Raw genomic sequence first — 889,056 nt, forward strand, 5'->3', positions numbered from 1 at the left:
CGTGTCGACCCACGTCGTGTTCACGTCGTGGGTCGCGACGTCGTCGGCCATCGCGTCGCAGTCGACTTCGCCGCGGGCGACGGCGCGAACCACGTCCGTGACGGTGACGATGCCTTCCAGTTCGCCGTCGACGACGGGGATGCGACGGAAGCCCTCCTCGACCATCAGACGCGCTATCTCCTCTACGGACGTGTCTCTCGTCGTCGTCGGAACGTCGTTCATCAAGACGGCGAGTTGGTCCTCGTCTGGGTGTTCGATGAGGTCTTCTCGCGAGACGAGTCCGCGGTACTCCTCTCCGTTCTCGCCGCGCTTGACGACCGGAACGGAGGAGAAGCCGCGCTCTTTGAGATATTCGAGAACGTCGTCGCGCGTCCCCGGGAGTTCGACCGTAACGACGTCCTCGCGGGGGGTCATCGCGTCGGCTACGTGCATACCGCGCCATACTGCCCGCCACCTCTTGTAGTCTGCGAAGGTGTACGACCGCCTCCCGCACCGATACGACCGGTCTCTGCCGTCGGTGCTCCCGGCTCGAACCTCCTCTCGCTCCCTGCCCGTACGTCGACCGCCTCACCTCATAACTCGATAAAGGACGGTGTATTATCCGGATCGACCCGCGTTAGTTCATTTTCTATCGAAGATATCCGAAAAGAGAATTCCCGTTCCGACGACTTTATATGTGACTGTTACACAGTATCAAACATGACGCCGAATGCGACGGCGAATATCGGTGCGACGCGCGCCGAGGTCATGGCCTCGGTGGACTCCAGTTCGTCCCACTCGGAGTTCATCATCGCAGACATCTCCTGCGACGAGGCGTGGATATCGATGCGGGTAGAGGACGCACCGTCGCTTCGAGACTGGGCCTGACGCGTCAGGCCCGCCGGGCCGGGGGCGCCGCCACGTCCCCGGTCCGGTCTCACCGCTTCGACGTTCGAGGCCCGGCCCGTCGGGCCGCAGTTTCTCTTCGACCGACTGACGGCGAGAACGGACATCCGTGAGCGACGGCGGACCGTCGCGGCCCCGTCCAGACTGAAGGATTTTTGGTGTCGTCTTCCGTTGCGTGTTCCATGAACTATCGGGAAGTCGAGTCCAGTCGCGAGTTTCTCGTCTCGTTGGACAACGGCGCGGACTGGCGCGAAGAGATAGAGGAGTTCGCCGAACTCGAAGATATCGAGTCGGCGTGGTTCAACGCGATGGGCGCGGTACAGGACGCGGACGTCTGGTTCTACGACCAAGACGACAAGGAGTACCGCTCCGTGACGTTCGACGAACCCCTCGAAGTCGCCGCCTGCGTCGGTAACGTCGCCCTCCTCGACGGCGAACCGTTCGCACACACCCACGCGGTTCTCTCCCGACGAAGCGGGCAGTCGCTGGCGGGTCACCTCAACGCCGCCACCGTCTTCGCTGGCGAGGTGTACATCCGCGCGTTCGACGACCCCCTCGAACGGGAGCACGACGACGTGACCGACCTCGACCTCTGGTTGTAAGCCGTGAGAGAAGAGGACGAACGGTACTTCGCGCGCATCGAAGATCGCCTCGACGAGGCGTTCGACACGGCGCGCGCGGCGAAATCGCGGGGATACGACCCCGAGACGGAGGTGGAGATACCGGTCGCCAAAGACATGGCCGACCGCGTCGAGAACATCCTCGGAATCCCGGACGTGGCCGAACGCGTCCGCGAACTCGAAGGGGAGATGTCCCGCGAGGAGGCCGCCCTCGAACTCGTCACCGACTTCGTCGAGGGGACCGTCGGCGACTACGACTCCCGCGCGGGGAAGGTCGAAGGCGCGGTTCGGACGGCCGTCGCCCTCCTCACCGAGGGCGTCGTCGCCGCCCCCATCGAGGGCATCGACCGCGTCGAGATTCTGGAGAACGACGACGGCACCGAGTTCGTCAACGTCTACTACGCGGGGCCGATTCGCTCCGCGGGCGGGACGGCGCAAGCGCTCTCGGTTCTCGTCGCCGACTACGCCCGGTCTCTCCTCGGTATCGACGAGTACAGAGCCAGAGACATCGAGGTAGAGCGATACGCCGAGGAGATAGCCCTCTACGACAAAGAGACCGGCCTCCAGTACTCGCCGAAGGACAAGGAGACGAAGTTCATCGCAGAGCACATGCCCATCATGCTCGACGGCGAGGCGACGGGCGACGAGGAGGTGTCGGGGTTCCGCGACTTGGACCGCGTCGACACCAACTCCGCGCGCGGCGGCATGTGTCTCGTCATGGCCGAGGGTATCGCCCTCAAGGCCCCGAAGATTCAGCGGTACACGCGCCAACTCGACGAAGTCGATTGGCCGTGGCTACAGGACCTCATCGACGGCACCATCGATAAAGACGGCGCGGACGACGCCGAGACCGACGACTCCGAGGCCGACGACGGCGACGGCGAGGACGCGGAGGCGGACGAGACGGAGGCCGAGGACTCCCCCGCCGAACCCGCCGGTCCCGCCCGCGTCGAACCGGCGACGAAGTACCTTCGCGACCTCATCGCCGGTCGCCCCGTCTTCGGACATCCGTGCGCCGAAGGCGGGTTCAGGCTCCGATACGGCCGGTCTCGAAACCACGGCTTCGCGACGGCGGGTGTCCATCCCGCGACGATGCATCTGGTGGACGACTTTCTCGCCACCGGGACGCAGATAAAGACCGAACGGCCCGGGAAGGCGGGCGGCGTCGTCCCCGTCGACTCCATCGAGGGGCCGACGGTCCGACTCGCGAACGGCGACGTGCGGCAAATCGACGACCCGAAGGAGGCCCTGGAGGTCAGAAACGGCGTCGAGAAGATTCTGGACCTCGGCGAGTACCTCGTCAACTTCGGCGAGTTCGTCGAGAACAACCACCCGCTCGCCCCCGCCTCGTACGTCTACGAGTGGTGGATTCAGGAGTTCGATGCCGCTGGCGCGCCCGTGCAGGCGTTCGAGGACGACCCGAGCGTCGACCTCGAACACCCCTCCCCCGAGGACGCCTTAGAGTGGGCCGAAACGTACGACTGCGCGCTTCACCCCGAGTACACCCACCTCTGGCACGACGTCACGGTCGAGGAGTTCGAGACGCTCGCGGACGCCGCCGCCGACGGCCGACTCGTGGACGTAGAATCCGACGGCGGGGTGGCGGTCCACCCCGAAGGCGCACAGGGCGGCGACGCCGTCCTCGAACTCGACCGGACGGAGGCGGTCCGCCGAACGCTCGAACACCTCCTCGTCGAACACACGCAGACCGACGAGACGATTCGCGTCCCCGAGTGGCGGACGCTCGTTCGCTCTCTCGGACTCACGGCCGACCTCGAACGCACGTGGGCGGACCTCTCGCCCGCGGCGCGCGAGTGGGAGGGCGGCGAGAACGCCGTGAAGGCCGTCAACGAAGTCGCGCCCTTCGAGATTCGCGAACGCGCGCCGACGCGCATCGGCAACCGGATGGGTCGCCCCGAGAAATCGGAGTCGCGGGACCTCTCGCCTGCGGTCCACACGCTCTTTCCCATCGGCGAGATGGGCGGCAACCAACGCGACGTGAGCGAGGCCGCCCGCGCCCGAAACGACGACGGCGTCCGCGGCGAGGTGAACGTCCGCGTCGGCGACAGGGCCTGTCCGGACTGCGGCACACACACGTTCAAGTCGAAGTGTCCCGCCTGCGACGCCCACACCGAACCGCACTACGAGTGCGAGGACTGCGGCACCGTCCACGAACCCGACGAGTCCGGACGGGTCTACTGCGACCGGTGCGAACGCGACGTAGAGAGCACGGACTGGTTCGGCATCGACCTCTCGACGGAACTGCGCGAGGCCCTCGAAAACGTGGGCGAACGCGAGTCCTCGTTTCCGATTCTGAAAGGCGTGAAGGGGCTGACCTCCTCGAACAAGACGCCCGAACCCATCGAGAAAGGCGTCCTCCGCGCGAAAAACGGCGTCTCGTCGTTCAAAGACGGCACCGTCCGCTACGACATGACCGACCTGCCGGTCACCTCCGTCCGCCCCGAGGAACTCGACGTGACCGCGGGCCACTTCCGCGAACTCGGCTACGAGACGGACATCGACGGCGAACCGCTCCAGTTCGACGACCAACTCGTCGAACTCAAAGTCCAAGACATCGTCCTCTCGGACGGCGCGGCCGAACACATGCTGAAGACGGCAAACTTCGTCGACGACCTGTTAGAGCAGTTCTACGACCTCGACCCGTTCTACGAAGTCGAGGAACGCGACGAACTCATCGGCGAACTCGTCTTCGGGATGGCACCGCACACCTCCGCCGCCGTCGTCGGCAGAGTCGTCGGATTTACCTCGGCGGCGGTCGGATACGCTCATCCGTACTTTCACGCCGCGAAACGCCGGAACTGCTTTCACCCCGAGACGAAAGTCTGGTACCGCGACGAGGACGACTCGTGGCACCACGAGCGGATTCGAGAGTTCGTCGAATCGCGTCTCGACGACCCGACGACGGACGACTTCGGAACGCTCGTGCAGGAACTCGACGGCGACGTGTTCGTACCGTCCCTCGACGACTCCGGTGGGGAGGTTCTGAAGCCGGTCGAAGCCGTCTCGAAACACCCCGCGCCGGACCACATGGTCCGTATCGAGACGCGGGGTGGGCGGGAGTTGACCGTGACGCCGGACCACGAGGTACACGTGTTCGACGGTGACGGTATCCGCTCGAAGCGGGCCTCCGCGTTGACGACCGAAGACCACGCCATCACGCCCGAACATCTAACTGCGGTCGACGCGAGCCACGAGACTCCCGAGTTCGACCTTCTCGACGAGTTCCTCTCGCTCGACGAATTCCCGGCCGACAGACTCACCATTCGCGGTCTGGACAAAGACGTGCTGTACGACCTATTCGAGAGCGCTCTCTCCGACGAGTGGGACGGTACGTTCTATCCGCTTCAGAGTACTGCTGACTATCTTGGACTGACGAAAAAGGGGCTCAGCAACTACCTCTATCGGGAGAGTATCCCCGTCTCGATTCTGGCTGAACTGTTCGAAACGCGAGAGGAACTCCTCTCGCAAATCCCGGACGACGTTCAACTCGGGATGAAACGCGACCGTACCGCTATCGACAGGCGTGTGGTCGTGGACGAAAACGCCGCCACTCTGCTCGGCTACTATGCCGCAGAAGGATTTGCACGGGAACAACAGACGCCGAAAGGGGCCGTCCACCAGACGACCATCTGCGGTACGGAAGCGGAAGCTCGCGGCTTCTTCGTGGAGACGCTCGAAGATACGTTCGGTGTCGAACCGTACCGCGAAAACGAGGCAAAAGTCACGGTCTCCGGGCGTCTGCTGAGGACGTTCTTCGATACCGTTCTCGATGCCGGTGTATTCGCGGACGAGAAGTGCGTCCCACAGTTCCTCTTCGATTCGTCGGATTCCCTCGTCGAAGCGTATCTCCGGGGCTACTTCAGCGGGGACGGCTCCGTCGTTTCTAACGCCTTAGAAGTCACTGCGACGACTGTCAGCCCCGAACTCAAAGAAGACATCCTCGCGCTACTCACTCGCATAGGAATCGCCGCGAAAGCTGACATCGTAGAACCAACACCTCTGTGCGAGAAATTCCCCGACTACTACGATATCGACGATCAGTCGATGTCGGCTCCTTCCTACGTCGTCCACGTCACCTCGTCCGACGCCGCGCGGTTTGCTCGACGAGTCGGGTTCCATCTAACGCGGAAAGAGCAGCAGCTTCGGTCCCAGTTGGACTCCGTCTCACCGGCCGCTCGACGGGTCTTCGACGGCGGCACCGGGGAGTACTTAGTCGAGTCTATCGACTCAGTGGAACACGTAGTCTCGGATACTGACCACACGTACTGTCTCACTGTCGCGGACACGCACTCGTTAATAGCGAATGACCTGTCGGCAAAGCAATGTGACGGCGACGAGGACTGCGTGATGCTGCTCATGGACGGTCTTCTCAACTTCTCGAAACAGTTCCTCCCCGACAAGCGCGGCGGACAGATGGACGCGCCCCTCGTGATGTCCTCGCGCATCGACCCCTCCGAGATAGACGACGAGGCGCACAACATGGACATCGTCCGGCGCTATCCTCGGGAGTTCTACGAGGCGACGCTCTCGATGGCGGACCCCGGCGAAGTCGAGGACCTGATCAAACTCGGCGAGGACACCCTCGGCACCGACGACGAGTATCGGGGGTTCGACCACACCCACGACACCACGGACATCGCTCTCGGCCCGGACCTCTCGGCGTACAAGACGCTCGGGTCGATGATGGAGAAGATGGACGCGCAGTTGGCCCTCTCGCGGAACCTCCGTTCGGTGGACGAAACCGACGTGGCCGAACGCGTCATCGAGTACCACTTCCTGCCTGACCTCATCGGCAACCTCCGCGCGTTCGCCAGACAGGAGACGCGGTGTCTCGACTGCGGCGAGAAATATCGGAGAATGCCGCTGACCGGCGACTGCCGCGAGTGCGGCGGCCGGGTCAACCTGACCGTCCACCGTGGGTCGGTGAACAAGTACATGGACACCGCGATTCGGGTGGCCGAGGAGTTCGGCTGCCGCGACTACACGAAACAGCGACTCGAAGTGCTCGAAAAGAGCCTTGAATCCATCTTCGAGAACGACAAGAACAAAGCCTCGAAGATATCGGACTTCATGTAACCCACTTTTTTCGGGGGCGCGCCGCGCCCCCGAAAAACCTGGAGGAAAAACCGCACTGCCGAGGGCGAATCGGCTTCTCGCTATCTGACCGTTCTTTCGACTCTCAGTGCCGTCAGTGGACGTTCGACAACCGCGGCGAGTCGCTTCGAGAGATGTCGGCGAGGAGAGTTATCAGACTGGGGGGCGAACGTCGGTCCATGTCCGAAGAGAAATCGTCCCCGACTATCGGAATGACAGTGTACACAGACGACGGCCGCCCCCTCGGCAGCATCCGCGGGTTCGACGACGACGGCTTCTACGTCACGACCGAGGACGGTATCGAGGCGATGTCCGTCGAACACGAACGGGCGGGCCACGAGTTCGGCGAGGCGGAACTCATGTGGCGGTGCACGAACTGCGGCGAGATGGGCGAGTTGGACGACGACGACGACCAACCCCTCCCGGACACCTGTCCGAACTGCGGGACGGAGAAAGAGAACCTGATGTACTGGACCGAAGACTGAGGCCGAATCGGTCGTGGACGGAAGAGAGACCCACCGAACAGCATCCAACCGCTTTTTCCGGTCGGCCGTGGTCGAGTCCGGTATGGAGATTCTCGTCTTCGGCGCGGGCAGTCTCGGCTCTCTCGTCGGCGGCCTGTTGGCGCGCGTCCACGACGTGACCCTCGTCGGCCGCGACCCGCACGTCTCGCGGGTTCGCGAGGACGGCCTCCGCGTCACCGGCGCGGAGACGGCCCACACCGCACCGAAGGCGGTCACCGACGGCGAGGGACGCGCCGCCGAACTCGCCGTCGTGACGGTGAAGTCGTTCGACACCGCCGAGGCCGCCGAAACGCTCGCGACGGGGTCGTTCGACGCCGTGCTCTCGCTACAGAACGGCCTGACCGAGGAGACGCTGGCGTCTCGACTCGATTCGACGGTTCTCGCCGGAACTGCGACGTACGGCGCGCGTCTCGCAGAACCCGGGCGCGTCGAGTGCACCGGCGTCGGCCGGGTCGTTCTGGGGCCGCGACCCGGCGGCACCCACCCCGCCGCGGAACGCGCCGGCAAGGCGTTCCGCGACGCCGGGATTCGAACGCTCGTCGCGACGGACGTCCCCCGCCGACGGTGGGAGAAGTTGGCCGTCAACGCCGGTATCAACGCCGTCACCGCTCTCGCCCGCGTCGAGAACGGCGCTCTCGCTGACGGTCCGGGCTCGGAGGCGGCCCACCGCGCGGTGCGCGAGACGGTTCGCATCGCCCGCGCCGAGGGCGTCCGCCTCACCTACCGCGGCGCGCGCGACGCACTGGAGGAGGTGATTTCGGCTACCGCGGCCAACCGGTCGTCGATGCTTCAAGACGTGGAGTCGGGCCGCCGGACCGAGGTGGACGCGATTCACGGCGAGATCGTCGAACGCGCCGACCGGCACGGCGTCGACGCGCCGACGAACCGGACGCTCGCGGACCTGGTGGGCGCGTGGGAGTCCGGCCGCGGCGTCCGGTGACGCCTCTCCGACCGGGGCGACCGATTCCGTGCCGGTCAAGAGGCCGTCTCTCGAACTGACGCGCATGAACCAACAGACCGCGTGGCTCGTTCTCCTCGGGGCCGCCTGTTTCGAGACGGTGTGGGCCGTCGGACTGGAGTACGCGGACGGCTTCTCGAACCTCCGCGCGACGGCGGTCGTCGTCGTCGCTCTCGTCGTGAGCATGGCCGGTCTCGCGAAAGCCGTCGAAATCCTGCCCGTCGGGACGGCCTACGCGGTGTGGACGGGAATCGGTGCGGTCGGAACCGTCATCCTCGGAATCGTCCTGTTCGGCGAGTCCACGTCGCCCGCCCGTCTGGTCTGTCTGACGGCTATCGTCGCGGGCGTCACCGGACTGCGTCTGGCGGGCTGAACGCCGAGGCGCGGTTCGCTCGCCGCGTTCGGTCGCGGTTCGCGCACACTCTCTGTGAACCCTCTCGCCCGAAATAGCGCGTCGAAGAGGATGGCTTCGGCGGATTCTTATCGCTTCTTCCAGCGACTCCGCGGTGATTCGGCCGCTACGGAGGTCGGCTTACCGACCGAGCCAAGAGTCGTTCGGAATCTCGTATCCGTTGTTTCGGCAGAACTTGGCGCCGTGTTGACGCACCGCCTTGGAACTGGGTCGCTTCCCGTTCGTCTCGATTTGGTCGACGATCCACTCTGTGACGACGGTGACTCCTTCGTTCTCGTCGTCCGCGTCGATGTCCTCCAGCGATTCCAACGTCTTCTGGTACATCTCGTACTGCTGTTCGATATCGTCTCTCTCGGTCACGGAATCGTCGACCTCTGCGATGCGACGGAGCGAGGATTTCACGGTCATACACTAACTACCCCTCCGACGCCGATAAACATCTGCATCGTACCGCTCGGCCCGTCCGCAGTGAGTCGGAACCGCTCCCGCGCCGAACGAACCGCTCTCGCGGTGAATGGGCGCTAGACCGACCCGGTCTCGTCACGGTATCGCTCCTCGAACCCCCCCGACGACGCCCTCGGCTCTCATTCGAGGTAGCCGAGGTCTCTGAGGCGGTCTTGCGCCTCGTCGTCCATCTCTTCGACCGTGTCGTCCGAGACGTCGTCGTCCAAGGCGTCGGTCCACGCACCGCCGACGGCCGCCTCGAACTCCGAAAGCGTCGCCTCCGTCGCTTCTATCTCCTCGTCGCCCTCGCCCGCGAGGTTCGTCGTCTCCCGAGGGTCCGAATCGAGGCGGTACGCCTCGTCTTCGATGCGGTCGATGCGGACGTACTTCGCGTCCGTCCGGCGCGCCGCGCGCATCCGCGAGTAAAAGCGCGAGTCCTTCGGGAGCGTGATGCCCGCGTCCGAGGCCTTCTCCTCTAACTGCTTGAGTTCGACCACCGGACGGGAGTACTCGACGAAGGCGTACTCGCCGCCGCCTCGTTGTCCGGGGTCGTCGTTCGTCGCCTCGGCGAACTCGCGGTACGACTGCGAGAGAAGCGACCGCGTGCGGTCGAGTGCGACGGCGTCGTCGCCGGGTTCGGCGGGGTCGCCGCCGTCGACGCCGAGAGCGTCGAGGACGGTGTGATAGAGGTCCACGAGTTCGACTTGGTCCTCGCGGCGGTCCTCCTCCAGTTTCGGGTGTTTGACCATCAGCGGGACGTTCACGAGGGGGTCGTACAGGCAGAACTCGTGACCGTACAGGTCGTGTTCGCCGTGGAGTTCGCCGTGGTCGGCGCAGACGACGACCATCGTCTCGTCCCACCGGCCGGTCTCTTTCAGCCAGTCGAACAGGCGGCCGAGTTGGTCGTCGATGTGCGCGATTTCGGCGTCGTACAGCCCTCGAATCGACTCCCACTCCTCGTCGTCGATGTCGCGCGCCCCGGAGTTGTACTCTTTCGAGTTCTGGCAGATGTCGGTGGAGTCGACGCACGGCGCGAACTCCGCCGCGAACTCGTCGGGCGGGTGGTACGGCAGGTGGGCGTCCATCAGGTTGATGAACGCGAAAAACTCCTCGGAGTCGTCGATGAACGACTTCGTCTGGTCGATTACGGCGGGCGTCTTCGAGTCCGCGCCCTCGCCGCCGGCGAGATACTCGTGGGCGGTGTTGCCGAGGCTGACGAGTTTGTCCGCTATCTTCCGGAGCGACTCGTTGTCGTTCATCGTCTTCCACGCCTTCGCGAGGGGGCCCGACAGGAACTCTCCGGGCATCACCTCGAAGAAGTTGTTCTGGTCGTCGAAGCCGTCGGTGAGGTGGGTGTACGGCGTAATCCACGCGTTCGAGGAGTAACAGGCGGTGTCGTATCCCGCCGCAGAGAGCGTCTGTGCGAGCGTCGTCGCGCCCTCCAAGTAGGGGTTCTCCTGGTCCGCGCCGTGGTGACTCGGATACATCCCGGTGAAAAGCGACGCGTGCACCGGCAGGGTCCAGGGCGCGGGGGCGACGGCCTGTTCGAACACCGTCGCCTCCTCGGCGAACGATTCCAGCGTCGGCGTCGTGGGCTTCTCGTAGCCGTACGGCGTGAGGTGGTCCTTTCGAACCGTGTCCATCACGACGAAGAGAACGTTCTCGGGCGACTCGGTCATACCCCCGACTGCGGGCGTACGCGGGATAAACTTCCTGTTCTCGGGCGTTCGGTGTCGCTACCTGCGATGGAGTCGCACCGCTGTGGAGCGCGAAAAACGGAGAACTCTGCGACCGCGACCCTCAGAAGGGGGCCTGCGGGCCTTCGTCGCTGCTGCCGTCGCCGTCTTCGGTGTCGCCGGGGAAGGACGGAGACATGCCGCTGTCGCCGTGACCGTCGCCGCCCATGCCCGTCTCGGCGTTGACCTTGTTTATCTCGGGAATCTCCTTGACCATGCGGCTCTTTATGGCCTGGATGGTCATCGGCGAGATGCCGCACCCGGAGCAAGCGCCGCCGAGCATGATGGTGACCTCGCCCTCTTCGCGGTCGAGGTGTTGGATGGCCGCGGAGCCACCGTGCATCTGAATCTGCGGGAAGTTCCGGCGGAGGAAGTTCGTGACCCGGTCTTTGAGGTCGTCGTCTCCGTCGGTCGCGTCCGTACTCATGTATCGGGGTTCGGTACGAACCGGCTTAGGCCTTTGGTTCGGACCGTCGGCTGCCGGCACGTGCGCCGGAGTTCACCGCTCTGAGCGGCGAACGCCGCCGCGGAGACGGTGCCGTCGGCGTCAGGAATCGAGGCCGAAGACGCGCCGGAGTTCGCTCCGAATCTCCTCTCTGTACCGGTCGAGCGTGGCGTCCAGTTTGTCGGCTTCGACGACGACGTCCGTCAGGCGTTCGTGGGGGTCGTCGGGCAACTCGACTCGGAACTCGCCGTCCTCGTAGACTGGCTCTGACTCGTTCAGAATCTGCTGGTCGATGCCGTGGATGAGCGTCGAGTCGAACTCGTCGTTCATCGTGCTGAAGGCGTTCTTGTACGCGCGCTGTAACTCGGGGAAGTAGTGGACGTATTTGTCCTCGAACTTCTCGGGGTCGAAGTCGGCCATACCCGGCCGTTGGCCGTCGTGGATAAAAGTCGGCGTGGTTCCGGTGCGCCGACTCGCCCCCGCTCTTCGGCTGCAGTTTCTGCAGACGGTTCACACTCTCCGTGAAAGTTGCAACTGGTTATCATGTACTGCGTCAGTGAGTCACACATGGAGTTCGAGAGACAGGAGTCGCTTGCGCGACTCCGGGAGACGGTCGAGTCGGGAGAACCGATAATCGGCGCGGGGGCGGGAACCGGCATCTCGGCGAAGTTCGCCGAACGCGGCGGCGTGGACCTGCTCATCATCTACAACTCCGGTCGGTACCGGATGAACGGCCGGGGGTCGTTGGCGGGACTGCTCCCGTACGGCGACGCGAACGAAATCGTCGTCGAGATGGGTCACGAGGTGATTCCCGTCGTCGAAGACACGCCCGTTCTGGCGGGGGTCAACGGCACCGACCCGTTCCGACAGATGGACGTGTTCGTCGAAGACCTGAAACGCCGGGGCTTCTCGGGCGTCCAGAACTTCCCGACGGTCGGTCTCATAGACGAGGACAGCCAGTTCCGGCAGAACCTCGAAGAGACCGGGATGGGTTACGACGAGGAGGTGGCGATGATTCGGGAGGCGTCCCAACAGGGGATGCTCACCTGCCCGTACGTCTTCGACGAGGACCAAGCGCGGCGGATGGCCGAGGCCGGCGCCGACGTCGTCGTCGCGCACATGGGTCTCACCACCTCCGGCGACATCGGCGCGGAGACGTCGTTGGACCTCGATACGGCCGCAGAGCGGGTTCAGGACATCCGCGACGCCGCAGTCGAGGTAAAGGAGGATGCCCTCGTCATCTGCCACGGCGGACCGATAGCGTGGCCCGACGACGCGCGGCACGTCCTCGAGAACACCGAGGGCGTCGTGGGGTTCTTCGGCGCGTCCAGCATCGAACGCCTCCCCACGGAGGAGGCCATCGAGAACCAAGCCCGCGACTTCAAGGATATCTCGCTATGAGCGACGACGAAACGCGGTTCGTCTCGCCCGACGACGTCGAGAGCCTGGTGTTCGACTGGGGCGTCCTCAAATGGCTCAACACGCCCGAGGTGACCGGTTCGGAGCGGTTCAGCGCGGGCGTGGTACGACTCGAACCGGGAAAGGGCCACGAACGGCACGACCACCCCGAGAGCGACGAGATTCTCTACGTCCTCGACGGCGAGGGCGAACAGACGGTCGGCGAGGAGACGCGCGACATCGACGCCGGGGAGGTGGTGTTCGTCCCCCGCGGCGTTCCCCACAGCACGGTCAACACCGGATGGGAGACGCTCCGTCTCCTCGCGGTGTACGCGCCGCCCGGACCCGAGGAGACGCTACGCGAGATGCCCGAGTGCACCGTCGTTCCGCCGGGCGAACTGCCGACGCGAGACGCCGGAGGTGACGGCGAGTGACCGTCGCACTCGTCGGCACACTCGACACCAAAGGCGAGGAACTCGCGTTCGCCCGCGACGTGCTGACGGACCGCGGCGTCTCCGTCCACGTCGTGGACGTGGGGGTGATGGGCGACCCCGCCTTCGAACCGGACACGACGAACGCGGACGTCGCGAGAGAGGCGGGGACGACGATACAGTCGCTCCGCGACGCCGGTGACCGCGGCGAGGCGATGGACGCGATGGGCCGCGGGGCCGCCGGAGTGGTCGAACGCCTCCACGAGGAGGGCGTCTTAGACGGCGTTCTCGGCCTCGGCGGGTCCGGAAACACCTCCGTCGTCACGACGGCCATGCGGGCGCTTCCCTACGGCGTCCCGAAACTGGTGGTTTCGACGATGGCCTCCGGCGACACCCGACCCTACGTCGGGTCGAGCGACATCGCGATGATGTACTCGGTCGCCGATATCGAGGGACTGAACCAACTCTCTCGGCGCGTCATCTCGAACGCCGCACTCGCGATGGCGGGCATGGCGTCGCACGAGGTAGCGGTCGACGTCTCCGACGGTCCGACCGTCGCCGTCACCATGTTCGGCGTGACGACGCCCTGCGTGAAGGCGGCCCGCGCGTGGTTGGAAGACCGAGGCTACGAGTGCATCGTCTTTCACGCCACCGGCACCGGCGGCCAGGCCATGGAGAACCTCGTCGAACAGGGCGTCGTCGACGCCGTCCTCGACGTGACGACGACGGAACTGGCGGACGAACTCGTCGGCGGCGTTCTCAGCGCCGGACCCGACCGTCTGGAGGCGGCGGGCGAACGCGGCGTCCCGCAAGTCGTCTCCGTCGGCGCACTCGACATGGTGAACTTCGGGCCGAAAGCGGACGTCCCCGAGGAGTTCCGCGACAGACACCTCCACGTCCACAACCCGACGGTGACGCTCATGCGGACGACGCCCGAGGAAAACGCGGAACTCGGGCGCATCCTCGCGGAGAAACTGAACGGCGCTACCGGACCGACGGCCCTGTTTCTCCCCCTCCGAGGCGTCTCCATGCTCGACGCCGACGGCGAGGAGTTCCACGACCCGGCGGCGGACGACGCCCTGTTCGACGCCGTCCGCGAGAACCTCGACGACGGCGTCGAACTCGTCGAAGTCGACGCGGACATCAACGACGAGGCGTTCGCCGAGGCGATGACCGAGAAACTCCACGAGTTCCTCGAGGGTGCCTGAGAGAGACAGGGACCCGTGACAGTCTCGGACTCAGACCACACCTCCACATTTCGTATCGCGCTATTCGATTTATCGACGGTTCGTCGGCGTTTCTCGCGGAGTCGACCCAACCCGGGTAAGAGAGCGTCCTAGCGCGTCTTCCCGGAAAAAACCGACAGATACCACCGCTGTATCCGACTCGTGACGACTGTTATCCCACTGGAGACCCACGTACGGGTATGTCTCGACACGAGGCCTCCTTCGATATCGACTCGAAGACAGATTCGTACGCCGCCCGGCGTATCTTAGAGCAGGCGTACGATACGATTCGAGAGGAGTCACGAAGCGTCAGAGAGGGTACCGAAGACGCCGACGCTCTGCTTCGGGAGTTCGAAGCGCTCCGGGACGCGGCGAAGCGACCGGCGGACGGAAAACTGACGATAACCTACGAGCGATACGACGACTGACCGCCGTCTCCCGTAATCCGCCGGTCGCCGGGCGAGGACTCGGATACGAGTCCTTTTCCCTCGTTACCGTCTCGGTTCAGTATGGCTTTCTCTCTGCCCGCTCTGACGCTTCAGAGCGTGGCTTCGACTCCCGTGACGGGCGATATGCTCGTCGTCTTCGCACTCATCCTTCTCGCACTCGTTCTCTTCGCGACGGAGTGGTTCCCGATAGACGTCACCGCCATCTCGATCATGGTTCTGTTGATGGTTCTCGAACCGTGGACGCAGATCACCCCGCGAGAGGGTATCGCCGGCTTCGCCAGCCCCGCGACCATCACTGTGCTGGCGATGCTCATCCTGAGTACCGGCATCAACCGGACCGGCATCGTCCAGTTGATCGGTCGGAAGATGGCCGCGTTCGCGGGGTCCGACCAACGCAAACAACTCGCCGCCACCATCGGCGTCACCGGCCCCGTCTCGGGGTTCGTCAACAACACCCCGGTCGTCGCGATACTGGTCCCCGTCATCGCCGACCTCGCGCACGAGGGGAAGACGTCGCCGTCGAAGTTGCTCATGCCGTTGTCGTTCGCCTCGATGCTCGGGGGGACGCTGACGCTCATCGGAACCTCGACGAACATCCTCGCCAGCGACATCGCGGCCCAAATCGGGGCGGAGTCGCCCGAACTCGGACTGCGCGCGTTCTCGATGTTCGAGTTCACCAAACTCGGCGTCGTCGTGTTCGCGGTGGGAGCAGTCTACCTCATGACCGTCGGCGTCCGACTGCTTCCCGAACGGGTACCGGCCGAAGAGGACCTCGTAGAGGAGTACGCCCTCCAAGAGTACCTCGCGGACGTCGTCGTCCCGGCGAACTCGCCGCTGATCGGGCAGACCGTCGGCGAAGCCCTCGGCGACGACGACCTCGACATCGACGTACTCCAGCTAATCCGGTACGGAGAGCGCTTTTCGGACCCACTGAGCCGAAAGGAGATTCACGAGAGCGACACGCTCCGCCTCCGGACGAACCGACAGACGCTCGAACGGATCATGGACGCGGAGGGGCTCGTGTTCGCGGGCGGGCCGCAGACCGAAGACGACCTGGACCCGGACGGGGAAGAACCCGTCCTCGTCGAAGTCGTCATCCCCTCGGGGTCGTTCCTCGTCGGGGAGACGCTGGCGAGTTCGTCGTTTCGACAGCGCTACGACGCGAACGTCCTCGCGTTTCGGACCCGCGGCGACGTGATACGCGACCGATTCGAGGACATCCGCATCCGCGTCGGCGACACCGTCCTCGTGCAGGCGCCGCCCGACAGCCTCGCGCGACTCGTCCAGAACGAGGACTTCATCGTCGCCCACGAGTTCGACGACGCGGACTACCGGAGCGACAAGATTCCGTTCGCGGTCGCCATCATCGGCGGAGTCGTCGCGTTACCCGCGTTGGACGTCCTCCCCATCGTCGTCTCGGCGTTGGCGGGGGTGGTCGCCATGGTCTTTACGGGCGTCCTCAAACCGACCGAACTGTACTCGTCCGTCGAGTGGAACGTCATCTTCCTCTTGGCGGGGGTCATCCCCCTCGGAACCGCCCTCCAGCAGACCGGTGCCGCCGCGCTTCTCGGAGACGCCGTCGCGGCGACGGCGACGTTCCTACCGGCGATAGGCGTCCTCTGGGTGTTCTATCTCGCGACCGGACTGCTGACGAGCGTCATCAGCAACAACGCCAGCGTCGTACTCATGATTCCCGTCGCCGCCAGCGCGGCGCAGTCTATCGGGGCGAACGCCTTCGCGTTCGTCTTGGCCGTGACGTTCGCCGCCTCCACGGCGTTCATGACGCCCGTCGGCTACCAGACGAACCTCTTCGTCTACGGGCCCGGCGGCTACCGGTTCTCGGACTTTCTCCGCGTCGGAGCGCCGTTGCAGTTGCTCCTCTCGGTCGTCACCGTCCTCGGTATCGCGTTCTTCTGGGGCCTCGGCGCGTGAGTTCGGTGCAATTTGGGTGAGAATCAGAACCGAACCGGTGCGCGGTTTGGTCGGAATTCGGAATTTCTTCTTGTGTCGTCTCGCCCTCGAACCGAGCGACGATGAACTCAGACGAACCCACTCGCGACGCGACGACCGGCCGCGACAACTACACTCGTCGACGCGTACTCGGCGCGGGCGCCGCACTCGCGGCGGTCGGACTCGCCGGTTGCTCGGGCGACGGCGGTTCCGGCGCGACCGAAACCGAGGCGACGACCGAGAGCACCGAGACGATGACTCCGACGGAGGAACCGACGGAAGAACCGACCGAAGAGCCGACGAACCCCGACGTCCCCGTCCTGAACTACGCGCTCACGCTCGAACACCTGGAGAACGCGTTCTACCGCGAGGGACTGGAGACGTTCGCGGACGACGAACTGATGGCGGCGGACGTACTCTCGAACTTCGGCGAAACCGTCCGCACGGACGTTCCGGCGTACTTGAAGACGGTCGGCGAACACGAGGCGGCGCACGTCGACGCTCTGACGCAGACGGTGTCTGACCTCGGCGGCACTCCCGTCGAGGAGGCGTCGTACGACTTCGGATACGAGACGCCGTCCGAGTTCCTCGGCGTCGCGAAAGCACTCGAAAACACGGGCGTGGCCGCCTACGCCGGTGCCGCGCCGAAGGTGACGAACAACGACGTCCTCGCCGCGGCCGCCGGAATCCACAGCGTCGAGGCGCGACACGCCGCGTTCCTCAATCTCCTCGACGGAGACGCGCCGTTCCCGAACGCCGTCGACGAGGCTCGCTCCGTCGAGGAAGTTCTGGAGATAGCCGGCCAGTTCGTCACGAGCGACGTCGACCCCGCGGCGTTCACGCGCGACGACGGCGGCGAGATGCCCGCCTACGACCGCAAACAGGAGAACGACGTCGCCGACGTCGACGTGTTGAACTACGCGCTCACGCTCGAACACCTGGAGAACGCGTTCTACCGCGAGGGACTGGAGACGTTCGCGGACGACGAACTGATGGCGGCGGACGTGCTCTCGGAGTACGGCGACGAACTCCGGATGACGGTCCCCGGTCACTTGGAGACGGTCGGCGAACACGAGGCGGCGCACGTCGACGCCCTGACGCAGACGGTGTCCGACCTCGGGGGTACCCCCGTCGAGGAGGCGTCGTACGACTTCGGTTACGAGACGCCGTCCGAGTTCCTCGGGGTCGCGAAAGCGCTCGAAAACACGGGCGTGGCCGCCTACGCCGGCGCTGCGCCGACCGTCTCGAACGACGAGATATTCTCCGCGGCCATCGGAATCCACAGCGTGGAGGCGCGACACGCAGCGTTCCTCAACGAACTCAACGTCGAGTCGCCGTTCCCCGACGGCGTCGATCAGCCGATGACGATGCAGGAAGTCGAGGAGGTCGCCGGCCAGTTCATCCAGGGATAGCCTGGCCGCCATCGGCTAATTCCGTCCCTCCCGCTGCCGTCTCACCGGTATCCGACCGCTCGATTCCCCGCCGACGCTCACTGCGGTTTCGACGCCCCCACCACGAGATGCTACCTGACACCTCGAACCAGACGACCGGACGCCGCAGGTCCGACAGATGAGTCCGTGGGCCGCCCTCGCGCAGGGGGCGTCGGGGCTGAACGTGCTCATGCTCGCCGGACTCTGTGCGGTTTGGGGGCGGAACTACCTGCGATTCCGGACGAAACACCCTCTCGGGTTGTTCGTCTTCGGTCTGTTGTTACTCGCCGAGAACGCTCTCTCGTTGTACTACTACCTCGCCGACCCGACGCTGTCTGCGTGGTTCGCAACCGCGGTTCCGCCGGTGGTCTGGCGGGCGACGATGGCCGTTCACGTCGCCGAAACGGCGGCCGTCGCCTTTCTCGTCTGGATAACGGCGGACTGATTCTCACCTCCTCTCGGTTCTGTATCGCGACGTTCGATTCACTCACGACTCAGTGTACTCCGCACCCGCCTCTTCTCCGGAGCAGAAACGCTCTCGAACGCCGCCCGCGCGTCCGGACCGGTCGTCGCCCGAGTCTCCCACTCGTCGGCCCGATACCTCACTCGTCAGTGGCCGTCCGACGCGTTCCGAATCGATGCGCGGACTTCGATTCCGAGAACCCTGTCGCGGACGTGACGGCCTCACCTCCCGGTTTCGTCCACCGAAACGCGGTTTGCGGGCGTCTTTCGCCGTCTCAGCGGGCAGGGTCGTACTCTCGACCACCACGGAATATATCCCATGACGCTATACGAAACTGGACGTACTCCGCTCGACGACGGAAACGCCGTCGCTCACGGAGAACCTCGAACCGGCGACACGGCGGCGGGTCGTCGAAGTAGCGTGAACGCCGACTCAGCCGAGTTGGTCGCCGACGATTCGGTTCGCTTCGGCGACGAACTCGTCTTCTCTCCCCTTCGGGATGGTCGCGCCCGCGGCGACGTTGTGGCCGCCGCCGTCGCCGCCGACGGCCCGCGACGCCTCGCGCATCACGGCCGAGAGGTCGAGTCCCTCTCGGACGAGGACGTGCGACCCTCGCGCGGACACCTTCACTTCCGAGTCGGATTTCTCCGCGAACGCGAGGATGGGCTTGTCGCGACTGATACCGCCGGACCCGACGGCCATACCCGCGACGATGCCGACGATGGTCTCGCGGATTCGCGTTCCGGCGTCGAACCACTGGACGTGGTCTTCGACGGTCGTCCCTTCGTTTTTCACCCACTGGAGGCCCTCCGAGAGGTTCCGGCGGTGGTTTCTGAGCAACGTCCGGGCGCTCTCTAGCGCGCCGTCGCGGTTCCCCAGACAGACCGCGAGTCCGACGTCGGCGCGTTCGTACCGCGCCGTCGCGTTCAGGAGCGTGGAGAACTCGCTCACGTCGCGGAGTTCGGTCCCTTCCTCTTCGGCCGTCAGGGTGTACGTCGTCCCGACGAGGCTCTCGATTCTGTCTGCGGGGACGCCCGAGGCGATGGCCCGGCGCATCAGGGCACTCACGAGCGTCTTCCGTTCGTCCATCGTCAGGTCGACCCATCGCCGCCAGTCGCCCTCCTCTTTCAGATCCAAATCGAGGTCCGAAAGGAACCGTACCGCGCCGTTCGCGTCGTTCGAGATGCCGGGGATGCGAACGTCGCTCGCGTACTCCAGAAACTTCGGAAGCGGGCGGGTCTGTCTGCCGTAGAGGACGAGGTCGGTCGCCTCCTCTAAGACGCCCGCGGCGACGCCCTCCTCTACGATACCGGCGTTCGCGCCGTGCAGACCGCCCTCGGAGTTCTGCATGTCGCCGACCGCACCGACGACGGCCAGAGCCGCCAAATCGCGGTTGTCGACCCCCTCCGTTTCGAGTGCGCGAGCGAGAACGTAACTCGCGCCCGCACCGGAGAGTTCCGACGCGCCGTCGATGCCGAAGAGGAGCGGATTGAGGTGGTACTCCGTCTCCGCGTCCGCCGGTCGGTGGTGGTCCGCGATGACCGGCGTGAACTCGTCCGCCTCCTCGTGCGGCGCGACGACGTCTAACTGACCGCTCCCGAAGTCGGTGAAAAGCACGGTATCGTACTCCGTGGCGGCTATCTTTCGTACTTCAGTCTCGTCTAACTGCTTTGCGAACGCCGTCTCGAACGGAATCTCCGCCCGTTCCAACGCCGTCGCGGCGACGGCGGCACTCGTCAACCCGTCGGCGTCGATGTGCGAGGCGAGGAGAACCCGGTCTGCCTCCCGCAGTCGTTCCGCACACGCCTCCGCGCGCGCCTCCATCTCGGGGACGGGACCTGCCATTACTCGGGGTTGGGTCGGTATCGGGTTTAAACTCTCGCCTGTGAGTCGTCGCCCGCTATCCGCGGCGAACGGGCGTCTCGCCGCGGGGTTCCGAGTTCACTCGCGGTACGTCGGCGCGGCCGTCTCCACCACGTCGCAGACGAGTTCCTCGAAGTCGGCGGCGTCCGGAACCACGTCCACGTCGATGCCGTGGGACTCGGCCGTCTCCCGCGTCGGCGGACCGATGACTCCGACGACGGCGTCGTTCAGGCCCGCGATGGCCTCCTCGCGGAGGCCGCGTTCGGCCGCGGCGTCGAGGAAGTGGTCGACGGTGAGAGACGAGGAGAAACAGACGCCGTCGAGTTCGCCGCCGGCGGCCATCACCGCCGACTGGCCCGACCCCTCCGGGCGGACGAGGCGGTAGAGGACCGTCTCGTGTACGCGTGCACCCGCCTCGCGCAGGCCGTCCAACAGCACGTCGCTGCCGTGGTCCGACCGGGCGACTTCCACCGTCGCGTCGGACACCTCCTCGCGGAGGTGTTCGACGAGTCCGGCGGAGGTGTACTTCTCGGGGACGCGGCCGACCGTCCACCCGGCGTCGCGGGCGGCGGCGGCCGTCGACGCGCCGATACAACAGAGCGTCGCGCCGTCGGGACTCCACCCGGCCGCGGCGAGGAGTTCGACGCCGGTCTTGCTCGTGAGGACGACGTACTCGGCGTCTTCGGGCGTCGCGTCGGTCGGTTCGACGGCGAGCATCGGGTCGGGCACGGGCGTCGCGCCGAGCGAATCGAGCAGTTCCACGGCGTCCGATAGCCTGTCGTCGTCCGGGCGGAAGACGGCGACGCGAACGTCGCGGTTCACTCCTCCGTCACCTCCGAGTCCGCGGTTTCGGTCGGGAGTTCGCCGGTCCGGTTCCGGAGGAGATCGACCACTCGGTCTCTCGTCGCCGCCACCTCGCCGATGACCGTTATCGCGGGCGGTTCTATCTCCGCTGCGTCGCGCACGTCGACGATGGTATCGAGCGTTCCGGTGGCGACGCGCATCTCCGGCCACGTCGCGCGTTCGACGAGTGCGACGGGCGTCTCGCCGTCCATCCCGGCGTCTCGGAGCGCTTTCGCGTACTTCGGCAGTTTACCGACGCCCATCAGGACGACGAGGGTGCCGCCCGTCGCGGCCAACGCCTCCCAGTCGACGGCGGACTCGGCTTTCGTGGGGTCTTCGTGGCCCGTGACGAACGAGACGGAAGACGTGTGGTCGCGGTGGGTGACGGGGATGCCCGCGACGCCCGCACCGGCGATGGCGGAGGTGACGCCCGGCACCACCTCGAACGGGATTTCCTCGTCCGCGAGATGCTCCATCTCCTCGCCGCCGCGGCCGAAGACGAACGGGTCGCCGCCCTTCAGGCGGACGACCGACTTCCCCTCGCGGGCGAGTTCGACCATCCGATGGTTCGTGTACTCCTGCGGCGTCCACTCGCCGCCCGCGCGTTTGCCGACGTCCTCGCGCTTTTCGTCGGGTATTTGGCCGAGAATCTCCGGGCCGGGGAGTTTGTCGTGCAGGACGACGTCCGCCTCCGAGAGCAGTCGCTTGGCCTTCACGGTCATGAGTTCGGGGTCGCCCGGTCCGCTTCCGACGAGATAGACCGTCCCCGGCGCGGACGCTGCGCCTTCGACTGTCGCGTCGTGGGTGTCTCGGTCGCTCATCGGTTCACTCCTCGTCCGCGAGTTCGCGGGCCGCCGCGACGAGTTCGTCGGCCCCCTTCTCCGCGAGCGTTTCTGCGAACTCCGCGGCGGCGTCTGCGTGGTCTTCGACCGGCAGGTCCCGCGACCCGCGGACCTCCTGTTCCCCGTCGACGGAGAGGATTCGCGCGGTGACGTGGACGTGTCGCCCTTGGAGGGTCGCGTGGACGCCCATCGGCGCGACGCATCCGCCGCCGAGAACTTCGAGGACGGTCCGTTCGACGGTCGTCTCCACCCGGGTCCGCGAGTGGTCTATCGCGTCGCGGACGTCTTCGGCCGTCTCGTCGTACTGGGTCGTCACGGCGATGGCTCCCTGTCCGGGCGCGGGGACGAACTCGCTGGTCGGCAGGCGGACGGACTCGACGGTGTGGAGCAGACCGCTCCGTTCGAGGCCCGCCTCCGCGAGAACGATAGCGTCGTACTCCGTCTCGATGTCGCGTTCGAGCGCCCGACGCTCGATTTCGTGCAGTCCGTCGAACCACTCTTCGATGGACTCGTCGAACTCCGTCTCGGCGGTGTCGCCTTTCGCCGTCGCCTCGGCTTTCTCGTCGCTGTCTGCGTCCACGCGCTTCTCGTGTTCGGCCTGCATCGACGGCGCGAGGAGTTTCTCGACGCGCGTGTCGACGTTGCCGCGGAGGGGTTCGACGTCGAGGTCGGGACGCGCGGAGAGAATCTCCGCCTTGCGTCGGAGCGAGGAGGTACCGACCGTCGCGCCGGCGGGCAGGTCGTTCAGGTCGGACCCGTCGGGCGTGACGAGAACGTCGCCCGCCGCCGCGCGCATCGGGACGCCCGCGACGACGAGGTTCTGCGGACTCTCCGTCGGCATGTCCTTCATCGAGTGGACGGCGGCGTCGACGCTCCCGTCGAGCACCTTCTCGTCGAGTGCCCGGACGAACGCGCCGGTCTTGCCGAGTCGGTGGATGAGTTCGTCGCGCACCTGGTCGCCGTGCGTCTCCACCTCCACCAGTTCTACGTCGAATCGGTGGCCGGAGAGCGCCTCTTGGACGCTCGCCGCCTGCCGAAGCGCGAGGTCTGACCCCCGCGTCGCCAATCGGAGTGTCCCGCGTGTCATCGTTGTTAGAACGTGCGCGCCGGTGAGTGAAAAGGCCACCACTTCCGCCCGCGCACCCGCGAGTCCGCGGCGTTCGGCCGTCTCGTCGCCGTGTCCGTTCACCCAAACCTATTCAGAATCTCGCGCGAACCGTCGTCCGTGTCCCTCCCCGGCCGCGCCGCCCCCGAACTCGCCGACCTCTTCCGCACCGCCCTCCTGTGGGTCGGACTCCTGCCCGCCGTCTCTCCGATACAGACGGTCGTCACCGCCGTTCCCGCCGTCGCGGGCGCGCCGGGGTGGCTCTCTCTCGTCGCCACCGCCGTTTCCGTCGGGTGGCTGAACTACGAGTATCCCGAGGTTTCGGTCCTCCGCGTCTGGGCGTTCGGCCTCCTCGCGTCGCTCTCTCTCGCCGTTTTCTCCGTCGTCGCCGTCGAGTTCACGACGCTCGGGGCCGCGGACGAATCGTGGGCCTTCGCCGCCGCCTACGCCGTCTGTTGGGCCCTCGCAATCGGGTTCGCGCTCGTCGTCACGTCGCCTCGCGCGCGAGAGATAGCGAGCGCTCGCCTCGACCCCGCGGCGCGGGGCCGGTCGGACTAGCTCACGGCGTTCCGACCGCGCCGTGTCGCTTGTAGAGATAGTACAGGGCGGCCACGACGCTCAAAGAGAACGCGCTGAGGACGACGCTCGCGAGGGCGACGAGTCCCCACACGAGGGGGTCGGGCGTCCACTCCGCGGACGACTCCGCCACCGCCCGGGCGTCCACGTACGTCGCGACCGGATACATCACCGTCAGCACCAACCCCGCGAGTCCGACGACGGGGACGAAGAGGAACGTCACCCCGAACGTCAACAGACCTCCCGTCAAGAAGAGATCGAAGAAGAAGCCGAAGAGCAAGAAGACGCCCCCGACGAGAGCGACGAGAGCGGACACCGGAACGGCCGCTATCCAGTACCACCACCGCGAGTCAACGTCGGCGCGCGGCAGGAGGTCACCCAACGGGTCGTCGTACTCCCGCGTCGCGCCCGGTTCTGTCGTCACGTCCGTGTCCATAGTTGGCACGACGCGCTCCGGAGAGAAAAAACAGACGCCGCCTCGTTTCGCTACAGCGGTTTTACGTTTCGGCTCCCTACAGCGGTGTATGTCGTACATCGACGGGCGACTCGGCGTAGTTTTGGCCGTCGCTCGGGCGGCGCAGGAACACGACGTGGAGTATCCGGCGGCGTCGCTCGCGTACTACGGATTCGTCTCTCTGTTTCCGCTCCTCGTGTTGGTGTTGGCTCTGGTCAGTCGGCCGGTCGCCGCGAGTGTTCGGGATGTGACGCCGCCGTTTCTCACGCCCGAGGCGCGGCAGTTGGTCTCCGACGCGATGACGGCGACGGAGGGACAGATCGGCGCGACGGTGCTCGCCGTTCTCGTCCTCGGGTGGAGCGGAGCGAACGTCGCCGTCGGCTTTCTGACCGTCGTCGAACGCGTCGAGGGCGACAGCGGATGGTCGATACGCCACCAACTGTGCGGCGGTGTCGCCGTCCTCGCGTCCCTACTGTTGGCTCTGTTCTCGATAGTCACGACGAGCGCCGCCTTCTCGTTTCTGCCGGACACGCTTCTCGTCGCGCCCGTCGCCCTCGCGGCCCTGTTCGTCGTCCTCACCGTCGCGTTCGTCCCGTTGTACTACGTCCCCTCGCGGACGGTGACCGACCTGCGGGCGGCGGTTCCCGGCGCACTCACCGCCGCTATCGGATGGACGGCTCTGCTCGTCGTCATCCACCTCTACGCCATCAACGCCGGGCGGTACGCCGTCTACGGCGTGATAAGCGGCATCATCATCATCCTCACGAGCCTCTATCTCGCGGCGTTCGTACTCCTCTTGGGCGTCGTCGTCAACGCGACGCTGGTCGGCGGTATCGACCCCGACCGGTCGATTTGAATACTGTAGCCCCCGAATCGACGACGCCTACAGCGCCGCTTTGTACGCTTCCAGCGTCTCCTCGATATCCTCCTCGGTGTGAGCGTAGGAGACGAACTGCGACTCGAACTGGTTCGCCGTGAGGAAGACGCCCCGGTCTTTCATCTCCTGCCAGAAGATGCGCTCCCAGCGCTCGGTTTCGGCGTTCGACACGTCCGCGCCGTTCTTCGGGCAGTAGTCGTAGCGGGGACAGGCGTCGCGTTGCGCGCATCCGGCCTCGCAGGCGTCCGTCAGGTCGTCCGGCCCCTCGCGCGTGAAGACTGTCTTGAACATCGAGTCCGTGCCGACGACGGTGTAGGAGGGCGCTTTCTCCGCTACGATGTCGGTCAGGCCGCGTCGGAGCGTCTCCGCGAGGTCGTTCACGTAGTCGTACACGTCGTTCTCGGCGGCGTAGGTCAGAGAGGCGTGTCCCGCCGCCATCGTCACCGGGTGCCCCGAGAAGGTGCCCGACTGGAACACGTCGCCCGAGGGGGTGAACCGCTCCATAATCTCCGCTTGCCCGCCTATCGCGCCGACGGGGAACCCGCCGCCGATTATCTTCCCGAACGTCGTCACGTCGGGCGTGACGCCGAACTTCCCCTGTGCGCACTGGAGGCCGCCGACGCGGAACCCCGTGATGACCTCGTCGAATATCAGGAGCGACCCGTGCTCTTCGGTCACGTCGCGGAGGTGTTGGAGGTAGCCGTCGACGGGGTGGACGATACCCGTGTTCCCGAGGATGGGTTCCGTGAGGACGGCGGCGACGTCGTCGCCGTACTCCTCGAACACCTCGTCTATCGCCGCCTCGTCGTTGAACGGCACCGGAATCGTGTGTTCGGCGAACGACTCGGGGATGCCCTTCGTACTCGGCGCGGTGTCTCCGGGTTCGCCCTCGACGAGGGTGGACTCCTGTGCGCCGTGGTAGCCGCCCTTCATGACGACTATCTTGTCTCGACCGGTGTACCCGCGGGCGAGGCGGACGGCCGACACCGTCGCCTCGGTGCCGGAGTTGACGAACCGAATCTTCTCGACGGAGGGGACGTGTCGCGCGACGAACTCGGCGTGGTCTACCTCTATCTCCGTGGGCGCGCCGTACATCGGCCCGTCGGAGGCGTACGACTGGACCGCAGAGCGAACCGGGTCCGGCATGTCGTGTCCGTACAGGAGGGGTCCGTAGCCCATCACGTAGTCGGTGTAGCGGTTCCCGTCGGCGTCGATGACGTGCGCGCCGTCGCCGCGTTCGACGAAGAACGGGTACGGCCGAACTGCACGAACCGAGGAGTTGACCCCGCCGGGCATGACCGAGAGCGACCGGTCGTACAGGTCGCGGGACTCGTCGTGATTCATGGGCGGCGGTTCGACCGGCGGCAAAAAGAAGTACGGGGTTCGGCGGTCGAACCATCCCCCCTACCGAGGCGTATCCGTCCGGTCCGGACCCGACCGCCCCGTACCGCTACGGAACTGTCAATACGGGTATTATAAACGACTACTACGCGGCCGAAGCCACGCCCAACTGCCTCGTGGCGGACGACACGCGCGAACCGAATGTGGCGAGCAAGTGAGAATTCGCGCGTTCGGCGGGCGCGGCGACGGTCGGTGACGTCTCGGCGTCACCGCTCTCAGTCCAACCAGCGGACGACGGACGTCGGTTCCCCCGCTTCGTCTCCGTCCGCCCCCTCTCTGTCTCCGGGCGCGTACCGCCCCACCGCGAGCAACCCCACGGCGTCGTTGACGGCGTGGACGGCGACGAGGACGGGCAGGGACCGAAACCAAAGATAGAGAAGCGTCGTCAAAAGCGCCGGTTGGGCGATGCGGACGACGGCGTGTCGGTCCCACGTCTCGCCGTGGTGCCCGAGCGTGAACGCCAGAAACGAGACGAACCCCGCGAGCGGATAGCTTCCGGTCAGAGCGAGCAGTCGCTCGACGGCGTAGCCGTGGAACGCGAACTCCTCCGTCGCGCCCGCGGTGAACGCGACGAACAGTCGTTCCGGAACCGAGAGGGAGGCGAACGTCCGGATGCCTTCGAGGAGGCTCTCGCCGCCGTCGCCCACCCGCGCCCAGACGGGAGCCATGAGGAGGTTCGCGCCCAACATCACGGCGAGGCCGACGGCCACGTCTCCGAGGAACCCCCCGACGGTTCCGACGCGCCACCCGACGGACGCGAGTGTCTCTCCCTCCGCGGCGACGACGAGGAGGAGGGCGGCGGGGACGGCCCACTTCCAGACGTGGTCTCTGAGTTCGCCGCCGCCTGTCCACCCGAGGCACTCTCTCCCGCGATCGAGCAACTCGAACCCCGCGAGAGCGACGAGGAGTCCCCCGAGAGTGATCGGCGAGAGAGCCATACCGCTTCTCCGACGGACCCCGTCTTTGCTCTTTTCGTCTCCGACCCGGCGAGTCTCCCCCGCGTCGGCCCTCCGAACGACGACTCCTCGCGCCAGAGAGGACCGAGTCTCGGCGGCGACGAACGCGCGCAAAAACAGCGGAACCGCGTCGAAGACCGACTCAGACGGCGTCGCGGCCGGTCTTGCCCGTGCGGACCTGCACGGCGTCGTCGACGGGCATGATGAACACCTTGCCGTCGCCGGGTTCGCCCGTCCGCGCGGCGTCGGCGATCGCGTCCGCCACGTCCTCTGCGGGGATGTCGGCGACGAAGCACTCTATCTTGACCTTCTGGTGCAGGTCGACGGTGTACTCCTCGCCGCGCCACTGGCCTTTCTTGGCCGGTTGGGACCCGCGGCCGGAGACGTTCGTCACCGTCAGCGACGGCGCGCCGACTTCCGCGAGTGCTTGCTTTACGTCGCCGAGTTTGTCCGGTCGGACGACGGCCGTTACCAGTCGAATCTCTCCGTCGTTTGGAAGTTCGTCACTCATGATTACTCCTCACGCTCCGCGTCCGTGAACGCTCCGCCGTCCGCGCGGAGGCCGGTTTCCGACTCGGGGCGACCGAACTCGGGGTAGGTATCGACGCCGTGTTCGGAGGTATCGAGTCCCTCGCGTTCGTGTTCGCGGGTGACGCGGGCCTGTCCGGTCGAACGGAAGAGGCCGAAGACGGCGGCCGTCGCGACGAACGTCCAGACGCCGATGACCGCGACGCCGACGAGTTGCGGGACGGCCAGTTCGACGACCGATGCGCTGCCGTTCCAGACGCCCGTGGCGAAGACGGGGAACAGAACCGCGCCCAACACGCCCGCGGAGCCGTGAACCGGGAACACGGCACAGACGTCGTCTATCTTCAGGCGCTTCTCGACGAACGAGAAGACGAGGGGAAGTTGGACGCCGCAGAGGAGGCCGACGACGAGTGCGCCGGGCCAGACGATGGCGTCCGCGATGGCCGTGACGCCGACGAGGCCGGCGAGCAGGCCGTTTGCGACGTACAGCGTGTCCACCTTGCCGGTCTGGTACATGGCCATCCCGGCCGCGCCGATGGCTCCGGCGGCCATTCCGAGCGTCGTCACGAGGGCGACGCGGCCGACGTAGGCGAACGCGCCGAGCGTCACCTCACCGCTCTCGGTGAGAGCGAGGGGGGAGGCGGCGGTGCCGACGTTGAAGCCGTACCAGCCGAACGCGAGGATGAGCGTTCCGAGGACGGCGAACGTCATCGAGTGGCCGGGGATGACGTTCGCGCTTCCGTCGTCGTTGTAGCGGTCCATGCGCGGGCCGATGACCCACGCCGCGGTCAGACCGGCGATGCCGCCCATCCCGTGGACTATCATGCCGCCCGCGAAGTCGTGGAAGCCGAGCGTAGAGAGGAAGCCGCCCGCCCACGTGACCCCGACCACGACGGGGTAGATGACGCCCGCGAGGAGGACGGTGTAGCTGACGTACGCGCGGAGTCTCGCGCGTCCGGCCACCGCGCCGGAGACGATGGTGGCGGCGGTCATCGCGAACACCGCGCCGAACAGCCAATCGACCCACGCCGTCGTGGCCGCGGCCTCCGGTGCGTACACGTCCGCGAACGCCCCCGACACGGAGACGGGACCGCCGCCGGTCAGGCCGCCGACGATAGTCGAAACGGCCGCGCCGAGCAGGAAGTAGACGACCACTCCGACGCTCCACGTCAGGAGGTTCTTGGTCAGTTGGTTCGCGACGTTCTTCGAGCGAACCTGCCCCGCTTCGAGCATCGCGAACCCGGCGTGCATGAAGAAGATGAGGAACGTGACGGTCAGCACCCACACGAGGTTCACGCCCTCGACGACGGCCGCGAGGTCGGTCTGTAGGGGGGTTAGCATGCGATACCTCCGTCGAACGCTTTCGAGCCGAGATTGAATGGACGGTCGTTCATTATTTGGGTATATTCTCCAAGGTTTGTCTCGGAGTTCTCGTCAGTATCTGTGCTCGCGATTGCTTATAACGGTTAGCGTTAACAAACGTAAGTTTCCAAGCCGTATAATCGACGCTCGTCCGATATATATGCGTATACAAGCAATATAAGGTCGTAATGTGGTCGGTTGTCGAACAAATGTTGCCGAATTTTTCGACGTGCGTGTAACCGGGAGCTGAGGTGAACGTCGGGGCGAAGAGGGAACGGAGAGTTCGGCGCGCGAGAGACGCGGGCGGCGCAACGGGGCGAGAAAAGCAGTCGCTCGGCAGGAAGACGCGCGGGCCGCGAGCGGAGAGCCGACGGAAAAGAGCCGTTCGGAGGTGTCAGAGCGAGTCGGGTTCGAGGGACGGAGACTCAGACGGCGTCGACTCCCTCCTTGCCCGTGCGGACTTGGACCGCCGAGTCGACGGGGAGGACGAACACCTTGCCGTCGCCGGGTTCGCCCGTCTGTGCGGCGTCGATAATCGCGTCTACGACGTCCTCCGCGGGGATGTCCGCGACGAAGCACTCTATCTTGACCTTCTGGTGCAGGTCGATGGTGTACTCCTCGCCGCGCCACTGGCCCTTAGTCGCCGGTTGGGACCCGCGGCCGGAGACGTTCGTCACCGTCAGCGACGGCGCGCCGACTTCCGCCAGCGCCTGCTTTACGTCGCCGAGTCTGTCCGGTCGGATGACCGCCATCACGAGTTCGATACCGCCGTCCGTGGGTTCGGGTATGGATTCGTCACTCATCGTCGTTCTCCGTCGCAGATTCGGTCTGACCCGCCGCGCCGCCGTCGGTTCTGAGTTCGCCGCCGTCGGTCGTCATCGACCCGTCGCGAGCCCCGTCGGGCACGAACTCGGGGTAGACCGAGACGCCGTGTTCGCCGAGGTCGAGTCCCTCACGTTCTTCTTCTTCGGTCACGCGGAGGCCGACGACGGCGTCGATGACGCCGAGGACGACGGCCGACGCGATGACGGTCCACGCCGCGATGACGAGGACGCCGACGACCTGCAACAGTAGTTGGTTCACGCCGAGAAAGCCGTCCGCTCCGAAGACGGGAATGAGAGCCGTCCCCATCGCGCCGGCGACGCCGTGAACCGCGAAGACGCCGCAGACGTCGTCTACCTTCAGCGTGTCTACGGTGAACCGGTAGGCTGGCAGGACTATCAGTCCGCCGAGTCCCCCGAGGACGAGACCGCCCCACCACGTCACGTGCGGTACCGCGCCGGTGACCGCGACCAGACCCGCGAGCAGGCCGTTCGCGGTCCAAAGCGGGTCGGGCTTGCCCTGCAGGGACGCCGAGACGGCCATCGCGCCCGCGCCGCCGGCACCCATGCCGAGCGTCGTCACGAGGGCGACGCGGCCGAGTTCGGCTCCCATGAACGCGAGACTGCCGTCGTCGGCCACCACGAGAACGGTCGCCTGCGTGCCGACGTTGAAGCCGTACCAGCCGAACGCGAGCATGAACGTCCCGAGGACGGCGAGCAACATCGAGTGTCCCGGGATGGGGTTGCTGCTCCCGTCGGCGTCGAAGCGTCCCTTGCGCGGGCCGACCATCTTCGCGGCGACGAGACCGGCGATGCCGCCGCACATGTGAACCACGGTCGCACCGGCGAAGTCGAGGTAGCCGACACCGAGTGCGGCACCGACGAAGCCGTCGCCCGAGAGGAGGCCGCCACCCCACGTGAACCCGACGACGACGGGGTAGATGAACGCCGTCATCAGGACGGTAAAGAGCACGTACGCGTTGAACTCCATGCGTTCGGCCACCGCGCCGGAGACGATGGTGGCGGCGGTCATCGCGAACACCGCGCCGAACAGCCATCCGATCCACGCCGTCGGGTCGTTCACGTAGGCGAACGCCCCTCCGAACTCGCCGCCGGAGGTCAACGCCCCGGCGATAGTCACGACGCCCGCACCCACCACGAAGTAGACGAGGACGCCGAGAATCCAGTCGGTCATGTTCTTCATCAGGACGTTCCCCACGTTCTTCGCGCGAACCTGCCCCGCTTCGAGGAGGGCAAAGCCCGGTTGCATGAAGAAGATGAGGAACGTGACGACCAACACCCAGACGTTGTTGACGCCGCTTGCGACCGCGCTCGGATCCACCTGTATGGGAATCATCCCGTCACCACCTCAATATGTGACTGACTGTCCACCGTTTCTCCATATCCGTTCCGCTTCGTGTTCGAGTTCACGCGAGATGCTCACGGATAGGTAACATATAAAATTTGGAGTTAAAAATGTCAAGTTTTGGCTCGTGATTATAGACGACCGGACAATCTTGAGAACAATACTATGTGTATAAGGCCGTTTTCCGTCCACTTTTCTCGCCGATTCCGTCGCGTCTCTGGACGAACGTACAGGAGAATATTGCCGGACCGACGGCGTATCCTCGCGCGCGACACGGAAAGAGGTGGTACGTCTCGAAACGCTGGAAAACGGATTCCGGGCGCTCGCCGACGGCCGCGGACGGTCTCGACGCCGCTACAGGCCCGGCGCGACGTCCTCGGCGAAGTACGTCACGATGAGGTCGGCGCCCGCGCGTTTCATCGACAGAAGGGACTCGTGCGCCGTCGTTTCGAGGTCCATCCATCCCCTGTCCGCGGCGGCGTGCAGCATCGCGTACTCCCCGGAGACGTTGTACGCCGCCACCGGATGCTCGAACTCCTCGCGAACCGCCCGGACGATGTCGAGGTACGCGAGCGCCGGTTTCACCATCAGCACGTCCGCCCCCTGTTCGACGTCGAGTCGGACTTCGCGGAGGGCTTCCCGCGCGTTCGCCGGGTCCATCTGGTAGTGCCTCCGGTCGCCGAACGCCGGGGCACCGTCGGCGGCGTCGCGGAACGGGCCGTAGAACGCGCTCTCGTACTTTGCGGCGTAGGACATGATGGGGACGCCCTCGAACCCCGCGGCGTCTAACCCCCCGCGTATCGCGCCGACCATCCCGTCGGTCATCGAACTCGGTGCGACCATGTCCGCACCCGCCTCGGCGTGGGAGACGGCTATCTTCGAGAGGAGGTCGAGCGTCTCGTCGTTCTTCACGGTGAGCGTCGGGCTTTCGCGGGCGTCGTGTTCCAGGACGCCGCAGTGGCCGTGGCTCGTGTACTCACAGAGACAGACGTCCGTGATGACGTACGCGTCCGTCTCGGCGGTGATTCGGCGCGTCGCCTCCTGTACGACCCCGTCTTCGGCCCACGCGCGCGTCCCGCGTTCGTCCTTGGACCCGGGGATGCCGAACAGCATGACCGCCTCGACTCCCGTCTCCAGTACCTCTCTCGCGCGGGCGACGGCGTCCGAGAGAGGGACGCGTTCGTGACCCGGCATCGTCTCGATGGGGACGCGTTCGTCCGTCGTCGCGTCCACGAATATCGGCGCGACGAGGTCCGTCGCCTCCAGACGCGTCTCGCTGACGAGTGGGCGCACGCCGTCCGTACGGAGCCGTCGGGGTCGGTCGCTGAGAGTCATCGCCGGTGCTTGGGTCCGACCGGGAAAAATCGCATCGCTCTCGACGCGCGCGTCTCGGACGGTTCCCACCGCGTGCGGCGAGCGAAAAGCGTTTGCCCGCGACGGGGGTAGTCGAAGGCGATGGACGCCCTGCCGGTACAAGTCGCGCAGATGCCCGCCGAACTGCAGGCGCTTTTGAACTCGCGGTGGGCCTACGTGGCGCTGTTCTGCGTCTTCGTCTTAGAAGGCGCGATGCTGATGTACTTCATGCCGAGCGAACTCGTCGTCCCCGCGGCACTCGTTCTTCTCGGCCCCGACCAACTCGTCGGCGTCCTCGCCGTCGCCGTCGTCGGCGCGACGATCGGCCAGTACGCGCTCTTCAAAGTCGCCCAACGCGGCGGCCGGGAGTATCTACTCTCGAAGCGGTGGTTCAAGATAAGCGAGGGGAAACTCGACCGGTTCGACGGCTGGTTCGACAGGTGGGGTCCGATAGTCGTCCCCGTGAGCAACACCCTCCTGTTCACGCGCGGGATGATAACCGTCCCCGCGGGATTCGCCGAGATGAACGACAGGAAGTTCGTGGCGCTCTCGGCGATAGGGACACTCTCGTTCGAGTCGATTCTGGCCGCACTCTACGTCTACTTCGATACGATGCTGTGAGTCGGCGCGGGGACTCGCGAGGCGTGGGTCGTTCGACGGTCACTCGGTACCGGTCGTCTCCCGCGAGAGATAGCTCGCTCCGTGCGATCGATATCTACTCGATATTGACCGCGGGTTGTGACATGAAGGTCACTCGGTGCGATCGATATCTACTCGATATTGACCGCGGGTTGCGACATGAAGGTCACTCGGTGCGGTCGATATCGATCTGCTCTCTCAGGGCGGCGAGTTCTTCGGAGTCGGCGAGTTCTTCCACTCGTTCTCGGAAGTGCCGCTCGCAGAGACCCACCTTGATTCCGTCTTTTTCGGCGGCGTATGCGGCCTCGCGGTCGCAGTAGTGGCACTTCATACACGACCTTGGCTCTTCATCCGGTTTAACTCTACGCTCCCGGTTATCGGCGACGAGAGCTCGCGTCAGACGCCCGGCACGCACGCGGCGAACGCCTCGAACTCCGCTCGGGGCGGCCCTGCGACGCCGAGCGTCTTCTCGTGGGCGTCCGTTCCGCCGGTCGCGAGCAACTCGTTTCGTTCGACGTACTCGTCGAGGAGTTCCCCGTCCTCCCTCTCGGCACTCGCGCCGCCGTAGGGGTAGAACCGCTCGACTGCGTCGAGTTCGGACGTGAGTTCCAGCGCGGATTCGGGGTCGGGATACCGGAAGGGGTGTGCCAGTCCGACGACGGCACAGGAGTCGCGCAGGGCGGCGACGCCCGCCTCGAAGTCGGGGACCCACCGCGCGACGTAACAGGGGCCGTCGCTGCCGATGAGGTGGTCGAACGCGCCCTGATAGTCGAACGGTGCGTCGCTCTCCGCGACGGCCCGCGCGACGTTCGGTCGGCCGATTCCCTCGCCGAGTTCCACGTCCAAGGAGACGTCGAGACGCGACTCCACCCGGTCGACGATTCGCCGCCCGCGCTCTTTCCGGTCGCGTTGGATGCGTTCGGTCAGGTCACGGATGGCGGGCACGTCTTCGACGCCGTATCCGAGAAGGTCCACCCGTTGGTCGCCCGCGTCGACGCGGAGTTCGATGCCGCGGACGACGGTCACGCCGTCTAGCGTCGTCACGGGCGCGTCCAGGTCCGGGTGGACTCTGTCGTGGTCGGTGACGGCTATCGCGGCGACGCCGCCGTCGCGGGCCGCCGCCGGCAGTTCGGGCACGGTGAGCGTTCCGTCGGATGCGGTCGTGTGAAGATGCAGGTCTGCGACGGGCGTCTCCCCGTCGAACTCGCCGTTGCGGTCCCGTATCACGGGTCTTGCTCCGCGCGGACGCCGCAAATCGCTTGCGTCTGCGCTCCTCACCACGTCCATTAATGTTCATTAAGGAATCCAAGGAGACTTATGACCATCATGGAAAAACATTATAGTTCTCCTCCGATTCGCTTTGGGTGTAATGCGCCTGAACGGAACCGGCGACCTGATCGACGCCCACGAGTACCCCGCGACGACCGAAGAACTCGTCGAACAGTACGGCGAGCAGACTATCGAACTCCCGAACGGGTCCGAGACGCTCGCAGACGTACTCGAACGCATGGGCTCGGAAACCTACACCTGCGCGGCCGACGCGCGGAACGCGGTGTTCTGCGGCGTCGGCCACGAGGCCATCGGTCGGCGGTACTACAGCGACCGCGACGTCTACACGCTCGGCGAAAAAGGCTCTCAGGAAGTCTCCTTCTAGAACGGTAGTTCGAGGGGGACGCTCCCCTTCGTGTATCCGTCGGTGCGGCCGTCGGGCCGCGTCCGAAACACGACCGCCGGACGGTGGTGAACCTCCGGTTTCTCGCTTCTGACGGCCATCCAGTCGTCGTCCGGGAAGGAGGAGCAGTCGACGAACAGGACGACGCCGCCGCCGTGTTCCTGTAACTGCCCGACGGATTTCGTCTCTGCGGTGTCGCGGACGGCGGCGACGCCCGTGCCCGCGTTCCGTCGGTTCGGCGGCAACGGCCGCGTCACTTCGACGAGGGTTCCGGTGCCGTTCTTCTCGGCGCGGAAGTCGATTGCGTGTCCGGTTGAGACGGATATCTCCGGTTCGAGGGCGTATCCGGCGTCGTGGAGGACCCGCGCCGCGTTGAACTCGCCCATCGCCGCCGTCATCCGAGTGAGGTCCAGATACTCGGAGGTGCCGAGTTTCCCGGCCATGACCTCGCGTTCGTCGTCTAAGACCCCCGTTCGGAGGAACGAATCGAAGTACTCCAAGGCCTCCTCGGCCGTCGCGTCGGGGAACCCGGCGGCGTGTTCTCGGAAGAACGTCCGCGTCGTCTCTCGGCCGTCCTTCGAGAGAAACACCGGAAGAAAGTACCACGAGAGATGCGGGTACGGTTCGAGCCACGGCGACTCGTCGTGGAGTTGCGCCGTCAGTTCGCGCGTCGCCCACCGCGAGACGCCGTGCGGTACTTCGGTGAAGCCGTACTTTTCGGTGTTCCAGAGACACTTCGGCGTCTCGGTGTTTCCGAGCCAGTACGCCTCCTCGTCGTTCCACAGAAACAGCGCCACGTCGCCGTTGTCCATCTCGAATCGGTGCCCTTCGTAGCCGGGGGGCGTTTTGAACCACGGCGTAGTCATCGTCGCGCCGAGGTTCCGGTCGAGGTCGTCGTAGATGTCCCGGCGGACCTGATCTCGGGTCCATCGGCCGGGTGCGTGCCGAAAGCGAAGTGGGCGTGCCACACCACATCTATGCGGGCGTCGGGTTTATCCGTTCCGCGTCGGTCGCGAACCGCTCGGCGATAGTTATATATGACTCGGATTGCCAAAGGTATGTTGTACCATGTCAATGGGGGCATACGACGAAGACGAACACGAGCGCCGTGAGCGAAAGAACGGAACCGTCGACGCGGGGTTCGACGACGAGCGTACCGTCTATCAGGGTAAGGTAGAGTACGACTCCGGCAACTCCGCGGAGGCCCTCTTAGACCAGTTCCGGAAGATGAAAGACGAGTGAGCGCTCTTTTCTCGTCACCGAACTCGTAGCGACGCCGCCGCCACCGCCGACACGACGGAGACGGCGACGACGTGTCCGCCCACCGCCGCGAGCAACACCGGTCGGTCCGTGAGAAAGGGGAGTAAAGCCAGTTGGGAGAGGCCGAAGAGGACGTTCCACGCGTCCACGCGGCGCAACGCCGTCGCCGTCGATTCGTCGAACGCGTACCGCCGGGACCGCCACGCGGCGACGACGGCGGCCCACCACGAGGTGCCGATGCGGTAACAGAGGTCCCAAAGCACCAGAAGCATCAGGTAGACGACGACGATGGGCGGTTCCGTCCCGAAAAGCGACTCCACGAGAGGCGTCGCCTCCTGTCGCGGTTCGAAGACGAAAAGATGCGTCACGAGTGCGACGAACGCGAGGACGCCGAGGACGACTTCGATGCTCGACCCGAACAGCATCCGGCCGTACGCCTCCGGCAGGTCCAGACGGCGCGTCGTCCGACCCATCCGCAGCATCACGACGCTCCCGACGGCGGCGACGGCCACCGCGATGGTTCCGGGGAGGACGGCGCCCCACAGGTCGTACACCCACGCGAAGACGAACACTCCGAGTTGGAACAGGCCCAACTGGAGGGCTATCGCTTGGCCGTCGGTCAGTTCGATTCCCGGAAGCGCGCCGACGATGCTCTCGTACACCCACGCCTCGCCGTACTCCGTCTGTGCGGCCGGTCTCTCCTCTGGGGGGCCTCGTTGCATTCAGTCGTCCACCGCACTCGACCCCGCGCCCGCGTCCGAGTCGGCGGCCCGCGCCTCCCCGTCCTCGTTCTCGTCGGCGTCCTCGCCGAACGGCGGGACCACGCCCGACTCCTCGTCTGCCGTCTCGGCGGACGCGAGTGCGTTCTTCACCGCCTCGTCGAACGTCGTGAGGTCCACAGAGACGTGGTCTTTGATGCTGTCGTCGTGGACGACGACTTTGTTCTTCAGCCCCTCGATTAGCGGCCGCGCCACGGAGGCGGGGATATCCGTCACGAGTCCGACCCAGTACGACGAGAGGCCGGGCGACAGCACCGGTATCTCGATGAGTCGGGGCTTCCGACCCATCTGTTCGCCGACGCGAGCGAGCATCTCGCCGTAGGTCAGCACGTCTGGGCCGCCGATTTCGTACGTCTCGCCCGCCGTCTCCGGCGCGTCGAGGACGCCGACGAGGTACTGGACCACGTCTCCGATTGCGATGGGCTGACAGGGCGTATCGACCCACCGCGGCGTCAACATCACCGGCAGGCGGGCGGCCAACTGCCGCACCGTCTCGAACCCCGCGCTCCCGTCGCCGACGACGATTGCGGCCCGAAGCGTCGTCACCTCGTAGTCGCCGTCTTCGAGGATGAACTCGACCTCCCGCCGAGAGCGTAGGTGCGGCGACAGTTTGTCGCGTTCCTCGCCGAGGCCGCCGAGGTAGATGACTCGCTTTACTCCCGCCTCAGACGCCGCCCGAGCGAAGTTCCGGGCGCCGAGTCGGTCCTCTCGTTCGAAGTCGTCGCCCGAGGCCATCGAGTGAACGAGGTAGTACGCCGCGTCGACGTCGAGTGCCGACTCGAACGTCCCCGATTCGAGGACGTTCCCCTCGACGATGCGGACGCTCTCCGGGCCGTCGTAGTGGTCTGCATCCCGCGTGAGGACGGTCACGTCGTGGCCGGCATCGAGGAGGGCGGGGACGAGGTGGCTGCCGACGAACCCCGTCGCGCCCGTAACGAGTACGCGCATGTCCGTTCATGGGGCGTCGACGCTGTTAACGCTTCCCGCCGTCGTCTCCGTCGTCTCCGTCGTCTCCGGCGTCCCAACCGGGCGTCCCGGGCGCGCCGTACGACTCCTCTACGCCGTCGGGGGCGTCCGTCGCCGCCGCCCCGAGTTCGCCCGCCGCCGCCGTCCACGCCGCGACGGCGTCGCTCACCCACGAGGACGTCTCCTCGACTCTCTCGCGGGTCTCTTCGACTCGCGTCTCGGATATTTCGAGCGACCCCGGGCGCGACCCGGCGGCGACGGCGACGAACTCCGCGCGGTCCGCGGGCGTCAGGTCGCCCCGCCGCATCCGTTCGACCACGCCGTCGAGGCGACTCGGGTCGGGGTGGGCAAACACCTTCGAACCGACGGCGTGCGGGCCGAGAAGCAGTCCGCGCTGACCCGCCGGCACCTCGTCGTCGAGCAGTCTCTCGCCGCCGAAGGCGGATTCGACCCGTTCGCACTCGGTCCGCTGGCCGAGAGAGAGGTTGTGGCCGGGGTAGTCGGCGCACTCTTCGGGGTACTCGTCGTCGCCGTGGATTCGACACTGGAGCGTCTCGGGGTCCAAGAAGGCGCACGACCGGAGCCACGTCCGCGGGTGGCCGAACGGCGCGACCGGTTTCGGCGGCTTCCGGAGGCCGACGAAGAACGCCGGACGGCCGTCGATGGCGGCGACGTTCGCGCCGTCTATCTCGACTCCCTCCTCCGGTCTGGCCTCGGACGCGGCCCACATCCGCGGGGTCATCGCGTCGCCGACGCCGCGTTCGACGAACGCGACCACTTCGTCGCGGGTCACGGGGACGAGGTTGTAGACGTCGTCTAACGGCTCTCTCGGTCCTCGTCGTTCGTCGCCGCCGTCCGCGGGCGCTATCGGTCGCCAGTCGGGGCAGCATCCGGCGCAGCCTTCGCAGTCGACGCGCACGCCGACCCTCTATGCGACGTACTCTCATGAATCCTCGGTGCGTTCGCGCGTCGCGACGGTGGACGTTTACGTCTCGGGTGCCTCGCGTCGGCCATGACGACAGAACCGTGCGACGGGTGCGGGAAGGCGGTTCGCATCGCCGGCGGCATCGGGGACTTCTGGAGTTTCGAGACGAGTTCGACCGGCGGCATCACGCTCGAACTCGACGACGGCGGCGAGTTCTTCCTCTGTTACGACTGTATCGACCGACTCCCGGACGACAGAGTCGTGACGAGTTCCGACGTGTCTGCGCTGTAGGCCGTCTCGCTCGACGGCCCGTCTCCTCGGGCGGCAAGAGCACCTCGCTCGACCAACGGTTGGACTTCTATACCGTCCCGAATCCGGACTGGTGTGGTGTTTATCACTCTCTGCGGCCTCCGTACGACTGATGAGTGACCACGAGGAGGCCGCCGGCTCCGGTCCGCGGACGGAGCGAACGGAGGCGGAGGCGCTCCAGCACTACCGGACACTCGCGAACGCCGTCGACGACGGCATCTACCGGCTCGACGCCGAGAGCCGGTTCGTCGCCGTCAACGACGTCGTCGTCGAGAGACTGGGCTACGCCCGCGAGGAACTCCTCGGCGAGCCCGTCTCGACGATTCTGGCCGACGGCGACGCCGAACGCGTCGAAACGCTGATTCGCGACCTCCTGGCGTCCGACGAGGACGCTCGGACGGTCGAACTTCCGGTCCGGACCGCAGACGGCGGGCGCGTCGTCTGCGAGGTTCGCGTGAGCCTCCTCCGCGCGGACGGCGAGTTCAGCGGCACCGTCGGCGTCGCCCGCGACATCTCGGAGCGCACGGCGACCGAACGGCGATTCGAACGGAGAGCGAACGAGATAGAGCTCGAACGGTACAAACAGTACACGGACGACGTGTTGGACGCCGTCGACGACATCTTCTACATCCTCGACGAAGACGGCCACCTCAGACGGTGGAACGAGAGCCTCTGCGAGGTGTCGGGCTACGCAGACGACGAGGTTCGGTCGATGCACGCACTGGAGTTTTTCGACTCGGGCGCGGTCGATTCGGACGACGTCTCGGAGGCGATTCGGACGGGATTCGAGACGGGTCACACGCGTATCCAAGCGAACGTCCTGACCAAAGACGGCGATTCCGTCCCCTACGAGTTCTACGGCGCGTCGCTCGAAGACCCCGACGGGAACCCGGTCATCGCGGGCATCGGACGGGACGTCACGGAGCGAAAAGAGACGAAACGCCGGTTAGAGGAGTCCAACGAGCGGTTAGAGCAGTTCGCCTACGCCGCCTCCCACGACCTGCAGGAACCGCTCCGGATGGTATCCAGCTATCTCTCTCTCGTAGACCGGCGGTACGGAGAGGAGTTAGACGACGACGCCGCGGAGTTCATCGAGTACGCCGTCGACGGCGCAGAGCGGATGCGCGACATGATCGACGCGCTTCTGACGTACTCTCGGGTCGAGATGCGCGGCGACGACTTCGACCGCATCGACCTCGAAACTCTCCTCGAAGACGTGCAAAAGAACCTTGAACTAAAGATAGAGGAGACCGAAGCCGAGGTGACGGTGGAATCACTACCCCGCGTCCACGGCGACAGAGGACAACTGCAACAGGTGTTTCAGAACCTCCTGAGCAACGCGCTCGAATACAGCGGCGACGCCCGGCCGCGGGTCCACGTCTCGGCGACCCGACGCGGGTCCGAGTGGGCACTCACCGTTCGCGACGAAGGTATCGGCATCGACCCGAAACACGCAGACCGCATCTTCGAGGTGTTCCAACGCCTCCACACGCGCGACGAACATCCCGGAACGGGTATCGGTCTCGCACTCTGTCGCCGCATCGTCGAACGCCACGGCGGGCGCATCTGGGCCGATTCGGAATCGGGGGAGGGGTCGGCGTTCCGGTTCACCCTCCCCGCCGCGGAGGGACGCGATGACTGAGGGGTCCGGCGAGGGCCCGATAGACATCCTTCTCGTCGAGGACAACCCCGGCGACGTTCGCCTCGTACAGGAGGCGTTCAAGCGGGGGACGCTACGCACCGACCTGCGGGTCGTCCGCGACGGCGAGGCGGCCTTGGAGTACCTCCACCAACGCGGCGAGTACGCCGACGCGCCGCGTCCGGACTTCGTCCTCTTGGATCTGAATCTGCCGAAGGTAAACGGGATGGCGGTCCTCGACGAGGTCAAAAGCGACCCCTCCCTGCGGCGCATCCCCGTCGTCATCCTGACGGGCTCTGAGGCCGAAGAGGATATTGCCCGCGGTTACGAACTCCACTCTAACGCGTACCTTACAAAACCGGTCGACCCAGACGAGTTCATCGAACTCGTCCGGTCGTTCGAGGAGTTCTGGTTCAGACTCGCTCACCTTCCTCCGTCCGGAGAGACACAATGACAGACGACACGACGCTCACGGTCCTCCTCATAGAGGACAATCCCGGCGACGCACGCTACATCCGCGAGATTCTTCGCGATGCGACCGAACTCTCCGAACGGACGGCGGAGGCCGAATCCGGCGTCGCCGTCGAGCAGGTGCCGCGCCCGGAGACGGGCGAACCGTCCGTGATTCACGAGTCCCGCCTCGAACCCGGACTAGAGCGACTCCGAAGCGACCGACCGGACGTCGCCCTCCTCGATTTGGACCTCCCGGACAGCACCGGTCTCGACACGCTCCGGTCGGTCCTGCGAGAGGCGGGGACGACGCCCGTGGTCGTCCTCACCGGACTCCGCGACAGACAGACCGGGATGGAGGCGCTCAGACAGGGCGCAGACGAGTATCTCGTCAAGGACGAAATCAACGCCGACATCCTCACTCGCTCCATCTACCACACGATAGAGCGGAGCCAACAGGAACGGCAACTCGAACAACAGCGCGAACAACTCGCCGCGCTGAACCAGTTGAACAGCGTCGTCCAAGAGATTACGGGCGCTATCCTCCAGCAGTCTACCCGCGACGAGATAGAACAGTTGGTCTGTGAACGCTTGGCCGCCTCCGAGTCGTACCTGTTCTGTTGGATCGGCGACGCCGAACGCGGGAACTCCGACGTGACCATTCGCGTCGAGGCGGGCGTCGACGGCTACCTCGACGACATCGACGTCACGTACGACGACAGCGAAACGAGCAAAGGCCCCACCGGGAAAGCCATCCGGTCACAGGAGATGCAGGTGGCACAGAACATCCCCGAGAACCCCGACTTCGAACCGTGGCAGAATCACGTAGAGAAGTACGGTATCCAGTCGTCGGCGGCGATACCCATCGCGTACGAGGGTATCCTCTACGGCGTGTTGAACGTCTACTCGGCGCGGCCGGACGCCTTCGGCGGCCAGGAGGGCGACGTGCTCAGCAGACTCGGCGAAATCGTCGGCCACGCCATCGCCTCCATCGAACGGAAGGAAGCGCTGATGAGCGACGACGTCGTCGAGATAGAGTTCGAGATTCAGGACATCTTCGAATCTCTGGGTGGAGGGTCCGGGATGGGGACGATAACGCTCGACCGGACGATTCACCTCGACGACGAGCAGTATCTCACGTACGGGTCCGCGGACGAACAGGGACGAGAGACGCTCGACAAGGTCGTCGAGGCGCTTCCGTCGTGGGACGCCGTCTCCGAGGTGGGCCAACGGGACGGGATGACGCGCTTTGCGGTCCAACTCACCGACCCGCCGGTCGTGACGCAGGTCGCCTCGCAGGGCGGCCGCGTCCGGGCGGCGAAGATAGAGGACGGCGACTACCGGGTCGTCGTCCACCTGCCCCAGAGCGCCGACGTGCGCCGCATCGTCGACGGCGTCCAAGAGGCGTACCCCACGGCGAGAGTCATCGCCCAGCGACACGCCTCCCGGACCGACAACGACGCCGCGGCGCAGTCGACGAACGTCCTCGACCGCCTGACCGACCGTCAGCGGTCGGTGCTCGAAGCCGCCTTCTACGGGGGCTTTTTCGAGTGGCCGCGGGAGAGTTCCGGCAAGGAAGTGGCCGAATCGCTCGACATCTCCGCGCCGACGTTCACCCAGCACATGCGCGCCGCAGAGCAGAAGATAATCTCGGCGCTGTTGGGCGAGTAACGCGACCGACCGGAGGCGACCGACGAGTCATTCGAGACTGCCGAAAACGTGTCTCTAAAATCATAAGAGATATTCGAAGAAACTTCGACCTCCGACTATGTCCGACAGTCCCGCCGCTGATTCGTTTCGGTACGCGCTGAATCCCGAGCTGCTCAAACTCTACGGAGTGACCGTCCTCGGGTACTTCGTCACCGTCTCCTCGCAGAACGCGTTCCTCATCGTCGCCGACACCGAACCGTGGGAGAGTCTCGTTGAACTCCCCTTCGTCCTCTGCGGGTTGGCACTCTTCTTCGGCGGCCTCGTCGGCGTCGTCCACCGCGTCCTGACCGACGCGGCGTAGACGAAACGACGCCCTCCCGCGCACCGGTCGGTTCGCCGCCCTCGCTCTGCTCGCGGGTCGTTCCTCCCCGCTCGCATTTCGTTGCCTCACTCCGGAAGAACGGAGTTCTTCCGTGCTTCCGTTCGCCTTCGGCTCACGGAAACTCCGTTCGGCAACGCATAGAAGCTTTTTACCTCGGCGGGAAGCAGGGACGCACGTGGACCCCTCGCGTATCCTCCCCTCTTTCCCGGCCCCGAGTTACCGCGGAACCCAAGAGCAAGCGCTCCGCGACATCCGCGACGCGTTCGCCGCCGGAAACGACGTGGTGTTGGTGCGCGCGCCGACGGGAAGCGGGAAGTCGCTCCTCGCGCGTTCCATCGCGGGCGCGGCCCGGACCGTAGAGGAGGCGGCCCCCGCGGAGGCGACGGACGCGTACTACACGACGCCGCAGGTGTCGCAACTCGACGACGTGGCCGAAGACGAGTTACTCTCTGACCTGCAAGTCATCCGGGGCAAGCGAAACTACGACTGCATCATAAACGGCGAGGAGGACACGCCGGTGGACCGCGCACCCTGCGCCAGACAGAAGGGGTTCGACTGCACGGTCCGTCACCGCTGTCCGTACTTCTCGGACCGCGCCATCGCCTCGAACAGGCAGATAGCGGCGATGACGCTCGCGTACTTCATGCAGACCGCCGGGTCGGACGTGTTCCGAAAGCGCGACGTCGTGGTGATAGACGAAGCGCACGGACTCGCAGAGTGGGCGGAGATGTACGCGACCATCGACGTGAACCCGCGAACCGTCCCCGTCTGGGACGACGTGGGCGTCCCCGACGTGACGGCGGCGGACGACCCCGTCGAACGGGCGGTTCGGTTCGCGGACGCCCTGACGGGCATCTGTAAGCGCGCGAAAGACGAGTTGCTCACGAAACCCGAACTGACGCCCGAGGAGGCCGCGCGCCGCGACCGGTTGCAGGAACTCCGCTCGGAGTTGCAGTGGTTCGTAGAGGACTACCGCAACCCCGAGAGCGCGACGACGTGGGTGGTAGACCAACCCGACGGCGAGGGGATGAGCATCAAACCGCTCGACCCCGAGCGGTATCTCCACCACACCGTCTGGGACCGCGGAAACAAGTTCGCCCTGCTGTCTGCGACGATTCTCAACAAGGAGGCGTTCTGCCGCGGCGTGGGTCTCGACCCCGACGACGTGGCTCTCGTGGACGTCGAACACACGTTCCCCGTGGAGAACCGCCCCCTGTACGACGTGACGCAGGGGAAGATGACGTACGAACACCGCGACGAGACGCTTCCGAAGGTGGCGCGCGTCCTCGTCCGACTGCTGGCGCACCACCGCGAGGAGAAGGGTCTCGTCCACTGTCACTCCTACGCCATCCAGTCGGAACTGAAGCGCCGACTCGCCCAGTTGGGTCTCGGAAATCGAATCCGCGCTCACGACAGGGAGAACCGCGACGCCGAACTGGAGTCGTGGAAGGCGACGGACGACCCCGACGTGTTTCTCTCGGTGAAGATGGAGGAGGCGTTAGACCTGCGCGGCGACCTCTGTCGCTGGCAGGTCGTCTGTAAGGCCCCGTACCTCAACACGAACGACTCCCGCGTCGCGCGCCGCCTCGAAGACGGCCAGTGGCCGTGGTACCGCCGCGCCGCCCTCAGAACGGTCATCCAAGCGTGCGGGCGAGTCGTCCGCGCGCCCGACGACTACGGCGCGACGTATCTCGCGGATTCGAGCCTGCTCGACCTGTTCGAACGAACGCGTTCGGACATGCCCGCGTGGTTCCGCGAACAGGTAGACCGGACGACGGACCCCGACCTCCCGGAGTTCGACCCCGCGGCGGCGGGCGGACGGGCGGGGACTCGGTCGGGCGGAATATCGACGTCGAAGAGCGCACCAGCCTCGAAATCGACGCGGAACGGTCGCCCCGGCGGGAGTCGAGGAAACTCCTCGGGCGGTTCGGGCGGCGGTTCTCGGACCGACGCCGGGTCGAACTCGTCGTCGGAGTCGGGCGGCGCTACCGGACGGTCGAACCATCCGCTCTCGGACGTCTGGGGCGACGGTTAGGTAAAGAGGAAGCTGGCTCCGTAGGCGAACATCGACCCGACCATCAGGAAGACCAAGACGAGCGCCAGTATCTGCTGTCTGTCCATACGCCCTTTGACCTACCGAGGGGTTTCAATTCTTTCGCCCCGATTCTCGCGTCCGAGATTGGCAACTCTTACACGAACCCGAACGATGGCTCGCCAAATCATTAATGATTGTACATGCTGGTGTCCGAATGTGGCTTTTTTGACCGGATTAGATTCAAAAAGAATACGCTATAACTCGAATAGAAGCGTGGTCTGGCAAGCGTTCTCACGAAATAGTTAACACCCTCCGATTTGTTTGTAGGGTCGTAACCGGCCATGCACACACACGCCCTCACCACGGCGATGACACTGTACCAAAGCGGGACGCTCTCGCTCTCCGAGGCGGCCGCCCGCGCTGGCAGGTCCGAACGCGAACTGGTCGCCGCGCTGAAACAACACGGTATCCCCCTCCGAGACGACTCCGGTGCGGCGGTGTCCACCGGGACGGACTCGCCCGTCGGTGCCGACTGATTCGGGAGAAACTGTATTACTCTTCGTCCGACTCCACCGCGTCAGCGGGTAGTATGTGCAGTCCCGCCCGACTCTTCAGCACCGGCACCGTCGACTCGTCGGGGTCGAAGTACGAGGGCCGGGAGATGGTTTTCGACTCGTACGTCTCGGGGTCGAGCAGTTGGACCGCGTGTTCGTCCTCGACGGTAACGACGGTGGTCTCTTCTGCCTCCTCGACGGTTCCGAGCGTCCGGGCGTCCGGCGTCTCTCCCTCCTCGAACTGCGCTTCGTACTCCGCTCCGCTGTCGAGGCGGACGCCCTTCAGGTTGCCTTGGACGCTCCGGACGAGGACGGGTCCGTCGTCGTCGGGTTCGATGACCTCGCCGGGCGTGAACTTCGGCAGGCGAACGGCGTAGGTGACGCGGTACACCTCGTTGCCGTCGCCGTCCTCGGTGACGAGCGTCGGATACTCCTCGAAACTCCCGCCGAGTTCGCGGACGATACGCTTCGAGACGCCTCGGCCCATCTGGTTCGTCGATATCTTGATGTCGGGGCCCTCGGGCGTTTGGTTCACCTCGGTGATGAACGCGTCGCGGTCGCCCTTCTCCTCGCGCTTTGCGATGTACGTCTCCGCGATTTCTGTGGCCCGCGCCTGTTCCTCCGCGGTCGGCGTGCGTTCGTTCGCGCGTATCTGGACGGTACTGGAGTAGTACCCCCCAGCGATGCGCCCGCAGCGTTGACACGTCTCCCGGGAGATGCGCACCGGCACCGTCACCGTCTCTTCGAGGTACGTGCCGCGGACGAGACCCGAGAACGTACTGTGGATGCGGATGCTGTTTTCGTCCACCTGTTCGGCTTCGAGTCCCCACTGGACGTCCTCGGCTTTGAGGTGGACGCCGAGTGCGTCGCTCACCTCCTCTATGGCGATGTCGGTGTAGTCGCGAGCACCCACGTCCACCCAGCGGTTTCCACGGTGGACCGCCCCGCACTGCGCGCAGACGCGGACCTGAATCCGGTCGGGTGCGTCGACCAACTCGAAGTCCTCGAAGTAGCACTCGTCGCAGAGCACCGCGTCTCGTTCGCGGGGCATCCCGGGAAGCGGTTCCGCTCGCTTCGGAACCGGATCCCCACAGCGCGGACAGAAGTCGCCAGAACTCATCGTACGGCGTAGGCCGCGAGGACTTTTAAGATGCACGACAGGCGCGTCGGTCCCCTCTCACCCGCGTTCGGACGTCGGGAGTTCGACGCCGCCTCACCGCGTCACCGCGTCAGCGACGGTTCCGAGACGGACTCGGACTCGGCTTCGCGCCACGAGTGGCGGGGTTCCCAGTCGAGTTCTTCAGCGGCCTTCACCGTCGAGAGCGCCGATTCCTCACCGTCGACCGTCCAGTCGTCGGGGAGTCCGCCGAAGAACTCCGACACCGCTTCGGCGGTCGGTCGTCCGAGGTAGTTCTCCTCTGCGGCGGCGTGGAACGCCTCGTGGCCCTCGACGTCGCTATCGAGTGCCGCGGCGACGATACCCGCTACGTCGCGCACGTCGACGTAACTCCAGAAGTTGCCCGCGCCGCCCGACAGGTCGCCCGACTCGGCCACGTCTCGGCAGTTGTACTCGCCGGGGTACTGTATCCACGATGGCCGAATCGAGGCGACGGGGACGCCGTACTTGCGCGTGACCATCTTCGCCACCTCCTCGCCCGCGACTTTCGACGTTCCGTACGGGTCCTCCGGTCGCAACGGGTGCGACTCGGTGAGAGGCAACTCCTCGGGGAGCGTCTTCTCCTCGGCGAAGGCGAACCCGTAGGCGGATTCGCTCGACGCCCAGACGACCCGCGCCCCGGCGCGGCCCGCGCCGACGAGGACGTTGTACGTCGCGAGGGTGTTCGTCTCGAAGACGCGCCCGCCCGCGTGCCGCGTCGGCGACGGGAGGGCCGCCCAGTGAACGACCGCGTCGGGGTCTATCTCGCCGAGGAGGTCGAACGCCTCTCCCCTGTCCGTGAGGTCCGCCGCGCGGAAGTCCACGTTCTCGCGGGCGTCCGCCTCGAACCCCGGATGGTCGATATCGACGCAGACGACCTCGTACTCGTCCGCGAGAGCGTCCGCGATCCAGCGACCCGACCGCCCGCCCGCGCCGGTGACGACGACTGTGTCCATGCTCTCGACGACGGGCCTGCCCGCCATAATTCCCCGTTCTCCAACAGCGTTTATAACCGTGAGCACGAAGAGACAGTATGGAATGGAAACGGGACTGGGGACTACGAGGGCGCATGGCCCTCACGATGTTCCTGCTTTTCGCCCTCTACATCGTCTTCGTGGCGGTGTTAGTGCGAACCGGATACGTGGTCGCCCTCCCCTTCGTCGTGTTGTTCCTCGGCGCGCAGTTCTTCTTCAGCGACAAACTCGCGCTCTACAGCATGGGCGCAAAGACGGTCTCCGAAGAGGAGTACCCCGAACTGCACGCGACCGTATCGCGCCTCTCTCAGCAGGCCGACCTGCCGAAACCGAAGATCGCCGTCGCGGACTCGCGCGTCCCGAACGCCTTCGCGACCGGACGCTCGAAGAAGTCCTCGGCCGTCGCCGTCACCACCGGCCTCCTGCGGACGTTGGACCGCGACGAACTCGAAGGCGTCCTCGCGCACGAACTCGCGCACGTGAAGAACCGCGACGTGATGGTGATGACAATCGCGTCGTTCCTCTCGACTGTGGCGTTCATGGTCGTCCGCTGGGGGTTCTTCTTCGGCGGCGGGAACCGCGACAGACAGGGCGGCGGCGTCCTCGTGGCGGTGCTGGCCTCTCTCGTCGTCTGGATAATCTCGTTTTTCCTCATCCGCGCGCTCTCGCGCTACCGCGAGTACGCCGCGGACAGAGGGGCGGCGCTCATCACCGGCCGACCGGCCGCACTCGCCTCCGCCCTCCAGAAGATATCCGGCCGGATGGAGAGCGTCCCGAGCGACGACCTGCGGGAGCAATCGGAGATGAACGCCTTTTTCATCATCCCGATAAAGAGCGGCGTCGTCGGGAAACTGTTCTCGACGCACCCCTCCACCGAGAACCGCATCGAACGACTCCGCCAACTCGAACGCGAGATGGAGACGGCCTGACCGATGGGACTGTTCGACTCCCTGCGCTCCGTTCTCGGTATGAGCGCCGAGGCGGACGCGACGCGCGACGCGGACCCGGAGGACCTGTTCGGGATGAGCACCGCCTACATGACGATGGAGGCGGACTTGGGGTACGACCACGTCGGCGCGGCGGCGCTTTGCTTCTCCTCGGTCGATAGCACCGACTTCGCGGACACCGTAGACGAGGTGGAGGCCATCCTCCACGCCGGAAGCGAGGAGACGGGGACGACGTTCGAACTGTACGAAGACTCCCACGGGTGGGAGTGGGTCGTCCTCGAAGACGACGACCCCGAGGACCTCGTCACGAGCGTTCACTTCGCCGCGGACGAGTTCATCGAACAGGGCTACGGGTCGCGCCTCCTCGCGGCCGTCTTCGGGTTCGAGAAGGACGGCCAACGCGCCTACTGGATATACTCGTTCCGCCGCGGGGCGTACTACCCGTTCGCGCCGGAACGCGGCAAAGAACAGAACGAGCAGGTGCTCCACAAACTGGAGTCCGTCTTGGACGGCGAACTCGGACTCGAACCGGACAAAGAGTACTGGTACCCGATGTGGTCCGACCGGACCGGCGGCCACCCCTGGGAGTAGACCCCCCGTCGCCGCGGTGACGACGCCCTCTCTTTCGGCTTCCCACCTCTGAGTCGCTTCGCCCGACGTCGCCGCGGGAGGACTCGACGTCACTCCGACGTTCTCGCCACTTGAAAATTCACCGACCGGGTTCAGACGACCCGGCGCAGTCTTGCGATTACACTTTCACCACGCTGTTAACGAGCCTTTATGTGGGTATAGGCCCGAGGAGAGAGTACGATGGCAGAAGACGACTTAGAGAACCTCCCCGGCGTCGGCCCCGCGACAGCAGACAAACTCATCGATACGGGCTACGAGAGCTATCAGAGCATCGCGGTAGCCAGCCCCGGCGAACTCTCGAACAAAGCCGACATCGGAAGCAGCACGGCATCGGACATCATCAACGCGGCCCGCGACGCCGCGGACGTCGGCGGGTTCGAGACCGGTTCGGTGGTCCTCGAACGGCGCGAACAGATCGGCAAACTCAGTTGGCGCATCCCCGAGGCCGACGACTTACTCGGCGGCGGCTTGGAGACCCAGTCCATCACCGAGGTGTACGGCGAGTTCGGTGCCGGGAAGTCGCAGGTCACCCACCAGATGGCGGTCAACGTCCAACTGCCGAAGGAACACGGCGGCCTGCACGGCAGTTGTATCTTCATCGACTCCGAGGACACGTTCCGTCCCGAACGTATCGACGACATGGTCCGCGGACTCGACGACGAGGCCCTGCAGGCGACGATGGACGACCGAGAGATAGAGGGGACGCCGGACGACGAAGAGGCGATGCAGGAACTCCTCGAAGACATCCTCGACAAGATTCACGTCGCGAAGGCGTTCAACTCCAACCACCAGATTCTCCTCGCGGAGAAGGCGAAGGAAGTCGCCAGCGAACACGAAGACGACGACTTCCCGGTGCGTCTGGTCTGCGTGGACTCTCTGACCGCGCACTTCCGCGCGGAGTACGTCGGCCGCGGCGAACTCGCGGAACGACAGCAGAAACTCAACAAACATCTCCACGACCTGATGCGCCTCGGCGACCTGTACAACTCCATCGTCCTCGTGACGAATCAGGTGGCGTCGAACCCCGACTCGTACTTCGGCGACCCGACCCAGCCCATCGGTGGCAACATCCTCGGGCACACCTCGACGTTCCGCATCTACCTCCGCAAGTCGAAGGGCGACAAGCGTATCGTCCGCCTCGTGGACGCGCCGAACCTCGCCGACGGCGAGGCGGTCATGCGCGTGCAGGACGGCGGTCTGATGCCCGAGTAAGCGGCGTTCTGAACTCCGACGACGGTTCGACCCCTGCCGACGGGTGTTCGCCCTCGCGTCTCGCGATTCGGCGGTGACGCCCCGACCCGATACCCCGTCGCTGGTGATTTCTAGCCGATTAGTATTGCTCCATGTAGACAATAACAATGGGCGGGTGGTCCTCTTTCGACCTCTTGTATGCGGATAAAGGGTGGTTATTCGGAACGCGTTCTCACAATATTGGAATCAGGACGCACTATTATCATCGCTCCCTCCGAACGCTTACGTGCGACCACGAGGTGACCACGATGACCGAAGCTCTCTCCCCCGACGTGACGCTGGACGAACGCGGCGCTGGCTGTCCCGGCCCGCTGATGAGTCTGGTTGGCAAAGTAAAGGACGTCGACTCCGGAACCGTCGTCGAACTCCGCACGAGCGACAGGGGTTCGAAAGACGACGTACCGGAGTGGCTAGAGAAAGCCGGACACGAACTCCTCGGCGTCGAAGACCACGAGGGCTACTGGAGTATACACATCCGGAAATCGTAACGAACGGACAGAGAGACGCCGAACGGACCACCGAACGACCCGGCTATCGAACCCACACATGACCCAACGAATCGTAATCATCGGCGGCGGAACCGGAGGGTCGGTCCTCGCAAACCGACTGGCAGACGGTCTCGCGCCGGAAATAGACGAAGACGACGTCGAAGTGACGCTCGTGAACGACTCGACAGACCACGTCTACAAACCGGTCTGGCTGTACGTCGCCTTCGGACAACGCGACGTGGCCGACGGCGTCAGACCGCTCGCGGACCTCGTCGACTCTCGTGTCGACTTGGTGTACGACCGCGTCGAGGGAATCGACAAGGACGCAAAGCGCCTGACGCTTCGTCAGGGCGCTGCGCTCTCGTACGACTACCTCGTCCTCGCGACGGGGGCGACTATCACGCCCGAGGAGGTTCCCGGTCTGAAAGAGGGGGCGCACGACTTCTACAGCGCCGACGGAGCGGAGCGACTCCGCGACGAACTCGCGGAGTTCACCGAAGGACACCTCGTCTTGTCGGTGGTCGGATCGCCGCACATGTGCCCGGCGGCGCCCGTCGAGTTCGTCATGATGGCCGACGAGTGGTTCCGCGAACGAGGGCTGCGCGACCAGGTGGACATCACCTACACCTACCCCATACAGCGACTCCACGGTAAGGTTCCCATCCACGAGTGGGCCGAACCTCGGTTCGAAGAGCGCGGTATCGACACCGTGACGTTCTTCAACGCCGAGGAGGTCGACCCGGAGTCGGGCGTCATCCGTTCGATGGAGGGAGAGGAACTCGACTACGACCTCCTCGTCGGCATCCCGCCGCACCGCGGCGACCGACTCGTGACGGACTCCGGTCTCGGCGACGACGGCTGGGTCGAGGTGGACCAACACACCTTGGAGGCGGCGCGCGCCGACGACGTGTACGCCCTCGGAGACGCCAGCGACGTCTCGGCGCCGAAAGCCGGGAGCGCCGCCCACTACCAGGCATCGGTGGTGGCCGACCGAATCGCCAGCCAGGTCCGCGAACAGGTACCGACCGCGACGTACGACGGAAAGACCGTCTGCTTCATCGAAGCGGGCACGAACGAGGCGACGTTCGTCTCGTTCGACTACGAGAACGAACCGGTCGTGCGTCCCGAGTCGAAGTTCGTCCACTGGGCGAAACTCGCCTACAACGAATCGTACTGGCTCACCGCGCGAGGACTCCTGTGAGGTCGACTCATGAGTGACTCTGACACCGAAGTAGAGTTCGAGGCGGAAACGTCCGAACTCGCACACGCAATCGAGAAGAACCCCGAAGCGGTCGCCCGCTTCGTCGAACGACTCGACTTGGTGAACGAACTACTCGACGTGGCCGAACTCGGCACCGGCGCTCTCGAAGACGACATGGTCGTCGAACTCTCCGGCACGGCGGCGACGCTGGCGGAGGCGGGCGACGCCGCGGCCACTACGGAGACGGTCCGACTCGCGGAGTCGGTCGGCGAGAACGGCGACGAACTCGCGGCGGCGCTGCAGACGCTGGCCGAACTCCAGCGGACGGGCACGCTCGACGACCTGGTCTCGTTGGCCGACGTGGTCTCGCTCGCCTCCGGCGCACTCGAAGACGACATGGTGACCGAACTCGCCTCGACGGGGGCCGCACTCGGCGAAGTCGCCGACGAAGCGTCCGACCCGAACGCTGTCCGCGGTCTGACGACGCTCATGCGTGCACTCGGTGAGGCCAGCGACCCGGACGACCCGCCGAAGCCGACGGGCGTGCTCGACGTGTTTCGCGCGATTCGAGACCCGGACGTTCGAACCGGAATCAGCTACGTCGTCTCGCTCGCGAAAGCGCTCGGGGCGTCGCTGCGGCGACCGAAGTAGAGACGGAGAGACGCGGCGGCGAACGACTACTCTTCGGTCGTCGTCCGGTCGATTTCTTCGCCCTCGTGCAGTTTCGCGCCGTCCTGTGCGACTTTCTCCGCGAGGACGGCGCATTTGATCCGCATCGGCGAGATATCGACGCCGAGCATCTCCACCACGTCGTCGGTGTCCATCGCTTCGAGTTCCGACAGCGTCGTCCCCGGGAGGGTCTGTGAGAGCATGCTCGCGGAGGCCTGACTGATGGCGCATCCGTCGCCGGTGAAACTGACGAACTCGATGGTCTCGTCGTCGTCCTCCAAGCGCACGTTCATCGTGATGGTGTCGCCGCAGGAGGGGTTCTCCCCGGTGTGGGTGAACGTCGGGTCTTCCATCTCGCCCTTGTTCCGGGGGTTCTTGTAGTGGTCCAGAATCTGCTGTCGATACATGTCGGAACCCATTCCCATAGTTATCTTCGCTACGGCGGTGCGGCCAAAAAGGGTTCCGGGGCGGTCAGGCGGCGGCGTCCGCGAGCGTCGTCCACTTCTTTTCTACGTCGCGGTTCGCGACCACGACGGTGTCTCCGTCTTCGTTCTCGAAGCGCGTCTTCCGCAGTTCGATGGTCTGGACCGTCCCCGTCACCGGGTCCGCCTCTACCCGGTCGCCGGGGTTGAAATCGGGGTCACGGAGGAGATAGACGCCGGCGACGGTGTCGGCTATCATGTTCGAGAGAGCGTAGGAGACGCCGAGAGCGATGAACCCCGCCGCCGTCCCCAGACTCGCCGCTATCTCGCCCATCCCGAGGATGTCCAACAGCGTCAACGCGACGCCGAACCAAAGAAAGACACTCGCGGCGGTCACGCCCAACTCGACGACGAGGTCCTGTTCTTCCGGGTAGACCGCGTCCAACGACCGACGGAGGACGGCGAGCACGATTTTCACGCCGACGTACGCGATAGCGAGAAAGACGACTGCGGTGAGAACTCTCGGCGCCGCCGCACGAATCCCCTCGCCGAACGCGTCGAGGGTCCGCCAGACCGTCTCTGCGAGATATCGCGTGGCCGCTCGTGTCATACGCTCGGCTCGTCACTCTCTCACAAAATTCTTCGGGAGACGGGCGCGCCCGGCGACTCACGGCGCGGAGACGATTCGCCGGATTCGAGGCGGGGAACGACCGAACTCAGGCGAACAACTGCCGCGCGTCGTCGATGGCTTCGACCAGCTTGTCGATTTCTTCTCGGGTGTTATATATATAGAACGACGCGCGCGTGGAAGCCGGGACGCCGAGTTTGTCGTGAAGCGGTTGCGTGCAGTGGTCGCCCGCGCGGACGGCGACGGCGTGGTCGTTGAGGATGCTCGAGAGGTCGTGGGCGTGGACGCCCTCTACGTTGAACCCGACGAGGCCGCCTCTGTCGTCGCCGGGCGGGCCGTATATTTCGATGTCGTCGAACGCCGTCAGTTCGTCGTACGCGTACTCCGCGAGGTGTTCCTCGTGGGCTTGGACGTTCTCCATCCCGATGTCGTCGAGGTAGTCGATTGCGGCGTGCAGGGCGATGCCCTGCTCTATGACCGGCGTTCCGGCCTCGAACTTCCACGGGAGGTCCTCCCACGTCGAGTCCTCGTAGGTGACGCTTCGAATCATCGACCCGCCGTAGAGGTACGGGTCCATCTCTTCGAGGATCTCCTCTTTCCCGTAGAGGACGCCGATACCCGTCGGGCCGAGCATCTTGTGTCCCGAGAAGGCGAAGAAGTCCGCGTCGATGGCTTCGACGTCGACGGGCCGCGTCGGCACCGACTGCGCGGCGTCGACGAAGATGTACGCGCCCGCCTCGTGGGCTAGGTCGGCGAGTTCGGAGACGGGAACGACGGTGCCGAGCGTGTTCGAGACGTGGACTGCGCTCACCATCTTCGTCGAGTCGTCTACGAGTTCCGCGGCGTGTTCCATGTCGAGGTAGCCCTCGTCGGTGACTCGGATGTAGCGCACCTCCGCGCCCGTCTTCTTGGCTATCTGCTGCCAGGTAACGAGCGACGCGTGGTGTTCCATCTCGGTGAGAACGACGCTGTCGCCGGGGCCGAGTTCGTTCAGCCCCCACGCGTAGGCGACGAGGTTCATCGCCTCCGTCGTGTTCTTCGTGAACACGATTTCCTCGCGACCCGACGCGCCGATGAACTCCGCGACCCGGTCGTGGGCGTTCTCGTACGCGACGGACGCTTCCTGACTCAGGTGGTGGATGCCGCGGTGGACGTTCGAGTTGTAGCCGTAGTAGTAGTCGACGATGGCTTCGACGACCTGTTTCGGCGTCTGACTCGTGGCCGCGTTGTCGAGATAGACTAACGGCAGGGTGTCGTCCGGACCCTCGCCGGGCGTCGTGGTGTCGCCGCCGACGTTCCGTTCGAGGATGGGGAAGTCCTCGCGGATGCTCGCGACGTCAACTGGGTACGATTCCTGCGCTTCCATTGGAGGAACGTAGCGGGCACAGCACTAACACGTCTTCGGTCCGGGCGTCGGAGCGAAACGAGATTCGGTTACGACAGCGCGGTCAAGCCGTCGCTCCGGAGGTGAAAAACGCGCGGCGCGTCTCCGCGCCGAACCGAAGACGGCGAACGCGGGGCTACCGCATCCAGAGCAGTTGCGCGTGGCGCGTCTCGCCGACGTCGAGAACCGTCTCTTCGTCTACGATTCCCGCCTCGACGGCGACGCCGACGGCGCGTTCCCCGACGATGTTCGCGACGGTGGCGCGCGTGAGACTGTCGACGACGGCGTCTTCGTCCGCCTCGTCGGCCTCGGTGCCGCCGTAGAACTCCTCTGTCACTTCGAGCGACACCTCTCCGTTCTCGTACGTCTCGCCGAGGCAGTCGTCGTCGCAAACGGAGACGAGCAGTCCCTCCGGCGTCTGTCGTTCGCGCAGTAACATCACCGGTCCTCGATGAGTTGTTGTTCCTGTTCTTGCCGGAGTTCGTTGGCCTGCTCTTGGACGCGTTCGGCCTCCTCGCTCTCGCCGAGTTCCTCCAGTGCGCGGGCCTTCTCTTCGAGTACGTCCGCGCTCCGCATGCCGAGTCGGATGGCGTTGTCGAACGCGTTGACGGCGTCCTCGTTGAGGCCGCGTTCCTGCAGGAAGAAGCCGCGGTTGTACCACGCCTGCGGGGACCGCGAGTCGGCCTCGACTGCGCGTTCGGCGTGTTCGAGAGCCTCGTCGGTCTCGCCGAACTCCCAGAGGGCGTACGCCAGATTCGTGTGGGCGTCCGAATCGTACTCGGTCGCGTCCACGTGAAGCGCCTCGCGGTACGCGCCGATGGCCTCGTCGTACTCTTCGAGTTGGGCGTGTGCGGCGCCTTTGTTCACCCACGCCTCTTGGGCGTCCGACGAGTCCTCTTCGGCGAACTGCGCGGCGCGTCCGAGCGTCTCCGTGGCCTCCTCGAACCGGTTTATCTGCATGTACGAGAGGCCGACGTCGATGAGTTCCTGTACGTCGACTTGGTCGGATGCGATGTTTCGCTCGTCCAGCGTGTCGGTGATGACGCGCGTGTCCACCGGGTCCTCCTTCGTGGGGTCCATCTTCAACTCGGGCGGGTCGAGCGAGAACTCTTCGTAGTCCTCGTCGAACCCTTGTCCCTCGGAGAACTCGTGGGGACGGTCTCGCTCGCCGTCTTCTGCCATACGCCGCGATTGGGTACCGGGACGGTTAAGCACTACGTCACGGAGCGCAGCGGCCGCCCTCGCGGCGTCACCGACCGGTTTTTACTCCCCGCGGACCCCCCACCGAGAGTGAGCGCTCCGACCGAACCCACTCGCATCACCTTCGTCTGCCGCGCGGCGTCCTCGGGGACTCCGGGTCCGACGCGCACGCCCGGCCTCTCTCGACGCGGGCGACGCGACGCGGCGCGTCTGACCGCGCACCTCCTCGAACTCGAACCGGTCGACGTGGTCGTCGCGAGTCCGCGCCCGAGCGCACGACAGACGGTCGCGGGCGTCGCCGACGGCGCGGACGTTCCGCTCCTCACGGACGAACGGTTCAGAAAGCGCCGCCTCTCGGGGACGGCCGTCGCCGACAGAGCGGAGGCGAGAGACCGTCTGTGGGCCGACCCGACGGCGTCGAACCCCGGCGGCGAATCCCACCGCGAGGCGCAGAAACGGGCGGTCGCGGCTCTCGAACGAATCCTCGACGCCTACCCCGGCCGCCACGTCGTCGTCGGGACGCACGCGACGACGCTCGCTCTCGTCTTGAACGCGTTCGACCCGCGGTACGGACGGGCGTTTCGCGACGGCGTGGCGGAACCCGACGCCTATCAGGCGACGTTCGTCGAGGGGGACCTGTTCGGCGTCGGGCGCGTCTGGGCCGACGAACTCGCCACGAACGACGCCGACTCGGAGGCGCGCGCGGACGCGGACGACGAGACTGACGCGGACGACTGACCGCCCGGCGGACATTTACCTTCTCGGCGGACCGACTCGCGGTATGCGACTCTTCGTGAGCATCGACCTCCCCGACGCGTTGACGGAGGCCGTCTCGGCGGCGCAGGCGCGGTTCGCGGACGCCGAGGGTCTCCGCTTTACCGACCCCGGACAGGCGCACCTGACGCTGAAGTTCCTCGGGGACTGCGATTCGGACCGCGTCTCCGACATCGAGGCGGCGATGGAGTCCGCCGTCGCCGAGGCGGGCGTCGCCCCGTTCGACGCCGCGGTGGGCGGGTTCGGCGTCTTCCCCTCTCCGGACTACATCAGCGTCGTCTGGACCGGTATCCGCGACGGCGCGGGCGCGGCGGAGACGACGCGCCTCCACGAGGCACTCGAAGAGCAGACGACCGAACTCGGATTCGACCCCGAGAGCCACGAGTTCACGCCGCACGTCACCATCGCGCGGATGGACGACGCCCGGGGCAAGGAGTTGGTCCGACGGGTCGTCCGAGAGACCGACCCCGACGTGGGGACGTTTCGCGTCGAGGAGATTCGGCTGAAAGAGAGCACCCTCACGAATGAGGGGCCGCGGTACGACACGGTGGCGCGCGTGAAACTGTAAGTGTCCGCCTCAGTCCGCGTCGTTCGTTCCCACCCACCTACCGGTTCGCATCCGGCGGAGTTCGGCCCGAATCGCTCCGCGTTTCACGAGGACGAACCCGACGAATATCGACGCGAACCCGACGACGGTGGTCACGGTCAGCGTCTCGCCGAGGGCGACCCACCCGGCTATCGCGGCGAACACGGGGATGACGTACTCCAGAAGGCTCACCTCCACCGGGCCGATTCGGTCCAAGAGCCAAAAGTAAAGCAGGAAGCCGCCCGCGCCCGCGACGACGGAGAGGTACGCGAGTGCCGCGACGGCGTCGAGCGTCCACACCGCGTCGGCGTACGACTCCCACGGGAGCACGAACGTGGTGACGTGGAGGAAGACTGCGCCGACGAGCATCATCCACGCCTGCGTGGAGACGAGGGGAAGCGCCGACTTCGCGTCGTGGGTCAACACCGCGCCGAGAGCGAACGCCACCGCGGAGGCGAGAACCAAAGCGACGCCGTGGACGTCGGACCCAAAGAGGTTCGAAGGGTCCGGGTTCGCGATGACGACGACGCCGACGAAGCCGAACGTGACGCCGACTGCCCCGACTGGGGTCAGTCGCTCCGCCGACGCCGTGAGGCGCGTCAAAGCCGGGGTGATGACGGGGACGAGTCCGAGCAACACCGCGGCGACGGCGCTCTCTACGTACTGCTGACCGGTGAACAGGAACGCGTGGTGGACGCCGATGGTGAACACGCCGCCGGTCAGAATCGGCACCCACTCCGCCCGAGAGTGCGGGCGGAGTCTGTCGCTTCGGGCCGAAGCGAGTGCGAAGAGGAGTGCGGCCGCGAGCGTAAAGCGGACGGCGGCGAACAGCGCGGGGGGAAGAGACCTGAGGCCGACTTTCGTCGCCATGAACGCCGTCCCCCAGGCGGCGGAGACCAGAAGGAAGACGACAGTCGTTCGGTGACGCATCTATCGACCGGAGGAGGCGTCCCGCCCTGAATGGCTCGGTTCTCCGGCGGCGTTCGACCGCCGAACGCTAGATTCCGACTGCGAGCGCGTGGCACGGTGCCGGAACCGAAGGAACAAGATTTTATGCGGCCCAGAGAAAACATCGTCTACTATGAGTAAGAAGACGAAAGCGAAGAAGAAGCGGCTGGCCAAACTGGAGCGTCAGAACAGTCGCGTCCCCGCGTGGGTCATGCTGAAGACGGACATGAAGGTCACGCGCAACCCCAAGCGCCGCAACTGGCGGCGGAGCAACACGGACGAGTAACCGATGAGCGCAAGCGACTTCGAAGAACGCGTCATCACGGTACCGCTCCGCGACGTCAAGAACGCCCCCTCTCACGAGGCGGCCGGACGCGCCATGAAGCTCATCCGCCAGCACCTCGCGAAGCACTTCAAGGTCGACGAGGACGCAGTCCGCCTCGACCCCGCTATCAACGAGGGCATCTGGGCGCACGGCCGACAGAAACCGCCGAGCAAGTTCCGCGTTCGCGCGGCCCGCTTCGACGAGGACGGCGACCCCGTCGTCGAAGCAGAACCGGCAGAGTAAACGGTGCTTCGCGCCTCCTTCGCCGGTTCGTCGTACGTCGGCGTCTTCGCTCGCGCCACCGACGACGTGCTTCTCGTCCGCCCGGACGCGGACGAGGGCCTCGTCGAGTCGATGAGCGACGAACTCGGCGTTCCGGCCGTGAAGACGACCGTCGGCGGGTCGAGTACCGTCGGCGCACTCGCGATGGGCAACGAGAACGGCGTTCTCGTCTCAGCCCGCGCGACCGACCGCGAGAAGGAGGCCATCGCCGAAGCGGCAGACCTCCCGGTGACGGAACTCCCCGGTCGAATCAACGCCGCCGGAAACGTCGTGCTCGCGAACAACTACGGCGCGTGCGTCCACCCGGACCTCTCCGACGAGGCGGTCGAAGCGGTCGAAGAGGCCCTCGGAGTCCCCGTCGAACACGGTGACCTCGCGGACGTACGCACCATCGGCACCGCCGCCGTCGCGAACGACAGAGGCGTCCTCTGTCACCCGAAGTCCCGCGAACCCGAACTCGAAGCGCTCGAGGACCTCCTCGACGTTCGAGCGGATATCGGGACGGTCAACTACGGCGCACCCCTCGTCGGCTCCGGCCTCGTCGCGAACGACGCCGACTACGTCGTCGGCGAGGAGACGACCGGTCCCGAAATCGGGCGCGTCGAGGACGCACTCGACTACATCGACTGACCGCTCCGAGACGGCCGCGGCCGTTCCGACTCGGTCGTCGTTCTCGCGTCTTCTGCCGCCGCTCCGCCGCTTTCGTCCCCTCGCTTTTTGCCCTCGGACCGACGGTTCTCGTCGCCGTCTCGCGTTCGCTCGACCTGCGATTGGCCGCCGGATAGTGTCCCGAGTAGGAAGATACTTCCCCGCGCATCCACTCCCTCGGAGTATGAGCCAATTTACGGTGAGCGGTCGGTACCAAAGCCGCGACAGCTACCGTCAGTTCGAGACTGAGGTCGACGCGCCCAACGAGAACGTCGCCCGCGAACGAGTGTACGCCAACGTCGGGAGCCGACACGGCCTGAAGCGTACCCAGATCGACCTCGAGGAGGTGTCCGCCCAATGATGGGTGGCGGTCAGCAGCAACTCCAGCAGCTCTCTCAGGAACTGCAGGCTATCGACGAGGAGATCGAGGAGCTCGAAGGCGACATCGAGGATCTCGAAGTCGAACAAGACGAGATAGACGAGGCCGTCGAAGCCATCGAGACGCTCGAAACCGGCTCGACGGTTCAGGTTCCGCTCGGCGGCGGCGCGTACCTCCGCGCGGAAGTCCAAGACATAGACGAGGTCATCGTCGGACTCGGCAGCAACTACGCGGCCGAACAAGAGCAAGACGACGCCATCGACGCCCTGCGCACGAAGCAGGACGCGCTCGACGACCGCATCTCCGACCTCGAAGACGAAGTCGACGAACTCGAAGACGAGAGCAGCGAGCTCGAACAGCAGGCCCAGCAGATGCAACAGCAGATGCAGCAACAGCAGATGCAGCAGATGCAGCAGCAGGACGAAGACCAGTAAATCCCCTACCGTGACGCGGTAGCGTCGCGCCCCCCACCCTATCACGATGTTTGACGGACTGAAAAAGAAACTCCAGAGTTTCCGCGACGACGTCGAGGACACCGCCGAGGAGAAAGCAGAAGAGAGAGCCGAGGCGGCCGACGACGTCGAGGAGCCCTCGCCGACCGACGCCGAGACGGAGTCGGAAGCGCCCGGGACGACCGACCCCGAACCGGCGACGGCCGCGGACGCGTCGGCCGACGCAGCGTCGGACGTCGGTCCCGCGGGCGCGGAGGACGCGGCCCCCGCCGAGGAGGCCGCCGCGGACTCCGAGGCCGAAGACGCCGACTCGGAGGTCGAAGTCGAACCGAACGCGACGGCGGACGCGTCGCTTCACGCCGACCCCGAACCGACCGAGGAGGCTGAAAAACGGGTCCCCGACGCCGCGGACGCGTCGGCCGACGCGGAGACCGACGACTCCGTTCCCGACCTCGAAGACGTCGCCGAACGAGGGTCGGCGGGCCGCGAGACGGAGTCCCGCGACGCTACGGACGCGGATGCGGACGCAGACACGGACACCGACGACGCCGAATCCGAAGAGTACGAGTCTATCGCCTCGGACGCGGCGTCGGAGGCACTCGCGAAAGACGAGACGAAAAAGTCCGGCGCGGGCCGCCTGAAGCGCGCGGCGGCGTTCGCCACCGGGAAGATAATCATCGAGGAAGAGGACCTCGAAGACCCCCTGTGGGAACTGGAGATGGCGCTCTTAGAGAGCGACGTCGAGATGACCGTGGCAGAAGAGATTCTCGACACCATCCGCGAGAAGATGCTCGGCGAGACGCGCGCGCAGGTCGAAACCACGGGCGAACTCGTCTCGGAGGCGCTTCACGACGCCCTCTACGACGTGATAAGCGTCGGTCAGTTCGACTTCGACGAGCGAGTCCGCGAGGCGGACAAGCCGGTCACCATCATCTTCACCGGCGTCAACGGCGTCGGCAAGACCACGTCCATCGCGAAGATGGCGCGGTACTTCGAGGAACGCGGCCTCTCGACGGTGCTCGCGAACGGGGACACCTATCGTGCGGGTGCGAACGAGCAGATTCGCAAGCACGCCGACAACCTCGGCAAGGAACTCATCACCCACGAACAGGGCGGTGACCCGGCGGCCGTCCTCTACGACGGCGTTGAGTACGCGGAAGCCCACGACATAGACGTCGTCTTGGGAGACACCGCGGGCCGACTGCACACGTCGAACGACCTCATGTCGCAGTTAGAGAAGATAGACCGCGTCGTGGACCCGGATATGACGCTTTTCGTCGACGAAGCCGTCGCCGGACAGGACGCGGTCCAACGCTCGAAGAAGTTCGACGACGCCGCCGAGATAGACGGCACCATCCTCACCAAGGCCGACGCCGACTCCAACGGCGGTGCGGCCATCTCCATCGCCTACGTCACGGGCAAGCCCATCCTGTTTCTCGGCGTCGGACAGGGCTACGGTGACATCGAACGGTTCGACCCCGAACGGATGGTCAACCGACTGCTGGGCCGAGAAGACGCGGAGTAACCCCGCCGCTCTCTCGCGCCTGCGCCCCGATTCTCTCGTTTTGCCGGTAGTACCCGTAAGCGACGTGACCGGCGCCGAATCGGTGGGCGTGGCTCTCTGTCAGCGAGTGAAAAGTTATTACGCGCGTCGCACCGAACTACGGAGGTGAGAGAATGAAACTCGAACGACGCGACCGAGACGAAAGACGCTGGTTACATCGGCTCCTCGTCGTCCTCGCGCTCGTTCTGACCGGGATTCACCTCTATCTCGGTTTCGCGGCCCCGTTCGTGGCCGACTCCGATGCCGCGCGATTCATCGTCATCGCCGTACTGTTCGTCTCGGGCATCGTCGTCTACTTCACCTCCCTGTGGCGTCCCATCTACTACCTGGTGGGGACGGCTCTCGCTCTGTATCTCGGCCAACTCTGGTTGCTCGGAGGGATGCAGTACTTCCTCATCGGCGCGATTACGGGCGTCGTGTCGACGGCGTTCATGGTTCTGACGTTCTATCTGTTCTACCGAGAAGAGGAGTTCTTCGCCGACTGACTCGCAGGGTGCGTCCGCGAACGTCGCCCTCCGACGCCGACTCTGCGCGTTCACTCCAGAGCGACGCCGACGCCGAGTGCGACCATCACGCCGCCGCCGACCCAGTTGAGTCCGGACGAGAGGCGCGTCGATTCGAGTGCGTCTCCGGCGCGTCCGGACGCGAGAGCGACGACCGAGAGATACGCCGCCGTCAGGAGGGCGTACGTCGCGCCAAGAAGCGCCATCCTGACCCCGGTTCCGTCGCCCGAACCCGCAAATCCCGGGAGAAACGCGAGGAAGAAAAGCGCCACCTTCGGGTTCAGGGCGTTCACGAGGACGCCCCGACGGAAACTCCCTTCGGGGTCCGTCTCCACCTGCGGGTCGAACTCGTCGTCGCGGAGTGCGGTCACGCCGAGGTAGACGAGATACGCCGCGCCGACGTACTTCAGTAGTCGGTACGCCGTCGGGGCGGCGCGGAGGAGTGCGGCGAGACCCAACGTCGCCGCCGCGGTGTGGAGTAACACGCCCGCGGAGATGCCGAACGCCGACCGGACGCCCGCGCCGCGGCCCTGCATCCCGCGGGCGAGGACGTACATCGTGTCCGGACCGGGCGTGAGGACCAAAGCGAGGGCCGCGCCGCAGAACGCGAGATAGGTGGCGGTCGAGAGTCCGGCGACGGATGCCATACGCGTCGATTCGGGGTCGCGGTCAAAGAATCCCCGGACGGCGGGTCACGGGAGCACTTGGTTCTCTAACTCCTCGTAGGACCCGCTCTCTTCGATTCGTTCGACGTTCGACGCGAGGATGTCCGCCAGTCGCGTCCAGTAGTGGGGCGTGTATCCGGAGACGTGCGGCGTCAAGAGGACGTTCTCGAACTCCCAAAGCGGGTGGTCCGTCGGAAGCGGCTCCGGGTCCGTCACGTCGAGACCCGCCCCGCGTATCTTGTTCCGCCTGAGTTTCGCGACCAAGTCGTCGGTATCGACGACGGGGCCGCGGGCGACGTTGACGACGACGGCGTGGTCCGGAAGGGCGTTCAGGGCGTCGGCGTCGATGAGGCCCCGCGTCGCATCGGTGAGAGGACACGCGAGGACGACGTAATCTGCGTCGGTCAGCGCCGACTCTATCTCGTCGAAGCCGAACACCTCGTCGGTCGGTCCGCCCTTCTCGGGCGTGTAGCGCACCCCGACAGTATCGACGCCGAACGCGTCCAGTCGTTCGACGACGGCCTGTCCGATTGCCCCGAGTCCGACGACGGCGACGGTGGCGTCGCCCAACTCGCCGAACCCTTGGAAATGCCGCCACTCGCGGCGTCGTTGGCGGCGGATGCCCTCGTCGAGGCGGCGGGCGAAGACGAGAAGCCACCCGAGGACGTGTTCTGCGATGTTCGGGCCGTGAACGCCCGAGGCGTTCGTGACGGTGACGCCGCGTTCGTCCAGTTCGTCGAGGGGAAGGTGGCCGTACCCCGCCGACCCGCAGGCGAAAAGCCGGAGTTCCTCGGCGGCGTCGAGGACGTCGTCGGGGAGGCTGGTACCGGTGATAATCGGCACGTCCGCGGCCAGTTCGACCGCTCGGTCCGTCGTCTCCGCTAGGTGAACCGTCGCGTCGGGGAGTCGCTCTCTGAGGGTCTCTGCGTACTCGCTCGCGGGGACGCCGTGGGCCGACTGGTCGAGGACGAGAATCTCGGTCATCGAATCGAGAGTCGAGCGGATTCGTGTTATGCTTTGGCCTAGCGGACCGAAACGAGGCTATCGCCGCCGAACCGGAACGCCGTCGCCGGGAGACGGCGTCCGCCGGACGACCGGGGTCTCGCCTCGCCGCCGCCGGACCGACGGATAAAGCCTTTACACGTCCCCTCGCGTAGACTGTCTCAATGGTACTCGACAATCTCGGGAGTTCCCTTCGCGGCAGTCTCGACAAACTGCAGGGGAAGTCCCGTCTCAGCGAGGAGGACGTCGAGGAGATAGTCAAGGAGATTCAACGCTCCTTGCTCTCCGCCGACGTCGACGTGAGCCTCGTGATGGACCTCTCTTCGTCCATCAAAGAGCGCGCGACGGAGGAAGAACCGCCGGGCGGCACCTCCGCGCGCGATCACGTCCTCAAGATAGTGTACGAGGAACTCGTCGATCTCATCGGCGAGTCAACCGACATCCCCCTCGAACCGCAGACCATCATGCTCGCCGGTCTGCAGGGGTCCGGCAAGACCACCACCGCCGCGAAGATGGCGTGGTGGTTCTCGAAGAAGGGACTCCGTCCCGCGGTCATCCAGACGGACACGTTCCGCCCCGGCGCGTACGACCAAGCCAAACAGATGTGCGAACGCGCCGAGGTGGACTTCTACGGCGACCCAGAGGGCGAGGACCCGGTCCAAATCGCCCGCGACGGACTCGAAGCGACGGACGACGCCGACGTCCACATCGTGGACACGGCGGGTCGGCACGCCCTCGAAGACTCCCTCATCGACGAGATAGAGGAGATAGAGGGCGTCGTCCAACCGGACCTCTCGCTTCTCGTCCTCGACGCGGCCATCGGACAGGGCGCGAAAGAACAGGCCCGCGAGTTCGACGACTCCGTCGGCATCGGCGGCGTCGTCATCACGAAACTCGACGGGACGGCGAAAGGCGGCGGCGCGTTGACCGCGGTAAACGAGACGGACTCCTCTATCTCCTTCCTCGGTACCGGCGAGACGGTCCAAGACATCGAGCGATTCGAGCCGAACGGCTTCATCTCTCGGCTCCTCGGCATGGGCGACCTGAAGCAGTTGTCCGAACGGGTCGAACGCGCCATGGCGGAGACCCAAGAAGGGGACGACGACTGGGACCCCGAGGACATCATGAAGGGGTCGTTCACGCTGAAGGACATGCAAAAACAGATGGAGGCGATGAACAACATGGGTCCGTTGGACCAGGTCCTCGACATGATTCCGGGCCTCGGCGGCGGGTTGAAAGACCAGTTGCCGGACGACGCGATGGACGTCACCCAAGACCGGATGCGGTCGTTCGACGTCATCATGGACTCCATGACCGACGAGGAGTTGGAGAACCCGCGCATCATCGGCGCGGCGCGCGTCGAGCGCATCTCGAAGGGGTCCGGACAAGACGAGGAACTCGTCCGCGAACTGCTCCAACAGCACAAGATGATGGAGCGCACGCTGAAGCAGTTCCAAGGGATGGGCGACGGCGACATGCAGCGCATGATGAAGAAGATGCAGAACCAAGACGGCGGTGGCGGCGGCATGGGCGGCATGGGCGGACTCGGTCCGTTCGGCGACTGAAGCCACTCCGGGCGGGTCCACTCTCGTCGCCCCGGCGGTCACGGCATCGCCACCTCCGACCCGTCTCGCCCGCGAATCGGCGATAAGGGCGACGTTAAACGCCGGAATAGCCGACTGCCGGACCTGTGCTGACGGTCCGGCGACTCGGGCGCTCACCCCCCGTTTATCTAGGGTCTACTAATGCTCCGCACGGGGCTTTCTCAACCATGGACGTTGCAGACTGTTCGAGACAGTGCGAGATGATTCTCGACGAACTGTCGAACGCGGTCATCGCGGACCGCTCCGTCTTGGAATCGATACTCGTCGGGTATCTCTCGCGGGGTCACGTGCTCTTAGAGGACGTGCCCGGAACCGGAAAGACGCTCACCGCGCGGTCGTTCGCGACGGCGTTGGGGCTTTCGGCCTCGCGGATACAGTTCACGCCCGACTTGCTCCCCGCCGACGTGATGGGGACGCACGTCTACGACGAGCGAACCAGCACGTTCGACTTCCAAGCCGGGCCGGTGTTTGCGAACGTCGTCCTCGCAGACGAGATAAACCGCGCGTCGCCGAAGACGCAGTCCGCGCTGCTGGAAGCGATGGAGGAAGGACAGGTGACGGTGGACGGCGACACGTACGAACTGCCGAGTCCCTTCTTCGTCATCGCCACGCAGAACCCCGCCGAACAGGAGGGGACCTTCGAACTCCCCGAAGCCCAGAAAGACCGCTTTGCGGTCAAGACGAGTCTCGGCTTCCCCGACGAGGAGGGAGAACTCGAAATCCTCGACCGGCGGGCTGACCGGACGGCGCAGACGCCCTCGGCGAGTACGGTCTGTGCGCAGGGCGTCGCGGAGGCGATTCGGGACGCGCCCGAACGCGTCCACGTCGGCCGCGAGGTTCGGCGGTACGTCACGCAGGTGACGCGCGCGACGCGCGAGGACAGACGCGTTCGCTCCGGCGCGTCGCCGCGGGCGACCCAGCGACTGTTCGAGGCGAGTCGAGCAGTCGCCGCCGTCGGCGGGCGAGAGTACGCGACGCCGGACGACGTGAAGCGGATGGCCGGACCCGTGTTGGCGCACAGGCTCGTTCTCACGCCGGACGCGCGCGTCGAGAACGTCGACAGGCGCGACGTAATCGACGACATCCTCGATAGGCTCGACGTTCCGTCCGTCGAGAGACAGGTTCGACGGTAAGACGTCACGGCGTTCCGAGTGGGGCCGCGGCGAGAAAACGGGCGACCGCGGCGGGATGTGACGGTTGGGGGTTCGCTCTTCTCAGTTCGACAACGCGACGAGGAGCGCCACCGCGCCGCCGAGAAGCAAGAGTAGCGCCGTGAGGGGAACGTCCGTCACGTTCAACTCGGTGACGCCGAACGTCGCCGCGACGACGACGGTGCCGTACGACGCCGACGCGCCCGTGTGCCCGAGTTCGACGGGCCACGTCCGCGCGCGCCGCCCCACGTGTTCGCCCAGCGAGACGGCGTTCTCGCCCGCGTCCCACGCGACGACGACGGCGGCCATCGCGGACAGAAGCGAGAGCGAGCCCACCTCGGTCATCAGTCCGGCGAGGACGACGGCGACGACGAGGACGCCCGTGCCGACGCCGACGAGGTGGCGCGGTCGGACCGCGGGCGCCGGAGCGAGTCCCGCGCCGAGGAGACTCACGCCGAGGAGTCCGGCCGCGAGGACGATTCGCAGCGGTAACGTTTCCGCTTCGAGCGTTCCGAAACCCACGCCCGCGAGTGACAACCCGACGCCGACGACGAGGAGAACCGCCTCCAGCGACCGGTATCCGTCGTCGCCGCCGACGCCCGCGGCCGACGCCATCGCGAGCGTTCCGAGACAGACGAGGCCGACGGCGAGGCCCAGAGAGACGCCCGGTCCGCCGTCACCGCCGGACGCGACGAGGGCCACCGCGACGACGGCGAGGCCCAGAGAGAGGACGCTCCCGAACCGCGTCGGGTGCGAGACGAACGTCACAGGCCGCGCTCCTTCGCCCGGAGCAGTTCCGGACCGAGCGGTTCGCTCGGCGACCACGGGACGACGGTGACGCCGCCGCCTCGAAGTCGCCGGACTCTCTCCTCCCGTTCGACCGCCGCGAACCGACTGCCGGGCGTCTCGGCCGTCGTCACGTCCGGACAGACGACGGTGACCGCGGTTCGACTGTTCTCAAGTTCCAGCGCGAACGACGCCACCTCCTCGTCGGTCAACGGCGAGAAGAGGAACACCTGCGTCTGGTCCCCGAGACGGCGGCGTAGTTCGTCGAACTGCCCGCTCGGAGACCAGTCGGCGTCGACTGCGGGCGGCACCGTAGAGAACGTCCGGTGACTCGCGAGTAACTGCCGGGCGTCCGCGAGGTGGTCGGTGCCGCGTCCCGGTCGGTGCCAACAGAGTTCCCGGCCGACGGCGGCCAGACCGACCGCGTCCCGGCCGTTTCCGACCGCGGTCAGAAGTTGCGAGATGGCCTCCCGACTGCACGCGACGGCGTTGGGTTCGTCTTCGCTCGCGGCGCGGTAGGCGCACGCTCTCGCGTCGAGACAGAGAAGCACGGACGCCGGTCGCTCCTCTCTGAACTCGATGGTGGTGAGTTCGCCCGTCTTCGCCCGGCGCTTCCAGTCGATTCGGGACATCGGGTCGCCCGTGTTGTACTCGCGGGTCTTGTGGAACTCGATACCGCTTCCGCCGTCGGGCGTCAACACCCGACCGCTTCCGAGCGTCGTCTGCTCTCGAAGCGGAACCTCCGGAACGGCCGCCGCGCACTCGATTGCGGCGTCCGCCGAGACGGACGTCTCGACTTCGGTCGAGCCGGTTATATCGCGTGCGACGACCGTCGCGGGGTCGAACTGGTGGCGGCCGTGCGCGGCCTCCACGTCGTACTCGAACTCGGTCGTCGACCCCGGCCGCAGGAACGCCGCGTGCCGCGGCGTCCCGTTACTCACCGTCAGCATCGGCGGGACGCCGTCGACGATACGGAGGTCCGAGAGCGTCGAGTCGCCGACGTTGCGAACGCGGACGGTCACCGTCACGTCGTCGCCCGCCGCCGGGTCGGTCGGCGTCAGAGAGCGCGTCACGTCGAGTTCGACCGACGGCGGGGACCGAAGCCACGGGTACGCCGCGAATCCCGCGCCGACCGCACCGGCGAGCAACACCAGCGGTCTCGTCGCGAACACGCCGACTGCGCTCGCGAGCAAGGCGATGGCGACGACGCCCCGCCACCGGTGCGTCCGGCGAACGGCGGTCATCGCTCGCCTCCCGCGGTGCCCGCCGCACTCGCCGTACTCACGGCGGACTCGCTGTTCTCTCCACCGGTTCCTGTTCCGGGTTCGACGCCGCCGAGGCGGCAGACTTCGTCGGCCGCGCGCCGCGCGCCCGTCTGGAACCACGACCGCCGAGAGACGAGAGCGCGGAGGCGCGCCCCTATCCACGGCCGTCTGGCGTTGCTCAGAAACGTCGCCGCCGCGTCGTCGTCGGTCCACTCGCCGCTTTCGATCATCTCGCTGGCTCTCTCCTGAGAGACGTTTTCGCGGCGCATCACCTCCCGTTCGGCCGCCCGGCGAATCCGCGCTCGGAGCCGCTTTTCCTCCTCGGTCGGACGGTGCGGAAGCAGGTGGAGACGCTCCGTGACGGTCCGGTCGAACCGGACGCCGGGGTAGGCGGCGTGTTGGACCGTCTCCGGGTTCGGCATCGTCGCTTGGTCGACGCCGTCCAGTCCGCGACGAGCGACGACAGCAACGACGAACAGGATGGCGACGACGCCCACCGCGGCGGCCAGAACGTAGTCGCTCCCGACCGCTTCGACGAGCGCATCGGACGGGAACGCCTCGGAAACGGCCGGGACGGCGACGACGAGGAGAGCGAGAGACAGGACGCAAGCGCCCGCGATGCCGAGTGCGATTCGGAGGCGTCGTCTCATCGTCTCTCCTCGTTGTTTGCACGCCGATCCGACGACGTTCGCTCTGTCGCGTTTCGCTCGCCGCCGTCGGCCCGGACGTCGGTTCGCACGTCGAGACGCGCGAGGTTGCGGTGCACTTCGGCGCGGCGCGCCTCGGTCACCTCGCGTTCGCCGTACGTGACCTCCTCGAAGACGCGCCGGATGCGCTGGACCGCGTCGGGGTCGAGACCGCTCTCGACGGCCTCGTCCGCGCATTCGGCGGGCGTCTTCTTCCAGGGGTTCTCGACGCGCGTCGCGCCGAGGATATCGACCCACGCCCGTTCGACGTCGTTCTCGGGCGCGGGGACGCCGACCGGTTCTTCGGACGCGCGGTTCTCGGGCGGTTCGAGGAACGCGGCGACCCGGTCGCGGTACCGGACGAGAAGCGCCAACACGAGAACCGCTATCAGGAGCGGTATCCAACTCTGTCCGGGGTCGGGAACGTTCCCGAACCCGCCGAGAGACTGCTGGCTCTCCTCTTGTCCGGACCCGGACTGTCGGTTCTTCTCGGCGTCTTTTTGCTGTTGCCCGGAGCTTCCGTCGTCGCCGCTCCGTCGATTCCGCTCTTCGTCACCGCCGTCGTCGTCCCGCGTCGTCAACGACCCGTCCGACGACTTCTCCGCCGAGGTGTCTCCGGACCCGTCTCCGGCGGCGGTAATCGCCTCCTTCAACGTCCCGGTGTCGGACTGACTGATGGGGATGAGTTCGTGACCGACGTTTATGACCTCGTCCGGCGTCGACGAGAGCGACGATTCGAGCGTCGTGGAGGCGACGCCCACCGAGGTGACACAGGCGAACGCGACGACGAGTGTCGCGAGTGCGCGCGCGTTCATCTGACTCGCAGTCGTCGTGGTCTATCTCCGACTCGATCCGTTGTGACGACGGGACGTTCCGATACCGACATCTCCGTCGCCGCGACTGGCGAACAACTCACGTCGGTACGATTCGTCGGCTGTTCGGCGTAAGGCATTTTTTGGAGGTATCTGGTAATATCACAAAATACGACGCGTGGTTAGCGACCCCATTACGGGCGGACGGCGTCCGCAGACGCCCGACTTTTTACCTCCGGGTCCGTTCGTCTCCCCATGACACTGGGCGACGCCGCCGCGGAAGCGTACAGAGAGGCGCTTCCGGCACTCGTCGCCAGCCTCGTTGGTGGGCTCTTGGCCGGCGTCGTTCTCAGCGGGATGGACTCCGAACTCGAAGCGGTACCCGGACTGCTCGTCATCGTCCCGGCGCTTCTCGCGACGCGGGGGAACGTCTACGGCTCTCTCGGCGCGCGCATCGCCACCGCTCTCCACCAAGGCCTCATCGAACCTCGCGTCTCCGCGGCCGACGAACGACTCCGGGCCGCCGCCGCCGCGGCGTTGGCGAACGGCGTCCTCGCGTCGGTGTTCGCCTCCGTCGTCGCCTTCGCGCTTCTCAGTTTGCTCGGCCGCGACGTGGCGTCAGTGGGAGTGCTCGCGGCCGTCGCCTTCGTCGCGGGAGTCCTCTCGGGCCTCGCGCTCACCGTCGTCGTCGTAGTCGTCGTGTTCGCGGGCTACCGGCGGGGACACAACCCGGACACACTCGTGGGCCCTCTCGTCACCACCACCGGCGACGTGTTCGGCGTCCTCTTTTTGCTCGTCGCGGTCCGGGTCGTCCTGTTCGTCGGAGGTGTCGTCTGAATGCGGACCGAGTGGACGGTTCGAGCCATCACGCGGGCGATGCTCCCCGTTCTCCTCGTGTTGACGCTCGTGGAACTGGGGAGCGGACTCGTCCTCGGAAGCTTCGAGGCGCAACTCCTCCGGTTTCCCTCCCTCCTCGCTCTCGTTCCCGTCACCATCGGCACCGCGGGGAACCTCGGGAGCATCCTCGCCGCGCGCCTCTCGACGGCGCTTCACCTCGGGACGCTCTCGTTCGACCCGACGGACGAGGAACTGGCGGGCAACGCCCTCGCCACCATCGCGCTTTCGGTGACCGTCTTTCCGGTCATCGGCGTCGGCGCGTGGGGACTGACGGGGCTTCTCGGCGGCGTCCGACTCCCGGTTTCGACCGTCGTCGCCGTCGCCCTCCTCTCCGGCATCGCACTGGCGTTTCTCGCCGTCGCCGTCACCCTCGTCACCACGTACGCCGCGTACCGGTTCGAACTGGACCCCGACGACGTGGTCATCCCCGTGGTGACGAACACCTGCGACGTCCTCGGCGTGTTGGTGCTTTTCGCCTCCGTGCAGTTGCTCGTCTGAACTCGCACGCCGACGAACCGACGCCGATTAGGCCCGCCGCACCCGACCACCGAACGTGCAGTCCGTGCAGACGTTCGAGACGTTGTGGCCCGTTCTTCGGGAGGTCGTCCCGCGAGTCGCCAACATCGCCGTCCTCATCGCCGTCGGCGTGTTCCTCGCGAACGTCGCCGTCGGGTTCGGAGTGGTGGACTACGTGGCGGCCGTCTCGCGCTATCTGACGCGCCCCGCGAACCTCCCCGACGAGGTGGGCACGGCCATCTTCACCACCGCCGCCTCGACGACTGCGGGGTACGGGATGCTCGCGGAGTTCCGCGAGTCGGGGATGCTCGACGACAGGGCGACGCTCGTTGCCGTCACGATGAACACGTTCTTCGGGTTCGTCCAGCACATCTTCACGTTCTACGTGCCCGTCCTCGTTCCCATCCTCGGTGTGGAAGTCGGGGTGTTGTACGTCGGGACGCGGGCGGCGATTTCGTTGGCCATCACCGCCGTCGGCGTCCTCGCGGGGGCGGCGCTCCTTTCGGAGCGAAACGTCGATAGAACCGTCACGACTCAGGCGGACGGTGGCGTGGGCGACGAGGGCAGTGACTCGCGCCGAACCGTCGTCGCCGAGGCGGCGCGGAAGACGTGGCCGAAACTGAAGCGTATCGTCCCCCGATTGGTCGTCGTCTATCTCGTCGTGACGCTCGTCGTGCGGACGACGGACCTCGAATCGTTCACCGCGGCGGCCGACCCTCTCGCGACGTTCGTCGGCCTCCCCGGCGCGTCCATCCCCGTCATCGCCGTCTTCGCGTTCGATACGACGGCGGGCGCGGCGACTATCGCCCCCATGGTCGGAGAGGCGTTCACGCCGCGGACGGCGGTGGCGACGATGCTTCTGGGCGGTATCGTCTCGTTCGCCGTCTCGACGTTCAAACGCTCTATCCCCTTCCAGTACGGCATCTGGGGACCCCGGTTCGGGTCGAAAGTCGTCGCCGTCAACACCGCCTTGAAAGTCGCGTTCATCGGCGTCGCGTTGGTGTTCTTGCTGGCCGTTTGACTCTCTGCCTCCGGGCTCTCGTCCCCGCATCTCGGAGAGTATGATATATGTTCTGGCACAAGTATATTATAGCAACAGTCTCACAAACTGACATGGTCACGAGCGACGAGACTCCTCCCGAAGACGCCAACTGCGTGGCAGTCCACGCTCTGGGCGAGGAATCGGAGTCTGTGATAGGGGAGACGCTCCGAATTTTGGCCGACATGGAGGACGTTCCGGTCGATGACCTCGAACCGCTGTACCACCGAGTCGAGACGGACGCGGTAGTCAGCCTCCTCGCTCACGCCAGAGAGTCGAACTCCGCGGTCAGCGTCGAGTTCACCGTCGACGAGTACACCGTCGCCGTCTCCCACGATTACCGCGAGTCGCCGCGCGACGAGAGCCAAGTCGTCGTCGAAGTCGTCGACGGAACCTGATATCGAACTCCGCCGCGGGAGGTGGTTCTCGCGAGCGACGTCTCGTCTTCGCGTCTCCCCGACCCGACTCCGGTTCGGTCACACCGCCCCGTTCTGCGCGTTACCAACTACCATGGTACTGTGGTCCGTACACCCCCTATGGACAGCAGAACGTACGAGTTCGAGGGGAAGAAACCCGAGATTCACGAGGACGCGCGGGTGAGTCGGGACGCGACGCTGGTCGGAGACGTGACCGTCGGTGCGGATGCCAGCGTCTGGCCGGGCGTCGTCCTCCGCGGCGACGTGTCGTCGGTGCGAGTGCGACGTGAGTCCCACGTCGGCGACAACGCCGTGTTGCACGCCGCCACTCTCGGAGAACGGGTCATGGTCGGCCACGGTGCCGTGTTGAACGAGACGCACGTCGAAGACGGGGCGTTGGTCGGGTTCAACGCGACGGTCAACACCGACGTCGTGGTGGGCGCAGACAGCATCGTCGCGTCCGGAACCGTCGTCCCCGACGGGTACGAGATACCGCCCGAGTCGTTCGTCCGCGGCGTCCCCGCGCGCGTCACGCCGCTTTCGGAGACGGACGTGGACCCCGCGGAGACGTTCGAGGCGTACCACTCGGGGGCGTACACGGACTTGGCCTCTCGTCACGCGGACCTGTTCGACGGAGAGTAACGGGGCGGACGGTCCGGGGGCTAGCGGTCGAAATCCAGCGGTTTCCCGTCCTCGGTGGGCGGGGCGATGTGGTCGACGAACTCCTCTACGGACGGTTCGCGGACGGCGACGTGGACTTCGATGTCCCCGAGTTCGTCCGGGTTGCCGACGGCGAAGTTTATCACTCCCTTGAACGCCGCCTGTTTCTTCAGCGCGAACGAAAAGCCCTCGTCGTCGGCGCGTTTCTCGAACTCCCGGCGCGCGGTGTCGAGTATCTCCTGTTCGTGAAGTCGCTCCGAAAACCGGTCGAGCGAGTGCGTCTCACCGACCAACTGTCCGGCCTCGTATTCGAACTCGACGTTCGGAAAGAGGGTCCGGACGGCGTCTTCGACTCTGTCCGTCACTTCCGTCTCTCGGACGGGCGCGACGATTCGCGCCTCGATGCTGTGTATCATTCTCTCACCTCGCGTGTCGTCTGCAGTCCGTCGGGCCCCTCGCGCAGGAGCACAGACACCTGCTCGCGGAACCGTTCGAGCGTGTCGGTGTTCTCGATTCGGACGTCCGCGCGGTCCATCGCTTCGCCCATCCCGAACCCGAGCTCCCGCTTTTCGCGGTCTTTCAGCGCCTCTCTGTCGCTGTCGCTGTCGTCGCGCGCTCGGTCGAGAAGCCGTTCGGCGCGAACCTCGAAGGGCGCTTCGATGCTCGCGAGGACGAACTCGTCGCCGAACGCCATCTCGAAGCACTCGAGTTCGACGCCCGAGCGCAGACCGTCCACGAGGACGACGTCGGCGACTTCGAGTTTCTCCTCTACGAGCGGTATCGAGCGCTCGGCGATGGCCTCCGGGCCGTCCTCCTCGCGGAGCGCGGTGGCTATCTCGCCGTGGTGTTCCGCGGGGTCGAGTCCCCGCTTGCGACACTCCTCGCGGATGACGTCGCCCATCGTCACGACGGGGACGCCCTCCTCGCGGGCGACGGCGGCGGCCTCGCCTTTGCCGCTTCCCGGGAGGCCCACGGTTCCGATGACCTTCATCGTCGCCCGTTTCTCGTCTGTCGGACTTAGGGTTGCCGCTACACCTCCAGCTTTTTTCGCCCTCGGGTTCGCTTCGCTCACCGCTCGGGCAAAAAAGCTGGACCAAAAAAGGCCGCTCGCTTCCTCCGGTCGCTCGCGGCTCTATTCTTCAGACTGCTCTCCGAAGCTCTATTCGACGGCGCTTTCCCCCTCGGGCGACTTTCTTCGAGTATGAAAGACCGTTCCCTCCTCGTGCGCGCCCTCTGGTTCGTCCTCGTCGGGTGGTGGGCGACGCCCGTCGTCGTCAACCTCGCGTGGGCGCTGACTGTGACCGTCGTTCTCGCCCCGGTCGGAATCAAACTCGTCAACCTCGTCCCCGCGGTGTTGACCCTGAAAGAACCGCGCTCTCGGACCGTCCCCGACGCCGCCCGCGGCCAGCGTTCGCTCCTCGTGCGCGCCCTCTACTTCGTCCTCGTCGGGTGGTGGCTCGGATTCGTCTGGGCGAACGTGGCGTCGTTCCTCGCCGTCACCGTCGTCGGGCTTCCCGTCGCAATCTGGATGCTCAACCGACTCCCCGCGGTCACCTCGCTGTACCGATTCGACGGGTAGCGGACCGAACCCGCATCGCTTTTCATCTATCGGGGTTTGAGTGTAACCGAGGGCACGTAGCTCAGTCCGGAAAGAGCGTCGGACTTCTAATCCGACGGTCGTGGGTTCAAATCCCATCGTGCCCGTTCGGCCTCGTTTCACTCGGCCTCACGGCCACGACGTAGTCACGTTCGCTTCGCTCACGTGACTCCCATCGTGCCCGTTACTTCTCGGCGAACGAAGTGAGCCGCGAGTAACGGGTCCACGTGGGATTTGAATCAGGGAGCAGCTCCGCTGCGACCGAGGTTCAAATCCCATCGTGCCCGTTCGGCCTCGTTTCACTCGGCCTCACGGCCACGATGTAGTCACGTTCGCTTCGCTCACGTGACTCCCCTCGTGCCCGTTCGTACCGTCCCAAAGCCGTCACTTCACCGCTAACGACCGCCCGCACTCGGGGCACTCCTCCTCTACGATGGTCACCTGCGCGTCGCAGTCGGGACAGATCTCTCGGTAACACGCGGGGTCGCCCATGCTACGAGATACCGCGACACGAGGAAAGAGCGTTTCGCCCGGCTCGGAGGTTCGAACGAGGCCGTCGCTCTCGGAGTCAGCGGTCGAAAGAAAGCCGGATTCGGCGTGCGGGCCGACGTTCGAGAGGCGATTCGAGGCGAGAGGTCGGGGGTGGGTGGGGTTGTGTGAGCCTAGACGGAGTTCACATTGCGCCGCCCATACCGCCCATGCCGCCCATGCCGCCCATGCCGCCGCCCATGCCGCCGCCGGGCATGTCGTCGCCGTCGTCGTCGCCGCCCGTCTGGCCACCGGAGAGGTCGCCAGCGGCGATGACGTCGTCGATGCGGAGGATCATGACGGCCGCTTCCGTCGCGCTCTCGATGGCCTGCGTCTTGACTCGGAGGGGTTCGACGACGCCCTCGGCCTCCATGTCGATGACTTCGCCGGTGTAGGCGTCGAGGCCCGCGGCGAACTCGCCGCCGTCGTGGCGGGCGCGGAGGTCGACGAGCGAGTCGATGGGGTCGAGACCGGCGTTCTCAGCGAGGGTGCGCGGGATGACGTCGAGCGCCTCGGCGAACGCCTCGACTGCGAGCTGCTCGCGGCCGCCGACGGAGTCGGCGAACTCGCGGAGCTTCAGGGAGAGTTCGGTCTCCGGTGCGCCGCCGCCGGGGAGGACCTTCCCGTCTTCGAGCGTCGTGCGGACGACGCCGAGCGAGTCGTCGATAGCGCGCTCGACTTCGTCGACGACGTGGTCGGTGCCGCCGCGAAGGATGAGCGTGACGGACTTCGCGTCTTCGACGTCCTCGACGAAGATGCGCTCGTCGCCGCCGACGTCCTTCTGGGCGACGGAGCCGGCGAAGCCGAGGTCGGACTCCTCGATGTCGTCGAGGGAGCCGACGACGCTCGCGCCGGTCGCGCGGGCGAGTCGCTTGAGGTCGGAGGATTTCGCGCGGCGGACCGCGAGGATGCCCTCCTTCGCGAGGTAGTGCTGGGCCATGTCGTCGATGCCGTCGCCGACGAAGACGACGTCGGTGCCGACGTCGACGAGCTTGTCGACCATCTCCTTCAGCTGTTTTTCCTCTTGGTCGAGGAACTGCTGAAGCTGGTCGGGGTCGGTAACGTTGACTTCGGCGTCGATTTCGGTCTCGCGGACTTCGAGTGCGCCGTCGAACAGCGCGACGTCTGCGTCCTCGACCGCGTACGGCATGTTCTCGTCGACGCGCGTCTTGTCGATGATAGCGCCCTCGACGAGTTCGGAGTTGTCGATGGAACCGCCGACGACCTTCTCGACGGAGACGTTCTCCGTGTCGATGCCGTCGTCGTCCGCGACGGCCAGTACGGCGTCTACGACGAGGTCGGCGAGGAGGTCCTTCGCGGACTCCGCGCCCTTACCGGTCATCGCCGTGGCGGCGATTTTGACGAGCGTCTCGCGGTCCTCTTCGGACACTTCGATGGCGTTGTCGTCGAGAATCTCCTTTGCCTTCTCTGCGGCCTGACGGAAGCCCTGCGCGATGGTGGTCGCGTGGACGTCCTGTTCTATGAGTTCCTCGGCCTGGTCGAGAAGTTCGCCCGCGATGACGACGGCCGTCGTCGTCCCGTCGCCGACCTCGTCCTCTTGGGTCTCGGAGACTTCGACGATCATGTTCGCCGCGGGGTGGTCGATGTCCATCTCCTTGAGGATGGTCACACCGTCGTTCGTGACCACGACCTCGCCGGAGTTGTCGACCAGCATCTTGTCCATGCCCTTCGGACCCAGCGTGGTCCGGACGGACTCGGCCACGGCCTTGCCGGCCGTGATGTTCATCGATTGCGCGTCCTTCCCTTGTGTGCGCTGGGAGTCGTCGCCCAGAATGATCATGGGCTGTCCCTGCTGCATTCGCTGAGACATATTCAGTCGTGAGGTTGTTTGCGATTCTATAAAAACCTGTCGCACGAGTCTCTGTCAAACCGGCGCACGGTGGTGGGGTAAGATGTGGTACCACGACCCACGAAATCGGGGTGTTTATACGTATCGGTGCCGCTGGGAGGGACGGTGGTCGGGCAAGCGGGCGGTTCTCCGGTGTCGCGACTCACCGGTCGCAGTCGAGAGAAGACGCGTCGCGAAGGTGGGCGATGCGCGGCGTCGGTCGCGGCTATCCGGACTGTCGAACGTCGAACCCGTCGGTGAGTTCGTTGTGCTTCCGTTCGAGGAAGGAGTACACCGCGCCGTGGGGCGCGCCGTCGAGTATCATCCCCACCGCGCGACGGACCGCCTGCACCTCTTCGGGTTGGCCGATGACGCCGAGCGTCGATCCTTTGATGACGACTTCCGCGCCGGTGAGTTCCTCCATCAGTTGACGAGTGCGGCCGTTCTCGCCGATGAGTCGGCCTTTCTGTCGCTGGAGGTCGTTTTTGTTTCGAGTGTGATCGGAGAGGTCCACGAGTTCGAACGTTCGCATCTCGTGGTCCAGAAGCGACAGCGCGGATTCGGGAGTGAATCCGCGCCCGACCGCGCGGACGATGTCCGGCGCGACCAGTCCGCTGACCGGGTCGCCGACCGACTCTATCGCGACGGACCCCGACTCGGAGTCGATGTCGAGGCGAACCTCGGCTCTGCTTTCTATCTCGCGCATCGTCTCGCCGCCTTCGCCGATGAGGACGCCGATTCGGTCCTGCGGGACCTTCACGTGTTGCATGCCTCTCGCTACCCGGTGGAGCGGTTTAAGCGTTTGTTCGGCCGTCGCGGTCCGTGTCCGCGTCTCACGGCCCGGCGGCCGCCGAGGGGCAGACTCGGCCGCCTCCGAACCCGAGTCAGTCGTCTCGGGTTTCGGTCTCGGATTCGGCGTCGGCGTCGTCCTCGATTTTGGCGTCGGTCACCGCGGGGTCGTCGGGGTCGCCGGACGGGTCGGGCGTCGCCGCGGTCACGAACTCGTAGAGGTCGGCGGGGTCCGTCTCTAACCCCTGTCGCGAGAAGAACTTCGCCACGTTGGTGCAGTCTCGGCGGAGGAACTCGTCGGCGTTCGGGTGGTGGACGGTCACCGCCTGTCCGAGGTCTATGACGACGAGTTCCCCCTCGTGGATTATCATATTGTACTCCGAGAGGTCGCCGTGAACCAAGCCCGCGGCGTAGAGTCGCCGCATGTACTCGCGGACGACTTCGTAGGCGGTCTGGGGGTTCTCGACGTTCACCTCCGCGAGTCGCCGCGCCCGGTCTTCGACCAGTCCGACGAGTTCCATCACGAGGACGTTCCGTTCGACGGCGATTGGCTCTGGGACGCGGACGCCCGCCTGCCGCGCCCGCCGGAGGTTGGCGAACTCCTTTTGGGTCCACGCGAGGACGACCTGCTTTTTGTCGTGACCGATGCCCTCGAACCTCGGGTCGCCTTCGAGATACTCGCGCATCTGGCGGAAGTTCGAGGCGTTGATGCGGTATATCTTCGCCGCGACGTCCGTGTCCTCGTCGCCGAGGGCCTCGTAGACGTTGGCTTCCTTGCCCGTCGAGATGGGCCCGCCGAACGCCTCTATGTGGCCGTCTTGGACCAGTTTGTAGATGGCCGCGAACGTGGCGTCGTCGAACACCGACTGTTCGACCTTGAACTGGTCTGCGTCTTTCAGACGCTTTCGGAAGTCGCTGAACTCGCGGTCCCGACTGCGGGCGATGCGGTCCGCCTCCGTGTCGGAGACGTCTATCTCTTCCCACTCGTCGCCGGGCACGTCGACGGCGTCTGAGGCGATTAGGCCGAACTCCTCGCTCATCTACGACTCACTACGTGGCGGCGCGGTAAAAGCGTCACAGGTGTCGGACGTGCGCGTCCTCTCGAAAACGGTTACCGGATGTGTCCTTCGTCGCGGAGTTGGTCCGCCTCGGACTTCTCGTATCGCCAGGTGATGTCGCCTTTCTCGTCCTGCCAGTCCCACGGTTCGACGAGGACCACGTCGTCCTCGCGAATCCAGATTCGCTTCTGCATTCGACCCGGGATGCGCGCGGTCCGTTCGACGCCGTCGGCACATCGCACTTCGACTCGGTTCGCGCCGAGCATGTTCGTCACGACGGCGAAAACCTCGTCCTCCTCGGGCATCCGCAGGTCGCGACGCCCCTGATTTTCGTTGTCGTTCTTCGCCATACGTGGGCGATTGGTTGTCTTGTTGTTTAAACCCGCGGTTCCGTTCGGTCGGATTCTCACCGCTCACGACCGTTACCGGCGGTGTGACGCGGTTGCGTCAGCCGGTCTCGGCGTCGTCGGATAAACGGCACCCTTAGGTGACCGACGCCGCCACCGGGTGACATGCTCGACAAACTCGGTGCGAAGGGTATCGCTGGTCTCGTTTTCGTGGTCGCCGGATTCGCACTCGTCGCGTGGACTGCACCCGTCGTCGCCGCGGGCCTGGCCCTCGTCGTCGTCGGACTCGTCCTCGTCGCGGGCGGCCTCGCGCAGTCTGTGATGGGGATGCTCGGGATGGCCTGACTCGACTCAGAGCGACCGCCGGAGAAAGTCGAACACGTCCTCTCTGACTTCGGAGTACCAGTACGACGAGTGCAGGAACACGTGGTCCGCGCCGGGATACGTCCGCAGTTCGACCGTATCTCCCGCCGCCTCCATCGCTTCGGCGAGTGCCCGAGCGGACGCCGTCGGAACCACCTCGTCGTCCTCGCCGTGCAGGAGAGCAGTCGGCGGCGCGTCGCCGGAGACGTGCGTTATCGGTTGGGCCGCCTCGTAGCGGTCCGGCACCTCGGAGGGCGTCCCGCCGAGGAACCGTTCGACCACGTCGTCTCCGCTCTCGCTCTCGGTGTCGTAGACGTACGGACCGCTGATTCCGACGGCGGCGTCGACGGACGGACTCGCGGTTCCGAACTTCCCCTCCGGTGCGAGAGACGCGAGGAGGCCGAGATGCGCGCCCGCGGAGTGGCCGACGACGGCGATTCGGTCCGGGTCGCCGCCGAACGACTCGGCCTCCTCTCTCACCCACGCCAGTCCGGCGCGCACGTCGCGTATCTGCGCCGGAAACGTCGCCTCGTCGCTGAGGCGGTAGGAGAGTTCGACGGCCGTGAATCCCTCCGCCGCCGCGTCGTCGGATTCCGTCCGACTGCTCGCCGGAGTTCCTCCGGCGGCGTCCATCGCCCATCGGGCGAACTGTCCGCGCGCGCCGGACTCCCACGCGCCGCCGTAGAGAAAGACGACGACAGGTCGGTTCTCCGCGCCCTCGCGGCGGTAGGTGTCCGCGTACAGCGTTCGCTCCGGGCGGTCGGTCACGACGTGGTCGCGTTCGACGGTCAGAGAGGTGTCGGCGGTCACATCGGAGGGCGTCCCGCCGGTCACCTCAGCGTTTCGACCGGAGCGATATTCGAGAGCCGAAAACGCCGGTCAGGAGCGCTGCTCGGCTATCTTCTCGCGGCCCGGCGCGACGAGTTCGTCGAGGTAGTCCGCGAGTGCGCCCTTCGCGTCGGCGGGGTGGAGTTCGCCGGAGTCTACGTCGTCGGCGAGAGAGTCGTAGTCGTCGTACTCCAGGTCGCCCCCGTACTCCTCGGGGCGTTCGACGACGACGCTCTCGAACCGCGGGAACACGTGGTACTTGAATATCTGCAGCACGGGGTTCTCGCGTTCGTTGCCCTCCGCGTCGGGTTCGGGGTCCGCCGTCGGCGGGCAGAACGCCTTGTTCACCTTCTCGCGCAGGTCCGCTTCGGTGTCCTCCATCGAGATGGTGACGCCGTCGGAGGAGGACATCTTGCCGACGCCCGAGGTGAGGTCCGCGAGAATCGGCGTGTGGACCGCCGGCCGAACCTCGTAATCGAGGGTCGGAAGCACCTCGCGGGCCAGCATGTGGACCTTTCGCTGGTCGAGTCCGCCGACCGCGAGGTCCAAATCGAGGTACTCGATGTCGAGCGCCTGCATCAGGGGGTAGACCGCCTGCGACACCTTCGGGTTCGACCCGCGCTGAATCTCGGACATCGCGCGCTCGGCCCGCGAGAGCGTCGTTTCGAGTTCGAGGGCGTGGGTGTCGAGGACGTACTCCTCGTCGAGTTGGTAGTCCGAGCCGAGGACGAACTCCGTGTCGTCTTCGTCGAGGCCGTAGGCGACGAACTGTTCGCGCATGCGGTCCGCCGTCTCGCGAATCTCCTCGAACGTCCCTTTGTCGTTGAGGTAGGCGTGGACGTCCGCCAAGAGGATGACTATCTCGAAGCCAGCCTCCTGCAGGTCGATGAGTTTGTTGGCCGTCAGCATGTGGCCGATGTGGAGGACCCCCGAGGGTTCGTACCCGACGTACGCTCGCTTGCCGTCCGGGTCCTCGGCTAGCGCGCGTACCTCGTCCTCCGTGACCACCTCGGCCGCGTTCCGGGTGATCAGGTCGTAGTCGTCCATACCTGTGGGTGTCCGCGGTTCGGGATATGACTTCTGGAACCGCCCGCACCGACAAAGACTGATACCGTGCCGGTCGTAACTCCCTCCGATGGCAACCACTCGCTCGCCGATACTCATCCTCGTCGGCTTGGTCGCCGCCGCGTTCGTCCCCCTCGCGGCGATGTGGGCCGTCGTCGGCGACGTCGAACTCCTCGCGTACTTCCTCGGCTTTGCGGTGTACTTTCTGGTCTTCCACGTCGCGGTTCCCGGTCACGTCTACTTCGACTCCCGCGCCCGCGGCAGCAACTCGGTTCTGGCGTGGACCGCGCTCTCGTTTCTCCTCCCCGTCGTCGGCGCGGCCGTCTACTTCCTCGTCGGTCAGCGACGACTCGGCGAACCGGCCGGGTGAGACTCCGCGTCTCAGTAGAGGACGAAAAGAACCGTCACCGCCGCGAACCACGCGGCCCCGAGAGCGCACAGGACCGACCCCACGACACCGACTTCGCCGCGGACCTCTCTCGCCCGCGCAAAGAGGAACATGGCCCCGAACAGCGCAACCGACCCGCCGACGACGGCGGCGCTCAGTTCGTGGACGCTCGTGACCCCCGTCTTCCCCGGTTCGAGGCTGAACTGGACGTCGACGAGCGCTTCGTACGCGAGCGTTTCGAGCGTTCCCGCGGCGGCGACGACGAGGACGTAGTTCGGAACCCACTCGGGCGTCGGCCCCGCCTCGAACGCCGCGCGAACGCGGGCGGACGCGAGAAACGGGAGCGTCAGGACGCCGCCGAACAGGCCGATAGCCGCGCCGAACGCGGCGAGGAGGACGGACGAGAGGAGAGCTCCGACGAGAGCGGAGAGTGCCATCGCCCTCTCTCGTCACCGAACCGTCGATAAAGTTACCGTCCGCGTTCGACCGTCGTCCGAACGACCCGTCCGACCCTCACCGACTCTCGCTCCTCGTATCCGCGCGGTGTTCGCTGATTATCTGGTCCATCATCCGCTCTTTCTTCTCTTTGCGGCGTTCCTCCGCGCGGTCTTCCCAGTCGTCTACGACCGCCGCGACGTCCGCCTCCCGCGCGACGGCGAGTTCGTCCACCTCCTGCATCCGCACGTCCTCGGCGGGGCCGACGGCTATCTCGTGGTCGAACAACACCTCGTCGGCCTCCGCCGAGAGGCCGCCGCTACCGCGGAGGACGACGCGCGGGTCCGTCTCGGCCAGTCGCTCGGCCGTCGCCCGGCCCGCCCCGGAGGCGTCGCGGAGGAACACCACGTCGCCGGAAGCGAGTCCGTACCGGTCGTCCGCGCGTTCGACGGCGTCCGTGGTGAACTGCTCGACGACTTTCACCGGCACGAGGTCTTTCTCGGTGTTCACGTCCGCGAAGTTCGAGTGGTCGAGTTTCCACAGCGTCTTCAACCGCTCCAGTTTCCGGTCGAGCGTCTCGTTTTCCGATTCGAGCGACTCCACCTTCCGTTCGAGACGCCCGTTCTCGCGTTCGAGCCGTTGGACCTCACGACGCTCTCTGGCCTCGCGGCGCTCTTTTCGCTTCGCGTCCGACAGTTCGTCTTTGTACTCCTCGATGGTGTCGTCTTTCTCCTCTATGGTCTCTTTGAGGTCGTCGACGTGCGATTCGAGGCGTTCGACGCGCCGTTCCAACCGGCGTATCTCCTTTTCGTCGTCGGTGAGTTCTCGCTGTTCCTGCGTCGACTCGTCGTCTTCGTCCGGCGCGTCGTCGTCCAAGTCGCGGAGGACCGCCTCGACGGACTCCTCACCGGCGACGACGCGGGCGATGACCGTTCCCCGTTCGACGTCCGGCGGCACCTTCCGAGTGATGCGTTCGAACTGGTCTTCGTGGTCGTCGAAGGCGAACAGCGCGGCCGCCAACGCGTCTCTCTGGTGGTCGTTCTCGTACTCCTCGTCGCGGGCGCGGTGGAGTTTCTCGTCCACCGGGAGGTCGGAGTTCGGCACCCACGCGGCGGCGTCGAAACTCCGCCGGAACTTCTCTACGGTCTCCGGCATCGGCGTCACGTCGGCGGCGACGATGACGGGCCGCCCGCGTTCGATGAGCCACTCGATTATCTCCGCGGTGTCGGCCGTCCGCGTCGAACGCACGTCGAGGACGTGACCGTCTAAGTCGACGACCGCCGCCGCGGTGGTCGTCCCGGGGTCGATTCCGACGATGACGTGGTCGCGGCGCTTGACGAGGGGTTCGAACTCGATGCCGTCGAGGCGTTCGCGCTCTATCTCCACGCGCGTGTCGCCGGCGCGCCCGGCGGAGACGGGGATGTCCGCGGGTCGCGCCTCGACCAGAAACGTCGCGTTCGAGTACCCTCCGTACTTCTCGGTCACGTCCATCTCGTACTCTAACCCGGCCTTCTTCAGCCGACTCTCGACCTCGCGAGCGCGCCGCTTTACCGACCCGTGGATGCGGCGGGTGTAGCGGTCCTGACTCCACCCGCCCTTCCCGGTCGAACGGCCGCGAGAGACTTTCACCGTCGTCGTGTTCGTGAAGGCCGACACCTCCACGCCGACGTTCGCGGCGGCGAGGCGGGCGGCCGCCTCCGCCTCTTTCATCGGCTTCTTGCCGTAGGGGACGCCGTGACGGGACGCGACTCGCGAGAGCGGTTCCGGTCGCTCCGCGCCGGTCACCTGCACCAGTCGCGTCTCGGAGGGAAGCGACCGGAGAAACCGCACCAGGTCGTCTTTGTCCGCCGCCAACTCGTACATGTTGTCTGTGGCGACGAGAGCCGGTCGCTCGCGTTCGATGAGGCGTCTCAGTTTCCGGTGGGAGACTACGTCGCGGTCGATGTTCTCTCCGTCGAAGGCGACGACGGCGTACGACGGCGAATCGCCGCGTACGTCGCCGCTCTGGATGTCCACGCCGAAGACGAGGGAATCGAGCGCGCTCGTCCGGTCGTTCACACGCTAGGTTGGTCCGAGACGAATATATACCCCACGCCGGTGACCGGCGCCCCGTCCGCCACGCGGTGCATCCGGGGATTCTCGCTCCCGGACGTGATTCGCAACATACATATCGAGCGGAAATAACTTCAAGATGTTTCGTATGGACATCCCTCCACCCTCTACGTCCGCCGCGTCGTTGACGCGGATGGTCCTCGTCGCTGGTCTCGCCCTCCTCCTCGTCGCCGCCCCCATCACGGGCCTCCTCGCGTGGGAGCCGGTCCAAGAGGGGAACGTCAAGGTAGTGAAAAAGTGGGGTGCGACGACCGGTGAGGTGTTCGAACCCGGCGCGCACTTCATCAACCCCGTCGCACAGTCCACGGTCCCGATTTCGGTCCGGCCCCAGTCGTACACGATGTCCTCGACACAGGGCGAAGGAAGCGTCAAGTCGAGAGACGACGCCATCACGGTGCTGACAGAAGACGGTCTGCGTGCGGACATCGACGTGACCGTTCGGTACCGCGTCGACGCCGCGAACGCCGTCACGTTCCACCGCGAGTACCGGACGCTCGGAACCGCAGAAGAGCGTCTCATCCGCCCGTCGATTCGCTCCGCGCTCCGGACCGAAGCCGGTCGGCTCCCGGTCACGGTCATCTACACCGGCGAGGGACAGACCCAACTGAAGACGGCCGCAGAGGACGCGCTTGCCGACGAGTTCGGCAACGCGGGACTCATCCTCGAAGCGGTGCAGGTCCGCAACGTCGAACTTCCCGACGAGTACGCCCAAGCCGTCGAACAAAAGGAGATAACCGAGCAACGACGTCAGCAGAAACAAGACGAGTTGGCCGTCGAAAAACTCGAAGCGGACCGAAAGCGAATCGAGGCGCGGGGCGAAGCCGACTCGAACCGCATCATCTCGCAATCGCTCGACCAACGGGTTCTCGCCCAGAAGTACATCGACAAACTCGACGAGACGGACACCGTCTACATCCCCGTCGGCGACGGCGGCTATCCGCAGTTCGTCCAATCGCTCGACGCCGCGGGCGCGCCGAGCAGTCAGTCGAGCCCGAACGTGACGGTCACCGCCGACACGTCTCCGGACGCCGACGAACGCTCGAACGCGACGGCGACGCCCTCCGCGAACGCCTGACCGTGCGACTCGCGCGCGAACTCGCCGTCGTCGTGAGCCTCCTCGTCGTGGTCGGCGCACTCGTCCGGACGCCGGTCGGTCGGGTGGTTCTCCCGGCCGTCTCCGTCGCCGTCCTCGCGGCACTCGCGTGGGTGCTCTCGAAACCGGCGGCGTACCCGCGAACCGCCGTCGGCGTCCGCACTCGCGTCGTCGAATCCGCGGCGGACGGGGCAGAGAGCGGTGCCTCGCCGTCGTGCGTCGAGTGCGGAGACGCGGCGACGACTCGCCGCCGGTACGTGCGGGAGGGCGTCGTCCTCGGCGTCCCCCTTGTCCTCTTCGACGACGGCGAGAACGCCTACTGCGAGGACTGTCTCCGCTCGCTTTCGCGGGGTTGACGGTCGCTCTCGGATGCTACAGGAGAGTCACCGTCGGGACGGTGACGACGCGCCGCCCTCGACGGCCGCTAGTCGGTTCCCGGCGAACCGACGGTCCGCGAACGCGTCCGCGAGGTGGACCTAATTGCCGTCGCTCGTGTGAGCGGATGCGACGGCGTCGTTCAAAATATCACGCGGCGTACGGTACTGTTCGCCACGGAGTACCCGCCGCCCCCACGGCGGGCAGAGGTAGGTGGCGAACACGGGCCGCAAAGGTCGGTCGGAAATCCCCCGGTCGGCAGGTCACCGGGTCATCGGGCGCCTCACGGCGTGACGGTGACGGTGCCCGTACTTTTCACCTCGACTCGGTAGCCGCAGTACGAGAACGCGACCCAGTACTCGTCTCCCACCTCCGAACGAGCGACTGCTTCGAGAACGTCGGGGTCTATCGTACCGTACAGCGGCGGCAGGTCGAGAGGGTCCCGACCCTCTTCCTGCGCGACGGCCGTGACCACGGCCACGGTCGCTTCTTCGTCTCCCACCTCGTATCTGTTGTGCGGTGATTCGTTGGACTCCATCCTCTACGACACGAGATGTACGCTGCCCCCATACTATCGACTTCTATCATGAGAGTGTCCCGGCGCACCGAGACTATCCATCTAGTATGTGCGCTCGCGGTCGGAATCCGACTCTTATACCCCTCGCGGCCGACTAGCAGTCGGGCGATGTCGGACGAGTTCGCCCTCTGTTACTCTCCGCGGCCGTCTCTCTCGTCGGGGAACGGCAGTTCGATCTTCTGTCCGTCGTCCGGGACGAACACCTCCCCGCCGCCGAACGCCTCGCGGGCCTCGTTCAGAATCGGTCCGGGGTCCCCCGCGTACCGCGAGGAGATGTGGGTGAGAGCGAGTCGCCGCGCGCCCGCCCGTGCCGCTATCTCGGCGGCCTCCCGCCCGGTCGAGTGACCGGTCGAACGCGCCCGGTCTGCCCACTCGTCGCCGAACGTGGCGTCGTGGACGAGGAGGTCGGGTCGGTCCACCGCCGCGACGGTTTCGTCGACGGGTCGGGTGTCGCCGGTGTAGACGACCGCGCGCCCGGGGCGCGGGTCGCCGACGACCTGTTCGGGGTCGACGACGGTTCCGTCGTCCAGTTCGACCGACTCCCCGGAGTGGAGGCGGCCGAACGCGGGGCCGACGGGGACGCCGAGTTCCTCGGCCCGTTCGCGATCGAACCGACCGGGTCTGTCGTCTTCGACGAGGGCGTACCCCATAGAGCGGACGTTGCGGTGTTCGGTCTCGAACGTCCGAACCTCGTACCCGTCGCCCGAGAGTGCGACGCTCCCCGGTCGGACCTCGTGGATGTTCACCGGGTAGCCCGGTTGGTACCCGCCCGCGTTCACGAGACTCCGGAGGTGTCGCTTCGCGCCCGGCGGCGCGTGGATGGCGATCGGGTCCTCGCGGTCGTTGAAGTCCCACGTCTGTATCAGCCCGGGAATCCCGAGAATGTGGTCGCCGTGGAGATGCGTGACGAAGAGGTGAGAGACGGTGAACCCGGTTCCGTAGCGCATCATCTGCCGTTGGGTCCCCTCGCCGCAGTCGAACAGCAGTCGCTCCCCCTCGCGGTTGACGAGGAGGGCACTCGGTCCCCGTTCCGTCGTCGGCACGGCGCCACCGGTCCCGAGAAACGTCACGCGCATCGACATGCTCGGTGTTCAGATACGGTGGCGGTAAACCGTGTCGAATCGGCGATGCGGCCGTTCCGGCCTCGACCGGGGAGGGGGCATTTATTCCGTCAGCCGTCCTACCTCTCCGACATGAACGACCGGCACGAGAGGTCCCGCGACGGCGCCGAGGGAGCCTCGGCGGGCCGTCGGACGCAATCCGACGACGACGGCGAAGCGTGGTGGGACGGCGACGACTGGTGGGACGACTGGGACGAGGACGACGGCGAGTGGGCCGGTATCGCCTCCCTCCTCGTTCTCGGCCTCGGTCTCGCGTCGCTTTTCGGTCTCGTTCCCGTCGGTCCGTTCTGGGCCATCTTCGCCATCGGCTTCGCCGTCGTCGTCCCGTTGGTGGCCATCCTCGAACAGCGATACCGCGAGTCTCGCGCGTCCGCGGTGCCGCCCGAGTCAGAATCCCGACGCGAAGAGACCGACCGCTCCGACGGCGGCGAGTTCGACGACGCCCTCGCCAGAATCCGCGACCGGTACGCCCGCGGCGAACTCTCAGAGGAGCAGTTCGAGCGGAAACTCGAACTGCTGTTGGAGACGGAGACGCCGGAGGACGCCCGCGAACGCGTTCGACGCGTCCGAGAGGAACGCGCTCGGCGAGAGGCCGAGGCGGAGACGGAGTCTGAGTCGTAGGGTTTCTTACCGTCCGACCGCTACCACCGACCGATGGACGCGCCCCTGTGGACGGAGACGCACGCCCCGTCGCTGTCCGACCTCCCGCAGGCGGAGGTTCGCGAGCGATTGGGCCGAACGGTCGACGAACCGATGAACCTCGTACTGCAGGGGCCCCCGGGCGTCGGAAAGACCGCCGCGGTGCGGGCGGTGGCCCGCGAGGCCCACGACGACCCGGACAACGACTTAGTGGAGATAAACGTGGCCGACTTCTTCGGCCGCACGAAGAAACAGATTCGCGAAGACCCCCGGTTCGAGCAGTTTCTCACCGGTCGGAGCCGGATGGCGAAACGCGACATGATAAACCGCGTGCTGAAAGAGTCCGCTGGCTACGCACCCGTCTCCGGCGACTACAAGACGATTCTCTTAGACAACGCCGAGGCCATCCGCGAGGACTTCCAGCAGGCGCTTCGCCGCGTGATGGAAAAGCACCACCGGACGACGCAGTTCGTCATCACGACGCGGCAACCGACGAAACTCATCCCGCCGATTCGCTCGCGGTGTTTCCCCGTCCCCGTCCGCGCGCCGACGAACGAGGAGACGAAAGCCGTCGTCCGCGATATCGCCGACGCCGAGGGCGTCTCCTACGAGGAGATGGCTCTCGACATCGTCGCCTCGAAGGCCAACGGCAACCTCCGGTACGCGATTCTCGCCGCACAGGACGCCGCAATCGAGGGCGACGGCGAGATAACGACGGCGTCAGCACAGGAGGCGCTCTCGTCCGCCGGCCACGACGACGACCTGAAGGACGTCTTAGAGACGGCCCGAGAGGGCGAGATTCGAGACGCCAGAAAGACGCTCACGACGCTCATAGACGACGAGGGGTACGGCGGACAGGAACTCCTTTCTGATCTCCTCCGCGTCGCCGACACGTATCCCGAGGAGTTCGGAGACGGGAACCTGATCCGACTGCACCGCCTCGCCGGGAGCGTCGATTTGGACCTGGCGGAGGGACTCGACGCCCGCCTCCACCTCTCGCATCTCCTCTCTGCGTGGGCCGCCGGACAGACCGAACTCGACGAGGGGTCGCCGGCGTAGATGCGCTTTGCACCCGGCGTCCGGCGGTTCGGCCTCCCGGCGTTCGTCGCCGCCGCCCTCCTCTCGTTCGTCGCACCGCCCGCCGCCGTCGTCGCCCTCGCCGCCGGCGCGTTCACCCTCTGGTTCTTCCGCGACCCTGAGCGCCAGCCATCGACGTGGGGCGTCGTCTCCCCCGCCGACGGCCGCGTCTCCGTCGTCCGCGAGGAGGGCGAGCAGATTCGGCTCGGCGTGTTCATGAACGTCACCGACGTGCACGTCAACCGCGCGCCGTTCGACGGCACCGTCGAACGCGTGACGCACAGACCGGGTGCCCACCGCCCGGCGTTCTCGAAGGAGTCGGAGCGAAACGAACGCGTAGACGTGGACGTGACCACCGAGGACGGCCCGGCGGAACTGTCGCTCATCGCCGGCGCGTTCGCCCGCAGAATCCACCCGTACGTCGAGGAGGGAGACGACCTGACGCGCGCCCAGCGAATCGGGCACATCGACTTCGGGAGTCGCGCCGACGTCCTCTTGCCGCCCGTCTACGACCGCGAGGACGTGTTGGTCGAGGTTGGCGACACCGTCCGGGCCGGCGAGTCCGTCGTCGCGCGGCGCGAGGAGTAACCTCCTCGGGGCGGTGCTTGCGCCCGCTCTCGTCGTTTCGGTGCCTTCGCTCTCGTACTACCTCTCTCGGCGGCACGAACGCATCGGGTCGCCGTAGCCGCGTCTCACTCCCGAGAGAGCACGTGAACGTGGCGGACCAGAGAGCCGTGAACCCGCCGTTCGAACCGCTCTTCGACGCGCAAGCCGGCGTCTTCTGCGGCCTCCTCCCACGACCGGTCCGCCACGAGGACCGCCGAGGGTGCGACCCGAGCGACTTCCGAGAGCGCGCCCCCCACGAGGTCAGAGAGTTCGTGGCGCGCAATCTTCGACTGCCGACCGTACGGCGCGTCGAAGACGACGGCGTCCGCCGCGTCGTCGCGGAACGGCAGGTCCGTGGCGTCGCCGCGGACGACGTCCCAGTCGTCGGTCGGAAGGAGCGCAGAGAGGTTCTCCCGCGCCCCGCGGGCCATCTTCCACTGCGCGTCGCTTCCGAGGGCGCGCGCACCGACGAGGCCCGCCTCGACGAGGATGCCGCCGGTGCCGCACATCGGGTCCAGAACCGTCGCGTCCGGAAGCGCCCGGCCCGCGGCGACGTTGACGTACGCGCGGGCGTCGAGGGGGGCCATGCTCCCCGGTTGGAAGAACGGCCGGTCGGTGGGTCGCCTCTGGCCGAAGTCGCGGACGCTCGCGGCCACCTCCCACCCGAGAAAGCAGTCCTCGCCGGAGAAGACGGCCCGGAGTTCGTGGTCCGGGTCGTCTAAGTCCACCGAGAACCCCCGGTCTACGAGAACGCCACCGAGGGCGCGTTCGGCCTCGCTGGTGCTCGCGTCGGCCGTCGAACGGACGTTTCGGCCTCGGACGGCCACCGACCCCTCGCGGTCTATCGACGCCGCCTCCAACAGGGCGACGGCGCTCTCGACGCTCGCGTCCGTCCGACCGACGAGTTCGGCGACGCGGTGGGTGTACGCGAGGTGGCGAACGCGTTCGGTCCGAACGCCGCGGGCGGTGGCGACGCCCGGCGCGACGACGGAGACGGCGTCCGCGGCGGCGCGGCGCGCTTCGAGTGCGGCGAACGCCTCGTCGTCGGCGTCGCCTGCGAGTTCGAGGCAGTACACGGTCTGACCTGTCCGGCGGCGGCCATGAGAGTGTCGATGCGGTACGACTCGGGAGGCGCGACGCCCGACTCGCCCGCACGTCGAGGCGAGGGAGAACACCGAAGGCGTCCGACGGAGTGTACCCGGACGATGCCGTCTTCCGCCCTCCACGCCGCGCTCTCTTCTCTTCCCGCGCCGTCTCCGCTCGAACTGGCTCTCTGGGCTCTCGCCGTCGTGTTCTACGGCGTCGGCGACTACGCGACGACCGTCGCGGCGGCGTCGCGTCCCGGGGCCAGAGAGCGGAATCCGATTCTCAGACGACTGTTCGCGGGCCGACTCTCACCGCTTGTCTCCTTCGCCCTCGTGAAAGCCGCCGCGTTCTGTCTCTTCTTCGCGGGCTACCTGTTCGTCGGCGTGCGGCCGATTCGCACCGCCATCCCCGGCGCCGTCGCAGTCGTCGGTATCGTCGTCACGGTACAGAATATCCGCGTGCTTCGGCGGTGACCTGATCTGTCAGGCTCCGCACCAACCTTTTTAAAGGTTAAATACGTCGTTTAAGTTGTCACATGACCGACCCCAAGGACACGATCAATATCGAGAACGTCGTAGCCTCGACCGGAATCGGTCAGGAACTCGACCTGCAGAGCGTCGCGATGGACCTCGAAGGTGCGGATTACGACCCGGAACAGTTCCCGGGCTTGGTGTACCGCACGCAGAACCCGAAATCCGCCGCGCTCATCTTTCGCTCCGGCAAAATCGTCTGTACGGGCGCGAAATCGACGGACGACGTGCACGAGAGTCTCCACCTCGTCTTCGACAAACTCCGTGACCTCCAGATACCGGTCGACGAGGAACCGGACATCACGGTCCAAAACATCGTCACCTCCGCGGACTTGGGCCGGAATCTGAACCTCAACGCCATCGCCATCGGTCTCGGGTTGGAGAACATCGAGTACGAACCCGAGCAGTTCCCCGGTCTGGTGTACAGACTCGACGAACCGAGCGTCGTCGCACTGCTTTTCGGGTCGGGCAAACTCGTCATCACGGGCGGCAAGCACCCCTCGGACGCCGAAGAGGCGGTCGACGAAATCGTCTCGCGACTGGGCGAACTCGGTCTGTTAGACGGCTGAATCGCGAACCTGTCGTTCGACCGGCGTCGCATCGAAGTGTACGTGCCTAAGTTCCCGGCGTCCGTCGTCGCACACATGTCTCACCGCGCCGTGGTCCTGCAGTCCGGGTCCGCAGCAAGCGCAGTCGCCGTCGCCGGAACGCTCGCATCGTTGGCGCTGTTTCTCTCTCTCACCGCGTTCATCGCCGCCAGAAACGTCCTCGGCGACGACGCATCGGTTCGCAAATCGCTCGTCGTCGGCCCGATTCCCGCGGCCATCGCCGTCGTCTTCACCACCTACGAACTGAACTCGTTCGCCGGCGTGGCCCTCGCTCTCGCCGTCGTCGCGGCGACGGTGAAACTGCTCTACGGACGGTCGAACGGCCTCACCGCCTACGTGACGCTGCTTCACTTCGTCGTCACGGTCATCCTCGGGGCGGTGCTTTTCGCCGGTCTCACCCTCCTCTCTTCGGCCCCCGCGTAGACGCCCCCGCAGACCGGCGGTCACAGGCTTCAACCTCCCAGCGACACATCTCCCCGCATGCGCATCCGCTCTGTCGTCTGGAACGCCCGCGAACGGCGGCCTCGGGCCCCGGTTCGATTACTGCTCGCGGTCGTTCTCGTCCTCGCGTCTCTCGTTCTGTTCAGCGTCGCCTTCAACGCCGTTGCGCCGGTGAACCCCTCGCTTCCCGCCCTCGTCGTCCTCGCGGCGGGCGGGTCGGCGATGCCCGGTCTGGCGGTCCTCGCGGCGGCGCGACTGCTCGACCGGCGGACGGTCGCGGATTTGGGGCTCGGTTTCGACGGTGACTGGTGGATAGACCTCGCGTTCGGCCTCCTCCTCGGGGCCGGACTGATGACCGCAATCTTCCTGGTCGCGCTTCTCGCCGGGTGGGTTCGCGTCGACGGCACGTTCGCGACGGGGCCGACGGTCGGCAGTTTCGCCGTCGGCATGGCCGTCCTCACCCTCCAGTTCGTCGTCGTCGGATTCGCCGAGGAACTGGTCGCTCGGGGCTATCTGCTCACGAACGTCGCCGAGGGACTCGAAGCGTACCTCTCGGACCGGGCCGCCGTCGCCGTCGCCGTCGTCGTCTCCTCTCTCGTGTTCGGCGTCGCCCACCTCAGCAACCCGAACGCGACGCTTCTCAGTACGCTCGGCATCTCGCTCGCGGGCGTGTTCCTCGCGTCGGGCTACGTCCTCACCGGCGAACTCGCCATCCCCGTCGGCCTCCACATCACGTGGAACCTGTTTCAGGGAGGCGTCTACGGCTTCTCGGTCAGCGGTCTCGGCATCGACACAAGCGTCGTCGCCACGACCGAGACCGGTCCGGACGCCGTCACCGGCGGCGCGTTCGGCCCGGAAGCGGGCGCTCTCGGCGTCGGAGCGGTTCTCCTCGGGACGGCCCTCGTCGTCTCCTACGTCCGCGTTCGGTACGGCTCTGCGGGCGTCTCGTCGGCGCTTCTCAGACCGGACCTCAGGTGGCGCGAGGAGGCAACGAGCGCGGAGACGGCGGAGAGTGCAGAGCAGGATGAGAGCGCGGAGGACGCGACCGGTGAGAGACGGCCCGCGGACGCACCGGTCACGGACGCGCCGGACGAGGACCGCCGGTGAGCCGGTTCGCTACTCGACCAACCGCTCTATCTCGGTGACGAGGATGTCGGACGCGCCGATGGCCTTCAGGTCGTTGACCACCTCGAACACGTCGCGTTCGTCGACGACGACGTGAACCGCCACGTCGTCGCTTCCCGCGATGTCCATCACCGTCGGCCCGCCGAGGCCCGGGATGACCTCGCGCACGTCGTCGAGTCTGTCCTCCGGCGCGTTCATCATCAGATACCGCTTGTCCTCCGCGGCGCGGACGGACTCGAACGCCGTCGCCAACTGCGTCACTTTCGGGTCGTCGGCCGCGTCCGGGCGGGCGAACAGTCGAACCGACGAGTCGAGAACGTCGTCCACGATGGCGAGGCGGTTCACTCGGAGCGTCGTCCCCGTCGAGGTGATGTCGATGATGGCGTCGGCCATCTCGACGTGCGGCGTCAGTTCAGTCGCGCCCGACACTTCGACCACGTCGGCGTCGACGCCCTTCTCGGCGAAGTACTCCCGCGCGATGTGTGGGAACTCCGTCGCCACCGTCTTGCCCGCCACGTCCGTCACCGTCTCGATGTCGCCGTCTTCGGGGGCCGCGAGGACGAGGCGACAGGAGCCGAACTCCAAGTCGACCAGTTCGGTCAGGTCGTGGCCCGACTCTCGAACCTGGTCGAGTCCGGTAATTCCGACTTCCGCCGCCCCGTCGCGGACGTACTCGGGGATATCCGCGGCGCGGGCGAAAAGCACCGTCACCTCGGGGTCGACCGTATCAGCGTACAGTTTCCGGTCGGTCCCGTCCTCGATGTGGAGTCCGGCGCGTTCGAGGAGTTCGACGGTCGGGTCGTGGAGACGGCCCTTGTTGGGCACGGCGATGCGCATACCTCGGAGTTATCGCCCGCCGACGTGTGCCTTTCGCTCGCTCGGGACGGACGAGCCGCCGCTAGGGTTTTGTCCGTGGCACTCTTTCGCACGCCCATGGTCGCAGATGGGGTTCACGTCCTCGTCGCGCTGGCTCTCGTGTTATCGATTTTCCGCTCGGAACGCCCGGAAGCGTATCTCGTCGCGGCCCTCGCCGCCGCGTTCCCCGACATCGACTCTTACATCTTCCCCACTCTCGTCGATTTGGGGGTCGTCCACGGGGCCGTCTGGACTCACCGGGGGATGACGCACTCGCTTTTCGTCGGCGTCGTCGTCGTCCTCGCTCTCTCGTACTTCGGCCCGTGGCGGGCCGCGGCGGTCGGATTCCTCTCGCACGTCACCTTGGACTTCGTCACCGGCGGCGTCCTCCTCGTCGCGCCCGTGACCGCCGTCCGGTACGGCGTCTCGGCGGGGTGGCTGCTTTTGAACATGGTCGCGTCCGTCGTCTCGGTGGCCGTGCTCCTGGTCGGGTCGCGGTATCTGTGGGTAGAAACGAGCCTCGACCGGTCGTCGTCGGACGCCGCGACCGGCGTCTTCGAGCGGTTCGGCTGACCGGCGACGGCGACGCCGATGCGGCGGGTCACCCCTCTAACAGCGAATCGACGAGGCGGGCGAAGCGGTCCACGAACCGTTCCGGGAGCGACGGCGACACGCGCGCGAGGAGTTCGGCCGTCTCGTCGGGATGTTCGAGGACGAGAGTCACGCGGTTTCGGATATCTCTCTCCTTGCGGACGATATCCTGTTCGACGAGGTGGTCGAGATGCCACTCCAAGGTGCTCCGGGCGATTTCGAGTTCCTCGGCCACCGCGTCCGGTCGGGCGGTTTCCTCCCGGAGGAGGACCCCGAGGACGTCGCGGGCCGTCTCGCGGCGAAACAGCGCCAGCGTCGCGCGTTCCCACTCGTCGAACTCCGGCGGGTAGTAGTGGGTTCTGCCGTAGTACTCCGACCTGTGTACCGTGCCGTCGCCGACGAGGCGGCGGATGTGGTGCTGTGCCTGTCCCGGGGCGAGGTCCAGCGAGCGGACGAGCTCGTTGAAGTGGATGCCCGGGTGAGAGCCGATGTGCTCCGTGATTCGTGTGCGTGTCTCGTTCATCTCTTTTCTCCTTTTGCGGCGCGCTCGGTCCGTCGCGCGTAGTAGACGGCCGCGATGACGAGTCCGGCCATGACGACGTCGAGGCCGTGTTCCAACAGGTGGTGCGCCGACGTATCCACCATCCCGGCCATCGTCGCTCCGGCGACTGCCGTCCGCGCCGCCAGCGTCACCAGCGCGAGCGCCACGAGGAGGAACGAGCGCGACCGTCTGCGGACGAGTGCGCCCACCGCGAGGCCCGCCACGACGAGCGACCCGACTCCGGCGAGTAACAACACCGCCGCGAGCGGTCCGTCGAACCCGCCGTGGGCACCCGCGTGTGCTGGTGACAACATGAGTAGATTGTTGGCACCCGGCCCTAAGAAGCCCGACGATTCTCGCGGTTCGGGAAACGCACTAGTCGGCGGCTCGAACCCCGTACTCTTCGGTCTCGCCTCGCTGGGCCGCGTCCGATGGAGTGATACGCCAGAGCGCGGAAACGGTCGCACATGACGAACACGCTGTTGGTCGCGGGCGGGCGGGTACTCGGCCCCGACATGACCGTCGAACGGGCGGACGTCGTCGCGGACCGAGAGACGGGAAGAATCGAAGCCGTCGGCCCCGACGCGGCCGACGAGTACGACGCAGACGAGACGCTCGACGCCGAGGGCTGTCTGGTGATGCCCGGACTCGTCAACGCCCACACGCACGCCGCGATGACGCTCCTCCGCGGATACGCCGACGACAAACCGCTCGGCCCGTGGCTTCGCGAGGATATCTGGCCCGCCGAGGCCGCCCTCGAACCCGAGGACGTGCGCGCCGGGACGGAACTCGGCGTCGTGGAGATGATTCGCTCGGGGACGACGGCCTTCGCGGACATGTACTTCGACGTGGACGAAGTCGTCGCCGCAGTCGAGGCGGCGGGCGTCCGCGCCCGCGTCGGTCACGGCGTCGTCACCGTCGCCAAAGACGACGAAGACGCCGCCGCGGACGTCGAAGAGAGTCTCCGCGTCGCCCGCGAGTTCGACGGCGCGGCCGACGGGCGCGTCTCGACGGCGTTCATGCCGCACTCGCTCACCACCGTCGGCGAGGAGTTCCTCCGCGAGGGCGTCGAAACGGCGCGACAGGAGGGGATTCCGGTCCACATCCACGCCAACGAGACGACCGAGGAGGTGGAGCCGATAGTCGAGGAACGCGGCGAACGCCCCCTCTCGTACGCCGACGACGTGGGACTGCTCGACGAGGCGAACTTCCTCGCGCACGGCGTCCACACCGACGACGAGGAGATTTCGCTCTTGGCCGAACGCGGCGCGGCGGTCGTCCACTGCCCGGCGTCGAACACGAAACTCGCCTCGGGCATCGCGCCGGTCCAGAAGATGCTCGACGCGGGCGTCACCGTCGGCATCGGAACCGACGGCGCGGCGTCGAACAACGACCTCGACATGTTCGACGAACTCCGCGACGCCGCGATGATAGGGAAACTCGGCGCGGACGACGCCGCGGCGGTTCCCGCGGCGGCGGCGGTGGAGGCGGCCACCGCCGGAAGCGCAACAGCCATCGGCATCGACGCCGGTCGAATCGAAACCGGGGCGTTGGCCGACCTCGCGGTCGTGGAGTTCGACGCGCCGCACCTCGCGCCGACGCACGACTACGTGAGTCACCTCGCGTACGCCGTCCGCGGGTCGGACGTTCGCCACACGGTCTGTGACGGGCGGGTCCTCATGCGGGACCGAGAGATTCTGACGCTCGACGAGGAACGCGTCGTCGCCGAGGCGCGCGAACGCGCCGAGCATCTGGTCGAACGCGCCGAGAGCTAAGAGAGCAACTGCACGACGACGCCGTCGTCGGTCATCTTGATTTCGATGGTGTCGAACGTGCGGACGTACTGCGCGACGTGTTTTCCCCGATTGGGGTCGAGCCGAACCCGTTCGTCGAGGAGGTTCGCGTCCGCGAGGCGGTTCACCTCGCGGTACGCGGTCGAGAGCGGAATCTCGGCGAACTGGTGTATCTCCTTGACCGTCATCGGCTCCGTGACCGTCCGAAGTATCGCGTTCGCGGCGTCCGAACCCATGAGGGTGAGCAGTTCGGCGTCGGACGCGTCGATATCAGCCTCGGTGCGGGTGACCAGCATCGCTTCCCTGTATCTCCGCGGAGTCGGGATTTGAATCTATCTCCCGCGGACGACCGGCGGCCGTCCGCACTCGCGGACCCCGTCTCGTCTCCGTCTTCGGTAGGATTTTCCCCGCCCTCTCCGAAGCCAGTCGCATGAGCGAATCTACCTACGCTCCGATAAGCGACCACCTCGACGACGTCGAGGCGGCGCGCGCGGACGGCCGACGGAAGATGGACTGGGCGCTTCAGCACATGCCCATCCTGCAGGAACTCCGCGAGCAGTTCGAGGAGTCGAAACCGTTCGACGGGCGGGTCATCGGGATGGCGATGCACGTCGAAGCGAAGACGGCGAACCTCGTCGAACTGCTCGCCCTCGGCGGCGCGGACGTCGCCATCACCGGCTGTAACCCCCTCTCGACGCACAACGACGTGAGCGCCGCACTCGACGCGCACGACAGCATCACCTCGTACGCAAAGCGCGGCGTCGACGAAGACGAGTACTACGACGCGATGCACGCCGTCGTCTCGCACGACCCGGACGTCACCGTCGACGACGGGATGGACCTCGTCTTCCTCGTCCACGAGGAGTACCCCGAACTCGTAGACACCATCCTCGGCGGCGCAGAAGAGACGACGACGGGCGTCCACCGCCTCCGCGCGATGGACGAGGACGGCGAACTGAACTACCCCGTCTTCGCCGTCAACGACACGCCGATGAAGCGCCTGTTCGACAACGTCCACGGCACCGGCGAGTCCTCTCTCGCCAACATCGCCATGACGACGAACCTCTCGTGGGCGTCGAAGAACGTCGTCGTCGCCGGATACGGCTACTGCGGGAAGGGCGTCGCGAAGAAGGCCGCAGGGCAGAACGCGAACGTCATCGTCACGGAAGTCGAACCGCGCCGCGCCCTCGAAGCCCACATGGAGGGGTACGACGTGATGCCGATGAACGAGGCGGCGGAAGTCGGCGATGTGTTCCTCACGACGACGGGCAACCGCGACGTCGTCACCCGCGAGGATTTCGAGGTGATGCAGGACGGGGCCGTCCTCGCGAACGCCGGTCACTTCGACATCGAAATCGACCTCGACGCTCTCTCCGACCTCGCGGTCGACGAGTACGAGGCCCGAGACGGAATCGACGCCTACGAGATGGACGACGGCCGCCGCATCAACGTCCTCGCGGAGGGCCGACTCGTCAATCTCGCGTCGCCCATCGCCCTCGGCCACCCGGTGGAGGTCATGGACCAGTCGTTCGGCGTGCAGGCCGTCTGCGTCCGCGAACTCGTCGAGAACGCCGACGACTACGGCCCCGGCGTCCACGACGTGCCGGACGAACTCGACGTGGAAGTCGCCGAGATAAAACTCGCCGCCGAGGGCGTCGACATCGACGCTCTCACCGACACGCAAGAAGAGTACATGGGCAGTTGGAGCCACGGGACGTAAGACGCCCGGAGAACGGCCACTCCTATTTCGCCCGCTGAACGTTCTTTTCACCGACTGCGACCCCCGCCGCAATCGGACAGATTCATACGTCTCTCGCCCTCAGACCCGCGCATGACCTACTCGGCGACCGACGGCCCGTACGACGCGTACGTCTTCGACGTCGACGGCGTCCTCGTGGAACTGCCGAGTCGGGACGCCCTCGGAGAGGCGGCCGCGCGCACGTTCTCGCGGTTCGGCCTCGAATCGCCCTCCCGGGACGGCGTCCGCGCTCTCGTCACCGGCGACGTCGAACGCATCACCGACCTCTGTCGCTCCGCGGGCGTGGACCGAAGCGCGTTCTGCACGCGGGCGGCCCGAGAGACCTACCGCGCGCAGAAGCGCGAACTCGAACAGGGACTCCGCACGCTGTACGACGACGTGAGCGCTCTCTCCGACCTCTCCGCGCCGAGTGCGCTCGTGAGCAACAACCTCCGTCGCGTCGTCGAGGAAGTCGTAGACCGGTTCGACCTGCGGACCCGTCTCGGCGTCGAGTCCGTCCGCGCGCCCGCGTTCACGCCCGAGGACCTCGCGCGGACGAAACCCGACCCGCACTACCTCCGCGCGGCGTGCGAAGACGTCGGCGTCGAACCCGAGCGAACGCTGTACGTCGGCGACGAACCCGTGGACGTTGCGGCGGCGACTCGCGCGGGCGCGGACTCGGCGCTCCTCCGGCGCGAGAGCCGAGACGAGGACGCCGCACGCTCGACGCCCGACGACTTCGACGCGGGCGAACCGACGTACGTCGTCGAGAGTCTCCGCGAGTTGGTGGCGTAATCGAACCCGTCGCTCGTTCGGTTCTTCCGCGCCCTCTTCGTCCCGTTTAAGGGCACGAACGACCGAGAACGGACAATGTCTTCGAACCGAAAAGGGGACCACCGGAGCACTCGCTTCGCTCGCGCTCCGGGCCCTCGTTCACTCCGTTCACGAGGACGCCGCGAACGGGAACTCGTCTCTCAGGTTCGGCCGACTTAAGGGCACGAACGACCGAGAACGGACAATGTCTTCGAACCGAAAAGGGGACCGCCGCGAACGGGAACTCGTCAACAAACTCGACGAGGCCGGATTCGCGGTGATGCGGGCGCCCGCGTCCGGAAGCGCGACCGAACGCGAACTGCCGGACGTTCTCGCGGGTAACGGCGAGGTGTTCTACGCCATCGAGGCAAAGTCCAGTTCCGGGAACCCCATCTACCTCACCGGCGAGGAAGTCGAGGCTCTCATCTACTTCGCACAGAACTTCGGCGCGAAATCCCGCATCGCCGTCCGATTCGACCGGGAGGACTGGTACTTCTTTCACCCCGGCGACCTGTACGTGACCGACGGCGGCAACTACCGCGTGAAAAAAGAGACGGCCCTCGCGGAGGGCGAGGCGTTCGACTCGTTCGTCGGCGGCCCCTCACAGAGTCGGTTGACGGACGTCGCAGACGACGAGACGGGGGCGTAACCGCGGCGTTCGTTCGATTACGGTTCGATCAGCCGAGTGTCGCCTGCGTCGTCCGGGACTCGCCGCCGGGGAGAGACCCGGCCAGCGTCCGGCGCACTTGCTCTCTCGCGAACCCGGATTCGACGGGGACGAGACGCGACGCGGGGAACAGATACCGCTTTTTGGCTCTCAGTTCCGCCACGTCCTCGACCAACGGGACCGAATCCACGTAGACGGCCTCGAAGACGGGTTCGTGAGAGCCGTAGTCGGCGTTCGTCTCGTACTCCGCGACGGGGCGGTCCGACTCGGTCCGCGACCGGTCTGCTCTGTCACCCGTCGCCCGAAGGACGACGAGCAGACTCTTCGTCTCTCTGTCGCGCACCAAGTCGCCCGGCGCGTGGTCGTGGCGGTCACAGAGGACGGGGCCGGACTCGAACCGCGGCACGTACGTCCGACCGCCGCAGACGGCACAGACCGACGCGCGTTCGTCGGGGGCCGGAATCAGGCCGTCGGCTATCTCGATTCTGACCCGTCGGAGGTGTTTGCACTCGGCGTCGCGAATCGCGCTGTCGGGACAGGTGCAGGTGTCGGCTTCGGTGTCTACCACGTAGGTCCCACCGTCCGTCTCGACGACGTACCGGCCGTCGCGGAGGGGACGGACGGCCATCGGGTTCTCGCGGGCGCGGCGGGCGCGCCCGACGAACCCGGACGCCGGGAGCGTCGTCTTCTGTCTGACCGCGCGGCGGCGGGGGCGAGACTTCGTGTTAGACGCGGGTGTATTTCGTGTGTGCGTCATTGTTTTGGAGGCTTCTGAGGGCCGTTCCCTCGTCACTTCTCTCTACGTTCCGAACGAACCTAAGCCTTGGTTTCGGGTGGACGAACGCCCCGAAACGCCCATCGAAGGCCTTTTAGAACGGCCGCGGGTAGGCGGGTGCATGACAATCGAAGCGGAGATGCGTCGTAAGATAGTCGCCTCCGTCGTCGCGGTCGGGTTCTTCGTCGCACTCATCATCGGCGTCGGCGTGACGTTCGACAACTTGACCTCGGGTACGGGTGGCCTCGCTCTCATCGGTGCAATCTCTCTTTTCATCGTCTCGATGGGCGTCCTCGGCCTCTGGCTGGACCGGTAGAGTTCACTCGCCTTCCGCGACCGTCTCGCGCCAGTCGCGGACGTCGCCAGCGTCTCTGACCGCGCTCTCGTAGTACGAGAGCGGATGCGAAATCGTCTCGCAGCGCTCGTCGGGGTCCGTGCAGTCGTCGTACGCCTTCAGCGTCGCACAGGTCGGCGGCGCGAACTGCGACCCGTCCGCGTCCGCGAGGTACGCCACGCGCGTCTCCAGTCTGTCTGCCGTCTCCGCGTCGTCGGCGTCTAAGAGCGTCGTCACCTCCGTCTCGTCCATCCCGACGCCGACGAGAAACGAGACGAGAGAGAACTCCGAGTGCGGCGCGAGCGTCTCGCCCTCGCGAACCCGTCGTACGAGCGTCTTCATGCAGGGCGGAAAGAGGTCCGGAACCACCGCCTCTACCGCCGCGCTCCCGGCGGCGTCGTGGTCGTTCAGCAGGTCGCGGAGTTCCGCCACCTCCTCGTCGAGTGCGTCGGCTATCTCCTCGCCCGCCGGACTGCCGCGCACCTCGAACGGGAGGCCCTCGGCGACCCGTCGGCGCACCGCCTCTTCGAGCGTCCGGTGGAGTTCGTCTCTCGTCACCCGGACCGACCCGTCGGCCACCTCGCGGTTGACGAGACGCCAGCGCTCGCCCCAGTCGGCGTCCGCGAGCGTCAGATACGACCCGAGGGCGACCCAGTAGTGCGTCGGGTCGCGCCCGCGGCGTTCGCCGTCTCGTTCGGGTCGGACGTCGCCCGAGAGACCGAACTCTTCGAGGACGCTTTCGAGCGACGCCCGGCGCGTCCGCATGCTCTGTAACTCGTCGTCGTCGGCCTCGAAGTCGGTGAGAAACCGGGTCTGGGCGGTGGCGGCTTCCGCCGCGGCGTACTTCTCGACGGCCGCCGGGGTGTCGACCAAGGAGACGAGGATGCGGGCGATGGGGTACGAGAGGAGTTCCTCGCGTTCGTCCCACCGGTGCGGCTCATCGGCTTCGACGGTGCCCTCCATGAGGGCGCGTTCGACCCGCTCTAACCCGCGCTCTACTGCGGGTGCGTCTTCGGCGATGAGGGCCGCCGGAGAGATGTCTGTCTCCCGAACGGCGTCGCGCGCGCCGCCGAAGAACGGGTAGCGCGCGTGGAGCGGGTCCATCGGCATCGGCTCTGGTTTGCGAGTGGCTCCGAATAAACACGGCGATTGACGCGGGCCGCGCCGAACCGTTCGGGGGAGACCACATCACCTAAGACGACTTACGCCCTCCGTCGTGCCGTGCCGCAGTTCGACTACCCGTGCCCCGACTGCCGGGCCACGAACAGCCTCCACGACGCCGACTGCCGGTTCGAGGGGACGCCGTGGCCCGACGTCGAGAAGGCGTACACAGACGTGGTCGCGCATCTCTCGGCGGAACCGACCGACGAGGACGACCTTCAGAGCCTCGTCCACGGCGGTTGGGGCCCGCTTCACCGCGCGGCAGTGGAACGACTGAAGCGCGACGGCCGCGTCGACGAAGCCAACGGCGTCCTCCGCCTTCTGACCGCAGCGGAGTTCCGCGAGGAGGTGTCCGTCCCGGGCCGAGAACCGATGAAGACGCTCTACCGCCACGGCAGTTACCCCGGCTGTCACGACAACGCCGTCTTCGCGATGATAGCGTGGTACGAGATGGTCGGCCTCTCGTGGTCGGAGACGCGCGAGAACGTCGCAGACTGGCTCCGCGAGAGCGGTTCGTGGGACCGCGGCGGGTTCGAGGAGGCGACGCCCGAACAGTTGGTAGACAAGAAACGGCACGTCTACGAGGCGGGTTACGGCTGGAAGGAGAAAGCCGAGTCCGCAAAGCGCGTCATCGACCGCCACCGGTAGGTTCTGGCTGTCCCGAAAACGGTCGGAACGGTTACGTTTCTTCCGACGGTCTCAGTAGGGGTGAGTACACCGGAGAGTGCGTCCGCCGGGACGGACCCGGCCGACGTTCCGCCGGAGGCGTCGGTGGACGCGCCGAAACGCGCCCTCGCGATAGTTATCGGCATCGTCTTCGTCGACTTGCTCGGATTCGGCGTCGTCATCCCCGTCCTCCCCTTTTACGTCCGGAGCTTCGCCGTCAGCGACGTGTTCATCGGTCTGCTCGCCGCCTCCTACTCGGCGATGCAGTTCCTCTCTGCGCCGCTTCTCGGCCGCCTCTCGGACTCCCGCGGCCGCCGCCGCGTGTTGATGCTGTCGCTCGCCGGCAACACCGTCGCGTGGACGGTGTTCGGGTTGGGAACCGAGGTGGGCGTCCTGTTCGGCACTCTGCCCGCGCTGGCGACGATATTCGCCTCGCGGATGCTCGCGGGGGCGATGGGCGGCAACATCGCCACCGCGCAGGCGTACATCGCGGACGTGACGCCCGCGGACCGGCGCGCCGCGGCGCTCGGACTCGTCGGCGCGGCGTTCGGCCTCGGGTTCGTCTTCGGCCCGGCCATCGGCGGCGTGTTCGCGAGCGAGGAGGTAGTCGCGACGGCGCGTGCGGTTCTCCCCGGGTTCGTCCCGGCGACGCGTTTCTCGCTGCCGAGTTTCGTCGCCGCGTCGCTCAGTCTGGTCGCACTCGTCGCCGCCGCGGCGTTCCTCCCGGAACCCGACCGAATTCGACCCGCCGCGAACCGGACGACGCTCGTCGGGCAGTTCACCGACGCCCTCGCGGACCCGTCGATTCGCGGCTTCGTCGCCTCCTTCTTTCTCGTCTCCGTCGCGTTCTCGGGGGTGCAGGTCATGTTCATCCCCTACGCCGCGGACCTGTACGGGTACGACGAGACGCAGACGGCGCTCCTGTTGGCGTACATCGGCGTTCTCAGTATCCTGAATCAGGGCGTCCTCGTGGGCCACCTCTCCCGCCGGTACGGCGAACGCCGAACCGCCGTCGCGGGCGCGTCGATTCTCGCCGTCGCACTCGCGGTGCTCCCGTTCTCGCCCGCTCTCGGGTCGGCCGTTCCGGGCGTCGGCGGCCCCGCGTGGTTCACCGGGCCGGTTCTCGCCTTGCTCCTCTCCTTGGCGGCTCTCTCGCTCGGAAACAGCCTGTTGAACGTCGCCCTCTCCGCACTCGTCTCGCGGGCCGCGTCCGCGGACACGCAGGGCACCGCCTTCGGCGTCACGCAGGGCGCGGGGAGTCTCGGGCGGACGGTCGGTCCGCCCTCGATGGCGTTGCTCTACGTCGTCGCGTACTGGTCGCCGTTCGTCGCGGGCGCGGTACTCGTCGTTCCGGTCGTCGCGATACTCGCCGCACGAGTCACTCGCGGGCGGTAGCGTCGACTCGGTGCGGGACGGAGAGAAGAGAAACGTCGCGAGTCAGTCGCTCTGAATGCGCGGCGCGAGCATGTAGGTGACGTTCCCCTGCCCTTCGGCGACGCGGTAGTGGAGTTTGACGGGGAACTCCTGACCGAGTTCGACGGTGACCTCGGCGTCCTTCGGGATGGCCTTGTTCATGTCCTTGAGGTAGTCCAGGGAGAAAAGCGAGTCCGCCTCTCCGGCGGTGAGGTCGATGAGGTCACCGGCGTCGAGTTGGAAGTCCACGTCGTCCGTGTCGCCCTGCGCTTGGATGTGGAACGCCTCTTCTGCGTCGTCGACGCGGAGGCGGACGTGGTCCGAGACCATGTCCGCGGCCTTGATACCGCGGTCGAGTTGCGCGCCTTCGAGGACGATTTCGGCGGCCAAATCGAGGTCAGGGATGTCGGGTTCCTGACGGATGGAGTCCGGGTCGATGAGCGCCAGCGTCGAGGAGAGCCCCTCGATGCGGATGTTGAGCTTTCGCGTCTCCTCGTCGAGTTCGAGTTCGACGAGTTGGCTCGAATCCGCCATGCCGACGAAATCTTCGAGTTTCGACAGGTTGACGCCGATGACGCCGCCGTCGGCTTCGTAGGACTCGAACGCCGCCGCGTCGAGAGACAGGTCGACCATGCCGACGTTCGCGGGGTCCACGGCGCGAATCGCGAGTCCGTCCTCGTTGAGTCGTATCTTACACTCGTCGACGAGTACGCTCACCGAATCCAGCGCGTCCCGGAGCGTGGAGGCACTGACGATGGCCTTGAACATATGGACGGTGGTACGATAGCGGGCTTAAAAATCCCGCCGATTTACCGATACGATAGTACGATAGAGTGTTCCCGTACGTCGGGCGCGACTGCGCGCGCGACTGCTCTCGAACGCGGCGGACTACCCCTCGCATCCGTGCGGGACGCCCGCCAACACGACTCCGCCACAGTCGTCGCACTGACGTATCTCCCGTCCGACTTTGGCCCCCGCTACTGTCCACTTCTGCGACCCCGAAGAGAGATGCGCGCCGGACCGTCCGCACGACGGGCAGTTCGACTGCTCGAACGTGTACGTATACCACAAACAGTGGTCGTTCACGCAGTAATATGGCGACATAAGCTCGTGATGTGGCTCGATTACTGTAATTGCATCGACACGTGGCCACTTTCTAACCCGTCTCAGAGTCGAGAGTCGATTCCGGGTTCCGAGGACCCGAGGCGGGAGCGACAGTCGGATAACGGTGCGCCGACAACCTGTCCGTAATCAGATGGCGCGCAAGGACCAGTACTACAACAAAGCGAAACAGGAGGGGTACAGAGCCCGTTCGGCGTACAAACTGAAACAGTTAGACGAGGACGCGGGTCTGTTCGGCCCGGGAAACACCGTGGTGGACTTGGGTGCGGCCCCCGGCGGATGGTTACAGGTCGCCGCCGAGGAAGTCGGCCCGCAGGGACAGGTCGTCGGCGTCGACCTCCAGCGAATCCGCGACTTGGAGTCGGACGTCGTCGAGACCATCCGCGGCGACATGACCGACGAGGAGACGAAAGACGAACTCCGCGAGCGAATCGGCGAGGAGGGCGCGGACGTGGTCATCTCCGACATGGCCCCGAACATGACGGGCGAGTACTCGCTGGACCACGCTCGCTCCGTCCACCTCGCCCGGCAGGCCTTCGAGGTCGCCCTCGAACTGCTCCCGGCGGGCGGTGACCTCGCGGTCAAGGTGTTCGACGGCCCGGACGTCTCCGACCTCCGCGCCGACATGGACGAGGAGTTCCAGTACGTCCGCTCCATCCGTCCGGAGGCCTCCCGAGACTCCTCCTCGGAGCAGTATCTCGTCGGCAAACACCGCATCACCGCGCCCGTCGCCCTCGACGACGTGGTGGAGGTGACAATCGACGACGTGGGGAGCGAAGGCGACGGCGTCGCGAAGGTGGACGGCTACACGCTTTTCGTCTCGGATACGGAGGCGGGCGACGACGTCCGCGTCCGCGTCACCGACCTGAAGCCGAACTTCGGGTTCGCAGAAGTCGTCGAGGAGTGAGGACCGGTCACTCGGCGGTCCACGCGTCGTCCGACGCGCCCGTGCGACCGCCGCCGAACAGGCCGACGACGCCGTAGACGAACGGCGTATCGACGAGTGCGATGAGGAGTTTGAGGAGGTACTGCCCGACGACCAAAGCGAAAATCGCCTGCATCGGAAGCGCGTCGCCGATGCCGAGTACCGCGGGCGCGACGAGGAAGGCGACGGCGACGAAGATGATCGTATCTATCGCCTGACTCGTGGCCGTCGACGCGATGTTGCGAAGCCAAAGCATCGACCCGTCGGTCGCCTCTCGGATGCGGTGGAAGACGACGACGTCCCAGTTTTGGCTCACCAGGTACGCCAGCAGACTCCCCACGACGATGTTCGTCCCCGGCGCGATGACGCTTCGGAACTGCGCGCCGAACTCGGGGTCCGCGGCGGGCGCGAAGATAGTCCCCCACACCAACCCGAGGAGGACGAAGTTCATCGCGAATCCGACGTTGACCATCACCTGCGCCGCCCGCCGCCCGTACAGTTCCGAGTAGCAGTCCGAGGCGAAGAAGGTGACCGCGTAGGCCAACGCCGCCCCCGGAAGGATGATGCTCTCGCCCGTCACCGGAAGCGAGAGGGGCAGACCGAACGCGAGCAGTTTCGACGCCGTCAACTGCGCCGTGACCAACGCCGTGACGAACAACGCGAGTAGGACGACCTGTCCGGTCGCCGGTCCTCTCTCACTCATCCTCGAGTCGTCCGTGACGCTGATCTATCTCGTCTAGCACGTCCAACGTCTTGCGAACCGACGCCCGGATGGCGTCGCTTCGGTTGACGAACTTCCCGCCGTCTCCGACGTGTTCGTCTAAGTCAGCGAGCAGTTCGTCGGGCATCTCGACGCTTATCTTGGCCATATCAGGGAGTATGGGCATCACCTCCGTATTAAGGACTCGGTCTTCTCACCGGGAGATGGCCGTGAGAATATCGCTTCGTCGCGGATGCGTTCGGTCCGCACCTCCGAACTACTACGGTGCAGTCGCGGTGCGGTTTTTCCTCCAGGTTTTGTCGGGTGGGCGAAGCCCGCCCGAGAAAAAGTGGGTTTTAGACATCCGCGCCGCGGGCGGGAGCGAGGTTGCGTCGCCCGCCGAGTGTCACCACGAAGAGGACGCCGAGTCCGACGCCGTACGCGGCCATGAGGGGAACGGTGACGAGGAACATCGTCATGATTCCGGCGGGCGTGAAGACGGCGGCGAACGCGAGGATACCGACCGTCACCTCGCGCCACCGGCCCCGCATCGACTGGTAGGAGATGCCCGTGCTGTTCAAAAGCACCATCAGGACCGGAACGTCCGCGAGGAGACCGATTCCGGCCGTGGTGAAGAAGATGAGCCAAAAGAAGTTGGTGATGCGGTAGGCGATTATCATCTTCGCCTGCACCGCGTCGTTCACCAACCACGAGATGACCGCCGGCGCGATGTAGGTGTAGCCGAGGACGAACCCGCCGAGCAGTCCCACCGTGAGTGCGCCCGTCCAAAGGAAGACGGAGCGGCGACGCTGGTTGACGATGTTGCGCTCTCTGAGCGCCGGCCACGCGTAGTAGGCGACGATGGGGAGGGTGACGAGAGCGGCGATGAGCGTCGAGAACTTCACCTCGAAGATGAGCGCCTCCACGGGGTGGAGGGCGACGACGTTTATGACCTCGCTCGGGGTCACCGCGGCGGGCAACTGAGCCAAGAACCCCTCGTAGACGTCCTTGATGCCGCCCGTGTAGAGCCACCCGAACGTCCCCGCGAGGACGAGCATGAAGACGACGACGATGCGGAACGTCTTCGACGTTATCGAGTCGAGGATGAACGCCAGGTCGGTGTAGTACCCCCCGATGTCGTCTTCGCCCGTCTCGCCGTCGGTCAACTCTTCGAGGAACGTCCCGCCGGCGCGCGTCGCCCGGTCCTCTATGGTGTCGTCGTCCTCGGTCTCGCCTTCCTCGCGTTGCTCTTCTGTCTCGTCGAACCTGTCGAGGATGGCTTGGGCTTTCTCGTGGTTCCCTTCGTCGACGGCGTCGCCCGCGACGGCCATCGCCTCCTCCTCGCTCAGACCGCCGAACGCCTCCGGCGGTGCCGCGCGGACGCCCGCGGCGTCGAGTCGGGAGATGTCGAGTTGGGTCGGGTCGCCGCGGCCGGGTTCGGTTGGGTCGGCCGCCTCGACTATCGCGCCGTAGACGACGTACGCGAGGGTTCCGAGGACGAAGACGGCCGCGCCGAGTGCCGCCCACACGGCGAGAGAAACCTCGGGCGAGAGCCCGAGCGTCGAGCCCGGTTCGAGGATGCGGTAGTCGCTCCCCGTGCGGGCGAGGAGGCCGTTGAACCCGGCCTGACCGCCGCGTTCGTAGAACAGGTAGACGGCGAGTCCGCCGAGAACCGCGCTCCCGGCGAGGACGTTCCACCGTCGGCGCGCGACGGCGGGGACGCTTACGCGTTCGCTCCCGCGCCTCGCGGTGACGACTACCTTCGCGAGATAGAGACTCCCCCCGTAGAGGAAAAGCAACGGGAGCGCCCACATAATCTGCGTGAAGGGGTCCGGCGGCGAGAACAACGCGCCGAACACGAAGATGGCCACGACGGCGTATCGCCACTTGTCGCGGAACGTCTCGTACGGGACGATTTCGGCGTACGAGAGGCCGGTGATGGCAAGCGGCATCTGCGCCGCGAGACCGAACGAGACGGTGAGAAGGAAGATGAACTGCGCCCACATGACGATGGAGTAGGTGGGCGCGAACCCGGCGCTGATGGCGTTCCCGGCGAGGAACGCGAACATGAACGGGAAGAACACGAAGTAGCCGTAGGCGATTCCGGCGACGAACAGAAGCGCGGTGGTGACCGCGATGAACGCGAGTTTCCACGGCGCGACCGGCGACTGGGGCCACGCGCCGCGTTCTCGGAGGGCGTCACGCGAAAAGTAGACGAAGATGGGCGCGGCGAGGATTATCCCGCTCACGAGTCCGATTTTCGCCTGCAACAGGATGACGTCGAACGGAGTCTGGGCGATGATGTCGTAGTTGCCCTGAATGTGAGCCGACATCTGCGCTTCCGTGACGCTTTTCAGAAAGTCCCACACCACCAACCGAAGCGCGTAGAACGTGCCGAGAAAACCGACGAGGAAGACGATGAACACCTTTTGGAGGTCTTTCTGCGCCGCCCGAAGCATCGCTCCGGCGGTGTCGCGTCCCGCCGCGAGCGTCTGTTGGGTGTCCTCGTCGAGCGCGCTGGACATACGTACTGAAAACCCTCTCGCGGTTATCAATCTTTTTCACCGCGGTCGGCGGTTATCCGTCGCAAAACCTCGGCCCGATGCGGAAAGGCCTATAAGAACCGGGTGGTGAATTTCAGGTGAATGGCCGACGATTCGGAGACCGACGAGGGACGACCCCCCGACGAACCCGAGTCCGAGTCGGGGGCCGACCCTACGCCTACCGACGAGGAGGTCCCCGAAACGGGCGACGCAGACAGCGACGGTGCCGGCGATAGCGACGCCGACGCAGGTGCGGATGCCGACGCAGACGCGGATGCCGACGCAGACATCGATGCGGATTCGGACGCCGACGCCGACGTATCCGATTCGTCCGATGCGGACGCCGACGCGGACATCGACGCCGACGCCGACGCGGAAGACGAGACTCCCGGCGACGGCGATACGGATCTGTGGCCCGAGGCCGACTACACGCCCGACGACAGCGACGACCCGGCGGCGGACGCCGACTCTCCCGAACCCGACGCCGACGACGCGAGCGAGGGGTCGGTCGAGGCCGGAACGGACGGCGGCGAAGTCGCCTCCGCGGACGCCTCGGTGCCGTCTCGACACTCCGAAGCGGGATACCCTGACGACGACGGAATCGTCGGCGAGGGTCCCGAGAGCGACCAGGAAATGCCGCTCGCGGACCACATCGAAGAGATGGTCCGCCGACTCGCGGTGGTGTTCGCCGTCGGCGGCATCATCACGCTGATCATGTTCCCCGGCGGGGAACTCGTAAACTCCGCGTTCGGATTCAACCTGACGAGTGCGACGGAAGTGATCAACTTCCTTTGGAACCGTCACATCCCCGGCGCGCCGGAACTCGCGGACCGTCGCCCCCGGGTGTACGGACCGCTCGAACTCATCCTGACCGAACTGAAGGTCGCCGGTCTCGCCGGCCTCTTGATCGGTCTCCCGGTGTTCGTCTACGAGACGTACCTGTTCATGCGACCCGGTCTGTACCAGCGAGAGCGACGTTACTACCTCGCGGCCGTCCCGACGAGCCTCGTCCTCGCGGTCGTCGGGATGGCGTTCGCGCATTTCGTCGTCCTCCCCGCCATCTTCGCGTATTTCACGTCGTACACCACCGGAACGGCCACCGTCGCGTTCGGCCTCAAAGAGACGTTCAACCTGATACTGCTGTTGATGGGGTACATGGCCATCGTCTTCCAGATTCCGCTTTTCGTCATGCTCGCGATCATGATGAACCTCGTCACGCGGCGGTGGCTCGCCTCGCGACGCCTGATCTTCTGGGGCGCGTTCCTCGGTCTCTCGTTCCTCGTCAGCCCCGACCCGACCGGGATGGCCCCCATCATCATCGCCGCGACGATGATCACGCTGTTCGAGGGGACGCTGTTTCTCCTCCGGTGGACGCGAATGGAGTGACGACGCCGTCGGCCTCTGCCAGCACCTTCCACACCGTCTCGGGCGGTCGATAGAGACCGACGCACCGAGTTCCCGCACCCGCCGCTACCCGTCGCGTAACGCTGTGAACGAGTCGGAACCGTCGGCGTCTCACCGCCGCAGAATCGAGCCTGTCGATTACTCGCCGGTCGGGTACTCAGTCGAGAACACGTCTTCGACGAGCGGTTCGTCTCCGCTTTCGGTCCTCTCGCCTTCGTCGTCTTCGGGGCTGACGCTCCCGGTTTTGTAACCGTGCATGTCGAGCGTCACGTGGTCGAACCCGAGGTCGGTCAGGTGGTCGCGGGCGGCCTCCACGAAGTCGATGTCGAGGGCCGCCTCCAGTTCGTCGCGAGAGACTTCGATGCGGGCGAGGCCGTCGTGGTCGCGGACGCGGAACTGCGAGAATCCCCACGTCCGCAGGACGCGTTCGGCCTTCTCGACGCGAGTGAGGCGCTCTTCCGTGACTTCGAGACCGGTCGGGATTCGCGAGGAGAGACACGCCATCGACGGTTTGTCGGCGACCGAGAGGTCGTAGTCGTCGGCGATGGCTCTGACGTCGTCTTTGGTGACGTCGTGGGCCAAAAGCGGCGAGAACACCTCTAACTCCTCGACGGCGCGGAGTCCCGGTCGGTGCCCCTCGCCGGGGTCCGAGGCGTTCGTACCGTCGCAGACGGTGTCGATGTCGAGTTCGCGCGCCGTCTCGTACATCCGTCCGAGACGCATCGTCCGGCAGTGATAACACCGGTCGCCGTCGTTCGCGACGAAGTCAGGGTTGTCCAGTTCGGAGAACTCGACGACTTCGTGTCTGATCCCTATCTCTTCTGCGACGCGGCGCGCTTCGTCGAGTTCCGACTCGGGGAGCGTCTCCGACCGGGCCGTACAGGCCACCGCCCGGTCGCCGAGAGCGTCGCGCGCGAGGGCCGCGACGACGGAGGAGTCCACGCCGCCGGAGAAGGCGACGACGACGCCGTCTCGTTCCCCGAGGGAGGTCCGGACCGCCTCGGCTTTCTGTGCGGCCGAGCGAGTTCCCTCGTCCGTCGACGAATCCACGTCGGGTTGCATGGCACGAACTTCACCGCGGAGCGTCAAAAGCGCGTTGTCCTCGGCGGCGACTACCCGTAACGTTTTGTCGGGTGGGGCGATACTCCACGGCGAAATGGACTTCGAGACCATCCCGGGCGTCGGCGAGAAGACGGCCGCCGCGCTGTCGGAACTCGACGACCCCGCGCGGGCCCTCGAAGCGGGCGACGTGGCGGAACTCGCCCGTGCACCCGGCATCACGGAGGGGCGCGCCGCGGCCATCGCGCGGGCCGCTATCCGCCGCCGCCACGACGACGACGGCGACTTTCTCGCCACCGACCGCGCCCGGGAGGTGTACCGCGACGTGCTCTCGTTGCTCCGCGAGCGAACCGTCACCGCCTACGCCGGAAAGCGCGTCGAGACGCTGTTTCCCACCTCGTCGGCCTCGCGCATCGACGAGGTCAGAGAGTTCGCCCGAGAGGCGGTCGAGCGGACGCCCGAATCCGACGTTCTCGCCGCCTTAGAGGGCGTCGAACCCCTCGAACCGGCGTCCGGGCTCCGCGTCCGAGAGCGCTGTCTCGCCACCCTCGACGCCGAACGCTACGCCGCGGCGAAAGACGCGTTCCCGGAACTGTCCGTCGAGATAGTCGAGGACGCGCGCGACTTGGCGGAACTCGCGCGGTCGTACTCCACCGTCGTCGCACTCGACGAGACGTTCGCGGGCGTGGACGTCGAGGGCGACGTTCGAGTTCGCCCCGACGCCGCCGAGAACCCCGACGAAATCGTCCCCGAGAGAGTGCTCGCCTTCTTCGCGGGCAACCGCGGACGCGTGCAGGCGGCGGCGGACGTCCACGAGGCGGCGGGCCTCGACGCGCCCTGTGACCTCGACGCCCTGCGAGACGCCCTGAGTCGGGTAGACGAGGACGGAACCGTCGTCGGCGACGAGGAACTCGACCGCCTCGCCGCGGCCGTAGACGACCTCGACACCGCCGTCTCGGCGGCCGAGTCGGTCGCGAACGACCGCCTCCGCGACGCCATCCGCGAACGCGACGTGACCATCGAGGGGACGGACTTTCTCTCCTTGGTCGAACAGGGCGCGCGCGTCGATTCGCTGCTGTCTCGGGAACTCGAAGACGAGTACGACGCGGCGGTCGAAGCGGCGAGAGACCACCTCGTCGAGACGCTGAACCTCGAACCCGAGGAGGCGGACGTCGCCGTCCGCGCGTTCACCGACGACGCCGCCTTTCCGGTCGAACGCGACGAGGAGATGGTCTCGCGCCTCCGGACGGAGTTGAAGGCCGGACGCGACAGGCGCGCCGCGCGACTCAAACGCGACCTCGCCGCCGACTTGGCGACTCTGCGCGCCCCCGCCGAGGAGATGGTCGATTCCGCCCTCGAACTCGACGTGGAACTGGCCGTCTCGCGCTTCGCCCGCGACTTCGACTGCGTCGTCCCCGAGTTCGACGGCGAGGGGTTCGTCGTCGAGGGCGGCCGGTCGCCCCTCCTCGACGTGGCGTTCGAGGCGGTCGAACCGGTCGATTACGGCGTCTCGGGGGTCACCCTGCTCTCGGGCGTCAACTCCGGCGGGAAGACGTCCACGCTCGATTTGGTCGCCCTCGTCGTCGTGTTGGCACACATGGGACTTCCCGTCCCGGCCGAACGCGTCGAACTCGAACGCGTCTCCGAACTGCACTACTACGCCAAGACGCAGGGAACCCTCGACGCGGGCGCGTTCGAGAGCACGCTTCGGGACTTCCGCGAACTCGCCGACGGCGAGGCGAACCGACTCGTCCTCGTCGACGAACTGGAGAGCATCACCGAACCGGGGGCGTCGGCGAAGATCATCGCGGGCATCCTCGAAGCGTTGGACGAACAGTCGGCGACGGCGGTGTTCGTCTCTCACCTCGCCGGGGAGATACGCGAGGCGTCGTCGTTCGAGGTGGCCGTAGACGGTATCGAAGCCGTCGGACTGCGGGACGGTGAACTGCAGGTAAACCGCTCTCCGGTCAAAGACCACCTCGCGCGTTCGACGCCGGAACTCATCGTCGAGAAACTCGCGGGCGAGGACGGGTCGGGGTTCTACGACCGACTTTTAGAGAAGTTCTGACCGGATTTATGTCGGTCAGTTTCGACGTATCGGACATGGTCCCCGACCCCACCGATTCCGACTCGTCCGGCGCAGACTCCCCGGACGACCCTTCCGACGCGACGTACGACGTGGTGTACCGCGCGACGAGAGACGCTATTTGGGACGTCGTCGGCACGGCGACGCTGATTCTATTCTACCTCGCTCTCGCCGGAATCGCTCTGTCTATCGCCGTCGCCGGAATCAGTCAGTTCCTCTCGGGTTCGGGGTCGATGACCCTCGGCGTCGTCGGCGTCGGAGCCCTCTCCGTCGGCCTGTTCGCGGCCTATCGCATCTACGCGCTTGCGACGGAGTGAGGCGGGCCGACGCGCCCGTCCGCCCGGCGTCGTCGGCGCAAATCCGACCGAACGTCCCCGTCAGTACCGACCTGCGATTCCGGACGGTTCAGCCTCCCTCCGTTTCGGCTTCACTTTCACTCCGCCACTGGGGAACCGTTAAGTAGACTGCTATTCGTAATCGAACCGATGAGGGACGACCCCGAAGAGGGGATGCTATCGTGGGACGAGACGGTGTTCCGCGACGAACACGTCTTCGAGATAGATTACGTTCCGGAGACGTTCGACCACCGGGAGACGCAGCTTCAGAGCCTGAAGTACGCGCTCCGCCCCGCGGTTCGCGGCTCTCGTCCCCTCAACACGACGGTCCGCGGTCCGCCCGGCACCGGGAAGACGACCGCCGTTCAGAAACTGTTCGGCGAACTCGGCGCCCAAAGCGGCGTCCGGACGGTCAGAGTGAACTGTCAGGTCGATTCGACGCGGTACGCCGTCTTCTCTCGCATCTTCGAGCACATCTTCGAGTACGAACCCCCGTCGTCCGGCATCTCGTTCAAGAAACTGTTCGGCCAGATAACCGACCGACTCGTCGAGGAAGACGAGGTGTTGGCCGTCGCCTTAGACGACGTGAACTACCTGTTCTACGAGAACGAGGCGTCGGACACGCTCTACTCGTTGCTCCGGGCCCACGAGACGCACTCGGGCGCGAAAATCGGCGTCATCATCGTCTCGTCGGACCTCTCTTTGGACGTCATCGACGAACTCGACGGCCGCGTCCAGAGCGTCTTCCGCCCCGAGGAGGTGTACTTTCCCGTCTACGACGTCGAGGAGATTGTCGGCATCCTCCGCGAACGCGCCCGACGGGGGTTCCGCGAGGACGTCGTCGGGGCCCCGGAACTCGACAGAGTCGCGGAACTCACCGCAGACAGCGGTGACCTGCGCGTCGGCATCGACTTGCTGCGCCGCGCGGGACTCCACGCGGAGATGCGCGCCAGTCAGTCCGTCGAACTCGAAGATATCGAGGCGGCCTACGACAAATCGAAGTACGTCCACCTCTCGCGGGTCCTCCGCGGCCTCTCGGACTCCGAACGCGCCCTCGTGCGGGTCGTCGCCGAGTACGACGGCGAACAGGCGGGAACCGTCTACGACGCCTTCCGCGAGGAGACCGACCTCGGATACACGCGGTACTCGGAGATAACGAACAAACTCGACCAACTCGGCGTCATCGAGGCCGAATACACGGAGATTGAGGGCCGAGGGCGCTCCCGGTCGCTCTCGCTGTCGTACGACTCGGAGGCCGTCTTGGACCGCCTCTGAGTCGCGTCGTCCCGTCTCGGTTCTTTCTCGCCGCGCGGTCGTCTGTCGCCGACGGCGACTCCCCGCCGGCCCGGTCCCGTTCGAAGGCTTTTCGCCGTGCCTCTCGGAGTAACGCGTATGAAGACGACGGGCGGCACGGACGACCAGAAGCGTCGCGCCGGCGAACGCGCGGCGGAACTCGTGACGGACGGAACGACGGTCGGACTCGGAACCGGCAGTACCGCGGCGTTCGCCGTGCGCGCTATCGCCCGCGCCGTCGACGATGGACTCGACGTTCGCGGCGTCCCCACCTCCTTTGCGACGCGCGAACTCGCCCGAGAGGAGGGCGTCCCCCTCGTCGCCTTGGACGAGGTGGAGACGCTCGACCTCGCGATAGACGGCGCGGACCAGGTGGACGACGACCTGAACGCCATCAAGGGCGGCGGCGCGGCGCACACGAGAGAGAAGGTGGTAGACGCCGCGGCCGACCGGTTCGTCGTCGTCGCGGACCCCTCGAAGACGGCGACGACGCTGGACCGGGCGGTGGCGGTGGAAGTGCTGCCGGACGCGCGGACGACCGTCGCCGCCCGACTCCGAGAACTCGGCGGCGACCCGACGCTCAGACGCGCAGAACGGAAGGACGGCCCCGTAGTGACCGACAACGGGAACCTCGTCTTCGACTGCGAGTTCGGACCCATCGACGACCCCGCGACGCTCTCGTCCGACCTCTCCGCGATTCCGGGCTGTGTCGAACACGGCCTGTTCGTCGGGATGGTAGACGAGGTGTACGTCGGGACGGACGACGGCGTCGAGGTCAGAACGCGAGGCTGACGCTCGGAGGACGGCCGTCGCTGTCGGACTCGCAGCGTCGAAAAAATCGGGGTCGAATCGGGAACCGAATTACAGGTCGCGGGGCTGGACCGTCTTCCGGTCGTTCTGTTCTGCGCGGCGGGCGGCGTCTTCGAGCAGTTCGTTGACTTCCTCGTCGAGCGCGTCGTAGAAGTCCGAAGCGACGTTCTTGTCGTTGAGCGCTTCCTTGACGGCTGCCTTGACAATAAGGTCTGCCATACAACCCTCCTTTCAGAGTCCTACTTAATAAGATTTCGCAAATCTGCCGCCTCTACGCCCCTACCGGAAGGTTATGGGCTTTCAGAGGGAACGGATTTATATAGTGGGAGGTGTGATAAGGAAAGTTCGCCCGGCGAGGTCTCTCTCGGAGCTAAAACGACACGTACGTGGGGGAGCAACCTGAACGAGCGCACATGCGAGATATATTGGAGGCGGTGGCGGCGGGCGACCTCTCACCGGCGGCCGCCGAGACGCGGCTATCGGGGTACGCGACGACGGACGCCGGGCGGTTCGACGCCGCCCGCGAGACGCGCCGCGGCGTCCCCGAAGCCATCCTCGCGGACGTGAAGACGCCCGGGGAGACGGCGACGCTGGCGGCCGCCGCCGTCGATTCCACCGGTCACGCGATACTCACGCGCGCGTCGCAGGCGCACGTTGATGCCGTCGCCGCGGAACTGGACGCGGAGGTCGAACTCGAACGGGACGAACGGGCGCGGACGCTCGTCGCCCACGCGCCGGACTTCGAACCGCCGGTTCTCGACGCGACGGTGGGCATCGTCACCGGCGGCACCTCGGACGCCGAGGCGGCGGGCGAGGCGGCCGTCATCGTCCGCGAGATGGGCGCGTCCCTCACGCGCGTCGAAGACGTGGGCGTCGCCCACCTCGGACGCGTTCTCGACCACCTCGACGACCTGCGGGCCGCCGACGTTCTCGTCGTCGCCGCCGGACGCGAGGGGGCGCTTCCCACCGTCGTCGCCGGGTTGGTCGACACGCCCGTCGTCGGTCTCCCCGTCTCGACAGGATACGGCCACGGCGGCGAGGGCGACGCGGCGCTCTCGGGGATGTTACAGTCCTGTACCGTCATCTCGACTGTCAACATCGACGCCGGGTTCGTCGCCGGGGCGCAGGCCGGACTCGTCGCCCGCGCCGTATCGGACGCGAGAGAGGCCGGTTCGGGGGACGGTCCCGAATCCGACTCGAACTGACCCTCCGACGACGCGCCGACGTTCGTGTGGTACTCTCGCACGTGTGCGAAGCGGTATTATGGCTGGGGCGCGTACGGACTGTACCGGCACTGTGGTGGCTGCCGGACTCAACCATGCCAACCTGCGACCATTGCGGGTCGCACGTCTCAGAACACTTCGCGCGCGTGTTCGCCGACGAACGAGGGCGAGTTCTCGCCTGTCCAAACTGTTCGGCGAACGCGGGTATCGCGGAGGTTGCGCGGCGACGCACCCGCACTGCATGACCACTGAAGCGGCGAAAGACCACCACGCGAAGCCGATTTCTGCGCTGCGGCGGACGATACTCGACGAGCGACGGCCTCTCTGTGGCGGAAGTCGGACACGACGCCGGAGAGACCGAAGAAAAACGGATGCTGAGTGCCGTTCCGGCTCCGGGCTACGAAGCGAGCCGAAGAGTCACGGCCGAACGGCACCGGTCACGAACGCGACGAGGGGGACGGCGACTGCGACGTGGTAGACGACCAAGACGACCTGTCCGGCGGTGGTGACGCCGAACGTCGGGGCGACGGTGACCACCGGAACGAGCATCGCCGCGAAGACGACGGCCGACGCCGCGACGAAACTGCGAACCGGTCGGTCGGTCAGCCTCACCGACGCGGCGTAGGCGACGGCCGCCCCGACGCCGGCGAAGACGGCACTTCCGAACAGGGGTCCGAGAGCGAACGGGCTCGTCGCCCCCGTCGCGCCGAGTTCGACGCCGAGGAGGGTGACGACGCCCCGAGCGAACAGCAGTGCGACGACGGCGACGAGGACGCCGAGCGTCGTTCGTCGGGCGAGTTCTCCCGCGTCGGCGGGGACTGCGTATCGAGTAGTGGTGGTTGCCATACGCCGTAGTACGCTCGTTGCGGAGATAAGCTAGTATCTCGGCCGCCCGTTCGGGTCACGTCGCACCGATACGCGCGCCCCGTCTCGGCTGTGGTGCAAAGAATCATTGTCCCCGCTGCTACTACCTCACTCATGGCTGCCGAGGGACTCGACGAAACCGACTTAGGTATACTTCATCTCCTCCAGAAAGACGCGCGGAACAACACCCCGGTCGATATCGCCAGAGAGCTTCCGGTGTCGGACCAGACCGTTCGCAACCGCATCCAGAAGATGGAGCGGATGGGCGTCCTCGAAGGGTACGTTCCCGTGATAAATTACCGGAACGCCGGATTCTCTATCCGGCTCGAATTCTGCTGTACCGCACCCATCCAACGGCGCGAGGAACTCGCTCAGGCGGCGTTAGAACTCCCGCACGTCGTCCGCGTCGAAGAGATGCTGAGCGCCCACGAGAACGTCCGCGTCTTGGCCGTCTCGAACGACTCGGACGAGATACACCAAATCGCCACGGAGATAGACGAGTTGGGGCTCACTATCGTCAGCGAACGACTCAGACGCTGCGCGTACGTGCAGCCGTTCAACCATTTCGGGAAGGGAGTCGTCTCCGACGAGTAATGAATTCTCCAGTTGATCTTTGAAATATAAAGGTAGAGGCGATACGATTAATCCGTAATCAATGACGGCCGAAATTATTTTTACATGGCCAAACCCAGCTCTATCCGATGGGAGTGTGTGACAATCGGGTACTCGGTCGTGGGGACGGGGTGTTGGTGACGAGCATGGTCTCGGTCGTTTCGTCGGCGAGCGATTACCGAGAACCGCGAGTCAGAGTCGAGAGCGACGGGCGCGCCGCCGTCGGAGGGAAGGGACGTGGCGAGTAGCGTCTATCGGTGTGCGTGTCGAAACTGCAGAGAAGAGCAACTCTTCGACGACTACGACACCGCACAGGAGTTCTTCGGAGAACACGTGTCGAGGGGACACGAGGTGGAGTTGCTCAACCTCGCGGCAAAGACCGGGGAGGGGCCGGTTCGACTCCCCGAAGATGAGTGAACGGGCGCGCCCGAGTCCGTCGGTCGGACGCGCCGCGGACGGACTCGCCCGTTCACTCGGTTGATGCCCGTGAACGTCGTCTGCGACGCCTGTAGCGTCGTCCTTCTCGGACTCCGATCGATCGGTCCGAAGCCCGTCGGCCGAGAGGACTGCCCGAAGTGCGGCGGGACGGAGTTTTCGTACACCGACTGAGTTCACCGGGCGCGTTCGAGCGGGTTTTTTGCCGTCCGACGCCGACCTCCCGGCGTGCCCGAACACTACGTCTACGTCGTCCAGTGCGCCGACGAATCGCTGTACACCGGGTACACCACGGACGTCGAACGGCGCGTCGCCGAACACGACGCGGGCGAGGGCGCGAAGTACACTCGCGGCCGGACGCCGGTCGAACTCGTCCACGTCGAGTCGTTCGACTCGAAGTCCGCGGCGATGTCTCGCGAGTACGAGGTAAAGCAGTTCTCGCGGCGGCGCAAAGAGCGATTGGTCGGATTGACCGAGTAGACGCGGAACGGCCCGTCTCGGGACGGGTTCTCTGCGGTGGCGCGGACCGAGCCGACTCGACAGGACCCTCAGTCGCAGTCGGCGGCGGCGACCGGTTCGCAGTCGAGTCGGACGGCGTGGTCGAACACCGCCTCGCCGAGAGAGACGAGTCGGTCTTCGATATCCTCGTCGACGAGTTCGTCGCCCTCGAACTTGTCGTACCCCTTTCTGATTCCGACCTGCTGCGGGACGACGTAGCCGTGGACGCCGCGGACGGTGCTTCGCATGTGTTCGAGCGTCGCGCCGTATGAGCCTCCACCGGCGACGGCGACGAGTCCGACGGCGGTGTCCTCGTAGTCGTCGAACGAGCAGTAGTCGTGGAAGTTGCGGAACGTAGAGGAGTACGACCCGTGATAGACGGGCGACCCGAGGACGACGCCGTCCGCCTCTCGGACCAGTCGGGTCAGGTGGGCGGACTCGCCTTGTTCGTCCTCGTCGGGGTGATAGAGCGGTAACTCCGCGCGACCGAGGTCCAGCATCTCCGTCTCGGCACCCGCCTCGCGCGCGGCGTCGAGGACGGTGCGAAGGGCTTTCAGGGTGTGGCTTCCGTCGCGCCTGCTTCCGCAGACGGCGATAACCTTCGTCATCGTTAGCGAACTGGACCCATCCGCTGAAAAGCCCGTCGGCAGCCAGTACGGAACGTCTACCGTCTCCGCGCCGTACCTTTTTGACGGACGCAACAGAGATTCACGTATGGACCAAATCTCCTTCGGAACCGACGGCTGGCGTGCGACGCTCGACACGTTCACCGACGACAGACTCAGAGTGGTCGGACAGGCGGTGGCGGACTACCTCTCGGACGAGGGGTACGACGCGCCGGTGTTCGTCGGGTACGACGCCCGCGAGACGTCGCCCGGGTTCGCCGAGTCGCTCGCGGAGGTGCTCGCGGGCAACGGCTTCGACGTTCTCCTCCCCGACCGGGACCGACCGACACCGCTCGTCGCCTACGCCATCGTCGAACGGGGACTCTCCGGTGCGCTCATGGTCACGGCGTCGCACAACCCCGCCGAGTACAACGGCGTGAAGTTCATCCCCTCGGACGGCGCGCCCGCCCTCCCCGACGTGACCGAAGCCATCGTCGAACGCCTCGCGGAACCGGACCTACTTCCCGAGGACGAACGCGGGACGATAGAGGAAGTGGACATCGTCTCCCCGCACGCGAAGCACGCGCGGGAACTCGTGGACGCCGACCTCTCGGGTCTCACCGTCGTCTACGACGCCATGCACGGGTCGGGCCGCGGCGTCACGGACGCCCTCCTCGAATCGGCGGGCGCGGAGGTCATCAGCATCCGCGACGAACAGGACCCGGACTTCGGCGGCAGTCCGCCGGAACCGAGCGCTGAAAATCTCGAACGGTTGGTCGAAACCGTCCGCGAGGAGGATGCCGACTTGGGCGTCGCGAACGACGGCGACTCGGACCGGGTGGCGTTCGTCACTCCCGAACGCGGCCACTTGGACGAGAACCTCTTTTTCGCCGCCGCCTACGACTACCTGCTCGAATCCGATAGCGGTCCCGCCGTCCGCACCGTCTCCACGACGTTCCTCATCGACCGCATCGCAGAAGCCCACGGCCAAGAGGTGTTCGAGACGCCGGTCGGCTTCAAGTGGGTCGCGGACGCCATGAAGGACCACGACGCCCTGATGGGCGGCGAAGAATCGGGCGGGTTCTCCGTCCGCGGACACGTCCGCGAGAAAGACGGCGTCCTGATGGGTCTTCTCGGCGCGGCGGCCACCGCCGCGGAACCGATGGACGAACGCGTCGACCGCCTCCTCTCGGAACACGGCGACATCGTCGCGGACAAGATAGGGCTCGAATGTCCCGACTCCGAGAAGGACCGCGTCATAGACGACTTAGACGGCGACCTCCCCGATCAGGTGGCCGGACGCGACATCGCGAAAGTCGTCACGCTCGACGGTTTCAAACTCCTCTTAGAAGACGGGTCGTGGCTGCTCGTGCGCCCCTCGGGGACGGAGCCGATGATGCGCGTCTACGCCGAGGCGTCGAGTCGGGAGGACGTCGATACCCTGCTGGAAGCGGGCCGCGAACTGGTCGCACCGCTCATCTGAGGACGCCCCGAAAGCGCCCCTCGGTTTCCGCCTCGCGCACCTCGAACCCGAGCGAGTCGTAGAACGGCCTCACGCTCTCGCGGAACTCCGCGGTCAGTTCGCCGTCGACCCGCGAATCGACCGCTTCGACCAACGCGGTTCCGACGCCCCGGCCGCGACGCTCTCGGCGGACCGCTATCTGTTCGATTTCGCGCCCGTCGAGGACGCAGACGCCGACCACGCGGCCGTCGGGGTCGCCCCCCGCGACGGCCACGAACACCGACCCCGCGTCGATTCGGCGGCGGACCGCCTCGGCGTCGGCGTCGAGCATCGCGCCGTCGAGGAGGAACATCGCGCTCCCGTGGTCGTCGAGGGTCGCCGCCCTGACCGCGAGCCCCATCTATCCGCCCTTGATTAGCCTGAGAACCTTCAGCTCTGACGATTCGACGGGCTGGTCCTCGGGGACGGGAGCGCCGTCGACGAGGACGGACACCTCGTGCGGGCTGAGGTCCACCGCGCGGACCACGTCGGCGTACGTCCCGCCGTCGCCCACCTCCACCTCGCGCGTCTCCTCCCCGACGACTTCGACGGTCACCTGCATGGCCGTGGCTCCGCCCGCCGCGGGTTTCAGGGTTTCTCTCCGTCCCTCGGGCGGTCTCTTCCGGCGTCGCTCGCACGCAACGCGGGTTCTTTATCAGTCGGGGGGACCGTGTGGGGCGTATGAGCGAGGCCGCAGACTCGGAGTCCACGCCGGCGGGCCGAGAGATATGGATAGAGAAGTACCGCCCGCAGACGTTGGACGACGTGTACGGGCAAGAGGACATCGTGGACCGTCTGAAGTCGTACATCGAGCAAGACGACCTCCCCCACCTCCTCTTTGCCGGACCGGCGGGCATCGGGAAGACGACCTGTGCGACGGCCATCGCGCGCGCCATCTACGGCGACGACTGGCGCGGCAACTTCCTCGAACTGAACGCGTCGGACCAACGCGGCATCGACGTGGTCCGCGACCGAATCAAGAACTTCGCGCGTTCGTCGTTCGGCGGGTACGACTACCGCGTCATCTTCTTGGACGAGGCCGACTCCCTCACGTCGGACGCGCAGTCCGCGCTCCGCCGAACGATGGAGCAGTTCTCCGACAACACTCGCTTCATCCTCTCGTGTAACTACTCTTCGAAGATCATCGACCCCATCCAGTCGCGGTGCGCCGTCTTCCGCTTTTCTCCGCTCTCCGACGACGCCGTCGGAGCGCAGGTCGAAGATATCGCGGAGACCGAGGGAATCGAACTCACCGAGGACGGACTCGACGCCCTCGTCTACGCGGCGGGCGGGGACATGCGCCGCGCCATCAACTCCCTGCAGGCCGCGGCGACGACGGGCGACGTGGTGGACGAGGAGGCGGTGTACATGATAACCTCCACCGCCCGCCCCGAGGACATAGAGGAGATGGTCGTCGCGGCCATCGACGGCGACTTCCTCGGCGCGCGGTCGAAGTTGGAGACGCTCCTCGTCGATACGGGGATGGCGGGCGGCGACATCATCGACCAACTCCACCGGTCGGTGTGGGACTTCGACCTGGACGAACGAGCGACCGTCCGCCTGATGGAACGCATCGGCGAGGCGGACTACAGAATCACCGAGGGCGCGAACGAACAGGTGCAACTCGAAGCGTTGCTGGCGTCTCTCGCGGGCGCGTCGGACGAGTAGCCTCGACTCCCCGTCTCTTCTCGTTTACTCGGTCCCGGTGAACTCGAAGCGCGCCCCGCCGGTCGCCGACTCGCACAGCGTCACCGACCAGTCGTGCGCCTCGGCGATTCGGCGGACGATGGGGAGGCCGTAGCCGATTCCGTCGCCGCCCGTCGTCTCGCCCGGTTCGAACACCGCGTCGCGGCGGTCGGGGGCGATGCCGGGGCCGTCGTCTTCGACGTAGAACCCGTCTGCCGACGCCAACGGACCGACGGTGACCGTCACCGCAGACTCTCGTTCCCGGGTAGCGCCGTGCTCTACGGCGTTCCGAAAGAGGTTCCCGAGGAGTTCGTCGAGTCGGTCACCGTCTGCGACCACCGTCGCGGTCGCCGGAACCGAGAGCGTCGCGTCGGGGGCGTCGACGGTCTGCCACGCCCGACACGCGACCTCTCCGAGGTCGACCGGTTCGGGGTCGCCGACGACCGCGCCCTGCCGCGCCAACGAGAGCAGGTCGTCGATGAGCGTCTCCATCCGAACGAGCGCCTCTCGCACCGCCTCGAACGACTCCTCTGACTCCGTCTCGCGGGCCAGTTCGAGGTGCCCGCGCGCGACCGAAAGCGGGTTCCGCAGGTCGTGGCTGACGATGTTCGTGAACTCCGCTAACCGCTCGTTTTGCCGTTCGAGTTCCGCCTCCCTGCGCTTTCGTTCCGTGATGTCGGTGTACAGCGCGAACCCCTCGTCTGCCCTCCCGCCGGAGGCGAACGGCACGACGTTCAGGATGAAGTCGCGTTCGCCGTCGGGCCCGCACCGGCGGACTTCGCTGCGATGACTCTCGCCGTCCACGACGCGCAGTTCGGCGGCGTCCGTCACGCCGTCGGGGACGACCAACTCCGTCAGGTCCCGTCCGACGGCCTCCGACGCCTCGACGCCGAACGTCTCCTCGAACGTCCGGTTGACCTCTCGCACCCGCACCGTGCCCGACGCGCCGTCGATTTCGTACGCGACGGCGGCGTCGGACACCTGCTCGAAGAGGGCGGTCGAGCGGTCGCGTTCCTCGCGGAGGCCGTCCTCGGCGCGGATTCTGTCGGCGGTCACGGCGACGTGCGCCATCAGGAGTTCGGCGAGTTCGGCGTCCGTCTCGTCGAACGCGTCCGGCAGCGAGGACGCCGCTTGAAACACCGCCACGTCGCCGATGGGGACGCTCAGCCCCGACCGGTACGTCGATTTCGCCGGTTCGGCGTCCTCGTCTTCGGCCATGTCGGTGACCACGTGCGTCTCGCCGGTCAGATGCGTCTTCGCGGCGATGCTGCCGTCGTCGAGCGAGAGTTTCTGGACGCCGTCCTCCGCTACCCCCGAGGACGCGGCGACAGGGGTGATGTCGTCTCCGTCCACGACGCCGATGTTGCAGATGTCGAACGCGAGTACGTCCTCCGCCACGGCTACGGCCCGTTCGAACAACTCTTCGAGGTCCGTCACCGCCGCGAGTTCGACCGCGCCGCCGTGAAGCGCCTCGACCCGTTCTCGGCCCCTGCGGACGGTCTCTTCGGATTCGATTCGGGCCGCCGTCTCCGCCGCGTAGGAGACGAGCAGTTCCGCGAGATGAAAGTCAGTCAAGTCGAACGAGCCGACCGTCGTCGAGAACGCCTGGAAGACGCCGAACTCCCCGATGGGGATGCTCACGACCGACCGGTGGTCCGGGTCGTTCGGGGCCGCCGCCGGATGTTCGCGGACGTCGTCGACGAGGACGGACTCGCCGGACCAGTACGTCTCTCCGAGGATACCCGTGTCGTCGGGAACGGTGTGGTCGAGTTCGAGGGTGCCGACGTTCGCGCAGACGCGGAAGCGGTCGCCCTCGTGGACGCATATCGTCGAGTTGTCGAAGTCGAGTATCTCGTCTGCGATGTCGAGGGTGCGGGCGAACAGTTCCGACGTCGTCTCCGCGGCGACGAGTGCGGTGGTGCCCTCGTAGAGACGTTGGAGGCGTGACCGTTCGTCGATCGTACTGACCGAACTCTCCGTCCCGGCGGCCGACGGTTCGCGGCGCGGACCGCGGGCCAAGAGCCACCGAACCTGCGTCTCGAGCATCGCCGTCTCGCCGCGCGGGACGAACGCGTCGAACCGGCCGGGGTCGGGCACGTCCTCCGGGTCGAAGTCGGTGTAACAGACGGTCGGGGCCGTCGTCTCGACGACTCGTGCGGGGTCCGTGACGACGACGACGCCGCAGTCGCGGCGTCGGTCCGGATAGCCGTCGCTCGCGGACAGTTCGATACCCGCACCGAAATCGACGTCCGGTACCGCTTCCCCTGTCACGAACCACACAGTCTCGCGTTCGGACACGTCAGTTCCGCTAATAACGACTGAGACCGGGCATAACGCTTCCGGCTCCGAGGTACGCCGCTCGGGGAGGGGCGACCGTCAGTTCAGCACCCAAAACTGGTAGTTGAGGAGGGTGGCGAACGCCGTCCACAGGAGGTACGGGGTTACGAGCGCCGCCGCCCGTCGGTCGATGCGGGCGAAGAGCGCCGTCGTCGCTCCGACGCCGAGGAGCAACGGGACGATGACGACGAGTCCGTACGCGGGCGACCGGAGACCGAAGAACGCCCCCGACCACGCGGCGTTCAACACCAGTTGGCCGAGGAAGACGACGAGGGCGAGGCGAGTCCGTCCGTCCGCGGACCGAGACACGAGAAACGCCGCCGTCCCCATCAGGACGTACAACGTTATCCAGACGGGCCCGAACACCCAGTTCGGCGGCGCGAACCACGGTTCCACGAGCGTCGGATACCACGTCCGAACCGCCGTCCCCGACAGCCCGTTTCCGACGACGCCCGCCAGTAGCGACACCCCCACCCACACTATCCACTCGCCTATCGACCGCCCCGAGACCGTCTCGCGTATCTCCATAGGGGAACAAGGCGCGACGACGGGTTAGCAGTATCGCCGACTCGGCGACGGAGTGGGGGCGAGAGCCGCCGGGAGCGCGGGGCTCGTTTCTCCGATTTCGGGGGAGAAACGAAGTCGAAACCGGCGGCTCGGGCCCAGCGTACCCGGAACTGTTTTACCCGGTCGTAGGTCAATCACGGGTAATGAGCGAACTCGAAGAGGAGTATCGCCTCGACTACTTCGAGGAAGAGGGGTTCCACCGGAAGCAGTGTCCCGTGACGGACGCGTACTTCTGGACGCGCGACCCCGACCGAGAGACCTGCGGCGAACCGCCCGCCGACGACTACACCTTCATCGACAACCCCGGATTCGACGAGGAGTACACGCTCGAGGAGATGCGAGAGAAGTTCCTCTCGTTTTTCGAGGAACACGGCCACGAGCGCATCGAACCGTACCCGGTCGCGGCGAACCGCTGGCGCGACGACGTTCTCCTGACGCAGGCGTCCATCTACGACTTCCAACCGCTCGTCACGAGCGGTCAGACGCCGCCGCCGGCGAACCCGCTGACCATCTCTCAACCCTGCATCCGGATGCAGGACATCGACAACGTCGGCAAGACGGGACGCCACACGATGGCGTTCGAGATGATGGCGCACCACGCGTTCAACGCCCGCGAGGAGGTGGGCGACGAGTACGCCTACTCCGGCGAGGTGTACTGGAAAGACGAGACGGTCGAACTCTGCGACGAGTTCTTCGAGCACATGGGCGCCGACTTAGAGGAGATAACGTACATCGAGGACCCGTGGGTCGGCGGCGGAAACGCCGGTCCCGCCTTCGAGGTGCTGTACCGCGGCGCGGAACTGGCGACGCTCGTCTTCATGTCGATGGAACAGGACCCCGAGGGCGACTACGAGATGAAAGACGGCAACCGGTACTCGCCGATGGACACCTACATCGTCGACACCGGCTACGGACTCGAACGCTGGGCGTGGGTGTCGCAGGGCACCGCTACCGTCTACGAAGCCGTCTACCCCGACATGATTCAGTTCCTCAAGGAGAACGCGGGCATTTCGCTCTCCGAGGAGGAGGAGGCCCTCGTCCACCGCGCCGCCAAACTGTCGGGCTACCTCGACATAGACGAGGTAGACGACGTGTACGAGGCGCGCGTCGATATCGCGGAGCAACTCGACGTGGACGCCGAGGAACTGACGGAACTGCTCCGCCCTCTCGAAGACATCTACGCCATCGCCGACCACTGCCGAACCCTCGCGTACATGTTCGGCGACGGTATCGTGCCGTCGAACGTCGGCACCGGCTACCTCGCGCGGATGGTGCTCCGGCGGACGAAACGCCTCGTGGACAACGTCGGCATCGACGCCCCGTTGGACGAACTGGTGGACATGCAGGCCGAACGACTCGACTACCGGAACCGCGACACCATCCGCGACATCGTCCGAACGGAAGAGCGGAAGTACCGCGAGACGCTCGAACGCGGCACGCGGAAGGTCCGCGCTCTCGCCGACGAGTACGCCGACTCCGGCGACCCGATTCCGGTCGAGGAACTCATCGAACTGTACGACTCCCACGGCATCCAACCGGACATGGTCGAGGAGATAGCCGACGAACGGGGCGCGACGGTCGATATGCCGGACGACTTCTACTCGCTGGTCGCCGACAGACACGAGGGTGAGGGCGGCACCCGCGAGGCGACCGCCCGCGACGAACGCATCGCCGACCTGCCCGAAACGGAGCGTCTCTACTACGACGACCAGGAGCGAACGGAGTTCGAGGCGGTCGTCCTCGACGTCTTCGAACGCGACGACGGCTACGACGTGGTTCTCGACCAGACGATGTTCTACCCCGAGGGCGGCGGCCAACCCGCGGACCACGGAACGCTCTCTTCCGACGAGACGACGGTGGAGGTAACGGACGTCCAGCGAATCGACGGCGTCGTCCTCCACCGCGCGGACGACGACCCCGGGAAAGGCGAGTTCGTCCGCGGGAAAGTCGACGCGACGCGCCGGAATCGCCTGATGCGACACCACACCGCGACGCACGTGGTCGGCCACGCCGCGCGGGAGGTCCTCGGCGACCACGTCCGACAGGCGGGCGCACAGAAGGGAACCGACCGCGCGCGCTTCGACGTGACGCATTACGAACGCATCACCCGCGAGGAGGTAGAGGAGATAGAACGCCTCGCGAACGACATCGTGATGCGGAACCTCCCGGTCAAACAGCAGTGGCCCGACCGCCACGAGGCAGAAGAGCGGTACGGCTTCGATCTGTATCAGGGCGGTATCCCGCCGGGACAGAACATCCGCGTCATAACCGTCGGCGACGACGTGCAGGCCTGCGGCGGGACACACGTAAAGTACACCGGCGACATCGGGACGATAAAGATTCTGAACACGGAACCGGTCCAAGACGGCATCGAGCGAATCGTCTTCGCCGCTGGCGACGCGGCCATCGACGCGACGCACCGGACGGAGAACGCCCTGTACGAGGCCGCCGAAATTCTCGACGTGAACCCCGAGAACGTGCCCGAGACCGCAGAGCGCTTTTTCACCGAGTGGAAACAGCGGGGCAAGACCATAGACCGCCTGAAGACGGAACTCGCGGAGGCGCGCGCCGCCGCGGGGGCCGACGAGGTGGACATCGAGGGAACGCCCGCCGTCGTCCAACGCGTCGAGGGCGACGCCGAGGAACTCCGCGCGACGGCGAACGCCATCGTCGACGAGGGGAACGTCGCCGTTCTCGGCTCCGCCGCGGGCGGAAGCGCGCAGTTCGTCGTCGGCGTCCCCGACGGCGTCGGCATCAACGCCGGAGAGGTCGTCGGCGAACTCGCCGGACGCGTCGGCGGCGGCGGGGGCGGCCCGCCGGACTTCGCACAGGGCGGCGGCCCGAACGTGGACGAACTCGACGAGACGCTCGAAGCGGCACCCGACGTCCTCCGGACGGTCCTGAACGCGTAGGTACCGCACCGGGGGCACAGTCACCGTTTCCGACGTATTCCGGCGCGTGGACCGGCACAAAGCAAGATTTATCCTGTCGTATCTGTGTACGTGTACGAAGCGGATGAAACTATCCGAACGGGCCCCGGACGTTCCGCCCACCGCGACGAGTGTTCTCGTCTTGCAGTCTTCGGAGCCGTCGTCTTCGAACCGGGCCGCAAAGCGCCTCCTCGTTCCTCGGGAAGGCGGCGTCCGCGTCGCGGGCGTGTCGTTCGCTCGGTCGCCGGACGACTGGGGCGCAGACTGGCGGGACGCTCTCGGCCGGTCGCCGGAGGCGGCGGCCGTCGTCACCGACGCGGAGTCGGACAGGCGCGACGCCGGTCCGTCCGTCTACACGGTCTCGTCGCCCGGTGACCTCACCGGCATCGGGATGAAACTCTCCGCGTGTCTCTCCGAGTGGGAGGGGACGGACGCGGACGTGGTGGTCGTCGTCGAATCGCTCACCCATCTGTTGCAGTACGCGCAGTTAGAGACGCTGTATCGGTTCTTACACGTTCTCGTCGGCCGCATCGACGCCGTCGGTGCCCGCGGTCTGTTCTTCTTCGACCCGACGACGCGCGACGAGATGACCGTGAACACGCTGAAGACCCTGTTCGACGCCGTCGTCGAACGCCGCGGCGACGACGGGTGGGCCGTCGCCAGTCGGTAGGCCCGTCGGTTCGGTGCCGTAAAGACGCCGCCGCAGAGAGAGGCGACTATGCCTACCGCATCGAACGGAAGCGTCGACCTGTACTACGAGGCCGACGGCGAGGGAGAGACGGTGGCGTTCGTCGGCGACGCTGGCTACGGGGCGTGGCAGTGGGGGTGGCAACACGCCGCCGTCGCCGGTCCCTACGAGAGTCTCGTCTCGGACCTGCGCGGGACCGGCCGGTCCGACGCGCCGCCCGGCCCCTACACCGTCGGAACGCTCGTCGACGACCTCGTGGCGGTCCTCGCGGACTACGGCGTCAGGAAGGCGCACGTCGTCGGCGCGGGACTCGGCGGGATGGTCGCCCTCGAGGCGGCGCGAACCACGTCGCGCGTCCGGAGTCTCGCGGTGTTCGGAACCGCCGCGTACGGCGGCGGAATCGACCTCTCGCCGTTGTTCGGTGCGCCGACTGACGCGGAGGAACTCGGGGAGTCGCTCTCTGCGGCGTTCTCCGACCGGTTCGTCGAGGCGCACCCCGACGTCGTCGAACAGATAGTCGAGTGGCGCAGCGAAGAGGACGCAGACCGGGAGGCGTGGGAGGCGCAAGCCGCCGCAGTCGAGCGATTCGCGGCCGACGACCTCTACGAGATATCCGACCCCGCGGTGGTCGTCCACGGCACCGACGACGCCGTCTGGCCGGTCGAACGCGCAGAGGAACTCGCGGAGGGACTCCCTCGCGGGGAGTTCGTCCCCGTCGAGGGGGCGGGCCACCTCGCGCACGTCGAGGCGTCGAGGGTCGTCAACGACGAACTCCTGCGGTTTCTCGACGAACCGTAGACGGGGGTTTCGAGGCCCCCACGACACGTCCGAGAGCGCGGCACGACGCGCCACAGACGCAAAGCACTTCTCCGAAGAAGACGTTTCGAGCGACAATGGGGCAGGGAGGTTCTCGTCTTCGATTCGCCGTTCTGGACGCATCGCACAGAGACCCGAACACGCGGCGTAACTTCCGCCGCGAACTCGACGCCGACCTCGCGGAGTTCGACGCGGCGGGCGGCGAACTGCCGACGCACTATTCGTTCGACGGCGTCGTCGTCACCGGGTCTCGGTCCTCGGTCTACTGGGACGAACCGTGGATCGAATCGCTCGTCTCGTACGTTTCGGACGCGCACGCCGCGGGTCTCCCGATTCTCGGCGTCTGTTACGGCCACCAGGTTCTGGCGACGGCCCTCGGCGGCCGCGTCGAGGGGATGGGCGAGTACGAACTCGGCTACAGAGAGGTGCGTCACTCCGGCGACGACCTGTTCGAGGGCGTCGACGAGTCGTTCACCGTCTTCACGACGCACTCGGACACCGTCGTCGAACTCCCGCCGGGCGCGGAACTCGTCGCGGAGAACGACTACGGCGTCCACGCGTTCCGGAACGGTCACGCGTGGGGCGTCCAGTTCCACCCCGAGTACGACCGGACGACCGCAGAGTCGGTCACCCGGGGGAAGGACCTCCCCGAGGAACGCATCGAGTCCGTCGTCGCGGGCATCGACGCCGAGAACTACGAGGCGGCCTGCGAGGCAAAGCGCCTCTTCGACAACTTCGTCTCGTACGCCGCACGCGTCCGCGACGAGGCCGACGGTGCGGACGAATCCGAGGCGACGGTCTGAATCCGAGGCGACGGTCTGACGCGTCCGATTCGCCGGTCGCCGGGGACGCCTTCGACGCACCGAAGCGGTCACCGGCCCGGAAAAACTCATCTCCTGCCGTTGGTGTGCGCTGTGTGCTACTCTCAAACACACCTTTATACCGCACGGAGTGTAGTTCCTCCCGGAGTAAGACAATGACCGCTCCGGCACACGACTGCCCGACGACGCTGGATTTGAGCCGCCAAGAGGCGTGGGTTCTCCACACCGCCCTCCTCGATACCGTGGAACGGGAACTCGACGAGGGGAACGACGCCGAACGGGCGCTTACCCTCTTGGTCCGCCTCGAAGAGGGGAAACGTTTCGACCGCGAGCAACTGAAGTATCTGACCTCGGTGCTTCGGTCGTACATCGACGGAGGCGTCCCGCCGCGCGACCGCAGTCCGGCGAGAGACATCCTCCAGAACGTCCAGACCGCCCTCGCGTGAGCGTTCGCCGTCGGGCGAGGCGGTCAGGCCGCCCCGTCTGTTTTCACTCGTCGTCCGCGTTTCGTTGTTCTGTCTCGCCGTCCCAGTAGTCGACCGCGTCCTCTCGACGGAAGTAGCCGGAGACGGTGCGTTCCTCCCGCCCGCCGGGCGGTGACCCGGCGAACACGCCCACCTTCTCCGAGTCGGGATAGACGGTCACGTCCGGGTCGCGCATCGTCGAGACGGCGAGATAGCGGAGGGGTTCGTCGCCGTCGTTCCGCAGGCGGTGCGCGCCCGACTCGTCGGCGTGGAACACGGCGAAGTCGCCGGGTTCGACGCTCGATTCGCCCGCCGGCGTCCGAAGGACGCCCGTCCCCGAGACGACGTACACCACCTCCTCGTTGCCCGTGTGGTAGTGGTAGGGCCACGACGACGCGCCCGGCGGGAGTTCGTACAGACTCGCGCCGAGGCGGTCGGCGTTCGCGGCCACGCCGAGTTGCTTCCGCCGAAACCGCATCGCTCCGTGTTCTCTCTCGGACCACTCGATGTCTGATTCGTTGACGCGTGGCATGGCCTCCGAGACGCGCGCCCGTCACTTATCTGTCATCCACGCCGACGGCCGCCTCTCGTCTTCGAGGCGGACGCTTTAGTACGCCCGAGTGACTACGTCCGTCAAATGGGAATCGACCCCAACTTCGACAAGAATCGGGAGACGGCGGGCGAGGAAAACGGAGTAACCGTCTGGGGACCGGTCGAACCGCCCGAAACGCTCGGCATCCACGGGACGCACGTCGCCGTCGATTACGACATCTGCGTCGCCGACGGCGCGTGTCTGGAGAACTGCCCGGTGGACGTGTTCACGTGGGTGGACACGCCCGACCACCCGGAAAGCGAGACGAAGGTCGAACCGACGCGCGAGGACCAGTGTATCGACTGTATGCTCTGCGTCGATATCTGCCCCGTGGACGCAATCGACGTGGACCCCGGACGCGCCGGGCGAACCTGACCGACCGATATTTGACGGACGGGGCCGTCTCGCCGCCATGCGACTCATCCACACCGCACTCGACGTGTCGGACGTAGACGCGACGCTCGATTTCTACGAGACGCTCGGACTCGAATTCGCCCACGAGTTCACCTTAGACGGCGTCCGCAACGTCTACGTCGGCGGCGAGGACGGACTGGAACTGCAGTTCAAGTACGACCCAGAGAGCGACGAGTCGGTGGACCCCTCGGGCGTGGACCACGTCGCCGTCGAAGTCGACGACGTGGACGCGGAGTTCGACCGCATCGTCGAGGAGACGGGCTGTCCGGTCGTCCACGAACCGATGACGATAGAGGAGGCCAACGCCCGCGCCGCGTTCGTCGAGGACCCCGACGGCTACGCCGTCGAACTGGTCGGATTTCTGGACTGAGAGCGGAGACGCGCGCCTCGGCGGGTAGTTATTAGTTCTCGGCGGACCAACATCTTCCCGAGATGGCAGACGAAGTCACGGACTTACTGAAGAAGGCGTATCAGGACGAACTCGAGACCGTAATGAACTACCTGTCGAACTCTATCGTCCTCGACGGCGTCCACGCCGAAGAGGTCAAAGAGTCGCTTCAGGAAGACATCCAAGAGGAACTCGGCCACGCCGAGATGATCGGAAATCGCCTGAAGCAACTCGACGCCCACCCGCCGGGGTCCGCCGAGTTCGAGGCGAACCAGATGGACCTGCAACCGCCCGAAGACAGCACGGACGTCGTCTCCGTCATCGAGGGCGTTCTCAGCGCCGAAGAGGACGCAATCGAGACGTACCGCAATCTGGTGCATCTGGCGGAGGAAGCCGACGACCCCGTGACAGAGGACCTCGCGGTCACCATCCTCGCCGACGAGGAGGCCCACCGCACGGAGTTCCGCGGGTTCAACAAAGAGTACCCGCGAGACTGAGGCCGACGTCTCGTCGCTTTCTTTTTCGAGGAGAGCCCCCGTCCCGAGGTGATGGCGAGGGCAACCGGACGACTACGGACCCGCACGGCGGTCTCTCGTTCGACGAGCAGACGTCGGACCCCGCGGGCGTCGTGGCGGTTCAGTCCGTCTCGAGGCCGCCACGGCCGAACTCGCCGGGAAAATCACTAACTGCGCGGCGGTGTTCGTCCCCGACGATGACGAACGACGAAACACCGCTCGACACCGGCGAAATCGAGGACAGAATCGACCAACTGGGACGGTACTCTCGGTTCGTCAGAGCCGGGTTCGGCGTCATCCTCGTCGCGTTCCTACTCGCTCTCGTCGGCAGACTCCCGTACAACCTCGACAGCGTTCCCGGCGCAGTGGACGCCATCCTCATGCCTCTCATCTTCGTCGGCATGGGACTGCTGTTGTTCGGTATCGGGATGCATCTCCACGTCATGCATCTCAACGTCGTGGCGCAACTGCGGAGAAGACGCTCCGACGACGAGACGGGGACGGACTCCTGACTGCCCCCTCTTCGCCCGGCGTCAGTCCGCCGCCGCGGGCGTCGTGCCGTCGTCGCTCTCCGTCCCCGCGACGGCCCCCCGTTTCGACTCCAACGCCTCCACGAGGAGTTCCGCCACGTCGATAATTTCGATGTCGTCTTCGAAGTCGCCCGTCTTGCGGCCGTCCTCGTACATCGTCCCGCACATCGGGCAGGCGACGACGAACTTCTCGACTGCGCTCCCCGCGTCGGTGTCTTCGAGGGCCTCTCGGAGGCGTTCCTCGCTCGGTTTCTCCGTCTCGTCGTGGTCCATCCAGAGGCCGCCGCCGCCCCCGCCGCAACAGAACGAATCCTCGCGGTTACGGGGCATCTCCGCTAACTGCACGCCCGTCGCGCGGACGAGTTCCCGCGGGGCTTCGTACTCGTCGTTGTACCGGCCGAGGTGACAGGGGTCGTGGTACGTGACGGCGTAGTCGAGTTCCGTCCCGTCGAGTTCGATGCGGTCGTCTCTCACCAGCGATTCGACCACCTGCGTGTAGTGGTAGATGGGGTAGTCGAAGTCGGGGTCCATCTCGGGGTACTCGTTTTCGAACGTGTTGTACGAATGGGGGTCCGTACAGACCACTTTCTCGAACTCGCAGGCGTCGAACGCGGCGGCGTTGTCCTCGACGAGCATCTCGTAGAGTCCCTCCTCGCCGACGCGGCGCACGTCGTTGCCGTCGTTCTGTTCGTCCTCGTAGAGGATGCCGTAGGAGACGCCCGCGAGTTCGAACAGACGGGCCAGAGAGCGCGCGACGCGGCGGTTCCGCTCGTCGTAGGAGGGGTAGTCGCCGACGTACCAGAGGAACTCCACCGACTCCTCGCGGGCGTCGGGCACCTCGAAGTCGAGTTCTTCCGTCCACTCGGGTCGCTTGCGGGCCGGGTCGCCGAACGCGTTGCCGTTCTGGAAGACGTTCATCATCGCCTCTTGGACGGGTTCCTGCATCTGACCCGTCTCGGTGAGGCGGCGGTTCATCTCAGTGAAGTGGGTGAGGTGTTCGATATCGACCGGACAGGAGTCCATGCAGGCCATGCAGGCGACGCACGACTCCATCGTCTCGGCGTCGATGACCGACCGGCCGCCGTCGGCGACGATGTCCATCGGTTCCGTCTCCCCGGCGTCGAGACTCTCGCGGTAGGACTTCAAGTCGAGAATCACGTCGCGGGGATCGAGGGGGCGTCCCGCCGCCTTCGCGGGACAGACGGACGAACACCGGCCGCACTTGGTGCAGGCGTCGGTGTCGAGCAGTTGCTTCCACGAGAGGTCCTCGATTCCCGTGTAGCCTATCTCGTCCGGGGCGGCGTCTTCGGGGACGCCCGGCAGTCGCTTGCCCGCCTTCTCGTCTGCGGCGACGACGTTCGCGAACGAGGATATCATGTGGAACGGCTTCGCGTACGGGAGAAAGGCGACGAACCCGAGAGCGACGATGGCGTGCGACCACCAGCCGACCCAGTAGAGTGTCTCCGCGAGTCCGGTCGTCATCCCCGCGGCGTCGAAGACGAGAGCGACGAAGTAGCCGACGAAAGACACCGTCTCGAAGTCGGGAAACTCCGTGCCGACGATGCGGAGGCCCTCTATGACGTAGCCGCCGACGCCGAGGACGAAGAGCGTCCAGACGAAGATGTCGTCTTCGAAACCGGTGTGTTTGCCCCACAGGCGGTCCTGTCGGACGACGTAGCGGCGGTAGATGGCCATCCCGACGCCGACGACGAACAGGAAGCCGAGCGCGTCCATCACGAACGAGTACGAGAGGTAGAAGTCGCCGACGAAGAACGACTCCTGTCCGAGCAGTTTCGTCCAGATGTCCATGTCGACCATCAGGATGGTCGTCCCGATGAGAAGCGTCAGAAAGCCCCAGAGGATGAACGCGTGCATCAATCCGGCGAACGCGTCCCGGTCGAACTGCTTCTCGTTCGAGAGGACCACCCGCGACGCCCGGAGGACTCGCCCCGGAAGGTCGGAGACCCTGTCGAAGGGGTCGCTCCCGCCGCGGGCGTACCGCGCGAACCGGTCGTAGACGCCGTAACAGAAGACCAAGATGGCCATCGCGGCGAGACCGTAGAAGAGCGCCTCGCCCACCGGCCCGATAGTCCAAAACGTCTCGCGGGTCGGCTCCGCCTGCAAGAGTGTCATGGTCGATAAGCCGGGAAGCGCGGGATTAAATCTTGCCACCATCGGCCCGCTTATCCGACAGACGGGAAGGGGTAGGGGGCCGACGCGCCGGGCGTCGAAACGACTCGCCGGGTCTCAGAGTACCGCGCCGACGACCAACGCCGCGGACAGAGCCACTCCGACGGCGTCCGCGCGAGAAAACGAGAGTTCCGGAAGCGTCGGATTCCACGCGAAACACCGCGCTTGGAGCGCGAGAGCGAACCGGTCAGATCGGAGAAAGAGGCGGCGGATGCCCGTCTCCACGACGAGTCGAATCCGCTCGCGGAGTCCGCGCCTGTCGCCGAGTCGCGCGTCCATCGCCGAGCGAATCGTCGCCATGTCCCGCCTGAGAAGGGGGAGAAACCGCAGGACGAACCCCACGCCCGCGCCGACGAGGACGCCGACGCGCCCGGGGACGACGCGTTGGATGGCCGCCCGCGAATCCCGCACCGGCGTCGTCCGAATGTACGCGGTGCTCACGAGGAGGACGAGGACGACGCGGTAACTCGAAAGCGCGGGGTAGACGGCGGCGTCGGGGACGACGTACGGGGGTCGGACCGTTATCGCCGCCACGACGGGACCGGCGACGAGGAAGGGAAGGAAGCTCCGGTACGCCCGAATCGCCCCGAACAGGGGCGTCCGCGCCGCCGCGAGGACGCCGAGGGCGACGAGAGTCAGCACCGCGAGTCCGCGGGGCGTCGTGTGTGCGAACGCCGCGACGGCGAACGCCGCCTGAAAGCCGAGTTTCGTCCGCGGGTCGAGTCGGTGGGCGACGGAGTCACCCGGGGCGTAGGAGAACACGTCAGCACCCTCGACCGGAGTCTGGCGGTCGGACGCCGAGTTCCCGAAGGCGGGCGGGCGAGGGGGCGGGCGAGTCGAGTTCGACGCACCCCTCCGACATCACCACCGTCCGGTCCGCGAGGGCGGAGACGTCCCGCAGGTCGTGCGTGACGACGACGATGCCGGTGCCCGAATCGCGCAGGTGTTCGAGTCTGTCGAGGACGGCCGTCCGCGCGGGCCAATCGAGGCCGGTGAACGGTTCGTCCAACACGAGGTGGTCCGGTTCCATCGCCAACGCGCCCGCGATCGCGACGCGTTCTCGTTCGCCGCCGGACAACGCCTCGATGCGGTCGTCGGCCCTGTCGGCCATGCGGACGGCCGCCAGCGCCGACTCGACGCGCCGAGTTATCTCCGCTCTGTCGAGGCCGAGGTTCTCCGGGCCGAACGCCACGTCCGCGCCGACGGTGGAGGCGACGAAGCCGTCGCGGGGGTCTTGAAACACCATGCCGACGGCGGTTCGGGCGGCCACCACGTCCTCTTCGACGGGACGACCGTTCACCTCGACGGTCCCCGAATCGGGCGAGAGCAGGCCGTTGAACTGGCGGACCAGCGTGGTCTTTCCGGACCCGTTCGGCCCCGCGAGGAGGACGAACGACCCGTCGTCTACGGTCAGACTCACCTCGTCTACGGCCACCGCGTCGCCGTACCGGTGAGTGAGGTTGCGGACCGAAATCATCGGGCGTGGTGCCTCACGGCGTCACCGCGCGACGATGGCGTCGCTTCGCGTGACCGCCGCCGCGATGGCCACCTTCACCGCGCCCACGGGAAGGAACGGGAGAACGACCGTCGAGACGGCGGCGGCGAGGCCGATACCCTGAACGAGAGAGAATCCGACCGCGCCGAACGCGTAGATGGCCGCCGACCCGACGACCATCGCGGCGACGAGTCGCGGGAGGGGGATGTCGCCGGGCGCGGTGAGGCTACCGGGGCCGTGTGCCACCAGTCCCACTGCCGCCGCGGCGACGGGAAATCCGACGACGAACCCGCCCGTCGGGCCGAGGACGACGCCCAGACCGCTTGCGCCGCCGGCGAACACTGGGAGGCCGACGACGCCCCCGACGGCGTAGAGGACGAACGAGACGCCCGCCCAGAGGGGGCCGAGGACGACGCCCGCGAGGAACACCCAGAGCGTCTGGAGCGTTATCGGGACGTTCGGTACGAGCGGGTGAACCAAATCGACTGGTGCCGTCGCACTCGTCACCGCGGCGAAGAGCACCGCGCGGGCGAGGTTCCGCGTGGACTCGTCGCCGACGAGTTCGACGGACTCCGTATCGGTCGCCATGCCTCGTCCTGCCTCGTAAACGACAATGAATGGTTCGGTTGACGACGGCGGTTCTCCGTCCAGGTCGCCCGACAGTCCGGAATTTGGGAGCGCGTTCCCAGTAAGTTTTTCCTGTATCGAGCCCTGAAACATCCACGCATGGACGAGAAGACGGCCAAACTCCGAGACATCTTCATCGATGCCACGGGGGGAGACACCGCGACGGAGAGCCAAGAGGAGAGTCCGGGGTCGTTGGTCGGCGGCGACGACGGGCGGGTGACCGAACGCGTGGACGAACTCGTCGCGCGGATGCGAGACCGCTACGAGTTCGAGAGTCGCCTCGACGCCGCGGACCTCAGACGGGTCGTCTTCGGCTTCTACGAGAACGAGGACGACGCCGCCGTCGCCGCCGCACTCGACGCCGAGGCGGACGCGGAGGCGGTGTTCGTCGCGCGGATGGACCTCCACCTCGTCGCGGACTCCGACAGACCGAGTCTGTCGGGCAACCGAGGTTCCCTCGGTGACTCGGACCGAGACGCGCCGTTCGACTTCTCGGACCTCAAAGCACTCGTCGTCGAGGGCGCGGACGACGGGACGTGCGCCGCGGAACTGGACGCCGACGAGGAAACGGTCGCACGCTACCGCCGCGTCGTCGAGGCGACGAGGGAGGCGACGCAAGCGAACGACCGGTACCGAGACGAGTTCGAGGAGTTGCTCACGGACGTGGACCTCTCGTCGCGCCTCGACGTGGACGCCCGCCACGACGGCCTCAGAGACGCCACCGAGGACATCGAATCGAACGTCTCGTTTTGACCGTTCAGTCCTTTCCTTCGACCGGCCACTGCGGGAATATCGGCTCTTCCAACCGGGCTATCTCGTCGTCCGTGAGCGAAACGTCGACCGCGCCAAGGTTGTCTTCGAGATGCGACTTCCGCCGCGGCCCGATGATGGGCGCGTCCACGACGTCTTTGTGGAGTAACCACGCCAAACTGACCTGCGCCGGAGAGGCGTCTTTCTCGGCGGCGAGTTCGCGCACCACGTCGAGTACTTCCCAGTTCTCGTCGGTGAGACGCTGTTCGGTGTAGTCGTCGTCCGCGGCGCGCGTCCCCTCCGGAATCTCTCGGCCGCGTTCGTACTTTCCGGCGAGGAAGCCGCCCGCGAGGGGAGACCACGGGACGACGCCGACGTCTTGGTCGGCACAGATGGGAAGGAGGTTCGCCTCCTCGTGGCGGTCTACGAGGTTGTACTCCGGTTGCATGCAGCGGAACCGCTCGTACCCCTCGACGTCGGCGGCGTGAAGCGCCTTCGAGAACTGCCACCCGGCCATGGTGCTCGCTCCGATATATCGGACGGTCCCCTCCTCGACGAGGGTATCGAGGGCGCTGAGCGTCTCTTCGATGGGCGTGTTCTCGTCCCAGCGGTGGATCTGATAGACGTCCACGTAGTCCGTCCCCAACCGGTCGAGGCTCCCCTCTATCTGGTCGAGGATGTGTTTCCGCGAGAGGCCGCCCTTGTTGGGTCCGTCCCCCATATCGAAGTACACCTTCGTCGCGACCACCAGTTCCTCGCGGTCGTACTCCTCTATGGCCTCGCCGACGATAGACTCGCTCTCGCCGCCCGAGTACGCGTTCGCCGTGTCGAGGAAGTTGACTCCGGCGTCGAGTGCCTCCCGGACGAGTTCGACGCTCGCCTCCCGGTCGTTCATCATCCACGGCTGTCCGGACCCGAAGTTGAGAGTGCCCAGACAGAGCCGCGATACCTCCAACCCCGTCGCGCCGAGTCGAGTGTACTCCATCGCTCTCGGGGACGGTACGCACCCACAAAGTCTCTCCGCGTCCGTCGCCGTTCCGCACCGCCGACCGACCACTTCCGCCGCGCGTGGCGAAGACTCTTATTCGATGCGGGACGTACCTTTCCTCGATGGCGCAGGCCCCGCAGGACCCGAACTCAGACCTCACCGACCGGTTCATACAGTTCTACCGGAAGTACTACCGGGACGAAATCGGGAAACTCGCCCAGAAGTACCCCACAGAACAGCGTTCGCTGTACGTCGACTACGACGACCTGTACGCGTTCGACCCGGACCTCGCGGAGGACTACCGGAAGAAGCCCGACCAGATACGCGAGTACGCAGAAGAGGGACTCAGGCTGTACGACCTCCCGGCGGACGTCAAACTCGGGCAGGCGCACGTCCGCCTGCGGAACCTCCCCGACGCGGTGGACATCCGGAACATCCGCGTCCACGACGACCACATCGGTCGGATGGTCGCCGTGCAGGGCATCGTCCGGAAGGCGACGGACGTCCGGCCGAAGATTACCGAGGCGGCGTTCGAGTGCCAACGCTGCGGGACGATGACGTACATCCCGCAGACCGACAGCGGATTTCAGGAACCCCACGAGTGTCAGGGCTGCGAACGACAGGGGCCGTTCCACGTCAACTTCGACCAATCGGAGTTCGTCGACTCCCAGAAACTCCGCGTCCAAGAGAGCCCCGAGGGTCTGCGGGGCGGCGAGACGCCCCAGAGTATCGACATCGACATCGAAGACGACGTGACGGGGAAGGTCACCGCGGGCGACCACGTCACCGTCACGGGCGTCCTCCACATCGAACAACAGACCTCGAACCAAGAGAAGACGCCCATCTTCGACCTCTACATGGACGGCGTCGCAGTCGAGATAGAGGACGAAGAGTTCGAGGACATGGACATCTCCGAGGAGGACGTCGCCGAAATCGTCGAACTGTCGAACGCCGACGACATCTACGAGAAGATGATAGCCTCCGTCGCGCCCTCCATCTACGGCTACGACGAGGAGAAACTCGCGATGATCCTCCAACTGTTCTCGGGCGTGACCAAACATCTCCCGGACGGGTCTCGCATCCGCGGCGACCTTCACATGCTGCTCATCGGTGACCCCGGTACCGGGAAGTCCCAAATGCTTCAGTACATCCGGAACATCGCCCCGCGGTCCGTCTACACCTCCGGGAAGGGGTCGTCCTCGGCGGGGCTGACCGCCGCCGCCGTCCGCGACGACTTCGGTGACGGCCAGCAGTGGACGCTCGAAGCGGGTGCGCTCGTCCTCGCGGACAAAGGTATCGCCGCGGTGGACGAACTCGACAAGATGCGCCCCGAAGACCGTTCGGCCATGCACGAGGCCCTCGAACAGCAGCAGATTTCGGTGTCGAAAGCCGGCATCAACGCGACGCTGAAGTCGCGGTGTTCGCTCCTCGGCGCGGCGAACCCCAAATATGGACGATTCGACCAGTACGAACCCATCGGCGAGCAGATAGACCTCGAACCCGCCCTCATCTCGCGGTTCGACCTCATCTTCACCGTCACCGACGACCCGGACCCAGAGTCCGACGCCGAACTCGCAGAGCACATCATAAACACGAACTACGCGGGCGAACTCCACACCCAGCGGACGAACATCACGAACTCCGAGTTCACCCAAGAGGAGGTAGACGACGTGACGCAGGAAGTCGCGCCCGAAATCGACGCCGAACTCCTCCGGAAGTACATCGCGTACGCGAAACGAACCTGCTTCCCGACGATGACCGAGGAGGCAAAGCAGGTCATCCGCGACTTCTACGTGGACTTCCGCGCGAAGGGCGCAGACGAGGACGCCCCGGTGCCCGTGACGGCCCGGAAACTCGAAGCGCTCGTCCGCCTCGCGGAGGCGTCCGCGCGCCTCCGTCTCTCCGATACGGTGTCGGAGGAAGACGCCGTCCGCGTCACCTCCATCGTCGAAGCCTGCCTGCGCGACATCGGGATGGACCCCGAGACGGGCGAGTTCGACGCCGACATCGTCGAGACGGGCACCTCGAAGAACCAACGCGACCGCATCAAGAACCTCAAAGCCCTCATCAGCGACATCGAACAGGACTACGAACAGGGCGCACCGGTCGAGGAGGTGCTTCAGCGCGCAGAAGAGGAACTCGACCTGAAGGAGGGCAAGGCCGAAGACGAGATAGAGAGCCTCAGGCGGAAAGGCGAGGTGTACGAACCGCGGACGAACCACCTTCGGACGACGTAAGATGGACCGCATCTCCGCACTCCGAAACGTCGAAGAGGCCCTCCGCGACTTCGAGTCGGGCGATTCCGACTTAGCGGCGACAGAACAGCGAGTCGTGACCGTCCTCCGGACGTACGCGACGGACTTCGAGGGCGAAGACGGCGTCGCCCCGTACCAAGCCACCGGCGAGGGGCGCGCGCACGGACTCGTCGTCGTCGCGGAGAGCGAGGCGGCCGCCCGCGAACGCGTCCACGACCTGTTGGACGAAGAGCAAGGAACGCTGTCGTTCGACGTGGACCGACTGTAACCGCCGTCGAAAGCTCCCTCGAATCGCCGGACGGCGTCCGGTGACTCTCGGCCCCGTCGCCTCTCATTCGGGACGTTTTTGTCACCCGAAGCGAGTCTCACGATAGCCGTGTTGTTGGTCGTGACCTACTCTCGGGCCGCTCGCGAGACGCTTCGAAACGCCTGTCGAACGCACGAAGACGCGGTCGTCCGCCGGTTCGGGCGCGCCGCCCTCTTCGAGGAGACGGAGTTCGGCGCGTTTCTCACCTGTCGCCTCCGCGAGAAACACGGACACGACGTTCAGATAGAGCGGACGGAACCGTTCAACGAGTTCGCCGCCGTCCCCGACGGGGTTCGGGAGGCGGCCGAGGCGTACGAGGCCCGCGAGAAGACGAGCACGCCGTACGACAAGTTCGCCGCCGGAACCGACCACCCCGACCCGGCGGCGATGCGAACGCGCGACCTGTGACGGGGGACTCCTCGGACGCGCCGCGCGTTCGACTCCCCTCCGGGGAGACGTTCTCCGGGCGAGTGATCGACCTCCGAGAGAGCGACGACGCAGTCCCCGCGGACGCCGTTTGCCGCGCGGTTCGGTTCGGACGCCCCGCCGCCGCGGACGCCCCCGAAGTCGTCTGTCCGTCGCCCGGACCGGTCCACGGGTACGTCGCACGTCTCGACCGGGGGACGGCGTTCGACCGCAGAGGGGCGCTTGCGGCCCTCGCTCGGAGTCGCGGTCACGCGGCACCGGCCGACGGCGAACTCGCCGAAGTCCGCGCGGAACTGGACTCGATTCGCCCGCCGTCGCCCGCCGACGTGGAGGCGGCCCGACGCCGCGCCGCGGAGGCGGGAGCCGAAACCGAACGCCTCAGAGAGCGAGTGGCGACGCTCCGGGGGCGTCTCTCCGCCCACCGCGAACGCGGCGGGGAGACCGACGACGCAGTCGCCGAAGCGGAGGCGGAACTCTCGGAGGCGACGACTCGGCTCTCGGAAGTCGCGACCGACCGCATCGCCGCCCGACAGCGACTCGAACTCCTCGAATCCGAGGCGCGCGAGGGGCGCGACGAGAGGGAACGGCGACTGAGACTCGAAGACGAGGCGGGAAACCTCGAACGCGCGGTTCGCCGGTCGCTCGCGGCGTCCGTCTACGACGACTTCTCGTCCGCGGTCGCCGCCCTGCCGGACCCGTTCGACGCCGCGGCGGGCGACGAACCGGGCGAGTACGACGGCCCCGCGGCCGCGGCGGCAGTCGCCGTCGCGCGCCTCGCCGACATTCGCGCGCCGGTCGTCGTCTCGCCGCCTCTCGCCGACGCGTTCGGCGGCCCGCGTCCGGCGGGCGAGTTCCTCCGCGCGCCCGTCGTCGTCCGGTGATTTATACCGGATGACGCGGCCAGCCACCCCATGCACCACGACGCGTCAGTCGACACCGTCTCGGGGACGACGCTCGTCACCGTCCGCGTTCGCAACGATGCGCCCGTCGCGCGCCGCGTCCGGGTCCGAAACCGACTGGACGGACCGGTCTTCCCCCCGCGCCGCGAGGGCGTCCCGAAAGCGGGGTGGGACGACAACGGCTACGAGGGCATCGTCCCCGCGGGGGGAACCGTCGCTCTCGGCTACGCCTGCCCCGTCGACGCCGACGAGTCGGGCGATACGGACCCCGTCGCCGTCGAATCGCTCGGACGCGCCGACGACGCCGAACGCGCCGACGAGAGCGACGCGGTCGCGGAGGCGGTTCGATCGCTCGGCCGTTCCCGACCACCCGCCGACGCCGTGCCGGACCCGACCGAGACGGCGCGAGACGACTCCGACCGCCGCGGCGCAGAGAGACGCGACGCCGATGGTGGGCCGGACTCCGATTCGCCGTCTACCGACGTTCGAGACGCCGCAGACGACGGTTCCGGACTGATTTCGGACGATGACGGAGCGATTCCGGACGATGACGGGGCGGTTTCAGACGATGCCGCGACCGACCTCCCCGACTCGGTCGCGTCGTGGTTGGCCGAGGTGCGGGCGCGCGTCGCGCGCGCCGAACGGTTGACCGACGCCTCCGCCGCCGACGCCACCGAAGTCCTCGAAGAGGCGGGCGGGTTCGACGGCGTCTCGTCGCTTCCCGCGGCCGTCGCGGCCGACGAGGAGACGCTTCGGGCGTTCGCGGCGCGCGCCGAACGACTCGCTGACCGCGCGGCCGCCGCCGACGCCGAACCGGTCGTAGAGAGCGTCGGGAGGGTGGCGTGATTCTCGCCGTCACCGGCGGGAAAGGGGGCGTCGGCAAGTCCACGCTGGCGTTCGAACTCGGCGCGGCACTCGACGCCGTGGTGGTGGACGCCGACCTCGGGATGGCCGACCTGCCGACCGGCCCCGGCCCGGACCTCCACGACGTTCTCGCGGGGCGCGCGGACCCGGTCGAGGCCGTCAGAGACGGCACCGGCCCCGTCTCGATTCTCCCGTGCGGACGCTCTCTCTCGGGGGCGCGCGCGGCGGACGTGACCCGACTCGACGAGACGCTCCGCGCCGTCGAACGCGCGTACGGGGACGTCGTCGTCGACTGCCCGGCCGGGATGAAAGCCGACGCGGGCGTCCCTCTCGCCGTCGCGGACGCGTGTCTCGTCGTCGCGTCCCCGCGACCGTACGCTCTCGCCGACGCCGTCCGCACGCGCGAACTCGCGCGGGAACTCGACGCCGGACTCGTCGCCGTCGCGGTGAACCGCGCGGTGGAGGACCCGCCGACGGAGGCGTTCGAGGACGTCCTCGGCGCACCGGCCGTCGTCGTGCCCGCGGACCCGCGCGTCGGACGCAATCTCGCGGAGTGTCGCCCCGTGATGCGGTGTGCGCCGTCGAGTCGCGCGGGCCGCGCCGTCTCGGAACTGGCCTCGGCCGTCGCTCGGTGTCGGCGGGTCTGAATCGGCCGCGCCGCTCTCTTCGTCCTCTGGTACGTCCGGGAAGAACAGTCGGCGGTCGCCCGTCGGCGGTCGGTCCGCGCGTCGAATCTCCGCGGCGGGTTACTCGTCGTCGCGAAGGTCGGTGTAGGTGCTTCGGAGCGTGACCGGCGTGACGCCCGCCACGTTCGACGCTTCCTTCTGCGTCACTCCGGCGTCCGCGTCTCGAGCGGCCGTGTAGAGACACGCCGCCGCGACACCGCTCGGGTTCCGCCCCACCGACAGACCGCGCTCTGTCGCTTTCTCGACGTACTCGCGGGCGCGGCGTTCCACGTCGCCCGAGAGTTCGAGTTCGCTGGCGAATCGGGGGATGTACTCCGCGGGGTCGATGGGTCCGACCGGGAGGCCGAGTTCGCGGTTCAAGGCGTCGTACGCCGCAGACTGCTCGTCGGCCGTCGCCTTCGCGGCGTCCGTTACCTCGTCCGTGGTTCGAGAGACGCCGGCGACGCGACAGGCGGCGTAGACGCAGGCGGCGGCGAACCCTTCGAGCGACCGCCCGCGCAGGAGGTCCTCGTTTTGCGCCGAATCGAACAGCGAACACGCGTGGTCGCGGATGCGGTCCGGCAGTGAGAGTTCACCGGTCAGGCGGCGAATCTCCGTGAACGCGTACACCTGATTCCGCTCTCGTTTCGTGGAGATGCGGGCGCGGTTGTGCTGGCGACGCATCCGGGCGAGTCTGCGACGCTTCCGGCCCTTCAGGCGAGTCGAGCGACCGATTTCCGTCGAGAGGCCTTTGTCGTGGCGCGAACGCGTCAACGGCGCGCCCGTCCGCTTCGGGTTCCGGTCGTCGTCCGCGAACGACCGCCACTCGGGGCCGTGGTCGATGCGGTACTCCGAGACGACGAGGCCGCAGTCGTCGCACACCGTCTCTCCGTCCTCGGCGTGGAGTCCCCCGTCGCACTCGGGACACGTCCGGTCGGCCGCGCCGCCCGCCCGTCCGCTCTCGTCTTCCGTCCGGGCGACGTCGGTGGTCTGGGTCTGCTCGGTCCGCGTCGAGTGTGCCTTGCTCATCACATCTGAAACTTGGTCCCGAAGTAGTATTTAAAGACGGGACGAACCGCTGGTCTCGACCCCGAAAGCCGGAGAGGAACGTACCGGTGACCGGTACGCTTTGAGTATCGAATTCGATACTCGAACGCAACAGTTTAATCTAGCGCGGCGGAAGGTGGCCGCAATGGGACTGTCGGATATCGCCGCGGGCCTCGAAGTGACCGCGGAACAGGTCGAACGCGGCGTCGCGACCGTAGACGACACGGAGGTGGACGTGGGGGCGCGCCTCCGCGCGCACGCCGAGAAACTCCCCTGCACGCCGGAGGCGTCGCTGACCGTCGTAGAGCGGTACGCGGCGGGAGACAGCGTCGGCGAGGCCGGACGCGCGGCGTCCGTCGCCGCCGTCACCGCGGCGAAGGTGCTCCACCGGTGCGGCGTGGAGGGCGTGACACCGCTCGCACCGATGGCGCGAGACGTGCTCCGCGATTGGTTGACCGGCGACATCTCTCGGGCGGACGCGCTCGAACTGACCGGCGCGGACGAGGCGGAGTTCGCACTCGCGGCCTACGTCGAGACTCACGATTCGGTGCCGGAACTCGCCGAGGCGACGAGGCGCGACGCGACGGCGCCGCTTTCGGGCGACGCACTCGTCGAGAAACGCGAGGCACTCGCGGACACGATGAGCGCCTCGAACGAGATGTTCTGACGGCCGGTCTCCGTTCCGTCTGTCCGCTCTCCGTCCTGTCTGTCTGTTCTCCGTTCTCTCGTTTCGGCCGTTCTACCGACGCACGTACCGACCGACGCTCGCGAGGAGTCCGTCACCCGCGAAGGCGTCGTCTAGCTCCGTCTCGAACGCGGCGGCGGCGAGGCGGCCGACGCCCGCGGCGAAGGCGTCCTCGCCGGTTCCGAGACAGGACGGACAGGCGTCGGGCTCCGTCGCGTCGCTCTCGGGGACGGAGACGTCGGCCGTTCGGAGTTCGCCGCGCGTCGCGACGACGAGGTCCGTTTCCGAACCGAGGTCGGTGAGTCGCCCCCGCATTCGCTGGACCGCGTCGGCCCCTCGCGTCGTCCCCGGCGCGACGAGACAGACCCGGTCGCAGGCGTCGACGGCGGCGATAGACTGGTTCGACGCGACGGGCGGCACGTCCACGACGACGTGGTCGAAGGCGTCTGCGGCCTCGGCGATTCGCGCCTCGAACTGCCGGGCGGCGTCCGCGGACTTCGCCCGCGCGAGGCGTTCGAAGGGCGCGGCCGCGGGACAACAGGCGACGGTACCCGGCGTGTCGAGTCCCAGTTCGACGAGGCCGTCCGAAAGCGGCGCGTCCGCGCGGTCGGTCACGAGAGCCGTCACGTCGGGGTCGAGCGCTCCGTGAACGTGGTCTGCGAGTCCCTGCGTGGCGAAGGCGGCGTCCAGAACCGCTACGTCGCGGCCGTCCGCCGCGAGGGCCGCCGCCGTCTCTACCGCGCACCGCGTCGTCCCCGCGCCGCCGGTGGTCCCGACGAGGGCGACTGTCGAGGGGTCGTCGTTCGACATACTCCGTCGTGGTCGAGGCTTCGGATTTAAACCACCGGTCGGCGCGGAGACGAGTCAACCGGACGAAACGTCTCGGCCGAACGCCGAGTCCGCGGACGAGGAGAGACGAGCGGAGTCGGTGTTTGGCCCGTCTTCGGACGCTCAGGCCTCCGCGTCGGAGATACCGTCCGCGATTGCGTCGAGTTCCTCCTCCGTGAGGTCGGGCCTGTCACCGGCGACGGCGTGTATCGGTCCGCCGCCGTCGCCCTCGAACCGCGGGACGAGGTGGACGTGGACGTGCGGCACCTCCTGTCCCGCGGCCTTCCCGTCGTTGACGCCGACCGTCACCGCGTCGGCGTCCACGGCGTCTTCCACCTTCGGCGTCAACCGGTGAACCGCGGCGAACACGTCCGACGCCACGTCCGCGGGCATCTCTCCGACGCGTTCGTACGCCTCTTTCGGCACGACGAGGGTGTGGCCCGGAGCCAACGGGTTCGCGTCGAGGAACGCGAAGACGGCGTCCGTCTCGTAGACGGAGCGTGCGGGTATCTCTCCGGCGACTATCTTCTCGAAGATGGTCTCGTCGTCGCTCATACGCCAGTCGTCCGTCGGACGCTCAAAGAACGTTCGGGTGGCGTCGGGCACGCCGATTCGAGGGACGGTCGCTCGGCTCTCAGGGCAACCGCTCGCGAATCGCCGCCTCGTACTCCGCGGGCGAGTAGCCCAGTCGCGACACCCACACGTCCTGATACGAGGGGTGGAGTATCGGCAGGAGAGTCGCGTCGAACGCCGCCAGTTCGACCGGTTCGAGAACGGAGTCGACGAACCCGTCGAGGGATTTCCCGTCGAACGCGAGCATCGTCTTCGTCGCGTGCTTGCCGGTGGCCACGACGACGGCCGGTTCGACCCGTTCGAGTTCGGTTTCGAGGTGGGCGCGGCAGTTCGCGCGTTCCTCCGCGGTCGGTTCGCGGTTCGTCTCACCGCTCTCGTCGCAGGGGAAGCATTTCACCGCGTTCGTGTAGTAGGCGTCGGGGTGGCCGACGGCGGCCAACAGTCGGCGGACGCGCCGACCGGAGTGGCGCGTCGTGTAGGCTATCCCGGTGTGGTTGCCGCCCCGCCACCGGTCTGCCGACGGGTCGCCCGCGCCGGGCGCCTCGCCGACGACGAACACGTCCGCGTCGCGGGACCCGCTCCCCCACGAGATGTGCTCTCGGCACGCTACGAGTGCGGGGCAACGCTCACAGCCCGGTTCTACGACGAACCGGGAGCTCTCGTCCGGAAACAGCGAGTCACCGTCTCCCACCGACTCACTCCGTCAACGGCAGGAAGATGCCGAAGACGAACGGCGACAGGAGAGTGAGGGCGACGCCGATGGCTTCCGCGTCGAAAAACAGCGTCCGCTCCCATCCGGGAAGCGGACCGAACACGGCGGGGGCGACCATGTTGCCCGCCGCGCCGACGGCGAACAGAGCGAGTCCGAGGGCGACACCGAGTTTGGTCATGCGGGGGTAGTCGAGTGAACCGTACTGTCCCATATCGACCCACTCTCCGTCGGGAACATATGAGCGTTTCCAATCTCCGAGCGAGGGCGAGAGCATCCGCGGCGTCGGGCCGACCCTCACTCCCCGACTTCGACTGCCGAGACGGCGGCGGCGACGTACGGCGCGACGCTGACGGCGCTCACGTCGCGTTCGACGGTGTCGGTTCCGAACACGCGTTCGACGCCCGCGCGTTCGAGTTTCGTCCGGGCGTTTCTGACCAAGAGAGCGTGGACGCAGGCGGCGAAGACGTTCTCTGCGCCCTTCTCGGCCAGATGGTCGACGGCTTGGCTCATCGTCGACCCGGTGGCGACGATGTCGTCTACGATGACGACGTCTCGGCCCGCGGCGTCGGCGTCGCTCGGCGTGATTTCGACGTCCGTCCCCGAGTGGCGCACCTTCTCGAAGTAGTCCGTCTCGCCGCGGCCGTAGGCGTCGCGGACCGCGCCCGCGAGTTCGACGGCACCGGCGTCCGGCGAGAGAAAGAGGGGGTCGTCCAACGTCTCGGGCAGGGGGTCAGAAAGGCAGGCGGCGGCGTCGACGACGGTGACGTGCGCGTCGAAGAAGTCGGCGATTCGCTCCTCGTGGGGGTTCACGAGGACGACGCGGTCCGACGTCGTCGAGACGGCCCGCGCCATCGCGCGGGCGGAGACGGGGTGGCCCGCCTCGAACGCCTCGTCCTGTCGCGCGTAGCCCATGTACGGCAGGACGGTGACGACTTCGGAGGCGCCCGCCTCGCGGACGGCGTCCTGTAGTTGGAGCAACTCGACCCACGCGTCGTTCGAGTCCGTGGTCGCGACGACAACCGCGCGGTCGCCCGACTCGAAGTCGGGGACGGCCGCGAGCGTCTCGCCGTCGGGGAAGCGGTCGTACGTCGCGGCCGCCAGCGGTTCGTCCAGTTCCGTCGCGAGTGCCGCCGCCAGCCCCTGCGAAGATGCGCCGGGTACGATCATGTGCGAGAACACTCTGTGAGGCGTTAAACCCGTTTTCGTCTGGTCGCGCCCCCGTCGCGGCGACGGCCGGTTCCTCAGGCCACCGCGACGCCGCCGACGTCCCGCAGACCGATGACCTGGTGTCGCCACCCTCTCGCTTCTCTCTCGCCCTCGGCGCTCCTGTCGGCCCCGACGAGGAACGTCCCGGCGTCGGTGACGGCGTACGTCGCGGTGACGCCGTGAGCGACGGCGGCGACGCTCTCTTCGACCGGAAGCGACGCCGCCGCCCACTCGCCGTCGGCACCGCGGGCGAACAGGTCCCCCTCGCTCACGGCGTGTTCGCGGCCGTCGGCGGACGCGGCCACCGCGTCGAACGCGCCGGAGAGCGCTTTCATCCAGCCGTTTCCGAGTTCGAACAGCCCGGTTCCCGTCGCCGCGAGGGGCGCGACGGACGAGGCTCCGGCGGCCACGTCGCGCGCGTCGTCGAGTCCGACGGCGGAGAGTCCGTCGTCGGTCACGCGATAGACGCCGTCTTCCGCGGCCACCAGGTCGCTGTCGACTGCGCGGACGGCACCGACCGTTCCGACCGTCTCCCACTCTCCGTCGCCGAGGGTTCCGTCCGCCGCGCCCTCACCGGCCGCCTCGAACCGCGCGACGCGCCCTTCGTCGTCCGCGGCGTACAGCGTCGCCCCGTCGAACCCGACTGCGGAGGCGGAGCCGAACCCAGTCTCCGCGAACGTCGCCGCCTCCGGGGCGTCGGGGTCCGATTCGGCCGCCGCGGCCACGAACACGTCGTCGTCCGCCGCCGCGGCCAGACGGGGGTCCGCCGTCCCGCGTTCGACGGCCACGTCGCGGGCCGAACAGCGGTGTGCGACGCCGAATCCGCCCACCAAGTCGTCCGACACGGAAACCGAGACGACGCCGACGCTCGTCGCGACGAACACCGTCTCGGTGGCGGTGTTTTCGGTGTAGACGCGTTTCTCGTCGATGGTTGGCATCTCACCGAGAGTTCGGAGAGCGGTGGGGAAAATATACCGGAGCGACCGGCGGATTCGGGGCGCAGTCGAGAGGGTGCGTCGAAAACGGCGGCTACAGCTACAGGAACTCGCGCACGTCGGAGTACCACATGTCGTGGTGGTCCACTTCGCCGATTCGCTCGGCCACGGCGGCGGCGAGGACGTGCCAACACCGCTGGTTCGGGTCCTCGGCGTCGAGATTGTACGAACTGTCCTTGCAGGTACAGCCGCCGTCCTCGACGACGTACTCGTCCTCGTGGCCGACGACGACGGTGAAATCGCAGTAGCGCTTTACTCGCTTCTCGGAGACCGCGTCTATCGCGCGACTCCCCCGCGCGCCGTGGAGCGTGACGAGGGTATCGACCGCCGAGGCGGTCAGTCGCCCGGCGTCGGCTAACTCCGCTCGCCAGTCCGTCTCTCGGTCAAGTTCGGCGTCTGTGGGAACGACGTACCCGCCAGACCCCTCGCTCTCTTCGGACTCTGTCGCGGGGGCGGACGCGTCGGCATCTCCGTCGCCGTCGGTCGGTTCGGTCCCCCCGTTTGCTCTCTCGTCCCCGTCGGAGTCGTGGTCGTCGCCCACCTTCCTCACTACTGTCAGTTGGCCGGTGCGGGACAAAACGCCACCGATGCCGTCGGACGGAGTCCGGCGGGTATCAGTCCCTTTTTCGCCGCGCGGCGCGGCCGTCCGTACATGGACGTTCGCGAGGGAGAGATAGCGGTCGAAGTCCCGGGCGCCCGCGACGGGGCGTCGGAAGGGGCCGGCGACGACGTCTTCTACAACCCGACGCAGGAACTCAACCGCGACGTGACCGTCGCGGTGCTCCGGGCGTATCGAAAGCGAGAACCGCGCGCGGAGACGTACCTCGACGCGATGGCCGCGAGCGGAATCCGCGGCGTTCGCGCGGCGGCCGCGGGGTTCGACGCGACGTGCGCCGACGTGGACGAGGAGGCGGTCGAACTCGCCCGGCGCAACTTCGAGCGGAACGACCTGCCCGGCGAGGCGGTCGAACGCGACGCCAACGCACTGATGCACGACTCCGTCTTCGACGTGGTGGATCTGGACCCGTTCGGAACGCCCGTCCCCTTCGCGGACGCCGCGTTCGCCAACACGAGAGATTTAGTCTGCGTCACGGCGACGGACACCGCACCGCTCTGCGGCGCCCACCAGAAGAGCGGTATCCGAAAGTACGGATGCGTCCCGCAGAACACCGACTACCACTCCGAGATGGGGCTTCGCGTCCTCCTGTCTGCGATGGTCCGCACCGCGGCGCGGTACGACAAGGCCGCGATACCCATCGTCTCGCACGTGACGCGACATTACGCTCGGATCTACCTCGAACTCGACGCCCGGGCGACGAAAGCCGACGAGGCCCTCGAGAACCTCGGGCACGTCTACCACTGCGAGGACTGCCTCGCGCGGGACCACGAGTTCGGACTCGTCGCGAACCCGCCGGAGACGTGCCCCGCCTGCGGCGGCAGTCGCCTCCTCGTCGCCGGGCCGATTTGGCTCGGCCCCGTCTGTGACCCCGAGTTCACCCGCGAGGTACGCGACGAGGTGACAGAAGAGATGGGGAGCAAGCGGCGGGCGACGGAGATGCTCGACACCGTCGCCGACGAACTCGACCGGCCGACGCACTACGACCAACACCGCCTCTGCAAGCAGTGGGGGCGCTCTGCGAGCGCTATGGACGAGTTCGTCGACTGCCTGCGCGAGGCGGGGTTCGAGGCGACGCGCGCGCACTACTCCGGGACGGCGTTCAAGACCGACGCGTCGATAGCGGAGATGCGCGACGCGACGGCCGACTGACGGCCCGTCTCGAACTGCGAGGGGGTCCCGGCTCCTGTCTGCATAACGCGGTTTCTTGTGTCTCTCCCGTCAATTACGCCCGTGAGCGTTCGGATTCGAAGTCAGATCTCGGTGGTACGGTCGGTGTTCGAAACCGTCCAAGACCGCGAGGTGACGTTCCTCGCGGCGAGCATCTCCTACTACACGCTCGTTTCGCTCGTCCCGCTTTTGACCCTCGGCATCGTCGTCGCGACGTACGTCGGGGGAGACGAACTCCAAGCGCTGGTTCAGGGACTGGCCGGCGAGTATCTCCTCCCCGCCGGGTCGCAGGTGGTCACCCAGGCGTTGGGCGACCCGTCCGGGCAGGGCGCGCTGTCTATCGTCAGTCTCGGCGTCACGACGTGGGGCGCTTTGAAGCTGTTTCGCGGGCTCGATATCGCTTTTTCGCGCATCTACGGCTCCGACGCGGGCAACATACTCGACCAGATACGCGACGGCGGCGTCGCCCTCGTCGCCATCGGACTCGGAACGCTCGGCGTCGCCGCCGCCACGGCGATTATCGCCGCACTCGACGTTCCCGTCCTCGACCTGTTGAGTCCCCTCGTCCTCTTGGGACTGCTCTGCGTCTCGTTCTTCCCGCTTTACTACGTCTTTCCCGACGTCGGACTCACGCCGCGACAGGCGGTTCCGGGGACCGTCTTCGCCGCCGTCGGCTGGTCCGTCCTCGGCATCGGGTTCGGTCTGTACGCGTCCGTCGCGGGAGCGTCCGTCGCCGGGGCGCTCGGCGCCATCTTGCTTCTCATGACGTGGTTCTACTTCTCCGGCATCCTCGTCCTCTTCGGCGCGGTGATAAACGCCGTCCTCGCGGGCAAAGTCACGGGCGACGAGAAACCGAGCGACAGAAACGATATCGACCGGCAAGTACAACACGCCCGCGTTCGACGTGACGACAGAACGATGAGTGTGGACGACGACGAACGCGCAGAAACCACCGAGGGCGACCGTCGAGACGACGTCGACCCGCGCGGGGCGCCCGACATCGAACAGCTCGAACGCCAGATAGAGGAGCTCCGTTCGGACCTCGACGGATTCGAAGACGACGTCGACGCTCGGACGGTGAAGAAGCCCGAACTGGAGTCCGAGTTGAAACGCTACGTCAGAAGCCGTCTCCGACGGGGGAAAGCCCGCGGGTGGGGACCGTATCTCGTCCTCCTCTACGGGACGGTGACGACCATCGCGGCCTTCGCGTTCCTGCAGGACGACCTGCTTTCGGTGGCCGCCATGCTCATCATCTACCTCTCGACGCTCGGGCTGTACGTCCTGTTCGTCGTCTTCGGCGTCGGCCTCAACGCCGTCGGATTCCCCGGCCGCCTCGTCGATTGGGTCCGCGACAAGCGCGCCTGACCGTCGAGGGCCGTTCGCGTGACGGACGCCACCCGACCGTCTCGGACTGACGACGTTCTCCGGGACGCATATGTTCCTCGACCGACCACTGTAGAGCGATGATTCGGACCCCTCCCTCGCAGGCTCCCTTCGGCGCGTCGCTTCCGGTCGCCGCGCGCGGCGTCGGCGAACTGGAGTTCGCGCGTTCGCTCCCGGAGGGACTCGTCTCGGCGTTCGGCCTCGTGACCGCCCTCGGAAACGCGTGGCTCTGTCTCGCGGCCGTCACCCTCGCGTACGTCGTCGGCGCGCGCTCGGGCCTCTCCCGGCGGGGAGCGGCGTTCGCGCTCGCACTCGGACTCGGTGCGCTCGGTCTCACGCTCGGGCTGAAACACGCCTTTGCGCTGCCCCGTCCGCCGCTCTCCGCCGAAGAGGGGTTCGGATTCCCGAGCGGTCACGCGCTCGGAACGACCGTATTCTGGGGCGGCGTCGTGCTCTTGACGCGGTACGGGACGCGACGGCGCAGACTCTCGGTCGCCGCCGCGGTGGTTCTTCTCGTCTCCGCTTCGCGCGTCGTCCTCGGCGTTCACTACCTCGTAGACGTCGTTGCGGGCGTCGGTGTCGGCGTCGCCTTCCTCGCGGCGATGACCCGCCTGTCGGAGCGACACGGCGAGGGTCAGACGGAGCCGTTTTTCGACCCGACGCGGTCGGCGGTGACGGTCGCCTTCGTCGTTGCGTTCGCTCTCGTCGCCGCCGCCCTCTCCGTCGCCCCGGCCGAGAGCGAACTCCTCCTCGGGGCGGGGACGGCCGCCGGCGCGGCGGCGGCGTGGCACTCTCTCGGTCACCGCGCGGACGCGACGGATTTGCGGCGTTCGTCCTCGCCCGTGGTCGTCTGCGGCGTCGGCGTTCCGCTGGCTCTCGGGTCGATGGTCGCCGTCGCGGAACTGTCGTCCGCCGCGGGCTTCGTCGTCGCCGTCGGCGCAGTCGGCGGTGCCGGACTCCTCGCACTGCCGTTTACGGTCGCTCGGCTCTCGATGCGGCGGTAAAGAGAAGACAGAGAGGAGATCGACTCCGACCGCTCAGAACGTCTCGAGGTAGCGGTCGAGTTCCCAGTCGCTGACGTCGACGCGGAACTCGTCGTACTCTTGGGTCTTCGCTTCGACGAACTTCTCGTAGACGTGTTCGCCGAGTGCGTCTTGGACGACTTCGTCCTCTTGTAGCGCGTCGAGTGCCTCGCCGAGGTTCGACGGTAGCGTCTCGATGCCGTACTCTTCGCGCTTCTGTTCGTCGAACTCGTAGATGTTCTCGCGCACCGGGTCGTCCGCTTCGAGGCCGCGTTCGATGCCGTCGAGGCCGGCGTGAATCAACGCGGCGAACGCGAGGTACGGGTTACAGGAGGGGTCGGGGAAGCGAGCCTCGATTCGGCTGGCGGCCGGGACGCGCGCGGCCGGCTTGCGGATGAGCGCAGAGCGGTTGCGGTCGGACCACGCGACGTAGACGGGAGCCTCGTAGCCGGGGACGAGACGTTTGTAGGAGTTCACCGTCGGGTTCGAGACGGCGGTGATGGCGGGCGCGTGGTCGAGGATGCCCGCGAGGAACTGCTTTGCCGTCTCCGAGAGGTCGAACTCGTCGTCGCCGTCGTGGAACGCGTTCTCGCCGTCCTCGGTGAAAAGAGAGAGATGCGTGTGCATGCCGGAGCCGTTGATCTTCGAGATGGGTTTCGGCATGAACGTCGCGTGCAGGTCGTGTTGCGCGGCGATGGCGCGCACGACGGTGCGGAACGTTCCGACGTTGTCGGCCGTCGTGAGGGCGTCGTCGTACTCGAAGTTGATTTCGTGTTGGCCCTCGGCGACTTCGTGGTGGCTGGCCTCTATCTCGAAGTCCATGTTCTCGAGGCCGTAGATGATGTCGCGGCGGACGTCCGAGGCGAGGTCCTTCGGCGCGAGGTCGAAGTAGCCGCCGACGTCGTTCGTCTTCGTCGTCGCGCGACCCTCTTCGTCCTCCTCGAACAGGAAGAACTCGGGTTCGGGCGCGGCGTTTATCTCGTAGCCCATCTCCTCGGCGCGCGCGATGGCCTGCTTGAGGATGTACCGCGGGTCACCCTCGAACGGTTCGCCCGTGGACGTGTTGATGACGTCGCAGATGAGGCGCGCGGACCGCCCGTCGCGCCACGGGAGGACGGCGAACGTCTCGGGGTCGGGCTTGAGACGCATGTCGGACTCTTGGATGCGCACGAAGCCCTCGATGCTCGACCCGTCGAAGTAGATGCCCTCGGTGAACGCCTTCTCGGCCTGCGTGGCCGGGACGGCGACGTTTTTCACCGTTCCGAGGATGTCGGTGAACTGAAGGCGGAGGAAGTCGACGTCGTTCTCTTCTATCTCGTCGATTACGTCCTGGGCCGCAGAACTCAACCCGCCGTCGGGCGCTACCTCGTCGTTTGTGGTGTTTTCGTCCGTCATGTTCCTGGACACTCTGAGTCGTGTACTTCCCGTATAAAGACGTTATCGCTTACCGCAATTCCCCCGTCCCGGTGATAGAATTGGATATTCGTAAAATTCTAATGCCCCGGACGAGTGGGTCGGTGTAATGACGTACGAAAACCTCGATGCGAAACTCATCAATGCACTGCTCGGCGACGGCCGCGCGAGTCTCCGAAGCCTCGCCGAGGAACTGGACGTCTCGGTTACCACCGTCTCGAATCACCTCCGCGACCTCGAAGACGAGGGCGTCATAGAGGGGTACACCCCCCGGGTGAACTACGACGCACTCGGTTACGACGTCACCGCGGTCATCCAACTCAAAGTCGAGGGAAGCGCGCTTCCCGACATCACCGACCGTCTCCGAGAGCAAAAACAGATGGTCTCGGTGTACGAGGTCACGGGCGATTACGACGTCATCGCCATCGGGAAGTTCCGCGACACCGACGGCATGAACCGGCAGATAAAGGAACTGCTGACCGACGTGGATATCCGCGAATCCAACACCAGCGTCGTCCTCAACGCCGTCGTGGAGAACCAGCAGTTCGACCTCGACTTGGACGTCGACCAAGCGTAATTTTCCCGTCCCCCACTTTTTCTGAGCCGAGACCGAACGACCCGCCTAGACCAGTCGCTCGGTGACGTTCTCCATGTCGGTCCGACAGTACGGACACCGATAGCGCGTGTCGAACCCGGTCGATTGGGTCACCGTCTTGGCTTCTAGTTCGTGCATCCCCACGTCCCGTCCGCACCCCGTACAGTTCACCTTCGGCATATGAGTCTGTTTTTCTGATACATCCAAATAAATGGTTTGGACCGCTCGGATAGCCGAAGAAGGGCGTCTCAATTCGGTACGCCGTCTCGTCTCCGCTCTACCGAGGCGTTAGTGTGTTCAGTTTGAAACGTCGGCGTCTCGGCGTTCGGCACCGCACCAGACTCTCAGAAGTCGTCTTCGAACACGAACGTCCCGTCGCGTTGGACGACTTCGCCGTCCACCTCGATGACCGAGTCTTCGGACATGTCCACTATCATGTCGACGTGGTCCGCGCTCTCGTTGACTTCGTTCTCCTCGCCGACACACTCCTCGTACGCCGCGCCGACGGCCATGTGGACGGTGTCGCCCATCTTCTCGTCGAACAGCATGTTGTACGTGAACCGGTCGATGGCGCGGTTCATGCCGATGCCGAGTTCGCCGAGGTAGCGCGCGCCCTCGTCCGTCTCGAAGACGCCGTCGAGAACCTCCTCGTTGCGTGCGGCGCTGTACGATTCGACGCGTCCGTCCTCGAACCGGACGCGGACGTCCTCTATCTCCCGCCCCTGCCGGTAGAGCGGCATATCGAAGTGCACTTCGCCCTCGACTGACTCTCTGACGGGCGCGGTGAACACCTCGCCGCCGGGCAGGTTCTTCTCGCCGTAGTCGTTGAGCGTCGAGTTGCCCGCGATGCTCATCGTCACGTCCGTCTCCTCGCCGGACTTGATTCGCACCTCGTCGGCGTCGTCGAGGATATCGACCATCTGCGATTGGTGTTCGCGCTGGGCGTCCCAGTCGAGACTGACGGCGTCCCAGACGAAGTTCTCGTAGCCGTCGGTGCTCATCCCCGCCAACTGCGCGCTTCCGGAGGCGGGGAACTGCGTGAGACACCACCGCTTCGACAGCCGTTCCCTGAGGGCGGGTTGTAGCGCCCGCCGGTACGCGGCGTTCGTCTCGGGGTCTACGTCCGACTGCTCCGTCGCGTTCACGTCTCCGCGGACGGCGATGTACGCGTCCATCTCCTCGTAGAGGGCGAGTAGGTGACCCGGCGTCTCGAACTCCTCCTCGCGGTTCTTCAGGACGGCGCGAGTGGCGCGGGAACTGCTGTTGAGATAGACGGGGTTCGCGCCGCGTTCCGCGCACGCCTCGTGGAGAGCGACGGCCAACTCCTCGGCGACGGCGGGGGCGCTTATCACTACGTCGTCGCCGGACTGGACGTCGGCGGAGTGGTCCGCGATGATCTGTGCGTGTTCGCGTATGCGCGGGTCCATGTCATCTCTCACTCTCGTCGCGTTCAAACCCCTTTCGCACCGCCGACGCTCCGCACCGTCGCCCGCGTAACGCTCTCGAACGACGGTTCCGAGAATCCGAGAATCGCTACCCGTTTATAACTTCATCCCGGCCAGACCTGTAGATGTGAGGTGAGGAACGATGGCCACTACACAACACACCGACGCGGGAATCGACCTCTCGAACGCCCTCGACTTCGAACTCGGTGGAACGCTCGCGGGCTACTGGACCGCCGTACTTCGCATCGTCGTCGGGTACTGGTTCCTCCACTCCGGCGTGGGCAAACTCATGGCGCCCGAGGCGTTCGACGCCTCGGGGTGGATGCTCAACGCCACCGCGAGTCCCATCCACGGCTTTCTGGTGTGGGCCGCCCAGACGCCGTGGCTCCTCGAATTCACGAACGTCATGGTCCCCATCGGTGAGGCGCTCATCGGTCTGGGATTGGTCGTGGGCGCACTCGTCCGGTTAGCCTCGTTCTTCGGGGCGTTCCTGATGGTATTCTTCTACCTCGGGAACGCGGACTGGGCGCACGGACTGGTCAACGGCGACCTGATGGGGCTACTGCTGTTCGTGACTCTCGGCGTCCTCGGCGCGGGCCGCGTCCTCGGCCTCGACGCCCTCCTCGAACAGACCCGCTTCGGGAAGACCCGACTCGCGAAGTACCTCCTCGGCTGAGGACGTGCTTCGACTGACCACCCGAAGCGCCCGAACCGCCGCGACCACCGGCTATTTCCTCGCCCGTTCGAATTGGTGAGCTATGCCCATCGACCTTCGAAGCGACACGGTGACGCTGCCGAGCGACGAGATGCGGGCGGCGGCCCGCGACGCACCCGTCGGCGACGACGTCTACGGCGGCGACCCGACGGTGAACGAACTGGAATCGCGGGCCGCGGACGCCGTCGCCACGGAAGACGCTCTCTACGTCCCCTCCGGGACGATGGGGAACCAGATTGCCGCGCGCGTCCACACCGACCGCGGACAGGAGATTCTCGTAGAGCGGGAGTCTCACGTCTATCGGTGGGAACTCGGCGGTCTGGCGCAACTGTCGAGTCTGCAGGTCCGAACGTTCGAGGCGGGCGAGAGAGCGGTTCCGACGCCCGAACAGGTACGAGACGGCTACGTCGAAGAGAGTCTCCACCGGCCGGGGACGGGGCTCGTCTCCCTCGAAAACACGCACAACGCCCGCGGCGGCGTCGCCGTCCCGCCAGAAGATATCGACGCCGCGGCCGAGGCGGCCCACGAACTCGGCGTCCCCGTCCACCTCGACGGCGCGCGCGTGTTCAACGCCTGCGTCGCCCTCGACGTCGAACCCGCACGGATGGTTCGTGAGGTGGACTCCGTGATGTTCTGTCTCTCGAAGGGTCTCGGCGCGCCCGTCGGGTCGGTGCTCGCGGGCAGCGAGGAGTTCGTCGCGGAGGCCCGCCGCGTCAGGAAACTGCTCGGCGGCGGGATGCGACAGGCCGGTATCGTCGCCGCGCCCGGCCTCCTCGCTCTCGACAACGTCGAACGACTCGCCGAGGACCACGAGAACGCCCGGCGTCTCGCCGCCGGAGTGAACGATATCGAGGGACTCTCCGCGCCGACGCCGGACACCAACATCGTCCAAGTCTCCACGGACGAGACCGGACCGACCGCAGACGAGTTCGTCGCCGCCTGCGAGGAACGCGGCGTTCTCGGCGGCGCGCACGGCGAGTATCTGACGCGCTTCTGTACGAATCTCGACGTGAGTCGCGCGGACGTAGAGGAGGCGGTAGACGGGATCCGAGAGGCGGCGAACGCGACGAACGCCTGAACTACAGTTCCGGTTCGATGAAGACGTAGTTGACTCGGTCGTCTTCGGCCTTCAACTTCTCTTCTATCTCCGTTATGTCGGTCTCTAAGTCGCCGGTGACGAGTTCGGGGTCGAAGCTCACGTCCATGGTGACGAGGACGTCCTGCGGGCCGACGAAGACGGTGCTGAACGCGTCGATTTCGACGACGCCGGGGTGGTCGCGCACGATCCGTCGGAGGTCAGCTTCGTCCTCTTTGTGCAGGCTCTCGCCGAGGATGAGCCGTTTGTTCTCCCACGCCAGCGCGACGGCGAAGCCCATGAGGAGGATGCCGATTATCACCGCGCCCATCGCGTCGAAGATGTGGTTCCCGGTCAGTTGCGTGAGGGTGATGCCGACGAGTGCGATTATCGCCCCGCCGAGTGCGATTGCGTCTTCGGTGTACGCCGTCAGCGTCGTCACGTCGCTGGTCTTCCTGAACGCGTCGCGGAGGCCGTTCCACTCGTACTCGCGTATCTGCCGGTTGAGTTCGTCGGACGCCTTCTTGAACGCGTACGTCTCGAACCCGATGGCCCCGAGGAGGACGACGACGTTCACGTACCACGCGGGGAACTCCATTCCGGCGAACGCGACGGGGGGGACGGTTCCGTGTCCGCCGTGGACGACGGCGTCGTAGCCGTGTTTCAGCGACTCCCACCCGGCGATGCCGAACAGAAGCACCGAGACGAGAAACGAGTAGAAGAACTGGGCTTTCCCGTAGCCGAACGGATGCGTCCGGTCGGCTTTCTGGTCGCTGTACTTGATGCCGACGAGGAGAAACACCTGATTCCCCGTGTCGGAGATGGAGTGGTACGTCTCGGACAGCATCGACGGACTCCCCGTGAGAACGAAGCCGCCGAACTTCAACACCGCGATGGCGCCGTTGGCGATGAGCGCAGCGATTACGACGCCCGTACTTCCTGCCATAGTTTCTTCCTCTCCCGTCCGTAATAAGAGGGTTTTCCCCGCCGCGGGTCGCAAGGTTCCTCACGCTCGTCCACGTAGCCCGATTCGATGCTCGTCGTGGTCTCCGACACGCACAGTACGGACTCGCACCGCCTCTCCGGACGCACCGCAGACGCCGTCCGAGAGGCCGACGTCGTCGCCCACTCGGGCGATTTCATGCGCGAACCGGTTCTCGACGACTTCGTCGCCGAGACGGACCGGTTCTTCGGCGTCTTCGGCAACAACGACGACACGGCCATCCGAGAACGCCTGCCCGAGGCCCGGACGTTCGCGTACGGCGGTCTCACGTTCGCGATGACTCACACCCGCCGCGGCGGTCAGACGGCGCTTTCGCTGTTCGGGCGGGAACGCGGCGCGGACGTGGTTCTGTTCGGACACAGTCACCGGCCGACGTTCGACGCCACCGGCGAGGTGACGCTTCTGAACCCGGGAAGCCACGCCCAACCGCGCGGCCACCGGGCGGCGCACGCGGAACTCGAGGCTCTCTCCGACGGCGGCGTCCGCGGCCGACTCGTCGAGGTGGGCGGCGGCGCGTTCGAGACATTCACGATACCGCCGACTGACGGCTAGTCGCGCGGAGAAAACGTGCCGTAGGGCAGGGCACGTGCGGCCAGGGGGGTGCCGCAGAGATGCGCAGGTCGCACGAACCGTCCTCGGGCGACGCGGTTCGGGGAATGGCAGAACGGCGTCGCGTCGCGGGCGACGGGGATGCGGGCGAAGACAGGGGGTCTGCGCCCGCGCCGCCGGTGGGGGGGAACCGGCACCCGTCGACACCGAGGACGACTGTTCGGGTACGGTGGAGGGCCGAAGCGCCGTGTGACCTGGCAGTACCATCTACCGTCCGGTGTCGGATATACACTCCGTAGAGTGAAACAACCGTTTTAGCTACGAAGCCACCAGTACGCGCCCACGGCGAGAACGGCCGCGAGACCGCCGAGAAAGAAGAGTTCCCCCGGTGACAGCGACGCGACGGCGGTTCCGAGCGTCGTCAACGGGTCGCTCGCCGTCCCGCCCGACTCGGCGACGGCGCGCGTCGTCTGTTCCAGTTCCGGCGCGGGCGTCGGCGTCGAATGCGGCGTCTGCGTCGGCGCGGCGGTGGCGACTTCGGTCGGTTTCGGGGTTGCTTCGGCCGTCTCCCGCACCGTTCGGGCCGCCTCCGTCCGCGTCTCTTCGGGCGTCTCCGTCGCCTCCGCGATGTGGAACCCGCCGTCTCCCTCCGTCGCGGTTCCCGCCGACGCGTCGGTGGCCGTCTCAGTCCGCGTCGCCGCCCCCGAATCTCCGGCCGATGTTTCGGTGTCTCCCGCTGTTTCCAGACCGTCGCTTCCGCCCTCTCCCAGACCGACCGACTGCGAGACGCCGCCGTACCGCGCGAGTCGGTCCACGACGACGCTCCCGACTGCAACGACGCCGAGACCGCCGAGCAGTTGCGAGAGCGCCGTCTGCAGTCCCGAGGTGTCGTCTTCCTGTCCGGCGACGACGACGAGGGCGCGGTCCGCGGGCGCGTAGACGGTCATCTCTCGCCCCTTCTCGGAGTAGGCCGTCCCCGCCTCCTCGACGAGGCCGGTGTCGCCCAACTTTCCGAGGTGGTACTGGGCGTTCTGAATCGACGTGTCGGCTCGGTCCGCCACCTCAGACGGCGTCGCCGGTTCCTCGTGGAGTTCGGCGAGAATCGACCGCGCGGTGTCCGACGATATCGCAGACAGCAGGTCTTCGGCGTCTTCGCTGTCGATACCCACCACGCGAGGCTCTTTGTCCTCGTCGGACAGGTCCGGTCTGGAGGGGAGAATATCAGCCATCTGGACCGTTCGTCTCTATCATCTATTATGAATTTTCTCTCTTTCGGTGGCGGCGGCGAGACGACGGCGAAACGGCTATACCTCTCCCCCGGAAAGCCCCGGCCATGTTCGCCCGTCCGCTACAGGGTCTGGTCGATGGGTTCCTCGATTTCGTCGCGGGGAACCCCGTCTTCGTCGGACTGGTCGTGGTCCTTCTCGCTTTCATCTTCTTCATGTACCTCTTCGTCCGCCGCACGCTGACCGGGCTTCGTGATGGCTTCGACGAGGGATACCGGGGGAAGTAACCCGCCGCATGGTCGCTACAGGAATCCTCGTAACGCTCGTCGTCGCGGCGGTGGCCAGTCTGTTCATGGCGTGGGCCATCGGTGCCGGTTCTTCGGGGTCTACGCCCTTCGCGCCCGCCGTCGGCGCGAACGCCATCTCCATCATGCGCGCCGGGTTCCTCGTCGGCATCCTCGGGTTCGCCGGCGCGGTGTTGCAGGGCGCAAACGTCACGGAAGCGGTCGGAAACGAACTCGTCGTCGGGTCCGTTCTCACCGCCACCGCGTCTATCGTCGCTCTCCTCACCGCCGCCGCACTCGTGGCTGTCGGCGTCTTCACGGGGTACCCCATCGCGACGGCGTTCACCGTCACCGGCGCAGTCGTCGGCGTCGGATTGGCGAACGGCGGCGCGCCCGCGTGGTCGAAGTACCAGGTCATCCTGTCGCTTTGGGTTCTGACCCCGTTCGTCGGCGGCGGTATCGCGTACGGTACCGCGCGCCTCCTCCGAAGCGAGTCGGTGTCGGAACGGATAGCCGTCCCCGTGTTGGCGGGTATCGTCGGCTTTCTCGTGGCCAACATCCAGTTTGCGCTTCTCGGCCCCGCGGAGGCGGGCGGGATGTCGCTCGCGGGGTACGCCGCGAGTTTCCTCCCGACGGTCACCGTCGGCGGCGTCGACGCGGGAACTATCGCCATCGCACTCGCGTTCGCCGCTCTCACCGCATCGGCCGTCTCGTTCGACATGCGGGACCCCGCGGCGGGTCAGCGCCACTTCCTGCTCGTCCTCGGCGGACTCGTCGCCTTCTCTGCGGGCGGGAGTCAAGTCGGACTCGCCATCGGACCGCTCGTTCCCCTCTTGGACGCTGTAACCGTTCCGCTCGTCGTCGTCCTCGCAGGCGGGGGGGTCGGACTCCTCGCCGGGTCGTGGACCGGCGCGCCGCGGATGATAAAGGCGCTCTCGCAGGACTACTCCTCGCTCGGTCCGCGGCGCTCTATCGCGGCGATGATACCCTCGTTCGCTATCGCCCAAGCGGCCGTCGCTCTCGGCGTTCCCGTCTCGTTCAACGAGATAATCGTCAGCGCCATCATCGGAAGCGGGTACGCCGCGGGCGGAAGCGGAGTCAGTCGCGAGAAGATGTTCAAGACGGCGCTGGCGTGGGTCGGATCGCTCGTCCTCGCGTTCGGTCTCAGTTACGGCGTGTTCCTCGGTGTCGACTCGCTACTGTGAGGTGACCGCGAGAGCGGTCCGGACCGAACTACGGTTCGCTCTCTAGCTCCTGTTCTTCTTCTGGCTCCGAAACCTCCTCTTTGGTGATTCGGGCCTTCATGATGCGGGTGTTGTCCACCTGCTCTATGCGGATGGTGATGTTGTCGTACGTTATCTCCTCGCCCTCCTCGACCAGGCGACCCGCCCGGTTGAAGATGAACCCCGCGAGCGTCTCGAACTCCTCGCCCTCCGGTAAGTCGAGTTCGAGCACTTCGTTCACCTCGTCGATGTTGACCTCGCCGCGGACGAACGTCGTCTGGTCGTCGAGGAACTCGAACGGCTCCTCCTCGTCGCCTTCGAGGATGTCGCCGACGATCTCTTCGACCATGTCTTCGAGGGTGATGAGCCCCTCCGTGGTCCCGAACTCGTCGATGACGATGACCATCTGCAGCCGGTTGTCCTGAATCTCCGTCAGCAGCTCGTCGACGTTCTTCGACTCGGGGACGTGAAGCGTCGGTTGGACGATGTCCACGAGTTCGCCGTCGCCCTCGCCGTAGAACTGCTCGCGGACCATGTCTCGGATGTTGACGATGCCGATGATGTTGTCGAGGTTGCCGTCGTAGACGGGGACTCGTTCGTGGTCGGCCTGCACACACGTCTCGATTGCCTCGTCGATTGTCGCGTCTTTCGAGACGGCGTTCATGTCGAGACGCGGCGTCATCACCTCCTTTGCGATAGTCGAGTTAAAGCGGAAGATGCGGTCGAGCATCTCGCGTTCCTCCTCCTCTATGACGCCCTCGCGTTCGCCTGTCTCGATGAGACCCTGAATCTCGTCGCGGGTGATGTAGGAGGTTTCGATGGCCGACCGACCGCCCGTCACCTTGTTTATCGCGCGGGTGAGGTAGTCGAAGAAGACGACGAGCGGAAGGAGGACGTACTCGGAGTACTTCAGGGGGCGCGCGATGCGGAGCGCCCACGATTCGGTGTTCTCGACGGCGTAGGATTTGGGCGCGCTCTCGCCGAACAGCAACACGAGCGTCGTGATGCCGAACGTCGAAATCAACACCGCCGTGCCGGCGTCGAAGTAGATGCCGACGAGGGCAGTCGCGATGGACGACATCGCGATGTTGACGATGTTGTTTCCGACGAGGATGGTGACCAAAAGCCGGTGCGGGTTCGATTTGAGGTGTTGAACCGTCTCCGCGCCCGGCAACTCCTCTTCGACGAGGGAGTCGATTCGGTGTTTCGCGAGCGAGAACATCGCTATCTCCGAAGAGGAGAAAAACGCCGACAGACCGATGAGAACGGCGATGACGACCGTACCGGCGATGGTAACGGTCGTGTCGTTAACGGGGACGGACTGCAGCACCGATGCTGTAGTCGACTCGAACCCGACGAGAGACTCGGCGTCGGGCGTACTCGCACCACCGGGGATGCTACCCCTGACGGCGGTGTATGTGAATAGCGGCGACAAACCCATGCAACTACGTTCCTTTGTCCGGCCCCGGAATTAAGAGTTACTGTCACTGTGACTCACGGGCGTTCGATTCTTCGGAGTCTCGCGGTTCACGGCGTAGATTCCCGCGAGCGAAGGTATTAGGGACGCGTCGTCCCTACGGACGCCCATGACCGGCGACGACCCGGAGATTACGCTGTATCGCCTGCAGGCGTGTCCCTACTGCGAGCGGGTAGTCCGCGTCCTGCAGGAACTCGACCTTCCGTACGAGTCGCGGTTCGTCGAACCGATGCACTCCGACCGAAACGCCGTAAAGCGCATCTCGGGAAAGCGGACCGTCCCCGCGATAATCGACGAGGACACCGGCGTGACGATGTCCGAGTCGGCGAACATCGTCGAGTACCTCGAAAAGACCTACGGCGACGGAGGGGCGGCCTGATGCCGGACTTCGAAGTCGTCGAACTCCCCGACTCGGACGCGCCCGCCGTCGGCGACGACGCCCCGGATTTCACGCGCCCGTTGGTGAACGACGAGTACTGGCAGGACGCGTCGCTCTCGGAACTCACGGAGGAGGGGCCCGTCCTTCTCGTGTTCCACCCCGCGGACGGCGCGTTCCCCTCGACGTACGTCTGGAACGAACTCCGCGACAGGGGAGTGCCCGAACGCCTGACCACCGTCGGCGTCTCCATCTCGTCGCCGTACGAGCACAAGACGTTCTTGGAGCGACGCGACGTGGACGCGCGTCTCTTTTCGGACCCCGGCGCCGGCGTCGCCGAACGGTGGGGCATCGAAAACGAGTTAGACGGCATGGCCGGCGTCACCGAACACCGTCCCTCCGTGTTCCTCGTCGACGAGGACCGAACCGTGCGGTACTCGTGGGTGGCCGCGGAGTGGCCGGACTTCCCCGACTACGACGACATCGAAGACGCCGTGGCGGAACACGCCTGACCGCTTCGGCACGCTTTTTCTCGCTCGCCGCCTCCTCTCCGACGACCAATGTCGCCTACGGACGACACCGACCTCGACGAGTCTCTCTCCGACGCCGCGGACGCCCTCAGAAACGGGGAAATCGTCGTCTACCCGACGGAGACAGTGTACGGTCTCGGCGCGGACGCGACCGACGCGGCGGCCGTCGAACGCGTCTACGAGGCCAAGCGCCGCCCCCGCGAGAAACCGCTCTCGATGGCCGTCCCCGACGTGGACGCCGCGCTCAGATACGTCTCGGTGACGCCGTTCGAGGAGCGATTCATGCGGGCGTTTCTCCCCGGCCCGGTCACCGTCGTCGTCGAACGCGGCGACGACCTACCGGACGAACTGACGGCGGGCGGTGACCGCGTCGGCGTCCGCGTCCCGGACCACGCCGTGGCCCTCGAACTCCTCGCCCGCGCCGCGCCGACGCCGGTGACGGCGACGAGTGCGAACGTAAGCGGCGAACCGAGCGTCACCCGTCCCGAGGAGTTGGACGACGAACTCCGGGCGGCCGTCGGCGCAGTCGTGGATATCGGCGACATCGGCCCGGGCGAGGGGTCCGAGACGGACGGCGCCGCACTCTCGAGTACGGTCGTAGACCCCGGGCGCGGCGTACTCCACCGGCGCGGCGCGATGGCCGACGAGGTGGCGGCGTGGCTCGACGACCACGCGGACGAACGGCCGTAACGGAGGGTTACAGGCCGAGGAGCGTCTTCAACGACCGCGTCTTCGTCCCGCACCGGGTTCGGTAGGCGCACTCGCGACATTTCTTCTCGTTCTCGACACGCGACGGGACGCCCTCGGTCGAACGGACGGTCCACAGCGTCCGGCGGTACGCGCCCTTGTTTCGGGTCGTCAGTCGGACCGTCCGCACGACGCCGTGGGCGGGGTACTCCACGAGAGCGCGCGGAATCTCGCGCTCTCGCTCCCACGCCAACGCCTTCGCCGCCGCCACCGCGCGGACGCGTTGCGGCTTCCAAACGCCGTTCTCCGGCGGCGTCCCCGGCGAAACGACCGTCGGAGTCGGCGGGCCGCCATCGAATTCGAGCACCTTGTGCGCGACGCCGTGGCAGTCTCGCCCCGAGAGGAAGGCGTCCGTCGCCGTCGGGTCGGCCAGTTCCGACCAGTCGTCGCGGTCGGTCAGCGTCCGCAGATTCCGGTGGTAGGTGCCGGGCGGCACGTCGATGGGGAGGGAGGCGAGTTCGTCCGTCCGCGCCTCCCGGAGTTCGCGGTACCGAAACGCGAGTTCGCGAACCGCCTCGACTTCCTCGGGCGGTTCGTGGTCGTCGTACTTCTCGGCGTAGTACAACTGCCGCGGACAGTACGCCGCGCGGGCGAGATGCGAGAACGGAATCGACTCGGGTGGCACGCCGGGTGTGGGCGCGGTATGGGATATGAAGGTACGGGCGGTCGCTCGTGGGACTCGACGGGTGAACACGGCATCGGGACCGGTGTCGCTGACGACGCCGAAGAGCGAGAGATTCGCCGCGGTATCGACAGACTGCCGTTCGTCCCGATGGACGCCGACATATCGAAGCGGACCGGACGACTGCTCGGTGAGTCCGGAGGCGCACGACGGAAGAGAGACGCCGCAATCGCCGCGACCGCCGAATTCGAGGACGAACCCGTTCTGACGCGTAACGTCGACGACTTCGAGCAGTTCGGCGTTTCGGTCGAAACGTACTGAGAGACGCCTCACTCGCCGAGTCTCGGAAAATCATGGGACCGCCCGGATTGTGAACCGTGCCGAGACCTCACTTCGTTCGGTCTCGTCGGGTTCAAATCCGCGATGCCCCCACACACCGCGAACTCGCGGGCCTCGCACGCGCTACGCGGTGCTCGGCGGGGAAGTGCGCGTAGAAGTGGGACCGCCCGGATTGTGAACCTCACTCGCTCACTAACGTTCGCTCGCTGGTTCAAACCGGCCGCTGTTCATTTCTGGCTCCTCACGTGCGTTCGTCGCACAGAAATGGGACCGCCCGGATTGTGAACCGTGCCGAGACCTCACTCCGTTCGGTCTCGTCGGGTTCAAATCACGGGGTAGACCCACGCAGTACCGAGACGCGTCGCTCGGACACGAAGGTCCTCGCTGGGTCTCGGAAAATCATGGGACCGCCCGGATTTGAACCGGGGTCACGGGCACCCAAGGCCCGAAGTATACCAGGCTAACCCACGGTCCCGCGTACTGTTCTCTGTCTGTCCGCGTGTAAAGCGTTTCGTTCGTCCGAACCGGACGAGAGGAAGTGTCACAGCCCCCAGATGGCGGCGATACCCACCGTCGTCACGACGGCGAAGATGAGTTGTAAGGGGCCGCCGACGCGGAGGTAGTCGGTGAACTTGTAGCCGCCGGGACCGTAGACGAACAGGTTGGTCTGGTAGCCGACGGGCGTCATGAACGCCGTCGAGGCGGCGAACGTCACCGCGAGGATGAACGCAAACGCGTTCGACCCGAGCGTCTGTGCCGTCTCCACGGCGACGGGAATCATGAGGACGACGCTCGCGTTGTTCGAGACGAGGTTCGTCAACAGGGCGGTGACGACGTAGAACACCGCGAGGACGCCCACCATCGGAAGCACGTCGCCGGTCCGAACGACGAACTCGGCGAGAAGTCCCGCCGCGCCCGACGTCTCCATCGCGATGCCGAGGGGGATGACGCCCGCGAGTAAGAAGACGATGTCCCACTGCACCGCGTCGTACAGTTCCGTGGGGCGGAGACACCGCGTCGCGACCATCGCCAACGCGCCCGCGAGCGCCGAGACGACGATGGGGAGGATATCGAGTGCGGCGACGGCGACGACGGCGGCGACGATTCCCACCGCGACGGGAATCTTCTCCTCGCGGTAGTCGCTGCGCTCTATCTCTTGGGCGACGATGAAGTTCCGGTTGACGTCGAGGCGTTCGATGCTGCTCGTCGTCGCCTGCACGAGGAGGGTGTCGCCGACGCGAAGCGGGATGTTGTCCATCCGCCGTCGGATGATGTCGCCGCCCCGGCGGATGGCGAGGACGGTGGCGTCGTACCGTTGCCGGAACCCCGCGGAGACGAGCGATTCGCCGACCAGAAACGACCCCGGCGCGACGACGACTTCGACGAGGTTCTGCCCCGCCTCGCCCGCTTCGAGTTCCTCTTCGTCTACGGTCACGTTGGGGACGAGGTCCATCCCTTCTACGTCGAGCAGTTCCACGAGCGTATCGCGGTCGGTCCGAAGCGCGAACACGTCGCCCGGATGTATCTCCTTGGGACCGAGCGGTTCGAGGAACACCTCGCCCTCGCGGACGAGTTGGATGAGGTCGACGTCGAACTCCGTCTCGACGAGCGCCCTCTGGACCTGTTGGCCGACCAGCGGCGAGTCCTCGCGGACGACGACTTCGGTGAGGTAGTCGGCCATCTCGAACTCCTCCGTCAGGTCGACGCGGGGTTTGATTCGCTCGGGGGTGAGCCACTGACCCACCGTTAGCAGGTACGCCGCGCCGACGACGGAGACGAGTGCGCCGAGGGCGGTGAACTCGAACATCGAGAACGTCCGCCCGATGAGGCGACCCGACAGTTCCGACGCGAGGATGTTCGTCGAGGTGCCGATGAGCGTGAGCATCCCGCCGAACATCGAGGCGTAAGAGAGCGGAAGCAGCAGTTTCGACGGCGACGTGCCGCCGCGTTCCGCCAGGTCGGTCACCATCGGCATGAGGATGGCGACGGCGGCGGTGTTGTTGATGAAGCCGGATATCGGCCCGACGATGCCGATGGTCGCGCCCAACTGCCGCAGGAGGCTGTCTTCGGTGAACGGGGATATCTTCGCGCTGATCAACTGGATGACGCCCGTTCGTTGCACCCCATCGCTCAGGACGAACATCGCGAGGACGGTGAGCGTCGCGGTGCTGGAAAAGCCCGAGAGCGCGTCCGCCGGATAGTTCTCGAAGAGGACGATGGGCTCTGCGAGGACGCCGACGCCGACGAAAATCGCCGACAGCGGTTGCGTCAGCATGAGCGCCATCATCACGCCGATGGCGGTGATATCGACGGGGACGGGTTCCCGCACGAAAAAGACGAGAGCGACGAGGACGATCGCGAAGACGACGAGTACGCCCGGAGCTATCGCTGCCACGTGAGTCTCGTCCCCCCCGCGGCTGAAAAACCATCTGGAGTCCGACGCCTCCGCCGGATATCAGCGGCAGTCACAGGTCCTCGTCGGACAGTTCCATGTCCGCGACGATGTCGTAGGGGTCGACGCCGTTGCGGATGTTGTCGAGGATGCGGAACGCGTCTTTCGGCGAGAGGAAGTGCCGGCATATCGCCCGGCCCAACGGCGTCGGTTCGAAGCCGTCGATGAACTCCCATTCGAGCAGTTTGCCGATAGCGTGTTTCGTCGGCACGTCGCCGAGCATCCCGTCGTTGAGGCGCTTTGCCCGTTTCCCCGCGACGATGACGTTCGCCAGCGTCTCCTCGACTGCGGCGGACTCGTCGTAGACGGTCATCACGTCCTCCATCTCGCCTTTCAGCAGTTTGAACGCCACCTCGTCTTCTGTCATCTCCATCGAGTTGTGGTAGACGCAGTCGGGTTCGACGAGGACGTACACCTTCCCCTTGTCGTGGTAGTCGGGCCGCCCCGCCCGCCCGAGCATCTGCTCGAACTCCTGCACGGAGAGCCACTCGATACCCATCGCGAGCGAATCGAAGACGACCTGCGAGGCGGGAAAGTCCACGCCCGCCGCGAGTGCCGCCGTCGTGACGACCGCCGCGAGGTCCTGATTGCCGAACTGGCGTTCGACGCGCTTCCGTTGGCCGTAGTCGAGGCCCGCGTGGTACGGCGCAGAGGAGTACTGCAGTTTCCGGGAGATTTCGTGACACCGCCGCCGGGAGTTGGTGAAGATGATCGTCTGTCCCCGATAGCCCTTCGACGACTTCGAGTCGAACTCGCGCGTGACGAGTTTGTCGGCGATGTCGGGTTTCTCCCTGCCGTCCGCGAACGTCACGTGTCGCTCTATCGGTACCGGCCGTTCCTCGAACTCGATGAGCGTCGCCCGAAGACTCCGAGCCAACACGTCGGGGTTTCCGACCGTCGCGGAGAGATACACCCACTGCGCGCCGCCGTACGCCTCGCGCCGTTTCGCCCGCGTCTCGCAGTAGTACTTGAGCCGGGATATCATCCCGTCGAGGCGGTGGCCGCGTTCGCCCTCCTTCAGCGTGTGCACCTCGTCGATGACGACGGTACCGATGTCGCCGAGGTCCTTGCCCGTCCGGAGGGCGTGGTCGATACCCTCGTAGGTGCCGACGATGACGTCCGCACCGGGGTCGAAGCGGTTGCCGTCGTCGTTGATGCGGGAGGCGCCGACGCGGATGGTCACGTCGACGAGGTCGCCGTACCGCTCTTCGAAGTCTTCGTGCTTCTGGTTCGCGAGGGCGACGAGGGGGACGAGAAACAGCAGTTTCCCCTCGCCTTTCAGCGCTCGGTTTATCCCCGCGAGTTCGCCGACGAGCGTCTTCCCCGTCGCCGTCGCACTCACGACGAGTTGGTCGCGGCCCTCGAACAGTCCGTTATCGACGGCGAGCGACTGCACCGGAAGCAGGCTGTCGAACCGGTCTTCGGTGAGTCCCTGCAGTTTCGGATGCAGGTCGAGACTCGACGTGGGGACCAGGTCGATGTCGTCCGTCGTCGCGCTGACGGTGTCGAATCGCGTCAGGTCGGGGTCCAGACCGCCTTTCAGAAGGTTCTCGATGCGGTCTAAGTCCTTCGTCTCCAAGAGGAGGTCTTCGAGTCGGTCCTGTGCGGCACCGGTGAGCGAACCGGCCCCAGAGAGGTCGAGTTCGCGTTCGAGTTCGCGCTTGGCGCAGTCGGGGCAGATGTGGTCGCGGTCGGCTTTGATGGCCGTCTCCTCGGTGATCGGCGAGTACCGACCGCTCGACGCGCAGTACCGGCACGTCCGCACCGCCACCGCCTCCAACTGGTAGCCGTCGAGCATCTCCTTTATCTCCTCGCGGGCGTTCGGCGCGGTCTGTTGGGAGATGCGGATGCGCGACGCTCGACGGGCGAGTTCGACGAACTGGCTCGGGTCCCGCGGTTCGTCGCTGGAACCGCGCTTGACGCGGAACTTCGCGGGCCGCGGACCGGCGTCCGTCTCCTTCAGTTCGAGCACGGCGCGGAACACGCGCTCTCCGTCGCGTTCGACCACGACGAGGTAGTTCCCCCCGGTCTGGTGGAGAAACAGCGTGTCGATGCGTCCGACCTGTTGAGACACGTTCCGTGGTACGTGGACGGGGTATTTCAGCGATTCGTCTGTCCGTTGCGACGTGCTACCGATACCCGCCCGAACGCGGGGGTCGGCGGTCCGTCCGAACTTACTCCTCTTCGAGGAGTTCGATGCTGTCGTCGCCGTTCGGGACCGCACAGAGGAACGCGCCCTCCTCGTCGGAGTCGTTGCGGTACCAGTGCACCGCGCCCGCCGGGACGAGGAGCGAATCGCCCGCGGCCACCTCGTACTCGTCGCCCTCGATACCGACCGTGTACGACCCCGAGAGGACGTACTGCTCGTGTTCCACCTCGTTCGTGTGCTTCGGGACGGACGCGCCCGGTTCGAGGACGAACCGACGCACCGCGAAGTTGGGCGCGCCGTCGGACGCGTCGATGAGGACGCCCTTCGACATCCCGTCTGCCGCCCCGACCGTCTCGTAGGTCACGTCCGAGGCGCGCTTTACGACCGGTTCGGTGTCCGACGCGCGGTTCGCCTCGGGGTTCGAGTCTGCGTCGCTCATACTTCGCAGTTCTCGCACCGACGGCCTAAGCGTTGCCACCGAGACGAACGGCGCGTCCGCGAGCGGTCTTCCGTCAGTCCGAGAACGGACTTAAGGCGCGTCCCCGACTATACCGGTGTATGCGTGGAATTCGGATCGGGAGCGTCTTCGGTATTCCCATCAAACTCGACCTCACCTTTCTCCTCGTCCTGCCGCTTTTCGCGTGGCTCATCGGGTCGGACGTGGCGGGACTCGTCGAAGGGATAAACGGACTGTTCGGCTCTAGTATCGACGCCGTCGGACTCACAGCCGGGTCGATGCCGTGGATACTCGGAACCGCGGCGGCGGTGGGACTTTTCGTCTGCGTCCTCCTCCACGAGTTCGGCCACTCGCTCGTGGCCATGCGCTACGGGTACGAGATAGACTCCATCACGCTCTGGCTGTTCGGCGGCGTCGCCAGTTTCGCCGAGATGCCCGAGGACTGGCGACAGGAGCTCACTATCGCCGTCGCAGGTCCTCTGGTGAGCGTCCTCGTCGGCGCCGTCTCCTACGTCGGGTTCCTCGCGACGCCCGCGATTCCCCCGGTGCGGTTCGTCCTCGGCTATCTCGCGTTGACGAACGTCCTCTTGGCGGCGTTCAACATGCTTCCGGGGTTCCCGATGGACGGCGGCCGCGTCCTCCGGGCGCTTCTCGCTCGGAAGCGCCCGCACGCGAGAGCGACGCAGATAGCCGCGGAAGTCGGCAAGGCGTTCGCGTTCGTCCTCGCCATCGTCGGACTGTTCGTGAACCTCTTTTTGGTCGCGCTCGCGTTCTTCATCTACATCGGCGCCTCCTCCGAGGCCCAACAGACCGTGATGAAGGCCGCGTTTCAGGACGTGTCCGTCCGCGACGTGATGACGCCGCGAGAGAAACTCGACACCGTGGACGAACGCGCGAGCGTCGCGGAACTCATGGACCGGATGTTCACGGAACGACACACGGGCTACCCGGTGATGCGCAACGGCCGCCTCGTCGGGATGGTCACGCTCAACGACGCGCGCACGGTGACCGAAGTCGAACGCGACGCCTACCGCGTCGAAGACGTGATGTCGAAGGAACTCCGGACTATCACTCCCAACGCGGACGCGATGGACGCCATCGGAGCCATGCAAGAACAGAGCGTGGGTCGCCTCCCCGTCGTCGACGAGGCGGGCGAACTCGTCGGTCTCATCTCTCGGTCCGACCTCGTCACCGCGTTCAACATCATCCAGTCTCGGGGGTCGCTCCCGAGGATTCGTTCCCGCGACCCGACGGACGTAATCGACGCCCGGTAACCCGGGAACCGGTCTCTCTATTCGGACTCCTCTCGGAGTTCGATTCCCGCGTTGGCCACCAGCCACGACACCGCTTCCGAGAGCGTCGAGCGGTCGTTCGCGGTGATTTTGATGCGCGTCTCGCCGTCGCCCCGACTCGGGTAACAGCCGACGCGCACGCCGAATCGCTCTCCGACCGACGCGAGGGGGCTCGCGGCCGCCCCCTCCGGTTCCGGGGTGTAGAGCGTCCGCGTCGCCACGTCGCCGCCGAAGTCGTCGGCGACGTTCGCGAAGACGGCCGTCATCTCCTCGGGGATTCCCGGGAGGACGTAGACGTTCTCCGCGACGCATCCCGGCGCGAGGCCCTCCGGGTTCGTTATCGGCGTCGCGCCCTCGGGCATCGACGCGTACCACTCGGGCTTCAACTCGAAGTCGATGTCGGGGTTCTCTTCGAGGATGCGGTCTATCGTCTGTTCGACGTCCGCCTCCGCGATGGGTTCGACCGCGAGTTCCCGGCCCAACCCCGCGGCGACGCCCTCCATCGTCACGTCGTCTACCGTGCCGCCGAGTCCGCCGGTAACGACGACGGCGTCGAACGCCGCCGCCCACTCTCGAACCGTCTCGGCGATGACCGACTCCTCGTCGGGGACGACGAGGAGTCGGCTCACTTCCACGCCCCGACTCGTCAGTTCGCGGGCCAACCACGTCGCGTTCGTGTTCTCTATGTCTCCCGCGAGGAGTTCGTTACCGACGGTGAGCACCGCAACGTCCATGTCCCAGACTGGAACCGGCGACGGTTAACTCCGTCTCCGCCCGTCTCCGGTCTCCGCGCCCCGGTGCCTCGCGACGACTCGCTCCGCGACGGACATCCGAGCGAATCCTGTTTGAAGGGCTGAAAGTGCTGTTTTCGACGTAGTATCGCCCGCCGCGCTTATCTACGCACGGACACAAGGTCGGGGCATGGTGGATACCCCGACGCGCGACTTCAGTTCCGAGTTCGACATCGAGTTCGACGGCGAACTTCCGGAGACGGTGGATAGGGCGGCTATCCATCGGATGCGAACCGTCGCTCGACTGTTCGACGACGCCATCCGCGTTCCGGGCACCGACTTCCGCATCGGTATCGACCCCATCCTCGGTGCACTCCCCGTCGCCGGTGACGTGGTCAGCGCGGGCTTTTCGCTGTACATCGTCCTCGAGTCCGCTCGATTGGGCGTCTCCTTCAGGACGCTTCTGAAGATGATAGCGAACATCGCTATCGACACCACCGTCGGGTCGGTTCCGGTTCTCGGGACTATCTTCGACTCCTTTTGGAAAGCCAACGAGTGGAACATGAAGATGGCTCTCGAGGACCTCGCGGAGGAAGCGGGCGACACCGAAGACGCGGAAGCGATAGAGATCGATATCGACTGAAACGGCCGTCGAGTCGGAGACGTTTCTCGTCGGTACGGGATACACCGAACGGCCGAGGGCGGGTTTCGTCTCTCGGCGACGGTATCACCTCACCTCTTTTCATCGACCGAGTGCGGACGTCTCTCGTTCTCGGAGGACGCGGATGTCGGCGACGAGAACCGGGCGGACGTGAGTCTCGACTCCCGTCGCCTCCATCCTCGACGACTACGGGCACATCGCGCGAGACGGAGCACTCTCTGAACTGCGGTTTTCGTCGCCGTGTAACCCCATCGAGAGTAAACTGGGCGACGGACAGTCACTCCGAGACCAAACTCTTTAGGTACACCACTTTCACGGATGGGGAACGTCACTCTAGTTAGAATGGCAGTCAGCCAAGACGGCACTCCCTCCGGGCGTTCGACCGACGACTATCTCGCCGTCCTCGGAGACCCGAACCGGCGAGTCGTGGTCGGAGTCCTCGCAGAGACCGACCGTCCGATTTCCATCTCGTCTCTCGCACGAGAGGTCGCCGCGGAGACGCAGAACGCCTCACCCGACGCGAAGATAGCACAGACGAAGCTGTCGCTTCACCACAACCACCTCCCGAAACTGGACGCCGCGGGCGTCGTCACCTACGACTCCGAAGAGCGTCTCGTCGCCCCGGCCGACGGCTTCGAGACGGCTCTCAGCGCCGTCGAACTCGCGAACTGACTCTCTCTGCGACCGGTCTCTCCGGCTCTTTTCCTCTCCGGCCGCGAGGTTTCCGCTGTGAAAATCGAATCTCGCCCGCAACTTCGCACTGCTCGGATGCTCGCCGACGCGAGCAATCGCTCACCGAGTGGTCGTCGGAAGAAGGTCCGGGTGCGAGAATCGAACCCGGTGCGAGACTCGCTACGCTCGTCTCGCGTGATTCGATTTCGACGTCCGGACGTTTCACTCCTCACTTCGTTCGTCGGAAGACGGTCCGGGTGCGAGAATCGAACCCGGTGCGAGACTCGCTACGCTCGTCTCGCGTGATTCGATTTCGACGTCCGGACGTTTCACTCCTCACTTCGTTCGTCGGAAGAAGGTCCGGGTGCGAGAATCGAACCCGCGTCTCAGCCTCCACAAGGCTGAAGGATAGTCCACTACCCTAACCCGGACACGCATCTACAGGTATCCCCGTGCGATTCAAATACGTTACGACTCCGCGTCGGCGTGTTCGACCGTCGCACACACCCATCGGGACGCTTTTGCCCGCGAGTGCCGTACGTCTCCGTAACCGTGGCTATCACGGACAAGATATACCTCAAGAACCACCGCCAGATTTCGTCGCAACTCGACGTGAACATCCCGAAAGGGGCGTTCAAGGGGGCGACGATGGACGTCCTCTACTCCGGCGACGGCCTCTCGAAACTCGACGGGGCAACGCGCGACAGACTGCTCGACTTCGCGGAGGACTTCCTCGACCCGAAGAACCCGGACGACCTGTACACGGGTTATCCCGAACGCCAGTTCGTCAGATACCTGCTCGAACTCCGCGCGGAGGGCCTGCCCCCGGACGCCATCGTCGACGTGATGAGCGACGACTACATGCTGTACGCGTATCCGGGCGACGTGCTGTCTTTTCTCGACAACGCGGTCCGAACGCTCGAAGCGGTCGAAACGCTCGCGGGCGTCGAAGGCAACGAGAAGATGGAGCGGAAAGCCCACAGAGCGAAACAGGCGCTCTCCGGGTAGGTCAGCCCAGTCGGAACGAGGGTTCGTCCGTCTCGCCGGCGTCTAAGTCCTCCAGTTGGATGACCTCCTCGTCGTCGTCTTCGAGTTGCTCGCGGAGGTAGTTGACGTACCGTTTGTGCTCTTCGAGCTGTTCGCGGAGGTGGTCGGCTTCGAGTTCCAGACGCTCGTGTTCGCGGACGAAGCTCTTCGGCACCTCCACCGTCGGCGGGAACGACTCCGCTTTCTCGTCGCCGCCCATCTCTTCGAGTTCGTGTTCGGGGACCACCTGCACCTGACCGTCGTGGGCAACGAGCGTATCCACGTAGTCTCGGAAGACCGCGGAAAGCGAGATATCTCGTTCTTCGGCGATCTCTCTGAGCGTCTCGAAGGCGTCCTCGTTGACGCGAAACGAGATCGTCTTGTTCTTGTTGCCCATGGTTGTTGTGCGGTGATTGCCGCTTCTACGTACTTAATGCTTTGTCAGACGGTCGCAGGTCGCGGCGCTACTCCGGTGTCCCGTCGAAAAAATCGGCCGAACGGCGCGCGCCGCGCGGGAACGCGAGCGTTACTGTTCGACTTCCGATTCGAGTTCCTCGTCGCCGGTTCCTGCGTCGACCGACGAGTCGGGTTCTCCCTCGGCGTCCGAGTCCGCGCCGCCGCCGAGTTCGTCGCCGTCGGTCTCTTCGAGGCTTTCGAGCGCCGAGACGGCCGCCCCCTTGTAGCGGTCGGTCGGCAGGTCGTACTCCTCGCGGGCCATCCGGGCGTACTCGTTGCCCTCTTCGTCGAACGTTTCGATGCGTTCGAGCGTCCGTTCGGACGTCTCGACCACCCACCGGTCACGCGTCGAGGCGTCCACGACGGAGATGGATTCGGGGCGGACGGAGACGTTCACGTTGCCGTCGTCGGTCTCGTACGTCCGCGGCTTGCCGACGACGGAGACGTACGCGGGCGGTTCGAGTTCGCGAAGCGCGTTGGCTGCTTCGGGCTGGTACTGTCCGGCGTAGACGAAGAACGTCCCGGTGGGGTCTACGATGCGCCCCCGCCAGTACTCGTTGTCCTCGCCCACGTCCTCTTTTTCGGTCAGCGTCCCGACGAGGAACACGCGATTCGCCTTCTCTCCGGTGGGGAGAAGGAGGTAGACCGGCGCGCGTTCGTCGTCGGACTCTTTGAACGTGTAGCTGGCGTCGTTGAACTCCTCTGCGAACACTCGTCGGGCGACTTCTCGGGTGGGGACGTCGTTTGAACTCATTTAGATCGACCTCGCTTTGATGAGGACTGCTTCGGCGTCCGCCGGTCCGGTCAGGCGTTCGGTCTCGTCTGCGAGCACGTACCGTCCGAACGTCGGTCCGGTCACGCGGTAGTAGACGCCGACCAGGTCGTCGCGCATCTCGTCTACGACGATGGTCGTGTCCAACGCGTCCATCGCCATCTGTTTCGCCTCTTCGAGGCTGATGCCGGTGAGCTCTTCTGTCATCTCTTTGTTGAAGATGACGTCGTGGACCTCGTTGCCGTCGTCTACGACGCCCTTGATTCTGAGGTCGAACTCGCCTTCGACGTTCCCGTGTTCGTTGCACCGACCGTTCTGGAGGACGCGCGTACATCCCTCCTCGGGGCAGCGTTTGATGAGGCCGCTTCCGGACTGGATGTCCACGAGTGCGCCCTCTATGGTCACGTCGTCGTCGCCGACTTCGATGTCCTCGTCGAGTTCCTCTATCGTCGTCGTCCGGTTGAGTTTCACGGAGAAGTTCCCCTGATACTCGTCGGTGACGACGTTACCGAGTTCGTACACCGCTCCCTCGTCGAGTTCGGGGAGTTCGGAGGTCTTGAACGAGACGAACTTGAGGGTCCCCGACTCGTCGCCGAGAAGCCCCACCTGAGAGATGGAGTCGCTTCGGGGGTCCCACAGGTCGACGACCTTCGCGGTCACGTCGACCCACTGTTCGTCCTCGTCGATGTCCGCCAACAGGGTCTCTTCGGCCCCGCCGCGGCCGAGTTCGTCGCGTTCGAGTCCCGCCTCGTCGAGGTAACTGTTGACGACCGACCGACGCGCCTCGTCGACGGGCACCCGGTACTCGTCGACGAGGTTCTGCAGTCGCTCCTCTACGTCGTCCTCGTCGACGTCTAAGTGGTCTGAAAACTGCTCTGCAATCTCCGCTGCGTGGGTTCGCAGGTCTGACATGGTTTCACTCGCCTCCACCTTGGTTTCCATCGGGAGGCGTACGTCAGTTGGCTCCCGATGGTTAATAAAGTGTCGTACGGAGCGAAAGTAGAAACGGTGCATGAGGCCCTTCTAACTCCGGTTTAGCGCCATCTGGGGACATCCGAATCTTCGCTTTACGAACCCCACCAACGGACATATAGGCTCGGGGTTCCCATCGGCCGATACCGATGGACGACCGCCTCGAACGGTTCATCCGCGACAAGTTCCGCGCCGCCGGGCGGAAGTACGCCCGCACGAAGCGAGCATACGACGAGGGGCGGACCGACGCCGACGGCGGATTCGACCTGCCGCGAGACGACGAGGGCCGCACGAAACTCGTCTGTCGTCGCTACGCGGAGCGCCGAAGCGTCGCTGTCGACGACGACGGGCGACCGGAGTGTTTCGAGGCGGGACACCCCGACTGCGTCGGATGTGCGGAAGATATCCGAACCGGCGTCGTAGAGACGTGGTGATGCAGGCAGACCGTTCTGACTCCGACGCGGACTCGCACTCGGACACGAACCCCGACCTCCCCGTCGTCGCCCTCGTCCTCGCCGGCGGCACCGGGTCGCGTCTCTATCCCGCGAGTCGGTCCGACCGACCCAAGCAGTTTCTCTCGCTTCTGGGCGAGGAGTCGCTTCTCGAACGGACGATAGCCCGCGCGCGAGAGGTGGCGGACGAAGTGGTCGTCTCCACCTCCGAAGCGTTCGCGGCCGAGGTGCGCGAACGCGCGCCCGACGCCGACGTGATAGTCGAACCGGCGGGCAAAGACACCGGTCCGGCCCTGACCTACGCGACGTACCGCATCCGCCAACGGGTCGGCGACTGCGTCGTCGCCGTCCTCCCCAGCGACCACCGGGTCGGAGAGGGGTTCGCCGACGCGATACGTCGCGGCGCGGCCGTCGCCGCACGCACGGGCAGACTCGTCACGTTCGGCGTCGAACCGACGCGCCCGGACACCGGGTACGGCTACCTCGAACCCGGCGAGTTCCGCGACGGCTTCGCGCCCGTCGTCGCCTTCCACGAGAAACCCGACGCCGAAACCGCCCGCGAGTACGTCGATGCCGGTCACTACTGGAACGCGGGCATCTTCGCGTGGACGCCCGAGGCGTTGCTCGCCGCCGCGCGCGACTCGCCGCTTGCGCCCATGGTGGCGGCACTCGATTCGGGGGCGACCCCCGAGGAGGCGTTCGACCGAGTCTCCGCGGTGAGCATCGACTACGCGGTGATGGAACGGACGGCCGACGCGGTGGTCGTTCCCGTCGAGTTCCGTTGGGACGATTTGGGCGCGTGGGACGCTCTCGAACGCGTCCTCCCCGACGACGCCGACGGAACCGTCGCCGCGGGCGACGTGGAGGTGCGGTCGGTCGACGCGGGGGACAACGTCGTCGCCGCCGACGGGAAACACGTCTCTTTGGTCGGCGTCTCCGACCTCGCCGTCGTCTCGTGGGGCGACCGGATACTCGTCGTCTCGAAAGACCGTGCGCAGGCGGTTCGTGACCTCGTCGACGAGTTGAAAGAGCGCGACGAGTTCTGAAACCCTAACGCTCGCCGCCGTCGAGTTCTCGACCGATTACGGTTCGTTCGGCATCCCGCCCCGCCGCACCCGGACGCTCCCGTCGCTCGTCACGCCGACGAGCAACTGCTCTCTGACCTCGCGTCCTTTGACGGCGTCGCCCGCCTCGTCCGCGACTATCTTCATCAGGTCCGGCGCGGTGTGGTTGACCTTCACGCCGGCCTCGTCGCAGGCGTCGTACACCGACTTCGGTACGTTGTAGAGGTCCTCGCCCCGTTCGACGACGACCTGTACGGGCGCGGTCAGCGCTTCGGCGAACGCGATGGTCTCGCGAGCCTTCTCGACGTTCCGCCGAGCGCTCGACTCGATGCTGGAGACGTTCGCGCGCGAGGTTCCGAGGCGGTCTGCGATAGTCGACTGACGGACGCCGCGTTCGCGAAGCGCCAACACCTCCGCCTGCCGACGGGTCAACACGCTCTCGTCGGGGACGAACCCGACCTCTTCGAGAATCGCGTCGGTGTCGAGGTTCGGGTCGGTCGCGTCGCCCTCCGAGTCGTCCATATCCCGCCTACGAGGCGGGGCGCAAAAAAGATGCAGAAGCTGACTGTCCGGTCGCTGGATGCGGTCCGAGTTCGTCGGCGCGGCGGGGCCGAGTTAGCTTCCCCAGAAGTTGTCTCGGCTTCCGAGTGCCGTCGGCCGCGTCGGCCCGTCGCCCGAGTTCGAGTCGTTCTCCTCGCCGTCCGCGTCCTCGCTTTCGGGCGACGCGTCCTCTAAGTCACCGTCGAGCGGGAGTTTCTCTATGACCTTCTTCGAGCGAGCGTGGTTCGACTTCACCTGGTCGATGCGGACGACCGCGCGCGACTCGGGCAGGAGGCCGTCCACGAGGACGATAAAGCCGTCCTCCGTGCGCCCGACGCCCGCACCGCTCTCGTGGATGTCGTCTACGTCCACGACTATCTCCTCGCCGGGTTTGACCGGTTGTGCCTTCAGGTCGCGGATGGGCTGTTCGTAGTTGTTACACCACTCGGCGCCGCCGCGGTCGCCGTAGTACTGACACCCCATGCCGTTGATTCGCTCGGAGTACCTCGGACAGTCGTCCGCCAGCGGACACTCAGACATGTCCGAAGTTACTTCACCGCTCGTCTAAACGCTTGCGGGTACGTTTCTCCGGGCGAACCCGCCCGTCTCACCGGTCGTAAGGCTTTCCCGCGGAAGAACCGACCCACGGGTATGAGCCGACGCGTCCCCGAGTTCGCACTCGTCACCGGGCTCCTCCTCGGCCTCTCGACGCTCCTCTCCGGCGTGGTTCTCGCCGACGAGGTTCTCACGACGTCGCTTCTCTCTGCGCTCGTCTCGTACCCGTTCGTCGCCTACGCCGTCGTCTCCGACGACGACCCGACGACGGTGATGCCGCCGCGAGCGATTCTCGCTCTCGGCGCGTTGTTCGGCGCCGCGCTTTTCGTCGTCTCGCTGCTGGCCGACCCCTCGCCCGCGAACGCCCTCTCGGGCCTGTTCGCGGGCCTCCTCGTCTCGTTGCCGCCCGTCGCGTACGCCGTTTACTTCGAGGCGGACGTAAATCCGCTCTCTCCGCGCGAGACGGTGGTCGCGGGCGTCGGCGTCGGCGTCGCTCTCCTCGTCTTCGGACTCGCCGTCGGGTCGGCGTCCTACGGCGCGGCGGACGCTCTTCTCGTGGGGCTCTCTGCGGCCGTCTACGGGGCGGCCCGCGGCGTCCGGTTCGACGCGCGGACGAAACGCGCCGCCGTCGCCGTCGGCGTCGTCCTCGGCGTCGCCGTCGTCGCCGTCGGAGTCAGCCGGGGTGAACCGCTCGGCGACTGGCTGGCCGTGGCGATGACGCTGACGCTCGCACCGAGCGTCTACTACGCGCTCACGTCCGCGCGGTTCGGGTCCGAGCGACGACGGACGCGGCGGTGACTGCGCCGTCGCCGCGACTGCGAGCACCATCCGGACGCGAACACAGTCGTCTCCCGGCGTCGTTCCGCTCTCGAAACCTGTGGTAAACCGGAAAACAGCGGCCGTTTATGCCGGTAGAGGTTCGAATCTAGTACGCCACCCACGAGGGAGGGTGGTACGACTGGGGAGACAGTCACAGTACCACCGGGAGTTCGCTACTCTCCGTCGGTGGTCTTTCGCCGTCCGCGTACGCTCGGCGGTCGATTCGAGACGGACCCTTCTGCGAGAACGAACGCCGTCGGGACGGAACTCGGACCGATACTTCACGCCAACGGCGTCCGTTCGACCACGGTGCCGTCGACGGTGGGATACTGCTCGACGATTTCGCCCTTCGAGACGTCACCGTCCTCTATCATCTCTTCGAGAAGCCACCACGCGACTTCGATGTGGTCGGATTTGACGGTGTAGAACTCCTCTGGGACGCCGAGTGCCTCGAACTCCGCTTCCGTGGCCCACGTCTTCCCGTAGACGAGGGTGCCGTCGTCCGTCACGTCGTCGAACTCCCGGCAGATGTTTTCTGCCATCCGCTTGAGGCGGTTCCGGTGTTGGGCGGCGTCTTTGAACACGGAGGTACAGAAGTAGACGCGTTCGTGGTCGCCCATCTGAGCGAGAATCGCCTCTTTCGACCCGTCGACGGCGGACATGTGGCCCTCCTGCAGTTCGTACCCTTCCTCTTGCATCCGGCGGTAGTTCCCGTCGGACATCTCGAACTCGTTTACGTTACAGAAGTCGGCCGCACCCTCGTCTAAAAAGTCCAAGAACTCCGGTTCCGCGCGGATGCCCGGAATCTCGAACGCGGGGGTAAGTCCCTCTTCGCGCGCGATGTAGAGAATCTCCTCCCACTCGGTGCCGTGGAGGTCACCCCACATCTCGTACGGCGGGTGGAAGCGAATCTCGTCTAACCCCGCCTCGGAGAGACGGCGCATGTTCTCGCGCCCGCCGGTGATACCGGTGTAGAGGTGGGTGTGGTGGTCCTCGCCGAACTCCTCTTTCAGAAGCGAGAGATACCGACACGTTTTGTCCAGCGCTTCCTGCGGTTCTCCGCCCGTGATGGAGGTGCCGAGTGCCTCCATCCGCTTTGCCTCCGCGATGACGTCCTCGTCGGACTCGACTTTTCGCTCGTTGGCGTAGACGTCCGTGACGTTCTTCCGGTTCTCGCCGAGTGGGCAGTAGAAGCAATCACGCTGGTCGCAGTACCCGTAGACGAAGAGCACCATCTTGCCTCCCATGGCGCACTGCTCACAGCCCTTGGAAATCATCTGATTGTCCTCCGATAGCGTGCGGAGACTCAAAAGTCGTGCTACTTCGATTACGGGGCTCTCCTCGCTCTCGACGCGAGATACCGTGTGACGCAGTACCGGTCGGTTCGGGGGCGTCCGGCGGCCGCCGCTTCCCCCGGTTCGGTCGCGCTTCCGTCCGCCGTCGCCGGGATTCGCTCCCGAAAACAAATATACTGCGACGGCATACCCTCGAACGATGCTACTGGTCCTCTGCGTGGACCTCGACGACGACTTGGGCCGGAAGACGGGTCTCGACACCCCCGTCGTCGGCCGAGACGTCGTCGAGGAGGCCGCGGTGGCGCTTGCGACCGCCGACCCCGAGGATTCCGACGTGAACGTCCTCTTTCAGGGGATTCACGAGTACGAGGCCCTCCGCGCGGACGCCGAGGTGCGAGAGGAGGTCGAAGTCGCGGCGGTCACGGGGACCCAAGGGAGCGACGTGAAGGCGAACCGCGCCATCGGCGAGGAGATAGACCGCGTCCTCGCGGGTCTCTCGACCGGCGAGAACGTCCGCGCCGTCGTCATCACCGACGGCGCACAAGACGAGTCGGTCCTGCCCGTCATCCGGTCGCGCGTTCCCATCGACAGCGTCCGCCGCGTCGTCGTCCGGCAGGCACAGGACCTCGAATCCATCTACTACACGATGAAGCAGGTGCTTGCGGACCCCGAGACGCGCGGGACCATCCTCGTTCCCCTCGGTATCCTGCTTCTCATCTACCCGTTCGTCACCATCGCCAGTCTGTTCGACGTGCCGGGCGCGGCCGTCCTCGGTCTCATCTCGGCGCTTCTCGGCCTCTATACCCTCTTTCGCGGACTCGGTCTGGAGACGGTCGTCGACGACACCGTCGACCAGGTGCGCGACGTTCTCTACGAGGGGCGCGTCACGCTCATCACCTACGTCGCCGCCGCCGCCCTCATGGTCGTCGGCGGGTTCCGCGGCACTGCTCTCTTGGAGACGGTGCGGGCGGGCGTGAGCGCCGAACTCTCCGCGCCCGTCGTCCTCGCGGCCCTCGTCCACGGCGCGATTCAGTGGTTCGCCGCCGCGGGCGTCACCTCCAGTCTCGGACAGGTGACAGACGAGTATCTCGCGGACCGATTCAAGTGGCGCTACCTGAACGCGCCGTTCTACGTCGTCGCCATCGCCATCGTCCTCTACGCCGTCTCGGGGTTCATCCTCCCGTCGGGCGCCCCCGGCGTCGAGTCGTTCACGCTGACGGAACTCGCGGTGGGACTGACCGCCGGGACGCTCCTTGGTGTGTTCAGTACGCTCGTGTTCGCCATCGCCGAATCGCGGTTTCCCACCGCGGTCGAACCGACGCGCGGGTGACCAGCGTCGCCTCCCTCCGGTCGGCGACGGAACGCGAACGGGGAGCGCAAGCGACCCGCGAGCAGCGTGGTCGGACGAAGTGAGACCACGGAAACCGACCGGAGAGCGCGCACACTCCGCGGCGCGTATCGCCCGCCGGGCCGTCGACTAGCGAAGACGGAGTTTGCAGCCCCTCGGATTATGCCCGTAGCATGCTAACACGCAGATGGACATGGACCGACCCTTCAGCGACGACGACAGAGAAAAGACCGTTGTCACCTCTGACGGCCACACCGTCGGGCGAGTTCGCGACGTCAACGACGACCGAGCGACTATCGACCGCTCCGACGACGACGACGAGAGTCTGACAGACGAGATAAAAGACATGCTCGGATGGGGCGACGACGACGACTCCCACGAACTCCACCGCGACCACGTCGACCGAGAAGAGAACGACCGACTCTACCTCCGACGGCGGTAACCGACGGCCGACGCCTTCGGGCGCGGCCGAGCGAAGACGCAGTCTTTTCACGTTTCGGTGGTCGTTCGTATCGACCGCCGAGGCTCCGTCCGGGCCGAAACGATTCGGTCAGCGCTCGCGGACGACGACGAACTCGGCGAGGTCCTTCAGATATCCGAGCGCTTCCGTCTCGCCGAGGTCGGTCGTCTCCAGTGCGTCGAGAGCCATCTCCGATTGGTCCTGTGCGCGCCGGTTCGCCTCCTCCGGCGAGAGGTTCGTCACCTGTACGAGCGAGGGACGGCCCATCTCGGCGTCCTGTCCGGTCGGTTTGCCGAGTTCCTCCGCGTCGGCCGTCGCGTCGAGGACGTCGTCGCGTATCTGGAACGCGACGCCGACGCGTTCGGCGTAGTCGCCGAACGCCTCGACGGTGAACGGGTCGGCGTCGGCGGCCACGGCCCCGAGTTCCGCCGCCGCGCGGAACAGCGCACCCGTCTTCCGCCGCGCGAGTTCCATCGACTCGCGTTCCGTCGTCGGGAGAGCGACGAGTTCCGTCGCTTCCCCCTCGCCGAGTTCGACCATCGACTCGGCGACTATCTGCGTCGCGCGTTCGTTCACGGAGAGGAGGGCGAAGGCTTCGCCGAGCAGTCCGTCGGAGGCGATGATGGCCGGACCGTAGCCGTACTCCGCCCACGCGCTCGTCGTCCCGCGTCGGATGTCGGAGCGGTCGATGATGTCGTCTATCACCAGCGACGCGTTGTGGACGAGTTCGACGCTCACCGCGAAGTCCACCGCCGCCTCCGGGTCGCCGCCGCACGCCTCGCACGCGAGAATCGTCACCGCGGGTCGGACGCGCTTTCCCCCCGCCAGCGCGACGTGGCCCAGTTCGTCGGACAGTTCCGGCGGGTCCACCCCCTCGATGACCGATTCGAGGCGTTCTTCGACCATGGAGACCCGACGCTCCAGATATTCCATTGTCGGACCGTAGGATTCAAAAAACAAGTACGTGACGGGTTACTCTCCACTTTCTCTCGGGGGCGCTACGCGCTCCCGACAAAACCTGGAGGAAAAAGACCGAACCGCGGCGGGGTAACGAAATCGAGTGTAGGCCGGACGCCTCGTCGCCACCGACCGGACGGGCGCTGCGATTGGACTTTTGTCGTTTCGGTAGAAATCGGACCGCACGGATACTTTCGACCACATGCGCGAACTATCACACCTCGAGGGACTCCACCCGCGGGACCTCACGCGACGCCAGCGACTGTTACTGATATACGCCGCCGGTCTCGTCTCCGTCGTCCTCCTCTACACGGTCCTCTACAACACCGGAATGCGGACGCTCGAAGACCGCCCGCAGTCCATCTTCCGTTCGTTTCAAACGGTCACCGAGACGATGACCACGACGGGGTACGGCGCGGACTCGCCGTGGGCGACGCCCGTGATGAACGTGTTCATGGTGACGATGCAGGTGACCGGCGTCGTCATCGGATTCGTCACCCTGCGCGTCCTCGTCATCCCGTTGTTCGAGCGGACGCCGCTGAACCTCGACGACCGCCTGTCGATAAAGGACGGCCACGTCGTCGTCGCGGAGTACCGACGGGACACCGGCGTTCTCCTCGACGAACTCGAACAACTCGACGTGGGGTACGTCCTCGTCGAATCCGACGAAGAGGAGGCGAAACGGCTCTCCGACGACGGCTATCAGGCCATCAACGGCGACCCCGAAGACCCCGACGACCTCGCCCGCGCCAGCATCGGGAAGGCGTCGCTCCTCATCACCGACGCGGGCGACCGAACCGCGAGCGTCGTCCTGACCGCTCTGGAAGCCAACGAGGACCTCCGGGTGGTCAGTTTCACCGCCTCGACGCGCCGGAAACCCGCGCTCGCGGAGATAGGCGTCGACCGGAGCGTCGCGCCGCACGCACTCATCGGACGGCGACTGGCCGAGAAAGCGACGACGCCAGTCGACGTCGGCACCGCTGGCGGCGAGGAGGTGACGGTCCGCGAGATTCTCGTCCGACGGGGGAGTCCGCTCCACGGCGTCTCGATACGCGACTCTCCGCTCGCCGCGCACCCCGACCTGACGCTCGTCGCCGGGTGGTTCGACGGCGAGCTCCGCATCCCGCCGTCGCCCGACGACAGACTCACGCCCAACACCGTGTTGGTCGTCGCCGGCCCGGAGAGCGACATCGACGAGGCGACGGACGAGATGGGGAACGTCCGGAGACCGACGGACTCCTCGCACTCCCGCGTCGTCGTCGCCGGGTTCGGAGAGGGCGGACACGCGGCCCTCGAAGCGCTTCCCGAAGAGACCACGGTCACGACGATAGACGACTCGGCGGACGCGAACGCCGACGTCACCGGCGACGTGACCGAACCCGAGACGCTCCGCGCGGCCGGTATCGAGGACGCTTCGGCGTTGGTCGTCACCGTCGACGACGACGCGACGGCGCTTCTGACCGTGGCGATGGCCCGGTCGCTCTCTCCCGGCGTGGAGATTCTCGCGCGCGTGACCGACGCGGACAAGGCGTCCCCGGCGTTTCGGGCCGGGGCCGACTACGTCCTCTCGGTTCAGCAGGTGTGCGCTCGGTTGGTCGCCGCGGAGGTACACGGCGAACGCGTCATGGCTCCCGCCGCACAGATTCGACTCGTCCGCGCGGACGCGGACCCGTTCGTCGGCGAGTCGTTGCGCGACGCGCGCCGCGATACCGAACGCGGGTGGACGGTGGTCGGTATCGTACGTGACGGCGCGGTTCGAACCGACGAGCGAACCGTCGTCGAAGCCGACGACGAGATGGTCGTCGCCGGGAGCGACGAGGCGATACAGGAGTTCGAGCGGACGGTGGACACCTCCTAACCCACTTTTTCTCGGGGGCGCGGAGCGCCCCCGACAAAACCTGGAGGAAAAAGACCGCACAGCCCGACGGGCGGTTCCGCTGACTGTTCTCGGTTACTCGAACTGCTCGATGAGTGCCGGAACCACGTCGAACAGGTCGCCGACGACGCCGTAGTCGGCGATATCGAAGATTGGGGCGTTCGAGTCGGTGTTGATGGCGACGATGGTGTCCGAGCCTTTCATCCCCGCGACGTGTTGGACCGCGCCCGAGATGCCGACGGCGATGTACACGTCCGGCGTGACGACTTTACCGGACTGTCCGACCTGCCGACTCGACGGCAACCACCCGTTGTCGACGATGGGACGCGACGCAGAGAGCGTCGCGCCGAGTGCGTCCGCCAGTCGTTCGACGAGTTCGAGGTTCTCCTCTTCTTCTATCCCCCGTCCGACGGAGACCAACACGTCCGCGTCCGAGATGTCCACGTCGCCGTTTCCGACCTCTTGGAACCCGGTGACGTGAGACCGTATCGCGCTCTCGTCGGGAGCGAAATCGAGCGGCCGTATCTCCGCGCTACCGGGTTCTTCGGCGGGAATCCACTCGCCGCCGCGGACGGTAATCGCCGCGCGTTCGGTCGCTACGTCGACAGTCGTCTCAACTTTCGACCCGTACATCTCGCGGGTCACGGTGAGGGTTTCGTCGAACGTCACGTCGACGGCGTCCGTGACGAGAGGGACGTCGAGACGACTCGCCACCGCGGGCGCGTAGTCGAGGCCGTTCACCGAGTGCGGCATGACGACGAACTGCGGAGCGCACTGCTCTGAGAGTGCCGCGACGGCCTGTAGATACACGTCGTGGTTGAACTCCTCGCCGTGATCCACCGTGTGAATCACGTCCACGCCCTCGATGTCCAGGTCGTCGGCGAACTCGTCTATCATCCCGCTTATCACGGCGACGTGGAGTTCGCCGCCCGTCTCGTCGGCGAGTTCGCGTCCGAGGGTCACGAGTTCGAAACTCACGTCGCGAAGCGACCCGCGGCGGTGGTCGGCGACGACGAGTACGTCCGTCATTCTGCCCCCACCCCCTTCTCGCGGAGGGCGTCCGCCAGTTGCGCGGCTTGCTCTCCCGCGTCGCCCTCGTAGAACGTCGCGTCCGACTCGCTTTCCGGTTCGTACATGTCGGTCAGCGTCAGTTTGCTCTCGACGGCCGCCGCGTCGAGTCCGAGGTCAGACAGAGACGTCTCGGCTATCTCCTTTGACTGGGCCTGTCGGATGCCGCGGAGACTGGCGTACCGCGGTTCGTTGATACCCGTCTGGATGGTGAGCACGGCCGGAAGTTCGATCTCCGTCAGTTCCTCTACGCCGCCTTCGAGTTCGCGGTGGACGCCCGCGACGCCCTCGTCGAGGACCCGTTCTTTGTCGAGTGCGTTCACGACCGCACCCCACTCGAACCCGACGCTCTCGGCGAGAGAGACGCCCGTGGCCCCGAACCCGGTGTCGTTGGCCTGCACGCCAGACAGCACGAAGTCGGGCTCTTCCGCTTCGACGACGGCGCGGAGGAGTCGCGCCTTCGCGGCCACGTCGAGCAGACCCACCTCTTCGAGTGCGTCGTCCCAGACGCGAACCGCGCGGTCGACGCCTTTCGCGAGTGCCATCCGAATCGTCTCTTCGCTTCGCGCGGGACCGATAGTCACGGAGACGATTTCGACGTCCTCGTCGGACGCCTCGCGCAGTTGCACGGCCTCTTCGACCGCGTACTCGTCCCACTCGTTGAGGTCGTAGTCGAGATATCGCGAGTCGACCGCGAGATCCGCTATCTCGAAGTCGTCTTGCACTTCGGCGACCTCCTTTACGGTCACGAGAACCTTCATCATCGACTCATCTCTTTACGGGACGTAAACGTTTTCGGGAGAGCGCGCGGCGACGTTCGATCGGAATCGCCCCACCGCACCCGCATTCCGACGTATCGGCCGCGAGGACGGGGTCGCCCGTCGCGTCAGTTCGCCGCGCCGTCCACGTCGTCTTCGTCCGGCAGAGAGATGAGGTTCTCCCGACCGAGTCTGAGTTTCGTGACGCGCCCGTCGTCGGCCATCGCAGAGAGCAGTTGCGATACTTTGGCGTCGGACCAGCCGGTCTCTTTGACGATGTTGGCCTGCTTCATCCGACCGCCGTTCCGTTCGAGGAGGCGTTCGACCCGTTCCTCGTCCGAGAGCAGAGACGGGTCGACGCCGTCATCGTCGCCCTCGTCGTCTCCGTCGGTCTCTCCCGTTCCGTCGTCGGGTTCGTTCGGACCCGCGGTCCCGGTTCGTCCCTCGTTCGAGGGGTCGTCGGCCGGCACCGTCTCTCCGGTCGGCGCCCCGCCGTTCACCGTCGCAGTGGTGTTCTCGGGCGCGCTCGCGTCGTCGCGCCGTCCGCGAAGCACCACTGCGGCCCCGAGTGCGAGTGCGACGAGGACGAGAGCCCCGCCACCGACGTAGAGGGGCCACTGGAAGGCCTGTTGGATGTCGTTGCGGCGGTACGTGACGACGAGTCGGTCGTCGTCGTCGAACTCTGAGGGGCCGTCCAGAATGATGGCGTTGTTCTGCTGTTTCACCGGGACGCTCGTCGTGTTCGTGGTGTACCCCTCCGGCGGCTGGATTATCATCCGCTGGTTTTTCCCCATCAGCGAGAGCCACGTCGGCGACGACTCGGACTGGTCGCTCGGGACGAGAAAGACGTCGCCCAAGCGGAGGCCGTCGCCGTCGCCCTGCTTGAGAAAGTTCGTCCAGACGAACGACATCGAGAGCGTTCCGCTGTCGTCGCCGGTCGAGTAGTCGTACGTCGCGTTCCGGATCTCCATCTCGCGTCCGGTCGTCTCGCTGGCACGCGAGGCGATCTGTCTGAACAGGTCGGCGTCGACGCCCACGTCGGACTCGCCGCTCTCGTACGCGCGCCCGATCTGTTCGAAGGCGGCCGTCTCGTTTTCGCCGTCGAGGTCGTAGGTGACCCGGACGTGCCACTCGGCGCTTCGGTCCGCTCTGAGATCGACCCGCATCACCGTCTCGGGCGACCGATCGAACGAGGAGTCTGTCTGCGCCCAGACGCCGCCGTCCGCCGACGTCCGGAGGGCGGCGGCTCTGTCCGACCCCGACCCGGAGGCGGCGGCCGCCGGGGTCGGCGCGGCGACGGCGGGTCCGACGCCGGAGAGCACGAGGAGGAGGGCTGTGAAAATCGCGACACTCCGCATTTGTTGGTGGTTCCTCGTGGCACTCTCAAAACGCTTTCCATCGGTTGAACGCGAGATGACGGTCGAAAACGCCGCCGCATCTCCCGCTGAGGAGCCGTTACGTTGTCTAACGGCAGAATGACTGCATTTTTAGTACTCTGATACTGTAGCGTCCGAATATGAGAGCCCTCCCCGTGACGTTCGCCGTCCTCTTGGTCCTCTCCTCGGTCGCCGCCGCGGCGGGGACGGCGGCTATCTCGCCCCCTGGTCCGTCTACGCCGGCGACGACGGACGCTCCGGCCGTCGGCGAGGGGACCGACCAACTCGCGCCGTCGAGAGAGTTGGTCACGAACCATACAGCGCAGAACGCGACCCTCGGCGTCCTCGGGATTCCGCCCGGCACCGTCGAGCGGAGTTCGCTCGAAACGCGAACCGTCGACCTCGGTCCGTCGCTGGCCTTCGAGTCGAACGCGACGGCCGCGCGCATGGAGACGCTCCGGCGAGTCGAGCGAATCGAGTCGACGTCGGACGCCGACCGTCGTCAACAGTTACTGCTCGAAGAGATGAGCGACATCGAACAGCGCACCGTCGACCTCCGGGCGCGGCAGCGAACGGCCATCGCCGCCTACGGCGCGGGCGACATCTCCGCTCGAACGTTCCTCGTCGAACTCGCGATGATCGACATCCGAGCGTCCGCGTTGGAGGAACGACGCGACCGAATCGAGGATATCGCGCTCGCGATGTCGGACTTCTCCATCTCTCAGCGGTCGGCCGACCTCGAACGGGAACTCGACACGTTCACCGGCCCCGTCCGCGGTCAGGCCGTGGACGTCCTCAGTGGCGAGGAAGACTCCGCTCGGTTCTTCGTCCAGTCCGCCCCCGACAGCGTCGTCCTCGGCGTCATCGACGACGGGACGTACGTCCGAGAGGCGTACCGCGGCACACTCCGCCAGCGCGGTTCCGAGACCATCACCACGCCCGCCGCGCTGAACATCACCGCGGAGTCGTACCCCAACCTCTACGCGCTCCGGAACCGGCAGAACGGCACCGACGTGGTCGGCTCCGGCGACAGCTACCTCGTTCGCATCCAACACGAACGCGGGGAGCTCTCGGCGTTCGTCGACAGCGGTTCCGAATCCGTGTTCAAGGAGTTCCAACGCCGACCGCTCGACACGATGGAGACCGAGAAGGCCGGTACGTCCGTCAAAGACGGCCTCCGGCTGACGGCGTATCGGAGCTACTCCGGGGGACCGGTGCTCGTCCAGTTGAACGACTCCGAAACCGGAGAACCGGTGGACGCCCGAATCACCGTCGGCCCCTCCGGCGGACGGAGTACGAGCGTCGGGCGGACCGGCGCGGACGGACGCCTGTGGACTCTCGCTCCGGGTCAGTCCTACCAGATCACGGCCATCGACGACATCTCGGTCGTCCTCCTCTCCGTCGAGTCGTCCCCGCCGCCGCTCGTCCACGACCGGCAACCGAACCAGACGAACGTCACGCCCGTCGAGCAGTAGCCGCCCGCTCGGACTCGCGGACGAACGTTCTTGTACCGTGAGCGGACCACACTCGCCGTGTCCGCCCGCGCGCTCTCTCCCGTCGTCGGCGTCGTCGTCCTCGTCGGTCTCACCGTCGCCGTGGCCGCTGTCGTCGGCGCGGGAGCCGTCGCGTTCGCGCCCGAAGACGCCGCGACCGACCGGTCTCGCGGCCAGCCGTCGGCGGGAGTCGCGCTCTCTTTGACGGCCGACGGCGACACCGCGACGCTGACGCACGAGGCGGGCCGTCCGCTCTCGGTTCGACGTCTCCGAGTTCGCGTCGAGGTGGACGGGACGCCGTTGCGCCACCAACCGCCGGTCCCGTTCTTCTCCGCGCGCGGGTTCCGCTCCGGTCCGACGGGGCCGTTCAACGCCGCGAGCGACGGGACGTGGTCGGTCGGTGAACGCGCGTCGTTCGCCGTCGCGGGGACGAACGACCCGGCGCTCGAAGCGGGGCGGACGGTGACCGTGACGGTGTACGACGGGAACCGTCGCGTCGCGCGCCTCTCGGCAGTCGCGGATGGCTGAGACCGCCGCAAAACTCGACTCGGATGGGGAGGCCGGGTTACGCGTCGGTTTCGGTGCCGACTTCGGCCGCGTCGGCGTCCGGGGCCTCTTCGGGCGCGCGAGCGATGGTCGTGATGGCGCGCGGACTGCCGGGGCGGGCCTGTTGGATGTGGTGTTCTATCTCGACGAACCCGGCCTCCTCGAACATCCGCTGGGCCTCGTGTTCGTCGTAGAACAGCATGATGGTGTCTGCGAGCTTCTGGAACAGCGTCGTCTTCGGGTAGTCCGGCCCGACGACGAGGACGCGGTGGCCGGGCTTGACGACGCGGCGGAACTCCCGAAGCGCCGCGACGGGGTTCGGCCAGTACTCGATAGAGCCCGACGACCAGACGGCGTCGAAGGAGTCGTCCGAAAAGGGGAGACGCTCGGCGTCGCCGCGGTAGAAGCGCACGTCGTCGTTCTTCCCGAACTTGGCGAACGCCTTCTCTAGCTGGTGTGCGCTCTGGTCGAGTCCGTGGACGTCGCCGGTGTGCTGGAGGAGCCCTTCGGTCGCGAATCCGGTTCCACACCCCACGTCCAACACCCGGTCGTCGGACCGGAGGGCCAAGAGTTCGAGCGCTTCGTCGCGCATCTCCTCGTTCCAGATGAACGGGTTGATGCGGTCGTACACCTTCGAGAGGTATTTGTAGAACAGACGGGCCCGTGACTTGTCTTCGAGGACTCCCATCGCCACAGAGTTCGAAGCCGTCTCCCATAACGGTGCGGATTCCGCGTCGGTCACGGCCGTAAGAGAGTTCAGTCGGCGCACCGTCACCGGTCCCCCGCCGAAACCGCCCGCGTCGGCGGGCGTTTTCCGCAAACACCTTATACGCCGGTACTGCAACTTTTCAGTGATACGAGTATGCCGAGACCAGAGGTTCTCGAACGGATCAAGACTGCCGAGAACGAGGCCGACGACATCGTCGCAGAGGCCGAGGCCGACCGCGAGGAGCGAATCGCGGAGGCGCGACGCGAGGCAGAAGAGATCCGTCAACAGGCCGAGGAAGAGGCGCGTGAGTACGAGGAGGAACGTCTCGACGACGCTCGCTCAGACATCGAGGAAGAGCGCGCGGAGATCCTAGAGCGCGGCGAGAGAGCGCGCAAGGAACTCGTCGAAGACGCACAGGACAACGCTGACGAGGCGGTCGAATACGCCATCGAACAGTTCGAGGAGGCGGTGCATGCTCAGACCTGAGCAGATGAGCAAAGTCTCCGTGACCGGGTCCAAACGCGTGATGGACCCCGTCATCGAGACGGTCCACGACCTGAACCTGCTACACGTCACCGAGTACGACGACACGTGGGACGGGTTCGACCCCGGCGACCCCGCAGAGGGTGCCGAGGACGCCTCCGAGAAACTCGTCACCGTCCGATCGCTCGAGAGCATGCTCGACGTCTCAGGCGACGACGCGGGGCCGACTCGCATCGTCACGGACGAGGCGCTCGAAGCCGACCTCGACGAGATTCGCGAGCAGGTCAACGAACTCGACGACGAACGACAGGACCTCCGTCAGGAACTCCGCGATGTCGAAGACCGCATCGACGCGATGTCGCCGTTCGTCGACCTTGGAATCGACCTCGACCTGCTGTCCGGGTACGACAGCCTGCAGGTCGCGGTCGGAGAGGGTCGAAGAGAGACCGTCGAACGCGCTCTCGTCGACGCCGACGACATCCGGGCGTACGAGGTCTTTTCGGGTGACAAGACGCTCGCCGTCTTCGCCCGTCCCTCGAAGCACGCCGACGGCGCGGCGCTCTCGGACGTTCTCGTCGGCGCCGACTTCGTCGCCATGGACGTGCCGGACGCAGACAGGAGTCCCGAAGACTACGTCCGCGACCTCGAACACGAGGCCGAGCAGATTCGCTCGGAACTGGAATCCGTCGAAGAGGAACTCGAACGGCTGAAACTCGACGCCGCGGGCTTTCTGCTCGCCGCAGAAGAGAAGCTCTCGATAGACGTCCAAAAGACCGAAGCGCCGCTCTCTTTCGCGACGACGGAGAACGCGTTCATCGCCGAGGGGTGGATTCCCTCCGAGCGATACACCGAGTTCGCCGCGTCGCTGAAAGACGCCGTCGGCGACCACGTGCAGGTCGAAGAACTCGAACGCGCGTCGTTCAGTTCCGACGGCAACGACCACGTCCGCGAGGACATCCCCGCGGACCCCGGCGGCGGCGGTCCGGGAACCCCCTCGGTCACGGACGGTGGAGACGGCGCAGACGCCGACGCGCGCGCCGACGGCGGCAGCGCGGTCGTGATGGAGAACGACGAACCGCCGACGGTGCAGAACAACCCCGGTGCGGTCCGCCCGTTCGAGATTCTCGTCAACGCCGTCAGCAAGCCGAGCTACTTCGAACTCGACCCGACGGTCATCCTGTTTCTGACGTTCCCGCTTCTGTTCGGGTTCATGATCGGTGACCTCGGGTACGGTCTCGTCTACATGGGAATCGGCTACTTCCTGTGGAGTCGGTACGACGACCGCCCGGCGTTCAAGAGCATGGGCGGGGTCACCCTCGCCGCGGGGCTGTTCACGCTCATCTTCGGTATCCTGTACGGCGAGATATTCGGGCTCCACCTCATCTCGACGTACTTCTGGGAGGGTCTCCTCGGTATGGGGCACCCGCCGATAGAGAAGGGTCTCTCGCCCGCAACCTCCGAGTGGGCCCTCGGGTGGCTCGTCGTGAGCCTGCTCGTCGGTATCGTTCACCTCAACATCGGGTACATCTTCGGCTTCGTCGAGATGTACGAACTTCACGACCTGAAGCACGCAGTCTACGAGAAGGGGTCGTGGCTCCTGATGCTGAACGGACTGTGGGTGTGGATCTTCTCGGACGTGACCCGCGGGACCGCCCCGGACTTCATGTTCACCACGTTCACGTCCGACGGCGTTCTCCCGCTCGGCTTCGCCGGGTTCCCGGAACTCGTCGGGTGGGCCGGACTCGCCGTCTTCTTCGTCGGACTCGCCCTCCTCGCGGTGGGCGAACCCATCGAAGCCGTCGAGTTCCTCAACGTGCTCGTGAACGTCCTCTCGTACACGCGTGTCGCGGCGGTGCTGTTGGCGAAGGCGGGGATGGCCTTCACGGTCAATCTCCTGTTCTTCGGCGTGTACACCGTCCCGGGCGAACACGGCGAGGAGTGGCACTTCATGCTCAACTACGGGCCGGAGTACGTCCTCAGCCACTACGACGAGGCGTCCATCATGTTCGGCGGCCTCGTCCACGGCGACGCGGCGACCATCCTCATCGGTCTGCTCGTCCTCGTCCTCGGGCACCTCCTCGTGCTCGCACTCGGCGTGACGAGCGCCGGTCTGCAGGCCGTGCGTCTCGAGTACGTGGAGTTCTTCAACAAGTTCTTCCAAGGCGGCGGCCGCGAGTACGAACCGTTCGGCTACGAGCGCCGCTACACCACCGAAGACTGAGACGCGCCCCTCCCTCTCGGCCTTCGCTATCTCTCCGTCCGCGAGCCGCGCCACTCGATAACTAGTTTCGCTCTATTCGGCCGAATTCGGGCCGATACGCCGGGCTACGGCGAAGCGGTTTGGGAACCTTTATGAGGTGTGTCTGTCCACATACGCACGTTCGGAGACGACAAACCGTCACAGAGCATACTCAACTATGTCAGCACTAACACTCCTACAGGAAGCTCAGGCAGCTGCCCCGGCTCTCGAAGCACCCGCCGCCGCCGCTCTCGCGGTCGGTTTGGCCGCGTTCGGCGCGGGATACGCGGAGCGCGGCATCGGTGCCGCCGCGATGGGTGCCATCGCAGAAGACGACGACCTCTTCGTCAACGGTCTCATTCTGACCGTTCTTCCGGAGACGCTCGTCATTCTGGCACTCGTCGTCGTGTTCCTGGTCTCGTAAGCACCATCCCACCCTTTCCATCAATGAGTTTGGATAACGTCGTCGAAGATATACGAGGCGAAGCACGCGCGCGTGCGGAGGAAATTCGCGAGGAGGGCGAGCGCCGCGCCGCTGAGATCATCGAGGAGGCCGAGGCGGACGCCGCGGAACTCCTCGAAACACGAGAGGCGGACGTCGAACGCCAGATCGAACAGGAGCGCGAGCAGTCGCTCTCCGGCGCGAAGTTGGAGGCGAAACAAGAACGCCTCGCCGCCCGGCGCGACGTCCTCGAAGACGTCCGGAGCCGAGTCGAGGACGAACTCGCCTCGCTCTCGGGCGACCGCCGCGAAGAACTGACTCGCACGCTCCTCGACGCCGCGGCCGACGAGTTCGACGACAGCGACGACGTCGTCGTCTACGGCCGCGCGGACGACGCCGCCTTGCTCGAAGACGTCCTTACGGATTACGACGGCTTCAGCTACGGAGGCGAGCACGACTGCCTCGGCGGCGTCGTCGTCGAGAGCGAGTCCTCGCGCGTCAGAGTGAACAACACGTTCGACTCCATCCTCGAGGGCGTCTGGGAGGACAACCTCAAGGAAGTGAGCACCCGACTGTTCGACCAATGAGTGTATCCGGCGGTTCCAATCCGGAGTACGTGACCGCTCGCGTCAGGGCGCGACAGAGCGCGCTGTACAGCGAGGAGGACTACCGCAAGCTGGTTCGGATGGGACCGGCCGAAATCGCCCGGTTCATGGAGGAGTCGGAGTACGAAACCGAGATCAACGCGCTCGGTTCCCGCTACTCGGGGGTCGACCTCATCGAGTACGCGCTGAACCGAAATCTCGCAAAGCAGTTCGACGACATCCTCGACTGGGCGGAAGGCCGCCTGTACGACCTCATCGCGCGCTACCTCCGGAAGTACGACGCGTGGAACGTCAAGACGGTCATCCGGGGGCTCTACTCGGACGCCGACCGCGACGATATCGCGGACGACCTCATCCGCGCGGGTGAGTTCTCCGAGGCGTTCCTCGACAGACTGCTCGACTCGAACAGCATCGAAGACGTCGTCGAGCGACTTCGAGGGACGATATTCGACGCCGGTCTCGACGAGGCGTACGCGGACTACGAGGAGACGGACGTCCTCGTTCCGCTCGAAAACGCCATCGACCGCGCGTACTACGAGACGCTGCTCGGGAACCTCTCGTCGAACGAGAAGACCCGACAGTACCTCGACTACCTCGAAGCCGAGATAGACTTCCGCAACGCGCGGAACGCGCTCCGACTCGCTCGAAGCGGGGCGGACATCGACCCCTCCGAGTACTATATCAGTGGCGGGGGTCTATTCTCGGCGTCGGAGCTGACGACGCTCGCGCAGAACCCCGACGAGTTGGTTTCGAGGATTCGCGACTCGGAGTACGGCGACGACCTCTCGGCTGCGCTCGACGAACTCGACGAGGCCGGTACCCTCCTCGGGTTCGAACGCGCCCTCGACGTCGCGCTCCTCGAGAAGGCCCGCGGGATGGGGAGCGTGTTCCCCCTCTCGGTCGGTCCGATCATCGCCTACATCCTGCGCAAAGAGCAGGAGGTGGACAACATCCGCGCCATCGCCCGAGGACGCGAGGCCGGTCTCTCCGAGGACGAGATCGAATCGGAGCTGGTCATCCTATGAGTCAGGAGATAGCCGTCATCGGGAGTCCGGACTTCACGACCGGCTTCCGGCTCGCGGGAGTCAGGAAGTTCCAGAACGTCCCGGAAGACGAGAAGACAGAACAGCTCGACGAGGCCGTAGAGGAGACGCTCGCGGACGACGACGTCGGCATCATCGTGATGCACGACGACGACGTAGAGCATCTCTCCCGCCAGGTCCGCCAGTCGGTCGAAACCAGCATCGAACCGACGCTGGTTACGCTCGGCGGCGGGGCGGGCGCAGGCGGCCTCCGCGACCAGATCAAACGAGCCATCGGTATCGACCTGATGGAGGAGGACGAAGACTAACATGAGTGCAACACAAGAGACTGTCCGAGAGGACGGCATCATCGAGAGTGTGAGTGGTCCCGTCGTGACCGCACGTGACCTCGACGCCCGGATGAACGACGTCGTCTACGTGGGCGACGAAGGTCTGATGGGCGAGGTCATCGAAATCGAGGGCGACATCACGACGATTCAGGTGTACGAGGAGACGTCCGGCGTCGGTCCCGGCGAACCCGTCGAGAACACGGGCGAACCGCTGACCGTCGACTTGGGTCCCGGTCTGTTGGACTCCATCTACGACGGCGTCCAGCGACCCCTCGACGTGCTCGAGACGAAGATGGGTAGCCCCTACCTCGACCGAGGCGTCGACGCACCCGGAATCGAACTGGACAAACAGTGGAGCTTCGCGCCCGAAGTCGCCGCCGGAGACGTCGTCGAACCCGGCGACGTCGTCGGCACCGTCGAGGAGACGGTCACCATCGACCACAAGGTCATGGTCCCGCCGACGTTCGAGGGCGGCGAAGTCGTCTCCGTCGAATCGGGCGAGTTCACCGTCGAGGAGGCGGTGGTCGAACTCGACAACGGAGAAGAGGTCACGATGCGTCAGGAGTGGCCGGTCCGAGAGGCCCGCCCCTCCGAGACGAAGAAGACGCCGCGGACGCCGCTCATCTCCGGGCAGCGCATCCTCGACGGGATGTTCCCCATCGCGAAGGGCGGGACGGCCGCCATCCCCGGGCCGTTCGGCTCCGGTAAGACCGTCACGCAGCACCAGCTCGCGAAGTACGCCGACGCGGACATCATCGTCTACGTCGGCTGCGGCGAGCGCGGTAACGAGATGACCGAGGTCATCGACGACTTCCCGGAACTCGAGGACCCCTCGACCGGAAACCCGCTGATGGCCCGAACCTCGCTCATCGCGAACACGTCGAACATGCCCGTGGCCGCGCGGGAGTCCTGCGTGTACACCGGTATCACCATCGCGGAGTACTACCGCGACATGGGGTACGACGTGGCGCTGATGGCCGACTCCACCTCCCGGTGGGCCGAGGCCATGCGCGAGATTTCCTCGCGTCTCGAAGAGATGCCCGGCGAAGAGGGGTACCCCGCGTACCTCGCCGCGCGCCTCTCCGAGTTCTACGAGCGAGCCGGTTACTTCGAGAACGTCAACGGCACGGAGGGGTCGGTCTCCGCCATCGGGGCCGTCTCCCCGCCGGGCGGGGACTTCTCCGAGCCGGTCACGCAGAACACCCTGCGCATCGTCAAGACGTTCTGGGCGCTGGACGCCGACCTCGCGGAGCGTCGGCACTTCCCGTCGATCAACTGGAACGAGTCGTACTCGCTGTACAAGGACCAACTGGACCCGTGGTTCCAGGAGAACGTCGAAGAGGACTGGCCCGACGAGCGCCAGTGGGCCGTCGACGTCCTCGACGAGGAAGCCGAACTCCGAGAGATCGTTCAACTCGTCGGTAAGGACGCGCTGCCGGAGGACCAGCAGTTGACGCTCGAAGTCGCGCGCTACCTCCGCGAGGCGTACCTACAGCAGAACGCGTTCCACCCGACGGACACGTTCTGTCCGCCGGAGAAGACGTACCTCATGCTCACCTCCATCCACCACTTCAACGACGAGGCGTTCAAGGCGCTCGAAGCGGGCGTCCCGGTCGAGGAGATCATCTCCATCGATGCCGCTCCGCGCCTGAACCGCATCGGCGTGCAGGAGGACTACGAGGAGTACGTCGCGGAACTGAAAGACGAGATCGCAGAGCAACTACGGGAGCAGTACTGAACGATGAAGGAATACCAGACCATCACCGAAATCAGCGGTCCGCTGGTGTTCGCCGAGGTCGACGAGCCGATCGGATACGACGAGATCGTCGAAATCGAGACGGAGAACGGCGAGACACTGCGCGGTCAGGTCCTCGAATCCTCGGACGGCCTCGTGGCCATCCAGGTGTTCGAGGGCACGAGCGGTATCGACCGGAACGCGTCCGTCCGCTTCATGGGCGAGACGCTGAAGATGCCCGTCACCGAGGACCTCCTCGGACGCGTCCTCGACGGGTCGGGCCAGCCGATAGACGGCGGCCCCGACATCGTCCCCGACGAGCGCCACGACATCGTCGGCGCGGCCATCAACCCCTACTCCCGAGAGTACCCCGAGGAGTTCATCCAGACCGGCGTTTCCGCCATCGACGGCATGAACACGCTGGTCCGCGGTCAGAAGCTCCCCATCTTCTCGGGGTCGGGGCTGCCGCACAACGAACTCGCGCTTCAGGTCGCCCGTCAGGCGACCGTTCCCGAAGAGGAGGAAGCGGGCGACGACGACGACGGCTCCGAGTTCGCGGTCATCTTCGGCGCGATGGGTATCACGGCCGAAGAGGCAAACGAGTTCATGGAGGACTTCGAGCGGACGGGCGCACTCGAACGCTCCGTCGTCTTCATGAACCTCGCGGACGACCCCGCAGTCGAGCGGACGGTCACGCCGCGTCTCGCGCTCACCACCGCCGAGTATCTCGCGTTCGAGAAGGACTACCACGTGCTGGTCATTCTCACGGACATGACCAACTACTGTGAGGCCCTGCGCGAAATCGGCGCGGCCCGCGAAGAGGTTCCGGGCCGTCGTGGCTACCCCGGATACATGTACACCGACCTGGCGCAACTGTACGAACGCGCCGGTCGAATCCAGGGCCGCGAGGGTTCCGTGACGCAGATTCCCATCCTCACGATGCCGGGTGACGACGACACGCACCCGATTCCGGACCTGACCGGATACATCACCGAGGGTCAGATCTACGTCGACCGTGACCTGAACAGCCAGGGCGTCGAACCGCCGATAAACGTCCTTCCCAGCCTCTCGCGGCTGATGGACGACGGTATCGGCGAGGGCCTGACGCGCGAGGACCACGCGGACGTCTCCGACCAGATGTACGCCGCGTACGCCGAGGGTGAGGACCTTCGGGACCTGGTGAACATCGTCGGCCGCGAGGCGCTGTCCGAGCGTGACAACACCTACCTCGACTTCGCCGACCGCTTCGAAGAGGAGTTCGTGGACCAGGGGTACGATACGAACCGCTCTATCGACGAGACGCTCGAAATCGGCTGGGACCTCCTGTCGATGTTCCCGAAGAAGGAGCTCAACCGCGTCGACGAGGAACTCATCGAAGAGCACTACCGAGAGTCCTCGACCGACGAAGGCGCCGAAGAAGTCACAGCAGACTGAGCCGTCGCCCACGTTCGTTTTTTCCGCGTTCGCACCGTCCGAGCGCCGCGTTCGTTCGGCCACCCCGAAACGTATCACCGCACAGATCCTACTGAAGACATGGCGAACCGGCTGTTCCAAGAGCGCGTGTTGGTCGCCGTCGCAGACGACCGGACGTACGAACGGGCCGAGAGACTGCTCCGGTCGGTTCTCGACGACTGTTCCATCCGGCGTGTCACCCGCTCGGCCGACGCGCGGTCCGGCGACGGAGCCTTCGACTGCGTGGTGGTCGCCGACGATCTTCCCGACGGTCGAGCGACGAGCGTCGCCGACGCGTTCGCGGACGCGCCCGTCGTGATACTGCGTCACCCCGACAGCGACCTCACGGTGCCGGAGGCGTTCGACGCGGGTGCGGCGGACGTCGTCACCGTCGGAGAGACGAACCGCTTCGAGCGACTCGGCGAACGAGTCGCGAGTGCGATGACCTGGTGGCGACGTCGAGCGGAGTTGACAGAACGCATCGGAGAGGACCTGAAAGAGCAGGCCATGGACGAGGCTCCGGTCGGTATCACTATCGCGGACATGTCGCTTCCGGACGGTCCGTTGGTGTACGTCAACGAGGCGTTCGAGACGACGACGGGCTACCCGAAATCGCAAGCGTTGGGCCGCAACTGTCGGTTTCTCCAGGGGCCGGGTACGGAGGAGGAACCGGTCGCCGAACTCCGGCGTGCAGTCGATTCCGAGTCGTCTGCGACGGTCGAACTGCTGAACTATCGACGCGACGGTGAGCCGTTTTGGAACCGAGTGGACATCGCACCGCTGTGCGACCCCGACGGACGAGTGACACACTACGTCGGATTCCAGACGGACATCACCGCGCGCGTTCGCGCCGAAGAGGCTGTCGAACGCGAACGTGCCCGGCTTCAGCGACTCGTCGACCACATCGAGGGGCTACTCGTGGAGACGTCCGAAGTTCTCGTGCGCGCGCAGGCGAGAGACGAACTCGAGCGGAAGGTGTGCGAGCGAATCGCGGCCACGGAGCAGTACTCGTGTGCGTGGATAGCCGACTGCGACCTCTCGCCGGAGGCCGTCGTTCCGGACGCGTGGGCGGGGGAGATGCCCTCGTCCGTCGTCGGGCTACGGATAGCCCTCGACGACACAGCCGACCCGGTCGCTCGGACCGTCGCGACGCGGACCCCGCAAATAGCCCGCGACCCCGAAGGACAGTTTCACCACAACGTCGTCCTCCCGTTCGGGGGCCTCGTCGCGGTCCCCTTACTCCACCGGGAGACGCTGTACGGCGTCCTCACCGTCTACGCGGAGACGGTCGACGAGCACGAGCGGATAGTCCTCGGCGCGTTGGGCCGGGCGGTCGGTGCCGCCATCGACGCGTTCGAGAGTCGTCGAACGCTCATCACCGACAGCCGTCTGTCGCTTCGGTTCGAGGTGGTCGCGCCCGACTCGCCACTCGTCTCCGTCGCTCGCCGAGGTGACTGCCGCCTCGACTACGAAGGCGTCGTCGCCCGCGACGACGGGTCCGTCGTCCTGTTCGTCTCCTCGCCGTCGTCAGACGTCGAACTCGACAGCTCGGACATCCCGGGACTCGACCACGTTCACCGACTGCAACGAACCGGCGGCACGGCCGTCTACGAACTGCTTCTCTCTCCCGGTTCGCTGCTCTCTCAGATTGCAGAGGGAGGGGCGCGACTCACAGACCTCACCGTCGATGCGACGCGGGGCACGGTCGTAATCGACACGACTGTCGCCGACCGAACGCTCGGGCGCAGACTCCTCGAAGACGTCGAACGAACGTCTCGTTCGGTTCGACTACTCGCGGTCGGCGAGAACGAAGACCCCACCGATACCCGACGGGCGTTCGCCGGTTCCGTCGAAGAGAAACTCACGGACAAACAGCGAACCGCGCTCCAACTCGCGCATCTCGGGGGGTTCTTCGAGTGGCCGCACGGTATCTCGGGAGACGAGTTGGCGGACGCGATGGATATCTCGCGTTCGACGTATCACCAACACCTCCGCGCGGCCGAGAAGAAACTCGTCTCGCAGTTCTACCGGCACCACCCCAACTAGTTTGGTAGGGCCGATATGCAAACTCATGCCATACTTGTGAGTGTACTATGGCAACCCCTGGAAGCGAATCGATATGGCTGTGGCTCGGTACGGCCGGAATGACGCTCGGAACGCTCTTCTTCATCGCCCGCGGGTGGGGCGTGAAGGACGAGAAAGAACAGCGGTTCTACATCATCACGATATTCATAACCACCATCGCGTCGGCGGCGTACTTCTCGATGGCGACCGGATTCGGCCTCACACAGGTGGAAGTCGGTACTCAGGTGCTCGACATCTACTGGGCCCGCTACGCGGACTGGTTGTTCACCACGCCGCTGTTGCTTCTCGACCTCGCGCTCCTCGCGGGGGCGAACAGGAACACCATCTACACGCTCGTCGGTCTCGACGTGTTCATGATCGGAACCGGACTCGCCGGTGCGTTCGCCTCCTCGGCACCCGCACGAATCGCCTGGTGGGCTATCAGCACCGTCGCGCTGTTGTTCCTCCTGTACTTCCTGGTCGAGGCGCTCTCGGAGGCCGCAAAGACGCAGACCGAGTCGGTTCGGAAACTGACGAACACGCTCCGAAACATGATAATCGTCCTCTGGTTGGCGTACCCCGTCGTCTGGATTCTCGGCACCGAAGGGACCGTCGGCTTCCTCCCGTTGTACGTCGAGACGGCGGCGTTCATGGTTCTCGACCTCACCGCGAAGGTGGGATTCGGGGTCGTCCTGCTGCGCAGTCACAGCATCCTCGAAGAGGCCGGACAGACGACTCCGGCGGCCGCGACTGCCGACTGAGAGCCGCCTCGGCTCTCCGTTTCTGTAACGTTTAAAAACACTCACGCAAACCATTCAGTCATCGTGTCTCACACCATTCCCGACCATCAGAGAGAACCGTGAGCGTGCGGCTCACGTACTTCGGCTTTCACGCCGTGTTTCTCCTGCCAGCGCTGGCGGTACTGGCAGTCGGCCTCTCTCACAGTCGTCGGCGGCTGGACGCCACTCACTGGGTCGGGACGGCGCTCATCACCGTGGTCGCCCTCCTGTACACGACGCCGTGGGACAACCACCTCATCTCCCGCGGCGTCTGGGGGTACGGCGACGGTGTCGTCGCCCTGCGGGTGTGGCTCGTCCCCGTCGAGGAACTCCTGTTCATGCTCTTGCAACCGCTCGTCGTCGCGCTCTGGTTGTACGCTCTCGCGCTGGCGGTGAGGTCCGCCTCGGTGACGACGCGAGACCGACTTCTCGGCGTCGCGGCGGGGGCTCTCGTCGGGGCTGTCGGCCTCGTTCTCTACGTGTTCGGCGGTCAGACGTACTACCTCGGAGCCATCCTCACGTGGGCCGCTCCGGTCCTCGCACTCCAGTGGGGGTTCGGGTGGCCCTACCTGTGGGCGGTCCGTCGGACGTTCGCCTTCGGCGTCGCCGTCCCGACGGTGTACTTCTGTCTGGCCGACCGCGTCGCGCTTCAGTTCGGCATCTGGCACATCTCGGCCGACCACACCACGGGCATCGCCCTGTTCGGACTCCCCATCGAGGAGGCGACGTTCTTCTTCGTCACGAACCTGTTCGTGGTGCAGGGTCTCCTCTTGTTTCACTGGGTGGTCGAACGATGGCGCTGAGCGAACGCCCCGCCGTCGATAGAAGAGTGAAGCGACGGCTCGCTCGAACGGTGTTTCCCGTCGCGTGGGTCGCCCTCGCGGCCGTCGGTGTCGCCTCGCTCGTCGGCGTCACCCTCGGCGGCCCCTCTCGGTACGTCCCCCTGTTAGCGAGCGTCGTCTTCCTCGGACTGCCGCACGGTGCGCTCGACCACGTGACCGTGCCGCGCGCCCGCGGGTCGGAGCCCTCGGTTCGGTCGCTCGCCGCCGTGGGGGCGCTGTATCTCGTCTTCGGCGGCCTCTACGCGGTCGTCTGGTTTCTCACCCCCGCCGCGGCGTTCGTCGGCTTTCTCCTTTTGACGTGGTTTCACTGGGGGCAGGGGGACGTCTACCCGCTCGTCTCTCTGACCGAGGAGACGCACCTTCGAACCCGGGGGCAACGCGCCCTCGCGGCGACCGTCCGCGGCGGGATTCCGATGGTCGTCCCGCTCGTCGCGTTCCCGGAGACGTACCGCCGCGTCGCGGCGACGACCGTCGAACTGTTCGCCCCGGAAGTGACGTTCGCGTGGCTCGTTTCCCCGCCGCTCCGAATCTCCGTCGGCGTCGGGCTGGCTCTTGTCACCCTCGCGTCGCTTCTCCTCGGGTGGCGTCGAGCGCCACACGGTCCCTCTCGCACCGCGTGGCTGGTCGACGTCGGCGAGTCGGTGCTGCTTTGGGCGTTCTTCCTCGTCGTCCCCCCGCTGGTCGCCATCGGGCTGTACTTCCCGTTGTGGCACTCGCTGCGGCATCTCGCACGCCTCGCTGCGCTCGATTCGCCGGTCGCCGACGCGCTGTCGAACGGCCACTCTCTTTCGGCCGCCGCCTCTCTCGGCCGCGACGCACTACCGATGACGGCCGGCGCGGTGGTCTTTCTCGGCGCTCTCGCGTTGACCGTTCCGACGGCCGTCGGTGGTATCGACGAAGTCGCGTCCGTCTATCTCGTCTCGCTCGCCGTCCTCACCCTCCCGCACGTGGTCGTCGTCTCGGTACTCGACCGGGTGCAAGGGATCTGGTGACCCTCTCGTGGCCCGTCGTGGACTCGGTTCGGAGCCGGTTCGCGGAGACTGAAAAGGATTAACCCCCTCCGTCCACAAGCGTCCCCCAAGGATGGCCAACGACGTCAAACCGACTCGGAAGAACCTGATGGCGATAGAGGACCGCATCGAACTCTCCGAGCGAGGCCACGACACGCTGGAGCAGAAACGCGACGGCCTCATCATGGAGTTCATGGACATCCTCGACCAGGCGCAGGACGTCCGTTCGGAACTCAACACCAACTACGAGACCGCACAGCGGAAGATAAACATGGCGCGCGCGATGGAGGGCGACGTCGCGGTGCGCGGTGCGGCCGCGGCGCTGAAAGAACACCCGGAGATCACGACGCAGTCGAAAAACATCATGGGCGTCGTCGTCCCGCAGATAGAGTCCTCGCGCGTCAGAAAGAGCCTCGACCAGCGCGGCTACGGGCTGCTCGGGTCGTCCGCGCGCATCGACGAGGCCGCAGACGCCTACGAGGAACTGCTCGAAAGCATCATCCTCGCCGCGGAAGTCGAGACGGCGATGAAGAAGATGCTCAGAGAGATAGAGACGACGAAGCGCCGCGTCAACGCCCTCGAATTCAAGCTCCTCCCCGACCTCTACGAGAACCAAGAGTACATCGAGCAGAAACTCGAAGAACAGGAGCGCGAAGAGACGTTCCGCCTGAAGAAGATAAAGGGCAAGAAAGAGGAAGAAGAGAAGGAAGAACGCGAGGCCGAGGCGGCCGAAGAGGCCGCCGAAGCCGAGAGACTCCCGGCGGACGACTGACGGGCGACCCCTCGGAGTCGGTCGGCGTCGCTTCGGCTCACCATCCGTTTCTCCGCCGCTCTCCGGACGACACCACTGGTTTTTCCTCGCCGCCGCCGTATCTCGACGTATGACTCGCACGTGTCCGGACTGCGGCGGTGACCTCGTCTCCTTTGCCGTCCCCGACGGCCTCGAACCGCACGCGCCGGACGCACCCGCAGCGGCGCTCTGTTCGAACTGTCTCCGAACGTACCCCGCAGACGCCGCCGAGTCGGCCGACTTCGGTTCGGTCGCGGACTACTTCCCCCGCGGCGACGGCGGCGCGGCGACGGCGCTTCTGCTCGGACTGCTCGACTCGCTGGCGTTGAACCGCGCCGCAATCGAGTCGCTCGCTGACCGCGCCGAACGCGACGGCGCGGACGTGCTGTTGACGCTCGACAGAATCGACGGCGACGCGACGCTCGCCCCTCACTTCGACGTCGGCCGTCGTCGCACGCAGGTCGGACAGATACTCGACTGAGGCGGCGAACCCGCTCCGTCGGAGAAGAACCGTTCTCGCTCGCTTAGACGCCGGTGGCGTAGCGGAGGATGCCCGCGACGCCGCCGAAGGCGTCGTGCAGTTGCTCGCCCTTCTCGAAGTCCGTCGAGATGAACTTCGTCTCCGTCCCACGCTGTTCGGCGATGGACATCAGATGTTCGATGACGTCATCGCGGTCTTTCTTTTCGGCCTCCTGACCGCACTCGGTGCACTCGTGTCCGGGGTCACCGTGGCGGCGGTCCACGACTTCGTACTCCTCGTGGCCCTCCGGACACTCGTAGACGACGACGTCCGAGTGGAGGTCCTCCGAGAGGAGGAGTCGGTCGACGGAGCCCATGACGAGGTTCTTCCGGGTGGGTCCGAACCCGTACGTCGCCTGCTCTCCGGTGTGGAGTTTCTCGAAGAACTCCTCCATCTGGGATTTGTCCTTCATCACCTCCTGATCCGCGAGCACGTCCTGTGCGGCGTCGACTAAGTCTTTGAGCCCGGACTCGTCGGTGTAGGAGACGTCGAACTTCCCGACGACGTGGTCTTGCAGTTCGTGGTGGAGGTAGTCGCCGTCCAGGAACTCGTCTTTCGTCGGCGACGGACCGCCCACGAGGATGCCGTCGAGTTCGTGTCGCCGCGAGACGAACAGGTCGTTTGCCATCCCCGCGACCTCCTGATAGAAGTTGTCGATGGCTTCCAGACGGAGGCGGGCGAAACGCTGGGCGGACTGGCCACCTTTCCGCTGTTTGCCGGGGACGAGAGAGGAGGCGGACTTGACGGGTTCGACGCGCTTGCCTTTCAGCCACCCGACGTTCGCCTCGCGGCGGTCGAGGACGATGAGGCCGAACAGTCCCTTGTCCGTCAGCATGTTTTCGAGCGGTTCCGTGAGGAAGTCCGAGTCGCAGTGGTAGCGGAACGACTGGATGGGCTCGGGCGGACTGTCCAACACCTTCGTCACCATCTCCGTCTGGCCGCCGCCGGAGTTGACCGCGCCGGAGAAGATGACGATGCCGTTCTCGGGGGGGAAGGTGTCGTAGTAGCGGAGGCGGTCCTTGATCGACTTCAGGGCGTCTTGGACGGCCGTGCGCGTCTGTTTCGACTTGATATTCGACGCCTCAGAGTGTTCCTGCGTGACGTGGGCGACGACGTCGGATATCTGTTTGTCCTCCGGGATGTAGATAGTGACGAGTTGCGTTCCGGAGCCTTCGAAATCCTCTAGCTCCTCTATGACCTTCCGGAACTCGTACTTCCGGCGGTCCTCGCTCGCCTCGGCGTCGGTACTCATTGTCGAATATAGGCCGGCGAGAGGCTAAGTAACCTACGACTGTCGGGGAACGTCCGGACGAACGGCAGATCGGCGGTGTGTCGGCGGTTCGCTCGGAATAGGTTTATGTGGTTGTCTCGGGAGAGTCCGAACGAGTAAGATATGGGACGGGTGTACGCAGTGGTCAGCGCGAAGGGAGGCGTCGGAAAGACCACGACGACGACGAATCTCGCGGCGGCCCTCGCCGCGGCGGGTGCCGACGTCGCGGTGGTCGACGGCGACCTCGGCATGGCGAACCTCGCGGGGGCGTTGGGCGTCGTACCGACGGAGCCGACGCTCCACGACGTTCTCGCGGGCGAATCGGACGTGTCCGAGGCGACGCAGGAGGGACCGCACGGGATGGCCGTGGTTCCGGGGGCGACGGACCTCGACGCGTTCGCTCGCGCGGACCCGGAGGGTCTCCGCGCGGTGCTCTCCGAACTGGCCGACCGATACGAGTACGTCCTGCTCGACACGGGCGCAGGACTGAGTAACGACACCGTCGTCCCCCTCACGTACGTCGACGAGGCGATTCTCGTCTCGACGACGGGGCGGGACGCGTTGGGGGACACCGAGAAGACGCGGCAGGTCGCGGTCCGACTGGACGTACCGGTCGCGGGCGCGGTGCTCACGCGCGTGGACCCCGAGAACCCGAACGCGGCCACGGTCGAAGAGCAACTCGACGCCGAGATACTGCAGGCGATTCCCGACGAGAACGTCGTCCGCCGGGCGGGCGACGCGGGCGAACCGCTCACGACGTTCGCGCCGGGGAGTTCGGCGGCCGCCGCCTACAGAGCGCTCGCAGCGGACCTGACCGGAGAACCCGTTCCGCAACCGGACGCCGTCGCCGCGCCGGACGACCCGAGCGAGGAGGCCCCGGAGGACGTTCCCGCCGCGGAGGACGTTCCCGCCGCGGACGACGACGAGACGCCGGACGCGTCCGCCGACGAGACCGGAGGCGAGGAGGAACGCCGAGAGGAAATCATCGTCGCGGGCGACCACGAAGCCGACGCCGACGCGGATGCGGACGAACCGCTCGTAGCGGACGCAGAACCCGAAGACGCGCCCTCGGAGCGGTCGGTGGACGCGGACGACGGCGAGTCGAAGGCAGACGAACCGCTCGTCGAATCCGCCGAACCAGACGCCGAGGAGGACCCGCAGATACCGTTCGCGAGCGACGACGGCGCGGACGGCGCGGACGACGCGGACGACGCGGACGATGCGAACGACGAAGACGACGCGGACGACGAGGAGGACGAAGACGACGGCGTCTTCACCACGGAGTTAGGCGAGAGCGCGGACGGTGCCGGAAAGCGCGGCGACGACGACGAGAAGAAGGGACTGTTCGGTCGATTCCTCGGTTGACCCGCCGACCCCGAGCGCCGACGAACGGGAAGTTCTTTTACGCGTCTGGTCGCAGGCGTTGGTATGGCAGAATCTAGCTCTAGCGTCCCGTTTTGGTGGATAGTCCTCTTCGTCGTGCTGGCGTTGGGTGCGGGAGCGCTCGCCGTCTCCTCGGTCGGCGGGTCGCTCCTCTCGTCGCCGGGCGTCGTAGTGCCCGCGTTCGGACTATAGCCTACATCGAGTCGGGCGCTTCGATACCCAACACCCAGAGCGCGTTCGCCACCGTGTGGCGCGCTGCCTCGACGAGTCCGAGACGGGCGGCGGCCACGTCGTCGTCGTCGGCGTTCAGCACCGAACACTCGCGGTAGAAGGTGTTGAACGTCTCCGCGAACTGGCGGACGTACGTCGCCACGACGTGCGGTTCCAAGCCGTCGGCCGCCTCCTCGACGACGAAGGGGAAACGCGCGATGGTCGCGACCAGTTCACGCTCCTCCGGGCCGTCGAGAAGCGAAGCGTCGGTGGACGCCTCGATGCCGGACGCCTCGGCTTCCTCGACGATGCCGCAGCACCGAGCGTGGACGTACTGGACGTACGGCGCGGACTGAGCCTCGAAGTCGAGCGCTCGCTCCCACTCGAACGTGATTCCCTTCGTCGGTTGCTTCGAGACGATGTCGTAGCGAACGGCACCGATGCCGACCTGTCGGGCGATGCGTTCGACGTCCTCGTCGTCGAGTTCGTCGTCGCGGATGCGACTGTCGAGGCGCGACTCGACTTCCTCGCGTGCGCGTTGGACCGACTCGTCCAACAGGTCGTCTAAGTCGACGCCCGTCCCCTTCCGGGTGGACATCCCGCCCTCGGGGAGGTTCACCCACGAGTAGAACGTCTGACGGAGGTTCTCGGTGTCGTTCCCGAGGATTTCGAGTGCGGTCTCCAACTGTTCGGCCTGCAGTTTGTGGTCCTCGCCGAGGACCGTCACCGCCTCGTCGTAGTTGTCGAACTTCCACTCGTGGTGCGCCAAGTCGCGCGTCGTGTACAGCGTCGTCCCGTCCGACCGGAGGAAGACGAGGTTCTTCTCGAAGTCGAACGACGAGAGGTCGAGTTGCCACGCGTCCTCCTCGTAGACCGAGTACTCGGAGTCTTTCAGTCGCCGGACTACCTCTTCTGCGTCGCCGTTGCGGATGAACTTCGTCTCCTTGACGAACCGGTCGAACTCCGCGGGCAGGCGTTCCAAAGAGGCGGTCATCCCCGAGAGCACCTGGTCAACCACGACGGCGACGCGTTCGAACGTCTCCTCGTCGCCCGCTTCGAGGCCCTGCATGATGCTCGCAATCTCCTCTTCTGCGGCCTCCGCGTCCTCCTCGTCGGCGTCTTCGAGGAAGGCGTTGCCCTTCCGGTAGTAGCGCACTAAGTCGTAATCGGAGCGGTCCCGTTCGGGGTCGGGGAGGTCGGACTCGTCGAACGTCTCGTAGGCCCACGTGAAGACGGCGACCTGTCGCCCGGCGTCGTTGACGTAGTAGTGACGCTCCACGTCGTTCCCGGCGAAATCGAGGATGCGCGCGATGGCGTCGCCGAGGATGGGGTTCCGGGCGCGTCCCACGTGGACGGGGCCCGTCGGGTTCGCACTCGTGTGTTCGACGACCACGTCCTTGCCCGTGTCGGAGAGGCGTCCGTACTCGTCGTCGCGGCCCGCCTCGACCGTCTCGGCGTAGTAGGCGTCGGAGACGTGGAAGTTCACGTACGGCCCCTGCGGCGTCGCGGAGTCGAGGTACGTGTAGCCGGTGGCGTCTATCTGCTCTGCGATGTCGACTGCGACTTTCGGCGGCGGCGCGCCGACTTCGCCCGCCAGTCGGAAGGCGGCGCTGGACGCCAGCGTCGCGGAGACGCCGTCCGGCGGCTCTTCGACGCCGAGGTCGTCGGTCGGCAGGTCGAGCGCGGAGAGTGCAGTAGAGACCGCATCTTCGACCTCCGAACGGAACTCTCGAAACATGCTCGGAGGTTCTCGCGGCGCGGCTAAAGGACTTTCCGAACCGCGACGACGCTCTCGGACCCGCGTTTCGGACCGCCCCGACGCGGCCGTCGCCGCCGCAACCGACGCACTTACCCTCGCTCTCCGACTACCCGACCACGAACCCGTCCGTAGGGGAGACCGACTCCGAACGCTACGGTTCTCACTTCTGTTACGCGTCTCATATCCGGTACGCTTATTCCGAGCCGATTCGAAGACGGGGACATGTCAGAATCGGCAGTCGCCGCCGTCGGCTACGACGAACTGGCCGCGTTGAAGTTCGTCGCCATCGAAGGCGGGTGCTCCGGCCCGGTGAAAGTCTCTTGCTCCGGTCTGGCGTCGCGTCTCGACGCGTCGAGCCAGACCGCCTCGCGCCGCCTCCAACGACTCGAAGAGGCCGGTTACGTCGAACGCGACGTGGTGTCGGACGGCCAGTGGGTTTCGGTTTCCGAGGACGGCGAGGCGGCCCTTCGGCGGGAGTACGCCGACTACCGTCGAATCTTCGAGACGGAGGACGCGGAGGCGGTCGAACTCGGCGGCACCGTCACCGGCGGTATGGGCGAGGGCAAACACTACATCTCGCTTTCGGGCTACATGCGGCAGTTCGAGAACCGCCTCGGCTACGAACCGTTCCCGGGGACGCTCAACGTCCGCTTGGACGACGGGAGCGTTCGGGCGCGCGCCGGGATGGCGTCGCTCTCTGCGGTCGCCATCGATGGGTGGGAGGACGACGAACGGACGTTCGGCCCGGCGGCCTGTTACGCCGCGACGGTCGAGTTCGAGGACCAATCGTACGCGCCGGCCCACATCATCGTCCCCGAACGCACCCACCACGACGAGAGCCAACTCGAGATTATCGCGCCCGAGAAACTCCGAGACGAACTCGAACTCGCGGACGGCGACCACGTCACCGTCCGCGTGGAGGAGGTGTGACCGTGACGACGACGAAACAGACCGACGACGCGTTCGGTCGCGCCCTCGCGGCGTTCCGCGCGGGTGACCCGATTCTCGTCCACGACTTCGACGACAGGGAAGGCGAGACGGACATCATCTACCCCGCCCACTCGGTGGCGGCGGCGGACGTGGCCCGCCTCCGAAACGACGCGGGCGGACTCGTCTGCGCCGCCGTCTCCGACGCCGCCGCCGAGGCGATGAACCTCCCCTTCTTGGGGTCCGAAATCGACCACCCGGCCGCCGCCGACCACGAATTGGCGTACGACGACCGGTCGTCGTTCTCGCTCCCGGTGAACTACCGCGAGACGTTCACGGGGATAACCGACGACGACCGAGCGCTCACCATCACGAAACTGAGCGAGGCGGCCGACGCCGCCGTCGACGGCGAGTACGACGCCGACGACTTCGCGGCGGACTTCCGAACGCCCGGCCACGTCACCCTCCTCCGGGGTGCGCCCGGACTCCTCGACGACAGGCGGGGCCACACCGAACTCGGACTCGCACTCGCGGACGAGGCGGGTATCGGCCCGGCGGTCGTCGTCTGCGAGATGCTCGACGACGAGTCGGGCGCGGCGCTTCCGACCGCCGCGGCGCGCGAGTACGCCGAACGCCGCGGCTTCCCGTTTCTCGACGGCGACAGCATCGTCGACTCCTTAGCGTAGGTCCCGCCAACTCCGCTCGGGTTCCCACCCGAGCATCCGACGCGCCTTCTCCGCGGAGACGAGCGATTCGTACCCCTCGAACGACCTCCGCGTCTCCACGTCGGGATACTCCTCTTCGAGGAGTTCCGCCGTCTCTACGTCCGCGTTCGTGTCCGCCGCGGCCACCCAGAACCGTTCGTGACCCTCGAAGTCGGCTTCGACTGCCCGGCGGACGGCGTCTGCGGCGTCCTCCTGTGCGAGGTACGAAAACAGGGTGTTCCGTATCGAGTGGAAGTTCTCCGACTGGCGGAGTGCGGGGAGTCTCCGGTCCGCGTTCAGGAACGTCTCGCGCATCTGGGCTTCCGTCGGCATCCACGGGAACCTGAAGGAGGTGATGGTATCGGGGCCGTCGGGCCGCCGAGCGAACCCGTCCGCGGTCACCTCGACGACCTGTTTGCCGAGGCCGTACGGGTTCGACGGCGTCAAGCGATGGTCTTCGTCCACGGGGAGATACGAGAGGCGGACCGGCCCGGGTTCGAAACTCGCGCCGAGAGCGCTCATGCTGGACGCGAGGACGACGGTGTCGATGCCGAGCGATTCGGACGCCTCCAGGACGTTGTACGTGCTCATCGCGTTGCTCTCGTAGACGACGTAGCCCGGGTCGTGACCCGGTTCCGAGAGCATCCCGAGGTGGACGACGGCGTCGGCGTCGGCGGTGGCGAACGCGCCGTACGTTTCCCCGGCGTCGGTCATGTCGGCCCGGAGGTTCGCGTCGCCGACGGACCCCCCGCTTCGACTGCAGTTCACCACGCGATAGCCCGCATCGCTGAGTGCCCGCACGACGGCGGGGCCGATACGTCCGGTCCCGCCCGTTACGGCGACTGTCTTGGGTGGCATTCGTAATCACTCCACGCACCGGCGGCGCAAAAACCCGGCGCGCGTCGCCGTGTCGCCTACCATTTTATCACCTGCCCCACAAACCACGCGGTATGGGATTCGACGAGATGGATGTCGACACTATCTGGATGGACGGTGAGTTCGTCGATTGGGAGGACGCGCAGATTCACGTCCTCTCGCACGGACTTCACTACGGAACCGGCGTCTTCGAGGGCGTCCGCTGTTACGACACCGAAGACGGTCCGGCCATCTTCCGGTGGGACGAGCATCTGGACCGCTTTTACGCCTCCGGGAAGCCCTACGACATGGAGATTCCGTTCGACAGAGAGGAACTCACCGAAGCGACGATGGAACTCGTTCGCCGACAGGACCTCGAATCCTGTTACATCCGACCCGTCGCCTTCTACGGCTACGATTCGCTCGGCGTCAGCCCCAAGGACAACCCCGTGCAGGTCGCTATCGCGGCGTGGCCGTGGGGGACGTACCTCGGCGACGAGGCCCTAGAGAAGGGCGTCGACGTGATGGTCTCCTCGTGGCGAAAGCACGCGTCGAGTCAGATTCCGACGAACGCGAAGACGACCGGTCTGTACGTCAACTCGATGCTCGCGGGCGAGGAAGCGCGCCGAAACGGCTACACCGAAGCCATCGTCCTCAACAAGGAGGGCAACGTCGCGGAGGGCCCCGGCGAGAACATCTTCATGGTCAACGACGGCGAGATATACACGCCCGGCCTCTCCGAGAGCATCTTGGACGGAATCACCCGAAACACCGTCATCGAACTCGCCCGAGAACACGGCTACACCGTCCACGACCAAGCGTCCATCTCGCGCGGCGAACTCAACACCGCAGACGAACTGTTCTTCTCCGGTACCGCCGCCGAAATCACGCCCATCCGGAAGGTGGACAACGTCGAAATCGACGACGGCACCCGCGGCCCGGTCACCGAGGAACTCCAACAGGCGTTCTTCGACCTCGTGGAAGGTCGCTCCGACGACCACGAGGAGTGGTTCTCTTACGTCTGAGGTCGTACCGACGCCGCAGCACCTCTTCTCTGCGTCTTCGCCGCCCGTTCAGTCGTCTTCGGTCTGTACGTCGATGTCGATAGCGGAGCGAGTCTCGTCTTCGGCGAACCCCGCAGAGAGGATGCGCGTCAACGCCTCCTCGACGTTCTCGTCGAGTTCCGTGATGTCTTCTGGTTCTACCTCCATCACGAACCCGGTGGTGATGTTCGGAGCCGTCGGCATGAAGAGAACCACTCGCCCGTCTTTCGTCGTCTGTCCGGTCTTGAACGCCGTCATCCGAACGCCCGGCCACGTCTCCAGTTGGACGGGCGTCTGCAGGTCTTCGGTCCCCGTCAACGCCGTCTCGACGGCGAGTTTCGACGCGTTGTAGAGGATGCGAACGAGGGGGACCCGATTCATCGTCGCGTCGAGATACGTCTCGAACAGTCGCCCCACCGTCGTGCGCATCAGATAGCCCACCGAAAGCACCAACATCACGAACACGACGATGGCGACGAAGAACCCGAACGGTTGGTCCAACGTCCTGATGACGGGCAGTCTGACGATGCTCGAGTAGAGATAGTTGAGAACCCACAGGATGACCAAAATGGGGACCAGTATCACCAGTCCGCTTGCGAAGTCGCGTCTCCACGAGGACATCTATTATCGAGTAGGTGAATCCGAGCCCTTAAGAGAACTTCTGTCCGGACCGTTCGTCGGCGCGGCGCGTCCCCCGCCACCGACGTCCCTCGGTCGGAGCGACAGACCCCGTCCGATTCCGACCGGAATCACGGTGTCTTAAGTCTCGGGCAGCGGTTTTCCACGTATGGTTATCGACCTCGTCGTCGTCGCGTTCTGGACCATGCTGCCCGCGTACGTCCCGAACAACGCGGCCGTCCTCGCCGGGGGCGGCGCGCCGATAGACGGGGGGCGGACGTGGGGCGACCGCCGCCTCCTCGGCGACGGCAAGACGTGGCGCGGAACCGCCGCGGGAACGCTTGCGGGGGTCGCCGTCGCTCTCGCCTGCAACGCCGCCGCCGGTCCCGTCTCTGCGATGCTCGGCGTCTCGCTCCCGACGTTTCCGCTGATTGCGGCGGTCGGACTCGCCTTCGGCGCGATGGTCGGCGACATCGGCGCCTCCTTCCTGAAACGACGGAGCGGACGCCAACGCGGCGCGGCGTTCCCCGGACTCGACCAACTCGACTTCGTCGTCGGCGCACTCGTCTTCGCCGCGGCGTTCGACCTACCGTGGTTCCTCGGGACGTTCACGCTCCCCGTCCTCGGGGCGGTACTCGTCCTCACACCGATTCTGCACGTGACGACGAACGTCGCCGCCTACCTCCTCGGCGTGAAGAACGAACCGTGGTAAACCACCTTTTTACAGGGGGTCCTCGCGCGCCTCCGGCGCGCTCGAACCCCCTCCAAAAATCTGGACCAAAAACTCCGCGAGACTCGGGCTTCGCCCTCACTCGCGGTACGGCGTCGGTGTCCTCTCCGCACCGCTTCGGCGGCCACCGTACCGTTCCCGCTACTGCCTCACTGCCGCCGCGAACCGCCCCGTTTAACCTGTTCGGGTGACCCGACGACAGTATGACGAACGACGAACTCATCGAGGCCCTGCGAGAGGCCGAGGCGGTCCAGTACGGAGAGTTCGAACTCTCCCACGGCGGCACCTCGGACTACTACGTGGACAAGTACCTGTTCGAGACGGACCCCACCTGTCTCCGACTCATCGCGGAGGCGTTCGCCGAGGAACACGGCGGCGAGAAACTCGCGGGCGTCGCACTCGGTGCCGTCCCCCTCGTCGCGGTGACGAGCGTCGAGACGGACACGCCCTACGTCATCGCGCGCAAGAAGGCGAAGGGGTACGGCACCGCAAAGCGCATCGAGGGGCGCTTGGAGGAGGGCGAGGAGATTCTCGTCCTCGAAGACATCGCGACGACCGGAAAGAGCGCCCTCGACGCCGTCGAAGCCCTCCGAGACGCCGGCGCGGAGGTCAACCGCGTTCTCGTCGTGGTGAACCGCGAGGAGGGCGCGGAGGAACGACTCGCCGAAGCGGACGTCGAACTCGACGCACTCATCACCGCGGACGAACTGCTGGCCGACCGGTAACGACTCGCTCTCTTCGGACCCACCCGCTATCCCCGTCCGGCACACAGTCCCGCGTGCCGACCGTTGTCACCCACGTCCGTGAGCAACTGCCCTCTCAGCGACATCGAAGTATTCATACTTACGCAAACTCGTCCATCGAGATATGAACAGAGCGGAGAAAGCGGCTCTCCAACTCCAAGCCGTCGCCGTCCTCCGGATGCTCAAAGAGACGAGGACGTACGACGAACTCGCCGCACTCACCGAACTGCCCGCGGGCGACCTGAACCGGTACGTCAACGGGCACGTCCTCCCCGGCATCGAACGCGCCCGCGACGTCGTCGAAGGCGTCGGGCGCGAGGCTCTCGCGACCGAACTCGAAGCGCGCGTCGCGTTCGACGACGAGGGGTACGTCGACAACTCCGGCGTCGTCTTCGACCAGTCGTTTCTGGACCTCGTCGCGCCCGTTGCGGCCAACACCCTCGGATTCGAACGGCCCGACGTCGTCCTCACGGCGGCGACTGACGGCATCACCCTCGGTGCGGCGATGGCGTCGTACTTCGACGCCCGCGTCGCCTACGCGAAGAAGTCCAAAGAGACGGCCGTAGAGGAGTTCATCGAGTCCCGCCAGCGACTCACCTCCGGCATCGAACTCACGTACTACCTCCCGGAACGCGCCCTCTCGTCGGGCGAGAACGTACTCATCGTCGACGACCTCATCCGGTCGGGCGAGACGCAGGAACTGCTCCTCGACATCGCGAAACAGGCCGGGGCGGAGGTCACCGGCGTCTTCGCTCTCATCTCCGTCGGCGAGAAAGGAACCGACCGCGCGAAGGAACTGACGACCGCACCCGTCGGCGCGCTTTCGGCGTTCGACACCGAGTGAGGCGGCCGTCGCCGGGCGCGCGTCCGATAGCCGTCCACCGCCCCCGACGTCGTCTCCGCCCGTCTCCGTTCTCGCGACCCTCACGTCGCCGCCCGAACGTCATCTATATGCACAGAGACGCGGACAATATCGGGACCGAATCGACTAGTTATGCACGCACGTGTATATTTTCGGCCCCTTCGATGGTAACGCTTATGTTCGGAATAGTGAGTATGCTCACTCGTGCATTATGGGGTTCACTGAGACGCTCGCGGACTACTTCGATGTGCAAGAACACGGGTCGTCCGTCCGGACCGAGATACTCGCCGGGGTGACGACGTTCCTGACGATGTCGTACATCGTCGTCGTCAACCCGTCGATACTGACGGACCAACCGTTCATCGAAGGGGCAGACGGTATCGCCATCGCCGGCTACGCGCCGAGCGAGGTGCAGTCGATGCTCGCAGTCGTGACTATCATCGCCGCCGCCGTCGCGACGTTGATTATGGCGTTCTACGCCAACCGGCCGTTCGGGCAAGCACCCGGACTCGGACTGAACGCCTTCTTCGCGTTCACCGTCGTCGGAGCTCTCGGCGTGCCGTGGCAGACGGCGCTTGCCGCCGTCGTCGTGGAGGGACTGCTCTTCATCGCCCTCACGGCCGTCGGCGCGCGGGAGTACGTCATCCGACTGTTCCCGGAACCGGTGAAGTTCGCCGTCGGGACCGGTATCGGGCTGTTCCTCGCGATAATCGGTCTGCAGGGGATGGGTATCGTCGTGGACGACGCCGCGACGCTCCTGACGTTGGGTGACGTCGCGTCGAACCCCGTCGCCATCGTCGCCGTCGTCGGCCTCTTTTTGACGCTCGCGCTCTACGCACGGGGCATTCCGGGCTCTATCGTCGTCGGTATCCTCTCTACCGCCGGATTGGGGTGGCTGTTGACGACGCTCGGCGTCGTCGCTCCCGACGCCGGCCTCGTCGCCGGTTCGACCGAGGCGACGTACAACATCGCACCGCTGGCGGGCGCGTTCGTCTCCGGATTCGGCAACGTCGAGGCGTTCAGTTTCGCGCTCATCGTGTTCACGTTCTTCTTCGTGGACTTCTTCGACACCGCCGGAACGCTGGTCGGCGTCAGTCAGGTCGCCGGTTTCCTCGACGAAGATGGCAACCTCCCCGACATCGACAAACCGCTGATGGCCGACGCCGTCGGCACCACCATCGGCGGGATGCTCGGCACCTCGACCGTGACGACGTACATCGAGTCCGCCTCGGGCGTCGAAGAGGGCGGCCGAACGGGGCTGACAGCGCTCGTCGTCGCGCTGCTTTTCATCGCCTCGTTGGCTCTCGTCCCTCTCGCGGCGGCGATTCCGCAGTACGCCTCTCACATCGCGCTCGTCGTCATCGGCATCGTGATGCTGCAGAACGCGGTCGACATCGACTGGAGCGACATCACGAACACCATCCCCGCCGGGATGACCATCCTCGTGATGCCCTTCACCTACTCCATCGCGTACGGCATCGCCGCGGGCATCGTCTCGTACCCGGTCGTCAAACTCGCTGCGGGTGACCGAGACGACCTCCGCGTCGGTCACTGGGTGCTCGCGGGCGCGTTCGTCCTCTACTTTTTCGTCCGAACGAGCGGGTTCCTCTCCGCGCAGTTCTGAGACGGCCCTCCCCTTCGTCCGACGGACCGCCGTTCGTCCCCACTGACGACGGCTCTCACCGACTGCAGCGGCCGCGAGAGACCAAAAGAGGTTCAGTCTCGCACCGACAGTCTCTCGGTAGTAATGGTCGCCCTCTCTAGACGAACCGCGATGCGGGCGCTCGCGTTGGTGCTCGTAATCGCGCTCTTGACGCCGTCTGTGGCGTCTGCCATCACCTACGACCCGGACGACGAGACGACGCTCACCCGCGGGACGGTGACGAGTCCGGCGAACGGTTCGACCGTCGTCAGCGTCCAAGGCTACACGTTCGACGGCAACACGAATCCGAAGAAGCCCGCCCGTCTCATCTCCGCGGACGAACGCGGACAGACGGAGTGGACCCACAACGAGTCCGGCGCGTGGTTCTTCGACGTGGACCCCCTCTCGAACGGGAACCTGCTCGTCTCTTCGCCCCGCGACGGCGAGACGCTGGTCTTCGAGTTCGACCCCGACAGCCAGACCCGCGTCTGGAACGAGACGTTCGAAATCGAGGACACCCACGACGTCGACCGACTCAGCGAGGACGAACTCGTCGTCTCGAACATGCGCGAGTGGGACGACGAGAACGGGTCGATGGACCGCATCTTCGTCTACAACCTCACGACGGAGGAGATAACGTGGGAGTGGTACTATCGCGACCACTTCCCCGCTGACACGGAGGGCGGACACAACGAAGACTGGACGCACTCGAACGACGTAGACCCCATCGGCGACGACAGACTCCTCTTGTCGCCGCGGAACTTCGACCAAGCCATCGTCGTCGACATGGAGACGAAGAACATCACCCACCGTCTCGGGAGCGACGACGACTACGACGTGCTGCGCGAACAGCACAACCCCGACTGGATGCTCAGCGAGAACGGGACGCCGACGATGCTCGTCGCCGACAGCGGAAACAACCGCGTCGTCGAGTACGCAAAAGAGGACGGCGAGTGGGTCCGCACGTGGTCCGTCGGGTCGAACGTCCTCAACTGGCCGCGCGACGCGGACAGACTCCCGAACGGCAACACGCTCATCACCGACACGCTCAACCACCGCGTCGTCGAGGTGACGCCGGAGGGCGAAATCGTCTGGGAGTACTACGCGACGTGGGGCCCGTACGACGCCGAACGCGTCGAACACGGCGACGGGTCCTCGGACGGACCGACCATCCGCGACATGAACGCAAGCGGCGAGTACGACATCACCGGAAGCGCCGGACTCCGCGCCGGGTCGGGCGAACGAGTCGGCTTCGCCGGGCAGATGCGCGCGACGTTCGCCGAGACGCCCCTCGAAGGGCCGATGAACGAGTTCGCCACCCAGTGGTCCCACGTCACGCCGTGGCTTCGCCCCGTCTGGATGGGCGGGTGGGAGTTCGTCTACGCCGTCTGTGCTCTCTTCGTCCTCGTCGGGTGGGCCGGCGCGGAAGTCGTCCTCCGTCGTCGCCGCATCGCCGACGGGGTTCGGAACGCGGTCGGACGCTGACCGCCGAGGAGCGCGTCCCGCCCCTGTGTACCGGCGGCGCACAGAACCCCCGGACTCTTTATTCGGAATCACCTACCCGATAGCGATGTCGAATCTCATCCTGTACGAGCTGGAGGGCTGTCCCTACTGCGCGAAAGTCAAGAACAAGCTCTCGGAACTCGACTTAGAGTACGAGTCGAAGACGGTCCCGCGTTCGCACTCCGAACGGACCGAGGTCCAAGAAGTGAGCGGACAGACCGGCGTCCCCGTCCTCGTGGACGAGGAACACGGCATCGACGCGATGCCGGAGAGCGACGACATCGTCGAGTATCTCGACGAGACGTACGGCACGGCCGCAAACTGAACGCGGGTTATCGGCGACTGCGGCTCTCTCCTTCGACGCGGCTCCGTCGGCTCCGACTCTCGGCGCGAGCGATCCGTAGCCCTCAAGACGCGCTCTCCCGTGGGGGTCGGTAGTGGTTCAGGACGTCGTCGGAGCGGTCTCTTTGGACCCGTTCGCCGTGATGAACACGGTCGGGCTGGTCGCGTTCGCACTCGTCGGGTCGACCAAGGCGATACGCGAGGAGTTCGACGTGTTCGGCATCGCGGTCGTCGGACTCGTCACCGCGTTCGCCGGCGGGGCGACGCGAGACGTACTCGTCGGCCGCGTCCCGTTGGCACTCCAGTCGTTCGGTGAGATACGTCTCGGACTGCTCGGCGTGGCACTCGCAGTCGGACTGAGCGTCGCCTTCGAGTCGGCGGACGAACATCCGATCACGCTTCTGTCCGACGCAGTCGGACTCGCCGCGTTCGCCACCGCCGGCGCTATCGTCGCGACGGAGGCGGGCGTCTCGGGGTTCGGCGTCGTCGCGATAGCGACGATAAACGCCGTCGGCGGCGGCGCGTTCGCGGATATCCTCTTGGACCGGTCGCCGTTCGTCCTGTTCGACGACTTCTACGCGAGTTGTGCGGTCCTCGGCGGGACGACCTACTGGCTGACGACGACCCTCGTCGGTGCCGAGGGCGTCGCCGCTGCCGTCTGTGCCGCCGTCACCGTCGGGTCGCGCATGGTGGCGGTCGCCTACGGGTGGCGGCTCCCGACGGCACAGACGCTCGGAGTGGCGCGCGACGAGCCACACGAAAACAGGTGACCGCTCCGAGCGGAGGCGTCGGGAGTCAGACCTCTTCGGGTTCGCGGGCGCGTTCTCGAATCAGGTCCCGAATTTTGTCGGGGTCGTCGATGGACGCGAGTTCCTCGCAACTGACGAGGGCCGTTCCGTCCACGGAATCGCGCTTCGATTGGTCCTCGGTGAAGTAGACCGACCGCGTCTGCGTCACCTCGCCGAGCGAGGACATGATGCGGGCGCGCTTCTCGGCGCTTCGATTGAACGCCGAGTGGCCGGTGAGCATCGGCATGCCGTCGCTTCCGCTCCGTCGGGTCGTTCGGTCCTCGTCTTCGCTGACTGCTTTGAACGGCGCGCGAGCGGTCGGATGGACGGTAAAGCCCGCCCGCGTCAGGATGTGGACGACGTGTTCGTCGTCGGGGTCCGCCGCCGGGTCCTCCGGCGTCGGGTCAGCCTCGCGAACCTCCTCTGCGCCCTCCATCACGTCGACGGGGTTCGAGAACGGCTGGTCGAACATCTGTTCGAGCTGAATCGCCACCTCGATGCTCGCGTTCATCCCGTCTTCGTACTTCGAGACGGTGCGCCGCGAGACGCCGAGTTCGTTCGCCAGACGACCGAGACTCCACCCTCGCTCCTCGCGTTCGTCGGACAACAGGTCGCCGTCGATGTTGACGTAGAGACCGCCCGGGGCCGCGTAGATAAGCGGCGGAACGCCCTCGACGAACAGGTCCATCGCGGTGTCCGGGTTCATCACGGGCACGCCGTGCCGGAAGTAGACGACTTCGGGTTTGAGGTCTTGGTCGCGAGTCCGCAGTCCGACGACTATCGGCGTCGCCGAGAGATACGTGCCGAGACGACGCATCTCCGCGCCCGTGGCGGCGTCGAACGCGTCGATGTTTCCCAGAATCTTCAGGAGGACCAGGTCCTCGCCGCGCCGGGCGGCGAGGTCGAAGCTCTTGGGACGGATGGCACAGCGGTCGCTGACGATGAAGCCCGCGTCGTCCAGCATCGCCGTGATATTTCCGACCAGAGCTGACCGAGACATACCCGTGTATAAGTGATTCGCGACATATAACTGTTTTCTAGGGCCTAATCGCCCGCGTCTCCCGATTCCGCTCGACTCGTCGGTACGTTTATATATTCTCTCTCGTCGCTCCGGACTCGAAAGGCGTTACATCGCGCGCCGACTATCGACGCCCATGACGGTCATCGGTCTGGACGACACAGACTCCAGAGAGCGAGGGATGTGTACGACGTACCTCGCGACGTTGGTCGCGGAGGCGGTGGAGGCGGCCGGTGGCCGCGTCCGGCGACGACTCCTCGTCCGACTCAACCCCGCGGTGAAACACAAGACCCGCGGCAACGCCGCACTCGCCCTCCACGTCGAGTTCCCCGTCGCCGACGCCCTCGACGTCGCCGTCTCGGAACTCGAACCCCTCGCGGAGACCGACGACCCGCGGACGAGTCCGGGCGTCGTCGTCGCCCCCGGTGACCCGGAGATGGTCCCCGAGGCGGTAGCGGACTTCGCCCGACGCGGCGTCAGAGACATCGTCGACACCCCGACGGCGACGACCATCGCCGAGGAGGCCGGATACGAACATCGCGGGTGGGACGGCGGGCGCGGCCGAATCGGCGCTCTCGCCGCCGTCGGCGCGTGGGCCGCCTTCGACGAGTGGACGTACGAACACATCTCCTACCGCGAGTTCGACCGGTGCGGGACGCCCCGCGACGTGGCGTGGGACTCCGTTTTCGACGCCGCGGAGGCGTTCTACCCCGAGGCGTGGGACACCATCGACAGAGAGGAAGGGCAGGCCGTCTGCGTTCCGAACGCGCCCGGTCCCATCCTGCACGGCGTCCGCGGCGACGACGCCGAATCCGTGCGCGAACTCGCGGCCCGAATCGGTTCCGAACCCGTCGAACGCGCGGCGACGTTCCTGACGAATCAGGGGACGGACGCGCATCTGCGAGACGGCGAACTCGGGTCTCTCCGCGACGACGCCGCCTACCGCGTCGACGGCACCGTCGCCTCGGACCCCGAGACGCGCCGCGGCGGACACGTCTTCTTCGAACTCGCCGACGGAGACGACGGCGCAGAGTCGGTCGAGTGCGTCGCCTTCGAACCGACGAAACGGTTCCGCGACAGGGTTCGCGCTCTCCGCGTCGGCGACGACCTGACCGTCTGCGGCGAGATGACCGAGGGAACCCTGAAACTGGAGAAGTTCGCCGTCCGGTCTCTCGTGCGCACCGAGGAGGTCACGCCGAGGTGTCCCGACTGCGAACGCACCATGGAGAGTGCGGGTCGAGAGCAGGGCTATCGCTGTCGCGACTGCGGCACCGCCGCGCCGGGGAAAGAGACGGTGGACGCGGACCGCGCCCTCGAACGCGGGTGGTACGAGGTGCCGCCGTGCGCGCGCCGACACATCGCCAAACCCCTCGCTCGCGGCGGGTTCGACGCGCCGACGCACCCCGAGCGGTAGCCTCCGCTCTCACCCTCGGACGACGAGTATCGCGGCGTTCTCCCGCCTGTCGACGAACTGGCTCCCCGCGGGCGGTTTCACGTCCACGACGAGCGTTCCGTCCTCCTGATTGGCACGGATGTCCGGCGAGACGGTCACCGTCGCCGTCCCGTCGGCCCCCGACGTGCCCGTTTTCACCCCGTCGATGTCGGCGGTTCCGTCCTTGACGATGACCGTCGCGCCTTCGACCGGGTCGCCGTCGGGGTCCACCACGAGGAGGTCGAGTTCCGTCTCGCCGGGCGTCACCACGTCGGGGTTCGGCTTCACGTCGAGTTCCGAGACGGCCAGTCCCTGCACGCCCGAGAGCATGTTCAGCATGACGCTCATCGTCGCCACGCCGACCACGAGGGCGATGACGAGGCGAATCGGGAGTCCTTCGATGGCCCTGTCGTCGTCGGCGAACTGCCGGAGTCCGAGTGCGTCGAGCATGGGGTGGCTGGTCCCGCCTTCCGGTATAAACCCTCGTCCGTGGGTTCAAGTGGGATGCGGCGGCCAGACGCCCCGATGCACACCGAGATACTCGGACGGCGCGAGGGCGGCGACGGCCCGTCCGTTCGCTTCGGCCGCCACCGCGCGCGCGACGGGAGCGACGGCGCGCCCGTCGCCGTGGACGTGGACCGCCCGCACGCCGCCCTCGTCGTCGGGAAACGAGGGTACGGAAAGTCTCACACGCTCGGCGTTCTCGCCGAGGGGGCCGCCCGGGCGACGGGCGTCGCGCCGGTCGTTCTCGACCCGATGGGCGTCTTCGACGGACTCGAAGACCCCGAGACGGACGGCCCGCCGGTCCCCGCCAGCGTCGTTCGGACGCCTCGCGCCCGCGCGGACGCCGTCCCACCCTCCGCGTGGCCGACACTCGTCGGGTGCGAGAGCGACTCTGCGGTCGGGTCACTCGTCTGGCGCGCGGCGGCGGCGTCGGAGACGTTGGCGGCGATGCGCGAGTTCGTCGCCGACGCGGACGTTCCGGCCGCAACGGGTCGCGCCGCGGGGAACCGCCTCCGCCGCGCCGCGACGTGGGACGTGTTCGACCCCGACGGCGTCGACGCCCCCGAACTCGCGGGGGGCGACGCAACCGTCCTCGACCTGTCGTCACTCGACCCCGCACCGGCGAACGCGGTGGTCTACGCCGTCGCGAGCGGTCTGTACGACGCCCGACTCTCGGAGTCGATAGCGCGCCTGCCGTGGCTCTTTCTCGACGAGGCTCACGCCTTCTTCGACGGTGTCGCGGCACCGGCGCTCAGAACGGTTCTCACCCGCGGGCGCTCTCCCGGTGTCTCGCTCGCTGCGGCGACCCAACGGCCGAGTGCGCTCCCGGACATCGCCGTCTCGCAGGCCGACCTGCGCGTCGTTCACCGCCTCACCGCCGGGCCGGATATCGACGCTCTCGCGGCGGCGAACCCGACGTACCTCGGCGCGAATCTCCGAGAACGGCTCCCCGACGAACCGGGCGAGGCACTCGTCGTCGACGACGCCGCGGAGGCGGTCAGAGACGTGACGGTCCGTCGCCGCGACACGCCGCACGGCGGCGCGAGTCCGCGCGCGAGTAACGTGAATCTGTAGCCCCGGTGGCGGGGAGGCCGATAGTCTGTCTCTCTCGGTCGCGGCCGTCTCTCGCGGGGAACGTTACCGTGGGCGTTTATGTCCCCCCTGATAGAACTACCTGCAACGTCGGTCGGACGCTCTTTCGACCCGGCGGTCACACACTCATGACGACGGCGCTGTACGTTTCGGGTGACGACGAGCGGAGACGGTCGATAGCGGCGCAACTCCGAGACGCCGCAGACGAGATTGTCGTGCGCGAGGCGACGCCGGACGGTCTGACGAACGGTCTCGCCGGTGCCGACTGCGTCGTCGTCGATATCGTCGCGACGGAACTGTCGCACGCCCGCGTTCGCGACTCGGGCTATCGGGGTCCGACTATCGCGTACGGCCCGGAGTCGTACGACGCACTCGAACGGCGGACCCGAGACGGCTTCACGGACGTCGTCCGCGAATCGGACGCCGGTCCCGCCGTTCTCGCGGACCGAATCGCCCGTCACGCCGCCGCCGGGGCCGACTCGGAGTCGTCCGGTCAGGACCGCGCGCGCGAAGAGACTCTCACCCGCCTCCACGAGACGAACCGCGAGTTGCTCCGGGCCGAAGACACCGCAGACGTCGCCGAGATAACCGTCCGAACGGCGAGCGAGGTACTCGAACTCGACGTCGCGGTGTTCGGGGCGTACGACCCCGACGCCCGCAGTATCGTCCCCGTCGAGGCGTCGGAGGCGGCGCGGGAGTTGGTACCCGAGTTGACGACCCGGTCGTACGGACCGGAGACGGGCGCTTACGACCTGTTCGACGCGGGCGACTCGCGACTGTTCGAGGACGCGGGCGAACGATTCGGCACGTCCGAACCCCTCGGACCGACCATCGTCGTCCCCCTCGGCCGTCACGGACTGCTCTTGGTCGGGGACGCGGACACGGAGCGACGGACCATCCCCCCGGAGGCACTCGACTTGACCCGTCTGCTCGCGGCGAACGCGGAGACGGCCCTCGACCGGGCAGAACGCGAGGCGGCGCTCAGAGCCGAACGCGACCGCATCGCCGTTCTCTTTCGGAACACGAGCGACGCCATCGTAGACGTCGAGTACGTCGGCGGCGACCCCGTGGTCAGAAGCACGAACCCCGCGTTCGAGTCGGTCTTCGGCTACGAGGAGTCGCACGTTCGCGGAGAGAACCTCGACGACGTTATCGTGTCGTCTGACGACCGAGAGACGGCGGAACACTACAACCGGGACGCCGTCGGGGGCGAACGCATCGAACGCGAGGTGCGTCGGGAGACGGCCGACGGGACGCGGGACTTTCTCCTCCGGGCGGTTCCGCTGGACCCCGACGGCGGGACGAACCGGGTCTACGGTATCTACACCGACATCACGGAGCGAAAACGCCACGAGCGAACGCTGAACAGTCTCCACGAGACGGCCCGGCAACTGATGCGCGCCGAGACGCCGAAAGGGGTGGCCGAGGTGGCGGTCGACGACATCGAAGACATACTGGGGTACCCGCTTTACAGCATCCGTCTGTACGACGAGGAGGCCGACGAACTCGCGTTGGTGGCGGCGTCGGACCGGACGTTCGAGGCGTTGGGCGAACGACCCTCTTTCCCCCGGGGTGACGGCGTCGTCTGGCGGACGTTCGAGTCCGGCGACCCCGCCGTCTTCGACTCCGTCGCGGAGATAGACGAGGCTTACGCCCGGTCCGGTATCGGCTCCGTGATGTACGTTCCACTCGGCGACCACGGCGTCCTCTCGTTCGGCGTCTTCGAACCCGAGACGTTCGACGAGTCGGACATGCATCTCACGAACCTGCTCGCGGCCACAGTCGAGGCGGCTCTCGACCGCGCGGAACGGACGCAACTGCTCCGCTCGCGCGAGGCAGAACTCGAACGACAGAACGACCGCTTAGAGGAGTTCGCGAGCGTCGTCAGCCACGACCTCAGAAACCCGCTCTCGGTCGCACGCGGCTATCTCGAACTCGCGAACGACGCTTGCGACTCCCCGGAGACCGACGAGTACTTCGAGTGCATCGAACGCGCACACGAGCGAATGGCGAGGCTCATCTCGGACCTGCTCTCTTTGGCCCGGCAGGGACACACCGTCGGCGAGACGGAACAGGCTCCCGTGGGCGAACTCGCAGAACGCTCGTGGGGCGTCATCACCTCCGGAGACGCCGAACTCCGCGTGGCGGACGCCCCGACGGTCGAAGCCGACCCCGAACGCCTCACGACGATTCTCGAAAACCTGTTTCGGAACTCGGTCGAACACGGCGGCGACGCCGTCACGGTTCGCGTGGGTGCTCTCGACGACGGCGACGGGTTCTTCGTGGCGGACGACGGCGTCGGAATCCCAGAGAGCGACCGCGAGGACGTCTTCGACCGGGGGTTCTCGACCGGTGACGACGGAACCGGGTTCGGTCTGGGTATCGTCCGCAGTATCGTAGACGCCCACGACTGGGACGTGGTGTTGACCGAGAGCGAAACCGGCGGCACGAGATTCGAGATACGGACCGAGTGAACGGGTACGGTCGCTCGGAGCGGTTGCGTCCACTCGGCGATGAAACGCCTCGCTGGGGGACTGAGATTCAGAGAAAGCGCCCGAGGCGGGAGTTCACCGAGCAAAGCGAGGTGAACGTCGGCGAGACAGCGTCTCGCCGGGATTTGAACCCCAGTCGCTCTGCTCGCTTCGCTCGCGTCGCTCCCTGCTTCGAATCCCGCGATAGTCGCACAGCGATTCTCGGTCGTATCGCTCGGCGACGAGACGCCTCGCTCGAAAGTACGAGAATCGAAGAAGCGCCCGAGGCGGGATTTGAACCCGCGTCACGACCGTGACAGGGTCGTATGATGGGCCACTACACCACCCGGGCACGCTGCACTCGTTCTTTTCCGTAGTGCTTCTTAAGGCTTTTCAGTTCGACTCGTCGCCTCGCGTTCGCCGTGTTTCTTCCCGTCGGTGCCGCTTCGGGCGGTTCGCTCACCCCTGCATCAGGTTCATCACCTCGTCGGCGACGTCCGGTTCCACGGCGACGACGTAACGCTTCCCCGGAGTGAGAGTCGTCTCTGACCCGGCGATACGTTCTCCCTCCTCGGTGGAGACGACGAGCGTCCCCTTCGGGAACCTGACGTCGGTGAGTTGCTTCTTCGCCGCCGGAGCGCCCTCGCCGACGCGAATCAGCATCACGTCTATCGCTCCGACCAAATCCGACAGCGTCTGCACGTCGCTCCCGATGATTTCGTTCGCCGCCAACCGGGCGCCCGCGCGTTCGGGAAACACGACGGCGTCGACGAACCGAGTGTACGTCTCTCCGGTCGTCCGTTCGATTCGAGCGACGGTTCGGACGTCCGGCGAGAGTTCCTTCGCGGCCATACAGACCGCCAGATTCACTCCCGTCTCGCCGGTCAGCGCCGCGATGGCGTCGGCGTTCCGGACGTCCGCTTGTTCGATGATGCCCGGGTTCGTCGCGTCGCCTTCGATGACCGTCGCCATCCACTCGTCGCCGATGTCGGACGCCACTCGCTCGTCCCGTTCGATTATCGTCACGTCGTGTCCGCGGTCGGCGAGCAGTTCGGCGGTCTGGAACCCGACGCGCCCGCCGCCCGCGACGATTACGCTCTTGTGTGATGTCATGTGTCAGTCGTCCTCGGCAGTTGCTTCTGCATCCGTTCTCGTCTCTTCGGGCGAACGAACCACTTCGAGCGCGAAGTAGAGGAGTCCCCCCAGTAGAATCCAGCCCACGCTCAGTCCCAACGCCAGCGGGTCGGTCCGGACGAGATACCGGACGAGTACGCCGGTCAGGACCAAGTTGAGCACCACACCGACGACCGGCGGAACGGGGTAAAACGGCATCTCGTACGGTCGGTTCATGTTCGGCCGTTCCCGTCGAAGCCTGATTGCGGCGACGTTGACGACGACGAACGACAGGAGAAAGAACAGACTCGACATGTTCCCGGCGCTCTTCGTCGGCAACGCCACCGACCCGAGCATCACCACCGCACTCACGAGGATGGCGACGAACGGCGTCCCGTAGCGGTGGTGGATGTGACCGAACGAGGGGAGTAACTGCCCCTCCCGTCCCATCGAGAAGGCGATCCGCGACGACGCGATGACGACGGCGTTCAGCGCCGTCAGCGTCGAGAAGACGGCGCCGAAGACGATGATCGCACCGCCGTTTTGGATCACGGGGAGGCCGGTGGGCATGAACTCCGTGGCCGCTTGGGCGATTCCGGCCTCCCCGGCCGCCGCCAGTCCCCCCGCCCCGAGAGTGCCGACGGCCACGGTGACGACTGCGAGGTAGACGATTACGGTCGCGGCCAGACTCACGAAGATCGCTCTCGGGATGTTCCGGCGGGGGTTCTTCACCTCTTCTGTCACCGTCGTGATAAGGTCGTACCCCTCGAACGCGATGAACGTCAGTCCCATCGCCGGCAGTACGGCGAACGCGCCCCGAGACTCCGGAAACAGCGGTTGGAACTCCGCGGTGGAGAACATCGGGGACGCGAGGCCGAACGCCACGAACACCAACAGAATCGTGACCTTCGTCGCCGTGAAGACAGTCTCGATGCTCCCGCTTGCGGCCGTCGAGACGGCGTTCAACGCGACCAACAGAAACACGGCCACGAACGACAAGAGCACCGATACGCCCAGGCCGACGTCGACGACCGGAAGCGCGACAGCACCGACCTGTCCCGGCGGCGGAACGATACCGTAGACGTGCAACAACTCGATGAAGTTCGGCGCGAATCCGAGCGCGTACAGCGCGCCGGCGATCATGTACGCGAACCAGAGCATCCACCCCATGAGGAACGACGAGACGTCGCCGAATATCTCCCGAACGAAGGCGTATCCGCCGCCGCTCTTCGGAATCGAGGCCGCCAGTTCGGCGTAGGAGAGTCCGGTGAACGCCGTGACGACGCCGTTCAGTCCGAAGACGACGATAGCGGCCGGACCGGCGACTTCGGCGGCTAACCCCGTCAGCACGAAGATACCCGCCCCTATCATCGCTCCCATGCCGATCATCGTCGCGTCGAGGAGGCCGAGTTCGGCCTCTGGGGCGCGCTCTCGACTGCTCATGGACCCTCCGAACCTCGGGCACGACCCAAGTCATTACGCGGAGGGATTAATATGTCGGGCAACTCCGGAGAACCGACGCGGTCGTCGGATCCCGGAATGCACCCGGCGAGAAGACGCCTCGCTGGGGGACTGAGATTCAGAGAAAGCGCTCGAGGCGGGAGTTCACCGAGCAAAGCGAGGTGAACGTCGGCGAGACAGCGTCTCGCCGGGATTTGAACCTCGGTCGCTCGCTTCACTCGCTCCCTGTTTCAAATCCCTTCGTAACCGTTCGTACGAACCGACTGGCGTTCGCTCAGCGACGAGACGCTTCGCTCGGCGGTCAGGTTCCAGAAGAACGCCCGAGGCGGGATTTGAACCCGCGTCACGACCGTGACAGGGTCGTATGATGGGCCACTACACCACCCGGGCTGGCTCCACTCATTCGTAGCCCGGTGTTATAAATAAGGCTTATCATATCGACGCCGCGTGTGACACGATACCGCGAGTCCGCCGGAAAGCATTTATTCGGGACAGACAATGAGTCCAAGTAACACGAGCGGTCGTACGAGCGCGATTTCGCGCCCGTGCCGATGAGCGGTGCTTTTCGAGTCCAGTTGGCAAGCGTTAAATGCCTGCTCACCCAACAAGGCTGTAGTATCCCGTGAGAACTTCTTCCCAAACCCACACCAACTATCCATGGTAGACGTAAGCCAACACGAGCTGGTGCCAGAGCACACGCTCCTCGAAGAGGACGAGATAGAGGAGGTGCTGGCGGAGTACGACGCCAGCCGCACGGACCTCCCGAAGATCAAACGGAAAGACAAAGCGTTGCCCGACGACGCGGACGTCGGCGACGTCGTGAAAATCGTTCGTGACTCACGAACGACAGACAAAGCGGTCACGTACCGACTGGTGATCGAATGAATCGAGAGGACCGACGCGTCGTATCCCGAGAGTACTTCTCCGAAGAACGGCTCGCAGAACACCACTTCCGCTCGTTCAACGCGTTCCTCGAACGCGGCATGCAGGAAGTCGTAGACGAGAAAGAGACCGTCGATACGGACATCGGCGACAAAGAAGGCGAGGAACCCGTCTACGTCGAACTGGGTGACGTGCGCGTGGAGACGCCCCGCGTCCGCGAGGCGGACGGCTCCGAGGAACTGCTGTTCCCGCAGGAAGCGCGCCTCCGGAACATCACCTACGCCGCGCCGGTGTTCATGGAGATGTCCATCGTCCGCGGCGGCGAAGAGGAAGAGGAAGTCGTCGTCGACACCACCGAGACGAAGGTGGGCCGCATGCCCATCATGGTCGGCTCGACGAAATGTAACATCGCGGGTCTCTCCGACGAGGAACTCGTCGAAATCGGCGAGGACCCCGTAGACCCCGGCGGCTACTTCATCGTCAACGGCTCAGAGCGCGTCCTCATGACCTCCGAGGACCTCGCGCCCAACAAGATTCTCGCCGAGTACGACACGAAGTACGGCGACGAGATACAGGTCGCAAAGACGTTCTCTCAGCGCCGCGGCTACCGAGCGCTCGTCCTCTGTGAGCGCAACCGCGAGGGTATCCTCGAAGTGTCGTTCCCCTCCGTCTCGGGCAGCGTCAACTTCGTCACCCTCGTTCGCGCTCTCGGACTCGAATCCGACGAGGAGATCGTCCACCGCGTCTCCGACGACCCCGAGGTCGTCAAGTTCATGCTCGAGAACTTAGAGGAGGCCGAAGTCCAGACCGAAGAGGAGGCCATAGAGAGCCTCGGGAAGCGCGTCGCCGGCGGTCAGGGTAAGAACTACCAGCTCAAGCGCGCGAACTACGTCATCGACCGCTACCTGCTTCCGCACCTCCACGAGGAGGGCGTCGAAGAGGAGGAAGTCCGCATCAACAAGGCGTTCTACCTCTGCCGCATGGCGGAAGCGTGCTTCGAACTTGCGCTTCAGCGCCGCGACTCCGACGACAAAGACCACTACGCGAACAAGCGTCTCAAGGTCTCCGGCGACCTGATGAAGGACCTGTTCCGGACGGCGCTCAACAAGCTCGCGCGCGACGTGAAGTACCAGCTCGAACGTGCGAACATGCGTAACCGTCAGCTGACCGTCAACACCGTCGTCCGTTCGGACGTACTCACGGAGCGTCTCGAACACCCCATCGCGACCGGAAACTGGGTCGGCGGTCGGTCGGGCGTCTCGCAGTTGGTGGACCGCACCGACTACATGGGCGTTCTCTCTCACCTGCGCCGACTCCGCAGTCCGCTGTCGCGGAGTCAGCCGCACTTCGAGGCCCGCGACCTGCACGCGACCCAGTGGGGTCGCATCGGACCCTCGGAGACCCCCGAGGGACCGAACTGTGGGCTGGTGAAGAACTTCGCGCAAGCGATGGAACTGTCGCAGAACGTCGAAGACGAACAGGAACTCAAACGAGAACTGGCGTCGATGGGCGTCGAGGGCATCCCCGGTATCGAACGCCCCGACACCACGACGCCCGCGGACGACTGACACATGGCTCAGGCAAACGCACGAGAAGCGAAGGTGTACGTAAACGGGAGTCTGATCGGGACGCACCCCGACCCCCAACAACTCGCAGGGCAGATTCGAGAGGCGCGCCGCCGCGGCGACATCAGCGAGATGGTCAACGTCTCCGTCAAAGACCGAACCCGCGAGGTCATAATCAACGCCGACGCCGGGCGGGCCCGGCGTCCCCTCATCGTCGTCGAGGACGGCGAACCCCTGCTGGGCGACGAGGAGATAGAGGCCGTCGACTCCGAGGAACTGTCGTTCGAGGACTTGGTCGAACGCGGCTACATCGAGTTCATCGACGCCGAGGAAGAAGAGGACATCTACGTCGCAGTCGACGAAGAGGACCTCACAGACGACCACACCCACCTGGAGATAGACCCCTCTCTCATCTTCAGTATCGGGTCGGGGATGATTCCGTACCCCGAACACAACGCCTCGCCGCGCATCACGATGGGCGCGGGGATGATGAAGCAGTCGCTCGGGATTCCGGCGGCGAACTACCGCATCCGTCCCGACACGCGTCAGCACCTCCTGCACTACCCGCAGTTGTCGATGGTGAAGACGCAGACGACAGAACAGATCGGGTTCGACGAGCGACCGGCGGCACAGAACTTCACCGTCGCCGTGATGTCCTACGAGGGGTTCAACATCGAGGACGCACTCGTCATGAACAAAGGCTCGGTCGACCGAGCGATGGCCCGGTCGCACTTCTTCCGGACCTACGAGGGCGAGGAACGCCGCTACCCCGGCGGACAGGAGGACCGATTCGAGGTTCCGAGTCAGGACGTCCGCGGCGCGCGCGGTGAAGACGCCTACACGCACCTCGACGAGGACGGCCTCGTCAACCCCGAGACGCGAGTGGACGAAAACTCCGTTCTCCTCGGGAAGACGTCGCCCCCGCGGTTCCTCGAAGAGCCCGACGACATGGGCGGTCTCTCGCCGCAGAAGCGCCGCGAAACGTCGGTGACGATGCGCTCGGGCGAATCCGGCGTCGTCGACACCGTCACGCTGATGGAGGGCGAAGACGGCTCGAAACTCGCCAAGGTGTCCGTCCGCGACCAGCGGATTCCGGAACTCGGCGACAAGTTCGCGTCTCGCCACGGCCAGAAGGGCGTCGTCGGCCACCTCGCGCCGCAGGAGGACATGCCGTTCACCTCCGACGGCGTCGTCCCCGACCTCGTTCTCAACCCGCACGCCCTGCCGTCGCGGATGACGGTCGGCCACGTGCTGGAGATGCTCGGCGGGAAGGTCGGCGCACTCGAAGGCCGCCGCGTCGACGGGACCGCCTTCCAGGGCGAAGACGAGTCGGAACTCCGCGGCGCCTTAGAGGACCACGGGTTCGAATCCTCCGGCAAGGAGGTCATGTACTCCGGCGTCACGGGCGAGAAGATCGAGGCCGAGATATTCGTCGGCATCATCTTCTACCACAAGCTGTACCACATGGTCAGCAACAAGCTGCACGCCCGTTCTCGCGGGCCCGTGCAGGTTCTCACTCGGCAACCGACCGAGGGCCGCGCCCGCGAGGGTGGCCTTCGCCTCGGAGAGATGGAGCGCGACACCGTCATCGGCCACGGTGCCGCGATGGTCCTGCAGGAACGCCTGCTCGACTCCTCCGACAAGGAGAACGTCTACGTCTCCGCGGACACCGGCATGGTCGCAGTCGAGGACCGCGACCAGCGCCGCATCTACGACCCCGTCACCGGCGACGAGGACAACATTCACGAGATAGAGATCAGCTACGCGTTCAAGCTCCTGCTCGACGAGATGATCGCGCTCGGCATCCGACCGCGCCTCGACTTAGAGGACGCGGTCTAACCACCACCCCCACACCCTCTCACCCACACAATGTCAATGCAGACACCCAAAGAGATCGGAGCCATCCAGTTCGGGCTGATGGACCCCGAGACGTACCGAGACATGTCCGCGACGAAAGTCATCACGGCGGACACCTACGACGACGACGGGTACCCAATCGACATGGGACTGATGGACCCCCGCCTCGGCGTCATAGACCCCGGCCTGCAGTGCCGCACCTGCGGCCAGCACTCGGGGTCGTGTAACGGGCACTTCGGCCACATCGAACTGGCCGCGCCCGTCATCCACGTCGGGTTCACGAAGCTCATCCGCCGCCTCCTCCGTTCGACGTGCCGCGAGTGCGGCCGCCTCTCTTTGACCCAAGAGGAGCAAGAGGAGTTCCGCGACGGACTCACCCGGACGCACGAACTCGGCGAAGACTGGACGAACGTGCTGAAGTCCGCGGTCCGACAGGCGCGGAAGGCCAACAACTGCCCGCACTGCGGCGCGCCCCAGCACGACATCAAACACGAGAAGCCGACCACCTACTACGAGGTCCAAGACGTCCTCGCGGGCGACTTCTCCGAACGCATCGCCGACGCGATGCAGCCTGACCCGGACGACGAGGACGACGAGGGCATCGCGCCCACCACCCTCGCCGACGAGGCGGGCTTCGACGTCGGACGCATCAACCAGATTCTCTCGGGCGAGTTCCGACCCGTCGGCGAGGACCGCAAGAAACTGGAGAAGGCGCTCGACATCGACCTCACCGAAGAGGACATGAACAAGCTGATGCCCTCGGACATCCGCGACTGGTTCGAGGACATCCCCGACGACGACATCGAGACGCTCGGCGTCGACCCGTCCCGTTCCCGCCCCGAGTGGATGATCCTGACCGTCCTTCCGGTTCCGCCGGTGACGGCGCGTCCGTCCATCACGCTCGACAACGGCCAGCGTTCCGAGGACGACCTGACGCACAAGCTCGTCGACATCATCCGCATCAACCAGCGGTTCATGGAGAACCGCGAGGCCGGTGCCCCGCAACTCATCATCGAGGACCTGTGGGAACTGCTCCAGTACCACGTCACGACGTTCGTCGACAACGAAATCTCGGGCACCCCGCCGGCGCGTCACCGTTCGGGCCGCCCGCTGAAGACGCTCAGCCAACGTCTCAAAGGCAAGGAGGGCCGCTTCCGCGGTTCGCTCTCGGGAAAGCGCGTGAACTTCTCGGCGCGGACCGTCATCTCGCCCGACCCGACGCTGTCTCTGAACGAAGTCGGCGTTCCGGAACGGGTCGCACGCGAGATGACTCAGACGATGAACGTCACCCAGCGAAACCTCGAACAGGCCCAGCAGTACGTCCGAAACGGCCCCGAGGGGCACCCGGGTGCGAACTACGTCAAGCGACCCGACGGCCGACGCCTGAAGGTGACAGAGAAGAACTGCGAGGAACTCGCAGAGAAGGTCAAGGCCGGATGGGAGGTCAACCGCCACCTCATAGACGGCGACATCGTCATCTTCAACCGACAGCCCTCGCTGCACCGGATGTCCATCATGGCGCACGAAGTCGTCGTGATGCCGTACAAGACATTTAGACTGAACACCGTCGTCTGTCCGCCGTACAACGCCGACTTCGACGGCGACGAGATGAACATGCACGCCCTGCAGACCGAGGAGTCCCGCGCGGAGGCGCGCGTCCTCATGCGCGTGCAAGAACAGATACTCAGCCCGCGCTTCGGGGAGAACATCATCGGGGCCATCCAGGACCACATCTCCGGGACGTACCTGCTGACGAATGGCAACCCCGAGTTCACCGAGACGCAGGCGCTCGACTTGCTCCGCGCGACGAGCATCGACACGCTCCCGGACCCGGCCGGCGAGTACGAGGACGGCACGCCGTACTGGACGGGCCGACAGATATTCTCGGAACTGCTGCCCAGCGACCTGAACCTCGAATTCACCTCCTCTACGGGCGACGCAGTCGTCATCGAGGACGGCCAACTCGTCGAGGGAACGATCGACGAGGACGCCGTCGGCGCGTTCGGCGGCGAAATCGTCGACACGCTGGCGAAGGTGTACTCGAAGACGCGCGCTCGGGTGTTCGTGAACGAAGTCGCGTCGCTGGCGATGCGCGCCATCATGCACTTCGGGTTCTCCATCGGTATCGACGACGAGTCGATTCCGCAGGAGGCGAACGAACAGGTGGACGAGGCCATCGGCAACGCGTACGACCGCGTCCAAGAACTCATCAGCATCTACGAGTCGAACGAGCTCGAATCGCTGCCGGGTCGGTCCGTCGACGAGACGCTCGAGATGAAGATAATGCAGCAGCTCGGTAAAGCCCGCGACTCCGCCGGTGAAATCGCGGAAGACCACTTCACCGACGACAACCCGGCCGTCGTCATGGCGCGTTCGGGTGCGCGTGGGTCGATGCTGAACCTGACCCAGATGGCGGGCTGTGTCGGACAGCAGGCAGTCCGCGGCGAGCGAATCAACCGCGGCTACGAGGGTCGGACCCTCAGCCACTACCAAAAGGATGACCTCTCGGCGGGAGCGCACGGCTTCGTCGAGAACAGTTACCGGAGCGGTCTGACCCCGCGGGAGTTCTTCTTCCACGCGATGGGCGGCCGCGAGGGACTCGTCGACACGGCAGTTCGGACGTCGAAGTCCGGATACCTCCAGCGCCGTCTCATCAACGCCCTCTCGGAACTGGAAGCGCAGTACGACGGGTCGGTGCGCGACACCTCCGGCACCATCGTCCAGTTCGAGTTCGGCGAGGACGGCACCTCGCCCGTGAAGGTGTCCTCGGACGCCGGCGACGGCATCGACGTGGACAACATCGCGGACCGCGTCTTAGACGCCGAGTTCACCTCCGAAGAGGAGAAAGAGCGGTTCCTCGGCAGTCGCGAACCGCCGACGAACCTCTCGGAGTACGCCGGTCCGGGCCTCGACAAGGCCACGGGGGTGAACTCCGATGACTGAGTACGAACACGTCACAGAGGACGTCGAAGCGGTCGTCGAGGACCGCGACCTCTCGCGGCGACTGAAAGACCGCATCTACACCACCATCGAGGAACGCGAGGGCGTCACGCCCGAGCAAGCCGACGAGATATCGCAGGCCGTCGAAACGCGCTACCGAGACACGCGCGTCGACCCCCTCGACCCCGTCGGGACGGTGTCCGCACAGTCAATCGGCGAACCCGGGACGCAGATGACGATGAACACGTTCCACTACGCGGGCGTCGCCGAAATCGACGTGACGCAGGGGCTTCCGCGCCTCATCGAACTCGTCGACGCGCGGAAGACGCCCGACACGCCGATGATGACCGTCCCCCTCGAAGGCGAGTACGCCACGGAACGAGAGAAGGCCCACGAAGTCGTCTGGTCGATGGAGGCCACGAAGATTCTCGCACTCGGCGACGTGTCGACGAACGTCGCGGACATGCTCGTGCAGGTCGACCTGAACGAGGACACCCTTATGGAACGGTGGCCCACCGTCGATAGCGTGGACACCGTCGCCCAAGAGATAGCAGAGACCATAGAGGACGCACTCGGCGTGCAGACGAACCGCTCGGGTACCGTCATAGAGTTCGGCCCGGAAGCGCCGAGTTACCGCCGTCTGCTCCAACTCGTGGAGGAACTCCGCGAAATCGTCTTCAAGGGTATCGAGGAGATATCGCGCGTCGTCATCCGAAAGGAGGAAAACGAGGAGGCCGGACGAGAGGAGTTCGTCCTCTACACCGAGGGGTCGGCGTTCGGAGACGTGCTCACGATAGAGGGCGTCGACGCCACCCGCACGACGAGCAACAACATCCACGAAGTCCACCGCGAACTCGGCATCGAGGCGGCCCGCGAGGCCATCATCAACGAGACGATGGACACCCTGCGCGAACAGGGTCTCGACGACGTGAACGTCCGTCACCTGATGTTGGTCGCAGACATCATGACGAACCGCGGCGAGATAGAGTCCATCGGCCGCCACGGCATCTCCGGGTCGAAAGACTCCGTCCTCGCGCGTGCGGCGTTCGAGGTCACGGTCAACCACCTGCTCGACGCGGCCATCCACGGCGAGGAGGACGACTTAGACGGCGTCATCGAGAACGTCATCGTCGGCAAGCCGATATCCATCGGTACCGGCGACGTGGACCTGCGCATGGGTTCGATAAACCCGGCGGACGACTGAGAGAGACGATATGAAGGTCACGCTGTCGGACGCCGAACGCCGATACATCGCCCTCTTCGAGGACGAGACGGGCGCGGCGGCGAGAGACTGTCTCACGTTCGACGACCGGGTCGTCATCCTGGTCGCCGCCGGAGAGATGGGCCAAGCCATCGGTCCCGGCGGGCAGAACGTCGAGGCGGTCGAAGAGAAGATCGGTCGGTCGGTCGAACTCGTCGAGGACGCGGACACGTCCGAGGCGTTCGTCGCGAGTGCCCTCGCGCCCGCGGCGGTTCGACACGTGACCATCTCGAACCAAGACGACCGCGTCGCGTACGTCGAAGTCGCGGACGAGGACCGCGGCGTCGCCATCGGAAAGGGCGGACAGAACATCGAGACGGCGCGCACGTTGGCGCGTCGGCACTACGACATCGACGACATCCAACTGACCTGAGGCGGTCCGCCGCGCCCTTTCTGCGACCGCACTTTTGTGACTCGCTCGCGAACCGAGCGGTATGCTCGAAGCGGCCGTCGGTCAGGTACCGGTTCCTCCCGTCGACGAGGCCACCGAAGCAGTCGACCACGTCGCGGAAGCGACCGACCAGTACGTGCTCAGCGCAATCGCGTTTGCCGTCGTTTACCTCGTCGGTCGGTACGTGGTCACGCCCGCGATAGTCCGCGTCGTCCGGGCGCGCAACCCCAACAACTCGACGATGACCGCGGCGACGCAACGCTATCTCGCGGGCTTTTTCGCGGTCGTCGCGTTCGTCGTCGCCGTCACCGTCGCGGGGTACGGCCCCTCTCTCAGTCGGTCGGCGATACTCGTCGCGGCGGCGTCCGTCACGCTGGGTATCGCCGGACAGGACGCCATCGGCAACCTCGTAAGCGGCGTCTTCCTCGTCGCCGACAAGGACTTCAACGTCGGCGACCACATCGAGTGGAACGAGTACACGGGCGTCGTCGTCTCCATCCGGTACCGGACGACGCAGGTGCGGACCGCGGAGGGCCACGAGGTGACCATCCCGAACACGGAACTGTCCGCGAACGCGTTCGTGCGGCCGTACAACCGACGCCGCGTCGCGTTCTCCGAACGACTGCCGTTCGGCTACGCGGTCGACGTCGACCGGGCGTCCGCGGTGCTCGAACGCGCCGTACTCGAAGCGGAGGGCGTCCGCGACCACCCGCGCCCCGCCGCCAACGTCGACGAATTCTGCGCGGACGTGGTGTGGGTCAACATCACCTACTGGGTCGGAAACCCCCGAGAGGCGGACGTCGCCGAGATTCGAGGGGAGGCGGCGGACCGACTCAAACGCGCCTGCGACGAGTGGGACCTGCCGGTGTCTCCGCCGACGGACCACCGAGTGGTGGATTCGGTCGAGGTCACAGAGCAGTGGTCCTAGGCCGCTTTCCGACCGGGACGCCCCCGGCGAGACGACTTCTCCGAACTCCTCTCGACCTACGCCGTCCGGAGAGCGCGTAACTCCGCTCGACGAGACGGCCTCAGATACCTTCTTAGGGGGCGCTAATCGGACCTGCGGGCGTCTCGCACGCTTTCGAAAAGGGAGGCTTAAGTATCTCCGTCGGGAACTCACGTCCACTATGGCGAACGGCAAATACGCCGCGCGCAAACTCAAGCAGGACCGGCAGAAGCGACGCTGGTCCGACTCCGAGTACGCGCGCCGCGAACGTGGTCTCCGCAAGAAGTCCGACCCCCTCGAAGGCGCACCGCAGGCTCGCGGTATCGTGCTGGAGAAGGTCGGTATCGAAGCAAAGCAGCCGAACTCGGCCATCCGAAAGTGCGTCCGCGTTCAGCTCATCAAGAACGGAAAGCAGGTCACCGCGTTCTGTCCCGGTGACGGCGCTATCTCGTTCATCGACGAGCACGACGAAGTCACCATCGCCGGTATCGGCGGCGCGAAGGGCCGCGCGATGGGTGACCTCTCGGGCGTGAACTACAAGGTCGACAAGGTAAACGGCGTGGCGATGCTCGAACTCGTCCGCGGTAACGCAGAGAAACCGGTGCGATAATGTCCGAGAGCGACACTCCCGACCCCGACGCCCCGGCGGACAGCGAGGAAGCGGCGGCGAACGCGCAACTGTTCGGCGTCTGGGACGTGACCGAGATAGAGTACACCGACCCCTCGACGGAGCGGTACATCAACGTCACCCCCATCGCTCACACGATGGGCCGTCACGCGTCGAAGCAGTTCAAGAAAAGCGAGATCAGCATCGTCGAACGACTCGTCAACCGCCTCATGCAGACCGAGGAGAACACGGGCCAAAAGCAGAAGGCGATGAAGATAACGAAGGACGCCTTCGAAATCGTCCACGACCGCACGGAGGAGAACCCCATCCAGATTCTCGTCCGCGCCGTCGAGAACGCCGCCCCGCGCGAGGAGACTGTCCGCCTGAAGTACGGTGGCATCTCCGTCCCGCAGGCCGTCGACGTCGCACCCCAGCGTCGCGTCGACCAAGCGCTCATGTTCCTCGCCGAGGGGACGAAGAAGGGCTCCTACAAGACGACGACGAGCGCAGCCGAGGCGCTCGCCCAGCAGCTCGTCTCCGCCGCGGACTACGACGTCCAGTCGTACGCTATCAACCAGAAAGAAGAGTCCGAACGCGTCGCGGAAGCGGCCCGATAACTCGCCGGACGCTCTCTTTTCTTCTCTCTTCGCCGACCGAGAGCCGACGGGTCGTCGCGCGGCGGTTCGGTCGCCGCCGTTCGCCGTCTCTCAGTCCGCCGCAGTCGCGTGGTTCGGCCCCTCTATCGCGTACCGCCGAGTCATCTCCACGAGCGACTTGCGGTAGTCGCTCTCTGTCGGGTCCGCGGCCAGCGTGCGGAACTCCCGCTTGAACGCGTCGAGTTCGACCGTCGGCGCGTCGTCGGCGGCGGCGTGCGCCAGGTCGTAGAGTCGGTGACTCGGCTCGACCACGTCGTGTCGCTCGACGAGAGCGAGCGCGAACGCCGCGTTGACCGCCGTAATCTCGGGGTCGGCGTCGGCGGTGACGAGTCGGGAGTCGGGCCACGGCGACGGCCCGGGCTTTGCCGCCAGCGCCCGCGCCAGTTCGGATTCGAGGAAGTGAACGAGTTTCTCGGCGGGCGCAACCGAGAGCGTGATGTCGTCGGCGTAGATGTCTTTCATGTGATTCGCGATCTGGTAGCAGTGAGCGACTTTCCTTCGCTCGACCGAACTCCCCGACAGTGCGAGGAAGATGGCCTCCTCCGTGGACTGGACGTGCGAGGCGTGTCGCTCCTCGTTTCGGGCCATGTGCGAGAGTTCGTGGAGGACGAGTTCGCGAGCCATCGCGCTCGTGGCGGCCTGCTGTGAGATGTTGAGGACGTGGCGGTCGTCGTAGTGGGCCGCCCACGTGCGCTCGTCGGGGTCCTCGCGGACGTCGACGTGTACCGGTCGGTCGAGGTCGTACTCCGTCTCGAAGAGGTCGACGGCGCTCAAGAAGGGGTCCGCCGGCGCAGACCCTCGTATCCGTAAATCCATGCGTGGCGTTACCACGGCGTCGTCGGGTATGACTCTTGCGCCGAGGGCGGCCCGACCGCGCGACGCCGAGAACGGGGCGTACCGGCGGGTTCACCGTCGTTCGGATTCGCGCGTCCGTCGCTGGCGGTGATTGTGTGAGAAAGAGACATACCGAGGCGAGAGCCCGCCGAATCCGGGCGTTTCACCACGGCAAAACACTACCCTTTTGACCCTCCTTCCGGTACTGGCCAGTATAATGGGCCGACGAAAGAAGATTGTACAAGAGTGTGAGAAACTGATGGACAAGCCGGAGCAGATCCGGAACATCGCCATCGCAGCTCACGTCGACCACGGAAAGACGACGCTGACAGACAACCTCCTTGCGGGCGCCGGGATGATCGCCGACGAGGGCGAGGCCACCCGCCTGATGATGGACACCGAGGAGGACGAACAGGAACGTGGCATCACCATCGACGCGGCGAACGTGTCGATGACCCACGAGTACCAAGAGAAGAACCACCTCATCAACCTCATCGACACGCCGGGCCACGTCGACTTCGGTGGCGACGTGACGCGTGCGATGCGCGCCGTCGACGGTGCGTTGGTCGTCGTCGACGCCGTCGAAGGCGCGATGCCGCAGACCGAGACGGTCGTTCGTCAGGCCCTCCGCGAGGGCGTCAAGCCCGCGCTCTTCATCAACAAGGTCGACCGCCTCATCTCGGAACTCCAAGAGGGTCCCGAGGAGATGCAGCAGCGTCTCACCGACGTCATCGGCGACGTCAACGAACTCATCCGCGGGATGACCCAAGACATGGACAACGTCGAAGACTGGACCGTCTCCGTCGAAGACGGTACCGTCGCCTTCGGCTCGGCCCTCTACAAGTGGGGCGTCTCGCTCCCGTCGATGCAGGAGACGGGCATGTCGTTCGGCGACATCATCGAACTCGAACGCGCCGACAAGCGGATGGAACTCCACGAGAAGACGCCGCTCTCGAACGTCGTCCTCGACATGGTCGCGGAGCACTTCCCGAACCCGCTCGAGGCCCAGCCTCACCGCATCCCGCGCGTCTGGCGCGGTGACGCCGACTCCGACCTCGCACACCAGATGCGCGACGTCGACGACGACGGCGACGTCGTCTTCATGGTGACCGACATCTCGATGGACCCCCACGCGGGCGAAATCGCCACCGGTCGCCTCTTCTCGGGGACCATCCAGAAGGGCCAAGAGCTCTACGTCTCCGGGACGGCGGGCAAGAACCGCGTCCAGTCCGTCGGTATCTTCATGGGCGGCGAACGGGAGGAACTCGACCGCGGCGTTCCGGCGGGGAACATCGCGGCCGTCACCGGTCTCCGCGACGCCATCGCGGGTTCGACCGTCTCCTCTCTGGAGATGACGCCGTTCGAGTCCATCGAGCACATCTCCGAGCCGGTCATCACGAAGTCCGTCGAGGCAAAGAACATGGACGACCTGCCGAAACTCATCCAGACGCTCCAGCAGGTCGCAAAGGAGGACCCGACCATCCGCGTCGAGATTAACGAGGACACCGGCGAGCACCTCATCAGCGGACAGGGCGAACTCCACCTGGAAGTCATCACCCAGCGCATCCAGAAGAACCAGGGTATCCCGGTCGTCACCGGCGAACCCATCGTCGTCTACCGCGAGAAGCCCCAGAGCCAGTCGCGCGAAGTCGAGGGCGTCTCGCCGAACCGCCACAACAAGTTCTACATCACGGTCGAGCCTCTCTCCGAGGACATCGTCGAACAGATAAAGCGCGGCGAAATCTCGATGGACATGCCCGAACTGGAGCGCCGCGAAGCGCTGCAGGAAGCCGGCATGGACAAAGACTCCTCGCAGGACGTCGAACACATCCACGGGACGAACATCCTCATCGACGACACGAAGGGTATCCAGCACCTCAACGAGACGATGGAACTCGTCATCGAGGGCCTCGAAGAGGCGCTCGACGACGGTCCGCTCGCGGCCGAACCCGTTCAGGGGTCGCTCCTCCGGCTTCACGACGCGAAGCTCCACGAGGACACCATCCACCGCGGTCCGGCGCAGGTCATCCCCGCGGTCCGTAACGCGGTCCACCACGCGCTCATCGACGCGGACATCAAGCTCCTCGAACCCATCCAGAACGTCCGCATCGACGTTCCCTCCGAGCACATGGGCTCTGCCTCCGGCGAGATTCAGGGTCGCCGCGGGCGCGTCGACGACATGTTCCAAGAGGGCGACCTGATGGTCATCGAGGGCATCGCGCCCGTCGAAGAGATGATCGGGTTCTCCTCGGACATCCGCTCGGCCACCGAGGGTCGCGCGTCGTGGAACACCGAGAACGCCGGCTTCCGCGTCCTCGCGGACAACCTCCAGCGCGAGAAGATAATGGAGATTCGAGAGCGGAAGGGAATGAAGCTCGAACTGTCGCAGGCCGTCGACTACATCTGAGCGTCGGCGCTCTCTGACGCCGGACGCGCGTCCGGCGTCTCAGTTCTCTCTCGCTGCCCCAAGTGGCCGTAGCCGCAGGTTCTTCGACTCGCGATGGCTTCGAGTATCGATTTTGAGACTGTACCCGGAGCCTACATGTCGCCGCGCTCCGTCCGGGAGGTATACAGATGCGCCCACGACTGCTCTCTCTCGCCGACCGACTCGGGTTCTCGTCCCCGCCGGACGCGGCGTTCGACGGAACGCAGAGGCGGGGACCGAAACGACTCGTCGCAAGCGGGCTTCTCGCTTCGACCGGACTCCTCCTTCTCGTCCCGAACATGTATCCGCTCCTCCGCGGAGCGCCGACGCCTATCGCGACCGCCCTCTCGGTTCTCGGCTCCGCCGTCTCGGTCGGACTCGTCGCCGCCGGATATCTCCTCCACCGGAGCCGATTCAGCGACCGCAACGCGGTCAGAATCGCGGCGTGGAACGCCCTCGGCGTCGTCGTCCTCGGTCTCGTGATGCTCGGACACGCCGCCTCGCAGGGGGCCGTCCCGACCGGATTAGACACCACCACGTTCGTCGTCGCCAACCTCGTCGCTATCGCCGCCGCGGCGCACGTCGTCATCGGCGTCTACGACGCCCGGCGAGTCAGAGCAGAGCAACTCGCCAGAGAACGCCGTCGAATCGCCGTTCTCAACCGCGTCCTCAGACACAACCTCAGACACGAGGCGCAGGTGCTCTCTGGGTACGCCGACATCGTCGCGGCCGAGGCGGGCGCGAACGACCGACTCGCGTCCTCGGCGGCGACGGTCAAGCGGAGTGCCGATACGGTGGGGAGTCTCGCCGACGACGCGAAAGTCATCATGCAGGCACGAGAGCGGGGTCCGGACGCCTACGAACCGACGGACGCCGAAGCGGTACTCGGCGGTGCCGTAGACGACGTTCGCGCGGACTCGCCGTCGGCGGACGTGACCGTGCGCGCCACAGACGAGAGCGTCTCGGTTCTCGCGACGAGCGACCTCCGACGCGCCCTGTCCGAACTCGTCGAGAACGCCGTAGAGCACGGTTCGACGGGCGACTCTCCGTCCGACGACGCCGCGGAACGCGACTCCCCGAACGTCGCCGCGTCGGTCCGACGGGACGGCGACGTCGTGGAGTTCCGCGTCGTAGACGAGGGACCGGGCATCCCGGACCACGAACGAGCGGTCGTCAACGGCGACGCGGAGATAACGCAACTCACGCACGGGAGCGGTCTCGGCCTCTGGGTGGCGAAGGCAGTCGCCGAATCCCACGGCGGGGAGTTGACGTTCGCCGAGGGGGACGCAGACGGCGCAGTCGTGACGCTCTCGGTTCCACGGGCCTGATTCCGGAAGCGGCCGGACCGCTCTCGGGGGCAACGAGACGCGAGATATCTGAGGGCTGCCCGCCCCGTCGTCGTCCCGCAATCGCATCGACTGCGAACCGGCCTCCCCGTGTGAACGCACGCGGAGCGCCGGACAGATTTGCAACCGACGAAGGCTTATAAGCCGAGCAACGAGTTGTCGATAGTATGCAGACGGGGACCACTCTCCCGCGCCGCACCGACACGGAGCAACAGTACGACCGCTCCCTGTCGACAACAGGTGAGCGGCGCCGTCGGGGGGTGGAACGATGACCGGCGACGAAGACGCCGCAGACACCGGCCCCGACGCGGACGTCACCGAAACCGACGGCGGGGAACGGCCCCAACCGCACACGGTCCGTCTCGAACTCGTGGACGAACCCGGAGAGTTGCTCGCCGCCCTCCGGCCGATATCCGACAACGGCGGTAACCTGCTGTCCATCTTCCACGAACGGGGGAATCTGACCCCCCGCGGGCGAATCCCCGTGGAGGTGGACTTGGAGTGTCCGCCCGACCGCTTCGAGACCATCGTCGAAGCTCTCCGAAACGAGGGCGTCAACGTCATCCAAGCGGGCGCGGAGCGCTACGGCGAGGAACTGTCGGTCGTCCTCATCGGACATCTCGTGGACACCGACCTCTCGGATACGCTCCGCCGCATCGAGGAGTGCAGTTCGGCCTCGGTCTCCGACATCTCGCTCAACGCGCCGGAGGGCAGAGAGGACGTCTCCAGCGCCCGCCTCCGCCTCGCGACGCGCGCGGGCGAGACGGAAGCCGCGATCGACGCCGTCCGGACGATTGCCGACGAAAAGGAGTTACACGTCGTCGAACCCCTCACGGAGGGAACCGCATGAGCGGACACCGCCTCGCCGTCGTCGGCGCGGGTGCGGTCGGCGGGTCGGTCGTCGAACTCGCCGCGGAGTACGGCCACACCGTCACCGCCTTCGCCGACTCCTCGTCGGCCGTCGTGGACGAGGAGGGCATCGACCCCGCGTCCGTCCTCGAACGCAAGCGGACGGAGGGCGTCGTCGGGAGCGGCGACCCGGAGGACGCTCTCGACGCCGAGTACGACGTGTTGGTGGAGGCGACGCCGACGACGCTCGGCGACGCCGAACCCGGCTTCTCTCACGCGCGGTCGGCGCTCGAACGCGACAGACATCTCGTGCTCGCGAACAAGGGTCCGGTCGCCGAACGCTACGGCGAGTTGACGTCGCTCGCGCGCGAGAGCGCGGGCGACGTCCGGTTCGAGGCGACGGTCGGCGGCGCGATTCCCGTCCTCTCGACTATCGAGGACCTCGGCCCCTCCCACGTCGAGGCGGCGCGCGGCGTCCTCAACGGGACGGCGAACTTCGTCCTCTCGCGGATGGCCGCCGAGGGACTCGACTACGAACACGTGCTCGCGGAAGCGCAGGACCTCGGCGTCGCGGAGGCGGACCCCTCCTTCGACGTCGAGGGGACCGACGCGGCGTTGAAATGCGTCATCCTCGCGAACGTCCTCTCCGACGGAAGAGAGTACACCCTCGCGGACGCCGAAGTCGAGGGTATCACGGACATCCCCGGCAGCGCACTCGATTTGGCCGCCGAGGACGGGCGGACGATTCGCCTCATCGGCGAGGCGACGCCGAACGGCGGCGTCCGCGTCGGCCCGCGCCTCGTCCCGACGAACGCGGCGCTCTCTGTCACCGGGACGCGGAACATCGTCCAACTGGAGACCGCTCACGCCGGCCAGTTGAACATCAGCGGCCGCGGAGCGGGCGGCCCAGAGACTGCAACGGCCGTTCTCGCCGACGTCGGGCGACTCGACTGAGCAGCGACGCTCGGCGAGTCTGTCACCGAATTTGCATATTCGGGCGAGAATCCGGGATGCGGTGTGACATCTCGTCTCACAAAATCGCGGTACGACGCCGCTCTGGCCTGTATAGCGTATCGAAATCGTTTTAGGTGTTTCAGGTTAAACACCCTTCCACAGAGCGCCTTAGCGCGTGACCCACCAATGAGTGACAAACCGCACCAGAACTTGGCCATCATCGGCCACGTCGACCACGGAAAGAGTACGCTGGTCGGGCGACTCCTGTTCGAGACAGGATCCGTCCCCGAGCACGTAATCGAGCAGCACCGAGAAGAGGCAGAGTCCAAAGGCAAGGGCGGATTCGAGTTCGCCTACGTCATGGACAACCTCGCAGAAGAGCGCGAACGCGGTGTCACCATCGACATCGCGCACCAGGAGTTCGACACCGACGAGTACTACTTCACCATCGTCGACTGTCCTGGTCACCGCGACTTCGTCAAGAACATGATCACGGGTGCCTCGCAGGCCGACAACGCGGTTCTCGTCGTCGCCGCCGACGACGGTGTCGCGCCCCAGACCCGCGAGCACGTCTTCCTGGCCCGCACCCTGGGCATCAACGAACTCATCATCGCGGTCAACAAGATGGACGTCGTTGATTACAGCGAAGACACCTACAAGGAAGTCAAAGAGGAAGTCCAGAACCTCCTGCAGCAGGTTCGCTTCCGCTCCGAAGACGCGACGTTCGTCCCCATCTCGGCGTTCGAGGGCGACAACATCGCAGAAGCGTCCGACAACACGTCCTGGTACGACGGTCCGACGCTGCTTCAATCGCTCAACGACCTGCCGGCCGCGGAGCCGCCGACGGACGCGCCGCTTCGCCTGCCGATTCAGGACGTCTACACCATCTCCGGCATCGGTACGGTCCCGGTCGGCCGCATCGAGACGGGGACGATGAGCCCCGGCGACAACGTCTCCTTCCAGCCCTCCGACGTGGGCGGCGAAGTGAAGACGGTCGAGATGCACCACGAAGAGGTTCCGCAGGCCGGCCCCGGCGACAACGTCGGGTTCAACGTCCGCGGCGTCGGTAAGGACGACATCCGACGCGGTGACGTCTGTGGTCCCGCCGACGACCCGCCGTCCGTCGCAGAGACGTTCAAGGCGCAGGTCGTCGTCATGCAGCACCCCTCGGTCATCACGGCCGGGTACACGCCGGTCTTCCACGCCCACACGGCGCAGGTCGCGTGTACCATCGAGTCCATCGACCAGAAACTCGACCCCTCCTCTGGCGAAGTCGCAGAGGAGAACCCCGACTTCATCAAGTCCGGCGACGCGGCTGTCGTGACGGTGCGACCGCAAAAGCCGCTCAGCATCGAGCCGTCGGGCGAAATCCCGGAACTCGGCAGCTTCGCTGTCCGCGACATGGGCCAGACCATCGCGGCCGGCAAGGTGCTCGAGGTCAACGAGCGATAGAATGCAGCAGGCACGCGTTCGTCTCGCCGGGACCAGCCCGGAGGACCTCGACAACATCTGCGACGACGTCCGCGAAATCGCCAACAAGACGGGCGTCAATCTCAGTGGGCCGATTCCGCTGCCGACGAAGACGCTCGAAGTTCCGACGCGGAAGTCCCCCGACGGAGAGGGGACGGCCACGTGGGAACACTGGGAGATGCGCGTCCACAAGCGTCTCATCGACATCGACGCTGACGAACGCGCCCTGCGCCAGCTGATGCGCATTCAGGTGCCGAACGACGTCAGCATCGAGATCGTCCTCGAAGACTGATCTCGTCGGTGGGGGCTGCCCCCGACGCCGAACTCGAACGAGGCGCAGAGCTAGGGGCTGTCTCGCGTTCCGTGCGGTTCACGGCGCTGAGGCGTCCGCGCCTTCTCTCTCACTTTCGATTATCGTCCCTGTGAGCGACGGCCGAGTCGGTCGATACGGTGTGCGAGGCGTTCGCTCCACCGGTTCGAAACAGAAGGTACAAATGACCGCACGCCCTCGAACGAAGTGCGGGCTCGTAGATCAGTGGTAGATCGCTTCCTTCGCAAGGAAGAGGCCCTGGGTTCAAATCCCAGCGAGTCCATGCGCGTTGCGCACGTTCGGTAATCGCAACATGGCGACGCTTCTTTATATAACCACTACACCGTTAGAATCGCGTATTCGCTCCGTCTCTCGGCGTAGGTTGCCGGTTGTGTATTCGTGATTTCTTTGAGTCATCCCCCTGCCGTCTGGCAGTTAGCCAAAATGATTGCTCTGTCGTGTGAGTACTATGACCGGCAGATGGCCCGCTTCAATGACTTAACGATACCCTCTTTAAGATGTTAGAGTTATTACAAATCGCTTCTTAGGTTGGGCTATACCTGTGCCTCGAACGCACCAAACCAATCTCGAACCGATTCAGCCAGAGGAGGCTAAGGAACTGTATCTCTCACAGCGAGCGGATGAGGTTTCAGAGAGTACCATCCAAGCACACCACTACCGGCTCAGTCATTTCGTGCAGTGGTGCGATGAGGTCGCAGAGATAGACAACATGAACATTCTGAGTGGCCGTGACCTCCAGCACTACAAAATGTGGCGGCGCGATGACGGCGACCTCAACAACGTCACAATGGTCACGCAGTTATCGACACTTCGTGTCTTCATCAATTGGTGCGAGAACATTGACGGGGTAGCAAGTGGAACACACGATAAGATTTTGATGCCGTCACTGGCGAAGAACGAGGACCGACGAACGGCGATGCTTAGTAACGACGCGGCGAGTCGGCTCATTGAGTTCCTTCGAGAGTACAAGCGTGCAAGCCGAGAACACGCTCTTGTTGAAGTTCTATGGCACACCGGAATGCGAATTGGAGCGGCCCATAGCCTTGATGTAGAGGACTATGACGCCGATGGACAGTACGTTGAACTTCACCACCGTCCTGACACAGAAACGCGTCTGAAGAACAGAGAGGAGGGAGAGCGACACGTCTCTTTGAGTGCTGAAATATGCGATATATTGGATTCATACATCAAGTACAAACGCGAGGACGCCGCCGACATGTTCGGTCGTAACCCGCTGTTCTCCACCCCTCACGGAAGGCCAGCAAAATCGACTCTCCGAGATAATATCTACCAGACTACTCGACCGTGCGAATACACAGGGGAGTGTCCTCACAACCGAGAAATAGCCACCTGTGAAGCCATGGACCGAAACAAGGCGAGCAAGTGTCCATCGAGTGTGAGTCCCCACGCCATTCGGCGTGGCTCAATCACACATCACCTATCAGAGGACGTTCCAGAGAAGGTCGTCAGCGACCGGATGAATGTGAGCCTTGACGTTCTTGAGAAGCACTATGACCGCCGTGGGAATCGAGAGAAGGCCGAACAGCGTCGGGACTATTTGGAGAATATCTAAGGGAATATTCTGATTGGTGCTGGCGTCATCGCGTCTTTCCTTGACGGACTACTCGCCGTCTCGAAGTGGTTACGAGGTTGTGAAGTCGATTCTTCTACTCTCTCATGTAGGGGTGAAGCAGTTGGAAGTGGTTTGAAGAAGGGAGGAGTATCCATCTGTACTACGATGAGCCGGGAACCATCATTATTACAGAGATTATTTTCTCATACATATATCGGTATCATTAAGTGTATACACGTTGTGTATAGAGTGAGGGCAATTCGGACGGAGTAATGTGGTTTCTCTCGGTACTACTCAGCAACAATACAGAGGTTAGTATCACCTCTCATAGTATGACTCCTCATCTACAACGCGATGAGCCGGAGACGTGATTCGATTCAGCGGTGAGTTAGAAGTTGTAGGAGTCGGCGTAGTGTACCCATCACAGTAGTGAAGTCCAACTCTGCATCCTACTCCTGATGAGATTTAGTCTACATCCTGCCCTCATCGCATTGAACCTTTGAGTCAGAACTGAGAAGTACATCTCTCGAACTACCCCTCAACCTGTAGTCCTTCTCCCCTTCTTCACCTATCCGACTCGCCATACATCGAATTAGGGAGGGAGTGACACCGACCGTAGTGAGGAGGTACCACAGCGTTACCAACTACTCCGGCTCATCGCGGCAAACCTTTGGAACAATGCCTCGAACTTCCGGCTCGACCGAGGTGACGACCGTGAGAGAAGTGCGCGCCGGTTGGCACACGAGGCGACGGGCGCGAGCGCAGACAACGTAAGTCGCTCTGAGAAATATGCGGATTTTGGTTCCAATTTCACGGAATTACGTTGCGCTCTACCTGCCGATTCTTCGGGGATACGAAGGTATCGAAGGTGAATGTATGGATGATATGCAAGTATTTGGTTACTCTCTTTCTTATAGGTTTAGTGTGACACGACTGTATGAGTGACTGGCTTGCTGACGGACGACGGGAAATCAAAGAACGGCTGGAAAATGGAGACGGGGAGTACCGAGAATATCTGAAAAAGGAACGACCATACGTGTATTGGGGTTTGGAGTTTACTCCCGAGCCACCCGAAGAAGTCGCGCGAGAGTTGGGACTCGATTAGTACCATATTCACAGACTACTAAAATGTCTGTTAATTATGCGTTCAATCGCGCTCGGTGCGCTCGTACCCACGAGAGGTAATGCGAGGAGGCGGCGGTTGGTTCACGTCGATACCGTTGACTCACCGACCGAGTTCTCTAATTAGCATCTCTCTCAGTACGTCCCTTCTACGAGAGGAATGATACAGTCAGAGGAGTAACGCCGAAGTCTGGCTACTGTGTTTAATCTCACCGCAAGGATTCAACTCTACGTGTTTCAACCCTACCGCTAAGTTCTATTACTATCCCGGCCTCATCGCATCGAACTTTGTGAATTGTGGATGAGTAGCCTCACTCAGTAGTGCCCATAGATGCGGCACTACAGCAGGGCGCACGCGTGGGGCGTGACGCGACGAGCCACACAGTAGTTTATGTGAACTCCCCACTCCGGTTATTCTCCTCGTCGATTCTAAGCACCCTGATAAGCGCATGGGTGAGTTCCGTGAGTAATTGCATACTTTTCCTCACCAAAAAATGAAACCTCTTAGGAAGCCACACAGGAAATTCTGTGGGAAATGAATTTAAGATAAGTTTGTATTAGACAGTGACACCCCCGACCATCACCTACTAACGGAGAGGCAGACATACCCATAGCAAGAACGTGACCCGTGAGGGCGTTTCAAGACTCTCTGAAAGAGATACATCATATAACAAAACAAATCGCTGTGCTGGCCTGCTATACGTTGTGGGAAAGGTTGAAGCCAACAGGACAAATCAGACACCAGTAATATTTTTATGTGAGTTACGAACTATCAACTCATAAATACTAATTCCATCCACATCTACGCAATGTCTCCTCACTCACCTTTTTCATGGGTGAACGAATGGGACTGATTAATGCCGAACTCCTCTGCTCTCTACGATTCCATTCGTTCGATTGCCGAGCAAACGGACGACGATATGAGCGAACGCGACGTGGAAAATCTGTTTCTCGAACGCGGATTCTACGACGCGCTGGACTACGAAGGCACGGGAACAGACCTCCGAAGCGAGTTCACCCTGCCCGACGACCGACGCCCGGACTACATCACTCTCGACTCGAACGAAGCCGTGACTGCGGTGTATGAGTTCAAGACTACAGGGCGTGACCTGCCGCCCCACGAATCGCAACTGTTCGGATATATGGATTTCCTGCGGGCCGAATATGGGGTACTGACTAACGGCGAGGAGTTGCGGCTCTATCGACGGGGGGAGAACCGCCCCCTCATCGTGGCGTCAATGGCGTCGATTACTGAGAGTGATGCCCGCGACCTCGTCAGCGCCCTCCAGAAACGTGAGTTCGACCTCACAAGTGCGGATGACGTGAATCAGTTCCTCGAAGACCTCGACCCGATTCCACTTGACGAACAGGCTGAACTCGGACAGGAACACTTCTTCGACACCTTCCGGCTGGAAGAAGGCAGTCCGTTTGCCGACCTCGTGACCGGGATGATGGACTTGCTTGAAGAACTCCGCGATGAACGGGACGCAAAGTTCGTCAAGGGTGCTTACGACTTTTGGGAAGCGACCTACGCGAGTGAACCCGATGAAGTACCGGCATCGTGGGAACCGTTCATCGACGGGAACCAGTCGCTACGGGACTTTATGTTCTGTCTCGAAAGCGGTCACGCCCTCCTCGCGCGGCTCCTCCTTGCGAAAGCCACGGAAGACCACGACTTCTTCGCGGGAACCGGATACGACGGAATGGACGACTACTTCCGAGGCTTGCAGGGTTTCGGTCAAAGCATCAACCTTGATGCCTTCCCTGTCGCCGCAGACAACCTCATCGACGATATGCAAGAGCAGTTGGTCGAAGGGTTGTTCCAAGACGACATTTTCGTATGGTGGACTGACGGCTACGAGGAGCAACTCTCACGGGGTCACGAAACAGGAGCAAATCAGTTTGAGGCTGTCGCAAAGGAATCAGACGGAGTAGAGCGAATTAGCGAAGCCACGCGGAATCGCTTCAGCCGAGCCGTTGCCGAGGTGTTCTTCAACGTCCTCCGATTCGACTTTGGTGAAGTAGAGGGCGACCTCCTTGGCGACCTCTACCAGCGGTATTTCGACCCGGAAACGCGCAAAGCACTTGGGGAGTTCTACACGCCTCAGCCTGTCATCGACTATATTATGGACGGCGTCGGCTACGAGCGTGGCGTTTCCGGTGAACGGCTCATCGACCCGGCCTGTGGTTCGGGGACATTTCTTGTGGAAGCCGTTGAGCGGTATCTCGCTGACGTGGAACGCTATGAAGATGACCCGGACTGGAAAGACCATCTCCAAGACCTCTGTACGCGCCCTCGTGTGGTAGGACTCGACATTCACCCCTTCGCCGTTCTGATGGCACAGATTCGGTTCGTCGTCGCAATCCTACCCGCGTACCGCGAGGCGAAGCAGTCCCATCCCAATTACACCATTCGGCGTCTCCCTATCTACCGAACAGACACCCTCCGGAACGAGCGCGAACTCACCGGGGCCGACCTTGGTGGTGACGGAACGCGACAGATGACGTTTGACGCGATGACCGAAGACGAACAGGACGTGCGGATTCCCGTTCCCCTTCCGGTCGAAGTCGATGAGGACGAAGCCGCCGAGACGGAAGACGGGTTCCTCGTGCGCCGCGTTCGGATGCCGCTGTTCGACACCATCCAGTTGGAGACGGGAGTTGGGAACTTCGGGGAATACTTCGCGGCTCTACAAGGCGTGCTGGACACCGTCAAAGACCACATGGCCCTTGCCGAGGAGTTCGGCGGCGACTTCGACTGGACGTACCAGAGCGGCCTTGAGGAGCGAATCAATCAGCATACCTCGCAGGAGTACTCCGGCGTCGAGGATTTCTTCGCGCCCTACGTGAACGATATGCTGGAGAACGTTCGGTATCTCAAGGAGGAACACAACGACGGGCGGCTGTTCAAGATGTTCGAGGACACGGTGCTGGCCCTCGTTGTGAAGAATTATATGGAGTACGACTACGTCGTGGGCAACCCTCCCTACGTCCGTATCCAGAATCTCCCGGATAGTCAGAAGCGGATGATGAACCAATTGTATGAGTCCACAACAGGGAACTACGATATTTACGGCCCGTTCTATGAGCGTGGTCTTGATTGGTTATCTGAGGATACGGGAAAACTCGGGTACATCACTCCGAATCAGTTTATGACCACGGACTACGGCGAGGGGCTTCGGCGTGTGTTGTTGCGTGAAAGCCGAATCAACGAGGTATACGACTTCCGCGATTCGGGCGTCTTCGAGGATGCGAAGAATTACCCGGCTATCGTCATCCTCGAAGACGAACCGGACGTGAACGAGCGAAACGAGAACGAAATCCGGTGTGTGCGTGTGAAGGGTGATACGAAAGAACCTACGAACCGAAGCCTCGATACCGCAATCCTCGAATCAGTCCGTCAGCACCGTGACGAACCCGGCTATGAGGACGAGTTCATCAACGTTTTCGACCATCCGCAGGGTGACTTGGATGACGGATATTGGGCGCTGATGCCGCCGGAGGAACTGAATATCATTCACAAGATGGACGCGGCAAGTGACGCGAGTGTGGGGGATGTGACGGACTCGGTTTTTGCTGGAACACAGACCAGCGCGAACGACGTTTTCCTCGTCACGCCGATTGATGCCGACCGAATTTCTGCCGACGATACAGGTAGCACGGTCACGGTTGTTCCAAAGGGAGAGAGCCGAGAGTATGAGGTTGAAACAGATACGCTACGACCGTGGCTACAGGGTCGAGACATTAACCGATGGCGTGGAGATTGGTCTGGAGAACACGCAATCGTACCGTACACGCTCGACCGTGACGACGACGGGAACCTCTCCTCGAATCTAATCAGTCAGGAGAGGTTGGAAGACGAGTTGCCCTTGACGTGGTCGTATTTGACGGAGCATCGAGACACATTAGAAAGCCGCGAAGGAGGGCGGTTTGAAAACCGGGGAGACTGGTACGGGTTTGGGTATCCCAAGAGTATGACGCGATTTGAAGACCCGAAACTTATCTGCCCTGAAATCGCGGCAGAAGCGACGTTTATGTTGGATGAGGTCGGAACGTGGTATTTCAAGGCCGCATACGGTGTGCAACTCGAAGATGAGTTCAAGAGTCGAACAGATACGTTCGCCGCGCTGTTGAACTCCAATGCATTGGACTTCTATCTCAAGCACTACACGGCACTGAAGGTCGATGGATACTACAAGTACACCACGAACTATCTCACTCCCCTTCCGATTGCATGGGGCGACGACGAAGACCGCGACGAGATTCGGGGGTCCGTGTCTGCAATCACTACGGCGTTAGACACAGATGCCAAAACCGCGCGATTCCCTGAGGCATACCTCGGGGACTATGACGGCGAACTTGAGTACATCACCTACGAGTGGCAGACGCGCCGGTATCCTGTCAACGCCGAAGTACAGGGAGATGTGGAGGGCGACTTTACGGTACAGGCCGGTCGGTCGGACGTAATCAACGACCCGGCGATGTACTCTGACGACCGTGAGGCCCGGAAGCGTCGCGCCGAGTACGTTCACGCCGCCGTAGATGGCCGTAGGGTCAAGAGCGGCGAGGAAACGACCATTCCCATCCCCCGGAGCGACGATGGCGTTGAGGAACTTCTGAACCGTCTCGATGACGACCGCGATGAGGTGGCGGCGACGAACACCGAAGAACTGGAAAGAATGGTAAACGAGATTGTCTATGATATGTTTGGAATTACGCCTGAGGAGCAGGATGTGATTGAGGAGTTCTTAGAGACGTTCCGAGTGTACTGATTTGCCGAAACACTATCGTGGAGGACTACCTCAAAGTGTTCTGACTCTCTCCTGCCTCATCGCACCATAGATTCAGATATAGGCTTATCAATGTCCACTCAGAGAGTGGTAATATGGCAGTCACCACCTCCGAGTTCCTGCAAGATGTTCCCGAGTTCGATGAGTTGGAACCCGGTGAGAAGGTTACCGTCAACGACGTGGAGTACACCATTATCGACAAAGAGACGCGGTGGCCGTCACCGGGAGAGTCTGTTCACTATCTCTATCTGGAGTGTGGTGAGACAATAAACGTGGTATCGTGGAATCCGGCCCACTCATCTGAGGCGGTGTGGCTGTTCCCCAAGGGTTCTGACCCGATGACGGAGGGCGTTGATGTGGAGAGTGTGACGTTTCATGGAGAGGAGAGTTAGAGGGTGTTAGTTATCTTGCCGCCTCATTGCGTTGAGCCTTCGTTTCGCCACTCTAATTAGCGAAACAGACTGGTCTTGGTTCGGCATACGTGGGTCCAACCGAGTAGTGTAGCGGGCCAAAGGAGCGGCGTCCTCGCGTATCGACTTGTTCGAGCGAAACAGAACGAACTTCCAAGGAATTGGTTCGATATATATTTCGTGTTAAGGAAATTAAATGAAAAACACTTTATGACCGTTTGAGAGAAAGACAGAGAGTCAAGAATTAGTACGGCTGCTCACCGTCCGGTGTATGGTACACCTGATTCTCCCAATCATCATTAGCGAGAATCCACTCTCCATCCTCAGTTAGCCCTTCAAAATCTTCACGAGAGTATTACGTAGGTTTGTATCTCTCCTAATCTCTCTGTTCGAATTCTTCCCACCGCGACCGTGACTTTGCAAGCACTCCTTTGTAAGTACGAAACGACTTCTCCTCTGCCCACTCTTTGAATGCTAAGCGTTGCCCTGCATCATCACTGGTGTCTGTTTCTACCTCGATTACTGTGCTCGGGAGCACGCCTACGCTAATGTCCGGGACATGGTCATTGACTTTCTGAGGGTCTTTGAACTCGTCTATGTCATCAGCCCGAACATAGTCCTGGTCCTCATCGAGTTCTTTTGCAATCTTTTCTACGACGGCATCGTGTTTGCTCTGGTCACCGGAGGCTCGGTCTGCCATACTCACAAAGTTACGTGCAGCTGTCAAAATATTTTGGACCGTAGTTGATAGATTGCACGTCCACGAGGTAGTCCTCCTGGCGTTCCATCCGCTCCTCTTTCGTCGCGTGGTCGTAGTGCTTGTCTAATACTTCGGTAGTCATATCCACGCGGTCGGCGGTCACATCGCGTGGCTGGCCCGCGTTCAGCGCTTGAATGACGTAGCCGCGCCGGAGTAGGTAGGAACTTCTTCAACGCATTCTAACTGCCTCGGCCTCATCGTATCTTCACACAGTAGAGCCAAACGGAACAGACTTCTACTGAATTGGTGAGGTGCAGATTCAGCATATTCTACTTCCACTTCGGTTTAATTACTCTTTTGTCACAATGTGACGTATGAGTGAATATGGGCTATGAGACAGGAGCAGTCAAATACTTCATCGGAATGCTAACCAGTGGTTGGGGCCTAATCACTGCGTATTTCTACGCAGATGGATTGCTCCATCCGCTGGACTACATCGAGGGCTTCATCCACATCGTCAGTAACCTGCACAACCCTCAGGAGGTAGTTCGTGGCCTCGTGGGTATCTTCATCACCACCCCCTCAGAGTTCATCAAACTCGTGCTAATGGGGCTTACCCTGATGACTGTCCTGTGGTACGTTGGGAGCAAGTTCGATTAACACTATGCAGACTCACAATCAACTTGCCAAGTGGTTCACTCGGCTCTACGCTCGAACTATCAATTTCAGTGGTGTCAGCAGAGAGGAACTCTACCAAGCCCACGGTGAGAAACGGACAGTCTTCTGGATAGATGCCGAGGACTGGTCTGCGGCAGGTCAGTGTACCCCTTTCGGAACTATTCTACTGAACGAAAACAGACTCAGTGAGGCTCCTGAAAACGTGAGAGATTACGTGTTCTTGCATGAGGTAGGCCATACGAAACCTCCAGCACTCCTGAGTCTGGCGAGTATCGTCTTACGAGTTCCTTTGGTACTCTTAGCCGGTTTTGGTGTTCCTGTGCTGATTGGGAGATGGCTTGGAGTTGCTCTCTCTTTTCCTACCTTAGGACAATTCACGACGTTCACTGCGGTTACTCTGACTACTACTCTACTCATTACACTCCCGGTAATTGCGATTTGGTGGCTGGATGAGGGATACGCAGAACTGTTTGCCGTCTCAAAAATCGGAGCGATGGACTACCAACGCCGCCACGAGGAGATGTTAGAACACGCGGATAGAAATTTGCTAAGTTGCGCCGTTCGGTGGTTGCTGTATCCGAATCCGAAATTCGTCGTGTGGCTCGCAGAGAAACTTGACAGGTGAAAGGCCGGTTTATACGTCCACGAGGTAGTCCTCTCGTCGCTCCATCTGCTCGTTCTTAGTCGCTTTGTCGTAGTGCTTGTCCATGACCTCGTGAGACATATCTACTCGGTCAGCAGTCACATCCTTCGGCTGGCCAGCGTTCAGTGACTCGGTCACGTATCCTCGTCGGAGAGCGTGAGGACTTACAGAAGCAGGACACTTGCTTGCCGTATTGTACGAGGTCGCCTCGCACTCATCGAGGTCACGCCCCATCGGACACTCTCCAGTATAGTGGCAGGGACGAGTTACGGTGTAGATGTTCCGCTGGATGGTAGAGGGTTCACATCGCTTCCCGTGAGAGGACATGAGTAGAGGTGTGCGCCCATGTTCGTCCTCCCCATCTCGATGGTTGAATCGAAGGTAGTCCCGTAGCACATCAGCGACTTCTCCGCTTATCCGAACGTCACGGTCGCCTCGACCCTTGTTCTTGAGCGGTGTTTCTGTTTCTGGACGATGGCGAACTTTGAGATACGGCTTTGAGCCGTCCTCGAAGTCGCGCTTGTCGAGTCCATATAGCGAACTCCGTCGCATCCCGGTCTTCCAGAGAACTAAGAACACGACGTGACGTAGGCTCGCGTACTCGTGTTTTTCGAGGTAGTCCAAAATCTCGGTTGCCTCGTCACTTGTGAGAATACTATCGGAAACCTCGTCCTCGCGGCTCGGCTTCGGGACGCGGACTAATTGGCTCATCCCGTCGGGAACCGCGCTGATGTGTTCACAGAACTGGATGAAGCCCTTGATGCAGGTCATGTCGGTCTTGAGCGTGATGGTCTTCACACGCTCTAATCGCCACTCCTTGAACTGCTGAATCTCGTCACTCGTCAGCGTATTGAGCGTCTTCACTCCCGCCTCATCGCACAGCCAATCACAGAAACCGTTCAGCGTGGTCCGGTAGTTCGATAGTGTGGAGTCGGTTACGTCGGTAGACTTGTCTTTCAGGTAGCGGTTCTTCGCTTCGTGCGGCGGGATTGCGTTCATTGTCGTACCTCGTGACACCAAACGCGCCCACGCGCATGGGTGCGGATACGCCGAGTAGTGTATCCGTTTGCTTCCTTGGAACCGCCGAGGGCGGCCCCCTCTTGCGGTTACGGGGCCATCTTGCCCGAGGCGGTGAGGCCCTGGGTTCAAATCCCAGCGAGTCCATTTCTTTCGGTCGTTTCACTCCCTCAGTCGATTGACTCGCTGACGTCCCGTTCACTACGTTCACGGGACTCCCAGCGAGTCCACTACTTCCTCTCGACACGACCGACGAACGGCGTCAATCGCACCTACGAGGGCGCATCCGAACCCCGACTTACTCGTCCGAACAGTCCGTGCTCGTCGCATTCACGACGTTGTCCGTCGAGTCGCTATCGCTCCGAGTGGCTTCGGAAGCGCCGCAGACCTCGTTCTGAAGGACCCGGTTTCGGTCCGAATCCACGAGTTCGATTCCGACGTCGTAGCCGCTCAGGCGGTTTCGGATGAGCGTATTCCGGTCTGCGTTCGCGAGTTCCGCCCCGACTCCGGAGCCGTTGCCCTCGAACCGATTCTCCCGGACGACGTTCCGGTCGGCGTCCGTGAGAGAGATGCCGACCGTATCGCCGAGCACGTCGTTCCCGTGGAGGACGTTCCGGTGAGAACGCGCGAGTGTGACGCCCGCATCGAACTGGCTCTCGATGCGGTTGTCGTTGATCCAGTTCTCGTGAGACTCCACGAGTCGAAGGCTGAAATCCTCCGTCTCGGTCTCGTTTTCGACCAGCACGTTCGCGTCGGACCCGCGGAGCGTAATCGTCGTCTCGCCGACGAACGTGTTTTGCGCGACGTAGTTTCGGTCCGAATCTTCGAGCGACAGGCCGTTTCCCTGCCGTAGCTTCGTGTTGTCGACCAGCACGTTGTGGTTCGAGTTCGCGAGCGTGAACCCCCCCTCGCCGACGGTGTTCCCGGCGATTCTGCAGTGATTCGCGGCGTCCAGCGTGAACGCGCCCTCCGCGAACTCGCTGGCACCGCCGACGTTCCGGACGGTCACTCCGTCGGCCCGGACGAGCACCTCGTTCACGAGATAGCCGCCTGCGTCCAGTCGCGCGTTGTCGGCCGTTATCTCGATGCAGTCGACGTCCTCGTCGAGCGTGTACCGGCGGGATTCGTCGAGAACGAGGCAGGAACCGGGCGAGGCTGGCGGACACGTCAGTTCGACCGACGCCTCCTCGATTCGCCCTGTCGGTCCCGGAACCATCTCGCCGTCCCCGTCCAGAATCCGCGTGATAACCGTGTACGTTCCCGTCGGAACGGACGGAAACTCCGCCGCGTCGCCTGCGCCCGCGGCGTCGAGTGTGGTGTCGTACCGTTCGCGCCTGCCGTCTCCGTCCGCATCCGGTCCGTACGCGATGACCCCGACGGGTTCGGAGTTCGGATTCCGCAGTCGGAGCGTCCCCATCCCGTCGGAACAGGACTGTTCGACCGCGACGCCCTCCAACTCGTCTCCGGCGGCACCCGCCGTCCCCGACGAGACGGCCAGTCCTCCGAGCGTCGTCATTCCCCCGGCAATCACACCCATGGCATCCCGTCTCGTTCTATCGATTGACATGACCGTACTATCGTTCTCTCGAACCTACCTAAGTCGTGTTCGCGATGTTCGGTACTGTCATGTAATCCGGCGCGAGTGTGCGGTACCGAGACCGAACCGACGGATCGAAAGCCGAATGCCCGGCCGAACGGGGGACGCAGACTCGGTTGGCGTCGCCGTGGACGGACCCGACCACGAAACGCGGCTACCGGCGCGGCGGGTCCGGCGAGGGCCGCGAGGGGGACCGACGACGACCCGACGAACCGCCCCGTCGGGGGAGTAAAGTTATCACACAGCACTCCGTCGTCTGAGACAGAACATGGACGACGCAGCGTACGACGACCTCATCTCGTCCGTGACGCCCCACGAGTCGAGTGGTGGCGTCACCACGTACCGCAACACGGTGAGTATCGCCTGTCCGGCCTGCGAGAAGCCGTTCGACGACCTCGTGGTCTGCGAAGAGGAGTACAACAGCCTCGAACTGAGCATGTTGCTCGACCTCTGCGTCTCAACGCACGACGACGACGTACTCCTTTTCACCCACAAGAAGTAGCGACGGCGTTCGTCCGTCGCCTCGCGATCAGTCCTCGCGGAGGTCCACCGTCTCCGGCGGGAGACCCTCCTCGTTTACGACGTCGCCGTCCTCGTCGACGGTTCTGAGGCCGCGGTTGTTGACGGCGTAGGGGTCCAAGTGGACCTCTTCGAGGAACTGCTTGTACAGTCGCTCCGCGGTTTCGGCGTCTTTCTGCCTGTCGGAGGCGCGGTCGCAGAGTTCGATGAGGTCCTCGGGGACGTCGTTCTCGTGGACGATCCAGTGGTTGATCAGGTCCGACAGTCGCCGGATGGGCGAGGTGAAGTGCCCGTAGATGTCGAAGTTCAGCGCGTGGTGCCCGCCGAACGGGTCGTTCATGTACTTCGCTCGGGGCATCACCTTCAGCACGGCGCGTTGGATCTTGTTGAGTGCGCGCGGCGGCGAATCTTCGAGGGCGGCGTTGACGGCCTTCCGCGGGTCGTCGAACGACGCACTCGGGATGGAGACGCCGTCGAGTTCCATTATCTCGCGAAGCGCCTTGTCCCACTGGTCGGGGGTGGGTTGGGGGTGGACGCGGTACATCGCCTCGACGCCCCGTCCCCACATCAGTTCGTGCGTGACGGCCTTGTTGGCCTTCAGCATGCACTCTTCGATGATGGTGTGCGCGCGGTCGCGCCGCGGGTTGAGGACGAGAGAGCCGTCCTCCTTTCGCTGTTCGTGCATCTGGTCTGCGAGTTCGAAGACGAGTGCGCACTCCTCGTGGAGGGGGAGGTCCTCGTCGTCGAGACGCGTCTCGCACTGCGTGTAGGTGAGTCGTTCGTCGGACTCGATGACGGATTTGTAGATATCTATCTCCTCGAACGAGAGGTTCTCCTTGTCTATCTCCATCTCGACTGTGTGCGCGAGTCGATCCTCGTTCGGAACCAGAGAACAGACCGTCTCCGCCAGCGTCGGCGGGAGCATGTGGATGGTGTAGGAGGGTAGATAGACGGTGTTGCCGCGCTTTACCGCCTCGTCCCACATCTCGGAGCCGGGGTGGACGTAATGGCTCACGTCGGCGATGTGAACCCACAGCGTGTACGTCTCCTCGTGTTCTTCGATGCTTATCGCGTCGTCGAAGTCCTGTGCGTCCACCGGGTCGGTCGTCCACGTCGTCAGGTCGCGCAAGTCGCGCCGGTCGTCGATTTCGTCTTGAATCTCCTCGTGGACGCCGTCGGTTCGTTCGCGCGCCTCCGCGAGGACGTCCGACGGGAACTTGTCCCGAATCTCGAACTCCTCGAAGAGTTCCTCTCGTTTCTCTTGCAGTTGCCGGGCGACGTCGGGGCTGATCTCCACGGGCCCTTGCCCCTCCGCCGTCCCGGCCTGCGCCTGCGCGTCGTTCGACATGCGCACGACTAAACGGGAGAGGTAGTTAGTCGTGTCGCACGCACGGTCGAAAATCCGCCCGCCGACGGGCGTCGAGTGGTCCGTCGCCGCGTTCGCTCCGCGGAACCGCACCGAAAAAGCGGTCGTCGGCGTCCCGTCAGGACTCGCGGTTGGTCTCCTCTTGGGAGCCGTACCGTTCCTCTACCGCCCCGAAGTACCGGCTGAGGAACTCCGCTCTGCTGTGTCCCTCCCCTTCCACCTCCACGAGGAGTCCTTCGAGTTCGTCCCGGGGTTGGTGACAGAGGCCGCGATAACACTCCTTACAGAGGTGCTCGAACTCCTTTCCGTGCCGGTCCCAGCGGTCACCCTCTTTGTCGTACTCTCGCGCCTCCGACCGGAGCACCGAGGTACCGCAGGCGATGCAGACGACCATCTTCCGGTCCCGGTTGGTCCGGGAACGCCACATACGACTCACCATGCGCCGCCTTCACTTAGCGTTTGTTCCCGGTCGACCGGCGTCTCGGGCGCTCGACACCCTCTGTTCGGAGAACGTGACCGACTCGGAACCCTTCGAATAACGGGCGATTTATTCAGGCTCGCGGCGCAGTACCCGGTATGAAGGTGAAGTCCCGTCACCACCTGCGGAGCGACGAGATAGACGACATCGAACGGACCATCGCGGACCGAACCGGCGTCGAACTCGACGGCGACGCCTACGAGATGGTCGAACTCTCCGAGTCCGAGTACGACATCGTCCTCGTCGACGGCGAACCGGTCGTGATGTTCCTCGACGACGAACCCGCGTTGACCGTCCGCGGCGCGAACCAGTACTCGCCGTCGCGCAACGTCGTCACCGTCGATTCCGGCGCTATCTCCTTCGTCAGCGACGGCGCTGACGTGATGCGCCCCGGCATCGTCGAGGCGGACGACTCCATCGCCTCGGGCGACTTCGTCCTCGTCGCAGAGGAGACGCACGGCAAAGTGCTCGCCGTCGGCCGCGCACTCGAATCCGGCGCCGAGATGGTCGGCGAGTCGGGGAAAGTCGTGGAGTCGATACACCACGTCGGCGACGAACTGTACGAGTTCTCCGTCTGACCCGGCCGTCTCTCACTCTCGGTCGTCTCTCACTCGCCGTGGTACTTCTCGATGGCCGCCTCGTACCCCGCCCTCGCGGCGGCGTACGTCTCTCTGAGGTCCGCGAGAGGCGTCCGCGAGGCGTCCACCCGCAGGTCGTGGTAGTACGGGTCCGGCGCTCTCTCCTCTGTCGTCTCGACGCGCAAGGCGGCGCTCTGTATCTCCAGGTCCTCGCGCTTGTCGCCGCCCTCCGCGTACCCCGCTTCGAGGGCGTCCACCAACCGCTTGCCCACCGGTTCGTCTTCGTCTCCCTCCTCGTACGCCGCGGCGGTGGCGTCCACGACGGACTCGCCCGTCAGCAGGTTTCCGGCGACGGTGTAGTTCTTCCCCTCGACGTGGCCGTACCACCCGTGGCAGTCGTCGCCCGAGAAGGCGAACGTCCCGTCCCCGTCCACGCCGTGGAGTTGCCGCTGTTCTCGTCCCTCGTCGGCGTTCAAAAGCGCCCGCAACGCGTCCTCGACGGCGAGTCCGTCGTCGAGGTAGTCGATACCCTTCCGGCCCAACTCCACGTTCGTGAAACTCTGCGTCGCGACGGCGCCGTTCTCGCTGGCGAACGGACAGAGCGTTCCGACGCCGGGCAGTCGAGTCGTCACCGCGACGCCGAACCGGTCGTGGGTGTCTCCGTCCTCCCCGGTGTACTCCTCGCGGACGCAGATGCTGAATGTCACGTCACCGGCGTCGCACTACCCGAGGAAAAACCCCCGTGTGGCGGCACGGCGCGCCCGTTTCGACCCGCCGTCAGACGAGCGTCTGACGTAAGAACTAACCCCGAGCTAGCGCTTTTAGGTCGCATGGGTATCATGAGCAAAATCCTCAGCGGGGGGGAACAGCACACGACTGAGGACTACGTCGAACTCGACTTAGACGAGTTCGACACCGCGCGCGGCGAAGCGGGCATGAGCGTCCGAATCGCCACGATAGGCGAACAGCAAGACGTCATCGCCATCAAGGACGCGGTGTACGACGGTGACATCGTCATCGCGGACATCACCCGTCACACCACCTCCGACACCACGATGGAGCGCATCGTGGACGACCTGCGGCAGGTCGCACAGGAGGTAGACGGCGACATCGTCCAGAAAGGCGACGACCAGATAATCATCACGCCGACCAGCGTGAGCGTCGCCCGAGAGAAACTCTGACCGGCCCCGCAGACGCGACATCTCCCGGCGCGGCCCCGAACCGAACGCGGCACGGCCGACGCTTTCTTCTCTTTTCTCGCGTCCGTCTCTCGCCGAATCCGTCCGTCCTCCGAACGGCGTCCACTCGGTAGCCGGGCGTCCGCTCTCTCCCGTCGCGAGTCGGTGGTCGAGTCGATTCCGTGGGGGAGCGACCGGCGACGGTCGGTAAAAAGAGCCGGAACGATATCGGACGCGCGGCGTCGTCTCGGTCCTCAGTCGGTCGTGGAGACTGCGCCGTCGGTGAGACTCGTTCCTTTGAGCTTCCCGATTCGCCAGCGGAGGACGCCGACGGTGACGAGTCCGACGACGACCATGGCGTTGATGATGTAGAGGGTGGTCTCGTAGTTGCCGGTCGATTCCAGCACGAACGAGGCCAGTTGCGGGCCGACGACACCGGCGGCGCTCCACGCCGTGAGCGCGTACCCGTGAATCGCGCTGACCTCGTCGGTGCCGAAGAGGTCGCTGAGATACGCCGGGAGGCAGGCGAACCCGCCGCCGTAGCAGGTGATGACGAGGAACATCAGTCCCGCGAGGACCCAGACGCCCGCGACCTGCGGCATCACGAAGAAGGCGCCGATTTGGATGACCATGAACGCCGCGTACGTGGTGGTCCGACCGATGTAGTCCGATAGGGTGGACCAGACGATTCGACCGCCGCCGTTGAAGATGCCGATGTAGCCGGTGATGAACGCGGCGGTCGTCGCCGTCGCGCCGCTTATCTGCTGGAGCATCGGCGACGCGAACGCGAGAAGCATGATGCCCGCGGTGACGTTGATGAAGATGACGAGCCAGAGCAACCAAAAGCGCGGCGTCGAACGCGCCTGCGCCGCGGTGAGTACGTCGAGACCGGGGAGCGCGCCCGTCGCCTTCTCGTGTGCGTTCTCTTCGCCCTGCATCCCCTCGGGGAGCCACCCCTCCGGGGGCTTTGCGAGGTAACTCGCGCCGAGCGACATCAGCGCGAAGTAGAGCGTCCCGAGCGCGAAAAAGGTCGTCGAGACCCCGTAGTTTTGGATGAGGAAGTTACCTAAAGGCCCCGTCAGCAGCGCACCGGCGCCGAACCCCATCACCGCGAGACCGGTCGCCATCCCCCGACGGTCGGGGAACCACTCGACGAGCGTTCCGATGGGCGAGATGTAGCCGAGACCCAGCCCCATCCCCCCGACGACGCCGAACGTGGCGAGAAACAGGGGGAGGCTTCCGACGACGACGCTGGCCCCCGACCCGATCATTCCGAGACCGTAGAGGACGGCCGCGGCGAGACCGGCCTTCCGCGGGCCGTACTTCTCGACGTACTTGCCGAGGAAAGCGGCGGTGACGCCGAGAACGAAGATGGCTATCGAGAACGCCAGCGTCACCTGGGAGGTGGCCCACCCCTGTGCGTCCCGCAGCGGAATCTGATAGATGCTGTACGCGTAGATGCTTCCTATCGAGAGGTGAATTGCGACGGCTGACAACGCGATCAACCACCGGTTCTTGCCTGACCCGTTCTGTGGCATGCACTCTCGTCCCTCATCGATTATGATAATGATGACGGCCCCCTGACCGCGTCAGCTGCGGGGGAGGTTGATTTTTAATGCAAGAGCGGGACTCGGAGCGTCGAACGACGCGCGGTACTCCCGCCGAATACCGACCGCGAAGCGTGTTGCCGTACCCCGTGAACCGACGGCTTTTCACGCCGTCATCCCCTCTCTGAACGTAGATGAGTAAGGACTTCATCGAGGTTCGAGGAGCCGAAGAACACAACCTGAAGGACCTCGACGTCCGGATTCCGCGGGAGGCGTTTACGGTCGTCACGGGGCTTTCGGGGTCGGGGAAATCGTCGCTGGCGTTCGACACGGTGTACGCGGAGGGACAACGCCGCTACATCGAATCGCTGTCCGCGTACGCCCGGAACTTCCTCGGGCAGATGGACAAACCGCAGGTCGAATCCGTCGAGGGACTGTCGCCCGCCATCTCCATCGACCAGAAGAACGGAGCCAACAACCCCCGTTCGACCGTCGGGACGGTCACCGAACTACACGACTACCTCCGCCTCCTCTACGCGCGGGTGGGGACGCAGTACGACCCCGTCACGGGCGAAGAGGTGGGCGAACAGTCGGCTCAGGATATGGTCCGACAGATTCTCTCTCTCCCCGAGGGGACGCGAGCGAAAATCGTCGCGCCCGTCGTCCGCGACCAGAAGGGAGCGTTCGAGGACCTGTTCGACGAACTCGTCGCCGACGGCTACGCCCGCGTCGAAGTGGACGGCGAGTCGTACGACCTCACCGTCCAACGGCCCGAACTCGACAAGAACTACGACCACACGATAGACGTCGTCGTCGACCGGGTGAAGATAGCGCCGGACGCTCGGTCGCGCATCACCGACAGCGTCGAGACGGCGTTAGACGAGGCGGACGGCGTGCTGAAGATAATCGTCCCCGACCCGCCGGAGGACGTCGCCGTCGCCTCGAACACGCGTTCGACCGGGTCGCTCGCGGGCGACGGCGACGACAGACTGGTCTTGGAGTTCTCCGAGGAACTCGGCAACCCCAACTCCGACTTCCGGTTTTCGGAAGTCGAGACGCGGTCGTTCTCGTTCAACAGTCCGCACGGCGCGTGTCCGGAGTGTGAGGGACTCGGCCAGACGAAGGAGGTGTCCGAACGCCTCATCGTCGAGGACCCCTCGAAACCCCTGAAGAACGTCTTCGAGCCGTGGTCGTACAACCGAACGTACTACCGCCGGCAGATAGACAACGTCGCGGAACATTTCGGCGTCTCCGTGCACACGCCGTTCGAGGACCTCTCCGAGGAGGTGCAGGACGCCTTCCTGTTCGGCACCGACGAGGACGTGGTGTTCGAGTGGTCGACGAAAAACGGCGTCCGCAGGAAGGAGCAACCGTTCGAGGGCGTCGTCGAGAACCTCGAACGCCGCCACGTCGAGACGGACTCCGACCGGACGCGCGAGCACATAGAGGAGTTCATGGCCGTCACCACCTGTCCCGAGTGCGACGGGACGCGCCTGAAAGAGCAGTCGAGACACGTCCTCGTGGACGGGACGTCCATCACCGAGGTCAACCGCCTGAGCATCGGCGACGCCGTAGAGCACTTCGAGGGACTGGAGGCGAACCTCGGCGAACGGGACCGAACCATCGCGGAGGAGATCGTAAAGGAGATTCGCGCCCGCCTCGGCTTCATGGAGGAAGTCGGCCTCGAATATCTCACCTTGGACCGCGAGGCGGCCACCCTCTCGGGCGGCGAGAGCCAGCGCATCCGCCTCGCCACGCAGGTGGGGTCCGGTCTCGTGGGCGTCCTCTACGTTCTGGACGAACCCTCCATCGGCCTCCACCAACGCGACAACGACCGCCTCCTGAACACGCTCTGCGGTCTCCGCGACTTGGGGAACACCCTCGTCGTCGTCGAACACGACGAGGAGACGATGCGGCGCGCGGACGAGATTATCGACATGGGTCCCGGTCCCGGCAGTCGCGGCGGCGAAGTGGTCGCACAGGGCGACTTCGACGACATCGTCGCCGCCGACGACTCCGTCACAGCGGAGTATCTCTCCGGCGAAAAGGAGATACCCGTCCCCGAGGACCGCCGCACCTCCGACGCCGAACTGACGGTCCGCGGGGCGCGACAGCACAACCTGAAGGACCTCGACGTCTCCATCCCCGTCGGCCAGTTCACGGCCATCACCGGCGTCTCCGGGTCGGGCAAGTCCACGCTGATGCACGACATCCTCTACAAGGGACTCGCCCGCGAGATGAACGACAACACGTCCGTAGACCCCGGCGACCACGACGCGATAGAGGGGATGGAGAACATCGAGACGGTGCGTCTCATCGACCAATCGCCCATCGGCCGCACGCCGCGGTCGAACCCCGCGACGTACACCGGCGTCTTCGACTACGTCCGCGAACTGTTCGCGGAGACGAAACTGGCCAAACAGCGCGGCTACGAGAAGGGTCGCTTCTCGTTCAACGTCAAAGGCGGGCGCTGTGAGGCCTGCGGCGGGCAGGGCGACGTGAAGATAGAGATGAACTTCCTCTCCGACGTGTACGTCCCCTGCGAGGAGTGCGGCGGCGCGCGCTACAACGACGAGACGTTGGACGTGACGTACAAGGGCAAGACCATCGCCGACGTGTTGCAGATGGAAGTCGAGGAGGCCCTCGATTTCTTCGAGGCGAACTCGCAACTTCGCCGCCGCCTCCAACTCCTGAAGGACGTGGGGTTAGACTACATGACGCTCGGACAGCCATCGACCACCCTCTCGGGCGGCGAAGCCCAGCGAGTCAAACTCGCAGAGGAGTTGGGCAAAAAGCAGACCGGCGACACGCTCTATCTCCTCGACGAACCGACGACGGGTCTCCACAAGGAGGACGAACGGAAACTCATCGACGTGCTCCAACGACTCACCGACAACGGCAACACCGTCGTGGTCGTCGAACACGAACTCGACTTGGTGAAGAACGCCGACACCGTCCTCGACTTGGGCCCGGAGGGCGGCGAGAACGGCGGCGACGTCGTCGCCGTCGGCACCCCCGAGGACGTCGCGCGCACCGACGCCTCTCACACGGGTCGGTATCTCCGCGACTTACTTCCCGCGGTGGATATCGACGGGCCGCGGTCCGACCGTCGCAAACCCGCGAAAGTGGCGAGCGACGACTGACCCGCGGACCGGTCACTCCCCCGTCGCGAGAAGGATGACGGCCGCGAACAGAGAGACGCCGAGGCCGAAGACGCCGACGGCCTTCGCGAGCAGTCCGCCCCGTCCGAAGTCCGCGTCGAGCGACAGCATCAATCCTGCGAGCCAGAATCCGCCTACGACGAGCGACCCCATTCCCGCGGCGTACCGTGCCGTCCAGTTCGGGGAGAAAGACATCGTCTGTTCGAATCGGACACCGACCGAATCAATCTAGGGGTTCTATTATCTACTCTGATACTCTGAGGCGCGAACGCCGCGGGGCGCGCCGACGAGTCGTTCGCGGGGTGACCGTTTTTCGTGCTCGACGTGCTACGTGCTCGCATGACGACCTGTTACGCCGCCCTCCGCGAAGCCCTCCTCGTCGTCCGCGACGCCGACGATACGGATTCGGACCTCGAAACGAGCGCCCACCTCGACGGACACGACGTGGAAGGAATCGACGTCGGCGACGGGACGGCCTGTTGTGCCACGTTCGACGACGGACTGTTTCGGACCGCAGACGGCGGAGAGACGTGGACGCGCGCCTCGGGCCTCCCGGACTCGGTGACGGCTATCGTCGCCGGCGGACGGCCGGGCGAGTGGTGGGCGGGGACCGAACCGAGCGCGGTGTATCGCTCCGGAGACGACGGGCGGACGTGGGAGCGACGACCCGGCCTCACCGACCTTCCCTCGGCGTCGTCGTGGTCGTTCCCGCCGCGGCCTCACACTCACCACGTCCGGTGGATAGAACCGGACCCGGCCGACCCAGACCACCTCTACGTCGGCGTCGAAGCCGGTGCCCTCGTTCGGACGCGCGACGGCGGCGAGACGTGGGAGGACCGCGTCCCCTCGGCCCGGCGCGACAACCACTCGCTCGCGACGCATCCCGACGCGCCCGGACGGGCGTGGGCCGCCGCGGGCGACGGATACGCGGAGACGGCGGACGGCGGCGAGACGTGGGACCACCCCCACGACGGACTCGACCACCGCTACTGTTGGAGCGTCGCCGTCGAGTCGGCGGACCCGACGCTCGTTCTCCTCTCGTCGGCCCAGAGCGCCCGCGTCGCGCACAACGCCGACAGAGCGGAGTCGTACCTCTACCGACGCCGGGGCGACGGCGCGTGGGAACGACTCGACGGCCGAGGGGTTCCGACGGGCGAGGGCGTCCTTCGCGCCGTTCTCGCCCGCGGCGACTCCGCGGGGGTGTTCTACGCGCTTCACAACCGGGGCCTCTACCGGACGGCGGACGGCGGCGATTCGTGGGCGCGCCTCGGCGTCTCGTGGAGCGAAGCGTTCGAACGACAGACGCCGCGCGGACTGGCAGTCGGGGAGTGACCCGACTCAGAGTCGCGGACTCGGGTCACCGGCCTCGTAGTGGCGGACGCGACTCTCGGCGGCGGCGGCGACGAGGGCGACTCCGAGGGGGAGAACCCAGCCGATAGCGTAGAGAGCGCCCAGCGGGAACCGACCGCTCGACGGGGTGACGACGACGAGAGCGAGTCCCGCCGCGAGGACGGCGGGCGGCGACAGTCGGTTCAGGCGGATGCCGACGTACACCGGCACCGTCCCGAGGACGAGGAGTCCGCCCGCGACCCAAAGCAAGAGACCTATCGCGGGGAGCGTCGGCGACTCGAAACGGAGTCCCGACGCGCCGAGCACGGACACGGCGTAGACGACGCCGACGGCGATGGAACCCGCTCCCGTCTGCCCGTCGAGCAGTTCTCGAACGCGCGGGTGTTCGGTCGCGGCGTATTCGAGAGCCGAGACGGCGAGGACGAGTACGGCCACGAGGAGGACGCTCGGAAGGAACCGCAGGAGAGTGAGCGAGTCGGGAGCGACGGTGCCGAAGCGCACCGCGAACCCCACCCACGGTACGAGAAGCGACAGCGCCGTCGCTACGGGCAGCGGAGTCAACAACCCCCGCTCGTGCGTCTCGGCGACGAGCACGCCGAGTCCGGAGAGCGTGGCGACGTAGAGCGACGTCGCGAGGAGGGACTCGCCGGTGACCGTCCCGACCGCGACGCCGAGACTGAGGAGGTAACTGGTGAACGCTACGGGGGCGAGGGCGGCGGCGAGGAGGGCGTCCCGGCGCATGATATGCTAGTCATTTCCATCCGTCAAAATAGTTATCGCGGACATACCGGAGGTCAACCGGAGGCTAACGCGCCGGGCGGACGGAGAAGGTATTTGTCCGGCCGTTCGATACGACACAACGATGTACGACTTCGCCGTCGTCGGTGTCGGCCCCGCCGGTGCGCGCTTCGCACGACGCGCCGCCGAAGCGGGGTACGACGTCGTCGCCTTCGAGAAGGGGACGGTCGGCACCCCACTGGCCTGTTCGGGCCACGTCAGCACGGATATCTGGGAGTACGTCCCCGAGGAGTCGAAAGACCGTCTGCTCCAAAACCGGGTGTACGGCGCGAACTTCCGCGTCGGCGGACCCGGGACCCGCGCGTACCCGTTCTACAAGAGCCAAGAGGTATCGAACGTCGTAGACCGGATCGAACTCGACCGGACGCTCGCCGACTGCGCCCGAGAGGCGGGCGCGGACGTCCGCGAACGCCACACGGTGACCGGAATCGACGAACGACACGACGGCGTCGAACTCACGGTCTCCGCGGCGGGCGAGACGCTGAGCGTCGAAGCCAAGATGGTCGCCGGATGCGACGGCCCCGTCTCCCGCGTCCGGCGCGCCGTCGGCCTGCCCGAACCGGGCGAGACGCTCCACGGCGTCCTCGCGTTCGACGACGACCCGGACGACGGCGACTTCGTCGACGTCCACCTCACGGTGCCGCGCTTCTTCGCGTGGCGAATCCCGCGCGGCGACGCGGGCGTCGAGTACGGTTTGGCCGCCCCGCCCGGCGCGGAGGTAAACGAGATGTTCGACGCCCTCACCGACGCGTACGACGTGGAGACCGACCACTTCTGCTCGGGCGCGATTCCCATCGGCCCGCCGGACCGCGTGACGACGCGCCGGGCGTTCCTCGTCGGCGACGCCGCCGCGCAGACGAAACCGTTCACCGGCGGCGGCATCCTCTACGGCATGACCGCCGCGGACCGCGCCGTCTCCACGATTTCGCCCGACGACCCCGCGACCCTCCGCGACTACGAGTCGGCGTGGCGCGAGGAACTCCAGAGCGAAATCGCACTCGGTCACTGGATTCGCCGGGCGTACTCGCTCCCCGAGTCGGTCCAGAAGCTCGGACTACGGTCGCTGTCGGGCGAAATCGCGGTCCACATGGACAAGCCAACGTCGTTTTTCTCGCGGGAACATCTCGGAAAACTCGTCGGTCGCTGACTGCCGGAACGGCCCGTCCCGTCACCGACGCCGTCAGCACCTCACTCCTCGTCGTCGGGATACGCCGGCACGCGCGCGGAACGGGCCGTCCCCTCGTAGAACGGAAGCGCCTCGCGCGTCGCCTCGACGGCCCCGCCCGCGCCGCCGTCACCCGAGCGGTCGACCGAGAGCGTCGCCGAGGAATCGAGGCCGTACTCGACTTCCGCGAGGGCGATAGGGCGGTCCAGAGACGGACTCTCCACCGCGCGGGTCACCTCACCCACCTCCTCGCCGTCGGCGAGAACCGCGTCGCCCCTCTCGGGGAGTTCGTCGGCCGCGAGGCCGACGAGGCGGGAACTCGGTCGGCCGCGGTTCTCTACCTTGGAGACGACCTCTTGCCCGACGAAACAGCCCTTCTCGAAATCGACGGCGTTGCGGACGCCGAGGACGTTCGGCAGGCGTCCGTCGAGTTCCGTCTCGAAGAGGGGGGTTCCGGCCTCCGCGGTGAGACTCTCCCACGTCGCGTAGCCGAACGGCGCGGCGCCCGACCCCTGCGTCAGTAGCGTGTCGAAGACGCGTTCGGCGGCGTCGGCGGCGCAGACCACCTCGTACCCCTCGTCGCCGGTGAGTCCGTCGTTCGCTATCACGGTCACGCCCTCGCCGCCGACGACGCCTCGGTCGAACGTCAGGGCGGGTTCCGGCGCGGCGGCGTTCTTGAGGACGCTCGCGACCTTCTCGGTCGATTTGGGTCCGTGGACGCCGAAGACGCCGAACTCCCCGGACGCCTCGCGGACGGTCACGTCCTGGATGAACACCTTTCCGGACCAGTCGTCGGCCAACGGTTCGGCGCGGTCCGGCGGCGTGAAACAGAGCAGTCGCTCGCCCGCGTTGTAGACGTACATGTCCGTCTCGACGCGTCCCTGCGGGTCCAAGAGCAGGGCGTAGACGCCCCGTCCGTCCTCGTCGGGGACGCGGTTCGAGACGGTGTCGTCGACGAACTCGACTCGGTCGTCGCCGGAGACGACGACGACGCCGTACCCCATCTCGATTATTCCCGCCCCGTTGCGGACGGCGCGGTGAGCGACCGACGGACGGCCGTAGTCGCACACCACGTCGCGGCCGCCTCGCTTCTCGAACGTCGCGCCGTGGGCCGCGTGCAAATCTTCGACTACCGTCATCGCTCGATACTCCGTCCCCGTCCCTGAAAACGTCCGCGTGTCGCGCCGGTCACAGACCCAACCTCTCGCGCACGGCGTCGAGGAAGCTCTGTTCTTCTTCTATCTCCTCTTCTTCGGGGTCGGGAATCACCCGGTCGTCCGGGAGGATGGCGACCCGTTCGCGGTGATTCTCGACGGAGATGAGACCGTCCTCTTTCAGTTTCGCGAGGGCGTCCTCGATGGTGTCGATGTCGGCGTCGACTGCGGCGCGCAACTCGAAGACCGTCATCCCCTCTTCGGCACGGTCGACTAACGCATCGAGTACGTCCACCTCGATGTCCCGTCGGTTTTGGAACTCCCGCCGCGCTCTCATAGCGCGTACAACGTTCGCGGGTGGTTTACTCTTACCGCCCGCGAGCGGGAGATATCGAGTCCGCGCGTCCGTCTGCCACGCGTCCGACGGAGGGGGTACATTTTAGTCGCTGAGTTTCCGAAAAGCGGGTAATGGGACTAAAGTGCCGTCTACTCGGGCACGAATACGGGGACCCCGAGATAGAGCGCGAACGCCAGGAGAACGGCGACGAAGTCGTCGTCACGATACGGGAACTGCAGGTCTGCAAGCGGTGCGAAAACGAACATCTCGTCAGCGAGAACAAGGAAGTGACCTCGATTCGGTCGCCCTCCGAAGTCGGACTCGACGACGGCGGTGCCTCGGGCGGGCCGTCCCCGGGGGCGGCGTCGGCGCCGGACCCCTCGCCCGCGCCGGACGCGACACCGGTGAGAGGGGAGACCGACGACTCGGACCCCGCCTCGCACATCTCGGAGGCCGAACCCGACGCTCCGTCCGTCGAGTCCGGTCCCTCGCCCGCGGACGTCGGCGTCGATGCGGGCGTCGCGGACGACGAGGACGACGACTTCGAACCGCCGCAGGACCCCGACGAAGACGACGCCGTCATCCTCGACGACGACGAGGAGGGCGAACGCGACTCGACGCAGTGGCCCGAGGAGACGACTGCGGACCCCGCCGCCGCCGCAGAAGAGTCCGCCGCGGCCGAGGACATCCCCGAAGACCTGCCCAGAGACGGCGACGGCGAACCGGTCACCGACGACGCGGAACTCATCGACGCCGACGAGACGCACAGCGTCTCGTCTGCCGACCAGAGCGCCTCGCGTTCCGGTGACGCCGAGACGCCCGCCGACCGCGGCCACGGCGAGTGGCCCGCCCGAGAATCGCCGCCCGCAGACGAGAGCGGTTCGAACGCTCCGTGGCCCGAACAGACGGGCGAAGACGAGGGGTTCGACGCCGAACCGTCGGACGGGACGCCCGCGGAAGTGGCGTTCGGCGGCGGTCTGACGCCGGAGGCGAACGGCCACGCGGAGTCGCGCGACGCCATCGACGGCGTCGCTTCCTCGGACGAGGGGTTCACTCGCGCCGACGAGGAAACCGAACTCGAAGCCGACGTTCCCGACGAACGCGTGGAGTTTTACTGTCCGAACTGCGGACACGCGCGAACCGCGGGCGCGTCGTCGATGCGCGCCGGCGACATCTGTCCCGAGTGCAAGAAGGGCTACATCGCAGAGCGGCAACTGTAAGCGGCGCTCCCGGTACTGTCGCCGGGCGACGACTCGCGCCGACCGCCTCCGATAGCCGGCGTATCCCGACCGACGGACGCCGGTGCTTGCGCTGAGCAGATTGACAGAGAGACCCAGACGAACCGAGTGACGAAACAGGTAAACCGTCCCCTGTCAAATCACCGGCTATGAAGCAGTACAAGATGCGTCGCGGGGAGACGCTGGAGGAACGCGTTCCTGATCTCGAAGGATTCATCGAAGACTACTTCGGCCCCATCACGGGTACCGAGGAGTACGACGGACACGAACTCTACGTCGTCGGCGAACCGAAGAACCCCGTGTTCACGCGCATCGTCGCCGGTGCAGCGGAGTACAGCGGCAAGAAGGACAAACTCGCCGTCCACTTCGACGAACGCGACGCCCAAGAGATCCTCGACAAGGGACTCGAAGACCACGCCCAAGACGCCGTCAGCGCGAAAAACGAGTTCCTCCTCGAAGCCACCGGTCGCGACGCCAAGTCCCGCCGCGACTCGATGAAGCGAGACGTCGAAGACGACGCGCCGGACTACTGAGTTTCGCGGACGAGGCTATCGGCGGTTCAGAGCCGTTCGGGTAGCCATCCGCCGTCGATTTCGACGTTTTCTCCGCTCACGTACCCGCTGTCCTCGTCGAGGAAGAACATGACCGCGTGAGCGACGTCCTCGACGGTGGCCCACCGCCCGCGAGGCGCGTCGTCGGGGAACTCGTCGGACGTCTCGACGACGTACGGCGACACCGCGTTGACCGTGATGCCGTCGTCCATCGTGTCGTTCGCGAGCATCCGCGTGAACATCAGAACGCCCGTCTTCGCGACGAAGTACGGGAAGTTCTTCGGGTGGACGAGGGCCTTCTCGCTTCCCGCGTAGCCGATGTTGACGATACGACCCCAGCCTTGCTCTCGCATCGCCGGAAGCGCCCGCCGCGAACAGAGCACCGTGCCGTCGAAGTTCGTCGCCATCACGTGCCGCCACGTCTCGAACGGCACCTCCTCCCAGTGGCTCGGTGCGAAACTCCCCACGTTGTTGACGAGGACGTCCACCGTCCCGAGTTCGGACTCGACGGCCGCGAACGTCTCCTCGACGGACTCGGGGTCCGTCACGTCCCCCTGCACCGCCGTCGCCGCGGGCGCGCCCACGTCCGTGGCCTCTCTGACGACGTCGTCTGCGGCGTCTTCGCTCGTGTGGTAGTTTACCGCGACTTCCGCGCCCGCCTCCGCCGCCGCCAGGGCGATTTCCCGCCCGATTCCGCGAGAACTCCCCGTCACGAGCACGGTTCGGTCCGCTATCTCCGGTGTGAGCATAGGGTTTCATCTCTCTGACCGCCGAAAGAACCCACGGGCGGCGCAAACTACATAATGTTAGCACACGTCACGACAACCGGTCTCCGCCGTCCAGTATCTGAATATTTATTCTAATACGAGTAAAAACATCCGGCACCGTTAAGCGTCGGCAGGTAGAACGTACAGTATGGCGCTCGAAACCATCCTCTTGGCGGTCGGGCGGGACGACCACGACAGACTCGGACGACTGGCCGAAGAGACGATAGACGTCGCGAAACCCGCCGGGTCGCGCGTCGTCATCGCGCACGTGTTCACAGAGTCCGAGTACGAGGACACCATCGACAACTTGGAGTTCGACCGAGACGCCGAGAACCTCTCTGCGGACGCCGTGGCGGCCAGACACTCCTCGATCCGAGAGCTTCAACGCCGCTTCGACGACGCGGGCGTCCAACACCGAGTCCGCGGCGCGGTGGGCGAACACGGCGAGTCCATCGTCGAACTCGCGAAAGACGTGGACGCCGACCGAGTCGTCGTCGGCGGACGAAAGCGGTCGCCCGCGGGGAAAGCGGTCTTCGGTAGCGTCGCCCAAGAAGTCATGCTGTCTTCGCCCTGTCCGGTGACGTTCGTTCGCTCGGATACGAAGTGACGACGGCGTCTCCGTCGTGCGATCTTCGGCGGAGTCGTGCGCTCCGAGGGAGGCTGCCAATCGCTGGTAAGAACCCGCTTAGTTAAGTATCGCGGACACACCAATCCGAACAATGGCCTACTACGTGGGCGTCGACCTGGGCGCCACCAACGTCCGCGCGGTCGTAGCCGACGACGAGGGCACGATCATCGGCAACGCAGAGAGCGGGACGCCTCGCGGTCCGACCGGTATCGCGGTGACGGAAGCCGTCCTCCGCGTCGTCCGCGAGGCGTGCGACGACGCCGGCGTGGAACCGGACGAGGCGGCGGCCGCGGGCATCGCCGCCATCGGCCCGTTGGACCTCGCCGAAGGCGCAGTCGAGAACCCGGCGAACCTCCCGGACACCATCGACCGCATCCCGCTCACCGGCCCCATCTCCGTGTTGCTCGACACGGACCGTCTCTATCTCCACAACGACACGAACGCGGGCGTCATCGGCGAACGGTTCTACAGCGACAGAAACCCCGACGACATGGTGTATCTCACCATCTCCTCGGGCGTCGGCGCGGGCGTCTGCGTCGACGGAGAGGTGCTCTCCGGGTGGGACGGTAACGCGGGCGAAGTCGGACACATGACCCTCGACCCTCAGGGGCTTTTGACCTGCGGGTGCGGCCACGACGGACACTGGGAGGGGTACTGTTCGGGGAACAACATCCCCCGGTACGCCGAGTATCTCTACGAGGACGACAGAAACGTCGAGACGTCGATGCCGATAGACGACCCCGACTTCTCGGCGGTGGACGTCTTCGAACACGCCGAGGACGACGACTTCGCCGCCTACGTCGTCGACCAAATCGGCCACTGGAACGCGATGGGCGTCGCGAACATCGTCCACGCGTACGCTCCCATCATCATCTACGTCGGCGGGGCCGTCGCCCTCAACAACCCGGAGAAGATTCTCGACCCGATTCGCGACCGGATGGACGACATGGTCATGACCAACGTCCCCGAGATAGAACTCACGACGCTCGGCGACGAAGTCGTGGTGCAGGGTGCACTCGCGAGTGCGTTGACCGGTGGCACCGGTGACCGGTCCCGTCTGTAGGACGAGACGATTCACCGGGGTCACCGCAGGCGGTACGGGCGACCGTTCGCGCCTGTAAGGGCGCGGGAACTCGTCGGGGGTACCGAAGGCGGTACGGGTGACCGGTCGCGCCTGTGATGGCGCAATGACTCGCGTACCCCTTCTCGGAAGCCGAGAGCCACCCTACGAAGCCATCTCGGTCGAAGGCGTCTCACTAGGCGGTGATCTATCATGACCACAACGAGACGTGGAGCGTACGACAGAGCGACGAGAACACTCCACGAGAGGGCGTCAGACCCCCGAACGCTCGCGGGGACGCTGTTCGTCGTCCTCGCCGTCCAGTTTCTCACGGTCATCATGCTCGCGGCGGCGATGGCACCGGGCTACGACTTCGGCGGCGGCGCGATTAGCGACCTCGGCGTACTCGCGCCGACCGCGTTGCTGTTCAACGCTTCGCTCGTCGCCGCCGGCTTACTCGATATCGCGGGGGGATACGCCTTCTACCGCGTACACGGCGAGCGTTGGATACTGGCCGTCTTCGTACTCGCCGGCGTCGGCGCAGTCGGAGCGGGCGTCTTTCCGCTCGACACCGGCGGCCTCCACGGCCTGTTCGCCCTCGTCGCGTTCCTGTTCTTCAACCTGCAGGCTCTCGCGAGTGCGACCCGACTCCGCGGCGTCGTGAAGGCGACCGGAATCGTCGCGGGCATGGTCGGACTCACCTTCGTACTCCTCATGGCCATCGGCGACGGCGGCAACGCGGCGGCGTTCGGACCCATCGGCCACGGCGGGACCGAGCGGATGATCGTCTACCCGGTGATGCTTTGGTTAGTCGCCTTCGGCGGGTCCCTCCTCGGCACGCCGTTGGCGGAGACCCGACCGGCCGTCGGCGAGAACGAGGCGACCGACTGACTCCGTCTGACCCGTCCGACCCCTCCGACCCGCCGACGCATCTCGCGTCTGCGCACCGGAGTAGTCCGAGACGCGAATCGAAGACACCGCTTATCCCCCTGCGCGCCTCAGTGCGATTCATGCGACGACGCGACGCCCTGAAAGCCGTCGGGTCGGTACTCGGCGTCGGCGTCTTCGGGTCGGCGGTGACAGCCCATCCCGGACCGTACGAACCGTACGGCTACGTCGAGTTAGAGGGTGCGAGAGAGGCCGTCGTCTCCTCCGACGACGACGTGGCGTACGTCGCCACGACGACGGGGTACGCCTCAGTCGACGTCTCGGTCCCCGACCGACCGCGGGTTCTGGCGGACGTCCGAGAGCCCCTCTCGAACCACGAGTCCGGCCCCCTCCGGCAGATTTACGACGTCGATCTCGACGCCGACTCGGATACGCTCGCGGTCGTCGGACCGGCGAACTCCCGCCCCGGTGCCGTCTCGGGCGTCCTCCTCTCGGACGTCTCCGACCCCGCCGCGCCCGAACGCGTCTCTTTCCACGAGACGACGTACTCTATTCACAACTGCTTTCTCCGCGACGGCGTCGTCTATCTCACCGGCAACGACGGCGCGGAGAACCCCCTCGTCCTCCTCGATGCGGCGTCCGGCGAGACGCTCGGACGGTGGTCGCTCTCCGACGCGGACCCGGCGTGGAGCGACGTACCCGCATCGCTTCGACCGCTTCACGACGTGTTCGTCCGAGGCGACGTGGCCCATCTGTCCCTCTGGGACGCCGGGACGTGGCTCGTGGACGTCTCCGACCCCGCCGCACCGACCGCGGTCGGAAGCGTCGAGGAACCGGACCCGACGGCGCTCTCGTCTCTCTCGCCGTCCGAACGCCGCGGGCGACCGACCGCTCCGCCGGGAAACCACCACTACTCGGCGACCGACGAGTCCGGTGACCTCCTCGCCGTGGGGAAAGAGTCGTGGGCCCGCCGCGTCGAGGACGCGGCGACCAGCGAGAACGCCACGGAGGAGGGCACCGCCGGTGAGGCGTACGTCGGCGGCCCCTCCGGAATCGACCTCTGGGACGTGTCGGACCCCGCCGCGCCCGAACGACTCTCGACCATCGCGCCGCCGCCGTCGCCGGACCCGACGTACGGCGGCGTCTGGACCACCGCGCACAACTTCCAGATTCGGGACGGCCGACTGTACTCGTCGTGGTACCAAGGCGGCGTGAAGCGACACGACGTCTCCGACCCGCGAGAGCCGAAACAGATCTCGTGGTGGCGAAACCCCGACGAGGCGCGGTTCTGGAGCGCGCAGTTGGCCGCGCCGGGCGCACGGGAGGGGTTCTTCGTCGCCTCCAGCATGGGCGTCGACGACGTCTCCGCTCGACTCTACACGTTCCCGGACCACGCGGGCCGACAGGCGAACCCGCCGACGGTCCTCTCGGGCGAGGAGACGACGGAGTCCATCGTCGTCACCGCGACGGGCGAGACGAGAGACCGGTCGGAAACCGCGACTCGGACCCCCGGGTTCGGCGCCGCCGTCGCCGCGGGGTCGCTCTCGGTGGCCGGGTGGCTCGTCCGACGCCGCGCCGAAGCTACGAGCGGAGCTGACGGCGGGAAAGACACACGTCGTTCGTGACACACATCGCTTCGTGTCGACTCGGCGCGAGTACAACCGCAACATACCCGTAGGTGCGGCACGAATAACCTGCTAATGACTGACGATGGTGACTCCGGGGAGACGCTGAAAGAACGCGTCGAGACGTGGATGGTCGGACAGATGCCCATCATCGAGATGCACGGCGGAAACAGCGTCGTCCAGAAAGCGGACCCCGAGAGCGGCGAAGTCGTCGTCGAACTCGGCGGCGCCTGCGCCGGATGCGGCATCAGCGATATCACCGCGGACAACATCAAAGCCGACCTCATCACGGACTTCGAGGAGGTAGACGACGTCCAAGTGAAGGTGCCGAGTTCCGGCGACCACGGCAGCAGCACGGTCGAAGGCGGACGCGGAGGCGAACTCCAGTACGGCAGCGAATCCCCGAATCACTTCTAACCCACCTTTTTACGCCTCGGGTCGCGCGAAGCGCGACCGCTCGGTGCAAAAAGCCGGACGAAAAAGTTCCGCGAGGGCTCGCTCCGGAAGAACTCCGTTCTTCCGTGCTCCCATTCGCCTTCGGCTCACGGGAACTTCGCTCGCCTCGCGGCACGGTCGAGACGACCACCGCACCACCGACTGCTTCCCGAATTTCACGCCGTCGATTCCCTTCCCCTCTCGACGCCGTTCAGCGCCCGCCGCGGTACGCGACGGATCTGTCCACGTCCATCGGGAGTATCTGCCCGGCGACGGCTTTCCTGACGAAGTAACCGAAGAACCCGAACGTCACCGCACAGCCGAACGCGACCATCGTGGCGAACAGTCGAACCTCGGTCACTCCCCGCCAGAGCGTCTCTCCGAGGAGCCACAGTCCCCAGAGCGTCGCTCCGAGGGCGACGGCGAGGCAGAGATAGCCGAACGCGCCACCGACCGCCGACTTCAGACCCATGATGCTCTCTTTTCCCCTTCGCGCCAACATCTTTGTGGTATCCGCGGCAGTCGGCGTCTCGGTCTGTCGGGTCTCGCACCCGTTCTTTTGAGTCTCCGGCCGCAACCTCGGACCGTGCCATCCTGCCCCGACTGCGACGTCGAGATGCGCGAAACAGACCACAAAACCTCCTACCGCGGCGACGGAATCCGAATCGACGTCGAGGGCGGTCTCTTGGGGAAACTCGACCTCAAGGGGACGTACCTGAACTGCCACGTCTGCCCGGAGTGCGGCCTCGCGAGATTCTACGCCGACGCCTGACCCTTTTCACCGAGACGTCAGTCCGACGCCGTCGGCGAGCAGTTCGTGAGAGCGGAGTGCGTCGTCGTGGTCCGAGAGGACGTGCTGGATCATCACCTCGTCGACGCCGACGCGGTCCGCGAGCTGCTCCAACAGGCCCGAGAGCGTCTCGGGACTCCCGGAGATGGCCCGCGGCCACTCGTCGGAATCGAGCGTCGCGGGCGTCGGGTCGGGCACGAAGCCGAGTTCGTCGATAGCCTCCTCGACGGAGGGCGTGGTGCCGACGACGCCTCGTTGCATCCGCTTGAACGACGCCTCGGCCACCGCCCGCAGTCGCGCCGCCTCCTCGTCGGTCTCCGCACAGACGGCGTTCACCGCGACCATCCCCCGCGGTTCGTCCCGCCCGCCTGCCAGCGGCGACGACCGGAACTGCTCGCGGTACTCCTCGAAGGCGCGCGCGGCGAACTGCGGGCGGATGAACGCCGCAAAGCAGTAGGGGAGCCCGAGTTCGCCCGCCATCGCCGCACTCGACGGACTCGACCCGAGCAGCCACGGGTCCGGTTCGTCTGCGCCCGACCGCGGAATCTGTAGGTCGCTGTACGCGTGACTCTCCGGGTAGTCGTCGTAGAGGTGGTTGACGACGGCTTCGACCTTCTCTCTGTGGTCTTCGTCGGGGTTCCGGACGTACCGTTCGGTCTCGAGGGCGCTATCGACGGCCTCCGACCCGTTCGCTCGCCCCAGTCCCGCGTCGATGCGACCCGGCGCGAGGGCGTCCAACGCCCCGAACACCTCCGCGACCTTGAACGGGCTGTAGTGGTTGAGAAGCACCGCCCCCGACCCGAGGCGAATCGACTCGGTTTCGGCGGCGAGGCGTCCGAGCAACACCTCGGGGGTGGTCCCGGCGAGGGTGTCGGCCATCCCGTGGTGCTCGGCCACCCAAAAGCGCGAGTAGCCGAGTCGCTCGGCCTGCGTCGCGGCTTCGACGGTGTTTTCGTACGCGTCCGTCGCGGTGCCGTCGTCGGGGACCGGAGAGAGGTCTACGGCGGAGAGTTCCATGTCCGCACTCGGGGCCTTGCGAGAGATAACGGTTGGGCTAGCAGAAGTTCGCCCGGAGACGTTCCGGGGTCCCACTCACTTCGAGAGCGCCGTCTCCAGACTCGACGCGACGGACCGCGCCTTCTCGGCCAACGCCTCCGAGATGACTCCGTTCTCTACGGCGTCGTCTAACTCGTCGTCGTCCACGCGTTCGACGGTGCCGTCGGCGTGCTTTATCACGTCCACGTGGAGGTCCACGTACCGAATCTCGTCCGGGAAACATTCGACCGGCGTACAGACGTTGACGTACGTTCCCTTCACCTCGCTCTCGGAACTCCGGTAGACGGTCGGATACCACCACCGACCCTCGCGGAACTTCGTGAGGGCCGTGTCGCCGGACTCGCGCGCGACGCCGAGGGCGTCGTACGTGCCGCCGCCGGTCAGTTGCCGTTTCACCGAGACGGTTCCGTCGGCGTCCCACTCGACCACCTCACCGCGGCCGAGAGTGATGTGCCGCCCGTCGGGTTTCCCGTGGCCGATGCCGACGGTGTCGCCTTCGACCGGTCCGAACTGCCGCGTCACCACGTCGAACGGAAACTCCCCCGTCGGGTCACAGAGCGCTTCCGCGAAGTCAACGCCCGCACTCGCGGACTCCGAGGCGGCCTTCGTGCGGTGGTGGCCGGGCATCGTCGTCTCCACCTCGCGGCGGTCCGAGTCGAGTTCGAATCGCGACTCGCGACCGAACCACACCCACCGCCCCGCACCGGTTCGGACGAGTTCGCGCGCGGGTTCCACCTCGTCGGCCCCGTCGAGGGCGGATTCGAGCGTTTCGGCTCTCTCCGTCGCCCGTTCGAGCGACGTACGGAGGGCGTCCATGTCCGCGTCCGTGGCCGCGTGGGACCACTCGATACCCCACCCCTCGGGCGCGGAGACGCCCAACAGGTCGGTCATCCCCGCGAGTTCCCGTCCGGCGGCGTCGTCGCGCGTGTCCACGCGAACGCCCTCGCCGCCGCGGACGAGGGTGGCGAGTCCGCCGTCCGCGCGCACCTCCGTGTCGAGTTGCGCCCGGCGGTCGTTCCACGGGGGTTCGGACGCGCGCACCTGGACGCGCACGGCGTCGCCCGCCTCCACGTGGCGGTCGGTCGTTCGGAACGGGAGAAACCCCTCCGCTCCGTCTCCGAGAGCGCATATCGCGCCGGACCCCCGCGTGTCGGTCACTCGCGCGTCGAACACCGCGCCGCGGACCGCGGGGTCGTCCCACTCGAACGCGTCGATTTCGACGCCGCGGAGGTGCGACCCGACGGTTTCGACCGCCTCGGCGTCGCCGTGGACGCCGACGCCCTGTCTGTCGCCCGTCGTCTCGACTGTCACCTCGTGGTGGCCGCTCTCGAACTCCGCGTCGAACCGGTCGCGGATGGGTTCTGAGGCCTGCACCACCTCGTACCCAGCGCGGAGAAACCGGCGCGTCAGGGCGGTGGTGTAGATGCCGCGGACGCGGACGCGAACGTCCGTCCCGCCGCGTTCGCTGTCTGCGTCGTCGCTCATCGCAGGGCGTCCGGGCCGCGGGCGAAGCGCACCCGGCCGTGGACCGTCGGGCCGAGAGTGAGTTCGACCTTCTCCTCGGAGAGGACCCGGCCGTCCTCGACGTACGCGCCCCACGAGTCGAATCGGAGGTATCCCCGCAGGTCGCCGCCGTGGGTGTACAGGTCGAGATACTCCACCTCGTGTTCGTGGACGTCGTCGCTGCTGTGTGCGCGGTCCATGTCGGAGTACACCGGTCCGTCCTCGAAGAACGACTCCAACGCCTCCGCGTCGCGGCGGACTGCGTCGGTCACGGCGTCCGACGCCGACCGAATCTCCTCCTCGGAGAGACCCGCCTCGCGGAGGGCCGCCTGCGTCCGTGGGTCGAAATGCATGCGTCGAGGTTCGCTCTCCGACCTTTTCAACTGCCCTGATTGCGGTCGCGGCGGTGCGGTCTTTCGCTCACGTGGCCGAAGAAATTACGCGGCGTCGGATTCATTTTGGGACGATGGCTAAGAGAGACCCGGTTCAAAAGGCGACGGACGACTCCGCGGACCTGTACGATATCTCCACGTGGGAGGAACGAACGTCGGTGGACGGGCTCGCGGTGTTCATCTACCGCGTTCTGGCCGGTTCCGCCCGCATCGCGGTGGTCGCAGTGGCGCTCCTCTTGCTCCTCGGTATCGGCGGCCTCGCGGCGTTGACGGACCCACAGACGGGGATTTTGACGCTGCTCTCGGCGATTCCGGCGCTCGGACTCGCCGCCTACGTCTACTACAGCGACGCGACGACGAACGAACCGCTGTCGCTTCTCGTCGGAACGTTCCTGCTTGGCGTTCTCACGGCGAACTTCGCCGCCGTTCTCAACGGGTATCTCAAGCCGTACTTCGGCGGCCTCGGCTTCGTCGGCACGGTACTGTTCTTCTATCTCGTCGTCGGTCCGGTCGAAGAGACGGTGAAGTTGCTCGCGGTTCGCCTCTTTGCGTACACGGACGAACGCTTCAGTTCCGTCGTCGACGGCGCGGTGTACGGCGCGATGGCGGGACTCGGCTTCGCCACCATCGAGAACGCCCTCTACATCACCCGCGAACTCCCGACGGAGGGACTCGACTTGGGCCTCGGCCTCATCGGTGCGGGCGGCGGCATCACGGCCGTCCGCGCCCTCGCGGGGCCGGGACACGTCATCTACTCCGCCATCGCCGGGTACTACCTCGGCCTCGCGAAGTTCAACCGCGGGTCCCGCGGCCCGATAATCATCAAGGGTCTCCTCATCGCCACGTTCGTCCACGCCACGTACAACTCGACGGTGGGCATCGGGTCGGCGATAATCGCGACGTTCACCGGCCTCGGCAGTCTCACGTCGTTCCTCGTCTACATCCTCATCTACGACGGCATCTTCGGTCTCTACCTCCTCAGAAAGATAAAACGGTACAACGACGCCTACCACGATGCGGACGCGACGGGCTACGGCGACCAAGCCCCGCAGGACGACTGACCCGACTCGAAGCGAGGCTACTCGGCGTCGGACGCTGACGCGCCCCGCGCCATCCGTTCTGCGTACCCCGACACCATGTTCTCGACGTACTTTGCGACCACGTCCACCTCGACGTGAACCGGGTCGCCGACGGACTTCGAAGAGAGCGTCGTCAGGTCGTACGTCGTCGGGATGACGGCGACGGCCAGCGTTTCGTCGGACCGGTCGGCCACGGTCAGGCTGATTCCGTCGAGTGTGACGGAGCCTTTCTCGACGACGTACCGCCCGAACCCCTCGGGGAGGGCGAACTCGAACCACCAGTCGTCGCCGACGCGTTCGACGGCCGCCATCGTCGTCGTCGTGTCGACGTGCCCCTGCACGAGGTGGCCGTCGAAGCGACCCTCCGCGGGGAGGGCGCGTTCGAGATTCACCGCGTCGCCCTCGCGAACGTCGCCGAGGTACGTCTTCTCGACCGTCTCGGCGGCGAGGAACACCTCGAACCACGACCCTTCGTCGTCGAACGTCTCCACGGTCAGACAGACTCCGCTGACGGCTATCGACTGGCCGTGGTGGAGGTCGTCTATCTCGAACTCCGGACGGATTCGAAGCCGCCGTCCCCCGCCGTCTTCGCTCGCCGCGACGATTTCGCCGACACCCTCGACGATGCCCGTGAACATGGTTCGACCTCCTGTCTCAGTATTGAAAAGCGTCACGAACCCGTTCACCCGCGCTCGCGGTTCGGCTGGCGTACACTTTTGCCGCATTATCACGCACTCCGACGTGATGAACGTCGCCGCGCGCCTCCGGAGCAGTTTCGTCACGGGTACGCTACTCGTCACGCCCCTCGCCGTCACGGTGTTCGTCCTCGACTTCGTGTTCGACAGGCTCACCCTGCTTTTGAACCCGATAGTCCGAACGGCGGGGCTGACCGCGTACACCGGAAACATCGAAATCGTCGCGCAACTCGTCGCCGCCGTCCTCTTGGCGTCCGCGCTGACGGTTCTCGGCTACGTCGCCTCGGTCGAACTCGGGCGGCGATTCTTCGGCGGTTTCGAACGCGGGCTTCGCCTCGTTCCGCTGGTTCGGACCGTCTACTTCGGCGTCCGGCAGGTGTCGGAGTCGCTGACGCGACAGAGCGAGGGATTCGAACGCGTCGTTCTCGTCGAGTACCCCCGCGAGGGACTGTACTCGCTCGGGTTCGTCACGAACGACGGCCCGAACGCGGCGGAGGACGCGACGGGGGAGACGCTCTGTACGGTGTTCGTCCCGCACAGTCCGAACCCGACGGCGGGGGCTCTCATCATGGCGTCCGACGCGGAGATGTACGACCTCGAGATGTCCGTCCGGCGGGGGCTGAGACTCGTCGTCACGACGGGCCTCGGCGTCGAAGACCCGGACGAACTCCCGTCGGGCGTCGTCCGGTGAGAGAGGGTGTCGCGACGGGAGACGCCGACCGGACCCCCGAACGCCGTCGCTGCGTCGTATCGCGGCGTTTTTGACCGCCGGAGGCGAACGGTCGACAGACGATGGGACTCGGAATCTGGGGGACGATACAACTGGCCGCGACGCTCGTATTCGCGATTCCGGTCGGTATCTTCGGTCTGAACACGCTTTTGGCCGGACAACAGGTGCTCGGCGGCGGCCTCCTCGCCGTCGCCGTACTGATGGTTGCGCTCCCGCACTACCTCACGACGCCCGGCGACATCCCGGCGACGATAGCCGAGAAGGTGGTCGGCAAGGCCGTGACGGTACCCGACGACGACGAGACGTGACTGTCCGTCTCGCGTCGCCGCCGCGTCTCACTCGCCGCGCGGCGCGAACGAACGCGGGTACTCGTGGAGTATCTCGACGCCCGCCTCGGTGACGACGACGAGTTCTTCTAGCCGGACGCCGCCGCGTTCGGGGTCGTAGACGCCCGGTTCGAGCGTGAACGCGTGCCCGGGCCGCAGTTCCGCCTCTCCTCGGAGCGACGGCCCCTCGTGAAGCGAGAGGCCGACGCCGTGGCCGGTTCCGTGGGTGAACCCCGCCTCTCCCTCCGCCGCCTCGGGGTCGAACCCGTACGCGGCGAGTTCGGCGGCCGCCTCGGCGTGCACCGTCCGGGCGGGGACGCCCGGTTCGACGGTGTCGAGAGCGACGTCTAACGCCGACTCGACTGCGATGTACGCCCGGCGCTCCCACCCGCCGTCGCTGTCGACGACGTAGGTCCGCGAGATATCGCCGTAGTAGCCGTGCGGGCCGCGCGGCGAGAGGTCCACGAGCACCGTTTGGCCCGGTCGAACCGCCGCGGTCCCTCGGTAGTGGAGGTCGGTACAGGTCGGTCCCGCACCGACGACGGTGTTCTCGGCGTCGGTCACGCCGCGGGCCGCGAGTTCGGCGTTCACCTCGCGTCGAAGGCGTTCCGTCGAGAGGGGTTCTCCCTCCCAGACGAGTTCGTCCCCGTCGGGCGACGCCTCCGCGAGGACCGTCTCGGCGCGCCGCATCCCGCCCGCGGCGGCGCGTTGCACCCGCCTCAGTGCGTCGAGTTCGGCGTCGGTCTTGACCGCGCGGGCGGCGGCGACGGCGCCCGTCGACGTCACGTCGTACCCGCCGCGTTCGAGGTACGCCGCCGCGTCGTGCGGAATCGACTGCGGCGCGAGAACCGCCTCCCCGTCCGTCAGGTCGTCGAGGACGGCCCGGGCGCGGACGCCCGCCGGGTCGCCGGCGTTCGCCGTCCGAACCTCGCCGCCGAACTCCCGGCGGGCCTGTCCTTCGAAGCGCGACGGCGCACAGAGGACGCCGCCCTCTGGACCGTCGGCGACGTAGACGAACGCGTAGTCGCGGTCCGGCCCCGAAAAGCGCGTCAGATACCGCACGTCGTCGTCGAACCGGTCGCCGACGTGGACGAACGCGGCCGCGTCTGACTCCGCGAGGGCGTCGTCGAGGAAGTCGAGAGTCGTCGTCGGGGCGGGCGTCGCATCGAGAGACGACTCCTCGCCCTCCGAGTGCCGGTCCGTCATCGCGCGGTTACGGGTCCGGTTCCGGTGCCGGCGTCTCCGCCTCCTCTTGGGCCTCTTCGAGGAGGTCCTCGATCGGGTCCTCGCGGAGTTCGTTGTGCAAAAGGACGCTCACCGGAAGCGTCGGCGCGCCGGAGACGAGGTTCTCCAAGAGGACGAGACGCTCTCTGGCGCGGGACATGCCGACGTAGAAGACGCGGCGTTCGTTGTCCGTCAGGATGGGGACGGGACTCGTCGTGGAGGTGAACTCCTCGACGCCGTCTACCTCCTCGTCCTCGACGGAGGCGGCCATCTGTTCGACCACCTTCTCGGTGAGGTCGGTGGCGACGAACACGTGGTCCGCCTCGCGACCCTTCGCGGAGTGGATGGTACCGACGCGGACGCGGTTGGGGTCCATGTCCTGGTACTCCCCGGAGAAGTACGCCTCGATGGACTTCCGCTGGAAGGACGTCACCTTCCGGACCATGTCGCCCGCGGACTCGCTCTGCGGGAGGAACGGCGCGTGGTCGGAGATGACGCCGTTGTCTATCTCGATTTCGGTCAGGTCTTCGACGCCCGCGGCCTCTTTTTGCTCGTCGATGTGGTCGAACAGGTCGTCGCGTTCGTTCGAACCGAACGCGGAGTCCTGCAGCATGTCGGCGAGGCGGCGCGCTTCGAGTCCGTTCACCGGGTCGCCGCGTTCGGTCTTCTCTATGGCGCGGACGTACTGCGTGAGGCGGTCGGTCCACATCCGCTGGTCCGTCAGCACGGAGAACGGCATCCCCAGCGGCAGGAACTCGTCGATGAACTGAAACATCTGGTAGCGAGCGCGGAACAGCACCATGATGCTCTCTTCGTCTTCGCTCTGTTCGATGGTGTATCGGACGTTCCGCGCCAGGTCGAGCATCGACGGCGACTGGATTCCCTCTACGGTTCCGCCCTCCTTGCGCGGTTTGAGGTCTTTCTCCTGTCGCTTGTCGATGTGGCGAATCTCCTGATTGACGACGTTCAGGATACGGGAGGGCAGGCGGTAGGAGTTCGGAAGCACAACGTCCTCGTCGCGTTCGGCGTCCAAGAGGAGGTTCGGGTCCGCGCCCTGCCACGCGTAGACGACCTGGTCGTCGTCGCCGGCGATGAGGACGCGCTTCATGTGCGGTTTCCACTCCTCGTAGACGTCGTACTGGAGCGTCGTGATGTCCTGGAACTCGTCGATGACGAGGTAGTCGACGTGGGGGACCAGAGAGCGCTGTCGCACCCGTTCGAGCATGTCGGCGAAGCCGACGAGTCCGTGTTCGCCCTTGTACGAACGCCACGCTCGGATGGCCTCCGGAACGTCCACTCTGTCGTCGTCGGAGGGCCACGTCGGCGTGTACTTGTTGCCCTCCTGTGCGTTGGGGTCTACGTCCGGGGGGAGACGAACCTCCTCTACGTTCCATTGGAACGGCACGTCGTACCAGTCCGTGACGTCGCGGCGGGTTCGCTGAAGCCACTGGCTGGTCGCGATTATCTTGTTTCCGAGCGTCGTCGAACGTGCAGTTCGACGGCCCGCCCCGCCGTACTGGTCTTCGAACTCGATGCCGTACTCTTCGCAGAACTCCGTCTTGTCCTTCTCGCCGACCACGTCGTTACGGGAGAGGTCGAGGAGTTCGTACGCCTTGGCGTGCATCGTCGCCACGTTGCCCTTCAGTGCGCGCGGCGAGATGTCGAGTCGTTCCGCGAGTCGTTCCCGAATCTCGGCGGCGGCAGCGCGGGTGTACGAGACGACGAGAATGTCGCGAATCGTCGTCTCTTCGTCTTCGAGGATGCCCTCGACTCGGTCGAGAAGCGCGGTCGTCTTCCCGCTCCCCGGTCCACCGAAGAGTCGAGTGACGGTCGCGTCGGAGTCGGTCATTGTACCCGTTCACGCCCTAATCGGTGATAAAGAGCCTGCTTTATCTTATACTGAAGTTCTGTCGAACGCGACCCTGACTCAGGCGAGCGGGTCCCACCCGCAGACCGCGCAGTCGTCGGCAGACTGGTCGTGTAACGCACCGCAGTCCGGGCACTGCTTTTTGTTATAGGACGTCTCCCAGTTGGACTCTGTCACCTCGTGGCCGCGGTCGTCCAAGAACTGGTCGAACAGTGCGTCGTCGGGGTTCGGTGCAGAAGCCATACGGGCTGTGGTATGGGTTGTCATTACTTAGTCTTGTTGCCGCACACTACCGTTCCGGAGATATATCGAGAGATAGAGGGCCGAGAGACGCAGAAATCCCGACTATCGAGGCCGAAGAAGGGAGGCTCCGCGGGTCGGAGCGGTCAGTCCAACTCGTAGAGGTCGCCGTACTTCTCCGTGACGTAGGCCACGAAGTCGTCGGCGGCGAACTCCTCGCCCGTCGCCTCGACGACGAGTTCGTTCGTCTCGTACTTCGAGCCGTGGCGGTGGACGTTCTCGATCAACCACTCGCGGAGGGTCTCGAACTCTCCCGCCTCGATCTGCTCGTCGAGGTCGTCGATGTCGTCTTCGGCGGCGTCGAACAGTTGCGCGGCCATCACGGACCCGAGCGAGTACGTCGGGAAGTAGCCGAAGTTACCGTGACTCCAGTGGATGTCCTGCAGACAGCCCTCCGCGTCCGTCTCCGGGCGGACGCCGAGATACTCCTCGTACTTGTCGTTCCACGCCTCGGGCACGTCCTCCACGTCGAGTTCGCCCGCGACGAGGGCGCGTTCTATCTCGAACCGGACGATGATGTGGAGGTGGTAGGTGAGTTCGTCGGCTTCGACCCGGATGAGGTTGTCCTCGTACACCTGATTCGCCGCCTCGTAGGCCTCTCGTGCTGTCACGTCCTCGGCCTGTTCGAACCGCTCTTTGAACTCGGGGAGAAACAGGGTCCAAAACGGCTCCGAGCGTCCGACGTGGTTCTCCCAGAGGCGCGACTGGGACTCGTGGACGGACAGGTCCCGAGACTCGCCGAGAGGCGTCGCGTACTCCTCGTCCGGCAGGCCGAGACTGTAGTTGGCGTGCCCGAACTCGTGAATCGTCGAGGTGACGGCGCCGAGGGGGTCCGCCTCGTCGAATCTCGTCGTCACGCGGGCGTCGAACGTGGTCCCCGAGGAGAAGGGGTGCGGGGCCACGTCGAGGCGTCCGCGCTCCCACGGATAGCCGAGCATCGAGAGCACGTCGCGACAGAGTTCCTCTTGGGTCCCCTCGTCGTACGTCCCTTTCGAGGAGAACGCGTCCGTCGCCAGTTCGGCGTCGGACTCGCGAATCTGCTCTATCATCGGCACCAGGGTGTCGCGGAGTTCTTCGAGGATGGACTCGGCCTGTTCGAGGGGGAGACACGGCTCGAAGTCCTCGAACAGCACCTCGTAGGCGTCTCTGTCGGGATCGATATGTTCGGCGTACTCCCGTTTGAGTTCGACGTGCTTCTCCAGGTACGGCGCGAACTTCGAGAAGTCGTCTTCGGCTTTCGCCTCCTTCCACGCCGGAAGCGCCTCGGAGGACGTGGTCGAAATCTCCTCGACGAGGTCGGTCGGGACGCTGGTCGCGCGGTCGTACTTCCGTCGAATCTCGCGGACGACGGCCGCCTGCTCTTCGGTCAGGTCCGTCGATTCGAGTTCGTCGAGCAGTTCGCCCACCTCGTCTTCGGTGAGCAGTTCGTGCGAGAGCGACGAGAGCGTCGAGAGTTGCTGGGAACGCGCCGGCGTGCCCTCCTCGGGCATCATCACCTGCTGGTCCCACGAGAGGAGTCCGGCGGCGTTCTGCACGTTCGCGACGCGCTTGTACTTCTGCAGGAGTTCGGCGTAGGCGTCGGGAGCGGAGTCCGCGTCGCCGGTTGCGTCTGTCGCCATGTGTCGTCAGATGTGCGCCGGACGTTATCAACCCGGCGTCTGCGGACGAGGCGACCGGTTTACCGGCGGCGAGTCGCCCCGGCGGTCACTCCGCGGGCCACCGTTCGGCCGCGCCGCGATAGATGCGGTAACACCGCTCTAGCACCGCTATCGAGACGCTCTCGGTGGCGGTGTGCGCCTCGCCCGGTTCGGCCGCGCCGCAGACGACGCAGGACGTCCCGGCGGCGGCCAACCACCCGGCGTCCGTCGCGTGCGGTTTCGTCACGAGTTCCGGCGTCGCCGCCTGCGCCCCATCGGCGGCGGCGAGGACGGCGTCGGCGAACGCCTCGTCGTCGCAGGCCATCGGCGGCAGGTCCTGGTCCACCGTCCACTCGACGCCCGGTACCTCCTCGACGCGTTCGAGGGGCGCGCGTTCGCCGGGCACCGTCCGTTCGTCCACGGTCACCTCGCACGCCTCCGGAATCACGTTCCACGCCGACCCGCCGTCTATCTCGGTGACGGCGACGCTCCCCCGGAGGCGTTCGCCGAACACGTCGGCCTCCGGGAACTCCGTCTCGCGAATCACGTCCACGGCGTCGCAGGCGCGGTAGACGGCGTTTTCTCCCGCGTCGGGTTCGCTCGCGTGCGCCGCCGACCCGCGCGCGGTGACAGTCGACCCCCGCCGCCCCTTGTGGGCGACGGCGACGTCCGTCACGTCGCCGCCGGAGTAGTTCGTAGAGCCTTCGCCGACGACGGCGGCGTCGGGCGCGAACCCGTCGTCTATCGCCGCCCGTGCGCCCTCGCCGCCGACTTCCTCGCCGACGAACGAGGCGAACACCAGTTCGCCCGCGGGCGAGGCGTCCCGGAAGGCGACCATCGCCGCCGCGACGGCACCTTTCATGTCGGCGGTGCCGCGGCCGTAGATACGGCCGTCTCGGGTCTCTACGACGTACTCGCCGCCTTCGACCTGCGACTCGTCCGGGGGCACCACGTCGTGGTGACCGACGAGAGCGAGTTCGGTCGCCTCTCCGCTCGCGTCCCCTCCTCGCCGGGCGAACACGTTGCCCGCGGCGTCGCGCGTCACCTCGGCGTCCGTCTCCGCGCGAAGCCACGACTCGATTTCGTCCCCCGCGGCCGTCTCGTCCTCGTGGCTGGGCGTCGAGACGAGGTTTCGCGTCAACTCGACCAGTTCCTCGCGGGTGTCGGTCATCGTCGAACCGTGTGCGGGGGGCGACCAAAAGTCTCCGGACGGCGACGACGCCGCCGTCGGTTACCCGATTATCCCGATTCGAAACGGATATTCGGCGCTTCAGTCCGCTCCACCCCGGCCTGACCGACGCTTTTCGATCCGTGAGAATCAGGCCCCCACGTTATACTCTCTTCCCGATACGTTCGACTGTGAACCTACTCGCCTCGTACGAACGACTTCTCTGGGGCACGATGGACGCCCTCGGCGTCTCTCGTTCGCTCGCGCGCAAGGTCATGACCGCGGTGGGTATCCAGTTCGGCGTCTCCGTCGCGCAGGCGGCGCTTCCCGCTCTCGTCGCCGGACGGACCCGGACGGCGCTCTCTGCGGTACTGTTCGTCGGCGCGTTCGTCGCCTTCGCGAACACCGTCCTCGTCGTGCGCCGAGACGTCGTCTCGCCCGTCGACCGACTCTCGGAGTCCGCCGCCGCCGTCGCCGCCGGGGACCTCTCTACGCCCCCGCCGGAGGCGAACGGCGAAGACGAAATCGCCCGCCTCGTCTCGGACTTCGGCGACATGCACGCTCACCTCCGAACCGTCTCGGAGCAGGCGACGGCGCTGGCGGACCGCGAGTTCGACGACCCGGTGCTCGACGAATCGCTTCCCGGCGAGTTCGGAGACGCCCTCGACCGGATGGCGGCCGACCTGGCGAGTCACACGCGGAACCTCCGCCGACTCGTCGACGCCTTCGGCGAGGCGACCGAACGCGCCGCCGAGGGCGACCTGACGGCGCGCCTCCCCGCCGAGGCGGTCGGAACCGACGACGAACGGTACGCCGAAGTGGCCCGGTCGTACAACGAGTTCGTCGGCGAACTCTCCGACACCGTCGCCGAGGTGCGGTCGTTCGCCGTCGAGGTGGCGGCGATGGCCGACGAGGCGCAGTCGCACGTCGAACGAGCGAACGAGGCGAGCGAGGAAGTCGCCGCGGCGGTCGGCGAGATATCCGACGGCGCGACGACGCAGACCGACCACCTCCAGACCGTCGCGGGCGAACTCTCGACGCTGTCGGCCACGGTCGAGGAGATAGCGGCCTCCGCCGACGAGGTGGCCGGTCGGGTGGAGACGGCCGCAGACCGGGGACGCTCCGGGCGCGACGTGGCCGCCGAGGCGATGGCCGAACTCGACGCCGTGGAGTCGCAGATAGACGAGACGGCGGCGGCCGTCGGCGGTCTCGCCGAACGAATCGAGGAGGTAGACGAGATTGCGGCGTTCATCGAGGACGTGGGATCGCAGACCGACCTCCTCGCGGTCAACGCCGCGATAGAGGCGGCGCGGGCGGGCGAGGCCGGCGACGGGTTCGGCGTCGTCGCCGAGGAGGTGAAGGCGCTGGCGGCGGAGACGCGCGACTCCGCAGAGGAGGTGTCCGCCCTCGTCGAGGACGTGACCGACCGCTCCGAGGAGACGCTGGCGACGGTCCGCGAGACGAACCGGAAGGTCGCAGACAGCGTCGAGACGGTGGAGTCGGCAATCGAGGAGTTCGAGGCCATCGTCGCCGCCGTCGAGGAGGTGGATTCGAGCGTCCACGAGGTGAGTCGCGCGACGGACCAACAGGCGTCCACCTCGCAGGACGTGGCCGCCCGCGTGGACGACGTGGCGAACATCTCCGAGGAGACGGCGGCGCGGTCCGCGTCCGCGGCCGACGCGGCGGACCGACAGGCCGAGTCGGTCGACGAACTCGCGGACAGAGCCACCGGCCTCTCGGGCCGCGCGGCGGCGTTGGAGTCGCTCGTAGAGCAGTTCGAACTCCCCGACGACGCCGAATCGAGAGAGCGCGCCCCGTCGCCGGCGGACGACTGACGGCGGCGCGGGCGACTCGCGGGGCGACGCTCGATTTCGGGTGACCGCGACGCCGCGGTGCGGTCATCTATATCCTTATCCGTCTACCGCTCGAAACGCCCCGCATGAAGATAGTGCCGGACACGAGCGCGGTCATCGACGGTCGCGTGTCCGAGCGAATCGAGTCGGCCGAGGAGTCCGAGCTGACCATCTGCGTCCCCGAAGCGGTCGTCGGCGAACTCGAATCGCAGGCCAACGACGGCCGCGATACGGGCTGGGAGGGGCTCTCCGAACTCCAGCGTCTGACGAACCTCTCCGACGACGGGTCGGTGACGGTCGAGTACGTCGGGCGGCGGACGAAGCCGAGCGAATCGACCGGTGCCCACGAGGGCGACATCGACGCGGTCATCCGCCAAGTCGCCGAGGAACGCGACGCGACGCTTCTCACGAGCGACGTGGTCCAGTCGGAAGTCGCCAAGGCCAAAGGTCTCACCGTCGAGTACGTCGACCCCCGCGTCCGCGGGTCCGGCGAACTCATAATCGAGGAGTTCTTCGACGACGAGACGATGTCCGTCCACCTCAAGACGGGCACGAAGCCGAAGGCAAAGCGGGGGTCGCTCGGCGACATGCACTACGAGACGATTCGCGACGAGGTCACCGACGAGGAGACGATGACGGAGTGGGCCGACGACATAGAGGAGACGGCCCGAACCAGTTCCGAGGGCTTTCTCGAACTGTCGGAACCGGGGATGAGCATCGTCCAGTTCCGCGACTACCGCATCGCCGTCGCCCGCCCGCCGTTCGCCGACGGCATCGAGATTACGGCCGTTCGCCCCATCGCGAAGACGTCGCTGGAGGACTACGAGTTCGCCTCGGAACTCAAAGACCGCCTGAGCGAACGCCAGCGCGGCGTCCTCATCTCCGGCGCGCCCGGGGCGGGCAAGTCCACGTTCGCGCAGGCCGTCGCGGAGTTCCTCAACGACAACGACTACGCGGTCAAGACGATGGAGAAACCCCGCGACCTGCAGGTCGGCCCCGAAATCACGCAGTACACGGCTCTCGACGGCCAGATGGAGAAGACGGCGGACTCCTTACTGCTGGTCCGTCCGGACTACACCATCTACGACGAAGTCCGGAAGTCGAACGACTTCGAGGTGTTCTCCGACATGCGTCTCGCGGGCGTCGGCATGGTCGGCGTCGTCCACGCGACGCGGGCGATAGACGCCCTCCAACGTCTCGTCGGCCGCGTCGAACTCGGCATGATTCCGCAGGTGGTCGACACCGTCGTCTACATCGAGGCGGGGGAGGTCCACACCGTCTACGACGTGACGACGCAGGTGAAAGTGCCCGAGGGCCTCACCGCAGAGGACCTCGCGCGACCGGTGATTCAGGTCGCGGACTTCGAGACGGGCAAGCCCGAGTACGAGATTTACACGTTCAACCGACAGGTCGTCACCGTCCCCCTCACCGGCGAGGACGGACAGGGCGACTCCGAGACGGGCGTCGGCCGCCTCGCGCGACAGGAGATAGAGCGAGAGATTCGCTCTATCGCGCGCGGCCACGTCGACGTGGAACTGCAGGGCCAGAACAAGGCGACGGTGTACGTCGACCAAGACGACATCTCGTACGTCATCGGCAAGGGCGGCGGCCGAATCTCCGACGTGGAAGACAGACTCGGCATCGACATCGACGTCCGCACGCACGACGAGAACCCCGACTCCGGCGATGCCGCCGGGGCGTCGGGCGGCGCGCCCGGCGGCGCGGAGACGGTCGTCACCCCGGAGGTCACCTCCCGACACATCGTCGTCCGGTTGGACGAACACGTCGGCGAGACGGTCGAAGTCCGCGCCGACGGCGAGTACCTGTTCACCGCGACGGTGGGCCGCGGCGGCGACATCCAAGTCTCCCGCGGGAGCGCCATCGCCGAGGAACTCGAACAGGCGATAGACCGAAAACAGCGCATCACCGTCCACCCGGCCTGACGCCTCCCCGCCCGTGACCGACGACCCCCTCCCGGCCGAACATCTCTCGCCGCTCGCCGCACTCGTCGACGAGGTACTCGCGGGCGTCGGGTACGAGATGTCGGCCGCCACCGACGCCATCGACGACGCCGTCCCCGGGTACGGCGGCCTCTTCGTCCCCGAGACCACGGACGCCGAGTTGCGTCGCGCGTTGGAGAGTCTGCTGGAGTCGGGGCTCACCCGGCCGTCCGTCCCCGAACCCGCGAGCGACGCGTTCGTCCTCTACGTCGACGGCAGTTCGCGGGGTAACCCCGGCCCTGCGGGTGCAGGGGCCGTCATCGCGGACGCCTCCGAGGACCACCTCGCCCGTCTCGGCCGACCCGTTGGCTCTCGGACGGGCAACAACACCGCCGAGTACGTCGCTCTCCACCTCGGACTCTCGGAACTGTTCGATCGCTACGAACCGCGCAGACTGGACGTGCGCATCGATTCGATGACCGTCATCCGCGACGTCTGGGGCGGCGACGACCCGACGGAACCGGGCGTCGAGGCGTACAGCGACGCCGTCGCGGCGGTACTCTCGAACGTCCCCGAGCACCACTACACGCACTTGGCCGACAGCGACCCGAACCCCGCCGACGCACTGGCGACGGTCGGAGCCGATATCGCGGCGTTCGGACCCGGGTAGCGAGGGCGTCCTCCGGATTCGTTGGCGACGAACCGGGCGGTGACGGGTCCGTAGAGAGTGAGAGAAGCCAGAGGTGTCCCGGGTCACCGACGTTACCGGGGTAGTCTGCCGTCGATGCGTTCCACCCGTGCCGTGGGAGTGTCCGACGTTACTCGGCGCAGCAGGCTTCTGCCTCGTCGCCGTCGCCGTCCGCCAGGTGCGCCTTCGGGGCGGCGTCGGTCAACTGATAGAGGTTCTGCCGCGCGTCGGCGAAGTAGACGTCCTCGTCTACGACGCCGATTCCCTCCAGACGCTCGAGTGCGTAGCGGACCGTTCGAGCCGACAGCATCGACTCCTGAACGATGCCCTTCTGGGTCAACGGGCCGTTGTATTCGAGTACCTTGAAAACCAACTTCGCACTCGGGGGGAGGTCGTCGAGACTCTCCTGTTCTGCCTCAGCCATCGTTACGAATCGAAACGTCCGAACGCAATAAACCTTCGTGAGTTGCGGCGGCCGAAACGGTTTGCTCACTCTCTTTCGGAGTTCTACCCCCGAGAGGCGGACGTCCGTCCGCCGTGTGCGGAACGAACGCCTTTTGATGCAGGGTACCGGACGGACTGGTATGGCCACGGAAACACAGACCGGTCTCTCGGGGCACGTCCGAGGGGTCACGGTCACCACACTCGCCTGTCTCGCGGGCGTCGCCGCCGCGTTGGCGTCGGGTGTGGTGGTCGGGACGACGGTCGACGCCGCGACGAACCAGTTATCGCTGGCTCTTCTCGGCGCGTCCGTCCTCGCCCAGTTCCCCCTCCTCCGCCTCGTCGGCGTGGACGTCGAGGACTTCGGCGCGAAGGACTACCTCTACGTCGCGTTCATGACGTTCACGCTGTGGTTCATCTCGTTCACTATCGTCCTCACCGCGGGCGTCCAGTTCTAACATGGCGGACGACAGTATCGCGGTCGTCGACCTCGACAGATGTCAGCCCGACCGCTGTAGTTACGAGTGCGCCAACTTCTGCCCGCCGAACCGGACGGGCAAAGAGTGCATCGTCACGCGCGGGGACTACTACGAGGAGGACGAACCGTACGACGGCGGCCCGGACCAGATACGCATCTCCGAGGAGGTGTGTCTCGGCGAGACGTGCGGTATCTGCGTCGAGAAATGTCCGTTCGACGCGATAGAGATAATCAACCTCCCGACGGAACTGCAGGACGACCCGGTCCACCGGTACGGCGAGAACTCCTTTGCGCTCTACGGGCTTCCGGTGCCCGAATCCGGTTCCGTGACGGGGATTCTCGGCCCGAACGGCATCGGGAAGACGACGGCAGTCAGGGCTCTCGCGGGCGAGATGGTACCCAATCTCGGCAACCACGACGAGGAAGCGTCGTGGGAGGCGGTCTTAGACCGGTTCCGCGGGACCGAGTTACAGAACTACGTCGAACGAGTCCGCGGCGACGACGTCACCATCGCCCGCAAGCCGCAGTACGTCGACCAGATTCCGAAGCAGTTCGACGGCGTCACGCGTGACCTCCTCGACTCGACGGACGAACGCGGCGCACTCGACGACTACGTCGAACGCCTCAACATCGCTCCGGTGATGGACCAACCCCTCGATACGCTCTCGGGCGGCGAACTCCAACGCGTCGCTCTCGCGGCGACGCTCGCGCGCGACCGGGATTTCTACTTCCTCGACGAGATTTCGCCGTACCTCGACATCGGTCAGCGAGTGACCGCCGCGCGACTCATCCAGGAGTTGGCCGAAGACGAGGACAGAGCGGTCCTCGTCGTCGAACACGACCTGGCGATTTTGGACCTCCTCGCGGATACGCTCCACGTCGCGTACGGCGAACCCGGCGCGTACGGTGTCATCACCGACCCGAAGTCGGTGCGAAACGGCATCAACGAGTACCTGAAAGGGTATCTCTCGAACGAGAACATGCGCATTCGGCCGAACGAGATAACGTTCCAAGAGCACGCGCCCCGCGAGACGACGAAGGGCGCTTCGCTCATCGACTACCCCGACCTCTCGAAATCCTACGGCGACGGCGAGTTCTCCCTCGACGTCGAGGGCGGGACCATCTTCCAGTCGGAAGTGCTGGGCATCGTCGGCCCGAACGGTATCGGGAAGTCCACGCTCGCGAAGATGTTCGCGGGCTCTCTTGCCCCCGACGAGGGCGAACTCGACTTCCACCTCGACATCGCCTACAAGCCGCAGTACATCGAAATCGACCAACCGATGCGCGTCGACGCGTTCCTCGCGTCTATCACCGACGACTTCGGCAGTTCCTACTGGAAGACCGAAGTCGCGAACCCGCTCCAACTCGAACAGATCATGGAGCGGAACTTAGACGACCTCTCGGGCGGCGAGAGACAGCGAGTCGCCATCGCGGCGTGTCTCTCCGAGGACGCCGACCTGTACGTGATGGACGAACCCTCGGCGCACCTCGACGTCGAACAACGCGTGCAGGCCACCTCGGCCATCCGCCGGTACGCCGAGAACCACGACGCGACGGTGATGGTCATCGACCACGACATCTACATGATAGACCTGCTCGCGGACCGCCTGATGGTGTTCGACGGCGAACCCGCAGACCACGGCCACGCCGCGAAACCGCAGGAGATGCGCGCCGGGATGAACGACTTCCTCGCGGACTTGGACATCACCTTCCGCCGGGACGAACGCACCCAACGTCCCCGCATCAACAAGCCCGGGTCGCAACTCGACAGTCAACAGAAGCGCGACGGCGAGTACTACTACGCGCCGTAGTCGGTTCTCGAATCCGGTATCCTTCCCGCGGACACGGCCTCAAGCGTTATTGCCGCGGACGGCTTGAAGTACTCCCATGAGCACTAACAGCAAGTCGTTCCTCTCTGGGAGCAAGTTCAAGAACGCGAACGTCGGTATGCTCGTCGCGCGGGCGGGCATCGCGCTCTTCCAAAAGAAACCGAAGCGCGCACTCATGTACGCCGGGGCCGCCCTCGTCTCGACGAAGTCCACCGTCGGCGGACTCGTCGCGCAGGTCCTCATCAAACTGGTCGGCCGGAAGTAACGCCGTCGAAATCGGCTTCACGGACGGTCGATACAGCGGTCGGCCACAATTCACTCTTATCCGGGTTCCAAAGCAGTTCCCATGCGTCTCATCAGTCCGTCGTTCTCGGACGGTGGCGAGATTCCGCGACGACACGGGCACGAAGAGGAAAACACCAACCCGCCGTTGATCGTCGACGAGGTGCCGGAGGAAGCGGTGACGCTCGCTCTCGTCGTCGACGACCCGGACGCGGAGGAACCCGCCGGGAAGGTGTGGGACCACTGGGTCGTCTGGAACATCGACGTCGACGCCTCGACGCAGTCGTTCCCCGACGACTGGAACCCCCACGAGGACGGCGCAGAGACGGGGCTGAACGACTACGGCCAACGGGGGTACGGCGGACCGAACCCGCCGGACCGAGAGCACACCTACCGGTTCCGCGCCTACGCTCTCGACGCGGAACTCGACTTACCCGGCGACGCGACGAAGGAGGCACTCCTCGACGCGATGGAGGGGCACGTCCTCGCGGAGGCGCGCCTCGAAGGCACGTACGAACCCTGAAGGCCGCGACCCTTTCTTCGACCGTCAGGTCGGGCGGTCCGTCTCCGGGCCGAACATCACGGCACCGTCGGCGTCGGTTTCGAGCGACACGTCGTAGCCGAACGCTCGAATCACCTCCACGTTCGTCCGCAGGTGGTCGGTTATCGACGGGACGCGAACCTCGCCGCCGGCGAGTGCCGCCCAGACGGCGAGTTGGTCGCCCATGCGCGCATCGACCGGCGCGCCGGTCGCCACCCACGACGCCAGCGAATCGACGGCGTCACCCGCGACTCTCTCGGCGGGCACTCCGCGTCGTCCGAGGCCGACGAACCCCGCCCGGCCCCGTTCGCACTCCGCGACGAGGGTGACTATCGCGCCCGGGGAGGACGCCGACACGTACTCGGCCGTCGCGTCCACGAGACTCTCGTCGAGACGGGGTCCCGAGGCGGCGGTCAACCCCTCGACTGCGGCGTCGCGGAGGCGTTCGCCCACGTCGGCGTCAGAGAGCGACTCCGTGGCGACGGCGTTCACGGCGACTCGCCGTACCGGGCCCCGGGATGCCAGTTCGAAGGGGGTGAACGTCGACGGCCCGATTTCGACGGCGAGTCGCCCGTCGCCGGCGGGGTAGAAGCCGCGCCGTCGCACCTCGGCGTCCGCGTCGAGTCCGACGCGGCGCAAAAGCGGGAGTTTCGCCCGGCGGAAGTAGTCCGCCGAGGGCGACCACTCCACGTCCGTCCCGCCGGTGACGGTGAGAGAGAGCGTCTCGTCGACTGCGGCGGCGAGCGGTAAGACCGCGTCGCAGACGAGTGTGACGCTGCCCGCCGTCTCCACGTCCGCGTACAGGTCGCCGCCGCGGAGTCTCTCGGGACTGACCGAGAGCGTCTCCGACCCGAGTTCCGCCCCCTCGACCGTGGCGTTCGTCGCGTCCGACACCGCGTCGACCGCCGCGAGATGCTGCGGTTTCAGGCCGGCGTCCGACCGCCGCGTGCGGACGTTCTCCATCCGAAACGGTCTGCCGGTGACCGCCGAAAGCGACAGCGCGGTCCGGAGGAGTTGGCCGCCGCCGTCGCTGCCGTCCAGTTCGAGCATCTATCGGACGACGGTCACCGGGACGGTGGCGTGTTCGACGAGTCCCTCCGCCACGCTCCCGACGAGTCCCTCGACGCGTTCCGACAGTCCCCGGTGACCGACGAAGATGCCCTCTACCCCCTCGGTCTCGGCGAACTCGGCGATCGCGTCCACCGGGTCGCCGTACAGGAGCGACGACTCCGACTCCACGCCAGCCTCTCGAATCCTACTTTCGGCCTCTTCGAGCACTCGTTCGCCCCGCTCTTCGGCCTTCGAGATGTCCTCGGTGTACAGCCTGTCGTTCGCTTCGGTGAACGACGGCGCCGTCTCGCCCTCCTCGACGAGGATGCGAGGCTCGACGGAGTAGACGGGCAGCAAGCGCGCGTCCAGACGCTTCGCGACTCCGATGGCGTGTTCGAGCGCTTCGGTACTAGGTTCGGAACCGTCGACTGCGACGAGATACTGCATCGGTGTTCACTTCCGCTCGAAGCTACGTCTCGTGAGCGTTTATGTGACGCGGCGGAACGGGAGGCCCGAAAATCAGTGAACCAACCGGCTGCACGTCCCGCAGAGGTTCTCCTCTTTGACGTCTACCTCGCGCACCGTCGGCGAGAACGACATGACGCATTTGTTGTTGTCGCAGTGTTCTAACCCCATCGTGTGCCCGATTTCGTGGACGACCTCCTTTCGGACGCGGTCCGCGAACACCTCGGTCGCGGGTTTCGTCGTGATTCCGCCGTCGGACGAGGTCTGGAGGCGATACGTCGAGATGACCGAACCGTTCCCGTTCAGGTAGGCGAGGCCGAAGACGTAGTTCCGCCGCCGGTAGTAGAGGTCCTGTGCGGTGATTCCGATGTTCTTGTCGCCGCTTCCCACGCGACTCGCGAGTTCGATGAACTGCTCTGCTCGGTACTGTTTTCGACTGCGGTCGAACGCGCCGTCGGGAACCGCCTGGTCGTTGTGTAGCGTCACGTCGCAGTCGTAGACGCCCCGCAACGCAGCAGACGCCTCCCGCTTTACTTGTGCGGGAAGTTCCCCGATAGGCACGATATCGACAAGCATAGAAGTCGTTAAGAAGAGCGGGGCCATAAACATCCCGCCGTGGAAACCGCACTCCGAGACGCCCTCTCCGCGCGCCTCGCCCGATACGACCGTCTCGTCGAAATCGGCGTCGGGCGCGCGCCCGACGTGGCCGCCGCACTCGCCGCCGCCGGAGCGGACGTGACCGCGACGGACGTTCACGAGTTCGACCTCCCCGCCGACGTGGCGTTCGTCGAAGACGACGTCGTCGCCGCGAGCGAACGGACCGACCCCGGACCCACCTACCGCGTCGACGCCGTCTACGCGCTGAACCTCCCGCCGGAACTCCACCGCCCGGCGCGCGACGTGGCGCGGGCCGCCGACGCCGACTTCCTCTTTACGACGCTCGGATTCGACGCCCCCTCGGTTCCCGTCGAGACGGAGTCCGTCGGCGACGAGACGCTGTACGTCGTTCCCGCGGACCGACGCGAACCCGGCGCCGAATCACAACGCTAACGCCGACGGGGGACCGCGTTTCTGTATGCACGCAGACGCAGTCGTCCTCGACATCGACGGCGTTCTCGTAGACGTGGCGGACTCGTACCGCCGGGCCATCGTCGAGAGCGTCGACCGCCTGCACGGGCGGACCGTAGACCGAGGCGACGTTCAGTCGTTCAAGGACGCGGGCGGGTTCAACAACGACTGGGAACTGACGTACGCCGCCGCGTTGTACGTCCTCGCCGACGAGCGGATGTCTCTGTCTCTCTCCGCGTTCACCGACCGCATCGCCGAACGCGGCGGCGGCCTCTCGGCGGCCGAGGACGTCGTCTCGGACCACCTCTCTCCTGCGGACCGCGAGGCCGTCAGAGAGGCGTGGGACACCGACGCCCTCCGCGAGACGTTTCAGGCTCTCTACCTCGGTTCCGACCTGTTTCGAGAACTCGAAGGGCACGAACCGCCGTTCGAGGCGACCGGCTACATCAACGACGAACCGGTCATCGTCGAACACGAGACGCTCGACCACCTCACCTCGCACTACCGCACGGGCGTCCTGACGGGCCGTCCCGTCGCGGAGGCGGACATCGCCCTCGCCCGGTCGCGGTTCTCCGTCCCGGCGAACCACCGCTTCACCATGGACGACTGGGCGGAGGGCAAACCCCACCCGCACGCTCTCACTACTCTCGCGGAACGGTTGGAGGCCGACAGCGTCGTCTTCGTCGGCGACACGTTGGACGACGTGCGCACCGCCGTCAACGCCGCCGCGGCGGACGACTCCCGGACGTACCGCGGCGTCGGCGTCCTCACCGGCGGCCTCACCGGCGAGGCGGGCAGAGACAAGTACGAGACGGCCGGTGCCGCGGCAGTCGTAGACTCCGTCAACGACCTGCCGGACCTGCTGACGCCCGCCGACGAGTAAGTTTACGACCGCTCCCCCGCACACGTCCGTCATGGACGCGCTTCGAATCGAACGGCTCTGTTGGTCGCTCCCCCTCGGCGGCTTTCTGGCGGTGCTCGTGGCCGGTCTGGTGGTCCCCGACCCGACCGGAACGCTCTGGGTCGCGGGCGCGCTTTCGGCCTGCCTCGTCACCGTCCCGTTCTCCTTTTGGTTCCTCGCGCGGTTCGAGTCGCCGGACGCGACGGCGGGCGACCTGACCGTTCAGTGGACGGCGCTTTTCACCGTGGTCGTCTCGCTCAACGCGCTGTTGAACGCCGTCGGCGTCGGCGGGTTCGCGAACAACCTGGTCTCTTTCGGCGGCGGGTACGCCGCGGCGAGTCGCGCCCGTCGGTGGAACCCCCTCCGACGCCGCGGGGGTGCGTCGGCGTGAGAGACACGCTCTCGCACCTCGTCCGGTTCTTGGCGGTGATGCTTCTCGTGGACGCAGTCGGCCTCGGCGCGTGGGCACTGTTCCCGGCGGGGACCGCCCCGCGGACGTACGTCCTCTTCGGGACGCTTCTCGTCGCCCCCATCGTCGCCTTTCTCGTGACGTACGGTCCGGAAGTCGTCTCCGAAACGGACTGACGACACCGGCAGACGCGCCCGGTCACGCAACGCTTTACCGGGTTCCGTCCGCACCCTGACCTATGCGAATCGCACTCCTCGGTGGGACGGGCGACATCGGCGAGGGACTCGCCCTCCGGTGGGCCTACCACACGGACCACGACGTCGTTATCGGCTCTCGCGACCCCGAGAGGGCGCGCGAGAAGGCCGACGAGTACGAGACGGAACTGTCGAGTCGCGGCCGCGACCGGAAGGTGAACGGCTTCGTCAACGAGATGGCGGCCGACCGGGCGAAGGTAGTCGTCCTCGCCGTGCCGCCGTACCACGTCGCGGATACCGTGGAAGCAGTCGCCGACAGTCTCGAAGACGGGGACGTACTCGTCACGCCCGCCGCGGGCGTCAAACGCGAGGACGACGGGTTCCACTACCACCCACCGGGTGCGGGCAGCGTCACGCAACTCGTCGCCGACGCCGCGCCAGACGGGGTGAGCGTCGTCGGCGCGTTCCACAACCTCGCGGCGGGACGCCTCGCGAATCTGGACGCCGAACTCGGCATCGACACGCTTCTCGTCGCGGACGACCCGGACGCAAAGGAGACCGTCAGACTGCTCGCAGAAGAGATAGAAGGTCTCCGCGCACTCGACGCCGGCGGCATCGGAAACGCCGCCGAAGTCGAGTCCGTGACGCCCCTCCTCATCAACGTCGCACAGAACAACGACGGGATGCACGACTTGGGCGTTCGCTTCGAGTAAGGCTCAAAACCGGCTCTGCAGTTCCTCGCGCAGGTCGTCCAGCGACGCGTCGTGCGTCGCCAACACGACCAACAGGTGATAGACCAAGTCGGCGCTCTCGTACAGCAGTTCCTCTCTGTCGTCGTCTTTCGCGGCGAGAATCGTCTCCGTCGCCTCCTCGCCGAGTTTCTCTAAGGCGTAGTTCTCGCCTTTCTCGTGGGTGAAAAGCGTCGTCGTGTACGAGTCCTCGGGCAACTCCTCTCTTCGGGACTCGATGGTCGAGAACAGTTCGTCGAGTACCTCCTCTCTGGGCGTGTCGTCGTCCATACCGGCGCGTCGGACGACGGGGGCAAAACACGCCCGGTTCTCCCGTCCGGGTCAGTCCGAGACTGCCCCGACTTCGACGTCGCCCTCGAAGAACACCATGTCGTGGAGTCGGCTGTCGGTCGTCAGTTCGGGGTGAAACGAGGTGCCGACGACGGGGCCTTGACGGACGGCCACCGGCTTTCCGTCCCACTCGGCGAGGACGTCGACGCCCTCGCCCACCTCGTCGATGACGGGCGCGCGGATGAAGACGGCGGGAAACGGTTCGTCCAGTCCGGTCACCGCCAACGGTGCCTCGAAACTGTCCGCCTGGCGGCCGAACGCGTTGCGGTCGACGCTCACGTCGAGAAGCGAGAGGGGGGTCACCCGGTCGTCTTTGGCGTCGCGGGAGGCGACGATGAGGCCCGCGCAGGTGGCCAACACCGGCTTGCCTCGCTCGACGTGTTCGACTATCTCCTCGTCGATTCCCTCGCGCGCCAACAGCCGAGAGATGGCGGTCGATTCTCCGCCCGGCATCAGCAACGCGTCGCAGTCGGGGACGCGTCCGGACTGGCGTATCTCGACGACTTCGACGTCCTCGCCGTGGGCGCTCGCGGCCCGGCGGATGGCGTCTGCGTGTTCGGATACGTCGCCTTGGACGGCGACGACGCCCGCTCGTAACATAGCCGGAAGTGAGACTCCGAGAGACAAAAAGCGTCCGTTCGCCGGTGCGTCGGCCGTCGCCTCAGATGGCGACGGCGTTCAGTACGAGGACGGCGACCCCGAAGAGGAGTCCGAACGCGACGATCGTCTTCGGGTCGACGCGAATCGCGTTGCGGTCCTCTGCGTCGAAATACCGAACGAGTCCCGCACTAGACATCAGTCCGCCGCTGTTCTGTCCGCTACTCATGTGCGGCCATCTGTGCCTCCCTCGCGTAAACGTTTCGACTCGGGTCCGTAACGGGGGGGTGAGAAACCCTTATGCGCGGGGACGGGCAACCACCGAAGGACACGATGACCGTTCAAGTGCTCGATTTCTACGCCGACTGGTGTGGCCCGTGTAAGACCCAGGACCCGATTCTCGAGGAGATACAGGACGACTGGGGCGACCGATTCGAACTGAAGAAAGTCGACGTCGACGAGAAGCAAGATACCGCAAACGAGTATCAGGTCCGCTCGCTCCCGACGCTCATCGTCGAGAACGACGACGGCATCGTCGACCGGTTCGTCGGCGTCACCCAACGCGAGGACATCGAAGCGGCCCTCGAAGAAGCCGGCGCCTGAACCCTCTTCGGACTCTCGACCGTCGAGTTCCCGTCTCGGTTCTCTCGTCGCGCGTCCCCCGCCGCCGGTGCGCGGTTCTCGCAAGCGTTATACGGAGTGGTCCAAAACACAGCCGTATGGCTAGTTTCGACGCCGCCGAAAAGCGAACGCTGGAGAAACTCATCTGCATGCGATGTAACGCGCGCAACCCGCCTCGCGCGACCAGTTGCCGAAAGTGCGGCTACAAGAACCTCCGCGCGAAGTCCAAGGAACGCCGCGCGGCGTAATCGGGTCGTCTCCCGGCTACGTCTCTCTTCTGTACAGGACGACGAGTACGACGACGAGCGCCGCCTGTACCACCTTGTCGAGGACGCCGACCGGAGAGACTAGGTCGGGCCAGTTGAACGCGGCGTAGAGGAGAATCTGTCCGAGGGTGAAGGGGATTCCGAGGAGGTAGACGAGTCGCCGCCTGTAGTCGCGGACGACGGCGACGATGCCGGCGACGAAGCCCGCCGCCGCGAGGAGAAACGAGACGCCGAACGGCGTCGGGAGTGCGCCGACGCCCAACACGAGGTGGACGAGTGCCGTCACCGCGGCGAGTGCGACGCCGACGGACTCCAGTCTCGTCAGACCGCCGACGCCGGTCGCGCGCCCGGTCGTTTCGGCGGACATCTCACGCCGACTCGGGATACTTCGGCTCTCTCTGTTCGGCGCGCGAGAGCGCTCTCTCGACCACCTCGCGGACGGAGTCCTCGTCGCCGTCGGGCGGTGCGCGGTAGACGTCTCCGTGCCCCGCGTACATCGCAGACACCGTCTCGGGCATCCGTTCGAGGAGCGTTTGGAGGCTCTTTACGAGTCGCTCTCGCGACTGCCCCGCCATGTCCGTCCGTCCGAAACTCCCGTCGTCGAACGCGCCGTCGTTGTAGACGACGACGTCTCCGCTGAACAGGGTGTGGTCGCTCACGAACGAGACGTGGTCCGCGGCGTGTCCCGGCGTGTACACCACCTCGAACGTCTCGTCGCCGAAGACCATCTCCTCGCCGTCTTCGAGCGTTCCGTCGCTTCGGGGATGGTCGCCGTAAGCGTACAACTCGGCGTCGAACTCGTCGAGGACGGCGTCGAGTTCGCCGACGTGGTCCGAGTGTTGGTGCGTGAGGACCACCGCGTCGAGTTCCTCCGCGTGCTCTGCGACCACGTCTTCGACGCCCGGCATCGTCCCGGCGTCGACGAGAACCGTCCGTTCACCGAGAACGAGGTACGCGTTACAGGTGAACTGCTCTGCTCTCTCGGTGACTGTGACGACTTCCATGCGGCGGCGTACGTCGCGGTCGGTGAAAAAGCCCGGCGGGACCGAGAGACCCCCGCCAACGCGTTAGTGGGGCCTGCAAATCATTTTTGGCGCTCAACCGTCTATCGTCGAACGTATGGGGTTCGGTAGTTACGACGAATCAGAGCGAGAGAACCAGGAGTACGACACCGACCTCGACGACGACAGCGTCGCCACCTCCGAGACGGACCACGAGGGCGAGGTCGAGTACGAAATCGGCGCGTCCAACGACGAACTGCTCGACCGGTTGAAAGAGATAAAAGAGGAGTGACGTCGTCGAACCGCGCGGCGCGTGACGGGTCGTGACGACGCCGCCGAAGCCCGGAGCGAGAGCCCTCGGTGTCGCCGAGTCGTACCGCGGGACCGGAGGCGAGTCGAACCGAAGCACCCTCTGTGGCGCACTCGTGCGGGCCGACCGCGTCGTAGACGGCGTCGTCTACGGGTCGTGCACCGTCGGCGGAACGGACGCGACGAGAGCCGTACAGACGCTTTTCTCGACGCTCGGTCGCGAGGACGTTCGGTATCTCGTGGTCTCCGGCGTCGCCCCGGCGTGGTTCAACGTGCTCGACTTGCGCCGCGTCGCGGAGGCGACGGGTCGCCCGACGATTTCGGTGTCCTTCGAGGAGAGCGAGGGCCTCGAACCGGCACTGCGCGAGCAGTTCTCCGGTGACGAACTCGACGAACGCCTCGCGGTCTATCGGTCGCTTCCGCCGCGGCGGTCCGTTGACGTCGGCGACGAGACGGTGTTCGTCCGCGCCGTCGGCCTCGACGCGCCGGAGGCGGCGGCCGTCGTCCGCGCGTTCACCCCTGAAGGCGGGCGGCCCGAACCCGTCCGCGTCGCTCGAACGGCCGCGCGGGCGGCGCGTTCGTGGCGCGAACGGGAACGAGACGGCCAACCGGGGGCGTCCGGCGACCACCACGAGTAAGTCGGCCGGACGCGCTACGGCACGTATGGACGACGCATCCGACGGCCAGATGGACGGACTCTGCGTCACAGACTGCACGCGGTGTCCCGAACTCGTCGAGGCGCGGAGCCGGATAGTCAACGGCGCGGGCCCCGACGACGCCGAGTTGGTCTTTCTCGGGGAAGCGCCGGGGGCGAACGAGGACGAGAAGGGAGAACCGTTCGTCGGGCGTTCGGGAAGCGTTCTCGACGACGCCCTCCGAGACGTCGGACTCGCGCGCTCGGACGTCCGCATCACGAACTGCGTGCGGTGTCGTCCGCCCGAGAACCGCGACCCGAAGGTGGCGGAACTGGAGAACTGCGCGGGCTGGTTGGAACGGGAACTCGAACTCGTGGACCCCGAACTGCTCGTGACGCTCGGAAAGGTCCCCTCCGAACACGTCCTCGACCGGTCCGTCGCCGTCACGTCGGAGGCGGGCGACGTGGTGGACGCGCGCATCGGGGGCCGCGCCCAACGCGTCCTCGTCTGCGTCCACCCCGCCGCGACGCTGTACGACCGGAGCCAAGAGGAGACGTTCACCGACACCATCGCGAGAGCCGCAGACCTCGCGAACCTGACGGACGGCGAGGGCGGGCAGGCGAACCTCGGCGACTTCTAGTCGGGCGTCGGTCGGCGGCGCGGAAGTCGCCCCGAGGGAAAGTCACTTTGCCGCCCTGCGCGGAGTGTTCGGTATGAGCGCGCCCAACGCCGCCGAGACCGAACAGTCGCTCGCATCGGTGGTCATGGTCGACTACGGACTCGGGAACCTGCGGAGCGCACGGCGCGGACTCGAACGCGCCGGTGCGGACGTGACGATAACCGACGACCCCGCGGAGTTCGCCGACGCAGACGGAATCGTCCTCCCGGGCGTCGGAGCCTTCAGCGAGGGGATGGAGAACGCCGGCCCGTTCCGCGAACCCCTCGCGGCGGCGGCCGAACGCGGCCAGCCCATCTTCGGCATCTGCCTCGGGATGCAGATGCTGCTCACGACGAGCGAGGAGGCCGACCACGAGGGCGAGGGCGAAGTCACCGGTCTGGACTTCATCCCCGGAACGAACGTCCGCTTCTCGCAGGGCCAGAAGGTGCCGCACATGGGGTGGAACGAACTGAACGTCGAACGCGACCACCCTCTCGTAGCGGGCGTCGACGGCGTCGCGTCTTCGACGCAACGAGCAGACGGACCCGCGGGCGGGTCCGTCGACGGAGAGTACGCCTACTTCGTTCACTCGTACTACGCGGTTCCGGACGACGAGGACGCCGTCGTCGCCACGACGGACTACGAGGTGGAGTTCCCGGCCATCGTCGCAAACGAGGAAGGCAACGTGTTCGGCACGCAGTTCCACCCCGAGAAAAGCGGCGAGACGGGGCTGACCATCCTCCGGAACTTCGTCGAACTCTGCGCAGAGCAGTAATCCGGTAGGGAGTCGCCCACCGACGACGGGCTTTTCAAACTCGGGGCTGAACGTCGCCGCATGCAGGCAGTCACGCTGGGTCCGGCGGGGACGTACTCTCACCGCGCCGCCCGGGCCGTCGCAGACGACGTCGAGTTCCGCGAGTCCGTCTCCGCCATCGTCGATGCGGTGAACGACGGCGAGTACGCGCGCGGCGTCGTCCCCATCGAGAACAGCATCGAAGGCAGCGTCACGGAGACGTTGGACGCCATCGCGGAGACGGACGTGGCGGTCACCCGCGAGATAGTGACGCCGATTCGTCACGCGCTACTGGCTCAAACCGAGGAGTTCGACGTCGTCGCCTCCCACTCGCAGGCCCTCGCGCAGTGTCGGTCGTACCTCGAAACCACCTATCCGGACGCGAAACTCGAAGCCGTCGCGAGCACCGCTCGCGGCGTCGAACGCGCCCGCGAGGACCCGACTGTCGCCGGTATCGGCCACCCCGACAACGCGGGCGGGACGCTCAACGTCCTCGCGGAGGATATCCAAGACCGCTCTTCGAACGCGACGCGCTTTTTCGTCATCGCTCCCGAAAGCGAACGCTCCGAAGCGGGCGGGAAATCCACCATCGTCGTCTACCCGAACGCCAACTACCCGGGGCTGTTGTTGGAACTGTTAGAGGCGTTCGCGGACCACGACATCAACCTCTCTCGCATCGAGTCTCGACCCAGCGGAAACCGCCTCGGGGACTACCTGTTCCACATCGACTTCGAGGCCGGTCTGTACGAGGACAGATCCAAAGACGCCCTCGACGCCGTCGAGGAGATCGCCTCCCGCGGGTGGGTCAAACGACTCGGCTCCTACGACATGCAGCACGTCCTCTACTGAGACCCGTCGGGGCGTCGCGGAAATCTCGAAGAACCGACGCGCCGAACGACCGAACCGCGGCGTCGGAGAGGAGTCCGAAACGCGCACATCCGGCCCTTCGACGTCTCTCCCGTGCGAACTGCGCGCTCGGCTCCATCTATATTTATCTCCTCGGACGCCGTCTGTAGTAGTCGGTGACTATCAAATGATGCCACGTTCTTCCCCCTTCGACGACTTCGAGACGATGTTCGAGCGCATGTCCAAGCAGTTCGGCGACATGAGCCACCAGTTCGACCGTTCGGACCTGACGGGCGTCGCCTCCGCCGTCGCCGTCGACGTCGCCGACGAGGACGACGAGTTCGTCGTCGTCGCGGACCTGCCGGGCGTCGAAAAGGAGGACATCGACCTCACGATAACCGAACGCGTCCTCACCATCGAGGCGACGCACGAGACGGACGAGCAACACGGGTCCGAGGAGTACATCCGGCGGGAACGCCGCCACGAGTCCGTCCGCCGCACCGTCCGTCTCCCCGAAGATATCGTCGCAGACGAGGCGTCCGCCTCGTACAACAACGGCGTCCTCACCGTCACCCTCCCCAAGGTGACGACCGACGGCGACGACTCGCACCGAATCGACGTCGAGTGACCGGCCCGGAGCGCCGACGACACTCGCCACGCTACCGAACGAGAACGTCGTAAGCTCGCGTTCGTCGTTTCCCCCCCGTTTTCTCGACTTTCACCGCCCGCAGAGCGGGTCGCTTCGCCGGTAGAGTTCTTCCGTCTCCGCGCCGAACCCGACCGTATGGAACCCTCGAACGTGTTGGTCCCGCTGGACGGGTCCCCACTCTCGGACGACGCTTTGACCCACGCGCTCGGAACGTTCGACTGTCCCGTGACGGTGTTGAACGTGGTGACGCCGCTCGACGCGTCGATGAGCGAGAGCGGTATCCTCGAACCCGACGAACAGCGACGGGACGAGGCGAGAGCGAGAGCGGAGGAGGTAGTCGAACGCGCGACGCGCCGGGCGGAGGAAGCGGGGCGGACCGTCGAGGTGGCCGTAGAGACGGGGAACCCCGCCGAGACTATCCTCGACTACGTCGGCGCGAACGACGTGGATCACGTCGTCATGGGCGGACACGGGGGCGAACGCGACGGACTCGCCGGCCGCCTCCTCGGAACCGTCGCGACGGCAGTCGTCCGTAAAGCGCCCGTGACGGTGACCGTCGTTCGATAGCGCGTCTCGACCGCACGGACGGAGCGCGGCTACCCGCCGAGTACCGCGGCGAGGGCCCTGTAGGCACCGAATCCGATGGCCACCGACGCGACGAGCGTGAGTATCCAGAACGCGAGCGTCACCCCGATTTTCTTTCGAGAGACGCCCGCGGAGCCTCCCGCGAGTCCGCCGCCGATGACGCCCGAGATGATGATGTTGTTGAACGAGATGGGGATGCCGAGAGCGATGGCCAGTTGCGCGATGACGAACCCGGGGACGAGGGCGGCGATGGACCGCCGAATACCGAGTTGCGCGTACTCCCGAGAGGTCGCTTGGAGCAGTCGCGGTGCGCCCATCCACGCCCCCGCGAGGATGCCGGACGCGCCGAGAGACAAGAGTACGATGCCCGGGAGGCCGAGTTCGACCCGATAGAGGTTCTCCAGCGGTCCGGTCGCCAGCCCGACCTGACTCCCGCCGCTGGAGAACGCGACGATGCTCCCGAGGACGACGAGAAACGTCCTGACGCCGCCTTCGACCGACGCCTGCGTTCGGCGGCGGATGAACTGAAAGCTCGCCGCGGCGGCGAGCACCGACACGGCGACGACGCCGAGTTCGACGCCGGCGACGACCGGCGTCCCGACGAGTCCAGACAGAAACCCCGCGAGAGAGCCCTGTTCCTCGCCGGCCGGAGCGGGGATGACTGCCAGTTCGACGTTGGCGACGATACCGCCGACGAGAGCCGCGAGCAGGGGGACGCCGACGGTTTCGGGGATGTCGTCGCGGCGGAGTATCGTGGCGGTGAGATACGCCAACCCGCCCGAGACGGGGGGGACCAGAACCCAGAACGTCACGATTCTCCGATACGTGTCGAACGCCGGAGAACCGCCCAGAGAGAGCCCCACACCCACCATCGCACCGGTCGTCGCGAACGCCGCAGGGACCGGGTAGCCGGTGTAGACGCCGAACGCCATGAACGCCGTGGCGGTCAAAAGCCCCGTCGTCGCGGCCAGCGAAGTGAACGCGACGCCGTCTATCAGTCCGGACCCGACCGTCTCGGAGATGCTCCCGCCCTGCGTGAGTGCGCCGAGGGCGGCGAGGAGGCCGATGAGGAACGCGGCTCGCATCGTCGAGATGGCGTTTGCGCCGATGGCGGGGGCGAACGGCGGCGAATTGCTGTTCGCGCCGAGTGCCCACGCCGTCAGCAGGGCGGTGACGGTGGCCAAGCCGACGAGGAGCCAGAAGACGACGGCCGTCACCGCCGCAACAGCCCTCCGAGACGGTGAAGCGGGCCGCCGACTACCTCGGCGTCCCTCGCGAGGATGACCGTCTCGTCGGTCCGTTTCACGATTCGTCTCGCCACCGACCCGACGAGTCGTCGTCGAAGCGCGCCGCGTCGAGTCGCCCCTAACACGACCACGTCGTGGTTCGCCGCCGCGTCGCCGATGGCGTCCGTCGGGTCAGCGGCCTCTCTGACGACGGTTTCGACCGGCAGGTCGGCGTCGGTGGCGAGGACCATCCGGTGGCCCTCCGCCGCGAACTCTCGTGCCGCCGCCGCGTCCGTTTCCGCGTCCGCCACCGCGAAGACGACCACCCGGGCGTCGTTCCGAACGGCGATAGCCACCGCCATCACCGCCGCAACCTCGACGTGCGGTCCGCCGGCGACGGGGAGGAGAACGGAGTCGACGCCGTCGGCCTCGCGTCCGATGCGTTCGACGTACAGGTCGCACTCGGCCCGTTCGACGAGTGCGTCGACGGTCGTTCCGAGGACGGCCTCGCTCCGCCGCGAACGCCCCCGCCACCCGACGAGGAGCGCCGAGGGGTCGCTCTCTTCGACCGCTTTCAACAGACCGCGAGTCGGCGACCGCGCGACGACGATGTCGCGTTCGACGGCGACGCCGTCGGGCGCGTCCGCCCGTTCGAGGAGTTCGCGGCTGTCTCCGGCGTACTCGCGGACGATGGTCTCGTCGTCGAACACGCCGAACGGCGAGTCGTAGGGTTTCACCACGACGGTCACGAGGCGCACCGTTCCGTCGCCGAGGCGCGCGAGGTCACCGGCGGTTCGAACCAACTGCCGGACGTTCTCGGGGTCTCTGAGTCCGACCAATACCGGTCCACCGGTTCCGTCGTCGGCCATGAAGACGGGTTCGGGCTCACCGAGCAAAAGTGTTGACACGAAACACGGTTCGAGGGCGGAGCGAGGAGCCACCGACGGAGGCGCGACCAGACAGCCACGCGAGTCAGGTATAGGAGATATTTTAGGCCCGCACCTCCGACGACACAGACATGGAATACGACCCGCAGGAACTCGAAGACCGGTGGCGAGAGCGGTGGTCCGAGACGGGTCGGTACGAAGCCGACCCCTCCGAGGCCGACGACGACCCCACCTTCATCACGGTTCCGTACCCCTACCCCAGCGGCGGGATGCACATCGGGCACGCCCGGACGTACACGGTGCCCGACGTCTACGCGCGGTACCGGCGCCAACAGGGGGACAACGTCCTCTTTCCCATCGCGTGGCACGTGACGGGAACGCCCATCATCGGCGCGGTAGAGCGCCTGAAGAAGGGCGAAGAGGAGCAACTGTCCGTCCTCAGAGACACCTACGACGTCCCCGAGGAGACGCTTCACGACCTCGAAACGCCGATGGGGTACGCGCGGTACTTCATCGAGGAACACTACAAGAAGGGGATGAAAGACCTCGGGTTGTCCGTCGACTGGCGGCGGGAGTTCACCACGAACGACGAGCGCTACTCGAAGTTCATCACGTGGCAGTACGAGACGCTGAGAGACCGCGGCCTGTTGGAGAAGGGCCTGCACCCCGTCAAATACTGCACGAACGAGAAACAGCCCGTGACGACCCACGACCTGTTGGAGGGCGAAGACGCCGAGTTCCAAGAGTACACGCTCGTGCGCTTCACCCGCGGCGACACCGTCGTTCCGATGGCGACGCTCCGACCCGAGACGGTTCGCGGCGTCACGAACGCCTACATCGACCCGGACGCCGACTACGCCTACGCCGACGTGGACGGCGAGGAGTGGTTCGTCTCCGCCGCCGCCGTCGAGAAACTCGACCTGCAGGGTCACGACGTGACGGTCGAACGCACCGCCTCCGGCGAGGAACTCGTCGGCGAACGCGTCACGAACCCCATCACGGGCGACGACGTGTTGATTCTGCCCGCCTCGTTCGTCGACGCCGAGAACGCGACGGGCGTCGTCATGTCCGTCCCGGCGCACTCGCCGGACGACTACGTCGCCCTCCGCGAGGCGAAAGCCGACGACGAACGGATGCGCGAATACGGCATCGACCCCGCCGACGTGGACGCAATCGAACCCGTCCCCATCCTCACTGTCGAGGGATACGGCGAGATACCCGCCGCGTCCGCCGTCGAAGACGCCGGAATCGAGTCGTCCGACGACCCCGCCTTGGAGACGGCGACGAACGACCTGTACAACAAGGAGTTCCACGCGGGCCGCCTGAACGACGACTACGGCGAGTTCGCGGGCGAACTCGTCGAGGACGTTCGGACGCGGTTCCGCGACGCCCACCGCGACGATGGGGCGTTCGGAACGATGCAGGAGTTCTCCGAGGACGTCGTCTGTCGGTGCGGCGGCGACGTCGTCGTCGCAGAACAGGACACGTGGTTCCTGCGCTACAACGACGAGGCCTGGAAGCGGAAGGCCCACGAACTCGTCTCGGAGATGGACGCCATCCCGGCGAACACCCGCGACGAGTACGACCACACCATCGACTGGTTGAACGAGTGGCCGTGCATCCGAAACTACGGCCTCGGCACGCGCCTGCCGTGGGACGAGGACTTCGTCATCGAACCCCTGTCGGACTCGACGGTGTACATGGCGTACTACACCATCGCTCACCGACTGCAGGACGTCCCCGTCGAGGAGATGGACCGCGACTTCTTCGACACGCTGTTTTACGGCGCGGACGCGGTCGAGGACGGAGAGGTGCCGGGCACCTCGGAACGTTCGGGCGGCGACGAGTCGCGAGAACCCGACGAGACGGCCCTCGAACTGCGCGAGGAGTGGGACTACTGGTACCCGGTGGACTACCGCTTCTCCGCGAACGACCTCATCTCGAACCACCTCACGTTCTACCTGTTCCACCACGCGGAACTGTTCGACCGCGCGCAGTGGCCGCAGGGTATCGTCATCATGGGCATGGGTCTACTCGAAGGCCAGAAGATGTCCTCTTCGAAAGGGCACGTCGTCCTCCCCGGCGAAGCCATCGAGAACTACGGCGCAGACACCGTCCGCTTTTTCCTCTTGAACTCCGCGGAACCGTGGCAGGACTACGACTGGCGGGCCGACCAAGTCGCCTCGGTCGGCGACCAGTTAGAGCGCTTCTGGAACCGCGCCGACGAGATTATCGAGGGCGAGATTCCCGAGGACCGCCCGGAACTCGCGAGCGAAGACCGCTGGTTGCTGTCGAAACTCCAACGGACCGTCCGCGCGGTCACGGAGGCGATGGAGCAGTCGGAGACGCGCGCGGCCAGTCAGGCCGCCTTCTACAACTTCGAGGAGGACCTGCGTTGGTACCGCCGACGGACCGACCTCGACCGACCGGCGGCGCGGTGGACTCTCGCGCACGTGTTGGAGACGCGCCTGCGCCTCCTCGCGCCGTTCGTCCCGTTCTTGACGAACGAACTCCACGAGCGACTGACCGGCACGCCCGCCGAGGACGCCCCGTGGCCCGAGGCGGACGAGGCGTTCGAGAGTCGCGCCGTCGAAGTGAGAGAAGCGCAGGTCGAACGCCTCGTCGAGGACATCCAAGGCATTCAGCAGTCGCTGAAAAACGCCGACGACCCGATTCCGGAGGCCGACCCCGACCGGATTCGCGTCACCGTCGCCGCCGACTGGAAGCGCGGCGTGTTCGATACCGTCGCCGACGTCGGGGCCGACCAAGGCGCAATCATGGGGGAGGTGATGCAGGACCCCGACCTGCGGGAACGCGGTAACGAGGTCAACGACTTGGTCCAAGAACTCGTCGAGTTCGCCCGGGGGCGCGACGAAGCGGAACTCGCCGCCCTCGCCGACATCGACGAAGCCGAGACGTACGAAGACGCCGCGGCGTTCCTCGGCGACGAGTTCGACGCCGACGTCGTCGTCGACGTCGAAGGCGAAGACGCCGAGAAGACGAAGCAGGCGATTCCCCTCCGACCCGCAATCGACTTGGAAGTCGAGTGAGACTCGTCTCGGGGAGTCGCTACCGTCGGGCGGTTTTTTGACGGAACCCCGCGTAGGTCACTCGTATGAGCGACGAAGACCAGCCCGGACTGCTGAAACGTACGTACAGAACGGTCTCTCCCGGCTACGATTCCCGCCCCGACGCTGGGATGGACTCGGTCGGATGGACGATTCTCCTCCTCATGGTGGTCATCTTCATCCCGCTTCTCCCGTTTCTCCTCGTCGTCTTGCTCGTGACGAAGGTTCTCGACGCGCTTTCGAGTCGGGGCGGCGACGACGAAGAAAGCGAGGAGTAAGCCGACTCAGCGTTCGGCTTCGGTCGCGAGACCCAACAGGTCGAACGGGTAGCCGTTGTCGTTCTCGTCCGCGTGTTCGTAGACGACGTGGGCGGCGGCGACGTCCTGAATCGCCAGTCCCGTCGAGTCGAAGACGGTGATGCCGTCGTCGTCGGTGCGGCCCGGTCTGTCGCCGACGACTATCTCGCCGATAGCGCCGTAGATGTCGTCGTCGGAGAGGACGCCCTCGTTGTAGGGGACGTTAATCTCGCCGGAGTGGGTCGTCTGTGCGTGGTCGTCGATGACGAGCTTGGCGTCCAAAAGCACCTCGTCCGCGAGTTCGTGTTTCCCTTCCGCGTCCGCGCCCATGGCGTTGATGTGGGTGTGGTCGCCGACGGCGTCACGCGGAACGACGGGCGACTCGACGGGCGTCACCGTCGAGAGAACGTCGCATCCGGCGGCCTCCGCTATCGACCCCGCACGCACGTCGAAGCGGTCCTCGAAGGCGTCGATGAAGTTCGCGACGCGTTCCTCGTCGAGGTCGGAGACGACGACTTCTTCGATGTCTCGAACCGTCGAGATTGCCTCCAACTGGGTGTACGACTGGACGCCCGCGCCGACGATACCCATCGAGGTGGCGTCCTCGACGGCGAGGTGGTCGGTGGCGACGGCCGCCGCCGCGCCCGTCCGCTTCATCGTCAGTTCGGTGCCGTCCATGATGGCGAGGGGGAACGCAGTCTCCGGCGAGGAGTACACCATCGTCCCCATGACGGTGGGTAGGTCGTGTTCGTCGTTGTCGGTGTGGACGTTGACCCACTTGATGCCCGCCGCGTCCCAGTCGCCGGCGTCCATGTACGCCGGCATCGACCGGAAGTCGCCGTTGTACTGCGGCAGGTCGATGTAGGACTTCGGCGGCATCTGCGCGTCACCGCGTTCGAAGGCGGCGAACGCCTCCTCTACGGCGGGGATGAGGTCCGCCATGTTCGCGTTCTCGTGGACGTCGTCGCTGTTTAACAGAAGCGTCTGCATGGTCGATTCGTTTCTGCGACCGCCACTTAGTTCATACCGAAATCGAACTCACGGTCCATCTGATCGATTATTCTCGGACTGGATACCCGTTTCTCACTGTATCTCGGATCAGACGCAAATATCGACGTCGGACCGAAATAGCGGCGTCAGCCGTCGCTGTCGGGCGACGGCGTCGGCGAAAAAAATTCGGGTCGTGCGGTCGGCGCGCGGTGCGAGAGACGACGGGGTCGGGGGTGTGAGGTGTGGCGTCGGCCTATCTCACATTCGCGTCACTGAACGACGCTCGGTTGCCTATGAAAATCGGGCGCTGCCCGATTTTACATAGCGCCGCCCATACCGCCCATGCCGCCCATGCCGCCGGCGGGTGCGCCGCCTTCGTCGTCGTCGCCGCCGGTGCTCAGGTCGCCCGCGGCGATGATGTCGTCGATTTTGAGGACGAGGTTCGCGGCCTCGGTGGCAGACGAGATGGCCTGCTCTTTCGCGTGGGCGGGTTCGACGATGCCCGCCTCGAAGGTGTCTTCGACGTCGCCGCTGAAGACGTTCAGACCGGCGCGCTTGTCGCCTTCCTCGTGCGCCGCGCGGAGGTCGACCAGCGTGTCGATGGAGTCGAGACCGGCGTTCTCCGCGAGGACGCGGGGGACGAGTTCGACCGCGTCCGCGAACGCCTCGACGGCCAACTGTTCGCGGCCGGAGACGGAGTCAGCGTAGTCGCGGAGACGCGAGGCGAGTTCGACCTCGATTGCGCCGCCGCCCGCGAGGACGCGGCCGTCGGACACGGTCGTCGCGACGACGTTGAGAGCGTCCTCGACGCCGCGTTCGAGTTCGTCGACGACGTGGTCGGTCGAACCGCGGAGGAGCATCGTGACGCCGTGGAAGTCGTCGCCGATGCCCTCGACGTAGAACAGTTCGTCCTCGCCGTCGCGGCGGACGCTACCGGTGCCGAGGTCCGCGGCTTCGAGGCTGTCGAGGTCGGAGACGACGTTGCCGCCGACGATGTTCTTCAGGAAGCCGATGTCGGACTTCTTCGTCCGGCGGATCGCGAGGATGCCCTGCTTTGCGAGGTAGTGCTGGGCGAGGTCGTCGATGCCTTTCTGACAGAAGACGACGTCCGCGCCGGACTCGGCTATCTTGTCGACCTTCTCCTTGAGCTGCTTTTCCTCTTGGTCGAGGAACTTCTGGAGTTGGTCGGGGTTCTCGATGCTGACCTGCGTGTCCACGTCGGTCTCCTCGACCTCGATGGGTTCGTTGAGGAGGAGGACGCTGGCCTCGTCGAACGCGACGGGCATGTCGTCGTGGACGGGGTCTTTGTCGATGACCGCGCCGTTGAGCAGTTCGGACTCGCTCGCGGAGCGACCGGTCTGCGTCTCGATGGAGACGTTCTCGAGGTCGACCACGTAGGACCCGTCGTCGGCTTCGACGGTGACCTGCTGGACGGCCTGGACGATGATGTCGGCGAGAAGCTCCTTGTTGAGTTCGGAGCTCTTGCCGGTCATGGAGGTCTCTGCGACCTTTCTGACGATCTCTTCGTCGTCGGGTTCGACGACGTCCGCGATGTCGTCTATCTCCTCGCGGGCCTGCTGGCTTGCGAGGTGGAAGCCCTTGATGATCGCCGTCGGGTGGATGTCCTGTTCGAGGAGGTCCTGGGCGTTCTTCAGGAGTTCGCCCGCGATGGCGACGGCCGTCGTCGTTCCGTCGCCCGCCTCGTCCTCTTGGGTCTCGGCAACCTCGACGATCATCTCGGCCGTCGGGTTGTCGATGTCCATCTCCTTGAGGATGGTCACGCCGTCGTTCGTGATGGTGACGTCACCCATCGAGTCGACGAGCATCTTGTCCATTCCCTTCGGACCGAGTGTCGAACGTACGGCCTCCGCCACAGCACGGGCGGCAGTGATGTTGTACTCCTGCGCGTCGCGGTCTTTCACGCGCTGCGCGTCCTCTCCCATGATGATCATGGGCTGACCCTGCTGCATTCGCTGACTCATAGTTCACCGAGAGATTGTTTGTGATTCTATATAAGATTTTGGATTCAGCGAGGAGCGTGACTTGTCATCAATTCACACGAGACGGTGCAGAACTCCTCTCTCGGCGTCGCTTCTCGTCCGATTCGTGCGATTCGTTCGCACACGATACCTGTCCGGTAGAGCCGAAGATACGACTATCTTTATATAGGGCTTCGTGGCGGGAACGTCCTCACTCGGACGTAAGCGGGCGGTGACGCGGAAAATATCGAAGGAGGCCGAAGGCGGTAGACGGCGAACGCCGTGCTCTCACTCGTCGTCGGGGATGTCGTCCGTCAACAACGGCGTCTCGGGGGTGGCCTCGAACGGCGGGAGTTCGTCGTCGGACTCCACTGCCTCTATCTCGTGCGAATAGAGGCGCTCTTGGAGCTGATTCTTCTTGTTGCGGCCCTTGCGCTCCCGGCCATTCTTCGTGTCTGGCATTGTCGTGCGTGTCAACGACACCCATGGTGATGAATGTTTGGGTCCGGCCGTGACGCGTCGGGGTTCGGACGACGGTACCGGCCGTGAGACGCCGGACGAGACGCCTCTGGTGGGGTGAGACACGGTAGAAGCGCCGGACGGGGACCGAACCTCGGTCGCTCCTTTCAGTCGCTTTCTGGTTCACATCCCGTCGTAACCGTTCACAGATTTCCAACCGCGTGGCTCGGCGATGAAACGCCTCGCTGGAGGGCTAGAAATCAGAGAAGCGCCGGGACAGGGATTTGAACCCTGGATCCCAAAGGGAACACGCTTTCCAGGCGTGCGCCTTACCACTCGGCCATCCCGGCTTACGTCTCAACGTATCCCGTTGATTCGTTTAAGTCCTTCCTTTCGCGGTGAGACGGCCCTCGGTGGCGTACGTCACGGCGGCGACGACGACGCCGACTGCGAGTGCGGTTCCGAGAGCGCCGCCGACGCCGAACGTCAACGGGGAGACGAGGAGACGGTACCCCTGCAGGGCGACGAGAAAGCTGAACCCGCCGATTGCGCCCCACAGGAGCGCGGACTTCGCTCGCGGCCGCACGCTCACTCGGATGCGTCGGCGATTGCCTCTATCTCGACGCCGACGCCTTTCGGGAGGTTCGCCACTTCGAGGGCGCTTCGGGCCGGGGGTTCCGACTCGAAGTAGCCCGCGTACGTCTCGTTCATCTCGTCGAAGTCCTCGATGTCGTCGAGGAAGACGCTCACCTTCAACACGTCCTCGGCAGTCGCGCCCTCGGCGTCGAGAATCGCCACGACGTTGTCGAGTGCTTGCTCGGTCTGCGTGGCGATGTCTTCGTCGTCCAGCAGTTCGCCGTCGGGCGTGAGCGGAATCTGTCCGGCCGTGAAGACCAACGACTCGTTCGTCGTCGCCTGACTGTACGCGCCTACCGCGGCGGGTGCCTCGTCCGTGCTGATGATTCGCTTCATGCGCGAGGCGTCGGCGGCCGACGACTTAAAACCGAGAGAGACGGCGCGGTTTCCTCGGTCCGTCCGCAACGCTCAGTCGCCGCCGTACGCCTCGCCCGCCTCTACCGGCCCCCGGAACACCGAGTAGAGAACGCCGAAGTAGACGAACACGAGGGGAAGAAGCGCCGCCGCCGCGATAGTCATGAGATTCAACGGAAGCGTCGAGACGATGGCCGACTCCACCGTCAGCCCGGCGGCGGGGTCCGCCATCGGGTACATGAGGAGAGCGACGAGAGCCGCCAGTCCGTACGTCATCCCGGCGGCGGCGGCCATCGCCGGGAGGAACGTCTCCCGACGGATGGCGGCGACGTAGGCGACGGCCAGCGCCACCGTGAGCGTCACCAGTCCGACCGAGGCGGGCGCGAGAAGCGAATCGCTCACCGCGGGGTCGAAGACGTAGAGATAGCCGAGAGCCGCGACGACGAGTCCGAGATACGCCGTCACCGCTTTCGGCCCGTAGGCGACCATCTCTCGCTGGAGCGACCCGCGGGTCTTCAGTCCGAGGTAGGCCGCCCCGTTGACGACGGTGAGGGCGACAACGGCCGCGCCCACGACGATAGCCGGGACGGATGCCAGACCAGCGCCGCCGAGGAGCCAGTTCGCGGCGAACGCGCCGAGAAAGAACGGCGCCGCGACGCTCCCGGCGACGAACGCGCGACCCCACCACCGTTGCCACCTCGCGTCGTGTCGCTGTTCGTACATCTCCGGCGCGAGTCCGCGACAGATGAGCGCGGCGAGGATGGCGAACATGAGCAGGTAGTTCCGACTGAACAGGTTCGCGTACACCGCGGGAAACGCCGCGAACATCGCCCCGCCGAAGACGACGAGCCACACCTCGTTGCCGTCCCAGACCGGTCCGATGGCCGAGAGCAGTTGCTCTCTCTCGTCGTCGTCGTCGAGAGTAGCGAACAACGCTCCGACGCCGAAGTCGAAGCCGTCGAGAAACAGGAACGTCCCCAACAGGAAGAACACGAGACCGAACCACAGTTCGGGTAGCGGAAGCCCGAACAGGGGTCCGTCCGCGAGCGTCCCCGACTGCAGAACCGTCGGGTCAGTCATCGTCGGTCCCCTCCGTGACCGTCCCGGGCGTCACGGGAACGTCGCGTTCGGCGCTCGGGATACCCTCTACGGTGGGCGGACCGCTTCGGACGATGCGAGCGACGATGTACCCGTACAGCGTCAACAGCGCGAGGTAGACGAGAGCGAACCCCGCGAGCGTCGCAGTCGCCTCTCCGCCGGTCAGCCCCGGAGAGACGCCGTCTTCGGTTCGCATCACGCCCTGTATCACCCACGGCTGTCGACCCACCTCGGTGACTATCCACCCGACTTCGACCGCCAAGATTCCCAGAAGCGACGAGGCCATGAGCGACTTGTGGAGCAAGTCGTCGTCCCGGAGTTCACCGCGCCACCAGCGGTAGCCCGCCCAGAAGGCGAGCAGCACGAACCAAAAGCCGAGGCCGACCATGAGGCGGAACGCCCAGAACACGATGGCGACTGGCGGCGCCTCCGTCTCGAACTCGTTTAACCCCTTGATAGTCGCCGACGGGTCGCCACCGCTCGCCAACCACGACGCCCCGCCGGGGATACCGATTCCGAACAGTTCTCTCGCTCTCGGGTCGGTCAGGTCCTGTAGGTTCGTCGGGACGGCGATGATGTACTCGGGGACGTACGATTCCGTCTCCCAGACGGCCTCCATCGCGGCGAACTTCTGCGGTTGCGTCTCCGCGACGTGACGGCCGTACGCGTCGCCGTGGAGCACCTGAAACGGCGCGGTGAGGAGGAGGACGACGATAGCTATCTTCAGCGTCTTCTCCCAGAAGGCGACGTTCTCGACGGGATACTTCCACTGGTAGTGCCGGAAGACGTAGTAGGACGCGACGCCCGCCATGAACAACGCCACCGAGAGGACGGCGGCGTTCTGCATGTGGACGAACATCCACGGGAAGCGGGGGTTCGCGTATGCGGCGATGGGGTCAGAGAGGTGAACGATGGTCTGTCCGCCCTCCGTGGCGAGTTCGTATCCGCGAGGCGTCTGCATCCACGAGTTGGCCACGAGAATCCAGACCGCAGAGAGCCACGTCCCGAGACCGACCGCGACGGCAGAGACCATATAGAGGGCGTCAGATACCTTCTCGCGGCCGAATACGAATACGCCGAGGAACGTGGCTTCGAGCATGAACGCCATCATGCCCTCCGTCGCCAACGGCCCGCCGAACAGTTCACCCGCAGTCGTCGAGAACGCGGCGAAGTTCGTCCCGAATTCGAACTCCAAGACGATGCCCGTCACCGTTCCGACGACGAACGAGACGGCGAATATCTTCGTCCAGAACCGCCGCAACTGCTCGTAGACGGGGTCGTCCGAGCGGATGTCCTTCCACGTGAAGTAGACGAGAAAGGGCGCGAGGCCCATGCTCATCACGGGGAAGATGATGTGGACGATGGTCGTGAGTGCGAACTGGAGCCTGCTTGCGAGTACTGGGTCTACCATAGGTGGCGGTTGAAGTCGGCCACCGTCGGCGGGCGGTGGCCCGAGTCGGTAATCGGTCGTACGGTTCCGGCGAGATTAGACTCCGAACCCGCTTCCCGAAGACTGGGAACGACCGAAACCGATTCTATTCCCGGCGGCGCACGCAGATTAATACTCCCGTCGCCCGTGTCAGTTCCACATGGCGGACCCCGCTACGGTAGATTTCGGCGCGGACGACGTACTGGTGATAGGCGACGACCACTTCGACGCAGAGAGCGTCTGCGTCGTGACGGGTGCGGCCTCCGGCATCGGGCGAGCGACGGCCGCCGCGATGGCGACGAACGGCCTCACCGTCGTCGGAACCGACGTGGACGCAGACGGACTCGCCTCGACGAAAGCGCTCGTCGAAGACGAGATGGACGCGCCGGGCGACGTGGTCACCGTAGAGGCCGACCTCACCGACGACGACGACCTGAGAGCGGTCGTCGAGGAGGCGGCGACGCACGGAGACGTGCGTTACCTCGCGAACGTCGCCGGGATGCAGCACATCTCACCGCTCGAAGAGTTCCCGATGGACGTCTACGACGCGATGCACGACGTGATGCTCCGTGCGCCCTTCCTGCTCTCGAAACTCGTGGTGCCCCACATCCGCGACACCGACGACGGCGTCGGGGCCATCGGGAACATGTGCTCGATTCACGGCCACGTCGCGACGCAGGACAAGGCGGGCTACGTCACCTCGAAGTTCGGTCTGCGCGGCCTCACGAAGTCAATCGCCGCCGAGGGAGGGGGAACGCTCCGCGCGTTTACCATCTCGACGAGTTACGTCTCGACGCCGCTCGTCGAAGAGCAGATTCCCGACACGGCCGACGAACGCGGCATCTCCGAGGCGGAAGTCGTCGAAGACGTGATGCTCGGCGGGTCGCGCGTCAAAGAGATGATGCGCCCGATTCAGGTGGCGAACCTCTTTGCCTTCGGGTTCTCGAAGCACGGCCAACATCTGAACGGCGACGACATGACGTGGGACGGCGGCCACCTCGGCACGTACGAGTAACCCGGTTCAAGCGAGAACCTCGACCTCGTACCCCCGTTCTCGGAGGGCCGCTAGCAGTTCGTCGACGTGTTCGAACCCCTTGGTCTCTAAGTCCAGTTCCACGTCCGCCTCGTTCATCGAGATATTACGCGACGTCCGGTCGTGCTGGATGGCGTAGATGTTCGCTTGGGCGTCCGCGAGGACGGCGATGAGGTCCTGTAACGCGCCCGGGCGGTCCTTCAGGACGGTCCGAATCTTCAGATACCGCCCCGTCTCGACGAGTCCGCGCATGACGACGGTCGTGAGTTGGTTGAGGTCGATGTTACCGCCGCAGAGCGCCGGAACGACGACTTCGCCCTCCTCGTAGTCGAACGCCTCGAAGAGCAGGGCCGCGAGGGCGACTGCCCCCGCGCCCTCGACGAGCGTCTTCGACCGTTCGAGGAGGTAGGTCAGCGTGACGGCTATCTCCTCGTCGGAGACGGTCACCACCTCGTCCACCCGTTCTCGGATGACGTCGAACGGTTCGTCGCCCACCCGCCGCGTGGCGATGCCGTCGGCGATGGTGTCGACGTGGTCGAGTTCGTGAATCGACCCCTTCCGAAGCGAGTCCGCCACGGAGGAGGCCCCTTCCGCCTGGACGCCGATGACGCGCGCGTCGGGGTTGTGAGCTTTGACCGCGGTTGCGATGCCGGAGATGAGGCCGCCGCCGCCGATGGGGACGACGACGGTGTCGAGTTCGGGGCAGTCTTGGACGATTTCGAGGCCGATAGTTCCCTGTCCGGCCATCACGGACGGGTCGTCGAAGGCGTGGACGTACGTCCGACCCTCCCGTTGTTCTATCTCGTGGGCCTTCGCTTGCGCCTCGTCGTAGTCCGCGCCGTGGAGGATGGTCTCGCCGCCGTACCGTTCTGTCGCTTTCACCTTCGAAATCGGCGCGTGCTTCGGCATCACTATCTTCGAGTTCGCGCCGGCGCGAGTCGCCGCGAGTGCGACGCCCTGCGCGTGGTTTCCGGCACTCGCGGTCACCACGCCCGCCGCCTTCTCTTCGTCCGAGAGCGTGGCGATGCAGTTCATCGCGCCGCGAATCTTGAACGACCCGGTCCGCTGGAAGTTCTCCAGTTTCAGATACACCTCCGCGCCGGTCATCTCCGAGAAGGTGTGCGAGTAATCCAGCGGTGTCCGCTTCACCACGTCTTCGATTCGGCCCCGCGCCGCGGTGACGTCCGACAGAGAGAGCATGCTCGCGGTTCTCCGTCGCCTCGGTTAATCGTTTTGGGGTCGCCGGGCGACCGCTCTCTCGGAGGCGACGACCGCTCTCGGGCCGGGGCGTGGCGGTCGCTCTCGAACTGTGAAAGGGAAAGGGGGAATGCACGCGTGTGACGTGCGTCTGTGTTTCGGACCGCGTAGTATATAAACGTCATGTACCCGGACCGGAAGTGAAATCGCAAGACAGCGACGAGATGATCGCGCCGTCTGACGAACGTCATTCACGCGTCGGATACATTCTCCCCCCGACTCACGACGACGCGTTCGTCGGCCACGTATCGCCGAACGCCGCCGCCGAAATCGTCGCTCTCGGGCCACCGAGCCTCGGTATCGACGGCCAGTCGGTCGGGGTCGCCGACGTACACCGCCGCGCCCTCGCGCCCGTCGTCGTCCGTCGCGTCGCCTGCGTCGTCGAACCCGTCCGCGTACGGGACGTTCACGCGGACGTAGATCCCCGACGAGACGCCTTCGTACCGGTCGAGCGTCGTCACGTCGTCGGTCTGCAGGATGCGCCCCTCGACGGACCCACCCGGGACGAGTGTCGGGTACCGCCCCTCGACGCGGCGCAGGCCGACGAGTCGGGCGTCGGGTCCGAACGACCACTCCTCTAAGAGCGAGTCGGCTCTGTCGGGGTCGGTCAGCGTCCCGTAGACGAAGATATCGGTCACGCGAGAGGCGTCGGCGCGAACCGGCAAAGGTTCTCGGTGTTCACCTTCCGGTAGGGTCAAGCGTTCGACGCGGTAGACGTCTCTACATGGACTTCGGGCGACTCCGCGGCGTCTGGCGTCGCGTGTTCTCGCTCGCGTGGCCGGTGATGGCCGAACAGACCACGCGGACGCTGATGCGGACGGTGGATATCCTCGTCACCGCCGCCCTCTCTCCCGCCGCCGTCGTCGCAATCGGCCTCGCGGACCTGTTCGCGCGCTTCCCGCTCAGAATCGGCCTCGGACTCGGCGGGGCCGCCATCGCGCTTTCGAGTCAGGACACCGGAAGCGGTGCCGACGCGAACCGGGACGAGGCGGTGACGCAGGGACTCCTCGTCGCGTTCGTCACCGGCCTCCCGTTCGTCGCCTTCGGTCTCTTCTTTTCGGAGTGGGCGGTCGGTCTGTTCCCCGCCAGCGACGACGCGGTGCGCCTCGGCGGGACGTACCTCGCCGTCGTCTTCGCGACGGCACCGGCGCGCCACGTCGCTCTCGTCGGTGCCCGCGCCCTGCAGGGCCTCGGCGACACCCGCACGCCGATGTACGTCAACGTCGTCGCCAACGTTCTCAACGTCGCCCTCTCGGTGGGCCTCGGCTTCGGCGTCTTGTTTCTCCCGCGGTTGGGCGTCTTCGGCGTCGGACTCGCCACGTCGGCGGCGAACGTCCTCTCGGCCGGACTGCTCGTCGCGGCGACGTACCGCCCCGCCTCGCCCGTGACGTTCGCGCGCCCGACGGACCGGACGGTGGCGGCCCAACTCGTCCGCGTCGCGACGCCCCGGGCCGCGGAGGGGTTCGCTACCGAACTCGCGGAGTTCCCGTTCAACGCGTTGCTCCTCTCCGTCGGCGGCACGGGCGGCCGACCGTCCGGCGACGTCGCAGAGCTCGGCTCTGCGGCCCACCAGACTGTGTCTGGTGACGTTATCAACGCCGGATTTCAGGTCGGCCGCCGGGTGTACCAACAGGTGACGAGTCCGCTCTCTCGCGGGTACAACGTCGCCGGGAGCATCCTCGTCGGACAGGCGCTCGGACGCGGCGAGGAGTCCGTCGCGCGGTACGAGGGGTGGGCCACCGCCGCGCTTTCGCTCCTCTCGGTCGGTGGCATCGGCGTCGTCCTCGCCGCCTTCGCGGACCCCGTCGTCGCCGTCCTCGGATTCGGCGGGTCGCCCGAAGCGCTCACGTACGCGGCGGAGTTCGCCGTCGTCTACGGTCTCTCCGCGCCGATGCTCGCGGTGTTCGTCGCTCTCTCTGGCGCGTTACAGGGTGCCGGTGCGACTCGGCTCCCGTTTCTCGCCCGCGTCACCGGCATGTTCGGCTTCTTCGTCGGCGTCTCCTACCTCGCCGTCGAGTGGTTGGAACTCGGCCTGTTCGGCGTCTACGTCGGCGTCTTCCTCGCGTATCTCTGGATGGGACTGTTCGCCGTCGCGGCCTTCGCGCGCGCCGATTGGGCGGGGCGGGCGGCGGGACTCCTGCACGAACGCGGGAGCGTCGACGCCGACGACTGACCGAAACCCGACGGCGGACGACCGACAGACGGCAGAAAGCGGAGACGGCCGGACTACCGTTCGTCGACGTCGGGGAACGTCTGGTCCGTCGGGCCGACGTACCGCGCGCGCGGTCGGATGAGGCGGTTGTCTTCGTACTGTTCGAGGACGTGTGCGGTCCATCCGGCGACGCGGGACATCGCGAAGATTGGGGTGTAGATATCGACGGGGATGCCCATCTGGTAGTACGTCGAAGCGGAGTAGAAATCGACGTTCGGAGCGAGACCCTTCTCGTCTGCGATGTACTCTTCGATTGCGACGGAGTAGTCGTACCACTTCATGTCGCCCGCCGCCTCGCCGAGCGTCTCGGACTTCTCGCCGAGAATCTTCGCGCGCGGATCTTTGACGTTGTAGACGCGGTGTCCGAACCCGGGGACGCGACGACCCGAATCGAGGGCGTCCGTGACCCACTTTGTGGGGTCTTTGTCGCTTTCGTCTATCTCTTCGAGCATCTTCATCACGTTCGCGTTCGCCCCGCCGTGGAGCGACCCCGCGAGCGTGCCGATGGCGCTCGTGATGGCGCTGTGCATGTCCGAGAGCGTCGAAGCGGTGACCATCGCGGAGAACGTCGAGGCGTTCAGACCGTGGTCGGCGTGGAGGACGAGAGCCATGTCGAACGTCTCGGCCAACACGTCGTCGGGTTCCTCGTCGTTGAGCATGTAGAGGAAGTTCGCGGCGTGGTCCAGGTCCTCGCGCGGTTCGACCGGTTCCTCGCCCTTACGGAGGCGGTCGAACGCCGCCAGCGCCGTCGGAATCTTCGACGTGATGCGTCGGGACTTGCGGACGTTCGCCTCGTGGTCCGTGACGTCCTCGAAGGTGGCGTCGTCGTCGTGCGCGGACAGCGACGAGACGATGCTCCGAAGCGCGGCCATCGGCACCTCGTCGGCCGCCGCGAGCGACCGGATGTGGGCGAGTACGTCCTCGTCGAGCGCTCGTTCGGCCGCCATCTGCTCTTTGAACGTCTGGAGTTCCGAGCGCGCGGGAAGCTCTCCGTGCCAGAGGAGGTAGACGACTTCCTCGTACGACGCGTCGCGGGCGAGGTCCTCGATGGTATAGCCCCGGTAGACGAGTTTACCGGCGTCGCCGTCGATGTAGCTGAGTTCCGACTCGGCGACAAGAACGCCTTCTAGCCCCCGCTTTAGGTCGTCTGACATACCAAAACGGTACCCGTCCCTCTCAAAAAAGCGTTATCGTTCACCCCAAACTATTTTTCGCCCCGAGAAGCCGTCGTACGATGGCTCTCTCTGCTGATTCCCGTCTCGTCCTCGCGTCCGGAGGACGCGGGGAGGGCGACGAACGCGGCGCTACCAAGCCTTTTCACGGTCCGACGCGCATCCCGACACATGGACCCAGTGGACGTGGAGTACGAACCGGTCAGCGTGAAGGAGGTTCTGTCGGAGATGAAAGACACCGCAGAACTCCTCATCGACCTCTCGTACTCCGCCGTCCTCAACGGGAGCGACGAGATAGCGCGGGAGGTTCTCGAACTCGAAGAGCGGATGGACATCCTCCAACTGCAGGGCCGGATGAGTCTCCTCATGGCCGCGCGCAACCCCGAAGACGCAGAGCAACTCGCGCCCGTCCTCGGCGTCATCGAATCGGCGGAGAAGATATCCAACGCGGCGGGAGACATCGCGAAAGTGGTGTTAGAGGACATCGGCCTCCCGGACGCCATCCGCACGGCCCTCCCGGAGGCGGCCGAGATGCTGGTCCGCGCGACAGTCGCCGTGAACTCGCCGTACGACGGCCGCACCCTCGGCGACATCAACATGGAGACGGAGACGGGCGTCCGCGTCATCGCCATCCGTCGCCGGTCCGTGACCGGCAAGCGCCGGTGGATACAGAACCCGGACCAAGAGACGGAGGTTCGCGAGAACGACGTGCTCCTCCTCCGCGGCGCGCAGACGGGCATCGCGGACGTGTACGAGACGGTCGCGGGCGTCCCGTACGAACCCCCCGCGGCGGCCGACCCGCCGATAGAGGACCTCGAACGCGCGGTCGACTCCATCATCTTGATGAAGGATATGAGCGAACTCGCCGTCGACCTCGCGTACGGGGCGATTCTGTTCGACAGCGAGGGGGTCGCAGAGGAGGTAAACGAGTTGGAGGCGGAGGTGGACGCGCTGAAATCCCGCTTCGAGGCGTGGGTGCTTCGGGCGGCGAGTCGCGTCGAAGACCCGGTTCAACTCCGCGGCCTCGTCCACCTGGCCTCCGCGACGGAGGTCATCTCCGACGCCGCACTCGAAATTAGCGAGGGCGTCCTCAGGGGACTCAACGCCCACCCGGTCGTCGCCGTCGCGGTAGAGGAGTCAGACGAGGTCATCGTCCGATTCACCGTCCGCGAGGGGAGCGCTCTCGCGCGCACGACGTTGGGAGGCAAGCGGGTGAAGACGGAGACGGGGATGCGCGTCATCGCCGTCCGCCGCGAGAGTCACCGTCCCGAGGGCGACGACGCGGGGGACGGCGGCGACGAGTGGGTGATCCAACCCGGCCCGGATACCGAACTGCGCCCCGGCGACGTGGTCATCGCGAAGGGGACTCGCGCGGGCGCGGAACGACTCGGCGAGGCCACCGGCGACCCCCGAGAGTTCGACGAGTAGTTCTCCCGTCGCCGACGTCACCGCTGCGAACGACGCCCTCTCGGAGTCACCGGCGGTCATATAACTGCTTGGACAGAGAAACGGCCACCTTCTTGTGATGCGTCTGCTTGGTCGGTAACTATGGGTCTGGTGGATTCTCTCACCGACTGGGATGGTACCGAACTGGGGCACGTCGACCGGACGGCGCGTTGGAGACGCCGACTGGGAGGGCGAGGCCCGTGAACGAATCAGATACGTCTCCGGGTCCGAACGGCGGAGACGACATCGGCATGCGAATCGTCAACGAAGTCGCCGCCGCACTCGAACGGGACCCGATGGACCTCGAACCCCTCGCGGGACTCGTCGACGTCGACGCTCTCTCTTCGCTCGCTTCGACGCAGTCTGTCGACGTCTCCTTCGAGTACGAGGGACTCCGCGTGTCGGTGCGCACGGACGGTTCCGTCGGCGTCGAACGTCTCGACGGGCGGAGACCGTAGCTCAGACGTCCTCTGCTCTCGCGAGGCGGTAGACGGAGGCGACGGTCAGAAGCGTCGCTACGAAAAGCGCCGTCGACGCCGCGAGGACGAACGCGAGGACGCCGAACCATCCCTCCGGTCCGAGAACCGGGTACGCTCGCGTCCCCGCGAACGGGCCGAACAGTTCCAACACTCGAAACAGGTACGCGGTAACCGCGACTGCGACGCCGACTGCGACGCCGACGGTGACGTTTCGCGACACGTCTAACGCCTCGACGAGTCCGCCGGACGGCGGACGCTCCGGAACCTCGTCACTCACGTCTCCGAATTGCGCTCGAGAGACCAAATCTCCATCGTTCGCTACGCGTACGCGGGGAACTCCCGACCGAAGGCGAGAAAGTACCCCGTTCCGAGGAGACCGACCACCGTCGCCGCGGCGAAGGCCAGTTCCGGCGAGGCGGCGTACAACCACCCGCCGACGGCGGCGGAGGGGACGACGACGACGTTGCGAACGAGGTAGTACGACCCGACGACGCGCCCGCCCGCGTTCTTCTCTGCGGGACCGACGATGAGCGCTTTGTGCGCCGGGAGTCCGGCGAACCGCAGGCCGGAGAACGCAAAGAGGAGAGCGACGACGGCGGCGTTTTCGGGCGCGTTGATGATGAGGACGGGAAACACCGCGTAGACGACGAAGCCGACGGCGACGACGGGTTTCAGCCCGACGCGGCGCGCGAGTTTCGCGACGGGCACCATCGTCAGGAGGGCGACGGCCATCTCGACGGCCAAGAGGACGCCGAAGAACGCGTCCGGCGAGAGCGACCCGACGACGGGCAGGGTGACGCCGACGGCGAGGAACTCGGTGACCACGATGACGAAAAACACGTACACCATCCCGTTTCCGAAGCGGACGAGGGTGTCGCCGACGAGCAGGGGTCTGAGTTCCGGCGGCATCGCTCGCAGGTCCGAGAGCACCGACGCGACGCCCTCGAACGACTTGCCGAACGAGTCCTTCGAGGCGTCGTAGAGGAGATACTGCGTCGCCGTCGCGACGAGTCCGAACAGGGCGGCGACGGCGAGGACGACGCGGAACCCCGACTCGAACGGGTAGAGAGTCAACACCCCCGCCGCGAGCAACGGACCCAAGAGGAAGGCCGTCCGGCGGAACGTCTCCGTGCTCGCAAACCCCGTCGCCAGGCGGTCCGGGGGGACGCTCTGTTTCACTATCGCGAACGTCGCGCCGAGTCCGAACGACTTCCACGCCTGCGAGAGGAGGAGTCCGAGGAAGATGCCCACCGGGAGGACGACGGAATCGACGGCGAACGGACCGACGGAGGCGGCCGGTATCGTGAGGACGCCGAACGCGTCGGCGAACAACCAGACGACGAACCCGAGCGTCGAGGCGAGGCCGAACCCGGTGAGTGCCGTCCGCGACCCGACGCGGTCCGAGAGAGCGCCGCCGGGGTACGGGTAGACGGCGCTTATGAGATTGCCGAAACTCCCGTAGAGACCGATTGCGAGGCTCCCCGCGCCGAGGACGCTCATATAGCGCGGCATGTATCGTCCGGTCATCTGGAAGCCGAGGCTGAACGCGAACATCGCCGCCGAGAGAACCAACACGTCCCCGTCGAGAGCGAAGAACTGCCGGAACGACGAGAACGCGTCCGGGTCGTCCGTCTCCTCGTGGGCCATACGTGACCGTTCGGGCACGCGGGTAAAACCGCTCCCGGTCGGTCGCCCGTCGCCCGCCGAGTCGCGCCAACGGGCACCTACGTCGTCGCTCGCGGTGTCACAGACCGAATCTCTAAAGGGTGGGGGTACCGACAGACGAGTAATGACCACGCTCGGAAGCGCGAGCGCGGCCCCCGGAGAGACGGATACGGGTCGCCTCGAGGTGGGAGAGGCCCGAGACGGAAGCCCAGTCGCTCTCCCGGTCGCCGTGATAAACGGCGCCCGCGACGGGAAGACGCTCTACGTGCAGGCGGCGTCGGACGGCGACGAACTCAACGGCGTCGGAGTGATCCAACGCGTCGTCCCGCAGTTGGACCCGGCGGACGTCGTCGGCGAGATTCTCGTCGTCGGCATCGTCAACTACCACGCGTTCCAGGTCGCCGAACACAGAAACCCCATCGACGACACGAAGATGAATCGGGCGTACCCGGGCGACGAGAACGGGACCTCCTCCGAGCGAATCGCCGCGGCGACGTACGGCGTCGCCTCTCGCGCGGACCTCATCGTCGATCTCCATCAGGGCTCTACGAGTCGGATGATAGACGAGGTTCGCGTCCGGTGCGGCCGCCACCACCGCCTCCACAACGAGTGTCTCCGCCTCGCGAAGACGTTCGGATGCGGCTACATCCTCGACCAGAAGGGGCCGGACGGGCAACTCGCCCGCGCCGGACCGGACGACGGCATCCCCACCGTAGACCCCGAACTCGGCGGAGCGGTCGGGTGGGACGAAGAGAGCATCCGGAAGGGCGTAGACGGCATCTACAACGTCCTCTACGGCTACGGCTTTCTCGACGGCACGTGCGAGACGTCGTCTCAGACCCGCGCGAAGGGGTTCGACCAGTACGGGTCGCCCGCGGGCGGTCTGGTCCGGTTCAAGAAGGACCTCGGCGACTCCGTCTCGGTCGGCGACGTGTTGTTCGAGGTGACGGACGTCTTCGGCGGCCTGAAGGCCCGCGTCACCGCCGACGGCCCCGGACTCTTCTGGCGTTCGCGCCGCCTCCCGCAGGTGGCGAGCGGCGAGTACGTCTGCTCTGTCGGAACCGACATCGACACCGTCTGACCATGGCGGAACTCACGCTTCGCTGTTCGTCCTGCGGCCGAACACCCGCGGAGTGGGCGTGGCGGTGCGACTGCGGCGCGCCGTTGGATTTCGCGACCGACTTCGGACCCGACGGCCCCGCCCCCGACCCGGCCGATTTCGACGCCCGAGACGGCCTCTTTTCGTTCGAGGACTGTCTCCCGGTCGGTCCGAACGTCACCCTCGGCGAAGGGATGACTCCGCTCGTGGACGCGCCCGAGTGGGACGCGTCGTTCAAACTGGAGTACGTCTTCCCGACGGGGTCGTTCAAGGACCGCGGCGCGGCGGTGACGCTTTCGGTCGCCGACGAACTCGGCGTCGAACGGGTGGTCGAAGACTCCTCCGGTAACGCGGGCGCGGCCATCGCCACCTACGCCGCCCGCGCCGGAATCGACGCGGACATCTACGTGCCCGCGGCGGTCAAACCGACCAAACTCCGCGCCATCGAACGCGCGGGCGCGACGCCGGTTCGCGTCGAGGGGTCCCGCGAGGACGTGACCGACGCCTGCCTCGACGCCGTGCGCGCGGGCGAGGGGTGGTACGCCTCCCACGCGTGGAACCCCGCGTTCTTCGCCGGGACGGCGACGTTCGCCTACGAGGTGGCGCTTCAACGAGACTGGACCGCCCCGGACGCCGTCGTCTCCCCTCTCGGCCACGGGACGCTGTTTCTCGGCGCGTACCGCGGCTTCCGCGCCCTCTACGAGGCGGGGTGGATAGACGAGATGCCGCGCCTCCTGGGCGCGCAGGCGGCCGGATACGCGCCGATAGCGGAGGCGATGCACGGACGAGAGGCCGCGGCGGGCGACAACGACGCGGCCGACGGCATCCAGATACGCGAACCGACGAGACGCGAGCAGATTCTCGCCGCGATAGCAGAGACCGACGGCGACGCGATAGCGCTCTCGGAGGAGGCGGTCGAACGCGAACTCGACGCCCTGCACGCCCGCGGGTTCTACACCGAACCGACGTGCGCCGTCGCGCCCGCGGCCCTGCGGGAGTACCGCAGTCGGGGCGTCCTCTCTGCGGACGACGACGTGGTCGTTCCGTTAACGGGTAGCGGGATGAAGACGTAATCTACGGTCCGCCTCGCGAGGAGGCGAAAAGACGGCCCGACGCGCATATCGCGGGTCGCGTCCGTCCAAGAACGTCTCCGTGACAGTACAAAAAGTCAGTTCGGACGGCCCGCCATCCGGTCGGCCGTCTCTTTCTGCTCGGTGTCCTCGTCGCGGTGCGTGTTCAGACCGAGCGCCCGGTTGAGGGGGCATTTCTGCGTCATCCCCGTGACGACGAACACTGCCCCGACGAGGAGGGCACCTCCCGCGAGGACCGTTCCGAGGATTCCGGTCGCGACTGTGACGAGTCCCGCCACCATCGCGGCACCGACGATTACGAGGACGGGGCCGACGACGAGCCGAGCGATTCGGTCGTATCCGCCGACGTTCTTTTGCATATGTACTTCACCGCTCAGTAGTACGCCTCCCTGAGAGATAAGCTGCGTAGACGTTTCTCGTCGCAAAAGAACCTGATACGTCGGACATCCGGATACGAGCCTCTCTATCTGGGACCCTCTGTCGGAGGCTCGGCTATCGACGCCGCCGTCCGCTGAGTCGTTCGTCCCAGTCTATCCACTCCTGTTCCCACCCGCTGGGCGCGAAGTACCCCGAGTCGGGTTCGGCGTGTTCGGCGTCCTCCCGTTCGGTGCGGTTTCGCACCGGACCGGTGTGCTGTTCGCCCTCCACGAGGAGGGGTCGGAAGGCGACGGGGCCGTGTTTCTCCACGACGTCGCCCTCTCGGTCCACGGAGACGAGCGTCTGTTCGGGCCCGCCCATCGGCATGACGAGGTGGCCGTCGTCGGACAACTGCCCGACGAGAGTCCGCGGGGGACTGATGGCGGCCGCTTCGACGAGGATGCGGTCGAACGGCGCGTACTCGGGGAGGCCGTCGGCCCCGTCGCGGCGGTCAACGAGGACGGCTCCGTACCCCGCGTCTTCGAGATTCGACCGCGCGGCGTAGACGAGTTGGCGGTCGATGTCTATCGCGTGGACTCGCTTTGCGTCCGCGAGTTCGGCCACGACGGCGGCGGTGTATCCGACGCCCGCGCCGACGACCAACACCTCGTCGTCTTCTCTCACGTCGAGCGCAGACAGCAGTCGCGCGGCCAAATCGGGGGCGAGTACCGTCGTCCCCTCGTAGTCGGAGGCTCGGTTGTTGTACGGCGTCTCCTCGACGAACGAGTGTCGGGGGACGGTTCGCATCGCGAGGCTGACGGACTCGTCGACGTCCATCGAGTGCTCGATGCTATCGACCATGTCCTCGCGTAATGCGGCGGTATCCATACTCGCTCTCGGAGATGCGTCCTAATCAACCGCACGCTCCGGCCGGTGGGCGACCACCGCCGTCCTGCGGTCTCCCGGCACGGATTTACAAGCAACATCCGCGAATCCGGCGTCGGTCAACCACTCGCGGTAGGTCGCCTCCGGGTAGGCGTCGCCCCGTCCGACGCCGAGGGCGCGCATCCGCGCGGCGACGGCCTCCGGCGACCCGTCGCGGAGAGCGTCCACGATGACGAAGACCCCGCCCGATTCGAGGGCATCGAACGCCGCGGCGCAGAGCGCGCGGTTCTCCGCGGGGTCGAGTGCGCTCGTCGCGTCCGCGGCGAACGCGAGTCCGAACGCCTCGTCGTCGAGGCCGAACTCTTCGGGCACCTCTGCGGCGACGGTTCGGACGCCGCGGTGACGCACCATCTGTTCGACGGCGTCCACGCAGGCGTCGTCGTCTACGAGCGTCGTCTCGAACCCCCGCGCGGCGAACTCCGTCGCGTACGCCCCCGACGCGCCGAGGAGGTCGACCACTCGCTCCGCGTCGGGGCGTTCGCGGACCGCGGCGGTGACGCGGGCGCGAACCACCGCGTCCTCCGTCGCGGCGTGCGCCCCGAGGCGGTTCCGGGTCCAGTCTGCGGGCAGGTCGGGGGCGTCGCCCGTCGCCATCGTCTCCGGTAGGGCGGTCCAACAGTCCAGCAGGTCCAACGCGTGCGGCAGGCGGCCGATGGACCGAACGTCTCGCTTCGCGAGAAATCCGAGCGCGCGGTTCGTAATCTCGTACTCGCCGCCGTCGCCAGACTGCGTCTGGCGGGCTGACGAGCGTTGCTCGTAAACAACGTCGCGGACGAACCCGAGGTCGGCGAGCGATTCGACGACGACGACCGCCGCCTCTTCGGTCACGCCCGCCTCCGCGGCCGCCTCGCGTGGCGTCCCGGCGGTGTCGAGAATCGCCTCGAGGAGGCCGCTCCGGCGGGCGGCCCACAGTAAGAGGAGTTCCTCCACGTCGTGCGACGAACTGTCTCGGGTCGGCATGGTGTCGAAGAGGCCCCCGACGGGCAAAGTCCGCCCGGTTTCCCTACCCGCCGCTCATCGTGACGAACCTGACGCCGCCGTGGTCCGTTCTGTCCACCGTTCCGTCGGACCGCTTTTCGATGGTGACGAGTCGCTGACGACCCGTCCCGACGGGCGCGACGACGACGCCGCCGGGTTCGACCTGTTCGATGACGGCGTCGGGCACCGAGGGCGGCGCGCACGTCAGGTACGCGCCGTCGTACGGCGCGTGCTCGGACCACCCGTCGTGTCCGTCGCCGGTTCGGACCGAGACGTCGTCGTACCCCAACTCCGCGAGCGTTTCGCGGGCGCGTTCGGCCAGTTCCGGTTCGTACTCGACGCTGTAGAGGTGGCCCTCAGAGAGGAGTTCGGCGGTCACCGCCGCGTGGTAGCCGCACCCGGTCCCGATTTCGAGGACGCGGTCCGTCGGGTCGGGGTCCAAGCGGTCGGCCATCACGCCGACCATGTGCGGGGCGCTGATGGTCTGTCCCCGCCCGATGGAGAGCGGTCGGTCCGCGTACGCGGAGCGTCGGGACCCCTCCGGGACGAACTCGTGGCGCGGCACCACCCGCAGGGCGTCGAGCGTCCTCGGATTCTCGACGTGGCCGCGCCGTTCGAGTCGTTCGACGAGTTCCAGTCGCTCGTCGGTTCTGTCGTCTGCCATGCGGTATCGTAGGGCTCAGACGCAGTCGAATGTTGCGCCCGTTCTGAAGGCGGCGCTCTCTCGCTCAGTTCACGGCGCGAATCCACCGCATCTACGGGCTGTTACAGGCCACGTAACTGCAAGAGACAGATCGTATCGCGGTCGAGAAAATCAGTCTCTCAACCATCTCGGTGCGCTCGTTATCTCTTGTGGAGAGTTGTAATGGAGCTGTTTCAGACACTCCGTGATGAACCCGACAATATTTCGACCCGCTTCCGGTTCGAGGGTGATCACCGTCCCGATTTCGTCCCCCTGCGTGAAGTGGAACAGAATCGCGTCGTCGTAAAAGCTCACCGTACAGTGTTTGTTTCCGAGGTCGAACGGCTCTTTGACGGTTTGATCGTGGTTCTCCTGTCGGTAATGCGCGACCAACTCGCTCATCTTCTCGGGCGGATACAGAGCGTCTACGTCGTCTCGCATGTAGAGCGAGACGTACTCGTCTCCGGAGTAGTGAATCGCACCGCGAAGATGTTCGCCCGCTTGTTCTTCGAGAAAATCCACCAGACGGTTCGCAGATTCTCGTGGCATAGCGTCCTAATCGCCGTCAGAGAATATCACTCTTCAGAAATCGAATCCCCGTAAGAGGGTGTTCGCACCCACCTACCGGCCGTTCCGTCGCGAGCGAACCGAACGAACGATTGCGCGTGTTACCAGACCGACCACGCGGTGGACGTCTGGTCGCGACCGTACAGTCGGTTCACGTCTTTCGCGTACACCATGTCGCCGGTGTGGTCGAGTTTCCCGTGGCGGTACTCGGGCGCGTCCTCGCGGACGTGGAGAGCCTTGACGGTGAACTCCTCGTCGCCGAACTTCTCGGTGTCGCCGACGACGAACTCGTAGTCGCCGGGGACGTGAATCTTGAAACTCCGCGTCTCGTCGTGTTTGCCGTCCTTCGGGTTGACGGTGACGTTGACGGAGACGTTGTCGACGGCGCGGGTCCAGATGGTCGTCACGTCCTCGACTGTCGCGGACTCTTTCCGCTGTTCGGGGCCGACTTCGAGGCCGGTGATGCGGACGAGCATGATGGCCTCTTCGGTGTCCACGATGAACTCCTCGCCGACGGCTATCGTCTCCTCTGCGGGGGCGTCCGCGGTGGTCTTGAACGACTCTTGGTCCTGCGAGACGATGACGTCCCGTTGGACCTCTCTTTCCTCTTCGATTCGGACTTTGTGGACGTGGCTGCACTCCGTACAGCGAACGGTGGCGTGGCCGCCCGGCTTCAACACCTCGTGGACGGTCGGTTCCTCGGGCGAACAGGATGGACACGCGACTGCGACGCGGTCCTGTGGCGTACTCATACACCCGTCTAACCGACCGCGCCGTAAAAAGTCGCCCTTCCGCCACCGGGCGCGTGACACCGCCCCGTGGGTCGCGGTGACGCGACGGCGGGGCGGGTTCTCGGACGAGGTGGCTACGCCTGCGGCAGGTCTGGGACCTCTCCCGACTCACGGGCTTCGCCCGTTCGTCTATCGGGGAAGCTCCACTTCCTCGCCGTCGGCGTACACGGTCGGGTCTCTGATGATACCGTCCAGATGCAGAGGCGCGTCCGTGTCGCCGCCGATGCCCGCGTCGTCGCCGATGGCGACGTGGACGGTACCCGCCGCCTTCTCGTCTAAGAGGACAGAGCCCACGAGGTCGGTCACGCCGACGTTCGTCCCGATGCCGAGTTCCGCGAGGTTGTACGCGTCCCGGCCGACGTCCTCCGCGCCCGCCTCGACCTGTTCGCGCACGCCGTCGTCCGAGATGTCGGTCACGTAGCCGTCCTCTACCTCGAAGCGGAGTTCCTCGCCGTCGTCGAGGAGTCCGTGCGGCATCATCGTCCCGTCCACCACGTACGTGCCGTTTGCGCTCTCCGGGCTGACGAACACCTCGCCCGCGGGGAGGTTCGAGAATCCGCCCGCGTCGTGGACGATGCCGGTGTCCGAGAGCCAGTCCCTGTCGCCGGGTTCGAAGACGATATCGGTGCCTCGGTTCGTGGTGACGCGAACCTCCGTCGCGTCGTTGACCTGCTCTAACACCGAAAGCGAGTGCGAGGCGATGGACTGGTAGTCGGCGTCGAGTCCGGTCAGAAACACCTCTTCCGTGATGCCCGGAAGCGTCGCGCCGCGCGCACCCGCATCGCAGGCGTCGCCGCGGGCGCGAGTGTGACTGAGGCTCTTCGTCGTCGGCGCGAGAAAGACGTCCGCTTCGGCCATCGCGGCGGCGACGGGCGCGGGCGGTTCCTCGCCGTGTTGGGTCCCCGGCGGGTACCGGAGCAACGTCGCGTCCTCCGTCACCGACCGCGCCGCCTCGTAGAGTGCGTCCCCGATGGGGAGTCGTTCGTCGTCGGTGACGACGACGCAGGACTCCTCGCCGTCGAGTGCCATACACTGACGCACCGCCGTCTCCGCGGCGGCCCGCATCTCGTTGTCGCTCATAGCTCTCGTTTGCACCGCCCGCGAGGTTAGGCGTTCCCATCGCCGCCCGGTCGGTCGGAACGGACGACTGTATGATAGTCCTGAATACTTACTCGTGGTCGCGAAAATCGGCCTCGTTACTCGCGCCGGAGTTAATTTCTCCTCCGTATGCGCCGAAATAACTATTGCTCTCCCCAATCGAGTCAGTCGTAATGATAGAAGTCGGAGTCAACGGCTACGGAACTATCGGCAAGCGCGTCGCTGACGCGGTCGATTCTCAGCCCGACATGGAACTCGTCGGCGTGGCGAAGACCAAGCCGAACTTCGAGGCCCACACCGCCGTCGAGCGCGGATACGACATGTACGCCGCCATCCCCGAACGCGCCCCGTTGTTCTCGGAGGACGGCATCGAAATCGCCGGTGTCGTGGACGAACTCGTCGCCGCCGCGGACGTAGTCGTCGACTGCACGCCCTCCGGTATCGGCGCGGAGAACAAATCGCTGTACGAATCGCACGACACGCCCGCCATCTTCCAAGGCGGCGAGTCGGCGGACATCGCAGACGTGAGCTTCAACGCTCGCGCGAACTTCGACGAAGCGGTCGGCGCGAGATACACCCGCGTCGTCTCCTGTAACACGACAGGCCTCTCGCGCATCGTCGCGCCCCTCCAAGAGGAGTACGGCGTCGAGAAGGTGCGCGCGACGCTGGTCCGCCGCGGAGGCGACCCGGCGCAGAACTCCCGCGGTCCGATAAACGACATCCTCCCGAACCCGATAGGGATTCCGAGCCACCACGGCCCCGACGTGCAGACTATCTTCCCGGACCTCTCTATCGACACGCTCGGACTCAAGGTACCGGCGACGCTGATGCACGTCCACAGCCTCAACGTCACCCTCGAATCCGACGTGACCGCCGCGCACGTCCGGCAACTCCTCGAAGACGAGAATCGCGTCTACGTCATCCCCGAGGGCCTCGGCATCGACGGCGCGGGGAAACTGAAGGACTTCGCACTCGACGCGGGCCGCCCGCGCGGCGACCTCTGGGAGAACTGCGTCTGGGGCGAGTCCATCGCCGTCGAAGGTCGCGACATGTACCTGTTTCAAGCCATCCACCAGGAGTCGGACGTCATCCCCGAAAACGTGGACGCCATCCGCGCGATGCTCGACGTGGCGGACAAAAGAGAGAGCATGCGCCGGACCGACAAACACGTCGGCATCGGCGTTCCGAGCGACCCCTCGGGGGCCGGCCGCGAGGACGACCAAGTGGAGGCGGAACCGGCCGACGACTGACCGACGAGCCGTTTTCGTTTCGCCGTCGGGATGGTTGTCGGCATCCTCTACGTCGCCGACATCCAAGACGTCCGCGTCAGTAACCCCATCTTCGGCGTCGCCGAACTCCGTTCGGCGGCCCGCCAGACGTAGTCTGGCGACGTCGTTCCCCGTCGACTCGTCGGCGTGTTGGGGGTCTCGTTCGTCACCGCGGCGGCGCTTATGACCGGGTTGGGGCGCGTCGAGTGGGCGACGCCGGGACTCGCGATAGCGGACGTCGTCGTCGCGTTCGTCCCGATGAGCATCGGTGCGGCACTCGGCGACATCCTCCCCGGGACCTGACTCTGTTCTACACCTCGTGGAACGTCAGGTCGTCCGCGTCGGTGTCCAGCGTGGCGACGTGGTACGCGTCGTCGGCCCCCGGAATCGGGAGGCCGCCGGGGTTGACGTGGACCGTCCCCTCTCGCTCTTTTTCGACCCGTTCGTGGGTGTGGCCGCGGAACACGTAGTCGTACGCGTCGCGTTCGAGTAACCCCTCGACTAACGCCTCGTTCGTCCCGTGGTAGACGGCGACGTCGGTCCCCCCGAACGAGAGTTCCGCCGCCTCCCCGTGGTAGGTGCCGAACGACGAGACGGCGTTCTGGAGGCTCCACTCGCCGTCGTTGTTGCCGCGGACGGCGTGGAAGTCGAAGTCGGCGTCGAAGACGCTCGCGGTGAACGGCGAGACGATGTCGCCGCAGTGAATCACGGCGTCAACGCCGTCTCCCTCGAACAGTTCGACCGCGCCGCGCGCGAGGTCCAAGTTGTCGTGCGTGTCGGAGCAGATGCCGAGTCTCATATCCGTGCTTCGGCGGCTTCACGTATCAAATTTAGCGGACACTTATGTGATGGGAACTCACTGTCGGCACTATGTCCCTCTCGGACGGCAACACGGAGGTACGTCCGTGACCGACGACGGTGGCACCGACACCCCGACGAACCCGTCGAAGTCCAGTATCCTCGTGGTCGCGAGCGGTGACCGCGGAAGCGTCTTCTTCGGTGCCGTCCTCGTCGGAATCTCGTCGTTCAGCGCGATTCAGACGCTCGCGGTCAGGGCCTCGGGGAACTTTCCGCCCGGCGACGCTCTGGGCGCACTCTTCACGCTCGCAGTTTTCGCGTTCGGCACGACGCTGTTGCTCGACGGGGCCGCCGGAGTATTCGCCGAAAAGAGCGCGTCCGCGTAGTCCCGTCTCTCAGTCCCGCGAGAGCACTTCGACGCCGACGAGGGGTTCGCCCGTCAGCGCGCGGATGTACGCCCCGCCCGCGATGGAGACGTGGCCGAAGTCGTCCTCGCTCATGCCGTACATCTCGATGGCGCGGGAGGTGTCGCCGCCGCCGACGACGGAGAAACAGTCAGTCTCGGCGATGGCTTCGAGGACGCCCACGGTGCCCTTCGAGAAGCGTTCGTCCTCGAACAGGCCGAGCGCACCCTTCACGAAGACGGCCTCGGAGTCGCGGATGACCGAGTCGTACTCCGAGACGGTGTCGGACCCGACGTCGAGGTAGCCGCGGTCTTTCTCGTCGATGTCGGAGACGGCTATCTCGGCGCGTTCGTCGTCCTCGCCCTCGTACGCGAGGTCGGAGGCGAGCGTTATCTGGTCGCCGCGGTCGTCTAAGAGCGACTCGATGGTCCCGTGGTTCGCCTCCCACTGGTCGTCGAAGAGGTCCATCCCCGCCACGTCGAAGCCCACGTCGTGGCCCGCGGCGCGGAGGAACAGTTCGCCCGCGATACCGCCCAGAAGGAACCTATCGACGGTGTCGCCGAGGTTGTTCATCACGTCGATGACGTCCGTCGCCTTCGTCCCGCCGACGACCATCGTCACCCGCCCGTCGAACTCGCGGGAGGCGATGGCGGTGTTGGCCTCGTACTCCGTCTCCATCACCCGACCGGCGTAGGCGGGGAGTTCGAGGGGGAAGCCGACCAGAGAGGCGTGCGACCGGTGGGCCGCGGAGTACGCGTCGTTGACGTACGCGTCGAAAAGCGGCGCGAGCGTCCCGACGAACTCCGTCTCCGCTTTCGCCTCCGGCGACTCCTCGGGCAGTTCGTCGTCGGTCATCCGCGTGTTCTCCAACAGAAGCGCCTCGCCCTCCTCGAGCGACTCTATGGCTTCGACCGCGGACTCGCCGTACGTGGAGTCGACGAAGCCGACGTCGCGGCCGACGTGTTCGGCGAGGATATCCGCGTGCTGTTCGAGGGAGACGAAGTCGTCGTCGCCGGGGCGGCCCTGGTGGGCCATCAGGACGACGCGGTGGCCCGCCTCCATCAGTTCTCGGACCGTCGTCGCGTGACGGTCGAAACGGCGATTGTCCTGCACTCGTCCGTCTTCGACCGGGGAGTTCAGGTCGAGGCGAACGAGGACTCGCTGTCCGGATTCGAGGTCGTCGAGCGTCTTGAACGTGGACATCTGTCTAGTGAGTTGGATATCGAAGAGCGGCTACTTCATACTCTCGTCTGCACGCTGAACGTCGGTCGGTCGCACGCCGTCGTGCGGTCCGATGAGTGAATCGGCGCAGACGAGGGTGCGGGAGTCGCCTCAGTCGTTCGTGACGTAGTCCGCGACGTCGAGCATCCGGTTCGCGAAGCCGAACTCGTTGTCGTACCACGTCAGGACCTTGTAGAGGCCGCCGTCGTTGACCGAATCCGTCGACTGGAGGTCGACCGTAGAGGAGAACGGCAGGCCGACGATGTCCGAGGAGACGACTTCGTCGTCCGTGTAGCCGAGAACGCCCGCGAGGGGGCCCGAGTCGGCGGCGTCGCGGAAGGCCTGGTTGACCTCTTCGACCGACGGCGACGCGTCGAGCGAGAAGGTAAAGTCCGTGATAGAGCCGTTCGGGACCGGAACGCGCACCGCCATCCCGTCGAGTTTGCCGTCGAGTTGGGGCAGAATCTCGGTGGTGGCCTGCGCCGCGCCCGTCGAGGTGGGGACGATGTTCTCCGCGGCCGCGCGGCCGCGGCGTTTCTTGGCCTTCGGGCCGTCGATGAGGTTCTGGCTGCCGGTGTAGGCGTGAATCGTCGTCAGGAGACCGTTCTCGATGCCGAACTCGTCGTCGAGAACCTTCGCGACCGGAGAGATGGAGTTCGTGGTACAGGAGGCGTTCGAGACGATGTCCTCGCCGTCGTACTCGTCGTGGTTGACGCCGTAGACGATCTGTTTGACGGGTTCGTCACCTTTCGGCGGCGCGGAGATCGCGACCTTGTCCGCTCCGGCGTCGAGGTGCGCGGAGGCGTCCTCCTTCGTCCGGAAGATGCCCGTACATTCGAGAGCGACGTCCACGTCGAGTTCGTCCCACGGGAGTTCGGCGGGACTCTGGACGTTGAACACCGGGACGGACGATTCGCCCGCGACGAGTTTCTCGCCGTCGAGAGACACCTCGTCGAGGCGGCCGTGAACGGTGTCGTACTTCGCGAGGTACTCCATATCCTCGAACGCCATCACGTCGTTGATACCGACGAGTTCCACGTTCGGGTGGTCCATCACCGCGCGGAACACGTTGCGACCGATGCGACCGAAGCCGTTCAGTCCGACTCGCACGACGTCCGACTCGTCCACGTCGGTCCCCGCGCCGAGATACGACTTTTCACTCATGTTCGAGTAGTGGTGGTGCGGATACTTGAAACCCTGTGTAACGATTTCACCCCCGAACGTCCGAATTATCGCTTCTCGTGGAGGTTCTACCGCAACTGCGTCAAACGATGATGGAGAATTCGACGCTCGCGGAGGCCGAACGACGCTCGAACTCGACCGTGACTGTTCGTGTCCGATCACATTCGGTCACGGCATCAGTCACAACTGAACAACGCACCGGCCCGCACGGGAGAGTCGCCGTTCGTCTCGCGACCGGTGTCGCGGCGGTTCTCGCCGGGAGGTTCGGTCGGTCTCTCGTAACGGGGGAGAAGGCTTTTGAGCTAAAACGCCCAATGGACCGATGCATGAGAGATGAACGCGACGATCCGTTCGACAATATCTTCGACGAGATCGAACGGATGATGAACGAGATGACCGGTGGTGACTCCACCGGGTTCGCCTCGGAGACCCACGTCGACGTCTTCGACGAGGGCGAGGCTATCCGACTCGTCGCGGACCTACCGGGCGTAGAGAAGGACGCTGTCGATCTGAAGTGCGACGGCGAGATGCTCACTATCAGCGCTGCGAGCGACCGCCGCGAGTTCGACGAACGGATTCGACTCCCGGTCCGAGTGGACGAACACTCCGCGAACGCGTCCTTCAACAACGGCGTCCTCCAAGTGACGTTCCAGAAGACCGAAGACTCCGCGCCCATCGACGTCGAGTAACCGACGCCGTTCGAGGCGTCTTCCCGTTCGATTCTTCTTCCCCTCACCCGTCAGTCTCGACAGTCTTCGACGCCCGCAGTCTCCCGTATCGTCGCCGCCAGCCGATCCCAGAACCCGTCTTCGTACTTTGCGGCGTCGTCGATGGTCGGGCGGGCGTTCGTCTCCGAGACGACTGTCCGCGCTCCCGTCTCCAACAGGTCGACGCCGAGATAGGAGATATCGAGCGTCTCCGCGACGGACGCCGCCAGTCTCCGGTGTTCGGGTCGCACGTCGATACCGACCGCACTCGCGCCGCGGTGGACGTTGTGCTTCCAGCGCCCCTCCTCTAGGGCCGCCGCCGACAGTCGGCGTTCGACGCCGCCGACGACGGTTCCGTCGACGACCATGACGCGGTAGTCGCGCGCGTCGGGGAGGAACTCCTGGACGAGATACGACTTGTCGCCCGTCGCGCGGTAGTCGTGGACGAGATTCAGGTAGTCGACGACGCCGAGAAGCGAGTCCACGTCGGACGCCTTCGCGACGCCGACGCCGCGCGTCGTCGAGTTCGGTTTCACGACGACGGGAAACTCCAGTCCGTCCACGGCGTCGTACACGTCGCTCTCGTCGGCCGGGTTCGACACCATGCGCGTCTCGGGCACCGGGATTCCGGCCCGCGAAAGCGCGGCGACGACGCCCGCTTTGTTCCGCGAGGTGAGCACCGCGCGACGGCCGTTCACCCACGGGATGTCGTAGAGAGCGTCGAGTGCGCCGCCCTCCATCAGTCGCGGCGGGTAGACGAAACCCGCGTCGAACTCCCGCGTCGGCGGTTCGGTGAGCCGAATCGACCGCTCTCTCGACGGGAGGTGGGCCACCTCGATACCGCGCTCTCCCAACGGGCCGCGCATGCGCTCGAACGTCTGCCGTTCCGTGGCCACCGCGAGTCGAAGCATCTGCCGAGGAGAGGGACCGCCGGACGAAAAGTCACCCGCCTCCGGAACCCGGCCGACGGCGTCGCTCCGGAACTGAGCCTGCGGAAAAGCGACGGGAGAAGAGTCGCGCGATTACGCGACGAGCAGTTCTTCGCCCTTCTCGACGTCGATGCGGCACGGCGGCGAGATCTTGTTGTAGGAGCGACGAAGCGCGTCCTTCGCGATGGCCGCGTCCTCGGGGTTGCAGTAGATGGTGAACACGCGGTCGTTGCGCGGGATGCGCGCGGCGGTGCCGACGGGCTTCCCGAACGCCTGACGCATTCCGTCGGAGACGCGGTCCGCACCCGCGCCGGTCGCCTGCTTGTTCTCCCGGATGACGTGGTGGGGGAACTTGCGGAGGACCATCTTGTAGTTCTCCTGTCCGACCTGCTTCAGCATCACGCGGTTCGCGGAGAGACGTGCGGATTCGAGCGCACCGTGGCGAATCTGGCACTCCTCTTCGACGCGGAGGCTGATCTGGACCTCGTAGTCCTGCGGGCCGGTCTGCAGGTTGCCCATATTGTGCTGTGCGATCTTCGAGCCAGGAATCCCCGTGATGTACTCCCGTCGGGTGTACGCCGCCTTGGAGATCTCCCGGTACATGGAGGCCGGTTTGTCTGCCATAGTTACTTGTGGAGATTAACGCCCATCCGGGGTAAAAGCGCTTCGAAGCCATCTCCGACCGCGCCTGAGACCCCCTCGCACGATCTTGCGCCCGATTCGATCGATTTTGATCTGTCCGAAGAGCGCGACTCGACTCTCCTCTCGTCGTGAACGTACGCGCTTGCCATCCGATCTTCCGTGACATCCAAAATTATGACACCCTACCAACACCTATGTGAGGTTCGTCCTAAAGAACGGTAGCCGAACCGGATTTCGGCCACCACAATGAACGAGAACTACGATACCGAGACGCGACGTAGCGATGCATCGACCGGCGGAGACGGTACGGAGACGTCCCGCCGAACGTTCCTGTCCGCGTCGGCGGTCGGACTGGCGGGGGTCGGCCTCGCCGCGTCGAGTACGGGCGTCGCCGCCGACGGCGGAGACGATAACGACGGGGACGCCGAACCGTTCGCCACCGTCGAGTTCGGCAATCAGATGGCAGGCGAACACACCGTCGTCGTCGACGCGACAGTACTCTCCGCGGGCGGGTTCGTCGCTGTTCACGACGGCAGACTGTTCGAAGGACAAGCCGCAGAGAGCGTCGTCGGCGTCTCGGAGTACCTCTCTCCGGGTGCCCACTACTCGGTCGAAGTCGACCTGTTCTCCGGCGTCCCGGGGACGGAGTTCGACGAGGAGACGAGTCTGAGCGAGGGACAACCCCTCGTCGCGATGCCGCACCTCGACACGAACGGAAACGAGACGTACGATTTCGTCACGTCGGGCGGTTCCGAGGACGGCCCGTACGTCGACGACGGTTCGCCCGTCGTCGACCTGGCCCTCGCCGGGACGGAAGACGACGAAGGGTCGTTCGCCCTCGTCGACTTCGAGAACCAGTACACGGAGGGCGAGGAGATAGTCGTCGACGAAGTCACACTCTCCGAGAGCGGGTACGTGGCCGTTCACGACGCCCGACTACTCGACGGCGAGGCCGCGGAGAGCGTCGTCGGCGTCTCGGAGTACCTCGAAGCGGGCGAACACTATCGGGTCGAAATCGAACTGTTCGACGTCGAGGGCGCGGACTTCGAGAAACACAGACTCCAGTCGGACCAACCGCTCATCCCGATGCCGCACCGCGAAACCGACGGCGACGAGACGTACGACTTCGTCGCCTCGGGCGGCGGGGACGACGGACCGTTCGTCGAAAACGGACAGGCCGTCGTCGACCTCGGATTCGTGGCCGTCGTCGACGACAAAGACGAGTACGAAGACGGCAACAAGGGCAAAGGCAACGGAAACGACGAAAACGACGATAACGGAGACGGCGACGATAACGGAAACGGCGACGACGACCGCTGACGACTCTGTCGTCCGTCTCTTCGACCGAGACGCTCGCGGCTAGCGGCTATCGTCCTCTGCTGTTCGGTCGCTTCCATCCTCTTTGCCGGCGGCCGCGTCCTCCGCGGTGGGTTCGAGGGAAACGAAGCCCAGTCCGTTCTCGGCGAGCAACTCGCTCGTTCGGTCGGTGACGGAGGGCGCGACCAGCACGCCGCGGACGTCCTCGTCGGCGAACTCCGTCCGGAGGGCGTCGACGTACCGCTTCAGTTGACTCGCGGCGGACGGCCCCACTCGCCTGCGTTTCAACTCCACCGCGACGGGTCGTCCCGCGGCGTCCTCGCCGAAGATGTCCACCGGTCCCGCCGTCGTCTCCCGTTCCGTCGCCGACGGTTCGAACCCCTCCTCGACGAGTGCCGGCTCTTCGAGGATGCGCTGTCTCAGGTCCTCTTCGCTCCCGTGGAGGGTCAGGTCGCTCCGGTCGTTCACCTCGTACGCCGTCAGTTGGTCGAGCCGTTCGAATCGCACGTCGAGCGTCTCGTCGGGCGTCGTGCGCGAACTCCGGATGCGGAGGCGTCCGTCGCGGACGCTCGCGCGGTGCGTGCAGCCCGGCGGTTGCCAGTTCACCGGCTTCCGCTTTTCGTCGGTGTGGACGAGAATCGTCCCGTCGGGTTTACAGACGACGAGTCTGTCACCGGCCCCGAGCGTCGACGACGCGCGCCCGTCGTACTCCACCGTGCATCGACCGAACACCGTGACGAGGCGCCCGTCGCCGAACGCCGATTCGAGGAGAGCTAACGCGTCGCGGTGCGTCGGGCGGTGGAGCGTGGTAGCCGTCATGGGACTCCGAATCGGACGACGATTGGGCGTCGTCGGATAAAAAGGACGCGTCGGCGGGGCTCTCCCGCGTCGGCGGAGACGCTCGAACGCTTATCCCGGTCACCGCCGTATCTACGGTAGGTGCTACCTATGACCACAAACGAGTTCGCCCACGTCCGAGGCACCGAGATGACCACCGAGGAGGTAGACGAGTTTCTCCGCGAACGCGGCATCGGAGTGCTCTCGTTGGCCGCCGGCGACGACGCCTACGGCGTCCCCCTCTCGTTCGGGTACGACGGTGACCGCCTCTACTTCATCTATCTCCGCACCGCAGAGACGAGCGAGAAGGAGCGATTCACAGAGCAGACCAAGCGTGCGAGTTTCACCGCGTTCGAGGTCAGCGGCAAACACCGTTGGCGGAGCGTCGTCGTGCAGGGAGAGATTCGACGGGTGACCGACGACGAGTGGGACGCCCTCGTCGCGGCCATGGACGACAACGCCTGGTTCCCGAGCGCGTTCTCGGAGGCCGAACCGATGCAGGACCTCGTCGGGTGGACGCTGGAGAAAGCGTCCGCGACGGGGCGACGGGGCGACGACTGAGACGCCTCCCGCTCGATTACTCGGACGTTCGTCGGCGTCGGTCCCGGGCGTCTGCGATTCGCCGTCCGAGCGCGTACGTCGCCGCCCCGAGGAGGGCCCCGACACCGTTGACGAATGCGTCCGCCGCGTCGAGCGACCGGGCGGGGAGCGTCCCCTGCACGAGTTCGAGACTGACGCCGAGGGCGACGCCGACAGTGACCGCGGCGGCGAACGCTCGCCGTCCTCGCGCCCGAAGGGCGACGGCGGCGAGGAGCGCGACGCCCCAGTACGCGCCGAGGTGAAGCCACTTATCGACGCCGACGCCGAACGGCCCCGCGGTCGAGAGACCGCCGGACGGCGGCGACACTACCGACGCGACGACGACGGCGACGCTCCAACAGAGTACCGGCGCGACGCGGCGGAGACGCGTTCGGTCGATTCCGTCGGTCATCGTGGTCGTCGCTCTCGCGCCTCGAAGGTGAGCGTTCGCCTTCGTCTCACGGGGCGTCCGCTGTTCGTTTCGATAGACCGAAAAACGAGCGACCGGCCCGACGAACGCCGTTCGTCGTCGTGGCCGCCGCTGTATAAGTTGTGAGTAGTTTGGAGAACTGCCGCATCCGGACCGAACTCAATCGTGCCGCGGCGCCGCAAGCCTCCGTTCGCTACCGTAGTTCGCGTCTCAGAAGTCCGATTTACAGACGGGTGACGTTCTTCGCGCGGGGGCCCTTGGGGGCGTCTTCGATCTCGAACTCGATCTCCGTGCCCTCTTCGAGGTCCGGTCCGCCAACGTCTTCCATGTGGAAGAACACGTCGTCGTCCGCATCCTCAGTCTCGATGAAGCCGTAGCCGCCCGTGTCGTTGAAGAAGTCAACCTTACCAGTTGCCATTGCCTTTGATTAGAGTAGCCCCCCACAGATAATGCTTGCGAGAGTCGTGGTACCATACTTCGGCGCGACTCGCTTCTCCGAGGCGTCGTCGCGGTGCAGTTCGCTCGAAGACCGTCGAAACCGGTTCCCAGAGGTCCGTCTCGACTCGGAGAGCAAATCGTGGTCGCTGCCGCGAGGTGCGCAGACAGCGGTCGAACGTGCGCCGACCGCCTGTGCCCTCGGTCTCCGTTCTCGGGACGGACCCATCGGTCGCGGCATCGAACTCGTCGAAAAATATGGTGTTCCGTCGGTACTCGGTTCGAGCGGTTACCTTACAGTCGGGTAACGTTCTTCGCGCGGGGGCCCTTGGGGGCGTCCTCGATCTCGAACTCGACCTCCGTACCCTCTTCGAGGTCCGGGCCGCCGATGTCTTCCATGTGGAAGAACACGTCGTCGTCCGCATCCTCAGTCTCGATGAAACCGTAACCGCCTGTGTCGTTGAAGAAGTCAACCTTGCCTTTCGCCATTACAGTCGTATCTGGGTCGCGCCACGGTTAACCCTTCCGAGAGAGAGACGGGCCTCGACCGGTTCTCGACACGTCGCTGTCGCTCGGCGCTCGGGTCTCAGAAAATCCAGAGATGTCCCGCCGCCGGTGTAATCCGGATGCGGCCGCGTCCGCTCTGTCGGAACGCGGTGAATCGGTTAGATGCCGTCGTCGAAGACGGCGGTTAGCCGGTAGTTAGAGTCGGGTGACGTTCGCCGCGCGGGGGCCCTTGGGGGAGGACTCGATACTGAATTCGAGTTCCTGCCCCTCTTCGAGGTCGTCGCCGCCGATGTCGTCCATGTGGAAGAACACGTCGTCGTCCGAGTCGTCCGTCGAGATGAAACCGTAGCCGCCTGTGTCGTTGAAGAAATCAACGTTTCCTTTCGCCATTGCAAATTAACGTATGACCACTCCACGGATAAGGATTGCGAGTGTCCTAGTACCATGGCCCGCTTCGAGTGGACGTGCGGTTGTCAAACGGAGGTACTAGTTGAATTTTCTGCCGAGTCCGTCGATTCCGGGTGGATACGCCGACGCATTCGGCGTCGATTTCGTTCCCCTCTGTCGAGACGAGCGTTTCTCCTGCTGGGAGGGGACGGAGCGCGCGTGTCGGACGCGGATTCGGTTCGGCGACTCGGGATTCGACCGGAAACTCCGCTCGCGAGGCGGGGCGACGCGGCCGTCGCGGACGAGAGTCGGCGTCGTCTCGAAGACGCCGTCCGGTGACGAGAAAACGCCGAAACGCGACAACCGGACTCCTATCGGACGGCGGAACGGAATTAGTTGAAGGACAGGCCGCTATCGAACTTCTGTGCGATATCCTTCTGCTGGACGTAGTTCGCGGCCGCGAGCAACGTCGGCGCCCACAGGCCCACGAAGATTCCGCTCTCTTTGTTCCCTTTGACGTAGAACTGATACCACGAGAGCAGCACCGACCCCGCGGCCAGCGTCGCGATGGGGTCGCCAGCCGACATCGGCGCTTCCTCTGCTATCTCTTCGCCCTTCTCTTCGAGATCCGAGCTGTCCTGTTGGAATAGTGCCATTGCGCTTAGACGTTAGTGCATATCCACTTCCGTATTCTGCTGTCGTGTGCAGGCACTGTCGTTCGTTCACGTGTCATTCATGTCGGCATTCGTATGATTGCTCTCGGAATCCCCTTCCCCTCGATAGAACGGAGACGGACGTCACCCCCGGTGGACATCCTCCGCCGCGCGTTCGGTCGGTGTCTCTTTGTCCCGGCGGGGCGGTTCGGCCGGTATCTCCGCGCGCGGGTCAGGCGACGCCTTCGACCCTTCTCGCGGGCGTCAGGTCGTGAACACTCGCACTTGGAAAGGAGACAGAGAGAGCGTCGCCCCCTCCTCGTCGGGCGAGAACTCCGGCGGCGTCCCGCGAACGGGGTCGCCGCGTTCTTCGACCCGGTCGGTGTCCGTCCACGGCCACGGGATGTCGAAAGCCTCGAACCCGTCGGGGCCGCAGTTGGCGACGACGACGACCTGTCCTTCGCTTCCCAGTTCCCGTCCGCCGGTTCGACAGTAAGCGAACGCGGGCACGCCGTCGTCTTCGTCTATCGTCGGGTGGGCGTAGAAGAACTCGACTTCGTTTCGCTGTAGCGCCTCCGCCTCCGTCCGCAGGTGGATCAGATCCCGAACGCCCGACTGGAGAGCGTCGTGACCCGGGTAGTCGCGGCGACTCCACTCTACCGGGTCTTCCATCTTCAGTTGCCAGTCCGTGTAATCGAGGTCGTGTACGTCGCCGAACTCCTCGCCCGTGAGAAACATCGGGATGCCGACGGCGGTCAAAAGCAGGGCGAAGGAGCCTCGAACCCGGTCGACCGCCTCCCCGTGGGCGTCTATCTGGACGCCCGGCGCGGCGGTGACGAGTTCGTCGAGCAGATACCGAACGTTGTCTATGGACCCGTCTCCTATCCCCCGTTCGCGGACGAGTTCGCCGAAGATGTAGTTCATCAACCGCTGTTCGCCTCGCTCTCCCATGTCGTGAGACGTCATGTAGTTGACCGCCTGCGAGAGGTCGGTAAAGCCCTCCTCGAACGCTCGGTCCCTGTCGTCCCACGTCCGCCGGCCCGAAATCAGCGCTCGAATGCGCTCGCTCCGGGACGGTTCTCCCGGTTCCGTCTCGATTTCGTCCCGGAGCAACCGCCGAGACTCGTCTCGGAAGTCGAAGTTCCACATGGCGTCTACCACCTTGCGACCGTCGGGGTTTCCGTCCTCCTCGCGGACGATTTCGGTGCGCCCCCACGAGTCTTCCGCGACGACCAGAAACGGCCGGTCGGAGAACTCGTCTCGGTGCGCCGCCCACGCTCTGTCCCGGAACTTTTGGACGAACTCCCAGTGATCCATTCCTTTGAACTCGTCGATGCGGAAGCCGTCGACGTGGTACTCTCGAATCCAAAAGTCGGCCATCGAGTAGAGAAACTCCCGGGCGGGGTGGTAGCCGTCGACGGCGTTCTCGAAGTCGAAGCGACGCCCGCCCCAGTCGGGCCGGTCGGGTTTCTCTTCGGGGTCGAGAAAGAACCGGTCGCCCGCGAGCGTCTCCAACGGGCACTCTCTCGCGTGGTTCATCACGATGTCCATCAGGACGCGAATCCCGCGCTTGTGGCACTCTTTCACGAGGAACTTCGCGTCAACCGGGCCGCCGAAATCGAGGTCCGGCGCGAAGAAAAAGCGCGTCCCGTAGCCCCAATCGAGCGTCACCGCGGCGTCTTGGATGGGCAGCAGTTCGATGGCGTTGACGCCGAGCGATTCGAGTTCGTCGAGGTGTTCGCTCAGCAGGCTTTCGAAGTCGCCGTCGGGGACGTTCCGGTCGTCGTTCGACGAGGCGGGCGACGCCCACCGGAGCGGTAGTTCGTAGACGACGAGTTCGTTGTTCTCCGGTAGCCCCGCATCCGGGAGTTCGTCCTCCCACGAGAACGCCGGCCGGAACCGCTCTCCGTCTCTGATGCGGAACGTGCCGCGGCGACCGCGGAACCGGGTAATCTCCTCTGCGAACGGGTCGGCGGCGACGACGGGTTCGTCGTCCCCGCGGTGGACCACGTACTCGTACTCGTATCTGCCGTCAGAGAGGTCGAGACCGTCTACGTCGAGTTGGTACCAGTCCGTGGCGTCCGGGACGGGGTCGAGCGCCTCGGTTCGCCAGCTTTTGGGGTCGAATCTGTCGCGCGAGAGCAACGGCGCGAACCGAACCTCGACGCGGTCGGCATCCGTCACCGGAACGCGGAGTACTCCGTCTTCTCGAACGTCGGGAAAGTCCATGGATGGAAGTACAGTCTCGTGTGCGGGTGGACGCGAAAAGGCTCACGGCCGATGGGACCGAGGAGTTTAGCCCCCGACGGCCGAACCGACGACAAGTCGTGGTCGCGCCCTCGCACCTAGCTTACCTCGTCGTCGCAGTCGCCACGCACGCGCTAGTCGGGTACACTCTCGGTTCGGTCGCGTTCGACGCGCCGCGCGCCGGGTTACTCGGCGGTGTGGTCGCCGATATCGACCTCATCCTGCCGTTAGCGTGGACTTTCCCGCTCACACATCGCGGCATCACGCACACCGCACTCGCCGCCTGTGTCGCAGTCGCCGTCGCGGCGACTCTGAGTCGGGCCGCGGCGAAGGGCGTCGCCGTCGGCTACGTCTCGCACGTACTGGTCGATAGTACGACCCCCATGGGCGTTCCCGTCGCATATCCGGTCTCTGCGACGTACGTCGGGTTCGATACTCCGTTCGGCGGGCACTCCGACCCGGTGACGGTGGTTCTGTGGGGGTGCTGTCTCGCGGTGCTTTGGCACCGACGGCGGGCGCGTCCGGCGTAGACCGGATGTCTCGTCCCGCGAGTCCGGGCGCTTCGACGAACCCGTAGAGCGCCCGCGCGTCGCTCTCGACCCCCGTCTCCGAGCACCGCTATCGCCCCCGAGAAAGTCATGTTGCGAACGCGGAACTGACAGTCACGACGGACTCAACGTCAGCAAACAGATAAGTTGATGTAATACCGGACCCTTCCGATCGAACGTCCGAATGTCTGGTTCTGACTCGTCCGACTACTCTCCCGCATCGGCGAAGGAAGCTGGCGAATCTCTCTACGAGAGTACAGCCGACGTGTTGCTGACGGGCGTCGGGATCATCATTCCGTTCATCGTCACGCTGTACATCTTGAACGTCGCGTTGGACTTCGTCAGGTCCGCGCTCCGCCCGGTGATCGACCTCTTGCAGTGGATCGGTCTCATCGAACTGATCGAGAGCGCGGGCTTCGTTCTGTTCCTCATCGAACTGAACGTCTACTCGATGGTGATCAGCTTCCTCGGCGAACTCATCGCAGTCGCCGTCTTGCTCGGCGTCGTCGTCGTCGTCGGCTCCGTCGGCCAGAACCGCCACGGCGAACGGGTCATCGACTTCGTCGATCTGGCGATCACGTCGATTCCCGGCATCGGCACCGTCTACAAGAGTTTCCGCCGGATGGGCGACGTCATGTTGGACCAAGAGGCCGAGAACTTCCAAGAGATAAAACTCGTCGAACTGCTGGGCGACGACGTCTACGTCATCGGGTTCGAGACGAGTCGCTCGCCGGACACGGTGACTGCGGCGACGGGTCACGACGAGATGGTGACGATGTTCATCCCTCTCGCCCCGAACCCGGTGACAGGCGGCTTTCTGACACACGTCCCGAGAGACAACGTGTACGACGTGGACATGACCATAGAGGAGGGCGTCCGCAGCATCCTCACGAGCGGCGTCGCCACCGGCGAGAGCGCGGGCGAGACGACCGAACTCACGATGGGCGACCTAGAGAAGATTACAGATATCGACCGGTTGCAGGACGCGATTTCCACGGACGAGACCGACGACGATGACGACTCCTCGCGGTAACCGCGTCCGTTCTGCCTCCCTCGGAGACGTCCTCCGTCCGAAGCGCATCTCTCCGTTCTATCGCTCCAACACGATAGGTTCGGAGTCGTTCGTCCGCACCCGACTTCGGCCCGTATCTGACTTTCCGGAACGGACGAGCCAGCCGTTTTCAGCGTCGAACACCGACGTCCGTGCGATGACCGAGTCACGCGCGCACGTCTTCATCTCGGGCGACGTTCAGGAGGTTCACTTCCGCGACAACACCCACGAAACCGCTCGTGCACACGATATCGAGGGATGGGTCCGGAATCTCGACGACGGCCGGGTCGAAGCACTCTTCGAGGGGGACCGAGAGGACGTCGAAACGATGACCGAGTGGTGCAAACGAGGGCCGGTCAAAGCCGACGTGACCGACGTCGAAATCGAGATGGGAAAGCCGCAGGGCGACCTCGAAGACTTCGAAAAGCACTGACCGCCACGCGGAGAACGGCCTCTCCCTCGTCGGCGGTGACTTACAAGGGCCCGTAGCCCGACTCACCCGTATGGACCTACGCAAAGCAGTCCGTGATCGGGAGCGACTCGCCCGCACACTCCTCGCGTTCGGCCTCTCGGTCGTCGCGATTCGCTCGCTTCGGAACGGGAAACGGCTGAGCGGACTTTTGGCCGGTGGGGGCGCACTCGCGGCCGGATACGCCGCGGTGACCCCGTCCGGAGAACTGGAGGACCTTGACGAACTGACGGAGACGCTCGACGTCGGGACGACCGACGAGGACGCTGACGACGAGGATTCGAGCGGTCGAGAGACGACCGAAGACGCGGGGAAACTCCGCTGTGCGGCCTGCGGCGAACCGATATCCACGGGCCAGACGCGCGGGCCGAACGAGAACGACGAAATCGTTCACCTGGACTGCAAGTAATCGTCCGCGGGTAGTCTGCGAATCCACTTTTCGGCCCCAGTTCGACCGGTAGTCGGGTGTCGCCCACAGAATCAGGAGCGTTCGCGTCGCTCGGCGGTCGGATTCGAAACCTCGGTCGCTTCGCTCCCTCGGTAGTTCGCAGGAAAATGCCGCCTCCCGGATTTGAACTTCCGAAAGACTCGCTCTGCTCGTCTTTCGACTTCCCGCTCGCTGCGCTCGCAGGAACGGGGACTGCTCGATATTCAGCCGAGTTCGGACTGTTTCGATGGGGAATCGAGTAGAATCGGGATGCCGCCTCCCGGATTTGAACCGGGGACAGCTCGATCTTCAGTCGAGTGCTCTCCCAGTCTGAGCTAAGGCGGCGCGCATTCTGTGGGATGCTGGTTACACAAAAAAGGATTTCGAAGTGGCCGCGCCTTACGTCACTTTTCTGCGCTCCGTGAACGATTCGGAGCCCGAGTCCCACGTCACGGTCGTCTCCGCGGTGAGGTAACCGCCGTTCTGTCTGACCTTCACCGCGTCGAAGAAACCGAGGCTCACGCGCTTTGTCGCCGTCTTCGTCTCGCCCGGTTCGATTTTCCGGAACGTCTCGTTGCCGGTCCAGACGACGTCGTCGCCGGCGGACATCTGCGTCACGAACTCGACGTTCCGCGCGGTGGTACGCTGCGTGTTCGTCGCGGCGACGGTGACGTCGCGACACGTCAGCCCGCAGTGTTCTATCGTCCGAATCTCGAAGTCGAACCGGAGGTTCTCGTTTTGATTTACGGTCCCGACTTGGGCGGGGTTCGTCCCGCTTCGTTCCGCGGCCGCGGCCTGTGCGGACCCGGTCGATTCGCCCGCGGACGGCGGGTTGGCGGCGTCGGCCGCGACGATTCCGCTCGCTCCCGAGACGAGGACGAGAAAGACTGCTCCGAGCGCGAGTACGCGTGTCATGTACTCGACATCGGGTCGAAACGACCCTGGGGTTGATGCCTTCGTGTGCGGGGTGGCTTCCGTTCCCGTTCGAGCGGTAGACGAGTCCCAGAGACTGTTCGACGACGAGACAGAGAGACCGTCTGCGGCCTACTGCCCGCGAGGCCGTTCGACCGGTCGAATCGCGACGACGCCGTAACTGTGGAGAGTAATCTCGTACCCCTGGTAACCGAACGTAATCTTCCCGTCGCCGACGTGTCGTCCGTTGATCATCGGAGCGAACAGTTGGTCGAGCGCGTCGGGGTCGATTACGGTGTAGAGCGGGTCGAGTTCGATGGGGGACCTCTCTTCGAGTGCGGCCACGGAGTGGACGACGACTTCCTGCGGTGCGTCCACCCGTTGGTCGTACTCCGTCCGATAGGTCTTCGTCTCGTCGTGGTACGTCAACGCCCCGGCCGAGTCGAGCGAGTCGAGAGAGACGGAGGTTCTCGGATGTCCGGCCGTACGGTCCTCCGAAACTTCTCCATAGTCTGCTGAATCGTGCGGCGAACTTCCCCCAGAGGTCATAGAGTGTGTACGTTACGACTACGGCTGGGCTTACAGTTATCCCTTACTAAGTAGGGCATTTAAGTCAGATGCGCTCGCGGGGCCGCACGCGTGTTCTCAAAAACAGTCTCTCCTTCAGTTCCCCCTGAACTAACGATAACTGATTGAGTTACCGATAATCGCTTAATATTATGGGTATAAACGAATATATAGTTTAGTGAATGACAATCTGAAATACCCAGAGCCCTCTGTCGATTATTTCCCGGCAGGAAGTGAGTGGGCTCGGGCGGATGTCGAACCTCGGTCGCTCACTCCGTTCGCTCCCTGCTTCGAATCCCCGTCGCCCACTCAGACGACACAGACTCCTCGCTACGCTCGTCGTTTTGTGTCGTCAGAAGTGGGCTCGGGCGGATTCGAACCACCGACCTCGTCCTTGTAAGGGACGCGTCATAACCCCTAGACTACGAGCCCGCATCTCGATTCTACTTCCACGGCGGCATAACGGTTTCCAATTCGCTCGCCGGAATCCTTACGCGCGTCCCGTTCTATCTCCGTGTATGGTCTCGCGGTCGACACTCGCCACGTTCGCACTCGCGGTGGTCGTCCTCGCCGCCGCGACCGGTGCCGTCTACGCGTTCAACCCCGCCGCGTTCCCGACCGGCGACTACGAACGCGCGACGGTGACCGTCGCAGACGAGGCGGACAACCGGACGCTCGCGACGGTCGACGCCCGAATCGCGGACACTCATCAGAAGCGCTACACCGGTCTCAGCGAAACCGAATCGCTCGGCGAAGACGAGGGAATGCTGTTCGTCCACGACGAAGAAGACGAGTACGCCTACGTGATGCGCGAGATGGCCTTCCCCATCGACATCGTCTTCGTCGGCGAGAACGGCACGATAACGCAGATTCACCACGCCGACCGTCCGCCCGAGGGCACCTCCGGAGAGGAGTTGACGAGGTACAACGGAACCGGGAAGTACGTCCTCGAACTCCCCTACGGCTACACGAACCGGACGTGTATCGACGAGGGAGACCGGATTCGAATCGGCGACTACTGACCGGAAGGCGAAACACCGACGTGAGCCGGTTCCGAACCTGCCGACATGGGCGAACACGTCGAGGCACTCGCCGAGTTAGAGGGGTGGCGCACAGAGGGGTTCGCGGCGAGAGTCCACTACCGCGGCGCCGATGACCGCTACAGCATCGAGTTCTACGAACCCTCGGAGTGCGTCCTCTACTGGAAGGTGAAAGACGACGGCGAAACGGCGGTTCCCGTCGGCAGAGATACGGTCCCCGACCCGTTGCGGACGCGCATCCGCGAGGACCTCTCGGAGGCGTCTATCGACCCCGACGTAGAGCGACGCGTGCTGTAGGGGTCCACCGGTGACGGGTCTCTCTCGGCCCCGACCGTTTCGGTTCGTATCAAACGGTTTAGTGTGCTGGGCCCCCGAAGACCAGTAATGGCTACCTCCCCGGACGACGACGACCCGTTCGAGGAACAACGGGAGAACGCCGAGAATCCGATGCGACGCCTGTTCGCGGCGTACGGGTTCCAAAACTCCATGCAGTTCTCTGTCGGTGTCCTCGCCAGCGTCGGCGCCCGACTGTTGGACCTCCTGCCTCCCTTACTCCTCGGTATCGCCGTCGACGCTATCTTCCTCGACGAACGCGCGTTCGACCTGCCACTCGTCCCGCAGGCGTGGCTTCCCGCGGCGCGAGACGCGCAACTGTGGTTCACTATCGGCGTCATCGCGTTCGCCTTCTTCGGCGGTGCCGCCTTCCACTGGACGCGAAACTGGGGGTGGAACTCCTTCGCGCAGAACATCCAACACTCCGTCCGGACGGACACGTACGACAAGATGCAACGGCTGAACATGGAGTTTTTCGCCGACAAGCAGACGGGCGAGATGATGTCCATCCTCTCGAACGACGTGAACCGCCTCGAACGGTTCCTCAACGACGGGATGAACTCGGCGTTCCGACTCGGCGTGATGGTCGTCGGCATCGCGGGCATCCTCTTTTGGCTGAACTGGCAACTCGCCATCGTCGCTCTCCTCCCGATGCCGCTCATCGCTCTGTTCACCTACTTCTTCATAAAGACGATTCAGCCGAAGTACGCCGAAGTCCGCTCTTCTGTCGGTCGGGTGAACTCCCGGTTGGAGAACAACCTCGGCGGAATCTCCGTCATCAAGACGTCGAACACCGAGAGCTACGAGTCCGAACGGGTGGAGGACGTCTCGATGGACTACTTCGACGCGAACTGGGACGCTATCGACACCCGCATCAAGTTCTTCCCGGGCCTGCGCATCCTCGCGGGCATCGGCTTCGTCCTCACCTTCACCGTCGGCGGTCTCTGGGTGTTGAACGACGCGGGGCCGTGGTTCTTCACGGGAACGCTCGACCCCGGAGAGTTCGTCACGTTCATCCTCTTCACCCAGCGGTTCATCTGGCCGATGGCGCAGTTCGGGCAGATAATCAACATGTATCAGCGGGCGCACGCCTCCAGTGCGCGGATGTTCGGCCTGATGGACGAACCGTCGCGCATCGAGGAGAACCCCGACGCGGAGGAGTTGGTCGTCCGCGACGGACGCGTCGAGTACGACGACGTGACGTTCGGCTACGACGACGAAGAGACCATCGTCGAAGACGTCTCTTTCGACGTGGCAGGCGGCGATACCCTCGCACTCGTTGGTCCGACCGGCGCGGGCAAATCGACGGTTCTGAAACTGCTCATGCGGATGTACGACGTAGACGAAGGCGCGATTCGCATCGACGGTACCGACGTGCGCGACGTGACGATTCCGAGTCTCAGACGGGCCATCGGCTACGTCGGACAGGACACGTTCATGTTCTACGGGACGGTCGAAGAGAACATCCGGTACGGGTCGTTCGACGCCTCTCACGACGACGTGGTGGCGGCCGCGAAAGCCGCAGAAGCCCACGAGTTCATCCGGAACCTCCCCGAGGGGTACGACACCGAAATCGGCGAACGCGGTGTGAAACTCTCCGGCGGTCAGCGCCAGCGTCTCTCCATCGCCCGCGCCGTCCTCAGAGACCCCGACATCCTCGTCTTAGACGAGGCCACATCCGACGTGGACACCGAGACGGAGATGCTCATCCAGCGCTCTTTGGACCGCCTCACGGAGAATCGCACGACGTTCAGCATCGCCCACCGCCTCTCGACTATCAAGGACGCAGACCAGATTGTCGTCCTCGAAGACGGGCGCATCGCCGAACGCGGGACGCACGACGAACTCATCGACGACGACGGCCTGTACGCTCACCTCTGGGGCGTCCAAGCGGGCGAGATAGACGAACTCCCCGACGAGTTCGTCGAACGCGCGAGTCGCCGCGCCTCCCGAACCGGCGTCGAGAACGACGACGACTGAGGCGCGAAACGCGACTCTCATCCGGCGATTATACAAGCGGTCGGACCCCACGTCGCCGTGTATGCGACTCTCGGAGGCGACGTGGACCGACGTGTCAGAACTCGTCGCGGAGACGGACGTCGCGTTGGTTCCCGTCGGTAGCACCGAACAGCACGGCCCGCACGCACCCCTCGGGACCGACGCGTTCACGGCCGAGGCGGTGGCCGAGGCGGGCGCGGAAGCGTACGACGGAGACGTGGTCGTCGCTCCGACGCTTCCCGTCGGCGTCGCCGCCGAACACCGCCAGTTCCCCGGCACGCTCTGGTTCTCGCCGGAGACGTTTCGGTCGTGCGTCCGCGAGACGGTGGCGAGTCTCGCCGAACACGGGTTCGACCGCGTCGTCGTCGTCAACGGACACGGCGGTAACGTGGGCGCCCTCGACGAGGTGACCGGGACGATAACCCGCGAAGACGACGCCTACGCGGTGGCGTTCACGTGGTTCGAAGCCGTCGGCGAACACGCCGCGAAGATGGGTCACGGCGGGCCTCTGGAGACGGCCTTGCTCCGCCACCTCCGACCCGAACTCGTCCGCGAGGAGCGAATAGCGGACGCCGCAGAAGGGGGAAGCGACCGGTGGGGCGAGTGGGTCTCCGGCGTGAACCTCGCGCACGACTCCGCGGAGTTCACCGAGAACGGCGTGGTCGGCGACCCGGCGGAGGGAGACGCGTCGCTGGGAGAGGTGTTACTCGACCTCTCGGCCGAGTCGTTGGCGGACCTACTCTCCGCCGTGGCCGAACGAGATGTGGACCGACCGCCTCGGCGCGACTGAGTTACTCCTCGTCCTCTTCGTCGGCCTCGGATTCGTCCGCGTCGTCGTCCGCGTCGGCCTCGGATTCGTCCGCCTCGTCGGTTTCGTCCGCGTCGGCGTCCTCGCTCGCCGCGTCTGCGGCCTCCTGTAACTCGCTTCGTAGTTGCGGCATGGTACTCGTCAACTCGCCAACGAGGTCACCGGCCTCCGTGACGGTCACGAACAGTTCCTGCAGGGACTCTATCTCCGCTTCCAGGTCGTCGGGGTCGTCGAACGCGTCCGCACGCTGACCGACGATGAACGTCTTTTTCGCCTGCCGGAGGTGTTCTTCGGCCTCCTCCGCGTTCAGCGCGGATTTGAGACCGTTGAGGACGCCGAGGACGTTCTCGGCCTCCGTGCTCCAGATGGCGTCGGCGTCGGGGAGAGACCCCCGCGCGGCGTCGAGATGTTCCTCGACCTCAGAACGCATCTCCTCTGCGGCCTCTCCGAACAGGTCGTCGTCACCGAGTGTGCGTTGACTACTCATACTCGTCTCTTCGGCTCGGGGTCGTTTAAATACATGCCCGAAAGTGAAAGTGAAATCACTCCTCGGACGGGTTCTCTCGCCCGTTCAGTCCTCGACCGAGACGAGGCGCATCGCGGGATAGTCGCCTTCCATCTCCATCCGCGTTCGGACGCGCGTCCCCTCGTACTCCACGGTCATCTCGACTTCCATGAACCGCCCCGTCAGTTCCGCGTAGTCCGCCGTCGAGTCGGCGAGTTCCGACGCGAGGTCGTCGACGAGAATATCGACGTCGACGCTCTCGCAGTGGGGTTGATTCTCTATGGCGTCTTCCATCGCGCGGGCGAGGGAGTCGGCGCTGACCGGACTGACGGGCGTTCCGGCGAACTGGTGGTACAGCGACCCGAACTTGATTCCGGCCTCGAAACAGGCTGTCTCTGCTGTACTCGGCATAGAGTTGCCTCCCGTCCGACCGAAGATAGGCGTATCGGCTCGAAACGTCGCAGGCGCGAATCGGGTCTTTCTTAGCCATCCTTCGCCCAGTAACGACCGAATGGACGACCCGGTTCTCTTGACAGGGGCGGGTGGGCGCGTCGGTCAGGCTATTCTCCGCCACATCGGGGCCGACTACGACTGGCGACTGCTCGACCGCGAACCGCTGTCTAACGACAAGATTCCCGAGGGAGTCGACGAAGCGTCGGTGCACGCCGTCGACATCACCGACGAGGAGGCGGTCGAAGAGGCGGTCTCCGGCGTCCGCGCCGTCATCCATCTGGCGGGTGACCCACGCCCGGAAGCGCCGTGGAGCAGCGTTCTACGGAACAACATCGACGGGACGCACACCGTCGTTCGGGCCGCCGCGGAGGCGGGCGTCGAGAAGTTCGCCTTCGCCTCCTCGAACCACGCCGTCGGCAACTACGAGACGCCCGACCGCACGCCCGACATGTACCGACCGGAAGACGAGTTCCGACTGGACGGGACGGAACTCCCTCGACCGAGCAACCTCTACGGCGCGAGCAAGGCCACGGGGGAGGTTCTCACTCGGTACTACCACGACGAGTACGGCATGTCGGTCGTCAACGTCCGAATCGGGAACCTGACCGAAGGCCACCCGCCCATCGACTACGAACGCGGACAGGCGATGTGGCTGTCGTACAAGGACTGCGCGCACCTCTTCGAGTGCTGTCTCACCGCGGACTACGACTTCGAGATAGTGTACGGCATAAGCGACAACGATCGAAAGTACTACTCTATCGACCGCGCCCGAGACGTGCTGGGTTTCTCGCCCGTCGACAACTCCGCGGAGTTCGAAGACGAAGACGACGAGTGACTCAGTCGAACAGTCCGGACACGTCCCGTTCGCGCGCACGTTCGCGTTCGACGTGCGCGAACAGTCTGTCGTAGAGGATATCTCGGTTCTCCCTGTCGCCGACGAAATCGAAGAGGAACGCGACGTACCGCGTCCCCGCCCGCCCGCCTCCGACGCCCGGTTCGTCTTCTCGCACCTCTTCCGTCGCGTACTCCACCGCGCGTTCGAGGACGCTCTCGTCGTAGGCGTCGTACTCCTCGGCGACGAGTCTCGCCGCGTCGGCGACGTCTTCGAACGACAGGTCGTCCGCTCGGACGACTCGCCCGTCGATGCGCAACGGACGCGGACGCGCGCGTTCGGCGAACTCCGGGTCCCCGGCGAGGCGTTCGAGGTACCTCCGAACCGCGTCGACGTTCACGCCCCGGTAGCCCGCGTCGAGAGCGTCGAGATACTCGCGTGCGCTCGTCGCCAGTCCGGTCGCACCGCTCCAGTTTCGGTTTCGCGCGTGGTGGACGGCGGCCGTGTACTGGATGAGTCCGTGAAGCAGTCGTTCGTCCGGCGTTCCGTCGTCCAATTCGAGCCACCGCGACTCCCACGCGTCGTGTGCGGCGTGGTGGTCGCCCGCGTTGAACACCGCCGCGCCGACCCGGAGCGCTCCGTCCATATCTTCGACACGTCGTCCGCCTCGTAAATAGCCGACGCTCGTCCCAACGCATCGGTGATACGCTTATACGTATCGGATTCATAAGGCCCGTGATAGCACATGACTATAGTCGGAACCCCAACCGTCTCGGAGGGTGACAGATGAACCGGACGCGAGAACCCGTCTGCGTCACGTGCGGTTCTCAGTATTCGTTCACGAGTACGTACAAGGGTAACTACTGCCCGGACTGTCACGAGAAGTGGGTCGACTCGCCGACGGACGAGTCCCCCCGCGACCCGTCGCCGCGGCCACTCCGAACGCGTCGCACTCCGTCTGTCCGCCCCATAGCGGAGAGCGACGACGAGACGGACGTCCCTTCGAGGTACGACGAGGAGTAGCCCCGGATACGGACCGGTTCGATGCCCTCAGGGACGAAAACTCGCTGTCGGTGGTTTCTGTGGCCTTCGCTTCGTTCGGCAACGCTGAAACGACTCGTCGCTTCGCTCCTCACGTAACGTCTCGCAGAAACGTCCTGACGGAGTCCCACGCGAGCGAACGCGAGCGTGGGGCAAGTCAGGTCGCGAACGAAGTGAGCGTCCTGACGGAGATTTGAACCCAGTCGCTCCCTGTTCAAATCTCCTTGGAGGAGTTTCGCGAGGCGCAGGCTCTTGGCTTCGCTCGTCGTGTAGCGCCTCGCAGAAACGTTCTGACGGAGTCCCACGCGAGCGAACGCGAGCGTGGGGCAAGTCAGGTCACGAACGAAGTGAGCGTCCTGACGGAGATTTGAACTCCGGTCCCTGGCTCCGCAAGCCAAGAGGATAGTCCACTACCCTACCAGGACTCACTTCCGGATACTCCTCGTTTACTTAAGACGGTTACGATGTATGCGCAGAGAGCGACCACCCGCCGTCGATGGTGTCTCTGCTACTCGAACGTATCTCTGATTCCACTCGTCGCATAACCCCTCGTAGAAATGTCCCGACCGATGTTTGAACTCACCGAGACTCGCGTTACTCGTCTCGTCTGCCCAACTCTTCTCGGATGAGTCAACCTCCTCGGCAGAGGCGAGAGACACAGAGGTCTCTCGCCGTCTTGCCTCGGTAAAATAACGTCCTGACGGAGTCCCACGCGAGCGAACGCGAGCGTGGGGCAAGTCAGGTCACGAACGAAGTGAGCGTCCTGACGGAGATTTGAACTCCGGTCCCTGGCTCCGCAAGCCAAGAGGATAGTCCACTACCCTACCAGGACTCACTCGTGGATTGGCTGTTCCCCTTGAAATGGCTTGCGATGCGGTCGGTCCCACGCGGTGTGACACCTCGGTGCGCGGAAGGCGTCAACGACCGTTTGTGCTTACGGTACCGCTATCTCCTGATGGCGCGTCCGTGGTGTATGAACCGCCGAACGATCCTCACCGGAACCGCCGCGCTCCTCCCACTCGCCCTCGCCGGGTGTGTCGGAGGCTCCGGAGGCTCCGGAGGGTCCGACGGAGAGACGGAGACGGAAACGGAAACCGGGGGACTGGGAACCGACGCGGCCGGCGGGACGGGAACGCACCCCCGCTTCACCGAGACGTCGCTCACCCGCCGCGACGAGTGTCCGTCGCCGGGCGAAGCGAGCGTCACGTTCGACGACGAGGGTGTGACGGCCACCGGCTGCATCGTCGGGAAGAACGGCTGTACGGTCCCGTCCTTAGAGGACGTCTCCTACGTCGGCGAAAAGGACTTGGTGACTCTCGTCGTCGCCGCGGTGGAGGAACGCGACGAGGACGAAGCGTGTACCGAGGCGCTGGTGAACCTCGGCTACGAGGCGCGCGTCGAACTCGACGGTACCGTCCCCGCCGCCGCCGCAGTCGTCCACGACGACGTGGACGGGCGGCGGGAGGTCACCCGCACCGAGCGCTGACCGTCGCGTCGGGGGCGCCCCCGAGACGAGCCTTTTTGTGCGAACGGGCGACCACGCCCTCTCGTGTTCCGACGCGACGCCCTAACCGACAGACTGCGGAGGGGTACTCCCGCGAAGACAACGCTTAAGCGCTGGCCTACCTTGGACGAGCATAGGATTATGGCCGCTATCGCCCGAACCACGGGTTTCTCTCTTCGCAGCGTCGGACGCGGACGACCGGACGGGGGTGTCGCGTAGATGGGGGTTATCGAAGACGTCTACGACGACCTCGAAACCGACGTCGCGTTCGAGAAGTTCGAAGCCGCGGTGGAGGACAAAGTCGAACAGATGGGCGGACTCGCCGACGAGGAGACCGCAGCGATGCTCATCGCCCACGAACTCCGCGACGAGGAAGTCGAGGGAGTCGCCGATATCGAACCCGGCATGGAGGACGTGAAGTTCCTCGCGAAGGTGATGAGCATCGGTGAACTCCGGACCTTCGAACGCGACGGCGAGGACGAGGACGGACGCGTCGCCAACGTCGAAGTCGCTGACGAGACGGGGCGCATCCGCATCTCGCTTTGGGACAACATGGCCGTCGGCGCCCTCGAAAGCCTCGAAGTGGGCGACGTGCTCCGCATCGCGGGCCGACCCAAAGAGGGGTACAACGGCGTCGAGGTCAGCGTCGACAAGGTCGAACCCGACCCGGACGCCGAGGTTGACGTACAGATGCAGGACACCTACCGCGTCGAGGACCTCTCGCTCGGTCTCTCGGACGTCAACCTGAAAGGCCGCGTCCTCAGCACGGACTCGGTGCGGACGTTCGACCGCGACGACGGCACCGAGGGTCGCGTCGCCAACCTGACGCTGGGAGACCCCACGGGACGCATCCGCGTGACCCTCTGGGACGAGAAGGCCGACCTGACCGACGCGTTCGAACCGGACGACACCGTCGAAGTCGTCGACGGCTACGTCCGCGAACGCGACGGCTCTCTCGAACTCCACGTCGGCAACCGCGGCGCGGTGGAGGAACTCGACGAAGACGTGGAGTACGTCCCCGAGACGACGGACGTAGAGCGCCTCGAACTCGGCCAGACGGTCGATATCGCGGGCGGCGTCATCGAGACGGACCCGAAGCGTACGTTCGACCGCGACGACGGGTCCGAGGGACAGGTCCGCAACATCCGCGTGAAAGACGGCACCGGCGACATCCGCGTCGCGATGTGGGGCGAGAAGGCCGACACCGACGTCGACCTCGCGGACTACGTCGTCATCACGGACGTCGAGATAAAAGACGGCTGGCAGGAGGACCTCGAAGCATCCGCGGGATGGCGGTCGACGATCAGCGTGATGGACGAGGCTCCCGACGGCGCGAACGCCGGGGAGAGCGCCGACGACGCGCAGGCGCAGACGCAGTCGCAGGGACTCGGCGCGTTCGACGGCTCTGAATCCGGTGCGGCCTCGAACGGCGAGTCCGCGTCGTCCGACGCCGACTCTGACTCCGACCCCGACGACGGTGACGTCGAGGAGTTCACGGGAACCGTCGTCCAAGCCGGTGACCCCGTCGTCCTCGACGACGGTACCGAGACGCGGAGCGTCGAGACGAACGAGTCGCTCCAACTCGGCGAGGAAGTCACGGTTCGCGGGGCCGTCCGCGAGGGCCGCATCGACGCCACCGAGGTAGCCTCGAAGAACCACTGACCCCGAGAACGCCCGCTCCGTTCGGCGACGCGGAACGGTGCGAAGCGTCGGCGACACGGGAGTTGCGCGTCCGAGACTCACGCAGAGACGCCGAGACGCGACGAGAGCCGTTACGGAAAGGATTATACGCCGCACGGACGGCATATGAGGGTATGAGCGTCGAGTTACCGTTCGCCCCGGTCGACACGATTATCCGGCGCAACGCCGGCGAGCTCCGGGTCAGCGCCGACGCGTCCGAGGAACTCGCCCGGCGCATCCAGCGCCGCGGGTCAGACCTCGCGACCGACGCGGCCGAACGCGCCGCGGAGGATGGTCGAAAGACCCTGATGGCCGAGGACTTCGGCGTCGAACAGGTGGTCGAACGGGAGGAGCTCGAACTCCCCATCGCGCCCGTCGACCGCATCGCCCGACTCGACATCGACGACCGGTATCGTGTGTCGATGAGCGCGCGCATCGCGCTCGCCGACATCCTCGAAGACTACGCCGACAACGTCGCGAGCGCGGCCGCGAAACTCGCTCGTCACGCCGACCGGCGGACGATACAGGCCGAAGATATCGAGACGTACTTCGCCCTCTTCGAGTAGACCGATGCAGTTTGGATACAGCGAGACCTGTCTCGCGCACGACACCGGTCAACGGCATCCGGAGACGGCCGACCGACTCCGCGCCATCAGGCGCGCCCTCGCGAAGCGACACGGCGCCCAGTACGTCGACCCGACCCCGGCGACCGACGACGACGTGGCGTCCGTCCACGAGACGGACTACGTCGCGGAGATTCGCGAGTTCTGCGAAGACGGCGGTGGAAACTGGGACCCCGACACCGTCGCCTCCGAGGAGACGTGGGACGCCGCCCTCGCGTCTGCGGGTATCGCACAATGGGCCGCACGAGAGGCGGTCGACGGCGCGGACGGCAGAGACACGGCGTTCTCTCTCGGGCGGCCGCCGGGACACCACGCCGTCGAAGACGACGCGATGGGATTTTGCTTCGTCAACAACGCCGCCGTCGCGGCGCAGACGGTACTCGACGACGACGAACTCGACGTCGAACGCGTGGCTATCTTCGATTGGGACGTCCACCACGGGAACGGCACGCAGGACATCTTCTACGACCGCGGCGACGTGTTCTACGCGTCGGCCCACGAGGGCGGCCTCTATCCCGGGACCGGAGAGATATCCGAGACGGGGTCCGGCGACGGAGAGAACGCAACGCTGAACGTCCCGCTCGCGGCGGGTGCGGGCGACGAGGACTACCTCCTCGTGTTGGACGACGTTCTGCGACCGGCGGTCGAACGGTTCGACCCGGACCTCCTCTTGGTCAGCGCGGGGTTCGACGCGCACCGGCACGACCCGATTTCTCGGATGCGCGTCTCGACGGAGGGGTACGCGCTGATGACGGACCGGGTCAGGAGCATCTGCGACGACGTTGGCGCGGGCCTCGCGTTCGTTCTAGAGGGCGGCTACGGGCTCGACACGCTCTCTGAGGGCGTCGCAATCGTCCACGAGACGTTCGACGGCCGGTCGCCGATGGAACCGGACGACGAGCCCAACGAGAAGACGGAGATGCTGGTCTCGGACGTGCGCGACGCTCACGGACTCGGTTCGAAGTAGCGGGCGAACTCGACGCCGAACGCGTCCGTCTCCGCCAGCGTCGCCACCTCCTCGCCGACGAGTACCTCGTAATCGTCTTCGAGCGCAGACTCCACGTGAGAGCCGAGTCCCACGTCGAAGAGGGCGTCGCTCCGGAGGTACGCCGCCGCTTCGGTGTACTCTCTGTCCCGTTCGACGACGTACCGGTCGCCGTCTAAGAACGGGCCGTAGTCGTCGCCGTCCGCGTAGGCGTCGTAGAACCCCTCAGCGTGGGCGCGGACGTGGACGGGCGGTCCCTCGTGACGAGTTATCGCCGGCAGCGTCGCGTGCGCTAGCTCGACCAAGAGGACCGCACGGTCGTCGGCGAACGCGGTCGCCCGAAGGGGGTCGAACCCGCGACGGTCGAGTTCCGACTGGACGCCCGAGAGCGACTTGCGAAGTTGCGGGTAGAGTTGGTCCTCGACGATGTCCGGCGCGTCGAACACGACGGCGACGGGCGTCGTCCCCCGTCGTTGGACGTGCGAACGCACGTCGGCGGGCGAGAGCGGGGTCGGATCCGGCGAGAAGAAGACGGACTCGTCTGGGTCGTCGAGGAAGGCCCGCGCGTGGTGTTGGAGTCTGGCGACGTTCTCCGCGGAGCAGACGGCCGCGACGTTCCGCGTCGGGTCGGTTGGGTCAACGACCACGAGCGGGTGGTCGAACGACCGCTGGCCGTGGTCTTCGGGGTCGAAGACGACCGGCGGATGCCAGTCCGCGGCGGCCCGAAGCAACGCCTCGAACCCGCCGTACTCTAAGACGAGAAGTTCCGTGAGGTAGCCCGAGAATCCGCGGGTCCTGAGGTCGCTTCCGTACGCGCCGATGCCCTTCAGGAAGCGTTTGAACACGCGCACGTCCGCGGCGAGTCCGCTGTCGATACGCTCGCGGAGGTAGGCGTTGTGGTGCGGCGTGCGGTCCACCGCAGACCGGAGCGACGACCCGTCTTCGACGTCGTAGCAGGGGACGAGGTCGATATCGAAGTCGCGGAACTCGCCGGTCACGTACGGATGTTCGGCGTACTCCTCGCGCCCGTCCGGAAGGACCGTCCGGCCGATTTCGAGACCGTACGACTCCAAGGACTCCCTATCGACGTCGGCCGGAAAGCGGACGAAGAGGTCGATATCTCGGTCCCCCGAGAGCCACGTCCCCCGGGCGGTCGACCCGACGCGTATCACGTCGGCTTCGACCGGGAGGTCTGCGAGCACGTCTTCGACGCGTTCGGAGAGCGCGGACGCCGTCTCGCGAAGTGCGGCCCGTTCGTCCTCTCCGGGGTCGATTCGCTCCCGGACGCGTTCGACGACGCGCGATATCTCCTCGGAGTCGGCCATGTTCGTCCGGGCTTGACCGCGGGCGGGCGAAAGGGTGTCGGTGCGCTCGACGTCGGCCGCACGGTGACACGTCACAGTATCGGTCCAAAACGAAAGCCCTACAAACAACCTCGGTGTACGAGAGAGTGCAGAGAACGCCCGAGCCGTCGTAGCTCAGTTGGTAGAGCACCTCGCTGTTAACGAGGTGGTCCCAGGTTCGAGTCCTGGCGACGGCGCTTCCACCTCCTCTCGTCTCCGACCGCGGAGTCGCGACTCCGTTCGTCGGTCCGGCCGACGGACAACGACAACGCTAAAGAGGCGCCCGGAGGAAGTGGTGAACGCACGAGGGCCCTTAGCTCAGCCTGGTTAGAGCGCTCGGCTCATAACCGAGTGGTCGATGGTTCGAATCCGTCAGGGCCCATACGAGTGTCCGAGCGTCAGCGAGGACCGATTTTGTACCGCTGACGGTTCGCACCGAGGAGCGAACGAAGTGAGCGACTGTGGTTCGAATCCGTCAGGGCCCATAGAAACGACGGAGGTTCGTCGAGAACCTCTATCGTCAATTCTGTGGCCTTCACTCGGAATTCGTGAGGAGACCCTCTGGAGCGTTCGGCACGTTCCTCTGTGCTCGTGGTCGCCGCAAGGTGACCAAAGAATGTACGAGCTCAAACGAGACGACGTATTGGACGATTACAGGCGGTTTCTGAAAGTCGAGCGCGGACTGAGCGAGAAAACCATCCACCAGCACGCCACCATGCTGCAGGTGTTCCTCGACCGGTACGAGCAGATTCGTCCGGCACAGGAACTCGCCAAGGAGTTCCAAGAGCACCTGATGGACGAGGGGTACTCGAACAGCCACATCAACAACACGATGAAGGCGATCGAGTACTACTTCGACTCCCTGGGCCGAACTGACGAACTCCCCGCGTCCGAACGTCGAAGCCTCCCCCGCAAGCGAACGGAACCGAACCCGCTGAGCGAGGACGAAGTACGTGAAATTCTCGGCGCTGCGAAGACGTACCGAGACACGGCTATCCTCCGGGTACTGGTTTCCTCCGGAATCCGGAAGTCGGAACTCGCGAATCTCGACATCTCGGACGTAGACCTCGAACGACGGCGGCTCACCATCCGGGAGGGCAAGGGGAACAAGGACCGAACGGCGATCGTTTCCTCGAAGTGCGCAGACGCGATCGAGACCTACCTCCTCCGGCGCGAAGACGTCGAATCAGACGCCCTATTCTTGTCCCGATACGGGAACCGGCTGACGCCGAACGGCGTGTATCAACTGGTCAAACGAACGGTGGCCAGTACCGACATCGAACGAAACGTAAAGGTCCACACCTTCCGGGCGACGTTCGCACAGCGACTCAAGGAGAACGGAGCCGACATCTACCGTATCAAGGAACTCCTCGGTCACGACGACATCCGCTCGACGATGATCTACCTGCGGATGGAGCCTGACGAGTTGGGACGCGAGCACGACAAGTACTACGTCGGCTACTAAGTACTGTCCTTCTAGTCATTTTCTCTCGCGATTTTAACCCCACAGTACGGTATCCATACAATCCATCCCTTTCGCTCATCCCAGGCCCAAAAGGTGTCAAATCCTACTATTGATGTGAACTATTGAAGCTAATCTCTCAGGGAGCGTGTTATCTCTGTTTCCCAGGCGAATAACAGTCATATTACTGACAGATAGAAGAGAATATGTTAATTCATCTCCATTTTCAACAATAGAACGCCATGGTAGACGACATGACATACACTGATATAATCAAGAGGTATACACATTACGTGAATAACTTCAGTAATGAAGTAGGTACGTTTGGGGAAGAGCCAACTGCCGAGCGCTTACAGGAGAAAGGTAACTACTCTTTGATCGGTATCTCTACTCCTCTATCAAGGAAATGTCTCCTAGAAAACAATTCTGATAGTCCTGGCATTCGTGATCTCTCTACAGAGACTCTTTCGCTTTTAGCAGTTGCACTAACGCGTCTACTGAGAATACAGATAGCAGATGATCACATAGAATATTGGGATTATACTACTGAGAGAATATCTGAATGGGATAATTCGTCACGAATTCCCTCATTAGTTTTGAATATAAAATTGATAAACGACCTGAGAAGGATTAAGCAGACGGAGAATACCGAAAGGGATTCTGAAAGTTTAGAACGAGTAGTTCAATATGGGCCTACCGTATCACTATATCTCGTGTATCCGACATTAGAGGGGTTAATCAAATACATCTGCCGAGAAGATATTGAGATGAATGGAGAAGTGAAGAAAGGAGGTAAGATCAGAAAATTAGGTCCAAAATCAGATCCAGAATATTATGAGGAAGAAAAGGTGAGTAGCATCGGGTCGTTACTATGGCATTTGGAAATGGAAGAAGGAGATGATATAGAAAGAACGGCATTAAAAGAGATGAGGAAGAAAATAGGTGAATTGTGGGATATAGATGAAGACTGTGTTTATGGATGGATTGGATCAAATCGAAATGAATCAGTACACGGTACAGAACGTCCCGGTACTGAATACAGTACAATGATGAACCTGATCTGTCTTGTTAGTTGGATTATTATCCAAAGGGAGACTTGATTTCCTTTTGCTGATCGAACTTTTCGTTACCTGTCCGTTCAATTGAGTGTGTCTGATCCACCCCTTTGAGGTTCGGTGCGGCGTTGACGACCTTCGACCAGTTATCGCCTATCGGACCGTCAGTGGCGACCGCTGCTCCTGGACGATCAACCCGTATTGGTGAACCATCACGGCGAACTCGTCTACTTGTTAAGGCAGTTGTGCGGCACGGTGCCGTAGTCGTCGATCGTTCTCCTTGATAGTCACTGGCTAAGTAACATCATGAACGCCATGCACGAGCCCCCTCAGAAGTGATGCCGTATTGATCAAAACTCCACTGTTTTGCGACCTGTCGATTTCCGCCGAGTACTCGTCGAAATCCGCCTTGAACACCACAAGGCATCGTACCGAATCCAGCAATTGACACAACTGAGATTCTCGAAATAACCGTCGTAGGCGATCGTAAAAACACGAAGGGTGCCGCCGACGTCCGAGACGGAGCTACGTATTGAAAAGAGTAGTAGACGGGTAGTCGATTAGGTGTCTACGACAGAACGCTGCTGTGCTGCGTAGAGGTGTCGAACTGCGCCGACGGTAAAGGCGAGTGCACCGAGGATCATCGGCGTGTCTCCGAGTGTTCGTGCCCACAGTAGTGTCTGGACGTGATCCTGTTCGTAGAACTCGAGGCTCCGAGCGACGGCATATCCATCCTGATAGGCGGTCTGTAGCTGCACGAATCCGATAGGGAGCAACGACGCGACGGACATGACGACGAGTCCAACGTTCGTCAGCCAGAACGTTCCGCGGAACCACGTCGGATCCCACGCGGCTTCGGGCGTGACGACGCGCAGAATATACGTGCCGAGACCGAGCGCGAGTAGACCGAACGCGCCGAAAAGCGAGGTGTGAGCGTGTGCAACGGTCAGGTAGGTCCCGTGTTCGTAGTAGTTGATAAGCGGGAGGTTGATGAAGAAGCCGAGTACTCCACCGCCCACGAAGTTCCAAATGCTACTGCCGACGATGAACAAGAGCGGTATCGTGTAGGGGAACGCCTCGTCTTGAGCTTTCAGCGACCGATATTCGCCGAAGCTTCGATAGAGGACGAACACGAGCGGGACGAATTCGAGGGTCGAGAAGGTCGTTCCGAGCGGGACCCAGAAGTCGGGGAGACCAACCCACCAGTAGTGGTGAGAGACGCCGACGATTCCCGCCGCCATGATCGTGAACACCTCGAAGAAAATCGCTTTTTCTGCGTCAGCTCTCTCGAGGAGATCCATCGACACCAGTGCGACGGAAATCACGGCGGTAACGAAGAACTCGAAGACGCCCTCGACCCACATGTGAACGACCCACCAGCGCCAAAACTCCGTGACCGCCATGTTCGTCTCGGGCGTGTAAAGCATGCTCGCGGCGAACATGAGCGCGATCGAGCCGCCAGCGTAGGTCATGAAGTGACCCAAGCCGGTCAGCGGTTCGTCCAGTTGGCGGACGCTACGGAGCACTAACCACGTCCAACCGGCGAAGGCGCCGAGCAGCCCGACCTTCCAGAGTCGGCCGACTTCGAGGTACTCGAGACCCTCAGAGCCGAGCAACCACCAGAGATCACCGTCCTCGGGCGAACCGAGTTTGCCGTGTGTTCCGAGCCAGACGCCCGTGAACGCGCCGACTGTCGCGAATACGAGCACGCCGAGTAGTGCAGTCGTACCTTCGGCCTGCCACGGCGGATCGCGATCGCTGAACAGTCCTGGCAGGAACAGCCCGCCCGCGAGCCACAGCGTCGTGATCCAGAGGATACCGAGGTTCACGTGCCAAGCACGACCGAGGGAGAACGGCACCAGCGAAACGATGTCGATTCCGAGTGCGTCCCCTATCCCGTAGAACCCGGTTCGTTCGACGTAGTAGTGGGCGAGCAGCGCACCGATCAGCGCTTGTGCGGCGAACAGCGCCCCTGCGACGGGGACGTACCACGCTGCAGCGTACTGGGTCGGTGTTATCGATACGTCATCGGGGGACGGGACGTCGATAATCTCGGTCGTCGGTTCGGCGAAATCGAGCGAGTGGTACGCCCAGACGCCGGCGCCGCCGCCAGCGATGAGGAGGATGACGCTGATCGTGCTCCAGACCAGTACCTGTCCGGTGGGTCGGTTCCCGGTTCCGGGCACGTACGGCCAGTCGTTCGTATAGGAGTGGTCCGAGCCGGGCCGGTTGGTGTGAGACATCCACGCCGTCCAACACGCGAAATCAGCGATTCGTCTGGCGTGATCGGCCGATCTGACGAACTTCGACGGAATCCCTCGTTCGGGTGAGCCGCCGTAGTACCGGTCGACGTACTGGTCCCGAATACGGTGATGTGCATAGGCTTCGGCCGCTGAGTACTGGATAACGGGCCCCTCCGGAGCATCCGCGTCGAGTTCCCGTTCGACGCGTTCTGCGATGACTGCCTGCTCGTCATCGTCGACTGCGTCGAACGAATCAGCACCTCGCTGACGAGCGTAATACTCACGCATGAACTCGGCTTTCAACGCCAGCGCATCGGCGGTGAGGTCGACCCCGAAGTACGAGCCGTTACCGAGGATCGAGCCCAGGTTCATGAGCCCGTTTGCCTGAAACGCCTTCTTGCCGAGTTGCACTTGCTCGTCCGTGACGATCAGATCCCCGTCCGGTCCGCGAATCTCGTCGGGAATCGGTGGTGCGCGCTCGTGGGATACCCACGCTCCGAGGCCCATCGCGACGAGATTAGCGACGAAGAGCGCGACGAGCGCCAGTGATCCGGTCGACTGTGGCCGGAGCGCCGCGAGATCGACACCTCCGTCGCCGTCTCCTGTTTCCAGTACCAGATTTGAGAGGAGTTCGAACAAGACGCGCTCTGGTGTTGCGGTTCCGGTACCTCCGTTAGTCAGACTCCCCGCCAGGGCCGAGAGCGTACGGGCGAGTGCACCATCACCGACCACGTCGTCTGAGAGGAGCGCCGTTGCCGCAAGCGCCGTCGCAGCCGACGGTCGACCAGCCTTCCGGTCGGACACTATCTCGGTCGCGTCGCTCGATCGGGTACCCGCGCTCTGTGAGCGCTCAGTTCCGGCCACGTCGCGCGACCGGTTATCGACTATCTGCGGTAGTTCCTGGGTCAGCGCTCGTTCGAGTTCGTGACCGACAGTCACGGCGTCCCGTTGGAGGGCATCTTCGAGAACGCGGTCGAGGGGTTGACCCGTCTCGATATTCAGTTCTGCACAGAGATGTGAGTACGCTTCCGTGAACCCGTGGTCGACTGTCTCCGACGCGTCTGACTCCGAGCACGCGTCCGACTCCGCCGATGGCCGTCTCGAATCGTCGGCAACGAACTGCTCGAGTAGTTCGTCCGTACTCGCGGTAGTCTCTGAGGCCAACTGGTTTCGGAGCGCTGTCAGTGTCTCGTCGTCGAGACGGGCTGCATTCAGGTCGTACCGCCGCAGGAACGACTCGAACGAATCGTCGGTGTTTAGATTTAGGTCGGACTGTTCACGGAGTTCGTCGACGGTTCGGTCCAGAACTCGTTCACACAGTTCGTTGACGGCTCGCTCGACGAGTCGTTCGCTGATGCCAGTCTCAGTTTCGGCCTCAGATTGCGCTCGTAGTTCGTCTATACCCCGATCGATCGCGTCGGCGACTTGCTCACCAGCCGTACGACGGACTCGCGTCGAAAAGCCGTTGACCGTCTCTTTTCTTGCTTTGAGACGATCTGTCACGTAATCGGTCGGATCGTGTGTCTCTGTTCCGCCGGACGAATCGCCTGTTGACAGAACACTCGTTATATCCATGATCTCTCCCTGTGTCCTGGTAACTAGTCTCAAAACTGTCGGATAACGGTGTGCCCGATATATGCAAGTAAAGGCGGTCGATCGGGCAGTTACCGTCGATAGATCTGGCTTGGATGCTCACTATCGAGGAGACACGAGTCATCGAAGTCGGCGACGAGATCTGCTTGGAGGCTATTTATCGATGCAACTTTTGTACTGAACGGTTGTCGGTCTGCTGTACTGAGCGGTCGGGCCCAAAGGTGAGATACTCCTCGGGACCTCCATCGTCATCCGCACACGCCCTCCCACTAATGGGGCGTGAGCCATCAGAGACGGTGATACTGTCGATAGAAGACACCGGGGTGATCGTACGGATGGAACCTGACAGTTGGAACGCGAGCACGGCAAGTACTACGTGGGCTACGGAGTCCCGCCGTTTCGGTCGGGTTTCTCGGGAATTTAGACTCCCCGCGCGCGGTTCTTGGAGGTCAATCTAACCGATGTCGCTCTCCTCGCCGCTCCCGTCGCACGATCCCGCCAGCGAACAGTCGGAGTTTGTCGACGGGGTCCGACTCCGTCTCGTACGTTTCGACTCGGAGGTCCCACCGCACCTTCGCCGATCGGATCATCGCGCTCGTGACGTCGTCTTCGTGAGCGAAGAGCAGCCGTTCGCCGTGCGTCTCCGAGAGCGCTTCGAGGATGCTTGCGGCCTCTTCTCCGACGCCGAAGTTGTGTCCGAGGAACGGTAGTACGAACGCAGTCGCGTTGCTACGTCTCGTGTACTCGGTGCTCTGCGTGGCCCATCACGTGCCGCAGACGGTGGACGTCCGAGACAGTCCACGGAACGGTCGCCACTCGGTCGTTCTCACCGTACGAAATCGACTATCGACTACTGCACAACAGACTAGAGTTATCAGCATTAGTGAAAAACGTGGTGACAGATGAACACCCAGATCACCTTCGTGCTCGACTCGTCGGGATCGATGAACTCGATCGCTGACGATACTAGAGGCGGTTTCAACGCGTTCCTCGACGATCAGCGCGGCGAGGCGGGCACGGCGACGGTCACGCTGTACGATTTCAATACGACCGTCGACCGGGTGTACGAGGGGTATCCCGTCACCGATGCCCCCGAACTCGACGACGAGAACTACAAGCCGGGCGGACAGACGGCGTTGTACGACGCTATCGCCCGGGCCGTCGACGAGACTGCCAAGAACATCTCCGGGATCGACCCGGTCGAACGACCCGACAAGGTCATCATCGTGGTGCTGACCGACGGGAAGGAGAACGCCTCCGAGACGCCTCAGGAGGCCGTTCGCGGCCGCGTCGAACACCGCCAGGAGGCCGACGATTGGGAGTTCTTGTTCATCGGCGCGAATCAGGACGCCGTGCTGACCGCCGAGAGAATGGGCATCGAACGGGAGAGGTCGCTGACCATGGCTCACGACGGTGAAGGGACCAGAGACGCCTACCGGTCCACGTCCGAAACCATCAGCGAGGCCCGATCGAACGGTACTATGAGCGGATTCGACGAAGCGGACCGCCAGCGTCAGGAGCGACCCGGGAACTAACGCCTACAGAGACCCCTTCAATCGCAGTTTTCCGTCTCGAAAGACAGATAAGAGAGTCGCAGGCTTCGATATCGGTAGTCTATCCTCGACTTCCTCTCTCTACGTTCCCCGTCGTCTCCAGGCCTGGACCACCTTCCAGAGGCTCCGGACACCGATTGCTGCGATGAACGAACCTATCGCCGTGAAGGCTAATAGCTCCATTAAACCACCCAACGAGGGCCTCCCTCTCAACGTGGACGCTGTGAGGAGATTCCAGAGCCACACTCCGAATAGATACGTCACGAAAACCCCGACCAACAGCAACACTACCCCCGAAACGACGTCCACGACCGGATCCGTACCGTCGGAATACCTCCCCACCGCGACGGTACCGACGATTGCAAACACCAATCCGAACCCCGTCGCTGAGAGCGTCACATTCCGCAACGACTCGTCCGTCTGGCAGCGCTCCCGTACCACCTCTCCATCGACTCTCGTTTCCGTGCACGTCGTCGTGGGAACCATCGTGCTTCCTACGACTCCTGCGACGCCGACGAGGATTAGCGAGGTTGCAACTGCAGTTTTCACGGCCGAGGACACCATGTCCTACGATAGCACACTCTACGATCAAATAACCTCTCTCGGTACCCGTCGAGAAACCGAGGATGTCGCCGAACGTCCGCGCCGAGGATCGGTCTCACAACCGAGTGGTCGATGTGCGAACGAAGTGAGCGGGGAGTAGTCGGGGCGTCAGGTCCGACGTACGTTCGAATCCGTCAGGGCTCAGACCGAGTGGGCGCCAGTTAGGCCGACCTACTTTGAGCCGTCGGGCGCTATATCCCCTATGGGATCTTTTGAATCTACGGAGAGCGGTGACCCGGACGGAGACGAACTGTCGGGACCGATCGGCCGCGCTATCGAGTGGGTCAAGGTGGGCGGCGACCGGTTACTCCTCACGGTCGGAATCTCCGCACTGATATTCGCGTTTCTCCTCGTCCTCCACGCTCTCGGCGTCGTCGAGTTCAAGAACGCAAACTCGGTCACGCGGTTGGCGAGCGGGATGATCGCGGGGTCGTTCTCTCTCGTCACGCTCGTCGTCTCGGTCAACCAACTGATCCTCTCGCAGGAGTTCACCCCGGCGGGCGAGCACCGCGACCAGTTCGAGGGCGTGATGCAGTTCCGACGGGACATAGAGGACCGAAGCCACGTACCGACCGCACCGGTAGAACCGGCGCGGATGATGACGGTGATCGCGGAGGCGATCGTCAGTCAGGCGGAGACGCTCGCCGACGCGGTCTCGGACCACCCGGACGAGGAGTTCGAGAGGCGAGTGACGGAGTACACAGAGCGTCTCGCCGAGAGGACCGAACGGTTCGACGAGCGGTTAGATCCCTCGAAGGTGGACGCGTTCGACGCACTCTCCGCGGCGGTGACGTACAACGACGGCTGGCAGATATCCGCCGTTCGCTCCCTTCGCAACGGCGCGCCGGAACTCACAGCGGAGACGGAGAGGGAGTTCGACGAACTGGTAGACAGGTTGCGGTTGTTCAGCACCGCCCAGGAGCATTTCAAAACGGTCTATCTGCAACGCGAGCTCACCCGGTTCTCGCAACTCACGATCTACTGCGGCGTTCCCGCGGTCGTGTCTGCGGCGCTTATCATCCTCGTCCACGGCGATATCGGCGGTGCGACGATCGAGATCGGATACGTGCCGTACGTGACGTCGTTTCTCGTGACGGTCGTACTCGTTCCGCTCGTCTTGCTCTCGGTGTACATCCTCCGAACGGCGACGATAACTCGTCAAACCTCGACCACGGGTCCGCTGTTGTTGGAGGAACCGACCAGAGAACGACCGGGAGACGTGACCGCGAACGACGCGGACCGGTAGCTCCGACGGAGGCTCTCACCCGCCGCCCTCGCCGCCCACTCGTCTGGCCGGTCGGCGGTTCCGGGTGCCGTCTACGGCTGAGGCCTCACTCCAACTCGAACGGAGGCATGTCGAGAAACGCCTTCTCGTACCCCTCGTGTCGGCCGACTTGCGGCGGCACGTCCACGGAGACGTTCACCTCGTCGTCCGGCGCTAATCCCGCCACCGACGCGCCGTAGTGAAATCCGAGTTCGGCGTCGAGACTCGGCGCCAACCGACCGCTGTACGTCTCGCCGTCCCCTACGTCCGCCGACAGCGCCATGCCCGGTATCGTGAGACCGCTGTGCGGCGTGCGCGCGGAGACGGCGAGGTACGGGTCGTCACCGAACCGGTCGGCTTCGACGAGGCTCCCGACGAACGCCGCGTCACCGCTCGCCCCGCGTCCGAGCGGCGTCCCCGGCAGGGGGTCCGGCGCGGTTCCGGTCGGTATCGCCTCCATCCGCATCGGTTCCAGCGCACCGCGCGTTCCCTGCTTTTCTTCGAGGAGCCTGTAGGGGATGTCGTTCAACTCGCGCTCTTCGAACTCGAACTCGATGCTTCCGGACGCGCCGTCGCCGAACTTCCCGTCGAGAGACCCGTACCGGGCGATATCGGTACCGCCGACGCTCACCCGAATCTCGTAGGTCCCGTCGCCGTCGAGGGGGAAGTTCGCGCCGTAGTGAAAGCCCATGCGCTGAGAGAGCATCGGATAGATGACCTCTTCGGACACCAAAGAGCCCTCGCGGACGATTTCGAGCGACAGACCGGCGTTCGGAACGACCGTTCCAGTCGCGGGGTCCCACGGCGTCGCCATCAGGTGGACGGCGTCGCTCGCCTCTACCGGCGTCTGCGTCGTCACGAACTCGCCGCCCTCGTTCTCGACGACCCAAAAGCGGTGAGGGTACGAGTACATCACTCCGACTCGCACGTCGTCTACGTCCGTCGTCCCGACCATCTCCATCCCCTCGACGTGCGTCGGGACGTACACCGCGTCGGGGCGGTTCTCGACGAGCGGCGGTTCGTCGCTCTGTGTCGTCTCGAAGAGGCTCGCCGCGCCGCCCAGACAGCCCGAGAGAGATCCGAGGGCGGCGGCACCGAACCCGCCGAGAACGCGGCGTCGCTGCATACTCCGACTCGGAGATGCGGGTGCATACGGGTTCTGGTGCGGCCGTCGAACGAGAGCCTCGGGCGGGAACGCGGCGACCGGTCGCCGCGGCCACCGCGGGGGTCCGACGCTCGAACGGCGGCGGCCGGAACGCCGCCTCACCCCGCGACCGGAAGCGAGACGACCCAAAGCGACAGGGCGGTGTAGCCGACCATCAGAGCGACGAGCGGAGCCTGCGCGAGGACCGTCCACCGCTTCGTGAGCGCTCGTGTCTCCTCGAAGCGGTCGCCGGACGCGGGTCGGCGGGCCGTCAGGAGTCGCCTGACTGCGGCGACGGCGGCGACGACGGCGACGACGTGACCCGCGACGACGAACGCCACCTGCGAGAGCCAAAACAGCGGCACGGAGAGCCACCAGAGGGGGTCGAACGACTCGAACCCCGAGAGAGTCGGGAGGCGGCCGAGGTACGTCGCGACGAATCCGTAGTTGTGCGCGACTTCGTACGCCGCCGCGACGGGGAGAATCGTCCCGCCGAACGCGACTGTGGCCGCGTCGAGCCGTCCGCCGTCCGGTTCCGCGCCGGTCGCCGACACAGTCGCGTCGCGTCCGGACTGGCCCCGTGCGGCGCGCACGAGTCGCGCCACGGCGACGGCGACGGCGAGATACGCCACGAGAAATCCGAACAGTCCCGCCTCGTAGAGGACGACGCTCACCTCCGGACCGGCGCCGAACGCCTCTCGAACCCCGGCGTAGATGTCCCAGTAGACGGACGACTCGGCGAACCCGTCGAACGTCACCGTGTACACCATCGCCACGGCGAAGGCGGTCAGCGTCCGCGTCGATAGCGGCGTCGAACAGTCGCGCCACGGCGCGCGGAGTTCGGCGGTCCATCCCCCGTCGTCGCGAGTCGTCACGGAGAAGGGGGCCGACCGACCGAGGAGGCCGTACAGCACCTCGAAGACGTCGCCGCGTTCGAACCACTCGCGACCGAAGAACAGAGCGCAGACGAGAGAGACAAGAGCGTAGACACCGACGACGACGGCAGTCGCCGTCGGACGTTGCGGGATACGCGTGAGATTCTCCGTGATGCCGACGAGGACGAGGAACCACGCGAGTGCGGGCCAGTGACCCAACGTCTCCGGGTACGATCTGAGCCGTATCTCTCCGCCCGCGAGGTGACAGAGGGCGTCGTACAGCGTCCGCCACGGCGACAGCACTCGCCACGGACTGCCGGCGAGGACGGACGCCAGAGCGACGCCTTTCAGCCATACCACCCACGTGAAAAGCGTCGCGAAGTTCCGGGCGGCCGCCCGCGGCCCCGTGAGACCGGCGACCAACACCCAGACGAACGCGAGGAGAAACGCCGCCCGGGCCGCCAGACTCACCGACCGACCGACCGCACCCGGAACCTCGACGACCCGTCGTCGGACCGTCGGCGTCTCCGCTCCCGTCGCGAGGATAGCCGCGGTGACTCCCACCGCGACGGCGGCCCCTCCGGCGACGAATTCGACGGGAACCGGCGCGTCGAACCGCGAGGCGAACTGGTGTGCGGCGACGGGGCGGGCGGCCAACGAGACGAGGAGTGTGACGAACGCCGCCCGTCCGACCGTTCGTCGTCGCCTTCGTCTGCCCGTAGTCATACGGGGCTCGTTGCCGTGCGAGTCACAAAACGGAGTCGGTCCGGCGTCGCCCTTCGCGGTGGACACCACCGCGTCCCGCGTTACGCCGTCGTGATGGCGGTGAAGTCGTCGACGGGCATCACGGAGTAATCGACGCTCAACGTGTCTTTCGTCGCGCGGATGCGCCCGACGAAGTTCGAGATATCTTCGAGTTCTCCTTCGAGGACGAAAAGCTCCATGCAGTAGTGGTTCCCCACGTGGTTGTGGAAGTTCGAGGCGACGAGGCCCTCGAACTCGTGGCGCAACTTCATCATCTTCTCCTCTACGGCCGTCGTCTCGAAGTCGAAGATGACCGTGACGACGGCCATCAGTTTCCTGTCTTCGAGTCGCTTGTCCTCGAACTCGCCGAGGAGGTTTCGGGCCGCCTCGCGGACGACTTCGCTTCGTCCGGTGTAGCCGTGTTCGCCCGCGAAAGAGTCGATGCGCTCCAACAACTCCTCCGGCATGGAGACACTGACAACGGTCATGTATTAATCCACGCCGCATCCGGTATTAAATACTGGTATCGCCGTCCACGGACTCCGCGGCGGACGACGCGCCCCGTTCCGCGACTGCCTCTCGGCCGCCCTCCTCCGCGACCGTAGTTTATTATAGTATTCTAACTAATCATATAGTAGAAATGTCCATGGCAGCTGAAACGGCCGAAGACGAACTCGCCGAATCGAGCATCCACGAGGTGTTGAGCAACGACCGCCGTCGGATGGTTATCGAACACCTCCAGCAGAGCGACGAACTCACCCTCCGCGAACTGTCGGAGCGAATCGCGGCGCAAGAGACGGGCGAGTCGCCGCCGCCGCGCAACATCCGCCAGAGCGCGTACGTCTCCTTACAGCAGACTCACATCCCCAAACTGGTCGGACTCGACATCGTAGAGTACGACGAACGCGAGAAACTGGTCGAACTGAAGCGGTCGGACAAAGTCGAGGTGTACATGGAAGTCGTCCCCGAGGGCGAGATAACGTGGAGCCAGTATTACGCCGGACTCGGCGCTCTCGGCGTGGTCGCGACGGCGGCACCCGCCGCGGGCGTCCCCGGGTTCGCGTCGGTCGGCGGGGTTCCCATCGCCACCACGGTGTTCCTTCTCGTCCTCTGTTCTGCGCTCTACCAGCGGTATCGACAGGTACGAGACTGAGTCCGGTTTCGACGACGCCCGCCCACGTAGTTTTTTGACCGACACGGCCGACGAGAGTGTTCGTTCGCAATCGTAACTGCACGTTCGTTTTCGACGCTCGGGAATCGGACGGGCGTTGAAGTGGGACCGACGCGAACCCCCGGACGACCATGACGTACCAAGTCGTCGTCAGCGACGTCCACATGATTCGTCCCGAGGCGATTCGGGACCACCTCGGTGACGCCGCGGAAGCGACGTTCGCGGAACTCGGCTCCGTCGAGGCCCTCGTAGCGGAGTGCGAGGCGGTCGATGCCGACGCGGCCATCACCGACGTCGCCACGCCGGTACCGGCGGCGGTGTTCGAGACACTCGACCTCTCGGTCGTCGCGCGTGCGGCCGTCGGGTTCGACAACATCGACGTTTCGGCGGCCGCCGACGCGGGTGTGACGGTCACTCACGTCCCCGGCTACTGCACCGACGAGGTGGCGACGCAGGCGCTTGCGCTCCTTCTCGCGTGCGTCCGGGCGGTTCGAGAGTACGACGAGTCTGTCAGACGCGGCGAGTGGGCCGCGTTCCCCTCGCGGAACCTCCACCGCCTCCGCGGACGAACGCTCGGGTTCGTCTCGTTCGGCGCCATCGGGCGGCGACTGGCCGAACTCACCTCGGGGTTCGGCGTGGACGCCGTCGCGTACGACCCGTACCTCGACGAGTCCGAGACGGAGGACGTCGGCGTCGATGTCGAACTCGTCGGGTTCGAGGAACTGTTAGAGCGGTCGGACTACGTCTCCGTCAACGCGCCCGCGACGCCGGAGACGCGCGGCATGTTCGACGCCGACGCGTTCTCGCGGATGCGAGCGGAGTCGATACTCGTCAACACCGGGCGGGGGGCCGTCGTAGACGAGGACGCTCTCGTTTCCGCACTCGACGCCGGCGAAATCGGTGCCGCGGGGTTAGACGTCTTCGAGTCGGAACCGCTCTCTCCGGAGTCGCCGCTGACCGACCGCGAGGACGTGGTGCTGTCGCCGCACGCCGGATGGTACTCCGAGGAGTCAATCGAGGAACTCAACCGCCGAGTCGCATCGGACGTGCGGCGGGTCCTCCGCGGGGAGACGCCGGAGTCGCCCGTCGACCCCGAGTGGGCCTGACGAGGGCGGTTCGACTCAGGCGTACGTGTCTCGGACCGTCCGCGCGAGCATCCCGTCGCGTCGGAACGCGATGTAGACGACGAGGAACGGTTCGTCGGCCGGTCGGAGCACGAACACCGCCCGCGGTTGTTCGCTCTCGGGGGCGCGACCCTCGTTTGCGCGCTCGACGAGGGGTTCCAACGGCGTGACGCCGCTTTTGAACTCCTCGAACAGGTCCCGCGCGCCCGTCTGTTTCGCGAAGACGTAGAGCGCGCCGTTCGGGTCGCCGTCCGTGTCTCTCGTCACGCGACTGTTCATCGCCTCGCCGTCGGCCTCCGCGGCCCACCACGTCTCCTTTGCCGCCTCGAACATCCCGGTGACGCCGTCGAGAAACTCGAACGTCGTCTCTGCGACCACCTCGACGGACTCGAACCGCGGGTCGCCGTCCGTCCACGCGAGGTGGGCGTCCACGAGGTTCCCGGATTCGAGCGATTCGACCGTCTCCCCGAGGGTGCTGTCGTACCCCGTCGCCGCGACGTACGTCGGCCCGAACACCTCCTCGTCCTCGCCGTCAGCGTCGGCAGACTGCGTCTCGTCAACGTCTATCAGGAGAAGTTCGTTCGGGTCGCGCGGCCGCCCGAGCACGCGGTATCGACCCGTCGTCGTCAGGTCCATACCCGACGGTTGCGGGCGGCGGTGAATAAGCCGGGCGATTCCGGCGGGAGAGAGAGCGGTGGACGGGCGAGTCCGCCACCGGAACGTGCGAGATGGGTGCCTCGACGATGGTTGCGCTGGCAGGCGTCCGAACCATCGGTTACCTGTCGGACGGCTACGGAGTTGAGCCCGCGGTCTTCATAGTTCGCGTGTTTATCTACCGTGCCGGTCCGCAGTCGCGCGAACCACCCGGTTTCGCGGCAGTAGCGGCGCGGACGCGTCCGAGCGAGTGCGTCGTTCGGCGGTGCGTTCGACCCGCGTCAGTCGTCGGCGAGCGACTCGACTGCGCCTTTGATGCCCGCGTTCGTCTCCTCGCTCTGTTTCGTTATGCGCCACCCGGTGACGCCCATGATGAGGAGGATGGCGGGCGAGAGAAAGCCGAGGAAGTAGTACGGCGCGTATTCGAGCGTCGGCACCCCGAGCACCGTCGCCATGTACACCCCGCCCGCGTTCCACGGGACGAGAGCGCTCGTCGTCGTCCCGGCGGCTTCGACGGCCCGCGAGAGGTTCCGGCTGTCCAGGTCGAAGTCGTCGTACAGGCCGCGGAGACTCATCCCCGGGACGACGATAGACATGTACTGCTCGGCCGCGAGGACGTTCATCCCGAACGCCGACAGCGCCGTCCCCGCCGTGAGGCTCCCGACGCTTTTCATCGACTGCCCGAGTCTGTGGGCGATGACCGCGAGGACGCCCGTCCGTTCGAGGATACCGCCGAGTGCGAGTGCGGCGACGACGACGGTTATCGTCCACGACGACCCCGTGAGACCGCCGCTCGCCAAGAGGTCGTTGACGAGTTCGACGTCAGTCTCGACGCTCGTGCCCGACTGCGCGACTTCCATCGCGGCGACCAGACCCTCCGTCGAAACCGGACCCTGCACGAGAATCTGCGTCGCGATACCCGCAAAGACGCCGGACGTGATGGCCGGAAGCGCCGGATAGCCCCGGAGCGCCAGCGCGAACGTCAGCACGAGTGGCGCGAACGTCACCGGCGAGACGACGTAGCTTCCGGAGATGGCAGACTGGATGGACTCCACCCGCCCCGGCGGGATAGCGCCCGTCGCCGTCAGTCCGAGGTAGGTGTACAGTCCGAGCGAGATAACGAGCGCCAGACCGGTTCCGACGCGCATCGTCCGAACGTGCGTCATCAGGTCGGTGTTGGTCACCGCCGCCGCGAGGTTCGTCGTGTCCGACAGCGGCGATATCTTGTCGCCGGTGTACGCGCCGGTGAGGACGGCACCCGCCGTCATCGGCTCGGGAACGCCGAGTCCCGCGCCGATGCCGATGAACGCGACGCCGAGCGTCCCAGCCGTCGTCCACGAGGACCCGATGGCGAACGCAACGACTGCCGCCAGAAGCGTCGCCACCGGCAGAAACACCGTCGGCGTGAGAAGTTCCAACCCGTAGTAGATGAGCGTCGGGATGGTTCCCGCGCCCGTCCACGTCGAGATGAGCATGTAGATGACGAAGATTATGAGAATAGCCTGCATCCCCATCAAGAGTCCGTCGGCGATGCCCTCGTACATCGACCGCCAGGACTGTCCGAGCCAGTACCGACCCACGAGTCCGGTCAGCCCGATACCGAACAGAAGCGGTATCTGCGGGTCTAAGTCGAGCAGAATCGCGCCGACGCTCAGGAAAAACAACATCCCGAAGATGGGGACGAGCGCCTGCCCGAGCGTCGGTCGCTCGTCCTCGGGGATGTCGTCGTACGTCAGCGGTTCGAACGATAGAGTCGCCATGTTCAGGACGGATATGCACCTGGAGCATTTGTAATCGTCGGACTAATGCTTCCTGGGTATGTCATCTCGTGGCTCGGAGCGACGCTCTGCCGACCGACGGTGCGACGAAACCCTAATGCGATGGCGACGTGGAGATGGGGTAGGATGGATACCAGTTCCCGACTGGCGGCGTACGGGCCGTCGATGCTCCGTTTGGTCGGGGCCGTACTCGTCTTCCTCCACGTCGTGCATCTCTTCGGGGACGTCCACGAGAGCGCGCACAGTCGCGCGTCGCTTCTGTTCACGACGCTCGGGCCACTCGCGACTGCGGTTCTCTTTTTGGCCGCGACGGGTTGGGTGCTCCGAACTGAGTTGGGACGTGACCGAGTCGAGACCCTCGTCCGCTGGACGTTCGTCGGTGTCACCGCCGTCGGTGGTCTCGGCGTCCTCACAGTCTTCTACCTGCGCGCGGAGGGACTCGACTTAGAGCAGTGGTGGTACCTCGTCGCCAACGCGGCCACCGGCGGCGCGTTCGTCGGCCTCCTCGTCGGCGTCTACGACGCCCGCGCCGCCCGAACCGCGGCCCGTCTCCGCTCGGAACGACGCCGCGCGGAGTGGCTGAGTCAACGCCTCCACGTCCTGAACCGAGTCCTCCGTCACGACCTGCGCAACGAACTGAACGTCGTCCACGGCTACGCCTCTCTCATCGCCGAGGGGGAGGGCGACGTTCGGAACCGCGCCGCCGTCATCGAACGAAAGTCCGAGGAGATTCTCCGATTGAGCGAGAAGGCCCGAGACTTAGAACGACTGCTCGCCGAGAGCGACGACGTCACGGCGGTGCAGTCTGACCTCGCGGCGGTCGTTCGCGAGAACCTCGACGCTCTCAGAACCGACCGCCCGGAGGTCGACGTCACCGTCGACGTACCGGACGAGGCGTCCGTCTCTTCGGTCCCCCTCCTCGACGCCGTGGTGGACGCCGTCGTCGAGAACGCCGTCGTCCACAACCCCTCGTCGGAACCGACCGTCTCGGTCGCCGTCCGCGTCAGTTCCGAGACGGTTCGCCTCCGCGTCGAAGACGACGGGCCGGGCATCCCCGAGGAGGAACTCGACGTGCTCGACGCGGGCGTCGAGACGCCGCTTCGACACTCCAGCGGCCTCGGCCTCTGGTTCGTCCAGTGGGCCGTTGCCGAGTCCGGCGGCCGACTCGAATTCGAGTCGCTGGCGGTCGGAACCGCCGTCCTCGTGACGCTTCCGAGAGCGGACGCGGCCGACGCCGCGGACTCGCCCGCGACGGCGACGCCGGACGACGAGGACCCGTTCTCCGCGTGGGGAACGAACCCGGGAATCTGACCGCCCTAGTCGCGTATCTCCGCCGTCGCCGCGCGGAACAGTCCGTCGAGAATCTCGGGCGTCGTCGGGTGGTACGCCCTGTCGGGGAGCGTCCGAACGTCCATCCCGCGTTCGACGACCACCTGCATCGTCTTCGCCATCACGTCCGCGTGGTAGTGCAGTCCCTGATACCCGAGGACGGTTCCGTCCGTTGCCACGACGAGCGTCGCCCGTCCGCGCGGTACCGCCTTCGTCTTGAACACGCCGTCGTCGGACGCTTCTCGGTGTACTGCGACGTGGTCGAGGCCCGCCGCCGTCGCCGACGCCTCCGAGTGCCCCACGCGGGCGTACGGGTACACCCCCGCGCCCGAGAAGACGACGTGGTGGTGGACGTTCTCGTACGGTTCGAGCGTCCCCCCGCGAACGTCCGCGAGGATGTTCTCGGCGGCGAGGTAGCCGTGTTCCTTCGCGACGTGGAGGATGGGTTCTTTCCCGTTCGCGTCGCCGGGGACGAACACGCGCGGGTCGTCCGCCGCGTGCATCGCGGCCGTCACCCACCCGGACTCCACCGACAGTCCCGCGCGTTCGAGTCCGAGTCCGCCGACGTTCGGTCGCCGTCCGGTGAAACAGAACAACCCCTCCGCGTCCACCGCCGACGGGTCGCCGTCCGGCCCCTCGACGTGTAATCGAACTCCCTCGTCGGTCGATTCGACCCGTTTTTCGTACGTCTCGGTCAGCACGTCGACGCCGAACTCCTCGCGGTACAGCGAGAGTATCTCCTCGCCGAAGGCGGGGTCGGCCTCGTCTAGCGGCCGTTCGTCGTGTTCGACGACGGTCACGTCGACCCCCGCCTCCACGAGGTACGGGACGAGTTCCAGTCCGACGAAGCCGAAGCCCACCACGACGCCCGAGTCCGGCAGGTCAGTGGCGTCTAACACGTCCGCGCTGGTGTAGAAATCCGCCTCGCCCATGCCGGGGATGTCCGGAACGACGGGTTCAGAGCCAGTCGCGACGACGACGTAGTCCGCCTCGATTCGGTCGTTGCCCACCCGGAGCGTCCGTTCACCGACGAACTCGGCGCGTTCGTGGCGGAACTCGACGCCGTCGCGTTCGGTCATCTCGTGAACCGCGCCGCGGCGGTGCGACGCGAAGTTCGAGACGTGTTCGTCTTTCGTCGCGACGATTCGTTCGAGGTCCATCTCCGGGGGGTCGCCGACGAGTCTGTCGTCGTGTCGAGCCTGATATCTGTGTTCGGCCGCCGAGAGCAGTTCTTTCGACGGCATACAGCCGCGGAGAATGCAGAGTCCGCCGCCCGGTTCGCCGTCGTCGACGAGCGTCAGGCGGTCGATTTCCTCGCCCACCGCGTCGAGCAGTCCCTCCGCGGCGGCGACGCCCGCGCTTCCGTACGCGCCTACGACGACTACGTGTGTCATACAGACAGGGGGAAGCGCGGACAGATAGTGGTTCGGGGGCGTCCGTCGCACCCGACGGTCGAACCCCGCTCCGTTCTCGTGGGCACACCGCGTCGGCTCGAACGCGGTCTATCTGGAGATTCCGCCCGCGTCCCGTTCGACGACGGCGTCCACTTCCTCGGGCGTGACGACCGCGAGGTCACCGTCGACGGTGCGTTTCAGCGAGGCGGTCGCAGAGCCGTATTCGAGCGCCTCGCCCACGTTGCCGCCGTGGAGTCGCTTCGCGAGGAACCCGCCGACGAAGGCGTCGCCCGTTCCGATCGCGTCCACGGTCTCCGCCCGATAGATATCCTGTTCGAACACCTCGCCCTCGTGGAGGGCCACGGAGCCGTTCTCGCCGCGCGTGATGACGACCGTCTCGAAGCCGAAGTCGGTGGCGAGTCCGTGCGCGAGTTCGGTCACGTCGCCCTCTCGGTCGAGAACCGACCGCACGTCGCGTTCGGCGGCGACGAGGAGGTCGATAGCGGGGAAAAGCGACTCGAACTCCTCGCGGGCGGCCTCGGGCGACCAGAGCTTCGACCGGTAGTTCAGGTCGAACACCGTCGTCGTCTCGCCGTCCTGCGCCGCGGCCAAGACGCGTTCGGTCGTGGCCGCCAGCGTCTCCGAGAGCGCCGGGGTGATTCCGCTGGTGTAGAACATCTCCGAGTTCCGAATCGCCCCGAGAGGGAGTTCCTCGGGCACCGTCGTCGTCACCGCGGCGTCTTTCCGGTCGTAGGTGACGTCGGTGCCGCGGGGTTCGGTCCCGTGTTCGAGATAGTAGGTACCGATGCGGGACTCCTCGGGGTCGTCCCAGACGATACCGGTTCGGACCCCGTGGCTCCGCAGTTCGGAGACGACGCGGCGGCCCAGAGGCGAGTCCGGCAGTTTCGAGAGCCACACCGAATCTATCCCTAAGCGCGCGGCGGCCACCGCGACGTTACTTTCGGCGCCACCGGCCTGTACGTCGAGTGTGCGGGTCCGTTCCAGTCGCTCGCCGTGCGGCGGCGACAACCGAAGCATCGTCTCCCCGAACGTGACGAGGTCGCTCATAAACCATCGTTCATCGGACCGGTACATAAGTTCGGGAGGTCCGTTCGACGGACCGAAGCGACTATTCCGCGCGCCGCCCGCCGTGGCCAGGGTAATCCCGCTCGAACCGGTCTTCTATCTCGCCGCGGTCGAGTTCGATGACGACCGGACGTCCGTGCGGGCAGGCGTAGGGGTTCTCGCAGTCGTCGAGCGCGGAGAGCAGGTCCACCACGGAGCCCTCGGTGAGCGAGGTGTTGCCCGTCACCGAGGGGTAACACGCCAGGTCCGCGAGCAGTTCGTCCGCGACGTTCGCCACCGTCTCGCGTCCGCCGTCGTCGCCCTCGGACACGAACGCGGTCAACGCGTCGCGGAGCAGTTCCGGGTCCAACGCCGACGCGAAGACGGCCGGGACGCTCCGAACCTCGACGGTTCGCTCGCCCGTCCGTTCGGCGCGAAAGCCGACGTCCGCGAGGGCGTCGCGGTACTCGGCGAACAGGGCCGCCTCCCGCGCGGTCAGTTCGAGTTCCACCGGGTTCGCGAGGGCCTGCGTCGCCACGTCGCCCGCCAGTTCCGCCCGCAGGCGTTCGTAGTTCACCCGTTCGTCCGCGGCGTGTTGGTCCACGAGGACGAGTCCGCTCGCCGTCTCGGCGACGATGTACGTCTCGTGGAGTTGCCCGAGGACGCGCATCGACGGGAGACTGTCGAACTCCGGTTCGAGGGCGGCGGCCTCGCCGTCTAAATCGCGTTGGACCGTCGGCCCCTCGACGCCGAGAGGCGGTCCGCCGGAACGCCGACGGTCGGACGCCGGAGACGGCGAGTCGGGCGACTTCTCGGCCCGCGGTGCGTCGGCGTTCGAGGGGTTCGTCCCCGTCGCGGACGACTCGGAGAGACCGGGCGACGCCGGTTCCGTCCGACTCGTCGCGTCGTCGCTCTCGGACCCCGACCCGGTCGAGACGGTCCACGCGTCGTCGGACCGCGTCTCGTCTGCGGTGTGGTCCGCCGACGCGGTCCGTCCGCCGTCTTCGGAGTCGGTGCCGGTGAGTCCGCTCTCGTCGGCGTCGGCGTCGTCACCCACGCCGGAATCGGACGCGACGCTCTCGAAAGCGGTCTGCGCCGAGTCGTCCGCCGCGTTCGCCCCGCGTTCTTCGGTCTCTCCTTCTGGCGCCGACCGACCGGACCCCTCCCCGAACGACCGCTTGCGGGACCGACTCGCTCGGCCGCCCGACGACTCCGGTTGTGGGCTGTGTCCCGCGCCGCCGGTCACCTCCTCCGTCGGCGACTCGGGGGCGACTGCCGTCTCGTCGGGAGCGGACCGTCCCCGCGGCGCGGACGCTCTGACGAGTCCGTCCTCCAACAGCGCGGACCTCACCGCCTCCTCGACGGCGTCTTCGACCGCGCTCTCCTCGTGGAACCTGACCTCCATCTTTCGGGGGTGGACGTTCACGTCCACCGTGTCCGCGGGGAGGTCCACGAAAAGCACTGCGAAGGGGTAACGGTCCGACGCCAACTGCCCGCCGTAGGCCGCGAGGACGGACTCTCGGAGGACGCGCGCGGTGACGTACCGCCCGTTGACGAACGTCGAGAGATACTCGCGGGTGCTTCGCGTCGTCTCGGGGTGACTGACAAGTCCGGAGACGGCGTCTATCGCCCCCGATTCGGGTTCGTGGTCGACCCGGACCATCGACTCCGCCACCTCGCGGCCGTAGACCGAGAGCACCGTCGATTCGAGACTGCCGCGGCCCTCGGTGGCGAACACCTCCCTGTCGTCGTGTTCCAAGGAGATGGCCACGTCGGGGTTCGCCAACGCGTAGTGGGTGACGACGGTGTTCACGTGGTCGAACTCCGTCGCCGTCGTTTTCAGGAATTTCCGCCGCGCGGGCGTGTTGTAGAACAAGTCCTCGACTTCGACGACGGTACCCTCCGGACATCCCGCCGGCCGAACCGCCGTCACCTCGCCGCCCTCGACGCGGAGTTCGGTCCCCGAGTCGCCGCCGCGCGGTTTCGTCCGGACGGTCGTCCGCGAGACGGCGCTTATCGTGTGGAGCGCCTCCCCCCGGAAACCGAGCGTTCCGACGCCGGACTCCAAGTCGTCGATACCGGCTATCTTGCTCGTGGTGTGTTCTTCGACGGCCAGTTCCACCTCGGATTCGGTCATCCCGCGCCCGTCGTCGCGGACGCGCACGCCCTCGGTTCCGCCGGTGTCCACCGCGACTGAGACGCGACTCGCGCCGGCGTCGAGGCTGTTCTCGACGAGTTCCTTCACGACCGAGGCCGGTCGCTCGACGACTTCTCCGGCCGCTATCTGTCGAACCGTCCGGTCGTCGAGGGCTCTGATGGCCGGGGTGTCTTCGTCGGTCACCGGTCGTGTTCCTCCAGGGCGCGTCTCACTGCCTTCCCCTGCACGTCGCTGAGTCGCTTCGCCGCGGTGCGCGGCGACAGCCAATCGAAGTCGGTGTGCTCGTGGCTGAGAGACACCTCGTCCGCCGAGGTGAGACAGCGGTAGTAGACGCCGAACCGGCCGTTGTCGTCGTCGTTACGCCACGAGACGGCGTGAACCGGACGCCGAACGTCGACGTCGAGTCCGGTCTCCTCTCGGATCTCGCGGTGGACGCCCTCGGGGGCGTCCTCCTGTGCGCCGAGTCGGCCGCCGGGAAGTTCCCACCCCCCGTCGGTGGCGCGCTTGACGACGAGAACGTCGTCCTGCGGTCTGAACAGCACGCCGCGGAGACTCACCGTGGCGCGAAGCGGTCGTTCGGTCATCGCGCGTCACCGCCGAGTCTCTCCTGCCACTCCTGTACCCGTTGCATCAGTTCGAGCGGCGAGCGCTGATTCACGTCTGTCGATTCGAGTTCGTCGAGTATCTGCTCCATCTCGGGGTCCATGGTTCGTTCTCCGTGTTCCGCCGCCGCGGCGTTCGACTCCTCCGCACCGGACGCCGGGCCGCCGCCGGAACCGCGCTCCGACGGGGCGTGCGTCTCTCTGTCGCCGTTCGTCGCGGCGAACTGCCCCGACGAGAGGTCGAAGACGGCCTGCACGGCGTCTCCCCGGCCGTCGCCGCCTTTCGCCTCTATCGCTTTCTCCTCGCGCAACTTCGCCAACACATCGTCTGCGCGCCCCACGACCGGTTCCGGGACGCCCGCGAGTTCGGCGACGTGAATCCCGTACGAGCGGTCGGTCGGACCGTCTTCGACCGTCCGCAGGAACGTCACGTCTCCGTCGCGTTCCTCGGCGGCCACGTGGACGTTCGCCACGCGTTCGAGATGGTCGGCCAGTGATGTAAGTTCATGGTAGTGTGTGGCGAACAAGGTTTTGGCTCGAACCTCGTTGTGGAGATACTCCGTTGCCGCCCACGCGATGGAGATGCCGTCGTACGTCGCCGTCCCGCGCCCGACTTCGTCCAAGATGACGAGCGAATCCTCAGTCGCCGAGTGGAGGATGTTCGACAACTCCTGCATCTCCACCATGAACGTCGAGCGACCCTGCGCGAGTTCGTCCAGCGCGCCGACTCGGGTGTAGATGCCGTCCACGATGCCGATTTCGGCGGCGCTGGCGGGGACGAAGCTTCCGACTTGCGCCAACAGGACGATGAGCGCCACCTGTCGCATGTACGTGGACTTCCCCGACATGTTCGGCCCGGTGACGATGAGAAAGTCGCGTTCCTCGTCCGCGCGCCCGCTGGCGCGCTCTGGACTGGCGGCGGTAGCCGCCCCGCCCATCCGCAGGTCGTTCGGGACGAACTCGGTGGTCCGTTCGACGACGGGGTGGCGTCCGGCGTCGATGCGAATCGGACCGGACGGTTCGAGGGTCGGTCGCGTCCAGTCGTTTCCGGCGGCGTGGACGGCCAAGGACACAAGCGCGTCCACCTCAGCCAGCGCCCGCCCCACGTCTTGGAGGAGTTCCGCGCGGGCGGCGACACGTTCGCGCAACTCGCAGAAGAGGTCGTACTCCAAGTCGCCGCGCGTCTCTTCGAGGCGGAGTATCGTCCGCTCTTTCTCCTCTAACTCCTCGGTGACGAACCGTTTCGAGTTTTTCAGCGTCTTTATCTCGCGGTAGTGTTCCGGCACCCGGTCGGCGACGGACTTGCCGACTTGGATGTAGTAGCCGTCGGTCTTGTTCCGGTCGACCGTCACGTGCGAGAGGCCGTGCCGACGCTTCTCGCGTTCCGCGAGGCCGTCTATCCACTCTTTTGCGGACTCGTGGCGGTCGATGAGTTCGTCGAGTTCGTCGTCGTACCCGCGCTCGAACAGACCGCCCTGCGTCACCGTCTTCGGCGGGTCCTCCGAGAGTGCGGCGTCGAGTTCGGAGCGCACGTCGACGGCCGCCTCCCGGTCCGGGCGAGCCACCACCTCCGCGAGAGGCGAGTCGGCGAGGCGACTCCCCTCTATCGCCTCCGCGAGTTCCGGCAGGACCGCGAGGGTGTCGCGGGCCGCCAACAGGTCAGACGCGCCGGCGCTCCCGGACGCCGCGCGGGCGGCGAGTCGTTCGAGGTCGTACGCCCCGTCGAGGGCGTCGCGGACGCGTTCCCGCGCCAACGCCTCGGTGGCGAGCGTCTCCACGCAGTCGAGGCGACGGCCGAGTTCCGCCCTGTCGCGGCGGGGGCGCGTCACCCACTCTCGAAGGAGGCGTCCGCCCGGACTCGTCACGGTGTGGTCGATCGCGTCCACGAGCGTTCCCGAATGCTCGCCGTGCATCGTCTCCGTCAGTTCGAGGTTTCGCTGGGTCGTCGCGTCGAGTTCGAGGTGGTCGCGCGTCTCGTACGTCTGCAGGCGCGTCATCGACTGAAGGACGCCCGCGCCCGTCTCCGCTACGTACCGGAGGACGCCGCCCGCGGCCCGAACCGCGAGTTCGGACTCCAAGCCGACGCTTTCGAGCGTCTCTCGGCCGAACTGCTCGCGGACGGCGTGTTTCGCCCGCCCCGGCGCGAACGACTCCGCCTCGAACAGCGACAGAGAGGCGTCCGTCTCCTCCCGCAGGCGTCGGAGGAACTCGTCGTCGCTCCGAACCGTCGGTCCCGGCAGTATCTCGACGGGCGCGAACCGGTACAACTCCGAGTGGGCGGCGTCGGCGTCCGCCGCCTCCGTCACGAAGAACTGCCCGGTGGTCACGTCGGCGAACGCGAGGCCGACACCCTCCTCCGGGCCGGCCTCTCCGGCCACCACGGAGGCGATGTACCGCGCGTCGGCGTCCGTCGTCTCCAGTAGCGTTCCGGGGGTGACGACGCGCGTCACCTCGCGGTAGTGGCCGCCGCTTCCGTCTTCGAACTGGTCTGCGACGGCGACGCGGTAGCCGCGTTCGACCAGCGCTTTCAGATACGGTGTGAGGTCGTCGAGAGGGACCCCCGCCATCGGGTACGACGACCCGTGGGAGGACTTCTGTGACACTTTCAGGTCGAGTTCCTCGCCCACCAACTCGGCGTCGTCGGCGAAGAACTCGTAGAAGTCGCCGCACTGCATCGTCAGGATGTCCGCGTCCGTCTCGGACTTCAAAGAGAGAAACTCCCCGACGATTCCCTGCGAAGTCATACTCGGAGGTGGGGGTTCGCGCGGATAAAACGCTGTGGTCCGCGAGGCGTCGCAGGCGGCCGGTCACGCCGGTCCGCGGTCGGCCGCCTCGTAGACGACTTCGGCGAGTCGGGGAAATCCGAGGGCGGTGCCGACGCCGACGCAGACGGCGAGAACCGGGGCGAGAACGGGAACTCCGACGGCGGACGCGACGGCGCCGCTTCCGTACGCCGCGAGGAGAAGCGCGCCGTTGAACGCGACTATCCGGAGGGCGACGAGGACCGGCGTCACCGCCACCCATCCCGGAACGTCCGTGAATGGCGGGTCTACCCACCCGCCGCGAACGAACGTCGCGGCGGCGGTCACCGACATCCACCAGAAGAACGCACCGCTCTTGACGCCGAAGAACCGCAGGTCGGCGCTCACCAACACGAACAAAAGCGACGGGAGAACCGGAATCGACACGTCGGCGAACATCCGAACGACGTCGTCGAGATACCGACCGAGGGGGTCTTTCTCGACGGTGATGAGGCGACCGTGCCCCGCCCAACTCCGCCGGAGAGACGTGCGGGCCGGACGACTGTCCCGTGCGGGATGGTCTCGCATTTCACGACGTAGGTGGGGCGGCGGCACAAAGATTCCACCGCCTCGTCGCGCGCCGAGAGTTCCGAAGAGACCGTCCGAAACCGCCGCCCCCGCTTCGCCGTCGCCACCGTCAGTTATCACGCCTGATATCGAAATCGTGACAGATGGGCAACACTACCGTTCGGTCGAATCGGAAAATCGACCGACGGAAGCGGGGTTCTCCCGACATACTTCTTGACCAACATATTCAGCGCGGTTTAATTCGGATATATCGAGGTCGTTTTTATGGCTAAACGTTATCAACGATAGTACGTTCTGAGCCGACGACGTGAAGCCAGATATCTCTACACAGTCTCGCGATACCGTGTCACGCCGACGCTTCCTCGCGGGGGGTGCCGGCGTTCTCGGGCTCGGTTCGCTCGGGGGCTGTCTCGGTTCGATTCAGGGGGACAGCCGGGAGCCGGTCGGGTTCGGGGTCGTCGCACCGCTTTCCGGGTCGCTCGAACGTATCGGGACTCACTGCAAGCGCGCAGTCGAACAGGCCGTAGACGACATCAACGACGCCGGGGGCGTCCTCGACCGGCCGGTCGAACTCGTCGCCGTGGACAGCGGTGCGAGCGTCGAGAGCGCCGTCTCGGCGTACGAGTCGATGCGCGACGAGGGCGTCGTCGGATTCGTCGGCGGCGTCATAAGCGACGTGTCGATAGCGCTCGCGCCGAAAGCCGCGGAGGACGGTCTCATGGAGGTCAGCCCCGCGAGCACCAGCCCCGCGTTGACCGGGGCCGGTGTGAACGGCGACCGGACCTTCTTCGGTCGGACCGTCCCGAGCGACCTGCTCCAATCTGTCGTCATGGCGAAAGTGTTCGACGACGCGCGGTACGCGGACGCCGACCGGGTTTCGTTCGTCTACATCGACAACTCCTACGGGTCGGGACTGACGGAGGCGCTTCGCGAGAACGTCTCCGCGTCCGTCGTCGCCGAAGTTCCCTACGACCCGGCCGCCGACGACTTCGCTCCCGTCGTCGAGGAGGCGTTCGCTGACGACCCCGACGCGGTCGGATACATCAGCGTACCCGGACAGGAGAAGGAGGTCCTCGACGCCTACGCGGCGTCCGACCACGAGGCCCCGTGGGTGTTCTCCTCGGGCCTCGTCCCGGACAGCATCCCCTCGTTCTACGACGGGTTCTACAGCGCGTCACTGTCGTCGGTTCGGACGAACGGCTACCTCAGCCTGACGAAGAAGCTCTCGGAACTCGACCCCATCGCGCCGTACGCCGTCAACGGTTACGACGCGCTCGTTTTGATGGCCGCCGCGGCGGAACGCGCGGGCGAGGCCAGCGGCGAGGCCATCTCGGAGTCGATTCGCGAGGTGTCGGGCGGAACCGGGCACACCTTCTCGGTCGGCGAGTTCGACCGCGCCCGGACGCTTCTCTCCTCGGACCGCGAGGTCAACTATCAGGGCGCCGCGAGCGACGTGGACCTCAACGACCACCTCGAACCGCTCAGCCCATACGTCGTCGAACGGGTCGTAGACGGAGGAGTGAGACAGCTCGAACTCCTACAGAAGGGGTATTTCGGGGGTGAGAGCCGATGAGTGACGACCGCTCTCGGGGCGTCGTCGCCCGCGCTCTCGGTTCGGTCGAACGCCTCCTCCCGAACGTGATTCGGAGACGGTACGCCGCGAAGTTCGGGCTCGTGCTCTTGATTATCGTGGTGCTCATCGCCGCGGCGGGGGCGTTCATCCACCTCGACACGAAGTCGCTCGTCGAACGGCAGACCGAATCGCAGATTCGCGGCGTCGCGGACACCGAAGCCCGCGCCGTCGGCGAGTGGGTCTCGAAGAAGCGCTCTACGGCCTCTCTTCTCGCGGGGTCGCTCTCCGAACGCGCCGCGAACGCCTCGACCGCGGAGAGAGAGCGCTGGCTCGAACAGAAACTCATCGAGATGCCGAGCGACGTGCGGGCGATTCACTACGTGGACGCCACCACCGGAACTGTCGCCGCCAGCACGACGGACAGTCTCGGCGGAACCGGACTCTCCGGACACGACGCCCCGTGGGCGTCCGACGCCGGGTCGTATCTCGGAGCCTCCGGCACCACGGTGTCGAGTCCGTACTCGCTCGACGACGAACCGGTCGTCGCCTTCGTCGCTCCCGTGGCGGGGCAAGACGGGTTCGTCGTCCTGACCACGTCGCTTCGGGAGCGTTCCCACGGGTTCAAATCGTCTATCGCTACGGGCGACACCAAAGTCGTCGACGGCGAGGGCACCATCCTGATGGACGGCCGCAACCGGAACCTGCTCGATACGTACGCACCCATCGACGACGGCGAAGTGACCGCAATCGAGGCGGGTCTGGCGGGCGACAGCGGCTACCGTCTCGTCGGCGCGCGCACCGGGATGGAGTCCGGAGAGTACGCTATGGCGTACTCTCCTGTCGTCGGCACCGACTGGGTGCTGACCTACCACGTCCCGAAACAGCGCGCGTTCGCGCTCCAGTCGCAGGTGACGAACAACCTCGCTCTCCTCGTCGTGTTAGCGCTCGCCGCGCTTCTCCTCGTGGGGGCGACGCTCGGACGGGGAACCGCGAAGTCGCTCTCGACTATCGCAACCAGCGCGGACGCGATTGCGGACGGTGACCTGGACGTGGACGTCCCCGAGTCACACCGCATCGACGAGATGGGGCGTCTCTACGCCTCGTTCGACTCGATGAGCGACTACCTGAACACCGTCGCCGGACAGACCGAAGCGCTCGCCGAGAAGAACTTCGACGACCCCGTCTTAGACGAGGAGGTTCCGGGCACGTTCGGCGACTCGCTGGCCCGCACTCAGAGCGAACTCGAAGGCCTCATCACGGAACTCGAACGGAAGGCTGCGGAGTTCGGCGACGTGATGGCGGCGGCGTCCGACGGCGACCTGACCCGTCGGATGTCCGTCGACGGGAACAACGAGTCGATGAACGGCGTCGCGCGCTCGTTCAACGAGATGATGATCGAACTCGAAGGCACCATCGCGGAGGTGTCCGAGTTCGCGGAGACGGTCGCCGCCGCGAGCCAACAGGTGACCGCAAGCGCCCAAGAGATAGAGCGCGCCAGCCAAGAGGTGAGCGAATCGACGCAGATGATGGCCGAGGGCGCTCACGAGCAACAACAGCATCTCGAACAGACCGCCACGGAGACGAGCAACCTCTCTGCGACTATCGAGGAAGTCGCGTCGTCGGCGTCGGAACTGTCCGACACGGCGGACAACACCGAGGAGGCCAGCGACGAGGGCCGCAAAGCGGCCGAGACGGCTCTCGACACGATGTCCGACATCGAGCGACAGACCGTCGAGACGGTCGAACACATAGAGGACCTCGAAGCGGACATGAGCCGCATCGGCGACATCGTCGAACTCATCACGAAGATCGCAGAGCAGACGAACATCCTCGCGTTGAACGCGAGCATCGAAGCCGCGCGGGCGGGCGAGGCGGGCGAGGGCTTCTCGGTCGTCGCGGACGAGGTCAAAGACCTCGCCGAGGAGACCAAAGAGTCCGCCCAAGAGATAGAAGAGACCATAGACACGGTCCAAGAGAAATCCTCCGAGGCCTTAGAGGAGGTCCACGGCGCGCGAGAGGCCGTAGACGAGGGCGTCGAGGCGGTCGAACACGCCCACTCGTCTCTGGGCCACATCGTGACGAACGTCGAAGAGACGACGGAGGGCGTCGCGGAGATAAGCCGCACGACCGACGAACAGGCGGCCTCCACCGAGGAAGTCGCCTCGATGATGGACCGCGTGACCGACCTCAGCGACGAGGCGGCCGACCGCGCCGAGAACGTCGCCGCCGCCGCCCAACAGCAGTCGGCGTCGCTCTCGGAGGTGTCCGACGGGACGGAGCAACTCGCCTCCCAATCGGAGGACCTCATGTCTCTCGTCTCGCAGTTCACCGTGAGTCGCGAGGCGGCGACGAGCACGGAGTTAGGCGAGGGGTCGGCCGACCTCACCTCCGACTCCGCGGACGCGACCCGGACGCCGACCGTAACCGACGGCGGGGAGTAACCCGACCGCCCGACTCCGACGGAGCGACCGTCGGTCGGTCTCTCTCGCCGTTCTCTCCTCTTCTCTCGTCTCCCGTCCCGTCAGTCGGCGTCCTCCACGCGCCCGGTGTGACGCTCGAACAGCCACTCTCTGGGGGCGAGGCGGCGGCGTTCCTCGGCGGTGGGGAACCGGTGTTCCGTCTGGCCGAAGTTGAGCAGGGTGACCAACACCACCCCGCCGAGCGTGTTCCCCACGAGCACCGGGAGGGGGAACTCGACGAGTGCCGCGAGCAGTCTCGCTTCCCCCGCGAAAAACAGGTAGACCGTATCGGTGAAACTGACCACGATGTGGTTCAGCCCCGTCGCGGGGATGGTGAAGATGACGATGTAGACGAGAACGACGCGCGAGATGGAGTCGCGGACCGCGTGTTCGAGCCACACCATCCCGGCGACCAACCATCCCGCGAACACCCCCTTGATTACGAGGTCCCACCACGCCGTCTCGATGCCTTTGACGCCGATTCCGACCGCCGCGGTGGCGGCGGCCGGCGAGAACACGCCCGTGTTGGCCAACACGAACGCGCCGACGGCCCCGCCGGTGAGGTTCCCCGCGAGGACCGCGCCCCAGACGCGGAGAACGGACGGGATGCTCGTGACGCGGGTCAGAGCCAGCGTGACGGGCGTGAGCGTGTTCTCCGTGTAGAGTTGATACCGCCCGATGACGATGTAGACGAACCCGACCGGGTAGAGAAGCGCCGCGAGAAATCCGGGGAGACCCTCCGTTGCTGCCGTCATCGACGCGTAGAAGAAGAACGTCAGCGTGATGGCGAACCCCGCGGCGAGACCGCTGAGGTAGAGTCTCGACGTCGACGCGCCGACTTCCTCGTCGGCGGTGGCGACCACGCGTTGGAATATCTCGTCGGTCGAGAACCGGTCTCTGACGGCCCCGCCCGCCGCGGGGGCACCGCTTCGTGCCCGGTCGAACGTATCTCTGTCGCCGTCGTCGCGTCGCGGGTCTCCCGAACTCATCGTATCTCCACCAGAGGTGCTCTGCGTGCATCAAAACTGGCCTGCCGACCCTCCGTGGCGGTTTCGGACGGACGAATCTCACAGCCGATACCGAGAGCGGAACCGAAGCTTCGTTCGGCTCCAGCGCGTCCCCTTCGGAAGACGGAGTTATCAATTTCGAAAAACAGCGCGATAGAGTTATCCGGGGGTCTGTGTGAACTATTCACGATGCCAGACTCGTTGCTCTCTCGACTCGCCGCGGCACTGCCGTTCGGCGGCGAGCGAACCCGGGCGGATGGTGGTGTGGCCACCGGTGACGCACGGACCGTGACGGGAGTTGCGCGTTCGCTCCCGCCGGCACGACTGCTCGACGGCGTGGGTTCGCCGGTGTTCGTCCTCGACGCGGACGGCCGAGTCGTCGCGTGGAACTGTCCCATCGAGGAACTGACGGGCGTCGCCGCCGAAGAGGCTCTCGGCTCCGAACACGCCAGCGAGGCGTTCTACCCCGACGGCCGCAGAGCGCAGACGCTCGCCGACAAGGTACTCGAAGCGCCGCGCGACGCCGAGGCCCAGTTCGGCGTCGACCCGGTCGAGGGGACGGTCGCCTTCGAGGACTCGAGTACGATGACCACCGCCGACGGCGTCGAACGCCACATCCGGTTCGTCGCCCATCCGATATTCGACGGCGACGAACTCGTCGCGGTGATGGAGACGGTTCACGACCGGACCGACACCGTCGCGCGCGACAACGCCTCTCTCGCTCTCGTCCACGAACTGCTCGAAACCATCGGCTCTCTCGCCGACGGTGACCTCTCGGCGCGCGTCGACTACGAGGACGAACGCGGCGTCCTCGACGACGACGTTCTCGCAATCGTCCCCGAGTTCAACTCGATGGCGTCGCGGTTCGAACGACTCGCAGACGAGGTAGACGAGAAGGCCGCACGCCTCGGCGAGGCGATAGAACGCGCCGCAAACGCCGCGACGCGCATCGAGTCGCAGGTGAACGAACAGAGTACGCTCCTCGACAAGGGAGCAGACGAGATGCAGGACCTCTCTGCGAGCATGGAAGAGATTGCGGCCACGTCCGACGAAGTCGCCACCGCGGCCGAACAGGCTCGGACCGCCGCAGAACACGGCCGCGAGGCGGGCGAGTCCGTCCGGACGGCGACGGACAACGTCATCTCCATCTCCGACGACCTACTGGAGAGCGTCACCGAACTCCAAGAGCGGATGGGCGCGATAGAGGAAGTCGTCGAGGTCATCGCGGAAGTCGCAGACCGGACGAACCTGCTCGCTCTCAACGCCAACATCGAGGCCGCGCGCGCGGGCGAGGCCGGCGAGGGGTTCTCCGTCGTCGCGGACGAGGTAAAACAACTCGCGAACCAGACGCACACGCACACAGAGGAGATAGCAGAGAGCATAGAAGAGATACAGGAACAGGCCGACGTGACCGTGGACGCCTCCGAGCAGTCTCACGAACAGGTGCAGGTCGCCTCCGGCGAGATAGAGGACGTACTCGGGTCGCTCGAAGAGATAGCCGACGCGGCCGACGCCGCCGCGAACGGCGTCGCCGAAGTCGCGCGCGCGACGGACAGCCAAGCCTCGAACATCGAGGGCGTCACGACGACCATCCAGTCGGCGCAGACGCACGCCAACGACACCGAAGAGGCGTCCGCCGAAATCACGGGCGCGACGGCCGACCAGACGATGGCCCTCGACGAACTGACCGAACGGGTCGCTCGCCTCTACGGCAACGGCGAGGCGGAGTCGGCGGAGTTCGACGTCGACGTCGACTTAGACGGTCCGGACGCCGCCGACGCCGACGGGTCGGCGGTCGAAACCCGCTCGGACGGGGGCCACGCGCCGGAAGACGGGGACGCGTCCCAGCCGAAATCCGACGGCGGGTTCGACTTCGACGCGTAGACGGTTTCGACCGCCGGTTCGCTTTTCTCACTCCGACGCGGCGGGACCCACCGTACAGCCGTCCGCGTACTCCACCTCTTCGACGGACTCTATCGGGTCGTCACCGCAGACGGGGCAGTCCGGGTTCTTTCGGTACGGAACCGTCTCGAACGTCGTGTCCATCGCGTCGTAAAAGAGGAGACGCCCGACGAGGGGTTCGCCCACGCCGAGGACGAGTTTGACGGCCTCCGTCGCTTGGAGACAGCCGACGGTTCCGGGGAGGACGCCGAGGACGCCCGTCGTCGCGCAGTCGGGAACTGTTCCCGGTTCGGGCGCTTCGGGGAACAGACACCGGTAACACGGGCCGTCGGAGGCGAGCGTCGTCACCTGCCCCTCGAACTTGTATATCGCCCCGTGGGCGATGGGAATCTCTCTGAGACGACAGAAGTCGTTGAGGAGATAGCGCGTCGGGAAGTTGTCGGAGGCGTCCACCACCACGTCGTAGCCCGAGACGACGTCTTCGACGTTCGATTTGTCGAGTCGCGTCTCGTACGTCTCGACGGTCACGTCGGGGTTGAGTCTCGCGACGAAGTCGGCGGCGCTCTCGACTTTCGGCCTGCCCACGTCGCCGTCGCCGTGGATGACCTGTCGCTGGAGGTTGCTCCGTTCGACCACGTCGTCGTCCACGACGCCGAGGGTGCCGACGCCCGCGCCTGCGAGATACTCGACGGCGGGCGACCCGAGTCCGCCCGCCCCGACGACGAGGACGCGCGCGTCGAGAAGTCGCTTTTGACCCTCCGGGCCGACTTCGTCCATGATGATGTGCCGGGAGTATCTGTCCAACTGAGTCGAGTCCAAAGAGAGGGGCATACCCCTACGTCGGAAGCGGACCCGGATAACTCCTGCCCGCCGCAGTCGGGGCGGCCGCCGTCGTCTGCGAAACCGTTTCTGCGACCGATGTAGGCCCGATACCCTCCGCTCGTCGTGTTTCGACGGCCGTCGCCGCGTTTATCCACCCGCCGGACATGGTGCCCCCATGACGATTCACGCCCCCACGGACGAGTCCGCCGGGCCCGGCGGCACGGACGCCGAACGGTGGTCGTATCTGCGACGCGCGGGCGCACTTTTCGGGTTGGGTCTCGTCGGCGTCGCGTCGCTCGGCGCGACTGTCGCGCTGACGGGTGCTCTCCCTGCCGTCCCCGGATTTTCGACGCTCGCGGTGCTTTTGCTCTCGCTCCTGACGCCGACTGCGCTCCTCCTCGTCGGCGTTCTCGTGGGCACGCGGGCGGCCCCTCGGGTCGGGATTCGCTCGCTCGTCGTCGAACGAGTCGCCGACGGAACGCCGGTGCTCCCGGAACTCGGCGACGTCGCCGCCCGTGCCATCGGCGCGGGCGCGGCCGTCGGCCTCCTCCTCGCGTCGTTGGACGTCGTCTTCGCTCCCCTCGGCGCGACGCCCGCGGTGGCGCAGGGGCGTCCGACCCTCCTCGAAGTTCTCGCGTCGATTCCGGTCCGGTTTCTCTACGGCGGTATCACGGAGGAACTCATCCTCCGGTGGGGCGTGTTGTCCGCCGTCGCGTGGGTGGGGTGGCGCGCCACCGGCGGCGTTCGCAGGCCCGGACCGACGGTGATGTGGCCCGCAATCGGCATCACCGCCCTGCTCTTCGGCCTCGGGCATCTGCCCGCGATTTCGGGCGTCGGGTCGCTGACGATGTCCGCCGTCGCCCGGACGGTACTCTTGAACGCGCTGGGCGGCGTCGTCTACGGCTGGTTCGCGTGGCGATATCACCTCGAAGCCGCCATGCTCGCGCACGTCGGCACCCACATCGTCTTCGTCACGCTGTCGATACTTGTCGTCGCTCTCTCGTGAGGACGGGACGCCGAGTCGGCGGACCGGTCGCTGTTCGTTCTGTCTCGAAAGAAAATCGGTTCGTGCGCGACGCGGGCGTTACTTGCCGCGGCGGCGGTTGCTGGCGACGCTCGGACGCGTGTGTTCCGAACCTTTCCCGCGCTTGCGGAGGCCGCGGTTCGACTTGCCCGAGTTGGTCAGACCGCGGAACGCGCGGCCCTTGTGGTCGTCGCTGCAGATCCAGTTGAGTTCGTCGTCGCTCTGGATGGCGGGGTGCTCGGGGTCCACGAGAATCACTTCGTGCCACTTCTGCGAGCCGTCTTCCCCGACCCAGTACGACGCGAGGACGCGCAGGTTCGGATACTTTCGGGAGGCGCGTTCCTCTGCGATGCGCTGGATGCTCTTGCGGCGACCGATGCGGTTGACGCCCTGACGCTTCGACCGGCGACCGGCCTTGTGGCGCTGTTTGCGGGCGTTACCCTTTCGGACGGAGACGCGAGCCACGACGATGCCCTGCTTTGCTTTGTACCCGAGTTCGCGGGCCTTGTCGAGGCGCGTCGGACGTTCGACGCGTTCTATCGCGCCCTGGTCTCGCCACTCTTGCTTTCGCTGCCACTGCAACTCGGCGAGTTTGCCGTCGCCGGGCTGCTTCCAGGCCTCCTTGATGTGAGAGTAGAAGCTTCGTGCCATATGTTTCACCACGGGCGCTTGCGATTCGGAGGACGCTCCCTCCACATGTCGTCCCGTTTCCACGGGTGCCCGCTGGCGTGCCCGTCTGACCAGCGAGTTACAGACTCTTCCCTCGGTTCGCCTTTAACCACTTCGAATCCCCGGGTCCGTGCGTGTCAACGTCTCGCGAAAGACCCGACGAGAGAGCAGTCGCTCCGAACCGTCCGGAATCGGTCGTCCCGGTCGGTCGCGTACGCGCGAAGAAAGTATTGCATCGCGGTTCAGCCTTCCATCCCGCTGAACGAGAGTCCGCCCTCAATGTAGCGCTGGGCGAACAGATAGACGAGCATGATGGGTGCGGCGAACGTGAGCGCGAACGCCGAGAACGTCACCTGTGGCGTGTCGAGTACGACGGCGATGTCCGTCACCGGAACGCTCGTTCGTCGAGGATTTCGAGGCCGACAGCGTCGAACTGTCGCTTCTCTGGGCCCCACCCGTCGGTCGCCCCCGTCTCGGCGGGCGTCGATTCGTTTCCGTAGTCACTTGTACGTCGCAGTCGTTTCGTCTCGCCGTGAGCGGAATCCACGTCCGACTCGGAGTCGACGGTGTGAAGGGCTGTCCCGTCGCTGCGATGAGCGGGGATTTCGAGGTAGAGTCCGTCGTCACCGACCGACAGGCCGCCTCAGGCGGGGGTGCCGTCGTCGGCGAGGTGACGGTGAAACGCCCGCCCGAGGAGTTGTCGATTCCCGACGCGGCGGACGTCGTCTTCTCCGACGGGTCGCGGTCCGTACTCCGGTTCGAGGCGGAGGGCGAACACTGCCCGTGCGGGCGCGTCCCGGACCACGGATGTCCGGTCCGCGATATCGACGTCGTCGGCGGACGTGCGGCGGACCGCGAGACTGCGTCCGGCGACGCGGGCGGCGGAACGGTCGTCGTCTCGTTTCTCGTCTCCGAGATGGAGACGGTACGGCGAATCATCTCGGACCTGCAAGCGCGGTGCGACTCGGTTCGCATCCACCGCCTGATGCGATCCGACCCCGACGACTCGGGGTCGCTGCTGCTCGTGGACCGGTCGGCGTTCACCGACCGGCAGTACGAAGTTCTCCGAACCGCCCACGAGATGGGCTACTTCGAGCGACCGAAAGCCGCAAACTCCGCCGACGTCGCGTCCGCACTCGGTATCACCGCCTCCACATTTACCGAACATCTCGCGGCCACGCAGTCGAAACTACTGGACCAGATTCTCTCCGTGTGACCGCCGGGTTAAATAACGCCCCGCATATCAGGACCGAGGTTATACCGACTCTCGGCTAAACACGGTTGAACTCGATGTCTGAATCCGTATATCATCAGATCGGAGGTAGAGAGGCAGTGGAAGCGGTCGTGAACGACTTTTACGACCGAGTACTGTCCGACGACCGACTCGAAGTCTACTTCGAGGGGATGGACATGCAGGAACTCCGGGCGCACCAAGTGCAGTTCATCAGTGCCGTCGCGGGCGGACCCGTCGACTACTCCGGTGCCAACATGCGCGAGGCGCACGACCACCTCGGCGTCACCGAGGAACACTTCGCCGTCGTCGCCGACTACCTCGAACGCGCACTTCGGGAGAACGGCGTCGGAGACGACAACGTGGATGCCATCATGTCCGAAGTCGCCGCGCTGAAAGACCCCATCATCGGGGCGTAGAGTCTACGCTATCTCCCGTTTCGAGCCGCTACCGCCGTCCCGCCGGTTACGGCTCCGCCGTCGCGTACGTCGCCGCGACGACGACGGACGCGGCGACGACCAACAGGGCACCGACGACGACGAACGCGGACGGGGCCGACCAGACGTCGATGACGATACCGAGAAGCGTCGGGCTGACGACGGCACCCACCGACAGTCCGGTAAAGAAGAACCCGAAGCTCTTACCGACCGCGTCGGGGTCGGCGACGCTGTTTGCGAACTTGTCTCGCGACGGGAGCGCGAGGCCGAACAGAAACCCGGTCAGCGAAAGCGCCGCGAGAGCGACGGCGAAACTGGCGCTGGAGACGCCGAGTACGAGTACCCCGACTCCGGCGGCCGACAGGACGAACATCCCCACCACGACCCGCCGAAACGACGCCAGATCGGCGAGCGGTCCCCCGGCGACGACGCCGACGGCCGTACAGGCGAGGTGAACCGTCAACAGCGTGTTCGCCGTCGATTCGGAGAACCCGTACGCGTCGGCCGCGAGCACCGTGGTGAACGACTGCAGTCCGACGAGCGCCATCATGCTGATCAGGTAGAACACGAACACCAAAAGCAGGTCCGACTGTTTGACGAAGCCGACCATCTGGCGGAGCGTCTCCGACGCGGAGTCGCCCGGACGCTCCGCCACCTGGCGCGCGTGAACCGAGTCGGTCGTCAGAGCGATTCCCACAGCGACGACTGCTCCGACGACACCCGCGCCGACCAGAGCGTGGTTCCAACTGACCGCGAGTCCGACGTTCCCGACGACGAGCGGTGCCGCCGCGAAGCCGGCGTAACCGCCGAAGGTGTGGGCGCTGAACCCAATCCCCTCGTTGTCCGGCGTGGTTACGGCTCCGAGTAGCGCGTAGTCCGCCGGATGAAACACCGACTGCCCGATGCCGGAGGCGAACGCGAAGCCGAGAAGCGTCCAGTACGACGTCGCAAACCCCGACCCGCCGATACTGAGAGACGTGAGCGCGAGTCCCGAAACGAGCACCCACTTGGCTCCGATTCGGTCTACGACCTCGCCGAACGGCAGTTGGAGGAGAAGTTGCGGAACGTAGATAGCCGTCACGAGCAAGCCGAGTTGAGCGGTGGAGGCGTCGAACTCCGCCGCGAGTAGCGGAAACAAAGGCGGATAGGCCAGCAAGAAGACGTGCGAGAGAAAGTGCGCGACCGAAACGACGCCGACGACGAACGTCGCGTCGTCCCGTCTGTAACGTCCCATGCGTAGCGTACACGAGAGGCACAGTTAACGGCTACTCTGCTCGCCACACGTCGAGTCGAACGCCACGGGGATTCGTCGTCGGTGAAATCCGTCCTCTCACGTCAGAACGCCCATTTCATATCGCGTCTATCGGTTTATCACCCCTCTTCCGAAACTATTCGCTTCTCGACACCGCTCGCACGCCCTGCGAACCGCTAGTATCGTTTTCGGCGTCGGCCCGTTAGAGACGCTATGGCCATCGCACGCCACGGGACCGGGGCGAGAGCGGCATTCGCGGCCCTCGCCTCGCAGGTTCATCCGGTGTTCATGCTTCCGCCGATCGCGGCGTCGTGGTTCGGTGCCATCCTCGCGGGTGAGTTCGGACTCCTCGCGGGGGGTATCCACGCGGCGGCGACGTTTTTCGCCGTCTACACGGCGCACGTCAAGGATGGCTTCGTTGACTTCTACCGGCGAAACGAGGACGACGACCACCCGATGAGTCGCCGCGGGTGCCACGTCGGGTTGGCGGGCGCGACGCTCGGATTCGCTCTCTGTACTGCCGCCCTCGTCTCTCTCGTCGACGTCGGCGTCCTCGCTCTCGTCGTCCCGACGTGGGTGCTCGGCTTCTTTCACGCCCCACAGCTAGACATGAACCCCGTGACGGCGACGATAGGCTACCCGCTCGGCATCGCACTCAGTATCCTCGGCGGATACTACGTGCAGACGGGCGGCGTCGCGGCGACGCCACTCGCGTTCGCGGGGGTCTTTCTTCTCGTCCTCTCGGGCGTCAAGACCATCGACGACGCTCAAGACTACGAGTACGACCGCTCTATCGGTAAGCGAACCGTCGCCGTCGTCCTCGGATACGGGAACGCCTTCCGCCTCGCGGACGTTCTCGTCGGACTCGGACTGTTCGCCGTCGTCGCGGGTACGGTCACCGGTCTCTTTCCCGCGTTCGCTCCCGTCGCGGCACTCGCGTTCGCAGCCGTCGTGGTGGTCGCTCGGGGGGCGACGCCGCGACTCGCGACGATGCTTCTCGTCCGCGGGGCGTACGTCTTTCTCGCTCTCTTGGTCGTCGCCGTCGCCTACCGCCCTCTCGCCGGCGTTCCGCTCCCCGATATCGGCGTCCTCGGCCCGTACACGTATCTCGCGACGGAGGTCCTGTTCGGGACGTTCGCAGCCGTTCTCCTCGCTCGGGCCGGGCGAGACGCTCTCCGCCGGACGGTCCGAACGGTCGCCGCCGTCTACCCCGTCGCGTACGTCTGGGACTGGTACACCCTCGAAGTCGGCGTCTTCGCCATTCCGTTGCGGACGGGCGTCGAACTGCTCGGAATCCCGCTCGAAGAGCACATCTTCATGGTCGTCGTCCCGGCGTTCGTCCTCGCGATTCACGAGACGCTGGCGGCCAGAGACCCCCCGTCGGCCCGTTCGCCGGACTCCCCGGAGTAGCGGCGGGGTCGAGAAACAGCACAGAGAGCGGCGGTTACTCGGGGTGGTTTCGGACCGTCTCGAACTCGTCGGCCGCGACGGCGTCCGCCACGCTCTCTACGTCCGTCGAATCCGGCATCGAAGCGGGGTACTTGCGCTCGAAGTAACCGAGGATGTTCTTCACGTCGCGCACGAGGAGTTCGCGGGCGTTGTCGTGGTCCGTCGAGACGGCCTGCGGCCAGTCGAAGACGGTGACGCCGTCTTCGGCGACGGCGACGTTGTACTCGCTCATGTCGGCGTGGACGTAGCCCGCGTCGTACGCGGAGGCCATCTCGTCGAGGATCAAGTCCAAGACGCCCACCGCCTGTTCCTCTGCGAGTTTGGACTTGCCGAGTTCGACGCCCGCGAGTTTCTCCATCACGATGGCGTGGCGGTTCTGGCCGACGGGTCGCGGCACCGCGACGTCCGGATAGAGGTCTTCGAGCACCTCGTACTCGCGTTCTGCGGCCTTCCGGGCGGTGTAGAGCCACGAGACGTGCTGTCGGTCGGAGGTGTAGTCGCGTTCGCGCATCACCTCCCGGAAGTTCGTGTACCCCTCGCGGTGGAACTTCAGGGCCAACGGCTTGTACGACTGTACCTCCAACACGTCGCTTTCCTTGCCGACGCCGAGAGGCGCGCCGACGCCCTGTATCGTCTCTCGCTTCGAGAACGTCCGGAGCGCGAGCGCGTCGTATCCGGCGACCGAGAGCTTGTACCCTTCGTACTGGATGGTCTTTCGCTCTATCAGTTCTCTCGTCGCGCACCGGTCCAACCTGTAGTCGACGTTTTCGGGAGTGAGACCGGTGAGTTCGGGGAGTTTGCCGCGATTGACCCACTCGCTGAAGCGCATTCCCTGCTCGACGCCCGAGAGGAGGTAGAAGTCCTCGGGTTCGAGTTCGGCCATCACGCCCGCGACGTTCCGCACCATGCCCGGACCGACGCCCGCGAGCCCTAAAAGGGACGCGAGTCGCCCCGCCCCGCTCGAATATATCACATATCGCGATACGAAACGGCACTCCGAGCAGAGAGTCAGCCTCCGAGTACTGTTTCGCGCGACTCCGGACGCGAAGCGTCCGCCCGAATATCAAAACGGGAGACTGTGCCGCGTAGTTTTATGTCCTCGCTCGAACACCGCCGACTATGGTCGAGGGACTCCTCATCGGCGACGACCTCCTGAAAGCGAAAGTGAAAGGAGAGCGCGCGGGCGCGGAAGTCGCGGGGATGCGCTACGTGGGCTACGAGGTGGGCGTGACAGAACGGAGCGTCCACGTCTTGGGGAAACACTGTCGCGCCGACATCGCCGACGAGGACTATCGCTACATCGTCGTCCCCATGGACGCCATCACCGGCCTGAAGATGGTAGACCACACCGACCACGGCCAGACCATCGAACTCCAAACGGCCGACGAGGACGTCACCCTCCAAAGCGAGAAGCAGTCGACGCTCTCGAAGAACCTCGAACGGTTGTTCGTACTCGTCTGCCGACTGTTGGCGTGAGAACCGCCGCGTAATCGACGGACCGCTCTCGGTCCCACCGAGAAGGCGACGAAACCGATTTCCGGCGGTCAGTCCTACTTCGGTGCATGACCGACGATGCCCGCGGCCCGTTGGCGGACCGCGAGTGGCGACTGATACGCGAGGAGGCCCGCGACGGCCCGATGCAGATGGCTCTCGACGAAATCGCCGCCGAGACGGCGGCGGCGGGCGGTCCGCGGACCGTGCGCGTCTACCGGTGGGAGCCGAGTACGCTCTCTTTGGGCTATCACCAAGACCCGGATACCGTCGATTGGGACCACTGTGCGGACGCGGGCGTCTCCGTCACTCGACGACAGACGGGCGGCGGCGGCATCTACCACGATTACGACGGCGACGTCTCGTACTCCATCGTCGCGCCGAAGTCGGAACTCCCGGGCGACCTGATGGAGTCGTACCGCATCCTCTGTGACCCCGTCCTCGACGCGTTCGGACGCGCGGGCGTCGACGCCGACTTCGCCGAATCGGAGTCGCCCGAGATATGGTCGCCCGCCTGTTACCTACGGGCGCTTCACCCCGCCCACGACATCATCTCCGAGGGGCGGAAGATAAGCGGCAACGCCCAGTACCGCCGAAAGGACGCCGTCATCCAGCACGGTTCGCTCACCTACTCGGCGGCCGCGGAGAGGCACCTCGACGTGTTCTCGGGCCACGACGTCTCGCCCGAGGCGTTCGGTGAACGCGTCGTCGGCGTCGACGAACTCTCGGACGCGACTCGCGTGGAGACGGTGGCGGCAGTCGAGTCCGCCCTCGCAGAGTGGGCGGACGCCGCGGAGGGGTCGTGGACCGACGACGAACTCGAACGCGCGCGCGAACGCGTAGACGAGAAATACGGCGACGACGAGTGGATCAGACGCCGTCCGAAGGGCCGGTAAAGCCCTCAGAACCCGAACGTATCCGGTTCGTCCGCGCCGAGTTCGGCGACGACGGCGTCGTGTATCTCGCCGACGGGGGGCGTGTCGCGCGAGGGGTCCAACCAGTGGTCGCCCACCCAGCGATACCGGACGACGCCGTCGGTATCGACGAGAAAACAGGACCGCCTCGAACGCTTCGATAGTTTCAGAAACCGGTAGACGACGTCGAACGCGTCGGCGACGGCGAGGTCACGGTCCGAGAACAGCGGAAAGCTGAGGTCGAGTCGGTCGATGAACTGCTTGTGCAGGCGGGTCCCCGATTTGCTCACGCCGACGACCTGTACGGTGTCGCCCGACGCGAACCAATCGAAGTCGCGGAAGGAACACCACTCTTCGATACAGTCGGGGCTGAAGTCCACCGTGTAGAAGCTGAGAAGCACCGGTCCGTCCGCCAGTAACTCCGAGAGCGACGTTTCGACTACGTTCCCGTCCGGCCGGACGAGTGGTGCGGTGAACTCCGGTGCCGACGCCCCGACGGCGAGTCCGTCCCCAGTCATACCTCGTCTATACCGTATTCGGTGATAAAGCATCCCGTATAGGTCCCCACCGCTTCGCTCGCCGCGCTACCTCGCTCCGAAGTCCCTATAGGTATCTACTTCCTGCGGTCTGGCATGCAAGTCGGCGCACACGTCTCGATGTCGAGTTCGAAAGTTTCGAGTGACGAGCAGACGCCACCCCACGGAAACCTCGCGAACGCCGTCTTCCGACAGGTCGCCTTCGGCGGCACCTGCGGGCAGATATTCACCACCTCCCCGCAGGTGTGGCGCGACCCCGAGATAGGCGACGACGAGGCGGAACTGTTCCGAACGGAGACGGCCGACAAACTCGACGGCCCGTGGGTCATCCACTCGTCGTACCTCGTGAACCTCTGTACGCCCAAAGACGGCCTCAGGGAGAAGTCGCTCGACTCGATGCAGACGGAGGTAGACACCGCCCACAGACTGGGAATCCCTTACGTCAACGTCCACCTCGGCGCGCACACCGGTGCGGGCGAACAGCAGGGACTCGACAACGCCGTGTCCGTCCTCGACGAACTCGACGTCCCCGACGACGTGACAGTCCTCATAGAGAGCGACGCGGGGAGCGGAACGAAGATGGGCGACGACTTCGAGCATCTGGCGTACGTCCTCGACGAGTCGAGCCAGGACCTCGAAATCTGTCTCGACACCGCCCACGCCTTCGCCGCGGGGTACGACCTCTCGACGGCCGACAGCGTCGAAGAGACGGTCGAAGAACTCGCCGCCACCGTGGGTCTCGAACATCTGAAGTGCGTCCACCTGAACGACTCGAAACACGAGTGCGGGACGAACAAGGACGAACACGCCCACATCGGCGAGGGCTACATCGGCGAGGAAGGGATGGACGCGTTCGTCAACCACCCCGACCTCGCTGACGTCCCTCTCGTCTTGGAGACGCCGACGGAGGACGGCAGAGGGTTCGCGTGGAACATCGACCGGGTGAAAGAGATACGGGAGAACTGACGGCGCGACCGACGAGGTGTGCGAATCTCCGACCTCTCTCCTCTCGGACCGAGAAGCTATTTCACCGATGACGGACAACCCCGTCTCGAATGCATTCCGGGCCCTCTTCGACCACCCTCTCTCGGCGAACCGCCCTTCGCGTCGGCGCACTCACCGTCGCCGGTCTCTCCGCGACCGGCCTCGGGTCCCGTCGAACGCGCGCCCGCGGCGACGACTCCGAGGTGACCGTCGCCACCCGTAACCTCGGACTCGGAGCGAACCTCGCTTCGCTCTTTTTCGTCCGGTCGCCGGACGAACTCGCCGAGACGGCCGGGCGGTTGTACCGCGACGTCCGAGACAGCGCGGTCGAACGCCGGATGGCGGCTATCGCGGCCGAACTCGCGGCGCACGAACCCGACGTCGTCGGGGTGCAGGAGGCGGCCCTCGTGCGGACGGACGCGTCCGCCGAGGCGACGACGCTGGGGAAGACGAACGCCGAGAACGTCGCCGTCGACTTCCTCGCGGAACTGACCGCGGCCCTCGCGGGCGAAGGAGTACCCTACGAGGTGGCGCAGGTGACGACGAACGCCGACGCCGAGTTCCCGGCGGCCACCGAGGATGGCCGACTCGACGTTCGCTTGACCGACCGCGACGCCGTCCTCGTTCGCGAGGGGGCCGACGCGACAGTCGAATCGACATCGGAGACGGCCTTCGACACCGCCCTCGACATCCCCGTCGACGGCGACGTCTACCGGGTCAAGCGGGGGTACGGGACGGTTCGGGCGACGGTCCGCGGACGCGGCGTCTCGGTGGTGAACACGCACCTCGAATCGGCGTCCGAACGCGTCCGGAACGCGCAGGCGACCCAACTGGCGGATGCGCTCGGGTCTCTCGACGGCCCCCTCGTCGTCCTCGGCGACGCGAACGACGGCCCCGCGTTCGACGGCGGCGCGTACGAGACGCTGGCGGCCGACTTCACCGACGCGTGGGAGGCCGCCACCCCCGACGACCCGGGCTACACCTGCTGTCAGCGATCGACACTCGAAAACGAGGACTCGCGTCTCGACGAACGGGTGGACCTCGTCTTGGTCCGAGGCGGTCTGACGCCCACGTCGGCCGTCCGCGTCGGCGCGGCGCCGTCGGACCGCATCGACGCCGGAGACGGGCGGACCCTGTGGTCCTCCGACCACGCGGGCGTCGTCGCGACTCTCGCCCGGACCACAGAGAGTGCGGAGTCGGAGACGGCCGAGAGGCGGACGACGGCGGCGGACGGGAACGCGACGACGGGTCCGACGAACCGGACGGCGACGACCGACTCGACCGGTGAGACGGCGGACGACCGAACGCGGGAGGCGACCTCGAACGAGTCGCGACCCGGAACCGCGTCGGACGCCGAGACGCCTGGGTTCGGACCGGTCGCGAGTCTCGCGGGACTTTTCTGTGGCGGCGCGGCACTCGCGCGACGGGCGCGACGCGACGACTGAACCGCCTCCCGCGGGGCGGACCGACTCTCTTTTGTCGCCGCCGCGGCTACCGACGCCCGTGCGGAAGTTCTCGAAAGCGTATCTGCGACGGACGCGAGAGGGGATGTGGGACGACTCCCGCGACGCCCTCTCTGATCTCTCTCTTTCCGACCGAACCCGCGTCTTAGACGCCGGGGCCGGGACGGGCGAACTCGCCCGCGTCCTCGACGAGGAGACGCCCGGGGAGGTGGTCTGTCTCGACGCGGACGCCGAACTCGCGCGCGTCGCACGCGAACGGACGGGGTTGCAGACGGTCACCGGCGACGCGACGCGACTCCCCTTCGCGGACGATTCGTTCGACCTCGCGGTCTGTCAGGCGCTTTTGGTCAATCTCCCCGACCCCGCGGCGGCGGTATCCGAGTTCGCCCGCGTCTCTTCTGGCCTCGTCGCCGCCGTCGAACCCGACAACGCCGACGTGGGCGTCGATTCGACGGTGGCCGCCGAAGTCCCACTCGAACGCTCCGTCCGCGAGGCGTACATCGAGGGCGTCGCCACGAACGTGGCCCTCGGCGACCGGGTGACGGAACTGTTCTCTGCGACGGGCCTGCGCGACGTGCGGACGCGGCGCTACTACCACCAGAAGACGGTCGAACCGCCGTACGACGAACACCAACTCGAGAGTGCGGCACGGAAAGCGAGCGGCGCGGGCATCGACGCCCACGAAGCCGAACTCCGCCGCGTCCTCTCTGCGTCGGAGTACGACGCGCTTCGCCGCGACTGGCGGGAGATGGGGCGGGCTGTCGTCGAACAGATGCGCGAGGAACGCTACCGTCGCGCCGAAGTCGTCCCGTTCGACGTCACGGTCGGGCGCGTGCCCGACGCGAAGTGACTACCCCAAAAACAGGTCCGCGAGGTTCCCGCTGGACCCGCGGCGGTAGAGTTCCGAGTAGCCGCAGTCCGCGCAGGAAACCACCGTGAAGCTCCGGTTCTGTACGTCGAACAGCTTCGAGAAACCGGTGCCGCTCGTCGCTATCGAGTCCATCTCGGTTTCGGTGCCGCCGCATTTCGGACAGCCTCTGTCGTCGTCGCGTTCTGGAGGGCTCATACACCGGAACGTTCCCACAGAGCGGTAAATATCTTCTCCGGCCCGCGGGAGAAGAACTACCTATCGGGGGTACAGAGGTTCACACATGGACGGTGGCCTGTTTCTCGTCTTCGTCCTCCTCTCTCTCGGCGGAACGGTCGCGCTCTACCACGCAATCGAGTCCGAGACGGCCGACCCGGAGGTGATGGACCGAAGAGAGGCGGAGTCTATCGCCCGCGAGGAGGCTCAACGCCGGGCGCGGCGACTCGGACGCCGACGTGACGAACCGCGCTCGTCGGCTCGCCGGACGCAGTCCGGTGACCGCGACGACGAGTGAGCGTCCGCGTCGCCGACCGCCTCGTCCGCGGATTAGACCACGTCGCCGCGAACCGTCGCGCCGGACTGGGAGACGCGGTAGTCTCGGACCGTCTCCGCCGCCTCGGCCGCCTCGTCCTCGTCGAGTCCGAGCATCTCCAACGACTCCGAAAGCGTCGGGAAGACGAGTTCGCCGCCGCGGAGTTTCTCCAAGGCGGCGTCGGAGCGCTGACCGTCGGCGTACAGGCAGACGCCGCGCGGGTCGAGTATCTGTTCGTACGCGTCGCGGGCGACTGCGCCCTTCAATCGCTGTGTGACGTTGTCGTCGAAGGAGGCGTTACAGACTTCCAGATGGACGGGTTCGTCGTCGTCCAACAGATGCGCGGCGAGGCATTTCTCCGGTGCGGCGTGTCCGTTCGCGTTCGCGCGGAGATGTTCGGGATACGCGTCCGCCCACTCGGCGGAGACGCTCTTGCCGACGCCTTTGACGCCGTGGGACTTCCGAAACTCCGCTTCGCGGTCCGAGTCGCCGCCGAAAAGCAGGTCCTTCGTCACGTAGACGTCGAGACGTTCGACGGGGTCGAGTCCGAGTGCCACGTCGCCGTACACCCACAGTTCGCGGACGGGAACCGGTGTCGGGCCGGACGTCACCGCGTCGAGTATCTCCGCCACCCGGTCGAGGGCGCGCGTTCGCTCCATGCACGTTGGTCGACCCTTCGGCGGTGAATACGTTTCGCCGCCTTCGATCGACCGATGGAGTTTTAAAACCCGTGCAGGGATATACCGATAGCATCCGAGAGGCGTTCGCTTCGGCCACTTCCCCTTTCCCCCCCTTCGTGGGCCGTCCGAGTCGCACTCGTCGGATGCTCACCCCCCCCCTTCCCACCCGTTTTCTCGCCGTCTCTTCTGTGATACCGGAGGCGAAACCGGTATCCTTCCCGACGGGTAAGCGACTGGTGATGGAGTGCGACAAGTGCGACCGTGACGCGGTGATGCACGCGGCCTACTCTGGCGGACACCTGTGTGAGACGCACTTTTGCGCCTCGGTCGATAAGCGCGTCCGCGGCCGTATCCGAAAGGACAGTCTCGTCCCGAGAGACGCCACCCCCGAGGACCCCGACACGTGGGTCATCGGCCTCTCGGGCGGGAAAGACAGCGTCGTGCTCACCCACATCTTAGACGAGACGTTCGGCCCCGACCCCCGCATCGAGATGGTGGCGCTGACCATCCACGAGGGCATCGAGGGCTACCGCGACGAGAGCGTCGACGCCTGCGTCGAACTCGCGGCGGACATCGAGATGCGACACGAACTCGTCACCTACGAGGAGGAGTTCGGCGTCCGCATGGACGACGTGGTCGAAGACGACCCCGAGAACATGGCTCCCTGTGCGTACTGTGGCGTCTTCCGGCGGGACTTGCTCGAACGCTACGCCGACGAGTACGGCGCGGACAAACTTCTCACCGGACACAACCTCGACGACGAAGCCGAAACCGCGCTGATGAACGTCCTCGAGGGCGACGTCGAACAGATGGCGCGACATTTCGACGCCAGTCTCGGCCGGTTCGAGGACCGAAACCGCTCTGCCGACTTCGTCCCGCGCGCGAAACCGCTTCGGGACATCCCCGAGAAGGAAGTCGCCCTCTACGCGCACCTGAAAGACCTGCCCGCGCACATCACCGAGTGCCCTCACTCCTCCGAGGCGTTCCGCGGCGAGATTCAGGAGTTGATGCTCGAACTCGAAGATAACCATCCGGGCACCCGCCACTCGATCATGTCCGGCTACGAGGAGATAGCGGAACTCGCCGCAGACAGATACCGCGGCGACGGCGAGGTGGACCTCGACGACTGCGACCGGTGCGGGTCGAAGACGGCCCGCGACGTCTGCCGGAAGTGTCGCCTCTTGGAGTCGCTTCGGGCGGTGTAAGAGAGCGACTGCTCGGGGTTCGATTCGACGCCGCAAAATCGACCCGCGCGACCGAATCCGTCGCGCGGGCCGACGGACCGAAAACGGTGGCGAGGTGGACGACCGATGGAGACGGTGGCCGTGTTCTGAAGCCGATTACCGGATGACGTCCAGTCCGTTGTTGGTGTCGGACTGGTCGCGTCCGCCGTCGGACTGCCACGACCCGCCGTTGCGAGACGTGCCGGACGACGGGTTCGGGGCTTCGACGTTGTTGCTCGCGTCGAACTCCGAAGCCGATTCGATGCTCTGTCGGGATTTGTCGGCCTGTTTCTGCGTCGTCGGACCCAGAACCTGGGCCGACTGAACGCCGGTCATGATGGCCATGACGCGGACTTTGCCCTTGTACTCGTCTTGGATGCGAGCGCCCCAGATGACGTTCGCGGACGCTTCGAGGCGTTCCGTGATGTTGTTCGCGATTCCTTCGGCCTCTTTCAGGGTGAGGTCCGGACCGCCCGTGATGTGGACGAGGCCGCCGGATGCGCCTCGGTAGTCCACGTCGAGAAGCGGGTGGTTCATCGCGTCGTTGACGACCTCTTGGGTCTTGTTTTTGTCCTGCGTCTCGCCGACGAGCATCACCGCGACGCCGCCCTGGTTCATGATGGTGGACATGTCCGCGTAGTCCAGGTTGATGAGCGAGGGTTGAGTGATGGTCTCGGAGATGCCTTTGACCGTCTCCGCGATGATCTGGTCCATCACGGAGAACGCCTTCCCGATGGGGAGGTTGGGCACGTAGTCCAGCAGGCGGTTGTTGTCGAGGACGATGATGGAGTCCGCTTCGTTGCGGAGTTTCTCCAGTCCTTCCTCGGCTTTCACCGTGCGCGCACGCTCGACGTTGAACGGCGTCGAGACCATGCCCACGACGATGGCTCCCTGCTCTTTTGCTATCTTCGAGACGACGGGTGCCGCACCGGTCCCGGTGCCACCGCCCATACCGGCGGTGACGAACACGAGGTCTGCGTTGCCGAGAACCTCTTTTATCGTCCCTTGGGCCATCTCGGTGGCGCGCTCGCCCATCGAGGGGTCGCCGCCAGCGCCGAGGCCCTGCGTGAGGGATTTGCCGACCAGAATCTTCGTGTCGGCCTCTATCATCTTGAGGTGCTGTTTGTCGGTGTTGATAGCCACCGTCTCGGCACCGTCTACGCCGATGTTGTAGAGTCGGTTTATCGTGTTGTTACCAGCGCCGCCGCAGCCGACGATGACGATTCGGGGGTCACCGAATCCGTCGTCATCGTCGGCCATGTCGGCGGCCTGTTTCTCTGCCTCGTCGCGTTCCATGGCCTCTCTGACGATATCCTGCATCGTCTTACACCTTGGCCCAGGTTCGCTTGCCCGAGCGCTCGCGGTTCTCGGACTGCTGTTCGTTGAGCATCTCGCGAACCGCTGAACGGATGGCCTCACTCCGGTTCGGGAACTCCCCGGTTTCGACCATGCGCTCAACTTCCTCGATCTGCTGCTTCGGAATTCGTAGTGTCACACGCTCCATATTCTTACATTCCCCCGGTAAGACGGCGCGCACTCCTGTGCGAACGTCTTACACACCCGAAAACGCGGGACCGAGAGCCGTTCTCCCCACGAGGGCGGTGTGTAAGACGACCGTCTTACGCGAGAGTTACCACAGAGCGGTAACTTATAAATGTAACGGCGGGTGTAAGACAAAGGGGTCGAAACGGCGTATACGGAGGGTTGACGGAGGCTACGAGCGTTCGAGCACGTCAGCAGCGGATGTCCGGCGGCCGCACCCGGGGCAGAACGCCCAATCGGAGCGGAGTTCGTCCCCGCATTCGCAGAACACGCGGTGGTTGGCCTTCTCGCCGCAGTTGGGACAGTAGACGTGTTCGTCGGACACGCTCTCGCCGCACTTCTCGCAGGTGTTTGCGCCGTCTTCGGCGGCCGTCTCGGCGTCGTCGGTCTCTGTCTTACGTTTTTCGACCGATTCTGTCGTCTCCGCGCCGTTCACGCCGTCTTCGGTCGTCGTCACGCCCTCTACCGTGAGGTTGACGTTGACGTCTCGCGGAGCGGCGGTCCGTCGGTCGAGGCGGTCTGCGAGGAGTTCGTCGACTCGTTCCGTGACTAGTTCGTCGACGCGGGCGGTGAGCGTCTCGTCTATCGGATCGGACGCGTCGGACGTGTCGCGTTCCGCGCGGTCGAGGTACGTGCGCAGTGCGTCGCGCATCACCTCGCTCTTCGAGGTCTCTCCCGCCTCGAGTCGCTCGACGAGGTCGTCGTCGGCGCGGAACGTTATCTTACTCATTCGTCACGTTTATTCTCCCGATAGTATTTCAATGTTCGGACGAATCGCCTCGAACGGGCGGAATTGATAATCCTTAAGAGCGACAGTCGGATAGACGAACGTGACCGCTCTTAGCTCAGCCTGGTAGAGCAGCCGACTGTAGATCGGCATGTCCCCCGTTCAATTCGGGGAGAGCGGACTCGTTTTCGCGAAGGCTACCGGCTGAGAGCCTACGGGTTTCGGTCCTCGGCTTCGATCAGTACGGCGTGTTCTACCTGTTCGATGCCGCCTTCGCGTCGAATCTGGACCGTCGTCCCCGGAAGCTCCTCGTCGTCGGAGCCGAACCCGTCCGGTATCGTCACCGCGGTGACGTCGTCGAGCGAGATTTCGCGTCGCTGTATCGGCGACCCCTCGAAGTCGACAGTCTCCCACGTGGCGGCGTCTACGTCGAGTTCTTCGCCGAAGTACTCTTTTGGCTCTCTATCGATGGAATCCGCCGTCTGGGACTCGCCGGTGGTCCGATTGTCGTCGAACTGGACCTCCTCGTGTTTGTACTGATAGAGACTTACTAACACGCTCGTCGATACGGAGTCGAGCTACTACAGTTATTCTCACGCGTGCGAGTGATTGTATTCGTCTCAGAAACGTGTTCGAAACGACAACGTGGAGGGTCGTTCGGTTCGAGGAGGGCGCTCTCTACGGACACCGTGTATCCGTGTTCGCTTACGGCTCTTGGTCGACGATGGTGGCCGTCAGGAGATTGCGGTAGCCGCGCTTGAGGCGCGCGGAAAACGAGGGACGGGAGATGCCGAGTTCCTCCGCGAGTTCTTCGAGGTTGGTCTCGCGGGGTTCGTCGTAGTAGCCCCTCTCGAACGCGAGTATCAACGCCTCGTACTGTCCTTCAGTCAGGTTGTACCCCCGACCGGTCGTCGTCTCGGTGAGTCGGTTGAGGCGAGCCAGAGTGACCGGTATCTCGTGGTCGTCGCAGTACGCTTGGAACTGCGAGAAAGACCGGACCGCCTCCGCGCGGAGTTCGAACGTCCACCCCGACTTCGACCCACTCGCCGAGATGACGGTCACGTCTGCCGCGGCGACTGCGCCCATGATGCCCATGTACTCGGGGTTCCACTCCGCGCGGAACAGGCCCTTGTCGCCCAAATCCTCCATCAGCGTGACGGACCGTAGTTCGGTGAGGCCGTCGAACACAGACAGAACCTCCCGCATCTCGCCGTCCGCGTCGTGGACCCAAAAGAACGGCATGACGGTGTCTGCGTTCGGTACGACGCGGTCCAGTTCTAACCGGGCCTCCGGACGCGTCTCGAAGATGCGACCCAACGGGAACGCCGTGTCGGGGAGGACAAACTCCGCGAGGGAGGTCATAGCCGGACGTACGTGCTGGCAGGTGCTTAAATCGGGCGTCGAGACTCAGCCCTCGAACGGGTCTTCGTAGCCGTTGCGGACGAAGTATCGAACCCAGTTCCCGTGGGTTCTGTCCGCGGGGTGGTCCGAGACGTGTTCGTACCGGACGGTGCCGTCCTCGTCTACGACGTACGTCGCGGCGACGCCGGTGAGTCCGTGACTCGTCTCTTCGGTACCGCTGTACCGGTCTGCGACGGACCCCTCGGGGTCCGCGAGCAGTTGAATGTCGAGGTCGAACCGGTCTCGCATCTCCGTCACGTCGTCTATCGGGTCGGTCACGACGGGGACGACGTCGACGCCGTCGTTGAACCAGAGGTCGTACGACACCTCGCTGAACGTCTGGAGTTGCTCCGCGCAGAAACTACACCAGTGGCCGCGGTTGACGAGGACCACCGTCGGCCCGGAGTCGAGCGTCTCCGAGAGCGTCGTCTCGCCACCGGCGGTGTTCTCTAGGGTGAAGTCGGGCGCTTGCGTCTGTTCGAGGCTCATCTGTCTTCGGCGACGGTCGCCGCCCGTATATCCCTCAGGCGGTCCGGCGCGTCGCGCGCACAACGCCGCAAGTCGGTCCCCGCGAGTTCGTCCGTCCGCCCTGCCGGGTGACCTACACTTACGGGACCGGGGTGACATCTCTCCGACGTGAACCATCGACCACTCGGAACGACGGGGTACGACGTGACCGAGATAGGCCTCGGGACGTGGCAACTCGGGGGCGACTGGGGCGACGTGACAGACGAGGAGGGACGAGACGCCGTCCGCGCGGCGTTGGACGAGGGTATCGACTTCCTCGACACGGCGGACGTCTACGGCGACGGACGGAGCGAACGACTCGTCGGCGACGTCGTAGACGAGTACGACGCGTGGGACGACGTGACCGTCGCCACGAAGGCGGGCCGCCGCCTCGACCCGCACGAGGCCGACCGCTACACCGAGGAGAACCTCGAACGGTTCGTCGACCGGAGTCGCGAGAACCTCGGCGTCGATTCGTTGGACCTGCTTCAACTGCACTGCCCGCCGACCGAGACGTACTACCGCCCCGAGACGTTCGACGCCCTCGCGAACCTGCGAGACGACGGGAAACTCTCTCACTTCGGCGTCAGCGTCGAGAGAGTCGAAGAGGGGTTGAAGGCCATCGAGTATCCGGGCGTCGAGACGGTGCAGATAATCTTCAACCCGTTCCGCCAGCGCCCAGCGAACGTGTTCTTCCGCGAGGCGAAGCGACGGAACGTCGGCGTCGTCGTCCGCGTCCCCCTCGCTTCGGGCCTCCTGACGGGCGCACTCTCGCGCGACACCGACTTCCCGGAGAGCGACCACCGCAACTACAACCGCGAGGGCGACGCCTTCGACGTGGGCGAGACGTTCGCGGGCGTCCCGTTCGAGGCGGGCCTGACGGCGGCCGACGAACTCGGCGCGGTGGTCCCCGAGGGGACGACGCTGGCGCAGTTCACGCTTCGGTGGATTCTGTCGTTCGACGCCGTCTCGACGGTCATCCCCGGGTCGCTGAACCCCGAACACATCGCCGACAACGTCGCCGCCGCGTCGCTCCCGCCCCTCTCGTCGGACCAATTCCAACGGGTCGCGTCCGTCTACGACGAACACGTCCGCGAACACGTCCACGACCGCTGGTGACGGCGGCGACCGCGCGGAACCCCCGCGATTCGGAGCGGATTCGCTGGGTTCGCTGGATTCGCTCGCTGTCGTGTCGATTTCACGGACGTTATCGACCGGACGAATGACAGCCACCAAACATCTATTTAGCCGGTCCGACTACCGACATCACAGATGGACGACGACCGTTCTTTCACGACGCCGTTACAGATGGGTATCATCGGATTGGGATTCATCGGCACCACCGTCGGAGGCGAGTTCGACGCGCACCCGGACGTGTCTGTCACCGCACTCTGCGACGTAAACGAGTCCGCACGAACGCAGGGCGGAGAGACGTTCCACGTCCCGGGGTCTTCGCAGTACGAGGACTACCGGACGATGTACGAGGAGGAGACGGACCTGGACGCGGTTCTCATCGGGACGCCGCACACCCTCCACTACGAGCAGGTGTCCGCCGCGTTCGACGCCGGACTCCACGTCTACTGCGACAAGCCGATGACGACGGACCTGGAGACGGCCCGGGAGTTGTACGAACGGTCCCGAGAGAGCGAGGAGATGCTGATGGTCGGCTACCAGCGCCACCTCAACCCCTCGTTCCGGACGGCCAGAGAGCGCTGGGAGGGGACCGACCGTTCGCCGAACTGGCTCACGGCGGAGGTGACGCAAAACTGGGTCGACCGCTTCGAGGACACGTGGCGACAGAATCCCGACCTGAGCGGCGGCGGCTACCTCTACGACACCGGGAGCCACCTGCTCGACGCCGTCCTGTGGACGACCGGACTGACGCCGACTGCCGTCTCCGCGGACATGCAGTTCATCGACGACGAACGCCGCGTCGACGGCGTCGGAAGTCTCCGCATCGAGTTCGAAGAGGGGGCAACGGCCACCGTCTCGGTCAACGGCGACGCCCCCGCGACGCGCGAACACATCCACGTCTGGGACGACGAGGGAGCGGTCTATCTCGAAGGCCGCGAGTGGGAGCCTCGAAACCTGAAGACCATAGACCCCGACAGCACCGAACATCTCCCCTACGTCGACTTCGAGAAACAGCACAACCGCGCCTCGGACTTCCTGCGCGCCCTCCGCGAGGGGACGGACCCGCCCGCGACGGCCCACGACGGCCTGCGCGTCACCGCGGTCACCGAGGCGGCGTACGAGTCCGCGCGCGCGGACGGCGAGTGGGTGGACGTCGACGTCGAATCCGTCGCCGAGGCGACGTCGGAGACGGCGTCGGCATCGACCGACGCGTCGGACGACTGAGCGTCGCGGCCGGCGTCTGCGCTTCGACCGCTTCTTTCGACCTGTTCTCGACCGGGCCACAGCGGTCTTTGGCGTCGCGTGCCTCTCTCAGAATATGGCACCCGACGACCCGGACGACTTGGCGGAACGAGACATCCGAGACGCGAACGAACGCAGACACGAACGCACCGAACACGTCGAGAACATCCTCAAAGAGACGGACACCTCCCTGAACGACCACAAATACCCCGCGACCAGCGAAGAACTGTCGCGGGCCTACTCGGACCAACGGAGCGACCTGCCCAACGAGACGGAGTCGCTCGGAAGCGTGTTCGACCGCCTCGACGACGAGTACGACACGGCCGAAGAGGCGCGCGAGGCCGTCTACAACGAACTGACGGGTGAGGCGATGTCCGACCGCACCCGCGAAGGCGGCGTCGATGCAGCAGAAGCCAACGACCAGCGAAACCTCGAAGAGATAGCGGACGTCGAAAGCGACCGCACGGACGCCGACGACGACGGAGCGGACGGTATCTGAGGCGACTCGGCGCGACCCGTCTCTCGCACCGTCCCCCGCTTGCGCCGCCCGAACGTTTCCGCGTTTCGTAGCTATTTATCGCCCCGCGCCCAGGTGCGACTATGGCGACTCGCCTTCCCGACTCCGAGTTCGAGACGCGTCTCGCGTTGGTCCGGGGCCGACTCGCGGACACGGACGCCGACGCGGGCGTGTGGTTCGACGCGACGAGCATCGAGTATCTGACCGGCTTTCACCACGTCCAGACGGAACGACCGGTCGTCCTCGCGGTGACCGAAGACCGCGTCGAGATCACCGTCCCCCGCCTCGAAGTCGACCGGGTGTCGGAGACGCCGACGATAGACGCGGTGCACCGCTACTTCGACTACCCCGGCGGGAACCCCACCGAGACGGCGGCGGAGATGCTCCGCGAACTCGGCGCGGGACGCGTCGCCGCCGACGCGGACGGCGCGCCGGGCGTCATGGGCTTTCAGGGGCCGTCGCTGTCCGACTTTCTCGACGTAGAGACGCAACACTGGGTCGGTCGGATGCGGTGGGAGAAATCGGACGCCGAGATAGACTGCATCCGCGAGTCCGCGAAGTGGGCCAACCTCGGGCACCGCCACCTCGCGGAGTGCACCGACGTCGGTGCGCACCCCGCCACCGTCTCGCAACGCGCCTCGATGGAGGCGTCGCGCGCGATGCTCGACGCTCTCGGCGACCGGTACGCCGTCCGCGTCCGCGGCGACGGCCCGGTCACCGCGGGGTACATAAGCGGCCGCGAGACGGCGCTTCCGCACGGTCACACGCCGAACGAACGCCTCTCGGAGGGCGACGTGATACTCACGGGCGCGACGGCGAACGTCGACGGCTACTACTCCGAACTCGAACGAACGATGTTCGTCGGCGACCCCTCGCCCGAGGACGTCCATTACTTCGAGGTGATGCTGGAGGCGCAAACCATCGCCATCGACGCTCTCGGACCCGGCGTCGAGATAGGATACGTCGACGACGCCGTCTCGGAGTACTTCGAAGAACAGGGCGTCGCCGACTTGGCGCAACACCACGTCGGGCACAACATCGGACTCGACGGTCACGAACCGCCGTACATCGACGGGGGCTGGACCGACCACGTCGCCGAAGCGTACACCGATACGGTCGAGTCGGACGCCCGGATGGCGCCGGGCCACGTCTACACCATCGAACCCGGCATCTACACCGAGGAGGCGGGCTACCGCCACTCCGACACCGTCGCAGTCACCGAAAGCGGGACCGAGACGCTGACGTACTACCCCCGTGACCTCGAATCGAACGTGATTCGGTAGTCCGACCGCCGACCCGCCCGACTCCCTTCTACTTCCGCCGAACCCGCCACTTTCACCGCGCTCTCGGCGGGGGTTCAAGAGGCGTCGAACGCTGGGTCCGCCATGGCAGTCGCGAAGCGGACGAGTCTCGCTCTCCCCGTCGCGGAACCGTTCGAGTTCGGGCGGTCCGCCGAGTTCGCAGAGCGGTTCGTCCCGTCTACCGACAGCATCGTGTGCCTCCGTGACGCCGTCGTCACCGGCGGGTTCGCGCCGGAACCGTTCGTCGCCCACCTCAGCGTCGACGGATACGGTTCGGCGGGCCGACGGACGCAGGCGGCCGACACCGACGACTCGGGACTCGTTCACGCCCGCGTCCAGTGGGTGGACGAACCGGGCGAGGGGTCCGCCGTCGCGACGCATCTCGACGCCGTGCTCTCGCTTTCTACCGACCTCTCTCCGTTGTACGACGCCGCGGGCTCTGACCCCGCGTTCGCGCGCGTCGTCGCCGACGTGTGCGGCTATCATCCGCTCCGGTTTACGACGCCGTTCGAGGCCGCCTGTTGGACCGCCCTCTCCCGGCGGACGCCGACGCCCGTCGCCGTCCGGCGGAAACGCTCTCTGGCCGACGCCGTCGGCCGAGTCGTCTCCGTGGACCACGCCGACCTCCGCCTGTTTCCGACGCCGGAACGCGTCGCGGCGGCCCCCGACGCGGTTCGCGCGACGCTCTCCGACCGGACGGCGCGAACCGTCCTCGACGCCGCGGAGGCGTTCGCCGAGGAGGACCTCGATTCCCTCCCGACGCCGACCCTCGTCGCCCGCCTCCGTGGGATTCGCGGGTTCGACCGGCGGTCGGCCGCCGCCGTCGGACTGCGCGGGTTCGGCCGGGCGTCGCTTCTCCCTCTCGGAGAGCGTCGCCTCCGGGCGGCCGTCGCGGACGCCTACGGTCTGGAGTCGGCGTCGGACGACGACGTCGAACGACTGAGCGAGCACTACGGCGACTATCGCGGGTACTGGGCGCGATATCTCCGCGCGTGGGCGTCGCTCCGAACCGACGACGAGAGCGACTGACCAGCCCCCGACCTCCGGCAAATTCAAGTTCGGTTTCGCCAATCCACCTGTAGTGGCAGTCTCGTTCGACCTCTTCGGCACTCTCGTCTCCGTGGACCGCACCGCCGACCCCGCGGCGGCAGTCGCGGCGGAACTCCGCGAACGCGGCGTCGCGGTACCCGACGACTGGGCGGACGCCTACGCCGAAGTCCACGTCGATGCGCCCTCGGGCGCGGAGGTACCCCTCCCGGCGCACGTCGCCGCCGCCCTCCGCTCTCGCGGCGTGGACGTCCCCGCCAACGCCGCCCGCCGGGCCGTCGTCGCCGCGTTCGACCCCGAGGTGGAGACGCGTCCCGGTGCGGCCGACGCCGTCGCCGCGGCGCGAGAACGCGGACCGGTCGGCCTCCTCTCGAACTGTTCTGTTCCCGAACTCGTCGCGCGGACGACCATCCGCGCCGCGTTCGACCGCGACGCGTTCGACGCGACGGTGACGAGCGTCGCCTGCGGGTGGCGAAAACCGCACCCCGAGTCGTTCCGGACGCTCGCGAACCGCCTCGGCGTCGCCCCCGAATCGGTGGTCCACGTGGGCGACGACTCCGAAACGGACGGCGGCGTTGAAGCCGTCGGCGGGCGGTTCGTCGATGTTTCGGACGTCTCGCTCGAATCGCTCGCGGCCCGCCTCCGCGAGGGGGGCGACCCGTGCCCCTGACCGCCGGGGCCGCAGTCGTCATCGCCGCCGCCCTCGACGCCGCCGTCGCCGAACCGCCCGACCGCGTCCACCCGGTCGCTCGGTTCGGCCGCCTCGTCGGCGCGGTGGACCGCGAGTGGGTGAACCCCCGACGCGTCGGCGTCGCCGCCGCCGTCTTCCTCCCTCTCGCCTTCGCGGCCGCGGCCGCGGCCGTCGTCGCCGCCGGTTCGGTGCTCGACCCGTGGGTCGGCGTCGCCCTCGCCGGACTCGTGCTCTTCTCGACGACGAGTCTCCGGATGCTCCTCGATTCGGCCCGCGAGGTGGTCGCCGAGGCGGACGCGGACGTCGAATCCGCCCGCCTGTCGCTTCGCTCTCTGGCCGGGCGCGACGCCTCCGAACTGGACGCCGCCCACCTCCGCTCTGCGGCCGTCGAGAGCGTCGCGGAGAACCTCGCGGACGGCCTCGTCGCGCCCCTCGCGGCCTTCGCGGTCTGTGCGCCGTCGTCGCTCGCGTTGGCCGCGGGGGCGGCCGCGTGGGTGAAGGGCGTCAACACGCTCGACTCGATGCTCGGCTACCGTTCGAAGCCCGTCGGGTGGGCACCCGCGCGCCTCGACGACGCCGTGATGTGGGTCCCGGCGCGCCTCTCGGCGCTGCTTTTGGCCGTCGCCGCCGGGACGCCGACTGTCGTCGCCTCCGACCGGGTTCGGTGGCTCGCGCGCCGACCCGCCTCGCCGAACTCCGGATGGCCGATGGCGACGATGGCGGTGACGCTTCCGGCGCGACTGGTCAAGCCCGGCGCGTACGAGTTAGACCCGGCGGCGTACGACCTCGACCCGACCACGGCGGGGATGGGGACGCCGTCGCTCCCCTCGGCCGCCGACGCCTCTCGCGCCGTCGCGTTGGCGCGCCGCGCCGGACTCCTCGCCGTCGCCCTCGCGGTGGTGGTCGCGTGCTCGTGACCGCCGTTCGCGGCGGTCTGGCGTTCCTCACTCGCCTGCCGGTTCGGACCGACGAGGAGTCGTGGGAGGCGTTCCGCCGGACGCCCGCCGCCTTCCCCCTCGTCGGCTACGTCGCGGGCGCTCTCGCGGCACTCGCGCTCTCGGTCCCGTTTCCGGCACCGACGGCGGTCGCGCTCTATCTCGCCGCTCTCTACCTCCTCACCGGCGTCACACACGCCGACGGCCTCGCTGACCTCGGCGACGCCGCGGCCGTCCACGGCGACGCGGCGCGACGGCGGGACGTGCTGAAAGATTCGTCTACCGGCGTCGGCGGCGCGCTTTCGCTCGGCGTCGTCCTCCTCGTTCTCGCCCTCGGCGCGTTCTCTCTCACGGTTTCGCGCGGGTGGCATCCGCCGGCCGTCTTCGCCGTCGCTCTCGCCGCCGAAGTCGGCGCGAAGGCCGGGATGGCGTACCTCGTCTGTACGGGCCGCCCGGCCCACGAGGGGATGGGTTCCGCACTCGCGGGCGACGCCGACGCTTCGGACTTCGGTTCGGTCGCGATTACGCTCGTCCCCCTCGTTCTCGTCGCCGCGGTGGTGGGCGGGGCGGGCGTCGTCGCCGCGGCACTCGCGCCCGTCGGCGTCGCACACCTCGTCGGCCGATGGGCCGAAGAGCATCTCGGCGGCGTCAGCGGCGACGCGTTCGGCGCGGCGAACGAACTCGGGCGCGCCGTCGGACTCCACGCGGGGGTGATAGCGTGGACGCTCTTTTGATGTGCGGCGGCCGCGGCACCCGCCTCGGCGGCGAGACGGAGAAACCCCTCGTCGAAGTCTGCGGGACGCCGATGCTCGACCGCGTCGCGTCGGCACTGCGCGAGAGCAGGGTCGAAACCGTCCGAGCCGTCGTCTCGCCCAACGCGCCCGAGACGGCGTCTCGCGCTCGAGATATCGGTCTCGCGACGGTCGAGACGCCCGGGAACGGCTACGTCGAAGACCTGCGATACGCGCTCGACTCGGTGGGCCGTCCGGTCGTCACCGTCGCCGCCGACGTCCCTCTCGTCACCGCGCGCCACGTCGACGACGCGATAGCGGCGTCGAAGCGGGTCGGCGGTAGAGGAGGCGACGAGGACGGCGAAGACGACGGGTTCGCCTCGGTGACGGTCTGCGTTCCGGCGGCCCTGAAGCGCCGACTCGGCGCGTCGGTGGATACGACGTTCGACCGCGACGGGCGGGAACTCGCGCCGACGGGGTTGAACGTCGTCTCGGAGTCGGCGGCAGACACCGTGCGGGTTACGTACGACGCCCGCCTCGCGGTCAACGTGAACCGACCGGACGACGCCGAACTCGCGGAGGACCTGTGCGACTGATACTCGTGGCGGGCGCCACCCGCACGGCGGAGCGAGACGGAATCAGCGCCGCCGGCGCGACGCGTGACCTCCTCCTCCACACGCCGAGCGCCGACGCGGAGATTCTGACCTACGGGCGGCCGATTCGCGCGCCGGTCACGCCGGTCAGTCCGTCCGGTTGTCCGACGCCCGCGGCGGTCACCCGCGCGGTGTACGAACTGCTCGACTTCGAGACGCTCGTCGTAGACGGCGGTCTGGCCCGCCCGACGGCGGCACCGACCGTCGGCGTCGGCGCGAAACCCGGCCGCGACATCGGCGAACCGGACCCCGTCCAGACCGCGCCGGGAGCGTTCGCCGCCGCGCGGGAACTCGGCCGCGCGCTTCCCGACGAGGAGGTGGTCGTCGGCGAGACGGTGCCCGGCGGGACGACGACGGCGATGGCCGTCCTCCGCGCTCTCGGCGAGGAGTGGAGCGTCTCGTCGTCGCTCCCGGAGAATCCCGTCGAACTGAAAGAGCGAGTCGTCGCCGAGGCGTTCGACTCCTCGGGCGTCGAACCGGGGCAGGCGGCTCACACCCCCGAACTCGCCGTCCGGTTCGTCGGCGACCCCGTCCTCGCGGTGGCCGCCGGACTCGTCGCGGGCGCACTCCAGTCGGGGACCGACGTGGTCCTCGGCGGCGGGACGCAGATGCTCGCCGTCGCCGCACTCGTCCGCCACGCGGGCGTCCCCGACCCGATGACGCTCGCGACGACGTCGTACCTGCGCGACGACGTGCCGCAACTCGACGCGGCGGCGGCGTCGTTCGACCTCGAACTCGCCGTCACCGACCCGGGGTTCGACGCCCCGGACGCCGGACCGCTTTCGGCGTACGCGGACGGCGTCGCAAAGGAGGGTGCCGCGATGGGGGGTGCGCTCCATCTCGCGTCGCGAGAACGCGTCCGCGAACGCGTAGCCGACGCAACGCTTGATATTCTGGCCCGTCTCGACGTAGACGATGGACCCTGATGCCGTCTCCTCGACGTCGCGCGTCCCGCACGGCGGTTGCGAAGACGACCGACTCGTGGACTTCAGCGCGAACACGAACCCGCGCCGTCCTCCCGGGTCGGCGATGGCGTACGAGGCGGCGTTCGGCGTCACCTCTCGGTACCCCGCCGACGACTACGCCGAATACCGCATCGCCGCCGCGGAGTACGTCGACTGTGACCCCAAACAGGTCGTCCCGACGGCGGGCGGACTCGCCGCCCTCCGCCTCGCGTTCGGCGTCACGGTCGATAGCGGTGAGACGGTCGTCCTCCCCGAACCGAGTTTCGGCGAGTACGACCGCGAAGTGAGGCTCCAAGGCGGCGTCCCCGTCCCCGTCGCCCACGACGAACTGCTCTCGGTGGACCCCACGGAACACGCCGCCGTCGTCGTCTGCAACCCGAACAACCCGACGGGCGAGGCGTATCCGCCGACCGACCTCCGCGCGTTCCTCCGGCGGTGTCGCGAGGCGGGAACCGTCCTCGTCGCAGACGAGGCGTTTCTCGACTTCACGGAGTTTCCCAGTCTCGCGGGCGAGGACGGCGTCGTCGTCGCCCGTTCGCTGACGAAGATGTTCGGCATGCCCGGCCTCCGGGCGGGCTTTGCAGTCGCGACGGGCGGCATCCTCGACAGACTCGAACGCGCGCGTCCGACGTGGGGGCTCTCCGCGCCCGCCGCCGACGTGGGCGAGTTCTGCATGCGGCAGTCGTCGTTCGTCGCGGAGACGCGCGACAGGGTCGCGAAAGAGCGCGCGCGGATGCGAGACGCACTCGACGACGACTACGGCGTCTCCCCGTCCGACGCTCCCTTCCTCCTCCTCGACGTGGGCGACAGAGACGTAGACGCCGTGTTGGCGCACGCCCGCGAGCGCGGACTGTCGCTCCGGGACGCGCGGACGTTCCCGGGACTCGACTCGCACGTCCGCGTCGCCGTCCGCCTCCCGGAGGAGAACGACAGACTCATCGACGCCCTCCTCGACGCCTGAGGCGTGTCAGACAGCGTCTTCGACTGCCTCGTCCGCGACGGCGTCTGCCGCCTCCACAGACCCGAGACGCGGTGGCTCTCGACGGGTCACGGCGGCGGCGAGTCCGTCGGCCCCGCCGCGTACAACGTCAGCGTCCCCGAGGGGTGGGCCGACAGAGACGTGGACGGCTACGTCGCGCGCCGACTGGCAGACGTCGGGTTCGAAGCCGACGGCCCGGCGTTGCTCACCGGCGTCTCGATGCGGCACGCCCGCGTCGCCCGACTCGGCCCCGTCGAAGCCCTCGCCACGGCGGGCGTCAACAACCCCGCCGCGTTGCCCGTCGATGCGGATGAGGGAGGACCCGAGTCGGACGGGAGGGAGGACGACGCCGACGCGACGCCCGCCGGTACCGTCAACCTCTTCGTCGGGACGACGCGCGCTCTCGACCCGGGCGCACTCGCGAACCTCGTCGCCGTCGCGGCGGAGGCGAAGGCGGCGACGCTCCTCTCGCGGACGGGATTTCCGGGGACGACGACGGACGCGGTCGTCGCCGCCTGCGACCCGACGGGCGACGCCGCCGCCTACTCCGGGAGTGCGACCGACGTGGGCGGTGCGGCCCGCGCCTGCGTTCGCGACGCTCTGCTCGCGGCCCTCGACTCTCGGTACGCCGACGGGGCGGTCCCCGACTCGGTCACCGAGGCGGCTTACGGCGTCGTCACCGACGACCGGGCGTCGGTGTCTCGGCCGCCGGGGACGGAGCGACCGAACCGTTCTTGACCGCGCCCGCGTCAGGGAGACGCATGCGCGGCGACACCGACGAGACGCGAACCCGGGCGGTCTCTGTTCTCGAATCGAACCGCCGAGACGGCTACACCATCCCGTCGGCGACGCTGTACCCGTTCCAGTGGAACTGGGACAGCGCGTTCGTCGCCGTCGGTCTGGTCCGCGCGGACCCCGCGGCGGCGAAACGAGAGATTCGGACGCTCCTCGACGCCCAGTGGCGAAACGGGATGGTGCCCCAGATAGCGTTCTGGTCGGACGCCGAGGGCTACTTTCCCGGCCCCGAAGAGTGGGGTATCGCCGCGGACCGAACCGGCGGAACCGTCCGGACGAGCGGAATCACGCAACCGCCGATGGTCGTCCCCGCCGCGCGGCACGTGTACGAACGGACCGGCGACGAGTCGTTCCGCGACGCCGTCCTCCCCGCTCTCAGAGACTACTGCGAGTGGTGGCGCACCGAACGCTCGGACGACGGCGAACTCGTCTGGGTGCGCCACCCGTGGGCGACGGGGATGGACGACTCGCCCGCGTGGCGCGGCCCCCTCGAACGATTCGACCCCGGCGACGTTGAGTACGTCCGCGAGGACCGCAAAGACGAGGACTTCGCCGCCCAACGCCCGACAGACTGGGATTACGACCGATACGTCGCCCTCGTCCGACAGGGCCGCGCGGTCGATTGGGACGAAAAGCGCCTCCGCGAAGAGTCGCCGTTCGTCGTCGAGGACGTGTTGACGAACGCGCTGTACGTCCGGGCCTGCGAGTCGCTCTCCGAGATGTTCGCCGACGCGGGCGACGAGGAGCAAGCCGAAGAGTGGGACGCGCAGGCGGACGCGACGCGACGCGCCCTCCGGGAACGACGGTGGGACGACGAACTCGGCCTGTACGTCTCCCACGACCTCGTGTCCGACGAACCGCTCTCCGTCCCCTCCGTCGCCGGACTCCTCCCGATGCTCGCGGGCGTCCCCGACGACTACCAGCGCGAACGACTCCGCGAGACGCTCTCTGCGTTCCTCGCGTACGACCGCGTCGTTCCGTCGTACGTCGGCCCCGACGTGGACTACGACCGCTACTGGCGCGGCCCGGTGTGGCAGAACACGAACTGGCTCCTCGAACGCGGCCTGCGCCGCGTCGGGTTCGACGAGGCGGCGGCGCGCGTCCGCGAGGACAGCGTCTCGCTCATCGAATCGGAGGGCTTCCGCGAGTACTTCAACCCCGAGACGGGCGCGGGCCGGGGGAGCGACCGCTTCTCGTGGAGCGCCGCCCTCTATCTCGACTGGACGGCCGACGACCCCCTCTCCGTCCCGGACCGGTGAGGTTCTTGTCCCCGGCGACGAGCGTACGCGTATGACCGACGGCGACATCTCGGACGCGCGGACCGGCGATGCGTCCCGTCACGGCCGAACACTCCTCGTCGCTGGCACCGCGAGCCACGTCGGCAAGAGCACCGTCGCCGCGGGCCTCTGCCGCCGCCTCGCCGACCGCGGCGTCTCCGTCGCGCCGTTCAAAGCCCAGAACATGAGCAACAACGCCCGCGCCGTCCCGCGGGCCGACGCCGTCCGAGGACCCGACTCCGAAGACGCGGCCGGAGACGCCTCGGTCTTCGGCGAAGTCGGCGTCTCGCAGTTCGCCCAAGCGCGGGCGGCGCGCGTCCACCCGACGACGGACCACAACCCCGTCCTGTTGAAACCCCGCGGCGACGGCGAGTCACAACTCGTCGTCGACGGCGACGCAGTCGCGCACCTCTCTGCGGGCGACTACTACGAGACGCACTGGGACCGCGCGCGGACGGCGGCGGCGGCGGCCCACGGACGCCTCGCGGACCGCCACGACGTCGTCGTCGCCGAGGGCGCGGGGTCGATAGCGGAGATAAACCTCCACGACAGGGACTTGGCGAACGTCGAGACGGCGCGCTTCGCCGACGCGGACGTGCTTCTCGTCGCCGACATCGAACGCGGCGGCGTGTTCGCGTCGCTTCTCGGAACGCTCGAACTGATGCCCGACGACGTGCGCGAACGCGTCGTCGGCGCGGCGGTGACGAAGTTCCGCGGCGACCGGTCGATTCTGGCCCCCGGACTCGACGCCTTCGAGGAGCGAACGGGCGTCCCGATTGTGGCCGTCCTGCCGTACGACGACCCCGGACTCCCCGAGGAGGACAGCGTCTCTCTCCCCGCCGAGGACGAACGCGCGACGCTCGGCGGAGAGCGGAGGCGGGAGGCGTCGTCGCCCGACGGCGCGGACGACGAGGGCGTCACCGTCGCCGTCCCGCGCCTGCCGCGCATCTCGAACGCGACTGACCTCGAACCTCTCGCGGCGGAACCGGGCGTCCGCGTCGCCTTTATTCCGCTCGATTCTGACCTCTCTGCGGCCGACGCCGTCGTCCTCCCGGGGACGAAAAACACCGCAGACGACCTCCTCGCGTGCCGAGAGAGCGGCTTTCACGACCGACTCCGGGCGTTCGACGGGCCGGTAGTCGGCCTCTGCGGCGGCTACCAACTGCTCGGCGAGAGACTCCTCGCGGCCGACGCCGAGGGGACCGGCGACCGAAGCGACATCCACGGAATCGGCCTGCTTCCCGTGGAGACGACGTTCTCTCGGGAGAAGCGCGTCGCGGCCGTCGAGTGGTCGCTGGAGGGGTCCGGACCGCTCTCTGGCGCGACCGGACCGGTCTCGGGGTACGAGATTCACGCGGGCGAGACGCGGGCGACGGAGGCGGTGGAGACGCCGTTTACGGACCCCGAAACGGGCGAGAGCGACGCGTCTCTCGGCGCGCGCCGCGGCGACGTGGTCGGAACGTACCTCCACGGCCTGTTCGAGAACGACGCGGCGCGGGCGGCGTTCGTCCGCCGCGTCTTCGACTCCGCGGGGCGCGAACGCCCGGCGCTCGGAACCGACAGCGAGTCCGGCGACTCGCGGCCCGCCGACCCGTACGACCGCGCGGCGACCCTCGTCTCGGAGATTCCGCTCGACGCGCTTTTCGGTGCCGACGCGGCGTTCGCTCCCGATTTCGAGGCGTGACCCGCCGAACGTCTCATACCGCTCGCGCGCCTCGAACCCGACGATGGAGGAGACGCCGCTTTCGGCCCTCTGTGCGAACCTCTCGACGGGCGAGACGCGCCGCGAACGACTCCCCGAAGACTGGGGCGACCGGTTCGTCGGCGGCAAGGGTCTCGCCGCGCGCTACCTCTACGAGACGCTCGAACCCGGAACCGACCCCCTCTCCGACGCGAACGTGGTCGTCTTCGCAATCGGACCGCTGTCGGGGCATCTCCCGGGCGAGACGCGCGTCGCCGCGGTCACGAAGTCGCCGCTCTCGGGCGCGTTTCTGGACTCCTACGTCGGCGGGTCGTTCGCCTCTCGCCTCGTCGGGTCGCTTCGACCGAACACGCTCCTCGTCGTCGAGGGCGTCGCTTCGGCCCCGTCTGCGCTCGTCGTCTCCGACGGCGACGCCCGAATCGAACGGACGGCGTCGTGGGGCGAGGACGCGGTATCGACGGACGCGGCGTTCGACGGCGGCGTCGCCTGTATCGGCCCCGCGGGCGAGAACCGGGTCCGGTTCGCGACCGTCGCGGTGGACGGCGGCGACCACCAGTTCGGGCGCGGCGGCGTCGGGGCCGTCTTCGGGTCGAAGCGACTGAAAGCCGTCGTCGCACGCGACGACCCGCCGACGCGTGGCGAGGGCGGCGCGGGACTCGCGGACGCTTTCGAATCGAGCGACGCCGGGCGGTGGTTGGACGCCCACGGGACGGTCGGAACCGTCGAGTTCGCGGACGCCGCCGACGTGCTTCCGACGCGCGGGTGGCGAGACGGCACCTTCGCGGGCGCGGAGGACATCGGCATCGAGGCGGTGCGCGCGGCGGCAACCGCGCGCGAACGGTCGGACGACGACGTCCCGGGCGACTTCCGGGTTCGCGGCGACGACGGGTCGGTGCCGCGCGGGGCGACGCCCATCTCTCTCGGCGCGGCCCTCGGAATCGACGACTTCGACGCCGTGGCGGAACTCGGCGGCCTCTGCGACAGACTCGGACTCGACGTGATTTCGGCGGGCAACGCCGTCGCGTGGGCCGCCCGCGCCGCCGAGGAGGGACTGCTCTCCGACGTCTCGGCCGGAGAGACGCACGCGCCGACGTTCGGCGGCGTCGAGGAGGCGCACCGCGTCTCGTTCGTGGACCCGGACACCGCGCGAGAACTCCTCGAACACGTCGTCCGCCGCGACACGGAACTCGGGGATACGCTCGCGGACGGCGTCGCCGCCGCCGTCTCCCGGTTCGGCGGCGCGGACCTGATTCCGATAATCAAGGGGCTCTCGCTTCCGACGTACGACCCCCGAGGCTCACCGGCGCAGGCTCTCGCTTACGCGACGAGCGATAGGGGCGCGTGTCACCGCCGCGCCCGACCGGTCGTCGAGGAGGTGTTCGCCACCGAAGAGTGGACCGAGGCCGAACGCGCCGCGAGCGTCGTCGCGGAGCAGAACGCCCGCGCCGCCTCGTGGTGTCTCGTCGCGGACGACTTCGTCGGCGAGGCTCTCGCAGACCGGACGGCGTCGATGCTCGAAGCGCGCGGCTACGACCAGAACGCGGAGACTCTCGGCGAACGCGTCTGGAACCTGACGCGCCTGTTCAACGTCCGAGAGGGGTTCGACCGAGAGGACGACTCGTTGCCGGCGGCGATTCGCCGGTCACAGGAACGCGGCCACCGCGAGGGACTCGACGCCGACGCGTTCGACTCGTTGCTGTCTGCGTACTACGACCGCCGCGGGTGGGACGAACGCGGGCGACCGACGCGTTCGACGCTCGAACGCCTCGACTTGCTCTCTGACGTGGACGCGGAGACGCCCGTCGGCGAGTAGGCTCAGTCGTCCGCGCCGGACTCGCCCGCGGGCGGGTCTCTCCGCTCTTCGCGGCCCGCGGTGGCGTCGCCGGGCATCTCGACGGTCATCGGCTCTTCGTCGGGGTCCGCGCCGAGCGGTTCGATTCTGACGCTCGACACCTTGTACTCGGGGATGAACGAGGTGGGGTCGGTTTCGTGCGACGTGAGTTCGTTCACCGCGCCGCGGGCGAAGTGCATCGGGATGAAGACGACGCCCTCGTCGGATGTCTCCTCTACGTCCGCGCGGACGACGATGCTCCCGCGCCGCGAGTGGACGCGGACGTACTCGCCGTCTTTGACGCCCAGCGTCTCGGCCATGTTCGGGTGGATGGTGACGAAACTCTCCGGGACGCTGTGCATCAGTGCCTCGACGCGCCGCGTCATCGTCCCCGTGTGCCAGTGATAGAGGACGCGCCCCGTCGTGAGCATCAGCGGATACTCCTCGTCGGGCATCTCTTTGGGCCCGGCGTAGTCTGCGGGGACGAACCGCGCGAGTCCGTCCTCGAAGTTGAACTCCTTCTCGTAGAGATACGGCGTCCCCGCGTGGTCGGCGTCCCAGACGGGCCACTGGAGACTGCCGTCCTCTTCGGCCAGTCGGTCGTAGTCGACGCCGCCGTAGATGGGAACGAGCGAGGAAATCTCCGCCATCACGTCGGAGGGGTCGTCGTAGTCCCACTCGTAGCCGAACCGGTCCGCGAGTCGGGTGAGGATATCCAGGTCGGATTTGGCCTGCCCCGGCGGGTCGATGGCGGGCCGGACCCGTTGGATGCGCCGTTCGGTGTTCGTGAACGTCCCCGACTTCTCGGCGGCGGAGGCGGCGGGCAGGACCACGTCCGCGTACTCGGCGGTTTCGGTGAGGAAGATGTCCTGCACGGCGAGGAAGTCCAACTGCTGGACCGCCTGTTGGGCCTCCGTCGAGTCCGGTTCCGACAGCGCGGGGTTCTCGCCCATGATGTACATCCCGCGAATCTCGCCCTCCGCCATCGCCTCGTACTGTTCGGGGAGGCGCAGACCGACTCTGTCCGGCGGGCGCACGCCCCACGCGTCCTCGAACTTGTCCAGTACCTCGTCGTCCTCTAAGTCCTGATAGCCCGGGAGCGTGTGGGGGGCCGGACCCATGTCGCCGCCGCCGCCCTGCACGTTGTTCTGGCCGCGGAACGGCGACAGGCCCGCGCCGGGTTTGCCCATGTTCCCCGTCACCAGAGCGAGGTTCGTCATCGCGAGCACGTTGCGCGTCCCGTGGGCGTGTTGGGTCATCCCCATCGCCCACCCGAAGATGCAGGTGTCCGCCTTCGCTATCGTCTCTGCGGCCTCTTTCAACTCCTCCGGCGGGACGCTCGTCAGTTCCTCGACGCGTTCGGGCGTGAACGGTTCGACCTTCTCTTTCAGTTCGTCGAAATGCTTCGTCCGGTTCTCGATGAACTCCTCGTCGTGGAGGCCCTCGGAGATGATGTGGTGTACCATCCCGTTTATCCACGCGATGTCGCTCCCGGGACGCGTCCGAGAGTACTGCGTCGCGTGTTCCGCGAGTCCGACCTTCCGCGGGTCGAAGACGAACAGGTCCGCGCCGTCGCGGGCGTTCTGCTTTATGCGCGTCGCGAGGACGGGGTGACTCTCCGTGGTGTTCGACCCCGTGATGAGGTAACAGTCCGTCTCCCCGACGTCCTCGTTGATTCGCGTCGCCATCGCGCCGTAGCCGACGGTCTGTTGCAGACCGGCGACCGTAGAGGAGTGACAGAGGCGCGCGCAGTTGTCCACGTGCGGCGTCTGTAGCACCTGCCGGGCGAACTTCTGGTTCAGGAAGTTCTCCTCGTTCGTCGCCTTCGAAGAGGAGGTGACGGCGATGGAGTCCGTGCCGTGTTCCTCTCGAATCGCGGTGAGGTTCTCGTGTATCTCGTCTATCGCCTCCTCCCACGTCGCCTCGCGGAACTCGCCGTCTTCCTTGATGAGGGGCGTATCGAGTCTGTCGTCGCTGTTCGCGAACTCGTAGCCGAACTTCCCTTTCACGCACGTCGAGAAGTCGTTCGCGGGCGCGGATTTCGCGTCCTCGGCGGGGCGAACGCCGAGTACCTCGCCGTCCTTGCCGTACAGGTCGAACCGGCATCCGACGGCGCAGTAGTTACAGGTCGTCTCGGCTTTGGTGACCTGTGAGAGGCGAGCCTTTCCGACGGTGGACGCGACGTCGAACAGCCACCCCGCCGGAATCGACTCGGAGGTGATGTCCTCTGCGACGTGTTCTGCCCGTTGCATCATCGTCTTCCCGACGCGCGTTCCCTTCTCGCGCGCCTGTTTCTTCGCTTTCGCCATGTAGCGTGCGACGCCGGAGCGTCCGTCCGCCTCGCCCGTCGCGCCCGCGCCGCCGACGTCGCGGTTCGGACTGTCGGACACCTCCGCCGTCTCGACCGGGACGTGTTCGTGCACCTTGCCGATGGAGTTCTTCTGTGAGAACCCGGGAATCGGAAGGGTAGTGGTGTCTACGAGTCCCTTCTCCACTAACGACCCCGTCGGGCAGACGGTGGCGCAGTGGCCGCAGGAGACGCAGGTGGAGTCGTCGAACGTGTCCGCGTCGTTCTGGAAAGCGATGTGCAGGTCGTTTCCGGTGTCGCCCTCCATCTTGAGGACGCCCTCCACCTGCACGTCGTTGCAGGCTTCGACGCAGCGGTTACAGAGGATACATTTGTTGCGGTCTATCTGGATGACGGAGGAGGTGTCGTCGAGCGGAACGTACTCGTCTCTGTCCTCGAAGACGCCGTACCGCGGTTCGTGAACGTCGTTCTCGATGGAAGCGTCCTGCAACTCGCAGCGCCCGTTCTGCCCGCAGGTCGTACAGCGGAGGTTGTGGTTCGAGAGTATCAGATCGAGGTTCACGTCGCGCATGTTCGCGGCGTCCTCGTCGTCGGTGCGGACGGTCATGCCGTCCTCGACGGGGAAACTGCAGGACGGGACGATTCCGTGTTCCTCCGTCTCGACCATACACGTCCGACACTCGCTCCGCGGCCCGATGTTTTCGGCCTGTTCGGAGTCTCTGTCGTAGTAACAGAGCGCGGGAACGGTGTCGTCGGTGTCGAGGGATTCGATCGCGTCCACGATGGTCGACCCCGGCGGGAGCGCGATGCTCTGTCCGTCCACGGTGACCTCCGCCATCCCCTCGGTCCGAGAGCCGACGTCCGGGTCGTTCGCGGTGCCGGTGACGAAGTCCTCGGTCAACGGCGTCGAAGGTCGGGGATCCTCCACGTCCGGGACGCCCGGAAGCGGGTCCGAGTGCGCTTCGTCGACGGGCGACAGTTCGTCTGAGCTCATGCGCTCACCTCCTCACACTCACCGGCGGGACATCTCCCGTCCGCGTGCGCGAGGAACTCGCGTTCGAACGCGTCGATCGCGGTGTCTATGGTTCGACCGGCGGTCCGGCCGAAGTCGCAGGTGCTCGTCGCTCGCATCGTGCGGGCGAGTTCCCGGAGCATGTCGTCGTCGTAGTCGCCGTCGTACACGTCCCGGAGCATCCCGACCAACTGTTTCGACCCCTCGCGGCAGGGCGCGCACCGCCCGCAGTTCTCGTCGCGCGCGAACCGGGCGCGCTTGCCCGCCGTCGCCACCGCGCATTTGTCGTCGTCGAACAGTTCGACGATACCCTCGGTGCCGAGGTTCGCGGCGTCTAAGGCCGACGACGACGCCGCGTGGTCGAGGTGCCGCGTGACGCCGCCGAACTGCCCGCCGACGACGACCATCTTCGGCGACCCCTCGAACCCGACGGCGTCGCGGACCGCAGAGAGCGACCCGCCCGTCGGGAGTTCGACCGTCGCGGGCGCGTCCACGTCGCCGGTCACGCTCAGCAGTCGCGTACCCGGGTCGGCGTCGTCCGCGCTGAATCGCTCCGGGTTCGCGAGGGCGGCGCGAACCTGCGCGAACGTCCGCGGCGTGTGGACGAGCGTCGGCCGCCCGTAGAGACCGTGAACGGCCGTCGAGGGGGGTCTGAGGCGCGCTTCGATTCGCTCCGACCCCTCCAGCGCTTCGAGCGCCATCGTCGGTTCGCCGGCGATGTACCGGTCGGGCCCGGCGACGACTTCCGGCCGGGACTCGATGCGTCCCGCTTCGAGGAGTGCGTCGGCCGCCTCTCGCACGCGACGGCGCGGAAGGTCGGCGTCGGTGGCGTACACCACCACGTCCGTCGCCCCGACGGCGTCGGCCGCCAGCGCCGCCCCCTCGACGACGCTCGCGGGGTCGGACTCCAAGAGCAGCGAGTCCGCCCGGTTCCGCTGGTCGCGGTCGTTCGCGTTGACCACCACCACCGGGTCGCCCTCCGTCTCTCGCGCCGTCTCCCACGCGTCGCCGACCGACTCGTCGCGGTGGGCGTCTCCCCGACCCCGGCCGAGGATTCCGACGTCCGAGACGCGTTCGCGGACGGTCTCCGGGTCGGTCACGGGCAGTGGGTCGGGAACCTCGCTCGCGGTGACCCATCCGCACCGTTCGAGGATGCGGCGACGGCCGACCGAGAGGGGCCCCTCGCTCGGCGTCGGGAGCGTCTCCGCGTCCTCGTCGTGTTCGACGACGGCCGTCGCGTCGTCGACCGGGAGGCGCCCGGATTCGAGCGTCTCGACGATTCGTCGCGCGCGCGCGCCGCCGCAGTTCGCGTGGTACGTGGTCCGTCCGTCGAGCGAACAGAGCACCAACGGTTCCAGTCGGTCGATTCCCGTCGGTCCGGTCTCTCGGACCACGGCGTCGTTCGCCGCGCCTCTGGCCCTGTCGAAGACGGCTTCCGACGAGGAGACGCGGCGTCCTTCGTCTGGCCCGCCTCGGTGACCGTACGACCCGACTGTGACCCGGACGGTCGGACCGCTATCGCCCGTTGTTGACATACACCTGTTTCCGGACAGTACTGATGAAAGGTTTATTGGCGGTTTACTTACCTTTGGGCTCAGAACGGCGCCGTGAGGTGAGAGTCCCCGCCGCTCCGACGACGCCAGAGCAGAACCAAAACGAGAGCGAAGACGGCCACTCCGAGGGCGAGTTTGGCGCGCCCGATGCCGCCGGACTCCTCCGACTCGTCCGCCTCAGTCTCGTCGTCCGTCCCCGCCGTCACGTCCCCCTCGGCCTGCGCGTCGGCGGTGGACCGGACCGTCGTCTCGTCCGGTTTCGTCGTCTCCTCTTCGGTCTCTTCTTCGGCCTGCGTCTGTTCGTCCGTCTGTTCTTCTTCCGTCTCTTTCGTCTCTGCGTCCGAAGACATACGCCCCAGTACGCTCGGGGGGAAGGTAGTCGTTCGCCACAGCGTCAGTCTCGGCAGTCGAGTTTCAACACTTTTGACGGAGGACCGCATCGCGCCGGTATGGTCGAGGCGTTCGCCGTCGCGAGTGGGAAAGGTGGAACCGGGAAGACGACGAGTACGCTCGCACTCGGGATGGCTCTCGCCGAACGGTACGACGTGACCGTCATCGACGCCGACACGGGCATGGCGAACATGCTGTTTCACACCGGGTTAGACGACGCCGACGTGACGCTTCACGACCTGTTGGTCGCTGACCGCGACGCGGCCGTCGGAGACGCCGTCTACGATCGGTTCGGACTCTCTGTCGTCCCCTGCGGGACGAGTCTCGACGCGTTCGAGGCTGCCGAACCCGCGCGCCTCCGCGAGGTGGTCGCGGAGTTAGCCGCCGACACGGACGTCCTCCTTTTGGACTCGCCGGCGGCCCTCGGGTCCAAGAGCGCCGTCTTGCCCGTCGTTCTCGCGGACCGCGTGGTGGTCGTCCTCCAACCGACGGTCCCCTCGCTCTCGGACGGGCTGAAGGTACAGGAGTACGCGCGCTCCTACGGGACGGAGACGGCGGGCGTCCTCTTCAACCGCGTCCGTCCGGACGCGGACGTCGAACAGGTGTCAGAGCAGGCGGCGCGCTACTTCGGCGGGACGACGCTTTCTGCCGTCCCCGAAAGCGACGCGGTACGGGCGGCCCGCCGCGAGGGAAAACCCCTGTTGGCGCACGCGCCGGAGGACCCGGCGGCCGACGCCTTCCGCGACGCCGCGGAGTCGTTGGACGTCCGCCCCGGCGGCGACGCGGCGGGCGTCGCGGACCGGTTCCGAAGCGCAGTCGTCCCCGATCGGGTGTGACCGTGTCCGCCGAGGTGCAGATACCCGAAGGCGACCTGATTCGCTCGCGCGTCGTCTCCGACGCCGGCGTCACGCTCTCTGCGGCCCTCGACGGCGAGTTGACGGGCTACGCCGTCGTCGAACCGCAGGACGCGCTTCTGTTGGGCGAGGGGGGCCGCGCCGTCCTCACGTTCGAAGGCGGGGTTCCGGTGTCGGCGTACGACCCCTCGACGGACCGCGGCGGAAGCGACGCCCTCGCCGACTTCGCCGTCGCGGGCCCGTACCGCGTCGAAGTGTACGAACTCCCGGCGTCGGCGCTCGAACCGGCCCACCGGGCCGAGGACCTGCGAGTCTCCCCGACCGAACCCGCAGACCGGTTGGCCGACGACGGGACTCTCGTCGACCGAACCCGCCAGGCGACGCCCGAAGAGAGACTCGAAGACGAGGCCGAAGAGAGCGCAGTCGCGGAGTTTCTCGCGGACGCAGAACGCATCGAGTCCATCCGGGAGGAGGCGCGCGAGGAGGCGGCCGCGCGCGCCGAAGAGTGGGGACTCACAGAGCAGTTAGAGGAGTGAGAGCGGGGCCGAACCGCACCGACCGCACCGACTGTGCCGACTGCACCCACCGCACCGACTAACTCCTCGGCCGCCGAACGGGAACGCGTGACCGTTCTCACGCTAGTTCCGCTTCGGACGGCGGCGGACTTCGCCGACTGGTTTCGCCCCGGCGCGGAGTACGTCCTCCGGGTGGCCGACGGGATGGGACTCGAAACCGAGGGGCTGTCGGCCGTCGTAGACGAGGCGGAGGCGGCGATGCGCGACGACCGGGCCGGGAGCGACGTCTCCGAACCCGTCGCCCGCGTCGTCTCCTCTGCCCTCCTCGCGGACGCCGCGTTCGGACCGCCGTTCTTGGAGTGGACGCCTGTCTGGTACGAACTCGCGTTGGCCGGGCCGACGCGCTACGCAGACTGGCGACTCCGCCGAGTCGCCGCGCGGTACGCGGAGACGCTCGACTCCGTCTCGGTGCCGCGGTACAGTCGCCCCCGCGACGTCCTCGTCGAGGGCCGTCCGGCGACTGCGTTCGTCTCGGGGTTCACGGACAGATTCGCGTTCGCGTCGGCTCTCCTCCACGTCGAGTGGTTCGCCCCCGTCGCCCGGGAGTGGGGTCTGTCGCTTCCCTCCGGTCTGGTCGAACGGACGCGCCGCGAGACGGTCGAACTGTACGCCGGTCGGCGTTCGGTTGCCGACCTCTCGCCCGACGTTCGCCGGTTTCAGCGCCTGCTCTTTACGGACGAGACGTGGGTTCGCGACGTGGACGACCGGTACGGACTCGATAGCGCCCTCTTCTCGGTGTGGGAGCGAGTGTTGCGGCGCGAACGGAGACGATTCGCGGCAGAATAGTTCCGCGACGGCCGACGCGGCGCGGCGACGGTTCAGACGCCGGGGATGCCCAACGCGTCGGGCGTGACGACGCCGAGCGTACCGAGTGCAAAGAGGATGACCACGGCGACCAACCACGCGACGATGCCGATGCCCGCCGCAGTCCCCCACCCGCCGGGGTATATCCAGTTTATGACGCCCACCCAGATGACGAGCATCAGTATCGGGCCGACGAGGGGGATGCCGCCGAGAAAGTAACTCACCAACGCCCACACCGTCGCGCCGACGAGAGCGGTGAGTATCGCCCGGCGAAATCCGGTGTCGCGGTCCACCAGCAGTTTCGCGCCGGCGGAGATGCCGGCGGCACCGACGAGCAGTCCCACGAACCAGATGAGCGCCGAAGAGACGATGCTCTCTACCATCGTTATTTGTTCCGTTTCCACCGGGCGTTGAGTTCTATCGACTCCTTGTTGCCGCGGAGCATCGACGACCGCTCTATGACCTCTATCTCCGTCTTCACGTTCGGCGTCGGACTCAGGTTCACGCTCTTGTTCCCGACGGGGATGTTCGCCTCCGACTCCCCGTCGAACTGGTCGGCCAGGTCTCGGAGGTATTCAGCGAACTCCTGTCTGTCCATCGTCTGACTGGATTCTGTCGAACTCGCCATACCCGTTGACTTGGTTCGATGCTCGAAAAGAGTGCGGGCCGAATCGACGAGCGAATTAGATTATCGCGCGTATTTCACGATATAGACACACTCTCCGTTCGATATTGCTACTCCGAGCCGAGTTACGGTGACCGCCGCAGTCGCGGCTTACGCGACGGGGCGGACGACGACGGTGACAGTACTCCGCTCTCCGGGGCCGACGACCGAGAGGTCGAACGCCGCGGCGACGACAGTCGTCTCGCCCGCGCGGTCCTGGACGACGACGCCGTCTTCGACGACGCAGGACCCGAAGTTCCGGCCGTCACCGCGCGGACACCGTCGCCCCGCCCACCGCGCGGCGGCCGACCCGTTCGCGGAGACGGTGAGCGACCGTTCGTCGCCCGCCCTGTCCCGGGCGAGGCGGCGCGCGTCGGCGTCGACGGCGTCCCGAACCGTCTCGGCCGCGGCGTCGCGCCTGCCCCACGTGTACGCTCCGTCCACGTCGGCGGACGCGACGACGAGCGACGTTCGGAGCGTCTCGCGCGCCTCGTCGAGTCTCGACGGGTCGGTCGGTCCGGGAGTCTCCGTCCGGTCGGCGTCGTAGCCGAGTTGCGCGTACGCCACCGTCATCGGAACGAGGGCGACGGCGACGACGACGGCGGCCAGGAGGACGACCTGTCCTCGGTCCGCAGTCATACGTACCACACCCAGAGCGTCACCGTGCATCCGGCGCTCTGCCGTTCGGCGTGCCCCGTCGGGAGTCCGTCGGGCCGCGGCGGCCCGGCGTCTCCGTGCGGGGTGACGAGGCGGAACGACACCGGTTCCGAGAGGACGGCGTCGAGGCGCGTCGCCAACGCCTCGCGTTCGTTCTCGAACGCCGACTCGGACCGGCAGGCGGCGGTCAGTCGCGAGATGCCGCTTCCCGTCGGCGGTTCGGCCGCCAGAACCGAGAGCGCGTCCGACGCCGTGCGGTCGAGGTGCCGTGCGGCGTCTGCGTCGCCGTCCGCGCCGACGGGCGCGAGGGCGAACCCCGACGCCACGGCGACGACGAGGAGGATGCCGACGACGGCTTCCGCGAGTGACGTGGCGAGTTGGGCGCGCCCGCCGCACGTCCCGTCTCCGTCAGGCACCGACGGTCACCACCAACTGTTCGGTCGTCGCGTTCGTCTCGGTCCACCGAACGACCGCCGTCGCGTTCCGGCCGCCTTCGAGCGCGAACGACAGTCTCGGCGACGCGACGGGCGGGACGGAAGCGACGTACTCGCCTTCGAGTCCCGACGCGTCGTGGAGAATCACCCGGTCGTTCGCCCGAACCGTCGTCACCGTCGCGTTCTCGCGGGCGGAGACTTCGAGTCCGACGCGTCTCACCCGGTCGGGGAGCGACACCGCCGTCCGTCCGGAGAGGTCCACCGTCTCCGTTCGAGGCGTCCCCTTTTCGACGCGGACGACTCTGCGGACGGTCGGACCGTCCGGGTCGCCCCGTTCGAGTAGCGTCTCGTTCCCGAGTCGGACGCGAACCGCGCGGCCGCGGACGGGCGGCGCGAGTCGGTCGAGTTCCGATGCGTTCAGCGCTCGCACCGCGGTTCGATTCAGGACGTTCGCGCGCCGCGTGTGGTTCGCGTCGGCGGCGACGAGGCGCGCGCCGGCCGCCTCGGCGGCGTGTCTCGTTCCCGGGTCCCGGTCCGCGCCGCCGAGTGCCCGGTCCGCGAGTGCGACGCTTCCGACCGTCGCGGCGGTCAGGAGGACGACTGCGGCGGCGAGAGCCAACAGGTTCGCCTGTCCGCGCGAGGACGCGGCGGTCACGGCGTCGCCTCCACCTCGGTGGCTCCGTCGGTCGGCGTCTCGTTCGCCGCTTCGGTCCAGTTGCCGTTCGCCAAGCGGACGCGCGGGCCGCGCGCCCCTCGACCGACGACGACCCACGACCGGTCCGAACTCGTCCACGTCCCCGTCACGTTCGACACCCGCGACGGCACCGCGAGTCGGACGCGCCCCCCGATACCCGCGTTCGGGTGGTCGAGGACGAGCGTCTCGTTCGCCGCGCGCACGCGGTACGGGTCGCCGCGGATGGTGTCCGGAAGCGGGACGGTGACGGCGCGTTCGACGCCGACGGACCCCGCTGGAACCGCGCCCTCGACGCGTTCTGCGGCCCCGACGAGGGCGCGTTCTCCCACTTCCGCCCCCGCGGCGGTCCGGTAGTCGGGGACGACGCCGCCGTAAAGCGTCGTCGTCAGCAACGCCACGAAGAGGACGGCGATGCCGACTTCGAGGCCCTTGCCGACGACGGGAGAGAGCGCTCGGTCCGCGGCGTCGGCCCGCCCCCGCATCCCGCCGCGCCGACGCCCCATCAGGCCACCTCCAGTCGCAGGTCGTGAACGACGAGGCGGACGCTCCGCCGCCCGGGGAAGGCGGCGACGACGCTCTCTGCGCCGTCGTCGTCGAAGTCGCGCCGCGTCGTCGTCGCGCCCCTGTCCTCGAAGTATCGCTCCCACGGGCCGGGCGCGGACGTCTCGACTGCGACCCGATAGCGGTTCTCCGGGAGCGCCGTTCTCTCGTGGGTGGTGTTCGTCCGGAACGTCACGTCTGCGGCCGTTCCGAGCGCGGAGACGGAGTCGGAGCCGGTCGCGTTGAGGACCGGAACGCCGACGTAGAGCGTTCCGTTCGCGGGTTCGATTGCGGGGGACGAACCCATCCGTCCGACGCCCGAGTGGGTCGTCGTCACCGCGCCCGCGTGGGAGGCGACGCGACGGCTCTCGCCTCCGGTTTCGTAGACGACACCGCCCGCGTGGGCCGTCCACACGACGGCCGAGTCGTTCAGGATGCGGACCGTCCGATTGACGACGCGGAGCGTCCCGCCGGAGATTCGAACCGTCGATTCGCCTCGGCCCGCGTTGGCCGCGGGGTCCAACGAGTCGTCGAGTGCGTCCGCGACGCGCGCGGATTCGCTCGCGGCGACGCCGTCTTGGACGGCGGTTCCGGCGGCGGCGGTGAGGACGCCGATACCGACGACGGTCATCGCCAAGAGGAGGGCGACGCCGACGACGGCCGACTGGGCTCTGTCGCTTCGGTCGTCTGCCTCTCCGCTCATATCACGCCCGCCCCCCGGAAGACGACGTGACAGAGGGAGACGAGTATCGCCGAGTGAAGCAGCGACTCGTAGCGCCCACGACTCGCCGCACCGGCGAACCACCCCGACGCGAGCATCGTCGTCTGCGTCGTCACGTAGATTCGGAACCGGTCGCGCTGTAAGTCCACGGCCGTCGGGTCCAGAGAGACGCCCGAGAGGTCCGACATAGAGGACAGTTGGGCGAACCCGTCGAACACCTGCGCACTCGTGGCGACGGTGATGCCGACGACGAGAATCGCCGTCGTCCACCCGACCGCGACGTAGACGAGCAGTCCAGAGCGGAGTTCGCGCTTCTCGTGGTAGAGCCGCCCGATTTCGCTCTGGAGCGTCTCGAACACCGTCCCGGTGTCGCTGCCAGCGTCTAACGCGCCCGTCACGAGTCCGATGGTCTGTTCGGCCATCGGCGTCCCGACGCGTTCGACGAACCGCTCTAACGCCGCCGTCCGCAGGTCCTCGTCGGTGCCGGTGTCCGGCGTGGTCAGTTGGAGGTTCGACGCCAGGTCCGCCACGTCGCCCGAGAGAGGCCCCAAATCCACGTCGCGGGCGACGTGTTCGACCGCCTCGCCGAACGGGCGGCCGAGGCTCACGTGTCCGGAGACGGCGTGGACGAAGTCCTTTATCTCGCGGTCTTTCGCGTCGTCGAGGCGGGCGCGGCGGACGGCGGTGACGCCGACCGGTAGCGCGTAGACGACGTACCCCGCGAGGGCGACGTCGATCCACTCCGCTCCGAGAACTGCGGCCGCGACGCCTCCGAGAACGCCGACGGGGAGAAAGACGACTGCGGCGCTTGCGGGGTTCGAGACGGCGGTGGCGAGCGTTCGGAGTTTCGAGGGCGGGCGTTCGTACTCGATTCGCTGGTCCGGGGGTCTGAGAGCGGCGACCAACGCCGAGGCGACGACGCCGACGGCGAGGATGAGGAGACCGCTGGCGTAGACGACGAACCCGCGGACGGTGGTGGTCCCGACGGGCGTCCACACCGACGCGGAGAGACCCGGCGCGATGAGACTCATCACCGTGAGGACGATAACCAAGAGCGCGGGCATCACGAGAAGGACGATGAACACCTCAGAGAGCAGTTCGAGAAAGCCCTCCGAGCGCTTTCGTTGGCGGTCCTGGCGGTGGCCGAGCATCCGACTCTCCATTCGGAGGTAGTTCCGGAGGGCGTCGGAGCCTTGGTCGGCGTGTTCGCGGTACTTCAGGAGGAACGGCGAGAGGGTATCCTGCGCGGGCGTGTCGCGGGCGACGCGCCGCAGTCCCTCGTTGACGTTGCCCGTCATCGCGGCGGTGTTCAGCGCCTTCCGAATGGAGACGGCCGTCTCGCCGTACGCGTCCGTGTCGGCGACGCGTCTGAGCATCGCCCGGCGGCCGTCGCTTCCCGACGCGAGGACGTGCAGGTAGCGCACCGCCCCCGGAAGCGTCCGTTCGATGTTCGACCGGCGGGCCGCGGCGACCCACCGGAGGTACCGCCCGCCGACGCCGACGGCGAGTCGCTTGGCTATCGACCCCGCGACGACGGCGAGAGCGAACGCGACCGGCAGTCGCGGAAGCGAAGGCACCGGCACCGTCTCGACGAGAGGAACGGCATCTTCGACGGCGGTCACGGACGCAGAGAGCGTCGCTTCCGGAACCGCGAGAGCGACGACGCCCGTCGGGAGAGCGACCAAGAGCGCGAACACCCACGAGACGGCGTACGTCCGCGCGAGATAGACGTCGAACCCGACGCGGAGGTCCGTGCCGCGGTAGGCGCGCCTGTCGCGTTCGTGGCGCGCGGCGTCGGCGTGCCGAGCGAACAGCGCGTAACACGCCCGGTTCAGGGCCGCAACGGAGACGCGTCCGCCGAGTGCGTCCTCGCGTTCTTCGCTCTCCTCGGCGAACGCGTCAGTCACGGGCACCACCGTCTTCCGCCGTTCTCTCGGTCATCTGCCGCCGGACGCGTTCGACCGTCGCCGCCTCGTCCGTCCGGAGGTCAGAGAGGAACGCGAACAGGCGGTCGAACTCCGCGACGCCCTCCTTTACGAGATACTGGACGTAGCCGTGCTTTCGGTGGAACTCGGCTTCGACGCTCTCTACGTCTCGGTCCGTCGCCGCCGCGAGGCGGTGAAAGACGCGGTGTCCGAGTCGCCGGTGGTCGTCGCCCATCCGCGGGTGGTCGTACTGCATCGAGAACGTCCCGTCCGTCTCGCGCCGCAGGACGGTGTTCCACCGGAGCGTTCGCCCGTTCTTCTCTATGGTTCCCGTTCGCGCCGTCGCGGGCAAGTCGTCGTACCCCTCCTCGTCGACGAGTTCGACCACCTCGCCGACGTACCGGTCGCCGTCGATGCGGCGCGGGAACACCACCACGTCGAGTTCTTCGAGGAGATAGGTCGGCAGTCCCTGTTCGACGACGCGGTTGACGAGCGTCTCGATATCCTCGGCGTGGGTGGTGCCGATGACGCCGTGTCCCGTGTTGAGAACCTCCGCGAACGTCTCGAACGACTCGGGCGTGTTCACCTCGGCGATGACCTCTACGTCGGGGTTGAGATAGTTCGCCTCCGTCATCAGGTCGGCCATCGAGACGCGCTTGAACTCGTTTTCGTGGTCGCGCGTCGTCAGGGAGATGCCCGTCTCGTGCGGGAGGTGAACCTCCCGGGACCCCTCGTCGATGCTCACCGGGCGGTGGTCGAACGGGACGAACGGCATGTGAGCGTTCATCAGCGTCGTCTTTCCGACGCCCGTCGGCCCGGAGAACAGGACGACGCCGTGGTGTTCGTACAGCATCCAAAGCAGGGCGACGAGTTCCGTCGGAAGCGAATCGAGTCCGACCAGGTCCACGGGCGTCATCGGTTCCGCGGACTGCTTTCGGATGGAGACGTGGGGACCGCCCTCGGAGATGACGGGCAAGGCGACGGCGCAGCGAATCGTCTCGCCGTCGTCCTCCACGCCCGCACCCGCGCCGTCGGGTCCGCCTCGTCCCTCCGGTCGGTAGTTCACCTTCGCGGACGGTTGACTCGCGTTCAACTCGACGCCGTCGGAGGCGGCCAACTGGGTGACGACGTTGACGAAACTCGTCTCGTCTTCGAAAGCGAGGTTCGTCGGAACGCGGTTTCCGTCGCCGATGCCCGCCCGGGGGATGACCTTCACGCGTTCGCCGACGCGGTTCGCCTCCACGTCTTCGAGGTGGCCGTCGCGGATGGGGACGGTGAGGACGCCCTCGCCGACGTAGTCGCGGAGGACGTAGTACACCAAATCGTCCAAGCGGTCCTCGGCGAACCGCCGGTCCACGGGCGGGACGGCCAGACCGTACTCCGCGAGTGCGGTGCGGACGCGGTACTCGGTCGCTTCCATCCACGCCCGCGTGTTCCGCGCGGTGAGTTGCCGAGAGAGGAACTGCCGGGCGCGTTCGGCGACGAACTCGCGTCTGTCCTCTACGACTTCGTCGACGTTCGCCTCCCAGATTCGCTCCTTGCACTCGTCTATGAGTTCCTCGTCGCCGGGCAGGAGGTCGGGTTCGAGGACGGCGTACTTCGTCGTGAACCGGTCGTCGCCCAGCAGGTGTTCGCGGTGGATAACCACGTCCACGTCGAACCCGCAGAACGGGACGGTGTAGTGGCGAACTCTCTCGCCCGCGACTCTGTCGGCGAACTCGGCGTCCGCGCGGTACTCCGTGACCGCGGGCGCGTAGTTCGTCGTGTGGACGACGAGCGACCCGCTTCCGTCCTCGTCACCCACGTCGACCACCTCGATACGGTCGTCGAGTGCGAGTGGCGTCACCTCGCCGAGCAAGCGCAGTTCTCTGAGCGCGTAGTACTCGACGCGCCGACGGGCGGCGGGCGAGGCGTCCAAGAGTCGGTCGAACACGCGGCGGTACTTCGGCGGCACCCCACCTGCGGCGCGTTCTGCGGTACCCTCGCGAGTCAGCGGTCGCCGCCGATTGACGACGGAGAAGTGCGACCGAATCGAAGACAGCGCCGCTTCCTCGCGGGGGCCCAGTCCGGGTTCTCGAACGTCGTAGACGAATCCGACGCCGTCCTCGTCGTCGCGCACCGTCGTCACCACGCCCGGCGCGACTTCGTACTGCGCCCGAACGTCGGGCGCGTACCACGCATCCCCGTCGGACGGCGGGACGGGTGCCGGTACTCGCCCCCCGGTGTCGTCCGCCCCCGACTCCCCGATGGAAAGTGTCGGCCCGCGACTCATCGGTCCCCCCGCGAGACAGCCATCACTTCGAGCATAATTCGGCTTGTCTCCTCTCGGTATTTAAGCCTGGACACGAGTTATCGAGTATGATAACCAAACCCCGCTATCGCCGAACGAGGTACGAAACGGTGACACAAATCGACGGACAGAGAGTGGTTGACGAGACAGAAACTCCCACGCCGACGTCGGTCCGAAATTTTCGAACGTGCGAACGGCCGCGCCGCGATTCGGACGTGCGGTCGGCCGAGGCACGGAGAGGAACCGACTAGCTCGATTGCACCGTCAGGTCGTACTCGAAGAACTCGCCCGGGTAGAGGCTAGTGACGACGATTTTGTACGTTCCGGTCCGTCTCACGTCCCAGTCTCGGATGAGCGAATCTCGACCTGCTCCACCGTCGTTGTCCGCGTATTCCGGGAGAGTCTGACTCGTCGTCCGTCGCCGCGACCGAACCTGAGCTCGCAAGTAGACCGCCGGACAACGCCGCTCCCGTTCGGAGTACCCTTCTTCTGGATGCTTCTATCTTCGAGGGCAATCTGTCGTCCATGTGGTGCTCCGGGAGAGAGAAATAAATGTTTATTAATTAATATTTTCTCAGACGGAGAGAACTATGACTCCGCCGAGTAACTGCGGAAACCGAGAAGGTACCGATCCGCTCGCAACATCGGCTCGGAGAGTCAGATCGAACGCGTCGGAACCGAGTGGTCCGCGATGGGCATCGCTCGCCGCCACGACCACTCGAAGAGGTCGAGTGCCCACTCCATGGACTCCTCGTCGTCGGCGACGATTTCGGTCTTGGCGTCGTACTCCCCGTCGAGGGTCGGCAAGGAGAGGAACGTCGTCTCGTCGGTGACTGCGAGAGCGAACTCGACGTCAAGAACGCGAATCGAGAGGTTCTCCGGAACCGGAACCACGCCGTCGTCGTGTCTCCTGATCGCCTCGATTACGGCGTCCGTCACGACGAGGCGACCGGGATGCTCTCGACAGACCGTTCGGAGCGTCCTCCCGAGATTCGGAAAGTGAACCGGTGCGACGACGGCGACGCGTTCCGAGCCGACGAGTTGTTCGTGGATGAGGCGGACGATGCCCGCCGGGTCGGCGTCCGACACCCGAATCACGTCCGCTTCGCGGAGCGACTGGAGTCGCCCCCGAAACGAGTTCGGGAGGGCCGTCGCGTCGTGCGTCCGCCAGTAGTCGGCGTCCGACGCGAGAAGTTCGTCGAGTCGCCGACGGTCACTCACGACTTCGGAGACGACGAGGCCGATTCCGGTCAGCGACCACTCGTCGTCGTCGTCTCGTCTGATGAGGCCTCTCTCGTGGAGTTCGCTCGTCGCCGCGTAGATTCCCGATTCGCTCCCTTCGAGTTCCGCACAGAGGTCCTGCGTCGTCGCGCGCGAATCCACCAACCGACAGAGGACGGACTCGCGAGTCGTAGAACTCGTCACGAATTCGACGAACGATGCAGGTCCTCTCGTCGTCACAAAATGCCTGTCTGGCGTGGGCGAACCTAAACCCAGCGGAGCGTATCGAATCGGTCGGAGGGCCGAAGAACGGGGACCGAAGTCCCCGCGTTGGAGAGTTCGTCCCGGCACACCGGTGGGGTCACTCGGGTCTCAGGGCCGTCGGTATCCCCGCGACATTCCTGCACGGAAGATGTCCCGGAGACGAATTCCCGTATTCTGCAGGAGTACTTCAACCTTTACTTAGTCTGACAATAAATTCCCGGCGAGGCTTCAAAATTCCAGTCCGACTGGAACGGCTCCGAGACGGGGGCGACGTCCACCGACTGGGAACGCGGTCGCCGAGCGGTCCTCCTCTTGCTTTCGTGTCATCGCATTTTAACTTTACTGCCACGTTCGCGCGGTGCGACTCGGACCGACGCCGCGGTAGCGGGCGGGAAACTCCGCTCTGTCTGCCGTTCTCCCTCGAAACTACTTTACGGTGTGTCGCGGTATCCCGTGTCGTGAAGCGAACGGCCGGTCGGACGCTGGCTCTCGCCGTCCTCGCCGTCCTCGCCCTCGGCGTCGCCGCCGCCACCATCGATACGGCCGTGACCGGGGGGGCGGGCGGCGGGTTCGGCTCTTCGGGCGCGACGGGCGGCGGTCCGACGACGGCCGACGACGTCGGCACCGACGGGACCGGATGGTCCGCGCCACCGCTGTTTGCGCCCGTCTGCATCCCGTTTCTCACCCGACCGCTCGTCGTCTTCGCCCTCGTCGCCCTGTTCGCACTGCTCGTCGGGGCGACGTACCGAGAGACTCGGTCTCTGCTCCCCGTCGCCGCAGTCGTCGTCTCGTTCGGCGTTCCGGGCTACGTGCTGTGGGCGTTTCTGACCGTCTGTTCCGTCGACCCCTCCTCGAACGAGGTTCTGCCCCCGCCGGACCCGCCGAACATCTCGGTGCCGCAGGGCGGCGGCGGAGTTCCCGGTTCGGGTGACGGCCAACTCACGGCCCCGAGCGTCGTCTTCGGTCTCGTTCTCGTCCTCGCGGTCGTCGGGGCCGTCGCCCTCTTTTTGTTCTCGACGGGCGACGACGAGGCGTCCGACCCCGACGCCGTCCCCGAGGCGGCCGACTCGGAGGTTGACGTCGGAGATATCGGACGGGCCGCGGGTGCCGCCGCCGACAGAATCGAGGGCGACGCGGACGTGGAAAACGAGGTGTACCGCGCGTGGGGAGAGATGACGACGCTTCTCGACATCTCGAATCCGAAGGCGAGTACGCCCGGGGAGTTCGCCGACGCGGCGGTCACCGCCGGGATGGCGCGCGACGACGTCGAGGAACTCACGCGCCTGTTCGAGGACGTCCGATACGGCGGGCGGACGCCGACCGAAGAACGGGAGTCGCGGGCCGTCGCGGCACTCCGACGCATCGAATCGACGTACGCGGGGGACGAGACGTGAACGCCTCCGACCTGATGGGCGCGATAGGCGGTCTCTGCGTCGTCTTCGGCCTCGCCAGTCTGGCCGGCTACGCCGTCCCGGGGCTGAGCGCGACGTACGTCTTCGTGACGTTCGTCGGCGTCGTCGCGGGGATTCAGGGGCTCCGGTACGCTCTCGCACGACGGAACGTGACCGTCCTCGAAACGGAGACGGGCGACTCCGAGCGTCGGTATCGGGTGCCGGTCCCCGGCGACGACGCGGACCGAGAACTGTCGCTCTCGGGCGGGTGGCGCGGACGTCGCGGGTCTTCGACCGTCCGAGAGCGAATCCGAGAGGCGGCGATCCGAACGCTCGTCCTCCGGGACAACTGCACCGAGGCCGAGGCCGAAGCCCGAATCGACGTGGGGTCGTGGACCGACGACCCGGTCGCGGCGCAGTATCTGGGCGCGGACGCGTCGGTTCCGTTGCGGACGCGCCTCCGTCTCGCCGTCCGCGGGAACGCCCCGGCAGTGCGCGCGAGACGGGCCGTCGCGGCGGTCGAGCGACTCCGCGCCGAGACCGACCGACGGCCCGAGAGCGCGCCCGGCGAACCGGCTGACGAATCGACCGACGGGACGCGGCGCACACCCGCGGGTGAGACCCGATGAGGTCGTTCGACACGAACCGGTGGACCGGAATCGAGGGCGCGGCGCTTCTCGCCGGGGCCGTCGGCGTCGTCGCACAGCGACCCTCGCTCCTCCTCGTGGCCGGTCTCGGCGTCGCTTACACCGCGTACGCGTGGTTCGGCGACGCGCCGACGCCGACGCTGGAACTGACGCGCGAACTGAGCGAGACGGCACCCGACACCGAGGAACCGGTCACCGTGACCGTCACGGCGACGAACGCCGGAGACGCGACGCTTCCCGACCTCCGTCTCGTGGACGAGGTTCCGCCCGCCTTGGAGGTAGTCGAGGGGTCTGCGCGCCTCGGAACCGCGCTCCGTCCCGGCGCGTCGGCGACGTTCTCCTACGAGGTGGAGGCGGTCCGCGGCGAACACGAGTGGGGGCCGCTGACGGCTATCGTCCGCAGTCCGAGCGGTGAGGAAGAACGTACGGCGGAGTTCGAAGCCGAGACGGTCCTCCGCTGTACCCCCTCGTTGGGTGCGACGGCCGACCTGCCGCTTCGCGGCCTCACGACGCAGTACACCGGACGAGTGGCGACGGACGTGTCGGGGGTCGGACTGGAGTTTTTCTCCACGCGCGAGTACCGTCACGGTGACCCGTTGTCCCGCATCGACTGGAAGCGCCGGGCCAAGACGGGCGAACTCGGCACCGTCGAGTTCCGAGAGGAACGCGCCGCGACCGTCGTCCTCCTCGTCGACGCTCGGAAGGAGGCGTACGTCGCCCCCGCGGGCGGCGACCGGAACGCCGTCGAACGGAGCGTGGACGCCGCGACGCAGGCGTTCACCTCACTTCTCGACAGCGGTGACCGCGTGGGCGTCGCCGCCCTCTCGCCGCACGAGTGTTGGTTCCCGCCGGGGACGGGTGCGGACCACCGCGCCCGCGCCCGCGAACTGTTCGGCTCTCATCCCGCACTCGCGCCGACGCCCCCCGAGGACGCGTACGTCGCCACCGTCGCCCTCCGCCGCCTCCGACGCCGCCTCCCGACGGACGCGCAGGTGCTTTTCTTCTCCCCGTTGGCCGACGACGTCGCGACGCTCACGGCCCGGCGAATCGACGCCTACGGCCACCTCGTGACGGTCGTAAGCCCGGACCCGACGGCCGGCGACAGCGCAGGACGCGGTTCGACGGGCGGTCGGACGGACTCCGAGGACACCACGGGGCACCGACTCGCCCGAATCGAACGGCAGAACCGCATCGACACGCTCCGTCGAGCGGGTATTCGCGTCCTCGACTGGGGCGAGGAACCGCTTGCGACGCAACTGGCCCGCGCCGCGCGGCGGTGGTCCGCGTGACCGAGATAACCCGGTCGCCGCCCGTCGTCGGGTCGTCGCTCTCTCTCGTCGCGGCCACCGTCGCCCTCGTTTTCGCGGCGCTCTCCGCACAGAGCGCGGTCGCTCCGGCGGCGGTGGGCGTCTTCCTCCTCGGCGTCGGCCTCTATCGCGCCTCGCGCCGACTCGTCACGCTGGGTTCCGCGGCGCTCTTTGTAGGCGTCCTCCTCGCGGGCGTCCGCGGCGGCGTCCCCGAAGCCGTCCTCCTGTCTGCGCTCGCGACCGTCCTCGCGTGGGACACCGCCGACCACGCACTCGGTATCGGCGAGCAACTCGGGCGCGAGGCGCACTCGTCGCGTCTCGTCTTCGTCCACGCGGCGACGACGCTCCTCGTCGGCGTGTTCGGATCCGCCCTCTGTTACGCCGTCTACCTCGCCGTCGGCGGCGGGCAACCCGTCTCCGCGGTGGTTCTGTTGCTCCTCGGCGCGGTGGCTCTCGTCTCCGCGCTCCGCGGGAGCGGAGAGTCGAATCGGGCGGTCAGGCGCGGGCGGTAGTCAGTCGAGCGTCGGCACTTCGACGCGTTCGAGGACGTCGGCGACGATACCGGCCTTCCGCACGTCGTTGACCTGCGCGTCGGGCGTGAGAACGAGTCGGTGCGCTAACACGGACGGGGCGACGCCCTTCACGTCGTCGGGCGTCGCGTACTCTCGCCCCGCGAGGACGGCGTGGGCGCGGGTGGTCTCCAACAGGCGTTGGGTCCCGCGCGGTGAGACGCCCACCTCGACGCGCCGGTCCGACCGGGTCGCTCTGGCTATCTCCGCGACGTACCGGAGGATGTCGTCGTCGACGCGAACCGCCTCGGGCGCGCGCCGGAGTTCCGCCACGTCGTCGCCGCGGAGGACGGCCCCCACCTCGGGGCTTCGATTCTCTCGCCCCACGCGACGGCGGAGCAGTTCGACTTCGCCCTCGACGTCGGGGTAGCCGACGTTCGTCTTGACGACGAAGCGGTCCACCTGCGCCTCGGGGAGGGGAAAGGTCCCCTCGCTTTCGACCGGGTTCTGGGTGGCGATGACGAAGAAGGGGTCGGGGAGAGCGTGCGTCTCGCCGTCTACGGTCACTTGTCCCTCCTCCATCGCTTCGAGCAGGGCGGCTTGGGTCTTCGGCGGCGCGCGGTTTATCTCGTCCGCGAGGACGACGTTCGCGAAGATGGGACCCTCCGAGAACTCGAACGTCCGCTCTGATTCGTCGTAGATGTTGGTCCCCGTCACGTCCGAGGGGAGGAGGTCAGGCGTGAACTGGACGCGCGAAAACGAGAGGCCGAGGGCGGTGGCGACGCTTTGGGCCGTGAGCGTCTTTCCCGTCCCCGGAACGTCCTCTATGAGGACGTGCCCGCGCGCGAGGACGCCGAGGAGGATTCGTTCGAGAAACGCGCGGTCGGCGACGACGGCCCGCGACACCTCGCGCAGAACCTCGTCGCACGACTGGCTCGCATCGGGGATGTCCATGCCTGCCACGTGTCCGCACGTGACTTAGTAGTCCGGGTCACGCCTCCGTCTGCGAAAAATCGAAACCGATTAATGAACCCCGCGACTACGGACGTGTGCAAGCCGAGGTAGCCTAGCCCGGCCAAGGCGGTAGATTCGAAATCTACTGTCCATTCGGACACGTGAGTTCAAATCTCACCCTCGGCGCTTTCTCACAGACCCACCCTCTGAGTGGCGCGTCTCGTCGCGCCGCGTTCTCGGCCGGAGCGACGTCCCGAGACGGCCGTCACGTCGCCCGACTACATATGAACTATTACACATAATAGTGGAATGAACGGAATTCGCCCAGTAGAACGCTCGAACCTCCGGTACGAATTTGTCAGTTAAGATTATGTATGTGGGGTGTCACTTGGTCACGTATGTCGAACAACGACTGGTCGATTTCGAGGCGAGGCTTCCTGGGTACCGTCGGCGGCGGCGCGCTGTTGGCGCTTTCGAGCGCACAGGCGGCGGGTCGGTCGCCAGCGCTCGACGACCCGCCGATAGATGAGGTCACGGTGAAAGACGACGTCGGCGTCGATATGCGCGACGGCACCGAACTGTCGACGGACGTCTACCTCCCCGAGTCGGGTGACGCGGCGGACGGCTATCCGACACTCGTCACGCGGACGCCGTACAAAAAGGAGTTCTACGGGGACCAAGCCGAGGGGTTCGCCCAGTACGGGTACGCCGTCGTCGTTCAGGACGTCCGCGGTAAGTTCGGTTCGCCCGGCGACTTCTACCCCTATCGGACCGCCGACGCCGCGTCGGAAGATAGCTACGACACCGTCGAGTGGGCGGCCGAACAGGACTGGTCGAACGGCAAGGTCGGCACCTACGGCATCTCCTACGCCGCGGGGACGCAGTGGTCGCTCGTTCACAACGAGGAACTTCCGCCGCATCTCGAAGCGATGGCCCCGGGATTCGCCGTCGCGAGTTACTACGGACAGGGTGCCTACGCCGGCGGCGCGGCGCTTCTCTCGCACAACATCGACTATCTGAACGGGTTCGCAATCGAGCAGTACAACCGAGACGACTCGAACCGAGACGAAACCGAGAGCCCGATTCCGGGCGAGGACGAACTCTCCCCCCTCGAAGAGGCCCAAGAAGCGATGATGCAACTCTACTGGGACCTCCCGGTGGTGCCCTTCGAACCGATGCAGGAGGCGGGCTACGACTATCTCAACGACTGGCACACGAACGAAGTCTACAACGAGTACTGGGAGCAACAAGACCACACCCGCCACTACGACAAGGTGGACGTCCCGGTGTTGAACTACGGCGGATGGTACGACATCTTCGATCAGGGCGTCATCTGGAACTTCGAGGGACTCAGAGACGAAAGCGACGCGCCGGAGCAAGCGGAACTCGTCATGGGGCCGTACACCCACGGCAATCAGGGTATCGAGGCGCAGGGCGCGGTGACGGGTCCGTTCCTCTTCGCCGACAACTCCGATTTCGACGAGATGACGCTTCTGCTGTCGTGGTTCGGCCGCACCCTGAAAGGCGAGTCTGAGGCGGGCGACAGTCCGCCCGTCCGCCTCTACGTCCCCGGACTCGACGAGTGGGTCGGTGCCGAGGAGTTCCCCCTCGCTGCGACCGAACACACCAAGTACTACCTCCACAGCGACGGAGACGCGGGCATCGGCGACATCACCGACACCGACTACCGCTACGAGGGGGTCCTCTCGACGGAGAAGACGCACTCCGAGTACGACGCCTCCCGCGACGAGTACACGTACGACCCGGCCGACCCCGTCGTGACCGGCGGCGGGTACAACACTCACTGGGAGGGCGGCGTCAACGACCGCGCGACGAGTTACCACCGGCGCGACGACATACTCGTCTACGAGACGGACGTCTTAGAGGAGGACGTCGCCGTCGTCGGCCCGATTACCGCGACCCTGTACGCCTCCTCGTCGGCGGTCGACACCGACTTCGTCGTGACGCTCTCCGACGTCAACCCGGTCGACCGTGCGGGCGGCCTCCGCGTCGCGGAGGGCGCGCGTCGGGGTCGTATCGGCGACGTGAGCGCCGACCCCCGCGATACGGAGACGTACTCCGAGGTGACCGAACTCGAACCCAGCGAGGTCTACGAGTGGAAGATAGCCGTCTGGCCGACGGCGCGCGTCTTCGAGGCGGGCCACCGCATCCGCATCGACGTCACGAGCAGCGACTTCCCGCGGTACTCCCGCAACCTCAACACCGGCGAGGGACTCACCGGCGAGGAGATGGAGGTGGCCGACCAGACTATCTACCACGACGCCGACCGACCCTCGAACGTGGAGTTACCCCTCGTTCCCGTCTCCGAACTGGAGGAGATGGTCATCGACGGACCGGTCCCCGGGGCGCCGAACGACGGGCACTCTCCCGACTGACCCCGCTGTCGGGTGCATTCCTCCGACGTCAGCCGATTTTCACTTTCACTCCCCTAGGATGAGATAGATATTCGTTCCGGTTCGAGAGAACGTATGAACGCGACGACGGCCGACGACCGACCGAACCGTCCCCCGAAGACGCGACGATTCGACGTGACCGACGTCACCACCGGAAACGTCGCGGAGTTCGCACGCTCCCGCCTCGGCGGGATGGACGTTCGGTTCGAGCGACGACCCGGGCGGACGCATCTCGTCGCCGAAGCGGACCGCTGACGGGGCCGAGAGGACGGCGTTCGCGGCGGCCGACGAAAACGAACGGCGGTCGCTCGCGGCGGTGCGTCGAGAGAACGAGTCGCCGAGAGAGACGCCCCGGGGAACCGCGAGATGCCGGGCCGTCAGTCGTCGGCGGGGGGGACGCCCTTCGACTCCTCGGCTTCCGCCTGTAGGAGTCGGTCCAGCGCGTTTACCATCGCGTCCACGCTGGCGCGGGTGATGTCCGCGTCCGACGCGGCGACGGTAACGGAGTGGTCGCCGCGACTCATCTCCACCTCGACGGTCACGACGGCGTTCGTCCCGCCGGTGATGGCGTCCACGTGGTACGAGTCCAGTTGGGCGTCGGCGTCGGAGCCGAGTGCGGAGCGAACCGCCTCGACGGCGGCGTCGACGGGACCGCTTCCCGTGCCCGAGGCGACGCGTTCCTCGTCATCCACGCGGAGGCGGACGCTCGCGGTGGGCGTTCCGCCGCCCGACGCGGCGGTGAGGTCCACCAGTTCGACGCGCCTGTCGCGTTCGCGCCCCTGCACGTCTTCCGCGATGGCGAGCAGGTCGGCGTCGGTGACGCGTTTGCCCCGGTCGCCGAGCGCTTTCACGCGGTCCACCACGGCGGCGAGTTCCTCGTCTGTCACGTCGACGCCGTGTTCGTCGAGTGCGGCGCGGACGCCCGCGCGTCCGGCGTGTTTGCCGAGGACGAGACGACGCTCTCGACCCACCGTCTCCGGCGCGTACGGTTCGTACATCGTGTCGTCTTTCAGCGTCCCGTCGGTGTGGATGCCGCTCTCGTGGGTGAACGCGTTCTCGCCCACGACGGCCTTGTTCGGCGGCAGGGGAACGCCCGTCGCCATCGCGACCTTCTGTGCGAGGCCGTACAGTTCGTCGAGTTTCACCGTCTCGACGCCGTAGCAGTGCGACAGTGCGATAGCGACCTCTTCGAGTGCGACGTTGCCCGCGCGTTCGCCGATGCCGTTTACGGTGGCGTGGACGAGGTCGGCGCCCGCCGCGAGACTGGCGTAGACGTTCGTCATCCCCAGCCCCAAGTCGTCGTGGGTGTGGGTGGACGTCGGTCCGATGTCCGCGAGGCGGGCGACGTACTCGTACGTCGTCTCCGGACTCGCGTCTCCGACGGTGTCGGCGTAACAGAGGCGGTCCGCGCCCGCGTCGAACGCCGCGCGCATGAGGCGTTCGAGGAAGTCGAGGTCCGCGCGAGAGCCGTCCTCGCCGATGACCTCGACCCAGAGGCCGTGGTCCTTCGCGTAGGCCACGAGGTCCTCCGTGTCTTCGACCACCCGGTCGTGCGTCGTCCCGACCTTTCGCTCGATGTGCATGTCGCTGCCGGGGACCACGATGGTCACCCCGTCGACGTCGCAGTCGAGCGCTAAATCGACGTCTCTCTGGACGCCGCGGGCGAAACTCGTCACCGTCGCGTCGAGTCCGAGCGACGTGACCTTGCGGATGGTCTCGCGTTCGCCCTCGCCGGTGCAGGCGCTTCCGGCCTCGATGTACTGGACGTCGGCCGCGTCGAGAGCGCTTGCTATCTCCGCTTTCTCCTCGGGCGTCAGCGAGATACCCGGCGCTTGTTCTCCGTCGCGCAGCGTCGTGTCTAAAAGCTGTACCCGGTCGTCTGAATCCAAAACGGATGTAGGGGTGTTGTTGGGGTTACCCCCGAATAAATCGACCACGAGTCATGTGCTCACACACTCCGTTACCGCGGACGCACTTAAAACGAACCCTCTCGACAGATTTTGTCTGCCGGATTCTCCCTTCGGTCGCCCCTCGTCTCACTCGACGAGTCGAATCGTGTCGCCGACGTCCACGTCGTCGGCGGCCCCCGCCGGGAGTTCGACGATGGTGTCCGCGAGTCCGAACCCGATTCCGGTCCACGCGGAGAGTCGCTTCTTCTTTTTCACCTCGCCGCCGCAGAGCCAGAGAGCGTCGATGTCGAAGGGGACGAACACCATGTGGAGGCTTCGCCTGTCGGTGTCGTCGAAGGGAAAGACGAGAGCGTAGTCGTCGGGGACGCCGCGACGAAACATCAGTCCGCGCGCTTTCGAGAGGAACGAGTCCGCCACCTCTGCGTCGGTGGCGAGCGTCTGTGCCCGTCCGTTGCGGTGGTGTTCGACCTGCACGCGTTGCTTTCTGGAGTCGTCCTACAAAACCGTTCAGGTCGAACGGAGGGGTCGAACCGCCGCCGCGACGGGAAGAACAAAGGTCTCTCGTGTCCGATTCGACGATTATGGAGGAGACGCCCACCGGAACGCCCGTGGGGGTGGACGACCCGTACGACCACTCGGGCGCGTGCGACCACCTCACCGGCGACGGGCGGTGCCGATTCGCTCTCGACAGGGCGGGCGACGACCCGGCGTTCGCCGCCGCGCGCCGCGCCGATGGCTACGAGTGTCTGGTCGCGGACGACGACTGCGAGTGGCGCGACTGCCCGCACTACCGTTCGACCACCGACGGCCGCGAGTGCGTCCGGTGCGGACTCGAAGAGGTCCGAATCGCACACGAGACCGAAAGCAGACCGCTTCTGGAGGAACACCACCTCTCGTACGGCGTCGCCGAACGGCGTTCGGCTGCACGTCGGACTCCGTCCGACGGCGGGGCCGAAGGCGACGACCCGAGCCACGAGATAACGGTCGCGCTCTGTCGGTGGTGTCACACGAAGGTCCACAGGTCGTTCGCCCGAATCGACGACGACGCCTCGCCGGACCCGGAGGCGTTCGCCGCCCGCGAGGCGCGTCGGACGAAAGAGCAAGCCGAGTTCGGCTTCCAGTCGGCGGCCGACCGGTTCGGAGACGAGTGACCGTCGTCGGTTCACCGAGACGTCTCCATTCGAGAGTGAACGTCTTGTCCGCCGACCCCGTACGGTCGCGTATGACCGACGCAGACGACGCTCCCTCGAAACTCGGACACGTCCACCTCAAAGTCCGCGACGTAGACGACTCGGTCGCGTTCTACCGCGACGTGCTCGGACTCTCCGTCACCGAACGCTACGCGAACTACGCCTTTCTCACGTTCGGTGACCACCACCACGACGTCGCCCTCCAAGCGGTGGGGCCGGAGGCGTCGGGGCCGAGGATGGGCGTCGGTCTCTACCACACCGCCTTCGAAGTCGAGTCACCGGACGCGCTCCGACGGACCGCAGAACGCCTCTCGGACCGCGGCGTCTCCGTCACGCCCGTGGACCATCGAATCAGCAAAGCGCTGTACTTCGACGACCCGGACGGAAACGGCGTCGAGGTGTATCTCGACACCCGCGAGGAGACGGGCCACGAGGAGTGGCACGGCGAGAACGGGCGGTTCGACCCGCAATCGCTCTAAGCGTCATTCGGTTTCGACGGCCGCGAGCAGTCCCGCCGCGACTGCGTCGACGCCGACGACGACCCAGTAACTGCAGACGCGATAGAGGATGGCGACGGCGGCGGCGGACTCGACGGAGACGCCCGCGACGGCGACCAGACCGGCCGTGACCGCCACCTCGATACCGCCCGCGCCGCCCGGAAGCGGCGACCACCCGACGAGTCCGGCGGCGGGCGCGACGAACAACGCCGCGGCGAACGGGACGCCGACGCCCAACGCCGTCCCCGCCGCCGTCAGCGACGCGGCGAACGCCATCCAGCCGACGGCGACGAACGACGCCGTCGCCGCGACGCGCCGTCTGTCGTCCGCGACGGCGTCTAACGCCCCGAAGTAGCTCTCGACGCGGCGTCGCACCGACTCCGGTTCGAACGCGGCGGCGACGGGTTCGACGCCGAGGCGCGTCGCCCCGCGGTAGAGCAGTCCAGAGACCCGCTCGACGAGTCGTTCGACGACGTGTCGCCGCCGAGTCACCAACGCGACGACGCCGACGGCGACGACGAGTGCGCCGGTCAGACCGCCGAGGAACGTCCGCACGTCGCCCACGTCCGCGCGGAGGAAGACGGCGGAGAGACCCAGCGTCGAGAGGGTGATAGCGGAGACGAGATTGAGGAGGTCGGTGACCGTCACCGCGGCGAGGCCCTCCTCGTACTCCAAGTCGAACGGGCGCGTCACCGCGTACGCGATTATCGCGGACCCGCTCAGTCGCCCCATCGGTAGCACCTGCCGAGCGAAGTCCCCCGAGAGGTAGGCGAGACGGTATTTCAGACCGCCGATGGGTTTCGTCCCGCCGAGGGCCCGCCTGAGGGCTTCTCCCCACGAGAGAATCGCCGCCACTCCGGCGACGCTTCCGACGGCGACGATACCGACGTCCGCCCGCGTGAGAGCGCGGAGGACCGCCACGCCGCCGGTGAGCCAGACGAACACCGCGAGAACGGCGACGGCGAGGACGAGGCCGATAGTCGCCCTCGCGGCGGGACGGAGGCGCGTGTACGAACTGACGCCGGGTGTGTCCACACCACCACGCAGGAGGGCGGAGAACTTTACGTGTCGGGTCTCGCACAGACCGCCGCCAATCGAACGACGCCGGAGGGGCACGCGTCGCGGAGTGTTCCGGACGCTTTTTGTCCGCGTCCCGACTAGCGAGACGTACCTAATGACTCGCATCGCCGTCATCGACAACCACGGCCAGTTCACCCACCTCGAACACCGGACGCTCCGCGACCTCGGGGTCGACGTCGAAATCCTCGACAACGACATCCCGGCCGCGGAGATAGACGCCGACGGTCTCGTCCTCTCTGGCGGTCCGGACATGGACCGCATCGGCAACTGCGCGGACTACCTCGAACTCGGCGTCCCCGTCCTCGGCATCTGTCTCGGCATGCAGATAATCGCCGCCGAACTCGACGGGCGAGTCGGATCGGGCGACTACGGCGGGTACGCCGACGTCGACGTCGAGATTCTCGACGACGACGACCCCCTCGTCGGTTCGCTCGCCCCCGAGACGCGCGTCTGGGCGAGTCACGCCGACGAAGTCAAGCAACTCCCCGACGGGTTCGTCCACACCGGAACCAGCGACGTCTGCGGCATCGAATCCATGAGCGACACCGACCGCGACCTGTACGGCGTCCAGTGGCATCCGGAAGTCGCCCACACCGAACGGGGAGAGGAAGTGTTCGAGAACTTCCTGGCTATCTGCGAGCGGTAGTCGCACGAGTTATACTACGGAAGACGTGAATGTTCCAGTATGACGGCGACTCAAAGTGACCTCGCGGGGCTGTCGCGGTTCATCTTCCGCGCCCCGAGTTGGTACGCAAGTCTCGCTTTCGCCCTGCTCTTGGCGGCGATGGCGGGCGTCGCCGCGTTCGATACCGGAACGTCCGTGCGGACGTGGCGCGGTCTGTTCTTCCTCGGGAAGGACGCGTGGGAGGGCATCTTCTTCATCGGCATTCCGACCGTCGTCGCGGTGTTCGGAACGACCGGCGTAGACCGGTTCGTCGGCGGGAAACTGACGCCGAACCGGTCGTCGCTTCTCGCCCTCGTCTCGGAGGTGATAATGGTCGCTATCGTCACCGCCGCCGCCATCGTCTCCGTACTCACGCCCCTCGGCCAGCGGTTCGTCTTCGACGCTCTCGTCCTCGCGTTGGCGTCGGTGTTCGCCTTCCGGTTGCTCGTCATCATGGCCGTCTCGCAGTCGTCGATTCTCGTGGCGGCGGTTCCGGCGAGCATCCAGTCTCTGACGGCGGCGGTTCTGCTCTTCATCTACAGCGGCGCTCTGCGATTTCTCTCCGTCGGCGGGCCGTTGTCGAACGCGTATCTGACGCCGTATCTCTCCCGCGCGGACCACGCGCCCGCCGCGTTCTCGGCTATCTCGCCGGACCACTTTCTCATCCTCGGGATGATGTGCGGGGTGTACGCCTTTTTCGTCTACGGCTTCATCGTCGTCGTAGACCGGCCGTGGCGGCGCAGTCTCGGCGTCTCCCTGCTCGACTTCCTCGGCGGGTTCATCGGCCACGTCGCAGAGGGCTCTCGCGAACTGGAGACGTTCTTCGAGGACTTGGGCGAGGAGGCCATCGTCCCCGTCACCGTCCTCTCGTTTCGCGAACCCGACGGCCCCGAGAAGGCGCGGTTCGTCCTGCCGATGATACACCCCGGTCCGATGGGTGAAATCGGCGGCGGAAACTTCCCCGAACGGGTCGCCCGGCGGTCCGAGGGACTCGCGTTCCCGCCGCACGCCACCGCGGGTCACGACTTCAACCTCGTCACCGAACGCGAGGTAGACACCATCTTAGACGCCGCGGACGACGCCCACGAGAACATCGACTACGGGACGGAGGCGACAGAGAGCGTTCGCACGGAGTCCGGCGAGGCGAAGATGCTCGGACAGGGGTTCGGCGACGACGCCCTCCTCGTTTCGACGTACGCGCCGGGGTTCGCCGACGACGTGGAGTACGCCGTCGGCCTCTCGGCGGCGGCGGAGGCGCGCACCACCGGCCTCGACGACGTCCTCCTCGTGGACGCGCACAACTGCAACAACGGACTCGACGGCCCCGACCTCGGCCACGTCACGCCCGGGTCGAGACGCTCTTTCGACATGATAACGGCCGCGGCGCTGACGGGCGAGAGACTGGGCGAGGCCGAACGCGGCGACGTCTCACTCGGCGTCGCGTGGCACCGGACGAGTTGGACGCCGATGCAGGGTATCGGCCCCCTCGGCATCCGCGTCTCGGTCACGGAGGTAAACGAGCAGACGACGGCCTACGTCCTCGTGGACGGCAACAACATGGAACCGGGACTGCGCGACGAACTCGTCTCCGAACTCGCAGGCGGGGAGTCGCCGCTCGTGGACGTCGTCGAGGTGATGACGACGGACACGCACATCGTAAACACCGTCAAAGCCGACAATCAGGTCGGGGCGGCGCTGGACCACGACGAACTTCGGGCGCTCGTCTCTGACCTCGTCGAGGAGGCGAAAGCCGACTGCGAACCCGTCGAGGCGGGCGTGGCCGTCGAACGCGCCGAGGTGACCGTGTTCGGTAACGACAGAACCGAGACGCTCGCCAGTCACGCCAACGCCGTCGTCTCGATGGGCGGCGCCTTCGCCGCCTCCGTCATCTTGGCCGCGATGGCCGTCAGCGTCCTCATCTTCCTGTTCGCGTGAGGCCCGCCGTCCTCTCTCGACTACGACTCCTCTCTGCGCTATCGACGGTGCCGTCACTCGGACGGACCTGGTCGTACCGCGTTCGAGGACGCTCCGAGGCCGTCCAACCGCCGAACCGTCGACCGTCGTGTGTCACCATATGACGCGGTGAACCACGGCAGTCGTCGCGAGACATCGGTCGTCGGTAAAAATGGAGCGCCGGTCGGACCGGCTCGTTACGTCTCGGCGGCGTCCGTCTCGTCGAACAGTTCGTCCACGGCGTCCCGCGCGGCGAGTGCGGCGTCGTCGGCCACCTCGTCCGCGTTCCCGGGCGCGTTGACGTACACGTCGACTTCGAGGACGCCGTCCTCGAACGTCACCGTCACGTCGAAGTCGGTGACGTCGGACTGCTTGTAGTTCGCGAAGATGACGCCTTCCGCGGCGTCTGCGGCCGTCTCCACGACCTCTTCGTCGGTCGGCATCGGCGCTTATGCGCCGCCTGCGCCACCGGGGCCCATCGGGCCGCCGCCCGCGCCGCCCTGCAGCATCTGCTGGAGCTCGCTTTGGAGGTCCTCGAACTGCTCTTGGACGCGCTCTTCTTGCTTTTGGAGCTGCTCGACGCGAACTTCGAGCGTGTCGACCTTCTCTTCGAGGTCGTCGTACGCCTCGTCGTACTCCGTCTCGACGAGAAGTTCGCCGATTTCGCGGTACATCGCTGTGTCCTCGTCGACGTCCTCGAGCGTTTCGAGGGCGGTCTTGGACTCGGTGAGCGTGGATTCGGCCTGCTGCTTCTGCGCGGCGACCGACTGTGCGGTCTCCTGCAGATCCTGAAGTTCTTCGAGTTTCTCTTGCGCTTCCGGCGGCAGATTACCCTGCATACTCTGGCCGACGGGATGCTGACTGAAAAAGGCCCGTATTCCGTGCGCCGAGCGGTCCGCCGAGACGCCCGCGGTCAGGCTTCGCGAGACCCTTCGTGCGGGTCGGTCTCACGGTCCGCCGAGGGTCGCTCGGCGGCGTCCGCCGCCACCGTCTCCGCGACCGAGACGAGACGAAGCCACGAGTTCGTCCCCGCCCGGAGGGCGACGATATCGGCGGCGTCCACGCGGACGGAGACGACTCGCCCCTCGCGTTCGACGGCGGCGGCCGACCGGGCGTCGTCTATCTCGCCGACTTCGACGCGGACGCTCTCTGCGACGATGCGGGCGCGTCGCTCGTCGGCGTAAGAGAATTCGAGCGTCGCGTCGTGCGCGCCGTCCATCGAAAGTCGAGAAGACAGAGAGTTACTCGACGGGAACTTCTTTCACGTCGGGCGCGCGTTCCTTCAGGAGGACGCGGTGCCCGCAGTACGGACAGCGCACGCCGCCGTACTCGTCCAGTTCGACGTCGCGCTTACAGCGAGAGCATTTGTAGCTCATTGTGTGGAATGTGAGTGTGAGACTGTTGTATCTTCCGCGTTACTCGTCGTCGTCCGACGAAAGCGCCGCGCGGATGGAACGACGGACCTGCTTTCCGCCGGGCGTCTCCGGCCGGTACGTGCCGCCGGTGAACACTTCGCCCGTCTCCTCGTTCTTCCAAATGCCCGTACCGAGGCGCTTGACGTCGTCGCCGTCGACTTTCGCAGAGCGCATCTCGGCTTCTATCTCCTTTACCCGGCGTCGTGCGACGCGCCCGTAGCGCGCGCCGAACCGACCGGCGCTACCGGTCGTTCGTGCCTTCTTTTCGGCCATAGTATCGCGTGATACCCGGGGCGGGCGGATAAAGCCTACGAGTCGTCCCCGCCGCGTGACTCGCGGTGACACGCCGCCAGTCGGCGTTCGTCCCGTCTCCGTCCGGCGGTTTCCCGCTCAGTTCACGTCCTGTAACTCCGCCTCGCGGAGGGCGTCGTTCAGGTCGTCGCGGACGAACTCGCCCGTCTCGGTGTCCATCGCCGTCGTCACGACGCGGTTCTCTTGGACGCTCGACCCGTCGCGCAGGAGTAGTCGGACGTTGCCGTTGCCGTCGGCGCGCGTCACCTTCGCGCGGAGACTCGTTCGAGAGCCGGTTCCGCTGGCGTCTATCGGCCCGGGGATTATCTTCTTGACGTGGGGGTGCCCCGCGACGACGCCGATGGCTCGGCGGCCCGTCCGCCCGCCGATGAGCGTCGAGTGCGACCCGCCGAGTTTCTCGCGCGGCGGCGTCTCCACCACGTCGAGGGCGCGTTTCCCGCGCCGTTCGATGACCCGTTCGACCGGGTTCTCCCCGGCGACGCGGAAGAACTCGTGGTGCAGTTGGGCGCGCGCCTCCCGAAGCACGTCTCTGTCGCCGGCGGCGTACACCTCCTCGGGCCGTTTCCGCCGCACCTCGTCCGCGACGAGTCCGGCGAAGTTCCGCAGTTCGACGACGCGGCCCTCCTCGTCGTCTTCGGGGACGGTCGTTACCGTCGTCTCTCCGATTATCTCCTCGTCGTCGAGCATCGTCAGGTTCGCGCGGGCGCGTTCGAAGACGACGACGACGGTGTCGCAGTTGGCGGTGTTGCAGGTGAGACAGTAGTCTCCCGGCTTCTCCAACGACGTCCCGCACCGCCCACAGTCCATAGTCGTCGGAAGGCGTCGGTCGCATAAAAGCGCGGTCATCGTCACCCACCTTTTTACGCCTCGGGTCGCGCGGAGCGCGACCTCTCGGCGTCATCAGAACGCTCCGCGTTCTGATTGGCTAACGAGATGCTTCGCGTCTCGTGAACGCAAAAACCTGGAGGGAACAAGGCGGCGTCTCGCTCACGTTCGTTCGCTCGACGCGGTACAGTGTCAGCCCTCACTCACGTCTCTATTGGAATACGCAATCGTTGATATATACTGCGTGCTGGATACGGTAGATTCCTCTCTCGGGGTGCGTCGGTTATTCTCATCATTGGTTCTGAACTAGACGCTATGTAGGTGTGCTTACTGATACACTCGTCTGAGAGCAGATTGCGTAACGGTTATCGCGACGACGACAACTGCAAACCTCGACAACACCCCCAAGTTCGAATATGCCCGTAGGGCGAAAAGAAGCGCGAGGGCTACTACGGCAGAGGCGACCATTACCTGATTCTCGCGGGAAACCATATCGCAAATCAAGAGAGTTGAACAAAGTACCTACCGAAAGGTGGTTCCCTGTACTGGGTGTCCACTCTGGAGGAGACCATTCGTTTAGTAAGAGTGCGAACTTATCGGAGTTCACCGAACGCAAACGCCATACGGTATTAAGTTACGGATCTGACATGGATAGGACGGTTCGGAATTCGCTCGAAGACTGGTACAACCCGAATATTCAGTCTGCAGTGATTCTGTTACTGGGTTCGAGTTTCAGCCTCTTTCTGTTCCTCAACAGCCCGGATTTTACGAACCCGTACTACGTTTTCGGAATCGCAGTAATGGGATTCACAATCGTCTTTGCGGTGGTTCTGCTCATCTCTGTGCTACTAAAGCGCCGATAGACTACTACCCTGTACGTAACACCCAGGTCGGGAACGTTGCACGACCGATATGCGGTCTGTCTTCGGCACGGCCTCTGAAACTTCTCATCGCGTGTGGGTTTCAATAAAGCCTCACTTATCGGTCCGCTCGGAAGACCGGTCTCCGAACGTGTTGCCCGAGTTCAGTACTGTTCGTGAGGAACGTAGCCGTGGCGGTCGGGCACCGAATCGCACCGCGAGGCGAACGGAGCGAGCCTTCGCGGCCTTTTTCCCTCCAAGTTTTTGGTGGGGGTTCGAGCGCGCCGGAGGCGCGCGAGGACTCCCTCGAAAAAGGTGGGGTTACTGCTCGCGCGGACTCGTCTTCAGATACTCGCGGAGGAGTACGGTCGCGTACGACCCGGACGGAAGCGAAAACGAGAGCGAGTACGCGTCGTCCTCGACGTCTACGTCCACCTCGGTCCGGAGGAGGACGGCCCGGCGCGTCCCCGAGGAGTCGAACTCACCCGGAAGGTCGAAGTCCGCGGGTTCGAGGTCTAACTCGTCCATCACGCCCCGTTCTATCTCTCCCGCCTCTCCCTCGGCGAACTCGGTGTCGGTGCCGACGAGAGGCGCGGTGACGAACGCCCGGCCGCGTTCGCAGTGTCTCGCCATCACGTCTACTCTCCGACCGGTGGCGACCTGCGTTCTGTCGGTGTCCGGGCGGTAGAGACCCTCGGGCGCGTCGCGGTCGGAGAAACAGACCACGTCGCCTTCGACGGGGCGCGCGAGGGGCATCCCGCGTTCGAGGCGTTCGCTCAGTATCCTGTTGAACGCGTACGATTGGGCGGCGTTGACGAACAGTCGCTGGAGGTTCCGCGGGACCGCTTCGAGGGCGTGCCGCCAGTCGTCGTCCGTCTCGTCGCCGTCCGCCGCGAGGCGGTGGAGCATGGAGCGTTCGTACCGGAGGCGGTTCGGCATCCGCTCTAAGGCGGCGTCCCAGTCCGGGTCGGCCGACTCGGCCTGTTCTTCGACGAACCGCCGGGCGTCCTGCGTCCCCTCGGGTTCCGCGTCGAACGGGTTTCCGGCGTACGTCAGGACGGCCTCGCGCCACTCGCCGCGGACGACGCAGAGACCGACGGCGTGGGTCACGGGGCGGCGACTTCCGAACCGCTGGTGACCGAAGTAGTTCGGAACCGCCACGTCTTCGGGGTACGACGGCTCTCTTTCTTTCTCGTCGCCGGTCAGAAACGCCGCGAGGTCGGCGGTGACGGCTTCGGCGTTCTCGGGGCTCTCCGCGTCGCTGACGCGAATCTCGAAGGCGTTGCCCGCCAAATCGCCGAAGCCGAGGTCCCGCCCGATTCGCCCGAGGACCTCCGCGTCGGCGTCGCGAACGTCGGGAATCGCGTCCGGTTCGACGCCCTGCACGGAGAACAACTGCGTCGTGACCGCGTGCTTGTCTTTCGTTCCGGCCCACGCGACGCGTTCGCGACTGACGCCGAGGGCGTCCGAGAGGCGGCGCGCGTAGTCGTTCGTGTCCCACCCGCGGAGGGTGACCCGCAGGAGGAGGTAGGGGTAGTCGCCGACGTCGGAGGTCACCGGTTCGGGCTCCATCCCCTCCAGTTCGCGAACGCGGAATGCTTCGGGCGACGCCCGGAGACGACCGCCCGTCCCCGCGGCGTCGCTGACGTACCGTTCGATACCGACGCGCCGTTCCAGTGGGTGTGCCTCTCGCATTACTCTCTCCCCGGCGGTTCCGGTCGTCGCAACTTCCGCCCGGGTTCACAAGGCCCCTCCGGTTTGCGGGTCGCGAGGGCGAACGCGGTGAGCCCTCCAATTAGCAAGCGGGAGCGAAGCGACACGCGGGCGGCGAGGCCGTGTGAGTGCGCGAAGAGGACGCGAGGAGAGTCACCCGCCGTCGGCCCCGTCGCGTATCGGACGTTCGAGGAGTTCGCCGACGGCGTCCACTATCTCCTCTTTCGTCACGGGCTTCGTCAGGTAGGTGTCGAACGACGCGTTCACGCCGTCTACGTCCACGGCGGGGTCCACCGCCGTCACCATCGCCACGCGGCAGTCGAACCCGCGTTCGCGTATCTCCGCCAGCGTCTCGTCGCCCGAGAGGTCCGGCATCCGGCGGTCCAGAAGAACCGCGTCCACGTCGCCGTCCACGAGTTGGAGGGCCTCTCGGCCGCCGGTGGCGGTGCGGACGTCGGCGACGTCCGAGAGCCACATGGCGTACGCCTCGACGACTGCCTCTTCGTCCTCGACGACGAGTACGGTCGGTGGGTCCTCGGCCATCGTGTTCTTGTAGGAGTTCGAGACTCTCCGCACAAAACAGTAGCGGCCAGTCCACGGCGGACGCCGTCAGTTCGAGACGCCGGTGACCTCGAACCGCGCGCCTCCCGCGTCGGACTCGCTCAAAGAGATAGCCCACCCGTGGGCCGACGCGATTTCGGCGACGATGTTCAGGCCGAACCCCGTCCCGCCGTCCGTCGTCGAATAGCCGTACTCGAAGACGTCGTCGCGTTCGTCCTCCGGGATGCCCGGGCCGTCGTCGCTGACGGCGAACCCGTCCGCAATCGGGTCGACGCGGACGGCCACGTCGGGACCGGCGTGCGACACGGCGTTGTCGAGCAGGTTCTCGAAGAGACGGCGGACGCGCCGAGGGTCGCCTTCGACCGTACCGAGTTCGTCCGAGACGACGACGGTACCGGTACCGGACGGCGTCGATTCCCACGCGCGTTCGACGGCCCGGGCGAGTTCGACCGGTTCGGGGTCGGTGACCGTCGCCCCGTCGCGGGCGAGTGCCAACACGTCGTCGACGATGTCCGCCATCCGGCCGTGGAGTCGGTCGAGGGCGTCGAGGTGGTCGCTCTCGACGCCCTCAGACTCGCGGAGCAGCGTCACCTGCGCCTGCGCGGCGTTCAACGGGTTCCGAAGGTCGTGCGAGAGGACGCTCGCGAACCGTTCGAGATGCTCCTCTCTCCGTTTTCGTTCCGTGATGTCGCGCGCGACGCCGACCGCTCCGTCGTACTCCCCGTCGTCGCTCGGAAGCGGTGCGATGTTCGCCTCGACGGTGCGAGCGCTCCCGTCAGACCGTTCGATGGTCCCTTCGAGTCGAAGCGACTCGCTTGGGTCTCCGGCGAGTTCGTGAATCCGGTCGAACTCGTCGCCGTCGCTCTCGGCGTCGGCGAAGACGCACCCGGGGTCCGCTCCCCGCAGTTCCTCGCGGGGGTATCCGCTGAGAGAGACGGCGGCGTCGTTGACGAACCCCAGACGGTCCCGTTCGTCGAGGGTGAAAACCGGGTCCGAGACCAGAGAGACGAGTCGCTTGTACTGCTGCAGTTCCGCCTCCGTTCGCTTTCTGTCGTCGATATCGCGGACGGTGCTCAGCAGGTAGTCGCGTCCGTCCGCCTCCGTCCGCGAGAGCGTCACCTCGGTCCAAAACTCCGTCCCGTCTCTCGCCTCCGCCTTCCATTCGAAGGTGGCTTTCCCCTCGCGTCGCGCCTCGTCGAACCGCGCTTCGAGTGCGTCTCTGTCCTGTCCCTCGACGTCCGCGCTGTACGCTTCGACTGCCAGCGATTCGAACTCCGAGGGAGTGTAGCCGTACAACTCCTCTACGGACTCGCTGACGGCGAGCGTCTCGCCCGTCTCGGCGTCCCGAACGCTCACGACGCCGTCGACGTTCGTCAGTACGTCGAGAAGCGTCTCGTCCGGGTCGGACGCGGCGAACTCTTTCATCGTTCGGTATGGTGTCTGACCACAGGTAAGCGGTTTGGCCAGTCGGTGTGCATCGGACGGCGGTCAGTACAGCGACAGATTCCCCGTAACGCGGTCGATGGCGTCGTCGGGACCCGGGCCGACGGCGAGTGCGGTGACCGTTCCGGAGTCCAGTTGCGTGTGCCCGGCGTCGCGAATTATCGCGTGCGGGAGGCCCTCTCGTTCCGCGGCGTCGGCGAGTTCGAACAGTTTCGACTCGCCGTTGGCCTTCAGCACTATCTTCTTTTGACCGCTTCCCTTCCACTGAGAGCGCGTCCGGGCGTCCGTGTCCTCGTACGCCGAGAGCGACGCGTGCGCCACTTGCGCGGCGAGTTTGCCGCGGCCCATCCCGAGGTCCGCGCGGGCGACGATGGCCTGCTTCATACTCCGAATCCACGCCGCCGGCTAAAGGTTCTTCTCCTCTACCTTTTTTCGCCGCAGCGCAAAAGCCGGGACCGAGAGATTTTACCCCCCACCGACGCGCCTACTCCGTATGATACTCTCGGACGCGGACATCCTCGAACGCTTGGGAGATGGTGACCTCGTGGTCGAACCGATAGACGACGTCGATATGCAGGTCCAACCGGCGAGCATCGACCTCCGACTCGGCTCCGAGTTCTTGGAGTTCCAACGGACGAACATCTCGTGTATCCACCCGAACCGCGAGGACGAAGTGAGCAAGTACGTCACCGAGACGTACGTAGAGGAGGGCGAGGAGTTCATCCTGCACCCCGGCGACTTCGTCCTCGGAACGACGAAGGAGCGAGTCGAGATTCCCGACGACTTGTTGGCGACGGTCGAGGGCCGGTCCTCGTTGGGCCGTCTGGCCATCGTCATCCACGCCACCGCGGGTATCGTCGACCCCGGGTACAACGGTCAGATAACGCTCGAACTGTCGAATCTCGGCACCGCGCCCGTCGCTCTCACGCCGGGAATGCGCGTCTCGCAACTCGTCTTCACCGAACTGAAACGGCCCGCCGACCGGCCGTACGGTTCCGACCGCGGGTCGAAGTACCAGAACCAAGCGGGGCCGCAGGCCTCCCGAATCGGCGACGACCCCGAGTTCGTCGCCGCCAGAGAACGGGACGGGGACGACCGATGAGGTTCGTCGAAGAGATAGTCGTAGAGGAGTTCCTCCCGACGTTCCGGTCGATGCTCGCGGGGGACCTCCGCGAACGCGGACTCACCCAACGGGAGGTGGCGGACGCCCTCGGAATCAGCCAGAGCGCGGTTTCGAAGTACGCCCACGGCGAGGTGGGCCGCCGCGAGGAGTTCCTCGAAGACGAACGCGTCGTCGAACTCGTGGACAGAATCGGAGAGGGACTCGCGACGGGCGACATGACGCCGGTGCAGGCCCTCGTGGAGGCGGAAGTGCTCGTCCGCCGCCTCGAACAGGGGGACCTGCTGGCGACGATGCACGAAGAAGAGATGCCCGGACTCGCCGAGTACGACGGCGACCTGAGCGTCCACGACCCCGATAGCGGCCTCCGGACCGCGGAACGCGTCCGGTCGTCGGTTCGCCGCGCCCTGCGTACCCTGACGAACGCCAGCGGATTCGCCGGTCTGATTCCGAACGTCGGGTCGAACCTCGTCGAGTGCCTGCCGGACGCGGCGGGGATCGAAGACATCGCCGGCGTCCCCGGCCGAATCTTCGACGTGAAGGGTCGCGCGACGGTGCCGAACGACCCCGAGTTCGGCGTCAGCGAACACGCCGCCTCGGTCCTCCTCGAGGCGCGCCGCGGCGGCGCGGACGTCAGCGCCGCGTTGAACGTCCGGTACGACCCCGACGTCGTCTCGGCGCTGGAGTCGGCGGGCCACACCGCAATCGAGTTCGACCCCGAGGCCGAGGACCCAATCGTCGCCGCCGTCGAAGACTGCGAGAACCCCACGGAGACGTTCGTCCTCTATCAGACGGGCGGGTTCGGCATCGAGGCCATAACGTACATCCTCGGCCCCGACGCACAGACGGTCGCACGGACCGTTCGCGACACGCTCTTGGGGTGACCCGGCGCGAACGGAGTCGTCGAACGACCCGCTCATGAGAGACGGAACCGACGCGACGCAGGAGTTCTACTCGCGGTACGCGAGACTGTACGACCTCATCGCCCGACGGACGCCGGGCGTCACCGGTCTCCGAGAGAGCGTCGCCGACGCTCTCGACCCGAAACGGGGCGACGTGGTCGTCGATATGGGCTGCGGCACCGGCGCGAACTTCCCGTACCTCCGCGAACGCGTCGGACCGTCGGGAACCGTCGTCGGCGTCGACTTCACGCCGGGCGTCCTCGCCGTCGCCCGCGACAGAATCGACGGCGAGGGGTGGGAGAACGTCCACGTCGTCCGCGGCGACGCGACGCGCCCGCCCGTCGGCGAGGCCGACGCCGTCCTCGCGACGTTCGTCTCGGGGATGCTCGCTGACCCCGCCGCCGCCGTCCGGACGTGGGCGGAACTCGTCGGCCCCGACGGGCGACTCGCGGTGGGCGATTTGGGCCGGAGCACGTCTCCTCTCGGGCGACCGCTGAACGCCGCCTTCGAGAGTCTCGTCCGCGCCTCCACGCCCCCCGGTCCGGGGCGGCGGATGGAGTCGCCGTCGGCGCTGTTAGACGAGAGACTCGTCGCCGCCCACTCGGAACTCGAACGCCTCTGTACCGACGTTCGGCGCGACGTCCGCGCACTCGGGTTCGCGCGGGTCCGCGGCGGAACCGTCGGCGACGGACCGAACCGCGGCGGAACGTGACCCGTCGAAAAGAGGGGGAGGGAGGGCGTCTCTCGCGTCAGTCGGGGAGTTCGGGCCTCGGTTGGAGACGGGCGAGACGTCTCAGTCGTCGGCGGGCGAGGGCGTCGCGCCGTACTCGACCGCCGGGGCTTCGCGTCCCAGTTCGTCGAGGCAGGATTGGGCCGCGCGCTTGCCCGAGAGGAGCATCGCGCCGAACGTCGGTCCCATCCGCGGGAGGCCGTGGGCGGTGGCGACGGCCATCCCGGAAGCGACGACGCCGGGGTGGACGACACCGGTGTGTTCGACGACGGCGTCCTCGCTTTTTCCGACCCACATCGAGTCGTGACCGGGCGAGTCGTGACCGGGCGCGCCGTACTCGCCCTCGTCGGTCTGGTCCATCCCGGTGTTGTGTTCTTGCGCGTGTTCGATGCCCGGCGCGTCGAGTGCGCCGCGTTCCGCGAGTTTCGAGACGACCACGGCGTCGTGACCCGTCGCGTCGAGGACGAGGTCGGATTCGACGGCGACGGGGTCCACGCAGGTCAGTTCCCGCGGCAGGGCGTGGACGGGCGTCCAGTTGAGGACGACGCCGCCGACGCGGTGGTCCTCGCGGACGACGATGTCGGTGAACTCCGTCATGTTCTGGACCGTCGCGCCCGCGTCGCAGGCGGCCTTTATCAGCCCTGAACAGGCGTGCGGGCCGTCCGCGACGTACAGACCCTCGGCTTCCTCGCTCTCGGTGTAGGGGACGTCGAGTTCGTCGAGTACCTCTTGGGCCGGGTCCCGGACGGTCACCTTGTTCATGAGAAAACCGCCGAGCCAGAACCCGCCGCCGAGGTAGTTGTTCTTCTCGACGATGGTCACGTCCACGTCGCGTTCGGCGAGTTCCTTCGCCGCGACCAGACCCGAGGGACCGCCGCCGACGACGATTACCTCCGTGTCGATTCTGTCGAGGAACTCCTCGGTCCAGTCGGACGCTATCGCTCGTGTGACCTGCGACTCGCTCACGTCCGCGAACCCGTCGAAGTCTGCCATGCTGTCGGACATATCCCTAGGTAGTACCACCGAGTGTTATAACTGTGGGGGTCCGTCGGGTGGAGTGACTTTCACGCCGTGCGTCGCGTGCTATTGTTTAACATTGACTAGATTATACCAACTACCATGTCGTACGTCGTCAAGATGCCCAAGTTAGGGTTGGAGATGGATTCCGGAACTATCGTCGAGTGGTACGTAGAGGAAGGTGGCGAGGTGGAGGAAGACGCGACAATCGCCGAGATAGAGTCCGAGAAGACGACGGCGGAGATAGACGCACGGGAGTCGGGCGTCCTCAGATACGTCGGCGTCGAGGAGGGGGGGTCCGCCCCGCCGGGTGCCGCCCTCGCCGTCGTCGCGGGTCCAGAGGAGGACATCTCCGCTCTGAAATCCGAGTTCGATGGGGACGAACCCGCCGACGAAGGGGCCGAGACGGACGAACCGAGCGCCGAATCCGGGTCCGACGCGGGGGCGACGACGACGGAATCCGGGTCCGGTTCGAGTGCCGGTGGTGGCGGCGGGTCCGGTGACGTGAAAGCCAGTCCGCGAGCCAAAAAGCGCGCCGACGAACTGGACGTCGACCTCTCGACGGTGGAGGGGTCGGGTCCGGGCGGGGCGATTACCGAAGACGACGTGGAAGCCGCGGGGTCGGCCGGGTCCGGGGACGTGAAAGCCAGCCCGCGGGCGAAAAAGCGCGCGGACGAACTCGGCGTGACGCTCGCGGGCGTCGAGGGGTCGGGTCCGGGCGGGGCGATAACCGAAGACGACGTGGAGGCGGCGGCCGAGTCCGGAGGCGGCGCGGCGACTGCGACCGGCGACGCCGGACCGGCCGTCGCGGAGGAACGGCCGCTCTCGGGAATGCGCCGCACCATCGCCGACCGACTCGGGCAGAGTTACCGCGAGTCCGTCCACGTCACCGTCCACCGGACGACGAACGCGGAGGCGGCCCTCGCCGCCGCGGACGCCGCAGAGGAGCAACTCGGCGCGGACGTGTCGCTGACGGACGTGCTGTTGAAGGCGCTTTCTGCGACGCTCGCGGACCATCCCGAGTTCAACGCCACGTTCGAGGACGAAACCCACCGCCTCCACGAGGACCACAACATCTGCGTCGCCGTGGACGTAGACGAGGGATTGCTCGCGCCCGTCGTCCGCGGCGTCGATTCGCTCTCGCTTTCGGACCTCTCCGACCGTCGCCGGGAGGTGACGCGGCGCGTCCTCGACGGCGACTTCTCGATGGACGACCTGTCGGGCGGGACGTTCACCGTCTCGAACCTCGGCGTCCTCGGCGTCGAGTCGTTCGACCCCATCATCAACCCACCGCAGATAGCCATCCTCGGCGTCAACGCCCTCGAAGAGCGAGTCGTCCCCGACGGCTCCGGGGAGTTCACCACCCGCCGGATGCTCCCCTTGGACCTCTCTTTCGACCACCGCATCGTCGACGGCGCGGACGCGGCGCGCTTCATGGCCACTCTGTCGGACCACCTCGAAGACCCGTGGCCGCTTTTAGACGGCGTGGAGGCGGCCGAAGCCGAATCGGAGGCGGTGAAACTCCCGAACGCGGCGGCGACGGCGTCCGTCGGGCCCGACCTGAAAGGGACCGTCGAGGCGGGCTCTTTCGAGTACGATTTCGACGTGACGGAGGAGTTCGGCGGCGGCACCGCGCCGACGCCCGTCGACCTGTTCGTCAGTTCCTTCGCGGCCTGTCTGTCGGCGAGCATCGGCGTTCAAGCGGAGATCCGCGACGTGGAGATGCGGAACGTCACGGTGAACGCGGAGGCGACGCCTCCCGAGGGGTCCGTCGAGTCCCTCTCTCTGAACGTGACGCTCGACACCGACGCGGACGAGGAGACTCTCGAACGCATCGTGCGGAACGGCGAACGGACCTGCCACGTCAACGAACTGCTCCGCGAGGACCTTCCCGTCTCCCTCGACTGGCGGCGGGCGTAGTCGTCGGGCGTCACTCGGAGACCGAGGCCAGGAGGCCGTTTCGGGCCCCGCGCCATCCGTAGTGCAGAACGCCGACGCCGCCGACGACGACGGCGGCGGCGGCGACGGCGGTCACGTTCCCCGTGGCGACGACGGTGAGTCCGAACGCCACGAACGCGGCGGCCTGAAGCAGGTGGTACGCCACCGTTCCGCCGAACGGTCGCAGGCCCCGGGCCACGAGTACGACCGAGAGGAGGACGAGGGCGACGGCGGCGAGCGGAGACGGACGGTAGTAGCCGATACCGACAGTCACCGCCGCGAGAATGGCGACGGCGGCACCCGGCGCGGCCTCGGCGGGGGACACCGACTCGACGAGAGAGGGCATACGCCGAGATGCGGACGGCCGCGACAAAAACGTACGTCCCCCGCCGACTGCGCGTCGAACCGGAGAGGCGAAAGCGTCTCTTTGAGCCTCCTGAAAGCACTTTATGCGGACCGGCGAACGGTCGCGTATGAACCGCCGACAGATGCTCGCGTTCTGCGGCCTCTGTGCCTCGGGTACCGCGGGCTGTCTCTCCGGGACGCCGTCACGACCGGGAAGCGGAGCCGAGGAGACGACGGCAGACGACGGAACCGAGACGACGGCAGACGGCCCCGACGAGACGCCTCCGGCCGACGGCGTCGCAGTCGACGATATCGCCGTCCGGAAGGCGGTCAGATACGAGTCGTCGATGGGGTCCGGCGGCGTCCTCGCCGTCGAGGGGCGACAGTACGTCGTCGCGTCCGTGCGCGCCCCCGGCGACGCTTCGGCGTCCGACTTCGCCTTTCGGACCGACTCCGAGTCGTGGCACCCGGGGCTTTCGGACACCGTCGGAGCGAGAAACGTCTCCGTCGCGGGCCGGGAGGGCGGCCCCGTCGGCAGAGGGTTCGGCGGCGACGACCGGTCGTATCTCGCCTTCGAGGTGCCGTCTCCGCTGTCGGCCTCGAACCCCCGGATTCGGTTCGAGTCGGGCGATTCGGAGTGGCCGCTTCCCGTCGAGGAACGGGTCCGACTCGACGCGCCCGCGCCGCGGTTCGAACTCGACTCCGTGGACGCGCCCGAGGAAGTGTCGCAGGGCGAGACGATGTCGGTTTCGCTGACCGCGACGAACGTCTCCGATACCGACGGCCGGTTTCTCGCGGCCGTCTACTGGCCGACGGACGTGATAGCCGACGACGACGAATCGCACGTCATCGAACGGGCCGTCGCCGCAGGCGACGAGATGACGGCGTCGGTGGATATCGACACCTCGTACACGACGAACGAGGACGGACCGGTGACGCTGTCGGTTCGCGGTCACGTCTCCGCGGAACGCGATGTTCGGGTGCGGAACGCCTCGACGCCGAGTTAGCCGGGCCTCGAGTCCGGACTACGGATACTGCTCGTCCGGTTCCCCCAACGCGTCGACGTTCGACGCCGTCTCGAAGACGACGCCGTTCATCTCGTCTTCGGTGTCGAAGTACCAGTACGGCGTCTCGTCGTAGACGCCGCTTTGGACGACGGGCATCCCGGCGTCCTCGAACGCTTCGACGACCGACTCCGGGTCGTCGAACGCGAAGCAGGCGACGTGGTGGAGGCCCTCGCCGTGTTCTTCTAAGTGTTCGGTGTAGAGGCTCTCGCCTTCCAACGGTTCGATGAGTTCTATCATCGTCCCGCCCACGTCGGCGAGTGCGAGCGTCATCGAGTAGTCGTGTTCCTCCCCGCGGAACGTGGTGTCGTGAAGCGTCGGCGGTTCGAAGTGGTATATCTGCCACGGACCGACGCCGAGGACGCCGCCGAAGCGGTCCATCCCGTCTTCGATGTCTTCGACGACGAACGCGACTTGGCTTATCTCCGGCACGTCGATTCCGAGGTCGGGTATCGAGTCCATACGTAAATATAATGTTTGTTTGTGATATACTCTATTCGAACCGAGAGCGACAGTCGCGGATAACGACCGGTAGACGGGAAACGGGCGGTGGGCGGCGATTCAGCGTTCGACGAAGAACCCCGCCTCCGCGGCGGCGGCGAGTGCGGCGTCCACGTCCACGACTTTGGGTCCGTCGTCGACGGCGCGAATCGCGATTTCGGCGTCGCGGACTTCGAGTTCCCGTTCGCCGTCCGCGCTGACGACGGCCGTCTCGACTTCGAAGAGAAAGGGCTCTCCGGCGTCGAGGCGGCGGCAGTCGTCGACGCCGAGTTCCGAGACGACGCCCGGAACGGTGACGGCACGGACGCGGCGCGTCGCCTCCTCTGCGGGCGCGAACCGGACGCCGACGCCGCCGGGGTCGTCGGGTTCGACGCGGTGGACGGTCCCCGCCGCGCCCGAGATACCTATCTCGCCGGGGGCCGCCCGGGAGGCGACGCCGCCGAGGAGACTCCCCGCGTCCAACAGGGCCCGCGTTCCGACGAACGCCTCGTCTACGACGCCGACGGTGGCGAGGCCCGTCACCGTCTCTCGTTTGGTGCGTCCGTCCACCTGGGCGACGGCGGTTCCGTGCCGGTAACTGACGGCGTCTGCGTCCGCCGCACCGTCGGCGACGACTGCCGCGGCCATCCCCGCGACGGTGCCGTCCACCGCCGTCGGGACGACGTTGTTCGTCCCGGTGGAGACGGACACCACGGGCACGTCGCCGACGTTCGTCCCCACGTCGCGGTTCGTCCCGTCGCCGCCGAGGACGACGACGGCGTCGGCCACCTCTCGGAACCGGGCGGCCGCGAGGCGCGTGTCGCGGGGGCCTCCCGTCGGTTCGATGCCGAGGAGTCCGGCCTCGACGTCGTCGGAGGCCGAGGCGACGACCTGGTCCGCGATGCCGGAGGTGTCGGGCATCACCACCACCTCCGCGTCGTCTACGACGCCGACACCCGCGAGGACGCACTCTGCGGTCCGTCGCTTGGCGTAGTTGTTACTGACGCTCGCCCCGCCCGTGAGACGGCGGATGTCGCGCCCCGCCGCGGGGTTGACGACCAGTCCGACTCGGGCGGTCACTCTACACCAGTTTCTCGACTGCGGTCCGCACGTCCTCCGCGGACGGTATCACTTCCTGTTCCAGTCCCGGACTGAACGGGATGTGGGTGTCGGCGACGCCGACGCGCATCGGCGGCGCGTCGAGACTGTAGAACCCGTCCTCCATGACGCGGGCCATCACTTCGGCGTGCGTGCCGTACGAGAGGGGACTCTCGTCTGCGACGACGAGGCGTCCGGTCTTCTCGACGCTCTCGACCAGCGTATCGGTGTCGAGGGGGTAGAGCGACTGGAGGTCGATGACCTCGATGCTCGCTTGACCCGCCATCTCTTCTGCGAGGTCGAGCGATTCACCGACCATGCGCTGGGTGGCGACGACCGTCACGTCGTCGCCCTCGCGTTCGACGCTCGCCTCCCCGAGAGGGATGGTGTAGTTCGGGTCGGTCGGCACCTCGCCCTCCTGTTCGTATATCATCTTGTTCTCGAAGAAGAACACCGGGTCGTCCGAGCGAATGGCCGACTTCAGAAGGCCCTTCGCCGCCCGCGGCGTGCCCGGTGCGACGGCGAGGAGGCCCGGGAAGTGCGCGAACCACGTGTGGAGGGTGCCCGAGTGTTGACTCGCCGCACCCATCCCGCCGCCCTCCGTGGTGCGGACGGTGATGGGCATCTCCGTCTTCCCGCCGAACATGTACCGCATCTTCGCCATCTGGTTGATTATCTGCTCGGAGGCGACGCCGAGGAAATCGGAGAACATTATCTCGACGACGGGGCGCATCCCCGTCGCCGCCGCGCCGATGCCCGCGCCGGTGAACCCGGCCTCGCTTATCGGCGTGTCGCGGATGCGTTTCTCGCCGAACTCGTCGACGAGGCCGTCCGTCACGTTGAACACGCCGCCGAACGTGCCGACGTCCTCGCCCATGACGAAGACGTTCTCGTCGTCTTGCATCTCCTCGCGGAGTGCCGCCCTGATGGCCTCCCGCATCGTCATCGTCTCCGTCTGGTCTATGCTGTCGCCGGGTCGTGATTCAGTGCTCATCGGTTCTCACCTTCCTCGGACCGCGTCCGTCCGCCGTCCGTGGCGGTCGTCCGCGCAAATCGGTCGATATCCGGTACGTGCATCGAGAACATGTCGTCGTACGCCTCGTGGGGGGCCGGGTCGTCGGCCGCTTGGGCCGCCTCGGTGGCCGCCTCTATACGGTCGTGAGCGTCCTCGCGCATCGACTCGAACTCGTCTTGGTCGAGGGTGCCCGCTTCGAGGAGTCGGTTCTTGAAGTTCTGTATCGGGTCGCGGCCCTCGCGCCACTCGCCGATGTCGTCTTCGTCGCGGTACGGTTGGTGGTCGCCTTCGAAGTGGCCGCGGTAGCGGTAGGTGTCGGCTTCGATGAACGTCGGACCGCCTCCGTCTGCGGCGCGTTCGCGGGCCTCTCTGACCGCCTCGTTCACCGCGACTACGTCCATCCCGTCGACGGTGAACCCGGGGATGTTGTACGCCTCGGCCGTCTCGCTCAGGTTTTCGACGTTGTGTTGCTTCTCGACGGGCGTCCCCTCGCCGAACTTGTTGTTCTCGACGAGGAAGACGGCCGGCAGGTCCCACGTCGCCGCGATGTTGATGGCCTCGTGTACCTGTCCTTGCGCCACCGCGCCGTCGCCGAAGAACGCGAGTGCGACCTGTCCGCTGTCGCGCATCTGCGCCGAGAGCGCGGCACCCGTCGCCAACGGCGGACCGGCGCCGACGATACCGTTCGCGCCGAGCATCCCGGCGTCGACGTCGGCGATGTGCATCGACCCGCCCTTGCCGTTGCAGTAGCCCTTTCGCTTGCCGTGGACTTCGGCCATCATCCCCTCCGGGTCGAGTCCCTTGGCGATGCAGTGACCGTGACCTCGGTGCGTGGAGGTGATGAGGTCGTCTTCCTCCAGGGCCGCCGCCGCGCCGACGCCGACCGCCTCCTCTCCGATGTAGAGGTGGACGAACCCCGGCACCTCGCCGTCCTCGAACAGTTCCCCGACCCTCTCGTCGAACGCCCGGATGGTGAGCATGCGCTCGAGTATCTCGCGCTGCCCGTCCTCTGTGTCTATGTCTATAGATACCATGACCCACGGATCTATTCATCAGGATCGACCATAAACGTCACTGAACTAATCGTATTTCGAGACTGTGGTCCTTGGTAACTATTTCGCGCCCCTGTGTCGCCGCCGCCCGACCGGCGAACGGTTTAGCCCGTCGGGCGCCAAGGTAGGCGCGTGAGACGACAGTTACTCCGCGGCGGTGAGCGCCGATGAACATGCTCGTAGACGGCCAGTGGCGCACCGACGCGTACGAGTCGACGAACGAAGAGGGCGAGTTCGACCGCCAAGAGACGTCGTTCCGCGACCGAGTCCGTTCCGACGCCGACGCCGAGTTCCCCGCCGAATCGGGTCGCTACCACCTGTACATCTCTCGCGCGTGCCCGTGGGCGCACCGCGCCGCGATGACGCGCCGACTCAAGGGTCTCGAAGACGCGATTTCGCTCTCGGTCGTCGAACCCGTCCGCATCGACGACGGCTGGGAGTTCTCCGAGACGCATCCGGACCCCCTCTACGGCGAACCGTACCTGCGCGACATCTACACCCGCGCGGACGACGAGTTCACCGGGCGCGTCACCGTGCCCGTCCTCTGGGACAAAGAGACGGAGACCATCGTGAACAACGAGTCCCGCGAGATAATGCGGATGCTGAACACGCAGTTCGACGAGTACGCCACGCGCGACGTGGACCTCTGGCCGGAGGGCCACCGCGAGGAGGTTGACGCCGCCTTAGACGACATCTACGAACCCATCAACAACGGCGTCTACCGCGCCGGGTTCGCCGAGACGCAGAAAGCGTACGACGAGGCCGTGGGAGACCTGTTCGACGCTCTCGACCGCTGGGAGTCGGTTCTGTCGGAGCAGCGATATCTCGTCGGCGACGTGTTGACGGAGGCGGACATCGCGATGTTCGCGACGCTGATCCGGTTCGACCACGTCTACCACACTCACTTCAAGTGCAACCGCCGGGCCATCCACGAGTATCCGAACCTCTGGAACTACACGAAGGAACTCTACCAACTCCCCGGCGTCGCGGAGACGGTCAACGTGGACCACATCACCCGACACTACTACCGCAGTCACGGCGACGTGAACCCGAAGCGACTCGTCCCCGTCGGCCCCGACGTCGACTTCGACGCGCCGCACGACAGGGACCGACTGGACGCGAACCTCCCCTCGGACCTCGCGGGCGACGCCGCACCCGCGGACGACTAACCACCTTTTTGCAGATTCGGGTGCGCCTGCGGCGCACCACTCATCGCAAAACGCTGGACCAAAAACTCTCCGCGACTCGCTGCGCTCGTCGCGGTACGACTGCTCGTAACGGGCGCTTTGGTCGCCGTTTGTCGGAGAGAGATCCGTCTCGTTCGCTTCGTCGAAGCGTTCGGTTTGCGATAAACCAGTGAGGCCCAGTTGAATGTACCGCGCGTGTCGGCTACCGGCCGGTCGTAGGCGGATTCATCGGTTACTAGAGAACATAGTATCTACCGACCAGTAACATCGTATCGAACCGTCATATCGACTATCGTCTACTGAGTACGCCTTTTGGGTTTCCAACTCCGAAGCACCGCGCGGCGACGCCTTCTTTCTCTCCGACTCCCTAGCGCCGGTATGACCGGCCCGAGCCTCCGTGAACGCCTCGCGTCGGTCGAACCGCCGCCGCGATTAGTGGACTGGTCGCTTCTCGTCTGCGTCCTCGTCGAGTTCGGAAGCGGCGTCCTCAGCCTCGGTGCGGGCTATCCGGGCAACTGGCCGGTGTTCTACGTCCACTCCGTCGTGGGCGTCGCGTTCGTGTTCCTTCTGTTTTTCAAACTCCGCCGAGTCCGAACCCGCGTCACCGACTCGCGCCTCTGGGACCGCGCGACTGCGCTCTCCGTTCTCACCGCGACTGTCGCCGTCACCGCACTCGCCACCGGCGCGTGGTGGGTTCTCGGCGGCAACGCCCGCGTCCTCACCTACTGGAACCTCATGAATCTCCACGTCGGCCTCGGACTCGTCTTGTTGCCTCTCGTCGTCGCCCACCTCGCGACGCGCTTTCGCCCGCCCCGCCGCACCGACTTCGAGGGGCGCAGAACCGCACTCCGGTACGGGGCGCTTCTCCTCGGCGGCGCACTCCTGTTTCGCGCGCAGGAACTTCTCGCCGCGGCGGCGGAGACGCCGGGTCAGCGACGGTTCACCGGGTCGAAACCCGTCGAAGCCGACGGTCTCTCCCCCGAGGGCGAAGTCGGCGACGGTAACGCCTCGTTCCCGGTGACGAGTTGGGTCGCCGACGACCCGGACCCCGTAGACCGAGAGAACTGGCGTCTGCGCGTCGGCGGTCTGACCGACTCGACGCTGGAACTCTCTGCGGACGAACTCGCGCCCGACGCCGAGCGGCGCGTCCTCCTCGACTGCACCAGCGGATGGTACGCCGAACGCGACTGGCGGGGCATCCGACTCGACGCTCTCCTCGAGGCCGTCGGACCCGACGACGACGCCCGGTGGGTGACCGTCCACTCCGTCACGGGCTATCGGTGGTCGTTCCCCATCGAGGAGGCCCGCGAGATGCTACTCGCGACGCACGTCGGCGGCGAACGACTCGCCCACGGCCACGGCTTTCCCCTCCGTCTCGTCGCGCCGAACCGGCGCGGCTTCCAGTGGATAAAGTGGGTCGACGGAGTCGAAGTCCGCCGCCGCCGCGACGCCGCGCAGTGGACGGCGGTTCTCGTGAGCGGTCTCGGATAAGCGGCGTCTTCGCCGGTCTCAGTCCTCCGTCCGCGCCGCGTCGGCCTCCGCGTCGCCCATCGGCCCCGACCGAATCGCCGTCTCCGCGTCCGCGAGGACGCGTTCGGGGTCGAACTCGGCGACGATTCGCGCTAACTCCTCGCGGGGGGCGTCTCGCAGGTCCTCCGCGTGGGCGGTGACGTTCGGAATCGCGCGCATGATGTTGTCTACTATCGGCACCGCGGCCGACTGCGCGGACCGAGAGAGCGGATTCAGGTCTATCACTATCTCCGTTTTACCCATCGCCGCGAGGGCTTCGGCCCTGTCGCCGTCCTCCAACGGGACGAGAACCACGTCCGCGTCGCCGATACCGTCGGCGTCCACCTTCGCGCGTTCGTGGTCGAGCCCCGGGATTCGGCCGTCCGCGGTGAGTCCCTTCACCTCCCCCGCCCCGTGGTCGCGGAGGTGGTCGGCGATGGCTTCGAGTCGCTCTTCGGTCCGGTTGAACAGATTCACCTCCAGGTCCGCGCCCACCGCCTCGGCGAGTTCGACCATCTCTCCGGGGACGAGTGCGGCGACGTTGCCGTTCACCGAGAGGACCGGACGCTCCGCGAGGAGGAGATGCGCCGCGGCGGCGCGTTCCGCCTCGTCTACGGCGGGGAGGGTTCTCTCTCCGAGGAGGTAGTCGAACGCCTCGCCTCGGCCCTCGGCGATGAGGCCCTGTTTACTCGTGATGCCCTTGTCCACCCCTTCCTCGATGCGGTGTCGCGTGAGGAGCGACCGGTATCGGGGGTGGCTCTCGGGAATCTCGATGTCGCTCATTGTCGGAGATGGGTCCGACGACGTGAAAAACGAGGCGATGCGTCGCCGCCGGTGCGGTCGGTTCGCGCCGACGTGCGAGGCGTTCAGTCCTCTCGGACCAGTCCCGCACCCGCGGTGTGGACGTCGCAGACGGACGGGTCGTACCCGGCGTCCGAGAGGCCGGTTCCGAACGCGAACACCGTCTCGCCGAGCATCGCCATCGACGCGTCGCCGCCCGCGGCCCGAACGTCGTCTACGGCGTCTTCGACGCGGTCGGTGAGCAATCCGGCTTCGCGGGCGAACCGACGCGAGAGAGCGACCATCCGCGAGGCGGTGGGTTTCTCGCGGAGGTCCGCGAGTGCGGACTCGCCCGCGGCGGTGAGCGCTCTCGTATCGCCCGAGAGGACCGCCGCCGTCGAGAGTTCGCCGAACGTGACGTACTCCACGGAAGGACGTTCGGGGACGCCGTCCAACGCGCCGCGTCCCGGCGCGCCGGGTTCGAGGCGGATGGGCAGGCCGCCGCGCGCCTGCGCCACCACGTCCCCGAGGCCGGTTCCGGCGTTCACCTCCGCGCGGTGGGCGACGGTGACGAGTTCGTTCTCCGACCGCCCCAACGCCAACAGGTCGTTCACGCCGAACGCGAGACCCAACGCGACGGCACCGCTGACGCCGAACCCCGCGCCGACCGGAAGCGGCGTCTCGGCCGTGATTTCGACGCGGTCGGCTCGGACGCCGAACTCGGCGAGGACGCTCTCGACGGGGTCGACCGTCACCCGGTCGCCGTTCAACGTCACGCGCGACGCCCGCCTCTCGTCGTCTCTCCGTGCGTGGTCGTCTCTCCGTGCGCCGTCTTCTCTCCGCCGAACGGTCACGCGAACGCCGTCTGTGAGTGTCACGCCCGCGCCGCGAGAACCGGCACTCGCCGGGTCGTCGTTCGGGTGCGCGCTGAAGAACCCCGTCACGTGCCCGGGGACGAACGCCGTCGCCTCGTCGGTCATCGTCTGCTATTGATTCCCCGACCGTTATGTCTGACACGCTTCGAAGTCGCCGCGGGCGACGGCAGTTCGGCGGACTCTCATCGCCGCGAACAGCCCCTCGCTCCGTTTCGCTCCCTTACCGGCCGCTCACGTCGTCTTCGTCGCCCTGTCCGGCCAACCGAACCCGTGCATCGGGATGTTGGTCCGTGTCCTCTTCGAACACCCCCTCGTCGCGGAGGCGATTGATCTCGCTCGATATCTGCTCTCGGCTCAAGTCGGTCATCGCGTTGACCGCGTTCACCAAGTCCGGGACGGGGATGCCGCTTCCCGCGCCGCCGTGGTCGAACGCGGATTCGGAGTCGTCTATGTCGTCGAGCATCACCTCGACGTACCGAACGAGGTCAGTCTCGCCGTCGAGTTCCTCGTGCCACCGCGCCGGGAACGCGCTGACGCGGTCCTCGCCGACCCAGTACAGCGCGTCCGTCCCGGCGAAAGAGCGGGAGTCGACCGCCTTCCGGTCGAGTCCCTCACGGACGCCGTCGGGATCCAGCGAGTAGCCGTTCCGCGCTAACTCTTCGACGTACGCGACGAGGCGGTCCGCGGGAACTCCCGTCTCGCGGGCGTAGGCCTCGTCGTACTGTTCCGCGAGGACGACGATGTCGCCGACGAGAATCGTCTCTCTGTGTCCCGCTATCTCGTCGAGAACGGTGTCCGAGAGGTCCGAGTCCGACGGCGGCGGTGCGTTGCTCATGGTAGAAGAGAGTGGTCGCTTCGGCCAAGAGTGACACGGCCGTCGAAGTGCGGTGAGAGCGGACTCGGATCGGAGAGACGAATCGAGGCGTAGATTCAAATGCGAATACGCTGTAGTACAACGTATACAAATGCCGTCCATCAGCGCTCGCATTCCGGACGACGAACGAGAGGAACTGGAACAGGTCGCGGAACTCCTCGGTGAAGACCGGAGTACGACGATTCGAAAGGCACTCGACGAGGGGTTGACGCAGATTCGCGTCCGCATCGCCGCGGAACGCTACCAATCGGGCGAGATATCGGTCAACCAAGCGGCCCGAGTAGCGGGCGTCCCTCTCGCGGAGTGGTTGGAGATATGCCGCGAGCGAAACCTGACGACGCAGTTGAAGCCGGACGATTTGGAACAGGACGCGGACGCGGCGCTGGACCTGTAGATGGATATCTACGTGGACGCGACGACGTTGATTGCATTGGGGAACGTCGGGGAGTTGGAGTTGCTGACGAACTTCGACGGTCAGATTGCCGTACTCGATTCAGTCTTCGAGGAGGTGACGACTGAACCGGCGAGACAGCGACTCGGACGAATCTGCGAAGGAACACACGTACAACGGTCCTCTGATTTAGACGAGCACAACCCTAACATCCGCAGATCGAAGCCGATACTATCTGACGACAGTAATGCGGGCGATGTTCAAATCATTGCCCGGGTGCTATTCACAACGAGGAACAGGAAGCAGCCGGTCGCCGTCGTCTCCGACGACCGGCGCGTCCGAACCGTCGCTGAGAGTCTCGGGGCGACCGTCACCGGAACCATCGGCGTCGTCGTCCGTGCAGTCCACGAGGGGATGGATACCGACGAAGCCAAAGAACTCGTGCGTCGTCTCGACTCGCAGGGCCTCCACATGACCGGCGAACTCCGCGAGAAAGCGTATCGACTCGTGGAGGAACCGGCAGAAAAACGCGAAGACGGATAACCGCTGGTGTGTCGCTTAGGGCGACAGACGTTGGCGATCCCGCGGGAACAGAACGGCTTCGCGGATGTTCTCCAGACCGAGCATCGTCATGACGAGGCGTTCGCCGCCGAGGCCCCATCCGGCGTGCGGGGGCATGCCGTATCTGAACATCTTCGTGTAGTAGTCGAACGCTTCGGGGTCGAGACCCTGCTGTTCGAAGCCCTCGACGAGGTGGTCGTAGCGGTGTTCACGCTGGCCGCCCGAGACCAGTTCCATGCGCGGGTGCATCATGTCGAACCCGGTCGACAACTGCTCGTCGTCGTCGTGGTCCTTGATGTAGAACGGCTTTATCTCGGAGGGCCAGTCGGTGATGAAGTAATGCTCGCCGACGTCGTCGCCGAGTGCGCGTTCGCCCTCGGTCGGCAGGTCGTCGCCCCAGACGAGTTGCTCGTCGAGTTCGCCCGTCGCGTTGATTCGCTCTATGGCCTCCTCGTAGGTGAGACGCGGGAATTCGCCCTCGGGCACCTCGAACTCGTCTTCGAGACCGAGCGCTTCGAGTTCCTTCCGGCAGTTCTCGGCGACCCCCTCGTAGGCGGCTTTCACGACGTGTTCGCAGGCGTCCATCGCCTCGGTGTGGTCGAAGAAGGCCGACTCGAAGTCGATGGACGTGGCCTCGTTCAGATGCCTCGGGGTGTTGTGCTCTTCGGCGCGGAAGATCGGACCGATCTCGAAGACGCGTTCGAGACCCGACCCGATCATCAGTTGCTTGAACAACTGCGGCGACTGGTTCATGAACGCCTCCTCGCCGAAGTACGTGATGGGGAACAGTTCCGTCCCGCCCTCCGTCCCGGTGGCGACTATCTTCGGCGTGTTTATCTCCGTGCTTCCGAGGTCGCGGAACGCCTCGCGGACCGAGCGGAGGACCTCCGCGCGAATCTCGAAGACGGCTTTGACCTCCTCTTTGCGCAGGTCGAGCGTTCGGTTGTCGAGTCGGGTCGAAAGCTCGGCATCGACCTTTCCGGATGGGTCTAAGGGCAGTTCCGTGTCGGCCTCCGCGAGCACGTCGATGGAGTCGGGGACGACTTCCACGTCCGTCGGCGCGCGCGGTTCCTCTTTCACGTCGCCCGAGACGCTGATGACGCTCTCGCGGTGGACGCCGAGTCCGGTCTCGACGAGTTCCTCGTCCATCTCGTCTTTCTCGAACTTGATCTGAATCTTCCCGCTCTTGTCGCGCAGGATGAGGAATGCGATGCCGCCGAGGTCACGAACCTCGTGGACCCACCCCGCGACGGTCACCGTGTCGCCGGGTTCGGCGTCTGCCGTGTACGTTCGGTTCTGCATGTGTGCGGATTTCCGCCGACGAGCCTTAAAAACGGCCGTTTCGCCTCGCCGTGAGACTGCTGTGCACACGGCGGCGGTCCTGACCCCTGACGAGTCGCGCGGAGGTTTATCTGCGAAGACGAGGCCACTCCGCCTCACGATGAGACACCACCTCGGCGCCGCGGTACGGTCGCTCTCGACCGCAGAACACAGACTCGACACCGTAATCACGGGAACGCTGCTCGCCCTCGGTTCTACCGTCGCACCCGTTCTCGTCGTGGCTCTCCTCGGGTACGTCGTCCGCGTCGTTCGCGGCGCAAGCGGCGTCGATGCCGAACTCCCGGCGTTCGACGAGTGGACGGGCGTCCTCCTCGACGGCGGGCGCGCCGCCCTCGCGACGGGTCCGCTTCACCTCCCCGGAGCGGCCGTCTTCGCGTTCGTCGTCGGGTTCGACCGCACGCACCTCGTCGCGCCGTCTCTGTTCTTCGGGCTTCGACGCGGCGCTCTCCCCTCCCTCGACCTGTTCGTCGGCGTTCTTTCGATTGTCGTCCTCGAAATCGTGGCGGGCTATCTCTCGGCCGCCGCCCTCGTCGCCGTCGCGCGCGGCGAGTCGGTCGGAGTCGAAGTCGCCGAGGCGGCCCTCGACATCGCTCGCGACGGGACGTTCGCCCGCGCGCTCTCGGTCGCACTCGCGGTGGGTACTGTCGGACGCGTGCTTTCGGGCGTCGCCGCCGCCGTACCGTTGTTCGGACTTCCGGCAGGGGCGGCCGTCTCGTTCGCCGCACTCGTCGTCGGCGCGTCGGTCGTCGGCCGAACGACTCCGTCGGTCGGCGGAGTCGGCGGGCGGACGGACGGTATCCCGTTCGACGCGTCCGCGGCTAACGCGTCCGCCGACGGCGTTCGCGAGTGACGGTCGGAGTCGAAACGCGCGTCCGTCGAGTTACAGAAGGGAGTTCATTCGGCTTCGAGTTGTTCGGCGTGGGCGTCGTTGACGCCTTCGACCGTCTCGCGGACGGCGTCTACCCCCTCGTCGTGGAGAAGGTCACCGACGACGATGGTGTCTGCGTGTTTGCCCATCTCGTAGGCCGACTCGTAGTCGTGGATGCCGCCGCCGTAGAACAGCGTCGATTCCTCGAGGGCGTCTTTAGCAGCGGCGACTTTCTCCGTGTCGCCGAACGTGCCGGAGTACTCGACGTAGATTATCTCTTGGCCGAACATCTTCTCTGCGACGGCCGCGAAGGAGGCGACGTCGTCTGCGCTCTGTTCCGTGTCGGCCTCCGTTAGTTCGGCGACGGACGCCTCGGGGTTCAACACGATGTACGCCTCGGTGGTCGTTCGGTCCCAGTCGAGTGGCCCGTCGATTCGGACCCACTCTTTGTGCGCGCCGGTGACCCAAAACGAGGATTCGGCGTTGAACACCGTCGGGATGAGGTAGCCGTCGAGAGCGTCGGAGTCGATGACGACGCCCGGGTTCGACGGTTCCTGATACAGGGGCGTGTCGTACTTCGAACAGGCGTCTATGACGCGTTGCATCTTCTCTTCTGTGATGTCCAGCGTGCCGCCGATTTCGATGGCGTCCGTGCCGGTCGCACAGACGTCCTCGAACGTCTCGCCGTCTTTCAGTTCCTTGTCTGGGTCCACTTTCAAGACGTGGTCCCATTCGGTCCAGGGCCCGGTCATTGGCCCTACTTCTCCCGGGAAGCGTTAAAAATGGCGCGGATGAGTGAGTCGGTCAGTTGTTAGATTCAATACCTTCATAGTGGTCGGAAACACCTCTGTCGGATATCACGGATGAGCCAGGCCACCCTCTCTTCTAGCCCGTATCTCAACTCGAATCTCTTCTCCGGCCACTATCTCGACGAGCGAGTGTATGATCTGGCCGAGTGGGAGTGCGAAGACGAAGCGGAGGCCGTCTTCGAATCGCTTCAGGACCTCTGGGAGAAAGAACGTCACCTCGTCGAATCGTACAACGAAGACCCCTTGTTGGATTCCTGGATAGATCCCGTTTTGAAGACGCTCGGATACGACACTATCTCCGAACAGACCCTCCCCGACGGGGGCGGATTCGTGGACCGACTCCTGTACGAGTCCGAGGAGGAACGGCGGGATGCGGCGGAACGGAAACTACACGGCGACGACGAGGGGATGTTCGCTCGCTCCTGCGCCCTGGTAGAGGCTAAACAGTGGGACGCGGACTTTAGTCGCCAGTTCGGCGAACAACGCTCGTATCGCGACGCGTCCCACCAGATCAAATACTACCTCGAACGCACGCCTTCGAGTGTCGATTGGGGTATCCTGACCAACGGTCGAAAGTGGCGGCTGTACGGAACGAAGGACTACGAGACGCAAACGTACTACGAAGTCGACCTCCCCGAACTACTCGACAGTGGAAACGTGGAGGCGTTCAAATACTTCTACGTCTTCTTCCGGCCGGAGGCGTTCCGCCGGTCGGGCGAGACGACGTTCCTCGACACCGTCTGGAACGAGAGCGAAACCGCGGCACAGAAACTCGGCGAAGACTTGCAAGACAACGTCTTCACCGCGCTTCGAGTCCTCGGCGAAGGATTCGTCGCCGAGAACGAGTTAGCCCTCGATCCCGGCGACGAGGACGCGCTAAACGAACTGAAAGAACAGTCGCTCGTCCTTCTGTACCGGTTGATGTTTACTCTCTACGCCGAGTCGCGAGACCTCATAAACCCGGACGACCCGGCGAAGAGACGGGAGTACGACCAGAATTTCAGCCTCGACGAACTCCGCCGGGAGATACTGGACGATATCGGTAAACACGGGCGCGAAGCGGATTTCGAGGACGCGTTCAGCGAGCACTCGACGACGATGTGGAACCGGTTAGAGAACCTCTTTTCGCTCATCGATTCCGGCGAGGAATCCCTCGGTATTCCGCCGTACAACGGCGGTCTCTTCGACGCCGAGGAACATGGATTTCTGACGGAAAACGACGTTTCGGACCGGCACGTCGCAGAGGTCATCTATCGCCTCTCCACCACCGAGACAGACGACGGGTTCGTCCCCGCGGACTACGCCGACCTAGACACCAGGCACCTCGGCTCTATCTACGAGGGTCTTCTCGAACACGAGTTCCGCATCGCACCCACCCACTACGCGGCCGTCTCCGAGGACGGCGGCCAGGTGTGGAAAGACGCCTCGGAGGTGAGCGTCGCCGACGCGGTGGAGGAAGTCGAATCCGGGGAGTTGTACGTCGTCAACGACGACGGCGAACGGAAAGCCACGGGGGCGTACTACACCCCGGACTACGTGGTCACCTACATCGTCGAGGAGACGGTAGACCCACTCGTCGAGGAAATCGAATCCGACCTCTCGGAGTCGGACCTCACTCCCGGTACCCAAGAGTACGTCGTCGAGTTCTGGAATCGAGTCACCGACCTCAAGATACTCGACCCGGCGATGGGAAGCGGCCACTTCCTCACGAAGGCGACGGGGTACCTCGCGGAGACGGTGATGGAACACGTCCGCGAACTGGAGACGGCGACGCTGTTCGACGAACAGCAGATTCGCCGCGAGATATCGCGGGAGTGCATCTACGGCGTCGACCTCAACGGAATGGCCGTCGAACTGGCCAAACTGTCGATGTGGTTGGAGACGCTGGCGACGGACCAACCGCTTGCGTTCTTGGACCACCACCTCAAGGCGGGGAATTCGTTGGTCGGATCGGACATCACCGACGTTCTCGCGGAGGACGACGAGAGCGACGACGGCCAACTCACCCTCACGCAGGCACTCGCGCACGTCCGCCAACGAACGCTCGAACACGTGATGGAACTCATGCAGGATTTGCTGGCCATCGACAACGAGTCCTACGAGGACGTCAAATCGATGGAGGACATCTACGCGGAGATTCGCGCCGACCCCCTCTATCAGCGTCTGTTCGAGATGGCCAACGTCCACACCGCCGAACGATTCGGCGTGGACGTGCCTTCGGACGCCTACGAGGAGATGGCGCAGGCTATCGAAGACTCCGAGACGTGGGACGCTCTCGCCGAGAACGACTGGTTCGCGTCGGCGCAGACGGTTGCGGACGACGAGGAGTTCTTCCACTGGGAACTGGAGTACCCCGAGGTGTTCTTTTCCGCGGACGGAGAGAAGGCGGTGGACGCGGGGTTCGATGCGGTTGTGGGTAATCCGCCGTGGCTTCGATTTCAGCGAATTCCAGAGAATCACCGCAATTATCAGCGAGCAAATTATCACTCAGCCGCAGCGAAGTATGACATATACGGACCATTTATTGAGTCGTCGTTAGACCGCATACATCGTACTGGACTCCTTGGATTTGTAGTGCAGAACCGATTCTTATCTAGCGGCTACGGAGAGGAACTCAGAGAGGTCATCTGTCGGAGATCGAATGTGCGAGCGCTCTTAGATTTCGAAGATGCACCTATCTTTGGAGATACAACCACTTATCCCGCGATAATTATCTTAGACAATTCTTCCAGATGCTCATTCAATTATCTTCATCTTTCTGACGCTACAGTACCGGATGTACGGGAATCTTTAGCCGAAAATAACGAGAGAGCGAACAAAATAGATGCTAATGAATTAGACCCGTCTAATATATGGATATTCCCAGATATAAAGGAGCGAAATGTCATCCAGAAGATCGAGTCCAATGCTCAAGCCTGCTTCGGAGATCTGATTGAGATATCAAAGAGTGTCTCAACAAATCTTAAAGAAGCATTTCTCTTTGAAGGTGAAAAAAACGAACTACCTGTCGAGGACGAGTTATTAACCCCCGCAGTCGATGGGAAAGATATCAAAAAATATTCTGATGCGCATATCGATAAATATCTGCTTTTCCCGTATACCTGGTCTACTAGTGGACCAAATCTTGTGGATATATCGTCATATCCTCGCGCAGAGAACCATCTTCGACAATATGAAGAAGAACTTCGTAGCCGTCGATATTATAATAAGACAATTGAAGAAGCAGGTGTTGAATGGTATGAGTACCCACACGTAAAAGAGAACCACAACAAGGAGAAAATATTATTCCCGGACATTTCTACGGAACCACGTTGTACGTTTGACGAGATTGGTGATGTTCTCACTCTCACAACGGCATATGGGGGAGTTCGACAGAATTCTCCGATTGATGTCCGATATCTCTGTGCGATATTTAACTCTTCACCAGTATCGATGGTGTTCAAACACAGTAGCCCTCAGATGTCTGGCGGCTATTATCGATACCAACCCCAGTATATTGAGAAACTACCCTTGTACTTGCCCGAGGTCCCTGAAGGTGAACTGAATGTAACTGATATTGAAATTAGCGCTGATGATTACATAGAATCGGACAAGACTTCCGAGTATGACTGTTATAAAGCCATTATCAAGGCTGCTGAAAACGCACGTTCGTATCGTTCAAGCAGAGACAACCTCAACCTCTCCCTCCCTGACCACCTCGGCAACTACGCAGAAGGCCAAACCCTCGGTGAAATCGGTTTCCGCCAACCCGTCTCGGATACCGCAAACGGGGTGTTCAACGACACCACCGAAGACAGGGAGAAACTCGGCGTCACCGAAGTCGAGTTCGAACGCGAGAACGCGAACACGCTCACCGTCAGCGTCGGCGTCCGCTACAAGCCCGAGAACCCAGACGACTACGAGACGGACACCTACGGCTACTACTACGAAGACCCGGAACCGGCGTTCCGCATCACCGACCTCACCGAGACGGAAGCCGACCTGATAGAGGCGTTCGTCCCGCACGCCGTCGAGGAGGCGGGGGGCTACGCGAACTTCCGGACGAACGCGACGAAGACGAACTCTCCGCTGGACCGCCTGAAGAAACTCACTCTGCCGGAGGTGGACGACGTGCGCGACGGCTTAGCGAACTACGTCGAGACGGTCGAACGCGCAGAAGAGTTAGACGAGAAGATAGAACGCACGGACGAACTCATCGACGAAATCGTCTACGAACTGTACGGCCTCACCGAGGAGGAAATCGAAATCGTCGAGGAGTCGGTCAAGGAGTAACCGTCGGACGACGATAGCTCACCGTTTTCGAGGACACCGTACTGTACGAAAATCGCGAAGCGATTTTCGGCCGACGAACGAGCGGAGGCGCGAAGCGCCGAAGCGAGTGAGGAGCGCTTTTGGTCGAGCTTTTGCCGAGGGCCGGCGAAGCCGACCCGCAGAGCAAAAGGTCGTAGTTAATCCGCGTTCGTCTGCCACTTCCGAACCGTGTCCGGCCCGATACCGTCCACCACGTCCGCCAGAGCGTCGGGTTCGGCTTCCTTCAGCGCGCTCACGTCGCCGATACCGGCGTCTTGGAGCTTCTGTGCCGTCTTCTCGCCGATACCCTTCACGGCCTCCAGTTCGGAGCCGTTCTGTTCGGCCTGGTACTCGCGGTAGTTGCAGATGGGGCACCCGAGATCCCACGGTTCGCTGTCGCCGTCGTAGGTGATCCGTATCTTCGGCAGGTCGTGTTCCTCGCAGGAGTCGTCCGTGACCTCGACGTCGCCCCGCCGCGGGAGGGGAAGCGAGTAGTCGCAGTCGGGGTAGCGCGTACACCCGACGAGTCGCGACCCCGAACGGAGGCGTTTGATGGCGAGTTCGCCGCCCTCGGCGGTTCCTTCGTCACCGCCTTCCTGCGGCGTCTCCGACGCCGCACCCTCCCCGCACTCGGGACACGTTCCGATCACCAAGTCCTCCTGTTCGTCGGCCTCTTCGGCCTTACAGAGCGGACAGCCGTGGACGAACGTCTTCCGCCCGGCGAGCATCTTCACGTGGTGGAGTTCGTGTTCGTCGCACGAGTCCTCCATGATGAGGGGCTTGCCGGTGGACGGAAGCGGAAGCGTGTACGTACAGTCGGGGTAGGAGTCACACCCGATGAAGTACGACCCGTGTCTGCTCTTTCGGATGACCAAGTCGCCGCCGCACTCCGGACAGGTACCGACCGTCTTGTCGGCCTTCAGCGACTCTTGGAGGTGTTTACCGACCTCTTCGCCCGAGGACATCAGCCCCTCGAACACGTCTTCGAGGATGTCGCGGGATTCGTCCGTCACCTCCTCTAAGGTGGCTTCCCCGCGCGTGATGGCCTGCATGTCCTGTTCGAGTTGGGCGGTCATCTCCTCGCTCACGATGAGTTCGGCGAACTCCTCGCCCGCCTCGACGACGGACCGAGCGAGTCGCGTCGGTTTCGGCGGGTCGCTCTCGATGTAGCCGCGGTCGTACAGTTTCTGGATGACGTCGTGGCGCGTCGCCTTCGTCCCGATACCCATCTTCTCCATCGTCTCGATGAGGCGCGACTGGCCGTACCGCCGCGGCGGTTGGGTCTGTTTGGCCTCGATTCGGGTGTCCGTCACCGAGAGTTCCTCGCCCTCCTCTACGTCGGGGACGAAGGACTCGCTGGAGTTGAAGTACGGGTAGACGGCGTGGTAGCCCTCCGTCACGAGGCGTTTGCCGTTGGCCTTCAGAGAGAGGCCGGCCGCGTCCGCGACGACGCGGAGATGTTCCCACTCGGCGGACTCGGCCACCGTCGCGAAGAAACGCCGGACGACGAGTTCGTACACCTCCCACTCGTCCTCAGAGAGGTCCGAGGGAGAGGGGAGTTCGCCCGTCGGGTGAATCGGCGGGTGGTCCGTCGTCTCGTTGTCGCCAGCAGTCGGTTCTATCTCGTCTTGGTCGAGCAACGACTCTGCGTCGTCGCCGAACGTGCGGTGACCGCTGAACTCCGAGAGGAGTTCTTCGGGGTCTAAATCCTCCGGGTAGACGGTGTTGTCCGTCCGGGGGTACGTCATGTACCCCGCGGTGTAGAGGTCTTCCGCGATGCTCATCGCGCGTTGAGCGGAGTATCCGATAGACCCCGCCGCGCGGATGAACTGCGTGGTGTTGAACGGCGCGGGCGGGTCGTCCGTTCGCGTCCGGCGGCGGACCGACTCCACCGTCGCGCTCGACGCGTTTTCGAGCGTCTCGTACGCCGTCTCGGCGTCGTCGCCGTCCCAGACGCGTTCGGCTTCGTTGCCGTCCTCGTCCAGATAGAAGTACTGCGACTCGAACCCCTCGCGTCCCTGCTCGAGGTCGGCGAACAGTTCCCAGTAGTCCTCGGGGTCGAACGCGTCTATCTCTCGTTCCCGGTCGACGATGAGTTTCAGCGTCGGCCCCTGCACCCGGCCGACGGAGATGAAGTCGTCGCCGAGTTGGCGGGCCGAAAGCGAGAGAAAGCGCGTCAGCGCCGCCCCCCACACCAGGTCGATTATCTGTCGCGCTTCGCCCGCGGCGGCGAGGTCGAAGTCGAGTTCGTCGGGGTTCTCGAACGCCTCCGTCACCTCTCTGTCGGTGATAGAGGAGAACCGGACCCGGTCTACGGGCACGTCCTCGTTCACGTCGCGGACGATTTCGTACGCCTCCTTGCCGATGAGTTCGCCCTCGCGGTCGTAGTCCGTCGCGATGACGACGCGACGGGCGCGGCGGGCGAGTCGGCGCATGGCGGCGACGATGTTCTCTTGGGTCGGGTGTTTGTCGACGGGAGCGTCGATGAGTTCGACCGGTTCGACGTCCCGCCAGTCGTTGTACTCGGGCGGGAAGTCAACGCCGACGACGTGGCCCGACAAGCCGATGCAGCGTTTGCCACCCCACTTGTAGACGTTCACCCCGTTGACCCGCTCGGCCTCTGCGGACTCGCCGCTCAGTATGTCGGCGATACGCCGAGCGGCGTTGTCCTTCTCCGTGATTATCAGTTCCGGGCCGTTGCTCATCGGGCGGCGATATGTGAGGGGGCGGCCTAAACCTTTCGCGCCGACCTCGACGAAACCGGCCGACAGCGCGGACGTGCGCGCGAGAACGCGTGTGCATACGCCACCGGTCGCGCGGGCGCACGCGAGACGACCACTCGTAGAGTGCGTCGGCCCGGAAGCCGTCGCCGCAGTCGCTCCTGTTCTCGACGCTCTCGCAGACGCCGCCATCGAACGAGGGCCTCGGACCGTCGCCGACGGACGAGCGCGAGACGTTCACGTATTCACGACTCTCGACCGCACCGTGCAAAAACGTCAACCTCCGTCTGCTGGATGTTATCGTATGGCTCACACGCCGGACATTCCGGAGCGGTTCGTCTGTCAGAACTGTCAGGCTATCTTCGCGGGAACGCCCGACCACGGGAGCGACACGACCGATTTTCATCCGCCGACGTCCTGTTCGGCCTGCGGACACGCCGAGTTCGTCAGTATCGAACAGTACATCCACTTCCACAGAAACCACGACGTCTGAGCGAGGGCATTCGCGTTCGACCGGCGCGGAGACGGAGCACCGGCGTCTGCGGCGTTACTCGTCCAGTCGGTCGCGGAGCAACTGATTCACCGCGCCGGGGTCTGCGCTCCCGCCGGTCTTCTGCATCACCTGTCCGACGAGGAAATTGAGCGCGCCGCCCTCGCCGTCGTAGTAGTCCTCCACGGCGTCGGGGTTCTCGTCTATCGCCTCGCCGACGGCGACTTCGACTTCGTCGTCGTCGGCCTTCCCGAGACCCTCCGATTCGATGACTGCGTCGGGGTCCGCTCCCTCGTCGAGCATCTTTCGGAGGACTATCTCCTCTGCGTTCTTCGTCGTGATGTCGCCCGCGTCCACGAGTTCGACGAGGCGAGTGAACTCGTCGAGTCTGTCGTCCACGTCGGTTATCTCCATGTCGCGGTAGTTGAGTTCGCCGAGTAGGTTGTCAGCCACCCACGTCGCGGCCAACTCCGCGTCGTACGCCTCCGCGACTTCCTCGAAGAAGTCGGCCACCTCCTTCGTGGAGGTGAGTTTCGACGCCGACTCCCCGTCTACGCCGTACTCGTCTTCGAACCTGTCGCGGCGCGCGTCCGGGAGTTCCGGAATCGGAATCTTCTCTTTCCAGTCTGCGACTTCGAGCGGCGGCAGGTCCGCCTCCCGGAAGTAGCGGTAGTCTTTCTCCTCTTCTTTCGACCGCATCGAGACGGTGATGCCGCGCGTCTCGTCCCAGTGGCGCGTCTCCTGTTCGACGGCGCGCCCGCGTTCGATGGCGTTCTTCTGTCGGGTCACCTCGTAGGCGAGGGCCTTCTCTGCGCCCTTGTGACTGGAGATGTTCTTCACTTCGGTGCGGTTCGCCGACTGGAGCGTCTCCGCCGTCAGAGAGCCGTCGTCGGCCATCTCCTCTGCGGGCACCATCGAGATGTTGGCGTCGATGCGGAGCGACCCGTCGCGCGTCGCGTCGAAGACGCCGAGATACTCGAGTACCTCTTCGAGTTTCGCGAGGAAGCCGCGGACCTCCTTCGGACTCCGGAAGTCGGGCTTCGTCACTATCTCCATCAGGGGCGTCCCCGCGCGGTTGTAGTTGACGAGCGTGTAGTCCGCGGTGTCGATGCTCCCGCCTTTGTGCTGGAGGCTTCCGGGGTCCTCTTCGAGGTGGGCGCGTTCGACGCCGATTTCGCGGCGCGTCCCCTCGACGGACACTTCGAGGTGACCGTCGGCGCAGATCGGCGCGTCGTACTGCGTTATCTGGAAGTTCTTCGGCAGGTCGGGGTAGTAGTAGTTCTTCCGGTGAAAGCGGGTGTGTTCCGCAACCTCGGCGTCGAGCGCTTTGCCCACTTTCACGGCCGCCTCCACGGCGCCTTCGTTCAGTACGGGAAGCGCGCCCGGCAGTCCCAGACAGACGGGGCACGTCCGCGTGTTCGGTTCTTCGTCCTCGTCGGCGTCGGTCGAACACCCGCAGAATATCTTGGTGTCCGTTTCGAGCTGGACGTGGACCTCCAGCCCGATGACGGTGGCGAGTTCGCGCTGTTGGAGCGCCTTCGCGGTCATTACGCGGGATTTGACGGCGCACGGCTAAAGACTAACGGGACTCGTCGCAGACTCGCCGACTCCCCCGCGCTCTGCACGCATCGACCGCTCGCGCCGACCTGCGCCGAAGCGCAAGCTAGTTGTTTCGGGGGTCACGATTCGCGTCCCGATGCGCGACTCTCTCGGTGCCGGTGCCACGGTCGAGGTACTCCGGGACGTCCCGTTTTCGTCGCCGCCGGAGCGAACGCTCCACCTCGACCTGTTTCGTCCGGTACCGCCGCGGGGCGACGCCGCCGACGCCCGCCGCGCGGTGGTCGTTCTCGTCCACGGCGGCGAGTGGCGCGGCGGCGACAAAGACGACCTGTCGCGCTTCGGGCTCGCACTCGCCGAACGGGGGTTCTCCTGCGCCGCGATCGACTACCGCGGCAGCGACGACGCCACCTTCCCGGCGCAGATTCGCGACGTGAAAGCGGCGGTTCGGTGGCTCCGAGCGAACGCCGCCCGCGCGGGCCTCGACCCGGAGCGAGTCGGCGCGTTCGGCCACGCCGGCGGAGCCCATCTCGCCGTCCTCGCGGCCCTCACGCCCGATAACCCCGAGTTCGCCCCGAACCCCGACCACCTCGTCGGCGACGCGGCGAAGGGTGGCGGCGGTGCGGACGCGTCGCACCCCTCGGACGCACTCGCCGCCGCCGTCGGCGTCGCGGGTCTGTACAACTTCGAACACACCCCGGAACGGGAGTCGATTCGGTCGCTCCTCGGGGGGACGCGGTCGGAGATGTCCGAGGCGTACGAACGGGCCTCTCCCTCGACGTACCTCGGAAACGCGGCCGACGCCGCGCCGGTTCTCCTCTTGCACGGCGCCGAGGACGAGGTGACGCCCTCGATGGCGTCGGAACTGTTCTACGACGGCCTCGAAGACGCCGGCGGAACCGCCGAATGCGTCGTCGCGGAGGGCGCTGGCCACGACGTCCACCGCGAACAGTTCGGGTGGACGCTCGCGTGGACCGAGGCGTTCCTCGACCGTCACCTCCGCTGACTCGTCGCCGGGCCGACAGAACTGTCAAGTTGCGTCTACGTGTCTGACGTACGTTTATGTAACCTCCGCCGGGGTATGCACACATGAGTAACAGGGTGGAGGAACTCGAATCGAAGGTCGCGGAACTTCAGGCCGCCGTCAACGGCCTGACCGAGGAGTTGGTGGAGACGAAAGAGCGCGTCCGACTGCTCGAAGACCAAGTCGAAGTCGACCTGAGCACGGGAACCCGCCCCGTCGGTCACGAGTCGCCGTCCGAGGAGACGGCCGACCCCGAACCGACGGCCGCGTCCGACTCGCAGTCGGAGCCACAGACCGAACGGAAGGTGAAACCCGGCGAGTCGCCCGCGCAGACGGAGTCTCGGTCGGAGACGTCGGACAACCCGGGGACCGACGCCGACCTGATAGACGCGGACGCCGAGGCGTTCGGCACCGACGACACCGCCGACACCGCCGCAGACGACGGGGATAAGTCCGAGGAGGGCGAGAGTGAAGACGAGGCGGACACCACCGACGATTCGGACATCATCGTCGCGTAACTGGGTGCTCCGTCCCTCGCGAGCAACCCATGCATATCAAAGAGCTCGTCCTTGACGGTTTCAAGAGTTTCGGGCGGAAGACCCGAATCCCGTTCTACGAGGACTTCACCGTAGTCACCGGTCCGAACGGGTCCGGCAAGTCGAACATCATAGACGGCGTCTTGTTCGCCCTCGGCCTCGCGCGGACGCGGGGCATCAGGGCAGAGAAACTCACCGACCTCATCTACAACCCCGGCCACGCCGACGGGAGCGACGGCGAGTCGGCCGGACCGAGAGAAGCGAGCGTCACCGTCGTCCTCGACAACGGAGACGGGAAACTCGACCGCTCGCAGATAGTAAACGCCGCCGGGAGCGACGACGTCGGCGACGCCTCCGAGATACGCGTCAAGCGGCGCGTCAAGGAGACGGACGACAACTACTACTCCTACTACTACCTCAACGGGCGGTCCTGCAACCTCTCGGACATCCAGGACCTCCTCGCGCAGGCGGGTATCACCCCCGAGGGGTACAACGTCGTCATGCAGGGCGACGTGACCGAGATTATCAACATGACCGCCTACCAACGGCGGGGGATAATCGACGAGATAGCGGGCGTCTCCGAGTTCGACGCGAAAAAGGAGGACGCCTTCGGGGAACTGGAGGCCGTCGAAGAGCGAATCGACGAGGCGGACCTCAGAATCGAGGAGAAACACACTCGCCTCGACCAACTCGAAGACGAACGCGAGACGGCGCTGGAGTACAAATCGCTCCGCGACGAACGAGAAGAGTACGAGGGCCATCTGAAAGCCGCCGAACTCGAAGACAAACGCGCCGACCTCGAACGCACGGAGACGCGCGCCGAGACCAAAGAGTCGACCCTCGCGGACCTCCGCGAGGAACTCGACCGAAGGCAGGGCCGCGTCACACGGTTCGAGAGCGAACTCGAAGAGCTCACCCGGGAGATAGAGCGGAAAGGCGAGGACGAACAACTCCGCATCAAATCCGAGATAGAGGAGGTCAAAGGCGAGATAACTCGCTTGGAGACCGCAATCGAAAGCGCCGAAGACCGAATCGAAGACGCCGAAAACGAGCGTCGAAAGGCGTTCGTCCAACTCGACCGCAAGCAAGAGAAGATAGCCAATTTGGCGGACGACATCCGCTCTGTCAAAGTCGAGCAGGCGTCGGTCAAATCCGACATCCAGTCGAAGGAGACGGAACTCGCCGAGGTGAAATCCGAGATAGCGAGCGTCGACACCGAGTTCGACGAACTCAAAGCCGAGCTAGAGGACAGAAAAGAGCGGCTGGAGGAACTGAAGACGGCGAAAAACGACCTCCAACGCGAGAAAGACCGCCTGCTCGACGACACGCGCCGCCGCGCCAACGAAATCGCAGAGACAGAAGAGAAAGTCGAGGAGGCCAGAGGACGCCTCCCCGACCTGAAGGCGACGCTGTCCGACCTCCACTCGGAACTCGACAAAGCGGAGAAAAACCGCGACAAGATACGCGGCGTCGTCGACGGCCTCAAAGAGGAGAAATCCGATCTGAAAGCGGAACTCGACGAGGTTGCCGACGACCTGCGGCGCAAGCAATCGCAGTACGCCGAACTGGAGACCAAAGCCGGGCGCGACGGCGACAACTCGTGGCCGCGGTCGGTCACGACGATACTGAACGCCGGACTCTCCGGCGTCCACGGCACCGTGGGCCAACTCGGTTCCGTCACCGGCGAGTACGCCACGGCCTGTGAGACGGCCGCGGGCGGGCGACTCGCGCACGTCGTCGTCGACGACGACGGCGTCGGGTCGTCGTGTATCGACTACCTGAAATCTCGGAACGCGGGTCGCGCGACGTTCCTCCCCATCACGAAGATGGACGACCGGGGCCTGCCTCGAAAGCCGAACACCGACGGCGTGGTAGACTTCGCCCGGAATCTGGTCGAGTACGACTCGGAGTACGAGACCGTCTTCTCGTACGTCCTCGGGTCGACGCTCGTCGTAGAGGACATGCAGACGGCGCGAGAGTTGATGGGCGACTTCCGCATGGTGACGCTCGACGGCGACTTAGTCGAACGGTCCGGCGCGATGACCGGCGGGTCCGGCGGCGGGTCTCGGTACTCCTTTTCGAAGTCCGGAAACGGGCGTCTCGAACGCCTCGCAGAGGAGATTGCCTCTCTTGAGGACGACCGACAGAGACTCCAAGACGAACTCCGCGACGTCGAGAGCGACATCGACGACGCCCGCGAGAAGATGGCCGACGCCAACGACCGGATTCGGTCGGTCGAGGCCGACATCGAACGGGCCGAATCGGACGTCGACGACGCGGAGACGACAGTCTCGGAACTGACCGACCGCGTCGAGGAACTCCGTGAGGAACGCGAATCCGTCGACGAGGAGATGCGCGACATCGACGAGGAGATAGCGGACCGCGACGAGGAGATAGCGGCGGTCCGAGCCGAGAGAGAGGAACTCGAAGGCGAACTCGAAGACTCGGAGATTCCGGAACTGACCTCGCGGGCCGACGAGATTCGCGCCGACATCTCCGACCTCGAAGACCGGATGGACGAGTTGGACGGGCGTCTGAACGAACTCCAACTGGAGAAGGAGTACGCCGAAGACGCCGTCGACGACCTGAACGAGACGGTCGAATCGGCCCAAGAGAAGAAGGCGGACGCTCGGGACGCCATCGCCGAGAAGAAATCCGAAATCGAGGACCGAGAGGACGTCCTCGAAGACAAGCGGGCGGCGGTCGAGGAACTCGAAGCGGAACTGGCCGAACTGAAGGAGGACCGCAGCGAACTCCACGAGGACCTCCGCGAGGCCAAAGCCGAACGCGACGAACAGAAAGAGAACGTCGAGCGCGTCGAGTCCACCGTCGAGAGCCTGCGCGAGAGCGCAGAGCGTCTCGAGTGGGAGATAGACGAACTCGCCGCCGAAGTCGGCGACTACGACCCGGAGGCGATACCCGACCACGACGAGGTGGAGTCGAACATCGAGCGTCTGACCGCGGAGATGGAAGCGCTCGAACCGGTCAACATGCTCGCCATCGACGAGTACGACGAGGTGAAAGCGGACCTCGAAGAGTTACAGGACCGGCGCGACGTCCTCGTCGACGAACGCGACGCCATCGAGGAGCGAATCGACCGCTTCGAGTCCCAGAAGAAACGGACGTTCATGGAAGCGTTCGACGCGATAAACGAGAACTTCACCGACATCTTCGAACGTCTCTCCGACGGGACGGGCGAACTCCACCTCGAAAACCCGGAGGACCCCTTCGAGGACGGACTGACGATGAAGGCGCAACCGGGCGATAAACCCATCCAGCGTCTCAACGCCATGTCCGGCGGCGAGAAATCCCTGACCGCGCTGGCGTTCATCTTCGCCATCCAGCGACACAACCCCGCGCCGTTCTACGCGCTAGACGAGGTTGACGCGTTCCTCGACGCCGCAAACGCCGAACGCGTCGGCGAGATGGTCGACGACTTGGCGGGACGCGCGCAGTTCGTCGTCGTCTCGCACCGCTCTGCGCTGTTGGAACGCTCCGAACGCGCAATCGGCGTGACGATGCAGGGCGACAACGTCAGCGCCGTCACCGGCATCCAACTCGGAGAGGGTCGCGACGGACGCGACGGCGGCGACGACGACAGCGACGACGGCACCCCCGGCGACGCAGAAAACGCAGAAGAAGAGGAGGTCCCGGCGGATGACTGACCGGCGCGAGGAGGTGATGCCGGACGGAATCGACGCGCCCGAGGCGGACGACGACGAGGTCGAACCCGTCGAACTGCTCGTCAAACTCGCCGAGGAGGGCGAGATAGATCCGTGGGACATCGACGTGGTGGACGTGACCGACGCGTTCCTCGACCACCTCGATTCGACCGACCTCCGGACGTCCGGGCGAGCGCTGTTTTACGCGGCGGTCCTCCTGCGGATGAAGAGCGACGCGTTGCTCGAACCCGACGAGGAGCCCGAGGAGGAACTCGAACCGTGGGAGGCGGCCTTGGAGGGTCCCGACGGCGCGATGGCCGGCGGCGACGGCGACGCACCGGGGTTCGACCCGGTGGACGCCTTAGAGGAAGAGATGGACCGACGACTCGATAGAAAGCAGGCGCGCGGGTCGCCCGAGACGCTGGACGAACTCGTCCGCGAACTCCGCGACGCCGAACGCGGGTCGTGGTGGAAGCGCCGCCGCGAGTACGACACCTCGGAGTCGCCGCGGGGGTACCAACGCGGCACGCAGACGCTCGATTACCGGAGCGACGACGACTTCCGCGACGACGACGAACCGACGGCGGCGGACGTCACCGGCACCGCCCACACCGAAGACATCGAGTCGTCCATCCGGACGGTCGAGGCAGCGCTCCGCGAGCAGTACGACAACGGCCGCGCGGAGGTACTCTACCGGGAGGTTCGGACGGTCACCGAGACGCCGGTGACGACCTATCTCTCGCTTCTGTTCCTCTCGCACCGAGGGACGGTACGCCTCCGACAGGACGACCTGTTCGGCGACCTGTGGGTGCAGGACCCCGAGGCCGTGGACGGAGAAGACGACAGCGAGGACGAGGGAGACGAAGCGGTCGAAGCCGAGGCCGAGGCCATCGCGGACTGACCGCGGGACTCCGTCCGTTCAGATATCGCCGCGTATCGCGTCGGCGACGCGTTGCCGGTCGAACAACTGCTCTTCGTCGGGCACCTCCGGATAGGGCTGGCCGTTCTCGTAGCCCGGCCACTCGCCGAACTGCTCGGGGTAGAGCTGTTTTGCGCCCATCTCCAGTTGGAACAGGTTCATGATGGGGCCCTGATAGCGCATCCCGGCGGGGTACACCCGGTCGTTTTGCACCGCGGTCAGTTGACTCCCGACGGGGTGGTCTTTCAGCGAGGCTATCGTGTCTTCCATGTTGTAGTTGGGCGTCGTGCCCCACAGGTGGAGGATGACGTCGGGGTCGGCTTCGAGCATCGTCTCGTAGTCCACCGTCCCCCAGAGACTGCTCCAGTCTTTCTCGGCGAACGCGTCGTTCGCGCCGAGTGGGCGCGTGTCGGCGAGCCAGTAGCCGGGTTTGTTGAGGTGGTAGGTGTAAAACGAGTCGCTGTTGGACGCCAACGTGACGCGGACGGCGGTCGGGCGGTCCTCTTTCGGCGGGAGCGAGTCTCGAATCGAGGAGACGAGTTCCTCGTGGACGTCCGCGAGCGCTTCGTACTTCTCTCGCTCTCCGAACACGTCCGCGACGTTGCCGAACATCTCCCAGAGCGTGTAGTAGTCGTACTCGAACCCCTCGGGCGGGGCCGCGTGCGTACCGCTGTAGAAGTTTCCGAACCACGGACCGATTTGGGAGGACACCTCGTCTACGTCGCCCTCGTCCCAGTTGTCCTGCGTCGACGCCCACGCCGGGTCGGCCAGGTGGACGTCGCTGTCGAGTTCGAAGAGCAGTTCCTTGCGGAGTCCCTCGGCCAACGGGTCCGAGAGTCCCTCCCACTCGAAGGAGACGCCCTCTAAGTGGTGATAGTAGTGATTCATCGTCGTCCCGGACATCTCCGGAACGTACACCGAGTTGACGGCGTCGCCGTGGCCGAGTGCCACCGCCATATCGGCGTACTGGGGGAAGACGGTGAAGACGCGTTCGGGGACGCCGTCGAACTCGACTGTCCCCATCGGCTTCATCGACGCCGAGTGGGACGACTCGCCCGCCTCCGTCTTCGCTTCAGTCGTCTCCGTCGCCGCGTTCGCCTCTCCGGGTTCCGACTCCGTCTCTGGCCCGTCGCCCGACCCGTCGCCGGTACAACCGGCAACGAGGCCAGCACCGGCGAGTGCGGCGGTTCGTCGCAGATAGGTCCGTCGCGTAGGCGCGTCTCTCATTCATTTTAGGCATGCCTAAACAATCGTATATCAGTTTTGGTTCGGAGAAGGACCCGGCTCGCGGGAGCGGTTCGCCCCGAGAGCCGTCTACTCGACGTACTCGCCGATGAGGGGGTCGAGGTCCGCCTTCGTCTCCTCGTCGATCGCGTCGTCGGGCGTGTTTATGGTGCCTTCGAGCGAGGAGTGACAGTCGCACTCGTGGTCCTCGGGGAGGGCGCGGATGGCCGCCTCCACCGTCTCTTTGATGGCCGTCTCGTTTTCGGCGGCGTTCTCCAGAACCTCGTCGAGAGTGACCTCCGAATCCTGCTTCCAGACGTCGTAGTCGGTGACGCCCGTCACCGTCGCGTACGACATCTCCGCCTCGCGGGCGAGTTTCGCCTCCGGGATGGTCGTCATCCCGATGACGTCCCATCCTTGGTCGCGGTAGAACTCGCTTTCTGCGCGGGTGGAGTACTGCGGCCCCTCGATGCAGACGTACGTCCCGCCGCGGACGACGTCGGCGTCCGCGGCCTCCTCTGCGGCGTCTACGACGATTTCCGACAGTTCCGGGCAGTACGGCTCCGCGAACGGTTGGTGGACGACGACGCCCTCGTCGAAGAACGTCAGGTCGCGGTGTTTCGTCCGGTCGTATATCTGGTCGGGAACGACGAGCGTCTGCGGCGGCAGGTCCTCGCGGAGACTGCCGACGGCGTTGCTCGCGATGACGTGCGTCACGCCCAGTTTCTTCAGCGCGTAGATGTTCGCGCGGTACGGGAGCGTCGTCGGCGAGTGTTGGTGGTCCGGCCCGTGGCGGGGCAGAAAGACGATTTCGCGTCCGGTGTCGCCGAACTCGCCGACGACGGCGGGCGCGGAGGGACTGCCGTACGGCGTCTCGACGTCGATTTCGCTCGTCTCCGTCAGCGGCAGGGCGTCGTAGATTCCGCTTCCGCCGATGAATCCGATGGTCATACGTCCGAGTCGGAGCGCCGGAACAAAACCGTGGCGAGTCTCGGCCGGGCCGCCGTTCGGACGCGCGGATGGTCGCCGCGACTAGAGGACGACGCCCGATTCGAGGAGTGCGATAGTGACCGTCAGCGTCGGAACGCTGACGAGCGTCGTCACGAAGACGGCGGTGGAGACGAACTCGGCGACGGGGACGCCCGCCACGTCGCCCTCGGCGAACTCGCCGACGAGGATGAGAGGCGTCACCGCGGCGGGCATGGCGCACTCCAGTACGAACGTCCGCCCGACGCTCGGGTCGGAGAACCCGACGACGAGGGCGATACCGACGCCGACGACCGGTGCGACTGCCATCTTCAACACCGTCACGACGCCGACTTCGGACAGCGTAGACCCCACGTCCGTCTTCGAAAGCTGGATGCCGAGGATGAGCAACATCAGCGGAATCGACGAGTCGCCGACGAGTTTCAGCGTCTCCATCGCCGTCGACCCCGCGGGCGGGACGACGCCTACGGCGCGGGCGAGGAGTGCGGCGACGACGGCGTAGACGAGCGGAATCTGGAACACGCGCTTTACGCCTTCGAGCCCGCTGTCCCCGCCGCCGCGGGAGGCGATGTAGACGCCCACGGTGTAGATGAGGACGCTCTGCACCGAGAGAAAGAGCACCGCCGTCGAACGCCCGGTGCTCCCGAACGCGAAGTTCGAGACGGGGATGCCGTAGTTGCCGGAGTTCGGGAACGCGGCGACGAGGACGAGTGCGCTGAGAAACGGGTCGCGTTGACCGAACAGGCGGCCGGCCCCCTCCGCGAGCACGATCATCACGAGGTGGTAGACGGTGACGGCGACGGCGACTTCGACGAGCGTAGACCGCGCGAGGGAGGTGCTCGCGAGACTGTGAAAGACGAGTGCCGGCGCGAGGACGTAGACGACGACGGTGTTCAGCGGGTCCGTCCGGACGTCCGTCGCGCGTCCGAGTGCGAATCCGACCGCGCCCACCGCGACGATCGGTAAAATCGCCGTCGCGAAGATGGAGACCAGCGACACGTCACACTCGACACCCCCCGCCCCTTCAAACGCTTCGGAGACGGCGCGGCTTACCGCCTCACGGGGCGGTCACCGAGACGATTTCTCGTCAGCGTCGGCGTCGGTCTTTGCGGCCTCGTACCGCGCGCGAACCGTCTCGAACAGGTCGCGCCCGACGGGCGTCCGCAGTCTCGGCTCCGCGGTGGCGAAAAACTCGTCTAACCGGTCGTACGCCCCGAAGTTCGGGTTATCGGCGTCGGGGTCGTATCGCCCCTCTCTCTCGTAGACGAGCGCTTGCAGGCACATATCCACGAGGTCCATGTCCTTGACGAACCGAGCGGTGTCGGTCTCTCTGGTCTCGTACTCCTCCCACGACTCGCGGAGGTCCGCAGCGAACGGCGAGAGGAGGTCCTCGATGGCGTCTCGTTCCCGACGCTCCTTCTCTGCGGGGTCGATAGTCTCCGCGTCGGGGTCGGCGCGGGTCGCCTCGTCGCCGGTGCGGGCCTCCGCGATATCGTGGAGGAGGGCCAGACGCACCGCTCTGTCGGGGTCTACGCCGGCGCGGTCCGCGAAACAGAGACAGAGGTGAGCGACGCCCCACGAGTGGGCGGCGACCGATTCGGGGTCGGAGATGCCGCGGAGTTGCCACCCCGTGCGGCGTTCGTCCTTCAGGTCGTACGTCTCGATGAGGGCGTCGAACGTCTCGCCCGAGTTCGTCGGGGGCACGTGTCAGGAATCGGCCGGGTCTTCGACGAGTCGCCACGCGCCGTCGCTCGCCGCCTCGACGTATCCGCGGCGTTCCATCTCGTTCATCACTTCGTCCATGCGGTTCGGTTGCGCTATCTCCATCTCGATTCGGTCGACGTTGTGGAACTCAGAGAGGTAGTGACGGACGTCCTCTCCCTCGAACGTCTCCTCGTCGGCCTTCTCCATGACGCCGGAGACGAGGTCTATCATGTCTTCGATGAAGTTCCACGGGTAGACGACCCACGCCCACTCTTCGAGGCGTTCGCCGACGTAGTGGGGTTCGAACTCGCTCGTCTGCAGGAGTTGGAGCGTCGCCGTCCGAACCTCGTCTGCGTCCCGGTCGGTCACGTACTCGTGGGCGTGGCGTATCGACCCGCCGGTGTCCGCGATGTCGTCGATGATGAGCACGTCTTTGCCCTTCACGCTGCCCTCCGGCATCGGGTAGCGAACCTCGGGTTCGCCCGACTTCTGGGCGGTCCCGACGTAATGTTCCATCTTCAGGCTCGTCAGGTCGTCCATCCCGAGGAAGTCACAGATGCACCGCCCCGCGAACCACCCGCCGCGCGCCAACGCCACGATGACGTCGGGCTCGAAATCGGACGCCTTCACGGCGTTGCTCACGTCCCGACAGAGGCCGTAGATGTACTCCCAGTTCGTGATAGTGCAGTTAAAATCGTCGGGGAGGTCGCCCATGGACTTCGTTCACCAGTTCGTACAGGGCGCGTGTCCCCCTTTAACGTATTCGTCTCGGCACGCGTTCGGTACGCGAGCGCACGGACGGCCCGCCGCACCGGCCGACGTCGAGCGCGCCGATACGCTTATATCAATGTGGTGTGCTAACACTTATCGAGGAATTCACGATGCACACCTGCCACAACTGCGAGGAGTTCGTCACCCGCGACTTCGTTCGAGTGTTCGGCGACGAGGAGGGGCGCGTGTTCGGGTGCCCGTCCTGTCTGACCACCCGCGACTTGCAGAACGGAACGGCGTCGAACTCGGCGGCGTCCGCCGGACCACCGTCGCCCTGAGACGACGCCGTCGGACGCTTCGGTACCGTCCGGCCGTCACCGTCCGCCGCCGAACGACGACCGCGGGGATTGATGAGAGGGAGGTCCGTCTACCCCGCCATGCAGACGCGTCGCACCCTTCTCGTGGACGCCTTCACAGACGAACCGCTCTCGGGCAACGCCGCCGGCGTCGTCCCCGAGGGGCCGGACCTGACGGAGTCGCAGATGCGTGCCGTCGCCCGCGAACTCGCGGTTAGCGAGACGGCGTTCGTCCTCCCGTCGGGGTCGGCAGACCGCCGCCTCCGCTATTTCTCGCCGACGCAGGAGGTGGACCTCTGCGGACACGCCACTATCGCCACCCACGCGCACCTGTACGACGCGGGCGTCCTCGACGCCGGAGACCACACCGTCGAGACGAACGTGGGCGTCCTCGACGTCGAACTGGAGTCGGACGGGACCGTCTGGATGACGCAGGACGCTCCGAGCGTCACCCCCGTCGAGGTGGAGTACGACCGTCTCGGCGCGGCACTCGGCATCGACCCGGAGGCCCTCCGCGACATCGGACAGGACGCCTCCGTCGCCGTCGCCTCGACGGGACTTCCCTTCCTCGTCGTTCCGGTCAACTTCCTCGAACACCTCGGAAACGCCGACCCGAACTTCGCCGCCGTCGAGGAACTCGCGGCGGAACACGACGCCGCGGGCGTCTACGCGTTCACCTTCGACGTCCTCGACGCCGACTCGACGATTCACGCCCGCGCGTTCGCGCCGGGAATCGGCGTTCCGGAAGACCCCGTCACCGGTACCGCCGCCGGCGCGTGCGGCGCGTACCTCCGCCAGTCGAACGCCTTCGACGAGACGCCCGAGGAGATAGTCGTCGAACAGGGGCACTTCGTCGACAGACCGGGGCGCGTCCGCGTCCGCGCCGGGACGGCGATTCGCGTCGGCGGACGGGCGGTCACGTCGCTCGACGGGACGCTCACCGTTCCGCCGTCCGACGACGACGACATCGTCGTCGCTTGAATATTTAGACTCTCGGTCGCATCGACTGCGTCGTAGAGTGAGATTTATGTGGATTCAGTTCAACTTGCCAACATGAACTCCGGCTCCTCGCAACCCGTCGACGAGAGGTTCACAGCGTTCGCGGACGCCTCCCGGCGAACTATCCTCTCTACGCTCTGTGAACGGTCGTCGGGGGACGGTGCTCCCGCCGTCAGCATCGAGACGCTGACGACGGAACTCGCCTCCGACGGCGGACGCGACGACCCCGACGGACGGGCGGACGGCGGCCGCGTCCCGGGCGGCCGAAGTCCGTCCGCGGACGCGAAGGTGGAACTCGTCCACGTCCACCTCCCGGCTCTCGAACGCGCGGGACTCGCGGAGAGAGACGACGGGCGGGTGCGTCTCGTCGAAGACCCCGCCGTCGTCGAACGCGGACTCGAACTCGCAGAGACCTTCCGATAACCCCGTCGGGTCGGTATCGTCGCTCCGAGGCTCTCGGCGTTTCTCGACGCGAAAAACAGACTCGTTAGCCGTCCGGCGGTCGTCAGCCGATGTACCGCAGGTCGTCGTCGGTCGGCATCCCCTGTTGTTGGTTCTGCATCTCCTGTATCTTCCCGACGACTTCCTTCATCTCCTCTGCGCGTTCTTCGAGCGACTCGTAGCCGACTTCGAATCCGGCCGCCTCTTCGAGGACTTCGAGGACCGCCTGCGCGCTCGTGGGGTCGACGAGATATCCGCTCGTCTCGCCCATGAGGCAGGCGACGTCGAGTCCGCGCCGACCGCCGAGACCGAGGAGCAGACCGCTGACGCCGACGATTCCGCCCGCGGGTTCGTCCTCGCGGAACTCGACGCCCGCTTCTGTCAGGTCGTCGATGGCCGCCTCGTCGGTCACCGCCGCGAGAACCGCGGGGTCGTCGACCAGTTCGCCGGTCGGCACGCCGCCGAGTGCGAACCCGCGTTCGACGCCGAACTCTTCTGCGATATCGAGGAAGGTGTCGGTGAGGTGGTAGTGGCCCGCGTTCGACTGGGCCTGGTGGTCGCCGGTGAGAACGAGAAGGTCGCGGTCACCGGCGTCGACGGCGTAGAACTCGGCGTTGGCCAGTTCCGCGACGCCGTCGTCGCCGATAGACACCTGCGGGGGGAACTCGTCGGCGAACACCCGGCGAACGAGTTCGCTGTCCAGTTCTTCGAGCAGATGCTCGACGGCGAGTTTGCCGACGTGTCCCACCCCGGGAAGCCCCTCGACGAGTACGGGGTCCCGGAGTTCCGGGTCCGCAACCGTCTCGACTTCGATTTCGTCCATAGCCGTGTTACCGGTCGCTTCGCTTAAAGGACCGTCGGTACTCTCCGTAGGGGTCTTCGGGGTTGAACGGCGCGGGCGCGCTGTTTTCGGTGTCGGCACCGCAGTCCGGACAGGTCGCAGAAAGCGTGTACACCGGGCGGTCGTGACGGGCGCGCCACGCGCCGCAGACCCGGATATCCGACTTCATCCTACTCGTCGTCTTCGTTGCGTTCGCGGTGGAACTCCGACGTCCCGCCGGCCGCCTCGATGGAGTCGGCCGCGCGGGCGGCGGCGTCTTCGAGCGCCGTCTCCGCCGTCTTGTAGTCGGGCGCGCGCACCTTGATTCGGTACTCGGGAGACCCGACGTACGTGACAGAGAGCTCTATCTCGTCGGAGATATCCTCCCCTTCGGCGGCCTTCAGCGCCTCCTTGATATCGTCGACGCCGTTTCCGGCGGGGCATCGAAGGTCGACGTAGCCGGAGACGGTGACGTAGGGAACGGAGACGTTCTGTCGGGCCGTATCGACTATCGCTTCGATTTCGTCGTCCGCTAAGTCGACGTCTTCGAGCGCTTCCGTGCCGTGGATGGCGGCCTGCTCGAACCCGTCGTAGAGCGACTCGTACTCGGCGAGCAGCGCGTTCGCGACCGAACTGTACTGCTCGTCTGCGACGTCCTCGCCGAAGGCGATGTTCATCCACTTGTCCGCCTTCTGCTCGTTTTTCCACTCCTGAATCTTCTCTTTGCGCTGGTGCTCGTTGACGTCCTTGATAGAGAGGTCTATCTGCTGGGAGTCGGTGTCGACGTCGAGCACCTTCGCGACCACCGTCTGTCCCTCGCGCACGTGGTCGCGGACGTTCTTGATCCAGCCGCTGGCGACCTCGCTTATGTGCGTGAGGCCGCGTTTGTTCTCGTACTCTTCGAGGTCGACGAAGACCCCGAAGTCGGCGATTTCGTCGACTTTACCGACGACGAGCTCACCTTTGTCGGGCCAGCCGCTGTACTTCATATGTAAATACCTCCGAAGGGGAGCTTACGCCTCGGTCGTGCGGCGTTCGACCGTCTCGACAACTTCGCCGCGGATGTCGGCTTTCCCGCCGGTCGGCGTGGCGAGCGTGGTGCCGCAGACGGCGCAGTTGACGACGGACGATGCCTTTCCGAAGACGACCTGTTCGTTGTCGCAGTCGGTACACTGAACGCGGTAGTAGTTTCCAGCCATGATTACTCCTGGAACTGCAGGCGGCCTGCGCGCCATCCCTCTCGCATGTGGGCCTTCCCACACTCCGAGCAGATGTACTTCAGGTGCGTCTTCTTCGTCGGCTTGTCGCCACCGGGCACCTTCGAGAACTTACCGGCGTTCCCGATGGTGGACTTTCCGCGTTTCTGCTGACGAGCGGCCCACTTCATTCCGGTCTGGCGACCCGAGCGGACTTTCTCGACTTCGTGCTCCTCGTGTGCTCTACAGTGAGGACAGTACGTGTTGAATCGGCGTGGCATCTCCATAGATATCGACCTTACGCGAAGTTCGGCACGGCCCGTTAAAACCCGTTTGGTTCGCGTCGGGCGTCCGACGGCTCCGTGCGGGCGGGTGACGTGAGAGACGTTACCTGGGGTCGGAACGGGGAGTCGAATCGGCGGCGCGACGGCTCTCGCGTTCGTCGCCCGGTCGGCCCGACAGACGACGTTCGCGAGACATCTCCGAAGCCGTTAAGCCCCGACTGGGCAAAACGTCGCCGTATGAAGAAGCTCATCATCCGCGGTGACCCCGGCATCGGGCGCGGCGCGACCATCGAGGTGGGCGGGGAAGAAGTGGTCTGTTTCTCCATCGATAGACAGGGCGACTGGCACGGCCCGGACCGTGTCCAACTGTGGTGCACCGTCGGTACCGAAGCGGAGAGAGAGACGTTCGACCGCCGCGAGTACGTTCCGCACTTCCTCGACGTGGAAGCCGTGGACGCCGAGGCCATCGACGTCATCAACAAGCGCGGACAGCGCGGCACCTGAACGCTCCGCAACCCGCGGGGCCGCCGCCGCGACTCTCAGACGGACTCGCTTTCGTCCGCAGACCCGCCGGACTCGCTCGGTAGTTCGTCGGGGTTCACCTCGTAGACGGTGACCGACCCCGACTCGTGGGCTACCGACACGCCCTCCATCTCGAACGACACCGCTCCGTAGCGGTGTCTCTCGCTCGGACCGACCCAGATATACCGCACGTCGTACTCGCGAAACAGGTCGGTTCGAGTCTCCGCGTCGCCCGTGAACATCGCGTCCACGTCGCGCACCCGGTCGTAGTACGCTTCGTCGCCGCGATATCCGACTTCGTGCGCCCACCCCGCGACGGAGGGCACGCCCGTGAGCGTCGACGCCGCGCTCGCGTTCCAGTTGTACATCACGTTCGTCCGTCCGTCGTCGCCGCCGGGGTAGTGTCTCGTTCCGGGCGCTTCCAACAGCGTGGGCGTCCCCTCGCGTTCGTCCAGCCAGTCGATGGCCTCCGCCTCGTCGGGGTGGTACGACTCGACGAACTGCGTCGCGTCCAGCGTCGTCCCGCCGGGCGGCCCTCGCTCGAAGTGGTTGCCGACCGCCATCATCCCGTAGAGGGAGGTGGACGCGACGAGGACGACGACGAACGCGACGGCGGCGAACCGGCGCCAGGGGACGCGCCCGCCGTCGGTGAGAGCCGACCCCGCTCGCGTCCGGACATCGCCCGCCGACTCGGCGACGGCGGCGGGGATACCGACGACGAGAGCGGGGAGAACGACGCCCATTGCCGTCGCCCAGAGCATCCACACCTGCATGTACGTCTTGAACACGGTGTTCATGCGCCCCGGTCCCGCCTGTTCGCTCACGTAGACGAGTTCGACCAGCGTGACGATGCCCGCCCCGCCGACGATCAGTACCGTCTCGTAGCCGACGGGTCGGTCCGTCCGGAGGGCGACCCACCCGAAGACGAGGAGGGGGACGACGACGGCAAGCGCCGCGAACCCGATTTCGACGGCGACGAACGCGACGGCGGCGAGTGCGACGACGACGAAGAGGCGGCGTTCGACGCGGAGACGAGAGAGGAGGTACGCGCCGAAGGCGGCGACGAACGCGCCGTGGACGAACAGCAGTCCGCCGAATCCGCTCCGCATCTCCGGACCGAGCAACTCGACCGAACGTCCGCCCGCGCCCGTCGCCGCGCCGAGGAGGAACGGCGACGCGAGGACGACGGTGACGACTGCGGCGACGCCGACGGCGGCGAACGCCGACGCGACGCGCGTCGCCTCCGCGGCGAGGCGAGACCGAGACGCGCCGCGGCGGCCGAGCGAATCGACGCCGGGGAGGAGCGACCACGGGGCGGCGGGCGCGAAGGCGACGGCCAACCACGCCAGACCGAGGACGCTCGGGAAACTCCACGTGTTGTGGACGGCCTGCCACGCCGCGATGACCGGCACCGCGCCGAAGACGAGTGCGCGACGTCGGCGGCGTTCGCCGTCGGGGGTTCGGTAGTAGGCGAACCCGACTGCCGCCGCGAGGAGGAGAAACGGCGTCCCCGTCATGTGGGCGTGCAAGTCGCCGTTCAGCCACGCGAACAGGGGGAACTCGTTTATCGTCCCCGGGATGACGCGACTCGCGCTCCAGTACGAGAACGTCTCCGCGCCCGCGAGGATGTCGCCCACCGCGTACTCGGTCCGTGCTGCGACCAGTTCGGCGGCGGTTCGCCGGACTCCGTTCGGCAACGCCTGTAGCGCGAAGCGCCCCACCGTGACGAGGTTGCTCGCGAACCCGACGAAGAAGGCCGCGAACAGTCCGGCGACGCGGCGCGGGACGCCGCGTTCCGCGCCTATCGCACCGGCGAGTTCGTACGCCGCGGTGACGGCCATGCCGTAGAACCCCGCGAGAGCGAGGTTGTACGCGAATCTGGGGTCGGTTCCGCCGAGCCACGACAGAAGCGTCGTCATCAGGTGGCCGCCGTAGTAGTACTTCACCGGTTCGCCCGCGAACCAGAAGTCCTCGGGCGGGAGCGTCGTCGAGCGTTGGAGGCTCTTCAGGAGGCCGAAGTCGAGGAACTTCTCGCCGCCCGCGGCGAACACCGCGGGGTCGAACCCCCTGACGGCGACGACGAAGAGAAACGCGGCGACGAACACGGCGAAGGCGTCTGCCGCCGCCCTGTAGTCCATCTCGGCGGCGAGTTCGACGCGTCTCTCGCGGAGTGCGCCGACGTCGAACGCCGCGAGGGCGGCGGCGACGAGGAGGACGAGGACGCCCGCAGCGAGCGCGAACGGACCGAACGACACCTGTCCGACCCAGTAGGCGGGCACCGTCAAGACGAGGAGGGCCGCGGGGAGAGCGAGTCCGGACCCTCGTCCGGCGGCGTCCGGCAGGAGGCGGGCGACGAGGGGGAGTCCCGCCGCGAACAGTGCGGCGTAGAGAACCAACCAGCGAATGACGAGAGCGTACTCCATCGCGTTCTCTAGGTCAGACGGCGGCCACGGGGCATACCTTTTATGATGCGTTCGAGAGGCGTGGTACCGATAGACGAGAGAGCGGCCCGCTTGCCGGGGTGAGGGTGCCTCTCGATACCGTCGAACGCGTCGGGCGTACCCCGTTCGTTTTTTACCCCGAGGCCGGTATGGGTCTCCAATGACTCGCACCGTCGGGGTCGTAGTGCCCGCGTACCGGCCCGACCCGGAGCGTCTCCTCTCGTACGTTCTCTCTCTTCGCGACGAGTTGGACCCCGAACTCGTCCGCATCGAACTGGACGACCCGCGCCCGGAGGTTCTCGAACGCCTCCGCGACGCGCCCGACGTCGTGGACGTGCACGCCGTCTCGAACCGCCGCGGGAAGGGCGCGGCCATCACCGCGGGCTTCGAATCGCTCGCGCCGCAGGTGGACGTCCTCGCCTTCGCGGACGCGGACGGGAGCACGCCCGCCGCGTCGCTCTCGGACGTCGTCGCCCCCGTCCGAGACGGCGACGCCGGCCTCTCCGTCGGGTCGCGCCGACATCCCGAGTCGGACGTCGTCTCCCACCAGACGTTCGCTCGCCGACGCCTCGGCGACGGGTTCGCGTGGTTGGCGCGGCGACTGTTGGACGTCGGCCTGTACGACTACCAGTGCGGCGCGAAAGCGCTCACGTCCGTCGCGTGGGAGGACGTCCGCGACCACCTCTACGACCCCGGGTTCGCGTGGGACATCGAACTCATCGCCGTCTCGGACGCCCTCGGCTACCGCGTCGTCGAGGTTCCCGTCCGCTGGGAGGACCGCCCCGGTTCGACCGTCTCGCCCGTCGAGACGACGCTTCGACTCGGCCGCGGCCTCGTCGTCTCGCGGCACCGCGCCCGCATCGTCGGCGACGACCGCCTCCACGAACTGCTGGAGACGACGCGGACGGACCGCCCGACGCTCGTGGACCGTCTGACCGAGTCGGTGGAGGCGACAGAGGCCGACTGAGAATGAGCAACAGTTCGTTAGACGCCCTCCTCTCGGGGGTTCGATTCGGGAAGTTCGTCTCCGTCGGGGCCGTCGGTGCCGTCTTCGATATGGCGACGACGACGGCGCTCATCGTCCTCTTCGGCGTCCTCGGCGAGTACGCGAAACTCGCCGGCGCGGAAGTCGCCATCGTCGTCATGTTCCTGATAAACGAACACTGGACGTTCGCGGAGGAGGGCGCGGTCGGACTGCTCCCGACGGTTCGGCGCTTTCTCACCTCGAACCTCGTCCGAAGCGGCGGACTCGCTCTCCAGTTTCTGGTCGTCCGGGCGCTTCGGCAACTCGACGTCTCCGTCGTCGCCTTCGGGTTCGACTTCTGGCAGGTCATCCCGATTCCGATCGCGATAGCCGCCTCGATGCTCGTCAACTACGTCGCAGAGAGCACGCTCACGTGGCGCATCGCGCGGCCGTGACGGACGGTGGAAATTAGCATACGGCGGTCGAAACATAACCCTTAACCGTCAGCCGGCGTTCGACTCATGTAGCGGGATGGGATAGCCAGGAGATTCCGCCGGGCTCATAACCCGGAGACCGGTAGTTCAAATCTACCTCCCGCTACTTCTCCTGACACTCACTGTCCAAGCGGCGCGTCTCGGCGCGCCGCGACACCGACTTCGGTGAGTCGCTTACGGTAGTTTGAACGACGGAACGAGCGAGCAGGGCGAGCGAAGTTCCGGCAGTTCAAATCTACCTCCCGCTATGGTTTTGCCGAACACGACATCTCCGAGCGAGGAGTCTTGGCTCGTCGCAGTACTCGTGTCCGGCATCCGTCGCACCGGGAAGATTTGAACCGGGGAGCGAACGTAAGTGAGCGACCGAGGTTCAAATCTACCTCCCGCTACTTCTCCTGACACTCACTGTCCAAGCGGCGCGGTCTGCGGTGCACCCACGCAAGGGTTATCTCGCCGCTGGCCGCTATTTCCAGCATGTCCACCACCGAATTAGACGCGTCGAGCGGGCCGTTCGTCGCCGGAGTCGTCTCGGCCACCCTCGTCGGGGCGGCGGTGTTCGGCTACGGCCTTCTGCTCGTCCCCGCGTCGGTACTCGGAGGCGTCTGGGTCGCGTCAATCGGTCTCTCGTTGGTTCTGTCGGCTCTGTTCGCCACCGAACGGGTCGGCGACCGTCTCGGTCTCTCGGCGGCGGACCGACGGACGCTGTCGCTCTCGTTTGCCGTCCTCGCGGTGGTCTTACTCGTCGCGTTCGTCGTCGTCAACTTCGCGTCGGTCGAACCCGGCGTGACGGAGACGAGCGGATGACGGCGGAGAGTCTCAGCGCGTCGTTCAGAATCCGATCTGGTTGCCCGAAGAGCGGTCGTACTCCTGCGACGCGCCGAGACTCTCGAACGCGTAGTCGTCGTCGGTGAGGAGTACCGACCCGTTCTCCGCTACGACGTCGATCGTCTCCAGCATCGCGCCTTCGCAGGGGCCGAAGTTACAGACGCCGGAGTCGCGTTCGAACGTCGCCCCGTGTTTCTGACAGACGAGTTCGCCGTCTCTGACCAGCGCGCTCGACCCCTTGTCGAGTCGAACGTCGGTCCAGTGGGGGCAGTAGTTCGCGAAGGCGACGATGGTTCCGTCGTCGAGGCGGGTGAGGATGGCTTCCGTCTTCTCGTCGCCGCCCGAGAGCGTACAGAGCAGTGTGCCGTCGTCGGGCACGTCGTCGGTGGCGGCGATGCGGCGCGAGTCGTCCATGCTCCGTCTTCTGCGTGGGTCTGTTCAAAAGCTGACGATGTCCGAGCCGCGACTGCCGTCGCCGTCACCGCGGCGAGCAACGCGTTCGGAGCGTAGACTCATGTCTCCGTGGGTCCAACCGACACACGTCATGTTGCGTCAGATACTGACGGCAGTCGGCGTCGTCGAACTCCTCTCGCCGGATGCGTTCGTCGGTGCCGCGGAACGAATCGCGCTCGACAACCCCGAGGACTGCGAGTTAGAGTCGTGGGTCGCCCCCGTCGCGCGTCTCGAAGGGCTTCTGTTCTTGCTTCTCGTCCGGCGGAGCGACGCCTCGTACTCGGGGTTCAAACAGATGCTCGGCGTCGTCGGAATCGTCGCGCTCCTGCACCCCCGCACGTACGTCGACTACGGGGCCGAGATAGCGTACACCGACGGCACCAGATGCGAGTGGAAGCCGTGGGTGTACTCGGGAACTCGGCTCGTCGGACTCGCGTACGTGCTGGTCGCCCTCGACGAACTACGGAAACGCTGACGGGCCCCGACCTATCGTCCGTTCGGTTCCGAACCGCCCTCGGCGTAGTGCTCCCGTTCGACGCGGGCGTCGAACACCGTCGAGAGAAGCGTCGTCACCGGGCCGCCGCCGACGTCGATGCCGTCGACCGACTCGACGGGGCGAATCTCCCACGTCGTGTTCGTGACGAACGCCTCCGACGCGTCGCGCAGGTCGTCGGGGGTGAACGACCCCTCTCGAACCGGGATTTCCTCCGCGGCGGCGACGTCGACGACTTCCGCGCGCGTCACGCCCGGCAGGACCGGCCCGTCGAGCGAGGGGGTACAGAGGGCGTCGTCGCGGACGAAAAACAGGTTGCTCGTCGCGCCCTCCGCGAGGTGCCCGTCGGAGTCGAGCATCACCGCCTCGTCGGCGTCGCCGAGGGAACCTCGGCGGCCCGCCGGACTCTGTCCGGCGACGTCCGTCACGCGGAGTTCGAGGCGCGCGAGGATGCCGTTGAGGTAGTTGTGCGTCTTCGCCCGCGCGGGAATCGACCGGTCGGGGACGCGCCGCGTCTTCACCGTCTGCAACGACGCCGGGCCGTCCCAAACGGGGTCGCTTCCGCGCCCGCCCCGGGGGAGGGGCGTCGCGACGACGACGACGGTGGGGTCCACCGCCTCCTCGGGCGTGAGTTTGCCGGGTTGAACGCCCCTCGTCACGGACAGTCGGACGTAGGCGTCTTCGAGTTCGTTCGCCCGGAGCGTCTCGTCCACGCGAGCTTTCAGGTCGTCCGCGGCGACGCCGTGGTCCAAAGAGAGCACGTCGCACGTCTCCCGCAGTCTGTCGGCGTGCGCCCCCCATCGGAATACGTCGCCCCCGTAGGCGCGGAGCGTCTCGAACGCCGCGTCGCCGTACATAAATCCCCTGTCGCGGACGCTCACCGTCGCCTCGTCTGCGGGCACGAGTTCGCCGTCGACGTGGTACAGGAGGTCCGATTCGTCGTCGCCCTCGTCGCCCCCGTCGCTTCTCTCAGACATCGGCGCCCTCCCCGTCTCCGCAGGCGGCGACGAAGTTCTCGACGAGTCGTTTCCCCTCGGCGGTGAGGATGCTCTCGGGGTGGAACTGCACGCCGACGTGCGGTCTGTCGTCTCGCCGGACGCCCATCACGACTTCGCGTTCGTCGTCGGTTCGAGCCGTCTCGGTGAGTCCGTCCGGCAGGTCACCGCGTTCGACCGCGAGCGAGTGGTAGCGGCCCGCCTCGAAGCGGTCGGGCATCCCGCGGAAGATGCCCCGTCCGTCGTGAGAGACGAGCGAGGACTTGCCGTGGACCACGTCGGGCGCGTGGACGACGGGCGCGCCGAGTGCGGCACAGAGCGCCTGATGGCCGAGACAGACGCCCATCGTCGGATACCGCAGGTCGCGGAAGACCGGTACCGAGACGCCCGCCTCCGAGGGCCGTCCGGGACCGGGCGAGACGACGATTCCGTCCGGGTCCATCTCGCGAATGCCGCCGACGTCGACGGCGTCGTTCCGGCGGACGACCACCTCGGCCGCGAACTCGCCGACGTACTGGACGAGGTTGTACGCGAAGGAGTCGTAGTTGTCCACGACGAGAACGCGCGTCACGTCGACCCCCCCTCCTCTCCGTCGGCCGTCGAGTCGGCGAGACTCATTCTGCGCCCCTCGGCGGCGAGTGCCTCGTCGATGGCGGCGACGAGTGCCTTCCCCTTCGCCAGCGTCTCGTCGTACTCGGCGTCGGGGTCCGAATCGTGGACGATGCCGGCGCCCACGCGGAGGTGGTACTCGTCGTCGTGGCGGACCAGCGTCCGGATGACGATGTTGAGCGTCGCCCGGTCGTCGAAGCCGAACGCCGCCACGCTCCCGGTGTACGGCCCACGACGGGTGGTCTCCACCTCGTCGATTATCTCCATCGTCCGAGGCTTTGGCGCGCCCGTGATGGTGCCGCCGGGGAAGACGGCGGCCACCGCGTCGGCTATCGACACGTCCGGCCGTCTGGTGCCGTCGACCACGGAGACGAGATGCATCACCTCGGAGTACCGGTCCACGCGCCGGTACTCCGAGACTTCGACGCTCCCGTACTCCGAGACTTTCCCGAGGTCGTTGCGTTCGAGGTCGACGAGCATCGCGTGTTCGGCCCGTTCCTTCTCGTCGGACGTCAAGTCGCGTTCGAGTTCCTCGTCTGCCTCGGCAGTCGCGCCGCGGGGTCGCGTCCCCGCTATCGGTTCGGTGCGGAGTCTGTCGCCCTCTACGTCCAAGAGGAGTTCCGGGCTGGCGCCGACGAGGTCGGCCTCGCGGAACTCCACGAGCGCGGAGTACGGCGCGGGGTTGACTCTGCGAAGCGCGTCGTACGCCGCGACGGGGTGGACCGCCGCCGGCGCGACGAGTCGCTGGGAGACGTTCGCTTGGAAGGTATCGCCCTCGCGGATATGCCGCTTTACCGTCCGCACTCGCTCTGCGAACGCCTCGCGGCCGCAGTCGCTCTCGAATCGAGCGTGGTCGCTCTCGACGGGCGGGTCGCCCAGAGGTTCCTCGGCCGAGAGCGCCGCCTCCGCGAGGTCACTCGCGCGGGCGACGGCGCGGTCGAACAGGTCGTCTACCGCGTCGGCGTCCGCCTCGCCGGGAACGCGCGGGCACGCGGTGATTCGCAGGGTACAGTCGCCCTCGGTCCGCGGTTCGGTCCACGTGGCGACTCGGTCGAACAGGCCGAATCGAAGACGCGGGACGCTCCGGTCGTCGGTCGTCTCTCCGGGTAGCGATTCGAGTTCTCGGGCCACGTCGTACGAGAGCCAGCCGAACAGTCCGCAGGGGTACGGCACGTCGCATCCGGTGTCGCCGCGGACGAGCGTCTCGGACCCGAGAGCGGCGTCGAGCGCCGACAGCGACGGCGACGTGGCCGCCGGCCCCTCGCCGGGGCGTCGGACGCCGTCCGGCGACGGCCGAGAGTCGGGGTCGGATTCGGCGAGGGAGACTGCCTCCGACCCGACGCGGAGGCGTTCGACGGGGTCCGTCCCGAACGCGCCCCATCCGGGCTGTCCGCCCGTCGTCTCGTAGAAGAACCCCTCTCGACCCTCGCTCCGAGCGCGGCGGTACGCGGTGAACGGGTCCGAGACGGTGACGCGGAGTTCGACCGGGACGCGCGCGCCGTCCGGTGCTCCCTCGGCCGTCGAGCGAAACGCCGCCCGCGGCGTCGCGACGGCGATGTCCGGTGCGGTCATATCCTGTGAGTTCGGCGGCGTCGGGTAAACGGTTTCGCGACGCCGCGAGACGGGTTCGCGGACCGAGAACGACGCGTCCGGTCGCGTTAGGAGTCGAGACGCTCCTTCGCTCGGTCTATCCAGCGCGCGATTCGTTTCTCCGAGACGCCGATGTCGTCGGCGAGCGATTCGGGGTCGGCGGCGACGAGTTCCCCGACGGTGCTGACGCCGGCGTCGGCCAGTCGCTCCGCGTAGGCCGGCCCGATGCCTTTGACGTTGTCGACGGACTCGTTTGCGGCCTCCGTGTCGGGGACGTCGCCGTCGCCCGCATCGTCGTCGACGTACGACTCGTTTTCGGGCTCCGCCTCCTCGACCACGTCCGCACCCGCGGCCTCGCCCGTTATCGGGTCGGCCTCGTCGGTCGGTTGGGCCGCCTCCGCGGGTTCGGCCGCCTCCGCGGGGTCGTCCGTCGTTCCGTCGTCTACGACCGACCCGGTGGACGCCGCCGCCTCGGTGTCGGCGGCGACGCTCTCATCTGCGTCCTCGTCCACCTCGTCGGACGTTACCTCGCTCCCGTCGTCGGCGACGTCGACCGCCTCGGACGGTTCCGCGGCCTCTTCGGGTTCGTCTGTCGTCTCCTCGTCCACGACCGACCCGGTAGAGGCCGCCGCGTCCGTCTCCGCGGCGACCGGTTCCTCGTTCTCGGCTCCGTCGTCGTCGGAGTCCGTTCGCGTGTCGCGTTCGACCGAGACGCGCGTCTCTCGCGTCGTGGATTCGTCGCCCGAAGGCTCGTCGCGGCCGAAAATCGACCCGATCGACGACATAATCCTGTCAAATATGCCCATTGTATTTCAGTATGTCCCGCGCTTATTTAAAAATCGTTACCCCACGCCGCTCCGCGACGCTCATCAGAGAGCCGAACGGAGCGCTTCGTTCATCGCGTCCACCGGCGCGTCGCGGCCGGTCCACTGCTCGAAGGCTTCGACGCCCTGATACAGGAGCATCCACGCGCCGTCTACGGTCGTCGCGCCCGCGGCGGCGGCGTCGCGGAGCAATCGCGTCTCGACGGGCGTGTAGACGGCGTCCAACACCGCGAGGTCCGCGTGCAGGCGGTCCTCGGGGACGGGCGTCTCGTCGGACTCCATCCCGACGCTCGTCGCGTTGACGAGGACGCTGGCGTCGGCGAGGCGTTCGAGCGAATCCAGACCGCCCGCCGTCGCGCCCGGTACGTCCTCCGCGAGTGAGGCCGCGCGCTCGACGGTTCGGTTCGCGACGTGAACCGACGCCCCGGCGTCGGCGAGAGCGAACGACGCGGCGCGCCCCGCCCCGCCCGCGCCGACGACCACCGCTTTGCGGCCGTCGAGCGAAACGCCGTGGTGTTCGAACGCGCGGCGGACGCCCGCCGCGTCGGTGTTGTAGCCTCGCGGCCGCCCGTCACCCTCGAAATCGACGGTGTTGACCGCGCCGATTCGCTCCGCGAGTTCGTCCGGTTCGACGAGAGCGAGGGCGTCCTCTTTGAACGGGATGGTGACGTTGAGTCCCGCTATCCCGAGAGCCTCCGCCCCGTCCAGCGCCGCCTCGACGTCGCCGGGGTCGGGTTCGAAGGTGACGTACCGCGCGTCCATCCCGAGAGCGTCGTACGCCGCCTCGTGCATCGGCGGCGAAAGCGAGTGGCCCACCGGGTTTCCGACCAGTCCGAACACCTGCATGCTCATGCGTAGCAGTCGAACCGGCGGCGAGTTAAAAGGCTCCGAGACGGCCCGTCTTGCGACCCGAGTTCGGTCGTCGTCTCGCGCGTAGTCGTCCGTTGGGCCCCTCAGGCGCGCCGTACGCCGTTATTCTGCCCGCTTGGTCGAAGCATAAAAGATAGGCACGAGGGGCTCGGAGACCTTCACGATGAGTTCACGCCTCCGCCATCCGCTCGTCGCCGTCGCGGTGACGTTTCTACTGACGCTCCCGTGGATCGCCCTCTGGGCGACGGGGTCCACGGGAAGCGTCTCCACGATTGCCAGAGTCGCCATCAGCGGCATCGCCGTCCTCGGCGCGTCGTTCCTCCTCGCGTGGGGGGCCGAAACCGCCGAGAAGGACGTCCCCCGGGCGTTCGCACTCGCCGTCCTCGCCGTCCTCGCCGTCGCGCCCGAGTACGCCGTCGACGCGTTGTACGCCTGGCAGGCAGCGAGCGACCCCGAAGCGGCTAACCTCGCCGTCGCCAACATGACCGGCGCGAACCGCATCCTCATCGGTCTCGGCTGGTCGGGTATCGCCCTCTTTTCCATCTACAAGGCCTCGCAACTCCCCGATTCGTCCGACGGCGTCCTGGACCGGAAGGGGACGCTCCGCGACGCGGTCCAACTCGACCCGAGCATCTCCACGGAGATTCTCTTTCTGTTCGCCGCGACGGTGTTCGCCTTCTTCGTCCCCCTCCACGGCGGCATCGACTGGTTCGACACCGTCGTCCTCGTGGGCCTCTACTTCGCGTACATCGGCATCATCATCCGCGGCGACGCGGGCGGACACGAAGAACAGGTCGGCGTCCCGGCGTACTTCCAAGCGCGCACGAAGGGCGTTCGCGTCCCCATCGTGTTGGGGCTGTTCGTCTACTCGGGCTTTCTCATCTTCACCGCCGTCGAACCGTTCGCACACGGCCTAGAGGAGATCGGTCTCCAGTTCGGTATCCCCGAGTTCTTCATGATCCAGTGGTTCGCGCCGTTGGCGAGCGAGAGTCCCGAACTCATCGTCACGGCCTACCTCGTCAACAAAGCCAGAGCCACCGCCGCGTTCAACGCCCTCATCTCCTCGAAGTTGAATCAGTGGACGCTTCTCATCGGGACGCTTGTCGTCGTCTACAGCATCGCGTTGGGTCGGTACGGCATGCTCCCGTTCGAGTTCAAGCAGGCCGCCGAGATATGGCTCACCGCTGCACAGAGCTTCTTCGCGCTGGCTATCCTGATGAACTTCCAGATAAGCGTCCGCGAGGCAGTCGCCTTGCTCGTCCTGTTCGTCTCGCAGGTCGCAGCGGAGTTCGTCATCATCCGGACGGTCGCCGAACCGTTGGCCGAGACGTACTCCATCTACCTCCTCGTCGGCTACTCGGTGGTGTACATGGTTCTCGGAATCGGACTCGTCGCGACGCGACTCGACGACTTCCGCCGACTCACCCGAATCACCGCCGCGAACATCCGCGGCGACCCCGTCCCGACGGACGCAGAGGCCGACTGACCGCCTTCGACGCGTTTTATACTCCGGCGCGGTGAGTTCTCGACGTGATTGCCGTAGTCGTCAGTCGCGCCGACAGCGCATCGGTCCACATCGGCGACCGCCTGTTGGAACTCGCCGACTGGGACGAACTGACGGACGACTCGCGCGCGGACGCCGACGGCGGCGGGACGTACTACCGCCACGGCGAGTTCGAACTCCGCGAGTTCGACGAACTCCACATCGAACTCGGCCACACCGACGCGCGAAGCTCGTCGAGCGGTCAGGCGACGCCTGACAACGTGGCCGACGCCTTCTCGGAGACTCCTTCGTTCGTGGCGTTCGTCTCCAGACACTCCGGCGAAACCGGACCGCTCCTCACCGCCCATTTCACCGGTAACTTCGGCCCGGCGGAGTACGGCGGCGACCCGAGCGAACTCGCTCGCACCTGCCCGAACGCGCAGAAACGCGTCGTCGACGCCCTCGCCGAACACGCGCCCGAGGAGTACGACGTGGGCATCGAGTGCACCCACCACGGTCCTACGGACACCGGCGCGCCGTCGATGTTCGTCGAACTCGGAAGCGGCGAGTCCGAGTGGGACGACCCCGCAGGCGCACGCGCCGTCGCGTCGGCGGTTCTCGACCTCTCGGGCGTCGCCGCCGACAGAGAGCGACAACTCGTCGGGTTCGGCGGCGGCCACTACGCCCCGCGGTTCACGCGCATCGTCCGCGAGACGGACTGGGCCGTCGGTCACGTCGGCGCGGACTGGCAGCTAGAAGCGATGGGTGACCCGGCGGCGAACCGCGACGTGATTCGCCGCGCCTTCGAGATGTCCGACGCCGAGTACGCCGTCGTGGACCGCGACCACCCCGAACTCGAAGCCGTCCTCGACGAACTCGGCTACCGCGTCGTCGGCGAGTCGTGGGTCCGCGAGGCGACGGGCGTCTCGCTGTCTCTTCTCGACCGCCTGGAGTCCGACCTCTCGCCGGTCGAAGACGGCCTGCGCCTCGGCGAGAGGGAGGGTCCCGAGTACGACGTGGTCTCTCTGCCGGACGACCTGCTCTCGGAGGCGGGCGGCGTGGACGCGGAGTCGGCCCTCGCGGCGGTCCACGACCGGTCCGTCGCTTACGAGACCGTAGACGGCGGGACGAAGGCGCGAGGGCGCGCCGCACTCCCCGAGGAGGGTGCGTACGACGGAGTCGTCGCGGCACTCGCGGACGTCCTCCGGGGGAAGTACGACTCGGTCGAACGGACGGAACGGGCGGTCGTCGGGCGCAGGGAGGCGTTCGACCCGTCGGCCGCCGCGGAACTCGGCGTTCCGGAGGGTCCGGCGTTCGGGAAACTATCGGCCGGCCGACCTGTCGAGGTGGCGGGGAAAACGGTCGAGCCAGAGGACGTACGGACCGAACAGCGCGTCGTATTCAAGGTCTGACCGCTCGCTCCCGCGGGACGCCGTCTCGCGTCGAGTCGGACGGCCGTCTGACGCGAGGGGGAAAGATAATAATGCTCCATTCGGTAAGAACGGCCATATAGTATGGACTCTATCGTCGACGAAGCAATTGACGAGGCCGAAGAGACGGGGGATGGGACTCCTGACGTCGGCGCTTCCGAGGGTGAAGAGATTCGCCGCACGGGAACGATGACCGACGACGAACTCAAAGACGTCCTCCAAGACCTCCAAACGAACATCACCGTCGTCGGCTGCGGCGGCGCGGGCGGGAACACGGTAAACCGGATGTTCGAGGAAGGAATCAAGGGAGCGAAACTGGTCGCCGCGAACACCGACGTGCAGCATCTCGTCGAGATAGACGCGGACACGAAGATTCTGATGGGGGAACAGAAGACGCAGGGGCGCGGTGCCGGGTCGCTTCCGCAGGTGGGTGAGGAGGCGGCAATCGAGTCCCAAGACGAGATTTACGACGCCATCGAGGGCTCCGACATGGTGTTCGTCACCGCCGGACTCGGCGGCGGCACCGGAACGGGCTCTGCGCCCGTCGTCGCGAAGGCGGCCCGCGAGTCGGGCGCGTTGACCATCGCCATCGTGACGACGCCGTTCACCGCGGAGGGCGAAGTCCGGCGCACGAACGCCGAGGCCGGACTCGAACGCCTCCGCGACGTAGCCGACACCGTCATCGTCGTCCCGAACGACCGTCTGTTAGACGCCGTCGGCAAACTCCCCGTCCGGCAGGCGTTCAAAGTCTCCGACGAAGTCCTCATGCGTTCGGTGAAGGGAATCACCGAACTCATCACCAAACCCGGCCTCGTCAACCTCGACTTCGCCGACGTGAAGACGGTCATGGAACGCGGCGGCGTCGCCATGATCGGTCTCGGCGAGTCCGACACCGAGAAGAAGGCCCAAGACTCCGTCAAGAGCGCGCTTCGCTCGCCGCTTCTCGACGTGGACATCTCGGGGGCGAACTCCGCGCTCGTCAACGTCACGGGCGGGTCCGACATGAGCATCGAAGAGGCGGAAGGCGTCGTAGAGGAGATTTACGACCGCATCGACCCCGACGCGCGCATCATCTGGGGTACCTCCGTCGACGAGGAGCTAGAGGGCCAGATGCGGACGATGATAGTCGTCACGGGCGTCGAGTCGCCGCAGATATACGGCCGAAGCGACGAGGACGCAGAGGTCGAAGAGCCCCAAGCGGCGCCCGCGAACCCGGAACAGGACATCGACTACGTCGACTGACTCCCCACTCTCGTCCGCCGGACGCGTTTTTGCGGCCGACGAGCCTCGGCCACCCGTCTCTTCTCGGCTGACGCTCCCGTTCGCATCAATAGATAGAAAAAGCCCGCCGCACAAACCCCGGTAACATGGACGTCAAGTACGACCTGAACAGTTACGTGCGGGTGTTGAAACTGGCGAGCACCCCGTCGTGGGAGGAGTTCTCCCAGATCGGTCTCATCGCCGGTGCCGGCATCTTCCTCGTCGGATTCATGGGCTTTGTCATCTTCGCGATAATGAGTTTCCTCCCCGGAGGTGTCTGAGGTGCCACCAATCTTCGCCGTAAAGACGACTGCGAGACAGGAACGCACCGTCGCGGACATGATAGCGAACCGCGAGGAACCGGAAGTACACGCCGTTTTGGCCCCCGACTCGCTGACGAGCTACGTGATGGTCGAAGCGGACAACGACGCCGTGATAAAGCGCGTCTTAGACGAGATTCCGCACGCCCGCGGACTCGTATCCAGCGGCGGCAACACCGGGAAATCGACCATGGCGGAGGTCGAACACTTCCTCTCGCCGACGCCGGACGTCGAGGGTATCGCCGAGGGAGACATCGTCGAACTCATCGCCGGGCCGTTCAAAGGCGAGAAGGCGCGCGTCCAGCGAATCGACGAGACCAAAGACCAGGTGACGGTCGAACTGTACGAGGCGACGGTTCCGATTCCGGTGACGGTCCGCGGCGACCAGATCCGGGTCCTCGACAGTGATGAGCGCTGACGCGCTCATCTAGCTCCCGTTCGTTTCACTCACGGGAATAGCGACGAACGCCGACGCCTCCCTCTATGCTCGTTTCTTCGGTCCCGCGACGCGTCGCGTTCGGCGGTTACAGCGCACCCTGTTCTTTGAGGTCACTCACCATCCGTTCGAGGTCGACCTGTTCTTCGATTGCGGCCTTGACCTCCTCTCTCTCGCGCACCGCAGAGGAGTCGGCGTCGTACGCCCGGACGAACTCCGCCCGCGAGTGCTCCTCGAACGTGTGTCGGATGGCGAAGTACCCCTCCGGAACGATGGCGCCGCAGACCTTGCACTCGTGTCGTTCGTGTTCGGTCGTCTGGTGAATGACGGCGGATTCGGCGTCCTCGAACCGCCCCTCGCAGCCCTCGATGCCGCATTTCCACAGAGTCATATCCGCGAGACGAACACCGGAGACAAAATCGTTCCGCAGACTCCCTCGATGGGTTGGTAAATAGTAATCTCTAACTCCGGTGTCCACGCACGGAGAGACGTGACCGCGCCCACGTCCGCGTCCGCCTCGGAAGCGACTCGGGTCGACATGCACGTGAAGATTCTCGACGAACGCGTCGCAGACCGTGCGAAGGCACGCGGCATCGACGTGTTGGTGTACGCGCCGCACTTCGTTCGCCTGCCCGACATCCGCGCCCGCGCCGAGGAGTTCTCCGACGACGACCTTCTCGTGGTCCCCGCCCGCGAGGTGTTCACCGGTTCGTGGCGTCGCCGCCGCCACCTCCTCGCGGTCGGTCTCTCCGACCCGGTTCCGGACTTCATCTCGATGGAGGCGGCGTTCGCCACCTTCGCCCGACAGGAGGCGGCCGTCCTCGTCCCGCATCCGACGCTTCTGACCGTGAGTCTGGACCGCGACGAAATCGACGCCCACCGCGACGAGATTCACGCGGTGGAGACGTACAACACGAAGTCGCTCCCCTCTCACAACCGGGCGGCCCGCGCCATCGCGCGCGAACTCGGACTTCCGGGGTTCGGGTCGTCGTACGCGCACCTGCGGGGAACCGTCGGCGAGGCGTGGACGGAGTTCGACCGCGACATCGAGTCCGAGGCCGACCTGGTCTCCGCACTCCGAGAGGGCGCGTCCCGCCGCGTCGTCCGCCGGTCCGGCCTCCGCCACCGGGGTCGGGCGGCCGCGGAGTTCGCTCACCTCGGATTCGAGAACTCGTGGGGGAAGATAGACCGCCTCTTTCTCTCGGGGATGGAACCGACCCACCCCGGCCACATCGCCTACGACGGACGGTTCGACGACGTGCGCGAGTACTGACGCTCAGACGCCGACCATCGCCATCATCTCGACGATAGTCGTGTCGAGAGCGAAGACGAAGTAGTGGACGAGAGCCAACGCGACCAGTTCGAAGGCGGTCACGACGACGGTGACCACAGTCGCCCACTTGCTCGACGTGGCCACGCCCGTCGGAAGGTCGTACTCGGTCGGCGAGAAGGGGTAAAACAGGGCGATGCCGCGCTTCGACCCGACCATATCCAACAGGTAGTGCGTCGCCACGCCTATCCAGACGTACTCTAAGTTCCCGAACACCAGCGGAAAGCCGACGAAAAGTGCCAACACCGGGAGGTTGTGCAGCGTCTTTCGGTGTCGTCCGAACGCCGTGTCCACGTCGGGAAAGAGAGCGCCCAAGACGACCGGTAAGGAGAGTTCGACGACCATCCGCCCCGCGCCGAGGAGGGTGTCCGCGACGGAGTCGTCGAGGATGGGGCCCGCAGTCGGGTCGACGCTGAGGACGACGCCGAGACCGACCGCAAGCAACGCCGCGTTCAGCACGTGACCGTCTTTGTTCATGACTGACCAGTCTACGGCGCTGTGATACAAACGTTTTGTCACGAGCGCGGAACGTCGGCGCGCCGCCTCACTCGTCGTCCGGCAGTCGGACGATGGAGAACCACATCTCCTCGAACGTCCCCACCGTCTCCATGAACTCGAAGGGGTCGACCGGTTTGGTGAGGTAGGCGTTGGCGTGGTGTTCGTAGGAGTGCAGAATGTCCTCGTCGCTCTCCGAACTCGTGAGGACGATGACCGGAATCCGCCGGAGGTCGGGGTCGTCTTTCACCTCCGCGAGCACTTCGTCGCCGTTCTTCCGCGGGAGGTTCAAATCGAGTAAGACGACGTCCGGCCGGGGTGCGTCCGAGTACTCCCCGCGTCGGTGCAGGAAGTCGAGGGCTTCGACGCCGTCGGTGGCGACGTGGAGGGTGTTGTCTATCTTCCCGTCGTCGAACGCCTCTCTCGTCAGGCGGACGTCACCGGGGTTGTCCTCGACGAGGAGGACGTCGACCGGTTCGGGTTCGGTCGAACCGTTCATCGCTCTCGCCTCGCCTCCGGGAGCGTAACGAAGAACGTCGAACCCTCGTTCGGTTCCGACTCGACCCGGATTCTCCCGCCGTGACGCTCGACGATGCGTTCGCAAAGCGCGAAGCCGATTCCCTCGTCCCAGCCGATACCGTGTCTGGGAAGGAGGCCTCCGTCGCCCGGCAACAGTTCGAGAACGTTGCGGTAGTCGCTGTCCAACGCCTCGGCGACTGCCGCAGACGCGTCGTGCACGAGTCGGTCGATATCGTCACCCTCTAACGCTTTTTCGCCGAGTTCGGCGGGAACCTCCTGTCGGCGGATACGTTGGAGTTCTGCGTCCACGGGCGGTGACGGGGTCATCAGTCACCCTATGCCGTCGGCGTAGTAAATACTTCTTAGTGTCTGAGATTTGATTTGTCGGCGGCCTCCGTCCGGAGGGTTCGCTCAGATTACTCGGTTTCGACGGCGTCAGTCACCGTCTCTAAGGCCCGCCGTGCGATTTGCTCTTTGACCGCCCGTCTGTCGCCGTCGAAGACGTGGCGTTCGACCGTCGTCGTCGAGTCGCCGGTGCCCCACTCGCCGGCGTACGCGAGGCCGATGTACACCGTTCCGACGGGTTTCTCTTCCGTGCCGCCGTCGGGCCCGGCGATACCGGTGGTGGCGACGCCCCAGTCGGTGCCCGCGGTGTCGCGGACGCCCGCGGCCATCTGGCGGGCGACCGGTTCCGAGACGGCCCCGTGTTCGTCCAGCGACTCCCGCGAGACGGCCAGTTCGGTCAACTTCGCGTCGTAGGAGTAGGTGACGACAGACCGGTCGAAGTAGTCCGAAGAGCCCGGTACGTCGGTGAGAAACGACCCGACGAGGCCGCCCGTACACGACTCTGCGACGGCGAGCGTCTCGCCCCTCTCGCGGAGGGCGTCTCCGACGCGTTCTTCCACCGGGGGGTCCGCGGCGAACTCGCGCATACCGGGGCGACGCGGGCGGCGGTCAAAAATACCCCGCCGCGGAGCGAAAGACCCACGGCCCTCGGCGGCCATCCGACTGACGACATGACCGCAAAGGAGGGCGACGCGTACGACTCGCCCCTGTTCTATCTCGTGATGCAGTACGCCCACCGCGCCGACCGGGACGTGGTTGGCATGGTGTCGGGGAGTCCCGACTGGGACCCGCCCGCGGCCGTCAGAGATGGACTCCGCGAGTACGCCGACGGCGAACCCGCCGACTTCCAGTACGCCCCGAGCGAGGGTCTCCGGGAACTCCGCGAGGAGATAGCCGCCCGCCGGAACGTCGACTCCGACCGCGTCGTCGTGACGAACGGCGCGGGCGAGGCGAACTACCTCGCGATGGCGCGCGCGATGGAACGCGACGCCGGCGACGAGATGGTCCTGACGGACCCCGTCTACCCGTACTACCCGGGGAAAGCGCAGATGCTCGACGCGGAGACGGTCACCGTCCCCGTCGCCACCGACGGGTCCTTGAACCTCGACTCGATGCGTGCGGCCGTCTCCGAAGACACCGCCTGCGTCGTCGTCAACACGCCGAACAACCCGACCGGCGCGGTGTACGACCGCGAGTCGGTGGCCGAACTGGCCGCCCTCGCCGAGGCGAACGACGCTCTCCTCCTCGTCGACGAGGTGTACGACCACTTCGACTTCTCCGGGCGGTTCGAGAGCGCACTCACCCTCGACTCCGAGAACGTCGTCGTCACGTCGGCGTACTCGAAGACGATGGCGATAACGGGCTTTCGCGTCGGGTACGCCGTCTTCCCCGACGCTCTGGTCGAGGCGGCGAAGACGCGACACATGCTCGTCAACGTCGCCACCAGCAGACCGGCGCAGGCGGCGGTTCTGCGGTCGCTACGGGAGACGCCGCCGGAGTACTACGAGGCGGCGCGCGACAGACTCCGCGACCGAATCGACGCGTTCACCGACGCTCTCGACGCCGCGGGCGCGTCGTACACCGAACCCGACGGCGGGTTCTACGTCTTGGCTCGGTTCGACGACTTCCCCGGCACCCTCGACAACGTGAAGACGCTGATAGACGAGGCGGGCGTGGCGGGGATGCCCGGCGAGGCGTTCGGCGAGGCGTACGACGACTGGATTCGCTTCGCGCTCTGTACCCCGCGGGCCGACGACGCCGCCGCCCGACTGGCCGACTACTTCTCGGCGTCGGACGACTGAACCCGAGACCGACGGGTACACAAGTCCGCGACTCGTCTCTCCGCGCATGGCCGATATCGACGTCGAACCCGTCGAACGCGTCGAAGACGACGCCGACGCGGACGAGTCGAGAGACGACGCGCCGGACGGCGACAGCACCGGCGTTCCCGTCGACACGGAGACGCGCACCGACGAGACGAATCTCCCGTCGGGCGTGGACGCCCCCGACTACGTCCTCTACGGCGGGAAAGGCGGCGTCGGAAAGACGACGATGGCCGCGGCGACGGCGCTCGCCTCGGCCGCAGACGGCACCTCGACGCTCGTCGTCTCGACGGACCCCGCGCACTCGCTTTCGGATACGCTCGGGACGGACGTCCCCGCCGAACCCGCGCGCGTCCGGGAGGACATCCCCCTGTACGCCGCCGAAATCGACCCCGACGCGGCGATGGAGGGACCGTTCGCCGGGGGAGAAAGCGGTCCCGGCGGCGACGGCGGGTTCGACCCCGAGGGCGACGAGAACCCGTTTCAGTCCTCCGACGACGACAACCCCTTCGAGGAGTCGGGCGACGACCCGTTCAGCGGCGACGCGGGCGGGCAGAACCCCTTCGGGATGGATATGGGCGGAATGGAGAGTCTCCTCGGACCCGACGGCCCGATGGGGATGTCGCCCGGGTCGATGCCCGGCGCGGACGAGGCGGCGGCGATGCAGCAACTACTCGCGTACCTCGACGACCCCCGGTTCGACCGCGTCGTCGTCGACACCGCACCGACGGGACACACTCTCCGATTGCTCGAACTCCCCGAGGTGATGGACTCGATGCTCGGACGCATCGCGAAGATGAAACAGCAGTTCTCCGGCATGATGGACAACATAAAGGGGATGTTCGGTGCCGGGACGGGTCAGTCGGGCGTCGGCGACTTGGACGAACTCCGCGAGCGAATCGAGCGACTCCGTCGCGTCCTCAGGGACCCGACGAAGACGGACTTCCGCGTCGTGATGATTCCCGAGGAGATGAGCGTCGTCGAGTCGAAGCGACTCGTGGACAGACTCGACGGCTACGAGATTCCGGTGCAGACGCTCGTCGTCAACCGCGTCATGGAGAACCTCGCGGACGTGACGGACGCCCCGGTGGACTCGAAGTGGGTCGTCACGCCGGACTTAGAGAACTGCGAGTTCTGTCAGCGACGCTGGCAGGTCCAACAGGACGCCCTCCAGACGGCGACGGACCTCTTCCGCGGGCGGGACGTAAAGCGCGTTCCGCTTCTCGCAGACGAGGTGCGAGGCGAGGACGCACTCCGCGTCGTCGCCGCCTGTCTGGCGTAGCAGTCTCGTTCGCGGAGACGACGCGAAACCGGTTGGCGGACCGGCGGGCGGTCAGACGAGTTTTCGGAGGAGCCGATACGTCGTGTCGAACCACGCGTCCGGGAGGAACCGCGCCAGCGTCGAGACGCGCGCCACCGTCCCGGGTTGGTAGCGAGCCTTCGGTTTCGTCGAGGAGGCGGCGTCGAGGATATCCTCTGCGACGCGTTCGGGCGGAATCGCGCCCGGACCGTCGCTGCCGCCGATGGCTCTCGTGTCCTCGAACAGGTCGTAGAACGACTCGTACGCTCCCGAACGCTCGATACCGGGGATGTCGTCGTCGCCTTCCACCTCGTCTTCGACCCGGTCGGCGAAGTTCGTCTTCACCGGGCCGGGTTCGACGACGACGGCGTCGACGTCGTACTCGGCCACCTCGTTGCGGAGGGCGTCGGTCATCGCCTCGACGGCGAACTTCGACCCCGCGTAGACGCCGCCGCCGGGGAACGAGACGCGCCCGGCGACGCTGGAGACGTTGACGATGGTTCCGTCGCCCTGCTTTCGCATGTGGGGGAGGACCGCGCGGGTGAGTCGGTGCGGGCCGTAGACGTTCACGTCGAACTGGCGGTGGACCTGTTCGGTCGGAACGTCCTCTATGGGCCCGAACTGGCCGAACCCGGCGTTGTTGACCAACGCGGAGACGTGCCCTTCCTCCTCTACGATTCTGTCGACCACGCGGTCCACGTCGTCCTGTTCGGTCACGTCCAGCGTGGCTATCTCGCAGCCGTCGTCGCCGAGCGTCTGGATGTCGGCGGGGTTGCGCGCCGTCGCGTAGACGCGCCAGTCTTCCTCCAGAAACGCGCGGGCGGTGGCGCGGCCGATGCCGGACGAACAGCCGGTGATGAGGACCGTCTTCGGATGCACGTCACCGCCATCGGCCCCCGGTGAGTTAATTGTAGGCGGTCTTATCCCCGGACGGACGACTTCACCTCGTCGGCGTATTTGTCCGCCGTGCGCGTCGGTTCCGGGAGTTTGTAGTCGCCGCAGAGTCGCGCGACGAGGTCCGTCGCCGTCGGCACCGAGACGCGGTGCCCGGGACTGACGTACAGCGGGTTCACGATGGGTTCGTTCGCGTACTGCCGCGACTGGTAGGCGTGGCCGATGACCTCCTCCGAGGCGGCGTTTTCGACCCTCCCGTCGGCGATAATATCCGTCTGCCACCCGGCGGGTCTGCCGTCTACAGACTCGCGGGGCGTCCCGCAGAGGAGGCTCTTTGCGACGCCGACGCTCGGCACGTCGAGGACGACGCCGAGATGCGTCGCCAGCCCCGCCTGTCGGAAGTGGATGCGACCGCTCCCGTCGAAGACGACGAGGTCCGGCGTCACCTCTACTTCCTCGAACGCGGCGAGAATCGGGTTCCCCTCGCGGAAGGAGAGAAGCCCCGGAACGTACGGGATTTCGAGGTCCACGACGGCGGACGCGCGTTCGATTACGCGGCCTCCGCGCATGACGACGACGACGCTCACCGCGCTCTCGTCGAGGAACGCCTGGTCCACCCCGGCGACGAGAGGGGCGTCGTCGGGGGCCCAGTCGGCGAGTCCGACGGCCTCGGCGTCGAACGGGAAGTCGTCTTCCCACGTCGCGGCGTCCGCGACGTCGAACTGCATCGACTCCATCTCCGCGCGCGACTGCGAGGCGTCGGGGACGAACTCGGGACGGGTCGGGAGCATCTCAGAACCGCCTGCCGGGGCCTCCTGGGCCGCCGGGACCGCCGCCGCTTCCGAACTGGAGGCTGTTGGGGACCCGCTGTTTGCCTTTCACCCGGCGACCGTACGCCAGACCGATGACGAGGCCGACGAGGTGTGCGAAGTGTGCGACGTTGCCCTGTCCGACCGCTCCGGCGGTGCCCGGCGAGAGGAAAAACACCGTAGAGAGAAGCGCGAACCCGACGGTGAAGAGCCAAAGCGGGACCGGAATGAGGAAGTACAGATAGATCTTCAGGCTCGGGTTCAACACCGTCAGGACGCCGAGGATGGCGAACACCGCGCCCGACGCGCCGAGGACGGCCGTCGGAACCCCGGGGTTCAGGAGCATCCCCGACCCGACGTGCGCGAGGCCCGCGGCCATTCCGCTGACGACGAACAGCGCGGCGAACTTCTTGGACCCGACGTACCGTTCGACGAGGGGACCGAAGAAGTACAGGACGATGCTGTTACCGACGATGTGGAAAAACGAGGCGGGACTGTGCGCGAAGATGGACGTGACCCACGTCCAGACGTACAGCGGGTTTCGGGAACTGAGCGTGAACAGCGCGTCGAACGCCTGCCCGCCGAGCGTAAAGAGGACGAGAAACTCCAACGCGAACGTGATCCACATCAGGCCGAGGAAGGTGTACGCCATGTTGCCGCGGAAGTAACCGAGCGGGCCGCCCGTCCCGGTGAGGCGGTCGACGACGTTCGAGGCGCGACTCCCCTCGCTCTCGACCGAGTCGTCGAAACCGCTGTCGAACACTCCCGATGGGTCGTTCCACTCGGACAGCCCCGGACAGTCGTGATTCTCCGGGAGGCGGTGCTCCGCACAGAACGAGTTCCCACACCGTCGGCACTGGTACGGGAGGTTCTCGTGCTTCCCGCACTCGTCGCAGGTAGCCATTACCGAGAGTTACTTCCGGCGCGATAAAAGGGGTTCCCCTCGCGCGCGAAGACGAAGTAACGACTGCCCAGAGATGCTCTGGGCGGCGGAGGCCGTCCGACCCGGAGTCACCGTCGGTCTGTCGCCGGCGTCTCTCCGGAGTCGGTCTCTCTCTCGCCGTCGCCCTCGGAGTCGTCCGGCCGGTAGTTCGTCGGAACGACCGTCACGTGGTCTATGCCGGGGAACGCGCTATCGACGCTCATCTCGGTTTCGACTACCGGCTTCACGCAGAAATAATTACCCATGCGCATAACACATCGTTTCGGACGGAGAGATAACCGCAGCGAATCGCCCTCGCGGCGTCGGGCGACGAGACTCGATGCTCGCGGGTTCGACGGGGGCAAAAAACGGCGGTCGTCCGTCTCTCGGCGGCGCGGTTACGCGAAGTTCTCTTCGTAGAGGTCCATCGCGTGTTCGACGGCGTCTTTCGCCGCTTGGGCGTCTTCCCAGCCGAGAACCTCCGTCTCCTTGTCCGCTTCGAGGTTCTTGTACGTCTCGAAGAACTCCGTAATCTCCTCTTTCTGTTGGTCGGTCAGGTCGTCGACGTCCTGCACGTGGTCGTAGCGGGGGTCTTCGACGGGGACGGCGATGACTTTGTCGTCTTTCTCGCCGTCGTCGTCCATCTCCATGAGAGCGACCGGACGCGCCTCGATGACGCACCCGGGGAACGTCTGGTCTTCGACGAGGACGAGAACGTCGAACGGGTCCTCGTCGTCGTAGTACGTCTGCGGCATGAATCCGTAGTCCGAGGGGTAGTGGACGTTCGAGTGGAGGACTCGGTCGAGTACGACGCCCGGGATGTCCTTGTCGTACTCGTATTTGTTGCGTTCGCCCTTCAGACACTCGACGACGGCGTAGATTTCGTCGGGAGCGTCCGGACCGGTCTCCATGTCTTCCCAGAGATTCGCCATGAGGGCAAGCACACCCAACTCGGGCAAAGTATTTTCGCATCGCCCTCGGCGACCCGAAGACTCTTCGCGTCGTTCGTTCTCGACTCCGAGTAATAACGTATTTCAGATAAACACCCACAGATATTACTGGGAGATTATCGAATGACGAACATTTTTTGACATAACCGTCCAAAAATGGCCCCCGGCGTCGAAAGATATACACATCGTAACCCGGGTGAGGCACCCGGTTTCGACGGACGAGCGGTGGAAACCCGACAGGAGTTGAGAAGTGTTAAATAGCTTGATGACATTTTTCCTACCATGTCAGAGGCACAAACGGTTACCGACATCTCCGGCATCGCGCGGGACCTCACCGCGTTCCAACAGAATATCCTCGTCATACTCGCCGAGGAACCCATGTACGGGCTCGCTATCAAGCGACATCTCGAAGAGTACTACGGCACGGAAGTCAATCACGGCCGTCTGTACCCCAACCTCGACGACTTAGTCGAGATGGAACTCGTCGAGAAGAGCGAACTCGACAAGCGGACCAACCAGTACGAACTGACCGAGAAGGGCCACGACGCCGTTCTCGACCGGTTCGACTGGATGTTCGGCAAGTTCGTCACCGACGAGACGCGCGCCGACGAAGTTCGCGAACTCGTCGACTCGTACCTGTAGAGGCGTCCGCCGGCGGAACTCAGAATCCGGGCACGTCCGTTCCGGCGACGTCGAACGTCAGTTCGAGACTCTCGTCGACGACGGACGACTGGTCTTCCGACGGCCACGCGTTTCGAAGGTAGTACTCGTCGAGAAACTCCTGTACTTCTTTCCGCGACGCCGACTCGATACGCCGAACGTAGTGGTTACTCATGAAGTCCGCGAAGACGCGGGCGTTCGCCGCGTGCACCGGGCCGTGGGCGTCTTCGACCGCATCGACGATAGCGGAGTTGTGGCTCTCCACCGCGGCGAACTCGCCTTCGTCGCCGGCGTCTGTTCGGAGGGGACGCTCTATCCCCCGGTCTACGTCGTCGATACGGTCTATCTGTACGACCCCGTCTTCGACCCATTCGGTGGGGTACAGAACCAGCGTCTCGTCGTCTTCGCGGACCCGCGGGGTGAACGCGAACTCGTCGAGAATCGTCTCTCGGCGGTCCTCGTAGGCGGCCCTCTCGTTTTCGTCCGCCGCGCCCCGGGCGAGTCGCGTCAGGCGCTCTATCTCGTCTACGGCGTCCTCGGGCGGGTCCTCTCTCTCCGCCGCCGAATCGTCCTCACGCATGGTCGAGTGCCTCGTTTGCGAGTGAGTCGGCGCGGTCGTTTATCTCCCGCGGCACGTGTTCGAGCGACCACCTGTCGAACCGTTCGAGAAGTTCGCGCACGCGGACGCGACGCTCTCTGAGTTCGGGGTTGTTCGTGTCGTACTCGCCGCGGACCTGCTTTACGATCAGTTCGGAGTCGCCGCGAACGTCCACCTCGTCGAAGCCGAACTCCGAGGCGGCGTCCACCGCCCGAATCAACGCCTCGTACTCCGCGCGGTTGTTCGTCGTCTCCCCGATAGTCTCGGAGCCCTCTCCGACGATTCCGTCCGAGGAGACGATGACCCACCCGATGGCCCCCGGCCCGGGGTTGCCGCGACTCGCGCCGTCGAAGTAGACGTGCGCTCGGCCCCCGCGAGACTCCAGTCGGGCGAGGAGGTCGGTCGGTCGCGCGCCCTGTACGACGACTTTTCCGTCGTAGGCGACGGCGGTGGCGTCACCCTGCGTCGCCCGCCATCGCTCGTGTTCCGTGTTCCCCGGTTCGACTTCGACGCCGGACTCTTCGAGTCGCCGCCGGGCCTCCTCTGGGTCGCAGTCGACAGTCGGCATACGTGTACGTTTGCGAGCGTCCCTAAATCGCGTTCGCTCCGGAGTTCGCCGCCGCCGAACGTTCTGTTTCGTGCGCCCCAGAGTTTAAGTGTCAGCCACCGTGGACTATATAAATGCGATGACACGGCCCACCCGCCAGCGGGAGCGAGATGTTGAACGGACGCGATGGCAGGGCGAAAACGAGAACGTCGACGACGAAGAGGAGGACGAGATCGACTTAGACGAGGTCGACGACGAGGACCTCGTTCGCACGGGCGACGGTGAACTCATCCACGAACCGACCGGCATCATAATCGAAGAAGAACAGATAGACCCCGGACCGGAGTGGCGCGCGTTCAACCACTCCGAGCGTCAAGAGAAGTCCCGCGTCGGCGCGCCGACGACCCAGACGATGCACGACAAGGGACTGACGACGACCATCGACTGGAAGGACAAAGACGCCTACGGACGGTCTATCTCCTCGCGGAAACGCTCGCAGATGCACCGCCTCCGCAAGTGGCAAGAGCGAATCCGCACGAAGGACGCGGGCGAACGCAACCTCCAGTTTGCGCTCTCCGAAATCGACCGGATGGCCTCCGCACTCGGCGTCCCGCGGTCGGTCCGAGAAGTCGCGTCCGTCATCTACCGCCGCGCGTTGAGCGAGGATCTCATCCGCGGGCGGTCTATCGAGGGCGTCGCCACCTCCGCGCTGTACGCCGCCTGTCGAAAGGAGGGCATCCCCCGGTCGCTCGAAGAGATATCCGAGGTTTCTCGTGTCGAACGGAAGGAAATCGGCCGAACGTACCGCTACATCTCCCAGGAACTCGGCTTGGAGATGAAACCGGTCGACCCCAAGAAGTACGTCCCGCGCTTCTGTTCGGAACTCGACCTCTCGAAGGAGGTCCAATCGAAGGCGAACGAGATAATCGAAACGACCGCCGAGAAGGGACTGCTCTCGGGGAAATCGCCGACCGGGTACGCGGCCGCGGCCATCTACGCCGCGTCGCTTCTGTGCAACGAGAAGAAGACCCAACGCGAAGTCGCCGACGTCGCGCAGGTGACCGAGGTCACCATCCGCAACCGCTACCAAGAGCAGATCGAAGCGATGGGCATCCACGGCTGAGGCCCCGACTCGCTTCCGCTTTCGACCCCGCGACGCCGCCCCGTCCGGCCGAACGCTTCGACGCGACGCGACTCCGTTTTCGCCCGCGACCCCGTCGCCGCGCCGTCGGCTAGCGCGTGCGCGCGCGACAGGTTCAAACGACTGGCCGACGTAGCTTCGGCGACTAGGATGCGCCTCGACGAGTACATGGACCTCGAAGCCGAGGGCGAACGCGCGAAGCGTCGCCGCCTCGCCCAAGAGAAGTCCTACGACATCCTCGACCACCTCGAACAGTTCCAACACCGGTTCGAGGAGACGGTGCAGGGCGACTCGCTGTTCGGGAGCGTCTCGCCCTCCATCTTCGTCGGCACCTCGAACTACCCGAACGTCTCGACGGGCATCCTCTCGCCGGTCGGTCACGAGGAAGACGCCGCGCAGTTCGAGACGTCCGCCGGGTGGTACGACGAGGGCGTCAGCATCGACGACGTGTTCCAACGGCGGACGAGTCTGTTGAACTCGAATCAGACGACGAACTCGGTCGAGGTACACGACGCGTGGGACGGCTTTCTCGGCGTCCAACGCGAGGTGGCCATCGCCGACCGGCCGGTGAGCGTCGAAATCGGCCTCGACGGGACGCCGGACATCGACTTCGACGTGACCGAAAACGACATCGCGACGCCGACCGGCCCCCGCGCCAGAGCGCAGTCGGCCGACCTCGCGGAGAACCCCCACGTCCCCCGCCCGGTCGAGAAGACGCTCGAAGACGACGACTGGAACGCCGAAGGCGCGATGAACTACCTCTACCGCCGCGGATTCGACGTTTACGAGATAAACACCATCCTTTCTGCGGGCGCTCTCGGACAGGGGAAAAACAGGAAACTCGTCCCGACGCGGTGGTCGATTACGGCCGTAGACGACACCGTCGGGAAGTTCCTTCGCGGCGGAATCCGGACGAACCCGAGCGTGAACGCCGTCGAGATTCACCGCGAGGAATTCCTCGGCAACGCCTTCTGGGTGATTCTCGCCCCCGGCGACTGGGAGTACGAACTCGTCGAACTGAAAGCGCCCGGGAGCGTCTGGAACCCCGACCCCGACGCGGGGATGTGGCTCGCGGCCGACCGCGAGGGGTTCGAGGGTCGAACCGGATACGTAGAGGAGACCGCGGGCGCGTACCACGCGTCCCGACTCGGCGTCCTCGAACATCTCAGAGAGCGAGGGCGACAGGGGAAGGCACTCGTCGTCAGGCACGTCTCGGACGACTACTGGGGTCCGGTCGGCGTCTGGCAGGTCCGCGAGTCGATTCGGAACGCCTTCGACGGCGACCACGCGGAGGCGGAGTCGTTCGCCGCCGCCGTGGGGCAGGTCGCGGAGTATCTCCCCGTTTCGCTCGGCGACCTGCGGCGAAAGTCCACGATGGCGTCGGGCCTCCAGATGAATCTGGCCGACTTCTCTTGACTCGCCGGATTCCCCGCTGTCCGACGCCGAACCGCGCCGTGGGACCCACGACAAAAGGTATAATATGGGGCATGGAGACTGTGCCCGTAGCGCCATCTCTCGAACGCGATTACAGACCCATGGATAAGGAAGCCCGAGCACTCGGTGCGTTGGCGAACGCGCGTCGCCTACTGGTTCTGTTATCGCTCAAGGAGAACGAGACGCCGATGTCGCTCGACGCACTGGCGACGGACGTCGCGATGCGGGAGACGGACTTCCCCGACGAGGACCTCTCGGACGACCACATCGATTCGGTTCTCCTCTCGCTTCACCACGTCCACATCCCGAAACTCGTCTCCGAGGACATCGTCGCGTTCCACGAGGACGAAGACCACGTCGCGTTGACAGCGGATATTCACGACATAGAGCGGATTCTGAACGCGGTGTTCGACGACTGAGGCCGACGCCGCCTCGTCCGGCGAACGACGGCGAGGCGTCGATTACTCCGAATCGAGGTTCGCGTACGCCTCTTCCGCGAGCTCGCCGGTTCGCTCGATTATCTCCGCCATCGTCTCGTCGTCGGGTGCAAGGCCCGTCAGTCGCCCGATTCGCATGATACTGACGTGGTACACCGTCTGAACGCCCGGCTTCTCTTGCCAGACGACCACGTTGCAGGGGAACAGCGCGCCCATCCGGCCGTCGCTCGCGTCCAAGACCCTGTCCGCCACCTCGGGGTTGCACGCGCCGAGAACGTAGTACGGCTCTCGGTCCGCGTCCACCTTCTCATTGAGGAGGTCCGAGGGCGAAAACTCCGTCGCCACGCCGAACCCGGCGTCGGTGAACGCCTCGCGGACGTGTTCGACGGCCTCCTCGTGGTCCATCCGGAGCGTCGCTCGCTTCTCGCCGATGTCGTCGGAATCGAGGCTCTCGGGGTCGAACGGTAGTGCCATACTCGACGGTTCGGGCGGTACGGGCGAAAAGCTATGGGAGTGTATCGAGCGCGCACTACTGGTCGAGCGTCGTCGCGACTCTTTCTCTCGCGCGTCGAACGGGCTATCTATAACGGAATCTGCAGCCACCGGAACCACCCGACGACCCGTTCGGGCGGCAACAGGGGGTCGTGCAAGACCAACCAATCGAGGAGACAGAGACCGATTCCGTGCGCGACGACGGAGGGGAGAATCGAGTCGCTCTCGTAGTCCACCGCGCCGAAGAGGACGTCCGTCGGCCCCGAAAGGAGGAGTTCGATGGGGGGTTTTCCGATGTGGTGGAACGCGTAGACGAGGGGGCTGATGAACACGCTCTTGAACCCGAGTTCGTCGCTGACGCCGACGCAGAGCAGTCCCCGGTAGTACGTCTCCGCCGCGATGACGACGAGCAACTGCTTGAGAGCGTGCGGTAGGAAGTCGCCGAGTGCGGCGGTCGTTCCCCACATCGGATAGTACGCCCGCACCGAGGGGAGCGACGACCCGACGAGGTAGAACGGGAGGACGAACAGGGCGAGAAGCGCGGTGTTTCGGAGCACCGTTCGGTCGACGCGCCACCCGAGACTGCGGCCGTGCGTGATGGCGAGCGTTCCCGGGAAGACGACGAACACGATAAGGTCGCGGACCACGCGGTAGGTGAGGTCCGACGACGGGACGGTCCAGACCCCCCACAGAACCGTCAGGAGAAATCCGACGAGGAGGGACCGCTGGACCCACGTGAGGCGTGCGAGCGAATCGCGGAGCGTTCGATGTCCGAACACCGTCTGGAGGCGCCGCCTACTCCGTCTCGACGGGCCCGTTCCCGACGACCGACCGGACTTCTTCGAGGAACGTCTGGCGCTTGTCGAAATAGGTCTCGTCGATTCGGTCGAGCACGTCAGAGAGCGTCTGCGGTCCGGACGGCGTCCGAATCACGGCGTCGCCCTCCTGACGTTCGACCCAACTCGCTTGCTTGGGCCACGTCAGTCGAGACGCGACTCGCGCTATCGGCTGCCCTTCGACGGGCGTCTCTTCGCCGAGTTCGACGACGGGTCCCTCGTCTTCTTCCTCGTCAGCCATACCCCGAAATTTGCCATCCCCGGCAATAATCCCTTCGACACCGTTTCAGGTCGCCGCGTACCCGCTCTGCGGGCCCCACCGCTCCCGCGGGTCACGCACCGCGGCGGGCGGCGTCTCGCAGTCGTCGTACGTCTGTCTGACGCACCGTTTTGTGGTTCGAGGTTCAAACCCCGCCATGACCAGTCTCTCGGAGGTGTACCACGGGGGGGAGCGTTCGGGGCCGAGCCTCCGGCGACTGACGTTCGGACTGGGGCTTTTCCTCGTCGGCGCACTCCTCGTCGTCGCCGGAATCGTCGTCGCCTCGACGGACCTTCTCATCGGTGCCGGAACGACGCTCGGCGACGTCCGAGAACTCGGCGGCATCCTCGGCGGCGTTGGCGTCCCGGCGGTGTTCTTGGGCGTCTTCGCCGTCCTTCCGTCGGGCCGTCTGACCAAGGCCGCCGCCGTCGTCGGCGCGGCTATCGCGCTCATGGGCGTCGTCCTCTTCTCTCACGCGTACCCGTGTCAGTGGTCCGGAGCGACCTGCGGACAGGGACTGACGGAACTGACGCTTCCCACCGTCGCCGTCTACTTCCTCGGCACCATCACCACGTTCTGGTGTCTGTTCGTCGGCGTCGCCAACTTCAAGACGCGTAACGACCCCGGCGGAACCGCCACCGTCGAGGTGACGAAGAAAGGCGAGACGCGCTACGTCGAAGTCGAACGCTCCCGCGGCGGACTCGGCGGCATCGGCTTCCTCGGCGGCCAACCCGACGGCGACGTGGACACCCAGACCGCCGCGGCGTCGGAGAGGCAGCGTTCGGACTCCTCTCCGGCCTCCGCCGCATCGCTCTCCGACGGCGGCACGGACGCGCAGTCTCTCTCCTCGCCGATGGACTCCGCCTCCGGCGGACGACCGCAGTCGACGCCCGCAGACACCTACTGCGGCAACTGCGACCACTTCGAGTACGTCAGAACCGACGAGGGCATCCAACCGTACTGCGGCCGTCACGACGAACTGATGGACGACATGGACCCCTGCGACGAGTGGACGCCGCGCTGAACCGTTTTTCTCTCCGTCACTCCGCTAATCCGTCGAGTCGCTCCGCGACGTCCGTCCAGTGACTCCCCCGCCAGAACACCTGTCCGCAGTCGCGACACCGGTAGCGTCTCGCCTCCTCGGCGTCCGGCGCGTACTCCGGCACGTCATCCCCGTCGCCGACGGGGACGACGACGCCGTTGCACGACCCACAGCGGACGGGGTCGTCGCTCAGCGTCAGGTCGTACCCCGCGTCGCGGAACTCCCGCAACTGCGCTTCGATGTCTTTCGTGCGCAGGAGGACGCTCTCTCTCGCGCGCCGGGCGAGTTGCTCGTCTCGCGTGACGAGCGTTCGACCCTCCGTCGCGGCGCGTTCGAGGAGTCTCTCGTCGCCGGGGTCGTCGCCGCTATCGAGGACGTAGGCGGCGTCGTAGCCGCACATCCGCAGGTATCTCGCGAGTTTGCCGAGCATCGCGTCCACGAGGAGGCTCTCTTCGGGACCGGACTCCGCGTCCCCGACCATCAGTGGAGGAACGACCGGAGGTCAGAGAGGGCCCACGCGTTCACCACGTCCGCGGGTTCGCACCACCCGCGTCGGGCGGTGTGGACGCCGTACCGCACGTAACCGAGCGTGTCCGGTCGGTGCGCGTCGGTATCGACGGCGATGGCCGCACCCGCCTCGACGGCCGTCTTCGCGGGGCCGCCGTGTAAGTCGAGTCGCGCGGGGTCGCTGTTGATTTCGAGTGCGACGTCGTGTTCGGCCGCCGCCTCCGCGACCCGTCGAACGTCGATATCGAGTCCGGCCCGGTCGTTGATGAGACGGCCCGTCGGGTGACCGAGGATATCGACGGCGGGGTGTTCGACCGCCCGCACGAGTCGGTCCGTGGCCGCGTCGGGGTCTTGGTCGAGTGCGGCGTGCGGCGAGGCCACCACCACGTCCAACTCGGCCAACACGTCGTCGCTCGTCGGGATGTCGCCCTCGGCGCCGATGTTCGCCTCGACGCCGTGGAGGAGTTCGAGTTCGGCGTCGGCCGCAACCTCGCGGAGGGCGTCCATCTGTTCTCTCAGTTCGTCGTCGTCGAGTCCGACGCCGCCGACCATCCCCGGGCCGGTGGCGTGGTCGGTCACCGCGTAGTAGTCGTATCCGCGCGCCTCCGCGGCGGCGACCATCTCCTCGGGGGAGTTCCGCCCGTCGGACCAGTTCGTGTGCGTGTGCAGGTCGCCGCGGACGTCTCCGCTTTCGAGGAGTTCCGGCAGGTCGCCCTCCGAGGCGGCCTCCACCTCGCCGGTGTCCTCGCGTAACTCCGGCGGCACGAGGGGCAGGTCGAGAGCCGCGTACATCGACTCTTCCGTCTCACCGGCGACGCGTTCGCCGACTCGTTGCCCCGCGTCGGGGTCGTCCACGTCGCTCACGTCGAAGACGCCGTACTCGTTCATCTTCAGGTCGCGTCGGATGGCGACGTTCCGGAGCTTCAGGTTGTGGTTCTTGCTCCCGGTGAAGTACTGCAGGGCCGCGCCGTACTCCGAGGGGACGACGACGCGGAGGTCGATTCGGACGCCGTTCGCGCGGACGCTCGCTTTCTCCGGCCCGGATTCGATGACGGTCGAGACGCCGTCCCACCCGGTGAACGCCTCCACGACGGCGTCGGCGTCATCGCTCGCGACCAACACGTCCACGTCGCCGATGGTGTCGCGCCACCGGCGGATGGAGCCCGCGACTTCCACCTGCGACGCCGCCGCCTCGCCGCGGAGCAGTTCGAGCACGTCGTCCGCGAGGGGGCGGGCGTCCCCGAGACGCGCGCGCTCTTGGGCCCGCCGGGCGAACGCGACGTTCGAGAGGATATTCTCCTCCGTCTTCGGTCCGAACCCTTTGACCTCGCGAATCTCGCCCGCTTCGGCGGCGGCCTCCAGTTCGTCGAGCGTGGTGATTCCGAGCGTCTCGTACAGCGTTCCGACCGTCTTCGGTCCGACGCCCTCGACGCCCGTCAGCGCCTGTATATCGACCGGCATCTCGTCGCGCAGTTCGACCAACTCCGCTATCTCTCCGGTCTCGAAGTACTCGACGACCTTCGAGGAGATGGCGTCGCCGACGCCGTCTATCTCCTCTACGGTCTCTTTACCCTCCGCGGCGAGTCCCTCTATCGGTCGGCCGTGCGCGCGGATGTTGTCCGCGGCGCGGCGGTAGACGTTCGGTTTGTACTCGACGCCGTCGGCTTCGAGTCGGTCGGCGAACTCCTCGAACAGGGCGGCCACCTCCGCGTTCCGACTCACGGGCGGCCACCCCGACGCTTACTGCTCGCGTCGTCGCGGCCCAGCGCCTGCTTCAGGAAGTTCATCCAGCGCTTTTGGTCCGCCGTCTCCTGCATCTGCTCCTCTTTTTCGAGGTCCTTCGGGCGGAGTTGTTCGAGGGCGTTCAGCGCCCGGTCGATGCCGATGATGCTCTCGACGAGTTGCTCGCCCTCTTCGTAGCTCACCTCGTTGTCCTCGACTTTCTGGAGGCGTTCGAGGCGTTCTCGCCGGAGGTTTCGCTTCGCCTGCTCGACTCGCTCTCTCTCGCCGTCGGGAATCGTGTCGCGGCGCTTTATCTCGAAGACGAAGCTCTGCAGTTCCACCTCTTCGCCCTGTACGTCGATGGCGTCCGGGATGTCCGCGCCCACCGTCGCCCCCTCGCGGTTGGCGCGTTCGAGTAACTGCTTTCGCTCGAACTCTTTCACGGGTATCGCCTCGGTGTACGGCCGCGCGGCACTTCGCTCCTTCGCCCTCCGCAGTCGGGGGTGAGACGGCGGCGAGACGCGGAGACGAGACCGGAGAGTCGGAGCTACACCGTCGGCTTCTTCCGGAGAGGCCGGATCCGACTGACGACCGGTTTCTCCGCACCGAACGGGCCGGACTCCCGTGTATCGCGTTTCGGCGCGCATCTCCCGATCCGGTGACGGTATCGACGGCCTCCGCATGCAGTCCGTCGTAGCCGACGGCAGGCGTTCGGAAGTAGAAGAACCTTCTTATGCGTAACCCCGGTACGGAACCCTATGGGTCTGTTCGACCGACTGCGCGGTAAGGACGAACCGCGCGTCGCCTTCATCGGCATCGACGGCGTCCCGTTTAGTCTCCTCTCTGAGAACCCCGACGAGTTCCCCAACATGGCTCGTCTCGCCGACGAGGGGAGCGCAGGTGAGATAGAGAGCATCGTCCCCCCCGAGTCGTCGGCCTGTTGGCCGGCGCTGACGACCGGCGTCAACCCCGGCGAGACGGGCGTCTACGGCTTCCAAGACCGCGAGAACGGGTCGTACGACACGTACGTCCCCATGGGTCGCGACGTGCAGGCGACGCGCCTCTGGGACCGCGTCACCGAGGCCGGGCGCAACGCCACCGTGATGAACGTGCCCGTGACGTTCCCCCCGCAGCGAAACGTCCAGCGCATGGTCTCTGGCTTTCTCTCGCCCAGCGTCGACAAGGCCGCCTACCCCGACGAGTTCCGCGACCAACTCGACTCGATGGACTACATCATCGACGTGAACGCGAAACTCGGGCACAAAGACGACAAAAGCGAGTTCGTCGAGAACGCTCACAAGACGCTCGACAGGCGGTTCGACGCGTTCTCGCACTACCTCCAACAGGACGACTGGGACCTCTTTTTCGGCGTCTTCATGACGACGGACCGAGTCAACCACTTCCTCTTCAAGGATTACGAACGCGACGGCGAGAACAAGGAGGCGTTCGTGGAGTTCTACAAGAAGGTCGACGACTATCTCGGCCAGATTCGCGAGATGCTCCCCGAGGACGTGACGCTCGTCGTCGCCTCCGACCACGGCTTCACCTCGCTCGACTACGAGGTTCACTGTAACGCGCTCCTCGAAGAGGAGGGGTGGCTCTCCTACGAGGACGACGACCACGAACAGCTTGCCGACATCTCCGACGACACCACGGCGTACTCGCTCATCCCCGGCCGGTTCTACATCAACCTCGAAGGCCGCGAACCGCGCGGTGCGGTCCCCGAAGACGAGTACAAGAAACGCCGCGACGAACTGAAAGAGATGCTCGAAACCCTCGAAGGCCCGGACGGCAACAAGGTCGCCGCCCGCGTCGTCGAGAAGAAAGACGCGTTCCGCGGCGACCACGACGAAATCGCGCCCGATCTCGTCGTCATCCCGAACAACGGCTTCGACCTCAAGTCCGGATTCAAGGGCCACGACGACGTGTTCGGGCAGGGCCCGCGAAACGGCATGCACAGCTTCGACGACGCGTCGCTCTACATCGACGACTCCGACGCGAGCATCGAGGACGCCAACCTCTACGACATCGCACCGACGGTTCTCGACCTGATGGGAGTCGAGTACGGCCGCCCCGACTTCGACGGCGCGAGCCTCCTCAACCAGTAATCGACGGCGCGGTTCGACTCCGACGCGCTCGAACGAGAACGGACAACAGGGACGCCGCGGCGTCTCAGAGCAGGTCTTCGAGTTCGTCGTTCTGCCACGCCTCCGCCGGGTCGCCCCGCTGTTTTTCGGTTTCGGCCGCCTTCTGGGCTTCCTTCGCGCGCTCCATGAACTGCTGTAGCCTGTCGGAGCGTTCGACGCCGCCGAGGAGGACGAGCGACGCGATTCGATCGCTCTGAAGCGGGAAGTCGCCCCCGCGGACTTGGCGGCTCCCCGTCTCGTCTTCGAGCCATCGCCGGGCGCGTTCGACGCCTTTGCGCGGTATCTGATCGGGGACGCCCGCGACGACGAGGAGGGCGGCGTCGGCTCTGCTCGCCTCAGGCAGACTCGTCCCCGTCATGAGCGCGCGCCGCGTCGTGCTCATCACCGTGTTTATGTTCCCCTCGGCGGTGTCGGCGGACTCGCCGGACGCGTATCCGAGCGCGGCGACGCCGCCGGAACGGAGCGTGTTGATGACCTCCGAGGAGTCGACGACGCTCTCGCCGACGCCCTCTACGGCCTCGCCCGAGGCGAAGAGCAGGCCGACTCGCTGGGCTATCTCTCGGTTGATGGCGTCGAACCCCTCGCCGAGGCTCTCGCCGGAGGAGCGGAACGCGTCGTTGTCGACCAACAGAAGCGAGTCCGCCTCGCGCGCGACGGTCTTCAGCGACCGACCGGCGTTCACCTGATACATCGCGCCCGCGTTCCGCCCGGGGAGGACGCCGAGAGCGTAGACGGGCACGTCGTAGATGCGCTTGAGTTCCTTCACGAGCACCGGCGCGCCGCCGCTTCCGGTCCCGCCGCCGAGTCCGGCGACCACGAAGATGGCCTCCGCTTCGGCCGTGATTCGCCCTTCGAGGGACGCGAGCACTTCCTGGCTGTCGGACTGCATGACCTCCGCGCCGAGTTCGTTGTCGCCGCCGACGCCGTGGCCCTTCACTCGGTCCTGTCCGATCAACACCGTCTCGAACGGGAGTTCTTGGAGGTCGGCTTCCGCGGTGTTGACTGCGAGAGTTCCGAGGACTGCCTCGAAACCCATTCGGGAGTCGAAATCGGCCAGTTCCCGGGTGAGCTTTCCACCCGCCTGCCCGACACCAATTAGGACGGTCTTCATACCCACCGCTTGCTGTTGGAGACCTTCAACCTTCCCCACCTGTCGTTTAAGTCTGATGACGAGGCCAGTCGGCGCATGGCTCGAAACTCGACGCACGACGTGGACGCGCTCGCCTCCCGTCTCGACGCCGTCGAACGCGCGGTGACGACGGACGACGGAACAGTTCCCCCGGCAGACGTCCACCGGTCCGAACGTGACGACGCCGCCGCGGCCGACGCGGCCGACTCGCGCGACAGAGAGGTGGCCGACGGTGTCGATGCCGAACTCGAAGCGTTGCGAGAGCGCGTCGCGACGCTCGAAGCGGAACTCGACGCCGTGCGCGGCCTCCTCGGCGGCGTGCAAGCCGTCGATGAGTCGGTCGAACGACGGGCGGACGCCGCCCTCGCGAAGGTCGAACGCCTCGAATCGTCGATGGCCGAGGAGTCCGGCCTCGTCGTCGAACGCCTCCCGGTAGACGAGATTTCCGACGACGCGAGACCGAGAGAGAACGACGCGAAGACGGCGGCGACGGACCGAACGTCTGCGACCGAAAGAGACGAAGCGAACTCCCTCGCGGCGCGCCTGCGCGAGGCGCTCTGAGGTGATTCGCCTCCTCTTGGCCGCCGCGGTCACCGCCGCGCTTCTCGCAACCGCGCTCCCGGCCGTCGAAGACGCCCGCACGGAGCGCGTGGCGGCGAGTCTCGACGCCGACGCCGAGCGGGTGGTCCGAGCGACCGAATCGCTCGCGTACGGCGAAGACCCGACGCAGTCGCTCTCGACGGCCCCGCGGCGAACCGTCCGTCTCTCTCTCCCCGCGCGTTCGTGGACGGCCGCGGACCTCTCGTACGTCGCCGTCGGCGGCAGACCCGAAGAGACGGAGTCGCGTCCCGTCCTCACGTACGCGTTCTCCGGCGGACGGGAGACGGAGCGACGACTGTCGCTTCCGGTCCCCCTCCGAACGCCCGACGGACCGGTCGTCCTCCGAGACTCCGGGACGCACACCCTCTCGATTTCGCTTCTCTCCGAATCCGAAGCGCCTGTCGTCGTCGTTCGGTCGGTCTGAGAGACGAACCCGCTCCGGAGGTTTATATGCGGAGAGGCGGCCAGCCACCCCATGCCAGTTGACTTCGACGCCGGTCTGGACCTCGTCGACGTCGCCAGACGGAGTCTGGCGGGCCGCCGAGGGTCCCTCGTTGACGCCGCTACCGCGGGGTTCGGAGCGATGCTCTCGGACGGCTCCCCCGATGAGGGCTGTCGGTGCGAACCGCGTTTCGAGACGCCCGCCGGACGTGCCGGACGCCGCACCGCGGAACTCGTCGTCGACGCCGACGACTGCCCCGGCGAGGGTGACCTCGCCTCGAATCCCGATTGCCGCGCCACCGTCGTCGGGGCGTTGGCCGACCGAGACGCCGACGTCGTTCGAACGGTCGCCGACGGCGTCAGTCGGACGTACGAGGACGCCGCCGCCGGACTGCTCCTCTCTGCCGGCCGGTTCGTCGAACGCGTCCGGTTTCACGACGAGACGCTCGCGGCCCGCGCCGAACGCGACCCGTTGGGCGCGGCGCGGGAGGCGGCCGGACGCGCCGGCGCAGTCGGTCGCATCGTCGCCGAGACCGGTCTGGAGGAGGGTGCGGCGAGAGCGGACGGCTACGGCGACGCGCTTCGACCCGCGGTCGGACCGTCCGTCGCCCGGTCGCGGGTCAGAGTTCGCCCGCCCGCCGACGCGTCGCTTCTCGACCGGCGCGAACTCCCGTCGGGCGCGACCGTTCGCCTGTACGATACGCCCGAGGGGACGCGCTACCACCTCACACCCGTCGCGCACTCGCTCGATTCGTCCGCGGCGGCGACGCTCGCGGCGGCGTACGACTGCCTCGCCCGCGGCCGCGTCGAGGGCGGGTCCCGCGCGCCGGGACGCGCCGTCCGCCACGTCGCGGACGATTCGACGCCCGTCGAGACGCTGACCGACGTGCTCCGGCAGTACACCCGCGGAAACGGCGTTCTCGATGACCTGTTTTCGGACCCGCGAGTCACGGACGTGGCGGCGTCGGCACCGGTCGAAGAGAACGCCGTCCGGGTCACCGTAGACGGCGAGCGACTGCGGACGAACGTGCGACTGACGGCGGACGGCGCCGCCGCCCTCGCCTCGCGGTTTCGACGCGCCAGCGGGCGGGCGTTCTCGCGTGCGACGCCCGCACTCGACGCCGCGGTGACGCGACCGGACGGAACGAAAGTCCGCGTCGCCGGTGTCACTGCGCCCGCGAGCGACGGCATCGGGTTCTCGTTTCGCGCTCACGGCGACGACGCGTGGACGCTCCCCGGACTCGTCGCCGCGGGGACGCTCTCGGCGGACGCGGCGGCGCTTCTCTCCGTCGCGGCCGAACGGGGGTCTGCGGCCCTCGTGGCAGGGACCCGCGGGGCGGGGAAGACGACGCTTCTCGGCTCTCTCCTGTGGGAACTCCCCGCCGCGACGCGTCTCGTCACCGTCGAAGACACTCCGGAACTCCCCGTCGAAGCCCTCCGCGAGAACGGCCGTGACGTGCAACCGCTCACCGTCGAACTCGACGGCGGCGCGGGGTCGTTCTCGCCCGACGACGCTCTCAGGACCGCGCTCCGACTCGGCGACGGCGCTCTCGTCGTCGGCGAGGTCAGAGGCGAGGAGGCCGGGACGCTGTACGAGGCGATGCGCGTCGGCGCGCACGGCAACGCCGTCCTCGGGACGATACACGGCGACTCCGCGGCGGCCGTCCGCGAGCGAGTCGTCTCGGACCTGGGCGTCCCCGAGTCGGCGTTCGGCGCGACGGACCTCGTGGTGACGTGCGCCCGCGACGGCCCGGACAGACGCGTCGAGCGAATCGAGGAGGTCCGTACCGGCGGCGAAGGCGTGCGATTCGAGACGCTGTACGCGCCGGGCGCAGACGGACTCGACGCGACGGGCCGCGTCTCCCGCGGCGACAGCGCACTCGTGGACTCTCTGGCGAAGTCCGAAGAGGCGTACGCGGACGTTCTCGACGCCCTCGACGGACGCGCGGCGCGCATCGAACGACTCGCCGAGACGGACCGCACCCGTCCCGAGGACGTCCGGACCGCGTACCGCGGACGGGAGGTGAACTGACGTGGTCGCCGACGCCGAGTTGGCGGCGGTCACAGACCGTCTGGCGCGGGCGTACCCGTGGCCCGTGACGGCCGGAGACGACCTGCGGCGTGCGGTGGCGTTTCTCGACTTCGAGTCCGACGCCGAGACGGTCGTTCGGGCGGGGTACGTCGCTTCGGTTCCGGTCGCTCTCTGCGCCTTCGTGGGAGCGACGCTTCTCACACCGGGGTTTCCCGCCGTCACGCGACTTTTGCTCGCCGTGACGGGTGGGCTCGCGGCGACGCACGCCGTCCACCGACTTCCCGTCGGACTGGCGGCGCTTCGGCGGACGCGAGCACTCGGCGAGACGGCCGACCTCGTGGGGCGCGCCGCCCTCCGGATGCGACTCGAACCCGCCCCGGAACGGGCCGCCGCGTTCGCCACGCGCACGGGCGACGGCCCCCTCGCTTCGAGTCTCGAATCGCACGTCCGGCGAGAGCGAGGGACGCCCGACTCGGCGTTGGAGTCGTTCGCCGCGGAGTGGTCGCCGTGGTTCCCCGCACTCGACCGCGCCGTCTCGCTTCTCTTGACCAGCGCCGACGCTCCCGAGGGCGAGCGGAGTCGGTCGTTAGACCGGGCTCTCGAAGCGATTCTCGACGGAACGCACGACGAGATGGCCGACTTCGCCGCGACGGTCCGCGGTCCGACGACGGCGCTGTACGCCTTCGGCGTTCTCCTCCCTCTCACACTCGTCGGCGTCCTCCCGGCCGCGAGGGCCGCGGGAATCGTCTTTCCCGCGAGCGCGTTCGTCTTCGTCTACGACGTGGTCCTCCCTCTCACCGTCGTCGCGGCCAGCGCGTGGTTGCTCGTCCGCCGTCCCGTCGCCCTTCCGCCGCCGCGCGTCGACGGCGACCATCCGGACGTGGGCGCCGGCCCGTGGCGCGGACTCCTCGCCGGAGCCGCGGGCGTCGCCGTCGGATGGGTGGGGGGCGGAGCGGTCGCCTCGTGGGCCTCACCCGTCGCCGCCGCGGGGTTCGGCCTCGGCGCGGCGCTCGCGGCCCACTACTACCCGATGGCTCGGGTTCGCCGTCGCGTCCGCGACGTGGAGTCCCGACTGGACGACGCGCTCTACCTCGTCGGCCGCCGCGTCGACGACGGGACGGCCGTCGAGACGGCTGTCGAAGCCGCCGCGGACGACATCGACGGCGCGACGGGTGACCTGCTCTCCGAGGCCGCCGGGGTTCGGAGCCGACTCCGCGTCGGCGTCCGCGAAGCGTTCTTGGGCGAGTACGGGGCGCTCGCGGACGTCCCGAGTCCGCGAACCCGGGGTGCGGCCGCGCTCCTCGCCGTCGCCGCGAGCGAGGGCCGCCCGGCGGGCGGGGCGGTAGTCGCCACCGCGGACCACCTCCGCGACCTGCGGAGCGTCGAACGGGAGGCGCGGCGGCAACTCGCCTCCGTCACCGGAACGCTCGGGAACACCGCGGCGTTCTTCGCACCACTCGTCGCCGGCGCGACGGTGGCGATGGCGGCCCGCATGGCCGAGACGGACCTCTCGCTTTCGGGCGAGGCGACGACGGCGCTCTCGACGGCGACGCTCGGCCTCTCGGTGGGCGCGTACGCGCTCTGTCTTGCCGTCCTCCTGACGGCGCTTTCGACCGGACTCGACCGGGGACTCGACCGAACGCTCGTCGGCTACCGCGTCGGCCTCGCACTCCTCGCGGCCACGGGGTCGTACCTCGCGTCGTTCTCCGGTGCGTCGGTACTGTTCTGACTCCTGCGAGGGTTTATATACTGGAGGGCGACCAGCGCCTCCATGCTCGACGTTCCCCTCGACTCGTTGTACGCGTGGTTCGGACTGTCGCTCGCGAGTGTCGCACTCGTCGGCGCGGTTGCGGGTCTCCCGACGACGCCGCCGCCGAACGCCGCGGACGCCGCGACGACCGTAGACCGGGTGGCGGCGGCCGAATACGACGCGACGGCCGAACATCCGCTCGACGCCTCGGCCGTCAGAATCGAGAGTCGCCGCATCTCGCTTCGGAACGACGCCGGAACCGCGCACGCGACGTTCGGGTTCGGTCCCGTGACGCCGGTTCCGGCGAGCGACTCGCCGCTTCGGGCGGTGCTCCACGGCACCCCGCCGGAGGACGCGTTCGACTCTCCGAGGGCGTTCCAGCAGGCCGTGGTGGACGCTCGCGCCGAGTCCGACGACGCGGCGTGGCGAGAGGTGGACCGCACGCTCGTCGTTCGCCGCACCTCCTGGGAGGGAGTCGATGTCGTACTCGTGGACGCCTGAGGGCGAACCGCGGGGGCAGACGTCTCCGCTCGCCGCTCTCGCGGCCCTCTTTGCGGTCTGTACCGGCGTGAGCATCTACGTCGTCGCACTCGGCGGGGCCGTCCCCGTCGGCGACGACAGGGCGTACGCGGACTCGACGCTTCACCGCGTCTCCGGCGAACTCTCCGACGGCGGCGTCGTCGACCCGTCGACGCTCGACTCTGCGCGGTCTGCGGCACCCGCGGGGCGGCAGCTGAACGTCACGCTCACGGCCGGTGACCGGCGGTGGGCGACCGGTCCGCGCCCGCCGACCGGAACGCGGACCGACGCGGCGAGTCGCACGACGAGCGTCCGTCTCGGCCCCGGTTCGGTCGCTCCCGGCCGCCTCCGCGTCGAGGTGTGGCGATGAACGCCGCCGTCGACGCCGCCGTCTGTCTCCTCCTCGTCGGAGCGGCCGTCTTCGGCGTCAGCACGGTTTCCGACCCCGTCGAAACCGGCGATTCGGCCCGGACCGACGCCGTGGCCGAATCGCTCGCGACGAGTACCACGACGGTGACCTACGCGCTCCGTCCGGGGACGGGTCCTGTCCGGGGCACGCCCGCGGCGTTCCCCCGCGAGAACGGCTCTGACTTCCGCCGGACGACGCACGGGACGTTCGCGGGCCTCCTCGCGCGGGCCGCAGTCGACACCGCGGGGTTCGACGACGACTCTCTGACCGGGTCGCGCGACGACTTCCGGCGGGCCGTCAGAGAGGCGACGGCCGGCTCTTTCGAGACTTCGAACCTCAGAATCGACGCGGAGTGGCGGCCGTACCCCGGGTCGCCCGTCGGCGGCCGCGTCGGCGTGGGGACGGAACCGCCGGAGACGGCGAGGGTCCACGCCGCGACGCTCTCGGTGCCGAGCGGCGCCGACCCCGTGCCGGTGGCGGCGGACGACTTCGAGACGCTCGGTCTCGCCGTCTCCGAACGCGTCGTCGAAACGCTCGTCCCCCGCGAAACTGCGATTATCGCGCTTCGCGGCGACTACCCCTCCTCCGCGCTAATGTGGCACCGTTACGGCCGTCTCGGCGAGGAACTCGGCGTCTCCGTCGAACGCGACCTCCGCGCGGAGAACGCGACGGCGTCGAACCGTCGCCTCGCGGACGCCCTCGCGCCGAGAGTGGAGTCCGACCTGCGCGACCGGTTCGACTCGCCGTCGGAGGCGGCGTCTGCCGTCGACGTCCATCGGGTTCGAATCGTCGTCCGCGCGTGGGAGTCCGAAGGGAGGGTCGCCTGATGCGCCTCGCTGACGACGACCGGGCGCGCGTCCCGTTCGCCCTCGTAGGCGTCCTCCTCCTCGTCACCAGTTCGACGTACGCGGCGTCGATAGCGACGAGCGGTCCCGGTGCCGCGGACCGGTCCGTCGACGAAGCGATGGACCGCGTCGACGCGGAGACGACCACCGCGCTCCGGACGGCGACGCGCGACGCCGCACTCGCCGCCGCACGGAACCCGGTGACCGACAACTCCTCGACCGCCGTCGGGAAGGCGCTGGGCGAAAACCGGACGTTCCGCCGGTATCTACGCCTCCGAATCTCGCTGGCCGCGGCGGAGTCGCTTCGCGCGGTCGAACACGCGCGCGGCGACGTGACCGCGAACGCGACGCTTCCGACGCCGACAGGCGTGGCTTGTCGAGCCGCCGGACGCTGTCCGGCGACCCCGACGAACGAGTCGTCTCTCGGAGAGGCGATACGACGCGTCTCTGTCGCCGAGGCGGCGAACGGAACCGCGCTCTCTGTCACCGTCAGAGACGTCTCGCTCACCGCCCGGCGCGACGGGCGAGTCGTCGCCGAGGAGTCGGTCACGCGCACGGTGACGGTGTCCGTCCCCGTTCTCGGCCTTCACGACCGAACCGCCGACTACCAGCGCCGACTCGACGCGAATCCCCTCGAAGCGCCGGGACTCTCCCGACGGGCGACGGCGGGACTCCTCGGCGTCGCGCAGGCCCGAGGGGCCGCGCAGTACGCCGGAGCGCCGATTCAGAACGTCCTCGCGAACCGCCACGTCGAACTCTCGACGAACGCCGGTCTCCTGACCGCCCAACGGGCCGCCTTCGGGCGGACGGACCCCGACGCCCGCCGCGGCGTCCGCCGCGCGACCGCTCGAACCGGACTCATGGACGTGCTGAAACCCGTCGCCGGCGGCGACGCGGCGACGGTCGTCGCCGACGAAGCGGCCGACGCGGCGGTCCCGCCCGCGTCCGAGAACTCCACGATACCGACCGCCGCGCCGCGGTCCGCAGACGAGACGCTTCGGGTGGACGTGGGGTCGACGGCCGACGAAGCGTTCGTCGCGTTCCTCCGCGGCGAGGGCGAACGCCCCGGGTTCGACGAGGTTCGTCGCCACGGCTACCGGGCGCGGGTAGACGTTCGGAACGACGTGACGACCGAACGGGACGGCTCCCGACCCGCGCCGGACGCCCCCGGACGGGTCTGGTCGCTGGCCTCGCAGGACACCTCCCGCGAGACGCGCGTGGAGTCGGTGGACGGAGGGACGGTATCGCCGCGAACCGGCCCGGGCGAACGAGCCTTCGACACTGCCGTTCGTCGCGTCGTCGTCGAACACCGCGTCGAGCGGACGTGGAGACATCCGAACCGGTCGTCGCGCGGCACCGAGGCGACGTGGACCGACAGTTACCGGGTCGAGATGACCGTCGTCGGCTCGCTCACCTCGGTTCCCGGCCCGGACCGACGGGTCGCTCCGCTCTTCGAACGCGGCGGCGCGGTGGGCGGGCCGAACCTGCGAGCCATCCCCGATACCGCCGCCGACGCTCTCGCGAACCGCGGCGGCGCGGACGCCGTCGCCCGCCGTGCGGTCGGCGACGACGCATCGGCGGCGACGACTGTCGACGGCCGACGGCCGGAACGACTTCGCGCGTGGGCGTACGACGACGTCGCCTCCCTCCGCGAACGGGTTCGGAACGTCGCCGTCGAACCGCCCGCCCGCGCCGTCGCGACCGGACGCGTCAACCCGGCGGCCCGACTGGCGACCGCCGTCAGAGAGCGTCGCGCGTCGCTCGTCGACGCCCCCGATACCTACGACGGGGCGGCCGACCGCGTCCGCGTCGCCGCGCGTGCGGCGTATCTGAACCGGCTCCTCGCGGCCCTCGACGACCGAGCGAACCGGACCGCGACCAGAAACGACGGCATCGAGGCGGCCCTCGACGCTCGCGGCGTCGACGCCGACCGGGCGAACCGCATCGCGGCCAACCGCACGATACGGACGCCGGACCGCAGAAAACAGGGGAGTGCGGGGTCACCAGCCGGACCGACGACGTTCGTCCCCGACGGCGACCCGGCGTACCTCACGCTCGACCCCGTCGCGGGTGACCGCGTGGACGGCGTCGGAGACGAGACGCGCTACTACCCCCTCGCGGCGCGGAACAGCAACCTGTTTTCGCTCCCGTACGGCGACGCCTCGGACGTCGTCGCCGACGCCCTGTTGGGCTCCGGCGAGTCGGTGTCGCTCCGAACCGCGGGACGCGCAGTCGTCGCCGCGAACCGGACGCTCGCAGTCGAGAGCGACGAAACGCTCGAACGTCGCCGCGACGCGCTCCAACGGAAGACCGAAGACTCGTTCCGCGCGGTCCAGTCTCGGGCCGTCGAGACGCTGGGCGCGGAGACCGACCTCCCGGAAGACGACCGGCGACTGGCGGTGACCGCCGCCTCAGAGAGGTGGGACGGAACGGGGCGCCGCGCCGTAGCCGCCGCAAACGGGTCGTTCGCGGCGGCCGTCGCCGCCGAAGCCGAACCGGCCGACCCGACGGACCGAGACCGAATCGAGACCGCGCTTCGCGTCGATATAGCCGCCGCGGCGACGGATGCGGACGTTCGCGTACCGGAGCGCGCGACCAACCGAACCGTCTCGCGGACGCGCCGACTCGGGACCGAACTCCTGAAAGACGCCGCGGAACGCGGGACCGAACGCGCCGTCGAGCGCACCGCACAGAAGTACGCGAACACGTCGCTCGGCGGCACCCCCGCGGGACTCCCCCTCTCGCCGACGATGAGTCCGTGGGTGGCGACGACCAACCTCTGGGTCGTCGAGACGCGCGGCGAGTACGCGCGCTTTACCGTCTCCGCGGACCGCGGCGGCGCGACGCCGGTCACCTACGTCCGGGACGGACGCGCCGTTTCGCTCGACGTGGACGGCGACGGAGTGAGAGAGACGCTCGGGCGCAGCGAGCGAATCGGGTTCGACGTCCGAACCGTCGTCCCGGTGGTCGTCCCCGCGGGGCGACTCGGCGTCGGCGACAGAGACGGCAACGCGATAGAGGAGTCGCCCGCGTGGACGGGCGAGAACCCCGGACCGGGATGTGAGACGCCGACCGGCCGGTGTCCGAGAGAGTAACGGAGAGACGCCGCGCACGCGGACGCCGACAGGACAACGGTTTTGGGTGCGCGGCGGCGAATCGTTGGTATGCTCTACGACGCGGTGGACGACCCGGCGTCGCGTTCGACCGACGAGTTGCGGGAAGCCTACGAGACGCAGATACGGCGCGCGATCGAACGCGTCGGCGTCGAGACGGCGGCCGAACGCACCGGCGTCGACCGCGCGGCCGTCGAAACGGTCGCGGGCGGCCCCGCGCCCGATCTCCGCCTCGAAGACGCGGCCGAACTCGTCGCACTCGACGGCGACGCGCCGGACGCAGAGACCATCGTCCTCGAAATCCGCGACCACCTGCTTTTGGGGATGACCACCGGCGTCCTCGACGTGGACACCATCGCCTCGAACGTGGACCTCGACCTCTCCGGACAGGAGATTCAACAGACCATAGAGGGCCGTTCGGGGATGACGCTCCGCCAACTGGCGGCCATCCAGCGCTTCATCGAAGAGCGCAACGACCGATAGATGGTGCGAGTCGTCGTCCTCGGGTGCGGCTACGTCGGCCTCGAACTCGGTCGGCAGTTGGTCGACGAGGGGCACGAAGTCACGGGCGTCAGACGCTCCGAGTCGGGACTGGAGACCGTCGAAGACGCCGGACTCGACGCCCGCCGCGCCGACGTGACCGACCCGGACAGCCTTCGGGATTTGCCGGACGCAGACTGGGTCGTCTTCACGGCCAGTTCCGGCGGGCGAGGGGCCGACGCCGCCCGGGCCGTCTTCGTCGAGGGGGTAGAGAACGCGATTGCGGAGTACGGCTCTCGGGAGTCGCCGCCGGACCGCCTCGTCTACACGTCTTCGACCGGCGTCTACGGCGACCACGACGGCGACTGGGTCGACGAGGAGACGCCGTTGGACCCGACGACGGAGAAGACGGCCGTGTTGGCGGAGGCCGAACGCGTCGCCCGCGAGACGGCGGGGGAGACCGGAATCGACGGCACCGTCGCCCGCTTTGCGGGTCTGTACGGCCCCGACCGCTACCGCCTCGACCGGTATCTCTCCGGGCCGGTCACCGAGGGCTATCTCAACATGGTCCACCGCGACGACGCCGCCGGGGCCGTCGCGTTCCTCCTCGCCGAGGACGCCGCCCGCGGGGAGGTAGTTCTCGTCGCGGACGACGAACCGGCCGACAAATGGACGTTCGCCGACTGGTTGGCCGACGAGTGCGGCGTCTCTCACCCGTCAAAGCGAACGAAAGAGGAACGCCTCTCTGCGGGTGACCTCTCGGAGGCGGCGACGCGGCGTATTCGGACGAGCAAGCGGTGCTCGAACGAGAAACTCCGAGAACTGGGCTACGAACTCCGGTATCCGACCTACCGAACGGGCTACCGCGACGCCATCGACCGCTTCCGCGCGGACGCCGACGGGACGTAGTCTCCCGTTCGAGTTCGAATTCTGTCGTCTCTCGTCCGACGAAACGAGGGAATATTCATGGCGGTGGGTTCTGAGGTAGACCTATGGGCGCGAGGGTGGGGGCTGTTCCCTTACAGGATACGGGACAGATACTCGAGGCGGTCCAGGCGCTGTTCGGGGCGCATCCGGAGTTAGTCGCCGCTCTCCTCGTCGGGGCGATCGCTCTCGTCGGCGGCTTGTACGCCATCCTCTGGTTCAAGCGGCCGATGGGGACGAACTTCTTAGAGCAGTTGTCCCAACTCGACGAAGTCGTGGTTCTCATGCATCCGAACCCCGATCCGGACGCGATGGCGACGGCCATCGGCACCGCCTGCCTCGCAGAACAGGTCGACACCGACGTCCGAATCCAGTACACCGGACAGATACGCCACCAGGAGAACCGCGCGTTCGAGACGGTGTTGGACCTCGATTTAGAGCCGATAGACCACGTCACTGACCTCGCCGCGGAAGCGATCATCCTCGTGGACCACAACCGACCGCGCGGGTTCGCCGGTGCCGACGGCGTCCTCCCGTTCGCCGTCATCGACCACCACCCCGGCGAGGGGACGGGCGAACACTTCACCGACGTTCGGACCGACTACGGGGCCTGTTCGAGCATCGTCGCGGAGTACTTCCGGGATATCGGCGCGAAACCCGTCCCGCCGGACCGGCACGCGAGCGAAATCGACGCGGAGTACACCATTCCCTCGAACGTCGCCACCGGGATGATATACGGCATCCTCACGGACACGAACCGCCTCACTTCGGGCTGTTCTGAGGGGGACTTCGCCGCCGCGGGCTATCTCTACCCCGGCGTCGACGAGGACGCGTTGAACCGCATCGCGAACCCCGAAGTCTCGACGGAGGTGCTCGACCTGAAAGCCCGTGCAATCGCCGGACGCGACGTTCGCGGCCCCTTCGCGGTCAGCGACATCGGGACGCTCTCGAACGTTGACGCCATCCCGCAGGCGGCGGACGAACTCATCCAACTGGAGGGGGTGACCGCAGTCGTCGTCTGCGGCGAACGCAACGGCACGGTGTATCTCTCCGGTCGGTCGCGAGACGACAGAGTCCACATGGGCCGGATGCTCGAACACGCTCTCGACGACGTTCCGGGCTCTTCTGCGGGCGGACACGCCCGAATGGGCGGCGGTCAGATTCCGCAACGCGGCGGTACAATCCAGACCGACGGCGGGTCTGACCTCGACCGGTCGATGCTGGTCGAGCGACTGTTCTCCGCGCTCTCGGGCGACATCTGAGCGGCGACGGCCGGTCCGTCCGTCGCAGAAAAGCCGCAGGTCGTTTACCCGCCCGTCGCGTAGCCCCCGTCATGGCGACGAAAGAGGGAACGTGGGGGTACCGAGAGCGGTTCGGAGACGCCTTCGGGCGGACGTACTTCCGACGGTTCGGCCCGGGAGTCGCCTCCAGCATCGGCGTCGGGACGTACCTCGGCGACGCGACGGAGGCGGCGGACGGCCGGTACCGCGCGGCGTTGACGGCGGCGTTCGACTCGGGTGTCAACCTCGTCGATACGGCGATAAACTACCGCTGTCAGCGGAGCGAACGCGTCGTCGGCGAGGCTCTCTCCGAGGCGGACGCGGACAGAGACGAAGTCGTCGTCGCCACCAAGGGCGGGTTCGTCCCGTTCGACGGCGAGAGACCCGACGACCCCGGGGCGTACGTCCGCGACGAGTTCGTTCGCACGGGCGTCGTCGAGGCGTCCGACCTCGCGCGCGGGAGTCACGCCGTCTCGCCCGAATTCCTCGACGAGATGCTCGACCGGTCGCTCTCGAACCTCGGACTCGATAGCGTGGACCTCTACTACGTCCACAACCCCGAGACGCAACTCGAAGCGCGGAGCCGAGAGGCGGTGTACGACCAGTTAGAAGCCGCCTTCGAGACGCTCGAACGGCGTCGCGCCGACGGCGATATCGGCGCCTACGGCGTCGCGACGTGGGACGCCTTCCGCGTCCCCAGAGACCACGACCGATATCTCTCCCTCCCCGAAGTCATCTCGCGCGCCGAATCCGCCGCCGACGCGGTCGGTACCGACGACGCCGGACTCGCCGCGATTCAACTCCCGTTCAACGTCTCGATGGCGGACGCGTTCACCGTCGAAGCGCACGCTCACCCGACGGAAGCGGGCGACGTGAGCGCGCTCTGGTACGCCCACGAGGCCGGTCTCGACGTGGTGACGAGCGCGACGCTCGGTCAAGGAGAGTTGGCGGGAGGGCTCCCGTCCGCCGTCGACGCGGAACTGTCCGGCGACACCGCGGCGCAACGCGCGGTCAACTTCGCGCGAAGCGCCCCCGGCGTCAAAACCGCGCTGGTCGGGATGGGCTCTGCGGACCACGTCGCAGAGAACGTCGCCGCCGGGACGTTCGACCCGTTGGGCGCGCGCGCGTTCGACGCCGTCTTCGAGTGACTACCGGAGCTCTTTCCACTCGGTTTCGCACTCGGGGCAGATGCGGACCGAGAACACCTCGTCCGGGTCGTTTTCTTTCTTCAGCGACTCGCCGCACTCTCCGCACGTGAGTCGCCCGTACGTATCCTTGTCCAACTCCCCCGCCCTGAGCCCCTTCCGCGTCGATTTCATATCGTCTCCGCGTTTGTAAGCAGAGGGTAAAAAGACCCCGGCGAGAGGACGGATTGGCGAACCCGCCTCGGCACGGCGATAGCGGCCTCCTGCGGGGGGTATCCGAACACTTGAACTGTCCGGCGTCGGATACCGTTCGTGCCACGAGGACGACTGTTCGGAACGCTCTGTTCGTTGGTGTTTTTGGTCAACCTCGCACGGGTGGTGTTCGCGCCGTTGCTCGAAGAGTTCATCACCGTCTTCGCCATCGGCGAGGGCACCGCGGGACTCATCGCCACTCTCGTGTGGGTCGGAAGCGCGCTTCCGCGCATCCCCACCGGATGGGTGCTCACGCGCGTTCCCCGCCACAAGGTGGTCCTCGGAACCGGAGTCGTCCTGACTGCGGCGGCGACGTTCACCGCCTTCGCGAACTCCGTCGTCACCGTCGCCGTCGGCGCACTCCTCATGGGACTTGCCTCGGGCGCGTACTTCGTCTCTGCGAATCCGCTGGTGAGCGAACTCTACTCGAGTCGCGTCGGGCGCGCGATGGGCATTCACGGCACGTCGAGTCAACTGGCATCCGTCGTCGCCGCGCCGTTCGTCACGCTCGTACTGGTCGCGTTCACCAGTTGGCGCGTCACGTTCGTCTGCATCGCCGTCGCGGCGTTCGTCGTCACCCTCGCGCTCTACTGGACCGCAAAGCGAACCGACCTCCCCGAGGCGGGGTCCGAAGACAGAGACCTGTTCGGGGCCGCGCGCTCGGAGTGGCGCATCGTCCTCGTCGGCGTCGCCATCCTCGGCTGTACGGGGTTCGTCTGGCAGGGGCTCTTCAACTTCTACGAACTGTACATGGTGACGAAGGGACTCCCGAGTTCGACGGCCAAGAGCATGCTCACCGTCGTCTTCGCCGCGGGCGTCCCGGCGTACTTCCTCTCGGGACGCCTCGCGGACCGACTCCCGCGGATTCCGTACCTCCTCGGCATCCTCGTCGCGTTCGTCGCGGGCGTCCTCGTCCTCACGCGGACGAGGGGGCTGGTTCCGCTCCTCGTCGTCACGGCGTTCGTCGGCTACACCATCCACAGCCTGTTTCCCGCACTCGATACCTACCTGCTCGAAACGCTCCCCGACGAGACCCGGTCGTCGGCGTACGCGGTGTACTCCGGCGGCATGATGGTCCTGCAGGCGGGCGGGTCGTCGGTCGTCGGCGCACTCCGCGAGGGGGAGACGGCGTACGCGTTCGTCGCCGCCGCGGCGTCGCACGTCCCCTTCCTCGCGCCCCTCCCCGCGGGCGGACTCGCCTACGACGCCATCTTCTCCGCGTTCGCGTTGGGTCTCTCCGTCGTCGTCGGGTCGCTTCTCGTCCTCCACCGCGGCGGCAGACTCCCGCAGTAACCCGCCGGGCGAACGTCCGTCTCCTCGCCTTTTTTGGTCCGTCACTCCTCACCTCCGCCCGATGGAGTACGTTCAGGAGCGGGTGACGACGCTGCACGACCTGACGGGACCGGTCCCCGACGCCCCGACGGACCGCGCGGCCGTCGTCGTTCCGATGACCGAACGCGAGTACGCCGGGCTCGCGGCCGAACGCGTGCTTTCGGAACTCGAACGCGTCGACCCCGCGCGGGTGGTCGTCCCCCTCCGCGCGCCCGCGGAGAAGGCGGGACGATTCCGCGAGTGGTTGACGGAGTTCGACCTGCCGATAGAGGTGCTCTGGTGCGACGGCCCCCGAGTCGCAGACGCTCTCGCCGAACACGGCCTCGACGGGCCGCGGGGGAAGGGACGGGACGTGTGGTTGGCGCTCGGCCGCGCCGCCGCGGAGAAGTACGTCGTCGTCCACGACGCCGACACGAAGACGTACGGCCGGTCGTACGTCTCCCGATTGCTGTTTCCCCTCGCACGGGGGTACGATTTCTCGAAGGGCTACTACGCCCGCGTCGAGGACGGCAGACTGTACGGTCGGCTGTTCCGACTGTTCTACGCCCCCTTGGTTCGCGCACTCGCTGACGCGCACCCCGCGCCGTTCCTCCGCTATCTCGACTCGTTTCGCTACGCACTCGCGGGCGAGTTCGCCGCGACGAGCGAGGTGGCCCGGCGGATTCGCGCGCCGCGGTCGTGGGGACTCGAAGTCGGAACGCTCGGCGACGCGTTCGACGCCGCCGGGTTCGACGGCACCGCACAGGTGGACTTGGGCGCGTACGAACACGACCACCGCGCCGTCGGCGGGCCGACCGGACTGTCGGACATGAGCCGTTCCGTCGGCGAGACGCTTCTGCGGTGCGTCACCGAACGCGGCGTCGAACCCGACTTCGCGACGCTCCCGGCCCGGTACCGCGAGACTGCGCGCCGACTCGTCGACCAGTACGCCGCCGACGCCGCGTTCAACGGCCTTCGGTTCGACCGCGAGAGCGAGAGAGAGCAGGTCGAGGTGTACGCCGACGCCGTCTGCGACCCCGGCCCGGCGGACGACCGCTTACCCGCGTGGACGGAGACCGACGTAGACCCCGACGCGGTCGCGGAGTGCGCTCGCGCCGACCTCCGGGAGGCGTCGGAATGACCGAAACGGAGGCGCTCTACGACGACCTGGCGGGCATCGTCGACCTGTTCGGTGCGCTCTCTCGGTCGGAACTCGAACGGGCCTTGGACGAACTCGCGTTCAAACAGGGGCGGGACGCCGACGCGGATGCGCTCTCCGATGCCGTCGACGGCGCGATTCGGGACTACTACCTCGTCGCGTTCGACGGCGATTCGGACGCCGCGGACGACACGGACGATACGAACGCGACGGCGGAACTGCTGGCGGCGGGCCCCGTCGCCTTTCCCTCTCTCCCGCCGAACGCCGAGGACCTCCCGCACATCCTCGACGTGCCGGACCGAGACGTACAGAGCGAGGCCGTCGCCGCGGCGACGGCGGACCGACTGCGGGACGAAGTCGCGGACGCGGTGGCCGACGGGTCGAACGGCCCGCCCGACGAGGAGACGCGCGACAGACTCCGTTCGCTCCTCGACGTGACGTACGACGTGGAAGCGTGGGCGGGAGACTCCGTCGAAATCGGCGACGTGCGGTCGGAACTCGACGCCGCGTTGGACGACTGACCGGCGACCGACTCCGGCGGACGACGTGGAGACGTCGGACCGCGACGAACCGGCGAGAGCGGCCGGTTTCGGAGGGCTAAGGCTATGGTCCCTCGCCCGTTGGAACGGACATGGACCTCTCGCGGCTGTCGTCGCACGTCGCCGAGGCGGTTACCGACGCGGAACGGCAGGCGGCCGTCGTCGCGCCGGTTCTCGTCCGCGACGACGAGGACCACGTGCTGTTTACGAAGCGCGCGGACCACCTCGGCGAACACCCCGGACAGATGAGCTTTCCCGGCGGCGGCCGCGAACCGAGCGACGACTCGCTTCGAGCGACCGCGCTCCGAGAAGCCGACGAGGAGATCGGTCTCCGCGCGTCGGAAGTGGACTTTTTCGGCCGTCTCGACGACATCCGAACCGTCACCGACTACTCCGTGACGCCGTTCGTCGCACGCATCCCCGACAGGACGTACGACCCCGACGAACGCGAAGTCGCCGAAATCGTCGCCCTCGCGGAGTCGGACCTCACGGACTACTCGAACTACGAATCCGAACACAGAGACCACCCCCACTACGGCCCTATCCGGCTTCACTTCTTCCGCGCCGACGGCTACACAGTCTGGGGCGCGACGGCGCGGATGCTCGTCCAACTGCTCGAACTCACGACGGAGTGGGAGATGCCGCCGGAACCGGACCGGGTCGTCGACCCGGACGCCGACTACCCGGTGTGAACCGGGTCGCCGTGGCGCGGTGAAAAAAGCGGACTCCTCAGCCGAGGAGGTACTTGAGCACGCGGTTCTCCCGGACGATATCCGTCCGTTCGAGGAGGGCGTCGAGGCCGAGGACGCGGCCCGCGCCGAGGACGCCGAGGGTCACGAACAGCACGAGACCCATCAGGTCGCCGTTGACCAGTCCGTGCGCCCAGTCCGCGTTCCCGAGGTAGAAGAATACCATCAGGAACGCCCCGAAGAACGAGGCTAACCGGACGAGTGCGCCCACGACCAATCCCAGACCGATGAGCGCCTCACCGACGGGGACCATGAAGTTCGTGAATTCGAGGAGCCACGGCGTCTGGGCGGCCCACACCAGAAAGCCGTGGATGGGGCTCGCGGTGGCGTTGAGCATCCACCCCGAGGCGTCGAACGCCTCGGGCGCCATGAGTTTGCCCACGCCGGAGTGGAGGAACCAGTACCCGACGACGATGCGAAGTACGGCGGTCCAGTAGCCCGCGAGGGTTCCACCGAGTTCGAAGTCGAGGGCGTTCGAGAGGTCGATTCCCGCGTCGGTGTGTTGCGTAGTGGACATCGTCCCTCACCTCACATCTGTACGTTGGTCGGGAAGACCGTTGTAAGTGGACGCCGGTTCCAAGAACCTGGGAACTGGTCGGTCGGACCCCGGTCCTCGCAATACGTGTCCCCGAGCGACAGGGTTATCTCTCCGGGTTCGGTACGAGAGTGTACATGGTCGCACAGACGATGGATCGCGTTCCGCGACGACGATAACCCCATTCTCGTGAGTAGTGATAGCCGATGTTGACCGGAGAGCGTAGCGTCTCGCAGACGGGTCTCGACGCCGTGGCCCTGAAGCCGAAAGAGTGCGACGTACTGGCGGGTCTGGACGTCCCCGTCGATACCGTCGCGGTGGACTACGAGGGCAGAGAGTACCGTCCGAGCGCCGACGTTCTGCGCGAACTGGCGGCGGACAAGGAGGTCAGACTAACGATACCCGTCCGCGCGGACGGGTTCGACCCCCTCGGCGACGACGCCCTCTGGGACGAGGTGCCCGACTCGGTTCGCCGCATCCTCGTGGCGGGCCACTCGGCGTATCTCTCGGAGGCGGAGTCGCGCCGCGCCGTCGCGCCGAGACTCGGCGCGGGCGTCGAACGCGCCCCCGACGCGTGGGTCGGTACCGCGGGCGTCGAGCGAATCGCCCTCGCCGCCGGCGGCACCCAGTACGAGCTGCTCTCTCGCACCACCGCCCGCGACCTGCGCTCCCTCCGCGCGGCCGGATACGACGGCGAGGTGGCCGTCTACGCGCCGACCGTCCTCTCGGAGGACGAAGACGAGATACTCGACGGCGTCGGCGCGTACGCCGCCCGGAGACCCCCCGTCGACGCCGCGCTTCCGGACGGCGCGGCGACCGACGCGGACGCCGCGGGACGCGCCCGCGAGGTGCTCTCGAAGGCCGTCAGAGACTACGGCCTCGTCGGCACCGCGGAGACGGTCAGAGAGCAGGTGACCGAACTGAAAGAGGCGGGCGCGGACGTCGTCGTCGGCTACCCCGCCCGCGGCGTCGAGTCGTTCGCCGAGTCGCGGTAGCGAACCCGACACCGCAGACGGCGACGTCCCGCCCTACGTACGGGGTGAGACGGTCGCTCGGGGGAAGCCGCCGTGCGGAGGAGAAATACCGTACAGAGAGGAGAGTGGACCGTCGGACGGGCGGGTTACGCGTCGTCGAGACTGTTCGAGTCGGGTTCGTCGGCGTCTACCGTCTCGCCGCCGCTTTGTGCGACCGTCTCCTCGACGGACGACAGTTCGTACTCTTCGCCCTCGCTTTCTTCGGTCACGTCCACCTCGTGGGCGTCGTCGTCTTTCGGAATCTCGACGCGGAGCGTCCCGTTTGACGCCAGCGTCGCCGTGGCCTCCGTGGCGTCGACGGACGCGCCGTCGGGCAGTTCCGCGGACCCGTCGAGCGACAGTCCGCGGCCCGGGAAGCGCATCTCGAACCCCTCGTGGAAGTCGCGGAACCGGTCGATTCGGACCTGCACCTCGTCGTCGAGGAACCTGACCTGCAGGTCGCTTCGCTGGACGCCGGGGGCGTCGAAGACGACGAGGTACGCGTCGTCGGATTCGAGCAGGTCGTACGGGATGGGTTTGCGCTCTTGGACGCGCCCGACGCCGCGTCCGATTCGTTCGAGGACGCTTTTCGCCGCCGACTCGCCGAACTCTTTGAGTCCGCTCATAGCTGAATCTCTTCGAGCGTTCTGCTCTCTTGGCAGTACGGGCAGACGAAATCCCCGACGCCCACGTCGTCGGGCATGTCGTAGGTGTAGTGAAGTTCGAACATATCCATCTCGCAGTCCCCGTTTTCACACTTCACTTCGAGGGTCGCAGGCATACTCGAACGTTGTTACGCCACGATGATAAACACGCGGGCTTCGGTCGCCTCCGCCGCGGATTGTCGGTTCCGGCGGGCCTCCGGGCGGCCGGTTTCGGTCGTCCCGACGGGCGGTCAGAACTCGTCGGACTCCGACGCCACGGCGGAGACGGGACGCGGCGGGTCGGGGCTCTCCGGCGGGGGCCGAAGTTCGAGGCGGTACCACCCGACGTCGCGCCACGCGCCGAGTTTGTAGCCCGCCGCCGGGAAGTCCGCGAGGTGGTCGAAGCCGTACGCCTCGTGGAACGCCTCGCTCTCGGGGTTCGGCAGCCCCAGAACCGCGTAGGCGGAGACGTATCCCTGTCTCCGCAGGGTGTCGAACAGTCTGTCGTACAGTCGTCGCCCGACGCCGCCGCGGTGGTGCGTCGGGTCGACGTAAATCGACGTCTCGACGCTCCACTGGTAGGCGGGCCGGTCGCGGACCGGCGTCGCGTAGGCGTATCCGAGAATCGACCCGCCGCCCTCGGCGTCGGTTTCGGACGCGGTCCGGTCGCCCGCCGACGGTTCTTCGGCGACGAACCACGGGTACGCGTCGCCCTCGCGCGTCGTCCGAATCTTCTCGCGCAGGTCCGATACCGACGGCGGTTCGAGCGTGAACGTCGCGGGCGTCTCGCGGACGAACGGCGCGTAGATGTCCCGAACGGCGGCGGCGTCCTCGGGCCGGGCGAGGCGGAGGCGCGGGGCGTCGGAGACCGACTCGTCGCTCATACCCGACGGTGCGGCGGTGCGGCCTAAACCTCTCTCGGTTCCGGTCACGCGGTGCCGCCCGAGGTAGTCACGGTTTTACGCGTTCGCACCCTCCGTTCGGACATGACAGACCCGGCCGACATCTCCGTGACACTCGTCGACGGGTACGTGGACGAACCGGCGCATTTCGGCGTCCCGCCCTACATCTCGACGTATCCGCGCTTCACCGCGGGGGCCCTCGTGGACGCCGGCGTACCCGAGGAGAACGTCACCTACCACACCATAGACGAACTCCGCGAGGAACGCTCGAAGTGGGCGGACGTGGCCGACGCGGACCTGTTCGTCTACATCGGCGGCATGACCGTCCCCGGAAAGTACGTCGGGGGGACGCCCGCCGAACCCGACGAAGTCCGGAAACTCGCGTGGGCCGCCGACGGGACGACGCTGATGGGCGGTCCCATCCGGTTCGGCGTCGGCGAGGAGAACGCCGGCGCACAGGAGATGGAACGGCAGGACCTCGACTACGACTTCCTGGCGATGGCCGACGTGGAGGCGGCGGCGTACGACTTGGTCGATAGTGGACTCGAAGGCTTCGACAACCGCTACCGCGACAACGAGGAACTCGACCGCTGGGCCGCGAAAGGCGCGTTCGTCGTCGAACAGCATCCGAACCACCCCGACTACCTCATCTGCGAGATGGAGACGTCCCGCGGGTGCGCCTACCGGTGTTCGTTCTGTACCGAACCGATGTACGGCAACCCCGCGTTCCGCTCTGCGGACTCGGTCGTCAGGGAGGTCGGAAACCTCTCGGATAGGGGAGCGAAACATTTCCGACTCGGCCGACAGGCGGACATCCTCGCGTTCGGCGGCGACGGCGAAGCGCCGAACCCCGACGCCCTCCGTCGCCTCTACGGCGGCATCCGGGAGGTGGCCCCGAATCTGGAGACGCTCCACCTCGACAACATGAACCCCATCACGGTCGTGAAGTGGCCCGAGGAGTCCCGCGAGTGCATCCGAATCATCGCCGAGCACAACACGCCGGGCGACACCGCGGCGTTCGGCCTCGAATCCGCGGACCCCGTCGTTCAGGAGGCGAACACGCTCAACGTCACCGCAGACCAGTGTTTCGAGGCGGTGAAGATAGTCAACGAGGAGGCGGGATGGCGGCCCGGCGAGTCGCCCGCCGACGCGCCGACGCACGGCCCCGACGCGACGAACCGCCTGCCGAAACTCCTGCCCGGTATCAACCTGCTTCACGGACTGAAGGCCGAACGCGAGGAGACGTTCGAACACAACAAGCGCTTTCTCCACCGCGTCTACGACGCGGGTCTGATGGTCCGCCGCATCAACATCCGGCAGGTGATGGCGTTCGAGGGCACCGAGATGGCGGAGTCGGGCGCGGACATCGCGAAGGGCCACAAGAAACTGTTCCAGACGTACAAAAAGGAGGTTCGCGAGGAGATAGACCGCCCGATGCTCGAACGTCTCGCCCCGGCGGGGACGGTGCTTCCGGACGTCCACTTGGAGTACCACCAAGACGGCAAGACGTTCGGCCGACAACTCGGCACCTACCCCCTCTTGGTCGGCATCCCGGGCGAACGCGAACTCGGCCGGACCATCGACGTCTCCGTCGTGGACCACGGGTACCGCTCCGTCACCGGCGTGCCGCACCCTCTCGACCCCAACGAGGCGTCGATGGACGAACTGACGGCCATCCCCGGCATCGGCAAGCGAACCGCGGGGGACATAGTCATCGACCGACCGTACGACTCCGCGGAGGACGTGGCCGCGACGGACGTGGATTTCGGCCCCTACACGAGAGAGTACCCGACGGAACGGCGCGCGGACTGAGAGAGAAGGGACAAGAGGCTCTACCGCGCCGAGCGAACGAAGTGAGCGAGGCGCGGCCCTTTTTGTCGCCAGAACGCTTTGCGTTCTGGCTGAACAGCCAGAAATCTCCGATTTCTGGCGATGGTCGAGCTTTTTGCGAGGAGTGGTCGCGCTGTGCGCGACCCGACGACGCAAAAAGGTCGTTAGAAGTCTTCTTCGATGACTTCGCCGACTGCGAAGTTGGATTTGACTTCCGTGACCTCTATCTTGACTCGGTCGCCGACCTGAGCGCCGGGGACGATGATGACGTACCCGCGTTCGACGCGAGCGATGCCGTCGCCCTGCTTCCCGATGTCCTCTATCTCGACGTACCGGAGTTCGCCGACTTCGACCGGCGGTTGCGGTTCTGCCGACGTACCGCTCGGTTCCGTCGTCTCTTCGTCCTCCGTTGCTTCGCGAGAGATGAGAGCGACACGGTACGTCTCGCCGGGTTCGACTATCCCGGCGTCGATTTCGCGCTTCGGAACCTCGACGACGTACCGGTCGTCCTCCGCGCGGACGTCAGTGTTGAACAGACACAGGAGTTTATCTGAGATTTCCACCGTATAGACCTCCATACATTCGTCACTAGCGAACGTTAAATGTGTACCGCTGCTAACACGCGTTCAGTCCTCTACGCGCGACCCGTCGGGGCGTTTCGCGCCCTCCGAATCGTGGACGACGACCTCGCCCGGACCGGTTTCGACGGGCGAGAACTCGTCTCTGACGCCGATGGCTTCCTCTAACTCCCGCACCGCCCGCGTCTTCAGCGCACTCGCCAGTTCCTCGGCGTCCTCTCGGGAGATGTCGCGCCCGAGTCCTTCGCACTCGTGTGCGCGGACCATCCCCGCTTCATCCACTGCCTCTCCCATTGGTTGACTCGTCCCGCCGAGGGCGACGCTGAACGGGTACGTCTGACAGATGAGCGGTCGGTCCTCGTGGACGCCGCAGGCTCCCGTCCCCGAGTCGTCCTCCTCGTAGAACGCGCAGTCGCCGCAGGCGTCCGTCTGAAGCGCCCACTCGAACGTTTCTCCTTCGGGTCCGTCACCGCCGTCCGTCAGTCCGAACGGCATCGGGCGGGCCACGTCGCGAAAGTCGTACTCCGTCGCGTCGGTCAGGCGGCGAACCTCGTCCGGGAACACCGTCGCCGTGTGGGCGTCTCTCTCGTCGCCCTCGCCGTGTCCCTTACAGCACGCGCCGCACCGAGTGCACTCGAAGCCGATGGACTCTATCGCGTCCGCGAGGTCCGAGACGTCGAGTTCTCTCGCGCGTTCGAGTTCCGCTTCGAGCGTCGGTTCGCCGTCGTTCACGTCCGGTGGTCGGTCGCGCGGCGGGAAAACGCCCTCGGTCGGTGCGTCCGAGTCCGGCGGGGCGACTCCGTCGCCCGTCAGACCGGTTCGATGCGCCCCGTCTCCCGGTCGTAACGAACCCGGCGTTCGGCGGCCAACTTCTCGACGTGCGCGACGACGGTGGCCCGCGCCAAGTCGCGCACGCCCGTCAGGTCCTTCCCGTAGGCGGCGTCGAGGACGGCGGCGACGTCCGACGCGCCCGCCCGAATCGCGTCGAGGACGCGGCGCTCCCTGTCGAGGCGGTGTCGAATCAGGCGTTCGCACGTCGCCCGCGGGTCGGAGACGACCGGTCCGTGCCCCGGAAAGAGCGCGTCGGGGTCGCGGGCGTACAGGCGGCGCAGGGCCACGAGGTACGCGCGCACGTCACCTTCGGGCGCGCCGACGACGACGCTCCCCTCCGCGGCGACGAGGTCACCGGCGACGATTCCGGCGTCCGTCTCGAAGGCGACGTGGTCGGAGGCGTGGCCGGGAACGTCGAGGACGGTCACGCCTCCGTCTCCGACCGGTATCCGGTCTCCCTCCGCGAACGTCCGGTCGGGTTCGACACCCGTCGCCGCCGTGAACCGGTCCGTTCGCCCCCGGCGCGCCCACACCGCGGCGTCCGTCTCCGCGGCGTAGTCGGCGACGGCACCGACGTGGTCCGGGTGGGTGTGCGTGACGGCGACGTGGTCGACGCCCGCCGCGCGCACCGCCTCGTCCAAAGCCTCGGTCCGACCCGCGGGGTCGACGAGCAGTGAACTGCCCGCCGGAGGTCCTTCGCCGACGAGGTACGCGTTCGTCGCGCCAGTCGGCGCGCGCGTCTCGACGGGAACGGAGAAGCGTCGGATGGGAGTCACGACTCCCAGTTCGGAGCGTCGGGCGAAAATCGTGGTGGTGCGTCGCGGCCGTCGGCGGTGGCTTGGTCGGTTTCCGAGACGGCGGCCGCGACCGTTCGCGCCGAGAGAGTGCGGCGGGTGTCTACGTGTTGAGGAAGTAGACCTGCTTGCGCGCGTCCTTGAAACTGTAGCGAGAGCCGACGAGGTCGGCGTCTTCGAGGCGGTTCAGCGCGTAGCGGACGGTGCGGTCCGGAAGGAGAGACTCCTCTGCGAGTTGTCCCTGCGAGAGGGGTGCGTCGCTCTCGAGAACTTTCGCGACGAGTTTCGCGCTCGGGGGGAGTTCGCGGAGGCGTTCGCGGAATTCGGACTCCGAAAGAGGGTCCTCACGGGTGGTCTCTGCGGTACTGGTGCTCATACCTACCTGAACAGCTAACTTCATGGTAAAGGTTGGCTACAAGTGTGACAATACAATGCAGACACCTTATACACACTGACATATGTATAAGGTCGGTCCCAAGAACAGCTTTGGTCGCAGAGAGAGAACCGAAGCAGCGTGATTCCCGAATCGCACCGCGACATCTTCGAGAGGAAATCGTTCGCCCACCTCGCGACGGTTATGCCCGACGGGACGCCGCACGTCACGCCCGTGTGGGTCGGTCACGAAGACGGCGAGTTCGTTCTCGTGAACAGCGCGCGCGGCCGACGGAAGGTCAAGAACGTGGAGGCGAACCCCAACGTCGGCGTCTCCGTCCTCGACCCGGACGACCCGTACCGGTACGTCTCCGTCCGCGGCGAGGCCACCCTCGACGATGAGGGTGCGGTCGAACACATCGACGAACTCGCCCGGCGGTATATGGACGTCGAGGAGTACCCGAACAAAGACGACGAGGAGGGCGCCCGCGTCATCGTCCGCATCTCCACGGAGAACGTCGTTACGAGCGGCTAAGCGGGGAGGTCCACGGTCGATAACCGGAGGCACCGGACCGACGCCGTCTCGACTACATCCAGTACGGTTTTAGTCCGCGGGTGAGCAAGACAGGGTAGTGTGAAAGGAAAGGAGTGGTACCAGGCCGACGACGTCGCCCAGGAGTACGACTCGAAGCGGTTCTCCCGCGGCGGGCGACTCATCGACCACCGGGAGAAGAGAGCGGTGCTCGACGCACTCGGTCCCGTCGAGGACAAAGACGTCCTCGAAATCGCCTGCGGGACCGGTCGATTCACCGTGATGCTAGCCGAACGGGGCGCGAACATCGTGGGACTGGACATCTCTCGCGCGATGATGACGCAGGGCCGCGAGAAGGCGCGCCGCGCGGGCGTCGAAGACCACGTCGAGTTCCTCCGCGGAGACGCCGCGCGACTTCCGTTCCCGGACGACCACTTCGACGCCGTCTTCGCGATGCGGTTTTTCCACCTCGCGGACACGCCGGCGAAGTTCCTCGCGGAGATGAAGCGCGTCTCGAAGGAACTCGTGTTCTTCGACACGTTCAACGACACGAGCGCGCGAGTGGTCTACAACTGGCTCTTGCCGATGGGGTCGCGACTCTACGGCGACGACGAAGTCCGCCGACTGCTCGACACCGCGGGCCTCTCGTTCACCGACGTGCGGAGCGACTTTCTCCTTCCTTACGGCTTCTACCGAAAGATTCCGAACGGAATCGCGGGCGCGTTCCGAGAGGCCGACACCTCGCTCGGAGAGACGAGCCTCGGGCGGCGACTCGCTTCCGTCTCTTACTGGCGGGCCACCGTCGGCGACGAATGACGCCGGGCCCGCGAGCCTCGGGCCGGACGCTTCTGTTCGAGTAGCGAGATAGTGTCCGCAGAAGTACACTATCCCGAAAGCGAGTGTCCGTCCGATTCGGCTCCCCGTCGGCGGGGTTCGAGCGGAGAAATTTAAGTTCCCGCGCCGCTACCGACCGGTATGGAGCTCTCGGTAGTCGTCCCGACACTGAACGGTCGGGACCGCCTCGCGACCAGCCTCGACGCGCTGGCCGAGCACGCACCCGACGCCGAGATAATCGTAGTCAACGGTCCGTCCGCCGACGGGACCACGGGCATGGTGCGTGACCGAGACGACGTGGACGTGCTCGTCGAGATATCCGACCGGACGCTGAACGTCGCGCGCAACGCCGGCATCCGCGCGGCGTCGGGCGACGCGGTCGCTCTCCTCCGATACGACCTCGCGGTCGAAGAGCGGTGGTGCTCGGCGGTCGCGGAGGGCCTCGAAGACGCCGACGCGGTCACCGGGCCGACGCACCAGACGCTCCGCGCCGGGATGACGACGGAGTCCGCGGAACGAACCTCCGTCTGCGGCCGCGAGGTGACGTACTTCAACGGCGGCAACGTCGCGTTCCGGGCGGACGTCCTCGACAGACTCGACGGGTTCGACGAGTATCTGGAGACCGGGGGCGCTCGGGACGCGTCGCACCGACTCGCGGGACTCGGCTACGAGGTGGAGTGGCGACCGGAGATGTGCGTCCGAACCGAGTACGAGTCGGACGGCGGCGTCGCGGAACGAGACTGGGGCTGGAAGTACCGCGCGCTCTCGTACCGACTCGCCAAGAACTACGGCGCGCGCCCGTCCGTCGTGGCTCGCACGCTCTCGCACGCCGGACGCGACGCGTTCGCGTCGGCGAGAGACGTGGTCCGCGGTGACGCCTCGCCGACCGGGTGGTTCGGGACGGGCAGAGACGTCTTCGTCGGGATGGCCACCGGGTCGTCGGACGGGTTGGTCGCGCGGGCCCGAGACCGGTCCGCGACGCGGAATCCCCACGGCTGTTCGAAGCGTGCGGACCGGGCCGTCGCGAAGTACGACCGGCGGTAGGTCAGTCCTCGCCCGGACCGAGTTCGGGGACGACGCGCGCGGGATTTTTCGAGAACGCTCGTCGCATCGCGTCTTCGGAGACGTCGAGCGTCAGAATCTCCATGACGCCGACGTTCGGGTGCGTCTCGGGGACGCCGCTTCCGAACAGCACCCGGTCCGGATGTTCGAGGAGCGCGCGCTCTAACACGTCGCGGTAGCGGACGAAACTCGTGTCGAGGTAGAGTTCGTCGTGGTCGTCGAGCATCTCTATGGCCTCGTTCATCAGGTCGCGGTCGAGCGGGAACCCGCCGAACCCGGCGAGTATAACCGGTAGGTCGCGCCGGAGGATGGTCTCCGCCGCCACGGCGGGCGGGAAATCCGCGCCCGCGTGCACGAGGAGGGGAAGCCCCACGTCCTCCAACCGGTCGAACGTCTCCTCGTCGGGGAGGCCGTCCACCGCCGGCGCGAGCGTGAACCCGTAGAATCGGTCGTCGTAGCCGTACTTCTCGACGTCCTCGGGGTCGGCGTGCGACTCCGACCGCGACGCCGTGAGATTGCGGAGGCGCGCGGCCGTCCGACTGCTCGGGTCACGCGGCCCGTCGATGCGCGCGAACGCCAAGAACGGCCGGTCCACGCTCAGTCGAGCGACGGCGTTGTTCGCGCGGAGGTACCCCATCCCCTCGGGCCGACGCCCCGGCGAGACGACGGCTTTGACCACGCCCGCCTGATGTAGTTCCCGCTCTAACCGCTCTGGCCCCACCTCTCGCCCCCGGGTCGATACCGACTCCCCGTCGGGGTCGAGTCGGGCGTGGACGTCCACCACCCGAAACCCGTGTTCCAGCTCCAACATGTTCTCTCGGAACCTCCACGAGTTCAAATATCTTGTAGATTGCACCACTCGCGGAAATTCCTCGGTTCTGCGCGCTATGCTGTCAAACCGCCGAACTAACTGAAACGAGGGCTCGGAGTGAGGGTGTATTTAAACGGGTTGCGGGGTCAACTGCTAGAGTGAGGCTCGGCGCATCCTACCGTTGAGTATGTCAGAAACGCAGAGGTCAGGGTTACGGACGCAGACGACCGTCCACGGGAGAGAAACCGTCGTGGACGCCGCCGACTACGACACGGTTTCGATGGCCATCGTCGCCGCCGTCGCCGCCGCCGAGGGCGTCACCGCAACGGCGCTCCCGCCTCTGTACGACGCGGGCATCGACCCCGACGCGGTGAACGAACTGTTCGGCGGGTCGCGGACGCACGTCGAGAGCGTCTTCTCGTTTACCTACTGCGACTACGTCGTCACGATTACGAGCAACGGCGGCGTGACAGTCGAGACGTACCGGGCCATCTGAACGGCCTCTCGACGGCCGAAGCGACGAGTGAGTCCTGGCCCCGTCGTGCGATTCCGCCGCACTATCCGACGAAATCTATTTATAGAACCGCAAGCGTCTGGAACGGTGAGGTTTCATAACTATGGCGACACGTATGCAGCAACCACTGTACATTCTCGCGGGCGGGAGCAGCCGAACCGGCGGCCGGGCCGCCACGGACTCGAACATCCGCGCCGGGAAGGCCGTCGCAAGCGCCGTCCGGACGACGCTCGGCCCCCGCGGGATGGACAAGATGCTCGTCGACTCCTCCGGTGACGTCGTCATCACCAACGACGGTGCGACCATCCTCCAGGAGATGGACATCGAACACCCGGCGGCGCAGATGATCGTCGAAGTCGCCCAGACCCAACAGAAGGAAGTCGGCGACGGCACGACGACGGCCGCCGTCCTCACGGGCGAACTTCTCGTCCACGCCGAGGACCTCCTCGAACGGGACCTTCACCCAACCGTCGTGGTGGAGGGCTACACCGAGGCCGCGCGCCTCGCACAGGAGGCCATCGACGAGCAACTGTTGGCCGTCGAACTCGACGACGAACTCCTCGAACAGGTCGCGGAGTCGTCGATGACCGGGAAAGGCACCGGCGACGTGACCGCGGACGTCCTCGCCGAACACGTCGTCAGAGCGGTCCGGATGGTCCACGAGGGCAACGGGACGTTCGACCGCGACGACGTTCGCATCGCCGCGCGCACCGGGTCGTCCTCCTCTGCGACCGAACTCGTAGAGGGCGTCGTCGTGGACAAAGACCGCGTCAACGACGGCATGCCCGCGCGCGTCGAAGACGCCACGGTGGCCGTCGTCGACGTGAAACTCGACGTCCGAAAAGGCGAGTTCGACACCGAGTACAACATCACCTCCATCGACCAACTCGACGCCGCCATCAGAGCCGAGGACGACGAACTCCGAGGCTACGCGAAGACGCTCGCCGACGCGGGCGTGGACGTGGTGTTCTGCACGAAGTCCATCTCGGACCGCGTGGCGAACCACCTCGCCGACGAGGGCATCCTCGCGTTCGAGAGCGTGAAGAACGCCGACGCCCGCGCCGTCGCCCGCGCGACGGGCGCAAAGCGTCTCGGGTCGGTCACCGACCTCGATTCCGCGGACTTCGGCCGTGCCGACGCCGTCTCGACGCGGCGGTTCGGCGACGACGAACTCACCTTCGTGGAGGGCGGCGCGGCGGCGAAGGCCGTCACGCTGTTCCTCCGCGGCGGCACCGACCACGTCGTGGACGAACTCGAACGCGCCGTCAACGACGCCGTCGACGTCGTCGTCGCGGCCATCGACGCGGGCGGCGTCGTCCCCGGCGCGGGCGCGACGGAAATCGCAATCGCCGACCACGTCCGTTCCGCGGCGGCGGGCATCGAGGGGCGCAAGCAACTCGCCGTCGAGGCGTACGCCGACGCCGTCGAGGCACTCCCGCGCACCCTCGCCGAGAACACCGGCATGGACCCCATCGACGCCCTCGTGGACCTCCGCGCGCGCTACGAGAGCGACGGCGTCGCCGGTATCATCTCGTCCGGTCGAACCGGCGAAATCGGCGACCCCGTCGAACACGGCATCATCGACCCCGCCGCGGTCAAGCGCGAAGCCGTCGATTCGGCGACCGAGGCGGCGACGATGATCGTCCGCATCGACGACGTCATCGCCGCGAAGTAATCGCGTCCGCCCGACATCGCCTCTCTCCGCTTCGCTGTCGGGTTCCGTCTCCCACTTTCGATTTTCGCTTCCCGCTCTCGTCGTCCGACTGTCTCCACCGCCGGTCACCGAGTCTTTACTCCGGAGGCGAACGAACTGTCGCCCATGCCGGACGTCACCGTCCGCGACGCGACCGTAGACGACGTTCCCGCCATCCGGCACGTCGCCGAACGCGGGTGGGACGCCGCCTACGACGACGTCCTCTCGCGGGAGACTATCGACGCCGCGATGGCGCGGTGGTACTCCCCGGAGGCGGTCAGAGCGTTCGTCGAACGCGAGGGCGCGGCCTCTCTCGTCGCCGAACGGGACGGCGAGGTTGTGGGATACGCGACGGGCGGACTCGGCGACGAAGAGACCGTCACCACTCTCAGCGCGGTTTACGCCGACCCCGAACACTGGGGAGAGGGAGTCGGGACGGCCCTCCTGGACAGGTTTGAGCAGTTCTGTCGAAAGCGGGGGTACGACGCGTTCGAAATCAGGGTGCTCGCGGAGAACCGCGTCGGGCGGTCGTTCTATCGGTCGCGCGGGTACGACGTCGTCGAAACCGGGGAGACGGACCTGTTCGACGAGAGGGTCCGCGAGTGTCTCTTTCGGGGCCGAATCGAGTGAGGCGGCCGCTCAGGACTGAAACCGGAAGCGGACGTCGTCGCCGGGTGCGAGGCCGAACGCCTCGTCGCCCCGGCCGCGGTTCACGCCGCACTCGACGTAGCCGTGACTGCCGACGGTGACGAGTCTCTCGCCCGGTTCGACGGCGGCGTACGCCGTCTCGACGGGCGCGTCCGTCCCGTTCGCGGAGACCGTCTCGCCGGTTCGCCCGCCGAGGAACTCCCCGGGGACGTTCGTAATCGCGTTGCCGAAGTCGTCCACGACGAGAACCTCGCCGCGGGCCGCGTCGCCGTCTACGGTCGCAGTCGGGAACCGGAGGTCACACACCTCCTCGTCGGGGAGGGGAACGACGGCGGAGAGCGATTCCACGGCGTCCGCGCCGACGTCGTGGACGGCCGCCGCGGCGGGGGCGAACACGTCCCGACCGTGGAACGTCGTCGAGGCGGGGTCGTCGTACTCGTACTCGAACCACTCGGGGTCGGCGTCTGTCTCGGCGGCGATTCGGCGCGCGACGGGACGGAGGACGCCGTTGTCCGGGCCGACGAAGGCGTGGTCGCCGACGCGTCCGACCACCGCCGCGCGGTCGGTGCCGACGCCGGGGTCGACGACGACGAGATGAACCGCGGGCGGGAAGTACGGAAGCGTCTCTCGCGTCCAGAAGGCGGCCGCGCGAACGTCCTGTCGCGGCAGGTCGTGCGAGACATCGACGAGGCGGGCGTCCGTCGCAGAGAGGATGACTCCCTTCATCGCCGCCGGGTACGGCGACCCGAAGTCGGAGGCGAGCGTTATCATCGGTCGCTCACTCGGGGTCCGGCCCCCCGTCGGAGTCGCGCCCGTCGGAGTCGGTGTCGCTGACGCGTTGGATGCGCTCGATACCGCCGATTTCGTCGATGACGCCCACCACCGGTTCGGGGACGAGACTCCGCCACTCCTCGCCGTTCATCATCCGGTTGCGGAGTTCGGTTCCCTGCAGGACGCCGCGGTTGAACATCGGCGACTGTCGAACCTCGACGCCCGCCTCCTTGAACAACTGGATGACGAGCGGGTTGTTCGAGTAGGCGACGTCGAACGCGGGCGACATGCTCTGGACGTGACTGACCCACACGGAGTTTCGCTCTAAGTCCTCTATCGGGACGGCGTACGTCGTGATGTCGAAGTCGACGACCGACTTTGCGACCATCATGATTCGCTCGCCCGCCGTGAAGGGGTTTCGCGTCGAGTGGGAGTCGCCCGCGCTTCCGATGCCCAAGACGAGTTCGTCTACTTCCGTGGCGATCTCTTTGACCATCTGGTGGTGCCCGTTGTGGTATGGCTGAAAGCGGCCGATGTAGAACCCCCGCATGGTCGGCTTTTCCCGCGCCTCATTTATAAAGTGCCCGAGTCGTCCGAAACCAGCTAATTACCCGCGAAGCCGTCTGAACCCTCCGTTTAGTTGGGTGGTCCGGCGGTCGAGCTCGGGGAGAAAGTATATCAGTCGAGCGGCCTTCGATTATAGTAGCGACACAGTTCTATGAGTACCAGGCACTCGACCGGCAGACGACTGGACGAGAGCGCTGCTCCTCAGGAACTGGAAAGCGTAATGGTCAGTTAGACTACTATGAGTAACGACACCGACACCGACGACAACCTTCCGGAGGAGGAGGAGGAGCGTATCTCCGAGGATACCTCCGACTCGTCGTCCGACGACGAGGTGTTTCCGGAGGCCGGACCCGACGACGGGGCCGAAGTCGACGACGGAACCGAAGTCGACGACGTCCCAGCACCGGCCGACCAGACGCAGTCTGGTGAGGTCGACGAGGGGGGAACCATAGACGACCTCGGTAGCGAAGTCGAGGTCACGGCCGACGTCGCCGACGACATCGACGAGAACGACCTTCTGGGCGGCCTGCAGATAGACTCCACCGAGGAGATAGAGGTCCCCGACAGGCTCGTCGACCAAGTCATCGGACAAGAGCACGCTCGCGACGTCGTCATAAAGGCGGCAAAGCAGCGTCGCCACGTCATGATGATCGGCTCGCCCGGTACGGGCAAGTCGATGCTCGCGAAGGCGATGGCCGAACTCCTCCCCAAAGAGGAGCTTCAAGACGTCCTCGTCTACCACAATCCCGACGACGGGAACAACCCGAAGGTACGCACCGTCCCCGCCGGAAAAGGCGACCAGATAGTCGAGGCCCACAAGGAGGAAGCCCGCAAGCGAAACCAGATGCGGTCGTTCCTCATGTGGATAATCATCGCTATCGTGCTCGGCTACTCGCTCATCATCGCCGGGCAGATTCTGCTCGGCATCCTCGCGGCGGGGGTCATCTACCTCGCGTTCCGCTACGGGTCGCGAGGCAGCGATTCGATGATTCCGAACCTCATCGTGAACAACGCGGACGAGACGGCCGCGCCCTTCGAGGACGCGACCGGTGCCCACGCGGGTGCGCTCCTCGGCGACGTGCGCCACGACCCGTTCCAGTCCGGCGGCATGGAGACGCCGAGTCACGACCGGGTCGAACCGGGTGCCATCCACAAGGCCAACAAGGGCGTGCTGTTCATCGACGAGATAAACACGCTCGACATCCGCAGCCAACAGCACCTGATGACGGCGATTCAGGAGGGCGAGTTCTCCATCACGGGCCAGTCCGAGCGCTCTTCGGGCGCGATGGTCCAGACCGAACCCGTCCCGACCGACTTCATCATGATCGCCGCGGGTAACCTCGACGCGATGGAGAACATGCACCCCGCGCTCCGTTCCCGCATCAAGGGGTACGGGTACGAGGTGTACATGGACGACACCATCGAGGACACCCCGGAGATGCGCCGCAAGTACGTGCGCTTCGTGGCCCAAGAGGTCGAGAAGGACGGCCGCCTGCCGGACTTCTCCGCGGAGGCGATAGAGGAGACCATCCTCGAAGCCCGCCGCCGCGCCGGTCGGAAGGGACATCTCACGCTCGAACTCCGCAACCTCGGCGGCCTCGTCCGCGTCTCGGGCGACATCGCCCGCGGGCAGGACGCGGACGTCGTGACGCGAGAACACGTCCTTCAGGCGAAGGGCCGCAGTCGCTCCATCGAGCAGCAACTCGCGGACGACTACATCGAACGCCGCAAGGACTACGAACTGCAGGTCGCGGACGGCTACCAAGTCGGCCGCGTCAACGGTCTCGCGGTCATGGGCGAAGACTCGGGCATCATGCTCCCCGTGATGGCCGAAGTCACGCCCTCGCAGGGACCGGGCGAAGTCATCGCCACCGGGCAACTGAAGGAGATGGCACAGGAGGCGGTCGACAACGTCTCGGCCATCATCAAGAAGTTCTCCGACGAGAACATCTCCGAGAAGGACATCCACATCCAGTTCGTCCAGGCCGGACAGGGCGGCGTCGACGGCGACTCCGCCTCCATCACCGTCGCGACGGCGGTCATCTCGGCGCTCGAAGGCGTCGGCGTGGACCAGTCGCTCGCGATGACCGGCAGTCTGTCGGTCCGCGGCGACGTGCTTCCCGTCGGCGGCGTCACCCACAAGATAGAGGCCGCCGCGAAGACCGGATGCACGCGGGTCATCATCCCCGCCGCGAACATGCAGGACGTGATGATCGAGGACGAGTACCGAGAGATGGTGGAGATAATCCCCGTCTCCCACATCAGCGAGGTTCTCGACATCGCCCTCGAAGGCGAAGCCGAGAAGGACTCGCTCGTGGACCGCCTCAAGAGCATCACCGGGTCGGCTCTCGCGCCCGAAAACCAGATCTCCGGGCCGTCCAGCCCGAACCCGCAGTAACGGCGGATGCCCGACTGGGCGATGTTCGCGGCGTTCGCGGGCCTCGTCACGTCGGCGCTTCTCTTACTTTCTCACGCCTCTCGGGGCGTTATTTCGCACGACGACGCCGAGAGGGCCGCCTCCGCCGAGACGGGCGTTCGGCCCCGCGAACCGACCGGCGACGAGACGCGGTCGGACGACCCAGACGAGTTCGTCGCGACGCCGCGACTCCGATACGGGCCGCAGTCGCCGACCGACGAGACGGAGGACTCAGGCCCCTCGACTGCGCTTCTCCTGTTGAACGTGGCGGTATCGCAGGGGCTTTTCGCCGCTCTCCTCCTCGGCGGCGCGTGGTTCTCCGACATCCCGGCGGGGGCGTTCGGCGCGGGCCTCGACAGTCTCACCCCGTGGCACGCCCTCCTCGGAACCGGCTTCGGCGTCGCACTCTACGCGGCGAACGAACTCGGCGCGGCGGCGGGCGAACGGTTCGGCCTCGGCGGAAGCGAGCAACTCCGCGAATCTCTCGCCCCGGAGACGGCCCGCGGGTGGGCGGTGCTTCTCCTCTGTGTGCTCCCCGTCATCGCGGGGTTCGAGGAACTGTTGTTCCGCGGCGCACTCGTCGGCGTCGTCGCCGCCGGGTTCGACGTCTCCCCGTGGGCGATGGCCGTCGTCTCGTCTGTCGCCTTCGCACTCGGGCACGGCGCGCAGGGCCGCGTCGGCGTCGTCGTCACCGGCGTCCTCGGGTTCGTCCTCGCGGCGGGATTCGTCCTGACCGGGAGCCTCCTCGTCGTCTTCGTCGCGCACTACCTCGTCAACGCCCTCGAATTTGTCGTCCACGAGGGGTTAGAGTGGGAGTGGGTCGGCGGGCGAACGGACCGTCGCTGACGCGGCCGCCCGACGAGAGCAGCCCCGAACCGGCGCGTTCTCCGACTTCGTCGGCGAATTCGCGGACGGCAAGCGTTTATACTGTTTTGGGAATACCTGCACCTATGGGGACTCCTGGCTCGACCCCGGACGTCACGCGGGAGGAAGTCAGACGCTTCTTCGCGCGATTAGACAGGCCGTCTACCCCGGTGACCGCCGCGACCGTCGCAGAGGAACTGGACTGTCCTCTACGGACGGCACAGCGCGTGCTCGAAGCACTCGCCGGTCGCGACGAACTCGAATCGACCGAGATAGAGACGGGAACCCGCGTCTGGTGGCGACCCGACGGCGAGTCCGGACGAACGGAGTTTCGCGCCTTCGTGAGCGCGGTCGAAGACTACGCGATTTTCGTACTCGACCCGGACGGAACCGTCGCCAGTTGGAACGACGGAGCCGAACGGATCAAAGGCTACGCGGAAGACGAAATCGTCGGCGAGCATTTCTCCGCGTTCTACACCGACGACGACGCCGACGACGGCGTGCCCGAAAAGAATCTCGACGCCGCGGCCGCGGCGGGCCGCGTCGAAGACGAGGGGTGGCGCGTCAGGAAAGACGGGACGAGGTTCTGGGCGAACGTGACGATAACCGCCATCCGAGACGACGACGGCGCGCTTCGGGGGTTCACCAAGGTCACTCGCGACATGAGCGAACGGCGCGAGTACGAACAGAAACTCCGCCGCGAACGCGACCTGACCGAACAGATATTCGAGACGACGCCGGTACGCATCGGTGTCTTCGACGCCGAGGGGCGACTCGTTCGAGCGAACCGACGCATGCTCGACCACCACGGCATCGACGCCTCGGACCTCCCCGACTTCCCCCTCGCGTCGATAGACGGCTACGACGCCGACGGAGAGCCGATTTCGGCCGACGAGTGGCCGTGGCGTCGGGTCGCCGAGACCGGCACGCAGGTCTCGGGGTTCGAGTGTCAGGTCGACGCGGACGATGGCGACCGCCGGTGGCTCTCTATCAACGCCGTCCCGTTGGATGCGGAGGCGGGCGGCGCCGACCGAGTCGTCGCCGCCGTCGAAGACGTCACGGAGCAAAAAGAGCGCGAGCGACGACTCGAACAGCAGAAGACGGACCTCGAAACGGAGTTGAGCGACATCCTCGGTCGCATCTCGGACGCGTTCTACGCGCTCGACGACGAGTGGCGGTTCACGCATCTCAACGACCGAGCGGCCGACATCATGGAACGGTGCAGCCAGGAGGTGCTCGGTCGGAAGATATGGGAGGTGCTCCCCGACGCGACTGGCGTCTACCGGGCCCCGTTCCGGCGGGCGATGGAGACCCAAGAGCCGGTCACCTTCGAGACGTACTCCGAGGGGGCCGACGCGTGGTTGGAGTTCAACGTCTACCCCTCCGAGTCGGGGCTCTCTATCTACTTCCGCGACGTCACCGACCGCAAAGAGCGCGAGCGAACGCTCTCGAAGTACGAGGCCATCGTCGAGACGGTCGACGACGGCATCTACGTGAAAGACGACGACGGCTACTTCACGATGGTCAACGAGGCGTACGCGGACCTCACCGGCTACGACCGCGAGGAACTCGTCGGCGCGCACTCCTCGCTCGTCGTCGACGAAGCCACCATCGACCGAGCAGACGAACAAACGCGGCGGGCGGCCGACGGCGAGGAGGCCGACACGACGGTGGAAGCGATGATTCGGACGGCCGACGGCGACCGCGTCCCCGCGGAAGCGACCTTCGCGGCGATAGAGACGGCCGACAGAACCGAGCAGATCGGCGTCGTCCGAGACATCTCGGACCGAAGAGAGTACCAACGGAAGATAGAGGAGAGCGAACGCCGCTATCGGACGCTGGCCGAGAACTTCCCGAACGGCGCGGTGGCCCTCTTCGACGAGAACCTCCGGTACACCGCCGCCGGCGGCCAACTCTTGAAACGGGAGGGAGTCGACCCCGAAGAGCGCATCGGACAGAGCATCTTCGACATCTATCCGGACGACCTCTTAGCGGAGGTCGAACCGTACTTCCACGCCGCCCTCGACGGCGAGCGAGACTCCTTCGAGGTGGAGTACGCTGGCCGACAGTTGTCGAACTACATCCTCCCGGTGGGCGACGGCGACGACGGAACCGACGCGGGGATGCTCGTCGTCCAGGACGTCACCGAACGCCGAGAGTACCAACGACAGCTCGAACGGTCGAACGAGCGCTTAGAGCAGTTCGCGTACGCGGCGTCTCACGACCTACAGGAACCGCTCCGAATGGTGTCGAGCTACCTCCAGTTGGTAGAGCGGCGGTACGCCGACGCACTCGACGACGACGGGCGGGAGTTCATCGACTTCGCCGTCGACGGGGCAGACCGGATGCGAGATATGATAGAGGGGCTGCTCCAGTACTCGCGCGTCGAGACGCGGGGGGATGCCTTCGAACCGACCGACCTATCGGCGGTTCTCTCGGACGTCTGCGACGACCTTCAGATTCAGATAGACGAGAGCGACGCCGAGATTACGCTCGAATCGCTGCCCCGCGTGCGGGGCGACTCGAACCAACTTCGGCAGGTGTTTCAGAACCTGCTCGACAACGCAATCGAGTACAGCGGCGACGAACCGCCGCGGATTCGCGTGTCGGCCGAACGCGAGGGCGCGTACTGGCGCGTCTCCGTCAGCGACGAGGGCATCGGCATCGACCCCGCAGACGAGGAACGCGTCTTCGACGTCTTCCAGCGACTCCACAACCACGACGAACACTCCGGTGCGGGCATCGGACTCGCACTCTGTCAGCGCATCGTCGAACGCCACGGCGGCGACATCTGGGTCGATTCGGACCCCGGCGAGGGCACGACGTTCTCGCTTACCCTCCCGGCGGCAGACGAGACAGCGGAGTGAGAGCGCGCGGTGTCACCTCCGCCGACATCCACGACGACGAACCTTTTACTGTCCGGACCTCCCCACTTCGAGCATGGCAGGCACTCGGCAGACGGCGATACAGGCAATCTTGGTGGGCTACCTCGCGCTTCTCGTCGTGGCTATCGTCACCGGAAACCCCCTCGCGAACGTCGCGGTCAACCTCGGGTTCGCGGTGGTGGCTCTCTACTTCGGATACACCGTCTACGAAGACGAACGCCCCGATATCGACCCGCGGGTGCGTCTCGTGACCGCTACCGCGTTCGTCCTCGCGGGAATCGCACAGTTCGTCGCCGTCGCGACGCAGGCGGCCGAAGCCGACATCGCTTCGTCGGCGCTGTTCGTCGTCGGGTTCATCGGGTACATCGTCCTCCGTCGGGCCTGACCGGCCCTCACGCGGACTCGACGTCTCGGAGGCGACGCGCGACGTCCGGGGGGGCACCGCCCGGCGCGTCGCGGACGCGGTGGTCCGGGATGAAGAGCGGAACCGGGTTCTCCGAGAGCGCGGTTCGAACCGTCCGTAGGTCTTCGTCTTCCTCGTCGTCGAGTCCGGCGAGTCGCGCGACGCGTCCGAGCGTCACCGTCTCGCCGTACGGCAGTTTTCTGACGGCGTCGAGAACGTCTCGCTGTTCCGTCGGCACGGTGAGTGCGACGGTCACGTCGTCGAAGTGGTCGGACTCGCCGTCGAGATAGTCGAAGACGCGGTCCAAAAGCGGGTGGTCAGTCTCGGCGTCCGACGGTGCATGCTCCGGAAACGAGACGTTGATGACCCGACCGCTCGCGATACCAATCTGCACAGTTCGCCCGAGTGTCTCCGACTCGCGGGCGTAGACGCCTGCATCCATGGGCGTCGCTTCTCCGCCGTCGGCCTTGAACCTTGACGACGACGCGCAAGCCTTATGTGCAAATGAGTCCGTTAATGTACAATGATGGACGCTAGTGAGGACGAACTTGCGCCCGAGGTGCGGTCCATCCTCGCGGCCGCACGCGACAGGCCGGGCGGGGAGACGCGGGTCAGCGTGGACGCGCGGTCGTTCCCCGACGCGGTGGCCGCCGCGGAGGCCGAGGGGCGCGTGCCCCTCGTCGCGGAGGTGAAGCCGACCAGTCCGACGACGGAGGGAACGAGAGGCGACGACCCGGTCGAACTCGCCCGCGAGATGGTCGACGGCGGGGCGACTGCGCTGTCGGTCCTGACCGAACCGGAGCATTTCGGCGGGTCCGCCGAGAACCTCCGGCGGGTCCGCGAGGCGGTGGACGTGCCCGTCCTCCGGAAGGATTTCCTCGTCAGCGAGGCGCAACTCGACGCCGTGGAGGCCGACGTCGTCCTCCTCATCGCGCGGTTCGTCGGCGACGACCTCTCGGAGTTACTGGCGGCGGCGCGCGAACGCGGCTTTCAGGTTCTGGTCGAGGTCCACGACCGAGCGGAACTCGCCCGCGCACTCGACGCGGGCGCGGACATCGTCGGCGTGAACAACCGCGACTTAGCGAAGTTGGACGTCGACCTCGAAACGTTCGAGAGCGTCGCGCCCCACGTCCCCGACGACGTGACGCTTCTCGCAGAGAGCGGCGTATCGACCGTCGAGGACGTCCGACGGATGCGCGCGGCGGGCGCGGACGCCCTCCTCGTCGGCACGGCCATCATGGACGGCGACGTGCGAGCGAACACCGACCGATTCACCACAGCGGAGATATCTGAATGACGGAGACAACGACAGACGGCAAGTTCGGCGAGTACGGTGGTCAGTACGTCCCCGAAGCGCTCATGCCCGCGATAGCGGAGTTGACCGACGCCTACGAGCGCTACGTGCTGGAGAACGAAGACGGCTTCATGGACGAGTTCCGGCGTCGCCTGCGCGACTTCGGCGGGCGACCGACGCCCACGCAACACGCAGAGCGACTGTCGGAGCGATACGGCTGCGACGTCTACCTGAAACGGGAGGACCTCCTCCACGGGGGCGCGCACAAACTCAACAACGCCCTCGGACAGGTCCTCTTGGCGAAGTACATGGGCAAAGAGCGAATCGTCGCGGAGACGGGCGCGGGCCAACACGGGACGGCGACGGCGATGGCCGCGGCGCACCTCGACATGCCCTGCGAGGTGTACATGGGTCGGCGCGACATCAACCGCCAACGACCCAACGTCTTCCGGATGCGACTCAACGGCTCCGAGGTGACGCCCGTCACCGTCGGACGCGGCACCCTGAAGGAGGCGATAAGCGAGACGATGCGCGACTGGGCGACGAACGTCGAAGACACCCACTACGTCATCGGGTCGGTCGTCGGCCCGCATCCGTTCCCGGCGATGGTTCGGGACTTCCAGTCCGTCATCTCCGAGGAGGCCCGAGAACAGATGCGCGAGAAGACGGACGGTCTCCCCGACTCCGTCATCGCCTGCGCTGGCGGCGGGTCGAACACGATGGGCGCGTTCGCCGAGTTCGTCGGCGACGAGAGCGTCGGACTCTACGCCGTCGAGGCGGGCGGCGACTCCCTCTCCGTGGACGAGGAGGCGGGCGTCGCTCCGAACTCCGCGTCGCTCTCGACGGGACGCGAAGGCGTCCTCCACGGCGCGCGCACGAAGATTCTTCAGGACCGAGACGGCCAGATTATGGAGTCACACTCCGTCTCCTCGGGACTGGACTACGCGGGCGTCGGCCCGGAACTCGCACACCTCGTGGACGAAACTCGGGTGACCGCGGTGAACGTCGACGACGACGCGGCGTTGACGGCGTTCCACCGCCTCTCACAGACCGAGGGCATCATCCCGGCACTGGAGTCCGCCCACGCCTTCGCGTATCTCGAAGAACACCACGAGGAGTTGGGCGATTCGGTGTTGGTGAACCTCTCCGGTCGGGGGGACAAGGACCTCGAATCCGTCATCGAGGAGACGGAGAAACGAGATATCGACATCGCGCCCGACATGACCGAGTTCGCGGGGGGGTTCTAGATGGCGAACGACGCCCTCGAAGCGGCCTTCGCGGACGGCCCGGCGTTCGTCCCGTATCTGGCGGCCGGTGACCCCGACTACGACTCGTCGCTCGAGTACGTCGAAGCACTCGCGCGCGGCGGCGCGGACGTCATCGAACTCGGACTGCCGTTCTCCGAACCCGTCGCCGAGGGACCGACCATCCAAGACGCGGTCGTTCGCTCGTTAGAGGCGGGGATGACGCCCGCCCGCTTCTTCGAGTTCGTCGAGGACCTGGACGTGGACGTGCCACTCGTCTGCATGACGTACTACAACCTCATCTACCAGTACGGGGACGAACAGGGGCCGCGTCCGTTCGTCGAGAAGGCCGCCGACGTCGGCCTCTCGGGGTTCGTCGTCCCTGACCTGCCCGCGGAGGAGGCAGACCCCCTGCGCGAGGCCTGCGACGAGTTCGGGTTGGACCTCGTGTTCATCGTCGCGCCGACGACGCGCGGCGACCGACTCGACAGGATGATGCAGCGAGTGTCGGGGTACGTCTACGTGCAGGCCCGACTCGGCGTCACGGGCGCGCGCGACGACGTCTCCGGGCAGACCGAACAGAGCCTCGACAGACTCGAAGCGTACGACGTACCGAAGGCGGTCGGATTCGGAATCAAGACCGGCGACCACGCGGAACGAATCGTCGCCGGCGGCGCGGACGGCATCATCGTCGGAAGCGCCCTCGTGGACATCGTCGCGGAGGGTCACGAGAACGGCGACGACGCCGAAACGGTCGCCGAACGACTCGAATCGCTCGCTCGCGAACTGAAAGCGGGCGCCGAACGTGGGTTCGCGCAACGTGCGCCCCAAGCGGAACGCACATAACCCGAGGTTGCCACAGTCTCACACAATACAATGCACGCAGGACTCGACGCACGACTCGAACGCATCTCGACAGACGGACGATACCTCGTCGTCCCGATGGACCACGGAATCACGCTCGGGCCCGTCAAGGGCCTCGTAGAGTTGGAAACGACGGTAGACGCCATCACGCGCGGCGGCGCGGACGCCGTCCTCACGCAGAAAGGCGTCGCCCCGCGCGTCCACCCCAACAAAAACGGAAAGGGCTACATCGTCCACGTCAACGGGTCGACGGTCATCGGCCCCGACGAGAACGACAAACGCATCACGGGGTCCGTCGAGGAGGCCCTTCGCTCGGGCGCGGACGCCGTCTCCTTTCACATGAACGTCGGTTCGGAGCACGAACCCGACCAGATGACGCAACTCGGCGAACTGACCGAGAAGGCTCACCGCTACGGCGTCCCCGTCCTCGCGATGAACTACGCGCGAGGGTCGGGAATCGACGAACACGACGCCGAGAGCCTCGCGCACGCGGTGCGACTCGCGGAGGAACTCGGCGCGGACGTGGTGAAGACGGCCTACAGCGGTGACGGCGACTCCTTCGAACGCGTCTGTCAGGCGACGCGCCTGCCGGTCATCATCGCGGGCGGCAGTCGCGGCACGGACAGAGACACGGTCGAGATGGTCCGCGGCGCGATGGACGGCGGCGCGGCGGGCGTCTCGATGGGACGCTCTATCTTCCAACACGACGACCCCGAAGCGATTACGCGCGCGGTGAGCGCCGTCGTCCACGAGGACGCAGACACGGAGAGCGCACTCCGCGAGGCCGGACTCGGCATCGAAGCGTAAACTCGGTCGCTCCGTCTCTAATTTTCGCCGCGGAGTCGCGAACGCGGACCCTGCGGCCGAGTGGTTCTGGTTCTCGCTCTCCAGTGCCGTCTCGTCGCTTCCGGTAGTGGCACGTCTCGGTCCGAGAAGCCTCCGCACCGATTGCCGCCGGTCTCCCGGCTGAACCCGATTTCGTATCGTTCTATCCGGTTTATTCAGACGCGAGAACGCCGACCCGACGTTCGACCGAACGCCGACGTACACCCTCCGAAACGCGCGTCCGTAGCGTATTCGACTCTCGACCGGGGCGACGCGCGGAGTTCGGGTCTCGATACGCGAGGAGGCGGATTTCTGCCCGACTCTACCGCGGGCGAACGTTGCGTGGTCTCTGTCGCGCGCGCGGATTCGGACTCTTCGCCGACGACCCGAGAGTACGGGGCTGAACCGTCGACTCACGACTCGCGTGCGTCGGTCTCGTTTCGCCGCGCTCTCCATCTCGAAATATCGCCGACGGTCCGGCAGACGACTTCGTCGAGACGAGTGTCGACCCTGCACCGGGCTACCGCCGCCGAAATTTTCGAACGGGACCTCTCGCACGTTCGGTTCCGCGCACGGCAGATCCGTCCACCGAGACCCCTCGCGGACCGAACCCCAGGAAGTAAACTCCCGAACGCTATATCGAATACCCTTCGCCGCTCGGCGGACCCGTCGCTCGGCAATTCTGTTGAGAGTCGCCACGTTCAAGCCCTACTGACGAGTCAGTCCGCACAATGACTCGGAGCGTCTGGCTGAAAGCCGACGATGCCGTCGGCGACTGGGAGACGAGGAAGCGACGAATCACCGCCGGACTCGAAGCGGGCGTCGATTGGGTGCTCGTAGACGAGGCGGACGTAGAGCGCGTCCGTTCGCTCGGCGACGTGAAGGTGGCCGCCTTCCGAAACGAATCGGACGTCAGCCTCGTCGACGACGTAGAGGCGGCCGAAGACGAGACGCACGACGCGGACGCCGACGCGTACGTCGTCGGAAAGGGCGGCGAGGGCGACGGCACGGTGGACCTCCCATCCGATTTCTCGGGCTCTGCGGACCTCACGACGCTCCGCCGCGGCGACGAGAGAGCGAACGGCGCGTACGTCCGCATCCTCTCGAAGGACCACGAGTCGTTCGCGGAGGAGGCGGCCCGGAACGCCGACCACACCATCGTCGTCGGCGAGGACTGGACGATAATCCCGCTCGAGAACCTCATCGCCCGCATCGGCGAGGAGACGGAACTCGTCGCGGGCGTCACGTCAGCCGAAGAGGCCAAGACGGCGTTCGAGACGCTCGAAACCGGTTCCGACGGCGTCCTCGTCGACAGCGACGACCCCGACGAGATTCGCAAGACGGTCGAGATACGCGACGAGGCCGAACGCGAGACGCTCGACCTCCGGTGGGCGGAGGTGTCCGCCGTCGAACGCACCGGGATGGCAGACCGAGTCTGCGTCGATACGGGTAACCTAATGGAACACGACGAGGGGATGCTCGTCGGCAGCATGGGACGGGGCCTCTTTTTCGTCCACGCCGAGACGGCGGAGTCGCCGTACGTCGCCTCCCGGCCGTTCCGCGTCAACGCCGGTGCGGTCCACGCCTACGTCCGGACGCCAGACGGCGGAACGAAGTATCTCTCGGAACTGAAAAGCGGCGACGAGGTGCAGGTCGTCGATTCGAACGGCCGGACGCGCGAGGCTATCGTCGGGCGCGTGAAGATAGAAAAGCGGCCGATGTTCCGCGTCGAAGCCGACGTCGAGGGCGACAGGGTCGAGACGCTTCTGCAGAACGCAGAGACGATCAAAGTCCACACGCGCGAGGGCCGAACCGCGGTGACCGACCTCGAACCGGGCGACGAGATTCTCATCTACTACGAACAGACCGCTCGCCACTTCGGGGAAGTCGTCGAAGAGAGCATCATCGAAAAGTAAGCGAGTCGCCTACTTCGTTTCCGCGCCGTCTAGGTCGGCCAGTTCGATCTTCTCCACGTCGATGGGGCGCGAGTTCAGTTCCGCCGCGCACCACGGACAGAACGCCACCTGCAGATCGAGTTCGCCGCCGCACCGAGGGCACCGCGGCCCCGAGTCGTCCTGCCGACCGCGCGCGGCGACGTAGTAGGCGTCGACCGTGCTGAGAAACAGCAGTGCGAACACCGGCCCGGTCACCTCCGTCGGGAGGGCCGTCGGGTCGGACATAGACACCGCCGCGGGGTCCGCGAACGCGAACACGAGGCCGACGCCGATAGCGATGACGACCGTGAACCACGCGACTGCTCTGCGCCACCGTCGGAGGTAGACGTGACCGGCACCAGCGATACCGACGCTCGCACCGAGTACGCCCACGAGGGCGGCGACCAGTGCTCGCCGACGTGTGTCCGTCATGTGGTGCCTCGATGCGGTCCCGCCGCTTAAGTGTCCGGTTTTCTTTCCAGTTCTCCGACGAGTCGAGAGAGCGTCTCTAGGGCGTACTGTCCCGGTGCCGTCGCGTCGGCGGGTTGAACCGGCGCGTAGCCGATTTTCGACCCGTAGACGGGGGCGACGGCGCGGGTGTGTCGGCCCGCCTCGCCCATCGCCATCGTCGCAACGGTGTCACCCCACGTCGTCGCGGCGTTCGTCGCGTCGAGGAGGCGCAGGGCGTCGTGGTCGTCCGTCGCCGTCACCGCGACTTTCCCCACGTCGCCCACCGTGGCCGCCCGGTGGAGTTTCGCGCGGAGTTCCGAACTGGCGGGCGTCCCCTCGAAATCGTGGAACGAGGCGACGACCGACGCGCCGGACTCTCGAACTCGCTCTGCGGCCGTCTCCCCCCGAGGCGTGAGCAGACTGTCGAGTTCGATATCGACGGCCGCCACCGCGTCTCGTTCGGCCGCCCGTTCGAGCGTCGCCAGTCGTTCGTCGTCGCCGTCGTCGCAGTCGCCGCCCTCCCAGGCGGCGCGGTTCGTCGCGACGAGGGGAACGTCGGCGTCGTACGCGTCGAGAGCCGATTCGGGGTCGGACGCCGCGAGGTCCATCCGGAACTCCACGGCGTCTGCGTGTTCCTCGACGGCGGGGTCCGTCGCGTCCGAGAGGTCGGCGGTACACGCCGCGAGGACGAACGAGTCGAAAGAGAACTGCATACCCGAAGACGTGCGGGCGACGACTAAACGCTTGCCCGGCGGGAGAAATCGGCCGGATTCGGTGGGGAACTCGCCCGGCGGTCGCTCGGAGGAGTAGATAAAACGACGTATCGAAACGGCGTCGTCGGTTCAGGCCAGACCGAGACTCTCCTCGGCTTCGAGGAGTTCGTGGTACCGGTTGCGGATGGTGACTTCGGAGATGTCCGCGACGTCGCTGACTGCGGCCTGCGTCGTCTTCTCGTTCGTGAGGAGGGCGGCGGCGTAGACGGCGGCGGCCGCGAGGCCGACCGGCGACTTCCCGGAGTGGACGCCCTTCTCTTTTGCGTTCTTCAACAGTTGACGCGCGCGCATCTTCGACTCGTCGGAGAGTCCGAGTTCCGAGGCGAAGCGCGGGACGTACTGTTCCGGGTCGGCGGGCTTGACTTCCAAGGAGAGTTCCCGCGCGATGTAGCGGTACGTCCGTGCGACTTCGCTCTTTTCGACGCGAGAGACTTCCGTAATCTCGTCGAGCGAACGCGGGACGCCGGCCATCCGCGCGGCGGCGTACGTACAGGACGTGGCGACGCCCTCGATGGACCGTCCGGGCAACAGGTCGTCGTCGAGTGCGCGGCGGTAGATGACCGACGCCGTCTCGCGGACGTTCTCGGGAAGGCCGAGTGCGGAGGCCATGCGGTCTATCTCGCCGAGCGCCTGTTTGAGGTTGCGCTCTTTCGAGTCTCGGGTGCGGAAGCGCTCGTTCCACTTGCGGAGACGCTGCATCTTCTGACGCTGGTTCGACGACAGCGAGTTCCCGTACGCGTCCTTGTCGCGCCAGTCGATGTTGGTCGAGAGACCCTTGTCGTGCATCGTGTTCGTCGTCGGCGCGCCGACGCGGGACTTGCTGTCTTTCTCTTGGGCGTCGAACGCGCGCCACTCGGGACCCCGGTCCACGGAGTCTTCGGTGATGACGAGTCCGCAGTCGTCACAGACGGTCTCTCCGTGTTCGTCGTCGGTGATGACGTTGCCGCCGCACTCGGGACACGACAGTTCCTCGTCGGTCGTCTCCGATTCCGTCTCGGATTCGTCCGTCTGTCGCCCCCACTTCTCTCCCGCGGAGTCGGCACTGCGTTCGTCGCCGGTCCGCTCTGTCGGTTCCTCTCTCGTTCTCGCAGTTCTGCGAGTGAAGGTGCTCTTCTCGCTCATTGGTACAGCGACGAATGCCTCGGCGCGGAAACACGGCTTGAAAAAGCCCGAGGCGGTTCGTATCCCATAGAGCGAGCAAGACTACATAAGACGTTCGGAATCACCTTCGAATACGCGACGTACAGCGCTCCACCCACCCGTTTGTGAACGGTTGTCGTTCATGTTTATATAACATTACCGTCGCGTAACTCCTTTGCGCTCACACGTCCGAGAGCGGGTATGGAAGACGACCCGGAGAGCGAACGCGGTGGAGACGGGCCGCGCGTCGTCTCACTCGCCCCGAGTGCGACGGCGACGCTCTCGGCGATGGGTGCCGATGACCTCGTCGTCGGCGTCACGGCGCACTGCGAGACGGAGAGGCCGGTCGTCGGCGGGTGGTTGAACCCCAACTACGACCGCATCGCGGAGTTGGACCCGGACCTCGTCTGCACCAGCGACGGCCTCCAAGCGGACGTTCGCGACGAACTCGTCGGGCGCGGATTCGACGTCTGCCACGTCGAACCTGACGGACTGGACGCCGTCGTCGACTCCTTCGAGACGGTGGGGCGCGCGGTCGGACGCCCCGACGCGGGGGCCGAACTCGCGGCCGACGCGCGGGGGCGCCTCGACGGCGTCCGGCGGTCGGTCCCCGACGAACGCGACGGGCCCCGCCCGGTCGTCTACTGCGAAGAGTGGTCCGACCCTCCGATGGCGGCGGGCAACTGGGTCCCCGAGGCGGTGGCGACGGCGGGCGGACGCTACCCGTTCGTCTCGCCCGGCGAACGCTCTCGGGAGGCGTCTCGGTCCGCCGTCGAGGCGGCCGACCCCGACCACGTCGTGTTGCACGTCTGCGGGCGCGGCGACCGGGTGGACCCGGAGTCGTTCCGAACGCGCGGGTGGAACGTCGACGCGGAGATTCACGTCCTCGACGACGACCTGTTGAACCAACCGAGTCCGCGACTCATCGAGGGAATCGAGACGCTTTCCGCTCTCCTCTCGGAGTAATTCGACGAAACCGACACGCACATCCCGTCCGACGGGGAACCGGCGGGTATGCGAGTCGCAGTCGGAAGCGGAAATCCGGTGAAGTGCGACGCGACGGAACGCGCACTCGACGACGCGGACGTGTCGTCCGTCCCGGTCCCCTCGGGCGTCTCGGAGCAACCGACGGGTATCGCGGAGACGCGGACCGGCGCGGAGAACCGCGCCGTCGCCGCCCTCGAATCGGGCGACTACGACTTCGGCGTCGGAATCGAGGGCGGCGTCGCCTCGTTCGAGGGTTCCGCGGACCTCTTTTTGGTGATGTGGGCGGCCGTGACCGACGGCGAGGCCACGGGATTCGGCGCGGGGCCGAGTCTCCGCCTCCCCGGCCGCATCGCCGACCGAATCCGCGAGGGCGAGGAACTCGGACCGGTGATGGACGACGTTCTCGGCACCGAAAACGTCGCGAAGAAACAGGGCGCGGCCGGGGCGTTCACCGGCGGTCGGATGTCGCGGACGGACGCGCTCGAATCTGCGGTGACCGCGGCGTTCGCGCCGTTTTCGAGCGGGCTATACTAACCCACCTTTTTCGCTGCGAGCCGACTTCGCCGGCTCTCGGCAAAAGCTGGACCAAACGCACTCCTTCCTCACTTTGGGCGGCTCCGCCGCCCTCCGTTCAGTCGTCGGCCCGCTCGTTCGCTTCGGTCGCTCGCGGTACGTCGGCGTAGAGCATCCGCGAGCGAAGCGAGCGGTTCACCGACGGAGCCGCCGAAGGCGGCGAAGTCGGCCTTTTTCCCTCCAGGTTTTTGGAGAGGGTGCGTAGCACCCTCTGCAAAAAGGTGGGTGTCTAGTCGTCGAGTCTCGCCGCCCCGTCGGGGGACTCTCTGACGTCGCGCGTCTCTTCGACGGCCGTCGTCAGAGAGACGTTCAGTCCGATCATCGAGGCGTACCCGCCGACGAGGGTGACGATGTTCTTCAACGCGTGGTCCAACACCGCCGCGCCGATGGCGATGGATGGTCCCACGTCGGTCAGGCCGATGACGAGCAGGGTGAACGCGCCCTCGTAGAGGCCGACGCCGCCCGGCGAGAGGGGAAGCACCTTCGCGAGGTTGCCGACGCTGACGGCGAAGAAGCCGACTGCGAGGAGTTCGACGAGTCCGAGTCCGGGGTCGAACGCCGCGAGGATGATGACCGCCGTGATGACGTCGAGCGTCCAGATGACGACGCTCGACAGGCCCACGCGGGCGAACCCGCGTCGCGTCCCGGCGACGGTCTGTAAGTCGCTCGCGAACCGTTCGACGACGCCCGCGACGTACTCCGCGTAGGAGTCGGAACTCGCCCGGCGGACGAGTGCGCCCGCGAAGTTGCTGTCGGACCGCGCGGTGAAGGCGATGACGGCGACGGCGACGACGGCGGCCAGACCGACGAGTGTCGCGACGACGACGGCGACCTGTCCGGCCTCCTCCGCGCCGACGAGTGTCTCCGCGAGTTCCGCCGTCTGCCCGGTGACGGTGTACCCGACGAGGACGATACCTGCGAGTCCCGCGATGGTGAGGAGGTCGAAGACGCGTTCGGCCGCGAGCGAGGCGAATCCCGTCGGATAGGGGATTCCCCGCCGCGCTTTCACCACGTACGCGCGGATGAGGTCACCCGCCCGCGCGGGGAAGACGAGGTTCCCGGTTTGGCTGACGAACACCGCGCCGGTGAGAAAGCCCGCCTTCTCCCGGTAGCCCAACTCTTCGAGGATGTCGCGGTAGCGGATTCCGCGGACCGGCCACGAGAGGAGGTAGACGACGGTGGCGACGGCGACGAACGCCGCGTCGGCCTGTCGCACCTCCGAGACGACGGCCCCGAAGTCGATGTACTGCGTCATGAGGAGCATCGCGACGACGGTGAGAACCGCACCGGCGACCAACGCGACGCGGCGCGTGATGCGGGGGCGAACCGCCAGTTGCCACCACGTGCGGAGTATCTGGCTCCCCATCCCGAACACGTCCCGGACTAAATCGACCTTCGTGTCGCCTTTCGGCGTCCAGTCCACGGCGAACTCCTCGACCGCGAACCCCTCGCGTTGGGCGCGGACGAGCATCTCGGTGTCCCAAAACCAGTGTTCGTCTTCCACGTCGTCGCGGAGCGTCTCGAACACCTCGCGGGAGAACGCCTTGAACCCGCACTGGTGGTCTCGGAGGTCCGACCGGAGGAACGTGCGCACGAGGCCGTTGTACGCGCGACTCGGAACGCCGCGCTTTGCGGGTCGCGACGCCACGTTCTCGGGCATCCACCGCGACCCGGTGGCAACGTCGCAGTCGCCGGACCGGACCCGTTCGACCAGTTCTTCGAGATGTCGCATGTCCGTCGCGAGGTCGGTGTCGAAGTAGACGAGCACGTCGCCCGTCGCCGCCGCGAAGGCGTGTTCGAGTGCCCCGCCGCGACCCAGTCGTTCGTCGCTGTGGAAGTGCCGGACGCGGGCGTCCTCGTCGGCCATTCGCTCTGCAATTTCGGGCGTTCGGTCCGAACAGCCGTCTTCGGCGACGATGACCTCGAACGCGTCGGCGGGGAGGAACCGAGAGAGCGCCGAAACTGTCGTCTCGACGGTCCGTTCGATAGTGTCCTCTTCGTTGTATGCAGGGAGGACGACGCTCACCTCGGCGGTTACGGAAGCGTCGACCGCGTCCCCTGCGGTCGGACGACTCATTGCTCTGTCATGGCCCTCCCGCGGGTATGTATTTTCTGTCTTCGTATCCGGCGGATGAACCGGTGCACAAGCCCTGAATGTCTCGATTACGATACTGTTAGACGACCGTACCTGCTCCATACCGTCGTTCCCAACGTGGGGGTCGTCGGGGCCGAAGAATCGCACGACGGAGGCGTGTTAAGCACTCGTACCAAACCCCTCATACCCTCCTACCGTCTTGCGAGAAGTATGAGCACCACCGCTTCTGCCCCGACGACCGACCTCAGCGACAAACAGCGACGTATCCTGCGGTACCTCGAAACGAACGCGCCGGAGCAGATGTACTTCAAATCCCGCCTCATCGCCGAGGACCTCGGTCTGTCCGCGAAAGAGGTCGGCGCGAACATGCGAGCGCTTCTCTCCGACGAGTTCGACGTGACGGTCGAAAAGTGGGGCTACTCCTCGGGGACGACGTGGAAAGTGACCGTCTAAGCCCACATTAACTGACCGTACCACCGCGATACGGCGAACCGCGCTCCGCCGTCGCGGGAATTTCGTCGTTCGTCGCCTGTATATGCCAGCACCGTCGCTCTCGCGCGGACGCTCGTTTTTCGGATAATATCGGACGAAAGCGACGCCGCCGTCAGGGGTCGAACCGAATTATCTGTGCGGCGTCACCGGCGAACTCGGCGGCGTCGGGGCCGAACGAGTCCGCGTACCGGATGAGGAGGGTGATGAGCGTCTCGGGGCGACGCACGGCGTACCCGTTCTCGCGCGAGAGCAGACCGGCCTCGTCGAGTTCTCTCGCGTACGTGCTCACCGTCGCGCGCGACACGTCGAGGCGGTCTGCGAGGTCGGACCCCGTGGCGTCCGGGTCGCGGAGCAGTTCGATCACCATCCCGCGCGCCGTCGAACGACGCAGATAGCCGAGCGACGCCTGTTCGAACTCGCTGAACCGCCCGGTCGGGAAGAACCGTTTGTAGTCGCCGTCGCGCCGGGACTCGACGACGCCCTCTTCGAGGAGATGTCGCAGGTGATACTGCGTCTCACCGGTCCCTAGCTTCAGGTCGTCGCGAACTTTCGAGAAATGCGCACCCGGCGTCGCGGCCACGTATCCGACGATAGCGTCCCGCGCGTCGCTTCCGGATTCGGCCGGTTCGTCCCCACTTCCGTCGTCGTCTCCCAACCCGACGAGCGGCGTCGCGGCCCCGAACGCCGCGAACCGTCGCAGCGTGGCCCGTTTTTCTTCGTCCACCCCATTTTCTGCCATCTGTACTACCTGGAGTAGGGACGGTCGGGTGCAAAAGCGCTTCGCTCCGGTCGTAGTGAGGCGTTAATACGTTCCATTTCGTGACTTTCAGCCTTATTCGAGCTCTCGTTCGACCTCCGTGTCTTCGTCGGAGTCGGGATTCGCCGCCGCGTCCGCCCCGTCGTCGACGACTTCGTCGGAGTCGCGGATGTCCGCTTTGTCCTCCGCGTCCGCCTCGGTGATTATCTCGTCGGCGCTCTTTATATCGGGGTCGGAGCCCTCCTTTATCGCTTGGGCCTCCTGTTCGAGTTCTTCGACGTCCATCTCGGCGGCTTGGTCTATCTGGCCGAGAATCTCTTCGATGTCGTCTAAGCCGATGAGCTCTCGGGTTTCGGCGTCGAAGTCGAGGCTGTCGAGACCGGCCTGTTCTTGAACGTCGCTGTTGGAGAGCTGTCGGCCGTACCGGCCGAGAAGCGAGGTGAGTTCCTGCGGGAGGACGAACGTCGTCGACTCGCCCTGTCCGATGCTTTCGAGCGTCTCCATTCCCTTCTCGATTATCGCGCGTTCGCCCATCGACTCGGCGGACTTCGCGCGGAGGACGGTGGAGATGGCGTCACCCTGCGCTTCGAGAATCTGGCTCTGCTTTTCACCCTGCGCTCGGATGATGTTCGACTGCTTTTCACCTTCCGCCGTCTCGACGGCGGAGCGACGTTCACCCTGCGCTTCGAGGATCATCGCGCGGCGGCGGCGTTCCGCGGAGGTCTGTTGTTCCATCGCCTGTTGGACCTCTTGGGAGGGGTTGACTTCCCGGACTTCCACGCTCTCGACGCGAACGCCCCACTCGTCTGTGGGTTCGTCGAGCTCTTTCCGGATTCGCGCGTTTATCTCCTGTCGCTTGTTCAGCGTGTCGTCGAGTTCCATGTCGCCGAGGACGGCCCGAAGCGTCGTCTGTGCCAGGTTCGAGACGGCTTTCTTGTAGTCGTCGACTTCGAGAAACGCCTTCTTCGCGTCCATCACCTTGATGTAGACGACGGCGTCGGCGGTGACCGGCGAGTTGTCCCGCGTGATGGCTTCCTGACGCGGCACGTCGAGCGTCTGGGTCCGCATGTCGAAGGCGTACGTCCGCGACACGAACGGTGGGATGAAGCTGATACCGGGTTGGAGTAGTCGGCGGTACTCGCCGAACACCGTCAGCGCCTTCTTCTCGTACGCGTCGACGATCTCCACCATCTGGTAGACGGTGACGACCGCCAGAAGGAGGACTAACAGTCCGACGAGGTACGAACCGAAACCGAGACCGAGACCGAACTGGAGTGTTACGAGGTCCAATACCATACCGGAGATTAGTGAGGTGTCCGGATAAGCGTTAGCCCGACCCCCCGACGACCGAACTGCGTGACGGGACCGGCTTTCGCGGGCGTCCGAGCGTCAGGTGCGTTCGGTTTCGGACTCGACGGCGGCGTCGTCGTCTCGGGCCGACCGAACTCGGTCCCGCGCCAGTTCGCGGTCTATCTCGTCTTGCGGCGCGTTGAGCGATTCGACCGTGACGACGTTTCCGCCGCCGGGGTCTACGATGATGACCTCCTCTCCTTCGGCTATCTCGCCGCTCACCGACCGCGCGGCGTAGTGAGGGTTGAACCCGCCGCCTTCGAGCAGTTTTATCTCGCCGTCCGTCGGCGTCACTCGCTCCGTCACGCGGCCGGTCTGCCCGCGGAGCGACCCCGAGTCCGACGTCTGGCCGGTTCCTTTCCCGCCGTAGAAGTCGAGTTCGCGGTAGCCGTAGAGCGCCAGACTCCCGAAGAGCAAGACGAGAACGCCGAGGACGACGGGTCCCGCGAACGGCCCGAGGACGAGTCCGACGAGTCCCGCCGCCAAGAGCGCGATGCCGAGGACGATAAAGTGCGCGCCGGGCGCGAGTGCCTCCGCGAGCGTGAGACCCAGTCCGGCCGTGACGAGGAGGAGCGGTAACGCCTCTGGGCCGATAGAGAACTGCAACAGCGAGAGCGACGACCCGAGCATACCGGACCTATGGAACGCTCACGATTAAGGATTTGCACGCCTGCGACGGTCCGCTACGGTTCGGTCGCGTCCGGGGCGACGGAGCTATCTCTCGTGAATCGGACGCCCGGCCCGTCTCTCGACTGTACGAGGAGCGTCCCGCTTTGGGCGTCGGCGGGCACCGAAAACACCGTCCACACGTCGCGCGACTCGCCCGGCGCGAACAGACCCCCGGCGGGGAACCCGGTCGCGTTCCGAAGCGGTTGGTAGCCGTACCGGTCGCCCGCCACTTCGAGCGCCAACTGGCTCTGTGACAACTGTTCGGGCGACTCGCCGACGTTCGTGACGTTCATCCGAACGACGACGAACGTCTCGTTCGGCGGCGCGTCGTAGGTGGTCCCGTTTATCGTGACGCTGTCCGTCGTCTTCGCGTTCCACCGCGCGTCGAGACTCGCGTTCGCGCCGGCCGTCGAGACGGCGGAGACCGCCGTCGATTCGTCGCCGCCGCCCGCCCCGGGGAGTCCGAGCATCCCCGCGACTGACCCCGCGGCGACCAACAGCAGTGCCGCGACGACCACGGAGAGGAGGGTCCGCGGCGACACCGGAAGCGCGTCGAGTCGCCCGCCACCGTCGCCGTCGTCGCCGTCGTCGTTCGCCCCGTCGGGTGGCGTCGGTCCGTCGGCGGCGTCGGAGTCGTCGGACCCGCCGCCGTACCCGCCGAGCCTGTTTCTGATTCGCGTCTGTATCTCGGCGGGGTCGAACGGTAGGGTGACGGGGAGCGTCTCGGGTACCGGGAGCCCGAGCGCTCTGAGTTTCGCGAGAATCGGATCGAACGGACCGCCGCCCGTGTACTCGCGGAGGACGTGGTGGAACTCTCCCTCTTCGACGGTACCCTCCAGCGTGGACCGGTCGAGGAGGTGGATTCCCTTCGCGTCGGCTATCTTCCGCGCCTCGTCCGCGTACGCGCCTTGGGTGGCGACGACGGCCACGTCCACGCCTTTCTTTCCGCAGAGCGTCACGAACCGGCGGAGATGTTGCCCCGAGACGTGCGACTCCGTCGTCGGGAAGACGAAGAGCACGCCTCGCTTTCCGTCGCCGCGTTCGCCGATGATGAAGTACGTCCCGTTCGCTCGCTCTTGGACCGTCGTCTCCCATCCGCGTTCGCCCCAGAGGTCCGAGAGAAACGAGACGAACTCGTCCGGTTCGAGTTCGGGAATCACCGCGTCTCACCTCGAAGACGCGTCGCCCGGGCGGCGTGGGATGTCGCCTCGGCGGCGGTTCGTCGCGGGCGGGTCGGAGACTGAAAGTGGAGTGCGGTCATCTGGTGGACCTCCGTCGAGCGATGAGGAGTGCTGCGCCGAGGAACGCGAGTACGGGAATCGAGAGCGGAAGCGGAATACTCGACTCCGACGCCTCCGAGGGCCCCAACGGCGTATTCGTCAAAATCGGATACGGCGTCGCCGTCGGGTCCGGCGTCGGCGTGGCAGTCCGCGTCGGCGTCGGTGTCGCCGTCTCCGTCGGTGCCGCCGGGAAATCGACGTAAGCGGTGTCGTTCACCACGGAGTCGTTTCGGACGTAGGCGGTGTCGTTTCCGGCGTCGTACGACCCGTCGCCGTTTCTGTCGGCGACGAGTTCGGCGCGTATCGTCTGTGAGTCGTACAGGGGAACAGAGAGCGACGCGGAGACGTTCTCGTGGCGGCCCGGTTCGAGATAGTTCGACCACCCCACGTCGGTGCCGCCCTCGTCGACGAGTCTGACGAACCCGCCCTCGGGAACCTCGGCGTACGCGACGTCCAGTTGCGGGTCGTCGCCGGGGTTTTGGTCGTCGAATCTGACGGTCGGGTCGGGTGCGACTATCGCGACCTCCTGCATCGTCTCGCCTTGGTGGTCGTCTACCCACATCGTCGCGTTCGCGCCGCGAGAGACGTCCCCGAGGTCGAACGACGCCTCGAACCGCCCGTCTCCGTCGACCGTCGCCCGCCGAATCTTGAGGAACGCGCTCGGGTCCGGCGAACGCATCCGTACCTCGAACGTCGTGTTCGGCGCGCGGTTCGTCGTCCCGGACACGACGTACGTGTCGTTCTCCCACGAGTAGTGGACGCGGTCCGTCTCGGGGGCGAGACTCGCCGTCGGGCGAACTATCCGGACGGGCGTCGTCGCCAGCACCCTCTCTCCGTCGTCGAGCGTGTTCGATTCCGTCAGCGTGAGTCGCGCTTCGTACCGATTTCGCTCCGACTGCCGCGAGAGCGAGACGTTCGAGGTGTCCCAGACGGCGTATATCCGGTCGTTCTCGAAGTCGGGGTAGACGGTCACGTTCGCTCGCTTCGCGCCGCCCGAGGTTCCGTGCGCGAGATAGGACGTGGGCTCGCGGTTCGGCCCGGGAGCCGTCTGCGTGAAGTTCAGCTTCACGCCGTTTGCCGCGTCGTCGCCGCTCAGGTCCGCGGCGTTCAACGCCGTCTCCAGTCCCTGTTCTTCTATCTCGACCACCGCGTAATCGCCTTTCGCGACGGGTTCGCTCGCCGAGGCGATGCCGGTGAGAGGTCCGACGTCGGCGTTCCCGTCGCCGTCCGTCCCCACCTCGGAGGGGTCGAACTCGCCGGGCGCGACGAGGGTTCGTGCAGTCGTCTCCCCGCGCGGTTCGACGGTCAGCGTCGCGATGTCGCGTTCGTCGCCGCCGACGTCGACGCGCATGAGGTAGTCTGCGGGTTCGAGGGGCTTCTCCAGCGGTTCCGAGAGAAGCGTCGCGTCGCCGCCGGTGACGTAGGTGTCCGGGTCGGCGTCCGTCGCAGCGTACGTGTCGATACTCACCTCGTCCGTCCCGGACCCGCCGAGCCGAATTCGGAGGTGGTAGCCGTAATCGGGGCCGCCGATAGTCACGTTCGCGGGACCGGAGTGACTGACGCTGAACGTCAGTTCGTCGCCGCGGGTGACCGTCACGTTGCCGTCGCCGAACGAACCGGAGGCGTCGTCGGCGGCGAAGGCAACTGACGTATCCGAACCGGTGGCTGTCGTGAGGGCGTCTGCCGGGACTGCTACCGCGGCGACGACGAGCATCGTCGCCACCGCCGTCGCGAGTATGTGTGTGCGTCTCATCGGAGTGGACGAAGCGGGAGCGTTACGCATCTCTACCCGGCATCACCCATAAAAGACTACGGTCAGGTACTCAGAATTGATAACTCGGCGGCTCGGATTCGCTCCTCGCGGGGGCGTCGAGGCGTTCGGTCGCCGTCCGGTCAGACCGGGGAGACGGCCGTCAAGACGAGGGCGACGGTGCCGAGAGCCCCGAGGACGACGAAGAGGACGTTCTCGGGCGAGGGTCGCCCGGGCTCCAGCGGTTCGAGTCGGGGAGTCTCCGCTCCCTCCTCGTCGGACCAGAACAGACCGGCGGTGTCCTCGGTGGGCGTCGCGCCCGCCTCGGCCGTCCGGTCCGCGTCGTTCTCGCGGGCGGTGTCTGCGTCGTCGGGTCGGTCCATCATCGGACGGTAAGCGATACACCGGCAAATGCCTGCCGACCGGGAGGCGAACGTCGTCCGCGCGTCAGCGGCGTCCTTCGGCGTCGTGTTCGATGACGTTGCCCTCGTAGACGACGCCGCGTTCGGCGTGAACCGTCACTTCGGTGCCCGCGACGACGCTCTCCGGGAGGGGAGCGCCCGATATCATCGGGATGTCGATTTCGCGCGCGACGAGTGCGGGGTAGCCCGTCATCCCCGGCCGCGCGTCGATGATTCCGCCGAGGTTCTTCGCGTCGCCTTCGAACTCGGCGTCGAAGTCCGCGGGCAAGGCGAGAATCGACCCGTTCGGCACGTTCGTCAGGTCGCCGTCCGGGGCGAACGCGAGGGGTCCGGCGACGCGCCCGCCGACCACCTTCCGGCCGGTGGCGATGGCTTCGGCGGCGACGTGGACTTTGAGCATGTTCGTCGTGTTCGTCCCCTCCAGTTCGGTCATCATCCCCGAGAGGACGACGATGGTGTCGCCAGAAGACGCCACCTCCGTCTCGAGGGCGGCGTCCACGGCGTCGTCCATTATCTCGTCGACGCCGTTGTGGTAGGGCGAGTACGTCGGAATGATGCCCCACGAGAGCGCGAGTTGGCGGCGAACGCGGTCGTTCGGCGTCGTCGCGATGACCGGAACGCCCGGCCGGAACTTCGCCGTCTTCCGCGCGGTGTAGCCGGACTCGGAGGCCGCGACGATGGCGCTTGCGTCCACGTCGCGAGCGAGGTAGCGCGCGGACCGCGCGAGTGCCTCCGTCCGCGAGTTGTCCTCTGCGGTCGGGATGTGGCTCTCTTGGGTCTCGTCGTACTCCGGACTCGCCTCCACCTGCCGGACGATGCTGTCCATCGTCTCGACGACGCGGACGGGGTCGTCGCCGATGGCCGTCTCGCCCGAGAGCATCACCGCGTCGGTGCCGTCGAGGACGGCGTTTGCGACGTCGGAAGCCTCCGCGCGGGTCGGCCGCCGCGCGTGGACCATCGAGTCGAGCATCTCCGTCGCCGTGATGACGGGCGTGCCCGTCGCGTGACATTTCCGGATGATGCGCTTTTGGATGATGGGGACGTCCTCTAGCGGCATCTCGACGCCGAGGTCACCGCGGGCGACCATCACGCCGTACGCCGCCTCGATGATCTCGTCTAAGTTCTCGACGGCCCCCGCGCGCTCTATCTTGGCGACGACGGGGATGTCCGCGCCGAGGTTCTCCAGTTCGTCGCTTATGGTATAGATGTCGTTTGCGGTGCGGACGAACGAGGCGGCGACGAAGTCGGCTTCCTTCTCCGCGGCGACTTCCAGTTCCCGCCGGTCGCCCTCGGTGATGAGGTCGATGTCGAGACTCACGCCGGGGACGTTCACGCCCTTGCGACCGCTGAGTTCGCCACCCGAGTCGATGTGCGCGACGACGGCCCCGTTCTCGATTCGCTCGACCGTCGCCTCGATTCGGCCGTCGTCGAGCAGAACCGTATCGCCCGCCTCCGCGGCGGCGATAGAGTACGACAGACCCACCTCTTCGGGCGTCGCGTCGTCGCCTTCGACGAACCGGACCTCGGACCCCGTCTCCAGGTGGATGGGTTCGTCGAGGGGGGCGGTCCGAACCTCGGGCCCCTGCAGGTCGACCATCGCCGCGATCGGTTCCGTCGTCATCTCGTCCACGTCGCGGATGCGGTCTATGACCTCCGCGCGGTGTTCGGGCGTCCCGTGACTGGCGTTCAGTCGCCCGACGCTCATCCCGGCGTCGGCCAACGACCGAATCGTGGCTCGGTCGTCCGACGCTGGCCCCAGCGTACAGACGATTTTCGCGTTTCTCATGCGTCGTGTTACTCGCGAATAGATAAAAAAGCCCGACGATGACGGCGTTCGAGTGAGACGCTCTCGCACGCCGCCTCGCGGACGGTAAGCGGCCGTCTCGCCGTCTCTCTCGGCGGGGAGATGCGCGCCCGCCCGAGACCGGGTGTCGGTCGGCGCGCCCCGTCCGTGCGCCCGGACTCGCAACTCGGTCAGACGAGACGGAGAAACGACCCGCGGAGACGGAGCCTCCGTTACTTGACTTTCGTGCCGGGCACCGCGTCTTCGTGGGTCGTCAACAGGTCGGCCTGTTCGCCCGCGGCGAGGACCATCCCGTTGGATTCGACGCCGAACAGTTCCGCTTTCTCCAGATTCGCCACGACGACGACTCTCGTTCCGGGCAGTTCCTCTAAGTCGTGAAGCTGTTTGATACCGGCGACTATCTGACGCTCCTCGACGCCGATATCGACGGTCAACTTCGCGAGTTTGTCCGCGTCCTCGATGCCCTCGGCGTCGACGATTTCGCCGACGCGGACGTCGAGTTCTTGGAACTCCTCGAAACTGATGCGGTCGTCCAGCAGGGGTTCGAATTCGTCGCTCACGTCGGTATCGCCTCGGTCGGACGCCTCGTCAGTTTCGGTTTCCCCTTCGTCCTCGCTGGCTTCGACGCGGGACTGAAGCTTCTCGTTGAGTTCCTCGACGCGTTCCTCGGGAATCTTCTCGAACAGTTCCGCGGGTTCGTCGAACGAGTCGGCGGGCGCGTCGAGTGCGGCGTCTACGTCGAGTTCGTGAACGTCGCCCGTCTCGTTGAGGTCGGCCCACAGCGTCTCGGCTTTCCCCGGCACGACGGGTTCGAAGAGGACGGCGACGGCCTTCGCAACCTGCACGCAGTCGCGGATGACCTGCGCCTTCTGCGCGTCGTCGTCGTCGAGTTTCCACGGTTCGTTTCGCTGGATGTACTCGTTGCCGAACTGCGCGAGTCGGACGGCGGCGTTGCCCGCCTCTCGGACCGAGTAGTCGTTGACGCCCGCGCGGAACTCCTCTATGGCCACTTCGATGCGGTCGCGAACCTCCTCGGAGAGAGGCGCGTCCGGCGTCCCCTCGAACTCGCGGTAGGCGAACAGCATCGACCGGTAGGCGAAGTTGCCGACGGTGCCGACGAGTTCGTTGTTCACGCGTTCGCGGAAGCGGTCCCACGAGAAGTCCACGTCCTGTTGGAACCCGCCGTTCGTCGCGAGGTAGTACCGCAACAGGTCGGGGTGAAAGCCCTCGTCTAGGTACTCGTCGGCCCAGACGGCGCGGTTCCGCGAGGTGGAAAAGCCCTTGCCGTTGAGCGTGATAAAGCCCGACGCCATGACGGCGCGGGGTTCGACGAACCCCGCGGCGCGGAGCATCGCGGGCCAAAACACCGTGTGGTGTTGGATGATGTCGCGGCCGATGATGTGGGTTATCTCTCCCTCGTCGCGCCACGCCGCCTCCCAGTCGAACGTCTCCGACCCGACGCGCTCTGTGTACTGCTTCGTAGACGAGATGTACTCTATCGGGGCGTCCACCCAGACGTAGAGGACCAGGTCGTTCGGGTTCTCTCCGGGGTAGTCGATGCCCCAGTCCATGTCGCGGGTGATACACCAGTCCTGCAGTTCGCCTTCGATCCACTCTCGGGGCTGGTTCTGGGCGTTCGGCGTGCCTTCGAGTCGGTCGATGAACTCTTGCAGGTACGACTGCAGTTCGGACACCTCGAAGAACTTGTGCGTGCGTTCGCGGTACTCGGCGGGGTTGCCCGTCAGCGTCGAGGCGGGGTCTTCTATCTCGCCGGGTTCGAGGTGACGGCCACAGCCTTCGTCGCACTCGTCGCCGCGGGCGTGTTCGCCGCAGTACGGGCAGGTTCCCTCGACGAACCGGTCCGGGAGCCACTGGTCGGCTTCGGGGTCGTAGGCGACCTGTATCTCCTTTTCGTAGACGTAGCCCTCGTCTTCGAGCGTTCGGACGATGTCCGTCGTCAGTTCGGTGTTCGTCTCGTCGTGGGTGTGGCCGTAGTTGTCGAACTCCACCTCGAACTCGGGGAACGTCTCCTCGTACTTCTCGTGGTGTCGAAGCGCGAACTCCTCGGGCGTGACGCCCTCCTTTTCGGCGTTGACGGCGACGGGCGTGCCGTGCATGTCCGACCCGCTGACGAACGCCGTCTCCTGTCCGAGTTTGCGGAGCGACCGGCTGAAGATGTCGCCGCCGACGTACGTTCGGAGGTGTCCGATGTGCAGGTCACCGTTCGCGTACGGCAGCCCGCACGTCACCACCGCTGGCGCGTCCGTGGGAAAGTCCTCGTGGCTCATGTATCGTGTGTGGTTCGGGGGCGGGACCAAAATCCCGCTGGTTTCCGGAGCGTCGCGCGGGGGAAATCCCGAGTCCGCACCTCGGGGCCACCCGGTGCGACGGGTGCGAGCGAGACGAAAAGAAAAGCGACCGCCGAATCAGGCGTTCGCCAACCGCGAGGACGACGGAATATCCGCGTCGTGGTCGCGGCAGATCTGCGCCGCACGTTCCTTCACGGCCGAGTCCGACGGAATCGCCTCCTCGTCGCGGACTTCGCCGGACACCCACCCGACTACCTCCTCGACGGCGCTCCCGCCGGCGATACTTTCGACTTCCTCCAACGTCTGTCGGTACGACCCCTCCGTGGTGTCGTCGTAGTTCTGCGTGCCGACGGTGTTCGCTATCGCCTCGCGAATCTGACCCATGCCTGTCTCTACGTTCATGTGGTGTGGGACGGCCCGGTGCGGCATAAATCCGCTCGCCGTTCGGAGTCTACAGCCATCCGATAGCGATGACCGCCTCGAAGCCGACGAGCGTGATGACGAGGCGGCCGACGCTCCCGACGAACGTCGCGATAGCGAACTTCAGGTAGTCCTCTTCGAGAACCGAGAACGCGTAGATGGATAGCGTGTCGGGAAAGCCCGGGACGCAGAGCGCAAGCGCCAGTCCGGCGTACCCCCACGTCCGTGCGAGTTCGAGCGTCGTCTTCTCCGACCACTCGACGACGTCGAACCGGGACCGACGAAGCGCGCGGACGATCGGTCCGGCCTCCTTCGCCTCCTGTCCGATGTGGAACGCGAAGACGCTTCCCGCGGCTTTCCCCACTCCGCTCACGAGGATGATGACGGTCATCCGCTGCCAGTAGGTCAGCCCCATATCTATCGGCGCGAGGAGGACGACTTCGCTCACACCGGGAAGCGCAAAGGCGATGAGAAACGAGTACGCGAAGATGACGAGGAGTCCGAACCAGCCGCTCGCGCTCTTGACGACGTCGGATAACCAGCCGAAATCGGGCCAGAGACTCGTTCCCGTCGCCGCGAAGTCGGCTACGTGACCCGCGTGAACCGCCCCTTCGACGAGTACCTCGGCGGCGCTGAGAGACACGTTGGTTCCTTCTCCCAAACGAGACGTTGTAAGTCTTGAGATTTCGGGTCTGTGAGTGTGAGTCGCGTCACCGGGCGTCGCCGACGTCACCGGACAGAGAGCACGCCTCGGGGCCCGCGGCGTGGACCGCTTCGACGTCCGCGAGGAAGGCGGTGAGCATCTCGCGGGTGACGTGCGGCATGCAGACGACGCGGAGTTCCCCGGACTCGGTGCGCGAGATTCGCCACCCCTCCTCGCGGAGGCGTTCGAAGACCGGTTCGGATATCGAGGCGGCGACGAGGGGGAGGTCCACGTCCGCCGTCTCGAACCCGCGTTCGCGGAGTTCCGCGGCGAACCACGTCGCGAGTTCCGCGACCCGTTCGTACTCGCGGCGGTAGCCGTCGGGCCAGAGAGCGTCCATCGCCGCGGCGGCGGCGGCGACGCCCGCACCGCTTCGCGTCCCGGTGAGCGTCGCCTGCGACGTGGATTCGAGATACGGCGTATCGACAGCCAACGCGTCGAGTCCCGCGCGTTCGCGAAAGAGAACGCCGCCCGCGGGGACGGCGGCCCGCCCGGACTTGTGGGGGTCGATGGTCATCGAATCGACGGGCGCGTGCGCGAAACTCCACTCGTGGTCGGTGAACGGAAGGTAAAAGCCGCCCCACGCGGCGTCGACGTGGAGGAACGCGCCGGCGTCGTGAGCGACGGCGGCCAGTTCGGGAATCGGGTCGACGCGGCCGAACTCCGTGCTCCCGGCGACGCCGACGACGAGAACGGTGTCGTCGTCGACGGCGGCGTCCGCGGCGTCCACGTCCGCGCGGTGGTCGTCGTCTGTCGGCACGCGGCGGAGTTCGACGCCGAGGACGTCCGCGGCTTTGGTAAACGAGAAATGCGCGCTCTCGGGGACGACGACGTTCGGGTCCTCGACGCGCAGGCGGTTGCGCGCCGACCGGACGGCTTGGACGTTGGCCTCCGTCCCGCCACTCGTGACGTAGCCGTGCGGGTCCGAGAGGTCGGCAATCTCGCCGAGCGTTTCGACCGCCCGGCGTTCGAGTCGAGCGACCTCTTGGTACGTCTCCGGGTCGCCCGGGTTCGTCGCGAGGAACCGCTCTGCGGCGTCCCGAGCCGCCGGGTGCGGTTCCGTGCACATCGACGAGAGGACGCGGCTGAACTCCTGCGGAGCGGCCCGCTGCATGGACATCCCTTCCTCGCGGCGGCGTTTATGGATTCCGTTGTCTGTCCGGTCGAGCGTTCGGCCGACTCAGACGACGCCGACGACGGAGAGATACGAGACGACGGCGAGCGTGGCGTTGTACGCGCCGTGGACTGCGACGGGGACGGCGAGGTTCTCCGTCGTCTCGTAGAGGCCACCGAGGACGAGAGAGACGGCGAAGATGGCAGCCAACGGGACGAGGAGTTCGACCGGGCGGTCGAACGAGACGTAGTTGAAGACGTGGACGGCCGCAAAGAGGACGCTCGCGACGCCGACGCTGGCGATGGGTCCGAACGCGCGACGCAGACGGCCCTGCACGACGCCGCGGAAGAACGCTTCCTCGGCGGGCGCGACGACCAGAAGCGAGAGCGGAACGAGGAGCAAAAGCGCCGCGGGGTCGGCCCCCGCGGCCGGTTCGAAGGCGCTGGAGACGGGACTGACCCCGGCGGCGTTCCCCGCGGCGAAGATTACCGTCGCGGCGACGACGGCGACGGCGGCCCCCGCGAGAGAGAGGCCGGTATCGCGCCGCGACGGGACCCGAACCGGTACGGAAAGTTCTCTGAGATGGACGAACGCGATAGAGACGGCGAGGTACACCGCCTCCGTCGGAACGACTGCCGCGAGGAGAACCAGGGCGACGGACGCCTCGCCCGGGGCGGCGGCGTCGGCCGCGAGAACGGAGACGACGACGACTGCTCCGGCGACGCCCGCGACGACGAGCGTCGTCGCGAACAGGGCGAGAACGACCGCGAGGGCGACGACGGCGGGCCACGCCCCGCGGCGGGTCGGAGACGGGGAAAACGAAGACATGTGCGTGCTCGGTTCGGACGTACGGGCGAACGCGGAATAAAAGCGCGTGCGGGGGCGGACCCCGACTCGGTCACCGTCTCAGCGGACCGAATCGAGGATGAGACGCTGTTCGACGCGCTTTACCTCGTGTTGCACGTCGCGAACGGCGTCGATGTTCGCCGAGATAGAGGAGACGCCTTTCTCGGCGAGGAACTGGACCATCTGCGGTTTCGACCCGGCCTGCCCGCAGATACTCGTCTTCACGTCGAGTTCGCGGCAGGTCTCTATGGTGTCGCCGATGAGTTTCAGAACCGACGGGTGGAGTTCGTCGAAGCGGTCCGCGACGTTCTCGTTGTTGCGGTCCACGGCGAGGGTGTACTGCGTCAGGTCGTTCGTCCCGAACGAGGCGAAGTCGATGCCCGCGCCGGCCATATCCTCGATTCCGAGCGCCGAGGCGGGCGTCTCTACCATCACGCCCCACTGGCGCTTTTCGGGGTCGATTCCGGCCTCCTGCATGAGGTTCTTCGCGCGGTAGACGTCTTCGGCGTCGTTGACGAGGGGGAACATTATCTCGACGTTGTCGTACCCCATCTCGTACATGCGACGGAACGCCTCCAGTTCGTATTTGAACACCTCGGGGGTGTCGAGCGAACGGCGGATGCCGCGGTAGCCGAGCATCGGGTTGTGTTCTTTGGGTTCGTCGTCGCCGCCCTCCAGTTGGCGGAACTCGTCGGTCGGCGCGTCGAGCGTTCGGATGCGGACGGGCCGGGGGTAGAACTCCTCGGCGGCGGTTCGCATCCCCTCGACGAGTTGGTCGACGTAGGCGCGTTTCCCGTTGTCCGCGATGTACTTCGCCGGGGTCTTTCCCGTCGAGAGAATCATGTGTTCCATCCGGAGGAGTCCGACGCCGTCCGCGCCCGTCGCGGCGGCGCGTTCGGCCGCCTCGGGGATGGAGACGTTCACCTTCACCTCCGTCGCGGTCATCGGCTTGACCGGGGTCTTCGGGCGCGCGTCCTCTATGGGTTCGCGCTGAGCGTCTTTGGACTCGATGACGCCCTCTCTGACGGTGCCTTTGTCGCCGTCTATGGTGATGGGTTGGTCGTCTTCGAGTTGGCGCGTGGCCGACCCGGTGCCGACGACGGCGGGGACGCCGAGTTCCCGCGAGACGATGGCGGCGTGCGACGTCATGCCACCCTCGTCGGTCACGATGCCCGCCGCGCGCTTCATCGCGGGCACCATGTCCGGCATCGTCATCTCGGTGACGATGATGTCGCCCTCGCCGACCTGGTCTAAGTGGTCGAGTTTCGTGACGATGCGCGCCTCGCCAGAGGCGATGCCGGGACTCGCGCCGAGTCCGCGAAACAGGACGTCGCCGTCGCCGTCGCCGTCGCCCGTCGTCTCCGCGCCGTTGTCGGCGGACGCCGCCATCTCGGCGGACCCGCCGTCGCCCGCGGCCTCCGATATCTGCGAGTCCTCTGTCTCACCGGACTCCGAGATGGTGGTGATGGGTCGCGACTGGAGCATGTAGATGTCGCCCTCGTAGACGGCCCACTCGACGTCCTGCGGTTCGCCGTAGTGGTCTTCGACGCGTTCGCCGAGTTCGACCAGTTCGGCTATCTCCTCGTCCGTGAGGACGCGCGCGTTCCGCCTGTCGTCTTCGACCGGGCGTTCGATGGTCTCGCCCGTCTCCTCGTCTTTCTCCATCATCACCTTCTTGTCGGCGATGGTGGCCGTCTCGACGGTCTTGCTGTCGCGGTCCACGACGTAGTTGTCCGGAGAGACGGTGCCGGACACCACCGCCTCGCCGAGGCCCCACGCCGCCTCGATGATGATGCGGGGTTCGCCAGTCGAGGGGTGCGACGTGAACATCACGCCCGATTTCTCGGCGGCGACCATCTCTTGGACGACCACGGCGATGTCCACCTCGTGGTGCGGGAAGTCCTTCCGATTGCGGTAGTAGATGGCGCGTTGAGAGAACAGCGACGCCCAACACTCCTTGACGCGTTCGACCAAGTCGTCTGCTTGGATGTTGAGGTACGTCTCCTGTTGTCCGGCGAAGGAGGCGTCCGGCAGGTCCTCGGCCGTCGCGGAGGACCGCACGGCGACGAAGGCGTCGTCGCCTATCTCCTCGTAGGCGGCGAGAATCTCCTCGCGCACCTCCTCGGGAACCGGCGTCTCTACGATGAGTTCGTGTGCGCGTTCGTGCGCCTCCTTCAACGCGGCGGAGTCCTCGTGGTCCACGTCGACGGCCTCGAATAGTTCCTCGTCGATACCGGCGTCCTCGATGAATGCCCGGTACGTTCCTGCGGTTACGACGAACCCCGGCGGGACGGGAAGCCCTGCCGATGTGAGTTCGCCGAGCGAAGCCGCCTTGCCACCGACCGTACCCAAATCGGAGGCGCGCACGTCGTCCAGCCAAACTACAGCCATTAGCGTTTGTCCATCACTGCAAATCGTAATAAGTACTTTCCGGACAACGCGAGGATGAATAAAATACAACTCGGGCGCGAGTACGTAAGCGGCCGCGGGGACGGCTACTCCCCTCTTCGTTCCGCACCGTGCGTCTCGCAGAGTATCTCGCCGGTTTCAGGGTCGAGATAAAACGGTTTGTCGGCGACTACTTCCGCGCCGCAGACGGCACAGCCGTCGTCGTGGCGGAGAAAGTACTTCCCCTCCGAGCGACCGGTCTCTAGCCGACCCGCGGCGACGGCGGGGCGGGTCAACCCTTCACCTATCTGCGTCCGGTCCGACGAGTCGGCCGCCTCGAATCGTATCGGTTGCACGGCGAGCGGTTGGCCCCGGAGGCAGTAACATCCATCGCGCGGGTGGCGGACGGTCGGCGCGACGGCGCGCCCGTGCACCCTCGCTCCCCGAGAGTTTCTTTACGCTCGGTGACCTCCGTCTAGCCGTGCAATCGGACTGGGTGACTCTCGTTCCGCCGTGGCTCCTCCTCGGCGTTCTGGGAGGGCTCGCCGCTTCGCTCGTCGTCGCGGGGGTGTTCCTCGTCGGGGGGCGACTGTTTCCGGACGACCCGGTAGCGCGCGGCCCGCGAGTCGACGGCACGGGTCGCCGCCGGGTGGAGATTCGCGACTACCTCCGGACGATAGGCGAACCGTTCGTCGAAGACCACCCCATTCACGGGGAGACGGTCGCGTTCTACCTCCCGCAACGCGACGTGGCTCTCACCTTCGACGCGCAGGCGTACTTCCGACTCGAACGGGCGGGAACGTACACGGTCCTCTGCGAACACGAGATGCCCGCGCACGGACTCGGACGGCGTCTCCCGTTCGAGGTGCCGACGTTCGACTCCGCGCCGCCCCGTGAGAATCCGATTCGGGCGTCGTTCGACCACCTCGGCGTGCCGACGACGGCGGACCCCGCGGAGGTAAAACGCGCCTACCGCGACAAGGTGAAAGAGGCCCACCCCGACCACGGCGGGTCGCAGTCGGAGTTCAAGGAGTTACAGGAGGCGTACGCGAAAGCGAGAGACCACGCCGAGGGGGCGACGGCCTGAGCGTTCGCTCTGCGGTCTCGGCGTTCCGGTCGAACGCCGACACCGCCGCGGAGCGTTCAGTCCCCGGCGTCGGCTTCCACTCGCGCCGCCTCGGTGACTTCGTAGAGAGCGTCGCCGTCGCGGAGGGCGTCCGTCACCCTGCCGACGAGGTCCGCCGTCGCGACGACAGTCGCGTCCAGTCCGCGCGCGGCCGCCGCCGCGGCTACTTCCCCCGCCGCGAGGGTCGTCTCCGCCTCGACGTCCGCTTTCCGGAGTGCGACGACGGCTTCGACGCCCGCGGCGACGACGACGTCTGCGGCGTCGCAGGCGGTTTCGAGGGCCGAAAGCGCCACCGCGGAACTTCCCCCGGACCGCGCGGGCGGTATCTGGACGACGGTCACTCTCCCGGGGCCGATTTCGATGACGCCTTCGAACCCCGTGATGCTCACGTCGTCGCCCGCCGCGGCGTCCGTCGTCGCGACGCCAGTCGCGGGGCCGGACGACCCGGGGGCGGCGTGGAGCAGTCCGTCGCGAAGCGACAGGGTCACCGTCTCGCCCGCCGACACGTCCTCGGCGGCGACGGCGGCGTCCTCTTGGACGCTCTCTAAGACGTCGTCCGTGACGTGGTCCGCGAACCGACGCAGGTCTTTGACCTCCTGAAACAGCCAATCGACGCCCTCCTTCGTGACGCGGTAGCGCGACCGACCCTCCTTTTCGACGTAGTCGTCTTCGACCAGTTCGCGGATGTACTCGCTGACTGCCTGACTCGTCACGCCGACGGCGTCGGCTATCTCGCCTTGACTCACCGCCGGTTGTCGGTCGGCTATCTCGACGAGGATGCGGAGTCGAGTCGCCGTGCGCTTGTCTTCGAGGGCGCCGGTCATGCTCCGTCGGAGGAACCGCGCTGTAAAAAACCCACGTCACCGCACGCGGCGGCGAACGGCACGGCTTTGGGCGTCGCGCCCCTCGGACCCACCGTGTTCCAGGCGGCTTACCGCGACAGGGCGGCGTATCTCCCCTTCGCGGACGCCCTCGTGGTCGCCGACGTTCACGTGGGACGAGACGAGGCGTCCACGGTCGAGTTCCCACTCGGCGAACGCGCCGACCTGCGGGACCGACTCGCGGGGCACCTCGACGCCTGTTCTCCCGACACCGTCGTCTTCGCGGGCGACGTCCTCCACCAGTTCGGGTCGGCGACGACTCGCGCGCGAGACGGCGTCGCGGACCTGACGGCGGCGTGTCGCGAGGCGGGCGCGCGTCCGGTCTTCGTCCGGGGGAACCACGACACCGCACTCGACTCCGTCTTCGACGGGACCGTCCACGACGAGTACGTCCTCCGTACGACGACGGACGCGCGCGTCGTCGTCTGCCACGGGCACGAACGCCCGGAGACCGACGCGTCGCTGTACGTCGTCGGCCACGACCACCCCGCGATAACCATCGAGGGGACGCGCAGACCCTGCTTTCTCTACGGCGAGAGCGCGTTTCACGACGCGGACGTGCTGGTGCTTCCGGCGTTCAACCGACTCGCGCCGGGCGTCGTCGTGAACGGACTCCGGACCCGAGACGTGCAGTCGCCCCTCGTCTGCGACATCGACGCGTTCCGGCCCGTCGTCTACGACGAGGGAACGGGCGAAGCGCTGACGTTCCCGCCTCTGGGCGAGTTCCGCCGGATGCTCTGACTCAGAGGCGGAGGTCGTACGCGACGGCGTCGGCGGCCTCTCGACCGCTTCGCATCGCGCCCTGTATCGACGACCACGTCGTGTAGTCGCCCGCGAGGTACGTCCACCCGCCCGGCGCGCGCGCGTCGGGGAGTCGGTCGTGGACTCCCGGCGGTTGGTCGAACTGCGCGAACCTGATGCGGTCGGTCTGGACGGACTCGACGGGTCCGAACGACCGGTCCGGGTACCACGATTTCAACGTCCGTCTCGTGTCCGCGGCCAACTCCATCGCGCTTTTGTCCGCCGCCGCCGCGCCGAGGAACGTCGCAGAGAGCAGTTCGTAGTCGTCGGGCGCGTACTCCGGCGCTATCTTCGACATCGGCGCGACGGTGTTCGGCGCGTCGTTTTCGGCGTTCACGAGCAGTTTCCGCCCGGTGTCGAGGTCGGTTCCCGCCGGAACCCGATAGTACTGCGTCGTCGACGTCCGCGCGGTGGTCGGTATCTCGTCGACGCCCGAGAGGCGAAGCGACTCCTTCGGGTCGGCGGCGACGACTGCGGCGTCGGCTTCCACCGTCTCCGCCGTCGTCCGCACGGTGACGCCGCCCTCGTGGTTCTCGACGGATTCGACGCCCGTTTCGAGGCGAATCTCCGCACCGGCCCGCCGCGCCTTCTCGGCGAGTTGTTCGGGAATCGCCTGCATCCCCTCGGCGGGGACGCCGATTCGACCGTTCGAGAGCGCTTTGAACGTCGCCTCGAAGACGCGTTTCGAGGTGGAAAGCGACCTATCGAGCGTGATACCGCCGTAGAACGGCGCGACGAAGTTCTCGATGTAGTCCTCCGAAAAGCCCCACTCGCGGAGGTACTCTCGGATGCTCGTGTCCGGCCCTTCGAACAGTCGGCGCTCTGAGGCATCGCCGGACCGCGTCCGGCGGCCTGCCGAGGTTTCCTCGGCAATGTCGCCGACGTGTTGGCGGAGCGCGAGCGTTCGAACCTTGTCCGTGAGCGTCACCTCGTCGTTCCGCAGAGTCGCGAGAAGCGATTTCGGGTCGCGGATGGGGTCAGAGAGCGTCGAGCGTTCGCCGCGGCGGGCGATGACCGCTCCGGGGTCGAACTGCCTGAGGTCGAGTTCGTCCACGTCGAGTTCGCGCCGAACGGCCGGATAGCCGGTGAAGAGAACCTGAAACCCTCGGTCGAACGTGAACCCGTCTCGCTTCTGGGTCCGAACTCGGCCGCCGACTTCGTGGCGTCGTTCGTACACTATCACGTCCGCACCCTCCTCGGCGAGGTGACGCGCCGCGACGAGGCCTGCGAGGCCCGCGCCCGCGACGACGACGGTTTCGTCCATGTTCGGACCTTCTCGCGCACCGCACTAATGTACTGCGCGTAACAGGCATCCGGTGCGAGCCACCTTCGCGCGGCGCGAGGCCGAAAAGACGGAATGACTAGGAATTTGTCCGTCGGGCCGCAACGGCCGGTATGGATACGAGCGAGGCGTTTCTGGGGTTGCGCTGCGCCGAGACCGGTGAGCGATACGACGCGAGTGCGACCGGCGAGAGCGACGCGGGCGCGCATCTCGACGCGGCGTACGACACGGACGCGGTCGAGTGGGGCGCGGGCGGGTTGACCGACAGACCGACCGGCACGATGTGGCGGTACGCCGACCTGCTACCGTTCTCGAACCCGCTCTCGGCCGACGAGGGCGGAACTCCGCTCGTCGAGACGTCGACGCTGGCCGAGGAACTCGGCGTCGGAACGCTCCGAATCAAAGACGAGAGTCGGAACCCGACCGGAACGGTGTTGGACCGGGGACTCTCGCCCGCCGTCACCGCCGCCCGGGAGAGCGACGCCGAACTCGTCGCCCTCGCGACGCCGGGCAACGCCGGTCAGTCGGCGGCGTCGTACGCGGGGATGGCCGACCTGCGGTCGTACTCGTTCGTCCCCTCTCGAGCCCCGTTTCCGAACAAGGCGATGGTCAACGTCCACGGCGGGGAGATGCGCGTCGTCGGCGGCCGGTATCCCGACGCCGAGGAGGCCCTCCACGAGCAACTGCAGTCCGAGTGGCACACGCTCCAAGAGTTCGACAACCCGTACCGCCACGACGGCATCAAGACGGCGGCGTTCGAGATAGCGGAGTCTCTCGGGTGGACGGTGCCGGACGCCGTCGTCGTCCCCGCGGGGACGGGCGAAGTCGTCGCGGGTGTGACGAAGGGCTTTCGCGAACTCCGCGAGGCGGGCGTCGTAGACGGCCTGCCGCCGGTGTACGCCGCGCAACCGTCCGGGTGCGCGCCCATCGTCACCGCGCACCGGCGCGACGCGGGCGACGTGGAACCGTGGTCTAACCCCGACACCATCGTCGGCGAACTGGAGATTCCCGACCCGAAGGGCGGGGCCGCCGCAGTCGCCGCCGTCTCCGAGACGGGCGGAGACGCTCTCGCCGTCGACGACGACGAGATTCTCGAAAGCGCCGTCGCCGCCGCCCAGAACGCGGGACTGGAAGTCGGCGCGGCGGGCGGTGCGGCCGTCGCCGCCGCGTGGCGACTCGCGGAGGACGGCGTCGTCGGTGCCGACGACGACGTGGTCGTTCTCAACACCGAATCCGGGACGAAGACGGCGGACATCCTCCGCAGTCACCTGATGGGGAAAGGCGTCTGAGAACTCCTCCGCGCCGGTGACGGTCGCCGAACTCCGACCGATTTCGAGCCCGAGGATATTTATTTTAGACGGCTCTAATTCCAGCCATGTTGAGCGACGTGATGGAGGACTATCTGAAGGCCATCTACCAGATTCAGGCCGAAAGCGGGCCGCCCGTCTCGACGTCCGCCATCGCCGACCACCTCGGGAAGACGCCGCCGACGGTCACGAGCATGCTCGGGAAGTTGTCGGACCGCGGACTCGTCCACCGCGAGAAGTACAAGGGCGCAGAACTCACCGCGGAGGGCGAGACGGTGGCGCTGGAAGTGCTCCGTCACCACCGCCTCATCGAGGCGTACCTCGCGGAACATCTCGACTACTCGTGGAGCGAGGTCCACGACGAGGCCGACGCCCTCGAACACCACATCTCAGAGGAGTTCGAACGCCGCGTCGCCGAGGTTCTCGGGAACCCGACGGTCGACCCGCACGGCGACCCGATTCCCTCGTCCGACCTGACTCCTCTCGAAGAGGAGGAGACGGTGCGACTCACCGACGTTACGGTCGGCGAGAGCGTCGTCGTCGCGCGCGTCAGCGACCGGAACGAAGCGGAGTTGGAGTATCTCGCGAACGCGGGCATCACTCCCGGAACGACAGTCGAGGTGACGGACGTCGCCCCGTTCGGTATGGTGACGGTGCGCGTCGCCGACGACGGGCGGCAACTCGCTGACGACGAACAGAGCCTCCCTGACGCCGTCGCGGCGTCGATTCAGGTACGGGCGACGAGCAACGCTGACGGCGACAGCGAGGAGGTACCCACGACGTGACGGGGTACCTCGAGATACTCACCGTCGCGTTCGTCGCGCAGTTGCTGGTGTTGCCGGGCGAGAAAGTCCAGTTCATCATCGCCGGACTCTCGACGCGGTACAACCCCCTCGTCGTCGTCGCCGCCGCCGGGTCGGCGTTCGCCGGGTGGACGGCGCTCGAAGTCTGGTTCGGGCAGGCGCTACAGGACGCGTTCTCTCCGCTCGTCCTCGACGGCATCACCGCGATGCTTTTCATCACCTTCGCAGTCGTGTTGTTCCGGTCCGCGCCGGACCCCGGGACGACCCGACTCGATGCGGAGACGGACGGCGGGATGCAGGGCCTGACGAGCGAGATGGACCTACCGGCCCCGATAGAACGCCTCTCGGGCAGTTTCGGCGGATTCGTCCCCATCTTCACGATGATGGCCGCCGGCGAGTTCGGCGACAAGACCCAACTTATCACCATCGGGCTAGCCGTCCAGTACGGTGCCACGTCGGCCATCTGGGTCGGCGAGATGCTCGCTATCATCCCGGTCAGCCTCGCGAACGCCTACTTCTTTCACACGTTCGCCCACCGGGTGGACATGCGGAAGGCGCACATCTTCAGCGCGGGTCTGTTCTTGTTCTTCGGACTCGACACCGTCCTCTCTATGGTGACCGGGTTCTCCGTCTGGGAGACGGTCATCGGCGCTGTCTCGGCCACCGTGACGGGCCTCGTCTGAGCGCCGGAGAGGAGTCTCGTCTGCGACCCGGAGACGGCTCCCGTCCAGTCCTGTTCATTCGCGACCCGTTCTGTCTGTCCGAGTCCAGCCTCGTCCGGTTCGCCCCGTCTACGGACGACTGTCCACCGTTCCGTCTCCGTGTTCTTTTTATATACCCTCGCGTAGGAATCGGACGTGACGAGTCTCGCACCGTCTCTGTTCGCCGGCGTCGTCTTCGGTCTCGCCTTGGCCGCCCCGCCCGGTCCGATGAACGCGATAATCGCCGAGGAGAGCGTCGTCCGCGGCTGGGTCGCCGGGTTCAAAGCCGGACTCGGAGCGATGACGGCTGACGCTATCTTCTTCGTTCTCGCGGCACTCGGCGTCGTCGCGTTCGTCGAACGGTTCCCGACCGTTCGCGCGGTGATGGTCGGGACGGGAGGAATCCTCATGCTCTACTTCGCGTACGGCGCGGCCCGAGACGTCCGGAGTTCGTTCCAGCCCGGGTCGCGGGACGGCCGAGAGGCCGAGACGGCGGCCGAATCGAGCGGGTCTACGGGGTTCCGAAAGGCGTTCGTCCTCGCGCTTACGAACCCCTACCAGATTCTCTTTTGGCTCACTATCGGCGTCGGACTGCTGAAACCCGGCACGCTCGACGTCCTCGCGGAGACGCCGTACGTCGGCGGCGAACTCGCCGGAACGCTCGTCGTCGAAACGGGGTCGCCCGCCCTCGTCGTCGGTTTCTTCGGCGGCATCTTCCTTTGGGTCACGGGCTTTCCGGCGGCGCTCGTGGGCGCGGAACGGCGCGTGGACGCCTTCGCTCCCGTCGTCGCGGGCGTCAGCGCCGTCGTCCTCGCGGGGTTCGGCGTCCTCTTTCTCTCGCAGGCGGCCGGCGGACTGCTCTGATAGCCACCGCGTCGTCGTCCGGTCCGTCGTCTCCCCCTCTTTCACCGCCCGACGGTCGTCCGACGAGAAAAGCGTATGAACCACCGCCAAAGAGAGGCAGGTATGTTCGACAAATCGACGTGGATTCAGCTCCCGCGGAACGTCCTCGTGGGCCACGGGGTGGTGGACGAAATCGCCGGTGCCGTCGACGAACTCTATCTCACCGGTCGTCCGCTACTCGTTACGAGCCCCACGCCGAACGAAATCGCGGGCGACAGGGTTCGCGCGCAGTTCGACGACCCGGCCACCGTCACCATCTCGGAGGCGAGTTTCGACTCCGTCGAACGCGTCATAGAGGCCGGACGAGAGATGGACGCGGGCTTTCTCGTCGCCCTCGGCGGCGGCAAGGCCATCGACACCGCCAAGATGGCCTCCGACAGCCTCGACTGCGGGTTCATCTCCGTTCCGACGGCCGCCAGCCACGACGGCATCGTCTCCGGGCGGTCGTCCATCCCGGAGGGCGACACCCGTCACTCCGTCGCCGCCGACCCGCCGCTTGCAGTCGTCGCGGACACGGCGATTCTCGCCGAGGCGCCGTGGGAACTCACCACCGCCGGGTGCGCGGACATCATCTCGAACTACACCGCGGTGAAAGACTGGCAACTCGCTCACCGCCTGAAGAACGTCGAGTACTCCGAGTACTCGGGCGCGCTCTCGCAGATGACGGCCGAGATGCTCGTCGGCAACTCCGACTCTATCAAGAAGGGTCTCGAAGAGTCGGCGTGGGTGGTCGTGAAAGCGCTCGTCTCCTCGGGCGTCGCCATGTCCATCTCCGGTTCCTCGCGCCCCGCCTCCGGCGCGGAACATCTCTTCTCGCACCAACTCGACCGACTCGTCCCGGGACGCGCCCTGCACGGTCACCAGGTCGGCGTCGGGTCCATCGTGACCGAGTACCTCCACAGCGGTGAACAGGGCGAGTGGCGCGACATCCGCGACGCTCTCGATACGATGGACGCGCCCACCACCGCCGCGGGCCTCGGTATCGAAGACGAGACGGTCATCGAGGCGCTGACCACCGCACACACCATCCGCGACCGGTACACCATCCTCGGCGACGGCGTCAGCGAGGACGCCGCGATAGAAGCCGCGACGTTTACCGGCGTTATCTAGAACTCCCACCTTTTTCGAGGGGGTCCTCGCGCGCCTCCGGCGCGCTCGAACCCCCTCCAAAAACCTGGAGGGAAAAAGGCCGCGACTCGCTCGCTGACGCTCGCTCGCCGCGGTACAGTGGGGGACTGCTTCCCGCCGCCACTCCGCAACCGCCACCGCACCGCCACAGCACCGCTACCGCACCGAACGGAATCGCGCCCCGAAACCCCGACCCAAACCCGAAGACGCAAGACGACTCCTTCCTAATCCGAACCAATGGCTACCGCGAGCGCCGACAACCCGATAAAGGAACACCCCGCGGCGGTGACTGCGGTACTCTCCGTCGTGGGCTACGCCCTCGTCGTCGGCACCTTCCTCGGGTACGTCCCCGGAACCGTCTTCCCCGACCTGTCTCTGGCCGAGGTGAACCTCCTCTCGGACGCTATCGCCGCGGTGAACGCGCTGAACGTCCTCGTCATCGCCGCCGGATGGCGGTGGATTCGGCGCGACGACGTGAAGAAACACGCCGCCGCGATGGTCGGGTCGTTCGCCCTCATCCTCGTTTTCCTCGTGATGTACCTCACGAAAATCGGCGGCGGCGGGACGAAGGAGTTCGTCGGCCCGGCGTTCGTCTACTACCCGTACCTCGCGATGCTCGCGATACACATCGTCCTCTCCATCGTCGCGGTGCCCGTCGTCCTCTACGCACTCGTCCTCGGACTCACGCACTCGCCCGACGAACTGCGCCGCGACACTCCGCACCGCCGCGTGGGACGCATCGCCGCCGGGTCGTGGCTTCTCTCGCTCTCTCTCGGCGTCGTCACCTACCTGCTTTTGAACCACCTCTTCGGGTGGGAGTACGTCGCGTCCGCGGCGGCGGCCGCGGGTTCGATTCCGCTCTGACCGCGCGCGACGACTCCGTTCGACGACCGAATCCGACGCGGAAATGCTGAGGGTTTTTATCGGACGGACGCAAGCCGTGAGACATGCGAATCGCGTTCGTCTCGATGTACACCGAGCAACGTCGCAGAGACGGTGCGACGAGACGGACGCGGCGGACGGCGGAACTCCTCGCCGCGGGCGGACACGACGTGACCGTCCTCTGTGCGCAGTGGTGGGACGGCGACGTGCCCGAGTTCGACCAGAACGACGTGACGTACGTCGCCGTCACCGAGACGCCCGCCGCGGGGTCGTTCGCCTCGAAACTCCCCTTCGCCCTCCGGCGCGCGAAGCCCGACGTTATCCACGCCGTCAACAGTCCGCCGTCGCACGTCACCGCGGCGAAGACGGCGGGGCGGTTCCTCCGGACGCCGGTGGTCGTCGACTGGTGGGCCGAACGCGAGGACGACTCGACGGGCGCGAGCAAGCGCGCCGCGCGCGCGGCGAAATACGTCGTCGCCCCCTCTCGGATGGTCAAGACGCACGTCCGCGAGTACGGCGTCGCAGAGGAGTCGGTCCGCGTCGTCCCCGAGTTCATCGACTTCGAACTCGTCCGCGAGAGCGAAGTCGACTCCCGCGCGGACATGGTGTACGCCCGGGACATCGACGACCACGCGAACGTCGAGTCGTTCTTTCTCGCACTCGCGGAACTCAGAGACAAAGACTGGCGCGCCGCAGTCGTCGGCGACGGCCCGGAACTCGACGCCGCAAAGCAGACGGCCGCCGAACTCCGCATCGACGACCGAGTCGAGTTCCTCGGCGACCTGCCGCCCGAGGAGTTCGTCCCGGTGATGAAAGGCGCGCGCGTGTTCGCACAGACCGCCGCCGTCGAACCGTTCGCCACGAACCTGCTTTGGGCACTCGCCTGCGGGTGCGTCGGCATCGTCGAGTATCAGGCTCGGTCCAGCGCGCACGAACTCGTCGAGAACTGTTCGCGCGGCGTCCGCGTCACGAGTCCGCAGGAACTCGCGCGCGAGATTTCCGTGGCCGCCCACGCCGACGACCTGACGGTCAACGAGGCGTTCGCGGAGTACGACCGCGCCGAGGTACTCGGGCGGTACGTCGACTGTTACACCGAGGCTATCGACGACTACGGATTCTTCTAACCCGCCTTTTTCGAGGGGGTGCTTCGCACCTCCCCGAAAAACCTGGAGGGAACAGATCGCGTCTCGCTCACTGACGCTCGCCCGCCGCGGTGCGGCAGAGGACCATACCGCCTCCGCACGGAGTCGCTCCCCTCTCGACGCGTCCGCGACGAGTCGAAAACCGAACTCTCGGACGCCGAAACGCCGCAGAAAGAGCGGAGTCGGTTACTCGTCTTCGAGGTCGTAGTCGCCGCCGTACTTCAGGAAGAAGAACGCGAGACCGAGCGTCGCGACCATCGCGAACGTCGTGGCGACACCGAGCGTCTTCGCGGAGTCGGGCACGGACGGGACGTTCGAGGGCGCGGGCGTCGAGATGGACTCGACGACGTCGATAGTGCCGAGCATGCCCGCGGACTCGTGAGGTTCACAGAGGTACTCGTAGGTGCCGAGAACCTCGAACGTGTAGCTGAACGAGAACCCCTCGTTCTCTATCGGTTCGTGGCCTCCCCAGTTCGCGTCCTCGGGTTGGCTCTGGGGGACGACGTTGTGATTGTCGGACCCCCAGACGAACTCGACGGTCGTCCCGGGGGTGATTTCCAGGGGTTCCTCGGTGCCGGGAGAGAACACGAGTTCCCCGTCCGGACCGACTTGGACGGTTTCGGTTCCGCCGCCACCGCCGCCACCGCTCTCGGACGTGCCGGTTCCGGTCCCTTCCCCGCCTCCGGCGGTGCCGGTTCCGGTGCTGGTTCCGGTCCCGTCGGCGGACTCCGTGCTCGTTCCTGTCTGCTGCGCCGCGGCGGTACCTGCCGCACCTGCGACGGCCGCCGCCCCGGTTGCGGTCCGAAGGAAGGCGCGACGGGACATCTCCGCGTTGCCGTCAGTCATAGTCGGGGCTTGGGAGTCGGCTGTAGTGAATACTTTGGTTTCTGGCTCGCAGAGAGCCGTGGACTCAGTACGCGTAGTCGTGGTCGCCCGTCTCGCTCTCTACGAACGCGGTCAGAAGGTCGATGGTCGCGTCCACGTCCTCGACGTGTGCGCTCTCGGTGACGGTGTGGAGATAGCGCGTCGGAACCGAGAGCGCGCCGACCGGTTTCGCGCCGTGGGTGTTCTGAAAGCCCGCCGTGTCGGTGCCGCCCGCGGGGAGAATCTCCGATTGGTGCGGGATGTCGGCCTCCTCGGCCACCGAACGGAGGCGGCGGTGGACCTTCGGAGTCGTGATGACGCTGCCGTCTTTCAGCTTTATCGCCGTCCCCTCGCCGAGTTCGGTGACGTGGTCGCCCGCCTCGAACCCCGGCACGTCGTTCGCGACGGTCACGTCGAGTGCGATAGCGAGGTTGGGGTCGATATCGACCCCGAGGGCCTTCGCCCCGCGGAGTCCGACCTCCTCTTGGACCGTCGCTGCGAAGTGGACGGTCACCTCGGGGTCCTCGATTCGCTCGGCCGCTTGGAGCATCGCGAACAGACAGACTCGGTCGTCGAGGGCCTTCCCCGTCACCACGTCGCCCATCTCTCTCGTCGTCTGGTCCATCGTCACCACGTCGCCGACGGTCACCGCCTCCTTCGCGTCGTCGCCGGAGAGGCCCACGTCCACGTGGACGTCCTCGACTTTCGGAGTCGCTTCCTTCTGTTCTTCGGAGAGGGTGTGCGGCGGCGGCGACCCGATGACGCCCGGCACGTCGCCGTCTTCGGTGTGGATGCGGACGCGTTGGGCCTTCAGGACGCGCGGGTCCCACCCGCCGAGGGCGTCGAGTTGGACGAACCCCTCGTCGGTGACGTGTCTCACCATGAACCCTATCTCGTCCATGTGGGCGGCGACGGCGACGGAGTAGTCGCCGTCGCCCGCTATCGTTCCGACGACGTTACCCATCGCGTCCGTGCGAATCTCGTCGACGCTCGACTCGAACTCCCGGCGTACCACCTCGCGGACCCTGTCTTCGTACCCGGGGACGCCGCTCGTCTCCGTCAGTTCCGCCAGAAGGTCGAAATCGAACTCGTAGTCGGCCATGCTCTCGCTTCCCGGCGGCGGCGCAAAAAGACTCGCGTCCCGGAAAACGGTAAACTAGTTTGCCGTGGTTCCGGAACGCTTTTGCGGCTCATGTGTCCATTGGGTGCCATGGCAGATGCCGAAGCGGAACTCCGCTCCCAGTTTCGAGACGCGTTCGAAGGCGCCGACTTCCCCGTGAAAAACCAGATGGACCTCGTCCCCGCCCTCCCGAACGGGCCGGGCACCCGGTTCGAGGCCAACGACGGCGAAGTCAGTTTCACCGCCATGGAGATGGCGGCGAAACTCGGCGACCACCAGAGCTTCCCGTACCAAGACGCAGACACCCTCGTCGACGACATCATCGAGGGTCTGAAGGCCGAGGGGATGCTGTAGCGCCCGAGTCGGAGTCGAATCGGCTCTCCCGACCGAAAGAGATTCAACCGAGACTCGCGAGCCGTCGATAATGACCACAGTGTTACTCGAACTACTCCCGGAACTCCTCGAACTACTGTTCTACGGCGCCGGTTCGGTCGGCCTGTCGGCAGTCGCGTTCTACGCGGAGTCGTTCGCCGTCGCGAGCGTCGAGAGCGGACAGCCGAAACTCGGCGCGTGGGCCGCCGTGATGGGCACGGTGGCGCTCTTTTTCGCGTATCTCTTGGCGACCGACAAGTTCCGCGCGAAACTGGGCGAGGTCAAAAACCAGTACCGCGGCTACTGACCGCGGCCCCGAACTCTCACGACCCGAAACGTTTCCTCGTCGGCCCGCGGACTCACCGCCGTGCACGACATCGAACGGTATCTGAACGTCAGAAGCGCCTACGGCGCGTCGTTCGGCCCCGAGGGAGAACGGCTCTCGTTTCTCATGGACACGACGGGCGTGCCGCAGGTCTGGACTATCGACGAACCGGGCTCGTGGCCCGAACAGCGGACGTTCTACGACGAACGCGTCACGTTCGCCTCGTGGTCGCCCGAGCGTCCGGAACTCGTCTTCGGGATGGACGAGGGCGGCAACGAGCGTCAGCAGTTGTTCCGCTACGACCCCGACACAGGCGAGGTGACGGCTCTCACCGGGATGCCGGACGCCAAACACCGCTGGGGCGGGTGGAGTCACGACGGCGAGCGAATCGCGTTCACCTCGAATCGCCGCGACGAATCGGTTTTCGACGTCTACGTGCAGGGCCGCGCGGAGACGGGCGCGGAGGCGGAACTCCTCCACGAGGGCGACGGCTGGCTCACCCTCGGCGGGTGGTCGCCCGACGACGAGAGACTCCTCGTCTCGGAGGCGTACTCGAACTTCGACCAAGACGTCTCCGTCCTCGATGTCGAGTCGGGCGAGGTGACGCATCTCACGCCCCACGAGGGGACGGTTCGGTTCCAGAGCGCGTCGTGGAGTCCCGACGGAGAGAGCGTCTACCTCGTCTCGGACCGACAAAGCGACACGCTCGACCTGTGGCGCGTCGACGTCGAGAGCGGCGAGTTCTCGCTCGTCGTCTCGGACGACGACTGGGAGATAGACGGCGTCGAAATCGACCACGACACCCGGCGCGTCGTCTACTCGCGGAACGTCGACGGCTACACCGAACTGACCGTCGGCGAACTGACTGCGCCCGACAGAATCGACCCGTTCGCCGAACCGGATATCCCGCGCGGCGTCGCGGGCGGCGTCTCGTTCGACCCCGACGGAGAGCGGTTCGCGCTGACGGTGACGACGAGTAGCGACACGACCAACGTCTACGTCGTGGACGCGAAATCCGGCGCGGCCGAACGGTGGACGCGCGCGGCGACGGCGGGTATCCCGCGCGACTCGTTCGTCGAACCGGAACTCGTCCACTATCCCACGTTCGACGGGCGGAAGATTCCGGCGTTTTTCTCCCTGCCGCAGACTGATACCGGGGAGGGCGAGACGCCCGTCATCGTGGACATCCACGGCGGCCCCGAGTCACAGCGTCGCCCCTCGTTCAACGCGGTGAAGCAGTACTTCCTCGCGCACGGGTACGCCGTCTTCGAACCGAACGTCCGCGGGTCTGCGGGGTACGGCAAGGCGTACGGCCACTTAGACGACGTCGAAAATTGGATGGACTCCGTCGCCGACGTCAAGGCGGCGGTGGAGTGGCTCTACGACCATCCCGCGGTAGACCCGGACAGACTCGTCGCCATGGGCGGGTCCTACGGCGGATTCATGGTTCTGGCCGCGATGACGGAGTACCCCGACCTGTGGGCCGCGGGCGTCGACATCGTCGGCATCGCGAACTTCGTCACGTTCCTCGAGAACACCGGTGAGTGGCGGCGGGAACTCCGAGAGGCCGAGTACGGGTCGCTCGCGGAGGACCGCGAGTTCCTCGAATCGATATCGCCGCTGAACAACGTCGAACGGATTCGCGCGCCGCTTTTCGTCCTGCACGGCGAGAACGACCCGCGCGTCCCCGTCTCGGAGGCGCACCAACTCGTCGCGGAGGCCGAAGACCACGTCCCGGTCCGAGAACTCGTCTTCGAAGACGAGGGCCACGGCTTCACGAAGTTGGAAAATCGCGTGGAAGCGTACTCGCAGATAGTCGAGTTCCTCGACGAACACGTCTGACTCGACGGCCGTCGATTCGCGTGCGGCCGCGAGAGCCAACCTCGGGCGGTCTCAGCCGTTCTAGTAGGGATATTTAAGGAGGAGTAGGAAGGAGACGTAGCAGAAATGGCCACTGGACCGAGCGACACCCGCGTGCTCGTCGTCACGAACGAGTGCGACGACCCCCACGGGGCGTCCGATATCGCGTCCGTGCTGGCAGACCGGCTCCCGGGGCAGACGGTGGTGAAATGCGAGGCGACGGCCGCGGAGTACCTCGCGGAGTTGGGCCCGACGGTGGACTGCGTCGTCTCTCTCAGTAGCGACATCTCGCCGATACTGGAAGTCGCAGAGATGGACGCGGCGATACCGCTCGTCGTCTACGGCGACGATATCGTCTCGACCGACGTCGATGCGGTGATTCCCCGGACGGCCAGCGTCGACGACGTGGTCGCTCGGGTCGAAACCGAGGTATCGGAGAGCAGAGAGACGAACCGACTCGAAGAGGTAAACGCCAAGCTGACGGCGCTGTCGCGCTACGCAAAGGAGATAACCGGCTGTGAGACGGTTCAAGACGTCTGCAGTCGGACCATCGACGCGACGGTAGACGCGTTGGATTTCGACTACTCCATCCTCGCTCTCGTCGACGGCGACCAGATAGTTCCGTACGGGGCGACGATTCCGCCCGAGGAGCAACGCCCAATCGGTATCTCCGACGGTATCGCGGGTCGGACGCTCGAGATGGGGGAGTCACAGGTCGTCGACGACATGCAGTCCGACCCGGACGCGACGTTCAAACACCGCGGTTACCGCGCCGTGATGAGCGTGCCCATCAGTGACCGCGGGGTGTTGCAGGTGGTCTCAGAAGAGGAGGCCGGTGCGTACGACGACCGAGACGTCGAGTTCCTCGAAACCCTCGCGGGGTACACGAACGAGGCTCTCGCCCGCCTCGAACGAGAGACGGCGCTCAGAACCGAACGGGACCGGTTTCACGCGCTCTTCGACGGCCTCTCGGCGCCGACCGCCTACGTCGAATCCGACGCGCCCGGCGACTACCGCGTCCGCGAGATAAACGCCGCCTACGAGCGGACGTTCCCGAACGGTTCGGACGCGGTGGGCGCGTCGGTGTCGGAGGCGCTTCCGACGGAGAGAGAGCGCCGACTCGTCGAAGACCAGTTGCGCGGCGAGACGCCGGTCCGAGAGAGCGTCGAGCGGACGGTCCGAACCGGCGAAGCGGAGACGCTCTCGGTGACGCTCGTCCCCGTCCAACACGTCGGCCCCTCCGCGTCCGGGTTCCTCGTCTACCGCGGGCCCGAGGCACCCCTCGACGAATCGGCGACCGGATAATCCTCCTGAACGTCCGTTAGAGTCAAACGGAGCGCCGACGAAACGTAGCCCATGAGCGCTGACGCAGAACGCGGCCACCAACAGCGAACCATCCGTTGTCTCATCGCGAAGGTCGGTCTGGACGGGCACGACCGGGGAGCGCACGTCATCTCCCGCGCCTTCAGAGACGCCGGATTCGAAGTCGTCTACTCGGGACTTCACCGGTCGCCCGACGAAATCGTTCAGGCGGCGGTCCAAGAGGACGTCGACGTTCTCGGCCTCTCTATCCTCTCGGGCGCGCACAACACGCTCGTCCCGAAGGTGATAGAGGGTCTCGAAGAGTACGGCGCGTTCGAGGATACGCTCATCCTCGTCGGCGGTATCATCCCCGACGAGGACCGTCCGAAACTGAAGGAGTTGGGCGTGGCGGCGGTGTTCGGCCCCGGCACCTCGATGAAAGAGACGATCGAGTTCGTGCGCGAGAACGCTCCCCGACGCGACTGATGAACCGAACCGACGACGGGCGCGAGGCGGGCGCAGACTCCGACCTCGTGGACGAACTCCTCGCGGGGAGACACCGCGCACTCGCCAGAGTCATCACGAAGATAGAGAACCGCTCGCCGGGGTACAGAGCCCTCGTCTCGAATCTGCACGCTCACACCGGCGAGGCGGACGTCATCGGCGTCACGGGAAGTCCGGGTGCGGGGAAATCGACGCTCGTGGACAAACTCGCGAAGGCGTACCGAGACGCCGGACTGACCGTCGGCGTCATCGCGGTGGACCCCTCCTCGCCGTACTCGGGGGGTGCGGTCCTCGGCGATAGAATCCGCATGGCGTCGAACGTCGGCGACATGGACGTGTTCTTCCGGTCTATGAGCGCCAGAGGCCAACTCGGCGGCCTCTCGACTGCGACGGCGGACGCGGTGAAAGCCCTCGACGCCTTCGGGAAGGACAAGGTGATAATCGAGACGGTCGGCGCGGGGCAAAACGAGGTTGACGTCGTCCGCACCGCGGACACGGTGACCGTCCTCGTCCAACCGGGAAGCGGCGACGACGTGCAGATGCTGAAAGCCGGCATCCTCGAAATCGGCGACGTGTTCGTCGTCAACAAAGCCGACATGGAGGGGACGCCCCGAACCGTCGCCGAACTGGAAGAGATGATTCACCTCCGGGACAACCCCGGCGCGAGACTCGATACGGGCCACCACGGGGACGGCGCGTTCGCGGGCGACGGCGCGCCGACCGCACACGAGAGCGAAGACGACTCGGGGGCGGAGGCGGAGACGGACGAGTGGACGCCCGCCGTCGTCGAGACGGTGGCGACGACGGGCGACGGCGTCGCGGAACTGGTGGAGACGCTCGACTCTCACGCGGCGTTTCTCGACCGGACGGGACTGCGCGCGGAGAAGCGCCAGACGAGGTACGCAGACGAGATACGCCAACTCCTGCGCAGCGACGCGAACGCCCTCGTAGAGGAGGAACTCCGACGCCACGGCGGCGCGGAGGCGTTGGCCGAACGCGTCGCCGAAAGAGAGACCGACCCCTACGCCGTCGCGGAGAGCGTCCTCGAACCGCTTCGCGACTGCGTCGAGGCGCGACGCGAGGAGACGTAACCGACGCCGAACGTCGACTTCTCGGTACGGTTTAGCGTGACAATATAAGGACGTCGCACCCGTACGACCGTCCGTATGAAGTTCCGAAACGCAGTCGGCGCAGTCGCCGCCGGTGTCGGCATCGTCGCCGTCGCGAACCGCGTCCTGTCGCGTCGGACGCCTTCTCTCGAACCCGCCCTGTCGGGGACCCAACGGACGTTCCGGTGGCGCGGCATCGACGTCCACTACACGGAGGCGGGCGAGGAATCGGCGCCCGACTTGGTTCTCCTGCACGGGATCAACGCCGCCGGGTCGTCCGGCGAGTTCCGCGAAATCTTCGAGACGCTCTCGGAGGACTACCACGTCGTCGCCCCCGACCTGCCCGGGTTCGGGATGTCGGACCGGCCGCCGCTTCGGTACTCGGCGGCGCTCTACGAGGACTTCGCGGCCGACTTCCTCGCCGCCTTCGAGAACCCGGCGGTCATCGCGTCGTCGCTGACCTCGGCGTACGTCGCGGCGGTGGCCGACGACGCGAACATCTCGCACCTGACGCTCGTCTGTCCGACGGCCCGCGGCGGACCCGACCCGACCGAGACGGTCCGCGAACTCCTCCGCGTTCCGGTGGTCGGCGAGGCGGTGTTCAACCTCTTGGGGTCGAAACCGTCGATTCGGTACTTCAACGCCGACCACGGCTACTACGACCCGGCGAAGGCGAGCGAAGAGTGGACCGAGTACGAGTGGCGAACCGCCCACCAACCGAACGCGCGGTTCGCCCCGGCGTCGTTCGTGAGCGGCTATCTCAACTCCGACGTGGACCTGAGCGAGACGCTCTCGGCGCTGGACGTACCGACGACGCTCGTTTGGGGTCGAGAGGCCGACATCACGCCGCTTCGAGACGGGCGCGTCCTCGCGAACGAGGCGGACGCGAAACTCGTGGTCTTCGACGACACGAAACTCCTCCCGCACGTCGAGTTTCCCGCGCAGTTCGTCCGCACCGTCCGCGAGGACCTGACGGTCCCCGTCTGAGCCTCGGACCGTCTCAGGCCGGACGGAACACGACTATCGATTCGCCCGTGTTCGGGTTCGGTTCGGTGTCGACCCGCACACTCCGACCGACCGTCGGTTCGGGTCTCTCGTCTCCGAGTCCGCCGAAGACGCCGGTCAGTCGGACCGGGCCGAACGACGCGACGGCCGTGACGTACGGCGTCTCGCCCGCAAATTCCGGCCCGGCGACGTGAACCTCCGTGTACGTCTCTACGACGCCGTCCTCCGAGAGCGGTTCTTCCGTCAGGTCTCTCGCGCCGCAGTGCGGACACGTCCGTCGCGGCGGGAGCGACCCGTGACCCTCCGGACAGGCGAGGTAGTACCCGTCGTCGCCGAGGGCGGAGAGCCACTCGTCGAACCCCGAGTCGGTCATCCGCGCACCTCCAACACGTGGACGACTGCGCTGGCAACCGTCCCGCCCGCGTTGTGGGTGACGCCGACGCGCGCGTCCGAGACGGCGTCGCTGTTGGGGTGGTCCCCGCGGAGGAGTCGCACCATCTCCGCCACCTGCGCGCCGCCCGTCGCCCCGACGGGGTGGCCCTTCGCCTTCAGGCCGCCGGAGAGGTTCACCGGGAGGCGGCCCTCGCGGGTCGTCTCCCCGCGCCGCGCCGCGCCGACTGCCTCGCCCTCGTCGTACAGGCCGAGACTCTCTAAGGCGAGCACTTCCGCGATGGTGAAACAGTCGTGGACTTCGGCCACGTCCACGTCCGCGGGCGTCCGCCCGGCGTCGTCGTACGCCTCCCGGGCGGCTTTCTCCGCGGCCGGTGTCCGGTTCAGATGCGTCCGGTCCTGAAGCGCGAGGTTGTCGCCGCCCTGTCCGGTTCCCGTCACGGCGACGGGCGCGTCCAGTCCGTGCTCGTCGGCGTACTCGCCGCTGACGAGGACGAGAGCGCTCGCGCCGTCGGTGATGGGACACGAGTCCATCAAATGAAGCGGGTCCGCGACGGGCGGACTGTCGAGGACGTCGGCGACGCTCACTTCGCGGCGGTACTGCGCGTACTCGTTTTCGAGGGCGTTCGCGTGGTTCTTGACGGCGACGTGGGCCAAATCCTCGCGCGCGCCGCCGAACTCCTCGAAGTACGCGCGGGCCATGAGGGCGTACGCGCCGGGGAACGTCATCCCCGCGCGCACCTCGAACAGTTCGTCCGCCGCGATGGCCAACGACTCGGTGACGGCGGCCGTATCGAGGTTGGTCATCCGCTCCATCCCCCCGGCGAGGAGGACGTCGTGTTCGCCCGAGCGGATTCCCCGCACCGCCTCGCGGACGGCGATACCCGAGGAGGCGCAGGCGGACTCGTGGCGCGTGGCGGGCGCGTCCAACCCGGCGGCTTCCGCGGCGAGAGGGCCTTGGTGACCCTGTCGCTCCGAGAGCGCACCCATGAAGTTCCCGTAGTGGACCGCCTCGAAGTCGTCGCGCGAAACACCGGCCTCGTCGCGGGCGGCGAGAGCGGCCTCCGCAAACAGGTCGCGGCCCGTTCGCTCTGGATGCCGACCGAACGGCGTGAGGCCGACGCCCGCGATTCGAACGTCAGTCATGCGAAAAACTACGCCATAAATGATGTAAGAGTCTGCCGGTCACGGCGAACTGACACCCCGGCGCGTCTCGCGGAACACCGTAACGGGTATTGGTCTCTCCGAGGGACGGAGATGCATGACAACCTGGATCGCGGAGACGTTCACGAGCGACGCCGGATGGAACCACCTCCGTTCTCTCGTCGATATCGGCGACCGGATGGCGGGTCACCCCGGCGAGAGAGAGGCGATGGAACTGACCCGAGACGCCCTCTCTGCGGTCGGCGCGCGAGACGCACGCATCGACGAGTTCGAGATTCAGGGCTGGTCTCGCGGCGACAGCGTCGTCCGCGCGGGCGAGACAGACCAAGAGTGCATCGCCCTCCCGCGGAGTCCCGCCGCCGACGCCTCCGGCGAGTTGGTGGACCTTGGGTACGGCCTCCCGGAGGACTTCGAGGCCGACCTCTCGGGCAAGGTGGTGATGGTCTCGTCTACGGTTCCGGACCACTACGAGCGGTTCATCCACCGACGCGAGAAGTACTACCACGCCGTCGAGGCGGGCGCGGCGGCGTTCGTCTTCCGAAACCACGTGGAGGGCTGTCTCCCCCCGACGGGGAGTGTCGGCACCGAGGCGTCGCCCATCGGCGACGTGCCCGCCGTCGGCGTCAGCAAGGAAGTCGGCGCGCGCCTCGCCCGCCGGTTCGAAGGCGAGGAGGTCACAGTCTCCGTGGACTGCGAGGCGTCCCCCGCAGAGAGCGGGAACGTCCACGCGGAACTCGGCCCCGACACCGACGAGGAGGTTCTCGTCACGAGTCACCTCGACGCCCACGACATCGCGGAGGGCGCGTTAGACAACGGCGCGGGGACGGCGATGGTCGTCGAGGTGGCGCGCGCACTCGCCGCCCGCGAGGACGAACTCGACACGCGCGTGCGGTTCGTCTGCTTCGGTGCCGAGGAGGTGGGTCTCGTGGGGTCGGCACACGAGGCAGACCGGATGGGCGACGACCGACAGCGGATCAAAGCGATACTGAACAACGACGGCGTCGTCGACGGCCGGACGCTCTCGTTTTACACCCACGGCTTCGACGCCTTGGACGACGCCGTCGAGGCGGTGTCCGACCGGTTCGACCACCCGATGTCGACGGTTCCAGAACAGATGCCCCACAGCGACCACTGGCCCTTCGTCCAACACGGCGTCCCGGGCTACATGGCCGCGAGTGAGTCGGAGGGCCGCGGGCGCGGGTGGGGCCACACGTTCGCGGACACCATCGACAAACTCGAACCGCGGACGCTCCGCGAACAGGCTATCCTCCTGACCGAACTGACGGTCGAACTCGCCGCCGAGGAAACCGAGGTACCGCACAGACCTCCCGAAGACATCGCCGCCGCCCTCGAAGCCGAGGACCACGCCGAGGGGATGAAGATAACCGGCGACTGGCCGTACTGAGTCGCCCCCGTCGAACCGCCGACTCTTTTACCGCGCCGCGGCGTATCCGCTGACGATGTCTCGCAGATGCGAGCGGGGGCGTTCGTCGTCGACGGGGGACCGAGCGTGAGCGACGACACCGCACCGACAGTCGTCGTCCGCGGCGGGTCGAAAGCGGACGCCGTCGCAGACGCCGTCGCCGACGCGGGCGGCGTCGTCGCGGCGCGCGCCTCCGCCGACAACGCCGACAGCGCCGACGCCGTCTTCGCCGTCGGGGAGGCGGCGCTTCTCTCCGCTCTCGACGGCGAATCGACCGTCCCAGTCTTGCCTATCGACGCCGGATACGGTCGGTACTCTCTCAGCGGAGCGGACGTCGGCCGGGCCGTAGAGGCCCTCAGCGCGGGCGAGGCGCGGACGGTTCGACACTCGGCCGTGGCCGTCCGCGTCGGCGACGCGACGGTCGGACGGGCGGTGACGGACGTGACGCTCATGACGAGCGAACCCGCTCGGATATCGGAGTACTCGGTCGGAGACGGCGTCGACGAGATAGATACGTTCCGCGCCGACGGCGTCGTCGCCGCGACACCGCTCGGGAGCGCCGGATACGCGCGCGCCGCCGGTGGCCCCGTCCTCGCGCCGCGAACCGGACTCTCCGTCGTTCCCATCGCTCCCTACGCGACGGACGTGGACTCGTGGGTGTTCGAACCGCCGGTTTCGCTCTCGGTCCGACGCGACGACGCGCCGGTTTCGCTCGTCCTCGACGGCGACGCCGTTCGCCGGGTTCCGCCGAACGTCCCGGTCGAACTCGACTTCGGGGCGTCGCTCTCTTTGCTTCGGATGTCGGTCTGACAGCCCGGACGCATCTTCGGGCGTCGCTTTTCGCGTCTCTGTCGAGTAGTCGCGGAGTCGAACGGCGTCGCTTTCGAGAACAGTCCGCTAGCGGGGTGAGCCGACGAGTCCCGCCCATGGTGGGCCGGGGTCGCCGTTCAGACGAGGAGGCCCCAGTAGTCGGCGACGAAGACGAAGAGCGCCTGGAACGCGGCGTACAGAAGCAGGAGGGCCGACGCGCCGAGCGCGGCTTTCGGCCGCTCCAGTTTCTCGCCGGTGCGGGCCTCGACGCGGCGGGACTCGTACTCGAAGAAGTCCGTGACCAACAGGCCGAGAGCGAGGACGGACATCACCATCCCCCCGTGCGGTTCGACGAGCAAGAGCGCGAACGACGCGAGGACGAGCAACACGGTGGTCACGGTGTGCGGCAAGAACCGCGAGAGTTCCTCGTCGTCGTCGCCGTCTTCCGCTTGGTCGACGTGCCGTCGGTGCGCGAGAATCCGCGTCAGCATGTTGAGGAGGACGAGCCCCAAGATGACGTAGGTGATGACCGGCTCCAGCACCTCCAGTGCGTCGAGCGGGACAGCGAACTGTAGCGGTTGCATACTCCATTCTCGGTAGACGAGTCATTAGAGTTTTTCCAATCACACCCGAACGCGGACGCGCCGAACGCGGTTCGGCGGGCGAGACGAGCACGTACCGAGACGAGCGAGAACGAAAGCGGGGGTGCGTTACTGCGCGCGACGGTTGTCTATCGCCCGTTTGGCCTGCCGTCCGGCGGGGATGAGTACCCAGAACGTCAACGCGCCCAGGAGCGCGAACCAGAGGAACGCGTCCAAGAGGATGACGCCGAGGGTGTCGAACAGCGTCGGCGACTCGACTTGGACCGGTTCGATGAGCTGTTTCGTGCTCTCGAAACTGCTCGTACGGTACCATCCCGCGAGGATCATCCACGCGAGACCCGCTCCGGTCAAGATACCGAGCCCCTTGATGAACTCGTCAGCCATTGTTGTCTGAGTCTTCGTTGGCGTCCTCTTGAGACTTTCCCATTCCGCGGGCGCGGAATCTCGTTCCGAGCGTGTAGACGCCCGCCCCGAACCCGATGACGCCGAGGGCGACGACGGCCAGTACCGTACTCACGACGCCGTCGTCCACGGCGACGCCGACGGCCGACAGAGCCGCGTCGACTGCGCCGCCGAGGAAACTGACGTTCAGCGTCGCGGCGTCCAAGAGCATGAACCCGAACACGACGCAGACGACGGCGATGAGCGTGGAAAACACCGTCACCGTCTTGTACAACCGCATCGGGACGACGACGTCGCGCCGCCCGTCGCGCGCCGTCGCCGAACCGGTCACAGAGTCGTCGCCGGTGCCGTCTCCGTCTGTCATCGACGAGAGTACGCAGAGGAGAGAAAAGGGCCTTTCCGTACGTCGCCGTCGGCTCTCCGACACTCGGTTAAACCCTTTGACAGAGGCCTTAACCGAACGAGAGGACTATGTTGAGTAGTTCCGAACTGAGCCCTCTCTCGCACGGGGTCTCTCAGGGCGTCTCTGGGCCGATTCCCCGACGCCGTCCGACGCGAGAGACGCCGCGCCGTCGGCTTTCGGTGACAGGCCCGGTCGAACGGTTCTCCGCGACCGGGACGCCGCGGTCCGGATTTCGCCTCAGCGGTGCACCTCTCCGGTAGCGTGCGGTATCGCGTGGGTGCGGCGTGCGCAGAGGGGATGCCAGGAACGGGACGTCATCTCATGAGTATACGTCAAGCCGCGGTCCCGGACGTGTTGAGCGGTATAGTGCAGAAGTACGGCCTCGCGTTCGTGATGGTCGCCAGCTACTTCGGTTCCGGCTCCGTCTACATCGCGAGCCAAGCCGGCGTCACGCACGGCTACACGCTGTTGTGGGCCGTCGTCGGTGCCGCTCTACTGGGGTTCATGGCACAGGACATGAGCGCCCGATTGGGGATTCACGGCGAGTCGTTGATGGTGTTCGTCCGCCGGAGACTGGGACGGCCGATAGCGACGGCGATAGCGGTGTTTCTCTCTATCGGGTGCGTCGCGTGGACGCTCGGATTGGTCGCCGCCGTCGGCGCGGGCATCTCCTTTCTGCTCGGCGGCGCAGTCGGGTGGCAACCCATCGCCGTCGTGACCACAGTCGCCGCGATAGCCGTCGGACTGTTGGACTACGACTCGGTGGAGAATCTGATGATCGGGATGATGCTCGCGCTGATGGTCGTCTACGTCGTCGTCGCCCTTCCGAGCGGTGCGGACCCGCGCGCGATTACGCTCGGCTTCCTGCCGACCGCGGACTCTCTCGGAACGCTGACGATGGCCGCGGGCATCCTCGGAACGACCGCGCTGTGGCCGAACTTCTTCTTGGAGTCGATTCTCGTCCACACCAAAGGGTGGACGAACAAGAGCGACATTCCGGACGTGCGCAGGGACCTCGCGGTCGGGTACGCCGTCGGTGGCGTCACGACCATCGCGATTCTCATCGCCGCGGCGGCGTTGCTGCGCCCCATGGGCTACACGTCGCTGAAGACGTTTATCACGCCGGGGAGAGCGCTGGTCGAGGTGCTCGGAACGTGGGCGATGGTGCTTTTCATCGGCGGCGTCGTCGCCGCCGCGTTCAACAGCATCATCCCCATCATGTGGACGCCCGCGTACATCGTTCCGCAGGCGGCCGGATACGACTCGCCGAGAGACTCCCGTCTGTTCACGATCATCTTCGCGGTCGGTACCGGAATCGGCGTTCTGTCTCCGGTCGTGAGTTCGATCCTCGACCTCTCAGTGGTCGATATGGTGATTCTGTTCCCGATGTACAACGGCATCTTCTCGCTCCCTATCGCCGCGATTCTCCTGTTTTGGTCGGTCAACGACGGTGAAACGATGGGAGAGCACCGAAACGGCTGGAAGCTGAACGTCGTCAACGCGTCTCTCGTGTTGCTCGCCGTCGTGTTGGCGGCCCTGTCCGTCCGGGACTTCATCGGACTCATCTCGACGGGAGGCTTCTGAGACCACAGTGATTCCCGGGGTGTCGACAGTTCTGTTGGCGGGTCTCGTCTGCATCGCCCTCGTCGCGGGCGTCGGAATCACGACGCTGGGTCCCGGCGGTATCTTCGTGACGGTGGCGCTGTACGCTCTCACACCGCTCCCGTCGGCGACAGTCGCCGGGACGGCCCACGCCACCTTCGTCGCGACGGGGATCGTCGGTACGCTCGTCTACGCTCGGTCGGGCGAACTCGTCGGCGAGGACGGGAGAGGTATGGCCGCGATACTGAGTGCGGCGAGCGTCGTCGGCGCACTCGCGGGCGCGTACCTCAACAGTTTCCTCTCGCGGGACCTGTTCGGCGTCCTCCTCGGCGTCGTCGCGTCCCTCACGGGCTGTCTCCTCCTGTATCGGCAGCGACGGGAGTTAGAGCCGGTCGTGACGCTCGACCCGGCGTCTCGGCGCGGGCAGGGAGCGCTCGGCGTCCTCGGCTTCGTGCTCGGCGTCGCGAGCGGCCTCGTCGGCGTCGGCGGGCCGGTGCTCGCGGTTCCCGCGCTCGTGGTCTTGGGCGTCCCGATGCTTCTGGCACTCGGCGTCGCGCAGGTGCAGTCGATATTCATCGCGGCGTTCGCCGCCGCGGGCTACGTCGCGCAGGGCGCGGTGTCGCTACCGCTCGTCGTTTTGCTCGGCGTCCCGCAGGTCGTCGGCGTCGTCGCCGGGTGGGCTATCGCCCACCGCATCGACCCCGGACGCCTGAAAGTCGCGCTGGGCGTCGTCCTGGTCGGCGTCGGGGTGTACCTCGTCGCGTAGTGGGCCGTCGCCGCTGCTCGGAACCGTGAACGGACCGAACGAAAACGGTTCTCGACCGACGAAAAGAGTCTCCGCGTTACCGCGGCGGCCGGAGACGGTAGTAGCGTTTGTTGAGACCGTACATGTAGCCTTCTCGCATCGTCTTCAACACCGCGTAGGTGAGGAAGAACGCGACGACGGGGAGGATGAACGTCAGGTCGAACAGCAGGTCGACGTTCATCGGCATGAGGTTCTTGATGGCCAGAATCGAGATGGTGAACGCAAAGACGACGCCGCCGACGCCGACGGCGGCCCAGAACGGCTGCTCGACGGGGCGGCGCGCGCTTCCCTTGTTGAGGAACGGCACCATCGCGATGATACCGACGACGACGACGTTCGCGAGAACGCCGTACGTCCGGTCCGCGGTCAGTTTCTGGCCGCCGAGAATCGCCAACTCGGGGTTCAGCGGACCGAGCTTCAACAGGCCGAACGACCAGTACAGATACCAGTCGGGCAGGATAATCGCCGGCGTGGAACTGGGGTTCGCTGGCGCGCCGATGTGCGGCGGCATCGTCGCCGAGAGAAACAGGATGACCCCGACGAAGAAACTCGCGATAGAGAGGTTCCGGATTATCTCGTGGGGCCACGTCGGGAAGCCGAGCACGTCGCGTTCGACGTAGTCGGACTCCTGTCTGAGGTCCTGGTCCTCGCGGCGAGAGCGCTCGAAGTACTCGTACGTCAGTCGCGAGAGACCGTCTGTGCGTTTCTTGCGTTCGCTCCACGTCGGCGTCTCGTCGTCGGGCGCGACGATGCCCGTGCCGTCGGTGCGAACCTCTTTTTCGTCTGCGTCGGATTCGGTGTCGCTCATTGTTCTATTGTATCAGTGCGGTTCCGCGATTCCCTGCACCCACACGATGCCGATGTGGATGGCGATGAGCGTCGTCACGACGAACGGGAGCAGGAACACGTGGATGATGTACATCCGTTGGAGTGTCGCTTGGCTCAGCGAGAACCCGCCGAACAGCAACTGTGCCGCCCACTCTCCGACGAGCGGGATGGACAGCGCCATCTCGACGCCGATCTGACCCGCCCAGTACGCGAGTTGGTCCCACGGGAGCAGGTAGCCGGTGTACCCGAACACCATCGTCAGGCTGATGAGGATGATGCCGAGTATCCAGTTCAGTTCGCGGGGCTCTTTGTACGCGCCGGTGAAGTAGACGCGGAGCATGTGGAGGAACACCGCCGCCACCATCACCTGCGCGGACCACCGGTGGACCGAACGGAGCATGAAGCCGAACTGCAGTTCGGTCATGATGAACTCGATGGAACTGTACGCCGTCGTCGGGTCGCCCGTCGTCGCCGGGGAGTAGTAGAACCCGAGTAGCGCACCGCTTATCGCGGCCACGACGTACGCGAGCGTCGAGAACAGTCCCAGCGTGTACAGCGGGTACCAGTACCAGAACTTGTTGTCGAGGTCGTACTGCTCGGTGTGGCTCTTCGGCATCTGGAGGTTGACCCGGTAGTAGAGGGTCTCCATCATCTCCAGATAGTCCACGATGCGGAGTCGCTTGTCCATCCAGATGAGCGTCGTCAGGAACACCGACTCGACCGGAGTCAGGTCCTTCTTTTTCATCCAGTCTTTGTGGTCGTACTCGTCTTTTCGTTCTAGGCTCATGGTTTACTTCTTGTAGTACGGGTAGATGGCCCGCTTGACTTGGTCCCACGCACCCGTGGTGAAGGGGACGCCGTCTTCGTCCTCTTCTCGGATGTAGAGGTCCTCCCACTTGCGACGGCGCTTCTTGACGATCATCACGTCGGGGAGGAACTCCTTGCGGTACAACGCGAGGATGAACGCGAGGTCGACGAAGATGACCGCGAGGATGCCGCCGAGGAACATGTTCCCGGTGTCGCTCAGGCCCCATCCGGAGATGAATCCGTAGCTGAACAGGAACACGAAGACGACTTCGATGATGGTGAGGAGCACGATGCCGATAGCCGCGGCCGTGCTCTCTCGTGCCGGCTCGTACCGGTGGATATCCCCGTAGGTGCTTCCCGAGGAGGACATCTATCCGTTCCTCCCCGTCCCCGTGTTCGGCGATTCGCCGTATTTCAGGATGTAGAACGTGAATATCACGGTGATGATGATCCCGAGTATCGTCGCCGTGCCGACCCAGTGAGCCTGAATGGGAACGCCGAGTTCTTCGAGGTCCTTCTCGCCGCCGCCCTCGCCGCCGCCGGGGTTCTCGACGACCTCGATGGTGCCGATCATGCCCGCGGACTCGTGGGGCTCACAGATGTACTCGTAGGTGCCGAGAACCTCGAACGTGTAGCTGAACGAGAACCCCTCGTTCTCTATCGGTTCGTGGCCTCCCCAGTTCGCGTCCTCGGGTTGGCTCTGGGGGACGACGTTGTGGTTATCCGAGTCCCAGACGAACTCGACAGTCGTTCCCGGTGCTATCTCCAGGGCTTCTTCGGTGCCGGGCTCGAAGACGAGCGAACCGCCGGGGCCGACGGTGACCGTCTCGGTTCCGCCGCCGCCTCCGCCGCCTCCGCCGCCGCTGGAGGTGCCAGTTCCGGTACCCGTCCCTTGCTCGGTTCCGGACGCCGTGCCGGTCCCACCAGCGGACGTCGTAGTGCCGTCCTCTTGTTGGGCGGCTGTCACGCCGGCGGTGGCAGACGCCGTCGCGGCCGCGGCAGGGACGCTTGCCGCTCTCAGAAAGTCCCGCCTTTTCATACACGATTTTCTCAGGATGGAACGCGCTTAAACCCACCGACTGCCGCCGCACCGCCCGATGCCGCCGGTTCAGCTACCCTCGGATTTGCCCTCTGCGGTGGCGTTGTCGTCGTCTCTTCGCGGTTCGACGCGCGGTGCACCCTCCTCGTCGAACGGGAGGAAATCCGGCCGCTCCCCGTGTTCGGCGCCGACCGCTCTGAGTCGGTTCCGGTACTCCTCTGCGCGGAACCGGTCCGAGAGGCGCGCGTTCGCCACCACGAGAAACAGGAAAAAGCCGATGACGAGAAAGACCCCCGCGAGGAGGGGCGCGAATATCGTGCCGACGGTGGGGAGAGCCGTCCCGAACAGCCCGTTCACCACGGGAAACAGGAGCCAAACGACGAGAAGGCCGACTCCGACGAGCATCTGCGCACCGGCGACTATCTGCAACATCAGGTTGCCGAACTCGCCGCTTCCCTCGGCCACGTCCACCGGTTGCGGGAGCGAGACGTCCTCCGGCGGGTCGTCCACTTCGTACTCCTCCATCGAACAGAGCGCGACTGTCGGTTTCACGTCGCGGAGAACGGTCCCTTCGCCCTCGATGCCTCCGTCGGGGTGAACGACGGCGTACCCCTCGTCGGAGTAGACGAGCAGTTGGTCCTCGCCGTCCCGTCGGATGCGTTCGATGACGGCGAACACCTCACGGTAGGCGATTCGGCTCCGCAGGTCCTTTTCGACGCGGTCCAGCAGGTCCCGCCCGGTTATCCACGTGTCGGGGTCGAACACCGCCTCCCACTCTTCGAGGGACATCTCCGCCATCTCCTCGGGGCCGAAGTCGTCGAAATCGTACTTCTCTTCGACCTCCCGGCGTAACGCTCGAAGCGACTCCTCGTCGCTCCCCTCCGAGTCCGGAGGCTGTTCGTCAACCCGTCCGTCCTCGGCGTCACTCATTGGCTCGATGTCCGTCCCGAAGCCGCATAAGCGCCCCGACGTTCGTCCGAGCGGGGGTGAGCGCAGAGAGCGTCCGCTCGTCCCGGATATGCTCCGCTTTCGGGCGTTATCCGAGAGAGGCCCGACGATGCTGTTGTCCCCGCCGTAGACACAACGAGAGGACTCTGCTCGGACTCACAATTTGTTTATACTCCGTGGTGCCCCTATGTAGGGTGTGAGCGATTCAACTTCGGGGGAGAACGACGAGTCGATGTCCGACTTCCGGGGGGCCTCCGAGACCCGACTCGACGTCCTGTTCGGTGTCCTCGCCAAGCGCCGCCGTCGAGTCGCCCTCCGCTGTCTCGTCGCGTACGACACTCCGATGACGTTAGCTGACCTCGCGGACGAAGTCGCGGTCCGAGAGCGGGAGGCGACGCTCGCTCAGATTCCCGCCGACGACGTGATGCAGGTGTATCTCTCGCTGTATCACGCTCACGTCCCCAAACTCGGCGACGCCGGCTTCGTGGAGTACTCTCAAGAACAGGACCTGGTCAGACTCACGGAAGAACCGGACCGTATCCGGCGACTACTCGACGCCGCGCCGACAGAGGAGTGACCGGCCGCCAGAGTAAGGTGTTCGACGCGTCCACATCGAACACTTATGAGTAACCAACCGGACGCCGTCGAAGCGTTGGGGAACCTCGGCCTCACCGAGTACGAGGCGAGGTGTTTTGTCGCGCTCAGTCGCTTGAAGCAGGGGACCGCAAAAGAAGTGAGCCAACTCTCGGACGTCCCTCGCTCTCGGGTGTACGACACCGTAGACAGGCTTCACCAACGGGGACTGGTCGACGTCCAGCAGTCGGACCCCAGACAGTACCGGGCCATCTCGAAAGACGACGCGTTCGAGAAACTCGAGAGCGCGTTCCGCGCCAACGTCGAGGAGGCCGACGCGGCGTTGGAGAACGTCCGGTCCGCAGAACCCCAAGCCGAGCGAGGGATGTGGTCGATCGCGGACGAAGAACACGTCAACGACCGACTCGGAACGCTTCTCGACGACGCAGAGGACCACGTCCACATGCTCGTCGCCGACGAATCGGCCGTCCCCGAAGAGATAGTGGACCGACTCGTCGCGGCCACCGAACGCGGCGTGAACGTCGTCGTCGAAGTGGGGACCGACTCGCTCGAAGAGCGAATTCGGGCGGACGTCCCCGACGCCGACGTCACGTTGTTCGAGAGTCTCCGAGAGACGAACCCGGTCGTCAGCAAGTGGCCGGGCAAGTTGGCGATGGTGGACCGACAGGCGATACTCGCGAGCGGTCTCGAAAACAGCGACCGACCGTTCGAACAGCAGGAGACGGCGGTGTGGACGAACGGCCACAACCACGGGTTCGCCGCGTGGACTCGGGAACTCCTCGACGACAGGTTAGCAGACTTCTAACCGCCTTACTACCGGTACGCGACGTTCCCCCGAACTCGTCTCGTCTCCAGTTCTCCTCTCGTCCTCCGCGGCGGTAGTTCGCCCGCCGTCCGTCGGGTCGGAGTCGGACCATTTAGGCCGGACGGGAGTTAATCTCGTGTGATGGTATCCGAGACGGCCATCGCGACGGGCGCGGCCCTGATGGTCACGGTCAGTTTTCCGTTCTATCTCTACGGCGCGTGGATAATGATAGACGCGGAGACGGTGACGTGGGGGGTGTTGATCTACCACCTGAAGTTCATCGTTCCGGGCCTCGTGTTGAACACGGTTCCGGTCGTCGCGTGGATGATTCCGCGTCTGTTCAAGCAGTTGGGCGGGTTGGCGGCCCTCCACGCGGTTCTCGGTCTCCAAGCGTACGCGCTCTTGGCGTTCGCCCTCACGGGTATCGTCCGAATCCTGCAGGTCAAACGACGGGCCGACCTCTACGACAACCCGGACCAAGACATCGAGTTAGACGACCTACACGAGAACATGGGCGCGTGGCGCGGCCGTCTCCGCGTCGGCGTCTTCGGATACGTGCTGTTTTGGATATTCGCGTGGGTGCTCGGTATCTACCGGTACGCGACCGGCTATCTGTTCTGAGTCAGGACCACGCCTCGCCGCTTGCGAGGTCGACGTCGCCGTCGAGTTTCGAGGAGGGGCAGATACCTTCGAGGACGCACTCGGCGCAGTCGGGGTTGCGCGCGGTGCAGGTCGCCCGGCCGTGACTGATGAACAGATGCGTGAGTTGCTGCCAGTCGTCCTCGGGGACGAGAGGCATGAGGTCGGTCTCTATCTTCTCGGGTGCCGTCTCCTCCGTGATGCCGAGTCGCCGAGAGAGACGCTGGACGTGCGTATCGACGACGATTCCCTCGACGATGTCGTGGCCGTGTTGGAGGACGACGTTCGCCGTCTTCCGGCCGACGCCTTTCAGTTCGGTCAGTTCGTCCATCGTGTCCGGAACCTCGCCGCCGTGTTCGTCTCGTATCGTCCGGGCGGAACTGACGACGTAGTCGGCCTTGCTGTTGTGGTAGGTGATAGAGCCGATGTCTTCGGAGAGTTCGTCGACGTCGGCGTCGGCGTAGTCTTCGACCGTCTCGTACTTCTCGAAGAGATGTTCGGTCTCTTTGTTCACCCGTTCGTCGGTGCACTGCGCAGAGAGCATCACCGCGATGAGCAGTTCGAGGCGGTTCGAGAAGTTCAGCGAGATTGTGGTGTCGGGGTACTCCTCGTACAGACGGTCGAGTACCTCCAGAACCTGCGTCTCCCGTGAATCGAGGCGCGTTCCCATACCCTCCGGTCGGACCGGGCGGTGTTGAGTGGTTCGGGTTCGGTCGCGAAGAGTAAAGTCACCGCGCGCGGAGACGGACGTATGGCAGAGACTGATTCGGAGGCGGGACGGGTCGACTCCGCGGCGTGGCGCGTCGGACTCGGGACGGGCGTCGGATACGGACTCGTCCTCGTCGGGATGTTCCTCGCGCTTTTCGTCGTTCCGTACCTCCTGTTTACCGCGCTGTAGCGGTCGCTCGACGGTCGAAAAACGAGATAAATCCGGGAATCAGAGCGTCAGGCGAACGCTCGGGAGACGGCGTCGTCTTCCTCGGCTTCGGCCTCTATCTTCTCCCACGCTTCCACGAAGTCGGTCATGTATATCTCCGTGCGGTCGTCGCGGATGGCGAACATCCCCGCCTCGGTACAGACGGCTTTGATGTCCGCGCCGGAGGCGTCGGACGCCATCTCCGCGAGGGCCTCGAAGTCCACGTCGTCTGCGACGTTCATGTTGCGCGTGTGAATCTCGAAGATGATGGAGCGACCCTCCTCGTTCGGCTTGGGCACCTCGATGAGGCGGTCGAACCGACCGGGGCGGAGAATCGCGGGGTCGAGCATGTCGAAGCGGTTCGTCGCCGCGATGATGCGAATCTCGCCGCGTTCGTCGAAGCCGTCCATCTCCGAGAGCAACTGCATCATCGTGCGCTGAACCTCGGCGTCGCCGGACGTCTTCGAGTCCGTCCGCTTCGAGGCGATGGCGTCTATCTCGTCGATGAAGATGACGGCGGGTTCGTTCTCGCGGGCCACCTCGAACAGGTCGCGAACGAGTTTCGCGCCCTCGCCGATGAACTTGTGAACGAGTTCCGACCCGGCCATCTTGATGAACGAGGCGTCGGTCTGGTTCGCGACTGCCTTCGCTAGCATCGTCTTGCCGGTGCCCGGCGGGCCGTAGAGGAGGACGCCCGACGGCGGGTCGATGCCGACCTGTTCGAACATCTCGGGGCGTTCGAGGGGCATCTCGACGGTCTCTCGGACTTCCTGCATCTGCTCTTCGAGGCCGCCGATGTCGGCGTAGGTGACGTCGGGGCTGTGTTCTACCTGCATGACGCGGGCCCGGACGTCCGTCTCGTTGTCCAGACGCTTGACGATAGAGAGCGAGTTGTTGACGGCGACGCGCGAGTCCGGTTCGAGTTCCTCGCGCATCTCCTCGGTAACCTCCGTGACCGCCTCTTGGTTGTTGCCGTGCTGTTTGATTATGACGCCCTCGTCCGTTATCTCCTGGACGGTTGCGACGAACAGCGGCGACTGCTTCAGTTTCTTGTTCTCGTGTGTGAGACGTTCGAGTTTCTGCTGGAACTTGTTGTTCTCCGCGTTCGCGTCCAGCAGCTTATCTCGCATCTCTTCGTTCTGAGATTCGAGAATTTCGAGGCGCTCTTGGAGAGCCTTAATTTTCTCCTGCTGCGACGCCGCCTCCTCGTCGTACGGGAGTTCGACGTCGTCCACAGTATCGGTCATCATCTGCCGTAGGTGGTCGCCTCATAAGAGGCTTCGGGTTACCCGGGCTTCTCGCCGGGTTGAGCGCCGCTTCAGCCCTTTCGCCAGGGAGGTCGCCCCCACCGTTTAATATTCGCTTGAGTAATATTTTGATACAGCAAATATTATTACCCTACATCCGCGAGTAGGTAGTAGAATGAGCACCACCGAGGCAGTCGCCGCAGACGAAGGGACCACGGACCGATGGAACCCGATACGGGAGATGCCCCCGAGTGCGAAACTGGTGGCGAAGGTTCTCGACTACAACGACACGATGACGCAGAGTCAAATCGCCGAGGAGACGCTCTTGCCGCCGCGGACTGTCCGATACGCCCTCTCTCGACTGGAGGACGCCGACGCCGTCGACTCGCGGTTCTCTTTCTCCGATGCGCGCAAGCGGCTCTACACGCTGAACATTTAAACCGAATACCGAGGCCATTCGCCTCGTGACCGAAACGCACGCTCCCGGCGGGATTCGGAACGCACTCAGTCGACTCGCGGACGGTACCGCCCCGCGGCGAGAGGCGGCGTACGAGACGACCATCGACGAGGCGGCCGACTGCGTGTCGTCCGCGCGCGACGCCGCGGCGTTCGTCGCGGCCGGAGGCGAAGGCCGCCTCGCGCGCGCCGTGGCGGACGCCGACGCCGCGGGCGACGAGAGGGCGGCCGAACGCGGCCGGCGAACGCTCGCCGCCCTCAGGAGACTCCGGTCTGCGGCCCGCGGCGAGAACGTCGGAGGCGCCGCGGACCAGTTTCACTCCGGTCACGGAACGGTTTTACCGGGCGCTGGCCAACCTCGGGACAGATGACACGGGTGATACACACCGGCGACACCCACATCGGGTACAAGCAGTACCACTCGCCGGAACGCCGCCGCGACTTCTTAGACGCCTTCGAGCAAGTGGTCGACCACGCCGTCGAAGACGGCGTAGACGCCGTCGTCCACGCGGGCGACCTGTTCCACGACAGGCGGCCCGAACTCCGCGACTTGCTCGGGACGCTCTCCGCACTCCGCCGTCTCGACGAGGCGGACGTCCCGTTTTTGGCCGTCGTCGGGAACCACGAGTCGACGCGGGGCGGACAGTGGTTGGACCTCTTCGAGAGCCTCGGACTCGCGGAACGACTCGGACGCGAACCCAGAGTGGTCGGCGATACCGCCTTCTACGGACTCGACCACGTCCCGAAGTCGCGGCGCGACGACCTGACGTACGACTTCGACCCGAGCGACGCCGAACACGCCGCCCTCGTCGCGCACGGACTGTTCACCCCGTTCGCGCACGCGAACTGGGAGACGGAGACGTTCCTCTCCGCGTCGAACGTCGCGTTCGATGCCGTCTTGCTGGGCGACAACCACGCGCCGGGCACAGAGGAGGTAAACGACGCATGGGTCACCTACTGCGGGTCCACGGAACGCGCGAGTGCGAGCGAGGAACCCGGACGCGGGTACAACATCGTCTCGTTCGACGGCGAGGTGGACATCCGCCGGAAGTCGCTCGACACCCGCCCGTTCCGCTTCGTCTCGGTCGAACTCAAGGACGGAGAGGGCGTCGAACGCGTCCGCGAACAGGTCCGCCAACACGACCTGACGGACGCCGTCGTCGTCGTCGAGGTGACGGGCGAGGGCGACCCGGTCACGCCCGCCTCGATAGAGGAGTTCGCCACCGACCGCGGCGCACTCATCGCGCGCGTGACCGACCGGCGCGAACTGGAGACGGAGTCGTCCGCGGACGTCTCCTTTGCGGACCCCGACGACGCCGTCCGAGAGCGAGTGTCCGACCTCGGCCTCTCGACTGCCGCCCTCGACGTGGACGAGACGATTCGCGCGAGCAAGACGCCCGACTCGAAGGTGCGACAGGAGGTGAAGACGCGCGTCTCCGCCCTCGTCGACGACGGCGACCTGTCGGCGTTCCGGGCGGCGGAGGCGGACGACGCCGGCCCGACGGCGAACGAAACCGACGGGGGGACGACCGAGGCGACGGACGCCGAATCGACCGCCGAGGAAGGTGACGCCGTCGCCGACGCGACGACCACGCCGACGGCGGACTCCGCGAACGGAAGTACCGCGGTGACGACGGAGGCCACCGCCGCCGAGGCGGACGAGAACGCGGATCCCGACGGGGACACAGAGGACGGCCCGGCCCCGGACGCGGCCCCCGACGCGGAGACGAACGGCCAGTTCACCATGGAGGATTTCTAGATGCGGTTCGACCGAATCAGACTGCGGAACTTCAAACCGTACGCCGATACCGACCTCGACCTCTCGGACGGCGTGACGGTCATCCACGGGTTGAACGGGAGCGGAAAGTCCTCGCTGTTGGAAGCGTGTTTCTTCGCGCTCTACGGCGCGCGCGCCCTCGACGAGACGCTCGGCGACGTGATGACGACGGGCGAAGACGAGACTGAGATAGAACTGTGGTTCACCCACGAGGGCGAGGAGTACCACATCGAACGCCGCCTGCGTCGGTCCGGCGACCGGGTGCAGACGGCCACTTGCACTCTCGAAGGCCCGGACGTCACCGCCGACGGCGCACGAGACGTGCGCGCGCACGTCAAGTCACTCCTCCGGATGGACGCGGAGGCGTTCGTCAACTGCGCGTACGTTCGGCAGGGCGAGGTGAACAAACTCATCAACGCGACGCCGGGGCAGAGACAGGACATGATAGACGACCTGCTCCAACTCGGCAAACTGGAGGAGTACCGCGAACGCGCCGGACAGGCGCGTCTCGGCATCGAGGACGTCCTCGGCGAGAAACGCGGTGCGCTGTCGAAACTCGACTCTCAGATAGAGGCGAAAGAGGAGGCGGGCCTCCACGACCGACTGAACGCGTTGGAGACGGAACTCACGGAGGTCGAATCCGACATCGAACGCTTCGAGGAGAACCGCGAACGCGCCCGAGAGACCCACGAGGAGAACGACCGAATCCTCTCGGAGTACGAGGAGAGACGCGAGAAACTCGACGCTCTCGAATCGGACATCTCGGACCTCAGAGAATCTATCGCCTCGGACGAACGGAAACGCGACGAGTTGCGCGAGGAGGTGCGAGACGCCCGCGACAGAATCGAGACGCTCGATTCGAATCTCGACGAGAAGCGCGACGCCGCGGGCCTCGACGCCGCAGACGAAGAGACGGTCGCCGCCCGCCGCGAGGAGGTTCGCGCGCGCGAAGACGAGGTACGCGAGGAGTTGACCGAGACGCGAAAACGCGAGACGATGCTGTCGAATCAGGCGGAGAAACTCTCCGAACGCGCCGACGAACTCCGAGAACGCGCGGCGGAGAAACGGGCGCGGGCCGAGGAACTCGACGCCGAGGCGGAGACGGCAGAGTCCGACCTCGAAGAGCGGAAATCGAACCTCGCGGACCTCGAATCCGAACTCGACGACCTGACGGACCGCTTCGAGGACGCCCCCGTCTCGGTCGGCGACGCGGCGGACCACAGAGAGTCGGTTCGGGCGGAACTCGACTCGGTGCGCGACGACGTCGCGGAGGCGTCGGCGGAACTGGAGGCCGTCCGCGACCGACTCGCGGACGCAGAGGAACTGCGAGACGCCGGCAAGTGCCCCGAGTGCGGACAACCCGTGGAGGACTCGCCGCACGTCGATTCGGTCGGCGAGTTCGAGGCGCGAATCGAGGAGTTGACAGAGACACTCGGCGACCTGCGCGAACGCAGAGAGACGCTTCAGGCGCGGGTCGAGGCGGCCGAACGCCTCGTCGAGACGGAGAACCGAATCGAGGAACTCCGCCGCAACCGGAGCCTCTTCGAAGAGCGTATCGACGACGCGCGAGAGAAAGCCGAATCCAAGCGAACGGAGGCGACGTCGAACCGCGAACGCGCCGAGGAACTCGACGCCGAGGCCGAAGAGAAACGCGAGGCGGCCGAGACCCAAGCCGACGCCGCCGCGGAGGTCGAATCGGAGGTGTCGGACCTCGAATCCGAACTCGAAGGCCTCGACGGAGAGCGAACCCGACTCGACGCCGTCGAGGAACTCCGAGACGAGCGTTCGGACGCCGAAGACAGAATCGACCGCCTGCAGGAACGACGCGACGACATCGCGGACCGAAACGACGAACGGCGCGAGTTCCTCGCCGAGAAGCGAGACCGGCGGAGCGAACTCGCGGACCAGGTGGACGAAAAGCGGGTCGAAGAGGCGAGAGAGAAACGCGAGAACGCCGCCGAGTATCTGGAGAAAGTCGAGGTCAAACTGGAAGAACTCCGCGAGACGCGCGACGGTCTGCAGAACGACGTGGGCGGGGTCAAAGGCGAACTGAAGCAGTTAGAGGAACTGCGCGAGGACCGCGAGGAACTCGCGACGCGGGTGGACGCTCTCGAATCGGTCCACGAGGAGACAGAGGAGTTAGAGGCGATGTATGGCGACTTGCGGGCCGAACTCCGCCGTCGGAACGTCGAGAGCCTCGAACGCATGCTGAACGAGACGTTCGACCTCGTCTACGGCAACGACGCCTACTCGCGCATCCGCCTCGACGGCGAGTACGAACTCACCGTCTTCCAGAAGGACGGCACCGCACTCGACCCCGAGCAACTCTCGGGCGGCGAACGTGCCCTGTTCAACCTCTCGTTGCGGTGCGCCATCTACCGACTCCTCGCGGAGGGCATCGAGGGTGCCGCGCCGATGCCGCCGCTCATCCTCGACGAACCGACCGTCTTCCTGGATTCGGGCCACGTCTCGCGTCTCGTGGACCTCGTAGACGAGATGCGCGGACTCGGCGTCCGCCAGATAATCATCGTCAGCCACGACGACGAACTCGTCGGGGCCGCGGACGAACTCGTCACGGTGGAGAAAAATCCGACGACCAACCGGTCGTCCGTCCGCCACGAGGACGCCGCCGACCTGGCGGCCGCCGCGTCACTCTCAGGCGACTGAGCCACCGGTGTCTCGGCACCGGGGTTCGGTCCGCTACTCTTCTCTTTCGGCTTCGGTCGTCTTCGCCTCGGTCGTCTCGGGGTCGAATCTGTCGTCTCCGTCGGCCGAGCGCGGACCGTCCGCCGTCGCGCGGAGGTGAGAGACGGCGTCGCGCGCCGTCTCCGTCGCGTCGTACCCGCGTTCGCCGTGGACGCGCGTCTCCGTCAGCAGTCCGGCGGCGCGAAACTCGCCGAGGAGGCCGTGGAGGTCCGACTCACAGAGGTCGTACGCGTCGAGGAGTTCCACGACCGAAAGCGGGCCGCGGTCCGCCATCTCGACGAGGAGTCCGAGCGACCGGTCGCCGTGCGTCGCGGTCAGGACGCGTCGAACCGAGTCGGGAACCGCCGCCGCGGCCGTGACGAGCGGAGACGTCCCCTCGAACGTGAGTTCGTCGTTCGCGCGGTACTCTTCTCGGCCGGTTTCTGGGTCTCGCACTCGACTGGCCTCGCCGGAACGCTTCACGAGGAGGTAGCGTTTCCCGGCGGGGTCGCGAACCGTCTGCATGGGCGAACGGAGGGGGGACTCGCTCAAAGGGGTTCCGCCCGAAACGTCGACCGCCGCGTTTCGGAGAGCCGTACGGGCCGCCCTCGTTCGCTCGGGACACTACCGCTTGTAGACGTCCGCTCGGATATCTTGGAACTCGTTTATGAGTTCGGCGACGGCGTGGGTAATCGTCTCGAAGTAGTCTTCGCCGCGTTCTGCGGTGGCATCGCTCGGGTCACCCCAGACGCCGGATTCGCTCACGCGGTAGAACGACCCCTTCCCGATCAACAACGGATCGAGAAGCGCGGCCGGGTTCTCGATGTCGTCGGGCATATCCGGGTCGTCGACCTCGACCTCGTCCAAGTCGACGAGTCCCTCGTCGATGGCCATGACCGCGGCAGTCTCGCCGACGTTCGCGTGCCACCCGGCGTCGAAAGAGAGGTACTCCTCCATGTCGTCGCCGCTCAGTGCGTCCCAGTACGGGAACGCGTAGACGTACGCATCGTCCGATAGGTCGTGAGAAGCCCAATTAGCTCCGACTTTCGCCGCGTAGTCGTTAGTCAGGTGTCCGGAGACGAACACGACGTCCGTGAACCCGCTCTCGACCAGCGAGTAGGCGACGTCGCGGACGACGGTCGCCAGCGTTCGGTAGTTGAGGTACGTGATCCCTCGATAGCCCGCATGCATGTCGGACGCGCCGTAGTTCATCGGCGGGCCGACGAGTGCGTCGACGTCCGCCGCGATTCGCTCGCAGATTTCGGTCGGGATGTACGCGTCGGTTCCCATCGCGAGGTGTTTGCCGTGCTGTTCGGTCGTCCCGAGCGGAATCAGCGCCGTCGGCGTCTCGGCGCTGTCTAAGTACGCTTCCACTTCGGGGTGACGCATCTGGTCGAGTCTCCGTTGCTCCGCCATGCGTGATATATTGTACCACATGTAATATAAATTAGAGGATGGCCGAGCGCGTTGATAACTCTCCTCCGGAGAAACGGACGGACGCACGGTCAGAGATGGCGTCGAAACGGTACGCTGAACGGTCGAGTCAGCGGATTCGCGGTCGATACGCCGACAGAAACGAGAACGCGAATTCGACGGGAAGTTCGCGCCGCGGTGTCAGAGACAGTCCTTCAGTTCGAACGTCTGCGACGTTTCGACCCACGCGAGCGGATTCTGCGGGTCGTAGAAGACGACCCCCTCGTCCACCTCGTAGGACTCGACGCCGTCGAGTCCGTTCGTCTCGCTGGGCCGCGACGCGGCGGCCTGCGACCGATTCGTCCGCTCGGAATCTGCGTGGTCGGCCATTGTTCTACCCCATGGTAAGTCATGGCACGGTATATGTTTTGCGTCTAGGTTCACCGGGCCGTTCGGGTCCTCAATTTAGGATACTAGCGCCGCCTCGAGTCGATTTCGGGACGCGACTCGCACCGTTCTCCGCTGTCGCGAGCGTTCGTCGTCGGCGACTCCGACGAATCAGCCGCGACGGCTGGCGAAAAGACGGGGTTTTTAGCCGGCTACGCCGAACGACCGGGCATGAAACAGGCAGGGCTCACGGACGACTTCGGCGGGGGTGACGGCGACGCCGACGGCGGCGACGCGCGCCCCGACGAGGAGGCCGCGTGGGTCGCGGGGGAGACGGGACAACACGTCTCCGAGGTCATCGACGCGGAAGACATCAAGTTCCCCGACGCGGATGGGACGGTCGAACTCGCCGTGACGCAGGTGGACTACACGGTCGAGGGGTCCGGGCGCACCGAGTACCCCGTCGTCCACCTGTTCGGTCGCGCGCCGGACAACGAGACGAAACACGTCCGCGTCCTCGGCTTCGAACCGTACTTCTACGCGCCGACCGAGACGCTCTCCGACGAGAAACTCGACAAGAGCGTCATCACGCGGACCGAGGACGGCTACGAGAGCATCCGCGGCGAGGAACTCACGAAGATATGCACCCGGACGCCGCGGGACGTGGGGCAGATTCGCGACGAGTTCGAGCATTTCGAGGCGGACATCCTCTTTCCGAACCGACTCCTCATCGACAAGGACATCCAAAGCGGCGTGCGCGTCCCCGCCCGAGAACTCGACGACGGGACGCTGCAGGTTCCGCACGACGAGGTGCGACCGGCGGACGTCGACGCCGACCTCAGGGTGAACACGTTCGACATCGAGGTGGACGACCGGTCGGGGTTCCCAGAGGAGGGCGAAGAACCCATCGTCTGTCTCACCTCCCACGACAACTACCGCGACGAGTACATCGCGTGGTTGTACAACGCGCCGGAGGCGGGCGACGGCGTCGAAGCCCCGACCGACCTCGGCGACTACGAACCCCTCCAGTCGGACACCGACGTGGAGATACGCGCGTACGACCGCGAGGACGAGATGCTCCACGAGTTCGTCGAGTACATAGAGGAGACGGACCCGGACGTGCTGACGGGGTGGAACTTCGAGGACTTCGACATGCCGTACTTCCTCGACCGGATGGAGCGGGTAGACCCCACCTCCGACTACGACTTGGACCCCGACAGACTCTCTCGCCTCGGCGAGGTGTGGCGAAGCGGATGGGGCGGCCCGGACGTGAAGGGCCGCGTCGTGTTCGACCTGTTGTACGCCTACAAGCGCACGCAGTTCACCGAACTGGAGTCGTACCGACTCGACGCGGTGGGCGAACTCGAACTCGACGTGGGCAAAGAGCGCTACTCCGGCAGCATCGGCGACCTGTGGGAACAGGAGCCTCGGCGACTGCTCGAATACAACGTCCGCGACGTGGAACTCTGCGTCGAGATAGACCGCAAACAGGACGTCGTCGCCTTCTGGGACGAAGTCCGGACGTTCGTCGGATGTAAACTCGAAGACGCGCCGACGCCGGGCGACACCGTCGACATCTACGTCCTGCACAAGGTCCACGGCGAGTTCGCCCTCCCCTCGAAGGGCCAACAGGAGTCAGAAGAGTACGAGGGCGGGGCCGTCTTCGACCCCATCACGGGCGTCAAAGAGAACGTCACCGTCCTCGACTTGAAGTCGCTGTACCCGATGTGCATGGTGACCATCAACGCCTCGCCGGAGACGAAGGTGGACCCCGAGACGTACGACGGCGAGACGTTCCACGCGCCCAACGGGACGCACTTCCGGACCGAACCCGACGGCATCATCCGGGAGATGGTGGACGAACTCCTCACGGAACGCGAGGAGAAGAAACGCCTCCGCAACGACCACGACCCGGACTCCCCGGCGTACGAACAGTTCGACCGACAACAGGCCGCGGTGAAGGTCATCATGAACTCGCTGTACGGCGTCCTCGGGTGGGACCGGTTCCGCCTCTACGACAAGGAGATGGGCGCGGCGGTGACCGCCACCGGGCGGGAGGTCATAAACTTCACAGACGAGAAGGCCAGCGAGATGGGCCACTCCGTGGCGTATGGAGATACTGATTCAGTTATGCTCGAACTCGGACCGGGCGTCTCGAAGGAGGAAGCCATCGAACAGTCCTTCGAGATAGAAGAGCGAATCAACGACGCCTACGACGAGTTCGCACGGGAGGAACTCGACGCCGAGGAGCACCGGTTCCAGATAGAGTTCGAGAAGCTCTACCGGCGATTCTTCCAGGCGGGCAAAAAGAAGCGGTACGCGGGCCACATCGTCTGGAAGGAGGGCAAAGACGTAGACGACATCGACATCACCGGCTTCGAGTACAAGCGCTCGGACATCGCGCCCGTCACGAAGGAAGTGCAAAAGCGCGTCATCGAGATGATCGTCTACGGCGAGGACGACGGCGTGATCAAAGACTACGTCCACGACGTCATCGCCGACTTCGAGAAGGGGAACCTACCGCTCGACGAAATCGGCATCCCCGGCGGCATCGGTAAGCGCCTCGAAGCCTACGAGACCGCGACGGCCCAGGTTCGCGGCGCGCAGTACGCGAACCTGCTTCTCGGGACGAATTTCGACCGCGGGTCGAAGCCGAAGCGCCTCTACCTCCGGAAGGTCCACCCCTCTTTCTTCCGGCGGATGGAGGCAGAAGAGGGGTTCGACCCGCAGAGAGACGACCTGTACAAGGCGTTCAAGCGCGACCCGGACGTCATCTGCTTCGAGTACGAAGACCAGGTTCCGGAGGCCTTCGAGGTGGACTGGGACAAGATGCTCGACAAGACGCTGAAGGGCCCCATCGCGCGAATCATCGAAGCGCTCGGGATGTCGTGGGACGAAGTGAAATCCGGACAGGAACAGACCGGACTCGGGAGTTTCACGTGAACCGAACGGGGTCTCGTCGGCGGCACTGAGCGGTCGGAGTTCGGTTCACCGAAACCCGGACACGCGTCCGACCGTCCGCCGCTACTTTCGCGAAACGCAAATTAATTTTCTCTCGAACAAAGCGTCTGCCGTGAATGCGTAACCATTATGGGCGGGAGTACCCATCGTTTCAGTACGAGGCAACGAGACAACAATGGCAACACTGGAAATCAAGAACCTCCACGCGCGAGTCGCGGAGGAGGACGGTGAGCAGATCCTTCGTGGCGTCGACTTGGAAGTCAAATCGGGCGAGATTCACGCTCTCATGGGCCCCAACGGGTCCGGGAAGTCGACCACCGCGAAGATCATCGCGGGACACCCCGCCTACGAGGTGACGGAGGGTGAGATTCTTCTCCATCTGAGCGAAGACGAGTTCGGCGACGACTTCGACATCCCCGAGGACAAACAGACGTGGAGTCTCCTCGAACTGGAACCGAACGAGCGCGCGGCGCTCGGTATCTTCCTCGGCTTCCAGTACCCCGCCGAAATCGAGGGCGTCACGATGACGAACTTCCTCCGAACGGCCCTCAACGCGAAGATAGAGGAGCGCGAAGAACTGTTCGAAGACGACGAGGAAGCCGAGACCGACGACGACGAAGAAGAGTCCGGCTACGAGACGTCGCCGATGGAAGGCCCCGCGGACGAGGGCGACGTCGGCGTCGCCGAGTTCCAGCAGATCCTCAAAGAGAAGATGGAACTGCTCGACATGGACGAGAAGTTCATGCAGCGGTACCTCAACGCCGGTTTCTCCGGCGGCGAGAAAAAGCAGAACGAAGTGCTTCAGGCCGCCATCCTCGAACCGTCGCTCGCGGTTCTCGACGAGATCGACTCCGGTCTCGACATCGACCGCCTGCAGGACGTCTCGAAGGGAATCAACGCCCTCCGCGACGAGCAGGGGACCGGCATCCTTCAGATCACCCACTATCAGCGTATCCTCGACTACGTCGAACCCGACCACGTCCACATCATGCTGGACGGCGAAATCGCGAAATCCGGCGGTGCTGACCTCGCAGAGCAGCTCGAAGACGAGGGGTACGACTGGGTCCGCGAAGAAGTGTACGGGACAGCCTGATAAGGCCAGCCACCAAGGTACTACTAAGAAAATGAGTTCCGATCAAGATCACCTCAAAGACACAGACACGGAGGCTCGATTCGAGTTCAAGAAGGAGCAGAGTTCCTCCTTCCAAGCCGAAAAGGGTCTCACGGAGGAGACCATCCGGGTCATCTCCGAGGACAAAGACGAACCCGAGTGGATGCTCCAGCGACGCCTCCGCGCGCTGAAGCATTTCCAGGAGATGCCGATGCCGACGGACTGGCCCGGCCAGCCCGACCTCTCGGAAGTCGACGTCAACGAAATAATCCCGTATATCCGGCCGGACGTCGAGACGCGCGGCAGCGTCGACGACTGGACGGAACTGCCAGACGAGATAAAGGACACCTTCGACAAACTGGGCATCCCGGAAGCCGAGAAGAACGCCCTCTCGGGCGTCGGCGCTCAGTACGAGTCCGAAGTCGTCTACCAGAACATGCAGGAGCGCTGGCAGGACAAGGGCGTCGTCTTCATGAACATGGACCAAGCGGTCCAAGAGCACGAAGACATCGTCAAGGAGTACTTCATGACGAAGTGCGTCCCCCCGAGCGACAACAAGTTCGCGGCGCTTCACGGCGCAATCTGGTCCGGCGGGTCGTTCGTCTACGTCCCGGAAGACACGACGGTCGACATGCCGGTTCAGGCGTACTTCCGCATGAACTCCGAAGGGATGGGCCAGTTCGAGCACACCCTCATCGTCGCAGAAGAGGGTTCGGAGGTCCACTACATCGAAGGCTGTTCCGCGCCGAAGTACTCGGCGTTCAACCTCCACTCCGGCGGCGTCGAAGTGTTCGTCGGCGAGGACGCTCACGTCCAGTACTCGACCGTGCAGAACTGGTCGAAGAACACGTACAACCTCAACACGAAGCGCGCAATCGTCGAGAAGAACGGCCGCATGGAGTGGATTTCGGGCTCGATGGGCTCGAAGGCAACCATGCTCTACCCCGCGACGATACTGAAGGGTCGCGGCGCGTCGGACAACCACATCACCATCGCCTTCGCTGGCGAGGGCCAAAACATCGACACCGGCGCGAAGGTGTACCACAACGCCCCCGAGACGAAGTCGACGATCGAGTCGAAGTCCATCTCGAAGGACGGCGGCCGCACGAACTACCGCGGCCTCGTCCACATCTCGCAGGGCGCGCGCGACTCCTCGACCGCGGTCGAGTGTGACGCGCTGATGTTCGACAACGAGTCCACGTCGGACACGATGCCGTACATGGAGATAAACGAGTCCACCGTCGACGTCGCCCACGAGGCGACCGTCGGCAAAATCGGCGACGAGGACGTGTTCTACCTCCAGTCGCGCGGACTCGACGACGACGACGCAAAGCAGATGATCGTCTCGGGCTTCATCGAGCCCATCACGGAGGAACTGCCCATCGAGTACGCGGTCGAACTCAACCGCTTGGTCGAACTGGAGATGGAGGGTAGTCTCGGATAACATGAGTGCGCAGTTACCAGCGAACCTCTCTGAGGAGACGGTACGAACGATTTCGGAGGACCGCGACGAGCCCGAGTGGCTCCTGGAGACGCGACTCGACGCACTCGAAGCGCTCGAAGAGGTCGACCTGCCGGACGTCATCCACACGCCCGGCCGCCGGTGGACGAACCTCGAAGCGCTCGACTTCGAGAGCCTCGTCGACCCGCTGAACCAGTCGGACACGACCGAACGCGTCACGGCGGAGGGCGTCGAAGTCCTGCCGTTCACCGAGGCGCTCCCGAAGTACGGCGACCTCATAGAGGAGCGGTTCGGCTCCATCATCGAACCGGACTCGAACTACCTCACTGCGCTGTCGGCGGCGCTTTTCACCACGGGCACGTTCATCTACGTCCCAGAAGGCGTCGACGCCGAGGACGTGAAGATCCGCGCCGAGATGAACTCCCGGTCGCTGTTCAGCCACACGCTCGTGGTCACCGAGAAGTCGTCGTCGGTGACGATTCTCGAGAGCATCGAGAGCGGCGAGGAGGTCGACGGCAACCGCTACTTCAGCAACCTCGTGGAGGTCGACGCGGGCGAGAACTCGTACGTCCAGTACGGGTCGCTCCAGAACCTCGACGACGAGGCGTACAACTACACGCTGAAGCGCGGCACCACGGACGCGTACTCGACGCTGAACTGGATCGAAGGGAACATCGGGTCCCGTCTCACGCGCAGCGACATCGAGACGAACCTCGACGGCGACTCCTCGGAGACGAAGATCGTCGGCGCGTTCTTCGGCTACGAAGATCAGCATCTGGACGTGAACGCGCGCGTCTGGCACAACGCAGAGCACACGACGGCTGATCTCGTGACCCGCGGCGTCCTCGACGACGAGGCGCGGTCGGTGTACGAGGGAGTCCAAGACGTGGGCCGCGACGCGTGGGACACGAACTCCTACCAGCGCGAGAACACGCTGATGCTCTCGGACGAGAGCGAGGCCGACGCGTCCCCGAAGCTGATCATCCACAACCACGACACCGAAGCGAGCCACTCCGCGACGGTCGGTCAGGTCGACAAAGAGGACCTCTTCTACATGGTCTCTCGGTCGATCCCGAGCCAACAGGCTCGCAACATGCTCGTCGAGGGCTTCTTCGTTCCCGTCCTCGACGAGATAGACGTAGACGAGTTCCGCGAGGACCTTCGCGAACTCATCGCGGCGCGCCTGCACTGAGCCGGCCCGCCACTTTCACTCTCGCTTTCTCTTCTTCTCTCGTGGACGCGGACGCGACGGCGACCGACGCGCGTGGGCAGCGAGGGAACCGCTTAAGTCCGTCACACGCAGAGCAAAAGGTATGATCACCAGGGTATCGCACGCGAAGGGAGGGTCGGGGTCGTGAGCGTCGGCCACCGGGTGACGTCGGACCACCAACTCGCGCGCCTTCTCCAGATCGGCGTGGTACTGGAGGAAGTCGTCGAGGCCCGCGCGTACCACCACTACCAGTCGCTCTCCGACGAGGACAGAGCGCTCGACGAGGAACTCGAAGCGCTTCTCGAACACGCCGCAGAGGAGTCCGCAGAGCACCGCGAGCGTCTGGCCTCTCTCGTCGACGAACTCGACGCCGAGAGCATCCCGTTCGAGGACATCGAGACGCTCGTCGAAGCGCAGTACGGCAAGACGAAGCCCGACGACTTCGACGGCGTCCTCTACGACCAACTCTGCAACGAAGAGACCGCGTACAAGTTCTACGACGACCTCATCGGCGCGATTCGTGCCAGCGACGCGCAGTTCACCGTCGACCGGGAGCGCCTCATCGCCGTGCTCACGGAGATTCGAGAGGAGGAGGCCGACGGCGTCGAGGCAGTGACAAAGATAATGGAGAAGCGCGAATGAGCCCACTCGAACAGACCGGCGGACACGGTACGGGAGGATCACGATGAACACCGCAGACCAGTACGTCAAGGCAATCTACCTACTGCAAGAGATGGAGGACGGCCCGGCGGCGACCGGCGCACTCGCGGACATGCTCGACGTGAGTCCGGCGAGCGCGAACGAGATGATCGGGAAGCTGGAAGACCGCGGGCTCGCGAACCACGAAAAGTACAAGGGCGTACAGCTCACCGACGAGGGAATCGTTCGCGCGCGCGACGCACTCCAGACGTACTGCATCATAGAGCGGTTCCTCGCGAACGTCCTCGACGTCGAGTCGTTCCGCGAGGAGGCCCGGGAACTCGAACCCGTCATCGACGGAACGGTCGCGGAGCGATTGGACACGATCATCGACCGAAACAGCGACTGTCCGGACTGCTTCGACGCCGAGACGGACGCCTGCGAGTATCTGGAAATCCCCGAGGCCGAAGAGAAGCCCGCCGATTAATTCAATCTGAACAGACAGTAATATTAGAGTGCAAGTCACACCCACGGTTAAGGTAATTCAGTTCCTGCGTCCGTCTATGAATGGGACAGCGACTATCGGTCGTCTCCTTCGCCTCGCCGGATTGGGGCCCAGAGGCGGAGTCGATGCGACGACAGACGAGCATCCGTACGTCTGTCTCGGCTGTGGAGTCGAATACGATGTAGAGTACCACGTCTGCCCGAACTGCGGCGGATTCTCCGTCGAACACGAACTCGACACCGACTCCGGGTTCGCCATCGACTGACGCTTCACCGGTCGTTCGAACCCGATGGGTTTTCAAAGGCGGACCGACGAGTGAGTAGTGAGCAGTCCCGTGGTGGTGAGTGAATCCGGCGGATTCACGAGGTACGCGGGGCGGCGAGCAATGCGAGACAGTCCCGTGGTGTAGTGGCCAATCATAATGGCCTTTGGAGCCATTGACGGCGGTTCGAATCCGCCCGGGACTATACGACGGCTACGCCGTCACCCGATTTTCAGCCGTGGTATGGAGCGAGAAACACCATGCCACAAGCCATTTCGACTGAAGCAGTCGGAAACGTCGCCGCCGTACAGCGATTAGCAACGTACCAGGCTCATGAACAGTCCGGAGGTCGGTGACTGTGGACTACGTCGCAGACGACTTTCCCCTCACGACCTCGAAGAGCCGCGAGGTTCTCACGGAGTCGAAGATGCCGAGAAGGTGCTCACTATCGGATAACCAAACGCCCACTCTGGCGAAACCCCGGTAAGTCAGTCAGCAGTCTGTTCGGCTTGGTGGGCTTGTTCTACGCCCAATGGGTCTGCCGTCGATGTCGCGGTGACCAGTCGCAAGAGCTGTCCCGCGTTCGTGAGGAGTTTGTTCTCCGCCTTCCGGAGGTGTTCTTCGTACGTCGAGCGAGCGACGGTCGTCTGGCCGGCCAGTTCTCGCAGCGAGGTCTTCCGCGGTTGCTCGTAGTAACCGCTTTCCAGCGCCAACTGGAGTGCTGCTAACTGCCGGTCGGTGAGGTTCTCGAATAGTTGATTCGCGGGGGCCAGCATACTGTGGGGTATCTGCTTCTCTGCGATCGAGGTTTTCGAGAGCAGTTCGATCTCCCTATCGGCTCGCAGGTCACCGAGTAGGTCCCGGATGTCTTCACTGTCGAACGCGACCACCGTGTAGTGCTCCCATCCTTGGCGGTAGATCGTCGGTGATTGGTACAGACAGTTGTGTTGCTCGAAGCGGTCGATGATGGACTCTTCGAGTGAGCAGAGACAGGACTGCGTGACGACGTGATACCCGCTGTCGTCCTCCGATTCGTGTAGAACGGTCCCCAGTTGACTGATCTCGTCGTGCAGTTCGTCAGTCGGTGTCGTCTCGGAGGAGATCTCGAGCACCTGGCAGTCGCTCAGCGGCCACTCACGTATGGTCAAGTCCGGGTGCCGTTCCGAGATCTCCCGGTACGGACACTCGTGTCTGACCCGAATTGAGGCCTCGTACAGACTCATACGAGTAACTTTGGTCTGGTCAGAAATAACAGTGCCGGTCATGTCCGGCAGGTACTATAAGCAGATGCACCTGCTATTCGGGAATACCGATGCAAGAGATAACGCCGGAAGAACTCAGCGAACAGTTGCGAGATGGTGACGGAGGCCCGCTCGTTCTCGATATCCGCCACGAAGAAGACTTCGAGGACTGGCAGATTCCAGGCAGTATCAACGTCGACGTCTACGACGAATTAACTGAAGACCCTGCTCAAGCCAAAGAGGCTCTCTCGGAGCTCCCTCGTGAGGAACAGATCGTCACCGTCTGTGCCGCAGGTGTTGTCTCAGAGACCGCAACGGAGGTCCTCCAAGAACTGGACTACGACGCGGTGACGCTCACTGACGGGATGAACGGCTGGAGTCGAGTGCATAGGAACGCACCAGTTCCTGATGACCTCGACGGGACGCTTATTCAGGTCGCACGTCCGGGGAAGGGCTGCCTCTCACACGTCCTCATTTCAGACGGCGAAGCCGCCGTCTTCGACCCGTCGCACTACCTCGAAGAGTACGAGGCGATTCTCGACGAGTACGACGCCGAAATCGTCGGTGTCTTCGACACGCACGCCCACGCCGACCACGTCTCGGGTGCGGCGGAACTCGCCGACCGTCACGGCGTTCCGTACTACCTCCACCCCAAGGACGCACTCGCCATCGACGCGACGCCCGTCGAGGACGGTCAGACTGTAACGGTCGGCACTCTCGATATCGAGGTCGTCCACACGCCGGGACACAGCGAGGGGAGCGTCTCGTTCGACGTCGCCGGTGCAGCGCTGATCACGGGCGACACGCTCTTCTACGAGAGCGTAGGTCGGGTCGAACTCGGCGTCGAAGCCGGTATCGAAGACTCCGACGTCGAGCAGAACGCCGCGACACTCTACGAGAGCCTCCAGCGGCTAGTGGACCGTCCGAACGATGCGCTGGTCCTGCCGGCCCACGACCCCGGTTCACCCGAACCGCCAGTAACTGCGACGCTCGGTGAAGTCAGAGAACGGAACCAGGACCTGGGGCGCGACCGCGAGGAATTCGTCCGAGAACTCGCGTCGGATATCCCAGATCATCCACCGAACTTCCAGCGCGTCAAGCGGACGAACGTCGGGCAGGAATCCGTTCCCGCCGACGAACTGGCCGAGCTGGAACTGGGCCCAAACAACTGCGCAGCGGAGTGATCTATGAGTACGGACACCGAAATCAAACAAGGAATCCGTGAGCACCTCGGGCAGTTCTCATTGCACGTCCTGCTCGTGTTCGCGACGGGCCTTACCATCGGGTCCGAGCGCGCCGTCGTACCCGTACTTGGTCGCGACGTGCTGGGCGTCGAGTCGCTACTGGTCATCGGGTCGTTCGTCGTCTCGTTCGGCTTCGTCAAGGCACTGCTCAACCTCTACGCCGGCAAGTGGGGCGGCGAGTACGGTCGCAAGCCGGTACTCATCCTCGGCTGGGCGACCGCCCTCCCACTCCCGGTCATTCTGATCTTCGCGCCGAGTTGGGGCTGGATCACCGTCGGGAACATACTGCTGGGCATCAACCAGGCGTTGACTTGGAGTATGGCCATCAACGCTAAGATCGACATCGCAGGTCCCGAGCAGCGCGGACTCGCGGTCGGTATCGACGAGGCGTTCGGCTACACCGGCGTCGCCGCCGGTGCCTGGATCACCGGCGTCATCGCTGCCCGCACGAGTCTCCGACCCGAACCGTTCTACTTCCTCGCAATCGTGGTCGTGCTGGCGTTCCTCATCTCGATCTTCCTGATCAAGGAGACGGTCCAACTCGCGGAGGCCGAGATCGACGACGAGGACCACCACGACGCCAACCTCCCGTTCGTCGAGGTGCTGAAGCGGGCGACCTACGGTGACAAGACGCTGTTCGCCGCGGCCCAGGCCGGGCACATCGAGAAGTTCGTCGACACGCTGTTCTGGCTCGCCGTCCCGCTGTATCTCACCAGTCAGGGACTCGGGATCGCAGCTGTCGGGTTCATCGTCGGCGTCCACAGCGCGATGTACTTCCTCCAGATCGCGACCGGTGGCCTCGCGGACCGTATCGGTCGGCGTCCGCCTGTCGTCGCTGGAATGTTCCTCGCCGGTGCAGGTGTCCTCGGGATGGTCCTCGTCGAGGGCTATCTCCTGTGGGCCGTGCTCTCCGGTGTATCCGGCCTCGGGATGGCACTACTCTACCCTAATCTGATGACCGTTCCCGGCGACGCTGCCCATCCGACGTGGCGCGCGACTGGGATGGGCGTCTATCGGATGTGGCGTGACGCTGGCTACGGTGTGGGCGCGATTCTGGTCGGTCTCTCGATGGAGTTCGTGAACGCCGAGACCGCGTTCTACGTGATCGCGGCCCTGATGTTCGTCTCTGGAGCGGTTGTCTATCTGTGGATGGAAGAGACGCACCCCGAGTTCGGGACGCACGAACCACCAGCACCGGCTACTGATACGCCTGGACGGGCGGTCTCCGATGATTGAGAGGTGTCCACTCTCGGGTTGAGATTTCACTACCGTGGTATCGAACGGGTGCCCTGCTGAGGTTCACAATCCGCCCGGGACCATTCTATCTGACCGACGTGAAGACGAGTAGCGGACGGTAGATTCGACACCCCGAAGACGAGAGTATCGCCGACACGCGCCGCGTCCTGACGGGTGATTCGCTATCGGTATCCGATTTTCTGTGGATAGTGGGGCTTCGCCTCGGCTCTCCCCGGCAACGTCATCTCGCGTGGTGCCGTAGTGGTCGGTAGATGCCGACGCTTCAGACGAACGGTATAGAGACCTACTACGAGGTGAGCGGAGACGGCCCGCCTATCGTCTTCGTTCACGGCGCACTGTCCGATCATTCGGCAGCGACACAGCAATTGAGAGCGTTCAGTGACGCGTACACCGCCATCGCGTACGATGTCCGGGGCCACGGCGACACCGCGAACCCCCAGCACGCACCCTATTCGATCGACTTGTTGGCGGAGGACCTCCGCGCGTTCATCACCGAGATGGGCCTCGAGTGTCCCGTTCTCTGCGGGGTCTCGATGGGCGGTATGATCGCTCAAGTCTACGCGAGTCGCTATCCGGATGAGCTCAGCGGTCTCGTACTCGCCGACACGTTCTCTCCGGAGTTCCTCGGTCGGCGCGACCGAATCGAGCGATCCAGCCTGGTGAACGCTGTGGCGGGACTCGTCCGCCTCGTAGGATACAACCGGGCGAAGGGCCTCGTGTTGTGGGTCGGACGCACACTGGAGCGAAACCAGACCACGAGTCTCCGCACCGACGCCTTCCCGGACATGGCCACCGTGGACGCCGTGAATGCCCTCGATGCGGTCGCCGACTTCCATACCACCGACATCGACCTCTCTTCGATTACCGTTCCGACGCTCATCCTCTACGGCGAACACGAAACCGCCCTAATCGGCCGCCACGCCCCGACACTGTCCGCGCGAATCCCGAACTCGACCGTCCGGCAAGTCCCCGACGCGGGCCATGCTTCCCCCTGGGATAACCCCGAGTTCTTCGAGAGCGCCATTCGAGCGTTCCTCGCATCCCGGACTCGGATCGAGGCAGAGTAGAACGGCACCCCACGTCGAAACACTCGTCGCAGTCCAGACGTACGGGTCGCTCGCGCGACTGACGGTCGTGCTCCGTCTCCGAGAGCGGGGACGGTGAAAACCACTACCGAGTTCGGTGGCGCGTCCGAGCGACCCCGGTAGCGGCGCGACGAGGCTCGCTGTAGCCACGATTACGACCCTGGAGGAACCAAACGCCGAGTTCGCCGCCCGGGGTGACACTCCGGTTTCTCACCGACGAGTCGCCGAGCGTCGACGTCCGGCGAGACGGACGAGACTACTATCATATAACGGACTATTATCTGCTCTATCCGATTCGGACGCCGAAATTGGACGGGTCCGTCGATCCAGACTATCCGTTAAAGACTCGATTCAGGCGTTTTATCTTTCGTTAACGAAGTTTACTCTAAACCGAGTACGTTATACGCTCGCGTCGATTCGTATTATTTGATGACTGAAACGATCTCTCTGCTGTTCGCCGCGACGGAGGATACACGATGATTTGGCAGGACTTAATCTTCCTCGCCGGAAGCGTCTTCTCGCTTTTCGTGCTCGTGCCATCTCTCCGAGACGCGACGACTAACATTCCGCTGGGAACCTCGCTGCCCTCCGCGACTATCGGTATCGTCTACGGAACGACGTTCTTCACGCTCGGGATGACGATGTCCGCGGCGGGATCGGTTCTCACGGGACTGATGTGGAGCGTCATCGCGGTTCTCCGTTCGCCGCACCCGTTCGACGGACTGGTAGACTCGAACAGTACCGAACAGAACGCGACCCACTCCGGCCCGCAGAACGCCGACTAAACGACTTTCCCGTCTCTTCGCCCTCTTTTTCGACGTCTCGCCGCTTCTCGTCTCGTCGAACGGTAGTCATACCGCGCTCGAAAAGGGAAGCGTCAGGTCGTCTCCGGAGCGATTTCGAGGAGACGGTCCGCCAACCGCAGCAGTTCCCCGCGTTCTTCGAGCGTCTCCGCCCACCGGTCGGGTATCGATTCGACGCCGAAGCGCGCGCCCGCGACGGCACCGGTCACCGCGCCGACGGTGTCTGCGTCGTCGCCCTCGTTTACCGCCTCGACGACCGCTTCCTCGAACGAGTCCGCGGTGAGGCCGTGGTACAGGCCGGATTCGAGCGTCGCCAACACGTAGCCGCTGTATCCGAGCGTCTCGGGGTCCGTCTCCGCGGGGAGTCCCGCCACGCGCGTCCACAGTTCGTCGGGAACCCGGTCCTCTCCGTCGATTGCGCTCAGCGCGTCGCTGACGACTCCCTCGGTGTCCGCTTCCCCGCGGACGAGCCGACGGACCACCTCGTTCAGCAGGGCGCACCCGGCCGTACAGCGGGGGTCTGCGTGCGTAATCTCCGAGGAGGCGCGACTGACTTCGGCGAGTCTGTCGGGCGTCTCGCGGTAGGCGAGAGCGTACGGGACGCACCGCATCACGCTCCCGTTGCCGGCGTTTTCTCCCTCCGCTCGCCGCTCCCAGACCCGCCGTCCGGCGTCCTCCCACGCCGTCCCCTCGCGGACCAACGCGAGCGAATCGGCGGTCGTGAGGCCGATGTCGAACGGACCGGAGTCGTACCACGCGAGGAATCGGCGGGCGACGTCCGCACCGTCGAATCGTTCCCGTTCGACGAGGCTCCGCGCGATACAGAGCGCCATCTCCGTGTCGTCGGTGACCGTCCCCGGCGGCTTGCCGTACGTCCCGTCGCCGAGCATCTCCGTCACGCGGCCGTACTCCGCCTCGATGGCCGCGGGCGTGCGAAACTCCACCGGTCGGCCGAGCGCGTCTCCGCAGGCCAACCCGAGGAGCGTTCCCCGCGCCCGCGACCGGACGCCCGCAGAGTCGGTCCGGCGGGCCGACCGACTGCGCTCGTCTCCGTGGTCGGTCATACTCTCGTTCGGCTCCGGTGACATATCAACCCTCGGTCCGCAGGGGTCGCGGGGAAACCACGAAGCGTCTCGGCCGCGACGGTCCGAGAGATGCTCCGCTCACTCCGCGGCGTCGGTCGGTCCCTGTTCCGCACCGGACGGTCCGCCGTCTTTTCGGCGTACTACGCGGCCGTCCGCATCAACCACCGGCGCGAACTGTACGCCCCGCGAAAACGCGTCGGCGACGCCGAGTTCCGAAGCTACGAACTCGTCAACAAACACGGGCGTGACCTCCTCCTCGGGCGACTCCTCACGAACTGCGCCCCCGGAGCGACGGTGTACGACGTCGGCGCGAACACCGGCACGTACACCCTCGCAGTCGCCGCCGCGCGCCCGGACGCCTCCGTCGTCGCCTTCGAACCCAACCCCGACGTGCGCGAGCAACTGGCGACGAACGTCCGGCGAAACGGCTTCGAGAACGTCGCGGTTCGCGGGGAGGGCGTCGGCGACCGGTCGGGAACGCGGACGTTCTATCGGTCCACCTACGACGAACTCGGATCGTTCAGGCGGGCGAACGCCGCCGGGTGGGAGGCGCGCGTCCGAGACGCCGTCGAAGTGCCCGTCGTGACCCTCGACGACGTCGTCGCAAGCGGGGAGGTGCCGCCCCCGGACCACCTCAAAGTGGACGTCGAGGGGTTCGGCGGCGAGGTGTTCGACGGCGCGCGCGAGACGCTCGAAACCCATCGTCCGACCGTCTACTTCGAACCGCACGGACGCGAGGAGGCGTCGGCCGTCGCGTCGATACTGGACGCCGCGGGGTACTCGATTCGGACCCGTCCCGGCGCGTGGGTCGCGGAGTGACGCGGCGGGCCCGTCGTTTCGCGGCCCCGGCCGGTTCTGAACGTCGTAACGCCTAAGAGCGGAACAACCATTAATTCGGGTAATGAACTCAATGGCGAACGTTCGAACGTCCCCCCTCTCTCCGAACGCGGAGGTGGCACCGTGGACGTCGAGATAAAAGAGTCCTCGGTCTCCCCCGAGGAGTTCGAGGAGATGCAGCAGTTCGTAAACGACTACCTCTCGGCGAGTGTCGAGAACGAGGACGACGGCGGCCGGATGCGGTGGTATCCGTGGCACAGTTCCGAGTACCGCTTCAACCACATCCTCAACGTGGTAGACCTCGCTTCGACCATCGCCCGCCGCGAGGGCGCGGACGTAGACGTCGTCCGCGTCGCCGCCCTCTTTCACGACATCTCGAAGCTAGAGGCCGAACAGGACGTCCACGCGGAGGAGGGCGCGCGCGTCGCCCGCGAGTATCTGGAGGCGCGCGGCGAGTTCCCCCAGTCGTTCGTCGAACAGGTCTGTCAGGTCGTCTCGACCCACTCGTATCAGGGCCCGTTGACGGACGTCTCCTTGGAGACGCGGTGTCTCATCGAGGCGGACATCCTCGACAAGGTGGGCGCGAACGGAACGGCGTTGATGCTCCTGCGGATGGGCTACGAGGCGCGCACCCACATGGAGGCCTCCGAGATGGTCGAACGCGTCCTCGAACGCGGGCGCGACGCGACCGACCGAGTCGAGAGCGACGCCGCCGAAAGCATCGCCTACCAACGACTCAAGCGCGTCAAGTGGTTCCGCGAGTGGTTAGAGGAGGAGGTTCCCGGCATGGACCACGAGGAGTTCGGCGTCTGAGACGGCCGACGGGGCGGCGACGCCGGTTCCTCAGAGCGTGTCGAGTATCGAGAGGACCGACTCCTCGGCGTCGCGTCCGGGGTCGTGTTCCGCCCCGTCTCTGTCCGCGTCGCGGTGGTCTTCGACGCTCCGGGCCATCGCCTCGCCGACGGGCGTCGAGTCCCATCCGAGAGCGGCGAGTTCGCTCGTATCGAGCAGGTGCGGGTAGTCGCGGTAGAAGACGAAGTCGTCGCCGGAGAGACCGGCCGCCGCGAGTTCGCGTTCCCCCGCGTGGACTACCTCCACGTCCGTCCCCGCGGCGTCGGCTATCTCGTGGACCGTCTCTTCGAGGGTGAGCGCTCGCCTGTCACCGACGTTGTACGCCGTCCCCGCCTCGCCCTCTTCTGCGACGAGGCGCAACGCCGTCGCCACGTCTTCGACGTACGCGCGGTGCCAGACGTTCGTCCCGTCGCCGGGGACGACCACGCGGTCGTAGTTCTCGACGCGGTCGATCCAGTAGTCGAGTCGCTCCGTGTAGTCGTGGGGGCCGTAGACGATGGTCGGACGGACGGACATCGCGTCGACGCCGCGACTCGCCGCGTCGAAGACGACTCTGTCGCCCTCGGCCTTCCGTGGGCCGTAACTCTCCGCGGAGTCGTCGGTCAACTGGTCGTCGGAACACGGGCAGAGTTCCGTGATGCCCTCTCGCTTCGGTATCTCTTCTGCGCCGTACGCGGCACCGCTCGAAACGTAGACGTAGGCGTCCGCGTTCGAGAATATCTCCGTCGCGGCGACGACCTCTCGGGGTTTGTACGCCACGCAGTCGAAGACGGCGTCGGGTTCGACGGCCGCGTTCGCGGACCTGAGAGCGCCGTCGTCCGTCCTGTCGCCTTCGACGTGCCGGACGCGGGCGTCGTCCTCGAAGGGGTTGTCGTGGTTCCCGCGGTTGAAGATAACGACGTCGTAGCCGTTCTCTACGAGGTCCGAGACGAGGTGGCGGCCGATGAAGCGGGTGCCGCCGACGACGAGTGCGGTGTCCATGTCCTCGTCGAAGGCTGGGCCGGAGAAAAACGTGGCAGATGCGGCGGCCGGTTCCGGTAGTTCCGCGCGGTCGGCGCGTGCGGACGGTCCGGGCGTTCAGTCGTCGCCGGTCTGTGCAAGTCCCGCGTCGCCGTCGGCGGCGGCGGCCGTCGCCGAGGCGGGGAGTTCGCTGCGCACGTCGGCCTCTGCGTTCTCCGCGATGATGTCGGCGTACGCGTCGGGCATCACCTTCACGAAGTCGCCCGATGCGCTCGCCCAGTCGTCGAGAAGCGCCGTCGCGCGGTCGCTGTCGGTGTACTCGACGTGGTTCTCGACGAGGCGTCGGAGCATCTGTTCGTCGCTCTCTTCGAGGTCGTCGAAGAGAGACACCATGCCGGTGTTCGCCTTCGCTTCGAGTTCGTCGTCGGGGTCGTAGACGTACGCGACGCCGCCGGACATCCCCGCGGCGAAGTTGCGGCCCGTGTCGCCGAGGACGGCGACGACGCCGCCGGTCATGTACTCACAACCGTGGTCGCCGACGCCTTCGACGACGGCTTTCACGCCCGAGTTGCGGACGCCGAAGCGTTCGCCCGCGACGCCGTTGACGTAGGCTTCCCCCTGCGTCGCGCCGTAGAGAGCGACGTTGCCGACGAGGACGTTCTCGTCGGCCTCGTACGCGGCGTCTTCGGGCGTGTTCACGACGATTCGACCGCCCGAGAGGCCTTTCCCGACGTAGTCGTTCGACGCGCCGGTCAGACGCATCGTCACGCCGTTCGCGAGGAACGCGCCGAACGACTGCCCGGCGATGCCGGAGAACTCGCAGTCGATGGTGCCGTCTGCGAGTCCCTCACTACCGTACGCCTCGGAGATGCGGTTCGACAGCATCGCGCCGACGGCGCGGTCCACGTTCGAGACGCTCTCTCGAATCTCGACGGGTTCGCCGCGTTCGAGTGCGGGTCGCGCCTGTTCTATGAGTTTGTGGTCGAGTTGCGTCTCCAAGTCGGCGTGGGTCTGCTCTTCGGTCTTGTAGCGCGCGCCCTCGGCGGGTTCGGCGATGACCGACGCGAGGTCCAGATGCCGCGCCTTCTCGTGGTCGGTCTCTCGTTGGCGGAGCACGGAGGGGCGACCGATCATCTCGTCGACGGTCCGGAAGCCGAGTTCGGCCATTATCTCCCGCAGTTCCTGCGCCATGAACGTCATGTAGTTTATGACGTGGTCGGGTTGGCCGGGGAACCGCTTTCGCAGGTCGTCGCGTTGGGTGGCGACGCCGACCGGACAGGTGTTCTCGTGGCACTGACGGGCCATCACGCAGCCCGACGTGACGAGAGAGGCCGTCCCGAAGACGTACTCTTCTGCGCCCAAGAGGGCCGCGACGGCGATGTCGCGACCGGTCTTCATGCCGCCGTCGGCGGTGACGCGGATGCGAGACCGGAGGTCCGTCGCGCGCAGCATCTGGTTCGCCTCCGCGAGGCCGAGTTCCCACGGGAGACCGGCGTTCTTGATGGACGTCTTCGGCGACGCGCCCGTCCCGCCGTCGTGGCCGGAGATGTGGACCACGTCGGCGTTCGCCTTCGCCACACCCGCGGCGATGGTGCCGATTCCGGCCTCCGAGACGAGTTTCACGTTGATGTCGGCGTCGGAGTTGGCCGCCTTCAGGTCGTGGATGAGCTGTTTGAGGTCCTCTATCGAGTAGATGTCGTGAAGCGGCGGCGGCGAGATGAGCCCCACGCCCGGCGTCGCGTAGCGGACGTGCGCTATCATGTCGTTTACCTTCTTACCGGGGAGGTGACCGCCCTCGCCGGGCTTCGACCCTTGGGCCATCTTTATCTGGAGTTCGTCGGCGCTCGAGAGGTACTGAGAGGTGACGCCGAACCGGCCGGAGGCGACCTGTTTGACGTTGCACTCCTTTTCGGTGCCGAACCGCTCGGGCGGTTCGCCGCCCTCGCCGGAGTTGGACTTCCCGCCGATGCGGTTCATCGCGATGGAGTTGTTCTCGTGGGCCTCCGGCGAGAGACTGCCGAGCGACATCGCGGCCGTCGAAAAGCGTTCGACGATGTCTTCGACGGGTTCGACCTCCGCTATCGGAACCGGGTCGCGGTCCGAATCGAACTCCAACAGACCGCGGAGCGTCTGCAACTCCTCCGATTGGTCGTTTACGAGTTCGGCGAACTCGCGGTACTTCTCGTACTTGCCGGAGCGGACCGCCTGCTGGAGCGTTCCGACCGTCTTGGGGTTCCACTGGTGGTGGATTCCGTCCGAGCGGTGTTCGTACTCGCCCTGCCGTTCTAAGTCGGGGTCCGCGCCGAACCCGACGGCGTGGCGGGTGAGCGCGTCGTCCTCTACGACGTCGATGCCGATGCCCTCGGTTCGAATCTCGGTCCCCTCGAAGTACTCGGCGACGAACTCCGAGTCGAGACCCACGGCCTCGAATATCTGCGCTCCTTGGTAGGACTCCACGGTGGAGATGCCCATCTTGGCCATCGTCTTCAGGAGGCCGTCTTCGAGCGCGTTCTTGTACGCCGCGACGGCCTCGGACTCGTCTGCGCCGTCCGGACCGGCGACGACGTCGCCGATGGTCTGGTAGGCGAGGTAGGGGTTCACCGCGCCCGCGCCGTACCCGACGAGGGTCGCGAGGTGGTGCACCTCGCGGGGGTCGCCCGACTCGACGACGAGGCCCGCGTGGTTCCGCAGGCCGTTGCGGACGAGACTGTGGTGAACCGCGCCCGTCGCGAGCAGACTCGGAATCGCGACGCGGTCAGGGCCGAGGTTTCGGTCCGAGAGGACGACGACGTTCGCGCCGCCCTCGATTGCGTCTTTTGCCGCCTCGCGGACGCGTTCGACGGCGGCCCGCATCTCCTCGCCCGTCTCGTAGGTGATGTCGACGACGGTCGAGGAGAGGTCGCCGTCTAACTCCTTTATCCCGTCCGTCTGGGCGTCCGTCAGGACGGGCGAGTCCAAGACGAGTTGCCGGGCGTGTTCGGCCGTCTCGTCCAAGAGGTTCCGCTGGTAGCCGAGTCTGGACTCCAAGGAGGTGACGAGTTCCTCGCGGATGTAATCGAGCGGCGGGTTCGTCACCTGCGCGAACAACTGCTTGAAGTAGGTAAACAGCGGGCGGTTGAAGTCAGACAGCACCGAAAGCGGCGTGTCGTCGCCCATCGACCCGACGGGGTCTTTCCCGTCTTCGGCCATCGGCTTGATGAGGTGGTTCACCTGGTCGTGCGTGTAGCCGAACGCCGCCTGGTGCGCGCGGAGACTGTCCACCTCGTCGCGGGGTTCGTAGTCGTCTTTCTCCGCCACCTCGTCGAGGTGTCTCTGTTCGTTTCGGACCCACTGGCCGTACTTCTCGTCGGTCAGCGAGTCGAACACCTCGTCGTCGGGGATGACGCGGCCCTCTACGGGGTCGGCCATGAACAGTTGGCCGGGTTGGAGGCGGCCTCGCTCTCTGATCTCGCTCGGCTCGGTGTCGAGTGCACCGACTTCGGAGGCCATGATGACCTTGTCGTCGGTGGTCACGTCGTAGCGACACGGACGGAGGCCGTTGCGGTCGAGAACTGCGGCGATTCGGTCGCCGTCCGTCGCGGCTACGAGGGCGGGGCCGTCCCACGGTTCGACCAGGGAGGCGTGGTAGTCGTACCAGTCGCGCTTCTCTTGGGACATCGCGTCGTCGCCGCGGTACGCCTCGGGGATGAGCATCCGGAGGACGTGCGGGAGTTCGCGGTCCGAGTGGAGAAGCAGTTCGACGGCGTTGTCCACGACGGCGGTGTCGGATTGGTCGGCCTTCGTGACCGGCTTTATCGTCTCTAAGTCCTCGCCGAAGTCGGGGTGTGCGAGGTCGGTCTCGCGGGCGCGCATCCAGTTGATGTTGCCGCGGATGGTGTTTATCTCGCCGTTGTGGATGATGTGGCGGTACGGGTGCGCGAGATGCCACGCGCCGAGCGTGTTCGTCGAAAACCGCGCGTGGACGAGCGTCAGCGTCGTCTTCACGCGTTCGTCGGCCAAATCCGGGAAGTAGTCGAGCAGTTGGTCGCCCTTCAGCAGGCCCTTGTAGACGAGGGTCTTCCGCGAGAGCGAACAGACGTAGAAGCGCGCCGCGCCCGCGGATTCGAGTTCGCCGACGCGTTTCTCGGCCGCGCGGCGGCCGACGTACAGTTTCCGGTCGAACGCCTCTCCGTTCATCTCCTCGGCGGGGCGCACGAACGCCTGCCAGACGTCGGGTTCCGATTCCAGCGCCGTCGCGCCGAGGGTCGAGTTGTCCGTCGGCACGTCCCGCCAGTGAAACACGTCCAATCCGTGGGCTTCGAGCGACCGCTCGAATATCGAGAACAGTCCCTCGCGGGCGGCGTCGTCCTGCGGCATGAACACGGACCCGACGGCGTACGTCTCCGGCAGGTCGGCGTCTACGACGGAGTCGAAGAACTCGTCCGGCCGTTGAATCGTGATGCCGGCTCCGTCGCCGGTGTTCTCTTCGGCTCCGGTGGTGCCGCGGTGTTCGAGGTTCGCGAGCAGTTCGACGCCGTCAGCGACGGTCTCGTGGGTTCGGCCGCCGTCCAAATCGACGACTGCGCCTACGCCGCAGTTCGACCGCTGGTCGGTGGGGTCAGCGAGCCCCTCCGATTCGACAGGGGTGTCTCTCTGTGGCTTGGTCATGTGTGACGTGAGGCAGTACCCGCATAAGGCAGTTGTCCTGAAAGGATAAGGGCACTATTCACACATATTAGGGGGTATAAGGTATATCTACCTTATCGAATGTTAATTTAGGATTACCCGATCACGGCAGAAGAGCGGAGGGGTCGCTCAGTACGTCTTCGCGAAGTAGGCCGTCTCGACGGCGTCGCCGTCGCAGATGGCGCACGCCTCCCCGTCGTGAATCTCCGCGTCCTCGTCGTCGAGGGGGACCATCACTATCTCGGCCGCTATCTGCTCTTTGATCTCGGCCTCGCAGTCCTCGTCGCCGCACCACGGTGCTTTCACGTACCCGCCGTGTTGGCCGATGGTGCCGAGGATGTCCGCGCGGGAGTCGGCCTCTCGGACGTTCTCTTCGAGGTTCTCTTCGGCACTCGCGTAGAGTTTCGCGTACACCTCGTCGAACTCGTCTCGAATCGTCTCTGCGATGTTCTCGCGGTCTACCTCGTGGCTCTCGCCGTCGGGGCGGTGGACGACGGTTATCACGTCGTCGTCGACTTCGTTCGGCCCGATTTCGAAGCGGACGGGGACGCCTTTCAGTTCCCACTCGTTGAACTTGAAGCCGGGATTGCGTTCGTCTCTGTCGTCCAGTTCGACGCGGACGCCCGCCTCCGCTAACTCATCGGTGATTTCCTCGGCGTAGCCGAGAACCTCGTCTTTCGTGTCCGACTGCCAGATGGGGACGACGACGACCTGTTCGGGCGCGACGGTCGGCGGCAAGACGAGACCCTGATCGTCGGAGTGGGTCATGATGAGTGCGCCGAGCGAACGCCACGAGAGGCCCCACGAGGTGGTGTGCGCCACCTGACTCTCCTCGCTTTCGTCCGTGTATCTGATGTCGAACGCCTCCGCGAAGGAGGTTCCGAGGTGGTGGGACGTTCCGCTCTGGACCGACTTCCCGTCGGGCATGAGAGCCTCCACCGTCGTCGTCGTGTCCGCGCCGGGGAACTTGTCGTGGTCGGGTTTCGCGCCGCGGAGAACCGGAATCGCGAGCAGGTCCTCGAAGACCGACTGGTACTGGTCGAGGCGGGTCAGCGTCTCCTCCCACGCGTCCTCGTGTGTGGCGTGTGCGGTGTGGCCTTCCTGCCAGAGGAACTCCTTCGTGCGGAAGAACGGCTTCGTCTCCGTGGCCTCCCACCGGACGACCGACCCCCACTGGTTGACGCGGAGAGGCAGGTCACGGTGACTGCGGACCCACTGGGCCATGTACGGCGCGATGATGGACTCGGAGGTGGGTCGCACGGCGAGTCGTTCCTCCAGTTCCTCGTGGCCCGCGTGGGTGACCCACGCGACTTCGGGGTCGAACCCCTCGACGATGTCTTTCTCGCGTTCGAGGTAGCTCTCGGGGATGAACATCGGGAAGTATGCGTTCTGGACGCCCGTCTCCTTGAACAGGCCGTCGAGGTAGCTCTGAATCCGCTCCCACAGGGCATACGCCCGCGGGCGCGTGACGATGAATCCGCTCATCCCTTCCGGTCCGTAGTTGGCCAGACCCGCTTTCTGGACAACTTCGGCGTACCACTCGCCGGTGTTGTACTCCTTGGACTCGGTTATCCCGAGTTCCTGGTCGTCGCTCATTACTCTGGGTTTGCTCCAGCGAACTCTTAAAGACCCCGAACCGGCCGACGACATCCGGACCGAACGGCCGACGGTCGAATCTCTCGGTGTCCGAACACTCTCGAAAAGGGGCCGGTCGGGACATCTACAAGAGTCCGAAGGACGTATCTGGGAGCTGGTGAGGCAAATGGTAACGCCCAACAGTAAACTCCGGACGGACGACGGCGTGACGACGCGGCGGCGAACGGGCGGCGAGAAGCGCGTCGAACTGTGGCACCGGTCGATGCGGACGGGTGGACGCGGCGAGTTCGACCGCGTCGTCGCCGCGTTGGAGGACCTCTCGGCCGCCGGTGAGATAGACGAGTTCGCAGTCGAGTCGTGGGACCCCTCGGTCGACGTGTCGGGTCGCGTGCCCCGCGACCCGACGACGCGCCGAACCTTCGAGCAGTACGGCCTCCTCAGGGCGTTCGACTCGCGGCGCACGCTCGACTCCCTGCCGGAGACGCCGACGCGGGCGGGCGTCGGTCGGTTAGGACCCGAGTACAGGGAACACCGCGTGCCGCGCGCGGTCCTGTTCGAGTTCCGAAGCGAGTCGTTGCAGAGAGTGACACTCTGCGACGAACGCCTCGGGGCACTGACGAAGCGACTCCGCGAGATTTCCGAGGAGTCGGTGCGCGAGAGAGACGTCCGCGAACGACGGCGTGAGGAACGAACGCGCGAGAGAACGCGGGAACGAGAAGAGCCGTCTCGCTCCTAATCTCGGTCGCGGCGCACGGAAAACGGACTCTCCCCGTCGCGCCACGACCACCCCGGCAACCGCGTCTGAAAGCCCGCCGCGAGTGCGGCGTCTAAGTCGTCTGCGCCCGCGGGCCCCTCGGTGTGGGTGTGGACGTCCGCGAAGTGAAACGTCGCCTGCGCGAGAAGCGAGAGGGGGTGGCCGCCGGCGATGGTCGCGGCGAGTTCGCGCCCGAGAATCTCGTCGACGACGAACCCCGGGTAGTCGCCCTCCACGTCGAGTTCGCGGAGGAGGACGACGAACCCGGCGACGTTGACGGCCACCTCGCCGTCGGCGAAGACGGCGTCTACCTCCTCGCGGTACGCCGCGGGCGTCACGTCGGCGACGGCGGTACCGAACAGGTCACCCAGTCGCGCGCGGGTATCGTTTATCAGCGGAACGACCACGTCGTCGCGGGTTCGCATCCGCGTCGCCTCGCGTTCGACGGCGTCGGGAGTCAGATCCATACGCCCCATCTGGGCGCCCGACGGCTTCGACTTTGCGAAGGCTTTTATACCAACGAGAAAGTACCTCCGAGTAAGCGGGTTTTCCCTGCCTCTTCCCGCAGTCAGGATAGCCAGAGATACCATCGTACTCGTTGACTATGCTCTCTCAATCGTCGACCGGGCCCGACCGTCTCCGGAGAGACGTACCGGCACCGGAACGCGGCTTTCGAGGCAGCGACTCTCCGACACCGCTCGCGACGAAGCGGGCGAGGCCACTCAGTTATGAGTTCAGTAGATAAGCAACTCGAGGAATTGAAAGCAGAGATTACGAACGAACTTCCATCCGACATCTCGGTGTCGGACGTGAAATACGAGGGACCGGAGCTAGTCGTCTACACGCGCGACCCAAAGGAGTTCGCACAGAACGGCGACTTGATCCGAAAACTCGCCAGCAAACTTCGCAAGCGCATCACGGTCAGACCCGACCCCGAGGCGCTTTCGAGCCCCCGCGACGCCGAAGAACAGATTCTCGACGTCATCCCCGAGGAGGCGGGCGTCACCGACCTCGACTTCCACGCCGACACGGGCGAAGTCGTCATCGAGGCGTCGAAGCCCGGGATGGTCATCGGCCGCCACGGTTCGACGCTCCGAAAGATAACCCAGCAGGTGGGATGGACCCCGGAAGTCGTCCGCACCCCGCCGATAGAGTCCTCCACCGTCTCGAACGTCCGGAACTTCCTGAAGCAGGAACGCGACGAGAGGCGGCAGATTCTCGAACGCGTCGGACGGCAGATTCACAGAGAACAGCTCTCGGACGACGAGTGGGTCCGCATCTCGACGCTCGGCTGCTGCCGCGAAGTCGGGCGCGCCTCGTTCGTCGTCTCGACGCCCGAGACGCGCATCTTGGTCGACTGCGGCGACAAGCCCGGGTCCGACGACGTGCCCTACCTGCAGGTGCCCGAAGCGCTCGGGTCCGGCGCGAACTCGCTCGACGCCGTCGTCTTGACGCACGCGCACCTCGACCACTCGGCGCTCATCCCGCTTCTGTTCAAGTACGGGTACGACGGCCCCATCTACACGACCGAACCGACCCGCGACCTGATGGGCCTTCTCACCCTCGACTACCTCGACGTGGCGACCAAAGAAGGCCGGACGCCGCCGTACGAGTCCGAGATGGTCCGCGAGGCTATCAAACACTGCATCCCGCTCGAATACGGCGACGTGACCGACATCGCGCCGGACGTGAAGCTCACGTTCCACAACGCGGGTCACATCCTCGGATCGGCCGTCTCCCATTTCCACATCGGCGACGGCCTCTACAACGTCGCGTTCTCGGGTGACATCCACTACGACGACACGCGCCTTTTCAACGGCGCGGTCAACGACTTCCCGCGCGTCGAGACGCTGGTTCTCGAATCCACCTACGGCGGTCGGAACGACTACCAGACAGACCAAGAGCACTCGGAAGAGAACCTCATCGAGATAATAAACGAGACGTACGACAAGGGCGGGAAGGTTCTCGTCCCCGCGTTCGCGGTCGGCCGGTCACAGGAGATAATGCTCGTCATAGAGGAGGCGATGCGGAGCGGCAAGATTCCCTCCATGCCCGTCCACTTAGACGGGATGATATGGGAGGCGACCGCGATTCACACGACCTACCCCGAATACCTCCGCGACGAACTCCGCGACCGCATCTTCCACGAGGACGAGAACCCGTTCCTCGCCGACGAGTTCAACCACATAGACGGCGGCGAGGACGAACGTCAAGAGGTGGCCGACGGCGAACCGGCCATCATCCTCTCTACGTCCGGGATGGTCACGGGCGGCCCCATCATGTCGTGGCTCCGCCACATCGGCCCCGACCCGGACTCCCGCCTCGTCTTCGTCGGCTACCAGGCGCAGGGAACGCTCGGGCGACGCATCCAGAACGGATGGGACGAGATTCCGGTCAACGGCCGCGACGGCCGGGGCCGTTCGGACACCCTCCAACTGAAGATGGACGTCGAAACCGTCGACGGGTTCTCCGGCCACGCCGACCGGGAGGGACTGGAGAACTTCGTGAAGACGATGAACCCCCGTCCCGAGAAAGTGCTCTGCGTCCACGGCGACGAACGGTCGGTGCAGGACCTCTCGTCTGCGCTGTACCACAACTACAACATGCGGACGTTCGCGCCGAAGAACCTCGAGACGTTCCGCTTCAAGTAGACAGGAAACGGCCGACGCGACGGGCGGCAGTTCGCACGGCTATCGCTTTCGTTGTCTCTCGCAGTCGTCGAGACGCGTCCCGTTTCGGGCGGCGAACTTTCTTGGCGCTGTGCGGTAGACTGACCATATGCGTCTCGCACTCATCGCACACGACGAGAAAAAGCCCGAACTCATCGAGTTCGCGCGGAACCGAGCGGCCGACCTCGAACGTTTCGACCTGATGGCGACGGGGACGACGGGAAAGCGACTCCAAGAGGAGACGGGCCTCGACGTCGAACGAAAGCAGTCCGGTCCCATCGGCGGCGACATGCAGATCGGCGCGGAGATAGCCGACGGGAACTGCGCGGGCGTCTTCTTCCTGCGGGACCCCTTGACCGCGCAACCGCACGAACCCGACATCACGGCGCTTCTCCGCATCTGTGACGTTCACTCGGTCCCCCTCGCGACGAATCTATCGAGCGCGGACGCAATCCTCGACGAACTCGTCCGCCAACTCGAAGGCGAGGCGGAATCTCAGGCCTGAGAATCGCGACCCGACGCTTAACATCCTTCCCGAGAACCGCCCTGTATGCGACGCTGGCTTCGGACTATCGTCACCGTGTTCGTGCTGCTTTCTGTCGTGGGAGCGTCGGCCGTCGGCCCCGTCGCCGCCCAGTCGGCCGACCCGGATTCGACCGCCGACGCGGACGGAGAGCGCTGCTTTCCGCCCGGCGGGCACGAACTCGGCGTCGGAACCGAGGGACCCGGTATCGAGATGACGATTCACACGTCGCTTTTCTCTAATCTCGGCGGCGAAGGAGCCCTCGGCATCGAAGCGCGCGGCACCGCACTGAACCAGACGATACTCTCGCTTCGGACCGGCGTCGTCTTCGACGGCGTCGGCGACGCGGGGGCGTTCCTCTCGAACCCGTTCGACGCCTTCGCCGTCGTGTTCGACTACTCGTTCGAGTTGCCGATGTTCTCTTCGCTCGGTGAGGACCGGTCGTCGTACGAGTCCGACGGGTCACCGGTTTCCGGCGTCGAGACGAGGGCGTGTTGACGCCGGGCGACCCATCTCAGGCCGGCCCCGACGGGTAGTTCGCGTCGGCGCGTTCGACGACGATGCCGCCGTCCGCGTAGACGGTCACCTCGTGACCGTCGAGCAAAAACGAGAGACTGCCGTTTCGGTTCGTCCTGTCGGTGAACAGCGTATCGAGCGAGTCCGGGTCGACGACGTCGTACAACGGCGGCAACGCCTCCGGTTCCTTCTCCGCGAGTCTCGACACCGCTCTGACGACGCTGAAACTCAGCGGTTCGTCGCTCGACCAGTCGTGCATCGCGTGGTACTCCTCGGCCGACGCTGTCGGGCCCCTGCCGCCGACTCCGTCGTCACTCATCGTCTCCCCCTCGGAAACGTGGCCGGTTACAACTCCTGTCTGCGAACACCATATCTCAGCGAATCTCTACTCTCGGTTCCCTCATAAAGTACGAGGACCGTTAATATGAACAAATGTGCTACTGTCAGCGCGCCCCGACGGTTAAACCCCAAGTTATCGCGCGCGGCGACGCCGTAGGACCCGATTAGCGGAAGAAGGCGGTCACTACCGGCTCTCTCGGCGGCGTCACTCGGCCGTCGCCTCGGACGGGTCGACGACGTCGCCCGTCTCCGGCGACACGCCCACGCGGTCACAGCGGTCGGACAGCGGACAGGCGTCGAGTCCGTCGAGACAGGCGGGCTTGCGCGCGGTGCAGTACTCCCGGCCGAACTGTATCATCGCGGTGTGTCCGAAGCCGCACTTCTCGCCCGGAACGTCGCGTTCGAGCGCTTCTCTCACGCCTTCGTGGTCCGCGTCCGGCGGCGCGACGCCCAACCGGCGGGCGATTCGGTGGACGTGCGTGTCGACGGGGAAGACGCCGCCTCGGCCGCCCGCAAAGAGGAGAACGCAGTCGGCCGTCTTCGGACCGACGCCGTGTATCTCCAGCAATCGGTCGCGGACGACGGCGGGCGGTTCGTCTCGCACGTACGCGTCGAACCCCGTCGAGTCCCCGAACTCGGCGACGACTTCCCGGGCCGCGCCGCGTATCATCTTCGACTTCTGGTTGTAGAGGCCCGCGCCCGATATCGTCTCTGCGAGTTCCGCTCGGTCCGCTTCGGCCAGCGTCTCTGCGAGATCGCCCTCGCCGCCGTACCGAGCCATCAGTTCGTCGTGGGCCGGTTGACTCGCCTTGTCGCTCGTGTTCTGGCTGAGAATCGTCCGGACGAGGCACTCGAAGGCGTCCCGTCCGCCGTAGGCCTTCTGCCAGTACTGTCGGCCTAACTCGTCGACGACGGCCTCGGCGCGCGTCTCGGCGGGACGCTCTTCGAACATCGCGGCGGCGCCGGACCCGTCTTCGCCGCCGCTTATGTTCTCTGCGGGTTCCTCCGACATGGAAGCGAGTTCGGCTCCGACGGCGAAAAGCGGTCTGGTCTCTCGGCCCCGTTCGCTCCTCGCGCGCGTCACTCCACGGTGAGCGTCAGCGTCACCGCCGCCCCCTCTGCGAGGGCCGCGACGAGTTCCCGGTCGAAGTCCGCGGCGGCGCCGCCGGCACCGACGAGAACGGTTCGGTCGTCGACGTACTCGCTCGTTCGGCCCACGTGGCTCCGGTCGCCCTCGAACGTCAACTCGGGGTGGCCGCGCCCCGAAACGGTCTGCGTGAACACGTCTCCGTCGTCGGTTTCGACCGCTACCTCCGCCGTGATCGTTGCTTCGCGGTCGCGGCACGCTTCGACGAACGCTTCGTCGAAGTCCGCGGGGACCCGGTCGGCCTCGACGGCCAAAATACAGTCTCCCGCGGGCGTGAGCCAATCGTCCGACGTCACCTCGAACGTGCTCGCGTGTTCGGCGGTGACGTTCTCGTGTCCGCGCGCGCGGACGACTTCGCGTCGGTCGGTCATGCCTCTCCGTCGCCGTCGCCGCGGTAAAGCGCACACGATTCTCCACGGCGGTCTGATTCCGTTTCCACTCGTCCGACACGTCGGGCCTCGTCCCGCGCCGCGGTTTATATACCCACCACCGACCCTTGATAGCTCGTAACACGGCGTATTCGAGGGCCGTGATACCGCTTTCCACGGCCTGGACCACCGATGGATTTATATGTGGATGGAAACAATAGAAGAGTACCAGAGCGCCTCCGGCGTTCCGGCGGAACCGCACGTAGAATGATCGGGAATTCTTATCCACGGTCGGCAGCATCACAAGGAGCGGCCGCCTTGTCCGGAGCGGTGATGGTATCGAGGTTTGATTACGCATGGTGACAAAGCAAGACGTTCTCCAAGAATACGACGTACAAGAGCTCGACGAATCCCAAAACGTCGAACTCACAGATGACAAGCTCGAAGACGGTTCGAAAGGCGAGCTCATCAAACTCGCGGGGCAGCTCCGCGATCGTCGTAACGACCTGAACCAGATGGCCTCCGAGCGCGCGTCCAAGCGCGACGACCTCAACGCGATGACTCGCGAGAAGGTCGACGAGGCACAAGAACACCGCGAAGAGCGGGACTCGCTCAACGAGCAGGTTCAGGAGCACAAGAAGAGCCGAAACGAGCTCAACGCGGATGCCAACGAACTCTTCGACCAGGTCGAAGAGATGAAGCAGGACTTAGAGCTCGACGACGGCAAAGACATCGACGAGCTCAAAGAAGAGATCGAGCAACTCGAGTTCCGACAACAGACCGAAGTTCTCTCGACGGAAGACGAGCGCGAACTCATCGAGAAGATCGAGGACAAGCGCGAGGAACTCCGTCAAAAGAAAGACAAGGTCGAGGACACGGGCGAACTCGACGAACTCGTCGAAGAGGCCGAGGAGGTCCGTTCGGAGGCGTCTCAGCACCACCAGAAGGTGACAGAGCTCGCCGACAAGGCTCAAGAACATCACAACCAGATGATCGAGGCCTACCGAGAGGCCGACGACATCCGTGACAAGGCCGACGCGATGCACGAACTGTTCGTCGAAGCGCAGGAGGCCGCAGACCGGCACCACGAGGACTTCGTCCGCGTGCAAAAGCGTCTCCGCGAACTCGACAAGCAGGAAGAGCAGGAACGCGACGCCGAACGCGCAGAGGAGCGCGAAGCCGCCAAAGAAGAGGCCGAAGAGATCTACCAGAAGTTCAAGGAAGGCGAAACCCTCGACACCGAGGACCTGATGAAGCTCCAGAAGACGGGGCTGCTCTAAGCCGACCGGACCGTTCTCGCTGTTTCGGATACGTTTTTCACCGCGCCCGAGAGACGCATCAGTATGCTATCGGGTGATATCGCGTGACGGGCAGTCGATTGACCTCCGTCGGGCGCACAGTCGTCGTTCTCTCCGTCGCGGTGGTCTTTACCGCAGTCGGTTGGTATCTCTTCGTCCTCAGACCCGCCGACGTGGCGGACCTTCTCGGCGTGATTCTCGCCGTCTGCGTCCTCGGTGCGGGTCTCCGCGTCGGCGGGCGACTCGCAGACAGGGCCTACCCCGACTACGACGTCGCGGAAGTGGCGGTCGAAGGCCCGATAACCCGCGACGGCGGACCCGGCCCCGTGCCCGGCGGAAGCGTCGGCACGCCGGCGGACGACATCGTAGACCGGATACGCGCGGCGGACGACGACGGCGGCGCGGACGCCTTGTTGGTGAAACTGAACACGCCGGGCGGCGAGATTCTGCCGAGCGAGGAGATACGGCGGGCGGTCGAGGAGTTCGACGGCCCAACCGTGGCGTACGCCACCGACGTCTGTGCGAGCGGCGGCTACTGGATCGCCACCGGCTGTGACGAACTCTGGGCGCACGACGTGAGCGTCGTCGGGAGCATCGGCGTCATCGGCTCTTCGGTGAACGTCTCGGAACTCGCAGAGCGACTCGGCGTCTCCTACGAGCGATTCGCCGCAGGCAAGTACAAAGACGCCGGGACGGCGCTGAAAGACGTCTCCGAGGACGAACGCGACTACCTCCAAGGCATCGTCGACGACTACTACGAGGACTTCGTCGAACGCGTCGCGGCGGGCCGAGAGATGGACCCCGAGACGGTGCGAGACACCGAGGCGCGCGTCTATCTCGGCGAGGACGCCTTCGAACTCGGGTTGGTGGACCACTTGGGAACGCGAGACGACGTGGAGGACCGCGTCGCGACCCTTCTCGGCGTCGACGACGTGGGCGTCCGCGAGTTCACGCCCCGACGAGGCGTCGCCTCCCGCCTCCGCGGCGGCGCGGCGCACGCGGCCTACGCGTTCGGCGCGGGCGTCGCGTCCGCGTTCGACGCCGACGCCGCGGACTTCCGGTTCCGGTTCTAACCGCTCTCTTCTTCTCCGCCCGGTTCGACGACCGCTTCGGCCTCTATCTCGACCAGCAGTTCCGGGTCGATCAGTCGACTCACTTCGACCATCGTCGAGGCGGGTCGGACGGGAACGTCGCGGAAGAACGACCCGTGGACGTCGCCGACGGCCTCCCAGTCGTCCGCATCGACGACGTACATCCGGGTTCTGACGACGTCTTCGACGCGGCCGCCGAGTTCTTCGACGGCGGACACGACGTTCGAGAGCGCTCGGTCGGTCTGTGCGGCCGGGTCGCCGACTCCGACCACGTCGCCGTCCTCGTCGGTGGCCGTGGTGCCGGAGACGCGAATCGTCTCGCCCGTCCGGACGGCGCGGGAGTAGCCGACTCTCGGTTCCCACTCGGTTCCGGTGGAGACTGCCTCTCGTCGCATAGCGGACCGACGACTCCCCGTCCGATAACGGTTCGCTCCATCGACCGGGAGCGTTTTAACTAAGTGAGTCGTTCGCACGGTTGTGACCACGCTCGTCCTCTGTGTCGACCGGTCGAACGACATCGGGCGGAAGGCGGGGCTCCGGACGCCCGTGGTCGGGTGGGAAGCCGTCCAATCGCTCGTCACGGAGGTGGGCCTCGCGGACCCGGAAGATTCGAGTGTCAACTGCCTCCTCGAATCGCTCCGCGTCGTCAGGGACCTGCGGGACGAAGACGAGGACGCCGTCGTCGCCGTCGTCTCCGGCGGAAGCGACTCGCTCGTAGGCGCCGACCTCTCTTTGGCCGCGCAACTGGACCGACTCGTAGCGGAGTACGACCCGGAATCCACCGTCGTCGTCATCGACAGCGCCGCCGACGAACGGGTGGTGCCGGTGATAGAGAGCCGCCTCCGCATCGACTCCGTGGACCGAGTGGTCGTCCGGCAGGCCCACGACATCGAATCGACGTACTACCTCCTCAAGCAGTTTCTCGCCGACGAGGAACTCCGGACGACGGTGCTCGTCCCTCTCGGAGCGACGCTTCTTTTGATGCCGCTTCTCCTCACGCAGTTTTCGCCCGCCGTCGCCCTCGCGGGTCTGGCGTCGGTTCTCGGGGCGGCGCTTCTGTACAAGGGGTTCGCGATAGACCAGTTCATCGCGGACGCCCCAGATAGGGTCCGCGACGCGCTGTACTCCGGACAGGTGTCCGTCGTCACGTACGCCGCCGCGGGCGGACTGTCGCTCGTCGGTATCTTCCTCGGTGCGCTCTCCGTGACGACGCCGACCGGTTCCGAGACGGTGGTGCTGCCCGCCATGCAGTTCGTCTATAACGCGGTTCCGTGGCTGGCGCTCGCCGCGTTGACCGCGAGTGCGGGCCGCCTCATCGACGAACTCATCGGCTCCGACGGCGTTCGGACGCCGTATCTGAACCTCCCGTTCGGCGTCGTCGCCCTCGGACTCGTCGTCCGCGGCTTCTCCGGGTGGTTCCTCCACCGCGAGGGCGTGCTCACGAACGCCGTGTTCTTCGACGTCGCGCTCTCGGCCAGACAGCGACTCGCGCTTTTCATCGTCGGCGGTATCGTCGTAAGCGTCGTCGGCGTCCGAATCGCCGCGAGCATGAGCGACGAGACGGTCGAGGACGCGGTAGAGCAGTGAGCGGTCCTCTCGTCAGCGCGTCCCTCCGGTGCGGTACTCGCCGTGTTTGATACCGAGTCCGAGACAGACCGCCCCGAACAGAAGCATCGCCGGGGCGACCATCATCAGAACCGTACTCGTGGCCATCACGCCCATCGCGATGAGTGCGGCGACTCCCACCGCGACGAGTACGAGAAACAGCGCCGACGTTCGCATTAGGTCGAACTCCATACGGAGTACTATTCGGTCCGTCAACACTAATCGCTTGTCCCGACGGCCGCCGCCCGGCCGGGCAAAAAAGAGACGAGTCCCTTACCAGGGCGCGAAGTCGGGGTCGACGCGGCGGTCGGTCCGGTCGATGGCGTCTATCTTCTCGACGTCCTCGTCGTCGAGTTCGACGCCGAGAGACTCCCAGTTGTCGAGGATGTGGTCTTCGCTCGTCGCCTTCGGGATGGCGGTGACGCCCTTCTCGCGAAGCCACGCGAGCGACACTTGCGCCTCGCTGGCGTCGTGTTTCTCCGCGACGTCTGAGAGTTCGGGCACGTCGAACACCTCGCCGCGCGCGAGCGGAGAGTACGCGACGATTTCGATGTCCGCGTCGGCGCAGTGGTCTCTGAGTTCCTCCTGCGGGAGGAGGGGATGCAGCTCTATCTGGTTCGCGAAGATGGGCGAGTCGGCCGTCTCGACGGCTTCGTCGACCTGTTCGGGTTCGAAGTTGCTGATTCCGACGCGCTCTACTTTTCCGTCGTCTACGAGTTCGTCGAACGCGCGGAACGTCTCTTCGGGGTCGTACTCGCGGGACGGCCAGTGGACGTAGAGCAGGTCCACGTAGTCGACGCCGAGTTTGTCGAGGCTCTCTTCGGTCGACGAGAGGACGTCGTCGTGCGCGAGGTTGTCTATCCACACCTTGGTCGCGAGAAAGACGTCCTCTCGGTCCACGTCCGCGTTCTCTATGCCCCGGCCGACGGCGTCTTCGTTGCCGTACGCTTGGGCCGTGTCGATGTGACGGTATCCGGCGTTCAGCGCCGTCTCCACCGCGTTGGCGCAGGCGTCGGGGTCGTCGTTCTGCCACGTGCCAAGTCCGAGCACCGGCATGCCGTTCGTCACGGGGACGTCGTCGCTGTCGAGTGACTGGTGGGACATACGTTGCCCGAACAACGGGCGACTGCGGGAAAGACGTTGTGAAAGGGAGGTAACGTGCCGGAAAGCGTGCGAACAGTTGTCGTCAGTACTTCGGGTCCGCGCCGGTTATCTCGTAGAGGTCTTCCATCACGCCGTCGCGCGCGTCCTGCCACGCCTCGAATCCGCGCGGCGACGAGGGGTAGGCGTTGTACTGCGTCGTAATCTCCGAGGCCTTTCGACTCACCTTGTAGAGACCAGAGAGCGCGCGCCAGTGGCCGAACGTCTTCACGAGCGTCTCCAGTTTCAGTTTCAGGCTCATCTCGGAGGAACCGCTGCTGAGGGCGTCGACGAGTTGCTGACCCGGGAGCGACGAGACGATATCGACGAGGTCGTTGACCTCGTGGGCGGTGCCCCAGATGTTGTAGAGGTCGACCGCGGCGAACCGCTTGCCGAAGTCGGTCATCACGTCGCGGTTGTACTCCCAGAGGTTCGCCTCGCTCACGTCGCCCTCGGAGATGGCTTTCGCGGCGCGCTTGGCCGCCCAGTGGGCGGACCTGGCCGCGCCGGGGATGCCGCCGCCGGTGGTCGGATTGACGTGGCCTGCAGAGTCTCCGGCGGCGATGAAGCCGTCTGCGACCGCCGAGTCGTAGGGTCGGCGCGTCGGCAGGGCGGCACCGAGTTTGTCTTTCACCGTCGCGTTCGCGAACTCCGGGCGGTTCCGCAAGTCGCGTTTCAGCACCTCGATCAGTTCCATCGGCTCTTCTGTCATCTGGAAGCCGAGTCCGGCGTTTATCTCCGTGGCGGACCGAGGGAAGTACCAGAGATAGCCCAACTCCTCTGTCGGTTTGAACACGATGGCGTCGTCGTAGTCGACGGGTTCCGAGACGTCGATAACCTCCCGGTAGGCAGAGCAGAACTGCGAGTACGAGACGTTCGTATCGAAGTGCGTCCCGGAGAAATCCGTCTTGTCCTGCAGGAGCGACAACGCGCCCGCGCCGTCGATGGTGACCTGCGCTTCGTATTCGAGCACGTTCCCGTCGCGCTTGGCGCGGACGCCGGTGACGGTGCCGTCGTCGTCCTGCATCACGTCTTGGACCACCGTATCGAACTGCAGTTCCGCGCCGAGTCGGTCGGCCTCCTCTAAGATCACCTCGCCGTAGCGCTTTCGGTCGATGACCGCGCCCGTGCTCTTGAACGGGATGTCGAGCGTCTCGCCGCGCGGGTTCTCGAAGACGGCGCGACTGATCCGTTGGTTGGTGAACGATTCCTCACGGAGGTAATCGAGATCGAGAACGTCTGGGAACGTCTTTTTTCCCTTGATGGCGTCCCCACAGGCGATGTGACCGGCCTCGCTCTCCGATTTCCGCTCGAGGAGAGCGACGTCGAGGCCTTCCGACGCCCCGGTCGCCGCGGCGAAGGCTCCCGCCGTTCCTCCTCCGACGACGACGATATCGTAGGCTTCCGCAGACATGTTCTACGAATTTCGTCGCCCGTCATAAAAATAAACCGTATCCGTACCCCGGCGTCGCGAACCGACGGCCACCCGCCTGCCGTCAGATTTAGTGTGGTAGACGTTGGCATCCTACTGGTGGCAAAATATGCCAGAACTCTCCGCGGAGAACACGAACGCGTTCGCCCATCGCATCGCCGGGGACACCCTCGTCTACGACTGTCCGCGCTGTGAGTTCGGGGAAGTCGTCGTCACCGAACTCATCGAATCCGACACCTCTCGGTGTCTCGACTGCGGCGCGCGGTACCGATTGTCCGTCGAACGGGTCGAAGCCGACGACGCCTGACCGGCGACCGAGGCTCTCTTCTCTCGGCGTCTCGGAGACGGACGGCGCGAAAAGTGAAATCCGACGGCCGGTTCGGAGCCGACTCAGTAGAACTCGCGGACGAGGTCCATCGCGCCGTCGGGCGCGCCCTCGTCGATTTCGGACATGTCCGAGTCGAGGTCGTGTTTCTGGTCGTACGGCACCGACTCGTCGTCTTGCCAGATGACGCCTTGGTACTCCTTTCCGGCGTCGAGAATCTTGTCTTTCGCCGAGTCGTAGTCCGAGGGGTCGTGGTCCTCTTCGGCGAGGTCGACGAGGTTGTCGCGGAAGTAGTCGTACGTGTCCACGTCGTTGAACGTGACGCACGGGCTGAACACGTTGACGAAGCCGAACCCGTCGTGTTCGATGGCTTTCTGGACGATTTCGGCGTGGCGCTGTGCGTCGGTGGAGAACGACTGCGCGATGAACGTCCCGCCCGCCGCGAGTGCGAGTGCGAGGGGGTTCACCGGCGGTTGCTGGGGACCCTCCGGCGTCGTGGACGTCTCGAAGTCCTCGCGCGACGTGGGCGAGGCCTGCCCCTTCGTCAGGCCGTAGATGCGGTTGTCCATGACGACGTACGTCATGTCGACGTTCCGCCGCACGGCGTGGACGAAGTGACCGGCACCGATGGAGTAGCCGTCACCGTCGCCGCCCGCGACCATCACTTCGAGGTTCGGGTTGGCGAGTTTGACGCCCGTGCCGACGGGGAGTGCGCGCCCGTGAACGCCGTGGAGGGCGTACGAGTGCATGTACGTACCAATCTTTCCGGAACAGCCGATACCGGCGACGACGAAGGTGTTGTCGGGGTCGTTCCCCGTGTTCGCGAGGGCCTTCATCATCCCGTTCATCGTGCCGAAGTCCCCGCAACCGGGGCACCACGTGGGCTGTTTGTCGGACTTGAAGTCGGTAAAGCGGATTTCGGAGCTCATTATTGTGCCGTAGCCTCCTCTGCGAGGAGTTCTTTGATGTCCGCCGCGAGTTCGTCCGCGTTGAACCGGACACCGTTGTACTTGTTGAGTCGCTTGACGCGTGTAAGTGTGTCGTGCTCTACGACGTCGGCGAACTGACCGGTCGCGTTACACTCGACGACGATGACGTCGTCTGCGGCTTCGATATCCTCCGTGAGGTCCGGACGCGGGAAGATGTACGGAACCGAGAGGAACCGCACGTCGATGCCGTCGTCTTCGAGGAACTCGATGGCTTCGCGCATCGCGCCCTCGTTCGACCCCCACGAGACGACGAGGTTGTCGGCGTCCTCGTTCCCGAACTCGCGCGGACTCCAGTCTTCGTCGTCTCGCGCCGTCTGGACCTTCTGTTGGCGCTTGTCAACCTGCTGTACGCGCATGTCGGTGTCCTCGGTACGGCGGCCGAGTTCGTCGTGTTCGAGACCGGTCGACATGTGTGCGCCGCCCTCCGTACCGGGGAACGCGCGCGGCGAGACGCCGTCGTCGGTCAGCGCGTGCGGTTGGAACTGCCCTTTCTCGTTTTGCCACTCGCCGATGGTGTCGTCGTCGACGACTTTCCCGCGGTCGATTTCGACCTCGTCCATGTCGAACATCTCGGGCGAGAACGTCTGTTCGGTGACGGCCATCGCGAGGTCGGACGTGAGGTAGACCGGCGTCTGGTACTTCTCGGCGAGGTTGAACGCCTCGACGGTCTTCCAGAAGCACTCGGCGATGGTCGTCGGAGCCAAGACGAAACGCGGAATCTCGCCGTGACCGCCGTGCAGGAGCATGTTCAGGTCGCCCTGTTCTTGTTTCGTCGGCATCCCCGTCGAGGGGCCCGACCGCATCACGTCGGCGATGACGAGGGGCGTCTCCGAGGTGGCGACGAGTCCGAACGTCTCGGTCATCAGGTCGATACCCGGACCGGACGTCGCCGTCATCGAACGCGCACCGGCGCGCGCCGCGCCGAGTGCGACGTTGATGGCGGAGAGCTCGTCTTCGGCTTGGAGGACGTGGCCGCCGAACTGCTCGATGCGGCCCTTGAGATACTCCATCACGTCCGTCGCGGGCGTGATGGGGTATCCGGCGTAGAACTTACACCCGGCGGCGATTGCGCCCATCCCGATGGCTTGGTCGCCGTTCAGGAGAACGTAGTCCTCCTCTGTCGTGTCTAAGTCGTAGTCGAACTCGTGATCGTAGTTCTCCTCGACGTAGTCTTGACCGCTCCGTGCGGCCTCTTTGTTGTTGTCGACGAGAGACTGTCCCTTCGAGCCGAAGCGCTTCTCGAGTGCGCTGTCGAGGTTCTCGATAGGGAAGTTCGATACTTCGCAGGCGGCGCCGAGTGCGACGACGTTTCGCATGATGGCTCCGCCGGCCTCCTCCGCGAGGCGCTTGAGGGGAACGTCCAGCCCAATCATCCCCTCGGGTATCTCGATGTTCTCCATCGTGGTCCGCTCGCCATCGTAGATGATGACGGAACCTTCGTGGAGTTCTTCGAGATTCTCCTCGATAGTCCGAGGCGTCAGCGCGATGAGCACGTCGAGTCGGTCGACGACGCTCTGCACCGGGTCGACCGACGTGCGGACCTTGTACGCCGTGTATCCGCCGCGGATACGGGACGCGAAGTCCTTCGAAGTGAACACGTGCCGTCCAGCCCGAGAGAGTGCCTGAGCGAATATCTTCCCCGTCGAATCGATGCCATCGCCGGCTTCCCCGCCGATGGCCCAGTTGAAGTCCGCAGGCATGTGGGTAGCGAGTTGCCATGGAGTGCTGAAAAGCCTTCTGAAAGCCATTGAAAACGGTGACGGATTAGATTCGGGTAAATATGAACGTACACGGAGTAAGGGTGGGTAATATTGGTCCAATCAGTAGTAATAACCCCGAAATACGGCGGAGAAACGACCGAATGTCCACCGTCGCTTCGCCCGGCGGGCGGAGATATTACGGTGACAGAAACCGGTCCCGGCGGGCGGCCGCCGTCCCGGAGAGCAAGGCCCTTTATTCGGGCCCTCGAACCGTCGGCCATGGACGCAACTGTCGCCGTCGCGGCCGTTCGAGAAGTCGGACCGGACACGGTTGCCATCGAGTTCGAGACGCCGGACGGGTTCGAGGCCGAACCCGGTCAGTTCGTGAAACTCACCGGCACCGTCGACGGCGAGTCGTACTCTCGGTTCTACACGCTCTCCTCGCCGGGCGTCGAAGGGACGTTCGAGGTGACTGTCGGCGTCGACCCCGAGGAGGCCGGGCCGTTCAGTCGGCATCTGGTAGACCTCTCTGCGGGCGACGAACTCGACGTGACCGGCCCGTTCGGAAGCGACTACTACGAGGGCGAGTCGCGCGTCGTCGTCCTCGCGGGGGGTCCGGGAATCGGCCCCGCGGTGGGAATCGGCGAGGCGGCCGCCCGAGACGGAAACGAGGTGGCGGTCGTCTACCAGTCCGACGCACCCGCCCACGAGGAGAGGTTAGACGCCCTCCGCGAGTCGGGCGCGTCCGTCGTCGTCACCGACGGCGACATAGAGGACGCCGTCTCGGACGCGGTGACGACGAAAGAAGGCGAACAGGTGTTCGTCTACGGGTTCGCTGATTTCGTCGCGGAGGCGACTGACGCCGTCGACGCCGCGGGCGGCGACGCCGACGCCGCGAAAGTCGAGAACTTCGGCTGAACCGAGGGCCGTTTTCCGGGCTACTGCGCCCCGCGTTCCACGTTCGGCCAGACGCGCCAGACTGCGACGCCCAGACCGACCGCCCACCACGCGAACAGTCCGAGGGCGTTCACGAACGGCGACCCGGCGTTGACCCCGGCACCACCGACGACGCCGACGGCCGAGGAGAGGACGAGGCCGCGAAACGCGCTGTTCGGCCCGAACGCGAGCAGTCCCGACAGTCCCTCCGGCGAGACGACGCCCGCCGCGAGTCCGGCCAAGAGCGCGGTGTCCGCACCGAGTACGAACACCGCAACGAGAGCCGTGACGAGCACGAACGCGGTTCGCAGCGTTCTCGCGGCCGCCGATACCGCAACCGTCACCGCGAGCATCACGAGCGAGAACGCCGCCGCGAGAGCGACGAACCGGACGAACCGAAGCAGGGAGTCGGCCGCCTCGTTCGTCGCGAGGAACGTCGGCTGGTCGGCGGTCAACACCGGAACGAGCAGTCCGGCGACGAGTAGCGACGCGACGACGAGAGCGACGAGCGCCATCCCGCGGCCGAGGTAGACGCCCCCGACGTACGCGACTCGTCCGACGTCGAACGTTCGGAGCATGTCGAGTTCGCCCGTGAGGCGGTCGTCGAGGATGCTCCGGTAGCCGAACGCGACAGCCAAGACCGGGACGAGAACCTCGGTGAACGTCAGCAGGTCGAGCGTGAGGGGGACGAACCCGCCGCCGCCGCCCGTCCCGCCCCACGCGACGCCGACGACGCTCGCGAGAAAGACGACGGAGATGCCGAGGAGCGCGGGCGTCCGCGCGACGGTCCGTAGTTCTCGGGTGGCGACGACGAACAGGTCCCCGACCGTCTCGCCGACGGTCATCGCTCCGTCGCCTCCCCGTCTCCCGCACTCGCGCGGACGGTCGACCCGCCCTCGCCTCCCTCGACGATGGCGAGAAACGCCCCGACCAGCGTCTCGGTCCCCGTCTCCGAGAGGAGGTCCGCCGGCGGGCCGACGGCGGCGAAGCGACCCCGGTCGAGGAGGGCGACGGTGTCCGCGTGCATCTCGACGGCCGCGAGGTTGTGCGACGCGACGACGACGGCCGTTCCGTCCGCGGCCAACTCGCCGACCACGGCGAACAGTCGTTCAACCATCGCGGGGTCGAGTCCGCTCCCCGGTTCGTCGAGGACGAGTACGTCGGGACTCCCGAGAATCGCTTGGCCGAGTCCCAGCAGTCGCGTCATGCCGCCCGAGAGCGAACCGACGGTCCGGTCCGAGACGCCGCTCAGGCCGACGCGTTCGAGCGTTCCCGGCACGTCCGCCTCCGCGAGGAACCGCGCGTAGAAATCGAGCGTGTCGCGGGCGGTGAACCCCTCGCGGAACGCCGGTCGCTGGGGGAGATAGCCCACGCGCCGGTCCCCCTCGCCCCCGCCGAGTTCGACGCTTCCGCCGCCGGCGGCGCGAACGCCCACGAGCAGTTCGAGAAGCGTCGATTTCCCCGACCCGTTCGGGCCGACGATGGCGACGACGTCCCCGGGCGCGACCGACATCGAGACGCCGTCGAGGACGGTCACGTCGCCGAACGACTGCCGCAGGTCGGACACCGTGACCGCGGCCGGTGCGTCGTCGGTCACGCCGTCTCGCCCCCGTCAGTCGCGTTCGCGCGCGCCCGTTCGACCGCCGCCGGACGGAACGGGGACGTCCGGGGCGCCGAGTCCACGACGCCCGACTGGCGGAGTCCCGAGACCACGTCTTGGACGCCGCGGAGCGTCGTCGCCGCCGGCGACCGCGCGAGCGTTGTCGCGCCCGGCGTCTCGCCGAGTCGGCCGTCTACGGCCCCCGACGGGCGGTACGTTCGGTCGTAGACGCCGTCGGAGTCGGCGTCGGTCAGCGGCAGTTCGCCCCAGTGGTTGCCGACGCCGCCGTGCGTCCACGTCCGCGTCGGTCCGAGTGTCACCTCGACGCGGCGGTCGTTGTCCACCACGTCGTTTCGTATCGCCCAGTTCGTCGGGAGTATCTCGTTTCCGCGCACGCCGACGCGGTTCCCGACGACGACGTTCCCGACGAAGGCGTTTCGGTCCCCGGCGACCTGTAGCCCGTAGCCGTTGTTCACGACGACGTTGTCCGCGTACAGCGACTCGCCGCCGGCCGGAACGACGCCGTAGGTGCTGTCTCGGACGTCGTTGCCCACGACGATGTTTCCGACGGGTCGCGTCATCACGATTACGCCCGACTGCGCGTCGCGGACGGTGTTGTCCGCGACGAGCGTGTTCGAGGTGTACATCTCGTGGACGCCGTACCGACCGCCGACCATGCGGTTGCGGCGAACGACGCTCCCGTCGGCGCGGTGGGTGTAGACGCCGTCTCGGCCGCCGCGGAACGTCGAGTTCTCGACGACGCTGCGACCGTCGATGAGGATAGCGCCCATGAACCCCTCTTCGGGCGTCGGCGCGCCGTCGACGGTCACACCCTCGACGACGGTGCGGTCGCTTCCGCGGACGAGGATGCCGGAGGCGTTCGTCTCGATGCGGGCGCCGGAGACGGCGGACCCGTTCGACCCGTCGAGGACGATTCCGGCGTCGCCGTACCCGTACGCGAGTTGGACGCTCGTGTCCCAGTCCGTGGTTACGTCGCGTCGGTCCGGGCCGCGACTCCCGACGGTGCCGACGCCGTCGATTCGCAGGTTCGCGACACCGACCCGGTCGGCTTTGGCGTGGACGACGCTTCCGTTACCGTCGCCGCGGAGCACCGTCTCCTCGCCCGCACCCGCGAGGGTAATCGACCGGTTGACGACGAGTCCGTCCGTTCTGTAGGTTCCGGGCGGGAGATACACCGTGGTGTCGGGCGGCGCGTCGGCAACGGCGGCGGCGACGGTGGGCGCGTCGTCTCCGACGACGACGCTCCGCGGGCGGTCGAACAGCGGTTCGGCGGCCGCGACGGTTCGGTTCGCGAAGCGGTCGCGGGCCGCCTCGTCGTTTCGGAACGCTTCGAGGCGTTCGTCGAGGGGGTCGGCCGCCGTTCTCTGGACCCCCTCCCAATCGACGACGCGCCCGCCGTGGGCCGCGGCAAACCGGTCTGCGTCCTCGCGGTCGGAGAATCCGAGGACGACGGGGCCGGACGGAACTCGCGCTTCGCTCCCGACGACGAAGTGGGCGTCTTCGGCGGTGACCCACCCGACCGCGCGGTTCTGCTCCGGAACGACGAACCCCTCGGCGGTGAGGGACGGTTCGACCCGCGAGAAGTCCGAGACGAACACCGCGAGCGGAGTTCCGAACTGCCTCGTCGTCGAGGAGTCCGACAGTTCCGAGGCGGCCGCCGAGACGCCGTAGTACCCGACCACGTAGCGGTAGTTCGAGAAGTACACCTGCGCCTTCGGGACGACGAACCCCTCTTCTTCGGACCGCCGGATGTCGATGCCCGTCCCGCCCACCGTGACGGTGTCGTCGAACGCCGCCGGTTGGAGACGTTCACCGCTCGCGGGCGTCAAGACGAACGAGAGGCTCAGTACGGCGAGCACCCCGACCAGAACGACCGCGAGCCAGCGCGTACCGCCCGGTGACAACAGAGCCATGGTCAGAGCGTTCCGATTACCTCCGGCGTCACCTCGTCGTGCGTGGCGAGGTCACCGCCGTACTCGGACTGGAACGACTCCGCGTCCCCCGCCTCGGAGAACGCGACGAGGTCTCTCCCCATCGAACCGACGGCGTCGGAGCCCACGACGTAGGTCACCTCGCTCGCGGCGACGAACGCCTCCGCGTCCGGGTGCGAGGAGAGGACCTGGTCGCCGCCGTCCTCCGTGACCTCGTACTCGACGGCCGAGTAGTCCGTGACGAAGAACGCGACGTCCTCCCATCCGTCGGATTCGCGGTCGAAGTCGTACTGGTACGCCTCCCACGTGCTACAGAACCGCGCGGGGTTGTCGTGGCCCTCGGGGCTGTGGTCCCCGTAGAATATCTCGGCGTTCGGTCCGGGGTTCTGCCGGATGTTCATCCCGCAGACGTCGCAGGTGGCCCCTTCCGGCACGGTGACCGCCGCCGGGGCCGACGACTCAGAATCCCCCCCGGACCCGAGACAGCCTCCGAGTGCGGCAGTCGCGAAAGTCACTCCCGCGGCGAGAAACCGGCGGCGGCGGCATCCTACCCGGGACGACTCGCGGAAGCTACTGTCCATACCGAGAGTTACCCCCTCAGCGCCAAATAGAGCGTGGTTCGGCCGACGAATCGCCGTTCGTCCCCGGTGACCACCAGAATCCTTAATCATTAGCCCAGTAAAACTCTCGGCATGTACGACGAGGACGACCTCGCGACGATACGCGAGGCCCGCGCCGAGTGGGAGGCGGAGACGCGAGACCCCGTCCGCGAACGGCACGGCGAACGGAAAGACCGCTTTGCGACCGTCTCGAACCTCGAAGTCGACGACCTGTACACGCCCGGAGACGTGGCGGACATCGACTACGAGGACGATTTGGGGTTCCCCGGCGAGTACCCGTACACGCGCGGCGTCTATCCGACGATGTACCGGGGCCGGACGTGGACGATGCGGCAGTTCGCCGGATTCGGCACCGCAGAGGAGACGAACGAGCGATTCCACTACCTGACAGAACAGGGGCAGACGGGGCTATCGACGGCGTTCGACATGCCCTCTCTCATGGGGAAAGACTCGGACGACCCGCTTTCGGACGGGGAAGTCGGAAAGGAGGGCGTCGCCGTCGATACCCTGCGTGACATGGAGATTCTGTTCGACGGCATCGACGTCGGCGAGGTGTCTACCTCCTTTACCATCAACCCCTCCGCGCCCGTCGTCTACGCGATGTACGTCGCAATCGCGGACCAACAGGACGTCCCGCGCGAGGAGATTCGGGGAACCCTCCAAAACGACATGCTCAAGGAGTTCATCGCGCAGAAAGAGTGGGTCGTCCCGCCGAACCCCTCGCTGAAACTCGTCACCGACACGGTGGAGTTTTGCGCCGAGGAGACGCCGAAGTTCCACCCGATCTCCGTGTCGGGCTACCACATCCGCGAGGCGGGTTCGACGGCGGTGCAGGAACTGGCCTTCACCCTCGCCGACGGGTTCGCGTACGTCGAAGACGCCGTCGAACGCGGGATGGACGTAGACGAAGTCGCCCCCCTGTTGTCGTTTTTCTTCAACTCCCACAACTCCATCTTCGAGGAGGTGGCGAAGTTCCGCGCGGCGCGACGAATCTACGCGCGCGTGATGAAAGACTGGTACGAGGCCGAAGCGGAGGCGTCGACCAAACTGAAGTTCCACACCCAGACCGCCGGGCAGTCGCTGACCGCCCAACAACCGCTGAACAACATCGTCCGAGTGACGATTCAGGCTCTCGCGGGCGTCCTCGGCGGGACGCAGAGTCTCCACACGAACAGCTACGACGAGGCCTTTGCGCTTCCCGGCGAGGAGGCCGTCCGCGTCGCCCTCCGCACCCAACAGATCATCGCAGAGGAGTCCGGCGCGGCGGACGTCGTCGACCCTCTCGGCGGCAGTTTCTTCGTCGAATCGCTGACCGACGAGGTAGAAGCGGAGGCGATGGCGTACATCGAGGAACTGCGGGAGATGGGCGAGGGGTCGATCCGTGACGGCATCCTCGCGGGCATCGACGAGGGTTACTTCCACCGCGAGATACAGGGCTCGTCCTACGAGTACCAAGAACGCGTCGAGGAGGGCGAGGAAGTCGTCGTCGGCGTCAACAAGTACGCGATGGACGAGGACACCAAGCCGGACCTGCTCCACGTCGACGAGGCGACGCAGGACCGGCAACTCGCCCGACTGGAGTCGGTCAAAGACGAACGCGACGACGAGGCGGTGACAGAATCGCTCGAACGCGTCCGCGAAGCGGTCGAAAACGGCGAGAACGTGATGCCCGCACTCGTCGAGGCGGTCAAGACGTACGCCACGATGGGCGAGATTATGGACGTCTTCGAGGCGGAGTGGGGGACGTACCGCGAGGAAGTCGGCGTCGTCTGACCGGGGGCACGCGAACCGTTTTGACCGGTCCGTCTGTATTGCGGGCATGCATTTCGAACTCACGGAGGCCCAACGCAGTCTCCGCGAGGAGGCGCGGAAGTTCGCACGCGAGGAAATCGAACCGCGCGCGAGGGAGTTAGACCGAAGCGAAACGTACCCCGAAGAGATACTCGCGAAACTCGGCGAACGGCGGTACGCCGGACTCACCCTCCCCGAGGAGTACGGCGGACGCGGCGAAGGATTGGTCGAGTTGGCTCTCGTCGTCGAGGAACTGTCGGCGGCGCTCATGTCCGTCGCCAGTTCCCTCGCGTTGCATCTGGGCGTCGCCACCGTCGTCGAACGGTTCGGCACCGACGAACAGAGAGACACGTACCTCCCGGAGATGGCGACGTACGACACCGTCGGCGCGTTGGGCCTCAGCGAAGCGAACGCGGGGAGCAACAAACTCCAGATGGAGACGCGCGCGCGGAGGGACGGAAGCGAGTGGGTGCTGAACGGCCACAAACAGTGGGTGACGAACTTCCTCGACGCGGACGTGGTGTTGACGTACGCCAAAACCGGACCCGACGAGGACGCCCCGCACAACGTCAGCGCGTTTCTCGTCCCCGCGGCGGAGTTCGAGGTGGAGACGGTGTGGGAGACGCTGGGCGCAAAGAGCGTCAAGTCGCCGCGCGTGACGCTCTCGGACGTCCGCGTCGGCGACGACCGGTTGGTCGGCGAGGCGGGCGAGGCGTACGTCCAACGCGGCACCGTCCACACGGGCGTCAACGTCCCCGCCCGCGGCGTCGGCATCGCGCGGGCCGCACTCGAAGACACGGTCGAGTACACCCGGGACAGAGAGCAGTACGGCGGGACGATAAGCGACTTTCAGGGCGTCCGCTGGGAGGTGGCGAAGATGGCAGAACGCGTGGACACCGCCCGCTTGCTGACGCTTCGGGCCGCGGACAGAGCCGACAGGGCGGAGGCGGGCGCGGACGTGCGGCGCGAGACGAGCATGGCCAAGATACGCGCGACGCAGGCCGCGGTGGACAACGCCAACGACGCGGTGCAACTGCACGGCGGCGTCGGCTACACGACGGAGAGAGACGTCGAACGCTACCTCCGGGACGCGCGCTTGCTCACCATCGCGGGCGGCCCCAACGAGACGCACAAGAACACGCTCGCGGACGCCGTCTTCGATAGCTGAGACGCCGAGCATTCGCGCTCCTCGTCGGTCGTCGTTCGAGGCGGGCGCGACTGCCGTCTGAGAACGTATCGACGCGAGACGACCATCGATTCCGCGTATCGCCCGCGGCAAAATTCGCAGACGGGACGGGTATCAGCCGCTGCGGATTGGCATAGATTTATCATGCAGGATTCGGACTATAACCATGACCTATGTCAGACGGTGACGGTGAACTCGAGGCACGGCTAGTTGAACAGGAAGAATTCGAGCCCTCTGACGAGTTCGTCGAACAGGCGAACGTCTCGGACCCGGGTATCTACGACGAGTTCGAGGAGAACTGGCCCGACTGTTGGGAACGGGCCGCCGACCTGCTCGATTGGGACGAGGAGTACGAGACAGTTCTCGACGACTCGAACGAACCGTTCTACGAGTGGTTCTCCGACGGAACGCTCAACGCGTCGTACAACTGCGTGGACCGTCACGTCGAGAACGGCGACAAGAACCGCGTCGCCATCAAGTGGGAGGGAGAACACGGCGAGACGCGGACGTACACGTATCAGGACCTCTACCGCGAGGTCAACGAGTTCGCGGCGGCGCTTCGAGAGATGGGCGTCGAGGAAGACGACGTCGTCACCCTCTACATGCCGATGGTGCCGGAACTTCCCATCGCGATGCTGGCGTGCGCCCGCATCGGCGCTCCCCACTCCGTCGTCTTCGCGGGGTTCTCCGCGGAGGCACTCGCCACGCGGATGAACTCCGCGGACTCCGAGTATCTCGTCACCTGCAACGGCTACTACCGCCGCGGCGACGCTCTCGACCACTTAGAGAAGGCGAACGAGGGACTCGACGACGTCGACCACGGCGTCGAAGCCACCGTGGTCGTGGACCGTCTCGGCGACGACAGTTTCGGTCACGACCTGCGGGGCAACCAACACGACTGGGACGAACTCGTCGACGAACAGCGCGGAGAGCGCGTCGACCCGGTCGAACGCGACGCCGAGGACATGCTGTTTCTCATGTACACCTCCGGGACGACCGGAGAGCCGAAAGGCGTCAAACACACCACCGGCGGCTACCTCGCGTACACGGCGTGGACCTCTCACGCCGTCCTCGACATCGAACCCGAAGACACCTACTGGTGCTCTGCGGACATCGGCTGGATCACCGGCCACTCCTACATCGTCTACGGACCCCTCGCGCTCGGAACGACCACCGTCATGTACGAGGGGACGCCCGACTACCCCGAGCGTGACCGCCTCTGGGACATCGTCGAGAAGTACGCCGTTGACATCTTCTACACCGCGCCGACGGCCATCCGCGCGTTCATGAAGTGGGGCACGGAGTTCCCCGAACGCCGCGACCTGTCGTCGCTTCGTTTGCTCGGGACGGTGGGCGAACCCATCAACCCGCGCGCGTGGAAGTGGTACTACAAGCACATCGGCGGCGAGGACTGCCCCGTCGTGGACACGTGGTGGCAGACGGAGACGGGCGGGATGATGGTGACGACGCTGCCCGGCGTGGGCAACATGAAACCCGGGTCCGCCGGGCCGCCGCTTCCGGGTATCGACGCGCGAATCGTCGATACCGAAGGCGAGGAAGTCGAGGCGGGGCGGGCGGGCTACCTCACGGTGAACAAGCCGTGGCCCGGCATGCTCCGGACGCTGTACAACAACGACGAGCGGTTCGTCTCCGAGTACTGGGAGGAGTACTCGGACCCCGACGCCGACGAGTGGGTGTACTTCCCCGAGGACGGCGCGAAGATAGACGACGACGGCTACATCACCGTCCTCGGGCGCGTCGACGACGTGCTCAACGTCTCGGGGCACCGCCTGGGGACGATGGAGATAGAGTCCGCCATCGTCGGCGTCGAGGGCGTCGCGGAGGCGGCAGTCGTCGGCGGCGACCACGAGGTGAAAGGCGAGGCAGTGTACGCCTACGTCATCCTCGAAGACGGCTACGACGGCGGCGAGGAGATGCGCGGGCGCATCATCGAGGGCGTCGAGGACGCCATCGGCCCCATCGCCCGACCCGAACAGGTCGTGTTCACGCCCGAACTGCCGAAGACTCGGTCGGGCAAGATAATGCGCCGCCTGCTCGAAGAGATAGCAAACGAGGAGGAACTCGGCGACACCACGACGCTTCGGAACCCCGAAATCGTCACCGACATCCAATCGAAGGTGCAGGGCGACTGAGCGCCACTCGGCGAAATCGACGGTATAGCCGTTTTTTCGGCCGCTCACTCGTCGTTCAGCCACGCCCGCAGACACGACTCGTCTCGGACGTACTCTCTGACCCTGTCGTCGCCGACGTCGAGAACGACGAGGAGGTGCCTCTCCGAGAGCGACAGTTCCTCGCCGCTGTACGCGCAGGACTCGACGCGTTCGCCTCCCGGCCGCCACAGGCGATGCGGGGCGACTCGGACTACCGTCGCATCGCGTCCCTTCGGCGAACGGCCCGCGTAGTCTGAGAGTGCCATTGGTCGCTCCACGCGACGGGACGGTAAGTTGCTTTCTGCCAACCGGTCCGGTGTGCTCTCCTCCCGTCGGGAGACGAAAGAGCCCTCCACTTCGAACTCGTGACGTACGTACCCACACCGAAGGTTGCAGCGAACCGCAGTTTTATAGCAATCGTTAATGATACTTCTGGCATATGGAGAAACCCCTCCTCGTGACCGACTTTTTGGACCGCGCGCGGCGTCACTACGGAAAAAAGGAGGCCGTCGTGGCGACGACCGGAGAGCGCTACACGTACGACGAGTTCGGAGACCGCGCGGACCGGTTCTCGGCGGCGTTGCAGCGATACGGCGTCGAGAAAGGCGACCGAGTCGCCGTCCTCGACCCGAACACGCACTACCATCTGGAGGCGGCCTACGGGTCGATGCAGGTCGGTGCAGTTCACACGCCGTTGAACTACCGACTCGTCCCCGCGGACTACGAGTACATCCTGAACGACGCGGACGTGGACGTGGTGTACGCCGACTACGAGTACGCGGGGAAGATAGAGCAGATACGCGACGAGGTGCCGACGGAGACGTTCGTCACGAACGACGTCGAGGCGGTGGAGGGAGACTGGCTCTCGTTCGACGAGGAACTGGAGGCGTCGGCCGACTACGACCGCCCGGAGATGGACGAAGACGACATCGTCACCATCAACTACACCTCCGGGACGACGGGTGACCCGAAGGGGGTCTGTCGCACCCATCGAGCGGAGACCATCCACGCCTATCTGGTGTCGATGCACCAGGAGTTGGCCGACGACGACATCTACCTGTGGACGCTTCCGATGTTCCACGTGAACGGGTGGGGTCACATCTACTCGGTGACGGGTCACGGCGCGAAACACGTCTGCACCCGCGGCGTCGACGCGGCGGACGTCCTCGACGCCGTCCGCGAGGAGGACGTCTCTTACATGTGCGCCGCGCCGACGGTGTTGAAACTGCTCATGGACCACTACGAGGCGGAGGGCGGCGTGGAGACGACGGGGTCGAATCCGGTGCGCGTCGCCACCGCGGGGGCGGCCCCGCCCGAGGCGACCATCCGAACCGTCGAAGACGAGTTCGGCTGGTATCTCATGCACGTCTACGGCGCGACGGAGACGGGTCCTCTCATCACCACGTCGCACGCCCGCCGCTTCTTCGACGACGACGACCCCGAGCGGTTCGACCTGAAGAAACGACAGGGCATCGGCTACCTCGGGACGGACGTTCGCGTCGTGGACGAAGACGGCGAGGAGGTGCCCCGAGACGGTCAGACCGTCGGCGAAATCGTCGTCCGCGGCAACCAGGTGATGGACCGCTACTGGAACAAACCCGAGGAGACGGAGACGGCGTTCTCGGAGCGGTTGGACGGCTACTACCACATGGGCGATTTGGCCGTCGTCGACGAGAACGGCTTCGTGACGATTCAGGACCGGAAGAAAGACATCATCATCTCCGGCGGCGAGAACATATCGAGCATCGAGTTAGAGGACACGCTGTTCGACCACGACGCCGTCGGCGACGTGGCGGTCATCCCCGCGCCCTCCGAGGAGTGGGGCGAGTCGCCGAAGGCGTTCGTCGTCCCGTCGAACGGAGACCCGTCGAACCCCGGCGTGACGGAAGACGACCTCATCGAATACTGCAAGGAGCGCATCGCGACGTTCAAAGTGCCCAAGGAGATAGAGTTCGTGGCCGAACTGCCGAAGACGGCGACCGGAAAGGTCCAGAAGTACGAACTGCGAGAACGCGAGTGGGAGGACGAAGACCGGATGGTCGGTCAGGGCTGACTCAGAGGTAAGACGAGTCCCAGCGGGTGGCCTTCCGTCGGTTGCCGCAGGTGTTGCACTGGATTCGCCCCATCGTGTCCATCGCCAGGTCGAAACTACCGTCGTGAGTGCACATCCAGCCGTACCGCCTCTCGCGGCCCTCGTCCGAGTACGCCACCACGAACGGCGACTCGGACCCCCGAGCGGCCTCGTCGAAGGCGACGAAGACGCGTTCGCCCGCCTCGGTCTCCCGCGTTTCCATCGTCGGGGTGTCGTTCTCGATTGGCTTCGTGTAGACGCGTTCGACGAACGTCTCCTCGCCGATGTCGAGTTCTCGGTCCGACCCCCGGGAGAAGCCGTGGTCCTCGTAGAACGTCGCCCCCGACTCGTTCTCGGTCAGCACCCGCCCTTGGATTCGCTCGACGCCCTCGGCTCTGAGTCGCCGTTCTACCTCCCGCAGCAACCGCGTCCCCAGTCCCTCGCCGCGGTACGCCGGGAGGACGTGGAGCCAATCTATCTCGCCGACGGACACCTCTCCTTCGTTGACGTAACTCTCGGCGAACGCCACCACCTCCCCGTCGTCCGTCCCCACGACCAGTATCACGTCGTCGTCGGTTAGCGAATCCGTCACCGTATCGCGGTCGTACCACTCCCTGACCGCGTCCGAGAGCGTTTCTTCGTCGAACGCGTGTCCGTACGAGGCGATGAGCGACTCGCGGGCGACCGACTGTATCTGTTCGGCATAATGCGTGTTAGCGTCCCGCACATCCATGCCGAATGGTAGGGACGTTCGTCACTTCACCTTGCGGGATGACCCACGGTGTGAAGACGAGTCTCGCCGCCTGCGTCCGACCGTCGGCGTCGTCCGACGCACTCGGCGCGACTCTCGGCGTGGGCGTCGCTTCGCTCTCGGAGTCGCCCCCGTGGGCGGTTCTACTCGTAGGTGCCGAACGGAGCCGTCTCCCGGATATCGGCCCCGGAATGTTGACCTTATACTACCTATAGGAATATCTACTTATATGGCCGATATTACCAGCCATAAAGGGCATATGTACAAAACGATTATTAACAATCTTATCAGGAGTAGTGTCATGGCACGGGATAACAAATCTCTCCATCGGAGAGACTTGTTGAAGGCTGCTGGTGCAAGTACCGTTGGAATAACCGCGCTCGCTGGCTGTTCCGGCGGGGGCGGCGGCGACGGAGGCGACGGTGGCGACGGTGGCGGCGGAGGCGGAGACGGTGGGGGCGGCGGAGGCGGAGGCGACGGCGGGGAGGACTATCCGCCGCTCGGAAACTTCCCCATAGAGGGCGACACGGCGACGTTCGGGTTCAACGTCCCGCAGTCCGGTCCGTACGCTTCGGAGGGGCAGGACGAACTCCGCGCTTACGAACTGGCGGTCAAACACCTGAACAACGGCGGCGGATGGGTGGACTCTCAGTTCGACGACCTGTCGGGCGACGGCGTCCTCGGCTACGAAATCGACTACGTGGACGGCGACACCGCCACCGACGCCGACACGGCCCGTCAGTCCGCCTCTCGGATGGTGGAGCGCGACGGGGCGATAATGGTGTCCGGCGGGTCCTCCTCCGCCGTCGCCATCGCGGTGCAGGGGCTGTGTCAACAGGAGAAAGTCATGTTCATGGCCTGTCTGACGCACTCGAACGATACCACCGGGAAAGACTGCGCTCGGTACGGCTTCCGTGAGGTGTTCAACGCGTACATGACCGGACAAGCGTTGGCTCCGGTGGTGCGCGACGAGTACGGCGAGGACCTCAAGTTCTACCAGTTGTACGCCGACTACAGTTGGGGCCAGACCCAGCAGGCGTCGATGGAGAAGTTCATGACCGAGGAGGCGGGCTGGGAACAGGTCGACAGCGTGGCCACTCCGCTCGGCACGTCCGACTACTCGACGTACCTCTCGCAGGCGGCGAACTCCGGCGCGGACGTGCTCATCCTCAACCACTACGGCCTCGACGGGTCGAACTCCGTCCAGCAGGCGGTCGACGCCGGCATCGACCAAGACATGGAGATTATCGTTCCGCTGTACAACCGGCCGATGGCGGAGGCCGCCGGCGGTGCCATCGAGGACATCTACGGTACCGTCGCGTGGGACTCGCAGATAGACAACGAACCGTCGAACCAGTTCACGGAGGTGTTCCAGTCCGAGTACGACCGCATTCCCTCCGGGGTGGCACAACTCGCGTACGCGCAGACGCTGCAGTACGCCGCCGCCGCCGAACGCGCGGGAACGTTCTACCCGCCCGAGGTCATAAAACAGCTCGAAGGCTACGAGTACGACAACATCGGCATGGGCGCAGAGACGATGCGCAAGTGCGACCACCAAGCGCAACGCGACGTGCCCGTCGTCAAAGGCCTCTCCTCGTCGGACCAGTCCGACGGCCAGTACTACGAACTCGTGAACCTCACGAGCCGAGACGACCTCGGCTACGCCTGCGACGAAGGACCGGCCGCGGAGTGTGAACTCGGCTCCTACGAGTAGACACTCACAGCGGAAACTTCATAATCTTTAGACCAAAATTCGCATTCCATACTGTCATGCTAATACAATTCACTATCGGTATCAAGCGGGGATCACGCCCGGCCGGAGGGGTTCCGGTATGAGCCTTCTGGCCGACGTCGTGACCATCCTCCTGAACGGCCTCCAGCAGGGCGCGATATACGTCCTGTTGGCGGTCGGACTCTCTATCATCCTCGGGACGCTCAAGTTCGTCAACTTCGCCCACGGGGCGTTGTACGTCATCGGGACGTACGCGGGTCTGTTCGTCGCCCTCGAAGTGAACCTCACGTCCGGGAAGCTCTCGGAGTGGGGCTACTCGACGCTCGGACTGGAGTGGGGCTTTCTGGCCGCGCTGATACTCGTTCCGCTCATCGTCTTCTGCGTCGGACTCCTCATGGAGCGCTACGTCGCGCGGTCGTTCTACGACCGACCGGACACCGACCAGATTCTCGTCACGTTCGGCCTCGCCATCGTCCTGCAGGAACTGTTTCGGGTGCTGTTCGGCAGCAACAGCCTGCCGTTCGAGCAACCGGCGCGCATCCTCTCTTTCGCCGGGTTCGCCGGAATCCCCGTCTCGGGTCCCGTGGCGCTTCCCATCGTCGGAAACTTCCCGCGGTGGCGCCTGTGGGTCATCGCCATCACGGCGGTGCTCGTCGCTATCGTCTACGCTCTCGTCGAGTACACCGACTTCGGACTCGTCGTCAGGGCCGGGACGAGAGACGCCGAGATGGTTCGACTCCTCGGCATCAAGATAAGCCGTCCGTACCTCGTGGTCTTCGGCATCGGCTCTGCACTCGCCGGCGTCGCGGGCGTCGTGGGCGGACCGCTGAACGTCGTCAACCCGACCGTCGGGATGGACATCCTCGTTCCGGCGTTTCTCACCGTCGTCATCGGCGGCGTCGGCAGCATCGCCGGCGCAGTCGTCGGCGGCGTCCTGTTCGGCCTCACTACTGCCGTCCTCGTCGCGTTCGTCCCGGCGTGGTCGCAGGTGGGGCTGTACGCCATCGCGGCCATCGTCCTCCTGACGCGACCGCAGGGCATCCTCGGTAACGAGGAGGTGGCGCCGTGAGCGACTCCGACCCCGAACCGTCTCCGTCGGGCGACGGCGGAACGGTCGTCGAACGGCCCGGACTGCTCGACCGGTGGGAGCGGATTCGCGAACGCGAGGCGACTGTCGTCGGTATCGCGGCCGTCGTCGTCGCGGTGTTCCCGTGGCTGTTCGCTCGCGCCCCGTTCGTCAGCGACGTTCTGCTCGGCTACCAGAGCCTCGCGACGCTCATTCTCATCTGGGGCATCTTCGCCATCGGCTTCGACCTGCTTCTCGGCTACACCGGCTTGCTCTCGTTCGGCCACGCGGCCTTCTGGGGCGGGGCCGCTTACGCGGCGGGCATCTTCTCGAAGAGCGTCTCGGCGGACCCCATCGCGATGGTCGTCGTCGGCACCGTCTCGGCGGTACTGTTCGCGTGGGTGCTCGGATTCCTGTCGCTCCGACGCGGCGGCATCTACTTCAGCATCCTCACGCTGGCGTTCGGGCAGATGCTGTACTACATGGCCACCGCTCCGCTCTCGGCGTGGACCGGCGGCGAGAACGGACTCACCGGAATCAGCGTGGCTCCGCTTTTCGGCACGTTCCACCTCGAAGCCGACCTGCCCGGACTGGCGGGCGAACTGATGGGGACGTGGCTCTACCTGTTCGTCGGCGTCATCGCCGTCGGCGCCGTCGCCGCGGCGTACCGTATCCTCAACTCGCCGTACGGCATGGTGTTTCGCGCCATCCGCGAGAACGAACAGCGCGCGCAGTTCGTCGGTCTGAACGTCTGGCGCTACAAGCTGATGGCGTTCATCATCTCCGGCGGGTTCGCCGGTATCGCCGGGAGCCTGTTCACCATCCACGGGTCGTACGTCCCGCTTCAGTCGCTGTACTGGACCGAGTCCGGAGAAATCGTCATCATGACCGTCCTCGGCGGGGCGGCGTCGCTCTTCGGCCCGATTCTCGGCGCGGCGGTCTATCTCTACGTCGAGAACATCGTGAGCGGCATCCAGACGCTGCAGATTCCGCTCACCGACGTCGTCCTCCTCGACGACTTCGGGACGTACTGGCACCTCCTTTTGGGACTCGTGTTCGTCGTCGTCATCTGGTTCGCGCCGCGAGGCATCTGGGGGGCGATAACGGACGTCCGAACGTTCGTCTCCGACCGTCTCGGGGGTGACCGCCGATGAGTTCGGGACCGCTTCTCGAAACCGACGGCCTCGTCAAGGAGTTCGGCGGCCTCGTCGCCACCGACGACGTCAACCTCTCCGTCGAGTCGGGCGAACGCGTCTCGATAATCGGCCCGAACGGCGCGGGCAAATCGACGCTCATCAACCTCATCACGCGCCGACTCGACCCGACCGCGGGCGACATCCGGTTCAAAGGCGAGTCCATCGTCGGCTTGGAACCGCACCAGGTGGTCCAACGGGGGGTCTCGAAGTCGTTCCAGACCGCCTCGATCTTCCCGGACCTCACGGTCCGAGAGAACGCCGAAATCGCCTCTCTCGCCGCGGAACACGGCGAGTTCGGGCTGAACTTCCTCACGCACCGAAACAACCTCTCTGCGGTTCACGACCTCGCAGAGGAGACGCTCGACGACGTGGGCCTGTTGGACCGCGCCGACACCGAAGCGGCAGACCTGCCGTACGGCGACAAGCGCCGCCTCGAAATCGGTATCGCACTCGCCGCGGACCCCGACCTCCTCCTCATGGACGAACCCACCGCGGGGATGTCGCCGGAGGAGACCCAATCGACCGTCGAACTCGTCGAACGGGTCAAGCGGGAACGCGGCCTCACGTTCGTCCTCGTCGAACACGACATGGAGATCGTCTTCAGCGTCTCCGACCGCATCGTCGTCCTCAACCGAGGGCAAGTAATCGCCGAGGGGACGCCAGACGAGATTCGGGGGAATCCCGACGTCCAAGAGGCCTACCTCGGAGGGATGGAGATATGAGCCTGTTAGAACTCTCGGAGATAGACGCGTACTACGGTGAGAGCCACATCCTTCGGAACCTGTCGATGAACGTCGAGGAAGGCGAGATATGCGCCCTGCTCGGCCGCAACGGCGCGGGCAAGACGACGACGCTCCGGTCTATCGCCGGCGCGACGCCGCCGGACGTGCGAGACGGCGTCGTCCGGTTCAAAGGCGACGACATCACCGGCCGCACGGCCGAGGACGTCTCCATGCAGGGCATCTCCCTGGTTCCGGAGGAACGCCGCATCTTTCCGAACCTCACCGTCGCGGAGAACCTCCACCTCGCCGAGGTGGCCAGAAACACGTCCAACACGTGGAGGCGGTCGGTCGCCGTCGAACGCGAGGGACTCACCACGGACGAGGTGTACGCGCAGTTCCCCCGACTGGACGAACGGCGGACCCAACGGGCGGGGACGCTCTCGGGCGGGGAACAGCAGATGCTCGCCATCGCGCGCGCACTGAAGCAGAACACCGACCTGCTGTTGCTCGACGAACCGTACGAGGGTCTCGCGCCCAAGATCATCGAGGACGTAGAGGAGGCGGTCAGACGAATCAGCGACGCCGGGACGACCATCCTCCTCGTCGAACAGAACGCCGCGGCGGCGATACAACTCGCCGACCGCGCGTACATCATCGACCAAGGCGGAATCGTGTTCGACGGGAGTTCCGAGGAACTCCGCGCGGACGAAGAGACCCGCGAGCGGTATCTGGGGGTGTGACAGTGAGCACAGACGCGCCGTCGCCCGACGGCGGCCTCCCCGACCCGGAAGCGGTTCTGGATAGACTCGTCGAACTCGGGGCGGTGACCGAGAGCGAAGACGGGTCGCTCGCGACGACGAGCGAGTACGAGGACGTCCGCCGCGTCTACCACGACACGTACGCCGAGATGGACGACGACGGCGTCGAGTCGACGGTGGCGGACCTCTTCGGCGTCGAGAGAGCGGAGGCGGCGTCGCTTCTCGACGCCGGGGAAGTGACGAGAGCGGACGTCATCGCGTACCTCGCCGCGCGTTCGTTCGCCGACGGCGAACTCGACTCGCCGACTCTCGCCGTCGCGTCGGACCTCCTCGTCCGCATCGAACCCGAAACGCCGGTTCCGGAGGCGTTCGAGGAACTGACCGACGATTCGTACCGATCGTTCCTCGACTCGAACCCGGACGCGGTGGTGACCGTCTGGCGGCACCACTGCGACCCCTGCGAGGCGATGAAAGCGGACGTGCCCGAGATTCTCGACGCGGTTCCCGAGGGCGTCGCGACGGCCGGCCTCGACGGCCAAGACGCGCCCGCGTTCCGCCGCGAGTTCGGCGTCGACGCCGCCCCGGCGGTACTTCTCTTCTGTGACGGCGAACGCAGAGAGACGCTGACGGGACGCCGCCGCCCCGAGACGTTCGCGGACCGGTTCGCGGATGTCTTCGGCGACTCCTGAGTTCGGCGGTCTTCGGTCGGCTCTTTCCTTTTTCGACCGCTCGAATCGCAGAGAGCGTTCGCTCCGGCCGAACTGACGTGCGGAGAAACGGCCGGCGTCCGTCCGCGATTAGTCGACGCCGGTGACCATCACGGGTCGTTGCGCGCCGAGAACGACCGACTGCGTGACGCTCCCGAACAGCGCCTTTCCGGCGGGCGACCGCTTTCGCCCGCCGACGACGATGAGGTCCGCCTCCCCTCCGTCCGCGGTCCTCACGATGGCGTCCGCCGGGTCACCGCTCGACTCCTCTATCTCGCACTCGATCCCGTGTTCTTCGAGGTAGTCCGCCGCCTCGCGGACCGACTGGACCTGCGTCGCGGACGCACCGCTCGGGTTGTCGACGAACGTGTGGATGAGCGTCACCGACTTCTCTTCGACTCCGCCGGGGAGATTGACCACCTCTTCGACGCATCGAAGCGCGTGTTCCGCCTCGTCGTCGACACCGACTACCACGTGATACATACGCACAGATGTCCGCCCCCGCGGCTTAGTCTTTTGGGGGACGGCGCGGGGTTCGGTCGCCGAACCCCTCCGCGCTCAGGTCGCGTCCTCGACGACGTTCTCCGAGACGTAGACGACGAGGTAAAGCGGGATTCCCAACACGATGGCGATGGTGAGTGCGCCGTAGGCCGCAAAGCCGAGCGGCGTCGGCGGGAACGGAATCACGAAGAGGAATCTCGGCGCGCTGAGGTTCTCGACGAACGTGCCGACGAGGAATCCGGCGACGCCGGAGAAACAGACGAGCATCACGTAGAGCGCACCGACGAACCGTGGACCGTCGACGCCCGAGTCGCCGGACCGAGATGCGGACTCGCTCACGTTCGAATCTTCGGCCGACTCGGGTTAGTGGTTCCGTTCTCGCCGCCGGACACCGACGGCTCTTTGCCCTTCGACACTAACGCTGAGATATGTCCGACAAGGACCTCCTCGGCATCGTTCTCGCCGCCATCGCGGTGTTGATGCTCCTGACCGGCGTCGTCCTCATCATCTGACCGACGGCCGCTTTCTTCCGGATAGACGACTCTCGAAGCGACGCTACGGACTCGCTCGAAAGTCGGAAGAACAGTCGAGAAAACGAAGAGCGTCAGTTACTCTTCTGCGTCCGGCGTACTGCCGCCGTCGGTGAGAGCGGTCTCGTCTTCCTCGCCGCCGTCGGTGGCGATCGAGGTCTCCAGTTTGCGACTGAACCAGTCCCAATCGGAGGTGTAGAGGTTGTCCTCTTTGAGGTTCCACGGGTCGCCGTCCGTGATTTCCGGTCCTTCGAGCCACGACTGGACGATGTTGCCGACGAAGATGATCTGTCCGACCAAGAGCACGAACGCGCCGACAGTCGCGAGGAGGTGCAGGTCGGTGAACTGCGGCAGGTACGTCGCGTAGCGACGCGGCATGCCGCCGTAGCCGAGCAGGATCATCGCGAAGAACGTCAGGTTCGTCCCGATCATGGAGAGCCAGAAGTGCGCTTTCCCGAGCGTGCGCTGGTACATCCGTCCCGAGAAGAGGGGGAACCAGTAGTAGATTCCCGCGAACCCGGCGAAGGAGATGGCACCCATGACGATGTAGTGGAAGTGACCCACGACGTAGTAGGTGTCGTGAAGCACGAGGTCGACCGGAATCGACGCGAGGAAGACGCCGGTGACGCCGCCGATGATGAAGTTCGAGATGAACCCGATGCAGAACAGCATCGGCGTCGTGAGCCGAACGTTACCGTTCCACATCGTCGTTATCCAGTTGAACGTCTTCACCGCGGACGGTATGGCGATGGCCAAGGAGACGGCCATGAACGAGGCGCGGAGACGGGGGTCGATGCCCGTCGCGAACATGTGGTGCGCCCAGACGCCGAACGAGAGGACGCCGATAGCGAGCGTCGAGTAGACGACGAACTTGAATCCGAACAGCCGACGGCCGGCGAAGCGCGGCAACACGAGGCTGACGATGCCCATCGGCGGGAGCACCAACACGTACACCTCGGGGTGGCCGAAGAACCAGAAGATGTGTTGCCACAGTATCGCGCCGCCGCCGTCGTTGACGAAGAACGACGTCGCGAAGTTGCGGTCGAAGAGCAACATCAAGAGCGCGCTCCCGAGCAGGGGGAACGCAAAGAGGATGAGCCCCGACTGGGTGAGAATCGTCCACGAGAAGATGTCGAGGTTCGCCCACGACACTTCCTTCGCGCGTTCGGTGAAGATGGTCGCGATGAAGTTGATAGCGCCCATCGTCGCCGAGACACCCGTGAGGTGCAGTCCGAGAAGCATCAGGTCGACACCGGCGTTGGCCTGATTACCTTGGCCGATTCCCGCCGAAAGCGGCGTGTACATCGTCCATCCCGTCTGTGCCGGGATGACTTCCGGGATGGGGAAGAAGCCGGCCCAGATGAGTAACGCGCCCGGCGGCAGAAGCCAGAAGGCGATGGCGTTGATGCGCGGGAACGCCATGTCGTCGGCACCGATGAGAAGCGGGATGAAGTAGTTCGCGAACGCCGCGATGATGGGCGTCCCGAACAGGAAAAGCATCGTGATGCCGTGACTCGTCATCAGCGAGTTGTAGAAGGTGTTCGAGATGAGGGTCGCACCGGGGTCGGCGAGTTCGGCCCGCATCACCATCACCATCAACCCGCCCACCGCGAAGGCGATGAGTCCGTACGTTCCGTACAGGATACCGATGTCTTTGTGGTCGACTGTGGTCAGCCATCGGATGATTCCGGATGGCTTCTCTTGGTGGACTTCCTGCCCGTGTCCGCCGACGCCACCGCCGCCAGCCAGCGGCGTGTAGGTGCGCCAGTTCTCGATCCGCGCGAGCCACGCGGCGACGGCCACGAGGAAGACCCCCATGAGGACCGTCAGCGCTAACTGTCCGTTTATCTCCATGGGTGATTCTGAGGAACGGAGGGTAATGAAAGGTTCGGGTACGAGTCGCGAACGACGTCGCTACTGTCCGTCGGATTTGGTCGCGTCGGCGTCCGAAACGTGTGATTCATCGTCGGCCGACGGGTCGGATTCCGCGGTGTCGGTCTCCGATTCGTGCTCTGCCTCGTGAAGCGGAGTCGCCCCCGGAACCGTCGCCTGCCCCGGCAGGAAGACGGTCGAACCTTTCTCTGCCCCGGCGATGGCTTTTCCCGAGAGATACGTCAGTATCGCGAGCAGGACGAACGGGACGGCGAGCAGACCGAACTGCACCGCCATCGGGAAGAGTTCTGTGCCGAACGCCGGATACACCGCGAACCCGACGACGAAGAAGGCGATGATGAACAACGGAACGATGTTGACCGTCAGGTCCAACAGCGTCTCCTTGTCGAAGATTTTGTTCGCCATATAGCAGTGTCTCGGCGCCCCCGAATCAAATAGCTTGTTGGTTCGCTACCGTTCGAACCGATCGATCGCCTCGAACGTCAGTACGACGGCTCTCTCTCGTCGACGAACAGTTCTCCGACGACGCCGCCGACGAGGAGGATGACGCCCGCGGCGATGATGGCGTACCCGCGAGTCACGAGACTGACGTCCGTGAAAGCGATCACTCCGCCGAGAACGGAGAGAATCACCGAGAGGACGGCGAGCGCTCTCCACGGCGTCTTCGCGTATCCGGACTCGTGGGCCATTCCCGCGACGCTCCCGCTGAACAGGAGCAACCCCCCGACCGCGACGGGAAAGAGGTCGAACAGGATGCCGATCTCGGAGATGGGGATTCCGAGCGCGACGAACAGGGGCCACGGGCTGGCCATCCGGTACTGGTCTGAGAGCCCCGGCGTCTCGTCCATACCGGGCGTAGGTCACGCGGGGTAGAAAGCGCTTCGGAACGGTTCAGGGGACGCGGACGCCGTGGCGCGCGAGAAACTGCTCTACAGCCTGTATCTCCACCGGGCTCGCGATAATTCGACAGACACCGTCGGCGGGGAAGACGGTGACGGTGAACTCCGCTTCCAGTTCGTCTCGAACGTCCGCGAAGGAACTGCACGGGACGACTATCTCCGTACTGTCCCGAAAGGTGGAGGCATCCGCCATTCTGGTTCACTGCGTGGGTCGCGACTCCCGAGTATAATCGTGTCGAAGCGTGTCTCGCGCCCCCACGCACGCGCGAGTACCAAAACGGGGTCCGACCCGAAGGAACAGATTTTTCGACGCAGGTGGCAGAGGTGTAACCGATGGGACTGGAGGACGAGATCGAAGAACTCCGAGAGGAGATCTCGAGTACGCCATACAACAAGTCGACCGAGTCGCACATCGGCCGTCTGAAGGCGAAACTCGCCGAAAAGAAAGAGAAACTCGAGCAACAGTCCTCCAGCGGCGGCGGTCACGGATACGCGGTCGAGAAGACGGGCGACGTGACGGTCGCACTCGTCGGGTTCCCGAGCGTCGGGAAGTCGACGCTGATAAACGCCCTGACGAACGCGGACAGCGAGGTCGGCTCCTACGAGTTCACGACGCTGAACGTCAATCCGGGGATGCTCAAGCACAACGGTGCGAACATCCAGATTCTCGACGTTCCGGGTCTCATCGAGGGCGCGGCGGGCGGCCGCGGCGGCGGGAAGGAGGTTCTCTCCGTCGTCCGGACGGCCGACCTCGTCGTGTTCATGCTTTCGGTGTTCGAGATAGAGCGCTACGAACGCCTCCGTCACGAACTGTACGAGAACAAGATTCGACTCGACACGGAACGGCCGAGTCTCACCATCTCGAAGAAAGGCAAAGGCGGCATCCAAGTGACGACGACGGACGACGTCTCTCTCGACGAGGGCACGATAAAGGACGTCCTCAGAGAGCACGGCTACGTCAACGCCGACGTGACCGTCCGCGGCGACCCGACGATAGACGAACTCATCGACGGCATCATGGACAACAGGGTGTACCTCCCCTCCATGGTCACGGTCAACAAAGCCGATCTCATCGACCAAGACTACCTCCCGACGGTCGAGGAGAACCTCAGAGAGGTCGGTATCGACCCCGCCGAGGCCGTCTTCATCAGCGCCGAGGCCGAGAAAGGGCTCGACGCTCTCAAAGAGAAGATGTGGGAGAAACTCGGGCTCATCCGCATCTACATGGACAAACCCGGCCGGGGCACGGACTACGAGGAACCGCTCGTGCTCACAGAAGAGGAGAACACGGTCGACGACGCCCTCGACAGACTCGGCGGGTCGTTCGAGGACCGCTTCCGATTCGCGCGGGTGTCCGGTCCGAGCGCGAAACACGACGAACAACAGGTCGGACGCGACCACGAACTCAAAGACGAAGACGTCTTGCGCATCATCGCACAGCGGTGAGTCAGGGGCCGTGTCTCGACGCTCCGATCGGTCGGATACGGCGTCGGACCGAACGGCCGTCCTCGCCGTCCTCTCTCTTCTCGCGGTCCCGTGGTCGGTTCAGACGTTTCCCGGAGGGGACGAGACGCTCCTCTTCGCGTGGGGACTGTTGAACACGGCTCCCGTCGGGGTGACGACGCTCTTCGAGTTCCTGTTCGTCTACACGCGGGGTCTCCCCGACTTCATCGTCTCGTGGCCGGTGTCGGTCGCTTGTTACGCCGGTGCGGTCGCGAGTGCCGTCGTCGGGTGGCGTCGGGGACGCGAGGACCCGCGAGTCACGGGCGGCCTCCTCGTTCTCGCGGGCGTCGCGCAACTCTCTCTCGCGAGTGGGTTCTCGGCGCAACCGGGCCGGACGGCGTGGCCTCTCGGTACTCTCGCTCTCTGGACCGTCGCGTGGGTGGTGTACTGGCCGAGGGTGAGACGGCGGCGCGAGTGAGTCGCCCAAACCCCCTTGCGAGAGTGCGTCGGCGGCTTCCGCGTCCGGTACTCTTTTCGACGCTCCGGCCGACGTCACGCGTATGTCCGGAGTACTTGACCACGTGATGATGCGCGTCGAGGACCTCGACGAATCGCTCGACTGGTACCAGACGCACCTCGACTACGAGGAGAAGGGTCGATGGGAGGCCGAGACGTTCACGAACGTCTACCTCGGTCCCGAAGACGTCCACGAGGACGGTGCGGTCCTCGAACTGACGTACAACCACGACGACCGGTCGTACGAGATGGGCGACGCGTGGGGCCACATCGCCGTCCGAGTGCCCGAGGGCGAACTCGAAGAGGCGTACCAGAGTCTCATGGACGAGGGCGTCGACGACTACCGCGACCCCGAATCCTGCGGCGGGCGCTACGCGTTCGTCAAAGACCCGGACGGCCACGAGGTCGAAATCGTCCAACGCGACCAGGGCGCGCGGTGGAGCATCGACCACACGATGATGCGCGTCGAAGACGCGGACGAAGCCCTCGGCTTTTGGACGCGGAAGTTCGAGTACGAACACACCGGTCGCTGGGAGTCGGACTCCTTCGCGAACTACTTCGTAAAGCCCGAAGACGCCGCAGAAGAGGCGATGGCTGTCGAACTGACGTACAACTACGACGGCCGGAGCTACACGATGGGCGACGCGTGGGGACACGTCTGTGTCCGCGCCGACGACCTGAACGACTACTGGGAGACGCTGATGGAACGTGAGGGCGAAGACTACCGCGACCCCGAGTCCTGTGACAACCGCTACGCGTTCACGCGGGACCCCGACGGCCACGAGATAGAGGTTCTCGAACCCGACGACTGATCGTCCGGACCCGGCGTCGCCGAGCCGAAATCGCGGCTCGCGTGCGGTTCGACTCCGGCGGCGCATAGAACGACAAGGGATTTAATCCGAACGCGACATCGTTCCCCTATGCCCGGAGTTCTCTCTGACGCCCTCGCGTGGGTCGTCATCGCGACGTTCGTGGCCGGAGCGGTACTCGAACGGCGCGGCGACCGCCGCGCGCGACACGTCACCGTCGCCGCGTGGGTGGGCTTTGCGCTCTTTTGGCTGCAGTTGATCCCCCACTTCGCGTTCGTCCACAAAAGCTACATCGAGGGGTTCCTCTCGCTCGCCGCGGTGCCCGCGTGTCTCTACGCGGGCTATCTGCTCTACTCCGGCCGCACCACGCTGTTCGTTCTCTCGCGGGCCGTCGCCGTGATGGGGGCGGTGTACCTGCCGTTCGAGACGATTCCCGCGTTCGCGCTCTTCGGTTTCGACGTTCCGGCGCCGAGAGGCGTGTTGATGGAGACGGTCGCCGCACAGACCGGCTTCTTGGTCAACGCCCTCGGCTACCACCCCGAAGTCATCGTCGGCGAAGAGGGCTTTCTGAATACGTTTCTCTTCTACGACGGCGACCACCGGCTCAAAGTGTCGGTCGTTCTCGCGTGTACCGGCCTCGGGAGCATGACCATCTTCGCGGGCCTCATCGCCGCGGTGAAGGCTCCGCTCCGGCGGAAAATCCGCGCGCTGGCTATCGCTCTCCCCATCATCTACGCGCTCAACCTGCTTCGGACGACGTTCATCACCATCGCCTTCGGGAAGCAGTACTTCCAGTTCTTCGTCGACGAGATACTGCTGTTGTTCGGGTCGAGCGACCCCTACATGGTGTCGTTTTTCATCTCCGACCGAATCATCAGCCAACTGCTCGCCGTCGTCGCTCTCGTCGGCGTCACGTATCTCGTCGTCCGCGAACTGCCGGAACTGCTCACGGTGGTCGAAGACGTGCTGTTCATGCTCACCGGCGACGAGTACGACCTGAGAGAGGCCTTAGACGTAGAGGGCCAGGGGCTGAACCGCGGCGGAAGCGTCTGAGGAGTCGTCCGCGCACTCGTTCCGCTTGCAGTCTTCCGTCTACAGTTCGTTCTCCGAGACGACGTCGTCCGGTGCCCCGCCGAGCGTTCGCACCGCGTCGGCCTCCACGTGGTGGAGATCACCGGGAATCAAAAGCATCTGAAGCGGGTCGCCGAAGTCGCGTTCCGAGAGCGCAGAGAGTCGGTCCGCCGCCACCACGGCGTCGGGACTTCCGGCGCGGGCGACGACGACGCCGAGAACGTCGTCCCAGTCGCGGGCGAGTTCTCCGGCGGCGAAGTCGGCGGTCATGTACTCGCCGTACTCGTCGTCGGGACTCCCCGATCGGCCGTCAGCGACTTTGATGTCGAGGTACACGAGGGTGTGCAGTCCGCGCTCTCGGTTCGCGTCGATGGAGTCGACGACGCTCTGCGGGACGCCGTCGGCACCGTGCGCGTACGGGAACGGAAGCGTCACGGCCTTCCCGAAGCGGTAGTTCTGGAGTCCGGTGAGACTGCTGGCGGCCGACTGGGCGGTCACGCCGTGGACGACGCGGGTGTCGATACCGCGCTCTATCGCTCGGAGTCGAAGGTCGACGTGCGTCGTCGATATCATCGTATCCCCCGCCGTGAGGAAGGCGACGTCGCCCGCTTCCGCGGCGTCGAGTATCTCCTCTGGGCGCTGTTCGACGCCCTCTCGGTCCCGAACCTCGATGTCGACGTCGTGGTGCGACCGAAGTTCGTCGACCGTCGCACCGAGCAGTTTGCTGGTGTAGAACTCCGCGTAGGCGTGGTCGGCGTCGCGAAGTGCGTCTCGCCCTTCGACGGTAATCGACCGCTCGTCGTACAGGCCGAGTCCGATGAACGTGAGCATACGTGGTTTCCGCCGCGCCGGATGATAAACTGCCTGAAGCGGTCGGCGGATATCGCTCGCGTCGTACCCGCAGCGATCTCAGTCGGGAGAATAGACGATCGGAGACCGCACGCGCGCCTCGGTTCGGTCGCGACAGACCGGTCGCCGACGTCGTTCTCTCTCGAATGGACGACTCGCTGTCAGAGGTAGTCGCACCCCCACTCTGCCGTGGTATACTCTCGCGGCAACGCTCGTTTCGGATCCGGTGGTGTCCGGCTAAACTGCCGCATACGCTACTTAGAGCGCTCCTATTCCGGGGTAGCTCTCTCGGATTGGAATTATTTTTGAGTGACACATTCTCCGTAAATACACAAAACATATATTGTACCTGTTCAGTGTTTTGAGTACCCCTACCCATGGTGACATCATCGAGTATCGCCGTCCGATTCCACGCGCCAGCGTCGGAAGACCGGGACGCGAGAAAGAGGCTGTTGCCGACTTGCGACTTACCCAACTAAACATGACACGCAAACAAGATCAGTTCCGCGCGGTCATCCTGGCGGCGCTGATGGTTATGTCGGTTTTCGCCGGCACCATCGCGCTCTCTGGATCGGCTGCTGCGGCTGCTTCAGGCGGTTCTCTGGATCTCGGTTCCGGCAATGGCGCAAGCCACACGGCGGAATCGGGAACCTTGACAGATGTACAAGTTGATAGCGACGATAGCAATAACGCACCGGGCTTGTACGCCTTCGTTGACGAGAATGGAAACGGAGTGTACGACGCAGGTGAGGCAACTGCCAATAACCAATCCTACGTGGCTGCTGACACCACGGACATCAACCTCACTGATCTAGATGTTAGTGGTCTCGGTGATGGATCGTACCAGGTCTATGCCTTCGAGAACGAGTCTCTGAACACTGGTGACGATAGCTTCGATACGAGCACGGAGCTGGTCATCGACAATGATGAGAACAGTCTCGAATTCATCGACGCGGTCCAGTACGAAAACGACTCCTCGGCTGAAGTTGAAATAGTCTTCAACGAGGATATTGGAACGGTTCACGAGCTCAACATCACGAATGACGAGGAGAACCTGACCGAGTCTGGTTCCATTGATGTGACTGATGGTCGGATCACCGCTACTCTTGGTAGCGACCTCGTTACTGACGACCTTGAAGTCCAGTACAACGTTACTGATGCCGCAGGTAATGTTGTTGATACGACAACGGACGATGACGACGCAGAAGATGTAACGTTTGCGTCCACGACGGCTGTGGGCGGCGACGTCAATGCGTATAAGGGATCGAATGTTGCGATCGTCTCCGACTCGACCAACGTTGACGTTGAGGTCGAAGGTGACGAGAGCAGCTACCAGTTCTCCGGTTCTACTGGCGAAAATAGCAAGGTCTTCGTGTTCAACACGGAGAACCGCGATATCGACGAATACAACTACACCATCGATGATGGCAGCCAGGCCACCATCGACGTTCGCGACCTCGGTCTCTCGCTCGACGTAGACGACCAGAACATCACGACGGACGACTCCGTCGAGGGGACGGTCTCCGCGAACGCGGGCAACCGCCCGATCACGCTCCAGCTCTACGACTCGAACGACGACGAGTTCCAGGACGAAGTCACCGCTGACCTGAACGGTCAGGGTGAATACGAGTTCGCCGTCGGTGACTTCTCCGACGAGACGGGCTCGTACACGCTCGAAGTCGTCGACGACTACTCCGGCGTCACCCAGGAATCTTCGACGATCAACGTCGAAGAGGCCGGTGACGGCGAGGCCGACTTCAACCAGAGCGTCATCAGCAACGAGCGCGGTGACATCGTCGAGATTCCGGTGACGTTCGACAACACGGACGCCGGTACCGTCACGATCGGTAGTGAGGACGTCGGCTTCGAGGCCGACGTGGCAATCGAAGACGACGACGACGACGGCGAAGCCGTCATCCTCTTCGACACGTGGGCGGCGGCCGACGACTCGGCCTCCGCGAGTGACGTCTTCTCCGCCGAGGACGACGACGAAATCGACTTCGGAAACTCGGAGATCATCACCCCCGTCGACTCGCTCCTCGACGCGGGTGACTACGACCTCGAAGTCGGTGCAGAGGGCACCGACGACACCCAGAACGCCGCGACGCTCGTTCTCGAAGAGCGCAGCACCGAGAACGTGACCACGTGGACCGCACACGACAGTGTCTCGCTCAGCGACTACGACGACATCACCGAAGCGGTCGAGAACGGCGAACTGACGCAGGACGGCGACATCGCAGACGGTGACGTCGTCGTCGCACAGATCAGCGCGTCCGGCCTCGGCGGTCTCTACGAGGCAGAGGACGACAACATGTTCTTCGGCGCCGGTCAGCCGACGAACTTCACGGTCAACGAAACCTCCGCACCCGCGAACCGCGAAGCGTTCTCGCTGAACCTCTCTTCGGACAACGTCAAGAGCGTCGTCGGTGACGCCGAGAACGACACGTACTACGTCGTGTTCGACTCGGACAACGACGAGATTGGCGCGTACCGTCCGGGTAGCGACGATCCGGTCGACTTCGGTGACGAGGACACGCTGACGGCGAACTTCACCGTCTCCGAGGACACCGAACTCGCCGAGGACCAGCAGACCGTCGAAACTGACTTCGACCTCATCGAGGGCGAACACAGCCTCGACGACCCGTACAACGTCTCGAACGCCGCGGGTCAGATCGTCGAGGGCGAGTCCAACGTCGCTCCGGGTACGGAACTGCAGATCCGCATCCGTAGCGCCGACGACACCAGCCCGAGCTTCCTGAAGACCGCGACGACCGACGTCACCGAGAACAACACGTTCTCCGCTGAGTTCGACTTCAGCGGCCAGAACGCCGGTGACGAGTACACGATCACGGTCCGTAACGGCGCGGTCGACGAGAACGAAGAAGTCGACGGCACCGTCGTGGAAGGCTCCAACACGACCGAAACCGTGACCGACGACGGCACGGCGACGGTCACCGACGAGCCCGTCACGACCGAGGCTTCGGAGACGACCGAGGCTTCGGAGACGACCGAGGCTCCGGCCACCGACGAGCCCGCGACAGAAGAGTCGACTGAGACGGGCACGCCCGGCTTCGGCGTGGTCGTTGCTCTGACGGCGCTTCTCGCCGCGGCGCTCCTCGCAGTCCGCCGCGACTAACTAACTGAACCTCCGGAGGGTCTCCCTCCGATTCAGTCTCTCGCGTTTTTCTTCCGTCAGTTCCAGAGAGCGATCAGCGCGCGCTCGAACGCGGTATCGCTGTCTCCCCCGTCTGCGCTATCGGCGAACGGTGTCGATCGAGATACGGTTGCTCCGAGAACTCTCGCATCGGAGACGGTGGACTCGGCCGGCAAGCAGGTTGCTCGCAACTCGTCGGTCGGTCGAGCCAGTCTGAAGCGGAATTACCTGCCCCGTCGGTAGCCTCGTTCGTACCGAAGATAGTTTCTCGCCGATTCTCGATTGCGGGAGACGTCCCAGCCCCATCTCCCCGATGAGAGGGTCCAGTTCACCGCAGTAGTCCTCTCTATCGTGGCCGACGACCCTTGCCGAGCCGCCGCCGGACAACCGTCCGAGGGAGCGCACTCGGACCGCGAACCTACCGGTAAGAGAGGTATCTGCAACGGGTCAATAGAAACCACAACTCCGGTAAGTCTACGAGTAACTGCGCTGCTGTGTAGCAGTTAGAGAGTACCGCAAAGAGGAAAGCCGGTGGAGGGATTTGGAACCTCGGCACGCCGTCGGGCGATTTGGAACCTCGGCACGCCGTCGGGCGATTTGCCCTCCGTCGTACGTTCCACGAAGGATTCCTGCTCCGGTTCGTTGAGCGATTCCCGCGCGGTGGTCTCGGAAAGACAATGGAACAGAAAAATATTCCACCGCGAGACGGGGTACAGCGTTACCTGAACGACCGCAAACCCGAACTCTCCCAAAAGAGTCTCTACAACTACCGGGTTTCAGTCAACCAGTTTGCCGATTGGTGTGAGGAGAACCAGATACGGTATCTGCGAGAACTCGACGGGGACCTCATCGCACAGTACAAAGACTACCGACTCGAACGGGTCGCAACCATCACCGCCCGTAACGATATACGGGTCATCAAGAACTTCATCGAGTTCTGCGAGTCCATCCATGCAGTCTTCTCTGGACTTAGTGAACTCGTCCGAATTCCCAAGACGACTGTAGAGGACGAGATATGCGACGACTTTCTCACCAAGGAGGAAGCCGACGCAATCCTCCCGTTTCTCGCCAAGCACGAATACGCGACTAACCGGCACCTTATCGTCTTGATTCTCTGGAAGGCGGGAATGAGACTTAGCGGCCTCCGTGCCCTCGACGTAGAGGACATAGACCCCGACGGTCCAACGCTCAAGATTCGACACCGACCCGATAAGGGGACTCCGCTCAAGAACAACCGGCGGGGAGAGAGGAACATCTACGTTACCCACGAGGTGATGGACGTAATCGAGGACTATCTCACCCACACTCGACCGGACGTGACTGACGAGTACGGCAGGAAGCCTCTGATAGCCACGAGACACGGACGGCCCTCTCACACGACCATTCAGAAGGCGGTTTACGCCGCGACGCGCCCGTGCACGTACAACGGCGGCAAATGCCCCTTCGACAGAGACCCGAACGACTGTGAAGCGACCAAGTACGCGCACATCACCAAGTGTCCGGGTTCGGTCAGTCCTCACGCGCTACGACGGGGCTACGTGACTGCCGCGAGGAACGCGGGACAGCCGAAGGACGTGACCGGAGAACGGGTCAACATGACTGGCCGAGTTCTCGACAAGCACTACGATAAAGGGAACTTCCAAGAGAAGGCTAACAGACGCCGCGACTCTCTACGCGACATTTAAACAGGTGCTGGTTACTCAAGTACAGTAATTAAGAATGAGAACACAGGAAAACACTACCTATTTCCAGTATCCCCTTAGGACTCTTATCAGAACGAACGCAGACAAAAATATCACAAGGTATACCCAAAAATCAGATAGAAATGGGGACTTTCCAACAGGTGGTGGGGTTACTGGTGACGTGGTAGCTGTCTCTACGGATGTTGACGCAGTAACTGGCTCTGTGGTAGTTTCAAATACTCCACCTTGTGTTGTGGTAAGTTCAGCTACTCCACCTTGTGTTGTGGTAGTTTCCCATACGAAAGGTCCCTGTTGAGTAGTCTCTGTAGCAGAAGGAATCGAAACTGTTGCTCTACCATTATCTCTAGTAGTGGGGCGTTGCCTCGGAGGGGGGAGGACAAATCGTCTCATCACCCAAACAGTAAGTGAGAATATTGCTGCACTAATGGCATTTGAGATTATATCACCGTCTAATATTCCTCTTAGAACTACTAGTATTACCTCTGCAATTCCTCTTAGAACTGCCAGTATTATCTCTGCTGTGGTAGAGGCGACCGAGTGTCCAATCTCTTTACCCTCCTGTAGGAATTCAATAACTTTTCTTTTCATGCCATGGTAGAGATTATGTCACAATTGTCCTAATCTGTATTAAAAATTTTATCACATATCCTTGTATGTCGCAGAATGCTCTAAACATAGTGAGTGGCTGCTATATTCTTAGAATTAACCCCTAAAGACAATTTGAGTCAGAGGAACTATAGGGTACTATTCGAACCTTTGCAAATTCAAAGGTAGAAGTCCTCTACAATTCTACCGGTGGGGCGAAGTCCCTCGGGAATGCCAAGAGTGCTCTGTTCGGCGGGAAGCGGTTGACTGCCGGGGATTAGAGAAAGTAGGCTGAAGGCGTCGCTACTTAGGAGAGTATTCCCTCATAAGTACAGGCTCTATTATTGAGAGTAATTCCTCAATAGAGGTTGTTTACGTTGGTTCTGTTAGCGGCGGGAATGCGGCAGGTCCGGGGAAGAATAAGAGAACAGAATACGTAGTTCCTATTACTACCACATTAGAGTAGAAGAATATTCAGGTTAGCCCGCTTCTCGCCGTTAACAGAATTCTGTTCTGAACAACTACTCGAATCTGTCCTTTACCGAACAGAGTACTCTACGGGTACTGTTCGCTAAATCCGTTAGTGAATATAGAGATGAACTGTACCGGTTATACCAGTCAAGACAGAACAGACCATCTCGGGTTTGGCTATGGACTGAACAGGAGAGCTATACTGGAGAAGTTGAGAAGAGTTCGTTTTTACTATAACCAATATACGTCAGTATATATACCCCCCATCGAACTCCGTTTCCCACTCATCAACTACATCTGGCCCTCTCTCATCAAGAGGTCTGGTTTTCAAGTATCGGTTGTTTTCTATATCAGATTGGAGTCGGCCAAAGAACTCTCTGAACCTCTTAGCGCAGACATTTAGGTCCTTCATTGCTTCTGCGAACCAGCGGTTCAGATTAGAGCTGTTAGGATGACATTCCATGCCATCTTTCCATCCAACGTAAGCACACGCCGCGAAGGCGGCAATGGCTGTTCCGTCCTTGTTACCGTCTTTGTAGCGCCTGAAGTCAAGTTTGTTGAAAATACGTCTTGCCCTCTTCTCTTGTCCCTGTGCCAACCAGACTCGACTCGCTACGCAGTCAAAGACATGGAGATTGTCACTCTGTCGTAGCCAAGTTTGGTCTGTCCATGTATCGTACCGGTCCGTTGGGTTGCGCGTATGGGTGTTTTTCTGTACTCGCCGAAGAACGGTGAATCTCCATCCGTACATTTCTGTACCGTCAAGTGTCCCTCCGTTGGAGGCCTCCTCGGGCCGGAATGTAGTTCGGTACGCCGGTTCATATCCTAAGTAAGATACTTTTCTTTCCATTTTTCTAATGGGAGGTTGAGTCACAAGCCAAGTCTCCGCAAAGCAGAGGCTCAAGAGTCAGCTTCACGCAGAACGGCGAGCACTCCCATGTGCTCCCCCCTTTAACCGATGACGTTCAAGAAGATATACCTTTCTAAGTTTACTGTAAGATTATATGGAATATTGAAACGGTCGGGGGTGTATTCCCGCTGTACTAAGAATCGGTAGTTGAGGCTAATTCTGAAAAATTTCTGCGAGCGGCTTACACGTATTCCATGACCTCGCAAACTATTGGTGTCACAACCAACCTCTGACTGCGGTCTAATGCAATAGCTTTCTGTAATTACGTTGAATCTACTGGCTGAATTCTGGAGGAAGTTCCAATAGTGTGTCTTCTTGATAGAACATCTCCTCAATAACGTCCTTTTCCGCCTTCCCTTCCAGACATAGTTCTACAATCCGATACAGGTCAGGGGTAGTGAGAATTTTATAATCTCCTCTCCGCTTCATGTACCCTTCTACGTTTGGCTCTACACTCACCTCTCGATTATCTGGCGAGGTATTCATTTCTGGATTCACAATTAAAAGGCCAGATACATCTTCATTAGGAAATTCGACTACTGCATTCTCGACCCACTCATCTAACTGTCTACATTTTTTGAGTTTGATACCCCCTGTTGTTCCAGTAACCTCAAGGGCGAACTTAGTATGAGATGTATGTAGTATCCCATCCCGTTTTCCCGGGACTTCACCGTCTACAGTAAATCCTATTTCCCGTAGAGCTTCTTTTGTTACATCCTCAAGATTGGTATGCGTCTCATATAGTAATCTCTTGAATTTAGTTATCGATTCTAATTCCTCCTTCAGTTGTGTGAGTTCTGATTCTTTCCGCTCTATACTACTCTTCGTATCCTCCTCGCTTGGAAGTGAGTAATCAGACACCCATGAAGGCGGAGAACGACCTTCCACATTACTTTCAACCCCAAATACATTTTCGAGTGTGTTTCTGACGAACTCGGAGTATGTGATACTGTCCGTTGGAGGTATCAGTTTCAGACTCCCTCCATTCTTATTCATTTCTATGCTTATTATCTTCCCATATGAGTTTTCAGCTATGGTATTTTTATCATAACCTGCTGTTCTACTTACCTTCAGAAACTTATTCCATGCAAACCGAGTTCCGAAGTACCAATCCCACTCCGGTAGGAATACATCTATAGATTTTCCGCTCTCATCAGTAGTCGCCTTTATAGTACATGGCAACCATCTTAACAAATCATACTCACAGTACGGTTCCGGGTCCGGTATTGAGCCGGCTCTGGCTTGATGGCTCGGGGAAGAGTACGAAAAGTCCTTCCTGACGGTCGTAGTATCTCCCATCTCTGTTATCGGAGATTCTGGTAAATATATCACCATATGGCCGTCTTCTTTAATGAATTCAGATACATCGGATGACTGGAAGATTTTAGGAGAGTTTTCTGAATCGTTATATGGGTGGTCATATTTGTGTGACTCTTTCTCTAACGTTCTCAAATTCACGAATACAATATCAAAATCTTTGAAGTTGGTGGATTCATCCCATCCAATTGACCTGTGAACAAACGGTAATTCATTTCCTTTAGACAGTATCCTCATAGACCAGAGTGTGGTGTGGTATGGCATAATCATTCCGTAGCCAGCCTAAATTGGTTCTTTTGACATACGTCTTGGCGCGACACCGTTCAAGGGTACCAATTGAACTGCGAATATACCGGCAAGAAAGGTATCTACGGCGGTTCAAATGGGGCGGTAATTCAGGCGAATCTATAAGTAACAGCGTCGCTGTGTAGCAATTAGAGATTACCGCGAAGAGGAAGCCGGTGGAGGGATTTGAACCCTCGGCCTATTCCTTACGAAGGAATCGCTCTGCCAGCTGAGCTACACCGGCGCTCGCGTCGTTCGCCCCGAGACACCACCTCGCTACTCTCGGTGGGATACTGGAGCGTGCGTCGGAACGCACTCTCTGGTAACCCGATGAACAAGAAAAGGCTTCCGAATTAGCGCGCGGTGAGCCTGACATCCACGCACACGTTGAGTTCGTGCGGCGCGTACGACCGGACGGTGTGTTCCGTCAGCACCGTCACGTCGTACGTCGGTTCCGCGGCGTCGCGAATCGCCGAGATACCGGGGCCGTACGGGTCGTCTTCGTGTTGGATGTCGTAGTAGTGAATCACGCAGTCGTCGCCGGCGAGTCGAACCGCCGTGTCGAGAAAGTCGTCGGCGCTGTGCGGGAGATTCATCACGATACGGTCGGCCCACCCCTCGTAGTCGGCCGCGACGTCTCGCACGTCGCCGTGGACGGCGGTCACGTTATCTTCGACGCCGTTTCGACGGGCGTTCTCTCGAAGATATCTCACGGCCGCCTCGTTGAGGTCACAGCCGACCACCTCGGCGCCTCGCTTCGCGAACGGGACGACGAAGGGGCCGACGCCCGCGAACATGTCGAAGGCGTTCTCGCCGGGTTCGACCTGCTGTGCCACGCGGTGTCGTTCCGTCGCGAGTCGCGGAGAGAAGTACACCTCGGCGATGTCCAACAGGAACTCACAGCCGTACTCGCGGTGGACCGCCTCGGTGTTCTCGCCCGCGAGGACGTCCCAGTCTCGGACGCGCAGTTCGCCTTTGACCTTCGAGGCGCGGTTGACGACGGTGTCCGCGGGCAGGTCGGAGGCGACGACGGCGTCGGCGATGGCGCGGGCGCGTTCGTCGTCGTCCTCGTCCACGATGACGATGTCGCCCAGTCGTTCGTACGTCGGTTCGAATCCGAGCACGTCCGCGGGGGTCTGTTGGTGACTGCGCGCCTCGGCGTCGAACTCGACGACGTCGAACTCGGCGGGAACCGCTTCGGCGTCGGTGACGGGGATGTAGAGACGACCGTCTTCGACCGCAATCTCGAAGTCCCGGTCGATTATGTCCGCCTCCGCGAGGGCGCGGCGCGTCGCCTCGCCGTCTGTTCGCGGGACGCGGACGCAAGGGACGTTCATACCCGAATCTACCGGTGAGGGGGAGTAAGCGTGACGCTTCGGCGGGACGCGCCAGGCGTGTGGGGCAGTGACGCGGTACGGTGAGTGGGCGAACGGCGGGCATCGGACGGGCGAAAAGCACCCACCGAGTGAGACGCCCGACGGTTCGGCGTCGTCGCAGTCGAAGAAAGCCCTATCTCTCGGGCGCGTGACGTGTCACCGTCGGGTGTGACCATGAGCGAAGACAGAAACTACGCCGAGGCCGAGAGCATCTGTCCCTTCTGCGGGGTCGGATGCGGCATCGCGTACGACGAACGAACCGGGAAGGCGACGGGGTGGCGCGCCCCCGTGAACCGCCGCGGAGAGGTGTGTCCGAAGGGCGTCGCCGCCTTCGACCAGGTCGGACACGAGGAGAGACTCACGACGCCGTTGGTCCGCGAGGGCGGCCGACTCGTCCCCGCGACGTGGGACGAGGCGTTCGACCGAATCGAATCTGAGTTCGGCCGCGTTCGCCGAGAGCACGGTCCGGACGCCGCGTTCTTCTTCGCCTCCTCGAACTGCACGAACGAGGAGAACTACGTCCTCCAGAAGGGGGCGCGCGCGTTCGGAACGAACAACGTCGACAACTGCGCGCGACTCTGTCACTCCTCTACGGTCGCCGCGATGCGCGCGCGGTTCGGCGCGGGCGCGATGACGAACTCCCTCGACGACCTGACGGAGGCGGACGCGTTCCTCGTCGTCGGCGCGAACCCGGCCGAACAGCACCCCGTCATCTTCCGGTCGTACTTCGTCCCGGCGTTGAAGTCGGGGACGGAGATGATACACGTAGACCCGCGGAGCAACGCCACGACGGACGGGGCGTCGGTTCACCTCCCCGTCCGCCCGGGCTACGACATCCCGCTTTTGAACGCGATTGCGAAGGTTATCGTCGCGGAGGGACTCGCGGACGACTCGTTCGTGGACGAACGCGTCGAGGGGTTCGAGGAGTTCGTCTCGTTTCTCGACGGCGTGGACGTCGAGGCGGCCGCAGAACTCGCGGGCGTGGACCCGTCGGACCTCCGCGAGGCGGCGAAACTGTACGGAGAAGCCGACGCCGCGGCCGTCTTCACCGGGATGGGGATGAGCCAACACCACTGCGGGACGGACAACGTCCACGCCCTGTTGAACCTCGCGCTCCTGACCGGTAACGTGGGCCGCCCCGGAACCGGCGTCAACCCGCTTCGCGGGCAGAACAACGTCCAAGGCGCGGGAGACGTGGGTGCGCTTCCGAACCTGCTTCCCGGCTACCGCGACGTGACAGACGGCGAGGCGCGGGCCACCGTCGCGGAGGAGTGGGGGTTCGAACCGCCCGCGCGCCCCGGACTCACCGAAGTCGAAGCGACCCACGAGTTCGGCGACGACGTCCGCGCGGCGTACGTCTTCGGCGAGAACCCCGCGGTCACCGAACCGAACGCGAACGCCGTCCGCGAACGGTTCGAGGCGGCGGAGTTCGTCGTCGTCCACGACATATTCCCCACCGAGACGGCCGAACTCGCGGACGTGGTCCTCCCGGGGAGTTCGTGGGCCGAGAAGGCCGGGACGGTGACGAACACCGACCGGCAGGTGATGCGGATGCGGCCGAACGCGGACCTGCCCGGGGACGCGCGGCCGGACCTGGATATCCTCCGCGAACTCGGCGACCGACTCACCGACGCCGACTTCGACTACGACGGCCCGGAGGCGGTGTTCGACGAACTGACCCGCGTGACACCCATCTACGAGGGGATGACCTACGACGGAATCGGCACCGAGAGCCAGCGGTGGCCGTTCTCGGCCGACGACGGCGAAGGCGTCGCGGTACTCCACGCGGACCGCTTTGCGACCGGGTCGAAGACGGCCGAACTCAGACCGGTCGAACACGTCGAACCCGCAGACCCGGTCACCGACGACGAACTCGTCCTCACGACGGGACGGGTCATACAGCAGTTCAACAGCGGTGCCGTCACCCGGCGGTCGGACACGCTGGTGCGGATGCGCCCCGAGGACGCCCTCCAGATACATCCCGACGACGCCGCGCGGAGAGACATAGCGGACGGCGACGACGTCGTCGTCGCCAACGCGCGCGGCGAGGTGTCCGTCGCCGCGGCGGTGACGCCCGCGGTCAGACCGGGGACGGTGTTTCTGACGTTCCACTACGCCAACCCGTTGGTGAACGAACTGACGGGCGACGCCCTCGACCCGACGGCGAAGATTCCGGAGTACAAACACAGCGCCGTCCGCGTGACGGTAGAGGGCGAGGCGTGACCTCCAACACCCTCTCGCGAACGCTCGGCGTCGACGAGGAGTCGGTCGTCTCCGTCGTCGGCGCGGGCGGTAAGAAGACGACGCTCTACCGACTCGCCGGGGAGACGGACGGCGTCGTCACAGCCACGGTCAGAATTCCGATATTCGACGACGAGGTGGCCCGAGTCGTCGTGACCGAAGACCCACGGAGGGCGGCGAGAGCGGAGACGCGGCGCCCGTTGGGTCTCGTCCCCGAACGCGAACGCGAGGACCGATACTTCGGATACGACCCCGATATCGTGGACGAACTCGCCGGGTCGGGTATCGGCCCGTTGCTCGTGAAGGCCGACGGCGCGCGGAACCGCCTGTTCAAAGCGCCCGACGACCGCGAACCGCAGATACCCCGCGCGTCGACGCACGTTCTGGCCCTCGCGTCGGCGCGGGTGGTCGGCGAACCACTCGCGGAACGGGCGGTCCACCGCCCCGACCGAGTGAGCGAACTGACGGGTCTGAGCGCGGGCGAGGAGATTCGACCCTCGCACGTCGCGACGGTCCTCGCGCACGAACGGGGCGGTCTGAAGGCCGTCCCCGACGGCGCGGACGCCGTGCCGACGGTGAATATGGTCGATACGTCCGAACTGGCCGACGTGGGGAGAGAGATAGCCCGCGGCGTCCTCGACCGGACGTCGGCCGTTGACCGCGTCCTCCTGACGAAGATGACGGCGTCGGACCCCGTCGTCGAGGTAGTCGAACGGTAATCGACGCCGCGGCGTCACTCCCCGCTCAGTTTTCGCTCCGCTTCGGCCAGTTCCTCTCGCGTGTTGACGTTCTCGAAGGTGTCCGAGGCGGCGTGCGCTCGAATCTCGGACTCGCTCACCGTCGCCCACTCTAACTCTTCGAGGGCCGCGAGTATCTTCCCCTCGCCGCGTTCGAGGGCGCGTTCGCAGGCGTCGGCCATCGCTTCGGCCCGGTAGACCGCTTGGGTGGTCTGGTACCACTCGTCGTCTCTCTGCGGGACGGCGGCGTCTACTCCCTCTGCACGCCCGCGGAGGTACTCGACGAACTCCGGGTCGAGAAACGGCATGTCGCAGGCGACGACGGCGGCGTACTCGGCCCCGACGGCGCGGAGACCGGCGGCGATTCCGGCCATCGGTCCGCGGTCCGGGTCCGGGTCCACGGCGACGGCGACGGGGATGTCCACGTCCTCGACGGCCGCGCGGTGCGAGTCGGCTTGCTCTGCCCTGCAGTTGATGACGACTCGGTCGCACGCCGGTTCCAGCGCGGAGACGACGTGCGCGAGGAGGGGGCGGCCGCGGAGTTCGGCGAGAGCCTTGTCCTCGTCGCCGAACCGAGTCGAGTATCCGCCGCCGAGGACGACGCCCTCGAACGCCCCGTCGCGGGCGGACGCGCGGTCAGGCATCGGTCACTGACCCGTGGCGGTCGTTCGACCGGTCACCGCCGTCGGCGTCAGTTCCACCACGTGAACGACGAGGTCAGCGATATCCTCGTCGAAGACGCGTAGCGGGTCGAACAGTTCGTTTATCTCCGTCGCGGTGAACGCCTCGTCCGGCAGGCGGCGAATCGGTCCCCGGATCACCACGCTCCACGAGTGGCCCTCGTCGTCTTCGACATCGTGAACGAGAAACGACGCCTCCTCGGTCTCGTCGAGGAACCGAAGCTTCGAACTCTCGCCGTCGTCTGTCAATCTGATGAGAAACCGGTTCTTCGCCTCGTCGTAGTGATAGGACACCGGCACTCCGTAGGCGGTGCTCCCGTCCGCGAGCGAAAGGACGCCGGAAACGCTCTCGGTGAGACGCCGCACGAGGTCCGTTTCGTCCATCCCGACCGTGTACACGAACTCGATGTCGTCCATACGCGTCTATCGGTCTCCCACCGCAATGAATCGGCCCCCCGGTTCTCGGTCGTCGGCCGTCGGCGTGGTCGTCCGGTCTCGGCCGGTCACGCTCCGTCACCGTCCGACGACGCCTTCTGCATCGGAACGGTGAGGACCGGAACGTCCGAGAGGCGGATGACTTTCTCCGCGACGCTCCCGATGAGTGCGTGCTTCAGGCCCGACCGGCCGTGCGTCCCCATCACGACGATGTCGCCGCCCGTCTCCTTGCAGTACGAGAGAATCTCCTCGTGGGTCGTGCCGCGTGTCACCGCGCCGGCGGCCGCCACGCCCGCGCGTTCGGCCCGACCGAGGACCTCTTCGACCGCCGCCTCCGCGGCGTCTCGGCCCTCCTCGTCGCTTCTCCCGGGGAGGCGAGAGGGCTCGACGACCGAGAGGGCGTGCACGTCGGCGTCGAACGCCGCCGCGACGGAGACGCCCCACGCCTCCGCGGGGTCGTTGGCCTCGCTCCCGTCCGTCGGCACGACGACGTCTCGGTAGGGCAACTCGCCGGGCGCGCCGATTCTGACCGTCAACACCGGGACCGGCGAGTGGCGGACGACCTTCTCCGCGACGCTTCCGACGACGTACCGCGTCGTGCCGCGCCGCCCGTGCGTCCCCATCGCCACCACGTCGGCGTCGGTTTCGTCTCCGACCGCCAGTATCCGCTTGCTCGGCGTCCCCGTCTCGACTCTCGCCTCGGCGTCGACGCCCGCGTCTCGGGCCCGTTCGGCGGCGGCGGCCACCACCTCCTCGGCGCGGGACTCGGCGTCCGTTCGCTCTGTCACCGACGACATCTCGTAGGGGTTCACGACCGAGAGAATACACACCTCGGCGTCGCATCGGCGAGCGATTTCTACGGCGTGGTCGAGGGCGATGACGTCGTCGTTTCGGTCCGTCGGAACGAGTACGCGGTCGCAGGAGTCGAGTCCGTCCATGCCGGGGGTACACCAGCCACGGTGAAAAATCCGCGACCCGGCGGACTCCGGTCGTCGGCGCGGCGTCGGGGACGTTCGCGTACGACGCCTCGACGGCGGTGACTACACGAGGCTGGGTCGCGTACGCTCTCGCATGTACCGGACGATTCTGCTGCCGACGGACGGGAACCCCCCGGCGCGGGCGGCCCTCGACCGCGCGATAGAACTCGCCCAAACGTACGACGCGACGCTCCGGGTCGTCTCCGTGGTGAACCTCGGCGACGCGGGGATTCTGTCGCCGGAGACCGTGCCCGTAGACGGCGTGCGGCAGTCGCTCCGCGGGCGGGCCGAACAGATAGTCGGCGACGCCGTCGAACGGGCCCGAGAGGCCGGCGTCCGCGCCGAGTCGGAGGTGGTCGTCGGCGTCCCCCACGTCGAGATTCTCGACGCGGCCGAGGACGCGGACCTGGTCGTGATGGGGACGCACGGCCGGTCGGGGCTGAAACGCGCGCTCATCGGGAGCGTCACGGAACGGGTTGTCCGCCGGTGCGACGCCCCCGTCTTGACCGTCCGCGCCGAGGAGTAGAGGCCGGGGCGACTCAGTCGGCCGTCGTCTCCGTCCCCGCCGACTCCGCGGACTCGACTCCGGACCGTTCGGACTCGGTGAGATAACACTGCGGGTCGGGCGCGAACACGTCGCCCTCGGTTGCCAACGCGCGGAGGCGCGACCCGCCGCGGCAGATGTCGCGGTACCGGCAGTCGGCGCACTTGCCGGTGAGGTGGTCCTCGCGCTCTCTGAGGGCCGCCAAGAGCGGGTTCGACTCGTCCTCCCAGATGTCGCCGAACGGTCTGTCGCGGACGTTTCCGAGGCTGTACCCCTGCCAGAACTGCGTGGGGTGGACGTTGCCGCAGTAATCGACGTCTGCGACGCGTTCGCCCGTCGGGTCGCCGCCGTTGACTTCGAGATACCGCCGGACCGCTTCGGCCTCCGTCTCGCCGAGTTCCTCGCGGGCGTACTCGACGAGGAAGGCGGCGTCGCAGTAGTTGCCCACGAGGAGCGTCTCTATCTCCTCGCCTCGGTCGTGGTACTCCCGCGTCAGGTCACAGAGCCTGCGGACGGCCCGCCTGCGGGCGTCGGTCGAGAGGTCGGCGTCCGCGATGTCGCCGCCGCGCCCGCCGTAGTCGAGGTGGTAGAAACAGAAGCGGTCGACGCCGACGTCCGCGAGGAGGTGGACCACGTCCTCCATGTCGGGGGCGTTCATCTCGGTGATGGTGTAGCGCAGCCCGGTTTTGAGTCCGGCGTCGAGGCAGTTCTCGATGCCGCGGACGGCGGCGTCGAACGCGCCCTCCTTCCCGCGGAAGTCGTCGTTTCGCTCCGCGAGGCCGTCGACCGAGACGCCCGCGTACGACAAACCGGCGTCTCTGAGCGACCGGGCGCGGTCGGCCGTCAGAAGCGTCCCGTTCGTCGAGAGCACCGGCCGGATACCGCGGTCGGAAGCGTGCGCGACGAGCGTCTCCAAGTCGTCTCGCACGAGGGGTTCGCCGCCCGAAAACAGCAACACCGGAACGCCGTACGCCGCGAGTTCGTCGATGAATCGCGTCGCCTCGGCGGTAGAGAACTCGCCGGGCGCGGGGTCTAAATCCGCCCCCGCGTAGCAGTGGTCGCAGTAGAGGTTGCACTGCCGCGTGACGTTCCAGACCACGACCGGGCGTCGCTGTCTGTCCGCCGTTATCTGTCTCTCTTCCGTCTCGCTCGCGGCGTCGTAGCGGAGGCCGTCGCCCGCCGCGCCGAGGCCGCAGAGCAGTTTACTCACGGATATCATCCCGACACCTCCGTCTCCGCCGCGTCTCCGCGGTCTTCGACCGACTCCTCGTCGCCGTCGCCGCCGAGCGTTCGTCCGCCGGTGCGCCGCACCTCGTCGGCCGGGCAGAGCCACATCGCCTCCGCGGTCCACCCGAACAGCGACTCGGCGTGTTCGCGCGCGGCGGCGGCAGTCGGCGCGTTGACGCTCCCGACGTGCCGGAGGCTGTCGGCCGCCTCCTCGCGGACGAACAGTTCCCACTCTCGGCCCGTGTCGGCGCGCGGTGCGCGTGCGGTTTCGTCGTCCCGAGTCATACCCGCGACTACGGCCGACCGCCCCTACGTTTCGCTCGGTCGTTCCCACGCTTCGGGAACGGACCGAACCGGTTTTCTGAGGCGAGTCCCACGGAAAAACCGATGTACGGAGACAGCCTCTCGCGCCGGGCGTTCGTCGGGTCGACAGCGACGGCGGCGCTCTCGGGTCTCGCGGGATGTTCCGGCGGTGGAACCGACGGGGGAGACGAGTCGCCGGACGGGTCCGATTCCCCGGACGGGTCCGACTCCCCGGACGACTCCGGGTCGGCCGAGGAGTTCGGCGACTGGTTCGGGGCGACGACGAACTACGACGGCGTCGTAGAGAAGACGGGCGAATCGAACGTCGAGGTGGCCGTCGGGTCGGAGGCCAACGGAGGCGCGTACGGCTTTTCGCCCGCCGCGATTCGCGTCTCTCCGGGAACGACCGTCGTCTGGACGTGGACCGGAGGGGGCGGCGTCCACGACGTGGTTTCGACGGACGACTCCTTCGCGTCCGAACGCGTCCAGACGGAGGGACACACCTTCGAACACACCTTCGAGGAGGCGGGCACGTTCAAATACTTCTGCACCCCGCACCGGGCGATGGGGATGAAAGGCGCAGTCGTCGTGGAGTGAGGCGCTCGAACGTTCAAGCCCGTCGAGCGCGTACCGTCAGCCATGACGTACCGCGCCGTCACCCGGAACCGCGACGTGGTCTGTGAACACTACGTGCTGAACGACCACGGGGTCGAACTGTACGACGCCGACGAAGCGGAGACGTTTCTGGCGTTCGTCCCCTACGAGAACCTCCTCTCGATTCTGAACGAGGACGCCGCGCGCGCGCCGGACCCGTCTATCCTCTGACGTGCGACCGCGCGAGTCGTCTCAAAACAGGGGGTCGATAGACTCCTCGTCGCCCTCCTCGGACGCCCGAATCAGGTTCTGATAGCGGTGACTGCTCGTGGACTCTCGCTCTATGATGTCGCGGCGCGTCTCGATGGCCGTCTCCCGGAGTTCGGCCACCCGCGGCACGTCGTCGGTGCCGGACAGGAGGACCACCGCCGCCACGAAATCGGCGCCGGTGTGGTGTGCGCCGCCGCGAATCTCGGCCGACCCCGTCTCCTCTTCGACCCACGCCCGGCCGCGTTCGATGCCGCGGTGAGACAGTTCCTCTGGCGGTCCGGCGACGACGACCAATCCCCGCTTTGCGCTCTCTCTGTCGCAGGGCGCGGTGAGGCGACCGAGCATCGCCCGTCGGACGAGGGCGGTCACCCTGTTTGTCACCTTCGCCTCGTCGCGTTCCGGCGGGGAGCCGAACAGTCGGGCCACCAGGCCGCGGTTCGGCCGTCGAACCTCCACGTTCGCGTAGCCAACGGTGGAGACGCCGCCGGTTTCGAGCGTCTCTAACACGTCGGCGGTACCGACGGCGTCGTCGCCGCCGGCGCTCGTTTTGGTCTCGCCCGCGCTGAAGAGGACGCCGAGGCGGCGCGCGAGTTCCCGGTTCAGCGTCGCGTAGTTGTCGGAGACGCTCTCGCCGGACTGCCGCCACGCGTCGTTGTCGAACAGAAGGAGATTGTCGACTTCGCGGACGAACGTCGGAAACGACCGCGCGGCGTTGAGGGTGTTGATGTCGCCCTCGCTTCTGTCGGGGAGGACGCCGACGCCGAGTACGGGTTCCGAGTACACCCGACGGAGTTCGTTCGCGACGACGGGCGCGCCGCCGCTTCCGGTCCCGCCGCCGAGTCCGGCGACGACGACGAAGGCGTCTACCTCGTGCGTCGAGAACTCGTCTACGACCGAGAGGACGTCGCCGATGTCCTCTCTCGTCACCTCCGCTCCGAGTTCGTTGTCCGCGCCGACGCCGTGTCCCTTCACGCGCGACTGTCCGACGAGGATGCGGCGGTTCTCCGGCAGGCGTTCGAGTTCCACCAAGTCGGCGCGAGCGGTGTTCACCGCGAGTGCGTCGGCGACGAAATCGACGCCCACGTTCGACTCGTACGACGAGAGCGCCTCGACGATTCTCCCGCCCGCCAGTCCGATCCCGATGAGTGCGACCTTCATGTGTGGCACCTGACGCGAGTCAGTCGAGGCGTCAGACGCGCCGTGACCGTATCAATACAACGGCGTTATAGCGGCGTTATCTCGGCGAGCCTCGGTTAAACGCATGACTGAACACGCTCGACCCCCGAGACGGAAGTGATGAGTCGAGACGCGGACGACGAGTTCCCGACGCCGAACGCCGGTCGGTCCCGCGAACGACTGCTCTTTCGAGCGCTCTGTACCGCAGTCGTCGCCGCGGTCGTTCTCGCGTGGAACTACGAGTTCCTCCTCCGACTGCGCCCGTTGCTGTGGCCGCCGACGGACCCGATTTCGCGGTGGCTCGGGCTCGCGTTGCTTCAGGTCGGCGCGCACATCCTCCTTCCGGGACTCGTCGGCTCGTTCGTCGCAGACCGCCTGTACGACCGTTACGTCGCAGACGACTCCGACTGACCGAGACCCTCCGTCCCCGTCGTCTCACCCTCGACTTCCGCGGTCACGGCCGCCAACACGTCTCCGGCGTCGACGACGGTGCCGCGAGAGCGGAGTCGGTCGTAGACGCGCGCGGCCTCCTCTCCGGCGTAGTTTCGCTCCGCGAACGGTCGCTGTTCGACGACGACGAGACGGTCCGCCTCGGCGGCCGCCCGGAGGTTCGCGAGGTTCCCCCGCCCGATTTCCACGTCGGCGACGACGACGCAGTCCGCGCGTTCGACCCGGGACGCCACGGCGTCGCGCGCCGCCGAATCGAGAGACGAGAACGGGGGTACCGTCACCGCGTCGAGGCCGAGGCTCCGCGCCGTCTCCGTGTCCGTGTCGCCCTCGTTCAACGCGCCGACTGAGACGTCGTACCCCGCCGCAGAGAGGAGATAGAGATGTCTCGCGGCGGTGCCGCCCCCGCCGACGACGTGGACGCGTCCCTCCGCGTCGCCCGCCCGCGCCTCCGGTAACGCCGTCACGTAGACGGACCCGGTGACGGGGTGGCGCGACACCACCGCGTTCGCGCCGAACGCGCCGTCGAGGTTGTCCTCCGTGAGAACCGCCTCTGGCGGGCCGGTGGCGACGACGCGCCCCTCAGAGAGGAGGACGAGTTCGTCGCAGTAGTGCGCCGCGAGGTTCAGGTCGTGGATGGCCGCGACGGCCGTCTTCCCCTCCGCGACGAGTTCGGAGACGAGTTCGAGCGTCCGGACCTGGTGGTTGATGTCGAGGCTTGCGGTCGGTTCGTCCAAGAGGAGAAGCGGCGTCGCCTGCGCGAGTGCGCGAGCGATGAGGACTCGCTGTCGTTCCCCGCCCGAGACGTCCGTGACGGCGCGGTCCGCGAGTTCCGCCACCTCCGTCCGGGCTATCGCCCGTTCGACGGCCGACGCGTCCTCGTCGTCCCACCCGCCGAACCGAGAGAGGTGGGGCGTCCGTCCCATCCGAATCGTCTCGCGGACGTCGAAGTCGAACGAGACGGACGTGTCCTGCGGGACGGTCGCGGCGAGGCGACTGGCGGCTTTCGACCCGAGTCGGTCGATTCGCTCGCCCGCCACCTCGACGTGCCCCCGAGTCGGCGAGAGCGCCCCGCTGAACGCCCGAAGCAGCGTCGTCTTGCCCGCGCCGTTCGGACCGATGAGGCCGACGAACGTCCCCGACCCGACGTCCACGGAGACGCCGTCCAGGATGGTCGTCCCCCCGAGGTCGATTCGGAGGTCGGACGCGCGCACGAGGGGGTCGGTCACAGGCTGTGCACCTCCCGCGTCCGGAGGAGGTACAGAAAGAAGGGAGCGCCGAGCGCCGCCGTCACGATGCCGACGGGAATCTCCGCCGCCCCGGAGCGAGCGAGGGTGTCCGTGGCGACGAGGAACGAGGCCCCCGCCAGCGCACTCGTCGGCAGGAGGATGCGGTGGTCCGGGCCGACGACGAGGCGGACGCCGTGCGGGACGATGAGGCCGACGAAGCCGATGACGCCCGTGACGGCGACGGCGGCGGCGGTGACGATGCTCGACGCCGCGAGCAGGATTCGCTTCGTCCGTTCGACTTCGATGCCGAGGCTTCGGGCGTCGTCTTCGCCGAGGAGCAGGACGTTCAGGTCGCGGCCGTAGGTCAACAGCAAGACGAAAAGCGGCGGGACGACGAGCAGGACGGTCCGAACCTCGTCCCACGTCGCGCCGCCGAGGTGGCCCATCAGCCAGTAGACGACCCGTCTAAGGCTCTCACCGCTGTGAAGCAGCATGAACGAGATGACCGCGCCGAGGAACGTCTGCACCGCGACGCCGGCGAGAAGGAGCGTCGCGGTCGGCGTGTGGCCGCCTTCGCTGGCGAGGACGTAGACGCCGAACGCCGTCACGAGAGCCGTCACGAACGCCGCGCTCTGGAGTTGCAGGCCGAACGGGAGGGCGAAGGGGAGGACGATAGACGCCACCGCCCCGACGGCCGCCCCAGAGGAGACGCCGATGATGGAGGGGTCTGCCATGGGGTTTCGGAAGAACCCCTGCATGACGACGCCCGCGGTGGCGAGTGCGAAACCGACGAACGCGGCGAGGACGATTCGCGGCAGGCGGACGCTCCGGACGATGACGGTGTGGGTCCGTTCGACCGGGAACTGAAACACCGACGCGAAGGACAGATGCGGCGCGGCGACGGTCGTCTGGCCGACGAGGGGAAGAGACACGGGGGTGGGAGAGAACGCGAGGCCGGACGGCACCGCGACGGCGTTCAACACCACCTTCGCGACGGTTCGGGCGGGGATGGACACCGGCCCGATGCCGGCGCTGACGAGGACGACGGCGACGAGGAGACCGGCTAGCCCTCCCGACCACGCGAGAGTCCGGGTGCGGACATCCATGAGTTCGTAACACAATCGCAGTTGGTTTAGGTAAATACTTGTTGCGATAGCGGGCACAGACGGGCACATGCAACCTCGGACAGTCGCTCTCGTCGCACTCCTCGTCGTCGCCGCGGTGGCGCCGACGGCGGGTCTCGCGGCGGCACAGGCGGACGATGCGTCCTCGGTGCAGGAATCGTGTAGCTTCCCGTACTCGGCGACAGACGCGACGGGAACGGAGGTGACGCTCGAAGAGGACCCCGAACGCGTCGTGACGCTCAACCCGAGCGCCGCACAGACGATGTGGGAGATAGGCGCGCGCGACGAAGTCGTCGGCGTCTCCCAGTACGCCTCCTATCTCGAAGGGGCGGACGGGAAGGCGAACGTCTCCGGCGAGAGCGGACCGAGCGTCGAACGGGTTCTCGCCGCCGACCCCGACTTGGTTCTCGTTCCGAACTCGACGTACGGGCTGGCGGAGGACCGAATCGAGCAGATTCGCGACCAAGGCGTCCCCGTGTTCGTCTTCGGGGCGGGAACGTCTCTGGAGTACGTCGCGAACAAGACGGAGCGAATCGGGCGACTGACCGGTAACTGCGAGGGAGGTCAGCGGACCGCAGACGACATCCGCGAGTCCGTCAGCCTGATGCGGGAGGTACTCGCAGACGAGGAGAAGCCGGTCGGACTCAACGTCTTCTACGGCTACACCTCCGGGGAGAACACGTTCATCGGCGACGTGATGACCACCGCCGGACTCCGTAACGGGGCGGCGGAGGCCGGTATCTCCGGCTTCGGGCAGATAAACGACGAGACGGTCGTCGAGATGAACCCCGCGTGGATAGTCGCGCCCGAGGGCGCGCCGATTCCGGACAACGACGCCTACCGGAGCACCACGGCGATACGAGAGGACAACGTCGTCCGAGTGGACGAGAACAACCTCCAACAGGCCGCGCCGCGGTCCGTAGACGCCGCAGAGACCGTCATGCGGTCCGTCCACCCCGAGGCGTTCGAGGAGTACCGGTCGATGAAACAGCAGTCCAACGAGACGGAGACGACAGTGGAGATGACGGTAGAGACGACCGGTTCGACCGGTCAACCGACCGACGCCGCCACGACCGAAGAGACGGGGACTGGCGCTCCCGGGTTCGGCGTCGCCGCGTCCGTCGTCGCCCTTCTCGGCGCGTCGCTTCTGGCGCGTCGGCGGTAGGCCGGACTGACCGCTCTCTCTCGACCGCGGACCACAACCGTATTACGGCCGCGCCGCACCCCTTTCGGTATGGCCGTCGAGAACGTCATCTGGCCCGTCTACATCGATGCGTCGAAGTCGCGGTCCGAGGGGCGTCGGGTCCCCCTCGACGCCGCAGTGGAGGAACCGACGGTGGACGAGATCGCCGACGCCGTCCAACAGGTCGGCTACGACGCTGTCATCGAACGAGACGTGACGCACCCCCGCGAGTGGGACGCCCGCGGGCGGGTGCTGGTCAAAGGCGCGGAGGACTCCACGAAGAACGACCTGGTGCAAGCCGTCGCCGCGTACGTCGGCATCCTCCGAAGCTGATGGCGATGCAACGCGTCGGCACCGTCTCTCGGACCGCCCAGAACCTCGTCATCGCGCGGGCCGACGACGACAACCACCCCGACATCGGCCGCGACGTGGTGGACGAGACGATGTCGAGCGTCGGGCGCGTCGTCGACGTGTTCGGCCCCGTCGAACGACCGTACGTCGCGATCACGCCGAACGAGGGAACGTCACCGGCGTCGCTCGTCGGAACGAAACTGTACGCCCGCTAGCCGACGAAACACAACCCCCATACCGCACCGGGCGAAACGGGGCGACATGCGAAAGCGCGTGTACTTCGGCGTGGCGATCGCCGCGCTCGTCTTCCTCCTCGTGCAACTGGGCGCACTCGCGCTCGTTCCGACCTTCTACGAGCAGGGCTACCAGACCGTCGAGGACCCGACGGACCCGGCGAACAGCGTCGTCTACATCGGTGCCATCCTCGTCGCGACGGCCGTGATGCTCGCGGCCTTCAAGTTCGACTTCGACTGGGCCGTCCGCGCACTCGTCGTCTTCTCCAGCGCGTGGCTCTCGTGGTACGTCTTCTCGTCGATACTCCCCGCCGTCCCCGCCGCCGCCGGGGCCGCCGTCGTCGCCGTCGCACTCGTGGCGTACCCCGAGTGGTACGTCATCGACACCGCGGGGGTGTTGATGGGCGCGGGCGCGGCCGGGCTGTTCGGAATCAGTTTCGGCCTCCTCCCCGCCATCGTTCTTCTGACCGCGTTGGCCGTCTACGACGCCATCAGCGTCTACGGGACGAAACACATGCTCGACCTCGCGGAGGGCGTGATGGACCTCCGCATCCCCGTCGTCCTCGTCATCCCGACGACGCTGTCGTACTCGCTTCTCGACGACGACTTCTCCGGGGCGAACGACGTTCACGACGGCGCGAAAGCGGACGCACCGACGGGCGAGGAACCGGTCACCGCCGCCGACAGCGGTGGTGACGCCGCGGTGACAGACGGCGACGGAGCGGTGACCGACGACGGAGACGACGCTCCCGCCGAAGACGACGACGGCGTCCGCGACGCCTTCTTCATCGGACTCGGCGACGCCGTCATGCCGACGGTGATGATAGCGTCGGCGGCGTTTTTCTCTCCGGCGAACTCCCTCGGCGTCGGCGCGCTCCCCGCGTTGAACCTCCCGGCGCTCACGTCGATGGTCGGGACGTTCGCCGGACTGTTCGTCCTGCTTTGGATGGTGCTGAAAGGTCGGGCGCACGCCGGACTGCCGCTTTTGAACGGCGGCGCTATCGGCGGCTACCTGCTCGGGTCTCTCGCGGCGGGCGTCCCGATACTGACCGCAATCGGTCTCTGACTCGCCGCCGACTCGGCTTCGCCTTACTCCTCTTTCGGTCCCGCGCCCTCGCGGACGTGGACGGCCATCCCCGTCTCGAAGTCGAGCATCGCGTCCGCGGACAACTCCGCTCGGCCCGTCGCGAGGACGGCGTCGTCGGGCGTCACGACGGCGACTTCGTCGCCCGGGCGAATCTCGGGGTCGACGTCCGTGACGAACTTCGCGAACGCGTTCTTGCCGTCGCGGACGAACGGTTCGCTCTCCTCGCCCACCACGACTCGGTTCGCCGGGGGCGCAAGCGCCGTCACAAGGCGGACGCCGCCCGCGTGTCCGAGCGTGAACCGGCCGTCCGTTCCGTAGGAGACGAGTCGCCCCTCGGGCGCGCGTATCTGTCGCGGCCGACCGCTGGTGGAGCGAGTCACCTCCAACCGCGCTTCGTCGTCTCTCGGAAAGAGGGCCGTCCCCGCACCGGCACCGAACTGGTAGTCGGCCACCGTCCGCAGGTCGGCGAGCGTTCGGTCGCCGCCGGTCTCTCCGCTGTCGTCGCTCATGGTCGTCGTTCCCGCCGGTCCGTGAAGTCAGTCGCGGTCCGCCCTCATCCCGTGGTGATCGTTACCACGGGCGGTTTCGACGGCAACCGATAACTGTCGGCTGTCGGAGAGTCGCGTATGTCTGTGGACATGCGGCAGGTCGCAGTCGGGGCGATACTCCTTCTGGCGAGCAGCGTCTTCCTCCTCGAAACCGGCGTCGATGGGCGCGTTTCCGCCGGTATCGCGGCGTTCGCTGCTGCATCTCCCATCGTCGCGTCGCTCTGGGCGGGGCGGGACGCCGACGGCGCGGCGACCTGACGCGCGAACGTGACAACGAGACTGTTCATTCACATTTAAGGACTGCCCCGCCGAATCGGACGATATGGCCGCAATAGCCGCCCTCCGCTCGACGCTCTCCGCCCTCCGCGGAAACCCCGTCCTGTTCCTCGCAGGACTGCTGTACGGTGCGATAATCCTCCCACAGACCGCGCTGCAACTCGCGGGCGTCTCGGTGGTTCCGACCCTCCTCCAGATACTCACGTTCTTCGTGACGCCGTTCGTCGTCGCCGGACTCCTCGGCATGGCCTCGGAGTCGCTCGACGGTAACACGTCGTTCTCCACGCTCACCCGAGTCGGAAAAGAGCGATACGTCCCGCTTCTCGTCGGGAGCATCGTCGAGTTCGTCATCGTCTTCGGGTTCGGTATCATCGCCGCACTCGTCGCTATCGTCGCCGCAATCGGTCTCTTCGGAGTCGGCGGCGGCGCGGCGGCGGGCGGCGGAGCGATGATAGCCGTCGCCGCCGTCGTCCTCCTCGTCGTCCTCGCGTTCATGATTCTGAACTTCTTCATCCAGTTTTACTCCGTCGCCATCGTCGTCGGCGGGACGGACGCGCTCGACGGCTTCCGCGAGAGCTATCGACTCGTGCGCGACAACCTCGTCAGCGCGCTCGGTTACTCGGTCATCAACTTCGTCGTCTCGCTCGTGACGGCGATTCCGATAACCGGGTTCGTCGTCTGGCAGACGTTCCAGAACCTCCCGCAGTTCCAAGAGGGCGCCGCGCCCGGCGCCGGTGCGGGTGCCGGGGCTGGTGCCGGTCAGATGGCGTCGCTCGGCCTCTCGACGCAGGAAGTTCTCCTCGTCTCGCTCGTCTCGCTGGCGACGACGATGCTCCTCTTTACGTTCCAGCGCACGTACGCGACGGCGTTCTACCGCATGCACGAACCCCGTTCGCGACCCGAGGACTTCGCCGAAACAGACGAGTTCGACGACACCGGCGGGTTCGACGACGACGGAGAAGAGTCGACGCTCTGACGGCGAGACTACAGCAGAAACGTCTCGGTTCGCTCGGACATGTCCAGAAACGAGTCCGCCTCCGCGATGAGTTCCTCGGCGGTGGACTCTTTGAACGCCATCACCTCGACGCGGACGCCCTCGTGACGCAGGTGCGAACAGAGACGAGAGAAGTCGCCGTCGCCCGTACAGAGGACGACGGTATCGACGTGATTGGCGAGCGTCACGGCGTCTAACGCCATTCCGACGTCCCAATCGGCCTTCTTCGACCCGTCGCCGAACGTCTTTATGTCCTTTATCTTGGTCTCGAAGCCGATGTCTTCGAGTGCCTCGAAGAACCGCTCTTCGTCGGGCGAGTCCGCGCGGACCACGTAGGCGATGGCGCGCGTGAGCGCTCTGTCGGAGACGCATTTCTCCAGCAGCGACGAGTAGTCGATGTTTCGCGAGTAGAGGCTCTGTGCCGTGTGGTAGAGGTTCTGCGCGTCCGCCAGAACGGCGACGCGTTGGCCGGGGTGAATCTCGGTCATATCTCACTCGGGGGCGCGATACCTAATGAATGGTCGGGACGGAGAGACGACTCGTCCGTCGGTCCCCTCCCGTCGTCGCCGTCACACGGTGGCGGATGTTGCGCGCTACGCAAGCTATATTTGGGCACGGGCTAGTTTCTGGCGTGTGACGCGACCCACGTCGTCCCCGTCGGTTCACGGTCGGCCGGCAGCGACGCGTGGCGCTCTTTTGAAACCGAAAAAACGCGCACCCTGACGCTCTTGGCGGGAGTAGCGACCCCGTCTCGGGCGACTCTCGGCCGCGGTGCGCACCGGCGTTCGACCACACAACAACGCGGACAACTAGACACGACACCACATGACGGAACTCGACTTGACGGGAGTCTTCCCGGCGATGACGACGCCGTTCGATTCGGACGGCAGTATCGACCACGAAACGCTCGCAGACGACGTGCGACGCCTCGAAACCGCGGGCGTCGACGGACTCGTCCCCGTCGGTTCGACGGGCGAGAGCGCGACGCTGACCCACGACGAACACGTCGAAGTCGTCGAGACGGTGGTCGACGCCGTCGAGGACGTGCCGGTCGTCGCGGGGTCGGGGTCGAACTCGACCCGCGAGGCGTTGGAACTGTCGCGGCGGTCGGCCGACGTCGGCGCGGACGCGCTTCTCCTCATCTCGCCGTACTACAACAAGCCCGAACAGGCCGGACTGCTCGAACACTACCGAACTATCGCAGACGAGGTGGACGTGCCGCAGATAGTGTACAACGTCCCCTCGCGGACGGGCAAGAACATCGAACCGGAGACGGCAGCCGAACTGGCCACCCACGAGAACATCGCGGGCTACAAGGCCGCGAGCGGCGACCTCGGCCAGATATCCGAAGTCGTCGAGCGCACCCGCGGCGAGGAGTTCTCGGTGCTCTCGGGCGACGACGCGCTGACGCTCCCGGTCATCTCGGTGGGCGGCGTCGGCACCATCTCCGTCTCCGCGAACGTCGAACCGGAACGGACGGTGGCGATGGTGGAGGCGGCCTTGGACGACGAGTTCGCCCGGGCGCGCGAACTCCACCACGAACTCGGACCGCTCAACCGCCACCTGTTCTCGGAGACGAACCCGATTCCGGTGAAGACGGCCATGGAGATGCGCGGGTACGCGCCGGGGACGCTCAGACCTCCGCTGACGGAGATGCGACCGGACAACGCCGAGGAACTCCGATACATCCTCGAGGGACTCGAAGAGACGCGCGAGGAGTCGTTGGACGCGGCGGCCGCGGAGGCCGAGTAGATGTCCGAGCGGGTTCGTCTCGCCGTCACCGGCGCGGCGGGGCGCATGGGTCGGGAGGTGCTCTCCGCCGCCACCGACCGAGACGACGTGGAGGTGGTGCTGGCGGCGAACCGAACGCCGGTCGAGGAGGTTGCGGGCGTTCCCGTCCGTCCGGTCGCCGAAATCGACGACCTGTTCGAGGAGACGATGCCGGACGTCCTCGTGGACTTCACCGGCCCCGAATCCAGCGCGGACTACGTCTCGGCGTGCGCCGACGCGGGCGTCGCCGCCGTCGTCGGCACGACGGGGTTCGGCGACGACGGACTCGCGACGCTCGATTCGGCCGCCGACTCCGTCCCCATCCTGAAGGCGGCGAACTTCTCGCGCGGGGTGGCGGCGCTTCGCCGCGCCGTCCGCGAGGCGGTGGCGGCGCTTCCGGGGTACGACATCGAGGTGACGGAGACGCACCACAACGGGAAGCGCGACGCCCCCTCCGGAACGGCCAACGCCGTCTTGGAGGATATCGAGACGGTTCGCGGCGACGCCGAACGCGTCCACGGACGCGTCGGCGACCAACCGCGCGAGGACGGCGAAATCGGCGTCCACGCGCGGCGCGCGGGCGACGTGACGGGCGAACACGAAGTCCTCGTCGCCGGGAACCACGAACTGCTCTCTCTCACGCACAGAGCGGGTGCCCGCGGCGTCTTCGCCGCCGGAGCACTCGACGCCGCCGTCTGGGTCGCGGGACGCGACGCCGGGCGGTACGACTTCGACGACGTACTCGACGAACGATGAGCATGCAATCCGACGTAGACGACCTGTGGCAGCGATACCAAGACGACGACCTGTCGGTCACGACGGCCGGGAGCGAGGAACTCGCGACGCTCGATGCGTTCCTCGAAGCCCTCGAAGCGGGCGACGTCCGCGCCGCCGAACAGGTGGGCGGGTCCGGCCCCGACGGGTGGGAGGTAAACGAGTGGGTCAAGCGAGGCATCCTGCTGAACTTCGGCCTCCGAGAGACGGAAGCCCGAGAGTACGGCGGCGTGGACTACCACGACGTACTCCCTCTCCGCGAGACGACCGACCTCGGCGAACGCGGAACGCGGAACACGCCGGACGGCACCGTCGTCCGCCGCGGCGCGTACCTCGGCCGCGACTGCATCATGATGTCGCCCTCGTTCGTCAACGTGGGCGCGCACGTCGGCGACGGAACCCTCGTCGATTCCTGCGACACCGTCGGCTCCTGCGCTCAGATAGGCGAGGGCGTGAAACTCGGCGCGAACACGCTCGTCGGCGGCGTCCTCGAACCCGTCGAGGACGCGCCGGTGATAATCGAAGACGACGTCTCTCTGGGGGCCGGATGTCGCGTCACCTCCGGGTTCCACGTCGGCGAGAACACCGTCGTCGGCGAGAACACCCTCCTGTCGCCGCGCATCCCGGTGTACGACTTGGTGGAGGAGGAAGTCGTCTACGGCCACCTACCCTCGAACCGCCGGGCGTTCACGCGCTACGTCGAGTCCTCTCTCGGCGACCACGAACTGTTCGCGGGCGGGGCGTTCAAACCCGCCGTCGTCGCTCTCGACATCGAAGCCGAGACGCTCGACAAGACGCGCAGAGAAGAGGCGCTTCGACAGTAACCCCGATACCGACTCGCACGACCATCGGTCGTGGCAATGAATGTCACTGACACCACGACATATATAGGGGGGAGACTTAGACGCCTCCGATGAACGGCACGGAGACATCCGCGAACGGTTGTAGTTCTCTCTTTCGCGGACGGTCCGTGTCCGGCCACTCGCGACCACATCGAAACCTGACCGAGCTACCGCGTTAGCACCACTCATGAACGTATCTGACCGAACCATCTCGTACGAATCGTACCGAAGCCACGACCACGACTGCCGACTGCTCGCCGTCGACGCGGCCCAGGCCGTCCCCGACAGGGGGGCGTTCGTCCGCGCCGCCTGCGAGTCCGAGGACGACGCGGACGGCGTTCTCTTTCTCGCACTCGAAGAGGGCTACGCCGAACCGCGCGTCGTCACGACGTTCGTGAACCCGGAGGGCGTCGTCGAACGCGTCGCGCCCGCCGCCGCCGGATGCGCCGCCGCGTGGGCCATCGACCGACTCGGCGAAGACACCGTCCTCCTCGACACGCAGACGGGGACGTACCGCGCAGTCGCCGACGGCGACGGCGTCCTCGTCGAATCGCTCTCCGAAGAGAAAGACAGGACGAACGCCGCCGTCGTCCGAGACGAGACCGAAGCCTCTCTGGCCGCGCCCGCACCCGCGCCGGACGGCGGACGATTAGGGCACTCGTCGCTGCCGGAAACCGAATCGACCGTATCGGAGGAGCCCCGACCGGCGGACGATGACTGACCGAACTCCGACAGCCGACTCCGACGCCGACCCCGCGGTTCGTCGCCTCGACGACTGGGACGCGGCCGAACTCCGAAGCCTCGCGGACGAGTACGACACGCCCGCCTACGTGATAGACCTCGACCGAATCCGGCAGAACTACCGCCGCATCGCCGCCGCGTTCGACGCCGCGTTCGACGACCCGACGGTGATGTTCGCGGTGAAGGCCCACTCCGGGCGCGCGGTCATGGAGGCGCTCTTAGACGAGGGCGCGCCGATGGAGTGCGCCGCCGCGGGCGAGGTGTTCCGCGCGCTTCGGGCCGGTGCCGACCCAGACGAGATACAGTACACCGGCGTGAACCCTCCGGACGACGACTTGGACTACGTCGTCGGCGTCTGGGAGGACGCGCCGGAGATGACGCTCAACGTCGGTGCCGAAGACAGCGTCGAACGACTCGCCGAACGCGGCTTCGACGGCCGACTCTGTCTCCGCGTCAACCCCGGCATCGCCGCGGGCCACCACGAGAAGGTAAAGACCGGCGCACATCCGAAGTTCGGAATCCCGTACGACGCCGTCCCCGACGTGGTCGAACGCGTCCGCGCGGAGTACGAGATGGACGTCGTCGGCCTCCACGCCCACGCCGGAAGCGGAATGCTCGACGAGGACATGGACGCTCACGCCGAGTACGTCGGCAAGATGGGTGACCTCGCCCGCGAGGTGGGTGACCTCGACTTCCTCGACATCGGCGGCGGGTTCGGCGTCCCCTACCGCGACGACGAGGACCCACTCGACATCGACGCGGTGGCGGAGCGAACCCGCGAGGCGTTGGGCGAACTGGACGCGACGCTGAAACTCGAACCCGGCCGCTATCTCTTGGCGGACGCCGGATGTCTGCTCGCGACGGTCAACACCATCAAGGACACCCCGGAGACGACGGTGGTCGGCATCGACGCCAGCATGACGACGCTGATTCGTCCGGCGATGTACGGCGCGTACCACGGCATCCGCAACCTCACGAACCCCGACGCGCCGGTCGAACCGCTCACCGTCGGCGGTCCGGTCTGCGAGAGTTCGGACACGTTCTGCCGCGACAGACCGCTTCCGCGCCCCGAACGCGGCGACACCGTCGCCATCGGTCACACCGGCGCGTACGGCTACGCGATGGCGAGCCAGTTCCACTCTCAGCCTCGTCCGGTCGAAATCGCGCTCGAAGGCGGCGAGGCGCGCGTCGCCCGTCGGCGCGAGACGTTCGACGACCTGGTGCGCTTAGAGGAGTAACCGCGCGGTCCGGTTCTTTTTATATCGAAACGGAGCAACGTCTCCGTATGAACTCCACCTCGGGCGCCGACGCGTCGGCGTTCGACCCCGTCGATTTCCTCGAACGGGCGGTCCCCGTCGCATCGAACGACGGCGTCGGCGAGATGCGCGACCTGTTGGTCGAAACGCTCGAAGACGCGGGCCTCGACCCCGACGTGGACGAGGCGGGCAACACCGTCGCCTCGAAGGGGGCAGACGACCCGGAGACCCACCTCGTGTTGAACACGCACATCGACACCGTCTCGCCGCACGTCCCGTTCCGGCGGGACGGGGAAGTCGTCCGCGGACGGGGCTCTTGCGACGCCAAGGGCCCGCTTTCGGCGCTTTTAGCGGCCTTTCTCGCCGTCGAACCAAAGGCGGACGCCCGACTCACTCTCGCGGTGACTCCCGACGAGGAAGTGCTCTCGACGGGCGCGTACGCACTCGACGTGGACGGCGACGCGTACGTCGTCGGCGAACCCACGAATCTCGACGTCTGCACCGCCGCGAAAGGGCGGTTTCAGGGGACGCTCACCCTCTCGGGCGTCGCCTCCCACGCCGCCGAACCCGACTCCGGCGTCAACGCCGTGTTCGCACTCGAAGCGGCGTTGGCCGCGATTCGCTCGTTCGATGACGGCCGAGAGGCGCACCCCTCTCTCGGGGCGGCGACGCTGACGCCGACGACGGTGACGGGCGGCGAGTCGACGAACCAGGTGCCCGCCGAATGCCGACTCGTCTTGGACCGACGAAGCGTCCCGCCGGAGACGGCGACTGCGTTCCGCGACGGACTCGAATCCGCCGTCCGAGACGCCGTCCCCGACGACGTGGGCGTCTCGTTCGACCTGACCGACCGGCCGACGCCGTTCTTGGAGGCGTTCGCCACCGACGAAGACCACGAACTCGTCTCCGCTCTCGCGGCGGCGTCCCGGCGCGCGGGCGGGTCGGGCGACGTGCGCCCCTTCACCGCGGCCACGGAGGCGTCGTACTTCTCGCCCGCGCCGGTGGTCGTCTTCGGTCCCGGCGTCCTCGCCGACGAGGAGGGGGCCGTCGCCCACGCCGACCGCGAGTACGTCCGCGTCGAAGACGTTCGACGGGCGGCGACGGCGGTGACGGAGGCCGTGGACGAACTCGTCGGTCGGTAGGTCTCTCGTCTCGGCCGCGAAACCGTAACGACGAAACCGCGCCTCGGTCTCTGAACGCACATGTACGAGGCGGTCTACGCGCACCCCGACGGCGACGCGACGGTGTCTCGGTTCGCGGCCACGGCGGCGACGCACGGGTTCGACGGACTCGTCGTCCGCGCCGTGGACGCGAGCCCGGAGTACGAGACGCTTCGAGAGGAGGTGTCCGTGGACCTCGTAGACGCCGCGGAGGTGGTCGCGCCGCACCCGAGAAACGCGAGCGGTTCGGTCGGCAACTTCCGCCCGGACCACACCGTCGTCGTCGTCCGCGGCGGGACGAACGAACTCAACCGCTTTGCGGTCGAACAGGCGCGCGTGGACGTTCTCGCCCGCCCGTTCGACGGCGACGGCGACGTCAATCACGTCCTGGCGAAGGCCGCCCGCGACAACGGCGTCGCGATAGAGGCGAACTTCGGCCCCGTCCTGCGGCGGACCGGCGGAACGCGGGTCCGACACCTGCGGAAACTCCGGAAACTCTCGCGACTCCTCGACCACTACGACGCGCCCCACGTCGTCAGCGTCGGCGCGGAGTCGCATCTCCACGTGCGGTCGCCGCGCGAACTGGCGGCCGTCGGCGAGGAAATCGGCCTCGACGGCGAGTTCGTACGCGAGGGACTCGCGGCGTGGGGCGATATCGCCGCGCGGAACCGCCGACGGATGTCCGAGTCGTTCATAGCCCCCGGCGTCGAACGTGACGGACATGAAGAAGACGATTGAGGAACACGCCGACCGATTCTCCGAGGCGGCCGCCGAGTACGACGACGCACAGGACTCCGAGGAGTATCTCGCCTGCGCGAACCTCGTGGTCGAACACGCCGCACCGACGCCCGACGACGTGGTGTTGGACCTCGGGACGGGGACGGGCGCTATCGCTCTCGCCCTCGCGCCGAACGCGAAACGGGTCGTCGGACGCGACATCAGCGAGGGGATGCTCGAAGAGGCGCGAGCGAAGGCCGGAGACGCCGGGATAGAGAACGTCGAGTTCGGCGAGGGGCGGTTCCGCGACCCGAACTACGACGGCCCCGCGGACACCGGGTCGTCGAAGACGCCCCGAGCCGACGCTCGCGATGCTCGCGTCGATATCGTCACCTCGAACTTCGCGATGCACCACCTCTCCGACGAGGAGAAACGCGAGGCCATCGGCGTCGTCGCCGACCTGAACCCCGATAGGTTCGTCCTCGGCGACGTGATGTTCTTCGGGACACCCGACCCCGAGGAACCGTTCTACAGTCCCGAGGTGGACGACCCGGCGACGGTCGGCGTCCTCGTGGACGCGTTGACCGACGAGGGGTTCGTCCTCACCGCCGTCGAACGAGTCCACGAACAGGTGGGCGTGTTGGTCGCCGAACGGTTCGGAACGGCGGGCGAACGAGTCGATCCGACCGGCGAGTCGGACGAGAAGTAGATGAAGCACCTCCCGAAACACATCCGCCCGCGGTGGCGGTATCTCGCGGTCGGTATCGAGACGTGGCCCGACGCCGACTTCGACCGCGGCGACTTCCAACGCGACCTGTGGTACGCCGCACAGAACCTCTACGGCGACGCGGGGAGCGCAGACGCCGACCTGACCGTCCTCTCGTTTCGCCTCGAAGACGGCGAGGGCGAGACGATGGTCCGCGCACACCGAGGCCGAACCGACCGCGCCCGCGCCGCAGTCGCCTGCGTGAGTCGCGTCGGCGGCGACCCGGTCGGCCTCCGAATCCGCGGGATTTCGGGCACAGTGCGTGCCTGTGAGGAAAGTTATTTGAACGGCCGGACCGGAGGTTGTGAACAGAGAAACGTCGCGTTCGAGAACGAATCCCGTCCCGCCGTCGTCCGCGACTCGCGGGTCGACGTGCGAGGTTCGGACGGGTTCACGGGCGCGACGAAACTCGATTTCGAGTGATACTATATGCAGGGACAAGCCCAACAGCAGGCATACGACCGCGGGATAACGATTTTCTCGCCTGATGGCCGCCTCTATCAGGTCGAATACGCGCGGGAGGCGGTGAAGCGAGGCACGGCGAGCGTCGGCGTCCGAACGCCGGACGGCGTCGTTCTCGCCGCGGACAAGCGCTCTCGCTCTCCGCTCATGGAACCGACGAGCGTCGAGAAACTACACAAAGCGGACACCCATATCGGTCTGGCCTCCGCGGGCCACGTCGCCGACGCCCGCCAACTCATCGACTTCGCCCGCCGTCAGGCGCAGGTGAACCGACTGCGGTACGGCGAACCCATCGGCATCGAGACGCTGACGAAGAACGTCACGGACCACATCCAACAGTACACGCAGGTCGGCGGCGCGCGCCCCTTCGGCGTCGCCCTCCTCATCGGCGGCGTCGAAAGCGGAACGCCGCGCCTCTACGAGACGGACCCCTCGGGGACCCCCTACGAGTGGAAGGCCGTCTCCATCGGCGCGGACCGCGGTGACCTCCAAGAGCATCTCGAAGAGAACTACTCCGAGGACCTGAGCTTAGAGGAGGGTCTCGGACTCGCACTCCGGGCCATCGCCTCGACGAACGACGACCAACTCGACGCAGAGGGCGTCGACGTCGCCACCGTCTCCGCGGAGACGGAGGAGTACGTCGAACTGACGAACAACGAGATAGCGTCGTACATCGAAGACAACGACCTCGAACCGACCGACGAGGACGACGCCGACGCCGACGCCGAAGACGAGTAACGAACGCCTCGGGTCCGACCGTCCCCGCGGCACCATCGCTCACACTCGACTATTCTCCTCTCGTCTGCACCGTTTCGGATAGCCGACCGGCGACCGCCAGCGTCCGCTTTCGACACCGGCCGCTAGTCGTCTGCGTCCGGAATCGAAGACCGAATCGGAGTCGAAAAGCGGCGACGGACGGCGGAGTCAGTACTCTTCGTACGCGAGGTTCATCAACCACTGCGAGAAGGCGTTGCTGTTCGCGTTGACCTCCTCTTCGCCGATGAACGGAGAGAGCATGTCGCCGGCCATGAGAAGCGAGAACTGCAGGTCCTTCGCGGCGGGTTCGAGGTAGTAGGTGTTGTGTCCGTTGTACACCGTGTCTTCGCGTTTGATGAGGCCGAGCGACGCGAGACGCTCGGCGACGCGACTCCCCTTTCGAGAGGAGATGTCGAGTTCCTTCCAGAAGTCGCTCTGGTGGATGCCTCCGCTCTCGCGGATGAGTTCCAAGCCCGCGAGTTCGTCCTCCGAGAGGTCTGCTTCGGCCTCGCCTGCGCTCATGCTCCGACAGTCGCCCGCGACGGGTTTAAACTTGACTTTCGACCCGTCGGTACGCCGTCTCGCAGGGCGGGCCGGGGGCGAACTCGTACTCCGCGCTCCCGTCCGCAAAGAGGGTGACGAGAGACGACGAGACGGTTCCGAAGCGACCCTCCGGGTCGTGGACGCAGACGCCGTACTCGTGGTCACCGAGGACCGCGGCGGCGCGTTCGCGCCACTCGCTCGCGGACGCTTCGGGGTTGGAGACCAGCGCCGACCTGACGGCCGTCGCGTTCTCCGCCTGTGCGCGTCCGACGCCCGGTCTCTCGGGCGGTTCGAAGAAGTTGCCGTCTGCGCCGACGTTGACGACGACGTGGACGCCCGGGTCGAACGCCGTCGTCCGGAGTTCGCCGTCCCACTCGAACAGGTACGCGGCCTCCGAATCCGCGACGACGAGGTTGAACCCGTCGTAGACGGCTTGTGTGACTGCATCTTCGACCAACGATTTGGCCGCCGCCGCCGACGCGCACCGGAGAGCGTCGCGGACGAGTCGCCCGCGGGAGCGTTCGCCGCCGCCGTCGACCGGAACCCAGCGGTTCGTGATGCCGACGAACAGACCGGTCTCGTTGTATCCGATCCACGTCCCACCGGCCTCGGAATCCCGCGGCGCGACGAACGCCGGGTCGCCCGAGACGACGCCGGGCGGTTCCGACGGCCGGTCCAACGCCTCGTCGCGGTTCGCCGCCACGACGACGGGAGCCTCGTCGAACGCGCGCCACGCGATCGTCAGGGTGCACACGCGGGCAGGTACGAGCGTCGGGGAGAAAACGGTTCGCCGGTCGGCGGCGCGCACGACCGGCGGGGGCGGGGGCGGAGTCTCGACAGAGGTCAGTCGTCTCGGTCCGCGAACCGACTCGGGTCCCGCGTCGCCTCGGCGACGTTCACCGCCGCGACGTTCTCGCGGACGTCGTGGACGCGGACGATGTCGGCCCCGCGGTCCGCGGCGATGGCCGTGGCGGCGACGGTGGCTTCGAGGTTGTCGCCCGCGTCCTCGCCGACGAGTTCGAACATCGACTTGTGAGAGTGTCCCACGAGGAGGGGGCAGCCGAGCGATTCGAACTCGCCGAGTCGGTCGAGCAACTCGAACTCCTCGACTGCGGTCTTTCCGAACCCGAGGCCGGGGTCTACGATGACGTTCTCGCGGGGGACGCCCGCCTGTTCGGCCAGCAGGATTCGCTCGCCGAGTTCGTCTATCACGTCCGCGACCACGTCGTCGTACGCCACGTCCTTCCCGGGGACGACGGGGGCGTCGATGCTGTGCATCAGGATGACCGGAACGTCGCGTTCGGCGGCGAGAAACCGCATCTCCGGGTCTTCGAGCCCGGTCACGTCGTTGAGGATGTCGGCCCCGGCGTCGAGTGCCGCGCGGGCGACGTCCGCCTTCCGCGTGTCCACGGAGACGAGAGCGTCCATCTCCGCGAGGTCCGATATGACCGGGACGATGCGCGCTATCTCCTCTTCGACGGGCACCACGTCCGCACCGGGACGCGTGGACTCGCCGCCGATGTCGATGATATCGACGCCCGCCTCCACCATCGCCTCGGCCCGTTCGACGGCGTCGTCTCTGTCGCGGAACTCGCCGCCGTCGTGGAAACTGTCGGGCGTGACGTTCAGAATGCCCATGACCGCGGTTCCGTCCGTCCACGGATACTCTCTGTCCGGCGGCGACGCGTCGAGTCGGCCTCCGATATCCGCGCCGAACTCCGAGAGCGCGAACTCCGCTGCGTCTCGGAGGTTCTCCCGCAGGCGCTCGAACTGCGCGTGCGTCCCCGTCACGACCACGTCGACGAGTTCGCCCTCGCCTCGGTGCCCCGAGACGGCGCAGTCGCCGCCGACGGCGAGCATCTCCTCGCGGAGACGGCGGGCCTGTCTTCTCTGTGCGGTCGTCCGGAAGACGCGGTGGACGGCCTCCTCGCGGGTTCGGTCGGCGTCGCCCGCCGCGACGTTCGCCCCCGCGAGGAGGTCGTCGGCGTCCGAGAGCGTCCGGACGCGCTTTTCGACCACCGTCCGCGTCCAGGCGGTTCGGGCCTCCGCGACGAGAAAGAGAGAGCCGACGACGAGGACGCAGTCTCTCGGGCCGGCCCGTTCGCGGGCCGTCCGAACCGCGGTGGAGACGGCGTCGCCGACGGTGACGTCCTCGACGCCGGTGTTCTCGAACACCCGAGCCAGCGTCTCGGGGTCCTCCGAGCGGGGGTTGTTCGGTCTGCACGTCACGAGAGAGTCGGGGCGCGGAAGCGCGGCCGCCATCTCGCGGTGGTCTTTGTCGTGCATCGCGCCGAAGACGAGATGGAGGTTCTCGAAGTCGAACTCCCCGACGACGGACGCCAGTTCCTCGCAGGCACCGGGGTTGTGCGCGCCGTCTAAGACGACGTGCGGTTCTCGTTCCATCACCTCGAACCGCCCCGGCCAGTTCGCCCTCCGCAGGCCGCGTTCGAGCGTCCTCGCGTCGATATCTCCGCCCACTTCGTCGGCGGCCTGTTCGGCGACGACGCAGGCGATTCCCGCGTTCGTCGCCTGGTACGCGCCCAAAAGCGGAATCGCGGCTTCGACGGACCACGACGGCCCGTCGACGGCGACGGCGGACTCTTGGTGGTTCACCCGCCCGTCGTACCGGACGGTCACGTCGGGTTCGGAGTCCGTCTCCGCGCCCGTCTCGCCGACGGTTATCGGGTCGTCCGTCCGGTCGCGAATCGTCGCGAGGGCGTCGCCCGTCGCGCCGGTGACGAGGGGTCTGTCGTCGGGAGCGACGGCGACTTTCTGCGCTGCAATCTCCTCGACGGTGTCGCCGAGGACGGCGGTGTGTTCGAGCGTCACGTTCGTGACCGCGCTGGCGACGGGGTCGACGACGCTCGTCGCGTCGAGTTCCCCGCCCATGCCGACTTCGAGGACGGCCACGTCCACGTCGGCGTCGGCGAATCGCCAGACGGCCATCGCCGTCATCACCTCGAAGAACGTCAGCGGTTCGCCGGACGCGGCGCGTTCGATCAGCCACGGTTTCGCCTCGGCGACGAACCGCGAGAGCGCGGACTCCGGAATCTTCCGGCCGTCCACTCGGATTCGCTCGCGAACGTCCTCGAAATGCGGCGACGTGTAGAGACCGACGGTGAGACCCGACTCGCGGAGGACCGACTCGGCCATCCGGGCGGTGCTTCCCTTTCCGTTCGACCCGGCGATCTGCACGAACGAAACGTCGTCCTGCGGGTCGCCGAACTCGGCGAGGAGCGACCGAACCGACGCAGTGCCGGGCTTCACCTGAAACCGGCGGAGGTCGAAGAGGAAGTTGACCGCCTCGTGGTACTCCATATACCTCCGAGGAGAGGCGGCCCGCGCTTAGGACTGTCGGACCGTCGTCCGCGCGGGCCAACGGTGCCCTCTCGTCGCCTCTCTGTTCGTCGGTCCGCGCCCGCCGAGGTCGTCACTCGGAGTCGGGGCCTAACGTGTCGATGGGTCGCGTGAGCCAGTCTTTTCCGGACCGATTCAAGAGGTCGAAGAAGTCGTCGTGCAGTTCGCCGTTCGTGGCGACGATGCTCCCCTCGAGGACGTCCCCGAGGTTCTCGCTCCCCTCGAAGTCGGTCACTCTCCCGCCCGCCTCGCGGACGAGCAACACCCCGGGTGCGACGTCCACCGGTTTCAGGTCCTTCATCGACGCCGTGTCGAACGTGCCGTCGGCGACGAAGGCGGTGTCCGGCGCGGCCGCGCCGAGTTGTCGCGTCCCCTGGGAGTATCCGACGAGATACCGGAAGAGTCCGAGGTAGTCGAAGTCGTCCGCCGTCTCCTTGAGGTAGATTCCGACGCTGTTGAACGAGTCGCCGATGGTCTCCGTCTCCGTGACCGATAGTTCGGTCGGCTCCGAATCTTCGGCCACGAGGTCGTAGCCGTCGCTGTCGAACTTGTACGCCCCCTCGTCTCGGACGGCCACCCACACCTCGTCTCGCAGGGAGTAGTACGTCACGCCCGAGTGCAGTTCGTCGAGTTCGCCGTCTTCGAGGGTCGCCACGGCGAGGTTGACGGCGAAGTGGGGGATGCCCTTCACGAAGTTCGTCGTGCCGTCGAGGGGGTCGACGATCCAGAGGTAATCGAAATCACCCTCCAGGTTCCCGCCCGTCTCCTCGCCGTATATCGCGTGGTTGTCCGCCTCGAAGTCGTCACCGAGTTCCTCTCGAATCGTCTCGATTATCAGTTCTTCCGCCGTCGTGTCCACGTTCGTGAGGAGGTTCTGGGGGTCTTTCTCCTCGGCTTCGCCTATCTCTCCGAAGTAGTTCTGCTGGAGTTGCGCCGCTTTCGCGGTCGCTAACACGGATATCCGGAGATACTCGTCGTCTATCGGCAGTTGGCCTTCGAGGTCCTCGATTTCGACCTGCGCCGCGCCGTCGCCGTCGAGTTTCCCGAGTACCTGATCTGCGCTGACCGTCCCTGTCGAACCGACGACCGCACCCGTCACTCCGGCCAGCTTCAAGAACCGGCGCCGGGCTTTGCTCACGGTGCCGTCTCTCTCGGAATCTCTCTGGTTGTCTGACATACCCGAGCTAATTGTTTCGGCGCGAATGCGGTAGTTCTATTTCAAGAATTGCGACAAATATGTCGATAATTTAATCACTACAGTCTACGCAGCAGATTCTCTCGCTCTCCGGCGACGACGGGTCGTCGTCATCCGCCGAGAACCACCGTCCCGCTTGAAGAACGCTCGCGTCGAAGAGAGAGGTATGTACGAACGAATACTCGTCCCGACGGACGGAAGCGACGGCACCGCCGCCGCACTCGAACACGCACTCGACATCGCCCAAGCGCGGGGGGCTACCGTCCACGCGCTCTCCGTGGTGGACCAACGCGTCCGCTTGGCGGCGGGCGACGAACAGCGAGACGCCATCGAGAACTCGCTTCACGACAGGGCGATAGCGGCCGTCGAGGACGTGGCGGAGGCCGCACGCGACGCCGACGTGGCGGTGACGACGGCCGTCCGAAAGGGCGTTCCGTACCGCTGCATCCTCGATTACGCCGACGAACACGACGTCGACTTGGTGGTGATGGGAACCCACGGAAGAACCGGGCGCGACAAACTCGAAAGCCTCGGCAGCGTCACCGAACGCGTCGTCCAGAGCACGAACCGCCCGGTTCTCGTGGTGAACATCTGACCGGCCGCGCTCGGGTCACTCGCCGGCCACCGGGCCGTACCGACTTCCGAACCCGTACAGGAGGACGAACAGGACGCTGACCACGACGCCGAACGCGAGGGAGACGGCGAGTGCCTCGTGCGGCGAGACGGCGACGGCGCTCGCTTTGACGCCGACGAAGTACGCGCGGTAGAACGCGTCCGAGAACAGCGCGGGGACGAGAAAGCCGACGAGACTGACGAGTGCCGCCCCGCCGGCCCACGAGAGGCGCGTCACAGTCGAGAGTCCGCGGCGAGTCGCGTCCGCGTAAACGGCGGCGGCGGCGACGGCGCCGACGACGAGTCCGGCGGGGAGAGCGATGAGGAGCATAACCGTCGCTTCGCCGGGGCGGAAAGAAACCGTTTGCGTCCCGGTCAGTCGTGGCGGAAACTCCGCCGCCCGGTGAACACCATCGCGATGTCTCGTTCGTCGCAGGCGTCGATGACGTCCTCGTCGTTGACGGAGCCGCCGGGTTGGATGACGGCCTCGATACCGGCGTCTGCGGCCTCCTCGATGCCGTCCGGGAACGGGAAGAACGCGTCCGAGGCCATCACGGCACCGTCCGCACTCTTCCCTTCGGCGTGTTCCTCGGCTTTCATCGCGGCGAGGCGGACGGCGTCCACGCGAGATACCTGTCCCATGCCGACGCCGACGGTTTCGGTTCCGGAGGCAAACAGGATGCCGTTGGATTTGACGTGTTTCAGCACCTTCCACGCGAAGAGCATCGACTCCAGTTGCTCCGCCGTCGGTTCCGTCTCCGTGACGACGTCCACGTCCTCTGCGGTCGGTGCCCACAGGTCCCGTTCTTGGACGAGTCGCCCGCCGACGAGGGGTTTCTCCGTGAGTCGGTCGGTTCGCTCGCCGAGTTCGCCTACGTCGTCGGACTCCGTCCGACTGCCCGGGAGACGGAGTCTCCCGACGTCGAGAACGCGGAGGTTCTCCTTTTCGGTCAGAACGTCGAGGGCCGCGTCGGTGTATCCGGGCGCGACGACGACTTCCTTGAACGAGTCGACGATCTGTTCTGCCGTCTCCGCGTCGCACGCGCGGTTGAGAGCGACGATGCCGCCGAACGCGCTCATCGGGTCCGTCGCGAGGGCGCGTTCGTAGGCGTCGGAGAGGGTGTCGGCGGTCGCGCATCCGGCGGGGTTCGTGTGCTTTATCACCGCCGCGGCGGGTTCGTCGAACTCCTTTATCAGGTTCAACGCGCCGTCGGCGTCGTTGTAGTTGTTGTACGACAGGGCCTTCGCGCCCTCGTTACGCTGTTCGGCGCGGACGACGCTCGCCTCCTCGCAGGCGTCGTCGGCGTAGACGGCGGCGTCTTGGTGCGGGTTCTCGCCGTAGCGCAGTTCCGAGACGCGGTCGTTCGAGACGACGCGGCGTTCGGGGAAGTCGCCGCCGTCGTCGCCTTCCACGACGACGCCGTCGTCGGTGACTTCTGCTTTCCCCTCTGCGAACCACCGAACCGCGCGGGGGTAGGCGACGAACTCGCCCTCGTGGAGGACGCGGCGCTTCAGCGACTCCTCGTCGTCGTCGCCGTAGACCGGGACGGCCTCTTGGGTGACGATGGGTCCGGCGTCCACCGCTTCGGTGACGACGTGGACCGTACATCCCGTCGTGCGGACGCCCGCGTCGAGGACCTGTTCGTGAGCGTCCATCCCGGGAAAGGAGGGGAGAAGCGATGGGTGGACGTTGAGCGTCGTCGGCGCGTTGTCGAGGAACTCGGCCGTGAGCACGCGCATGTAGCCGTCGAGACAGACCAGGTCGAAGTCGTACCCCGCCAGACGTCCGAGGATTCGCTTCTCGTGGGACTCTCGGGACTCGTCGTCCTCGCGTTCGACCACTTCCGTCGGGATACCGCGTTCGGACGCGGCGCCGACGACGGGCGCGCCCTCCTCGTTCGAGAGGACGACGGCCAGTTCCGCGTCACCGGGGGCGCGTTCGTCGATGTGCAGGAGGTTCCGTCCGCGGTTGCTCGCGAGGCCCGCAATCTTGGTCATGGTGGTACCCCTACCCGCCGAGAGAAAAACAGTTACGGTCTGCGGGGGACGTCTATCCTCGTTCGTGCATACATTCAACGATAATGTGGCGTTCGGCGCGCGAATTTATACACGGTAGTGGAGACATCCATCGACACGCTTTAGGTCGGTCCGGCGGCATCCTCGCGCATGGACGACCTTCCCCGGGCGGACCCTCTCTCGGCAGTCTCACCCCTCGACGGTCGCTACGCGGGCCGGACAGAACCGCTCGTCCCGTACGCGAGCGAAGCCGCACTCGTCAGGGCGCGCGTCAGAGTCGAAGCCGAATATCTGCTCGCCCTCTCGGAGCTAGATGCCACGCCGTTGTCGCTCTCTTCGGACGAACGCGCGACGCTTCGGTCTCTGTACGAGGAGTTCGACGCCGACGACGCCCGCCTCGTGAAGCGACTGGAGACGGAGGGCGCGGCGGGGTACGCCGCGACGAACCACGACGTGAAAGCCGTCGAGTACTTCCTCCGGACGGAGACGCCCGAACGCGTCCACCCGTGGATTCACTTCGGCCTCACGAGCGAGGACGTGAACAACCTCGCGCACCGCTTGCTGGCGAAACCGGCCGCGGAGGACGTTCTTGTCCCCGCCGCGACGGAGGTTCGCGACGAACTCGTCGAACTCGCGCGGGAGCACCGCGACACGCCGATGCTCGCGCGCACGCACGGACAACCCGCGACGCCCACGACGTTCGGCAAGGAGATGGCAGTCTACGCCGCCCGACTCGGGCGGCAACTCGGCCGCGTCCGCGAGGCGGCGGCGACTCTCTCCGGCAAACTCGCGGGCGCGTCCGGGACGTACGCCGCGCACGTCGCCGCCTACCCGGACGTGGACTGGCGGGCGTTCTCGCGGGAGTTCGTCACGGGACTCGGCCTCGAACACACCGCGCTCTCGACGCAGGTGAACCCCTGCGACGACGTGGCGGCCCTGTTCGACGCCCTCCGCGGCGTCAACAACGTCCTCCTCGATTTGGACCTCGACGTGTGGCTCTACGTCTCGGACCGCTATCTCGGACAGGAGACCGAGGCCGGCGAGACGGGCTCTTCGACGATGCCGCACAAAGTCAACCCCATCGACTTCGAGAACAGCGAGGGAAACCTCTCGAAGGCCAACTCCGACCTCACCTTCCTCGCGGACTACGTGACCAACTCCCGACTCCAACGGGACCTCTCTGACTCGACGGTAAAGCGGAACATCGGCGCGGCGTTCGCACACTGTCTCGTCGGGTACGGGAAGGCGGCGACGGGTCTCCGAAAGGTCGTTCCGAACGAACGGGTGATGCGCGAAGAACTCGACTCCCACCCCGAACTCGTCGGTGAAGCGGTCCAGACTATCCTCAGACGGGAGGGCGACACCGAGGCGTACGAACGCGTCAAGGACCTCACGCGGGGTCGCGACGTGACCATCGGCGACTTCCGCGACCTGTTCGACGAGTTGAACGTCTCAGAGTCCGTCCGCGAGGAACTGCGCGCCCTCTCGCCCGCGACGTACGTCGGACTGGGCGACGAACTCGTGGACGAACTCGACGAACCCGCGGACGAGTAGCGCCGAAGACGGCGTCGAGTCCGCTCTCGGGTCGCACGTCTCTTTTGCGGATACGCCGGGACGGACGCGCGCCGGAGAATTCGGGACGGACGCGACTCGGAGGCCGAGTGCGGTAGAGAACGAAAGTAGAGAGAGTCAGCCACCGACAGGACGGTGACCGAAACGTGGCACGGGTGCGGTGAGCGGAGACGCGGGTGGGCTGGACGGCGTCCGCGTCCGAGACGCGCCAGGGCTGAGGTGACGCGGGCTACTCACCGTGCGATAGTGTTTACTCGAAATAGAATAAATCTTTTGGTGGGGTAGGGAGTAAGGGACGTATATGAAAGCTATCGCAGTCAAACAGGGGGAGCAAAAACCGTCGCTCGTGGAGAAACCGCGGCCGTCGCCCGAGGCGGGCGAGGCACTCGTCCGGACGCTTCGCGTCGGCGTGGACGGGACGGACCACGAGGTAATCGCGGGGGGACACGGCGACTACCCGGAGGGGGCGGACCACCTCGTGTTGGGTCACGAAGCCGTCGGCGTCGTCGAAGAGCCGAACGGGACGGCGTTCGAACGCGGCGACGTCGTCGTTCCGACGGTTCGACGGGCGCCGAACGGCGAAAACGACTACTTCGAACGCGGCGAACCCGACATGGCTCCGTCCGGCGAGTACCACGAACGCGGCATCGTCGGCGCGCACGGGTTCATGGCGGAGTACTTCACGAGTCCCGAGGAGTACCTCGTCGAGGTTCCGGAGGCGCTCGCGTCGCTCGGTTTCCTCGTCGAACCGCTCTCGATATCCGAGAAGGCCGTCGAACTCGCGTACGCCTCCCGTTCGAGCTTCACGTGGGAGCCCGAATCGACCATCGTGTTGGGCAACGGCAGCCTCGGCCTGCTCACGGTGGCGCTCCTCCGCGAGGACTTCGACCGACTGTACTGTCTGGGGCGACGCGAACGGCCCGACCCGACCATCGAGATAATCGAGGAGTTGGGTGCGACGTACGTCAACTCCCGGAAGACGCCGGTCGCGGACGTGGCCGACGTCCACGAACCGATGGACTTCGTCTACGAGGCGACGGGCTACGCCAAACACGCCTTCGAGAGCATCGAGGCGCTCGCGCCGAACGGCGTCGCCGCACTGCTCGGCGTCCCCGGGCCGTGGGAGTTCGAGATAGACGGCGGGTCCCTCCACAGGGAACTCGTCTTGCACAACAAGGCGCTCGTCGGGAGCGTCAACTCGCACGTAAAGCACTTCCAAGCGGCCGCGGAGACGCTTGCTGACCTCCCGCCGTGGTTCGTCGATTCGCTCGTCACCGGTATCCACGGACTCGACGACTTCGAGGCGGCGTTCGTCGACGACGACACCACTATAAAAACCGCCGTCCAATTCAGCGAACATGAAGAACGTTGACGACCTCATCGCGAGCGCGGCGGAGCTCGCAGACCGGGGGCTGTCGAAGGGCGAAATCGCCGACGAACTGAACGTCTCCCGGGAGACGGCGAGCTGGCTCGTCGAGCGAAGCGGCGTTTCGAGCCCCGAACAGGAGACAGAAGAGAAGGCGGAGACGAGCGGTCCGCACGACATCCACGTCGATTGGAGCGCCATCGGGCGCGACTCGGCGCGGATGACCCACGTCGCGCGGGCGATGGCAGACCTCCTCACGGGCGACGGCGACGAGGTCGACCTCACCGTCGGTATCGAGAAAGCGGGCGCGCCCCTCGCGACCATCGTCGCACAGGAACTCGACACCGACCTCGGGACGTACGCGCCCGCGAAACACCAGTGGGAGGAAGGCGACATAGAGGACCTCGGAGGGTCGTTCTCGCGGAACTTCTCGCAGATTCGCGACCGCGAGTGTTACGTCGTAGACGACACCGTCACGTCGGGGACGACGCTCCGCGAGACCATAGACGCCATCCGCGAGGAGGGCGGCCGCCCCGTGGCGTGCGTCGTCGTCGTCGACAAGCAGGGTATCGATTACGTGGACGACGTTCCGGTGTACTCGCTCATCGACGTGGTCCGGGTCGGACGCGAATAACGGATTTTTCGGCCGACGCAACTCCTTTCACCCGCCGTCGCCTACGGTAGGGTATGACCTTCGAGCCCGGAAGCGAGATGTCGAACGAAGACGTGCAAGCGCGCGTCGACGAGACCATAGCGAACAACGACGTGGTGCTTTTCATGAAGGGTAACCGCCTCATGCCCCAGTGCGGCTACTCCGCGAAGGCGCTCGAACTCATCTCTCAGCACGTAGAGGAGTTCGAGACGGTGGACGTTCTCCCCGCTCTCGACGGCTACCGAGAGGCGCTTTCGGCCCGGAGCGACTGGGAGACGATTCCGCAGACGTACGTCGAAGGCGAGTTCGTCGGCGGCAGCGACATCCTCGAAGAACTCGACGAACGCGGCGAACTCGAAGCGACGCTGAACGCATAAGTTATCCGAAAACTGAGAGTCCGACTTCGTGTCACGCTTCGAGACGCGAACCAAAGAGTAGCCCCTATATGCCCGCATCCCGTAGTTTCACGCAGGTATCGACGTCGCGCCGATAGCGCTCCGAACCACAGAACTCATCCAACAATGTCAGGCCGCGTATATCGACTCCATTCGACACTAGAACTGCCTCTCGAAGACGTCGAGGAATACTTCGACAGCTCTCCCGACCTCCCGCCGGAAATCGAGAACGTCGAGGTAACCCGGCGTAACAACACGCTCATACTCAAAGCCGTCGCCGCGGACGACAACCTGAGCAAGTACACGCCGACGGCGCAACTGAAAGCGAGTGTCACCGAAAACCGCGTCTACGAGGAGGAACCGCCGCGCGCCGGAGGTCCCCGATGGGGCGAAGAGGAAGAAGAGGAGATTCCGTCGGAACTCGTCGAGTTCGCCTGCTTCAAGGGCGACCGTGAGACGGTCCTCCAGAACACCGCCCTGCAGTACCCGATGTTCCTCGTCCTCCGAGAGATAGCGCTCATCGCAGAGAAGGGGACGCTCACCGCCATCACCGAAATCGACGGCGACCTGGACGCGACGCGCATCGTCGAGGGCGAGAAGCGACCCGCATCCATCGAAGTCGTCGAGAACCCGAGCCAGAACGGCCAGGGCGGCGGCGGCGTCAACTGGCGAGACAACAAGTTCATCTCGTAAGGTCGGAGCCTCTGTCGCGCACCGTCCCGCGACGCACCGAATATACGCCTCTCGTTCGACCGCCACTCCGCGCGCTGAGCGGCTGAACTCTCCGTTTTTCTGCGTTCTCTCTTCGACAGGCGACTGTCGCCCGTTCCGACTCGTTGGCGTCCGTTCTCACGGTTTGCGGAGGTCAAAAGACACTTTACGCTGGTAATTATATCTCATTACACGATGGCAGAAGGCTTCCCCGACTACCTCGACGTCGACTACGCGGACGGTGAAGGCGAATCACCCGAAGACTATCCGTCTATCAACGACAAGATAGAGAAGGCTATCGAAGTCACGAAGAAGGGTCTCGAACAGTACGAGAACCCCGTCGTGATGTGGACCGGCGGCAAGGACTCGACGCTCTGTCTGTACTTCATCAAAGAGGTCGCCGAGAAACACGGCTACGACGTGCCGCCCGCGGTGTTCATCGACCACTACCAGCACTTCGACGAGATTCACGACTTCGTCGACAAGTGGGCCGACGAGTGGGACCTCGAAGTCATCTACGCGCGCAACGAGGACGTCGGGTCCTACGTCGAGGAGAACGACCTCGAACCCGGCGACGACATCCCGGTGGACGAACTCTCGGAGCACAACCAACACCACATCCGTAACCTGCTCGAGTACGAGGAAGACACCTTCCCGTTCCTTCTGGACACGTACGTCGGCAACCACCTCCTGAAGACGGTTGCGCTGAACGACGCCCTCGAAGAGTACGACGTCGACGGCGTCATCTCCGGCGTCCGGTGGGACGAACAGGAAGCGCGCGCCGACGAGACGTTCTTCTCGCCGCGTCACGACCCGGAGATCTACCCGCCGCACGACCGCATTCAACCCATACTCCAGTTCGACGAGTCGGCGGTCTGGGAGACGTTCTGGAACTTCGTCGTCCCCGACACCGTCGAAGGCTTCCCCGAGGACGGCTACGTTCCCGAGTCCGCGGAGGACCTCCCGAACGGCCTCACGCAGGACGACATCCCCGTCTCGCCGAAGTACTTCGCCGGGTTCCGCTCTCTCGGCAGCGAAGTCTCCACGGACAAGACCACGGACGAACCGGCGTGGTTGCAGGACATGGAGAACACGACCGAACGCGCGGGCCGCGCCCAGGACAAAGAGGACCTGATGGAGCGTCTGCGCGATCTCGGTTACATGTAAGTTCGGCCCGAAACGCGCTCTCTGCGACCCACCTCTGACACTCTCGTTTCTCTCTTCGGTCTCACGCTTCGATAGCGACGCCGCCGTCACCGCGCGAACCACAGGGGGTTAGTACCCCTCCGACGTACCGCCACCAATGACCGCATCCGGCGACTGGGTGAGTCTGTTCTCGGGCGGCAAGGACTCCGCGTGGGCGCTCTACCGGGCACTCGAAGAGGGATTGAACGTGACGAGACTGCTCACCGTCCATCCGAGCGAAGATTCCTTTATGTACCACGTCCCGGCGACCCACCTCACGTCGTTGGCCGCCGAGAGCGTCGGCATCGAACACGTCGAGGTGTACCCCGAGGACTTCGACGCGCCCAACGCCGACGACGCCACCGCGCAGGGCGACGCCGAACTCGAACCCCTCGAAGCGGCCCTCGAAGAACTTCGAGCGGAACTCGAACTCGCGGGCATCACCGCCGGGGCCATAGAGAGCGAGTACCAGACGAGTCGGATACGGGGGATGTGCGACCGTCTCGGAATCGACCTCTTTGCGCCCCTCTGGCAGGAGGACCCCCGAGAACTCGGCGAGGCGATGCTCGACGCCGGGTTCGAGATAACGATTCTGCAGGTCGCCGCGGACGGACTCGACGAGTCGTGGGTGGGACGAACGCTCGACGCCGCGGCGTTGGACGAACTGACGGAACTCCACGAGGAGTACGGCGTCCACGTCCTCGGGGAGGGCGGGGAGTTCGAGACGTTCGTCACCGACGGACCGCACATGTCCCGGCCGGTCGAACTGGAGTACGAGACGGTGTGGGAGGGGACTCGCGGCTACGTCGAGATAACCGACGCGTTCCTCGGGTAGGGCGCGTCTACTTTCTCAGTCGAAAAGAGCGTCGAGGCGGTCGCAAGCGAGCCGAGACCGACGGTTCTTCGGCTACCGCCTCACGTTTGGAGATGCGAGTGCGCGCCGATGAGGGCGTTCGACAGGTCGAGATTGTCGATGTGTGTGTCCTCGTCGACGATGGTGTTTCGGATGTCCGCGTCGCGGATGACGGAGTCTCGGAAGACCACCGTTCGGTCGAGCGAGGAGTTCTCGATGGTCGACCCGGCCATCACGTGGACGTTCTCTCCGAGGTCCGAGTTTTCGACCGTCGCGGAGTCGTGGACGAAGTTCTCGCCGTCGAGATACCACGACACCGCATCGAGATAGCTCTCTGCGGTTCCGATGTCGAACCACGCGCCGTCGAAGGTAAAGGCGTGGACGTCGCCTCTCTGTTGAAGCCACTGGAGGAACCAGCCCGGTTCGTCGGGGTTGTTGCCCCCGGTGAGGTAGTCGTCGAACTTCGGGAGCGTCTCTCTCGGGAACGCGTAGCAGGCGATAGAGACGAGGGTGCTGTTGGGGTCGTCGGGTTTCTCCTCGAAGTTGACGACGCGTTCGCCGTCGAGTTCGACCAACCCGTACGATTTTGCGCGCTCTTTCGACCCGACGTCGTACGCCGCGAGCGTGGGCGTCCCCTTCGACTCGAAGAAGTCGACGAACTCGCCGATGTCGAACGACAGGAGGTTGTCGCCCGCGATGACGACGAGATCGTCGTCGACGTTCTCGCGGTCGATCAACTGTTCGAGTGCGCCGACGACGCCGAACTTCTCGTCTTCTTCGACCGTCTCCTCGACGGAGAGCGTCGGCTTCTCGTAGGACGTCTCCGCGAGATACTCCTCGAACGATTCCTCGAATCGCTCGTTCGTGCTGACGAACACCTCAGAGATACGGTCGTCGTCCTCCAGATCGTCGAAGATGATATCGATAACCGTCCCTTCGCCCACCGGGAGAAACATCTTCGGCCGGTGTTTCGTGATGGGCCACAGTCGCGTCGCGTACCCGCCGGCAAGAACCACGGCTTTCATGCTCTCTTAGTCTAACGCCGCTATCAAGTTCTTTTCTCATATTTGTTGATACTTACCATCTGCAATCGAAAGACGTCGGCCGTTCGGCTTCGGTGAGGAAGGGAGACGGGGAAGGCATACGTTCGTCGGGGACCAACCGGGACGCATGTCCGAGTCGGACGGCGACGAGACGACGAGAACGAAGATAGCAGACGCCCTTCGGTCGGAACCACACACCGCGACTGACCTCTCGGAAGCGATCGGAATCCCGCGCGCGGCGGCCTACGACCACCTCGAACACGTCGCTCGCTCCGTCGATGCAGACGCCACGGACGACCAGTTCCTCGTCGCACCGCCGGAGTGTCGCGAGTGCGGGTTCTCGGGGTTCGACGACCTGGTGAACTACCCCTCGCGGTGTCCTGAGTGTCGGAGCGAACGAATCGAGGAACCGGTGTTCGTGATACAGTGAGTCAAAACTCCGCTATCTCGCGGTTGTGGTAGGCGAGAAACTCAGATTCGACCTCGTGGTCGTCTCTCACGTGGAGCGTCCGCCCGTCGACCGACGAATCGTACGCGTGTGCGACCACGTGCGAGTCGGGGTCGACAGATAGCAGTCCGTAGTCGAAGTCGGCGTGGTGGTTCGGACAGAGCACGAGCACGTTTCCCTCGACGTCCGGGCCGTCGTGCGGGCGGCCGAGCGGTTTGAGGTGGTGTCCCTCGGCGTACCCCGAATCCACTTTTCGCCGGCGTCTCTCGCCGCAGACTTGACACGTAGCGGAGTACGCCTCTTTGAGGTCTGTGACCAACGCGGTGTTGCGGACGATTCGACTCCGAGTCGTCTGCGTTCGCTCCGGGGTATCGATATCCGGCGTCGCCTCCGTCGGATCGACTCGCTCTTCGGACTCGCCGCGCCGTTGGAGGACGAACTGGTACACCTTCCGTTCGTCGCCGTCGAAGTAGCCGTACTCGTGCGAGAGGACGTCGACTTGCCCTTGGTACTCCCAGTCGTCGCCGTCGGAACGCCGGTGAAAGAAGAAAATCGGGAGCGGAACGGTTTCGGCGTTCGCGAGATATCTGTTTCCCGCTTTGAGTCGCTGGTCGCCCGTCTGCCCCTCGCCGATGTACGTGAACTGTCCGCCGGAGACGTCGTCCGCGTACGGACCGGTGTCGGCCGAGTACAGCCTGAGATACCGTTGCTCGTCCTCGTCGTAACAGATTTCGATTCCCCGGCCGGTCATCCCCCGGTCGAACGCCGACCGGAGTTCGTCGGCGGTGTAGTTCGTCCCCGACCGAAGCGAGAGGTCCGACAGCTTCACACCGTCTCGATTTCGCGACTACCGGAAAACGATAGCGCCTCTCACTCGGCGGGCAGTTCGAGTTCGAGTTCCTCCAGAATCGCACGGGCGGCCGCGGCGGACGACTCCGGACCGCGGGCGGTCACCAAGTCGCCGTCGACGGTGACGCTCTCGTCTTCGTCGAGTTCGGCGTCCCACTCGCCGCCGACCGCTTTCACTTCGTCTTCGACCCAGTACGGGAGTTTCCGACCGTTCGGCATCCGGTCGTTCTCGTCGACGATTCCCTCCTCCCACTCGTTCGGGAAGCCGGTCACCTCGCGCCCCTCGACGAGGGCGCTCCCGTCTGCTTCGCGGGTGAAAGCGAGGATACCGACGGCGTGACAGACGACGAGCGCTTTCCCCTCGTCGCCAGCGACGGCGGTCAGCAGGGCCTGTCGCGCGTGGCGGTCCTGATTTACGTCCCACGCGGTGCCGTGACCGCCGGGGAACACGACCGCGTCGTACTCGTCTGCATCGACGGTGGCTATCGGTTCGGGGTTCGCGAGGCGGTCGTCGCTTTCGATGACCTCCGTGACGTGTTCTGCCGTCTCCTCGCCCACGTTTTCGGGGTCCGTCGAGCGTTCGTCGACCACCGGCTTCGACCCCGAGGGAGTCGCGACGGTGATATCGACGCCCGCATCCGAGAGCGTCGTCAACGGCTCGATGCACTCTTCGGCCCAGTATCCCTCTTCGCTCACGACAAACAGCGCTGTGGCTTCGTCGGTCATACGATACCGAGTTGGGTCGCGCGACGAAAAAGCGCCCGGGCCTCGGAAAGATGCGGCGGGTAGCGTCAGTCGTCGTTCGACGGCGGGGACTCGGTCTCAGCCTCGTCGACGAGGTGACACGCCGCGTCCCCCGACGACGTGCGGACGAGTTCGGGCGCGTCCGACTCGCAGACCGTCTCGAACGCGTCGGCGAGAGCGTCCCGCGCCGCGAGTCGGTTCCCCGCCGCGAGCGTTGCTAACGCCTCCGAGAGGATGCGCTCCGCTCGGGAGTCCGACAACGTCTCCGGAATCTCGAACTCGTCGCGGAGTTCGCGTCCGTCGGCGTCGGGGTCGAACTCCGACCGGTCGAGGCGGACGCGGAGGTCCATCACCGCGCGCCACTCGGACCGTTCGAGGTCGTAGCCGTCGGGCGGAATCACCTCGGGACACCGCGTGTGAAAGCGGCATCCGGTCGGCGGGTTCGCCGGACTCGGAACGTCGCCCGCGAGTTCGACGCCGCCCCCTCGTTTCGTCGGGTCCGGCACCGGAATCGACGAGAGCAACGCCCGCGTGTAGGGATGGCGGGGGTTCTCGAACAGGTCGTCGGTCTCGGCGAGTTCGACGATTTCGCCGAGATACATCACGGCCACCCGGTCGCATATCTCCCGGACGACAGAGAGGTCGTGACTGATACACAGGAGTCCGAGGCCGAACGCCTCTTGGACCGACTCTATCAGCGAGAGAATCTCGGCTCGAACCGACACGTCCAGCGCCGAGACGGGTTCGTCGGCGACGAGGAGACTCGGATTCAAAACGAGGGCGCGAGCCAGTCCGATGCGCTGTCTCTGCCCGCCGGAGAACTCGTGGGGGTAGCGGTCGGCGTCGGTCGCCGAGAGACCGACGCGTTCGATGAGGTCGGAGACGATTCGACGGCGGCGGTCTCGGTCGCGCATGCCGTGAATCCGGAGCGGTTCGGCCACCGACTCGCCGACCGACATCCGGGGGTCGAAACTGGCGGCGGAGTCCTGAAACATCATCTGCGCCTCCCGGCGGAACCGCTTCGTCTCCCGGTCGTCGAACGCCGCGATATCTCGCCCCTCGAACAGCACTCGCCCGCCGGTGGGGGGTTCGAGGCCGAGGAGCGTCCTCGCCGCGGTGGACTTTCCGCATCCGGACTCGCCGACGAGTCCGACCGTCTCGCCGCGTCCGACGGTGAAACTGATTCCGTCCACCGCCCGGACCCGCCCGACGTCGCGTTTCAGGATGCCCTCGGTGAGGGGGTAGTGTTTCTCTAGACCGCGAACGTCGAGGAGGGGGTCGCCGTCGCTCATCTCGTCTCACCGCCGTCTCGGCCGCTCTCGTCTCCGTCTCCGGCGCCGTCTCCGAGGACGACCGACGAGTCCGCCTCGGGTCCGAAGTGGACGCAGGAGACGCGGCGGTCACCGCCGCCGACCGGGTACATCGGCGGTTGGTCGCCGACGCGGCAGTCGTCGCCGGCGTGCGGACACCGAGGGTAAAACCGGCATCCGTCGGGGGGGTCAGTCGGGTCGGGCACCGACCCGCCGATGGGGGCCATCCGCTCGCCGCGTCCGGGCAGACAGTCCAAGAGCGCGCGCGTGTAGGGATGTGCGGGCGTCTCGAACATCTCGAACACGTCGCCGTGCTCCATCACCTTCCCCGCGTACATCACGACGACGCGGTCTGCGATTTCCGCGACGACGCCCAGGTCGTGCGTGACGAACAGTATCCCCATGTCGAACTCCGATTGCAGGTCGTCGAGGAGGCGGAGAATCTGTTTTTGGACGGTCGCGTCGAGCGCCGCCGTCGGTTCGTCCGCGACGAGGAGGTCGGGGTTCGCCGCCAACGCCATCGCGAGGGCGACTCGCTGTTTCTGCCCCCGAGAGAACTGGTGGGGGTAGTCGTCGATTCGACTCGTCGCGTCGGGGATGCCGACGCGGTCCAACAGGTCGATAGCGCGCGCTCTCGCCGCCGCGTCGCTCGCGTCGCCGTGGAGCTGAATCGCCTCTCGAATCTGCCACCCGACCGTGTAGACCGGGTTGAGCGCTCCCTCCGGGTCCTGGAAGACGTGGCCGACGCGGCCGCCGCGGAGCGACTGCAGTTGTCGGTCCGTCATCTCGGAGACGGCCCGACCGTCGAACCGCACCTCGCCGCCGACGTCGCCGGCCGGTTCGGAGACGAGTCGCGTGACGGACTCGGCGGTGACCGTCTTGCCGGACCCGCTCTCGCCGACGAGACAGACCGTCTCGCCGCGCGACACGTCGAAGCTGACGCCGTCCACCGCGCGGACGGTGCCCTCGTCCGTCCGAAACTGCGCCGTCAGGTCGCGAACGGAGAGAAGCGTATCGGTCATCGTCGGCCCTCCGACCGCGGGTCGAGTGCGTCGCGCACGGCGTCGCCGACGAAGTTCAAAGACAGCACCGTCGAAAACAGGACGACGCCGGGAACGGTCGATATCCACCACGCCGTGTCGATGTCGCTCCGGCCCGCGGCGATGACCTGTCCCCACGAGGGAATCGTCGGGTCGGCCAGTCCGAGAAAGGAGAACGCCGCCTCGAACAAGACGAGTGTCGGAACGAGGAGGGTGGCGTTCGTGACGACGGTGTTCGAGACGTTCGGGACGAGATGTCTGCGGATTATCCACCACTCGTCGGCACCGGCGCTTTCGGCCGCGCGGACGTAGCCCTCCTCGCGGCGTTGGAGCGCCTCAGACCGGACGAGACGCGCCGTCGACCCCCAACTCGTGAGACCGAAGACGACGACGAGCAAAAACAGCGTTCCGCCGTACAGATAGAGCAAGAGCAAGTACAGAAAGAACGTCGGAAACGTCATCTGGAGGTCCACGTACCGCATCAACACCTCGTCTACGACGCCGCCGGAGTACGCCGCGACGGTGCCGACTGCGGTTCCGAGAGCGACGATGACGAGGGGGGTCACGAGTCCGACCTGCAGGCTCACGCGCATCCCGTAGACGACGCTCGCGAGGACGTCCTTACCCTGTCCGGTGGTTCCGAGCGGGTACCGCCACGTGCCGCGACACGTCCCCTCTACGACCGGCCCGACGCAGTGTCCGACGGTCGATTCGGCCGTCCCGAGATACACGGGCGGCTGATATCCCGCCGACAGGTTCAGTTCGGGTTCGGCGACCAACGCCGGGCCGACGAGGCCCGCGGCGAAGACGACAGCGAGGAACCCGCCCCCGAGAACCGCCGCGCGGTTCGTCCGGAACTCGCGCCAGTAGCGCCGCCGACGCCGCGGGTCGGCGTACAACGGGTAGACGCCGTAGAACGCCAGCGTCGAAAGCGTCGCGAGCAGCAGCCAGTCCATCTGCGTCGCGTCCCAAACCAGGGGGGTAGTGAGCGTCGGGTCGCCCTCGGCGACGACGACGGCGTCGTACGCAAAGGCCGCCGAGAGAGCGCACAGAGAGAGGAGATATCCGGCCGTTCGCGCCGAGAGCGCGCCGAACCCGGAGCGTTCGAGAGAGTCCCACTCTACCTCCTCGAAGCGGTCCGGACTCCCGTCGTTCGGGTCCGGTCGGTCGTCGGCGCTCACGGCCTCTCACCGTAGTCGATTCGGGGGTCCAACATCGTGTACGCGATGTCCTGACAGAGGGTGCCGACGAGTGCGACGAACGTGGGGACGAGAACCGTCGCGAGGACGAGTGCGACGTCCTGTTGGAGCATCGCCCTGTAACTCAACTGCCCCAACCCGGGGATGCCGAAGACGACTTCCACGAGATACGAACTCACGAGCAGGATGTTCAAGATGTCGCCGACGAGGATGGTCGAGAGCGGAACCAGCGCCGGGCGGAAGACGTGCCGCGTGACGCGTCGCCACCCGCTCGCGCCCTTGGCTTTCGCCGTCTTCACGAACTCGGCGTTGACGTATTCGAGCGCCGTCGCGCGCGCGAACCGCATCTCGCTCGCCAGAGACGAGAGCGCGACGACGAACGTCGGCGCGACGAGTTGCCGCGCGTTCTCCAGTGAGAGCCACGGCACGTCGGAGTGGTAGTAGACGGGAATCCACCCCAACCACACCCCGAAGACGAGTATCAACAGGATGCCGAACCAGAAGTCGGGGACGCTAATTCCGAAGAAGGCGAAAGACGACGCGGCGTAGTCGCCCGTCGAGTTACGGTTGACAGCGGAGTAGAGACCGATAGCGACGCCCACCACGGTGGAGACGACGAGTGCGGGTACCGCGTACATCAGAGAGTACGGCAACGCCTGCGCGATGGCCGCCGTCACCGGCTGGGAACGCGTCTCCGACCACCCCCAATCGAGCGTCGCCATCCCGACCATGTACTCTCTGTACTGCACCCAGAGCGGTCTGTCGAGTCCGCGCGCCCGTTCGTAGGACGCCTCCGCGTCCGCGAAGTCGCCGCCCGACTGGACCTGCTGTGCGAGATACGCCGACGCCTGCGGGTCGGGCGACGCCGCCATCAGGCCGAACGTCGCAGAGAGGACGAGAACCGTCGCGACGAACGTCCACGCGAGTCGGCGGGCGACGTACCACTTCATCGGTTCGGTCGGGGTATCATGGTCGATTGGAGGGCAGTCACGGGGCGACGAGTGAACGTCACTGCTCTGAGAGATACCAGGTGACGCTGTCCCACTCGTCTAAGTAGTCGAACTCGCCTTCGTCGGGCATGCCCGCGTACGCCGCCGCGTACGCGTTCTTCGAGACGTCGAACTGCAGGAAGTTGGCGGGCTGTTCCTCGTTGAGGACGCCGAATATCTCCGCGAACAGGTCGGCTCTGACGCCCTCGTCCGTCTCTCGCCGGGCGTCGGCGTACAGGGCCGCGAGAGACGCCTCGGGGTCGTACCCCGAGAAGTTGAACCCGCCCTCTTTGTTCCAGATGACGCCCGTGGTGTCGGGGTTGATGGGGTAGCTGTTCATCGTGACGCCGTAGAGGAGGTCCCACGACTTCTCGGAGGTGGCGTCCGGTCCCGAATTGAAACTCACGGTTCCGTCCGCCGATTCGTTCAGCATGTACTTTCCTTGGAGCGTGTTGAACGGACCGCCGTTGGTCGGCGTCACGTCGATGCCCACCGCCGCGAGTTCCTGTTCGAAGAACTCCGCCGTCGTCTGGTACGCCTGCGCGCCGTCGCGGTAGACGAAAGTGAGTTCGACCTGTTCGCCCCGTCCGTCGACGAGTTCGTCGCCGTCGTAGCCGTATTCGGTGTCCGAAAGCGCGTCAGAAAGCATCTCTCTCGCCCGCTCGGTACCGTAGCCGTCGCCGACGCCGAACGCCTCGATGCGGTCCGGGGCGTACCACGGCGACCACTCGGGTTGGAACGTCTGTGCGACGGTGGGGTAGCCGCGGTAGACGTTCTCCGCGATGGCTCGCTTCGAGACGGCCGTAGAGAGCGCGCGGCGGACGCTCGCTCTGTCGAGCATCTCCCACCCGTTCGGACGCTGGTTGTAGTACACCATAGAACAGAGCGGGTTCGGGGGAAAGCGAAAGTCGAGGTGGTCCATCGCGCGGAACCGTTCGACTTTCTGTGCGGGGACGTTCTCGTAGAACGTGAGTTCGCCCTCGCGTAGCGCCGACAGTCGGGTGGATTCCTCGGGGAGTACCTGCAGTTCGTACCGCTCGAAGTACGGCGCTTCGGCGAAGCGTTCCGGGATGTCTCCGGTGCCCGCAACCTCCCGCAGGTAGTACTCCTCGGCGCGCGTGGCGACGAAGCGAGACTCGCGTTCCCACTCCTCGAAGTCGTAGGGGCCGAGATTTCCCGTGTAAGAGAGCGTGTTGAGTTCCTCGTCGCGCTTTAGCCCCTCGACGTCGCCGTCCTCGACGTACCCCCGTATCAGCCCTTTCGGGAGGCACCGACCGCCCCAAAAGGCCGTGGAGGCGACGAACGTCGGTTCCGGCTCCGAGAGCGTGACTCTCACCGTGCGCTTGCCGCGCTTTTCCACCGTGAGGTCCTTCCAGTCCGCGTACTGCACCGCACCCGCCCAGTTTTCCTTCGTCTCCGATTCGCCGGGCGCTTTCGCCCCGTAGACGTTCTGTGCGGTGTAGACCCAGTCTTCCGCGGTCAACGCGCCGTAGGGGTCGCTCCACCGGAGTTCGTCACGGAGGGTGAACGTCCACTCGGTCTTGTCCGTCTCGGTGTAGGATTCGACCCAAAGTGGGACGATATCGTCGAGGGATCTGAAGTCGTACGCGTAGTCCATCGTCGCGTCGACGAACTTCGCGGACGCGCCGTCGCTTTGGAACAGGACGTTGAGCGACTGCGCGTCCGTCGAAAGCGCCTCGCGGTAGGTGCCGCCGACGGAGCGTTCGGCCGGAGCAGACCGAGACGTTCCGGTCTCGTCGTCGGTGGGCGCGTCACTCGTCGCCCCGCCGTCGCCCCCGAAGCATCCGGCCAGACTCGCGACGCCGCCAGCGCCCAGCATCGCGAGCCAGCGTCTCCGGTCGATTCCCCCGTCGGCGGATGGCATAGCATGGCAACGTATCTATCTTCACAAATACCCTTCGATCGGAAACCCGGCAAACGGACAGCACAACCACCTGACATGCGTATTCTCTCGCGAAACGTCGGGGAAAACGGAGGCTGCGGGGCGTGGTCAGTCGTCGCCGGACTCGTCGACGATGACGACTTCGCCGTCTTCGACGCGGACGTTGATCAGCGTCTTCACGTGGTGGTCGGTGTCGTCGAGTTTGTTCGGCCCGGCCTTCTTGATGACGGCGACGGTGTCGACGACGTCGGCGCCGATGCCTTCGAGGGCGTCGAGGACGGCGCACATCGTCCCGCCCGTCGAGAGGACGTCGTCGAGGACGAGAACCCGGTCGCCCTCGGTCACGTCGTTTATGAACATCTCGCTCTCGGAGTAGCCCGTCTCCTGACTGAGTTCGACTTCGCCGTCGAGTCCGTACTGCCGCTTTCGGATGACGACGAGAGGGATGTCGGTCATCAGAGAGACGGCAGTGGAGATGTGGATACCCATCGCCGCGGGGGTGACTATCTTGTCGACGTCCTCTAAGTCGACCTTTCGGATGATCTTGATGACGATCTCGCGGAGGAGTTCGGGTTCGAGCATCGGGACCCCGTCGCTTATGGGGTGGACGAAGTACTCGTAGTCGCCCTTCTCGATTATCGGCGCTTCGAGGAGTGACTGCCGCAACTGGTCCATGTCGTCGGTTCTCCGGTCCGCAAATAAAAGGTGGCGGTTCGGCGGTTCCGTACGGGTACGCCTCACGGTGCGTGAGAGCGTGTGTCTCACCGAGGGGGCGGAACGTCCGCCTCGCCCGCCTCAGACGCCCAACAGACCCATCGCCGTCCGAACGAGTTGTTCCTCCGGTTCGTCGGGACTGACGAAGAGGAGCATTCCGCGGCCGCCGCAGTACACCTGCAGCAGTTTTCTCCCGTCTACCTCTCGGGACTTGTACTCGACGCGTTCGTGCGTCGGGCGAAGCCCCGAGAAGAGGCCGTGCCGTACGAAGTCTCGTCGCGTCTCTTCGGCGAGACTCGTGAGACGGCGGACCAGGTCCTCTCGGTCGTCGAACGAATCCGACAACTCGTCTCCGACGTGAAAGAGGTCGAACGACGTCGCGCCGTAGACGGCGACGAGGTCGAGCGACCCTTCCACCGCGTCCCCCAACGACTGCAGGACGACGCCCCTATCCGGACCCGGCCAGTTCGCGCTGTTCATCCGTGCGGGGTTGTGTATCACACGTACCCCTCCACGTTCCGACGCGGGAGTGTCCCGTCCCCCGAATCCACGTCTGGAACCATCATGCAACTTCTGATTGTCAGAGTATTATATAAATCCGAGGGTGACATTTCAGACGTGGAGAAACTGCCGAACGGAGGCCGTCGTCCCCGTGAGACGAACCGCCGACTCGTTCGCCTCGCGGTGCGTCCCACCCGCCGCGACGAACGCCCGCGAGGGAACGCCCGCGTTCTCTCTCGAACGGTCGATACGACGGCGGGCCCGTCTCTCGACGTGTCTGTTCGGCTGTCAGATCCGACGGCGCGTTCTGCGACGCGGTCGATCGCAAACGAGTTACGCGAGGACGTCCACGAGACGACAACCAGGGCGATGCTCGAAGACGACCCCTCCGACGACCCGGAGAACCCCTACCCTCCCGGAACCGACGGGCCGAGAGTCGATATCCCGTCGGTGGATATCCCGTCCGTCGAACCCTCCACCGACGAACTCGGCGACTCGAAACTCACGTCGCTGTTTCTCCTCCACGTGATCCTTTGGAACGCCGTTCTCCTCCTCGTGAGTCTCGGGACGATGCTGATATACTTCCGCGGCGACACCGCGACCGGCGGCCAGTTGCTCGCGGCGGGCGTCGTCTTGACGGCGTACGGTCTGTACCGCCTCCCCGACTGACTCGTCGCGAATCCGCGATTCGTCCCCGACTGGACCGGAGACGCGGTGACGCCGCCAGAAATCGCTTCGAGAGAGACTCACCTGATAGCGGAAAACGTTTTGCCTGGCCTCGGTAACCACCACGTAATCATGAGTGCAGCGTCCGACCGAAGAGAGGCGATCCCGGCGGGGGGCGGGGGCGGCTGATGGCAGACAGCAGTCCTCGTATCCTCGTTCCGGTCGGCGAGTCGGCGACGGTCCGCAACACCGTCGCCTACGCCGTCCGCGAGGCTCGATCCGTCGCCGAGGAGACGGGCGAACAGGCCACGGTACACTTCGTCTATCCGGTCCGGTGGCAGCTTATCGACGAGGACGAACCGGCGGCCACCCGAACCGTCGAGTTCCTCGAGCGAGTGCGCGTGTGGGCCGAGACCGACCTCGACTACGACGAGGACGCCCCCGCCGACGAGGACGCGCCGGTCGCCGTCGAAACCGCGATGGTCGGACAGGACCGCTACCTGTTCAGTCCCGGTGACTTCGCGGACATCCTCCTCGATTACGCGCACTCGGAGGGCCTCGACCGAGTCATCGTCGACCCCGAGTACCAACCGGGTGGGAGCGCGCCGATGCTCCAACCCCTCGAACTCGAACTGGCGCGCTCCGACCTCGCCGTCGAGGAAGCGCCGGTCGAACGGCCGACCCGGCGCGGACGACTGCTCGGGCGCGCGTCCCTCCAGAAAGCCGCTCTCACGTTCGGGACGACGTTTCTGTTCTATCTCGTCGTCGGCGGGACGTTCTCGCCGTTCGACCTCGGGACGGGCGCTTTGACCGCCGCCATCGCGACGCTCCTTCTCTCGCGCGTCGCGTTCATCGACTCGCCGTCGCTCCGCAGGACGCCGGCCAGACTCGCTCGCGCCTGTCTCTACGTGCCGTATCTGCTCTGGGAAATCGCGAAGGCGAACCTCTCGGTCGCCTACATCATCCTCCACCCGAGCCTCCCCATCGACCCGAAGATGTCCGGGTTTCGGGCGGCCGTCTGGGGCGACCTGCCGGTGACGACGATGGCAAACAGCATCACGCTCACGCCGGGGACGCTCACCGTCGACGTCGGCCGAGACGGCCTCCTCGTTCACTCGCTCGACGCCAGTTCGCGAGCGGACCTGGCGGGCGGGAAACTGGAACGGGCCGTTCGGTTCGTCTTCTACGGGCGCGCGGCCGCCCGCATCCCGACGCCGACCGAACGCGGGAGCATCACTACGGACGACGCCGAATCGGGTGAGACAGCGGACTGATGTTCGAGTCACTTCCCGTCGAGTCCGTGCTCCTCGGTGCCGCCGCCGCCTTCGTCGTCCTCGCGGTGGTCCTTCTCTACCGCGTCGTCCGCGGCCCGACGATGCAGGACCGCGTCATCGCCGTCAACGCCATCGGGACGAACACGGTGGTCGTGTTGGTGCTGGTCGCGGCGGCGTTCGACGCGCCCGGCTACCTCGACATCGCACTCGTCTACGCCCTGTTGAACTTCCTGATGAGCATCGCTATCTCGAAGTTCACCGTCGAACGCGGGGGTGTCATCTGACGTGGCGCTCCTCGATTACGTCGTCGTCGCACTCGTCGCCGCGGGGGTGTTCTTCGGCCTCGTCGCCACCGTCGGCATCATCCGACTGCCCGACCTCTACACCCGCGCACACGCGACGTCCAAGAGCGACACCCTCGGCGCGGTGCTCACGTTGGGCGGCGTCGCGTTCGTCTTCGGCGCGGAGTTCTCCACGGTGAAGACGTTGCTTTTGCTCCTGTTCATGTTCATCACGAACCCGACGGCCGCCCACGCCATCTCCCGGGCGGCGTACGACCAAGGTATCGAACCGTGGACCGCAGAGGAGGGAGACTGACGTGCAACTCCCAATCTACGCCGCGTTGCTCACGTTCGTGGTCGTGGCCGCACTCGCGGCCACGTTCCTCCGGGACGTTCTCAGCGCCATCATCGTCTTCGCCGGCTTCAGCCTCGGCGTCGCCATCATCTGGGTGCTCTTGAGTGCACCGGACGTGGCGTTGACCGAGGCGGCCGTCGGCGCGGGCGTGACGACGGTGCTTTTCTTGATTACCATCGTCCGGACGGTCCGACCCGGCGGTGACAGACTGTTCGACCGCATCGGCTGGCGCTCTGCGGCCCTCGTCACCGCGTTGATGGCCGTGCTGTTCAGCACCGTGGGTTCGCTCCCCCGCGTCGGCGACCCGCAGTCGCCGGTCGCCACCTCGGAGGTCACCACCTACTACCTCGAAAACGCCTACCCCGAAACCGGAGTCGAGAACGTCGTCACGGCGGTGCTTGCGGCCTACCGTGGGTTCGACACCCTCGGCGAGGCCACCGTCGTCGTCGCCGCCGGCGTCGCCGTTCTCGTCGTGCTTCGACAGGAGACGTTCGTATGAGCGACGCAGACACCCAACGCAGCACCTACGTCGAGAGTACAGTCATCATGACCACCGTCCGCGTCATCGTCCCGTTCGTCTTCACGTTCGGGCTGTTCGTCATGTTCCACGGCGCAGAATCCGCCGGTGGCGGCTTCCAAGGCGGCGCGATAGTCGCCTCGTGCATCCTCATGCTCGCGTTCGCGTTCGGTATCGAACCGACGCGAGGATGGCTCAGCGACGGGTTCATGCGTGCCCTCATCGCCGGCGGTGCCGGCACGTTCGCCCTCATCGGCATCGCTGCCGTGCTCACGGGCGGGGCGTTCCTCGATTACGCCGCGCTCGGATTCGGGAAGTCGGGCGTCAAATACGGCATCGAACTCGTGGAACTCGGCATCGGTGCCGTCGTCTCCGGCGTCATCGTGGCGCTCTTCTTGAGTCTCGCGGCGGGGTTCGACGCATCGGGGTTCGACGACGTCGACGCGGTCGAAGGAGGTGACGAGGTATGAGCGTGATCGACCTGTTTGCGACCCACTACACCTACATCGCGTTCGTCGCGCTGGTCGGCATCGGTCTGTACGCCGTCATCGAGAGCTCGAACCTCGTCAAGAAGGTCATCGGGATGAACATCTTCCAGGTGGGCATCTTCCTGTTTTTCGTCACGACGGGCTACGTCGACGGGGCGAAAGCGCCCATCGTCCACGGCGAACTCCACGGGCCGTACGCGAGTCCGCTTCCGCACGTCCTCATCCTGACCGCCATCGTCGTCGGCGTGAGTCTGACCGCGGTTGCGCTCGCGCTCATCGTGCGCATCTACGAGGAGTACGGGACGCTCGACGAGGAGGTAATAAAGGAGGTGCGTCTGAATGACTGACGCGCTCGCGTTCCTCGTCGTCGCGCCGATAGTCGCGGCGCTTCTTCCGATAGCGCTCGGGTCGTTCTCCGAGCGCGCGGGGTGGTTCGTCGCCGCGTTGGCCGCCCTCGTCCAACTCGGACTGTCGCTCGTCGTCGCCCGGCGCGTCCTGACGGGCGGGCAGTTCACCTACGCAGTCGGCAACTTCCAGCCCCCGATGGGTATCGAACTCGTCGCAGACGGCGTCTCGGCGACGCTTCTCGTCGTCGTCGCGGCGGTGACCGTCGGCGTCGTCGCCTACGCGCGCCGCGCCGGTCCGCACTCGAACGCGTTCTACAGCGAACTGCTGTTGCTCACGGCGGGCGTCTCTGGCGTCATCGCCACCGGCGACGTGTTCAACCTGTACGTCTTCCTCGAAATCACGGGCCTCGCGACGTACGCCCTCGTCGCCAGCGGTCGGTCGCCGGCGGCGGCGGTGGCGAGCCTGAAATACCTGTTCGTCGGCACCATCGGCGCGTCGCTGTACCTGCTCGGCGTCGGCTACCTCTACGTCTCCACGGGGACGCTGAACATGGCCGACTTGGCGGAGGTTCTCTCCTCGGTCGGCTACACCTCGCCGCTGGTCCTGACCGGGTTCGGCCTGATAGTGACCGGCCTCCTCGTCAAGGTGGCGCTGTTCCCGCTTCACACGTGGCAGCCGGGCGCGTACGCGGAGTCGCCGGACGCGGTCAGCGCCTACATCTCGGCACTCGTCTCGACCGCGGCGGCGTACGCGCTGTTCCGCGTCGTCTACGAGGTGTTCACGCTGGAGTTCTTCGCGGCGGTGCCCGTCGCACAGGACATCCTCGTCTTCCTCGCGGCGATTAGCGTCGTCGCCGGGGCGGTGCTCGCGGTGATGCAGTCCGAACCCAAACGGATGCTCGCGTACTCCTCCGTCTCGCAGTTCGGCCTGATAGTCGCCGCCCTCGGCGTCGCGAACGAAACCGCCGTCGGCGGGGCGCTCATTCACCTCGTGGGACACGCCGTCATGAAGGGCGGTCTGTTCCTCACGGTTGGCGTCATCGCGGCCGGAACCGGCGCGCGCACCATCGACGACTTCGCCGGACTCGCGGACCGCGCGCCCGTCGCGAGCGCGGCGTTCGCGGTGCTCGCGTTCTCCATGGTCGGCATCCCGCCGGCGATAGGGTTCGCCGGCAAGTGGAATATCGTCGTCGGCGCGGTTGCCGACGGCCGGTGGATAATCGCGGCCGTCGTCGTCGTGAGCACGCTCTTGACGCTCGCGTACTTCGCGCGGTTCATCGAACGGATGTACTTCGCGGACGTTCCCGACCACGGCCACGCGGATACGGCGCCGACGGCCGCAGACGGCGGTGAGACGGGGAGAACGACCCGTCCGCCCGTCTCTCACGGGATGCGCGTCGTCGTCGTCGCGGCGGCAGTCGCCGCCGTCGTACTCGGATTCGTCGCCTCTGACCTCGTCGACGTCTTCCAGCCGGTTCTGGAGGTGTACTTCGCATGAGCGATATCGCATCACTAAGACCGATGGCCGCGGTTCTCGCCGCCGCCGTCGGTATCGTCGCAATCGTCGCATCGCGCCGCAGACCGAACGTTCGAGAGGGTTTTACCGTCCTCTCTGCGCTCTCTACGTTCGCAATCGTCGCGAGCATGGTTCCGGGCATCCTCTCGGGGACGGCCTACGTCACGGACCTCGGAGCGTTCGTCCCCGGCGTGCGGTTCGTCCTTCGGGCGGACCCGCTCGGAACCATCTTCGCGCTACTCGCGAGTTTCCTCTGGATCATCACCAGTTTCTACAGCGTCGGATACATGCGCGGACTGGACGAACACGCCCAGACGCGTTACTTCGCCGCGTTCGCAGGCAGCGTCAGCGCCGCCGTCGGCGTCGCGTTCGCCTCGAACCTCATCGTCCTCTACGTCTTCTACGAACTGCTGACGGTGGCGACGTACCCGCTCGTCACTCACGACCAGACCGCCGAGGCCCGCCGCGCCGGTCGGAAGTACCTCTTGTACACGTTCGGCGGCGGCGTCGCCGTCCTCGCCGGAACGGCACTCGTCTTTTGGTCCACCGGCACCGTCGACTTCGCGGCGGGCGGCATCGCCGCCCTCGCTGAGGCCGACCCGGTGGTCGCCCGCGCCGCGTTCGCGCTTCTGACGGCCGGATTCGGCGTGAAAGCCGCGCTCATGCCCGTTCACTCGTGGCTCCCGGACGCGATGGTCGCGCCGACGCCCGTTTCGGGACTGCTCCACGCGGTGGCCGTCGTGAAAAGCGGCGTCTTCGGAATCTCGCGCGTCGTCTTGGACGTGTTCGGCCCCGAAACCGTCTCGGACCTCGGCGTCGGCCTCCCGCTTGCGGCCATCGCCGCGTTCACCGTCCTGACTGCGAGCGTCATGGCGCTCCGACAGGACAACCTCAAGCGCCGACTCGCCTACTCGACCGTGAGTCAACTGTCGTACATCGTCCTCGGGTTGGGGCTTCTCTCTCCGGCGGCACTCGTCGGCGGACTGCTCCACATCCCGGCGCACGCGTTCATGAAACTCACCCTGTTCTTCTGTGCGGGCGCGATTCACGTCGAGACGCACACCGACGACATCAGCGACATGGCGGGTATCGGACGGCGCATGCCGGTGACGATGGCCGCCTTCGGGGTGGCTAGCCTCGGAATGGCCGGACTCCCCCTCGTCGCCGGATTCGTCAGCAAGTGGTACCTCCTCATCGGGAGCATCGAGGCCGGACAGGTGGTGTTCGCGTTCGTCCTCCTCGGGTCCGGCCTCCTGAACATCGCGTACTTCTGGCCCATCGTCTATCAGGCGTTCTTCCAGACGCCCGACGACACGGACGCCAAACCGGTCATCGAGTCGCCGTTCGGCGGACGGCGGAACGTCGAGTCGTCGCCGTCGGCCACGGCCGACGGTGGGACGCCGCGGCCGGACGGAGGGACGCCCAAGGAGACGCCGGACGCCGACGACGACGGCGGTTACGCGGTAGACCGGTATCCGAGCGACCACGTTCGGGACGACGCCGACGGACACGGTCCGGCGGGCCGTCAGACGGAGTCTGACGACGCCGACGACTCTGACGTCCGCGGCCAGGGTGCCACCGAAGAGGCGCACGGCGCACACGACGACCACCACCACGGCGGGCCGCCGCCGGGCGGGTGGGAGCGTCGCGCCTTCGGGAAAGAGAGCACGTGGTTCATGCTCGCTCCGATATCCACCGCCGCCACCGGCGCGGTGGCTCTCGGCATCGCGCCGTACACGTTCGTGTTCCTCGCACTCGTCGAACGCGTCGTCGCCGGCGCGACGGGGGTGGCGTTCTGATGGCGTCTGCGCTGACGCTGCTTCCGCCCGCGTTCGTCGTGTTGGCGGTTGCGCTCGTCATGCCGCTACTTCCGCGTCGCCTCGGCCACGGACTCGGCGTCCTCGCTACCGGCGGCGTCGCCGTCTGGTCGTACCTCGCCCCGGCGGGGACGCACCTCCCGGTGACGTTCCTCGGCTTCGACGCCGTGCTGTTCAACGTCGACGACTTCTCTCGGCTGATGGGCATCATCTTCGGACTCATCGCCGCCGCCGCCGTCCTCTACTCGTACTCCGCCGCGGCGCGCAACCTCCAGACTGCGTACGCCCTCGGGTACGTCGGTACGAGTCTCGGCGCCGTCTTCGCGGGCGACTGGCTGACGATGATCTTCTTTTGGGAACTGATGGCCGTCACGAGCACACTCCTGGTGTGGGACTACGGCGGGGAAGCCGTCCGCGCGGGGTACCGCTACGCCATCTACCACGCCCTCGGCGGCAGTCTGTTCATGGCCGCCATCGTCTGGCAGTACGTCGAAGTCGGGTCGTTCCTCTTCACCGCCGCCGAGGGAATCGTCCCCGGCATCCCCGCCGCACTCGCGGCGGTCGGTATCGGCGTCAACGTCGGGTTCGTCGGCCTGCACACGTGGCTTCCCGACACCTACCCCCGACCGCACGTCGCCGCCAGCGTCTTCCTCTCCGTCTACACGACGAAGACGGGCGTCTACGGGATGGCGCGGGCGTTCCCCGACGGCCACCTCCTCATCGCCTACATGGGTGCGGCGATGGCGATGGTCGGCGTCGTCTACGCCCTCCTTCAAAACGACATGCGGCGACTCCTCTCGTATCACATCCAATCGCAGGTGGGGTACATGGTCGCCGGCGTCGGTATCGGAACCGCACTCGCTACCGCGGGCGCGTTCGCTCACGTCTTCAACCACATCCTCTACAAGGCGCTTCTGTTCATGACGGCGGGCGTCGTCGTCGCGCGCGCGGACGAGGAGAACCTGAAGTACCTGGGCGGACTCCGCGGCGCGCTTCCGTTGACCGCACTCGCGTTCACCGTCGCCGCGCTCTCTATCAGCGGCTTCCCCGGCTTCAACGGCTTCGTCAGCAAGGGGATGATAACGGCCGCCGCGCACAAGGAGCATCTGGACGGCGTCTACTACATCCTCTTGGCCGCCGGTGTCGGGACGTTCATGTCGTTCATCAAGTTCGGCTACTACGCGTTCTTCCGCGGCACCGACCGCAACTGGGCCACCGTCGAACGCGCCGCGAACGGGCAGGTCCTCGCGATGCTCGGCGTCGCGGCCCTCTGTGTCGTCTTCGGGCTCTACCCCGACGCGCTGTTCTCCATTCTCCCCGGTAGCACGGCCGACGCCCACCCGTTCACGCTGAGTCACATCGGCGAGGGCTTCGCACTCGCGGCGCTCGGCGTCGTCGGCTTCGCCGTCCTGAAGAAACCGCTGTCGAAGATAGGCGCGGTTCCGGACGTGGACGCGATTATCAACCCCGCGGCGTTCTACGGCACGCGAACGCTCGTCCGCGGGGTCACGGACCTCTACGCCGCCGTGGACCGAGTCGTCGCGGGCGGGTCGTACGCCGTCGCGGGGTCGGTGTCGAACCCCTACCCGGCGCTTCGCCGGACCGCCGCGGCGTTCTCTCGCGACGGTGCCGACGACATCGGTCCGGGCTCGCTTCGCGCGACTATCGCGACGAGCATCCTCCTCGTCGTGTTGGTGTTGGCCGCGGCCCTCGTCAGCCTCCTCGGCTGACTAGCGGACTTTCACGGGACTTTTCGGCGGTTCACGCCAGTTCTCCGGCGAGTTCTTCGGCGACGCGCGCGCCGAGTTCTTCTTTCGACCCCGAGAACTCCCGCGCGGAATCCGACCGGACGAAAAGCGTCCGCGTCTCTGCGCTCCCCATCACGCTCGCGTCGTTGGCGACGACGAAGGAGAGACCGACCCGCGCCGCCGTCCGGCGCGCCGCCTCGACCATCGACTCGTCGTCGCCCGAGGTTTCGGCTTTGAACCCGACGATAGCGACGTCGGGGCGTTGCTCGCGGACCGCGTCGAGGAGTTTCGGCGTCGGTTCGAGTTCGAGCGTCCGCGGTTCGCCCGACCGGAGTTTCTCCTCGGCGGCTTCGACGGTGTAGTCGGAGATAGCCGCCGCAGAGACGAGCGCGTCCGCCCCCTCGACGGCGTCGAGCGTCGCGTCGAGCATCTCGGCGCTCGTCTCGACGGAGACGGCGTCGGCGTAGTGCACGTCGCCGCCGTCGTGGACGAGTGTCACGTCCGCGCCGCGGACGGCGCACGCGCGGGCGACGGCCCGTCCGGTCCGACCGGAGGCGCGGTTCGTGAGGATTCGGACCGGGTCGATGGGTTCGGCGGTGGCCCCCGACGTGACGACGACGCGCTTTCCGTCGAGCGTCTGGTCCGTCGTCGCGCGGGCGACGCCGGTGACGATTGCCTCCTCGGTGGCTATCTTGGCTTTCCCCTCTTCGAGTCTGGGGGCGACGAACTCGACGCCCCACGACTCCACTCGGTCTATGGCGTCCAACACGCCGGGGTGGTCGTACATCGGTTCGTGCATCGCGGGGGCGACGACGACGGGGACGCCCGCGCCGAGTGCCGTCGTCGCACAGGTCGTCACGGGCGTGTCGTCCACCGCGGCGGCGACTTTGCCGACGGTGTTGGCCGTCGCCGGGGCGAGCAAGAGAACGTCCGCCCACCCCTCGCGCCCGCAGAGTTCGACGTGTTCGACGCGGCCGGTGATTTCCGTGACGACGTCGTTCTCGGTGGCGAACTCGACGGCCCACGGGTGGATGATTCCCCGTGCGCTCTCGGTCATCACTCCGCGGACGGCCGCCCCCCGTCGCCGCAGTTCGTGGGCCAGTTCGACCACCTTCACGGCGGCGATGCTTCCCGACACCCCCAACGCGACGTTGACGCCTTCGAGCATGGTCGTGCGGTTCGCCGGGCGGGGGTAAAAGAACTCGTCATCCCCGGACCGAGGACGGGAAGACTGATACCGAACCGACGGACAGAGAGAGGCGATGCCCTCCAGACGCGATGTCCTCGGTGCGGGCGGTGCGGTCTGTCTCGGCGCGCTTTCGGGCTGTCTGGGTCGGACGTACGCCGCCCCCGAGACGCCGCGCGGCGAGTGGCGAACCGCCCGTCGCGACGCCCGCAACGCGGCATCGGCCGCCGACGCGACGCCGCCTGCCGACCCCTCCGTCGCCTGGTCGCGGTCGTTCGGTGCCCGGTCGCACGTCGAGTCCGTCCTCGTCGGCCGCGACGCCGTCTACGCGGTCGGACCGACGACGACGGCGATGCTCGACCCGACGACGGGAGAGACGCGGGAGACGACCGGCGGCGCGGGACAGACGCCCGCGGACGGCGTCACTCGCGTCGCGGCACTCGGAGACGACTCGCTGTACACCGCGGACGGAACCGCGGTTCGGGCGTTCGACGCGGCGGGGAACCCGCGTTGGGAGACGCGCCACCCGGGACTCCCCGACGGCGCCGTCACCCGGGTGTACGGGCTTTTGCCGACAGACGACGGAGTGCTGTGCGGCACCCACGGCGGCGTCGCCGCCTTCGACGCCGGCGACGGGACGCACCGGTGGACGTTCGGCGACGGCGGGTTGGGTGGGTTCTACCCCGCCGTGGCCGACGGGCGCGCCTACGTCTGCTCTCCCGGACCGACGTACGCCCTCTCTCGGCCGTCTCCGCTCGGCGCTCTGTTCGGCGGTGGGCCGAAGGTGGCGTGGGAACGCGGGTCGCCCGGACCGGGAACGTGGCCGGTCGTCGCCGACGGTCGAGTGTTGGTCGGCGACGGGGGACTCACGACCCGAGCGAATCGGTCTCACAGTCTGTCCGCCTTCGATACCGACGGCGAGGGCGGGTGGACGTCGTCGGCCGACGGGTCCGTCGTCGGACTCGCCGCCTCCGAGGAGAAGTCGCTCGCCGTCGCGGTTCGGTTCGACGCCGTCTCCGGAGAGGGACGCGTCGTCGCCCTCGACGTCGCGACGGGCGACGAACAGTGGTCGCGCGCGGACGTGGACATCACGGACGACTTCCTCGGATCCGTCGCCGTCGCGGGAGACGCCTGCCTCGTGGCGGGATACTCGCGGGCGTCCGAGAACCCCGTCCGCGCCCTCGACGCCGCGACGGGCGAGACGCGGTGGCACAGAACCGTCGAGGGCGACGTCACCGCCGTCGTCCCGGCGGGAAAACGGGTCTACGCCGCTACAGCGCTCGGAACTCTCGTCGCGTTCGCGTGAATCGTCCGTCGCTCAGTCGTCCGCGCTCTCGTCTAATCGCCCGAGTTCGTCGTCTACGAGACTCGGGTGGGTTCGCTGCGGTTCGGGGTGGGGTTCGGCGAAGTACTCCTGCATCACCTCACGGGACTCCGCCTCGCGGCGGGCGCGTTCGTCGGCGTCTATCTCTTCGCACCCGGGCGGCACCTCCCGCCCCCGGTCGGTGAAGTAACCCTCCGGCGTCACCCAGTCGTGGTAGTACGCCACCTCGGAGTCGTGGACGAGAGCCAGACCGACGTTCGCGCCGTCACCCGCGGCGACGACAGTCTGGTGGTGCGTCTCCGCGAGGCGGCCGGCGGCGTAGACGCCCTCGACGTTCGTCCGGCCACCCTCCGCCGTCTCGACGTAGCGTTTGCTCCCGGCGTCGCGAATATCCACGCCGAGTCCCGAGAGGTAGTCGGCGTCAGACCACGAGGCGGCGACGACGAACCGCGCGCCGAATCGCCGCGACTCGCCCTCGGCGTCGGCAGTCACGAGAAAGCGCGCGCCGTCGTCGCTCCCGCCTTCCTCGACGTCGGTCACCCGCCCCCGCCGAACGTCCGCGCCGTTCCGTTCGGCTTGGTCGGTCAGCATCTCCGCGAAGAGCCGGGAGTTCACGCCCGCGGGGAACCCCGGGACGTTCTCTAAGTGCGCGTTCCGCCCGACGATGCTCTCACCGGCCGTGACGACGAGCGTGTCGAGTCCCGCGCGTGCGGTGAACGTCGCGGCCGTCAGACCCGCGACGCCGCCGCCGACGACGAGGACGTCCGTCTCCGCTCCGGTACTTCCGTGTTCGTCCATGGCACGTCTACCTCCACGGACGGTATCAGTTCGTCGGTCGGGGGCGACGCGTCGGCCCTCAGAGGTGGTAGTCTACGTCGTTGAGGTAGCCGTCGTCGGACGCGGTGAGGCTCGTGAGACCCTCGGGACGCTCTCTGTCCGTCTCGACGCGGAGGCGCCACCGACAGTCCGAGAGCACAGTCGCGTCGGTGAACCGCACGGTCCGGTCGCGGACGCGGCGGACCAACTCGACCGCAAGCGGCAGCGTCGGGAGTCGGCCGGTCCGTTCGGCGAGTGCGTAGTCGCCGAACGAGACGTCCCACGCCTCGTCCCCGCGACAGGACTCGACGCGGTAGTCGCCGACGAACGACGCCGACGACAGGCGGGCCATCGTCGATTCGACGGCCTCGTCCGGAGACGGGTCCGCGTCACCGACCGCCCTCTCGCGGGTCGGCGAGAGATTGTCGGCGGCGGCGCAGACGACCCTCGCCTGTTCTCGCGGTTCGAGGCGCACGTCGAGTTCGCTCGTCATGCTCCACAGCATTGTGAGACAGAAGTCGTCGCGGTTCGATACGACCTCCGCGAGCGTCAGGTACGTCTCCATCGTCGCCGATTCGACCTCTCTGTGGCCCGTCCGAGAGAGCGCCTCGAACACCGCGCCCGCCACGTCGTGACAGAAAGAGAAGTACCGCGCGCGAACGTCGCCGGACTCCGATTCGAGCGGACCGACGGGGCCGTCCGTCACTTCGTGGACCAACGGGTCGAGATACTGCACCTGCGGGTCGTAGCGCCGGAGGACCGACCGGTACTCCGAGGACGCCTCCGCCGCCTCCGCGGCCGTCTCTCTGTCGTCGAACCGAACGCCCGCCGCCGGTACCGGCTCTCGCCCCGTCCGACCGCAGACGACCGCGAACCGTCCGCCCTCCGAGGACAGCGTCTCGACGTGTTCGCGGATATCTCGCAGCGTTCCGCCGACCATATACTGCCTTCTCGGTCCGTCCGAGTCAAATACCTTCGTGTCCGAGAACAGATAACGAGACGGAACGGTCAATCCCCACAAAGCTTTGGGCTCGTGGGTCGAACGGACGGTTCGTGGACGAAATCGTGCTGAGCACCGTCGTTTACGTTCCCCCCGAGAAGGCGTACGAGTTCGTCGCGGACTTCCCGCGGTACGCGAACTACTCGGAGCATCTCGCTGGCGTCGAAACGCGGCGGGGTGACGGGTCGGCGGGGACGCGGTACGCCCTTCGGTTCTCGTGGTGGAAACTCGACTACACGGTCGTCTCGGAGGTGACGGAACTGGTCCCTCCCGAACGGGTCGAGTGGCGCATCGTCCAGAACTTCCGCGCGCGCGGCCGATGGCGGGTCGAACCGCTCGACGAACTGCCGCCGCGCGCGCCAGAGTACGCGGAGACGGCCTGTCGCGTCTACTTCGAGGTGAGCTACGACCCCCAGAGCGCGGAGGGTAACGTCGACCTGCCGCGGTTCGTCTCTCTCGGGTGGGTCATCGACAAGGTCTCGCCGAAGATCGAGTCCGAAGCCGAGGAGATTCTCGAACGCGTGGTCGAGGACCTCGAAGGTCGAAAGCGACCGGTAGAGTTGACCGTCGAACGGCGAGACGTCTGATAGCCGGGCGGCGAAGCGAACAGAAACGCCCATCAGTCGCCCGCGCAGAACCATGACCATGCGAACACTGAGGTGTGACTCGTGCGCGTAGTCATCGTCGGTGCCGGCCAAGTCGGGTCGAGCATCGCCGCCGACCTCCACGGGGCACACGAGGTCGTCGTCGTCGACAGCGACCCGGAGCGAACGGAGGAGTTGAACTACTCGCTCGACGTTCTGGCCGTGACCGGTGACGGCACGTCCGTCTCGACGCTCGAAGAGGCGGGCGTCGCCGACGCCGACATGGTCATCGCCTCGACGGACGACGACGAGACGAACATCGTTCTCTGCTCGACCGCGAAGGCGATAAGCGACGCGTTCACCATCGCTCGGGTGAAAAACACCGAGTACTTGCGGACGTGGCAGCGGTCCGAGAAGGCGTTCGGCATCGACTTCATGGTCTGTACGAATCTGTTGGCCGCCGAGTCTATCGTCCGCGTCATCGGCCTCCCCGCCGCGCGCGACGTCGACCCCTTCGCGGGCGGGAGCGTCCAGATGGCCGAGTTCGAGGTCGGCGAAGACAGCCCCGTCGCGGACATCACCGTCCGCGAAGCCGATCGATTCGACGAACTCACCTTCGCGGCCATCCTCCGGGACGGGAACGTCGAGATTCCGCGCGGAGAGACGCGAATCCAGTCGGGCGACCGCGTCGTCGTCATCGGGACGCCCCCGAGCGTTCGGGAGTTCGGCGAGTCGATCGCGCCCGACGAGACGCCCGGGACCGCAGAGGAGGTGGTCATCATCGGCGGGTCCGAGATCGGCTACCACGTCGCTCGCCTCCTCGAAGAACGCGGCTTCAAGCCGCGACTCATAGAACGCGACGATGCGCGGGCGCGGAAACTCGCCGAAGACCTGCCTCGGACCGTCGTGATGCAGAGCGACGCGAGAGATATGGACTTTCTCGAACGAGAACACGTCGGCGACGCCGACCTCCTCGTCGCGGCGGTGGACTCAGACGAGAAGAACCTCCTCGTGTCGCTACTGGCCAAGCGACTCGGCGTCGAACGGACCGTCGCCGTCATCAACACCACGGAGTACGTCGATCTCTTCGAGGCCGTCGGCGTCGACGTCGGAATCAACCCGCGGGAAGTCGTCGCCGAGGAGATAATTCGCTTCACGCTCGAAGGCGGCGCGGAGAACGTCGCTCTCATCGAGTCGAACAAGGCGGAAGTGCTCGAAATCGAAGTCGACGACGAGAGCACCCTCGCGAACCGACCAATCGAGGAGTCGGTCGCCGAACTCCCCGAGAGCGTCGTCATCGGCGCGATAACTCGCAACGACGAGTTCATCACGCCGCGCGGAGCCACCGTCGTCGAACCGGGCGACCACGTCGTGCTCTTTGCCGCCACCGAGGTGGTAGATCTGATCGCGCCGAAACTCTGAGCGCGTCCGCCGTCGACCGGAATTCCGTACACTAAAGCGGGCGGCGGTGTGAGATTTCCGAAGGCCGAATCCGGTGACTATCTAATGAAACTACGCGTAGACTACAAAGCGAGTCTCAGTCTGGTTGGGACCGTTCTCAAGTACCTCTCCGTCCCACTCTGTCTCCCTCTCGTCGTCGCTCTCTACTACGGGGAGACGGTGCTCCCGTTCGTCGTGACCATGGCGGTCACCGTCGCGGTGGGGACGGCGTTGGAGCGACTCGAACCCGACCCGGACCTCCGGGCGCGCGAGGGCTTTCTCATGGTCGCGGTGACGTGGCTCGCCGTGACCATCGTCGGGTCCGTGCCGTACCTCGTCGAGGCGCACGGCCTGCCGCCGCTTTTCGCGCCGATAAAACCCGCCTCGACGCTCGCGAATCCGGTGAACGCGCTGTTCGAGACCATGAGCGGGTTCACGACGACCGGAGCCACGCTTCTCGGCGAGATTTCGTTCGACGCGCACACCCGCGGCGTGATGATGTGGCGGCAGTTGACGCAGTGGCTCGGCGGCATGGGCATCGTCGTCCTCGCCGTCGCCATCCTGCCGGAACTCTCCGTCGGCGGCGCGCAGTTGATGGACGCGGAAGCGCCGGGCCCGGGTATCGAGAAACTCTCGCCGCGAATCGCCGAGACGGCGCGCGCGCTCTGGGGCGCGTACCTCGGCTTTACCGTCCTCGAAATCGTCCTCCTCTACTCGCTTTTCGTCCTCGGAATCGACCCGCAGATGACCTTCTACAACGCCGTCGCGCACGGGTTGACGACGCTGCCGACGGGCGGGTTCTCCCCGGAGGCCCGCAGTATCGAGGCGTTCTCCGCGACGGCCCAGTGGATCATCATCCCCTTCATGATCGTCGCCGGGACGAACTTCGCGCTGTTTTGGCACGCGCTCACCGGCAACCCCCGGCGCATCGTTGAGGACTCGGAGTTCCGAACGTACGTCGGTATCATGGCCGCTCTGACGGCCATCGTGTCGGTGCTTCTCGTCACCGGGTCGGGGCTTCTCTCGGCGGCACCCGCCGGTGAGACGTTCGACGCGGCGTATCTCGAGAGCGCTCGGCAGGTCCTCGTCGGACAGATCGAACCGGCCGTCCGGCACGCGACGTTTCAGGTCGTCTCCATCGTGACCACCACGGGGTACGCGAGTATCGACTTCAACGCGTGGGGGCCGTCCGCGCAGTATCTGTTGCTCTTTGCGATGTTCGTCGGCGGGTCCGCGGGGTCGACCGGCGGCGCGGTGAAAATCGTCCGCTGGTACGTCATCGTCAAATCCGTTCGCCGGGAACTGTTCACCACGTCGCATCCCAAGGCGGTGCGTCCCGTCCGTCTGGCGGGGAAGGCACTCGACGAACGCGCCATCCGCGGCATCTACGCGTTCACGCTGCTTTACTTCGTCATCTTCTTCGTCTCCGTCGGACTGCTGTTCTTGGATTCGAACCGGTACGGCCAACCGCTCACCGTCCTCGAAGCGATGAGCGCCATCGCGGCGACGCTCGGAAACGTCGGTCCGGGCTTCGGCGTCGTCGGCCCGATGGGAAGTTACCTCGACTTCTCGAACGCCGCCAAACTGTTCATGGTCGGGCTGATGTGGATCGGACGCCTCGAAATCCTGCCCGTCCTCGTCCTCTTGACGCCGGAGTACTGGCGGCGGTAGTCGAAGACTGCGCAGTCTCCGAAAACGGGGATTCGGCGGCCGGTTACGGTTCGAGGCCGTAGAGCGCAGAGCGCAGGAACACGAGCACCGGGATGATCTCCAACCGGCCGATCCACATATTGAGGAGGAACATCGCCTCGCCGACCGGATGCATCCCCGGACCGGTGATGCCCGACGAGAGGCCGACGTTGCCCTGCGCCGACGCCACCTCGAAGAGGGCGTCCGCGTAGGTGAAGCTAGGAGCGGCGACGTTGGCGAGGACGAGACTGGACGCGACGAGGAGGATCAGCCAAAGTAGTGTGACGATAGCCGCCTCGCTGAACTCGCGGTCCATCTCGGTCCGGTTGAGTCTACGGCCGTTCATCCGAATGCTGACGACGGCGCTCGCGGGGAGGAACACTCGGGCGAACTGCCACTTGATGCCGCGGGCGATGGTGTACGCGCGGATGATCTTGATACCGCCGACGGTTGACCCCGCCGCGCCGCCGATGACCATCGCGCCCGAGACGATGAGTTTCCCGCCCGCGGCCCACCGACCGATGGGAGCGGACTGAAAGCCCGTGCAGGTGAGCGCGCTAATGAACTGGAAGACGGAGTCCCGAAGCGCGTCCGCGGTCGGGTAGCCGACGAGGGGCGCGACGCCGAACCAGTTTTTTGTCCCGGTGAACGCGTCGGCGTACGCGGACACGGAGGCGACGTTTTGCGCCGAGAGAAGGACGACGCCGACGAGGAAGCCGACGAACAGCCACTTCGTCTGTAGGTCCGAGAGCAGTTTTCCGTAGTCACGGTTCCGGAGGATGGCGTAGTGGACGGGGAACGCGATGGCTCCGAGCGTCATGATGGGTAGAAGGACCGTCTCGATGAGCGGCGAGTCGTACGTCGCGATGGAGTTGTCGGTGACGGAGAACCCGCCGGTCGAGAGCCCCGTCATCGCGTGGTTGATAGCCTGCCATCCGGCCTGCCAGAGCGGAAGCGCCGCGCCGTACTCCGAGAGTCGGATAGCGACGAAAAGCACCGTGATGGAAAGAACCGTGTACAACAGGAATATCTTCCACACCTCGCGGACGGTGGAGATGATGCTCGGGTGGATACGCTCTTCACGCGTCTCGGAGCGGTAGAGAGTGTAGCTTCCGCTTCCGGGGCGAGCGAGGATGGAGACCGTGAGGACGATGACGCCCACGCCGCCGACCCACTGGATGAACGAGCGCCACCACTGAATCGTCCGCGGCAGCGACGGTTCGTGGACGGCCATCGTCAGTCCGCTTCCGGTCCATCCGCTCATGCTCTCGAACAGGGCGTGAAGCGGGTTCGTGAAGTAGACGAGACTCGACTGGCTGTAGTCCACGCCCGTGGGGACGTACGCCGCCGATATCTCCACCGGCGTGAGGTGCGCCGTGAGGAGGAACGGGAGCGACCCGAACACCGCCGTCATCAACCACCCGCTGGCGGCGATTATCATGCCGTGTTTCATCCGCGGATTCGGCGCCTCCGAGAACGCCCGGCGCGCCCCGAACCCGACGAGGGCGGTTACGCCCCCGGCGATGAGAAACGAGAGCGCAGAATACCACTCGCGAAAGACGAGTGCCACGATGACGGTCGCGGTCATCATCGTCGCCTGCATCGCCAGTAGCGACCCCACGTCGCGGGCGATAGTGGCGAGGTCGGCCGGCCATCCGGCGACGGTGCGGCGGCGTCCGTGCGACATCAGTGGTCTCCGAAGTGGCCGAACACGTCGGTCACCTCGGGCGTCGCCCCGGACGCGGAGTAGACGGTGACGAGGTCACCGCCTTCGATTACGGTTTCGCCGCGGGGGGTGATGGGGTCGCCCGTTCCGTCTCGTTCGATGGCGACGACGAGCATGTCGCCGCCGAGAAGGCCGCTCGAGGCGGCGTCTTGGAGCGTCTTTCCGGCGATGGGGGCGTCCTCGCCCACTTCGATTTCGAACACCTCCGCCTCTTCGCCGATGCGCATGTAATCGACGATGGAGGGCCGCATGACCGCGCGGTAGAGATACTCCGCGATGAGGCGTTGGGGGTTCTCCATCGTGTTGACGCCGATACGCCTGTAGATATCCATATGTTCGGCGTTGTGGACGACCGACACCACGTCGGGAATCTCCAACTCCTTCGAGAGAAGACAGACCATGATGTTCGTCGCGTCCTGGTCGGTCGTGCTGATGAGAGCGTCGGCCCGGTCTGCTCCCGCCTCGACCAGCGTCTCCTTCTCCGTCGCGTCGTCGTTGAGGACGAGACAGTCGTGGTCGGCGGCCGCCGCCTCCGCCTTCTCCTCGTCCTTCTCGACGACGACGACTTCGTTACCGCCCCGCGTCGCGATTTCGATGAGCGGAGAGCCGATGTTGCCCGCTCCGACGATGATGAGATACATAGCGGCTTGTACGATTCGCTCGGGGCGGCGCGTTGAAAACGTATCGCTCCGCGGCGGAAGAGGCGAGAAAAGCGCCGACCGAAGCCGGTTACCGCGCGTCCTCGACCGCCGACGCCGCCCGGAGGATGGACTCCTCGCCGAACTTCGGGCCGACGAACTGCAGGCCGACCGGCAGGCCCTCGGACTCGCCCGCGGGGACGGAGACGGCGGGCAGGTTCGCGAGGTTCACCGGGACGGTGTTTGCGTCCATCAGGTAGAGTTGAAGCGGGTCCGAGAGGCTCTCGCCGAGGCGCGGGGGAAGCACCGGCATCGTCGGCGTCGCCAATACGTCGGCTTCCTCGAAGGCGGCGTCGAAGTCCCGCTTTATCCACGCGCGGGCGTCTTGGGCCTTCTTGTAGTATTTGTCGTGGTAGCCCGCAGAGAGCGCGTACGTCCCCAAGAGGACGCGGCGCTTGACCTCCTCGCCGAAGCCCTCCTCGCGGGCGCGAGCGAACGAGTCGTTCCAGTTGCCCTCGTACCCGCCGGAGACGCCGTAGCGGACGCCGTCGAAGCGCGCGAGGTTCGAGGACGCCTCCGACATCGCGATGACGTAGTACGCCTGTACGGCGTGTTCGAGCGATTCGAGGCTCACGTCCACGAGTTCCGCGCCTCGGGATTCGAGGTCCGAGAGTCGCGCCTCGAACGTCTCGACGACGCCGTCGTCCGCGCCCTCCAGGAGGTCCGTGACGACGCCGATAGTCGTGCCGTCTACGTCGCCGTCCGCGGCGGCGGCGTACTCCGCGTTCTCGGCGGGGTGGCCGCCGTCGCCATCGTACCGCGTCGTCCCGTCCCGGGGGTCGGGTCCCGAGACGACGTCGAGCAGTCTCGCGGCGTCCTCGACGTTCGACGCGATGGGGCCTATCTGTTCGAGCGAGTTCGCGTACGCGACGAGGCCGTACCGCGAGACGAGACCGTAGGTCGGCTTGAGACCGACGACGCCGCAGAACGCGGCGGGGTTTCGGACGGACCCGCCCGTGTCTGACCCGAGTGCCACGTCCGCCTCTCCGGCGGCGACTGCGGCGGCGGACCCCCCGGAGGACCCGCCGGGGACGCGCTCTTCGTCCACCGGGTTCTTCGTGGGGCCGAACGCGGACGTTTCGGTCGTCCCGCCCATCCCGAACTCGTCCATGTTGGCCTTCCCGACGATGGTCGCGCCCGACCGCTTTACCCGTTCGACGACAGTCGCGTCGTACGGCGGGACGTACTCTTCGAGCATCGCGGACCCGCACGTCGTCCGGACGCCCTCGGTGCTTATGTTGTCCTTGACGGCGACGGTGAGTCCCGAGAGGGGGCCGTCGTCGTCGCCCTCGATAGTCGCTTCGGTGATGAATATGTTCGCGCTCATCTACGACACCCGCGGGCCTTTGAAGAAGCCGTCCTCCGTCTCCGGGGCGTTTTTGAGCGCCTCCTCTCGGTCGAGGCTGTCTCGCACCTCGTCGGGGCGCATGACGTTCACGAGGTCCGATTCGGCTTCGACTTCCGGAACGTCGTCGAGAGCGTCGAAGTACTCGAGGATGTCGGCGAACTGCGCGGAGAACTCCTCGACTTCGTCGTCGTCGAGGTTCACCCGCGCCAGTTCGGCGACGTGCCGCACTTCCTCGGCGTCGACGGGCGTGTCGCTCATGTATCTGAGCAACCGGGGGTCGGGAGTAAGGGTTTCGGTGTGCGAGAGACGCGACGGCGACGCGTCGGCCGCGGCATCCAAGTCGGACGCCTTCGAAGAGGGTGACGACGGCGCGTCCCTCGCCTGCAACGGAGATTCGTGGAGTGCGAGACGACGGAACTTGTAAATACACCCGTCGTTCACCCGAGTGAAACACTACTTGTGTTCCGTCCAATCGAGCTCGTTCGACGCGTCGAACCGCGGGGATGTAATTTTCGGCCGAATCGGATTCGGATTCCGCCGCCACATATAAGTAAAATCCGCCGGTAATTGCACGTGGAGAACGCTCCAGTCCGCTTCTCTGCCCCAACTATGAGTGATAGCGTCCGAACTTTCACGTCGGATCGCGCACGCGCGCGCGAGCGTGACAACGAGACGGAGACCGAAACAGAGAGCGACGACGAGCAACTGCACTGCCCGGAGTGCGGTTCCGAGAATCTCGTCACAGACTCCGAACACGGAGAGACGGTCTGTGGCGAGTGCGGACTCGTCGTCGAAGAAGACGAGATAGACCACGGCCCCGAGTGGCGCGCGTTCGACTCCCAAGAGAAAGACAGCAAGTCCCGCGTCGGCGCGCCCACGACGAACATGATGCACGACAAGGGCCTCTCGACGAACATCGGCTGGCAGAACAAAGACGCCTACGGCAAGTCGCTGTCGTCGCGGCAACGCGAGAAGATGCAGCGTCTCCGCACGTGGAACGAGCGGTTCCGCACTCGCGACTCGAAAGAGCGCAACCTCAAGCAAGCGCTCGGCGAGATAGACCGCATGGCCTCGGCGTTGGGTCTCCCGGACAACGTCCGCGAGACGGCGTCTGTCATCTACCGCCGCGCACTCGAAGACGACTTGTTGCCCGGACGCTCCATCGAGGGCGTCGCGACGGCGGCGCTGTACGCCGCGGCGCGGCAGGCGGGCACCCCCCGCTCGCTCGACGAGATTACCAACGTCTCGCGCGTCGACAAAGACGAGATAGCGCGGACGTACCGCTACGTCGTCCGCGAACTCAAACTGCAGATAAAGCCCGCGGACCCCGAACAGTACGTCCCGCGGTTCGCCTCGGAACTCGGACTCTCCGACGAGTCCGAACGCCGCGCGCGGCAACTGCTGAAGAACGCGAAAAACGAGGGCGTCCACTCCGGGAAGTCGCCGGTCGGTCTGGCCGCCGCCGCCGTCTACGCCGCGTCGCTACTGACGAACGAGAAGGTGACGCAGAGCCGAGTCAGCGACGTCGCGAACATCTCCGAAGTCACCATCCGCAACCGCTACCACGAACTGCTCGAAGCCGAAGAGCAGTTGTCGATGCCCTGACTTTCCGCTGTTTTTTCCGCGCCGCAGAACTCGTCAGCGACGCCGTTCCGCAAGAGACAGGTCCGGGCCCCCGTACGAACGGCCATGGAGACGACTCGACATTTCACCGCGACGGTGTACGTCGTCGAAGGCGGCGCGACTGCCCTCCACCACCACGACAGACTCGGCATCCGCGTCCCGCCGGGGGGCCACATCGACAGGGACGAACTCCCTCACGAGGCGGGCCTCCGCGAGGTGCGCGAGGAGACGGGCCTCGACGCGACGTTGGTGGCGGAGACGCCCGACATCGACGCACCCGCGGGCGAGGCCCTCCCGGACCCGGCGTACGTGATGCTGTACGACGTCGACGTTCGCGAAGACGGCCGCGTCGCCCACCAGCATATCGACCACGTCTACTTCGCTCGCGTCGCGTCCCGAGAGATTTCGCCCGGCGGTCACGACGAGGCGGCCCCGGACGCGTGGGAGTGGTACACCGCCTCCGACCTCGAAGCGAGCGAACTCGACCCGGACACGGTGCGGTTGGGACTCGAAGCCATCGAAGCGGTCGGAGAGAGGGAGACGTCGGCGGGGCGGTAGCCGGTTTCAGCCGTCCGAATCCGCGTGGGCGTCGGCGTCCGCGACGAGGGATTTCACGTACTTCTCGACGTGGTCGTCCATCCGCCGTTTGAACCCCGCTTGTCGCGCGAGGCGGTCGAGTTCCCGCGCGGCGTACGTCCCGTACTGCACGGCCTTTTTGTCCGCCGCGGCGACGGCGTCCGGGACCATCTCCCGCGCCGCCTCTCGGAGCGCGACCTTCCGCGTCTCTCCCGCCACGAGCAACTCGTCGGGGAGCGGAAGCGCCGCCTCGACCACCCTGTCGTGCAACAGGGGTGCGACGGGTTCGACGCCCGCGGCGCGGAGTGCGAGCACGTCCCGTTCTAACTGCGCCGGGAGCGTCAGAACCGTCTCGCGGGCGGCCCCGCGGACGGTGTCGGCGTCCACCCGCGGGTCGTCGGGGGCCTTCTGCACCTTCGCGTACCCGCCGAACAGTTCGTCCGCGCCCTGTCCGACCGCGAGGCGGTCGAAGCCGTCCGCGGCGACGCGCCTCGCGACGAGGTAGAGAGGGAGGACTATCTGGATGTCCATCGGGTTCGTCCGCCCGAGAACCGAGACGAGTTCGGGCACCGCCTCGCGCAGGTCGTCGTGCGTCAGTTCGACGACGCGCAACTCGCGGCCCATCGCGTCGGCCGCCTCGCGCGCGGCGGCGACGTCGTGACTGCCCTCGAACCCGGCGACGTAACAGGGGGCGTCGGGGACGCCTTCGGCGACGACGGCCGAATCGACGCCCCCGGAGAACGCGACGGCGAGGCCGTCCGAGTCGACGGAGGCGACCGATTCCGTGACGGCATCTCGAACCGCGTCCAATCCCGTCTGGCGGTCCTCGTAGGGGTCGGGGTCGGGGAGCGTCCACGTCGGATGCTCCCCGGACGCCGTCTCGTCGGCGTCGAGAGACCGGACGACGCCCGGGCCGACGGAGACGGGCGCGGTCAACTCCCGTCGGTCGAAACTCCACGTACCGGGGTCGTCCTCCTCGACGAACAGCGGTTGGCGGCCCAACACGTCGCGGACGAGACGGCCGTCGATCTCGCCCGCGAACCCGGCGGTGCCGGGGAGTGGGTCCCCGGTTTCGACGGCCTCGCGGACAGTCCGTTCGTCCGCGCCTCGGAGCATCACAGAAGGTCCGTGACGCCGCGGACGACGCGGCGCCTGACGCCGCCGCCGAACTGCCGAAGCGAGATTCGCCACGGCGTCTTCTTCCCGATGACGCTCGTTCGGCCGTCTCTGACGGCCTCTAAGATGGCGTCCGCGCTTCGGGTGTCGGTTCCGACTTCGGTCACCGCCTGTCCGACCATCTCGCTTATGTGCGCGTCGCTCCCGGCGGTCATCGGCAGACCCCGCCCGGTGGCGAACCGTTCGGCCTGGCGGTTCGCCAACCCGGTGAACAGCCGCGAGTTGTATATCTCGATCGCGTCCGCCGAGGCGAGTTGCGCGCGGGTAATGTGGGGTGCGACGCCGTGCCGCGACGACTGGAACGGGTGCGGGACGACGGCGGTGCCGCCCTGCTCTCGGATGCGGTCGAGCGTCTCGTCGAACGAGAGACCGGCGGGGATCAGTTCCTCGATTCCCAACGCGAGGACGTGCCCGGCCGCGGAGGTTATCTCGGCGCCGGGGATGCCGACCAGTCCGTAGTCGGAGGCGATGTCCGCGGCTTCGAGACTCGCGTCTATCTCGTCGTGGTCGGTGACGGCGAGAGCGTCCAGACCGACCGCGCTCGCCTGTTCCAAGAGGTGTTCGACGGGGTCGCGCCCGTCGTACGAGAGCGACGAATGCGCGTGCAACTCGACCCTTAACACGGGCGGTCGTTCTCTCCGGGTCTAAAAAAGCCACCCGGTCCGCGCCGGCCGTCCGTCGTGATGCACGTCCGTGCACACAGAAAAGCATTAACCCGGGTGAGTTGAACAGGGAAGTGAATGAGCCTGCCGGATTCGGACTTCGACCGCATCACGTCGGAACTCGGGCGCGACCCGACTGCGGCGGAAGCGGAACTGTTCGAGAACCTCTGGAGTGAGCACTGCGCGTACCGTTCGTCGCGACCCCTCCTCTCGGCTTTCTCGTCTGACGGCGAGCAAGTCGTCGTCGGCCCCGGGGACGACGCCGCCGTCGTCTCTCTCCCCGTCCACGGCGACGAGAGCGAGGAGATGTACGTCACGATGGGAATCGAGAGCCACAACCACCCCTCGTACGTGGACCCGTACGACGGCGCGGCGACGGGCGTCGGCGGTATCGTCCGCGACACCCTATCGATGGGCGCGTACCCCATCGCTCTCGCCGACAGCCTCTACTTCGGCGCGTTCGACCGCGAACACTCGCGGTATCTGTTAGACGGCGTCGTCGAGGGGATCTCGGACTACGGCAACGCCATCGGCGTCCCCACCGTCGCGGGAAGCGTCGATTTCCACGAGAACTACGAGGGCAACCCCCTCGTCAACGTCGCCTGCGTGGGTCTGTTGGACCCGGACCGACTCGTCACCGCCGAGGCGCAGACGGCGGGGAACAAACTCGTCCTCGTGGGCAACTCGACCGGTCGAGACGGACTCGGCGGCGCGTCGTTCGCAAGCGAGGACCTGGCGGAGGACGCCGAAACCGAGGACCGCCCCGCGGTGCAGGTCGGCGACCCCTACACGGAGAAACTGCTCGTCGAGGCGAACGAGGAACTCGTCGAGGCGGGCCTCGTCCGGTCCGCGCGCGACTTGGGCGCGGCGGGACTCGGCGGCGCGTCCTCCGAACTCGTCGCGAAGGGCGGGCTCGGCGCGCGAATCGACCTGAACAGGGTCCACCAGCGAGAACCGAACATGACCGCGCTCGAAATCCTCCTCGCCGAGTCCCAAGAGCGCATGGTGTACGAGGTACGTCCCGAGGACGTAGACGACGTCGAGGAGATAGCAGAGAAGTACGACCTCGGCTGTTCTGTCATCGGTGACGTCGCGGAGGGCAACTACGTCTGCACGTTCGACGAGAGCGAGGCGCGTAGCGCCTCGGGCGACCCGAGCGGAGAGGGGAGCGACCCGCGAGGGCGCGACACCGTCGTGGACGTGCCCGCGGAGTTCCTCGCCGACGGCGCGCCGATGAACGACTTAGAGTCCGTCGAACCGGAGACGCCCGACCGGGACCTGCCCGACGCCGACCCGACCGAAGCGTTCGAGTCCGTCGTCGCCAGTCCGAACACGGCGTCGAAGCGGTGGGTGTACCGCCAGTACGACCACGAGGTGGGTCTGCGAACGACCGTCCGCCCCGGCGACGACGCCGCCGTCGTCGCGGTTCGCGAGGCGGGAACCGGCGTCGCCATCTCCTCGGGCGCGAACCCGAACTGGACGACCTGTGCGCCGTACGAGGGCGCGCGCGCCGTCGCGTTGGAGAACGCGACCAACCTCGCGGCGAAAGGCGCGACGCCCCTCGCCGCCGTCGACTGTCTGAACGGCGGCAACCCCGAGAAGCCCGAGGTGTACGGCGGGTTCAAAGGCATCGTGGACGGCCTCGCCGACATGTGTCGGGACCTCTCGGTTCCGGTCGTCGGCGGCAACGTCTCGCTGTACAACGACTCCGTCTCGGGGCCGATTCCGCCGACGCCGACGCTGGCGATGGTCGGGACGAAAGCGGGCTACGACGCCCCGCCCCTCTCGCTTTCGGGCGAGGGCGAACTCCTCGTCGTCGGCGAGGCGGGCGGCGCACTCGGCGGGTCCGAGTACCTCGCACAGCAGGGCGGCTCCGACGCCTTCCCGACGCTTCCCGAAAACGGCTTCGACGCCGTCGCGGCACTCGCCACAGTCGCGGACTTCGATTCGACGCTGGCGGTCCACGACGTGAGTCACGGCGGACTCGCCGTCTCCGTGGCCGAGATGGTCACGGACGACGCGGGCGCGGACGTCGCCCTCGATTCGTCGCTCTCGCTCTTCGACGAGACGCCCGGTCGCGCCGTGATAGAGACGACGGACGCAGACGCCGTCCGCGAGGCGTTCGACGGCGTCGCGCCCGTCGAGAGCGTCGGCGAAGCGACCGCCGACGGCCGCCTCTCTCTGACGGTCGGCGACGAGACGCTCTCGTACGACGCGGCCGAGATAGCCGACCTCAGAGACGTTCTCGCCCGCGAACTGGACTGACTACTCCTCCCGTCGGTTCCGTCTCTCTATCCGTTCGAACGCGTCCGCGTCGGCCGACTCCTCGCCCGCGAGGTCCATCGACTCCTCCGGGTCGTACGCGCCCATCGGAAGCGACCGTTCGACGCTCCCTCCTCGGCCGTCCGCGTCGCCGCCGACCCCCGGGGCGTTCGCGGACGTCTCGACGGAGACGAAGTACAGCGTCCGCGTGGTCCCGGTTCCGCTGGTGTGGCCGTAGTGGAAGTACGGCGGCGTCCCCCTCTCTACGACGTCGCGCACGTCCCCGTAGTCGTCTACGTCGAAGTACGCCCAGGCGGCGGTGCCGCGACTCTCGTCGTCGGCGTGGTAGACGACGCCCGTCTCCGACTGGTCGGCGGAGAACAGAAGCGTCGCCTCGTCGCGCCCGCCGTGACCCCGTTCCGGCCCCCGCAGTACGATGCGGCGCTTTATCGGTCCCCACGGTTCGACCGCGAGGTCGTAATCGTCGACCTCGAAGGTAGTCGTCGCCATATCTCACTCTACTCAGAGCGTGTCAATAACTCTCAGGAGCCGTCGGGACGCGCGTCTCTCGCGGGGCCGGGACTTTCGACGCGGGCGGAACGACGGGGATCGACCGGCGGCGTTACAGGAGGAGGGGGACGCCGAAGACGACGGCGAGACCGACGGCGAGAACGAGGAGTCCGGTGGTGACCTGCCCCATCGAGAACGTCTGCATCGGTGAGGTAGTCCGTCCGATCTGCTCTCCTTCGTCGTGTTCTGCGGGCGCGTGGCCGTGGTCGCTCATAGTCGGGTGGACGAACCCCCCGTACAAAAACGCACCTAACGCGGGCGAACCGACCGCCGCGTCGGCGGCGGGAGTCGAGGTACGTCACGGTGCGCGAACGCCCCCGAGGCTAAGTATCGGCCGTCTCGAACAGTACGCGTGACAGACGACGCACGCGCCGGAGACGGGGCCGACGACGTCCTCCCGAACGGCGAATCGAAGCGGTGGTGGAAGGAAGCGGTCGTCTACCAGATATACCCGCGGAGTTTCAACGACTCGAACGGCGACGGCGTCGGCGACATCCCCGGCATCGTCGAGAAACTCGACTACCTCGACGAACTCGGCGTCGACGTGATTTGGCTCAATCCCGTCTACGAGTCGCCGCACGCCGACAACGGCTACGACATCGCCGACTACCGCTCTCTGTCCGAAGAGTTCGGGACGATGGCCGACTGGGAGGAACTGCTCGCGGGGTTACACGACCGCGATATGCGTCTCATCATGGACCTCGTGGTCAACCACACCTCCGACGAGCACGAGTGGTTCGAACGCTCGCGGTCCTCCAGAGACTCGGAGTACCGCGACTACTACATCTGGCGCGAGGGACGCGACGTCGCCGAGTTAGACTCGGCGGGCCGCCGGACTGCGTCCGGCGATGCCGCGGGCGTGGACGGTTCGGTTTCCGCCGTCGGCCCCGAGGGGGAGGCGCCCCCGAACGACTGGCAGTCGCTCTTCGGCGGCCCCGCGTGGACGTACGACGAGGAGACCGAAGAGTGGTATCTCCACCTGTTCGACCGCAAGCAACCGGACCTCAACTGGCGTAACGAGGCGGTTCGCGAGGACGTCTACGCGATGATGGACTGGTGGTTGCGGAAGGGCATCGACGGCTTCCGGATGGACGTGATAAACCTCATCTCGAAGCCCGAGGGACTCCCGAACGTCGGGTCGGAGACGACGACGGTCGAACGGGTGGCCAACGGCCCCAACGTCCACGAGTACATCTCGGAGATGAACGACGCCGTCTTGGACCGCGGCCTGTTGACCGTCGGAGAGATGGTCGGTCCCGAGATGCCGATGGAGGAGGCGCGGCGGTACGTCGCGCCCGGCCCCGAGGGCGACGGCCTCTCGATGCTGTTTCACTTCGAACACGTCGTCCTCGACAGGGGCGAGAAGATGTGGGACGTCGCCGAGTGGAGTCTCACGGACCTGAAGCGGGTCTTCGACCGCTGGCAGAAGGGGCTCGAAGCGGAGGGGTGGAACTCGCTGTATCTCAACAACCACGACCAACCGCGGATGGTGTCGCGGTTCGGCGACGACGGCGAGTACCGCCGCGAGTCCGCGAAACTGCTCGGGACGTTGCTCCACACGCTTCGGGGGACGCCGTACGTCTATCAGGGCGAGGAGTTGGGGATGACGAACTACCCCTTCGAGTCGCTCTCTGAGTTCCGCGACGTGGGGACGCTCAATCAGGTCCGCCCCGCCATCGAGGCGGGCGAGGTAGCCTCGTTCGAGGAGGTGAAACGCGGCCTCCGGAACAACAGTCGCGACAACGCGCGGACGCCGATGCAGTGGACGGACCGAGACCACGCGGGGTTCACCGACGGCGACCCGTGGATAGCCGTGAACCCTAACTACACGCGCGTCAACGTGCAAGACGAACGGCGCGACTCGGAGTCGGTGTGGCACTACTACCGGCGGCTGTTCGAACTGCGCTCGGAGCACGACACCGTCGCGTACGGCGACTACGAACCGTATCTACAGGACCACGAACGCGTCTGGGCGTACACCCGGACGCTCGGCGACGAGACGTTACTGGTCACCCTCAACTTCGCCAGCGAACCGGTCGCGTTCGAACTTCCCGAGGGCGCGACGGGCGCGCGCCCGGACGTGCTCTTGGCGAACTACGACGTGCCGGACGCGCAGGTGGACGCCGCCTCCGCGGGGTCGTTCGAACTGCGGCCGTGGGAGGCCCGAGTGTACGCGCTTTGAGGAGGGAGTTCCGTGAACAGTTTACAGGAAGCAACGCTTAGAACCGAGGACGTACAGATGAGTGAGTCAGGAACGTCGACGACGCCCGAGTACGACCGCGAGTGGTGGAAAGAGGCGGTCGTCTACCAGATATATCCGCGGAGTTTCAACGACTCGAACGGCGACGGCGTCGGCGACATCCCCGGCATCGTCGAGAAACTCGACTACCTCGACGAACTCGGCGTCGACGTGGTGTGGCTCAACCCCGTCTACGAGTCGCCGGGCGTCGACAACGGCTACGACATCGCCGACTACCGCGCCATCAACGACCGGTACGGGACGATGGCCGACTGGGAGGAACTGCTCGCGGGATTACACGACCGCGATATGCGTCTCATCATGGACCTCGTGGTCAACCACACCTCCGACGAGCACGCGTGGTTCCAGCGCTCGCGGTCCTCCAGAGACTCCGAGTACCGCGACTACTACATCTGGCGGGAGGGGCGGTCACTCCGGGAGGCGGGCGTCTCGGAAGCCGAGTTCGACGCCTCCGAGTACCACCTCCCGCGGGGCGTCCGCGAACTGCCGCCGAACGACTGGGAGTCTTTCTTCGGCGGGTCCGCGTGGACGTACGACGAGGAGACGGGCGAGTGGTACCTCCACCTGTTCGACGAGCGACAACCCGACCTGAACTGGCAGAGCGAGACGCTCCGCGAGGAGATTTACGAGATGATGGGCTGGTGGCTGCAGAAGGGTATCGACGGCTTCCGGATGGACGTGATAAACCTCATCTCGAAACCCGAGGGCCTGCCGGACGGCGACGACTCCGACGCCATCGTCCGCGGCGCAGACCAGTTCGTCAACGGGCCGAACATCCACGAGTACATCTCGGAGATGCACGACCGAGTGCTCTCGAACTACGACGCGATGACCGTCGGCGAGATGGCCGAGGTGACAGTAGACGAAGCGTTGCGGTTCTCCGAAGACGGGATGAGCATGGTGTTCAACTTCGACCACCTCCGCCTCGACTTCGGGCCGGAAGGCGGGCGGTGGACGAAAGGGGAGTGGACGCTGGACGGCCTCAGATCGACGCTCACCGAGTGGCAGGAGGGGCTCGAAGCGGAGGGGTGGAACTCGCTTCACTTCAACAACCACGACGAACCGCGGATGGTGTCGCGGTTCGGCGACGACGGCGAGTACCGCCGCGAGTCCGCGAAACTGCTCGCGACGCTTCTCCTGACGCTGAAGGGGACGCCGTTCATGTACCAAGGCGAGGAGATAGGGATGCAGAACTACCCCTTCTCCTCGCTGACGGAGGTGCGTGACGTGGACACGCTGAACAACGTCCGGTTCGCCCGCGAGAGCGGCCGCCTCGAAACGGACGAGGAGGTACTCGAACTCGTCCAACACCGCTCGCGCGACAACGCCCGGACGCCGATGCAGTGGCACGACGACGAACACGCCGGGTTCACGAACGGCACCCCGTGGATGCCGGTGAACCCGAACTACACGGAGGTCAACGTCGCCGCCGCCCGCCGCGACGAGCGGTCGGTTCACCGTTACTACCGGCACCTCCTCTCGCTTCGCGACGAGTACGAGGTGTTCGTCTACGGCGACTACACCCTCCACACGCCGGACCACGAACAGGTGTGGGCGTACTCGCGAGTGACGACGGACGCGGAACTGTTCGTCGTCTTGAACTTCGACGGGACGGCGACGACCTACGCCCCGCCCGCAGACGTGGTGGGCGAGGCGGAACTGCTCGCGAGCAACTACGGTCTCGCGACCGGCGGCATCGGCGAGACGCTGGACCTCAGCCCGTGGGAGGCGCGGGTGTACCTCCTCGACGACCCGGTGACGGCGTGAGTCTGCCGTAGTCGAAACGGTCAAACGGCAGTTGGCCGAATATCCGAGTAGCGAATGCTCACGAAGCGAATCATCCCCTGTATCGACGTCGACTTAGACGAGAACGGCGACCCCGCGGTCTACACCGGCGTCAACTTCGAGGATTTAGAGTACACCGGCGACCCGGTGGAGATGGCGAAAGCGTACAACCGCGCCGGGGCCGACGAGTTCGTCTTTCTCGACATCACCGCCTCCGCGGAGGGCCGAGAGACGATGCTCGACACCGTCTCGCAGGTGGCCGACGAGGTGTTCATCCCCCTGACCGTCGGCGGCGGCATCCGGACCCGCGAGGACATAAAAGAGACGCTCCGCGCCGGCGCGGACAAGGTGTCTATCAACACCGCGGCGCTGGAGAACCCCGATCTCGTGAACGAAGGCGCGCGCGCGTTCGGAAGCCAGTGTATCGTCATCTCCGTCGACGCCCGCCGTCGGTTCGACGAGGAGGGCGAACACTACGAACGCGTCGACGGCGAGTCCTGTTGGTTCGAGTGCACCGTCAAGGGCGGCCGCGAGGGAACCGGCGTGGACGTCGTCGAGTGGGCCCGCGAGGCGGCGTCCCGCGGCGCGGGCGAACTGTTCGTCAACTCCATCGACGCCGACGGGACGAAAGACGGCTACGACATCCCCCTCACGCGGGCCGTCTGCGAGAACGTCTCGACGCCCGTCATCGCCTCTTCGGGATGTGGCGGCCCCGAGGACATGTACGAGGTGTTCACCGAGGCGGGCGCGGACGCCGGACTCGCGGCGTCTATCTTCCACTTCGGCGACTACTCGATAGAGGAGACGAAGCGGTACCTCGCGGACAGAGACGTTCCGATTCGCTTCTGAGCGGGGTTCTCGCTTCGGTCGACGGCGACCGCTCTCGGCTATCGGAACACAGACGCAGAAGTCGCCCGCGTCTACAGTGCGGCCTCGAAGGCCGTCGTGAAGTCGTCGGTCATGGTCTGTACGCTTCGGGAGGCGTCCGCGAGAGCGTCGAGCGGGTCCGTTCCGTCCTCCGTCTTGATAGAGAGGATGGGGTCCGTCTGGCCGCCGGACTGCTCTGGGTTCACGTCGTACGTCGCGGCGGCGACGCCGTCGGTCTCCAAGAGAGCGCCCTTGATGACGTTCATGAACGTGTGGTCCTCGCCCGCGATTTCGATGCGGAGTTCCTCGTCCGTCTTGTCGATGACCCGCAGTTCCATGCACGCCTCTTCCCGGCGACGGCGTTTCAGTATTTCGTATTCGGGAACAGGTCCGCGACGGTCGGGTCCTCGGTCGTCAGCCGATACTCGCCGTCGCCGTCGCGTTCGGCGACGCCTTCGTGTGCGAGGTGGTCGAGGTGGGCGAACGCCTCGCCCGGACCGTGGAGGATGTGAATCGCCTCCAGTTCGCCGAACAGGTCGGCGCTCACCGTCCACGGGTCCGCGCGCCCGCGTTCGCGGAGCACGGACACCACCCGTTCGGTCCGTTCGCGGTGGTGGTCGAGAATCGCCCGCGCCCGCGCCGTCGGGTCGTCTATCGGGTCGCGGTGGCCCGGCCACGCGCGTCCGACGTCGCGGTCCATCAGGCGGACGAGGCTCTCGACGTACCGTCCGAGTGGTCGGTCTACGCGCAGGTCCGCCCCACCGACGTTCGGCGTGTACGTCGGGAGGATAGCGTCGCCGACGAGCATCTCCTCTCTGTCCTCCGTCTCGGCGGCGAACCCCACGAGTCCGGCGGCGTGGCCGGGGAGGTGGACGACCTCCAGTTCGTCGTCGCCCGCGAGAATCCGGTCGCCGTCCGAGAGCGTCCGCACCTCGATTGCGTCGCCCTGCAGGTCGTCGTGTCGGTCCAGAAACGCGACGAGTTCGTCCCGCTTTCCCGTCGGAATCGACCACTCGTCGAAGCGGCGTTCCCGGAGTCGTCGCTCGGCGGCGACGGCGTCTCCGTCGCCGGAGACGAGTGGCGCGTCGGCCTCGTGCGCGCGGACGACGGCACCGCTCTCAGCGGCGAGTTCGCCCGCGAGGCCGGAGTGGTCGGCGTGCCAGTGGGTCAGGAGAATCTGGTCGATGTCCCCGACTCCGACGCCCGCCGCCGACAGTCCGCCGTGCAGGTCGTCTCGGACCGAATCGAGCGACGCGCCCGGGTCGACGAGCGTCGTCCGGTCACCGACGAGGAGGTAGGCGTTGTTCCGACCCTCGAAGACGGCGTTGCCGAGTCGGATGCGATGGAGGTCCATATCCGCCGGACGCGAGGAACGTTCATGAGGGTTTTCATCCCCCAGATTCGCCGCCGCCCGTACCGTTTCACGTCTCCGGACCGAACAGTATCGCATGCCTGAGTACCAACCCGGGGAGTGCAACATCGGCGAGGCGGAACAGCGACGCCGGTACGCGTTGGGACTCCTCGCATCGGTGGCGACGCTCGTCTTGATAACGTGGGTGCTCACGAACGACGGTCCGATGGGGCTCCTCGCTCTCGCGTCGATTCCGCTTTTCGGGGCGGCGGAGGGGTTCTTTCAGGGCCGCTACGAGTTCTGCACGGGATTTGCGTCGCTCGGCGTCTACGACGTGAGCGACGAGGGCCACGACCGACGAGAGGTGCGGGCGGAGGCGGACCGCAAGGCGGACAAGCGGCGGGCGTGGCGGATACACGCCTACTCCGCGTCCGTCGCCGTCGTCGGGACGGTACTGCTGTACGTCGTCGCCGGTCTCGTATATATCGACTGAGTGACTAGTAAGACGCCGATACATTCAAAGCGGGTGATTTCGTACCCGGTAGCGACGGGAATGGACGATTTCTACGACCTCTTGGAGGTTCCCGAGACTGCCTCCCGCGACGACGTAAAGGCGGCGTGGCGGGAGAAAGCCGGCCAGTACCATCCGGACGTGAACGACGACGAACGCGCGAACGCGCAGTTCAAGACGCTCAGGAAGGCGTACGAAGTGCTCTCGGACGAGACGGAGCGGTCGGCGTACGACCGGATGGGGCACGCGGAGTACGTCTCGAAGCGACTCGACGGGCTTCCGACGGCGGGCATGACCCGTCCGTCCTCGGCGTCCGACGGGAACCGCTGGCAGACGGCGTCGTCTTCGGCCGCTTCGGCGACCGGAGGGGGTCGCTCGGCGTCGGCGAGTCGCGGGTCCTCGGGGAGAACCACCTCCGCTTCGTCGTCGAACCGGTCGTCAACGTCCTCGCGAACGTCGAACCGCTCGTCCACGCGGTCTTCGTCCGCGACGCGTTCTTCCACCTCTACTCGGTCGTCGACGTCGTCGTCTTCGACGGAGAATCGGTCCCGGCGGTCGTCGCGTGACCGCACGTCGGGTTCTCGGGCGGGGTCGAACGGACGGACGGACGACGCCGGAGGGACCGCGGCGTCGGAATCGGCCTCTACGACCCCCGATTCGGCGACCGACGAGTCGTCGAGAAGTCCGCTCTGGTACGGGTGGACGGCGGTGTTTCTCGCAGGCGTCGGCTACGTCGCCGGACTCGCCGCCTACCTGCAGTCGAACCTCGCCGCGCTTTCGTCTCTGGCGGCGGCGGTGGCGACGGACCCGGTGACCGCTCTCTCGGCGAGTCACGGACTGACTCCGGCGGGAACGTTCGTCCTCGGTGCGGTCTCCGGACCGCCGTCCGCCGCCCTCGCGTTCCCGGCGGGCGCGACGCTTCTCGCAGTCGTCTTCACCGGGACGGTGGCGAAGTTCGGTCACGGGGCGGCGTACCTCTATCTCCTCGGCGCGTTCGCGCCCCTCGCGGCGTTCTCGTTCGGTACGGCGGTGGCCGTCGAACCGGCAGGCGCGACGCTCGCACTCCTCGTCGTCCTCCCTCTCGCGGCGACGCTTCTGTTCCTCGGAGACGTGGGCCGGTTCCTCCTCTCGAACCGCTGACCCGGCGAAACGGCGACGGAACTTTTGTCAATCCCCTGTGAATACCGCTGTATGAGCCTCGAACCCGGTGCTGTCAGACGCTTCGACCTGAGCGGAGTCAACGCGTATCTCGTGGACGACGACGAGACGCTGACGCTCGTGGACGCCGGGACGCCCCGAGACGGCGACCGGATACGCGGACTGTTGAATCGGGCGGGACTCGGGGTCGGCGACATCGAACGGGTGTTGGTGACGCACTACGACGTGGACCACGTCGGAACGCTCGGGTCTCTCGGACTCGGCTCCGACGTCCCGATTTACGTCGCCGAACCGGACGCCGCCTACCTGCAGGGGGAGGTGGTTCCGCTGTTGACGAACCTCAAAGGCGTCATCCAGCGAGTGACCGCTCCGTTCGTCGAGGTGCCGGACAACGAGGTGAGACTCGTCGCGGACGGCGACTCGGTCGGCGGGTTCGACGTCTACCGCACGCCGGGACACACGCCCGGACACGTCTGTTACCACCACGACGGCCACGAGGCGGCGTTTCTCGGTGACTTGGTCCGCGAGTCCGGCGGCGGACTCGGACAACTCCCGCGGTTCATGAGTTACGACAGAGACCAAAACGCAGAGAGCATCCGCGAGTTCGCGGCGCGCGTCCCGCCGTTCGAGGCGGCGTGCGTGGGACACGGCCGCCCGCTTCCCCGCGACGGGTACGGCGCGCTTCGCCACCTCGCGGACAGACTCTCCTGAGGGGCTACCGGAGCTTTTTCTACCCGACTGACGTATTCCGACGCGATGCGACACGCGCCCTCCACGGCGTTCACGCGCCGCCGACTGCTTGCGACTGCGGGTACCGGAGCGGTTCTCTCGCTCGCGGGGTGTTCCGCGCCGGACCTCGAGACGAGGCGGACGGAGTCGTTCGACGTCTCGCCCGACGGGAGCGACTCTCTTGCCGTCCGGAACCGAAACGGCGAGGTGGCGGTCACGTCCGGAGACGGAGACGTCGTCTCCGTCGAGGTGACGAAGCGGGGGTTCGGCGTCGACGAGAGCGCCCTCGACCGGGTGACGGTCGAACAGTCCGTCACCGACGGCGTCCTCCGCCTCGACGCCGTCTACCCGCCGGACGTCTCTCGAATCACCACCGAACTCGCCGTCGAGATGCCGCGGTCGACGTCGCTCGCGAGCGTGGAGACGAACAACGGACGTATCGAGGTGCGCGACGTCGGCGGGGACGCGGTACTCCGGAGCGGAAACGGCGAAATCGACGCCCGCGGCGTCGACGGCTACCTCACGCTCCAAGCCGGAAACGGTTCCGTCGAAGCCCGCGACGTGGCCGGTATCGACGGCGCGACGGTCGGAAACGGCTCCGTCGACGTCGACGTTCCGGCTATCCGCGGCGACACCGAGATACGCGCGTCCAACGGCGGCGTCGAGGCGAGAATCGGACCGGACGTGGGCGCGCAGTTCGAGGCGCGGGCGTCCAACGGCGGAGTGGACGTCAGCGGTATCGACGTGATGGACCCGACGGTGTCGCGGACGCGAGTCACCGGAACGGTGGGCGGCGGCGGGCCGTCGCTGACGCTGTTGGCCGAAAACGGCCTCGTCGAGGTTCGGGCGCTCGAACCGTAGCGCTCGTCGGATACCGTCTCCGCGAGAAGGAAGCGGGGTCCGCACGGAAGCGGGGACCCCGGACTGACCAAGCCACTGCGAAGAGCACCAGTCTCGCAGTTCCTTACCTGACGCGCCCGGAGTACACCACGCGCGTCAGTACTGCCTTTGACGCATGTCGTGAAAAATCCTTTGTTACTGCCAATAACATCCAACACCTCCCTGAGAGGTGGACACATGGTTGGTAATTGTGGCGAGTATCGGCATAGAACCGTAAACCCGTTTAATCTTAATGGTCTTTCCTGTGCTATCCATCGAGGAAAATCGGTCGAAATCGCCGTTTCGAGAAGCGTGCGACTGGTTACCGCACGAGATACGGTTCGTTGTCGGCGTCGAACCGGCCCAAATCCGCTTCGCGCCGGAAGTCGGTCGACCGGAGTTCGCGGAGGGCGTCCACGAGTCTGTCGTGGTGGCTGTCGCCCCACTCTGCGGGGTCTCTGATGGGGTAGACGAGAAAGCCGCTTCCGCGGATTTCGGTCCCGTGTAGCGTTTCCATCTCCACGTCGGTCTTTCGCGCCTGCGCCGTGTAGTTCTCCAAGACGTGTTCGGTCGCGCGCGCCCCGACGGGGAGCAGAACGTGCGCCGCTATCGCGCGGAGTTCGGCGTCGAAGAATCGCTCCATGTCGTCGTACTCGGCTTGGGTCGGCGTCCCGTCGGGCACGCACATGTGCAGATACGAGAAGAACGTCTTTTCGACCTCCGGCTTGTCTCCGGTCGTCGCAAGCAGTCCGGCGTCCGCGAGTGCTGCCTGCAGGCGTTCTCCGGATTCGTTGGTGAACGGGACGCCCGTCACCTCCCCGCCGTGCAGACCGGGGTGGTCGCCGACGACGTGGAAGTCGGCGTTTGCGTCTCCGTACCCCGGCACGAACCGGTCGCACGCCGGCCGCATACCGAAGGGATTGCTGGTGCGGTCGGTTACGTTTTCCACGAGACGGACGTAGAGACGGCGGCGTAATAGGTCGTGTGATTCCGGCGTCGCGAGAAGAGGCCCCGCGGTCCGCCGACGCCCCCCGAGACGTCGCCCTCAGAGTTCGACGCCGGAGGGGATGAGACTCTGGCCGCGGAGGAGGTTCCCGTCCGCGTCGTAGACGAGAAACGTCTGTTTCTCGTACGACACCGTATGCTCTCCGTCCGCGCTGATTTCGACCCGATAGCGCCCTTCGTCTGGGTCGGCGGCGTACTGGCCGTACTCTCGCGCCGCGCGGATGAATCGGAGGACGTCGTCGGCCTCCTCGTTCAGTTCGAGCACGAAGTCACCGGTGATGCGGTTCGTGACGCTCACGACGCCCGCCGCATCGGGGTCGTCGATGCTGTCTTGAAGGCGGTAGGCGACGTCGGTCTCCTCGGCCTCCAACAACGACCCCTCGGTCCCGGTGAGGCGTTCTCGAAGCGACTCGTCCGGACCGCGGAAGTCGATCTGTACGAGGGGCTTTTCGGGGTCCCCGTCCGTCTCGACCCAGTCGATGTTTTCGACGTCCAACTGGAAGTAATCACGCCTCATTCCGTTACTAGAACGTGGGTGCCCACCGGGTATGAACGTAACGCCTATCGACCGGACGGCGGCGGCGACAGTCGGTAGGTTTTACCCACTCGGGGGTTCGCCTCGGGTATGGTCTGGGTACGCTCCGAACACGCCGGGGCACTCGCTGTGGTCTCCGCGTGGTTGACTGCGCTCATCCCGTGGAACGTGACGTATTCGTCCGCCGTCTCCGGCGGGTCGGTTCTCTTCGTCCGATTCCCGTTCTTTCAGATTCGCTACGCGTTCGGCGTCCCGTTCGCCGACGCGGTACAGGTCGCAGACCCCCTCTCGGCCGTCGCCTTCCAGTCGGGACAGACGATACAGGTCGCCTATCAGACGTGGGCGGTCGGTGCCGCCGTCCTGGCGGCGGCCGTCGCGTTCTCCGTGCTCTACTACGCCCGCGAGGACGCAGTCGAGGCGGGACCGATAGACCCCGTTCGTCTGATGGGCGGCCTTCTCGCTCTCGCGGGCGTCGTCCTCTCCGTCGCCACTGCTCTGTTGGTGACGCGGGGGTTTCCGGGCGTCCCGATACCGCTCGGAGTCGTCTTCTGTTTCGTCTTTGCGGGTATCCTCCTGTCGGTGGACCGAACGTGAACGCTCGCACGAATTTAAGTAACTCCGACCGAAAGCACCGGTGACCTTCGGAAGGGGGACGCATGTCTGAATCAGATAACGACCGGGGAGAGGGGGACGAGACGGCGAGTGCGTGGGGGTTCGAGGCGGCCTTCGCCGACGTCAAACGACAGTTCGCGCGGGTCGCGGAGGTTCTCCGCGGGTCGGACGTAGACGTTCGGCCGTATCGGCCCGGCGACGGCCCGTTCGGGACGTTCGAACCGCCCGACTCGGAGTCGGTCGTGGACCGCTACTGGGTGAACCCGCCGTACGCCCACGTCGCGGTGACGTACGACGACGAGGCGAGCGAACACCGATACCACGCGGTCGAACCCGACATAGACGACTTCGAGCGCGACCTGTTAGAGCGGGTTCGAGAGGACATCCGCGACCCGCTTTTGTACCGGACGAGCGCCGAACCGAACGAGGAGGCGACGCTCCGGACCGAACTCGAACTGCTGCTCGAACAGTACGGCGTCGACGTCGAGATGCGGTCGTTTCACACGCTTCTGTACTACCTGCTCCGGGATTTCCGCGGGTACGGCCGTATCGACCCGTTGATGAACGACCCGCACATAGAGGACATCTCCTGTGACGGGTACGACCTGCCCATCTTCGCGTACCACGACGACTACACCGACATCGAGACGAACGTCTCGTTCGGCGGGCCGGAACTGGACAACTTCGTCATCCGCCTCGCTCAACGGTCCGGACGACACGTCAGCGTCGGCGACCCGGTTCTCGGGACGACGCTTCCCGACGGGTCCCGCGCGGAGTTGGCTCTCGGCGAGGAGGTGACGCCGCGCGGGTCGGCGTTCACTATCCGGATGTACGCCGACGAACCGTTCACGCCGGTCGATTTGATACAGTACGGCACGTTCTCCGTCGAGCAGATGGCGTATCTGTGGCTCTGCATCGAGAACAACAAGAGCCTCATCTTCGCGGGCGGGACGGCGTCGGGCAAGACCACGTCGATGAACGCCGTCTCGATGTTCATCCCGCCGCGTTCGAAGGTGCTCACCATCGAAGACACGCGCGAACTGTCGCTGCACCACGACAACTGGCTCTCCTCTGTGACGCGGGACCGACTCGACGACGGGACGGACATCGACATGTACGACCTGCTTCGCTCCGCACTCCGGCACCGCCCCGAGTTCATCGTCGTCGGCGAGGTGCGCGGCGACGAGGCTGTCACGCTGTTTCAGGCGATGAACACCGGACACACGACGTTCTCGACGATGCACGCGGACAGCATCGAGACGGTCATCAACAGACTGGAGAACGAACCCATCAACGTCCCGCGGGCGATGGTCCAGTCGCTCGACCTGCTCTGCGTGCAGACGCTCACCCGTCTCGACGGCGAACGCGTTCGCCGGTCGAAGGCCATCGGCGAAATCGGCGGCATCGACCAGCGAACCGGCGAACTCGACTACTCGCGGGCGTTCCGGTGGCGGGCGGACGACGACGCGTTCTCGCAGTCGGACTCGTCGCTCGTCGAGGAGATACAGCGCGAACGCGGGTGGAGTCGAACGGAACTCCGCCGCGAGATTCGCCGACGCGAGCGGTTCCTTCGGCTCCTGTCCGAGATGAACGTCGACGACTACAGACACTTCACGGCGCTCGTAAACGAGTACTACGTGGACCCCGAACGAGCGATGCGACGGGTGAGAGAACGGGCCGACGAGGAGGCGGTGGCCGCGGCGGACGACGCGAAATCCGACGCCGACGACGGAACCGAATCGGCGGACGACGAGCGCGACGGGACGAACGGCGGCCACGAGACGGAGGCGGACGCGGCCGACTGACATGCTCGCCGGATATCTCCCGCTCTTGGCCGCGGCACTCCTCTGTGTCCCGTTCGTCCTCGCCCCGTTCAGCACGCGCGCGCACCTCCTCGTCTCTCGAGCGTCGCTTCCGCTGTTCGGGCGGTACGTGGCGAACGAGAACCCCCGACGGCGGAACCAGAAAGCCCGTCTGCGCGCGGCGTTCTCGGGGCGGACCCACCGCGTCTACGCCTCCCAGACGCTCCTGATGGCGGGAGTGTTCGGCGTCGCGGGGAGCCTCTTCGGCGTCTACCTCGTGGCGGGCGTGCTCCGACTGTTGGCCGTCTCCGAGGCGTCGTTGCGAGCGAGTCTCCCGGAGGCGGTGGCGTTTCTCGCCACCGTCGCTCGAGTGCCGAATCTGGGCGTCGCCGAACTGTTCGCGTTGCTTTTGGTGTCGAGTGCGACGGTCGGAGCGACGCTCTCTGCGGGGACGTACTGGGCGCGGTGGCAGTATCTCGACTCGAGGGCGCGCGCCCGCGGCGTGAAGGTGGACGCGACGCTGCCGCGAACGGTCGCGTTCGTCTACGCGCTCTCTCGGTCCGGGATGCCGTTCCCGAAGGTGCTGGAGACGCTCACCGAGAACAGGGACGTCTACGGGGAGGCCGCGCGCGAACTGGGTGTCGCCGTCCGCGACATGGACGCTTTCGGAACCGACGTGATGAGCGCGCTCCAACGCACCGCAAAGCGAACGCCGAGCGACAACGCAGAGGAGTTCTCGGAGAACCTCGCGAGCGTCCTCGGGAGCGGCCGGAACCTCTCTCCGTTCCTCCGCGACCAGTACGAGCGGTTCCAAGACGAGGCCGAAGCCCAACAAAAGCAGTATCTCGAACTGCTCTCCGCGTTCGCGGAGATATACGTCACCGTCCTCGTCGCCGGGCCGTTGTTCTTCATCACGGTTCTCGTCGTCATCGGACTCGTCATCGAAGACACGCTGCCTATCCTCAGAGCCGTCGGCTATCTCGGCGTCCCGCTTTCGACGCTCGCGTTCGCGGTGTACATAGACAGCGTGACCGAGTCGATTCAGTCGCCGAGTCGGGGGTCCGCTTCCACCGACCCCGTCGAGACGGGCGCGGAGGCGACGCCGCGTTCTTCGGGCCCCCCGAACGCGCACGCCAGCGTCTCGGACGGGGGCGTAGACGTCTCCCTCTCGCCGAACCGAGAGCGACTCGCCGTCTACGACCGGCTGGAACACGTTCGCGCCGTCGCGTCGAGTCCGACGCGGACGTTCCTCGACCACCCCCCGTACACGCTCTTTCTCACGCTTCCCGCCGCGTTGGTCTGGTTGGTGCTCTCCGCCGGGCGGATGCCGGACCTGTCGGCCGCACTCGCCCGCACGGCGGCGGGACCGGTCGTCGGGACTCCCTCCGAGGCGATCACGGCCGTCGTCGCGGCCGTCGACGGGCCGTTGGTCGAAGCCAGCATCCTCGTACTCGGCGGCGTCGCGGTCGCCCACGAGATAGAGAAGCGCCGCCTGCGGCGAATCGAAGACGAGATGCCGGATTTCCTCGACCGGATGGCGAGCGTCAACGAGGCGGGCGCGACGGTGGTCGCGAGCATCGAGCGACTGTCGAAGGCCGACCTCGGTCCCCTCTCTGCGGAACTCGAACGCACGTGGCGCGACATCCGCTGGGGGGCCGACGTTCGGACGGCGCTTCGACGCATGGAAGAGCGCGTTCGGACGCCGCTCGTCTCGCGGGCCGTGACGCTCATCACGAACGCGATGGCTGCCAGCGGCGACATCGCGCCCGTTCTCCGCATCGCGGCCGACGAGGCGCAGGGAAGCCAGAGACTCCGCGCGGAGCGACGACAGGAGATGCTCACCTACCTCGTCGTCATCTACATCTCGTTTTTCGTCTTCCTCGGCATCGTCGCGGCGCTGACCGTCGCGTTCATCCCGGCGGTCGAAGCGGCGGGTAACTCCCCCGGCATCGGAAGCGGACAGGTCAGCGGCGTCTCGACCGGTCTCTTCTCGGGGCTCCGAACCGTCGACACGGAGGCGTACGAGATGCTATTTTTCCACGTGGCGGCCATACAGGGCGTCTGTTCCGGACTCGTCGCGGGACAACTCGGCGAAGGGAGCCTCTACGACGGCGTCAAGCACGCGACTCTCCTGCTCGCCGTCGCGTACCTCCTCTTTGTCTTCCTGTGACGGACGGGTCGTCGCGCCTTTGTACGCCGCCCGTCACCGAGCAGTATGGACGGCGAGGACGCAGAGAACGGGCCGGGAGACGGAGCGCTCGGAGACGTCGAGGCCCCGCGCGAGACGTACGACCGAATCGCAGAGCACTTCGCGTCGACGCGGGAGTATCCGTGGCCGGAGGTGTCGTCGTTTCTCGACGACCACGCCGCGGGTCGGGCGCGCGGCCTCGACCTCGGGTGCGGCAACGGTCGCCACGCGGAGGCGATGGCCGAGAGCGTCGCGTCGGTCGTCGGGTACGACGCGAGTCGCGGACTGCTCGAACAGGCGGACGAACGGGCGACCGACCGCGGGTTCGAGGCCGAACTCGTCCAAGGTGACGCCGCCGCCCTCCCGTTTCGCGACGACGCGTTCGACGTCGGCGTCTACGTCGCGACGCTTCACCACCTCAGAACGCGCGAGGACCGAGTTCGGAGTCTCTCGGAGTTGGCGCGCGTCCTCCGCCCGGACGGCCGAGCGCTCGTCAGCGTCTGGTCCACCGAACACGACACGTTCGACGCTACGGAGGGGTTCGACACCACGGTGGACTGGACGCTCCCGGGCGGCGAACGCGTCCCGCGATTCTACCACATCTACTCGATGGCGGAGTTCGAAGCGGAGTTGGACGCGAGCGACCTCGAACCGCGCGACGTCTTCGTCTCCAGCGGAAACTGCTACGCGGTCGTCTCCGCCGTCTGAGGCGGCGACTCTCCGCCCGAGCGCTCCGTGCCATGCTACCGAGGGGCGGGTGGTCGTCTCCATCGCACTCCTGCTTTGCGTTTAAGACCGGAGAGAAGTAAGTCACAGAGTATGAGCGATACGGACGAACGCGAGTACGAAGTCATCGTCGTCGGCGGCGGCCCCGCGGGGCTTCAAACCGCACTGTACACGACGCGACTGGGGCACGATACCGTCGTCATCGACCGCGGCGGCGGCCGCGCGGCGATGATGCTGGATACCCACAACGTCGTCGGCGTCACGGAGGACGTCTCCGGAAACGAGTTTCTCGAAACCGGGCGCGAGCAGATTCGGTCCTACGGCGGGGAGTACGTCCGCGGCGCGGTGACCGACGTGGACCGACGGGCGGACGGCCGGTTCGACGTCGCCGCGAACGACGAGACGTTCGTCGCCGACCGCGTGGTTCTCGCCGTCGGGTTCACCGACGTGCGCCCGGACCCGCCGCTTCCGCGCACGGGGAAGGGTCTGCACTACTGCTTGCACTGCGACGCCTACATGTTCATCGACCGACCGGTGTACGTGATGGGCCACGGCGATAGCGCCGCGTTCGTCGCCATGATCATGCTCAACTTCACCGACGAGGTGGACATCCTCCTCCGCGGGGAGGACCCCCAGTGGAGCGACGAGACCGACGAACGCCTCCGTGCGCACCCCATCGACGTCGTCGAGTCGGAGATTTCGGGGATGCGCAAGTCCGACGACGGGTGGTTGGAGGCGTTCGAGTTCGAAGACGCCGTGGGACCACGTCCCACGAGCAGTCGGACGGAGTCCGGCGACGGGTCCGTTCGACAATACCGCGGCGGGTTCCCGATGTACGGCTCCGAGTACAACTCCGGACTCGCGGAGAAAGTCGGCGCGGACCTGAACGACGACGGAACCGTCGCGGTGGACGACCACGGCCGAACCAGCGTCGACGGCGTCTTCGCCGTCGGCGACTTCACCCCCGGCCACAATCAGGTTCCGGTCGCGATGGGCGAGGGGGCGAAAGCCGGCCTCGCCGTCCACATGGAACTCCGAGAGTTCCCCCGGTCGCTCGACGACATCGAAGAGAACGGCCCCGTCTCCCCGGACGAGATTCCCGGCCTCGGCGGCCGTATTCGAGAGGCCGCCGCCGAGTTCGAGGAGGCCCGCGCGCCGCCGATACCCGAGACGGCGGCGGAACCGACGGCCGGCGACGACGACTGAGGGCGTCTCTCGGTCCGCCGTCGATAGAATAATTCATTATCGCTAACTGTCGTGGTCCCCATCTGATGGTCCACACGGATCTCCCTCCATCCGTATCCAGCGCCCGCGGTCGTCTCTCCGCCGCGGTCGCCTCCCGATTCGGCATCGACGCGCGGGCGTTGGCCGCGTTGCGCATCTCGCTCGGACTCCTGTTGTTCGCGGACCTACTACTTCGCGCGCGCCATCTCGACGCGTTCTACACCGACTTCGGCGTCCTGCCCCGTTCGGTGCTCTACGAACAGTATCCGACGGTCTCGCAGTTCTCGTTTCACACGCTGTCGGGCGACGCTTGGGTCCAAGCTCTGTTTTTCGGTCTCGCCGGCGCGTTCGCGGTGTCGCTTCTCTTCGGCTACCGCACCCGGACGGCGTCGCTTCTGTCGTTGGTGTTTTTCGTCTCTCTGTCCGCCCGCAACCCCGGCGTGTTGAACGGCGGCGACTCGCTTCTCTGTCGCCTCCTCTTTTGGGGTCTGTTTTTGCCGTTGGGCGAACGCTGGTCTCTCGACGCGCGTCGGCGCACGGGCGAACCCAGAGACCGAATCGCGTCCCTCGCGTCCGCCGCGCTGTTGCTCCAAATCGTCCTCGTCTACTCCGTCAACGCCGTCTTCAAACTCAGAGGCGACCTCTGGGTCGGCGGCGAGGCGGTCCGGTACGTCCTGAGCCTCCAGCAGTTCACCGTGCGGTTCGGTGACTCACTCGCGCAGTTTCCGGTGGTCCTCCGCGTCGCCGACGCCGTCTGGTTGGGACTCGTCGTCGCCGCTCCGTGTTTGATTCTCCTGCGAGGACGGACGCGGGCCGCGTTCGTCTCGCTTTTCGTCGGCACGCACGCGGGAATGTTTCTGACGATGCGTCTCGGACTGTTTCCGCTCGTCTCCATCACCGCGCTCTCGGTGTTCCTTCCGTCGTCGTCGTGGGACCGGCTCACCGCCCGACTGTCGAACCCGGCCGAACGGGCGGCGCGCCGGGTCGGTCCGAGCGACCGGTTCGGCCGAATCCGTCCGTCGGTGTCGCCGCTCTCGCTCACCCCTCGGGTGGTCGCCTCGCTCGCGGCGTCGATTCGACGAACCGCGGCGCGCATCGCTCCCGCCGTCGTCGCCGCCTCGCTTGCGGCGATTCTCGTCTGGAACGCCGCGGCCGTCGGGGTGGTCGCGGTGCCCGGTGAGAACCCGCGAGTCGACCCCACGGAACACACCTGGGATATGTTCGCGCCGTATCCGCTGACGACCGACGGCTGGTACGCCGCCCCGGGGACGCTCGAATCCGGCGACCGGGTGGACGCCTTCTATCTCTCCTCGCCCGTCGGCGACGACCGACCCGACACGTCCGAGATGTATCCGAGCGCCCGGTGGCGGAAGTATCTGGTCGGCGTGCGGTACTCCGAGAGCGAACGGCTCGAACGCGGCGTCGCGGGCTATCTCTGTCGGCGGTGGAACGCCACCCACGAGGACGACCTGACGAACGTCACCGTCTACTACGTCGAGCAACCGACCCGACTCGACGGCCCGGAACCGACGAGGCGCGTCGAACTGACTCACCGGAACTGTTCGACCGGCGCGTGAGTCACCCGCACCCTTCGTGTGTCGTGTCAACTCGTGCCGGTCGACGAGCGCGAAGAGTAACACCCTTATTGTGGCGTCGAAAACAAGGGAGTAAGCGCCGGTGTGGAGGCGGACGCGGTCCGTCGATGCTCGGTGCGAACGAACTGAGCGCCGGTGGTCTAGTGGTAGGACCTGAGCCTTCCAAGCTCATGGCCCGGGTTCAAATCCCGGCCGGCGCATTCCTTTCTATGATGAATCGGAGTCACAGCTTTTCGCCAGACAGCGGCGGTGTCATCGGTCTAAAGACCAAAACGGCGCTGTGATTTCATCATGAATCGGAATGGGGGTTCCTTCCGTCGTGCGATTGGCGTAGAGTATTATTTTCAGGAGAGGATGATAAGTGCTCATCTCGGGTCGAGTATCGACCATACTATCCGTGCCAAACGGACTTCCCAAGGTCTACTCGGTGAACTCGGAACATACGGACAGGGTACGTCTCTATGGCGGTCATGTGCTACTGCTGAGTGACCACCGATAGTTGAGTCGAGAAACTATCTTTCCGTCTCGATTTCCCATGACCCGTCCGAATAGGCACGGAGGTATTCGATGCTGTCTCCCTCGTCGTATCCGCTGTAATCTATTGCCGATAAGTCATCTATCGCGGCGTTCCAGCCGGACGCCGATGCGAAGCGAGAGCTCGCCTCCACAAACAAGGAGAGGTCGTCAATCGGATCGTTAGGACACTCAGCGGAGACGGAGGTGAGTTCTGGTTATATTGTGTTGACAATCGGCAATCGTTTCGCTGTCACTTCGAGCTCAACTTCGACTTTTTACTCATCTTCAGAACTCAAGCATGGTCTCGCGGTCGTAGTCTGGGCGGTGGCGAAGCTCCCGACTAATCAACTCAAGCTTCTCTTCCTGTCGGTGGACTTCCTCAAGGCAGATTGTGATACCGTAGTGGTCGCCGTTCTTGCGTTCAGCTTCCAGAGTCTCTGTTACCTCTGTCAAGTGTCGGTAAGCCGAATTAGCTTCGTCGGCCAGTTTCTCTGTTGGCAGTGATTGGTACTGTTCTTGGAGAGCAGACACCTCTGCTGGAGGCAGTACGCTCTTCATCTTTTGTCACCTTCCAATATCCCAGTGTACTGGGGCGTCCCGAACGCTTCCTGAACCAACCACCCAGTTCTCTCGCAAGTTCCGCACCGGTACTGTTCATGGACAACCGTGAGTTCACTACCTTGCGTGAAGCCGTGCTGGACGGTGAGGAATCCGTCTTCTCTACAGATTTTGCATTTCATTTCTATCTATGGCGACGTTATATCGCCAAGGCCGCCAGAGGGAATCGAACCCCGTTGACAGTCACCAGACTGACGGCAGATTTTCCTTGTTTCGACGCGGATTACAGCATCGGCTGGTCAAACGTGGGTTCGGGACTCTGACCGAACAAGTACCGACTGTCCAACGAATGGGACGTTCGCTTAGTCCGAGTGGAACTGCTGATTGAGTTCAATAACTCGTTCTGATGGTTGATACGGTTCAGCTGTGTCGCGCCGAAGCTGAATTGACTTCACAACCTCAGTTAAATCGTCTTGGCACTGTGCGGTGGCGATCGATTCATCGGGGTAGACCGTACTGATGTCTGCGTGGAACAACGTCTGTGCCACGTCAAGAGCATCTATACTCATCGAGAGCACCTTCTCGATGTTGTCCAACAGTGCTTCATACTCTGCCTCACTCATAGGCTCGATTTTGTTATGCTTCATGTTTGCCTATATGGTGAGAAGAAGTATTAGTACATAAAGACTCGGATTATGCCCCACATATGGCAAGATAATTATCGTCGGAACTCTCTTACGAGTAATATGACACTCCGCGACCGGGTTTGGGATGCCGTGCTGTGCGAACTTGCAACCGAGGACGCACAGTTCAAAATAAGCGAACTCGACTTTGATGACTCCCAGAGGCACACCGTGAGGCGGGTCCTTCGAGAAATGGAGAATCTTTCATGGCTGGAGCGGACCAGCGATGTTGGCCGTATCTGGTACGCTGGAGAGAAAGCCAGACGGTATGTAAAGTTGTCCGAGGAGGCAGAGCTATTAGAAAACGAGAGTTGAGATAGTACATTTCCAGCGTTCACCTCGGCGATCTCCTTAGTGAAACGACGAAATCCGCGACTTAAACGTATGTATCTTGGCTGATGAGAGTTGCATCCCTCTGCGACTTTATGTGCTGGCCCACATTTTTACGTCTGCTAGAGATGGTGTGAACTATCTCTCCCACCGAAGCATCCTCTTGGAAGCTCGAACGACCTTGCAAACATCTGCACACGAATTCATCTGTACCGTTATCCAACAACTGACTAATGACCCAAGTGTTCAAGATGTTTCTCTGACTCGTAGACAATATGCCCGAATACAGTGAATCAGACCTACCATCGGAAACGATCTCTGTCGATGGACGAACGTGGCGGCGAGAAAGGTTTGAACGTGATGGATACCGCTGGGTTCGGGAGATGGAAGAAAATGAATACGATTGGGACCCAGAAGCAGATGGTGTTTCTCTCGTTGCAACTGACGTCCCAATTCGTGCCGTAAGCCTGCAGTTCGTTGATAATGAATGGTACGTGGAGGGAGCAGAAACTGCTGGGCCAGATTACCATCGACCCGGATTCACCGAGGTCATTAGTAGTGAATTCACAGCCTCGTTTCCTGAAGGATCAGAGACAGAAGCATTTGCAAAAGTCGAAGAGATCATATCTGAGATTAGCTGATTTAGAAGCTCTGTACCGTATCATAGACAAGTCAAGGGAACCTATGCTAGAAACTTGAACGTATAAATGATGGATGTTTGTCTAGTCTAAAAACGAACGACGGAATTTTTATAATGTCCTTCCTTGGAATACGTATCAACTGACGTAGAGCATAGTGAGGAATACATAAAATGTCAAGATTTGAATTTGTAGATTTGTTTTCCGGTATCGGAGGGACTCGTGCCGCTTATGAACGAGAGGGTGGTGAGTGTGTGTTCTCCTGTGAAATCGATGGAGACGCCCAAGAGGTCTACGAGAAGAACTGGGACGAACCCGTTACTGAACAGGACATCCGTCACGTTGAAGCAGAGGCGGTTCCTCCGCACGACCTCCTGCTAGCGTGCTGGCCCTGTCCGTCGTTCAGTCAGATGGGCAAGCTCGATGGACTCGAAGACGAACGGGGGATGTTGTTCTACCACATCGTTCAGATTCTGAAGGAGAAACAACCCAAGGCATTCATGCTGGAGAATGTCAAGAACCTCCGCTTTGTCAAGGACGGCTCTGCCTACGAGACTGTCGTGAATGCACTCCGTGAGTGCGGCTATACAGTTCACAGTGAGGTACTGAACGCACTTGACTTCGGCCTCCCCCAGCATCGCGAGCGTCTTATTATCGTGGGCTTCCGCGACGACATCGCCCCCAAAGAGTTTGATTTCCCAACCGAGAACGAGAACGCACTCAGAACCGAGGATAAACAGCGTGCGGCCCTTGCAGATATTCTCGAAGATAACCCTGATGAGAAGTACTTCGCCAGCGATAAGGTGCAGACAGACCGCCTTGATGCAGTTGATGACCCATCCACCGTGCCAGAACCTTCCGTCTGGCATGAAAACCGGAGTGGGTTGGTAACAACGCGTCCGTACTCGGGAACACTCCGCGCGTCATCCTCGTGGCACTACTTGCTCATCAACGGAAAGCGCAACCCAACGGTTCGTGAGCTTCTCCGATTGCAGGGATTCCCCGAATGGTTCGAGATTTCTGATTCGAATCGCTCCCGGGCTCGTCGGCTCACTGGGAATACAGTTCCCATTCCGATGGTCCACACAGTCGCGAAAGCGTTGCTGGAGGAACTGAACATCGACGACACCTCTGCATCAGAACGGAGTATCGAGACGGCCATGTCTAACAAGTAGGATATGGTGAAATACCCTCACCATAACATCTTAATACGGATCATCAACTACATGAATAGGGGCTCTATACCAGATGAATGCAATTACAAAACGCGCCGATGCCTGTCGTCAGCGCGTCTTTATGGGTGGCTTCCACGATGGTACCATCCAAACCGACGGGACGCCGTTTCACCTCGGAACATCCGAGTGCGCTCTCGTCGAAGAAGCTCTCAGGAAGATTGAGCAGGGACAATCCTACCTTATCCATAACCCATTCCCGACGAAATCCCTACCAGTCGCCTTCATCGCATCGTATGCCTACTCGCAGAACCCATCTATCCCGACAGGCGATGGTCTACCGATGCTCGTGTTTCCAGCATCCTCGCAGGGGTATCTAGGTGAGATAGACCAGTTTCACTTCTCAACGACGCAGAAAGCCAAGCATAACAAGACGCCGCTCATCCCGCGTCATCCCATCGACGCTCTCTCCGAGCAGGGCGACCGGTGGGGTGTCTATACGGCGAAATCGGGATTCACCTTCGACCACGAACATCACGATGCGCCCGTCGGAGCGGTGTTCGTTGACCTTCGGAAGCCCGAGTGGAGCGAACGGAATTTCGACCGTATCGAGGAGTTCTGTGAGGAACACCCCGACGTACCCGCCATCTTTTACACCGACGAGATGGGGCCCGCCGCCGAACTCACCGAGGGCCGCATCGAATCCCGCACGCTCCACATCACGAACAGCGTACTTGGGCGAGCCCCGCCTGTGGAGGTCGAAACGGGCGAAAGCGACCTGACGACTCAAGAGCGAATCATCACGTCCGGGGACATCGAGATACTCCAGTTCCCCGTCACCGACGAGGGCGTCGGCTCGCTCCTCCCCGAACTCATCGACCTGAAGAACCGGTGCCAGAACCGCGACCTCGCATACGTCGAGGTTGCCCGCGTGTTCAACCGGCTCACGAAACAACCGTTTAAACCCATCTACTGGTCGCGTACCGTCGGGGCGAACGCCTTCTACGACGATGTGCCCGGCTACATCGAACGCATCGAGACGCGCGCTGACAACATCGGCTCGGGGAGTGACCTGCTGTACACGTACGCCCGGAAGGCCAACGAGGTACAGGGGCATCTCAACGACTGCCACGTTCTACAGAACACCGTCCTCGACGCGATTCAGCGCGCAGGCGATGACGACGCCCAATCACGGTTCGTCGTCAAGAACTCCGCCGAGCTTGATGCCCTACGCCTCGCCGCAACTGACACCGGTTACGCCATTCCCGAGAACGTTGAAATCGTTGAGCGTGCGGACGTGACGCCGATGCCGGACGTGCGATACGTGTTCCTCTACCCGCCGTACGCCGACGACTACGTGTACGGGTTCCCACCCTCGAAGCAGGTAGCGTTCATCCACAACGCTCTCTGGTCAAACTACGTCCGCAAATCGGCGGCGAGCGCTACCGAGGACATCTCGGTCAGCCACAACTCGACGAGTATCGGCCGATCTGGAACCGTTGGGGACGTAGAAGACCACGTGTTCGACATCGACACGCTGGAAAGCGACATCGAGGGGTATCTCCGAACTGCCGACTTCGGTGGCTCACCCTCGTCGTCCGCATCCGACGGTTCCGCGAGCGTCAAGGCCGACGACGGGTCGTCTACGCAATCGTTCCTGTTTCAGTTCGGCAACGGAGAGAGTCGCCGCTTCTCACCGGACGGTATCGTGACCATCTACGAGGCCGAGAAGGCGCGCATCTCTCGCAAGAAGGCGAAGAACGTCTCCGAGGGCGAGGATGTCCTCCTGCTCAATAGCGTGACAGGCGACCTCTACGACGTGTTGCTCGAATCCGCACACAAGCGGGAGGCCGTCCGAGAACACGAGCAAACCGTCGAGAACTGGCGTGGAGTCCTCGAACGTGGGCGAGCACGCGAGGAGATGGAGTACTCAGATGTGGTGGACGCCCTCCAAGAGCACGATTCAGAAATTGAAAGCTGGCACACTGTAAGAGCGTGGGAGAAAGGTCGCTACATAGGCCCACTTGACGAAGGCGACTGTCGCCGCATCCTTCACATCTTCCGGCCCGAATTGGAAGGTATTCTGCTCGAACAGATTCACGAGCAAGTCTGGAAGGCGATGAAACACCTCCGGCTTCTCCATCGCCGGATGGGCCGCAACGTTCGTCGGGCGGTTGAAGCGGAATTCAACCCCTCTACAAGTGCGGGGTTCGGCGGAGATATCAACGAAAGTATGGTGAGAAATATCTCACGTGACATCGAACGAGAGACTGTCACACGAATTGCACGTACCGATGAATAGAGTGAATAACCGCTTGTACATCAACGAGTTATAACCAAGAGAGCATACACGTGGACAAAAACACACATACGGACGGAGGGCGCGTCACGAGCCCAGAGACCATGCCGGTCTCTGCGGGCGACGACGACCGCGCTGATCCGACGCCTCACGACGCTATCGGTGCATCGCTTCTCGACGAATCCATCACTCGGGCACGCGGCTGGCACCAACCGTACTGCGTCTCCGAAGAACCGAAACGGAAGTACTATGTTTCGAACCTCGCGCCAACCCACGGAGCCGACCTTGACGAGGGCGAAGACGAGGAGTTCGTTTCTCAAATCAAACCTAGTGCCATCACGTTGGATTTCCGCCCGTCCGACCGCGAGGCGACGCTCAAACCCATCGAGCTCTCCTTCGAGGTCTACTACCCCAGCCATCCGACCTACAACGAGTACTGTGAGCTTCTCGAACGTTCCCAGCGGGCCGCCGCGCTCAATCACGAGGCGGCGACTGGCGAGGACGCCAAGACGGTGGACATCGACGACCTCGACGAGACGACGTTCTACCGGCTCGACGAGGACTTCTACCGGCGCGTGGACGTGCGCATCGAGGACGAACTCGACCTCTCTGATCCTCGTGGCGAGAGCGAACGGCTGACCCAGCGGCTTCGCGACGCGACCGAGGATGCTCTCGAAGACGCGACCGACGTGGACGCCGGCGGTGTCAAAGCCACCCGGGACACGGCCTCGCCCGCCGACTGGGAGGACAACGACATCAACCTCCACGACCTCTCGAAGGACGAGTTCGAGACGGTCGTCGCCACGTTCGACGACCTCCCCACTGACGAGAACGAGTGGGCGGCCTCGTTCGCGGCAGAGGTGCGCGACACCGAGGTCTCGCTCCGTCTGATGAACGAACCCGTCGCCTCGGACGAGGACGGCGAGGGGGCCGACGAATCGCACATCTTCAACCCGAAAATCGCCGTCGAAGGCGCACTTGACCGCTACGAGTTCGACCTCGGGCCCGACGACTACCGATTCGACCAGTTCATCTGGGCGAAGGGACACAATTGCTCGACGACTATCGAGGAACTCGACGGCGAGGGGTCGAGCCGCCGCGTCGCCACCACTGCGACGCCGAGTTCGCCTGTCTACGAGTTTGAGTTCAACAACGACTACGACACCCGCTTCGAAGCACTCGCTGGCGATGCACCCGGGAAGTCAACCATCGAGGTGCTGGACGACATCTCCGAAGGGATGGACGAATTCCTCGGGGAATGGCGCGGCTCGCGCAAGTCGGAGTTCAAACGTGAATATGGCGAGGAATCCGAGGAGTTCAAGGAGTTCATGGACGCCGCCGACAACTTCGAGGAGGAGGCCAACCGCTTCGACGCGGGCATCGAGGTGCTCCGCAACGAAGACGACATTCTGCAGGCGTTCCAGATGATGAACCGCGTTAACAACGTCGTCCACAACATCAAAGCCGACGCCTTCGACGCGTGGCGGCTCTTTCAGTTGGTGTTCGTCGTTTCGAACATCCCAAGCATCGTCACACGCGACCCTGACCCGCGCTTCGACATTTACGAGAGCCAGTACGACGACATGGCAGAGGTGCTGTGGTTCCCGACCGGTGGGGGCAAGACCGAAGCGTACCTCGGACTCGTGCTATTCAACCTATTCTTTGACCGGATGCGCGGCAAGAGCCGAGGTGTCACGGCGTGGATTCGGTTCCCACTCCGCCTGCTCTCGCGCCAGCAGAAACAACGGTTCATGGAGGCGATGCTCGAAGCTGACGAACTCCGTCGCGCCCCCGAAGACGAGGGCGGCCTCGGCGGACGGGGCCGCGAGTTCTCGCTGGGCTACTTCGTCGGGTCGCAGGACTCCCCGAACGACATCGGGAAGAACAACCGCCTGCACGAGGACTTCCGTGCAAGCCACGAGACGCTCGAAGATAAGTGCAAGCACCTCGACACCTGTCCGCTGTGCGGGAGCGACGTGCGCGTTGAGTACGAAGAGGACGAGAACACCGTCTACCACCACTGCACTGGGAGCGACCTCAACGACGGCGACGAATGCATCGACCGTCTCCCCATCTACGTGACCGACCACGACATCTACCGGTATCAGCCGTCGGTCCTACTAGGGAGCCTCGACAAAATCGCCGTGATGGGGATGCAACCGCTGTTCGCGAACCTGCTGGGGAACTTCACCACGGAGTGCCCCGAACACGGCATCGGTTACTCGGGGCGCTGTCCCGAGAAGCACATCTGCGACTACGAGGACGACTCCGAGGAGTTCATCAACATGGAGCCGGGGACGCGCGACCCCGACCGCCGGGAGGACGCCGAGTTCTTCGACCCGGTACCGACGCTCCACCTCGTGGACGAGGTTCACCTGCTCAACGAGGAACTCGGTGCGTTCGCAAGCCACTACGAGACGATGTTCCTCACGCTGTGTGAGCGGCTCTACGGCGTCACGCCGAAGGTGCTGACCTCGACGGCAACCATCGCGGAGTACAAACGGCAGATTCGCAACCTCTTCCAGATGGAGGCGACGCGCTTTCCCGAGGAGGGGCCCGAACTCGGGGAAACGTTCTACGGCGAACTCTCCGAGATGGAAGTCGAACGCGAGTACCACGGGCTAACGCCCAACAACCGCACGCACCTGTACGCGGTGCTTGACCTCGTGAAGCAGTACCACGAGGTCATACGTGAATACTACGAGGACGACCCCGCAGAGGTCGCCGCGAACGCAGGGCTCGACCCTGACGACATCGACGACATCGATGAGACGGTCGCGGACGTACTCGACGCCTACGAGACCTCGCTAGTGTATTTCACTAACAAGCGCGAGAAGGACACCTACCGGAAGAACATCCGCAAGCAAATCAACGACGAGATGCGCGACGAGGGGTACGCGCCGCCGCTGGAAGCTCAACAGTTGACGGCGGACACGCGCAACGACGAAATCCTCCCACGCCTTGAACGTGAGGGCGAGTACGAGGATGCCTCATTCGAGGAGCGCATCGACACGGTGCCTGCTACGTCGTTCGTCGGTCACGGCATCGACGTGGATCGGTTCAACTTCATGCTGTTCTTCGGGTACCCCAGCCAGACGTTCCAGTATATCCAAGCGTCCTCCCGCGTCGGACGGCAGGAGGGCGTCCCCGGCCACGTACTGGACGTGTTCCGCCCGTTCGACAAGCGAGACCGCCACCGCTACAAGTACTTTGAGAAGCTGCACGAGTACCTCTCACGGACGGTGGAGCCGGTGCCTATCGACCGCTGGGCGAAGTTTGCCGTCGAGAAGACCTTCCCCGGCATCCTGATGGCCATCCTCATCCAGTACTACCGTCCGCTGATGTTCCGCAAGACCGACGAAGACGGCGACCCGATGACCATCAAGGCGCGCGGGAAGACCAAGCGGGTGAACGTCCAGAACGCCGACCACCTCTACGAGATAATAAACAACGACGCGCGCTTCCCCGAACTTACGAAGGACGAAATCGCGGAGTTCCTCGCGGACGCGTATGTCCTGCGCGATAAGCCGACGTACATCTCGTACATGCCGACCGACGCCGACGGCAACCCCGGCTTCTACACGAACGAGTACTTCCGCGAGAAAGTGCTCGACGGGCGCGGCGACGAGCTCAGCCGCCTTGACGAAATCTGGCGGCACTGGATGGATAAGCTCGACACCGGGATGTCAACGCCGGAGTTCCCTGGTGATGACGGGCCGATGATTAGCCTGCGCGACATCGGCAAGAGCGCCAAGATAACGAACCATCAGGCCCACGAGGACTTCATCGACGCGCTCACGAAGTCGTCGTAACGCCACGCGAACACATCTTTCAGACACCCATACAGGAGATACCACGATACGATGTCATCCGACAACAAGACGATGGAACGCTCACAGTCGAAGTTCATCTACGACTACCTGCCGTGGAACACGTTCAACCACGCGCACAACAACCTCAGCGGGCGCATCGCCGCGCTCTCGCCCGAACGCGGCGAGTACGGCGAGGAAATCGATCCCGACCTGCCAAAGAACTACCTCATCGAGCGCATCCACCGCCACATCTCGAAGTGGCCTAACGACGACGACATCCGCGACGACCTCACGTACGCGAACACCGAACTCGTCCAGCCCGGGTGGGCGAACTACCTCGTCTACCCGCTCACCTTCGAGTGCGACGCCTGCGGGTCGGTGACGAAGTTCTCGCGCGACCAGATGGACGAGATGGCCGATGAGTCCAGCGACGCCCGAGACCTCGCGGTCTGCCAGAATCCCAACTGCGGGTCGTCGCTGTCCGATCGCGACCAGTTGCCGTTCGTCGCCGTCTGCGAGTGCGGAACCATCGACCAACTCAACGTCCCGACCTGTTGCGGTGCAGGGATGGTGTTCCACCGCCCAACCACTCAGATGGACTCGTGGTACTGGGAGTGCGCCGTGGACTCCTCACACGACACCACGTCGTTCTACGGCACGCCCGTCCACTGTCCGAACGGGGACTGCAACAACGAGAATATGGAGGTGATGAACCACACCTCCAGTAGCGCGTTCTACCCACAGGTGCGCAACCTCATCAACGTCCAGCCCCAACTCGACGACCTCCACTCAAGCGACCACCAGCAGGCCCGCTACGTATCCGACTACCTGCTCGGAGACGAGGGCGGCGAGGTGGACGAACACGAACAGCGTCAGGTCGCCAACGAACTGCTTGAAGGCGACTTCTTCAACGCCCCTCGCGAGGAGGTCGAGGCGAAACTAAAGGAGGCAAAAGATCGATTGATGGTGGACGTTCAGGAACACCGCAATCTCACCGAGACGTGGCTTCAGGGCGAGGAACCCACCGAGGGAGACTGGCCGTCAGGCGGCTACTACGGCGACCCCACGACGCTTGCGGAGGAACTGTACGAGTACCTCAGCGTCGTCTCACCGGACTATGCTCCCGCCAGCGGTATTGAGTCGGTCTCCTATCAGGAGATGGTGGACAACAACGCCGAGGATACCCACCTTTCGCTCCCGAAGGTCAAGAAGTACAACCAGCTTCGCGAGGCACTGAACTTCGCGGAGGTCCGCCTCATCAAGGACTTCCCCATCACGCAAGCCACCTACGGCTACACGCGAACCGACGCCAACCCGCCCGGCGAGAACCGCAATCCCGCCACGAGCAACCCTGAAGAGGACGCTCGCCACGGCGACGATGATTCCGACGACGGCGAAGAACACGTCGAGACCGAGGACAGCGACGTGGGGGCGTCCACTTCCGAGGAGGATGAGGGTATCCCCGTCCAGTTGAAGCTGTTCACGACTGGCGAGTACTCTGCCCCGCAGGTGTTCGTCCAAACTAACGACGCAGAGGCCGTCCTCGTCCAATTCGATCTCGAAAAGGTGGTTACGTGGCTCGACGAGAACGGCCTGCTAGACGCCTCAGGGGTCGACCCCGGCGAGGCGGTCAAGCGCCCGGACACCGACGATGAGGAGGCGATTCGTAACTGGTTCGTCGCCAATATTGACCCGCCGGGTCGCTACGACGAACTCGATTCCGATGCCGCCCCCGGAACCCATGCATGCGTCTCTCGGCACTGCTATACGCTTCTCAATACGACGGCACACTTGTTCATCAACGGGATGGGCGCACTCGCGGGCCACCAGCGCGAGTCGCTCGTCGAACACCTGATGCCCCGCACGATGAGCTTCGTCGTCTACAAGCGCCCCGACACCGATTTCGCGCTCGGCTCGGTCTGGACGCTTTTCGAGGAACAGTTCGACGACTTCGCCGCCCACCTCGACGAACTGTACGATTGCTCGTACGACCCGGTGTGCATCCACGACGAGAACGGCGCGTGCGAGGACTGCCTGTATCTCGCGGCTATTTCCACGGAGAACGCTAACCACAACCTCGGTCGCGGCACGTTCTACGGCGGGAACTTCGACGGGCGCGACCTCACCGGTTACAGGCACATCACCCTCGACGCTCAAGACGACTGAACGCCTCGACCTCACCCGGGGCATTCGTCGAACTTGACCCGAACTTCGCAGGGTTCAGCGCGGCAGTCCATCGCGATTGTTGACATCCATACGAATATACTATGACCTCAACCTCAGCGGACCTCGACTCAGACGCACTGCTCGAAACGGCTCGCATCGTCGCGGAGGCCGTCCCAGCTGACGCGCTTGACGGCGTTCGCGCCAGCCTCGAATACCTGCACTACGCTGATCGTGCTGTCCGCCCGGATGTGCTTCGCGATGTCGCACCGTGTGACCTCTCGATGACGGAAGCTGAGAATATTGTCTACCAACTCGCCATCGAGGGCATTCTTGACGACGACCACCTCAACGTCGAGGCACTCCGGTCGGCGTTTGTCGGGGCACGCCTACTCACTGCGCAGACTGAGCCGCCGGAGAACACCATCGTTGCCACTATCCCCTACGACGACCCCGCGCTTGACCCCGGGATGTTCGAGCCACTTCATGGCAACCTGCTGAACCTTATTCGGTCGGCGGACGACGACCTCGTGTTGATGAGCCCGTTCCTGAGTGAACGAGCCTACGAACGACTGCGCCCGGCACTCCACACAGCGACGGACAACGGCGCGAGCATCACGCTCATTACGCGCTCGCTCACGTACGGGGAGACGGAGTACAACCGGGGGTTCGCTCGTGCCGTTCATGACGACGCGCGGCTCGCGCCCCATACCACGACCTACGAATACATCGACGACGAGACGTGGACGACCTTCCACGCGAAAATCGTCATCGCGGACGGCCAGTGCGCCTATCTCGGCACAGCGAACCTCACACATACGGGTCTCGGTGACAACCTCGAACTGGGCGTTATCTTCCGCGATAACACAGCGTCACGCATTACTGCGCTAGTCGAGAACCTTCGACAATCAGAGTTCTTTCATGAGGTTACTGCTTCAAGCGACTCGTTCCGTCGTTCGTGATGGGCGACTACGACAGCACGTGAGATTTTTCAGGCTAGAAGGGACCATCGTATTACCATCATCCGCTTCGTCCATGAGTGCATAGTCCAGTGATCAACATCCGCGAGACGAGTGGCCTGTCCGAAGGTTACTTCCTCTCGCTCACATCGTGCGACAGCGGCTTCAACTCGCTTTCTGTTGTCAAACCTCAATCGCCCCATACTCTTGCATACGACTCCCAAGAACACAAGAATAGAGTCCGCAAACTGTTCGCAGAAGGAGGACGTTTGGGAGTCTACGCAGATTGATGGGTAGTGTCCACTATGGAGTCCAGTAGGCTTCGTAGGTTCCCTCGTCGAGACGTTTGTCAGTTCCAAAGATGAGGGCTTCAGCTTCTGCATCGGCCTCTGCTTTGAAGAGAAGTTTCCCAGAGACGCTCTCTCCCACGTTCAGTCGCTGTTCCGAGGGGAACTTCCAGTCTGTTCCGTCGTGGTGGATGTGTTCTGCGGAGTGATGTCGGCCATTTTCCACATGGTCAGTGACGAAGAAGTCCTGCGTGGCAGGCGTCTCGACCAGTTCCTCAGCGACGTTCGTCGCCGTGACTTCGACGTACAGATACTTCGCGTCATCCTCGTACGGGAAGTTCTTTTGTTCCGTTCCCTCTCTGTCCGTATACAGGTAATGGGACTGGCTCCCAACTTCATCTACCTCTAATTCGACTCCGAGTGGCGTTTGATACGTTTCGTTTTGGGAGAGGACTCGTGGGAGGAATTCGATTTCAATCGTCGTGTGTAGTTCGTCGAAGCGGAAGTAGACCGTCTCTATGAACGGCCACGTTATCGCGCTCGAATACGTTTTCGTCTCTCCAGCCTCAAAGTCCATGTTGATGGTCTCGTCTATACCGGTCCACGGTGACGAGTCTACTCTTCTCGAAAATGAAATGCCGGACGTAAGTGTTCCAGCTTCTCCGCCTACGTTCTTAATCTCAATCTCGACAGGTGTTTCGACACCAATTTGTGCTTGTTCTGGTGTGTGAATCGCCGTAACACTGAACTCGGCGGGGCCTGCTGTTTCTTCATCTGGATTGATTGAATCGGCGTCGTCTGTTGACTGGGGGGTCTCAGTCGCATGCGATGTCCGGGTGGAGGTTGGTTCCGTTGTTGCTGTTGCGGATGGGGTCGCTGTATCCGCCGTCCCTCCGTCGTTACCTCCCAGACAGCCTGCTGTTGAGAATAGTACGCCTGTGAGACCGGCGATGAGGCCGCGTCGCGAGGGGTGGGGCCAATTGTTTGGCACTTCCTATTGGCTGTTGTCGAGTTGACATAATCTTACGGGTAGCGGAAGGAGAAATAACGAATCCGACATATAACAGTTAGAAGGGTGCCATGTCTCCGTTGTATTCTACAGATGAGCAAGGCGAGTGCCGTCACTTCTGAATATCCGTACCTCTAAAAGGCATTCTACAGCGGTTTGACTACCCTATTTAGTCTACTGTACCGCTGGTTTCGGTATCGACCTCAGAGGGATGTGCCTCGAATGCCCGAGCAAGTGACTGTTGGAACTCGCTAAACGTGGGACAGTACTTGGGTGCATCCTCGTCAGCGACGATCACTTCTCCCGGGAACCTCTCTTCCAGTTCTCCTCGGTGGTCATGGTCATCTGTTCCGGCGAATACGATAGATGGCCACGAGAGGTTGTGAGGTTTGTAAGCCTCATCATCTGTACGAATACCCTCATAGAGAGGCGACTCCTCTGGACCGAGACTGTTCAAAAACTTACGGAGGTCCGTTTTTGCCTCCAGTACGTGAGGTATTCGCCGGGGGTCCCCGTATCGTACCATGTAGTCTGCACGCTCGATTCTTGCCTCACACCATGCGTCGAGATTCGCGACTAGTGTGAGTTCAAAGACAGAACCAAGCAGTTCAAGGTAAACCTTTAGCGAGGCCTCGTTCTTGTATCCGCCATTCCAGAGGTTTGGGACTGTACTCGGCATTCTGTGTGCGTAGTCAAGTCTCGGGTATGTGTCTGTCATCGGTAGTAGTTATAATCGTCAGTCCCACGCCTGTTTGATGTGGTCGCGTGAGACGTTCAGATGCAGTTTTGCTTCCTCTCCGATACGCCAAGTAGCGGCGCGCTTGTTCTCACGCGCGAGCCAGTCCATCGTTTCCATCTCGCGGAGAACGCGCCGGACGGTATGGTGCTGTTCCTCGTTAAACGGGAGGTCACTGAGACGGAATTTGCCAGTCTTTCGAAGCTGGAGCAAACAGGCGCTCCAAACTTGGTCTCGTAGGATCATGTGATGTGGTCTCTCAGGACATACGTTGAAAGAGAGATATATGAGTGCTCTTATTTTCTGCTGTTTGAGGTGTTGACCAAGAGTGTACAACTCCTTACAGACTACATAGGGGCACTGAAGGGTCCAAATCGGTTTATCCATCACATCTGATAAGATAGACATGTGGTCCTCTGAAGGAAGAACACCAGATTGGGATGTGAACGGAGCGTTCTGAATGAGGTGTGTCCCTGATGCATCGCGAGCTCCGGGAAACTCTCCACGTCGAGAACAGGAAGCAGGTGACTATGGAAAACTACACCCTCGGTCATCTTCGAGAAGAGGACGTGCAGATGTTCACGTTGAGGACAGGTTACGCCATTACCGGTGGCACCTGCTCACTACTGGGCGCTCAACCGGCGGCCAATACCACCCTTCCATTCAGGGGTATTGGTGCCACTAAGGGGTCGTACGTCCCGAAAAAAGCCAAATAAGGCATAGAAGAAGGCGAAGCGATTCTAACTTATTCACAACATTCCCGAACTAACACCAATAGGCTTCGGAACCGTAGCTATGTGTATGATTGTTGAAGTGGACGGCCAGCGTGTAGACATCAAGCACTATGCGGCCATTTTTCTCCAGAGCCTCCACGAGTTAGGAGGAACGGCGAACACCCGCGACATCGCGACGCGCAGTGGCCTCGCGACGTGGCAGGTAAACGAGGCGTACAAGCAAACTGAAGATATGGGATTGGTCGCATGGTACGGGAAGTACGACGCCACATCGCGCGGCCCCGGTTCCGACCCCAAGCTCTACGAGTTGACTGGTTCAGGCCGACGAGTGGTTGAGCGTGGCGTTCCCGGCAAGGTCATCGCACTCAACCAGACCGGCGCAAAGCTCCCCGAGCAGGAAATTAACGAACTAAAGGAATGGGTTGCCCGCGTAGAAGGAAAGGTCAACGCGGCGGAACAGAGCGAGGTCTCCCATCGATTTGATGAATTCCGGGCACGTTTGGATGAGGCCGAGAACGTCGAGGATGTACAAGAGGACCTCGCTAACCTTGAGGAGTATCTGTATGAGTGGCACGAGAGTGCAGAGACATACCTGCGAGCCATCCGACGCGCACTACACGACCAAGGAATCGACCTCACAGATTACTTCGAGTCCGACGACTGAGCAATCAGCCTCTGATTTTTCGGGTACTCGGCCAATCCTGTGACTGGTTCCGGCACGGATAACTGACCGCAACGACTGCCGATTCTCTACCTACTGTCTTCGGATGTACATTTATACATTATTTGTATATTTGTACATCAAGAAGAGAGTAAGTACGTTTGGCAGGGTTGAAATCTCAGCAAGTTTCAAATAAGGTTGCCTCATTTGGGAAAAATTCCCGTCCGTTGCGGCCCATCGTTATCGTTGCCGGGCGTGGTCACCCCCATAACAGGCGAATATTGCCGTGAAAAACGTACATTTCCATGTACAAAGTACGTCAAAATGCACATCGGGTTACATCGATGAATACCATCCAATAATCATAGTGACATGTTGAGTTCACGGAACAGTTAATACTCTATATTTCCTATTGTTTGACAGGTGGATGGGCGTCTACCGGATGGTGGGACTATTCATTTTGACCCACCAACTCTCCGCTTCGTTGATTCAGCAATTCACTATGTAAAAATGTTGCACGGTGTGGTTTGGGGGAACATATTTAGTCCTCTTCTCCTTCCACATTCATGTATGCAATCCGACAACCAATCGAAGTGGGCGACGATTCGCATCAGCCGGATGATGCTCGACCGGCTAGATGGGTTCCGTGAGTCCCATGAAGTTGGAGAACCGTCCCGCCGCGAAGCGGGTGACTACCTGCTCTCTCAAGCACTCGACGAGGAGGGATACTGAATGCAAAAACATGGACGCCCAATCCACTCACACCGACTTAGACCGATTCGTCGCGGACATTCCATCCGCACTGAAAGAACAAATCGACATACTTCCTGAGTCTAATAAGGAGTTCGCTATCCGTGCCTTCAGGCGAGAGCTTGGCCTTCAACTTCGTGATGAGGAACGTATCGAAGATGAACTCTCTCGCAAGCGTGAGAAGCGCGCGAAGCTCTCCGCAAAGAAGGAAGACCTCCACCGCGAAGAGTCCTCCATCGAGTCCGAAATCGAGGAATTGGAAGCCGCACTTGAAGATGCACAGGCTTCTGATTCGTTTGAGGACGCCCTCGATGAATTCTTAGAATTTATGGAGGAGCGTGGCACCCACGTGAATGTCCAATTCCCCCAAGTACAAAAAATCGCAGAAGAGCACCGTGTCAGTACGACTGAGGTGCTTGAAACCCTCTACCAGATGAGCGACCTACCCGCCAGCCGATTCGGTCTGGATATAGGGGGTGACGAATCCAACGATGGCCTAAGTGCCGGTGACCTCTGATGGCGGATGGCGTGCCGTCGGAGGCGACGCAACCCCAAGTCCCTACCCTTGGTCCGAGCTATCCGGCCCTCGCAATCCTTACTGCTCACTTCGGTGACTGGTTTCACGATGAGTTCCTCCAAATCATCGAAGAGGACCCCGAGAAGTACACGTTTGACCTTGACCTATCAGCGGTCAAAGCGGTCAACGATACAATCTTCGACAATCTGGTGGAACACCCAGAGAACTACCGAAGAGACCTCAGTCTCTTCCTCTCTGAGTACACCGCCCATGTTGAGTGGATGCGTTGGTACGCCGCGACGGATGAGGAGATGCAAGCGAACTTCTCGGGCTTGATAATTGATGAACCGATGATAGTCCCTGAAGTGGAAGCCAGTGTTGAGTTCGTGAACGCCCCAGACTCCATAACCATCGACATCGGCAACGACAACCTCGACCACCTTGGTGAGCTTGTGGCAGTTGAAGGCGTCGGCTCAACCCTATCGGGGACGCAACCCCGGCGGAACGAGGTCGTATTCCGGTGCGACCTCTGCAACACTCTACAAGACCCTGTGAACGCATCATGGACAACTGACCTGAAGAAGGTTCAGAAGGTTGCAGGCGCGTGCGAGGCGTGTGAACGGAAGAACTGCTTTACCCCAGCGTCGAACATGGGTGAGATGGTCCCGTACCAACAGATGAAATTGCAGGAGCCGCCACAAGACTCGATAGATAATCCGCGCAAAATCGCTGTCGATGTGTATGACCGAGATATGCACGACCTCATCACACCGGGTGAACGTGGGACTATCATCGGTGTGCTGAAGGAGAACACGGACACGGACACGACGTTGGTTGAACCCTTCGTTGAGGCCATCTCTATGCAAGCGAATGAGAGCGGTCATCTGGACATGGAGTTCTCCAAGAGAGAAGCAAGCCAATTCAAAGAGGTTTCTCAGCACCCTGAACTCGTAGATGCGGGGATTAACACGTTTGCACCTGAGACGGACATCGCTGGATACCGAGATGTTAAGGAGAGCCTCCTGTTGATGGCATTCGGCGGACCATCTCGTTACGACGCACAAGGAAACCTACTCACACGGGGGTTTTCTCATATCCTCCTCATCGGGGACGCAGGCACGGCGAAGTCAGCCCTCACGCGTAAACTCAAGAGCCTTGTCCCACACGGTGTCGGCGTTGACTCTGGAACTTCAACAGCTGTAGGTTTGACTGCTACTGCAGAGAAAGAGGAAATTGGCGGTACGGAAGAGTGGGTTGTGAGGGCAGGCGCTCTCCCGATGGCGGATGAAGGAGTCCTTGCCATCGACGAACTGGACAAGTTCAACAACAAGGAAATCAAGTCACTTGCTGGGGCGATGGCCAACGGGCACATCGAAGTGAAGAAGGCGAGCATCAAGGCAGACCTCCGCACGCACACGTCTGTGGTTGCAACGGCAAACCCCATCGATGGGGACTTCAACTCCTTTGAGTCGTACAACGAGCAGTTTGACCTGCCGACGGAAATTCTCAATCGCTTCGACCTCGTGTGGGTATTCCGTGATGTTGCTGATGAGGAACTTGACTCACGAATCTCCGACGCAGTTCGCTCAGCCCACACCGACTGGGCGGCTAAGGAGGTTGTGGCGGATGGAGAAGGCGACCCAGATACTCTCTTCCTTGACGATGGAAGCATCCGTTACGACTTCTTCACCCGCTACATCGCGTACGCTCGTGAAACGTGTGACCCCGAACTTGTTGAAGGGTCTGCCGCTTACGAAGCCGTCGATGACACGTGGATGCGTATTCGTAATACGGGTGACGCAGACCGGAACGCAATCAATCCCAGAAAATACCACGGCCTTATTCGGCTTGCCGAAGCGAGTGCTCGGATGCACCTGCGAGAGGAAGTCACCGTAGACGACGTGAAGCGTGCGGAACGGCTGATGCTCTCTTCACTCAAGGAAGCGGCCTCTGATGAAGAGGGACGTATCGATATTAGCCGTCTGGAGACCGGCACATCCTCTGTGAAGAGATGGGCGATAAAGAACGTCTTGGGCCACGTCCGAGACCTCCAGAGCGAGTACGACGACGAACCGGGTGCCCCGCTCAAAGAAGTCGTATCGCGTGCGGAACGCGACTACGAAGAGCAAACCATCCAATCGGCCATCAATACCATCACAACTGACGGACGGTTGGTTGAAACTGAGGAAGGCTACGTCATCGCACCGAACTGACGATGTACTCAGCCGTTTAGAGTCTTTTTTCGAGTTCGTCCATCATTTCGGCTGGTGTACACATAACGCGCCACGGGTGACCGCAATCACAGTCCATCCCTGATGACCCGGACTTGATGCGCATCGCGGTTTCACATTCGGCATAGGTCAACCTTCCCTAATGGAGGAGCAGAAATGGCTCTCCTGCGAAAACGACCGCGCGGCTACGTGGCGTATGGGTGAGTCATCCTTATCGGACCCGCCGTAGAACTGGAAAATGAGGACGAAGAGTAGTCATCGGCACAATAGGGTGATTACTTTTGAGTAGTGGCTTCCCATATGTCGTACTGAATGTCGCTCCAGACTGCAACAATTTTTGTAAGTGGGTTTGCCGCTCTCTTTGCGTATTTATCGTGGCGGAAGGCAGTCCTCACCGATGTCTATCGTCGGGAAGAACAACTTCGGGCTCGGTTGTCTGACCCCGGAATGATGTTTGAGACGGAGTATTTCTCCGTTCGTGCAGTTCGTGTCCGGGTTCGTGAACGGGAAGGTCTCCGATACAGCGCGGCTAAATACAATCCGATCGGTGACGTACAGGGTCGGACTCAGGTGACGTTGGAGTTCCCTCGGGGCGATGGACGAGTTCTCTTTGAACACGAAGGGGAACGGGAATATTTCGAAGAGATTGGGGTGTACTACCTCACCGACCACGAATTCAGCACCGATGATGAGAACAACGGACTGGTGACGATGACACTCATTATTGACTCCATCGACCCAGATGAAGTCGAAAACAAACTGGTTCAGTACAAGGTCGCATTAGAGGGTCATTACAAAACGGAGTCAGAGGACGAGTAGTCAGGTAATACGGATTGTAGACGCTCGCGTTCAAGCGAGTCTGTACAGCTCGGGTCGGTCGTCATCTGGGACACATCTTATTCAGAGCTAACAAATGACATTATCATGCGCACGTTTCCGCTGTAAACCCGCGATAGAAGGTTCAACGAAGTTGTTGAGTGAGCCGATGGATAATATTCGATAGAGACCAGCGCCACGGTTTCACGGCGTTCGACCGCACATGGGCGTCTTCTAGAGACGGTTCTACATCATCCTCTTCATCGTTATCAGTCATACGCCCCATCCCCTCCGAGAAGCCAGTAGATATCGATGTATCCGATGACGAGAGCACCGATGATGACGAGTGGGGAAATTACATCCATACCCATGCCGGTAGTGAGGCCGACCATCCCGATGATGAGCGTGCCAAACGAGACGATGGCGTAGAGACGACTAACCTCGTTGCGTAGGATATCGCTCATCGTCATAGTCACACTATTGACTGCAAGAATCAAAAGAGCACCGCGCGGTCAGTCCGTCCGGTGACTCTGTAGTCAGGGGTCGTTCGGTCGCTTGACCGAGACGTTTCGCCGCACGCGTAGGAGCAGGAGTTGAGGGTGAGCGCATTATCTACATCAAGAGCCTGCTTTCGCGCCTCATCGGAGATGTTCTAATATCTGGAGGAAGCGGAACGCTGGTTCACCGTATCCCTTTTTATCTGCTCTTGCTAGTTCCCGAAGCTCGTCAATTCGGTCGGTGTACGACCCGTTGATGACCAGTTCTATCTCTGCTCCAGTCTTGTCCTCAAAGTCACTAGATAGCTTATCGAGGCCTGAGGTTAGGTATCCTCTGGGGACGACTGGTGACCACAGCTGGAACACGTACTCGTCAGCATCGTCAAATACCCGCGTCACATAATCGTAGTCTGAGTTGAACTTCTTCCAGAGCTTTTCTAGCGTGTATTGGTAGTCATCGTTACCGTACTCGTCCCAGCGGTCTGTTGAGGGAGTCCCCGGATAGAGAGTCCCATGAAGGTGGGTGATAACCTCGCAAACATAGATGGTCTGTTTCGTTCCTTGTGAGTCGATGGCCACTATATCAATCTCCATCTGCTCGCCCACCTCCTTGGAGCGTTGGTTGTAGCTAACGATCTCGCAGTCAGTCATGAGCTTATGATATGCGCCGACGAGAAGTTCTCCAAGTTGAGCCTCTGATACCATATTCTTCTGCGTGTCTTGGTGCTGATAATACTTTTCCAAGCCAAGGTACTTATTAGATGAATATGTCGTCAAATGGCTAATGGAGGGGGAGAACTAGGTTGCGACCTCAAAGAAGAGGAAGGCCCTCTGTTAGTCGTTAGGTGATCTGGGCATCCGTTTAGCGGTGATAAGAGGAACAAATATGCAGTAGATGGCCAGTGTCGCGTATCTCTATCGCTCTCGAATCGAGCTGGCTGTTGGAGTAGATCCCTCAGGCTGAGCTCCCTGAGTAGCTCGATTCGTATTCGGCTTGTACGTCAAGGACACGCCGAACACTCTCCTGAAACCCCGCCTCACGGGAATCCCCATGTTGCCGAAGCGATTCTCGAACTGATTCACGGGTTACTTCTCTCTCAGCCAGCAGTAGTTCGACCCATGCACGTGTCTCCTCTACCGTGAGCGAATGGCCGGTTGCGATGATACAATCGTAGGCAGAACGAGCATCATCGGTCTGAGAGAAGATGCGTTGGAGTTCCGCTATCGCCGAGTATGAAAGTCCTCCTTCCTCGTAATCTCGGTCAGGGAACATATCGTAAACCCGCTCTGAGCGTTGAACCTGCAAAGCGCTAGCCCCCTCAACATCGATCGTCTCGGCTATCTCCTCGTGGGAGTAGCCGTACTTGGTTCGTGCCCTACGGAAGAGCCGTCCCCATTCCCATTTCTGCGCAACACCCGTCTGTTCTTCTTTGATTTCTCGGATGTAGCGTTCTAATCGATCGAACGTGATGTCGGAGGATGTTAGCTCGAACGGTGAGTCAGGGGAGTCCGCCGTAAGTGTCGAACGGCGCTTGAGTGTCCGATGATGGTTACATCGCACTCGTTCAGGCCCGGTATCCGTGACGCTACAATTGACGAGTAGGGCATCGTCTGCACTTCCTTCGACGATAACGCGTCGTCCGTCTACGAGGCGTGTCTCTCTGTTTCGTAGGCCACCGATCGTCAGTCGGTCGCCAGTGTTGATGGGGTCGAAGCCGAACAACTTTCGGTGGACCTGCACGAAGCGTACTTCCGGCTCAAGATCGTCTGTACTGGGCTGGACGAGAGAACGATCGCTAAACTGGTGGAAGGACTCATAGCCGTGAGTCGAAGTGGCGTCTGCGACGATGATGCTGTAGTCGTCTCGTAAACTGAGCCACCCAGAGTCGAACCCCCAGTGACAGCGACGGCAGAGGAGTAAACCGTTGGTCTCTCGATCGGGCCCGCCGTGTTGTACGGGGTGGATGTGTGCGGCCTCGGCCTCGGGACGTCCGAATGGAGATTCGCGCTTCTGACCGCATATCGCACAGCGATTCGAGTACAGGTCGTGGAGGTTCTGCTTCGTCTCGGGGGAGAACCCGTTCGAATAACTACTCACCGCCCAATCCCCAGTCATGTTCTTCCTTCGAAGGGGAGCGTTTAGTTGTTGGTGTCAAAGGTCGCGATGGAGTTAACATAGAAAGAGAACACAGGGTACGGAGAGTAATTGGGCTTAAAGAGTTTCTTTGAGCGGGAGCTTCGTCTCCAGCCGATTCCTCACTAAATCCAACCGGCGTTCCACGAACTCCGGGTAGTTCTGATACTCGTGGAGATCCGGGTCCTCGGGTACCCGGTGTTGTTCGAAATACTCGCCCTTGTCGGGGATTGATTCCACCTTCTCATCGTCAATCCGTTCCAGCCAGTCGGTGAGATCTCGGTCGCTCTTCGATTGATTCTCCTTCGGGGTGAGGAGTTGGAGGTTTGCGATGTGGTCTCGGTTATCTTTGAACCAGTCGATACGTTCTGGTTCCACTCCCATCTCCCGCAGGAACGCTTCGTCGCCTAGCTTTCCCCTCGGGAAGATGTGATCCACTTCGTACTCTTTGTGGCCTGCTCTACGGTTCTGGTAGAGGTGAGTGAGGAGCACGTTTCTACGCGCACCCGATCGATAGTCTACTTCCTCAAGTAATTCGTCAAGGACCTCACTGTTCAACTGTACGACTGCGCCGCTCCCGCGAAGGTCGTCCAGAATTTCTGTCGCAGGGAAGCGGCCACTATCGCTCTCTTCGATGTGTCCTCTGGCCGTTTTCAGAACCCGCTCTGTTCCGATGTTCCCGAACACGCCGTTCAGGACTGTAGTGGCAAGCCAGTATCGGATTGCAGAACCACTTGCGCTCGTGGAGGTGTCTGTCTCGTACTGATACTGGCTGATGGGAGCGACGACGTTCTTGCTGGATAGTGCCCCGTTGTGGAAGCCGAACTCGGAAGAGAGTTCAAACGCATCCCGTAACGCCTGCTCGAATTGGTCGTCGTAGAAAATCGTCTCTGCTTCGCGGAGGTCGTCACCATCGTATCGTCCATTCGCTCGAAACGCTGGTCGCTCACCCGAGAACAGGAGGAGAGTACGGAGCACGAAGTTCTTCCCGAAGGTAAACCCCGATTCGGTGAGATCGTCGTCCCTCGACAGTGACTCGGTGAACTGCTCGATCTGCTTCTTCGCGTCGGTCGGTCCTCCGTCCTCATCGATTTTCTTCCAGTAGCCGGTGAGAAGGGCCAGTAGTATGTCTACGCCACTCAACATCTTGCCCGCTTTATTGCGCCGGATGAACAGCTCCCTCGCAGTCTTTTCGTCTGTGAGTGTTCGTTCACAGAGGATTGCTTCTCGTCGATTCACGCCCCACCAGAGTCGTTTTAGATTCGATTCGACGCGCTCGTGTTCCGCACTGTCGACACTCTCCTGTACCTCGGGGATTGTCTCGTCAAGGAACGCGTCCTTTTCGAGGAACGAGTCGGTTGTGAGTTCGCCAGAGTCGTCTACCAGCCGACTAACTGCGAACCAGTAACGGTCACCCGATTCGCTCAGTCCGCCGGACTTCCTGAACCTGAACTCGTAAACGAGGTCACGGTCGTGTTCGCCGGATTGATCTCCTGATAGTAGGTCGAAGTACAGCTTCCGTTGATTCCACGCTCCTCGATTCTTGACCCACCCTCCGTGTCTCCGGGTCGTGAAGGTCCCGGTCAGGCTGAGGAAGAACGAGGTCAGTCGCTGTTGGCCATCAAGTACGAGTGAATAGGACTCGGGGATGTCTCCGAAGTCGTACCGCTGACTGTAACGCCGGATGTGCCCTTCGTCCTCGAACGAGAACGCGCGCGAATCTACGTAGTGCTGGAGGAACGAGTAAGCGGGCTCTCTTCGCGGTCCTTCGCCTTCATCGTCCCAGATCAATAGTGATCCGAGAGGTAGTCCCCGAAGGAGAGAGTCCCACAGCATCTTGATTTGATTCTGATTCCAGCAGTAATCGCGTTGGAGACACGGAATGAACAACGAATCGTTCAATCGAGGAAGTATCTCACTGATTCGTTCCGTCTCCGGGAGGTACTCGTCCATCGTAATACTATCTGGTTGTAAAGAGGTTATAAAACAGTTGGGAATATGAACATTCGTTCCTTAATACAGTGAGGTGAGAAATCGGGAGTCGGATTGATGCCGCCAATCAATCACAGACCCTATTCATGTGATCGCATTCTCGAAGGTAACGAGCAGAGTCGGTGGTAGAGTCCGTCCCGGTTCTTAGATATTCTCGAAGTACCCCCTCCGCTGTTCCATCTTCTTGATGTCGGACATCTGGTTGTAGTGTTTATGGAGAACGTCGGCAGAAACGTCCGCTCGGTCGCTGACCACCGGGACTGATAGCCTCGTTTTTGAGCGCGTGCATGAGACTTGACCGGCGGATGTCGTGTAGACTGACTGAGGAGGGACAGAGGTGGCTGTGTCGTGGCGCTGGGTCGCTTCACTGGTCTTGGGTTCTCGTCCGTAGTCGTCAGAAGCGTTCGGTCGCTGGCCGCAGAGTCAGTCGGTTGAGGACCGTGACGAGGGCGGTCAAGATGGAGACTGGCGCCTATCCACTATACTGCTTCTTTAGGAGTGTCAGTCTCGGGATGGTGGCAGACGTTGAGGCACTGTTCGACTCGCTAAGCAACAATCGCTTATACTTTGGTTGACGCATAATCTATTTATCCAACAGAGTATGATATACTTGAACAGAAGTTATACCGTATAGCGTTCATATTACTAAATCGAGTAGTATGACCGACCAACCCCTCAACGGTGGGCGACGGCGGTTTCTAAAAAACACGGCGACCACAGCCTTCGGTACGGGCCTCGTATCGTCGGCAGGTGTCGGACGGGCGCAGACCGCGCCAGAAGGCGACCTCCTAGGGCATCTGACCAACTCCGTCCACGGACCCGTCGTCAAGCAGTCAGTGTCCGATGAGGGAGCCATCGACACTGATCGCAAGATGGCAGATGCGGATGGGCGGATGCTCAAAATCGGACTGGAAGGCGGCATCAACGGCCCAAACTGTCGCATCGGGATGAGTGCGGAGGCGACGACGGGACTTACGTGGGAAGCACCCGATAATGACCCCCGGAAGGTGACGGTTGCGTTCGACGCAAGCGGGTCGCACGAGACGTGGAATTACGACACCGACGGCGAGGGAACGCTGACAAACACGTACGGCATCGTCATTCGGAATCGCACCCTTCAGCAGGAGGTTGCCTCCGATGTGGAGGTGCTTGGGTCGCAACTGCAGGCGGAACTGGCCGAACGCGCCATCGAGCAGGCAGTGACCACGGTCATCACATGGGTGTTCCTACCGAGTCTTGGTCTTATCGCGAAGTTCATCGCAGGCCGGGGCATCGGTGCCGTCGTCTCAAGGGTCATCGAGGTTGAACCGCGCAGAGCGTCGAACACGAACAGCTTCGGACGTGACACGCGGACGCGTCACATCCCTGATTCGGGAACGGCGACGGCGACCTTCACACCGACAAAGGGACACACTTACGACATCGCGTTCACGGTTGCCGAAGGCTTCGAGGGGCATACGCCTTCCCAGCGCAACGAGTACGACCCCCGAGACGGGTTCTACGGCGAGGCGTCGTCGTGGTTCCTACTTAACGAGTTCAGCCTTGAACCGGCGACTACGTTCGGACTTAACGCGGATGATGAGGATGAAGACGACATCTGGAGATGAATGAGGAGCGGATTATGGCTGTAGTGAAGAATCAGTACAACCGCAGGCTAACCAGATAGAACGTCCGTTGCAGACGCTCGTTCGACATCTACGGTAGCCGAGGACCGCATCAGCGAAGTCGAGACCGAGTTTGCACTCTATTAGATGCAGTGAGCCGTCGTCTGACCGCAAGAGCTGGAATCCCTGTTGCAGGAAGTAGTGTTACTGAGATGAAGGAGAACTTGTTATTTGATTCGCAGGGCAGTCTATCGGATGCCTTGTCTTAGTATTGCATATCTGTGAAAAGATTGGATCTATATTCGGTATTTCAGGTTTTTAACAGTTTGTAGACACCAGCCATAGTTATCATATTATGAGAGTGTAGGAATACTATTTACTTCTATAGGATAGATTCAATATCAAGAATGGCGACGGGGGTCACCGACTTCATAAAAATTAGCGAAGTCAGGAATGAGATAGATGCTACATTTCCCAACCCGGGAGAGGATGTTAGGAGAGACATCGAGGTCAAAAATAACGGTTATGGTCATAGACTAATCGGAAATGCGTTTGAGTTCCTTTGTAAGCTACTCCTGTATCGTCGATGTAACGAGGTTGTCCGACCGCAGTACAGAGCACTGAGAACTTGGTCACAAGATGAGAACACTGAGAGTTGGGAAGGTCTCGGAAACTCGGAAAAGTGCCGCTGGAAAGCAGGCGAAACACCACCGACCCGCGTCCGAAAATTCGATGGGATGCAGTGGGAAGACAGAGAAGGAATTTCTAATCGAACCGAGTGGAAAGAGATGAACGAAGCCCGCCCCGTATGGCGGAGACGCCAGAGTGCAATCAAATGGACGATTGACGAAGATTTGTCAAAACTCGCTCACCAATACGTCCAGACAGGTATGAACACCAAGGGAGTGGTAAAATCTGCACTCATCAACGCTGGGTGGAAGCCAAACGAAACCGTCCACTCATGGATTGACCGGAACGCCTTCGAGGAGGACGTCCTTGACGAGATGAATGATCTGTTTAGCCTACTGCGCGAGAAGGAGTGGACCTGCGGGGAAACTGTATTCGAGAAGCCGTCATTCGGCAATTATCTACATATACTGCGGGGAGAAGGAGACTTCATCGTAGACGATTTACTCATCGATATCAAAACTACGAAGAATCCTACATTCACGAAGGCATTCTGGCGGCAATTATTGATGTACTATGTTGTGAACGACGTACAACGGTTGATCCACGAATCAGAGTGGAGGTCTAGCAAGGAGCCGTTTGAAGGAAAGTACCCAGAGATCAACCGAGTAGGGATATACTTCGCTCGATTTGGTGAACTCAAGACGATCAACATGAGTGATGTAATTAACGACCGAAACCAATACGAAGAGTTCCGAGCGTGGATTGTTGACCGGGCTCTAGAAGAGAATGCACATGCTCAAGTTGATTATTCAGACCTGAGGTCTCTTCTGACGGAACCGTATGACTACAAGCGACAGCGTACCCTATTCGATTTTGAGTAAATCCTCCTAGCGACGTGGTTCATGTCGTGAGAAACAATAGCACACCCATTCTCAAGCGGAGAATCTAATTCTAAGCGAAACCATCAACATTAACATGTCTCATGAATTGACAGAAGCAAGATGAAGTTCAATCGACTGGGAAAGGAGGGGAAGCTGTGACTCATTTAGAAAATTATCGGGCGGAAATAAAAGAAGAAATCGAGAAAACGGTCGGATCGGTACCCGTTCAGCCAATCGTATTTGCAGGATCAGGCCTTTCGATACGATACTTTTCGGGACCGAGTTGGGACCAACTTC

General features: G+C 65.5%; 919 protein-coding genes, 19 tRNA genes and 5 pseudogenes (2 of these 943 running past the window's edge). 512 read left to right on the forward strand and 431 right to left on the reverse strand.

Translation table 11 applies throughout. The features are described from left to right. A protein-coding gene (locus BM167_RS00290) for a CBS domain-containing protein (RefSeq protein WP_092887087.1) crosses the window boundary here: on the reverse strand, positions 1–432 show its 5' portion. The gene continues 414 nt to the left of window position 1, outside the view; the window shows 432 of its 846 coding nt (coding positions 1–432); it begins with the start codon at positions 430–432; the stop codon falls past the left edge of the window. A gap of 267 nt (positions 433–699) precedes the next feature. Between BM167_RS00290 and BM167_RS18260 the strand changes: the two genes are divergently transcribed. The 6 genes from BM167_RS18260 (at position 700) to BM167_RS00315 (ending at position 8,475) form a co-directional block, all read left to right on the forward strand. Further along, positions 700–867 (forward strand): DUF7556 family protein, encoded by a 168-nt coding sequence (locus BM167_RS18260; protein ID WP_177213253.1) that lies wholly within the window; start codon positions 700–702, stop codon positions 865–867. Positions 868–1,067: 200 nt separating this feature from the next. After that, on the forward strand, positions 1,068–1,487 hold the full coding sequence (locus BM167_RS00295; protein ID WP_092887090.1) for a PPC domain-containing DNA-binding protein: 420 nt from the start codon (positions 1,068–1,070) through the stop codon (positions 1,485–1,487). 3 nt (positions 1,488–1,490) lie between these two features. Beyond that, positions 1,491–6,602, forward strand: a complete 5,112-nt coding sequence (locus BM167_RS00300) for a DNA polymerase II large subunit (RefSeq protein ID WP_092887093.1) — start codon at positions 1,491–1,493, stop codon at positions 6,600–6,602. Between the two features lie 197 nt (positions 6,603–6,799). Continuing rightward, on the forward strand, positions 6,800–7,105 hold the full coding sequence (locus BM167_RS00305) for a DUF7130 family rubredoxin-like protein (RefSeq protein ID WP_092887096.1): 306 nt from the start codon (positions 6,800–6,802) through the stop codon (positions 7,103–7,105). Between the two features lie 82 nt (positions 7,106–7,187). Continuing rightward, positions 7,188–8,084, forward strand: a complete 897-nt coding sequence (locus tag BM167_RS00310; protein ID WP_092887099.1) for a ketopantoate reductase family protein — start codon at positions 7,188–7,190, stop codon at positions 8,082–8,084. A gap of 64 nt (positions 8,085–8,148) precedes the next feature. Further along, complete coding sequence (locus BM167_RS00315; RefSeq protein ID WP_092887102.1) at positions 8,149–8,475, forward strand: DMT family transporter; 327 nt, start codon at positions 8,149–8,151, stop codon at positions 8,473–8,475. Between the two features lie 159 nt (positions 8,476–8,634). On the opposite strand, the gene BM167_RS00320 is transcribed toward BM167_RS00315, so the two are convergent. From BM167_RS00320 to BM167_RS00335, 4 genes are all read right to left on the reverse strand, one after another. Further along, positions 8,635–8,922 carry a hypothetical protein gene (locus tag BM167_RS00320; protein ID WP_092887106.1) on the reverse strand — a complete coding sequence of 96 codons (288 nt, stop codon included), beginning with the start codon at positions 8,920–8,922 and terminating at the stop codon, positions 8,635–8,637. Positions 8,923–9,098: 176 nt separating this feature from the next. After that, complete coding sequence (locus tag BM167_RS00325; protein WP_092887109.1) at positions 9,099–10,637, reverse strand: sulfatase; 1,539 nt, start codon at positions 10,635–10,637, stop codon at positions 9,099–9,101. 121 nt (positions 10,638–10,758) lie between these two features. Beyond that, positions 10,759–11,121: a NifU family protein gene (locus BM167_RS00330; RefSeq protein WP_092887112.1), complete on the reverse strand. Its 363-nt coding sequence runs from the start codon at positions 11,119–11,121 to the stop codon at positions 10,759–10,761. Positions 11,122–11,241: 120 nt separating this feature from the next. Further along, positions 11,242–11,559: a DUF5783 family protein gene (locus BM167_RS00335; RefSeq protein ID WP_092887115.1), complete on the reverse strand. Its 318-nt coding sequence runs from the start codon at positions 11,557–11,559 to the stop codon at positions 11,242–11,244. A 147-nt stretch (positions 11,560–11,706) separates the two neighbouring features. Between BM167_RS00335 and BM167_RS00340 the strand changes: the two genes are divergently transcribed. The 7 genes from BM167_RS00340 to BM167_RS00370 all read left to right on the forward strand — a co-directional run bounded on the left by BM167_RS00340 (position 11,707) and on the right by BM167_RS00370 (position 18,468). After that, positions 11,707–12,540: a phosphoenolpyruvate hydrolase family protein gene (locus BM167_RS00340; protein ID WP_092887119.1), complete on the forward strand. Its 834-nt coding sequence runs from the start codon at positions 11,707–11,709 to the stop codon at positions 12,538–12,540. Continuing rightward, positions 12,537–12,971: a cupin domain-containing protein gene (locus BM167_RS00345; protein ID WP_092887122.1), complete on the forward strand. Its 435-nt coding sequence runs from the start codon at positions 12,537–12,539 to the stop codon at positions 12,969–12,971. Before BM167_RS00340 ends, BM167_RS00345 begins: the two co-directional genes overlap by 4 nt. Next, the gene (locus tag BM167_RS00350) at positions 12,968–14,176 is read left to right on the forward strand and encodes a Tm-1-like ATP-binding domain-containing protein (protein WP_092887125.1); all 1,209 of its coding nucleotides are present in this window, start codon (positions 12,968–12,970) and stop codon (positions 14,174–14,176) included. The genes BM167_RS00345 and BM167_RS00350 overlap by 4 nt, the downstream gene beginning before the upstream one ends. 218 nt (positions 14,177–14,394) lie before the next feature. Then, a complete protein-coding gene (locus BM167_RS00355; RefSeq protein WP_092887128.1) occupies positions 14,395–14,622 on the forward strand; it encodes a hypothetical protein in 228 nt (75 codons plus the stop codon). A 144-nt stretch (positions 14,623–14,766) separates the two neighbouring features. Next, a complete protein-coding gene (locus BM167_RS00360; protein WP_092890987.1) occupies positions 14,767–16,575 on the forward strand; it encodes an SLC13 family permease in 1,809 nt (602 codons plus the stop codon). Between the two features lie 101 nt (positions 16,576–16,676). Next, positions 16,677–18,005, forward strand: coding sequence for a ferritin-like domain-containing protein (locus tag BM167_RS00365; RefSeq protein WP_092887131.1), 1,329 nt, complete (start codon positions 16,677–16,679; stop codon positions 18,003–18,005). Positions 18,006–18,162: 157 nt separating this feature from the next. Beyond that, a complete protein-coding gene (locus tag BM167_RS00370) occupies positions 18,163–18,468 on the forward strand; it encodes a DUF8036 family membrane protein (protein WP_092887134.1) in 306 nt (101 codons plus the stop codon). Positions 18,469–18,918: 450 nt separating this feature from the next. On the opposite strand, the gene BM167_RS00380 is transcribed toward BM167_RS00370, so the two are convergent. From BM167_RS00380 to hemC, 4 genes are all read right to left on the reverse strand, one after another. After that, complete coding sequence (locus BM167_RS00380; RefSeq protein ID WP_092887140.1) at positions 18,919–20,331, reverse strand: RecJ family nuclease; 1,413 nt, start codon at positions 20,329–20,331, stop codon at positions 18,919–18,921. A gap of 96 nt (positions 20,332–20,427) precedes the next feature. Further along, a complete protein-coding gene (locus BM167_RS00385) occupies positions 20,428–21,171 on the reverse strand; it encodes a uroporphyrinogen-III synthase (RefSeq protein ID WP_092887143.1) in 744 nt (247 codons plus the stop codon). Beyond that, positions 21,168–22,013, reverse strand: coding sequence for a uroporphyrinogen-III C-methyltransferase (gene cobA / locus BM167_RS00390; protein ID WP_092887146.1), 846 nt, complete (start codon positions 22,011–22,013; stop codon positions 21,168–21,170). The genes BM167_RS00385 and cobA overlap by 4 nt, the downstream gene beginning before the upstream one ends. 4 nt (positions 22,014–22,017) lie before the next feature. Next, positions 22,018–23,121, reverse strand: a complete 1,104-nt coding sequence (gene hemC, locus BM167_RS00395; RefSeq protein ID WP_092890989.1) for a hydroxymethylbilane synthase — start codon at positions 23,119–23,121, stop codon at positions 22,018–22,020. Positions 23,122–23,259: 138 nt separating this feature from the next. Here hemC and BM167_RS00400 point away from each other — a divergent pair, with 138 nt between their 5' ends. Next, positions 23,260–23,697 (forward strand): hypothetical protein, encoded by a 438-nt coding sequence (locus BM167_RS00400; RefSeq protein WP_092887149.1) that lies wholly within the window; start codon positions 23,260–23,262, stop codon positions 23,695–23,697. Between the two features lies 1 nt (position 23,698). Here BM167_RS00400 and BM167_RS00405 read toward each other — a convergent pair whose 3' ends face one another. Beyond that, positions 23,699–24,151, reverse strand: a complete 453-nt coding sequence (locus BM167_RS00405) for a hypothetical protein (protein ID WP_092887152.1) — start codon at positions 24,149–24,151, stop codon at positions 23,699–23,701. Positions 24,152–24,239: 88 nt separating this feature from the next. On the opposite strand from BM167_RS00405, the gene BM167_RS00410 reads away from it, so the two are divergent. Continuing rightward, positions 24,240–25,025 carry a YihY/virulence factor BrkB family protein gene (locus tag BM167_RS00410; protein ID WP_092887155.1) on the forward strand — a complete coding sequence of 262 codons (786 nt, stop codon included), beginning with the start codon at positions 24,240–24,242 and terminating at the stop codon, positions 25,023–25,025. Positions 25,026–25,052: 27 nt separating this feature from the next. On the opposite strand, the gene hemL is transcribed toward BM167_RS00410, so the two are convergent. From hemL to hemB, 7 genes are all read right to left on the reverse strand, one after another. Next, complete coding sequence (hemL, locus tag BM167_RS00415; RefSeq protein ID WP_092887157.1) at positions 25,053–26,390, reverse strand: glutamate-1-semialdehyde 2,1-aminomutase; 1,338 nt, start codon at positions 26,388–26,390, stop codon at positions 25,053–25,055. A gap of 272 nt (positions 26,391–26,662) precedes the next feature. Continuing rightward, positions 26,663–27,385 carry a CPBP family glutamic-type intramembrane protease gene (locus BM167_RS00420; RefSeq protein ID WP_092890991.1) on the reverse strand — a complete coding sequence of 241 codons (723 nt, stop codon included), beginning with the start codon at positions 27,383–27,385 and terminating at the stop codon, positions 26,663–26,665. Positions 27,386–27,545: 160 nt separating this feature from the next. Continuing rightward, complete coding sequence (locus BM167_RS00425) at positions 27,546–27,914, reverse strand: nitrogen regulatory protein GlnK1 (protein ID WP_092887160.1); 369 nt, start codon at positions 27,912–27,914, stop codon at positions 27,546–27,548. Between the two features lie 2 nt (positions 27,915–27,916). After that, positions 27,917–29,272 (reverse strand): ammonium transporter, encoded by a 1,356-nt coding sequence (locus BM167_RS00430; RefSeq protein WP_092887163.1) that lies wholly within the window; start codon positions 29,270–29,272, stop codon positions 27,917–27,919. A gap of 446 nt (positions 29,273–29,718) precedes the next feature. Then, positions 29,719–30,096: a nitrogen regulatory protein GlnK1 gene (locus BM167_RS00435; protein WP_092887166.1), complete on the reverse strand. Its 378-nt coding sequence runs from the start codon at positions 30,094–30,096 to the stop codon at positions 29,719–29,721. Continuing rightward, complete coding sequence (locus BM167_RS00440; protein WP_092887169.1) at positions 30,089–31,471, reverse strand: ammonium transporter; 1,383 nt, start codon at positions 31,469–31,471, stop codon at positions 30,089–30,091. The genes BM167_RS00435 and BM167_RS00440 overlap by 8 nt, the downstream gene beginning before the upstream one ends. Positions 31,472–31,834: 363 nt before the next feature. Next, positions 31,835–32,815 (reverse strand): porphobilinogen synthase, encoded by a 981-nt coding sequence (gene hemB, locus BM167_RS00445; RefSeq protein WP_092887172.1) that lies wholly within the window; start codon positions 32,813–32,815, stop codon positions 31,835–31,837. Positions 32,816–32,935: 120 nt separating this feature from the next. Between hemB and BM167_RS00450 the strand changes: the two genes are divergently transcribed. Continuing rightward, positions 32,936–33,454: a DedA family protein gene (locus BM167_RS00450; protein WP_092887175.1), complete on the forward strand. Its 519-nt coding sequence runs from the start codon at positions 32,936–32,938 to the stop codon at positions 33,452–33,454. A 184-nt stretch (positions 33,455–33,638) separates the two neighbouring features. On the opposite strand, the gene BM167_RS18265 is transcribed toward BM167_RS00450, so the two are convergent. Then, complete coding sequence (locus tag BM167_RS18265) at positions 33,639–33,803, reverse strand: DUF6757 family protein (RefSeq protein WP_177213254.1); 165 nt, start codon at positions 33,801–33,803, stop codon at positions 33,639–33,641. 65 nt (positions 33,804–33,868) lie between these two features. Next, the gene (locus BM167_RS00455; RefSeq protein ID WP_092887178.1) at positions 33,869–34,699 is read right to left on the reverse strand and encodes a PHP domain-containing protein; all 831 of its coding nucleotides are present in this window, start codon (positions 34,697–34,699) and stop codon (positions 33,869–33,871) included. 142 nt (positions 34,700–34,841) lie between these two features. On the opposite strand from BM167_RS00455, the gene BM167_RS00460 reads away from it, so the two are divergent. Further along, positions 34,842–35,126 carry a DUF5789 family protein gene (locus BM167_RS00460; protein WP_092887181.1) on the forward strand — a complete coding sequence of 95 codons (285 nt, stop codon included), beginning with the start codon at positions 34,842–34,844 and terminating at the stop codon, positions 35,124–35,126. On the opposite strand, the gene BM167_RS00465 is transcribed toward BM167_RS00460, so the two are convergent. Beyond that, positions 35,123–36,112, reverse strand: coding sequence for a DUF5784 family protein (locus BM167_RS00465; protein ID WP_092887184.1), 990 nt, complete (start codon positions 36,110–36,112; stop codon positions 35,123–35,125). The genes BM167_RS00460 and BM167_RS00465 overlap by 4 nt on opposite strands. A 100-nt stretch (positions 36,113–36,212) precedes the next feature. Here BM167_RS00465 and BM167_RS18270 point away from each other — a divergent pair, with 100 nt between their 5' ends. Further along, positions 36,213–36,386, forward strand: coding sequence for a DUF5786 family protein (locus BM167_RS18270; RefSeq protein ID WP_177213255.1), 174 nt, complete (start codon positions 36,213–36,215; stop codon positions 36,384–36,386). 14 nt (positions 36,387–36,400) lie between these two features. Here BM167_RS18270 and BM167_RS00470 read toward each other — a convergent pair whose 3' ends face one another. Genes BM167_RS00470 through BM167_RS00480 form a run of 3 tightly spaced genes read right to left on the reverse strand, consistent with a single transcriptional unit; the run spans position 36,401 to position 39,068 of the window. After that, on the reverse strand, positions 36,401–37,126 hold the full coding sequence (locus tag BM167_RS00470; protein ID WP_092887187.1) for a DUF7530 family protein: 726 nt from the start codon (positions 37,124–37,126) through the stop codon (positions 36,401–36,403). Then, the gene (locus tag BM167_RS00475) at positions 37,127–38,131 is read right to left on the reverse strand and encodes an NAD(P)H-binding protein (protein WP_092887190.1); all 1,005 of its coding nucleotides are present in this window, start codon (positions 38,129–38,131) and stop codon (positions 37,127–37,129) included. It lies immediately after the preceding gene. A gap of 25 nt (positions 38,132–38,156) precedes the next feature. Next, positions 38,157–39,068: a YkgJ family cysteine cluster protein gene (locus BM167_RS00480; RefSeq protein ID WP_092887193.1), complete on the reverse strand. Its 912-nt coding sequence runs from the start codon at positions 39,066–39,068 to the stop codon at positions 38,157–38,159. A gap of 93 nt (positions 39,069–39,161) precedes the next feature. Between BM167_RS00480 and BM167_RS00485 the strand changes: the two genes are divergently transcribed. From BM167_RS00485 to BM167_RS00515, 7 genes are all read left to right on the forward strand, one after another. Beyond that, positions 39,162–39,365, forward strand: coding sequence for a DUF7561 family protein (locus BM167_RS00485; protein ID WP_092887196.1), 204 nt, complete (start codon positions 39,162–39,164; stop codon positions 39,363–39,365). 130 nt (positions 39,366–39,495) lie between these two features. Beyond that, on the forward strand, positions 39,496–41,025 hold the full coding sequence (locus BM167_RS00490; protein ID WP_092887199.1) for a sensor histidine kinase: 1,530 nt from the start codon (positions 39,496–39,498) through the stop codon (positions 41,023–41,025). Beyond that, positions 41,018–41,476, forward strand: a complete 459-nt coding sequence (locus BM167_RS00495; protein WP_092887202.1) for a response regulator — start codon at positions 41,018–41,020, stop codon at positions 41,474–41,476. The genes BM167_RS00490 and BM167_RS00495 overlap by 8 nt, the downstream gene beginning before the upstream one ends. Next, positions 41,473–43,143 (forward strand): bacterio-opsin activator domain-containing protein, encoded by a 1,671-nt coding sequence (locus tag BM167_RS00500; RefSeq protein WP_092887205.1) that lies wholly within the window; start codon positions 41,473–41,475, stop codon positions 43,141–43,143. The genes BM167_RS00495 and BM167_RS00500 overlap by 4 nt, the downstream gene beginning before the upstream one ends. A gap of 97 nt (positions 43,144–43,240) precedes the next feature. Continuing rightward, positions 43,241–43,483 carry a hypothetical protein gene (locus BM167_RS00505; protein ID WP_092887207.1) on the forward strand — a complete coding sequence of 81 codons (243 nt, stop codon included), beginning with the start codon at positions 43,241–43,243 and terminating at the stop codon, positions 43,481–43,483. A 196-nt stretch (positions 43,484–43,679) separates the two neighbouring features. Further along, complete coding sequence (locus tag BM167_RS00510) at positions 43,680–45,539, forward strand: ATP-dependent DNA helicase (protein ID WP_092887210.1); 1,860 nt, start codon at positions 43,680–43,682, stop codon at positions 45,537–45,539. 341 nt (positions 45,540–45,880) lie between these two features. Beyond that, entirely contained in the window at positions 45,881–46,075 is a 195-nt protein-coding gene (locus BM167_RS00515; RefSeq protein ID WP_092887213.1) for a DUF7317 family protein, read from the forward strand. Between the two features lie 16 nt (positions 46,076–46,091). Here the strand turns inward: BM167_RS00515 and BM167_RS00520 are convergent, their stop codons facing one another. Then, on the reverse strand, positions 46,092–47,213 hold the full coding sequence (locus BM167_RS00520; protein WP_092887216.1) for a 60S ribosomal export protein NMD3: 1,122 nt from the start codon (positions 47,211–47,213) through the stop codon (positions 46,092–46,094). A gap of 101 nt (positions 47,214–47,314) precedes the next feature. Next, the gene (locus BM167_RS00525; RefSeq protein ID WP_092890993.1) at positions 47,315–48,205 is read right to left on the reverse strand and encodes an NAD-dependent epimerase/dehydratase family protein; all 891 of its coding nucleotides are present in this window, start codon (positions 48,203–48,205) and stop codon (positions 47,315–47,317) included. Between the two features lie 77 nt (positions 48,206–48,282). Here BM167_RS00525 and htpX point away from each other — a divergent pair, with 77 nt between their 5' ends. The 6 genes from htpX (at position 48,283) to BM167_RS00555 (ending at position 53,391) form a co-directional block, all read left to right on the forward strand. After that, positions 48,283–49,152, forward strand: coding sequence for a zinc metalloprotease HtpX (gene htpX / locus BM167_RS00530; RefSeq protein ID WP_092887219.1), 870 nt, complete (start codon positions 48,283–48,285; stop codon positions 49,150–49,152). A gap of 3 nt (positions 49,153–49,155) precedes the next feature. Beyond that, complete coding sequence (pspAB, locus tag BM167_RS00535) at positions 49,156–49,761, forward strand: PspA-associated protein PspAB (protein ID WP_092887222.1); 606 nt, start codon at positions 49,156–49,158, stop codon at positions 49,759–49,761. A gap of 219 nt (positions 49,762–49,980) precedes the next feature. Next, positions 49,981–51,012 carry a DNA repair and recombination protein RadA gene (gene radA, locus BM167_RS00540; RefSeq protein ID WP_092887225.1) on the forward strand — a complete coding sequence of 344 codons (1,032 nt, stop codon included), beginning with the start codon at positions 49,981–49,983 and terminating at the stop codon, positions 51,010–51,012. 287 nt (positions 51,013–51,299) lie between these two features. Next, entirely contained in the window at positions 51,300–51,539 is a 240-nt protein-coding gene (locus tag BM167_RS00545) for a sulfurtransferase TusA family protein (RefSeq protein ID WP_092890995.1), read from the forward strand. A gap of 58 nt (positions 51,540–51,597) precedes the next feature. Beyond that, positions 51,598–52,740, forward strand: a complete 1,143-nt coding sequence (locus BM167_RS00550) for an NAD(P)/FAD-dependent oxidoreductase (RefSeq protein ID WP_092887228.1) — start codon at positions 51,598–51,600, stop codon at positions 52,738–52,740. Positions 52,741–52,749: 9 nt separating this feature from the next. Then, positions 52,750–53,391, forward strand: a complete 642-nt coding sequence (locus BM167_RS00555; protein ID WP_092887231.1) for a helical membrane plugin domain-containing protein — start codon at positions 52,750–52,752, stop codon at positions 53,389–53,391. 26 nt (positions 53,392–53,417) lie between these two features. Here BM167_RS00555 and sufU read toward each other — a convergent pair whose 3' ends face one another. The 5 genes from sufU to BM167_RS00580 all read right to left on the reverse strand — a co-directional run bounded on the left by sufU (position 53,418) and on the right by BM167_RS00580 (position 57,025). After that, entirely contained in the window at positions 53,418–53,834 is a 417-nt protein-coding gene (gene sufU / locus BM167_RS00560; protein ID WP_092887234.1) for a Fe-S cluster assembly sulfur transfer protein SufU, read from the reverse strand. Positions 53,835–53,880: 46 nt separating this feature from the next. Continuing rightward, positions 53,881–54,441 carry a mechanosensitive ion channel domain-containing protein gene (locus BM167_RS00565; protein WP_092887237.1) on the reverse strand — a complete coding sequence of 187 codons (561 nt, stop codon included), beginning with the start codon at positions 54,439–54,441 and terminating at the stop codon, positions 53,881–53,883. A gap of 106 nt (positions 54,442–54,547) precedes the next feature. Then, complete coding sequence (gene sufS / locus BM167_RS00570; protein ID WP_092887240.1) at positions 54,548–55,825, reverse strand: bifunctional cysteine desulfurase/selenocysteine lyase SufS; 1,278 nt, start codon at positions 55,823–55,825, stop codon at positions 54,548–54,550. A 154-nt stretch (positions 55,826–55,979) separates the two neighbouring features. Then, positions 55,980–56,282 (reverse strand): DUF424 domain-containing protein, encoded by a 303-nt coding sequence (locus BM167_RS00575; RefSeq protein WP_092887243.1) that lies wholly within the window; start codon positions 56,280–56,282, stop codon positions 55,980–55,982. After that, the gene (locus BM167_RS00580; protein ID WP_092887246.1) at positions 56,282–57,025 is read right to left on the reverse strand and encodes a tetratricopeptide repeat protein; all 744 of its coding nucleotides are present in this window, start codon (positions 57,023–57,025) and stop codon (positions 56,282–56,284) included. The genes BM167_RS00575 and BM167_RS00580 overlap by 1 nt, the downstream gene beginning before the upstream one ends. Positions 57,026–57,133: 108 nt before the next feature. Between BM167_RS00580 and BM167_RS00585 the strand changes: the two genes are divergently transcribed. Further along, on the forward strand, positions 57,134–57,781 hold the full coding sequence (locus BM167_RS00585; protein ID WP_092887249.1) for a histidine phosphatase family protein: 648 nt from the start codon (positions 57,134–57,136) through the stop codon (positions 57,779–57,781). Between the two features lie 43 nt (positions 57,782–57,824). Continuing rightward, positions 57,825–58,385, forward strand: a complete 561-nt coding sequence (gene thpR, locus BM167_RS00590; protein WP_092887253.1) for an RNA 2',3'-cyclic phosphodiesterase — start codon at positions 57,825–57,827, stop codon at positions 58,383–58,385. A 9-nt stretch (positions 58,386–58,394) separates the two neighbouring features. Here thpR and BM167_RS00595 read toward each other — a convergent pair whose 3' ends face one another. After that, complete coding sequence (locus BM167_RS00595) at positions 58,395–59,333, reverse strand: DMT family transporter (RefSeq protein ID WP_092887256.1); 939 nt, start codon at positions 59,331–59,333, stop codon at positions 58,395–58,397. 151 nt (positions 59,334–59,484) lie between these two features. Between BM167_RS00595 and BM167_RS00600 the strand changes: the two genes are divergently transcribed. The 7 genes from BM167_RS00600 to BM167_RS00635 all read left to right on the forward strand — a co-directional run bounded on the left by BM167_RS00600 (position 59,485) and on the right by BM167_RS00635 (position 63,486). Next, positions 59,485–59,637: a 50S ribosomal protein L39e gene (locus BM167_RS00600; RefSeq protein WP_092887259.1), complete on the forward strand. Its 153-nt coding sequence runs from the start codon at positions 59,485–59,487 to the stop codon at positions 59,635–59,637. Positions 59,638–59,640: 3 nt separating this feature from the next. Further along, the gene (locus BM167_RS00605; RefSeq protein ID WP_092887262.1) at positions 59,641–59,919 is read left to right on the forward strand and encodes a 50S ribosomal protein L31e; all 279 of its coding nucleotides are present in this window, start codon (positions 59,641–59,643) and stop codon (positions 59,917–59,919) included. A 3-nt stretch (positions 59,920–59,922) separates the two neighbouring features. Further along, the gene (locus BM167_RS00610; RefSeq protein WP_092887265.1) at positions 59,923–60,588 is read left to right on the forward strand and encodes a translation initiation factor IF-6; all 666 of its coding nucleotides are present in this window, start codon (positions 59,923–59,925) and stop codon (positions 60,586–60,588) included. A gap of 202 nt (positions 60,589–60,790) precedes the next feature. Then, positions 60,791–60,967 carry a 50S ribosomal protein L18Ae gene (gene rpl18a / locus BM167_RS00620; RefSeq protein ID WP_092887271.1) on the forward strand — a complete coding sequence of 59 codons (177 nt, stop codon included), beginning with the start codon at positions 60,791–60,793 and terminating at the stop codon, positions 60,965–60,967. Beyond that, the gene (gene pfdA / locus BM167_RS00625; RefSeq protein WP_092887274.1) at positions 60,967–61,419 is read left to right on the forward strand and encodes a prefoldin subunit alpha; all 453 of its coding nucleotides are present in this window, start codon (positions 60,967–60,969) and stop codon (positions 61,417–61,419) included. Before rpl18a ends, pfdA begins: the two co-directional genes overlap by 1 nt. Positions 61,420–61,465: 46 nt before the next feature. Beyond that, positions 61,466–62,962, forward strand: coding sequence for a signal recognition particle-docking protein FtsY (gene ftsY / locus BM167_RS00630; RefSeq protein WP_092887277.1), 1,497 nt, complete (start codon positions 61,466–61,468; stop codon positions 62,960–62,962). 152 nt (positions 62,963–63,114) lie between these two features. Next, positions 63,115–63,486, forward strand: coding sequence for a hypothetical protein (locus BM167_RS00635; RefSeq protein WP_092887280.1), 372 nt, complete (start codon positions 63,115–63,117; stop codon positions 63,484–63,486). A 50-nt stretch (positions 63,487–63,536) separates the two neighbouring features. Here the strand turns inward: BM167_RS00635 and BM167_RS00640 are convergent, their stop codons facing one another. Both BM167_RS00640 and BM167_RS00645 read right to left on the reverse strand, forming a co-directional pair. Further along, positions 63,537–64,151, reverse strand: a complete 615-nt coding sequence (locus BM167_RS00640) for a LysE family translocator (RefSeq protein WP_092887283.1) — start codon at positions 64,149–64,151, stop codon at positions 63,537–63,539. 45 nt (positions 64,152–64,196) lie between these two features. Continuing rightward, positions 64,197–65,153 carry a D-2-hydroxyacid dehydrogenase gene (locus BM167_RS00645; RefSeq protein WP_092887286.1) on the reverse strand — a complete coding sequence of 319 codons (957 nt, stop codon included), beginning with the start codon at positions 65,151–65,153 and terminating at the stop codon, positions 64,197–64,199. A 182-nt stretch (positions 65,154–65,335) separates the two neighbouring features. Here BM167_RS00645 and BM167_RS00650 point away from each other — a divergent pair, with 182 nt between their 5' ends. Together BM167_RS00650 and BM167_RS00655 are read left to right on the forward strand one after the other, a co-directional pair. Further along, a complete protein-coding gene (locus BM167_RS00650; RefSeq protein ID WP_092887289.1) occupies positions 65,336–66,736 on the forward strand; it encodes a signal recognition particle protein Srp54 in 1,401 nt (466 codons plus the stop codon). Positions 66,737–66,942: 206 nt separating this feature from the next. Further along, on the forward strand, positions 66,943–67,908 hold the full coding sequence (locus BM167_RS00655) for an AAA family ATPase (RefSeq protein ID WP_092887292.1): 966 nt from the start codon (positions 66,943–66,945) through the stop codon (positions 67,906–67,908). 81 nt (positions 67,909–67,989) lie between these two features. Here the strand turns inward: BM167_RS00655 and BM167_RS00660 are convergent, their stop codons facing one another. Genes BM167_RS00660 through BM167_RS00675 form a run of 4 tightly spaced genes read right to left on the reverse strand, consistent with a single transcriptional unit; the run spans position 67,990 to position 71,478 of the window. After that, positions 67,990–68,694 carry a DUF7519 family protein gene (locus tag BM167_RS00660; RefSeq protein ID WP_092887295.1) on the reverse strand — a complete coding sequence of 235 codons (705 nt, stop codon included), beginning with the start codon at positions 68,692–68,694 and terminating at the stop codon, positions 67,990–67,992. Next, positions 68,691–69,956 carry a DUF58 domain-containing protein gene (locus tag BM167_RS00665; RefSeq protein WP_092887298.1) on the reverse strand — a complete coding sequence of 422 codons (1,266 nt, stop codon included), beginning with the start codon at positions 69,954–69,956 and terminating at the stop codon, positions 68,691–68,693. Before BM167_RS00665 ends, BM167_RS00660 begins: the two co-directional genes overlap by 4 nt. Then, on the reverse strand, positions 69,953–70,627 hold the full coding sequence (locus BM167_RS00670; RefSeq protein WP_092887301.1) for a DUF7269 family protein: 675 nt from the start codon (positions 70,625–70,627) through the stop codon (positions 69,953–69,955). The genes BM167_RS00665 and BM167_RS00670 overlap by 4 nt, the downstream gene beginning before the upstream one ends. After that, the gene (locus BM167_RS00675) at positions 70,624–71,478 is read right to left on the reverse strand and encodes a DUF4129 domain-containing protein (RefSeq protein WP_092887304.1); all 855 of its coding nucleotides are present in this window, start codon (positions 71,476–71,478) and stop codon (positions 70,624–70,626) included. Before BM167_RS00675 ends, BM167_RS00670 begins: the two co-directional genes overlap by 4 nt. Before the next feature lie 252 nt (positions 71,479–71,730). Between BM167_RS00675 and BM167_RS00680 the strand changes: the two genes are divergently transcribed. The 5 genes from BM167_RS00680 to BM167_RS00700 all read left to right on the forward strand — a co-directional run bounded on the left by BM167_RS00680 (position 71,731) and on the right by BM167_RS00700 (position 74,985). Beyond that, positions 71,731–72,312, forward strand: a complete 582-nt coding sequence (locus BM167_RS00680) for a magnesium transporter (RefSeq protein ID WP_092887307.1) — start codon at positions 71,731–71,733, stop codon at positions 72,310–72,312. Next, positions 72,313–72,870, forward strand: coding sequence for a magnesium transporter (locus BM167_RS00685; RefSeq protein WP_092887310.1), 558 nt, complete (start codon positions 72,313–72,315; stop codon positions 72,868–72,870). It begins immediately after the preceding gene. Positions 72,871–72,925: 55 nt separating this feature from the next. After that, a complete protein-coding gene (locus BM167_RS00690; RefSeq protein ID WP_092887313.1) occupies positions 72,926–73,909 on the forward strand; it encodes a nucleoside recognition protein in 984 nt (327 codons plus the stop codon). 92 nt (positions 73,910–74,001) lie between these two features. After that, positions 74,002–74,325, forward strand: coding sequence for a HalOD1 output domain-containing protein (locus BM167_RS00695; protein ID WP_092887316.1), 324 nt, complete (start codon positions 74,002–74,004; stop codon positions 74,323–74,325). 138 nt (positions 74,326–74,463) lie between these two features. Beyond that, complete coding sequence (locus BM167_RS00700) at positions 74,464–74,985, forward strand: gamma carbonic anhydrase family protein (protein ID WP_092887319.1); 522 nt, start codon at positions 74,464–74,466, stop codon at positions 74,983–74,985. Between the two features lie 20 nt (positions 74,986–75,005). On the opposite strand, the gene BM167_RS00705 is transcribed toward BM167_RS00700, so the two are convergent. Together BM167_RS00705 and BM167_RS00710 are read right to left on the reverse strand one after the other, a co-directional pair. Further along, positions 75,006–75,419, reverse strand: a complete 414-nt coding sequence (locus BM167_RS00705) for an RNA-binding domain-containing protein (protein ID WP_092887322.1) — start codon at positions 75,417–75,419, stop codon at positions 75,006–75,008. Further along, positions 75,416–75,994, reverse strand: a complete 579-nt coding sequence (locus BM167_RS00710; protein WP_092887325.1) for an AAA family ATPase — start codon at positions 75,992–75,994, stop codon at positions 75,416–75,418. Before BM167_RS00710 ends, BM167_RS00705 begins: the two co-directional genes overlap by 4 nt. Before the next feature lie 210 nt (positions 75,995–76,204). On the opposite strand from BM167_RS00710, the gene BM167_RS00715 reads away from it, so the two are divergent. Together BM167_RS00715 and BM167_RS00720 are read left to right on the forward strand one after the other, a co-directional pair. After that, positions 76,205–76,582 (forward strand): YccF domain-containing protein, encoded by a 378-nt coding sequence (locus BM167_RS00715; RefSeq protein ID WP_092887328.1) that lies wholly within the window; start codon positions 76,205–76,207, stop codon positions 76,580–76,582. A gap of 50 nt (positions 76,583–76,632) precedes the next feature. Beyond that, positions 76,633–76,707, forward strand: a tRNA-Arg gene (locus BM167_RS00720). Positions 76,708–77,273: 566 nt separating this feature from the next. On the opposite strand, the gene thsA (BM167_RS00725) is transcribed toward BM167_RS00720, so the two are convergent. The 4 genes from thsA (BM167_RS00725) to eif1A all read right to left on the reverse strand — a co-directional run bounded on the left by thsA (BM167_RS00725) (position 77,274) and on the right by eif1A (position 81,174). Further along, positions 77,274–78,929 (reverse strand): thermosome subunit alpha, encoded by a 1,656-nt coding sequence (gene thsA / locus BM167_RS00725; protein ID WP_092887331.1) that lies wholly within the window; start codon positions 78,927–78,929, stop codon positions 77,274–77,276. Between the two features lie 274 nt (positions 78,930–79,203). Next, positions 79,204–79,746, reverse strand: coding sequence for a KH domain-containing protein (locus BM167_RS00730; RefSeq protein WP_092887334.1), 543 nt, complete (start codon positions 79,744–79,746; stop codon positions 79,204–79,206). A 115-nt stretch (positions 79,747–79,861) separates the two neighbouring features. Continuing rightward, positions 79,862–80,806 (reverse strand): serine/threonine-protein kinase Rio1, encoded by a 945-nt coding sequence (rio1, locus tag BM167_RS00735; protein ID WP_092887337.1) that lies wholly within the window; start codon positions 80,804–80,806, stop codon positions 79,862–79,864. Between the two features lie 71 nt (positions 80,807–80,877). Beyond that, entirely contained in the window at positions 80,878–81,174 is a 297-nt protein-coding gene (gene eif1A / locus BM167_RS00740; RefSeq protein ID WP_092887340.1) for a translation initiation factor eIF-1A, read from the reverse strand. A 162-nt stretch (positions 81,175–81,336) separates the two neighbouring features. Between eif1A and BM167_RS00745 the strand changes: the two genes are divergently transcribed. Further along, positions 81,337–81,516: a DUF7470 family protein gene (locus BM167_RS00745; protein ID WP_092887343.1), complete on the forward strand. Its 180-nt coding sequence runs from the start codon at positions 81,337–81,339 to the stop codon at positions 81,514–81,516. Positions 81,517–81,522: 6 nt separating this feature from the next. Here the strand turns inward: BM167_RS00745 and BM167_RS00750 are convergent, their stop codons facing one another. Together BM167_RS00750 and BM167_RS00755 are read right to left on the reverse strand one after the other, a co-directional pair. Continuing rightward, on the reverse strand, positions 81,523–82,344 hold the full coding sequence (locus BM167_RS00750; RefSeq protein WP_092890997.1) for an alpha/beta hydrolase: 822 nt from the start codon (positions 82,342–82,344) through the stop codon (positions 81,523–81,525). A 69-nt stretch (positions 82,345–82,413) separates the two neighbouring features. Continuing rightward, positions 82,414–83,409 (reverse strand): tyrosine--tRNA ligase, encoded by a 996-nt coding sequence (locus BM167_RS00755; protein ID WP_092887346.1) that lies wholly within the window; start codon positions 83,407–83,409, stop codon positions 82,414–82,416. Positions 83,410–83,497: 88 nt separating this feature from the next. Between BM167_RS00755 and BM167_RS00760 the strand changes: the two genes are divergently transcribed. Beyond that, positions 83,498–83,797, forward strand: coding sequence for a PLDc N-terminal domain-containing protein (locus BM167_RS00760; protein WP_092887348.1), 300 nt, complete (start codon positions 83,498–83,500; stop codon positions 83,795–83,797). Between the two features lie 11 nt (positions 83,798–83,808). Here the strand turns inward: BM167_RS00760 and BM167_RS00765 are convergent, their stop codons facing one another. Together BM167_RS00765 and BM167_RS00770 are read right to left on the reverse strand one after the other, a co-directional pair. After that, a complete protein-coding gene (locus BM167_RS00765) occupies positions 83,809–84,252 on the reverse strand; it encodes a hypothetical protein (protein ID WP_092887350.1) in 444 nt (147 codons plus the stop codon). A 76-nt stretch (positions 84,253–84,328) separates the two neighbouring features. Beyond that, on the reverse strand, positions 84,329–86,308 hold the full coding sequence (locus BM167_RS00770; protein WP_092887352.1) for a DUF460 domain-containing protein: 1,980 nt from the start codon (positions 86,306–86,308) through the stop codon (positions 84,329–84,331). A 133-nt stretch (positions 86,309–86,441) separates the two neighbouring features. Between BM167_RS00770 and BM167_RS00775 the strand changes: the two genes are divergently transcribed. Continuing rightward, positions 86,442–87,437: a prohibitin family protein gene (locus BM167_RS00775; protein WP_092887354.1), complete on the forward strand. Its 996-nt coding sequence runs from the start codon at positions 86,442–86,444 to the stop codon at positions 87,435–87,437. A 2-nt stretch (positions 87,438–87,439) separates the two neighbouring features. Further along, positions 87,440–87,811 carry a DUF8108 domain-containing protein gene (locus tag BM167_RS00780; RefSeq protein WP_092887356.1) on the forward strand — a complete coding sequence of 124 codons (372 nt, stop codon included), beginning with the start codon at positions 87,440–87,442 and terminating at the stop codon, positions 87,809–87,811. Between the two features lie 302 nt (positions 87,812–88,113). On the opposite strand, the gene BM167_RS00785 is transcribed toward BM167_RS00780, so the two are convergent. Both BM167_RS00785 and rnz read right to left on the reverse strand, forming a co-directional pair. Next, complete coding sequence (locus BM167_RS00785) at positions 88,114–88,368, reverse strand: DdfA family disk-determining factor (protein ID WP_092887359.1); 255 nt, start codon at positions 88,366–88,368, stop codon at positions 88,114–88,116. Positions 88,369–88,538: 170 nt separating this feature from the next. Beyond that, on the reverse strand, positions 88,539–89,483 hold the full coding sequence (rnz, locus tag BM167_RS00790; RefSeq protein ID WP_177213304.1) for a ribonuclease Z: 945 nt from the start codon (positions 89,481–89,483) through the stop codon (positions 88,539–88,541). 117 nt (positions 89,484–89,600) lie between these two features. Here rnz and BM167_RS00795 point away from each other — a divergent pair, with 117 nt between their 5' ends. The 3 genes from BM167_RS00795 to BM167_RS00805 are packed head-to-tail and all read left to right on the forward strand — an operon-like array spanning position 89,601 to position 91,832. Continuing rightward, entirely contained in the window at positions 89,601–90,149 is a 549-nt protein-coding gene (locus BM167_RS00795) for an SHOCT domain-containing protein (RefSeq protein ID WP_143095454.1), read from the forward strand. Positions 90,150–90,182: 33 nt separating this feature from the next. After that, positions 90,183–91,226: an AAA family ATPase gene (locus tag BM167_RS00800; protein ID WP_092887365.1), complete on the forward strand. Its 1,044-nt coding sequence runs from the start codon at positions 90,183–90,185 to the stop codon at positions 91,224–91,226. Beyond that, entirely contained in the window at positions 91,227–91,832 is a 606-nt protein-coding gene (locus BM167_RS00805; RefSeq protein ID WP_092887368.1) for a protein sorting system archaetidylserine decarboxylase, read from the forward strand. It begins immediately after the preceding gene. A gap of 104 nt (positions 91,833–91,936) precedes the next feature. Here the strand turns inward: BM167_RS00805 and BM167_RS00810 are convergent, their stop codons facing one another. Continuing rightward, positions 91,937–92,926, reverse strand: coding sequence for a methyltransferase domain-containing protein (locus BM167_RS00810; protein ID WP_092887371.1), 990 nt, complete (start codon positions 92,924–92,926; stop codon positions 91,937–91,939). Positions 92,927–93,055: 129 nt separating this feature from the next. Between BM167_RS00810 and BM167_RS00815 the strand changes: the two genes are divergently transcribed. The 4 genes from BM167_RS00815 (at position 93,056) to BM167_RS00830 (ending at position 95,622) form a co-directional block, all read left to right on the forward strand. Beyond that, positions 93,056–93,409: a DUF5658 family protein gene (locus BM167_RS00815; RefSeq protein ID WP_092891001.1), complete on the forward strand. Its 354-nt coding sequence runs from the start codon at positions 93,056–93,058 to the stop codon at positions 93,407–93,409. Positions 93,410–93,471: 62 nt separating this feature from the next. Continuing rightward, positions 93,472–94,035, forward strand: a complete 564-nt coding sequence (locus BM167_RS00820) for a TATA-box-binding protein (RefSeq protein ID WP_092887374.1) — start codon at positions 93,472–93,474, stop codon at positions 94,033–94,035. 75 nt (positions 94,036–94,110) lie between these two features. Continuing rightward, complete coding sequence (locus BM167_RS00825) at positions 94,111–94,497, forward strand: DUF7473 family protein (protein ID WP_092891003.1); 387 nt, start codon at positions 94,111–94,113, stop codon at positions 94,495–94,497. A 57-nt stretch (positions 94,498–94,554) separates the two neighbouring features. Continuing rightward, positions 94,555–95,622: a CPBP family intramembrane glutamic endopeptidase gene (locus BM167_RS00830; protein ID WP_092887377.1), complete on the forward strand. Its 1,068-nt coding sequence runs from the start codon at positions 94,555–94,557 to the stop codon at positions 95,620–95,622. 9 nt (positions 95,623–95,631) lie between these two features. Here BM167_RS00830 and hisG read toward each other — a convergent pair whose 3' ends face one another. After that, on the reverse strand, positions 95,632–96,477 hold the full coding sequence (hisG, locus tag BM167_RS00835) for an ATP phosphoribosyltransferase (RefSeq protein WP_092887380.1): 846 nt from the start codon (positions 96,475–96,477) through the stop codon (positions 95,632–95,634). Between the two features lie 96 nt (positions 96,478–96,573). On the opposite strand from hisG, the gene BM167_RS00840 reads away from it, so the two are divergent. Next, positions 96,574–97,068, forward strand: coding sequence for a metal-dependent hydrolase (locus BM167_RS00840; protein ID WP_092887383.1), 495 nt, complete (start codon positions 96,574–96,576; stop codon positions 97,066–97,068). 28 nt (positions 97,069–97,096) lie between these two features. On the opposite strand, the gene BM167_RS00845 is transcribed toward BM167_RS00840, so the two are convergent. Together BM167_RS00845 and BM167_RS00850 are read right to left on the reverse strand one after the other, a co-directional pair. Beyond that, the gene (locus BM167_RS00845) at positions 97,097–97,609 is read right to left on the reverse strand and encodes a winged helix-turn-helix transcriptional regulator (RefSeq protein ID WP_092887386.1); all 513 of its coding nucleotides are present in this window, start codon (positions 97,607–97,609) and stop codon (positions 97,097–97,099) included. After that, positions 97,606–97,941 carry a DUF7471 family protein gene (locus BM167_RS00850; protein ID WP_092887389.1) on the reverse strand — a complete coding sequence of 112 codons (336 nt, stop codon included), beginning with the start codon at positions 97,939–97,941 and terminating at the stop codon, positions 97,606–97,608. The genes BM167_RS00845 and BM167_RS00850 overlap by 4 nt, the downstream gene beginning before the upstream one ends. Positions 97,942–98,094: 153 nt before the next feature. Between BM167_RS00850 and BM167_RS00855 the strand changes: the two genes are divergently transcribed. Beyond that, positions 98,095–99,402, forward strand: a complete 1,308-nt coding sequence (locus tag BM167_RS00855) for an amidohydrolase (RefSeq protein WP_092887392.1) — start codon at positions 98,095–98,097, stop codon at positions 99,400–99,402. On the opposite strand, the gene BM167_RS00860 is transcribed toward BM167_RS00855, so the two are convergent. Beyond that, a complete protein-coding gene (locus BM167_RS00860; protein WP_092887394.1) occupies positions 99,399–99,716 on the reverse strand; it encodes a helix-turn-helix domain-containing protein in 318 nt (105 codons plus the stop codon). The two genes, BM167_RS00855 and BM167_RS00860, sit on opposite strands and share 4 nt — an antisense overlap. 134 nt (positions 99,717–99,850) lie before the next feature. On the opposite strand from BM167_RS00860, the gene BM167_RS00865 reads away from it, so the two are divergent. The 3 genes from BM167_RS00865 (at position 99,851) to hjc (ending at position 102,620) form a co-directional block, all read left to right on the forward strand. Continuing rightward, positions 99,851–101,140 (forward strand): adenosylhomocysteinase, encoded by a 1,290-nt coding sequence (locus BM167_RS00865; protein ID WP_092887397.1) that lies wholly within the window; start codon positions 99,851–99,853, stop codon positions 101,138–101,140. A 111-nt stretch (positions 101,141–101,251) separates the two neighbouring features. Continuing rightward, entirely contained in the window at positions 101,252–101,953 is a 702-nt protein-coding gene (locus tag BM167_RS00870) for an HAD family hydrolase (protein WP_092887400.1), read from the forward strand. Positions 101,954–102,176: 223 nt separating this feature from the next. Continuing rightward, the gene (hjc, locus tag BM167_RS00875) at positions 102,177–102,620 is read left to right on the forward strand and encodes a Holliday junction resolvase Hjc (RefSeq protein ID WP_092887403.1); all 444 of its coding nucleotides are present in this window, start codon (positions 102,177–102,179) and stop codon (positions 102,618–102,620) included. Between the two features lie 28 nt (positions 102,621–102,648). On the opposite strand, the gene BM167_RS00880 is transcribed toward hjc, so the two are convergent. Next, positions 102,649–103,395, reverse strand: coding sequence for an SWIM zinc finger family protein (locus tag BM167_RS00880; RefSeq protein WP_245781286.1), 747 nt, complete (start codon positions 103,393–103,395; stop codon positions 102,649–102,651). A 139-nt stretch (positions 103,396–103,534) separates the two neighbouring features. Here BM167_RS00880 and BM167_RS00885 point away from each other — a divergent pair, with 139 nt between their 5' ends. Beyond that, the gene (locus BM167_RS00885) at positions 103,535–103,729 is read left to right on the forward strand and encodes a DUF7472 family protein (protein WP_092887406.1); all 195 of its coding nucleotides are present in this window, start codon (positions 103,535–103,537) and stop codon (positions 103,727–103,729) included. Between the two features lie 3 nt (positions 103,730–103,732). Here the strand turns inward: BM167_RS00885 and BM167_RS00890 are convergent, their stop codons facing one another. Continuing rightward, positions 103,733–104,851 (reverse strand): DNA primase, encoded by a 1,119-nt coding sequence (locus BM167_RS00890; RefSeq protein ID WP_092891005.1) that lies wholly within the window; start codon positions 104,849–104,851, stop codon positions 103,733–103,735. Between the two features lie 117 nt (positions 104,852–104,968). On the opposite strand from BM167_RS00890, the gene BM167_RS00895 reads away from it, so the two are divergent. Together BM167_RS00895 and BM167_RS00900 are read left to right on the forward strand one after the other, a co-directional pair. Further along, on the forward strand, positions 104,969–105,556 hold the full coding sequence (locus tag BM167_RS00895; RefSeq protein WP_092887410.1) for a DUF7474 family protein: 588 nt from the start codon (positions 104,969–104,971) through the stop codon (positions 105,554–105,556). Positions 105,557–105,616: 60 nt separating this feature from the next. Continuing rightward, positions 105,617–106,969, forward strand: a complete 1,353-nt coding sequence (locus BM167_RS00900; protein ID WP_092887413.1) for an MFS transporter — start codon at positions 105,617–105,619, stop codon at positions 106,967–106,969. Positions 106,970–107,011: 42 nt separating this feature from the next. Here BM167_RS00900 and BM167_RS00905 read toward each other — a convergent pair whose 3' ends face one another. Next, on the reverse strand, positions 107,012–107,755 hold the full coding sequence (locus BM167_RS00905) for a DNA polymerase sliding clamp (RefSeq protein ID WP_092887416.1): 744 nt from the start codon (positions 107,753–107,755) through the stop codon (positions 107,012–107,014). A 487-nt stretch (positions 107,756–108,242) separates the two neighbouring features. Between BM167_RS00905 and BM167_RS00910 the strand changes: the two genes are divergently transcribed. Beyond that, complete coding sequence (locus tag BM167_RS00910; protein ID WP_092887419.1) at positions 108,243–109,016, forward strand: 23S rRNA (uridine(2552)-2'-O)-methyltransferase; 774 nt, start codon at positions 108,243–108,245, stop codon at positions 109,014–109,016. A gap of 7 nt (positions 109,017–109,023) precedes the next feature. On the opposite strand, the gene BM167_RS00915 is transcribed toward BM167_RS00910, so the two are convergent. The 3 genes from BM167_RS00915 to tatC (BM167_RS00925) all read right to left on the reverse strand — a co-directional run bounded on the left by BM167_RS00915 (position 109,024) and on the right by tatC (BM167_RS00925) (position 112,259). After that, on the reverse strand, positions 109,024–109,737 hold the full coding sequence (locus tag BM167_RS00915) for a queuosine precursor transporter (protein ID WP_092887422.1): 714 nt from the start codon (positions 109,735–109,737) through the stop codon (positions 109,024–109,026). Next, positions 109,730–109,903, reverse strand: coding sequence for a ribbon-helix-helix domain-containing protein (locus tag BM167_RS00920; protein WP_092887425.1), 174 nt, complete (start codon positions 109,901–109,903; stop codon positions 109,730–109,732). The genes BM167_RS00915 and BM167_RS00920 overlap by 8 nt, the downstream gene beginning before the upstream one ends. A gap of 187 nt (positions 109,904–110,090) precedes the next feature. Continuing rightward, positions 110,091–112,259 (reverse strand): twin-arginine translocase subunit TatC, encoded by a 2,169-nt coding sequence (gene tatC, locus BM167_RS00925; protein WP_092887428.1) that lies wholly within the window; start codon positions 112,257–112,259, stop codon positions 110,091–110,093. A 120-nt stretch (positions 112,260–112,379) separates the two neighbouring features. On the opposite strand from tatC (BM167_RS00925), the gene tatC (BM167_RS00930) reads away from it, so the two are divergent. Further along, positions 112,380–113,663, forward strand: a complete 1,284-nt coding sequence (tatC, locus tag BM167_RS00930) for a twin-arginine translocase subunit TatC (RefSeq protein WP_092887431.1) — start codon at positions 112,380–112,382, stop codon at positions 113,661–113,663. A 156-nt stretch (positions 113,664–113,819) separates the two neighbouring features. Here tatC (BM167_RS00930) and larE read toward each other — a convergent pair whose 3' ends face one another. Beyond that, positions 113,820–114,743, reverse strand: a complete 924-nt coding sequence (gene larE, locus BM167_RS00935; RefSeq protein WP_092891007.1) for an ATP-dependent sacrificial sulfur transferase LarE — start codon at positions 114,741–114,743, stop codon at positions 113,820–113,822. A gap of 94 nt (positions 114,744–114,837) precedes the next feature. Here larE and BM167_RS00940 point away from each other — a divergent pair, with 94 nt between their 5' ends. The 4 genes from BM167_RS00940 (at position 114,838) to rpiA (ending at position 119,246) form a co-directional block, all read left to right on the forward strand. Continuing rightward, a complete protein-coding gene (locus tag BM167_RS00940; RefSeq protein WP_092887434.1) occupies positions 114,838–116,808 on the forward strand; it encodes a MutS-related protein in 1,971 nt (656 codons plus the stop codon). Between the two features lie 35 nt (positions 116,809–116,843). Further along, entirely contained in the window at positions 116,844–117,143 is a 300-nt protein-coding gene (locus BM167_RS00945) for a hypothetical protein (RefSeq protein ID WP_143095455.1), read from the forward strand. Between the two features lie 168 nt (positions 117,144–117,311). Continuing rightward, positions 117,312–118,436 carry an ORC1-type DNA replication protein gene (locus BM167_RS00950; RefSeq protein ID WP_092887440.1) on the forward strand — a complete coding sequence of 375 codons (1,125 nt, stop codon included), beginning with the start codon at positions 117,312–117,314 and terminating at the stop codon, positions 118,434–118,436. A 117-nt stretch (positions 118,437–118,553) separates the two neighbouring features. Beyond that, positions 118,554–119,246: a ribose-5-phosphate isomerase RpiA gene (gene rpiA, locus BM167_RS00955; protein ID WP_092887443.1), complete on the forward strand. Its 693-nt coding sequence runs from the start codon at positions 118,554–118,556 to the stop codon at positions 119,244–119,246. Between the two features lie 69 nt (positions 119,247–119,315). Here the strand turns inward: rpiA and BM167_RS00960 are convergent, their stop codons facing one another. Continuing rightward, entirely contained in the window at positions 119,316–119,483 is a 168-nt protein-coding gene (locus BM167_RS00960) for a DUF1931 family protein (protein ID WP_092887446.1), read from the reverse strand. 194 nt (positions 119,484–119,677) lie between these two features. On the opposite strand from BM167_RS00960, the gene larB reads away from it, so the two are divergent. Next, positions 119,678–120,469: a nickel pincer cofactor biosynthesis protein LarB gene (gene larB / locus BM167_RS00965; RefSeq protein WP_092887449.1), complete on the forward strand. Its 792-nt coding sequence runs from the start codon at positions 119,678–119,680 to the stop codon at positions 120,467–120,469. A 113-nt stretch (positions 120,470–120,582) separates the two neighbouring features. Beyond that, on the forward strand, positions 120,583–120,732 hold the full coding sequence (locus tag BM167_RS19000) for a DUF7563 family protein (RefSeq protein WP_449271680.1): 150 nt from the start codon (positions 120,583–120,585) through the stop codon (positions 120,730–120,732). Positions 120,733–120,904: 172 nt separating this feature from the next. Here BM167_RS19000 and BM167_RS00970 read toward each other — a convergent pair whose 3' ends face one another. After that, complete coding sequence (locus BM167_RS00970; RefSeq protein ID WP_092887452.1) at positions 120,905–121,333, reverse strand: DUF6069 family protein; 429 nt, start codon at positions 121,331–121,333, stop codon at positions 120,905–120,907. Positions 121,334–121,465: 132 nt separating this feature from the next. On the opposite strand from BM167_RS00970, the gene BM167_RS00975 reads away from it, so the two are divergent. The 3 genes from BM167_RS00975 (at position 121,466) to BM167_RS00985 (ending at position 122,878) form a co-directional block, all read left to right on the forward strand. Next, a complete protein-coding gene (locus tag BM167_RS00975) occupies positions 121,466–121,945 on the forward strand; it encodes an Lrp/AsnC family transcriptional regulator (RefSeq protein WP_092887455.1) in 480 nt (159 codons plus the stop codon). 255 nt (positions 121,946–122,200) lie between these two features. Next, the gene (locus BM167_RS00980; protein WP_092887458.1) at positions 122,201–122,380 is read left to right on the forward strand and encodes a hypothetical protein; all 180 of its coding nucleotides are present in this window, start codon (positions 122,201–122,203) and stop codon (positions 122,378–122,380) included. 246 nt (positions 122,381–122,626) lie between these two features. Next, positions 122,627–122,878 carry a GIY-YIG nuclease family protein gene (locus BM167_RS00985; protein WP_092887461.1) on the forward strand — a complete coding sequence of 84 codons (252 nt, stop codon included), beginning with the start codon at positions 122,627–122,629 and terminating at the stop codon, positions 122,876–122,878. Between the two features lie 68 nt (positions 122,879–122,946). On the opposite strand, the gene BM167_RS00990 is transcribed toward BM167_RS00985, so the two are convergent. After that, on the reverse strand, positions 122,947–123,504 hold the full coding sequence (locus tag BM167_RS00990) for an NADPH-dependent FMN reductase (protein WP_092887464.1): 558 nt from the start codon (positions 123,502–123,504) through the stop codon (positions 122,947–122,949). A 106-nt stretch (positions 123,505–123,610) separates the two neighbouring features. Here BM167_RS00990 and BM167_RS00995 point away from each other — a divergent pair, with 106 nt between their 5' ends. Continuing rightward, the gene (locus BM167_RS00995) at positions 123,611–124,984 is read left to right on the forward strand and encodes a phosphoglucomutase/phosphomannomutase family protein (protein ID WP_092887467.1); all 1,374 of its coding nucleotides are present in this window, start codon (positions 123,611–123,613) and stop codon (positions 124,982–124,984) included. On the opposite strand, the gene BM167_RS01000 is transcribed toward BM167_RS00995, so the two are convergent. Together BM167_RS01000 and samp2 are read right to left on the reverse strand one after the other, a co-directional pair. After that, on the reverse strand, positions 124,977–125,363 hold the full coding sequence (locus BM167_RS01000; RefSeq protein WP_218153753.1) for a GNAT family N-acetyltransferase: 387 nt from the start codon (positions 125,361–125,363) through the stop codon (positions 124,977–124,979). The genes BM167_RS00995 and BM167_RS01000 overlap by 8 nt on opposite strands. Continuing rightward, positions 125,364–125,564, reverse strand: a complete 201-nt coding sequence (samp2, locus tag BM167_RS01005; RefSeq protein ID WP_092887470.1) for a ubiquitin-like small modifier protein SAMP2 — start codon at positions 125,562–125,564, stop codon at positions 125,364–125,366. It lies immediately after the preceding gene. 119 nt (positions 125,565–125,683) lie between these two features. Between samp2 and BM167_RS01010 the strand changes: the two genes are divergently transcribed. Continuing rightward, positions 125,684–126,670, forward strand: a complete 987-nt coding sequence (locus BM167_RS01010; RefSeq protein ID WP_092887473.1) for a replication factor C small subunit — start codon at positions 125,684–125,686, stop codon at positions 126,668–126,670. Between the two features lie 24 nt (positions 126,671–126,694). Here the strand turns inward: BM167_RS01010 and BM167_RS01015 are convergent, their stop codons facing one another. Together BM167_RS01015 and BM167_RS01020 are read right to left on the reverse strand one after the other, a co-directional pair. Then, a complete protein-coding gene (locus BM167_RS01015; protein ID WP_177213256.1) occupies positions 126,695–128,959 on the reverse strand; it encodes a GAF domain-containing sensor histidine kinase in 2,265 nt (754 codons plus the stop codon). Between the two features lie 105 nt (positions 128,960–129,064). Beyond that, on the reverse strand, positions 129,065–129,553 hold the full coding sequence (locus BM167_RS01020) for a TspO/MBR family protein (protein WP_092887479.1): 489 nt from the start codon (positions 129,551–129,553) through the stop codon (positions 129,065–129,067). A 182-nt stretch (positions 129,554–129,735) separates the two neighbouring features. Between BM167_RS01020 and alaS the strand changes: the two genes are divergently transcribed. The 5 genes from alaS to BM167_RS01045 all read left to right on the forward strand — a co-directional run bounded on the left by alaS (position 129,736) and on the right by BM167_RS01045 (position 135,293). After that, entirely contained in the window at positions 129,736–132,504 is a 2,769-nt protein-coding gene (alaS, locus tag BM167_RS01025; protein ID WP_092887482.1) for an alanine--tRNA ligase, read from the forward strand. Positions 132,505–132,607: 103 nt separating this feature from the next. Then, the gene (locus BM167_RS01030; protein WP_092887485.1) at positions 132,608–133,192 is read left to right on the forward strand and encodes a DUF7504 family protein; all 585 of its coding nucleotides are present in this window, start codon (positions 132,608–132,610) and stop codon (positions 133,190–133,192) included. Between the two features lie 48 nt (positions 133,193–133,240). After that, positions 133,241–134,008: an alpha/beta fold hydrolase gene (locus tag BM167_RS01035; RefSeq protein ID WP_092887488.1), complete on the forward strand. Its 768-nt coding sequence runs from the start codon at positions 133,241–133,243 to the stop codon at positions 134,006–134,008. 95 nt (positions 134,009–134,103) lie between these two features. Beyond that, positions 134,104–134,829 carry a type 1 glutamine amidotransferase gene (locus BM167_RS01040; RefSeq protein WP_092887491.1) on the forward strand — a complete coding sequence of 242 codons (726 nt, stop codon included), beginning with the start codon at positions 134,104–134,106 and terminating at the stop codon, positions 134,827–134,829. A 173-nt stretch (positions 134,830–135,002) separates the two neighbouring features. Next, complete coding sequence (locus BM167_RS01045; protein ID WP_092887494.1) at positions 135,003–135,293, forward strand: DUF7853 family protein; 291 nt, start codon at positions 135,003–135,005, stop codon at positions 135,291–135,293. Positions 135,294–135,336: 43 nt separating this feature from the next. On the opposite strand, the gene BM167_RS01050 is transcribed toward BM167_RS01045, so the two are convergent. Beyond that, the gene (locus BM167_RS01050; protein ID WP_092887497.1) at positions 135,337–135,843 is read right to left on the reverse strand and encodes a cupin domain-containing protein; all 507 of its coding nucleotides are present in this window, start codon (positions 135,841–135,843) and stop codon (positions 135,337–135,339) included. 105 nt (positions 135,844–135,948) lie between these two features. On the opposite strand from BM167_RS01050, the gene BM167_RS01055 reads away from it, so the two are divergent. The 4 genes from BM167_RS01055 (at position 135,949) to BM167_RS01070 (ending at position 137,732) form a co-directional block, all read left to right on the forward strand. Next, positions 135,949–136,278, forward strand: a complete 330-nt coding sequence (locus BM167_RS01055) for a 4Fe-4S dicluster domain-containing protein (protein WP_092887500.1) — start codon at positions 135,949–135,951, stop codon at positions 136,276–136,278. A gap of 37 nt (positions 136,279–136,315) precedes the next feature. Next, a complete protein-coding gene (locus BM167_RS01060) occupies positions 136,316–136,687 on the forward strand; it encodes a VOC family protein (protein ID WP_092887503.1) in 372 nt (123 codons plus the stop codon). Positions 136,688–136,749: 62 nt separating this feature from the next. Then, positions 136,750–137,202, forward strand: a complete 453-nt coding sequence (locus BM167_RS01065) for a ferritin-like domain-containing protein (RefSeq protein WP_092887506.1) — start codon at positions 136,750–136,752, stop codon at positions 137,200–137,202. 215 nt (positions 137,203–137,417) lie between these two features. Next, positions 137,418–137,732 carry a hypothetical protein gene (locus BM167_RS01070; protein ID WP_092887509.1) on the forward strand — a complete coding sequence of 105 codons (315 nt, stop codon included), beginning with the start codon at positions 137,418–137,420 and terminating at the stop codon, positions 137,730–137,732. Positions 137,733–137,753: 21 nt separating this feature from the next. Here BM167_RS01070 and BM167_RS01075 read toward each other — a convergent pair whose 3' ends face one another. The 4 genes from BM167_RS01075 to BM167_RS01090 all read right to left on the reverse strand — a co-directional run bounded on the left by BM167_RS01075 (position 137,754) and on the right by BM167_RS01090 (position 142,023). Further along, entirely contained in the window at positions 137,754–139,883 is a 2,130-nt protein-coding gene (locus BM167_RS01075) for a (Fe-S)-binding protein (protein WP_092887512.1), read from the reverse strand. A gap of 114 nt (positions 139,884–139,997) precedes the next feature. Beyond that, positions 139,998–140,702 (reverse strand): energy-coupling factor transporter transmembrane component T family protein, encoded by a 705-nt coding sequence (locus tag BM167_RS01080; RefSeq protein ID WP_092887515.1) that lies wholly within the window; start codon positions 140,700–140,702, stop codon positions 139,998–140,000. 1 nt (position 140,703) lies between these two features. Next, positions 140,704–141,417, reverse strand: a complete 714-nt coding sequence (locus BM167_RS01085; RefSeq protein ID WP_092887518.1) for an energy-coupling factor ABC transporter ATP-binding protein — start codon at positions 141,415–141,417, stop codon at positions 140,704–140,706. A gap of 21 nt (positions 141,418–141,438) precedes the next feature. Further along, positions 141,439–142,023, reverse strand: coding sequence for a biotin transporter BioY (locus BM167_RS01090; protein ID WP_092887521.1), 585 nt, complete (start codon positions 142,021–142,023; stop codon positions 141,439–141,441). Between the two features lie 138 nt (positions 142,024–142,161). On the opposite strand from BM167_RS01090, the gene BM167_RS01095 reads away from it, so the two are divergent. After that, positions 142,162–142,815: a conditioned medium-induced protein 4 gene (locus BM167_RS01095; protein ID WP_092887524.1), complete on the forward strand. Its 654-nt coding sequence runs from the start codon at positions 142,162–142,164 to the stop codon at positions 142,813–142,815. A 4-nt stretch (positions 142,816–142,819) separates the two neighbouring features. Here BM167_RS01095 and BM167_RS01100 read toward each other — a convergent pair whose 3' ends face one another. Then, on the reverse strand, positions 142,820–143,797 hold the full coding sequence (locus BM167_RS01100) for an aldo/keto reductase (RefSeq protein WP_092887527.1): 978 nt from the start codon (positions 143,795–143,797) through the stop codon (positions 142,820–142,822). A gap of 125 nt (positions 143,798–143,922) precedes the next feature. On the opposite strand from BM167_RS01100, the gene BM167_RS01105 reads away from it, so the two are divergent. The 6 genes from BM167_RS01105 to BM167_RS01130 all read left to right on the forward strand — a co-directional run bounded on the left by BM167_RS01105 (position 143,923) and on the right by BM167_RS01130 (position 149,198). Further along, complete coding sequence (locus BM167_RS01105; protein ID WP_092887530.1) at positions 143,923–146,037, forward strand: minichromosome maintenance protein MCM; 2,115 nt, start codon at positions 143,923–143,925, stop codon at positions 146,035–146,037. A 1-nt stretch (position 146,038) separates the two neighbouring features. Next, on the forward strand, positions 146,039–146,323 hold the full coding sequence (locus BM167_RS01110) for a DUF7854 family protein (protein ID WP_092887533.1): 285 nt from the start codon (positions 146,039–146,041) through the stop codon (positions 146,321–146,323). A 108-nt stretch (positions 146,324–146,431) separates the two neighbouring features. Next, positions 146,432–146,770 carry a DUF7855 family protein gene (locus BM167_RS01115; RefSeq protein WP_092887536.1) on the forward strand — a complete coding sequence of 113 codons (339 nt, stop codon included), beginning with the start codon at positions 146,432–146,434 and terminating at the stop codon, positions 146,768–146,770. Next, positions 146,767–147,669, forward strand: coding sequence for a DUF7856 family protein (locus BM167_RS01120; protein ID WP_092887539.1), 903 nt, complete (start codon positions 146,767–146,769; stop codon positions 147,667–147,669). Before BM167_RS01115 ends, BM167_RS01120 begins: the two co-directional genes overlap by 4 nt. Positions 147,670–147,699: 30 nt before the next feature. Then, positions 147,700–148,533, forward strand: a complete 834-nt coding sequence (locus BM167_RS01125; RefSeq protein WP_092887542.1) for a DUF7857 domain-containing protein — start codon at positions 147,700–147,702, stop codon at positions 148,531–148,533. After that, a complete protein-coding gene (locus BM167_RS01130; protein ID WP_092887545.1) occupies positions 148,530–149,198 on the forward strand; it encodes a MinD/ParA family ATP-binding protein in 669 nt (222 codons plus the stop codon). The genes BM167_RS01125 and BM167_RS01130 overlap by 4 nt, the downstream gene beginning before the upstream one ends. A 99-nt stretch (positions 149,199–149,297) precedes the next feature. Here BM167_RS01130 and BM167_RS01135 read toward each other — a convergent pair whose 3' ends face one another. Then, the gene (locus tag BM167_RS01135; protein ID WP_092887548.1) at positions 149,298–150,245 is read right to left on the reverse strand and encodes a transcription initiation factor IIB; all 948 of its coding nucleotides are present in this window, start codon (positions 150,243–150,245) and stop codon (positions 149,298–149,300) included. Between the two features lie 163 nt (positions 150,246–150,408). On the opposite strand from BM167_RS01135, the gene BM167_RS01140 reads away from it, so the two are divergent. Continuing rightward, a complete protein-coding gene (locus BM167_RS01140; protein WP_092887551.1) occupies positions 150,409–150,930 on the forward strand; it encodes a DUF7858 family protein in 522 nt (173 codons plus the stop codon). Positions 150,931–151,002: 72 nt separating this feature from the next. Here the strand turns inward: BM167_RS01140 and BM167_RS01145 are convergent, their stop codons facing one another. The 7 genes from BM167_RS01145 to BM167_RS18740 form a co-directional block, all read right to left on the reverse strand. Continuing rightward, a complete protein-coding gene (locus BM167_RS01145; protein WP_092887554.1) occupies positions 151,003–151,758 on the reverse strand; it encodes a cell division inhibitor in 756 nt (251 codons plus the stop codon). A 141-nt stretch (positions 151,759–151,899) separates the two neighbouring features. Then, on the reverse strand, positions 151,900–152,331 hold the full coding sequence (locus tag BM167_RS01150) for an HIT family protein (protein WP_092887557.1): 432 nt from the start codon (positions 152,329–152,331) through the stop codon (positions 151,900–151,902). A 79-nt stretch (positions 152,332–152,410) separates the two neighbouring features. Beyond that, positions 152,411–153,040 carry a uracil-DNA glycosylase gene (locus BM167_RS01155; protein ID WP_092887560.1) on the reverse strand — a complete coding sequence of 210 codons (630 nt, stop codon included), beginning with the start codon at positions 153,038–153,040 and terminating at the stop codon, positions 152,411–152,413. Positions 153,041–153,044: 4 nt separating this feature from the next. Continuing rightward, positions 153,045–153,272 carry a DUF7860 family protein gene (locus tag BM167_RS01160; protein ID WP_092887563.1) on the reverse strand — a complete coding sequence of 76 codons (228 nt, stop codon included), beginning with the start codon at positions 153,270–153,272 and terminating at the stop codon, positions 153,045–153,047. Between the two features lie 83 nt (positions 153,273–153,355). After that, the gene (gene prs / locus BM167_RS01165; RefSeq protein WP_092887566.1) at positions 153,356–154,228 is read right to left on the reverse strand and encodes a ribose-phosphate diphosphokinase; all 873 of its coding nucleotides are present in this window, start codon (positions 154,226–154,228) and stop codon (positions 153,356–153,358) included. A 74-nt stretch (positions 154,229–154,302) separates the two neighbouring features. After that, entirely contained in the window at positions 154,303–155,205 is a 903-nt protein-coding gene (locus tag BM167_RS01170) for an HVO_0234 family beta-propeller protein (protein ID WP_092887569.1), read from the reverse strand. A 97-nt stretch (positions 155,206–155,302) separates the two neighbouring features. Beyond that, complete coding sequence (locus tag BM167_RS18740; protein ID WP_092887572.1) at positions 155,303–155,812, reverse strand: hypothetical protein; 510 nt, start codon at positions 155,810–155,812, stop codon at positions 155,303–155,305. 102 nt (positions 155,813–155,914) lie between these two features. On the opposite strand from BM167_RS18740, the gene BM167_RS01180 reads away from it, so the two are divergent. From BM167_RS01180 to BM167_RS01190, 3 genes are all read left to right on the forward strand, one after another. Further along, entirely contained in the window at positions 155,915–157,030 is a 1,116-nt protein-coding gene (locus BM167_RS01180) for a tRNA (guanine(26)-N(2))-dimethyltransferase (protein WP_092887575.1), read from the forward strand. A gap of 81 nt (positions 157,031–157,111) precedes the next feature. Then, positions 157,112–158,413 (forward strand): YihY/virulence factor BrkB family protein, encoded by a 1,302-nt coding sequence (locus BM167_RS01185; protein WP_092887578.1) that lies wholly within the window; start codon positions 157,112–157,114, stop codon positions 158,411–158,413. Between the two features lie 98 nt (positions 158,414–158,511). After that, the gene (locus BM167_RS01190; RefSeq protein ID WP_245781287.1) at positions 158,512–159,435 is read left to right on the forward strand and encodes a phosphatase PAP2 family protein; all 924 of its coding nucleotides are present in this window, start codon (positions 158,512–158,514) and stop codon (positions 159,433–159,435) included. A 33-nt stretch (positions 159,436–159,468) separates the two neighbouring features. On the opposite strand, the gene glnA is transcribed toward BM167_RS01190, so the two are convergent. Continuing rightward, on the reverse strand, positions 159,469–160,848 hold the full coding sequence (glnA, locus tag BM167_RS01195) for a type I glutamate--ammonia ligase (protein WP_092887581.1): 1,380 nt from the start codon (positions 160,846–160,848) through the stop codon (positions 159,469–159,471). Between the two features lie 127 nt (positions 160,849–160,975). On the opposite strand from glnA, the gene lrp reads away from it, so the two are divergent. Continuing rightward, positions 160,976–161,443 carry an HTH-type transcriptional regulator Lrp gene (lrp, locus tag BM167_RS01200; RefSeq protein ID WP_092887584.1) on the forward strand — a complete coding sequence of 156 codons (468 nt, stop codon included), beginning with the start codon at positions 160,976–160,978 and terminating at the stop codon, positions 161,441–161,443. Between the two features lie 45 nt (positions 161,444–161,488). On the opposite strand, the gene BM167_RS18275 is transcribed toward lrp, so the two are convergent. Beyond that, the gene (locus tag BM167_RS18275; RefSeq protein ID WP_177213257.1) at positions 161,489–161,641 is read right to left on the reverse strand and encodes a hypothetical protein; all 153 of its coding nucleotides are present in this window, start codon (positions 161,639–161,641) and stop codon (positions 161,489–161,491) included. A 164-nt stretch (positions 161,642–161,805) separates the two neighbouring features. Continuing rightward, positions 161,806–162,888: an aminopeptidase gene (locus tag BM167_RS01205; RefSeq protein ID WP_092887587.1), complete on the reverse strand. Its 1,083-nt coding sequence runs from the start codon at positions 162,886–162,888 to the stop codon at positions 161,806–161,808. Between the two features lie 160 nt (positions 162,889–163,048). Between BM167_RS01205 and BM167_RS01210 the strand changes: the two genes are divergently transcribed. Both BM167_RS01210 and BM167_RS01215 read left to right on the forward strand, forming a co-directional pair. Continuing rightward, the gene (locus BM167_RS01210; protein WP_092887590.1) at positions 163,049–163,582 is read left to right on the forward strand and encodes a DoxX family protein; all 534 of its coding nucleotides are present in this window, start codon (positions 163,049–163,051) and stop codon (positions 163,580–163,582) included. Between the two features lie 82 nt (positions 163,583–163,664). Next, complete coding sequence (locus BM167_RS01215) at positions 163,665–164,699, forward strand: threonine aldolase family protein (RefSeq protein ID WP_092887593.1); 1,035 nt, start codon at positions 163,665–163,667, stop codon at positions 164,697–164,699. A gap of 1 nt (position 164,700) precedes the next feature. Here BM167_RS01215 and BM167_RS01220 read toward each other — a convergent pair whose 3' ends face one another. Further along, the gene (locus BM167_RS01220) at positions 164,701–165,642 is read right to left on the reverse strand and encodes a cation diffusion facilitator family transporter (protein ID WP_092887596.1); all 942 of its coding nucleotides are present in this window, start codon (positions 165,640–165,642) and stop codon (positions 164,701–164,703) included. Positions 165,643–165,729: 87 nt separating this feature from the next. Between BM167_RS01220 and BM167_RS01225 the strand changes: the two genes are divergently transcribed. After that, positions 165,730–166,251: a metallophosphoesterase gene (locus BM167_RS01225; RefSeq protein ID WP_092887599.1), complete on the forward strand. Its 522-nt coding sequence runs from the start codon at positions 165,730–165,732 to the stop codon at positions 166,249–166,251. A gap of 311 nt (positions 166,252–166,562) precedes the next feature. On the opposite strand, the gene BM167_RS01230 is transcribed toward BM167_RS01225, so the two are convergent. Then, positions 166,563–167,477 (reverse strand): ArsR/SmtB family transcription factor, encoded by a 915-nt coding sequence (locus BM167_RS01230; protein ID WP_092887602.1) that lies wholly within the window; start codon positions 167,475–167,477, stop codon positions 166,563–166,565. A 104-nt stretch (positions 167,478–167,581) separates the two neighbouring features. Between BM167_RS01230 and BM167_RS01235 the strand changes: the two genes are divergently transcribed. After that, complete coding sequence (locus BM167_RS01235) at positions 167,582–167,761, forward strand: DUF7859 family protein (protein WP_092887605.1); 180 nt, start codon at positions 167,582–167,584, stop codon at positions 167,759–167,761. Positions 167,762–167,769: 8 nt separating this feature from the next. Further along, positions 167,770–168,963, forward strand: coding sequence for an inorganic phosphate transporter (locus BM167_RS01240; RefSeq protein WP_092887608.1), 1,194 nt, complete (start codon positions 167,770–167,772; stop codon positions 168,961–168,963). Between the two features lie 28 nt (positions 168,964–168,991). Here the strand turns inward: BM167_RS01240 and BM167_RS01245 are convergent, their stop codons facing one another. Next, positions 168,992–170,422 (reverse strand): hemolysin family protein, encoded by a 1,431-nt coding sequence (locus BM167_RS01245; RefSeq protein ID WP_092887611.1) that lies wholly within the window; start codon positions 170,420–170,422, stop codon positions 168,992–168,994. 145 nt (positions 170,423–170,567) lie between these two features. Here BM167_RS01245 and BM167_RS01250 point away from each other — a divergent pair, with 145 nt between their 5' ends. Genes BM167_RS01250 through BM167_RS01260 form a run of 3 tightly spaced genes read left to right on the forward strand, consistent with a single transcriptional unit; the run spans position 170,568 to position 172,054 of the window. Continuing rightward, positions 170,568–170,837, forward strand: a complete 270-nt coding sequence (locus BM167_RS01250) for a glutathione S-transferase N-terminal domain-containing protein (RefSeq protein ID WP_092887614.1) — start codon at positions 170,568–170,570, stop codon at positions 170,835–170,837. Then, positions 170,837–171,346 carry a redoxin domain-containing protein gene (locus BM167_RS01255; protein WP_092887617.1) on the forward strand — a complete coding sequence of 170 codons (510 nt, stop codon included), beginning with the start codon at positions 170,837–170,839 and terminating at the stop codon, positions 171,344–171,346. The genes BM167_RS01250 and BM167_RS01255 overlap by 1 nt, the downstream gene beginning before the upstream one ends. A 48-nt stretch (positions 171,347–171,394) precedes the next feature. Then, positions 171,395–172,054 carry an L-threonylcarbamoyladenylate synthase gene (locus BM167_RS01260; RefSeq protein ID WP_092887620.1) on the forward strand — a complete coding sequence of 220 codons (660 nt, stop codon included), beginning with the start codon at positions 171,395–171,397 and terminating at the stop codon, positions 172,052–172,054. Positions 172,055–172,061: 7 nt separating this feature from the next. Here the strand turns inward: BM167_RS01260 and BM167_RS01265 are convergent, their stop codons facing one another. Next, a complete protein-coding gene (locus BM167_RS01265; RefSeq protein WP_092887623.1) occupies positions 172,062–172,736 on the reverse strand; it encodes a CRISPR-associated protein Cas4 in 675 nt (224 codons plus the stop codon). A gap of 18 nt (positions 172,737–172,754) precedes the next feature. On the opposite strand from BM167_RS01265, the gene BM167_RS01270 reads away from it, so the two are divergent. After that, entirely contained in the window at positions 172,755–173,054 is a 300-nt protein-coding gene (locus BM167_RS01270) for a PIN domain-containing protein (protein ID WP_092887626.1), read from the forward strand. Positions 173,055–173,474: 420 nt separating this feature from the next. On the opposite strand, the gene BM167_RS01275 is transcribed toward BM167_RS01270, so the two are convergent. The 4 genes from BM167_RS01275 to BM167_RS01290 all read right to left on the reverse strand — a co-directional run bounded on the left by BM167_RS01275 (position 173,475) and on the right by BM167_RS01290 (position 178,112). After that, positions 173,475–173,547, reverse strand: a tRNA-Pro gene (locus BM167_RS01275). Between the two features lie 66 nt (positions 173,548–173,613). Then, positions 173,614–175,467, reverse strand: a complete 1,854-nt coding sequence (locus BM167_RS01280; protein ID WP_092887629.1) for an SLC13 family permease — start codon at positions 175,465–175,467, stop codon at positions 173,614–173,616. A 70-nt stretch (positions 175,468–175,537) separates the two neighbouring features. Next, positions 175,538–177,598 (reverse strand): DEAD/DEAH box helicase, encoded by a 2,061-nt coding sequence (locus tag BM167_RS01285; protein WP_092887631.1) that lies wholly within the window; start codon positions 177,596–177,598, stop codon positions 175,538–175,540. 100 nt (positions 177,599–177,698) lie between these two features. Next, the gene (locus BM167_RS01290; protein ID WP_092891012.1) at positions 177,699–178,112 is read right to left on the reverse strand and encodes a cupin domain-containing protein; all 414 of its coding nucleotides are present in this window, start codon (positions 178,110–178,112) and stop codon (positions 177,699–177,701) included. Positions 178,113–178,231: 119 nt separating this feature from the next. On the opposite strand from BM167_RS01290, the gene BM167_RS01295 reads away from it, so the two are divergent. Continuing rightward, entirely contained in the window at positions 178,232–179,404 is a 1,173-nt protein-coding gene (locus BM167_RS01295) for a M50 family metallopeptidase (protein ID WP_092887635.1), read from the forward strand. Positions 179,405–179,421: 17 nt separating this feature from the next. On the opposite strand, the gene BM167_RS01300 is transcribed toward BM167_RS01295, so the two are convergent. Next, positions 179,422–180,156 carry a competence/damage-inducible protein A gene (locus BM167_RS01300; RefSeq protein ID WP_092887638.1) on the reverse strand — a complete coding sequence of 245 codons (735 nt, stop codon included), beginning with the start codon at positions 180,154–180,156 and terminating at the stop codon, positions 179,422–179,424. Between the two features lie 187 nt (positions 180,157–180,343). Between BM167_RS01300 and BM167_RS01305 the strand changes: the two genes are divergently transcribed. Then, positions 180,344–180,796 carry a DUF4112 domain-containing protein gene (locus BM167_RS01305; protein WP_092887641.1) on the forward strand — a complete coding sequence of 151 codons (453 nt, stop codon included), beginning with the start codon at positions 180,344–180,346 and terminating at the stop codon, positions 180,794–180,796. 360 nt (positions 180,797–181,156) lie between these two features. After that, positions 181,157–181,486, forward strand: coding sequence for a DUF7344 domain-containing protein (locus tag BM167_RS01310; RefSeq protein WP_092887643.1), 330 nt, complete (start codon positions 181,157–181,159; stop codon positions 181,484–181,486). 358 nt (positions 181,487–181,844) lie between these two features. On the opposite strand, the gene BM167_RS01315 is transcribed toward BM167_RS01310, so the two are convergent. Beyond that, positions 181,845–181,917, reverse strand: a tRNA-His gene (locus tag BM167_RS01315). Between the two features lie 121 nt (positions 181,918–182,038). On the opposite strand from BM167_RS01315, the gene BM167_RS01320 reads away from it, so the two are divergent. Then, positions 182,039–182,494 carry a DUF5814 domain-containing protein gene (locus BM167_RS01320; protein WP_092891014.1) on the forward strand — a complete coding sequence of 152 codons (456 nt, stop codon included), beginning with the start codon at positions 182,039–182,041 and terminating at the stop codon, positions 182,492–182,494. A gap of 1 nt (position 182,495) precedes the next feature. Here BM167_RS01320 and BM167_RS01325 read toward each other — a convergent pair whose 3' ends face one another. The 3 genes from BM167_RS01325 to BM167_RS01335 all read right to left on the reverse strand — a co-directional run bounded on the left by BM167_RS01325 (position 182,496) and on the right by BM167_RS01335 (position 184,652). After that, positions 182,496–182,909 carry a DUF8146 domain-containing protein gene (locus tag BM167_RS01325; protein WP_092887646.1) on the reverse strand — a complete coding sequence of 138 codons (414 nt, stop codon included), beginning with the start codon at positions 182,907–182,909 and terminating at the stop codon, positions 182,496–182,498. 129 nt (positions 182,910–183,038) lie between these two features. Continuing rightward, complete coding sequence (locus BM167_RS01330) at positions 183,039–183,722, reverse strand: RPA family protein (protein ID WP_092887649.1); 684 nt, start codon at positions 183,720–183,722, stop codon at positions 183,039–183,041. Then, positions 183,723–184,652 carry a replication factor A gene (locus tag BM167_RS01335; RefSeq protein WP_092891016.1) on the reverse strand — a complete coding sequence of 310 codons (930 nt, stop codon included), beginning with the start codon at positions 184,650–184,652 and terminating at the stop codon, positions 183,723–183,725. 209 nt (positions 184,653–184,861) lie between these two features. Between BM167_RS01335 and BM167_RS01340 the strand changes: the two genes are divergently transcribed. Both BM167_RS01340 and BM167_RS01345 read left to right on the forward strand, forming a co-directional pair. Further along, positions 184,862–185,146, forward strand: coding sequence for a DUF7091 family protein (locus BM167_RS01340; protein WP_092887652.1), 285 nt, complete (start codon positions 184,862–184,864; stop codon positions 185,144–185,146). After that, on the forward strand, positions 185,146–186,210 hold the full coding sequence (locus BM167_RS01345; protein ID WP_092887654.1) for a mannose-1-phosphate guanylyltransferase: 1,065 nt from the start codon (positions 185,146–185,148) through the stop codon (positions 186,208–186,210). The genes BM167_RS01340 and BM167_RS01345 overlap by 1 nt, the downstream gene beginning before the upstream one ends. Positions 186,211–186,246: 36 nt before the next feature. Here the strand turns inward: BM167_RS01345 and BM167_RS01350 are convergent, their stop codons facing one another. Continuing rightward, a complete protein-coding gene (locus BM167_RS01350) occupies positions 186,247–186,750 on the reverse strand; it encodes a Tfx family DNA-binding protein (protein ID WP_092887657.1) in 504 nt (167 codons plus the stop codon). A 93-nt stretch (positions 186,751–186,843) separates the two neighbouring features. Then, positions 186,844–187,308 carry a TRAM domain-containing protein gene (locus tag BM167_RS01355; RefSeq protein ID WP_092887660.1) on the reverse strand — a complete coding sequence of 155 codons (465 nt, stop codon included), beginning with the start codon at positions 187,306–187,308 and terminating at the stop codon, positions 186,844–186,846. A gap of 111 nt (positions 187,309–187,419) precedes the next feature. Between BM167_RS01355 and BM167_RS01360 the strand changes: the two genes are divergently transcribed. Next, entirely contained in the window at positions 187,420–188,121 is a 702-nt protein-coding gene (locus BM167_RS01360; protein ID WP_092887663.1) for a hypothetical protein, read from the forward strand. A gap of 302 nt (positions 188,122–188,423) precedes the next feature. Here the strand turns inward: BM167_RS01360 and BM167_RS01365 are convergent, their stop codons facing one another. Further along, on the reverse strand, positions 188,424–189,419 hold the full coding sequence (locus BM167_RS01365; protein ID WP_092887666.1) for a radical SAM protein: 996 nt from the start codon (positions 189,417–189,419) through the stop codon (positions 188,424–188,426). Between the two features lie 217 nt (positions 189,420–189,636). Here BM167_RS01365 and BM167_RS01370 point away from each other — a divergent pair, with 217 nt between their 5' ends. Both BM167_RS01370 and BM167_RS01375 read left to right on the forward strand, forming a co-directional pair. Then, positions 189,637–190,767 carry a DUF373 family protein gene (locus BM167_RS01370; RefSeq protein WP_092887669.1) on the forward strand — a complete coding sequence of 377 codons (1,131 nt, stop codon included), beginning with the start codon at positions 189,637–189,639 and terminating at the stop codon, positions 190,765–190,767. Positions 190,768–190,978: 211 nt separating this feature from the next. Then, positions 190,979–191,227 (forward strand): hypothetical protein, encoded by a 249-nt coding sequence (locus tag BM167_RS01375; RefSeq protein ID WP_092891018.1) that lies wholly within the window; start codon positions 190,979–190,981, stop codon positions 191,225–191,227. Positions 191,228–191,335: 108 nt separating this feature from the next. Here the strand turns inward: BM167_RS01375 and BM167_RS01380 are convergent, their stop codons facing one another. After that, entirely contained in the window at positions 191,336–192,178 is an 843-nt protein-coding gene (locus BM167_RS01380; RefSeq protein ID WP_092887672.1) for a polyprenyl synthetase family protein, read from the reverse strand. A gap of 226 nt (positions 192,179–192,404) precedes the next feature. On the opposite strand from BM167_RS01380, the gene BM167_RS01385 reads away from it, so the two are divergent. Beyond that, positions 192,405–194,060 carry a potassium channel family protein gene (locus tag BM167_RS01385; RefSeq protein WP_092887675.1) on the forward strand — a complete coding sequence of 552 codons (1,656 nt, stop codon included), beginning with the start codon at positions 192,405–192,407 and terminating at the stop codon, positions 194,058–194,060. Positions 194,061–194,153: 93 nt separating this feature from the next. On the opposite strand, the gene BM167_RS01390 is transcribed toward BM167_RS01385, so the two are convergent. The 3 genes from BM167_RS01390 to BM167_RS01400 all read right to left on the reverse strand — a co-directional run bounded on the left by BM167_RS01390 (position 194,154) and on the right by BM167_RS01400 (position 197,262). Beyond that, a complete protein-coding gene (locus tag BM167_RS01390; protein WP_092887678.1) occupies positions 194,154–195,107 on the reverse strand; it encodes an electron transfer flavoprotein subunit alpha/FixB family protein in 954 nt (317 codons plus the stop codon). Continuing rightward, positions 195,104–195,907, reverse strand: a complete 804-nt coding sequence (locus BM167_RS01395) for an electron transfer flavoprotein subunit beta/FixA family protein (RefSeq protein ID WP_092887681.1) — start codon at positions 195,905–195,907, stop codon at positions 195,104–195,106. Before BM167_RS01395 ends, BM167_RS01390 begins: the two co-directional genes overlap by 4 nt. Positions 195,908–196,032: 125 nt before the next feature. Continuing rightward, positions 196,033–197,262 (reverse strand): helix-turn-helix transcriptional regulator, encoded by a 1,230-nt coding sequence (locus BM167_RS01400; RefSeq protein WP_092887684.1) that lies wholly within the window; start codon positions 197,260–197,262, stop codon positions 196,033–196,035. 158 nt (positions 197,263–197,420) lie between these two features. On the opposite strand from BM167_RS01400, the gene BM167_RS01405 reads away from it, so the two are divergent. After that, positions 197,421–198,755, forward strand: coding sequence for a DUF7096 domain-containing protein (locus tag BM167_RS01405; protein WP_092887687.1), 1,335 nt, complete (start codon positions 197,421–197,423; stop codon positions 198,753–198,755). Positions 198,756–198,812: 57 nt separating this feature from the next. Further along, the gene (locus BM167_RS01410) at positions 198,813–199,301 is read left to right on the forward strand and encodes a type IV pilin domain-containing protein (protein WP_092887690.1); all 489 of its coding nucleotides are present in this window, start codon (positions 198,813–198,815) and stop codon (positions 199,299–199,301) included. 37 nt (positions 199,302–199,338) lie between these two features. Here the strand turns inward: BM167_RS01410 and BM167_RS01415 are convergent, their stop codons facing one another. Then, entirely contained in the window at positions 199,339–200,007 is a 669-nt protein-coding gene (locus tag BM167_RS01415; RefSeq protein ID WP_092887693.1) for a methyltransferase domain-containing protein, read from the reverse strand. A gap of 174 nt (positions 200,008–200,181) precedes the next feature. Here BM167_RS01415 and ahaH point away from each other — a divergent pair, with 174 nt between their 5' ends. The 14 genes from ahaH to BM167_RS01485 all read left to right on the forward strand — a co-directional run bounded on the left by ahaH (position 200,182) and on the right by BM167_RS01485 (position 214,322). Beyond that, complete coding sequence (gene ahaH / locus BM167_RS01420; RefSeq protein ID WP_092887696.1) at positions 200,182–200,514, forward strand: ATP synthase archaeal subunit H; 333 nt, start codon at positions 200,182–200,184, stop codon at positions 200,512–200,514. Continuing rightward, a complete protein-coding gene (locus BM167_RS01425; protein WP_092887699.1) occupies positions 200,501–202,732 on the forward strand; it encodes a V-type ATP synthase subunit I in 2,232 nt (743 codons plus the stop codon). The genes ahaH and BM167_RS01425 overlap by 14 nt, the downstream gene beginning before the upstream one ends. 196 nt (positions 202,733–202,928) lie before the next feature. Beyond that, on the forward strand, positions 202,929–203,174 hold the full coding sequence (locus tag BM167_RS01430; protein WP_092887702.1) for a hypothetical protein: 246 nt from the start codon (positions 202,929–202,931) through the stop codon (positions 203,172–203,174). 23 nt (positions 203,175–203,197) lie between these two features. Further along, positions 203,198–203,779, forward strand: a complete 582-nt coding sequence (locus BM167_RS01435) for a V-type ATP synthase subunit E (RefSeq protein ID WP_092887705.1) — start codon at positions 203,198–203,200, stop codon at positions 203,777–203,779. Beyond that, a complete protein-coding gene (locus BM167_RS01440; RefSeq protein WP_092887708.1) occupies positions 203,776–204,822 on the forward strand; it encodes a V-type ATP synthase subunit C in 1,047 nt (348 codons plus the stop codon). The genes BM167_RS01435 and BM167_RS01440 overlap by 4 nt, the downstream gene beginning before the upstream one ends. Beyond that, positions 204,819–205,148: a V-type ATP synthase subunit F gene (locus BM167_RS01445; RefSeq protein ID WP_092887711.1), complete on the forward strand. Its 330-nt coding sequence runs from the start codon at positions 204,819–204,821 to the stop codon at positions 205,146–205,148. Before BM167_RS01440 ends, BM167_RS01445 begins: the two co-directional genes overlap by 4 nt. A gap of 1 nt (position 205,149) precedes the next feature. Beyond that, positions 205,150–206,907 (forward strand): ATP synthase subunit A, encoded by a 1,758-nt coding sequence (locus BM167_RS01450; protein ID WP_092887714.1) that lies wholly within the window; start codon positions 205,150–205,152, stop codon positions 206,905–206,907. Positions 206,908–206,910: 3 nt separating this feature from the next. Further along, positions 206,911–208,338: an ATP synthase subunit B gene (locus BM167_RS01455; protein ID WP_092887717.1), complete on the forward strand. Its 1,428-nt coding sequence runs from the start codon at positions 206,911–206,913 to the stop codon at positions 208,336–208,338. Between the two features lie 99 nt (positions 208,339–208,437). Next, the gene (locus BM167_RS01460; protein WP_092887720.1) at positions 208,438–210,402 is read left to right on the forward strand and encodes a bacterio-opsin activator domain-containing protein; all 1,965 of its coding nucleotides are present in this window, start codon (positions 208,438–208,440) and stop codon (positions 210,400–210,402) included. A gap of 47 nt (positions 210,403–210,449) precedes the next feature. Next, positions 210,450–211,181 (forward strand): bacteriorhodopsin, encoded by a 732-nt coding sequence (locus tag BM167_RS01465; protein WP_092887723.1) that lies wholly within the window; start codon positions 210,450–210,452, stop codon positions 211,179–211,181. Between the two features lie 98 nt (positions 211,182–211,279). Beyond that, positions 211,280–212,002 (forward strand): lycopene cyclase domain-containing protein, encoded by a 723-nt coding sequence (locus BM167_RS01470; protein WP_092887726.1) that lies wholly within the window; start codon positions 211,280–211,282, stop codon positions 212,000–212,002. Then, complete coding sequence (locus BM167_RS01475; protein ID WP_092887729.1) at positions 211,993–213,033, forward strand: Brp/Blh family beta-carotene 15,15'-dioxygenase; 1,041 nt, start codon at positions 211,993–211,995, stop codon at positions 213,031–213,033. The genes BM167_RS01470 and BM167_RS01475 overlap by 10 nt, the downstream gene beginning before the upstream one ends. A gap of 91 nt (positions 213,034–213,124) precedes the next feature. Then, positions 213,125–213,823 carry a V-type ATP synthase subunit D gene (locus BM167_RS01480; protein WP_092887732.1) on the forward strand — a complete coding sequence of 233 codons (699 nt, stop codon included), beginning with the start codon at positions 213,125–213,127 and terminating at the stop codon, positions 213,821–213,823. 109 nt (positions 213,824–213,932) lie between these two features. Further along, on the forward strand, positions 213,933–214,322 hold the full coding sequence (locus BM167_RS01485) for a DUF6276 family protein (RefSeq protein WP_092887735.1): 390 nt from the start codon (positions 213,933–213,935) through the stop codon (positions 214,320–214,322). 43 nt (positions 214,323–214,365) lie between these two features. Here the strand turns inward: BM167_RS01485 and prf1 are convergent, their stop codons facing one another. After that, the gene (gene prf1, locus BM167_RS01490; protein ID WP_092887737.1) at positions 214,366–215,613 is read right to left on the reverse strand and encodes a peptide chain release factor aRF-1; all 1,248 of its coding nucleotides are present in this window, start codon (positions 215,611–215,613) and stop codon (positions 214,366–214,368) included. A 141-nt stretch (positions 215,614–215,754) separates the two neighbouring features. On the opposite strand from prf1, the gene minD reads away from it, so the two are divergent. Continuing rightward, entirely contained in the window at positions 215,755–216,996 is a 1,242-nt protein-coding gene (minD, locus tag BM167_RS01495; protein ID WP_092887739.1) for a cell division ATPase MinD, read from the forward strand. Between the two features lie 63 nt (positions 216,997–217,059). Then, positions 217,060–217,206 (forward strand): hypothetical protein, encoded by a 147-nt coding sequence (locus tag BM167_RS18280; RefSeq protein WP_177213258.1) that lies wholly within the window; start codon positions 217,060–217,062, stop codon positions 217,204–217,206. Between the two features lies 1 nt (position 217,207). On the opposite strand, the gene argS is transcribed toward BM167_RS18280, so the two are convergent. Beyond that, positions 217,208–218,962 carry an arginine--tRNA ligase gene (argS, locus tag BM167_RS01500; RefSeq protein WP_092887742.1) on the reverse strand — a complete coding sequence of 585 codons (1,755 nt, stop codon included), beginning with the start codon at positions 218,960–218,962 and terminating at the stop codon, positions 217,208–217,210. A 243-nt stretch (positions 218,963–219,205) separates the two neighbouring features. Here argS and BM167_RS01505 point away from each other — a divergent pair, with 243 nt between their 5' ends. Both BM167_RS01505 and ribB read left to right on the forward strand, forming a co-directional pair. Continuing rightward, positions 219,206–219,913: a DUF120 domain-containing protein gene (locus BM167_RS01505; protein WP_092887745.1), complete on the forward strand. Its 708-nt coding sequence runs from the start codon at positions 219,206–219,208 to the stop codon at positions 219,911–219,913. Positions 219,914–219,915: 2 nt separating this feature from the next. Further along, positions 219,916–220,596, forward strand: a complete 681-nt coding sequence (gene ribB / locus BM167_RS01510) for a 3,4-dihydroxy-2-butanone-4-phosphate synthase (RefSeq protein WP_092887748.1) — start codon at positions 219,916–219,918, stop codon at positions 220,594–220,596. Here ribB and BM167_RS01515 read toward each other — a convergent pair. Further along, on the reverse strand, positions 220,588–221,472 hold the full coding sequence (locus BM167_RS01515) for an NAD-dependent epimerase/dehydratase family protein (RefSeq protein WP_092887751.1): 885 nt from the start codon (positions 221,470–221,472) through the stop codon (positions 220,588–220,590). The two genes, ribB and BM167_RS01515, sit on opposite strands and share 9 nt — an antisense overlap. A gap of 92 nt (positions 221,473–221,564) precedes the next feature. Here BM167_RS01515 and BM167_RS01520 point away from each other — a divergent pair, with 92 nt between their 5' ends. Further along, a complete protein-coding gene (locus BM167_RS01520) occupies positions 221,565–222,494 on the forward strand; it encodes a branched-chain amino acid transaminase (RefSeq protein ID WP_092887754.1) in 930 nt (309 codons plus the stop codon). Between the two features lie 48 nt (positions 222,495–222,542). On the opposite strand, the gene BM167_RS01525 is transcribed toward BM167_RS01520, so the two are convergent. Further along, positions 222,543–223,133 carry a DUF502 domain-containing protein gene (locus BM167_RS01525; RefSeq protein WP_092887757.1) on the reverse strand — a complete coding sequence of 197 codons (591 nt, stop codon included), beginning with the start codon at positions 223,131–223,133 and terminating at the stop codon, positions 222,543–222,545. A gap of 166 nt (positions 223,134–223,299) precedes the next feature. Here BM167_RS01525 and BM167_RS01530 point away from each other — a divergent pair, with 166 nt between their 5' ends. The 7 genes from BM167_RS01530 to BM167_RS01560 all read left to right on the forward strand — a co-directional run bounded on the left by BM167_RS01530 (position 223,300) and on the right by BM167_RS01560 (position 229,722). Further along, the gene (locus BM167_RS01530) at positions 223,300–223,842 is read left to right on the forward strand and encodes a CDP-2,3-bis-(O-geranylgeranyl)-sn-glycerol synthase (RefSeq protein ID WP_092887760.1); all 543 of its coding nucleotides are present in this window, start codon (positions 223,300–223,302) and stop codon (positions 223,840–223,842) included. 221 nt (positions 223,843–224,063) lie between these two features. Then, on the forward strand, positions 224,064–224,585 hold the full coding sequence (gene pyrE, locus BM167_RS01535; RefSeq protein WP_092887764.1) for an orotate phosphoribosyltransferase: 522 nt from the start codon (positions 224,064–224,066) through the stop codon (positions 224,583–224,585). A 142-nt stretch (positions 224,586–224,727) separates the two neighbouring features. Continuing rightward, complete coding sequence (locus tag BM167_RS01540) at positions 224,728–225,447, forward strand: phosphoribosyltransferase family protein (RefSeq protein WP_092887767.1); 720 nt, start codon at positions 224,728–224,730, stop codon at positions 225,445–225,447. 229 nt (positions 225,448–225,676) lie between these two features. Further along, positions 225,677–227,089 (forward strand): NCS2 family permease, encoded by a 1,413-nt coding sequence (locus BM167_RS01545; RefSeq protein WP_092887770.1) that lies wholly within the window; start codon positions 225,677–225,679, stop codon positions 227,087–227,089. 123 nt (positions 227,090–227,212) lie between these two features. Then, positions 227,213–228,592, forward strand: coding sequence for an aryl-sulfate sulfotransferase (locus BM167_RS01550; protein ID WP_177213259.1), 1,380 nt, complete (start codon positions 227,213–227,215; stop codon positions 228,590–228,592). 85 nt (positions 228,593–228,677) lie between these two features. Next, entirely contained in the window at positions 228,678–228,935 is a 258-nt protein-coding gene (locus tag BM167_RS01555; RefSeq protein WP_092887773.1) for a glutathione S-transferase N-terminal domain-containing protein, read from the forward strand. A gap of 160 nt (positions 228,936–229,095) precedes the next feature. Continuing rightward, positions 229,096–229,722 carry a trimeric intracellular cation channel family protein gene (locus BM167_RS01560; protein WP_218153771.1) on the forward strand — a complete coding sequence of 209 codons (627 nt, stop codon included), beginning with the start codon at positions 229,096–229,098 and terminating at the stop codon, positions 229,720–229,722. A gap of 25 nt (positions 229,723–229,747) precedes the next feature. On the opposite strand, the gene BM167_RS01565 is transcribed toward BM167_RS01560, so the two are convergent. Continuing rightward, the gene (locus BM167_RS01565) at positions 229,748–230,740 is read right to left on the reverse strand and encodes a transcriptional regulator (RefSeq protein WP_092887779.1); all 993 of its coding nucleotides are present in this window, start codon (positions 230,738–230,740) and stop codon (positions 229,748–229,750) included. A 154-nt stretch (positions 230,741–230,894) separates the two neighbouring features. On the opposite strand from BM167_RS01565, the gene BM167_RS01570 reads away from it, so the two are divergent. Next, a complete protein-coding gene (locus tag BM167_RS01570; RefSeq protein ID WP_092887782.1) occupies positions 230,895–232,172 on the forward strand; it encodes a tRNA(Ile)(2)-agmatinylcytidine synthase in 1,278 nt (425 codons plus the stop codon). A 9-nt stretch (positions 232,173–232,181) separates the two neighbouring features. Here BM167_RS01570 and BM167_RS01575 read toward each other — a convergent pair whose 3' ends face one another. Then, entirely contained in the window at positions 232,182–232,640 is a 459-nt protein-coding gene (locus BM167_RS01575; protein WP_092887785.1) for a DUF7382 domain-containing protein, read from the reverse strand. A gap of 75 nt (positions 232,641–232,715) precedes the next feature. Here BM167_RS01575 and BM167_RS01580 point away from each other — a divergent pair, with 75 nt between their 5' ends. Together BM167_RS01580 and BM167_RS01585 are read left to right on the forward strand one after the other, a co-directional pair. Beyond that, positions 232,716–233,768: an ATP-binding protein gene (locus BM167_RS01580; RefSeq protein ID WP_092887788.1), complete on the forward strand. Its 1,053-nt coding sequence runs from the start codon at positions 232,716–232,718 to the stop codon at positions 233,766–233,768. A 146-nt stretch (positions 233,769–233,914) separates the two neighbouring features. Next, positions 233,915–236,260, forward strand: a complete 2,346-nt coding sequence (locus BM167_RS01585; protein WP_092887791.1) for a GAF domain-containing protein — start codon at positions 233,915–233,917, stop codon at positions 236,258–236,260. A gap of 67 nt (positions 236,261–236,327) precedes the next feature. On the opposite strand, the gene BM167_RS18285 is transcribed toward BM167_RS01585, so the two are convergent. From BM167_RS18285 to BM167_RS01605, 5 genes are all read right to left on the reverse strand, one after another. Then, positions 236,328–236,471: a hypothetical protein gene (locus BM167_RS18285; protein WP_177213260.1), complete on the reverse strand. Its 144-nt coding sequence runs from the start codon at positions 236,469–236,471 to the stop codon at positions 236,328–236,330. A gap of 65 nt (positions 236,472–236,536) precedes the next feature. Further along, positions 236,537–236,609, reverse strand: a tRNA-Asp gene (locus tag BM167_RS01590). Between the two features lie 107 nt (positions 236,610–236,716). After that, positions 236,717–237,370 (reverse strand): potassium channel family protein, encoded by a 654-nt coding sequence (locus tag BM167_RS01595; RefSeq protein ID WP_092887794.1) that lies wholly within the window; start codon positions 237,368–237,370, stop codon positions 236,717–236,719. Positions 237,371–237,373: 3 nt separating this feature from the next. Further along, entirely contained in the window at positions 237,374–238,813 is a 1,440-nt protein-coding gene (locus tag BM167_RS01600; RefSeq protein WP_092887797.1) for an APC family permease, read from the reverse strand. Positions 238,814–239,148: 335 nt separating this feature from the next. Continuing rightward, positions 239,149–239,221: transfer RNA gene (locus BM167_RS01605), tRNA-Asp, on the reverse strand. Positions 239,222–239,488: 267 nt separating this feature from the next. Between BM167_RS01605 and BM167_RS01610 the strand changes: the two genes are divergently transcribed. The 9 genes from BM167_RS01610 (at position 239,489) to BM167_RS01650 (ending at position 249,897) form a co-directional block, all read left to right on the forward strand. Next, positions 239,489–239,716 (forward strand): DNA-directed RNA polymerase subunit H, encoded by a 228-nt coding sequence (locus BM167_RS01610; RefSeq protein ID WP_092887800.1) that lies wholly within the window; start codon positions 239,489–239,491, stop codon positions 239,714–239,716. Further along, positions 239,713–241,281, forward strand: a complete 1,569-nt coding sequence (locus BM167_RS01615; RefSeq protein ID WP_092887803.1) for a DNA-directed RNA polymerase subunit B'' — start codon at positions 239,713–239,715, stop codon at positions 241,279–241,281. The genes BM167_RS01610 and BM167_RS01615 overlap by 4 nt, the downstream gene beginning before the upstream one ends. A 3-nt stretch (positions 241,282–241,284) precedes the next feature. Further along, a complete protein-coding gene (rpoB, locus tag BM167_RS01620) occupies positions 241,285–243,117 on the forward strand; it encodes a DNA-directed RNA polymerase subunit B (RefSeq protein ID WP_092887806.1) in 1,833 nt (610 codons plus the stop codon). A 36-nt stretch (positions 243,118–243,153) separates the two neighbouring features. Then, positions 243,154–246,078: a DNA-directed RNA polymerase subunit A' gene (locus tag BM167_RS01625; protein WP_092891022.1), complete on the forward strand. Its 2,925-nt coding sequence runs from the start codon at positions 243,154–243,156 to the stop codon at positions 246,076–246,078. Continuing rightward, positions 246,071–247,279 (forward strand): DNA-directed RNA polymerase subunit A'', encoded by a 1,209-nt coding sequence (rpoA2, locus tag BM167_RS01630; protein WP_092887807.1) that lies wholly within the window; start codon positions 246,071–246,073, stop codon positions 247,277–247,279. Before BM167_RS01625 ends, rpoA2 begins: the two co-directional genes overlap by 8 nt. A gap of 10 nt (positions 247,280–247,289) precedes the next feature. Continuing rightward, complete coding sequence (locus tag BM167_RS01635) at positions 247,290–247,709, forward strand: NusA-like transcription termination signal-binding factor (protein ID WP_092887809.1); 420 nt, start codon at positions 247,290–247,292, stop codon at positions 247,707–247,709. A gap of 61 nt (positions 247,710–247,770) precedes the next feature. Then, the gene (locus BM167_RS01640) at positions 247,771–248,655 is read left to right on the forward strand and encodes a mechanosensitive ion channel family protein (protein WP_092887811.1); all 885 of its coding nucleotides are present in this window, start codon (positions 247,771–247,773) and stop codon (positions 248,653–248,655) included. A gap of 199 nt (positions 248,656–248,854) precedes the next feature. Beyond that, on the forward strand, positions 248,855–249,283 hold the full coding sequence (locus tag BM167_RS01645) for a 30S ribosomal protein S12 (RefSeq protein ID WP_092538117.1): 429 nt from the start codon (positions 248,855–248,857) through the stop codon (positions 249,281–249,283). Next, positions 249,283–249,897 (forward strand): 30S ribosomal protein S7, encoded by a 615-nt coding sequence (locus BM167_RS01650; protein WP_092887813.1) that lies wholly within the window; start codon positions 249,283–249,285, stop codon positions 249,895–249,897. Before BM167_RS01645 ends, BM167_RS01650 begins: the two co-directional genes overlap by 1 nt. Positions 249,898–249,987: 90 nt before the next feature. Here the strand turns inward: BM167_RS01650 and BM167_RS01655 are convergent, their stop codons facing one another. After that, the gene (locus tag BM167_RS01655; protein ID WP_092887815.1) at positions 249,988–250,752 is read right to left on the reverse strand and encodes a DUF5781 family protein; all 765 of its coding nucleotides are present in this window, start codon (positions 250,750–250,752) and stop codon (positions 249,988–249,990) included. 235 nt (positions 250,753–250,987) lie between these two features. On the opposite strand from BM167_RS01655, the gene BM167_RS01660 reads away from it, so the two are divergent. The 10 genes from BM167_RS01660 (at position 250,988) to BM167_RS01710 (ending at position 266,022) form a co-directional block, all read left to right on the forward strand. After that, positions 250,988–253,177, forward strand: a complete 2,190-nt coding sequence (locus tag BM167_RS01660) for an elongation factor EF-2 (protein WP_092887817.1) — start codon at positions 250,988–250,990, stop codon at positions 253,175–253,177. 167 nt (positions 253,178–253,344) lie between these two features. Continuing rightward, the gene (locus tag BM167_RS01665; RefSeq protein ID WP_092887819.1) at positions 253,345–254,523 is read left to right on the forward strand and encodes a sensor histidine kinase; all 1,179 of its coding nucleotides are present in this window, start codon (positions 253,345–253,347) and stop codon (positions 254,521–254,523) included. A 286-nt stretch (positions 254,524–254,809) separates the two neighbouring features. Then, positions 254,810–255,391, forward strand: coding sequence for an amino acid-binding protein (locus BM167_RS01670; protein ID WP_092887821.1), 582 nt, complete (start codon positions 254,810–254,812; stop codon positions 255,389–255,391). After that, a complete protein-coding gene (locus tag BM167_RS01675) occupies positions 255,388–256,344 on the forward strand; it encodes a homoserine dehydrogenase (protein ID WP_092887823.1) in 957 nt (318 codons plus the stop codon). Before BM167_RS01670 ends, BM167_RS01675 begins: the two co-directional genes overlap by 4 nt. Before the next feature lie 186 nt (positions 256,345–256,530). Next, positions 256,531–257,796 carry a translation elongation factor EF-1 subunit alpha gene (gene tuf / locus BM167_RS01680; RefSeq protein WP_092887825.1) on the forward strand — a complete coding sequence of 422 codons (1,266 nt, stop codon included), beginning with the start codon at positions 256,531–256,533 and terminating at the stop codon, positions 257,794–257,796. 1 nt (position 257,797) lies between these two features. Beyond that, entirely contained in the window at positions 257,798–258,106 is a 309-nt protein-coding gene (gene rpsJ / locus BM167_RS01685; RefSeq protein WP_092887827.1) for a 30S ribosomal protein S10, read from the forward strand. Between the two features lie 229 nt (positions 258,107–258,335). Continuing rightward, a tRNA-Ala gene (locus BM167_RS01690) sits at positions 258,336–258,407 on the forward strand. 279 nt (positions 258,408–258,686) lie between these two features. After that, positions 258,687–259,718 (forward strand): tyrosine-type recombinase/integrase, encoded by a 1,032-nt coding sequence (locus BM167_RS01695; RefSeq protein WP_092887829.1) that lies wholly within the window; start codon positions 258,687–258,689, stop codon positions 259,716–259,718. Positions 259,719–261,697: 1,979 nt separating this feature from the next. Further along, on the forward strand, positions 261,698–265,612 hold the full coding sequence (locus BM167_RS01705; RefSeq protein WP_092887833.1) for an Eco57I restriction-modification methylase domain-containing protein: 3,915 nt from the start codon (positions 261,698–261,700) through the stop codon (positions 265,610–265,612). A 113-nt stretch (positions 265,613–265,725) separates the two neighbouring features. After that, positions 265,726–266,022: a hypothetical protein gene (locus BM167_RS01710; protein ID WP_092887835.1), complete on the forward strand. Its 297-nt coding sequence runs from the start codon at positions 265,726–265,728 to the stop codon at positions 266,020–266,022. 394 nt (positions 266,023–266,416) lie between these two features. Here the strand turns inward: BM167_RS01710 and BM167_RS01715 are convergent, their stop codons facing one another. Beyond that, positions 266,417–266,740 carry a hypothetical protein gene (locus tag BM167_RS01715; protein ID WP_092887837.1) on the reverse strand — a complete coding sequence of 108 codons (324 nt, stop codon included), beginning with the start codon at positions 266,738–266,740 and terminating at the stop codon, positions 266,417–266,419. Between the two features lie 384 nt (positions 266,741–267,124). Here BM167_RS01715 and BM167_RS01720 point away from each other — a divergent pair, with 384 nt between their 5' ends. Then, positions 267,125–267,400, forward strand: a complete 276-nt coding sequence (locus tag BM167_RS01720; protein WP_092887839.1) for a hypothetical protein — start codon at positions 267,125–267,127, stop codon at positions 267,398–267,400. Between the two features lie 652 nt (positions 267,401–268,052). Here the strand turns inward: BM167_RS01720 and BM167_RS01725 are convergent. Then, positions 268,053–269,060, reverse strand: coding sequence for a tyrosine-type recombinase/integrase (locus BM167_RS01725; RefSeq protein ID WP_092887841.1), 1,008 nt, complete (start codon positions 269,058–269,060; stop codon positions 268,053–268,055). A gap of 316 nt (positions 269,061–269,376) precedes the next feature. Then, positions 269,377–270,615 (reverse strand): right-handed parallel beta-helix repeat-containing protein, encoded by a 1,239-nt coding sequence (locus BM167_RS01730; protein ID WP_177213261.1) that lies wholly within the window; start codon positions 270,613–270,615, stop codon positions 269,377–269,379. A gap of 328 nt (positions 270,616–270,943) precedes the next feature. On the opposite strand from BM167_RS01730, the gene BM167_RS01740 reads away from it, so the two are divergent. Further along, positions 270,944–271,177, forward strand: a complete 234-nt coding sequence (locus BM167_RS01740; RefSeq protein WP_092887848.1) for a DUF7385 family protein — start codon at positions 270,944–270,946, stop codon at positions 271,175–271,177. Positions 271,178–271,204: 27 nt separating this feature from the next. On the opposite strand, the gene BM167_RS01745 is transcribed toward BM167_RS01740, so the two are convergent. Together BM167_RS01745 and BM167_RS01750 are read right to left on the reverse strand one after the other, a co-directional pair. Then, positions 271,205–272,542, reverse strand: coding sequence for an RNB domain-containing ribonuclease (locus BM167_RS01745; RefSeq protein WP_092891024.1), 1,338 nt, complete (start codon positions 272,540–272,542; stop codon positions 271,205–271,207). 136 nt (positions 272,543–272,678) lie between these two features. Continuing rightward, positions 272,679–272,987, reverse strand: coding sequence for a DUF7562 family protein (locus BM167_RS01750; protein WP_092891026.1), 309 nt, complete (start codon positions 272,985–272,987; stop codon positions 272,679–272,681). Positions 272,988–273,136: 149 nt separating this feature from the next. Here BM167_RS01750 and BM167_RS01755 point away from each other — a divergent pair, with 149 nt between their 5' ends. After that, positions 273,137–273,616, forward strand: a complete 480-nt coding sequence (locus tag BM167_RS01755) for an RNA-binding protein (RefSeq protein ID WP_092887851.1) — start codon at positions 273,137–273,139, stop codon at positions 273,614–273,616. A 29-nt stretch (positions 273,617–273,645) separates the two neighbouring features. Here the strand turns inward: BM167_RS01755 and BM167_RS01760 are convergent, their stop codons facing one another. Next, positions 273,646–274,323: a DUF1028 domain-containing protein gene (locus BM167_RS01760; protein ID WP_092887854.1), complete on the reverse strand. Its 678-nt coding sequence runs from the start codon at positions 274,321–274,323 to the stop codon at positions 273,646–273,648. 123 nt (positions 274,324–274,446) lie between these two features. On the opposite strand from BM167_RS01760, the gene BM167_RS01765 reads away from it, so the two are divergent. Then, complete coding sequence (locus BM167_RS01765; RefSeq protein ID WP_092887858.1) at positions 274,447–274,797, forward strand: cell division protein SepF; 351 nt, start codon at positions 274,447–274,449, stop codon at positions 274,795–274,797. 251 nt (positions 274,798–275,048) lie between these two features. Here the strand turns inward: BM167_RS01765 and BM167_RS01770 are convergent, their stop codons facing one another. Beyond that, complete coding sequence (locus tag BM167_RS01770) at positions 275,049–276,332, reverse strand: L-lactate MFS transporter (RefSeq protein WP_092887861.1); 1,284 nt, start codon at positions 276,330–276,332, stop codon at positions 275,049–275,051. Between the two features lie 203 nt (positions 276,333–276,535). On the opposite strand from BM167_RS01770, the gene uvrA reads away from it, so the two are divergent. Continuing rightward, complete coding sequence (gene uvrA / locus BM167_RS01775) at positions 276,536–279,484, forward strand: excinuclease ABC subunit UvrA (RefSeq protein ID WP_092887864.1); 2,949 nt, start codon at positions 276,536–276,538, stop codon at positions 279,482–279,484. 12 nt (positions 279,485–279,496) lie between these two features. On the opposite strand, the gene BM167_RS01780 is transcribed toward uvrA, so the two are convergent. Next, positions 279,497–279,697 carry a hypothetical protein gene (locus tag BM167_RS01780; RefSeq protein WP_092887867.1) on the reverse strand — a complete coding sequence of 67 codons (201 nt, stop codon included), beginning with the start codon at positions 279,695–279,697 and terminating at the stop codon, positions 279,497–279,499. A 144-nt stretch (positions 279,698–279,841) separates the two neighbouring features. Between BM167_RS01780 and BM167_RS01785 the strand changes: the two genes are divergently transcribed. Then, positions 279,842–280,834, forward strand: coding sequence for a WD40/YVTN/BNR-like repeat-containing protein (locus tag BM167_RS01785; protein ID WP_092887869.1), 993 nt, complete (start codon positions 279,842–279,844; stop codon positions 280,832–280,834). A 6-nt stretch (positions 280,835–280,840) separates the two neighbouring features. Here the strand turns inward: BM167_RS01785 and BM167_RS01790 are convergent, their stop codons facing one another. Next, positions 280,841–281,593 carry a hypothetical protein gene (locus BM167_RS01790; RefSeq protein ID WP_092887872.1) on the reverse strand — a complete coding sequence of 251 codons (753 nt, stop codon included), beginning with the start codon at positions 281,591–281,593 and terminating at the stop codon, positions 280,841–280,843. Positions 281,594–281,714: 121 nt separating this feature from the next. Between BM167_RS01790 and BM167_RS01795 the strand changes: the two genes are divergently transcribed. Further along, complete coding sequence (locus tag BM167_RS01795; protein ID WP_092887874.1) at positions 281,715–282,797, forward strand: geranylgeranyl reductase family protein; 1,083 nt, start codon at positions 281,715–281,717, stop codon at positions 282,795–282,797. A 41-nt stretch (positions 282,798–282,838) separates the two neighbouring features. On the opposite strand, the gene ygfZ is transcribed toward BM167_RS01795, so the two are convergent. Together ygfZ and BM167_RS01805 are read right to left on the reverse strand one after the other, a co-directional pair. Further along, the gene (ygfZ, locus tag BM167_RS01800) at positions 282,839–283,954 is read right to left on the reverse strand and encodes a CAF17-like 4Fe-4S cluster assembly/insertion protein YgfZ (protein WP_092887877.1); all 1,116 of its coding nucleotides are present in this window, start codon (positions 283,952–283,954) and stop codon (positions 282,839–282,841) included. A 49-nt stretch (positions 283,955–284,003) separates the two neighbouring features. Further along, positions 284,004–284,306 carry a DUF6432 family protein gene (locus BM167_RS01805; RefSeq protein WP_092887880.1) on the reverse strand — a complete coding sequence of 101 codons (303 nt, stop codon included), beginning with the start codon at positions 284,304–284,306 and terminating at the stop codon, positions 284,004–284,006. Positions 284,307–284,437: 131 nt separating this feature from the next. On the opposite strand from BM167_RS01805, the gene BM167_RS01810 reads away from it, so the two are divergent. Next, a complete protein-coding gene (locus BM167_RS01810) occupies positions 284,438–285,526 on the forward strand; it encodes a DUF7093 family protein (protein ID WP_092887883.1) in 1,089 nt (362 codons plus the stop codon). A gap of 167 nt (positions 285,527–285,693) precedes the next feature. Continuing rightward, the gene (locus tag BM167_RS01815) at positions 285,694–286,077 is read left to right on the forward strand and encodes a DUF5611 family protein (RefSeq protein WP_092887885.1); all 384 of its coding nucleotides are present in this window, start codon (positions 285,694–285,696) and stop codon (positions 286,075–286,077) included. Positions 286,078–286,103: 26 nt separating this feature from the next. On the opposite strand, the gene BM167_RS01820 is transcribed toward BM167_RS01815, so the two are convergent. Further along, the gene (locus BM167_RS01820; RefSeq protein WP_092887888.1) at positions 286,104–286,844 is read right to left on the reverse strand and encodes an SDR family NAD(P)-dependent oxidoreductase; all 741 of its coding nucleotides are present in this window, start codon (positions 286,842–286,844) and stop codon (positions 286,104–286,106) included. Positions 286,845–287,010: 166 nt separating this feature from the next. Between BM167_RS01820 and BM167_RS01825 the strand changes: the two genes are divergently transcribed. The 5 genes from BM167_RS01825 to BM167_RS01845 all read left to right on the forward strand — a co-directional run bounded on the left by BM167_RS01825 (position 287,011) and on the right by BM167_RS01845 (position 291,480). Next, the gene (locus tag BM167_RS01825) at positions 287,011–287,469 is read left to right on the forward strand and encodes a universal stress protein (RefSeq protein WP_092887891.1); all 459 of its coding nucleotides are present in this window, start codon (positions 287,011–287,013) and stop codon (positions 287,467–287,469) included. A gap of 112 nt (positions 287,470–287,581) precedes the next feature. Further along, on the forward strand, positions 287,582–288,553 hold the full coding sequence (locus BM167_RS01830) for an ROK family protein (RefSeq protein WP_092887894.1): 972 nt from the start codon (positions 287,582–287,584) through the stop codon (positions 288,551–288,553). A gap of 210 nt (positions 288,554–288,763) precedes the next feature. Next, positions 288,764–289,441 carry a DUF998 domain-containing protein gene (locus tag BM167_RS01835; protein ID WP_092887897.1) on the forward strand — a complete coding sequence of 226 codons (678 nt, stop codon included), beginning with the start codon at positions 288,764–288,766 and terminating at the stop codon, positions 289,439–289,441. Positions 289,442–289,560: 119 nt separating this feature from the next. Beyond that, a complete protein-coding gene (locus BM167_RS01840; RefSeq protein WP_092887900.1) occupies positions 289,561–291,063 on the forward strand; it encodes an LVIVD repeat-containing protein in 1,503 nt (500 codons plus the stop codon). 75 nt (positions 291,064–291,138) lie between these two features. Continuing rightward, a complete protein-coding gene (locus tag BM167_RS01845; RefSeq protein WP_092887904.1) occupies positions 291,139–291,480 on the forward strand; it encodes a NifU family protein in 342 nt (113 codons plus the stop codon). A gap of 229 nt (positions 291,481–291,709) precedes the next feature. On the opposite strand, the gene BM167_RS01850 is transcribed toward BM167_RS01845, so the two are convergent. Continuing rightward, positions 291,710–292,000 carry a hypothetical protein gene (locus BM167_RS01850; protein ID WP_245781289.1) on the reverse strand — a complete coding sequence of 97 codons (291 nt, stop codon included), beginning with the start codon at positions 291,998–292,000 and terminating at the stop codon, positions 291,710–291,712. 84 nt (positions 292,001–292,084) lie between these two features. On the opposite strand from BM167_RS01850, the gene BM167_RS01855 reads away from it, so the two are divergent. Then, on the forward strand, positions 292,085–292,270 hold the full coding sequence (locus tag BM167_RS01855) for a hypothetical protein (protein ID WP_092887910.1): 186 nt from the start codon (positions 292,085–292,087) through the stop codon (positions 292,268–292,270). Positions 292,271–292,276: 6 nt separating this feature from the next. Here BM167_RS01855 and BM167_RS01860 read toward each other — a convergent pair whose 3' ends face one another. From BM167_RS01860 to BM167_RS01870, 3 genes are all read right to left on the reverse strand, one after another. Beyond that, the gene (locus tag BM167_RS01860) at positions 292,277–293,305 is read right to left on the reverse strand and encodes an LLM class flavin-dependent oxidoreductase (protein ID WP_092887913.1); all 1,029 of its coding nucleotides are present in this window, start codon (positions 293,303–293,305) and stop codon (positions 292,277–292,279) included. Positions 293,306–293,380: 75 nt separating this feature from the next. Next, complete coding sequence (locus BM167_RS01865; protein ID WP_092887916.1) at positions 293,381–294,829, reverse strand: ribonuclease FAU-1 family protein; 1,449 nt, start codon at positions 294,827–294,829, stop codon at positions 293,381–293,383. After that, entirely contained in the window at positions 294,826–295,200 is a 375-nt protein-coding gene (locus BM167_RS01870) for a DUF7532 family protein (RefSeq protein ID WP_092887919.1), read from the reverse strand. Before BM167_RS01870 ends, BM167_RS01865 begins: the two co-directional genes overlap by 4 nt. Positions 295,201–295,313: 113 nt before the next feature. Here BM167_RS01870 and BM167_RS01875 point away from each other — a divergent pair, with 113 nt between their 5' ends. Next, positions 295,314–296,300, forward strand: coding sequence for a PrsW family intramembrane metalloprotease (locus tag BM167_RS01875; RefSeq protein ID WP_092887922.1), 987 nt, complete (start codon positions 295,314–295,316; stop codon positions 296,298–296,300). Between the two features lie 17 nt (positions 296,301–296,317). On the opposite strand, the gene BM167_RS01880 is transcribed toward BM167_RS01875, so the two are convergent. Then, a complete protein-coding gene (locus BM167_RS01880) occupies positions 296,318–296,956 on the reverse strand; it encodes a riboflavin synthase (RefSeq protein ID WP_092887925.1) in 639 nt (212 codons plus the stop codon). Between the two features lie 106 nt (positions 296,957–297,062). Here BM167_RS01880 and BM167_RS01885 point away from each other — a divergent pair, with 106 nt between their 5' ends. Together BM167_RS01885 and BM167_RS01890 are read left to right on the forward strand one after the other, a co-directional pair. Further along, positions 297,063–297,704: a DUF502 domain-containing protein gene (locus BM167_RS01885; protein WP_092887928.1), complete on the forward strand. Its 642-nt coding sequence runs from the start codon at positions 297,063–297,065 to the stop codon at positions 297,702–297,704. A 101-nt stretch (positions 297,705–297,805) separates the two neighbouring features. Further along, complete coding sequence (locus tag BM167_RS01890) at positions 297,806–298,051, forward strand: DUF7533 family protein (RefSeq protein WP_092887930.1); 246 nt, start codon at positions 297,806–297,808, stop codon at positions 298,049–298,051. 27 nt (positions 298,052–298,078) lie between these two features. Here the strand turns inward: BM167_RS01890 and BM167_RS01895 are convergent, their stop codons facing one another. The 5 genes from BM167_RS01895 to BM167_RS01915 form a co-directional block, all read right to left on the reverse strand. Beyond that, positions 298,079–299,275: a M24 family metallopeptidase gene (locus BM167_RS01895; RefSeq protein ID WP_092887933.1), complete on the reverse strand. Its 1,197-nt coding sequence runs from the start codon at positions 299,273–299,275 to the stop codon at positions 298,079–298,081. 7 nt (positions 299,276–299,282) lie between these two features. After that, on the reverse strand, positions 299,283–301,142 hold the full coding sequence (locus BM167_RS01900; protein ID WP_092887936.1) for a UvrD-helicase domain-containing protein: 1,860 nt from the start codon (positions 301,140–301,142) through the stop codon (positions 299,283–299,285). 78 nt (positions 301,143–301,220) lie between these two features. After that, a complete protein-coding gene (locus BM167_RS01905) occupies positions 301,221–301,403 on the reverse strand; it encodes an HVO_0416 family zinc finger protein (protein ID WP_092887939.1) in 183 nt (60 codons plus the stop codon). A gap of 143 nt (positions 301,404–301,546) precedes the next feature. After that, positions 301,547–303,079, reverse strand: coding sequence for a carboxypeptidase M32 (locus BM167_RS01910; protein WP_092887942.1), 1,533 nt, complete (start codon positions 303,077–303,079; stop codon positions 301,547–301,549). A gap of 85 nt (positions 303,080–303,164) precedes the next feature. After that, the gene (locus BM167_RS01915; RefSeq protein ID WP_092887945.1) at positions 303,165–304,268 is read right to left on the reverse strand and encodes a M20 family metallopeptidase; all 1,104 of its coding nucleotides are present in this window, start codon (positions 304,266–304,268) and stop codon (positions 303,165–303,167) included. Positions 304,269–304,456: 188 nt separating this feature from the next. On the opposite strand from BM167_RS01915, the gene BM167_RS01920 reads away from it, so the two are divergent. The 3 genes from BM167_RS01920 (at position 304,457) to BM167_RS01930 (ending at position 308,728) form a co-directional block, all read left to right on the forward strand. Continuing rightward, a complete protein-coding gene (locus tag BM167_RS01920) occupies positions 304,457–306,100 on the forward strand; it encodes a methyl-accepting chemotaxis protein (RefSeq protein WP_092887948.1) in 1,644 nt (547 codons plus the stop codon). 104 nt (positions 306,101–306,204) lie between these two features. Next, positions 306,205–308,061: a PINc/VapC family ATPase gene (locus BM167_RS01925; protein WP_092887951.1), complete on the forward strand. Its 1,857-nt coding sequence runs from the start codon at positions 306,205–306,207 to the stop codon at positions 308,059–308,061. Positions 308,062–308,074: 13 nt separating this feature from the next. Continuing rightward, the gene (locus BM167_RS01930; RefSeq protein WP_092887954.1) at positions 308,075–308,728 is read left to right on the forward strand and encodes a ribonuclease HI family protein; all 654 of its coding nucleotides are present in this window, start codon (positions 308,075–308,077) and stop codon (positions 308,726–308,728) included. A gap of 148 nt (positions 308,729–308,876) precedes the next feature. On the opposite strand, the gene BM167_RS01935 is transcribed toward BM167_RS01930, so the two are convergent. Further along, on the reverse strand, positions 308,877–309,170 hold the full coding sequence (locus tag BM167_RS01935; protein WP_092887957.1) for a MarR family transcriptional regulator: 294 nt from the start codon (positions 309,168–309,170) through the stop codon (positions 308,877–308,879). Positions 309,171–309,330: 160 nt separating this feature from the next. Here BM167_RS01935 and BM167_RS01940 point away from each other — a divergent pair, with 160 nt between their 5' ends. From BM167_RS01940 to BM167_RS01955, 4 genes are all read left to right on the forward strand, one after another. After that, entirely contained in the window at positions 309,331–309,645 is a 315-nt protein-coding gene (locus BM167_RS01940; protein ID WP_092887960.1) for an EMC6-like membrane protein, read from the forward strand. Between the two features lies 1 nt (position 309,646). Continuing rightward, positions 309,647–311,476: a ribosome biogenesis/translation initiation ATPase RLI gene (locus tag BM167_RS01945; RefSeq protein WP_092887963.1), complete on the forward strand. Its 1,830-nt coding sequence runs from the start codon at positions 309,647–309,649 to the stop codon at positions 311,474–311,476. A gap of 76 nt (positions 311,477–311,552) precedes the next feature. Then, on the forward strand, positions 311,553–311,759 hold the full coding sequence (locus BM167_RS01950) for a hypothetical protein (RefSeq protein WP_092887966.1): 207 nt from the start codon (positions 311,553–311,555) through the stop codon (positions 311,757–311,759). A gap of 81 nt (positions 311,760–311,840) precedes the next feature. Continuing rightward, a complete protein-coding gene (locus BM167_RS01955) occupies positions 311,841–312,299 on the forward strand; it encodes a YbhB/YbcL family Raf kinase inhibitor-like protein (protein ID WP_092887969.1) in 459 nt (152 codons plus the stop codon). Between the two features lie 24 nt (positions 312,300–312,323). On the opposite strand, the gene rtcA is transcribed toward BM167_RS01955, so the two are convergent. The 3 genes from rtcA to BM167_RS01970 all read right to left on the reverse strand — a co-directional run bounded on the left by rtcA (position 312,324) and on the right by BM167_RS01970 (position 314,408). Further along, complete coding sequence (rtcA, locus tag BM167_RS01960) at positions 312,324–313,367, reverse strand: RNA 3'-terminal phosphate cyclase (RefSeq protein ID WP_092887972.1); 1,044 nt, start codon at positions 313,365–313,367, stop codon at positions 312,324–312,326. Then, entirely contained in the window at positions 313,368–313,814 is a 447-nt protein-coding gene (locus BM167_RS01965) for a universal stress protein (protein WP_092887975.1), read from the reverse strand. A 72-nt stretch (positions 313,815–313,886) separates the two neighbouring features. After that, positions 313,887–314,408, reverse strand: a complete 522-nt coding sequence (locus BM167_RS01970; RefSeq protein ID WP_092887978.1) for an archaemetzincin family Zn-dependent metalloprotease — start codon at positions 314,406–314,408, stop codon at positions 313,887–313,889. Positions 314,409–314,447: 39 nt separating this feature from the next. Here BM167_RS01970 and BM167_RS01975 point away from each other — a divergent pair, with 39 nt between their 5' ends. The 5 genes from BM167_RS01975 to npdG all read left to right on the forward strand — a co-directional run bounded on the left by BM167_RS01975 (position 314,448) and on the right by npdG (position 317,117). Further along, the gene (locus BM167_RS01975; RefSeq protein WP_092887981.1) at positions 314,448–314,882 is read left to right on the forward strand and encodes a UPF0146 family protein; all 435 of its coding nucleotides are present in this window, start codon (positions 314,448–314,450) and stop codon (positions 314,880–314,882) included. Positions 314,883–314,907: 25 nt separating this feature from the next. Then, on the forward strand, positions 314,908–315,783 hold the full coding sequence (locus tag BM167_RS01980; protein ID WP_092887984.1) for a TIGR01548 family HAD-type hydrolase: 876 nt from the start codon (positions 314,908–314,910) through the stop codon (positions 315,781–315,783). 31 nt (positions 315,784–315,814) lie between these two features. Then, positions 315,815–316,192: a hypothetical protein gene (locus BM167_RS01985; RefSeq protein WP_092887987.1), complete on the forward strand. Its 378-nt coding sequence runs from the start codon at positions 315,815–315,817 to the stop codon at positions 316,190–316,192. Further along, positions 316,189–316,386: a hypothetical protein gene (locus BM167_RS01990; protein ID WP_092887990.1), complete on the forward strand. Its 198-nt coding sequence runs from the start codon at positions 316,189–316,191 to the stop codon at positions 316,384–316,386. Before BM167_RS01985 ends, BM167_RS01990 begins: the two co-directional genes overlap by 4 nt. 62 nt (positions 316,387–316,448) lie before the next feature. Continuing rightward, on the forward strand, positions 316,449–317,117 hold the full coding sequence (gene npdG / locus BM167_RS01995) for an NADPH-dependent F420 reductase (RefSeq protein WP_092887993.1): 669 nt from the start codon (positions 316,449–316,451) through the stop codon (positions 317,115–317,117). Between the two features lie 3 nt (positions 317,118–317,120). Here the strand turns inward: npdG and hisE are convergent, their stop codons facing one another. The 3 genes from hisE to BM167_RS02010 all read right to left on the reverse strand — a co-directional run bounded on the left by hisE (position 317,121) and on the right by BM167_RS02010 (position 318,309). Next, complete coding sequence (gene hisE / locus BM167_RS02000; RefSeq protein ID WP_092887996.1) at positions 317,121–317,423, reverse strand: phosphoribosyl-ATP diphosphatase; 303 nt, start codon at positions 317,421–317,423, stop codon at positions 317,121–317,123. 51 nt (positions 317,424–317,474) lie between these two features. After that, positions 317,475–318,083 (reverse strand): pyridoxal 5'-phosphate synthase glutaminase subunit PdxT, encoded by a 609-nt coding sequence (pdxT, locus tag BM167_RS02005; protein ID WP_092887999.1) that lies wholly within the window; start codon positions 318,081–318,083, stop codon positions 317,475–317,477. Positions 318,084–318,144: 61 nt separating this feature from the next. After that, positions 318,145–318,309, reverse strand: a complete 165-nt coding sequence (locus BM167_RS02010; RefSeq protein WP_092888002.1) for a preprotein translocase subunit Sec61beta — start codon at positions 318,307–318,309, stop codon at positions 318,145–318,147. 104 nt (positions 318,310–318,413) lie between these two features. Here BM167_RS02010 and BM167_RS02015 point away from each other — a divergent pair, with 104 nt between their 5' ends. After that, the gene (locus BM167_RS02015; protein ID WP_092891028.1) at positions 318,414–318,683 is read left to right on the forward strand and encodes a thioredoxin family protein; all 270 of its coding nucleotides are present in this window, start codon (positions 318,414–318,416) and stop codon (positions 318,681–318,683) included. Between the two features lie 116 nt (positions 318,684–318,799). Beyond that, positions 318,800–318,949 (forward strand): 50S ribosomal protein L40e, encoded by a 150-nt coding sequence (locus tag BM167_RS02020; RefSeq protein WP_092888004.1) that lies wholly within the window; start codon positions 318,800–318,802, stop codon positions 318,947–318,949. 16 nt (positions 318,950–318,965) lie between these two features. Here BM167_RS02020 and BM167_RS02025 read toward each other — a convergent pair whose 3' ends face one another. Beyond that, positions 318,966–319,334 (reverse strand): DUF7475 family protein, encoded by a 369-nt coding sequence (locus BM167_RS02025; RefSeq protein WP_092888007.1) that lies wholly within the window; start codon positions 319,332–319,334, stop codon positions 318,966–318,968. A 1-nt stretch (position 319,335) separates the two neighbouring features. Then, entirely contained in the window at positions 319,336–319,971 is a 636-nt protein-coding gene (locus tag BM167_RS02030) for an MBL fold metallo-hydrolase (protein ID WP_092888010.1), read from the reverse strand. A gap of 115 nt (positions 319,972–320,086) precedes the next feature. Here BM167_RS02030 and BM167_RS02035 point away from each other — a divergent pair, with 115 nt between their 5' ends. From BM167_RS02035 to BM167_RS02065, 7 genes are all read left to right on the forward strand, one after another. Then, positions 320,087–320,260 (forward strand): DUF5786 family protein, encoded by a 174-nt coding sequence (locus BM167_RS02035; protein WP_092888013.1) that lies wholly within the window; start codon positions 320,087–320,089, stop codon positions 320,258–320,260. 31 nt (positions 320,261–320,291) lie between these two features. Continuing rightward, positions 320,292–320,915 (forward strand): endonuclease dU, encoded by a 624-nt coding sequence (locus BM167_RS02040; protein WP_092888016.1) that lies wholly within the window; start codon positions 320,292–320,294, stop codon positions 320,913–320,915. Between the two features lie 25 nt (positions 320,916–320,940). Then, a complete protein-coding gene (locus tag BM167_RS02045; protein ID WP_092888019.1) occupies positions 320,941–321,552 on the forward strand; it encodes a uracil-DNA glycosylase in 612 nt (203 codons plus the stop codon). Positions 321,553–321,625: 73 nt separating this feature from the next. Beyond that, a complete protein-coding gene (gene hisH, locus BM167_RS02050) occupies positions 321,626–322,345 on the forward strand; it encodes an imidazole glycerol phosphate synthase subunit HisH (protein ID WP_092888022.1) in 720 nt (239 codons plus the stop codon). A 60-nt stretch (positions 322,346–322,405) separates the two neighbouring features. Beyond that, a complete protein-coding gene (pheA, locus tag BM167_RS02055; RefSeq protein ID WP_092888025.1) occupies positions 322,406–323,212 on the forward strand; it encodes a prephenate dehydratase in 807 nt (268 codons plus the stop codon). A gap of 184 nt (positions 323,213–323,396) precedes the next feature. Then, on the forward strand, positions 323,397–323,837 hold the full coding sequence (gene hsp14, locus BM167_RS02060; RefSeq protein ID WP_092888028.1) for an archaeal heat shock protein Hsp14: 441 nt from the start codon (positions 323,397–323,399) through the stop codon (positions 323,835–323,837). Between the two features lie 156 nt (positions 323,838–323,993). Further along, positions 323,994–324,425 (forward strand): universal stress protein, encoded by a 432-nt coding sequence (locus BM167_RS02065; protein WP_092888031.1) that lies wholly within the window; start codon positions 323,994–323,996, stop codon positions 324,423–324,425. A 29-nt stretch (positions 324,426–324,454) separates the two neighbouring features. Here BM167_RS02065 and BM167_RS02070 read toward each other — a convergent pair whose 3' ends face one another. Together BM167_RS02070 and BM167_RS02075 are read right to left on the reverse strand one after the other, a co-directional pair. Beyond that, positions 324,455–325,660 (reverse strand): inorganic phosphate transporter, encoded by a 1,206-nt coding sequence (locus tag BM167_RS02070; protein WP_092888034.1) that lies wholly within the window; start codon positions 325,658–325,660, stop codon positions 324,455–324,457. Beyond that, the gene (locus BM167_RS02075) at positions 325,657–326,538 is read right to left on the reverse strand and encodes a universal stress protein (protein ID WP_092888037.1); all 882 of its coding nucleotides are present in this window, start codon (positions 326,536–326,538) and stop codon (positions 325,657–325,659) included. Before BM167_RS02075 ends, BM167_RS02070 begins: the two co-directional genes overlap by 4 nt. A gap of 149 nt (positions 326,539–326,687) precedes the next feature. On the opposite strand from BM167_RS02075, the gene leuS reads away from it, so the two are divergent. Beyond that, complete coding sequence (gene leuS, locus BM167_RS02080) at positions 326,688–329,606, forward strand: leucine--tRNA ligase (protein WP_092888040.1); 2,919 nt, start codon at positions 326,688–326,690, stop codon at positions 329,604–329,606. A 65-nt stretch (positions 329,607–329,671) separates the two neighbouring features. Then, a complete protein-coding gene (locus BM167_RS02085; RefSeq protein ID WP_092888044.1) occupies positions 329,672–329,902 on the forward strand; it encodes a DUF7535 family protein in 231 nt (76 codons plus the stop codon). Between the two features lie 6 nt (positions 329,903–329,908). Here the strand turns inward: BM167_RS02085 and BM167_RS02090 are convergent, their stop codons facing one another. The 8 genes from BM167_RS02090 to BM167_RS02120 form a co-directional block, all read right to left on the reverse strand. Continuing rightward, positions 329,909–330,910, reverse strand: a complete 1,002-nt coding sequence (locus tag BM167_RS02090) for an ornithine cyclodeaminase family protein (protein WP_092888047.1) — start codon at positions 330,908–330,910, stop codon at positions 329,909–329,911. Positions 330,911–331,227: 317 nt separating this feature from the next. Continuing rightward, entirely contained in the window at positions 331,228–332,862 is a 1,635-nt protein-coding gene (gene thsB, locus BM167_RS02095; protein ID WP_177213305.1) for a thermosome subunit beta, read from the reverse strand. Positions 332,863–333,177: 315 nt separating this feature from the next. Next, the gene (locus BM167_RS18290) at positions 333,178–333,351 is read right to left on the reverse strand and encodes a hypothetical protein (RefSeq protein ID WP_177213262.1); all 174 of its coding nucleotides are present in this window, start codon (positions 333,349–333,351) and stop codon (positions 333,178–333,180) included. A 266-nt stretch (positions 333,352–333,617) separates the two neighbouring features. Continuing rightward, positions 333,618–333,698: transfer RNA gene (locus BM167_RS02100), tRNA-Ser, on the reverse strand. 29 nt (positions 333,699–333,727) lie between these two features. Beyond that, on the reverse strand, positions 333,728–333,940 hold the full coding sequence (locus tag BM167_RS02105; protein WP_245781290.1) for a DUF7981 family protein: 213 nt from the start codon (positions 333,938–333,940) through the stop codon (positions 333,728–333,730). Next, a complete protein-coding gene (locus BM167_RS02110; protein ID WP_092888052.1) occupies positions 333,937–334,320 on the reverse strand; it encodes a Rid family detoxifying hydrolase in 384 nt (127 codons plus the stop codon). Before BM167_RS02110 ends, BM167_RS02105 begins: the two co-directional genes overlap by 4 nt. Before the next feature lie 72 nt (positions 334,321–334,392). Then, positions 334,393–335,418, reverse strand: a complete 1,026-nt coding sequence (locus tag BM167_RS02115) for a cytochrome d ubiquinol oxidase subunit II (protein WP_092888055.1) — start codon at positions 335,416–335,418, stop codon at positions 334,393–334,395. Beyond that, positions 335,411–336,847 (reverse strand): cytochrome ubiquinol oxidase subunit I, encoded by a 1,437-nt coding sequence (locus BM167_RS02120; protein WP_092888058.1) that lies wholly within the window; start codon positions 336,845–336,847, stop codon positions 335,411–335,413. Before BM167_RS02120 ends, BM167_RS02115 begins: the two co-directional genes overlap by 8 nt. Before the next feature lie 178 nt (positions 336,848–337,025). On the opposite strand from BM167_RS02120, the gene BM167_RS02125 reads away from it, so the two are divergent. Then, a complete protein-coding gene (locus BM167_RS02125; RefSeq protein ID WP_092888059.1) occupies positions 337,026–337,880 on the forward strand; it encodes an SDR family NAD(P)-dependent oxidoreductase in 855 nt (284 codons plus the stop codon). 6 nt (positions 337,881–337,886) lie between these two features. On the opposite strand, the gene ilvA is transcribed toward BM167_RS02125, so the two are convergent. Together ilvA and BM167_RS02135 are read right to left on the reverse strand one after the other, a co-directional pair. Then, positions 337,887–339,098 carry a threonine ammonia-lyase gene (gene ilvA, locus BM167_RS02130; protein WP_092888062.1) on the reverse strand — a complete coding sequence of 404 codons (1,212 nt, stop codon included), beginning with the start codon at positions 339,096–339,098 and terminating at the stop codon, positions 337,887–337,889. 248 nt (positions 339,099–339,346) lie between these two features. Continuing rightward, the gene (locus tag BM167_RS02135) at positions 339,347–339,793 is read right to left on the reverse strand and encodes a gamma-glutamylcyclotransferase family protein (protein ID WP_092888065.1); all 447 of its coding nucleotides are present in this window, start codon (positions 339,791–339,793) and stop codon (positions 339,347–339,349) included. 86 nt (positions 339,794–339,879) lie between these two features. On the opposite strand from BM167_RS02135, the gene BM167_RS02140 reads away from it, so the two are divergent. After that, positions 339,880–341,328: an MATE family efflux transporter gene (locus tag BM167_RS02140; RefSeq protein ID WP_092888068.1), complete on the forward strand. Its 1,449-nt coding sequence runs from the start codon at positions 339,880–339,882 to the stop codon at positions 341,326–341,328. Between the two features lie 53 nt (positions 341,329–341,381). Here the strand turns inward: BM167_RS02140 and citZ are convergent, their stop codons facing one another. Next, positions 341,382–342,521 carry a citrate synthase gene (gene citZ, locus BM167_RS02145; RefSeq protein ID WP_092888071.1) on the reverse strand — a complete coding sequence of 380 codons (1,140 nt, stop codon included), beginning with the start codon at positions 342,519–342,521 and terminating at the stop codon, positions 341,382–341,384. 189 nt (positions 342,522–342,710) lie between these two features. Between citZ and BM167_RS02150 the strand changes: the two genes are divergently transcribed. Beyond that, on the forward strand, positions 342,711–343,967 hold the full coding sequence (locus BM167_RS02150; RefSeq protein ID WP_092888073.1) for a potassium channel family protein: 1,257 nt from the start codon (positions 342,711–342,713) through the stop codon (positions 343,965–343,967). Between the two features lie 218 nt (positions 343,968–344,185). Beyond that, entirely contained in the window at positions 344,186–344,443 is a 258-nt protein-coding gene (locus tag BM167_RS02155; RefSeq protein WP_218153754.1) for a HalOD1 output domain-containing protein, read from the forward strand. Between the two features lies 1 nt (position 344,444). Here the strand turns inward: BM167_RS02155 and BM167_RS02160 are convergent, their stop codons facing one another. Both BM167_RS02160 and BM167_RS02165 read right to left on the reverse strand, forming a co-directional pair. Continuing rightward, positions 344,445–344,768 carry a DUF7536 family protein gene (locus BM167_RS02160; protein ID WP_177213263.1) on the reverse strand — a complete coding sequence of 108 codons (324 nt, stop codon included), beginning with the start codon at positions 344,766–344,768 and terminating at the stop codon, positions 344,445–344,447. A gap of 14 nt (positions 344,769–344,782) precedes the next feature. Continuing rightward, on the reverse strand, positions 344,783–346,111 hold the full coding sequence (locus BM167_RS02165; RefSeq protein ID WP_092888079.1) for an MFS transporter: 1,329 nt from the start codon (positions 346,109–346,111) through the stop codon (positions 344,783–344,785). A 142-nt stretch (positions 346,112–346,253) separates the two neighbouring features. Between BM167_RS02165 and BM167_RS02170 the strand changes: the two genes are divergently transcribed. Beyond that, positions 346,254–347,210 (forward strand): succinylglutamate desuccinylase/aspartoacylase family protein, encoded by a 957-nt coding sequence (locus BM167_RS02170; RefSeq protein ID WP_092888082.1) that lies wholly within the window; start codon positions 346,254–346,256, stop codon positions 347,208–347,210. Positions 347,211–347,212: 2 nt separating this feature from the next. Beyond that, positions 347,213–348,301: a pyridoxal-phosphate dependent enzyme gene (locus BM167_RS02175; RefSeq protein WP_092888085.1), complete on the forward strand. Its 1,089-nt coding sequence runs from the start codon at positions 347,213–347,215 to the stop codon at positions 348,299–348,301. 95 nt (positions 348,302–348,396) lie between these two features. Here the strand turns inward: BM167_RS02175 and BM167_RS02180 are convergent, their stop codons facing one another. From BM167_RS02180 to BM167_RS02210, 7 genes are all read right to left on the reverse strand, one after another. Then, on the reverse strand, positions 348,397–348,678 hold the full coding sequence (locus tag BM167_RS02180; protein ID WP_092888088.1) for a YgaP family membrane protein: 282 nt from the start codon (positions 348,676–348,678) through the stop codon (positions 348,397–348,399). Between the two features lie 133 nt (positions 348,679–348,811). Continuing rightward, positions 348,812–349,564, reverse strand: a complete 753-nt coding sequence (locus BM167_RS02185; RefSeq protein WP_092888091.1) for a protein-L-isoaspartate O-methyltransferase family protein — start codon at positions 349,562–349,564, stop codon at positions 348,812–348,814. A 21-nt stretch (positions 349,565–349,585) separates the two neighbouring features. Beyond that, positions 349,586–350,581 carry a class I SAM-dependent methyltransferase gene (locus tag BM167_RS02190; RefSeq protein ID WP_092888094.1) on the reverse strand — a complete coding sequence of 332 codons (996 nt, stop codon included), beginning with the start codon at positions 350,579–350,581 and terminating at the stop codon, positions 349,586–349,588. A gap of 43 nt (positions 350,582–350,624) precedes the next feature. Continuing rightward, a complete protein-coding gene (gene pcm / locus BM167_RS02195) occupies positions 350,625–351,263 on the reverse strand; it encodes a protein-L-isoaspartate O-methyltransferase (protein WP_092888097.1) in 639 nt (212 codons plus the stop codon). A gap of 150 nt (positions 351,264–351,413) precedes the next feature. Continuing rightward, complete coding sequence (locus tag BM167_RS02200) at positions 351,414–351,830, reverse strand: DUF7522 family protein (protein ID WP_218153755.1); 417 nt, start codon at positions 351,828–351,830, stop codon at positions 351,414–351,416. 119 nt (positions 351,831–351,949) lie between these two features. After that, entirely contained in the window at positions 351,950–352,600 is a 651-nt protein-coding gene (locus BM167_RS02205; RefSeq protein ID WP_092888100.1) for an HVO_0476 family zinc finger protein, read from the reverse strand. A gap of 168 nt (positions 352,601–352,768) precedes the next feature. After that, entirely contained in the window at positions 352,769–353,719 is a 951-nt protein-coding gene (locus tag BM167_RS02210) for an aminopeptidase (RefSeq protein ID WP_092888103.1), read from the reverse strand. Between the two features lie 191 nt (positions 353,720–353,910). Between BM167_RS02210 and BM167_RS02215 the strand changes: the two genes are divergently transcribed. Next, entirely contained in the window at positions 353,911–354,987 is a 1,077-nt protein-coding gene (locus BM167_RS02215) for a type II glyceraldehyde-3-phosphate dehydrogenase (RefSeq protein WP_092888106.1), read from the forward strand. 21 nt (positions 354,988–355,008) lie between these two features. Next, a pseudogene (locus BM167_RS18935) lies at positions 355,009–355,308 on the forward strand (hypothetical protein); the annotation flags it as partial. A 7-nt stretch (positions 355,309–355,315) separates the two neighbouring features. On the opposite strand, the gene BM167_RS02220 reads toward BM167_RS18935, so the two are convergent. Next, the gene (locus BM167_RS02220; RefSeq protein WP_092888109.1) at positions 355,316–355,804 is read right to left on the reverse strand and encodes a metallophosphoesterase family protein; all 489 of its coding nucleotides are present in this window, start codon (positions 355,802–355,804) and stop codon (positions 355,316–355,318) included. Between the two features lie 106 nt (positions 355,805–355,910). Between BM167_RS02220 and BM167_RS02225 the strand changes: the two genes are divergently transcribed. Further along, a complete protein-coding gene (locus BM167_RS02225; protein ID WP_092888112.1) occupies positions 355,911–356,189 on the forward strand; it encodes a hypothetical protein in 279 nt (92 codons plus the stop codon). Positions 356,190–356,198: 9 nt separating this feature from the next. Here the strand turns inward: BM167_RS02225 and BM167_RS02230 are convergent, their stop codons facing one another. After that, positions 356,199–357,410 carry a phosphoglycerate kinase gene (locus BM167_RS02230; protein ID WP_092888115.1) on the reverse strand — a complete coding sequence of 404 codons (1,212 nt, stop codon included), beginning with the start codon at positions 357,408–357,410 and terminating at the stop codon, positions 356,199–356,201. 129 nt (positions 357,411–357,539) lie between these two features. Then, a complete protein-coding gene (gene gap, locus BM167_RS02235) occupies positions 357,540–358,592 on the reverse strand; it encodes a type I glyceraldehyde-3-phosphate dehydrogenase (RefSeq protein WP_092888118.1) in 1,053 nt (350 codons plus the stop codon). Positions 358,593–358,936: 344 nt separating this feature from the next. Between gap and BM167_RS02240 the strand changes: the two genes are divergently transcribed. Further along, positions 358,937–359,299 carry an Hsp20/alpha crystallin family protein gene (locus tag BM167_RS02240; protein WP_092888121.1) on the forward strand — a complete coding sequence of 121 codons (363 nt, stop codon included), beginning with the start codon at positions 358,937–358,939 and terminating at the stop codon, positions 359,297–359,299. A gap of 50 nt (positions 359,300–359,349) precedes the next feature. On the opposite strand, the gene BM167_RS02245 is transcribed toward BM167_RS02240, so the two are convergent. Next, complete coding sequence (locus tag BM167_RS02245) at positions 359,350–360,228, reverse strand: ATP-grasp domain-containing protein (protein WP_092888124.1); 879 nt, start codon at positions 360,226–360,228, stop codon at positions 359,350–359,352. A gap of 111 nt (positions 360,229–360,339) precedes the next feature. Next, positions 360,340–360,870, reverse strand: a complete 531-nt coding sequence (locus BM167_RS02250; protein WP_092888127.1) for a 50S ribosomal protein L16 — start codon at positions 360,868–360,870, stop codon at positions 360,340–360,342. 264 nt (positions 360,871–361,134) lie between these two features. Between BM167_RS02250 and BM167_RS02255 the strand changes: the two genes are divergently transcribed. Next, positions 361,135–362,208: a DUF7282 domain-containing protein gene (locus BM167_RS02255; protein ID WP_092888131.1), complete on the forward strand. Its 1,074-nt coding sequence runs from the start codon at positions 361,135–361,137 to the stop codon at positions 362,206–362,208. A gap of 39 nt (positions 362,209–362,247) precedes the next feature. Here the strand turns inward: BM167_RS02255 and nucS are convergent, their stop codons facing one another. Beyond that, positions 362,248–363,024: an endonuclease NucS gene (nucS, locus tag BM167_RS02260; protein WP_092888134.1), complete on the reverse strand. Its 777-nt coding sequence runs from the start codon at positions 363,022–363,024 to the stop codon at positions 362,248–362,250. A 129-nt stretch (positions 363,025–363,153) separates the two neighbouring features. Between nucS and BM167_RS02265 the strand changes: the two genes are divergently transcribed. After that, positions 363,154–363,603: a pyridoxamine 5'-phosphate oxidase family protein gene (locus tag BM167_RS02265; protein ID WP_177213265.1), complete on the forward strand. Its 450-nt coding sequence runs from the start codon at positions 363,154–363,156 to the stop codon at positions 363,601–363,603. Between the two features lie 16 nt (positions 363,604–363,619). Here BM167_RS02265 and BM167_RS02270 read toward each other — a convergent pair whose 3' ends face one another. The 6 genes from BM167_RS02270 to BM167_RS02305 all read right to left on the reverse strand — a co-directional run bounded on the left by BM167_RS02270 (position 363,620) and on the right by BM167_RS02305 (position 368,262). Next, complete coding sequence (locus BM167_RS02270) at positions 363,620–364,033, reverse strand: VanZ family protein (RefSeq protein WP_092888137.1); 414 nt, start codon at positions 364,031–364,033, stop codon at positions 363,620–363,622. A gap of 241 nt (positions 364,034–364,274) precedes the next feature. Then, positions 364,275–364,469 (reverse strand): cold-shock protein, encoded by a 195-nt coding sequence (locus BM167_RS02275; protein ID WP_092537891.1) that lies wholly within the window; start codon positions 364,467–364,469, stop codon positions 364,275–364,277. Positions 364,470–364,780: 311 nt separating this feature from the next. Further along, positions 364,781–364,975, reverse strand: coding sequence for a cold-shock protein (locus BM167_RS02285; RefSeq protein ID WP_092888143.1), 195 nt, complete (start codon positions 364,973–364,975; stop codon positions 364,781–364,783). A gap of 213 nt (positions 364,976–365,188) precedes the next feature. Next, positions 365,189–365,383 carry a cold-shock protein gene (locus BM167_RS02290; protein WP_092888146.1) on the reverse strand — a complete coding sequence of 65 codons (195 nt, stop codon included), beginning with the start codon at positions 365,381–365,383 and terminating at the stop codon, positions 365,189–365,191. 389 nt (positions 365,384–365,772) lie between these two features. Next, the gene (locus BM167_RS02300; RefSeq protein WP_092888152.1) at positions 365,773–366,036 is read right to left on the reverse strand and encodes a hypothetical protein; all 264 of its coding nucleotides are present in this window, start codon (positions 366,034–366,036) and stop codon (positions 365,773–365,775) included. A 261-nt stretch (positions 366,037–366,297) separates the two neighbouring features. Beyond that, complete coding sequence (locus tag BM167_RS02305) at positions 366,298–368,262, reverse strand: alpha-amylase family glycosyl hydrolase (protein WP_092888155.1); 1,965 nt, start codon at positions 368,260–368,262, stop codon at positions 366,298–366,300. Positions 368,263–368,360: 98 nt separating this feature from the next. On the opposite strand from BM167_RS02305, the gene BM167_RS02310 reads away from it, so the two are divergent. From BM167_RS02310 to BM167_RS02325, 4 genes are all read left to right on the forward strand, one after another. Further along, positions 368,361–368,810 carry a metal-dependent hydrolase gene (locus BM167_RS02310; protein WP_177213266.1) on the forward strand — a complete coding sequence of 150 codons (450 nt, stop codon included), beginning with the start codon at positions 368,361–368,363 and terminating at the stop codon, positions 368,808–368,810. Positions 368,811–369,012: 202 nt separating this feature from the next. Then, entirely contained in the window at positions 369,013–369,861 is an 849-nt protein-coding gene (locus BM167_RS02315; protein WP_092888161.1) for a DUF502 domain-containing protein, read from the forward strand. A gap of 175 nt (positions 369,862–370,036) precedes the next feature. Next, positions 370,037–370,312, forward strand: a complete 276-nt coding sequence (locus BM167_RS02320; RefSeq protein ID WP_092891038.1) for an acylphosphatase — start codon at positions 370,037–370,039, stop codon at positions 370,310–370,312. A 70-nt stretch (positions 370,313–370,382) separates the two neighbouring features. Continuing rightward, the gene (locus BM167_RS02325; RefSeq protein ID WP_092888164.1) at positions 370,383–370,757 is read left to right on the forward strand and encodes a hypothetical protein; all 375 of its coding nucleotides are present in this window, start codon (positions 370,383–370,385) and stop codon (positions 370,755–370,757) included. 289 nt (positions 370,758–371,046) lie between these two features. Here BM167_RS02325 and BM167_RS02330 read toward each other — a convergent pair. The 4 genes from BM167_RS02330 to BM167_RS02345 all read right to left on the reverse strand — a co-directional run bounded on the left by BM167_RS02330 (position 371,047) and on the right by BM167_RS02345 (position 372,686). Beyond that, positions 371,047–371,120 (reverse strand) — tRNA-Phe (locus BM167_RS02330). Between the two features lie 54 nt (positions 371,121–371,174). Beyond that, entirely contained in the window at positions 371,175–371,690 is a 516-nt protein-coding gene (locus tag BM167_RS02335; protein ID WP_092888166.1) for a hypothetical protein, read from the reverse strand. Positions 371,691–371,819: 129 nt separating this feature from the next. Further along, the gene (locus tag BM167_RS02340; protein WP_092888169.1) at positions 371,820–372,236 is read right to left on the reverse strand and encodes a DdfA family disk-determining factor; all 417 of its coding nucleotides are present in this window, start codon (positions 372,234–372,236) and stop codon (positions 371,820–371,822) included. Positions 372,237–372,613: 377 nt separating this feature from the next. Then, positions 372,614–372,686, reverse strand: a tRNA-Val gene (locus BM167_RS02345). Between the two features lie 86 nt (positions 372,687–372,772). Here BM167_RS02345 and BM167_RS02350 point away from each other — a divergent pair. The 4 genes from BM167_RS02350 to BM167_RS02365 all read left to right on the forward strand — a co-directional run bounded on the left by BM167_RS02350 (position 372,773) and on the right by BM167_RS02365 (position 376,415). Then, entirely contained in the window at positions 372,773–373,276 is a 504-nt protein-coding gene (locus BM167_RS02350) for a DUF192 domain-containing protein (protein ID WP_092888173.1), read from the forward strand. A 45-nt stretch (positions 373,277–373,321) separates the two neighbouring features. Further along, positions 373,322–373,591 (forward strand): DUF7538 family protein, encoded by a 270-nt coding sequence (locus tag BM167_RS02355; protein ID WP_092888176.1) that lies wholly within the window; start codon positions 373,322–373,324, stop codon positions 373,589–373,591. A gap of 87 nt (positions 373,592–373,678) precedes the next feature. Next, positions 373,679–375,607, forward strand: a complete 1,929-nt coding sequence (locus BM167_RS02360; RefSeq protein WP_092888179.1) for an ABC transporter ATP-binding protein — start codon at positions 373,679–373,681, stop codon at positions 375,605–375,607. 61 nt (positions 375,608–375,668) lie between these two features. After that, positions 375,669–376,415, forward strand: a complete 747-nt coding sequence (locus BM167_RS02365) for a creatininase family protein (protein ID WP_092888182.1) — start codon at positions 375,669–375,671, stop codon at positions 376,413–376,415. A 1-nt stretch (position 376,416) separates the two neighbouring features. Here BM167_RS02365 and BM167_RS02370 read toward each other — a convergent pair whose 3' ends face one another. Together BM167_RS02370 and BM167_RS02375 are read right to left on the reverse strand one after the other, a co-directional pair. Beyond that, positions 376,417–376,920 (reverse strand): DUF5790 family protein, encoded by a 504-nt coding sequence (locus tag BM167_RS02370; protein ID WP_092888185.1) that lies wholly within the window; start codon positions 376,918–376,920, stop codon positions 376,417–376,419. Between the two features lie 84 nt (positions 376,921–377,004). Next, complete coding sequence (locus BM167_RS02375) at positions 377,005–377,349, reverse strand: dihydroneopterin aldolase family protein (RefSeq protein WP_092888189.1); 345 nt, start codon at positions 377,347–377,349, stop codon at positions 377,005–377,007. Between the two features lie 100 nt (positions 377,350–377,449). Between BM167_RS02375 and azf the strand changes: the two genes are divergently transcribed. Beyond that, a complete protein-coding gene (gene azf, locus BM167_RS02380) occupies positions 377,450–378,226 on the forward strand; it encodes an NAD-dependent glucose-6-phosphate dehydrogenase Azf (protein ID WP_092888192.1) in 777 nt (258 codons plus the stop codon). A gap of 1 nt (position 378,227) precedes the next feature. Here azf and BM167_RS02385 read toward each other — a convergent pair whose 3' ends face one another. Continuing rightward, positions 378,228–378,869, reverse strand: coding sequence for a DUF309 domain-containing protein (locus BM167_RS02385; RefSeq protein ID WP_092888195.1), 642 nt, complete (start codon positions 378,867–378,869; stop codon positions 378,228–378,230). A 140-nt stretch (positions 378,870–379,009) separates the two neighbouring features. On the opposite strand from BM167_RS02385, the gene BM167_RS19005 reads away from it, so the two are divergent. Next, entirely contained in the window at positions 379,010–379,246 is a 237-nt protein-coding gene (locus BM167_RS19005) for a DUF7564 family protein (RefSeq protein WP_092888198.1), read from the forward strand. A 370-nt stretch (positions 379,247–379,616) separates the two neighbouring features. On the opposite strand, the gene BM167_RS02395 is transcribed toward BM167_RS19005, so the two are convergent. Continuing rightward, positions 379,617–379,689: transfer RNA gene (locus BM167_RS02395), tRNA-Arg, on the reverse strand. Between the two features lie 334 nt (positions 379,690–380,023). Then, positions 380,024–380,096 (reverse strand) — tRNA-Arg (locus BM167_RS02400). Positions 380,097–380,237: 141 nt separating this feature from the next. Here BM167_RS02400 and BM167_RS02405 point away from each other — a divergent pair. The 4 genes from BM167_RS02405 (at position 380,238) to BM167_RS02420 (ending at position 384,038) form a co-directional block, all read left to right on the forward strand. Next, on the forward strand, positions 380,238–380,750 hold the full coding sequence (locus BM167_RS02405; protein ID WP_143095456.1) for a hypothetical protein: 513 nt from the start codon (positions 380,238–380,240) through the stop codon (positions 380,748–380,750). 237 nt (positions 380,751–380,987) lie between these two features. After that, positions 380,988–382,430, forward strand: coding sequence for a single-stranded DNA binding protein (locus tag BM167_RS02410; RefSeq protein ID WP_092888204.1), 1,443 nt, complete (start codon positions 380,988–380,990; stop codon positions 382,428–382,430). 152 nt (positions 382,431–382,582) lie between these two features. Continuing rightward, positions 382,583–383,014 carry a histone family protein gene (locus tag BM167_RS02415; protein WP_092888207.1) on the forward strand — a complete coding sequence of 144 codons (432 nt, stop codon included), beginning with the start codon at positions 382,583–382,585 and terminating at the stop codon, positions 383,012–383,014. 4 nt (positions 383,015–383,018) lie between these two features. After that, positions 383,019–384,038, forward strand: a complete 1,020-nt coding sequence (locus tag BM167_RS02420; protein ID WP_092888210.1) for a histone deacetylase family protein — start codon at positions 383,019–383,021, stop codon at positions 384,036–384,038. On the opposite strand, the gene cca is transcribed toward BM167_RS02420, so the two are convergent. Further along, positions 384,017–385,381 carry a CCA tRNA nucleotidyltransferase gene (gene cca, locus BM167_RS02425; protein ID WP_092891040.1) on the reverse strand — a complete coding sequence of 455 codons (1,365 nt, stop codon included), beginning with the start codon at positions 385,379–385,381 and terminating at the stop codon, positions 384,017–384,019. The genes BM167_RS02420 and cca overlap by 22 nt on opposite strands. Before the next feature lie 142 nt (positions 385,382–385,523). Here cca and BM167_RS02430 point away from each other — a divergent pair. From BM167_RS02430 to BM167_RS18045, 4 genes are all read left to right on the forward strand, one after another. After that, positions 385,524–385,596: transfer RNA gene (locus BM167_RS02430), tRNA-Asn, on the forward strand. 110 nt (positions 385,597–385,706) lie between these two features. Then, positions 385,707–385,781: transfer RNA gene (locus BM167_RS02435), tRNA-Ile, on the forward strand. A gap of 234 nt (positions 385,782–386,015) precedes the next feature. Continuing rightward, positions 386,016–386,864: a tyrosine-type recombinase/integrase gene (locus BM167_RS02440; protein ID WP_092888213.1), complete on the forward strand. Its 849-nt coding sequence runs from the start codon at positions 386,016–386,018 to the stop codon at positions 386,862–386,864. Positions 386,865–387,103: 239 nt separating this feature from the next. Beyond that, complete coding sequence (locus BM167_RS18045; RefSeq protein WP_143095457.1) at positions 387,104–387,961, forward strand: hypothetical protein; 858 nt, start codon at positions 387,104–387,106, stop codon at positions 387,959–387,961. 515 nt (positions 387,962–388,476) lie between these two features. Here the strand turns inward: BM167_RS18045 and BM167_RS02445 are convergent. Next, a complete protein-coding gene (locus tag BM167_RS02445) occupies positions 388,477–391,023 on the reverse strand; it encodes a nitric-oxide reductase large subunit (RefSeq protein ID WP_218153757.1) in 2,547 nt (848 codons plus the stop codon). A 1,178-nt stretch (positions 391,024–392,201) separates the two neighbouring features. Continuing rightward, positions 392,202–392,513 (reverse strand): annotated as a pseudogene (locus BM167_RS18745) (DUF7509 family protein); the annotation flags it as partial. Positions 392,514–392,654: 141 nt separating this feature from the next. On the opposite strand from BM167_RS18745, the gene BM167_RS02455 reads away from it, so the two are divergent. Continuing rightward, positions 392,655–393,287 carry a vWA domain-containing protein gene (locus BM167_RS02455; protein WP_092888219.1) on the forward strand — a complete coding sequence of 211 codons (633 nt, stop codon included), beginning with the start codon at positions 392,655–392,657 and terminating at the stop codon, positions 393,285–393,287. Positions 393,288–393,386: 99 nt separating this feature from the next. Here BM167_RS02455 and BM167_RS02460 read toward each other — a convergent pair whose 3' ends face one another. Then, on the reverse strand, positions 393,387–393,869 hold the full coding sequence (locus tag BM167_RS02460; protein WP_092888222.1) for a hypothetical protein: 483 nt from the start codon (positions 393,867–393,869) through the stop codon (positions 393,387–393,389). 241 nt (positions 393,870–394,110) lie between these two features. Between BM167_RS02460 and BM167_RS02465 the strand changes: the two genes are divergently transcribed. Beyond that, a complete protein-coding gene (locus BM167_RS02465; protein WP_092888224.1) occupies positions 394,111–395,154 on the forward strand; it encodes a DUF7972 family membrane protein in 1,044 nt (347 codons plus the stop codon). Between the two features lie 85 nt (positions 395,155–395,239). Here the strand turns inward: BM167_RS02465 and BM167_RS02470 are convergent, their stop codons facing one another. From BM167_RS02470 to BM167_RS02480, 3 genes are all read right to left on the reverse strand, one after another. Further along, positions 395,240–396,298 carry a DUF7350 domain-containing protein gene (locus BM167_RS02470; RefSeq protein WP_092888227.1) on the reverse strand — a complete coding sequence of 353 codons (1,059 nt, stop codon included), beginning with the start codon at positions 396,296–396,298 and terminating at the stop codon, positions 395,240–395,242. Between the two features lie 137 nt (positions 396,299–396,435). Continuing rightward, positions 396,436–397,917 carry a hypothetical protein gene (locus BM167_RS02475; protein WP_092888230.1) on the reverse strand — a complete coding sequence of 494 codons (1,482 nt, stop codon included), beginning with the start codon at positions 397,915–397,917 and terminating at the stop codon, positions 396,436–396,438. Between the two features lie 80 nt (positions 397,918–397,997). Further along, complete coding sequence (locus BM167_RS02480; RefSeq protein ID WP_092888233.1) at positions 397,998–398,423, reverse strand: CopG family ribbon-helix-helix protein; 426 nt, start codon at positions 398,421–398,423, stop codon at positions 397,998–398,000. A 158-nt stretch (positions 398,424–398,581) separates the two neighbouring features. On the opposite strand from BM167_RS02480, the gene BM167_RS02485 reads away from it, so the two are divergent. Both BM167_RS02485 and BM167_RS02490 read left to right on the forward strand, forming a co-directional pair. Beyond that, complete coding sequence (locus tag BM167_RS02485) at positions 398,582–399,088, forward strand: DUF7344 domain-containing protein (protein ID WP_092891042.1); 507 nt, start codon at positions 398,582–398,584, stop codon at positions 399,086–399,088. Between the two features lie 149 nt (positions 399,089–399,237). Continuing rightward, positions 399,238–400,212 carry a C-terminal binding protein gene (locus tag BM167_RS02490; protein ID WP_092888236.1) on the forward strand — a complete coding sequence of 325 codons (975 nt, stop codon included), beginning with the start codon at positions 399,238–399,240 and terminating at the stop codon, positions 400,210–400,212. Positions 400,213–400,227: 15 nt separating this feature from the next. Here the strand turns inward: BM167_RS02490 and BM167_RS02495 are convergent, their stop codons facing one another. Together BM167_RS02495 and arcD are read right to left on the reverse strand one after the other, a co-directional pair. Further along, positions 400,228–400,866, reverse strand: coding sequence for a DUF6663 family protein (locus BM167_RS02495; RefSeq protein WP_092888239.1), 639 nt, complete (start codon positions 400,864–400,866; stop codon positions 400,228–400,230). 299 nt (positions 400,867–401,165) lie between these two features. After that, on the reverse strand, positions 401,166–402,644 hold the full coding sequence (arcD, locus tag BM167_RS02500) for an arginine/ornithine antiporter ArcD (protein WP_092888242.1): 1,479 nt from the start codon (positions 402,642–402,644) through the stop codon (positions 401,166–401,168). 144 nt (positions 402,645–402,788) lie between these two features. On the opposite strand from arcD, the gene BM167_RS02505 reads away from it, so the two are divergent. Next, positions 402,789–403,973 (forward strand): sensor histidine kinase, encoded by a 1,185-nt coding sequence (locus BM167_RS02505; RefSeq protein ID WP_177213267.1) that lies wholly within the window; start codon positions 402,789–402,791, stop codon positions 403,971–403,973. Positions 403,974–403,978: 5 nt separating this feature from the next. Here BM167_RS02505 and BM167_RS02510 read toward each other — a convergent pair whose 3' ends face one another. The 6 genes from BM167_RS02510 to BM167_RS02535 form a co-directional block, all read right to left on the reverse strand. Further along, positions 403,979–405,385 carry an FAD-dependent oxidoreductase gene (locus BM167_RS02510; protein ID WP_092888248.1) on the reverse strand — a complete coding sequence of 469 codons (1,407 nt, stop codon included), beginning with the start codon at positions 405,383–405,385 and terminating at the stop codon, positions 403,979–403,981. A 108-nt stretch (positions 405,386–405,493) separates the two neighbouring features. Beyond that, positions 405,494–406,453, reverse strand: a complete 960-nt coding sequence (gene kdgK1 / locus BM167_RS02515; RefSeq protein ID WP_092888251.1) for a bifunctional 2-dehydro-3-deoxygluconokinase/2-dehydro-3-deoxygalactonokinase — start codon at positions 406,451–406,453, stop codon at positions 405,494–405,496. Positions 406,454–406,514: 61 nt separating this feature from the next. Next, complete coding sequence (mutL, locus tag BM167_RS02520; RefSeq protein WP_092888254.1) at positions 406,515–408,791, reverse strand: DNA mismatch repair endonuclease MutL; 2,277 nt, start codon at positions 408,789–408,791, stop codon at positions 406,515–406,517. Next, entirely contained in the window at positions 408,788–409,192 is a 405-nt protein-coding gene (locus BM167_RS02525; RefSeq protein ID WP_092888258.1) for an NUDIX hydrolase, read from the reverse strand. Before BM167_RS02525 ends, mutL begins: the two co-directional genes overlap by 4 nt. Continuing rightward, positions 409,189–411,954 carry a DNA mismatch repair protein MutS gene (mutS, locus tag BM167_RS02530; protein WP_092888261.1) on the reverse strand — a complete coding sequence of 922 codons (2,766 nt, stop codon included), beginning with the start codon at positions 411,952–411,954 and terminating at the stop codon, positions 409,189–409,191. The genes BM167_RS02525 and mutS overlap by 4 nt, the downstream gene beginning before the upstream one ends. A gap of 63 nt (positions 411,955–412,017) precedes the next feature. Continuing rightward, complete coding sequence (locus BM167_RS02535) at positions 412,018–412,539, reverse strand: DUF8215 family protein (RefSeq protein ID WP_092888264.1); 522 nt, start codon at positions 412,537–412,539, stop codon at positions 412,018–412,020. 343 nt (positions 412,540–412,882) lie between these two features. Between BM167_RS02535 and BM167_RS02540 the strand changes: the two genes are divergently transcribed. Together BM167_RS02540 and BM167_RS02545 are read left to right on the forward strand one after the other, a co-directional pair. Further along, positions 412,883–414,112, forward strand: a complete 1,230-nt coding sequence (locus BM167_RS02540) for an ABC transporter substrate-binding protein (RefSeq protein WP_092888267.1) — start codon at positions 412,883–412,885, stop codon at positions 414,110–414,112. Beyond that, a complete protein-coding gene (locus BM167_RS02545) occupies positions 414,109–416,553 on the forward strand; it encodes a methyl-accepting chemotaxis protein (protein ID WP_092888270.1) in 2,445 nt (814 codons plus the stop codon). The genes BM167_RS02540 and BM167_RS02545 overlap by 4 nt, the downstream gene beginning before the upstream one ends. An 80-nt stretch (positions 416,554–416,633) precedes the next feature. On the opposite strand, the gene BM167_RS02550 is transcribed toward BM167_RS02545, so the two are convergent. Further along, positions 416,634–417,560, reverse strand: a complete 927-nt coding sequence (locus BM167_RS02550; RefSeq protein ID WP_092888273.1) for a formate/nitrite transporter family protein — start codon at positions 417,558–417,560, stop codon at positions 416,634–416,636. A 207-nt stretch (positions 417,561–417,767) separates the two neighbouring features. On the opposite strand from BM167_RS02550, the gene BM167_RS02555 reads away from it, so the two are divergent. Continuing rightward, positions 417,768–419,462, forward strand: a complete 1,695-nt coding sequence (locus BM167_RS02555; RefSeq protein ID WP_092888276.1) for a methyl-accepting chemotaxis protein — start codon at positions 417,768–417,770, stop codon at positions 419,460–419,462. A 27-nt stretch (positions 419,463–419,489) separates the two neighbouring features. On the opposite strand, the gene ubaA is transcribed toward BM167_RS02555, so the two are convergent. Then, a complete protein-coding gene (gene ubaA / locus BM167_RS02560) occupies positions 419,490–420,311 on the reverse strand; it encodes an SAMP-activating enzyme E1 (protein WP_092888279.1) in 822 nt (273 codons plus the stop codon). 166 nt (positions 420,312–420,477) lie between these two features. On the opposite strand from ubaA, the gene BM167_RS02565 reads away from it, so the two are divergent. Further along, entirely contained in the window at positions 420,478–421,308 is an 831-nt protein-coding gene (locus BM167_RS02565; RefSeq protein ID WP_092888281.1) for a CPBP family intramembrane glutamic endopeptidase, read from the forward strand. 78 nt (positions 421,309–421,386) lie between these two features. Here the strand turns inward: BM167_RS02565 and BM167_RS02570 are convergent, their stop codons facing one another. The 3 genes and pseudogenes from BM167_RS02570 to BM167_RS18300 all read right to left on the reverse strand — a co-directional run bounded on the left by BM167_RS02570 (position 421,387) and on the right by BM167_RS18300 (position 422,542). After that, positions 421,387–421,977 carry a 50S ribosomal protein L15e gene (locus BM167_RS02570; RefSeq protein ID WP_092888283.1) on the reverse strand — a complete coding sequence of 197 codons (591 nt, stop codon included), beginning with the start codon at positions 421,975–421,977 and terminating at the stop codon, positions 421,387–421,389. 260 nt (positions 421,978–422,237) lie between these two features. Continuing rightward, positions 422,238–422,354, reverse strand: a pseudogene (locus BM167_RS18295) (sugar ABC transporter permease); the annotation flags it as partial. A 26-nt stretch (positions 422,355–422,380) separates the two neighbouring features. Beyond that, positions 422,381–422,542: a hypothetical protein gene (locus tag BM167_RS18300; protein WP_177213268.1), complete on the reverse strand. Its 162-nt coding sequence runs from the start codon at positions 422,540–422,542 to the stop codon at positions 422,381–422,383. Positions 422,543–422,563: 21 nt separating this feature from the next. On the opposite strand from BM167_RS18300, the gene BM167_RS02575 reads away from it, so the two are divergent. Together BM167_RS02575 and BM167_RS02580 are read left to right on the forward strand one after the other, a co-directional pair. Beyond that, entirely contained in the window at positions 422,564–423,211 is a 648-nt protein-coding gene (locus BM167_RS02575) for a helix-turn-helix domain-containing protein (protein ID WP_245781291.1), read from the forward strand. 74 nt (positions 423,212–423,285) lie between these two features. Beyond that, on the forward strand, positions 423,286–423,645 hold the full coding sequence (locus tag BM167_RS02580; RefSeq protein ID WP_092888286.1) for a group I truncated hemoglobin: 360 nt from the start codon (positions 423,286–423,288) through the stop codon (positions 423,643–423,645). A 46-nt stretch (positions 423,646–423,691) separates the two neighbouring features. Here BM167_RS02580 and BM167_RS02585 read toward each other — a convergent pair whose 3' ends face one another. After that, a complete protein-coding gene (locus BM167_RS02585) occupies positions 423,692–424,897 on the reverse strand; it encodes an MFS transporter (RefSeq protein WP_092888289.1) in 1,206 nt (401 codons plus the stop codon). Between the two features lie 231 nt (positions 424,898–425,128). Here BM167_RS02585 and BM167_RS02590 point away from each other — a divergent pair, with 231 nt between their 5' ends. Then, positions 425,129–426,325: a lycopene cyclase domain-containing protein gene (locus BM167_RS02590; RefSeq protein ID WP_092888292.1), complete on the forward strand. Its 1,197-nt coding sequence runs from the start codon at positions 425,129–425,131 to the stop codon at positions 426,323–426,325. 34 nt (positions 426,326–426,359) lie between these two features. Here the strand turns inward: BM167_RS02590 and BM167_RS02595 are convergent, their stop codons facing one another. Continuing rightward, the gene (locus tag BM167_RS02595; RefSeq protein WP_092888295.1) at positions 426,360–427,271 is read right to left on the reverse strand and encodes a serine/threonine-protein kinase RIO2; all 912 of its coding nucleotides are present in this window, start codon (positions 427,269–427,271) and stop codon (positions 426,360–426,362) included. A 212-nt stretch (positions 427,272–427,483) separates the two neighbouring features. On the opposite strand from BM167_RS02595, the gene BM167_RS02600 reads away from it, so the two are divergent. Together BM167_RS02600 and BM167_RS02605 are read left to right on the forward strand one after the other, a co-directional pair. Beyond that, a complete protein-coding gene (locus tag BM167_RS02600) occupies positions 427,484–427,840 on the forward strand; it encodes a hypothetical protein (RefSeq protein WP_092888299.1) in 357 nt (118 codons plus the stop codon). 86 nt (positions 427,841–427,926) lie between these two features. Beyond that, positions 427,927–428,751 carry a lipoate--protein ligase family protein gene (locus tag BM167_RS02605; protein ID WP_092888302.1) on the forward strand — a complete coding sequence of 275 codons (825 nt, stop codon included), beginning with the start codon at positions 427,927–427,929 and terminating at the stop codon, positions 428,749–428,751. A gap of 5 nt (positions 428,752–428,756) precedes the next feature. On the opposite strand, the gene BM167_RS02610 is transcribed toward BM167_RS02605, so the two are convergent. Beyond that, positions 428,757–429,287 (reverse strand): redoxin domain-containing protein, encoded by a 531-nt coding sequence (locus BM167_RS02610; RefSeq protein ID WP_092888305.1) that lies wholly within the window; start codon positions 429,285–429,287, stop codon positions 428,757–428,759. Between the two features lie 114 nt (positions 429,288–429,401). Between BM167_RS02610 and BM167_RS02615 the strand changes: the two genes are divergently transcribed. The 3 genes from BM167_RS02615 to BM167_RS02625 all read left to right on the forward strand — a co-directional run bounded on the left by BM167_RS02615 (position 429,402) and on the right by BM167_RS02625 (position 432,602). Beyond that, positions 429,402–430,271 (forward strand): deoxyribonuclease IV, encoded by an 870-nt coding sequence (locus BM167_RS02615; protein WP_092888308.1) that lies wholly within the window; start codon positions 429,402–429,404, stop codon positions 430,269–430,271. 89 nt (positions 430,272–430,360) lie between these two features. Beyond that, the gene (locus BM167_RS02620; protein ID WP_092888310.1) at positions 430,361–431,734 is read left to right on the forward strand and encodes an endonuclease/exonuclease/phosphatase family protein; all 1,374 of its coding nucleotides are present in this window, start codon (positions 430,361–430,363) and stop codon (positions 431,732–431,734) included. A gap of 58 nt (positions 431,735–431,792) precedes the next feature. Further along, positions 431,793–432,602, forward strand: coding sequence for a class I SAM-dependent methyltransferase (locus BM167_RS02625; protein ID WP_245781292.1), 810 nt, complete (start codon positions 431,793–431,795; stop codon positions 432,600–432,602). Here BM167_RS02625 and BM167_RS02630 read toward each other — a convergent pair whose 3' ends face one another. Further along, the gene (locus BM167_RS02630; RefSeq protein ID WP_092888313.1) at positions 432,603–432,818 is read right to left on the reverse strand and encodes a zinc ribbon domain-containing protein; all 216 of its coding nucleotides are present in this window, start codon (positions 432,816–432,818) and stop codon (positions 432,603–432,605) included. 85 nt (positions 432,819–432,903) lie between these two features. Here BM167_RS02630 and BM167_RS02635 point away from each other — a divergent pair, with 85 nt between their 5' ends. After that, complete coding sequence (locus tag BM167_RS02635; protein ID WP_092888316.1) at positions 432,904–433,134, forward strand: DUF8143 family protein; 231 nt, start codon at positions 432,904–432,906, stop codon at positions 433,132–433,134. A 32-nt stretch (positions 433,135–433,166) separates the two neighbouring features. On the opposite strand, the gene BM167_RS02640 is transcribed toward BM167_RS02635, so the two are convergent. Then, positions 433,167–433,811, reverse strand: coding sequence for a DUF7095 family protein (locus BM167_RS02640; protein ID WP_092888319.1), 645 nt, complete (start codon positions 433,809–433,811; stop codon positions 433,167–433,169). A gap of 260 nt (positions 433,812–434,071) precedes the next feature. Between BM167_RS02640 and ncsA the strand changes: the two genes are divergently transcribed. Continuing rightward, the gene (gene ncsA / locus BM167_RS02645) at positions 434,072–435,037 is read left to right on the forward strand and encodes a tRNA 2-thiolation protein NcsA (RefSeq protein WP_092888322.1); all 966 of its coding nucleotides are present in this window, start codon (positions 434,072–434,074) and stop codon (positions 435,035–435,037) included. A 135-nt stretch (positions 435,038–435,172) separates the two neighbouring features. On the opposite strand, the gene ftsZ (BM167_RS02650) is transcribed toward ncsA, so the two are convergent. The 3 genes from ftsZ (BM167_RS02650) to BM167_RS02660 form a co-directional block, all read right to left on the reverse strand. Next, the gene (gene ftsZ, locus BM167_RS02650) at positions 435,173–436,375 is read right to left on the reverse strand and encodes a cell division protein FtsZ (protein WP_092888325.1); all 1,203 of its coding nucleotides are present in this window, start codon (positions 436,373–436,375) and stop codon (positions 435,173–435,175) included. A 4-nt stretch (positions 436,376–436,379) separates the two neighbouring features. Further along, on the reverse strand, positions 436,380–436,559 hold the full coding sequence (locus BM167_RS02655) for a ribbon-helix-helix domain-containing protein (RefSeq protein ID WP_092891048.1): 180 nt from the start codon (positions 436,557–436,559) through the stop codon (positions 436,380–436,382). 210 nt (positions 436,560–436,769) lie between these two features. Beyond that, positions 436,770–437,327 (reverse strand): double zinc ribbon domain-containing protein, encoded by a 558-nt coding sequence (locus BM167_RS02660; protein ID WP_092888328.1) that lies wholly within the window; start codon positions 437,325–437,327, stop codon positions 436,770–436,772. A 104-nt stretch (positions 437,328–437,431) separates the two neighbouring features. Here BM167_RS02660 and BM167_RS02665 point away from each other — a divergent pair. Further along, positions 437,432–437,505, forward strand: a tRNA-Tyr gene (locus tag BM167_RS02665). A 31-nt stretch (positions 437,506–437,536) separates the two neighbouring features. Here the strand turns inward: BM167_RS02665 and BM167_RS02670 are convergent. The 3 genes from BM167_RS02670 to BM167_RS02680 form a co-directional block, all read right to left on the reverse strand. Then, positions 437,537–437,881 carry a hypothetical protein gene (locus tag BM167_RS02670; RefSeq protein WP_092888331.1) on the reverse strand — a complete coding sequence of 115 codons (345 nt, stop codon included), beginning with the start codon at positions 437,879–437,881 and terminating at the stop codon, positions 437,537–437,539. Positions 437,882–438,029: 148 nt separating this feature from the next. Then, positions 438,030–438,686 (reverse strand): helix-turn-helix domain-containing protein, encoded by a 657-nt coding sequence (locus BM167_RS02675; protein WP_092888334.1) that lies wholly within the window; start codon positions 438,684–438,686, stop codon positions 438,030–438,032. Positions 438,687–438,731: 45 nt separating this feature from the next. Further along, entirely contained in the window at positions 438,732–439,214 is a 483-nt protein-coding gene (locus BM167_RS02680; RefSeq protein WP_092888337.1) for a peroxiredoxin family protein, read from the reverse strand. 147 nt (positions 439,215–439,361) lie between these two features. Between BM167_RS02680 and BM167_RS02685 the strand changes: the two genes are divergently transcribed. The 15 genes from BM167_RS02685 to BM167_RS02755 all read left to right on the forward strand — a co-directional run bounded on the left by BM167_RS02685 (position 439,362) and on the right by BM167_RS02755 (position 455,014). Continuing rightward, entirely contained in the window at positions 439,362–440,351 is a 990-nt protein-coding gene (locus BM167_RS02685; RefSeq protein ID WP_092888340.1) for an aldo/keto reductase, read from the forward strand. A 153-nt stretch (positions 440,352–440,504) separates the two neighbouring features. Further along, complete coding sequence (locus BM167_RS02690; protein WP_092888343.1) at positions 440,505–441,590, forward strand: Gfo/Idh/MocA family protein; 1,086 nt, start codon at positions 440,505–440,507, stop codon at positions 441,588–441,590. A gap of 94 nt (positions 441,591–441,684) precedes the next feature. Then, complete coding sequence (locus BM167_RS02695) at positions 441,685–442,107, forward strand: DUF5789 family protein (RefSeq protein WP_092888346.1); 423 nt, start codon at positions 441,685–441,687, stop codon at positions 442,105–442,107. A 101-nt stretch (positions 442,108–442,208) separates the two neighbouring features. Then, positions 442,209–443,408, forward strand: coding sequence for a M24 family metallopeptidase (locus BM167_RS02700; RefSeq protein WP_092888349.1), 1,200 nt, complete (start codon positions 442,209–442,211; stop codon positions 443,406–443,408). A 102-nt stretch (positions 443,409–443,510) separates the two neighbouring features. After that, the gene (locus tag BM167_RS02705; RefSeq protein WP_092888352.1) at positions 443,511–444,455 is read left to right on the forward strand and encodes a DNA-3-methyladenine glycosylase family protein; all 945 of its coding nucleotides are present in this window, start codon (positions 443,511–443,513) and stop codon (positions 444,453–444,455) included. A gap of 52 nt (positions 444,456–444,507) precedes the next feature. Beyond that, the gene (locus BM167_RS02710; protein WP_092888355.1) at positions 444,508–445,143 is read left to right on the forward strand and encodes an HAD family hydrolase; all 636 of its coding nucleotides are present in this window, start codon (positions 444,508–444,510) and stop codon (positions 445,141–445,143) included. Beyond that, positions 445,134–446,081 (forward strand): CobD/CbiB family cobalamin biosynthesis protein, encoded by a 948-nt coding sequence (locus tag BM167_RS02715; RefSeq protein ID WP_092888358.1) that lies wholly within the window; start codon positions 445,134–445,136, stop codon positions 446,079–446,081. Before BM167_RS02710 ends, BM167_RS02715 begins: the two co-directional genes overlap by 10 nt. Continuing rightward, a complete protein-coding gene (gene cobS / locus BM167_RS02720) occupies positions 446,072–446,833 on the forward strand; it encodes an adenosylcobinamide-GDP ribazoletransferase (protein WP_092888361.1) in 762 nt (253 codons plus the stop codon). Before BM167_RS02715 ends, cobS begins: the two co-directional genes overlap by 10 nt. After that, positions 446,833–447,426 carry an NTP transferase domain-containing protein gene (locus BM167_RS02725; RefSeq protein WP_092888364.1) on the forward strand — a complete coding sequence of 198 codons (594 nt, stop codon included), beginning with the start codon at positions 446,833–446,835 and terminating at the stop codon, positions 447,424–447,426. Before cobS ends, BM167_RS02725 begins: the two co-directional genes overlap by 1 nt. Next, a complete protein-coding gene (locus BM167_RS02730; RefSeq protein WP_092888366.1) occupies positions 447,417–448,409 on the forward strand; it encodes a nicotinate-nucleotide--dimethylbenzimidazole phosphoribosyltransferase in 993 nt (330 codons plus the stop codon). Before BM167_RS02725 ends, BM167_RS02730 begins: the two co-directional genes overlap by 10 nt. Continuing rightward, positions 448,399–449,409: a threonine-phosphate decarboxylase gene (locus BM167_RS02735; RefSeq protein WP_092888369.1), complete on the forward strand. Its 1,011-nt coding sequence runs from the start codon at positions 448,399–448,401 to the stop codon at positions 449,407–449,409. The genes BM167_RS02730 and BM167_RS02735 overlap by 11 nt, the downstream gene beginning before the upstream one ends. Before the next feature lie 3 nt (positions 449,410–449,412). Next, the gene (locus BM167_RS02740; protein ID WP_092888372.1) at positions 449,413–450,165 is read left to right on the forward strand and encodes an adenosylcobinamide amidohydrolase; all 753 of its coding nucleotides are present in this window, start codon (positions 449,413–449,415) and stop codon (positions 450,163–450,165) included. A 23-nt stretch (positions 450,166–450,188) separates the two neighbouring features. Beyond that, positions 450,189–451,481, forward strand: a complete 1,293-nt coding sequence (locus BM167_RS02745; protein WP_092888375.1) for an amylo-alpha-1,6-glucosidase — start codon at positions 450,189–450,191, stop codon at positions 451,479–451,481. Between the two features lie 31 nt (positions 451,482–451,512). After that, entirely contained in the window at positions 451,513–453,183 is a 1,671-nt protein-coding gene (locus tag BM167_RS02750; protein ID WP_092888378.1) for a cobyric acid synthase, read from the forward strand. A 43-nt stretch (positions 453,184–453,226) separates the two neighbouring features. Beyond that, positions 453,227–455,014, forward strand: coding sequence for an aldehyde ferredoxin oxidoreductase family protein (locus BM167_RS02755; RefSeq protein ID WP_092888381.1), 1,788 nt, complete (start codon positions 453,227–453,229; stop codon positions 455,012–455,014). 2 nt (positions 455,015–455,016) lie between these two features. Here BM167_RS02755 and fdhF (BM167_RS02760) read toward each other — a convergent pair whose 3' ends face one another. Genes fdhF (BM167_RS02760) through BM167_RS02770 form a run of 3 tightly spaced genes read right to left on the reverse strand, consistent with a single transcriptional unit; the run spans position 455,017 to position 460,255 of the window. Then, positions 455,017–458,334 carry a formate dehydrogenase subunit alpha gene (fdhF, locus tag BM167_RS02760; protein WP_092888384.1) on the reverse strand — a complete coding sequence of 1,106 codons (3,318 nt, stop codon included), beginning with the start codon at positions 458,332–458,334 and terminating at the stop codon, positions 455,017–455,019. Beyond that, the gene (locus tag BM167_RS02765; protein WP_092888387.1) at positions 458,331–459,887 is read right to left on the reverse strand and encodes an NADH-ubiquinone oxidoreductase-F iron-sulfur binding region domain-containing protein; all 1,557 of its coding nucleotides are present in this window, start codon (positions 459,885–459,887) and stop codon (positions 458,331–458,333) included. The genes fdhF (BM167_RS02760) and BM167_RS02765 overlap by 4 nt, the downstream gene beginning before the upstream one ends. Before the next feature lie 59 nt (positions 459,888–459,946). Then, on the reverse strand, positions 459,947–460,255 hold the full coding sequence (locus tag BM167_RS02770) for a hypothetical protein (protein ID WP_092888390.1): 309 nt from the start codon (positions 460,253–460,255) through the stop codon (positions 459,947–459,949). Positions 460,256–460,354: 99 nt separating this feature from the next. On the opposite strand from BM167_RS02770, the gene BM167_RS02775 reads away from it, so the two are divergent. The 3 genes from BM167_RS02775 (at position 460,355) to BM167_RS02785 (ending at position 462,510) form a co-directional block, all read left to right on the forward strand. After that, on the forward strand, positions 460,355–461,131 hold the full coding sequence (locus BM167_RS02775) for a nucleotide-binding protein (RefSeq protein WP_092888393.1): 777 nt from the start codon (positions 460,355–460,357) through the stop codon (positions 461,129–461,131). After that, positions 461,128–461,685: a DUF8054 family protein gene (locus tag BM167_RS02780; RefSeq protein ID WP_092888396.1), complete on the forward strand. Its 558-nt coding sequence runs from the start codon at positions 461,128–461,130 to the stop codon at positions 461,683–461,685. Before BM167_RS02775 ends, BM167_RS02780 begins: the two co-directional genes overlap by 4 nt. An 87-nt stretch (positions 461,686–461,772) precedes the next feature. Beyond that, positions 461,773–462,510 (forward strand): DUF8116 family protein, encoded by a 738-nt coding sequence (locus BM167_RS02785; RefSeq protein ID WP_092888399.1) that lies wholly within the window; start codon positions 461,773–461,775, stop codon positions 462,508–462,510. A 32-nt stretch (positions 462,511–462,542) separates the two neighbouring features. Here the strand turns inward: BM167_RS02785 and BM167_RS02790 are convergent, their stop codons facing one another. The 10 genes from BM167_RS02790 to BM167_RS02845 form a co-directional block, all read right to left on the reverse strand. Continuing rightward, the gene (locus BM167_RS02790) at positions 462,543–462,911 is read right to left on the reverse strand and encodes a hypothetical protein (RefSeq protein WP_092888402.1); all 369 of its coding nucleotides are present in this window, start codon (positions 462,909–462,911) and stop codon (positions 462,543–462,545) included. A 2-nt stretch (positions 462,912–462,913) separates the two neighbouring features. Next, on the reverse strand, positions 462,914–463,156 hold the full coding sequence (locus BM167_RS02795; protein WP_092888405.1) for an amphi-Trp domain-containing protein: 243 nt from the start codon (positions 463,154–463,156) through the stop codon (positions 462,914–462,916). 147 nt (positions 463,157–463,303) lie between these two features. Further along, positions 463,304–463,831: a DUF7261 family protein gene (locus tag BM167_RS02800; RefSeq protein ID WP_092888408.1), complete on the reverse strand. Its 528-nt coding sequence runs from the start codon at positions 463,829–463,831 to the stop codon at positions 463,304–463,306. After that, positions 463,828–464,265, reverse strand: a complete 438-nt coding sequence (locus BM167_RS02805) for a DUF7262 family protein (RefSeq protein WP_092888411.1) — start codon at positions 464,263–464,265, stop codon at positions 463,828–463,830. The genes BM167_RS02800 and BM167_RS02805 overlap by 4 nt, the downstream gene beginning before the upstream one ends. Continuing rightward, on the reverse strand, positions 464,258–464,938 hold the full coding sequence (locus tag BM167_RS02810) for a DUF7263 family protein (protein ID WP_092888414.1): 681 nt from the start codon (positions 464,936–464,938) through the stop codon (positions 464,258–464,260). Before BM167_RS02810 ends, BM167_RS02805 begins: the two co-directional genes overlap by 8 nt. After that, positions 464,935–465,480 carry a DUF7266 family protein gene (locus tag BM167_RS02815; protein ID WP_177213269.1) on the reverse strand — a complete coding sequence of 182 codons (546 nt, stop codon included), beginning with the start codon at positions 465,478–465,480 and terminating at the stop codon, positions 464,935–464,937. The genes BM167_RS02810 and BM167_RS02815 overlap by 4 nt, the downstream gene beginning before the upstream one ends. Continuing rightward, the gene (locus tag BM167_RS02820; RefSeq protein ID WP_092888417.1) at positions 465,480–466,220 is read right to left on the reverse strand and encodes a DUF7289 family protein; all 741 of its coding nucleotides are present in this window, start codon (positions 466,218–466,220) and stop codon (positions 465,480–465,482) included. Before BM167_RS02820 ends, BM167_RS02815 begins: the two co-directional genes overlap by 1 nt. Next, the gene (locus BM167_RS02825) at positions 466,217–468,145 is read right to left on the reverse strand and encodes a type II secretion system F family protein (RefSeq protein WP_092891050.1); all 1,929 of its coding nucleotides are present in this window, start codon (positions 468,143–468,145) and stop codon (positions 466,217–466,219) included. Before BM167_RS02825 ends, BM167_RS02820 begins: the two co-directional genes overlap by 4 nt. After that, the gene (locus BM167_RS02830; RefSeq protein ID WP_092888420.1) at positions 468,138–470,435 is read right to left on the reverse strand and encodes a type II/IV secretion system ATPase subunit; all 2,298 of its coding nucleotides are present in this window, start codon (positions 470,433–470,435) and stop codon (positions 468,138–468,140) included. Before BM167_RS02830 ends, BM167_RS02825 begins: the two co-directional genes overlap by 8 nt. A 675-nt stretch (positions 470,436–471,110) precedes the next feature. Then, positions 471,111–471,878 (reverse strand): helix-turn-helix transcriptional regulator, encoded by a 768-nt coding sequence (locus BM167_RS02845; RefSeq protein WP_245781293.1) that lies wholly within the window; start codon positions 471,876–471,878, stop codon positions 471,111–471,113. Between the two features lie 518 nt (positions 471,879–472,396). On the opposite strand from BM167_RS02845, the gene BM167_RS02850 reads away from it, so the two are divergent. From BM167_RS02850 to BM167_RS02865, 4 genes are read left to right on the forward strand one after another with little or no spacing between them, the layout of a single operon-like run. Then, positions 472,397–473,332 carry a DUF4129 domain-containing protein gene (locus BM167_RS02850; RefSeq protein ID WP_092888433.1) on the forward strand — a complete coding sequence of 312 codons (936 nt, stop codon included), beginning with the start codon at positions 472,397–472,399 and terminating at the stop codon, positions 473,330–473,332. Further along, a complete protein-coding gene (locus BM167_RS02855; protein ID WP_177213270.1) occupies positions 473,329–473,958 on the forward strand; it encodes a DUF7269 family protein in 630 nt (209 codons plus the stop codon). Before BM167_RS02850 ends, BM167_RS02855 begins: the two co-directional genes overlap by 4 nt. Then, on the forward strand, positions 473,955–475,265 hold the full coding sequence (locus tag BM167_RS02860; RefSeq protein WP_092888436.1) for a DUF58 domain-containing protein: 1,311 nt from the start codon (positions 473,955–473,957) through the stop codon (positions 475,263–475,265). Before BM167_RS02855 ends, BM167_RS02860 begins: the two co-directional genes overlap by 4 nt. Further along, the gene (locus BM167_RS02865; RefSeq protein ID WP_092891052.1) at positions 475,262–475,795 is read left to right on the forward strand and encodes a DUF7519 family protein; all 534 of its coding nucleotides are present in this window, start codon (positions 475,262–475,264) and stop codon (positions 475,793–475,795) included. Before BM167_RS02860 ends, BM167_RS02865 begins: the two co-directional genes overlap by 4 nt. Here the strand turns inward: BM167_RS02865 and BM167_RS02870 are convergent, their stop codons facing one another. Further along, a complete protein-coding gene (locus BM167_RS02870; RefSeq protein WP_092888439.1) occupies positions 475,796–476,746 on the reverse strand; it encodes an AAA family ATPase in 951 nt (316 codons plus the stop codon). A 101-nt stretch (positions 476,747–476,847) separates the two neighbouring features. Between BM167_RS02870 and BM167_RS02875 the strand changes: the two genes are divergently transcribed. The 3 genes from BM167_RS02875 to BM167_RS02885 all read left to right on the forward strand — a co-directional run bounded on the left by BM167_RS02875 (position 476,848) and on the right by BM167_RS02885 (position 479,415). Next, a tRNA-Ser gene (locus BM167_RS02875) sits at positions 476,848–476,932 on the forward strand. Between the two features lie 212 nt (positions 476,933–477,144). Continuing rightward, on the forward strand, positions 477,145–479,142 hold the full coding sequence (locus BM167_RS02880; protein ID WP_177213271.1) for a CocE/NonD family hydrolase: 1,998 nt from the start codon (positions 477,145–477,147) through the stop codon (positions 479,140–479,142). A gap of 93 nt (positions 479,143–479,235) precedes the next feature. Next, the gene (locus BM167_RS02885; protein ID WP_092888445.1) at positions 479,236–479,415 is read left to right on the forward strand and encodes a hypothetical protein; all 180 of its coding nucleotides are present in this window, start codon (positions 479,236–479,238) and stop codon (positions 479,413–479,415) included. A 122-nt stretch (positions 479,416–479,537) separates the two neighbouring features. Here the strand turns inward: BM167_RS02885 and BM167_RS02890 are convergent, their stop codons facing one another. Then, a complete protein-coding gene (locus tag BM167_RS02890) occupies positions 479,538–481,097 on the reverse strand; it encodes a (R)-citramalate synthase (RefSeq protein ID WP_092888448.1) in 1,560 nt (519 codons plus the stop codon). A gap of 99 nt (positions 481,098–481,196) precedes the next feature. Continuing rightward, positions 481,197–481,544: a DUF192 domain-containing protein gene (locus tag BM167_RS02895; protein WP_092888451.1), complete on the reverse strand. Its 348-nt coding sequence runs from the start codon at positions 481,542–481,544 to the stop codon at positions 481,197–481,199. Between the two features lie 107 nt (positions 481,545–481,651). Between BM167_RS02895 and BM167_RS02900 the strand changes: the two genes are divergently transcribed. Both BM167_RS02900 and BM167_RS02905 read left to right on the forward strand, forming a co-directional pair. Then, positions 481,652–482,221 (forward strand): DUF7097 family protein, encoded by a 570-nt coding sequence (locus BM167_RS02900; protein ID WP_092888454.1) that lies wholly within the window; start codon positions 481,652–481,654, stop codon positions 482,219–482,221. Positions 482,222–482,292: 71 nt separating this feature from the next. Beyond that, positions 482,293–482,739, forward strand: coding sequence for a VOC family protein (locus tag BM167_RS02905; RefSeq protein WP_092888457.1), 447 nt, complete (start codon positions 482,293–482,295; stop codon positions 482,737–482,739). 3 nt (positions 482,740–482,742) lie between these two features. Here BM167_RS02905 and BM167_RS02910 read toward each other — a convergent pair whose 3' ends face one another. Beyond that, a complete protein-coding gene (locus BM167_RS02910; RefSeq protein ID WP_245781295.1) occupies positions 482,743–483,792 on the reverse strand; it encodes a lysylphosphatidylglycerol synthase transmembrane domain-containing protein in 1,050 nt (349 codons plus the stop codon). 139 nt (positions 483,793–483,931) lie between these two features. Here BM167_RS02910 and BM167_RS02915 point away from each other — a divergent pair, with 139 nt between their 5' ends. Further along, positions 483,932–484,483, forward strand: coding sequence for a GMP synthase subunit A (locus BM167_RS02915; protein WP_092888463.1), 552 nt, complete (start codon positions 483,932–483,934; stop codon positions 484,481–484,483). 39 nt (positions 484,484–484,522) lie between these two features. Then, positions 484,523–486,436, forward strand: a complete 1,914-nt coding sequence (locus BM167_RS02920; RefSeq protein ID WP_092888466.1) for a DUF2070 family protein — start codon at positions 484,523–484,525, stop codon at positions 486,434–486,436. Positions 486,437–486,651: 215 nt separating this feature from the next. Here the strand turns inward: BM167_RS02920 and BM167_RS02925 are convergent, their stop codons facing one another. The 10 genes from BM167_RS02925 to pth2 form a co-directional block, all read right to left on the reverse strand. After that, positions 486,652–486,897 (reverse strand): DUF3194 domain-containing protein, encoded by a 246-nt coding sequence (locus BM167_RS02925; RefSeq protein ID WP_092888469.1) that lies wholly within the window; start codon positions 486,895–486,897, stop codon positions 486,652–486,654. 6 nt (positions 486,898–486,903) lie between these two features. Next, positions 486,904–487,293: a prefoldin subunit beta gene (locus BM167_RS02930; RefSeq protein ID WP_092888472.1), complete on the reverse strand. Its 390-nt coding sequence runs from the start codon at positions 487,291–487,293 to the stop codon at positions 486,904–486,906. Positions 487,294–487,367: 74 nt separating this feature from the next. Next, the gene (locus BM167_RS02935) at positions 487,368–487,673 is read right to left on the reverse strand and encodes a KEOPS complex subunit Pcc1 (RefSeq protein ID WP_092888475.1); all 306 of its coding nucleotides are present in this window, start codon (positions 487,671–487,673) and stop codon (positions 487,368–487,370) included. Between the two features lie 22 nt (positions 487,674–487,695). Then, complete coding sequence (locus BM167_RS02940) at positions 487,696–487,830, reverse strand: DNA-directed RNA polymerase subunit P (protein WP_089764242.1); 135 nt, start codon at positions 487,828–487,830, stop codon at positions 487,696–487,698. Between the two features lie 39 nt (positions 487,831–487,869). Continuing rightward, positions 487,870–488,142, reverse strand: coding sequence for an eL43 family ribosomal protein (locus tag BM167_RS02945; RefSeq protein ID WP_092888478.1), 273 nt, complete (start codon positions 488,140–488,142; stop codon positions 487,870–487,872). A gap of 117 nt (positions 488,143–488,259) precedes the next feature. Next, the gene (locus BM167_RS02950; RefSeq protein WP_092888481.1) at positions 488,260–488,988 is read right to left on the reverse strand and encodes a DUF2103 domain-containing protein; all 729 of its coding nucleotides are present in this window, start codon (positions 488,986–488,988) and stop codon (positions 488,260–488,262) included. Between the two features lie 1,199 nt (positions 488,989–490,187). Next, complete coding sequence (truD, locus tag BM167_RS02960; RefSeq protein WP_092888487.1) at positions 490,188–491,561, reverse strand: tRNA pseudouridine(13) synthase TruD; 1,374 nt, start codon at positions 491,559–491,561, stop codon at positions 490,188–490,190. A gap of 171 nt (positions 491,562–491,732) precedes the next feature. After that, a complete protein-coding gene (locus tag BM167_RS02965) occupies positions 491,733–492,122 on the reverse strand; it encodes a response regulator transcription factor (RefSeq protein WP_092888490.1) in 390 nt (129 codons plus the stop codon). Positions 492,123–492,188: 66 nt separating this feature from the next. Beyond that, on the reverse strand, positions 492,189–493,565 hold the full coding sequence (locus tag BM167_RS02970; RefSeq protein WP_092888493.1) for a PAS domain S-box protein: 1,377 nt from the start codon (positions 493,563–493,565) through the stop codon (positions 492,189–492,191). A 63-nt stretch (positions 493,566–493,628) separates the two neighbouring features. Next, positions 493,629–493,967 carry a peptidyl-tRNA hydrolase Pth2 gene (pth2, locus tag BM167_RS02975; protein WP_092888496.1) on the reverse strand — a complete coding sequence of 113 codons (339 nt, stop codon included), beginning with the start codon at positions 493,965–493,967 and terminating at the stop codon, positions 493,629–493,631. Positions 493,968–494,076: 109 nt separating this feature from the next. Here pth2 and dcd point away from each other — a divergent pair, with 109 nt between their 5' ends. Genes dcd through BM167_RS02990 form a run of 3 tightly spaced genes read left to right on the forward strand, consistent with a single transcriptional unit; the run spans position 494,077 to position 496,317 of the window. Further along, positions 494,077–494,685, forward strand: a complete 609-nt coding sequence (gene dcd / locus BM167_RS02980; protein ID WP_092888499.1) for a dCTP deaminase — start codon at positions 494,077–494,079, stop codon at positions 494,683–494,685. Continuing rightward, complete coding sequence (locus tag BM167_RS02985) at positions 494,682–495,587, forward strand: thiamine-phosphate synthase family protein (protein ID WP_092888502.1); 906 nt, start codon at positions 494,682–494,684, stop codon at positions 495,585–495,587. Before dcd ends, BM167_RS02985 begins: the two co-directional genes overlap by 4 nt. Positions 495,588–495,621: 34 nt before the next feature. Beyond that, positions 495,622–496,317, forward strand: coding sequence for a class I SAM-dependent methyltransferase (locus BM167_RS02990; protein ID WP_092888505.1), 696 nt, complete (start codon positions 495,622–495,624; stop codon positions 496,315–496,317). Positions 496,318–496,398: 81 nt separating this feature from the next. Here BM167_RS02990 and BM167_RS02995 read toward each other — a convergent pair whose 3' ends face one another. Then, a complete protein-coding gene (locus BM167_RS02995; protein ID WP_092891054.1) occupies positions 496,399–497,328 on the reverse strand; it encodes a sulfide-dependent adenosine diphosphate thiazole synthase in 930 nt (309 codons plus the stop codon). Positions 497,329–497,454: 126 nt separating this feature from the next. Between BM167_RS02995 and BM167_RS03000 the strand changes: the two genes are divergently transcribed. Next, positions 497,455–499,272 carry a 2-oxo acid dehydrogenase subunit E2 gene (locus BM167_RS03000; protein ID WP_092888508.1) on the forward strand — a complete coding sequence of 606 codons (1,818 nt, stop codon included), beginning with the start codon at positions 497,455–497,457 and terminating at the stop codon, positions 499,270–499,272. Positions 499,273–499,282: 10 nt separating this feature from the next. On the opposite strand, the gene BM167_RS03005 is transcribed toward BM167_RS03000, so the two are convergent. After that, positions 499,283–499,636, reverse strand: a complete 354-nt coding sequence (locus BM167_RS03005) for a hypothetical protein (RefSeq protein ID WP_092888511.1) — start codon at positions 499,634–499,636, stop codon at positions 499,283–499,285. Between the two features lie 127 nt (positions 499,637–499,763). Here BM167_RS03005 and BM167_RS03010 point away from each other — a divergent pair, with 127 nt between their 5' ends. Next, entirely contained in the window at positions 499,764–500,642 is an 879-nt protein-coding gene (locus tag BM167_RS03010; RefSeq protein WP_092891056.1) for a hypothetical protein, read from the forward strand. Between the two features lie 18 nt (positions 500,643–500,660). On the opposite strand, the gene BM167_RS03015 is transcribed toward BM167_RS03010, so the two are convergent. The 4 genes from BM167_RS03015 to BM167_RS03030 form a co-directional block, all read right to left on the reverse strand. Beyond that, positions 500,661–501,161, reverse strand: a complete 501-nt coding sequence (locus BM167_RS03015; protein WP_092888514.1) for a VOC family protein — start codon at positions 501,159–501,161, stop codon at positions 500,661–500,663. A gap of 99 nt (positions 501,162–501,260) precedes the next feature. Further along, entirely contained in the window at positions 501,261–502,259 is a 999-nt protein-coding gene (locus tag BM167_RS03020; protein WP_092888517.1) for an NAD(+)/NADH kinase, read from the reverse strand. A gap of 1 nt (position 502,260) precedes the next feature. Further along, positions 502,261–503,271 carry an alpha-ketoacid dehydrogenase subunit beta gene (locus BM167_RS03025; RefSeq protein ID WP_092888520.1) on the reverse strand — a complete coding sequence of 337 codons (1,011 nt, stop codon included), beginning with the start codon at positions 503,269–503,271 and terminating at the stop codon, positions 502,261–502,263. After that, positions 503,268–504,326, reverse strand: a complete 1,059-nt coding sequence (locus BM167_RS03030; RefSeq protein ID WP_092888523.1) for a thiamine pyrophosphate-dependent dehydrogenase E1 component subunit alpha — start codon at positions 504,324–504,326, stop codon at positions 503,268–503,270. Before BM167_RS03030 ends, BM167_RS03025 begins: the two co-directional genes overlap by 4 nt. Before the next feature lie 185 nt (positions 504,327–504,511). Here BM167_RS03030 and BM167_RS03035 point away from each other — a divergent pair, with 185 nt between their 5' ends. Both BM167_RS03035 and BM167_RS03040 read left to right on the forward strand, forming a co-directional pair. Further along, positions 504,512–505,513 carry a glutathione S-transferase family protein gene (locus BM167_RS03035; RefSeq protein ID WP_092888527.1) on the forward strand — a complete coding sequence of 334 codons (1,002 nt, stop codon included), beginning with the start codon at positions 504,512–504,514 and terminating at the stop codon, positions 505,511–505,513. 396 nt (positions 505,514–505,909) lie between these two features. After that, positions 505,910–507,022: a molybdopterin-dependent oxidoreductase gene (locus BM167_RS03040; RefSeq protein WP_092888530.1), complete on the forward strand. Its 1,113-nt coding sequence runs from the start codon at positions 505,910–505,912 to the stop codon at positions 507,020–507,022. 18 nt (positions 507,023–507,040) lie between these two features. Here the strand turns inward: BM167_RS03040 and BM167_RS03045 are convergent, their stop codons facing one another. From BM167_RS03045 to BM167_RS03055, 3 genes are all read right to left on the reverse strand, one after another. Next, positions 507,041–507,823, reverse strand: a complete 783-nt coding sequence (locus BM167_RS03045; RefSeq protein WP_092888533.1) for a 4-phosphopantoate--beta-alanine ligase — start codon at positions 507,821–507,823, stop codon at positions 507,041–507,043. 83 nt (positions 507,824–507,906) lie between these two features. Continuing rightward, positions 507,907–508,800 (reverse strand): pantoate kinase, encoded by an 894-nt coding sequence (locus BM167_RS03050; RefSeq protein ID WP_092888536.1) that lies wholly within the window; start codon positions 508,798–508,800, stop codon positions 507,907–507,909. Positions 508,801–508,915: 115 nt separating this feature from the next. Continuing rightward, positions 508,916–509,530: a hypothetical protein gene (locus tag BM167_RS03055; RefSeq protein WP_092888539.1), complete on the reverse strand. Its 615-nt coding sequence runs from the start codon at positions 509,528–509,530 to the stop codon at positions 508,916–508,918. A gap of 130 nt (positions 509,531–509,660) precedes the next feature. On the opposite strand from BM167_RS03055, the gene BM167_RS03060 reads away from it, so the two are divergent. Both BM167_RS03060 and BM167_RS03065 read left to right on the forward strand, forming a co-directional pair. Further along, the gene (locus BM167_RS03060) at positions 509,661–509,963 is read left to right on the forward strand and encodes a UPF0175 family protein (protein WP_092888542.1); all 303 of its coding nucleotides are present in this window, start codon (positions 509,661–509,663) and stop codon (positions 509,961–509,963) included. Next, positions 509,964–510,503 carry a PIN domain-containing protein gene (locus BM167_RS03065; RefSeq protein WP_092888544.1) on the forward strand — a complete coding sequence of 180 codons (540 nt, stop codon included), beginning with the start codon at positions 509,964–509,966 and terminating at the stop codon, positions 510,501–510,503. It abuts the gene before it with no gap. A gap of 15 nt (positions 510,504–510,518) precedes the next feature. Here BM167_RS03065 and aspS read toward each other — a convergent pair whose 3' ends face one another. Beyond that, on the reverse strand, positions 510,519–511,823 hold the full coding sequence (gene aspS, locus BM167_RS03070; protein WP_092888547.1) for an aspartate--tRNA(Asn) ligase: 1,305 nt from the start codon (positions 511,821–511,823) through the stop codon (positions 510,519–510,521). Positions 511,824–511,962: 139 nt separating this feature from the next. On the opposite strand from aspS, the gene BM167_RS03075 reads away from it, so the two are divergent. Next, positions 511,963–512,712, forward strand: a complete 750-nt coding sequence (locus BM167_RS03075) for a DUF4013 domain-containing protein (RefSeq protein WP_177213272.1) — start codon at positions 511,963–511,965, stop codon at positions 512,710–512,712. A gap of 44 nt (positions 512,713–512,756) precedes the next feature. Here BM167_RS03075 and BM167_RS03080 read toward each other — a convergent pair whose 3' ends face one another. Then, the gene (locus tag BM167_RS03080) at positions 512,757–513,482 is read right to left on the reverse strand and encodes a phosphoglycerol geranylgeranyltransferase (RefSeq protein WP_092888550.1); all 726 of its coding nucleotides are present in this window, start codon (positions 513,480–513,482) and stop codon (positions 512,757–512,759) included. Between the two features lie 111 nt (positions 513,483–513,593). Here BM167_RS03080 and BM167_RS03085 point away from each other — a divergent pair, with 111 nt between their 5' ends. After that, positions 513,594–517,811 carry an Eco57I restriction-modification methylase domain-containing protein gene (locus BM167_RS03085; protein WP_092888553.1) on the forward strand — a complete coding sequence of 1,406 codons (4,218 nt, stop codon included), beginning with the start codon at positions 513,594–513,596 and terminating at the stop codon, positions 517,809–517,811. Between the two features lie 176 nt (positions 517,812–517,987). Here BM167_RS03085 and BM167_RS03090 read toward each other — a convergent pair whose 3' ends face one another. Continuing rightward, the gene (locus BM167_RS03090) at positions 517,988–520,534 is read right to left on the reverse strand and encodes a DNA topoisomerase I (RefSeq protein ID WP_092888556.1); all 2,547 of its coding nucleotides are present in this window, start codon (positions 520,532–520,534) and stop codon (positions 517,988–517,990) included. 319 nt (positions 520,535–520,853) lie between these two features. On the opposite strand from BM167_RS03090, the gene BM167_RS03095 reads away from it, so the two are divergent. Beyond that, a complete protein-coding gene (locus tag BM167_RS03095) occupies positions 520,854–521,042 on the forward strand; it encodes a hypothetical protein (RefSeq protein WP_092888559.1) in 189 nt (62 codons plus the stop codon). 54 nt (positions 521,043–521,096) lie between these two features. Here BM167_RS03095 and gatB read toward each other — a convergent pair whose 3' ends face one another. Then, a complete protein-coding gene (gene gatB, locus BM167_RS03100) occupies positions 521,097–522,587 on the reverse strand; it encodes an Asp-tRNA(Asn)/Glu-tRNA(Gln) amidotransferase subunit GatB (RefSeq protein ID WP_092888562.1) in 1,491 nt (496 codons plus the stop codon). A gap of 148 nt (positions 522,588–522,735) precedes the next feature. Between gatB and BM167_RS03105 the strand changes: the two genes are divergently transcribed. The 4 genes from BM167_RS03105 (at position 522,736) to BM167_RS03120 (ending at position 528,719) form a co-directional block, all read left to right on the forward strand. After that, complete coding sequence (locus BM167_RS03105) at positions 522,736–523,602, forward strand: alpha/beta hydrolase (RefSeq protein WP_092888565.1); 867 nt, start codon at positions 522,736–522,738, stop codon at positions 523,600–523,602. Positions 523,603–523,685: 83 nt separating this feature from the next. Then, positions 523,686–524,138, forward strand: a complete 453-nt coding sequence (locus BM167_RS03110) for a DUF7518 family protein (protein ID WP_177213273.1) — start codon at positions 523,686–523,688, stop codon at positions 524,136–524,138. Between the two features lie 29 nt (positions 524,139–524,167). Then, positions 524,168–527,821, forward strand: coding sequence for a chromosome segregation protein SMC (gene smc / locus BM167_RS03115; protein ID WP_092888568.1), 3,654 nt, complete (start codon positions 524,168–524,170; stop codon positions 527,819–527,821). Then, positions 527,814–528,719: a segregation/condensation protein A gene (locus tag BM167_RS03120; RefSeq protein ID WP_092888571.1), complete on the forward strand. Its 906-nt coding sequence runs from the start codon at positions 527,814–527,816 to the stop codon at positions 528,717–528,719. Before smc ends, BM167_RS03120 begins: the two co-directional genes overlap by 8 nt. Before the next feature lie 18 nt (positions 528,720–528,737). On the opposite strand, the gene BM167_RS03125 is transcribed toward BM167_RS03120, so the two are convergent. The 5 genes from BM167_RS03125 to BM167_RS03145 form a co-directional block, all read right to left on the reverse strand. Further along, positions 528,738–529,964, reverse strand: a complete 1,227-nt coding sequence (locus BM167_RS03125; protein WP_092888575.1) for an ABC transporter substrate-binding protein — start codon at positions 529,962–529,964, stop codon at positions 528,738–528,740. A gap of 87 nt (positions 529,965–530,051) precedes the next feature. Continuing rightward, positions 530,052–530,912: an S-methyl-5'-thioadenosine phosphorylase gene (gene mtnP, locus BM167_RS03130; RefSeq protein WP_092888578.1), complete on the reverse strand. Its 861-nt coding sequence runs from the start codon at positions 530,910–530,912 to the stop codon at positions 530,052–530,054. An 81-nt stretch (positions 530,913–530,993) separates the two neighbouring features. Further along, a complete protein-coding gene (locus tag BM167_RS03135; protein ID WP_092888581.1) occupies positions 530,994–531,947 on the reverse strand; it encodes an AEC family transporter in 954 nt (317 codons plus the stop codon). Between the two features lie 69 nt (positions 531,948–532,016). Further along, on the reverse strand, positions 532,017–532,652 hold the full coding sequence (locus tag BM167_RS03140; protein WP_092888584.1) for an HD domain-containing protein: 636 nt from the start codon (positions 532,650–532,652) through the stop codon (positions 532,017–532,019). A gap of 3 nt (positions 532,653–532,655) precedes the next feature. Next, positions 532,656–533,366 (reverse strand): phosphoribosyltransferase, encoded by a 711-nt coding sequence (locus BM167_RS03145; protein ID WP_092888587.1) that lies wholly within the window; start codon positions 533,364–533,366, stop codon positions 532,656–532,658. A 140-nt stretch (positions 533,367–533,506) separates the two neighbouring features. Between BM167_RS03145 and BM167_RS18050 the strand changes: the two genes are divergently transcribed. The 3 genes from BM167_RS18050 to BM167_RS03155 all read left to right on the forward strand — a co-directional run bounded on the left by BM167_RS18050 (position 533,507) and on the right by BM167_RS03155 (position 535,141). Continuing rightward, a complete protein-coding gene (locus BM167_RS18050) occupies positions 533,507–533,701 on the forward strand; it encodes a DUF7563 family protein (protein ID WP_143095458.1) in 195 nt (64 codons plus the stop codon). A gap of 99 nt (positions 533,702–533,800) precedes the next feature. Next, a complete protein-coding gene (locus tag BM167_RS03150) occupies positions 533,801–534,700 on the forward strand; it encodes a PhzF family phenazine biosynthesis protein (protein WP_092888590.1) in 900 nt (299 codons plus the stop codon). A gap of 72 nt (positions 534,701–534,772) precedes the next feature. Continuing rightward, positions 534,773–535,141 (forward strand): hypothetical protein, encoded by a 369-nt coding sequence (locus BM167_RS03155; protein WP_092888594.1) that lies wholly within the window; start codon positions 534,773–534,775, stop codon positions 535,139–535,141. 82 nt (positions 535,142–535,223) lie between these two features. Here BM167_RS03155 and BM167_RS03160 read toward each other — a convergent pair whose 3' ends face one another. Genes BM167_RS03160 through BM167_RS03180 form a run of 5 tightly spaced genes read right to left on the reverse strand, consistent with a single transcriptional unit; the run spans position 535,224 to position 537,462 of the window. After that, positions 535,224–535,982 (reverse strand): proteasome assembly chaperone family protein, encoded by a 759-nt coding sequence (locus BM167_RS03160; RefSeq protein ID WP_092888597.1) that lies wholly within the window; start codon positions 535,980–535,982, stop codon positions 535,224–535,226. A 7-nt stretch (positions 535,983–535,989) separates the two neighbouring features. Continuing rightward, entirely contained in the window at positions 535,990–536,169 is a 180-nt protein-coding gene (locus BM167_RS03165; protein ID WP_092888600.1) for an RNA-protein complex protein Nop10, read from the reverse strand. A 1-nt stretch (position 536,170) separates the two neighbouring features. Beyond that, positions 536,171–536,968 (reverse strand): translation initiation factor IF-2 subunit alpha, encoded by a 798-nt coding sequence (locus tag BM167_RS03170; RefSeq protein ID WP_092888603.1) that lies wholly within the window; start codon positions 536,966–536,968, stop codon positions 536,171–536,173. Positions 536,969–536,992: 24 nt separating this feature from the next. Continuing rightward, positions 536,993–537,178: a 30S ribosomal protein S27e gene (locus BM167_RS03175; protein ID WP_092888606.1), complete on the reverse strand. Its 186-nt coding sequence runs from the start codon at positions 537,176–537,178 to the stop codon at positions 536,993–536,995. 2 nt (positions 537,179–537,180) lie between these two features. Then, entirely contained in the window at positions 537,181–537,462 is a 282-nt protein-coding gene (locus BM167_RS03180; protein ID WP_092888609.1) for a 50S ribosomal protein L44e, read from the reverse strand. A 234-nt stretch (positions 537,463–537,696) separates the two neighbouring features. Here BM167_RS03180 and BM167_RS03185 point away from each other — a divergent pair, with 234 nt between their 5' ends. Continuing rightward, a complete protein-coding gene (locus BM167_RS03185; protein ID WP_092888612.1) occupies positions 537,697–537,963 on the forward strand; it encodes an HAH_0734 family protein in 267 nt (88 codons plus the stop codon). Positions 537,964–537,998: 35 nt separating this feature from the next. Here BM167_RS03185 and BM167_RS03190 read toward each other — a convergent pair whose 3' ends face one another. Beyond that, the gene (locus BM167_RS03190) at positions 537,999–540,404 is read right to left on the reverse strand and encodes a DUF2298 domain-containing protein (RefSeq protein WP_092888615.1); all 2,406 of its coding nucleotides are present in this window, start codon (positions 540,402–540,404) and stop codon (positions 537,999–538,001) included. 178 nt (positions 540,405–540,582) lie between these two features. Between BM167_RS03190 and BM167_RS03195 the strand changes: the two genes are divergently transcribed. The 4 genes from BM167_RS03195 to BM167_RS03210 all read left to right on the forward strand — a co-directional run bounded on the left by BM167_RS03195 (position 540,583) and on the right by BM167_RS03210 (position 542,684). Further along, positions 540,583–541,389: a glycosyltransferase gene (locus tag BM167_RS03195; RefSeq protein WP_092888618.1), complete on the forward strand. Its 807-nt coding sequence runs from the start codon at positions 540,583–540,585 to the stop codon at positions 541,387–541,389. 2 nt (positions 541,390–541,391) lie between these two features. Then, the gene (locus BM167_RS03200) at positions 541,392–541,841 is read left to right on the forward strand and encodes a GtrA family protein (protein ID WP_092888622.1); all 450 of its coding nucleotides are present in this window, start codon (positions 541,392–541,394) and stop codon (positions 541,839–541,841) included. 70 nt (positions 541,842–541,911) lie between these two features. Beyond that, a tRNA-Met gene (locus tag BM167_RS03205) sits at positions 541,912–541,986 on the forward strand. Between the two features lie 368 nt (positions 541,987–542,354). After that, complete coding sequence (locus tag BM167_RS03210; protein ID WP_218153758.1) at positions 542,355–542,684, forward strand: hypothetical protein; 330 nt, start codon at positions 542,355–542,357, stop codon at positions 542,682–542,684. A gap of 24 nt (positions 542,685–542,708) precedes the next feature. Here the strand turns inward: BM167_RS03210 and BM167_RS03215 are convergent, their stop codons facing one another. Further along, the gene (locus BM167_RS03215) at positions 542,709–543,119 is read right to left on the reverse strand and encodes a Rieske (2Fe-2S) protein (protein ID WP_092888625.1); all 411 of its coding nucleotides are present in this window, start codon (positions 543,117–543,119) and stop codon (positions 542,709–542,711) included. A gap of 130 nt (positions 543,120–543,249) precedes the next feature. Between BM167_RS03215 and BM167_RS03220 the strand changes: the two genes are divergently transcribed. Further along, positions 543,250–543,633, forward strand: a complete 384-nt coding sequence (locus tag BM167_RS03220) for a hypothetical protein (RefSeq protein ID WP_092888628.1) — start codon at positions 543,250–543,252, stop codon at positions 543,631–543,633. An 11-nt stretch (positions 543,634–543,644) separates the two neighbouring features. Here BM167_RS03220 and BM167_RS03225 read toward each other — a convergent pair whose 3' ends face one another. The 5 genes from BM167_RS03225 to BM167_RS03245 all read right to left on the reverse strand — a co-directional run bounded on the left by BM167_RS03225 (position 543,645) and on the right by BM167_RS03245 (position 548,515). Then, positions 543,645–544,628: an aminotransferase class IV gene (locus BM167_RS03225; RefSeq protein WP_092888631.1), complete on the reverse strand. Its 984-nt coding sequence runs from the start codon at positions 544,626–544,628 to the stop codon at positions 543,645–543,647. After that, a complete protein-coding gene (locus tag BM167_RS03230; RefSeq protein ID WP_092888634.1) occupies positions 544,621–545,217 on the reverse strand; it encodes an anthranilate synthase component II in 597 nt (198 codons plus the stop codon). Before BM167_RS03230 ends, BM167_RS03225 begins: the two co-directional genes overlap by 8 nt. After that, on the reverse strand, positions 545,214–546,827 hold the full coding sequence (locus tag BM167_RS03235; protein ID WP_092888637.1) for an anthranilate synthase component I family protein: 1,614 nt from the start codon (positions 546,825–546,827) through the stop codon (positions 545,214–545,216). The genes BM167_RS03230 and BM167_RS03235 overlap by 4 nt, the downstream gene beginning before the upstream one ends. Before the next feature lie 86 nt (positions 546,828–546,913). After that, complete coding sequence (locus BM167_RS03240) at positions 546,914–547,651, reverse strand: helix-hairpin-helix domain-containing protein (RefSeq protein WP_092888641.1); 738 nt, start codon at positions 547,649–547,651, stop codon at positions 546,914–546,916. Positions 547,652–547,714: 63 nt separating this feature from the next. Beyond that, on the reverse strand, positions 547,715–548,515 hold the full coding sequence (locus BM167_RS03245) for a shikimate dehydrogenase (RefSeq protein WP_092891065.1): 801 nt from the start codon (positions 548,513–548,515) through the stop codon (positions 547,715–547,717). Positions 548,516–548,702: 187 nt separating this feature from the next. Between BM167_RS03245 and BM167_RS03250 the strand changes: the two genes are divergently transcribed. The 5 genes from BM167_RS03250 (at position 548,703) to BM167_RS03270 (ending at position 553,450) form a co-directional block, all read left to right on the forward strand. Further along, positions 548,703–550,025 carry a sodium:calcium antiporter gene (locus BM167_RS03250; protein WP_092888644.1) on the forward strand — a complete coding sequence of 441 codons (1,323 nt, stop codon included), beginning with the start codon at positions 548,703–548,705 and terminating at the stop codon, positions 550,023–550,025. A gap of 44 nt (positions 550,026–550,069) precedes the next feature. Next, a complete protein-coding gene (locus tag BM167_RS03255; RefSeq protein ID WP_092888647.1) occupies positions 550,070–551,434 on the forward strand; it encodes a D-aminoacyl-tRNA deacylase in 1,365 nt (454 codons plus the stop codon). Between the two features lie 102 nt (positions 551,435–551,536). After that, complete coding sequence (gene ftsZ, locus BM167_RS03260; protein WP_092888650.1) at positions 551,537–552,694, forward strand: cell division protein FtsZ; 1,158 nt, start codon at positions 551,537–551,539, stop codon at positions 552,692–552,694. Positions 552,695–552,819: 125 nt separating this feature from the next. Continuing rightward, a complete protein-coding gene (locus BM167_RS03265; protein WP_092888653.1) occupies positions 552,820–552,993 on the forward strand; it encodes a protein translocase SEC61 complex subunit gamma in 174 nt (57 codons plus the stop codon). A gap of 1 nt (position 552,994) precedes the next feature. Next, positions 552,995–553,450, forward strand: a complete 456-nt coding sequence (locus BM167_RS03270) for a transcription elongation factor Spt5 (RefSeq protein WP_092888656.1) — start codon at positions 552,995–552,997, stop codon at positions 553,448–553,450. A 106-nt stretch (positions 553,451–553,556) separates the two neighbouring features. Here the strand turns inward: BM167_RS03270 and BM167_RS03275 are convergent, their stop codons facing one another. Next, positions 553,557–553,859: a DUF7565 family protein gene (locus BM167_RS03275; protein WP_092888659.1), complete on the reverse strand. Its 303-nt coding sequence runs from the start codon at positions 553,857–553,859 to the stop codon at positions 553,557–553,559. A gap of 147 nt (positions 553,860–554,006) precedes the next feature. On the opposite strand from BM167_RS03275, the gene BM167_RS03280 reads away from it, so the two are divergent. After that, positions 554,007–554,741, forward strand: coding sequence for a PHP-associated domain-containing protein (locus BM167_RS03280; protein WP_092891067.1), 735 nt, complete (start codon positions 554,007–554,009; stop codon positions 554,739–554,741). A gap of 3 nt (positions 554,742–554,744) precedes the next feature. Here BM167_RS03280 and BM167_RS03285 read toward each other — a convergent pair whose 3' ends face one another. The 4 genes from BM167_RS03285 to BM167_RS03300 form a co-directional block, all read right to left on the reverse strand. Then, positions 554,745–555,275, reverse strand: a complete 531-nt coding sequence (locus tag BM167_RS03285; RefSeq protein ID WP_092888662.1) for a metal-dependent hydrolase — start codon at positions 555,273–555,275, stop codon at positions 554,745–554,747. Between the two features lie 67 nt (positions 555,276–555,342). After that, positions 555,343–555,792 carry a response regulator gene (locus tag BM167_RS03290; protein WP_092888665.1) on the reverse strand — a complete coding sequence of 150 codons (450 nt, stop codon included), beginning with the start codon at positions 555,790–555,792 and terminating at the stop codon, positions 555,343–555,345. After that, complete coding sequence (locus BM167_RS03295; protein WP_092888668.1) at positions 555,789–556,139, reverse strand: ATP-binding protein; 351 nt, start codon at positions 556,137–556,139, stop codon at positions 555,789–555,791. Before BM167_RS03295 ends, BM167_RS03290 begins: the two co-directional genes overlap by 4 nt. 89 nt (positions 556,140–556,228) lie before the next feature. Next, the gene (locus tag BM167_RS03300) at positions 556,229–556,744 is read right to left on the reverse strand and encodes a CinA family protein (RefSeq protein WP_092888671.1); all 516 of its coding nucleotides are present in this window, start codon (positions 556,742–556,744) and stop codon (positions 556,229–556,231) included. 84 nt (positions 556,745–556,828) lie between these two features. Here BM167_RS03300 and BM167_RS03305 point away from each other — a divergent pair, with 84 nt between their 5' ends. Both BM167_RS03305 and BM167_RS03310 read left to right on the forward strand, forming a co-directional pair. Further along, the gene (locus BM167_RS03305; RefSeq protein WP_092888674.1) at positions 556,829–557,959 is read left to right on the forward strand and encodes a pyridoxal phosphate-dependent aminotransferase; all 1,131 of its coding nucleotides are present in this window, start codon (positions 556,829–556,831) and stop codon (positions 557,957–557,959) included. A 46-nt stretch (positions 557,960–558,005) separates the two neighbouring features. After that, positions 558,006–559,262: an ArsA family ATPase gene (locus BM167_RS03310; protein WP_092888677.1), complete on the forward strand. Its 1,257-nt coding sequence runs from the start codon at positions 558,006–558,008 to the stop codon at positions 559,260–559,262. Between the two features lie 51 nt (positions 559,263–559,313). Here the strand turns inward: BM167_RS03310 and BM167_RS03315 are convergent, their stop codons facing one another. The 5 genes from BM167_RS03315 to BM167_RS03330 all read right to left on the reverse strand — a co-directional run bounded on the left by BM167_RS03315 (position 559,314) and on the right by BM167_RS03330 (position 562,837). Then, entirely contained in the window at positions 559,314–560,159 is an 846-nt protein-coding gene (locus tag BM167_RS03315) for an SDR family oxidoreductase (RefSeq protein WP_092888680.1), read from the reverse strand. 41 nt (positions 560,160–560,200) lie between these two features. Next, complete coding sequence (locus BM167_RS03320) at positions 560,201–560,965, reverse strand: endonuclease V (protein WP_092888683.1); 765 nt, start codon at positions 560,963–560,965, stop codon at positions 560,201–560,203. 1 nt (position 560,966) lies between these two features. After that, positions 560,967–561,887 carry a rhomboid family intramembrane serine protease gene (locus BM167_RS03325; RefSeq protein WP_092888686.1) on the reverse strand — a complete coding sequence of 307 codons (921 nt, stop codon included), beginning with the start codon at positions 561,885–561,887 and terminating at the stop codon, positions 560,967–560,969. Between the two features lie 107 nt (positions 561,888–561,994). After that, positions 561,995–562,129, reverse strand: coding sequence for a hypothetical protein (locus BM167_RS18850; protein WP_281244618.1), 135 nt, complete (start codon positions 562,127–562,129; stop codon positions 561,995–561,997). A 174-nt stretch (positions 562,130–562,303) separates the two neighbouring features. Next, entirely contained in the window at positions 562,304–562,837 is a 534-nt protein-coding gene (locus tag BM167_RS03330; RefSeq protein ID WP_092888689.1) for an inorganic diphosphatase, read from the reverse strand. Positions 562,838–563,137: 300 nt separating this feature from the next. On the opposite strand from BM167_RS03330, the gene BM167_RS03335 reads away from it, so the two are divergent. Then, positions 563,138–563,497 (forward strand): PadR family transcriptional regulator, encoded by a 360-nt coding sequence (locus BM167_RS03335; protein WP_092888692.1) that lies wholly within the window; start codon positions 563,138–563,140, stop codon positions 563,495–563,497. A gap of 19 nt (positions 563,498–563,516) precedes the next feature. On the opposite strand, the gene BM167_RS03340 is transcribed toward BM167_RS03335, so the two are convergent. After that, a complete protein-coding gene (locus BM167_RS03340; protein WP_092888695.1) occupies positions 563,517–564,095 on the reverse strand; it encodes a DUF7108 family protein in 579 nt (192 codons plus the stop codon). Beyond that, positions 564,088–564,681, reverse strand: a complete 594-nt coding sequence (rnhA, locus tag BM167_RS03345; protein WP_092888698.1) for a ribonuclease HI — start codon at positions 564,679–564,681, stop codon at positions 564,088–564,090. Before rnhA ends, BM167_RS03340 begins: the two co-directional genes overlap by 8 nt. Positions 564,682–564,799: 118 nt before the next feature. Between rnhA and BM167_RS03350 the strand changes: the two genes are divergently transcribed. The 3 genes from BM167_RS03350 to BM167_RS03360 all read left to right on the forward strand — a co-directional run bounded on the left by BM167_RS03350 (position 564,800) and on the right by BM167_RS03360 (position 567,654). Next, positions 564,800–565,783, forward strand: a complete 984-nt coding sequence (locus tag BM167_RS03350) for a transcription initiation factor IIB (RefSeq protein WP_092888701.1) — start codon at positions 564,800–564,802, stop codon at positions 565,781–565,783. A gap of 168 nt (positions 565,784–565,951) precedes the next feature. Beyond that, positions 565,952–567,217, forward strand: coding sequence for a DNA repair protein NreA (gene nreA / locus BM167_RS03355; RefSeq protein ID WP_092888704.1), 1,266 nt, complete (start codon positions 565,952–565,954; stop codon positions 567,215–567,217). 119 nt (positions 567,218–567,336) lie between these two features. Next, positions 567,337–567,654, forward strand: a complete 318-nt coding sequence (locus BM167_RS03360) for a DUF7344 domain-containing protein (RefSeq protein WP_092888707.1) — start codon at positions 567,337–567,339, stop codon at positions 567,652–567,654. Between the two features lie 42 nt (positions 567,655–567,696). Here BM167_RS03360 and BM167_RS03365 read toward each other — a convergent pair whose 3' ends face one another. The 3 genes from BM167_RS03365 to BM167_RS03375 all read right to left on the reverse strand — a co-directional run bounded on the left by BM167_RS03365 (position 567,697) and on the right by BM167_RS03375 (position 569,241). Next, positions 567,697–568,146: a DUF302 domain-containing protein gene (locus BM167_RS03365; RefSeq protein ID WP_092888710.1), complete on the reverse strand. Its 450-nt coding sequence runs from the start codon at positions 568,144–568,146 to the stop codon at positions 567,697–567,699. Between the two features lie 107 nt (positions 568,147–568,253). Then, a complete protein-coding gene (locus BM167_RS03370) occupies positions 568,254–568,943 on the reverse strand; it encodes a CPBP family glutamic-type intramembrane protease (protein WP_092888713.1) in 690 nt (229 codons plus the stop codon). A 16-nt stretch (positions 568,944–568,959) separates the two neighbouring features. Then, positions 568,960–569,241 carry a DUF5789 family protein gene (locus BM167_RS03375; RefSeq protein ID WP_092888716.1) on the reverse strand — a complete coding sequence of 94 codons (282 nt, stop codon included), beginning with the start codon at positions 569,239–569,241 and terminating at the stop codon, positions 568,960–568,962. A 175-nt stretch (positions 569,242–569,416) separates the two neighbouring features. Between BM167_RS03375 and BM167_RS03380 the strand changes: the two genes are divergently transcribed. After that, positions 569,417–570,283 (forward strand): cell division protein CdpA domain-containing protein, encoded by an 867-nt coding sequence (locus tag BM167_RS03380; RefSeq protein ID WP_092888719.1) that lies wholly within the window; start codon positions 569,417–569,419, stop codon positions 570,281–570,283. Positions 570,284–570,299: 16 nt separating this feature from the next. Here the strand turns inward: BM167_RS03380 and BM167_RS03385 are convergent, their stop codons facing one another. The 3 genes from BM167_RS03385 to BM167_RS03395 are packed head-to-tail and all read right to left on the reverse strand — an operon-like array spanning position 570,300 to position 572,973. Next, positions 570,300–570,782, reverse strand: coding sequence for a Mut7-C RNAse domain-containing protein (locus BM167_RS03385; RefSeq protein WP_092888722.1), 483 nt, complete (start codon positions 570,780–570,782; stop codon positions 570,300–570,302). Further along, positions 570,782–572,530, reverse strand: coding sequence for a DNA polymerase/3'-5' exonuclease PolX (gene polX, locus BM167_RS03390; RefSeq protein ID WP_092888725.1), 1,749 nt, complete (start codon positions 572,528–572,530; stop codon positions 570,782–570,784). Before polX ends, BM167_RS03385 begins: the two co-directional genes overlap by 1 nt. Further along, positions 572,527–572,973 carry a DUF5788 family protein gene (locus tag BM167_RS03395; RefSeq protein ID WP_092891069.1) on the reverse strand — a complete coding sequence of 149 codons (447 nt, stop codon included), beginning with the start codon at positions 572,971–572,973 and terminating at the stop codon, positions 572,527–572,529. The genes polX and BM167_RS03395 overlap by 4 nt, the downstream gene beginning before the upstream one ends. 315 nt (positions 572,974–573,288) lie before the next feature. Between BM167_RS03395 and BM167_RS03400 the strand changes: the two genes are divergently transcribed. After that, on the forward strand, positions 573,289–574,638 hold the full coding sequence (locus BM167_RS03400; protein WP_092888729.1) for an alkaline phosphatase family protein: 1,350 nt from the start codon (positions 573,289–573,291) through the stop codon (positions 574,636–574,638). A gap of 64 nt (positions 574,639–574,702) precedes the next feature. On the opposite strand, the gene BM167_RS03405 is transcribed toward BM167_RS03400, so the two are convergent. Then, on the reverse strand, positions 574,703–575,788 hold the full coding sequence (locus BM167_RS03405) for a tubulin/FtsZ family protein (RefSeq protein WP_092888732.1): 1,086 nt from the start codon (positions 575,786–575,788) through the stop codon (positions 574,703–574,705). Between the two features lie 75 nt (positions 575,789–575,863). Between BM167_RS03405 and BM167_RS03410 the strand changes: the two genes are divergently transcribed. The 12 genes from BM167_RS03410 (at position 575,864) to BM167_RS03465 (ending at position 589,347) form a co-directional block, all read left to right on the forward strand. After that, positions 575,864–576,367, forward strand: coding sequence for a DUF7310 family coiled-coil domain-containing protein (locus tag BM167_RS03410; RefSeq protein ID WP_092888735.1), 504 nt, complete (start codon positions 575,864–575,866; stop codon positions 576,365–576,367). Between the two features lies 1 nt (position 576,368). Next, on the forward strand, positions 576,369–576,830 hold the full coding sequence (locus BM167_RS03415; protein WP_092888738.1) for a DUF7311 family protein: 462 nt from the start codon (positions 576,369–576,371) through the stop codon (positions 576,828–576,830). Between the two features lie 51 nt (positions 576,831–576,881). Beyond that, complete coding sequence (locus tag BM167_RS03420) at positions 576,882–578,879, forward strand: type II/IV secretion system ATPase subunit (protein ID WP_245781297.1); 1,998 nt, start codon at positions 576,882–576,884, stop codon at positions 578,877–578,879. Position 578,880: 1 nt separating this feature from the next. Continuing rightward, on the forward strand, positions 578,881–580,608 hold the full coding sequence (locus BM167_RS03425; RefSeq protein WP_092888741.1) for a type II secretion system protein: 1,728 nt from the start codon (positions 578,881–578,883) through the stop codon (positions 580,606–580,608). A 42-nt stretch (positions 580,609–580,650) separates the two neighbouring features. Next, entirely contained in the window at positions 580,651–581,130 is a 480-nt protein-coding gene (locus BM167_RS03430; RefSeq protein ID WP_092888744.1) for a DUF7283 family protein, read from the forward strand. Next, a complete protein-coding gene (locus BM167_RS03435; protein ID WP_092888747.1) occupies positions 581,108–581,518 on the forward strand; it encodes a DUF7285 family protein in 411 nt (136 codons plus the stop codon). Before BM167_RS03430 ends, BM167_RS03435 begins: the two co-directional genes overlap by 23 nt. Next, positions 581,515–582,384 carry a DUF7284 family protein gene (locus BM167_RS03440; protein ID WP_245781298.1) on the forward strand — a complete coding sequence of 290 codons (870 nt, stop codon included), beginning with the start codon at positions 581,515–581,517 and terminating at the stop codon, positions 582,382–582,384. The genes BM167_RS03435 and BM167_RS03440 overlap by 4 nt, the downstream gene beginning before the upstream one ends. After that, positions 582,384–585,497 carry a DUF7286 family protein gene (locus BM167_RS03445; RefSeq protein ID WP_092888753.1) on the forward strand — a complete coding sequence of 1,038 codons (3,114 nt, stop codon included), beginning with the start codon at positions 582,384–582,386 and terminating at the stop codon, positions 585,495–585,497. Before BM167_RS03440 ends, BM167_RS03445 begins: the two co-directional genes overlap by 1 nt. 69 nt (positions 585,498–585,566) lie before the next feature. Further along, positions 585,567–585,998, forward strand: a complete 432-nt coding sequence (locus tag BM167_RS03450) for a DUF5791 family protein (RefSeq protein WP_092888756.1) — start codon at positions 585,567–585,569, stop codon at positions 585,996–585,998. Between the two features lie 3 nt (positions 585,999–586,001). Further along, positions 586,002–586,904, forward strand: coding sequence for an SDR family oxidoreductase (locus tag BM167_RS03455; RefSeq protein WP_177213307.1), 903 nt, complete (start codon positions 586,002–586,004; stop codon positions 586,902–586,904). 83 nt (positions 586,905–586,987) lie between these two features. Next, positions 586,988–588,181, forward strand: coding sequence for a DHH family phosphoesterase (locus tag BM167_RS03460; protein WP_092888762.1), 1,194 nt, complete (start codon positions 586,988–586,990; stop codon positions 588,179–588,181). Positions 588,182–588,252: 71 nt separating this feature from the next. Next, on the forward strand, positions 588,253–589,347 hold the full coding sequence (locus BM167_RS03465; RefSeq protein WP_092888765.1) for an aldo/keto reductase: 1,095 nt from the start codon (positions 588,253–588,255) through the stop codon (positions 589,345–589,347). Here BM167_RS03465 and BM167_RS18305 read toward each other — a convergent pair whose 3' ends face one another. After that, entirely contained in the window at positions 589,348–589,518 is a 171-nt protein-coding gene (locus BM167_RS18305; RefSeq protein WP_177213274.1) for an HVO_0758 family zinc finger protein, read from the reverse strand. A gap of 174 nt (positions 589,519–589,692) precedes the next feature. On the opposite strand from BM167_RS18305, the gene BM167_RS03470 reads away from it, so the two are divergent. The 4 genes from BM167_RS03470 (at position 589,693) to BM167_RS03485 (ending at position 593,297) form a co-directional block, all read left to right on the forward strand. After that, positions 589,693–590,889 (forward strand): MFS transporter, encoded by a 1,197-nt coding sequence (locus BM167_RS03470; RefSeq protein WP_092891073.1) that lies wholly within the window; start codon positions 589,693–589,695, stop codon positions 590,887–590,889. A gap of 61 nt (positions 590,890–590,950) precedes the next feature. Next, entirely contained in the window at positions 590,951–592,048 is a 1,098-nt protein-coding gene (locus tag BM167_RS03475) for a glycosyltransferase family protein (protein WP_092888768.1), read from the forward strand. Beyond that, positions 592,045–592,587, forward strand: coding sequence for a DUF7109 family protein (locus BM167_RS03480; protein WP_092888771.1), 543 nt, complete (start codon positions 592,045–592,047; stop codon positions 592,585–592,587). The genes BM167_RS03475 and BM167_RS03480 overlap by 4 nt, the downstream gene beginning before the upstream one ends. Positions 592,588–592,697: 110 nt before the next feature. Next, the gene (locus BM167_RS03485; RefSeq protein ID WP_092888774.1) at positions 592,698–593,297 is read left to right on the forward strand and encodes an NUDIX hydrolase; all 600 of its coding nucleotides are present in this window, start codon (positions 592,698–592,700) and stop codon (positions 593,295–593,297) included. 37 nt (positions 593,298–593,334) lie between these two features. Here the strand turns inward: BM167_RS03485 and BM167_RS03490 are convergent, their stop codons facing one another. After that, positions 593,335–593,871 (reverse strand): DoxX family protein, encoded by a 537-nt coding sequence (locus tag BM167_RS03490; protein WP_092888777.1) that lies wholly within the window; start codon positions 593,869–593,871, stop codon positions 593,335–593,337. 224 nt (positions 593,872–594,095) lie between these two features. On the opposite strand from BM167_RS03490, the gene BM167_RS03495 reads away from it, so the two are divergent. After that, entirely contained in the window at positions 594,096–594,884 is a 789-nt protein-coding gene (locus BM167_RS03495) for a DUF7388 family protein (RefSeq protein ID WP_092888780.1), read from the forward strand. A gap of 125 nt (positions 594,885–595,009) precedes the next feature. On the opposite strand, the gene BM167_RS03500 is transcribed toward BM167_RS03495, so the two are convergent. The 3 genes from BM167_RS03500 to BM167_RS03505 all read right to left on the reverse strand — a co-directional run bounded on the left by BM167_RS03500 (position 595,010) and on the right by BM167_RS03505 (position 596,430). Next, positions 595,010–595,528 carry an Hsp20/alpha crystallin family protein gene (locus BM167_RS03500; RefSeq protein WP_092888783.1) on the reverse strand — a complete coding sequence of 173 codons (519 nt, stop codon included), beginning with the start codon at positions 595,526–595,528 and terminating at the stop codon, positions 595,010–595,012. Next, entirely contained in the window at positions 595,525–595,683 is a 159-nt protein-coding gene (locus BM167_RS18310) for a DUF7559 family protein (RefSeq protein ID WP_177213275.1), read from the reverse strand. Before BM167_RS18310 ends, BM167_RS03500 begins: the two co-directional genes overlap by 4 nt. Positions 595,684–595,797: 114 nt before the next feature. Then, complete coding sequence (locus BM167_RS03505) at positions 595,798–596,430, reverse strand: GNAT family N-acetyltransferase (RefSeq protein ID WP_092888786.1); 633 nt, start codon at positions 596,428–596,430, stop codon at positions 595,798–595,800. A gap of 102 nt (positions 596,431–596,532) precedes the next feature. Between BM167_RS03505 and BM167_RS03510 the strand changes: the two genes are divergently transcribed. Then, positions 596,533–598,260 carry a radical SAM protein gene (locus BM167_RS03510; protein ID WP_092888789.1) on the forward strand — a complete coding sequence of 576 codons (1,728 nt, stop codon included), beginning with the start codon at positions 596,533–596,535 and terminating at the stop codon, positions 598,258–598,260. A 182-nt stretch (positions 598,261–598,442) separates the two neighbouring features. Here BM167_RS03510 and BM167_RS03515 read toward each other — a convergent pair whose 3' ends face one another. From BM167_RS03515 to BM167_RS03530, 4 genes are all read right to left on the reverse strand, one after another. Continuing rightward, the gene (locus BM167_RS03515) at positions 598,443–598,841 is read right to left on the reverse strand and encodes a TRAM domain-containing protein (protein ID WP_092891075.1); all 399 of its coding nucleotides are present in this window, start codon (positions 598,839–598,841) and stop codon (positions 598,443–598,445) included. A 63-nt stretch (positions 598,842–598,904) separates the two neighbouring features. Then, entirely contained in the window at positions 598,905–599,588 is a 684-nt protein-coding gene (locus BM167_RS03520) for a YkgJ family cysteine cluster protein (RefSeq protein WP_092888792.1), read from the reverse strand. Positions 599,589–599,665: 77 nt separating this feature from the next. After that, positions 599,666–600,463, reverse strand: a complete 798-nt coding sequence (locus tag BM167_RS03525) for an MBL fold metallo-hydrolase (RefSeq protein WP_092888795.1) — start codon at positions 600,461–600,463, stop codon at positions 599,666–599,668. A 121-nt stretch (positions 600,464–600,584) separates the two neighbouring features. After that, positions 600,585–600,857: a MarR family transcriptional regulator gene (locus tag BM167_RS03530; RefSeq protein WP_092537434.1), complete on the reverse strand. Its 273-nt coding sequence runs from the start codon at positions 600,855–600,857 to the stop codon at positions 600,585–600,587. A 138-nt stretch (positions 600,858–600,995) separates the two neighbouring features. Here BM167_RS03530 and BM167_RS03535 point away from each other — a divergent pair, with 138 nt between their 5' ends. The 3 genes from BM167_RS03535 (at position 600,996) to BM167_RS03545 (ending at position 603,263) form a co-directional block, all read left to right on the forward strand. Beyond that, positions 600,996–601,388 carry a PPOX class F420-dependent oxidoreductase gene (locus BM167_RS03535; RefSeq protein ID WP_092888798.1) on the forward strand — a complete coding sequence of 131 codons (393 nt, stop codon included), beginning with the start codon at positions 600,996–600,998 and terminating at the stop codon, positions 601,386–601,388. A gap of 99 nt (positions 601,389–601,487) precedes the next feature. Continuing rightward, complete coding sequence (locus BM167_RS03540) at positions 601,488–602,201, forward strand: class I SAM-dependent methyltransferase (protein WP_092888801.1); 714 nt, start codon at positions 601,488–601,490, stop codon at positions 602,199–602,201. 159 nt (positions 602,202–602,360) lie between these two features. Next, a complete protein-coding gene (locus BM167_RS03545; RefSeq protein WP_092888804.1) occupies positions 602,361–603,263 on the forward strand; it encodes a glycosyltransferase family 2 protein in 903 nt (300 codons plus the stop codon). A 1-nt stretch (position 603,264) separates the two neighbouring features. On the opposite strand, the gene BM167_RS03550 is transcribed toward BM167_RS03545, so the two are convergent. Beyond that, positions 603,265–604,092: an amidohydrolase family protein gene (locus BM167_RS03550; RefSeq protein ID WP_092888807.1), complete on the reverse strand. Its 828-nt coding sequence runs from the start codon at positions 604,090–604,092 to the stop codon at positions 603,265–603,267. A gap of 187 nt (positions 604,093–604,279) precedes the next feature. Between BM167_RS03550 and BM167_RS03555 the strand changes: the two genes are divergently transcribed. From BM167_RS03555 to BM167_RS03565, 3 genes are all read left to right on the forward strand, one after another. Continuing rightward, a complete protein-coding gene (locus BM167_RS03555) occupies positions 604,280–604,588 on the forward strand; it encodes a HalOD1 output domain-containing protein (RefSeq protein WP_143095459.1) in 309 nt (102 codons plus the stop codon). Positions 604,589–604,721: 133 nt separating this feature from the next. Continuing rightward, on the forward strand, positions 604,722–606,281 hold the full coding sequence (gene thsA, locus BM167_RS03560; protein ID WP_092888813.1) for a thermosome subunit alpha: 1,560 nt from the start codon (positions 604,722–604,724) through the stop codon (positions 606,279–606,281). 144 nt (positions 606,282–606,425) lie between these two features. After that, positions 606,426–606,929 carry a GNAT family N-acetyltransferase gene (locus BM167_RS03565; RefSeq protein WP_092888816.1) on the forward strand — a complete coding sequence of 168 codons (504 nt, stop codon included), beginning with the start codon at positions 606,426–606,428 and terminating at the stop codon, positions 606,927–606,929. Positions 606,930–606,938: 9 nt separating this feature from the next. On the opposite strand, the gene BM167_RS03570 is transcribed toward BM167_RS03565, so the two are convergent. Together BM167_RS03570 and BM167_RS03575 are read right to left on the reverse strand one after the other, a co-directional pair. Then, positions 606,939–607,718, reverse strand: a complete 780-nt coding sequence (locus BM167_RS03570) for an SAM hydrolase/SAM-dependent halogenase family protein (protein WP_092888819.1) — start codon at positions 607,716–607,718, stop codon at positions 606,939–606,941. Positions 607,719–607,725: 7 nt separating this feature from the next. After that, positions 607,726–608,268: a nicotinamide-nucleotide adenylyltransferase gene (locus BM167_RS03575; protein ID WP_092888822.1), complete on the reverse strand. Its 543-nt coding sequence runs from the start codon at positions 608,266–608,268 to the stop codon at positions 607,726–607,728. Between the two features lie 255 nt (positions 608,269–608,523). On the opposite strand from BM167_RS03575, the gene lonB reads away from it, so the two are divergent. The 4 genes from lonB (at position 608,524) to BM167_RS03595 (ending at position 614,835) form a co-directional block, all read left to right on the forward strand. Beyond that, positions 608,524–610,683, forward strand: a complete 2,160-nt coding sequence (gene lonB / locus BM167_RS03580; protein ID WP_092888825.1) for an ATP-dependent protease LonB — start codon at positions 608,524–608,526, stop codon at positions 610,681–610,683. A gap of 6 nt (positions 610,684–610,689) precedes the next feature. Continuing rightward, on the forward strand, positions 610,690–611,547 hold the full coding sequence (locus tag BM167_RS03585) for a CPBP family intramembrane glutamic endopeptidase (protein ID WP_092888828.1): 858 nt from the start codon (positions 610,690–610,692) through the stop codon (positions 611,545–611,547). Between the two features lie 104 nt (positions 611,548–611,651). Then, entirely contained in the window at positions 611,652–614,432 is a 2,781-nt protein-coding gene (locus tag BM167_RS03590) for a PAS domain S-box protein (RefSeq protein ID WP_092888831.1), read from the forward strand. A 73-nt stretch (positions 614,433–614,505) separates the two neighbouring features. Beyond that, a complete protein-coding gene (locus tag BM167_RS03595) occupies positions 614,506–614,835 on the forward strand; it encodes a hypothetical protein (protein WP_092888834.1) in 330 nt (109 codons plus the stop codon). 7 nt (positions 614,836–614,842) lie between these two features. Here the strand turns inward: BM167_RS03595 and BM167_RS03600 are convergent, their stop codons facing one another. Then, complete coding sequence (locus BM167_RS03600) at positions 614,843–615,295, reverse strand: methylated-DNA--[protein]-cysteine S-methyltransferase (protein WP_092888837.1); 453 nt, start codon at positions 615,293–615,295, stop codon at positions 614,843–614,845. A gap of 84 nt (positions 615,296–615,379) precedes the next feature. Between BM167_RS03600 and trpC the strand changes: the two genes are divergently transcribed. The 5 genes from trpC (at position 615,380) to BM167_RS03630 (ending at position 620,996) form a co-directional block, all read left to right on the forward strand. Further along, entirely contained in the window at positions 615,380–616,150 is a 771-nt protein-coding gene (gene trpC / locus BM167_RS03605) for an indole-3-glycerol phosphate synthase (RefSeq protein WP_092891077.1), read from the forward strand. Then, entirely contained in the window at positions 616,147–617,394 is a 1,248-nt protein-coding gene (trpB, locus tag BM167_RS03610; RefSeq protein WP_092888840.1) for a tryptophan synthase subunit beta, read from the forward strand. The genes trpC and trpB overlap by 4 nt, the downstream gene beginning before the upstream one ends. After that, positions 617,395–618,237: a tryptophan synthase subunit alpha gene (trpA, locus tag BM167_RS03615; protein ID WP_092888843.1), complete on the forward strand. Its 843-nt coding sequence runs from the start codon at positions 617,395–617,397 to the stop codon at positions 618,235–618,237. A 30-nt stretch (positions 618,238–618,267) separates the two neighbouring features. Further along, positions 618,268–619,062 (forward strand): 2-amino-3,7-dideoxy-D-threo-hept-6-ulosonate synthase, encoded by a 795-nt coding sequence (locus BM167_RS03620; protein WP_092888846.1) that lies wholly within the window; start codon positions 618,268–618,270, stop codon positions 619,060–619,062. A gap of 749 nt (positions 619,063–619,811) precedes the next feature. Continuing rightward, positions 619,812–620,996 (forward strand): 3-dehydroquinate synthase II, encoded by a 1,185-nt coding sequence (locus BM167_RS03630; protein WP_092888852.1) that lies wholly within the window; start codon positions 619,812–619,814, stop codon positions 620,994–620,996. A 9-nt stretch (positions 620,997–621,005) separates the two neighbouring features. On the opposite strand, the gene BM167_RS03635 is transcribed toward BM167_RS03630, so the two are convergent. The 3 genes from BM167_RS03635 to BM167_RS03645 all read right to left on the reverse strand — a co-directional run bounded on the left by BM167_RS03635 (position 621,006) and on the right by BM167_RS03645 (position 623,359). Further along, positions 621,006–621,446, reverse strand: coding sequence for a zinc ribbon domain-containing protein (locus BM167_RS03635; protein WP_092888855.1), 441 nt, complete (start codon positions 621,444–621,446; stop codon positions 621,006–621,008). A 26-nt stretch (positions 621,447–621,472) separates the two neighbouring features. Beyond that, on the reverse strand, positions 621,473–622,177 hold the full coding sequence (locus tag BM167_RS03640) for a type I 3-dehydroquinate dehydratase (protein ID WP_092888858.1): 705 nt from the start codon (positions 622,175–622,177) through the stop codon (positions 621,473–621,475). 129 nt (positions 622,178–622,306) lie between these two features. After that, positions 622,307–623,359, reverse strand: coding sequence for a transcription initiation factor IIB (locus BM167_RS03645; RefSeq protein WP_092888861.1), 1,053 nt, complete (start codon positions 623,357–623,359; stop codon positions 622,307–622,309). 219 nt (positions 623,360–623,578) lie between these two features. On the opposite strand from BM167_RS03645, the gene BM167_RS03650 reads away from it, so the two are divergent. Further along, a complete protein-coding gene (locus BM167_RS03650; RefSeq protein ID WP_092888864.1) occupies positions 623,579–624,343 on the forward strand; it encodes a cobalamin-binding protein in 765 nt (254 codons plus the stop codon). Between the two features lie 48 nt (positions 624,344–624,391). Further along, positions 624,392–624,898, forward strand: a complete 507-nt coding sequence (gene yjjX, locus BM167_RS03655) for an inosine/xanthosine triphosphatase (RefSeq protein WP_092888867.1) — start codon at positions 624,392–624,394, stop codon at positions 624,896–624,898. A 268-nt stretch (positions 624,899–625,166) separates the two neighbouring features. On the opposite strand, the gene BM167_RS03660 is transcribed toward yjjX, so the two are convergent. Beyond that, entirely contained in the window at positions 625,167–627,014 is a 1,848-nt protein-coding gene (locus BM167_RS03660) for a flippase-like domain-containing protein (protein WP_092888870.1), read from the reverse strand. Between the two features lie 228 nt (positions 627,015–627,242). On the opposite strand from BM167_RS03660, the gene BM167_RS03665 reads away from it, so the two are divergent. After that, positions 627,243–627,485, forward strand: a complete 243-nt coding sequence (locus tag BM167_RS03665) for a DUF7123 family protein (RefSeq protein ID WP_092888873.1) — start codon at positions 627,243–627,245, stop codon at positions 627,483–627,485. 151 nt (positions 627,486–627,636) lie between these two features. On the opposite strand, the gene BM167_RS03670 is transcribed toward BM167_RS03665, so the two are convergent. From BM167_RS03670 to BM167_RS03735, 14 genes are all read right to left on the reverse strand, one after another. Continuing rightward, the gene (locus BM167_RS03670; protein WP_092888876.1) at positions 627,637–628,263 is read right to left on the reverse strand and encodes a winged helix-turn-helix transcriptional regulator; all 627 of its coding nucleotides are present in this window, start codon (positions 628,261–628,263) and stop codon (positions 627,637–627,639) included. A gap of 93 nt (positions 628,264–628,356) precedes the next feature. Next, positions 628,357–629,571, reverse strand: a complete 1,215-nt coding sequence (locus BM167_RS03675) for an SPFH domain-containing protein (RefSeq protein WP_092891079.1) — start codon at positions 629,569–629,571, stop codon at positions 628,357–628,359. 99 nt (positions 629,572–629,670) lie between these two features. Beyond that, on the reverse strand, positions 629,671–630,261 hold the full coding sequence (locus BM167_RS03680) for an NfeD family protein (RefSeq protein ID WP_092888879.1): 591 nt from the start codon (positions 630,259–630,261) through the stop codon (positions 629,671–629,673). A gap of 53 nt (positions 630,262–630,314) precedes the next feature. Further along, positions 630,315–631,460, reverse strand: coding sequence for a restriction endonuclease (locus BM167_RS03685; RefSeq protein WP_092888882.1), 1,146 nt, complete (start codon positions 631,458–631,460; stop codon positions 630,315–630,317). A 97-nt stretch (positions 631,461–631,557) separates the two neighbouring features. Continuing rightward, entirely contained in the window at positions 631,558–633,333 is a 1,776-nt protein-coding gene (locus BM167_RS03690) for a DUF7282 domain-containing protein (RefSeq protein ID WP_092888885.1), read from the reverse strand. A gap of 140 nt (positions 633,334–633,473) precedes the next feature. Beyond that, positions 633,474–633,713 carry a DUF7312 domain-containing protein gene (locus BM167_RS03695; RefSeq protein WP_092888888.1) on the reverse strand — a complete coding sequence of 80 codons (240 nt, stop codon included), beginning with the start codon at positions 633,711–633,713 and terminating at the stop codon, positions 633,474–633,476. Positions 633,714–633,777: 64 nt separating this feature from the next. After that, the gene (gene pyk, locus BM167_RS03700) at positions 633,778–635,538 is read right to left on the reverse strand and encodes a pyruvate kinase (RefSeq protein WP_092888893.1); all 1,761 of its coding nucleotides are present in this window, start codon (positions 635,536–635,538) and stop codon (positions 633,778–633,780) included. Between the two features lie 230 nt (positions 635,539–635,768). After that, positions 635,769–637,844, reverse strand: a complete 2,076-nt coding sequence (gene metG / locus BM167_RS03705; protein WP_092888896.1) for a methionine--tRNA ligase — start codon at positions 637,842–637,844, stop codon at positions 635,769–635,771. Between the two features lie 138 nt (positions 637,845–637,982). Next, positions 637,983–638,267, reverse strand: a complete 285-nt coding sequence (locus tag BM167_RS03710) for a hypothetical protein (protein WP_092888899.1) — start codon at positions 638,265–638,267, stop codon at positions 637,983–637,985. A gap of 49 nt (positions 638,268–638,316) precedes the next feature. After that, the gene (locus BM167_RS03715) at positions 638,317–638,928 is read right to left on the reverse strand and encodes a YqaA family protein (RefSeq protein ID WP_092888901.1); all 612 of its coding nucleotides are present in this window, start codon (positions 638,926–638,928) and stop codon (positions 638,317–638,319) included. A gap of 67 nt (positions 638,929–638,995) precedes the next feature. Then, the gene (gene mfnA, locus BM167_RS03720; protein ID WP_218153760.1) at positions 638,996–640,102 is read right to left on the reverse strand and encodes a tyrosine decarboxylase MfnA; all 1,107 of its coding nucleotides are present in this window, start codon (positions 640,100–640,102) and stop codon (positions 638,996–638,998) included. A 66-nt stretch (positions 640,103–640,168) separates the two neighbouring features. Continuing rightward, positions 640,169–640,930 carry a CPBP family intramembrane glutamic endopeptidase gene (locus BM167_RS03725; RefSeq protein ID WP_092888907.1) on the reverse strand — a complete coding sequence of 254 codons (762 nt, stop codon included), beginning with the start codon at positions 640,928–640,930 and terminating at the stop codon, positions 640,169–640,171. Positions 640,931–641,008: 78 nt separating this feature from the next. Continuing rightward, the gene (gene ppsA / locus BM167_RS03730) at positions 641,009–643,339 is read right to left on the reverse strand and encodes a phosphoenolpyruvate synthase (protein ID WP_092888911.1); all 2,331 of its coding nucleotides are present in this window, start codon (positions 643,337–643,339) and stop codon (positions 641,009–641,011) included. Positions 643,340–643,443: 104 nt separating this feature from the next. Continuing rightward, a complete protein-coding gene (locus BM167_RS03735; RefSeq protein WP_092888914.1) occupies positions 643,444–643,692 on the reverse strand; it encodes a DUF8075 family protein in 249 nt (82 codons plus the stop codon). Between the two features lie 125 nt (positions 643,693–643,817). Here BM167_RS03735 and BM167_RS03740 point away from each other — a divergent pair, with 125 nt between their 5' ends. Continuing rightward, the gene (locus tag BM167_RS03740) at positions 643,818–644,423 is read left to right on the forward strand and encodes a J domain-containing protein (protein ID WP_092888917.1); all 606 of its coding nucleotides are present in this window, start codon (positions 643,818–643,820) and stop codon (positions 644,421–644,423) included. A gap of 56 nt (positions 644,424–644,479) precedes the next feature. On the opposite strand, the gene BM167_RS03745 is transcribed toward BM167_RS03740, so the two are convergent. Next, positions 644,480–645,286, reverse strand: coding sequence for a DUF7839 domain-containing protein (locus BM167_RS03745; RefSeq protein WP_092888920.1), 807 nt, complete (start codon positions 645,284–645,286; stop codon positions 644,480–644,482). A 93-nt stretch (positions 645,287–645,379) separates the two neighbouring features. Between BM167_RS03745 and BM167_RS03750 the strand changes: the two genes are divergently transcribed. Continuing rightward, complete coding sequence (locus BM167_RS03750) at positions 645,380–646,084, forward strand: metallophosphoesterase (RefSeq protein ID WP_092891081.1); 705 nt, start codon at positions 645,380–645,382, stop codon at positions 646,082–646,084. Between the two features lies 1 nt (position 646,085). Here the strand turns inward: BM167_RS03750 and BM167_RS03755 are convergent, their stop codons facing one another. Further along, a complete protein-coding gene (locus BM167_RS03755) occupies positions 646,086–647,408 on the reverse strand; it encodes an NAD(P)/FAD-dependent oxidoreductase (protein ID WP_092888923.1) in 1,323 nt (440 codons plus the stop codon). Positions 647,409–647,539: 131 nt separating this feature from the next. Here BM167_RS03755 and BM167_RS03760 point away from each other — a divergent pair, with 131 nt between their 5' ends. From BM167_RS03760 to BM167_RS03790, 7 genes are all read left to right on the forward strand, one after another. Beyond that, complete coding sequence (locus BM167_RS03760; RefSeq protein WP_092888926.1) at positions 647,540–648,715, forward strand: pyridoxal-phosphate dependent enzyme; 1,176 nt, start codon at positions 647,540–647,542, stop codon at positions 648,713–648,715. A gap of 86 nt (positions 648,716–648,801) precedes the next feature. Next, complete coding sequence (locus BM167_RS03765) at positions 648,802–649,518, forward strand: metal-dependent transcriptional regulator (protein WP_092888929.1); 717 nt, start codon at positions 648,802–648,804, stop codon at positions 649,516–649,518. Then, positions 649,515–650,219, forward strand: a complete 705-nt coding sequence (locus tag BM167_RS03770; protein ID WP_092888932.1) for a TMEM165/GDT1 family protein — start codon at positions 649,515–649,517, stop codon at positions 650,217–650,219. The genes BM167_RS03765 and BM167_RS03770 overlap by 4 nt, the downstream gene beginning before the upstream one ends. Positions 650,220–650,465: 246 nt before the next feature. Next, positions 650,466–651,101 (forward strand): LysE family translocator, encoded by a 636-nt coding sequence (locus BM167_RS03775; protein WP_245781326.1) that lies wholly within the window; start codon positions 650,466–650,468, stop codon positions 651,099–651,101. Positions 651,102–651,203: 102 nt separating this feature from the next. Next, entirely contained in the window at positions 651,204–652,250 is a 1,047-nt protein-coding gene (locus tag BM167_RS03780; RefSeq protein ID WP_092888938.1) for an NAD(P)-dependent glycerol-1-phosphate dehydrogenase, read from the forward strand. A gap of 255 nt (positions 652,251–652,505) precedes the next feature. Beyond that, positions 652,506–653,132, forward strand: coding sequence for a DUF420 domain-containing protein (locus tag BM167_RS03785; RefSeq protein WP_092888940.1), 627 nt, complete (start codon positions 652,506–652,508; stop codon positions 653,130–653,132). Between the two features lie 83 nt (positions 653,133–653,215). Beyond that, entirely contained in the window at positions 653,216–654,274 is a 1,059-nt protein-coding gene (locus tag BM167_RS03790; RefSeq protein WP_092888943.1) for a glycosyltransferase, read from the forward strand. 204 nt (positions 654,275–654,478) lie between these two features. On the opposite strand, the gene BM167_RS03795 is transcribed toward BM167_RS03790, so the two are convergent. Together BM167_RS03795 and BM167_RS03800 are read right to left on the reverse strand one after the other, a co-directional pair. Then, on the reverse strand, positions 654,479–655,138 hold the full coding sequence (locus BM167_RS03795; protein WP_092888946.1) for a plastocyanin/azurin family copper-binding protein: 660 nt from the start codon (positions 655,136–655,138) through the stop codon (positions 654,479–654,481). A gap of 64 nt (positions 655,139–655,202) precedes the next feature. Continuing rightward, complete coding sequence (locus BM167_RS03800) at positions 655,203–656,258, reverse strand: M42 family metallopeptidase (RefSeq protein WP_092888949.1); 1,056 nt, start codon at positions 656,256–656,258, stop codon at positions 655,203–655,205. 108 nt (positions 656,259–656,366) lie between these two features. Here BM167_RS03800 and BM167_RS03805 point away from each other — a divergent pair, with 108 nt between their 5' ends. The 7 genes from BM167_RS03805 (at position 656,367) to BM167_RS03835 (ending at position 662,735) form a co-directional block, all read left to right on the forward strand. Beyond that, positions 656,367–656,630 (forward strand): MTH865 family protein, encoded by a 264-nt coding sequence (locus BM167_RS03805; protein ID WP_092888952.1) that lies wholly within the window; start codon positions 656,367–656,369, stop codon positions 656,628–656,630. A 70-nt stretch (positions 656,631–656,700) separates the two neighbouring features. Further along, positions 656,701–656,955, forward strand: coding sequence for a DUF8151 family protein (locus tag BM167_RS03810; RefSeq protein ID WP_092888955.1), 255 nt, complete (start codon positions 656,701–656,703; stop codon positions 656,953–656,955). 60 nt (positions 656,956–657,015) lie between these two features. Beyond that, positions 657,016–658,815 carry a S9 family peptidase gene (locus BM167_RS03815; protein WP_092888958.1) on the forward strand — a complete coding sequence of 600 codons (1,800 nt, stop codon included), beginning with the start codon at positions 657,016–657,018 and terminating at the stop codon, positions 658,813–658,815. A 105-nt stretch (positions 658,816–658,920) separates the two neighbouring features. Then, the gene (locus tag BM167_RS03820) at positions 658,921–660,138 is read left to right on the forward strand and encodes a GAF domain-containing protein (RefSeq protein WP_092888961.1); all 1,218 of its coding nucleotides are present in this window, start codon (positions 658,921–658,923) and stop codon (positions 660,136–660,138) included. Between the two features lie 51 nt (positions 660,139–660,189). After that, positions 660,190–660,621 carry a cobalamin B12-binding domain-containing protein gene (locus BM167_RS03825; RefSeq protein ID WP_092888964.1) on the forward strand — a complete coding sequence of 144 codons (432 nt, stop codon included), beginning with the start codon at positions 660,190–660,192 and terminating at the stop codon, positions 660,619–660,621. Next, positions 660,621–661,730 (forward strand): methylmalonyl Co-A mutase-associated GTPase MeaB, encoded by a 1,110-nt coding sequence (gene meaB, locus BM167_RS03830; protein WP_092888967.1) that lies wholly within the window; start codon positions 660,621–660,623, stop codon positions 661,728–661,730. The genes BM167_RS03825 and meaB overlap by 1 nt, the downstream gene beginning before the upstream one ends. 75 nt (positions 661,731–661,805) lie before the next feature. Next, complete coding sequence (locus tag BM167_RS03835) at positions 661,806–662,735, forward strand: alpha/beta fold hydrolase (RefSeq protein WP_092888970.1); 930 nt, start codon at positions 661,806–661,808, stop codon at positions 662,733–662,735. Between the two features lie 13 nt (positions 662,736–662,748). Here the strand turns inward: BM167_RS03835 and BM167_RS03840 are convergent, their stop codons facing one another. Continuing rightward, positions 662,749–663,126 carry a Zn-ribbon domain-containing OB-fold protein gene (locus BM167_RS03840; RefSeq protein WP_092888973.1) on the reverse strand — a complete coding sequence of 126 codons (378 nt, stop codon included), beginning with the start codon at positions 663,124–663,126 and terminating at the stop codon, positions 662,749–662,751. Then, a complete protein-coding gene (locus BM167_RS03845) occupies positions 663,123–664,289 on the reverse strand; it encodes a thiolase domain-containing protein (RefSeq protein WP_092888976.1) in 1,167 nt (388 codons plus the stop codon). Before BM167_RS03845 ends, BM167_RS03840 begins: the two co-directional genes overlap by 4 nt. A 115-nt stretch (positions 664,290–664,404) precedes the next feature. Between BM167_RS03845 and BM167_RS03850 the strand changes: the two genes are divergently transcribed. Together BM167_RS03850 and BM167_RS03855 are read left to right on the forward strand one after the other, a co-directional pair. Then, a complete protein-coding gene (locus BM167_RS03850; protein WP_092888979.1) occupies positions 664,405–665,712 on the forward strand; it encodes a M28 family peptidase in 1,308 nt (435 codons plus the stop codon). 105 nt (positions 665,713–665,817) lie between these two features. Beyond that, positions 665,818–666,540: an NAD(+)/NADH kinase gene (locus tag BM167_RS03855; RefSeq protein WP_245781299.1), complete on the forward strand. Its 723-nt coding sequence runs from the start codon at positions 665,818–665,820 to the stop codon at positions 666,538–666,540. A 137-nt stretch (positions 666,541–666,677) separates the two neighbouring features. On the opposite strand, the gene BM167_RS03860 is transcribed toward BM167_RS03855, so the two are convergent. The 3 genes from BM167_RS03860 to BM167_RS03870 all read right to left on the reverse strand — a co-directional run bounded on the left by BM167_RS03860 (position 666,678) and on the right by BM167_RS03870 (position 667,908). Then, the gene (locus BM167_RS03860; protein WP_092888985.1) at positions 666,678–667,124 is read right to left on the reverse strand and encodes a DUF7313 family protein; all 447 of its coding nucleotides are present in this window, start codon (positions 667,122–667,124) and stop codon (positions 666,678–666,680) included. Positions 667,125–667,250: 126 nt separating this feature from the next. Then, on the reverse strand, positions 667,251–667,526 hold the full coding sequence (locus BM167_RS03865; RefSeq protein WP_092888988.1) for a DUF7314 family protein: 276 nt from the start codon (positions 667,524–667,526) through the stop codon (positions 667,251–667,253). Further along, a complete protein-coding gene (locus BM167_RS03870; protein WP_092888991.1) occupies positions 667,519–667,908 on the reverse strand; it encodes a DUF7315 family membrane protein in 390 nt (129 codons plus the stop codon). Before BM167_RS03870 ends, BM167_RS03865 begins: the two co-directional genes overlap by 8 nt. A gap of 360 nt (positions 667,909–668,268) precedes the next feature. Here BM167_RS03870 and BM167_RS03875 point away from each other — a divergent pair, with 360 nt between their 5' ends. Continuing rightward, on the forward strand, positions 668,269–669,531 hold the full coding sequence (locus BM167_RS03875) for an Nramp family divalent metal transporter (RefSeq protein WP_092888994.1): 1,263 nt from the start codon (positions 668,269–668,271) through the stop codon (positions 669,529–669,531). 7 nt (positions 669,532–669,538) lie between these two features. Further along, positions 669,539–670,315, forward strand: a complete 777-nt coding sequence (locus BM167_RS03880; protein WP_092888997.1) for a sulfite exporter TauE/SafE family protein — start codon at positions 669,539–669,541, stop codon at positions 670,313–670,315. A 76-nt stretch (positions 670,316–670,391) separates the two neighbouring features. Here the strand turns inward: BM167_RS03880 and BM167_RS03885 are convergent, their stop codons facing one another. The 5 genes from BM167_RS03885 to BM167_RS03905 all read right to left on the reverse strand — a co-directional run bounded on the left by BM167_RS03885 (position 670,392) and on the right by BM167_RS03905 (position 673,958). Next, positions 670,392–671,162 (reverse strand): cytochrome b family protein, encoded by a 771-nt coding sequence (locus BM167_RS03885; protein WP_092889000.1) that lies wholly within the window; start codon positions 671,160–671,162, stop codon positions 670,392–670,394. Between the two features lie 12 nt (positions 671,163–671,174). Continuing rightward, positions 671,175–671,969, reverse strand: coding sequence for a cytochrome b (locus tag BM167_RS03890; protein WP_092889003.1), 795 nt, complete (start codon positions 671,967–671,969; stop codon positions 671,175–671,177). A gap of 3 nt (positions 671,970–671,972) precedes the next feature. Continuing rightward, a complete protein-coding gene (locus BM167_RS03895) occupies positions 671,973–672,359 on the reverse strand; it encodes a DUF7318 family protein (RefSeq protein WP_092889006.1) in 387 nt (128 codons plus the stop codon). Further along, a complete protein-coding gene (locus BM167_RS03900) occupies positions 672,360–673,028 on the reverse strand; it encodes a plastocyanin/azurin family copper-binding protein (protein WP_092889009.1) in 669 nt (222 codons plus the stop codon). A gap of 69 nt (positions 673,029–673,097) precedes the next feature. Then, a complete protein-coding gene (locus BM167_RS03905) occupies positions 673,098–673,958 on the reverse strand; it encodes a DUF7319 domain-containing protein (RefSeq protein ID WP_092889012.1) in 861 nt (286 codons plus the stop codon). A 214-nt stretch (positions 673,959–674,172) separates the two neighbouring features. On the opposite strand from BM167_RS03905, the gene BM167_RS03910 reads away from it, so the two are divergent. The 3 genes from BM167_RS03910 (at position 674,173) to BM167_RS03920 (ending at position 675,996) form a co-directional block, all read left to right on the forward strand. After that, the gene (locus tag BM167_RS03910; RefSeq protein ID WP_218153762.1) at positions 674,173–674,553 is read left to right on the forward strand and encodes a DUF7344 domain-containing protein; all 381 of its coding nucleotides are present in this window, start codon (positions 674,173–674,175) and stop codon (positions 674,551–674,553) included. A 45-nt stretch (positions 674,554–674,598) separates the two neighbouring features. Then, a complete protein-coding gene (locus BM167_RS03915; protein ID WP_092889015.1) occupies positions 674,599–675,375 on the forward strand; it encodes a TrmB family transcriptional regulator in 777 nt (258 codons plus the stop codon). A 141-nt stretch (positions 675,376–675,516) separates the two neighbouring features. Continuing rightward, positions 675,517–675,996, forward strand: coding sequence for a DUF7321 family protein (locus BM167_RS03920; RefSeq protein WP_092889018.1), 480 nt, complete (start codon positions 675,517–675,519; stop codon positions 675,994–675,996). Position 675,997: 1 nt separating this feature from the next. Here the strand turns inward: BM167_RS03920 and nth are convergent, their stop codons facing one another. Then, complete coding sequence (nth, locus tag BM167_RS03925) at positions 675,998–676,684, reverse strand: endonuclease III (RefSeq protein WP_092889021.1); 687 nt, start codon at positions 676,682–676,684, stop codon at positions 675,998–676,000. 81 nt (positions 676,685–676,765) lie between these two features. On the opposite strand from nth, the gene BM167_RS18315 reads away from it, so the two are divergent. Then, positions 676,766–676,912 carry a hypothetical protein gene (locus BM167_RS18315; RefSeq protein ID WP_177213276.1) on the forward strand — a complete coding sequence of 49 codons (147 nt, stop codon included), beginning with the start codon at positions 676,766–676,768 and terminating at the stop codon, positions 676,910–676,912. Positions 676,913–676,959: 47 nt separating this feature from the next. Here the strand turns inward: BM167_RS18315 and pan1 are convergent, their stop codons facing one another. After that, positions 676,960–678,177, reverse strand: a complete 1,218-nt coding sequence (pan1, locus tag BM167_RS03935; RefSeq protein ID WP_092889027.1) for a proteasome-activating nucleotidase Pan1 — start codon at positions 678,175–678,177, stop codon at positions 676,960–676,962. Between the two features lie 175 nt (positions 678,178–678,352). Between pan1 and BM167_RS03940 the strand changes: the two genes are divergently transcribed. The 4 genes from BM167_RS03940 to rad50 are packed head-to-tail and all read left to right on the forward strand — an operon-like array spanning position 678,353 to position 683,077. After that, entirely contained in the window at positions 678,353–678,616 is a 264-nt protein-coding gene (locus BM167_RS03940; RefSeq protein ID WP_092889030.1) for a MarR family transcriptional regulator, read from the forward strand. 25 nt (positions 678,617–678,641) lie between these two features. After that, positions 678,642–679,004 (forward strand): DUF7966 family protein, encoded by a 363-nt coding sequence (locus BM167_RS03945; RefSeq protein ID WP_092889033.1) that lies wholly within the window; start codon positions 678,642–678,644, stop codon positions 679,002–679,004. Next, entirely contained in the window at positions 679,001–680,392 is a 1,392-nt protein-coding gene (gene mre11, locus BM167_RS03950; protein WP_092889036.1) for a DNA double-strand break repair protein Mre11, read from the forward strand. The genes BM167_RS03945 and mre11 overlap by 4 nt, the downstream gene beginning before the upstream one ends. Continuing rightward, positions 680,393–683,077: a DNA double-strand break repair ATPase Rad50 gene (rad50, locus tag BM167_RS03955; protein WP_092889039.1), complete on the forward strand. Its 2,685-nt coding sequence runs from the start codon at positions 680,393–680,395 to the stop codon at positions 683,075–683,077. Positions 683,078–683,206: 129 nt separating this feature from the next. Here the strand turns inward: rad50 and BM167_RS03960 are convergent. From BM167_RS03960 to BM167_RS03970, 3 genes and pseudogenes are all read right to left on the reverse strand, one after another. Beyond that, positions 683,207–683,620: pseudogene (locus tag BM167_RS03960) on the reverse strand (DUF7346 family protein); the annotation flags it as partial. A 99-nt stretch (positions 683,621–683,719) separates the two neighbouring features. Continuing rightward, a complete protein-coding gene (locus tag BM167_RS03965; RefSeq protein WP_092889042.1) occupies positions 683,720–684,511 on the reverse strand; it encodes a creatininase family protein in 792 nt (263 codons plus the stop codon). A 198-nt stretch (positions 684,512–684,709) separates the two neighbouring features. Further along, positions 684,710–684,898: a DUF7331 family protein gene (locus BM167_RS03970; RefSeq protein ID WP_092889045.1), complete on the reverse strand. Its 189-nt coding sequence runs from the start codon at positions 684,896–684,898 to the stop codon at positions 684,710–684,712. Between the two features lie 228 nt (positions 684,899–685,126). Here BM167_RS03970 and BM167_RS03975 point away from each other — a divergent pair, with 228 nt between their 5' ends. The 8 genes from BM167_RS03975 to BM167_RS04010 all read left to right on the forward strand — a co-directional run bounded on the left by BM167_RS03975 (position 685,127) and on the right by BM167_RS04010 (position 693,250). Next, positions 685,127–687,838, forward strand: a complete 2,712-nt coding sequence (locus tag BM167_RS03975; RefSeq protein ID WP_092889048.1) for a DNA-directed DNA polymerase — start codon at positions 685,127–685,129, stop codon at positions 687,836–687,838. 193 nt (positions 687,839–688,031) lie between these two features. Further along, positions 688,032–688,949, forward strand: coding sequence for an ABC transporter ATP-binding protein (locus BM167_RS03980; protein ID WP_092889051.1), 918 nt, complete (start codon positions 688,032–688,034; stop codon positions 688,947–688,949). Between the two features lie 31 nt (positions 688,950–688,980). Then, positions 688,981–690,411 carry a Fe-S cluster assembly protein SufB gene (sufB, locus tag BM167_RS03985; RefSeq protein WP_092889054.1) on the forward strand — a complete coding sequence of 477 codons (1,431 nt, stop codon included), beginning with the start codon at positions 688,981–688,983 and terminating at the stop codon, positions 690,409–690,411. Between the two features lies 1 nt (position 690,412). Further along, complete coding sequence (gene sufD / locus BM167_RS03990; protein ID WP_092889057.1) at positions 690,413–691,621, forward strand: Fe-S cluster assembly protein SufD; 1,209 nt, start codon at positions 690,413–690,415, stop codon at positions 691,619–691,621. A gap of 162 nt (positions 691,622–691,783) precedes the next feature. Beyond that, entirely contained in the window at positions 691,784–692,281 is a 498-nt protein-coding gene (locus BM167_RS03995; protein WP_092889060.1) for a rubrerythrin, read from the forward strand. A gap of 43 nt (positions 692,282–692,324) precedes the next feature. Next, a complete protein-coding gene (locus BM167_RS04000; RefSeq protein WP_092889063.1) occupies positions 692,325–692,765 on the forward strand; it encodes a metal-dependent transcriptional regulator in 441 nt (146 codons plus the stop codon). A gap of 76 nt (positions 692,766–692,841) precedes the next feature. Beyond that, positions 692,842–693,048 carry a hypothetical protein gene (locus BM167_RS04005; protein ID WP_092889066.1) on the forward strand — a complete coding sequence of 69 codons (207 nt, stop codon included), beginning with the start codon at positions 692,842–692,844 and terminating at the stop codon, positions 693,046–693,048. Positions 693,049–693,177: 129 nt separating this feature from the next. Further along, positions 693,178–693,250, forward strand: a tRNA-Gln gene (locus tag BM167_RS04010). Positions 693,251–693,533: 283 nt separating this feature from the next. Here the strand turns inward: BM167_RS04010 and BM167_RS04015 are convergent. Then, the gene (locus BM167_RS04015; RefSeq protein ID WP_092889069.1) at positions 693,534–694,268 is read right to left on the reverse strand and encodes a helix-turn-helix domain-containing protein; all 735 of its coding nucleotides are present in this window, start codon (positions 694,266–694,268) and stop codon (positions 693,534–693,536) included. A gap of 89 nt (positions 694,269–694,357) precedes the next feature. Here BM167_RS04015 and BM167_RS04020 point away from each other — a divergent pair, with 89 nt between their 5' ends. From BM167_RS04020 to BM167_RS04035, 4 genes are all read left to right on the forward strand, one after another. Then, positions 694,358–695,470, forward strand: a complete 1,113-nt coding sequence (locus tag BM167_RS04020) for an MBL fold metallo-hydrolase (RefSeq protein ID WP_092889072.1) — start codon at positions 694,358–694,360, stop codon at positions 695,468–695,470. 3 nt (positions 695,471–695,473) lie between these two features. Then, positions 695,474–696,766: an MFS transporter gene (locus BM167_RS04025; protein WP_092889075.1), complete on the forward strand. Its 1,293-nt coding sequence runs from the start codon at positions 695,474–695,476 to the stop codon at positions 696,764–696,766. A 272-nt stretch (positions 696,767–697,038) separates the two neighbouring features. After that, the gene (locus tag BM167_RS04030) at positions 697,039–697,854 is read left to right on the forward strand and encodes an alpha/beta fold hydrolase (protein ID WP_092889077.1); all 816 of its coding nucleotides are present in this window, start codon (positions 697,039–697,041) and stop codon (positions 697,852–697,854) included. A 494-nt stretch (positions 697,855–698,348) separates the two neighbouring features. Beyond that, complete coding sequence (locus BM167_RS04035; protein ID WP_218153763.1) at positions 698,349–698,657, forward strand: hypothetical protein; 309 nt, start codon at positions 698,349–698,351, stop codon at positions 698,655–698,657. 92 nt (positions 698,658–698,749) lie between these two features. Here BM167_RS04035 and BM167_RS04040 read toward each other — a convergent pair whose 3' ends face one another. Next, entirely contained in the window at positions 698,750–699,739 is a 990-nt protein-coding gene (locus BM167_RS04040) for an ADP-ribosylglycohydrolase family protein (RefSeq protein WP_092891085.1), read from the reverse strand. Positions 699,740–699,829: 90 nt separating this feature from the next. Here BM167_RS04040 and BM167_RS04045 point away from each other — a divergent pair, with 90 nt between their 5' ends. Together BM167_RS04045 and BM167_RS04050 are read left to right on the forward strand one after the other, a co-directional pair. Further along, positions 699,830–700,579 (forward strand): FkbM family methyltransferase, encoded by a 750-nt coding sequence (locus BM167_RS04045; RefSeq protein ID WP_092889080.1) that lies wholly within the window; start codon positions 699,830–699,832, stop codon positions 700,577–700,579. 141 nt (positions 700,580–700,720) lie between these two features. Next, positions 700,721–701,410: an HD domain-containing protein gene (locus BM167_RS04050; protein WP_092889083.1), complete on the forward strand. Its 690-nt coding sequence runs from the start codon at positions 700,721–700,723 to the stop codon at positions 701,408–701,410. Positions 701,411–701,440: 30 nt separating this feature from the next. Here BM167_RS04050 and BM167_RS04055 read toward each other — a convergent pair whose 3' ends face one another. The 3 genes from BM167_RS04055 to proS all read right to left on the reverse strand — a co-directional run bounded on the left by BM167_RS04055 (position 701,441) and on the right by proS (position 708,670). Then, positions 701,441–702,430 carry an NAD-dependent epimerase/dehydratase family protein gene (locus BM167_RS04055; protein WP_092889086.1) on the reverse strand — a complete coding sequence of 330 codons (990 nt, stop codon included), beginning with the start codon at positions 702,428–702,430 and terminating at the stop codon, positions 701,441–701,443. Positions 702,431–702,526: 96 nt separating this feature from the next. Further along, a complete protein-coding gene (gene gltB / locus BM167_RS04060; RefSeq protein WP_092889089.1) occupies positions 702,527–707,056 on the reverse strand; it encodes a glutamate synthase large subunit in 4,530 nt (1,509 codons plus the stop codon). A 147-nt stretch (positions 707,057–707,203) separates the two neighbouring features. Further along, on the reverse strand, positions 707,204–708,670 hold the full coding sequence (gene proS, locus BM167_RS04065) for a proline--tRNA ligase (RefSeq protein ID WP_092889092.1): 1,467 nt from the start codon (positions 708,668–708,670) through the stop codon (positions 707,204–707,206). A gap of 166 nt (positions 708,671–708,836) precedes the next feature. Here proS and BM167_RS04070 point away from each other — a divergent pair, with 166 nt between their 5' ends. Further along, entirely contained in the window at positions 708,837–709,406 is a 570-nt protein-coding gene (locus BM167_RS04070; protein WP_092889095.1) for an HTH domain-containing protein, read from the forward strand. Here BM167_RS04070 and BM167_RS04075 read toward each other — a convergent pair. After that, entirely contained in the window at positions 709,403–709,891 is a 489-nt protein-coding gene (locus BM167_RS04075) for a DUF7984 family protein (protein ID WP_092889098.1), read from the reverse strand. The two genes, BM167_RS04070 and BM167_RS04075, sit on opposite strands and share 4 nt — an antisense overlap. Before the next feature lie 261 nt (positions 709,892–710,152). On the opposite strand from BM167_RS04075, the gene BM167_RS04080 reads away from it, so the two are divergent. The 3 genes from BM167_RS04080 (at position 710,153) to BM167_RS04090 (ending at position 713,114) form a co-directional block, all read left to right on the forward strand. Beyond that, positions 710,153–712,075, forward strand: a complete 1,923-nt coding sequence (locus BM167_RS04080; RefSeq protein WP_092889101.1) for a beta-CASP ribonuclease aCPSF1 — start codon at positions 710,153–710,155, stop codon at positions 712,073–712,075. Positions 712,076–712,202: 127 nt separating this feature from the next. Further along, on the forward strand, positions 712,203–712,598 hold the full coding sequence (locus tag BM167_RS04085; RefSeq protein WP_092889104.1) for a methylglyoxal synthase: 396 nt from the start codon (positions 712,203–712,205) through the stop codon (positions 712,596–712,598). Between the two features lie 45 nt (positions 712,599–712,643). After that, positions 712,644–713,114, forward strand: coding sequence for a DUF7332 family protein (locus tag BM167_RS04090; RefSeq protein ID WP_092889106.1), 471 nt, complete (start codon positions 712,644–712,646; stop codon positions 713,112–713,114). 16 nt (positions 713,115–713,130) lie between these two features. On the opposite strand, the gene BM167_RS04095 is transcribed toward BM167_RS04090, so the two are convergent. From BM167_RS04095 to BM167_RS04105, 3 genes are all read right to left on the reverse strand, one after another. Then, entirely contained in the window at positions 713,131–713,451 is a 321-nt protein-coding gene (locus BM167_RS04095) for a HalOD1 output domain-containing protein (RefSeq protein ID WP_092889109.1), read from the reverse strand. A gap of 225 nt (positions 713,452–713,676) precedes the next feature. Then, entirely contained in the window at positions 713,677–714,483 is an 807-nt protein-coding gene (locus BM167_RS04100) for an endonuclease III domain-containing protein (RefSeq protein ID WP_092889114.1), read from the reverse strand. A gap of 68 nt (positions 714,484–714,551) precedes the next feature. Then, positions 714,552–714,989, reverse strand: a complete 438-nt coding sequence (locus tag BM167_RS04105; RefSeq protein WP_092889117.1) for a DUF371 domain-containing protein — start codon at positions 714,987–714,989, stop codon at positions 714,552–714,554. Between the two features lie 353 nt (positions 714,990–715,342). Between BM167_RS04105 and BM167_RS04110 the strand changes: the two genes are divergently transcribed. After that, positions 715,343–716,266, forward strand: a complete 924-nt coding sequence (locus tag BM167_RS04110) for a coiled-coil protein (protein WP_092889120.1) — start codon at positions 715,343–715,345, stop codon at positions 716,264–716,266. 83 nt (positions 716,267–716,349) lie between these two features. Further along, entirely contained in the window at positions 716,350–717,357 is a 1,008-nt protein-coding gene (gene sppA, locus BM167_RS04115; protein WP_245781301.1) for a signal peptide peptidase SppA, read from the forward strand. Here the strand turns inward: sppA and BM167_RS04120 are convergent. Beyond that, positions 717,354–717,770: a RidA family protein gene (locus BM167_RS04120; RefSeq protein ID WP_092889123.1), complete on the reverse strand. Its 417-nt coding sequence runs from the start codon at positions 717,768–717,770 to the stop codon at positions 717,354–717,356. The genes sppA and BM167_RS04120 overlap by 4 nt on opposite strands. A gap of 82 nt (positions 717,771–717,852) precedes the next feature. Here BM167_RS04120 and BM167_RS04125 point away from each other — a divergent pair, with 82 nt between their 5' ends. Continuing rightward, entirely contained in the window at positions 717,853–718,962 is a 1,110-nt protein-coding gene (locus tag BM167_RS04125; protein WP_092889126.1) for a DUF373 family protein, read from the forward strand. Positions 718,963–718,974: 12 nt separating this feature from the next. Here the strand turns inward: BM167_RS04125 and BM167_RS04130 are convergent, their stop codons facing one another. The 3 genes from BM167_RS04130 to BM167_RS04140 form a co-directional block, all read right to left on the reverse strand. Next, entirely contained in the window at positions 718,975–719,172 is a 198-nt protein-coding gene (locus BM167_RS04130) for a DUF7333 family protein (RefSeq protein WP_092889130.1), read from the reverse strand. 81 nt (positions 719,173–719,253) lie between these two features. After that, positions 719,254–720,036, reverse strand: a complete 783-nt coding sequence (locus tag BM167_RS04135; RefSeq protein ID WP_177213308.1) for an aldo/keto reductase — start codon at positions 720,034–720,036, stop codon at positions 719,254–719,256. 130 nt (positions 720,037–720,166) lie between these two features. Beyond that, positions 720,167–721,534: a geranylgeranyl reductase family protein gene (locus BM167_RS04140; protein WP_092889136.1), complete on the reverse strand. Its 1,368-nt coding sequence runs from the start codon at positions 721,532–721,534 to the stop codon at positions 720,167–720,169. Between the two features lie 127 nt (positions 721,535–721,661). On the opposite strand from BM167_RS04140, the gene BM167_RS04145 reads away from it, so the two are divergent. Continuing rightward, positions 721,662–721,859 (forward strand): hypothetical protein, encoded by a 198-nt coding sequence (locus tag BM167_RS04145; protein WP_092889138.1) that lies wholly within the window; start codon positions 721,662–721,664, stop codon positions 721,857–721,859. Positions 721,860–721,942: 83 nt separating this feature from the next. Here BM167_RS04145 and BM167_RS04150 read toward each other — a convergent pair whose 3' ends face one another. Both BM167_RS04150 and BM167_RS04155 read right to left on the reverse strand, forming a co-directional pair. Continuing rightward, a complete protein-coding gene (locus BM167_RS04150; protein ID WP_092889141.1) occupies positions 721,943–722,806 on the reverse strand; it encodes a 2-oxoacid:ferredoxin oxidoreductase subunit beta in 864 nt (287 codons plus the stop codon). After that, positions 722,806–724,566, reverse strand: coding sequence for a 2-oxoacid:acceptor oxidoreductase subunit alpha (locus tag BM167_RS04155; protein ID WP_092889144.1), 1,761 nt, complete (start codon positions 724,564–724,566; stop codon positions 722,806–722,808). Before BM167_RS04155 ends, BM167_RS04150 begins: the two co-directional genes overlap by 1 nt. A 279-nt stretch (positions 724,567–724,845) precedes the next feature. On the opposite strand from BM167_RS04155, the gene BM167_RS04160 reads away from it, so the two are divergent. Beyond that, the gene (locus tag BM167_RS04160) at positions 724,846–725,484 is read left to right on the forward strand and encodes an FAD-dependent oxidoreductase (protein WP_092889147.1); all 639 of its coding nucleotides are present in this window, start codon (positions 724,846–724,848) and stop codon (positions 725,482–725,484) included. Positions 725,485–725,504: 20 nt separating this feature from the next. Here the strand turns inward: BM167_RS04160 and BM167_RS04165 are convergent, their stop codons facing one another. From BM167_RS04165 to BM167_RS04180, 4 genes are read right to left on the reverse strand one after another with little or no spacing between them, the layout of a single operon-like run. Then, on the reverse strand, positions 725,505–726,347 hold the full coding sequence (locus BM167_RS04165; protein ID WP_092889149.1) for an ABC transporter permease subunit: 843 nt from the start codon (positions 726,345–726,347) through the stop codon (positions 725,505–725,507). Beyond that, complete coding sequence (locus tag BM167_RS04170; RefSeq protein WP_245781302.1) at positions 726,344–727,099, reverse strand: ABC transporter ATP-binding protein; 756 nt, start codon at positions 727,097–727,099, stop codon at positions 726,344–726,346. The genes BM167_RS04165 and BM167_RS04170 overlap by 4 nt, the downstream gene beginning before the upstream one ends. Then, positions 727,096–729,036 carry a NosD domain-containing protein gene (locus tag BM167_RS04175; RefSeq protein WP_092889152.1) on the reverse strand — a complete coding sequence of 647 codons (1,941 nt, stop codon included), beginning with the start codon at positions 729,034–729,036 and terminating at the stop codon, positions 727,096–727,098. The genes BM167_RS04170 and BM167_RS04175 overlap by 4 nt, the downstream gene beginning before the upstream one ends. A gap of 2 nt (positions 729,037–729,038) precedes the next feature. Next, positions 729,039–729,635 carry a nitrous oxide reductase accessory protein NosL gene (locus BM167_RS04180; protein WP_092889155.1) on the reverse strand — a complete coding sequence of 199 codons (597 nt, stop codon included), beginning with the start codon at positions 729,633–729,635 and terminating at the stop codon, positions 729,039–729,041. Between the two features lie 111 nt (positions 729,636–729,746). On the opposite strand from BM167_RS04180, the gene BM167_RS04185 reads away from it, so the two are divergent. From BM167_RS04185 to acs, 3 genes are all read left to right on the forward strand, one after another. Further along, positions 729,747–731,447: an acyl-CoA mutase large subunit family protein gene (locus BM167_RS04185; protein ID WP_092889158.1), complete on the forward strand. Its 1,701-nt coding sequence runs from the start codon at positions 729,747–729,749 to the stop codon at positions 731,445–731,447. Positions 731,448–731,493: 46 nt separating this feature from the next. Beyond that, on the forward strand, positions 731,494–732,633 hold the full coding sequence (locus BM167_RS04190; protein ID WP_092889161.1) for an acyl-CoA dehydrogenase family protein: 1,140 nt from the start codon (positions 731,494–731,496) through the stop codon (positions 732,631–732,633). A 191-nt stretch (positions 732,634–732,824) separates the two neighbouring features. Next, positions 732,825–734,804 carry an acetate--CoA ligase gene (gene acs / locus BM167_RS04195; RefSeq protein ID WP_092889164.1) on the forward strand — a complete coding sequence of 660 codons (1,980 nt, stop codon included), beginning with the start codon at positions 732,825–732,827 and terminating at the stop codon, positions 734,802–734,804. 44 nt (positions 734,805–734,848) lie between these two features. On the opposite strand, the gene BM167_RS04200 is transcribed toward acs, so the two are convergent. Further along, a complete protein-coding gene (locus tag BM167_RS04200) occupies positions 734,849–735,088 on the reverse strand; it encodes a hypothetical protein (RefSeq protein WP_092889167.1) in 240 nt (79 codons plus the stop codon). 173 nt (positions 735,089–735,261) lie between these two features. Here BM167_RS04200 and BM167_RS04205 point away from each other — a divergent pair, with 173 nt between their 5' ends. Then, positions 735,262–736,875, forward strand: a complete 1,614-nt coding sequence (locus BM167_RS04205; RefSeq protein ID WP_092889170.1) for a long-chain-fatty-acid--CoA ligase — start codon at positions 735,262–735,264, stop codon at positions 736,873–736,875. Between the two features lies 1 nt (position 736,876). Here BM167_RS04205 and BM167_RS04210 read toward each other — a convergent pair whose 3' ends face one another. Further along, on the reverse strand, positions 736,877–737,626 hold the full coding sequence (locus BM167_RS04210; protein WP_092889173.1) for a GNAT family N-acetyltransferase: 750 nt from the start codon (positions 737,624–737,626) through the stop codon (positions 736,877–736,879). 319 nt (positions 737,627–737,945) lie between these two features. Between BM167_RS04210 and BM167_RS04220 the strand changes: the two genes are divergently transcribed. From BM167_RS04220 to BM167_RS04245, 6 genes are all read left to right on the forward strand, one after another. Then, positions 737,946–739,358, forward strand: a complete 1,413-nt coding sequence (locus BM167_RS04220; RefSeq protein ID WP_092889179.1) for a substrate-binding protein — start codon at positions 737,946–737,948, stop codon at positions 739,356–739,358. A gap of 118 nt (positions 739,359–739,476) precedes the next feature. Beyond that, the gene (locus BM167_RS04225; protein WP_092889182.1) at positions 739,477–740,445 is read left to right on the forward strand and encodes a branched-chain amino acid ABC transporter permease; all 969 of its coding nucleotides are present in this window, start codon (positions 739,477–739,479) and stop codon (positions 740,443–740,445) included. Continuing rightward, positions 740,442–741,596 carry a branched-chain amino acid ABC transporter permease gene (locus BM167_RS04230; RefSeq protein ID WP_092889185.1) on the forward strand — a complete coding sequence of 385 codons (1,155 nt, stop codon included), beginning with the start codon at positions 740,442–740,444 and terminating at the stop codon, positions 741,594–741,596. The genes BM167_RS04225 and BM167_RS04230 overlap by 4 nt, the downstream gene beginning before the upstream one ends. After that, positions 741,593–742,360, forward strand: a complete 768-nt coding sequence (locus BM167_RS04235) for an ABC transporter ATP-binding protein (protein ID WP_092889188.1) — start codon at positions 741,593–741,595, stop codon at positions 742,358–742,360. Before BM167_RS04230 ends, BM167_RS04235 begins: the two co-directional genes overlap by 4 nt. Then, positions 742,357–743,100: an ABC transporter ATP-binding protein gene (locus tag BM167_RS04240; protein ID WP_092889191.1), complete on the forward strand. Its 744-nt coding sequence runs from the start codon at positions 742,357–742,359 to the stop codon at positions 743,098–743,100. Before BM167_RS04235 ends, BM167_RS04240 begins: the two co-directional genes overlap by 4 nt. A gap of 2 nt (positions 743,101–743,102) precedes the next feature. Next, complete coding sequence (locus BM167_RS04245) at positions 743,103–743,807, forward strand: thioredoxin family protein (RefSeq protein WP_245781303.1); 705 nt, start codon at positions 743,103–743,105, stop codon at positions 743,805–743,807. Positions 743,808–743,915: 108 nt separating this feature from the next. Here the strand turns inward: BM167_RS04245 and BM167_RS04250 are convergent, their stop codons facing one another. The 6 genes from BM167_RS04250 to BM167_RS04275 all read right to left on the reverse strand — a co-directional run bounded on the left by BM167_RS04250 (position 743,916) and on the right by BM167_RS04275 (position 747,841). Continuing rightward, entirely contained in the window at positions 743,916–744,308 is a 393-nt protein-coding gene (locus tag BM167_RS04250; RefSeq protein WP_092889197.1) for a universal stress protein, read from the reverse strand. Positions 744,309–744,383: 75 nt separating this feature from the next. Then, entirely contained in the window at positions 744,384–744,665 is a 282-nt protein-coding gene (locus BM167_RS04255) for a DUF7520 family protein (RefSeq protein ID WP_092889200.1), read from the reverse strand. A 269-nt stretch (positions 744,666–744,934) separates the two neighbouring features. Further along, positions 744,935–746,674 (reverse strand): cbb3-type cytochrome c oxidase subunit I, encoded by a 1,740-nt coding sequence (locus tag BM167_RS04260; RefSeq protein WP_092891091.1) that lies wholly within the window; start codon positions 746,672–746,674, stop codon positions 744,935–744,937. Positions 746,675–746,770: 96 nt separating this feature from the next. Beyond that, positions 746,771–747,154, reverse strand: coding sequence for a DUF6684 family protein (locus BM167_RS04265; protein WP_092889203.1), 384 nt, complete (start codon positions 747,152–747,154; stop codon positions 746,771–746,773). Positions 747,155–747,231: 77 nt separating this feature from the next. After that, entirely contained in the window at positions 747,232–747,597 is a 366-nt protein-coding gene (locus BM167_RS04270; protein ID WP_092889206.1) for a DUF7541 family protein, read from the reverse strand. A gap of 43 nt (positions 747,598–747,640) precedes the next feature. Then, complete coding sequence (locus tag BM167_RS04275; protein ID WP_092889209.1) at positions 747,641–747,841, reverse strand: VNG_1110C family protein; 201 nt, start codon at positions 747,839–747,841, stop codon at positions 747,641–747,643. 140 nt (positions 747,842–747,981) lie between these two features. Here BM167_RS04275 and BM167_RS04280 point away from each other — a divergent pair, with 140 nt between their 5' ends. The 4 genes from BM167_RS04280 to artA all read left to right on the forward strand — a co-directional run bounded on the left by BM167_RS04280 (position 747,982) and on the right by artA (position 751,469). Continuing rightward, positions 747,982–749,094 carry an OBG GTPase family GTP-binding protein gene (locus tag BM167_RS04280; RefSeq protein ID WP_092889212.1) on the forward strand — a complete coding sequence of 371 codons (1,113 nt, stop codon included), beginning with the start codon at positions 747,982–747,984 and terminating at the stop codon, positions 749,092–749,094. 10 nt (positions 749,095–749,104) lie between these two features. Then, the gene (locus tag BM167_RS04285; RefSeq protein WP_092889216.1) at positions 749,105–749,569 is read left to right on the forward strand and encodes a TIGR04206 family protein; all 465 of its coding nucleotides are present in this window, start codon (positions 749,105–749,107) and stop codon (positions 749,567–749,569) included. An 82-nt stretch (positions 749,570–749,651) separates the two neighbouring features. Continuing rightward, positions 749,652–750,419, forward strand: a complete 768-nt coding sequence (locus tag BM167_RS04290; protein ID WP_092889219.1) for a VOC family protein — start codon at positions 749,652–749,654, stop codon at positions 750,417–750,419. A 108-nt stretch (positions 750,420–750,527) separates the two neighbouring features. Continuing rightward, complete coding sequence (artA, locus tag BM167_RS04295; protein WP_092889222.1) at positions 750,528–751,469, forward strand: archaeosortase A; 942 nt, start codon at positions 750,528–750,530, stop codon at positions 751,467–751,469. Between the two features lie 39 nt (positions 751,470–751,508). On the opposite strand, the gene dph5 is transcribed toward artA, so the two are convergent. Next, a complete protein-coding gene (gene dph5, locus BM167_RS04300) occupies positions 751,509–752,318 on the reverse strand; it encodes a diphthine synthase (protein WP_092889225.1) in 810 nt (269 codons plus the stop codon). Positions 752,319–752,817: 499 nt separating this feature from the next. Between dph5 and BM167_RS04305 the strand changes: the two genes are divergently transcribed. Both BM167_RS04305 and BM167_RS04310 read left to right on the forward strand, forming a co-directional pair. After that, the gene (locus BM167_RS04305; RefSeq protein WP_092889228.1) at positions 752,818–755,472 is read left to right on the forward strand and encodes a DUF7827 domain-containing protein; all 2,655 of its coding nucleotides are present in this window, start codon (positions 752,818–752,820) and stop codon (positions 755,470–755,472) included. 695 nt (positions 755,473–756,167) lie between these two features. Continuing rightward, on the forward strand, positions 756,168–757,175 hold the full coding sequence (locus BM167_RS04310; protein ID WP_092889231.1) for a tyrosine-type recombinase/integrase: 1,008 nt from the start codon (positions 756,168–756,170) through the stop codon (positions 757,173–757,175). A gap of 57 nt (positions 757,176–757,232) precedes the next feature. On the opposite strand, the gene BM167_RS18055 is transcribed toward BM167_RS04310, so the two are convergent. The 5 genes from BM167_RS18055 to BM167_RS04320 all read right to left on the reverse strand — a co-directional run bounded on the left by BM167_RS18055 (position 757,233) and on the right by BM167_RS04320 (position 762,098). Continuing rightward, positions 757,233–757,781: a hypothetical protein gene (locus BM167_RS18055; protein WP_143095460.1), complete on the reverse strand. Its 549-nt coding sequence runs from the start codon at positions 757,779–757,781 to the stop codon at positions 757,233–757,235. A gap of 715 nt (positions 757,782–758,496) precedes the next feature. Further along, positions 758,497–758,847: a hypothetical protein gene (locus BM167_RS18060; protein WP_143095461.1), complete on the reverse strand. Its 351-nt coding sequence runs from the start codon at positions 758,845–758,847 to the stop codon at positions 758,497–758,499. A 585-nt stretch (positions 758,848–759,432) separates the two neighbouring features. Further along, positions 759,433–760,713, reverse strand: coding sequence for a hypothetical protein (locus BM167_RS18065; protein WP_143095462.1), 1,281 nt, complete (start codon positions 760,711–760,713; stop codon positions 759,433–759,435). A gap of 219 nt (positions 760,714–760,932) precedes the next feature. Beyond that, positions 760,933–761,005, reverse strand: a tRNA-Thr gene (locus BM167_RS04315). A gap of 109 nt (positions 761,006–761,114) precedes the next feature. Continuing rightward, positions 761,115–762,098 (reverse strand): class I SAM-dependent methyltransferase, encoded by a 984-nt coding sequence (locus BM167_RS04320; RefSeq protein ID WP_092889234.1) that lies wholly within the window; start codon positions 762,096–762,098, stop codon positions 761,115–761,117. Between the two features lie 213 nt (positions 762,099–762,311). Here BM167_RS04320 and fdhF (BM167_RS04325) point away from each other — a divergent pair, with 213 nt between their 5' ends. Continuing rightward, positions 762,312–764,360 (forward strand): formate dehydrogenase subunit alpha, encoded by a 2,049-nt coding sequence (gene fdhF / locus BM167_RS04325; RefSeq protein ID WP_092889237.1) that lies wholly within the window; start codon positions 762,312–762,314, stop codon positions 764,358–764,360. Beyond that, the gene (gene yqeC, locus BM167_RS04330; protein ID WP_092889240.1) at positions 764,357–765,097 is read left to right on the forward strand and encodes a selenium cofactor biosynthesis protein YqeC; all 741 of its coding nucleotides are present in this window, start codon (positions 764,357–764,359) and stop codon (positions 765,095–765,097) included. Before fdhF (BM167_RS04325) ends, yqeC begins: the two co-directional genes overlap by 4 nt. A gap of 14 nt (positions 765,098–765,111) precedes the next feature. On the opposite strand, the gene mobA is transcribed toward yqeC, so the two are convergent. The 3 genes from mobA to BM167_RS04345 all read right to left on the reverse strand — a co-directional run bounded on the left by mobA (position 765,112) and on the right by BM167_RS04345 (position 767,168). Next, on the reverse strand, positions 765,112–765,759 hold the full coding sequence (gene mobA, locus BM167_RS04335; protein ID WP_092889243.1) for a molybdenum cofactor guanylyltransferase: 648 nt from the start codon (positions 765,757–765,759) through the stop codon (positions 765,112–765,114). 3 nt (positions 765,760–765,762) lie between these two features. Beyond that, positions 765,763–766,212 (reverse strand): pyridoxamine 5'-phosphate oxidase family protein, encoded by a 450-nt coding sequence (locus BM167_RS04340; protein ID WP_092889246.1) that lies wholly within the window; start codon positions 766,210–766,212, stop codon positions 765,763–765,765. A gap of 86 nt (positions 766,213–766,298) precedes the next feature. Continuing rightward, positions 766,299–767,168, reverse strand: a complete 870-nt coding sequence (locus BM167_RS04345; RefSeq protein WP_092889249.1) for a universal stress protein — start codon at positions 767,166–767,168, stop codon at positions 766,299–766,301. A gap of 133 nt (positions 767,169–767,301) precedes the next feature. Between BM167_RS04345 and BM167_RS04350 the strand changes: the two genes are divergently transcribed. Next, positions 767,302–767,733, forward strand: coding sequence for a universal stress protein (locus BM167_RS04350; RefSeq protein ID WP_092889252.1), 432 nt, complete (start codon positions 767,302–767,304; stop codon positions 767,731–767,733). A gap of 13 nt (positions 767,734–767,746) precedes the next feature. On the opposite strand, the gene BM167_RS04355 is transcribed toward BM167_RS04350, so the two are convergent. Together BM167_RS04355 and BM167_RS04360 are read right to left on the reverse strand one after the other, a co-directional pair. After that, on the reverse strand, positions 767,747–768,970 hold the full coding sequence (locus BM167_RS04355; RefSeq protein WP_092889255.1) for a TIGR04347 family pseudo-SAM/SPASM protein: 1,224 nt from the start codon (positions 768,968–768,970) through the stop codon (positions 767,747–767,749). Continuing rightward, complete coding sequence (locus BM167_RS04360) at positions 768,967–769,263, reverse strand: Htur_1727 family rSAM-partnered candidate RiPP (RefSeq protein ID WP_092889258.1); 297 nt, start codon at positions 769,261–769,263, stop codon at positions 768,967–768,969. Before BM167_RS04360 ends, BM167_RS04355 begins: the two co-directional genes overlap by 4 nt. A 102-nt stretch (positions 769,264–769,365) precedes the next feature. Between BM167_RS04360 and BM167_RS04365 the strand changes: the two genes are divergently transcribed. Then, the gene (locus BM167_RS04365) at positions 769,366–769,878 is read left to right on the forward strand and encodes a halocyanin domain-containing protein (protein WP_092889261.1); all 513 of its coding nucleotides are present in this window, start codon (positions 769,366–769,368) and stop codon (positions 769,876–769,878) included. Between the two features lie 42 nt (positions 769,879–769,920). Then, on the forward strand, positions 769,921–770,106 hold the full coding sequence (locus BM167_RS04370) for a hypothetical protein (RefSeq protein WP_092889264.1): 186 nt from the start codon (positions 769,921–769,923) through the stop codon (positions 770,104–770,106). A gap of 21 nt (positions 770,107–770,127) precedes the next feature. Here BM167_RS04370 and BM167_RS04375 read toward each other — a convergent pair whose 3' ends face one another. Next, a complete protein-coding gene (locus tag BM167_RS04375; RefSeq protein ID WP_092889267.1) occupies positions 770,128–771,303 on the reverse strand; it encodes a tubulin/FtsZ family protein in 1,176 nt (391 codons plus the stop codon). A 138-nt stretch (positions 771,304–771,441) separates the two neighbouring features. On the opposite strand from BM167_RS04375, the gene BM167_RS04380 reads away from it, so the two are divergent. After that, on the forward strand, positions 771,442–771,732 hold the full coding sequence (locus BM167_RS04380) for a hypothetical protein (protein ID WP_092889270.1): 291 nt from the start codon (positions 771,442–771,444) through the stop codon (positions 771,730–771,732). On the opposite strand, the gene BM167_RS04385 is transcribed toward BM167_RS04380, so the two are convergent. Both BM167_RS04385 and btuC read right to left on the reverse strand, forming a co-directional pair. Further along, positions 771,708–772,997: an ATP-binding cassette domain-containing protein gene (locus BM167_RS04385; RefSeq protein ID WP_092889272.1), complete on the reverse strand. Its 1,290-nt coding sequence runs from the start codon at positions 772,995–772,997 to the stop codon at positions 771,708–771,710. The genes BM167_RS04380 and BM167_RS04385 overlap by 25 nt on opposite strands. Then, positions 772,994–774,103 carry a vitamin B12 ABC transporter permease BtuC gene (btuC, locus tag BM167_RS04390; RefSeq protein WP_092889275.1) on the reverse strand — a complete coding sequence of 370 codons (1,110 nt, stop codon included), beginning with the start codon at positions 774,101–774,103 and terminating at the stop codon, positions 772,994–772,996. Before btuC ends, BM167_RS04385 begins: the two co-directional genes overlap by 4 nt. Positions 774,104–774,170: 67 nt before the next feature. Here btuC and BM167_RS04395 point away from each other — a divergent pair, with 67 nt between their 5' ends. From BM167_RS04395 to BM167_RS04410, 4 genes are all read left to right on the forward strand, one after another. After that, the gene (locus BM167_RS04395; protein ID WP_092889278.1) at positions 774,171–775,286 is read left to right on the forward strand and encodes a PGF-CTERM-anchored ABC transporter substrate-binding protein; all 1,116 of its coding nucleotides are present in this window, start codon (positions 774,171–774,173) and stop codon (positions 775,284–775,286) included. 69 nt (positions 775,287–775,355) lie between these two features. Beyond that, positions 775,356–775,637, forward strand: a complete 282-nt coding sequence (srp19, locus tag BM167_RS04400; protein WP_092889281.1) for a signal recognition particle subunit SRP19 — start codon at positions 775,356–775,358, stop codon at positions 775,635–775,637. Between the two features lie 5 nt (positions 775,638–775,642). Continuing rightward, the gene (locus BM167_RS04405) at positions 775,643–775,870 is read left to right on the forward strand and encodes an H/ACA ribonucleoprotein complex subunit GAR1 (protein WP_092891093.1); all 228 of its coding nucleotides are present in this window, start codon (positions 775,643–775,645) and stop codon (positions 775,868–775,870) included. A gap of 46 nt (positions 775,871–775,916) precedes the next feature. Beyond that, positions 775,917–776,954, forward strand: a complete 1,038-nt coding sequence (locus tag BM167_RS04410; protein WP_092889284.1) for a presenilin family intramembrane aspartyl protease PSH — start codon at positions 775,917–775,919, stop codon at positions 776,952–776,954. A gap of 23 nt (positions 776,955–776,977) precedes the next feature. On the opposite strand, the gene BM167_RS04415 is transcribed toward BM167_RS04410, so the two are convergent. Next, positions 776,978–777,484: a PUA domain-containing protein gene (locus BM167_RS04415; RefSeq protein WP_092889287.1), complete on the reverse strand. Its 507-nt coding sequence runs from the start codon at positions 777,482–777,484 to the stop codon at positions 776,978–776,980. A gap of 117 nt (positions 777,485–777,601) precedes the next feature. Between BM167_RS04415 and BM167_RS04420 the strand changes: the two genes are divergently transcribed. Both BM167_RS04420 and BM167_RS04425 read left to right on the forward strand, forming a co-directional pair. Further along, positions 777,602–777,781, forward strand: coding sequence for a hypothetical protein (locus BM167_RS04420; RefSeq protein ID WP_092889290.1), 180 nt, complete (start codon positions 777,602–777,604; stop codon positions 777,779–777,781). 64 nt (positions 777,782–777,845) lie between these two features. Continuing rightward, positions 777,846–778,775 carry a DUF7847 domain-containing protein gene (locus BM167_RS04425; RefSeq protein ID WP_092889293.1) on the forward strand — a complete coding sequence of 310 codons (930 nt, stop codon included), beginning with the start codon at positions 777,846–777,848 and terminating at the stop codon, positions 778,773–778,775. A gap of 8 nt (positions 778,776–778,783) precedes the next feature. Here BM167_RS04425 and BM167_RS04430 read toward each other — a convergent pair whose 3' ends face one another. Continuing rightward, positions 778,784–779,281, reverse strand: coding sequence for a LabA-like NYN domain-containing protein (locus BM167_RS04430; RefSeq protein WP_092889296.1), 498 nt, complete (start codon positions 779,279–779,281; stop codon positions 778,784–778,786). A 337-nt stretch (positions 779,282–779,618) separates the two neighbouring features. Between BM167_RS04430 and dapA the strand changes: the two genes are divergently transcribed. From dapA to psmA, 10 genes are all read left to right on the forward strand, one after another. Further along, positions 779,619–780,545 carry a 4-hydroxy-tetrahydrodipicolinate synthase gene (gene dapA, locus BM167_RS04435; protein WP_092889299.1) on the forward strand — a complete coding sequence of 309 codons (927 nt, stop codon included), beginning with the start codon at positions 779,619–779,621 and terminating at the stop codon, positions 780,543–780,545. Continuing rightward, the gene (dapB, locus tag BM167_RS04440) at positions 780,546–781,319 is read left to right on the forward strand and encodes a 4-hydroxy-tetrahydrodipicolinate reductase (RefSeq protein ID WP_092889302.1); all 774 of its coding nucleotides are present in this window, start codon (positions 780,546–780,548) and stop codon (positions 781,317–781,319) included. After that, positions 781,316–782,161, forward strand: coding sequence for a 2,3,4,5-tetrahydropyridine-2,6-dicarboxylate N-succinyltransferase (locus BM167_RS04445; protein WP_092889305.1), 846 nt, complete (start codon positions 781,316–781,318; stop codon positions 782,159–782,161). Before dapB ends, BM167_RS04445 begins: the two co-directional genes overlap by 4 nt. A 205-nt stretch (positions 782,162–782,366) precedes the next feature. Next, the gene (locus BM167_RS04450) at positions 782,367–782,900 is read left to right on the forward strand and encodes a hypothetical protein (RefSeq protein ID WP_092889308.1); all 534 of its coding nucleotides are present in this window, start codon (positions 782,367–782,369) and stop codon (positions 782,898–782,900) included. Then, positions 782,893–784,158 carry a diaminopimelate decarboxylase gene (gene lysA, locus BM167_RS04455; protein WP_092889311.1) on the forward strand — a complete coding sequence of 422 codons (1,266 nt, stop codon included), beginning with the start codon at positions 782,893–782,895 and terminating at the stop codon, positions 784,156–784,158. Before BM167_RS04450 ends, lysA begins: the two co-directional genes overlap by 8 nt. Positions 784,159–784,205: 47 nt before the next feature. Beyond that, on the forward strand, positions 784,206–785,318 hold the full coding sequence (locus tag BM167_RS04460; protein WP_092889314.1) for a M20 family metallopeptidase: 1,113 nt from the start codon (positions 784,206–784,208) through the stop codon (positions 785,316–785,318). Positions 785,319–785,378: 60 nt separating this feature from the next. Continuing rightward, positions 785,379–786,074: an RNase P subunit p30 family protein gene (locus tag BM167_RS04465; RefSeq protein WP_092889317.1), complete on the forward strand. Its 696-nt coding sequence runs from the start codon at positions 785,379–785,381 to the stop codon at positions 786,072–786,074. Then, positions 786,058–786,762, forward strand: a complete 705-nt coding sequence (locus BM167_RS04470; protein ID WP_092889320.1) for a class I SAM-dependent methyltransferase — start codon at positions 786,058–786,060, stop codon at positions 786,760–786,762. Before BM167_RS04465 ends, BM167_RS04470 begins: the two co-directional genes overlap by 17 nt. Further along, positions 786,763–787,242, forward strand: a complete 480-nt coding sequence (locus BM167_RS04475) for an Rpp14/Pop5 family protein (protein WP_092889323.1) — start codon at positions 786,763–786,765, stop codon at positions 787,240–787,242. It begins immediately after the preceding gene. A 6-nt stretch (positions 787,243–787,248) separates the two neighbouring features. Beyond that, positions 787,249–788,019, forward strand: a complete 771-nt coding sequence (gene psmA / locus BM167_RS04480; RefSeq protein WP_092889326.1) for an archaeal proteasome endopeptidase complex subunit alpha — start codon at positions 787,249–787,251, stop codon at positions 788,017–788,019. Between the two features lie 186 nt (positions 788,020–788,205). On the opposite strand, the gene BM167_RS04485 is transcribed toward psmA, so the two are convergent. The 4 genes from BM167_RS04485 to BM167_RS04500 form a co-directional block, all read right to left on the reverse strand. Then, a complete protein-coding gene (locus tag BM167_RS04485; RefSeq protein WP_092889329.1) occupies positions 788,206–788,559 on the reverse strand; it encodes a helix-turn-helix transcriptional regulator in 354 nt (117 codons plus the stop codon). Between the two features lie 25 nt (positions 788,560–788,584). Beyond that, positions 788,585–789,334 carry an NRDE family protein gene (locus BM167_RS04490; protein ID WP_092889332.1) on the reverse strand — a complete coding sequence of 250 codons (750 nt, stop codon included), beginning with the start codon at positions 789,332–789,334 and terminating at the stop codon, positions 788,585–788,587. Between the two features lie 89 nt (positions 789,335–789,423). Next, positions 789,424–791,898, reverse strand: coding sequence for a dihydropteroate synthase (folP, locus tag BM167_RS04495; RefSeq protein ID WP_092889335.1), 2,475 nt, complete (start codon positions 791,896–791,898; stop codon positions 789,424–789,426). A gap of 112 nt (positions 791,899–792,010) precedes the next feature. Next, positions 792,011–793,114, reverse strand: coding sequence for an inositol monophosphatase family protein (locus BM167_RS04500; RefSeq protein WP_092889338.1), 1,104 nt, complete (start codon positions 793,112–793,114; stop codon positions 792,011–792,013). Between the two features lie 184 nt (positions 793,115–793,298). On the opposite strand from BM167_RS04500, the gene BM167_RS04505 reads away from it, so the two are divergent. Next, positions 793,299–793,727, forward strand: coding sequence for a universal stress protein (locus BM167_RS04505; protein WP_092889341.1), 429 nt, complete (start codon positions 793,299–793,301; stop codon positions 793,725–793,727). Between the two features lie 15 nt (positions 793,728–793,742). On the opposite strand, the gene BM167_RS04510 is transcribed toward BM167_RS04505, so the two are convergent. Together BM167_RS04510 and purH are read right to left on the reverse strand one after the other, a co-directional pair. Next, positions 793,743–794,075, reverse strand: coding sequence for a hypothetical protein (locus BM167_RS04510; RefSeq protein ID WP_092889344.1), 333 nt, complete (start codon positions 794,073–794,075; stop codon positions 793,743–793,745). 44 nt (positions 794,076–794,119) lie between these two features. Further along, positions 794,120–795,742 carry a bifunctional phosphoribosylaminoimidazolecarboxamide formyltransferase/IMP cyclohydrolase gene (gene purH, locus BM167_RS04515; RefSeq protein ID WP_092889347.1) on the reverse strand — a complete coding sequence of 541 codons (1,623 nt, stop codon included), beginning with the start codon at positions 795,740–795,742 and terminating at the stop codon, positions 794,120–794,122. A 168-nt stretch (positions 795,743–795,910) separates the two neighbouring features. Here purH and purB point away from each other — a divergent pair, with 168 nt between their 5' ends. The 7 genes from purB (at position 795,911) to BM167_RS04550 (ending at position 802,476) form a co-directional block, all read left to right on the forward strand. Continuing rightward, positions 795,911–797,314, forward strand: a complete 1,404-nt coding sequence (purB, locus tag BM167_RS04520; protein ID WP_092889350.1) for an adenylosuccinate lyase — start codon at positions 795,911–795,913, stop codon at positions 797,312–797,314. A 319-nt stretch (positions 797,315–797,633) separates the two neighbouring features. After that, on the forward strand, positions 797,634–798,704 hold the full coding sequence (locus BM167_RS04525) for a glucose 1-dehydrogenase (RefSeq protein WP_092889353.1): 1,071 nt from the start codon (positions 797,634–797,636) through the stop codon (positions 798,702–798,704). Continuing rightward, on the forward strand, positions 798,691–799,332 hold the full coding sequence (gene gfcR / locus BM167_RS04530) for a transcriptional regulator GfcR (RefSeq protein ID WP_092889356.1): 642 nt from the start codon (positions 798,691–798,693) through the stop codon (positions 799,330–799,332). Before BM167_RS04525 ends, gfcR begins: the two co-directional genes overlap by 14 nt. Positions 799,333–799,385: 53 nt before the next feature. Continuing rightward, positions 799,386–799,727, forward strand: coding sequence for a glutaredoxin family protein (locus BM167_RS04535; protein ID WP_092889360.1), 342 nt, complete (start codon positions 799,386–799,388; stop codon positions 799,725–799,727). Between the two features lie 144 nt (positions 799,728–799,871). Then, positions 799,872–800,438 (forward strand): DUF7110 family protein, encoded by a 567-nt coding sequence (locus BM167_RS04540; protein ID WP_092889364.1) that lies wholly within the window; start codon positions 799,872–799,874, stop codon positions 800,436–800,438. A gap of 213 nt (positions 800,439–800,651) precedes the next feature. Then, positions 800,652–801,623 carry a phosphoadenosine phosphosulfate reductase family protein gene (locus BM167_RS04545; RefSeq protein WP_092889367.1) on the forward strand — a complete coding sequence of 324 codons (972 nt, stop codon included), beginning with the start codon at positions 800,652–800,654 and terminating at the stop codon, positions 801,621–801,623. Positions 801,624–801,759: 136 nt separating this feature from the next. Then, entirely contained in the window at positions 801,760–802,476 is a 717-nt protein-coding gene (locus BM167_RS04550) for a diphthine--ammonia ligase (RefSeq protein WP_092889371.1), read from the forward strand. 80 nt (positions 802,477–802,556) lie between these two features. Here the strand turns inward: BM167_RS04550 and BM167_RS04555 are convergent, their stop codons facing one another. Further along, positions 802,557–803,519, reverse strand: a complete 963-nt coding sequence (locus tag BM167_RS04555; RefSeq protein WP_092889374.1) for a nucleotidyltransferase family protein — start codon at positions 803,517–803,519, stop codon at positions 802,557–802,559. Between the two features lie 145 nt (positions 803,520–803,664). Here BM167_RS04555 and BM167_RS04560 point away from each other — a divergent pair, with 145 nt between their 5' ends. Then, positions 803,665–803,967 carry a transcriptional regulator gene (locus tag BM167_RS04560; RefSeq protein WP_092889377.1) on the forward strand — a complete coding sequence of 101 codons (303 nt, stop codon included), beginning with the start codon at positions 803,665–803,667 and terminating at the stop codon, positions 803,965–803,967. Position 803,968: 1 nt separating this feature from the next. Here the strand turns inward: BM167_RS04560 and BM167_RS04565 are convergent, their stop codons facing one another. From BM167_RS04565 to BM167_RS04605, 9 genes are all read right to left on the reverse strand, one after another. Next, positions 803,969–804,814 carry an HNH endonuclease gene (locus BM167_RS04565; RefSeq protein WP_092889380.1) on the reverse strand — a complete coding sequence of 282 codons (846 nt, stop codon included), beginning with the start codon at positions 804,812–804,814 and terminating at the stop codon, positions 803,969–803,971. 41 nt (positions 804,815–804,855) lie between these two features. Beyond that, positions 804,856–805,560, reverse strand: coding sequence for a type 1 glutamine amidotransferase domain-containing protein (locus tag BM167_RS04570; protein WP_092889383.1), 705 nt, complete (start codon positions 805,558–805,560; stop codon positions 804,856–804,858). Positions 805,561–805,625: 65 nt separating this feature from the next. Further along, the gene (locus BM167_RS04575) at positions 805,626–806,870 is read right to left on the reverse strand and encodes an ABC transporter ATP-binding protein (RefSeq protein WP_092889386.1); all 1,245 of its coding nucleotides are present in this window, start codon (positions 806,868–806,870) and stop codon (positions 805,626–805,628) included. Then, positions 806,867–807,910 carry an ABC transporter ATP-binding protein gene (locus BM167_RS04580; protein ID WP_092889389.1) on the reverse strand — a complete coding sequence of 348 codons (1,044 nt, stop codon included), beginning with the start codon at positions 807,908–807,910 and terminating at the stop codon, positions 806,867–806,869. The genes BM167_RS04575 and BM167_RS04580 overlap by 4 nt, the downstream gene beginning before the upstream one ends. Continuing rightward, positions 807,907–809,109 carry an ABC transporter permease gene (locus BM167_RS04585; protein WP_092889392.1) on the reverse strand — a complete coding sequence of 401 codons (1,203 nt, stop codon included), beginning with the start codon at positions 809,107–809,109 and terminating at the stop codon, positions 807,907–807,909. The genes BM167_RS04580 and BM167_RS04585 overlap by 4 nt, the downstream gene beginning before the upstream one ends. Continuing rightward, complete coding sequence (locus BM167_RS04590) at positions 809,106–810,077, reverse strand: ABC transporter permease (RefSeq protein ID WP_092889395.1); 972 nt, start codon at positions 810,075–810,077, stop codon at positions 809,106–809,108. The genes BM167_RS04585 and BM167_RS04590 overlap by 4 nt, the downstream gene beginning before the upstream one ends. 58 nt (positions 810,078–810,135) lie before the next feature. After that, a complete protein-coding gene (locus BM167_RS04595) occupies positions 810,136–812,001 on the reverse strand; it encodes an ABC transporter substrate-binding protein (RefSeq protein WP_092889399.1) in 1,866 nt (621 codons plus the stop codon). Positions 812,002–812,127: 126 nt separating this feature from the next. Further along, positions 812,128–812,694 carry a hypoxanthine/guanine phosphoribosyltransferase gene (gene hpt / locus BM167_RS04600; protein WP_092889402.1) on the reverse strand — a complete coding sequence of 189 codons (567 nt, stop codon included), beginning with the start codon at positions 812,692–812,694 and terminating at the stop codon, positions 812,128–812,130. A 120-nt stretch (positions 812,695–812,814) separates the two neighbouring features. Further along, positions 812,815–813,213 (reverse strand): hypothetical protein, encoded by a 399-nt coding sequence (locus tag BM167_RS04605; RefSeq protein ID WP_092889405.1) that lies wholly within the window; start codon positions 813,211–813,213, stop codon positions 812,815–812,817. Between the two features lie 138 nt (positions 813,214–813,351). On the opposite strand from BM167_RS04605, the gene BM167_RS04610 reads away from it, so the two are divergent. From BM167_RS04610 to BM167_RS04655, 10 genes are all read left to right on the forward strand, one after another. Continuing rightward, a complete protein-coding gene (locus BM167_RS04610) occupies positions 813,352–813,903 on the forward strand; it encodes a DUF7322 domain-containing protein (protein WP_092889408.1) in 552 nt (183 codons plus the stop codon). Between the two features lie 185 nt (positions 813,904–814,088). After that, positions 814,089–815,174 (forward strand): monovalent cation/H+ antiporter subunit E, encoded by a 1,086-nt coding sequence (locus tag BM167_RS04615; RefSeq protein ID WP_092889412.1) that lies wholly within the window; start codon positions 814,089–814,091, stop codon positions 815,172–815,174. Then, positions 815,174–815,458, forward strand: a complete 285-nt coding sequence (locus tag BM167_RS04620; RefSeq protein ID WP_092889415.1) for a cation:proton antiporter — start codon at positions 815,174–815,176, stop codon at positions 815,456–815,458. Before BM167_RS04615 ends, BM167_RS04620 begins: the two co-directional genes overlap by 1 nt. A gap of 1 nt (position 815,459) precedes the next feature. Further along, a complete protein-coding gene (mnhG, locus tag BM167_RS04625; protein ID WP_092889418.1) occupies positions 815,460–815,771 on the forward strand; it encodes a monovalent cation/H(+) antiporter subunit G in 312 nt (103 codons plus the stop codon). A 1-nt stretch (position 815,772) separates the two neighbouring features. Beyond that, positions 815,773–816,309, forward strand: a complete 537-nt coding sequence (locus BM167_RS04630) for a DUF4040 domain-containing protein (RefSeq protein WP_092889421.1) — start codon at positions 815,773–815,775, stop codon at positions 816,307–816,309. Beyond that, a complete protein-coding gene (locus tag BM167_RS04635) occupies positions 816,306–816,797 on the forward strand; it encodes an MnhB domain-containing protein (protein ID WP_092889424.1) in 492 nt (163 codons plus the stop codon). Before BM167_RS04630 ends, BM167_RS04635 begins: the two co-directional genes overlap by 4 nt. Before the next feature lie 2 nt (positions 816,798–816,799). After that, positions 816,800–817,162 (forward strand): cation:proton antiporter subunit C, encoded by a 363-nt coding sequence (locus tag BM167_RS04640; protein WP_092891095.1) that lies wholly within the window; start codon positions 816,800–816,802, stop codon positions 817,160–817,162. Further along, positions 817,155–818,660 (forward strand): monovalent cation/H+ antiporter subunit D family protein, encoded by a 1,506-nt coding sequence (locus tag BM167_RS04645; protein WP_092889427.1) that lies wholly within the window; start codon positions 817,155–817,157, stop codon positions 818,658–818,660. The genes BM167_RS04640 and BM167_RS04645 overlap by 8 nt, the downstream gene beginning before the upstream one ends. Beyond that, on the forward strand, positions 818,657–820,477 hold the full coding sequence (locus tag BM167_RS04650) for a cation:proton antiporter (protein ID WP_092889430.1): 1,821 nt from the start codon (positions 818,657–818,659) through the stop codon (positions 820,475–820,477). The genes BM167_RS04645 and BM167_RS04650 overlap by 4 nt, the downstream gene beginning before the upstream one ends. Next, positions 820,477–822,225, forward strand: a complete 1,749-nt coding sequence (locus tag BM167_RS04655) for a Na(+)/H(+) antiporter subunit D (RefSeq protein WP_092889433.1) — start codon at positions 820,477–820,479, stop codon at positions 822,223–822,225. The genes BM167_RS04650 and BM167_RS04655 overlap by 1 nt, the downstream gene beginning before the upstream one ends. 31 nt (positions 822,226–822,256) lie before the next feature. Here the strand turns inward: BM167_RS04655 and coaBC are convergent, their stop codons facing one another. Continuing rightward, positions 822,257–823,411, reverse strand: a complete 1,155-nt coding sequence (coaBC, locus tag BM167_RS04660) for a bifunctional phosphopantothenoylcysteine decarboxylase/phosphopantothenate--cysteine ligase CoaBC (protein WP_092889436.1) — start codon at positions 823,409–823,411, stop codon at positions 822,257–822,259. 94 nt (positions 823,412–823,505) lie between these two features. Between coaBC and BM167_RS04665 the strand changes: the two genes are divergently transcribed. Continuing rightward, the gene (locus tag BM167_RS04665; RefSeq protein ID WP_092889439.1) at positions 823,506–824,735 is read left to right on the forward strand and encodes an outer membrane protein assembly factor BamB family protein; all 1,230 of its coding nucleotides are present in this window, start codon (positions 823,506–823,508) and stop codon (positions 824,733–824,735) included. Between the two features lie 12 nt (positions 824,736–824,747). Here BM167_RS04665 and BM167_RS04670 read toward each other — a convergent pair whose 3' ends face one another. Continuing rightward, positions 824,748–825,551: an FAD-binding protein gene (locus tag BM167_RS04670; protein ID WP_092889442.1), complete on the reverse strand. Its 804-nt coding sequence runs from the start codon at positions 825,549–825,551 to the stop codon at positions 824,748–824,750. A gap of 58 nt (positions 825,552–825,609) precedes the next feature. Then, a complete protein-coding gene (locus BM167_RS04675) occupies positions 825,610–826,509 on the reverse strand; it encodes a DUF7551 domain-containing protein (RefSeq protein ID WP_092889445.1) in 900 nt (299 codons plus the stop codon). A gap of 113 nt (positions 826,510–826,622) precedes the next feature. Here BM167_RS04675 and BM167_RS04680 point away from each other — a divergent pair, with 113 nt between their 5' ends. From BM167_RS04680 to BM167_RS04690, 3 genes are all read left to right on the forward strand, one after another. After that, positions 826,623–827,156, forward strand: a complete 534-nt coding sequence (locus BM167_RS04680; RefSeq protein ID WP_092889448.1) for a type II toxin-antitoxin system RatA family toxin — start codon at positions 826,623–826,625, stop codon at positions 827,154–827,156. An 81-nt stretch (positions 827,157–827,237) separates the two neighbouring features. Next, positions 827,238–828,575: a Trk system potassium transporter TrkA gene (trkA, locus tag BM167_RS04685; RefSeq protein WP_092889451.1), complete on the forward strand. Its 1,338-nt coding sequence runs from the start codon at positions 827,238–827,240 to the stop codon at positions 828,573–828,575. A gap of 84 nt (positions 828,576–828,659) precedes the next feature. Further along, positions 828,660–830,264, forward strand: coding sequence for a TrkH family potassium uptake protein (locus BM167_RS04690; protein ID WP_092889453.1), 1,605 nt, complete (start codon positions 828,660–828,662; stop codon positions 830,262–830,264). A gap of 43 nt (positions 830,265–830,307) precedes the next feature. Here BM167_RS04690 and BM167_RS04695 read toward each other — a convergent pair whose 3' ends face one another. The 4 genes from BM167_RS04695 to gatC all read right to left on the reverse strand — a co-directional run bounded on the left by BM167_RS04695 (position 830,308) and on the right by gatC (position 834,312). After that, complete coding sequence (locus BM167_RS04695; RefSeq protein ID WP_092889456.1) at positions 830,308–831,969, reverse strand: TrkH family potassium uptake protein; 1,662 nt, start codon at positions 831,967–831,969, stop codon at positions 830,308–830,310. Further along, positions 831,969–832,649 (reverse strand): potassium channel family protein, encoded by a 681-nt coding sequence (locus BM167_RS04700; protein ID WP_092889459.1) that lies wholly within the window; start codon positions 832,647–832,649, stop codon positions 831,969–831,971. Before BM167_RS04700 ends, BM167_RS04695 begins: the two co-directional genes overlap by 1 nt. 88 nt (positions 832,650–832,737) lie before the next feature. After that, the gene (gatA, locus tag BM167_RS04705) at positions 832,738–834,033 is read right to left on the reverse strand and encodes an Asp-tRNA(Asn)/Glu-tRNA(Gln) amidotransferase subunit GatA (RefSeq protein ID WP_092889462.1); all 1,296 of its coding nucleotides are present in this window, start codon (positions 834,031–834,033) and stop codon (positions 832,738–832,740) included. After that, positions 834,034–834,312, reverse strand: coding sequence for an Asp-tRNA(Asn)/Glu-tRNA(Gln) amidotransferase subunit GatC (gene gatC, locus BM167_RS04710; RefSeq protein ID WP_092891097.1), 279 nt, complete (start codon positions 834,310–834,312; stop codon positions 834,034–834,036). A gap of 351 nt (positions 834,313–834,663) precedes the next feature. On the opposite strand from gatC, the gene BM167_RS04715 reads away from it, so the two are divergent. After that, complete coding sequence (locus BM167_RS04715; protein WP_092889466.1) at positions 834,664–835,659, forward strand: transcription initiation factor IIB; 996 nt, start codon at positions 834,664–834,666, stop codon at positions 835,657–835,659. 84 nt (positions 835,660–835,743) lie between these two features. Then, positions 835,744–836,235, forward strand: coding sequence for an NUDIX hydrolase (locus BM167_RS04720; protein WP_092889469.1), 492 nt, complete (start codon positions 835,744–835,746; stop codon positions 836,233–836,235). A gap of 6 nt (positions 836,236–836,241) precedes the next feature. Here BM167_RS04720 and BM167_RS04725 read toward each other — a convergent pair whose 3' ends face one another. Together BM167_RS04725 and BM167_RS04730 are read right to left on the reverse strand one after the other, a co-directional pair. Then, on the reverse strand, positions 836,242–837,369 hold the full coding sequence (locus tag BM167_RS04725; protein WP_092889472.1) for an asparagine synthase C-terminal domain-containing protein: 1,128 nt from the start codon (positions 837,367–837,369) through the stop codon (positions 836,242–836,244). Continuing rightward, positions 837,369–838,052 (reverse strand): PHP domain-containing protein, encoded by a 684-nt coding sequence (locus BM167_RS04730; protein WP_092889475.1) that lies wholly within the window; start codon positions 838,050–838,052, stop codon positions 837,369–837,371. Before BM167_RS04730 ends, BM167_RS04725 begins: the two co-directional genes overlap by 1 nt. A 117-nt stretch (positions 838,053–838,169) precedes the next feature. Here BM167_RS04730 and purL point away from each other — a divergent pair, with 117 nt between their 5' ends. After that, positions 838,170–840,356, forward strand: coding sequence for a phosphoribosylformylglycinamidine synthase subunit PurL (gene purL / locus BM167_RS04735; RefSeq protein WP_092889478.1), 2,187 nt, complete (start codon positions 838,170–838,172; stop codon positions 840,354–840,356). Here purL and BM167_RS04740 read toward each other — a convergent pair whose 3' ends face one another. Together BM167_RS04740 and BM167_RS18320 are read right to left on the reverse strand one after the other, a co-directional pair. Then, positions 840,357–840,863, reverse strand: a complete 507-nt coding sequence (locus BM167_RS04740; protein WP_092889481.1) for a hypothetical protein — start codon at positions 840,861–840,863, stop codon at positions 840,357–840,359. 112 nt (positions 840,864–840,975) lie between these two features. Beyond that, the gene (locus BM167_RS18320) at positions 840,976–841,137 is read right to left on the reverse strand and encodes a DUF7550 family protein (RefSeq protein WP_177213277.1); all 162 of its coding nucleotides are present in this window, start codon (positions 841,135–841,137) and stop codon (positions 840,976–840,978) included. A gap of 138 nt (positions 841,138–841,275) precedes the next feature. Here BM167_RS18320 and BM167_RS04745 point away from each other — a divergent pair, with 138 nt between their 5' ends. Genes BM167_RS04745 through hisF form a run of 3 tightly spaced genes read left to right on the forward strand, consistent with a single transcriptional unit; the run spans position 841,276 to position 845,817 of the window. Next, entirely contained in the window at positions 841,276–843,105 is a 1,830-nt protein-coding gene (locus tag BM167_RS04745; protein WP_092889484.1) for a glycoside hydrolase family 13 protein, read from the forward strand. Between the two features lie 57 nt (positions 843,106–843,162). Continuing rightward, entirely contained in the window at positions 843,163–844,950 is a 1,788-nt protein-coding gene (locus tag BM167_RS04750; RefSeq protein WP_092889487.1) for an alpha-glucosidase, read from the forward strand. 54 nt (positions 844,951–845,004) lie between these two features. Further along, positions 845,005–845,817, forward strand: coding sequence for an imidazole glycerol phosphate synthase subunit HisF (gene hisF / locus BM167_RS04755; RefSeq protein ID WP_092889490.1), 813 nt, complete (start codon positions 845,005–845,007; stop codon positions 845,815–845,817). 71 nt (positions 845,818–845,888) lie between these two features. Here the strand turns inward: hisF and BM167_RS04760 are convergent, their stop codons facing one another. Together BM167_RS04760 and BM167_RS04765 are read right to left on the reverse strand one after the other, a co-directional pair. Next, positions 845,889–846,173, reverse strand: a complete 285-nt coding sequence (locus BM167_RS04760) for a DNA-directed RNA polymerase subunit L (RefSeq protein ID WP_092889493.1) — start codon at positions 846,171–846,173, stop codon at positions 845,889–845,891. Positions 846,174–846,199: 26 nt separating this feature from the next. Further along, positions 846,200–847,189 (reverse strand): MBL fold metallo-hydrolase, encoded by a 990-nt coding sequence (locus BM167_RS04765; RefSeq protein ID WP_092889495.1) that lies wholly within the window; start codon positions 847,187–847,189, stop codon positions 846,200–846,202. Positions 847,190–847,283: 94 nt separating this feature from the next. Here BM167_RS04765 and BM167_RS04770 point away from each other — a divergent pair, with 94 nt between their 5' ends. The 5 genes and pseudogenes from BM167_RS04770 (at position 847,284) to BM167_RS04785 (ending at position 850,445) form a co-directional block, all read left to right on the forward strand. Continuing rightward, on the forward strand, positions 847,284–847,679 hold the full coding sequence (locus tag BM167_RS04770) for a hypothetical protein (RefSeq protein ID WP_092889498.1): 396 nt from the start codon (positions 847,284–847,286) through the stop codon (positions 847,677–847,679). 60 nt (positions 847,680–847,739) lie between these two features. Then, a pseudogene (locus tag BM167_RS18755) lies at positions 847,740–847,871 on the forward strand (DnaJ domain-containing protein); the annotation flags it as partial. A gap of 534 nt (positions 847,872–848,405) precedes the next feature. Further along, positions 848,406–848,837 (forward strand): hypothetical protein, encoded by a 432-nt coding sequence (locus tag BM167_RS18760; protein ID WP_245781330.1) that lies wholly within the window; start codon positions 848,406–848,408, stop codon positions 848,835–848,837. Positions 848,838–848,888: 51 nt separating this feature from the next. After that, positions 848,889–849,566, forward strand: coding sequence for an MBL fold metallo-hydrolase (locus tag BM167_RS04780; protein WP_092889503.1), 678 nt, complete (start codon positions 848,889–848,891; stop codon positions 849,564–849,566). Positions 849,567–849,611: 45 nt separating this feature from the next. Continuing rightward, the gene (locus BM167_RS04785; protein ID WP_092889506.1) at positions 849,612–850,445 is read left to right on the forward strand and encodes a DUF4097 family beta strand repeat-containing protein; all 834 of its coding nucleotides are present in this window, start codon (positions 849,612–849,614) and stop codon (positions 850,443–850,445) included. A gap of 340 nt (positions 850,446–850,785) precedes the next feature. Here BM167_RS04785 and BM167_RS04790 read toward each other — a convergent pair whose 3' ends face one another. After that, positions 850,786–851,412 (reverse strand): uracil-DNA glycosylase family protein, encoded by a 627-nt coding sequence (locus BM167_RS04790; protein ID WP_177213278.1) that lies wholly within the window; start codon positions 851,410–851,412, stop codon positions 850,786–850,788. A 96-nt stretch (positions 851,413–851,508) separates the two neighbouring features. Beyond that, positions 851,509–851,985: a DUF5793 family protein gene (locus tag BM167_RS04795; protein ID WP_092889509.1), complete on the reverse strand. Its 477-nt coding sequence runs from the start codon at positions 851,983–851,985 to the stop codon at positions 851,509–851,511. A gap of 108 nt (positions 851,986–852,093) precedes the next feature. Between BM167_RS04795 and BM167_RS04800 the strand changes: the two genes are divergently transcribed. From BM167_RS04800 to BM167_RS04830, 7 genes are all read left to right on the forward strand, one after another. Then, entirely contained in the window at positions 852,094–852,597 is a 504-nt protein-coding gene (locus BM167_RS04800; RefSeq protein WP_092889512.1) for a DUF7549 family protein, read from the forward strand. Between the two features lie 62 nt (positions 852,598–852,659). Beyond that, positions 852,660–854,420, forward strand: coding sequence for a type II/IV secretion system ATPase subunit (locus tag BM167_RS04805; protein ID WP_092889515.1), 1,761 nt, complete (start codon positions 852,660–852,662; stop codon positions 854,418–854,420). Between the two features lies 1 nt (position 854,421). After that, the gene (locus BM167_RS04810; protein ID WP_092889518.1) at positions 854,422–856,587 is read left to right on the forward strand and encodes a type II secretion system F family protein; all 2,166 of its coding nucleotides are present in this window, start codon (positions 854,422–854,424) and stop codon (positions 856,585–856,587) included. 45 nt (positions 856,588–856,632) lie between these two features. Then, positions 856,633–857,313 (forward strand): class I SAM-dependent methyltransferase, encoded by a 681-nt coding sequence (locus tag BM167_RS04815; RefSeq protein ID WP_092889521.1) that lies wholly within the window; start codon positions 856,633–856,635, stop codon positions 857,311–857,313. Positions 857,314–857,424: 111 nt separating this feature from the next. Then, entirely contained in the window at positions 857,425–858,537 is a 1,113-nt protein-coding gene (locus tag BM167_RS04820) for an NAD(P)/FAD-dependent oxidoreductase (protein ID WP_092889524.1), read from the forward strand. A gap of 65 nt (positions 858,538–858,602) precedes the next feature. After that, positions 858,603–860,132 (forward strand): HTTM domain-containing protein, encoded by a 1,530-nt coding sequence (locus BM167_RS04825; RefSeq protein WP_177213279.1) that lies wholly within the window; start codon positions 858,603–858,605, stop codon positions 860,130–860,132. A 147-nt stretch (positions 860,133–860,279) separates the two neighbouring features. Then, a tRNA-Gly gene (locus BM167_RS04830) sits at positions 860,280–860,350 on the forward strand. A gap of 601 nt (positions 860,351–860,951) precedes the next feature. Here BM167_RS04830 and BM167_RS04835 read toward each other — a convergent pair. Further along, the gene (locus BM167_RS04835) at positions 860,952–861,224 is read right to left on the reverse strand and encodes a hypothetical protein (RefSeq protein WP_092889527.1); all 273 of its coding nucleotides are present in this window, start codon (positions 861,222–861,224) and stop codon (positions 860,952–860,954) included. Positions 861,225–861,586: 362 nt separating this feature from the next. Next, positions 861,587–861,847, reverse strand: a complete 261-nt coding sequence (locus BM167_RS04840; protein WP_143095463.1) for a hypothetical protein — start codon at positions 861,845–861,847, stop codon at positions 861,587–861,589. A gap of 123 nt (positions 861,848–861,970) precedes the next feature. Between BM167_RS04840 and BM167_RS04845 the strand changes: the two genes are divergently transcribed. The 7 genes from BM167_RS04845 to BM167_RS04870 all read left to right on the forward strand — a co-directional run bounded on the left by BM167_RS04845 (position 861,971) and on the right by BM167_RS04870 (position 873,283). Next, the gene (locus BM167_RS04845; RefSeq protein ID WP_092889533.1) at positions 861,971–862,222 is read left to right on the forward strand and encodes a hypothetical protein; all 252 of its coding nucleotides are present in this window, start codon (positions 861,971–861,973) and stop codon (positions 862,220–862,222) included. 398 nt (positions 862,223–862,620) lie between these two features. Then, positions 862,621–862,878 (forward strand): hypothetical protein, encoded by a 258-nt coding sequence (locus BM167_RS18070; protein WP_143095464.1) that lies wholly within the window; start codon positions 862,621–862,623, stop codon positions 862,876–862,878. Positions 862,879–863,048: 170 nt separating this feature from the next. After that, positions 863,049–864,050, forward strand: coding sequence for a DNA cytosine methyltransferase (locus BM167_RS04850; protein WP_092889536.1), 1,002 nt, complete (start codon positions 863,049–863,051; stop codon positions 864,048–864,050). 73 nt (positions 864,051–864,123) lie between these two features. Continuing rightward, positions 864,124–866,349, forward strand: coding sequence for a DISARM anti-phage system protein DrmE domain-containing protein (locus BM167_RS04855; RefSeq protein ID WP_143095465.1), 2,226 nt, complete (start codon positions 864,124–864,126; stop codon positions 866,347–866,349). A 101-nt stretch (positions 866,350–866,450) separates the two neighbouring features. Then, positions 866,451–870,158 (forward strand): DEAD/DEAH box helicase family protein, encoded by a 3,708-nt coding sequence (locus BM167_RS04860; protein ID WP_092891103.1) that lies wholly within the window; start codon positions 866,451–866,453, stop codon positions 870,156–870,158. A gap of 51 nt (positions 870,159–870,209) precedes the next feature. Then, positions 870,210–872,324 (forward strand): hypothetical protein, encoded by a 2,115-nt coding sequence (locus BM167_RS04865; RefSeq protein ID WP_092889542.1) that lies wholly within the window; start codon positions 870,210–870,212, stop codon positions 872,322–872,324. Positions 872,325–872,425: 101 nt separating this feature from the next. Further along, a complete protein-coding gene (locus BM167_RS04870; RefSeq protein ID WP_092889545.1) occupies positions 872,426–873,283 on the forward strand; it encodes a phospholipase D-like domain-containing protein in 858 nt (285 codons plus the stop codon). 300 nt (positions 873,284–873,583) lie between these two features. Here the strand turns inward: BM167_RS04870 and BM167_RS18075 are convergent, their stop codons facing one another. Both BM167_RS18075 and BM167_RS18080 read right to left on the reverse strand, forming a co-directional pair. After that, positions 873,584–874,558: a hypothetical protein gene (locus BM167_RS18075; RefSeq protein WP_143095466.1), complete on the reverse strand. Its 975-nt coding sequence runs from the start codon at positions 874,556–874,558 to the stop codon at positions 873,584–873,586. 187 nt (positions 874,559–874,745) lie between these two features. Next, positions 874,746–875,294, reverse strand: a complete 549-nt coding sequence (locus BM167_RS18080) for a hypothetical protein (RefSeq protein WP_143095467.1) — start codon at positions 875,292–875,294, stop codon at positions 874,746–874,748. A 494-nt stretch (positions 875,295–875,788) separates the two neighbouring features. On the opposite strand from BM167_RS18080, the gene BM167_RS04885 reads away from it, so the two are divergent. From BM167_RS04885 to BM167_RS04905, 6 genes are all read left to right on the forward strand, one after another. Next, complete coding sequence (locus BM167_RS04885; RefSeq protein WP_143095468.1) at positions 875,789–876,028, forward strand: hypothetical protein; 240 nt, start codon at positions 875,789–875,791, stop codon at positions 876,026–876,028. An 85-nt stretch (positions 876,029–876,113) separates the two neighbouring features. Next, positions 876,114–876,710: a hypothetical protein gene (locus tag BM167_RS04890; protein WP_143095469.1), complete on the forward strand. Its 597-nt coding sequence runs from the start codon at positions 876,114–876,116 to the stop codon at positions 876,708–876,710. 567 nt (positions 876,711–877,277) lie between these two features. Beyond that, positions 877,278–877,439, forward strand: a complete 162-nt coding sequence (locus tag BM167_RS18325) for a hypothetical protein (RefSeq protein ID WP_177213280.1) — start codon at positions 877,278–877,280, stop codon at positions 877,437–877,439. A gap of 10 nt (positions 877,440–877,449) precedes the next feature. Next, positions 877,450–877,974, forward strand: coding sequence for a hypothetical protein (locus tag BM167_RS04895; protein WP_092889558.1), 525 nt, complete (start codon positions 877,450–877,452; stop codon positions 877,972–877,974). Further along, on the forward strand, positions 877,974–880,187 hold the full coding sequence (locus tag BM167_RS04900) for an ATP-binding protein (protein WP_092889561.1): 2,214 nt from the start codon (positions 877,974–877,976) through the stop codon (positions 880,185–880,187). The genes BM167_RS04895 and BM167_RS04900 overlap by 1 nt, the downstream gene beginning before the upstream one ends. A 330-nt stretch (positions 880,188–880,517) precedes the next feature. Then, positions 880,518–881,024 carry a hypothetical protein gene (locus tag BM167_RS04905; RefSeq protein WP_092889564.1) on the forward strand — a complete coding sequence of 169 codons (507 nt, stop codon included), beginning with the start codon at positions 880,518–880,520 and terminating at the stop codon, positions 881,022–881,024. A gap of 266 nt (positions 881,025–881,290) precedes the next feature. Here BM167_RS04905 and BM167_RS04910 read toward each other — a convergent pair whose 3' ends face one another. The 4 genes from BM167_RS04910 to BM167_RS04925 form a co-directional block, all read right to left on the reverse strand. Next, on the reverse strand, positions 881,291–881,491 hold the full coding sequence (locus BM167_RS04910) for a hypothetical protein (protein ID WP_092889567.1): 201 nt from the start codon (positions 881,489–881,491) through the stop codon (positions 881,291–881,293). Positions 881,492–881,659: 168 nt separating this feature from the next. After that, a complete protein-coding gene (locus tag BM167_RS04915; RefSeq protein ID WP_092889570.1) occupies positions 881,660–882,223 on the reverse strand; it encodes a hypothetical protein in 564 nt (187 codons plus the stop codon). Between the two features lie 250 nt (positions 882,224–882,473). Next, a complete protein-coding gene (locus tag BM167_RS04920; protein WP_092889574.1) occupies positions 882,474–883,634 on the reverse strand; it encodes an HNH endonuclease in 1,161 nt (386 codons plus the stop codon). 96 nt (positions 883,635–883,730) lie between these two features. Further along, complete coding sequence (locus BM167_RS04925; protein ID WP_092889577.1) at positions 883,731–885,605, reverse strand: DUF262 domain-containing protein; 1,875 nt, start codon at positions 885,603–885,605, stop codon at positions 883,731–883,733. Between the two features lie 698 nt (positions 885,606–886,303). On the opposite strand from BM167_RS04925, the gene BM167_RS04930 reads away from it, so the two are divergent. The 3 genes from BM167_RS04930 to BM167_RS04940 all read left to right on the forward strand — a co-directional run. Then, positions 886,304–887,251 carry a hypothetical protein gene (locus BM167_RS04930; RefSeq protein ID WP_092889580.1) on the forward strand — a complete coding sequence of 316 codons (948 nt, stop codon included), beginning with the start codon at positions 886,304–886,306 and terminating at the stop codon, positions 887,249–887,251. 404 nt (positions 887,252–887,655) lie between these two features. Continuing rightward, positions 887,656–888,759 (forward strand): hypothetical protein, encoded by a 1,104-nt coding sequence (locus BM167_RS04935; protein WP_143095470.1) that lies wholly within the window; start codon positions 887,656–887,658, stop codon positions 888,757–888,759. Between the two features lie 155 nt (positions 888,760–888,914). After that, positions 888,915–889,056 carry the beginning of an SIR2 family protein gene (locus BM167_RS04940; RefSeq protein ID WP_143095471.1) on the forward strand. Its footprint extends 1,322 nt past the window's final position, so the window shows 142 of its 1,464 coding nt (coding positions 1–142); the start codon lies at positions 888,915–888,917; its stop codon lies off the right edge, out of view.

The sequence above is a fragment of the Halopelagius inordinatus genome, assembly GCF_900113245.1.
Taxonomy (GTDB): Archaea; Halobacteriota; Halobacteria; order Halobacteriales; family Haloferacaceae; genus Halopelagius; species Halopelagius inordinatus.

Excerpts from the sequence above, each read along its gene's own strand:
- BM167_RS18260 (WP_177213253.1), top strand. The coding sequence starts at position 700 with ATGACGCCGAATGCGACGGCGAATATCGGTGCGACGCGCGCCGAGGTC.
- BM167_RS00295 (WP_092887090.1), top strand. The coding sequence starts at position 1,068 with ATGAACTATCGGGAAGTCGAGTCCAGTCGCGAGTTTCTCGTCTCGTTG.
- BM167_RS00305 (WP_092887096.1), top strand. The coding sequence starts at position 6,800 with ATGTCCGAAGAGAAATCGTCCCCGACTATCGGAATGACAGTGTACACA.
- BM167_RS00310 (WP_092887099.1), top strand. The coding sequence starts at position 7,188 with ATGGAGATTCTCGTCTTCGGCGCGGGCAGTCTCGGCTCTCTCGTCGGC.
- BM167_RS00315 (WP_092887102.1), top strand. The coding sequence starts at position 8,149 with ATGAACCAACAGACCGCGTGGCTCGTTCTCCTCGGGGCCGCCTGTTTC.
- BM167_RS00320 (WP_092887106.1), bottom strand. The coding sequence starts at position 8,922 with ATGACCGTGAAATCCTCGCTCCGTCGCATCGCAGAGGTCGACGATTCC.
- BM167_RS00325 (WP_092887109.1), bottom strand. The coding sequence starts at position 10,637 with ATGACCGAGTCGCCCGAGAACGTTCTCTTCGTCGTGATGGACACGGTT.
- BM167_RS00330 (WP_092887112.1), bottom strand. The coding sequence starts at position 11,121 with ATGAGTACGGACGCGACCGACGGAGACGACGACCTCAAAGACCGGGTC.
- BM167_RS00335 (WP_092887115.1), bottom strand. The coding sequence starts at position 11,559 with ATGGCCGACTTCGACCCCGAGAAGTTCGAGGACAAATACGTCCACTAC.
- BM167_RS00340 (WP_092887119.1), top strand. The coding sequence starts at position 11,707 with ATGGAGTTCGAGAGACAGGAGTCGCTTGCGCGACTCCGGGAGACGGTC.
- BM167_RS00345 (WP_092887122.1), top strand. The coding sequence starts at position 12,537 with ATGAGCGACGACGAAACGCGGTTCGTCTCGCCCGACGACGTCGAGAGC.
- BM167_RS00355 (WP_092887128.1), top strand. The coding sequence starts at position 14,395 with ATGTCTCGACACGAGGCCTCCTTCGATATCGACTCGAAGACAGATTCG.
- BM167_RS00360 (WP_092890987.1), top strand. The coding sequence starts at position 14,767 with ATGCTCGTCGTCTTCGCACTCATCCTTCTCGCACTCGTTCTCTTCGCG.
- BM167_RS00365 (WP_092887131.1), top strand. The coding sequence starts at position 16,677 with ATGAACTCAGACGAACCCACTCGCGACGCGACGACCGGCCGCGACAAC.
- BM167_RS00370 (WP_092887134.1), top strand. The coding sequence starts at position 18,163 with ATGAGTCCGTGGGCCGCCCTCGCGCAGGGGGCGTCGGGGCTGAACGTG.
- BM167_RS00380 (WP_092887140.1), bottom strand. The coding sequence starts at position 20,331 with ATGGCAGGTCCCGTCCCCGAGATGGAGGCGCGCGCGGAGGCGTGTGCG.
- cobA (WP_092887146.1), bottom strand. The coding sequence starts at position 22,013 with ATGAGCGACCGAGACACCCACGACGCGACAGTCGAAGGCGCAGCGTCC.
- hemC (WP_092890989.1), bottom strand. The coding sequence starts at position 23,121 with ATGACACGCGGGACACTCCGATTGGCGACGCGGGGGTCAGACCTCGCG.
- BM167_RS00405 (WP_092887152.1), bottom strand. The coding sequence starts at position 24,151 with ATGGACACGGACGTGACGACAGAACCGGGCGCGACGCGGGAGTACGAC.
- BM167_RS00410 (WP_092887155.1), top strand. The coding sequence starts at position 24,240 with ATGTCGTACATCGACGGGCGACTCGGCGTAGTTTTGGCCGTCGCTCGG.
- hemL (WP_092887157.1), bottom strand. The coding sequence starts at position 26,390 with ATGAATCACGACGAGTCCCGCGACCTGTACGACCGGTCGCTCTCGGTC.
- BM167_RS00420 (WP_092890991.1), bottom strand. The coding sequence starts at position 27,385 with ATGGCTCTCTCGCCGATCACTCTCGGGGGACTCCTCGTCGCTCTCGCG.
- BM167_RS00425 (WP_092887160.1), bottom strand. The coding sequence starts at position 27,914 with ATGAGTGACGAACTTCCAAACGACGGAGAGATTCGACTGGTAACGGCC.
- BM167_RS00430 (WP_092887163.1), bottom strand. The coding sequence starts at position 29,272 with ATGCTAACCCCCCTACAGACCGACCTCGCGGCCGTCGTCGAGGGCGTG.
- BM167_RS00435 (WP_092887166.1), bottom strand. The coding sequence starts at position 30,096 with ATGAGTGACGAATCCATACCCGAACCCACGGACGGCGGTATCGAACTC.
- BM167_RS00440 (WP_092887169.1), bottom strand. The coding sequence starts at position 31,471 with ATGATTCCCATACAGGTGGATCCGAGCGCGGTCGCAAGCGGCGTCAAC.
- hemB (WP_092887172.1), bottom strand. The coding sequence starts at position 32,815 with ATGACTCTCAGCGACCGACCCCGACGGCTCCGTACGGACGGCGTGCGC.
- BM167_RS00450 (WP_092887175.1), top strand. The coding sequence starts at position 32,936 with ATGGACGCCCTGCCGGTACAAGTCGCGCAGATGCCCGCCGAACTGCAG.
- BM167_RS18265 (WP_177213254.1), bottom strand. The coding sequence starts at position 33,803 with ATGAAGTGCCACTACTGCGACCGCGAGGCCGCATACGCCGCCGAAAAA.
- BM167_RS00460 (WP_092887181.1), top strand. The coding sequence starts at position 34,842 with ATGCGCCTGAACGGAACCGGCGACCTGATCGACGCCCACGAGTACCCC.
- BM167_RS18270 (WP_177213255.1), top strand. The coding sequence starts at position 36,213 with ATGTCAATGGGGGCATACGACGAAGACGAACACGAGCGCCGTGAGCGA.
- BM167_RS00470 (WP_092887187.1), bottom strand. The coding sequence starts at position 37,126 with ATGCAACGAGGCCCCCCAGAGGAGAGACCGGCCGCACAGACGGAGTAC.
- BM167_RS00475 (WP_092887190.1), bottom strand. The coding sequence starts at position 38,131 with ATGCGCGTACTCGTTACGGGCGCGACGGGGTTCGTCGGCAGCCACCTC.
- BM167_RS00485 (WP_092887196.1), top strand. The coding sequence starts at position 39,162 with ATGACGACAGAACCGTGCGACGGGTGCGGGAAGGCGGTTCGCATCGCC.
- BM167_RS00490 (WP_092887199.1), top strand. The coding sequence starts at position 39,496 with ATGAGTGACCACGAGGAGGCCGCCGGCTCCGGTCCGCGGACGGAGCGA.
- BM167_RS00495 (WP_092887202.1), top strand. The coding sequence starts at position 41,018 with ATGACTGAGGGGTCCGGCGAGGGCCCGATAGACATCCTTCTCGTCGAG.
- BM167_RS00500 (WP_092887205.1), top strand. The coding sequence starts at position 41,473 with ATGACAGACGACACGACGCTCACGGTCCTCCTCATAGAGGACAATCCC.
- BM167_RS00505 (WP_092887207.1), top strand. The coding sequence starts at position 43,241 with ATGTCCGACAGTCCCGCCGCTGATTCGTTTCGGTACGCGCTGAATCCC.
- BM167_RS00515 (WP_092887213.1), top strand. The coding sequence starts at position 45,881 with ATGCACACACACGCCCTCACCACGGCGATGACACTGTACCAAAGCGGG.
- BM167_RS00520 (WP_092887216.1), bottom strand. The coding sequence starts at position 47,213 with ATGAGTTCTGGCGACTTCTGTCCGCGCTGTGGGGATCCGGTTCCGAAG.
- BM167_RS00525 (WP_092890993.1), bottom strand. The coding sequence starts at position 48,205 with ATGGACACAGTCGTCGTCACCGGCGCGGGCGGGCGGTCGGGTCGCTGG.
- htpX (WP_092887219.1), top strand. The coding sequence starts at position 48,283 with ATGGAATGGAAACGGGACTGGGGACTACGAGGGCGCATGGCCCTCACG.
- pspAB (WP_092887222.1), top strand. The coding sequence starts at position 49,156 with ATGGGACTGTTCGACTCCCTGCGCTCCGTTCTCGGTATGAGCGCCGAG.
- radA (WP_092887225.1), top strand. The coding sequence starts at position 49,981 with ATGGCAGAAGACGACTTAGAGAACCTCCCCGGCGTCGGCCCCGCGACA.
- BM167_RS00545 (WP_092890995.1), top strand. The coding sequence starts at position 51,300 with ATGACCGAAGCTCTCTCCCCCGACGTGACGCTGGACGAACGCGGCGCT.
- BM167_RS00550 (WP_092887228.1), top strand. The coding sequence starts at position 51,598 with ATGACCCAACGAATCGTAATCATCGGCGGCGGAACCGGAGGGTCGGTC.
- BM167_RS00555 (WP_092887231.1), top strand. The coding sequence starts at position 52,750 with ATGAGTGACTCTGACACCGAAGTAGAGTTCGAGGCGGAAACGTCCGAA.
- sufU (WP_092887234.1), bottom strand. The coding sequence starts at position 53,834 with ATGGGAATGGGTTCCGACATGTATCGACAGCAGATTCTGGACCACTAC.
- BM167_RS00565 (WP_092887237.1), bottom strand. The coding sequence starts at position 54,441 with ATGACACGAGCGGCCACGCGATATCTCGCAGAGACGGTCTGGCGGACC.
- sufS (WP_092887240.1), bottom strand. The coding sequence starts at position 55,825 with ATGGAAGCGCAGGAATCGTACCCAGTTGACGTCGCGAGCATCCGCGAG.
- BM167_RS00575 (WP_092887243.1), bottom strand. The coding sequence starts at position 56,282 with ATGTTACTGCGCGAACGACAGACGCCGGAGGGACTGCTCGTCTCCGTT.
- BM167_RS00580 (WP_092887246.1), bottom strand. The coding sequence starts at position 57,025 with ATGGCAGAAGACGGCGAGCGAGACCGTCCCCACGAGTTCTCCGAGGGA.
- thpR (WP_092887253.1), top strand. The coding sequence starts at position 57,825 with ATGCGACTCTTCGTGAGCATCGACCTCCCCGACGCGTTGACGGAGGCC.
- BM167_RS00595 (WP_092887256.1), bottom strand. The coding sequence starts at position 59,333 with ATGCGTCACCGAACGACTGTCGTCTTCCTTCTGGTCTCCGCCGCCTGG.
- BM167_RS00600 (WP_092887259.1), top strand. The coding sequence starts at position 59,485 with ATGAGTAAGAAGACGAAAGCGAAGAAGAAGCGGCTGGCCAAACTGGAG.
- BM167_RS00605 (WP_092887262.1), top strand. The coding sequence starts at position 59,641 with ATGAGCGCAAGCGACTTCGAAGAACGCGTCATCACGGTACCGCTCCGC.
- rpl18a (WP_092887271.1), top strand. The coding sequence starts at position 60,791 with ATGAGCCAATTTACGGTGAGCGGTCGGTACCAAAGCCGCGACAGCTAC.
- pfdA (WP_092887274.1), top strand. The coding sequence starts at position 60,967 with ATGGGTGGCGGTCAGCAGCAACTCCAGCAGCTCTCTCAGGAACTGCAG.
- ftsY (WP_092887277.1), top strand. The coding sequence starts at position 61,466 with ATGTTTGACGGACTGAAAAAGAAACTCCAGAGTTTCCGCGACGACGTC.
- BM167_RS00635 (WP_092887280.1), top strand. The coding sequence starts at position 63,115 with ATGAAACTCGAACGACGCGACCGAGACGAAAGACGCTGGTTACATCGG.
- BM167_RS00640 (WP_092887283.1), bottom strand. The coding sequence starts at position 64,151 with ATGGCATCCGTCGCCGGACTCTCGACCGCCACCTATCTCGCGTTCTGC.
- BM167_RS00645 (WP_092887286.1), bottom strand. The coding sequence starts at position 65,153 with ATGACCGAGATTCTCGTCCTCGACCAGTCGGCCCACGGCGTCCCCGCG.
- BM167_RS00650 (WP_092887289.1), top strand. The coding sequence starts at position 65,336 with ATGGTACTCGACAATCTCGGGAGTTCCCTTCGCGGCAGTCTCGACAAA.
- BM167_RS00655 (WP_092887292.1), top strand. The coding sequence starts at position 66,943 with ATGGACGTTGCAGACTGTTCGAGACAGTGCGAGATGATTCTCGACGAA.
- BM167_RS00665 (WP_092887298.1), bottom strand. The coding sequence starts at position 69,956 with ATGACCGCCGTTCGCCGGACGCACCGGTGGCGGGGCGTCGTCGCCATC.
- BM167_RS00670 (WP_092887301.1), bottom strand. The coding sequence starts at position 70,627 with ATGAGACGACGCCTCCGAATCGCACTCGGCATCGCGGGCGCTTGCGTC.
- BM167_RS00675 (WP_092887304.1), bottom strand. The coding sequence starts at position 71,478 with ATGAACGCGCGCGCACTCGCGACACTCGTCGTCGCGTTCGCCTGTGTC.
- BM167_RS00680 (WP_092887307.1), top strand. The coding sequence starts at position 71,731 with ATGACACTGGGCGACGCCGCCGCGGAAGCGTACAGAGAGGCGCTTCCG.
- BM167_RS00685 (WP_092887310.1), top strand. The coding sequence starts at position 72,313 with ATGCGGACCGAGTGGACGGTTCGAGCCATCACGCGGGCGATGCTCCCC.
- BM167_RS00695 (WP_092887316.1), top strand. The coding sequence starts at position 74,002 with ATGGTCACGAGCGACGAGACTCCTCCCGAAGACGCCAACTGCGTGGCA.
- BM167_RS00700 (WP_092887319.1), top strand. The coding sequence starts at position 74,464 with ATGGACAGCAGAACGTACGAGTTCGAGGGGAAGAAACCCGAGATTCAC.
- BM167_RS00705 (WP_092887322.1), bottom strand. The coding sequence starts at position 75,419 with ATGATACACAGCATCGAGGCGCGAATCGTCGCGCCCGTCCGAGAGACG.
- BM167_RS00710 (WP_092887325.1), bottom strand. The coding sequence starts at position 75,994 with ATGAAGGTCATCGGAACCGTGGGCCTCCCGGGAAGCGGCAAAGGCGAG.
- BM167_RS00715 (WP_092887328.1), top strand. The coding sequence starts at position 76,205 with ATGAAAGACCGTTCCCTCCTCGTGCGCGCCCTCTGGTTCGTCCTCGTC.
- thsA (WP_092887331.1), bottom strand. The coding sequence starts at position 78,929 with ATGATCATTCTGGGCGACGACTCCCAGCGCACACAAGGGAAGGACGCG.
- BM167_RS00730 (WP_092887334.1), bottom strand. The coding sequence starts at position 79,746 with ATGCAACACGTGAAGGTCCCGCAGGACCGAATCGGCGTCCTCATCGGC.
- rio1 (WP_092887337.1), bottom strand. The coding sequence starts at position 80,806 with ATGAGCGAGGAGTTCGGCCTAATCGCCTCAGACGCCGTCGACGTGCCC.
- eif1A (WP_092887340.1), bottom strand. The coding sequence starts at position 81,174 with ATGGCGAAGAACGACAACGAAAATCAGGGGCGTCGCGACCTGCGGATG.
- BM167_RS00745 (WP_092887343.1), top strand. The coding sequence starts at position 81,337 with ATGCTCGACAAACTCGGTGCGAAGGGTATCGCTGGTCTCGTTTTCGTG.
- BM167_RS00755 (WP_092887346.1), bottom strand. The coding sequence starts at position 83,409 with ATGGACGACTACGACCTGATCACCCGGAACGCGGCCGAGGTGGTCACG.
- BM167_RS00760 (WP_092887348.1), top strand. The coding sequence starts at position 83,498 with ATGGCAACCACTCGCTCGCCGATACTCATCCTCGTCGGCTTGGTCGCC.
- BM167_RS00765 (WP_092887350.1), bottom strand. The coding sequence starts at position 84,252 with ATGGCACTCTCCGCTCTCGTCGGAGCTCTCCTCTCGTCCGTCCTCCTC.
- BM167_RS00775 (WP_092887354.1), top strand. The coding sequence starts at position 86,442 with ATGTTTCGTATGGACATCCCTCCACCCTCTACGTCCGCCGCGTCGTTG.
- BM167_RS00785 (WP_092887359.1), bottom strand. The coding sequence starts at position 88,368 with ATGGAGTCCAACGAATCACCGCACAACAGATACGAGGTGGGAGACGAA.
- rnz (WP_177213304.1), bottom strand. The coding sequence starts at position 89,483 with ATGCGCGTGACGTTTCTCGGGACCGGTGGCGCCGTGCCGACGACGGAA.
- BM167_RS00795 (WP_143095454.1), top strand. The coding sequence starts at position 89,601 with ATGAACGACCGGCACGAGAGGTCCCGCGACGGCGCCGAGGGAGCCTCG.
- BM167_RS00800 (WP_092887365.1), top strand. The coding sequence starts at position 90,183 with ATGGACGCGCCCCTGTGGACGGAGACGCACGCCCCGTCGCTGTCCGAC.
- BM167_RS00805 (WP_092887368.1), top strand. The coding sequence starts at position 91,227 with ATGCGCTTTGCACCCGGCGTCCGGCGGTTCGGCCTCCCGGCGTTCGTC.
- BM167_RS00815 (WP_092891001.1), top strand. The coding sequence starts at position 93,056 with ATGCCGTCTTCCGCCCTCCACGCCGCGCTCTCTTCTCTTCCCGCGCCG.
- BM167_RS00820 (WP_092887374.1), top strand. The coding sequence starts at position 93,472 with ATGACCGACCCCAAGGACACGATCAATATCGAGAACGTCGTAGCCTCG.
- BM167_RS00825 (WP_092891003.1), top strand. The coding sequence starts at position 94,111 with ATGTCTCACCGCGCCGTGGTCCTGCAGTCCGGGTCCGCAGCAAGCGCA.
- BM167_RS00830 (WP_092887377.1), top strand. The coding sequence starts at position 94,555 with ATGCGCATCCGCTCTGTCGTCTGGAACGCCCGCGAACGGCGGCCTCGG.
- hisG (WP_092887380.1), bottom strand. The coding sequence starts at position 96,477 with ATGCGCATCGCCGTGCCCAACAAGGGCCGTCTCCACGACCCGACCGTC.
- BM167_RS00840 (WP_092887383.1), top strand. The coding sequence starts at position 96,574 with ATGGTCGCAGATGGGGTTCACGTCCTCGTCGCGCTGGCTCTCGTGTTA.
- BM167_RS00845 (WP_092887386.1), bottom strand. The coding sequence starts at position 97,609 with ATGAACGAGACACGCACACGAATCACGGAGCACATCGGCTCTCACCCG.
- BM167_RS00850 (WP_092887389.1), bottom strand. The coding sequence starts at position 97,941 with ATGTTGTCACCAGCACACGCGGGTGCCCACGGCGGGTTCGACGGACCG.
- BM167_RS00855 (WP_092887392.1), top strand. The coding sequence starts at position 98,095 with ATGACGAACACGCTGTTGGTCGCGGGCGGGCGGGTACTCGGCCCCGAC.
- BM167_RS00860 (WP_092887394.1), bottom strand. The coding sequence starts at position 99,716 with ATGCTGGTCACCCGCACCGAGGCTGATATCGACGCGTCCGACGCCGAA.
- BM167_RS00865 (WP_092887397.1), top strand. The coding sequence starts at position 99,851 with ATGAGCGAATCTACCTACGCTCCGATAAGCGACCACCTCGACGACGTC.
- BM167_RS00870 (WP_092887400.1), top strand. The coding sequence starts at position 101,252 with ATGACCTACTCGGCGACCGACGGCCCGTACGACGCGTACGTCTTCGAC.
- hjc (WP_092887403.1), top strand. The coding sequence starts at position 102,177 with ATGTCTTCGAACCGAAAAGGGGACCGCCGCGAACGGGAACTCGTCAAC.
- BM167_RS00880 (WP_245781286.1), bottom strand. The coding sequence starts at position 103,395 with ATGACGCACACACGAAATACACCCGCGTCTAACACGAAGTCTCGCCCC.
- BM167_RS00885 (WP_092887406.1), top strand. The coding sequence starts at position 103,535 with ATGACAATCGAAGCGGAGATGCGTCGTAAGATAGTCGCCTCCGTCGTC.
- BM167_RS00890 (WP_092891005.1), bottom strand. The coding sequence starts at position 104,851 with ATGGACCCGCTCCACGCGCGCTACCCGTTCTTCGGCGGCGCGCGCGAC.
- BM167_RS00905 (WP_092887416.1), bottom strand. The coding sequence starts at position 107,755 with ATGTTCAAGGCCATCGTCAGTGCCTCCACGCTCCGGGACGCGCTGGAT.
- BM167_RS00910 (WP_092887419.1), top strand. The coding sequence starts at position 108,243 with ATGGCGCGCAAGGACCAGTACTACAACAAAGCGAAACAGGAGGGGTAC.
- BM167_RS00915 (WP_092887422.1), bottom strand. The coding sequence starts at position 109,737 with ATGAGTGAGAGAGGACCGGCGACCGGACAGGTCGTCCTACTCGCGTTG.
- BM167_RS00920 (WP_092887425.1), bottom strand. The coding sequence starts at position 109,903 with ATGGCCAAGATAAGCGTCGAGATGCCCGACGAACTGCTCGCTGACTTA.
- tatC (WP_092887428.1), bottom strand. The coding sequence starts at position 112,259 with ATGTCCAGCGCGCTCGACGAGGACACCCAACAGACGCTCGCGGCGGGA.
- tatC (WP_092887431.1), top strand. The coding sequence starts at position 112,380 with ATGGCCGACGATTCGGAGACCGACGAGGGACGACCCCCCGACGAACCC.
- larE (WP_092891007.1), bottom strand. The coding sequence starts at position 114,743 with ATGCAACCCGACGTGGATTCGTCGACGGACGAGGGAACTCGCTCGGCC.
- BM167_RS00940 (WP_092887434.1), top strand. The coding sequence starts at position 114,838 with ATGGACTTCGAGACCATCCCGGGCGTCGGCGAGAAGACGGCCGCCGCG.
- BM167_RS00945 (WP_143095455.1), top strand. The coding sequence starts at position 116,844 with ATGGTCCCCGACCCCACCGATTCCGACTCGTCCGGCGCAGACTCCCCG.
- BM167_RS00950 (WP_092887440.1), top strand. The coding sequence starts at position 117,312 with ATGAGGGACGACCCCGAAGAGGGGATGCTATCGTGGGACGAGACGGTG.
- rpiA (WP_092887443.1), top strand. The coding sequence starts at position 118,554 with ATGAAGACGACGGGCGGCACGGACGACCAGAAGCGTCGCGCCGGCGAA.
- BM167_RS00960 (WP_092887446.1), bottom strand. The coding sequence starts at position 119,483 with ATGGCAGACCTTATTGTCAAGGCAGCCGTCAAGGAAGCGCTCAACGAC.
- larB (WP_092887449.1), top strand. The coding sequence starts at position 119,678 with ATGCGAGATATATTGGAGGCGGTGGCGGCGGGCGACCTCTCACCGGCG.
- BM167_RS19000 (WP_449271680.1), top strand. The coding sequence starts at position 120,583 with ATGCCAACCTGCGACCATTGCGGGTCGCACGTCTCAGAACACTTCGCG.
- BM167_RS00970 (WP_092887452.1), bottom strand. The coding sequence starts at position 121,333 with ATGGCAACCACCACTACTCGATACGCAGTCCCCGCCGACGCGGGAGAA.
- BM167_RS00975 (WP_092887455.1), top strand. The coding sequence starts at position 121,466 with ATGGCTGCCGAGGGACTCGACGAAACCGACTTAGGTATACTTCATCTC.
- BM167_RS00990 (WP_092887464.1), bottom strand. The coding sequence starts at position 123,504 with ATGACGAAGGTTATCGCCGTCTGCGGAAGCAGGCGCGACGGAAGCCAC.
- BM167_RS00995 (WP_092887467.1), top strand. The coding sequence starts at position 123,611 with ATGGACCAAATCTCCTTCGGAACCGACGGCTGGCGTGCGACGCTCGAC.
- BM167_RS01000 (WP_218153753.1), bottom strand. The coding sequence starts at position 125,363 with ATGGGGCTCGCGGTCAGGGCGGCGACCCTCGACGACCACGGGAGCGCG.
- samp2 (WP_092887470.1), bottom strand. The coding sequence starts at position 125,564 with ATGCAGGTGACCGTCGAAGTCGTCGGGGAGGAGACGCGCGAGGTGGAG.
- BM167_RS01010 (WP_092887473.1), top strand. The coding sequence starts at position 125,684 with ATGAGCGAGGCCGCAGACTCGGAGTCCACGCCGGCGGGCCGAGAGATA.
- BM167_RS01020 (WP_092887479.1), bottom strand. The coding sequence starts at position 129,553 with ATGGAGATACGCGAGACGGTCTCGGGGCGGTCGATAGGCGAGTGGATA.
- alaS (WP_092887482.1), top strand. The coding sequence starts at position 129,736 with ATGAGCGAACTCGAAGAGGAGTATCGCCTCGACTACTTCGAGGAAGAG.
- BM167_RS01030 (WP_092887485.1), top strand. The coding sequence starts at position 132,608 with ATGAAACTATCCGAACGGGCCCCGGACGTTCCGCCCACCGCGACGAGT.
- BM167_RS01035 (WP_092887488.1), top strand. The coding sequence starts at position 133,241 with ATGCCTACCGCATCGAACGGAAGCGTCGACCTGTACTACGAGGCCGAC.
- BM167_RS01040 (WP_092887491.1), top strand. The coding sequence starts at position 134,104 with ATGGGGCAGGGAGGTTCTCGTCTTCGATTCGCCGTTCTGGACGCATCG.
- BM167_RS01045 (WP_092887494.1), top strand. The coding sequence starts at position 135,003 with ATGACCGCTCCGGCACACGACTGCCCGACGACGCTGGATTTGAGCCGC.
- BM167_RS01050 (WP_092887497.1), bottom strand. The coding sequence starts at position 135,843 with ATGCCACGCGTCAACGAATCAGACATCGAGTGGTCCGAGAGAGAACAC.
- BM167_RS01055 (WP_092887500.1), top strand. The coding sequence starts at position 135,949 with ATGGGAATCGACCCCAACTTCGACAAGAATCGGGAGACGGCGGGCGAG.
- BM167_RS01060 (WP_092887503.1), top strand. The coding sequence starts at position 136,316 with ATGCGACTCATCCACACCGCACTCGACGTGTCGGACGTAGACGCGACG.
- BM167_RS01065 (WP_092887506.1), top strand. The coding sequence starts at position 136,750 with ATGGCAGACGAAGTCACGGACTTACTGAAGAAGGCGTATCAGGACGAA.
- BM167_RS01070 (WP_092887509.1), top strand. The coding sequence starts at position 137,418 with ATGACGAACGACGAAACACCGCTCGACACCGGCGAAATCGAGGACAGA.
- BM167_RS01075 (WP_092887512.1), bottom strand. The coding sequence starts at position 139,883 with ATGACACTCTTGCAGGCGGAGCCGACCCGCGAGACGTTTTGGACTATC.
- BM167_RS01085 (WP_092887518.1), bottom strand. The coding sequence starts at position 141,417 with ATGATTTCGGTCCGCAACCTCACTCACCGGTACGGCGACGCGGTGGCC.
- BM167_RS01090 (WP_092887521.1), bottom strand. The coding sequence starts at position 142,023 with ATGGCGACCGATACGGAGTCCGTCGAACTCGTCGGCGACGAGTCCACG.
- BM167_RS01095 (WP_092887524.1), top strand. The coding sequence starts at position 142,162 with ATGGACGAGAAGACGGCCAAACTCCGAGACATCTTCATCGATGCCACG.
- BM167_RS01100 (WP_092887527.1), bottom strand. The coding sequence starts at position 143,797 with ATGGAGTACACTCGACTCGGCGCGACGGGGTTGGAGGTATCGCGGCTC.
- BM167_RS01105 (WP_092887530.1), top strand. The coding sequence starts at position 143,923 with ATGGCGCAGGCCCCGCAGGACCCGAACTCAGACCTCACCGACCGGTTC.
- BM167_RS01110 (WP_092887533.1), top strand. The coding sequence starts at position 146,039 with ATGGACCGCATCTCCGCACTCCGAAACGTCGAAGAGGCCCTCCGCGAC.
- BM167_RS01125 (WP_092887542.1), top strand. The coding sequence starts at position 147,700 with ATGCACCACGACGCGTCAGTCGACACCGTCTCGGGGACGACGCTCGTC.
- BM167_RS01135 (WP_092887548.1), bottom strand. The coding sequence starts at position 150,245 with ATGAGCAAGGCACACTCGACGCGGACCGAGCAGACCCAGACCACCGAC.
- BM167_RS01140 (WP_092887551.1), top strand. The coding sequence starts at position 150,409 with ATGGGACTGTCGGATATCGCCGCGGGCCTCGAAGTGACCGCGGAACAG.
- BM167_RS01145 (WP_092887554.1), bottom strand. The coding sequence starts at position 151,758 with ATGTCGAACGACGACCCCTCGACAGTCGCCCTCGTCGGGACCACCGGC.
- BM167_RS01150 (WP_092887557.1), bottom strand. The coding sequence starts at position 152,331 with ATGAGCGACGACGAGACCATCTTCGAGAAGATAGTCGCCGGAGAGATA.
- BM167_RS01160 (WP_092887563.1), bottom strand. The coding sequence starts at position 153,272 with ATGGGACAGTACGGTTCACTCGACTACCCCCGCATGACCAAACTCGGT.
- prs (WP_092887566.1), bottom strand. The coding sequence starts at position 154,228 with ATGATCGTACCCGGCGCATCTTCGCAGGGGCTGGCGGCGGCACTCGCG.
- BM167_RS01170 (WP_092887569.1), bottom strand. The coding sequence starts at position 155,205 with ATGCCAACCATCGACGAGAAACGCGTCTACACCGAAAACACCGCCACC.
- BM167_RS01180 (WP_092887575.1), top strand. The coding sequence starts at position 155,915 with ATGGACGTTCGCGAGGGAGAGATAGCGGTCGAAGTCCCGGGCGCCCGC.
- BM167_RS01190 (WP_245781287.1), top strand. The coding sequence starts at position 158,512 with ATGATTCGGACCCCTCCCTCGCAGGCTCCCTTCGGCGCGTCGCTTCCG.
- glnA (WP_092887581.1), bottom strand. The coding sequence starts at position 160,848 with ATGACGGACGAAAACACCACAAACGACGAGGTAGCGCCCGACGGCGGG.
- lrp (WP_092887584.1), top strand. The coding sequence starts at position 160,976 with ATGACGTACGAAAACCTCGATGCGAAACTCATCAATGCACTGCTCGGC.
- BM167_RS18275 (WP_177213257.1), bottom strand. The coding sequence starts at position 161,641 with ATGCCGAAGGTGAACTGTACGGGGTGCGGACGGGACGTGGGGATGCAC.
- BM167_RS01205 (WP_092887587.1), bottom strand. The coding sequence starts at position 162,888 with ATGGACCCGCGCATACGCGAACACGCACAGATCATCGCGGACCACTCC.
- BM167_RS01210 (WP_092887590.1), top strand. The coding sequence starts at position 163,049 with ATGGCCACTACACAACACACCGACGCGGGAATCGACCTCTCGAACGCC.
- BM167_RS01215 (WP_092887593.1), top strand. The coding sequence starts at position 163,665 with ATGCCCATCGACCTTCGAAGCGACACGGTGACGCTGCCGAGCGACGAG.
- BM167_RS01220 (WP_092887596.1), bottom strand. The coding sequence starts at position 165,642 with ATGGCAGGAAGTACGGGCGTCGTAATCGCTGCGCTCATCGCCAACGGC.
- BM167_RS01225 (WP_092887599.1), top strand. The coding sequence starts at position 165,730 with ATGCTCGTCGTGGTCTCCGACACGCACAGTACGGACTCGCACCGCCTC.
- BM167_RS01230 (WP_092887602.1), bottom strand. The coding sequence starts at position 167,477 with ATGGCTGATATTCTCCCCTCCAGACCGGACCTGTCCGACGAGGACAAA.
- BM167_RS01235 (WP_092887605.1), top strand. The coding sequence starts at position 167,582 with ATGTTCGCCCGTCCGCTACAGGGTCTGGTCGATGGGTTCCTCGATTTC.
- BM167_RS01240 (WP_092887608.1), top strand. The coding sequence starts at position 167,770 with ATGGTCGCTACAGGAATCCTCGTAACGCTCGTCGTCGCGGCGGTGGCC.
- BM167_RS01245 (WP_092887611.1), bottom strand. The coding sequence starts at position 170,422 with ATGGGTTTGTCGCCGCTATTCACATACACCGCCGTCAGGGGTAGCATC.
- BM167_RS01250 (WP_092887614.1), top strand. The coding sequence starts at position 170,568 with ATGACCGGCGACGACCCGGAGATTACGCTGTATCGCCTGCAGGCGTGT.
- BM167_RS01255 (WP_092887617.1), top strand. The coding sequence starts at position 170,837 with ATGCCGGACTTCGAAGTCGTCGAACTCCCCGACTCGGACGCGCCCGCC.
- BM167_RS01260 (WP_092887620.1), top strand. The coding sequence starts at position 171,395 with ATGTCGCCTACGGACGACACCGACCTCGACGAGTCTCTCTCCGACGCC.
- BM167_RS01270 (WP_092887626.1), top strand. The coding sequence starts at position 172,755 with ATGGGATATGAAGGTACGGGCGGTCGCTCGTGGGACTCGACGGGTGAA.
- BM167_RS01290 (WP_092891012.1), bottom strand. The coding sequence starts at position 178,112 with ATGAGCGACGCAGACTCGAACCCCGAGGCGAACCGCGCGTCGGACACC.
- BM167_RS01295 (WP_092887635.1), top strand. The coding sequence starts at position 178,232 with ATGCGTGGAATTCGGATCGGGAGCGTCTTCGGTATTCCCATCAAACTC.
- BM167_RS01300 (WP_092887638.1), bottom strand. The coding sequence starts at position 180,156 with ATGGACGTTGCGGTGCTCACCGTCGGTAACGAACTCCTCGCGGGAGAC.
- BM167_RS01305 (WP_092887641.1), top strand. The coding sequence starts at position 180,344 with ATGGTGGATACCCCGACGCGCGACTTCAGTTCCGAGTTCGACATCGAG.
- BM167_RS01310 (WP_092887643.1), top strand. The coding sequence starts at position 181,157 with ATGGCAGTCAGCCAAGACGGCACTCCCTCCGGGCGTTCGACCGACGAC.
- BM167_RS01325 (WP_092887646.1), bottom strand. The coding sequence starts at position 182,909 with ATGGGCAACAAGAACAAGACGATCTCGTTTCGCGTCAACGAGGACGCC.
- BM167_RS01330 (WP_092887649.1), bottom strand. The coding sequence starts at position 183,722 with ATGAGTTCAAACGACGTCCCCACCCGAGAAGTCGCCCGACGAGTGTTC.
- BM167_RS01335 (WP_092891016.1), bottom strand. The coding sequence starts at position 184,652 with ATGTCAGACCTGCGAACCCACGCAGCGGAGATTGCAGAGCAGTTTTCA.
- BM167_RS01340 (WP_092887652.1), top strand. The coding sequence starts at position 184,862 with ATGGACGACCGCCTCGAACGGTTCATCCGCGACAAGTTCCGCGCCGCC.
- BM167_RS01345 (WP_092887654.1), top strand. The coding sequence starts at position 185,146 with ATGCAGGCAGACCGTTCTGACTCCGACGCGGACTCGCACTCGGACACG.
- BM167_RS01350 (WP_092887657.1), bottom strand. The coding sequence starts at position 186,750 with ATGGACGACTCGGAGGGCGACGCGACCGACCCGAACCTCGACACCGAC.
- BM167_RS01355 (WP_092887660.1), bottom strand. The coding sequence starts at position 187,308 with ATGTCTGAGTGTCCGCTGGCGGACGACTGTCCGAGGTACTCCGAGCGA.
- BM167_RS01360 (WP_092887663.1), top strand. The coding sequence starts at position 187,420 with ATGAGCCGACGCGTCCCCGAGTTCGCACTCGTCACCGGGCTCCTCCTC.
- BM167_RS01365 (WP_092887666.1), bottom strand. The coding sequence starts at position 189,419 with ATGATTTCCAAGGGCTGTGAGCAGTGCGCCATGGGAGGCAAGATGGTG.
- BM167_RS01370 (WP_092887669.1), top strand. The coding sequence starts at position 189,637 with ATGCTACTGGTCCTCTGCGTGGACCTCGACGACGACTTGGGCCGGAAG.
- BM167_RS01375 (WP_092891018.1), top strand. The coding sequence starts at position 190,979 with ATGGACCGACCCTTCAGCGACGACGACAGAGAAAAGACCGTTGTCACC.
- BM167_RS01380 (WP_092887672.1), bottom strand. The coding sequence starts at position 192,178 with ATGGAATATCTGGAGCGTCGGGTCTCCATGGTCGAAGAACGCCTCGAA.
- BM167_RS01385 (WP_092887675.1), top strand. The coding sequence starts at position 192,405 with ATGCGCGAACTATCACACCTCGAGGGACTCCACCCGCGGGACCTCACG.
- BM167_RS01390 (WP_092887678.1), bottom strand. The coding sequence starts at position 195,107 with ATGACGGACGTACTCGTCGTCGCCGACCACCGCCGCGGGTCGCTTCGC.
- BM167_RS01395 (WP_092887681.1), bottom strand. The coding sequence starts at position 195,907 with ATGAAGGTTCTCGTGACCGTAAAGGAGGTCGCCGAAGTGCAAGACGAC.
- BM167_RS01400 (WP_092887684.1), bottom strand. The coding sequence starts at position 197,262 with ATGCGGAGTGTCGCGATTTTCACAGCCCTCCTCCTCGTGCTCTCCGGC.
- BM167_RS01405 (WP_092887687.1), top strand. The coding sequence starts at position 197,421 with ATGAGAGCCCTCCCCGTGACGTTCGCCGTCCTCTTGGTCCTCTCCTCG.
- BM167_RS01415 (WP_092887693.1), bottom strand. The coding sequence starts at position 200,007 with ATGGGAGTCCTCGAAGACAAGTCACGGGCCCGTCTGTTCTACAAATAC.
- ahaH (WP_092887696.1), top strand. The coding sequence starts at position 200,182 with ATGCCGAGACCAGAGGTTCTCGAACGGATCAAGACTGCCGAGAACGAG.
- BM167_RS01425 (WP_092887699.1), top strand. The coding sequence starts at position 200,501 with ATGCTCAGACCTGAGCAGATGAGCAAAGTCTCCGTGACCGGGTCCAAA.
- BM167_RS01430 (WP_092887702.1), top strand. The coding sequence starts at position 202,929 with ATGTCAGCACTAACACTCCTACAGGAAGCTCAGGCAGCTGCCCCGGCT.
- BM167_RS01435 (WP_092887705.1), top strand. The coding sequence starts at position 203,198 with ATGAGTTTGGATAACGTCGTCGAAGATATACGAGGCGAAGCACGCGCG.
- BM167_RS01440 (WP_092887708.1), top strand. The coding sequence starts at position 203,776 with ATGAGTGTATCCGGCGGTTCCAATCCGGAGTACGTGACCGCTCGCGTC.
- BM167_RS01445 (WP_092887711.1), top strand. The coding sequence starts at position 204,819 with ATGAGTCAGGAGATAGCCGTCATCGGGAGTCCGGACTTCACGACCGGC.
- BM167_RS01450 (WP_092887714.1), top strand. The coding sequence starts at position 205,150 with ATGAGTGCAACACAAGAGACTGTCCGAGAGGACGGCATCATCGAGAGT.
- BM167_RS01455 (WP_092887717.1), top strand. The coding sequence starts at position 206,911 with ATGAAGGAATACCAGACCATCACCGAAATCAGCGGTCCGCTGGTGTTC.
- BM167_RS01460 (WP_092887720.1), top strand. The coding sequence starts at position 208,438 with ATGGCGAACCGGCTGTTCCAAGAGCGCGTGTTGGTCGCCGTCGCAGAC.
- BM167_RS01465 (WP_092887723.1), top strand. The coding sequence starts at position 210,450 with ATGGCAACCCCTGGAAGCGAATCGATATGGCTGTGGCTCGGTACGGCC.
- BM167_RS01475 (WP_092887729.1), top strand. The coding sequence starts at position 211,993 with ATGGCGCTGAGCGAACGCCCCGCCGTCGATAGAAGAGTGAAGCGACGG.
- BM167_RS01480 (WP_092887732.1), top strand. The coding sequence starts at position 213,125 with ATGGCCAACGACGTCAAACCGACTCGGAAGAACCTGATGGCGATAGAG.
- BM167_RS01485 (WP_092887735.1), top strand. The coding sequence starts at position 213,933 with ATGACTCGCACGTGTCCGGACTGCGGCGGTGACCTCGTCTCCTTTGCC.
- prf1 (WP_092887737.1), bottom strand. The coding sequence starts at position 215,613 with ATGAGTACCGACGCCGAGGCGAGCGAGGACCGCCGGAAGTACGAGTTC.
- minD (WP_092887739.1), top strand. The coding sequence starts at position 215,755 with ATGGGACGGGTGTACGCAGTGGTCAGCGCGAAGGGAGGCGTCGGAAAG.
- BM167_RS18280 (WP_177213258.1), top strand. The coding sequence starts at position 217,060 with ATGGCAGAATCTAGCTCTAGCGTCCCGTTTTGGTGGATAGTCCTCTTC.
- argS (WP_092887742.1), bottom strand. The coding sequence starts at position 218,962 with ATGTTTCGAGAGTTCCGTTCGGAGGTCGAAGATGCGGTCTCTACTGCA.
- BM167_RS01505 (WP_092887745.1), top strand. The coding sequence starts at position 219,206 with ATGTCAGAATCGGCAGTCGCCGCCGTCGGCTACGACGAACTGGCCGCG.
- BM167_RS01515 (WP_092887751.1), bottom strand. The coding sequence starts at position 221,472 with ATGCCACCCAAGACAGTCGCCGTAACGGGCGGGACCGGACGTATCGGC.
- BM167_RS01520 (WP_092887754.1), top strand. The coding sequence starts at position 221,565 with ATGGGATTCGACGAGATGGATGTCGACACTATCTGGATGGACGGTGAG.
- BM167_RS01525 (WP_092887757.1), bottom strand. The coding sequence starts at position 223,133 with ATGTCCTCGTGGAGACGCGACTTCGCAAGCGGACTGGTGATACTGGTC.
- BM167_RS01530 (WP_092887760.1), top strand. The coding sequence starts at position 223,300 with ATGGTTATCGACCTCGTCGTCGTCGCGTTCTGGACCATGCTGCCCGCG.
- pyrE (WP_092887764.1), top strand. The coding sequence starts at position 224,064 with ATGACGAACGACGAACTCATCGAGGCCCTGCGAGAGGCCGAGGCGGTC.
- BM167_RS01540 (WP_092887767.1), top strand. The coding sequence starts at position 224,728 with ATGAACAGAGCGGAGAAAGCGGCTCTCCAACTCCAAGCCGTCGCCGTC.
- BM167_RS01545 (WP_092887770.1), top strand. The coding sequence starts at position 225,677 with ATGGGGTTCACTGAGACGCTCGCGGACTACTTCGATGTGCAAGAACAC.
- BM167_RS01550 (WP_177213259.1), top strand. The coding sequence starts at position 227,213 with ATGGTCGCCCTCTCTAGACGAACCGCGATGCGGGCGCTCGCGTTGGTG.
- BM167_RS01555 (WP_092887773.1), top strand. The coding sequence starts at position 228,678 with ATGTCGAATCTCATCCTGTACGAGCTGGAGGGCTGTCCCTACTGCGCG.
- BM167_RS01560 (WP_218153771.1), top strand. The coding sequence starts at position 229,096 with ATGAACACGGTCGGGCTGGTCGCGTTCGCACTCGTCGGGTCGACCAAG.
- BM167_RS01565 (WP_092887779.1), bottom strand. The coding sequence starts at position 230,740 with ATGTCTCGGTCAGCTCTGGTCGGAAATATCACGGCGATGCTGGACGAC.
- BM167_RS01570 (WP_092887782.1), top strand. The coding sequence starts at position 230,895 with ATGACGGTCATCGGTCTGGACGACACAGACTCCAGAGAGCGAGGGATG.
- BM167_RS01575 (WP_092887785.1), bottom strand. The coding sequence starts at position 232,640 with ATGCTCGACGCACTCGGACTCCGGCAGTTCGCCGACGACGACAGGGCC.
- BM167_RS01580 (WP_092887788.1), top strand. The coding sequence starts at position 232,716 with ATGCACACCGAGATACTCGGACGGCGCGAGGGCGGCGACGGCCCGTCC.
- BM167_RS01585 (WP_092887791.1), top strand. The coding sequence starts at position 233,915 with ATGACGACGGCGCTGTACGTTTCGGGTGACGACGAGCGGAGACGGTCG.
- BM167_RS01595 (WP_092887794.1), bottom strand. The coding sequence starts at position 237,370 with ATGACATCACACAAGAGCGTAATCGTCGCGGGCGGCGGGCGCGTCGGG.
- BM167_RS01600 (WP_092887797.1), bottom strand. The coding sequence starts at position 238,813 with ATGAGCAGTCGAGAGCGCGCCCCAGAGGCCGAACTCGGCCTCCTCGAC.
- BM167_RS01610 (WP_092887800.1), top strand. The coding sequence starts at position 239,489 with ATGGTAGACGTAAGCCAACACGAGCTGGTGCCAGAGCACACGCTCCTC.
- BM167_RS01615 (WP_092887803.1), top strand. The coding sequence starts at position 239,713 with ATGAATCGAGAGGACCGACGCGTCGTATCCCGAGAGTACTTCTCCGAA.
- rpoB (WP_092887806.1), top strand. The coding sequence starts at position 241,285 with ATGGCTCAGGCAAACGCACGAGAAGCGAAGGTGTACGTAAACGGGAGT.
- BM167_RS01625 (WP_092891022.1), top strand. The coding sequence starts at position 243,154 with ATGCAGACACCCAAAGAGATCGGAGCCATCCAGTTCGGGCTGATGGAC.
- rpoA2 (WP_092887807.1), top strand. The coding sequence starts at position 246,071 with ATGACTGAGTACGAACACGTCACAGAGGACGTCGAAGCGGTCGTCGAG.
- BM167_RS01635 (WP_092887809.1), top strand. The coding sequence starts at position 247,290 with ATGAAGGTCACGCTGTCGGACGCCGAACGCCGATACATCGCCCTCTTC.
- BM167_RS01640 (WP_092887811.1), top strand. The coding sequence starts at position 247,771 with ATGCTCGAAGCGGCCGTCGGTCAGGTACCGGTTCCTCCCGTCGACGAG.
- BM167_RS01645 (WP_092538117.1), top strand. The coding sequence starts at position 248,855 with ATGGCGAACGGCAAATACGCCGCGCGCAAACTCAAGCAGGACCGGCAG.
- BM167_RS01650 (WP_092887813.1), top strand. The coding sequence starts at position 249,283 with ATGTCCGAGAGCGACACTCCCGACCCCGACGCCCCGGCGGACAGCGAG.
- BM167_RS01655 (WP_092887815.1), bottom strand. The coding sequence starts at position 250,752 with ATGGATTTACGGATACGAGGGTCTGCGCCGGCGGACCCCTTCTTGAGC.
- BM167_RS01660 (WP_092887817.1), top strand. The coding sequence starts at position 250,988 with ATGGGCCGACGAAAGAAGATTGTACAAGAGTGTGAGAAACTGATGGAC.
- BM167_RS01665 (WP_092887819.1), top strand. The coding sequence starts at position 253,345 with ATGCGCCCACGACTGCTCTCTCTCGCCGACCGACTCGGGTTCTCGTCC.
- BM167_RS01670 (WP_092887821.1), top strand. The coding sequence starts at position 254,810 with ATGACCGGCGACGAAGACGCCGCAGACACCGGCCCCGACGCGGACGTC.
- BM167_RS01675 (WP_092887823.1), top strand. The coding sequence starts at position 255,388 with ATGAGCGGACACCGCCTCGCCGTCGTCGGCGCGGGTGCGGTCGGCGGG.
- tuf (WP_092887825.1), top strand. The coding sequence starts at position 256,531 with ATGAGTGACAAACCGCACCAGAACTTGGCCATCATCGGCCACGTCGAC.
- rpsJ (WP_092887827.1), top strand. The coding sequence starts at position 257,798 with ATGCAGCAGGCACGCGTTCGTCTCGCCGGGACCAGCCCGGAGGACCTC.
- BM167_RS01705 (WP_092887833.1), top strand. The coding sequence starts at position 261,698 with ATGCCGAACTCCTCTGCTCTCTACGATTCCATTCGTTCGATTGCCGAG.
- BM167_RS01710 (WP_092887835.1), top strand. The coding sequence starts at position 265,726 with ATGGCAGTCACCACCTCCGAGTTCCTGCAAGATGTTCCCGAGTTCGAT.
- BM167_RS01715 (WP_092887837.1), bottom strand. The coding sequence starts at position 266,740 with ATGGCAGACCGAGCCTCCGGTGACCAGAGCAAACACGATGCCGTCGTA.
- BM167_RS01720 (WP_092887839.1), top strand. The coding sequence starts at position 267,125 with ATGGGCTATGAGACAGGAGCAGTCAAATACTTCATCGGAATGCTAACC.
- BM167_RS01725 (WP_092887841.1), bottom strand. The coding sequence starts at position 269,060 with ATGAACGCAATCCCGCCGCACGAAGCGAAGAACCGCTACCTGAAAGAC.
- BM167_RS01730 (WP_177213261.1), bottom strand. The coding sequence starts at position 270,615 with ATGGGTGTGATTGCCGGGGGAATGACGACGCTCGGAGGACTGGCCGTC.
- BM167_RS01740 (WP_092887848.1), top strand. The coding sequence starts at position 270,944 with ATGGACGACGCAGCGTACGACGACCTCATCTCGTCCGTGACGCCCCAC.
- BM167_RS01745 (WP_092891024.1), bottom strand. The coding sequence starts at position 272,542 with ATGTCGAACGACGCGCAGGCGCAGGCCGGGACGGCGGAGGGGCAAGGG.
- BM167_RS01750 (WP_092891026.1), bottom strand. The coding sequence starts at position 272,987 with ATGTGGCGTTCCCGGACCAACCGGGACCGGAAGATGGTCGTCTGCATC.
- BM167_RS01755 (WP_092887851.1), top strand. The coding sequence starts at position 273,137 with ATGAAGGTGAAGTCCCGTCACCACCTGCGGAGCGACGAGATAGACGAC.
- BM167_RS01765 (WP_092887858.1), top strand. The coding sequence starts at position 274,447 with ATGGGTATCATGAGCAAAATCCTCAGCGGGGGGGAACAGCACACGACT.
- BM167_RS01770 (WP_092887861.1), bottom strand. The coding sequence starts at position 276,332 with ATGCCACAGAACGGGTCAGGCAAGAACCGGTGGTTGATCGCGTTGTCA.
- uvrA (WP_092887864.1), top strand. The coding sequence starts at position 276,536 with ATGAGTAAGGACTTCATCGAGGTTCGAGGAGCCGAAGAACACAACCTG.
- BM167_RS01780 (WP_092887867.1), bottom strand. The coding sequence starts at position 279,697 with ATGTCTTTCTCCCCGAACTGGACGGCACGGTACGCCGCGGGAATGGGG.
- BM167_RS01785 (WP_092887869.1), top strand. The coding sequence starts at position 279,842 with ATGACGACCTGTTACGCCGCCCTCCGCGAAGCCCTCCTCGTCGTCCGC.
- BM167_RS01790 (WP_092887872.1), bottom strand. The coding sequence starts at position 281,593 with ATGCGCCGGGACGCCCTCCTCGCCGCCGCCCTCGCCCCCGTAGCGTTC.
- BM167_RS01795 (WP_092887874.1), top strand. The coding sequence starts at position 281,715 with ATGTACGACTTCGCCGTCGTCGGTGTCGGCCCCGCCGGTGCGCGCTTC.
- ygfZ (WP_092887877.1), bottom strand. The coding sequence starts at position 283,954 with ATGACGGTAGTCGAAGATTTGCACGCGGCCCACGGCGCGACGTTCGAG.
- BM167_RS01805 (WP_092887880.1), bottom strand. The coding sequence starts at position 284,306 with ATGAGAGCGCGGCGGGAGTTCCAAAACCGACGGGACATCGAGGTGGAC.
- BM167_RS01810 (WP_092887883.1), top strand. The coding sequence starts at position 284,438 with ATGGGACTAAAGTGCCGTCTACTCGGGCACGAATACGGGGACCCCGAG.
- BM167_RS01815 (WP_092887885.1), top strand. The coding sequence starts at position 285,694 with ATGAAGCAGTACAAGATGCGTCGCGGGGAGACGCTGGAGGAACGCGTT.
- BM167_RS01820 (WP_092887888.1), bottom strand. The coding sequence starts at position 286,844 with ATGCTCACACCGGAGATAGCGGACCGAACCGTGCTCGTGACGGGGAGT.
- BM167_RS01825 (WP_092887891.1), top strand. The coding sequence starts at position 287,011 with ATGGCGCTCGAAACCATCCTCTTGGCGGTCGGGCGGGACGACCACGAC.
- BM167_RS01830 (WP_092887894.1), top strand. The coding sequence starts at position 287,582 with ATGGCCTACTACGTGGGCGTCGACCTGGGCGCCACCAACGTCCGCGCG.
- BM167_RS01835 (WP_092887897.1), top strand. The coding sequence starts at position 288,764 with ATGACCACAACGAGACGTGGAGCGTACGACAGAGCGACGAGAACACTC.
- BM167_RS01840 (WP_092887900.1), top strand. The coding sequence starts at position 289,561 with ATGCGACGACGCGACGCCCTGAAAGCCGTCGGGTCGGTACTCGGCGTC.
- BM167_RS01845 (WP_092887904.1), top strand. The coding sequence starts at position 291,139 with ATGACTGACGATGGTGACTCCGGGGAGACGCTGAAAGAACGCGTCGAG.
- BM167_RS01850 (WP_245781289.1), bottom strand. The coding sequence starts at position 292,000 with ATGTTGGCGCGAAGGGGAAAAGAGAGCATCATGGGTCTGAAGTCGGCG.
- BM167_RS01860 (WP_092887913.1), bottom strand. The coding sequence starts at position 293,305 with ATGGAACTCTCCGCCGTAGACCTCTCTCCGGTCCCCGACGACGGCACC.
- BM167_RS01865 (WP_092887916.1), bottom strand. The coding sequence starts at position 294,829 with ATGAGCGACGACGCAGACAGCGAACGCGGCGGGACGGACGTTCGCGTC.
- BM167_RS01870 (WP_092887919.1), bottom strand. The coding sequence starts at position 295,200 with ATGCATTTCGACCCACGGACGCAGGCGGCCCTCCGCGAGGCGGGTCTC.
- BM167_RS01875 (WP_092887922.1), top strand. The coding sequence starts at position 295,314 with ATGGCTAAGAGAGACCCGGTTCAAAAGGCGACGGACGACTCCGCGGAC.
- BM167_RS01880 (WP_092887925.1), bottom strand. The coding sequence starts at position 296,956 with ATGTTCACGGGCATCGTCGAGGGTGTCGGCGAAATCGTCGCGGCGAGC.
- BM167_RS01885 (WP_092887928.1), top strand. The coding sequence starts at position 297,063 with ATGAACGTCGCCGCGCGCCTCCGGAGCAGTTTCGTCACGGGTACGCTA.
- BM167_RS01890 (WP_092887930.1), top strand. The coding sequence starts at position 297,806 with ATGGGACTCGGAATCTGGGGGACGATACAACTGGCCGCGACGCTCGTA.
- BM167_RS01895 (WP_092887933.1), bottom strand. The coding sequence starts at position 299,275 with ATGACGGACCGGCACTCGGAGGGCGAGGAGTCGTCTCTCGATGCGACG.
- BM167_RS01900 (WP_092887936.1), bottom strand. The coding sequence starts at position 301,142 with ATGACCGACTCCGACGCGACCGTCACTCGACTCTTCGGTGGACCGGGG.
- BM167_RS01905 (WP_092887939.1), bottom strand. The coding sequence starts at position 301,403 with ATGGCTTCTGCACCGAACCCCGACGACGCACTGTTCGACCAGTTCTTG.
- BM167_RS01910 (WP_092887942.1), bottom strand. The coding sequence starts at position 303,079 with ATGGCGACAGACGCAACCGGCGACGCGGACTCCGCTCCCGACGCCTAC.
- BM167_RS01915 (WP_092887945.1), bottom strand. The coding sequence starts at position 304,268 with ATGACCGACACCCGCGAGGAACTGGTCGAGTTGACGCGAAACCTCGTC.
- BM167_RS01925 (WP_092887951.1), top strand. The coding sequence starts at position 306,205 with ATGAAGATAGTGCCGGACACGAGCGCGGTCATCGACGGTCGCGTGTCC.
- BM167_RS01935 (WP_092887957.1), bottom strand. The coding sequence starts at position 309,170 with ATGGCTGAGGCAGAACAGGAGAGTCTCGACGACCTCCCCCCGAGTGCG.
- BM167_RS01940 (WP_092887960.1), top strand. The coding sequence starts at position 309,331 with ATGGCCACGGAAACACAGACCGGTCTCTCGGGGCACGTCCGAGGGGTC.
- BM167_RS01945 (WP_092887963.1), top strand. The coding sequence starts at position 309,647 with ATGGCGGACGACAGTATCGCGGTCGTCGACCTCGACAGATGTCAGCCC.
- BM167_RS01950 (WP_092887966.1), top strand. The coding sequence starts at position 311,553 with ATGAGCACTAACAGCAAGTCGTTCCTCTCTGGGAGCAAGTTCAAGAAC.
- BM167_RS01955 (WP_092887969.1), top strand. The coding sequence starts at position 311,841 with ATGCGTCTCATCAGTCCGTCGTTCTCGGACGGTGGCGAGATTCCGCGA.
- rtcA (WP_092887972.1), bottom strand. The coding sequence starts at position 313,367 with ATGCTCGAACTGGACGGCAGCGACGGCGGCGGCCAACTCCTCCGGACC.
- BM167_RS01965 (WP_092887975.1), bottom strand. The coding sequence starts at position 313,814 with ATGCAGTATCTCGTCGCAGTCGACGGTTCCGAACCTAGTACCGAAGCG.
- BM167_RS01970 (WP_092887978.1), bottom strand. The coding sequence starts at position 314,408 with ATGCTTGTCGATATCGTGCCTATCGGGGAACTTCCCGCACAAGTAAAG.
- BM167_RS01980 (WP_092887984.1), top strand. The coding sequence starts at position 314,908 with ATGCACGCAGACGCAGTCGTCCTCGACATCGACGGCGTTCTCGTAGAC.
- BM167_RS01985 (WP_092887987.1), top strand. The coding sequence starts at position 315,815 with ATGGACGCGCTTCGAATCGAACGGCTCTGTTGGTCGCTCCCCCTCGGC.
- npdG (WP_092887993.1), top strand. The coding sequence starts at position 316,449 with ATGCGAATCGCACTCCTCGGTGGGACGGGCGACATCGGCGAGGGACTC.
- hisE (WP_092887996.1), bottom strand. The coding sequence starts at position 317,423 with ATGGACGACGACACGCCCAGAGAGGAGGTACTCGACGAACTGTTCTCG.
- pdxT (WP_092887999.1), bottom strand. The coding sequence starts at position 318,083 with ATGTTACGAGCGGGCGTCGTCGCCGTCCAAGGCGACGTATCCGAACAC.
- BM167_RS02010 (WP_092888002.1), bottom strand. The coding sequence starts at position 318,309 with ATGAGTAGCGGACAGAACAGCGGCGGACTGATGTCTAGTGCGGGACTC.
- BM167_RS02015 (WP_092891028.1), top strand. The coding sequence starts at position 318,414 with ATGACCGTTCAAGTGCTCGATTTCTACGCCGACTGGTGTGGCCCGTGT.
- BM167_RS02020 (WP_092888004.1), top strand. The coding sequence starts at position 318,800 with ATGGCTAGTTTCGACGCCGCCGAAAAGCGAACGCTGGAGAAACTCATC.
- BM167_RS02025 (WP_092888007.1), bottom strand. The coding sequence starts at position 319,334 with ATGTCCGCCGAAACGACCGGGCGCGCGACCGGCGTCGGCGGTCTGACG.
- BM167_RS02030 (WP_092888010.1), bottom strand. The coding sequence starts at position 319,971 with ATGGAAGTCGTCACAGTCACCGAGAGAGCAGAGCAGTTCACCTGTAAC.
- BM167_RS02035 (WP_092888013.1), top strand. The coding sequence starts at position 320,087 with ATGGGGTTCGGTAGTTACGACGAATCAGAGCGAGAGAACCAGGAGTAC.
- BM167_RS02045 (WP_092888019.1), top strand. The coding sequence starts at position 320,941 with ATGGACGACGCATCCGACGGCCAGATGGACGGACTCTGCGTCACAGAC.
- hisH (WP_092888022.1), top strand. The coding sequence starts at position 321,626 with ATGAGCGCGCCCAACGCCGCCGAGACCGAACAGTCGCTCGCATCGGTG.
- pheA (WP_092888025.1), top strand. The coding sequence starts at position 322,406 with ATGCAGGCAGTCACGCTGGGTCCGGCGGGGACGTACTCTCACCGCGCC.
- hsp14 (WP_092888028.1), top strand. The coding sequence starts at position 323,397 with ATGATGCCACGTTCTTCCCCCTTCGACGACTTCGAGACGATGTTCGAG.
- BM167_RS02065 (WP_092888031.1), top strand. The coding sequence starts at position 323,994 with ATGGAACCCTCGAACGTGTTGGTCCCGCTGGACGGGTCCCCACTCTCG.
- BM167_RS02075 (WP_092888037.1), bottom strand. The coding sequence starts at position 326,538 with ATGGCCGACGACGGAACCGGTGGACCGGTATTGGTCGGACTCAGAGAC.
- leuS (WP_092888040.1), top strand. The coding sequence starts at position 326,688 with ATGGAATACGACCCGCAGGAACTCGAAGACCGGTGGCGAGAGCGGTGG.
- BM167_RS02085 (WP_092888044.1), top strand. The coding sequence starts at position 329,672 with ATGAGCGACGAAGACCAGCCCGGACTGCTGAAACGTACGTACAGAACG.
- BM167_RS02090 (WP_092888047.1), bottom strand. The coding sequence starts at position 330,910 with ATGCAGACGCTTCTGTTAAACAGCGACGACGTCCACGAGAACGCGAAC.
- thsB (WP_177213305.1), bottom strand. The coding sequence starts at position 332,862 with ATGATCATCATGGGAGAGGACGCGCAGCGCGTGAAAGACCGCGACGCG.
- BM167_RS18290 (WP_177213262.1), bottom strand. The coding sequence starts at position 333,351 with ATGCCAGACACGAAGAATGGCCGGGAGCGCAAGGGCCGCAACAAGAAG.
- BM167_RS02110 (WP_092888052.1), bottom strand. The coding sequence starts at position 334,320 with ATGAAGCGAATCATCAGCACGGACGAGGCACCCGCCGCGGTAGGCGCG.
- BM167_RS02115 (WP_092888055.1), bottom strand. The coding sequence starts at position 335,418 with ATGACTGACCCGACGGTTCTGCAGTCGGGGACGCTCGCGGACGGACCC.
- BM167_RS02120 (WP_092888058.1), bottom strand. The coding sequence starts at position 336,847 with ATGGTAGACCCAGTACTCGCAAGCAGGCTCCAGTTCGCACTCACGACC.
- BM167_RS02125 (WP_092888059.1), top strand. The coding sequence starts at position 337,026 with ATGGCGGACCCCGCTACGGTAGATTTCGGCGCGGACGACGTACTGGTG.
- ilvA (WP_092888062.1), bottom strand. The coding sequence starts at position 339,098 with ATGCTCTCTCTGTCGGACGTCACCGCGGCGCGGGGCCGAATCGAAGAC.
- BM167_RS02140 (WP_092888068.1), top strand. The coding sequence starts at position 339,880 with ATGGACTTCGGGCGACTCCGCGGCGTCTGGCGTCGCGTGTTCTCGCTC.
- citZ (WP_092888071.1), bottom strand. The coding sequence starts at position 342,521 with ATGTCAGACGACCTAAAGCGGGGGCTAGAAGGCGTTCTTGTCGCCGAG.
- BM167_RS02150 (WP_092888073.1), top strand. The coding sequence starts at position 342,711 with ATGGACCCAGTGGACGTGGAGTACGAACCGGTCAGCGTGAAGGAGGTT.
- BM167_RS02165 (WP_092888079.1), bottom strand. The coding sequence starts at position 346,111 with ATGGCCCACGAGGAGACGGACGACCCGGACGCGTTCTCGTCGTTCCGG.
- BM167_RS02170 (WP_092888082.1), top strand. The coding sequence starts at position 346,254 with ATGACCACGCTCGGAAGCGCGAGCGCGGCCCCCGGAGAGACGGATACG.
- BM167_RS02175 (WP_092888085.1), top strand. The coding sequence starts at position 347,213 with ATGGCGGAACTCACGCTTCGCTGTTCGTCCTGCGGCCGAACACCCGCG.
- BM167_RS02180 (WP_092888088.1), bottom strand. The coding sequence starts at position 348,678 with ATGCAAAAGAACGTCGGCGGATACGACCGAATCGCTCGGCTCGTCGTC.
- BM167_RS02185 (WP_092888091.1), bottom strand. The coding sequence starts at position 349,564 with ATGGATACCGCCGCATTACGCGAGGACATGGTCGATAGCATCGAGCAC.
- BM167_RS02190 (WP_092888094.1), bottom strand. The coding sequence starts at position 350,581 with ATGCCGACCCGAGACAGTTCGTCGCACGACGTGGAGGAACTCCTCTTA.
- pcm (WP_092888097.1), bottom strand. The coding sequence starts at position 351,263 with ATGGCAGACGACAGAACCGACGAGCGACTGGAACTCGTCGAACGACTC.
- BM167_RS02200 (WP_218153755.1), bottom strand. The coding sequence starts at position 351,830 with ATGCCACGAGAATCTGCGAACCGTCTGGTGGATTTTCTCGAAGAACAA.
- BM167_RS02205 (WP_092888100.1), bottom strand. The coding sequence starts at position 352,600 with ATGAGTACGCCACAGGACCGCGTCGCAGTCGCGTGTCCATCCTGTTCG.
- BM167_RS02210 (WP_092888103.1), bottom strand. The coding sequence starts at position 353,719 with ATGAGCGACAACGAGATGCGGGCCGCCGCGGAGACGGCGGTGCGTCAG.
- BM167_RS02215 (WP_092888106.1), top strand. The coding sequence starts at position 353,911 with ATGATAGAAGTCGGAGTCAACGGCTACGGAACTATCGGCAAGCGCGTC.
- BM167_RS02220 (WP_092888109.1), bottom strand. The coding sequence starts at position 355,804 with ATGAGACTCGGCATCTGCTCCGACACGCACGACAACTTGGACCTCGCG.
- BM167_RS02230 (WP_092888115.1), bottom strand. The coding sequence starts at position 357,410 with ATGTCCACGTTCAAGACGCTCGACGACCTCGAATCCGGACAGCGAGTC.
- gap (WP_092888118.1), bottom strand. The coding sequence starts at position 358,592 with ATGAGTGAAAAGTCGTATCTCGGCGCGGGGACCGACGTGGACGAGTCG.
- BM167_RS02240 (WP_092888121.1), top strand. The coding sequence starts at position 358,937 with ATGAGAGATGAACGCGACGATCCGTTCGACAATATCTTCGACGAGATC.
- BM167_RS02245 (WP_092888124.1), bottom strand. The coding sequence starts at position 360,228 with ATGCTTCGACTCGCGGTGGCCACGGAACGGCAGACGTTCGAGCGCATG.
- BM167_RS02250 (WP_092888127.1), bottom strand. The coding sequence starts at position 360,870 with ATGGCAGACAAACCGGCCTCCATGTACCGGGAGATCTCCAAGGCGGCG.
- BM167_RS02255 (WP_092888131.1), top strand. The coding sequence starts at position 361,135 with ATGAACGAGAACTACGATACCGAGACGCGACGTAGCGATGCATCGACC.
- nucS (WP_092888134.1), bottom strand. The coding sequence starts at position 363,024 with ATGACGGCTACCACGCTCCACCGCCCGACGCACCGCGACGCGTTAGCT.
- BM167_RS02265 (WP_177213265.1), top strand. The coding sequence starts at position 363,154 with ATGACCACAAACGAGTTCGCCCACGTCCGAGGCACCGAGATGACCACC.
- BM167_RS02270 (WP_092888137.1), bottom strand. The coding sequence starts at position 364,033 with ATGACCGACGGAATCGACCGAACGCGTCTCCGCCGCGTCGCGCCGGTA.
- BM167_RS02275 (WP_092537891.1), bottom strand. The coding sequence starts at position 364,469 with ATGGCAACTGGTAAGGTTGACTTCTTCAACGACACGGGCGGCTACGGC.
- BM167_RS02285 (WP_092888143.1), bottom strand. The coding sequence starts at position 364,975 with ATGGCGAAAGGCAAGGTTGACTTCTTCAACGACACAGGCGGTTACGGT.
- BM167_RS02290 (WP_092888146.1), bottom strand. The coding sequence starts at position 365,383 with ATGGCGAAAGGAAACGTTGATTTCTTCAACGACACAGGCGGCTACGGT.
- BM167_RS02300 (WP_092888152.1), bottom strand. The coding sequence starts at position 366,036 with ATGGCACTATTCCAACAGGACAGCTCGGATCTCGAAGAGAAGGGCGAA.
- BM167_RS02305 (WP_092888155.1), bottom strand. The coding sequence starts at position 368,262 with ATGGACTTTCCCGACGTTCGAGAAGACGGAGTACTCCGCGTTCCGGTG.
- BM167_RS02315 (WP_092888161.1), top strand. The coding sequence starts at position 369,013 with ATGTCTGGTTCTGACTCGTCCGACTACTCTCCCGCATCGGCGAAGGAA.
- BM167_RS02320 (WP_092891038.1), top strand. The coding sequence starts at position 370,037 with ATGACCGAGTCACGCGCGCACGTCTTCATCTCGGGCGACGTTCAGGAG.
- BM167_RS02325 (WP_092888164.1), top strand. The coding sequence starts at position 370,383 with ATGGACCTACGCAAAGCAGTCCGTGATCGGGAGCGACTCGCCCGCACA.
- BM167_RS02335 (WP_092888166.1), bottom strand. The coding sequence starts at position 371,690 with ATGACACGCGTACTCGCGCTCGGAGCAGTCTTTCTCGTCCTCGTCTCG.
- BM167_RS02340 (WP_092888169.1), bottom strand. The coding sequence starts at position 372,236 with ATGACCTCTGGGGGAAGTTCGCCGCACGATTCAGCAGACTATGGAGAA.
- BM167_RS02350 (WP_092888173.1), top strand. The coding sequence starts at position 372,773 with ATGGTCTCGCGGTCGACACTCGCCACGTTCGCACTCGCGGTGGTCGTC.
- BM167_RS02355 (WP_092888176.1), top strand. The coding sequence starts at position 373,322 with ATGGGCGAACACGTCGAGGCACTCGCCGAGTTAGAGGGGTGGCGCACA.
- BM167_RS02360 (WP_092888179.1), top strand. The coding sequence starts at position 373,679 with ATGGCTACCTCCCCGGACGACGACGACCCGTTCGAGGAACAACGGGAG.
- BM167_RS02365 (WP_092888182.1), top strand. The coding sequence starts at position 375,669 with ATGCGACTCTCGGAGGCGACGTGGACCGACGTGTCAGAACTCGTCGCG.
- BM167_RS02370 (WP_092888185.1), bottom strand. The coding sequence starts at position 376,920 with ATGAGTAGTCAACGCACACTCGGTGACGACGACCTGTTCGGAGAGGCC.
- BM167_RS02375 (WP_092888189.1), bottom strand. The coding sequence starts at position 377,349 with ATGCCGAGTACAGCAGAGACAGCCTGTTTCGAGGCCGGAATCAAGTTC.
- azf (WP_092888192.1), top strand. The coding sequence starts at position 377,450 with ATGGACGACCCGGTTCTCTTGACAGGGGCGGGTGGGCGCGTCGGTCAG.
- BM167_RS02385 (WP_092888195.1), bottom strand. The coding sequence starts at position 378,869 with ATGGACGGAGCGCTCCGGGTCGGCGCGGCGGTGTTCAACGCGGGCGAC.
- BM167_RS19005 (WP_092888198.1), top strand. The coding sequence starts at position 379,010 with ATGAACCGGACGCGAGAACCCGTCTGCGTCACGTGCGGTTCTCAGTAT.
- BM167_RS02405 (WP_143095456.1), top strand. The coding sequence starts at position 380,238 with ATGAACCGCCGAACGATCCTCACCGGAACCGCCGCGCTCCTCCCACTC.
- BM167_RS02410 (WP_092888204.1), top strand. The coding sequence starts at position 380,988 with ATGGGGGTTATCGAAGACGTCTACGACGACCTCGAAACCGACGTCGCG.
- BM167_RS02415 (WP_092888207.1), top strand. The coding sequence starts at position 382,583 with ATGAGCGTCGAGTTACCGTTCGCCCCGGTCGACACGATTATCCGGCGC.
- BM167_RS02420 (WP_092888210.1), top strand. The coding sequence starts at position 383,019 with ATGCAGTTTGGATACAGCGAGACCTGTCTCGCGCACGACACCGGTCAA.
- cca (WP_092891040.1), bottom strand. The coding sequence starts at position 385,381 with ATGGCCGACTCCGAGGAGATATCGCGCGTCGTCGAACGCGTCCGGGAG.
- BM167_RS02440 (WP_092888213.1), top strand. The coding sequence starts at position 386,016 with ATGTACGAGCTCAAACGAGACGACGTATTGGACGATTACAGGCGGTTT.
- BM167_RS18045 (WP_143095457.1), top strand. The coding sequence starts at position 387,104 with ATGGTAGACGACATGACATACACTGATATAATCAAGAGGTATACACAT.
- BM167_RS02455 (WP_092888219.1), top strand. The coding sequence starts at position 392,655 with ATGAACACCCAGATCACCTTCGTGCTCGACTCGTCGGGATCGATGAAC.
- BM167_RS02460 (WP_092888222.1), bottom strand. The coding sequence starts at position 393,869 with ATGGTGTCCTCGGCCGTGAAAACTGCAGTTGCAACCTCGCTAATCCTC.
- BM167_RS02465 (WP_092888224.1), top strand. The coding sequence starts at position 394,111 with ATGGGATCTTTTGAATCTACGGAGAGCGGTGACCCGGACGGAGACGAA.
- BM167_RS02470 (WP_092888227.1), bottom strand. The coding sequence starts at position 396,298 with ATGCAGCGACGCCGCGTTCTCGGCGGGTTCGGTGCCGCCGCCCTCGGA.
- BM167_RS02475 (WP_092888230.1), bottom strand. The coding sequence starts at position 397,917 with ATGACTACGGGCAGACGAAGGCGACGACGAACGGTCGGACGGGCGGCG.
- BM167_RS02480 (WP_092888233.1), bottom strand. The coding sequence starts at position 398,423 with ATGACCGTTGTCAGTGTCTCCATGCCGGAGGAGTTGTTGGAGCGCATC.
- BM167_RS02485 (WP_092891042.1), top strand. The coding sequence starts at position 398,582 with ATGGCAGCTGAAACGGCCGAAGACGAACTCGCCGAATCGAGCATCCAC.
- BM167_RS02490 (WP_092888236.1), top strand. The coding sequence starts at position 399,238 with ATGACGTACCAAGTCGTCGTCAGCGACGTCCACATGATTCGTCCCGAG.
- BM167_RS02495 (WP_092888239.1), bottom strand. The coding sequence starts at position 400,866 with ATGGACCTGACGACGACGGGTCGATACCGCGTGCTCGGGCGGCCGCGC.
- arcD (WP_092888242.1), bottom strand. The coding sequence starts at position 402,644 with ATGGCGACTCTATCGTTCGAACCGCTGACGTACGACGACATCCCCGAG.
- BM167_RS02505 (WP_177213267.1), top strand. The coding sequence starts at position 402,789 with ATGGATACCAGTTCCCGACTGGCGGCGTACGGGCCGTCGATGCTCCGT.
- BM167_RS02510 (WP_092888248.1), bottom strand. The coding sequence starts at position 405,385 with ATGACACACGTAGTCGTCGTAGGCGCGTACGGAAGCGCGGGCGTCGCC.
- kdgK1 (WP_092888251.1), bottom strand. The coding sequence starts at position 406,453 with ATGAGCGACCTCGTCACGTTCGGGGAGACGATGCTTCGGTTGTCGCCG.
- BM167_RS02525 (WP_092888258.1), bottom strand. The coding sequence starts at position 409,192 with ATGACCGAACGACCGCTTCGCGCCACGGTGAGTCTCCGCGGCGTGCTG.
- mutS (WP_092888261.1), bottom strand. The coding sequence starts at position 411,954 with ATGACTTCGCAGGGAATCGTCGGGGAGTTTCTCTCTTTGAAGTCCGAG.
- BM167_RS02535 (WP_092888264.1), bottom strand. The coding sequence starts at position 412,539 with ATGCGAGACCATCCCGCACGGGACAGTCGTCCGGCCCGCACGTCTCTC.
- BM167_RS02545 (WP_092888270.1), top strand. The coding sequence starts at position 414,109 with ATGAGTGACGACCGCTCTCGGGGCGTCGTCGCCCGCGCTCTCGGTTCG.
- BM167_RS02550 (WP_092888273.1), bottom strand. The coding sequence starts at position 417,560 with ATGAGTTCGGGAGACCCGCGACGCGACGACGGCGACAGAGATACGTTC.
- BM167_RS02555 (WP_092888276.1), top strand. The coding sequence starts at position 417,768 with ATGCCAGACTCGTTGCTCTCTCGACTCGCCGCGGCACTGCCGTTCGGC.
- ubaA (WP_092888279.1), bottom strand. The coding sequence starts at position 420,311 with ATGCCCCTCTCTTTGGACTCGACTCAGTTGGACAGATACTCCCGGCAC.
- BM167_RS02565 (WP_092888281.1), top strand. The coding sequence starts at position 420,478 with ATGACGATTCACGCCCCCACGGACGAGTCCGCCGGGCCCGGCGGCACG.
- BM167_RS02570 (WP_092888283.1), bottom strand. The coding sequence starts at position 421,977 with ATGGCACGAAGCTTCTACTCTCACATCAAGGAGGCCTGGAAGCAGCCC.
- BM167_RS02580 (WP_092888286.1), top strand. The coding sequence starts at position 423,286 with ATGTCTGAATCCGTATATCATCAGATCGGAGGTAGAGAGGCAGTGGAA.
- BM167_RS02585 (WP_092888289.1), bottom strand. The coding sequence starts at position 424,897 with ATGGGACGTTACAGACGGGACGACGCGACGTTCGTCGTCGGCGTCGTT.
- BM167_RS02590 (WP_092888292.1), top strand. The coding sequence starts at position 425,129 with ATGGCCATCGCACGCCACGGGACCGGGGCGAGAGCGGCATTCGCGGCC.
- BM167_RS02595 (WP_092888295.1), bottom strand. The coding sequence starts at position 427,271 with ATGGTGCGGAACGTCGCGGGCGTGATGGCCGAACTCGAACCCGAGGAC.
- BM167_RS02600 (WP_092888299.1), top strand. The coding sequence starts at position 427,484 with ATGGTCGAGGGACTCCTCATCGGCGACGACCTCCTGAAAGCGAAAGTG.
- BM167_RS02605 (WP_092888302.1), top strand. The coding sequence starts at position 427,927 with ATGACCGACGATGCCCGCGGCCCGTTGGCGGACCGCGAGTGGCGACTG.
- BM167_RS02610 (WP_092888305.1), bottom strand. The coding sequence starts at position 429,287 with ATGACTGGGGACGGACTCGCCGTCGGGGCGTCGGCACCGGAGTTCACC.
- BM167_RS02615 (WP_092888308.1), top strand. The coding sequence starts at position 429,402 with ATGCAAGTCGGCGCACACGTCTCGATGTCGAGTTCGAAAGTTTCGAGT.
- BM167_RS02620 (WP_092888310.1), top strand. The coding sequence starts at position 430,361 with ATGCATTCCGGGCCCTCTTCGACCACCCTCTCTCGGCGAACCGCCCTT.
- BM167_RS02630 (WP_092888313.1), bottom strand. The coding sequence starts at position 432,818 with ATGAGCCCTCCAGAACGCGACGACGACAGAGGCTGTCCGAAATGCGGC.
- BM167_RS02635 (WP_092888316.1), top strand. The coding sequence starts at position 432,904 with ATGGACGGTGGCCTGTTTCTCGTCTTCGTCCTCCTCTCTCTCGGCGGA.
- BM167_RS02640 (WP_092888319.1), bottom strand. The coding sequence starts at position 433,811 with ATGGAGCGAACGCGCGCCCTCGACCGGGTGGCGGAGATACTCGACGCG.
- ncsA (WP_092888322.1), top strand. The coding sequence starts at position 434,072 with ATGGAGTGCGACAAGTGCGACCGTGACGCGGTGATGCACGCGGCCTAC.
- ftsZ (WP_092888325.1), bottom strand. The coding sequence starts at position 436,375 with ATGCAGGATATCGTCAGAGAGGCCATGGAACGCGACGAGGCAGAGAAA.
- BM167_RS02655 (WP_092891048.1), bottom strand. The coding sequence starts at position 436,559 with ATGGAGCGTGTGACACTACGAATTCCGAAGCAGCAGATCGAGGAAGTT.
- BM167_RS02660 (WP_092888328.1), bottom strand. The coding sequence starts at position 437,327 with ATGAGTAAGATAACGTTCCGCGCCGACGACGACCTCGTCGAGCGACTC.
- BM167_RS02675 (WP_092888334.1), bottom strand. The coding sequence starts at position 438,686 with ATGACCTCCCTCGCGGAGTTTGTCCTCCCCGACACGGCGTTCCCGTTG.
- BM167_RS02680 (WP_092888337.1), bottom strand. The coding sequence starts at position 439,214 with ATGAGCCTCGAACAGACGCAAGCGCCCGACTTCACCCTAGAGAACACC.
- BM167_RS02690 (WP_092888343.1), top strand. The coding sequence starts at position 440,505 with ATGGACGACGACCGTTCTTTCACGACGCCGTTACAGATGGGTATCATC.
- BM167_RS02695 (WP_092888346.1), top strand. The coding sequence starts at position 441,685 with ATGGCACCCGACGACCCGGACGACTTGGCGGAACGAGACATCCGAGAC.
- BM167_RS02700 (WP_092888349.1), top strand. The coding sequence starts at position 442,209 with ATGGCGACTCGCCTTCCCGACTCCGAGTTCGAGACGCGTCTCGCGTTG.
- BM167_RS02705 (WP_092888352.1), top strand. The coding sequence starts at position 443,511 with ATGGCAGTCGCGAAGCGGACGAGTCTCGCTCTCCCCGTCGCGGAACCG.
- BM167_RS02725 (WP_092888364.1), top strand. The coding sequence starts at position 446,833 with ATGTGCGGCGGCCGCGGCACCCGCCTCGGCGGCGAGACGGAGAAACCC.
- BM167_RS02735 (WP_092888369.1), top strand. The coding sequence starts at position 448,399 with ATGGACCCTGATGCCGTCTCCTCGACGTCGCGCGTCCCGCACGGCGGT.
- BM167_RS02745 (WP_092888375.1), top strand. The coding sequence starts at position 450,189 with ATGCGCGGCGACACCGACGAGACGCGAACCCGGGCGGTCTCTGTTCTC.
- BM167_RS02750 (WP_092888378.1), top strand. The coding sequence starts at position 451,513 with ATGACCGACGGCGACATCTCGGACGCGCGGACCGGCGATGCGTCCCGT.
- BM167_RS02755 (WP_092888381.1), top strand. The coding sequence starts at position 453,227 with ATGGAGGAGACGCCGCTTTCGGCCCTCTGTGCGAACCTCTCGACGGGC.
- fdhF (WP_092888384.1), bottom strand. The coding sequence starts at position 458,334 with ATGAGCTCAGACGAACTGTCGCCCGTCGACGAAGCGCACTCGGACCCG.
- BM167_RS02765 (WP_092888387.1), bottom strand. The coding sequence starts at position 459,887 with ATGTCAACAACGGGCGATAGCGGTCCGACCGTCCGGGTCACAGTCGGG.
- BM167_RS02770 (WP_092888390.1), bottom strand. The coding sequence starts at position 460,255 with ATGTCTTCGGACGCAGAGACGAAAGAGACGGAAGAAGAACAGACGGAC.
- BM167_RS02775 (WP_092888393.1), top strand. The coding sequence starts at position 460,355 with ATGGTCGAGGCGTTCGCCGTCGCGAGTGGGAAAGGTGGAACCGGGAAG.
- BM167_RS02790 (WP_092888402.1), bottom strand. The coding sequence starts at position 462,911 with ATGGTAGAGAGCATCGTCTCTTCGGCGCTCATCTGGTTCGTGGGACTG.
- BM167_RS02795 (WP_092888405.1), bottom strand. The coding sequence starts at position 463,156 with ATGGCGAGTTCGACAGAATCCAGTCAGACGATGGACAGACAGGAGTTC.
- BM167_RS02800 (WP_092888408.1), bottom strand. The coding sequence starts at position 463,831 with ATGACTGCGGACCGAGGACAGGTCGTCCTCCTGGCCGCCGTCGTCGTC.
- BM167_RS02815 (WP_177213269.1), bottom strand. The coding sequence starts at position 465,480 with ATGGGGCGTCGGCGCGGCGGGATGCGGGGGCGGGCCGACGCCGCGGAC.
- BM167_RS02820 (WP_092888417.1), bottom strand. The coding sequence starts at position 466,220 with ATGAGCGGAGAGGCAGACGACCGAAGCGACAGAGCCCAGTCGGCCGTC.
- BM167_RS02830 (WP_092888420.1), bottom strand. The coding sequence starts at position 470,435 with ATGAGTCGCGGGCCGACACTTTCCATCGGGGAGTCGGGGGCGGACGAC.
- BM167_RS02860 (WP_092888436.1), top strand. The coding sequence starts at position 473,955 with ATGAGGTCGTTCGACACGAACCGGTGGACCGGAATCGAGGGCGCGGCG.
- BM167_RS02870 (WP_092888439.1), bottom strand. The coding sequence starts at position 476,746 with ATGGACATCCCCGATGCGAGCCAGTCGTGCGACGAGGTTCTGCGCGAG.
- BM167_RS02880 (WP_177213271.1), top strand. The coding sequence starts at position 477,145 with ATGTCGAACAACGACTGGTCGATTTCGAGGCGAGGCTTCCTGGGTACC.
- BM167_RS02885 (WP_092888445.1), top strand. The coding sequence starts at position 479,236 with ATGAACGCGACGACGGCCGACGACCGACCGAACCGTCCCCCGAAGACG.
- BM167_RS02900 (WP_092888454.1), top strand. The coding sequence starts at position 481,652 with ATGGAGGAGACGCCCACCGGAACGCCCGTGGGGGTGGACGACCCGTAC.
- BM167_RS02905 (WP_092888457.1), top strand. The coding sequence starts at position 482,293 with ATGACCGACGCAGACGACGCTCCCTCGAAACTCGGACACGTCCACCTC.
- BM167_RS02915 (WP_092888463.1), top strand. The coding sequence starts at position 483,932 with ATGACTCGCATCGCCGTCATCGACAACCACGGCCAGTTCACCCACCTC.
- BM167_RS02920 (WP_092888466.1), top strand. The coding sequence starts at position 484,523 with ATGACGGCGACTCAAAGTGACCTCGCGGGGCTGTCGCGGTTCATCTTC.
- BM167_RS02925 (WP_092888469.1), bottom strand. The coding sequence starts at position 486,897 with ATGCCGACCGACGAAGAGGTCGTGGAGACGGCCGCAGACGCCGCGGAA.
- BM167_RS02930 (WP_092888472.1), bottom strand. The coding sequence starts at position 487,293 with ATGCAGGGTAATCTGCCGCCGGAAGCGCAAGAGAAACTCGAAGAACTT.
- BM167_RS02935 (WP_092888475.1), bottom strand. The coding sequence starts at position 487,673 with ATGGACGGCGCGCACGACGCGACGCTCGAATTCTCTTACGCCGACGAG.
- BM167_RS02940 (WP_089764242.1), bottom strand. The coding sequence starts at position 487,830 with ATGAGCTACAAATGCTCTCGCTGTAAGCGCGACGTCGAACTGGACGAG.
- BM167_RS02945 (WP_092888478.1), bottom strand. The coding sequence starts at position 488,142 with ATGGCCGAAAAGAAGGCACGAACGACCGGTAGCGCCGGTCGGTTCGGC.
- BM167_RS02950 (WP_092888481.1), bottom strand. The coding sequence starts at position 488,988 with ATGGACTGTGGGCGGTGCGGGACGTCGTTGGAGAAGCCGGGAGACTAC.
- truD (WP_092888487.1), bottom strand. The coding sequence starts at position 491,561 with ATGCGAGAGGCACACCCACTGGAACGGCGCGTCGGTATCGAACGGTAC.
- BM167_RS02965 (WP_092888490.1), bottom strand. The coding sequence starts at position 492,122 with ATGGCCGAGGACCCACCGACCGTACTCGTCGTCGAGGACGAAGAGGCA.
- BM167_RS02970 (WP_092888493.1), bottom strand. The coding sequence starts at position 493,565 with ATGAAAGAGTTCGCCGCGTCCGACCCGGACGAGACGCTTCTCGACGTA.
- pth2 (WP_092888496.1), bottom strand. The coding sequence starts at position 493,967 with ATGAAGCAGGCCATCGTCGCCCGCGCGGACCTCGGGATGGGCCGCGGC.
- dcd (WP_092888499.1), top strand. The coding sequence starts at position 494,077 with ATGATACTCTCGGACGCGGACATCCTCGAACGCTTGGGAGATGGTGAC.
- BM167_RS02985 (WP_092888502.1), top strand. The coding sequence starts at position 494,682 with ATGAGGTTCGTCGAAGAGATAGTCGTAGAGGAGTTCCTCCCGACGTTC.
- BM167_RS02990 (WP_092888505.1), top strand. The coding sequence starts at position 495,622 with ATGAGAGACGGAACCGACGCGACGCAGGAGTTCTACTCGCGGTACGCG.
- BM167_RS02995 (WP_092891054.1), bottom strand. The coding sequence starts at position 497,328 with ATGGCAGACTTCGACGGGTTCGCGGACGTGAGCGAGTCGCAGGTCACA.
- BM167_RS03000 (WP_092888508.1), top strand. The coding sequence starts at position 497,455 with ATGTCGTACGTCGTCAAGATGCCCAAGTTAGGGTTGGAGATGGATTCC.
- BM167_RS03005 (WP_092888511.1), bottom strand. The coding sequence starts at position 499,636 with ATGCCCTCTCTCGTCGAGTCGGTGTCCCCCGCCGAGGCCGCGCCGGGT.
- BM167_RS03010 (WP_092891056.1), top strand. The coding sequence starts at position 499,764 with ATGAACCGCCGACAGATGCTCGCGTTCTGCGGCCTCTGTGCCTCGGGT.
- BM167_RS03015 (WP_092888514.1), bottom strand. The coding sequence starts at position 501,161 with ATGGACTCGATACCCGACCTCGGAATCGACGTGCCGGAGATAAGCCAA.
- BM167_RS03025 (WP_092888520.1), bottom strand. The coding sequence starts at position 503,271 with ATGAGCACTGAATCACGACCCGGCGACAGCATAGACCAGACGGAGACG.
- BM167_RS03030 (WP_092888523.1), bottom strand. The coding sequence starts at position 504,326 with ATGGTATCTATAGACATAGACACAGAGGACGGGCAGCGCGAGATACTC.
- BM167_RS03035 (WP_092888527.1), top strand. The coding sequence starts at position 504,512 with ATGAACATGCTCGTAGACGGCCAGTGGCGCACCGACGCGTACGAGTCG.
- BM167_RS03040 (WP_092888530.1), top strand. The coding sequence starts at position 505,910 with ATGACCGGCCCGAGCCTCCGTGAACGCCTCGCGTCGGTCGAACCGCCG.
- BM167_RS03045 (WP_092888533.1), bottom strand. The coding sequence starts at position 507,823 with ATGAGCGACATCGAGATTCCCGAGAGCCACCCCCGATACCGGTCGCTC.
- BM167_RS03050 (WP_092888536.1), bottom strand. The coding sequence starts at position 508,800 with ATGACCGACGAGGCGACGGCGTTCGTCCCCGGGCACGTGACGGGGTTC.
- BM167_RS03055 (WP_092888539.1), bottom strand. The coding sequence starts at position 509,530 with ATGAGCAACGCACCGCCGCCGTCGGACTCGGACCTCTCGGACACCGTT.
- BM167_RS03060 (WP_092888542.1), top strand. The coding sequence starts at position 509,661 with ATGCCGTCCATCAGCGCTCGCATTCCGGACGACGAACGAGAGGAACTG.
- BM167_RS03065 (WP_092888544.1), top strand. The coding sequence starts at position 509,964 with ATGGATATCTACGTGGACGCGACGACGTTGATTGCATTGGGGAACGTC.
- aspS (WP_092888547.1), bottom strand. The coding sequence starts at position 511,823 with ATGCAGAACCGAACGTACACGGCAGACGCCGAACCCGGCGACACGGTG.
- BM167_RS03075 (WP_177213272.1), top strand. The coding sequence starts at position 511,963 with ATGAGACACCACCTCGGCGCCGCGGTACGGTCGCTCTCGACCGCAGAA.
- BM167_RS03080 (WP_092888550.1), bottom strand. The coding sequence starts at position 513,482 with ATGACCGGGCCCTGGACCGAATGGGACCACGTCTTGAAAGTGGACCCA.
- BM167_RS03085 (WP_092888553.1), top strand. The coding sequence starts at position 513,594 with ATGAGCCAGGCCACCCTCTCTTCTAGCCCGTATCTCAACTCGAATCTC.
- BM167_RS03090 (WP_092888556.1), bottom strand. The coding sequence starts at position 520,534 with ATGAGCAACGGCCCGGAACTGATAATCACGGAGAAGGACAACGCCGCT.
- BM167_RS03095 (WP_092888559.1), top strand. The coding sequence starts at position 520,854 with ATGGCTCACACGCCGGACATTCCGGAGCGGTTCGTCTGTCAGAACTGT.
- gatB (WP_092888562.1), bottom strand. The coding sequence starts at position 522,587 with ATGACCGCGAAGGCGCTCCAACAGCGCGAACTCGCCACCGTCATCGGG.
- BM167_RS03105 (WP_092888565.1), top strand. The coding sequence starts at position 522,736 with ATGCGCGACTCTCTCGGTGCCGGTGCCACGGTCGAGGTACTCCGGGAC.
- BM167_RS03110 (WP_177213273.1), top strand. The coding sequence starts at position 523,686 with ATGAGTAACAGGGTGGAGGAACTCGAATCGAAGGTCGCGGAACTTCAG.
- smc (WP_092888568.1), top strand. The coding sequence starts at position 524,168 with ATGCATATCAAAGAGCTCGTCCTTGACGGTTTCAAGAGTTTCGGGCGG.
- BM167_RS03120 (WP_092888571.1), top strand. The coding sequence starts at position 527,814 with ATGACTGACCGGCGCGAGGAGGTGATGCCGGACGGAATCGACGCGCCC.
- BM167_RS03125 (WP_092888575.1), bottom strand. The coding sequence starts at position 529,964 with ATGAGAGACGCGCCTACGCGACGGACCTATCTGCGACGAACCGCCGCA.
- mtnP (WP_092888578.1), bottom strand. The coding sequence starts at position 530,912 with ATGACCATCGGATTCATCGGCGGAAGCGGAATCTACGACGCCCTGCCG.
- BM167_RS03145 (WP_092888587.1), bottom strand. The coding sequence starts at position 533,366 with ATGGGCGACCTCCCCGACGATTTTAACTGCACTATCACGAACTGGGAG.
- BM167_RS03150 (WP_092888590.1), top strand. The coding sequence starts at position 533,801 with ATGCAGACGCGTCGCACCCTTCTCGTGGACGCCTTCACAGACGAACCG.
- BM167_RS03155 (WP_092888594.1), top strand. The coding sequence starts at position 534,773 with ATGAACTCCGGCTCCTCGCAACCCGTCGACGAGAGGTTCACAGCGTTC.
- BM167_RS03160 (WP_092888597.1), bottom strand. The coding sequence starts at position 535,982 with ATGGACGAAATCGAAGTCGAGACGGTTGCGGACCCGGAACTCCGGGAC.
- BM167_RS03165 (WP_092888600.1), bottom strand. The coding sequence starts at position 536,169 with ATGAAGTCGGATATCCGGGTCTGCGGCGCGTGGCGCGCCCGTCACGAC.
- BM167_RS03170 (WP_092888603.1), bottom strand. The coding sequence starts at position 536,968 with ATGAAGTACAGCGGCTGGCCCGACAAAGGTGAGCTCGTCGTCGGTAAA.
- BM167_RS03175 (WP_092888606.1), bottom strand. The coding sequence starts at position 537,178 with ATGGCTGGAAACTACTACCGCGTTCAGTGTACCGACTGCGACAACGAA.
- BM167_RS03180 (WP_092888609.1), bottom strand. The coding sequence starts at position 537,462 with ATGGAGATGCCACGCCGATTCAACACGTACTGTCCTCACTGTAGAGCA.
- BM167_RS03185 (WP_092888612.1), top strand. The coding sequence starts at position 537,697 with ATGAAGAAGCTCATCATCCGCGGTGACCCCGGCATCGGGCGCGGCGCG.
- BM167_RS03190 (WP_092888615.1), bottom strand. The coding sequence starts at position 540,404 with ATGGAGTACGCTCTCGTCATTCGCTGGTTGGTTCTCTACGCCGCACTG.
- BM167_RS03195 (WP_092888618.1), top strand. The coding sequence starts at position 540,583 with ATGACTCGCACCGTCGGGGTCGTAGTGCCCGCGTACCGGCCCGACCCG.
- BM167_RS03200 (WP_092888622.1), top strand. The coding sequence starts at position 541,392 with ATGAGCAACAGTTCGTTAGACGCCCTCCTCTCGGGGGTTCGATTCGGG.
- BM167_RS03210 (WP_218153758.1), top strand. The coding sequence starts at position 542,355 with ATGTCCACCACCGAATTAGACGCGTCGAGCGGGCCGTTCGTCGCCGGA.
- BM167_RS03215 (WP_092888625.1), bottom strand. The coding sequence starts at position 543,119 with ATGGACGACTCGCGCCGCATCGCCGCCACCGACGACGTGCCCGACGAC.
- BM167_RS03220 (WP_092888628.1), top strand. The coding sequence starts at position 543,250 with ATGTTGCGTCAGATACTGACGGCAGTCGGCGTCGTCGAACTCCTCTCG.
- BM167_RS03225 (WP_092888631.1), bottom strand. The coding sequence starts at position 544,628 with ATGTCTGAGAGAAGCGACGGGGGCGACGAGGGCGACGACGAATCGGAC.
- BM167_RS03235 (WP_092888637.1), bottom strand. The coding sequence starts at position 546,827 with ATGACCGCACCGGACATCGCCGTCGCGACGCCGCGGGCGGCGTTTCGC.
- BM167_RS03240 (WP_092888641.1), bottom strand. The coding sequence starts at position 547,651 with ATGGGCATATTTGACAGGATTATGTCGTCGATCGGGTCGATTTTCGGC.
- BM167_RS03245 (WP_092891065.1), bottom strand. The coding sequence starts at position 548,515 with ATGCAGGTGTTCGGACTGGTCGGAAACCCGGTGGGCCACTCGCTTTCG.
- BM167_RS03250 (WP_092888644.1), top strand. The coding sequence starts at position 548,703 with ATGAGTTCACGCCTCCGCCATCCGCTCGTCGCCGTCGCGGTGACGTTT.
- ftsZ (WP_092888650.1), top strand. The coding sequence starts at position 551,537 with ATGGACTCTATCGTCGACGAAGCAATTGACGAGGCCGAAGAGACGGGG.
- BM167_RS03265 (WP_092888653.1), top strand. The coding sequence starts at position 552,820 with ATGGACGTCAAGTACGACCTGAACAGTTACGTGCGGGTGTTGAAACTG.
- BM167_RS03275 (WP_092888659.1), bottom strand. The coding sequence starts at position 553,859 with ATGACTCTGTGGAAATGCGGCATCGAGGGCTGCGAGGGGCGGTTCGAG.
- BM167_RS03280 (WP_092891067.1), top strand. The coding sequence starts at position 554,007 with ATGCACGTGAAGATTCTCGACGAACGCGTCGCAGACCGTGCGAAGGCA.
- BM167_RS03285 (WP_092888662.1), bottom strand. The coding sequence starts at position 555,275 with ATGAACAAAGACGGTCACGTGCTGAACGCGGCGTTGCTTGCGGTCGGT.
- BM167_RS03290 (WP_092888665.1), bottom strand. The coding sequence starts at position 555,792 with ATGAACGGTTCGACCGAACCCGAACCGGTCGACGTCCTCCTCGTCGAG.
- BM167_RS03295 (WP_092888668.1), bottom strand. The coding sequence starts at position 556,139 with ATGACCCCGTCACCGCCCGTGGACGCAGAACTCCAACGTATCCGCCGA.
- BM167_RS03300 (WP_092888671.1), bottom strand. The coding sequence starts at position 556,744 with ATGCGCGAGTTCGCCGCGGACCCCCCGGTGGAAGAACGCGTCGGAGAC.
- BM167_RS03305 (WP_092888674.1), top strand. The coding sequence starts at position 556,829 with ATGACCGCAAAGGAGGGCGACGCGTACGACTCGCCCCTGTTCTATCTC.
- BM167_RS03310 (WP_092888677.1), top strand. The coding sequence starts at position 558,006 with ATGGCCGATATCGACGTCGAACCCGTCGAACGCGTCGAAGACGACGCC.
- BM167_RS03320 (WP_092888683.1), bottom strand. The coding sequence starts at position 560,965 with ATGCTCCCGACCCGTCCCGAGTTCGTCCCCGACGCCTCGCAGTCGCGC.
- BM167_RS03325 (WP_092888686.1), bottom strand. The coding sequence starts at position 561,887 with ATGGCTACCTGCGACGAGTGCGGGAAGCACGAGAACCTCCCGTACCAG.
- BM167_RS18850 (WP_281244618.1), bottom strand. The coding sequence starts at position 562,129 with ATGAGCGTCGATAGCGCGTTCCCCGGCATAGACCACGTGACGGTCGTT.
- BM167_RS03330 (WP_092888689.1), bottom strand. The coding sequence starts at position 562,837 with ATGGCGAATCTCTGGGAAGACATGGAGACCGGTCCGGACGCTCCCGAC.
- BM167_RS03335 (WP_092888692.1), top strand. The coding sequence starts at position 563,138 with ATGTCAGAGGCACAAACGGTTACCGACATCTCCGGCATCGCGCGGGAC.
- BM167_RS03340 (WP_092888695.1), bottom strand. The coding sequence starts at position 564,095 with ATGCGTGAGGACGATTCGGCGGCGGAGAGAGAGGACCCGCCCGAGGAC.
- rnhA (WP_092888698.1), bottom strand. The coding sequence starts at position 564,681 with ATGCCGACTGTCGACTGCGACCCAGAGGAGGCCCGGCGGCGACTCGAA.
- BM167_RS03350 (WP_092888701.1), top strand. The coding sequence starts at position 564,800 with ATGACACGGCCCACCCGCCAGCGGGAGCGAGATGTTGAACGGACGCGA.
- nreA (WP_092888704.1), top strand. The coding sequence starts at position 565,952 with ATGCGCCTCGACGAGTACATGGACCTCGAAGCCGAGGGCGAACGCGCG.
- BM167_RS03360 (WP_092888707.1), top strand. The coding sequence starts at position 567,337 with ATGGATAAGGAAGCCCGAGCACTCGGTGCGTTGGCGAACGCGCGTCGC.
- BM167_RS03365 (WP_092888710.1), bottom strand. The coding sequence starts at position 568,146 with ATGGCACTACCGTTCGACCCCGAGAGCCTCGATTCCGACGACATCGGC.
- BM167_RS03375 (WP_092888716.1), bottom strand. The coding sequence starts at position 569,241 with ATGGCTGACGAGGAAGAAGACGAGGGACCCGTCGTCGAACTCGGCGAA.
- BM167_RS03380 (WP_092888719.1), top strand. The coding sequence starts at position 569,417 with ATGACCAGTCTCTCGGAGGTGTACCACGGGGGGGAGCGTTCGGGGCCG.
- BM167_RS03385 (WP_092888722.1), bottom strand. The coding sequence starts at position 570,782 with ATGGTCGGGGACGCGGAGTCCGGTCCCGAAGAGAGCCTCCTCGTGGAC.
- BM167_RS03400 (WP_092888729.1), top strand. The coding sequence starts at position 573,289 with ATGGGTCTGTTCGACCGACTGCGCGGTAAGGACGAACCGCGCGTCGCC.
- BM167_RS03405 (WP_092888732.1), bottom strand. The coding sequence starts at position 575,788 with ATGAAGACCGTCCTAATTGGTGTCGGGCAGGCGGGTGGAAAGCTCACC.
- BM167_RS03410 (WP_092888735.1), top strand. The coding sequence starts at position 575,864 with ATGGCTCGAAACTCGACGCACGACGTGGACGCGCTCGCCTCCCGTCTC.
- BM167_RS03420 (WP_245781297.1), top strand. The coding sequence starts at position 576,882 with ATGCCAGTTGACTTCGACGCCGGTCTGGACCTCGTCGACGTCGCCAGA.
- BM167_RS03430 (WP_092888744.1), top strand. The coding sequence starts at position 580,651 with ATGCTCGACGTTCCCCTCGACTCGTTGTACGCGTGGTTCGGACTGTCG.
- BM167_RS03435 (WP_092888747.1), top strand. The coding sequence starts at position 581,108 with ATGTCGTACTCGTGGACGCCTGAGGGCGAACCGCGGGGGCAGACGTCT.
- BM167_RS03440 (WP_245781298.1), top strand. The coding sequence starts at position 581,515 with ATGAACGCCGCCGTCGACGCCGCCGTCTGTCTCCTCCTCGTCGGAGCG.
- BM167_RS03445 (WP_092888753.1), top strand. The coding sequence starts at position 582,384 with ATGCGCCTCGCTGACGACGACCGGGCGCGCGTCCCGTTCGCCCTCGTA.
- BM167_RS03450 (WP_092888756.1), top strand. The coding sequence starts at position 585,567 with ATGCTCTACGACGCGGTGGACGACCCGGCGTCGCGTTCGACCGACGAG.
- BM167_RS03460 (WP_092888762.1), top strand. The coding sequence starts at position 586,988 with ATGGGCGCGAGGGTGGGGGCTGTTCCCTTACAGGATACGGGACAGATA.
- BM167_RS03465 (WP_092888765.1), top strand. The coding sequence starts at position 588,253 with ATGGCGACGAAAGAGGGAACGTGGGGGTACCGAGAGCGGTTCGGAGAC.
- BM167_RS18305 (WP_177213274.1), bottom strand. The coding sequence starts at position 589,518 with ATGAAATCGACGCGGAAGGGGCTCAGGGCGGGGGAGTTGGACAAGGAT.
- BM167_RS03475 (WP_092888768.1), top strand. The coding sequence starts at position 590,951 with ATGGAGTACGTTCAGGAGCGGGTGACGACGCTGCACGACCTGACGGGA.
- BM167_RS03480 (WP_092888771.1), top strand. The coding sequence starts at position 592,045 with ATGACCGAAACGGAGGCGCTCTACGACGACCTGGCGGGCATCGTCGAC.
- BM167_RS03485 (WP_092888774.1), top strand. The coding sequence starts at position 592,698 with ATGGACCTCTCGCGGCTGTCGTCGCACGTCGCCGAGGCGGTTACCGAC.
- BM167_RS03490 (WP_092888777.1), bottom strand. The coding sequence starts at position 593,871 with ATGTCCACTACGCAACACACCGACGCGGGAATCGACCTCTCGAACGCC.
- BM167_RS03495 (WP_092888780.1), top strand. The coding sequence starts at position 594,096 with ATGTTGACCGGAGAGCGTAGCGTCTCGCAGACGGGTCTCGACGCCGTG.
- BM167_RS03500 (WP_092888783.1), bottom strand. The coding sequence starts at position 595,528 with ATGAGCGGACTCAAAGAGTTCGGCGAGTCGGCGGCGAAAAGCGTCCTC.
- BM167_RS18310 (WP_177213275.1), bottom strand. The coding sequence starts at position 595,683 with ATGCCTGCGACCCTCGAAGTGAAGTGTGAAAACGGGGACTGCGAGATG.
- BM167_RS03505 (WP_092888786.1), bottom strand. The coding sequence starts at position 596,430 with ATGAGCGACGAGTCGGTCTCCGACGCCCCGCGCCTCCGCCTCGCCCGG.
- BM167_RS03510 (WP_092888789.1), top strand. The coding sequence starts at position 596,533 with ATGACAGACCCGGCCGACATCTCCGTGACACTCGTCGACGGGTACGTG.
- BM167_RS03530 (WP_092537434.1), bottom strand. The coding sequence starts at position 600,857 with ATGAGCACCAGTACCGCAGAGACCACCCGTGAGGACCCTCTTTCGGAG.
- BM167_RS03545 (WP_092888804.1), top strand. The coding sequence starts at position 602,361 with ATGGAGCTCTCGGTAGTCGTCCCGACACTGAACGGTCGGGACCGCCTC.
- BM167_RS03550 (WP_092888807.1), bottom strand. The coding sequence starts at position 604,092 with ATGTTGGAGCTGGAACACGGGTTTCGGGTGGTGGACGTCCACGCCCGA.
- BM167_RS03555 (WP_143095459.1), top strand. The coding sequence starts at position 604,280 with ATGTCAGAAACGCAGAGGTCAGGGTTACGGACGCAGACGACCGTCCAC.
- thsA (WP_092888813.1), top strand. The coding sequence starts at position 604,722 with ATGCAGCAACCACTGTACATTCTCGCGGGCGGGAGCAGCCGAACCGGC.
- BM167_RS03565 (WP_092888816.1), top strand. The coding sequence starts at position 606,426 with ATGCCGGACGTCACCGTCCGCGACGCGACCGTAGACGACGTTCCCGCC.
- BM167_RS03570 (WP_092888819.1), bottom strand. The coding sequence starts at position 607,718 with ATGATAACGCTCGCCTCCGACTTCGGGTCGCCGTACCCGGCGGCGATG.
- BM167_RS03575 (WP_092888822.1), bottom strand. The coding sequence starts at position 608,268 with ATGCGGGGGTTCTACATCGGCCGCTTTCAGCCATACCACAACGGGCAC.
- lonB (WP_092888825.1), top strand. The coding sequence starts at position 608,524 with ATGAGTAACGACACCGACACCGACGACAACCTTCCGGAGGAGGAGGAG.
- BM167_RS03585 (WP_092888828.1), top strand. The coding sequence starts at position 610,690 with ATGCCCGACTGGGCGATGTTCGCGGCGTTCGCGGGCCTCGTCACGTCG.
- BM167_RS03590 (WP_092888831.1), top strand. The coding sequence starts at position 611,652 with ATGGGGACTCCTGGCTCGACCCCGGACGTCACGCGGGAGGAAGTCAGA.
- BM167_RS03595 (WP_092888834.1), top strand. The coding sequence starts at position 614,506 with ATGGCAGGCACTCGGCAGACGGCGATACAGGCAATCTTGGTGGGCTAC.
- BM167_RS03600 (WP_092888837.1), bottom strand. The coding sequence starts at position 615,295 with ATGGATGCAGGCGTCTACGCCCGCGAGTCGGAGACACTCGGGCGAACT.
- trpC (WP_092891077.1), top strand. The coding sequence starts at position 615,380 with ATGGACGCTAGTGAGGACGAACTTGCGCCCGAGGTGCGGTCCATCCTC.
- trpB (WP_092888840.1), top strand. The coding sequence starts at position 616,147 with ATGACGGAGACAACGACAGACGGCAAGTTCGGCGAGTACGGTGGTCAG.
- trpA (WP_092888843.1), top strand. The coding sequence starts at position 617,395 with ATGGCGAACGACGCCCTCGAAGCGGCCTTCGCGGACGGCCCGGCGTTC.
- BM167_RS03620 (WP_092888846.1), top strand. The coding sequence starts at position 618,268 with ATGCACGCAGGACTCGACGCACGACTCGAACGCATCTCGACAGACGGA.
- BM167_RS03630 (WP_092888852.1), top strand. The coding sequence starts at position 619,812 with ATGACTCGGAGCGTCTGGCTGAAAGCCGACGATGCCGTCGGCGACTGG.
- BM167_RS03635 (WP_092888855.1), bottom strand. The coding sequence starts at position 621,446 with ATGACGGACACACGTCGGCGAGCACTGGTCGCCGCCCTCGTGGGCGTA.
- BM167_RS03640 (WP_092888858.1), bottom strand. The coding sequence starts at position 622,177 with ATGCAGTTCTCTTTCGACTCGTTCGTCCTCGCGGCGTGTACCGCCGAC.
- BM167_RS03645 (WP_092888861.1), bottom strand. The coding sequence starts at position 623,359 with ATGAGCGAGAAGAGCACCTTCACTCGCAGAACTGCGAGAACGAGAGAG.
- BM167_RS03650 (WP_092888864.1), top strand. The coding sequence starts at position 623,579 with ATGGAAGACGACCCGGAGAGCGAACGCGGTGGAGACGGGCCGCGCGTC.
- yjjX (WP_092888867.1), top strand. The coding sequence starts at position 624,392 with ATGCGAGTCGCAGTCGGAAGCGGAAATCCGGTGAAGTGCGACGCGACG.
- BM167_RS03660 (WP_092888870.1), bottom strand. The coding sequence starts at position 627,014 with ATGAGTCGTCCGACCGCAGGGGACGCGGTCGACGCTTCCGTAACCGCC.
- BM167_RS03665 (WP_092888873.1), top strand. The coding sequence starts at position 627,243 with ATGAGCACCACCGCTTCTGCCCCGACGACCGACCTCAGCGACAAACAG.
- BM167_RS03670 (WP_092888876.1), bottom strand. The coding sequence starts at position 628,263 with ATGGCAGAAAATGGGGTGGACGAAGAAAAACGGGCCACGCTGCGACGG.
- BM167_RS03680 (WP_092888879.1), bottom strand. The coding sequence starts at position 630,261 with ATGCTCGGGTCGTCGCTCTCGCTGTTGCAGTTCTCTATCGGCCCAGAG.
- BM167_RS03690 (WP_092888885.1), bottom strand. The coding sequence starts at position 633,333 with ATGAGACGCACACACATACTCGCGACGGCGGTGGCGACGATGCTCGTC.
- BM167_RS03695 (WP_092888888.1), bottom strand. The coding sequence starts at position 633,713 with ATGGACCGACCCGACGACGCAGACACCGCCCGCGAGAACGACGCGGAC.
- pyk (WP_092888893.1), bottom strand. The coding sequence starts at position 635,538 with ATGAGAAACGCGAAAATCGTCTGTACGCTGGGGCCAGCGTCGGACGAC.
- metG (WP_092888896.1), bottom strand. The coding sequence starts at position 637,844 with ATGAGCCACGAGGACTTTCCCACGGACGCGCCAGCGGTGGTGACGTGC.
- BM167_RS03710 (WP_092888899.1), bottom strand. The coding sequence starts at position 638,267 with ATGAACGTAGAGACAGGCATGGGTCAGATTCGCGAGGCGATAGCGAAC.
- mfnA (WP_218153760.1), bottom strand. The coding sequence starts at position 640,102 with ATGCAGCGGGCCGCTCCGCAGGAGTTCAGCCGCGTCCTCTCGTCGATG.
- BM167_RS03725 (WP_092888907.1), bottom strand. The coding sequence starts at position 640,930 with ATGTCTTCGTTTTCCCCGTCTCCGACCCGCCGCGGGGCGTGGCCCGCC.
- ppsA (WP_092888911.1), bottom strand. The coding sequence starts at position 643,339 with ATGGCTGTAGTTTGGCTGGACGACGTGCGCGCCTCCGATTTGGGTACG.
- BM167_RS03745 (WP_092888920.1), bottom strand. The coding sequence starts at position 645,286 with ATGACCGGCGCCCTCGAAGACAAGCGCACGGCGACTCGACTCCGCATC.
- BM167_RS03755 (WP_092888923.1), bottom strand. The coding sequence starts at position 647,408 with ATGGACGAAACCGTCGTCGTCGCGGGCGCGGGCCTCGCAGGCCTCGTC.
- BM167_RS03760 (WP_092888926.1), top strand. The coding sequence starts at position 647,540 with ATGGATACGAGCGAGGCGTTTCTGGGGTTGCGCTGCGCCGAGACCGGT.
- BM167_RS03765 (WP_092888929.1), top strand. The coding sequence starts at position 648,802 with ATGTTGAGCGACGTGATGGAGGACTATCTGAAGGCCATCTACCAGATT.
- BM167_RS03775 (WP_245781326.1), top strand. The coding sequence starts at position 650,466 with ATGAACGCGATAATCGCCGAGGAGAGCGTCGTCCGCGGCTGGGTCGCC.
- BM167_RS03780 (WP_092888938.1), top strand. The coding sequence starts at position 651,204 with ATGTTCGACAAATCGACGTGGATTCAGCTCCCGCGGAACGTCCTCGTG.
- BM167_RS03785 (WP_092888940.1), top strand. The coding sequence starts at position 652,506 with ATGGCTACCGCGAGCGCCGACAACCCGATAAAGGAACACCCCGCGGCG.
- BM167_RS03790 (WP_092888943.1), top strand. The coding sequence starts at position 653,216 with ATGCGAATCGCGTTCGTCTCGATGTACACCGAGCAACGTCGCAGAGAC.
- BM167_RS03795 (WP_092888946.1), bottom strand. The coding sequence starts at position 655,138 with ATGACTGACGGCAACGCGGAGATGTCCCGTCGCGCCTTCCTTCGGACC.
- BM167_RS03800 (WP_092888949.1), bottom strand. The coding sequence starts at position 656,258 with ATGGCCGACTACGAGTTCGATTTCGACCTTCTGGCGGAACTGACGGAG.
- BM167_RS03805 (WP_092888952.1), top strand. The coding sequence starts at position 656,367 with ATGGCAGATGCCGAAGCGGAACTCCGCTCCCAGTTTCGAGACGCGTTC.
- BM167_RS03810 (WP_092888955.1), top strand. The coding sequence starts at position 656,701 with ATGACCACAGTGTTACTCGAACTACTCCCGGAACTCCTCGAACTACTG.
- BM167_RS03820 (WP_092888961.1), top strand. The coding sequence starts at position 658,921 with ATGGCCACTGGACCGAGCGACACCCGCGTGCTCGTCGTCACGAACGAG.
- BM167_RS03825 (WP_092888964.1), top strand. The coding sequence starts at position 660,190 with ATGAGCGCTGACGCAGAACGCGGCCACCAACAGCGAACCATCCGTTGT.
- meaB (WP_092888967.1), top strand. The coding sequence starts at position 660,621 with ATGAACCGAACCGACGACGGGCGCGAGGCGGGCGCAGACTCCGACCTC.
- BM167_RS03835 (WP_092888970.1), top strand. The coding sequence starts at position 661,806 with ATGAAGTTCCGAAACGCAGTCGGCGCAGTCGCCGCCGGTGTCGGCATC.
- BM167_RS03840 (WP_092888973.1), bottom strand. The coding sequence starts at position 663,126 with ATGACCGACTCGGGGTTCGACGAGTGGCTCTCCGCCCTCGGCGACGAC.
- BM167_RS03845 (WP_092888976.1), bottom strand. The coding sequence starts at position 664,289 with ATGACTGACGTTCGAATCGCGGGCGTCGGCCTCACGCCGTTCGGTCGG.
- BM167_RS03850 (WP_092888979.1), top strand. The coding sequence starts at position 664,405 with ATGACAACCTGGATCGCGGAGACGTTCACGAGCGACGCCGGATGGAAC.
- BM167_RS03860 (WP_092888985.1), bottom strand. The coding sequence starts at position 667,124 with ATGCAACCGCTACAGTTCGCTGTCCCGCTCGACGCACTGGAGGTGCTG.
- BM167_RS03865 (WP_092888988.1), bottom strand. The coding sequence starts at position 667,526 with ATGGCTGACGAGTTCATCAAGGGGCTCGGTATCTTGACCGGAGCGGGT.
- BM167_RS03870 (WP_092888991.1), bottom strand. The coding sequence starts at position 667,908 with ATGACAGACGGAGACGGCACCGGCGACGACTCTGTGACCGGTTCGGCG.
- BM167_RS03875 (WP_092888994.1), top strand. The coding sequence starts at position 668,269 with ATGAGTATACGTCAAGCCGCGGTCCCGGACGTGTTGAGCGGTATAGTG.
- BM167_RS03885 (WP_092889000.1), bottom strand. The coding sequence starts at position 671,162 with ATGAGCGACACCGAATCCGACGCAGACGAAAAAGAGGTTCGCACCGAC.
- BM167_RS03890 (WP_092889003.1), bottom strand. The coding sequence starts at position 671,969 with ATGAGCCTAGAACGAAAAGACGAGTACGACCACAAAGACTGGATGAAA.
- BM167_RS03895 (WP_092889006.1), bottom strand. The coding sequence starts at position 672,359 with ATGTCCTCCTCGGGAAGCACCTACGGGGATATCCACCGGTACGAGCCG.
- BM167_RS03900 (WP_092889009.1), bottom strand. The coding sequence starts at position 673,028 with ATGAAAAGGCGGGACTTTCTGAGAGCGGCAAGCGTCCCTGCCGCGGCC.
- BM167_RS03905 (WP_092889012.1), bottom strand. The coding sequence starts at position 673,958 with ATGAGTGACGCCGAGGACGGACGGGTTGACGAACAGCCTCCGGACTCG.
- BM167_RS03915 (WP_092889015.1), top strand. The coding sequence starts at position 674,599 with ATGAGTAACCAACCGGACGCCGTCGAAGCGTTGGGGAACCTCGGCCTC.
- BM167_RS03920 (WP_092889018.1), top strand. The coding sequence starts at position 675,517 with ATGGTATCCGAGACGGCCATCGCGACGGGCGCGGCCCTGATGGTCACG.
- nth (WP_092889021.1), bottom strand. The coding sequence starts at position 676,684 with ATGGGAACGCGCCTCGATTCACGGGAGACGCAGGTTCTGGAGGTACTC.
- BM167_RS18315 (WP_177213276.1), top strand. The coding sequence starts at position 676,766 with ATGGCAGAGACTGATTCGGAGGCGGGACGGGTCGACTCCGCGGCGTGG.
- pan1 (WP_092889027.1), bottom strand. The coding sequence starts at position 678,177 with ATGACCGATACTGTGGACGACGTCGAACTCCCGTACGACGAGGAGGCG.
- BM167_RS03940 (WP_092889030.1), top strand. The coding sequence starts at position 678,353 with ATGAGCACCACCGAGGCAGTCGCCGCAGACGAAGGGACCACGGACCGA.
- mre11 (WP_092889036.1), top strand. The coding sequence starts at position 679,001 with ATGACACGGGTGATACACACCGGCGACACCCACATCGGGTACAAGCAG.
- rad50 (WP_092889039.1), top strand. The coding sequence starts at position 680,393 with ATGCGGTTCGACCGAATCAGACTGCGGAACTTCAAACCGTACGCCGAT.
- BM167_RS03965 (WP_092889042.1), bottom strand. The coding sequence starts at position 684,511 with ATGGCGGAGCAACGGAGACTCGACCAGATGCGTCACCCCGAAGTGGAA.
- BM167_RS03970 (WP_092889045.1), bottom strand. The coding sequence starts at position 684,898 with ATGGCCGACCACGCAGATTCCGAGCGGACGAATCGGTCGCAGGCCGCC.
- BM167_RS03975 (WP_092889048.1), top strand. The coding sequence starts at position 685,127 with ATGAAACAGGCAGGGCTCACGGACGACTTCGGCGGGGGTGACGGCGAC.
- BM167_RS03980 (WP_092889051.1), top strand. The coding sequence starts at position 688,032 with ATGGCAACACTGGAAATCAAGAACCTCCACGCGCGAGTCGCGGAGGAG.
- sufB (WP_092889054.1), top strand. The coding sequence starts at position 688,981 with ATGAGTTCCGATCAAGATCACCTCAAAGACACAGACACGGAGGCTCGA.
- sufD (WP_092889057.1), top strand. The coding sequence starts at position 690,413 with ATGAGTGCGCAGTTACCAGCGAACCTCTCTGAGGAGACGGTACGAACG.
- BM167_RS04000 (WP_092889063.1), top strand. The coding sequence starts at position 692,325 with ATGAACACCGCAGACCAGTACGTCAAGGCAATCTACCTACTGCAAGAG.
- BM167_RS04005 (WP_092889066.1), top strand. The coding sequence starts at position 692,842 with ATGAATGGGACAGCGACTATCGGTCGTCTCCTTCGCCTCGCCGGATTG.
- BM167_RS04015 (WP_092889069.1), bottom strand. The coding sequence starts at position 694,268 with ATGAGTCTGTACGAGGCCTCAATTCGGGTCAGACACGAGTGTCCGTAC.
- BM167_RS04020 (WP_092889072.1), top strand. The coding sequence starts at position 694,358 with ATGCAAGAGATAACGCCGGAAGAACTCAGCGAACAGTTGCGAGATGGT.
- BM167_RS04025 (WP_092889075.1), top strand. The coding sequence starts at position 695,474 with ATGAGTACGGACACCGAAATCAAACAAGGAATCCGTGAGCACCTCGGG.
- BM167_RS04030 (WP_092889077.1), top strand. The coding sequence starts at position 697,039 with ATGCCGACGCTTCAGACGAACGGTATAGAGACCTACTACGAGGTGAGC.
- BM167_RS04035 (WP_218153763.1), top strand. The coding sequence starts at position 698,349 with ATGATTTGGCAGGACTTAATCTTCCTCGCCGGAAGCGTCTTCTCGCTT.
- BM167_RS04040 (WP_092891085.1), bottom strand. The coding sequence starts at position 699,739 with ATGACCGACCACGGAGACGAGCGCAGTCGGTCGGCCCGCCGGACCGAC.
- BM167_RS04045 (WP_092889080.1), top strand. The coding sequence starts at position 699,830 with ATGCTCCGCTCACTCCGCGGCGTCGGTCGGTCCCTGTTCCGCACCGGA.
- BM167_RS04055 (WP_092889086.1), bottom strand. The coding sequence starts at position 702,430 with ATGGACACCGCACTCGTCGTCGGCGGCACCCGCTTCATCGGCCGCCAC.
- gltB (WP_092889089.1), bottom strand. The coding sequence starts at position 707,056 with ATGACCAAGCCACAGAGAGACACCCCTGTCGAATCGGAGGGGCTCGCT.
- proS (WP_092889092.1), bottom strand. The coding sequence starts at position 708,670 with ATGAGCGACGACCAGGAACTCGGGATAACCGAGTCCAAGGAGTACAAC.
- BM167_RS04070 (WP_092889095.1), top strand. The coding sequence starts at position 708,837 with ATGGTAACGCCCAACAGTAAACTCCGGACGGACGACGGCGTGACGACG.
- BM167_RS04075 (WP_092889098.1), bottom strand. The coding sequence starts at position 709,891 with ATGGATCTGACTCCCGACGCCGTCGAACGCGAGGCGACGCGGATGCGA.
- BM167_RS04080 (WP_092889101.1), top strand. The coding sequence starts at position 710,153 with ATGAGTTCAGTAGATAAGCAACTCGAGGAATTGAAAGCAGAGATTACG.
- BM167_RS04085 (WP_092889104.1), top strand. The coding sequence starts at position 712,203 with ATGCGTCTCGCACTCATCGCACACGACGAGAAAAAGCCCGAACTCATC.
- BM167_RS04090 (WP_092889106.1), top strand. The coding sequence starts at position 712,644 with ATGCGACGCTGGCTTCGGACTATCGTCACCGTGTTCGTGCTGCTTTCT.
- BM167_RS04095 (WP_092889109.1), bottom strand. The coding sequence starts at position 713,451 with ATGAGTGACGACGGAGTCGGCGGCAGGGGCCCGACAGCGTCGGCCGAG.
- BM167_RS04100 (WP_092889114.1), bottom strand. The coding sequence starts at position 714,483 with ATGTCGGAGGAACCCGCAGAGAACATAAGCGGCGGCGAAGACGGGTCC.
- BM167_RS04105 (WP_092889117.1), bottom strand. The coding sequence starts at position 714,989 with ATGACCGACCGACGCGAAGTCGTCCGCGCGCGCGGACACGAGAACGTC.
- BM167_RS04110 (WP_092889120.1), top strand. The coding sequence starts at position 715,343 with ATGGTGACAAAGCAAGACGTTCTCCAAGAATACGACGTACAAGAGCTC.
- BM167_RS04120 (WP_092889123.1), bottom strand. The coding sequence starts at position 717,770 with ATGCGACGAGAGGCAGTCTCCACCGGAACCGAGTGGGAACCGAGAGTC.
- BM167_RS04130 (WP_092889130.1), bottom strand. The coding sequence starts at position 719,172 with ATGGAGTTCGACCTAATGCGAACGTCGGCGCTGTTTCTCGTACTCGTC.
- BM167_RS04135 (WP_177213308.1), bottom strand. The coding sequence starts at position 720,036 with ATGCCGGTGCTCGGACTTGGCACGTGGCAGAACGACGACCCCGACGCC.
- BM167_RS04140 (WP_092889136.1), bottom strand. The coding sequence starts at position 721,534 with ATGTCTGCGGAAGCCTACGATATCGTCGTCGTCGGAGGAGGAACGGCG.
- BM167_RS04145 (WP_092889138.1), top strand. The coding sequence starts at position 721,662 with ATGCCAGAACTCTCCGCGGAGAACACGAACGCGTTCGCCCATCGCATC.
- BM167_RS04150 (WP_092889141.1), bottom strand. The coding sequence starts at position 722,806 with ATGAGCTCCGAAATCCGCTTTACCGACTTCAAGTCCGACAAACAGCCC.
- BM167_RS04155 (WP_092889144.1), bottom strand. The coding sequence starts at position 724,566 with ATGCCTGCGGACTTCAACTGGGCCATCGGCGGGGAAGCCGGCGATGGC.
- BM167_RS04160 (WP_092889147.1), top strand. The coding sequence starts at position 724,846 with ATGGACGCAACTGTCGCCGTCGCGGCCGTTCGAGAAGTCGGACCGGAC.
- BM167_RS04165 (WP_092889149.1), bottom strand. The coding sequence starts at position 726,347 with ATGACCGTCGGCGAGACGGTCGGGGACCTGTTCGTCGTCGCCACCCGA.
- BM167_RS04175 (WP_092889152.1), bottom strand. The coding sequence starts at position 729,036 with ATGGCTCTGTTGTCACCGGGCGGTACGCGCTGGCTCGCGGTCGTTCTG.
- BM167_RS04180 (WP_092889155.1), bottom strand. The coding sequence starts at position 729,635 with ATGGACAGTAGCTTCCGCGAGTCGTCCCGGGTAGGATGCCGCCGCCGC.
- BM167_RS04185 (WP_092889158.1), top strand. The coding sequence starts at position 729,747 with ATGTACGACGAGGACGACCTCGCGACGATACGCGAGGCCCGCGCCGAG.
- BM167_RS04190 (WP_092889161.1), top strand. The coding sequence starts at position 731,494 with ATGCATTTCGAACTCACGGAGGCCCAACGCAGTCTCCGCGAGGAGGCG.
- acs (WP_092889164.1), top strand. The coding sequence starts at position 732,825 with ATGTCAGACGGTGACGGTGAACTCGAGGCACGGCTAGTTGAACAGGAA.
- BM167_RS04200 (WP_092889167.1), bottom strand. The coding sequence starts at position 735,088 with ATGGCACTCTCAGACTACGCGGGCCGTTCGCCGAAGGGACGCGATGCG.
- BM167_RS04205 (WP_092889170.1), top strand. The coding sequence starts at position 735,262 with ATGGAGAAACCCCTCCTCGTGACCGACTTTTTGGACCGCGCGCGGCGT.
- BM167_RS04210 (WP_092889173.1), bottom strand. The coding sequence starts at position 737,626 with ATGGATGTGCGGGACGCTAACACGCATTATGCCGAACAGATACAGTCG.
- BM167_RS04220 (WP_092889179.1), top strand. The coding sequence starts at position 737,946 with ATGGCACGGGATAACAAATCTCTCCATCGGAGAGACTTGTTGAAGGCT.
- BM167_RS04225 (WP_092889182.1), top strand. The coding sequence starts at position 739,477 with ATGAGCCTTCTGGCCGACGTCGTGACCATCCTCCTGAACGGCCTCCAG.
- BM167_RS04235 (WP_092889188.1), top strand. The coding sequence starts at position 741,593 with ATGAGTTCGGGACCGCTTCTCGAAACCGACGGCCTCGTCAAGGAGTTC.
- BM167_RS04240 (WP_092889191.1), top strand. The coding sequence starts at position 742,357 with ATGAGCCTGTTAGAACTCTCGGAGATAGACGCGTACTACGGTGAGAGC.
- BM167_RS04250 (WP_092889197.1), bottom strand. The coding sequence starts at position 744,308 with ATGTATCACGTGGTAGTCGGTGTCGACGACGAGGCGGAACACGCGCTT.
- BM167_RS04260 (WP_092891091.1), bottom strand. The coding sequence starts at position 746,674 with ATGGGGGTCTTCCTCGTGGCCGTCGCCGCGTGGCTCGCGCGGATCGAG.
- BM167_RS04265 (WP_092889203.1), bottom strand. The coding sequence starts at position 747,154 with ATGGCGAACAAAATCTTCGACAAGGAGACGCTGTTGGACCTGACGGTC.
- BM167_RS04270 (WP_092889206.1), bottom strand. The coding sequence starts at position 747,597 with ATGGACGAGACGCCGGGGCTCTCAGACCAGTACCGGATGGCCAGCCCG.
- BM167_RS04275 (WP_092889209.1), bottom strand. The coding sequence starts at position 747,841 with ATGGCGGATGCCTCCACCTTTCGGGACAGTACGGAGATAGTCGTCCCG.
- BM167_RS04280 (WP_092889212.1), top strand. The coding sequence starts at position 747,982 with ATGGGACTGGAGGACGAGATCGAAGAACTCCGAGAGGAGATCTCGAGT.
- BM167_RS04290 (WP_092889219.1), top strand. The coding sequence starts at position 749,652 with ATGTCCGGAGTACTTGACCACGTGATGATGCGCGTCGAGGACCTCGAC.
- artA (WP_092889222.1), top strand. The coding sequence starts at position 750,528 with ATGCCCGGAGTTCTCTCTGACGCCCTCGCGTGGGTCGTCATCGCGACG.
- dph5 (WP_092889225.1), bottom strand. The coding sequence starts at position 752,318 with ATGCTCACGTTCATCGGACTCGGCCTGTACGACGAGCGGTCGATTACC.
- BM167_RS04305 (WP_092889228.1), top strand. The coding sequence starts at position 752,818 with ATGACACGCAAACAAGATCAGTTCCGCGCGGTCATCCTGGCGGCGCTG.
- BM167_RS04310 (WP_092889231.1), top strand. The coding sequence starts at position 756,168 with ATGGAACAGAAAAATATTCCACCGCGAGACGGGGTACAGCGTTACCTG.
- BM167_RS18055 (WP_143095460.1), bottom strand. The coding sequence starts at position 757,781 with ATGAAAAGAAAAGTTATTGAATTCCTACAGGAGGGTAAAGAGATTGGA.
- BM167_RS18065 (WP_143095462.1), bottom strand. The coding sequence starts at position 760,713 with ATGAGGATACTGTCTAAAGGAAATGAATTACCGTTTGTTCACAGGTCA.
- BM167_RS04320 (WP_092889234.1), bottom strand. The coding sequence starts at position 762,098 with ATGAACGTCCCTTGCGTCCGCGTCCCGCGAACAGACGGCGAGGCGACG.
- fdhF (WP_092889237.1), top strand. The coding sequence starts at position 762,312 with ATGAGCGAAGACAGAAACTACGCCGAGGCCGAGAGCATCTGTCCCTTC.
- mobA (WP_092889243.1), bottom strand. The coding sequence starts at position 765,759 with ATGCCTGACCGCGCGTCCGCCCGCGACGGGGCGTTCGAGGGCGTCGTC.
- BM167_RS04340 (WP_092889246.1), bottom strand. The coding sequence starts at position 766,212 with ATGGACGACATCGAGTTCGTGTACACGGTCGGGATGGACGAAACGGAC.
- BM167_RS04345 (WP_092889249.1), bottom strand. The coding sequence starts at position 767,168 with ATGGACGGACTCGACTCCTGCGACCGCGTACTCGTTCCGACGGACCGA.
- BM167_RS04350 (WP_092889252.1), top strand. The coding sequence starts at position 767,302 with ATGTACCGGACGATTCTGCTGCCGACGGACGGGAACCCCCCGGCGCGG.
- BM167_RS04355 (WP_092889255.1), bottom strand. The coding sequence starts at position 768,970 with ATGATATCCGTGAGTAAACTGCTCTGCGGCCTCGGCGCGGCGGGCGAC.
- BM167_RS04360 (WP_092889258.1), bottom strand. The coding sequence starts at position 769,263 with ATGACTCGGGACGACGAAACCGCACGCGCACCGCGCGCCGACACGGGC.
- BM167_RS04365 (WP_092889261.1), top strand. The coding sequence starts at position 769,366 with ATGTACGGAGACAGCCTCTCGCGCCGGGCGTTCGTCGGGTCGACAGCG.
- BM167_RS04370 (WP_092889264.1), top strand. The coding sequence starts at position 769,921 with ATGACGTACCGCGCCGTCACCCGGAACCGCGACGTGGTCTGTGAACAC.
- BM167_RS04375 (WP_092889267.1), bottom strand. The coding sequence starts at position 771,303 with ATGAAGGTCGCACTCATCGGGATCGGACTGGCGGGCGGGAGAATCGTC.
- BM167_RS04380 (WP_092889270.1), top strand. The coding sequence starts at position 771,442 with ATGAGTCGAGACGCGGACGACGAGTTCCCGACGCCGAACGCCGGTCGG.
- btuC (WP_092889275.1), bottom strand. The coding sequence starts at position 774,103 with ATGGATGTCCGCACCCGGACTCTCGCGTGGTCGGGAGGGCTAGCCGGT.
- BM167_RS04395 (WP_092889278.1), top strand. The coding sequence starts at position 774,171 with ATGCAACCTCGGACAGTCGCTCTCGTCGCACTCCTCGTCGTCGCCGCG.
- srp19 (WP_092889281.1), top strand. The coding sequence starts at position 775,356 with ATGGCCGTCGAGAACGTCATCTGGCCCGTCTACATCGATGCGTCGAAG.
- BM167_RS04405 (WP_092891093.1), top strand. The coding sequence starts at position 775,643 with ATGCAACGCGTCGGCACCGTCTCTCGGACCGCCCAGAACCTCGTCATC.
- BM167_RS04410 (WP_092889284.1), top strand. The coding sequence starts at position 775,917 with ATGCGAAAGCGCGTGTACTTCGGCGTGGCGATCGCCGCGCTCGTCTTC.
- BM167_RS04415 (WP_092889287.1), bottom strand. The coding sequence starts at position 777,484 with ATGAGCGACGACAGCGGAGAGACCGGCGGCGACCGAACGCTCGCCGAC.
- BM167_RS04420 (WP_092889290.1), top strand. The coding sequence starts at position 777,602 with ATGTCTGTGGACATGCGGCAGGTCGCAGTCGGGGCGATACTCCTTCTG.
- BM167_RS04425 (WP_092889293.1), top strand. The coding sequence starts at position 777,846 with ATGGCCGCAATAGCCGCCCTCCGCTCGACGCTCTCCGCCCTCCGCGGA.
- BM167_RS04430 (WP_092889296.1), bottom strand. The coding sequence starts at position 779,281 with ATGACCGAGATTCACCCCGGCCAACGCGTCGCCGTTCTGGCGGACGCG.
- dapA (WP_092889299.1), top strand. The coding sequence starts at position 779,619 with ATGACGGAACTCGACTTGACGGGAGTCTTCCCGGCGATGACGACGCCG.
- dapB (WP_092889302.1), top strand. The coding sequence starts at position 780,546 with ATGTCCGAGCGGGTTCGTCTCGCCGTCACCGGCGCGGCGGGGCGCATG.
- BM167_RS04445 (WP_092889305.1), top strand. The coding sequence starts at position 781,316 with ATGAGCATGCAATCCGACGTAGACGACCTGTGGCAGCGATACCAAGAC.
- BM167_RS04450 (WP_092889308.1), top strand. The coding sequence starts at position 782,367 with ATGAACGTATCTGACCGAACCATCTCGTACGAATCGTACCGAAGCCAC.
- lysA (WP_092889311.1), top strand. The coding sequence starts at position 782,893 with ATGACTGACCGAACTCCGACAGCCGACTCCGACGCCGACCCCGCGGTT.
- BM167_RS04460 (WP_092889314.1), top strand. The coding sequence starts at position 784,206 with ATGAACTCCACCTCGGGCGCCGACGCGTCGGCGTTCGACCCCGTCGAT.
- BM167_RS04465 (WP_092889317.1), top strand. The coding sequence starts at position 785,379 with ATGTACGAGGCGGTCTACGCGCACCCCGACGGCGACGCGACGGTGTCT.
- BM167_RS04470 (WP_092889320.1), top strand. The coding sequence starts at position 786,058 with ATGAAGAAGACGATTGAGGAACACGCCGACCGATTCTCCGAGGCGGCC.
- BM167_RS04475 (WP_092889323.1), top strand. The coding sequence starts at position 786,763 with ATGAAGCACCTCCCGAAACACATCCGCCCGCGGTGGCGGTATCTCGCG.
- psmA (WP_092889326.1), top strand. The coding sequence starts at position 787,249 with ATGCAGGGACAAGCCCAACAGCAGGCATACGACCGCGGGATAACGATT.
- BM167_RS04485 (WP_092889329.1), bottom strand. The coding sequence starts at position 788,559 with ATGAGCGCAGGCGAGGCCGAAGCAGACCTCTCGGAGGACGAACTCGCG.
- folP (WP_092889335.1), bottom strand. The coding sequence starts at position 791,898 with ATGGAGTACCACGAGGCGGTCAACTTCCTCTTCGACCTCCGCCGGTTT.
- BM167_RS04500 (WP_092889338.1), bottom strand. The coding sequence starts at position 793,114 with ATGTCAGACAACCAGAGAGATTCCGAGAGAGACGGCACCGTGAGCAAA.
- BM167_RS04505 (WP_092889341.1), top strand. The coding sequence starts at position 793,299 with ATGTACGAACGAATACTCGTCCCGACGGACGGAAGCGACGGCACCGCC.
- BM167_RS04510 (WP_092889344.1), bottom strand. The coding sequence starts at position 794,075 with ATGCTCCTCATCGCTCTCCCCGCCGGACTCGTCGTCGGCGCCGTCGCC.
- purH (WP_092889347.1), bottom strand. The coding sequence starts at position 795,742 with ATGACCAAGATTGCGGGCCTCGCGAGCAACCGCGGACGGAACCTCCTG.
- purB (WP_092889350.1), top strand. The coding sequence starts at position 795,911 with ATGGACGACCTTCCCCGGGCGGACCCTCTCTCGGCAGTCTCACCCCTC.
- BM167_RS04525 (WP_092889353.1), top strand. The coding sequence starts at position 797,634 with ATGAAAGCTATCGCAGTCAAACAGGGGGAGCAAAAACCGTCGCTCGTG.
- gfcR (WP_092889356.1), top strand. The coding sequence starts at position 798,691 with ATGAAGAACGTTGACGACCTCATCGCGAGCGCGGCGGAGCTCGCAGAC.
- BM167_RS04535 (WP_092889360.1), top strand. The coding sequence starts at position 799,386 with ATGACCTTCGAGCCCGGAAGCGAGATGTCGAACGAAGACGTGCAAGCG.
- BM167_RS04540 (WP_092889364.1), top strand. The coding sequence starts at position 799,872 with ATGTCAGGCCGCGTATATCGACTCCATTCGACACTAGAACTGCCTCTC.
- BM167_RS04545 (WP_092889367.1), top strand. The coding sequence starts at position 800,652 with ATGGCAGAAGGCTTCCCCGACTACCTCGACGTCGACTACGCGGACGGT.
- BM167_RS04550 (WP_092889371.1), top strand. The coding sequence starts at position 801,760 with ATGACCGCATCCGGCGACTGGGTGAGTCTGTTCTCGGGCGGCAAGGAC.
- BM167_RS04555 (WP_092889374.1), bottom strand. The coding sequence starts at position 803,519 with ATGAAAGCCGTGGTTCTTGCCGGCGGGTACGCGACGCGACTGTGGCCC.
- BM167_RS04560 (WP_092889377.1), top strand. The coding sequence starts at position 803,665 with ATGTCCGAGTCGGACGGCGACGAGACGACGAGAACGAAGATAGCAGAC.
- BM167_RS04570 (WP_092889383.1), bottom strand. The coding sequence starts at position 805,560 with ATGACCGACGAAGCCACAGCGCTGTTTGTCGTGAGCGAAGAGGGATAC.
- BM167_RS04575 (WP_092889386.1), bottom strand. The coding sequence starts at position 806,870 with ATGAGCGACGGCGACCCCCTCCTCGACGTTCGCGGTCTAGAGAAACAC.
- BM167_RS04580 (WP_092889389.1), bottom strand. The coding sequence starts at position 807,910 with ATGACCGATACGCTTCTCTCCGTTCGCGACCTGACGGCGCAGTTTCGG.
- BM167_RS04590 (WP_092889395.1), bottom strand. The coding sequence starts at position 810,077 with ATGAAGTGGTACGTCGCCCGCCGACTCGCGTGGACGTTCGTCGCGACG.
- BM167_RS04595 (WP_092889399.1), bottom strand. The coding sequence starts at position 812,001 with ATGCCATCCGCCGACGGGGGAATCGACCGGAGACGCTGGCTCGCGATG.
- hpt (WP_092889402.1), bottom strand. The coding sequence starts at position 812,694 with ATGGACCAGTTGCGGCAGTCACTCCTCGAAGCGCCGATAATCGAGAAG.
- BM167_RS04605 (WP_092889405.1), bottom strand. The coding sequence starts at position 813,213 with ATGAACAGCGCGAACTGGCCGGGTCCGGATAGGGGCGTCGTCCTGCAG.
- BM167_RS04615 (WP_092889412.1), top strand. The coding sequence starts at position 814,089 with ATGGCAGACAGCAGTCCTCGTATCCTCGTTCCGGTCGGCGAGTCGGCG.
- BM167_RS04620 (WP_092889415.1), top strand. The coding sequence starts at position 815,174 with ATGTTCGAGTCACTTCCCGTCGAGTCCGTGCTCCTCGGTGCCGCCGCC.
- BM167_RS04635 (WP_092889424.1), top strand. The coding sequence starts at position 816,306 with ATGAGCGACGCAGACACCCAACGCAGCACCTACGTCGAGAGTACAGTC.
- BM167_RS04645 (WP_092889427.1), top strand. The coding sequence starts at position 817,155 with ATGACTGACGCGCTCGCGTTCCTCGTCGTCGCGCCGATAGTCGCGGCG.
- BM167_RS04650 (WP_092889430.1), top strand. The coding sequence starts at position 818,657 with ATGAGCGATATCGCATCACTAAGACCGATGGCCGCGGTTCTCGCCGCC.
- BM167_RS04655 (WP_092889433.1), top strand. The coding sequence starts at position 820,477 with ATGGCGTCTGCGCTGACGCTGCTTCCGCCCGCGTTCGTCGTGTTGGCG.
- coaBC (WP_092889436.1), bottom strand. The coding sequence starts at position 823,411 with ATGCTCGAAGGCGTCAACGTCGCGTTGGGGGTGTCGGGAAGCATCGCC.
- BM167_RS04665 (WP_092889439.1), top strand. The coding sequence starts at position 823,506 with ATGCCCTCCAGACGCGATGTCCTCGGTGCGGGCGGTGCGGTCTGTCTC.
- BM167_RS04670 (WP_092889442.1), bottom strand. The coding sequence starts at position 825,551 with ATGGACGAACACGGAAGTACCGGAGCGGAGACGGACGTCCTCGTCGTC.
- BM167_RS04675 (WP_092889445.1), bottom strand. The coding sequence starts at position 826,509 with ATGGTCGGCGGAACGCTGCGAGATATCCGCGAACACGTCGAGACGCTG.
- BM167_RS04690 (WP_092889453.1), top strand. The coding sequence starts at position 828,660 with ATGAAACTACGCGTAGACTACAAAGCGAGTCTCAGTCTGGTTGGGACC.
- BM167_RS04695 (WP_092889456.1), bottom strand. The coding sequence starts at position 831,969 with ATGTCGCACGGACGCCGCCGCACCGTCGCCGGATGGCCGGCCGACCTC.
- BM167_RS04700 (WP_092889459.1), bottom strand. The coding sequence starts at position 832,649 with ATGTATCTCATCATCGTCGGAGCGGGCAACATCGGCTCTCCGCTCATC.
- gatA (WP_092889462.1), bottom strand. The coding sequence starts at position 834,033 with ATGAGCGCGAACATATTCATCACCGAAGCGACTATCGAGGGCGACGAC.
- gatC (WP_092891097.1), bottom strand. The coding sequence starts at position 834,312 with ATGAGCGACACGCCCGTCGACGCCGAGGAAGTGCGGCACGTCGCCGAA.
- BM167_RS04715 (WP_092889466.1), top strand. The coding sequence starts at position 834,664 with ATGAGTGATAGCGTCCGAACTTTCACGTCGGATCGCGCACGCGCGCGC.
- BM167_RS04720 (WP_092889469.1), top strand. The coding sequence starts at position 835,744 with ATGGAGACGACTCGACATTTCACCGCGACGGTGTACGTCGTCGAAGGC.
- BM167_RS04725 (WP_092889472.1), bottom strand. The coding sequence starts at position 837,369 with ATGCTCCGAGGCGCGGACGAACGGACTGTCCGCGAGGCCGTCGAAACC.
- purL (WP_092889478.1), top strand. The coding sequence starts at position 838,170 with ATGAGCCTGCCGGATTCGGACTTCGACCGCATCACGTCGGAACTCGGG.
- BM167_RS04740 (WP_092889481.1), bottom strand. The coding sequence starts at position 840,863 with ATGGCGACGACTACCTTCGAGGTCGACGATTACGACCTCGCGGTCGAA.
- BM167_RS18320 (WP_177213277.1), bottom strand. The coding sequence starts at position 841,137 with ATGAGCGACCACGGCCACGCGCCCGCAGAACACGACGAAGGAGAGCAG.
- BM167_RS04750 (WP_092889487.1), top strand. The coding sequence starts at position 843,163 with ATGAGTGAGTCAGGAACGTCGACGACGCCCGAGTACGACCGCGAGTGG.
- hisF (WP_092889490.1), top strand. The coding sequence starts at position 845,005 with ATGCTCACGAAGCGAATCATCCCCTGTATCGACGTCGACTTAGACGAG.
- BM167_RS04760 (WP_092889493.1), bottom strand. The coding sequence starts at position 846,173 with ATGGAACTGCGGGTCATCGACAAGACGGACGAGGAACTCCGCATCGAA.
- BM167_RS04765 (WP_092889495.1), bottom strand. The coding sequence starts at position 847,189 with ATGGACCTCCATCGCATCCGACTCGGCAACGCCGTCTTCGAGGGTCGG.
- BM167_RS04770 (WP_092889498.1), top strand. The coding sequence starts at position 847,284 with ATGCCTGAGTACCAACCCGGGGAGTGCAACATCGGCGAGGCGGAACAG.
- BM167_RS04780 (WP_092889503.1), top strand. The coding sequence starts at position 848,889 with ATGAGCCTCGAACCCGGTGCTGTCAGACGCTTCGACCTGAGCGGAGTC.
- BM167_RS04785 (WP_092889506.1), top strand. The coding sequence starts at position 849,612 with ATGCGACACGCGCCCTCCACGGCGTTCACGCGCCGCCGACTGCTTGCG.
- BM167_RS04795 (WP_092889509.1), bottom strand. The coding sequence starts at position 851,985 with ATGAGGCGTGATTACTTCCAGTTGGACGTCGAAAACATCGACTGGGTC.
- BM167_RS04800 (WP_092889512.1), top strand. The coding sequence starts at position 852,094 with ATGGTCTGGGTACGCTCCGAACACGCCGGGGCACTCGCTGTGGTCTCC.
- BM167_RS04805 (WP_092889515.1), top strand. The coding sequence starts at position 852,660 with ATGTCTGAATCAGATAACGACCGGGGAGAGGGGGACGAGACGGCGAGT.
- BM167_RS04810 (WP_092889518.1), top strand. The coding sequence starts at position 854,422 with ATGCTCGCCGGATATCTCCCGCTCTTGGCCGCGGCACTCCTCTGTGTC.
- BM167_RS04815 (WP_092889521.1), top strand. The coding sequence starts at position 856,633 with ATGGACGGCGAGGACGCAGAGAACGGGCCGGGAGACGGAGCGCTCGGA.
- BM167_RS04820 (WP_092889524.1), top strand. The coding sequence starts at position 857,425 with ATGAGCGATACGGACGAACGCGAGTACGAAGTCATCGTCGTCGGCGGC.
- BM167_RS04825 (WP_177213279.1), top strand. The coding sequence starts at position 858,603 with ATGGTCCACACGGATCTCCCTCCATCCGTATCCAGCGCCCGCGGTCGT.
- BM167_RS04835 (WP_092889527.1), bottom strand. The coding sequence starts at position 861,224 with ATGAAGAGCGTACTGCCTCCAGCAGAGGTGTCTGCTCTCCAAGAACAG.
- BM167_RS04840 (WP_143095463.1), bottom strand. The coding sequence starts at position 861,847 with ATGAGTGAGGCAGAGTATGAAGCACTGTTGGACAACATCGAGAAGGTG.
- BM167_RS04845 (WP_092889533.1), top strand. The coding sequence starts at position 861,971 with ATGACACTCCGCGACCGGGTTTGGGATGCCGTGCTGTGCGAACTTGCA.
- BM167_RS18070 (WP_143095464.1), top strand. The coding sequence starts at position 862,621 with ATGGAAGAAAATGAATACGATTGGGACCCAGAAGCAGATGGTGTTTCT.
- BM167_RS04850 (WP_092889536.1), top strand. The coding sequence starts at position 863,049 with ATGTCAAGATTTGAATTTGTAGATTTGTTTTCCGGTATCGGAGGGACT.
- BM167_RS04855 (WP_143095465.1), top strand. The coding sequence starts at position 864,124 with ATGAATGCAATTACAAAACGCGCCGATGCCTGTCGTCAGCGCGTCTTT.
- BM167_RS04860 (WP_092891103.1), top strand. The coding sequence starts at position 866,451 with ATGCCGGTCTCTGCGGGCGACGACGACCGCGCTGATCCGACGCCTCAC.
- BM167_RS04865 (WP_092889542.1), top strand. The coding sequence starts at position 870,210 with ATGTCATCCGACAACAAGACGATGGAACGCTCACAGTCGAAGTTCATC.
- BM167_RS04870 (WP_092889545.1), top strand. The coding sequence starts at position 872,426 with ATGACCTCAACCTCAGCGGACCTCGACTCAGACGCACTGCTCGAAACG.
- BM167_RS18080 (WP_143095467.1), bottom strand. The coding sequence starts at position 875,294 with ATGACAGACACATACCCGAGACTTGACTACGCACACAGAATGCCGAGT.
- BM167_RS04885 (WP_143095468.1), top strand. The coding sequence starts at position 875,789 with ATGCATCGCGAGCTCCGGGAAACTCTCCACGTCGAGAACAGGAAGCAG.
- BM167_RS04890 (WP_143095469.1), top strand. The coding sequence starts at position 876,114 with ATGATTGTTGAAGTGGACGGCCAGCGTGTAGACATCAAGCACTATGCG.
- BM167_RS18325 (WP_177213280.1), top strand. The coding sequence starts at position 877,278 with ATGCAATCCGACAACCAATCGAAGTGGGCGACGATTCGCATCAGCCGG.
- BM167_RS04895 (WP_092889558.1), top strand. The coding sequence starts at position 877,450 with ATGGACGCCCAATCCACTCACACCGACTTAGACCGATTCGTCGCGGAC.
- BM167_RS04900 (WP_092889561.1), top strand. The coding sequence starts at position 877,974 with ATGGCGGATGGCGTGCCGTCGGAGGCGACGCAACCCCAAGTCCCTACC.
- BM167_RS04905 (WP_092889564.1), top strand. The coding sequence starts at position 880,518 with ATGTCGCTCCAGACTGCAACAATTTTTGTAAGTGGGTTTGCCGCTCTC.
- BM167_RS04910 (WP_092889567.1), bottom strand. The coding sequence starts at position 881,491 with ATGACGATGAGCGATATCCTACGCAACGAGGTTAGTCGTCTCTACGCC.
- BM167_RS04915 (WP_092889570.1), bottom strand. The coding sequence starts at position 882,223 with ATGGTATCAGAGGCTCAACTTGGAGAACTTCTCGTCGGCGCATATCAT.
- BM167_RS04920 (WP_092889574.1), bottom strand. The coding sequence starts at position 883,634 with ATGACTGGGGATTGGGCGGTGAGTAGTTATTCGAACGGGTTCTCCCCC.
- BM167_RS04925 (WP_092889577.1), bottom strand. The coding sequence starts at position 885,605 with ATGGACGAGTACCTCCCGGAGACGGAACGAATCAGTGAGATACTTCCT.
- BM167_RS04930 (WP_092889580.1), top strand. The coding sequence starts at position 886,304 with ATGACCGACCAACCCCTCAACGGTGGGCGACGGCGGTTTCTAAAAAAC.
- BM167_RS04935 (WP_143095470.1), top strand. The coding sequence starts at position 887,656 with ATGGCGACGGGGGTCACCGACTTCATAAAAATTAGCGAAGTCAGGAAT.